General features: G+C 72.9%; 819 protein-coding genes, 6 tRNA genes, 8 pseudogenes and 2 riboswitches (1 of these 835 running past the window's edge). Of the genes and pseudogenes, 489 read left to right on the top strand and 344 right to left on the bottom strand.

Going from position 1 to position 913200, the window contains the following annotated elements:
- The first annotated feature begins 109 nt into the window (after positions 1 to 109).
- The 5 genes from V6D49_RS09240 to sucD all read left to right on the top strand — a co-directional run bounded on the left by V6D49_RS09240 (position 110) and on the right by sucD (position 7150).
- Positions 110 to 1243, top strand: a complete 1134-nt coding sequence (locus tag V6D49_RS09240; RefSeq protein WP_340558710.1) for an ATP-binding protein — start codon at positions 110 to 112, stop codon at positions 1241 to 1243.
- Positions 1240 to 3648, top strand: a complete 2409-nt coding sequence (locus V6D49_RS09235) for a DUF5682 family protein (RefSeq protein WP_340558708.1) — start codon at positions 1240 to 1242, stop codon at positions 3646 to 3648. Before V6D49_RS09240 ends, V6D49_RS09235 begins: the two co-directional genes overlap by 4 nt.
- Positions 3645 to 4832, top strand: a complete 1188-nt coding sequence (locus tag V6D49_RS09230; protein ID WP_340558706.1) for a VWA domain-containing protein — start codon at positions 3645 to 3647, stop codon at positions 4830 to 4832. Before V6D49_RS09235 ends, V6D49_RS09230 begins: the two co-directional genes overlap by 4 nt.
- Before the next feature lie 219 nt (positions 4833 to 5051).
- Positions 5052 to 6224, top strand: coding sequence for an ADP-forming succinate--CoA ligase subunit beta (gene sucC, locus V6D49_RS09225; RefSeq protein ID WP_340558705.1), 1173 nt, complete (start codon positions 5052 to 5054; stop codon positions 6222 to 6224).
- Between the two features lie 41 nt (positions 6225 to 6265).
- Positions 6266 to 7150 carry a succinate--CoA ligase subunit alpha gene (gene sucD / locus V6D49_RS09220; RefSeq protein WP_340558703.1) on the top strand — a complete coding sequence of 295 codons (885 nt, stop codon included), beginning with the start codon at positions 6266 to 6268 and terminating at the stop codon, positions 7148 to 7150.
- A gap of 90 nt (positions 7151 to 7240) precedes the next feature.
- Here the strand turns inward: sucD and V6D49_RS09215 are convergent, their stop codons facing one another.
- Positions 7241 to 8425 carry a hypothetical protein gene (locus tag V6D49_RS09215; RefSeq protein WP_340558702.1) on the bottom strand — a complete coding sequence of 395 codons (1185 nt, stop codon included), beginning with the start codon at positions 8423 to 8425 and terminating at the stop codon, positions 7241 to 7243.
- Positions 8426 to 8532: 107 nt separating this feature from the next.
- Between V6D49_RS09215 and V6D49_RS09210 the strand changes: the two genes are divergently transcribed.
- Positions 8533 to 10035 carry a cell division protein PerM gene (locus V6D49_RS09210; protein WP_340558701.1) on the top strand — a complete coding sequence of 501 codons (1503 nt, stop codon included), beginning with the start codon at positions 8533 to 8535 and terminating at the stop codon, positions 10033 to 10035.
- Positions 10036 to 10071: 36 nt separating this feature from the next.
- On the opposite strand, the gene V6D49_RS09205 is transcribed toward V6D49_RS09210, so the two are convergent.
- Positions 10072 to 10905: a hypothetical protein gene (locus V6D49_RS09205; RefSeq protein WP_340558699.1), complete on the bottom strand. Its 834-nt coding sequence runs from the start codon at positions 10903 to 10905 to the stop codon at positions 10072 to 10074.
- Positions 10906 to 11153: 248 nt separating this feature from the next.
- On the opposite strand from V6D49_RS09205, the gene purN reads away from it, so the two are divergent.
- Together purN and purH are read left to right on the top strand one after the other, a co-directional pair.
- A complete protein-coding gene (purN, locus tag V6D49_RS09200; RefSeq protein ID WP_340558697.1) occupies positions 11154 to 11795 on the top strand; it encodes a phosphoribosylglycinamide formyltransferase in 642 nt (213 codons plus the stop codon).
- Positions 11792 to 13378, top strand: coding sequence for a bifunctional phosphoribosylaminoimidazolecarboxamide formyltransferase/IMP cyclohydrolase (purH, locus tag V6D49_RS09195; RefSeq protein WP_340558696.1), 1587 nt, complete (start codon positions 11792 to 11794; stop codon positions 13376 to 13378). Before purN ends, purH begins: the two co-directional genes overlap by 4 nt.
- 59 nt (positions 13379 to 13437) lie before the next feature.
- On the opposite strand, the gene V6D49_RS09190 is transcribed toward purH, so the two are convergent.
- The 4 genes from V6D49_RS09190 to trpS all read right to left on the bottom strand — a co-directional run bounded on the left by V6D49_RS09190 (position 13438) and on the right by trpS (position 17596).
- Entirely contained in the window at positions 13438 to 14664 is a 1227-nt protein-coding gene (locus V6D49_RS09190) for a phospholipase D-like domain-containing protein (RefSeq protein WP_340558695.1), read from the bottom strand.
- A gap of 100 nt (positions 14665 to 14764) precedes the next feature.
- Positions 14765 to 15733: a YihY/virulence factor BrkB family protein gene (locus V6D49_RS09185; protein WP_340558693.1), complete on the bottom strand. Its 969-nt coding sequence runs from the start codon at positions 15731 to 15733 to the stop codon at positions 14765 to 14767.
- A gap of 128 nt (positions 15734 to 15861) precedes the next feature.
- Positions 15862 to 16452 carry a 2'-5' RNA ligase family protein gene (locus tag V6D49_RS09180; RefSeq protein ID WP_340558692.1) on the bottom strand — a complete coding sequence of 197 codons (591 nt, stop codon included), beginning with the start codon at positions 16450 to 16452 and terminating at the stop codon, positions 15862 to 15864.
- A gap of 130 nt (positions 16453 to 16582) precedes the next feature.
- Complete coding sequence (gene trpS, locus V6D49_RS09175) at positions 16583 to 17596, bottom strand: tryptophan--tRNA ligase (RefSeq protein WP_340558690.1); 1014 nt, start codon at positions 17594 to 17596, stop codon at positions 16583 to 16585.
- A 275-nt stretch (positions 17597 to 17871) separates the two neighbouring features.
- On the opposite strand from trpS, the gene rocD reads away from it, so the two are divergent.
- On the top strand, positions 17872 to 19077 hold the full coding sequence (gene rocD / locus V6D49_RS09170) for an ornithine--oxo-acid transaminase (RefSeq protein ID WP_340558688.1): 1206 nt from the start codon (positions 17872 to 17874) through the stop codon (positions 19075 to 19077).
- 76 nt (positions 19078 to 19153) lie between these two features.
- Here rocD and V6D49_RS09165 read toward each other — a convergent pair whose 3' ends face one another.
- From V6D49_RS09165 to V6D49_RS09140, 6 genes are all read right to left on the bottom strand, one after another.
- Positions 19154 to 19894 carry a DUF4333 domain-containing protein gene (locus tag V6D49_RS09165; RefSeq protein ID WP_340558686.1) on the bottom strand — a complete coding sequence of 247 codons (741 nt, stop codon included), beginning with the start codon at positions 19892 to 19894 and terminating at the stop codon, positions 19154 to 19156.
- Positions 19895 to 20073: 179 nt separating this feature from the next.
- A complete protein-coding gene (locus V6D49_RS09160) occupies positions 20074 to 21045 on the bottom strand; it encodes a glycine betaine ABC transporter substrate-binding protein (RefSeq protein WP_340558685.1) in 972 nt (323 codons plus the stop codon).
- Positions 21046 to 21168: 123 nt separating this feature from the next.
- On the bottom strand, positions 21169 to 23292 hold the full coding sequence (locus tag V6D49_RS09155) for an ABC transporter permease (RefSeq protein ID WP_340558683.1): 2124 nt from the start codon (positions 23290 to 23292) through the stop codon (positions 21169 to 21171).
- Positions 23289 to 24389 (bottom strand): quaternary amine ABC transporter ATP-binding protein, encoded by a 1101-nt coding sequence (locus V6D49_RS09150; RefSeq protein ID WP_340558681.1) that lies wholly within the window; start codon positions 24387 to 24389, stop codon positions 23289 to 23291. The genes V6D49_RS09155 and V6D49_RS09150 overlap by 4 nt, the downstream gene beginning before the upstream one ends.
- Positions 24389 to 26068, bottom strand: a complete 1680-nt coding sequence (locus V6D49_RS09145) for a GMC family oxidoreductase (protein WP_340558680.1) — start codon at positions 26066 to 26068, stop codon at positions 24389 to 24391. The genes V6D49_RS09150 and V6D49_RS09145 overlap by 1 nt, the downstream gene beginning before the upstream one ends.
- A 118-nt stretch (positions 26069 to 26186) precedes the next feature.
- The gene (locus V6D49_RS09140; RefSeq protein ID WP_340558678.1) at positions 26187 to 27704 is read right to left on the bottom strand and encodes an aldehyde dehydrogenase family protein; all 1518 of its coding nucleotides are present in this window, start codon (positions 27702 to 27704) and stop codon (positions 26187 to 26189) included.
- A 188-nt stretch (positions 27705 to 27892) separates the two neighbouring features.
- On the opposite strand from V6D49_RS09140, the gene V6D49_RS09135 reads away from it, so the two are divergent.
- Positions 27893 to 28636 (top strand): hypothetical protein, encoded by a 744-nt coding sequence (locus V6D49_RS09135; protein WP_340558676.1) that lies wholly within the window; start codon positions 27893 to 27895, stop codon positions 28634 to 28636.
- Between the two features lie 87 nt (positions 28637 to 28723).
- Here the strand turns inward: V6D49_RS09135 and V6D49_RS09130 are convergent, their stop codons facing one another.
- From V6D49_RS09130 to V6D49_RS09115, 4 genes are all read right to left on the bottom strand, one after another.
- Positions 28724 to 29713, bottom strand: a complete 990-nt coding sequence (locus tag V6D49_RS09130; protein WP_340558675.1) for a malate dehydrogenase — start codon at positions 29711 to 29713, stop codon at positions 28724 to 28726.
- 338 nt (positions 29714 to 30051) lie between these two features.
- Positions 30052 to 31158: a helix-turn-helix domain-containing protein gene (locus V6D49_RS09125; RefSeq protein ID WP_340558673.1), complete on the bottom strand. Its 1107-nt coding sequence runs from the start codon at positions 31156 to 31158 to the stop codon at positions 30052 to 30054.
- Positions 31159 to 31370: 212 nt separating this feature from the next.
- Positions 31371 to 31781: a DUF3017 domain-containing protein gene (locus V6D49_RS09120; protein WP_340558672.1), complete on the bottom strand. Its 411-nt coding sequence runs from the start codon at positions 31779 to 31781 to the stop codon at positions 31371 to 31373.
- 3 nt (positions 31782 to 31784) lie between these two features.
- Positions 31785 to 32639: a bifunctional methylenetetrahydrofolate dehydrogenase/methenyltetrahydrofolate cyclohydrolase gene (locus V6D49_RS09115; RefSeq protein WP_340558671.1), complete on the bottom strand. Its 855-nt coding sequence runs from the start codon at positions 32637 to 32639 to the stop codon at positions 31785 to 31787.
- A 270-nt stretch (positions 32640 to 32909) separates the two neighbouring features.
- Here V6D49_RS09115 and V6D49_RS09110 point away from each other — a divergent pair, with 270 nt between their 5' ends.
- Positions 32910 to 33542: a hypothetical protein gene (locus V6D49_RS09110; RefSeq protein ID WP_340558669.1), complete on the top strand. Its 633-nt coding sequence runs from the start codon at positions 32910 to 32912 to the stop codon at positions 33540 to 33542.
- Between the two features lie 58 nt (positions 33543 to 33600).
- Here the strand turns inward: V6D49_RS09110 and V6D49_RS09105 are convergent, their stop codons facing one another.
- The 7 genes from V6D49_RS09105 to V6D49_RS09075 all read right to left on the bottom strand — a co-directional run bounded on the left by V6D49_RS09105 (position 33601) and on the right by V6D49_RS09075 (position 41097).
- A complete protein-coding gene (locus V6D49_RS09105; protein WP_445330495.1) occupies positions 33601 to 34866 on the bottom strand; it encodes a D-alanyl-D-alanine carboxypeptidase family protein in 1266 nt (421 codons plus the stop codon).
- 169 nt (positions 34867 to 35035) lie between these two features.
- Positions 35036 to 36358 carry a metallophosphoesterase gene (locus V6D49_RS09100; RefSeq protein WP_340558667.1) on the bottom strand — a complete coding sequence of 441 codons (1323 nt, stop codon included), beginning with the start codon at positions 36356 to 36358 and terminating at the stop codon, positions 35036 to 35038.
- A gap of 25 nt (positions 36359 to 36383) precedes the next feature.
- The gene (locus V6D49_RS09095; RefSeq protein ID WP_340558666.1) at positions 36384 to 36713 is read right to left on the bottom strand and encodes an SCO4848 family membrane protein; all 330 of its coding nucleotides are present in this window, start codon (positions 36711 to 36713) and stop codon (positions 36384 to 36386) included.
- A gap of 4 nt (positions 36714 to 36717) precedes the next feature.
- Positions 36718 to 37488, bottom strand: coding sequence for a TetR/AcrR family transcriptional regulator (locus tag V6D49_RS09090; protein WP_445330494.1), 771 nt, complete (start codon positions 37486 to 37488; stop codon positions 36718 to 36720).
- A gap of 74 nt (positions 37489 to 37562) precedes the next feature.
- Entirely contained in the window at positions 37563 to 38189 is a 627-nt protein-coding gene (locus V6D49_RS09085; RefSeq protein ID WP_340558664.1) for a maleylpyruvate isomerase family mycothiol-dependent enzyme, read from the bottom strand.
- Positions 38190 to 38345: 156 nt separating this feature from the next.
- A complete protein-coding gene (locus V6D49_RS09080) occupies positions 38346 to 39926 on the bottom strand; it encodes an alpha/beta hydrolase (protein WP_340558662.1) in 1581 nt (526 codons plus the stop codon).
- Between the two features lie 118 nt (positions 39927 to 40044).
- Positions 40045 to 41097 (bottom strand): trypsin-like serine peptidase, encoded by a 1053-nt coding sequence (locus V6D49_RS09075; protein WP_340558660.1) that lies wholly within the window; start codon positions 41095 to 41097, stop codon positions 40045 to 40047.
- 268 nt (positions 41098 to 41365) lie between these two features.
- Between V6D49_RS09075 and V6D49_RS09070 the strand changes: the two genes are divergently transcribed.
- Both V6D49_RS09070 and V6D49_RS09065 read left to right on the top strand, forming a co-directional pair.
- Positions 41366 to 42043: a helix-turn-helix domain-containing protein gene (locus V6D49_RS09070; RefSeq protein WP_340558659.1), complete on the top strand. Its 678-nt coding sequence runs from the start codon at positions 41366 to 41368 to the stop codon at positions 42041 to 42043.
- On the top strand, positions 42040 to 42165 hold the full coding sequence (locus tag V6D49_RS09065) for a DUF6126 family protein (RefSeq protein WP_340558657.1): 126 nt from the start codon (positions 42040 to 42042) through the stop codon (positions 42163 to 42165). Before V6D49_RS09070 ends, V6D49_RS09065 begins: the two co-directional genes overlap by 4 nt.
- Here V6D49_RS09065 and V6D49_RS09060 read toward each other — a convergent pair.
- From V6D49_RS09060 to V6D49_RS09035, 6 genes are all read right to left on the bottom strand, one after another.
- Complete coding sequence (locus V6D49_RS09060; protein ID WP_340558655.1) at positions 42135 to 42740, bottom strand: hypothetical protein; 606 nt, start codon at positions 42738 to 42740, stop codon at positions 42135 to 42137. The genes V6D49_RS09065 and V6D49_RS09060 overlap by 31 nt on opposite strands.
- A 154-nt stretch (positions 42741 to 42894) precedes the next feature.
- Positions 42895 to 43653: a succinate dehydrogenase iron-sulfur subunit gene (locus V6D49_RS09055; protein ID WP_191209618.1), complete on the bottom strand. Its 759-nt coding sequence runs from the start codon at positions 43651 to 43653 to the stop codon at positions 42895 to 42897.
- The gene (sdhA, locus tag V6D49_RS09050) at positions 43653 to 45407 is read right to left on the bottom strand and encodes a succinate dehydrogenase flavoprotein subunit (protein ID WP_340558653.1); all 1755 of its coding nucleotides are present in this window, start codon (positions 45405 to 45407) and stop codon (positions 43653 to 43655) included. Before sdhA ends, V6D49_RS09055 begins: the two co-directional genes overlap by 1 nt.
- Positions 45408 to 45426: 19 nt before the next feature.
- Positions 45427 to 45885, bottom strand: coding sequence for a succinate dehydrogenase hydrophobic membrane anchor subunit (locus V6D49_RS09045; protein WP_191209616.1), 459 nt, complete (start codon positions 45883 to 45885; stop codon positions 45427 to 45429).
- A 5-nt stretch (positions 45886 to 45890) separates the two neighbouring features.
- The gene (sdhC, locus tag V6D49_RS09040) at positions 45891 to 46271 is read right to left on the bottom strand and encodes a succinate dehydrogenase, cytochrome b556 subunit (protein WP_191209615.1); all 381 of its coding nucleotides are present in this window, start codon (positions 46269 to 46271) and stop codon (positions 45891 to 45893) included.
- A gap of 153 nt (positions 46272 to 46424) precedes the next feature.
- Positions 46425 to 46964: a 2-oxo-4-hydroxy-4-carboxy-5-ureidoimidazoline decarboxylase gene (locus V6D49_RS09035; RefSeq protein ID WP_340558652.1), complete on the bottom strand. Its 540-nt coding sequence runs from the start codon at positions 46962 to 46964 to the stop codon at positions 46425 to 46427.
- Between the two features lie 307 nt (positions 46965 to 47271).
- Here V6D49_RS09035 and V6D49_RS09030 point away from each other — a divergent pair, with 307 nt between their 5' ends.
- The gene (locus V6D49_RS09030; protein WP_340558651.1) at positions 47272 to 48897 is read left to right on the top strand and encodes a beta-N-acetylhexosaminidase; all 1626 of its coding nucleotides are present in this window, start codon (positions 47272 to 47274) and stop codon (positions 48895 to 48897) included.
- 10 nt (positions 48898 to 48907) lie between these two features.
- On the opposite strand, the gene V6D49_RS09025 is transcribed toward V6D49_RS09030, so the two are convergent.
- The gene (locus tag V6D49_RS09025) at positions 48908 to 49309 is read right to left on the bottom strand and encodes a YchJ family protein (RefSeq protein WP_340558650.1); all 402 of its coding nucleotides are present in this window, start codon (positions 49307 to 49309) and stop codon (positions 48908 to 48910) included.
- 137 nt (positions 49310 to 49446) lie between these two features.
- Between V6D49_RS09025 and V6D49_RS09020 the strand changes: the two genes are divergently transcribed.
- The 18 genes from V6D49_RS09020 (at position 49447) to V6D49_RS08935 (ending at position 69042) form a co-directional block, all read left to right on the top strand.
- Entirely contained in the window at positions 49447 to 50238 is a 792-nt protein-coding gene (locus V6D49_RS09020; protein WP_340558649.1) for a hypothetical protein, read from the top strand.
- Positions 50235 to 50756 (top strand): DinB family protein, encoded by a 522-nt coding sequence (locus V6D49_RS09015; RefSeq protein WP_340558647.1) that lies wholly within the window; start codon positions 50235 to 50237, stop codon positions 50754 to 50756. The genes V6D49_RS09020 and V6D49_RS09015 overlap by 4 nt, the downstream gene beginning before the upstream one ends.
- A gap of 400 nt (positions 50757 to 51156) precedes the next feature.
- Complete coding sequence (locus V6D49_RS09010; RefSeq protein WP_340558646.1) at positions 51157 to 51804, top strand: RNA polymerase sigma factor; 648 nt, start codon at positions 51157 to 51159, stop codon at positions 51802 to 51804.
- Entirely contained in the window at positions 51804 to 53111 is a 1308-nt protein-coding gene (locus tag V6D49_RS09005; RefSeq protein WP_340558644.1) for a hypothetical protein, read from the top strand. The genes V6D49_RS09010 and V6D49_RS09005 overlap by 1 nt, the downstream gene beginning before the upstream one ends.
- Before the next feature lie 226 nt (positions 53112 to 53337).
- Positions 53338 to 53937 carry a SecDF P1 head subdomain-containing protein gene (locus V6D49_RS09000; protein ID WP_340558642.1) on the top strand — a complete coding sequence of 200 codons (600 nt, stop codon included), beginning with the start codon at positions 53338 to 53340 and terminating at the stop codon, positions 53935 to 53937.
- Positions 53938 to 54051: 114 nt separating this feature from the next.
- Complete coding sequence (locus tag V6D49_RS08995) at positions 54052 to 54615, top strand: Uma2 family endonuclease (RefSeq protein ID WP_340558640.1); 564 nt, start codon at positions 54052 to 54054, stop codon at positions 54613 to 54615.
- Positions 54616 to 54961: 346 nt separating this feature from the next.
- Complete coding sequence (locus V6D49_RS08990; RefSeq protein WP_340558638.1) at positions 54962 to 56308, top strand: DUF6716 putative glycosyltransferase; 1347 nt, start codon at positions 54962 to 54964, stop codon at positions 56306 to 56308.
- Positions 56309 to 56421: 113 nt separating this feature from the next.
- On the top strand, positions 56422 to 57609 hold the full coding sequence (locus V6D49_RS08985) for an acylneuraminate cytidylyltransferase (protein WP_340563823.1): 1188 nt from the start codon (positions 56422 to 56424) through the stop codon (positions 57607 to 57609).
- 121 nt (positions 57610 to 57730) lie between these two features.
- Positions 57731 to 58693, top strand: coding sequence for an N-acetylneuraminate synthase family protein (locus V6D49_RS08980; protein WP_340558636.1), 963 nt, complete (start codon positions 57731 to 57733; stop codon positions 58691 to 58693).
- A gap of 1 nt (position 58694) precedes the next feature.
- Positions 58695 to 59792: a hypothetical protein gene (locus V6D49_RS08975; RefSeq protein ID WP_340558634.1), complete on the top strand. Its 1098-nt coding sequence runs from the start codon at positions 58695 to 58697 to the stop codon at positions 59790 to 59792.
- 137 nt (positions 59793 to 59929) lie between these two features.
- Positions 59930 to 60148, top strand: a complete 219-nt coding sequence (locus V6D49_RS08970; RefSeq protein ID WP_381481513.1) for a hypothetical protein — start codon at positions 59930 to 59932, stop codon at positions 60146 to 60148.
- 227 nt (positions 60149 to 60375) lie between these two features.
- Positions 60376 to 61623 (top strand): amidohydrolase, encoded by a 1248-nt coding sequence (locus V6D49_RS08965; protein WP_445330493.1) that lies wholly within the window; start codon positions 60376 to 60378, stop codon positions 61621 to 61623.
- A 231-nt stretch (positions 61624 to 61854) separates the two neighbouring features.
- Complete coding sequence (locus V6D49_RS08960; RefSeq protein WP_340558632.1) at positions 61855 to 62901, top strand: BMP family lipoprotein; 1047 nt, start codon at positions 61855 to 61857, stop codon at positions 62899 to 62901.
- A 378-nt stretch (positions 62902 to 63279) separates the two neighbouring features.
- Positions 63280 to 64908: an ABC transporter ATP-binding protein gene (locus V6D49_RS08955; protein WP_340563818.1), complete on the top strand. Its 1629-nt coding sequence runs from the start codon at positions 63280 to 63282 to the stop codon at positions 64906 to 64908.
- On the top strand, positions 64901 to 66079 hold the full coding sequence (locus tag V6D49_RS08950; RefSeq protein WP_340558630.1) for an ABC transporter permease: 1179 nt from the start codon (positions 64901 to 64903) through the stop codon (positions 66077 to 66079). The genes V6D49_RS08955 and V6D49_RS08950 overlap by 8 nt, the downstream gene beginning before the upstream one ends.
- Positions 66076 to 67338 (top strand): ABC transporter permease, encoded by a 1263-nt coding sequence (locus V6D49_RS08945; RefSeq protein WP_340558629.1) that lies wholly within the window; start codon positions 66076 to 66078, stop codon positions 67336 to 67338. Before V6D49_RS08950 ends, V6D49_RS08945 begins: the two co-directional genes overlap by 4 nt.
- On the top strand, positions 67335 to 67742 hold the full coding sequence (locus V6D49_RS08940) for a cytidine deaminase (RefSeq protein WP_340558627.1): 408 nt from the start codon (positions 67335 to 67337) through the stop codon (positions 67740 to 67742). Before V6D49_RS08945 ends, V6D49_RS08940 begins: the two co-directional genes overlap by 4 nt.
- Before the next feature lie 31 nt (positions 67743 to 67773).
- Positions 67774 to 69042, top strand: a complete 1269-nt coding sequence (locus V6D49_RS08935) for a thymidine phosphorylase (RefSeq protein ID WP_340558626.1) — start codon at positions 67774 to 67776, stop codon at positions 69040 to 69042.
- 30 nt (positions 69043 to 69072) lie between these two features.
- On the opposite strand, the gene V6D49_RS08930 is transcribed toward V6D49_RS08935, so the two are convergent.
- Positions 69073 to 69870: a VOC family protein gene (locus V6D49_RS08930; protein WP_340558625.1), complete on the bottom strand. Its 798-nt coding sequence runs from the start codon at positions 69868 to 69870 to the stop codon at positions 69073 to 69075.
- A 146-nt stretch (positions 69871 to 70016) separates the two neighbouring features.
- A complete protein-coding gene (locus tag V6D49_RS08925) occupies positions 70017 to 71324 on the bottom strand; it encodes an MFS transporter (protein ID WP_340558624.1) in 1308 nt (435 codons plus the stop codon).
- Between the two features lie 119 nt (positions 71325 to 71443).
- On the opposite strand from V6D49_RS08925, the gene V6D49_RS08920 reads away from it, so the two are divergent.
- Positions 71444 to 72373 (top strand): LysR family transcriptional regulator, encoded by a 930-nt coding sequence (locus V6D49_RS08920; RefSeq protein ID WP_340558622.1) that lies wholly within the window; start codon positions 71444 to 71446, stop codon positions 72371 to 72373.
- Positions 72374 to 72392: 19 nt separating this feature from the next.
- Here V6D49_RS08920 and V6D49_RS08915 read toward each other — a convergent pair whose 3' ends face one another.
- Both V6D49_RS08915 and V6D49_RS08910 read right to left on the bottom strand, forming a co-directional pair.
- Positions 72393 to 73142 (bottom strand): alpha/beta hydrolase, encoded by a 750-nt coding sequence (locus V6D49_RS08915; protein ID WP_340558620.1) that lies wholly within the window; start codon positions 73140 to 73142, stop codon positions 72393 to 72395.
- 90 nt (positions 73143 to 73232) lie between these two features.
- Positions 73233 to 74426 carry a lactate 2-monooxygenase gene (locus V6D49_RS08910; protein ID WP_340558618.1) on the bottom strand — a complete coding sequence of 398 codons (1194 nt, stop codon included), beginning with the start codon at positions 74424 to 74426 and terminating at the stop codon, positions 73233 to 73235.
- 350 nt (positions 74427 to 74776) lie between these two features.
- Here V6D49_RS08910 and V6D49_RS08905 point away from each other — a divergent pair, with 350 nt between their 5' ends.
- From V6D49_RS08905 to V6D49_RS08895, 3 genes are all read left to right on the top strand, one after another.
- Complete coding sequence (locus tag V6D49_RS08905; RefSeq protein WP_340558616.1) at positions 74777 to 75649, top strand: SGNH/GDSL hydrolase family protein; 873 nt, start codon at positions 74777 to 74779, stop codon at positions 75647 to 75649.
- Between the two features lie 112 nt (positions 75650 to 75761).
- Entirely contained in the window at positions 75762 to 76931 is a 1170-nt protein-coding gene (locus V6D49_RS08900) for an adenosine deaminase (RefSeq protein WP_340558614.1), read from the top strand.
- A gap of 114 nt (positions 76932 to 77045) precedes the next feature.
- Positions 77046 to 77477 (top strand): ATP-binding protein, encoded by a 432-nt coding sequence (locus V6D49_RS08895; protein ID WP_340558612.1) that lies wholly within the window; start codon positions 77046 to 77048, stop codon positions 77475 to 77477.
- A gap of 132 nt (positions 77478 to 77609) precedes the next feature.
- Here V6D49_RS08895 and V6D49_RS08890 read toward each other — a convergent pair whose 3' ends face one another.
- The 5 genes from V6D49_RS08890 to V6D49_RS08870 all read right to left on the bottom strand — a co-directional run bounded on the left by V6D49_RS08890 (position 77610) and on the right by V6D49_RS08870 (position 81484).
- Positions 77610 to 77807: a PspC domain-containing protein gene (locus tag V6D49_RS08890; protein ID WP_340563816.1), complete on the bottom strand. Its 198-nt coding sequence runs from the start codon at positions 77805 to 77807 to the stop codon at positions 77610 to 77612.
- Positions 77808 to 77897: 90 nt separating this feature from the next.
- Positions 77898 to 78527 (bottom strand): VanZ family protein, encoded by a 630-nt coding sequence (locus tag V6D49_RS08885; protein ID WP_340558611.1) that lies wholly within the window; start codon positions 78525 to 78527, stop codon positions 77898 to 77900.
- 49 nt (positions 78528 to 78576) lie between these two features.
- The gene (locus V6D49_RS08880) at positions 78577 to 79227 is read right to left on the bottom strand and encodes a hypothetical protein (protein ID WP_340558610.1); all 651 of its coding nucleotides are present in this window, start codon (positions 79225 to 79227) and stop codon (positions 78577 to 78579) included.
- Entirely contained in the window at positions 79224 to 80909 is a 1686-nt protein-coding gene (locus V6D49_RS08875; RefSeq protein ID WP_445330630.1) for an ATP-binding protein, read from the bottom strand. Before V6D49_RS08875 ends, V6D49_RS08880 begins: the two co-directional genes overlap by 4 nt.
- Positions 80807 to 81484 carry a response regulator gene (locus V6D49_RS08870; protein WP_191209591.1) on the bottom strand — a complete coding sequence of 226 codons (678 nt, stop codon included), beginning with the start codon at positions 81482 to 81484 and terminating at the stop codon, positions 80807 to 80809. Before V6D49_RS08870 ends, V6D49_RS08875 begins: the two co-directional genes overlap by 103 nt.
- Positions 81485 to 81665: 181 nt before the next feature.
- On the opposite strand from V6D49_RS08870, the gene V6D49_RS08865 reads away from it, so the two are divergent.
- Positions 81666 to 82523 (top strand): SigE family RNA polymerase sigma factor, encoded by an 858-nt coding sequence (locus tag V6D49_RS08865; RefSeq protein WP_340558609.1) that lies wholly within the window; start codon positions 81666 to 81668, stop codon positions 82521 to 82523.
- A gap of 159 nt (positions 82524 to 82682) precedes the next feature.
- Here V6D49_RS08865 and V6D49_RS08860 read toward each other — a convergent pair whose 3' ends face one another.
- From V6D49_RS08860 to V6D49_RS08850, 3 genes are all read right to left on the bottom strand, one after another.
- Positions 82683 to 83090, bottom strand: a complete 408-nt coding sequence (locus V6D49_RS08860; protein ID WP_340558608.1) for a PGPGW domain-containing protein — start codon at positions 83088 to 83090, stop codon at positions 82683 to 82685.
- A 116-nt stretch (positions 83091 to 83206) separates the two neighbouring features.
- Positions 83207 to 83719, bottom strand: coding sequence for a PGPGW domain-containing protein (locus V6D49_RS08855; RefSeq protein ID WP_340558606.1), 513 nt, complete (start codon positions 83717 to 83719; stop codon positions 83207 to 83209).
- A gap of 265 nt (positions 83720 to 83984) precedes the next feature.
- On the bottom strand, positions 83985 to 84590 hold the full coding sequence (locus V6D49_RS08850; RefSeq protein ID WP_340558605.1) for a uridine kinase family protein: 606 nt from the start codon (positions 84588 to 84590) through the stop codon (positions 83985 to 83987).
- 122 nt (positions 84591 to 84712) lie between these two features.
- Here V6D49_RS08850 and V6D49_RS08845 point away from each other — a divergent pair, with 122 nt between their 5' ends.
- Positions 84713 to 85063: a hypothetical protein gene (locus V6D49_RS08845; RefSeq protein ID WP_340558603.1), complete on the top strand. Its 351-nt coding sequence runs from the start codon at positions 84713 to 84715 to the stop codon at positions 85061 to 85063.
- 169 nt (positions 85064 to 85232) lie between these two features.
- On the opposite strand, the gene V6D49_RS08840 is transcribed toward V6D49_RS08845, so the two are convergent.
- The 3 genes from V6D49_RS08840 to V6D49_RS08830 form a co-directional block, all read right to left on the bottom strand.
- Positions 85233 to 85937 (bottom strand): YczE/YyaS/YitT family protein, encoded by a 705-nt coding sequence (locus V6D49_RS08840; RefSeq protein ID WP_340558602.1) that lies wholly within the window; start codon positions 85935 to 85937, stop codon positions 85233 to 85235.
- A 247-nt stretch (positions 85938 to 86184) separates the two neighbouring features.
- The gene (locus V6D49_RS08835; protein ID WP_340558600.1) at positions 86185 to 86400 is read right to left on the bottom strand and encodes a DUF397 domain-containing protein; all 216 of its coding nucleotides are present in this window, start codon (positions 86398 to 86400) and stop codon (positions 86185 to 86187) included.
- The gene (locus V6D49_RS08830) at positions 86397 to 87236 is read right to left on the bottom strand and encodes a helix-turn-helix domain-containing protein (protein WP_340558598.1); all 840 of its coding nucleotides are present in this window, start codon (positions 87234 to 87236) and stop codon (positions 86397 to 86399) included. The genes V6D49_RS08835 and V6D49_RS08830 overlap by 4 nt, the downstream gene beginning before the upstream one ends.
- A gap of 146 nt (positions 87237 to 87382) precedes the next feature.
- Between V6D49_RS08830 and V6D49_RS08825 the strand changes: the two genes are divergently transcribed.
- From V6D49_RS08825 to V6D49_RS08810, 4 genes are read left to right on the top strand one after another with little or no spacing between them, the layout of a single operon-like run.
- Positions 87383 to 87580: a hypothetical protein gene (locus V6D49_RS08825; RefSeq protein ID WP_340558596.1), complete on the top strand. Its 198-nt coding sequence runs from the start codon at positions 87383 to 87385 to the stop codon at positions 87578 to 87580.
- Positions 87577 to 87846 carry a DUF7848 domain-containing protein gene (locus V6D49_RS08820; protein WP_340558594.1) on the top strand — a complete coding sequence of 90 codons (270 nt, stop codon included), beginning with the start codon at positions 87577 to 87579 and terminating at the stop codon, positions 87844 to 87846. Before V6D49_RS08825 ends, V6D49_RS08820 begins: the two co-directional genes overlap by 4 nt.
- Positions 87843 to 88274 (top strand): hypothetical protein, encoded by a 432-nt coding sequence (locus tag V6D49_RS08815; protein WP_340558593.1) that lies wholly within the window; start codon positions 87843 to 87845, stop codon positions 88272 to 88274. Before V6D49_RS08820 ends, V6D49_RS08815 begins: the two co-directional genes overlap by 4 nt.
- Positions 88271 to 88489, top strand: a complete 219-nt coding sequence (locus V6D49_RS08810; RefSeq protein WP_340558591.1) for a hypothetical protein — start codon at positions 88271 to 88273, stop codon at positions 88487 to 88489. Before V6D49_RS08815 ends, V6D49_RS08810 begins: the two co-directional genes overlap by 4 nt.
- Before the next feature lie 106 nt (positions 88490 to 88595).
- Here V6D49_RS08810 and V6D49_RS08805 read toward each other — a convergent pair whose 3' ends face one another.
- From V6D49_RS08805 to deoC, 4 genes are all read right to left on the bottom strand, one after another.
- The gene (locus V6D49_RS08805; protein ID WP_340563810.1) at positions 88596 to 88988 is read right to left on the bottom strand and encodes a hypothetical protein; all 393 of its coding nucleotides are present in this window, start codon (positions 88986 to 88988) and stop codon (positions 88596 to 88598) included.
- 101 nt (positions 88989 to 89089) lie between these two features.
- Complete coding sequence (locus tag V6D49_RS08800; protein ID WP_340558589.1) at positions 89090 to 89983, bottom strand: aldehyde dehydrogenase family protein; 894 nt, start codon at positions 89981 to 89983, stop codon at positions 89090 to 89092.
- Positions 89976 to 91406: an aldehyde dehydrogenase family protein gene (locus V6D49_RS08795; protein ID WP_445330492.1), complete on the bottom strand. Its 1431-nt coding sequence runs from the start codon at positions 91404 to 91406 to the stop codon at positions 89976 to 89978. The genes V6D49_RS08800 and V6D49_RS08795 overlap by 8 nt, the downstream gene beginning before the upstream one ends.
- Positions 91407 to 91408: 2 nt before the next feature.
- A complete protein-coding gene (gene deoC / locus V6D49_RS08790; protein ID WP_445330491.1) occupies positions 91409 to 92365 on the bottom strand; it encodes a deoxyribose-phosphate aldolase in 957 nt (318 codons plus the stop codon).
- Between the two features lie 154 nt (positions 92366 to 92519).
- Between deoC and V6D49_RS08785 the strand changes: the two genes are divergently transcribed.
- Positions 92520 to 93161, top strand: a complete 642-nt coding sequence (locus V6D49_RS08785; protein WP_340558586.1) for a PH domain-containing protein — start codon at positions 92520 to 92522, stop codon at positions 93159 to 93161.
- Positions 93162 to 93316: 155 nt separating this feature from the next.
- Here V6D49_RS08785 and V6D49_RS08780 read toward each other — a convergent pair whose 3' ends face one another.
- From V6D49_RS08780 to V6D49_RS08760, 5 genes are all read right to left on the bottom strand, one after another.
- Entirely contained in the window at positions 93317 to 93922 is a 606-nt protein-coding gene (locus V6D49_RS08780; RefSeq protein ID WP_340558585.1) for a dihydrofolate reductase family protein, read from the bottom strand.
- Between the two features lie 117 nt (positions 93923 to 94039).
- Positions 94040 to 94621 (bottom strand): GNAT family N-acetyltransferase, encoded by a 582-nt coding sequence (locus V6D49_RS08775; protein WP_340558583.1) that lies wholly within the window; start codon positions 94619 to 94621, stop codon positions 94040 to 94042.
- Between the two features lie 64 nt (positions 94622 to 94685).
- On the bottom strand, positions 94686 to 96398 hold the full coding sequence (locus tag V6D49_RS08770) for a phospho-sugar mutase (RefSeq protein ID WP_340558582.1): 1713 nt from the start codon (positions 96396 to 96398) through the stop codon (positions 94686 to 94688).
- Positions 96399 to 96470: 72 nt separating this feature from the next.
- Entirely contained in the window at positions 96471 to 97292 is an 822-nt protein-coding gene (locus tag V6D49_RS08765; protein WP_340558581.1) for a purine-nucleoside phosphorylase, read from the bottom strand.
- Positions 97293 to 97481: 189 nt separating this feature from the next.
- A complete protein-coding gene (locus V6D49_RS08760) occupies positions 97482 to 97919 on the bottom strand; it encodes a gamma-glutamylcyclotransferase (RefSeq protein WP_340558580.1) in 438 nt (145 codons plus the stop codon).
- Between the two features lie 83 nt (positions 97920 to 98002).
- On the opposite strand from V6D49_RS08760, the gene V6D49_RS08755 reads away from it, so the two are divergent.
- From V6D49_RS08755 to V6D49_RS08710, 11 genes and pseudogenes are all read left to right on the top strand, one after another.
- Complete coding sequence (locus V6D49_RS08755; protein WP_340563806.1) at positions 98003 to 99433, top strand: NAD(P)H-quinone dehydrogenase; 1431 nt, start codon at positions 98003 to 98005, stop codon at positions 99431 to 99433.
- A gap of 172 nt (positions 99434 to 99605) precedes the next feature.
- Positions 99606 to 100529 carry a DeoR/GlpR family DNA-binding transcription regulator gene (locus tag V6D49_RS08750; protein ID WP_445330629.1) on the top strand — a complete coding sequence of 308 codons (924 nt, stop codon included), beginning with the start codon at positions 99606 to 99608 and terminating at the stop codon, positions 100527 to 100529.
- 116 nt (positions 100530 to 100645) lie between these two features.
- Positions 100646 to 101593 (top strand): poly(ethylene terephthalate) hydrolase family protein, encoded by a 948-nt coding sequence (locus V6D49_RS08745; protein WP_445330628.1) that lies wholly within the window; start codon positions 100646 to 100648, stop codon positions 101591 to 101593.
- Positions 101594 to 101696: 103 nt separating this feature from the next.
- Positions 101697 to 102143: pseudogene (locus V6D49_RS26205) on the top strand (ATP-binding protein); the annotation flags it as partial.
- A gap of 630 nt (positions 102144 to 102773) precedes the next feature.
- Positions 102774 to 102995 (top strand): annotated as a pseudogene (locus V6D49_RS26200) (helix-turn-helix domain-containing protein); the annotation flags it as partial.
- 163 nt (positions 102996 to 103158) lie between these two features.
- A complete protein-coding gene (locus tag V6D49_RS08735) occupies positions 103159 to 104430 on the top strand; it encodes a PucR family transcriptional regulator (protein WP_340558574.1) in 1272 nt (423 codons plus the stop codon).
- A 326-nt stretch (positions 104431 to 104756) separates the two neighbouring features.
- Entirely contained in the window at positions 104757 to 105578 is an 822-nt protein-coding gene (locus V6D49_RS08730) for an ABC transporter ATP-binding protein (RefSeq protein ID WP_340558572.1), read from the top strand.
- The gene (locus V6D49_RS08725; RefSeq protein ID WP_340558570.1) at positions 105575 to 106456 is read left to right on the top strand and encodes an ABC transporter ATP-binding protein; all 882 of its coding nucleotides are present in this window, start codon (positions 105575 to 105577) and stop codon (positions 106454 to 106456) included. The genes V6D49_RS08730 and V6D49_RS08725 overlap by 4 nt, the downstream gene beginning before the upstream one ends.
- Positions 106453 to 107343, top strand: coding sequence for a branched-chain amino acid ABC transporter permease (locus V6D49_RS08720; RefSeq protein WP_340558569.1), 891 nt, complete (start codon positions 106453 to 106455; stop codon positions 107341 to 107343). Before V6D49_RS08725 ends, V6D49_RS08720 begins: the two co-directional genes overlap by 4 nt.
- Positions 107336 to 108565 (top strand): branched-chain amino acid ABC transporter permease, encoded by a 1230-nt coding sequence (locus tag V6D49_RS08715; protein ID WP_445330490.1) that lies wholly within the window; start codon positions 107336 to 107338, stop codon positions 108563 to 108565. Before V6D49_RS08720 ends, V6D49_RS08715 begins: the two co-directional genes overlap by 8 nt.
- A complete protein-coding gene (locus V6D49_RS08710) occupies positions 108562 to 109824 on the top strand; it encodes an ABC transporter substrate-binding protein (RefSeq protein ID WP_340558567.1) in 1263 nt (420 codons plus the stop codon). The genes V6D49_RS08715 and V6D49_RS08710 overlap by 4 nt, the downstream gene beginning before the upstream one ends.
- 111 nt (positions 109825 to 109935) lie before the next feature.
- Here the strand turns inward: V6D49_RS08710 and V6D49_RS08705 are convergent, their stop codons facing one another.
- The 6 genes from V6D49_RS08705 to V6D49_RS08680 all read right to left on the bottom strand — a co-directional run bounded on the left by V6D49_RS08705 (position 109936) and on the right by V6D49_RS08680 (position 117782).
- Positions 109936 to 111708: a S8 family serine peptidase gene (locus tag V6D49_RS08705; protein ID WP_340558565.1), complete on the bottom strand. Its 1773-nt coding sequence runs from the start codon at positions 111706 to 111708 to the stop codon at positions 109936 to 109938.
- A 151-nt stretch (positions 111709 to 111859) separates the two neighbouring features.
- Positions 111860 to 114727 (bottom strand): ATP-binding protein, encoded by a 2868-nt coding sequence (locus V6D49_RS08700; protein WP_340558563.1) that lies wholly within the window; start codon positions 114725 to 114727, stop codon positions 111860 to 111862.
- A gap of 122 nt (positions 114728 to 114849) precedes the next feature.
- Positions 114850 to 116103, bottom strand: coding sequence for an NAD(P)/FAD-dependent oxidoreductase (locus tag V6D49_RS08695; RefSeq protein WP_340558561.1), 1254 nt, complete (start codon positions 116101 to 116103; stop codon positions 114850 to 114852).
- On the bottom strand, positions 116100 to 116291 hold the full coding sequence (locus tag V6D49_RS08690; protein ID WP_340558559.1) for a ferredoxin: 192 nt from the start codon (positions 116289 to 116291) through the stop codon (positions 116100 to 116102). The genes V6D49_RS08695 and V6D49_RS08690 overlap by 4 nt, the downstream gene beginning before the upstream one ends.
- Before the next feature lie 48 nt (positions 116292 to 116339).
- Positions 116340 to 117278 (bottom strand): pyridoxamine 5'-phosphate oxidase family protein, encoded by a 939-nt coding sequence (locus V6D49_RS08685; protein WP_340558557.1) that lies wholly within the window; start codon positions 117276 to 117278, stop codon positions 116340 to 116342.
- A gap of 48 nt (positions 117279 to 117326) precedes the next feature.
- Positions 117327 to 117782, bottom strand: a complete 456-nt coding sequence (locus V6D49_RS08680) for a VOC family protein (protein ID WP_340558556.1) — start codon at positions 117780 to 117782, stop codon at positions 117327 to 117329.
- A 153-nt stretch (positions 117783 to 117935) separates the two neighbouring features.
- On the opposite strand from V6D49_RS08680, the gene V6D49_RS08675 reads away from it, so the two are divergent.
- Positions 117936 to 118499: a CGNR zinc finger domain-containing protein gene (locus tag V6D49_RS08675; RefSeq protein WP_340558554.1), complete on the top strand. Its 564-nt coding sequence runs from the start codon at positions 117936 to 117938 to the stop codon at positions 118497 to 118499.
- An 81-nt stretch (positions 118500 to 118580) separates the two neighbouring features.
- Positions 118581 to 119774, top strand: coding sequence for a cytochrome P450 family protein (locus V6D49_RS08670; protein ID WP_340558552.1), 1194 nt, complete (start codon positions 118581 to 118583; stop codon positions 119772 to 119774).
- Here V6D49_RS08670 and V6D49_RS08665 read toward each other — a convergent pair.
- The gene (locus V6D49_RS08665; protein ID WP_340558551.1) at positions 119764 to 121293 is read right to left on the bottom strand and encodes an FAD-dependent oxidoreductase; all 1530 of its coding nucleotides are present in this window, start codon (positions 121291 to 121293) and stop codon (positions 119764 to 119766) included. The two genes, V6D49_RS08670 and V6D49_RS08665, sit on opposite strands and share 11 nt — an antisense overlap.
- A 62-nt stretch (positions 121294 to 121355) precedes the next feature.
- On the bottom strand, positions 121356 to 122084 hold the full coding sequence (locus V6D49_RS08660; RefSeq protein WP_340558550.1) for an alpha/beta hydrolase: 729 nt from the start codon (positions 122082 to 122084) through the stop codon (positions 121356 to 121358).
- Between the two features lie 185 nt (positions 122085 to 122269).
- On the opposite strand from V6D49_RS08660, the gene V6D49_RS08655 reads away from it, so the two are divergent.
- Genes V6D49_RS08655 through V6D49_RS08645 form a run of 3 tightly spaced genes read left to right on the top strand, consistent with a single transcriptional unit; the run spans position 122270 to position 125543 of the window.
- Positions 122270 to 124285 carry an NADPH-dependent 2,4-dienoyl-CoA reductase gene (locus V6D49_RS08655; RefSeq protein ID WP_340558548.1) on the top strand — a complete coding sequence of 672 codons (2016 nt, stop codon included), beginning with the start codon at positions 122270 to 122272 and terminating at the stop codon, positions 124283 to 124285.
- Between the two features lie 32 nt (positions 124286 to 124317).
- The gene (locus tag V6D49_RS08650; RefSeq protein ID WP_340558547.1) at positions 124318 to 124860 is read left to right on the top strand and encodes a PadR family transcriptional regulator; all 543 of its coding nucleotides are present in this window, start codon (positions 124318 to 124320) and stop codon (positions 124858 to 124860) included.
- Positions 124857 to 125543 carry a (2Fe-2S)-binding protein gene (locus V6D49_RS08645; protein ID WP_340558546.1) on the top strand — a complete coding sequence of 229 codons (687 nt, stop codon included), beginning with the start codon at positions 124857 to 124859 and terminating at the stop codon, positions 125541 to 125543. The genes V6D49_RS08650 and V6D49_RS08645 overlap by 4 nt, the downstream gene beginning before the upstream one ends.
- Here V6D49_RS08645 and V6D49_RS08640 read toward each other — a convergent pair.
- The 6 genes from V6D49_RS08640 to V6D49_RS08615 form a co-directional block, all read right to left on the bottom strand.
- Positions 125537 to 125791 carry a Txe/YoeB family addiction module toxin gene (locus V6D49_RS08640; protein WP_340558545.1) on the bottom strand — a complete coding sequence of 85 codons (255 nt, stop codon included), beginning with the start codon at positions 125789 to 125791 and terminating at the stop codon, positions 125537 to 125539. The genes V6D49_RS08645 and V6D49_RS08640 overlap by 7 nt on opposite strands.
- Positions 125788 to 126048 carry a type II toxin-antitoxin system Phd/YefM family antitoxin gene (locus V6D49_RS08635; protein ID WP_191210772.1) on the bottom strand — a complete coding sequence of 87 codons (261 nt, stop codon included), beginning with the start codon at positions 126046 to 126048 and terminating at the stop codon, positions 125788 to 125790. Before V6D49_RS08635 ends, V6D49_RS08640 begins: the two co-directional genes overlap by 4 nt.
- A gap of 126 nt (positions 126049 to 126174) precedes the next feature.
- A complete protein-coding gene (locus V6D49_RS08630; protein ID WP_340558544.1) occupies positions 126175 to 127380 on the bottom strand; it encodes a S8 family peptidase in 1206 nt (401 codons plus the stop codon).
- A 139-nt stretch (positions 127381 to 127519) separates the two neighbouring features.
- Positions 127520 to 128563: an ArsR family transcriptional regulator gene (locus tag V6D49_RS08625; protein ID WP_340558543.1), complete on the bottom strand. Its 1044-nt coding sequence runs from the start codon at positions 128561 to 128563 to the stop codon at positions 127520 to 127522.
- A gap of 121 nt (positions 128564 to 128684) precedes the next feature.
- Positions 128685 to 130160, bottom strand: a complete 1476-nt coding sequence (locus tag V6D49_RS08620; RefSeq protein ID WP_340558542.1) for an alpha/beta hydrolase — start codon at positions 130158 to 130160, stop codon at positions 128685 to 128687.
- A gap of 60 nt (positions 130161 to 130220) precedes the next feature.
- The gene (locus V6D49_RS08615; RefSeq protein ID WP_340558541.1) at positions 130221 to 130868 is read right to left on the bottom strand and encodes a hypothetical protein; all 648 of its coding nucleotides are present in this window, start codon (positions 130866 to 130868) and stop codon (positions 130221 to 130223) included.
- Between the two features lie 124 nt (positions 130869 to 130992).
- Here V6D49_RS08615 and V6D49_RS08610 point away from each other — a divergent pair, with 124 nt between their 5' ends.
- On the top strand, positions 130993 to 131610 hold the full coding sequence (locus V6D49_RS08610) for a TetR/AcrR family transcriptional regulator (RefSeq protein WP_340558540.1): 618 nt from the start codon (positions 130993 to 130995) through the stop codon (positions 131608 to 131610).
- A gap of 170 nt (positions 131611 to 131780) precedes the next feature.
- On the opposite strand, the gene V6D49_RS08605 is transcribed toward V6D49_RS08610, so the two are convergent.
- Positions 131781 to 133307, bottom strand: coding sequence for a hypothetical protein (locus V6D49_RS08605; RefSeq protein ID WP_340558539.1), 1527 nt, complete (start codon positions 133305 to 133307; stop codon positions 131781 to 131783).
- 412 nt (positions 133308 to 133719) lie between these two features.
- Between V6D49_RS08605 and V6D49_RS08600 the strand changes: the two genes are divergently transcribed.
- From V6D49_RS08600 to V6D49_RS08585, 4 genes are all read left to right on the top strand, one after another.
- A complete protein-coding gene (locus tag V6D49_RS08600) occupies positions 133720 to 142911 on the top strand; it encodes a DNRLRE domain-containing protein (RefSeq protein ID WP_340558538.1) in 9192 nt (3063 codons plus the stop codon).
- A gap of 23 nt (positions 142912 to 142934) precedes the next feature.
- On the top strand, positions 142935 to 143441 hold the full coding sequence (locus V6D49_RS08595; RefSeq protein WP_340558537.1) for an SMI1/KNR4 family protein: 507 nt from the start codon (positions 142935 to 142937) through the stop codon (positions 143439 to 143441).
- Between the two features lie 77 nt (positions 143442 to 143518).
- Complete coding sequence (locus V6D49_RS08590) at positions 143519 to 144175, top strand: hypothetical protein (protein WP_340558536.1); 657 nt, start codon at positions 143519 to 143521, stop codon at positions 144173 to 144175.
- The gene (locus tag V6D49_RS08585; protein ID WP_340558535.1) at positions 144172 to 144687 is read left to right on the top strand and encodes an SMI1/KNR4 family protein; all 516 of its coding nucleotides are present in this window, start codon (positions 144172 to 144174) and stop codon (positions 144685 to 144687) included. Before V6D49_RS08590 ends, V6D49_RS08585 begins: the two co-directional genes overlap by 4 nt.
- A gap of 278 nt (positions 144688 to 144965) precedes the next feature.
- Here V6D49_RS08585 and V6D49_RS08580 read toward each other — a convergent pair whose 3' ends face one another.
- Positions 144966 to 146744: an acetyl/propionyl/methylcrotonyl-CoA carboxylase subunit alpha gene (locus V6D49_RS08580; protein ID WP_340558534.1), complete on the bottom strand. Its 1779-nt coding sequence runs from the start codon at positions 146742 to 146744 to the stop codon at positions 144966 to 144968.
- 387 nt (positions 146745 to 147131) lie between these two features.
- On the opposite strand from V6D49_RS08580, the gene V6D49_RS08575 reads away from it, so the two are divergent.
- The gene (locus tag V6D49_RS08575) at positions 147132 to 147626 is read left to right on the top strand and encodes a hypothetical protein (RefSeq protein WP_340558533.1); all 495 of its coding nucleotides are present in this window, start codon (positions 147132 to 147134) and stop codon (positions 147624 to 147626) included.
- Here the strand turns inward: V6D49_RS08575 and V6D49_RS08570 are convergent.
- The 4 genes from V6D49_RS08570 to V6D49_RS08555 all read right to left on the bottom strand — a co-directional run bounded on the left by V6D49_RS08570 (position 147549) and on the right by V6D49_RS08555 (position 150276).
- The gene (locus V6D49_RS08570) at positions 147549 to 148175 is read right to left on the bottom strand and encodes a Maf family protein (RefSeq protein WP_340558532.1); all 627 of its coding nucleotides are present in this window, start codon (positions 148173 to 148175) and stop codon (positions 147549 to 147551) included. The two genes, V6D49_RS08575 and V6D49_RS08570, sit on opposite strands and share 78 nt — an antisense overlap.
- A 21-nt stretch (positions 148176 to 148196) precedes the next feature.
- A complete protein-coding gene (gene mmpB / locus V6D49_RS08565) occupies positions 148197 to 148325 on the bottom strand; it encodes a morphogenic membrane protein MmpB (RefSeq protein WP_263576249.1) in 129 nt (42 codons plus the stop codon).
- A 135-nt stretch (positions 148326 to 148460) separates the two neighbouring features.
- Positions 148461 to 148664 carry an acyl-CoA carboxylase subunit epsilon gene (locus V6D49_RS08560; protein WP_340558531.1) on the bottom strand — a complete coding sequence of 68 codons (204 nt, stop codon included), beginning with the start codon at positions 148662 to 148664 and terminating at the stop codon, positions 148461 to 148463.
- Positions 148665 to 148680: 16 nt separating this feature from the next.
- Positions 148681 to 150276, bottom strand: coding sequence for an acyl-CoA carboxylase subunit beta (locus tag V6D49_RS08555; protein ID WP_340558530.1), 1596 nt, complete (start codon positions 150274 to 150276; stop codon positions 148681 to 148683).
- 244 nt (positions 150277 to 150520) lie between these two features.
- Here V6D49_RS08555 and V6D49_RS08550 point away from each other — a divergent pair, with 244 nt between their 5' ends.
- The 5 genes from V6D49_RS08550 to hutH all read left to right on the top strand — a co-directional run bounded on the left by V6D49_RS08550 (position 150521) and on the right by hutH (position 156499).
- Positions 150521 to 151429 (top strand): biotin--[acetyl-CoA-carboxylase] ligase, encoded by a 909-nt coding sequence (locus V6D49_RS08550; RefSeq protein WP_340558529.1) that lies wholly within the window; start codon positions 150521 to 150523, stop codon positions 151427 to 151429.
- A gap of 151 nt (positions 151430 to 151580) precedes the next feature.
- Positions 151581 to 152753 carry an adenylate/guanylate cyclase domain-containing protein gene (locus V6D49_RS08545; protein WP_340558528.1) on the top strand — a complete coding sequence of 391 codons (1173 nt, stop codon included), beginning with the start codon at positions 151581 to 151583 and terminating at the stop codon, positions 152751 to 152753.
- Between the two features lie 80 nt (positions 152754 to 152833).
- Positions 152834 to 153628 carry an enoyl-CoA hydratase/isomerase family protein gene (locus tag V6D49_RS08540; protein WP_340558527.1) on the top strand — a complete coding sequence of 265 codons (795 nt, stop codon included), beginning with the start codon at positions 152834 to 152836 and terminating at the stop codon, positions 153626 to 153628.
- A gap of 56 nt (positions 153629 to 153684) precedes the next feature.
- Positions 153685 to 154857: a GGDEF domain-containing protein gene (locus tag V6D49_RS08535; RefSeq protein ID WP_340558526.1), complete on the top strand. Its 1173-nt coding sequence runs from the start codon at positions 153685 to 153687 to the stop codon at positions 154855 to 154857.
- Positions 154858 to 154948: 91 nt separating this feature from the next.
- Positions 154949 to 156499 carry a histidine ammonia-lyase gene (gene hutH, locus V6D49_RS08530; RefSeq protein WP_445330627.1) on the top strand — a complete coding sequence of 517 codons (1551 nt, stop codon included), beginning with the start codon at positions 154949 to 154951 and terminating at the stop codon, positions 156497 to 156499.
- A 90-nt stretch (positions 156500 to 156589) separates the two neighbouring features.
- Here hutH and V6D49_RS08525 read toward each other — a convergent pair whose 3' ends face one another.
- The gene (locus tag V6D49_RS08525; protein ID WP_340558522.1) at positions 156590 to 156913 is read right to left on the bottom strand and encodes a hypothetical protein; all 324 of its coding nucleotides are present in this window, start codon (positions 156911 to 156913) and stop codon (positions 156590 to 156592) included.
- Between the two features lie 135 nt (positions 156914 to 157048).
- Between V6D49_RS08525 and V6D49_RS08520 the strand changes: the two genes are divergently transcribed.
- Positions 157049 to 157387 (top strand): hypothetical protein, encoded by a 339-nt coding sequence (locus V6D49_RS08520; protein ID WP_340558520.1) that lies wholly within the window; start codon positions 157049 to 157051, stop codon positions 157385 to 157387.
- Between the two features lie 314 nt (positions 157388 to 157701).
- The gene (locus V6D49_RS08515; RefSeq protein ID WP_340558518.1) at positions 157702 to 158970 is read left to right on the top strand and encodes a L,D-transpeptidase; all 1269 of its coding nucleotides are present in this window, start codon (positions 157702 to 157704) and stop codon (positions 158968 to 158970) included.
- A 99-nt stretch (positions 158971 to 159069) separates the two neighbouring features.
- Here V6D49_RS08515 and V6D49_RS08510 read toward each other — a convergent pair whose 3' ends face one another.
- From V6D49_RS08510 to hypA, 7 genes are all read right to left on the bottom strand, one after another.
- Complete coding sequence (locus V6D49_RS08510; protein ID WP_340563802.1) at positions 159070 to 159612, bottom strand: type 1 glutamine amidotransferase domain-containing protein; 543 nt, start codon at positions 159610 to 159612, stop codon at positions 159070 to 159072.
- A gap of 121 nt (positions 159613 to 159733) precedes the next feature.
- Positions 159734 to 160807 (bottom strand): hydrogenase expression/formation protein HypE, encoded by a 1074-nt coding sequence (gene hypE / locus V6D49_RS08505; RefSeq protein WP_340563800.1) that lies wholly within the window; start codon positions 160805 to 160807, stop codon positions 159734 to 159736.
- 34 nt (positions 160808 to 160841) lie between these two features.
- Positions 160842 to 162020, bottom strand: coding sequence for a hydrogenase formation protein HypD (gene hypD / locus V6D49_RS08500; protein ID WP_340558516.1), 1179 nt, complete (start codon positions 162018 to 162020; stop codon positions 160842 to 160844).
- Positions 162017 to 162367: a HypC/HybG/HupF family hydrogenase formation chaperone gene (locus V6D49_RS08495; RefSeq protein WP_340558514.1), complete on the bottom strand. Its 351-nt coding sequence runs from the start codon at positions 162365 to 162367 to the stop codon at positions 162017 to 162019. The genes hypD and V6D49_RS08495 overlap by 4 nt, the downstream gene beginning before the upstream one ends.
- A complete protein-coding gene (gene hypF, locus V6D49_RS08490; RefSeq protein ID WP_340558512.1) occupies positions 162327 to 164873 on the bottom strand; it encodes a carbamoyltransferase HypF in 2547 nt (848 codons plus the stop codon). The genes V6D49_RS08495 and hypF overlap by 41 nt, the downstream gene beginning before the upstream one ends.
- 17 nt (positions 164874 to 164890) lie before the next feature.
- Complete coding sequence (hypB, locus tag V6D49_RS08485) at positions 164891 to 165757, bottom strand: hydrogenase nickel incorporation protein HypB (protein ID WP_340563797.1); 867 nt, start codon at positions 165755 to 165757, stop codon at positions 164891 to 164893.
- 15 nt (positions 165758 to 165772) lie between these two features.
- Positions 165773 to 166159, bottom strand: coding sequence for a hydrogenase maturation nickel metallochaperone HypA (gene hypA, locus V6D49_RS08480; RefSeq protein WP_340558511.1), 387 nt, complete (start codon positions 166157 to 166159; stop codon positions 165773 to 165775).
- A gap of 208 nt (positions 166160 to 166367) precedes the next feature.
- Between hypA and V6D49_RS08475 the strand changes: the two genes are divergently transcribed.
- The 14 genes from V6D49_RS08475 (at position 166368) to V6D49_RS08410 (ending at position 179234) form a co-directional block, all read left to right on the top strand.
- Entirely contained in the window at positions 166368 to 168110 is a 1743-nt protein-coding gene (locus V6D49_RS08475; protein WP_340558509.1) for a hydrogenase maturation protein, read from the top strand.
- A 61-nt stretch (positions 168111 to 168171) separates the two neighbouring features.
- Positions 168172 to 169233, top strand: a complete 1062-nt coding sequence (locus V6D49_RS08470; protein WP_340558507.1) for a hydrogenase expression protein HypE — start codon at positions 168172 to 168174, stop codon at positions 169231 to 169233.
- Positions 169234 to 169268: 35 nt separating this feature from the next.
- Positions 169269 to 171059, top strand: coding sequence for a nickel-dependent hydrogenase large subunit (locus tag V6D49_RS08465; RefSeq protein WP_340558506.1), 1791 nt, complete (start codon positions 169269 to 169271; stop codon positions 171057 to 171059).
- 12 nt (positions 171060 to 171071) lie between these two features.
- Entirely contained in the window at positions 171072 to 171629 is a 558-nt protein-coding gene (locus V6D49_RS08460) for a NifU family protein (protein ID WP_340558504.1), read from the top strand.
- On the top strand, positions 171626 to 172318 hold the full coding sequence (locus V6D49_RS08455) for a DUF5947 family protein (protein ID WP_340558502.1): 693 nt from the start codon (positions 171626 to 171628) through the stop codon (positions 172316 to 172318). The genes V6D49_RS08460 and V6D49_RS08455 overlap by 4 nt, the downstream gene beginning before the upstream one ends.
- Positions 172303 to 172509: a hypothetical protein gene (locus V6D49_RS08450; protein ID WP_340558501.1), complete on the top strand. Its 207-nt coding sequence runs from the start codon at positions 172303 to 172305 to the stop codon at positions 172507 to 172509. The genes V6D49_RS08455 and V6D49_RS08450 overlap by 16 nt, the downstream gene beginning before the upstream one ends.
- The gene (locus V6D49_RS08445; protein WP_340558499.1) at positions 172506 to 173228 is read left to right on the top strand and encodes a DUF6084 family protein; all 723 of its coding nucleotides are present in this window, start codon (positions 172506 to 172508) and stop codon (positions 173226 to 173228) included. The genes V6D49_RS08450 and V6D49_RS08445 overlap by 4 nt, the downstream gene beginning before the upstream one ends.
- 53 nt (positions 173229 to 173281) lie before the next feature.
- Positions 173282 to 174361 carry a hypothetical protein gene (locus tag V6D49_RS08440; protein ID WP_340558498.1) on the top strand — a complete coding sequence of 360 codons (1080 nt, stop codon included), beginning with the start codon at positions 173282 to 173284 and terminating at the stop codon, positions 174359 to 174361.
- Positions 174358 to 175266 carry a hydrogenase maturation protease gene (locus V6D49_RS08435; protein WP_340558497.1) on the top strand — a complete coding sequence of 303 codons (909 nt, stop codon included), beginning with the start codon at positions 174358 to 174360 and terminating at the stop codon, positions 175264 to 175266. The genes V6D49_RS08440 and V6D49_RS08435 overlap by 4 nt, the downstream gene beginning before the upstream one ends.
- A complete protein-coding gene (locus V6D49_RS08430) occupies positions 175263 to 175394 on the top strand; it encodes a hypothetical protein (RefSeq protein ID WP_340558496.1) in 132 nt (43 codons plus the stop codon). The genes V6D49_RS08435 and V6D49_RS08430 overlap by 4 nt, the downstream gene beginning before the upstream one ends.
- Positions 175395 to 175573: 179 nt before the next feature.
- Positions 175574 to 175936, top strand: a complete 363-nt coding sequence (locus V6D49_RS08425; RefSeq protein ID WP_340563795.1) for a DUF1330 domain-containing protein — start codon at positions 175574 to 175576, stop codon at positions 175934 to 175936.
- 51 nt (positions 175937 to 175987) lie between these two features.
- The gene (locus tag V6D49_RS08420; protein WP_340558494.1) at positions 175988 to 176920 is read left to right on the top strand and encodes an SGNH/GDSL hydrolase family protein; all 933 of its coding nucleotides are present in this window, start codon (positions 175988 to 175990) and stop codon (positions 176918 to 176920) included.
- A 49-nt stretch (positions 176921 to 176969) separates the two neighbouring features.
- Complete coding sequence (locus tag V6D49_RS08415; protein WP_340558492.1) at positions 176970 to 178403, top strand: MFS transporter; 1434 nt, start codon at positions 176970 to 176972, stop codon at positions 178401 to 178403.
- 75 nt (positions 178404 to 178478) lie between these two features.
- Positions 178479 to 179234, top strand: a complete 756-nt coding sequence (locus tag V6D49_RS08410) for an MIP/aquaporin family protein (RefSeq protein WP_340558490.1) — start codon at positions 178479 to 178481, stop codon at positions 179232 to 179234.
- Positions 179235 to 179251: 17 nt separating this feature from the next.
- Here the strand turns inward: V6D49_RS08410 and V6D49_RS08405 are convergent, their stop codons facing one another.
- The 4 genes from V6D49_RS08405 to V6D49_RS26195 all read right to left on the bottom strand — a co-directional run bounded on the left by V6D49_RS08405 (position 179252) and on the right by V6D49_RS26195 (position 181668).
- Positions 179252 to 180106, bottom strand: coding sequence for a hypothetical protein (locus V6D49_RS08405; protein ID WP_340558488.1), 855 nt, complete (start codon positions 180104 to 180106; stop codon positions 179252 to 179254).
- 235 nt (positions 180107 to 180341) lie between these two features.
- On the bottom strand, positions 180342 to 180863 hold the full coding sequence (locus tag V6D49_RS08400; RefSeq protein WP_340558486.1) for an ATP-binding protein: 522 nt from the start codon (positions 180861 to 180863) through the stop codon (positions 180342 to 180344).
- A gap of 1 nt (position 180864) precedes the next feature.
- Positions 180865 to 181248, bottom strand: coding sequence for a hypothetical protein (locus V6D49_RS08395; protein WP_340558484.1), 384 nt, complete (start codon positions 181246 to 181248; stop codon positions 180865 to 180867).
- Positions 181249 to 181431: 183 nt separating this feature from the next.
- Positions 181432 to 181668, bottom strand: coding sequence for a DUF7848 domain-containing protein (locus V6D49_RS26195; protein WP_445330489.1), 237 nt, complete (start codon positions 181666 to 181668; stop codon positions 181432 to 181434).
- Positions 181669 to 182048: 380 nt separating this feature from the next.
- On the opposite strand from V6D49_RS26195, the gene V6D49_RS08390 reads away from it, so the two are divergent.
- Positions 182049 to 182765: a helix-turn-helix domain-containing protein gene (locus V6D49_RS08390; RefSeq protein WP_340563792.1), complete on the top strand. Its 717-nt coding sequence runs from the start codon at positions 182049 to 182051 to the stop codon at positions 182763 to 182765.
- A gap of 3 nt (positions 182766 to 182768) precedes the next feature.
- Positions 182769 to 183239, top strand: a complete 471-nt coding sequence (locus tag V6D49_RS08385; RefSeq protein ID WP_340558482.1) for an NUDIX domain-containing protein — start codon at positions 182769 to 182771, stop codon at positions 183237 to 183239.
- A gap of 336 nt (positions 183240 to 183575) precedes the next feature.
- Here V6D49_RS08385 and V6D49_RS08380 read toward each other — a convergent pair whose 3' ends face one another.
- From V6D49_RS08380 to V6D49_RS08365, 4 genes are all read right to left on the bottom strand, one after another.
- A complete protein-coding gene (locus tag V6D49_RS08380) occupies positions 183576 to 183848 on the bottom strand; it encodes a hypothetical protein (protein ID WP_340558480.1) in 273 nt (90 codons plus the stop codon).
- Positions 183845 to 184198 (bottom strand): DUF6247 family protein, encoded by a 354-nt coding sequence (locus V6D49_RS08375; protein WP_340558478.1) that lies wholly within the window; start codon positions 184196 to 184198, stop codon positions 183845 to 183847. Before V6D49_RS08375 ends, V6D49_RS08380 begins: the two co-directional genes overlap by 4 nt.
- A gap of 182 nt (positions 184199 to 184380) precedes the next feature.
- Entirely contained in the window at positions 184381 to 185043 is a 663-nt protein-coding gene (msrA, locus tag V6D49_RS08370) for a peptide-methionine (S)-S-oxide reductase MsrA (protein WP_340558476.1), read from the bottom strand.
- Between the two features lie 61 nt (positions 185044 to 185104).
- Complete coding sequence (locus V6D49_RS08365) at positions 185105 to 186307, bottom strand: hypothetical protein (RefSeq protein ID WP_340558475.1); 1203 nt, start codon at positions 186305 to 186307, stop codon at positions 185105 to 185107.
- 98 nt (positions 186308 to 186405) lie between these two features.
- Between V6D49_RS08365 and V6D49_RS08360 the strand changes: the two genes are divergently transcribed.
- Positions 186406 to 187548: a cystathionine gamma-synthase gene (locus V6D49_RS08360; protein ID WP_340558474.1), complete on the top strand. Its 1143-nt coding sequence runs from the start codon at positions 186406 to 186408 to the stop codon at positions 187546 to 187548.
- A gap of 39 nt (positions 187549 to 187587) precedes the next feature.
- On the opposite strand, the gene V6D49_RS08355 is transcribed toward V6D49_RS08360, so the two are convergent.
- From V6D49_RS08355 to V6D49_RS08345, 3 genes are read right to left on the bottom strand one after another with little or no spacing between them, the layout of a single operon-like run.
- The gene (locus V6D49_RS08355; protein WP_340558473.1) at positions 187588 to 187863 is read right to left on the bottom strand and encodes a hypothetical protein; all 276 of its coding nucleotides are present in this window, start codon (positions 187861 to 187863) and stop codon (positions 187588 to 187590) included.
- Positions 187860 to 188330: a sigma factor-like helix-turn-helix DNA-binding protein gene (locus V6D49_RS08350; RefSeq protein ID WP_340558471.1), complete on the bottom strand. Its 471-nt coding sequence runs from the start codon at positions 188328 to 188330 to the stop codon at positions 187860 to 187862. Before V6D49_RS08350 ends, V6D49_RS08355 begins: the two co-directional genes overlap by 4 nt.
- Before the next feature lie 58 nt (positions 188331 to 188388).
- Positions 188389 to 188925 carry a MarR family winged helix-turn-helix transcriptional regulator gene (locus V6D49_RS08345; protein WP_340558469.1) on the bottom strand — a complete coding sequence of 179 codons (537 nt, stop codon included), beginning with the start codon at positions 188923 to 188925 and terminating at the stop codon, positions 188389 to 188391.
- Between the two features lie 167 nt (positions 188926 to 189092).
- On the opposite strand from V6D49_RS08345, the gene ilvA reads away from it, so the two are divergent.
- The 3 genes from ilvA to V6D49_RS08330 all read left to right on the top strand — a co-directional run bounded on the left by ilvA (position 189093) and on the right by V6D49_RS08330 (position 192443).
- Complete coding sequence (gene ilvA / locus V6D49_RS08340; protein ID WP_340558467.1) at positions 189093 to 190310, top strand: threonine ammonia-lyase; 1218 nt, start codon at positions 189093 to 189095, stop codon at positions 190308 to 190310.
- Between the two features lie 229 nt (positions 190311 to 190539).
- Positions 190540 to 191577, top strand: coding sequence for an ATP-binding cassette domain-containing protein (locus V6D49_RS08335; RefSeq protein WP_340558465.1), 1038 nt, complete (start codon positions 190540 to 190542; stop codon positions 191575 to 191577).
- The gene (locus V6D49_RS08330) at positions 191574 to 192443 is read left to right on the top strand and encodes an ABC transporter permease (protein ID WP_445330488.1); all 870 of its coding nucleotides are present in this window, start codon (positions 191574 to 191576) and stop codon (positions 192441 to 192443) included. The genes V6D49_RS08335 and V6D49_RS08330 overlap by 4 nt, the downstream gene beginning before the upstream one ends.
- A gap of 130 nt (positions 192444 to 192573) precedes the next feature.
- Here the strand turns inward: V6D49_RS08330 and greA are convergent, their stop codons facing one another.
- Positions 192574 to 193071, bottom strand: coding sequence for a transcription elongation factor GreA (gene greA, locus V6D49_RS08325; RefSeq protein WP_191210818.1), 498 nt, complete (start codon positions 193069 to 193071; stop codon positions 192574 to 192576).
- A 202-nt stretch (positions 193072 to 193273) separates the two neighbouring features.
- Positions 193274 to 193678 (bottom strand): DUF4307 domain-containing protein, encoded by a 405-nt coding sequence (locus tag V6D49_RS08320; RefSeq protein ID WP_340558463.1) that lies wholly within the window; start codon positions 193676 to 193678, stop codon positions 193274 to 193276.
- Positions 193679 to 193771: 93 nt separating this feature from the next.
- On the opposite strand from V6D49_RS08320, the gene mca reads away from it, so the two are divergent.
- Entirely contained in the window at positions 193772 to 194644 is an 873-nt protein-coding gene (mca, locus tag V6D49_RS08315; RefSeq protein ID WP_340558461.1) for a mycothiol conjugate amidase Mca, read from the top strand.
- A 4-nt stretch (positions 194645 to 194648) separates the two neighbouring features.
- Complete coding sequence (locus V6D49_RS08310; RefSeq protein WP_340558460.1) at positions 194649 to 194858, top strand: hypothetical protein; 210 nt, start codon at positions 194649 to 194651, stop codon at positions 194856 to 194858.
- 55 nt (positions 194859 to 194913) lie between these two features.
- Here V6D49_RS08310 and V6D49_RS08305 read toward each other — a convergent pair whose 3' ends face one another.
- Together V6D49_RS08305 and V6D49_RS08300 are read right to left on the bottom strand one after the other, a co-directional pair.
- Complete coding sequence (locus V6D49_RS08305; protein WP_340558458.1) at positions 194914 to 198222, bottom strand: tetratricopeptide repeat protein; 3309 nt, start codon at positions 198220 to 198222, stop codon at positions 194914 to 194916.
- A 187-nt stretch (positions 198223 to 198409) separates the two neighbouring features.
- Positions 198410 to 199588 (bottom strand): PucR family transcriptional regulator, encoded by a 1179-nt coding sequence (locus tag V6D49_RS08300; protein ID WP_340558457.1) that lies wholly within the window; start codon positions 199586 to 199588, stop codon positions 198410 to 198412.
- A gap of 87 nt (positions 199589 to 199675) precedes the next feature.
- On the opposite strand from V6D49_RS08300, the gene V6D49_RS08295 reads away from it, so the two are divergent.
- The 4 genes from V6D49_RS08295 to V6D49_RS08280 all read left to right on the top strand — a co-directional run bounded on the left by V6D49_RS08295 (position 199676) and on the right by V6D49_RS08280 (position 203357).
- The gene (locus V6D49_RS08295; RefSeq protein WP_340558455.1) at positions 199676 to 200731 is read left to right on the top strand and encodes a ferredoxin reductase; all 1056 of its coding nucleotides are present in this window, start codon (positions 199676 to 199678) and stop codon (positions 200729 to 200731) included.
- Between the two features lie 7 nt (positions 200732 to 200738).
- Positions 200739 to 201857 (top strand): fatty acid desaturase family protein, encoded by a 1119-nt coding sequence (locus tag V6D49_RS08290; protein ID WP_340558453.1) that lies wholly within the window; start codon positions 200739 to 200741, stop codon positions 201855 to 201857.
- Positions 201858 to 201973: 116 nt separating this feature from the next.
- Positions 201974 to 202782, top strand: a protein-coding gene (locus V6D49_RS08285) for an IS5 family transposase (RefSeq protein ID WP_445330487.1) whose coding sequence is annotated in 2 segments (ribosomal slippage) — positions 201974 to 202322 and positions 202322 to 202782 — 810 coding nt in all. Because the reading frame shifts where the segments join, the coding sequence is not laid out codon by codon here.
- Positions 202783 to 203153: 371 nt separating this feature from the next.
- Positions 203154 to 203357 carry a cold-shock protein gene (locus V6D49_RS08280; protein ID WP_340558449.1) on the top strand — a complete coding sequence of 68 codons (204 nt, stop codon included), beginning with the start codon at positions 203154 to 203156 and terminating at the stop codon, positions 203355 to 203357.
- A gap of 320 nt (positions 203358 to 203677) precedes the next feature.
- Here V6D49_RS08280 and V6D49_RS08275 read toward each other — a convergent pair whose 3' ends face one another.
- Positions 203678 to 204007, bottom strand: coding sequence for a MerR family transcriptional regulator (locus tag V6D49_RS08275; RefSeq protein WP_340558447.1), 330 nt, complete (start codon positions 204005 to 204007; stop codon positions 203678 to 203680).
- Positions 204008 to 204638: 631 nt separating this feature from the next.
- Between V6D49_RS08275 and V6D49_RS26190 the strand changes: the two are divergent.
- Positions 204639 to 204764, top strand: a pseudogene (locus V6D49_RS26190) (DUF255 domain-containing protein); the annotation flags it as partial.
- 130 nt (positions 204765 to 204894) lie between these two features.
- Here the strand turns inward: V6D49_RS26190 and V6D49_RS08265 are convergent.
- Entirely contained in the window at positions 204895 to 205461 is a 567-nt protein-coding gene (locus V6D49_RS08265; protein WP_340558445.1) for a Uma2 family endonuclease, read from the bottom strand.
- A gap of 181 nt (positions 205462 to 205642) precedes the next feature.
- Between V6D49_RS08265 and V6D49_RS08260 the strand changes: the two genes are divergently transcribed.
- From V6D49_RS08260 to V6D49_RS08250, 3 genes are all read left to right on the top strand, one after another.
- Positions 205643 to 207691 (top strand): thioredoxin domain-containing protein, encoded by a 2049-nt coding sequence (locus tag V6D49_RS08260; protein ID WP_340558444.1) that lies wholly within the window; start codon positions 205643 to 205645, stop codon positions 207689 to 207691.
- A gap of 89 nt (positions 207692 to 207780) precedes the next feature.
- Positions 207781 to 208992, top strand: a complete 1212-nt coding sequence (locus tag V6D49_RS08255) for a pyridoxal phosphate-dependent aminotransferase (RefSeq protein ID WP_340558443.1) — start codon at positions 207781 to 207783, stop codon at positions 208990 to 208992.
- 109 nt (positions 208993 to 209101) lie between these two features.
- Entirely contained in the window at positions 209102 to 209521 is a 420-nt protein-coding gene (locus V6D49_RS08250; protein WP_340558442.1) for an SCO4983 family protein, read from the top strand.
- 115 nt (positions 209522 to 209636) lie between these two features.
- On the opposite strand, the gene V6D49_RS08245 is transcribed toward V6D49_RS08250, so the two are convergent.
- Complete coding sequence (locus V6D49_RS08245; protein ID WP_340558440.1) at positions 209637 to 211463, bottom strand: phosphoenolpyruvate carboxykinase (GTP); 1827 nt, start codon at positions 211461 to 211463, stop codon at positions 209637 to 209639.
- A gap of 280 nt (positions 211464 to 211743) precedes the next feature.
- Between V6D49_RS08245 and trhA the strand changes: the two genes are divergently transcribed.
- Complete coding sequence (gene trhA / locus V6D49_RS08240) at positions 211744 to 212565, top strand: PAQR family membrane homeostasis protein TrhA (protein WP_340558438.1); 822 nt, start codon at positions 211744 to 211746, stop codon at positions 212563 to 212565.
- A gap of 4 nt (positions 212566 to 212569) precedes the next feature.
- Here trhA and V6D49_RS08235 read toward each other — a convergent pair whose 3' ends face one another.
- The gene (locus tag V6D49_RS08235; RefSeq protein ID WP_340558437.1) at positions 212570 to 213850 is read right to left on the bottom strand and encodes an alanine racemase; all 1281 of its coding nucleotides are present in this window, start codon (positions 213848 to 213850) and stop codon (positions 212570 to 212572) included.
- A gap of 143 nt (positions 213851 to 213993) precedes the next feature.
- On the opposite strand from V6D49_RS08235, the gene V6D49_RS08230 reads away from it, so the two are divergent.
- From V6D49_RS08230 to V6D49_RS08150, 17 genes are all read left to right on the top strand, one after another.
- Positions 213994 to 214938 (top strand): trypsin-like serine peptidase, encoded by a 945-nt coding sequence (locus tag V6D49_RS08230; RefSeq protein WP_340558436.1) that lies wholly within the window; start codon positions 213994 to 213996, stop codon positions 214936 to 214938.
- Positions 214939 to 215086: 148 nt separating this feature from the next.
- Positions 215087 to 216802, top strand: a complete 1716-nt coding sequence (locus V6D49_RS08225) for a hypothetical protein (protein ID WP_340558434.1) — start codon at positions 215087 to 215089, stop codon at positions 216800 to 216802.
- A complete protein-coding gene (locus V6D49_RS08220; RefSeq protein ID WP_340558433.1) occupies positions 216799 to 217209 on the top strand; it encodes a hypothetical protein in 411 nt (136 codons plus the stop codon). The genes V6D49_RS08225 and V6D49_RS08220 overlap by 4 nt, the downstream gene beginning before the upstream one ends.
- 14 nt (positions 217210 to 217223) lie before the next feature.
- On the top strand, positions 217224 to 218240 hold the full coding sequence (locus V6D49_RS08215; RefSeq protein WP_340558432.1) for a hypothetical protein: 1017 nt from the start codon (positions 217224 to 217226) through the stop codon (positions 218238 to 218240).
- Between the two features lie 124 nt (positions 218241 to 218364).
- Complete coding sequence (locus tag V6D49_RS08210; RefSeq protein WP_340558430.1) at positions 218365 to 219708, top strand: Nramp family divalent metal transporter; 1344 nt, start codon at positions 218365 to 218367, stop codon at positions 219706 to 219708.
- Between the two features lie 27 nt (positions 219709 to 219735).
- Entirely contained in the window at positions 219736 to 220827 is a 1092-nt protein-coding gene (locus V6D49_RS08205; protein WP_445330486.1) for a hypothetical protein, read from the top strand.
- A gap of 101 nt (positions 220828 to 220928) precedes the next feature.
- Positions 220929 to 221642: a Flp pilus assembly protein CpaB gene (cpaB, locus tag V6D49_RS08200; RefSeq protein ID WP_340558428.1), complete on the top strand. Its 714-nt coding sequence runs from the start codon at positions 220929 to 220931 to the stop codon at positions 221640 to 221642.
- Between the two features lie 17 nt (positions 221643 to 221659).
- Positions 221660 to 222997, top strand: coding sequence for an AAA family ATPase (locus V6D49_RS08195; protein ID WP_340558426.1), 1338 nt, complete (start codon positions 221660 to 221662; stop codon positions 222995 to 222997).
- 3 nt (positions 222998 to 223000) lie between these two features.
- Positions 223001 to 223378: a TadE/TadG family type IV pilus assembly protein gene (locus V6D49_RS08190; RefSeq protein WP_340558424.1), complete on the top strand. Its 378-nt coding sequence runs from the start codon at positions 223001 to 223003 to the stop codon at positions 223376 to 223378.
- The gene (locus tag V6D49_RS08185) at positions 223375 to 223803 is read left to right on the top strand and encodes a TadE/TadG family type IV pilus assembly protein (protein ID WP_340558422.1); all 429 of its coding nucleotides are present in this window, start codon (positions 223375 to 223377) and stop codon (positions 223801 to 223803) included. The genes V6D49_RS08190 and V6D49_RS08185 overlap by 4 nt, the downstream gene beginning before the upstream one ends.
- 24 nt (positions 223804 to 223827) lie before the next feature.
- Complete coding sequence (locus V6D49_RS08180) at positions 223828 to 225174, top strand: CpaF family protein (RefSeq protein ID WP_340558420.1); 1347 nt, start codon at positions 223828 to 223830, stop codon at positions 225172 to 225174.
- Positions 225175 to 225184: 10 nt separating this feature from the next.
- Positions 225185 to 226123, top strand: coding sequence for a type II secretion system F family protein (locus V6D49_RS08175; protein WP_340558418.1), 939 nt, complete (start codon positions 225185 to 225187; stop codon positions 226121 to 226123).
- An 8-nt stretch (positions 226124 to 226131) separates the two neighbouring features.
- Positions 226132 to 227019: a DUF5936 domain-containing protein gene (locus V6D49_RS08170; protein ID WP_340558417.1), complete on the top strand. Its 888-nt coding sequence runs from the start codon at positions 226132 to 226134 to the stop codon at positions 227017 to 227019.
- 248 nt (positions 227020 to 227267) lie between these two features.
- Positions 227268 to 227438: a Flp family type IVb pilin gene (locus V6D49_RS08165; RefSeq protein ID WP_340558415.1), complete on the top strand. Its 171-nt coding sequence runs from the start codon at positions 227268 to 227270 to the stop codon at positions 227436 to 227438.
- A gap of 50 nt (positions 227439 to 227488) precedes the next feature.
- Entirely contained in the window at positions 227489 to 228037 is a 549-nt protein-coding gene (locus V6D49_RS08160) for a hypothetical protein (protein WP_340558413.1), read from the top strand.
- A 26-nt stretch (positions 228038 to 228063) separates the two neighbouring features.
- A complete protein-coding gene (locus V6D49_RS08155; protein WP_340558411.1) occupies positions 228064 to 228642 on the top strand; it encodes a hypothetical protein in 579 nt (192 codons plus the stop codon).
- A 5-nt stretch (positions 228643 to 228647) separates the two neighbouring features.
- On the top strand, positions 228648 to 229256 hold the full coding sequence (locus V6D49_RS08150) for an OmpA family protein (RefSeq protein ID WP_340558409.1): 609 nt from the start codon (positions 228648 to 228650) through the stop codon (positions 229254 to 229256).
- A gap of 138 nt (positions 229257 to 229394) precedes the next feature.
- On the opposite strand, the gene V6D49_RS08145 is transcribed toward V6D49_RS08150, so the two are convergent.
- Together V6D49_RS08145 and V6D49_RS08140 are read right to left on the bottom strand one after the other, a co-directional pair.
- Positions 229395 to 229877: a hypothetical protein gene (locus V6D49_RS08145; RefSeq protein WP_340558407.1), complete on the bottom strand. Its 483-nt coding sequence runs from the start codon at positions 229875 to 229877 to the stop codon at positions 229395 to 229397.
- Between the two features lie 87 nt (positions 229878 to 229964).
- Positions 229965 to 230351: a hypothetical protein gene (locus V6D49_RS08140; protein ID WP_340558405.1), complete on the bottom strand. Its 387-nt coding sequence runs from the start codon at positions 230349 to 230351 to the stop codon at positions 229965 to 229967.
- A gap of 295 nt (positions 230352 to 230646) precedes the next feature.
- Between V6D49_RS08140 and V6D49_RS08135 the strand changes: the two genes are divergently transcribed.
- The 3 genes from V6D49_RS08135 to V6D49_RS08125 all read left to right on the top strand — a co-directional run bounded on the left by V6D49_RS08135 (position 230647) and on the right by V6D49_RS08125 (position 232823).
- Positions 230647 to 230949 (top strand): plasmid stabilization protein, encoded by a 303-nt coding sequence (locus V6D49_RS08135; protein WP_340558403.1) that lies wholly within the window; start codon positions 230647 to 230649, stop codon positions 230947 to 230949.
- Positions 230950 to 231091: 142 nt separating this feature from the next.
- Positions 231092 to 231898 carry an SDR family oxidoreductase gene (locus V6D49_RS08130; RefSeq protein WP_340558401.1) on the top strand — a complete coding sequence of 269 codons (807 nt, stop codon included), beginning with the start codon at positions 231092 to 231094 and terminating at the stop codon, positions 231896 to 231898.
- A 496-nt stretch (positions 231899 to 232394) separates the two neighbouring features.
- The gene (locus tag V6D49_RS08125; protein ID WP_340558399.1) at positions 232395 to 232823 is read left to right on the top strand and encodes an OsmC family protein; all 429 of its coding nucleotides are present in this window, start codon (positions 232395 to 232397) and stop codon (positions 232821 to 232823) included.
- 57 nt (positions 232824 to 232880) lie between these two features.
- Here the strand turns inward: V6D49_RS08125 and V6D49_RS08120 are convergent, their stop codons facing one another.
- Together V6D49_RS08120 and V6D49_RS08115 are read right to left on the bottom strand one after the other, a co-directional pair.
- Positions 232881 to 233378 (bottom strand): GNAT family N-acetyltransferase, encoded by a 498-nt coding sequence (locus V6D49_RS08120; RefSeq protein ID WP_340558397.1) that lies wholly within the window; start codon positions 233376 to 233378, stop codon positions 232881 to 232883.
- A 10-nt stretch (positions 233379 to 233388) separates the two neighbouring features.
- Positions 233389 to 233742, bottom strand: a complete 354-nt coding sequence (locus V6D49_RS08115) for a DUF192 domain-containing protein (protein ID WP_340558396.1) — start codon at positions 233740 to 233742, stop codon at positions 233389 to 233391.
- A 56-nt stretch (positions 233743 to 233798) separates the two neighbouring features.
- On the opposite strand from V6D49_RS08115, the gene V6D49_RS08110 reads away from it, so the two are divergent.
- Positions 233799 to 234527, top strand: coding sequence for an A24 family peptidase (locus V6D49_RS08110; protein ID WP_340558394.1), 729 nt, complete (start codon positions 233799 to 233801; stop codon positions 234525 to 234527).
- 106 nt (positions 234528 to 234633) lie between these two features.
- Here the strand turns inward: V6D49_RS08110 and mgrA are convergent, their stop codons facing one another.
- On the bottom strand, positions 234634 to 235686 hold the full coding sequence (gene mgrA, locus V6D49_RS08105; RefSeq protein WP_340558391.1) for an L-glyceraldehyde 3-phosphate reductase: 1053 nt from the start codon (positions 235684 to 235686) through the stop codon (positions 234634 to 234636).
- A gap of 148 nt (positions 235687 to 235834) precedes the next feature.
- Between mgrA and V6D49_RS08100 the strand changes: the two genes are divergently transcribed.
- The 4 genes from V6D49_RS08100 to V6D49_RS08085 all read left to right on the top strand — a co-directional run bounded on the left by V6D49_RS08100 (position 235835) and on the right by V6D49_RS08085 (position 241154).
- Positions 235835 to 236602: an isoprenyl transferase gene (locus tag V6D49_RS08100; RefSeq protein ID WP_340558389.1), complete on the top strand. Its 768-nt coding sequence runs from the start codon at positions 235835 to 235837 to the stop codon at positions 236600 to 236602.
- 372 nt (positions 236603 to 236974) lie between these two features.
- Entirely contained in the window at positions 236975 to 238306 is a 1332-nt protein-coding gene (locus V6D49_RS08095) for a PhoH family protein (RefSeq protein ID WP_340558388.1), read from the top strand.
- Between the two features lie 476 nt (positions 238307 to 238782).
- Positions 238783 to 239514 carry a transglycosylase SLT domain-containing protein gene (locus V6D49_RS08090; protein ID WP_340558386.1) on the top strand — a complete coding sequence of 244 codons (732 nt, stop codon included), beginning with the start codon at positions 238783 to 238785 and terminating at the stop codon, positions 239512 to 239514.
- A 203-nt stretch (positions 239515 to 239717) separates the two neighbouring features.
- Entirely contained in the window at positions 239718 to 241154 is a 1437-nt protein-coding gene (locus tag V6D49_RS08085) for an AI-2E family transporter (protein WP_340558385.1), read from the top strand.
- A 28-nt stretch (positions 241155 to 241182) separates the two neighbouring features.
- Here V6D49_RS08085 and V6D49_RS08080 read toward each other — a convergent pair whose 3' ends face one another.
- Positions 241183 to 242970 carry an alpha/beta hydrolase gene (locus V6D49_RS08080; RefSeq protein ID WP_340558384.1) on the bottom strand — a complete coding sequence of 596 codons (1788 nt, stop codon included), beginning with the start codon at positions 242968 to 242970 and terminating at the stop codon, positions 241183 to 241185.
- A 335-nt stretch (positions 242971 to 243305) separates the two neighbouring features.
- Between V6D49_RS08080 and V6D49_RS08075 the strand changes: the two genes are divergently transcribed.
- From V6D49_RS08075 to V6D49_RS08050, 6 genes are all read left to right on the top strand, one after another.
- Complete coding sequence (locus tag V6D49_RS08075; RefSeq protein WP_340558382.1) at positions 243306 to 243830, top strand: PadR family transcriptional regulator; 525 nt, start codon at positions 243306 to 243308, stop codon at positions 243828 to 243830.
- A complete protein-coding gene (locus V6D49_RS08070; RefSeq protein ID WP_340558380.1) occupies positions 243827 to 244531 on the top strand; it encodes an ABC transporter ATP-binding protein in 705 nt (234 codons plus the stop codon). Before V6D49_RS08075 ends, V6D49_RS08070 begins: the two co-directional genes overlap by 4 nt.
- The gene (locus tag V6D49_RS08065) at positions 244528 to 246852 is read left to right on the top strand and encodes an FtsX-like permease family protein (RefSeq protein WP_340558378.1); all 2325 of its coding nucleotides are present in this window, start codon (positions 244528 to 244530) and stop codon (positions 246850 to 246852) included. Before V6D49_RS08070 ends, V6D49_RS08065 begins: the two co-directional genes overlap by 4 nt.
- 69 nt (positions 246853 to 246921) lie before the next feature.
- A complete protein-coding gene (locus tag V6D49_RS08060) occupies positions 246922 to 247866 on the top strand; it encodes an SPFH domain-containing protein (RefSeq protein ID WP_340558376.1) in 945 nt (314 codons plus the stop codon).
- Positions 247863 to 248117: a hypothetical protein gene (locus V6D49_RS08055; RefSeq protein WP_340558374.1), complete on the top strand. Its 255-nt coding sequence runs from the start codon at positions 247863 to 247865 to the stop codon at positions 248115 to 248117. The genes V6D49_RS08060 and V6D49_RS08055 overlap by 4 nt, the downstream gene beginning before the upstream one ends.
- Positions 248118 to 248165: 48 nt before the next feature.
- Entirely contained in the window at positions 248166 to 248468 is a 303-nt protein-coding gene (locus V6D49_RS08050; protein ID WP_340558372.1) for a YkvA family protein, read from the top strand.
- Between the two features lie 697 nt (positions 248469 to 249165).
- Here V6D49_RS08050 and V6D49_RS08045 read toward each other — a convergent pair.
- From V6D49_RS08045 to V6D49_RS08005, 9 genes are all read right to left on the bottom strand, one after another.
- On the bottom strand, positions 249166 to 249828 hold the full coding sequence (locus tag V6D49_RS08045; RefSeq protein WP_340558370.1) for an HD domain-containing protein: 663 nt from the start codon (positions 249826 to 249828) through the stop codon (positions 249166 to 249168).
- A 127-nt stretch (positions 249829 to 249955) separates the two neighbouring features.
- Complete coding sequence (locus V6D49_RS08040; protein WP_340558369.1) at positions 249956 to 250897, bottom strand: nucleoside hydrolase; 942 nt, start codon at positions 250895 to 250897, stop codon at positions 249956 to 249958.
- Between the two features lie 153 nt (positions 250898 to 251050).
- Positions 251051 to 252223: a cytochrome P450 gene (locus tag V6D49_RS08035; RefSeq protein ID WP_340558367.1), complete on the bottom strand. Its 1173-nt coding sequence runs from the start codon at positions 252221 to 252223 to the stop codon at positions 251051 to 251053.
- Entirely contained in the window at positions 252216 to 252935 is a 720-nt protein-coding gene (locus V6D49_RS08030) for an MOSC domain-containing protein (protein ID WP_340558365.1), read from the bottom strand. Before V6D49_RS08030 ends, V6D49_RS08035 begins: the two co-directional genes overlap by 8 nt.
- A 299-nt stretch (positions 252936 to 253234) precedes the next feature.
- A complete protein-coding gene (locus V6D49_RS08025; RefSeq protein WP_340558363.1) occupies positions 253235 to 253951 on the bottom strand; it encodes a class I SAM-dependent methyltransferase in 717 nt (238 codons plus the stop codon).
- Positions 253952 to 254350: 399 nt separating this feature from the next.
- Positions 254351 to 255220, bottom strand: a complete 870-nt coding sequence (locus V6D49_RS08020) for a sulfite exporter TauE/SafE family protein (RefSeq protein WP_445330485.1) — start codon at positions 255218 to 255220, stop codon at positions 254351 to 254353.
- Positions 255217 to 255798, bottom strand: a complete 582-nt coding sequence (locus V6D49_RS08015; RefSeq protein ID WP_340558362.1) for a rhodanese-like domain-containing protein — start codon at positions 255796 to 255798, stop codon at positions 255217 to 255219. The genes V6D49_RS08020 and V6D49_RS08015 overlap by 4 nt, the downstream gene beginning before the upstream one ends.
- Positions 255795 to 257195, bottom strand: a complete 1401-nt coding sequence (locus V6D49_RS08010) for an MBL fold metallo-hydrolase (RefSeq protein ID WP_340558360.1) — start codon at positions 257193 to 257195, stop codon at positions 255795 to 255797. The genes V6D49_RS08015 and V6D49_RS08010 overlap by 4 nt, the downstream gene beginning before the upstream one ends.
- Entirely contained in the window at positions 257192 to 257563 is a 372-nt protein-coding gene (locus V6D49_RS08005; RefSeq protein ID WP_340558358.1) for a rhodanese-like domain-containing protein, read from the bottom strand. The genes V6D49_RS08010 and V6D49_RS08005 overlap by 4 nt, the downstream gene beginning before the upstream one ends.
- Positions 257564 to 257894: 331 nt before the next feature.
- On the opposite strand from V6D49_RS08005, the gene V6D49_RS08000 reads away from it, so the two are divergent.
- From V6D49_RS08000 to V6D49_RS07985, 4 genes are read left to right on the top strand one after another with little or no spacing between them, the layout of a single operon-like run.
- Positions 257895 to 258317, top strand: a complete 423-nt coding sequence (locus V6D49_RS08000; RefSeq protein WP_340558356.1) for a hypothetical protein — start codon at positions 257895 to 257897, stop codon at positions 258315 to 258317.
- 53 nt (positions 258318 to 258370) lie between these two features.
- On the top strand, positions 258371 to 258895 hold the full coding sequence (locus V6D49_RS07995) for a hypothetical protein (protein ID WP_340558355.1): 525 nt from the start codon (positions 258371 to 258373) through the stop codon (positions 258893 to 258895).
- A gap of 54 nt (positions 258896 to 258949) precedes the next feature.
- Complete coding sequence (locus tag V6D49_RS07990) at positions 258950 to 259735, top strand: DsbA family protein (RefSeq protein ID WP_340558353.1); 786 nt, start codon at positions 258950 to 258952, stop codon at positions 259733 to 259735.
- Positions 259728 to 260588, top strand: a complete 861-nt coding sequence (locus V6D49_RS07985; RefSeq protein ID WP_340558351.1) for a cytochrome c biogenesis CcdA family protein — start codon at positions 259728 to 259730, stop codon at positions 260586 to 260588. Before V6D49_RS07990 ends, V6D49_RS07985 begins: the two co-directional genes overlap by 8 nt.
- 64 nt (positions 260589 to 260652) lie before the next feature.
- On the opposite strand, the gene V6D49_RS07980 is transcribed toward V6D49_RS07985, so the two are convergent.
- Positions 260653 to 261609 (bottom strand): hydrogen peroxide-inducible genes activator, encoded by a 957-nt coding sequence (locus tag V6D49_RS07980; RefSeq protein WP_340558349.1) that lies wholly within the window; start codon positions 261607 to 261609, stop codon positions 260653 to 260655.
- Between the two features lie 195 nt (positions 261610 to 261804).
- On the opposite strand from V6D49_RS07980, the gene V6D49_RS07975 reads away from it, so the two are divergent.
- The gene (locus V6D49_RS07975; RefSeq protein ID WP_191210877.1) at positions 261805 to 262359 is read left to right on the top strand and encodes a peroxiredoxin; all 555 of its coding nucleotides are present in this window, start codon (positions 261805 to 261807) and stop codon (positions 262357 to 262359) included.
- Positions 262360 to 262376: 17 nt separating this feature from the next.
- Positions 262377 to 262913, top strand: coding sequence for an alkyl hydroperoxide reductase (locus V6D49_RS07970; RefSeq protein WP_340558347.1), 537 nt, complete (start codon positions 262377 to 262379; stop codon positions 262911 to 262913).
- Between the two features lie 101 nt (positions 262914 to 263014).
- Here the strand turns inward: V6D49_RS07970 and V6D49_RS07965 are convergent, their stop codons facing one another.
- From V6D49_RS07965 to V6D49_RS07950, 4 genes are all read right to left on the bottom strand, one after another.
- On the bottom strand, positions 263015 to 265063 hold the full coding sequence (locus V6D49_RS07965) for a SpoIIE family protein phosphatase (protein ID WP_340558345.1): 2049 nt from the start codon (positions 265061 to 265063) through the stop codon (positions 263015 to 263017).
- 436 nt (positions 265064 to 265499) lie between these two features.
- Entirely contained in the window at positions 265500 to 266195 is a 696-nt protein-coding gene (gene fomD / locus V6D49_RS07960) for a cytidylyl-2-hydroxypropylphosphonate hydrolase (protein WP_340558343.1), read from the bottom strand.
- Positions 266196 to 266291: 96 nt separating this feature from the next.
- Positions 266292 to 267680, bottom strand: coding sequence for a class II fumarate hydratase (locus V6D49_RS07955; RefSeq protein ID WP_340558341.1), 1389 nt, complete (start codon positions 267678 to 267680; stop codon positions 266292 to 266294).
- A 93-nt stretch (positions 267681 to 267773) separates the two neighbouring features.
- Positions 267774 to 269468, bottom strand: coding sequence for a fumarate hydratase (locus tag V6D49_RS07950; protein WP_340558339.1), 1695 nt, complete (start codon positions 269466 to 269468; stop codon positions 267774 to 267776).
- Positions 269469 to 269751: 283 nt separating this feature from the next.
- Here V6D49_RS07950 and V6D49_RS07945 point away from each other — a divergent pair, with 283 nt between their 5' ends.
- On the top strand, positions 269752 to 270420 hold the full coding sequence (locus tag V6D49_RS07945) for a DUF1707 SHOCT-like domain-containing protein (RefSeq protein ID WP_340558337.1): 669 nt from the start codon (positions 269752 to 269754) through the stop codon (positions 270418 to 270420).
- 125 nt (positions 270421 to 270545) lie between these two features.
- Entirely contained in the window at positions 270546 to 270941 is a 396-nt protein-coding gene (locus V6D49_RS07940) for a WhiB family transcriptional regulator (RefSeq protein ID WP_340558335.1), read from the top strand.
- Positions 270942 to 271022: 81 nt separating this feature from the next.
- Here V6D49_RS07940 and glpX read toward each other — a convergent pair whose 3' ends face one another.
- Entirely contained in the window at positions 271023 to 272054 is a 1032-nt protein-coding gene (gene glpX, locus V6D49_RS07935) for a class II fructose-bisphosphatase (protein ID WP_340558333.1), read from the bottom strand.
- A 184-nt stretch (positions 272055 to 272238) separates the two neighbouring features.
- Here glpX and V6D49_RS07930 point away from each other — a divergent pair, with 184 nt between their 5' ends.
- The gene (locus V6D49_RS07930; protein ID WP_445330484.1) at positions 272239 to 272853 is read left to right on the top strand and encodes a DUF4245 domain-containing protein; all 615 of its coding nucleotides are present in this window, start codon (positions 272239 to 272241) and stop codon (positions 272851 to 272853) included.
- Between the two features lie 21 nt (positions 272854 to 272874).
- Here the strand turns inward: V6D49_RS07930 and V6D49_RS07925 are convergent, their stop codons facing one another.
- The 3 genes from V6D49_RS07925 to xseA all read right to left on the bottom strand — a co-directional run bounded on the left by V6D49_RS07925 (position 272875) and on the right by xseA (position 275127).
- Positions 272875 to 273474 (bottom strand): malonic semialdehyde reductase, encoded by a 600-nt coding sequence (locus V6D49_RS07925; RefSeq protein WP_340558329.1) that lies wholly within the window; start codon positions 273472 to 273474, stop codon positions 272875 to 272877.
- Between the two features lie 92 nt (positions 273475 to 273566).
- Entirely contained in the window at positions 273567 to 273902 is a 336-nt protein-coding gene (locus V6D49_RS07920) for an exodeoxyribonuclease VII small subunit (protein WP_340558327.1), read from the bottom strand.
- Between the two features lie 10 nt (positions 273903 to 273912).
- On the bottom strand, positions 273913 to 275127 hold the full coding sequence (gene xseA / locus V6D49_RS07915) for an exodeoxyribonuclease VII large subunit (protein ID WP_340558325.1): 1215 nt from the start codon (positions 275125 to 275127) through the stop codon (positions 273913 to 273915).
- A gap of 103 nt (positions 275128 to 275230) precedes the next feature.
- Between xseA and V6D49_RS07910 the strand changes: the two genes are divergently transcribed.
- Positions 275231 to 276211: a 4-hydroxy-3-methylbut-2-enyl diphosphate reductase gene (locus V6D49_RS07910; RefSeq protein ID WP_191210889.1), complete on the top strand. Its 981-nt coding sequence runs from the start codon at positions 275231 to 275233 to the stop codon at positions 276209 to 276211.
- Positions 276212 to 276239: 28 nt separating this feature from the next.
- Here the strand turns inward: V6D49_RS07910 and V6D49_RS07905 are convergent, their stop codons facing one another.
- A complete protein-coding gene (locus V6D49_RS07905) occupies positions 276240 to 276743 on the bottom strand; it encodes a DUF6542 domain-containing protein (protein WP_340558323.1) in 504 nt (167 codons plus the stop codon).
- A gap of 371 nt (positions 276744 to 277114) precedes the next feature.
- On the opposite strand from V6D49_RS07905, the gene ychF reads away from it, so the two are divergent.
- On the top strand, positions 277115 to 278203 hold the full coding sequence (ychF, locus tag V6D49_RS07900) for a redox-regulated ATPase YchF (protein WP_340558321.1): 1089 nt from the start codon (positions 277115 to 277117) through the stop codon (positions 278201 to 278203).
- A gap of 81 nt (positions 278204 to 278284) precedes the next feature.
- On the opposite strand, the gene V6D49_RS07895 is transcribed toward ychF, so the two are convergent.
- Complete coding sequence (locus tag V6D49_RS07895) at positions 278285 to 278677, bottom strand: PIN domain-containing protein (RefSeq protein ID WP_340558320.1); 393 nt, start codon at positions 278675 to 278677, stop codon at positions 278285 to 278287.
- Complete coding sequence (locus tag V6D49_RS07890) at positions 278674 to 278940, bottom strand: hypothetical protein (RefSeq protein WP_340558319.1); 267 nt, start codon at positions 278938 to 278940, stop codon at positions 278674 to 278676. Before V6D49_RS07890 ends, V6D49_RS07895 begins: the two co-directional genes overlap by 4 nt.
- Before the next feature lie 462 nt (positions 278941 to 279402).
- Here V6D49_RS07890 and uppS point away from each other — a divergent pair, with 462 nt between their 5' ends.
- Together uppS and V6D49_RS07880 are read left to right on the top strand one after the other, a co-directional pair.
- On the top strand, positions 279403 to 280122 hold the full coding sequence (gene uppS, locus V6D49_RS07885) for a polyprenyl diphosphate synthase (RefSeq protein ID WP_445330626.1): 720 nt from the start codon (positions 279403 to 279405) through the stop codon (positions 280120 to 280122).
- Positions 280119 to 281597, top strand: coding sequence for an oxygenase MpaB family protein (locus tag V6D49_RS07880; protein WP_340558318.1), 1479 nt, complete (start codon positions 280119 to 280121; stop codon positions 281595 to 281597). The genes uppS and V6D49_RS07880 overlap by 4 nt, the downstream gene beginning before the upstream one ends.
- A 75-nt stretch (positions 281598 to 281672) precedes the next feature.
- On the opposite strand, the gene V6D49_RS07875 is transcribed toward V6D49_RS07880, so the two are convergent.
- On the bottom strand, positions 281673 to 283469 hold the full coding sequence (locus V6D49_RS07875) for a M14 family zinc carboxypeptidase (RefSeq protein ID WP_340558316.1): 1797 nt from the start codon (positions 283467 to 283469) through the stop codon (positions 281673 to 281675).
- Positions 283470 to 283749: 280 nt separating this feature from the next.
- Between V6D49_RS07875 and V6D49_RS07870 the strand changes: the two genes are divergently transcribed.
- Positions 283750 to 284715, top strand: a complete 966-nt coding sequence (locus tag V6D49_RS07870; protein WP_340558314.1) for a helix-turn-helix transcriptional regulator — start codon at positions 283750 to 283752, stop codon at positions 284713 to 284715.
- Positions 284716 to 284767: 52 nt separating this feature from the next.
- Here V6D49_RS07870 and V6D49_RS07865 read toward each other — a convergent pair whose 3' ends face one another.
- The 3 genes from V6D49_RS07865 to V6D49_RS07855 are packed head-to-tail and all read right to left on the bottom strand — an operon-like array spanning position 284768 to position 286321.
- Positions 284768 to 285088, bottom strand: a complete 321-nt coding sequence (locus V6D49_RS07865) for an Asp23/Gls24 family envelope stress response protein (RefSeq protein ID WP_340558313.1) — start codon at positions 285086 to 285088, stop codon at positions 284768 to 284770.
- Positions 285081 to 285806, bottom strand: coding sequence for a hypothetical protein (locus tag V6D49_RS07860; RefSeq protein ID WP_340558311.1), 726 nt, complete (start codon positions 285804 to 285806; stop codon positions 285081 to 285083). The genes V6D49_RS07865 and V6D49_RS07860 overlap by 8 nt, the downstream gene beginning before the upstream one ends.
- A complete protein-coding gene (locus V6D49_RS07855) occupies positions 285797 to 286321 on the bottom strand; it encodes an RNA polymerase sigma factor (protein WP_340563779.1) in 525 nt (174 codons plus the stop codon). Before V6D49_RS07855 ends, V6D49_RS07860 begins: the two co-directional genes overlap by 10 nt.
- 296 nt (positions 286322 to 286617) lie before the next feature.
- On the opposite strand from V6D49_RS07855, the gene V6D49_RS07850 reads away from it, so the two are divergent.
- The 8 genes and pseudogenes from V6D49_RS07850 (at position 286618) to V6D49_RS07815 (ending at position 299032) form a co-directional block, all read left to right on the top strand.
- Positions 286618 to 287151, top strand: a complete 534-nt coding sequence (locus tag V6D49_RS07850) for an Asp23/Gls24 family envelope stress response protein (RefSeq protein WP_340558309.1) — start codon at positions 286618 to 286620, stop codon at positions 287149 to 287151.
- A gap of 451 nt (positions 287152 to 287602) precedes the next feature.
- Entirely contained in the window at positions 287603 to 289180 is a 1578-nt protein-coding gene (locus V6D49_RS07845) for a S8 family peptidase (protein ID WP_340558307.1), read from the top strand.
- A 180-nt stretch (positions 289181 to 289360) separates the two neighbouring features.
- Positions 289361 to 290113, top strand: coding sequence for a GntR family transcriptional regulator (locus tag V6D49_RS07840; RefSeq protein ID WP_340558306.1), 753 nt, complete (start codon positions 289361 to 289363; stop codon positions 290111 to 290113).
- A gap of 159 nt (positions 290114 to 290272) precedes the next feature.
- Positions 290273 to 290539, top strand: a complete 267-nt coding sequence (locus tag V6D49_RS07835) for a hypothetical protein (protein ID WP_340558304.1) — start codon at positions 290273 to 290275, stop codon at positions 290537 to 290539.
- 98 nt (positions 290540 to 290637) lie between these two features.
- On the top strand, positions 290638 to 293169 hold the full coding sequence (locus V6D49_RS07830) for a SpoIIE family protein phosphatase (RefSeq protein WP_340558302.1): 2532 nt from the start codon (positions 290638 to 290640) through the stop codon (positions 293167 to 293169).
- A 137-nt stretch (positions 293170 to 293306) separates the two neighbouring features.
- Positions 293307 to 295193, top strand: a pseudogene (locus tag V6D49_RS07825) (ATP-binding SpoIIE family protein phosphatase); the annotation flags it as partial.
- A 200-nt stretch (positions 295194 to 295393) separates the two neighbouring features.
- Complete coding sequence (locus tag V6D49_RS07820; protein WP_340558301.1) at positions 295394 to 297772, top strand: ABC transporter family substrate-binding protein; 2379 nt, start codon at positions 295394 to 295396, stop codon at positions 297770 to 297772.
- Positions 297773 to 297817: 45 nt separating this feature from the next.
- Positions 297818 to 299032 carry an amino acid deaminase/aldolase gene (locus V6D49_RS07815; RefSeq protein WP_445330483.1) on the top strand — a complete coding sequence of 405 codons (1215 nt, stop codon included), beginning with the start codon at positions 297818 to 297820 and terminating at the stop codon, positions 299030 to 299032.
- Positions 299033 to 299104: 72 nt separating this feature from the next.
- Here V6D49_RS07815 and V6D49_RS07810 read toward each other — a convergent pair whose 3' ends face one another.
- A complete protein-coding gene (locus V6D49_RS07810) occupies positions 299105 to 301165 on the bottom strand; it encodes a galactose-binding domain-containing protein (RefSeq protein ID WP_445330482.1) in 2061 nt (686 codons plus the stop codon).
- Between the two features lie 135 nt (positions 301166 to 301300).
- The gene (locus V6D49_RS07805) at positions 301301 to 301900 is read right to left on the bottom strand and encodes a TetR/AcrR family transcriptional regulator (RefSeq protein WP_340558299.1); all 600 of its coding nucleotides are present in this window, start codon (positions 301898 to 301900) and stop codon (positions 301301 to 301303) included.
- Positions 301901 to 302130: 230 nt separating this feature from the next.
- On the opposite strand from V6D49_RS07805, the gene typA reads away from it, so the two are divergent.
- The 11 genes from typA (at position 302131) to V6D49_RS07750 (ending at position 316622) form a co-directional block, all read left to right on the top strand.
- Positions 302131 to 303996 (top strand): translational GTPase TypA, encoded by a 1866-nt coding sequence (gene typA, locus V6D49_RS07800; protein ID WP_340558297.1) that lies wholly within the window; start codon positions 302131 to 302133, stop codon positions 303994 to 303996.
- A 228-nt stretch (positions 303997 to 304224) separates the two neighbouring features.
- Positions 304225 to 305856 (top strand): peptide ABC transporter substrate-binding protein, encoded by a 1632-nt coding sequence (locus V6D49_RS07795; protein WP_340558295.1) that lies wholly within the window; start codon positions 304225 to 304227, stop codon positions 305854 to 305856.
- A gap of 67 nt (positions 305857 to 305923) precedes the next feature.
- Positions 305924 to 306847, top strand: a complete 924-nt coding sequence (locus V6D49_RS07790; RefSeq protein ID WP_191210909.1) for an ABC transporter permease — start codon at positions 305924 to 305926, stop codon at positions 306845 to 306847.
- Positions 306840 to 307862 carry an ABC transporter permease gene (locus V6D49_RS07785; protein WP_340558293.1) on the top strand — a complete coding sequence of 341 codons (1023 nt, stop codon included), beginning with the start codon at positions 306840 to 306842 and terminating at the stop codon, positions 307860 to 307862. The genes V6D49_RS07790 and V6D49_RS07785 overlap by 8 nt, the downstream gene beginning before the upstream one ends.
- A 14-nt stretch (positions 307863 to 307876) precedes the next feature.
- Positions 307877 to 308878, top strand: coding sequence for an ABC transporter ATP-binding protein (locus V6D49_RS07780; protein WP_340558291.1), 1002 nt, complete (start codon positions 307877 to 307879; stop codon positions 308876 to 308878).
- Positions 308871 to 309962 (top strand): ABC transporter ATP-binding protein, encoded by a 1092-nt coding sequence (locus V6D49_RS07775; RefSeq protein ID WP_340558289.1) that lies wholly within the window; start codon positions 308871 to 308873, stop codon positions 309960 to 309962. Before V6D49_RS07780 ends, V6D49_RS07775 begins: the two co-directional genes overlap by 8 nt.
- Positions 309963 to 310386: 424 nt before the next feature.
- A complete protein-coding gene (locus tag V6D49_RS07770; RefSeq protein WP_340558288.1) occupies positions 310387 to 311427 on the top strand; it encodes an ABC transporter permease in 1041 nt (346 codons plus the stop codon).
- Positions 311428 to 311524: 97 nt separating this feature from the next.
- Complete coding sequence (locus V6D49_RS07765; RefSeq protein WP_340558286.1) at positions 311525 to 313327, top strand: ABC transporter substrate-binding protein; 1803 nt, start codon at positions 311525 to 311527, stop codon at positions 313325 to 313327.
- A gap of 125 nt (positions 313328 to 313452) precedes the next feature.
- Positions 313453 to 314430, top strand: a complete 978-nt coding sequence (locus tag V6D49_RS07760; RefSeq protein ID WP_340558284.1) for an ABC transporter permease — start codon at positions 313453 to 313455, stop codon at positions 314428 to 314430.
- Positions 314431 to 314441: 11 nt separating this feature from the next.
- Positions 314442 to 315503 (top strand): ABC transporter ATP-binding protein, encoded by a 1062-nt coding sequence (locus V6D49_RS07755; protein WP_340558282.1) that lies wholly within the window; start codon positions 314442 to 314444, stop codon positions 315501 to 315503.
- Between the two features lie 12 nt (positions 315504 to 315515).
- Positions 315516 to 316622, top strand: a complete 1107-nt coding sequence (locus tag V6D49_RS07750) for an ABC transporter ATP-binding protein (protein ID WP_340558281.1) — start codon at positions 315516 to 315518, stop codon at positions 316620 to 316622.
- Positions 316623 to 316706: 84 nt separating this feature from the next.
- Here V6D49_RS07750 and V6D49_RS07745 read toward each other — a convergent pair whose 3' ends face one another.
- On the bottom strand, positions 316707 to 318869 hold the full coding sequence (locus tag V6D49_RS07745) for a S9 family peptidase (RefSeq protein WP_340558279.1): 2163 nt from the start codon (positions 318867 to 318869) through the stop codon (positions 316707 to 316709).
- A gap of 681 nt (positions 318870 to 319550) precedes the next feature.
- On the opposite strand from V6D49_RS07745, the gene V6D49_RS07740 reads away from it, so the two are divergent.
- The 4 genes from V6D49_RS07740 (at position 319551) to V6D49_RS07725 (ending at position 322926) form a co-directional block, all read left to right on the top strand.
- Entirely contained in the window at positions 319551 to 319745 is a 195-nt protein-coding gene (locus V6D49_RS07740) for a hypothetical protein (protein ID WP_191210919.1), read from the top strand.
- Positions 319746 to 319768: 23 nt separating this feature from the next.
- Positions 319769 to 320650, top strand: a complete 882-nt coding sequence (gene mshB, locus V6D49_RS07735) for an N-acetyl-1-D-myo-inositol-2-amino-2-deoxy-alpha-D-glucopyranoside deacetylase (protein WP_340558277.1) — start codon at positions 319769 to 319771, stop codon at positions 320648 to 320650.
- Positions 320647 to 321030: a DUF6113 family protein gene (locus tag V6D49_RS07730; RefSeq protein ID WP_340558275.1), complete on the top strand. Its 384-nt coding sequence runs from the start codon at positions 320647 to 320649 to the stop codon at positions 321028 to 321030. The genes mshB and V6D49_RS07730 overlap by 4 nt, the downstream gene beginning before the upstream one ends.
- Before the next feature lie 78 nt (positions 321031 to 321108).
- The gene (locus V6D49_RS07725) at positions 321109 to 322926 is read left to right on the top strand and encodes a hypothetical protein (RefSeq protein WP_340558273.1); all 1818 of its coding nucleotides are present in this window, start codon (positions 321109 to 321111) and stop codon (positions 322924 to 322926) included.
- A 36-nt stretch (positions 322927 to 322962) separates the two neighbouring features.
- Here the strand turns inward: V6D49_RS07725 and V6D49_RS07720 are convergent, their stop codons facing one another.
- Complete coding sequence (locus V6D49_RS07720; protein ID WP_340558271.1) at positions 322963 to 323859, bottom strand: transglutaminase-like domain-containing protein; 897 nt, start codon at positions 323857 to 323859, stop codon at positions 322963 to 322965.
- Between the two features lie 14 nt (positions 323860 to 323873).
- Complete coding sequence (locus V6D49_RS07715) at positions 323874 to 324926, bottom strand: GNAT family N-acetyltransferase (protein WP_340558269.1); 1053 nt, start codon at positions 324924 to 324926, stop codon at positions 323874 to 323876.
- Between the two features lie 113 nt (positions 324927 to 325039).
- Here V6D49_RS07715 and fdxA point away from each other — a divergent pair, with 113 nt between their 5' ends.
- Both fdxA and dapC read left to right on the top strand, forming a co-directional pair.
- Positions 325040 to 325366: a ferredoxin gene (fdxA, locus tag V6D49_RS07710; RefSeq protein ID WP_340558267.1), complete on the top strand. Its 327-nt coding sequence runs from the start codon at positions 325040 to 325042 to the stop codon at positions 325364 to 325366.
- A 242-nt stretch (positions 325367 to 325608) separates the two neighbouring features.
- Positions 325609 to 326715 carry a succinyldiaminopimelate transaminase gene (gene dapC / locus V6D49_RS07705; protein WP_340558265.1) on the top strand — a complete coding sequence of 369 codons (1107 nt, stop codon included), beginning with the start codon at positions 325609 to 325611 and terminating at the stop codon, positions 326713 to 326715.
- 75 nt (positions 326716 to 326790) lie between these two features.
- Here the strand turns inward: dapC and V6D49_RS07700 are convergent, their stop codons facing one another.
- Together V6D49_RS07700 and V6D49_RS07695 are read right to left on the bottom strand one after the other, a co-directional pair.
- On the bottom strand, positions 326791 to 327249 hold the full coding sequence (locus tag V6D49_RS07700; protein ID WP_340558263.1) for an ATP-binding protein: 459 nt from the start codon (positions 327247 to 327249) through the stop codon (positions 326791 to 326793).
- 305 nt (positions 327250 to 327554) lie between these two features.
- Positions 327555 to 328457 carry a hypothetical protein gene (locus tag V6D49_RS07695; protein ID WP_340558262.1) on the bottom strand — a complete coding sequence of 301 codons (903 nt, stop codon included), beginning with the start codon at positions 328455 to 328457 and terminating at the stop codon, positions 327555 to 327557.
- Between the two features lie 57 nt (positions 328458 to 328514).
- Between V6D49_RS07695 and dapE the strand changes: the two genes are divergently transcribed.
- The gene (dapE, locus tag V6D49_RS07690) at positions 328515 to 329591 is read left to right on the top strand and encodes a succinyl-diaminopimelate desuccinylase (protein ID WP_340558260.1); all 1077 of its coding nucleotides are present in this window, start codon (positions 328515 to 328517) and stop codon (positions 329589 to 329591) included.
- An 87-nt stretch (positions 329592 to 329678) separates the two neighbouring features.
- A complete protein-coding gene (locus V6D49_RS07685; protein WP_340558258.1) occupies positions 329679 to 330461 on the top strand; it encodes an LOG family protein in 783 nt (260 codons plus the stop codon).
- A 61-nt stretch (positions 330462 to 330522) separates the two neighbouring features.
- On the opposite strand, the gene folP is transcribed toward V6D49_RS07685, so the two are convergent.
- Positions 330523 to 331383: a dihydropteroate synthase gene (gene folP, locus V6D49_RS07680; protein ID WP_340558255.1), complete on the bottom strand. Its 861-nt coding sequence runs from the start codon at positions 331381 to 331383 to the stop codon at positions 330523 to 330525.
- Positions 331384 to 331593: 210 nt separating this feature from the next.
- Here folP and V6D49_RS07675 point away from each other — a divergent pair, with 210 nt between their 5' ends.
- Positions 331594 to 331986 carry a DivIVA domain-containing protein gene (locus V6D49_RS07675; protein WP_340558253.1) on the top strand — a complete coding sequence of 131 codons (393 nt, stop codon included), beginning with the start codon at positions 331594 to 331596 and terminating at the stop codon, positions 331984 to 331986.
- Positions 331983 to 332549, top strand: coding sequence for a DNA-3-methyladenine glycosylase I (locus V6D49_RS07670; RefSeq protein ID WP_340558251.1), 567 nt, complete (start codon positions 331983 to 331985; stop codon positions 332547 to 332549). The genes V6D49_RS07675 and V6D49_RS07670 overlap by 4 nt, the downstream gene beginning before the upstream one ends.
- 18 nt (positions 332550 to 332567) lie before the next feature.
- Here V6D49_RS07670 and V6D49_RS07665 read toward each other — a convergent pair whose 3' ends face one another.
- Entirely contained in the window at positions 332568 to 333356 is a 789-nt protein-coding gene (locus V6D49_RS07665) for an enoyl-CoA hydratase-related protein (RefSeq protein ID WP_340558249.1), read from the bottom strand.
- Between the two features lie 278 nt (positions 333357 to 333634).
- On the opposite strand from V6D49_RS07665, the gene V6D49_RS07660 reads away from it, so the two are divergent.
- A complete protein-coding gene (locus tag V6D49_RS07660) occupies positions 333635 to 333802 on the top strand; it encodes a DUF3117 domain-containing protein (protein ID WP_191210935.1) in 168 nt (55 codons plus the stop codon).
- 112 nt (positions 333803 to 333914) lie between these two features.
- On the opposite strand, the gene V6D49_RS07655 is transcribed toward V6D49_RS07660, so the two are convergent.
- The gene (locus V6D49_RS07655) at positions 333915 to 334595 is read right to left on the bottom strand and encodes an O-methyltransferase (protein WP_340558247.1); all 681 of its coding nucleotides are present in this window, start codon (positions 334593 to 334595) and stop codon (positions 333915 to 333917) included.
- Between the two features lie 124 nt (positions 334596 to 334719).
- Here V6D49_RS07655 and sigE point away from each other — a divergent pair, with 124 nt between their 5' ends.
- The 5 genes from sigE (at position 334720) to V6D49_RS07630 (ending at position 339412) form a co-directional block, all read left to right on the top strand.
- Complete coding sequence (gene sigE / locus V6D49_RS07650; protein ID WP_340558245.1) at positions 334720 to 335502, top strand: RNA polymerase sigma factor SigE; 783 nt, start codon at positions 334720 to 334722, stop codon at positions 335500 to 335502.
- Entirely contained in the window at positions 335499 to 336344 is an 846-nt protein-coding gene (locus V6D49_RS07645; RefSeq protein ID WP_340558243.1) for a zf-HC2 domain-containing protein, read from the top strand. The genes sigE and V6D49_RS07645 overlap by 4 nt, the downstream gene beginning before the upstream one ends.
- Positions 336345 to 336453: 109 nt before the next feature.
- On the top strand, positions 336454 to 337983 hold the full coding sequence (locus V6D49_RS07640) for a S1C family serine protease (RefSeq protein WP_340558241.1): 1530 nt from the start codon (positions 336454 to 336456) through the stop codon (positions 337981 to 337983).
- Between the two features lie 113 nt (positions 337984 to 338096).
- A complete protein-coding gene (locus V6D49_RS07635) occupies positions 338097 to 338618 on the top strand; it encodes a sec-independent translocase (protein WP_340558239.1) in 522 nt (173 codons plus the stop codon).
- Positions 338619 to 338746: 128 nt separating this feature from the next.
- Positions 338747 to 339412, top strand: a complete 666-nt coding sequence (locus V6D49_RS07630) for a hypothetical protein (RefSeq protein ID WP_340558237.1) — start codon at positions 338747 to 338749, stop codon at positions 339410 to 339412.
- 79 nt (positions 339413 to 339491) lie between these two features.
- Here the strand turns inward: V6D49_RS07630 and V6D49_RS07625 are convergent, their stop codons facing one another.
- Positions 339492 to 340649, bottom strand: a complete 1158-nt coding sequence (locus V6D49_RS07625) for an Mrp/NBP35 family ATP-binding protein (RefSeq protein ID WP_340558235.1) — start codon at positions 340647 to 340649, stop codon at positions 339492 to 339494.
- 105 nt (positions 340650 to 340754) lie between these two features.
- Between V6D49_RS07625 and V6D49_RS07620 the strand changes: the two genes are divergently transcribed.
- A complete protein-coding gene (locus V6D49_RS07620) occupies positions 340755 to 341531 on the top strand; it encodes a hypothetical protein (protein WP_340558233.1) in 777 nt (258 codons plus the stop codon).
- Positions 341532 to 341594: 63 nt separating this feature from the next.
- Here V6D49_RS07620 and V6D49_RS07615 read toward each other — a convergent pair whose 3' ends face one another.
- On the bottom strand, positions 341595 to 342146 hold the full coding sequence (locus tag V6D49_RS07615; RefSeq protein WP_340558232.1) for a hypothetical protein: 552 nt from the start codon (positions 342144 to 342146) through the stop codon (positions 341595 to 341597).
- Between the two features lie 116 nt (positions 342147 to 342262).
- On the opposite strand from V6D49_RS07615, the gene V6D49_RS07610 reads away from it, so the two are divergent.
- Positions 342263 to 343279 carry a DMT family transporter gene (locus V6D49_RS07610; protein ID WP_340563774.1) on the top strand — a complete coding sequence of 339 codons (1017 nt, stop codon included), beginning with the start codon at positions 342263 to 342265 and terminating at the stop codon, positions 343277 to 343279.
- On the opposite strand, the gene V6D49_RS07605 is transcribed toward V6D49_RS07610, so the two are convergent.
- Entirely contained in the window at positions 343257 to 344399 is a 1143-nt protein-coding gene (locus tag V6D49_RS07605; RefSeq protein ID WP_340558231.1) for a magnesium and cobalt transport protein CorA, read from the bottom strand. The two genes, V6D49_RS07610 and V6D49_RS07605, sit on opposite strands and share 23 nt — an antisense overlap.
- Positions 344400 to 344795: 396 nt before the next feature.
- On the opposite strand from V6D49_RS07605, the gene V6D49_RS07600 reads away from it, so the two are divergent.
- The 4 genes from V6D49_RS07600 to V6D49_RS07585 all read left to right on the top strand — a co-directional run bounded on the left by V6D49_RS07600 (position 344796) and on the right by V6D49_RS07585 (position 347736).
- The gene (locus tag V6D49_RS07600) at positions 344796 to 345428 is read left to right on the top strand and encodes a suppressor of fused domain protein (RefSeq protein WP_340558229.1); all 633 of its coding nucleotides are present in this window, start codon (positions 344796 to 344798) and stop codon (positions 345426 to 345428) included.
- A 43-nt stretch (positions 345429 to 345471) separates the two neighbouring features.
- Positions 345472 to 346110 carry a DUF6758 family protein gene (locus V6D49_RS07595; RefSeq protein ID WP_340558227.1) on the top strand — a complete coding sequence of 213 codons (639 nt, stop codon included), beginning with the start codon at positions 345472 to 345474 and terminating at the stop codon, positions 346108 to 346110.
- A 130-nt stretch (positions 346111 to 346240) separates the two neighbouring features.
- Positions 346241 to 347086, top strand: a complete 846-nt coding sequence (locus V6D49_RS07590) for a PHP domain-containing protein (protein WP_340563771.1) — start codon at positions 346241 to 346243, stop codon at positions 347084 to 347086.
- A gap of 47 nt (positions 347087 to 347133) precedes the next feature.
- Positions 347134 to 347736, top strand: coding sequence for a MarC family protein (locus tag V6D49_RS07585; RefSeq protein ID WP_340558225.1), 603 nt, complete (start codon positions 347134 to 347136; stop codon positions 347734 to 347736).
- On the opposite strand, the gene V6D49_RS07580 is transcribed toward V6D49_RS07585, so the two are convergent.
- Both V6D49_RS07580 and V6D49_RS07575 read right to left on the bottom strand, forming a co-directional pair.
- A complete protein-coding gene (locus tag V6D49_RS07580; RefSeq protein ID WP_340558223.1) occupies positions 347705 to 348580 on the bottom strand; it encodes an alpha/beta fold hydrolase in 876 nt (291 codons plus the stop codon). The genes V6D49_RS07585 and V6D49_RS07580 overlap by 32 nt on opposite strands.
- Before the next feature lie 115 nt (positions 348581 to 348695).
- Positions 348696 to 350333, bottom strand: a complete 1638-nt coding sequence (locus V6D49_RS07575) for a DEAD/DEAH box helicase (protein ID WP_340558221.1) — start codon at positions 350331 to 350333, stop codon at positions 348696 to 348698.
- Positions 350334 to 350717: 384 nt separating this feature from the next.
- On the opposite strand from V6D49_RS07575, the gene V6D49_RS07570 reads away from it, so the two are divergent.
- Positions 350718 to 351455, top strand: coding sequence for a ferritin-like fold-containing protein (locus tag V6D49_RS07570; RefSeq protein WP_340558220.1), 738 nt, complete (start codon positions 350718 to 350720; stop codon positions 351453 to 351455).
- 28 nt (positions 351456 to 351483) lie between these two features.
- Here the strand turns inward: V6D49_RS07570 and V6D49_RS07565 are convergent, their stop codons facing one another.
- The 4 genes from V6D49_RS07565 to V6D49_RS07550 all read right to left on the bottom strand — a co-directional run bounded on the left by V6D49_RS07565 (position 351484) and on the right by V6D49_RS07550 (position 353403).
- Positions 351484 to 351765, bottom strand: coding sequence for a hypothetical protein (locus tag V6D49_RS07565; RefSeq protein ID WP_340558218.1), 282 nt, complete (start codon positions 351763 to 351765; stop codon positions 351484 to 351486).
- Positions 351766 to 351957: 192 nt separating this feature from the next.
- A complete protein-coding gene (locus tag V6D49_RS07560; protein WP_191211066.1) occupies positions 351958 to 352185 on the bottom strand; it encodes a DUF3107 domain-containing protein in 228 nt (75 codons plus the stop codon).
- Positions 352186 to 352340: 155 nt separating this feature from the next.
- Positions 352341 to 352967: a TetR/AcrR family transcriptional regulator gene (locus tag V6D49_RS07555; RefSeq protein WP_340558217.1), complete on the bottom strand. Its 627-nt coding sequence runs from the start codon at positions 352965 to 352967 to the stop codon at positions 352341 to 352343.
- A 184-nt stretch (positions 352968 to 353151) separates the two neighbouring features.
- Complete coding sequence (locus tag V6D49_RS07550) at positions 353152 to 353403, bottom strand: hypothetical protein (RefSeq protein WP_340558216.1); 252 nt, start codon at positions 353401 to 353403, stop codon at positions 353152 to 353154.
- Between the two features lie 204 nt (positions 353404 to 353607).
- Between V6D49_RS07550 and V6D49_RS07545 the strand changes: the two genes are divergently transcribed.
- The 7 genes from V6D49_RS07545 (at position 353608) to moeZ (ending at position 362311) form a co-directional block, all read left to right on the top strand.
- A complete protein-coding gene (locus tag V6D49_RS07545) occupies positions 353608 to 354600 on the top strand; it encodes an alpha/beta fold hydrolase (RefSeq protein WP_340558214.1) in 993 nt (330 codons plus the stop codon).
- Between the two features lie 223 nt (positions 354601 to 354823).
- On the top strand, positions 354824 to 355798 hold the full coding sequence (locus V6D49_RS07540) for a DUF3152 domain-containing protein (protein WP_340558212.1): 975 nt from the start codon (positions 354824 to 354826) through the stop codon (positions 355796 to 355798).
- A gap of 217 nt (positions 355799 to 356015) precedes the next feature.
- On the top strand, positions 356016 to 357842 hold the full coding sequence (locus tag V6D49_RS07535; RefSeq protein WP_340558210.1) for a DUF3492 domain-containing protein: 1827 nt from the start codon (positions 356016 to 356018) through the stop codon (positions 357840 to 357842).
- Positions 357839 to 359344 carry a hypothetical protein gene (locus tag V6D49_RS07530; protein ID WP_340558208.1) on the top strand — a complete coding sequence of 502 codons (1506 nt, stop codon included), beginning with the start codon at positions 357839 to 357841 and terminating at the stop codon, positions 359342 to 359344. The genes V6D49_RS07535 and V6D49_RS07530 overlap by 4 nt, the downstream gene beginning before the upstream one ends.
- Positions 359341 to 360258, top strand: a complete 918-nt coding sequence (locus V6D49_RS07525; RefSeq protein WP_340558207.1) for an NAD-dependent epimerase/dehydratase family protein — start codon at positions 359341 to 359343, stop codon at positions 360256 to 360258. The genes V6D49_RS07530 and V6D49_RS07525 overlap by 4 nt, the downstream gene beginning before the upstream one ends.
- A complete protein-coding gene (locus tag V6D49_RS07520) occupies positions 360246 to 361067 on the top strand; it encodes a spherulation-specific family 4 protein (protein ID WP_340558206.1) in 822 nt (273 codons plus the stop codon). Before V6D49_RS07525 ends, V6D49_RS07520 begins: the two co-directional genes overlap by 13 nt.
- Positions 361068 to 361132: 65 nt before the next feature.
- Complete coding sequence (gene moeZ / locus V6D49_RS07515) at positions 361133 to 362311, top strand: adenylyltransferase/sulfurtransferase MoeZ (protein ID WP_340558204.1); 1179 nt, start codon at positions 361133 to 361135, stop codon at positions 362309 to 362311.
- 101 nt (positions 362312 to 362412) lie between these two features.
- Here the strand turns inward: moeZ and V6D49_RS07510 are convergent, their stop codons facing one another.
- Together V6D49_RS07510 and V6D49_RS07505 are read right to left on the bottom strand one after the other, a co-directional pair.
- Positions 362413 to 364041, bottom strand: coding sequence for an alpha/beta hydrolase (locus V6D49_RS07510; protein ID WP_340558202.1), 1629 nt, complete (start codon positions 364039 to 364041; stop codon positions 362413 to 362415).
- Between the two features lie 118 nt (positions 364042 to 364159).
- Positions 364160 to 367006 (bottom strand): lysylphosphatidylglycerol synthase domain-containing protein, encoded by a 2847-nt coding sequence (locus tag V6D49_RS07505; protein WP_445330481.1) that lies wholly within the window; start codon positions 367004 to 367006, stop codon positions 364160 to 364162.
- 134 nt (positions 367007 to 367140) lie between these two features.
- Between V6D49_RS07505 and V6D49_RS07500 the strand changes: the two genes are divergently transcribed.
- The 10 genes from V6D49_RS07500 to V6D49_RS07455 all read left to right on the top strand — a co-directional run bounded on the left by V6D49_RS07500 (position 367141) and on the right by V6D49_RS07455 (position 380503).
- Positions 367141 to 367527, top strand: a complete 387-nt coding sequence (locus V6D49_RS07500) for an MGMT family protein (protein WP_340558200.1) — start codon at positions 367141 to 367143, stop codon at positions 367525 to 367527.
- Positions 367528 to 367763: 236 nt separating this feature from the next.
- Positions 367764 to 371093, top strand: a complete 3330-nt coding sequence (locus tag V6D49_RS07495; protein WP_340558199.1) for an ATP-dependent helicase — start codon at positions 367764 to 367766, stop codon at positions 371091 to 371093.
- A gap of 138 nt (positions 371094 to 371231) precedes the next feature.
- Entirely contained in the window at positions 371232 to 372050 is an 819-nt protein-coding gene (locus tag V6D49_RS07490) for a hypothetical protein (RefSeq protein WP_340558197.1), read from the top strand.
- Positions 372051 to 372110: 60 nt separating this feature from the next.
- Positions 372111 to 375503 carry an ATP-dependent DNA helicase gene (locus V6D49_RS07485; protein WP_340558195.1) on the top strand — a complete coding sequence of 1131 codons (3393 nt, stop codon included), beginning with the start codon at positions 372111 to 372113 and terminating at the stop codon, positions 375501 to 375503.
- Between the two features lie 55 nt (positions 375504 to 375558).
- A complete protein-coding gene (gene nudC / locus V6D49_RS07480; RefSeq protein ID WP_340558194.1) occupies positions 375559 to 376503 on the top strand; it encodes an NAD(+) diphosphatase in 945 nt (314 codons plus the stop codon).
- A 110-nt stretch (positions 376504 to 376613) separates the two neighbouring features.
- Complete coding sequence (locus V6D49_RS07475) at positions 376614 to 376856, top strand: mycoredoxin (protein ID WP_340558193.1); 243 nt, start codon at positions 376614 to 376616, stop codon at positions 376854 to 376856.
- Positions 376857 to 376981: 125 nt separating this feature from the next.
- Positions 376982 to 379213, top strand: coding sequence for an ATP-dependent DNA helicase UvrD2 (locus V6D49_RS07470; RefSeq protein WP_340558192.1), 2232 nt, complete (start codon positions 376982 to 376984; stop codon positions 379211 to 379213).
- Positions 379214 to 379429: 216 nt separating this feature from the next.
- Positions 379430 to 379723, top strand: a complete 294-nt coding sequence (locus tag V6D49_RS07465) for a hypothetical protein (protein WP_340558190.1) — start codon at positions 379430 to 379432, stop codon at positions 379721 to 379723.
- Between the two features lie 121 nt (positions 379724 to 379844).
- Positions 379845 to 380198 carry a WhiB family transcriptional regulator gene (locus tag V6D49_RS07460; protein WP_340558189.1) on the top strand — a complete coding sequence of 118 codons (354 nt, stop codon included), beginning with the start codon at positions 379845 to 379847 and terminating at the stop codon, positions 380196 to 380198.
- A gap of 56 nt (positions 380199 to 380254) precedes the next feature.
- Positions 380255 to 380503, top strand: coding sequence for a hypothetical protein (locus tag V6D49_RS07455; RefSeq protein WP_340558187.1), 249 nt, complete (start codon positions 380255 to 380257; stop codon positions 380501 to 380503).
- Positions 380504 to 380651: 148 nt separating this feature from the next.
- On the opposite strand, the gene V6D49_RS07450 is transcribed toward V6D49_RS07455, so the two are convergent.
- Both V6D49_RS07450 and V6D49_RS07445 read right to left on the bottom strand, forming a co-directional pair.
- Complete coding sequence (locus V6D49_RS07450) at positions 380652 to 382073, bottom strand: ABC1 kinase family protein (protein WP_340558185.1); 1422 nt, start codon at positions 382071 to 382073, stop codon at positions 380652 to 380654.
- Positions 382074 to 382107: 34 nt separating this feature from the next.
- Entirely contained in the window at positions 382108 to 383250 is a 1143-nt protein-coding gene (locus tag V6D49_RS07445) for a ThiF family adenylyltransferase (RefSeq protein ID WP_340558183.1), read from the bottom strand.
- A gap of 224 nt (positions 383251 to 383474) precedes the next feature.
- Here V6D49_RS07445 and V6D49_RS07440 point away from each other — a divergent pair, with 224 nt between their 5' ends.
- The 4 genes from V6D49_RS07440 to V6D49_RS07425 all read left to right on the top strand — a co-directional run bounded on the left by V6D49_RS07440 (position 383475) and on the right by V6D49_RS07425 (position 387148).
- Positions 383475 to 384053 (top strand): M48 metallopeptidase family protein, encoded by a 579-nt coding sequence (locus tag V6D49_RS07440; RefSeq protein WP_445330480.1) that lies wholly within the window; start codon positions 383475 to 383477, stop codon positions 384051 to 384053.
- 67 nt (positions 384054 to 384120) lie between these two features.
- Complete coding sequence (locus V6D49_RS07435; RefSeq protein WP_340558181.1) at positions 384121 to 385707, top strand: TerD family protein; 1587 nt, start codon at positions 384121 to 384123, stop codon at positions 385705 to 385707.
- 11 nt (positions 385708 to 385718) lie between these two features.
- Positions 385719 to 386402 carry an AIM24 family protein gene (locus tag V6D49_RS07430; RefSeq protein ID WP_340558179.1) on the top strand — a complete coding sequence of 228 codons (684 nt, stop codon included), beginning with the start codon at positions 385719 to 385721 and terminating at the stop codon, positions 386400 to 386402.
- Positions 386403 to 386416: 14 nt separating this feature from the next.
- Positions 386417 to 387148 (top strand): AIM24 family protein, encoded by a 732-nt coding sequence (locus V6D49_RS07425; RefSeq protein ID WP_340558177.1) that lies wholly within the window; start codon positions 386417 to 386419, stop codon positions 387146 to 387148.
- A 67-nt stretch (positions 387149 to 387215) separates the two neighbouring features.
- Here the strand turns inward: V6D49_RS07425 and V6D49_RS07420 are convergent, their stop codons facing one another.
- On the bottom strand, positions 387216 to 387743 hold the full coding sequence (locus V6D49_RS07420; RefSeq protein WP_340558176.1) for an NUDIX hydrolase: 528 nt from the start codon (positions 387741 to 387743) through the stop codon (positions 387216 to 387218).
- Positions 387740 to 389206, bottom strand: coding sequence for a zinc-dependent metalloprotease (locus V6D49_RS07415; protein WP_340558175.1), 1467 nt, complete (start codon positions 389204 to 389206; stop codon positions 387740 to 387742). Before V6D49_RS07415 ends, V6D49_RS07420 begins: the two co-directional genes overlap by 4 nt.
- Positions 389207 to 389451: 245 nt before the next feature.
- Here V6D49_RS07415 and V6D49_RS07410 point away from each other — a divergent pair, with 245 nt between their 5' ends.
- The 4 genes from V6D49_RS07410 (at position 389452) to V6D49_RS07395 (ending at position 392645) form a co-directional block, all read left to right on the top strand.
- Positions 389452 to 390570, top strand: coding sequence for an SDR family oxidoreductase (locus V6D49_RS07410; RefSeq protein ID WP_340558173.1), 1119 nt, complete (start codon positions 389452 to 389454; stop codon positions 390568 to 390570).
- A gap of 89 nt (positions 390571 to 390659) precedes the next feature.
- On the top strand, positions 390660 to 391130 hold the full coding sequence (locus V6D49_RS07405) for a molybdenum cofactor biosynthesis protein MoaE (RefSeq protein WP_340558171.1): 471 nt from the start codon (positions 390660 to 390662) through the stop codon (positions 391128 to 391130).
- A gap of 122 nt (positions 391131 to 391252) precedes the next feature.
- Positions 391253 to 391528: a hypothetical protein gene (locus tag V6D49_RS07400; RefSeq protein WP_340558170.1), complete on the top strand. Its 276-nt coding sequence runs from the start codon at positions 391253 to 391255 to the stop codon at positions 391526 to 391528.
- A 25-nt stretch (positions 391529 to 391553) separates the two neighbouring features.
- Positions 391554 to 392645 (top strand): YlbL family protein, encoded by a 1092-nt coding sequence (locus tag V6D49_RS07395; RefSeq protein ID WP_340558168.1) that lies wholly within the window; start codon positions 391554 to 391556, stop codon positions 392643 to 392645.
- 94 nt (positions 392646 to 392739) lie between these two features.
- Here the strand turns inward: V6D49_RS07395 and V6D49_RS07390 are convergent, their stop codons facing one another.
- Positions 392740 to 393330, bottom strand: coding sequence for a PPA1309 family protein (locus tag V6D49_RS07390; RefSeq protein ID WP_340558166.1), 591 nt, complete (start codon positions 393328 to 393330; stop codon positions 392740 to 392742).
- Between the two features lie 134 nt (positions 393331 to 393464).
- Between V6D49_RS07390 and V6D49_RS07385 the strand changes: the two genes are divergently transcribed.
- The 4 genes from V6D49_RS07385 (at position 393465) to V6D49_RS07370 (ending at position 398698) form a co-directional block, all read left to right on the top strand.
- Positions 393465 to 396464 carry a UPF0182 family membrane protein gene (locus V6D49_RS07385; RefSeq protein WP_340563766.1) on the top strand — a complete coding sequence of 1000 codons (3000 nt, stop codon included), beginning with the start codon at positions 393465 to 393467 and terminating at the stop codon, positions 396462 to 396464.
- Between the two features lie 64 nt (positions 396465 to 396528).
- Positions 396529 to 396602, top strand: a tRNA-Met gene (locus V6D49_RS07380).
- Positions 396603 to 396931: 329 nt separating this feature from the next.
- Complete coding sequence (locus V6D49_RS07375; RefSeq protein WP_340558164.1) at positions 396932 to 398554, top strand: tetratricopeptide repeat protein; 1623 nt, start codon at positions 396932 to 396934, stop codon at positions 398552 to 398554.
- A gap of 70 nt (positions 398555 to 398624) precedes the next feature.
- A tRNA-Met gene (locus V6D49_RS07370) sits at positions 398625 to 398698 on the top strand.
- A 137-nt stretch (positions 398699 to 398835) separates the two neighbouring features.
- Here the strand turns inward: V6D49_RS07370 and V6D49_RS07365 are convergent.
- Positions 398836 to 399255, bottom strand: a complete 420-nt coding sequence (locus tag V6D49_RS07365; RefSeq protein WP_340558162.1) for a Fur family transcriptional regulator — start codon at positions 399253 to 399255, stop codon at positions 398836 to 398838.
- Between the two features lie 157 nt (positions 399256 to 399412).
- Between V6D49_RS07365 and V6D49_RS07360 the strand changes: the two genes are divergently transcribed.
- Positions 399413 to 400879, top strand: a complete 1467-nt coding sequence (locus tag V6D49_RS07360; RefSeq protein ID WP_340558160.1) for a catalase — start codon at positions 399413 to 399415, stop codon at positions 400877 to 400879.
- Between the two features lie 144 nt (positions 400880 to 401023).
- On the opposite strand, the gene V6D49_RS07355 is transcribed toward V6D49_RS07360, so the two are convergent.
- The gene (locus V6D49_RS07355) at positions 401024 to 401443 is read right to left on the bottom strand and encodes a CBS domain-containing protein (RefSeq protein ID WP_340563765.1); all 420 of its coding nucleotides are present in this window, start codon (positions 401441 to 401443) and stop codon (positions 401024 to 401026) included.
- Positions 401444 to 401651: 208 nt separating this feature from the next.
- Positions 401652 to 402470: a histidinol-phosphatase gene (hisN, locus tag V6D49_RS07350; RefSeq protein ID WP_340558158.1), complete on the bottom strand. Its 819-nt coding sequence runs from the start codon at positions 402468 to 402470 to the stop codon at positions 401652 to 401654.
- Between the two features lie 176 nt (positions 402471 to 402646).
- Between hisN and V6D49_RS07345 the strand changes: the two genes are divergently transcribed.
- Positions 402647 to 403246, top strand: coding sequence for a TetR/AcrR family transcriptional regulator (locus V6D49_RS07345; protein WP_340558157.1), 600 nt, complete (start codon positions 402647 to 402649; stop codon positions 403244 to 403246).
- 30 nt (positions 403247 to 403276) lie between these two features.
- Here V6D49_RS07345 and rsgA read toward each other — a convergent pair whose 3' ends face one another.
- The 3 genes from rsgA to V6D49_RS07330 form a co-directional block, all read right to left on the bottom strand.
- Positions 403277 to 404269: a ribosome small subunit-dependent GTPase A gene (gene rsgA, locus V6D49_RS07340; protein WP_340558156.1), complete on the bottom strand. Its 993-nt coding sequence runs from the start codon at positions 404267 to 404269 to the stop codon at positions 403277 to 403279.
- A gap of 14 nt (positions 404270 to 404283) precedes the next feature.
- Complete coding sequence (gene aroA, locus V6D49_RS07335) at positions 404284 to 405597, bottom strand: 3-phosphoshikimate 1-carboxyvinyltransferase (RefSeq protein ID WP_340558154.1); 1314 nt, start codon at positions 405595 to 405597, stop codon at positions 404284 to 404286.
- A gap of 129 nt (positions 405598 to 405726) precedes the next feature.
- Entirely contained in the window at positions 405727 to 406491 is a 765-nt protein-coding gene (locus V6D49_RS07330; RefSeq protein WP_340558152.1) for a M50 family metallopeptidase, read from the bottom strand.
- A 177-nt stretch (positions 406492 to 406668) separates the two neighbouring features.
- Between V6D49_RS07330 and V6D49_RS07325 the strand changes: the two genes are divergently transcribed.
- The 3 genes from V6D49_RS07325 to V6D49_RS07315 all read left to right on the top strand — a co-directional run bounded on the left by V6D49_RS07325 (position 406669) and on the right by V6D49_RS07315 (position 410152).
- Positions 406669 to 408768, top strand: coding sequence for a glycosyltransferase family 4 protein (locus V6D49_RS07325; protein WP_340558150.1), 2100 nt, complete (start codon positions 406669 to 406671; stop codon positions 408766 to 408768).
- Positions 408769 to 409005: 237 nt separating this feature from the next.
- Positions 409006 to 409284, top strand: coding sequence for a hypothetical protein (locus V6D49_RS07320; protein WP_340558148.1), 279 nt, complete (start codon positions 409006 to 409008; stop codon positions 409282 to 409284).
- A gap of 10 nt (positions 409285 to 409294) precedes the next feature.
- Positions 409295 to 410152, top strand: a complete 858-nt coding sequence (locus V6D49_RS07315) for a hypothetical protein (RefSeq protein WP_340558146.1) — start codon at positions 409295 to 409297, stop codon at positions 410150 to 410152.
- Here V6D49_RS07315 and V6D49_RS07310 read toward each other — a convergent pair.
- From V6D49_RS07310 to V6D49_RS07295, 4 genes are all read right to left on the bottom strand, one after another.
- Complete coding sequence (locus V6D49_RS07310; RefSeq protein WP_340558144.1) at positions 410140 to 410997, bottom strand: aldo/keto reductase; 858 nt, start codon at positions 410995 to 410997, stop codon at positions 410140 to 410142. The genes V6D49_RS07315 and V6D49_RS07310 overlap by 13 nt on opposite strands.
- Positions 410931 to 412127: a JmjC domain-containing protein gene (locus tag V6D49_RS07305; protein WP_340558142.1), complete on the bottom strand. Its 1197-nt coding sequence runs from the start codon at positions 412125 to 412127 to the stop codon at positions 410931 to 410933. Before V6D49_RS07305 ends, V6D49_RS07310 begins: the two co-directional genes overlap by 67 nt.
- An 88-nt stretch (positions 412128 to 412215) precedes the next feature.
- Positions 412216 to 412383 carry a hypothetical protein gene (locus V6D49_RS07300; RefSeq protein WP_340558140.1) on the bottom strand — a complete coding sequence of 56 codons (168 nt, stop codon included), beginning with the start codon at positions 412381 to 412383 and terminating at the stop codon, positions 412216 to 412218.
- A 399-nt stretch (positions 412384 to 412782) separates the two neighbouring features.
- On the bottom strand, positions 412783 to 413112 hold the full coding sequence (locus V6D49_RS07295) for an ATP-binding protein (protein WP_340563762.1): 330 nt from the start codon (positions 413110 to 413112) through the stop codon (positions 412783 to 412785).
- A 358-nt stretch (positions 413113 to 413470) separates the two neighbouring features.
- Between V6D49_RS07295 and V6D49_RS07290 the strand changes: the two genes are divergently transcribed.
- The 8 genes from V6D49_RS07290 (at position 413471) to V6D49_RS07255 (ending at position 420944) form a co-directional block, all read left to right on the top strand.
- The gene (locus tag V6D49_RS07290; RefSeq protein ID WP_445330479.1) at positions 413471 to 414817 is read left to right on the top strand and encodes a transcriptional regulator; all 1347 of its coding nucleotides are present in this window, start codon (positions 413471 to 413473) and stop codon (positions 414815 to 414817) included.
- Positions 414818 to 415096: 279 nt separating this feature from the next.
- Positions 415097 to 415912 (top strand): SOS response-associated peptidase, encoded by an 816-nt coding sequence (locus V6D49_RS07285; protein ID WP_340558138.1) that lies wholly within the window; start codon positions 415097 to 415099, stop codon positions 415910 to 415912.
- Between the two features lie 36 nt (positions 415913 to 415948).
- Entirely contained in the window at positions 415949 to 416623 is a 675-nt protein-coding gene (locus tag V6D49_RS07280; protein ID WP_340558136.1) for an alpha/beta hydrolase family protein, read from the top strand.
- Between the two features lie 262 nt (positions 416624 to 416885).
- The gene (locus tag V6D49_RS07275) at positions 416886 to 417569 is read left to right on the top strand and encodes a sigma-70 family RNA polymerase sigma factor (protein WP_445330625.1); all 684 of its coding nucleotides are present in this window, start codon (positions 416886 to 416888) and stop codon (positions 417567 to 417569) included.
- Positions 417566 to 417943: a mycothiol system anti-sigma-R factor gene (rsrA, locus tag V6D49_RS07270; RefSeq protein WP_340558133.1), complete on the top strand. Its 378-nt coding sequence runs from the start codon at positions 417566 to 417568 to the stop codon at positions 417941 to 417943. Before V6D49_RS07275 ends, rsrA begins: the two co-directional genes overlap by 4 nt.
- A gap of 326 nt (positions 417944 to 418269) precedes the next feature.
- Entirely contained in the window at positions 418270 to 419283 is a 1014-nt protein-coding gene (locus V6D49_RS07265) for a tetratricopeptide repeat protein (RefSeq protein WP_340558132.1), read from the top strand.
- A 108-nt stretch (positions 419284 to 419391) separates the two neighbouring features.
- The gene (def, locus tag V6D49_RS07260; protein ID WP_340558130.1) at positions 419392 to 420045 is read left to right on the top strand and encodes a peptide deformylase; all 654 of its coding nucleotides are present in this window, start codon (positions 419392 to 419394) and stop codon (positions 420043 to 420045) included.
- Between the two features lie 161 nt (positions 420046 to 420206).
- Positions 420207 to 420944, top strand: a complete 738-nt coding sequence (locus V6D49_RS07255) for a D-Ala-D-Ala carboxypeptidase family metallohydrolase (RefSeq protein WP_340558128.1) — start codon at positions 420207 to 420209, stop codon at positions 420942 to 420944.
- 132 nt (positions 420945 to 421076) lie between these two features.
- Here the strand turns inward: V6D49_RS07255 and V6D49_RS07250 are convergent, their stop codons facing one another.
- From V6D49_RS07250 to V6D49_RS07225, 6 genes are all read right to left on the bottom strand, one after another.
- The gene (locus V6D49_RS07250; protein WP_340563757.1) at positions 421077 to 422033 is read right to left on the bottom strand and encodes a ribonucleotide-diphosphate reductase subunit beta; all 957 of its coding nucleotides are present in this window, start codon (positions 422031 to 422033) and stop codon (positions 421077 to 421079) included.
- Positions 422034 to 422080: 47 nt separating this feature from the next.
- Complete coding sequence (locus V6D49_RS07245) at positions 422081 to 424453, bottom strand: ribonucleoside-diphosphate reductase subunit alpha (RefSeq protein ID WP_340558126.1); 2373 nt, start codon at positions 424451 to 424453, stop codon at positions 422081 to 422083.
- 122 nt (positions 424454 to 424575) lie between these two features.
- Positions 424576 to 424734, bottom strand: a riboswitch (cobalamin riboswitch).
- Between the two features lie 54 nt (positions 424735 to 424788).
- Positions 424789 to 425310, bottom strand: a complete 522-nt coding sequence (locus tag V6D49_RS07240; protein WP_340558124.1) for a GNAT family N-acetyltransferase — start codon at positions 425308 to 425310, stop codon at positions 424789 to 424791.
- 143 nt (positions 425311 to 425453) lie between these two features.
- Positions 425454 to 425654 carry a YbdD/YjiX family protein gene (locus V6D49_RS07235; protein ID WP_445330624.1) on the bottom strand — a complete coding sequence of 67 codons (201 nt, stop codon included), beginning with the start codon at positions 425652 to 425654 and terminating at the stop codon, positions 425454 to 425456.
- A 2-nt stretch (positions 425655 to 425656) separates the two neighbouring features.
- Positions 425657 to 427876 carry a carbon starvation CstA family protein gene (locus V6D49_RS07230; RefSeq protein ID WP_340558120.1) on the bottom strand — a complete coding sequence of 740 codons (2220 nt, stop codon included), beginning with the start codon at positions 427874 to 427876 and terminating at the stop codon, positions 425657 to 425659.
- A 177-nt stretch (positions 427877 to 428053) separates the two neighbouring features.
- The gene (locus V6D49_RS07225) at positions 428054 to 428821 is read right to left on the bottom strand and encodes a GntR family transcriptional regulator (RefSeq protein WP_340563755.1); all 768 of its coding nucleotides are present in this window, start codon (positions 428819 to 428821) and stop codon (positions 428054 to 428056) included.
- 318 nt (positions 428822 to 429139) lie between these two features.
- Here V6D49_RS07225 and V6D49_RS07220 point away from each other — a divergent pair, with 318 nt between their 5' ends.
- From V6D49_RS07220 to V6D49_RS07195, 6 genes are all read left to right on the top strand, one after another.
- Positions 429140 to 430423 (top strand): extracellular solute-binding protein, encoded by a 1284-nt coding sequence (locus V6D49_RS07220; RefSeq protein WP_340558118.1) that lies wholly within the window; start codon positions 429140 to 429142, stop codon positions 430421 to 430423.
- A gap of 93 nt (positions 430424 to 430516) precedes the next feature.
- Entirely contained in the window at positions 430517 to 431506 is a 990-nt protein-coding gene (locus V6D49_RS07215) for a carbohydrate ABC transporter permease (RefSeq protein ID WP_340558116.1), read from the top strand.
- Between the two features lie 107 nt (positions 431507 to 431613).
- The gene (locus V6D49_RS07210; protein ID WP_340563752.1) at positions 431614 to 432426 is read left to right on the top strand and encodes a carbohydrate ABC transporter permease; all 813 of its coding nucleotides are present in this window, start codon (positions 431614 to 431616) and stop codon (positions 432424 to 432426) included.
- Between the two features lie 4 nt (positions 432427 to 432430).
- Positions 432431 to 433978, top strand: a complete 1548-nt coding sequence (locus V6D49_RS07205) for a glycoside hydrolase family 3 protein (protein WP_340558114.1) — start codon at positions 432431 to 432433, stop codon at positions 433976 to 433978.
- A gap of 40 nt (positions 433979 to 434018) precedes the next feature.
- Positions 434019 to 435068, top strand: a complete 1050-nt coding sequence (locus tag V6D49_RS07200; protein WP_340558112.1) for an SIS domain-containing protein — start codon at positions 434019 to 434021, stop codon at positions 435066 to 435068.
- A 277-nt stretch (positions 435069 to 435345) separates the two neighbouring features.
- On the top strand, positions 435346 to 436833 hold the full coding sequence (locus tag V6D49_RS07195) for a PAS domain-containing sensor histidine kinase (protein WP_340563749.1): 1488 nt from the start codon (positions 435346 to 435348) through the stop codon (positions 436831 to 436833).
- Between the two features lie 176 nt (positions 436834 to 437009).
- On the opposite strand, the gene V6D49_RS07190 is transcribed toward V6D49_RS07195, so the two are convergent.
- Entirely contained in the window at positions 437010 to 437267 is a 258-nt protein-coding gene (locus tag V6D49_RS07190) for a WhiB family transcriptional regulator (RefSeq protein WP_191211014.1), read from the bottom strand.
- A 315-nt stretch (positions 437268 to 437582) separates the two neighbouring features.
- On the bottom strand, positions 437583 to 438554 hold the full coding sequence (locus tag V6D49_RS07185; RefSeq protein WP_340558110.1) for a diacylglycerol/lipid kinase family protein: 972 nt from the start codon (positions 438552 to 438554) through the stop codon (positions 437583 to 437585).
- A 149-nt stretch (positions 438555 to 438703) separates the two neighbouring features.
- Here V6D49_RS07185 and V6D49_RS07180 point away from each other — a divergent pair, with 149 nt between their 5' ends.
- Positions 438704 to 439210, top strand: a complete 507-nt coding sequence (locus V6D49_RS07180) for a hypothetical protein (RefSeq protein WP_340558108.1) — start codon at positions 438704 to 438706, stop codon at positions 439208 to 439210.
- Between the two features lie 33 nt (positions 439211 to 439243).
- Here V6D49_RS07180 and V6D49_RS07175 read toward each other — a convergent pair whose 3' ends face one another.
- The 5 genes from V6D49_RS07175 to V6D49_RS07155 all read right to left on the bottom strand — a co-directional run bounded on the left by V6D49_RS07175 (position 439244) and on the right by V6D49_RS07155 (position 443070).
- Positions 439244 to 440239, bottom strand: coding sequence for an RNA polymerase sigma factor SigF (locus V6D49_RS07175; RefSeq protein ID WP_340558107.1), 996 nt, complete (start codon positions 440237 to 440239; stop codon positions 439244 to 439246).
- Between the two features lie 38 nt (positions 440240 to 440277).
- Positions 440278 to 440685, bottom strand: coding sequence for an anti-sigma regulatory factor (locus V6D49_RS07170; RefSeq protein WP_269735903.1), 408 nt, complete (start codon positions 440683 to 440685; stop codon positions 440278 to 440280).
- 235 nt (positions 440686 to 440920) lie between these two features.
- Positions 440921 to 441505, bottom strand: a complete 585-nt coding sequence (locus V6D49_RS07165; RefSeq protein ID WP_340558106.1) for a GNAT family N-acetyltransferase — start codon at positions 441503 to 441505, stop codon at positions 440921 to 440923.
- A 10-nt stretch (positions 441506 to 441515) separates the two neighbouring features.
- A complete protein-coding gene (locus tag V6D49_RS07160) occupies positions 441516 to 442409 on the bottom strand; it encodes a 1-aminocyclopropane-1-carboxylate deaminase/D-cysteine desulfhydrase (RefSeq protein ID WP_340563746.1) in 894 nt (297 codons plus the stop codon).
- A gap of 70 nt (positions 442410 to 442479) precedes the next feature.
- Positions 442480 to 443070, bottom strand: coding sequence for a peptidoglycan recognition protein family protein (locus V6D49_RS07155; protein ID WP_340558105.1), 591 nt, complete (start codon positions 443068 to 443070; stop codon positions 442480 to 442482).
- Between the two features lie 109 nt (positions 443071 to 443179).
- On the opposite strand from V6D49_RS07155, the gene V6D49_RS07150 reads away from it, so the two are divergent.
- Entirely contained in the window at positions 443180 to 444328 is a 1149-nt protein-coding gene (locus V6D49_RS07150; protein ID WP_340558103.1) for a class I SAM-dependent methyltransferase, read from the top strand.
- Here the strand turns inward: V6D49_RS07150 and V6D49_RS07145 are convergent.
- Together V6D49_RS07145 and snpA are read right to left on the bottom strand one after the other, a co-directional pair.
- A complete protein-coding gene (locus V6D49_RS07145; protein WP_340563744.1) occupies positions 444294 to 444755 on the bottom strand; it encodes an NUDIX domain-containing protein in 462 nt (153 codons plus the stop codon). The genes V6D49_RS07150 and V6D49_RS07145 overlap by 35 nt on opposite strands.
- A 193-nt stretch (positions 444756 to 444948) precedes the next feature.
- Positions 444949 to 445644: a snapalysin gene (gene snpA / locus V6D49_RS07140; RefSeq protein ID WP_340558101.1), complete on the bottom strand. Its 696-nt coding sequence runs from the start codon at positions 445642 to 445644 to the stop codon at positions 444949 to 444951.
- A gap of 226 nt (positions 445645 to 445870) precedes the next feature.
- On the opposite strand from snpA, the gene V6D49_RS07135 reads away from it, so the two are divergent.
- Both V6D49_RS07135 and V6D49_RS07130 read left to right on the top strand, forming a co-directional pair.
- Positions 445871 to 446863, top strand: coding sequence for a LysR family transcriptional regulator (locus V6D49_RS07135; RefSeq protein WP_340558099.1), 993 nt, complete (start codon positions 445871 to 445873; stop codon positions 446861 to 446863).
- A 134-nt stretch (positions 446864 to 446997) separates the two neighbouring features.
- Complete coding sequence (locus V6D49_RS07130) at positions 446998 to 448197, top strand: S8 family peptidase (RefSeq protein WP_340558097.1); 1200 nt, start codon at positions 446998 to 447000, stop codon at positions 448195 to 448197.
- A 174-nt stretch (positions 448198 to 448371) separates the two neighbouring features.
- Here V6D49_RS07130 and V6D49_RS07125 read toward each other — a convergent pair whose 3' ends face one another.
- Both V6D49_RS07125 and V6D49_RS07120 read right to left on the bottom strand, forming a co-directional pair.
- Positions 448372 to 449061, bottom strand: coding sequence for a potassium channel family protein (locus V6D49_RS07125; RefSeq protein WP_340558095.1), 690 nt, complete (start codon positions 449059 to 449061; stop codon positions 448372 to 448374).
- A complete protein-coding gene (locus V6D49_RS07120; RefSeq protein WP_340558094.1) occupies positions 449054 to 450376 on the bottom strand; it encodes a TrkH family potassium uptake protein in 1323 nt (440 codons plus the stop codon). Before V6D49_RS07120 ends, V6D49_RS07125 begins: the two co-directional genes overlap by 8 nt.
- Positions 450377 to 450670: 294 nt before the next feature.
- Between V6D49_RS07120 and V6D49_RS07115 the strand changes: the two genes are divergently transcribed.
- On the top strand, positions 450671 to 451630 hold the full coding sequence (locus V6D49_RS07115) for a bile acid:sodium symporter (RefSeq protein ID WP_340563742.1): 960 nt from the start codon (positions 450671 to 450673) through the stop codon (positions 451628 to 451630).
- Between the two features lie 107 nt (positions 451631 to 451737).
- Here the strand turns inward: V6D49_RS07115 and sodN are convergent, their stop codons facing one another.
- The gene (sodN, locus tag V6D49_RS07110; RefSeq protein WP_340558092.1) at positions 451738 to 452133 is read right to left on the bottom strand and encodes a superoxide dismutase, Ni; all 396 of its coding nucleotides are present in this window, start codon (positions 452131 to 452133) and stop codon (positions 451738 to 451740) included.
- A 124-nt stretch (positions 452134 to 452257) separates the two neighbouring features.
- On the opposite strand from sodN, the gene sodX reads away from it, so the two are divergent.
- Positions 452258 to 452662 (top strand): nickel-type superoxide dismutase maturation protease, encoded by a 405-nt coding sequence (gene sodX / locus V6D49_RS07105; protein WP_340558090.1) that lies wholly within the window; start codon positions 452258 to 452260, stop codon positions 452660 to 452662.
- On the opposite strand, the gene V6D49_RS07100 is transcribed toward sodX, so the two are convergent.
- Complete coding sequence (locus V6D49_RS07100) at positions 452584 to 453195, bottom strand: CGNR zinc finger domain-containing protein (RefSeq protein WP_340558089.1); 612 nt, start codon at positions 453193 to 453195, stop codon at positions 452584 to 452586. The genes sodX and V6D49_RS07100 overlap by 79 nt on opposite strands.
- Positions 453196 to 453288: 93 nt before the next feature.
- On the opposite strand from V6D49_RS07100, the gene V6D49_RS07095 reads away from it, so the two are divergent.
- Positions 453289 to 454062 (top strand): class I SAM-dependent methyltransferase, encoded by a 774-nt coding sequence (locus tag V6D49_RS07095; protein ID WP_340558087.1) that lies wholly within the window; start codon positions 453289 to 453291, stop codon positions 454060 to 454062.
- 77 nt (positions 454063 to 454139) lie between these two features.
- Here the strand turns inward: V6D49_RS07095 and V6D49_RS07090 are convergent, their stop codons facing one another.
- On the bottom strand, positions 454140 to 455336 hold the full coding sequence (locus tag V6D49_RS07090; protein ID WP_340558085.1) for an NAD(P)-dependent malic enzyme: 1197 nt from the start codon (positions 455334 to 455336) through the stop codon (positions 454140 to 454142).
- A gap of 556 nt (positions 455337 to 455892) precedes the next feature.
- On the opposite strand from V6D49_RS07090, the gene V6D49_RS07085 reads away from it, so the two are divergent.
- The 5 genes from V6D49_RS07085 (at position 455893) to V6D49_RS07065 (ending at position 460348) form a co-directional block, all read left to right on the top strand.
- Entirely contained in the window at positions 455893 to 456843 is a 951-nt protein-coding gene (locus V6D49_RS07085; RefSeq protein WP_340558083.1) for an ABC transporter substrate-binding protein, read from the top strand.
- A gap of 148 nt (positions 456844 to 456991) precedes the next feature.
- Positions 456992 to 457939 carry an amino acid ABC transporter permease gene (locus V6D49_RS07080; protein ID WP_445330623.1) on the top strand — a complete coding sequence of 316 codons (948 nt, stop codon included), beginning with the start codon at positions 456992 to 456994 and terminating at the stop codon, positions 457937 to 457939.
- A gap of 83 nt (positions 457940 to 458022) precedes the next feature.
- Positions 458023 to 458775 carry an amino acid ABC transporter ATP-binding protein gene (locus tag V6D49_RS07075; RefSeq protein ID WP_340563736.1) on the top strand — a complete coding sequence of 251 codons (753 nt, stop codon included), beginning with the start codon at positions 458023 to 458025 and terminating at the stop codon, positions 458773 to 458775.
- 122 nt (positions 458776 to 458897) lie between these two features.
- Positions 458898 to 459860: a zinc-binding dehydrogenase gene (locus V6D49_RS07070; protein WP_340558082.1), complete on the top strand. Its 963-nt coding sequence runs from the start codon at positions 458898 to 458900 to the stop codon at positions 459858 to 459860.
- Positions 459857 to 460348 (top strand): GNAT family N-acetyltransferase, encoded by a 492-nt coding sequence (locus V6D49_RS07065; protein ID WP_340558080.1) that lies wholly within the window; start codon positions 459857 to 459859, stop codon positions 460346 to 460348. Before V6D49_RS07070 ends, V6D49_RS07065 begins: the two co-directional genes overlap by 4 nt.
- Positions 460349 to 460380: 32 nt before the next feature.
- On the opposite strand, the gene V6D49_RS07060 is transcribed toward V6D49_RS07065, so the two are convergent.
- The 3 genes from V6D49_RS07060 to V6D49_RS07050 form a co-directional block, all read right to left on the bottom strand.
- Positions 460381 to 461361 carry a PadR family transcriptional regulator gene (locus tag V6D49_RS07060; RefSeq protein ID WP_340558078.1) on the bottom strand — a complete coding sequence of 327 codons (981 nt, stop codon included), beginning with the start codon at positions 461359 to 461361 and terminating at the stop codon, positions 460381 to 460383.
- 1 nt (position 461362) lies between these two features.
- A complete protein-coding gene (locus V6D49_RS07055; protein WP_340558077.1) occupies positions 461363 to 462271 on the bottom strand; it encodes a DUF4097 family beta strand repeat-containing protein in 909 nt (302 codons plus the stop codon).
- A 166-nt stretch (positions 462272 to 462437) separates the two neighbouring features.
- Positions 462438 to 462617: a DUF6104 family protein gene (locus V6D49_RS07050; RefSeq protein WP_191210994.1), complete on the bottom strand. Its 180-nt coding sequence runs from the start codon at positions 462615 to 462617 to the stop codon at positions 462438 to 462440.
- 193 nt (positions 462618 to 462810) lie between these two features.
- On the opposite strand from V6D49_RS07050, the gene V6D49_RS07045 reads away from it, so the two are divergent.
- The 7 genes from V6D49_RS07045 to fxsT all read left to right on the top strand — a co-directional run bounded on the left by V6D49_RS07045 (position 462811) and on the right by fxsT (position 474485).
- A complete protein-coding gene (locus V6D49_RS07045; RefSeq protein ID WP_340558076.1) occupies positions 462811 to 463221 on the top strand; it encodes a CU044_2847 family protein in 411 nt (136 codons plus the stop codon).
- The gene (locus V6D49_RS07040; protein ID WP_340558074.1) at positions 463218 to 465254 is read left to right on the top strand and encodes a VMAP-C domain-containing protein; all 2037 of its coding nucleotides are present in this window, start codon (positions 463218 to 463220) and stop codon (positions 465252 to 465254) included. Before V6D49_RS07045 ends, V6D49_RS07040 begins: the two co-directional genes overlap by 4 nt.
- Before the next feature lie 108 nt (positions 465255 to 465362).
- A complete protein-coding gene (locus tag V6D49_RS07035; protein ID WP_340558072.1) occupies positions 465363 to 466415 on the top strand; it encodes an AAA family ATPase in 1053 nt (350 codons plus the stop codon).
- A gap of 3 nt (positions 466416 to 466418) precedes the next feature.
- Positions 466419 to 469640, top strand: a complete 3222-nt coding sequence (locus tag V6D49_RS07030) for an SAV_2336 N-terminal domain-related protein (protein WP_340558071.1) — start codon at positions 466419 to 466421, stop codon at positions 469638 to 469640.
- Between the two features lie 102 nt (positions 469641 to 469742).
- Positions 469743 to 469940, top strand: coding sequence for a hypothetical protein (locus V6D49_RS07025; protein WP_340558070.1), 198 nt, complete (start codon positions 469743 to 469745; stop codon positions 469938 to 469940).
- Positions 469941 to 470001: 61 nt separating this feature from the next.
- On the top strand, positions 470002 to 471369 hold the full coding sequence (locus V6D49_RS07020) for an aKG-HExxH-type peptide beta-hydroxylase (RefSeq protein ID WP_340558067.1): 1368 nt from the start codon (positions 470002 to 470004) through the stop codon (positions 471367 to 471369).
- Positions 471370 to 471461: 92 nt separating this feature from the next.
- Positions 471462 to 474485, top strand: a complete 3024-nt coding sequence (gene fxsT / locus V6D49_RS07015; protein WP_340558066.1) for an FxSxx-COOH system tetratricopeptide repeat protein — start codon at positions 471462 to 471464, stop codon at positions 474483 to 474485.
- A 91-nt stretch (positions 474486 to 474576) separates the two neighbouring features.
- On the opposite strand, the gene V6D49_RS07010 is transcribed toward fxsT, so the two are convergent.
- From V6D49_RS07010 to V6D49_RS07000, 3 genes are all read right to left on the bottom strand, one after another.
- Positions 474577 to 478449 (bottom strand): multifunctional oxoglutarate decarboxylase/oxoglutarate dehydrogenase thiamine pyrophosphate-binding subunit/dihydrolipoyllysine-residue succinyltransferase subunit, encoded by a 3873-nt coding sequence (locus V6D49_RS07010; RefSeq protein WP_340558064.1) that lies wholly within the window; start codon positions 478447 to 478449, stop codon positions 474577 to 474579.
- Positions 478450 to 478757: 308 nt separating this feature from the next.
- Positions 478758 to 479873, bottom strand: a complete 1116-nt coding sequence (locus tag V6D49_RS07005; RefSeq protein WP_445330478.1) for a sensor histidine kinase — start codon at positions 479871 to 479873, stop codon at positions 478758 to 478760.
- A 7-nt stretch (positions 479874 to 479880) separates the two neighbouring features.
- The gene (locus V6D49_RS07000) at positions 479881 to 480645 is read right to left on the bottom strand and encodes a response regulator transcription factor (protein ID WP_340558062.1); all 765 of its coding nucleotides are present in this window, start codon (positions 480643 to 480645) and stop codon (positions 479881 to 479883) included.
- A 239-nt stretch (positions 480646 to 480884) separates the two neighbouring features.
- On the opposite strand from V6D49_RS07000, the gene V6D49_RS06995 reads away from it, so the two are divergent.
- Entirely contained in the window at positions 480885 to 481739 is an 855-nt protein-coding gene (locus V6D49_RS06995; protein WP_340558060.1) for a rhomboid-like protein, read from the top strand.
- A 219-nt stretch (positions 481740 to 481958) separates the two neighbouring features.
- Positions 481959 to 482411, top strand: a complete 453-nt coding sequence (locus V6D49_RS06990) for a MarR family winged helix-turn-helix transcriptional regulator (protein WP_340558058.1) — start codon at positions 481959 to 481961, stop codon at positions 482409 to 482411.
- 36 nt (positions 482412 to 482447) lie between these two features.
- Here the strand turns inward: V6D49_RS06990 and V6D49_RS06985 are convergent, their stop codons facing one another.
- Entirely contained in the window at positions 482448 to 483245 is a 798-nt protein-coding gene (locus V6D49_RS06985; RefSeq protein ID WP_340558056.1) for a hypothetical protein, read from the bottom strand.
- A 409-nt stretch (positions 483246 to 483654) separates the two neighbouring features.
- On the opposite strand from V6D49_RS06985, the gene V6D49_RS06980 reads away from it, so the two are divergent.
- The 5 genes from V6D49_RS06980 (at position 483655) to V6D49_RS06960 (ending at position 489637) form a co-directional block, all read left to right on the top strand.
- Positions 483655 to 486708 carry a nitrate- and nitrite sensing domain-containing protein gene (locus tag V6D49_RS06980; protein WP_340558055.1) on the top strand — a complete coding sequence of 1018 codons (3054 nt, stop codon included), beginning with the start codon at positions 483655 to 483657 and terminating at the stop codon, positions 486706 to 486708.
- Positions 486705 to 487193 (top strand): roadblock/LC7 domain-containing protein, encoded by a 489-nt coding sequence (locus V6D49_RS06975; protein ID WP_340558053.1) that lies wholly within the window; start codon positions 486705 to 486707, stop codon positions 487191 to 487193. Before V6D49_RS06980 ends, V6D49_RS06975 begins: the two co-directional genes overlap by 4 nt.
- Complete coding sequence (locus V6D49_RS06970) at positions 487190 to 487603, top strand: DUF742 domain-containing protein (protein ID WP_340558051.1); 414 nt, start codon at positions 487190 to 487192, stop codon at positions 487601 to 487603. The genes V6D49_RS06975 and V6D49_RS06970 overlap by 4 nt, the downstream gene beginning before the upstream one ends.
- An 88-nt stretch (positions 487604 to 487691) precedes the next feature.
- A complete protein-coding gene (locus V6D49_RS06965; protein WP_340563732.1) occupies positions 487692 to 488312 on the top strand; it encodes a GTP-binding protein in 621 nt (206 codons plus the stop codon).
- A 92-nt stretch (positions 488313 to 488404) separates the two neighbouring features.
- Entirely contained in the window at positions 488405 to 489637 is a 1233-nt protein-coding gene (locus V6D49_RS06960; RefSeq protein ID WP_340558049.1) for a styrene monooxygenase/indole monooxygenase family protein, read from the top strand.
- A 9-nt stretch (positions 489638 to 489646) separates the two neighbouring features.
- Here the strand turns inward: V6D49_RS06960 and V6D49_RS06955 are convergent, their stop codons facing one another.
- The 4 genes from V6D49_RS06955 to V6D49_RS06940 all read right to left on the bottom strand — a co-directional run bounded on the left by V6D49_RS06955 (position 489647) and on the right by V6D49_RS06940 (position 493338).
- Positions 489647 to 491209, bottom strand: a complete 1563-nt coding sequence (locus tag V6D49_RS06955) for a C40 family peptidase (RefSeq protein WP_340558048.1) — start codon at positions 491207 to 491209, stop codon at positions 489647 to 489649.
- A gap of 126 nt (positions 491210 to 491335) precedes the next feature.
- Entirely contained in the window at positions 491336 to 491593 is a 258-nt protein-coding gene (locus V6D49_RS06950) for a hypothetical protein (protein ID WP_340558047.1), read from the bottom strand.
- A 10-nt stretch (positions 491594 to 491603) separates the two neighbouring features.
- Positions 491604 to 492317, bottom strand: a complete 714-nt coding sequence (locus V6D49_RS06945; protein WP_340558045.1) for a TetR/AcrR family transcriptional regulator — start codon at positions 492315 to 492317, stop codon at positions 491604 to 491606.
- A 76-nt stretch (positions 492318 to 492393) separates the two neighbouring features.
- Entirely contained in the window at positions 492394 to 493338 is a 945-nt protein-coding gene (locus tag V6D49_RS06940) for an AurF N-oxygenase family protein (RefSeq protein ID WP_340558043.1), read from the bottom strand.
- A 272-nt stretch (positions 493339 to 493610) separates the two neighbouring features.
- On the opposite strand from V6D49_RS06940, the pseudogene V6D49_RS06935 reads away from it, so the two are divergent.
- Positions 493611 to 494906: pseudogene (locus V6D49_RS06935) on the top strand (M28 family metallopeptidase); the annotation flags it as partial.
- Positions 494907 to 495318: 412 nt separating this feature from the next.
- Here the strand turns inward: V6D49_RS06935 and V6D49_RS06930 are convergent.
- Positions 495319 to 495909, bottom strand: a complete 591-nt coding sequence (locus V6D49_RS06930) for a hypothetical protein (protein WP_340558039.1) — start codon at positions 495907 to 495909, stop codon at positions 495319 to 495321.
- On the opposite strand from V6D49_RS06930, the gene V6D49_RS06925 reads away from it, so the two are divergent.
- The 3 genes from V6D49_RS06925 (at position 495904) to V6D49_RS06915 (ending at position 500696) form a co-directional block, all read left to right on the top strand.
- Positions 495904 to 498000 (top strand): helix-turn-helix transcriptional regulator, encoded by a 2097-nt coding sequence (locus tag V6D49_RS06925; RefSeq protein WP_340558038.1) that lies wholly within the window; start codon positions 495904 to 495906, stop codon positions 497998 to 498000. The two genes, V6D49_RS06930 and V6D49_RS06925, sit on opposite strands and share 6 nt — an antisense overlap.
- A 75-nt stretch (positions 498001 to 498075) precedes the next feature.
- Positions 498076 to 498147: transfer RNA gene (locus V6D49_RS06920), tRNA-Arg, on the top strand.
- Between the two features lie 605 nt (positions 498148 to 498752).
- Positions 498753 to 500696 carry a M4 family metallopeptidase gene (locus V6D49_RS06915; RefSeq protein WP_340558036.1) on the top strand — a complete coding sequence of 648 codons (1944 nt, stop codon included), beginning with the start codon at positions 498753 to 498755 and terminating at the stop codon, positions 500694 to 500696.
- 164 nt (positions 500697 to 500860) lie between these two features.
- Here V6D49_RS06915 and V6D49_RS06910 read toward each other — a convergent pair whose 3' ends face one another.
- The 6 genes from V6D49_RS06910 to V6D49_RS06885 all read right to left on the bottom strand — a co-directional run bounded on the left by V6D49_RS06910 (position 500861) and on the right by V6D49_RS06885 (position 514320).
- Positions 500861 to 501436: a hypothetical protein gene (locus tag V6D49_RS06910; protein WP_340558034.1), complete on the bottom strand. Its 576-nt coding sequence runs from the start codon at positions 501434 to 501436 to the stop codon at positions 500861 to 500863.
- 185 nt (positions 501437 to 501621) lie between these two features.
- On the bottom strand, positions 501622 to 503901 hold the full coding sequence (locus V6D49_RS06905) for a UvrD-helicase domain-containing protein (protein ID WP_340558032.1): 2280 nt from the start codon (positions 503899 to 503901) through the stop codon (positions 501622 to 501624).
- A complete protein-coding gene (locus V6D49_RS06900) occupies positions 503898 to 510743 on the bottom strand; it encodes a DEAD/DEAH box helicase (protein WP_340558030.1) in 6846 nt (2281 codons plus the stop codon). Before V6D49_RS06900 ends, V6D49_RS06905 begins: the two co-directional genes overlap by 4 nt.
- Positions 510744 to 510841: 98 nt before the next feature.
- The gene (locus V6D49_RS06895; RefSeq protein WP_340558029.1) at positions 510842 to 511783 is read right to left on the bottom strand and encodes a hypothetical protein; all 942 of its coding nucleotides are present in this window, start codon (positions 511781 to 511783) and stop codon (positions 510842 to 510844) included.
- Between the two features lie 57 nt (positions 511784 to 511840).
- Entirely contained in the window at positions 511841 to 513028 is a 1188-nt protein-coding gene (locus V6D49_RS06890) for an AAA family ATPase (protein WP_340558027.1), read from the bottom strand.
- Entirely contained in the window at positions 513025 to 514320 is a 1296-nt protein-coding gene (locus V6D49_RS06885; RefSeq protein WP_340558025.1) for a DUF262 domain-containing protein, read from the bottom strand. Before V6D49_RS06885 ends, V6D49_RS06890 begins: the two co-directional genes overlap by 4 nt.
- 270 nt (positions 514321 to 514590) lie before the next feature.
- Here V6D49_RS06885 and V6D49_RS06880 point away from each other — a divergent pair, with 270 nt between their 5' ends.
- Both V6D49_RS06880 and V6D49_RS06875 read left to right on the top strand, forming a co-directional pair.
- A complete protein-coding gene (locus V6D49_RS06880; RefSeq protein WP_340558023.1) occupies positions 514591 to 515481 on the top strand; it encodes a helix-turn-helix domain-containing protein in 891 nt (296 codons plus the stop codon).
- A complete protein-coding gene (locus tag V6D49_RS06875) occupies positions 515478 to 515663 on the top strand; it encodes a DUF397 domain-containing protein (RefSeq protein WP_340558021.1) in 186 nt (61 codons plus the stop codon). Before V6D49_RS06880 ends, V6D49_RS06875 begins: the two co-directional genes overlap by 4 nt.
- Before the next feature lie 60 nt (positions 515664 to 515723).
- On the opposite strand, the gene V6D49_RS06870 is transcribed toward V6D49_RS06875, so the two are convergent.
- From V6D49_RS06870 to V6D49_RS06835, 8 genes are all read right to left on the bottom strand, one after another.
- Entirely contained in the window at positions 515724 to 521315 is a 5592-nt protein-coding gene (locus V6D49_RS06870) for a class I SAM-dependent DNA methyltransferase (RefSeq protein WP_340558020.1), read from the bottom strand.
- Position 521316: 1 nt separating this feature from the next.
- Positions 521317 to 524331, bottom strand: a complete 3015-nt coding sequence (locus V6D49_RS06865; RefSeq protein ID WP_340558018.1) for an SNF2-related protein — start codon at positions 524329 to 524331, stop codon at positions 521317 to 521319.
- Between the two features lie 92 nt (positions 524332 to 524423).
- Positions 524424 to 525626 carry a serine/threonine-protein kinase gene (locus tag V6D49_RS06860; protein ID WP_340558016.1) on the bottom strand — a complete coding sequence of 401 codons (1203 nt, stop codon included), beginning with the start codon at positions 525624 to 525626 and terminating at the stop codon, positions 524424 to 524426.
- A 190-nt stretch (positions 525627 to 525816) separates the two neighbouring features.
- The gene (locus tag V6D49_RS06855) at positions 525817 to 527661 is read right to left on the bottom strand and encodes a GmrSD restriction endonuclease domain-containing protein (protein WP_340558015.1); all 1845 of its coding nucleotides are present in this window, start codon (positions 527659 to 527661) and stop codon (positions 525817 to 525819) included.
- 256 nt (positions 527662 to 527917) lie between these two features.
- A complete protein-coding gene (locus tag V6D49_RS06850; RefSeq protein ID WP_340558014.1) occupies positions 527918 to 528748 on the bottom strand; it encodes an energy-coupling factor transporter transmembrane component T family protein in 831 nt (276 codons plus the stop codon).
- Entirely contained in the window at positions 528745 to 530529 is a 1785-nt protein-coding gene (locus V6D49_RS06845) for an ABC transporter ATP-binding protein (RefSeq protein WP_340558012.1), read from the bottom strand. Before V6D49_RS06845 ends, V6D49_RS06850 begins: the two co-directional genes overlap by 4 nt.
- Positions 530526 to 531452, bottom strand: coding sequence for a hypothetical protein (locus V6D49_RS06840; protein ID WP_340558011.1), 927 nt, complete (start codon positions 531450 to 531452; stop codon positions 530526 to 530528). The genes V6D49_RS06845 and V6D49_RS06840 overlap by 4 nt, the downstream gene beginning before the upstream one ends.
- A gap of 81 nt (positions 531453 to 531533) precedes the next feature.
- Entirely contained in the window at positions 531534 to 533159 is a 1626-nt protein-coding gene (locus V6D49_RS06835; RefSeq protein ID WP_340558009.1) for an HAD family hydrolase, read from the bottom strand.
- A 197-nt stretch (positions 533160 to 533356) separates the two neighbouring features.
- Here V6D49_RS06835 and V6D49_RS06830 point away from each other — a divergent pair, with 197 nt between their 5' ends.
- The 13 genes from V6D49_RS06830 (at position 533357) to V6D49_RS06770 (ending at position 551691) form a co-directional block, all read left to right on the top strand.
- Complete coding sequence (locus V6D49_RS06830) at positions 533357 to 534361, top strand: LacI family DNA-binding transcriptional regulator (protein ID WP_340558007.1); 1005 nt, start codon at positions 533357 to 533359, stop codon at positions 534359 to 534361.
- Positions 534362 to 534553: 192 nt separating this feature from the next.
- On the top strand, positions 534554 to 537049 hold the full coding sequence (gene leuS / locus V6D49_RS06825) for a leucine--tRNA ligase (RefSeq protein WP_340558005.1): 2496 nt from the start codon (positions 534554 to 534556) through the stop codon (positions 537047 to 537049).
- A 124-nt stretch (positions 537050 to 537173) separates the two neighbouring features.
- Positions 537174 to 537704 carry an NUDIX domain-containing protein gene (locus V6D49_RS06820; RefSeq protein WP_340558004.1) on the top strand — a complete coding sequence of 177 codons (531 nt, stop codon included), beginning with the start codon at positions 537174 to 537176 and terminating at the stop codon, positions 537702 to 537704.
- A gap of 94 nt (positions 537705 to 537798) precedes the next feature.
- Positions 537799 to 538287 (top strand): GNAT family N-acetyltransferase, encoded by a 489-nt coding sequence (locus V6D49_RS06815; protein WP_340558003.1) that lies wholly within the window; start codon positions 537799 to 537801, stop codon positions 538285 to 538287.
- Positions 538288 to 538449: 162 nt separating this feature from the next.
- Positions 538450 to 542079, top strand: coding sequence for a TIM-barrel domain-containing protein (locus V6D49_RS06810; protein ID WP_340558002.1), 3630 nt, complete (start codon positions 538450 to 538452; stop codon positions 542077 to 542079).
- Positions 542080 to 542321: 242 nt separating this feature from the next.
- Complete coding sequence (locus tag V6D49_RS06805) at positions 542322 to 543245, top strand: AurF N-oxygenase family protein (RefSeq protein ID WP_340558001.1); 924 nt, start codon at positions 542322 to 542324, stop codon at positions 543243 to 543245.
- Positions 543246 to 543275: 30 nt separating this feature from the next.
- Positions 543276 to 544955, top strand: a complete 1680-nt coding sequence (locus tag V6D49_RS06800) for an FAD-dependent oxidoreductase (protein WP_340558000.1) — start codon at positions 543276 to 543278, stop codon at positions 544953 to 544955.
- Between the two features lie 130 nt (positions 544956 to 545085).
- The gene (locus tag V6D49_RS06795; RefSeq protein WP_340557998.1) at positions 545086 to 546345 is read left to right on the top strand and encodes an acyl-CoA dehydrogenase family protein; all 1260 of its coding nucleotides are present in this window, start codon (positions 545086 to 545088) and stop codon (positions 546343 to 546345) included.
- Positions 546342 to 547229, top strand: coding sequence for an SDR family NAD(P)-dependent oxidoreductase (locus tag V6D49_RS06790; RefSeq protein ID WP_340557996.1), 888 nt, complete (start codon positions 546342 to 546344; stop codon positions 547227 to 547229). The genes V6D49_RS06795 and V6D49_RS06790 overlap by 4 nt, the downstream gene beginning before the upstream one ends.
- Positions 547226 to 547978 carry an SDR family oxidoreductase gene (locus V6D49_RS06785; protein WP_340557995.1) on the top strand — a complete coding sequence of 251 codons (753 nt, stop codon included), beginning with the start codon at positions 547226 to 547228 and terminating at the stop codon, positions 547976 to 547978. Before V6D49_RS06790 ends, V6D49_RS06785 begins: the two co-directional genes overlap by 4 nt.
- A complete protein-coding gene (locus V6D49_RS06780; protein ID WP_340557993.1) occupies positions 547975 to 549063 on the top strand; it encodes a phosphotransferase family protein in 1089 nt (362 codons plus the stop codon). The genes V6D49_RS06785 and V6D49_RS06780 overlap by 4 nt, the downstream gene beginning before the upstream one ends.
- Positions 549060 to 549731, top strand: a complete 672-nt coding sequence (locus V6D49_RS06775; protein ID WP_340557991.1) for a histidine phosphatase family protein — start codon at positions 549060 to 549062, stop codon at positions 549729 to 549731. Before V6D49_RS06780 ends, V6D49_RS06775 begins: the two co-directional genes overlap by 4 nt.
- A gap of 166 nt (positions 549732 to 549897) precedes the next feature.
- Entirely contained in the window at positions 549898 to 551691 is a 1794-nt protein-coding gene (locus tag V6D49_RS06770; protein WP_340557989.1) for a S8 family serine peptidase, read from the top strand.
- A gap of 87 nt (positions 551692 to 551778) precedes the next feature.
- On the opposite strand, the gene V6D49_RS06765 is transcribed toward V6D49_RS06770, so the two are convergent.
- Entirely contained in the window at positions 551779 to 552435 is a 657-nt protein-coding gene (locus V6D49_RS06765) for a DedA family protein (RefSeq protein ID WP_340557988.1), read from the bottom strand.
- 163 nt (positions 552436 to 552598) lie between these two features.
- Here V6D49_RS06765 and V6D49_RS06760 point away from each other — a divergent pair, with 163 nt between their 5' ends.
- The 24 genes from V6D49_RS06760 (at position 552599) to V6D49_RS06645 (ending at position 576523) form a co-directional block, all read left to right on the top strand.
- Complete coding sequence (locus V6D49_RS06760; protein WP_340557986.1) at positions 552599 to 553519, top strand: patatin-like phospholipase family protein; 921 nt, start codon at positions 552599 to 552601, stop codon at positions 553517 to 553519.
- 117 nt (positions 553520 to 553636) lie between these two features.
- Complete coding sequence (locus tag V6D49_RS06755; RefSeq protein ID WP_340557984.1) at positions 553637 to 554107, top strand: response regulator; 471 nt, start codon at positions 553637 to 553639, stop codon at positions 554105 to 554107.
- Between the two features lie 49 nt (positions 554108 to 554156).
- Entirely contained in the window at positions 554157 to 554933 is a 777-nt protein-coding gene (locus tag V6D49_RS06750; protein WP_340557982.1) for a DALR anticodon-binding domain-containing protein, read from the top strand.
- Positions 554934 to 554952: 19 nt separating this feature from the next.
- Complete coding sequence (lysA, locus tag V6D49_RS06745; protein WP_340557981.1) at positions 554953 to 556344, top strand: diaminopimelate decarboxylase; 1392 nt, start codon at positions 554953 to 554955, stop codon at positions 556342 to 556344.
- Between the two features lie 148 nt (positions 556345 to 556492).
- On the top strand, positions 556493 to 557794 hold the full coding sequence (locus V6D49_RS06740) for a homoserine dehydrogenase (protein ID WP_340557980.1): 1302 nt from the start codon (positions 556493 to 556495) through the stop codon (positions 557792 to 557794).
- 5 nt (positions 557795 to 557799) lie between these two features.
- Entirely contained in the window at positions 557800 to 558888 is a 1089-nt protein-coding gene (gene thrC / locus V6D49_RS06735; protein ID WP_340557979.1) for a threonine synthase, read from the top strand.
- Positions 558889 to 559166: 278 nt separating this feature from the next.
- Positions 559167 to 560168 carry a homoserine kinase gene (gene thrB / locus V6D49_RS06730; protein WP_340557977.1) on the top strand — a complete coding sequence of 334 codons (1002 nt, stop codon included), beginning with the start codon at positions 559167 to 559169 and terminating at the stop codon, positions 560166 to 560168.
- A gap of 415 nt (positions 560169 to 560583) precedes the next feature.
- Positions 560584 to 562644 (top strand): transcription termination factor Rho, encoded by a 2061-nt coding sequence (gene rho / locus V6D49_RS06725; RefSeq protein ID WP_340557975.1) that lies wholly within the window; start codon positions 560584 to 560586, stop codon positions 562642 to 562644.
- 252 nt (positions 562645 to 562896) lie between these two features.
- Entirely contained in the window at positions 562897 to 563115 is a 219-nt protein-coding gene (gene rpmE / locus V6D49_RS06720) for a 50S ribosomal protein L31 (protein WP_191211500.1), read from the top strand.
- Between the two features lie 120 nt (positions 563116 to 563235).
- On the top strand, positions 563236 to 564306 hold the full coding sequence (gene prfA / locus V6D49_RS06715; RefSeq protein ID WP_340557973.1) for a peptide chain release factor 1: 1071 nt from the start codon (positions 563236 to 563238) through the stop codon (positions 564304 to 564306).
- A 28-nt stretch (positions 564307 to 564334) separates the two neighbouring features.
- Positions 564335 to 565225 (top strand): peptide chain release factor N(5)-glutamine methyltransferase, encoded by an 891-nt coding sequence (gene prmC, locus V6D49_RS06710; protein WP_340557970.1) that lies wholly within the window; start codon positions 564335 to 564337, stop codon positions 565223 to 565225.
- Positions 565225 to 565872, top strand: a complete 648-nt coding sequence (locus V6D49_RS06705; protein ID WP_340557967.1) for an L-threonylcarbamoyladenylate synthase — start codon at positions 565225 to 565227, stop codon at positions 565870 to 565872. Before prmC ends, V6D49_RS06705 begins: the two co-directional genes overlap by 1 nt.
- On the top strand, positions 565869 to 566522 hold the full coding sequence (locus V6D49_RS06700; RefSeq protein ID WP_340557965.1) for an arsenate reductase/protein-tyrosine-phosphatase family protein: 654 nt from the start codon (positions 565869 to 565871) through the stop codon (positions 566520 to 566522). The genes V6D49_RS06705 and V6D49_RS06700 overlap by 4 nt, the downstream gene beginning before the upstream one ends.
- A gap of 102 nt (positions 566523 to 566624) precedes the next feature.
- On the top strand, positions 566625 to 567944 hold the full coding sequence (locus V6D49_RS06695) for an MraY family glycosyltransferase (RefSeq protein ID WP_340557963.1): 1320 nt from the start codon (positions 566625 to 566627) through the stop codon (positions 567942 to 567944).
- Positions 567945 to 568167: 223 nt separating this feature from the next.
- The gene (locus tag V6D49_RS06690) at positions 568168 to 568599 is read left to right on the top strand and encodes a hypothetical protein (RefSeq protein ID WP_340557961.1); all 432 of its coding nucleotides are present in this window, start codon (positions 568168 to 568170) and stop codon (positions 568597 to 568599) included.
- A 270-nt stretch (positions 568600 to 568869) separates the two neighbouring features.
- Positions 568870 to 569679, top strand: a complete 810-nt coding sequence (atpB, locus tag V6D49_RS06685; RefSeq protein WP_340557959.1) for a F0F1 ATP synthase subunit A — start codon at positions 568870 to 568872, stop codon at positions 569677 to 569679.
- A 95-nt stretch (positions 569680 to 569774) separates the two neighbouring features.
- Positions 569775 to 570008 carry an ATP synthase F0 subunit C gene (gene atpE, locus V6D49_RS06680; protein ID WP_340557957.1) on the top strand — a complete coding sequence of 78 codons (234 nt, stop codon included), beginning with the start codon at positions 569775 to 569777 and terminating at the stop codon, positions 570006 to 570008.
- A 37-nt stretch (positions 570009 to 570045) separates the two neighbouring features.
- A complete protein-coding gene (locus V6D49_RS06675) occupies positions 570046 to 570588 on the top strand; it encodes a F0F1 ATP synthase subunit B (protein WP_340557955.1) in 543 nt (180 codons plus the stop codon).
- Complete coding sequence (locus tag V6D49_RS06670; RefSeq protein WP_340557953.1) at positions 570585 to 571409, top strand: F0F1 ATP synthase subunit delta; 825 nt, start codon at positions 570585 to 570587, stop codon at positions 571407 to 571409. The genes V6D49_RS06675 and V6D49_RS06670 overlap by 4 nt, the downstream gene beginning before the upstream one ends.
- A gap of 98 nt (positions 571410 to 571507) precedes the next feature.
- A complete protein-coding gene (gene atpA / locus V6D49_RS06665; protein ID WP_340557951.1) occupies positions 571508 to 573079 on the top strand; it encodes a F0F1 ATP synthase subunit alpha in 1572 nt (523 codons plus the stop codon).
- Between the two features lie 2 nt (positions 573080 to 573081).
- Positions 573082 to 574011, top strand: coding sequence for a F0F1 ATP synthase subunit gamma (locus V6D49_RS06660; RefSeq protein ID WP_340557949.1), 930 nt, complete (start codon positions 573082 to 573084; stop codon positions 574009 to 574011).
- Positions 574012 to 574013: 2 nt separating this feature from the next.
- Positions 574014 to 575456, top strand: a complete 1443-nt coding sequence (gene atpD / locus V6D49_RS06655) for a F0F1 ATP synthase subunit beta (protein WP_340557948.1) — start codon at positions 574014 to 574016, stop codon at positions 575454 to 575456.
- A gap of 94 nt (positions 575457 to 575550) precedes the next feature.
- Positions 575551 to 575934, top strand: a complete 384-nt coding sequence (locus tag V6D49_RS06650) for a F0F1 ATP synthase subunit epsilon (protein ID WP_191211486.1) — start codon at positions 575551 to 575553, stop codon at positions 575932 to 575934.
- A 136-nt stretch (positions 575935 to 576070) separates the two neighbouring features.
- Entirely contained in the window at positions 576071 to 576523 is a 453-nt protein-coding gene (locus tag V6D49_RS06645) for a DUF2550 domain-containing protein (RefSeq protein ID WP_340557946.1), read from the top strand.
- Positions 576524 to 576863: 340 nt separating this feature from the next.
- On the opposite strand, the gene V6D49_RS06640 is transcribed toward V6D49_RS06645, so the two are convergent.
- The 3 genes from V6D49_RS06640 to V6D49_RS06630 all read right to left on the bottom strand — a co-directional run bounded on the left by V6D49_RS06640 (position 576864) and on the right by V6D49_RS06630 (position 580626).
- Entirely contained in the window at positions 576864 to 578444 is a 1581-nt protein-coding gene (locus V6D49_RS06640; protein ID WP_340557944.1) for a glycosyl hydrolase family 18 protein, read from the bottom strand.
- Positions 578445 to 578791: 347 nt separating this feature from the next.
- On the bottom strand, positions 578792 to 579442 hold the full coding sequence (locus V6D49_RS06635; protein ID WP_340557942.1) for a response regulator transcription factor: 651 nt from the start codon (positions 579440 to 579442) through the stop codon (positions 578792 to 578794).
- Positions 579439 to 580626, bottom strand: coding sequence for a sensor histidine kinase (locus V6D49_RS06630; protein ID WP_340557940.1), 1188 nt, complete (start codon positions 580624 to 580626; stop codon positions 579439 to 579441). The genes V6D49_RS06635 and V6D49_RS06630 overlap by 4 nt, the downstream gene beginning before the upstream one ends.
- Positions 580627 to 580774: 148 nt before the next feature.
- Here V6D49_RS06630 and V6D49_RS06625 point away from each other — a divergent pair, with 148 nt between their 5' ends.
- The 4 genes from V6D49_RS06625 to V6D49_RS06610 all read left to right on the top strand — a co-directional run bounded on the left by V6D49_RS06625 (position 580775) and on the right by V6D49_RS06610 (position 584823).
- Complete coding sequence (locus V6D49_RS06625) at positions 580775 to 581371, top strand: hypothetical protein (RefSeq protein ID WP_340557938.1); 597 nt, start codon at positions 580775 to 580777, stop codon at positions 581369 to 581371.
- A 115-nt stretch (positions 581372 to 581486) separates the two neighbouring features.
- Positions 581487 to 582953 (top strand): aldehyde dehydrogenase family protein, encoded by a 1467-nt coding sequence (locus V6D49_RS06620; protein WP_340557936.1) that lies wholly within the window; start codon positions 581487 to 581489, stop codon positions 582951 to 582953.
- 13 nt (positions 582954 to 582966) lie between these two features.
- Positions 582967 to 584520: a GMC family oxidoreductase gene (locus tag V6D49_RS06615; protein WP_340557935.1), complete on the top strand. Its 1554-nt coding sequence runs from the start codon at positions 582967 to 582969 to the stop codon at positions 584518 to 584520.
- Between the two features lie 96 nt (positions 584521 to 584616).
- Positions 584617 to 584823, top strand: a complete 207-nt coding sequence (locus V6D49_RS06610) for an antitoxin (protein ID WP_340557934.1) — start codon at positions 584617 to 584619, stop codon at positions 584821 to 584823.
- A gap of 77 nt (positions 584824 to 584900) precedes the next feature.
- Here V6D49_RS06610 and V6D49_RS06605 read toward each other — a convergent pair whose 3' ends face one another.
- The 5 genes from V6D49_RS06605 to V6D49_RS06585 form a co-directional block, all read right to left on the bottom strand.
- Positions 584901 to 585518 (bottom strand): class I SAM-dependent methyltransferase, encoded by a 618-nt coding sequence (locus tag V6D49_RS06605; protein ID WP_340557933.1) that lies wholly within the window; start codon positions 585516 to 585518, stop codon positions 584901 to 584903.
- A 77-nt stretch (positions 585519 to 585595) separates the two neighbouring features.
- The gene (locus V6D49_RS06600; RefSeq protein ID WP_340557931.1) at positions 585596 to 588388 is read right to left on the bottom strand and encodes a hypothetical protein; all 2793 of its coding nucleotides are present in this window, start codon (positions 588386 to 588388) and stop codon (positions 585596 to 585598) included.
- A gap of 122 nt (positions 588389 to 588510) precedes the next feature.
- Positions 588511 to 589329 carry an SDR family NAD(P)-dependent oxidoreductase gene (locus V6D49_RS06595; RefSeq protein WP_340557930.1) on the bottom strand — a complete coding sequence of 273 codons (819 nt, stop codon included), beginning with the start codon at positions 589327 to 589329 and terminating at the stop codon, positions 588511 to 588513.
- A 34-nt stretch (positions 589330 to 589363) separates the two neighbouring features.
- Positions 589364 to 590011 carry a hypothetical protein gene (locus V6D49_RS06590; RefSeq protein ID WP_340557929.1) on the bottom strand — a complete coding sequence of 216 codons (648 nt, stop codon included), beginning with the start codon at positions 590009 to 590011 and terminating at the stop codon, positions 589364 to 589366.
- Positions 590012 to 590129: 118 nt separating this feature from the next.
- The gene (locus V6D49_RS06585; RefSeq protein ID WP_340557928.1) at positions 590130 to 590987 is read right to left on the bottom strand and encodes a pentapeptide repeat-containing protein; all 858 of its coding nucleotides are present in this window, start codon (positions 590985 to 590987) and stop codon (positions 590130 to 590132) included.
- A gap of 132 nt (positions 590988 to 591119) precedes the next feature.
- Between V6D49_RS06585 and hemC the strand changes: the two genes are divergently transcribed.
- On the top strand, positions 591120 to 592052 hold the full coding sequence (hemC, locus tag V6D49_RS06580) for a hydroxymethylbilane synthase (protein ID WP_340557927.1): 933 nt from the start codon (positions 591120 to 591122) through the stop codon (positions 592050 to 592052).
- 193 nt (positions 592053 to 592245) lie between these two features.
- Here hemC and V6D49_RS06575 read toward each other — a convergent pair whose 3' ends face one another.
- Positions 592246 to 592818, bottom strand: a complete 573-nt coding sequence (locus tag V6D49_RS06575; protein ID WP_340557925.1) for a cob(I)yrinic acid a,c-diamide adenosyltransferase — start codon at positions 592816 to 592818, stop codon at positions 592246 to 592248.
- Positions 592819 to 593149: 331 nt separating this feature from the next.
- On the opposite strand from V6D49_RS06575, the gene V6D49_RS06570 reads away from it, so the two are divergent.
- From V6D49_RS06570 to V6D49_RS06560, 3 genes are all read left to right on the top strand, one after another.
- The gene (locus V6D49_RS06570) at positions 593150 to 594001 is read left to right on the top strand and encodes a 3-hydroxyacyl-CoA dehydrogenase family protein (RefSeq protein WP_340557924.1); all 852 of its coding nucleotides are present in this window, start codon (positions 593150 to 593152) and stop codon (positions 593999 to 594001) included.
- Positions 594002 to 594167: 166 nt separating this feature from the next.
- Positions 594168 to 594479 (top strand): STAS domain-containing protein, encoded by a 312-nt coding sequence (locus V6D49_RS06565; RefSeq protein WP_340557923.1) that lies wholly within the window; start codon positions 594168 to 594170, stop codon positions 594477 to 594479.
- 119 nt (positions 594480 to 594598) lie between these two features.
- On the top strand, positions 594599 to 597058 hold the full coding sequence (locus V6D49_RS06560) for an ATP-binding protein (protein WP_340557922.1): 2460 nt from the start codon (positions 594599 to 594601) through the stop codon (positions 597056 to 597058).
- Positions 597059 to 597099: 41 nt separating this feature from the next.
- On the opposite strand, the gene nucS is transcribed toward V6D49_RS06560, so the two are convergent.
- Entirely contained in the window at positions 597100 to 597762 is a 663-nt protein-coding gene (gene nucS, locus V6D49_RS06555; protein ID WP_340557920.1) for an endonuclease NucS, read from the bottom strand.
- 219 nt (positions 597763 to 597981) lie between these two features.
- On the opposite strand from nucS, the gene V6D49_RS06550 reads away from it, so the two are divergent.
- Positions 597982 to 598374 carry an SCO5389 family protein gene (locus V6D49_RS06550; RefSeq protein WP_340557919.1) on the top strand — a complete coding sequence of 131 codons (393 nt, stop codon included), beginning with the start codon at positions 597982 to 597984 and terminating at the stop codon, positions 598372 to 598374.
- Here the strand turns inward: V6D49_RS06550 and V6D49_RS06545 are convergent.
- Positions 598343 to 599440: an LLM class flavin-dependent oxidoreductase gene (locus V6D49_RS06545; protein WP_340557918.1), complete on the bottom strand. Its 1098-nt coding sequence runs from the start codon at positions 599438 to 599440 to the stop codon at positions 598343 to 598345. The two genes, V6D49_RS06550 and V6D49_RS06545, sit on opposite strands and share 32 nt — an antisense overlap.
- 251 nt (positions 599441 to 599691) lie before the next feature.
- On the opposite strand from V6D49_RS06545, the gene V6D49_RS06540 reads away from it, so the two are divergent.
- The 6 genes from V6D49_RS06540 to V6D49_RS06515 all read left to right on the top strand — a co-directional run bounded on the left by V6D49_RS06540 (position 599692) and on the right by V6D49_RS06515 (position 605398).
- Positions 599692 to 601278 (top strand): ABC transporter substrate-binding protein, encoded by a 1587-nt coding sequence (locus tag V6D49_RS06540; protein WP_340557916.1) that lies wholly within the window; start codon positions 599692 to 599694, stop codon positions 601276 to 601278.
- Between the two features lie 143 nt (positions 601279 to 601421).
- Positions 601422 to 602390, top strand: coding sequence for an ABC transporter permease (locus tag V6D49_RS06535; protein ID WP_340563729.1), 969 nt, complete (start codon positions 601422 to 601424; stop codon positions 602388 to 602390).
- Positions 602387 to 603322: an ABC transporter permease gene (locus V6D49_RS06530; RefSeq protein WP_445330477.1), complete on the top strand. Its 936-nt coding sequence runs from the start codon at positions 602387 to 602389 to the stop codon at positions 603320 to 603322. The genes V6D49_RS06535 and V6D49_RS06530 overlap by 4 nt, the downstream gene beginning before the upstream one ends.
- A 44-nt stretch (positions 603323 to 603366) precedes the next feature.
- A complete protein-coding gene (locus tag V6D49_RS06525; RefSeq protein WP_340563723.1) occupies positions 603367 to 604266 on the top strand; it encodes an ABC transporter ATP-binding protein in 900 nt (299 codons plus the stop codon).
- On the top strand, positions 604259 to 604924 hold the full coding sequence (locus V6D49_RS06520; protein ID WP_340557915.1) for an ABC transporter ATP-binding protein: 666 nt from the start codon (positions 604259 to 604261) through the stop codon (positions 604922 to 604924). Before V6D49_RS06525 ends, V6D49_RS06520 begins: the two co-directional genes overlap by 8 nt.
- 147 nt (positions 604925 to 605071) lie before the next feature.
- Positions 605072 to 605398, top strand: a complete 327-nt coding sequence (locus V6D49_RS06515; protein WP_340557914.1) for an ATP/GTP-binding protein — start codon at positions 605072 to 605074, stop codon at positions 605396 to 605398.
- Positions 605399 to 605443: 45 nt separating this feature from the next.
- Here the strand turns inward: V6D49_RS06515 and V6D49_RS06510 are convergent, their stop codons facing one another.
- The 7 genes from V6D49_RS06510 to mce form a co-directional block, all read right to left on the bottom strand.
- A complete protein-coding gene (locus tag V6D49_RS06510) occupies positions 605444 to 606367 on the bottom strand; it encodes an ABC transporter permease (protein WP_340557913.1) in 924 nt (307 codons plus the stop codon).
- Positions 606364 to 607542, bottom strand: a complete 1179-nt coding sequence (locus V6D49_RS06505) for an ABC transporter ATP-binding protein (RefSeq protein ID WP_340557912.1) — start codon at positions 607540 to 607542, stop codon at positions 606364 to 606366. The genes V6D49_RS06510 and V6D49_RS06505 overlap by 4 nt, the downstream gene beginning before the upstream one ends.
- A gap of 171 nt (positions 607543 to 607713) precedes the next feature.
- A complete protein-coding gene (locus tag V6D49_RS06500) occupies positions 607714 to 608481 on the bottom strand; it encodes an ABC transporter permease (protein WP_340557910.1) in 768 nt (255 codons plus the stop codon).
- Positions 608482 to 608483: 2 nt separating this feature from the next.
- Positions 608484 to 609404: an ATP-binding cassette domain-containing protein gene (locus V6D49_RS06495; protein ID WP_340557908.1), complete on the bottom strand. Its 921-nt coding sequence runs from the start codon at positions 609402 to 609404 to the stop codon at positions 608484 to 608486.
- 121 nt (positions 609405 to 609525) lie between these two features.
- Positions 609526 to 610467 carry a cellulose-binding protein gene (locus V6D49_RS06490; RefSeq protein WP_340557907.1) on the bottom strand — a complete coding sequence of 314 codons (942 nt, stop codon included), beginning with the start codon at positions 610465 to 610467 and terminating at the stop codon, positions 609526 to 609528.
- A 164-nt stretch (positions 610468 to 610631) separates the two neighbouring features.
- Complete coding sequence (gene scy, locus V6D49_RS06485; RefSeq protein ID WP_340557905.1) at positions 610632 to 614246, bottom strand: polarized growth protein Scy; 3615 nt, start codon at positions 614244 to 614246, stop codon at positions 610632 to 610634.
- Positions 614247 to 614469: 223 nt separating this feature from the next.
- A complete protein-coding gene (mce, locus tag V6D49_RS06480; RefSeq protein WP_340557903.1) occupies positions 614470 to 614913 on the bottom strand; it encodes a methylmalonyl-CoA epimerase in 444 nt (147 codons plus the stop codon).
- A gap of 137 nt (positions 614914 to 615050) precedes the next feature.
- Here mce and V6D49_RS06475 point away from each other — a divergent pair, with 137 nt between their 5' ends.
- From V6D49_RS06475 to V6D49_RS06465, 3 genes are all read left to right on the top strand, one after another.
- Positions 615051 to 616253 (top strand): acetyl-CoA C-acetyltransferase, encoded by a 1203-nt coding sequence (locus V6D49_RS06475; RefSeq protein WP_340557901.1) that lies wholly within the window; start codon positions 615051 to 615053, stop codon positions 616251 to 616253.
- A gap of 97 nt (positions 616254 to 616350) precedes the next feature.
- Positions 616351 to 617310, top strand: a complete 960-nt coding sequence (meaB, locus tag V6D49_RS06470) for a methylmalonyl Co-A mutase-associated GTPase MeaB (RefSeq protein ID WP_340557900.1) — start codon at positions 616351 to 616353, stop codon at positions 617308 to 617310.
- A gap of 81 nt (positions 617311 to 617391) precedes the next feature.
- A complete protein-coding gene (locus tag V6D49_RS06465; protein WP_340557898.1) occupies positions 617392 to 617769 on the top strand; it encodes a nuclear transport factor 2 family protein in 378 nt (125 codons plus the stop codon).
- 154 nt (positions 617770 to 617923) lie between these two features.
- Here the strand turns inward: V6D49_RS06465 and V6D49_RS06460 are convergent, their stop codons facing one another.
- From V6D49_RS06460 to V6D49_RS06445, 4 genes are read right to left on the bottom strand one after another with little or no spacing between them, the layout of a single operon-like run.
- On the bottom strand, positions 617924 to 618400 hold the full coding sequence (locus tag V6D49_RS06460) for a MarR family winged helix-turn-helix transcriptional regulator (RefSeq protein ID WP_340557896.1): 477 nt from the start codon (positions 618398 to 618400) through the stop codon (positions 617924 to 617926).
- Positions 618401 to 618409: 9 nt separating this feature from the next.
- Entirely contained in the window at positions 618410 to 619165 is a 756-nt protein-coding gene (locus tag V6D49_RS06455; protein WP_340557894.1) for an AIM24 family protein, read from the bottom strand.
- Complete coding sequence (locus V6D49_RS06450; protein WP_340557892.1) at positions 619162 to 619812, bottom strand: AIM24 family protein; 651 nt, start codon at positions 619810 to 619812, stop codon at positions 619162 to 619164. The genes V6D49_RS06455 and V6D49_RS06450 overlap by 4 nt, the downstream gene beginning before the upstream one ends.
- On the bottom strand, positions 619812 to 620450 hold the full coding sequence (locus V6D49_RS06445; protein WP_340557890.1) for an AIM24 family protein: 639 nt from the start codon (positions 620448 to 620450) through the stop codon (positions 619812 to 619814). Before V6D49_RS06445 ends, V6D49_RS06450 begins: the two co-directional genes overlap by 1 nt.
- A 105-nt stretch (positions 620451 to 620555) precedes the next feature.
- On the opposite strand from V6D49_RS06445, the gene V6D49_RS06440 reads away from it, so the two are divergent.
- The 4 genes from V6D49_RS06440 (at position 620556) to V6D49_RS06425 (ending at position 625030) form a co-directional block, all read left to right on the top strand.
- The gene (locus V6D49_RS06440) at positions 620556 to 620918 is read left to right on the top strand and encodes a DUF3817 domain-containing protein (RefSeq protein ID WP_340557888.1); all 363 of its coding nucleotides are present in this window, start codon (positions 620556 to 620558) and stop codon (positions 620916 to 620918) included.
- Positions 620915 to 621205 carry an MTH1187 family thiamine-binding protein gene (locus tag V6D49_RS06435; RefSeq protein ID WP_340557886.1) on the top strand — a complete coding sequence of 97 codons (291 nt, stop codon included), beginning with the start codon at positions 620915 to 620917 and terminating at the stop codon, positions 621203 to 621205. Before V6D49_RS06440 ends, V6D49_RS06435 begins: the two co-directional genes overlap by 4 nt.
- Positions 621206 to 621358: 153 nt before the next feature.
- Complete coding sequence (locus V6D49_RS06430) at positions 621359 to 623095, top strand: glycosyltransferase family 2 protein (protein WP_340557884.1); 1737 nt, start codon at positions 621359 to 621361, stop codon at positions 623093 to 623095.
- 3 nt (positions 623096 to 623098) lie between these two features.
- The gene (locus tag V6D49_RS06425) at positions 623099 to 625030 is read left to right on the top strand and encodes a kelch motif-containing protein (protein WP_340557883.1); all 1932 of its coding nucleotides are present in this window, start codon (positions 623099 to 623101) and stop codon (positions 625028 to 625030) included.
- A 60-nt stretch (positions 625031 to 625090) separates the two neighbouring features.
- Here the strand turns inward: V6D49_RS06425 and V6D49_RS06420 are convergent, their stop codons facing one another.
- Positions 625091 to 626104: a glycoside hydrolase family 6 protein gene (locus tag V6D49_RS06420; RefSeq protein ID WP_340557881.1), complete on the bottom strand. Its 1014-nt coding sequence runs from the start codon at positions 626102 to 626104 to the stop codon at positions 625091 to 625093.
- 174 nt (positions 626105 to 626278) lie between these two features.
- On the opposite strand from V6D49_RS06420, the gene V6D49_RS06415 reads away from it, so the two are divergent.
- The 3 genes from V6D49_RS06415 (at position 626279) to V6D49_RS06405 (ending at position 629060) form a co-directional block, all read left to right on the top strand.
- Positions 626279 to 626788: a MarR family winged helix-turn-helix transcriptional regulator gene (locus V6D49_RS06415; RefSeq protein ID WP_340557879.1), complete on the top strand. Its 510-nt coding sequence runs from the start codon at positions 626279 to 626281 to the stop codon at positions 626786 to 626788.
- Positions 626789 to 626918: 130 nt separating this feature from the next.
- Positions 626919 to 627266, top strand: coding sequence for a DUF3817 domain-containing protein (locus tag V6D49_RS06410; RefSeq protein WP_340557878.1), 348 nt, complete (start codon positions 626919 to 626921; stop codon positions 627264 to 627266).
- 93 nt (positions 627267 to 627359) lie between these two features.
- Positions 627360 to 629060 carry an acyl-CoA mutase large subunit family protein gene (locus tag V6D49_RS06405; protein ID WP_340557877.1) on the top strand — a complete coding sequence of 567 codons (1701 nt, stop codon included), beginning with the start codon at positions 627360 to 627362 and terminating at the stop codon, positions 629058 to 629060.
- 148 nt (positions 629061 to 629208) lie between these two features.
- Here the strand turns inward: V6D49_RS06405 and V6D49_RS06400 are convergent, their stop codons facing one another.
- Positions 629209 to 629802 (bottom strand): TetR/AcrR family transcriptional regulator, encoded by a 594-nt coding sequence (locus V6D49_RS06400; RefSeq protein WP_340557875.1) that lies wholly within the window; start codon positions 629800 to 629802, stop codon positions 629209 to 629211.
- Positions 629803 to 629936: 134 nt separating this feature from the next.
- On the opposite strand from V6D49_RS06400, the gene V6D49_RS06395 reads away from it, so the two are divergent.
- The 4 genes from V6D49_RS06395 (at position 629937) to V6D49_RS06380 (ending at position 634080) form a co-directional block, all read left to right on the top strand.
- A complete protein-coding gene (locus tag V6D49_RS06395) occupies positions 629937 to 630911 on the top strand; it encodes a tetratricopeptide repeat protein (RefSeq protein WP_340557874.1) in 975 nt (324 codons plus the stop codon).
- Between the two features lie 586 nt (positions 630912 to 631497).
- Positions 631498 to 632136, top strand: coding sequence for a DUF6230 family protein (locus tag V6D49_RS06390; protein WP_340557872.1), 639 nt, complete (start codon positions 631498 to 631500; stop codon positions 632134 to 632136).
- 101 nt (positions 632137 to 632237) lie between these two features.
- Positions 632238 to 632816: a DUF6114 domain-containing protein gene (locus tag V6D49_RS06385; RefSeq protein WP_340557870.1), complete on the top strand. Its 579-nt coding sequence runs from the start codon at positions 632238 to 632240 to the stop codon at positions 632814 to 632816.
- Entirely contained in the window at positions 632806 to 634080 is a 1275-nt protein-coding gene (locus V6D49_RS06380) for a hypothetical protein (RefSeq protein ID WP_340557869.1), read from the top strand. The genes V6D49_RS06385 and V6D49_RS06380 overlap by 11 nt, the downstream gene beginning before the upstream one ends.
- A gap of 69 nt (positions 634081 to 634149) precedes the next feature.
- Here the strand turns inward: V6D49_RS06380 and pyk are convergent, their stop codons facing one another.
- From pyk to pta, 3 genes are read right to left on the bottom strand one after another with little or no spacing between them, the layout of a single operon-like run.
- A complete protein-coding gene (gene pyk, locus V6D49_RS06375; protein ID WP_340557867.1) occupies positions 634150 to 635574 on the bottom strand; it encodes a pyruvate kinase in 1425 nt (474 codons plus the stop codon).
- Between the two features lie 54 nt (positions 635575 to 635628).
- Positions 635629 to 636837, bottom strand: coding sequence for an acetate kinase (locus tag V6D49_RS06370; protein ID WP_340557864.1), 1209 nt, complete (start codon positions 636835 to 636837; stop codon positions 635629 to 635631).
- Positions 636834 to 639017, bottom strand: a complete 2184-nt coding sequence (gene pta / locus V6D49_RS06365; protein ID WP_340557863.1) for a phosphate acetyltransferase — start codon at positions 639015 to 639017, stop codon at positions 636834 to 636836. Before pta ends, V6D49_RS06370 begins: the two co-directional genes overlap by 4 nt.
- A gap of 319 nt (positions 639018 to 639336) precedes the next feature.
- Here pta and V6D49_RS06360 point away from each other — a divergent pair, with 319 nt between their 5' ends.
- Positions 639337 to 640362, top strand: coding sequence for an ATP-dependent 6-phosphofructokinase (locus tag V6D49_RS06360; RefSeq protein WP_340557862.1), 1026 nt, complete (start codon positions 639337 to 639339; stop codon positions 640360 to 640362).
- Between the two features lie 166 nt (positions 640363 to 640528).
- Here V6D49_RS06360 and V6D49_RS06355 read toward each other — a convergent pair whose 3' ends face one another.
- The 5 genes from V6D49_RS06355 to V6D49_RS06335 form a co-directional block, all read right to left on the bottom strand.
- Positions 640529 to 641200, bottom strand: coding sequence for a response regulator (locus V6D49_RS06355; RefSeq protein ID WP_340557860.1), 672 nt, complete (start codon positions 641198 to 641200; stop codon positions 640529 to 640531).
- Positions 641197 to 642819: a sensor histidine kinase gene (locus V6D49_RS06350; protein ID WP_340557858.1), complete on the bottom strand. Its 1623-nt coding sequence runs from the start codon at positions 642817 to 642819 to the stop codon at positions 641197 to 641199. Before V6D49_RS06350 ends, V6D49_RS06355 begins: the two co-directional genes overlap by 4 nt.
- 55 nt (positions 642820 to 642874) lie before the next feature.
- Positions 642875 to 644218, bottom strand: coding sequence for a hypothetical protein (locus V6D49_RS06345; RefSeq protein ID WP_340557856.1), 1344 nt, complete (start codon positions 644216 to 644218; stop codon positions 642875 to 642877).
- 103 nt (positions 644219 to 644321) lie between these two features.
- The gene (locus V6D49_RS06340) at positions 644322 to 645023 is read right to left on the bottom strand and encodes a helix-turn-helix domain-containing protein (protein ID WP_340557855.1); all 702 of its coding nucleotides are present in this window, start codon (positions 645021 to 645023) and stop codon (positions 644322 to 644324) included.
- Positions 645024 to 645104: 81 nt separating this feature from the next.
- A complete protein-coding gene (locus V6D49_RS06335) occupies positions 645105 to 645431 on the bottom strand; it encodes a helix-turn-helix transcriptional regulator (protein ID WP_340557853.1) in 327 nt (108 codons plus the stop codon).
- A gap of 126 nt (positions 645432 to 645557) precedes the next feature.
- Between V6D49_RS06335 and V6D49_RS06330 the strand changes: the two genes are divergently transcribed.
- Together V6D49_RS06330 and V6D49_RS06325 are read left to right on the top strand one after the other, a co-directional pair.
- Positions 645558 to 646139: a universal stress protein gene (locus V6D49_RS06330; protein WP_340557851.1), complete on the top strand. Its 582-nt coding sequence runs from the start codon at positions 645558 to 645560 to the stop codon at positions 646137 to 646139.
- Positions 646136 to 647170, top strand: coding sequence for a TerC family protein (locus V6D49_RS06325; protein ID WP_340557849.1), 1035 nt, complete (start codon positions 646136 to 646138; stop codon positions 647168 to 647170). Before V6D49_RS06330 ends, V6D49_RS06325 begins: the two co-directional genes overlap by 4 nt.
- On the opposite strand, the gene V6D49_RS06320 is transcribed toward V6D49_RS06325, so the two are convergent.
- Positions 647165 to 647641 carry a hypothetical protein gene (locus V6D49_RS06320; protein ID WP_340557847.1) on the bottom strand — a complete coding sequence of 159 codons (477 nt, stop codon included), beginning with the start codon at positions 647639 to 647641 and terminating at the stop codon, positions 647165 to 647167. The two genes, V6D49_RS06325 and V6D49_RS06320, sit on opposite strands and share 6 nt — an antisense overlap.
- Positions 647641 to 648939 (bottom strand): molybdopterin-dependent oxidoreductase, encoded by a 1299-nt coding sequence (locus tag V6D49_RS06315; protein WP_340557845.1) that lies wholly within the window; start codon positions 648937 to 648939, stop codon positions 647641 to 647643. Before V6D49_RS06315 ends, V6D49_RS06320 begins: the two co-directional genes overlap by 1 nt.
- Before the next feature lie 226 nt (positions 648940 to 649165).
- Here V6D49_RS06315 and V6D49_RS06310 point away from each other — a divergent pair, with 226 nt between their 5' ends.
- The gene (locus tag V6D49_RS06310; protein ID WP_340557843.1) at positions 649166 to 649969 is read left to right on the top strand and encodes a putative protein N(5)-glutamine methyltransferase; all 804 of its coding nucleotides are present in this window, start codon (positions 649166 to 649168) and stop codon (positions 649967 to 649969) included.
- A 95-nt stretch (positions 649970 to 650064) separates the two neighbouring features.
- A complete protein-coding gene (locus V6D49_RS06305; protein WP_340557842.1) occupies positions 650065 to 650655 on the top strand; it encodes a Uma2 family endonuclease in 591 nt (196 codons plus the stop codon).
- Between the two features lie 28 nt (positions 650656 to 650683).
- On the opposite strand, the gene bla is transcribed toward V6D49_RS06305, so the two are convergent.
- The 4 genes from bla to V6D49_RS06285 form a co-directional block, all read right to left on the bottom strand.
- Complete coding sequence (gene bla / locus V6D49_RS06300) at positions 650684 to 651577, bottom strand: class A beta-lactamase (RefSeq protein WP_340563721.1); 894 nt, start codon at positions 651575 to 651577, stop codon at positions 650684 to 650686.
- Positions 651578 to 651724: 147 nt separating this feature from the next.
- Positions 651725 to 652177 (bottom strand): protein-tyrosine phosphatase family protein, encoded by a 453-nt coding sequence (locus tag V6D49_RS06295; protein WP_340557840.1) that lies wholly within the window; start codon positions 652175 to 652177, stop codon positions 651725 to 651727.
- Positions 652174 to 652293, bottom strand: coding sequence for a DUF397 domain-containing protein (locus V6D49_RS06290; protein WP_340563716.1), 120 nt, complete (start codon positions 652291 to 652293; stop codon positions 652174 to 652176). Before V6D49_RS06290 ends, V6D49_RS06295 begins: the two co-directional genes overlap by 4 nt.
- 59 nt (positions 652294 to 652352) lie before the next feature.
- On the bottom strand, positions 652353 to 653195 hold the full coding sequence (locus tag V6D49_RS06285; protein WP_340557838.1) for a helix-turn-helix domain-containing protein: 843 nt from the start codon (positions 653193 to 653195) through the stop codon (positions 652353 to 652355).
- 121 nt (positions 653196 to 653316) lie between these two features.
- On the opposite strand from V6D49_RS06285, the gene V6D49_RS06280 reads away from it, so the two are divergent.
- Positions 653317 to 653787, top strand: a complete 471-nt coding sequence (locus tag V6D49_RS06280; protein ID WP_340557836.1) for a hypothetical protein — start codon at positions 653317 to 653319, stop codon at positions 653785 to 653787.
- A 69-nt stretch (positions 653788 to 653856) separates the two neighbouring features.
- A complete protein-coding gene (locus tag V6D49_RS06275; RefSeq protein ID WP_340557834.1) occupies positions 653857 to 655566 on the top strand; it encodes a SpoIIE family protein phosphatase in 1710 nt (569 codons plus the stop codon).
- A gap of 85 nt (positions 655567 to 655651) precedes the next feature.
- On the opposite strand, the gene V6D49_RS06270 is transcribed toward V6D49_RS06275, so the two are convergent.
- From V6D49_RS06270 to V6D49_RS06250, 5 genes are all read right to left on the bottom strand, one after another.
- Positions 655652 to 655867: a dodecin gene (locus V6D49_RS06270; RefSeq protein ID WP_340557832.1), complete on the bottom strand. Its 216-nt coding sequence runs from the start codon at positions 655865 to 655867 to the stop codon at positions 655652 to 655654.
- A 97-nt stretch (positions 655868 to 655964) separates the two neighbouring features.
- The gene (gene glgB / locus V6D49_RS06265) at positions 655965 to 658301 is read right to left on the bottom strand and encodes a 1,4-alpha-glucan branching enzyme (RefSeq protein ID WP_340557829.1); all 2337 of its coding nucleotides are present in this window, start codon (positions 658299 to 658301) and stop codon (positions 655965 to 655967) included.
- Positions 658298 to 659743 (bottom strand): maltokinase N-terminal cap-like domain-containing protein, encoded by a 1446-nt coding sequence (locus V6D49_RS06260; RefSeq protein WP_340557827.1) that lies wholly within the window; start codon positions 659741 to 659743, stop codon positions 658298 to 658300. Before V6D49_RS06260 ends, glgB begins: the two co-directional genes overlap by 4 nt.
- Positions 659744 to 659944: 201 nt before the next feature.
- Entirely contained in the window at positions 659945 to 661768 is a 1824-nt protein-coding gene (gene treS, locus V6D49_RS06255) for a maltose alpha-D-glucosyltransferase (protein WP_340557826.1), read from the bottom strand.
- Entirely contained in the window at positions 661755 to 663800 is a 2046-nt protein-coding gene (locus V6D49_RS06250; protein WP_340557824.1) for an alpha-1,4-glucan--maltose-1-phosphate maltosyltransferase, read from the bottom strand. Before V6D49_RS06250 ends, treS begins: the two co-directional genes overlap by 14 nt.
- A 498-nt stretch (positions 663801 to 664298) precedes the next feature.
- Here V6D49_RS06250 and glgP point away from each other — a divergent pair, with 498 nt between their 5' ends.
- Positions 664299 to 666848 (top strand): alpha-glucan family phosphorylase, encoded by a 2550-nt coding sequence (gene glgP, locus V6D49_RS06245; protein WP_340557822.1) that lies wholly within the window; start codon positions 664299 to 664301, stop codon positions 666846 to 666848.
- Between the two features lie 70 nt (positions 666849 to 666918).
- Entirely contained in the window at positions 666919 to 667722 is an 804-nt protein-coding gene (locus V6D49_RS06240) for an alpha/beta fold hydrolase (protein WP_340557821.1), read from the top strand.
- Between the two features lie 22 nt (positions 667723 to 667744).
- On the opposite strand, the gene V6D49_RS06235 is transcribed toward V6D49_RS06240, so the two are convergent.
- Both V6D49_RS06235 and V6D49_RS06230 read right to left on the bottom strand, forming a co-directional pair.
- Positions 667745 to 669604, bottom strand: coding sequence for an ABC transporter ATP-binding protein (locus V6D49_RS06235; RefSeq protein ID WP_340557819.1), 1860 nt, complete (start codon positions 669602 to 669604; stop codon positions 667745 to 667747).
- Positions 669601 to 671418, bottom strand: a complete 1818-nt coding sequence (locus V6D49_RS06230) for an ABC transporter ATP-binding protein (protein WP_340557818.1) — start codon at positions 671416 to 671418, stop codon at positions 669601 to 669603. Before V6D49_RS06230 ends, V6D49_RS06235 begins: the two co-directional genes overlap by 4 nt.
- 208 nt (positions 671419 to 671626) lie before the next feature.
- On the opposite strand from V6D49_RS06230, the gene V6D49_RS06225 reads away from it, so the two are divergent.
- Positions 671627 to 672514: a metal-dependent hydrolase gene (locus tag V6D49_RS06225; protein ID WP_340557816.1), complete on the top strand. Its 888-nt coding sequence runs from the start codon at positions 671627 to 671629 to the stop codon at positions 672512 to 672514.
- Positions 672515 to 672564: 50 nt separating this feature from the next.
- Here the strand turns inward: V6D49_RS06225 and V6D49_RS06220 are convergent, their stop codons facing one another.
- From V6D49_RS06220 to glgX, 4 genes are all read right to left on the bottom strand, one after another.
- A complete protein-coding gene (locus tag V6D49_RS06220; protein ID WP_340557815.1) occupies positions 672565 to 674676 on the bottom strand; it encodes a hypothetical protein in 2112 nt (703 codons plus the stop codon).
- A gap of 104 nt (positions 674677 to 674780) precedes the next feature.
- Positions 674781 to 675437 carry an ABC transporter ATP-binding protein gene (locus V6D49_RS06215; protein WP_340557813.1) on the bottom strand — a complete coding sequence of 219 codons (657 nt, stop codon included), beginning with the start codon at positions 675435 to 675437 and terminating at the stop codon, positions 674781 to 674783.
- 78 nt (positions 675438 to 675515) lie between these two features.
- Positions 675516 to 675866: a hypothetical protein gene (locus tag V6D49_RS06210; protein WP_340557811.1), complete on the bottom strand. Its 351-nt coding sequence runs from the start codon at positions 675864 to 675866 to the stop codon at positions 675516 to 675518.
- A gap of 122 nt (positions 675867 to 675988) precedes the next feature.
- Positions 675989 to 678310, bottom strand: coding sequence for a glycogen debranching protein GlgX (glgX, locus tag V6D49_RS06205; protein WP_340557809.1), 2322 nt, complete (start codon positions 678308 to 678310; stop codon positions 675989 to 675991).
- Between the two features lie 326 nt (positions 678311 to 678636).
- Between glgX and V6D49_RS06200 the strand changes: the two genes are divergently transcribed.
- The 7 genes from V6D49_RS06200 to V6D49_RS06170 all read left to right on the top strand — a co-directional run bounded on the left by V6D49_RS06200 (position 678637) and on the right by V6D49_RS06170 (position 683943).
- Positions 678637 to 679800, top strand: a complete 1164-nt coding sequence (locus tag V6D49_RS06200; RefSeq protein WP_340557808.1) for a L,D-transpeptidase — start codon at positions 678637 to 678639, stop codon at positions 679798 to 679800.
- Between the two features lie 109 nt (positions 679801 to 679909).
- Positions 679910 to 680677, top strand: a complete 768-nt coding sequence (locus V6D49_RS06195) for an enoyl-CoA hydratase/isomerase family protein (protein ID WP_340557806.1) — start codon at positions 679910 to 679912, stop codon at positions 680675 to 680677.
- 84 nt (positions 680678 to 680761) lie between these two features.
- Entirely contained in the window at positions 680762 to 681388 is a 627-nt protein-coding gene (locus V6D49_RS06190) for an NADPH-dependent F420 reductase (RefSeq protein WP_445330476.1), read from the top strand.
- A 77-nt stretch (positions 681389 to 681465) separates the two neighbouring features.
- On the top strand, positions 681466 to 681747 hold the full coding sequence (locus tag V6D49_RS06185) for a DUF3140 domain-containing protein (RefSeq protein ID WP_445330622.1): 282 nt from the start codon (positions 681466 to 681468) through the stop codon (positions 681745 to 681747).
- Entirely contained in the window at positions 681744 to 682406 is a 663-nt protein-coding gene (locus V6D49_RS06180; RefSeq protein WP_340557804.1) for an endonuclease, read from the top strand. Before V6D49_RS06185 ends, V6D49_RS06180 begins: the two co-directional genes overlap by 4 nt.
- Positions 682407 to 682473: 67 nt before the next feature.
- Positions 682474 to 682959, top strand: coding sequence for an ATP-binding protein (locus tag V6D49_RS06175; RefSeq protein ID WP_445330475.1), 486 nt, complete (start codon positions 682474 to 682476; stop codon positions 682957 to 682959).
- Between the two features lie 72 nt (positions 682960 to 683031).
- Positions 683032 to 683943, top strand: a complete 912-nt coding sequence (locus V6D49_RS06170; protein WP_340557800.1) for a glutaminase — start codon at positions 683032 to 683034, stop codon at positions 683941 to 683943.
- A gap of 40 nt (positions 683944 to 683983) precedes the next feature.
- Here the strand turns inward: V6D49_RS06170 and V6D49_RS06165 are convergent, their stop codons facing one another.
- The 3 genes from V6D49_RS06165 to V6D49_RS06155 are packed head-to-tail and all read right to left on the bottom strand — an operon-like array spanning position 683984 to position 686834.
- Positions 683984 to 684298 carry a hypothetical protein gene (locus tag V6D49_RS06165; protein WP_340557799.1) on the bottom strand — a complete coding sequence of 105 codons (315 nt, stop codon included), beginning with the start codon at positions 684296 to 684298 and terminating at the stop codon, positions 683984 to 683986.
- Between the two features lie 11 nt (positions 684299 to 684309).
- Positions 684310 to 685260, bottom strand: a complete 951-nt coding sequence (locus V6D49_RS06160) for a diacylglycerol kinase (protein ID WP_340557798.1) — start codon at positions 685258 to 685260, stop codon at positions 684310 to 684312.
- Positions 685257 to 686834: an FAD-binding oxidoreductase gene (locus V6D49_RS06155; RefSeq protein ID WP_340563714.1), complete on the bottom strand. Its 1578-nt coding sequence runs from the start codon at positions 686832 to 686834 to the stop codon at positions 685257 to 685259. Before V6D49_RS06155 ends, V6D49_RS06160 begins: the two co-directional genes overlap by 4 nt.
- Positions 686835 to 686881: 47 nt before the next feature.
- Here V6D49_RS06155 and V6D49_RS06150 point away from each other — a divergent pair, with 47 nt between their 5' ends.
- The 4 genes from V6D49_RS06150 to V6D49_RS06135 all read left to right on the top strand — a co-directional run bounded on the left by V6D49_RS06150 (position 686882) and on the right by V6D49_RS06135 (position 690920).
- Positions 686882 to 687532 (top strand): TetR/AcrR family transcriptional regulator, encoded by a 651-nt coding sequence (locus tag V6D49_RS06150; RefSeq protein ID WP_340557797.1) that lies wholly within the window; start codon positions 686882 to 686884, stop codon positions 687530 to 687532.
- Positions 687529 to 689076: a glycerol-3-phosphate dehydrogenase/oxidase gene (locus tag V6D49_RS06145; protein WP_340557795.1), complete on the top strand. Its 1548-nt coding sequence runs from the start codon at positions 687529 to 687531 to the stop codon at positions 689074 to 689076. Before V6D49_RS06150 ends, V6D49_RS06145 begins: the two co-directional genes overlap by 4 nt.
- A gap of 173 nt (positions 689077 to 689249) precedes the next feature.
- Entirely contained in the window at positions 689250 to 689675 is a 426-nt protein-coding gene (locus V6D49_RS06140; RefSeq protein ID WP_340557793.1) for a hypothetical protein, read from the top strand.
- Positions 689676 to 689816: 141 nt separating this feature from the next.
- Positions 689817 to 690920 (top strand): CE1758 family FMN-dependent luciferase-like monooxygenase, encoded by a 1104-nt coding sequence (locus tag V6D49_RS06135; protein ID WP_340557791.1) that lies wholly within the window; start codon positions 689817 to 689819, stop codon positions 690918 to 690920.
- 18 nt (positions 690921 to 690938) lie between these two features.
- Here the strand turns inward: V6D49_RS06135 and V6D49_RS06130 are convergent, their stop codons facing one another.
- From V6D49_RS06130 to V6D49_RS06090, 9 genes are all read right to left on the bottom strand, one after another.
- Complete coding sequence (locus V6D49_RS06130) at positions 690939 to 692144, bottom strand: VanZ family protein (RefSeq protein WP_340557790.1); 1206 nt, start codon at positions 692142 to 692144, stop codon at positions 690939 to 690941.
- 275 nt (positions 692145 to 692419) lie between these two features.
- Positions 692420 to 692791 carry an ArsR/SmtB family transcription factor gene (locus V6D49_RS06125; RefSeq protein WP_340557789.1) on the bottom strand — a complete coding sequence of 124 codons (372 nt, stop codon included), beginning with the start codon at positions 692789 to 692791 and terminating at the stop codon, positions 692420 to 692422.
- Between the two features lie 118 nt (positions 692792 to 692909).
- Complete coding sequence (locus V6D49_RS06120; RefSeq protein ID WP_340557788.1) at positions 692910 to 693713, bottom strand: response regulator transcription factor; 804 nt, start codon at positions 693711 to 693713, stop codon at positions 692910 to 692912.
- Between the two features lie 56 nt (positions 693714 to 693769).
- Positions 693770 to 694624 carry a phosphate ABC transporter ATP-binding protein PstB gene (gene pstB / locus V6D49_RS06115; protein WP_340557787.1) on the bottom strand — a complete coding sequence of 285 codons (855 nt, stop codon included), beginning with the start codon at positions 694622 to 694624 and terminating at the stop codon, positions 693770 to 693772.
- 62 nt (positions 694625 to 694686) lie between these two features.
- Entirely contained in the window at positions 694687 to 695601 is a 915-nt protein-coding gene (pstA, locus tag V6D49_RS06110) for a phosphate ABC transporter permease PstA (RefSeq protein ID WP_340557786.1), read from the bottom strand.
- On the bottom strand, positions 695598 to 696548 hold the full coding sequence (pstC, locus tag V6D49_RS06105) for a phosphate ABC transporter permease subunit PstC (RefSeq protein ID WP_340557785.1): 951 nt from the start codon (positions 696546 to 696548) through the stop codon (positions 695598 to 695600). The genes pstA and pstC (V6D49_RS06105) overlap by 4 nt, the downstream gene beginning before the upstream one ends.
- Positions 696548 to 697522: a PstS family phosphate ABC transporter substrate-binding protein gene (locus V6D49_RS06100; protein WP_340557784.1), complete on the bottom strand. Its 975-nt coding sequence runs from the start codon at positions 697520 to 697522 to the stop codon at positions 696548 to 696550. The genes pstC (V6D49_RS06105) and V6D49_RS06100 overlap by 1 nt, the downstream gene beginning before the upstream one ends.
- Positions 697523 to 698037: 515 nt before the next feature.
- The gene (trxB, locus tag V6D49_RS06095) at positions 698038 to 699033 is read right to left on the bottom strand and encodes a thioredoxin-disulfide reductase (protein ID WP_340557783.1); all 996 of its coding nucleotides are present in this window, start codon (positions 699031 to 699033) and stop codon (positions 698038 to 698040) included.
- Positions 699030 to 699443, bottom strand: coding sequence for an arsenate reductase ArsC (locus tag V6D49_RS06090; RefSeq protein ID WP_340557782.1), 414 nt, complete (start codon positions 699441 to 699443; stop codon positions 699030 to 699032). The genes trxB and V6D49_RS06090 overlap by 4 nt, the downstream gene beginning before the upstream one ends.
- 80 nt (positions 699444 to 699523) lie before the next feature.
- On the opposite strand from V6D49_RS06090, the gene V6D49_RS06085 reads away from it, so the two are divergent.
- Positions 699524 to 699838: an ArsR/SmtB family transcription factor gene (locus V6D49_RS06085; protein ID WP_191211741.1), complete on the top strand. Its 315-nt coding sequence runs from the start codon at positions 699524 to 699526 to the stop codon at positions 699836 to 699838.
- On the top strand, positions 699835 to 700947 hold the full coding sequence (gene arsB, locus V6D49_RS06080) for an ACR3 family arsenite efflux transporter (RefSeq protein ID WP_340557781.1): 1113 nt from the start codon (positions 699835 to 699837) through the stop codon (positions 700945 to 700947). Before V6D49_RS06085 ends, arsB begins: the two co-directional genes overlap by 4 nt.
- A gap of 213 nt (positions 700948 to 701160) precedes the next feature.
- On the opposite strand, the gene V6D49_RS06075 is transcribed toward arsB, so the two are convergent.
- The 6 genes from V6D49_RS06075 to V6D49_RS06050 all read right to left on the bottom strand — a co-directional run bounded on the left by V6D49_RS06075 (position 701161) and on the right by V6D49_RS06050 (position 707451).
- Entirely contained in the window at positions 701161 to 701850 is a 690-nt protein-coding gene (locus V6D49_RS06075) for an ATP-binding cassette domain-containing protein (protein ID WP_340557780.1), read from the bottom strand.
- On the bottom strand, positions 701838 to 703649 hold the full coding sequence (gene pstC / locus V6D49_RS06070; protein ID WP_340557779.1) for a phosphate ABC transporter permease subunit PstC: 1812 nt from the start codon (positions 703647 to 703649) through the stop codon (positions 701838 to 701840). The genes V6D49_RS06075 and pstC (V6D49_RS06070) overlap by 13 nt, the downstream gene beginning before the upstream one ends.
- Before the next feature lie 3 nt (positions 703650 to 703652).
- The gene (locus tag V6D49_RS06065; RefSeq protein WP_445330474.1) at positions 703653 to 704555 is read right to left on the bottom strand and encodes a phosphate ABC transporter substrate-binding protein; all 903 of its coding nucleotides are present in this window, start codon (positions 704553 to 704555) and stop codon (positions 703653 to 703655) included.
- Positions 704556 to 705347: 792 nt separating this feature from the next.
- Complete coding sequence (locus V6D49_RS06060) at positions 705348 to 706064, bottom strand: glutamine amidotransferase-related protein (RefSeq protein ID WP_340557778.1); 717 nt, start codon at positions 706062 to 706064, stop codon at positions 705348 to 705350.
- 135 nt (positions 706065 to 706199) lie between these two features.
- Positions 706200 to 707084 (bottom strand): permease, encoded by an 885-nt coding sequence (locus V6D49_RS06055; protein WP_340557777.1) that lies wholly within the window; start codon positions 707082 to 707084, stop codon positions 706200 to 706202.
- Positions 707077 to 707451 carry an ArsR/SmtB family transcription factor gene (locus V6D49_RS06050; protein WP_340557776.1) on the bottom strand — a complete coding sequence of 125 codons (375 nt, stop codon included), beginning with the start codon at positions 707449 to 707451 and terminating at the stop codon, positions 707077 to 707079. Before V6D49_RS06050 ends, V6D49_RS06055 begins: the two co-directional genes overlap by 8 nt.
- Before the next feature lie 676 nt (positions 707452 to 708127).
- Here V6D49_RS06050 and V6D49_RS06045 point away from each other — a divergent pair.
- From V6D49_RS06045 to V6D49_RS06030, 4 genes are all read left to right on the top strand, one after another.
- Complete coding sequence (locus V6D49_RS06045; RefSeq protein ID WP_340563710.1) at positions 708128 to 709234, top strand: ABC transporter ATP-binding protein; 1107 nt, start codon at positions 708128 to 708130, stop codon at positions 709232 to 709234.
- Positions 709231 to 710154 carry a 2-aminoethylphosphonate ABC transporter permease subunit gene (locus V6D49_RS06040; RefSeq protein ID WP_445330473.1) on the top strand — a complete coding sequence of 308 codons (924 nt, stop codon included), beginning with the start codon at positions 709231 to 709233 and terminating at the stop codon, positions 710152 to 710154. The genes V6D49_RS06045 and V6D49_RS06040 overlap by 4 nt, the downstream gene beginning before the upstream one ends.
- Positions 710141 to 710935: an ABC transporter permease gene (locus V6D49_RS06035; protein WP_340557775.1), complete on the top strand. Its 795-nt coding sequence runs from the start codon at positions 710141 to 710143 to the stop codon at positions 710933 to 710935. The genes V6D49_RS06040 and V6D49_RS06035 overlap by 14 nt, the downstream gene beginning before the upstream one ends.
- Before the next feature lie 62 nt (positions 710936 to 710997).
- Positions 710998 to 712041: a 2-aminoethylphosphonate ABC transporter substrate-binding protein gene (locus V6D49_RS06030; RefSeq protein WP_340557774.1), complete on the top strand. Its 1044-nt coding sequence runs from the start codon at positions 710998 to 711000 to the stop codon at positions 712039 to 712041.
- Between the two features lie 15 nt (positions 712042 to 712056).
- Here the strand turns inward: V6D49_RS06030 and V6D49_RS06025 are convergent, their stop codons facing one another.
- From V6D49_RS06025 to V6D49_RS06000, 6 genes are all read right to left on the bottom strand, one after another.
- On the bottom strand, positions 712057 to 713205 hold the full coding sequence (locus tag V6D49_RS06025; protein WP_340557773.1) for an LLM class flavin-dependent oxidoreductase: 1149 nt from the start codon (positions 713203 to 713205) through the stop codon (positions 712057 to 712059).
- 61 nt (positions 713206 to 713266) lie between these two features.
- Positions 713267 to 713839 carry an NADPH-dependent FMN reductase gene (gene ssuE / locus V6D49_RS06020; protein WP_340557772.1) on the bottom strand — a complete coding sequence of 191 codons (573 nt, stop codon included), beginning with the start codon at positions 713837 to 713839 and terminating at the stop codon, positions 713267 to 713269.
- A 36-nt stretch (positions 713840 to 713875) separates the two neighbouring features.
- A complete protein-coding gene (gene aepY, locus V6D49_RS06015; protein WP_340557771.1) occupies positions 713876 to 714994 on the bottom strand; it encodes a phosphonopyruvate decarboxylase in 1119 nt (372 codons plus the stop codon).
- A 61-nt stretch (positions 714995 to 715055) separates the two neighbouring features.
- Complete coding sequence (locus tag V6D49_RS06010) at positions 715056 to 716093, bottom strand: ketoacyl-ACP synthase III family protein (RefSeq protein WP_340557770.1); 1038 nt, start codon at positions 716091 to 716093, stop codon at positions 715056 to 715058.
- Between the two features lie 27 nt (positions 716094 to 716120).
- On the bottom strand, positions 716121 to 719654 hold the full coding sequence (locus tag V6D49_RS06005) for a type I polyketide synthase (RefSeq protein ID WP_340557769.1): 3534 nt from the start codon (positions 719652 to 719654) through the stop codon (positions 716121 to 716123).
- Between the two features lie 414 nt (positions 719655 to 720068).
- Entirely contained in the window at positions 720069 to 720455 is a 387-nt protein-coding gene (locus V6D49_RS06000) for an ArsR/SmtB family transcription factor (RefSeq protein ID WP_340557768.1), read from the bottom strand.
- 795 nt (positions 720456 to 721250) lie between these two features.
- Here V6D49_RS06000 and aroA (V6D49_RS05995) point away from each other — a divergent pair.
- The 5 genes from aroA (V6D49_RS05995) to V6D49_RS05975 all read left to right on the top strand — a co-directional run bounded on the left by aroA (V6D49_RS05995) (position 721251) and on the right by V6D49_RS05975 (position 727129).
- Positions 721251 to 722573, top strand: coding sequence for a 3-phosphoshikimate 1-carboxyvinyltransferase (aroA, locus tag V6D49_RS05995; protein ID WP_340557766.1), 1323 nt, complete (start codon positions 721251 to 721253; stop codon positions 722571 to 722573).
- Positions 722570 to 724111 carry a 2,3-bisphosphoglycerate-independent phosphoglycerate mutase gene (gene gpmI, locus V6D49_RS05990; RefSeq protein WP_340557764.1) on the top strand — a complete coding sequence of 514 codons (1542 nt, stop codon included), beginning with the start codon at positions 722570 to 722572 and terminating at the stop codon, positions 724109 to 724111. Before aroA (V6D49_RS05995) ends, gpmI begins: the two co-directional genes overlap by 4 nt.
- A 65-nt stretch (positions 724112 to 724176) precedes the next feature.
- Positions 724177 to 724584, top strand: a complete 408-nt coding sequence (locus V6D49_RS05985) for a hypothetical protein (RefSeq protein ID WP_340557762.1) — start codon at positions 724177 to 724179, stop codon at positions 724582 to 724584.
- 204 nt (positions 724585 to 724788) lie between these two features.
- The gene (locus V6D49_RS05980; RefSeq protein WP_445330472.1) at positions 724789 to 726663 is read left to right on the top strand and encodes an AMP-binding protein; all 1875 of its coding nucleotides are present in this window, start codon (positions 724789 to 724791) and stop codon (positions 726661 to 726663) included.
- A gap of 88 nt (positions 726664 to 726751) precedes the next feature.
- Positions 726752 to 727129: an ArsR/SmtB family transcription factor gene (locus V6D49_RS05975; protein ID WP_340557760.1), complete on the top strand. Its 378-nt coding sequence runs from the start codon at positions 726752 to 726754 to the stop codon at positions 727127 to 727129.
- A 12-nt stretch (positions 727130 to 727141) separates the two neighbouring features.
- Here the strand turns inward: V6D49_RS05975 and V6D49_RS05970 are convergent.
- Positions 727142 to 727339 (bottom strand): annotated as a pseudogene (locus V6D49_RS05970) (FAD-dependent oxidoreductase); the annotation flags it as partial.
- A gap of 256 nt (positions 727340 to 727595) precedes the next feature.
- On the opposite strand from V6D49_RS05970, the gene V6D49_RS05965 reads away from it, so the two are divergent.
- Positions 727596 to 728360: an SDR family oxidoreductase gene (locus V6D49_RS05965; protein WP_340557758.1), complete on the top strand. Its 765-nt coding sequence runs from the start codon at positions 727596 to 727598 to the stop codon at positions 728358 to 728360.
- Positions 728361 to 728456: 96 nt separating this feature from the next.
- Here V6D49_RS05965 and V6D49_RS05960 read toward each other — a convergent pair whose 3' ends face one another.
- From V6D49_RS05960 to V6D49_RS05945, 4 genes are all read right to left on the bottom strand, one after another.
- Complete coding sequence (locus V6D49_RS05960) at positions 728457 to 728663, bottom strand: hypothetical protein (RefSeq protein ID WP_340557756.1); 207 nt, start codon at positions 728661 to 728663, stop codon at positions 728457 to 728459.
- Positions 728664 to 728727: 64 nt separating this feature from the next.
- Complete coding sequence (locus V6D49_RS05955; protein ID WP_445330621.1) at positions 728728 to 729069, bottom strand: ArsR/SmtB family transcription factor; 342 nt, start codon at positions 729067 to 729069, stop codon at positions 728728 to 728730.
- Between the two features lie 278 nt (positions 729070 to 729347).
- Positions 729348 to 730559, bottom strand: coding sequence for an MFS transporter (locus tag V6D49_RS05950; RefSeq protein WP_340557753.1), 1212 nt, complete (start codon positions 730557 to 730559; stop codon positions 729348 to 729350).
- On the bottom strand, positions 730556 to 731959 hold the full coding sequence (locus tag V6D49_RS05945; RefSeq protein ID WP_340557752.1) for an FAD-dependent oxidoreductase: 1404 nt from the start codon (positions 731957 to 731959) through the stop codon (positions 730556 to 730558). The genes V6D49_RS05950 and V6D49_RS05945 overlap by 4 nt, the downstream gene beginning before the upstream one ends.
- 513 nt (positions 731960 to 732472) lie before the next feature.
- On the opposite strand from V6D49_RS05945, the gene V6D49_RS05940 reads away from it, so the two are divergent.
- Positions 732473 to 733534 (top strand): ArsO family NAD(P)H-dependent flavin-containing monooxygenase, encoded by a 1062-nt coding sequence (locus tag V6D49_RS05940; RefSeq protein ID WP_340557750.1) that lies wholly within the window; start codon positions 732473 to 732475, stop codon positions 733532 to 733534.
- Between the two features lie 38 nt (positions 733535 to 733572).
- Here V6D49_RS05940 and V6D49_RS05935 read toward each other — a convergent pair whose 3' ends face one another.
- On the bottom strand, positions 733573 to 734646 hold the full coding sequence (locus V6D49_RS05935) for a flavin-containing monooxygenase (RefSeq protein WP_340557748.1): 1074 nt from the start codon (positions 734644 to 734646) through the stop codon (positions 733573 to 733575).
- Between the two features lie 102 nt (positions 734647 to 734748).
- Between V6D49_RS05935 and V6D49_RS05930 the strand changes: the two genes are divergently transcribed.
- On the top strand, positions 734749 to 736107 hold the full coding sequence (locus V6D49_RS05930; protein ID WP_340557746.1) for an NAD(P)-binding domain-containing protein: 1359 nt from the start codon (positions 734749 to 734751) through the stop codon (positions 736105 to 736107).
- A 95-nt stretch (positions 736108 to 736202) separates the two neighbouring features.
- Here the strand turns inward: V6D49_RS05930 and V6D49_RS05925 are convergent, their stop codons facing one another.
- From V6D49_RS05925 to gcvT, 6 genes are all read right to left on the bottom strand, one after another.
- Positions 736203 to 736595, bottom strand: a complete 393-nt coding sequence (locus V6D49_RS05925) for a type II toxin-antitoxin system VapC family toxin (protein WP_340557744.1) — start codon at positions 736593 to 736595, stop codon at positions 736203 to 736205.
- Positions 736592 to 736864 carry a hypothetical protein gene (locus V6D49_RS05920; protein ID WP_340557742.1) on the bottom strand — a complete coding sequence of 91 codons (273 nt, stop codon included), beginning with the start codon at positions 736862 to 736864 and terminating at the stop codon, positions 736592 to 736594. Before V6D49_RS05920 ends, V6D49_RS05925 begins: the two co-directional genes overlap by 4 nt.
- 177 nt (positions 736865 to 737041) lie before the next feature.
- Positions 737042 to 738424 (bottom strand): L-serine ammonia-lyase, encoded by a 1383-nt coding sequence (locus V6D49_RS05915; protein ID WP_340557740.1) that lies wholly within the window; start codon positions 738422 to 738424, stop codon positions 737042 to 737044.
- Between the two features lie 108 nt (positions 738425 to 738532).
- Complete coding sequence (glyA, locus tag V6D49_RS05910) at positions 738533 to 739807, bottom strand: serine hydroxymethyltransferase (protein WP_340557739.1); 1275 nt, start codon at positions 739805 to 739807, stop codon at positions 738533 to 738535.
- Positions 739808 to 739838: 31 nt separating this feature from the next.
- Positions 739839 to 740216 carry a glycine cleavage system protein GcvH gene (gene gcvH, locus V6D49_RS05905; protein ID WP_191211708.1) on the bottom strand — a complete coding sequence of 126 codons (378 nt, stop codon included), beginning with the start codon at positions 740214 to 740216 and terminating at the stop codon, positions 739839 to 739841.
- Between the two features lie 102 nt (positions 740217 to 740318).
- Positions 740319 to 741473 (bottom strand): glycine cleavage system aminomethyltransferase GcvT, encoded by a 1155-nt coding sequence (gene gcvT, locus V6D49_RS05900; RefSeq protein WP_340557738.1) that lies wholly within the window; start codon positions 741471 to 741473, stop codon positions 740319 to 740321.
- Between the two features lie 144 nt (positions 741474 to 741617).
- Positions 741618 to 741737, bottom strand: a riboswitch (glycine riboswitch).
- A 231-nt stretch (positions 741738 to 741968) separates the two neighbouring features.
- On the opposite strand from gcvT, the gene V6D49_RS05895 reads away from it, so the two are divergent.
- Entirely contained in the window at positions 741969 to 742652 is a 684-nt protein-coding gene (locus V6D49_RS05895; protein ID WP_340557737.1) for an AAA family ATPase, read from the top strand.
- A gap of 65 nt (positions 742653 to 742717) precedes the next feature.
- Here V6D49_RS05895 and V6D49_RS05890 read toward each other — a convergent pair whose 3' ends face one another.
- The gene (locus tag V6D49_RS05890; RefSeq protein ID WP_340557735.1) at positions 742718 to 743491 is read right to left on the bottom strand and encodes a hypothetical protein; all 774 of its coding nucleotides are present in this window, start codon (positions 743489 to 743491) and stop codon (positions 742718 to 742720) included.
- Between the two features lie 179 nt (positions 743492 to 743670).
- Between V6D49_RS05890 and V6D49_RS05885 the strand changes: the two genes are divergently transcribed.
- The 7 genes from V6D49_RS05885 to V6D49_RS05855 all read left to right on the top strand — a co-directional run bounded on the left by V6D49_RS05885 (position 743671) and on the right by V6D49_RS05855 (position 751468).
- The gene (locus V6D49_RS05885; protein WP_340557734.1) at positions 743671 to 744471 is read left to right on the top strand and encodes an enhanced serine sensitivity protein SseB; all 801 of its coding nucleotides are present in this window, start codon (positions 743671 to 743673) and stop codon (positions 744469 to 744471) included.
- A gap of 157 nt (positions 744472 to 744628) precedes the next feature.
- The gene (locus V6D49_RS05880) at positions 744629 to 745435 is read left to right on the top strand and encodes an enhanced serine sensitivity protein SseB C-terminal domain-containing protein (protein WP_445330471.1); all 807 of its coding nucleotides are present in this window, start codon (positions 744629 to 744631) and stop codon (positions 745433 to 745435) included.
- A gap of 207 nt (positions 745436 to 745642) precedes the next feature.
- A complete protein-coding gene (locus V6D49_RS05875) occupies positions 745643 to 747313 on the top strand; it encodes an ABC transporter substrate-binding protein (RefSeq protein WP_340557731.1) in 1671 nt (556 codons plus the stop codon).
- A gap of 103 nt (positions 747314 to 747416) precedes the next feature.
- On the top strand, positions 747417 to 748421 hold the full coding sequence (locus V6D49_RS05870; RefSeq protein WP_340557730.1) for an ABC transporter permease: 1005 nt from the start codon (positions 747417 to 747419) through the stop codon (positions 748419 to 748421).
- A complete protein-coding gene (locus tag V6D49_RS05865) occupies positions 748421 to 749377 on the top strand; it encodes an ABC transporter permease (RefSeq protein ID WP_340557729.1) in 957 nt (318 codons plus the stop codon). Before V6D49_RS05870 ends, V6D49_RS05865 begins: the two co-directional genes overlap by 1 nt.
- A gap of 4 nt (positions 749378 to 749381) precedes the next feature.
- Positions 749382 to 750422 carry an ABC transporter ATP-binding protein gene (locus tag V6D49_RS05860; RefSeq protein ID WP_340557727.1) on the top strand — a complete coding sequence of 347 codons (1041 nt, stop codon included), beginning with the start codon at positions 749382 to 749384 and terminating at the stop codon, positions 750420 to 750422.
- The gene (locus V6D49_RS05855; protein WP_340557724.1) at positions 750419 to 751468 is read left to right on the top strand and encodes an ABC transporter ATP-binding protein; all 1050 of its coding nucleotides are present in this window, start codon (positions 750419 to 750421) and stop codon (positions 751466 to 751468) included. Before V6D49_RS05860 ends, V6D49_RS05855 begins: the two co-directional genes overlap by 4 nt.
- A 57-nt stretch (positions 751469 to 751525) precedes the next feature.
- Here the strand turns inward: V6D49_RS05855 and V6D49_RS05850 are convergent, their stop codons facing one another.
- Positions 751526 to 752149 (bottom strand): trimeric intracellular cation channel family protein, encoded by a 624-nt coding sequence (locus tag V6D49_RS05850; protein ID WP_340557722.1) that lies wholly within the window; start codon positions 752147 to 752149, stop codon positions 751526 to 751528.
- A gap of 61 nt (positions 752150 to 752210) precedes the next feature.
- On the opposite strand from V6D49_RS05850, the gene V6D49_RS05845 reads away from it, so the two are divergent.
- Positions 752211 to 753095, top strand: a complete 885-nt coding sequence (locus V6D49_RS05845; RefSeq protein WP_340557720.1) for a thioesterase family protein — start codon at positions 752211 to 752213, stop codon at positions 753093 to 753095.
- 15 nt (positions 753096 to 753110) lie between these two features.
- On the opposite strand, the gene mnmA is transcribed toward V6D49_RS05845, so the two are convergent.
- Complete coding sequence (mnmA, locus tag V6D49_RS05840) at positions 753111 to 754262, bottom strand: tRNA 2-thiouridine(34) synthase MnmA (RefSeq protein ID WP_340557718.1); 1152 nt, start codon at positions 754260 to 754262, stop codon at positions 753111 to 753113.
- 205 nt (positions 754263 to 754467) lie between these two features.
- On the opposite strand from mnmA, the gene V6D49_RS05835 reads away from it, so the two are divergent.
- Complete coding sequence (locus tag V6D49_RS05835; protein WP_340557716.1) at positions 754468 to 755172, top strand: N-acetylmuramoyl-L-alanine amidase; 705 nt, start codon at positions 754468 to 754470, stop codon at positions 755170 to 755172.
- On the opposite strand, the gene V6D49_RS05830 is transcribed toward V6D49_RS05835, so the two are convergent.
- The 3 genes from V6D49_RS05830 to ligD all read right to left on the bottom strand — a co-directional run bounded on the left by V6D49_RS05830 (position 755169) and on the right by ligD (position 758028).
- Positions 755169 to 755777, bottom strand: a complete 609-nt coding sequence (locus tag V6D49_RS05830; RefSeq protein ID WP_340557715.1) for a DUF4190 domain-containing protein — start codon at positions 755775 to 755777, stop codon at positions 755169 to 755171. The genes V6D49_RS05835 and V6D49_RS05830 overlap by 4 nt on opposite strands.
- A gap of 102 nt (positions 755778 to 755879) precedes the next feature.
- The gene (locus V6D49_RS05825; RefSeq protein ID WP_340557713.1) at positions 755880 to 757049 is read right to left on the bottom strand and encodes a cysteine desulfurase family protein; all 1170 of its coding nucleotides are present in this window, start codon (positions 757047 to 757049) and stop codon (positions 755880 to 755882) included.
- A 91-nt stretch (positions 757050 to 757140) separates the two neighbouring features.
- Positions 757141 to 758028 (bottom strand): non-homologous end-joining DNA ligase, encoded by an 888-nt coding sequence (gene ligD, locus V6D49_RS05820; RefSeq protein WP_340557712.1) that lies wholly within the window; start codon positions 758026 to 758028, stop codon positions 757141 to 757143.
- Between the two features lie 87 nt (positions 758029 to 758115).
- Here ligD and ku point away from each other — a divergent pair, with 87 nt between their 5' ends.
- Positions 758116 to 759114, top strand: a complete 999-nt coding sequence (ku, locus tag V6D49_RS05815) for a non-homologous end joining protein Ku (RefSeq protein WP_340557711.1) — start codon at positions 758116 to 758118, stop codon at positions 759112 to 759114.
- A 51-nt stretch (positions 759115 to 759165) separates the two neighbouring features.
- Here the strand turns inward: ku and V6D49_RS05810 are convergent, their stop codons facing one another.
- Together V6D49_RS05810 and V6D49_RS05805 are read right to left on the bottom strand one after the other, a co-directional pair.
- On the bottom strand, positions 759166 to 759789 hold the full coding sequence (locus V6D49_RS05810) for a hypothetical protein (RefSeq protein WP_340557709.1): 624 nt from the start codon (positions 759787 to 759789) through the stop codon (positions 759166 to 759168).
- Between the two features lie 94 nt (positions 759790 to 759883).
- Positions 759884 to 761233: a mucin-1 gene (locus V6D49_RS05805; RefSeq protein WP_340557706.1), complete on the bottom strand. Its 1350-nt coding sequence runs from the start codon at positions 761231 to 761233 to the stop codon at positions 759884 to 759886.
- Positions 761234 to 761441: 208 nt separating this feature from the next.
- On the opposite strand from V6D49_RS05805, the gene V6D49_RS05800 reads away from it, so the two are divergent.
- The 4 genes from V6D49_RS05800 to V6D49_RS05785 all read left to right on the top strand — a co-directional run bounded on the left by V6D49_RS05800 (position 761442) and on the right by V6D49_RS05785 (position 765887).
- Positions 761442 to 762461 carry a LacI family DNA-binding transcriptional regulator gene (locus V6D49_RS05800; protein WP_340557705.1) on the top strand — a complete coding sequence of 340 codons (1020 nt, stop codon included), beginning with the start codon at positions 761442 to 761444 and terminating at the stop codon, positions 762459 to 762461.
- Positions 762462 to 762567: 106 nt separating this feature from the next.
- The gene (locus V6D49_RS05795) at positions 762568 to 763908 is read left to right on the top strand and encodes an ABC transporter substrate-binding protein (RefSeq protein WP_340557704.1); all 1341 of its coding nucleotides are present in this window, start codon (positions 762568 to 762570) and stop codon (positions 763906 to 763908) included.
- A 100-nt stretch (positions 763909 to 764008) separates the two neighbouring features.
- Positions 764009 to 765037 (top strand): carbohydrate ABC transporter permease, encoded by a 1029-nt coding sequence (locus V6D49_RS05790; RefSeq protein WP_340557702.1) that lies wholly within the window; start codon positions 764009 to 764011, stop codon positions 765035 to 765037.
- A 7-nt stretch (positions 765038 to 765044) separates the two neighbouring features.
- Complete coding sequence (locus V6D49_RS05785; protein ID WP_340557701.1) at positions 765045 to 765887, top strand: carbohydrate ABC transporter permease; 843 nt, start codon at positions 765045 to 765047, stop codon at positions 765885 to 765887.
- A 27-nt stretch (positions 765888 to 765914) separates the two neighbouring features.
- Here the strand turns inward: V6D49_RS05785 and V6D49_RS05780 are convergent, their stop codons facing one another.
- From V6D49_RS05780 to V6D49_RS05770, 3 genes are all read right to left on the bottom strand, one after another.
- Complete coding sequence (locus V6D49_RS05780) at positions 765915 to 766463, bottom strand: flavoprotein (protein ID WP_340557699.1); 549 nt, start codon at positions 766461 to 766463, stop codon at positions 765915 to 765917.
- Between the two features lie 138 nt (positions 766464 to 766601).
- Positions 766602 to 767075 carry a Dps family protein gene (locus V6D49_RS05775; protein ID WP_340557697.1) on the bottom strand — a complete coding sequence of 158 codons (474 nt, stop codon included), beginning with the start codon at positions 767073 to 767075 and terminating at the stop codon, positions 766602 to 766604.
- Between the two features lie 74 nt (positions 767076 to 767149).
- Entirely contained in the window at positions 767150 to 768169 is a 1020-nt protein-coding gene (locus V6D49_RS05770; RefSeq protein WP_340557695.1) for a rod shape-determining protein, read from the bottom strand.
- Between the two features lie 143 nt (positions 768170 to 768312).
- Between V6D49_RS05770 and V6D49_RS05765 the strand changes: the two genes are divergently transcribed.
- From V6D49_RS05765 to V6D49_RS05720, 10 genes are all read left to right on the top strand, one after another.
- Positions 768313 to 769014, top strand: coding sequence for an SDR family oxidoreductase (locus tag V6D49_RS05765; RefSeq protein ID WP_340557693.1), 702 nt, complete (start codon positions 768313 to 768315; stop codon positions 769012 to 769014).
- Between the two features lie 166 nt (positions 769015 to 769180).
- Entirely contained in the window at positions 769181 to 770155 is a 975-nt protein-coding gene (locus V6D49_RS05760; protein ID WP_340557692.1) for a methionine synthase, read from the top strand.
- 27 nt (positions 770156 to 770182) lie between these two features.
- The gene (ligA, locus tag V6D49_RS05755; protein ID WP_340557690.1) at positions 770183 to 772384 is read left to right on the top strand and encodes an NAD-dependent DNA ligase LigA; all 2202 of its coding nucleotides are present in this window, start codon (positions 770183 to 770185) and stop codon (positions 772382 to 772384) included.
- Positions 772385 to 772579: 195 nt separating this feature from the next.
- Complete coding sequence (locus V6D49_RS05750) at positions 772580 to 774745, top strand: putative bifunctional diguanylate cyclase/phosphodiesterase (protein ID WP_445330470.1); 2166 nt, start codon at positions 772580 to 772582, stop codon at positions 774743 to 774745.
- A 141-nt stretch (positions 774746 to 774886) separates the two neighbouring features.
- Positions 774887 to 775183 (top strand): Asp-tRNA(Asn)/Glu-tRNA(Gln) amidotransferase subunit GatC, encoded by a 297-nt coding sequence (gene gatC, locus V6D49_RS05745; protein ID WP_191211684.1) that lies wholly within the window; start codon positions 774887 to 774889, stop codon positions 775181 to 775183.
- Between the two features lie 5 nt (positions 775184 to 775188).
- Entirely contained in the window at positions 775189 to 776682 is a 1494-nt protein-coding gene (gene gatA, locus V6D49_RS05740; protein ID WP_340557689.1) for an Asp-tRNA(Asn)/Glu-tRNA(Gln) amidotransferase subunit GatA, read from the top strand.
- Positions 776679 to 776921: a hypothetical protein gene (locus V6D49_RS05735; protein ID WP_340557688.1), complete on the top strand. Its 243-nt coding sequence runs from the start codon at positions 776679 to 776681 to the stop codon at positions 776919 to 776921. The genes gatA and V6D49_RS05735 overlap by 4 nt, the downstream gene beginning before the upstream one ends.
- A gap of 18 nt (positions 776922 to 776939) precedes the next feature.
- On the top strand, positions 776940 to 778448 hold the full coding sequence (gatB, locus tag V6D49_RS05730; RefSeq protein WP_340557686.1) for an Asp-tRNA(Asn)/Glu-tRNA(Gln) amidotransferase subunit GatB: 1509 nt from the start codon (positions 776940 to 776942) through the stop codon (positions 778446 to 778448).
- A gap of 193 nt (positions 778449 to 778641) precedes the next feature.
- Positions 778642 to 778797, top strand: coding sequence for a hypothetical protein (locus V6D49_RS05725; protein ID WP_340557685.1), 156 nt, complete (start codon positions 778642 to 778644; stop codon positions 778795 to 778797).
- Positions 778798 to 778841: 44 nt separating this feature from the next.
- Entirely contained in the window at positions 778842 to 781895 is a 3054-nt protein-coding gene (locus V6D49_RS05720; RefSeq protein ID WP_445330620.1) for a helix-turn-helix transcriptional regulator, read from the top strand.
- Here the strand turns inward: V6D49_RS05720 and V6D49_RS05715 are convergent.
- From V6D49_RS05715 to V6D49_RS05695, 5 genes are all read right to left on the bottom strand, one after another.
- On the bottom strand, positions 781892 to 783109 hold the full coding sequence (locus V6D49_RS05715; protein WP_340557681.1) for a globin domain-containing protein: 1218 nt from the start codon (positions 783107 to 783109) through the stop codon (positions 781892 to 781894). The two genes, V6D49_RS05720 and V6D49_RS05715, sit on opposite strands and share 4 nt — an antisense overlap.
- Before the next feature lie 114 nt (positions 783110 to 783223).
- Entirely contained in the window at positions 783224 to 783664 is a 441-nt protein-coding gene (locus V6D49_RS05710) for an RrF2 family transcriptional regulator (protein ID WP_340557679.1), read from the bottom strand.
- A 90-nt stretch (positions 783665 to 783754) separates the two neighbouring features.
- Positions 783755 to 783994, bottom strand: a complete 240-nt coding sequence (locus tag V6D49_RS05705; RefSeq protein WP_340557677.1) for a DUF6191 domain-containing protein — start codon at positions 783992 to 783994, stop codon at positions 783755 to 783757.
- A gap of 61 nt (positions 783995 to 784055) precedes the next feature.
- Positions 784056 to 785240: a PQQ-dependent sugar dehydrogenase gene (locus V6D49_RS05700; protein ID WP_340557674.1), complete on the bottom strand. Its 1185-nt coding sequence runs from the start codon at positions 785238 to 785240 to the stop codon at positions 784056 to 784058.
- 134 nt (positions 785241 to 785374) lie between these two features.
- Positions 785375 to 786373: an aldo/keto reductase gene (locus V6D49_RS05695; RefSeq protein ID WP_340557672.1), complete on the bottom strand. Its 999-nt coding sequence runs from the start codon at positions 786371 to 786373 to the stop codon at positions 785375 to 785377.
- 124 nt (positions 786374 to 786497) lie between these two features.
- Between V6D49_RS05695 and V6D49_RS05690 the strand changes: the two genes are divergently transcribed.
- The 7 genes from V6D49_RS05690 (at position 786498) to V6D49_RS05660 (ending at position 797334) form a co-directional block, all read left to right on the top strand.
- Entirely contained in the window at positions 786498 to 787439 is a 942-nt protein-coding gene (locus V6D49_RS05690) for a 2-hydroxyacid dehydrogenase (protein WP_340557670.1), read from the top strand.
- A gap of 400 nt (positions 787440 to 787839) precedes the next feature.
- Positions 787840 to 790935 (top strand): putative bifunctional diguanylate cyclase/phosphodiesterase, encoded by a 3096-nt coding sequence (locus tag V6D49_RS05685; RefSeq protein WP_340557668.1) that lies wholly within the window; start codon positions 787840 to 787842, stop codon positions 790933 to 790935.
- A 295-nt stretch (positions 790936 to 791230) separates the two neighbouring features.
- The gene (locus V6D49_RS05680; RefSeq protein ID WP_340557667.1) at positions 791231 to 793126 is read left to right on the top strand and encodes an acetolactate synthase large subunit; all 1896 of its coding nucleotides are present in this window, start codon (positions 791231 to 791233) and stop codon (positions 793124 to 793126) included.
- Positions 793127 to 793162: 36 nt separating this feature from the next.
- On the top strand, positions 793163 to 793687 hold the full coding sequence (ilvN, locus tag V6D49_RS05675) for an acetolactate synthase small subunit (protein ID WP_340557666.1): 525 nt from the start codon (positions 793163 to 793165) through the stop codon (positions 793685 to 793687).
- 168 nt (positions 793688 to 793855) lie between these two features.
- Positions 793856 to 794854: a ketol-acid reductoisomerase gene (gene ilvC, locus V6D49_RS05670; RefSeq protein WP_191211745.1), complete on the top strand. Its 999-nt coding sequence runs from the start codon at positions 793856 to 793858 to the stop codon at positions 794852 to 794854.
- Positions 794855 to 795146: 292 nt separating this feature from the next.
- Positions 795147 to 796739: a phosphoglycerate dehydrogenase gene (serA, locus tag V6D49_RS05665; RefSeq protein ID WP_340557665.1), complete on the top strand. Its 1593-nt coding sequence runs from the start codon at positions 795147 to 795149 to the stop codon at positions 796737 to 796739.
- A 154-nt stretch (positions 796740 to 796893) separates the two neighbouring features.
- Positions 796894 to 797334 (top strand): hypothetical protein, encoded by a 441-nt coding sequence (locus tag V6D49_RS05660; RefSeq protein ID WP_340557663.1) that lies wholly within the window; start codon positions 796894 to 796896, stop codon positions 797332 to 797334.
- Between the two features lie 9 nt (positions 797335 to 797343).
- Here V6D49_RS05660 and V6D49_RS05655 read toward each other — a convergent pair whose 3' ends face one another.
- On the bottom strand, positions 797344 to 798600 hold the full coding sequence (locus V6D49_RS05655; RefSeq protein WP_340557661.1) for a PucR family transcriptional regulator: 1257 nt from the start codon (positions 798598 to 798600) through the stop codon (positions 797344 to 797346).
- A 187-nt stretch (positions 798601 to 798787) separates the two neighbouring features.
- Between V6D49_RS05655 and V6D49_RS05650 the strand changes: the two genes are divergently transcribed.
- From V6D49_RS05650 to V6D49_RS05640, 3 genes are all read left to right on the top strand, one after another.
- Positions 798788 to 799714, top strand: coding sequence for a proline dehydrogenase family protein (locus tag V6D49_RS05650; RefSeq protein ID WP_340557659.1), 927 nt, complete (start codon positions 798788 to 798790; stop codon positions 799712 to 799714).
- A gap of 88 nt (positions 799715 to 799802) precedes the next feature.
- Complete coding sequence (pruA, locus tag V6D49_RS05645) at positions 799803 to 801434, top strand: L-glutamate gamma-semialdehyde dehydrogenase (protein ID WP_340557657.1); 1632 nt, start codon at positions 799803 to 799805, stop codon at positions 801432 to 801434.
- Positions 801435 to 801585: 151 nt separating this feature from the next.
- Positions 801586 to 801915: a hypothetical protein gene (locus tag V6D49_RS05640; protein ID WP_340557655.1), complete on the top strand. Its 330-nt coding sequence runs from the start codon at positions 801586 to 801588 to the stop codon at positions 801913 to 801915.
- Between the two features lie 33 nt (positions 801916 to 801948).
- On the opposite strand, the gene V6D49_RS05635 is transcribed toward V6D49_RS05640, so the two are convergent.
- The 3 genes from V6D49_RS05635 to betT all read right to left on the bottom strand — a co-directional run bounded on the left by V6D49_RS05635 (position 801949) and on the right by betT (position 805078).
- On the bottom strand, positions 801949 to 802095 hold the full coding sequence (locus V6D49_RS05635; RefSeq protein ID WP_340557653.1) for a hypothetical protein: 147 nt from the start codon (positions 802093 to 802095) through the stop codon (positions 801949 to 801951).
- Positions 802096 to 802352: 257 nt separating this feature from the next.
- A complete protein-coding gene (locus V6D49_RS05630) occupies positions 802353 to 802838 on the bottom strand; it encodes a GNAT family N-acetyltransferase (RefSeq protein WP_445330469.1) in 486 nt (161 codons plus the stop codon).
- A gap of 113 nt (positions 802839 to 802951) precedes the next feature.
- Entirely contained in the window at positions 802952 to 805078 is a 2127-nt protein-coding gene (gene betT / locus V6D49_RS05625) for a choline BCCT transporter BetT (protein WP_340557651.1), read from the bottom strand.
- 194 nt (positions 805079 to 805272) lie between these two features.
- On the opposite strand from betT, the gene V6D49_RS05620 reads away from it, so the two are divergent.
- From V6D49_RS05620 to V6D49_RS05605, 4 genes are all read left to right on the top strand, one after another.
- Positions 805273 to 805989, top strand: a complete 717-nt coding sequence (locus V6D49_RS05620) for an HAD family hydrolase (protein WP_340557649.1) — start codon at positions 805273 to 805275, stop codon at positions 805987 to 805989.
- 242 nt (positions 805990 to 806231) lie between these two features.
- A complete protein-coding gene (locus tag V6D49_RS05615; protein ID WP_263576266.1) occupies positions 806232 to 806360 on the top strand; it encodes a hypothetical protein in 129 nt (42 codons plus the stop codon).
- A gap of 108 nt (positions 806361 to 806468) precedes the next feature.
- Positions 806469 to 807512, top strand: a complete 1044-nt coding sequence (locus V6D49_RS05610) for a 3-isopropylmalate dehydrogenase (RefSeq protein ID WP_340557648.1) — start codon at positions 806469 to 806471, stop codon at positions 807510 to 807512.
- A 214-nt stretch (positions 807513 to 807726) separates the two neighbouring features.
- The gene (locus V6D49_RS05605) at positions 807727 to 808830 is read left to right on the top strand and encodes a branched-chain amino acid aminotransferase (RefSeq protein ID WP_340557646.1); all 1104 of its coding nucleotides are present in this window, start codon (positions 807727 to 807729) and stop codon (positions 808828 to 808830) included.
- Between the two features lie 97 nt (positions 808831 to 808927).
- Here the strand turns inward: V6D49_RS05605 and V6D49_RS05600 are convergent, their stop codons facing one another.
- The 4 genes from V6D49_RS05600 to V6D49_RS05585 all read right to left on the bottom strand — a co-directional run bounded on the left by V6D49_RS05600 (position 808928) and on the right by V6D49_RS05585 (position 812442).
- Entirely contained in the window at positions 808928 to 809482 is a 555-nt protein-coding gene (locus V6D49_RS05600; RefSeq protein ID WP_340557644.1) for a hypothetical protein, read from the bottom strand.
- Positions 809483 to 809605: 123 nt separating this feature from the next.
- A complete protein-coding gene (locus V6D49_RS05595) occupies positions 809606 to 810079 on the bottom strand; it encodes a hypothetical protein (RefSeq protein WP_340557642.1) in 474 nt (157 codons plus the stop codon).
- 61 nt (positions 810080 to 810140) lie between these two features.
- Positions 810141 to 811955, bottom strand: a complete 1815-nt coding sequence (locus V6D49_RS05590) for an alpha/beta hydrolase (RefSeq protein ID WP_340557640.1) — start codon at positions 811953 to 811955, stop codon at positions 810141 to 810143.
- A gap of 10 nt (positions 811956 to 811965) precedes the next feature.
- Positions 811966 to 812442, bottom strand: coding sequence for a hypothetical protein (locus V6D49_RS05585; protein ID WP_340557638.1), 477 nt, complete (start codon positions 812440 to 812442; stop codon positions 811966 to 811968).
- Between the two features lie 468 nt (positions 812443 to 812910).
- On the opposite strand from V6D49_RS05585, the gene cimA reads away from it, so the two are divergent.
- A complete protein-coding gene (gene cimA, locus V6D49_RS05580; protein WP_340557637.1) occupies positions 812911 to 814539 on the top strand; it encodes a citramalate synthase in 1629 nt (542 codons plus the stop codon).
- 44 nt (positions 814540 to 814583) lie between these two features.
- On the opposite strand, the gene V6D49_RS05575 is transcribed toward cimA, so the two are convergent.
- The 4 genes from V6D49_RS05575 to ureA all read right to left on the bottom strand — a co-directional run bounded on the left by V6D49_RS05575 (position 814584) and on the right by ureA (position 818844).
- Positions 814584 to 815240, bottom strand: coding sequence for a TetR/AcrR family transcriptional regulator (locus V6D49_RS05575; protein ID WP_340557635.1), 657 nt, complete (start codon positions 815238 to 815240; stop codon positions 814584 to 814586).
- Between the two features lie 43 nt (positions 815241 to 815283).
- Positions 815284 to 816327 (bottom strand): agmatine deiminase family protein, encoded by a 1044-nt coding sequence (locus V6D49_RS05570; RefSeq protein WP_340557634.1) that lies wholly within the window; start codon positions 816325 to 816327, stop codon positions 815284 to 815286.
- Between the two features lie 67 nt (positions 816328 to 816394).
- Positions 816395 to 818083 (bottom strand): urease subunit alpha, encoded by a 1689-nt coding sequence (locus V6D49_RS05565; RefSeq protein ID WP_340557633.1) that lies wholly within the window; start codon positions 818081 to 818083, stop codon positions 816395 to 816397.
- Entirely contained in the window at positions 818080 to 818844 is a 765-nt protein-coding gene (ureA, locus tag V6D49_RS05560; RefSeq protein WP_340557632.1) for an urease subunit gamma, read from the bottom strand. Before ureA ends, V6D49_RS05565 begins: the two co-directional genes overlap by 4 nt.
- Positions 818845 to 819485: 641 nt before the next feature.
- Between ureA and V6D49_RS05555 the strand changes: the two genes are divergently transcribed.
- Complete coding sequence (locus V6D49_RS05555) at positions 819486 to 821081, top strand: acyl-CoA carboxylase subunit beta (protein WP_340557630.1); 1596 nt, start codon at positions 819486 to 819488, stop codon at positions 821079 to 821081.
- Between the two features lie 50 nt (positions 821082 to 821131).
- Positions 821132 to 821347 carry an acyl-CoA carboxylase subunit epsilon gene (locus tag V6D49_RS05550; RefSeq protein ID WP_340557628.1) on the top strand — a complete coding sequence of 72 codons (216 nt, stop codon included), beginning with the start codon at positions 821132 to 821134 and terminating at the stop codon, positions 821345 to 821347.
- A gap of 107 nt (positions 821348 to 821454) precedes the next feature.
- Here the strand turns inward: V6D49_RS05550 and V6D49_RS05545 are convergent, their stop codons facing one another.
- Positions 821455 to 821625 (bottom strand): hypothetical protein, encoded by a 171-nt coding sequence (locus V6D49_RS05545; protein ID WP_340557626.1) that lies wholly within the window; start codon positions 821623 to 821625, stop codon positions 821455 to 821457.
- Between the two features lie 543 nt (positions 821626 to 822168).
- On the opposite strand from V6D49_RS05545, the gene V6D49_RS05540 reads away from it, so the two are divergent.
- The 13 genes from V6D49_RS05540 to V6D49_RS05480 all read left to right on the top strand — a co-directional run bounded on the left by V6D49_RS05540 (position 822169) and on the right by V6D49_RS05480 (position 835220).
- The gene (locus V6D49_RS05540) at positions 822169 to 825624 is read left to right on the top strand and encodes a sensor histidine kinase (RefSeq protein ID WP_340557624.1); all 3456 of its coding nucleotides are present in this window, start codon (positions 822169 to 822171) and stop codon (positions 825622 to 825624) included.
- A 9-nt stretch (positions 825625 to 825633) separates the two neighbouring features.
- Positions 825634 to 826047 (top strand): roadblock/LC7 domain-containing protein, encoded by a 414-nt coding sequence (locus V6D49_RS05535; RefSeq protein ID WP_340557622.1) that lies wholly within the window; start codon positions 825634 to 825636, stop codon positions 826045 to 826047.
- Between the two features lie 67 nt (positions 826048 to 826114).
- Complete coding sequence (locus V6D49_RS05530) at positions 826115 to 826522, top strand: DUF742 domain-containing protein (RefSeq protein ID WP_340557620.1); 408 nt, start codon at positions 826115 to 826117, stop codon at positions 826520 to 826522.
- On the top strand, positions 826503 to 827081 hold the full coding sequence (locus V6D49_RS05525) for a GTP-binding protein (RefSeq protein ID WP_340557618.1): 579 nt from the start codon (positions 826503 to 826505) through the stop codon (positions 827079 to 827081). Before V6D49_RS05530 ends, V6D49_RS05525 begins: the two co-directional genes overlap by 20 nt.
- Positions 827082 to 827420: 339 nt before the next feature.
- Positions 827421 to 830690 (top strand): sensor histidine kinase, encoded by a 3270-nt coding sequence (locus V6D49_RS05520; RefSeq protein WP_340557616.1) that lies wholly within the window; start codon positions 827421 to 827423, stop codon positions 830688 to 830690.
- A 10-nt stretch (positions 830691 to 830700) separates the two neighbouring features.
- The gene (locus V6D49_RS05515; RefSeq protein ID WP_340563701.1) at positions 830701 to 831114 is read left to right on the top strand and encodes a roadblock/LC7 domain-containing protein; all 414 of its coding nucleotides are present in this window, start codon (positions 830701 to 830703) and stop codon (positions 831112 to 831114) included.
- Positions 831115 to 831239: 125 nt separating this feature from the next.
- Positions 831240 to 831791, top strand: coding sequence for a DUF742 domain-containing protein (locus V6D49_RS05510; RefSeq protein WP_340557614.1), 552 nt, complete (start codon positions 831240 to 831242; stop codon positions 831789 to 831791).
- The gene (locus V6D49_RS05505) at positions 831772 to 832350 is read left to right on the top strand and encodes a GTP-binding protein (RefSeq protein WP_340557612.1); all 579 of its coding nucleotides are present in this window, start codon (positions 831772 to 831774) and stop codon (positions 832348 to 832350) included. Before V6D49_RS05510 ends, V6D49_RS05505 begins: the two co-directional genes overlap by 20 nt.
- 131 nt (positions 832351 to 832481) lie before the next feature.
- Complete coding sequence (locus V6D49_RS05500; protein ID WP_340557610.1) at positions 832482 to 833264, top strand: fumarylacetoacetate hydrolase family protein; 783 nt, start codon at positions 832482 to 832484, stop codon at positions 833262 to 833264.
- Positions 833257 to 834744, top strand: coding sequence for a glutamate--tRNA ligase (gltX, locus tag V6D49_RS05495; RefSeq protein WP_340557608.1), 1488 nt, complete (start codon positions 833257 to 833259; stop codon positions 834742 to 834744). Before V6D49_RS05500 ends, gltX begins: the two co-directional genes overlap by 8 nt.
- Positions 834745 to 834950: 206 nt before the next feature.
- A tRNA-Gln gene (locus tag V6D49_RS05490) sits at positions 834951 to 835022 on the top strand.
- Positions 835023 to 835047: 25 nt separating this feature from the next.
- Positions 835048 to 835120 (top strand) — tRNA-Glu (locus V6D49_RS05485).
- A 27-nt stretch (positions 835121 to 835147) separates the two neighbouring features.
- A tRNA-Glu gene (locus V6D49_RS05480) sits at positions 835148 to 835220 on the top strand.
- 47 nt (positions 835221 to 835267) lie between these two features.
- On the opposite strand, the gene V6D49_RS05475 is transcribed toward V6D49_RS05480, so the two are convergent.
- The gene (locus V6D49_RS05475) at positions 835268 to 835915 is read right to left on the bottom strand and encodes a MerR family transcriptional regulator (protein ID WP_340557606.1); all 648 of its coding nucleotides are present in this window, start codon (positions 835913 to 835915) and stop codon (positions 835268 to 835270) included.
- A 235-nt stretch (positions 835916 to 836150) separates the two neighbouring features.
- Here V6D49_RS05475 and V6D49_RS05470 point away from each other — a divergent pair, with 235 nt between their 5' ends.
- A complete protein-coding gene (locus V6D49_RS05470) occupies positions 836151 to 836624 on the top strand; it encodes a DUF4188 domain-containing protein (protein WP_340563699.1) in 474 nt (157 codons plus the stop codon).
- A 47-nt stretch (positions 836625 to 836671) separates the two neighbouring features.
- Here V6D49_RS05470 and ndgR read toward each other — a convergent pair whose 3' ends face one another.
- Positions 836672 to 837397 carry an IclR family transcriptional regulator NdgR gene (ndgR, locus tag V6D49_RS05465; protein ID WP_191211955.1) on the bottom strand — a complete coding sequence of 242 codons (726 nt, stop codon included), beginning with the start codon at positions 837395 to 837397 and terminating at the stop codon, positions 836672 to 836674.
- Between the two features lie 152 nt (positions 837398 to 837549).
- On the opposite strand from ndgR, the gene leuC reads away from it, so the two are divergent.
- The 5 genes from leuC to V6D49_RS05440 all read left to right on the top strand — a co-directional run bounded on the left by leuC (position 837550) and on the right by V6D49_RS05440 (position 841125).
- On the top strand, positions 837550 to 838974 hold the full coding sequence (gene leuC, locus V6D49_RS05460) for a 3-isopropylmalate dehydratase large subunit (protein ID WP_340557604.1): 1425 nt from the start codon (positions 837550 to 837552) through the stop codon (positions 838972 to 838974).
- Positions 838975 to 838979: 5 nt separating this feature from the next.
- Positions 838980 to 839573, top strand: a complete 594-nt coding sequence (gene leuD / locus V6D49_RS05455) for a 3-isopropylmalate dehydratase small subunit (protein ID WP_340557603.1) — start codon at positions 838980 to 838982, stop codon at positions 839571 to 839573.
- A gap of 229 nt (positions 839574 to 839802) precedes the next feature.
- Complete coding sequence (locus V6D49_RS05450; RefSeq protein WP_340557602.1) at positions 839803 to 840027, top strand: hypothetical protein; 225 nt, start codon at positions 839803 to 839805, stop codon at positions 840025 to 840027.
- A gap of 126 nt (positions 840028 to 840153) precedes the next feature.
- Positions 840154 to 840798, top strand: coding sequence for an HU family DNA-binding protein (locus tag V6D49_RS05445; protein ID WP_340557600.1), 645 nt, complete (start codon positions 840154 to 840156; stop codon positions 840796 to 840798).
- A 123-nt stretch (positions 840799 to 840921) separates the two neighbouring features.
- Positions 840922 to 841125 carry a hypothetical protein gene (locus V6D49_RS05440; RefSeq protein WP_340557598.1) on the top strand — a complete coding sequence of 68 codons (204 nt, stop codon included), beginning with the start codon at positions 840922 to 840924 and terminating at the stop codon, positions 841123 to 841125.
- Here V6D49_RS05440 and cofC read toward each other — a convergent pair.
- Entirely contained in the window at positions 841097 to 841750 is a 654-nt protein-coding gene (cofC, locus tag V6D49_RS05435; RefSeq protein WP_340557596.1) for a 2-phospho-L-lactate guanylyltransferase, read from the bottom strand. The two genes, V6D49_RS05440 and cofC, sit on opposite strands and share 29 nt — an antisense overlap.
- Before the next feature lie 158 nt (positions 841751 to 841908).
- Between cofC and V6D49_RS05430 the strand changes: the two genes are divergently transcribed.
- The 3 genes from V6D49_RS05430 to V6D49_RS05420 all read left to right on the top strand — a co-directional run bounded on the left by V6D49_RS05430 (position 841909) and on the right by V6D49_RS05420 (position 844964).
- On the top strand, positions 841909 to 842742 hold the full coding sequence (locus V6D49_RS05430; protein WP_340557594.1) for a lysophospholipid acyltransferase family protein: 834 nt from the start codon (positions 841909 to 841911) through the stop codon (positions 842740 to 842742).
- A 47-nt stretch (positions 842743 to 842789) separates the two neighbouring features.
- Entirely contained in the window at positions 842790 to 843740 is a 951-nt protein-coding gene (locus tag V6D49_RS05425; protein WP_445330619.1) for an NAD(P)H-dependent glycerol-3-phosphate dehydrogenase, read from the top strand.
- Positions 843741 to 843806: 66 nt separating this feature from the next.
- On the top strand, positions 843807 to 844964 hold the full coding sequence (locus tag V6D49_RS05420) for a D-alanine--D-alanine ligase family protein (RefSeq protein ID WP_340557590.1): 1158 nt from the start codon (positions 843807 to 843809) through the stop codon (positions 844962 to 844964).
- A 27-nt stretch (positions 844965 to 844991) separates the two neighbouring features.
- Here V6D49_RS05420 and V6D49_RS05415 read toward each other — a convergent pair whose 3' ends face one another.
- Complete coding sequence (locus V6D49_RS05415) at positions 844992 to 845504, bottom strand: DUF3515 domain-containing protein (RefSeq protein ID WP_445330468.1); 513 nt, start codon at positions 845502 to 845504, stop codon at positions 844992 to 844994.
- A 20-nt stretch (positions 845505 to 845524) separates the two neighbouring features.
- Positions 845525 to 845758: an Lrp/AsnC family transcriptional regulator gene (locus V6D49_RS05410; RefSeq protein WP_191211944.1), complete on the bottom strand. Its 234-nt coding sequence runs from the start codon at positions 845756 to 845758 to the stop codon at positions 845525 to 845527.
- Positions 845759 to 845856: 98 nt separating this feature from the next.
- On the opposite strand from V6D49_RS05410, the gene V6D49_RS05405 reads away from it, so the two are divergent.
- Together V6D49_RS05405 and thiD are read left to right on the top strand one after the other, a co-directional pair.
- Complete coding sequence (locus V6D49_RS05405) at positions 845857 to 846849, top strand: thiamine-phosphate kinase (RefSeq protein WP_340557588.1); 993 nt, start codon at positions 845857 to 845859, stop codon at positions 846847 to 846849.
- A complete protein-coding gene (gene thiD / locus V6D49_RS05400) occupies positions 846846 to 847667 on the top strand; it encodes a bifunctional hydroxymethylpyrimidine kinase/phosphomethylpyrimidine kinase (protein WP_340557586.1) in 822 nt (273 codons plus the stop codon). Before V6D49_RS05405 ends, thiD begins: the two co-directional genes overlap by 4 nt.
- Positions 847668 to 847751: 84 nt before the next feature.
- Here the strand turns inward: thiD and rpmB are convergent, their stop codons facing one another.
- On the bottom strand, positions 847752 to 847937 hold the full coding sequence (gene rpmB, locus V6D49_RS05395; RefSeq protein ID WP_028426177.1) for a 50S ribosomal protein L28: 186 nt from the start codon (positions 847935 to 847937) through the stop codon (positions 847752 to 847754).
- A 349-nt stretch (positions 847938 to 848286) separates the two neighbouring features.
- Between rpmB and V6D49_RS05390 the strand changes: the two genes are divergently transcribed.
- From V6D49_RS05390 to mutM, 10 genes are all read left to right on the top strand, one after another.
- Positions 848287 to 849894 (top strand): DAK2 domain-containing protein, encoded by a 1608-nt coding sequence (locus V6D49_RS05390; RefSeq protein ID WP_340557584.1) that lies wholly within the window; start codon positions 848287 to 848289, stop codon positions 849892 to 849894.
- A gap of 93 nt (positions 849895 to 849987) precedes the next feature.
- Positions 849988 to 852225, top strand: coding sequence for an ATP-dependent DNA helicase RecG (recG, locus tag V6D49_RS05385; protein ID WP_340557582.1), 2238 nt, complete (start codon positions 849988 to 849990; stop codon positions 852223 to 852225).
- Between the two features lie 154 nt (positions 852226 to 852379).
- A complete protein-coding gene (locus V6D49_RS05380) occupies positions 852380 to 852895 on the top strand; it encodes a hypothetical protein (RefSeq protein ID WP_340557580.1) in 516 nt (171 codons plus the stop codon).
- A 191-nt stretch (positions 852896 to 853086) separates the two neighbouring features.
- Entirely contained in the window at positions 853087 to 853674 is a 588-nt protein-coding gene (gene rsmD, locus V6D49_RS05375; protein ID WP_340557578.1) for a 16S rRNA (guanine(966)-N(2))-methyltransferase RsmD, read from the top strand.
- A 26-nt stretch (positions 853675 to 853700) separates the two neighbouring features.
- Positions 853701 to 854180: a pantetheine-phosphate adenylyltransferase gene (gene coaD, locus V6D49_RS05370; protein ID WP_191211937.1), complete on the top strand. Its 480-nt coding sequence runs from the start codon at positions 853701 to 853703 to the stop codon at positions 854178 to 854180.
- A 74-nt stretch (positions 854181 to 854254) separates the two neighbouring features.
- The gene (locus V6D49_RS05365; RefSeq protein WP_340557576.1) at positions 854255 to 855541 is read left to right on the top strand and encodes an ATP synthase F0 subunit B; all 1287 of its coding nucleotides are present in this window, start codon (positions 854255 to 854257) and stop codon (positions 855539 to 855541) included.
- A gap of 172 nt (positions 855542 to 855713) precedes the next feature.
- Positions 855714 to 856358: a YceD family protein gene (locus V6D49_RS05360; protein WP_340563694.1), complete on the top strand. Its 645-nt coding sequence runs from the start codon at positions 855714 to 855716 to the stop codon at positions 856356 to 856358.
- A gap of 2 nt (positions 856359 to 856360) precedes the next feature.
- Positions 856361 to 856534, top strand: coding sequence for a 50S ribosomal protein L32 (gene rpmF / locus V6D49_RS05355; protein ID WP_191211935.1), 174 nt, complete (start codon positions 856361 to 856363; stop codon positions 856532 to 856534).
- A 19-nt stretch (positions 856535 to 856553) separates the two neighbouring features.
- A complete protein-coding gene (gene rnc, locus V6D49_RS05350; RefSeq protein WP_340557574.1) occupies positions 856554 to 857354 on the top strand; it encodes a ribonuclease III in 801 nt (266 codons plus the stop codon).
- 7 nt (positions 857355 to 857361) lie between these two features.
- Entirely contained in the window at positions 857362 to 858282 is a 921-nt protein-coding gene (gene mutM, locus V6D49_RS05345) for a bifunctional DNA-formamidopyrimidine glycosylase/DNA-(apurinic or apyrimidinic site) lyase (protein WP_340557572.1), read from the top strand.
- Here the strand turns inward: mutM and V6D49_RS05340 are convergent.
- The gene (locus V6D49_RS05340; protein ID WP_340557570.1) at positions 858276 to 859055 is read right to left on the bottom strand and encodes a CAP domain-containing protein; all 780 of its coding nucleotides are present in this window, start codon (positions 859053 to 859055) and stop codon (positions 858276 to 858278) included. The genes mutM and V6D49_RS05340 overlap by 7 nt on opposite strands.
- A 258-nt stretch (positions 859056 to 859313) precedes the next feature.
- Here V6D49_RS05340 and V6D49_RS05335 point away from each other — a divergent pair, with 258 nt between their 5' ends.
- From V6D49_RS05335 to ftsY, 5 genes are all read left to right on the top strand, one after another.
- Positions 859314 to 859610, top strand: coding sequence for an acylphosphatase (locus V6D49_RS05335; RefSeq protein ID WP_340563692.1), 297 nt, complete (start codon positions 859314 to 859316; stop codon positions 859608 to 859610).
- Positions 859611 to 859942: 332 nt separating this feature from the next.
- The gene (locus tag V6D49_RS05330) at positions 859943 to 860152 is read left to right on the top strand and encodes a hypothetical protein (protein WP_340557568.1); all 210 of its coding nucleotides are present in this window, start codon (positions 859943 to 859945) and stop codon (positions 860150 to 860152) included.
- Positions 860153 to 860348: 196 nt separating this feature from the next.
- Positions 860349 to 863912 carry a chromosome segregation protein SMC gene (smc, locus tag V6D49_RS05325; protein ID WP_340557566.1) on the top strand — a complete coding sequence of 1188 codons (3564 nt, stop codon included), beginning with the start codon at positions 860349 to 860351 and terminating at the stop codon, positions 863910 to 863912.
- A gap of 252 nt (positions 863913 to 864164) precedes the next feature.
- The gene (locus V6D49_RS05320; RefSeq protein ID WP_340557565.1) at positions 864165 to 865586 is read left to right on the top strand and encodes a sugar porter family MFS transporter; all 1422 of its coding nucleotides are present in this window, start codon (positions 864165 to 864167) and stop codon (positions 865584 to 865586) included.
- A 151-nt stretch (positions 865587 to 865737) separates the two neighbouring features.
- The gene (ftsY, locus tag V6D49_RS05315) at positions 865738 to 866943 is read left to right on the top strand and encodes a signal recognition particle-docking protein FtsY (RefSeq protein ID WP_340557563.1); all 1206 of its coding nucleotides are present in this window, start codon (positions 865738 to 865740) and stop codon (positions 866941 to 866943) included.
- A gap of 82 nt (positions 866944 to 867025) precedes the next feature.
- Here ftsY and V6D49_RS05310 read toward each other — a convergent pair whose 3' ends face one another.
- Positions 867026 to 867724 carry a bifunctional DNA primase/polymerase gene (locus V6D49_RS05310; protein ID WP_340557561.1) on the bottom strand — a complete coding sequence of 233 codons (699 nt, stop codon included), beginning with the start codon at positions 867722 to 867724 and terminating at the stop codon, positions 867026 to 867028.
- Positions 867725 to 868015: 291 nt separating this feature from the next.
- On the opposite strand from V6D49_RS05310, the gene nsdA reads away from it, so the two are divergent.
- The 5 genes from nsdA (at position 868016) to ffh (ending at position 875808) form a co-directional block, all read left to right on the top strand.
- Positions 868016 to 869527, top strand: coding sequence for a transcriptional repressor NsdA (nsdA, locus tag V6D49_RS05305; RefSeq protein ID WP_340557559.1), 1512 nt, complete (start codon positions 868016 to 868018; stop codon positions 869525 to 869527).
- Positions 869528 to 869894: 367 nt separating this feature from the next.
- Entirely contained in the window at positions 869895 to 871193 is a 1299-nt protein-coding gene (locus V6D49_RS05300; protein ID WP_340557557.1) for an ammonium transporter, read from the top strand.
- A complete protein-coding gene (locus V6D49_RS05295) occupies positions 871190 to 871528 on the top strand; it encodes a P-II family nitrogen regulator (protein WP_191211924.1) in 339 nt (112 codons plus the stop codon). The genes V6D49_RS05300 and V6D49_RS05295 overlap by 4 nt, the downstream gene beginning before the upstream one ends.
- 89 nt (positions 871529 to 871617) lie before the next feature.
- On the top strand, positions 871618 to 874062 hold the full coding sequence (locus V6D49_RS05290) for a [protein-PII] uridylyltransferase (protein ID WP_340557555.1): 2445 nt from the start codon (positions 871618 to 871620) through the stop codon (positions 874060 to 874062).
- Between the two features lie 180 nt (positions 874063 to 874242).
- Complete coding sequence (gene ffh / locus V6D49_RS05285; RefSeq protein ID WP_340557553.1) at positions 874243 to 875808, top strand: signal recognition particle protein; 1566 nt, start codon at positions 874243 to 874245, stop codon at positions 875806 to 875808.
- Positions 875809 to 875895: 87 nt separating this feature from the next.
- On the opposite strand, the gene V6D49_RS05280 is transcribed toward ffh, so the two are convergent.
- Positions 875896 to 876690: an SAM-dependent methyltransferase gene (locus V6D49_RS05280; RefSeq protein WP_340557551.1), complete on the bottom strand. Its 795-nt coding sequence runs from the start codon at positions 876688 to 876690 to the stop codon at positions 875896 to 875898.
- Positions 876691 to 876958: 268 nt separating this feature from the next.
- Between V6D49_RS05280 and proS the strand changes: the two genes are divergently transcribed.
- The 17 genes and pseudogenes from proS (at position 876959) to V6D49_RS05195 (ending at position 891282) form a co-directional block, all read left to right on the top strand.
- Positions 876959 to 878374 (top strand): proline--tRNA ligase, encoded by a 1416-nt coding sequence (gene proS, locus V6D49_RS05275; RefSeq protein WP_340557549.1) that lies wholly within the window; start codon positions 876959 to 876961, stop codon positions 878372 to 878374.
- A 205-nt stretch (positions 878375 to 878579) separates the two neighbouring features.
- Complete coding sequence (locus V6D49_RS05270; RefSeq protein WP_340557547.1) at positions 878580 to 879170, top strand: hypothetical protein; 591 nt, start codon at positions 878580 to 878582, stop codon at positions 879168 to 879170.
- Between the two features lie 376 nt (positions 879171 to 879546).
- A complete protein-coding gene (gene rpsP, locus V6D49_RS05265) occupies positions 879547 to 879993 on the top strand; it encodes a 30S ribosomal protein S16 (protein ID WP_191211918.1) in 447 nt (148 codons plus the stop codon).
- 2 nt (positions 879994 to 879995) lie between these two features.
- Positions 879996 to 880235 carry an RNA-binding protein gene (locus V6D49_RS05260; RefSeq protein ID WP_191211917.1) on the top strand — a complete coding sequence of 80 codons (240 nt, stop codon included), beginning with the start codon at positions 879996 to 879998 and terminating at the stop codon, positions 880233 to 880235.
- 130 nt (positions 880236 to 880365) lie between these two features.
- The gene (rimM, locus tag V6D49_RS05255; protein ID WP_340557545.1) at positions 880366 to 880926 is read left to right on the top strand and encodes a ribosome maturation factor RimM; all 561 of its coding nucleotides are present in this window, start codon (positions 880366 to 880368) and stop codon (positions 880924 to 880926) included.
- Positions 880923 to 881732 carry a tRNA (guanosine(37)-N1)-methyltransferase TrmD gene (trmD, locus tag V6D49_RS05250; protein WP_340557543.1) on the top strand — a complete coding sequence of 270 codons (810 nt, stop codon included), beginning with the start codon at positions 880923 to 880925 and terminating at the stop codon, positions 881730 to 881732. The genes rimM and trmD overlap by 4 nt, the downstream gene beginning before the upstream one ends.
- 129 nt (positions 881733 to 881861) lie before the next feature.
- Complete coding sequence (gene rplS / locus V6D49_RS05245) at positions 881862 to 882212, top strand: 50S ribosomal protein L19 (protein WP_340557541.1); 351 nt, start codon at positions 881862 to 881864, stop codon at positions 882210 to 882212.
- Between the two features lie 150 nt (positions 882213 to 882362).
- On the top strand, positions 882363 to 883073 hold the full coding sequence (gene lepB / locus V6D49_RS05240) for a signal peptidase I (protein ID WP_340557539.1): 711 nt from the start codon (positions 882363 to 882365) through the stop codon (positions 883071 to 883073).
- A pseudogene (gene lepB, locus V6D49_RS26185) lies at positions 883066 to 883761 on the top strand (signal peptidase I); the annotation flags it as partial. The gene lepB (V6D49_RS05240) and the pseudogene lepB (V6D49_RS26185), both read left to right, overlap by 8 nt.
- 268 nt (positions 883762 to 884029) lie before the next feature.
- A complete protein-coding gene (gene lepB, locus V6D49_RS05230) occupies positions 884030 to 884929 on the top strand; it encodes a signal peptidase I (RefSeq protein ID WP_445330467.1) in 900 nt (299 codons plus the stop codon).
- 130 nt (positions 884930 to 885059) lie between these two features.
- Positions 885060 to 885791, top strand: coding sequence for a signal peptidase I (gene lepB / locus V6D49_RS05225; RefSeq protein WP_340557535.1), 732 nt, complete (start codon positions 885060 to 885062; stop codon positions 885789 to 885791).
- A gap of 34 nt (positions 885792 to 885825) precedes the next feature.
- A complete protein-coding gene (locus tag V6D49_RS05220; protein WP_191211910.1) occupies positions 885826 to 886149 on the top strand; it encodes a DUF2469 domain-containing protein in 324 nt (107 codons plus the stop codon).
- Between the two features lie 201 nt (positions 886150 to 886350).
- Positions 886351 to 886725: a YraN family protein gene (locus tag V6D49_RS05215; protein ID WP_340557533.1), complete on the top strand. Its 375-nt coding sequence runs from the start codon at positions 886351 to 886353 to the stop codon at positions 886723 to 886725.
- Positions 886726 to 888330 (top strand): YifB family Mg chelatase-like AAA ATPase, encoded by a 1605-nt coding sequence (locus V6D49_RS05210; RefSeq protein ID WP_340557532.1) that lies wholly within the window; start codon positions 886726 to 886728, stop codon positions 888328 to 888330.
- The gene (gene dprA, locus V6D49_RS05205; protein WP_340557530.1) at positions 888327 to 889472 is read left to right on the top strand and encodes a DNA-processing protein DprA; all 1146 of its coding nucleotides are present in this window, start codon (positions 888327 to 888329) and stop codon (positions 889470 to 889472) included. Before V6D49_RS05210 ends, dprA begins: the two co-directional genes overlap by 4 nt.
- Positions 889473 to 889793: 321 nt before the next feature.
- Positions 889794 to 890633, top strand: a complete 840-nt coding sequence (gene whiG / locus V6D49_RS05200; RefSeq protein WP_340557528.1) for an RNA polymerase sigma factor WhiG — start codon at positions 889794 to 889796, stop codon at positions 890631 to 890633.
- Positions 890634 to 890721: 88 nt separating this feature from the next.
- Positions 890722 to 891282: a TetR/AcrR family transcriptional regulator gene (locus V6D49_RS05195; protein WP_340563687.1), complete on the top strand. Its 561-nt coding sequence runs from the start codon at positions 890722 to 890724 to the stop codon at positions 891280 to 891282.
- Positions 891283 to 891652: 370 nt separating this feature from the next.
- On the opposite strand, the pseudogene V6D49_RS05190 reads toward V6D49_RS05195, so the two are convergent.
- Positions 891653 to 892096 (bottom strand): annotated as a pseudogene (locus V6D49_RS05190) (peptidoglycan DD-metalloendopeptidase family protein); the annotation flags it as partial.
- Between the two features lie 335 nt (positions 892097 to 892431).
- Here V6D49_RS05190 and rpsB point away from each other — a divergent pair.
- From rpsB to V6D49_RS05140, 10 genes are all read left to right on the top strand, one after another.
- Positions 892432 to 893346, top strand: a complete 915-nt coding sequence (gene rpsB / locus V6D49_RS05185; RefSeq protein ID WP_340557527.1) for a 30S ribosomal protein S2 — start codon at positions 892432 to 892434, stop codon at positions 893344 to 893346.
- A gap of 165 nt (positions 893347 to 893511) precedes the next feature.
- Positions 893512 to 894348 (top strand): translation elongation factor Ts, encoded by an 837-nt coding sequence (gene tsf / locus V6D49_RS05180; RefSeq protein WP_340557526.1) that lies wholly within the window; start codon positions 893512 to 893514, stop codon positions 894346 to 894348.
- Positions 894349 to 894481: 133 nt separating this feature from the next.
- Positions 894482 to 895231 carry a UMP kinase gene (pyrH, locus tag V6D49_RS05175; protein WP_191211904.1) on the top strand — a complete coding sequence of 250 codons (750 nt, stop codon included), beginning with the start codon at positions 894482 to 894484 and terminating at the stop codon, positions 895229 to 895231.
- 154 nt (positions 895232 to 895385) lie between these two features.
- On the top strand, positions 895386 to 895943 hold the full coding sequence (frr, locus tag V6D49_RS05170; protein ID WP_191211903.1) for a ribosome recycling factor: 558 nt from the start codon (positions 895386 to 895388) through the stop codon (positions 895941 to 895943).
- Between the two features lie 29 nt (positions 895944 to 895972).
- Complete coding sequence (locus V6D49_RS05165) at positions 895973 to 897076, top strand: phosphatidate cytidylyltransferase (protein WP_340557525.1); 1104 nt, start codon at positions 895973 to 895975, stop codon at positions 897074 to 897076.
- 70 nt (positions 897077 to 897146) lie between these two features.
- Positions 897147 to 897695 carry a GNAT family N-acetyltransferase gene (locus V6D49_RS05160; protein WP_340557524.1) on the top strand — a complete coding sequence of 183 codons (549 nt, stop codon included), beginning with the start codon at positions 897147 to 897149 and terminating at the stop codon, positions 897693 to 897695.
- Positions 897696 to 897737: 42 nt separating this feature from the next.
- Positions 897738 to 898844 carry a 23S rRNA (adenine(2503)-C(2))-methyltransferase RlmN gene (gene rlmN, locus V6D49_RS05155; protein ID WP_340557523.1) on the top strand — a complete coding sequence of 369 codons (1107 nt, stop codon included), beginning with the start codon at positions 897738 to 897740 and terminating at the stop codon, positions 898842 to 898844.
- A 242-nt stretch (positions 898845 to 899086) separates the two neighbouring features.
- The gene (locus tag V6D49_RS05150; protein ID WP_340557522.1) at positions 899087 to 900172 is read left to right on the top strand and encodes a thiamine ABC transporter substrate-binding protein; all 1086 of its coding nucleotides are present in this window, start codon (positions 899087 to 899089) and stop codon (positions 900170 to 900172) included.
- A 77-nt stretch (positions 900173 to 900249) separates the two neighbouring features.
- Positions 900250 to 901863 carry an ABC transporter permease gene (locus V6D49_RS05145; RefSeq protein ID WP_340563685.1) on the top strand — a complete coding sequence of 538 codons (1614 nt, stop codon included), beginning with the start codon at positions 900250 to 900252 and terminating at the stop codon, positions 901861 to 901863.
- Position 901864: 1 nt separating this feature from the next.
- Entirely contained in the window at positions 901865 to 902902 is a 1038-nt protein-coding gene (locus V6D49_RS05140) for an ABC transporter ATP-binding protein (RefSeq protein ID WP_340557520.1), read from the top strand.
- Between the two features lie 15 nt (positions 902903 to 902917).
- Here V6D49_RS05140 and V6D49_RS05135 read toward each other — a convergent pair whose 3' ends face one another.
- The 4 genes from V6D49_RS05135 to V6D49_RS05120 all read right to left on the bottom strand — a co-directional run bounded on the left by V6D49_RS05135 (position 902918) and on the right by V6D49_RS05120 (position 906998).
- Positions 902918 to 904081 (bottom strand): hypothetical protein, encoded by a 1164-nt coding sequence (locus tag V6D49_RS05135; RefSeq protein WP_340557519.1) that lies wholly within the window; start codon positions 904079 to 904081, stop codon positions 902918 to 902920.
- Positions 904063 to 904926 carry an ABC transporter ATP-binding protein gene (locus V6D49_RS05130; protein WP_340557517.1) on the bottom strand — a complete coding sequence of 288 codons (864 nt, stop codon included), beginning with the start codon at positions 904924 to 904926 and terminating at the stop codon, positions 904063 to 904065. Before V6D49_RS05130 ends, V6D49_RS05135 begins: the two co-directional genes overlap by 19 nt.
- Positions 904927 to 905139: 213 nt before the next feature.
- Positions 905140 to 906519 carry an aspartate aminotransferase family protein gene (locus V6D49_RS05125; protein ID WP_340563681.1) on the bottom strand — a complete coding sequence of 460 codons (1380 nt, stop codon included), beginning with the start codon at positions 906517 to 906519 and terminating at the stop codon, positions 905140 to 905142.
- Positions 906504 to 906998, bottom strand: a complete 495-nt coding sequence (locus V6D49_RS05120; RefSeq protein WP_445330466.1) for an Lrp/AsnC family transcriptional regulator — start codon at positions 906996 to 906998, stop codon at positions 906504 to 906506. The genes V6D49_RS05125 and V6D49_RS05120 overlap by 16 nt, the downstream gene beginning before the upstream one ends.
- A gap of 165 nt (positions 906999 to 907163) precedes the next feature.
- On the opposite strand from V6D49_RS05120, the gene V6D49_RS05115 reads away from it, so the two are divergent.
- Entirely contained in the window at positions 907164 to 908597 is a 1434-nt protein-coding gene (locus V6D49_RS05115) for a gamma-aminobutyraldehyde dehydrogenase (RefSeq protein ID WP_340557513.1), read from the top strand.
- An 85-nt stretch (positions 908598 to 908682) separates the two neighbouring features.
- Here the strand turns inward: V6D49_RS05115 and V6D49_RS05110 are convergent, their stop codons facing one another.
- Entirely contained in the window at positions 908683 to 910281 is a 1599-nt protein-coding gene (locus V6D49_RS05110; protein WP_340557511.1) for an MFS transporter, read from the bottom strand.
- Positions 910282 to 911067: 786 nt separating this feature from the next.
- On the opposite strand from V6D49_RS05110, the gene V6D49_RS05105 reads away from it, so the two are divergent.
- The 4 genes from V6D49_RS05105 to V6D49_RS05090 all read left to right on the top strand — a co-directional run.
- On the top strand, positions 911068 to 911649 hold the full coding sequence (locus V6D49_RS05105; RefSeq protein ID WP_340557509.1) for a hypothetical protein: 582 nt from the start codon (positions 911068 to 911070) through the stop codon (positions 911647 to 911649).
- Between the two features lie 30 nt (positions 911650 to 911679).
- Positions 911680 to 911853: a hypothetical protein gene (locus V6D49_RS05100; RefSeq protein WP_340557507.1), complete on the top strand. Its 174-nt coding sequence runs from the start codon at positions 911680 to 911682 to the stop codon at positions 911851 to 911853.
- A 302-nt stretch (positions 911854 to 912155) separates the two neighbouring features.
- A complete protein-coding gene (locus V6D49_RS05095; protein ID WP_191211880.1) occupies positions 912156 to 912407 on the top strand; it encodes an acyl carrier protein in 252 nt (83 codons plus the stop codon).
- Positions 912408 to 912428: 21 nt separating this feature from the next.
- Positions 912429 to 913200, top strand: the 5' portion of a protein-coding gene (locus tag V6D49_RS05090) for a beta-ketoacyl-[acyl-carrier-protein] synthase family protein (protein WP_340557506.1). Its footprint extends 458 nt past the window's final position; the window shows 772 of its 1230 coding nt (coding positions 1–772); its start codon is at positions 912429 to 912431; the stop codon falls past the right edge of the window.

The following is a 913200-nucleotide window of genomic DNA, read 5'->3' as shown; positions in this document are numbered from 1 at the left end:
AAAGCCACCACAGCCGCTGAGATGGACGTCGCCGCAGGTCGGGGGCGTTGTCAGTGGGCGGGTGCACAGTGGGGGACGTTACGGAGAGCGACCGCACCGAGGGGGAGCCGTGACCGCCACCGACACCACCAGCGCAGAGACCGCCGCCACCGCAGAGCCGGCGGGGTCCGTCCTCCGGCCGCACGCCGAGCACGCGTTCGCGCACGAGCTGGCCGCACTCGCCGCCGCCGACGACCGGCCGCGTCCCGAGCGCTGGCGGCTCTCCCCCTGGGCCGTCGCCACCTACCTGCTCGGCGGCACGCTGCCCGACGGGACGGTCGTCTCGCCGAAGTACGTGGGGCCCCGGCGGATCGTCGAGGTGGCCGTCGCGACGCTGGCCACGGACCGGGCGTTGCTGCTCCTCGGTGTTCCCGGCACCGCCAAGACCTGGCTGTCCGAGCACCTCGCGGCAGCCGTCAGCGGGGACTCGACGCTGCTCGTCCAGGGCACGGCGGGCACCCCCGAGGAGGCGATCCGCTACGGGTGGAACTACGCGCAGCTCCTCGCGCACGGGCCGAGCCGGGCCGCCCTCGTCCCCGGCCCGGTGATGCGCGCGATGGCCGAGGGCATGACCGCGCGGGTGGAGGAGCTGACCCGCATCCCGGCCGACGTCCAGGACACGCTGATCACCGTCCTCTCCGAGAAGACGCTGCCGGTCCCCGAGCTGGGCGAGGAGGTGCAGGCCGTGCACGGGTTCAACCTCATCGCCACCGCCAACGACCGCGACCGCGGCGTCAACGAGCTCTCCAGCGCCCTGCGTCGCCGCTTCAACACCGTCGTCCTGCCGCTGCCCGCCGACGCGGACGCCGAGGTGGACATCGTGGCCCGCCGGGTGGACCAGCTCGGCCGCTCGCTGCGGCTGCCCGCGGCACCCGAGGGGTACGAGGAGATCCGCCGGGTCGTGACGGTCTTCCGGGAGCTGCGCGAGGGCGTGACCGCCGACGGCCGCACGAAGCTCAAGTCCCCTTCGGGGACCCTCTCGACGGCCGAGGCCATCTCGGTCGTCACCGGCGGGCTCGCCCTGGCGGCGCACTTCGGGGACGGTGTGCTGCGCCCGGGCGACGTGGCGGCCGGGATACTCGGCGCGGTCGTCCGCGATCCGGCGTCCGACCGCGTGGTGTGGCAGGAGTACCTGGAGACCGTCGTCCGCGAGCGTGCGGGGTGGAAGGACTTCTACCGGGCCTGCCGTGAGGTGAGCGCATGACCGCGACCCCGAGCGGGTCCGGCGCGGCGCCGCTGCTGCTCGGGGTGCGGCACCACGGACCGGGCTCCGCCCGTGCCGTGCGGGCCGCGCTCGACGCGCACCGGCCGCGGGCGGTCCTCATCGAGGGCCCGCCCGAGGCCGACGCCGTCGCGGGGCTCGCCGCCGACCCGGCCCTGCACCCACCCGTCGCGCTGCTGGCCCACGCCCTGGACGACCCGGGCCGCTCCGCGTTCTGGCCCCTGGCCGCCTTCTCGCCGGAGTGGGTGGCCCTGCGCTGGGCGCTGGAGCACGACGCCGTCGTGCGCCTCATCGACCTGCCCGCCGCCCACACCCTGGCCTGGGCGGAGCCGGACGCCGAGCGCCCTTCCGGGGGCGACGCGCCGCCACCCGGGGCGGGCCCGCCGCCGCTGCGCCTCGACCCGCTGGCCGCGCTCGCCGAGGCCGCCGGGCACGACGATCCGGAGCGCTGGTGGGAGGACGTCGTCGAGCACCGGGGCGTCGGCCCCACCGGATCGGGGGCGGACCCGTACGCCCCGTTCACCGCCGTCGCCGAGGCCATGACGGCGCTGCGGGAGGCGGCGCCCGCGTCCGGCGGCGAGGCGCCCGAGCGGGACGCCCTCCGCGAGGCGCACATGCGGCTGCGCCTGCGGGAGGCGCGCCGCACGTACGGGGACGGCGCGGTGGCCGTCGTGTGCGGTGCCTGGCACGTGCCCGCGCTCGCCGAGCCCCACCCCGTCACCGCGGACCGGAGCCTCCTGCGCGGCCTGCCCCGGGTGCGGACGGAGGTCACCTGGGTGCCCTGGACGAACCGGCGGCTGTCCCGGGCCAGCGGGTACGGCGCCGGGGTCACCTCGCCCGGCTGGTACGGCCACCTCTTCACCGTCCCCGACCGGCCCGTCGAGCGCTGGCTGACGAAGGTGGCCGGGATGCTGCGCGAGGAGGACGTCGCCGTCTCCCCCGCCCACGTCATCGAGGCGGTGCGGCTCGCGGAGACGCTGGCCACCGTGCGGGGCCGTCCGCTCGCCGGGCTGACGGAGACGGTCGACGCCGTGCGCGCCGTGCTCTGCGAGGGCTCGGAGGTGCCGCTCGCGCTCGTCCGGGACCGGCTGATCGTCGGCGACGACCTGGGTGAGGTGCCGTCGACCGCCCCGGCCGTGCCGCTCCAGCGCGACCTGACCCGCCTCCAGCGAACCCTGCGGCTGCGCCCCGAGGCCCGTGAGCGTGCCGTCGAGCTCGACCTGCGGGAGCCGGGCGGCGCCGCCCGCAGCCGGCTGCTGCACCGGCTGCGACTGCTGGGTGTGGGGTGGGGGGAACCGGTCACCGCCGGTGCGGGCGGCACCGGCACCTTCAAGGAGCGGTGGCGGCTGTGCTGGGAGCCCGAGCTGTCGGTGCGGGTCGCCGAGGCGGGCGTCTGGGGCACCACCGTGGAGTCGGCCGCCACGGCCCTCGTGGCGAGCCGGGCCGCCGAGGCACGGGGGCTCCCCGAGGTCTCGGCCCTCGCCGAGCAGTGCCTGCTGGCCGGGCTCGACGCCGCACTGCCCACGGTGATGCGGGCCCTGGCCGACCGGGCGGCGCTCGACACGGACGTCGCCCGGCTGGCATCGGCCCTGCCCGCCCTCGTGCGCGCCGCCCGGTACGGGGACGTGCGCGGGACCGACACGCGGGCCCTCGCGGAGGTCGCCGAAGGGCTCGCCGAGCGCGTCCACGTCGGGCTGCCCCCGGCCTGCGCCGGGCTGGACGCCGACGGCGCGGCCGCGCTGCGCACCCACCTCGACGCCGCACACCGCGCCGTGGCCCTGCTCGGCGTGCCCGGCCTGCGGGAGCGGTGGCGGGCCATGCTCCGCAACGTGACCGCGCGGGAGGGGGCCGCCGCGCTGCTGCGCGGCCGGTGCGCCCGGCTCCTGCTCGACGAGGGCGGGCTCGCGCCCAAGGAGGCGGAGCGGCTCGTGGCGCGGGCCCTGTCGCCCGGCACGGCGCCGCCCGAGGCGGCGGGGTGGCTGGAGGGCTTCCTCTCCGGCGGCGGCATGCTCCTGGCCCACGACGAACGGCTGCTCTCCCTGGTCGACGGCTGGCTCACCGGTGTCTCCGCCCAGGGCTTCACGGACGTGCTGCCGCTGCTGCGCCGTACGTTCGCCGCCTACGAGTCCGGGGTGCGCCGCACGCTGGGCGAGCTGGTCCGCCGTGGTGCGCGGGCGGGCGGGGCGCGGGGCCCGGGGGGTCCGCACGCGCGCCGCCCCGGCTTCGGTCCCGGCCTCGACGCCCGTCGGGCCGACGCCGTGCGGCCCACGCTGGAGCTGCTGCTGCGCGGTGGGCCCGCGCCCAGCCGTCGGCGGGAACCCGCACAGCACGAGCACGAGCACGACGACCACGACGACCACGACGCGAGGGGGGAGGTGGCCCGATGAACGCCGCGCAGGCCGGGGAACGCGGACCGGAGCCGCAGGGGGGCATGGACGACGAGCGGCTGCGGCGGTGGCGGCTCGTCCTGGGCCCGTCCGGGGACGACGGCGCGGGCGGGCCCCTCACCGGGCGGGACGCCGCCGTGGACGAGGCGCTCGCCGCCGTCTACGGGCCCGGTGGCGAGGGCGGCGGGCGGGGCGCGGGGCTCGGGGGCTCCGCCCCGCGCGTCGCCCGCTGGCTGGGGGACATCCGCGGCTACTTCCCCGGGCCCGTCGTGCAGGTGGTGCAGCGTGACGCGATCGAGCGGCTCGGTCTGGCGACGATGCTCGCGGAGCCGGAGATGCTGGCGGCGGTGGAGCCCGACGTCCACCTGGTCGGCACGCTGCTCTCGCTGCGGCACGCCCTGCCGGAGACGAGCCGGGAGACCGCGCGGGCCGTCGTACGGAAGGTCGTCGCCGAGCTGGAACGACGGCTGGCCACCCGCACCCGCGCCACCGTCACCGGCGCGCTGGACCGCTCGGCCCGCACCGCGCGCCCGCGCCACCGGGACATCGACTGGGACCGCACCGTGCGGGCCAACCTCGGGACCTACCTGCCGGAGTACCGCACGGTCGTGCCCGAGCGGCTCGTCGGGTACGGGCGTGCGGCGCGCGCCGTGCGGAAGGACGTCATCCTCGCCCTCGACCAGTCCGGTTCCATGGCCTCCTCGGTCGTGTACGCGTCCGTCTTCGGCGCGGTGCTGGCGTCGATGCGCGCGCTGCACACCCGGCTCGTCGTCTTCGACACCTCCGTCGTGGACCTGACGGACCAGCTCGACGACCCGGTCGACGTCCTGTTCGGTACGCAGCTCGGCGGCGGTACCGACATCAACCGGGCGCTGGCGTACTGCCAGACGCGGATCACGCGCCCGGGCGAGACCGTGCTCGTCCTGGTCAGCGACCTGTTCGAGGGCGGCATACGCCGGGAGATGGTGCGCCGGGTGGCGGCGCTGCGGGCCGCCGGGGTGCAGTGCGTGGTCCTCCTCGCACTGTCCGACGAGGGCGCCCCCGCCTACGACCGGGAGCACGCCGCCGCCCTCGCGGAGCTGGGGGTCCCGGCGTTCGCCTGCACGCCGGACCACTTCCCGGAGGTGATGGCCGCCGCCCTGCGGAAGGCGCCGCTCCCCGTTCCCGGTGCAAAGGAGTCCTGAGAGGGCCGGGCCACCGGCGCCCGGCGGACGCCCTGGCAGAGGCGGCCCCCCGCGGTTGTGACCCGTCTCACCGCGCCGGTGTGACGTGCGATTTAGGCATGCACAAGTGGACACGGCTACCCTGCGAGACGGACATGCCGCGTACCCCCGCCACACGCGGCCACGCGGCACGCCCACGCTGACAACGAACCGCGATAACGGATTAAGGGACGGACGCGCGTGGACCTGTTCGAGTACCAGGCGAGGGACCTCTTCGCCAAGCATGACGTACCGGTGCTGGCCGGTGAAGTCATCGACACGCCTGAGGCGGCGCGCGAGGTGACCGAGCGCCTCGGCGGTCGCGCGGTCGTGAAGGCGCAGGTGAAGACCGGTGGCCGTGGCAAGGCGGGCGGTGTGAAGCTCGCCGCCGACCCGGCCGACGCCGTCGAGAAGGCCGGCCAGATCCTGGGCATGGACATCAAGGGCCACACGGTCCACAAGGTGATGCTGGCCCAGACCGCGGACATCGCGGAGGAGTACTACGTCTCCTTCCTCCTGGACCGCACCAACCGCACCTTCCTGGCCATGGCCTCCGTCGAGGGTGGTGTGGACATCGAGGAGGTCGCCGCCACCAAGCCGGAGGCGCTGGCCAAGATCCCCGTGGACGCCATCGACGGCGTCACCGAGGAGAAGGCCCGGGAGATCGTCGAGGCCGCCAGGTTCCCGGCCGAGCTGGCCGACCAGATCGTGGTCGTGCTCCAGCGCCTGTGGGACGTCTTCATCAAGGAGGACGCCCTCCTCGTCGAGGTCAACCCGCTGGTGAAGACGGCCGAAGGCCGCGTCATCGCGCTGGACGGCAAGGTGTCGCTGGACGCGAACGCCGAGTTCCGCCAGCCGGACCACGCGGCCCTGGAGGACAAGGCCGCGGCTGACCCGCTCGAAGCCGCCGCCAAGGCCAAGGGCCTCAACTACGTGAAGCTGGACGGCCAGGTCGGCATCATCGGCAACGGCGCCGGGCTCGTCATGAGCACCCTCGACGTCGTCGCCTACGCCGGCGAGAAGCACTCCGGCGTCAAGCCCGCCAACTTCCTCGACATCGGTGGCGGCGCCTCCGCCGAGGTCATGGCGAACGGCCTGGAGATCATCCTCGGCGACCCGGACGTCAGGTCCGTGTTCGTCAACGTCTTCGGCGGCATCACCGCCTGCGACGCCGTCGCCAACGGCATCGTGCAGGCCCTGGAGCTGCTCAAGTCCAGGGGCGAGGACGTCAGCAAGCCGCTGGTCGTGCGTCTGGACGGCAACAACGCCGAGGTCGGCCGCAAGATCCTGACCGACGCCAACCACCCCCTGGTGGAGCAGGTCGACACCATGGACGGTGCCGCCGACCGCGCCGCCGAGCTGGCCGCGAAGTAATCCGGGCCCCAGGACTCAAAGGACACGAGGACAACCGAACCATGGCTATCTTCCTCACCAAGGAAAGCAAGGTCATCGTCCAGGGGATGACCGGCTCCGAGGGCCAGAAGCACACCAGGCGCATGCTGGCCTCGGGCACGAACATCGTCGGTGGCGTCAACCCGCGCAAGGCGGGCACCACCGTCGACTTCGACGGCACCGAGATCCCGGTCTTCGGCGGCGTGAAGGAGGCCATCGAGGCCACCGGCGCCGACGTGACCGTCATCTTCGTCCCGGAGAAGTTCACCAAGAGCGCCGTCGTCGAGGCGATCGACGCCGAGATCCCGCTCGCCGTGGTGATCACCGAGGGCATCGCGGTGCACGACACCGCCGCCTTCTGGGCCTACGCGGGCAAGAAGGGCAACAAGACCCGCATCGTCGGCCCGAACTGCCCCGGTCTGATCACGCCGGGCCAGTCCAACGCGGGCATCATCCCGGCCGACATCACCAAGCCGGGCCGCATCGGCCTGGTGTCGAAGTCCGGCACGCTGACGTACCAGATGATGTACGAGCTGCGGGACATCGGCTTCTCCACCTGCGTCGGCATCGGCGGTGACCCGGTCATCGGCACCACCCACATCGACGCCCTCAAGGCGTTCGAGGCCGACCCGGACACCGACCTGATCGTCATGATCGGCGAGATCGGCGGCGACGCCGAGGAGCGTGCGGCCGACTTCGTCAAGGCCAACGTCTCCAAGCCGGTCGTGGGCTACGTCGCGGGCTTCACCGCCCCCGAGGGCAAGACCATGGGCCACGCCGGCGCCATCGTCTCCGGCTCGTCCGGCACCGCCCAGGCGAAGAAGGAGGCCCTGGAGGCCGCCGGCGTCAAGGTCGGCAAGACCCCGTCGGAGACCGCGCGGCTGGCCCGCGAGCTCCTCGGCGGCTGACACCGCGCACCGCGCGCCGTCGCCGCGCGCACGGGTCCGGGCCCGCTCCCTCGCTGGGAGCGGGCCCGGACCCGTTTCCGGCCGCCGGTCCTACTCGGCCAGGTGCCGGACGGCCGCGGGGATGCCCGTGGGCAGCAGATCCCCCCGCTCGGTGGTCGCCACGGTGAACGACGTGGCGGCCACGACCAGGGCCGTCACCCCGCAGGCCGCCGCCGTGCGGCCGAACGTCAGCCGGTCGCTGCCCCGGCGGACGTCGCGGGCCGGCGGGACGCGGAGCGGCTGGGCGGCCGCGAGCCGGTGCAGGAGGCGCGCGATGAGCGGGCCACGGGCGGACGCCTCCGTCCCCGCGATCTCCGGCACGTGGGTGGCCAGCGTCTCCCGTGCGCCCAGCAGCCGGTTCGCCGTCGCCGGGGTGCTGGCCTCCGTCTCCGCCGCCGTCTCGGCGAGGCCGAGGCCGACGCCGTCGTGGAGCAGCAGCACCCGGCGGTGGACGGGGGGCAGCGACAGCAGCGCCTCCAGCAGCGCCCCGTCCTCCGGCACCCCCGGGTACGCCTCCGGGGACGACAGCCTCGGCCGTAGCCGGTGCCACGGGGAGAGCGCCAGGTCGTGGGCGGCCGCGCGCACCCAGCCCACCGGGTCGCGGTCGACGGCGACCTCCGGCCACCGCTCCCAGGCCGTGTGGAAGGCACGCCGCACCGCCCACTCGGCGAGCCTGCGCCGTCCGGTGAGCAGGTACGTCTGCCGGGTCAACGAGCGGACGCCGCGCTCGTAGAGGGTGTCGAACGCGAGGCGGGCGTCCTGCGTGGTGGCCGTGCCGCGCCGGTCGCCCGCGCCGTGCCGCGCGGCGAACGCGTCGGCCTCCGCCCCGCCCAGCGCCCAGCCCGGCGCCGGTCGTGGCGGGCGGGCCCCGGGCGCCGCGCCGTCCGGCGCCGTGCCCGCGTCGTCCTCGGCGGGCCCCTCCGCGCGCTCGTCCGCGTGCTCGTCCGCGACGGGATCGTCCCGGTCCGGCGCCTCCTCCGCACCCCCCGCGACGTCCGGCGGACCGCCGGGCTCCGGCGGCGCGGGCACCGGGTCCGTCGCCGTGGCCCCGGACGGCCGCACGGGTGCGGCCGCGTCGGCCGCCGCGCGCTCGGGGCGCGGCGCCGTCGGATTCCGGCCGGACGCGGGGGGCCTGGTCGTCGCCTGCCCGGCCGCCGCCCGCCTGCGGGCGCGCGCCACCGCGCGGCGGCGCTGCCGGGCCAGTTGCTGAGCGCGTTTGCGGTGCGGAGCGGTCATGCCCGCTGCCCACCCTGCGTGACGACGTCCATACCGTCATAGTGGGCGACACCACGAGCTTTCGCCCGCTACCCGGGCGAAACGGGTGTTGTTGGCAGCATGGCCGGGTGAGCCGAGAGACACAGCACGACGTCCGCCGACCGGTGTCCGGGCCGAGCGTGGGCCGACTCGTGGAGGGCGCGTTCGCCGCCTGCCTGGGGCTGGCGCTGCTCGCCATGCCCGCCCTCCTCCTGTGGATCCTCTCCCCGTACCCCGACAGCGGCGCCCAGGGCGCGCTGCGGGTGGCGGCGGCGCTGTGGCTGCTGGCCCACGGGGCCGACCTCGTACGCCCCGACACCCTGGGCGGCGGCGCCGCGCCGCTCGGCGTCACCCCGATGCTGCTGACCGCGCTGCCGGTGTTCCTGCTGTACCGGGTCGTGCGGCTCACGGGGGCCACGGACCGGCGGTCCGTGGCGCTGGTGGCCGCCGGGTACCTGACGGTCGGCACGGCGGCGGCGTGGTTCACGCTGGACGGGCCGCTGCCCGTCGAGCCGCTCAGCGCGGCGCTGTACGTGCCGGGGCTGACGCTCGCCACCCTGACGTTCGCCGGCTGGGCGGTTCGGGGACGACCGGCGCCGCGGCTGCCGTCCCGCCTCGGGGGCGAGCGTCCGAACGGCCCGCGCGCCGGGGCGGCCGTGCGAACGGCGGCGGTGGGGACGGTCGTGCTGTGCGGCGGCGGTGCCGTGCTCGCCGCCGCGGCGCTGCTGGCCCGGGGCGGAGCGGCGCAGGACGCCTTCCCCCGCCTGGCGTCGAGCTGGTCGGGGGAGATCGCCGTGCTGCTGCTCTGCGTCGCCCTGGCCCCGAACGTGGCGGTGTGGGCCGCCGCCTACGGCCTGGGCCCCGGCTTCTCGCTCGGGGCGGGCAGCGTCGTCGGACCGCTGCTGACGACGCCGCACCCCGTCCTGCCGTCGCTGCCGCTGCTCGCCGCCGTGCCGGGGGAGGGGCCGGGCGGGCCGCTGGCCTGGACGGCCGCCGGTGCCGTGCCGCTCGCGGCGGGCTGGGCGGCGGGCTGGTGCACGGGACGGGCGGGCGTGCCCGTGCCGGGCACCCGGCACGGTGCGGCGACGGGGCCAGCGACGGTGGCCACGGCGGCCCTCGGCGCGCTTGGCTGCGGTCTCGCGGTGGCGGCCCTCGCCGCGTTCTCCGGCGGTCCGCTCGGCACCGGCGCCCTCGCCGCCGTCGGCCCGGTGTGGTGGTGGACGGGGGGCGCCGCGCTGGGCTGGACGGCGCTGGCCTCCGTCCCGACGGCCCTGCTGGTGCGCTGGTGGCGCCTGCGCGACCCGCACCCCCTGCTGGCGGCCGTGCTGGTGTGGCGCCGGTTCACCGCCTGGTGTGCGACGCTGCGCCCGGCGCCCGAGGAGCCGGCGGGCGCCTGGCACGAGACCGGTTCCCGGCACAGCCGGTGGGCCGCGTTGAAGGAGGTCTCCGGCGGGCTGATGCCGGACTTCGACCCGGTGTGGCGCTCGGGTCCTCCGGCCGGACCGCCCGCCGAGCCGCCGGTGCCGGATCCGCCGCGCGCCAAGGTGTCGCTGCGCCCGGCCCCGGGGCCGGGCCGGCACCGCCGTCCCTGAGTGCGGGGCTGTTTCAGCGCTCGGCTCCGCGTCGGCTCAGCGGTCGGTGTCGAACAGCGCGTTGTCGCGGAACGGCTCGGGCAGGAGCTCCTTGCACTCCTCGCGGGACACCGTGGTGAGGGCGTCCTCCACGCACGAGTAGTAGTCGTGGTTCACGAGCTGGAAGGTGTAGGCCCCGGCGACGACGAGGATCGCCAGGGCGCCGGTGACCAGGCCGGGCACAGCCGTGCGCGCCACGGCACCACGGTCGCCGGAGGCGCCGCCGGAGGCCCGGGCGCCGGTGACGTCGGCCACGGCGGAGCGGGGGGCGTCCTCCGACCGCTTCGCCCCGGGGGCCCCGCGCAACGCGCTGATGCCCCAGTGCACGGCCAGCGCACCGAACAGCAGCCCGAGCGGCAGGAGCTGGAACACGGCGAGCAGCAGGCCCCACGTGCCGGACACCGCCGCGTAGCGGGCGTGGCGCTGCACCGGGTCGCGCGGGTCCCAGCGCGGGCCCCCGGACCTCGGCCCCGCGTCCCGCGGGCCGTCGCCGCCGGAGCCCGGTTCGCCCGGGCCGCCGGAGCTGCCGAAGCCGCCGCCCTGACGGCGCGGCTGGCGGCTGCTCCACTGGCTGCCCCACTTGCGCCGGGCGGAGTCGTCCCCGCCCTGGTCGCGTGAGCCGTTGTCGTCCCGGCCGCTGTCGTCCCGGTCGTCGCCCTGCCGGTCCTCGTCGCCCGAGCCGCCGGAGGCCGGCGTCCTGGGGCGCCAGGGCTGGTCGGGGCTGCCCTCGGGTGGAGGGGCGAAGGGGTTGTCGTCCTGCCCGGACCGGCCCGGCTGCCCGGACTGCCCGGTCCGCCCGGACTGGCGGAAGGCGCGGCGTCGCTCCGTCATGTGGTGTGTGTCTTCCCCTTCGTCCTTCCGCGTCCCCACGCGCCGGTCGGCGGCGGGCACGGAACCGTACGGCAGACGCTACCCGCTGGCCGTCGCACCGTCCCGTGGGGGGCGGGGAGCCGTGCCGGTATCGTTGCTGACGATCGGCCGCTTCGTAGGGTTCCCCGGAATCTCCCGCCTCCGTTGTTCGTCCGATCGCACCACGCATCGTCGTAGCCCGAGTCCGCAGACCGAGAGAGAGCCCCGCCGTGGCCACTCCTGTGTCCCCTGCCCGGCTTGTCGTGCTCGTATCCGGCTCGGGTACGAACCTGCAGGCGCTCATCGACGAGGTCGAGCGCCTCGGCCCGGAGGCGTACGGGGCACGGATCGTCGCCGTCGGCGCCGACCGGGAGGGCATCGCGGGGCTGGAGCGCGCCGAGCGGGCGGGGCTGCCCACGTTCGTGTGCCGGGTGCGGGACCACGGGACGCGGGCGGAGTGGGACGCGGCGCTCGCCGAGGCCACCGCCGCCCACGCGCCCGACCTCGTCGTCTCGGCGGGGTTCATGCGCATCGTCGGCAAGGAGTTCCTGGCCCGCTTCGGCGGCCGGTTCGTCAACACCCACCCGGCGCTGCTCCCCAGCTTTCCCGGGGCGCACGGCGTGCGCGACGCGCTCGCGTACGGCGTGAAGGTCACCGGGTGCACGGTCCACTTCGTCGACGACGGCGTCGACACCGGCCCGATCATCGCGCAGGGCGTGGTGGAGGTCCGGGACGAGGACCACGCGGACGACGGTGCCGCTCTGCACGAGCGGATCAAGGAAATCGAGCGACGCCTGCTCGTTGACGTCGTGGGACGCCTCGCCCGCGACGGCTACAGCATTGAGGGACGAAAGGTACGGATTCCGGCATGACCGCCGAAGGTACGAAGCGGCCGATCCGCCGCGCGCTGGTCAGCGTCTACGACAAGACGGGTCTGGAGGAGCTGGCGCAGGGACTCCACGCGGCCGGTGTGGAGCTGGTGTCCACCGGCTCCACGGCCGCGCGGATCGCCGCGTCCGGTGTCCCGGTCACGAAGGTCGAGGAGCTGACCGGCTTCCCCGAGTGCCTCGACGGCCGGGTCAAGACCCTCCACCCGCGCGTGCACGCCGGCATCCTCGCCGACCAGCGACTCGCGGACCACCGCAACCAGCTCGCCGAGCTGGGCGTGGAGCCGTTCGAGCTGGTCGTGGTGAACCTGTACCCGTTCCGGGAGACGGTCGCCTCGGGCGCCTCGGACGACGCCTGCGTGGAGCAGATCGACATCGGCGGCCCGTCCATGGTGCGCGCCGCCGCGAAGAACCACCCGTCCGTGGCCGTGGTGGTGAACCCCGGCCGGTACGCGGACGTCCTGCGGGCCGTCGTCGAGGGCGGCTTCGAGCTGGCCGCCCGCAAGCGGCTGGCCGCCGAGGCGTTCGCCCACACCGCCGCCTACGACGTCGCCGTGGCGGGCTGGTTCGCCGGTGACTACACGGCTCGGGACGCCGACGGGCAGGAGGACGCGGGCGCCGGGGAGTTCCCGGCCTTCCTCGGCACGGCCTACGAGCGGGCGCACGTCCTGCGTTACGGCGAGAACCCGCACCAGGGCGCGGCCCTCTACACCGACGGCTCCGGTGGGCTGGCCGCCGCCGAGCAGCTGCACGGCAAGGAGATGTCGTACAACAACTACGTCGACACCGAGGCCGCCCGCCGTGCCGCGCACGACCACGACGAGCCGTGCGTCGCGATCATCAAGCACGCCAACCCGTGCGGCATCGCGGTGGGTGCCGATGTCGCCGAGGCACACCGCAAGGCGCACGCCTGCGACCCGCTCTCGGCCTTCGGCGGCGTCATCGCCGTCAACCGACCGGTCTCGGTGGCGATGGCCGAGCAGGTCGCGGAGATCTTCACCGAGGTCGTCGTCGCCCCCGACTACGAGGCGGGCGCGGTGGAGGTGCTGACCCGGAAGAAGAACATCCGCGTCCTGCGCTGCCCCGACGCCCCGGCGGCCCGGACGGAGCTGCGTCCCGTCGAGGGCGGCGCCCTGCTCCAGGTCAAGGACCGGCTCCAGGCCGAGGGCGACGACCCGGCGCACTGGACGCTCGCCACCGGCGAGGCCCTGGGCGCGGCGGAGCTGGCGGAGCTGGCCTTCGCCTGGCGCGCCTGCCGGGCGGTGAAGTCGAACGCCATCCTGCTGGCCAAGGACCGGGCGACCGTCGGCGTCGGCATGGGCCAGGTCAACCGGGTGGACTCCGCCAAGCTCGCCGTCCAGCGGGCGGGGGAGGAGCGGGCGGCCGGCTCCTACGCGGCGTCCGACGCGTTCTTCCCGTTCCCCGACGGGCTCGAGGTGCTGACGGCGGCGGGCGTGAAGGCCGTGGTCCAGCCGGGCGGATCGGTGCGGGACGAGGCCGTCGTCGAGGCCGCGAAGGCGGCCGGGGTGACGATGTACCTCACCGGCACGCGGCACTTCTTCCACTGACGTTCCGCTGACACCCTCCGGGGGCCGCCGTCCGTCGGCGGCCCCCGGCCGGTGCGGAGTCAGAGGAAGCGGCGCACGGGGGCCGTGGCGATCTCGCCCGCCCGCTGCAGGACGGGCCGGGTCCGCCACCGCTTGGGGCAGACGGGCTCGCTGCGGGTCAGGTCCTCGTCGAAGTGGGCGTCCAGCTCGGCCGTCAGCCGCTCGTCGATCACGGCGAGCATGACCTCCTCGTCGTGGTGCAGCGAGCGGTGGTTGAAGTTCGTCGAGCCGATGAGCGAGGCGATGCCGTCCACCGTGACGACCTTCGCGTGCATCATCGTCGGCAGGTACTGGTGGATGCGCACGCCGCAGGCGAGCAGCTCGTTGTAGTGGTTCTGGCCCGCGAGCTGGCAGACGCGCTGGTCGGTGTGCGGGCCCGGCAGCAGGATCTCCACGGTGACGCCGCGCCGCGCGGTCGCGCACAGCAGCTCCACGAAGTAGTCGTCGGGGGCGAAGTAGGCGGTGGCCAGCCGCAGCCGCGTCCGGGCGGACTCCAGGACGATGCGCATCAGCGTCTGCATGTCCTGCCAGCCGATGCTCGCCGACCCGCGCACCACCTGCACGACGGCGTCGCCCGCCGGGGGGTGGTCGCAGAACCGGTCGCGCTCGTCGAACAGGTCGGGCCGGCACTCGGCCCAGGTCTGCGCGAAGGCGGCGGCGATGCCGTCCACGGCGGGGCCGCGCACCTCGAAGTGGGTGTCCCGCCACTCGCTCGTGTCGCGGGCGTCGCCGCACCACTCCTCGGCGATGCCGACACCGCCGGTGAACGCCACCTCCTCGTCGACGACCAGGACCTTGCGGTGGCAGCGGTGGTTCTGCTTGAACGGCGAGAGCCACAGCGGTTCGCGGAACCAGACGACGTGCACGCCGGCCGCCTCCATGGCCTCCAGCAGGTCCCCCTCGATGGGACGGGAGCCGAACCCGTCGAGGAGCAGCCGCACCCGGACGCCCGCGCGGGCCCGGTCGGCCAGGGCGGCGGCGAACTCCCGGGCTATCTCCCCGCGCCAGTAGACGAAGGTCATCATGTCCACGGTGTGCCGGGCCCGGCGGACGCGGTCGAGCATCGCGGGGAAGATGGCGTCGCCGTTGCGCAGGGGGACGACGCTGTTGCCCTCGGTCGCGGGCGTCCCGATCAGCCGCTCCAGCCGGCGCCGCAGCAACCGGGCCGGGTCGGCGGACGCGCCGGCTCCGGTGGGGTCGTCGTCCTCGGGGAGGGCCGACCGGGCGTCGGACACGGTGTCGGACATGTCGGTTCCTTCGTACTGCGGCCGGGGATGGGCGGGACTGTCGACGGTGGAGGGTACACCGAACAGCTGTGTGGGTGTCGGGTGGACCGGGCGCGCCCGGTCAGGCGGCGCCCCCGGCGGGTGTCGGGTGGCTCGCCGTGCGCTCATCCCCGCCGTCCGCCCGGTGTCGGTCGGCGGCCCCGGCCCCGGCGTCCGCGCCGTCGGCGCCGTCAGCGCTGTTCGCGTAGTCCTCCGTCGCCGTCCACGCGGCGCAGAACAGCAGCAGCTTCGCCATCAGGTTGATCCACACGAGCAGCGCCACGGGGACGCCGAAGGCGCCGTACATGCTCTTGCCCGCGACACCCGTGAGGTAGCCGCCGATCAGCAGCTTCAGCAGCTCGAAACCCACCGCGCCGATGAGCCCGGCGGTCAGGAGGGCGCCCCGCCCGGGGCGCACGCCCGGCACGCGCGTCAGCAGGTACCCCAGGAGCAGGAGGTCGACGCCGACGGCCGCGAGGACGGGGACGATCCGCAGCAGCCAGCCCGCCGGACCGCCGCGCTCGACGCCCAGGGCCCCGGCCGCCCAGTCCACGGCCCCCACCGTGAACGCCGATCCGGCCAGTGACACGACGACGACCCCGCCCAGCCCGGCCAGCATGGCCAGGTCCTTCGCCTTGGCCAGGACGGGGTTGACCTCATCGTCCGGCAGCAGCCAGACCTCCCGCAGGCACTGCCGCAGCGACTCCACCCAGCCCAGGCCGGTGAAGAGCAGCGCCGCACCCGCGATGACGCCGACGGTGGCGGCGTTGTCGACGAAGGACTGGATGCCGATCTGGTCGGAGATGCCGGGCACCTGGTCCGACAGCCAGTCCTGCGCGGTGTCGATCTGCTCCTGGCTCAGGAAGGCGGCCGCGATGGCGGCTCCGAGCGCGATCATGGGGAAGAGCGCGAGGAAGCTGGTGAAGGTGACGGCCGCGGCCAGCCGCGTCCAGTGCGTCGTGTCCAGCCGTTCGTACGCGTGCCAGGCGTGCGTCCTGGTCAGACGCACGACGAGCGGGCCGATGACGGGCAACCGGGTCAGCCATTCCATGGGCCCCTTCTACCCCTGCGAAGAGGTGTCAAGGGGGCCGACAGGCCCGAGGCGCTGCCGACAGGCCCGAGGCGCTGCCGACAGACCCGGCGCGGCCTGCGGCGCGACAGGGCGGCGGCCCCGGCGCGCTAGGGCGCCGGGGCCGCCGGGCGTGACATCCCCGCCTGCCGGGGGACGGCCGGCAGCGGCGGTCTGCCGGGGAACCGGAACTCCCGCACCAGTCGCCACACCCCGTCGTCCGTGCCCTGCTCGTAGAGGGCGAAGCCGGTGATCAGCCAGGCCGCCTCGAAGTCGGCCAGCTCCTCCTGCGCGCGGTCCATCGCGGCCTCGTCGATGCCGTGCGCGACGGTGACGTGCGGGTGGTAGGGGAAGTTCAGCTCCCGCGCGAGCGGCCCCTCCGGAGCCCGCACCCGCTCCTGGAGCCCGGCGCAGGACGCCGCCCCCTCGGCGAGGCGCACGAACACGACGGGGGACAGGGGCCGGAAGGTGTCCGTGCCCGACAGCCGGAGCGGGAAGGGCTGCCCGGCGGCGGCGACGGCCGCCAGGTGCTGCTCGATGACCGGCCGGTCCGCCGCCTCCACCTCGGTGGGTGGGAGCAGCGTGATGTGGGTGGGGATGCTGTGGGCAGCGGAGTCCCCGAAGCCCGCGCGGCACTGCTGGAGCATGCTGCCGTACGGCTCCGGGACCGCGATCGATACGCCGACCGTGACGGTCCCCACGTCGTCTCCCTCCTGCTGTCCGGACGGAACGGATGAAACGGTTGGTGCCAGTGGTGCGAATGAAACCGGTGAAACGTGTGGTGCGGGTGAACCGGGCGAGCGGGGCCCGCCGCCCGGTTCGGGGCGGTTGTCAGTGTTTCGCGGGCAGAAAGCCCACCTTGTCATAGGCGGCGGCGAGCGTCTCGGCGGCGACGGTGCGGGCCTTCTCCGCGCCCTTGGCCAGAAGTGAGTCCAGCGTCTCGGGGTCGCCCAGATATTCCTGCGTCCGCTCGCGGAACGGTGTCACCCAGTCGGTCACGACCTCGGCCAGCTCCGTCTTGAGGGCGCCGTAGCCCTTGCCCTCGTACCGCTGCTCCAGCTCGGCGACGGGCGTACTGGTGAGCGTGGAGTAGATGGTCAGCAGGTTGCTGACACCCGGCTTGTTCTCCGGGTCGTAGACGATCTCCGTGCCGGTGTCCGTCACCGCGCTCCTGATCTTCTTCGCCGTGGTCCTCGGCTCGTCGAGGAGCGAGATGATCCCCTTGGCGGAGGCGGCGGACTTGCTCATCTTGGCCGCCGGGTCCTGGAGGTCGTAGATCTTCGCCGTCTCCTTGAGGATGTAGGCCGCCGGCAGGTTGAACGTCCGGCCGAAGCGGCCGTTGAACCGCTCGGCGAGGTCGCGGGTCAGCTCGATGTGCTGGCGCTGGTCCTCGCCGACGGGCACCTGGTCGGCCTGGTAGAGCAGGATGTCGGCGACCTGGAGCACGGGGTAGGTGAACAGGCCCACCGTCGTCCCCTCGGCGCCCTGCTTGGCGGACTTGTCCTTGAACTGCGTCATGCGGGACGCCTCACCGAAGCCGGTCAGGCAGTTCATGACCCAGCCGAGCTGCGCGTGCTCGGGGACGTGGCTCTGCACGAAGAGGGTGCAGCGGTCCGGGTCGAGCCCGGCGGCCAGGAGCTGCGCGACGGCGAGCCGGGTGGAGGCCCGCAGCTCCTTCGGGTCCTGCGGGACCGTGATCGCGTGCAGGTCGACGACCATGTAGAAGGCGTCGTGGGTCTCCTGGAGGGCCACCCACTGCCGGACGGCACCGAGGTAGTTGCCGAGGTGGAAGGAGCCGGCCGTGGGCTGGATACCGGAGAGCACGCGAGGACGATCGATAGCCATGCGGGCCATTCTCGCAGAGCGGCGGGCCTGATCGTGGTCGGTCGAAGCGGGGCGTCCGCCTCGTCGTGGCACACCGGCGGGCGCACGTGCGCCGCCCCGCGCCCGCTCGCCGCCCGTGCGCGCCCCCGGCACGGACGGGTGCTTCGCCGCGCACCGTCCGGTGTCCGGACGGCACCGTCCCGTTTCGCAAAGGGTGAGCGGGAATCCTCCGGACGGCGATAGAAATGACCGTGTGCGGCCCAACCCGCCGGACGATCCCACGAACGGAGCGTGCGATGCCCACTTCACCCGAGTTGATCGCCACCGCCGACGCCCACAGCGCCCACAACTACCACCCCCTGCCCGTCGTCATCAGCTCGGCCGAGGGTGCCTGGATGACCGACGTCGAGGGCCGCCGCTACCTCGACCTGCTGGCCGGGTACTCGGCGCTCAACTTCGGGCACGGCAACCCGCGGCTGATCGCCGCGGCCCGGGCCCAGCTGGACCGGCTCACGCTCACCTCGCGGGCCTTCCACCACGACCGGTTCGCGGACTTCTGCGTGCAGCTGGCCGAGCTGTGCGGCATGGAGGCCGTGCTGCCCATGAACACCGGCGCCGAGGCCGTCGAGACGGCGGTGAAGACGGCCCGCAAGTGGGGCTACCGGGTGAAGGGCGTGCCCGACGGGCGGGCGAAGATCGTCGTGGCCGCCGACAACTTCCACGGCCGGACGACGACGATCGTCAGCTTCTCCACCGACCCCGAGGCCCGGGCGGACTACGGGCCCTACACGCCCGGTTTCGAGATCGTGCCCTTCGGTGACCTGGCCGCGCTGGAGGCCGCGGTGGACGACGACACCGTCGCCGTCCTGCTGGAGCCGATCCAGGGCGAGGCGGGCGTCCTGGTGCCGCCGCCCGGCTACCTGGCCGGGGTCCGTGAGCTGACGCGGGCGCGCAACGTCCTGTTCCTCCTGGACGAGATCCAGTCCGGGCTCGGGCGGACCGGTCGGACGTTCGCCGCCGAGCACGAGGGCGTCGTGCCGGACCTCTACATCCTGGGCAAGGCGCTGGGCGGCGGGGTGGTCCCCGTCTCCGCCGTCGTCTCCTCGCGGGAGATCCTCGGCGTCTTCCGGCCGGGCGAGCACGGGTCGACGTTCGGCGGCAACCCGCTCGCCTGCGCGGTGGCCCTGGAGGTGCTGGCGATGCTGCGCACCGGGGAGTTCCAGGAGCGGGCGGCGGAGCTGGGCGAGCACCTGCACCAGGAGCTGGCCGCGCTGACGGCGGACGGCCGGGTCACCGCCGTCCGGGGCCGGGGGCTGTGGGCCGGGGTGGACATCGACCCGGCCGTGGGCACCGGCCGGGAGATCTCCGAGAAGCTGATGGCCAAGGGCGTCCTGGTGAAGGACACGCACGGCTCGACCATCCGGATCGCCCCGCCGCTGACCATCAGCAAGGAGGACCTGGACCGGGGCCTGGCGGCCCTGCGCGAGGTCCTCGCGGCCTGAGTCGGCACGGGGCCGGGGAGAGCGGGCGACGCTCCCCGGCCCCGTGCCGGGCGGGCGTGTCGGGTGACGGCGTGGGTCAGTCGCCGACGGGCGAGAACTGCGGGCCGAACGAGTCGGTCGTCACGTCGAAGGTGCTGAACTCGCCGGTGTCGCCGTACTTCGTCCACACCTGGCACCGGTGGCCGGTGTCGGCGCCCCGGTCGACCGCCTGGACGGGCGGGATCTCGTCGCAGGTCAGCTTCTGCTCCACCTCACCGGTGGCGTTCTCGCCGTGCCGCTTCCACCACGCGTCGTAGACGCCCTTGGCGAGGAGGAGGTCCTTCTTCGCCTCCGCGTCGTACTGGATGAAGAAGGCGCCCTCTTCGTAGTCGTCCTTGATCGTGACCTCGAAGGGGACCTCCACGCCCTCGTAGGTGGCCGTGCACGCGCTCGTGGCCGACGCCTTCAGGGTGACGCCGTCCGGGCACTCGGCGCTCGTCTCGCCGTTCACCTTCGCCTGGCGCAGCAGCGTCTCGCGCAGTCGGTGCTCGACCTTCTCGGTGAAGTCCGCGTCGCTGCCGGGCTCCGGCTGAGGGGTCTTCAGGTCCTCGTTGGACTCCACGACCTCCGACTGCCCCTCGGTGATCTCCACGGCGAGGAACTCGGCGTCCCCCTCGGTGCCCCCCTCGGCTCCGCCGTCGTCGTCCTGCTGTGCCCCGTTCGCGGCGGAGTCCGTCTTCTTCTTGGTACCGCCGTCGCTGCCCCCGTCGTCCGAGCCGCACCCTGCGGTGAGCAGTGCGGCGGCGACTACAGCTACGGCGATCTTCGTTATCCGCATGCGGTACACCCTAGGAGGCGGCCCCGAGGCCGGAGCGCGGCGGCCCGGGGGCGGTGGTCGACCGCGTGCGAGGAGGGCCCGGCCGCACCCGGCCGGGCCCTCCTCGACGCACGTCAGAACGTCAGGACGTCAGGACCGCTGCGGGGTTACGGGGTCCGGCGTCCTGAGCCGTCGCGGCGTCAGCTCTTGGGCAGCCACGCCTTCCAGACGTCCTCGTGCTCGGCGGCCCACTCGGCCGCGGCGTCCTCCTCGGCCATGCCCTCACCGGCGATCATGCTGGCGACCTCGTTCTGGTCCTCGGTCGACCACTGGAAGTTCTTCAGGAACTCCGCCGCCTCACCGCCGTTCTCGACGAAGTCGGCGTTGAAGTACTTCTGGAGCATGAGGGTGTCGTAGCCGCACTCGGTCTTCTCGGCCGGCTCGTTGCAGCCCTCGGTGTACTCCGGCAGCTCCACCTCGACCATCTCGATCTGGGCGTTCATCCACTGCGGGTCCCACCAGTAGGTGAGGAAGGGCTCCTCGGCCTCGTAGAGCCGCTGGATCTCCTTGAGCTGCGCGGCCTCGCTGCCCGTCGGCAGGATCTTGTAGTCCAGGTCGTGGTTCTTGATCAGGTGCTTGTCGTAGGTGGTGTACGACGGGGCGGCACCGATGAACTGGCCCTTGTCCCCGGACTCGGAGGTCTTGAAGTCGTCGACGAAGTCGTTGAGGTTCTCGTAGTTCAGGACCTCGGGGTTCTCGTCGGCGAAGTACTTCGGCACGAACCAGCCGATGTGGCCGGTCACGCCGAGGTCGCCGCCGGCGACGACGGTCTTCTTCTCCTCGACGTAGAGCTCCTCCTTCTTCGGGACGCCGCCCCAGTCCTCCAGGAGGGCGTCGGCCTTGCCGCCGTGCAGGGCGTCGAAGGCGACGGGCTCGTCCATCTGCTTGATGTCGACCTTGACGTCCATCTCCTCTTCGAGGACGTGCGCGGCGACGGCGGCGTTGGCCTGTGCGCCGACCCACGACGGGACGGCGATGGTGACCTCCTTGGCACCGCCGCCGTCGCCACCGGCGGCGGAGTCGCCGTCGGTCTCGGCGGCGCAGGCGCTCAGCGCCAGGCCGAGGACACCGGCGCCGGCGATCAGGGAGGTGCGGATCGGGGTTCTGCTCATGGTGGGGCTACTTCCGTATCTCTCGGAGTTTCGGGGCCCGCCGGGTCCGGCGGCCCCGTCGTGCGTGCGGGGGGTGGTGGCGGCGGCCGGCGAGGCCGCCGCCGGGGTCGTGGCGGAAGGGCGTCAGCGCCCTTCGGCGCGGGCGGGCTGGGTGAGCCGGTCGAGCAGCACGCCCAGGCAGACGATCGCCGCGCCGGCGGGCAGGCCGAGGGCGAGGTCGCCCTTGGACAGGCCGGTGATGACGTCGATGCCCAGCGCGCCGCCGCCGACCATGCCAGCGATGACGACCATGGACAGCACCAGCACCACGCCCTGGTTGACGGCGACGAGCAACGACCGCCGGGCGAGCGGCAGCTGCACCTGGAGCAGTTGCTGCCGCGTCGTCGCGCCCATCGAGCGGGCGGCCTCCAGGGCCGCCGGGTCGCTCTGCCGGACGCCCTGCGCGGTGATCCGGATGACGGCGGGCAGGACGAACACCACGGCCGCCGCGATCCCGGCCATACGGCCGACGCTGAACAGCGCGATCACCGGGATGAGGTACACGAACTGCGGCATCGTCTGCATGGTGTCTAGCAGCGGGCGCAGCCACTGCTCCACCCGGGGCACCCGGGCGGCCAGGACGCCGACGGCGAAGCCCAGCAGCAGGGTGATCACCAGGGCGACGAGCACCTGGGAGAGCGTGTCCAGGGACTTCGTCCACAGTCCGAGGACGCCGATGACGCCCAGGGCGGCGCTCGCCGTCAGCGCGGCCCGCCAGCGGCCCACGGCCCAGCCGAGCGCGGCGACCAGGACGAGCAGCGCCCACCACGGTGTGGCGTTCAGTCCGTCGCGCAGGGGGTTGAGGACCCCGTTGGTGACGCCCTCCGCCCAGGTGAGGGTGCCGCCGACGACGGGCACCCCGGAGCCGAGGCTCTGCTCGATCCACTCGGTGGCGTCGTTGACGTACGGGGTGATGCGGAACGTCCACTCGCGCGGCCACTCCTCCTCGCCCAGCTTCGGGCCGAGGGCGGACAGCACGGCGGCCAGGGCGCCCAGGCCCAGCCAGGACGGCCAGCCGCGCAGCCGGGCGAACCGGCCGGGGCGGACGGTGAACGGGGAGCGCAGGAGCGGCCGGGGGCCGGCCTTGCGCGGTTCCTCGGAGGCGGCCGCTGAGGGCGCGCGGGTCTCGGACTCCTCCAGCCGCGCGCCGGCGGCGGCGGTCGTGCGGTCCAGCAGGACGGCGACGAGCACGATGGCGATGCCGGCCGTCAGCGCCTGACCGACGTTCACCTTGCCCAGCGCCCGGTAGATGACGTCGCCCAGACCGCCGGAGCCGACCACCGAGGCGAGCACCACCATGGACAGGCACATCATGATCGTCTGGTTGAGGCCGAGGAGCATCTCCTTGCGGGCCAGCGGCAGCCGGGCCGTCCGCAGCCGCTGCCAGGAACTCGCGCCCAGCGAGGCGGACGCCTCCAGGGCGGCCGGGTCGGCGCCGCGCAGTCCCAGCGAGGTGAGCCGGGCCATGGGCGGGGCCGCGTAGATGACGGTCGCGACGAGCGCCGAGGGGACGCCGATGTCGAACAGCAGGACGAACGGCAGCAGGTAGGCGAACGCCGGCATGACCTGCATGAGGTCGAAGACGGGCCGCAGCGCGCGGTCGCAGGCGTCGGAGAGTCCGGCGGCGATGCCGAGCAGCAGGCCGAGCAGCGCGGCGGCGGCCACGGCGACCGTCATCAGCGCCAGCGTCTCCATCGTCGGGTCCCACATGCCCAGCACGCCGACGGCGAGGAACACGCCGAGGGCGGTGGCGGCGGTGCGCAGGGCGCGCGGACGCAGCCCGGCGCCGCCCGCGTACCAGGCGAGGACCGTGCCCAGCAGGGTCACGCCGACCCAGCCGAGCCCCTCGAAGAGCCCGATGAGGGAATCCACCGCGAGTTCGGCGTTGTTGCTGATGTGCAGCAGGAAGTACAGGAAGAGCCAGTGCGAGTCGCGGTTCTCGACCAGCCAGGCGTTGAGGTCCTCCAGCGGCGTGGTGACGTCGACGGTCATCCCGGCGGGCCATGCGCCGGAGCCGGTCACGAAGGCGCTGACGACGACGAGGAGGGCCGCGAGGGCGACCAGCACGGCGGAGGGGCGGGCCGCCAGACGGGCGGCCAGGCGGGTGGCCGGGCCCGGCGGCGGGGCGGCGGGCTCCGTGGCGGGGACGGTCTCGGTGGGCGGCTCGCCGGGCCGCTCGTCTCTCTTCTCCAGGGCGGGGGCGCTCATATGACGGCCGCCTTCGCGCCCTGGGGCTCCCCGCCGTACCCCGAGTCGAGCCCCGCGACGACGGCGAGCAGCCGGGAGTGGCAGACGACGCCGAGGACGTGGCCGTCCTCACCGACGCGGACGTGCTCGCCGGTGCGGGCCACCGCCTCGATCGCGTCGACGACGCGCGTAGAGGGCGGGAGCACGACGCCGGTGGTGGCCTCGTCGCCCACCGCCGGACGCATGGCCCGGCGCAGCGTGATGACCTGCTCGCGCGGCACGTCGCGGACGAAGTCCCGCACGTAGTCGTCGGCGGGCGCGGCCACGATCTCCTCGGGCGTGCCGAGCTGCACCACCCCGCCGTCGCGCATGAGGGCGATGCGGTCGCCCAGGCGCAGCGCCTCGGAGAGGTCGTGGGTGATGAAGACCATCGTGCGGCCCTCCTCGCGGTGCAGCCGGACGACCTCGTCCTGCATGTCGCGGCGGATCAGCGGGTCGAGGGCGCTGAACGGCTCGTCGAAGAGGAGCACCTCGGGGTCGGTGGCCAGGGCGCGGGCGAGGCCGACGCGCTGCTGCTGGCCGCCGGAGAGCTGGCCGGGACGGCGGTCCCCGAGCCGGTCCAGGCCCACCTTCGCGAGCATCTCCTCGGCGCGGGCGCGGCGTTCGGCCCTGCCCAGGCCCTGGATCTCCAGGCCGTAGGCGATGTTGTCCAGGACGGTGCGGTGCGGCAGCAGGCCGAAGTGCTGGAAGACCATGGCGGCCCGGTGCCGGCGCAGCTCGCGCAGCCGTGACTTGTCCATGGCGCGGACGTCCTCGCCGTCGATGTGCAGGGTGCCGCTGGTCGGCTCGATGAGCCGGGTCAGGCAGCGCACCAGCGTCGACTTGCCGGAGCCGGACAGGCCCATGACGACGAAGACCTCGCCCGGGTGCACGTCGAAGGAGACGTCGCGGACGGCGGCGGTGCAGCCGGTGCGCGCGGTGAGCTCCGCCGCGCTCAGCTCGGCGAGCCGCTCGTCGCCGGGTATGCGCTCGGCCTTCGGGCCGAAGACCTTCCACAGGTTGCGGACCGCGAACACCGGTTCGGTGGCCGCACCCTGAGCATGCTCGGTGGTGGACATCAGGCAACACCTCCCGGTGTGGTGGGTCCCTCGTGGGGACGGTCGGGACCGTGGGGCTCGTGGGGATCGTGCGGGCTCTGCGTCGACGGTCCGGCCCGCAGCAGGTCGGCGGCCTTCTCGCCGACCATGAGGACGCCGATCATCGGGTTGACGGCGAACATCGTGGGGAAGACGGAGGCGTCGGCGATCCGCAGGCCGCTCAGGCCGCGCACCCGCAGCTGCGGGTCCACGACGGCCAGCGCGTCGTCCTCCGCGCCCATCCGGCAGGTGCCCGCCGGGTGGTAGACGGTGTGGGCGACCTGGCGCGCGTAGGCGCTCAGCTCCTCGTCCGACGTCACCTGCGGTCCGGGGCACACCTCGCGGCGCAGCCAGCGCGCGAACGGCTCGGTGCGGGCGATCTCGCGGGCCAGCCTGATGCCGTCCACGAGGGTGCGGCCGTCGTAGTCGTCCTCGTCGGTGAAGTAGCGGAAGTCCAGGGCGGGCTTGACCTCCGGGTCGGCGCTGGTGAGGTACAGCCGGCCACGGCTGCGGGGCTTGGGGATGTTCGGCGTCATCGACACGCCGTGCGGGGGCCGTTCGTAGCCGATGCGCTCCGGGTTGTCCGTGAACGGGATCTGGTAGAAGTGGAACATCAGGTCGGGCCCGGCCGCCTCGGGGTCCCGGCGCACGAACAGCCCGGCGTCGGAGTCCATCGCGGAGTTGTCCGGGATCGGCCCGTCCGTCTCCCACACGATCACCGACTCGGGGTGGTCCAGCAGGTTCTCGCCCACCCCCGGCAGGTCGCGCACGACGGGGATGCCGAGCTCCGTCAGGTCCGCGGCCGGTCCGATGCCCGAGTGCAGCAGCAGCCTCGGGGTGTCGACCGCGCCCGCGCACACGACGACCTCGCGGCGGGCCCGCAGCAGCGACTCGGTGCCGTCCGCGGCGCGCACGTGCACCCCGGTGGCCCGCTCGCCGTCCAGCTCCAGGCGGAACGCCCAGGTCTCCAGCAGCAGGTCCAGGCCCGGCCGGTCCCCGGCGGCCAGGTGCGGGTGCAGGTAGGCGACGGACGCGGAGGAGCGCTTGTTGTCCTCCGGGTGGTAGGCGAGGTCGAAGAAGCCCGCACCCTCGTGGAAGGGCGCCGTGTTGAAGCCCTCCACGCGGGGTACGCCGGTGGCGGTGACGGCCGCCTCCACCCAGTCGCGGGCGATGGCGTTCCGGTCCTTCTCGTGCACCGGCACGATGTTGTTGCGCAGCTTGCCGAAGTAGGGCTCCATCGACCCGGCGTTCCAGCCGGACGCCCCGGCCCGCTCCCACTCGTCCCAGTCGGAGGGCAGCGGCTTGAAGGAGATGAGCGTGTTGTGCGAGGAGCAGCCGCCGAGGACCTTCGCCCGGCTGTGCCGGATGTGGCTGTTGCCGCGCGGCTGGATCGTGGTGGGGTAGTCGTAGTCCAGCTCGCCGCCGAGCAGCCCGAGCCAGCGGCGCAGCGTCAGCACCTCCGGCCGGTCGACGTCGGACGGGCCGCCCTCGATCAGGGCGACGGTGACGTCGGGGTCCTCGGTGAGGCGGGAGGCGATGACGGAACCGGCCGTTCCGCCGCCGACGATCACGTAGTCGTAGACGGTGCTCCCGGTGGGGGCGCCGTCCGTGCCGTCTGCGCGCCGTCCGCCGCGTCCGGGGTCCGGGTCGTTGCTGCTCATGGCGGTGTGGTGCTCCTCGGGGTGGTGCTGTGCGGGCCGGTTCGCGGTCCGCCGGGGCGGTGCGGGGGACTCGTGGTGGTGGGTGGGGGGTGGCACGGTCGTCGCGGCCGGGGCGGGGTCAGCCGCCGAACCAGCGGACGGGGGCGGGGCGCAGGTTCTCGTACACGTGCTTGGTCTCGCGGTACTCGGCCAGCCCGGCCGGGCCCAGCTCGCGTCCCACGCCGGACCTGCCGAAGCCTCCCCACTCGGCCTGCGGGAGGTAGGGGTGGTAGTCGTTGATCCACACGGTGCCGTGCCGCAGCCGCGCGGCGACGCGCCGGGCGCGGGCGGTGTCGGCGGAGAACACGGCCCCGGCGAGGCCGTACTCGGTGTCGTTGGCCAGGGCGACGGCCTCGTCCTCGGCGTGGAAGGTCTCCACGGTCAGGATCGGCCCGAACGTCTCCTCGCGGATGACGCTCATCTCGCCGTGGCAGTGGTCCAGCACGGTCGGCAGGTAGAAGTAGCCGCTCTCGGGGCGGACCTCGCTCGGCTCGGGCCGCGCGCCGCCGCAGCGCAGCGTGGCGCCGTCGGCCAGTGCGGCGGCCACGTAGGCCTCGGTCTTCTCCAACTGCTGCCGGGAGACGAGCGGACCGCACTCGACACCCTTCTCGGTGCCCCGGCCCAGGCGTATGAGCGACGCCCTGCGGGCCAGCTCGGCGACGAAGCGGTCGCGCACCGGCTCCTCGACGATGAGCCGCGCACCGGCGGAGCACACCTGGCCGCTGTGGATGAAGGCGGCGTTGAGGGCCTGGTCGACGGCCGTGTCGAAGCCGTGCTCGGTGGCGCAGGCGTCGGCGAAGACGACGTTGGGGTTCTTCCCGCCGAGCTCCAGGGCGACCTTCTTCACGCTCGGCGCGGCGGCCTGGGCGACCTTCACGCCGCTGGCCAGGCCGCCGGTGAAGGACACCAGGTCGACGTCGGGGTGTTCGGCGAGCCGGGCGCCCACGGGGTCACCGGCGCCGGTCACGAGGTTGCCCACCCCCGCGGGCAGCCCGGCCTCGTCGAGCAGCCGCAGCAGGCGCACGGTGGACAGCGGCGTCAGCTCGCTGGGCTTGACGACGAAGGTGTTGCCCGCCGCCAGGGCCGGTGCGATCTTCCAGCTGGCCTGGAGCAACGGGTAGTTCCAGGGCGTGATCATCGCGCAGACGCCGACGGGTTCGTGCACGACCACGCTGTGCACGTCCGGGTCGCCCGCGTCGACCACGCGCCCGCCGGACTCGTTCGTCACCAGGTCGGCGAAGTAGCGGAAGGCCGCCGTGACGTCGTCGACGTCGACCCGGCCCTCCTCCAGGGTCTTGCCCGTGTCGCGGGACTCGGTGCGGGCGATCTCCTCGCGGTCCCGCTGGAGCAGGTCCGCGGTGCGGCGCAGCAGGGCGGCCCGTTCGGCGACGGGGGTGCGCGGCCAGGGGCCGGTGTCGAAGGCGCGACGGGCGGCCCGGACGGCGTCGTCGGCGTCCTCGGCCGAACCTTCGGCGACCACCGCGAGCACGGTGGCGTCGGCGGGGTCGATGACCTCGCGGGTGGTGCCCGCCGTCGCGGCGCGCCAGACGCCGTCCACGTGGACGGTCGTCGGCTCCGGCACGTCTTCTGAATGCATTTCCTTGCTTTCTGACCGTTTTGCACTGCGCCAGACACACTGGCAACGGGCACCCCTGCCCCAAACCTGCGATCTCATGCCCGTGAGTATTCGATAAGTGGCCTTCATCACGCTGGAGGTCGGGTGTCGGCCCCGACCTCTACGTTGGGCGGGTGGCACAACTGACAACACGGGGAAGGTACGTGCGCGTGCGAAAGCAGTACAGGACGCCGGCGATGGCAACGGCGGCGGCTCTCATGGCGGTGGCGGGTCTGAGCGCCTGCGGCAGTGAGAGCAACGGCCTGGCCGAGAAGTCGGGCAAGGAGGTCTCCGAGGAGGCCGGCAAGGCGCTGAAGGACGTCACCTCGTTCCAGATGCAGATGGAGTCCGAGCAGGACGGTTCCACGTTCTCCATCGACCTGACGATGGACCGCGACGGCAACTGCGTCGGGAAGATCGACCAGGGCGAGCAGGGCACGGCCGAGATCGTCAAGCAGGGCGACAAGGTCTGGATGAAGCCGGACCAGAAGTTCTGGGAGGTGCAGGGCGGCGCGAACGGCGCGGCCGTCTACGAGCTCTTCAAGGGCAAGTACCTCGCCGGCACGACCCAGGACCCGATGCTGCAGGGCATGGCCGGCAGCTGTGACCTGAAGGCCCTCCAGGAGGACATCAACAGCGACGACGACGGCACCACCTGGTCCGACCCGAAGGAGGGCGAGGTGGACGGCAAGAACGTCGTGACCATCAAGGGCACCTCCGAGGAGGACGAGGAGGAGACCACGATGCACGTCGCCGCCGAGGGCACGGCGTACCCGGTGCAGATCGTGAACGCCGAGGGCGGCGCCGAGACGACCGTCTCGTTCGGCAAGTTCGACGAGGGCGTGCCGGACGACGTCCCCTCCGAGGACGAGTCCTTCGACGTCTCCAAGCTGGAGCAGGCCGCCGGCAGCTGAGCCGACGCGGCACGGCGACGCCGGAACGCCGAACGGCCCCCGCATCGCGGGGGCCGTTCGGCGTTCGTCGGGTGCGTGCGGACCCGCTCAGAGCAGGCCGAGACCGCGCACGGCGTCGCGCTCCTCGGCGAGCTCCTTGACGGAGGCGTCGATGCGGGCGCGGGAGAAGTCGTTGATGTCCAGGCCCTGGACGATCTCGTACTTCCCGTCGGCGCAGGTGACGGGGAAGGACGAGATGAGGCCCTCCGGGACGCCGTAGGAGCCGTCCGAGGGGATGCCCATGGACGTCCAGTCGCCCGCCGCCGTTCCGTTGACCCACGTGTGCACGTGGTCGATCGCGGCGTTGGCGGCGGAGGCGGCCGAGGAGGCGCCCCGCGCCTCGATGATGGCGGCACCGCGCTTGGCGACGGTCGGGATGAACTCGTCCGCCAGCCACTTCTCGTCGTTCACCGTCTCGGCGGCGTTCTTCCCGGCGACCTCCGCGTGGAAGATGTCCGGGTACTGGGTGGCCGAGTGGTTGCCCCAGATCGTCAGCTTCCTGATGTCCGAGACGGCGGTGCCGGTCTTCTTCGCGAGCTGGGTCAGCGCGCGGTTGTGGTCGAGGCGGGTCATCGCGGTGAAGCGCTCCGCCGGTACGTCCGGCGCGGCGGCCTGCGCGATGAGGGCGTTGGTGTTGGCCGGGTTGCCCACGACGAGGACCTTGATGTCGTCGGCGGCGTGGTCGTTGATGGCCTTGCCCTGCGGCTTGAAGATGCCGCCGTTGGCCTCCAGGAGGTCGCCGCGCTCCATGCCCTTGGTGCGCGGGCGCGCGCCGACGAGCAGGGCGACGTTCGCGCCGTCGAAGGCGACGTTCGGGTCGTCGCTGATCTCGATGCCCTCAAGGAGCGGGAACGCGCAGTCGTCGAGCTCCATGGCGGTGCCCTCGGCGGCGCCGAGGGCGGGGGTGATCTCCAGCAGACGCAGCTTGACGGGGACGTCCGGTCCCAGCAGGTGGCCGGAGGCGATGCGGAAGAGCAGCGCGTAGCCGATCTGGCCGGCGGCTCCGGTGACGGTGACATTGACGGCGTTGCGGGTCATGGCGGTCTCCGTTGAACCTGACGATGGCGGCTGGACCTCCGGACCGAGGACGAAGTCTCTCTACGTCAAGAGATCCGGCGTCAGGCTATCGCGCCCGGCCGGGGTGGCGACGGCAGGGCGGCGGCTCGCGCCGGGTGCGGGACAGGACGGAGTGCGGGGCGGCCGCCCGCAGAGGGAGGGGGTTGCGGGCGGCCGCCCCGGACGCGGTGCCGCGCCCGTGGGGGGATGACGGTGTTGTGCCCCGTATCCCGGGACCTATGCACACCGGGTGCCCGAGCCGATCCGGCCCGTCCACTCCCGGCCGGGTCCTCGGCCGCGCCCGCACGTCCGGGTCCGCGTCAGCGGACCGTGCACCCCTGCGACGTCCCGGCGCGCTCGACGCAGATCCGCACGACGTCCGGGCTCTTCGCGGCGACCATCATCGTGTAGCCCTCGGTGTTCTCGCCCAGGTCCTGGCTGGCCCTGGCGTCGGTGTCGGCGGTGATCACGACGGTGTCACCCGGCTCGGCGGCGCCGATCCTGGCCCAGGCGGCCTCGCACACCTCGCTGTAGCGCACCTCGACGTAGGCCGCGCCGATCATCGCGTCCGACGTCGTCTCGGCGTACTGACCGCCGCAGCCCATGAGTTCGGGGTCCTCGCCGGTGCAGTCGGCGCCGCTGCACAGCACGCCGTCGGGCAGCTTCGGCTCGGTCACCTTGCGCGGCGGGGGTGTGGGCTCGGCGGCGGCCTCGTCGCCGTCGCCGGGGAGGTCGACGAAGAAGAACGTGGCGGCCAGGACGGCCAGCGCGCTCACGCCGCCGGCGAGCAGCATCGTGACGCGTCGCCCCCCGGACGGCGGTTCGGCCGCGCGGGCGGCGGTGCGGCGCGGTGCGGGACGACCCGGCGCGGGTCGGGGCCCCTGGGGTGTGGGACGGGCGGCGGCGTGGGACGGGACCGGGGCACCCGGGGCGGCCTCCGGCGAGGTGCGCAGGGCCGTCGTCGCGGCACTGCCGGTGCCGCCCGGTCCGCCGGGGCCCGGGACGGCGTCCGGGGCCGGGCGCCCGGGAGCGTTCCGCTGCCGTCTGCGGCCCTTCGCGGCGCCGGCCTCGGCCGCCTCGGCTGCCTCGGCGGCCTCCAGCGCCTCGCGGGCCTGCGATATGCGGATGGCCTCCATCGTCATGTCGTGCCGCATCTCGGCCCGGCTCCAGGCCCGTTCGGCCAGCTCCCACAGGGTCGCCAGGTGCCGCACGTCGGTGCCGGTGACGTCGGCGAGCGCGGAGACGGCTCCCTGCGGCGGGAGCAGCCGTCCGCCGAGGTAGCGCTCCCACGACGTCTTGCTGTAGCCCGTCTTGTCCGACAGGGCGGAGAGGCTCAGCCCGCTGCGGTCCACGAGCCGGCGCATCTGACTCGCGAAGTCGCGGATCTCCGGGTCCAGTTCCTCCGGTAGCGGCTTCCAGCGAGGCATGCCGATGACCTCCCTCTCCCCGGGCGTGCTGTTGTTGCGTCCTCGCGCACCGCCGACGGTCGCCACGGGCCGGGCACGAACATCCGACCAGTGTGCCACTCGTCGGTGGGGGGAACGGCACGTCCGTCCGGTTCCACGCCCGAACGGTGCGCGGCGGTTCCACGCCGACGGGCGGTCGTCCCCCGGGGACGCGATCCGCCACCTCGTCGCGCCTAACGGACGAGGTAGCGGATGACGTCCTCCAGGAACGGGAGCTCCAGCCACGGTCGGGGCTGCGCCATGAGCCCCAGGACGATGATGAGCGAGCCGAGCAGGCCGTAGGTCAGCATGTCCGTGAACCGGGAGCGGACGGCCAGCATGCCCACGTTCGGCACCACCCGGCGCAGCACCGCCCCGGCCAGCAGGGAGCCGCCCACGACGAGCACGCCGAGCCGCGTCTCGCCGAGGACGATCAGCAGCCCGGCCCCCGTGCCGGCCAGCACGGTCAGCAGCGGCCACTGGCGGTACGGCGCGGGGGCGTCCCCGGCCGCCGCCCGGCCGCCGCCCTCGGGCCGGGCGGTGTCACGGGTGAGGACGGGGAAGCGCCGGGTGCGGCGGCGCGGCGCGCTGGAATCCGCTCCCATGGCTCAGCCCGCGTTCCGCTCGGCCGCGTCCACGACGTTGGCCAGGAGCATCGCCCGCGTCATCGGGCCGACGCCGCCCGGGTTGGGCGAGAGCCACCCGGCCGTCTCCGCGACGCCCGGGTGCACGTCACCGGCGATCTTCCCGCTCTCGTCCCGGCTCACGCCGACGTCGAGCACGGCCGCACCGGGGCGGACGTCCTCGGGCTTGATCAGGTGCGGCACGCCGGCGGCCGCCACGACGATGTCGGCCTCGCGCAGGTGGGCGGCCAGGTCGCGGGTGCCGGTGTGGCACTGGGTCACCGTGGCGTTCTCCGAGCGGCGGGTCAGCAGCAGCGGCAGCGACCGTCCGACCGTGATGCCCCGGCCGACGACGACCACCTCGGCCCCCTTGATCGGCACCTCGTGGCGCCGCAGCAGCTCGATGATCCCGTTCGGTGTGCAGGGCAGGGGAGCGGGGACGCCGAGGACGAGCCGGCCGAGGTTCGCCGGGTGCAGCCCGTCGGCGTCCTTGTCCGGGTCCATCAGCTCCAGCACGCGGTTGGTGTCGATGCCCCGGGGGAGCGGCAGCTGCACGATGTAGCCGGTGCACTCCGGGTCCTCGTTGAGCTCGCGGACGACGGCCTCGATCTCCTCCTGCGTCGCGGTGGCGGGCAGTTGGCGCTGGATGGAGGCGATGCCCACCTGGGCGCAGTCGCGGTGCTTGCCCGCCACGTACTTGTGGCTGGCCGGGTCGTCGCCCACCAGCACGGTGCCCAGTCCGGGGCGGACGCCCCGGGCCGCCAGGGCCTCCACCCGGGTGGCGATTTCGGACTTGATGGTGGCCGCGGTGGCCTTGCCGTCGAGAATCTGCGCGCTCATGCCCCCATCCTCCTTGATGCCCGGCCCCCGTCTCCACTCCGCCCGCCGGTACGGGCCCGGTAAGAGCTTCGTCACGGTCGGCGAGCGCGGCTGGACACGTGCTGCGGGCGGGCCGGATGATGACCGCAGTGCCGCGGGCCGAAGGGGACGGCCGCGGGGGAGGGCACGGGGAAGGCGCTTGCGCCCGGCCCTCGGGCCGGAGCCCGGGGTGCCCCGGTGACCTGGCCCGGGTGCGTCCGATCGTCCCTACCGCGCTTTCGAGGTTCCGCCGTGAGTCACCCGAGCCAGCCCGACCCGTACGGCCAGCCGCAGCCGTACGGCTACCCGTCGGCGCCGCCGCAGCAGCCCCCGCCCCAGCACCAGCCGGCGTCCGGCTACCCGGCGCAGCACCACCCGGCGCCGGGCTACCCGGGCGGCTATCCGCAGTACCCCGGCGGCATGCCGCCGATGCGGACGGGGATGCCCGGCATCGTCGTCACCGCCCGGGTGCTGCTCTTCGTCGCCGGTGGCCTGTGGCTGCTGTGCGCCATGCTGGGCATCTACCTGATGGCCGAGTCGTCGAAGCCGTACTACGAACGTCCCACCTTCGGTGACGTCTCCGACGACCTCTACGCGGTCGGTGTCGTCCTGCTGTGCGTCAGCCTGGCCATGGGAGCCCTCCACATCACGGTCGCCTCGATGTTCGGCAGGGGCCGCGCGGGCGTCCGGGTCATGGCGATCATCACGGCGGCCCTCAACACCCTTGCGGCCGGCTTCGCGTTCCTCAGCTCCCTGGCGTCCGACGGGTCCGTGGAGGCTTTCGGGGTGTTCATCCAGGTGCTGTGGCTGGTGACGGCGATCCTGACGCTCGTCTTCCTCTGCGTCCGCCCGGCCGGGCAGTGGTTCAACCGCCCGCAGTTCTGACCGGGGGCCGTCGCACCACCGCCCGGGGGCGGTCCGCACCCGGGCGCCGGGGGCGCGGTCAGTCCCGGGCGGCGGGCCAGCGCCGGTGCACGAACCAGGCCGCGGCGGCGAGGACGGTGCCCGTCGCCGCGATGAGGCCCACGGCGGTGCTCACGCCCGAGGCCCCGGAGGCGGGCGGTTCGGACGCCGTCAGTCCTGCGGCGGTGCCCTCGCCGTTCTTCTCGTCGCCCACCGGGGTCGGGTCTGCGGACGGGGCCTGCGCGCCGCGCGGCGGGACGAGTTCGCCGACCGGCGTCACCTCGTCCGCCGCCGCGAAGCCCCAGTCCAGCAGGGCGGCCGTCTCCTCGTACACGCGGTTGGCCCCCTCGTCCTCGTCGGGGTGCATGACGGTGACCAGGAGGGTGCGCTCCCCGCGCTGGGCGACACCGGTGAAGGTGTAGCCCGCCTCGGAGGTGTAGCCGTTCTTCACCCCGGCCAGCCCCTCGTACGGTTCGAGCCCGTCGGAGCCGATCAGGAGCCGGTTCGTCGTGCCGATGGCGAAGTGCTCGCGCTCGCGCGGCCCGTCGTCCTCCTTCGCCTTCTTCTCCTCCTTCGCCCACTCGCCGGGGAAATCGGCCTCGGCGGTGGCCGCGTAGGCCCGGAAGGCCGGCTTCTGCATACCGGAGCGGGCGATGAGGGTGAGGTCGTAGGCGGAGGACGTCTGCCCCTCGGCGTCGTAGCCGTCCGGGCTGACGACGTGGGTGTCCTGCGCGCCCAGGGCGTCGGCGTGCTCGTTCATCTCCCGCGCGGTCTTCTCCAGACCGCCGTTCATCGCGGCCAGGACGTGCACCGCGTCGTTGCCGGAGCGGACGAACACCCCGTTCCACAAGTCGTGCACGGTGTACGGGTGGTCCTCCTTGATGCCGACGGCGCTGGAGTTCGTGCCGAGCTCCAGGAGGTCCTCCCGCCGCACCTCGTAGACCGTCTCGGCCTCGAACTTCGGCAGCAGCGCGTCGGCGAAGAGCATCTTGATCGTGGACGCCGGTGCCAGCCGCCAGTGGGCGTTGTGCGCGGCCAGCACGTCACCGCTCTCGGCGTCGGCCACGATCCAGGAGCGCGCGGTGAGCTTCTTCGGCACCTTCGGCGCCTCCGGGCCGAGCGCGACCTGGGTGCCGGGCAGGCCGAGACGTTCGCCGCCGACCGTGGACATGCTCTTCGGCGGCTTCGCCTCGTCGGCCGCGGCGGGAGCGGTGGTCAGGCCGCTGAGCAGCGCGGGCAGCAGCACCGCCGCCGCCACCGTCGTACGGGCGGCGGCGCGCCGGGAAGTATGACGAATCGTGTCCACGGGGGGAACGTACCGCGTGTCCCGACACTCCGTTAGCCCAGGGGCGGCACCCGGGTGACCACCCGTTCGGCCGCACGACACGCGCCGATCCGGTACGACGTGGCCGCCCGTCCGGGTGAACGCACGGCGGGGCGACGGGACATCGCCCGGGACCGGACGACGGCGCGGTTCAGGCACTCCGCGCGGCCAGTTCGACGACGGTGATGTCCGGCTCCGCGCCGACCCGTACCGGCGGCCCCCACGCGCCGGCACCGCGCGTCACGTAGAGCTGGGTGTCGCCGTACCGCTCCAGCCCGGCCAGGGTGGGGTTGGCCAGGTCCGCCAGGTACGTCCCCGGCCACATCTGGCCCCCGTGGGTGTGCCCGGAGAGCTGGAGGTCGACGCCGTGCTCGACGGCGTCGTGGATCATCACCGGCTGGTGCGCCAGCAGCACGGAGGCGCGCTCCGGCGCCCGGTCGCCGAGGGCGGCCTCGTAGTCCGGGCCGTCGTCGTAGTTCTCACCGGCGATGTCGTTGACGCCCGCCAGGTCGAACCCGGCCAGCTCGACCCGCTCGTTCTCCAGCGGACGCACGCCCAGCTCCCGCATGTGGTCGACCCACTGCTCGGCGCCGGAGAAGTACTCGTGGTTGCCCGTGACGAAGTAGGCGCCGTCCCGCGAACGCAGCGTGGCCAGCGGCTCGGCGGCCTCCCCGAGGTCGGCCACGGAACCGTCCACGAGGTCCCCGACGATGGCGACGGCGTCCGCGTTCACCCGGTTGATGACGTCCACGATCCGCTGGGTGTGGCCCCGGCCCAGGACGGGCCCGATGTGGATGTCGCTCACCACCGCGATCCGGTAGCCGTGCGCCCCGCGCGGCAGCTTGGCCAGCGGAACGGTCACCCGCTTCAGCCGGGGCCCGATGCCCAGCATGCTGTAGGTCCCGTACCCGACGGTCCCCGCCGCCGCCACACCCGCCGTGACGGCCGCCGCCCGGGCGACGAACAGCCGGCGCGAGGGGTCGGAGGGGCCGGACTCGGCGGGGGCGGTGCGCGTCGGCTCCGGCGCGGGCGGCCCGCCGGGCCCCTCCGGGGCGTCCGCCGGGCCGGTGGCCTCCGCCGGGCCGGCTCCGGGCCCCTGCGGTGCGGTCACCAGCTCCTGCCGGGGCTCCGGCGCCGGAGCGGGCTGCTCCGCCCGCGCCGCCCGCCGGGCGAGCAGTCGCCGGGCCAGCGGGCGCACCGGCTCCAGCGCGACGAGCGCCAGCAGCAGGTAGACGAGCAGCGCGAACCACATGAGGCCGGGCCACGCCAGCAGCTGCTGCACGACGAACGGCGCCTCCATCCGGCCCGCCGTCTGCCCCGCGACGGCCAGCAGCGGCAGCACGACGGCCAGGGCCGTCCCCACCCGGCGGTAGACGCCGCGCGGCGCCGAGACGTCACGGACCAGGCGGCGCCACAGGTAGTAGTGCGCACCGCCCAGCACACCCACCACGAGCCCCAAGAACACGAACACCATGTGACGCTCTTCCCCGCCCTATCCGCTATGCGACGCTGTCTCTGTCTTCCGGAACGCCGTCGGCCGCACCGGCGTTCCCCGCGTTCCGCCTCCGGCCCTCGAAGCCCCCGGCGGCGGGCGGGCGGCGCAGGGCCCGCAGCCCCCGCAGCCCGATCACGCCGATGGCCGTCCCGAGCGCGAAGGACACGACGGCCAGGCACAGGTGCACCCAGAAATAGCCCGTCGGGTCGCCCGCGTCGTCGAAGGCCAGTCCGCTGGAGTCCTTCCACAGGTTGCGCACGAAGGTCGTCCACACGAACCACGACCACACCCCGAACGCCAGCAGGAACCACGAGACGGGGCGGGAGAGCTTCATGACCTCAAGTATGCGGGGGGCCGTTCCGGCTCCGGCCCGCGGCCCCCGCCGCCGTGGGCAGCACGAAGTCCTCCAGCACGCGCCGCACGTCCCGCACCAGCGGACGCAGCACCCGCCACCGGGAGAGCGCGACGGCCCGGGCCGTCAGCGGAGCCGTCCGGTCCGCCAGCGCACGGGACCGGGAGCAGCCGGGGGAGCGGTCGAACACCCAGTACAGGACGAGCCCCATCTGGTGCAGCCACAGCAGCTCCGGCAGCAGCTCGGCCAGCTCCGGGTCACCGTTCACCCGGGCGCCGGACAGCGCCTCCCGGAGCAGCGCGACGGCGGCGTCCCGGGCCGGCCGGGACTCCGGGGAGAACGGGCTCAGCGGGCTGTCCGGATCGGCCGCGTTCTTGAAGAACTGGGCCGCGAACTGGTGGTACGGCTCCGCGACGTCGAACCAGGTCAGGTACACGCCGCGCAGCCGTTCCGTCAGGTTCCTCTCCTGGGCGAGCACCTTCCGCGCCGCCGCCCGGTGCTCGGCGCCGATGCGCTCGTAGAAGCCCTGGACGAGGTGCTCCTTGGAGGCGAAGTAGTAGTAGGCGTTCCCGACGGACACGCCGGCCTCCGAGGCGATGGCCCGCATCGTCGTCCGGTCGTAGCCGCGCTCCTGGAACAGCCGCAGCGCGGTCTCCAGGATGAGCGTCCTGGTCTGCTCGCTCTTGGGCTTCCGCCGGGCCGCACCCCCGCCACGCGCCCCGCCCGCACCATCCACGTCCTTCGCCTCACCTGCCACACCCCGAAGCCTAGACGCGGGAAGGTGCCCCCGACGGGTGCGGCGGTCGCCCGGTCCCGTGGGACCGGGAAGGGTCAGACGGACTCCGCGACCCGCGCGACACCGGGCCCGGCCAGCTCGTCGAGCGCCACCCGGCGCCCGGAGACGGCCAGCAGCAGCGCGAGCGCGGTGCCCCTGACGTCCGGCCCGGAGCCGATCGACAGCTCGGCGTCCACCGCCGTCAGCCGGACCCGGGCCGTCAGCTCCTTCGCCCCGCCGAAGGACGCCGGCGTACGGGTCTGGAGGCGCAGCGACCGAAGGACGGCCTCCGGCGGATAGGAGCGGGCCAGCCCGAGCGGCCGACGGATGTCCTCCCCGTGGACGACCTCCTCGACGATCCGGCTGTCCAGGGGCGCCGGCGGGGACGACCGCCGGGACGCCACCTCACGCAGCCGATCCAGCGTCTCCCGGGGTGTGGCCCCGCGCTCGCGCTCCACGCCGCGTGCGTTCTGGCGGTCGAAGTCGAACCGCTCCCGCACCAGCCCGACGACGAAGCCCAGGCGTGTCGTGCGAGCGCTGCCCACGAGATGGGCGACCACGTCGTGCACGCTCCACCCCGGGCACAGGGACGGCTGCTCCCACTGCGCGCCGTCCAGACCGGCGAGGTCGGCGATCAGCGCGGCACGTTCCGCGTGCACGATCGACCAGACGTCGTTTCCCATGGCTTCCCCTTCGCTCACTCACGGACTTTCACCGGAGTGAGACTCCGCGGCGCGGGGAAACTCATCGCCCGACCGACGGGGCCCGGCCCACGCGCCACGACGGGCCGGGCCCCGTACTCGGGGCCCGGCCCGTCGTGGCGTGGTCCGTGGGGGTGGTCAGGCGTCGCAGGTGGTGTCGTTGTCGGGGACCTCGCCGCGCAGCAGGTAGGCGTCGACCGCGTCCTGCACGCAGGAGCCGCCCGCCAGGTAGGCGCCGTGACCCTCGCCGTCGACGGTGACGAGCACGCCGACGTCCTCGCCGAGCTCCTTCGCCATGCGCTCGGCGCCCTCGACCGGCGTCGCCGGGTCGCCGGTGGTGCCGATGACGACGACCGGGGCCGCGCCCTCCGCGCTCACCTCCGGGTTGTCGCGGGCGCCGGACACCGGCCAGTCGGCGCACCAGCCTGCGGTGTCCCAGGCCAGGAACGGCCCGAAGACCGGGGAGACCTCCACGAAGTCGGGCAGGACGGCCCGGGCCTCCTCCGGTGTGGCGCGGTGGCTGTCGTCGGCGCACGAGACGGCCCGCTGGGCGTGCGAGGCGGCCTCGAACCGGCCCTCGTCGTCCCGCCCGTGGTAGCTGTCCGAGAGGGCCAGCAGCCCGGTGCCGTCGCCGTCCTCGGCCTGCTCCAGCGCCTGCGTGAGCAGCGGCCAGCCCGCCTCGCTGTAGAGCGGGGTGACGATGCCGTACAGGGCCTGCGCCTCGCTGAGTCGGCGGTCGCCGTCGGTGGGCAGCGGCTCCCGGTCGATCCGCTCCAGCAGGTCGGCGATGCGCCGCGTCCCCTGCTCGGGGTCCTCGCCGGTGCTGTCGAGGTAGTTCTCCAGCGCCCGCTGGAAGCCGACGGTCTGGTGCCTGGCGTGTTCCACCGTGCCCGCCGTCGGGTCCACGGCGGCGTCCAGCACCATCCGTCCGACGCGGTCGGGGAACAGGTGCGCGTAGGTGCCGCCCAGCGTCGTGCCGTAGGAGAACCCGAAGTAGTGCAGCTTCTCGTCGCCGAGGACGTGGCGCATCAGGTCCATGTCGCGCGCCGCGTCGGCCGTGCCGACGTGCGGCAGCAGTTCGCCCGCCTCCTCGTCGCAGTCCGCGCTGAGGGCCCGGGCCTGCGCCAGGTACTCCCGCTCCTCGGCGGCCGTGTCGGGGGTGACGTCGGTGCCGAGGGACTCCTCGATCTCCGCGTCGCTCTGGCAGCGCACCTTCGCGCTGCGCCCCACGCCGCGCGGATCGAAGCTGACCAGGTCGTAGGAGGCGCCCAGGGTGGCGAAGGCGTTCTCGAAGCCGGGCAGCGCCGCCACGCCGGAGCCGCCGGGACCGCCGAAGTTGAACAGCAGGGAGCCGACGCGCCCGTCCTCCCCGGTCGCCCGGGTGCGGATCAGGGCGAGGTCCAGCGTCTCGCCCTCCGGCTCGTCGTAGTCCAGCGGCGCCCGCAGCGTGGCGCACTCCCAGCGGTCGGCCGGCGGGGACGTGCCGGGGGCCGGGGCCTCGCAGTTCTCCCACGTGAGCCGCTGGCCGGTGAGCCCCTCGGGCAGCGCCGGGGCGTCCTTCCCGTCCGGCTGGGCGGACGGCGAGCGCTGCGCGCCGTCGCCCCGGTCGCCCTCGGACTCCTCGCCGCTGCAGCCGCCCAGTGCCGTCACCGCGAGCACGGCCGCGACGGCGGTGGCCGCCGTCCTGCGGTGTCCGCCGCTCCTGGTCCTGCGGAACACGTGGCCCCCCACTCCTCGTACGGTCAGTGGCGGGCCATCCTATGCGGACGACCTGGCCGGACACCGAGCCGTGACGGGGTGCGGGGGGCCTGCGGTCAGCTGGGGCGGGGGCGGCCCGTCAGCGGGACTGCGCCTCGTCGTAGAGGGCGCGGGCGTCGTCCCCGAAGTAGGGGCCGAACATGTTCCCCGGCCAGAAGACGTAGCCGAAGCTGTTGACGGACGTCTGGAGCCCGGTGCCGTCCGACTCGTCGAAGTCCGTCAGCCAGGGGCCGCCGCTGGAGCCGCCGGTCATGTCGCAGCCGAGGCCGTGGTCGCTGGAGAGGAGGAAGTCGCGGAAGCTCCGCCCGCTGCAGTAGATGAAGCTCTCCCCGTCGTAGGGGTCGGCGGCCGGGAAGCCGAACGCGTACATGTCCTGGTCGTAGCCGCCGTTGAAGGCCAGGCCCTGACCGCCGACGACGTCCGTCAGCCGCTGCCCGTCCAGCTCGCCGACGACGGCGGCGCCGATGTCGTAGTTGATGTCCTCGCTCGCCGTCCACTGCGGGGTGGCGAGGGTGGCCTCGGCCGCCCAGCGCCCGTAGGGGGCCTGGCCGTCGCGGTAGGCGGGGACGAAGACCCAGTCGGTGTGCCAGGCGCCGTCCATCTTCACGCAGTGCCCGGCGGTGACGACCGTGCTGCCGTTGGCGCTGTTGACCGCGTTGCCGGAGCAGGAGGCGCTGCGGCCCTGGTAGGTGAAGAACACCCGGCCCGCGGTGGTGGTGATCTCCCCGCCGCCGGTCCACGGAGCGCCGCCCTCGGGGAACGCCTGCGCGCCCACGTCCGAGGAGGACGCGGGGGCCAGCGGCTGGACGGTGCTGGTCGGACCGTCCGGCAGTCGGGGTGCCGCCGCGCCGGTGCGCGGACCGTCGCCGGGCGCCGTCGCGCGGGGGCCGGGTGCGGTCAGCTCCTCCAGTGGCACCGCCGCCCGCATCCGCTCGGCGGTCCAGTGGGCGCGCACCCGCTCCTGTGCCGTGGGCGACTCCGCCGCCGGCCGCACGGCGGGTGGTGCGTCGACGTCGGGCGCGTCCACGTCGGGGGCGTCCACGGCGCCGGCCGGTGTGGCCAGCACGCCGCCGGTGACCAGGGCGCCGACGGCGATGAGCGTGCCCAGCAGGGATCGGGGGGTGCGTCTCACGCTGACTCCTTCTGCGGCGGCCGCGCGGTGTGCGCGCGGGCGGAGGTGACCGGGGCGGCCGAAGCGGCCTCCCGGGCAGACGAGTTGTGCGGTTACCGGACGTAAGGCAGCCTGCCATCGGAGTGGGTGTTTGTCAGGGCTGTGTCAACGACTGGCTGAAACGCTTCCCTACGGCATGTGCACCCCGCGCGTCCCCGGAGTGGACCGCGACCGTGCCTCAGAGGCACGAAACTTGCCCGACGGGCACGGGGTTGGCTCAATGGAGGGCATGAGCCCTCCGCCACCCGACGCCGGCTCCTCCCCGCCCGGACCCGCCGGAGAGCCCGGCCCGGACCCCGCGGAGCCCGTCGTCGCCCCGCACCTGCGGGCCGTACGGCGCCGCGCCGCACTCACCCTGGAGGCGGCCGCCCGGATCGCGGGCATGTCGCCCGCCTACCTCTCCCGGCTGGAGACCGGCCGTCGCCAGCCGTCCCTGCCGACCCTGCTCGCCCTGGCCCGCTGCTACGGCACGACGGTCTCCGAGCTCCTCGGCGAGGCACCCGCCGACCGCGACGCCGTCATCCGCGCGGACGGACCCGGCGACCCGCCGGACAGGGTACCGGCGCGGGCCGGCGGCTGGACCTACCGCCGGGCCGGCGCCACGGGCCGTGCCCTGCAGGCCCTGCGCGTCCACGTGCCGTACGGATCGCAGGGCGACGTCGTACGGGTCCACCCGGGGGAGGAGTGGCTGCACGTGCTGAGCGGCCGCCTCCGGCTGCGTCTCGGCGACAGCGCCCACCTCCTCGCTCCCGGGGACAGCGCCCACTTCGACTCGCTCACCCCGCACCGCCTCGCCGCCGACGACCCGGGCGGGACGGACCTCCTCTTCGTCCACACGCTGCTGCGCAGCCCCACCGACACCCTGTGCCTCGGCCCCGGGCGTCCGACCGCCGGAGACCAGCCGTGAACGACGAACGCGCCCAGGGGAAGTTCCCCCGCGGCCTGTGGGTCCGTCTCTTCGTCTACCTCGTCGCCGGGCACCTGCTCTCGGCCTTCATCTACCTGCTCTTCGTCCTGGGCGCCGAGTGACCGCCCGGCCCGCGGGCGGCCTGCCAGTGGGCGACGACGCGGGCGTGCGCCGCGTGCAGGGCGGACATCGAGGCCGGGCGCCAGGTCTGCCCGAGCGGGACGGCCAGCGGCACCCCGCGCCCGTCGACCCGCGTCACGACGACGCGGTGGACGGCGCCGTCCCAGCGGTGCGTCAGCTCCACGGTGACGCCCGCGACCTCCGGCCACGCCGCGCGCCGGCGGCGCAGGGCCAGGCCGCCCCGGGTGCGGACCCCGTGGGCGTCCACGACGGTCACCGCGCCGGCCCGGTGGAGCAGCAGGGGTAGCACGGCGCTCACGCCCCAGGCGGTCGCCCGCAGCGGCCGGTCGGCGGCGTGCCCGGGCCCGGCGGACAGGAAGCCGCACCAGCCGACGCCCGCCACGACGAGGGCGACGCCCGCCCACCCGTACAGCCGCCCCCGGCGCGGATGCCGGAAGGTCACCGGCTCGGGCGGCCGCGCGTGCCGCCGTACGGGGCGGGCCAGCAGCACCGCCACCACGACGAGCGCGGCCCCCGCCGCCCAGCCCGCCGTCCTCCGTCCCGTCGGTCGTGTCACACCGACCCCCCTCAAGCGCTCCCCGTCCTCCGGGGAAGCACGACTCCCCCGCACGTCGCCGGACATGTTCAGGGCCCCGGGCCGCCCGCGGGTGCGGGACGGGCCGGGGCCCTGGGGAAGACGCCTCCGAGCGGCCGGAACGTTGAATTCCGGTTCAGTACCGCCGGGTGATCAGCGCGCGCTTGACCTCCTGGATCGCCTTCGTGACCTCGATACCGCGCGGGCAGGCGTCCGTGCAGTTGAACGTCGTGCGGCAGCGCCACACGCCGTCCCGGTCGTTGAGGATCTCCAGCCGCTGCTCGCCGGCGTCGTCACGCGAGTCGAAGATGAACCGGTGCGCGTTGACGATGGCCGCCGGGCCGAAGTACTGGCCGTCGTTCCAGAAGACCGGGCAGGAGGACGTGCAGGCGGCGCACAGGATGCACTTGGTCGTGTCGTCGAACCGCTCGCGGTCCTCCGCGCTCTGCAGCCGCTCACGCGTCGGCTCGTTGCCGTTCGCCACCAGGAAGGGCATCACGTCCCGGTACGCCTGGAAGAACGGCTCCATGTCGACCACCAGGTCCTTGAGCAGGGTGAGGCCCTTGATGGCCTCGACGGTGATCGGCTTCTCCGGGTTGATGTCCTTGATCAGCGTCTTGCACGCCAGCCGGTTGCGCCCGTTGATCCGCATGGCGTCCGAACCGCAGATGCCGTGCGCGCAGGAGCGGCGGAACGTGAGCGTCCCGTCGAGCTCCCACTTGATCTTGTGGAGGGCGTCCAGGACGCGCTCCTTGGGGTCGATCTCGATCGTGAAGTCCTCCCAGGTGGCCTCGGCGGCCACCTCGGGGTTGAACCGGCGGATGCGGAACGTGGCCGTGATGTACGGCGTCGCGTCCTCGACCTGGTCGGACTTGTCCAGGGTGGGGGTGCTCATCAGTACTTACGCTCCATCGGCTGGTAGCGGGTCGTCACGACCGGCTTGTAGTCCAGCCGGATCGACTCGGTGCCGTCGTCGCCGACCTCGCGGTACGCCATGGTGTGGCGCATGAAGTTGACGTCGTCACGGTTCGGGTAGTCCTCGCGGTAGTGACCGCCGCGGGACTCCTTGCGCGCCAGCGCGGAGACCGCCGTCACCTCGGCCAGCTCCAGCAGGTTGCCCAGCTCGATGGCCTCCAGCAGGTCGGTGTTGAACCGCCGGCCCTTGTCCTGGACGCTGACGTTCCGGTACCGCTCGCGCAGGGCGCCGACCTCGGCCACGGCCTCCTTCAGCGTCTGCTCGGTGCGGAAGACCATGACGTTCTTGTCCATGGTCTCCTGGAGCGCCTTGCGGATGTCGGTGACGCGCTCGCTGCCCGTCGCGCCGCGCAGCCGCTCGACCTCCTCGACGACGAACGTCTCCGGGCCCTCCGGCAGCTCGACGAAGTCCGCCGTCGCGGCGTACTCGGCGGCGGCGATGCCGGCGCGGCGGCCGAACACGTTGATGTCGAGCAGCGAGTTCGTGCCCAGCCGGTTCGCGCCGTGCACGGAGACGCAGGCCACCTCGCCGGCCGCGTACAGGCCCGGCACGACGGTGGTGTTGTCGGCCAGCACCTCGCCCTTGACGTTGGTCGGGATGCCGCCCATCGCGTAGTGCGCGGTCGGCTGGATCGGGATCGGGTCCGTGTAGGGCTCGATGCCCAGGTAGGTCCGGGCGAACTCGGTGATGTCCGGCAGCTTGGCGTCGAGCTGCTCCGGCGGCAGGTGGGTGAGGTCCAGGAAGACGTGGTCGCCCTCCGGCCCGCAGCCCCGGCCCTCGCGGATCTCGGTGTAGATGGAGCGCGAGACGACGTCGCGCGAGGCGAGGTCCTTCATGACGGGCGCGTACTTCTCCATGAAGCGCTCGCCGTCCTTGTTCCGCAGGATGCCGCCCTCACCGCGCGCACCCTCGGTGAGCAGGATGCCCATGCGCCAGATGCCGGTCGGGTGGAACTGGAAGAACTCCATGTCCTCCAGCGGCAGCCCGCGCCGGAACGCGGCGGCCTGCCCGTCACCGGTGAGGGTGTGGGCGTTGGAGGAGACCTTGAAGAACTTGCCGTTGCCGCCGGAGGCGAAGACGACCGACTTGGCCTGGAAGACGTGCACCTCGCCGGTGGCCAGCTCGTAGGCCACGACGCCGGCGGTGCGCTTGACGCCGTCCACCTCGGTGAGCAGCAGGTCCAGGACGTAGAACTCGTTGAAGAACTCCACGCCCTCCTTGACGCAGTTCTGGTACAGCGTCTGGAGGATCATGTGACCGGTGCGGTCCGCCGCGTAGCAGGAGCGGCGCACCGGCGCCTCGCCGTGGTTGCGGCTGTGGCCGCCGAAGCGGCGCTGGTCGATGGTGCCGTCCGGGGTCCGGTTGAACGGCAGGCCCATCTTCTCCAGGTCGAGGACGGCGTCGATGGCCTCCTTCGCCAGGATCTCGGCGGCGTCCTGGTCGACCAGGTAGTCACCGCCCTTGACCGTGTCGAAGGTGTGCCACTCCCAGTTGTCCTCCTCGACGTTCGCGAGGGCGGCGGCCATGCCGCCCTGCGCGGCGCCGGTGTGCGAGCGCGTCGGGTAGAGCTTGGTGAGGACGGCGGTGCGGCAGCGCTTCGTCGACTCGATCGCCGCCCGCATGCCTGCGCCACCGGCGCCGACGATGACGGTGTCGTACTTGTGGATCTTCATCAGCGGGTTACCTCAGCCCTCAGCGGATGTTCGGGTCGAAGGTGAAGATCACCAGCGTGCCCAGGAGGACGGTGAATACGGTCGCGGCGTACAGCAGCCACTTGAGCCAGAACCGGGTGCCCGGCCGCTCGGCGTAGTCGTTGATGACCGTGCGCAGGCCGTTGGCGCCGTGCAGGGTGGCCAGCCACAGCATCGTCAGGTCCCAGGCCTGCCAGAACGGGGACGCCCAGCGGCCGGCGACGAAGGCGAAGCCGATCCGGCTCACGCCGCCGTCCAGCACGAGCTGGATGAGCAGGTGGCCGATGACCAGGACGGTCAGGAGCACGCCCGAGACGCGCATGAAGAGCCAGCCGTACAGCTCGAAGTTCCCGCGCGTGGACTTCGGCGACCGTGCGGTACGGGCACGGGGCGCCTCGATGACGGGCGCCGGGTTGTCGGGCGACGGTGTGTTGCCGTCTGCGTCGATGATCACGGACATCGTGCTCAGCTCCCGAAGACTTCGTGGAAGGCGTGCGAGAGGACGGGCCAGAAGGCCCCCGCCATCAGCACGGTCCAGATGCCGACGACGGTCCACAGCATCTGCTTCTGGTAGCGGGCGCCCTTGGACCAGAAGTCCACGGCGATGACCCGCAGGCCGTTGAGCGCGTGGAACAGCACGGCGGCCACCAGGCCGTACTCCATCAGGGCGACCACGGGGTTCTTGTAGACCGCGATGGTGTCGTCGTAGGCCTCGGGCGAGACCCGGACGAGTGACGTGTCCAGGACATGCACGAACAGGAAGAAGAAAATGAGGACGCCGGTGACTCGGTGAGCCACCCAGGACCACATGCCTTCCCGGCCGCGGTACAGCGTTCCAGCCGGCACGGAAATACCCTCCGGGAGCGGGGAAAGGGCCTGCCGGCTTCAGTGTCGGTCGGGCCCGGCCGGGTACGGTCCACCGGCCGCGGCCATCGTAGCGACGCCTTGTCGGTTCGCTTGCGTGGGGGGCGAAGGTGTGATCAATCAGGCACGGACGGACTACGGACCGTGAGGCGTCTGCGGGCTGAGACCGCCGGGGGCGAGGTGGTTCCGCAGCAGGCGTCGCAGCCGCGTACGGGCGAGTCGGCGCAGCTCGTCCCCCGCCACGGCCCGCTCCTGCTCGGCGTCGTGCGCCAGTCGGGCCCGCAGGGCGGAGAGCGTCTCGTTCAGGTGTTCCCCCGGTGGCAGCTCGTCCAGACAGATCACGAACGCGTGCCCGAACGTGCTTTCGTACTCCGCCTGCGCCGCCCGCAGCGCCGTGCGCGCGGCCCGGGCGCCGGGCCCGTCGCCCAGCGGCCCGTGCGTCGCCGACTCCGCCGCCAGCGCCTCGGCGACGTCGACCTCCCGCAGGTCGTAGCTCGCCTCGTCGGCGGCCGCCAGCAGCGCGTGCACATCCGGATACGGACGGTTTCCGGCGAGCAGTTCGGCCCATCGCCGACTGCCGCAGCAGGAGAGCAGGACGGCCACGGCGACCTCGGCGGGCGCGGCGTTCAGCCGGCCGAGCGGGGTGCGCGGGCCGCGCTGGGCGGGCAGGCGCATGGGCTCCTCGGGCGGACGGGCGAATGGGGGAGGGGACGCGACGCGGGTCGTCGGTCGGACGTGCGGGCCACCCGGGCGACCCGGATGACCCCCACGACCCGGGTGTCGACACGGACCCCTTACGGGCCACCGTAACGGGCGAGCCCGGACAGGCATCGACGGATGTGCGAATTTCACCCGTACGTGACCGGTCCGGACACCGCGTAGCCGTCGGGGAGGGGCCCGCGAGCCCGGGGGGGGCGTGGCGTGCCCGGAACGGCTCCGTTCGGCGAGAGCCGTGCGCCGTCCGGCCCTACAGTGGCGAGGTATGGCGGCGAACCGAGGCACCCGGCCCAGTGGACGGCACGCGAGCGACCGGCGGCACGCCCGGCAGCGCTACGCCATCGTGGGCGCCGTCGCGCTCACCGTCGCCGCCGGCAGCGTCTTCACCGCCACGCAGGTCCAGGACGAGCCGCCGTCGCCGCCGGGTCCCGGCACGACGGCCTCGCCCTCGCCCCGGCCGTCCCCGGCACCCGAACCGCGCTCCATACCCTCGGTGCGCGAGTGGAGCGAGGGCCGCGGGCCCGGCTGGGCGCCGGACGACGAGACGCGCGTCGTCGCCGACCCGGACGGACCGCTCGCCGACGAGGCGCGTCTCCTGGCCGGTGAGCTCGACGTCGAGACCTCCGAGGGCCCCGCGCGGGCCGGCGACGTCGAGCTGGCCCTTGAGGAGAACGCACTCGGCGGGCGGGAGGGCTACGTCCTGAACACCTCCGACGGCCGGGTCGAGATCACCGGGCGCACCGACGCCGGCGTCTTCTACGGCACCCGCACGCTCGTCCAGTCGCTCCGCGACCGGGACCGGATGTCCGAGGGCGAGATACGCGACTCACCCGACCGGCCGCAGCGCGGCCTGCTCATCGACACCGCCCGCAAGCACTTCAGCGCCGACTGGCTGGCGGACCGGCTCCGCGAGATGGCGGATCTCAAGCTCAACCAGCTCCACCTGCACTTCGCCGACGACCAGGGGTTCCGCATCGAGAGCGAGAGCCACCCGGAGGTCGTCTCCGAGCAGCACCTGACCAAGGACGAGGTCCGCGACCTCCTCGCACTCGCCGAGTCCCTCCACATCACGGTCATCCCGGAGGTCGACTCCCCGGGCCACCTCGGCGCCGTCCTCGCCGCCCACCCCGACCTCCAGCTCCGCGACGCCTCCGGCGAGCCCGTGCGCGGTGCCATCGACATCACCGACCCCGAGGCCGCCGAGATCCTCGACGACCTGCTGAACGAGTACGCCGAGCTCTTCCCGAGCCCCTGGTTCCACCTCGGCGGCGACGAGTACGTCCCCCTGATGCGCTCCGACCCCGCCGCGTCCTTCCCCGACCTCCAGGCGGCGGCCGAGGAGGAGTACGGCGCCGGGGCGGGCATCCAGGACCTCGCCACCGCCTGGCTCAACGACCGGGCGGCCACCGTCGTCGACCAGGGCAAGCTGCCGCAGGTCTGGAACGACGGGATGCACGCCGACGGCGAGGTGCGGCCCAGCCGTCCGCGCGAGGTCACCTACTGGACCGGCCGCGAGTTCGGGGCCCGCGAACCGGTCTCCTACCTCCAGGAGGGGTGGGACCTCGTCAACCTCAACAGCAAGTACCTCTACTACGTGCTGGGCGAGCCCAACGAGTTCACCTACCCCACCGGCGAGGCGATCTACGAGGAGTGGACGCCCGACGTGCTGCGCGGCAGCGAGCCCGTCCCCGAGGAGTACGCGAACGCCGACCGCATACCCGGTGGGCGCTTCGCCGTCTGGTGCGACCTGGCGGGTTCCCAGACGCCGGCCCAGGTCGCCGACGGCATCCGCCTCCCCCTCAACGCCACCGCCCAGAAGCTGTGGGACCCGGCCGAACCGACGTTGTCCTGGGAGCAGTTCACCGAGCTGGCCGACCGCGTCGACGACTGAGCGGACGGCGTCAGGGGGCGTCGCCGTCGACGTAGACCCAGCGGCCCCGGTGTCGCACGAAGCGGCTGCGTTCGTGGAGCGAGCCGACGCCGCCCGGGACGGCGTAGTGGGCGCGGAACTCCACGGTGCCCTCGGCGTTGAAGGGTCCGCCGTCGGTGCTGGACAGCACGTCCAGGCGCAGCCACGCCTGCTCGCCGTCCAGCCGCAGCTCGGCGGGGCGGGTGTCGGGGTGCCAGGTGCGCAACAGGTAGTCGGTGTCGCCCACGACGAAGGCGGCGTACCGCGAACGCATCAGCTCCTCGGGGGTGCCCGCCGTCACCGTCCCGCCGTGCAGGCGGCCGCAGCACGCGGCGTAGCGGGTGGCGCGGCCGCACGGACAGCGGTCCTGGTCCCGTCCCTCGTCTCGTGACATGACCCCATTCTGGACGGCCGCCCGCCGCGCCCGGGAGGCGGCCGTCCCCGGACGGGGTGGGCGGGACGAGGGGGCCACGGCGACCTGGGACGACCTGCCCGGCACGTGTTACCGTCCGCTCGCCGAGGAGGGGTGTCATGCGGAAACGGGACCGGGGCCTGGGCCGGGAGCGCGGCGAGCGGCCGCACGACCCGTTCGCCGTCGGCCGCCGGGCACGGCTGCGGATCTACGTCCCGCTCGTGGCGGTGATCCTCGTCCTGCCGCAGCTGAACGACGGGGGAGCATACCGGTCCCCGCACCGACCGTCGGAGGCGGCACGCGTCGCGCCGCAGGCCGAGGGGCTGCACGGCTGCGGCGCGGGAGGCCCGCCCGCCGTCGCCCCGCCGGACACGGAGGCCCCGTACCTGCGGTCCCAGGGTCACGGGTACGTGGCCGAGATCGAGGACGACGCGGAACGCTTCTCCGTGCACCTCAGCCTCGTCGTGCCCGAGACGCACCCTCTCGCGCTGACGCCGCCGGTCGCACCGGACGGGGTGACCGTCGAGCTCCACGGGGCGGACGGCGAGGGCCTGATGGCGTACGCGGACGGCCTCACGCCCCGCCTGGAGGACGAGCGGGACCGGGAGGCGGACTCCGTGCGCGTCACCGGTGACCGGCCGCTGGCCCTCACCGTCGACGTGCCGACGTCCGCCGTGTGCCCGGGGCACCGGCTCCGGGACCTGATGTGGGACCCGTTCGCGTCCGGTGCCGACGGGCCCGTCGGCCCGGTCGTGACGCTCACCCTGGCGGACTCCCGCGTCGGCCCCGACCTCGTCGTGCAGGAGCCACGGGTCCCGCGCAGCCTGGTCCCGGTGCGGGCCGAGGCGGCGCGTACCGTCGAAAAAGGACTACGGAAGGCGCCCCGGCGCGCGTACCGTCGCTCGCCATGACCACACCACCCCGGACCCGCCCCGCGTACGACGCGGACGAGCGGACACAGCTCCTCGGCTGGCTCGACATGCAGCGCGCGATCGTCCACTGGAAGTGCGCGGGCCTGTCCGAGGAGGACGCCCACCGCCCGGTCCTGCCGTCCTCTCCGGCCATGACGGTCGCCGGCCTCGTCGCCCACCTGCGGTGGGTCGAGCGCGACTGGTTCGAGATGATCTTCCTGGGCCTGCCCGGCAAGGGGCCGAAGTTCGAGAGCGCCCCGGATGTCGAGGACCCCGACATGCGGGTGGACGACGTTCCGCTCGCCGACCTCCTCCGGGACTACGAGCGGCAGTGCGCGCGCTCGAACGAGGTCATCGCGGCCCACGAACTCGACGAGAAGGGCCGGCACCCGGACTTCCGCGCCGCGTCGGCGTCGCTGCGCTGGGTGCTGTTCCACATGATCGAGGAGACGGCCCGGCACGTCGGCCATCTGGACGCGATGCGCGAGATCCTCGACGGCGAGACCGGCTACTACTGACCGGCTCGCACCCACCCGCCGGTTCCGGACACGAGGACGGCCGAGGTCGCCACCCCCCACAGGAGAGACCCCGGCCGTCGTCGTTCACGGACTGCGCAGGCGGCCCGTACCTCTCTCTGCGCCAACGGTTGGCGATGTGTTACAGGCGCGGCACCCTCCCTGGCATCCGTTATCGACCGGTTATCAAGGGGGCCTACGGCGAATGCAAGTACACCTGCAAGTACAGATGCAAGTTCACCTACTCACCGGTCCGGCATGGACGAGGGTGCTCGGGAGGGCTAGCCTGCTGGTCGCATCGACAGTGGTCGAAGCTTGAACATTTCTTGCAGCGAGGCGCGCCCGGCCAGGGGTGTGACCGGGACCGGCCGTCGCGAAACGACGCAAAGTAGGGCAGGGCAGCGTGCAGGGGGACGACGCGGAGCTGACCGCCGCGCTAGGTGCGGCGCAGGAAGGTGACGAAGACGCCTTCCGAACCGTGTACCGCGCTGTGCAGCCTCGGCTGCTCGGCTACGTCAGGACACTCGTGCCGGAGGCCGACGCCGAGGACGTCGCCTCGGAGGCGTGGTTCCAGATAGCCCGCGACCTGGATCGGTTCAGCGGTGACGCCGACCGGTTCCGCGGCTGGACGGCGCGCATCGCCCGCAACCGGGCGCTCGACCACATCCGGGCCCGCGGCCGTCGTCCGGTGCAGGGCGCGGACGAGAGTGAACTGACCGGCATGCCGGACGGGGTGGACACCGCCGACGAGGCCCTCGCGTCGCTCGGTACCGGACGGACGATGGCCCTCATATCCCAGCTCCCCCGCGACCAGGCGGAGGCCGTCGTGCTGCGGGTCGTCGTGGGCCTCGACGCCAAAGGAGCCGCCGCTGTCCTGGGCAAACGCGCAGGTGCCGTGCGGACGGCGGCGCACCGGGGGCTGCGTAAGCTGGCGGAGCTGCTCGACGGACCTGACGGGGCCGACGGAGTGGAAGCAACCATTCCTGATCAACGGCTGAACCAATCCCGCAGTGTGACGGAAAGGGCGGCTCCGACGCTGAGGAAGACGTGATGGCCGACGACCGGTACGCATGGTTGGACGAGGAGGCTGCGGAGCGGCTGCTGCGCGGAGACCCGGGGGGAACGTCCGAAACGTCCAGACCCGGTGGCGCGTCGGCGGTGAACGGCGTTCCCGTGACGGGAGGCGCCGAGCGGCTCGCCGACGTGCTGGGCGAGCTGGCCCCGGGATGCCCGGAATCTGGTGAACTGCCCGGAGAGGCCGCCGCACTCGCCGCCTTCCGGGACGCCCGGAAGACCTGGGCCCAGGACCAGGTGCTGCGCAGTGACGGGCTGGACGACTCCCCCCTCGCCGTCGGACGGCGCGCGTTGCTCCGCACGGGGCGGCCGTTGCGCGCCGCGCTCGCGGTCGCGCTCGCCGGGTGCGCGGTCGGCGGCGTCGCGGTGGCCGCCACCACCGGGGCCCTCACGAAGCCCTTCGCCGAACCCACCCGCGTGCCCGGGGCGTCGGCCACCTCACCCCTCAGCCCCTCCGACACGGCCACCGCGCCGGACGAGCGGGACGACGGCGGGCAGAACGCCGGCCCCGGCGGCGAGGCCGCCCCGTCCCCCGGCGCGGACGGCTCCGGCCCGGACGGTCCCGACACCGGGGGACGCCCGTCCGAGGGCGGCGACGTGGCCGAGGGCTCTCGCGGCGAACCGGGCGGCCGGGACGGTGGCGAGGCCGGACGTCTGGAGGACCGCCTGGAGGAACTCCTGGAGGACGGTGAACTGACCGGCCCGCCCCGCACGGAGAAGGACCGCAGACTGGCGGTCGCCCTGTGCACGGCCCACGAGTCCCAGCAGCTCGGTTCCGGTGAGCGCCGCATGCTGACCGAAGCGGCCGGCGGCCCGCACCACGTCGCCGACTTCTGCGGTGAGTACGGCGGGCACGACGGGGACGGCGATTCCGGCCACCCCCGGCCCGACGGCCCCGACTCCGGACCGGAGAACCCCGGTGACGGCCTGGAGGGCGGCGACGGTCTCGAAGGCGGTGACGGTCTGGAGGGCGGTGACGACCTCGAAGGTGGTGACGGCCTGGAGGGCGGTGACGGCCTGGAGGGCGGCGACGACTTGGAGGGTGGCGACGACCTCGAAGGTGGTGACGGCCTGGAAGGCGGTGACGACTTGGAGGGCGGCGACGAGGTGACCGATCCGCCCAGCCCTGACCCCACACCCACCCCCACCCCCACGCCCACGCCCACGCCTTCGCCCACGAACCCGGCCCCCACCAGCGGTTCCAGCCCCGGGGCGAGCCCCTCGGGCTCGGCCTCCGGGCGGCCCTCCACGACGCCTTCCGGTTCCGCGCAGACCCCCGAGTAACGTTTTTCGACACCTCGGCGCAGTACAGAGTGAGCCGACTGGTCATCGGCGAGCGCGCCACCCGAGGTTCCCCCCGTACCGACGGGTCCGCGCATTGGCGCGGGCGGGATATGTTCCCCCGATCCCGCCCGCGCCCCAATCTCCCTCTCCCGCGGTTCGCCGCAAGCCTCCCGTGGTTCCCGCGAGCGCGTCCCGCGCCGGGCCCAGGGCCTGGCACACTCCCGTCATGCAGGAGATCCCGTTTCGCGCCGTTGCCCTGAGGGCCGCCGCGGCGGTCGCCGTCCTCGCGCTCGCCGCCTGTTCCTCGAACACCGCCACCGACGACCGTGAGGCCGGGCCGACCGGGCAGCCCTCCTCGGCGGCCTCGCCGGAGTCGAGCGCCGGTGACGCGCCGCCGCTCGCGTTCGCCCCCGTCCGGACGTCGACGCCCGGCGCCTGCCCCTCCTCGGCGCAGGAGGGCACCTGGCTGGCGGACACGAACGATCCGGAATCCCCGGTCTGCTACGGCGTCCAGGAGGACACGGCGTTGCGCGTCACCGGCCCGGTCGAGGCGGAGGCGGAGTTCGCCGAGGAGCAGGGGACCTGGCTCGTCAACGTCTCGCTCGCCGGTGCGGACGCCGAGCGGTTCGGGGAGCTGACCGAGCGCCTCTCGACGCAGTCCCCGCCGCAGAACCGGCTCGCCATCGTCCTCGGCGAGTGGGAGGCCGAACCGCGTGTGCTGTCCGCCCCCAGCGTCGCCGCACCGCTGCGCGACGGACGGCTGCAGATCTCCGGCACCTTCACTCAGGACTCCGCCCGAGCCCTCGCAACCGAACTCAACCGCTGACCGCCGCATGCCCCGCCGGATCCGACCCCACCCGGCGGGGACGCCCGTATGCTGGTCCTGTACCGCCCGCCGGGACACCTGCGGGGGTCGGGTGGACGAGGAGGTGAAGAGGACATGACCGTAGCCCTTGACCACACGGGGCCCTGGACCGTCGCCGACGTCCTCGCCCTGCCCGAAGACCGCACCACGCGCTACGAACTGCTGGGGGAGTCCCTCGTCATGTCCCCCGCGCCCGGCATCCGCCACCAGCGGGCCTCGCTCCGCCTCGCCATGATCCTCCACGCGGCGGCCACGGCGGCCGAAGCACCGGTCGAGGTCCTGGAGGCCATCAACGTCATCCTGCCTTCCGGTCTCGTGGTCCCCGACCTCGTGGTGGCCGATGCCGGAGCGACCGCCGAGGACGGTGTCAGCGTCGAGGCCGAAGGTGTTCAGCTGGTGGTCGAGCTCGTCTCCCCCGGCAACCGCACCGTGGACCGGAAGTTCAAACCGATGCTGTACGCGGAGGCGGCCATCCCGCACTTCTGGCGTCTGGAGTTCGATCCGGCTCCGATGCTCGTCGTGTACGCGTTGCAGGGCGGCCGGTACGTGGAGCGGGCGACCGCGCTCGCGGGCGCGACCACTCACCTGGACGTCCCCTTCCCGGTGGCGATCGACCCCGCCGGACTCTCCCGGCAGTAGATCCGCCCGGCGGAACGTCGAGCTGCGCGCACCCAGCGTTCACCGCGTGGCCGGGTCCCTCCTTCCGCCGGATGGCGCGCGGGCGGCTCCCTGTGGTGCTCCCCGCGCCGTCCCTCGTCTCGTTGAAACGCCGTGCGGGTCGAACGGGTGGTGAACGTCCGGGGCCGCCGGGGGCGTGCGGCGCGCGCGGTGGGTGGCCGGGTGGCCGCCGGTAGCTGAACTCGCGGTGTACGAGCCGTGAACTGTGCCCGGAAAAAGGCTGGTTGGCCAATCGGCGAAGTCCTGTTAACCCGCCGTTGCCCCGGTGTTGGGCAGTCCTGCGGAAACGGTTCCTAGCGTCGGCGACGTGCCAGAACCAACCGTTCCCGGGTCCGCCGAACGCCTCCTGCGCGTCGCCGTGCTCGCCGACTCCGACACCCGGTGGAAGTGGGGTGCGCTCACCGCGCAGCGCCTCGCCGGGCCCTCGGGGAGCGCCGTCGTCGACGGGATGCTGCTGCGGGGCCGGGCCACGCCCACCGCCCGCCAGCTCCAGGACACCGGAGTGCGGGACGCCCACGTCCGTGAGGTGACGACCGCCGAGTTCCTGGCGGAGGCGGGCGCGGAGGGCGCGTACGACGCCGTCGTCCTCGCCTGTGTGGGCGGCGCCGTGCAGGCGATGCTGCACGGTCTGGCCAACCAGTGGCAGGGCCGGACGCGCCGGCCCGTGGTCGTCACCGGGTACGTCGGCGTCGTCTACGAGAAGCTGGCCGACGGGCTCCTCCTGCGCAACGGCGCCGACATGGTGCTGGCCAACTCGGCCTACGACGCCGACCGGTTCCGGGACGTCTACGCGGGTGTCGGCACCCGTACCGGCAGCGTCGTGGAGTGCGCGCTGCCCTTTCTCGGCGGGACGCCCTACGCCCCGTCCGACGAGCGGCCGTACACGGTGACGTTCGCCGTCCAGCCCTCCGTGCCGGAGGTGCGCAGGGACCGGCTGTACCTGCTCCAGCGGGCCGTCGGCCACGCCCGGCTGCATCCGGAGCGCGAGGTGCTGGTCAAGCTGCGCAGCAAGCCGGGCGAGCAGACCACGCACATCGAGGAGTTGCCCTACCAGCGGCTGGCCGAGCGGCTGCCGGGCGGTCTGCCCGACAACTGCCGCCTCGTCTACGGGCACATGGGCGAGGTGCTGGACCGCACCGACGTCCTCGTCACCGTCAGCTCGACGGCCGCCCTGGAGTCGCTGCACCGGGGCGTCCCGACCGCCGTCCTCACCGACCTGGGCGTCCGGGAGGCGCTGGGCAACCACCACTTCGTCGGCTCGGGCTGCCTGACGTCCTGGGACCGGCTGGACGCCGGGGAGGTGCCGCGCGCCGACCCGGACTGGACGGCGCGGCACGGTGTCGTGGGGGCCGCCTACGGCCCCTACGAGTCGGCCTTCGAGGGCGCCCGCAAGCGGCTCGCCCAGCTGCTCGCCGACGAACTGCCGCCCCTCAACCCGTACTACACCTCCGTGACCGCCGGGGGGTACCTGCCGGGCATCCTCGCCCGCTACGGCCTGACGCCCGACGGCACTCCGAACACCTCCGGCACGTCCGGGTCGTCCGCCGGACTCGGCGGGGCCGCCCGCCGCGTCGTGCGCCGCGCCGCTCGCGGTGCCTACCGCCAGGGCGTGCAGCGCGTCGCGCCCGTCATCCGCCGCATGGGGCAGCTGTGACGCCCGCCGAGGGCCCGACGAGCCCCGCCGAAGGACGCCGCCCCGCCGACGGCGTCGCCGACCGGACCGCCGCTGCCGAGCGCACCGCCGGCAACGTGAGCCAAGGAGCCACCGTGCCACCCACCGTCCTCGCCGTGATCCCCGCCCGGGGCGGCTCCAAGGGCGTGCCCGCCAAGAACCTCGCGCCGGTCGGCGGTGTGCCGCTCGTGGCCCGCGCGGTCCGCGAGTGCCTGGCCGCCGGGCACGTCACGGACGTCGTCGTCTCCACCGACGACCCGGCCATCGCCACCGTCGCCCGCGAGGCGGGCGCCGTCGCCGTCGAGCGGCCCGCCGACATCGCGGGCGACACCGCGACCAGCGAGGCGGCCGTCCTGCACGCGATGGACGTCTTCGAGGCCCAGCAGGGCCGCAGCGTCGACGTCGTGCTCCTCGTGCAGTGCACCAGCCCGTTCCTCGACCGGGCCGACGTCGCCGGGGTGGCCGCCGCCGTCCTGGCCGACGGCGCCGACTCGGCCCTGACGGTCGCGCCGTTCCACGGCTTCGTGTGGCGCGAGCCGGACGGGCGGGCCGGGGGAGAGGGCGTCAACCACGACAAGGCCCACCGCCCGCGCCGCCAGGACCGCCCACAGGACTTCCTGGAGACGGGCGCCGCCTACGCCATGCGGGCCGACGGGTTCCGCGCCGCCGGGCACCGCTTCTTCGGCCGCACCGACCTGGTGCGCACCGACCCGGCCCGCGTCCTGGAGGTCGACGACCCGCACGAGCTGGCCCGTGCCCGCGCGCTGGCCCCGCTGCTCGACACCCGCCGGGCGGGCAGCCTGCCGGGCCGCGAGGACGTCGACGCGGTCGTCCTGGACTTCGACGGCACCCAGACCGACGACCGGGTGTACGTCGACTCCGACGGCCGGGAGACGGTCGCCGTGCACCGGGGCGACGGTCTCGGCATCGCCGCACTGCGCCGTGCGGGCCTGCCGGTGCTGATCCTCTCCACCGAGGTCAACACGGTCGTCGCCGCCCGTGCCCGGAAGCTCAAGCTGCCGGTGCTGCACGGCATCGACCGCAAGGACCGCGCCCTCAAGCAGTGGTGCGAGGAGGAGGGCGTCGCGCCGGAGCGCGTGCTCTACGTCGGCAACGACGTGAACGACCTGCCCTGCTTCGGCCTCGTCGGCTGGCCCGTGGCGGTGGCGAACGCGCACGACGTCGTGCGCGGCGCCGCCCGCGCCGTCACGACCACCCCCGGGGGCTCCGGGGCCGTCCGCGAGATCGCCGGCTGGCTCCTCGGCCCCTCCCTGACCCCCTGAACCCCCTGAAGCCCGCGAACGCTCCGACCCCGCCGGACGCACACCGGTCCGGACCCACGACACCGACCCCCGCGCGCGGCGACCGCCGCGAGACCGCGACGCCCGGAAGAAGGAACCTCCCATGAGCAACACCCGCCTCCGCACCCTCGGCGACAAGACCGCCGGCCCGGGGCAGCCCGTCTACGTCACCGGCGAGATCGGCATCAACCACAACGGTGACCTGGAGAACGCCTTCGCCCTGATCGACGCCGCCGCCGAGGCCGGCTGCGACGCCGTCAAGTTCCAGAAGCGCACCCCGGAGATCTGCACCCCGCGCGACCAGTGGGACATCGAGCGCGACACCCCCTGGGGCCGGATGACCTACATCGACTACCGGCACCGCGTGGAGTTCGGCGAGGACGAGTACCGCAGGATCGACGAGCACTGCAAGGAGAAGGGGATCGCCTGGTTCGCCTCCCCGTGGGACACCGAGGCCGTCGCCTTCCTGGAGAAGTTCGACCTCCCGGCCCACAAGGTGGCCTCCGCCTCCCTGACCGACGACGAGCTGCTGCGCACCCTGCGCGCCACCGGCCGCACCGTCATCCTCTCCACCGGCATGTCGACGCCGAAGCAGATCCGCCACGCGGTCGAGGTGCTGGGCAGCGAGAACATCCTGCTCTGCCACGCCACCTCCACCTACCCGGCCAAGGCCGAGGAGCTCAACCTGCGGATGATCCACACCCTGCAGGCCGAGTTCCCCAACGTGCCGATCGGCTACTCGGGCCACGAGACCGGCCTCCAGACGACGCTGGCCGCCGTCGCCCTCGGCGCCGTGTTCGTCGAGCGCCACATCACCCTGGACCGCGCCATGTGGGGCTCGGACCAGGCGGCCTCCGTCGAGCCGGGCGGCCTCCAGCGCCTCGTGCGCGACATCCGCACCATCGAGTCCTCGCTCGGGGACGGCGTCAAGAAGGTCTACGACAGCGAGCTGGCGCCCATGAAGAAGCTCCGCCGCGTCAAGGGCGTCATCGCGGAGACCGAGGAGGCCGGTGGCACGGACGCCGCCGCCACCGCCGGTGCGAGCGGCGAGCCCGCGCGGGTCTGAGATGACCGCTCCCGACGCCCCCCTCCCCGAGCCCGAGCGCACCGGCCCGCGCCGGGCCGGGGACGGGGGCACCCTGGCCTTCGTGGAGAGTCCGGTCCAGCTCCTCAACGTGCTGGAGTGGGCGCACGTGAGGGCCCCCGACGACGCCCTGACCCTCGTCGTCCTGCCGCCGCACGACCCGATGACGCGCGGTCAGCTGCGCCGCATGGCCCAGCTCGCCCGCGACGAGGGGCACGCCGTGGACTGGTCGGAGGCCAGGGGCACCACGAGTGCGCCGCTGAAGACCGTGCTGCGGCTCGCCCGACCGCTGCGCACGGCGCGGCGCATCGTCATCGGCGACCCGTTCTCGCGGTACGTGCAGCTCCTGCTGGCCCTCTCCGGTGACGCGGCGGACCTGACCGTGGTGGACGACGGCACGGCGACCATGGAGTTCACCGCCCAGCTCGCCGGGGGAGCGAAACGCTTCACCCGCTGGCACCGGTCCGGCGCGGGCGGCCCGCGCGCGCTGCTGTTCGCCCCGGTGTCCGGGCGCGCCCGGCGGCGGCTCACCCCGCGCCCGGGGCGCGCCGTCGAGCTGTTCAGCGCGATGCCGGTCGAGGTGCCCGAGGGGGTCGACGTCGTCGAGAACGCCTTCGCCTGGACGCGGGAGCGCTTCGGCCCGCCCGCTCTCATAGCGGGCACCGACCTGGTCGGCACCTCGCTGGCGGAGACCGGTGTCGTGGACGCCGACCGGTACGTGGAGGCCGTCCGCTCGCTGGCCCGCGCGCACGGTGCCGTGCGGTACTTCGCCCACCGCCGGGAGGGCATGGAGAAGCTGCACCGCATCGCCGTCGAGTGCGGGGTGGAGATCGTCCGGCCCGACCTGCCGCTGGAGCTGGTCGCCCGGCGCGGGCCCGTCGCCCGGACGGTCCTCAGCTTCCCCTCCACCGTCGTGCACACCCTGCCGCTGGCCCTCGCGGGCACCGGCGTGCGGGTGGCCGTCTGCGACGTGGACCGGGCCTGGTTGACGGACGCCGCCTCCCCGCGCGCCCACGGCTTCCTGTCCGGCGTCACCGCCACCGCGCGCGGCGCCCACCGCCTGCGCACCTCCACCCCCTGACCGGCGGCGGGGCGGGGATCGGGCGTGGCGGTGATCACGGCGCGGACCCTGCCCGTGCGGCGGTGGCCCGCACCTGAGTACGCTCGCGGACGTCCCGCCCGCACCGGGCGGGCAGGAACGTCGCGACGGAGACAGAGATGACGATGACGCGCCCCGCCGAACGGGCCACGGGCCAGGCACCGATCTACGACAGCCTCATAGAGGAGCACGGCGACGTGCCCGCCGAGGTGCGTGCGGTGGCCGAGAAGGCGCAACGCGAGGTCGCCAGAGCGCTGGACTGGAGTGATCTCGGGACGCACCCGCTGTCCTCCGGTGCCTCCTCGCACGGGCACCCGCCGGAACGCGGTGGCCGGTGACGCGTCGGCCCCTCCAGGCCGGCTGATCGAACACCTCCGCCCCGTCCGCCTCACCCGTAACCGGCGAAACATGCCAGACGGGGTGAGAGCGGAAGCAGAGAACCAACCGGTATACCCATCTCACTCTGGACGTATGCGCGGATCGGGCGAGGATTTTTTCCCCTGTGTGGCTTAACTTTCCGTGATCACCGACCGGGAAGGGCCTTCGGGGGCATACGCTCGGTTGGGTGAACCAACTGTTGTCAGCCAAGTCCACCCAGCGGACCGCCGGTGAGACACCACTGGACGGAGCCCTCCCGAGCGCGTTGCGCGACGAACTCGTCATGTTCCGGCGCGACCTGCACATGCATCCGGAGCTGGGGCACCAGGAGTTCCGCACCACCGCGGCGATCAGGGCGCGCCTCCAACAGGCCGGGCTGCGCCCCCGCGTACTCGCCGGCGGCACCGGGCTGATCTGCGACGTTCACCCCGGCGGGGCCGAGTCCTGGGACGGCCGCCGCCCCATGCTCGCGCTGCGTGCCGACATCGACGGGCTGCCCATCCCGGACACCAAGACGGTCTCCTACCGCTCCACCGTGCCCGACCGCGCCCACGCCTGCGGACACGACGTCCACACCACGGTCGTCCTCGGCGCGGGCCTGGTCCTCGCCGACCTCGCCGCCGCCGGGCGGCTGCCGCACTCGGTCCGGCTGATCTTCCAGCCCGCCGAGGAGGTCCTGCCGGGTGGCGCGACGGACGCCATCGACGACGGCGCGCTGGACGGCGTCGGGCGGGTCATCGCCGTCCACTGCGACCCCCGTGTCGACGCCGGGCGGATCGGGCTGCGGCCCGGCCCCATCACCTCCGCCTGCGACCGGCTGGAGGTCACCCTGGCCGGGCCCGGCGGCCACACCGCCCGCCCCCACCTGACGACCGACCTCGTCACGGCGGCGGCCCGCGTCGTGACCGACGTGCCCGCCCTGCTCGCCCGCCGCGTGGACACCCGCGCCGGGCTCGCCGTCACCTGGGGGCGCATCGTCTCCGGCCACGCGCCCAACGTCATCCCGCAGCGCGCGGAGCTCTCCGGCACCGTCCGCTGCCTGGACCTGCCGGCCTGGCGCGCCGCACCCGACGTGGTGCACGCCGCCGTGGACGAGGTCGCCGCGCTGCACCACGCGAAGTCGGAGATCAACTACATCCGCGGCGTCCCGCCGGTCGTGAACGAGACCACGACGACGGAGCTGCTGCGCAACGCCATGGCCGCCCGGCGGGGTGCGCACACCGTGGAGACGACCGAGCAGTCCCTCGGCGGCGAGGACTTCTCCTGGTACCTGGAGCAGGTGCCCGGCGCGATGGCCCGGCTCGGCGTGCGGACGCCCGGCGACCCCACCTCGCGCGACATCCACCAGGGGGACTTCGACGCGGACGAGCGGGCGATCGACGTCGGCGTCGAGCTGTTCACGGCCGCCGCCCTCCTGGACGCCTCCCACGGCTGACGCCCCCCGCCCACCCCGCCCGCGCCCCCCGCTGCGGGAAGGCCGCGGGGCGGGGCGGGCCGGGCCGAGGACGGTGTCTCGGTGCACCCGGGGCATGGCGCAAAGTCGCCGTTAACACCGAAACGATAACGGACGTAAGCCGGGGCTTTACCTGACATCTACGCGCGTTACTCTGAGCCGGAGAGCCAGCGCCGGAAGAGGCGCTTCCTGAGAGTCGAAGGAGACCTCCTCTTGCGTCGGGTCACCAAGCTTGCCGCCGCGGTCACCGCCACCGCGGCTCTCGCACTCACCACCGCCGCCTGCGGCGGCACCTCCACCGAGTCCTCCGGCGAGTCCGAGGACAAGGGTGCGGCCATCGCGTACGACGTCGGCGGCCGGGGCGACCAGTCGTTCAACGACGCCGCCTACGCCGGTCTCAGCAAGGCCGAGGAGGAGTTCGGCTGGGACGGCGAGGACATCGAGCCGTCCGACGGCGAGTCGGACGCCGACAAGGCCAGCCGGCTGAACGAGTTGGCGCGGCTGGGCTACAACCCGGTCATAGGCGTCGGCTTCGCCTACGCGGGTCCGATCGAAGAGGCCGCCAAGAAGAACCCGGACGTCACCTTCGGTCTGATCGACGACGAGACGGTCACGGGCGACAACATCGTCAACATGGTCTTCAGCGAGGAGCAGGGCTCCTACCTGGCCGGCGTCGCCGCCGCGCACGCGACCGAGACGGACGTCGTCGGCTTTGTCGGCGGTGTCGAGGTGCCGCTGATCAAGAAGTTCGAGGCCGGATTCGTCCAGGGTGTCCAGGACACCGACCCGGACATCGAGGTCAAGCGCCAGTACCTCACCCAGCCGCCGAACATGGACGGCTTCTCCAAGCCGGACCTCGGCAAGGAGGCCGCGCGCGGCCAGCTGGACGCCGACGCCGACGTGATCTACCACGCCGCCGGCCTGGCCGGGCAGGGCGTCATCGAGGCCGCCGCCGACCGTGACCGGTGGGTCATCGGTGTGGACTCCGACCAGTACGAGCAGAAGACGCTCGCGCCGTACAAGGACAACATCCTCACGTCGATGACGAAGGACGTCCCGGACGCGGTCTACAACCTCATCAAGTCCGTGGAGGACGGCGACCCGCAGTCGGGCGTCATCCGCTACAACCTGGAGGCCGACGGCGTCGCCCTGAGCGACTCCAACCCCGCCTACCAGGAGATGACCGAGCTGACCGAGGCCGTCGAGCAGGCCAAGGCGGACATCGTCGCCGGCAAGATCGAGGTCTCCCCGACCCCGTGACGCCACCGGCCGGGAGCCACCGGCCCCGGCACGGACTTTCGGCCCGGAACCGGGCGGCGGGCATCCTCCGTCGCCCGGCCCGGGCCGCCCGTGGACCGGCCCGCTCCCGGCGGGACCCTCCCGCCGCGCCACCCGTCCCGCGCCACCCGTCCGGCCGCCGTCCCCGGCCGGGAGTCCGGTGCATCCGGCGGGAACTCTACGCGCGTAGTCGAGGGTGCGGCACGATAGCGTCACCACGCCCGCACCGTCCCGCACGTCTCACCGGCACCCGCCGTCCCGTACCACCGAACCTGCCGTCCCCGCCGTCCCGTCCCCGCCGTCCGTCCGGCGCCGTCCCGTCCTGACGAGCCCGCTCCTTAGCCCCGAGGAGAGTGCACCATCAACGCGTCCAGCAGTCCGCCCGCCGTCGAGCTGGCCGGCATCACGAAACGCTTCCCCGGCGTCGTCGCCAACCACGACATCCACCTGTCCGTCCACAAGGGCACGGTGCACGCGATCGTCGGTGAAAACGGCGCGGGCAAGTCCACGCTGATGAAGATCCTCTACGGCATGCAGAAGCCGGACGAGGGCACCATCACCGTCGACGGCGAGCAGGCCACTCTGCACAGTCCCGCCGACGCCATCGCGCGCGGCATCGGCATGGTGCACCAGCACTTCATGCTCGCCGACAACCTCACCGTGCTCGAGAACACCGTGCTCGGCGGCGAGAGCCTGTACGGCATCGGGGGCAGGGCCCGCGACAAGATCCGGGAGATCTCCGACGCCTACGGCCTCGGGATCCGCCCCGACGTCCTCGTGGAGGACCTCGGCGTCGCCGACCGGCAGCGCGTGGAGATCCTCAAGGTGCTCTACCGGGGCGCCCGCACACTGATCCTCGACGAGCCGACGGCCGTCCTCGTCCCGCAGGAGGTCGACGCCCTCTTCGCGAACCTGCGCGAGCTGAAGGCCGAGGGCCTCACCGTCATCTTCATCTCGCACAAGCTGGGCGAGGTGCTGTCCGTGGCGGACGAGATCACCGTCATCCGGCGCGGCACGACGGTCGCCTCCGTCCGCCCGGACGAGGTCAGCACCAAGCAGCTCGCCGAGCTGATGGTGGGCAGCGAGCTCCCCACCCCCGAGACGCGCGAGTCCACCGTCACCGACCGGCCCGTGCTGAGCGTCGCGGGGCTCACGGTCCACACGCACGACGCGGAGCACGGCGACCGCACGGTGCTGGACGACGTCGACTTCACCATCCACGCGGGCGAGGTCCTCGGCCTCGCCGGTGTCGAGGGCAACGGCCAGACGGAGCTGATCGAGGCCCTCATCGGCCTCAAGCACGCCGACGCGGGCACCATCCGGCTCGGCGACGAGGAGATCACCGGCTGGGCCACCCGGCGCCGCCGCGAGGGCGGCATCGGCTACATCCCCGAGGACCGGCACCGGCACGGTCTGCTGCTGGAGTCCCCGCTGTGGGAGAACCGCATCCTCGGCCACGTCACCGAGCAGCCCAACAGCAGCGGCTACTGGCTGAAGCCGAAGGCCGCCCGCGCCGACACCGAGCGGATCGTCGAGGAGTACGACGTCCGCACGCCCGGCATCGAGGTCACCGCCGGCTCCCTGTCCGGCGGCAACCAGCAGAAGCTGATCGTCGGCCGGGAGATGAGCCACCACCCGCGCTTCCTGATCGCCGCCCACCCCACGCGCGGGGTGGACGTCGGCGCGCAGGCGCAGATCTGGGACCAGATCCGCGAGGCCCGCCACGAGGGTCTGGCCGTGCTGCTGATCTCGGCCGACCTGGACGAGCTGATCGGCCTGTCCGACACCCTGCGGGTCATGTACCGCGGCCGTCTGGTCGCGGACGCCGACCCCGCCACGATCACCCCGGAGGAGCTGGGCACCGCCATGACCGGCGCCGCGTCCGGACACCTGGAGCACGAAGAGGGTCACCCCGCCCAGGGTTCGGACGCCGACGGCCGTCCCGACGCCGCGTCCGGTGCGCAGAACGAGGAGAACGAGCATGAGTGACGGTGGAAAGCCGGGCGTGGCCGCAGCCTCCGGCCGCCCGACGACGCGGGCCCGGCTCGACCGCCTGGTCCTGGCGCTCGGCGGACCGGTGCTCGCGCTGGGCGTCGCGATCCTGCTGACGTCGGCCGTGCTGCTGCTGTCGGGCCGCAGCCCGGTCGAGCCGTACGTCCTGATGATCGAGTACGCGGGCAACGCCGACATCCAGGTACTCATCGTCAACCAGGCCACGACGTACTACATCGCGGCGCTCGCGGTGGCCGTCGGCTTCCGGATGAACCTGTTCAACATCGGCGTCGACGGGCAGTACCGGCTCGCGGCGATGGTGGCGGCCGTCACGGGCGCGGCCTTCTCGCTGCCCGCCCCGCTGCACGTCCTGGTGATCATGCTGGTCGCGATGTTGACCGGTGCGTTCTGGGCCGGGATCGCGGGCATCCTCAAGACCAGCCGGGGCGTCAGCGAGGTCGTCTCCACGATCATGCTCAACGCGATCGCGACGAGCATCATCGCCTACCTGATCCTGCCGGCGCAGTTCGGCGAGCAGCGCGGCAACAACCTGACGACGGGCCAGATCGCCGAGTCCGGCTGGTTCCCCGGCTTCGACACCGGGCCCGGCGGCGTCGTCTACGGCTTCATCGTGGTCGCCGCCCTGCTCGGCGTCGTCTACTGGCTGGTGCTGAACCGCACCCGCTTCGGCTTCGACCTGCGGGCCACCGGCGCCAGCCAGAGCGCCGCCGCCGCCAGCGGCGTCGACGCCAAGCGGATGGTCTTCACCTCCATGGTGATCTCCGGGGGCGTCGCGGGCCTCGCGGGCATGCCGGTGCTCCTCGGCGACTCGCACACCTACAGCCTCGTCTTCCCCGTCGGCATCGGCTTCACGGGCATCACCATCGCCCTGCTGGGCCGCAACCACCCCGTCGGCATCGCCTTCGGCGCCCTCCTCATCGCCTTCCTCGACAAGGCCTCGGCCACGCTCGACTACAGCGGGTACGAGAAGGAGATCGCCACGATCATGCAGGGCCTGATCGTGATCGCCGTCGTCATCAGCTACGAGGCCGTCCGCCGCTACGGGCTGCGCCGCCAGCAACAGAAGGTCGGTGAGGAGCTCGCCGCACAGGCCGCGAGCGCCCCCGGCGACACCAGCCAGAACCTGAGCAAGGGGGCCTCGGCATGAGCACCGCCACCATCAAGGCGGCCGCCGCGCCGCGCAAGCCCGCCGGCCGCAGCCGGCTGTCCCTCGCCCAGTGGATGCTGGTCATCGCCGCGGGACTCGCCCTGTTCTCGCTGGTCCGGCTGATCACCGACGCCAACGGCATCACCTCCACCGGCCAGGTCTCCGCCGCCCTGCGGCTGGCCGTCCCGATCGGTCTCGCCGGTCTCGGCGGCCTGTGGGCCGAGCGTGCGGGCGTCATCAACATCGGCCTCGAAGGCATGATGATCCTCGGCACCTGGTTCGGTGCCTGGGCGGGCGTGCAGTGGGGCCCGTGGACGGGCGTCATCATGGGCATCGTCGGCGGCGCGCTGGGCGGGCTGATCCACGCGATCGCCACCGTCACCTTCGGCGTCAACCACATCGTCTCCGGTGTGGCCATCAACATCCTCGCGGTCGGCGTCACCCGCTACCTGTCGAAGTTCACCTTCGACACGATGGAGGGCGGCACGGAGAAGCAGTCCCCGCCGATCGAGTCGATCACCAGCATCACGGTGCCGGGGCTCTCGGACTGGATGCGCGATCTCAACGACAAACACTGGTTCTTCGTCTCCGACCTCGCCGGCGTCGTGGGCGGCGTCGTCACGAACCTCTCGCTGCTGACCGTCGTCGCCCTCGCGCTGGTCCCGTTCAGCTGGTGGGTCCTGTGGCGGACGGGCTTCGGTCTGCGGCTGCGCTCCTGCGGCGAGAACCCGACGGCCGCCGAGTCCCTCGGCGTCAACGTCTACAAGTACAAGTACCTCGCGGTGATGATCTCCGGCGGCTTCGCCGGGCTCGGCGGTGTCTTCCTCGCGGAGGTCGCGGCCAACATCTACCAGGAGGGCCAGACCGGCGGGCGCGGCTACATCGGTCTCGCCGCGATGATCTTCGGCAACTGGATGCCGGGCGGCATGGCCATGGGCGCGGGCCTGTTCGGCTACGCCGACAGCCTCAACCTGCGCGGCGGCGGCACCAACGTGCACGCGCTGCTGCTGTTCCTGGCGATCCTGCTGGCCATCGCCGTCGTCTGGGAGCTGTACCGCAGGAAGTACGTCACGGCGCTCGTCGCCGGTGTGACCGGCCTCGGCCTGTTCGCCTACTACCTGGCCGTGGACGAGGTGCCGAGCCAGTTCGTCTCCGCCGCGCCGTACGTGGCGACGCTGCTGGTGCTGTCCCTGTCCGCGCAACGGCTGCGCATGCCGAAGGCCAACGGGCGGCCCTACCGCAGGGGCGAGGGCAAGTGACGCACGCCGAGCCCCCCGCCCCCGGCTGGGAAGCGCTGCGGAAGCTGGCCCGGGACGCCATGTCCCGGGCCTACGCCCCCTACTCCGGCTTCCCCGTCGGCGCCGCCGCCCTCGTCGACGACGGCCGGACGGTCAGCGGGTGCAACGTGGAGAACGCCGCCTACGGCGTCGCCCTGTGCGCGGAGTGCGGACTGGTGTCCGAGCTGGTCGCCACCGGCGGCGGTCGGCTCACCCACTTCACCTGCTGCGACCGGCACGGCGACCTGCTCATGCCCTGCGGGCGCTGCCGCCAGCTGCTGTGGGAGCACGGCGGCCCGGAGCTCGCCGTCGACACGGCCTCCGGTGTCCGCCCCCTGTCCGAACTGCTGCCCGACGCCTTCGGCCCGTCCGATCTCGACCGCTGACCGCGCTCCGAAGCCCGTGGAGGAACCCCGCATGGACGCCATCTCCGTCATCCGCACCAAGCGCGACGGTGGCGCGCTCAGCCCCGAGCAGATCGACTGGGTCATCGACGCCTACACCCGGGGCGCCGTCGCCGACGAGCAGATGTCGGCCCTGGCCATGGCCATCCTGCTCAACGGCATGGACCGCGCCGAGATCGCCCGCTGGACCGCCGCCATGATCGCCAGCGGCGAGCGGATGGACTTCTCCTCCCTGCCCCGCCCCACCGCCGACAAGCACTCGACCGGCGGCGTCGGCGACAAGATCACCCTCCCACTCGCCCCGCTCGTCGCCGCCTGCGGCGCGGCCGTCCCGCAGCTCTCCGGGCGCGGCCTCGGCCACACCGGCGGCACCCTCGACAAGCTGGAGTCGATCCCCGGCTGGCGGGCGCTGCTGTCGAACGCCGAGATGCTCCACGTGCTCGGCGAGGCCGGGGCCGTCATCTGCGCGGCGGGGGACGGGCTGGCGCCCGCCGACAAGAAGCTCTACGCCCTGCGCGACGTCACCGGCACCGTCGAGGCGATCCCGCTGATCGCCAGCTCCATCATGTCCAAGAAGATCGCCGAGGGCACCGGCTCACTCGTGCTGGACGTGAAGGTCGGCTCCGGGGCGTTCATGAAGAACCTGGACGACGCCGCCGAGCTGGCCCGCACCATGGTGGGCCTCGGCACCGACCACGGCGTGCGGACGGTGGCCCTGCTCACCGACATGTCCACGCCGCTGGGCCGCACGGCCGGGAACGCGCTGGAGGTCCGCGAGTCCGTGGAGGTCCTCGCGGGCGGCGGTCCGGCCGACGTCGTCGAGCTGACCCTCGCCCTGGCCCGCGAGATGCTGGACGCCGCCGGGCTGCCGGACGCCGACCCGGGCAAGGCGCTGGCCGACGGCTCCGCCATGGACCACTGGCGTCGCATGATCACCGCGCAGGGCGGCGACCCCGACGCGGAGCTGCCCACCGCGCGCGAGCGTCACGTCGTGCCCGCGCCCGCCACCGGGGTGCTCAGCCGCCTGGACGCCTACGCCGTCGGCGTCGCCGCCTGGCGGCTCGGCGCCGGCCGCGCCCGCAAGGAGGACCCGGTGCAGGCCGGGGCGGGCGTCGAGCTGCACGCCAAGCCGGGCGAGACCGTCCGCGAGGGGGAGCCGCTGCTCACCCTGCACACCGACACGCCCGAGGCGTTCGGCTACGCGCTGACCGCGCTGGAGGGCGCCGTCGAGGTGGGCGGGGCCTTCACCCCGGCCCCGATCGTCCTGGACCGCGTGGGCTGAGACGCCGGGGCCCGGCGCCTGCCACCCTCCCTAGGAACCCTCTTCGGGGATCGGGTTGATGACGGCGAAGGCCGCGCCCTGCGGGTCCTGCACGACGGCCATCCGCCCGGCCATCATGTCGAACGGCGGCTTCAGCACGGAGCCGCCGTTCGCCGCGAGGGTGTCGGCGCTCCGGTCGACGTCGGCGACTGCGAAGTACGTCAGCCAGTGCGCGGCCAGGCCCGGCTCCAGTCGGTCCAGGCTCTGCATGCCCCCGACCGGCCGTCCGCCGACGTCCAGCGAGAAGTACCCGTCGCCGCCCTTCATGGTGCTCGCCCCGATGCCGAGCACGGAGTCGTAGAAGTCCGCGGCGGTGTCGGTGTCGCCGGTGTTCAGCTCGTGCCAGGCGACCGCCCCGGTCTCCCGGACGACCTGGCAGCCGGGGAACTCGCGGGCCTGCCACAGGCCGAAGACGGCGCCCGTCGGGTCCTGGGCGACGGCCATCCGGCCGAGGTCCATCACGTCCATGGGCGGCACCAGCACGCTGCCGTCGGCCTTGGTGACGGCGTCGGCGGAGGCGTCCACGTCGGGCGTGGCGAGGTACGTCGTCCACGCCGGCGGCGGAGGCTCCGCCATCGGGCTGCCGTCGGGGTTCGTGGCCGCCATGATCCCGGCGACCGACCGGCCGCGCAGGGTGCAGACCGCGTAGCCGCCGGTCTCGGGCGGACCGACCTCGCCCTGCCAGCCGAGGAGGTTCCGGTAGAAGTCGAGGGCGGCCCGCTGGTCGGGGACCATCAGGTCGACCCAGCAGGGTGTGCCCTTGGCGTACGGGGCGGTGACATCGGGCATGTCGGAGCCTCCAGGCGGTGATCGCGGACCAACCCGCCGAGACTATCCCTTATGTCTGTTTTGTCGGCGCCAGGCGGCGCCGGACACCACCCCAGCGGAGCCACCCGCCCGGCCCCGGCGGTGGCCCCGCTGGGGTGGTGTCCGGATCAGGCCGCCGCGAGCCGCACGGCGCGGCGGGTGGCGTACAGCGTGATGCCCGCCGCGCCCACCAGGGCGGTCAGCGCGAGGGCGACCGTCGCCGTCCAGCCGCCGCCGTGGAAGGCCAGCGCGCCGAGCGTGCCGCCGAGCGAACTGCCCACGTAGTACGCCATCTGGTACAGCGCCGACGCCTGCGCCCGGCCCGTCGTGACCGTCCGGCTGACCGACGAGGACGCCGTCGTGTGCCCGGCGAAGAAGCCCGCCGTCACCAGCACCAGGCCGGCCAGCACGGCCACCAGGTTCCCCGACAGCGTCAGCAGCAGCCCGGCCGCCGTCGTGCCGATGGCCAGGTACAGCGCCCCGCGCCGCCCGAGCCGCGCGACCAGCCCGCCGGACGCCGCCGAGGAGCCCGTGCCCACCAGGTAGATGACGAACACCGAACCCACCAGCCCCTGCGACAGGCCGAACGGCTCGGCCACCAGCCGGTACCCGATCACCGTGTAGACGGCGCCGAAGACGGCCATGAACAGCAGCCCGATCGCGTACAGCCGCACCAGCAGCGGGTTCGCCAGCAGGTCGCGCACGGTGCGGGCCAGGGCGCGCGGCTCCAGCGGGGAGGGGGTGAAGTTCCGCGCCTTCGGCAGCAGCGCCCGGAAGGCGACCGCGCAGACCAGTGCCATGACACCGACCACCAGCAGTGCGCCGCGCCAGCCGAAGCCCTCCGCCACCCAGCCGGTGACGATGCGACCCGACATGCCGCCCACGCTGTTCCCCGCGACGAACAGCCCGATCGCGCCGACCAGCGCCCTGGGCCGCAGCTCCTCGGAGAGGTAGGCCATCGCCGACGCCGGGATGCCCGCGATCGCCGCGCCCTGGACGGTGCGCAGCGCGACCAGCCAGCCCAGGTCCGGCGCGAGGGGCAGCACCAGGGCGATGCCCACCGCGACCGCCACCGACACCGTCATCAGCCGCTGCCGCCCGAACCGCTCGGAAAGCATGCTCAGCGGCAGCACGCACACCGCCAGGGCGATCGTGGCGGCGGAGATCGTCCAGCTCGCCGCGTCCGGCGTCACCGCGAAGTCGGCGGAGAGCGCGGGCAGCAGGGCCTGGGTGGAGAAGAGCAGGGCGAAGGTCGCCAGCCCCAGCGCGAACAGGGCGAGGTTCACCCGGCGCGTCGAGGGAGCGTCCGCCGGACGGTCGGCGGCGGCGGCTCCGGGGGTGAGCCCGGTGGTGGGTCCGGAGGGCGGTCCGGTGGTGGGGAACGACGGCTGAGAGGCACCCGCGGTGACGGGTGCCCCGGTATCGACGGAAGGCATGTCTCGAACGTACGCAGCTCCCTTTCATGCGTCCAATGCACAAGAATGCGGGAAACGATGCACCACCGCATAAGCAGAGCTGAGGACCGCCCGTGTCACCACCAGGCAACGAAAACGACATGCAGGTAACACGTGCCGACATCGACGCCGAGTCCTGGGCCGCGCTGCTCACCCCGCGCCTGGCCCAGTTCACCGCCGTCGCGCGGCACGAGCACGTCACTCGCGCCGCGCGGGAGCTGGGCGTGCCCCAGTCCACTCTCAGCCGGGCCATGGCCCGGCTGGAGGAGGACCTCGGCGTGGCCCTTCTGGCCCGGCGGGGCCGCTCGGTCTCGCTCACCCCGGCCGGGCGCACCTTCTGGGTGTCCGTGGAGAAGGCGCTCGCCGCCGTCGAGCAGTCCGCCGAGGCGGTACGGGCCGACGCCGACCCCGCCACCGGCAAGGTCGCCTTCGGCTTCCTGCACACCCTCGGCTCGGAGACGGTGCCCGGCCTCATCCGGGCCTTCCGCGCCGACCACCCGAAGGTGCGGTTCTCCCTCGTGCAGAACTACGGCGAGGCCATGCTCGACCGGCTCCGAGCGGGCACCCTCGACCTGTGCCTCACCTCGCCGGTCCCCGACGCGCCCGACCTCGTCGCCCGGCGGCTGGACGAACAGCGGCTGCGCCTGGTCGTCCCCGACGACCACCGCCTCGCCCGCCGCAAGCGCGTCCGGCTCGCCGAGGCCGCCGACGAGGCGTTCATCACCCTGGAACCCGGCTACGGCATGCGGCGCATCTTCGAAACCCTCTGCGCCGAGGCCGGGTTCACGCCCCGCATCGCCTTCGAGGGGGAGGAGGCGGAGACGCTGCGCGGGCTCGTCGCGGCCGGTCTCGGCGTCGCCCTGCTGCCGCCGCCGACCGTCCCCCGGCCCGGCCTGGTCGACCTGACCGTCACCGCGCCCCGCGCCGTCCGGGAGATCGGCGTCGCCTGGCCGGCCGGTCGGCCCGACACCCCGCCCGTGGCCGCGTTCCGGACGTTCCTGCTGACCCGACGCGGTCGGCTGCTCGCCTGACCGGCCCCGGAGGAGTACCTCAGGAGCGGCCGAAGCCGGAGGCCAGCGGCATCCGCAGGCCGAGCGGGGGCGGCGCGGCGAGGGCGTCGCGCACGGGGCGGGCGAAGTCCTGCTCGCACAGCGCGCCCAGCACGAAGTCCGTGGCGAGCGCGAAGACCTCGGTGCGGTACTCGCGCAGGGCGTGGCCGTCGGTGTGGGCCTCGAAGCGGCAGACGTCCGCCCCCGCCTTCCGCGCCCGCTCCGCCAGCCGGTAGGACGACTCCGGGTCGGAGCGCCGGTCGTTGGTGCCGTGCACGACGAGGACCTGCCGCTCGGCGAGCTGGCCGACCGGCTCCCGCTCGGCCTCCGCCGGCTCCGGCAGCCAGGGCCCGAGCGCCACGACGGACGTCACCGCCGGGTGCCCCGCGGCGCGCAGCGCCGCCCGGCCGCCGAGCCCGGTGCCCGCCAGGCACACGGGCACATCGCCGTAGCGGTGCACGAGTTCGTCCAGCGCCCACACCGTGTCGGCGACCGGGTGCGCCGCGTCGCCGTTCCAGCCCTGGTACCGGTAGTGCACGACGTGCGCCGTCAGCGCCTCGCCGCAGCGCTCGGCCGCCCTGGCCACCTGCCGGGCCAGCACCAGCGCCCCCGCCGCCGCCAGCGGTGAGGACCGCCGAGCTGACTCCGGGACGCCGCCGGGCAGCAACAGGAGGACGCCCTCCACCCTTCCCGTCGTGCCGAGGGGACGGCCCAGCCGAGCGTCCCGCGCAGGAAGCGTGTGCCCATCCATGGCCGCAACGATGGCAGAAACCGCGCGGCCGGACGCAGCCGCCGACAGTCACCGTTGCATATCGAAGTGCGGGACGGCCTCACCGAGCCCTCACGGCGTCACGCTCCACAGTGCGTCGGGGCCCGGCTCGTGCGCCGTGCGGTACCCGGAGTTGCCCAGCGTCAGGTCGAGTTCGGCCAGCAGGCAGCGCACCACGTGCTCCACGCCGGCCTGTCCGGCCAGCGCCAGCCCGTACAGGTACGGACGGCCGAGGAGCACCGCGTCCGCGCCGAGGGCCAGCGCCTTGAAGACGTCCGCGCCGGTGCGCACCCCGGAGTCGAACAGCACCGCCGTGCGGTCCCCGACGGCCTCCGCGACCGGTGCCAGCGCGTCCAGCGAGGCGAGGGCCCCGTCCACCTGTCGGCCGCCGTGGTTGGACACCACGACGCCGTCCATGCCGTGCTCGACGGCGAGTTCGGCGTCGGCGGCGCACTGGATGCCCTTGAGCACGATCGGACCGTCCCAGTGCTCGCGCAGGAACGGCAACTGCTCCCATGTCAGGCCCGGGTTGGGGAAGACCTCGGCGAAGGCGAGCCCGGCCGCGCCGGGGTCGTCGGCCGGGTCCTTGGCCAACCTGCGGCGGAAGACGGGGTCGCTGGTGTAGTTGGCGATGCCCTCGCCCTGGAGGAACGGGAGGTAGCCGCGGTCGAGGTCGGCCGGGCGCCAGCCGAGCATCGTGGTGTCCAGCGTGAGGACGAGGTGGCTGTACCCCGCCTCCCGTGCCCGCCGCAGCAGGCTCACGCACAGCTCCGGATCGCGCGGCCAGTACAGCTGGAACCAGCGCGGACCGTCGCCCCCGGCCTCCGCGACCTCCTCGATGGAGTGGCTGGCCTGCGTGGAGTGGACGAAGGGCAGCCCCAGCGCGGCGGCGGCCCGTGCCGAGGCCAGCTCACCCTCCGGGTGCGCCAGCTTCTGCACACCGACCGGGCCGAGCAGCACGGGCGCGGGCAGCTCGGCGCCCAGCAGCGTCGTCGACAGGTCACGCCGGGCGTGGTCGCGCAGCATGCGCGGGACGATGCGCCGCCGCTCGAACGCCGCCAGGTTCGCCCGCGCGGTCGAACCGCCGCCCGCGCTGGGCACGATGTACCCCAGCGCCGCCGCGTCCAGCACCTCGGCGGCCTTCGTCTCCAGCGACGCGAGGTCGGTGGTGAGGGCGGGCTTCTCGCCCAGGAACGCGCCGTTCGCGTAGATCAGCGACTGGTGGTCGGAGTAGTGGGCGGGCGGGGGCGTGCTCTCGTCGGCCATGCGGGTCCTCGCGGTTCGGGATGCGGCACGCCCGAGTCTCGTCCCCCCGCCCCCCGCCCACAACCCCACCCCCACGGCCGGGTCCGGGGCGTGGCGCGGCGGCGGTGGCGCGGTCATCACGCGGGTAGGGGCGCGGGGTTGGTTGGGAGCGGGCACAGGGGTGGGGGCGGAGTCTGTGCGCGTGCCCATGTCGCCGGCGCGGCGGCGGCCCCACGATGGAGCGCAACTGACCGGTCAGTAAGTACCGGCCCGTGCACGGCTGCACGCTCCCCACCGTACGGCGGACCCCGGGTGCCGTCCGTCCTGCCGCGCCGTGCCGGGCCCCCACAGGTCTGACGAAAGGTCTCCCCATGCCCCCCGCACGCCGCCTGCGCCGCGCCGCCGCCGTCATCGCCGTGGCCCTCGGGCTCGCCGCCACGGCCGGTACCGGCACCTCGACGGCCACAGCCCCCGCACTCGACTACGTGAACCTCGGCGACAGCTTCAGCTCCGGTTCCGGCATCCTGCCGCTGGCGGAGGGAAGCAACCCGCTGTGCACCCAGGCGGCGGACAACTTCGCGCACGCCATCGCGGCGGACCAGGGGTACGCCCTCACCGACGTGAGCTGCGGCGGGGCGCAGACGAGCAACTTCACCGAATCCCAGTTCCCCGGTGTGGCACCGCAGTTGGACGCCCTGTCCGACACCACCGACCTCGTCACCATGACGATCGGCGGCAACGACAACAACACCTTCATCAGCGCCGTGCTCGCCTGCGGCTCGGTGGGCCTCCTCACCCTCGGCCACGGCAGCCCGTGCGCGGACCTCTACGGCGACACGTTCGCCGACGCCGTGCGGACCGGCACCTACGACAACGTCACGGAGGCGCTGAAGCAGGTCAAGGAGAAGGCGCCGAACGCGCGGGTGGCGATCTCCGGCTACCCGTGGATCCTCCCCGCGTCGGGCGGCTGCTTCCCGGCCATGCCCGTGGCCCGGGGCGACGTCCCCTACCTGCGGGAACTCCAGGCCACGCTGAACGACGTGATCGAGCGGGCGGCGGACGCCACCGGCGTGACCTACGTCGACCAGTCGGCCGCCTCCGAGGGGCACGACGCCTGCGCGCCGCCCGGCACCCGCTGGATCGAGCCGGCGTTCGGGGGGACGAACTACGTGCCGGTCCACCCCAACGCCCTCGGCGAGCGGGGCATGGCCGACCGGATCACGGCGACGCTCGGGCTGGGCTGACGCGCCCCGGTGCGGCCCCGGGGCGACCGAGAGCGCCGTCCGGGGCCACGCCGGAGTCTCACCGGGAGACTCACTCTCGCGTGATCTACGCGCGTAGGACTACAGTACGAAGATGACAAGCGAGACCTTCACCACCCAGCCGACCGAGGAGCAGATCCGCCGCGCCCCCAAGGTGCTCCTGCACGACCACCTGGACGGCGGCCTGCGGCCGGCCACCGTCGTCGACCTCGCCCGGGACGCCGGCTACGACCGGCTGCCCGAGACCGAGCCCGAGGCCCTGGGGCGCTGGTTCCGCGAGGCCGCCGACTCGGGCTCGCTGGAGCGCTACCTGGAGACGTTCGCCCACACCGTCGCCGTCATGCAGAGCCGTGCGGCCCTGGTGCGGGTGGCCGCCGAGTGCGCGGAGGACCTGGCCGCCGACGGCGTCGTCTACGCCGAGGTGCGCTACGCCCCCGAGCAGCACCTGGAGGGCGGGCTGACGCTGGAGGAGGTCGTCGAGGCGGTCAACGAGGGCTTCCGCGAGGGTGAGCGGCGCGCGGCCGGGGCCGGGCACCGCATCCGGGTCGCCGCGCTGCTCACCGCGATGCGGCACGCGGCGCGGGCGCTGGAGATCGCCGAGCTGGCCAACCGCTACCGGGACAACGGCGTCGCCGGGTTCGACATCGCGGGCGCCGAGGCGGGCCACCCGCCCACCCGCCACCTCGACGCGTTCGAGTACCTGAAGCGGGAGAACAACCACTTCACGATCCACGCCGGGGAGTCCTTCGGGCTGCCGTCCATCTGGCAGGCGCTCCAGTGGTGCGGCGCGGACCGACTCGGACACGGCGTGCGCATCGTCGACGACGTCAAGGTCGCCGACGACGGGACGGTGGAGCTGGGCCGCCTGGCCGCCTACGTCCGGGACAAGCGCATCCCGCTGGAGATGTGCCCCACCTCCAACCTCCAGACCGGCGCCGCGACCTCCTACGCCGAGCACCCGATCGGGCTGCTGCGCACGCTGCACTACCGGGTCACGGTCAACACCGACAACCGGCTGATGAGCGGCACGAGCATGACGCGGGAGTTCGCGCACCTCGTCGAGGCGTTCGGCTACACGCTGGACGACATGCAGTGGTTCACCGTCAACGCGATGAAATCCGCGTTCATCCCTTTCGATGAACGTCTCGCGATGATCAACGACGTGATCAAGCCCGGCTACGCCGAGCTGAAGTCCGCCTGGCTGTTCCGCCAGACGGTCGCCGACCACTCCCTGACCAGCGACCCCGCCGCCTACCAGGGCTGACGTCCGGCCCGCCGGGCGTGGCCGGGAATCGTCCCCGAGGCCCGTCCGGTGGCGCCCCGCCCGCCCGAGGGGTGTTTGCCGCCCCCGGTGAGCGCTCACTAGGTTCTGGTGACCATGAGCAAGGGAATCCCCAGGAAGACGCTTGGCGTCGCCGCACTCGGCGCCGCCATGGCCGCAACGGCCGCGGGCACCGCCTCCGCGGCGGGCCCCACCGACAACCTCATGGACGCGGCGGCGGACGTGCAGAACCTCAGCGTGGAGGACCGGGTCATGGACCTTCCCGGTGACGTCACGCAGGCGGCCGGTGCCGTCCAGGAGAGCAGCGACCGGGCCGTCCCGGCCGCCGGTCAGGACCCGGTCGGCGGTCTCCTCGGCGGTCTGCCGCTGCTCGGCCAGCTCCAGGGCGCCGGGCTGCCGACGGACCAGCTCGCCCAGGGCGCGCTGCCCACCGACCAGCTCTCCGGCGGGCTCTCCGCCGACAACCTGGCCGGTGGCGGCCTGCCCTCCGGGGACCTCGGCGGTCTGACGGGCGGCCTGCCCCTCTGATCCACCGCTGAGCCGCAGCGGAGGGCGGCCCGTCACGGCGGGCCGCCCTCCGTCGGCTCCCCGGCCCGGTCGCCGACGCCCCCGCGCCGCGCACCGGGCCGCTGCCGTGTCACCACGCCTGGCGGCCTCCTCTCACCACGCCTGGCGGTGTTCGTCCTGCGGCATCAGCACCCACAGGGCGAGGTACAGCACGAACTGGGGTCCCGGCAGCAGGCACGAGGCCAGGAACAGCACCCGCATCGTCGTGGCGCTCGTCCCGAACCTGCGGGCCAGCCCCGCGCACACCCCGGCGATCATCCGCCCCTCGCGGGGGCGCGACATCCCTGACAACGCGGCCATCGTCGGCCTCCTTCGCACGGTTTCGACGCTTTTGCGTCCTCGGTTCCACCGTACGAGCGGGCCGCCCCCGCCGACTTCCCTCTACGGGGCGATCCGCACCCTCGGGGTCCTCGGGGTGCGCCCCTGAGACGTCTCCTCCCAGGCCCGCCGCCGGTACGCGTCCGCCCCGCCCGGCCCGGCCTGCGCACCCTGCGGGGATGTCCCCGCCGTGTCCCTCAGGTCCCGCACAGCCGGGTCCCCCACGGCCGCCCGGCGCAGCCGCCGACGCACCAGCGGGTAGAGCGCCAGGTGCACGAGCGCGGCGCCCGCGCCGTTCAGGAGCACGGCGTCCACGTCGCCGGTCTGCCCCGGCACCGACGTCCGGGCCACCTCGAAGGCCAGCGAGATCGCCGCCGTCGCCAGCACCGTGCGGACGAAGGACGCCGCGCGCGGCCCGAGCGCCCCCGAGGCCAGCGGCAGCAGCACGCCGAGCGGCGCCAGCAGGAGCAGCTGACCGCCCAGCGTCGAGAGCGCCTCGGCGGGCCCGCCCGCCCACGCGGAGCGGACGGTCGCGAACAGGGTGACGTTCGACGGCTCCACCCACGGCACCGCGCGCGGACGCAGCGTCAGCCAGCCGACGGCGAGCAGGTACCCGGCGAGCAGCAGACGTCCCGCCGTCCGGAGGCGGACGGCGGCTCGGCCGGTGGGGCGGTGGCGCTGCACGGGGGGCACGAGCAGAACGACGCCCGGCCCTCTCCCACCGGTTCCCGCCCGTCGGCCGTCAGAGTGGCACCCCGGCCGAGTCCGCCGACTCGGTCGTCGTCCGCAGGGCCGCGTTGCACTCGTACCGGCGCAGCTCGCTGTCCTCCTCCGTGGCCTCGCCCGGACCGCCGGGCGGGCCGCCGAGCAGGACGCCCCGGCCGCTGTCCGCGAGCTGCGTGTCGGCGAACGTGCACACCAGCTGGGCCAGCGCGAACGACGGCAGGGCGGCGGGCGGCCGACTCAGCCGCAGCGCGGTCGGCTCGTCGCCCTCCGCAGGCCCCGCGACACGCAGGTCGCCCGGCACGGCGGTGGCGAACCCGGCCGCCAGCTCCTCCTCGGCCGGGTCACGGCGCAGCTCCGCCAGCAGGAGGCGCGCCAGCGCGACGCGGTCGCGCGGGCCGTCGCCGGACGGGAGCTCCAGCCGTCGCCGGACGTCCACCACCCGGCCGCTGCACACGAGGGCGATGCGCACCTCGCTCGCGCCCTCGGTGGGGTCCCCCGTCGCACCGCGCACCCCGCAGGCGACCCGGCTCGGAGCCGACCCGGCGTCCACCGGGACGGGGGTGGCGCGGATGCCGCACCCCGCCAGCGTCGCGCCCGCCACCGTCACCGCCACGATCCGCCCGGCCCACCGGGCACGGGACGCCGCGCGGCGCTTGACCGCCCTCACCTGCTCTCCTCCCCGCTTCCTTCGTCCTGCCGCCGGTGGCCGTCGGCACCCGGACCCTCCGCACCCTTGTCGGTGTCCGCGTCCTCCGGGGCGAGCCGGTCGGCGTGCCGGGGGAGGCGCAGGGTGAAGACCGCACCGCGCTCGGGGCCGTTCCGCGCCGTGATCTCCCCGCCGTGGATGTGCGCGTTCTCCAGCGCGATGGAGAGCCCGAGCCCGCTGCCCTCCGAACGCGGCCGGGAGGCGCTGGCCTTGTAGAACCGGTCGAAGACGTGCGGCAGGACGGACTCCGGGATGCCCGGCCCCCGGTCGGCCACCTCGATCACCACGAGCTCGCCGCCGTCCGGCGCCGGCTCGGTGCGCACGGCCACCCGTACGGGGGACCCGCCGTGCTTGAGGGCGTTCCCGATCAGGTTGGCGAGTATGACGTCCAGCCGGCGCGGGTCCAGCCGCGCGCGGACGCCCAGCGGCGCGTCCAGCTCCACGGCGTCCAGCCAGGCGCGGGCGTCCATGCACGCCATGACCTGCTCGGCCACGTCGACGTCGTCCAGCACCAGCCGGGCCGTGCCCGCGTCGAAGCGGGTGACCTCCATCAGGTTCTCCACCAGTTCGCTCAGCCGGTGCGTCTCGCTGACGACGAGGCCGACGGCCGGGGCGATCATCGGGTCCAGGTTGTCCTGCTCGTCCTCCAGCACCTCCGTCACGGCCGAGATGGCCGTCAGCGGGGTGCGCAGCTCGTGCGACATGTCGGCGACGAACCGGCGGCTGGACTGCTCCCGCGCGCTCAGGTCGTCCACCCGTCGCTCCAGGGAGGCGGCGGCGGAGTTGAACGTGCGCGACAGCTCGGCCAGTTCGTCGGTGCCCGAGACGGTGAGACGGGTGTCCAGCTTGCCCTCGCCCAGCCGTCGCGCCGCCTCTCCGAGGCGCTGCACCGGGCGCAGCACCGTGGACGCCGCCGCCTGGGCCAGCAGGGCCGAGCCGAGGACGGCGAAGGCGCTGGCGATGGCCAGCGACCAGGCCAGCGAGTTGAGGTCGTCCTGTTCCGCTTCCAGTGACTTGAGCAGATAGCCGGTGGGCCCGTCCCCGATGACGGTCGCCCCGGCCACCAGGTACGGCGTGCCGTCCTGGGTCACGCGCTGCCAGTACAGGTGGTAGGGCGCGTCGTTGCCCTGGTCCAGTGGGCGGACCTCGTTCACCGCCTCCTGGAGCGAGCGGGGCACGTCGTCGAGGGTGAAGCCGTCGTCGGAGGTGACCGCGCACGGCGAGCCGTCCGGCTGCTCGTCGATGAGCAGGACCTCGTAGGTCTGCGTGGTGTCGGCCATCGCGTTCGCCGCGTCGCGCAGCTGGTCGCAGCGCGGCTCCGGCGGCAGCGTGCCGGCGTGGTCGCCGAGCATCTTGCGGAAGTCGTCCAGCGCGGCGTTCTGGGTACGGGTGAGGACGGCGTCCCGGTTGAGCCAGTAGGCGATGCCGCTGACGGCCACGGCCGCCGACAGCGCCGTCACCGCGAACACGACGACCAGTCGCAGCCGCAGGCTCGGCAGTATCCCGGCCAGCCGGTGCCGCATCCGGCCGGGGGCAGGGCTCACTGGGGAGCGTCCAGGCGGTACCCGACGCCGCGCACGGTACGGATCAGCGTCGGCGAGGACGGCACGTCCTCGACCTTCGCCCGCAGCCGCTGGACGCAGGCGTCCACCAGCCGGGAGTCGCCCAGGTAGTCGTGCTCCCACACCAGCCGCAGCAACTGCTGCCGGGACAGGGCCTGCCCGGGGCGGCGGCTCAGCTCCAGCAGCAGCCGCAGCTCGGTCGGCGTCAGCTGGAGGTCCTCGCCGTTCTTCGTCACGGTCATGGCGGCCCGGTCGATGGTGATCGCACCGAACGTCGCCGCGTCGTTGGCCTCCCGTTCGCCGCGCCGCATGACGGCCCGGATGCGCGCGTCCAGCACCCGGCCCTGCACGGGCTTGACCACGTAGTCGTCGGCGCCCGACTCCAGCCCCACGACGACGTCGATGTCGTCGCTGCGGGCCGTCAGCAGGATGATCGGCAACTGGTCGGTGCGGCGGATGCGGCGGCAGACCTCGAAGCCGTCGATGCCGGGCAGCATCACGTCCAGCACGATCAGGTCCGGCCGTTGCTCGCGCAGCAGTTTGAGCCCGTCCTCGCCGGAGGCAGCGGTCACCACGCGGTGACCCTGGCGGGTCAGACCCATCTCCAGGGCGGTACGGACTGCGTCGTCATCCTCGATCAGCAACAGGAAAGGCACGCGCGTCATTCTGGCCCATCAACGGGCGGGAGTTCGACCGTCCGGCCGTCCGGACCTCGGCGGGACGGCCACGCCGCTTGTGACACCGCTGTGACAGTCGGGGGACCCGGTGATGAAACTGGCCCGGCAGTGTGTTCTTCACACGGCAAGCGAACGGCTGCTCGGTCGAAGGAGGCGCGAGATGACAGCACTGCGCGAACTGCGCGGACACACCGCAACGACGGCGTCGTCCGCCGGGAACGGCAGCACAGTCCTTCACACGCGCCGTCACACCTCTTCGGTTCCCGCCCAGCGCAACAACGGTCAGACCACGGCGCCGCACGGCGCCGTCACGCACCTGACCGCCGAGAACCCCGGTGCCGTGAGCGGGCGGGGGTGCGCTCGCGGCACCGGTCGACGTCCGGCCCACCTGACGCCCGTCCCGCAGCAGGTGGCGGAGGCCGTCCGGGGGGAGGCCGTCCAGGCAGCGGCGACCCCGGCGAAGGCGGCGCCCGCGACGGCGTCCGCGCTCTCCGAGGCCGAGTTCACCGAGTACGTGCGGCAGCGCCGCGCCTCCCTCTACGCGACCGCCTTCCACCTCACCGGGGACCGGTTCGAGGCCGAGGACCTCCTCCAGAGCGCGCTGTTCTCCACCTACCGCGCCTGGGACCGCATCAGCGACAAGGCGGCCGTCGGCGGCTACCTGCGCCGCACCATGACGAACCTGCACATCAGCGCCTGGCGTCGGCGGAAGCTCAACGAGTACCCGACCGAGGAGCTGCCGGAGACGCCGTCCACCGGCGACGTCGACGCCATGCGCGGCACCGAGCTGCGCGCCGTGCTCTGGCAGGCGCTCGCCCGGCTGCCCGAACCGCAGCGCACGATGCTCGTGCTGCGCTACTACGAGGGCCGCACCGACCCGGAGATCGCCGACATCCTCGGCATCAGCGTCGGCACGGTGAAGAGCAGCATCTGGCGTTCCCTGCGCCGGCTGCGGGACGACGAGGTGCTCGCCCGGGGCCGGGACGAGCAGGAGTGCTTCGGCGAGCTGGTCGCCTGACGACCGGACCCGCCGAGGGGGGAACGGGGGAACACGGGGGAGACGGGGGGACAACGGGGGAGCAAGGGGAAACGGGGGAGACGCGGGTGCGGCCGGCCGGGGGGTCTGGCCGCACCCGTTTCGCCGTGCGTGCGTCGCCCTTCTCCCGTGCTCGGGGACTCAGACGCGGGTCGTCCGCTCGCCCGCCCGAATCCTGCGATGGCTCCATCCCAGCAGCACGAAGAGGATGACGCCGGAGACGATCAGGCTCGACCCCGCGCTCCAGCCGCCGAACGGCAGCCCCGGCACGAGGGCCCAGAGCACGCCCGCCGCGATCAGGCCCAGACCGGCGAGCACGGAGGCGGCGACGCGCCACGGCGAGGCCACGCTGTCCTCGGCCGCCTTCATCGCCCGCACCCGCACCGGCTCCACGAACCGCGACAGCGCGGGGACGGCCCGCGACAGCAGCACCACGCCCGCGAAGGTGACCAGCAGACCGGGGCCGGGCAGGACGAGCAGGGCGAGCCCGATCAGGACCAGCGTGCCGCCGACCGTCAGCAGCACCACTCGTTTGACGTGTCTCACCATCGCCGTCGACCCCTCCTCACCTCGGCCCGTCCGGGCCCCACGGTAGGCGGCGCAAGGGCGCACGGCCACGGGCGCGCCGGGCGGAGGGCCACGGCGTCAGACGGACGACCGGGGCGTCAGACGGGCCTCTTCACCGCCTGGGCCGGCTCGGCGGCCATCGCCCCGGCGGTGGCCGCAGGCTCGGTGGCGGGTGCGGCGACGGGTGCGGCCGCAGGGGCGACGACGGCGGGCGCCACGACGCCGGGCCGGTGCGCGCGGTGGCTCCACACGAGCAGCACGAAGAGGATGGCGCTGGAGACGATCAGGCTCGCGCCCGTCGTCCAGCCCGAGACCGGCAGTTCGGGGATGAGGCCGAGGCCCACGACGAGCCCTGAGGCCAGCAGGCCCAGACCGGCGAGCACGGACCCGGCGATGCGCCACGGCGAGGCCACGCTGTCGGCCGCCGCCTTCATGGCGCGGGCCCGCACCGGCGCCACGTGCCGTTGCAGCGAGGGCACCGCCTTGGCCAGCAGCACCAGGCCGGACAGCACCAGCAGCAGCCCGGGACCGGGCAGCACCAGCAGCGCGATGCCCGTCAGCAGCAGGATGCCGCCCACCGTGCCGACCACCACTCGCTTGACGTGTCCCACGTTTCGTCCGTCCCCGTCGTCGTGTGTCCCCTGGTGCCGCCCTCGATGAAGACCGGGCACCGGTAAACGATGGCACACGGGCCCCGGCGGGCGGCAATCCGAACCCCTGTGGCCTTCCGCACCATGGCTTGTTCGGCGCTCCGTCCGGCGGACGGTACGACAGGCCGGTGGGTGAGGCAACCACCCCCGCACGACCGGCGGAGTTGGGTCCGTGCCCTGCAGGACGCACCGCGCCGCTCTCCGGTTCACCCCGGCCGACGGTGTTTCACACCCGGGCAGGGGCCCCCTCGGCCGCGGCGATCCGCAGCAGCGCCTCCGGCTTCCGGCACGGGTGCGCGCCCAGCGCCGCGTGCCCCGCGACGATGCCGGGCTCGGCCCGCATCAGCCGCCAGCCCCGGGCGAGCAGCACCGGCAGCGGCTTGCGGCTCTCCCGCACGTCCCGCACCAGCCGCCGCCGGAACGTCGTCGAGGGGCGCAGCCGCAGGCACAGGGCGTCCGCCAGCAGCCCCAGCTCCGTGCAGGGCCGCACGAGGTGCGCGGCGAAGATCCCTTCCGCGACGAACAGTGCGGCGCCGTTCAGGGAGACGTCCGCCGTCCCCGTGCGGGCGCTGGCCCCGATGTCGTAGACGGGTGCCGCCGTACGTCCTCGGGCGCACAGGTCGCGGACGGCGTCCAGCGCCGCGTCGGCGTCCCAGGAGCCGGGGGCGTCCCAGTCGGTACCGCCGCCGGGCAGCTCCGGGAGGGAGGGGTCACCGGCCTCCTTGTAGAAGTCGTCGAGCCGCAGCACGGGGAGCCCGGTGCGGGCGGCGAGGCGGGACTTCCCCGAGCCGGAGGGGCCGGTCAGCAGGATCACACGAGCAGAGTCCGTCACGGGACACCATGGTCCCGCATTACCCCGTCCGGGTGACCCCTCGGGGGCGAGAAGATGAACCCCCGAGGCCCCTCCACTACCCTCCGAATCCGACCCCTCACCCGATCGACGGACAGGTGACCATGCCCGCCCACGCCCGCCCCCGCAGCCGCCGGGGCCTCAGCGCCACGCTCACCCTCACCGCCGCGGCCGCCGCCGCCTTCGGCGCGGCCGGGACCGCCCAGGCCGACGTCGTCGGCAAGGACCCGGTCGGCGCCGCCACCGGCGCCGTCGGCAACCTCGTCGGGCCCGTCACCGACCTGCGCCCCTACGCGCTCGCGGGCACCGGCGTCGACCCGCTCGACAACGCCGTCGGCGCGCAGATCGCCGACTTCGAGAGCGTGAGCACGGCTCCGCTCGCCGCCCCGATCACCGAGGGCGGCGCGAGCCTCGACAGCCTCACCGCCCCGCTCACCGGCACCCTCGGCGGCTGACCCCGCCGCCCCGACCCCGCGTCGGCCTCGGTACGCTCCCGCCGGCGGGAGCGTACCGAGGCCGACGTCATAAGCCGCCCGGCCCGCGACCACGGCCGTCCCGCCGAAGGGACGTGGCGCACGCGATGGCCCGGGCCTGGCGACGGCGGCGCTCTCGGGAACCTCTCGCTCAGGCGGAGGCGGTACCGGGCCGGGCGGAGACCGGCACCGGCCGATCGAGCCCGTGGTTGCGCAGCGAGAACAGGCGGGCGTTCAGCCACATGCACGGCTGGATCAGGGTGTCGACGAACACCAGGAAGCACACGGTGCCCACCCCCACCGGACCACCCAGCAGGTACCCGGCCCCCAGCAGGATCAGCTCCAGGCTTCCCTTCGCCGTCCAGAACGGCCAACGCCACCGGTGCGTCATGCTGATCGCCACCAGGTCCATCGCCCGGATTCCGATGCCGCTCATGATGATCAGCGCCGATCCGTACGTGCACAGCAGCACGCCGACGAGCATGAGCGCACCGGGGGGAAGGGGCACCTGCTCGGCCGCGTGCACCGCGCGGAGCACGTCGATGAGACTGCCGCAGAGGAAGAAGGTCACGAACGGTGAGAACGGTGGACGGCGCCGGTTCCAGCCGGCCCACACGCCCAGGCACACGGCCGCGACCAGCGCCTGGGCGATGCCGATGGTCAACGGCACGTGGTCCAGGAGCCCGAGGGCGAAGACGTCCAGCGGGTCGGTGCCCAGATCGGCATGGATGAAGAAGGCCGCACCGCACGAGAAGAGCAGGCATCCCGTCAGATAGACGGCGTAGCGTCCGCGGAGGGCCGTCACGTGGTGACGCAGACGGCTGTACGGGTCCCGGCCCCGGGAAACGTCACTCACAGGACTCTCCAGTCAGCTGGTGCGGCTCAGGCAGGCTGGTCACAGCCGATGAGCCTCGCCCAAACGGTGGACTCCCGCCCCCGAACCGGCCCCAGCATCGCCCCCAGTTCTGCCGTGCCGACACGGACCGCCCTCCGGTCTGCGGCCGTGCGGGCAGTGCCGGAACATGGGAAAGCCCCACCGTGCGGGGCGCGCGGTGGGGCGTGGGGCTCAGTCGTCTCAGCGGGGCGTGCGGGCGGCTCCGGGGTCAGGCGGCGCTCAGCTGCCCGGACTTGACCCCGGCCACGAAGGGCGCGAACGCGGCGGCGGACACGTTCAGCACCGGGCCCGCCGGGCTCTTGGAGTCACGCACGGGCACGGTGCCGGTGGTGGCCGCGACGCGCGGGGCCCACTCGACGCAGGTACCGCCGTTGTTGCTGTAGGAGGACTTGATCCAGTGCGGGGTCGCGGTCTCGGTCGTCACGGGGTGCCCTTTCGTAGCTGGTGGATCAGGTCCACAGAGGCTGTCTGCGACAGGGATTCGGCCTGTAGCAGATGGTAGGCCCTCACCAGCGGCACGACGGAAGCCAGTTCCCGGTCCAACTGCCCCTGCGTCTGGGACTCGACGTAGGAGAACACGGACCGGTCCTGCAGGGTGAGCAGGTTCACCGACCGGTCGAAGGGGCGGCGCTCGCCGATGCTGAACGGGGCGAGCTGAAGGATGGTGTTGGGCCGGGCGGCGAAGTCGACCAGGTGCTCCAACTGGGCGTCCATGACGGACGGTCCGCCGATGGGCCGCCGCACGCAGCTCTCGTCCAGCACCGCGATCACCACCGGCGGCACGGGACGCACCAGCGCGGCCTGGCGCTCCATGAGGAACGCGACGCGTTCCTCCGCCTGCTCGGGGGTGATGTCGCCCCGCTCGACGGCGCTGTCGGCCAGGGCCAGCGCGTAGGCGCGGGTCTGCAACGGCCCGGGGATGACGCCCGTTTCGAAGAGCCGGATCTCCGCCGCCCGGCCCTCGAAACCGACGTATTCGGGGAAGCCCTGCAACAGCACGCCGTGTTTGATTTCCCGCCATTCGCGTTCGAAGGAGTCGGCCGTTCCTTCGAGCCCGAGTACCGCGTCAACGGCCGCCGAGAAGCGACGCGTCGGCGGTTTACGTCCGGTTTCCACCCCGGAGACGTGCCGCCCGGAATAGCCGATGCGCGCGCCGAGATCGTCCTGCTTCCAGCCCCGCGCCTCCCGCGCACCGCGCAGGCGTGCGCCGTACGCCGCCTCCGGGCTCGTCGCGGGGTTCAGCTCCTTGATGTTGACCAAAGTGCCCTCCGCCTACGGAACGTTGATGCGTATTCGACTCTAGGTCACGCTGGGCCGCCTTGGTGGTGGAACGGCTACGGAGAGGCGCGGTCGTGTGCGATGTGAACAGGGCCCCGGACGGAATCGCCCGGCTGCCGGAACGCGGAATGCTGATGGTGGACACTCGTCGTGGGGAAGTCGGCGAATTCCGCGGAACCGCCGGCCCCTACTGGGCTTTGCGGCCGGTCTGCGGTGGGGTCGAGTGGGACGCGGACCCGGCGCACGTGCGTCCCGCCGAGCCGATGGAGCGACTGCGCGCCGAAGTGGCCCGGGCGAACGCCCGAAGCCGGGGCGAGATCCTGTGACGCCCGCGCCCCGCCGCGTCTTCCGGTTCGTCAACTGGACGCTGCGGCCCGACCGGGACGAGGACGCCCCGCCGCTCACCCACGCGTTCCGCTGCCTGACGCTCCGGGACGACGACACCGCCTGCGGCGCACGCTCGGAGACGAGCACCGACCCGGCCGGCCCGCAGGCGTGGGCGTTCGACCACCTGCGCCGGCACCCCGACCACACCAGCTACGCCGAGATCATCGAACGGCCCTGGGTGATGTGGCGCGGGGACGCCCGATGAGCGGGCCGCCGTCCCCCGCGACCTACCGGTGCGCCGTGCTCGCCGAGGGGCTGGTGTACGGCACCGGCACGAGCGCCCCGTACATCCTGGGCGCCTTCCACACCCTCTCCCCGGTGCTGGCCCTGCGGTGGCTCCGCGCGCAGGCACTGCGCATCGCGGACCGGCTCGACCCCGACCCGCACCGGACGGCGTGGGTACGGCCGTTCATGCGCATGCCGACCGTGCCCGCCCCCGACGCCCCGACACTGCTCCGCGCCTGGGCCGCCGCGTCGGCCGGTCGCGGCCCGGCCCGCGAGCACCTCAAGGCCGGGCGCCCGCTGTCCGCCACCTTCCCCGACGCGGACTGCACCTACACCCTCTCCATCCACCCGGCCCGGTCGCTGTGCGGTGTCCCGAGCCGCACACCACCGCTGCATGAGGACGCATGAGCGGAGAGGAACTGTTCCCCGTGATCCTGCCCGGCCGTGTGGCGTGGTGCGTCGTGTGCGGCACGCGCACGTGCGCCCCGGTCCCGGTCCGCTGGATCGAGACCACCAGCGGCCCCGGCACGACCCTGTACGCCTGCCCCTGCCACGCGGCGAGCGTGCCACCCGGCCCGGTGCCGGGCGAGCTGGAACCCGGCGAGCTGGGGCCCGGCGCGTAACCCCACCACGCCCCCGAACACCCCGCGCCCCGACGCGTTGCACCGAGCGCCGCCCGCACACACCCCCTCCCCGCCCACGCTGGCGGGCACCGTCTGTGGGTCAGGGCTACGGGGTGTCCACCTTGTGGAGCACGGTGGTGAGCGGGCCGTCCACGTCGTAGTGGAAGTACACCGTCTCCTGGTCCTTGGTGTAGAGCTGGATGCCCGCGATACGGCCGAGTCCGCCGTCCTCGACCGACAGGTAGACGAAGTCGGTGGCGGTCTCCCGGTCGTGGAACTCCCAGCTGCCGCTGAAGTCGGCGGGACCGGAGAAGTCGTCGGTCGACACGGCGGTGGCGGAGAACGTCCCGTCGGGTTCGAGCAGGACCTCACCGCCGGTCTCGTCGCGGTAGCGGCCTGGCAGGGCGTCGGGGTCGATCGAGGCCGCGCAGCCCGAGGCGAGTGCCGCGAGGAGAACCGCTGTTGCCACAAGCCTGCGTACCGCTGCCTTCCTGCGCATCACGCGGCCCAGCGTAGCGTCGTGCTCATGACCACATGCGGCAGCCCCGCTCCCCGGACGGCGGGGGAGCGGGGCTGCGGCTCCAGGGGGTGGAGCGGGGCTCAGTAGGAGGAGCCGGAGGCGCCGAGGGAGCCGGTGGGGTGCCAGACCGTCTTCGTCTCCAGGAACGCGAGCATCCGGTCCGTGCCGGGGTCGGCGGTCCACCGCTCGGCGCGGGGCCGCACCACGCGCTTGAGGTTGTCGGCCGCCGCGACCTCCAGTTCGGTGGCGAGCTCCGCGTCCGCCCCCGCCAGGTCGATGGCGTTGACGTCCTGGTGGGCGGCGAGCGGTGCGCCCAGTTCGGCGGTGCGCCCGGACAGCACGTTGACGACGCCGCCGGGCACGTCCGAGGTGGCCAGCACCTCGGCGAGCGACAGGGCGGGCAGGGGGGCCTTCTCGCTCGCGGCCACCACCACCGTGTTGCCGGTGACGATCGCGGGGGCGACGACGGACACCAGGCCGAGCAGCGCGCTGTCCTGGGGGGCCAGCACGGCCACGACGCCCGTCGGTTCCGGCGTGGAGAGGTTGAAGAACGGTCCGGCGACGGGGTTCGCCCCGCCCGCGACCTGGGCGATCTTGTCGGACCAGCCCGCGTACCAGACCCAGCGGTCGATGGCCGCGTCCACCTCGGCCGCCGCCTTGGCCCGGGAGATCCCGGAGCCCGCCGCCACCTCGGCGGTGAACTGCTCGCGGCGGCCCTCCAGCATCTCCGCCACCCGGTACAGCACCTGGCCGCGGTTGTAGGCCGTGGCGCCGGACCAGCCGCCGAACGCCTTGCGCGCCGCGCCGACGGCGTCCCGCGCGTCCTTGCGGGAGGCCAGCGGGGCGTTGGCCAGCAGGCGGCCCTTGGAGTCCGTCACCTCGTACACCCGTCCGCTCTCGGAGCGGGGGAACTTGCCCCCGACGAAGAGCTTGTACGTCTTGAGCACTGCGAGCCGTTCAGGTCGCTCAGACATCGAGGTACGCCTCCAGACCGTGACGACCGCCCTCGCGGCCGAAGCCCGACTCCTTGTAGCCGCCGAACGGCGAGGTCGGGTCGAACTTGTTGAACGTGTTGGCCCACACCACACCGGCCCGGAGCTTGGCCGCCATCGCCAGGATGCGCGAGCCCTTCTCCGTCCAGATGCCCGCCGAGAGCCCGTAGGGCGTGTTGTTCGCCTTGGCCACGGCCTCGTCGGGGGTGCGGAACGTCAGCACCGACAGGACGGGGCCGAAGATCTCGTCGCGGGCGACCGTGTGCGCCTGGGAGACGCCGGTGAACAGCGTCGGCGCGAACCAGTACCCGGACGACGGCAGCTCGCACGCGGGCGACCAGCGCTCGGCGCCCTCCGCCTCGCCGGTCTCGGCCAGCGCGGTGATGCGGGCGAGCTGCTCGGCGGAGTTGATGGCGCCGATGTCGGTGTTCTTGTCCAGCGGGTCGCCGAGGCGCAGGGTGCCCAGCCGCCGCTTGAGCGTGTCCAGCACCTCGTCCTGCACGGACTCCTGGACCAGCAGCCGGGAGCCCGCGCAGCACACCTGGCCCTGGTTGAAGAAGATGCCGTTCACGATGCCCTCGACGGCCTGGTCGATCGGGGCGTCGTCGAAGACGATGTTGGCGCCCTTGCCGCCGAGTTCGAGCGTGAGCTTCTTCGACGTCCCGGCCACCGTGCGGGCGATCTGCTTGCCGACGCCGGTGGAGCCGGTGAAGGCCACCTTGTTCACGTCGGGGTGGGCGACGAGCGCGGCGCCCGTGCGGCCGTCGCCGGTCACGATGTTGACGACGCCCTTCGGCAGTCCGGCCTGGCGGCAGACGTCGGCGAAGAACAGCGCCGACAGCGGCGTCGTCTCGGCGGGCTTCAGCACCACCGTGTTGCCGGTGGCGAGCGCCGGGGCGATCTTCCAGGCCAGCATCAGCAGCGGGAAGTTCCACGGGATGACCTGGCCCGCCACGCCGAGCGGCCGGGGGCTCGGCCCGTACCCGGCGTGGGCGAGCTTGTCGGCCCACCCGGCGTAGTAGAAGAAGTGCGCCGCGACCTGCGGCAGGTCGACGTCGCGCGTCTCCTTGATCGGCTTGCCGTTGTCGAGCGTCTCCAGGACGGCCAGTTCGCGCGAGCGCTCCTGGAGGACGCGCGCGACGCGGAACAGGTACTTGCCCCGCTCGGCGCCCGGCAGCGCGGCCCACGCGGGGAACGCGCGGCGCGCGGCGGCGACCGCCGCGTCCACGTCCTCCTCGCCCGCCTGCGCGACCTCCGAGAGGACCTCCTCGGTGGCGGGCGCGACGGTCTTGAAGACCTTGCCGTCCGCCGCCTCGCGGAACTCGCCGTCGATGAACAGGCCGTAGGACGGCGCGATGTCGACGATCGCCCGCGACTCCGGCGCGGGTGCGTAGTCAAAACCCATGATCAGTCCACCGTGACGTAGTCGGGGCCGGAGTAGCGGCCGGTCCGCAGCTTCTGCCGCTGCATCAGCAGGTCGTTGAGGAGGCTGGAGGCGCCGAAGCGGAACCACTCGTTCGACAGCCAGTCGTCGCCCAGCGTCTCGTTCACCATGACCAGGTACTTGATCGCGTCCTTGGTGGTGCGGATGCCGCCGGCCGGCTTCACACCGACCTGCACGCCCGTCGCCGCGCGGAAGTCGCGCACGGCCTCCATCAGCAGCAGCGTGTTCGCCGGGGTGGCGTTGACGGCGACCTTGCCCGTCGAGGTCTTGACGAAGTCCGCGCCCGCCAGCATCGCCAGCCAGGAGACGCGGCGGATGTTGTCGTAGGTCGACAGCTCGCCCGTCTCGAAGATGACCTTCAGCCGCGCCGTGCCGCAGACCTCCTTGACCGCGCGGATCTCCTCGAAGACCTCCAGGTACCGGCCGGAGAGGAAGGCCCCCCGGTCGATCACCATGTCGATCTCGTCCGCCCCGGCCGCCACGGCGTCGCGGGTGTCGGCGAGCTTGACCGGCAGCGCCGCGCGTCCGGCGGGGAAGGCCGTGGCCACGGACGCCACCCGGACGCCCGAGGTGCCGAGCGCCTCCTTGGCGACGGCCGCCATGTCCGGATAGACGCAGATCGCCGCGACGCTCGGCGTCCCCCGGTCGGTGGGGTCGGGCGTCATGCCCTTCGCCGACAGCGACCAGACCTTGCCCGGGGTGTCCGCGCCTTCCAGCGTCGTGAGGTCGATCATCGAGATGGCCAGGTCGATCGCGTACGCCTTGGCCGTCGTCTTGACGGATCGGGTGCCGAGCGAGGCGGCACGGGCTTCCAGGCCGACCCCGTCGACGCCGGGCAGGCCGTGCAGGAAGCGGCGCAGTGCGGCGTCGGACGCGGTGACGTCGGCCAGTGCGGTCAGGGGTGGGCTCTGTGAGGTCACGCAAAGCAGCATATCTACGCGCGTTGCTCCGTGCCAGATCCGGCGACGTGACGTCTGCCGGACGCCCGCGCACGGAGGGCCTCCGGGCCCCGGCGGCGACAAAGATGCCGGACCGAGACGTCCGTCATCCGGACGGTCGGGCACAATCGCCCCTATGACCAGCCAGCAGCCGCCCTACTCGGACCGCAGCTACCGTTCCCCCGCCGCCCTGGCGGGCGGTGTGCTGCTCCTCGCCGTCGTCCTGTGGATCGGCGGTGAGGCGATCGTGCGCGGTGAGGGACGCGCCCCGCTGACGGCCGGCGCGTTCATGCTCTGCCTGGTCCCCCTGATCAGCGCCTTCACCCTGCGTCCCGCGGTCTTCGCCGGTGCCGACCGCGCCCGCATCAGGAACCCCTTCCGCACCATCACCGTCCCCTGGGGCGCCGTCGTCTCGATCCGCTCCGTCTACTCCAACGAGCTCGTCGTCGAGGACGGCCGCAAGTTCCAGCTCTGGGCCATCCCCGTCTCCCTGCGCGCCCGCCGCAGCGCCCAGCGCTACAACGAACGCAAGGCGTCCGGCCGCACACCCCGGCGCGGCTTCGTCGCCGGTGGCCTGTTCGGCATGGGCGGCGGCATCGTGGACGACGACGACGGCCCCCGCCGCCCGCCCGGCGACGAGGCGATCGGCACCCTGCGTGAGCTCGCCGAGCGCAACGAGGGGAAGGGGGGCGAGCCCACCGTCCGCTGGGCCTACGAGATCATCGCCCCCGCCGCCCTCGGCGCCCTCGCCACCGCCACCCTCCTCCTCACCGGCTGAGCGGACGTGACCGGAACACCGGTCCTCGCCGCGACCGCCTCGGCGCTGGGTCCGGCCGCCTGCTGCGTCCTGGCGGGGCTGCGCCGAACGGGACGTTCCCACCGGGACCTGCCGGTCTGCATGCGGAGGTCGGTCGGGGAGGGAGCCGGCGCTGGTCAGTCCTGGGGTTGGGTGGCGGGGCGGTAGACGCAGACGGTGACGCCGGTGGGGCTGGTGGTCGTGGAGACGAGCTCCAGGGGGCGCTTCCCGCCGTCCGTGGGGAAGACGGACTTCCCGCCGCCGAGGAGCACCGGCATGATCATGAGGCGCAGCTCGTCGAAGAGGCCCTCCCGCACGAGGGCGGTGGCGAGCTGGGAGCTGCCCATGACGAGGAGGGTGCCCTCCTCGGACGCCCGCAGGGTGCGGAGGTGGTCGAGCGCCTCGTCGCCGCCGGGGAGGCGGGTGGTGGGGGACCAGGTCAGGTCCGCTTCGCCGAGGGTCGCGGAGACGACGTACTTCGGGATGGCGTTCATGCGGTCGGCGAAGGGGTCGTCGGTGCGCTCGGGCCAGGCGGCGGCCATCGTCTGCCAGGTGCGGCGGCCGAACAGCAGGGCGTCGGCCTCGGCGAGGGCCTCGTCGAAGGTGCCGCCGACGACCTCGGGCTCGAAGTAGGGCCCGGTCCAGCCGCCGTGGGCGAAGCCGCCGTCGGTGTCCTCCTCGGGCCCGCCCGGGGCCTGCACGACGCCGTCGAGGCTCATGAACTCGGTGATGACGATGCGCATGGGGTTCACTCCCGTGGTCCGGTCAGTCGTGACGACGTGCTCGATGTGTACGAGGGGATGGACGGCCGAGCCGCCGGGAAATCATCGCACCGGACGGCCGGGCTTCGGTGACGTGGGTCACACGGCTCCGGCGTGCGGGGTGTCGGGGGTGCGGGCGGCGCGCCACTCGGGGGCGAGGACGGACCAGACCTCCATGTCCTGCCGCTCGCCCCGGTAGAGGTGGCTCTGGCGCAGGACCCCCTCCTTCGTCATCCCGAGCCGTCTGGCCACGGCGATGCTGGGGGCGTTCGCCGAGGAGACGTGCCACTCGACGCGGTGGATGCCGCGCTCCTCGACGGCCCAGTCGATGATCACGCGCGCGGCCCGCGTCACCAGGCCCCGGCCGACGGCGGAGGGTTCCAGCCAGCAGCCCGCCTCGGCGACGCCCTGCCGGACGTCGAAGCTGACGAACAGGACGCCGCCGACGAGCGTGCCGTCGGCCCAGATCCCGTAGATCCGCCCGGCGTCGGCGGCGGCCTTCTCCACGTATCGCCGCAGGTGGGCGCGGCCGGTGTCGACGTCCGTGACGAGGTCGGGCAGGCCGACGTGGCGGCCGATGAACTCCCGGCCCCGGTCGATGTGGTGGAAGAACTCCTCGGCGTGCCAGGGTTCCAGGGGGCGCAGCTCCGCGCCGTCGTCACCGAGAGGTATCGCGTACATCGTCGCCCTTCACTCCCGGAGCGGGCGCTCCGTCGTGGGGGATCGTCTCACGGTGCGGTGCCGGTCAGAGGCCGGCCGCCCGGGCGACGTCGGTGCGCAGGGCGTCGAGGAGGGCGGCGGCCTCCGCGCGGGCGGCGGGCAGGGCTGCGGCGTCGGCCACCGGGACGACGACCTCCAGGTAGCACTTGATCTTCGGCTCGGTGCCGCTGGGCCGCACGATGACGCGGGCCCGGGCCGCGCCGGTCAGGTGGTACCGCAGCCCGTCGGTGGGCGGCAGGTCGGCCGTCCCTGCGGACAGGTCGTCCGCCCGGGCGACGGTGAGGCCCGCGAGGGCGGTCGGTGGCGTCGAGCGCAGCCGGGCCATCGCCTCGGTGATGAGGGAGAGGTCCTGGACGCGCACGGAGAGCTGGTCGGTGGCGTGCAGGCCGTGGGTGACGGCGAGTTCGTCGAGGAGGTCGGTCAGGGAGCGGCCGTCGGCCTTGAGTCCGGCGGCCAGCTCGGCGACGGCGAGGGCGGCCGTGACGCCGTCCTTGTCGCTGACGCCCTCCGGGTCCACGCAGTAGCCGAGGGCCTCCTCGTAGCCGTAGGCGAGGCCCGGTGCGCGGGCGATCCACTTGAAGCCGGTGAGCGTCTCGGCGTGCGGCAGCCCGGCGGCGTGGGCGATGCGGCCGAGCAGGGTGGAGGAGACGATCGACTCGGCGAGCGTCCCGGTGACGCCCTTGCGGACGAGGTGGACGGCCAGGAGCGCGCCGACCTCGTCGCCGTGCAGCATGCGCCAGCCGGACGCGGCGGAGGGGTCCGGGACGGCGACGGCGCACCGGTCGGCGTCGGGGTCGTTGGCGATGACGAGGTCCGGGGCGCCACCGGACGCGCCGGGGCCACCGGACCCGCCGGAGGCGGCGGCGCGGGCGGTGGCGAAGGCCAGGTCCATCGCGCCGGGCTCTTCGGGGTTGGGGAAGGCGACGGTGGGGAAGTCGGGGTCGGGTTCGGCCTGCTCCGCGACGTGAAGGGGCGCGGGGAACCCGGCCCGCTCGAACGCGGCGGCCACCGTGGCGGCGCCCACGCCGTGCAGGGAGGTGTGCACGATCCGCACGTCACGCGGCCCGTCGGCGTCCAGGACGGCCATCGCGCGGTCGAGGTAGGCGTCGACGACGTCCTCGCCGAGCACCGTCCAGCCGCTCTCCGCGCGGGGGACGTCGGCGAGCGCGCCGACGGCGGCGATGCGCGCGGCGATGTCCGCGTCGGCGGGCGGGACGATCTGGCGGCCGTCGCCGAGGTAGACCTTGTACCCGTTGTCCTGCGGCGGGTTGTGGCTCGCCGTGACGGTGACGCCCGCGACCGCGCCGAGGTGCCGCACGGCGAACGCCAGCACGGGCGTCGGCAGCGGGCGGGGGAGGAGGGCGGCGCGCAGCCCCGCCCCGACCATGACGGCGGCCGTGTCGCGGGCGAACGCCTCGCTCTTGTGCCGGGCGTCGTAGCCGATGACGACGAGCCCGTCCGCGTCGCCGTTGCCCTTCAGGTACGCGGCGAGCCCGGCGGCGGCCCGGATCACCACCGCCCGGTTCATCCGCATCGGACCCGCGCCCAGCTCACCGCGGAGCCCGGCGGTGCCGAACTGGAGGGTGCCGGCGAAGCGGTCGGCCAGCTCGGCGCGGCGGTCGGCGTCCCCGGCGTCCCGACCGTCCAGGAGGGCGGCCAGCTCGGCGCGGGTGTCCGGGTCCGGGTCCTCGGCCAGCCAGGTGCGGGCCTGCGCGATGAGATCCTGCTGTGCGGTCACGGGGTCACCTTCGGGGGTCGGTTCGGTACCGGGGCTGCCGTGGGCGCCCACGGGCGGGCCGCCCTGGGCTGCTCAGATGCGGCCGAGCACCTGCGCGAGCAGGGCGCCCATCCGCGTCGCCGACTCGCGGCCGGCCTGGAGGACCTCCTCGTGGTTGAGGGGCTCACCGGTCATGCCGGCGGCGAGGTTGGTGACGAGCGAGATGCCCAGCACCTCCGCGCCCGCCTCGCGTGCGGCGATGGCCTCCAGCGTCGTCGACATGCCCACGAGGTCCCCGCCGACGGCGCGGACCATGCCGATCTCGGCGGGCGTCTCGTAGTGCGGCCCGGGGAGCTGCACGTAGACGCCCTCCTCCAGCGAGGGGTCGACCTCCTTGCACAGGGCGCGCAGGCGCGGCGAGTACAGGTCGGTCAGGTCGACGAAGTTGGCGCCGACGATCGGGGAGGCGGCCGTCATGTTGATGTGGTCGCTGATCAGGACGGGCTGGCCGGGGCGCATGCCCGGGCGCAGGCCGCCGCAGCCGTTGGTCAGGACGACGGTCTTGCAGCCGGCGGCGACGGCGGTCCGCACGCCGTGCGCGACGGCGGCGACGCCCTTGCCCTCGTAGTAGTGGGTGCGTCCCAGGAAGACGAGGGCGCGCTTGTCACCGAGCTCGTAGGAGCGGACCGTGCCGGCGTGGCCGGCGACGGCGGGCGCGGGGAACCCGGGCAGCTCCGTGACGGGGAACTCCGAGTACCCCGCCTCCGGCGTGCCCAGCGCCTCGGCGGCGGGCACCCAGCCGGAGCCCATGACCAGGGCGACGTCGTGGGTCTCGGCGCCGGTCAGCTCGCGCAGCCGGGCCGCGGCCGCGTCGGCGGCGAGGTAAGGGTCGGCAGGGGTATCTGAAACGTTCACGCGAAGAGGGTAGCCGCTTTTTGGCTACGCGCGTAGAAGCCCTGGCGGACTCCGGTGGAAACCACGAACCGCGGGGGTGCCCGTTCGTGCGTCCCTCCCGCCGCGCCGGGACGGCGGACTCGGGCGGGCCGCTCAGGCCGGGCGGCAGCCGGAAGGGCGCAGGTCGGCGGCGTCAGCGGGGCCGCGGCGTCAGCAGGGGTGCTTGCGCAGCGTCATCACGTAGTCGTGCGGGGCGCCCGCCGACTCGGCGGCGTCGGCGATCTCCCCGAGGTACCGGGGGGAGGGCAGGCCGCCCTCGAAGCCGTTCAGCACGTAGATCCACGCCGCCTCGTCGCCGTCGAGGGTGTGCACGCGCACGCGCATGCGGCGGTAGATGTCGAGGCCGACGCCCTCCCAGCGGTCCATGCCGTCCTCGTCCATCGGGGCGATGTCGTAGAGCGCGACGAAGACCTCCGAGCGCGGCGACTCGACGAGGGTGGCCAATGCGCCCTCCCAGCCCATGTGCTCCCCGCCGAAGGTCAGCCGCCAGTCCGTGATCCAGCCGGTGCCGCGCAGCGGGGAGTGCGGGGCGCGGCGGGCCATCAGCCGGGCGTCCAGGTTTCCTGCGTACGCGGCGTAGAGCGACATGCGTCAAAGGGTACGGGAGCGCCCGACGGCACCTGGGTGGCCGAAGGGTGCCCCTCGCGCACGGCGGGGGGTCGTGAGGGACACTGGAGCACGTGACTCGGATCGTGATTATCGGTGGCGGACCCGGCGGATACGAGGCGGGGCTGGTGGCCGCGCAGCTCGGGGCGGAGGTGACGGTCGTCGACCTCGACGGCCTCGGCGGCGCGTCGGTGCTGACCGACTGCGTCCCGTCCAAGACCCTGATCGCCACGGCGGAGGTCAAGACGAACTTCGACTCCTCCTACCAGGAGCTGGGCATCACGCTCGGCGGGGACGGGGCGGAGGACGGCATCGGCGTGGACCTGGGCAAGGTGAACCGCCGGGTGAAACGGCTGGCCCTGGCCCAGTCGCACGACATCACCGCCTCGGTGACCCGCGCGGGGGCCCGCGTCATGCGCGGGCGCGGACGGCTGGAGCCGCAACAGGGCCCGGACGGCTCGCGCACGGTCGTGGTGACGGCGGCCGACGGCACCGAGGAGACGCTGACGGCGGACGCCGTGCTCATCTCCACCGGCGGTCACCCGAGGGAGATCCCGGACGCGCAGCCGGACGGCGAGCGCATCCTGAACTGGAAGCAGGTCTACGACCTGGACGAGCTGCCGGAGGAGCTGATCGTCGTCGGCTCCGGTGTGACGGGTGCCGAGTTCGCCGGGGCCTACCAGTCGCTGGGTTCGCACGTCACGCTCGTCTCCTCGCGCGACCGGGTGCTGCCCGGCGAGGACCCGGACGCCGCCGCCGTCCTGGAGGACGTCTTCCGGCGCCGGGGGATGAACGTCATGGCCCGCTCCCGCGCCGCGTCGGCCAAGCGGGTCGGGGACCGGGTGGAGGTGACGCTCTCCGACGGGCGCGTGATCACCGGCTCGCACTGCCTGATGGCGGTCGGCGCGGTGCCCAACACCTCGGGGCTGGGCCTGGAGGAGGCCGGGGTGCGGCTGAAGGAATCCGGCCACATCTGGACGGACAAGGTCTCCCGGACGACGGCGCCCGGCGTCTACGCGGCCGGTGACTGCACGGGCGTCCTCGCGCTGGCCTCCGTCGCGGCGAAGCAGGGCCGGGTGGCGATGTACCACATCCTCGGTGAGACGGTGGCGCCGCTGGACCTCAAGACGGTGTCGGCGAACATCTTCACCGACCCGGAGATCGCCACCGTCGGCTACTCGCAGGCCGACGCGGACGAGGGCCGCATCGACGCGTGGACGGTCAAGCTGCCGCTGCTGCGTAACCCGCGCGCGAAGATGCAGGGTGTGCGGGACGGTTTCGTGAAGCTGTTCTGCCGTCCGGGCACCGGCATCGTGGTGGGCGGTGTCGTCGTGTCGCCGCGCGCGAGCGAGTTGATCCACCCGATCTCGATCGCCGTGGACAACAACCTGACCGTGGAGCAGATCGCCAACGCCTTCACCGTGTACCCGTCGCTGTCGGGCTCGATCGCCGAGGTGGCGCGGCAGTTGCACACCCGCAAGGCGGCGCAGGACTGAGGCCGGCCGCTACGGGACGCACCTCCCGCTGCGCGGCGGTCCGCCTCTACCACATCGCGGTGTGCGACATGGCCATCTTCGGTTAATTGCGGCATATAGCTGAAAGTTGGCGGTCTTTCACGTTACTGTCAGTTCTGTGTTCGCTGCAGAACGTCGACAATTGATCCTCGAGATGGTCCGGGCCAACGGAGCGGTGTCGCTCCGGGAGTTGGCCCGCGTCGTCCAGACCTCCGAAGTCACCGTGCGGCGCGACGTCCGCGCCCTGGAGTCCGAAGGGCTGCTGGACCGCCGGCACGGCGGTGCGGTGCTGCCCGGCGGGTACACCCGGGAGTCCGGGTTCCCGCACAAGTCGCACCTGGCCACCGCGGAGAAGACGGCCATCGCCGACCTGGCCGCCGGGCTGGTCCAGGAGGGCGAGGCCATCGTCGTCGGTGCCGGGACCACCACGCAGGAGCTGGCCCGGCGCTTGGCCCGGGTGCCGGGCCTGACCGTCGTCACCAACTCCCTGCTGGTCGCGCAGGCCCTCGCGCACGCCAACCGGGTGGAGGTCGTGATGACGGGCGGCACGCTGCGCGGCTCCAACTACGCCCTGGTCGGCAGCGGTGCCGAGCAGTCGCTGCACGGGCTGCGGGTCTCGCGTGCGTTCCTCTCCGGCAGTGGTCTGACGGCCGAACGAGGGCTGTCCACCTCCAACATGCTGTCCGCCAGCGTGGACCGGGCGCTCGTGCAGTCCGCCGCCGAGGTGGTCGTCGTCGCCGACCACACGAAGCTGGGCACGGACACCATGTTCCAGACGGTGCCGACCGACCTCATCACCCACCTGGTGACGGACGAGCCCCCGGCCGAGAACGAGCGGGCGGGCGGGGAGTTGCAGGCCCTGGCGGACCAGGGGGTGCAGATCGCGGTGGCCGGGCCCGGCCCGGTGCAGGAGCGCGCCGACGCCCCCCAGCAGCCGCACCAGCCGCAGTATCCCGGGCCATCGGCGCGCCAGGAGGTGCCGTTGCCGGGGCAGCGGCGCAACCACCCCGCGTCCCCGCCGCCGCTGCGCGGCGGGCCGGGTTCGGTGGCGGACCTGGCGCCGCGCCGCCGGGGCTGAGGCGGCCAGAGGCCGCCCGACGCCGGGCCGGGCGGTCCGAGGCGGGCGGTCCGGCGTCGGGCGGTCCGAGGCGGACACTGGCGATTACACCGGGGCGGCCACGCGACCGGAGCGCCATCGTGGCGGGGTCAACGGCACTGACCGGAAGGACCCCCACCGTGCGCACCCATCGCTCACGTCTCGCCTCGGCCGGCATCGCCGGGCTCCTCCTCCTCAGCGGCGCCCAGGCCGCCCACGGCGCCCAGGCCACCGAGGGCGCCCCCGTCACCGTGGCGGCCGACAACCCCTACGAGCGCGGCCCGGCCCCCACGGAGTCGAGCGTCGAAGCCCCCCTCGGCCACTACTCCGTCGACGACTTCGACGTCCCGTCCTGGTACGTCAGGGGCTTCGGCGGCGGCACCGTCTACTACCCGACCGACACCAGCGACGGCACGTTCGGCGCGGTGGCCGTCTCGCCCGGCTACACGGCGGGCAAGGAGACGATGGAATGGCTCGGCCCGCGCCTGGCCTCCCGGGGCTTCGTCATCATCGTCATCGACACGAACTCGCGCTTCGACTTCCCCGCCAGCCGGGGCGACCAGCTCCTCGCCGCGCTCGACTACCTGACCGAGGACAGCAGCGTCCGCGACCGCATCGACCCGGACCGGCTGGGCGTGATGGGCCACTCCATGGGCGGCGGCGGGTCACTGGAGGCCGCCAAGGAGCGGCCCAGCCTGAAGGCCGCCGTGCCGCTCACCCCGTGGAACACGGACAAGCGCTGGCCCGAACTGCGCACGCCCACCCTCATCGTGGGCGCCGAGCGCGACAGCGTCGCCCCCGTGGCCACACACTCGGAGCCGTTCTACGAGTCCCTGCCCGGTGACCTCGACCGCGCGTACCTGGAGCTGAACAACGCCGACCACTTCGCGCCCAACTTCTCCAACACCACCATCGCGAAGTACGGCATCTCCTGGCTGAAGCGCTTCATCGACGACGACACGCGCTACGAGCAGTTCCTCTGCCCGATCCCGCGCCCGAGCCTCACCATCGAGGAGTACCGGGGCAACTGCCCCCACTCCTCCTGACGTTCACCCGAGGGCGGGGCTGTGCCGAGGCACAGCCCCGCCCTCGGCATGCTGGGGGACCGCCCCTTGCCGCACCCCGGTGGCCGGTCCCGATGATGGCGGGATGACGCGCGCAGGCTCCCTCTCGTCCCGCCCCGCCGGGCCGCATGGCCGGGACGCCGAGCTCACCGACCTCCACGCGCTGCTGGACGGTGTGCGGCACGGCCACGGCGGCGCCCTGCTCCTCACCGCGCCCCCCGGCTGCGGGCGCACGACCCTGCTCCGGTACGCGGCGCGGGCGTTCCGGCCGGGGCCCGTGGTGGACGTCGCCGGGGTCCTCGCCGAGCGCGGCTGGCCGCACGCCGGGCTGCACGCCGTGCTCAGCCGGGCCGCCGCGCTCGGCCTCGCGGCGCCCCCGGCGCGGTGGCCCGGCGACCGGCCGGCCGCGCTGGAACTGCTGCGCGCGCTGCGCGCCCTGACCGCGTCCGCCGGGCCGGTGCTGCTGTGCGTGGACGACGCCCACCACATCGACGCGGCCTCCCGCTCGGCCCTCGGTTTCGCCGCCCGCCGACTGGGCCAGGGGCTCGCCGTGGGGCTGGTGCTGACCGTGGAACGGGACGCGGCCGACGCGCCGGAGTTCGCCGGACTGCCGGTGCGCCACGTCGGGCGGCTGGGCCGGGCGTCGTGCGCGGCGCTCCTGGACGACCTGCTGCCCGCCGGTCCGGACACCGGGGCGCGGGAGCGGCTGCTGGCCGAGGCGGGCGGCGTCCCCGGGGTGCTGGCCGAACTCGCGGCCCTGCCGGGGGCCGCCGGGCCGGGCGCGCCCGCCTGGGAGGGGCCCCACCCGCCCGGCTCGCTGCTCGGCCGGTACGCGGCCCGGGTGCGGGAGCTGCCCGCCGACACCCGCACCGCCCTGCTGCTGGCCGCCACCGACACGTTGCGCCGGGCGGCCGGGCCGGGCGCGGAGCGGTCGGCGGGCCGGGACGGCGCGGCGGACGGCGTCCGGCGCTGGCTCGGGGCGGTGCGGGCCGCCGGGCTCGACCCGGTCTGCCTGGAGCCCGCCGAGCACGCCGGGCTGGTGCGGACGGGCGGCGGGGCGCTGCGCTTCGACCCGCCCGTCGTGGCCCGGCTGGTGTACGCCGGTGCCACGCTCGCCGCCCGCCGTGCGGCGCACCGGCTGCTGGCCGACGTCGGGGCGTGCGGCGGCTGGCCGCTCGGCGCGCTCACCCCGCAACAGCTGCGGATCACCCGGTACGTGGCCGAGGGGGCGACCAACCGTGAGGTCTCCGAACTGCTCGGGGTCAGCCCGCGCACGGTCGACTACCACCTGCGCAACGTCTTCACGGCGCTCGGTGTGCGCTCCCGCGTGGAACTGACCAGGTTGGTGGGGCGGGTGGAGCGGCCGGAGTGGGCCGCCTTCTGAGCCGCGCGGGCCCGGGGTGCCGGGGGCGTCCGGAGGTCACGGAGTGATGCCGACTTCGGTCGCTCGTCTGGGTTACCGACCGGGTGGTATGTCATGCTGAGTGCTCCGACGGCCGGGCGGTCCGCCCGCCTGACGCCAGGGCCCACCGAGGTGGAGGACTCTGATGCAGCCAGACGTACTGTCCCGGGTCCGTACGCGTGCCGGGGCGCCGGCCATGCCGCCGCCCGTACGGACGCGGGCCGATCCCGAGGCCCTCGCGGTCCTGCACCGCGCCGCGCGCGTCCTCATCGAGGAACTGCCGCAGCTCACCGACCGCCTGGTCACCTACCTCGGTGACCGGGAGACGTCCTACCGTGCCGCCATCGCGGCCGACGGCGACGACGTGTGGCAGGAGGTGCACCGCTCGCTGCGCTACAACGTCAGCTCGCTGGTGCGCCCCCGCCAGTTCCGGGACGCCGCGCGCCGCTGCACCTGGGAGATCGGGGTGCACCGGGCCGAACAGGGCGTTCCGCTGGACGCCGTGCTGCACGCCTTCCGGCGCGGCGGCGCGATCGTCTGGCAGGCGCTGATCGAGGAGACCGAGCGCACCGACCCCGACGACGTGCGGCTCCTGGTGCACCTCGCGGCCGACGTGTGGAACTTCGTCGACGAGCACTGCGCCCTGGTCGCGGACGCCTTCCGGGAGACCGACCGGCAACTCGCCTGGCGCCGGGAGAACCGGCTGCGGCTCCTCGTGCAGGGCCTGCTCGACGGCACCACCCGCATCGCCGACCTGCCCGAGGCGGCGGCCGCGCTCGACCTCCCCGAGGACGGCCGGTACGCCGTCGTCACCGTCACCGGCGCGAACGCCGGCGGCCTGCCGGGCGGACGCCTGCCGGTCGCCCGGCGCGGCACCCGGCTGCTGTGGCACGGCGGTCCGGACGACGAGGGCCGCGAGGCGGTGCGCGCCATCGCCCTCCTCGGCGACGCCACGCCGCAGGAGGTGGCCCACGCCCTGCGCCTCCCGCCCGGCGCCCGCATGGGCGTCAGCTCCGTGGTGGAGGGCCTGGCCGCGCTCGGCGACGCCCGCAAGCTCGCCGACACCGCGCTGCGCTGCGCCACCCCCGACGGCCCGGCCGTCGTCCTGGACGACCACCTGCCCGCCGCCCTCACCGTCTCCTCGCCCGCCCTCGCCGCCGCGCTGACCCGCAGCGTGCTGGGGCCGCTCCTGCGGCTGGAACCGGCCGACCGGGACGTGCTGCTGGACACCCTCACCGTCTGGCTGGAGTGCGACGGTTCGGCGCCGCGCGCCGGGGCCCGGCTGTACTGCCACCGCAACACCGTGCTCAACCGGCTGCGCCGCTGCGAACAGCTCACCGGCCGCTCGCTCTCCCGTCCCGAGGACCTGGTGCAGCTCTCGCTGGCCCTCACCGCACGCCGTCTCCTGCCCGGCTGACGCCCCCGGCCGGGGCGGCGTGCCCCGGCCCGTGCGCCGGCACCCGACCGCACCCCCGGCCCGCCCCGGCGCCGGTGGGTGCGTTCGGCGTGCCCACCCGCCGGTGGGCCCCGGCACAACCCGCTCCGAAGGCCGTGCGCTGGACGTTCGCCCGCCCGCTGTGCCGGTGCACAACGGGTACGGCCGGAGTCTGGGAGCCGCCCCCGACATGCCGCGCGGCCCTGTACGCCCGTCGCGGCGGGTGCTGTGGTGTGGGCGTTCCCCGCCCCCGTGCCGCCGTCGCGCCTCGCCCGGCCCCGCCGGCGGCGGCCTTTGAGGAGGAGTGCATGTTCGGCTTCCGAGCGCGCCCCGGCGCGCCACCTCCCTCCCGCTCCGGCGCGCCGCCCGGCGACGGACCGGCGGACCTGCGGGTCGACGGCCTCCAGGTGCGGTACGGCCGCGCCGTCACGGCCCTGGACGACGTCAGCCTCACCGTGCCCGCCGGGGGCGTCGTCGCCCTGCTGGGCTCCAACGGCGCGGGCAAGACCACGCTGCTGCGCGCGGTGTCCGGCACGCTGCGCCTGTACCGGGGCGGCGTCACCGCCGGGACCGTGACGTACGGGGACCGCTCGCTGGACGGCACCGACCCGGTGGCGGCCGTCCGGGCGGGCGTCGTGCAGGTCCCCGAGGGCCGCCGCGTCTTCGGAGGCATGACGGTCGACGAGAACCTGAGGGCCGGCGGCCTCGGCCGGGTGCGGCGGGACGCCGACGGCGGGAACACCGCCGCCCGCGAGCGGGTCTACGGGCTCTTCCCCCGCCTCGCCGAGCGCACCGGCCAGCGTGCCGGGCTGCTGTCCGGCGGCGAGCAGCAGATGCTCGCCATCGGGCGCGCCCTGATGGCCTGGCCCCGGCTCCTGCTGCTGGACGAGCCGTCGCTGGGTCTGGCCCCGCTGATGGTCGAGCGCATCGCGGAGGTCGTCCGCGAGATCCACGCCCAGGGCACGTCCGTGCTGCTCGTGGAGCAGAACGCGGCCATGGCGCTCGCCCTCGCCGACCACGCCTACGTGCTGGAGGTCGGACGGGTCGGGCTCTCCGGACCCGCCGAGGAGCTGTCCCGCTCCGACGAGGTCGGCCGGCTCTACCTCGGCGAGGGGGTGAGCACCGGATGAGCGCGACCGCCCCGACACCGCCGCCGCCCCTGACCGTCACGGACCTCACCGTGCGCTTCGCCGGACTCGTCGCGCTGGACGCCGTCGGGTTCACCGTCCGCCCCGGGACCGTGCACGCCCTCATCGGGCCGAACGGGGCCGGGAAGTCGACCTGCTTCAACGTCCTCTCCGGCGTGTGCCGCCCGGCGTCGGGCAGCGTCCGGCTCGGCGAGCACGAGCTGACCCGGCTCGCGCCGCACCGCATCGCGGGGCTCGGGGTGGCCCGCACCTTCCAGAACATCGTCACCACCGCCGGGACCGTCGCCGACAACCTGATGCTCGGGCGGCACGGGCTGACGAAGGCGGGCTTCGCGTCCGCCGCGCTGCGGCTGCCGCACGCGGTGCGCGAGCAGCGCACGCACCTGCGGCGGGCCCGCGAGTTCGCCGAACTCACCGGGCTCGGCGCGCTGTTCGACACGCCTGTCGGCCTGCTCTCCTACGGCGACCGCAAGCGCGTCGAGCTGGCGCGCGCCCTGTGCCTGGAGCCGCGCGTGCTGCTGCTGGACGAGCCGGTGGCCGGGATGAACGGCGCCGAACGGGACCGGATGGCCGACGTCGTCCGCACCGTGCGCGCCGAACTCGGCCTCTCCGTCGTCCTGGTGGAGCACGACATGGGGCTCGTCATGCGGCTCGCCGACGAGGTCACCGTGCTGGACTTCGGCCGCCGCATCGCGGGCGGCACCCCCGAGGAGGTCCGCAACGACCCGGCGGTGCTCCGCGCCTACCTCGGCACCCCGGCCACCGCCGGGCCCGGCACCGACCCGACACCGTCCACGGCTCCCGACGCCACACCTCCGCACGCCGCGCCGTCCGGCGCCGACCAGGAGTCCCCCGCATGAACCAAGCGCTCGACATCCTGATCAACGGCCTGGCCCTCGGCTCGGTCTACGCCCTGGTCGCCCTCGGCTTCGTCATCATCTTCAAGGCGTCCGGGGTGATGAACTTCGCCCAGGGCTCGATGCTGCTCTTCGGCGGGTACCTCACCGCCGTCCTGCACGAGCACATCGGCTTCCTCGCGGCGCTCGCCGTCGGCGTCCTCGCGACGGCCGTCCTGGCGGGGGCCGTCGACCGGCTGCTGCTGCGCGGCCTGGACCCGTCGCAGCACCACATCCTCACGATCCTCACCATCGGCGTCGACATCCTGATCGTCACCGAACTGGCCCGGCGCATCGGCGGGGACCTGCTCTCCCTCGGTGACCCGTGGGGCAACGAGGTCGTCGCCCTGGGCGGCGTCACCGTGCCCGTCAGCCGCATCGCCTGCATCACCGTGTCCGTCCTCGTCATCGGGGCGGTGTTCGCCGCGTTCCGCTACACCTCCTGGGGCCTGTCGCTGCGCGCCGCCGCCGAGGACCGCGAGGCCGCCGCCCTCATGGGCATCCCGCTCAGCCGCATTCGCACCCTTGCCTGGTGCCTGGCCGGGGCGCTCGCCGCGCTCGCCGCCCTCTTCCTCACCGCCTTCCCCGCCCCCGGACTGGAGCGCACGACGGGGCAGATCGCCCTGAAGGCGTTCCCCGCCGCCATCCTCGGCGGCATGACGTCCCCACCGGGCGCGCTGGTCGGCAGCCTGCTCATCGGCGTGACCGAGGCGCTGGCCGCCGGGTACCAGAGCGAACTGAGCGGTTTCGGGCGGGGCCTGGGCGACGTGGCGCCCTACCTGGTGATGATCACCGTCCTGCTGATTCGCCCGCACGGCCTGCTGGGCACGAAGGAGGCCGTCCGTGTCTGACCGCACCGCCCGCACGTCCCGCGCCCCGCTGACGTCCCGTACGCCCCTGACGTCCCGGGCCCGGCGTCCGCTCCTCGCCGTCGCCGGCGTCCTGCTGCTGTGCGCGCTGCCGCTCTACGCGGAGGCGTACTGGCTCCAGATCGGACTGTTCGCCATGGCGGCGGCCATCGGCGCCATCGGACTGAACCTGCTCAGCGGGGGAGCGGGCCAACTCTCCCTGGGGCACGCCTTCTTCCTCGCCGTCGGCGCCTACGGCTACGCCTGGCTGGCCGGTGAGCCCGGACCCGGACTGCCCGCGCCGCTCGCGCTGGTGCTGGCCGTCTGCCTGGCCGGGGTGGCGGGCGGACTCTTCAGCCCCGTCTCCGGCCGGGTGCGCGGCATCTACCTCGGCGTGGCGACGCTGGCGCTCGTCTTCATCGGCCACCACGTCATGCTCAACGCCGAGTCCGTCACCGGCGGGTACAACGGCCGCGCGGTGGCGCCCTTCGAGCTGTTCGGCTTCTCCTTCACCAGTCAGGACCCGGAACTGTCGGTCCTCGGCGTGCCGTTCGGCGCCGAGGAGCGGCTGTGGTACCTCGGCCTGACGCTGCTCGCCGTGGCCTGGTTCACCGCCCGCAACATCCTGCGCGGCCGACCCGGCCGGGCCATGGCGGCGGTGCGGGACAGCGAGGTGGCCGCCTCCGTCATGGGCGTGCCCGTCGCCCGCTACCGCTCGGCCGCGTTCGTCGTCTCCTCCATGTACGCGGGCCTGTCCGGCGCGCTCATCGCCCTCGCCTTCCGCCGGATCGTGCCGGACTACTTCGGGCTGGTCCTCTCCATCGACTACCTCGCCATGATCGTCATCGGCGGGCTCGGCTCGGTGGGCGGAGCCGTGGCGGGAGCGGCGTTCGTCACGGCGCTGCCCCTGGTCATGGCCCGGTACGCCGACGCCCTCCCGATCGTCGACGAGCCGGGCGGCCCCGGCCACGTCGTCGGGCCGACGGAGGCCGCGCGCTACCTCTACGGCGCCGCCATCATCGTCGTCCTGCGCTACGCGCCCGGCGGGCTGGCCGGCCTGCTGCGCCGCCGCCCCGCCCGCGCCCGGCCGGACCGCAGCCCCACCGGGCCCGACCCGGCCGCCGGCACCGGCGCGCCGCCCGGCTCCGGCCCGCCGCCGGGCTCCGGCCCCCACGCCACCCCCCTGCCCGTCCCCTCCGCGCAACGCAAGGAGTCCCGCCCGTGAACCGCATCAGACGACCGGCCGCCGCCCTCGCGGCCCTGGCCGCCCTCTCCCTCCTCGGCACCGCGTGCAGCACCAAGGCGTCCGACTCCGGCGGGGGCACCGGCGCCGACGGCGTGAAGACGGGCCCCGGCGTCACCGAGGAGACCATCACCCTCGGCGCCCTCACCGACCTCAGCGGCCCCTACGCCACGCTCGGCAAGAGCATCGTGCAGGCCCAGCAGATGTGGGCCGAGCAGATCAACGACGACGGCGGCATCTGCGGGCGCACCATCGAGATCGAGGTCGAGGACCACGGCTACGACGTGCAGAAGGCCGTGGCCGCCTACTCCAAGATCTCCCCGGACGTGATCGCGATGCCGCAGGTCATCGGCTCACCGGTGGTCGACGCCCTCATCGACGACCTCGAGCGCGACGCCGTGCTCTCCTTCCCCCAGGCGTGGTCCGCCTCGCTGCTGGGCCACGACGCCGTCCAGGTGCTCGGCACCACCTACGACCTGGACATGATGCGGGCGGTGGACTTCCTCGTCCGCGAACAGGGCCTGAAGGAGGGGGACACGATCGGCCACGTCTACTTCGAGGGCGAGTACGGGGCCAACGCGGTGCAGGGCTCGACGTACGCGGCCGAGCAGGCCGGGATCGACATCGTCGAGCAGAAGATCAAGGCGACCGACACCGACCTGACGGCCCAGGTCACCGCCGTGCGCGGGGAGGACGTCGACGCCATGCTCATCAGCGCCGGGCCCGCGCAGACCGCCTCGCTCGTGGGCGTGGCGGCGGCCTCGGGCTTCGAGGTGCCCGTCGTCACCAGCGCCCCCGGCTTCGCGCCGCAACTGCTGGACACCCCGGCCGCCCCGGCGCTGGAGGCCATGCTCCACATCGTGACGGCCATCCCGTCCGTCAGCTCCGAACTCCCGGAGGTGAGGCAGATGGTGGCCGACTACCAGGAGGCGTACCCCGGCGACCTCGTCGACTCCGGGGTGCTCTCCGGCTTCAACGCCGCCGTCCTCATGGGCGAGAGCCTGAAGGCGGCCTGTGACGCCAAGGACCTCACCCGCGAAGGGCTGGTCGAGGCGCACCGCTCCCGCGACCAGGTCGACGTCGGCCTCGGCTCCCCGCAGGACTTCTCCGACCCGGGCAGCCCGTCCAGCAAGCAGTCCTACATCATCCGGCCCGCCCAGGACTCCGTCGGCGGCACCGCGCCCGTCGAGGACGCCACGCAGCCGCCCGGCGTGGAGGAGTACCTGACCTCGGCGGAATGACGCCCCGGGCGACCCCCGGTCGACGACGACGAGGGGCGTGCCGGTCCGGACGGTCCCGGACCGGCACGCCCCCTTCGTCACGTCAGGGCTGCGACGGTTCTCCCCCCGGACTTACTGGGGGAAGCAGAAGGCGCTGGTGCCGAAGTTCCAGCACTGGAGGGTGCGGGTGGCGGTGTCGGTCTGACCGGCGGTGTCGGTGACGGTGAGGCGGACGGTGTAGTTCTGCTGGGCGGCGGGGTAGCGGTGGGAGACGGTGGCCCCGGTGCCGCTGGTGCCGTCGCCGAAGTCCCAGGCGTAGGAGGCGATGTCACCGTCGGGGTCGGTGGAGCCGGAGGCGTCGAAGTCGCAGACGTCCTGCATGCAGAAGGCGGTGAAGGAGGCGGTGGGCTCCTCACCGGCCGGGGGCCGCCCGGCGCGCACGGTGCGGGTGGCGGTGTCGCGGTTGCCGTCGGTGTCGGTGACGGTCAGCGTCACCTCGTAGCTCCCGGCCGCCGCGTAGGTGTGCGAGGGGTTCACCCCGCTGCCCGACTCCCCGTCGCCGAAGTCCCACGCGTAGGAGGCGATGTCACCGTCCGGGTCGGAGGACCCGGAGGCGTCGAACGCACAGCTCGGCTCGGACTCCGAGCACTGGGCGGTGAACTCCGCGCTGGGCTCACCCGGCTCCGGAGCACCGCCCAGGCCCGACACGTCCAGCAGCAGGTTCGGCGAACCACCACCCGGGTTGCCCACCACACCCTGCTCGGCCGCACCCACGATCGCGTCCCGCACCTCACGCGGAGACGCGCCCGGGTTCCCCTCCAGGTACAGGGCGGCGGCACCGGCCGTGTGCGGGGTCGCCATCGACGTCCCGCTCATCGACTGGGTGCCGCCCCCGTTGCGAGTGGAGACGATGTCCCGGCCGGGTGCGAAAAGGTCCAGGCAGCGGCCGTAGTTGGAGAAGCTGGACCGGCCGTCGCCCCGGTCGGTCGAGCCGAGCGTGATGCCCGCCGCGACCCGGGCCGGGCTGGTGCCGCACGCGTCCGCGTTGCTGTTGCCCGCCGCGATGGCGGTCGTGACCCCGGCGTCGATGAGGCCCTGGACGGCCTGGTCCACCGAGGAGTTGGCGCCGCCGCCGAGCGAGAGGTTCGCCACGGACGGGCCGTCGGCGTTGTCCGCGACCCAGTCGATGCCCGCGATGATCTGCGACCACTGGCCCGAGCCCTGGCAGTTCAGCACCCGCACGGCGACGAGGTCGGCGTCCTTGGCGACGCCGTGGTCCCGGCTGCCCACGGTGCCCGCGACGTGCGTGCCGTGGCCGTTGCAGTCGGCGGCGTTGCGGTCGTTGTCGATGAAGTCGTACCCGCTGGTGGCCCGCCCCTGGAAGCCCGGGTGGCTCGTGTCCACGCCGCTGTCGATGACGTAGGCGGTGACACCCGCGCCCGTGGCGGGGTACGCGTAGGAGTCGTCCATGGAGCCGTCGATGCGGTCCAGACCCCACGACGGCGGGTTCGGCTGCTCGCCGACGGCGCGCGCGACGCCGTCCGCCTCCACGTAGCGCACCCCCGGAGCGGCGGCCAGCGCCCTGGCCCCGGCCTCCGTCGCGGAGATCGAGAAACCGCGGAAGGCGGAGGAGTACACCTGCTTGACCGTGGCGCCGTGTTCCTCGGCCAGCGCCGTCGCCTCCGACCTCACCGAGGCCCGGGCACCCGCCCGCACGGAGGCGTCACCCTCCAGCGCCACGATGTACTGGCCCTTGACGACGCCCGCCGCCTCGGCGTTTCGTATCGGACCCTCGGCGGGGGCCTGGCCCGCCGGGGCCGCCGCCACGGGTCCGGCGAGCGCCATCACCGTCGCCGTGGCCGCTCCGACGCACAGCGCGCCGAGCTGACTTCTCCTTGTGCGCATACCACTGCTCCTGTCCATGGGGGTGGGGCCGGGCCCGGCGGAGACACCGGGACCGGGCGGGCCTCACCCTCCGCCGCGCGCGGTGCGCAAACAATCCGGACATGGGTAGGTAGCGCCTACGTATTCGTCGAGGCGCCCGACCGCTGCGCGCTCAGTCCTCGGCCGGGACCTCCGCGCGGGAGGCGACGCCGAGCTTGCGCAGCACCTTCGCGACGTGCTGCTCGATGGTGCGCGGCGAGAGGAACAGCACCTCGGCGATCTCCCGGTTGGTGTGGCCGAGGGCCACCAGCCGGGCCACCTCCCGCTCGCGCGGCGAGAGCGCGTCCCCGTACCCGCGTCGGCCGCGCCGCGACGGCGTGACCACGCCCGTGCCCCGCAGCACGCGCCGGCAGCGGGCGGCGTCCCGCGTCGCGCCGAGGGCGGTGAACTCCTCCGCGACGGCGCCCAGCCGCCGCGCCGCCTCCGCCGGGTCCCGGCCGTCCGGGACGCCGGGGGCCAGCGCTGCCCGGGCCGCCGCCTCGGCCGCGCGGGCGGCCGGGTAGGGCCGGGGCAGCGCGGCGTAGGCGGCCCGCGCCTCCTCGAACGCCAGGGCGGCGGACCCGTGCCGCCGTGCCGCCGTCGCCAGCACACCCCGGCACACGTGGACCGCCGCGTGCCCCGCCGGAGCCTCCCGCTCCGCGACGCCCGCCGCGAACTCGCACGTCACGGACTCCGCCTCGTCCAGGCGTCCGGCGCGCGCGTACGCCGTCACGGCCATCGGCACCAACTCCGCGCCCCACGCCCAGATGTCCTTGCGCCGCAGCCGGGCCAGCGCCCGGTCCGCCGTGGCGCAGGCGGCGTTGAGCCCGCCCCGGGCCGCCAGCAGCCGCACGGCGGCGCCGGAGGCCGACGCGAGGACGGGCGCGGGCGCGTTGTCCGGGTCGGCGACCCCGGCGGCGTCCAGCCGTGCCGTCGCCTCCTCCCACTCACCACGGGCCAGCGCGAGCTGCCCGAGCACCAGCTGGGCGTCGGCGGCGACCGCCGCCACCCCCAGGTGTCCCTCCAGGACCCGCCGCGCCCGTTCCGTCAGCCCCTCCCAGCGCCCGCCGTACCAGTCCAGCCGCAGCCCGGTGCCCACCGCGATGCCCTCCACGAACGTGGCCCCGTACTCCGTGGCCAGCCGCTCGGCCTCCCGGCGGAAGCGTTGGGCCGGACCGTCCAGGCCGAGCCAGGCGGCGTAGTCGGCGAGGTTCCCGCAGGTGCGGGCCACGTGCACGCGCTGCTGCGCGTCACCCTGCCCCGCGCTGCGCAGCAGCTCCTCCGCCTCCGGCCACACCGCCGGATCGCCCCGGCTGACGCGCAGCGCCAGGTGGTTGCCGCGCACGGCGGCGCGCAGCCAGCCCTCCGCGTCGGCCCCGAGCAGCTCCTCGGCCCGCTCGATCCACCGCTCGTACACCCGGTACGGCTGCCCGCTCCAACTGGGCAGCGCCAGGGCCGCCATGCCCCGCGCCGCGAGCGACGGCCGCTCCCGCAGCTCCTCCACCGCGACCTCGGTGTCCGCCCGGCCCTGCTCGTACTCGCCCCCCTGGTTGTGCAGCAGCAGCCCCAGGTTGAGCCGGATCTCGCCGCGCAGCCCGTCCGGCAGCCGGTCGTCGTGCACGATCCGGCGCAGCAGCGCGGCGGCCCGCCGGTGCGAGACGGTGTTCACCGCCACCCGGCTGAGCCGGGTGGCCAGCCGCGCCCGCTCCAGCGCGGCGAGGTGCTCGTCGGAGAGGAGCCCTTCCAGCAGCTCCACCGCGAGCGCGAGGTCGCCCATCCGCTGGGCGGTCTCCGCCGCCGCCTCCCCGTACCGCCGCCACAGGTCGGGCTGTCCGGACTCCCGTGCGTGGTAGGCCAGTTGGACGAGGGGGCGCGGCTCGGCCGACTCCAGGGCGCGCACCGCCCGCCGGTGCAGGGCGCGCCGGGCCGGTCCGGGCACGCTGTGGTAGACGGCCTGCTGCGCCAGCGTGTGCCGGAACCCGTAGCGGTCCGGGCCCAGTTCGTGCAGGACGCCCGCCCCCAGCGCGTCCCGCAGCGCCGTCCCCGCCTCGGCCGGACCGGCCCCGGCAACCGCCGCGATCAGCTCCTCACCGGCGGGCACCCGCAGCGTCGCGGACGCCCGGACGCAGGCGGCCGCCACCGGGGAGAGCAGCGCCATCCGGTCCGCCATCGCCTCGTGCAGCCGCGTCGGGACCCCCAGCTCCGCCAGCCGCCCCGTCGTCCCCGCGCCTTCGGGCAGCGCCCGCACGACCTCCTCCAGGACGAACGGGATGCCCGCCGTGTGCGCGTGCAGCGCCTCGGCCAGAGCGGCCGGGACGTCGGCGGTCCCGGTCAGCGCCGCCGTCATGCTGCGTACCCCGGTGACGTCGAGCGGGCCGAGTGGCACGAGCACCGCCGTCGTCCCCGGCGGCTGCCGGTAGGCACGGCCCAGCGGCAGCCCCGTCCCCGGCAGTTCCTCGCGCCGGTAGCTCAGGACCGTGCTCAGCCCCTCGGGCGGGTCGTCCACCAGGAAGCGGACCAGGTCCCGCGTCCCCTCGTCGGCCCAGTGCAGATCCTCGACGACGATGACGCCCCCGCCGACGTCCTCCAGCAGCGCCCGCACGGCCCGGAACAGCCGGTGCTGGTCGACGCGCTGGTCGGCGAGCGGCTCCGGCGCGGGCGGCAGCCCTTCGGCCAGCTCGGGCAGGTAGGGCCGCAACGCCCCGCAGACCGGGTTCAGCTCCGCCGGCAGCCTGCCCTCCAGCCGCCGCAGCAGCTCGAACACCGGCCCGTACGGGAACGGTTCGCGCAGCGGGTGGCACCCACCGGTCAGCACCGTGCGGCCGCGCACCGAGACGTGCCCCAGCGCCTCCCGGACGAGTCGCGTCTTGCCGATCCCCGCCTCGCCCTCGACGAGCACGACGGCCGGGGGGTGCGTGAGGGCGTCCAGCAGCGCGTGCAGCTCCCCCGTCCGTCCCACCAGAACGGGCGTCTCGGCACGACGAAGGACCGCGTCAGGCATGCATGGCTCCGTACCGGTGGGGGGATACCCGGCGAAGCTAGCCCCCGCCCCGACCCCACGGCAATACACGTGCGCCGTCCCCCCGCCGCCTCCGCGCCGTCCCCGTCCGGCGGGCGCGGGGGCTACCGGGCCGGGCCGGCCCCGGCGGTGTGGAGGCGCCGGGCCAGGGTGGCGCGGTGGGCGGCGAGGCGTCCCGGCCGTCCTGTGGTCAGGGCCCCGACCAGCCGCCCGTCCCGGTGGTAGGTGACCTCCAACCGGCCCGCTTCGAGGTCGAGTTCGTGCACCCGTGCCTCGCCCCGGGCGGGGAGGCCAACGGAGCGCAGCGAGGTGCCGTACAGGTCCGACCAGAAGGAGGGCACCCCGGCGAACGGTCGGGGCGCCTCGGGGTGGATCAGCGTGTACGCGGCGGTCAGCGCCTGCTCGACGGCGTTGGTCCAGTGGCCGAGCTGGATCTCCTCACCGTCGGCCAGCGGATGCGGGACGCGGGCGACGTCCCCGGCGGCGACGACGCCGGGCAGCGGCCGGCCGTCCCCGTCCAGCACCCGCAGGTACGCGTCGCACCGCACACCGTGCGCCAGCGCGGCGCCCGAGCCGCTGAGCCATTCGGTGGCCGGTCGGGCACCGAGGGCGAGCACCGCCGTGTCGGCCGGGACCACCGCACCGTCGGACAGTTCCACGGCACTGAGGGCGCCCTCGCGGCCGGTGCGGAAACCGGTGACCACCGTGCCCGTCCGCAGCTCGACCCCGGCCCTGCGGTGCAGGGCGGCGACGTAGCCGCCCGCCTCGGCCCCGATCGCCCGGTGCAGCGGCTGCGGCTCGGCCTCGACCAGCGTGACGTGCGCTCCGCGCGCCCGGGCCGACGCGGCGATCTCGCCGCCCAGGAACCCCGCGCCGACGACGACGAGTCGGCGTCCGGGGGCCAGCCGGGCCCGCACCGCCAGCGCGTCCTCCCACGTCCGCAGGGTGAGCACGGTGGGCGGCAGCGGCTCCGGGCCCGGGGGCCACGTCCGGGCGGTGGCTCCGGTGGCGACGAGCAGCCCGTCGTACCGGACCGCCTCGTCGTCGGCCAGGTGCAGCAGGCGGGCCGCCGGGTCGAGGCGCGTCGCCCGGCGGCCGAGGAGCAGGCGGACGTCCGGTCCCTCGGGCAGGGGCAGGGGCAGGGGCAGGGGCAGCGGCGGCGGGGGGCCGTCGGGCGCCACGGCCGCCGTCAGCGCCCCTTTGGACAGCGGCGGCCGGTCGTAGGGCGGTCGTCGCTCGGCGCCGACGACCGTGATCGTCCCGCCGAAGCCCCGGCTCCGCAGCGCCCGCACGGCCCGTGACCCGGCGAGGGAGGCCCCGACGACGACCAGATGGCGGCCGTTCCCGTGGGGCCTCACTCCGCGTCCGTCACGGTGACGGCGCGCAGCGGGCACAGGGCGGCGGCCGTCTCGGCGCGTTCGCGCAGCGACTCGGGGGGCGCGGCGTCGTGGACGATGCGGTCGTCGTCGAAGGCGAAGATCTCGGGGGCGGCGAACACGCACTGGCCGTGGCTCTCGCACCGGTCCAGGTCGACGGTGATCCGCATGGGGGCTCCTCGGTGGGGTGGGTGGTTGCGTGGGGTCGGCGACGTGCGTCAGCGCGCCGGGGGGTTGAAGCGCGAGTACTCGGGGTCCGACCAGCGCAGCGGTGAGGCGGCGGTGATCTCCCGCACCTGCGTGACGGAGAACTCGACCATGCGCTGGGCCCCGGGGACGTCGGCGGACCCGGCGGCGTCCCACACCGTGCGCGCGGTGCCGGAGAGGTGCAGTGCGGAGCCGTCCTCCCAGCCGGGGAAGAGCAGCCCGGCCGCCGGGTTGACCTCCAGGTTCCCCAGCGTCAGGAGCATGGCGTTGCCCACGTAGTCCGGCCAGCGCAGCAGGGTCGGGCCGAGGACGCGGACGAAGCCGGGCCGGCCGCCCCGGTGCGAGGCGTCGGCGTCCCCCCGGTCGGAGGCGGTGGCGACGAAGAACGTGTCGGCCAGCTTGACCGTCCGCTGCTGCGCGTCCGTCAGCGCCGTTCCGTGCGTGACGCGGCGCCCGGTGTCCGCCGCCTTTCGCTCGGCCGGGTCGAGCAGCCGGTGGGTGCGCTTCTGCAGGTACTTGGGGCAGTTGGCGATGACCTGGTCGAGCGCCACGCGCAGCCCGCCGGGACGGGCTTCGGCCCGCCCGTTGACCCGCATGCGGCGCCGCGTGGCCGGTTCGAGGGCGATCATGCCGACGGGTACGGCGTCCGGCCCCCTGCGCGCCGGGTCCGTGAGCACCTCGGCCAGCGGGTCCTCCGCGAGCGGCAGGGCGTCGACGCTGAGCGAACCGGGGGCGGGCACCGTGAGGAAACCCGGGGCCCCGGTCAGCGGGCTCGCCCAGAGGCGGCCGTCGCCGTCCGCCGCGCCCACCACGATCATCGGCTGCTGCTCCAGGAAACGTTCGGCGACCGGGGGCACCTCGGTGCCGATCGCCGCGAGGGAGAGGGCGGCCTGCCCGGTGAGGCCGGCGCGCTGCTGCGCCGCGGCCTCACCCCGGTGGTACGTGGCCACGGGAGGTCCTTTCGGGAGGGGGCCGAACGGCCCGGCGCTCGGGACGGTCTAGAAGAAGCCGCAGGTCGGGGCACCGGCCGTGGGGGCGTCCGCCGGGTCGGCACCGGTCGGGGCGTAGACCTCCAGCCGGGTGCCGTCGGGGTCGGTGAAGAAGATGCCGCCGGAGGTGGCGTTCTCGCCGTGCGGCACGACCCCGTCGTAGCGGAACGCCGCGCCCAGCTCCCGCAGCGTCCGCTCGGTGGCCCTGACCTCCTCGACCGTGTCCACCTGGAAGGACAGGTGGTGCAGACCCGGGCGGTCCGTGGCGAAGACGCCCTCGCTCTGCTGCCACAGCGTCACCATCAGGTGCTCGCCGCGCCCGAGGAACGCCCAGCGGCGGCCGTCCTCCTTGCCCTCGGCGAGCACGTCGAAGCCGAAGACCTGCCGGTAGAAGCCGAGTGAGCGGTTCATGTCGGTGACGTTGAGTCCGACGTGGCCGGTCTGGAGGTTGCTGGCCCTGCTCATGGTTGATCACACGCCCTTCACCCGGAGTCACGGGCGATCCCGCAACCGTTGAAAATGACTTTAACGGTTAGTCAGAGTGCGGGTCAACCGGTGATCTCGGAATGACCGGTTACCGTGGCGGTGGACCCGCCCGACCGGAGGAAGAGACTCCCCATGCCCGACACCCCCGACCCCCGGCCGCTGACCGGCGAACCCCTCGCCGTCGACCTGCTCAACACGCGCTGGATCGACGGCGGGACGCCGCACGACCTCCTCACCGGGGTCGACGGGCTCGCCGTATGGCTCGCCGACCCCTCCGTCTCCCGCGCGCTCGGCGGCCAGCCGGTCCCGGCCACACCGGACACGCTCGATGGGCTCCGCGCCGCCCGCGCCGCCCTCGCGGCCGTCATCGACACCCCGTCCCCGGACGACGCGGCCCGCGACGCCCTCAACGCCGTGCTGGCCCACGGCCGCGTCCGGCGGACGCTGGAGCCGAACGGGCCGCGCAGCCGCGTCGAGGTGGACGACGCGTCCTGGTACCCGGCGTGGCTCGCGGCGGACAACTACCTGCACCTGGTCACCGAGCATCCCGAACGGCTCCGCGCCTGCGCGAACGACGCCTGCGTGCTGCACTTCTACGACGTCTCCCGCAACGGCACCCGGCGCTGGTGCTCGATGGCCGGCTGCGGCAACCGCGCAAAGGCCCACCGCCACCACACCCGCCACCGGGCCGGCTGACCGCCGCGCGCCGGTGCCGGGTGCCCGGCGCCCGGGTGTCGCGTGTCGTCAACGGGCGCCGCGTACGGAGACACTTGGGGGATGCTGGAGAGTGTGCGGTCCGTGGATCCCCGGACCCTGATCGACGACCCCTACGCCGTCTACGCCGAACTCCGCACGGCCGGGCCCGTGCACCGGATCACCGGCACGGACGGGAAGCCCGCCTGGCTCGTCACCCGGTACGAGGACGTCCGCCGGGCGCTGGGCGACCCGCGCCTCGCCCTGGACCGGCGCCACGCCCTGCCGGGCAACTACACCGGCTTCAACCTGCCGCCCGCCCTGGACGCCAACCTCCTGAACATGGACCCGCCCGACCACACCCGCGTCCGGCGGCTCGTGGCGCGGGCCTTCACCCCCGGCCGCGTCGAGAAGCTGCGCGCACCCGTCCGCACCCTGGCCCACACGCTGCTGGACGCCGTCGAGCCGGACGGCCGCGCCGACCTCGTCGCCGCCTACGCCGCGCCGCTGCCCATCACCGTCATCTGCGACCTGCTCGGCGTACCGGCCGCCGACCGCCCCGACTTCCGCTCCTGGACCGACACCCTCATCACCCCCGACCCGGCCCGCCCCGAGGCCGCGAAGCAGGCCGTCGGCGCGATGCTCCGCTTCTACACCGGTCTCATCGCCGACAAGCGCGCCACGCCCGGCGACGACCTGATCTCCGACCTGATCGCCGCCCGCGACGAGGACGGCGACCGGCTCACCGAGGACGAACTCACCTCCCTCGCCTTCCTCATCCTCTTCGCCGGGTACGAGAACACCGTCCACCTCATCGGCAACTCCGTCCTCGCCCTCCTCGACCACCCCGACGTCCTGGCCCGCCTCCGCGCCGAACCGGCCCTCCTGGCCCCGGCCGTGGACGAACTGGCCCGTTTCGACGGCCCGGCGCCCCTGGCCATCCGGCGGTTCCCCGTCGAGGACCTGGACATCGACGGCGTCACCGTCCCCGCCGGGGAGACGGTGCTGCTCTCCCTCGCCTCCGCCAACCGCGACCCGGCGCGCTTCGACGCCCCCGACACCCCGCACCCAGCCTCAGGCGGCTCCGGCCACCTCGCCCTCGGCCACGGCGTCCACTACTGCCTCGGCGCCCCGTTGGCCCGCATGGAGACGGAGACCGCCCTCGCCGTCCTGCTGGAACGGCTGCCCGGCCTGCGCCTCGACGTCCCCCGCGCCGACCTGCGCCACCGCCCCACCATCCGCGCCCGCGGCCTCCTCACCCTCCCCGTCACCTGGTGACCGCGCCACGGCCCGGGGTGGAGGTGGGGTGGGGGGACGTGCCGGGGAGTGGGGTGGGGCCGCAGTGGTGGCGGAGGGCGTCGGTGACGGCGTCCGGGCCGGGGCGGGCGGACGTCCAGGCGAGGTGGGCGTCGGGCCGGACCAGCGCCGCGCCGAGGCCGGGGAGTTCGGCGCACGGGCCGCCGGTGTGGACGACGCAGACCCGGCCGCCCCACGGCTCGGCGGCGGCGGCCGCCGCCCCGTCGGCGGTCAGGTCGAGCAGCAGGAACCGGCCGTCGCGCATGAGTTCGTCGGCGCGGACCGGCGCCGCACCAGGCAGCGGCAGGGTGCAGTGGGGGAGCCGGGTACCCGGGCCGGGTCGGGAGGTGTGGTCGGTGTGCAGGCCGGCGAGCAGCCGCGCGGCCGTGTGACGGCGTCGGGACGACCGCAGGCCCGCCAACGCGGCGCTGCGCGCGGTGCGTTCGGCGAGGGAGGTGCCGGTGGCCAGCCGCGTCGCCCGGTCGGTGGCCCGCAGCACGGCCTCGGCGTGGGGACGCCGCTCGGCCTCGTAGGAGTCGAGCAGGCCGGGCGGGGCCCAGCCCCGCACCCGGGCGGCGAGCTTCCAGCCGAGGTTGACGGCGTCCTGGATGCCGAGGTTCAGCCCCTGGCCGCCGAGGGGTGAGTGCAGGTGGGCGGCGTCCCCGGCGAGCAGGACGCGGCCGGTGCGGTACCGGTCGACGATCCGCTGGTGCACCTTGAACCGGGCCAGCCACCGGGCGTCGTACGGCTCGGGGTCGTGGTCGAGCGTCGCGGCGAGGGCGGCGCGGAGCTCGACGAGCGTGGCCGCCTGTGGCCGCCAGCCGTGGTCGGGGCGGGCGACGGCGAGCCGGTAGGAGCCGTCGGCGTAGGGGACGGAGACGACGACGCCGCCCCGGCCCGGCAGGACGAGCACCTCGCGCGGCAGCGGCCTGCGCAGGTGGACGTCGGCGAGCAGGGGCGCCATGGCGTAGGTGTGACCGCGCAGGGTGAGGCCGGACACCTCGCGGACGGCGCTGTGCGCGCCGTCGCAGCCGACGACGTACTCCGCCCGTTCCTCCCACTCCCGCCCCGGTGCGCGTACGCGCAGGGTGACGCCGTCCCCGTCCTGGCGCAGCTCGGTGACCTCCGCCTCGCGCTGGACGGTGACGCCGAGGTCGGCCGCGCGGCGTGCGAGCACTTCCTCGGTGGTGCTCTGCGGGACGACGTTGACGTACGGGTAGGGCGAGTCGAGGACGCCGAAGTCGAGGGCCGGCGCGGTGCCGACGGCCATGCGGCGGACGGGCCGTCCGGCGGCGGCCAGCTCCTCGGCGTGCCCGCGCAGGTGCAGCACCTCCATGGTGCGGCTGTAGAGCGCGACGGACCGCCGGCCGTCGGCCGGGGCGGCGCGTCGTTCGAGGACGGTGCAGGGGACCCCCGCGGCGGCCAGTTCGCAGGCGAGGGTCAGCCCGGTCGGTCCGGCTCCGACGACGACGACGGGCTGTTCGGGGGTGAGCGGGGACACGGGGGCCTCCTCGGTTCCTGGGTGGTGCGGCGGTGCGGCGCGGCGGGCGGGGCGGGCGGACGTCAGCCGGAGGGCCGGACGGTCCACTCCGTGAGCGCCGCCACCGGGTCGCGCACCGGGCCGGGGACGAGGGGTTGGAGGGTGTGCCCGAGTCCTTCGAGGAGTTGCACGCGTACGGTCAGCGGGTGGCGTCCGACGACGCGCCGTGCCGACCACTCCCCGTACATCTCGGGCCCGAGGACGGCCGGGGGCAGGCTGCCGGGGCGCTCGGCCTGCCCGTCGGTGAGGTAGCCGACGAGGTCGAGGCTGCCGTAGACGAGGTCGACCGAGTCGACGCGGGTGTCGATGAAGGCCTCCTCGTCGAGCATCGTGCCGACGAGGAGGACGCGGTCCAGGCGCGGGACGCGGCCGGACTCCAGCAGCCGCAGCACGGCCAGGCCGCTGACGGAGAAGCCGACCAGGCTGACGGGCCCGGTCGCCACGTGACGGTGGGCCCGGAGCAGCCCCTCCAGCCGCTCGACGCGCGCCCGCTCGTCGTCCTCGTCGACGAGGCGGCCGGGGGCGCGGGCGGGCATGTCGCAGGCGAGGACCTGGGCCCCGGCGGCGACCAGCCCGTCCGTCAGCCGGGCGAGGAGGCGGGCGTCGGTGCCGTCACCGTCGAGGGTGGTGACGGCGCTGGGCCCGGCGAGGAGGACGGTGGCGTTCGGCGGCCGGGAGGGGAACGACCGCCGGACGCGGTAGCCGCTGCCGTCGGGCGCCTTCCGCCACATCGTCCGCCGGTGCACCTCCACGCGGCCACCGCCTCCCCGTCGCGTCCTTCACCGCGGGGCCACGCTAGGAGCGGCGGCTCGCGAACGGATGGAGCACGCGTGGTGTGGCACAGCTCATGCGGCCCGCGTCGGGGCGGACCTTCCGCCTTGTGCACCTTGTTGCATAATCTCGTACCGGCAGCCCGTGGAGGCGAAGGAGTGTGGACGTGAGCCGGTACCCGAATCTGTTGCAGCCGCTCGACCTGGGGTTCACGACCCTGCCCAACCGGGTCGTCATGGGCTCGATGCACGTGGGCCTGGAGGAGGCCGAGAACGGCTTCGAGCGGATGGCCGCCTTCTACGCCGAGCGCGCCCGGGGCGGCGTCGGGCTCATCGTCACCGGCGGCATCGCCCCCAACGACGCCGGCCGCCCCTGGGACGGCGGCGCCGCGCTCACCACCGAGGCCGAGGCCGCGCAGCACCGCGTCGTCACCGACGCCGTCCACCGCGAGGGCGGACGCATCGCCTGCCAGCTCCTCCACTTCGGCCGGTACGCCCACCACCCCGACCTCGTCGCCCCCAGCGCGCTCCAGGCCCCGATCAGCGCCCACGTCCCGCACGCCCTGACCGACGCCGAGATCGAGCAGACGATCGACGACTTCGCGCGCGCCGCCGAGCTCGCCCGGGGCGCGGGCTACGACGGCGTCGAGATCATGGGCTCCGAGGGCTACCTCATCAACGAGTTCATCGTCTCGGCGACCAACCGGCGCACCGACCGCTGGGGCGGCTCCTACGAGAACCGCATGCGCTTCCCCGTGGAGATCGTCCGGCGCGTCCGCGAACGCGTCGGCCCGGACTTCATCCTCGTCTACCGGCTCTCCATGCTCGACCTCGTGCCCGGCGGCTCCACGCTGGAGGAGGTCGTGACGCTGGCCCGCGCCGTCGAGGAGGCCGGGGCCACCATCATCAACACCGGCATCGGCTGGCACGAGGCCCGCATCCCCACCATCGTCACCTCCGTCCCGCGCGGCGCCTACAGCTGGGTCACCAAGAGGCTGATGGGCACGGTCTCCGTGCCGCTGGTGACGACGAACCGCATCAACACCCCGGAGAAGGCCGAGCAGTTGCTCGCCGACGGTTACGCGGACATGGTCTCCATGGCCCGTCCCTTCCTCGCCGACCCGGAGTTCGTCGCCAAGGCCGCCGAGGACCGGGCCGAGACCATCAACACCTGCATCGGCTGCAACCAGGCCTGCCTGGACCACGTGTTCAACCTCAAGATCACCTCCTGCCTGGTGAACCCCCGCGCCTGCCACGAGACCGAACTCGTCCTCACCCCCACCCGGCGCCGCAAGAACGTCGCCGTCGTCGGCGCCGGCCCTGCCGGACTGGCCTGCGCCGTCTCCGCCGCCGAACGCGGCCACGCCGTCACCCTCTTCGAGGCCGCCGACCACATCGGCGGACAGCTCGACATCGCCCGGCGCATCCCGGGCAAGGAGGAGTTCGACGAGACGCTGCGCTACTACCGCACCCAGCTCGACCTGCGCGGCGTCGACGTCCGGCTCGGCACCACCTTCACCACGGCCGACGCCGACGCCTTCGACGAGGTCGTCGTAGCCACCGGCGTCACCCCGCGTACCCCCGACATCCCCGGCGTCGACCACCCCAGCGTCGTCAGCTACCTCGACGTGCTCCGCGACGGCGCGCCCGTCGGCGAACGCGTCGCGATCGTCGGCGCCGGCGGTATCGGCTTCGACGTCGCCGAGTACCTGACCGACGGCGGCGACGCCGCCAGCCTCGACCCGGAGACCTACTTCCGCCAGTGGGGCGTCGACACCGAGTACCGCGACCGTGGCGGACTGCGCGAGCCCGAGCGTCCCAAGCCGCCGCGCACGGTCCACCTGCTCCAGCGCAAGACCACCAAGGTCGGCGCCGGACTCGGCAAGACGACCGGCTGGATCCACCGCACCGAGCTGAAGCACCGCGGCGTCACCATGGTCGCCGGAGCCACCTACGACCGCATCGACGACGACGGCCTCCACCTCACCGTCGACGGCGACGCCCGCGTCCTGCCCGTCGACACCGTCGTCCTGTGCACGGGCCAGGACCCCCGGCGCGACCTGCACGAGGAGCTGCGCGCCGCCGGGCACACCGTCCACCTCATCGGCGGCGCGGACGTCGCCGCCGAGCTGGACGCCAAGCGCGCCATCCGGCAGGGGACCGAGCTGGCGGCGGCCCTCTGACCGCCGCCGCCCGGCGTGCCTAGGATGCGGACATGTCCCTGCCGCACGCCATCCTCACCGCCCTGCTGGAGAAGCCCTCCTCGGGCCTGGAGCTGACGCGGCGCTTCGACCGGTCCATCGGCTACTTCTGGACGGCCACGCACCAGCAGATCTACCGCGAGCTGGGCAAGCTGGAGCAGGGCGGGCTCATCCGCGTCCTTCCCACGGACGCTCCCACGCGCGGGCAGCGCAAGGAGTACGAGGTGCTGCCCGCCGGGCGGGAGGAGCTGACGGCCTGGGTGGCGCGCGTCGAGGAACCGAAGGCGGGACGCGACCCGCTGCCGCTGCGCGTGCGCGCGGCGGCGGTCGTCGGCAGCGCCGGGCTGGCGCCGGAACTCCGTCGCCACCTGGAGCTGCACCGGCAACGGCTCGCCGAGTACCTGGACATCGAACGGCGTGACTTCCCGCCCGGCCGCGACTCCGAACCGGACCGGCTCCGGCACGTCGTCCTCAGGGGAGGCATCCGCCTGGAGCACTTCTGGATCGAGTGGCTGTCGGAGGTCCTCGACGAACTGCCCGGGGACGCGCCCGCATGACCACGACGGCGGACTACCTCGCCCACGTCGCCCGCGTCGGCCCCTTCTTCACCGTCCACACCGGCCCCGCGCAGCCGTCCCCCGGCTTCCTCCGCCTCGCCGACCTGCACGCGCCGGGCCGCGCGCTCGACACCTACACCGCCTTCGTCGGCGCGCGCCTCGGCACCCGTGACGCGCGGGTGGCCGCGTCCACCGTCCACCTCGGCGTCGCCGCCCGGCTGTGGTCCCTGGCGCTCGCCTCCGCCGCCCTGCACGGCCGCGTCCCCGACCTCGGCCGCCTGTGGCTGCGCCCCGACCCGGCCGGCACGCGGTGGTGGCTCCCCGACCCCCGCGACGCGGACGGCCCCGACCCCGCCTCCGCCGCCTACACGACCGTCATGACGGACCACCTCACGCCCCTCGGCGACGCCGTCCGCCGCAGCACCGGCGTCTCCCCGCACACCCTGCGCGGCAACGCCGCCTCCGCCCTCGCCGGAGCCCTGCGCGTCCTCCTCGACGCCGCGCCCACCGCCCGCCGCGCCCTTCCCCTCACCCGGGCGCTGCTCGCCCGCGAGCCGCTGCGGGACGCCGGACGCCTCCACGTCGACGCCACCGGCGACCCCGTCTACGCCCGCCGCAACTGCTGCCTCTACTACCGCGTCCCCGGCGCCGCCACCTGCGGCGACTGCGTCCTCCGTCAGTAGTGGTACCGCGCCTGGACGACGAGGAGTTCGTCCCCTTTGACGCGATACACGAGGCGGTGTTCCGCGTCGATCCGCCGAGACCAGTAGCCGCTCAGATCTCCCTTCAGCGGCTCGGGCTTGCCGATTCCGGTGAAGGGGTCGCGCTTGCACTCCTCGATGAGCCGATTGATACGTCTGACCATGCGCCGATCGGATTCGGCCCAGTGGGTGTAGTCGTCCCACCCCTGATCCGTGAAGACAGTCTTCACTCGGCCTCTTCGACGTCGATCAACTCACGCGGCGAGACGCGGCCCGCCTCCGCCTCGGCGATGGACTCGGCCAGGCGTCGGGCATTCGCCGGTGAGCGCATGAGGTAGATCGTTTCCTGCCAGGAGGAGAAGTCCTCCTCTGAGATCAGGACCGCGTTGCCGCTGCGCGAGGTGATGTGGACGGGCGTACGGTCGTCGTTGACCTGCTGAATCAGGGGGAACAGGTTCTTCCGGGCCTCGCTGGCCGTGATGGACATGGGTCGCCCCTTTCGTGGTACCAGTTATCGTACCAGTGTTGACCGTCTTCGGCATGCCCGCCGCGCGCACGACGGGCCGGGCCCGGGGCGTCGTGCGCCGGGCCCGGCCCGTCGGGGCTCAGGGGGTCACTTGACCAGGTTCAGCAGCAGGTTCGGGGAGCCGGGGCCGGGGTTGCCGACGACGTCGCGCGCCGCCGCGTCCGTCAGCGCGCGGGAGACGTCCGCCGGGGAGGCCGAGGCGTTGCCCGCCAGGTACAGCGCGGCGACACCGGCCGCGTGCGGGCTGGCCATCGAGGTGCCGGAGATCGTCCGCGTCGCGCCGTCGTTCCAGGCGGCCGTGATGTCCACGCCGGGGGCGTAGAGGTCCAGCGCCGAGCCGTAGTTGGAGAAGCTCGCCTGCCCGTCCCCGTCGTCCGTCGCGCCGACGGTGATGGCCTCCGGGACGCGCGCCGGGGAGACGTTGTTCGCGTCCTGGCTCTCGTTGCCCGCCGCGACGACGAACGTCACGCCCGCGCCTATCGCGCGGCTCACCGCCTCGTCCAGCGCCGGGTCCTGCGGGCCGCCCAGCGACATGTTGGCGACCGAGGGCCCGGAGGCGTTCTCGGCCACCCACTCGATGCCCGCGACGACCTGCGCGGTCGTCCCCGAGCCGTTGTCGTCCAGCACCCGGACGCCGACGACCTCGGCGTTCTTCGCGACGCCGTGCTCGGTGCCCGCGATGGTGCCCGCGACGTGCGTGCCGTGCCCGTTGCCGTCCTGCGCGACGTCGTCGTTCTCGACCGCGTCGAAGCCGTTGCTCGCCCGGCCACCGAAGTCCTCGTGCTCCACCATCACCCCGGTGTCGATGACGTACGCGGTGACGCCCTCGCCCCCGTCGTCGGGGTGGGTGTACGTCCGGTCGAGCGGGAGGGCCTGCTGGTCGATGCGGTCCAGGCCCCAGTTCGGCGGGTCGGTCTGCTCGGCGGAGACCGTGTGCCGCTGGTTGACGTACACCTTCTCGACGGCCGGGTCGGCGGCGAGGCGGCGCGCCTCGCGCTCGGTGAGGGAACCGGCGGCGTAGCCGTTGAGGGCGGCGTCGAAGGTGTCCTCGACCGTGCCGCCGTGCTCGGTGATCACGTCCTCGCCGGCCTCGCTCTCGCCGGAGGAGACCGAGACGGCCGACTCCTTCATCGTGACGATGTAGCTGCCCTCGACCGCCGAGGCCGAACCGGCCCCGACGACCGTCGCCTCGGCCGGGGCCGCGCCCGCCGGGAAGGCCAGTCCGGTACCGATGGCCGCTGCGGCCACGGCCGCCGAGAGGCCGACGGTGAGCTTCTTCCGCGTCACTGCCATGTGAACGTCCTTTACTGCTGTGTGGGGGGAGCGCCGTGGGGGGCGCGAGCGCCGTGGGGGCGCTGACAGCAGACAAGCTCATGTACACGACAGCCAACAAGGGGCTTCGGATAACGGATATTTGAGGTGCATGGCGGCATTACGGCCCGACTCGGTCGGGGCCCGATTGGACACCCGGACGTCCGATGTCCAGTCGCGCGGCCATCATGCCGAGCTGGAAGCGCGTCGAGGCGCCCAGCCGTTCCATGACGCCGCTCAGCCGGCGCTGGAACGTGCGGTGACTGATGCCCAGCTGACGGGCCATGACCTGATCCGTCAGACCCGTCGCCAGCAGCGCCAGCAGGCGCGCGTCGTCCGGGGGCAGCCCGTCGGCGGCCGGGTGCCGGGCGTCCGACAGGAAGTCCGAGAGCGGCAACGCCCGCTCCCACAGCACCTCGAAGAACGCGCACAGCGCCTCCAGCAGCCCCGACGCGTGCACGACGATGCAGCTCGCCACCTCGTACGGGGACGTGCGCAGCGGCAGCACGCCCGTCTGCTCGTCCGCGAGCAGCAACTTCGTCGGGGCGTGCGGCAGGACGCGGGCCTCCTCGCCGAGGTCCGCGCACGCCAGGATGTCGCTGTGGGTGCTGTGGAACGTCGCCAGCCCCTCCGCGTCGTACAGCACCCGGTAGGCGACGCCGCGCCGCATCGTCTCGCCCTGGAGCGGCATCATGCCGGTGCGCGGGTCGTGTCGGTCGGGGTCGCTGTTGACGTACGGCGGCCGGTCGATGCCCCGGATCAGCCGCCGCGCGGTGCGTTGGAGCTGGTCCACCTGCTGGATGACGGCCGCCCGGCCGACGACGACCTCCACCACGTCCAGCGGGTCGCGCACGTCCGCGGTCGTCCGGAACCGGGCCGCCAGGTGGTGCACGTGGCGGCGCGCCCGCTGCAACTCCTCCTCGCGCGCGGTCAGCAGCGCGGAGAACGCCACGTCCGGTTCGACCGGCAGGAACCGGTCCGGCTCCCGCCGCCCGCCGACGACGCGCTCGATCAGCCCCAGCCCCTCCAGCGCCCGCAGTGTGGCCCGCAGCCGGGGGACGGACAGCCCGAGGCCGCCTTGGAGTTCCGGCACGGTGACCGCGCCGTCCACCAGCGCCTCGTACACCCGCTGCTGCACCGCGTCCAGATCGAGTGCCTCAAGCATGCTCGGATCGTGACCTCGGCGGCGCGATCACGTCAATGGCGCGATGACGCCACACATAAGCCCCCCACAGCCCCTTCACACATCGGTACGCGCTGGTCCGCACCAAGGCGACCGTCCCCCGTCACGTCGTCGGCTCCGCCGGGCAGGTGCGGTCCTCGGCCGGGCGCCGGCCCGTGGCCAGGAAGGTGGTGGCGGCGTCCTTCACGCAGGTGTTGCCGCTGAACGGGTAGACCCCGTGGCCGCCCTGATCGGCGATCACGATCCTGGCCCGCTCCCCGAGCGTGTGCCGCAGCCGCAGAGCGCCGGCCAGCGGGGTGCCCGGGTCCCGTTCGTTCTGGACCATCAGCACGTTCGACGGTCCCTCGTCGCCGATCCGCACCGGCTTCTCGATGCCCTCACGCGGCCAGAACGCACACGGCGTGACGCTGCCCGTGGACCCGCCCAGCATCGGGTACCGCAGCCGGTCCACCAGGGCGCCGAGCCGGTAGGCGCCCAGTTCCCGGGGCCAGGCGGAGTCCGCGCAGAGCACGTGGTGGCGGACGGCCAGCAGGTTCTCCAGGTCGCCCGGCGGTAGGTCGATGTCGACCGGCTCGCCCCGGTCGAGGGACTGCCACATCTCCGCCAGCGCGGGCAGGGACGCGTCGCTGTAGAGGCGGTCGAAGGTCAGCCCGCGGAAGGCCGTACCGTCCACGCCGCCGACCGGCCGATCCGTCAGACGGGCGGCGAGCCGGTGGTAGGTGGCCGTCACCTGGGCCGGGGTGCGGCCGAGCCCGTACTCCGGGTGCTCGGCCACGTAGGCGGCGAAGTCCGGGAAGCGGTCGTGCATGCCGCGCGCGAGCAGCCGGAACGCCCTGCGGTCGTAGCCGCCCGGACCGAGGTTGCTGTCGAGCACGATCCGGTCCCCGCGCCGGGGGAACAGCGTGGCGTAGACCGCGCCGAGGTGGGTGCCGTAGGAGGCACCGAGGTAGGAGATCCGCCGCTCGCCCAGGGCCGCCCGGATCCGGTCCATGTCGCGGGCGGTGTTGGCGGTCGTGGTGTGGGGGAGCATCCAGGCGCTGCTGGACGTGGCGCACCGCCTGGCGATGGCACGGGCCTGGTCCGCCCCCTCGGAGAAGTCCGCGGGGGAGTGGACGTACGGCGGGAAGTTGCCGCGCTGCTGCTGGGACGGCGTCAGGTCGCACGTCACCGGAGTGCTGCGGCCCACGCCTCGGGGGTCGAAACCGACGACGTCGTACGCGTCCAGCACACTCTTCGGCAGACCGGAGGCCGCGAGCACGACCGGGTACCCGAGCCCCGTTCCGCCCGGTCCGCCCGGGTTGGTCAGCAGCACCCCGCGCCGTTTCGCCGGGTTCTCACTCGGCAACCGCGAGACGGCGATGTCGATCTGGCGGCCGTGGGGGCGGCGGTAGTCGAGCGGGACCTTGAGCGTCGCGCACTCCAGCCGGCTCGTCGTGCGGGGTTGCTCCGCACAGGGCCCCCACCGCAGGGCGCCGGGCGGGTCCGCCGCACCCGTCGTCGCGGCCGACGCCCCGCCCGGTGTGAGGACCGCCGCGACGGCGGTGACGGCGAGGGTGAGGGACAGGGCTGTGCGGTGCATACGGGGTCCTCGTTCCGGCTGTGGTCGGTCAGTCAGTTGGTCGGTCGGTCGGTCGGCCGGTCAGCTTCCCGCCGCGTCGAGGAGCCAGTGGTGACGCAGACGCAGGGCGCGCTCCATGCCGGCGAGCACGGCCGTGATCCCGAGGGCGACGTTCAGCCACGTGGGGAGGCTGATCAGCGGTTCGACCGGCCCGAAGCGCTCGGCGACGGGGGGCAGGGCGGCGAGCGGCACGAGGATCTCCTGGGCCAGCAGGACGGTGCCGATCAGCAGCGCCGCGACCGACAGGGCCTTGACGGCCCGGCTCGCGACGGGGTGGTGACGTGCGAAACGGGCCCGGCGGCCTTCGGCGGAGCGGGGGTCGGGCCTGAGCTGACGCTCGGTGGAGTCCGCGGCGACGAAGTGGCAGCGCTTGACGCCGAAGCGGCTCATCGCCACCTCGATCGTCCCGCCCTCCACGGGGAAGGCGACCGGCATCCTGCCGACCGCGTGCCGGCGGCCGTCGCGGTAGAGCTGCGCCGTCACCTCACCCGAGGACTGGTTGTGCCAGTGCCGCACGTCCACGGTGTAGCGGGGGGCGTGCGGGTCGGCGGGGTCGAGGTGGAACAGGGCGCGGCCGGGCAGCTGCCACCACCGGAAGCGTGTGAGTTCCCGTCCGTCACCGGGCCGGACGCGCCCCTCGGCGCGACGGCGTCGCCACTGCTGCAACACGTGGGTGCCTCCTCGTCGTGGCCGATGCGTTGGCCGATGCGTGCCGGACCGCTGGGGCGGTGCGCACGCCGACACGCTAGCACAGTGTACTAGTACGCCGTACTAGTGAGATCATGGCGCCACCATGAACGACGAGAAACCGCCCAGCACGCGCGAACGGATCCTGGCGGCGGCCGCGGACATGCTCGCCGAGGACGGCCTGACGGCACGTCTGAGCGTGCGCGCGGTCGCCGCGCGGGCCGGGGTGAGCATCGGCTCACTGCGCCACCACTTCCCCACCCAGCAGGACCTGCGCGACGAGCTGACGCGCCGCATCTTCGACTGGATCGCGCCCACGGACCCCATCGACGACCGGTCCCTGCCCGCTCGGGACCGCCTCGCCGGGTGCCTGGGCCAGGTCCTGGCGGCGGTGGGCGCCGGCCCGCAGGCGCGCGAGGCCCTGGCCGTCGCCGTCCGGACGTTCGTCACCGCCGAGCAGACCGAGCAGGTGCGCGCGTCCTACCGGGCGGTCGAGCGGGACACCCAGCACCGTCTCGAAGGCTGGCTGAGGACCCTGGCCGAGGAGGGCGCGCTGTCCGTCGACGACGTTCCGCGCAGTGCCCGCCTCCTGTCCACCGTCGTCAACGGGCTCGCGTACCAGCGGGCGATGCCGGCGGATGACACCCTCACGGAACGCGAGCGGGAGACGCTGTACACGGCCGTGGACGCGGTCCTGCGCCCGCACCCCCCGCACCGGACGTGAGGCCGACGTGGCGGTCGTCGGCACCCGGCTCCGCTGTTCCAACGGAGTCGGCCTCACCGGCACGGCGGACGCCGACCCGGACGTCCGACTGACCGGCCTGGCGACCCGCTACGTCCGGACCCGACGTCCGGACCGGCGCGGCCGCAGGCGCGGGACGTCGCCGGAGGGGATCAGCGGGGGAGGGTGATGCCGAACGCGTCGCCGTCGGACCCGGCGGACCAGCCGAGATCCCCTTCGGCCAGGGCGGTGGCGGACTCCAGGTCGCCTGGCCGCACCTTCACGACGGTGACGGTCCCGGCGGCGTTTCCAGGGGAGCCGATGAGGGGTTCGTCGCGTCCGTCGCCGTCGGTGTCGAGAGCGCCGACGGTCCAGCCGAAGTGGTCGGCCTCCCAGACGGTGCCGGGGACACCGGGCGTGTCCTGGTCGATCCAGACGGCTCCGCTCGCCGAGATGCCCCCGGTCGCGTTGCCGAAGAGCACCATCGACGCGCCGGAACCCGTCGCCGAACCGATGGCCTCGCTGCGCATGCCGACGATCAGGTCGTCCACACCGTCGCCGTCGAAGTCGCCCGCCGCCAGCGAGGAGGCGAAGTAGTCCTCGGGTTCGGGCCCACCGGCGATGCCGGGGGAGTCCTGGTCGAAGACCTCGACGTCGTCGTGGGAGAGGCCGTCCTCGTCGGCGTAGAGGACCGCGAGGCGTCCGGCGGCGCCGTCCTCCCCGACCTTCTGGTCGGAGACGCCGATCGCGACGTCGAGATAGGGGTCGTCGTTGAAGTGACCGAGGGCGAGGGCGCTGCCGGAGAACTCGCCGATGCCGTCGATGTGGGCGGAGTCGATGTAGCCGCCCGCACTCGGGGCGTCGTCGAACGGGCCGTACAGGACGTGGACGGAGCCTCGGTCGGAGCTGCCCGAGATCTGCTCGCCCAGGGTGGTGACGACGAGGTCGGCGTGGCCGTCGTCGTCGATGTCCCCGACGGCGAGTTGCTCACCGAAGCGGTCCTCGGCCTCGGGGGTGCCGGGGACGTGGGGGGTGGACTGGTCGATCCACACGGCGGAGGAGGGGTCCAGGCCACTGCCGGAGCCGAAGACGACCCTCAGGGAGCCCGCGTTGGCGTGGCCGTCGACGTGGTCGAGGGGAGCTCCGATGACGAGGTCGTCGTAGCCGTCGCCGTTCAGATCGCCGGAGGCGAGGGAGTAGCCGAAGAACTCGTCCCAGCCCACGGCGCCGGGCATGCCGGCGGTGTCCTCGGAGAAGGCCGTACTCCGCGACGCGTGGACACCGCCGGAACTGCCGTAGTGCACGGAGACGTATCCGGCGCCCTGGGTGGTCCCGATGGCCTCAATCGGGGCGCTGACGGCGAGGTCTGCGTAGCCGTCAGCGTCGAAGTCCGCGCTGGTGAACGCCTGTCCGAAGCTGTCGTCCGGCTCGGCGGCCCCGGGGACGCCGGGGGACTCCTGGTCGAGCCGGACGGAACTGCTGGACGGACCGCCCGACGTGCCGTTCGCGACGACGACCGAACCGGCCGCCCTCTTGCCCGCGACGACGTTGCCGGGCACTCCGATCGTCAGGTCCGCGATGCCGTCACCGTTGAAGTCGTACGGCTGCACCGTGGGTTCGGTGGCCCCGATCAGCAGGCTGCTGACGGTCACGGTCCCGGCGGCCACCAGCACTCCGGCCATGACCAGCCTGCCGCGCAAGCGCGGGGACCTCGTTCTCGTCGCAGCCATGACTCCCCTTCGCGCGGCGGCTTCCTCGATCGAAGACGCAGGGTAACCAGGGCAAGATCTCAACTTGATCACTGCCTGCGGCCCACGGACCGCAGGTGTGGCGACCGTCAGTCGCAGACAACCCGGCGGTCACACGCGGCGGTTGGGGGCACGACCCGGCCCGCCTCCGGCGCGGCGACACCTCGATGACCTGCGCAGACGTTATGCATCCGTTGTCATGACCAACGCAGCTGGGGCCATCGATCATCTAACGTTTACGCCGCTCAGGGTCCTCGCACTCACGTCCGTGGCTCCGCGCGTCCACCTGCCCCACTTGTTCTGTGGCCGACCGCCCCTCGCGGGTGCGGTCGGCGTTGTTGTATCAGCGTCAGAAGGAGACCCCGTGCCCCGCTCTTCGCCGCGGCAGCCGTCCCGTACCCGGCGGCGGCAGCGGTCGGGGCAGGGGCCCGCGTCCTTCCGGCTGACGGCGGGTTCCCTGGTGCTGGCCGTCGCGGCGGGCGTGCTGCCGTCACCGGTCCTTGCCGGGATCGCCGCCGCCGCCCCGACGTTGCCCGGCGCCACAGCGGACGCTCCGCGGCAGCGCACCGGGACGGCGGCCGGACGGGACCACGCGGTCGGTTCCGAGCAGACCGACGCGACCGGGCACAACCGGACGGACGCCACCGACCTGCCCGCCGACGGGGACGCGCTGCCGCTGGCCGACGACGCGGCCGGATTCACGGCCGTCGAGCCCGAGGCCGAACCCGTGGAGATCGAAGCCGAAACGTCCACGACCGAAGAGGGATCCCCCGGGTTCGTCCCCGGCCGCAGCACCGAGGACGTCGGCGAACGCACCGCCACCACCAAGGAGTTCCGCAACCCGGACGGCACCCGGACGACACGAGTCCACCCCGAACCGGTCCACTTCCGCGCCGAGGACGGCACGTGGGAGGAGATCGACACCTCCCTCGTCCCCGAGGCGCAGGCCGAGGACTCCCTCGCCCGCAGCGCGCCGGCCACCGCCGAGGACGGCCGGCTCCACGTCGCGGCGGACGACTCCGGCCTGACCGTCGCGGAGCGCGGTGACGACCCGGCCCTCGCCGCCATGGCGGTCGGTGCGGACGGGCACGGTGTGGCGTTCGCGCTGAGCGGGGCCGAAGGCGTCACCGGCACGGTCACCGACGACACGGTCACCTACGCGGGCATCCGTGCGGACGCCGACCTGTCGATCCAGGCGAAGCACGGGATGATCAAGGAGACGATCGTCCTCAACTCTCCGGACGCGCCGCGCACCTGGACGTTCCCCCTCACCCTCGACGGCCTGGTGCCCGAACTGACCGAGGACGGAGCCGTCCTGCTCCGCGACGAGGAGGACGTCGTCCGCGCCGTCGTCCCGACGGGCTGGATGGAGGACTCCGCCGAGGACCCCGCGTCCGGCGGACCAGCGATCTCCGGCGACGTCACCTACGGGCTGACGGAGCACGGCGACGGCTGGGCACTCCGTGTGACCATGGACGACGCCTGGCTGGACGCTCCTGAGCGGGAGTACCCGGTGCTCGTCGACCCGAGCGTCGACGACGTCGAGACCTACGGTGACGCCTTCGTCCAGGACGACTGGCCGAACAGCAACTTCAGCGGCGATGACGAGCTGAAGGTGGGCAGCTACGACGGCGGCGGCAGCCGTGCGATGAGCTACCTCAGCTTTCACGACCTCGCCGCCACGCTCGACAACCGCTACATCCTCAACGCGGACCTCGGCCTGTTCAACCACTGGTCCTCCTCCTGCTCCGCCCACGAGGTGCGCGTCCACCAGGTCACGGAGCCCTGGGGCGTGGGCACGGTCACGTGGAACAACGCCCCGTCCGTGAAGTCCGGGCCGGTGGCAAGGAAGTCCTTCGCCCACGGCGCGAACTGCGGTGGTTCCCGGTGGGAGGTCATCGACCTCGGGCTGAGCGGCACCGAGCTGGTGCAGGGCTGGGCGGACGGCGCGGTCAAGAACCACGGTCTGAGCCTGCGCGCCACCTACAGCGACAGCGGTGCGTGGAAGCGGTTCGGCAGCCGGAACTCCGCCAACGAGCCCTACCTCGCCGTCACGCACAGCGCCTGGGGTGCCGAGTACAGCGTCGGTTCGCAGTCGGCGCCGCTCACCGGTCACCAGGGCGGTGAGATCAGCGTCAACGTCACCAACCTGGGCGACTTCACCTGGGAGGCGCTGGGCTGGAACGAACTGCGGCTCGGCGCGCGCGTCCGTGACCACGACAGCGGGAAGCTGCTGGACGCCGTCGCCTTCACCCGTCTCAACGAACGCCTCACCCCGGGCGACGACGCCACGCTGAACGCGCGGATACCCGAGCTGCCGCCCGGTAAGTACAAGGTCAGCTTCGACATGCAGCGCCTTCGGGACCAGAAGTGGATGTCCAGCGAGAACGTGCCCGTCGCCACGGTGACGGTGACCTCGCAGGACGTGGGTCCGCGGATCACGGACGTCTATCCGCGGCCCGGTGGTCAGGTGGGCAGTCTGACGCCGGCGTTGTTCGTGGACGCGGAGACGATCGACCACTATCCGGCCGACGCGTCCATCGATCACTGGTTCGAGGTGTGTGAGGGCAGCACGGAGGCGCCGGTGAACTGCGTGGACTCCGGCTGGGTGGACCCGCGGACCTGGAACGTGCCCGCCGACACCCTGGAGTGGGGCGAGCAGTACGTGTGGCGGGTCAAGGCCCGCGAGGGGAGCGAGGAGGGACCGCTCAGCCCGTACTACCCCTTCACCACCGCCGTCGAGCAGCCCGCGATCACCTCCCACCTGGGCGGCGCGGCCGCCGACGGGCGTGAGGTCGATCCGCGCACCGGCAACTACACCACCACCGACACCGACGCGCAGGTCGCCACGGTCGGTCCCGCGTTGAGCGTCACCCGCACCTACAACAGCCGTGACCCGCGTGACGACAACGCCTTCGGTGCCGGCTGGAGCACCCGCTACGACATGCGGGTCGAGCCGGACGAGGACGGCACCGGCAACGTCGTGGTCACCTACCCCTCGGGCCGTCAGGTCCGCTTCGGCCACCACCCCGACGGCACCTACGCACCGCCCCACGGCAGCTTCGCCACCCTCACCCGCACCCAGGACGACGGCTGGCGTCTGACCGACAAGGAACAGACCGACCACCTCTTCGACGCCCAGGGCCGCATCACCGAGGTCACCGACTTCCGTGGCCGTGCCCAGCGCATGACCTACGACGGCGACCGGCTCACCACCGTCACCGGCGTCGGCGACCGCACCCTGAACTTCACCTGGGCGGGCGGCCACGTCACCTCCGTGACGACGCAGAGCCCCGACGGTGAGGCCGACCCGCTGACGTGGGACTACACCTACGTCGGCCACCGGCTGACCGAGGTCTGCGGCCCCGAGGACGGCACCGGTGCCTGCACCCGTTACACCTACGGCGACGGCTCCCACCACCGCACCGTGCTGCGGGACGCGGGCCCGTTCTCCTACTGGCGCCTGGGCGAGGAGTCCGGAGCCGACCGGGCCGAGAGCGACCTGCTGCTCAACCGCGACCAGCACGCCGGAACCTACCGCGACGTGACGCTCGGCCTGCCCGGCGCGCTGGCGGGCAGCCCCGACAGCTCCGCGTCGTTCAACGGCTCCAGCTCGTACGTGCAGTTGCCCGACCAGCTCGTCTCCGACACCCCGTACCTCACCGTGGAGCTGTGGTTCCGCACCAGTGGCAGCGGCGTGCTGTTCAGCTACCAGGACAACACGCTGGAGGAGAACACCGCCGGAACGTCCACGCCCGCGCTCTACGTCGGCACGGACGGCAAGCTGCGCGGCGAGTTCTGGAACGGCGACGCGGATCCGATCACGTCGGCGGCACCGGTCAACGACGGCGCCTGGCACCACGCCGCGCTGACGGCCGCGGGCAACACCCAGACGCTGTACCTCGACGGCCAGGCCGTCGGGACGCTGGCGGGCAGCATCTCCCAGTACGACCAGCGCTTCGTCTACCTCGGCGCCGGTTACTGGAAGGACTGGCCCGCCACCACCGGCACCGTCGGCCACTTCGCAGGCGGTATCGACGAGGTCGCCGTCTACGGCCGTCCGCTCGGCGAGCACACCGTCGCCGAGCACCACGCCGCCGGCGCCACCGCCCAGCAGCTCACCCGGGTCGTCCGGCCGAGCGGGCGGGTACACGCCGAGGTCACCTACGACACGGCGCTGGACCGCGTCGCGTCCTACACCGACGCGGACGGCGGCACCTACCAGCTCTCCGCACACGAACTGACCGGCCCCGAGGGGCGGCCCGCGTCCGACGGCGAAGCCGGGGTCGAGGCCGACCCCACCGTCACGGTGACCGTCACCGACCCCGACGAGCGGAAGTCCGCTTACGCTTACGACCCGTTGCAGGGCCACCGGCTGGTCACCCAGACCGATGTCGGCGGCCACACGGCGAGCTTCGCCTACGACACCGGCGGCTTCCTCGCCGCAACGACGGCACCCGACGGCACCGTCACCCGACTCGGCCACGACGACCGAGGCAACAAGGTCTCGCAGACCACCTGCCGGGACGCCGGGGACGACGCCACCTGCCACACGTCCTACACGGCGTACTTCCTTAACGAGGACGACCCGCTCGACCCGCGCAACGACCAGGTGACCGCCCACCGCGACGCCCGCTCGGCCGACGCCGAGGACGACACCTACCGCACCTCCTACGGTTACAACGCCCAGGGCGACCGCATCTCCACCACCGCCCCGGCCACGCCGGGTTTCCCCGACGGCCGCACGGTGACGCACACCTTCACGGACGGCACGGAGACGGCGGTCGGCGGCGGCACCGCCCCGGCCGGGCTGCTGGAGACGACGACGGACGCGCGCGGCGGCGTCACCACCCGCGCCTACACCGCCGCAGGCGACCTGGCCCGCGTCACCGACCCCGCCGGTGTGGAGACCGCGTACACCTACGACGCGCTCGGCCGTGAGGTCTCCAGCACCGTCACGAGCGACGCCCACCCCGAGGGCGTCACCAGCACCACGGCCTACGACGGCGAGTCGCGCGTCGTGCGGGGGACGGCGCCGGCCTCCGCCAACGCCGTCACCGACGAGCAGCACCAGGCGGTGACGACGTACACCTACGACGCCGACGGCCTGACCCTGACGGAGTCCGTGGCCGACGCCCTCGGCGACGACGCCACCCGCACCACGACCCGCACCTACGACGGCTATGGCCGCCTGGCCACCACCACCGACCCGGAGGAGGGCCGGGAGAGCTACGGCTACGACGTCCACGGCCGCCAGACCGCGCGCACGCTGCCCGGCGGCGAGGAGTTCACCTACGACTACACCCCCCTCGGAAAGCTCGCCGAGGTCACCCTCAAGGACTACGACGACGGCAGCGGGAACGTGGCCGACGTCGTCCTGGACTCCTACGCCTACGACCCGGTGGGCCGCCTCGCCGAGCACACCGACGCGATGGGTCGCACCACCCGGCACACCTACTACGACGACGGACTGCTCGCCCGGCGCACCCTCGTCGGCTTCCACGACCCGGACGGCACGACCCGCGACGTCGTCCTGACCGAGCGGGCGTACGACGCCGCCGGCAACCTCATCTCCGAGACGACCGGCAACGGCTCCGTCACCACGGCCTACGAGGTGGACGCGGCCGGGCAGACCACCGCCGAGGTCCTCGACCCCGACGGTCTGGCCCGACGCACCGCCTACACCCACGACGCGGGGGGCGAGGTCGCCACCGAGACCCGCACCGGCGCGGGCGGTGACCGCACCGAGCGCGTCACCTACGAGCGCAACGGCGTCGGCGAGGTCGTCCGCGTGACCGTGGAGAACGGCGCCGAGGACCTCGTCACCACCCGCACCGTCGACGACCGCGGCCTGACGCTCACCGAGACCGCCCCGCGCGGCAACGTCAGCGGCGCCGACCCGGCCGACCACACCACCGACTTCACCTACGACGCCCTCGGCCGCCTCGTGGAGACGGCCGCCGCCCCGGTGACCGTCGAGCAGCACGGTGCGCCCGCCACCACCGAGCGGCCGACCACCCGCACCGGCTACAACACCTTCGGCGAGGTGACGGCCAACCAGGGCCCGAACGGCCATGTCACGCGGACCGCCTACGACGACGCCGGGCGTGCCGTCGCCACCACCCTGCCCGACTACACCCCGCCCGGCGGCGGCAGCCCGCAGACGGCGACCGTCCGGCGCACGTACGACGCGGCCGGACGCGTGGCCACCGAGACCGACCCGCTGGGCCACGTCACCTCCTCCACCTACGACCAGCTCGGCCGGCTCACCGCCGTCACCGAGCCCGCCCCCACCGAGGGCGGGCAGCAGCCCGTCACCCGGCACACCTACGACCTGGTGGGCGAACGCCTGTCGACCACCGATCCGACCGGCGCGCGCACCGAGACCACGTACGACGAACTGGGCCGCCCGATCACGTCCACCGTCGTCGAACGCCGGCCGGCGGCGGGCAACTTCACCACCCGCACGTCGTACGACGACGCCGGGAACCCGCTCTCCACCACGAGCCCCACCGGCATCACGACCAGCAGTACGTACAACGCGGCGGGCCAGCCCCTCACCACCACCGACGCCGCCGGGAAGACGACGACGTACGCCTACGGCCCCACCGGTCTGCCCACCTCCGTCACCGACCCGCTCGGCCGCACGGTGCGCACCGCGCACGACGCGGCCGGGCGCACCACCTCGGTCACCGACCTGGCCCCCGACGGCACCGAACTGCGCACCCGCAGCTCCGTCTACGACGCGGCGGGCAACCCCGTCGAGGCCACCGGCCCGCTGGGCCACACCGTCCACCAGACGTTCGACGCCCTCGGCCGCATCACCGAGCTGACGGAACCCGTGGACGGGACGACGTCCCTCACCACCACGTTCGGCTACGACGCCGCAGGAAACCGCACCCGGCTCACCGACGGACGCGGCAACGACACCTGGTACACCTTCACCAGCCGCGGCGGCCCCGAGTCCGTCGTCGAACCGGCGACCACCGCCCACCCCGACGCCGCGGACCGCACCTTCACCACGGTGTACGACGCCGCCGGACGACCGGTGCGCGAGATCCAGCCCGGCGGCGTGGAGCAGGTCCGCACGTTCGACGCCCTCGGCCGCATCACCGAGGTCACCGGCTCCGGCGCCGAGGCGGACACCGGCACCGACACCTACGGCTACGACCTCGCGGGCCACCTCACGTCGCTGTCCGCCCCCGGCGGCACCAACACCCTGGAGTACGACGACCGAGGCAACCTGCTCAGCACCTCGGGGCCCTCGGGCGACGCCACGTTCGCCTACGACGGCGAAGGGCGGCTCACCGGACGCACCGACGCCGCCGGAGCGGCGAGTTTCGACTACGACGCCGCAGGCCGCCTCGCCTCCGCCGTCGACCCGCTCACCGGCACCACCCGGGCGTACGCCTACGACGCCCTGTCCCGCCCGGCGAGCGTCAGCTACGGCTCCGGCGCGGCCGACCGGACCTTCGGGTACGACGACCTGGGCCGCCTGGCCGAGGACACGCTGACGGCACCCGACGGCACCACCACGGCGTCCGTCGCCTACACCTACGACGACCGGGACCAGCTCACCGGGAAGACGACCACCGGCACGGCGGGCGCGGGCGAACACGCCTACACCTACGACGCCGCAGGGCGCCTCACCGGCTGGACCGCTCCGGACGGTACCGTCACCGACTACACCTGGGACGCGGCGGGCAACCGCACTCGCGTCGGCGACGCCACCGCCACCTACGACGAGCGCAACCGCCTCCTGGCGGCCAATGGCACCAGCTACACCTGGTCGGCCCGGGGCACGCTGCTCGGCACCACCGGAGGCGCCGACGGCGACACCACTTCCGGCTACGACGCACTCGGCCGCCTGCTCACGGACGGCAGCACCGCCTACGCCTACGACGGCCTCGGCCGTCTCGTGCAGCGCGGGGAAGCCACCCTGACGTACGCGGACACCTCCAACAACCCGGTGGCCACCGCCGGGGAGCTGATCGCCCGCGACCCGGCCGGCGACCCGATGTCCACGGCGGCGGCGGACGGCAGCGGGGCCACGGCCGTCCTCACCGACGCCCACGGCGACGTCACCGGCACCTTCGCGCCCTCCAGCGCGGCCCTCACCGGCTCGACGGCCTACGCCCCCTACGGCGAGGTCACCCAGCAGACCGGGGCCACGGGCGCCCTGGGCTACCAGGGCGAGTACACCGACCCGGACACCGGCAAGGTGAACATGCACGCCCGCTGGTACGACCCCAGCACCGGCGCGTTCGTTTCCCGCGACAGTTGGACCCTCAACCCGGTGCCCTCCGTCATGGCGAACCGGTACACCTACGGCAACGCCAGCCCGCTGAACCACACCGACCCCACCGGCCACCTCGCCCCCTGCGCCACCCCCGTGACCGCACCCGCGTGCGGTGGGGCGGCGCTCGGCTCGCCCGGCGGCCCGATCGGCAGCACCATCGGCGGGACCGTCGGTCTCTTCGTCGGCGTCGGCATCTACTACTGGAGCAGTTCGGGCTCCTCGTCGTCCTCGTCTTCGTCCGGGTACTCCTTCTCCTGGGGCTCCCCGCACAGCTCGCTCGCGGCCTCCCTCCGCGCGCAGGCCGAGGCGGCGCAGAACCGCGCGTGGGACAACCAGCTCCAGGCGGCCCAAGACGCGGCCCGTGAGCAGGCCGCCCGGGACGCCGCCCGAAACGCCGTCAACGCACAGAACGGCTCCTGGGGCGGCACCAGCACCGCCACCTGGGGCGGCCCCGGTGGCGGCGGCCCGACCGGCCGGCCCGTGCGGGTCGGCCCGCCCCCGCCGCCCCCGCCGCCCCCGTGGTCGGAGATCCTCCGCCGCCTGCTCCAGCAGGAGCACGCCCGGGAGACCTCCGAGGCACTGGTCGACCCGGCCTTCGAGCAGTACGTCGAGGACTCCGCCACCCGATCGCAGCGCGAGGTGCAGGTCACCGAGGAGGAGCTGCGCGGGTACTTCAAGCTCTACCCGCGTGCCACGGGCCAGGACATGGCCCAGGAGCTCCTGGGCTTCGCCCCGCAGCCGGACACCGGCGGCGGTGGCGGGACGTCCACCGGGCGGAACCGGTGCGACACGACGCCGCGCTCCGCCCGGTACCACTACCAGCCGCTGCGCGCCGGCCGCCCGGACGGCGCCACCGCGCTCATCTGCCCGAGCGACCTCAAGCCCACCGGCGCCAAGCGCGACGACGAGGCGAGGGTGAACGTGCACGGATTCCCCGAGGGCAACAACATCGGGGACGACGGGAAGCCGATCTACAACCGCACGCACATCATCGGTGACAAGTTCCACGGTGAGTGGCGGAGCGAGAACCTCTTCACCGGCACGGACCGCATGAACAAGAGCGGCATGAAGCGCTGCGAGAACCGGATCGCGAAGCAACTGCGCTCCAACAAGCCGGTGTTCTACTCCGGCCAGCTCGTCTACGGAGACGGCGCCGATTCGATACCCGAGGCCATCCGCATGACGGCCTACACTCGGGACGGTCTGCTGTTCGACAAAACGGTGCAGAACATCTCCGATTGGCAAACCACATGCTGACCGTCGCACATCTGGAAGAAGCCGTGAGCGGACTTCGGGCGCATCGCCCGGAGCAGCCTCGCGACGTCGACCTCGCCTTGGTGGAACGCCTCCTCGGCACCGCGCTGCCGTCCGACTTCCGGGAGTTGGCGCAGGCCTATCCGACGCTGGAGTTCGACGGCTTCCTGCGCGTGCCGATCCCTCGCCCGGGCGCGGAGGAGAAGTACGTCGAGGGGGTGCGCTACGAGGTGGAGGTCCTTCAGGACCTGGTGGACGAGGACATGGCGGAGGGCCACGTCGGGTATCCGGAGCCCGGCGGGCTGCTGCCCTGGAGCGAGTCGCTCTCGGGGGACGTCTTCTACTGGCGCACCGTCGGTGCCGATCCGGACGGTTGGCCGGTGGTGGTGAACAGCAGGAACGACGAGTGGTGGGAGTACGCGGGCGGCGCGCTCGCCTTCCTGGTGGGCCTCGTCGACGGCAGCATCGAGCGCCGAGGCCTGCCCGCCGACGTCCCCGGCCCCGACCCGCAGGTCCGCGTCTACGGCCCCTGACCGCCCGGCCCAGGCCCTCCGCACCGTACGGCCCGTCGACCTCGGTGCCGGAGCCCCGTACGAAAGGTTGGTGGCTCATGCGGGACAGCTTCATGACGCGCCCCTGGGCGGACGCGCTGCGCGCCGAGGTGGGGCCGGAGGCACCGCGCGGGTTCACCGTGCCGTGGGAGCGGCCGGAGTCCGAGTTGGGGCTGGTACTGCCCACGGACTACAAGGAGTTCGTGTACGTCTTCGGCCCCGGCGAGCTCGACGGCTTCGTGACCGTCGCCGTCCCGGGTGTCGCGAACCCGAACGTCGACCTGGTCACCTGGGCCCGGGACACGATGGAGAACCACCGGTACCTCGTTGAGGAGGAGCGGATCGTCGAGGAGGGGCTGGCGGATTGGCCGTACCCGCCGGCCCCCCAGCCGGGCTTCCTCCTGCCGTGGGGGATGACCGCGAACGGTGACCGGCTGCACTGGGCGACCGGCGGTGATCCGGACGGATGGACCGTCGTGGCCGAGGACAACGGGAGTTTCGAGCTTTTCCCGTTCCCCGGCGGCATGGCCGAGTTCCTGACCCGATTCCTCCGGGACGAGCTGGAGATCCCCTTCCTGCCGGAGTCCGAGCCCGGGCAGCCCGTGACGTTCGTGCCGTGGGACGGTTCCTGGGAGGACGAGGACGCCGCCGAGCCCTACGGCACCTTCCGGCCACCCGGCTCCCGACCGGACGGGGAGGAATCATCTCCTGGGTGACGCGGACCGCTGAGGCGGTCCACCAAGTACCCCTGGGTCTGGCGCTCTCGTGGGAGCCGGTCGAGCAGGAGCTGGGCACCGCCCTTCCTGCCGACTACAAGGAGTTCTGCGCGTGCTTCGGGGCCGGTGAGTTCAGCAACTACCTGACGGTCTACTCGGTGGGCGGAACCGGTGAGTCACAGCTGCTGAGCAGGACGTCAGCGATCTGGCGCACGCTGGAGCAGCTACCGGTCACCGCGAACGTGTATCAGCCGTACGGCTTCTACCGGCCGGGAGCATCCGGGCTGCTGTCGTGGGGCACGTCGGTGACCGCTGCCGAGTTCTTCTGGCTGGTATCGCCCGGCGTGACCCCGGAGAGGTGGCCCGTCGTCGCTCGGGAGGAGGACGGCGAGTGGTCGACGTTCGACGTGTCCTGCGCCGAGTTCGTGTACCGCCTCCTCACGGACGTCTCCTTCGAGGACTTCACGATCGCGCATCTCGTCGACCTTCCGTCCTACCGTCCCGACGACTGACACCGGGCAGATGCACATGCCGACCGTCGCACATCTGGAAGAGGCCGTGAGCGGTTCGACGGCTTCCTGCGCGTGCCGATCCGGACGGTTGGCCGGTGGTGGTGAACAGCAGGAACGACGAGTGGTGGGAGTACGCGGGCGGCGCGCTCGCCTTCCTGGTGGGCCGGCCGCCGGCCCCCGCAGGGCCGGGGGAGCGGCACGGTTGACGGCGCGGGTCACGCGCGTGGGCCCCGGCGCCGCGTACGGTGCCGGGGCCCACGAGGTGCGGGAGGGGAGTGTCAGTCCTTGATCTCGCAGATGACGGTGCCCGAGGAGATCGACGCGCCGACCGACGCGTTGAGGTCCTTGACGGTGCCCGCGCGGTGCGCGTTGAGGGGCTGCTCCATCTTCATCGCCTCCAGGACGACGACGAGCTCGCCCTCGGCGACCTCCTGACCCTCCTCGACGGCCACCTTCACGATGGTGCCCTGCATCGGCGAGGCGAGGGCGTCGCCCGAGGCGGCGGAGGAGGACTTCTTCGCGGCGCGGCGGCGGGCGGGCTTGGCGCCGCCCGCGACGGCGGCGCGGGCCAGCGGCATGCCGAGCGACGCGGGCAGCGAGACCTCCAGGCGCTTGCCGCCGACCTCGACGACGACCGTCTCGCGGCTGCTCTCGTCCTCGTCCTCCTCGGCGGAGGCACCGGCGAAGGGCTTGATCTCGTTGACGAACTCCGTCTCGATCCACCGGGTGTGGACGGAGAACGGCTCGCCCTCGCGGCCGTGCACCTCCGGCGCGAAGGCCGGGTCGGCGACGACGACGCGGTGGAAGGGGATGGCGGTGGCCATGCCCTCGACGTCGAACTCGGCCAGCGCCCGGGCGGCCCGCTGGAGCGCCTGCTGCCGGGTGGCGCCGGAGACGATCAGCTTGGCGAGCAGCGAGTCCCACGCCGGGCCGATGACCGAGCCGCTCTCCACGCCCGCGTCGAGCCGCACGCCGGGGCCGGCGGGCGGGTCGAACTTCGTGACCGTGCCGGGGGCGGGCAGGAAGTTGCGGCCGGGGTCCTCGCCGTTGATGCGGAACTCGAAGGAGTGACCGCGCAGCGGCGGGTCGTCGTAACCCAGCTCCTCGCCGTCGGCGATGCGGAACATCTCGCGGACGAGGTCGATGCCGGTGACCTCCTCGGTCACCGGGTGCTCGACCTGGAGGCGGGTGTTGACCTCCAGGAAGGAGATCGTGCCGTCCTGGCCGACGAGGAACTCGCAGGTTCCGGCGCCGACGTAGCCGGCCTCCTTGAGGATGGCCTTGGACGCCCGGTACAGCTCGGCGTTCTGCTCCTCCGTCAGGAACGGCGCGGGCGCCTCCTCGACGAGCTTCTGGTGGCGGCGCTGGAGCGAGCAGTCGCGGGTGGACACCACGACGACGTTGCCGTGCCGGTCCGCGAGGCACTGGGTCTCGACGTGCCGGGGGCGGTCGAGGTACCGCTCGACGAAGCACTCGCCCCGGCCGAAGGCGGCGACGGCCTCGCGTACCGCCGAGTCGTACAGCTCGGGCACCTCTTCGAGGGTGCGGGCGACCTTCAGGCCGCGCCCGCCGCCGCCGAAGGCGGCCTTGATCGCGATGGGGAGCCCGTGCTCCTCGGCGAAGGTGACGACCTCGTCGGCGCCGCTGACGGGGTCCTTGGTGCCGGCGACGAGCGGCGCGCCCGCGCGCTGGGCGATGTGGCGGGCGGCGACCTTGTCGCCGAGGTCCCGGATGGCCTGCGGCGGCGGGCCGATCCAGATGAGCCCGGCGTCGAGCACGGCCTGGGCGAAGTCGGCGTTCTCCGAGAGGAAGCCGTAGCCGGGGTGGACGGCGTCCGCGCCGGAGTCGGCGGCGGCCTTCAGCACCTTGGCGACATCCAGGTAGCTCGTGGCCGGAGTGTCACCGCCCAGGGCGAATGCCTCGTCAGCGGCCCGGACATGCAACGCGTCCCGGTCCGGCTCGGCGTAGACGGCTACGCTCGCGATCCCGGCGTCCCGGCAGGCCCGGGCAACGCGGACAGCGATTTCGCCGCGGTTGGCGATGAGCACCTTGCGCACGATGGCTCCCTCCTTGAAACAAGCTGAGTTTAGGTACTGGCGACACCACACGCGCAGTCTTCCAGTGGGGTGAGCTTGCCCACACGATCCGTAGCCGGGGTCGCGCCCCCGGCCTCCGATCCCTTGTCGTCCCACGGTACGCCGCGCATACGCCCCGAATACGAGCCTGACTGGAGCATCGGGTTGTGGCCGACGTCTCCCCCGGTGATCGTGCCCGATCACGGTGGCGTTTTGTGGAATCCCTACTAATGAACGGGGTTTTCTTTGCGACGCGCCGGTGACGGGCCGACGGTGTCGGAGCGACCCCTTGCCGCCGTCGCTACCCCTCAGTAGCGTGCGCGGACGACGGACGTGCCGCCAGGGGTGCGCGGACGGGAGGGGAGTGCGGTGGCACCGAGACGACCGGTGGCCGCGGCGACGGGCGTGGTGCTGATCCTCGAAGGGCTCGGTCTGGTGGCCGTGCACTGGGTCCTGAGCCTGTTCGTGCACGGGCAGTCGATGTCGCTGGACGGGCTCGACCCCGGCCACATGATGTGGGGCACGCGGGCGGCCGGGCTCGCACTCGGCGGCTTCGTGGCCCTGTGCGGTGTGCTCGCCCTGCGCACGGCGCTGCGCGACCGTTCCCCCGGCCGTGCGGCGCGGGCCGCGCTGGTCGGCTGCGCGGTCACCCACGGCGTCCTCGGCGCCGTCGCCGTCGGGCTGGTCGGTTGGGACGCCTTCGCCCTCCTGATGACCGTCCTGGCGCTCCTCGTGCTGACCCTGCTCTCCTACGCCGCGCCCCACCCGTCCGTGACCGCGGAGCCGTCAGGCGACGGGCGCGGCCCACAGCGAGGTGATGGGCACCTCCAGGCGGGCCAGCAGCCGGCGCAGCAGGGGCAGTGAGAGGCCGATGACGTTGCCCGGGTCGCCCTCGATCCCCTCCACGAACGGCGCCGACCGGCCGTCGAGCGTGAACGCGCCCGCGACGTGCAGCGGTTCGCCGGAGGCGACGTAGGCCGCGATCTCGTCGTCGGACGGTTCGGCGAAGCGCACGGTCGTCCCGGCCGTGGCCGAGGCCCGCTGGCCGCTCGCCGTGTCGATGACGCAGTGCCCGGTGAGCAGTACCCCGGCCCGGCCCCGCATGGCCTTCCACCGGGCGATGGCGTCCTCCGCGTCGGACGGCTTGCCCAGCGCCTCGCCGTCCAGCTCCAGGACGGAGTCGCAGCCGACGACCAGGGCCCCGGCGGCCTCCGGGCGCAGGGCGACGGCGTCGGCCTTCGCCTCGGCCAGGACGAGGGCCAGCTGCCCCGGCGTCGGGGCGCTCAGCGCGTCCTCGTCGACCCCGCTGACGATCACCTCGGGTGCCAGCCCGGCCTGCCGCAACAGCCCGAGACGGGCGGGCGACTGGGAGGCGAGCACGAGACGGCGGGCGGGCGCGGCGGCAGCGGTCATGCGGCCATAGTAAAAGGTTGGTCAACGCAGGCCGAGCACGATGGTCACCACCAGCACCACGGCGGCCAGCACCCACCCCGCCCGGCGCAGCTGCGCCTGCGCGGCGCGCAGTGACTCCGGGGGCCGGTCTGGGGGGTCGGACCAGAGCATGGGACCAGGGTGCACCCCGCCCGCCGCCGCCACCTGAGTACGCGTACTCATTCCCGGCCCACCGCACCGCACGGCCACCCGCACCGCGCGCCGGGACGCGGGGCGCGGTGCGGCGCGGTGCGCCGGACGGACGGGTCAGGCGGGCCAGTACGTCGTCCGCCAGGCCACCGGGCCGGGGTGCGGGACGCGCCGGGGGACGAGCCGCGCCGGGTCGGACCACTGGGAGACGTCCCGCGCGCCGGGCTCGGCGGACGCGGCCGCGGCGGCGCGGGCCTGGACCACGGCCAGCGCGGCCGCCAGCTCCTCGGGCGTCGGGTTGCCGCGTAGGACCTTGATCATCTTCGGCCTCCGAGGGTCAGAGCGGGATGTTGCCGTGCTTCTTGGGCGGCAGCTGCTCGCGCTTGCTGCGCAGCGAGCGCAGCCCGCGCACGATGTGGCGGCGCGTCTCCGAGGGCTGCACGACCGCGTCGACGTAACCGCGCTCGGCGGCGACGTACGGGTTGAGCAGCGTGTCCTCGTACTCGGCGGTGAGCCGGGCGCGCAGCGCCTCGCGCTCGCCCTCGTCCTCGACGGCGGCCAGCGTGCGGCGGTGCAGGATGTTCACCGCGCCCTGCGCCCCCATGACGGCGATCTGGGCCGTGGGCCAGGCGAAGTTGAGGTCGGCGCCCAGGTGCTTGGAGCCCATGACGTCGTACGCGCCGCCGAACGCCTTGCGCGTGATGACGGTGATCAGCGGGACCGTGGCCTCCGCGTACGCGTAGATGAGCTTGGCGCCCCGGCGGATGATGCCGTTGAACTCCTGCTCCGTGCCGGGCAGGAAGCCGGGCACGTCGACGAAGGTCAGCACGGGGACGTTGAAGGCGTCGCAGGTCCGCACGAAGCGCGCGGCCTTCTCGCTGGCGTCGATGTCCAGGCACCCGGCCAGCTGGAGCGGCTGGTTGGCCACGACGCCCACCGCGTGGCCCTCGACCCGCCCGAAGCCGGTGATCATGTTCGGCGCGAAGAGGGCCTGCGTCTCCAGGAACTCGCCGTCGTCCAGCACGTGCTCGATGACGCCGTGCATGTCGTACGGCTGGTTCGCGCCGTCCGGGATCAGGACGTCCAGCTCCCGGTCGCGGTCGCTGGTCTCCAGGTCGACGTCCTCCGGGTAGACGGGGGCGTCGGAGAGGTTGTTGGACGGCAGGTAGGACAGGAGCGCCTTGACGTACTCGACGGCGTCCTTCTCGTCCCCGGCCATGTGGTGGGCGACGCCGGAGGTCGCGTTGTGGGTGCGGGCGCCGCCCAGCTCCTCGAAACCGACGTCCTCGCCGGTGACCGTCTTGATGACGTCGGGGCCGGTGATGAACATGTGCGAGGTCTTGTCGACCATCACGGTGAAGTCGGTGATGGCGGGGGAGTACACCGCGCCGCCCGCACACGGGCCCATGATCAGCGAGATCTGCGGGATGACGCCGGAGGCGTGCACGTTGCGCCGGAAGATCTCCGCGAACAGGCCGAGCGCCGCGACGCCCTCCTGGATGCGCGCGCCGCCGCCGTCGTTGATGCCGATGACGGGGCAGCCCGTCTTCAGCGCGAAGTCCATGACCTTGACGATCTTCTCGCCGTAGACCTCGCCCAGCGACCCGCCGAAGATCGTGAAGTCCTGCGAGTAGACGGCGACGGGCCGGCCGTCGACCGTGCCGTAGCCGGTGACGACGCCGTCGCCGTAGGGGCGGTTCTTCTCCAGCCCGAAGTTCGTCGAGCGGTGCCGGGCGAACTCGTCCAGTTCGGTGAACGAACCCTCGTCCAGCAGCAGTTCCACGCGCTCGCGCGCGGTCAGCTTGCCCTTCGCATGCTGCTTCTCGACCGCGCGAGCGGAACCGGCGTGCGTCGCCTCAGCGGTACGTCGCTGAAAGTCGGCGATCTTGCCCGCCGTGGTGTGGATGTCGGGAGTGCTTTCCTGCTCGGACACGGGGAGCGGCTCCTAGTCGTCCTCGGGGCTACCGACTCGTAGCGTAGCCGCGACGGCCCGTGTCGGCGGTGCGTCGTTGACCACACCGCAGGCCGGTCCGGAAGGGTGAAATCCGCTGATGCCGGACGTCCGGGGCCGCGCGGAGCCCTCCTCCTGCGTCCCCCCTGCCGACCCCGCCCGCCGACCGGGCGCCGCACCGGCCGGAAAGGGGCGGCGGCCCCCGACCGGCACCTACGCTGTGATCATGACACCGCAGATGTCCTCAAATGCGCCGGGTTCCGCCGAGGGCGGACCGTCCGCCGGGAGTCCCTGGAGCGATCTCGGACGGCCGCCGCTGAACGGCGCGGCCCTGCGCCGCGCGCTCCTCACGCCCGACGGCCTGTGGAGCGACCTGAAGGTCGTCGCGCGCACCGGATCGACCAACACCGACCTGGTCAACCGCGTCCGCAACGGCCCCGTGGAGGAGGGCACGGTGCTCGTCGCCGAGGAGCAGACGTCCGGCCGGGGCCGGCTGGACCGGCACTGGGTCGCCCCGCCGCGCAGCGGCCTGTTCCTCTCCTTCGTCCTGCGCCCCGGCCCCGAGGTCCCCCAGCGCGCCTGGAGCTGGCTCCCGCTGCTCGTCGGCGTCGCCACCGCCACCGCGCTGGCCCGCACGGCCGGGGTGGACACCATGCTGAAGTGGCCCAACGACCTGCTGGCCGAGGTGGCCGGGGAGGAGCGCAAGATCGGCGGCATCCTCGCCGAGCGCACGGGTGACGCGGCGCACCACGCCGTCGTCGTGGGCATCGGGATCAACGTCTCGTTGGGTGCTGAGGAACTCCCCGTCCCGGAGGCGGGATCGCTGCTGCTGGCGGGCGCGCAGGGCACCGACCGGGACCCGCTGCTGCGCGCGGTGCTGCGCTCGGTCGAGCGGTGGTACCGCGACTGGCGCGCGGCGGACGGGGACGCGGCCGCCTGCGGGCTCCAGGAGACCTACGCCGCCGGGTGCGCCACCCTCGGCCGGACCGTGCGGGCCCTGCTGCCCGGCGGACGGGAGGTCGTCGGCGAGGCCGTCGCGGTGGACGGCGACGGACAGCTCGTCCTCGCCACCGGGAGCGGCGTCACGCAGCCCGTCGGCGCGGGCGACATCGTCCACCTGCGGCCCGGCGGCTGAGCGGGCCCCGGTCCGGCCACCACGCCGGACGTGAGCTACGGCACACCTGCCGTATCGTTGTGGCGGTAGCGCGGCGCGGTGGGCGCGGTGTAGGGAACGGAAGGGCAGTGCGCAGGTACGTCATGCGCGGGAACCGGGCAAGGGGCGGGCAGTGACCGCGAACGAATCGGCCGTTCCGCCCGCCGACGAGGGTGGCGGACGCCCCGACGCGGCGACCGGCGGGTCCGGTGGGCGCGAGTCGCGGGACAGCACGGGCACCCCGACGGACCACGCGTTCTCGGAGGACCGCGACGGCACCGAGGAGCGCGGCAAGGACAACCCCCTCGCACTCAAGGTCGAGGAGCTGATCCTCGGCGCGGCGCGCACCTACACGCCCTTCCAGGCGGCCCGCGCCGCCGACGTCCCGATGGACCTGGCGGCCCGCTTCTGGCGGGCCATGGGCTTCGCCGACATCGGCCAGGCCCGCGCCCTGACCGAGGCCGACGTCCTGGCGCTGCGCCGCCTGGCCGGTCTCGTCGAGGCGGGGCTGCTGAACGAGGCGATGGCCATCCAGGTCGCCCGCTCCACCGGGCAGACCACGGCCCGCCTCGCCGAGTGGCAGGTGGACTCCTTCATCGCCGGGCTCACCGTCTCCCCGGAGCCCGGGATGAGCCGTATGGAGGTCACCTACCCGCTGGTGGAGCTGCTGCTGCCGGAGCTGGAGGAGTTCCTCATCTACGTCTGGCGCCGGCAGCTCGCGGCGGCCACCGGACGCGTCGTGCAGGCGCAGGACGACGAGGAGATGGTCGACCGCCGACTGGCCGTCGGCTTCGCCGACCTCGTCGGCTTCACCCGGCTGACCCGGCGCCTGGAGGAGGAGGAGCTGGGCGAGCTGGTCGAGGCGTTCGAGACGACGGCCGCCGACCTGGTGGCCGCGCACGGCGGCCGGCTGATCAAGACCCTCGGTGACGAGGTCCTCTTCGCCGCCGACGACGCGGGGACGGCCGCCGAGATCGGGCTGCGCCTGATCGAGACGCTCTCCGGCGACGAGACGATGCCCGAGCTGCGCGTCGGCATGGCCTTCGGCACGGTCACGACCCGCATGGGCGACGTCTTCGGCAACACCGTGAACCTCGCCAGCCGGCTCACCTCGATAGCGCCGAAGGACACGGTGCTCATCGACGGCGCGCTGCGGGAGGAGCTGACGGCCGTCGGCGACGCCCCGCACTCGGAGAAGGACTCCGGCCCCGGCGCGGGCTACCGCTTCGCCCTCCAGCCGCTCTACCAGCGCCCGGTCCGGGGCCTCGGCGTCGTCGAACCCTGGCTCCTGGGCCGCCGCGGCTGACACCCGCCGCACCCCCGGCGTCCGGCCCGCGCGGCTAGAGTGTGAGCGGTCGTTAACACATCCGCGTGGGAGGGATCGCCATGACGCGATACGGCGAGTACGTCGAGGTCCGCAAGGACGCCGGGACGCACGTCGCGGAGCTCGTGCTGGACCGGCCGAAGGCCATGAACGCGGTGTCGACGCAGATGGCGGTCTCCATCGGGGAGGCCTGCGCGGCCCTGTCGGCCGACCGCGAGGTGCGGGCGGTCGTGCTGACGTCCAGCAACGAGCGCGCGTTCTGCGTCGGCGCCGACCTCAAGGAGCGCAACCGCTTCACCGACGCCGAGCTGGGTCGTCAGCGGCCCTACGCCCGTGCCGCCTACACCGGCGTCCTCCAGCTCCCGATGCCGACGATCGCCGCCGTGCACGGTTTCGCCCTCGGCGGCGGCTTCGAGCTGGCGCTCTCGTGCGACCTGATCGTGGCCGACGCCACGGCCGTCGTCGGGCTGCCGGAGGTGTCCGTCGGCGTCATTCCGGGCGGCGGCGGCACGCAGCTGCTGCCGCGCCGGGTGGGCGCGGCCCGGGCGGCCGAGCTGATCTTCACCGCGCGCCGGGTGGCCGCCGAGGAGGCGCGGGCGCTCGGGCTCGTGGACGAGCTCGTGGCCGAGGGGGCCGACCGCACCGAGGCGCTGGCCCTGGCCGCCCGCATCGCCGCCCACTCGCCCGTCGGGCTGCGTGCTGCCAAGCGGGCCCTGCGCACCGGCTGGGGCATGGCGCTCGCGGCCGGTCTGGAGGTGGAGGACGCGGCCTGGCGCACGGTGGCGTTCTCCGGTGACCGGGCCGAGGGTGTCGCCGCGTTCAACGAGAAGCGGACCCCGGAGTGGCCAGGGGAGTGACGGGCGGCGTACGGCCCGCAGCGCAGAGTGCGGCGAAACCTCCTAATCTGGGTCGTATGGGTGACGATGCCAGGCTCCGTGCCGTGCTGCGGCTGGCGCAGGCCATGGCCGCCGCCCCGGACTCCGCCGAGGCGGCCCGGGCGGCGGCGGCCGGTGCGCGGACGGCGATGGACGGCTCGTTCGCGGCCGTCTCGGTGTGGGAGCGGGCGCGCGGACGGCTGCGCGTGCTGGTGAACGACGGGGTGCTGGCGCCGGGCGAGGAAACGTTTCCTCAGGACGAGTCGTACCCCGTCCACCACTTTCCGGAGATCGCCGAGTTCCTGCACGAGCGCTGGACGGGCGGCGAGGGGCCCCAGGCGTGGGTGGAGACGGCGGACGAGGCGCCGACGTCGGGGGCCGGGTTCTCGGCCGGGGTCCCGGCCGGAGCCGGGGGGCACGGGCCGCGCCGGGCCGCCGCGCTGCGCCGACGGGGGAGGGGGAGCTGCGTCGTCGCGCCGATCGTCCTGCACGGCCGGGCGTGGGGCGAGCTGTACGTCGCGCGCCCGCCGCACGGCGTGGTCTTCGGGGCCGAGGAGGTGGCGTTCGCGACGGTGCTGGCCGCCGTCGTCGCGGCCGGGCTCTCGCAGCACGAGCGGCTGGAGGAGGTGCGGCGGCTCGCCTTCACCGACCCGCTCACCGGCCTCGGCAACCGGCGCGCGGTGGACGCCCGGCTCGACGAGGCGCTGGAGCGGCACCGCGCCGACGGCACGGTGGTGAGCCTCGTCGTGTGCGACCTCAACGGGCTCAAGGAGGTCAACGACACCGCCGGGCACGCGGCTGGCGACCGCCTGCTCGAACGTTTCGGCTGTCTCCTCTCGCGCTGCGGGGCGATGCTGTCGGGGCTGTCGGGACTGTCGGGCACGCTGGCCGCCCGGCTCGGTGGCGACGAGTTCTGCCTGCTCGCCGTCGGCTCCCCGGCGGACGAGGTCGTGGGTGTCGCGGAGGAGCTGTGCGTGCGGGCGGGCGAGCTGGGGGCGGGCCACGGCGTCGCCTGCGGGGTGGCGTCCACCGGCGACCCCATCGGGCCCGTGCACTCGGCCCGCCGCCTGCTGCGGCTCGCCGACGCCGCCCAGTACCGGGCGAAGGCGGCACGGGCGGGCAAGCCGGTGGTGGCCGGGCGCGAGATCGTCCACCTCGCGGACGGGACCGAGCCGCCCGCCGGGGAGCGCCGCCGCTTCCGGGGCCGCTGACGCCAAGCGCGGGGCGGGGCGTCCCGTCCGGCCGGTCGCCTCCGGGGCGTGACAGGAAGGCATTCAGTGCTTAGGGTGCGTGAATATGGATATGCAGCAGGCAGTCGTGACGGTCGGGCCCCGGGACGTCGGTCCGGCCGACGTCCTCGCCGTCGCCCGGGGCGACGCGCGCGTCGAGCTGAGCGCGGAGGCCCTGACGGGTGTCGCCCGGGCGCGCGGGTTCATCGAGGACCTGGCCGCCAAGCCGGACCCGGTCTACGGCGTCTCCACCGGCTTCGGCGCCCTGGCCGTCCGGCACATCAGCCCCGAGCTGCGCGCGCAGCTCCAGCGCAACATCGTGCGGTCCCACGCCGCCGGCACCGGCCCGCGCGTCGAGCGTGAGGTCGTCCGCGCACTGATGTTCCTGCGGCTCAAGACCATCGCCTCCGGCCACACCGGGGTCCGCCCGGAGGTCCTGCGGACCATGGCGGACGTGCTGAACGCCGGGATCACCCCCGTCGTCCACGAGTACGGCTCCCTCGGCTGCTCCGGCGACCTGGCGCCGCTCTCGCACTGCGCCCTCACCCTGCTCGGTGAGGGCGACGCGGAGGGCCCCGACGGCGTCGTGCGCCCCGCCGCCGAGCTGCTGGCCGCGCACGGGATCGCCCCCGTCGAGCTGCGGGAGAAGGAGGGCCTGGCCCTCCTCAACGGCACCGACGGCATGCTCGGCATGCTGGTCATGGCCGCCGCCGACCTGTCCCGCCTCTTCACCGGCGCCGACATCACCGCCGCCCTCACCCTCGAGGCGCTGCTGGGCACCGACCGCGTGCTCGCCCCCGAGCTGCACGCCGTCCGCCCGCACCCCGGGCAGGCCGCCAGCGCGGCCAACATGGCGAAGGTGCTGGAGGGCTCCGGGCTCACCGGCCACCACCAGGACGACGCGCCGCGCGTCCAGGACGCCTACTCGGTGCGCTGCGCCCCGCAGGTCGCCGGAGCGGGCCGCGACACGCTCGCCCACGCCCTCCTGGTGGCCGAACGCGAGCTGGCCGCCGCCGTCGACAACCCGGTCGTCCTCGCTGACGGGCGGGTGGAGTCCAACGGCAACTTCCACGGCGCCCCCGTGGCCTACGTGCTGGACTTCCTGGCCATCGCCTGCGCCGACCTGGCCTCCATCGCCGAGCGCCGCACCGACCGGCTGCTGGACAAGAACCGCTCGCACGGCCTGCCCGCCTTCCTGGCCGACGACCCCGGCGTCGACTCCGGTCTGATGATCGCCCAGTACACGCAGGCCGCGCTGGTCAGCGAGCTGAAGCGGCTCGCCGTACCGGCCTCGGCGGACTCGATCCCCTCCTCCGCCATGCAGGAGGACCACGTCTCCATGGGCTGGTCTGCGGCGCGCAAGCTGCGCACGGCCGTGGACAACCTGACGCGCGTCATCGCGATCGAGCTGTACGCCGCCGCACGGGCCCTGGAGCTGCGCGCGGCGGCCGGCGGAACCCCCGCCCCGGCGAGTCTCGCCGTGCTGGAGGCCGCGCGGGCCGCCGGTGTCGCGGGCGCCGGGCCCGACCGGTTCCTGTCGCCCGACCTCGCGGCGGCGGAGGCGTTCGTGCGCGACGGGGGCCTGGTCCGGGCCGCCGAGAGGGTCACCGGCCGGCTGGCCTGACGCGACCGCCCCCGCCGGGCGCGCCGCGTCCCGGTGGGGACGCTGCGTGCGGCGGGGGCGTGCGGCAGGGGGCGTGCGGTGGACGAGCGCTCAGAGCGCGGTGCGCGCACGGCGCGCGGCATGCGCGAGGAGCCCCGAGCCCGCCGCCAGGAAGGCGACCCCTCCGGCGACGTAGGGCGTGCTGTCGAACGTCCCGGTCTCGGCCAGTCGCGGGCCGGTGGCGGCGGGACCGGAGGCGTCGGAAACGTCGGAGGCGTCGGTACCGGCGGTGCTTCCGGACGCGGACGACGTGACCCGCTCCGTGCGCGGCGGCTCCTCCTCCAGTGAGGCGTTCGCGGACGGGACGAACCACAACCCGCAGAGCAGGCCGCCCGCCAGGGCCGAGGTCACCAGCGTGCGGCGGGGTCCGGCCACGAGGGCCTCCTTCAGTGGTGCAGGTGCGGTGTGCGTGGGGGGAGTACGGGGGAAACACCCGTGCGGGAGCCGATGTTAGCCAGCGCGGCGGGTCGTGGGGAAGCCCCGCAGGCAGGGCCGCCTACGCTCCGTGGAATGAGCGCAGAAGACACCCCCCGCTACGTCCGCCTCCAGGTCGAGGTCGTGCTGGAGGTCGCCGATCCGGAATCCCTCGCCCGGGCCGCGGCCGCGCACATCGAAGCGGACGAGTTCATGCCGGACGAGGAGCGGCGGGACGCCGTGACGGCCGTGGGCGAGGACACGGCCGAGGCCATCGCCTACCTCGTCGACCCGATCGACCTGGTCAGCGAGGTGCCGGGCGTCGAGCTCGCGCAGGCGTCGTGGAGCAGCGAGTTGATCGACTACGATCCCGAGTCCGAGCTGTGGCAGCTGGACGGCTTCGAGGACGCCGAGCCGGCGGCGGCCGACCGGTAACCGGAACCCGAGCCCGGCGGCGTCGGTCGGCAGCTCCCCGACACCGCCGCCGACGTCCCGCCGACGGCCGGCGCCCGAGCCCGCCCGACGCCCGCGTGCCCCCTGCGCCCCACCCGTCACGGAGCACCGCTCGGTCGGGCCGGGGAGGGAGCCACTGGACCTGGGCCGGTGTTCTGGGCCACAGTTTGCTTCGGGGTGGAACGCGCCACAGACTCCCTTGCGTTCTTGTACGTACAAATGTGATGTCACATGCCCGATTTGATGGGCGCGCTCGCCACCCTGTGCGGCGCGGGGAGTCCAGGGCCTTCGAAGCGATGGAGAAGCGTGTGAAAACGGCCAGCAAGCACCGCAGGGGCATAGCGGTCACGGCTGCTCTGCTCAGTGGTGTCCTCGCGCTCGGTGCGTGCAGCGGCGAGGAAGCCGACGGCCAGGACGGCCCGGGGAAGAGCGACCCGTCGGCCGGGAGCTCCGAGGGAGCGGACGAGCAGAAGCCGGAGTCGGCCGCGCAGATATCCATCACCCCGGAGAACGGCACGGAGAACGCGGGCATCAACAACGACGCCGAGGTCACCGTCAAAGGCGGCACGCTCACCGAGGTGACCATGACGGCCACCGCCGGCGGCGGCGCCGTCGAGGGCGAGCTGTCCGCCGACAAGACCTCCTGGAAGCCCTCCGGCCAGCTCGACCGCGCGACGGAGTACCGCGTCGAGGCGAAGGCCGAGGACGCCGACGGCCGGCCGACCACCGAGAACGCGACGTTCACCACCGTCTCGCCCGACAACAGCTTCATCGGCTACTTCACCCCCGAGGACGGCGACACCGTCGGCGTGGGCATGCCGGTCTCCATCAACTTCGACAAGCCGATCGCGAACCGGGCCGAGGTCCAGTCCGCGATCGAGGTCAACTCCACCGGCGGCCAGGAGGTCGTCGGGCACTGGTTCGGCGACCAGCGCCTCGACTTCCGTCCCAGGGACTACTGGAAGCCCGGAACCGAGATCGACGTCAAGCTCTCCCTGGACGGAGTGGAGGGCTCGAACGGCGTCACCGGCGTCCAGGACAAGAGCTTCAGCTTCACCATCGGCCGCTCGCAGGTGAGCACGGTCGACGTCGAGAAGCACACGATGACCGTCGTCCGGGACGGCGAGGAGGTCAAGACGGTCCCGATCTCCGCCGGCAGCAAGGAGACCCCGACCTACAACGGTCAGATGGTGATCTCCGAGATGTTCGAGGAGACCCGGATGAACGGCGCGACGGTCGGCTTCACCGACGACGACGGCGAGGGCGAGTACGACATCCCCGACGTGCCGCACGCCATGCGCCTGTCCACCTCCGGGACGTTCATCCACGGCAACTACTGGGGCGCCCCCTTCGGTGAGGGCAACACCAGCCACGGCTGCGTGGGCCTCCAGGACGTCAAGGGCGCCGACGACCCGACGACCGACGGCTCCTGGTTCTACGAGAACTCGATGATCGGCGACGTGGTCGTGGTGAAGAACTCCCCGGACAAGGAGATCCAGCCGGACAACGGTCTCAACGGCTGGAACATGTCCTGGTCGGAGTGGGTCGCCGGCTCCGCCGTCTGATCCACCGCACAACGGCCGTGGGGCCCGCACCCGAACCGGGTGCGGGCCCCACGCCGTCCCGGCCGCAGCGCGGCCGTCCCGGCTACGCGGCCGTTCCGACTACGTCGAGATCTTCTGGAACTCGCGGACGAAGGCCGTGCAGAACGCCTTGAGGTCGCCCGGCTTACGGCTGCTGACCAGGACGTTCGGCCCGTCCTCGCAGCGGACGACCTCCTCGTCCACCCACGTCGCGCCCGCGTTGCGCAGATCCGTTCGCAGGCTCGGCCACGACGTGACGCGGCGGCCCCGGACGACGTCCGCCTCGATCAGCGTCCACGGGCCGTGGCAGATGACGGCCACGGGCTTGCCCCGCTCGAAGAACCCCTTCACGAAGTCGACGGCCTGCTCGTCCGTGCGCAGGAGGTCCGGGTTGGCCACGCCGCCGGGCAGCACCAGGCCGTCGTAGTCCTCCATCCCCGCCTGGCCGACCTCGCGGTCCACCGGGAAGGTGTCGCCCTTGTCGAGGTGGTGGAACGCCTGGAGCGTGCCGCCCTGCGTGGAGAGCAGCTCCGGCGTTCCGCCGGCGTCCTTCACGGCCTGCCACGGCTCCGTCAGCTCGACCTGTTCCACGCCCTCGGGGGCGGCGAGAAACGCCACGCGCATGCTGTTCACGTCCTTGTTCATCGCTTGTCGGATCGTTCGTCCCGGGTCGGTCCCCGGCCGGGTGCCCGCCCGGCCGGGGACCCATGCCCGACCGCCTGTTCGGCGGGCCGGCAGCTGCGGCCTAGCAGATGCGGGGGAGCTGTTCGCCGAGCGGCAGGTCCACGACGCGGGTGCCGCCGAAGGCCGTGCGGGCCACCACCATGCCCGGGTGCTCGGCGACGCACTCGCCGATCACCGCCGCCCCACGGCCCTGCGGGTGGTCGCGCAGGGCCGCCAGGACGGCGTCCGCCTCCGCCCGGGGCACCACGGCGACGAGTCGGCCCTCGTTGGCGACGTAGAGCGGGTCGAGGCCGAGGAAGCCGCAGGCGTTCGCGACGGCCTCCGGCACGGGCAGGCTGCGCTCGGTGAGGACGACGCCGGTGTCGGACGCCGAGGCGATCTCGTTGAGCGTCGCCGCGACGCCGCCGCGCGTCGGGTCGCGCAGGACGTGCACGTCACGGGTGACGCGGAGCATCGCCGCGACCAGTCCGTTCAGCGGCGCGGTGTCACTCGCCAGCTCCCCGGCGCCGAACTCCAGGCCCTCCCGCAGGCTGAGCACGGCGATCCCGTGCAGCCCGATGGGGCCGCTGACGATCACCACGTCGCCCGGCACGGCGCGCTGCGGGCGGATGTCGACGCCGTCGGGGATCAGACCGATGCCGGAGGTGTTGACGTAGATCCCGTCGCCGTGCCCGGCCTCCACCACCTTCGTGTCCCCGGTGGCGACCGTGACGCCGGCCGCCTCCGCGGCCGCTCCGATCGCCTCCGCCACCCTCCCCACCACGGAGAGCTCGACACCCTCCTCCAGGATGAATCCGCAGGACAGGTAGGCCGCCTGCGCCCCGCTCATCGCCAGGTCGTTGACGGTGCCGTTGACGGCGAGGTCCCCGATGCACCCGCCGGGGAAGAACAGCGGGCGCACGACGTAGGAGTCGGTGGAGAACGCGAGGCGGGCCCCGCCCAGGGTGACGGCGGCGGAGTCGCCGAGCCCGGCCAGCGTCGGATTGCCGTAGGCGGGGACGAAGAGGTGTTCCATCAGCTCCGCCGACAGGGCGCCGCCCCCGCCGTGCCCGAGCACCACCGAGGGGTGGTCCCGCAGCGGCGCCGGGCACGTCCACGCGGCCGGGTCCACGACCTCCGGCTCCGGAACGTCCAGCTCGGGGGCCTCGGGGGCCGTGGCGGTCGTCGTCTCAGCCAAGGGGGCTCGCCTCCTTCACGGCGTCGGTCGCGCCGGCCGGGACGGGTTCCCGCCCCGCCGCCTCCCGCGCGGCCGGCGCGCCCGGGGTGAGCCGGCGGTAGAGGTAGTACGCGGCGCAGGCGCCCTCGCTGGAGACCATCGTGGCGCCCAGCGGGGTGCGCGGCGTGCACCGCGTGCCGAACGCCTCGCACTCGTGCGGCTTGATCAGGCCCTGGAGGACCTCGCCGCTGCGGCAGGCGGCGGGCTCGGCCGTCCGCACGTCCCCCACCTCGAAGCGGTGCTCGGCGTCGTAGGCGCGGAAGGCGTCCGACAGCCGCCAGCCGCTGTCCGGAATCGTGCCGATGCCGCGCCACGACCGGTCGGTGACCTCGAAGACCTCCTCGATCCGGGCCAGCGCCGGGGCGTTCCCCGCCTCCCGCACGGCCCTCGGGTAGGCGTTCTCGACCCGGTGCTCACCGCGCTCCAGCTGGCGCACGGCCCGCCGCACGCCCTCCAGGATGTCGAGCGGCTCGAAGCCGGTGACGACGATGGGCACCCGGTACCGCTCGGCCAGCGCCGGGTACTCCTCGGTGCCCATGACGCTGCACACGTGCCCGGCGGCGAGGAAGCCCTGCACCCGGCAGTGCGGCGCCCGCATGATCGCCTCGACGGCCGGGGGCACCCGCACGTGCGAGACCAGCAGGCTGAAGTTGGCGATGCCCAGCCGACGCGCCTCGTGGACGGTCATCGCGTTCGCGGGCGCGGTGGTCTCGAACCCGATGCCGAAGAAGACGACCTCGCGGTCGGGGTTGCGGCGGGCGACGTCGAGGGCGTCCAGCGGCGAGTACACCACCCGGACGTCCCCGCCCGCGCTCTTGACCTGGAACAGGTCCCGGCCGGTGCCCGGCACCCGCAGCATGTCGCCGAAGGAGCAGAAGATGACGCCGGGGCGCGAGGCGATCTCCAGCGCCTTGTCGATCATCTCCAGGGGCGTCACGCACACCGGGCAGCCGGGGCCGTGGATCAGCTCCAGGGAGTCCGGCAGCAGCTGGTCGATGCCGTGCCGGATGATCGAGTGCGTCTGGCCGCCGCAGACCTCCATCAGCGCCCAGGGCCGGGTCACCGTGGTGTGGATGTCGTCCAGCAGCCGGCGGGCCAGCGCCGGGTCGTGGAACTCGTCGATGTACTTCACCGGGTTACCTCCTCGTCCGACCGGGCGGCGGCATCGGTGGTGGCCGTGGCCGCCACGGCGTCGGGGACGTCCGCGCCGGCCTCGGCCGCCGCGCGCCCCCAGGCGTCGCCGAACTCCTCGTCCAGCAGCCCCAGCTCCTCGAAGAGCCGCAGCGACGCCCGCGCCGACTCCTCGTCCAGACGCTGGAGCGCGAAGCCGACGTGCACGATGACGTACTCGCCCACCTGCGCCTCCGGCACGTAGGCCAGGCACACGTCCTTGGTCACGCCGCCGAAGTCGACCTGCGCCATGGGGGTGCCGTCCCGCTCACCGGTTCCGACCACTCGTCCTGGTACCGCCAGGCACATGGCCCGCCTCCGTTCGTCTCGTGGGTGGGGAAGTGCGCAGCGGCTCCCGGGCCGCCACCATGAGCTGTCCGAGGGCCAGGCCGCCGTCGCCGGGCGGCACCGCGCGGTGCCGCAGCACGGTGAAGCCGCCCGCGTCGAGGCCGTCGGCGCACGCCTCGTCCAGCAGCGCGTTGGCGAACACGCCGCCGGTGAGGGCGACCGTGCGCACCCCCGTCTCGTGGCGGGCGCGGCGGCAGACGGTGACCACCGCCGCCGCCACGGCCCGGTGGAACCGGGCGGCCATGACCTCGGCCGGGGTGCCGCGCCGGACGTCGGCCGCGAGGTCCGCCAGGACGGGCGCCGGGTCGAACACCGTGACGCCCGGCGTCCCGGCCGTGCCCCGCGACCGCAGGGCGAACGCGTAGGCGGGGGCCGGGCCCGGCTCCCCGACCCGCCAGACCCGCGCGGCGGCGGCCTCCAGCTCGACGGCGGCCTGCGCCTCGTACCCGGCCCGGTGGCACACACCGGTCAGCGAGGCCACCGCGTCGAACAGCCGCCCCATGCTGGACGTCGGCACGAGCGCGACGCGCCGCTCCAGCTGACGGGCCAACAGCCGCAGCTCCTCGTCGGTGCAGGCCGCCGCGCACGGCAGGTCCGGCGCCCAGGGCACGCCCGCCGCACGCAGCCGGGCCAGCGCCGTGCGGCACGGGTTGGCCACCGCCGCGTCCCCGCCGGGCAGCGGCGCGTACGCCAGGTGGGCCACTCTGCGGTAGCCGTCGTAGTCGGCCAGCATGACCTCGCCGCCCCACACGGCGCCGTCCGCGCCGTACCCCGTCCCGTCGAAGGCGACGCCGATGACCGGGCCCGTGCCGTCCAGTCCGTGCTCGGCCATGGTGGAGGCGATGTGCGCGTGGTGGTGCTGGACGAGGACCGGCTGGTCGGCGCGGGCCCCGGCGCGGCCCCGGGCCCAGCGCGTCGCGTGGTAGCGCGGGTGCGGATCGGCGGCGAGCACCTCCGGGCGGACGCCGGTGAGCTCCCGCAGCCGCTGCTCGCCCCGGCCGAACGCCTCCAGGGCGGTGAGGTCGCCCAGGTCGCCCAGGTGTGGGGAGAACCAGGCGTCGGTGCCCGCGCCGAGGCACAGCGCGTTCTTCAGGTCCCCGCCGACGGCCAGCGCGGGCCGGACGGGCACGGGCAGGGTCAGCGGCGTCGGCGCGTAGCCGCGGGAGCGGCGCAGGACGAGTTCCCGGCCGTCCGCCCGCACCCGCACCACGGAGTCGTCGCAGGGCACGTCGATGCGGCGGTCGTGGGTGAGCCAGGCGTCGGCGATGCCGCCGAGCCGGTCCAGCGCCTCGTCGTCGTCGGTCACGATCGGCTCCCCGGACCGGTTGCCGCTGGTCATGACGAGGACGCGCGGCCCCGGCGCGTCCCCCGGCAGCCCGAACAGCAGCTCGTGCACGGGGGTGTAGGGGAGCATGACGCCGACGTCGGGGCTGCCGGAGCACACGTTCCCGGCGAGCCCGGGGAGTGGACCCTCGGCGCGGCGCAGCAGGACGATGGGCCGGTGTCGGCCCGTCAGGGCCGCGCGCTCGCCCGCCCCCACGTCGGCGAGTCGCGTGGCCGTGGCGAGATCGGCGCACATCACGGCGAACGGCTTCCCGCCGCGCGCCTTGCGCTCCCGCAGCCGGGCGACGGCTGCCTCGTCGGCGGCGTCGCAGGCCAGGTGGTAGCCGCCGACGCCCTTGACCGCCACGATCGCCCCGGCCGCCAGCAGCTTCCGCGCGACGCCGAGGGCCCGCTCGCCCTCGGCCGCGCGCACGCCCGACCCGGCGCCGGGCACGAGCCGCAGGCGCGGGCCGCAGGCGTGGCAGGCGACCGGCTGGGTGTGGAAGCGGCGGTCCGCCGGGTCGTGGTACTCGCCCCGGCAGGCCGGGCACATGCGGAAGGGCGCCATCGTCGTGGTGGCCCGGTCGTACGGCAGCGCTGTGGCGATGGTGAAGCGCGGTCCGCAGTGCGTGCAGGTGATGAACGGGTGCCGGTAGCGGCGGTCGGCCGGATCGGCGAGCTCGCGCAGGCAGTCCGCGCAGGTCGCGGTGTCCGGCGGGATCCGGGTGTGTCCTGCGCCCTGTTCCGCGCTTCCTCCCGCGCTGCTCTCCGAGGCCCGGATGGTGAACGCCGCCTCGCCGACGGCCGCCAGCGTCTCGTGGCGGACGTCGGCGACGTGCGCGAGCGGCGGGGCGTCCGCCCGCAGCCGTCGGCAGAACTCCTCGACGGCGTGGGCGGGGCCCTCCACCTCGGCGGTGACGCCGCCGGTGGTGTTGGCGACGTGCCCGGCCAGCGCCAGCTCGCCCGCCAGCCGGTGCACGAACGGCCGGAACCCCACGCCCTGGACGACGCCCCGCACCAGCACGCGCCGCCGCAGAACGGCTTCGGGGTCGGCTTCGGGGCCGGCGTCGGTCTCGGGGTCGGTCTCGACAGGGCCGGTGTCGGGGCGGGGGACGTGCGGTGTCTCGGTGATGCCTTCGGTCATGCGGCGGCCCTCACGGCTCAGGAACCGTCGGCGACGGTCTGGAGGACGGCGTCCGACGGCTGCCCGGCCGGGGCGGCGATGACGTCGGACGCCGCCTCGTCCGGGCCCTCCGGCGCGTTCTCCCGGCCGCCCTCCGCCTCCGGCGCGGACTCGTGGCCGTGCGGGTGGCCGTGCGTGTGGCCGTGGCGCTCCAGGTGCTGCCGGGCCAGCACCGGCCGGTGCGGCGTCACCCCGCTGCACGCGGCAAGGGCCCGGTCCAGCAACTCGTCCACGCCCTCGCCCGTGTGGGCGGAGGAACGCAGCACCTCCACACCGGGGTTGACCCGCTCGACGTGGGCCGTGAAGGCCTCCTCGTCGAAGCCCGCCGGCTGCGCGAGATCGGTCTTGGTGAGGACGACGAGGTGCGCGAGGCCGAACGCCGTCGGGTACTTGACGGGCTTGTCCTCCCCCTCGGTGACGGACATCAGCACCACCCGCAGCGACTCGCCCAGGTCGTAGGTGGCCGGGCACACGAGGTTGCCGACGTTCTCCACGAACAGCGCCCTGGTGGCGCGCGGCGGCCAGTCCGCCAGGTGCTCGCGCACCTGGTCGGCCTCCAGGTGGCACAGGCCGCCGGTGAGCACCTGCTTCACCGGCGCACCCGAACGGGCCAGCCGCCGGGCGTCGTTCTCGGTGGCGAGGTCGGCGGTGAGCGCGGCGACCGCGACGCCGCGCTCACCGGCCCGCGTCAGCACCCGTTCCAGCAGCGCCGTCTTGCCGCTACCGGGGCTGGACATGAGGTTCACGGCGGTCATGCCGCGTGCGGTGAGGTCGGCGCGCAGCTCGGCCGCGAGCCCGTCGTTCTTCGCCAGCACCGCGTGGCGCAGGTCGACTGTCCGGCACATCATCGAACGTCCTCCTCAGGACAGGGACGGCGGGGGGACGCCTGCCGGGGCGTCCGGTTCCGGCAGGGTGACGGCGGCGATCTCCAGCTCCCGGCCGGTCAGCAGCTCCGCCGCGGACCGGCCGCAGCCGGGGCACTCCAGGGACGGCGGCGACCCGACGGCGAAGTCACCGGAGCAGCCGCCGCAGCGGGCCCGCGCCGGGACCTCCTCGATCTCCAGCCGGGCGCCCGCCAGGGCCGTGCCCTCGGCGGCGAGGCCGAAGGAGAAGCGGAGTGCGTCGGCGACCACGCCGGCCAGCTCGCCCACGCGCAGGCGGACGGACTCGACCGACGCGGCGCCGTGCCGCCGGGCGGCCGCGTCGGCGCTCTCGACGACGGCGGTCGCGATCGACAGTTCGTGCATGGACCGTCACGGTAGGCACCCGGGCGACCCGAGCCCGGCGGGCACGAGGGCAGGGGGGCGGGGTTTCCCCCGCCCGGCCCATGCGGTGCCGCCGGGCGGGCCCCCGCCGGGCGCGTCCCGCCACCGGGCCCGTGCGGCGCGGTCCACGATCGGGCTGTCGTCGGGCGGCCTGCCGGGCCGCGCCCCGCAACCGCCAGGGAGGCGGCCCATGCGCATCCTGCTGCTCGCCAGCGCGTTCAACAGCCTGACCCAACGCGTCTTCACCGAGCTGGTGGACCGCGGCCACGCCGTGGCGGTGGAGCTGGCGGCCACCACCGGTCCCGGGACGGAGGCGGAGGCGGTGCGGCGGCACACGCCGGACCTCGTCCTCGCGCCGATGCTGACGAGCGTCCTGCCGCCCGAGGTGTGGTCGGCGGTGCCCTGCCTGATCGTGCATCCGGGCCCGCCCGGGGACCGGGGGCCGTCCGCGCTGGACCGGGCCCTGGCGGACGGCGTCGACACGTGGGGGGTCACCGTCCTCCAGGCGGAGGCCGAGCTGGACGCCGGGCCGGTGTGGGCGTCGGCGTCCTTCCCGGTGCACGCCGGGCCCGGCAAGAGCGACGTCTACCGGGGCGAGCTGGCCGACGCCGCCGTGACGGCCGTGCTGAGCGCCGTCGAGCGGTTCTCCTCCGGCGCCGGGCCGCTGCCCGGCGACCCCGGCGCGTCCGGCCTGGGCTGGCGGCCGTACCTGCGTCAGGAGGACCGCCGCATCGACTGGTTCACCGAGCCGACGGCATCGGTGCTGCGCACCCTGCGGGCGGCCGACTCCCGGCCGGGCGTGCTCGACACCCTCCTCGGCGCCGAGTGGTACCTGCACGGCGGCCATCGGGAGGACACCCTGCGCGGCCTGCCGGGGGAGGTCGTCGCGACGCGCGAGGGGGCCGTCTGCCGGGCGACGGTCGACGGCGCGGTCTGGATCCCGGAGCTGCGCGCCCGCCGCCGTCCGCAGGGCCCGCCCACCTGGCGGCTGCCCGCCACCACGGCCCTCGGCGAGCGGCTGCCGGCGGACGTGCCCGAGGTCCCGGCCCCGCTGTGGCCGCGCGCCGGTGACGCCGACCGCACGTGGGCGGAGATCCGGTACGACGAGGACGGTTCGGCGGGCTTCCTGCGGTTCTCCTTCCCCGGCGGTGCGATGAGCACCGACCAGTGCCGACGGCTGCTGGCGGCCTACCGGTTCGCCTGCGCGCGGCCCACGGACGTCCTCGTGCTCGGCCCGGCCCGGGACTTCTTCTCCAACGGCATCCACCTGGGCGTCATCGAGGCCGCCGAGGACCCGGCGGCGGAGTCCTGGGCGAACATCCGGGCCATCGACGACCTGGTGGAGGCCGTCGTGACGACCACCGACCGGCTCGTCGTCTCCGCGCTGCCGGGGAACGCCGCCGCCGGTGGTGTGATGCTGGCGCTCGCGGCGGACGAGGTGTGGTGCCGGGAGGGCGCCGTGCTGAACCCGCACTACCGGCTGATGGGGCTGACCGGCTCGGAGCTGTGGACGTACCTCCTGCCGCGCCGCGTGGGCGCCGAGGGCACGCGGCGGCTCATGCGTGCGGCGCTGCCGCTGAGCGCGGCGACCGGGCACCGGGCGGGGCTGGTGGACCGCGTGGTGGAGGCGACGCCCGCCGGCTTCGCCTCCGAGGTCGCCCGGCTGGCCGTGCGGCTGACCCGCTCGGCGCACCTGCCCGCCCGGGTGGCGGAGAAGAAGGCGCTGCGGGAGCGCGACGAGGCCGTCAGGCGACTGGCGGACCACCGGGCCGAGGAGCTTGCGGCCATGCGGCGGACGTTCCTCGACCCCGGGGCGCCCTACCACGCGCTGCGCTCGGCCTTCGTACGCAAGGCGCGCCCGGCCGGCACGCCCGAACACCTCGCCCGGTACACCACGGCCGGGTACGCACCGTCACGCGTGTCCGATTTGTGAGCATTCGCACACCGTGTCAGCCTTCACGGGTGAGCCAGTAGCGGCCGAAAGGAAGCGCGCCATGACGACCACCGAAACGGCCCCCAGCGGCACGGGCGTGGAAGAGGTGCACATCCTGTGGACCTCCGAGGGCATGAGCTGTGACGGCGACACCGTCTCCGTCACCGCCGCCTCGCTGCCCAGCCTGGAGGACGTCGTCCTCGGCGCCATCCCCGGCCTGCCCAAGGTCCACCTCCACAACAAGGTGCTCGCCTACGAGACGGGCGACGACTTCATGGAGGTCTTCCACCGGGCCTCGCGCGGCGAGTTGGAGCATCCCTTCGTCCTCGTCGTCGAGGGCTCCATCCCCAACGAGAACATCAACGGCGATGGCTACTGGACGTCGATGGGCAACGACCCCGACACCGGCGAACCCCGCCCGCTCAACGACTGGCTCGACCTCCTGGCGCCGCAGGCCTACGCCGTCGTCGCCATCGGCACCTGCGCCACCTACGGCGGCATCCACGCCATGGCCGGGAACCCCACCGGCTGCATGGGCCTGGCCGACTACCTCGGCTGGGACTTCCGCTCGGCGGGCGGCCTGCCGATCGTCAACGTCCCCGGCTGCCCCGTCCAGCCGGACAACTTCATGGAGACCCTCACCTGGCTGCTCCACCAGGCCGCCGGGCTGGCCCCCACCATCCCGCTCGACGAACAGCTGCGCCCCACCTGGCTGTTCGGCAAGACGGTCCACGAGGGCTGCGACCGCGCCGCCTACTACGAGCAGGGCGACTTCGCCAAGGACTACAACTCGCCGAAGTGCCAGGTGAAGATCGGCTGCTGGGGCCCCGTCGTCAACTGCAACGTCACCAAGCGCGGCTGGATGGACGGCGTCGGCGGCTGCCCGAACGTCGGCGGCATCTGCATCGGCTGCACGATGCCCGGCTTCCCCGACAAGTTCATGCCCTTCATGGACGAGCCGCCCGGCGGCAGCGTCTCCTCCGGCCTGCTCAGCAGCACCTACGGGCCCCTCGTCCGCTCCCTGCGCTCCATCACCAACCGCACCGCGAACCACGAGCCCAAATGGCGCCACAACCGGGCGGAGCTGACCTCCGGCTACGCCCCGCGGTGGACGGGCCGCTGACCTCCCGCTGACACCGCGCGAAAGGACCTCCCCCCGTGACGACGACGCAGGCCAGGCCGACCGAGCAGCGCACCCTCACCGAGGTGGCGTTCGATCCGATCACCCGGATCGTCGGCAACCTGGGCATCTACACCAAGATCGACTTCCCCAACCGGGAGGTCGTCGAGTGCCGCAGCACCTCGTCCGTCTTCCGCGGCTACAGCGTCTTCATGAAGGGCAAGGACCCCCGGGACTCGCACTTCATCACCAGCCGCATCTGCGGCATCTGCGGGGACAACCACGCCACGTGCTCCGTCTACGCCCAGAACATGGCCTACGGCGTGAAGCCCCCGCCGCTCGCGGACTGGATCATCAACCTCGGCGAGGCCGCCGAGTACATGTTCGACCACACGATCTTCCAGGACAACCTGGTCTTCGTCGACTACAGCGAACGCATGGTCAAGGAGACCAACCCGAGCGTCCTGGAGCGGGCCGAGCGCACCCCCGCCCCGCGCGGCGACGTCCACGGCTTCCGGACCGTGGCCGACATCATGCGCTCCTTCAACCCCTTCGAGGGGAGCACCTACAAGGACGCGCTCGTCATGAGCCGCCTCACCCGCGAGATGTGCTGCCTGATGGAGGGACGGCACGTCCACCCCTCGACGCTCTACCCCGGCGGCGTCGGCACCGTCGCCACCCCGCAGCTGTTCACCGACTACCTCGTGCGGCTGACCCGCTGCCTGGACTTCGTCAAGCGCGCCGTCGCCATGAACGACGACGTCTTCGACTTCTTCTACGAGGCCCTGCCCGGCTACGAGGAGGTCGGCCGCCGCCGCACCCTGCTCGGCTGCTGGGGCGCCTTCCAGGACCCCAACGTCGTCGACTACCGCTACCGGACGATGAACGAGTGGGGGAACGCCATGTTCGTCACCCCCGGCATCGTCGTGGACAACGAGCTGGTCACCACCGACCTCGTCGACATCAACCTCGGCATGCGCATCCTCCTCGGCAGCTCCTACTACGAGGACTGGGTGGGCGAGGAGACGTACGTCGACAAGGACCCGCTCGGCAACCCCGTCGACAAGCGGCACCCCTGGAACCAGACGACGCTGCCCGCCCCGCAGAAGCGCGAGCTGGAGGAGGGCGGCAAGTACAGCTGGGTCATGAGCCCGCGCTGGCTCGACCAGCGCACCGGCGACCACCTCGCCCTGGACACCGGCGGCGGCCCCATCGCCCGGCTCTGGGCGACGGCCCTGGCGGGCAAGGTCGACACCCCCTACGTGCGGGCGCGCGGCGGCAGCGTCGAGATCGACCTGCCGAAGACACCGGGCATGGCCGAGGTCAACCTCAAGTGGACGCCGCCGCCCTTCCCCAACACCATCGAGCGCAACCGGGCCCGGATCTACTTCGTGGCCTACGCCGCCGGCATGGCCCTGCACTTCGTCAACGAGGCGCTGGCCGAGGTCCGGGCCGGACGCACCAAGGTCTTCGAGGACTTCACCGTGCCCGACGAGGGCATCGGCGTCGGCTTCCACGAGGCCGTGCGGGGCGTCCTCTCGCACCACCTCGTCATCCGCGACAAGAAGATCGCCAACTACCACCCGTACCCGCCCACCCCGTGGAACGCCAGCCCGCGCGACATGTACGGCACACCCGGCCCCTACGAGGACGCCGTGCAGGGCTGCCCGATCTTCGAGGAGAACGGCCCGGACGACTTCAAGGGCATCGACATCATGCGCACCGTGCGCAGCTTCGACCCCTGCCTGCCCTGCGGCGTCCACATGTACCTCGGCGGCGGACGCACCCTGCGGCAGACGCACTCGCCCACCTTCGGCCAGCACCTGTAAAGGCGGCACACGATGGCATCGGACGACGCCCGGGCCCGCGCGACCGTGGCCCGGGCCGAGGAACTGCTCTCCGGACTCGACGCCCTGCCCGACAGCGCGGCGGCGGCCCGCGCCCGGGAGACCGTCGAGACCCTCGTCGGCCTCTACGGCGAGGCGCTCGACCGCGTCGTCACGCACACCGGGGGTGACGAGGCGGTCCTGCGGCGGCTGGCCGACGACGAACTCGTCGGCCACCTCCTCCTCGTCCACGACCTGCACCCCGACCCGCCGTCCGTGCGGGCCCGCCGCGCGCTGGACGCCGTCGCCGAGCACCTCGGGCGGCACGGCGTCACCGTGGCGGCGGAGGAGCTGACCGACGAGGCCGTCAGGGTGCGGATCACCGGCACCGCACGGGGCTGCAACGCGCCCCCCGACCCGCCCGAGCGGACCGTCCGGGACGCGCTCGCCGGGGCCGCCCCCGACCTCGCACACGTCGAGGTGGAGACGGCCCCCGACCCCGCGCCCGAGACCCTCATCTCCGTCGACTCCCTCTTCCAGCGCCCCGCCCCCACCCCCGCGGGACAGCCGTGACCGGCCCGCCCGCCGCCCCCCGGCTCCGGGCCGTGGCCCGCCGCGCCACGGCCCGCACGCCCGGCGGCGCGGCGTCCGGCGGCCCGGCGGCCGAGGAGCGCTGCGACCTGTGCGCGGAGCGCCTCGCCCCCGACCACCGGCACCTGCTCGACCTGCTGACCGACGCGGTGTCCTGCGCCTGCCGCCCCTGCTCGCTGCTCTTCGACCGCCACGAGGCGGGCGGCGCCCACTACCGCCTCCTCCCGCAGCGGCGGCTGCGGCTGACGGGAACGCCGATCGACGACCACCTGTGGGCCGGCCTCGGCGTCCCCGTCGACCTGGCCTTCTTCACCCGCAGCGCCGAGTCCGGGCAGGTCATCGCCCGCTACCCGAGCCCCCTGGGCACCCTGCGGGCCCACCCCGACCCGGCCGTCTGGCAGGAGGTCCTGGCCACCGACCCGGCCCTGGGCGGCCTCGCCGACGACGTCGAGGCCCTCCTCGTCCACCGGGCGGCCGACCGGCGTGAGCAGTGGCTGCTGCCGCTGGACGACTGCTACCGCCTGGCCGCCCTCGTGCGCGCCCACTGGAAGGGACTGGGCGGCGGCACCGAAGTGTGGCAGCACGTGGAGACGTTCTTCCGGAACCTCGACGCGGCGCCCGCCACCGACGACCACAGCACTCCGCAGGAGGCGTCATGGGTATCACCGTAGGCAAGCCCGACACCAAGGCCGACGTGACCGCGCACGTCAAGGGCGTGCGGCGGGGCAACCACCAGGGGGCGGCCAAGCACCAGCCCGGCCACCTGGACGACGACCGCAGCACGGCCCGCCGCTCCACCGGCATCAACCCCGAGCTGCGCGACCCGATCCAGCCCGACATGCCGAACCTCTCCCCGGCATGACCGCCCCGGAGCGGACGCCGGCCGCCGCACCCGACCTGCCCGACCTGGACTTCGTCGTCACCGGCGCCGACCAGGAACGGTTCGCCGCCGTGCCCGCCCTGCGCTTCGGCGTGGAGATCACCCGCACGGGCGGCGGCCCCGTCCGCTCCGTCAGCCTCACCACGGCCCTGCGCATCGACGTCGCCCGGCGCCGGTACGACCCGGCCACGCAGCGGGCCCTCGCCGAGCTCTTCGGCGCCGCCGAACGCTGGGGCACCACGCTGCACCCCCTGACCTGGACGCAGACCACGCTCCAGGTGCCCGCCTTCGACGAGCGCACCCGGGTGGACGTCGTCGTGCCCTGCGGCTACGACACCGAGATCGCCGTCACCAAGTACCTCTCCGCCGTCCGGGACGGGGAGGTGCCGCTGGACTTCCTGTTCAGCGGCACCGTCTTCTACGCGGGGACGGGCGGCGGCCTGCGCACCGCGCGCGTCTCGTGGTCCAAGGACGCCACCTACCGGATGCCCGCCACCCTGTGGCACGAGCTGATCGGCCGCTACTACCCGGACAGCCCCTGGCTGCGGCTCCCGCGCGAGACGTGGGAGCGGCTCGACGCCTACCGGGTGCGCCACGTGCTCACCGACTGGGACGCGACCGTCCGCAGCCTGCTCGACCACGCCGAGACCGGCGACCAGACCCCCACCGGGGACCGGGACGCGCACGCCACCGCCTCCTGACCCCCGGCCCTCTCCCACCGCCCCCCCCCACGAACGTCACCGACCGGAGTGTCATGGACGCCGCTGAGGCCGTCGAGAAGATCGTGCGCACCTGCCTCTACGAGGGCTACCTGCTGTGGCCCTACCGCAGGACCGCGCTGAAGAACACCAAACGCTGGACGTTCGGCGGGGTCTTCCCGCAGCGCTGCGCCGCCGACCTCGGCGAACCCGACAGCCAGCGCACCCAGGTCCTCCTGGACGCCGGCGACCGGCCGCCGCACGAGGTGCGGCTGAGCGTGCGGGTGCGCTTCCTCCACGTCGTGGACCGCGCCGTGCTGCGCGAGGGCCCCGGCGGGCCCGAACCCGTCGACGCGGTGACCGTCGCAGGGGAGCGGTACGTCGCCTGGGAGGAGGCCACCGAGCGCGAGGTGACCCTGCGGCCGAGCCTCGCGGAGCTGTACGCGGCGCCCCGCACCGCCCCCGTCGACGTGCCGCCCGGCCGCGACCGCGAGCCGCTGCACGACGCCGACGGCGGCCACGTCGCGACCCTCGTCCGCAGCTGGCAACGGCTGACGGGCACCGTCACCGTGAGTGCCGAGGCCGTCGGCGGCGGGGTGCACCGCGTCACCGTGCGGACCGCCAACACCACCGACTGCCCGCCGCCCGTGGCCGGGGACCGGCGGGCGCGCGAGAGGGTCGCCGCCCACGCCCTCGTCTCCACCCACACCGTCCTGCACTGCGACGCCGGCCGGTTCGTCTCGCTCCTGGACCCGCCGGACCCGCTGGCGGACGCCGTCGCCGACTGCCGCAACGAGGGCGTGTGGCCCGTCCTCGTCGACGGCGGCCCCGGCGGGCTGGGAGCCGCCCGCACCGACAGCACCGCCGGCGCCCACACCGTGCTCGCCTCGCCCGTCACGCTCTACGACTTCCCGGCCGTCGCCCCCGAGAGCCCCGGCGACCTCTTCGACGGCACCGAGATCGACCAGCTCCTCATCCTCACCGTCCTCAGCCTCACCGAGGAGGAACAGGCCGAGGCCCGCGCCGCCGACCCCCGGGCGCGGGAGATCCTCGACCGCTGCGCCCGGCTCAGCACCGCCGAACTGGCCGCGCTGCACGGCACCATCCGCGAGTTCCGACCGCTGGAGCAGGCATGAACGCCCCCTGGGAGGACACCACCTCACCCGCCGACGCCGCCCGTACCGTCCTCGTCGACGGCGTCGTGGTCGGCCGTGGCAGCCGGGTGCGGCTGCGGCCGCTGCGGCACGGCGACATCATGGACCTCGCCCTGGCCGGGCGGACGGCCGAAGTCGTCGCCGTCGAGGAGGACTTCGAGGGCGCCGTGCACGTCGCGGTCGTGCTCCAGGACGACCCGGGGCGGGACTTCGGCTCCGCCGCGCAGATCGGGCACCGCTTCTTCTTCGCCCCCGAGGAGCTGGAGCCCGCCTCCGACCCCGACGAGGGGGAGCGTCCGCCGCGCGTCCTGGTGGCGGGGATCGGCAACATGTTCCTCGCCGACGACGGCTTCGGCCCCGAGGTCGCCGCAGCGCTGCGCCGGGTGACGCTGCCCGCCGAGGTGCACGTCGCGGACTTCGGCATCCGGGGCATGGACCTCGCCTACCGCCTCACCGAGGGCTACACGGCCGCCGTCCTCGTCGACGCGGCGCCGCACGGCGAGCCGCCCGGCACGATCAGCGTCATCGAACCGCCCCTGGACGACTTCGGGGACGCCATGCCCGAGGCGCACGGCATGGACCCGGTGAAGGTGCTGGCCCTGGCCCGCAGGCTCAGCGGCGGGGCCCCGCTGCCCCGCGTCCTGGTCGTCGGCTGCGAGCCGCTGGTGCGGATGACGGGCGAGGAGCCGGACGTGAGCGTCGGCCTCAGCGAACCGGTGCGGCGGGCGGTCACCGAAGCCGTCCCGGTCATCACCTCGCTGGTGGCCGACCTGCTCGCGCGGAGCGCGTCGGGTGCGGCGCGGGGCGCGTCGGGTGAGGCGGGTGTCGGGGGCGAGGGAGCCGGAGGGGAAGCGGCGGGAGTGGGAGAGGAGGTGAGTCCGCGATGAGGAAGGGCATCTTCATCCCGGCGGCCGTCGTCCGGCTGGCCGTGGGTCTGGTCACCCTGGCGACGGTTGCCGTCATCGCCTCGGAAGGTCCCGAGGCCGTGCGCTACATGAAGATGAAGCGCATGTGAGAGGCGCGGTGTGCGGGACGGTCGCCCGGCGCGCGTGGCGTGCGCGGGCGGCCGGTCCGGGCGTCATGACCTCCGAGGTCATCGACTCGGTGACCCGCCCGGTGGGACGGTGGCCGCGTCGCCACCACCGCCCGCACGAGGGGGACACCATGACCGAGCCCGGAAACGGCACCGGCGCCGTGAACGCGTACGCCATCGCCCACCTACGGGAGTTCCGTCCGCACCCGGACATCCCCCGCTACATCGAGCTGATTCAGGCCACCCTGGAGCCGTATTCCGGCCGATTCCTCGTCCACGGCGCCCAGGTCGAGGTGCTGGAGGGCAGCTGGCCCGGGGACGTCGTCGTCATCGGCTTCCCCGACCTGGAGAGCGCGCGGGCCTGGTACGCGTCACCCGCCTACCAGGAGGTGCTGCCGCTGCGCACCCGGCACATCACCGGCGACTGCGTCATCGTGCCCGGCGTTCCGGCCGGCTACGACCCCGCCCAGACGGCCGCGAAGGTCCGCGAGGCGCTGCCGCAGCCGATGGCTACCGACCGGTAGAAGCCGGGCCCGCGATGTGCTTGGGTGGCCGTCGACCGTGGGGAGGGCGGGATGCGGAAGCACATCGCGGTGTGGCTGGCGCTCGGGCTCGTCGGCGCCGTGCTGGCCGTCGGGTACGTGTGGGCCGGGTCGTCGACGTCGGCGCGCGAGCGGCCCGAGGCCGGGGACGACCGGCCCGTCTACCTGCCGGGCGAAGCGCGGGGCGCCGCCGAGGAGGAGCCGGAGGAGGCCGAACCCGCCGAACGGGAGCCCGCCCGCGTCCTGTTCATCGGCGACTCGCTCGCCATGGAGATGCAGGACGAACTCGGCCGCCGCGTCGGCGAGCTGGACCGGACGACCTACCTCGGCGCGCCCTACTCCGGCACCACCCTGTGCGACTACCTGGAGGGCCGGGACGTCGAGTCGCTCGTCCCCGCCGAGGACAAGGCCGCCGCCCTGGTGCGCTCCTTCCGGCCGACCGTCGTCGTCCTCCAGTTCTGGGGCAACTCCTGGGGCTACACGCCCTGCATGGACCGCGTCGGCTCCGGCACACCGGAGTACTACGCCCGCTACACCGCCGACGCCGAACGGCTGACCGAGCAGATCCGCACCGCCGCCGAGGAGAACGGCACCCCCGCGCCGCAACTCGTCTGGGTCCTCCAGGGCCCCGACGCGATGGCGCCCGACCGCGTCCGCCGCGTCAACGCCGTCTACGAGGAACTCGCCCCGCGCACGGACGCCCTGCTCTCCGACGCCGGTGCCGCCGTCAGCCGCCCCGGCGCCCGCTACACCTGGACGCGGACGCTGCCCTGCACGCAGGAGGAGCGGGACACCCCGGACCACTGCGAGGACGGCCGCACGCCGCTGCACCGCGAGGACGACCTGCTGCACTTCTGCCTGGCCCCCACGACGTCGGACCCCAAGCCCTGCCCGCGTCCGTCCCCCGGCATCGACCGCTACACCGCCGCCATCACCGCCACGGTGCGCGACCACCTGGGCCGCTGACCCCAACCGGGCGTCCCGGGCCCGGTACGCGCCGCCATAACATGGCTGAATGGTCCAAGTCCCCGCCGCATCACGGATATCCACCGCGCGACGCCGCACCCCGCCGCTGTGGGCCGTGCTGTTCGCAGCCTGCGCCGGACAGTTCCTCGTCGTCCTCGACATCGCCGTCGTCAACGTCGCCCTGCCCTCGATGCGCGACGACCTGGGCATGAGCCCGGCCGGACTGCAGTGGGTCGTCAACGCCTACACCATCACCTTCGCCGGGTTCCTCCTCTTCGGCGGACGCGCCGGGGACCTCTTCGGCCGCAAACGCCTCTTCCTCATCGGCCTCACCCTGTTCACCCTCGCCAGCCTCGCGGGCGGACTGGCCCAGGAGTCCTGGCAGTTGCTGGCGGCCCGCGCGGTGCAGGGCATCGGCGCCGCGGCGCTGGCCCCCTCCACCCTGACGCTGCTCACCGTCTCCGTCCCCGAAGGGCCCGCCCGCAACCGGGCCATCGGCACCTGGACGGCCGTCGGCGCGGGCGGCGGCGCGGCCGGCGGCCTCGTCGGCGGCGTCCTCACCGAGGGGCTGTCGTGGCGCTGGGTGCTGCTGGTGAACGTGCCGATCGGGGTCGTCGTACTTCTCGCCGCCGCCTGGTGGCTGGTGGAGACCCGCACCGGCGGCCGGCGGCGGCTCGACGTGCCCGGCGCCGTCCTCGTCACCGCCGGGCTGGCCACCCTCGCCTACGGGATCGTGGAGACGGAGTCCACGGGCTGGGGATCGCCCTCCGCCCTGGTGCCGTTGCTCGGCGGCCTGGCCCTCCTGGGCGCGTTCCTCGCCGTCGAGGCCCGCGCCCCGGTGCCGCTCATGCCGCTGCGGCTGTTCCGGCTGCCGTCCGTGGCGGCGGCGAACACGGCGATGTTCGTCATGGGCGCGACCATGGTGTGCTCCTGGTACTTCATCACGCTCTACCTCCAGAACGTCCTGCTCTACTCGCCCATCGCGGCGGGCCTGAGCTGCGTCCCGCACTCCCTCGTGATCGTCGCCGCGTCGAAGGCGGCGCCGCGCCTGATGGTGTGGGCCGGGCCGCGCAACGTCGCGGTGGCCGGCTGCGTCATGGCGGCCGCCGGATACCTGTGGCAGAGCACGCTGCACGCCGACGGCACGTACCTGGGCACGGTCCTCGGCCCCGGCCTGCTGATGATGGCGGGCGCGGGCCTGACGGCGACCCCGCTCGCGTCGGCCGCCACCACGGGCGCCCCGACGGAGGACGCGGGCATCGCCTCCGGACTCGTCAACATGGCGCGCACGATGGGCGGATCGCTCGGGCTCGCGGTCCTGTCGACCGTCGCGGCGGCCCGCATGTCCGGCACCGCCCCGGAGGGGCTCGCCCCCGGCTACGCCCTCGCCTTCCAACTGGGCGCCGTCGTCCTGGCCGTCAACGCCCTCTTCATCCTCGTGGCGCTGCCCCGCGCGCCCCGACCCGCCGGGGAGGGCCGCTGACCCACCTGGCACCATCACCACCATGAGTCTTCAACAAAATGTTGCAGATGGGTCAAGGGCGCCGGGGGTGACCGCGTGACGCGACCCGCCTCCCTGCGACGCCGCGTCGCCGCCGAAGCGCTGGGCACCGGCCTGCTCGCCGCCGTCATCATCGGCTCCGGCATCCACGCGAGCCGGCTCAGCGCGGACGTCGGCGTCGCGCTGCTGGTCAACGTCCTGGCGAGCGCCACCGCACTCGGGCTGCTCCTCGGCGTCCTCGGCCCCGTCTCCGGAGCCCACCTGAACCCGCTCATCACCCTCGCCGCCTGGTGGACCGGCGACGTTCCCCGCCGCGACGTCGCCGCCTACCTGCCCGCCCAGCTCACCGGCGGCCTCAGCGGCGCGGCCCTCGCCCACGCCATGTACGGACTCCCGCCCCTGACGCCCGGCACCCACGAGCGCTGGGGCCCCGGCGTCTGGCTCGCCGAAGCCGTCGCCACGGCCGGACTGCTCCTGGTGGCCTTCGGACTCGTCCGCTCCGGCCGGGCGCGGCTCGTCCCCGTCGCCGTCCCCGCCTGGATCGGCGCCGCCATCCTCTGCATGCCGTCCAACAGCTTCGCCAACCCCGCCCTCACCGCCGCCCGTTCACTCTCCGACACCTTCGCCGGGATCGCCCCCGCCTCCGCCCTCCTCTACCTCGCCGCCCAATTCCTCGGCGCCACCGCGGGCTTGGCCGCCGTCGCCCTCGTCTTCGGCCACACGTCCACCCGCCGCACGGTCGTCGTCACCCGGTCCGCCACGCCGGCCGGTCACCCCGACCCCGAGCACCCGGCCACCGCGCGCCCGGCCTGAGACTCCTCGCGCGTGCCCTACCCCGGGGGCCGACGCCGTTCGGCGCGGCGGGCGGCCCGCTCCGCGTCGCCCACCGCCGCCCGCGCCGCCCACTCCGCCTCCTCGGCCGCCGCCACCGCCTCCCGCGCCGCCGCCAGCTCGTCCGCCAGCGCGCCGGCCCGCTCCCGCGCCCCGGCCAGCCGCTCCCGCGCCGTCTCCAGCTCCGCGCGCCGCGCCGCCACGGCCCGTTCGGCGTCCTTCGCCGCCCGCCGTTCCTCCCCCTTCCGCCGCTCCCGCTCCGCCCGCCGCTCCTCGGCCGCCCGCCGCTCGGCCTCCCGTCGTCCGGCCCGCGCCTCCCGCGCCCGCCGCCGATCCCGCGCGGCGTCCAGATCCCGCACCGCCCCCGGCTCCGCCGCCACCGCCGGAAACCCGGCCTCCGCCCGCAACGGCCGCACCAGCCGCCCCTCCGCCCACCGCCGGGCCGCCTCCGGATCGGCCAGCACCGCGTGCAGCGTCCGGCGGACCTCCTCCAGGACGTCGTCCCCCACCGGACGCCCGGCGGCCGACGCCAACCGGCCCGCCTCCTGCGCCATCGCCGCCACCACCGCGTGCTGCCGCGCGCCCAGTTCGCGCAACTGCGCGCCGTCCAACTCCGCCTGCGCCCGCCGCAGCGCCTCGCCCAGCTCCACCAGCGGCCCGACCTCCTCCGGCCGCTCCCGCACCAGCACGTTGCTGACCCACGCGGCCCGCGTCGGCCGCCGCAACTCCTTCAGCTCCGCCGCGAGCCGCCGCTCACCGGCCTTCCGCGCCGCCCGCACGGCCGCGTCCCGCGCCGCCGTGAACTCCTCCGGCGGCCCCCGGTACAGCTCGTCCGCGACCTCGTCGAACCCCACCCACCCATCCTCCCGCCCCCACGCCCCCACCGCGCGTCCCACCGCGCCGAACGGCGGACGGGGCCGGGTGGCGACCCGGCCACGGCCTGCCGCAGCGCGGCCACGGTGGCGGGCGGCTGAGGGATCAGTCGCCGCCCGGGGATGCCCGTGGTCATACGACCGAGTGTGCCCCCTTCTGCTCCTCCGCGCGGGGCACGCGGGGGGTCTCGCGGTCGACGCGTACGGGACATCGGGATCACCGATCGCCGTGGAGACCGAAGCGGCAGAAGACGCTCTTGCCGCCGCCCTCCCGGGGAACCCACCAGACCGCGTCCGCCAGGGCGCACACGAGGAACAGCCCGCGTCCGCCGTCTTGGAGGAGGTCGTGGTGAGGCAGGTCGAACAGGCCGGAGGCGCTCAGGTCCCCGCGCGGCACCCCGGGCAGCGCGGAATCACCATCCGCGACCTCCACGGACAGCCACCGGGGGTGGGCGCGGAAGGCGAGGGCAACCTGACGGCTGCCCGGCTCCGTCCCACGTCCCTGCGGCCCGGCATGGTGCACTGCGTTGCCGACGAGTTCCGACACACAGAGCTCCACGTCGTCCGCCAGCCGCTCCACGCCCCAGTCCCGGGAGACCTCTCGGGCCAGGCGACGGGCAACCCTGCCCGTGTCGGGCGAACGCACCGGAAGCCGGGCCGAGCGGAAGCGCTCCGCCGTGGCCGGAGCCTCAGCTCCCACGGGCTCGGGCCGTGCAGCCCACAGGAGTCCCTCACGCACGTCACCGGACTCCATCGCACGACCTCTCGCCCCGCGTGTCGGCCCTGCTCCTCAGCATGTCCGCTGGTCCGCTCACCGAGGCATTCCCCGCACGGCGAATCCACCGTGGTCCCACGTCGATGCCGTAAGGGGCCAGCCACAACGTCCGCCGCCGGGCGCGGCCCAGCAGCAGTTCCCGCCGTTCCTCCGGGGTCATCACATAGGGACGGACGAGTTCGGCGTTCGTGATCACCGGCAGGTCCTGCACCACACGGCGGATGAGGGGCGGCTCCGTTGTCGGGGTGTCGACCTCCTTGGCCGCCAGGCGGCCGGCCCTATGCGTGCCGGGCTTCGAGAGCAGTAACGCCAGCAGGCGTGTGATCAAGTGACTGGTGCTTTTGTGCACGTTGACGCTCCTCATCAGCGTTGGCCGTGTCCGGGCCCGTGGGCACGGTCGGGGATTCATCCCCGCCAGGTCATCGGTGCTCCCGGGCGGTGAGTGGCCCGCTTGGTCACACATGGCCCTGGCCGGCCTGATCGAGTAGTTGCGCGAGTTGCCGCGCGACGACAGGAGCCGTCCGGCCCCGGTTCACCCCCTGACAGGGGCCATGCGCCAGAGGCGGACGACGACCTCCCGATAAGTGCGGTGAGACGGGTGGCCTCCCGTGTGGGAGAAGGCCCAGGCGCGCGCCGCTTCGAAGTCCGCTTCTGTACCCGAGGAAGCCAGACACGAGGAACACTCCAGCTCGTGCAGCATCTCGGGTTCCCCCGGTGAGAGGTGCGGCGCCATCGTCCAGCTCACGTAGCGGAAGACCGAGCGCGTCACGATGCGCCACTGTCGTACGGCTTCCTGCTGGGGGCGTTGACCTCGACCAGCCGCGCCTTCGGTCGCTCCCCGTGGGTGATAGACCGCACCTCGCTTTGAGGTGCATCCCACAGCAGGGCGCTGTTGAGCAACTTCAGCAGTAGGCGCGTGCCAAGGTGTTCCCTCACCCGGCGCACGCCATACATGAGTTGATTTAGCGTCAATGCGCCCGCGCGGAGCGCTCCCTTGTGGCTCACGCAGTCAGGAAATCCCCGGTACCACGGACGTTGGTACCTCCACCAAAGCCCATTTGGGGACGTCCCAGAGTTGGTAGAACGTCCCTAGCAACGTCCCCATGAGTAGGGAGAGACTCTGTGCAGAACGAGCGACTACGAGCCGCCATGGCAGCCGGTGGGTGGACCTACGCCACCCTCGCGGCCAAGGCGGAGGTGGACCCCAAGTCTGTCGAGCGCTGGGTCAACCTCGGCCGCACTCCGCGCCGCACGACAGCGATGCAGGCTGCCGAAGCCTTAGGAGAAGACGTGCACGCACTCTGGCCAACCCTGCGTCAGGTTCGCAGTGCGCGAGCCATAAGCCCCGAACTGATGGCCCTGTACGACGAACGCGCGGACGTACCCGTATCGGCCTTCACGGACATGCTGGGCCAAGCCCGCGAGCACATCGACGTGCTGGTCTATGCGGCCGTCTTCCTGCACGAGGCGTATCCCCGCCTCAACGATCTGCTGCGGGAGCGGGCGACTGAGGGGTGCAGTGTGCGCGTCGCCATCGGCGACGCCGACAGCGACAACGTCCAGCAGCGCGGCCAAGAGGAGAGGTTCGGCCACGGCATCGAGTCCCGTTGCCGACTCGCGCTCATGCACTACCGGCCGCTGCTAGGCGTGCCGGGCATCGAAATCCGCACACACGGGACCACGCTCTACAACTCCATCTATCGAGCGGATGACCAGATGCTGGTCAACGCCCACGTGTGGGGTGTCAACGCTTACGGGGCGCCCGTATGGCACATGCGCCGCCACGACAACGGCAGGATCTTCAACACCTACGCGCAGAGCTTCGACGCCGTCTGGGCAACGGCAACGCCGGTACAGGGAGAATGAGGCATGACGCGGACCGAGTACTACGACGACCCCGATGCGCCCGAACCCAACAGTCTGGTCGTCGCTGCGTCCGCCGTCGTGACCGACGAGAAGGGCCGCATACTGCTCCAGCGGCGCCGCGACAACGGCCTCTGGGCTCTGTGCGGCGGCGGCATGGAGCTGACCGACTCCCTACCGGGCGCGGCCGTGCGCGAGGTGAAAGAGGAGACTGGACTCGACGTAGAGATCATCGGTCTGGTCGGCACCTACACCGACCCCCGACACATCATCGCCTACAGCGACGGCGAGGTACGCAGACAGTTCAATGTCTGCTTCACCGCCCGCGTCGTCGGAGGCGCACTGGCCATCTCGGACGAGTCCACCGAACTGCGGTTCGTGCCGCCCGAAGAGCTCGACGCGCTGCCGATGCACCACACCCAGCGCCTCCGGCTCAAGCACTTCCTCGAACACCGAGACCAGCCGTACCTCGGTTGACCCAGAACGCCCCTGCGGCCCTCCAATTCGCTTGTGATCCAGCTGCTACCCGGCAGGCCCTCTACTGGCAGGACAGCGAGTGGTTTACCGCAGGCGAGAGGCGAGGTCATGGGGAGCAATGAGTCGGGCGAGGTATTCGCATGCAGTGCTCATCTGCATGCACTTTTGACGTCGGGCAGCTGGCGTCAAGTTCCGGGCACGCGTCCAAGAGCTGCGTAGCCTGAACACCGGCCCACCTCGTGACTGAGCGTATCCATGCACCACCGCGTGCGGCGTCCGGCGGGCCTCCTCCAGGACGTCGTACCCCACCGGCCGCCCCCACGCCCCCACCGCGTCTCAAAGAGCATCGAACGGTGGCACGATGCGGACCACGACGATCAGTGGATCGCGGGGGGCTACCAGGAAGTAGAACCAGCCACCAGCGGCGTCCATACGACGTAGACCGCCTGAGCGAGGTCCAGTGCCGAGGTCGCTGACGTCGACGCCCGTACTGGCCAGATCGACGATCTGGTCAGCCAACCGCTCCACTTCGGCTACGACGTGAGTGGGAACACCGCCTGCCACATGGTCGTGGTCAGGGTCGTATTCCCAGTGCCAATCCGTGCTCACCGGGTCGCGAGACCGACGGCTGCGTGGGCCGCGTCCAGGATGCGCCCGATGTGAGCGGCCGCCCGGCGTGCCTGGGCGGCATCACCCGTCTCGGCGGCATCCTCCCAGCGTCGGAGATCCGCTGCGATCTCCGGGTGGCGCTGAATGTGGACGTGGACCGCCCACTGGGCCACGAACCGTTGGAGCGGTGCCAGGTCGGAACCCTGTCGGGACTGATCGGCCGCATGGTCCAGCTCTCGAGTGAAGGCCGGTAGGGCGGCAGGAGTGATCTGGCTGACGGCCTGCCGCAGTGCGGCCACGGTGGCGGGCGGCTGAGGGATCAGCGGTTGCCCGGCGACGGAGGTAGTCATGGCGGCTCCCATGAGCGCGATTTTGATCCCGCGCTTCAGCGTAATGGGCGGTACTGCGCTATCGCCCCTCGAACGAGTGAAGGAGCGAACTTGAAGAGGGCTCGATCACACACGTATGTGATGAGAAGGCGGGCTTGCCCTTCAAGCCGAGGCTTCGATGCTGCGAGCCGTCGCGGGCCGATTCAGCCGTCCGTGCGGGCGATGCCGACGGGGCAGGAGACGCCGGTGCCGCCGATGCCGCAGTAGCCCGCCGGGTTCTTGTGCAGGTACTGCTGGTGGTACAGCTCGGCGGGGTAGAAGGGGCGGCCCTCGGCGGGCAGGATCTCGGTCGTGATGTCGCCGTAGCCCGAGGCGGTCAGGAGTCGCTGGTAGGCGTCGCGGGAGGCCTCGGCCTCCTGCTGGTCGGCGGGGGAGTGGGTGTAGACGGCGGAGCGGTACTGGGTGCCGACGTCGTTGCCCTGCCGGAAGCCCTGCGTCGGGTCGTGGGCCTCCCAGAAGAGCTTCAGGAGACGCCCGAAGTCGACCTTCGCCGGGTCGTACACGACGCGGACGGCCTCGGTGTGGCCCGTCATGCCCGAGCAGACCTCCTCGTAGGTGGGGTGCACGGTGTGCCCGCCCTGGTAGCCGACGAGGGTCGTCCACACGCCGTCCTGCTCCCAGAAGACGCGCTCGGCGCCCCAGAAGCAGCCGAGGCCGAAGTCGGCGACGGCGAGGTGCTCGGGGTGGGGGCCGAGCAGCGGCGTGTCGAGGACGGCGTGCGTCCCGGTCACGGTGAACGCGGGTTCGGTGCGGCCGGGCAGGGCCTGCTCGGGGGTGGGGAGGTGGGACGTGCGGCGGGCGAACATGGCGGGGCTCCCTCGGTGGCTCGGGCGGACGGTGGGGTGGTCGTCGGTGCAGGGGCGGCCGTCAGTGCAGGGGTGGCGGCGGGGCGGACGCGGTGCTGCCGCCGTGGCTCTCGTAGCCCGCGACGGCCAGGGCGCGGTAGGCGGCGTACGCGCGGGCGGGGTCCGGGGCCTCGATCCACGGGAGGGCGCCGACGTAGCCGTCCACGGCGCGCAGCGCCTCCATGGCCTCCTCGAAGCGCTCGGACCGCACCAGCAGGCACAGCAGCAGGTGCAGGACGTGGGCCCGGACGGGGTGGTCGTCGGCCGCTTCGTTGACGGCGAACTCGGCCGCCTCGATCGCGTCCTCGACGACCTTGCTCTGGTACATCCCGCGCACCATGTTGGCCTCGGGCAGGTGCTCCCAGACGGCGAACAGCGGCAGGGCGGGGAGCAGGCTGCCCTCGGGGGCGCGGGCGGCGGCGTCCTGGGCGAAGGCGTAGGCGTCCTCGCGGGAGCCGTGCCACTTCTCCGACCAGTACGGCAGGGCGGCCAGGTGCGCGCCCATGTGGTGCGGGGCGCGCCGCACGACCTCGTTCCACAGGGCCTCGAAGTCGGCGCGGCGGTAGCCGAGGCGGCGGGCGACGAACAGTTCGGTGAGGTGGGGTGTCGGGTCCTCGTCGGCCATCGCGGCCGCCTCGCGGGCGACGTTGCGGGCCTCCTCCAGGACGATGTGGTGATCGGCGGAGGAGGGGTCGGCGAGGGCCTGCCAGACGAGGAACTGGGCGTAGACCTGGGCGGCGCTGCGGTCCTGCGGCCGCTCGGTGCGCCAGTTCCGCAGCCAGCGGGCGTCCTGCTGGCGGGCCTCGGTGGGGGCGTCCTTGGTGAAGGAGAGGCCGCCCGGTGCGGGCGACGGGCCCGGCTCCGGGGGCGGCTGCTCGGCGCCGGTGGCCCGCGCGGCGCGGAGTTCCACCGCGGCGGCTCCGGCCAGGGACTGCACGCGCTGCCAGCGCAGCTCCCAGTCGTCGGAGGTCAGGGCGAGCAGCCGGGCGACGGGCTCGTAGTCCTGGGTGCGCTGGGTCTCGGTCAGTGCCTCGACCAGCTCGTGGTCGGGCCCGGGCAGCCGGACGTCGAGCTCGGCGGCGGGCACGAAGCCGTAGGCGTCGGGATCGTTCGACCGGGTGAAGCCGCCCATGGCCGCCTTGACGGCCCGGCGCCGCTGCAGCAGGCGGGGCACCAGGAAACCGGCGAGGGCGGCGACGACCAAGAGGAAGAGCAGGAACTCCATGGGTCCACGGTACGGCGCGCGCCGTACCGGTCGGCGGGGGCGGCCGGAATTCCGGCGCCGACGTTCTCCCGGCCCCGGCAGCCCTTAGGCTCGCGGGCATGAGCCACGAGCACTTCGAGACGCTTGCCATCCATGCCGGCCAGGAGCCGGACGCCGCGACGGGCGCCGTCGTCCCGCCGATCTACCAGGTCTCCACCTACAAGCAGGACGGGGTGGGCGGCCTGCGGGGCGGTTACGAGTACAGCAGGTCCGCCAACCCCACGCGGACCGCGCTGGAGGAGAACCTGGCCGCCCTGGAGGGCGGGAGCCGGGGCCTGGCCTTCGCCTCCGGTCTGGCGGCGGAGGACTGCCTGCTGCGGACGGTGCTGACCCCGGGCGACCACGTCGTGATCCCCAACGACGCCTACGGCGGGACGTTCCGCCTCTTCGCCAAGGTCGCCGAGCGCTGGGGCGTGCGCTGGTCGGTCGCCGACACGGCCGACGCGGACGCCGTGCGCGCCGCCCTCACCGACCGCACCAAGGTCATCTGGGTCGAGACGCCCACCAACCCGCTGCTGGGTATCACCGACATCGCGCGGCTCGCCGACGTCGCCCGCACGGCGGGGGCCCGGCTGGTCGTGGACAACACCTTCGCCAGCCCCTACCTCCAGCAGCCCCTGGCCCTGGGCGCCGACGTCGTCGTGCACTCCACGACGAAGTACATGGGCGGCCACTCCGACGTCGTCGGGGGCGCGCTCGTCACCTCCGACGCGGCGCTCGGCGAGGAGCTGGCCTTCCACCAGAACGCCATGGGCGCCGTCGCGGGGCCGTTCGACGCGTGGCTGGTGATGCGCGGCGTGAAGACGCTCGCCGTCCGCATGGACCGGCACTGCGCGAACGCCACCCGCGTCGCGGAGATGCTGGCGGCGCACCCGAAGGTCATCGAGGTCCTCTACCCGGGGCTGCCCGGGCACGCGGGGCACGAGGTGGCGGCCAAGCAGATGCGCGCGTTCGGCGGGATGGTCTCGTTCCGCGTCGCCGGGGGCGAGGAGGAGGCGGTCGCGGTGTGCGACCGCACCAAGCTGTTCACCCTCGGGGAGTCGCTCGGCGGCGTCGAGTCGCTCATCGAGCACCCGGGCCGGATGACGCACGCCTCGGTGGCCGGTTCGCTCCTGGAGGTGCCCGGCGACCTGGTGCGGCTCTCCGTCGGCATCGAGTCCGTGGACGACCTCCTGGCGGACCTCACGGACGCGTTGCGCTGAAGACGGGGGCGGCGGTCACCGGCCCGGCCACCGGGCTCGTCAGCCCGGCCACGGCGGCGTCAGCCGGTCCGGCGGGAGGTGCCACGGTTCGGTGGCCGCCGCCCACCTCAGGAAGAACACCGTCGCGCCCCCCAGGACCGTCCACGCGAGGGTGCGGGCCGCGTTCCTGACGCGTAGCAGCCGCGCGCCGCGTGCGGCGGCGCGGCGCGTCAGGTCGGGCGGAACGGGTGGGTGGGGCGTCTCCAGGAGGCGGCGGACGGGGCCCTCCTTCGGGTCCGGCGGGCCGTCGGACCCGGCGGGCGGGCCGCCGTTCACCGCGCCGCTCCGGGGGCCTGCGGAGCCGGTGCGGGGCGGGAGCGCATCGTCGACAGGGCGTGGGCGTAGAGGGCGCGGACGCGTTCGGGCGGCAGGTCCAGCGTCGCGGCCGTCTGGTCCTCGCCGAGCCCCTCGTGCAGCCGCAGCACGAGAACGAGCCGCTCGCGGGGGCCGAGCCGGGTCAGGACGCCGCCACAGGGGCGCCGGTGGCGCCAGGACGACGCGCCGAAGCGGGTGGCGAGGGCGGTGCGGGCGCAGGCGTAGGGGTCTTCGCCGCGCAGGGCGTCCCAGGTGGCGTAGGTGTCCGCGAGGGCGGCCGTCAGGAGCCGCTCGGCGGCCGGGCAGTGGGTGCGGCTCTCGCCGGTCAGCAGGGCGGCGACGTGCAGGAGCCGGCCGGCCGCGCCCGCCGTGAACGTCTCGAACTCCCGGTCGCGACGGCGAACCGCCGCTGCTCGCCGTGTTCCCACCCCGTCAGTGGACGTCCGGTGGGCCCGCCGGGTCAAGACCTGGGCGGGCGGGTGTGGTTCAGGACGGTCCGAGCGGTGCGTGCAGGTCGGACAGCGCCTCGTTGAACCGGGTGAGCAGGGTGCAGAAGGCCTCGCGCTCCGCGTCCGACCAGCCGTCGGTGAGCAGCGCCATGAGGGCGCGGCGGGAGGCCCGCACCTGTGCCAGGCGCGCGGCGCCGCGTGCCGACAGCTCCAGCACGACGGCGCGGCCGTCCTCGGGGTGGGAGGTGCGGCTGACCAGGCCCGCGTCGACCAGCGGTGCCACCTGACGGGTGACCGTGGAGGAGTCGATGCCCATGCCGGCGGCGAGTGCCTTGACGCCGGTCGGGCCTTCCTGGTCGAGGCGGTTGAGGAGCAGGTAGGCGGCGCGGTCCATGGAGTTCCGGGCCTGGCCGACGCCGCCGAGCCGGGTCTGCTCGGCGCGGCGGGCGAACAGGGCCACCTGGTGCTGCAGGGTCTCGAACGTCGGCTCGCCGTCCTCCCCCTGGGCGGGGACGGTCGGGCCGGGCGCTCCGCGGGGGTGGGAGCCAGTCGTCAGGTCCGGGTGCGTGGGCATGGCCGGGGTGCTCGCTTCTGTGGACGTACGGACTTACGGCGTCGTGCTGTCGTGAGGGTGGGCCACAGGGTACGCGCGTTGGACGGATCGCGTACCGGTGCTGCGGTAACGACCTTGCACGGAGACCGCCGGGCGCGTGGGGCAGGGGCCGCTGCCAGACTGGCGGCATGGTTGACAGCTCCCGCCCCCTCACCGTCGACGACGTACGGGCCGCCCACAAGGCGCTCTCCGGGGTCGCCCGGGTCACGGCGATGGAGGGCAGCCGGCACCTCACCGATCTCGTCGGCTCCCCCGTCCATCTGAAGTGCGAGAACCTCCAGCGCACGGGTTCGTTCAAGATCCGCGGCGCCTACGCGCGGATCGCCGGCCTGCCGGCGGAGGAGCGGGCCCGGGGCGTGGTCGCCGCGAGCGCGGGCAACCACGCGCAGGGCGTGGCGCTCGCGGCCTCGCTGCTCGGCGTGCGGTCCACCGTCTTCATGCCGCGCGGGGCACCGCTGCCGAAGCTGGCCGCGACCCGCGAGTACGGCGCGGAGGTGCGGCTGCACGGTCACGTGGTGGACGAGTCCCTGGCCGCCGCCAAGGAGTACGCGGCCGAGACCGGTGCCGTCGTCATCCACCCCTTCGACCACCGCGACATCGTGGCGGGCCAGGGCACGGTGGGCCTGGAGATCCTGGAGCAGTGCCCGGAGGTGCGCACGATCGTCGTCGGGGTCGGCGGTGGCGGCCTGGTGGCGGGGATCGCGCTGGCGGTCAAGGCGCTGCGGCCGGACGTGCGGATCGTCGGCGTGCAGGCGGAGGGGGCCGCCGCCTACCCGCCGTCGCTGGCGGCGGGACGTCCGGTGGCGCTGGACTCGGTCGCCACGATGGCCGACGGCATCAAGGTCGGACGGCCGGGGGACGTGCCGTTCGAAATCGTTGGCGCGCTGGTGGACGAGGTCCGTACGGTGTCGGAGGACGCGCTCTCCCGGGCGCTTCTGCTGTGCTTGGAGCGGGCGAAGCTCGTGGTGGAGCCGGCGGGGGCCAGTCCGGTGGCGGCGCTGCTCAGCGAGCCCGACGCGTTCCCCGGGCCGGTGGTCGCGGTGCTGTCCGGGGGCAACGTCGACCCGCTGGTCCTCCAGCGCACGCTGCGGCACGGCATGGCGGCGGCGGGGCGCTACCTCTCCCTGCGACTGCGGCTGACGGACCGTCCCGGTGCGCTGGCCGCGCTCCTGGGGGAGTTGTCAGTGGCCGACGCTAACGTCCTCGACGTCAGCCATGTCCGGACCGACCCCCGGCTCGGGCTCAGCGAGGTGGAGGTGGAGCTGCATCTGGAGACCAAGGGCGCCGCGCACTGCGCGGAGGTGACCCGGGCCCTGCGGGACGCGGGGTACACCGTCCGCGCGTGACGGGAGCCGGACGGGAGCCGGGACGCCACGTACCGCGCCGAACGCGACAGTGACGCGATACATCGCGACAGGTTAAGGTGTTCGCGAACCGACGCGTGCGGCGTACCGAGCACCCCGGTCCGTGCGGTCCGTCCAACGGCCAGCACCCGTACAGTCGGCACAGTCGGCACGGCACACGCCACAGCAACGCAGCCACACACTCACCCCCCTACTCCGGGAGAACCACAACATGCCAGGCGCCATCTACGCCGAAGGTCTGGTGAAGACGTTCGGCGACGTCAAGGCACTGGACGGCGTCGACCTCGACGTCCCCGAAGGCACGGTCCTCGGTCTGCTCGGCCCCAACGGCGCGGGCAAGACGACGACCGTGCGGGTGCTGACCACCCTCCTGCGGCCGGACAGCGGACGCGCCGTCGTCGCGGGCGTCGACGTCCTCAAGCATCCGAACGAGGTGCGCCGTTCCATCGGCCTCTCCGGCCAGTTCGCGGCCGTCGACGAGTACCTGACCGGCCGGGAGAACCTCACGATGGTCGGGCAGCTCTACCAGATGTCCGCACGGGACGCGAAGCGGCGCTCGGTCGAGCTGCTGGAGCGGTTCAACCTGGCCGACGCCGCCGACCGCCCCGCCAAGACCTACTCCGGCGGTATGCGCCGCCGGCTCGACCTCGCCGCCGCGCTCGTCGTCAGCCCGCCGGTGATGTTCATGGACGAGCCCACCACCGGCCTCGACCCGCGCAACCGGCAGGGCCTGTGGGACGTCATCCAGGAGCTCGTCGCGGGCGGTACGACGCTGCTGCTGACGACGCAGTACCTGGAGGAGGCCGACCGCCTCGCCGACGACATCGCCGTCGTCGACCACGGCAAGGTCATCGCGCGCGGCACGTCCGACCAGCTCAAGCAGCGCACCGGCGGTGAGCGCATCGAGGTCGTCGTGCACGAGCGCGACCGCATCTCCGACGCCCGGGGCATCCTCGCCGGACACGGCGCGGTCAAGGGCGCGGCGGCGGACGTCGCCGTCGAGCAGCACACCCGCAAGCTGACCGTCCCCGTCAGCGGCGGGGCCAAGCTGCTCGCCGAGGTCATCCGCGACCTGGACGGGGCGGGCATCGAGATCGACGACATCGGCCTGCGCCGCCCCACCCTGGACGACGTCTTCATCTCCCTCACCGGCCACGCGGCCGAGCGGGGCGACACCGACGCCGACGCCGACACGAAGGCGGACACGAAGGCCGCCACCGACACGACCCGCCCGGAGGAACAGAGTTGAGCACCGTCGACGCGCCCGGGGCCCCGCGGCGGCCCGTGGCACCCAAGGCCCGCGGCGGAATCGCCCAGTCCTTCTCGGACTCGCTGATCGTCGCCCGCCGGAATCTCATCCGCATGCTGCGGATCCCCGAAGTGATCATCTTCGGACTCTTCCAGCCCGTCATGTTCGTCGTGCTGTTCAGCTACGTCTTCGGCGGCTCCATCAGCATCCCCGGAGCCGGGACCGACCCGGAGGACTACCGCTCGTTCCTCATGGCCGGCATCTTCGCGCAGACGGTCACGTTCGCCACGGCGGGCGCGGGCGCGGGCATCGCCGAGGACATGCACAAGGGCCTCATCGACCGTTTCCGCTCCCTGCCGATGGCGCGCGGCGCCGTCCTCACCGGCCGGAGCATCGCCGACGCCGTCCAGACGGCGCTCACCCTCCTCGTGCTGGCCGTCGTCGCCCTGCTCGTCGGCTGGCGGGTCAACGAGGGCGTCCTCAAGGCCCTCGGCGCGTTCGGCCTGCTGCTCCTGCTCGGCTACGCGTTCACCTGGATCGGCGCGCTCATCGGCCTGTCCGTGCGCACCCCCGAGGCGGCGACCTCCGGCGGCCTGGTGTGGCTGTTCCCGCTGACGTTCGTCTCGATCGCCTTCGTGCCGTCGCAGAACATGCCCGGCTGGCTCCAGCCCGTCGCCGAGTGGAACCCGTTCAGCGCCACGGTGCAGGCCGCCCGCGAGCTGTTCGGCAACCTGCCGCCCGGGTTCCAGGCGCCGGACGCCTGGCCCATGCAGAACCCGGTCCTGGCCTCCGTGCTGTGGTCGGTCCTCATCATCGTCGTCTTCCGCACGCTGGCGGTCCGCAAGTACCGCTCCGCCACCGGCTGACGTCCCGGCCGATCGACCGGCCGACCGGCCGGCCACCGCGCCCGCAGCGCGGCGGCCGGGCACGGCGAAGCCCCCGCCCCCTCCGGTACGCCCGGGGGAGGCGGGGGCTTCGCCGTGCGGCGGTCCGGGCTCAGCCCTGGTAGGGCTTGGCCTCCAGGATCTTCACCATCGCCAGATTGCCGTTGGGCAGCTCGTAGTCCGCCTCGTCACCGACCTTCTTGCCGTTCACGCCCTGGCCGAGCGGCGACTGCGGGGAGTACGTCTCGATGTCCGAGCTCGCGTACTCGCGGGAGGCCAGCAGGAAGGTGAGCGTGTCGTCCGCGTCACCGTCGAAGGCGATCGTCACCACCATGCCGGGCTCGACGACGCCGTCGTCCGGAGGGGTCTCGCCGACCTTGGCGTTCTCCAGCAGCTGGGTGAGCTGGCGGATGCGCAGCTCCTGCTTGCCCTGCTCCTCCTTGGCGGCGTGGTAGCCGCCGTTCTCACGCAGGTCACCCTCCTCGCGGGCCGCCTCGATCTTCCGGGAGATCTCCAGGCGAGCCGGACCCGACAGGTGCTCCAGCTCGGCCTTGAGCTGGTCGTACGCCGCCTGAGTCAGCCAGGTGACGTTGTCGCTGGTCTGGGTCACAGGTGCTCCTTGCAGGTACTCGGGGGATCTCGGAAAACAAGCAACGCCCTGCCCGGAAGACATGCCTGACCGGGCGGGCGAAACATCGACCATAACAATTTCCGGGGAAAACGGAAGGTGTGACGGCCGTGGGTGCCGACGGTCTCACTCACAGCGAACGCTTCCGTCGGCCGGGCTCAGACGACCCGGCGGCGACCGGCGGTCAGCCCGTCGCCTCCTTGCAACCCACCAGCTCGGCCGCGTAGGCGCGCCCGGTCGTCTCCAGGGTGACTACCCGGTCGATGCGGCTCTCACCCGCCTCGAAGGTGAAGTCGGCCCGGCCGACCTCGCCCCGGTCGACCGAGAGCGCGCGCAGCGAGCAGACCCCGGTGACGCCGTCGTCCTTGCGGACCTCCAGGTGCACCTGCACCTCGGTGTCCGACACCGGGCGGGACTTGATCAGCTCGCCGCTGACCGTGCCCGCCGTGGTGATGTAGGAGACGCCGATCCAGCCGAGCAGCGCGGTGAACGCGACGCCCAGCACCAGCCCCGCCCTCCGCAGCCGGCGGTCCCGCTGGGCGTCGTCGCCGGTGGGGCGGCCGTACCGGCCGGCGGGGGGCTGCGTCATGTCACGTCCGGGAGAATGAGGAATAGAACGGGGTGCTGTGTCAGTCACTATAGAAGCCGTGTTCCTTCACCAGTGAACGAGGATCGAAGAGCCTTGACCGAGCAGCTGCGACTGATGGCCGTGCACGCCCACCCCGACGACGAGTCGAGCAAGGGTGCGGCCACCATGGCGATGTACGTGTCCGAGGGGGTGGACGTGCTGGTCGCGACCTGCACGGGCGGTGAGCGCGGTTCCATCCTCAACCCCAAGCTCCAGGGTGACGCCTACATCGAGGCGAACATCCACGAGGTCCGCCGCAAGGAGATGGACGAGGCCCGCGAGATCCTGGGCGTCAAGCAGGCGTGGCTGGGCTTCGTCGACTCCGGGTTGCCGGAGGGCGACCCGCTGCCGCCGCTCCCCGAGGGCTGCTTCGCCCTCCAGGACGTCGACGAGGCGGCGGGCGCGCTGGTGAAGCTCATCCGCTCCTTCCGCCCGCACGTGATCACCACGTACGACGAGAACGGCGGCTACCCCCACCCCGACCACATCATGACCCACAAGATCTCGATGGTCGCCTTCGACGCCGCCGCCGACCCGGACCGCTACCCGGAGACCGGCCCCGCCTGGCGGCCGCTGAAGCTCTACTACAACCAGGGCTTCAACCGCCGCCGCACCCAGACGCTGCACGACGCGATGCTGGAGCGCGGTCTGGACTCGCCCTACGGGGAGTGGCTCAAGCGGTGGGACGAGTTCCAGAAGGCGGAGCGCGACATCACGACGTTCGTCCCCTGCGGCGACTTCTTCGAGGTCCGCGACAAGGCCCTGATCGCCCACGCCACCCAGATCGACCCCGACGGCGGCTGGTTCCGCGTCCCGATGGAGGTCCAGCGGGAGGTCTGGCCGACGGAGGAGTACGAGCTGGCGAAGTCTCTCGTCGATACGACCCTCCCCGAGAGCGACCTCTTCGCGGGCATCCGCGACAATTGAGCCCATGAGTGCTACGCAGGCCCTGCTGACCTCGCCCGCCGCCGCCGATCTGGTGACCCTCGCGCAGGAGCTGGACGAGAACAAGGTGACGCCCGGCGTCCTCGGCTTCATCGTGTTCGCCGTGATGGGGCTGGGGGTGTGGTTCCTGATGAAGTCCCTGAACCGCCACATGGGCCGGGTCGACTTCCCCGAAGAGACCGAACCGAAGAAGTGACGCGCCCGCCCGCCGATCCGCGTCCGCGGACCGGCGGCCGGGACGGTCCGGCGCGTCAGGGCGCCGCGACGCCCATCGTGTCGCGGGCGGCGCGGGAGGGCACCATGCCCAGCTGCCACACCCGCCAGCCCTCCTCCAGCTCGATGCCGCGCTCCAGCATCAGGGCGTAGGCCTCCGCGCAGTCCGCGAGGACGGGATCACGGTCCCGGTGGCCGTCGGCCACCAGGTCGGCCAGCTCCTGCTGGGCCACCGCCGTGCCGACGACCGAGCCGCCCGGCGAGGCGAACGGCAGCAGCGTGCAGCGCAGGAACCGGGCCCAGTCACCGCCGCGCCGGTCGGGGGAAGCGCCGCCCTCCGGCTCGCCGTATCCGGCCGTGAACAGGGCCAGCGCCTCGTCCGTCAGCTCCAGGGCCTGCGTCAGCCGGCCGTTGCCCGCGTCGATGACCGCGAGCTCCAGGCAGGACCACGCCTGACCGTGCGGGACGCCGACCCGCTGGAAGTCGCTGCGGGCGTCCTGGAGGAGCTGCCGCGCGAAGCCGGAGTTGCGCAGTGACCCCGACGTCGTGGCCGCCCGCTGGTCACGGGTCACCCGGCCCAGGTGGTGCCGGGCGCAGGCCAGCCCGTAGGCGTCCCGCATCCGGCTGAAGCTTGCGCGGGCCCGCTCCAGTTCCTGCACCGCGCCGTCCCGGTTGCCGCTCTCCTCCAGGGCGAGCCCCAGGTAGTAGCGGGTCCAGGCGGCGCCCCGGGGGTCCTCGCCCTCGCGGTGCCGCACCAGCGCGCCGTGCAGCTCCTCGACCGCCTCACCCGCCTCCCCGGCGTAGAGCCGGGCGCGCGCCAGCTCGGTCAGGGCCCACGCCTCGCCACGACCGTCCTGGGTGCGCCGGTACTCCTCCAACGCGCGCTGGAGCTCGGCCTCGGCGCCCCCCACGTCCCCGGTGCGCAGCAGGGTCTGGCCGAGCTGGAAGTGCGCCCACGCCTGCCCGTGGACGCTCTCGCTGTGCCGGTGGCCCTCCAGCGCCTCCCGCAGCAGCCCGAGCGCCTCCCGCAGGCGCCCCCGGTCGCGTGCGACGGCGGCGAGGGCGTGCAGCGTCCAGGCCCGGTCGCCGCGCAGGGCCTCGCCCGTCTGGAGCTCCAGCGCCTCCCCGAGCTTCGCCGCGGCCTCCGCGAGCTTCCCCTGGTGGTGCAGCGTGATGCCCAGCTCGCGCAGGGTCCGGGCGGCCCCGGCGGCGTGGTCGGCCTCCAGGTACAGGCTGACGACCGACGTCAGCGTGGTGTGCGAGCGGTCCAGCTCGCCGAGCTGCCGGGCGGCGATGCCGGTGCGCCACTGCACGGACCGCGTCAGCAGGCCCTGGTCGACGGCCTCGGTGAGGTCGCTCAGCTCGCCCAGCCGGTAGAGGTCGCCGCGCAGCAGGCAGTAGTCGCACAGGGCGCCGAGCAGGTGCAGCACGGCCGACTGGTCGACCGCCGGGTCGGCGTGCCGCAGCGCGGCCGTGATGAAGCTGGACTCGTCGTCCAGCCAGCGCAGGGCGGCGTCCAGCGAGGCGAAGCCGTGCCCGCCGAAGTGCCCGGTGGCGCGGGTGGACGTCTTGCCGTCCACCATGCGGATGACGGTGTCGGCCAGCTCCGCGTACGACCGCAGCAGCCGCTCCTGCGCGGCGGCCCGCTCCCCGGTCTCCTCCTCGTCGCGCAGCCGGGCCAGCGCGAAGCGGCGGACCAGACCGTGCAGTCGGTACCGCTCACCGCGCACGTGCTGGATCAGCCCGGCCTCCGCCAGTGCCGCCAGCTCGCGCCCGGCGGCGTGTTCGTCGGTGCCCAGCAGCGCGGCGGCCGCCGCCGCGCCGAGGCTGGCCCGCCCGGCGAGGGCGAGGCGGCGCAGCAGCGTGCGGGCGGCGTCGGACTGGTCGGCGTACCGCAGCGCCAGGACGCGCCCCGCAGGGTCCGCCGCGTCGTCCGGACCCTGCGCGGCGAGCCGCCGGGCGAGCGCCCCCGCGTCCCCGCCCGCCGCGTTCCCGCCCTCGGCGAGTGCGGAGCCCGCCAGCCGCAGCGCGAAGGGCAGCCCGCCGCACCGGGCGGTCAGCTCGTCGTACCCGGCGGCGTCGTACGGCGGCGCCGAGGCCCCGCCGTCGCTACCCGCCGCGACGGCGCTCAGCAGCTCCTCCGCCCCGGACGCGTCGAGCCCGCCCAGCTCCAGGTGGTGCACCCGGGCCGTCAGCTCCGGGGGCAGCTCCAGCGGCCCTGCGGTGGTGACCACGACCAGGCTGTCGGACCCCTGCGGCACGAGCGCGGCCACCTGCGCGGCGTCCGTCGCGTCGTCCAGCACCACCGTGACCGGCAGATCCTCCAGGTGCTTGTGGTACAGCTCCGTGAGGCGCCGCACCTGCTGCTCCTGCGCGGGCCGCTCCCGTCCGGAGGTGCCGCGGAACAGCAGCTGCTCCCGGGGCGCGCCCAGCCGGTTGAGCAGGTGGAGCAGCGCGTCGCGGGTGCTGAGCGGCGTGCTGCCGTCGCCGCGCAGATCCACCAGGCACGCGCCGCGGAACTCGTCGCGCAGCGCGTGCGCCGCGTGCACCGCCAGCGCCGTGCGCCCCGAGCCGGGCGGCCCATGCAGGACGACGACGGTCGGCCGCGTCTCCGTGGCCGTCCGCGCCTGACGCACCCACTGCCCGACGCGCTCCAGCTCCGCCCGGCGCCCGGTGAACGGCAGGGCCGGAGCGGGCAGCTGACTGAAGGACTGGACCAGCACGTTCCGCCGCCGGGCCGCCGCACTGCGGTCCGTGCCCCGCAGCCGGGGCTGGCCGCCCCCGCGCCGCTCGGTGCGGGGGGAGCGCGCCCTCGGCACGGTGGCCCGCTGCTGCTCCAGGTACGGCCGCACGCCGCGCAGCTCCAGCGCCGTCAGCCAGGCGAGCCGCAACTGCTCGACGCCGCCGGGCTGGTGCCGTGCGCCCGCACCGGACTGGGCGGCCCACAGGTGGGCGCCCACGATCCACGCCAGCGCCCCCACCACGCCCGCCACGGCCACCAGCAGGGCCGCGCCCAGCGCCTCGCCCGAGCCGTACTCCCGGTCCCACAGCATGATCGCCACCGAGGCGACCACGACCGCCCCGGCGACCGGCCCGAGCGCCGCCCCGGAGAACCGCTCGCCCAGCCGCCCGGGCCCCGCCGCGTCCAACGCCCGGGCGAACGCGGCGTACTCCTCGCCGGCCCGCCCGGCGATCTCGTCGAGCGCGGCACGGCCCCGGGCCAGCAGCACCTCGCCGTCGACCTTGCCGCCGCTGCGCCGCACCTCCTCGTCCACCGCACGGGCCAGTACGCGCTCGGCCTCCGCGCGGTGAGCCTCACTCAGTCGCGTGACCACAACCCCCGCCATACGCACCTCTCCCTCGAACGTGACCCCCGAGTCTTCCGCTTCCCGCCCCGGCGCGACACCCCACGCCCCGGCGCGAGCGGGGGCGCCCTGATGCGCCGGGGCGCGGAGAAGCCGTCACCGCGATCGCCGAGCCGGTTCAGCGATAGCCATGGGTCGGGTGTCACGAATCCACGATCCGAGCGGAGCCTCAGCGCTCTTCGCGGACGCGGTCGTGGGCGGGATCGCGCTCACTGGCCCGAAGACCGACCGCAAGGGTCAGTTCAAGGACCCGGTGCGGTGACGTGAGATCCGGAAACAGTTCTCGCAGCTGCGCCATGCGGTACCGGACGGTCTGGGGATGGACGAACAACGCCGCTGCCATGTCCTTCCGCCTGCCCTGGTGCAGCAGCCACTCCCGCAACGTTTCCTCCAGCCGCCGCGCGGTCGCGGCAGGCAAGGTCTGCAACGGTGCGAGGGCCCGGGCACGCAGGTCCACAAAGGCGTCCACGTCGGCGCTCAGGATCAGCTCGGGCAGGTGGTCCTCGGTGTCGCGAATCCTCGAGGAGAGAGAGCGCGCGCGTACGGCTCGTGCGTACGAGGCGGACGCACGAGTCCATGGCCGGGCCGGGCCGACCACGGCGGTGCGGTTCTTCATCTGTCTCAGGAGATGTGATCGGTCGGCATCGGGGACGAGGAGCACGCCCAGGGCGTCCGGCAGATCGTCGAGGACGAGGGTGTTCGGGTCGAGCGTGCGGTAGGCGGGACGGGCCCGGGCGGCGGGCAGCAGGACCGCGGTCAGCGACACCGGAGGCTGCCATCCCGCCCGCAGCGCAGAGGCACGCAGCACGTCCGAACCCGCGTCGGCGAGGAGGTCGCGGGCCAGGTGTTCAAGGTGGCGCTCGTGAGCCCGGCCCTGGGCGGCCAGTTCGTCGGCGTGGCCCGCAGCGCTCGCGGCGGAGAGCTCGTCGATGTAGGCGAAGGTCAGCTCGGCGAACTTGGCGACCTCGGCGGCGGGCAGACCTGCGGGCACGGCACCCGCTGCCAGGCATCGCCAGGCCACGCGGGCGCCGACGCGGTAGGCGCTGAGCAGCGCGTCCATCGAACGGCCGTCGCGCACCTCGCCGCGGCCCAGCTCGTAGGCGGCGTCGCCTGCGTCGCCGCCCGTGGCGTTGCCGCTCGCGAGGTCCAGGTAATGCCCCAGAGCGGTGCGGACGGCTCGGCGGATGGTGCCGCCCATACGGCCCGAGAGGGCGTTGGCGTAGGGAGGGACCTCGTCGATGATCGCCTGGACGACCTCGTCGGCGGTGGTCTTCAGCGCGGCCCGCAGTGCGGTGACCGTAGTCTCATCCAGGGCCAGCTCGCTGGCCCGCCGGGTTGCATGGCTCATGTTTTTGTCTTTTACGAACAGTTCAGCGGGCCAGATTCACGTCCTGCGGACAGGACTTTACCCCCTGAAGCGCAGCAAGCTGGAGCCATGACGAGTGCAGCCCTGCGCAGCAGGGCGTGGAAACTGTTGGAGATGGTCACGACGCCGGTGTTGCCGTCGGACTACCTCGACCTGGTCAGTCCGCTGCGCGCGGGCGCCGACCTGCGTGGGCGCATCGAGGCCGTGCATCCCGAGACGGACGACGCCGTGACCGTCGTGATCAGGCCGGGACGTGGGTGGCGCGGCCACACAGCCGGTCAGTACGTGCGGATCGGGGTCGACGTCGACGGGGTGCGCCTGTGGCGTGCCTACTCGCTCACCTCGCCGACGAACCGCCAGGACGGCCGCGTCACGATCACGGTGAAGGCGATTCCGGACGGCAAGGTCAGCAATTACCTGGTTCGCAGGGCCAAACGCGGCACGCTGGTCCAGCTCGACCAGGCAGCCGGTGACTTCGTGCTGCCGGAGGCCAAGCCCGCCAAGGTGCTCTACCTGACGGCCGGCAGCGGCATCACGCCGGTGATGGGCATGCTGCGCGACACCGGGCTCGACGACGTCGTCATGATCCACTGCGCGCCACAGCCGCAAGACGTGATCTTCCGCGACGAACTGCACGACCTGGTCGCTGAGAAGAAGCTGTGTCTGACCGAGGTGCACACCGACACCGACGGCATGCTCGACATCGCCCGTCTCGACGAACTCGTGCCCGACTGGGCCGAGCGCGAGACCTGGGCCTGCGGGCCCGCGGGTCTGCTCGATGCCGCCGAAGAGCACTGGAGCGAGCACGGCGTGCAAGAACGCCTGCACACCGAACGTTTCCGCCCCAGCATCGTCGTCCCCGGCGACGGCGGCGTGGTCACGTTCAGCACCACCGGCAAGACCGTCAGCGCGGACGGCGCCACGCCGTTGCTGGACATCGGTGAGGAGGCCGGCGTGCTCATGCCCTCCGGGTGCCGCATGGGCATCTGCTTCGGCTGCGTCACGCCGCTCAAGGCCGGCGCCGTCCGCGACCTGCGCACCGGCGGGATCACCGAGGCCGAGCCGGGCGTCCTCATTCAGACCTGCGTGTCCGCCGCCGCGGGCGCCTGCGACATCGAACGGTAGGAGTAATTTGACTGCCATCGACCCCACCGCCCACCTGACCGCGGAGCAGATCGAGGAGCTTGGCCGCGAGCTGGACGCGATCCGCGACGCAGTGATCGCCGACCGCGGCGAGAAGGACGCCGCCTACATTCGCAAGGTCATCTCGGCGCAGCGCAAGCTTGAGCTGGTCAGCAGGGGCGTGCTGCTGTTCTCGATCTTTCCGCCCGCGTGGCTCATCGGCACCGCCGGTCTGTCCGTGGCGAAGATCATGGACAACATGGAGATCGGCCACAACGTCCTGCACGGCCAGTGGGACTGGATGCGGGACCCGAAGATCCACTCCACCACGTGGGACTGGGACCATGTCTCGCCGCCCGAGCAGTGGAAGCACTCGCACAACGAGCTGCACCACAGGTACACCAACGTGCTCGGCAAGGACAACGACCTCGGCTACGGCATCATGCGCGTCGACGAGGACCAGAAGTGGCACCCCTTCCACCTCGGCCAGCCGCTGTGGAACTTCCTCAACGCCTGCTTCTTCGAGTACGGCATCGCCGCGTACGACCTGGAGCTCGGCAAGAACCTCCACAAGCGCCGCCGCAAGAACCCGGAGTTCCGCGCGCGGGCCAAGGCCGTGGGTCGCAAGATCCGCAAGCAGGTGCTCAAGGACTACGTGGTCCACCCGCTGCTGTCGGGACCGTCATTCCTCACCACACTCGCCGCCACGTTCACCGCGAACGTGGTCCGCAACATCTGGTCCCACTCGGTGATCATGTGCGGGCACTTCCCCGAGGGCGTGCAGGTCTTCGAGCGTCGGTCGATCAGGGGCGAGACGCGCGGCCAGTGGTACCTGCGCCAGATGATGGGCTCGGCGAACATCAGCGGCAGCAAGGCCATGCACTTCATGACCGGCAATCTGTCGCACCAGATCGAGCATCACCTGTTCCCTGACCTGCCGAGCAACCGGTACGCCGAGGTCGCGGTGGAGGTGCGCGCGTTGTTCGAGAAGTACGAGCTGGAGTACGTCACCGGGCCGCTGCCCAAGCAGGTGTTCTCCGCGTGGCGCAAGGTCATCCGGCTCTCGCTGCCGAACAAGAAGCCCAGGGTCAAGACGCCGGACCGCGAGCCGGAGCTCGTCGCCGTCTGATTCCCGGTACCGGTTCAGCTCTTTCGGCCGTACCGGCGCCACAGCCGGTTTCGGTGCCGTCCGATCCGGACCAGTAAGAGGCCATCTCATTTGGGCGACTCGCTACTCTGTGAGTCATGGTGGGGATCGTTGAGCGGCTGGTGCCGGACGAGTTGTGGGAGTTGTTCCAGCGGGTGGTGCCGGAGGCGCCGTCGCGGCCGCAGGGCGGTGGTCGGCGTCGGCACGGCGACCGGGAGGTGCTGGCCGCGATCGTCTTCGTGGCCACGTCGGGTTGTACCTGGCAGCAGTTGCCTTCGGCGTCGTTCGGCCCGTCCGGAGCGACCGCCCACCGGCGGTTTTCGGAGTGGTCGAAGGCCAGAGTGTGGGCCAAGCTCCACCGCCTGGTCCTCGACGAACTCGGTGCCCGCGGCGAGCTGGACTGGTCACGGTGCGCGATCGACTCGGTGAACATGCGCGCCCTGAAAAGGGGGACCTGACAGGTCCGAATCCTGTCGACCGGGGCAAGTACGGCTCGAAGATCCATCTGATCACGGAACGGTCCGGTCTGCCCATATCCATCGGCATCTCCGGGGCCAACCTGCACGACAGCCAGGCCCTGATCCCGCTCGTCAAGGGCATCCCGCCGATCCGCTCACGCCGCGGACCCCGGCGGCGCAAGCCCGCCAAACTCCACGCCGACAAGGGCTACGACTACGTCCACCTGCGGCGATGGTTACGCCAGCGCGGCATCACCCACCGCATCGCCCGCAAGGGAATCGAGTCCTCGCAACGGCTGGGCCGCCACCGCTGGACCGTCGAACGCACCATGGCCTGGCTCGCCGGCTGCCGCCGCCTACACCGACGCTACGAACGCAAAGCCGACCACTTCCTCGCCTTCACCAGCATCGCCTGCACTCTCATCTGCTACCGCCGACTCACCAAATGAGATGGCTTCTAAGTGGGCAACCGCGGCATCCGCCCGTTCGACACGGTGAAGTGCACGATCTTCCTGGAACGCTGGGCTCGGGCCGACTCAATATCTGTTACAGCGGATTCAGTATTTGACCGGGTATGCGTGCAGACTTGTTTTCCCGGCGGTCGGAGTAGCGCTACTCGGCGAACACGAACCGCTTCGCCGTGCTACTGTTCCATCTCAGTTGCAGTTGTGGTTTTCCAAAACTTCAGGGCACTTCCGTCGGACTCTGCGCCGCCGAAAGGGCCCTGGCGAGTCCCGTCTTTTCTGGTCGGGGTAATCATTGCGGCGACACGACACCCGCACGGTGCGGATGTCGGTGCACTGCCCCGAAGGAGAATGACATGAATACTGGTACCGTGAAGTGGTTCAACTCGGAAAAGGGCTTCGGTTTCATCGAGCAGGAGGGTGGCGGCGCTGACGTGTTCGCCCACTACTCGAACATCGCCACCCAGGGCTTCCGCGAACTACTCGAAGGCCAGCAGGTGAACTTCGACATCGCGCAGGGTCAGAAGGGCCCGATGGCCGAGAACATCGTTCCCGCCTGACGCGACTGACACATACGTGCGGCTGGGGCCCGCACCCTTCGGGGTGCGGGCCCCAGCCGCACGGTACGCGATCAGCTTTTCTTCCGTGTTCTGTTCGGCCAGTTCTTGCCCCCGTGCCGTTCATCGCTACCGGCGTTCCTTCATGCGAGCCGTGTCAAGGAAGTTCCGCATGAACTGCACGCGCACCAGCGACTACTTTCCGTGAACCTGCGACGGCGGCACCATTGCAGGAAAGGCAACAGGAATTCCGACTCGCTGGCCACTGCGTCGGAGACCCACAGTGGGGCGCTGTCGGGAGCGGCCAGGAACTCCCTGCCCGATCAGGCCGGGAGTTTCGACTGGCTGCGGAGCTCTTCGTTGATGCGCTGAGCTTCCTCAACCTGATCCTCAAGGATGATGATGCGGCAGGCGGCCTCGATGGGCGTGCCCGCATCGACGAGTTCACGGGCCCGTCCTGCAATGCGCAGCTGGTAGCGGGAGTAGCGGCGGTGGCCGCCTTCGGAGCGCAGCGGAGTGATCAGGCGGTGCTCGCCCAGGGCGCGCAGGAATGCGGGCGTGGCGCCGAGCATCTCGGCGGCCCGGCCCATGGTGTAGGCGGGATAGTCTTCGCCGTCGAACTTGTCGGCGGGACGGGCACTGCGAGGGGGCATAGACCTCTTCTTCCGGGGACGCGTCGAGGGGCCCGGGCGCCAGTCGGCGCCCGGGCCCCGAGCTTTCAACACCATCTACCGGCTGACTGCACCGGTCTTCTTGTTCCGCAGGTCCAGCCGTGCGGACGGGACTGCGGGGATCGCGGTTGCGTGACCGAGGACCACCTTCCAATCCGGGGTCTGCGGTACCCGGGAGGACACCGTCCGCGCCCGGGCGATCCTGATGGTGCCTGCTCCTTGCTCCTTCGATCAATCCATCTGTACTGGCAGGTGACACGGTACTGCTGTGCGGCCCCTGGGGTCGCCCGGTCCGGCAGCCAGCGGAGGAACCCACCAGATCGGCTCCGCCGCTCCGCTACCGGACCGTCCCTGCGTTCGCTTGCTTGCACGGCAGTTCGTCTCTGCCGCGCCCTTCGACATCTGGGCTACGAGAGGAAACCTAACTCCTGCCGAAGTCGATGTCTACTCTGACTGCTGTAGATTTTCGCCAGTGTCAGCCTCCTGTCTTCTGTCGCTTCAACGTGCGGAAGCGTCGCCTGCCCGGTTGGTGACTTGCCGTGCGAGTGCAAGAGCGGACCCGTGGTACAGCGGGTGCGACAGGACAGCGAACGCGTCCGCGCGGAGACGCGCCTACCTGCTCCAGCACGCCGACAACCCGGTCGACTGGTGGTCGTGGGAAGACGGGGCGTTCGAGGAGGCGCGGCGGCGCGACGTGCCGGTGCTGCTGTCCGTCGGCTACTCCGTCTGCCACTGGTGCCAGTGAATGACACGACCAGGTAGTCCTGCCCTGGGGTATTGCCAGAAGGCGGGCCTTGACCCCGGGGCGCGGACATGTCCTGGCGCACAGGACGTCGGAGGCGCCGAGGGCGCGGGCGATTCCTCGTCGCTCACAGGGTCCCAAGGTCGGCCGTGACAGGGAATGGCGCGGTGGCCTTCACGGTGCCGGTGAACACCTCGCCGTCCCGGTAGGCCCTGTTGGCTGGGTCGAGGACGTAGGTGTAGACGATCGGAACGCCGGTGGCGGACTGCTCGATGCGCCAGTAGAAGGGGATGCCGGCTTTGGCGTACTGGTCCACCTTCACGATCCGGTCGGTGGTCTCTGACCCCGGGGACACGACCTCGACGACCAGGAGCACGTGCTCGGGGCGGGTGGGTGTGAAGTCGATGGTCTCCGCCCGGTACACGGTGACGTCCGGACGGCGGTTGGTGAGCGGGACATCCTCCAGGCGGACGTCGAAGTCCGTGTCGGCATTCCAGTCCGGGCCTGCGGCGGCGTCCAGGGCGTTGGCCAGGATGCGGGCCAGCCGGTTGTGCCGCTTGGAGGCGCTCGGGGTCGCGACGATCATTCCGTCCACGATCTCGATACCGGCGCACTGCTCTACGGGCCAGGAGTCGTACTGCTCCGCGCTGATCTGCGAATGCATCCACGCGGGCGCCACCATCTCGGCGCTCATGGTGTGCCTCCTTCGAGGGGCTTCCACGGTTCCGGCGCTGCCGGGCCCAGACTACTGTCCGGGGGGCCCGGGGTGCCCGGCTTCCGGCGGAGCACGGGCCGCGTGCCGTGCCGTGCGGACCGTGGAGGGGTGCGCGTTCGGCCTCCGGGGCGGGGGCGGACGCTGTGAGAGGCTGGGGCGCATGAACCGGTTGGCTGGTGTGACCTCGCCTTATCTGCTTCAGCATGCCGACAACCCGGTCGACTGGTGGCCGTGGGGACCCGAGGCGTTCGAGGAAGCGAAACGGCGCGATGTGCCCGTTCTGCTGTCGGTCGGGTACTCCGCCTGCCACTGGTGCCACGTCATGGCGCACGAGTCGTTCGAGGACGACGAGACGGCCGCGTACCTGAACGAGCACTTCGTCAGTGTCAAGGTGGACCGCGAGGAACGCCCGGACGTGGACGCCGTCTACATGGAGGCCGTGCAGGCGGCCACCGGGCAGGGCGGCTGGCCCATGACGGTCTTCCTCACGCCCGGCGCCGAGCCCTTCTACTTCGGCACCTACTTCCCGCCCGCGCCGCGCGCCGGGATGCCGTCCTTCCGGCAGGTGCTGGAGGGCGTGCAGGACGCCTGGTCCGGGCGGCGCGGTGAGGTGGACGAGGTCGCCGGGCGGATCAGGACGGAGCTTGCGGGCCGCACGATCGGGTACGGCGCGGACGCCCCCGGCGCGCCGGGGGAGCCCGAGCTGGCCGACGCCCTGCTGGGGCTGACGCGGGACTTCGACGCGCGGCACGGCGGTTTCGGCGGGGCGCCGAAGTTCCCGCCGTCGATGGTGCTGGAGTTCCTGCTGCGGCACCACGCCCGGACGGGTGCCGACGGGGCGCTGGAGATGGTGCGGGCCACCTGCGAGGCGATGGCCAGGGGCGGGATCTACGACCAGCTGGGCGGGGGGTTCGCCCGCTACGCGGTCGATGCGGAATGGGTGGTTCCGCATTTCGAGAAGATGCTGTACGACAACGCGCTGCTGTGTCGCGTCTACGCCCATCTGTGGCGGGCGACCGGCTCGGAGCTGGCGCGGCGCGTGGCGCTGGAGACGGCCGACTTCCTTGCCCGCGAACTGCGCACGCCGCAGGGCGGGTTCGCTTCCGCGCTGGACGCCGACAGTGCCGATCCGGCCGATCCCGACGGCCCCCACCGGGAGGGCGCCTTCTACGTCTGGACGCCCGACGAGCTGCGCGCCGTCCTGGGGGAGGACGACGCCGAGCTGGCCGAGAGGTACTTCGGGGTGACGCCCGAGGGCACCTTCGAGGAGGGCGCCTCCGTCCTCCAACTGCCCGACGCCGCGGGCCCGGTCGACGGCGACCGCGTGGCGGGCGTCCGGGAACGCCTGCTGGCCGCGCGGGAGCGGCGTCCCCGGCCGGGCCGGGACGACAAGGTGGTCGCCGCGTGGAACGGGCTGGCCGTCGCCGCCCTCGCCGAGACCGGCGCCTACTTCGAGCGCCCCGACCTGGTGAACGCCGCGGCCGCCGCCGGGGACCTCCTCGTCGCCGTCCACACGACGCAGCGCGCGGGCGAGCTGCGGCTGGCCCGCACCTCGCGGGACGGGGTCGCGGGCCCGAGCGAGGGCGTGCTCGAGGACTACGCCTGCACCGCCGAGGGATTCCACGCGCTGTACGCCGTGACGGGCGAGACCGCCTGGCTGGAGCTGTCCGGGCTGCTGCTGGACACCGTGCTGGCCCGGTTCACCGCCCCCGACGGCGCGCTCTACGACACCGCCGACGACGCCGAGGCCCTCATCCGCCGCCCGCAGGACCCGACGGACGGCGCCACGCCCTCCGGCTGGACGGCGGCGGCCGGCGCGCTGCTGACGTATGCCGCCTACACCGGCAGTGCCCGGCACCGGGAGGCCGCCGAGCGGGCGCTCGGCGTGGTGCGGGCGCTGGGCGGCCGGGCGCCGCGCTTCATCGGGTGGGGCCTGGCGGTGGCGGAGGCGGCACTGGACGGCCCGCGCGAGGTGGCCGTCGTCGGCCCCGAGGGCGACCCGGCCACGGCCGCGCTGCACCGCGAGGCCCTGCTCGCCCCGGCGCCGGGCGCGGCCGTCGCGGTGGGGGAGCCGGGGGGCGCGGTGCCCGCGCTGCTGGCGGACCGCGGCCTGCTGGAGGGACGTCCGGCGGCCTACGTCTGCCGTCACTTCACCTGCGCGGCGCCGACGGCCGACCCGGCGGTGCTGGCCGACCAGCTGCGCTCCTGAGGGCATCCGCGCAGGTCAGCGGGGCCGTGTCGGCCATCGTGGTGAAAAACATAACGCGCCGTCGCGCCGTCGCCCGTATCGTGACGGACATGCAGGTGATCCAGTCCACGAAGCTCGCCAACGTCTGCTACGAGATCCGGGGTCCGGTGCTCGAGGAGGCGATGCGGCTGGAGGCAGCGGGGCACCGCATCCTCAAGCTCAACACGGGCAACCCGGCGGTCTTCGGTTTCGAGTGCCCGCCGGAGATCCTGGAGGACATGCTCCGCAACGTGGGCAGTGCCCACGGCTACGGGGACGCGAAGGGGCTCCTCGCCGCCCGCCGCGCGGTGATGCAGCATTACCAGACCCAGGGCATCCAGCTCTCCGTGGAGGACGTCTACCTCGGCAACGGCGTCTCCGAGCTGATCCAGATGGCGATGCAGGCGCTGCTGGACGACGGCGACGAGGTGCTGGTCCCGGCGCCCGACTACCCGCTGTGGACGGCGTCCGTGTCGCTGTCCGGCGGCACGGCCGTGCACTACCGCTGTGACGAGCAGTCCGACTGGATGCCGGACCTCGCGGACATCGAGCGCAAGATCACCGACCGCACGAAGGCGCTGGTGATCATCAACCCGAACAACCCGACGGGCGCCGTGTACAGCGAGGAGATGCTGCGCGGCCTCACGGAGATCGCCCGCCGGCACCGGCTGGTCGTCTGCTCGGACGAGATCTACGACAAGATCCTCTACGACGGCGCCGTGCACACCTCGACGGCGGCCGTCGCGCCCGACCTGCTGACGCTGACGTTCAACGGCCTGTCGAAGTCCTACCGGGTGGCGGGCTACCGCAGCGGCTGGCTCGCGGTGTGCGGGCCGAAGGCGCACGCCCAGAACTACATCGAGGGCCTGACGATCCTGGCCAACATGCGGCTGTGCGCCAACATGCCCGCCCAGTACGCGGTGGCGACGGCGCTGGGCGGTCACCAGTCGATCAACGACCTGGTGCTGCCGGGCGGCCGGCTGCGCGAACAGCGGGACGTCGCCTACGACCTGCTGACGCAGATCCCGGGCGTGACGTGCGTGAAGCCGAAGGGCGCGCTGTACGCGTTCCCCCGGCTGGATCCGAAGGTCTACAAGATCAAGGACGACCGGCAGATGGTGCTGGACCTGCTGCGCTCGGAGAAGATCATGATCGTGCACGGCACCGGGTTCAACTGGCCCGAGCCGGACCACTTCCGGATCGTCACGCTCCCCGCCGCGCGGCAGCTCGCGGACGCCGTCAAGCGCATCGGCTCGTTCCTGGACGGCTACAGCCAGCCCTGACGTCCGAGCGGCCCCGTACACCCCGCGCACCCCGTGCATCATGCATCGACTACAACTTTAGACAGAGTCCAAGTTACGATGGCCTTCTGAAGCACGCAGGAGGCCACCCATGTACGAACCCAGCCGCACGCATCGCGGACCCTCCGCCCACTCCGTCGCCGAGCAGCGCGCGGCGGCGGACGGCTATCCGCACCGCTCGCGCGAGGAGGAGCTGGACATCCGGCTCGCCGGGCACCTGACCGCCCTGCTCACCGTCACCGACGAGCTGCGCGTCCTGGAACCGGATCCGGAGCTGGACACCGCCGCGCACCGGCTGGCCACCCAGGTCGCCCGGCTCCGGGGCGCGGCCCCGCTGCGCGCCGAGCCGACCTCCCCCGACGCGGGGGCCGGGCACGTCGAGGCCCTGCACCGCCGGGCGCACACCCTCGCCGGCAACGCGCTGGTCGTCGCCACCGCGCGGGAGGACGTCCCCGGTGAGGCGATCGCCGCCGCGCGTATGGAGGCGCACGCCGCCGCGCTGGGGCTGTGAGCCGGACGCCTGCGGAGCACCTCGGCCGGAGGCGGAGGGGCCCGGACCACGTCACGCGTGGTCCGGGCCCCTCCGTCGTGGTGCCGCCGTGCCGGGACGCCGCCCGGCCGCGACGTCAGCCCAGCCGCTCGACCAGCGAGCGGTACTCGTCCCACAGCTCCTTCGGCGTGTGGTCGCCGAAGGTGTTCAGGTGCTCGGGCACCAGCGCCGCCTCCTCGCGCCAGACGTCCTTGTCCACGGTGAGCAGGAAGTCCAGGTCCGCCGAGGACAGGTCCAGCCCCTCGGTGTCGATCGAGCCCTGCGCCGGAACCGTGCCGATCGGCGTCTCGACGCCCTCGGCCTCGCCGTTCAGCCGGCCCACGATCCACTTCAGGACCCGGCTGTTCTCACCGAAGCCCGGCCACACGAAGGCGCCCTCGTCCTTCTTGCGGAACCAGTTGACGTAGTAGATCCTCGGCAGCTTGGCCGGGTCGGGCGCGTTCTGGCCGACCTTGATCCAGTGGGCCATGTAGTCGCCCATGTTGTAGCCGCAGAAGGGCAGCATCGCGAACGGGTCGCGGCGCAGCTCGCCGACCTTGCCCTCGGCCGCCGCCGTCTTCTCGGACGCCACGTTCGCGCCGAGGAAGACACCGTGCTGCCAGTCGCGGGACTCCGTCACCAGCGGCACCGCCGAAGCGCGGCGGCCGCCGAAGAGGATCGCCGAGATCGGCACGCCCTTCGGGTCCTCCCACTCCGGGGCGATCGTCGGGCACTGGGCGGCCGGGACGGCGAACCGCGCGTTCGGGTGCGCGGCGGGCGTCTGCGAGGCGGGCGTCCAGGCGTTGCCCTTCCAGTCCGTCAGGTGGGCCGGGGGCTCCTCCGTCATGCCCTCCCACCAGACGTCGCCGTCGTCGGTGAGGGCGACGTTGGTGAAGACGGTGTTGCCCCACAGCGTCTTCATCGCGTTGGCGTTGGTGTGCTCGCCGGTGCCGGGGGCGACGCCGAAGAAGCCGGCCTCCGGGTTGATGGCGTACAGCCGGCCGTCCTCGCCGAAGCGCATCCAGGCGATGTCGTCACCGATGGTCTCGACCGTCCAGCCCGGGAGCGTCGGCTCCAGCATGGCGAGGTTGGTCTTGCCGCAGGCCGAGGGGAAGGCGGCGGCGATGTACTTCGACTCGCCGCGCGGCGGGGTGAGCTTGAGCACGAGCATGTGCTCGGCCAGCCAGCCCTCGTCCCGCGCCATCACCGACGCGATGCGCAGCGCGTAGCACTTCTTGCCCAGCAGGGCGTTGCCGCCGTAGCCGGAGCCGAAGGACCAGATCTCGCGGTCCTCGGGGAAGTGGGAGATCCACTTGTCGTCGTTGCACGGCCACGGCACGTCCTGCTCGCCCTCGGCCAGCGGGGCGCCGAGGGTGTGCACGGCCTTGACGAAGAAGCCGTCCGTGCCGAGCTGGTCGAGCACCTCCTGCCCCATGCGCGTCATGGTGCGCATGGAGACGGCCACGTAGGCGGAGTCGGTGATCTCGACGCCGATGGCGGAGAGCGGGGAGCCGAGCGGGCCCATGCAGAACGGGACGACGTACATCGTGCGGCCGCGCATCGAGCCGCGGAAGATGCCCTGTTCCCCCGCGAAGATCTCGCGCATCTCGGCCGGGGCCATCCAGTTGTTCGTGGGGCCCGCGTCCTCCTCCTTCGTGGAGCAGATGAAGGTGCGGGACTCCACGCGGGCGACGTCGCGCGGGTCGGAGGCGGCGTAGTAGGAGTTGGGGCGCTTGACCGGGTCCAGTTGGGTGAAGGTGCCCTTCTCGACGAGCTCCTCGCACAGGCGCTCGTACTCGGCCTCCGAACCGTCGCACCACACGACGCGGTCCGGCTGGGTCAGGGCGGCGATCTCGTCGACCCAGCGCGCCAGTTCGCGGTGCTGGGTGGGGGCTTGGGTGGGAGCCGCAGTACTGCGCGCCACAATCGCTCCTGAGGGTGAGAGGGTTTTGTGTCCGCCCGGGGGCGGTATGTGCGGTTATGTGCGTTGCTGTGCTTCGGCCCCGTGGGGGCTGCGACCCGGACGCTGCGGCGATGCTCATCCGGTGTCGACCACGCTCATCTGATCATGGCTCTCTCGCTCGTATGTGTCCAGAGGGCCCACAGGTGAGCATCGCCACTCATCGGGTTGTGCGGGGTACACCTGAAATCCAGGGGGTAAACCCCACTCCTTCACCTGGGCCGCCGTGGGTACGCTGACGGTCATGACTGCCGCCGCGCCCGAACCCGCGTCGTACTCCGCGCCCGACCCCGCGCCGGACGCACCGCCCGCCACCCCCGGACCGGGGGCGGCGTCGAGCGTGCCGACCGGCCCCCCGGCGGCGCCCGTCGATCCCCCGGCGGACCTCGACCCCGGTGGCGCGCCGCCCCCCGCGGCGCAGGCCGCCCCGCCCCTCAAGCCCCGGCTGCGCGGCTGGCTGCACGCCGCGATGTTCCCGGCCGTCATGGTCTCCGGCATCTTCCTCACCGCGCTCGCCGACTCCACCCGGGGCCGTGTCGCCTGCGGCGTCTACACCCTGACCGCCTGCCTCCTCTTCGGCGTCAGCGCCCTCTACCACCGGGGCGACTGGAGCCCGCGCGTCGGAGCCCTCCTGCGCCGCCTCGACCACGCCAACATCTTCCTGATCATCGCCGGCACCTACACGCCGCTGACGATCCTGCTGCTCGACGGGGCCCGGGGCGACCTGCTGCTGTGGGGCGTGTGGGCGGCGGCGGCCCTCGGCATAGCGTTCCGGGTGCTGTGGGTCGGCGCCCCGCGCTGGCTCTACACCCCCTGCTACATCGCCATGGGCTGGGCGGCCGTCTTCTTCCTGCCCGACTTCCTCCGAGCCGGCGGCATCACGGTGCTGGTGCTCGTCGTCGTCGGCGGCCTCCTCTACAGCGCGGGCGGCATCATCTACGGCATCAAGCGGCCGAACCCCTCACCGCGCTGGTTCGGCTTCCACGAGGTCTTCCACACCCTGACACTCGCCGCCTTCATCGCCCACTACGTGGGGATCTCGCTCGTCGCCTACCAGCACGCGTGAGCGGTCAGAAGAACGTGCGGACGTAGTCCGTGACGGTGCCGTCGTCGGTCACCAGCGGGATGAGCTGCCACTTGTCGAAGACCGTGCAGGGGTGCGAGAGGCCGAGCCCCACCCAGTCGCCGACCTCCGGTCCGGAGTCCTGCTCCACGCGCAGCCACGCGTGCTGGTCCGACAGCGCGGTCACCGTCAGCCCCTCGGCCGGACGCTCGGCGCCGGTCAGCGCGTCGCGGACCCGGAGCGGGCGCGGCAGCCCGAGATCGACGGGCGCGTCGCGCTTGCCCGCGTTGAGGAACGCCTGACCCGGCTCGGGGCGCGAGACGACCTGGGCCCACAGCGTGAACGCCGCCCGCAGCCCGCCCTCCTGCGGCACCCGGTTGAACGGCGTGAGGGCCCGGTAGTGCCGGTCGTCGTGCGAGACGTACGCGCCCGACCGCAGCAGCTTCAGCACCGGCGCCGACAGCGGTGAGCCGAACTCCTCGTAGACGTCGGTCACCGCGTCGAACCACGCGCTGCCGCCCGCGCTGACGACGATCTCGTCCAGCCCCTCGAACAGCCCCATGCCGTCCAGGTACAGCGCGAGCGACGTCAGCCGCCGCATCCACGCCGTCACCCGCTCGACGGACGGCTCGGGCACCTCGCCCTCGTACCCCGCGACGCCGACGAGCCGCAGGCACGGCGTCGCCGCCACGGCCCGGGCCACGGCGACGCCCTCGGCCTCCCGGCGCACGCCGGTGCGCGCCCCGTCCCCGGCCCCGAGCTCCACGACGACGTCCACCGGCGAGGCGGCGTCCACCGCGCGCAGGGCGGCGTCCATGAGCTCCACGCCCCGCACCGAGTCGACGTAGCAGACGAAGCGGAACCCCGCGTCGGCCGCCAGCTCCCCGGCCACCCAGCGCAGCCCGGCCGCGTCCACCAGCTCGTTCGCCAGGAACACCCGCCGCACGCCGAACGCGCGGCAGACCCGCGCCTGCGGCACCGTCGCGACGGTGATGCCCCACGCGCCGCGTTCGATCTGCCGGGCGAAGAGCTGCGGCGCCATCGACGTCTTGCCGTGCGGCGCGAAGGCCAGCCCGTGGCGCCCGGTGTAGTGCGCGAGGGCCGCCAGGTTGTGCTCCAGCGCCTCGGCGGACAGCGCGAGGACGGGAGTGGTGAAGCCGCCGCCGAACAGGTTCCGCCGCTGCGCCGCCAGTTCCGCCACCGTCAGCCCCTCGGCGTCCGGGGGCAGCCCCTTGAACCGGTGGTCGACGACCTCGTTCCGCAGCGCGCTGAGCCGGTCATCCGTCATCCCGGCAGCCTACTCGCGGGTCCGGCCCCGGCGTCGCCGCCGCCGACGTCACCGGTTCGGCCCAGCGGTCGGGCGCGGACCGTAACCCGGGGGCGCCTGCCCCGTTCCCGTTACCAGGAGCCGAGGTGCACGGGAGTGGGGCGATGAGGCGGTCCGCACAGACGCGGCGGGGACGGGCGGAGCGCCCCCCTGCGGCCCGCCCGCCCGTCCGGCGCCGCCCCGGCCGCTGCGCCACGGCCGCCGCCGCGCTGCTGTTCGGCGTGGGCGCCGCCCTCGGGCCGGCTCCCGCCTCGGCGGCGGTGGCCGCCGGGCCCCCGGGGGCCGGCGGACCGGCGGACGGGTCCGCTCCGGCCGGGCCCGGTGGCCTGGCCGACACCGTCGCCCTCAGCAACTGCTCCGGCGCGCTGGTCCGCCTGCCGCGCTCCCGGCCCGCCGATCCGGCGCTCGTCCTGACGAACGGTCACTGCCTCGAGGACGCGGTGCCGGAGCCGGGGGAGGTGCGCACCGACGAGCCGTCCGGGCGCGGCTTCACCCTGCTGGACGTCGAGGGCGACCCGCTGGGCACCCTGCGCGCCGCCCGCCTGACGTACGCCACGGTCACCGGGACCGATGTCGCGGTGTACCGGCTGAGGTCCAGCTACGCCGAGATCGGCGACCGCTTCGGCAGCGTCCCGCGCACCCTGGACGCCCGCCGGCCCGCCGTCGGCACCGCCATCGAGATCCCGTCGGGCTACTGGAAGCACGTCTACCGGTGCGCGATCGACGGCTTCGTCCCGGTGCTGCGCGAGGGCCGCTGGGCCATGACGGACTCCCTCCGCTACACCCGCGCGTGCGCCACCGTCGGCGGCACGTCCGGCGCCCCCGTCGTGGACAGCGCCACCGGCCGCGTCGTCGGCGTCAACAGCACGGGCAACGACGAGGGCGGGCTGTGCCTGGTGCACAACCCCTGCGAGGTCGCCCCCGGCGGCCGCGTCACCGCCCGGCGCGGCGTCAACTACGGCCAGCAGACGTACGGGCTCGTCCGCTGCTTCTCGGACGGCAACGTCCTCGCCCTCACGCGCCCCGGCTGCCGGCTTCCGGACCGGTAGCACCGTCCGCGACGGCGACCCGGCGCGTTCCGGCGCACGGGCGGCGGGTTCGTGCGCCTCCGCGCGCCCCGCCTCGCACCCCTGTGCGCCGCTGCCACAGACGGCCGGACGGGTTAAATTCACCGCCCGCCCAGTCCCTGGGAGCACCATGAACATTCCGCAGCAGGCCACGTCGCCCCAGCCCGCTTCGAACGATCGGCCCGACGCGTCCGTCCCGCCCGATCACCGGCCGCCCCACGGCCCGCACGACACGCGCCGGTTCGTGCGGACGGAGGCCACCCGACTGCTCTGCGGCGGCGTCCACCTCGACCACGCCTTCCGCACCGCCGTCATCACCGAACTCGTCGACCACGAACACCGGCCCGTGGCGCCCTCCCTCGGGGTCGACGTCGTCTCCGTCCTCTCCCACGCCCTGCGCGCCCGCGCCGTGGAGCTGCGGGCGGCCCTGGCGGTCATCGCCCTGTGGCTGTGCTTCCTCGTCCTCAACCTCGCCCTCGGCGGCACCACGTCCGACCCGGCGCTGTCGCTGTTCGGCGGCGGCTGGACGCTGCTCTTCGGCCTCGCCGGGCTGCTGCTCTTCCTGGCCCGGCAGACGTCCGGGCTCCCGGCGAGCCGCCTTCGGATCTGCGGCGTCCTGTTGGTCGCCCTCAGCCTCGTCCTGCTCCTCGTCGTGCCCCTCGCGGGCGGCGCCCCGGCGTTGTTCCTCGTCGTCCTGCTGCCGCTGGCCGTGGCCGTGCCGCGCTGGGCGCTGCGGTGGTGGCAGGCGGGCATCGTGCGCACCGAACTCGACCGGGACGCGTTCCGCACCGCGCCCGAACCCCACCTGCCCGCGTACGGGCGGTACCCCGCGATCGAGGCGGCGGTCACGGCGGAGCAGCACTCGCCGCTCACCGTCTACGACCCCTCGGGACCCTTCGTCGGCGCGGGCGTGCCGTACAACCCGTGGACGGTCGCGCTGGAGCTCAAACGGGCGGACGCCACGGAGCCGGGGGAGGAGGGGCCGTCCGCCACCGGGTCGGGGGAGGACGAGCCGGCCGACGCCGTGCCCGCCCGCCTCACCGCCCGCGAGGTCATCGACGTCATCGGGCCGCGCCTGCTCGACCTGCGCCGCACCGCCTCCGACGACAGCAGGGACCGGCTGCGCGGGCTGGAGCTCGACGAGTTCGTCTACCTCCCCGGCGGCATCGCCCGGCAGGCCGTGCGCCGGGACGCCGCCGCCCTGGACGAGCACCGGCGCGTCGCCGTCAACGAGGGCGGCGAGTGGCGGCGGCACTTCCTGCGGGTCCGCGTGGGGGCCTGGCAGGAGCAGCTCGTCGTCTCCCTCTTCGTCCGCGTCCACACCCAGGGCGGGATGCTCGTGCTGGAGGTGGCGCCGCACGTCCTGCCGCCGGTGCGGCGGTCCTACGCGAAGATCGGCGAACTGGCGGAGACCGAGGGCACCGACCCCGTCCGCTCCTACGTGCGCGCCCTCCTCAACGCCCCCGTGGCGCTCTTCGAGAGCCTGCGCACCGTCGGTACGGTCGTGCTGGCCGCCTGCCGCCGGTGGATGAGCCGGCCGCAGCAGGGCCCGGCCGAGGGGCCCCGCCTCTCCGTGCGCGAACGGGGCGCCACCGCCACCGTCTCGCTGTTCCAGGAGATGGACGTCAACCGCTACATCCAGACAGTGCAGGACCGGATCGCCAGCGGGGTGCGGGACGCCCTCCGGTCGGCCGGATACCAGACCGACGAGTTCCAGCAGCAGATCGTGCAGGTCTCCGGCAACGGCATGTTCATCGGGAAGATGAGCGGCGGAACGGCACAGACGGGCGACCGCGCGCAGGTGATCATCGAGGCGGCCAAGGCCGTACGAGGGAGCGGCACATGACCACGGAGCAGCCGCAGAACGGCATCAGCGTCAGTGGCGGCATGTACATCGGGTCGATGAGCGGCGGCACCGCCCAGAGCGGCGACCACGCGCAGGTCGTCACCAACCCGCAGGGCTCGACCGTCTCCACCGGCGGACAGACCGGGCACCAGGTCCTGGCGGCCGGGCCACAGCTCCTCGCCGACGTGGCGCGGCTGCGCGAACAGCTGCCGCTGCTGGCCGCCGATGCGGACGGCGTCGCCGAGGCCGACGCCGGGCTGGCGGAGCTGGAGCGCACCGGCGAGGCCGAACGCGGGCGGCTCGCCCGGCTCCTGGAGCTGCTGACGGTCGGCGGCAGCGCCGTCGCCGCCCTCGGCGCCGCCGCGCCCGTCGTCCAGGGCCTCCAGGGCCTGCTCGGCCTCGGCTGAGGCGGGGTGACACCGTGACGTACTGGGACGAGGAGCGCGCCGAGTGGGTGGCCGAACCGACCGCCGCGCCGCCCGTTGTACCGCCCGCCGTACCGCCTCCGCCGCACGCGCCGCCCCCGCACGCGCCGCCGCCGGGAGTGCCCCCGGCACCGCCCGGCGCGCCGCCGACGCCCGACCGGCCGGGCGTTCCGCCCGCTCCGCCCGGCGGGACGACGGCCTGGCCCACGGCCCCCGCCGACCCGCCGGGCGGGCTCCCGACCCCGCCCGAGGACGCCGTCACACCGGAGGACGCACCCGTCGGCCCGCCGCGCCGCCCGCACCGCACCGCCCTCCTCGTCGGCGCCGCCGTCACGGCCGTCCTCCTCACGGGCGGGGGCGCGTTGCTGCTCGTCCTCAGCGGGGACGACGGCGACGGCGGGCCCGACGCACCGTCCGCCGCGTCGCCGACCGGCTCCACCGCCGTCGACCCCGCGGCCGGACCGGACGGCGGTCCCACCCCGGCGCCGCCGTCCGGCACCGCCGGGCCGTACCCGTCTCCGTCCTACTCGCCGTCCGCCTCGCCGTCCGGCCCGTCCGCCGAACCGGGCGTCCTACCGGACGGTTTCGCCCTCGTCGAGAGCGACCCCTACACGGTGGCGGCGCCGGCCGACTGGACGGCGTGGGAGAGCGGTGTGAGCACGTTCGTCGGCGTGCCCGACGAGAGCACGCTCCTCCAGATCTTCCCGCTCGAGGAGAGCACGTCGGCCGAGTCCATGGAGCTGGCCCGGGCCGAGGCGGTGAGGCTGCCGGACTACGCACCGGACGGCTCCGGTCTCTTCACCCCGTCCCGGGCCGACAGCGTGCTGCACGCCTACACCTACGAGAACGCGGACTTCGGCTCCCGGCTCGTCGTCGACGAGCGGTTCACCGCCGACGACGGGCGCCTGTACTGCCTGTTGACCTACGGCCCCGAGGCGGACGCGACGGCGGTGGCCGACGTCCACCGCACCGCCCTGGCGACGTTCACCGTCACCGGCGCCGGATCCGGCTGACGCACGCGTCCGGCTGACGCACGCGTCCCGCCGCCCCGGTGGGGCCTCTTGCCGCTGCGTCACCACGGCGTGACAATCGGCGCACCGGCCCCACCGGTGACCGGGACCACACGCGGAGGTGCCCGTGCAGGACGCGACCCACCAGCCCGCCCCGACGCCGTCCCCCGAGGGCGAGACGACCGCGCGGCGGGTGCGGTGGCGCTCCGTCGGGCCCGGGCTCGTCGTCGCCGCCACCGGCATCGGCGCCGGTGACCTGGTGGCCACGCTCGTGGTCGGCGGCCGCTTCGGGTACACGCTGCTGTGGGCGGTCGTCGTGGGCTGCGTCATCCGCATCGCGTTCGCCGAGGGCGCGGCCCGCTGGCACCTGGCCACCGGGCGCACCCTCTTCGACGGCTGGCGCTCCCTCGGCTCCTGGACGCTCCCCTACTTCGGCTTCTACGCCCTGCTGTGGGGCTTCGTCTACGGGGCGACGGCGATGTCCGCCAGCGCACTGCCGCTGGCCGCCCTCTTCCCCGGCGTCGCCGACCTCAAGGTCTGGGGCGTCGGCACGGCGCTCCTCGGGCTGGCCTTCGTCTGGTGCAACCGCTACCGGGCCGTCGAGCGCATGCTGACCGTCCTCATCGGCACCATGTTCGTCGTCGTGCTCGTGCTCGCCGTGCGCGTGGTGCCCGACGCGGGCGCCGCGTTCGCCGGGCTGTGGCCCACCGTTCCCGACGGCTCCGTCGTGTACACCCTCGGCGTCGTCGGCGGCGTCGGCGGCACGATCACCATGGCCGCGTACGGGTACTGGGTCAACGCCAAGGGCTGGAACGGCCCCGGGTGGATGCGCATGATGCGGCTGGACAACGCCACCGCCTACGTCACCACCGCGGTCTTCACCGTCGCCATGATCATCGTCGGGGCCGAACTGCTGCACGCCACCCAGGCCACCCTGGACAACAGCCGGGGCCTGCTGGACGTCGGCGACGAACTGGAGCGCCGCTTCGACCCGTTCACCGCCAAGCTGTTCCTCGTCGGCTTCTTCGCGACGTCCTTCTCCTCGCTGGTCGGCGTGTGGCACGGCGTCAGCCTGCTGTTCTCCGACTACGTCGCCCACCTGCCGCACCGGGCCGCGCGCCTCGGCGGCGTCGGCACGGCGGGCCCGGGTGAGGGCACGGCGGACGGCGCCCGGGAGGTCGCCTCCGGAGCCCGGGAAGGTTCGCCCGCCTTCCGCTTCTACCTGCTGTGGCTGACGTTCCCGCCGATCACGCTGCTCTTCCTCGACCGGCCGTTCGCGCTGATCATCGGCTACGGCGTGCTGGGCGCCCTGTTCCTCCCGTTCCTCGCCGGGACGCTCCTCGTCCTCCTCAACCGGCGTGACATGCCCGCGAAGTGGCGCAGCGGGCCGCTCAGCAACACCATGCTCGTCCTCGCCGCCCTCCTGTTCGTCGTCCTGTGCGTCGAACAGATCCGCACGCTTCCCTGGTAGGGCTACTGGGGCACACGGAAAGCACATATGGTGAGGAACGGCCATCCCGCCCGCACCGCGGCGGCCGGGGGAGCCGTGCGCGACGCGACCGACGACGGGCAGGCAGATGTGACGACCGCGATAGCCGTGACCAGCCCCGAGCTGGTGCTCGCACCACCGGACCGGCAGACGCCCGGCGCCGTCGTCCTGGCCCCGCCCGGCGAACGCACCCTGGACGCCGCCGTCATCGACACCCGGCAGTTGCTGGAGCGGCACGGATTCCTCATCGCCCTCTACCCCGCCTCCGTGCCCGTCGCCGTCAAGCGGCGCCTGCACACTGTCCGTTCGGTCCTGGAGAGCGATCGGATCGCGCTCGTCGAGTCCGAACTGCCCCCGCTCGCGCTCGCCGTGCTCGTCCGGCAGCTGCGTCAGCTCTCCACCACCGACCTCGGGCCCGGCGTCCTCGGCGCCGCCGTCCGGCTGCTCGCGCACTACGTCCACGCCGGTGCCGTGCTCGGCTCCGTCGCGCGGCTCGACCGCGTCCCGGTCCCGCTCACCACCCACGCCAGGTCCTGGGTGCCGGGCAGCCAGTTCGCCGTCGTCACCGCGCCCGAACCGCAGCTCGTCCGGCTCGGCTCCGGCGCGAGGGCCCTGAAGGGCCCCGACTACGTAACCCGGTTGACGACCGCCGCCGGCCAGCTGGGCTCCACCTGGCCGGGCACCACGCTCGCCGCGCAGTGGCAGGTCACCGGCGTCGAACAGGCCGCGCTCCCCGGTGACTCGCCGCAGTGGTGGGGGACGGGCAAGCTCGTCGAGTTCGCCGCCGCCATCCCCGACATCTCGGTCCTCTACCAGCTCATCACCTCCGTGCAGCGCGCCCGGTGCCACTGGTGCGGGCTGGAACTCATCGGGGACCGCTGCGTCTTCTGCTCCGCGCCGCTGCCGCCCCCCGACCCCGGGCACCGGCCCGGCCCCCAGCCCGCCCGCCGGGCGCCGACGGCGTACCGGCCCGCGCTGGACCCGTACGAGGACGCCGGCCCCGGCCCGGTGATACAGCACGACCAGGGCCCGGCGCCCGGCCCCGCACCGGACGTCGTCCCCTACGGACCACCGCACGGACCGCCGTACGGACCGACATGACCGCGAACCCGGCGGCCCCTGCGGGCGCACCCCGCACGCAGACCGGCCGCAACCCCGTCCCGCCCCCCGACGCCCGCACGCAGCAGAGGTAGCGCCCCGATATGAACTCCCGCCAGCGCCGCGGCATCCTCCTGATGCTCCTGTCCGTACTCGGCGCCCTCGTCGCGTTCGGTGGCGTCCTCGCGGTCGTCAACGACGTGGAGTCCAAGGTCGGCCCGGAGGTGAGCGCGTACGAGGTGAAGGAGGACGTCGAACCCTACGAGGAGCTGCGGGCCGAGCAGTTCAAGGAGGTCAGCATGCCGGAGCGCTGGCTCCCCGACACCGCCGTGACCGACCTCGACGCCATCCGGGGCAAGATCGCCCTGAACCCCCTCAAGCCCGGCTCCCTCCTGCAACGCGACATGATCGCCGACCGGCCCGCCCTGGAGGCCGGACAGCAGGAGATCGCCATCATGATCGACTCCGCGACCGGTGTCGCCGGGAAGATCACCCCCGGCGCCCGCGTCAACGTCTACGCCACCTTCCGGGGCGAGGGCGACGCGGCCGACGTCTCCCAGCTCATCGTCGAGTCCGCCCGCGTCATCGACGTCGGCGAGCTCACCAGCATCGAGGACACCGGGGACGCCGACAGCGGCCGGTCACGCGGCACGTCCGACGCCGTCCCCATCACCTTCGCCCTCGACACCCGAGGCGCCCAGCGCATCGCCTACGCCGAGTCCTTCGCCACCCACGTCCGGCTCGCCCTCGTCGCCCCCGGCGACGCCGGCGGCGTCCCGCAGGACGAGCGCACCTACACGCTCGGCGAGGACAAGTGAGGCCCCCCATGCACCCGATGGCCACCCGCATCCTCCCGGCCGTGGGCGACGCCGACCTCGCCCACGCCCTCACCGGGCTGCTCGGCCGGCTCCCCGGCGCCGAACCCCAGCCGCCCATCGGCAACTCCACCTCGCTCCTCGACCTGCTGGCCGCCCTCGGCTCGGAGTCCGTCGCCGGACTGCCGGAGGTCGTCCTCGTCCACGAACGCATCGGACCGCGACCCGCCCTGGAGGTCGTGCGTGAGATCGCCCTGCGCTTCCCGGCGGTCGGCACCGTCCTCATCACCGGCGACGCCAGCCCGGCGGTCTACTCCGCCGCGATGGACAGCGGCGCACGCGGCGTCCTCCCGCTGCCCATCGGCTACGACGACCTCGCCGCGCGCGTCGAGGCCGTCGCCGCCTGGTCCACCGGCGTCCGCCGCCACCTCGGCCCCGGCGAGAGCCCGTTCGGCGCCGGGCGGGGCGGCACCCTGGTCACCGTCACCGGCGCCAAGGGCGGTGTCGGCACCACGCTCACCGCCGTGCAACTCGCCCTGGCCGCGCAGGCGTCCGGCCGGGAGACCGCACTGGTCGACCTGGACCTCCAGACCGGCGACGTCGCCTCCTTCCTCGACGTCCAGTTCCGCCGCTCCGTCGCCGACCTCGCGGGCATCAGCGACCTCACGCCCCGCGTCCTGCAGGACGCCGTCTTCGCCCACGAGAGCGGCCTCGCCCTGCTCCTCGCCCCAGCGGAGGGCGAACGCGCCGAAGAGGTCACCGAGACCGCCGCCCGGCAACTCCTCACCGCACTGCGCGCCCGCTACGACGCCGTCGTCGTCGACTGCGGGGCCCACCTCGACGCCGCCGGCGCCGCCGCCGTCGAGAACGCCGACACCGCCCTGCTCGTGACCACCCCCGACGTCGTCGCCGTGCGCGGCGTCAAACGCCAGGTGCGGCTGTGGGACCGCCTCCAGATCCGCAAGGCCGAGGACACCCTCACCGTCGTCAACCGGCACACCCGGAGCACGGAGATCCAGCCCCCGCTCATCGCCCGGATCACCGGCACCCGCGTCGCCCGCACCACCGTCCCCGCCGCGTTCAAGGAGCTCCAGGGCTGCCTGGACTCCTCCCGCATGCACGAACTCGACAGCAAGGGCGCCGTCCGGCAGGCGCTGTGGGCCCTCGCGGGCGAGGCCGGCCTCGTCGGCGGCGAGCGGCGCGCCGACGGCGACCGGCCCGGCGGCACCCGCGCCGCGCTCGTCCCCGCGCAGGCCCCCGGCAGCGCACCGCCCACCGGCAAGGGCCTGGTGCCCTACGGCGCGCGCGGCACCCTCACCACACGCCGGCGCCGTCGCGGCCCGGCGGGGGAGGGCTGAGCCGTGCCCGGCCCGGCGGCGGGCGGCGAGCCGCGCGACGGCGGCCAGGTGACCGTGGAGTTCCTCGGCATGGTGCCGTTGATCCTCCTCACCCTCGTGCTGCTGTGGCAGTTCGTCCTCGTCGGCTACACCTTCACCCTCGCCGGGAACGCCGCCGACGAAGCCGCCCGCGCCGGAGCCGTCGACGACGACTGCGCCGCCGCGGCCACCGCGGACCTCCCCGGCGCCTGGAGCTCGGCCGCCTCCGTCGACTGCGGCACCGCAGGCGGCCTCGTCCACGCCACCGTCACGCTCCGGGTGCCTGTCCTCTTCCCCGGCAGTGTCGCCTTCCCCTTCGACGTCACCGGCGAGGCCGCCCACGTCTCGGAGGCCCCGCGATGAGGCGCCCCCCGCAGCCCCGTCGGCGACGCGGCCCCGTACCCGCGCCCGGGCCCGTCCGCGTCCGCGTCCGCGTCCGCGAGCGGGACGCCGGGCAGGCCGCCATCGAGTACCTCGGCTTCCTGCCGCTGCTGCTCCTGATCGCCCTCGCCAGCGTGCAGCTCGGCATCGCCGCGTACACCGCCCAACAGGCCGGCACCGCCGCCCGCACCGCCGCCCGCTACGTCTCGCAGGACGACGACCGGGCCGCCGCCGGAGCCGGACAGAGCGCGCTGAGCGGCTGGCTGGCCGACGGCGCGTCCTTCGCGGAGACCCGCGCCCCCGGCGAGGTCACGGTCACCGCCACCGTCAACATCCCCTCCGTCATCCCGTTCGTCGACTTCGGCAGCGCACGGAAGTCGGCCACCATGCCCCGCGTCCGCGACTGACCGCAGCCGGAAGGAGAGCCCACCGTGAGCCTCAAGGCCCGCATCGCCGCGTCCCCCGACCACGCGGCGACCACCGACCGGCCCGAGGAGAGCCACCTCGTCGGCACCTTCCGCGCGAAGCTGCTCGAGGAGATCGACCTCGCCGAGATGTCGTCGCTCGGCGCCGCCGAACGCCGCACGCGCCTGGAACGCGTCCTCGGCCACATCATCAGCCGCGAGGGCCCGGTCCTCTCCACCGCCGAACGCGCCCTGCTCATCCGCCGCGTCGTCGACGAGGCCCTGGGCCTCGGCATCCTCGAACCCCTCCTCGAGGACCCGTCGATCACCGAGATCATGGTCAACGGCCCCGACCACGTCTACGTCGAACGGGCCGGGCGCGTCGAACGCCTCCCGATGCGCTTCGCCTCCGGCGACCAGCTCATGCAGACCATCGAGCGCATCGTCTCCACCGTCAACCGGCGCGTCGACGAGTCCAACCCCATGGTCGACGCCCGCCTCCCCTCGGGGGAACGCGTCAACGTCATCATCCCGCCCCTCGCCCTCACCGGCCCGACGCTGACCATCCGGCGCTTCCCCCGCTCCTACACCCTCCACGAACTCATCGGCCTCGGCACGCTCGACGAGCCCATGACCGTCTTCCTCGCCTCCCTCGTCCGGGCGAAGTTCAACGTCATCGTCTCCGGCGCCACCGGCTCCGGGAAGACGACCCTCCTCAACGCCCTCTCCGGGCTCATCCCCGACGGCGAACGCGTCATCACCGTCGAGGACGCCGCCGAACTCCAACTCCAGCAGCAGCACGTCATCTCCCTCGAAGCCCGCCCGGCCAACGTCGAGGGCAAGGGCCAGATCACCATCCGCGACCTCGTGCGCAACTCCCTGCGCATGCGCCCGGACCGCATCATCGTCGGCGAGGTGCGCGGCGGCGAGACCCTCGACATGCTCCAGGCCATGTCCACCGGCCACGACGGCTCCCTCGCCACCGTCCACGCCAACAGCGCCGAGGACGCGCTGATGCGCCTCCAGACGCTCGCCTCCATGTCGGAGGTCAAGATCCCCTTCGAGGCGCTCCGCGACCAGATCAACAGCGCCGTCGACGTCCTCGTCCAGCTCACCCGGCACGCCGACGGCTCCCGCCGCGTCACCGAGATCGCCATCCTCGACTCCGCCGGCCGCGAGGACTACCGCCTCGTCACCGTCGCCCGCTTCCACCCGCGACCCGTGGCACCCGACGGCGTCGTGCGCGGCCACTTCCAGCACCACCCCGTCCCGCGCCGCGTCGCCGAACGCCTCTACCTCAGCGGCGAAGCCCTCCCGCCCACCTTCGGCGTCGGCGACACCGAACTCGAACTCGCCACCCGCGCCGCCCGCTGAGGACCCCGCCGTGACACTCGACCAGCTGATCCTCCTCACCCTCGGCGCGACCCTGCTCACCTGCGTCCTCGCCGCCCTCGGGCTGCGGACGTACGCGGCGGGCCGCGCCCAGCGTCAGGCCCTCATCGACCGCCTCAGCCACACCCCCGCCCCACCCGGCGCCGACCGCCGCTTCGCCGCCCTCGACCACCGACTGCGCCGCACCGCCTTCGGCCGCCGCCTCGACCACCGGCTCACCGCCACCGGACTCGACCTGACCCCCGGCGAGTTCACCGCCTACGTCACCGGCGCCGTCCTCGCCCTGTGGCTGCTCGCGCAGTCCCTGCTGTCCCCGTTCTTCGGCCCGCTCGCGGCCCTCCTCGGCCTCGTCGCCGCGCACACCTTCCTCACCTGGCAACGCCAGAAACGCATCGAGAAGTTCATCAACCAGCTCCCCGAACTCGCCCGGCTCCTCGCCAACGGCACCCAGGCCGGACTGGCCCTGCGCACCGCCATCACCATGGCCGCCGAGGAGATGGACGCCCCCGCGGGCGAGGAACTCACCAAGGTCTCCCACGCCCTCGGCGTCGGCCACTCCATCGACGACGCGCTCGGGGAACTCGCCACCCGCCTCCCGTCCCGCGAACTCGTCGTGCTCGTCACCACCCTCGTCCTCTCCAACCGCGCCGGCGGCCAGGTCGTCGGCTCCCTGCGCAACCTCACGGACACCCTCGAACAGCGCAAGGAGACCCGGCGCGAGGTCAAGACACAGCTCTCCCAGGTGATGATGACCGCCTACGCCGTCCCCCTCATCGGCCTCACCGTCCTGCTGATGATGGACCGCGCCGGTTCGGGCGTCCTCGACCGCATGACCGGCACGTTCGTCGGCCAGGCGGCCGTCGTCGTCGCCTTCTCCCTCTACGCGGCCGGGTTCCTCGTGATCCGCCGCATGTCCCGGATCGACGTCTGAGGCCCGCCGTGACCCTCCTCCTCGCCGCACTCGCCGCCCTCTCCCTCGTCGGCCTCGCCTACGGCGTCCGCCTCTACCGCGCCGACGCCCGACTCCCCGCCGACCTCGCCCTCGCCCTCGAGGTCGGCTCCACCCGCACCACGCCCGTCGGCTCCGCCCTCGACCGCCTCGGCATGCGCTGGGCCCCGCTCGTCCTGCGCCTGATGGGTCCCCGCCGCGTCGACGCCGTCCGCCGCCGCATCGACCTCGCCGGCAACCCCGGCGGCCTCACCCTCGACCGCTACGCCGCCCGCCGCGCCGTCTACGGCGCCCTCGGCGCCCTCGGCGCCTTCGCCATGCTCACCCGGGGCCAATGGCTCCTGGCCGCGCTCATGGCCGCCTTCGCCCTGTTCTGGGTCGAGGTCGGCATCGCCGCCTCCATCCGCATCCGCCGGGCCGAGATCGAGCGCACGCTCCCGGACTTCCTCGACGTCCTCGCCGTCGTGGTCTCCGCCGGTCTCGGCTTCCGCCAGGCGCTCGACCGCGTCGCCGACCGCTACGAGGGCCCCTGGGCCGACGAACTGCGCATCACCCTGCGTCAGATGGACATGGGCGTCAGCCGCCGCCAGGCCTTCGAGGACCTCCGGCGACGCAACGACTCCGAACAGGTCGCCATGTTCGTCACCGCCCTCCAGCAGGGCGAGGACCTCGGCGCGCCCATCGTCGACACCCTCATCGCCATCGCCGCCGACATGCGCCGCACGGACGCCCAGAACGCGCGCCGCCGCGCCGCACGTGCCGTGCCGAAGGCGACCCTCGTCATCACCACCGTCATGGTCCCCGCGACCCTGATCCTCCTCGTCGCCGGCCTCTTCCTCGGCACCGAGACCGAGTTCAGCCGGATCACCGGTGAGTGACGTGGCCCCGACTCCTCATGAATTCCTACACAATTCACCCCAACCCCTTCGCGTGCGCAACCCGTTGTGGCAGAGTCACTCTCTGGAGCGAGTGCCAGCCACGACCGACGCAACCGCGAGGAGGCCGCGTCCCATGCCGGACCCTTCACGTGCCGCCCCCCGCGACGGTCTGGGCCCTGCCCCGCCTCCGTCCCACTCCACCGTCCGACCCCCCGCCCCCGTGCCCGACCCCGGAGAGGGAGAACCCCATGCCCCCCTTCAAGCCCCGCCTCGACGACCGCGGCCAAACGGCCATCGAATACCTCGGCATCCTCGCCGTAGTAGCCGCCATCATCGTCGTCCTCCTCACGACGGACTTCGGCACCGCGATCGTCAATGCGATCAATGCCCAGATCGACAAGGTTACCGGAGCGGGCTGAGGCAGAGTAAGAGTGAAGAGGGGCAAAGCTTCCCCATATACATAACAGCAGTGGCTGGCCTGCTCTTTCTTGCGCTTGCCTATTTCGCGGTTGGGCAATCGGCGGCAAGTCGTAGTGAGACTCAAGGATCAGCCGATGCAGCCGCCTTAGCTGTGGCGTACGACGTACGCCAGCAGTTCGCGGCTCGGCTGCTCGAGTCTACAGATTACTCAGAACTCGAAGAAGTTCTACTCGGGCGCAGTGTTTTGGTTGACGATCCGTGTCGTCAAGCCGAATATTTTGCCGGAGAGAACAATGCGGAAGCTTTGAGTTGTAGTTTTCTGTCGTCGGATTCAATTCGCGTAGAAGTCAGAGTGCGAGCGCTGGAGTCCGTCGGTGAGACGGCGGTGCCCGGTACCTCTGGGGTGTATGCAACTGCCGCAGCGAAAGCTGTTGTCGAGCCCCTCTGTGTGCCATCTTCAGACTTCGATGGCTCGAATGGTGAAGATGAGGAAAGATTAGAGTTGATTTGCGAAGAGGGTGAGTTCTCCGTTGAACCGGGGGAAGATGTCTCTCTCCCCGACTTGGACTTGCTTTTCTCGATTCGGCTTATCGAATGAACCGCTGTGAGTTAAGGATGTCGTCAGTGTCTTCTCTGCGGGGTAGCAGGATGAGTGTGAGGTCTGCCCTTCTTGCTGTATTGGTTGCTAGTTCATTGGCGTTGACTGCTTGCGGCGGAGGTGACGGTAAGCCTGAGGAGAATGAAGGGCAGAAGTCAAGTTCTGAGCAGGAAACTCAAGTTCAGAATAGTTCTGCCGAAGTGGACACCGGGAAGGTTCTGGCGGAGCTGAAAGGGGCGAACGGGGTGACTCTGACTGTTCATTCCGTTGTTCGTGACGCCGACGGCTTCGTCACCGTACATGGTACGGCCAAGAATGAGGGCAGCGTATCCTTTTCTGCGGCTGAATGGAGGTCGCAGGAGAACGCCATAAGGTCGAAATCTTCCATCTCGGGTGCGAGTCTGGTCGACAAAGAGGGAAAGAAGCGTTACATGGTTCTTCGGGACACTGACGGGCAGTGTCTGTGCAGTACCGGGATCCGTGTCGCTTCTGGAGGAAGCAGCCCGATTTTTGCCCAGTTTCCTGCGCCACCGGCCAGTGTGACGACCGTTGAGTTGAACGTTCCCTCTATGTCGCCGGCGATCGTCGACCTCGCCGAAGGGTGATTGAGATGGTGCATTGGCGTCAAGGTGTGCTGTTGCCGACTTTGACTTTCACGGTCCTGACGGTCAGCGCGGCGCCGATTCCGGCAGTCGCCGACTCGCCGGACGGACCGGCCAGCCATCAAGCTCCTGTCAAGATCGACTCCAAGTCTCCGCAACTCCTCATGCGCGACGGGGCGACGTTGGCGGAGTCGCGGGTCATCGACATCGTGCAGGTGGTCGAGGACGAGAGCGGCGAAGAGCGTCGCGCGGACTCCAACGAGAAGACGACGTTCACGCTGCAGGCCGAGGTCCTCTTCGGCAAGGACAGCGCTGAGTTGAACGGCCAGGCGAGTTCCCGTATCAAGGACATCGCGGACGAGATCGACGAGCAGGGCTCGACCGAGGTGAACGTCTACGGGTTCACGGACAACCTCGGTTCCTACTCCCACGGGGTGAAGCTCTCGCAGGAGCGGGCCGAAGCCGTGCACCGGGAGCTGGTCACGCATCTCGACAACGCGGGGATCACTTTCAACATCCGTGGCTACAGCGAGGATTACCCGGTCGCGTCGAACGCGACGGAAGAGGGTCGTACGAAGAACCGGCGGGTGGAGGTCTCGTTCCCGCGTGACGAGTGAGCTGAGCGTAGTACGCTCGTCACTCTGAGCCGGTTCGTCCACTTCTCCCCCGTGACGGACCGGCTCAGGTCGTAGCGGTGGCCCGTGAACCGTGGCCCGGTAGCCGATTCCGCCGACCGGTAGCGGGGGTGCGGCGCGTCAGCAGGCGTGGCCCTGGCTGCGGAGCCACGCGCACTGCGTCTCGCCGCTGCTTCGGCCGCCGTCGTACGCGCGCGGGTCTTTGTGCCCGGGGCCGAAGGGCTCGTGCTCCTCGAAGATGCCGTCTCCGTCGAGATCCCCGCCGTCAGGGGTGATGCGGGCGCCGGGCGGCATCGTGCAGTGTGGACGGTCGGCCGGCATCGTCGTGCACACCCCGGTGTTGGGGGCGGGTGACGCCGGGGCCCGGTCCGTCCGGTCCGGCGCTGTGGGGGCGGACGCGCGCAGCGTCTGCGCCTGGGCGGCCACGGACCGGGCGGTCTGGACGTTCGCGGACTGCCACGCCACCACTCGCTTGGCCGAGTCGCCCGAGGCGTCACCGGAGGTGGCAGCCGCCACGGACGGTCCTGGCGCGGCGCAGCCGCCGAGGGCGAGAGCGCAGACGGCTGACGCGAGCACGACGTGACGGGTGCGGATCGCGTGCATCGTCACCCCTGAGAGGTGGTCCGGCGTGGTCTGTCAGGTTATGCCCGAGGTTGGTCGCCGTGCACCCCGGTGGTGTCACGGTCGCGTTCACGCGGTGGGGCGGTGCCCGTCGGTGGGTCGGGGGTCCGGGCCGGTGGAGCCGCTGAGGTCGGGCGGCCAGACGACCAGGGTGGCCGTGCCGCGTTCCGGCCCCTCGCCCTCGTCGAGCGTGACCAGCTGACCGGGGAAGGCCCGTTTGAGCGCGAAGGAGTCGGCCTGGGTGAAGGCGCCGCGCAGGACGAGGGCCTGCCCGATGGCGTAGACGGAGCGGGTGCCCGCGGGCATCGGCCAGTCCCCGGCCAGGAGTTGCGGCGGTGACTGTTCGGCGCCGTCGGGCGGGCCTTCGCGGAGGTAGGCCGCGAAGCGGCTGGCCGCCTCCTGGGCGCGAGCTAACCCCGCTGCGTCACCCGAACCCTGCTTCTCGTATGCGTTCATGTCCCCACCCCGGTTGAACGTTCATTTTCCTGCACTGATGACTTACGAAGTTAGGGCGTTTGCGCACGCGACGGCAAGGGAAAAAGAACCGCGTATTCTAGCCACTCTGGCAGGTATGAAGCGGTCTTCTGGGTGATTTTGCTCTGCGAATATGCCGAGTGCGCCGGGTGGTTTGCCGCTGGGTCGCCCTCGTCGCCGTGCGGGCCAAGGAATGCAGGGATATTTTGTGCTCGTATGCCCGGTTCTGTTCATCGGTCGGGACCGGTTCGGCGACACGACCCGAAGGAAGACCACGGTGGCGAAGTCATCCAAGCGCGAACGGCAGTACGAGCACGTCAAGCAGAGCGAGAAGCAGCGCGGCGGGCGCAGCGCCCAGCGGGCGGAGGAGATCGCCGCCCGCACGGTGAACAAGCAGAAGGCCAAGTCCGGTGAGACGCGCGGTGCCTCGGCGCCGTCCGGCCGCAGCGGCGGGCAGCGCTCGCGCCCGGGTGGCGCGGAGAAGACGAAGGAGCAGCTCTACGACGAGGCCAAGCGGCGTGACGTCAAGGGGCGTTCGTCGATGAGCAAGGCCGAGCTGAAGGACGCACTGGGCCGGTGACGGGCGGGAGGGGCCCCGGTGCCGCCGACGATCCTCGGTGGCGGCGTCGGGGCCTTCGCGCTGCCGTACTCCGATCCGCGCGCATCGGATGGCCCGTTCGGGGCACCCACGGGGAGGTAGAGGAACCCGAGGAGGAGCACGTATGGACCACCACCCGGATCAGCATCGCGTCGCCGTCGTCACCGGGGCCGACTCCGGTATCGGCCGGGCGACCGCCGTCCGGCTGGCGGAGGCGGGCATGGACGTCGGCATCACGTGGCACAGCGACGCGGAGGGTGCCGAGCGGACGGCCGCAGAGGTCCGGGCCCTCGGCCGCCGGGCGGAGGTCGAGCACATGGACCTCTCCACGCTGCCCGACGCCGCCTCGGCCATCGACGTGCTCGCCGATCGCCTCGGCCGTGTCGACGCCCTGGTCAACAACGCGGGTACGGGTTCGTCCGTGCCCTTCCTCGAGCTGGGCCACGACCTGATCCGCACGGTGATCGACGTCGACCTCGTCGGTCCGTTCCTCTGCTCGCAGCGCGCCGCGCGCCGGATGATCGACCAGGGTGACGGCGGCCGGATCGTCAACGTCACCAGTGTGCACGAGCACCAGCCCCGCGTGGGTGCCGCGCCCTACTGCGCGGCGAAGGGCGGCCTCGGTCTGCTCACCCAGGTCATGGCGTTGGAGTTGGCCGAGAGCGGCATCAACGTCAACGCCGTCGCACCGGGGGAGATCGCCACGCCCATGACCGGCAAGGAGGACGAGGACGTCGAGCGGCATCCGCGCCCCGGAGTGCCGTTGGGGCGTCCGGGTGACGCCCGGGAGGTCGCGGCGGTCATCGCCTTCCTCGTCGGTCCCGACGCCGGATACGTCACCGGTGCCTCCTGGGCCGTCGACGGCGGCATGCTCCGCATGGGGCCCCAGGCGGGCTCCCACCTGCCGGACGACTCCTGGCGCCGGGGCTGAGGCCGGCCCGGCGCAGTGAGCGGGGCGGGACGTCGGCGCCCGAGGAGTGACGGGACGGTGGCCGGGCACCCGAGGGGGAGGCCCACCCCGAGGCCCGGCGGACACGCCGGGCGACTGGAGGTATGCGTGACACCCGTGACCAGCCCGCACCGCCCCACCCACCCCGGCGGCGCTACTCCCACCCACCCTGACCCTGCGCCTCCCGCTCCCACCCCCGACCCCGGCCCCGGCGGTCCCGACCCCGGCCCGGTGCCCGGGCCGCTGCCGGGGCCGGTGCCGGTGCCGCCGGAACCGCCGGCGCCCACGCCGCCGCAGCCCACGCCCGCGCCGGGGCCGACCCCGGAGCCGCCGGCGCCCGGGCCGGAACCGCAGCCGTCGCCTGCCTGAGCGGCGAGGTCCGCTGACGTACCGTCAGGCGTGGGCTCGGCGGCCGCCGGGTTCACGCGTGGCGGGCGGCGCCCCCACGCGACGAATCGCCTGAAGGGAACACCGCACCATGGCCACCACGCGCACCGCGAAGACGCACTGGGAAGGCAGCCTGCTGGAGGGCAGGGGTCAGGTCGAGCTGGCCTCCTCGGGGCTGGGCACGTTCGACGTGTCCTGGCCGGCCCGCGCCGAGGAGCCCAGCGGCATGACCAGCCCCGAGGAGCTGATCGCCGCCGCCCACTCGGCCTGCTACCCGATGGCCCTCTCCGGCGCGCTCACCCGCCAGGGCCACACCGTGGAGTCGCTGGACACGCAGGCGGACGTCACGTTCCAGCCGGGCGAGGGCATCACCGGCATCGTGCTGAGTGTCCGGGCCCGGGTGCCCGGCCTCTCGGAGGAGGACTTCCGGGCCGCTGCGGAGGACGCGAAGCAGAACTGCCCGGTCAGCCAGGCCCTCGCGGCCGTCAAGAACATCACGCTCCGGGCCGAGCTGGTCTGACCGCCACCGCCCGCGTCGGGGAGCACCGCGGGTTGACGGCGGCCGTACGGGCCGCCGTCACTCGGCCGTGGGACGGTCCAGGCGGTTCACGACGACCGGCATCCCCAGCAGCGTGTCCTCGCGGAACCGGCGGAAGCCGAGGCGCTCGGCGACGCGGAACGACGGCGCGTTGTCGGGGTGGATGTTGCAGGTGAGGTAGGGCTTGGCGCACGTGGCGAAGCCGAAGTCGACGCAGGCCCGGGCGGCCTCCGTCGCGTACCCGTGGCCCCAGGCGTCCCGCCGGAGCGTCCAGCCGACCTCGACCTCGTCGAACTGCGGCCAGTCGATGAGCCCCACCCGCCCGACGAACTCCCCGCTCCCCCTCAGCTCCACGGCGAACAGCCCGTAGCCGCGCTCGGCCCACTGCGCGGCGAAGTGCTCCGCACGTGCGCGCAGCCGCTCGGGGTCGAGGGCGGGGAGGTAGCGGCCGACCTCCGGGTCGGACTGCATCTCCACGATCCGGTCGACGTCCTCGACGGTCAGCGGACGCAGGTGGAGGCGTTCCGTATCGATCACCCGATCGAGGTTAGTCGCGGACCGGCGGTGGTTCCACCGTGACCGTGACGCCGGTCACGAGGCCCCATGCGGCCATCGCGCCGGCCGTCGCCTCCAGCACGTGCCGGGCGCGCGGCCGGGGCAGCCCGAGCCGCCCGGGCGGCATCGTGCGCACGGACAGCACCCGCAGGTCCCGGGTCAGATAGGCGACGTCGATGGCGAAGCGCATGCGGAAGGTGTGGACGCCTCCGGCCGGAGTCAGCAGCAGGGCGCCGTCCACGCCGTCGCGGCCGAGCAGCCCCCGGGTCCGGGCCCGGACGGACGCCGCGACCTCCAGCGGCACGGCGACCTCCCCGACGCGGAGCAGCGCCGGGCCGTCCGTCATGCGCGATCTCCTCACGAGTGGTCAGGCTAGCGCCGGGACGTCCGTAGGCTCGGCGGGTGGCCGAACTTCTCCTCGTGCTCGCCGCCGCCGCGTTCGGTGCCGTGGCCGGCTGCCTGCTCGTGCGTCCCGTCCACCGGCTCGCCGTGCCGGCGGGGGAGCCGTGGCGGGACCGGTGCCCGCGCGGGCACCCCGTGACCGGACGGCCGGGGCCGGGGCGGTGCCGTCCCTGCGGGGGAGCGCGGTACGGGCCGGCGGCCGGTCCGCTCGCCGTCCTGACGGCGGCGGTGTGCGCGGGGCTGGCCGGTGCCGTCGGTGCCCGGCCCGAGCTCCTCGTCTGGCTGCTGCTGGCGCCTGTGCTCGTCCTGCTCGCCGTGGTGGACGTGGCCGTGCACCGGCTGCCGGACGTCCTGACGCTGCCGCTCGCCGGAGCCGCCGGGGCCCTCCTCGGCCTGGCCGCCCTCGTCCCCGCCGCCGCCGGGAGCTGGACCGGGGCGCTGCTCGGCGGAGCGGCGTCGGGCGTGGGCTACTTTGTGCTTTTCCTCATACATTCGAGGGGCATGGGCTTCGGTGACGTCAAGCTCGCGATCACCTGTGGGATCGCTCTTGGGTGGTACGGCCCGCAGGTGCTCCTGCTCGGGACGTTCGCGGCGTTCGCCCTGGGTGCGGCCTATGGGACGGCCTTGGTCCTGGCCCGCCGGGCGGGGCGCCGGACGCCGTTGCCGTTCGGCCCCTTCATGGTCGTCGGCACGCTGGCGGGGGTGGCCCTCGGCGGGCTCGCGGCATGAAAAACGGCAAGGGTGCACGGATCACCCCCGGGAAGGGGCTATGGTGGAATCCCCCCCTCGGGCCGGTCCGTATCCCCCCCACGGACCGGCCCGCTTTCTTTTCCGGTCAGCCGTCGCTGCTCTGGGCCCAGATGTTCGTGCCGGGCTCCGAGACGGCGTAGGTGTCGATCTCCGCCAGCTCCTCCGCGCTGAGCGGCGCGCCGGTGAGTGCGCCGACGTTCGCCTCCAGCTGGGCCACACTGCTCGCGCCGATCAGCGCCGAGGTCGTCCGGGCGTCGCGCAGCACCCAGGTGAGGGCGAGCTGGGCCAGGCTCTGGCCACGGCGCCGGGCGATGCCGTCCAGCGCGTGCAGCCGCTTCACGACCTCGTCCGTCAGGAGCGCCGGGTCGAGCGACGCGCCGCGGCTCGCCCGGGAACCCTCGGGGATGCCGCGGAGGTACTTGTCGGTGAGGAGGCCCTGGGCGAGCGGGGCGAAGGCGATGCAGCCCATTCCCGCCTCCTCCAGGGTGTCGAGCAGCCCGTCCTCCTCCGTCCAGCGGTTGATCATCGAGTAGGACGGCTGGTGGATGAGCGGGCGCACGCCCATCCCGCGCAGCAGGGCCACGGCTTCCCGGGTGCGTGCGGAGTTGTAGGAGGACAGCCCGACGTAGAGGGCCTTGCCCTGCTGGACGGCGGACGCGAGGGCGCCCATCGTCTCCTCCAGGGGCGTGTCGGGGTCGTAGCGGTGCGAGTAGAAGATGTCGACGTAGTCGAGGCCGGTCCGGCGCAGCGAGGCGTCCAGCGAGGACAGCAGGTACTTGCGCGAGCCCCATTCGCCGTACGGGCCGGGGTGCATCAGGTAGCCCGCCTTGGTGGAGACGACCAGCTCGTCGCGGTAGGGGCGGAAGTCCTGGGCGAAGAGCTTGCCGAAGTTGAGTTCGGCGGAGCCGGGCGGCGGGCCGTAGTTGTTGGCCAGGTCGAAGTGGGTGACGCCCAGGTCGAAGGCGCGGCGCAGGATGGCCCGCTGGGTGGTGAGCGCGCGGTCGTCGCCGAAGTTGTGCCACAGGCCGAGGGAGACGGCGGGCAGCTTCAGTCCGCTGCGGCCGCTGCGGCGATACTCCATCGTGTCGTAGCGGGCGTCCGCGGCGCGGTAGTGCTCTGCATCGCTCGTGCTGGTCATCCTTACTCACTATCACGCCCGACGATCGGGCCACAGGGCGTCCGGGAGCGCACAGAGGCTGTGACACTCCTGTGGCAAGCGGAAGGTCTGATGGGCAGTAGGCTTCCCTCGGCGTGCGACGAGGGCAGTGGAAGGGGCGACGGATCGTATGAAGGAGAAGCTGCGCGATCTGGTGGTCCGCCTCTACTCCCGCCGGGTGGAGGGGCATCTCGATCTCGCGCAGGTCCCCAAGCACATCGGTGTCATCCTCGACGGCAACCGGCGCTGGGCCAAGGCCTCCGGCGGGACGACGGTCGAGGGGCACCGGGCGGGTGCCGAGAAGATCCGCGAGCTGCTGAGCTGGTGCGACGAGACGGACGTCGAGGTCGTCACCCTGTGGATGCTGTCCACCGACAACCTGGACCGCCCGCCGAACGAGTTGACGCCGCTGCTGGGCATCATCGAGGACACGGTGCGGGGGCTCGCCTCCGACGGCCGCTGGCGCGTCCACCACGTCGGCACCCCCGACCTGTTGCCCGACCACACCCAGCGCGTGCTCAAGGAGGCGGCCGCCGCCACCTCGGGGAACACGGGGATCATCGTCAACGTCGCCGTCGGCTACGGCGGCCGGCAGGAGATCGCCGACGCCGTCCGGTCGCTGCTGGCGGACCGGGCCGCGCGCGGTGAGACGCTGGCCGAGCTGGCCGACACGGTCACCATCGACGACATCGCCGAACACCTCTACACGCGCGGCCAGCCCGACCCGGACCTGGTGATCCGCACCAGCGGGGAGCAGCGGCTGTCGGGCTTCATGCTCTGGCAGAGCGCCCACTCCGAGTACCACTTCTGCGACGTCTTCTGGCCGGCCTTCCGCAAGGTCGACTTCCTGCGGGCCCTGCGCGACTACGCCGCCCGCCACCGGCGCTACGGCGGCTGACGCCACTCTCCCGGCGGTACCCCGGACGGTCGACGCTCCGCCGCGTGCGGACGTCGACGGGCGCCGCCGGGCCCCGACCGCAACGGGGATGGGGCCCGTTCATCCGCGGGTGCCGGGGAGTTCGCCCGAGCGACCGCATATGCCAAGGCATGCGCGGGGTGCGGAAAGGGAATACCCCAGGCAGGTCGACGCCCGCTGGAGGGCGCCGGCCCCCGGGAGGCCCTTTGCTAGCCACGGACGACGCACGCAGCGTGCGGAGGACGCGGAGGGCCGGTGTCCGGCCCGTCGGCGGCGGGCGGCCCGGCCTGTTCCGCAGCGACCCGCCATCGGCGGTGCCGCGCACCATCCTCGTCCGAGGGGGTTCGTCCATCCGTGGTGACCAGCAAGAAGCGCCGCGAGAACGACCGGCGCACCTATGTCATCGACACCAGCGTCCTGCTCGCCGACCCGGCGGCCATGGCCCGATTCGACGAGCACGAGGTCGTGCTGCCCGTCGTCGTGGTCACGGAGCTGGAGGCCAAGCGCCACCACCCCGAACTGGGCTACTTCGCCCGGCAGGCCCTGCGCAGGCTGGACGGGTACCGGGTCCGGTACGGGCGCCTGGACGCGCCGATCCCGATCGGTGAGCTGGGCGGAACCCTCCGGGTGGAGCTGAACCACTCGGACCCGGGCATACTGCCCGCCGGATTCCGCCTGGGGGACAACGACTCCCGCATCCTCGCCGTGGCCCGCAACCTCCAGGCCGAGGGGTTCGACGTCACCGTCGTCTCCAAGGACCTGCCGCTGCGCATCAAGGCGTCCTCGGTCGGGCTGCTGGCCGAGGAGTACCGCGCGGAGCTGGCCATCACCGACTCCGGCTGGACGGGCATGAGCGAGGTGACGCTCCCGGGGGAGGCGGTCGACGAGCTGTTCGCGCCGGACGGCGCCGACACCGTCTCCGTGCCGCAGGCCGCCGGGCTGCCCGTGCACACCGGCCTCGTCCTGCACTCGGAGAAGGGCAGCGCCCTCGGGCGGGTCACGGCCGACGGCCGGGTCCGGCTCGTGCGCGGCGACCGGGAGGCGTTCGGCGTCCACGGCCGGTCCGCGGAGCAGCGCGTCGCGCTCGACCTGCTGCTCGACCCGGAGGTGGGCATCGTCTCGATGGGCGGCCGGGCCGGTACCGGCAAGTCGGCCCTGGCACTGTGCGCGGGGTTGGAGGCGGTCCTGGAGCGCCGGCAGCACCGCAAGGTCATGGTCTTCCGGCCGCTGTACGCGGTCGGCGGCCAGGACCTCGGCTATCTGCCGGGCACGGCCGACGAGAAGATGAACCCGTGGGCGCAGGCCGTCTTCGACACGCTGTCGGCGGTCACCACGCGCGAGGTGATCGAGGAGATCGTGGCCCGGGGGATGCTGGAGGTCCTGCCGCTCACCCACATCCGGGGCCGCTCGCTGCACGACGCGTTCGTCATCGTGGACGAGGCCCAGTCGTTGGAGCGCAACGTCCTGCTGACGGTGCTCTCCCGCATCGGGCAGGGCTCGCGCGTCGTCCTGACCCACGACGTCGCCCAGCGGGACAACCTCAGAGTGGGCCGCTACGACGGCGTCGTCGCGGTCGTCGAGAAGCTCAAGGGCCATCCGCTCTTCGCGCACGTCACGTTGACGCGTTCCGAACGGTCGCCGATCGCGGCATTGGTGACCGAAATGCTGGAGGACGATCGGATCTGACCGCTTTGCGACCCACGGGTGCAGCGGTCTGAAAACGGGTCACAACCGTTCCAACTCCGCGGAAGGGGAGCAAAAGGAGAGAATCCACACCAAGGGGATGACACGCCGTCACAGGGCGGAGCAGCGTAGCCGGGCCGGGCTCGGCTACGCTCGCTTTTCCGCAAAACCCCTGAGGCAAACGGGATGTGAGCTTTGCCACGTCATCCGGAATTGCCTTCGCCCCCGCCCTTCCGGCAGGGTGTGGTTCCTGTCAGGCCCCGCATACGGCCTCCCGCACCCCCGGGTGCAGCACCACACAACTCAACAGCCATCAACGCCGTATGCCGCCCGAAGCACCACGCGGGCTCCCCAGGGAGACTCCGTCCGGGCCCGTACCTCCTGTGGCCATGTACGAACATGTACGGACGGAGGTCAGTGCCAGGGGCACGATTGCGCCCGCGGGGTCACCGCCGCGGGTAACTGTGGAAGGAAACTGTGTGACTGCTCGGATCTCGGTCCGGGGATTCGCCGTGGCATCCGCCACCGCGGTCACCACCGTCGGCGCCGTCGTCGGTGTGGCCTCCGGGAATCAGCAGGGTGCGGCCGAGCCGGTCGAGCTCGCCGCGTCCGACGCGACGCTGCTCGCCGACCTGCCCGTCAACGGCAACACCCAGGTGCAGACCGCCTCCCTGACGCAGCAGGCAGACCTGCAGTCCGACGCCGCCAACGCCGCCGCGAAGAAGTCGGCGGAGGAGAGCGCGCGCAAGGCCGCTGCCAAGAACGCCCAGGCCAAGAAGAAGGCCGAGGAGGAGCAGCGGGCCAAGGAGGAGGCCGCGGCCGCCGCCGAGAAGCGCGAGAAGGAGGAAGCGGCCAAGCAGGTCGCCAGCCGCAGCGCCGAGCGTCCGGACGCGGGCTCCTTCCCCCAGCAGTCCTCCTACACCGTCGCCGAGGTGCAGGCCATGGCGAAGCAGATCGTCGGCGGCGGCCAGTACCAGTGCTTCTCCAACATCGTGCAGCGGGAGAGCACCTGGAACTACCAGGCCGAGAACCCCTCCTCGGGTGCCTACGGCCTCGTCCAGGCGCTGCCCGCCACCAAGATGTCCTCGGCGGGTGCCGACTGGCGCACCAACCCGGCCACGCAGATCAAGTGGGGCCTCAACTACATGAACGAGCGCTACGGCAGCCCCTGTGGCGCCTGGGAGTTCTGGCAGGCCAACCACTGGTACTGAGCCTCCCGCGCCCCTGAAGCTCCGCGATGCCCCTCCCCCGCCGGGAGGGGCATCGCGCGTGTCCGGTCCGGAGCGGCTGCCACGGCGGTCGCCGGCCCCGGCGCCCTCCGCGTCACCGGGGAGGCAACCCTCCGGTCGGGTAACGTCGTCCCCCGGGTGGGACACGACAGGACGGGCCGCGTACGGGGGCGAAGGAAAGACCAATGTCAGGATTCGAGCGGCTGAGGTCGGGCGCGTCGCGCGTCGCCTCCCGAATGGCCGAGTACCGGCAGCGCGCCGAGCAGGAACGCGAGGAGCGGGACCGCGAGCGTGGCCGGCGCGCCCAGCAGGAGACGGCCGTCGAGCTGCCCCCGCCGCCGTCCGTCCCGCCGCAGCAGCCCGAGCCGGCGTCCGTCATCCCGTGGGGTATCCGGGTCGCCTCGGAGGCCGGGTGGCGGCTGCTGGTGCTCGCCGCCGTCGCCTGGGTGCTGATGCAGGTGATCGGCGCGCTGAGCCTGGTGATCATCGCCTTCTCGGCCGGGCTGCTCATCACCGCGCTGCTCCAGCCGACCGTCGCGCGGCTGCGGCACTGGGGTCTGGGGCGCGGTCCGTCGACGGCGGCCACCTTCGTCAGCGGCCTCGCGGTGATGGGGCTCATCGGCTGGTTCGTCGTCTGGCAGGTCATAGAGAACCAGGAGGACCTGACGCGGCAGATCCAGGACGGTCTCGACGAGCTGCGGCAGGCCATCCTCAACAGTCCCTTCCAGGTGAGCGAGGACCAGCTCAACGACTTCGTCGACAACCTCAACCAGTGGATCGGCGAGCACAGCCAGGACCTGACGACCGCCGGGCTGGAGGGCGCGTCGTTCCTGGTGGAGTTCTTCAGCGGTGCGGCCCTCGCGGCGTTCGTCTGCCTGTTCCTCCTCTACGACGGCCGCCGCGTGTGGCACTGGTGCCTGCGCTTCGTGCCGCTCTCGGCCCGTGAGGGTGTGGCCGGGGCCGGCCCCCGGGCGTGGATCACCCTCACCGGATACGTGCGCGGCACGGTGATAGTGGCCATGATCGACGCCATCGGCATCGGTGTGGGCATCTGGGTGCTCGGCGTGCCGATGGCCGTCCCGCTGGCCGTCATCGTCTTCCTGTTCGCGTTCGTGCCCCTGGTCGGTGCCGTCGTGTCGGGCGCGCTGGCCGTCGTCGTCGCCTTCGTCACCAACGGGCTCGTCACCGCGCTGCTGGCGCTCGGCGTGGTGCTGCTGGTGCAGCAGATCGAGGGGCACATCCTGCAGCCGTTCATCCTGGGCCGCATGGTGCAGGTGCATCCGCTGGCCGTGGTGCTCACGGTCACCAGCGGCTCGCTGCTCGCGGGCATCCCGGGGGCGGTGCTCTCGGTGCCGCTGGTGGCGGTGATCAACACCGTCGTCGGCTATCTGCGGGCGTACGCGGAGGAACGCAACCCGCACGCACGCCGGGTGCACGGCGCGACGGCGACGGACGTCTCACCGGCGGTGCCACCGACCATGCCCGGCGGCGAGCCGGTGCCCCTCGGCTCCGCGGACCCGACGCAGACGAGCGTCCGGGAGCTGGTCGAGAAGGAGTCCGGCGAGGGGGACGACGGCCCGCCGGGCGGAGATCGCCCGCCCGGGGGCCGGCCCCCGGCCTGACGCCCCTAACCCGCCGGGGCCCCCGGCGTCAGTACGGGGATTCGTGGGCCTCGGCGAACGCCTTCAAACGGAGGGTGTCGGACTGTGTCCAGCCGTCGGGCGGCAGCACCGCGGCCCAGCCCTCGACGGCGTTCGTCCCGTAGCGGTGGCCGTGCGGCGCCCCGACGCCGTACGACATGCTCATGTCCACGGTGGTCTGCCAGAAGGTGACGAAGGGGAACCAGCTCAGCTCGTCCGTCACATCCGGCCCCACCGGTTCCTCCAGCCACTCGGGAGGCCGGAGGGCGAGGTCGGGTGACCACCACACGATCGGGTCGGACGCGTTCTGCAGGTACACCACGCGGGGGAACTCCCACGTCCCCTCCGGGCGGTACAGGTCGCGCTGGGGGTACTGGGCGAACCGCACGTGCCGACCCTCCTCGTACTCGGGACGCCACACCGGGCTGCCCGGGTCGCGGTTGCGCGTCACGTCCGACCACACCGGGCTGTAGTTCGGCGGGCCGACGAGCAGCGCGCCGTCCGTCGAGGCGAGGAGGTCGTCGATGCCGTCGAAGGCGTCCTCCACCGCCGTGGCGCCCATGCTCTCGCCGAAGATGACGAACTTGGGCCGCTCGCTCTCGGGGATCTCGGCCAGCCGCTCCCGCACGGCGTCGACGAGGGTCTGCGTCGCCCGGCCCGCCTCCTCGCGGTCCACCACGAACGACACCCAGCTGGGCAGGTAGGAGTACTGGATGGCGACGATGGCGGTGTCGCCGTTGTAGAGGTACTCCAGCGGCTCCGCCGTCCGGGCGTCGATCCAGCCGCTGCCCGTCGTGCCCGCGACGGCGAGCACCTCGCGGTCGAAGGCCCGGGTGCGCTCGAGCTCCGCCATGGCCAGGGCCGTCTGTTCCGCGTAGCCGTCGGCGGCGGCCCGTCCGGCGTAGACGCGGATCGGGTCCAGCGAGGGACGTTGCGTGAACGCGCTGATCTGCTGCCGGCTGAGCACGCTGCCGGTGAAGTTGCGGCCCTGGTACCCCAGTTCCGACCAGGAGATCAGGGACTGCGGGCTGCCCGAGACGAACGGCGAACCGGACTGCACGATGCCGTCCTTCGTGCTCTGGTCCGTGTTGGACGCGATGTGGGAGGCGACGTCGACGATGCCGCGCTCGAAGACGACGTCCTTGGCGCCGAACGTCACGACCATCCCGCTGGTCAGCAGCCCGGCCGTCACGGCGACGGGCCGGGGGACGAAGCGCAGCAGGAGCTGGATCAGCCAGCGCGTGCCCAGCCGGATCAGGCGGGCGATCAGCAGCAGCACCCAGCACAGCGCGGCCGCGAGCAGCGCGATCATCATGGAGTGCCAGGTGAGGGTGGGCGGCAGCTCCTGGAGCTTGCGCAGTTCCCGCTGCATCCGGGCGCTCTCGCCGAGGAGGAAGACGGTGAGGCCGAGGCTCAGGACCCAGTACACCTGCCACGCGTGCGCCCGGACCCGCCGGCGCGTCTCCTCGTCCGGCCGCCACCGCACGAGGAAGGGCACGACCCAGCTCAGCAGCGCGCCGATGCCGTAGCCGATGGCGGCCGTGATGCCGCCGATGACGCCCTGCAGCGCCCAGGGGCGGGGGACGAGCGAGGGGGTGAGGGAGAGCCAGAAGAAGACGGTCGCGACGGCGGTGGCCGTCAGGTCGGGCCAGCGCCTGATCAGCCACGACTCGTCGGACCGCTCCCAGTAGGGCCTGCGGGCGACGTCGAGCGTGCGCCTGCCGGCGCGCTTCCACGGTGGCTCGGGGGGCCGGTCCTGGCCAGGGAAAGGAACCCGCTCCCCCGCGGTGTCGAGCATCGAGGTCTCTCCCGGCTGTCAATCCCTCATGTCAGCGACACGTTATGTGATGGTCCGCGGTGAACGAGGGACGCGTCGCTCTTTCGGGGGTGGAACGGGGGATCACCCTTGAGGGCCGCCCCCGGTGCCGCTCGTCGGCCCACCTCCCAGTCTGCCGCGCCCGGGCGCCTGCGGCACCCGGTTTCCCGCAGAGACCGGGGGTAGGGCCGTCGCGCGGCCTCGCACCGGGCCCGCGCTGGGGGCGCACCGGGGCCGCACTGGGGCCTCGCTCGGGACTGGGGTGTACACACCATGGGTATACATCGCATGTATACCCATGGTGTAGAGTCGCCGCCATGTCCATCAGTCACGCCCTTCTGGGGCTGCTCGAATCGGGGCCGAGCCACGGCTACGACCTCAAGAGAGCCTTCGACGCCCGGTTCGGGCACGACAAGCCGCTGCACTACGGCCAGGTGTACGCGACGATGTCGCGGCTCCTGAAGAACGGCCTCGTCGAGGTCGACGCCGTGGAGGCGGGGGAGGGGCCCGAGCGCAAGCGCTACGCCATCACGGACGCCGGGGTCAGCGACGTCGCGCACTGGCTGGAGCAGCCGGAGAAACCGGAGCCCTACCTCCAGTCCACCCTCTACACCAAGGTCGTGCTCGCGCTGCTGACCGGCCGGGACGCCGCGTCCCTGCTGGACACCCAGCGCGCCGAGCACCTGCGGCTCATGCGCGTGCTGACCCGCCGCAAGAGCGGTGGCGACCTCGCCGACCAGCTCATCTGCGACCACGCCCTGTTCCACCTGGAGGCCGACCTGCGCTGGCTGGAGCTGACCGCCGCCCGCCTGGACCGGCTCGCGAAGGAAGTGACGTCATGACCGAGGAACGGAGCAGCGGCCCGCTGCTCACGGCCAGGGGCCTGCACAAGGTGTACGGCTCCACCCCCGCGCTCGCGGGGGCCGACTTCACCCTGCACGCGGGCGAGGTCGTCGCCGTCATGGGGCCCTCGGGGTCGGGCAAGTCGACGCTGCTGCACTGCCTGGCGGGCATCGTCACGCCGGAGGAGGGGACGGTGCACTACCGGGGCCGGGAGCTGTCGGCCCTGTCCGACGCCGAGCGCAGTGCGCTGCGCCGGGGGGAGTTCGGCTTCGTCTTCCAGTTCGGCCAGCTCGTCCCGGAGCTGACCTGCACGGAGAACGTGGCGCTGCCGCTGCGGCTGGCGGGCGCGGACCGCAAGCCCGCCGAGCGGCAGGCGCGGGAGTGGCTGGAGCGGCTGGAGGTGGACGACGTCCGCCACCACCGCCCGGGCCAGATCTCCGGCGGCCAGGGGCAGCGGGTGGCCATCGCCCGCGCCCTCGTCGCCACCCCGCGCGTCGTGTTCGCGGACGAACCGACGGGCGCACTCGACTCGCTCAACGGCGAGCGCGTCATGGAGCTGCTCACCGCCGCGGCGCGCGACACGCGAGCGGCCGTCGTGCTCGTCACCCACGAGTCCCGGGTCGCCGCCTACTCCGACCGCGAGGTCGTGGTGCGGGACGGCAGGGCCACGGACCTCAGCGGGCTGGCGGGCGTCGCATGATCCGCACGTGGCTCCGCGAGCTGGGCCTGGGAGTGCGCTTCGCCGCCGGTGGGGGCCGGTCGGGCTGGGTGCGCACGCTGCTGACGGCCGCCGGGGTGGGCATCGGGGTGGCGGTGCTGCTGTTGGCCGCGTCGGTGCCGACCGTCCTCGACGCCTCGGAGGCCAGGAAGGACGGGCGGCAGCCGGTGGGCGGCATGGGCGAGGACGTCGCGCCGCCGGGGCCGACGACGGCGCTCATGGCCTGGAGCGGCACGACGTTCCGCGACACGGAGGTCGTCGGCCGACTCCTCCAGGCCGACGGCGACCGGGAGGAGGCGGTGCGCCCGCCGGGCGTCGCCCACTTCCCGGCGCCCGGCGAGATGGTCGTCTCGCCCGCGCTGCGGGAGATGCTGGACACCGAGGGGGAGCTGCTGGCCGAGCGGTTCCGGGGAGCGGAGATCGTCGGCACGATCGGCCCCGAGGGGCTGAAGGGGCCGGGGGAGCCGGCGTACTACCTCGGTTCGGACGCGCTCGACACCGACAACGCCTGGCGGGTCACCGAGTTCGGCATGGAGGGGGGCCAGTCGCCGCTCGACCCCGCCCTCGTCGTGCTCATCGTCGTGATGCTGTCCGTGCTCCTCATGCCGATCGTCGTGTTCGTCGCGACGGCCGTGCGATTCGGCGGGGAGCGCCGGGACCGGCGCCTGGCCGCGTTGCGGCTCGTCGGCGCGGACATCGCGATGACCCGGCGGATAGCCGCCGGCGAGGTGCTCTTCGCCTCCATGCTGGGGCTGGTGGTGGGCGCCCTCCTCTTCCTGGTGGGGCGCGAGCTGGTGGAGGGCCTCTCGATCTCCACGATCAGCGTCTACACCGCCGACATCGTCCCGGTGTGGTGGCTGGGCGCGCTCGTCGTGACCCTCGTCCCGGTCATCGCGGTCGGGGTCACCCTGGCGGCCTTGCGCGGCGTGGCGATCGGCCCGCTGGGGGTCTTCCGGGAGGGGACGACGCGTCGGCGCCGCGTGTGGTGGCGGCTGCTGCTGGTCGCGGTGGGTGTGGCCATGCTCGTGTACTTCGGCCCGGACGACCCGGGGAGCGCGGTCAACGAGTGGGGCATCTCCGCCGGCGTGCTGCTGATGCTCTGCGGCATCACGGCGTTGCTGCCCTGGGCCGTGGAGCGCGTGGTCACCTGGATGCGTGGCGGCCCGCTGTCCTGGCAGCTCGCCACCCGACGGCTCCAGATGAACAGCGGCATGGCCGCGCGGGCAGTGAGCGGGGTCACGGTGGCCGTGGCGGGCGCCGTGGCGCTGCACATGCTGTTCGCCGCAGTGGAGACCGCCCAGCGGAAGCCCACCGGTCACGACGAGAGCCGCGCCCGGGCGGTGGCGAGCTCACTCATCGACGACACCGCGGAGCTCGGGCCGTTCGTCGACCGGTACGCCGCGACGGAGGGCGTCACCTCCGTACGCGGATACGTGCGCGGCTACGCCGATCTCGATGTCACGCCCGACGCCGAGGGGCACCGCCCCGGCACGCCGTTCCACATCGGTGAGTGCCGGGTGCTGCGGGAGCTGATCGAGACCGGCTCCTGTGCCGACGGCGACGTCTTCGTCGTCCCCGCCTCGTTCGACGAGGGCGTCGTCGAGCCGGGGGACCGGCTGGACCTCTCCGGCTACTCGGAGCCGTCGGACCGGGCGGAGCCCGTCTGGTGGACGCTTCCCGGGACGGCCCGCACGATCGGCGACGTCGAGGCCCCCAACGGCGATCTGTACTACGGCGTCTTCGCCACCCCCGCGGCCATGGACGTCTCCGACGCCTCGGACCTGTCCGCCGTCGCCCTCGTCACGACCGTGCCCGGGGACGAGGACGTGGTCGAGCACCTGCGCAACACCGCCGGGCTGAGCGAGTGGCGCGAGGACGTCCAGGTGCTGTCGGACACGAGGCTCACCTCCCAGTTCGTGACCATCCGCAACGCCCTGTTCGTCGGGGCGATCGTGGTCATGCTGATGATCGCGGCGAGCATGGTCGTCTCGACGCTGGAGCAACTGCGTGAGCGTAAGCGGCAGTTGTCGGTCCTGGTGGCGTTCGGGACGCGACGGGGGACGCTCGGCGCCTCCGTGCTGTGGCAGACGGCGGTCCCGGTCGGGATCGGGCTCGCCCTGGCCTCGGCCGGCGGGACGGCGCTGGGCGTCCTGCTGCTGGACATGGTCGGGGCGGAGGTCACCGACTGGCTGGCCTTCCTTCCGCTCACCGCCGCCGGGCTCGGCATGATCCTGCTGGTCACGGTCGCGAGCCTGCCGATGCTGTGGCGCGTGATGCGCCCGGACGGGCTGCGGACGGAGTGACACCTCCTCCCCGGTGCGATAAAGTGCTATCACTTTTTAGCAGTTCCAGCACCGCGTACGGGGGAGCCCATGTCACAGTCCACCGAAGCCGTCGACGCGCCGGAGATGCCCGCGCCACCTGTGAAGGAGCACGTGGCGCACAGCCTCTCCGGCGCGCTCGGCCTCCTGCTGGCCGCGCTCGGCCCGCTGCTCGGCATCGGGCTCGTGCTCGGCGGCGTCGCCGTCGGCTTCGACCCCGGCGACCGGCCGGGGGTCGGCGTCACTCTGATCGTCGTCGGCGCCCTGACGACCGTGGCCGCGCTCTTCGCCTGGAACGGCGTGAAGATGGTCGCCCCCGGCGAGGCCCGCGTCATCCAGCTCTTCGGCCGCTACGTCGGCACCCTGCGCACCGACGGTCTGCGCTGGGTGAACCCGCTGACCAGCAGCACCAAGATCTCCACCCGGGTCCGCAACCACGAGACGGCCGTCCTCAAGGTCAACGACGCCGGCGGCAGCCCCATCGAGATCGCCGCCGTGATCGTCTGGCAGGTCGAGGACACCGCCCAGGCCACGTTCGGCGTCGACGACTACGAGGAGTTCGTCACCACCCAGGCGGAGACGGCCCTGCGCCACATCGCCACCAACTACCCCTACGAAGCACACGCCGAGGACACCCTGTCCCTGAGGGACAACGCGGAGAGCATCACCGACCAGCTCTCCGCCGAGGTCAACGCGCGGGTCGCGGCGGCCGGGGTGCACGTCATCGAGTCGCGGTTCACCCACCTCGCCTACGCCCCCGAGATCGCCTCGGCCATGCTTCAGCGGCAGCAGGCGGGTGCGATCATCGCGGCACGGCAGCAGATCGTGGAAGGGGCGTGCGGGATGGTCGAGACGGCCGTCGCCCGCATCACCGAACAGGACTTCGTGGAGCTCGACGAGGAGCGCAAGGCCGCGATGGTCTCCAACCTGCTGGTCGTCCTCTGCGGCGACCGCGGCACCCAGCCCGTCGTCAACACGGGGTCGCTCTACCAGTGACGGAGCGCGGGGAGGGCCGCCGTGCCCGCAAGCAGGTGCTGCTGCGGCTCGACCCGGCCGTCCATGACGCGCTGGCGCGCTGGGCGGCGGACGAGCTGCGCAGCACCAACGCACAGATCGACTACATCGTGCGGCGCGCCCTCGCCGAGGCCGGCCGCCTGCCGGACGACGCGCGCCCGCACCCCCGCCGGGGGCGCCCGCCGCGCCCCCGGCGCCGGGACTCGCCGGGGGAGGAGGCCGGCGAGTCCTGAGCAGGGTGTACCAAGGGGGGACACCCGTCGGCCGGAGGAGGCCCCTGAGTGAGTGCCGAGAGCTGGATCATCGTCGCCGTCACCACGTTGGTGCTGGTGACGCTCTTCTTCACCGTCCGGCTGCTGGTGCAGCTCGTCCGGGCCCGGCGGCGGCTCCGCGAGGCGGGAATGCCGACGGAGAACAAGGTCGTCTTCTGGGCGGCCGTCCTCTACGTCCTCTCCCCGGTGGACCTCATGCCCGACCCGGTGCTGATCGACGACATCGGGGTGCTGCTCCTGGCCCTGAAGTCCCTGCACTCTGCCGCCGAGACCGCCGGGCTGCGGCCGGCCCGTAAGCGCGGAGCCGACTGAGACCGGGCGTCGTGGGACACCTGCGGGGTGTGTGCGACGCGGAAGCGCGGGCACACGAGGGACAGAACGCCACGACGAACGGACGGAGGGAGACGCCATGCCGGCACTTCATCGACTGGCCAGCAGGCTCGGCCGTCAGCTGCGTCACGGAGCGGCCCCGAGAAGGCGCCGCCACACGCCGCCGCACAGCCGCATCGGCCGCGGCCCCCACGCCGTGGGGATCGGCTCGGTCGTCAGCGGCCTCGTCCGGACGGTGCGGGGAGCCTCGACGCAGGACCGCCGCCCACACGGACGCCGCCCCCACGGGCGGGCGCACCACCGCCGCTGGTGAGGCGGCCCCGGCGCACCCTGTTCCGCGCGCCCCCCGGCTCCGGCCGGGGGGCGCGCGGTCGTGTGCGGGTCGGCCCCGCCGCCTGACTGAGGCGCGGTGCGCGCGGACCGAGCCGTGACTCCCGGGACCGCACGCGAGAAGGGCTCGGCCCCGACCAGGCCGTCAGCCATGGTCGGGGCCGTGGGTCGCCGCACTCAGGACTGCGGGCGCCGCCCGTGGTTCGCGGCGTTCTTGCGGCGGGCCTTCTTCTTGCGGCGTCGCTTCGAGGACATCGAGCCTCCTCCGGGGACGGCGTACACGTTCGCGAACACGATAGTGGTGTCGTCGCCCGTGTTCCACCACACGAGCGGGCCGGTGGGTCGCGGGTCACGGAGCTGCTTCGAACCAGCCCTCCCGCACTCCGTGGGCGAACAGCTTCTGCGTCAGATCCCACAGCTCGCCGGAGCCGTCCGCGATGACGGAGGTGCGTTCGCGCACGCGCGCCTCGGTGACGCCCGGGGCGCGCCACGTTCCCCCTTCGTTGCCGACGTTCAGCAGGAGGGGCTGGAGCCGGTCCATGGCCTTGGCGAACCTGGCCTCGGGGGTGCGCCGCTCCTCGAACTCGGTCCACATCGCGTGGAACTCCGCGTCCTGGCCGTCCGGGAGCAGCGCGAACAGTCGCCTGGCCGCGTCGGCCTCGCGTGCCGCCTGGCTCTTCTTGGCCTCGTCGTCGAAGAGACACGTGTCACCGGCGTAGATCTCCACCAGGTCGTGCACCAGGACGAGCTTCACAGTGCGTTGCACGTCGATCGGCTCGTTGGCGTACTCGGCGAGGACCAGGACCATGAGTGCCAGGTGCCAGGAGTGCTCGGCGTCGTTCTCCCGGCGGTCGGCGGCGAGGAGGGGACTCAGTCGCAGCACGGACTTCAGCCGGTCGATCTCGGCGAGGAAGGCGATCTGCTCGACCAGCCGTGGCGGTGTACCGGGCGCGATCTTCGCAGGATCCAGCAGGGGCTCCGGCCGATCGGTGCGGTGCGGGGGCGTGTTCATGTTCTCTCCTGGGAAGGGCGGTCACGGCCGCTCGTACGAGACGCGTCGTCAGCACGTGCCGGGTGTCGGCGGCGAGGACGGGGGTGGCTGCGGTCGGGGGCGTGGCGGGTCGGAGGCCGGGTCCTGCTCAGACGCGGAGCAGTTCGAGCAGCCGGGCGTGGTCGAGTCCCTCCACGATCGTGGTCGCGGGCCGGTCGGAGCGGGAGTCGCGCCAGTCGACAGCGGTCAGACCGTGGCCGAGGCTTCCCGGTCCGTAGCCGACGTAGACGCGATGACGCGCCACGTCGGTGACGACCGACGGATCGAGGGCGACGGCCATGGCCAGCGGGTCGGCCCGGAAGTACGCCGAGCGCTGGGCGTACCCGGGGTCGGTGAGGTACCGGTTGTCCACAAGGCGCTCGAGGGCGGTGGCCGCCTGACTCCCGCCCTGGAAGAAGCTCTCGAACTCCTCCCGGGTGAAGGAGTGCTTGAGCGTCGCCTCCCAGGTGATCAGCGTGATGTCCGTGAAGTTGGCGAAGACCAGATCCGCGGCGACGGGATCGGCACCGATGTTGAACTCGGCGTTCAGGGTGAGGTTTCCGTGGCCGCGGACGGCGCCGCCCATCACGACGATCCGGTGCAGCAAGCGGGGCAGCCGTGGCTCCAGGCGCAGTGCGAGGGCGATGTTGGTCAGCGGTCCGAGCGAGACCAGCGTGATCTCGCCCGGGCGGCGGCGTACGGCCAGGACCAGGGCCATGGCCGCCGGCAGGGCTTCCTCGGCGACGTCGGCCACGGGCCAGCGAGTGACGTCGCCGAGTCCGTCGGCGCCGTGGATGTCGGCGGCGTCCGCGACCGCTCCGGACAGGGGGCCGGAGGCCCCCCGGTACACCGGGGTGCGGGCCGCCTCCTCGCCGAAGGCACCCAGCAGCCAACGGGCGTTGTCGGTCACGGTGTCGATGCCGACGTTGCCCGCGACGGTGCAGATCCCGCTCACGGGGACGATGGGTCGTCTGGGTGAAGGAGTCAGAGCCATGGCGAGGGCATGAGCGTCGTCCAGTCCGGGATCGGTGTCGATGATCAGGGCACTCATCGCGAACTCCGTGGGTGAGGGAACGGGAACGGCGGCCGGCCGGGGGCGCCGCCGGAGCCCCGGCCGCGCGTCCGGCGGAACCACCCCGAGGGCGTTCTGCCGCACCGAACCCTCGGGGCGGGGTGGGCGCAGCGGGCGTCGGGCCGGGCGGGGCTAGCGGTCGGGCCAGGCCGCGGGCACGAGGCGCCCGGTGAGCTCCCGATAGCGGAGCATCGGCAACTCGGGTTCCCGCAGGACGCGCTCCGGGCGGAAGTGGACCCCGGCCTTCCGCATCGACTCCAGCAGGACCTCGACCACCGCTCGCGCCAGTGGCGCGCCGGGGCAGTAGTGCTTACCCGCGCCGAAGCTGAGGTTGCGGGAGGCGTTGCCCCGGTCCCGGATCCGCAGGGGTTCCGGGAACTGCTCGGGGTCGAGGTTCGCGGTCGCGAGGCACAGGTTGATCCTTTCCCCCTCGTCGAGCCGATAGGGGCCGACGGAGACGGGGCGACGCGCGTAGCGGCTGGCGAACCGGAAGGGCGTGGCGATCCGGAGGACTTCCTCCCGCACCGAGGGGATGGGGACGCGGGCGAGGACGTCGCTGTCGACGCGTTCCCCCGCGACGCACAGGGCCGTGGTCGTCGGATCGTAGGCGCCGGTGACGATCTGGGTGAGCAGGGCGGTGGCGGACTCGGGGCCGTAGCCCGGGTCGTCCCATAACTCGCTCAGTCCCGCCGTCAGCGGCGTCGGCGGCTCCGCCCGTGCCGTCTCCAGCCAGGCCCTCAGCGCGTCGACGGCGGCCAGCGCACGGTCGATGCGCGCCATGTCGATGCGCGCGGTGGCGAGTTCGTCCATCACCGCCTCGCCCAGCCGGACGAGCCGTGCCGCATCCTCACGGCCGACGAGCACGACGATCGCTTCGAGCGCCATGGGGCGTGCCACGTCCCGGAGCCAGTCGACGGGTTCGCCGTCCGTTACGGCGAGCCGCCGGTCGGCCCACCGAGCGCAGGCGGAGAGCGTTTCCGGTGTCACCGTCCCCCGCAGGAGGCGCACGGTCACGCGCCGGACCCGGTCGTGGTAGGCGGCGTCGGAGAACACCGGCCAGTGGGCGAGGAAGCGCTTGAGGGCCCGTCGCCGTGCCGCGTCCTCCTCGTCCATGGACGCGAGCCGCTGGTCGGTGGACCGTTCGGACCAGACGTCGCGGCTGACCAGGAGCCGTCGCACGTCGTGGGCCCCGAGCGCGTAGAGTCCGCCGTTCTCGGCCGCCTCCTGGTACGGGCAGGACCGGACTGCTCGGGTCAGAGCGGTGAGCGGGTCACGCGCGCTGTAGTCGCCGAACACGTCAAGCATGAGGGCCCTCCACGCGTCCGGTGGCCGATAAGTGCCCGGTCGTGTTCTGCTCCTTCGGCGCCTTTCCCTTGGCGCCGGACCGGGTCCGGTTGGAGACGTGGAACATCATCGCGGCGCGGTCCCACGTGGGTTCCTCGTCCGCCATCTCGATGATGCGGCGCAGGACGTCCTGCTCGTCCAGGATCGCTCCGACGGCCTCGGCCACCGTGATGTGCTTGGCCGGCCGCCAGACGCGTTCGACGCGGTCCCCCGGAGCGATCCGTCCCTCCTCGAGGACCCGGAGATACACGCCGGGCCGGCGGGCGTTGTTGAAGCGCTTGGCCCAGCCGGTCTGCTTCATCCAGCCGCCGAACGTGCCGCACGCCATGCGCGGCGCCGTGACCTGCAGGAGGACTTCTCCCACCTGCCACTTCTCGGCGAGAACGGCACCGCTGGCGTCGAATCCGGCGAGATCGATGTTCTCGCCGAAGACGCCGTTGCGGAGCGGGGCCTGGAGCTGCTCGGACCACCAGTCGAGGTCTTCCCGGGCGTAGGCGTAGACGGCCTGCAGTTCACCACCGTGAAAGTCCGCCGCCTGCTCGTCGCCTTCGAGGCCTAATGTCGTGACCCGGATACTGCCCTCGATCGGCAGCTTTTTGATGGCGGTTTCTCCGCGTCGCGCAAAATCAGAGGAAACACATGGACCAGTATTGATCGAAACAATGCGTCCCATGTGAAAAAATTAGCATCGCGTCGACCACCAGTCAACGGTTCAACTGTCGGAAAAGCAAACTCGTCGAACGGGCATCGCGGAATGACGGATTGGCGATCGGGGCGCGAAGGCATTCGGTGACGGGTGTTTGAAGGTCAGGTATTCACAGACCATCGTTCCCGGCCGTTTCCGGCGATTCCCGCCACCGCGGCGGAGGGATTTCCCGTGAACCGCCGTCGACGGGCCCGGGCGAAGGGCGAGGTTTTATCGCGCGTTTCGACCGGGCCACGGCGTTCGGCTCCGCTGGGACGGAGCAGGGGTCAGCGGGCGGCCCCGGCCCGCGCCACGACGAAGAAGGCGGGAACGTTCACGTGCCGGCCGCCGGCCGTCACCGTGCCCTGGTAGTCGATGGGGGCGCTGGAGAGGATCTCGAAACCGACCTCCTCCAACTCTCGTTGCAGGGCCCCCTCCTTTCTGGCCACCGGGAGGGGGACACGGTCGAAGACGAAGCCGAACTTCTCTGCGGGCACTCCCTCGCCCGCGAGCTGCCTGACGATGAAGTCACGGCTGGCCGGGGCGAGTTCGTAGAAGAACGCCCCACCCGTGTCGCCGGCCAGATGCGCCAGGGAAGCGGCGGCGAGTTTGAGCTCCTCGGGAGTGAAGGCGTGCAGGACGGTGCGGACGTACAGGCCGGCGTCACCGATCCGGTCGTGCAGGGCGGCGGCCTGCTCGGGCTTGAGCAGGTCTAACTGCTCGTACTCGATGCCGGGGGCGCCGTGGTGCTTGCGCGCCCGCTCCACGGCGCTGGGGGCCACGTCCACGCCGATGACCCGGTCGAAGTGCTGACCGATGGCGACCGTCTGCGCGCCGTCCCCGCAGCCGACGTCGATGACGGGACGGGACGGGTCGAGCACGCTGCCGAACAGGTGGAGATGCGCGTGCGCGACATAGGTGGGGTCCACATCCCACGGCGATGCTCCGCGGGCCTGAGGAAGGTCGGTCCAGAAACGATCCCACATGGTCTCGAAACGACTCACTGTGACTCCCTCTGATCGGTTACGACCGGTTGTTCCTGCCGATCATGGACCCATGATGTTGGAAATGTAAAGAGAGCGACTGATGTTGGGCCAGTCTTCACGCTCATCGGTATCAGGGAATGCAAATATCCACACGAGTATCTTCATTCACTTCTCAGGACCAGAGCACCTCTGGAATCACTGGTACCAGCTTGTGGAATGCTCTCGCCTTATGGCTTATAAGATTCTTGCGCTCGCCGTCCAGTTGTGCGCAGGTAACGTTTGCCGGCGCTCAGGGCAGGAGGAACGCTCCCAGTACCTCCACGGCATGCGAACCGACCCGGTCTGCCCTCGATAGCAACGCACGGCGGGCCGCTGCCCCGGGACGTCGGGGCAGCGGCCTGGCCGGGTCAGTGAGTGTCAGGTCCGGTGTACGACGCGGCGCAGCGGGCAGCGGGCGACGAAGCCGTAGCAGACGCCCGCTCCGGCGCCCAGCGACGCGACGGCGGCGAGGGCCGGGACCGTGATGTGGGCGGGGGCCTGCTGGATCAGGACGAAGGTGCCCATGGCCAGCACGAACCAGCCGAAGAGCCGGGAGAGGACGTGGGCGGGGACGCGTCCGGCCAGCCGGGCCCCGGCGAGGCTGCCGACGACGGCGAACCCGGTGACGGCCAGGGTCAGGGCCCAGTCGACCTGCACGGTCGCGAGGTAGCCGGCGAATCCGGCCGTGGACTTCATCGCGATGACCAGCAGGGAGGTGCCGATGGCCATCGGCATGGGCAGACCGCCCAGCAGGGCCAGAGCGGGGACGACGAGGAAGCCGCCGCCCGCGCCGACCAGACCGGTGGCCAGGCCGACGGCCGCGCCGTCCAGCAGGACCCGCCCCAGCGGGAGCTGCTGGTGGGCCCGGTCGGGGTCGGCGGTGCGGCGGCCGCGGAGCATGGCGGCGGCGGTGACGATCATCATGACGGCGAAGGCGATCAGCAGGACGGCGTCGGGGATGTGACCGCCGACGAGTCCGCCGGTGTAGGCGCCGACCATGCCGGCCGCTCCGAACAGGACGCCGGTGCGCCAGCGGACGCGTCCGCCGCGGGCGTGGCTGATCATGCCCACGGCGGAGGTGACGCCGACGACGAACAAGGAGGTGGCGATGGCCTCCTTGGCGTCCATGCCCGCGACGTAGACCAGCAGCGGCACGGTCAGGATCGACCCGCCTCCCCCGAGCAGCCCGAGGGAGACGCCGACCAGCAGCGCGAGGACCAGGACGAGCATCAGGATCACGGTGGTCACCTGCCGTCGGCGAGCTGGGCGACGGCCTTGCGCGGGTCGAAGGACGGGGTGCGGTTCCACGGCATCTTCGACAGCAGCACGCCCATGGCGCAGGTGTTGCTGAGGGCGGCGAAGGCCAGTCCGCCGCCGACGAACGCGGACAGCGCCTGCAGGCCGGGGAGGGCGAAGCTGCCGAGGGCGCCGACCAGCACCAGAGACCCGGCGACCAGGCGGACCTGGCGCTCCATGTCCCAGCGCTCCTGGCCGTAGTTGGTCGGGGCGCCGGACTTCTCCCAGGCGGCCATGCCGCCCGAGAGGACCGCCAGGCCGGGAAGGCCGGCTTCGGCCAGGGCGCGTTCGGCCTGGCCGGAGCGCTGGCCGGAGCGGCACACCAGCACCACGTCGGTGTCCAGGTGCCGGGTCAGTTCCTCGCGGTGCTCGCGCAGGGTGTCCAGGGGGACGTTGTAGGAACCGGGGATGTGCGCTCCCTCGAACTCGGCCGGGGAACGGACGTCGAGCAGCCGGGGCGGGCGGGCCGAGTCGAGCTTGGCGCGCAGTTCGTCGGTGGTCAGGCCGCGGGGGGTGGTGGAAGTGGTCACGCGTTGATCTCCTGTCGGTTGTCGGAGGGGGTGGAGGTTTCAGAGGAGAGGGCGCACAGGCCCAGGTCGCGGGCGTTGTCGAAGCCGTCGTCGACGGCGACGACGTCACGGCCGCGGGCGTGAAGCAGCGCCGCGACGACCCCGGCGCGGTAGCCGCCGGCGCAGTGCACCCAGACGCGGCCCGCCGGAATCTCCTCGATGCGGCCCGGCACCTCGTGGATGGGGATGTGCACCGTGCCGGGGATGTGCGCCTCGTCGCGCTCCTGGTCGCGGCGTACGTCGAGAACGACGAGGTCGTCGTCGGCCAGTGCGGCCTTGAGGTCGCCGAAGGTGGCACGCTCGTAGGTGGCCAGGGGCTTGCCGCCGGCCCAGTCGTCGGGACCGCCGGTGGCCATGGCGGCCGGGCGGTCGATGCCGATGCGGACCAGTTCGCGCTGGGCCTCGGCCACGTCCGCGGCGCTCTCGCCGAGCAGGGTGACCGGGGTGTCCCACGGGATCAGCCAGCCGAGGTAGGTGACGAACTGGCCGTCCAGGCCGAAGTTCAGACTGCCGGCCAGGTGACCGGCGGCGAAGGCGGTGCGGTCCCGCAGGTCCACCACCCACTCGCCGGCCTCGATCCGGCGCCGCAGCTCGGCCGGCTCCGCCACGGACGGCGGGGACAGGTCCGGCTTGCCGGGCCCGCCGGAGTTGGCCGCGCCCATGTGGGCGTAGTAGGCCGGGTAGGCGTCCAGGCCCGTCAGGAGCTGCTCGACGTAGGCCTCCTCGTCGGCGGTCAGCGCGGTGTTGGTCCGCTTCTCCTCGCCGATGGTGCTGGCCGAGCCGGTGGCCTGGGCCGCGGAGCAGAACGAGCCGAACCCGTGGGTGGGGTAGACGGCGGTCTCGTCCGGCAGTTCCGCCGCCAGCCGTCGCGCCGAGCGCCACTGGGCCCGCACCAGGGTGTCGGTGTGGTCCGGTCCCAGCAGGTCCGGTCGCCCGGTGGTGCCGTACAGCAGGGAGCCGCCGGTGAACACCGCGACCTGCTCCCCGTCGGCCTCCAGGGCGTAGGACAGGTGGGTGTGGGTGTGGCCCGGGGTGTGGATCGCCCGCACTCGCAGGGTGTCGCCGACCTCGATCACCTGGCCGTCGCCCACCGGGGTCCGCTCGTAGGAGACCTCGTCGTCGGCGTTCACCACGTACCGCGCGCCCACCTCGCGGGCCAGGGCCAGTCCGCCGGTGACGTAGTCGTTGTGGATGTGCGTCTCGAACACGTGGGTGATCCGCACTCCGGCGGCGTCGGCCAGTGCGGTGACGCGGTCGTAGTCGCGCTGGGGGTCCACCACCAGTGCCACGGAACCGTCGTGGGCGAGGTAGGTGCGGTCGCCCAGGCCGGGGGTTTCGAGGGGCAGAACGGTGATCATCGCGTCTCCTCGTCGGTGGCGGGGGTGGCGGGGGTGGCGGGGGTGGCGGCGCCGGGCTCGTCGCCGGTGACTGCGGGTCGGCCGGCGTCGATCCAGGCGGCGGTGCCGCCGCTGACGCTGTGGGCGTCATAGCCCAGGTCGCGCAGCAGAGAGGTCGCCTGTGCGCTGCGGCCGCCGCTCTGGCAGATCACGTGGACGGGCCGGTCCTTGGGCAGTTCGGCGAGGGCCAACGGGAGGTTGGGCAGCGGTGCCGACCGGGCGCCGGGGACGTGGCCCGCGCGGTACTCGCCGCTGTTGCGGACGTCGACGACGAGGGCGCCCGCCGCGTGCACTTCGGCGAACCGCTGCTGGTCGATTTCGGGAACCATGCGGAAGACTCCTGCTCACTTGCCTTCATGGATACCTGGGGGGGTATATCTGAGCTCAACCGTAACAGGGCCCCGTTCATGCCCCGGGGGGTATCTAGGGTGACGCGTGTCACATGCCCGGGTGCGCCCCGGCGTCTGCCGGGCGCCACCTCGGGCCACGCCGCTCCCGTTGAGTGGCGCCCGTAACGGCCTGGCCACGGCGCGCGTATCGTCAGCGCGACCCAAGGGCGAATACCCCTGCTGGTATGCCCTATCGTGGCTCCCCCATGTGGTACCGCCTCACGGAGCCCTCACCATGACAGCGCCCTCTTCGCACCCCAGAGCGTGTTCCGTGCTGCGTTGCGTTCTGGCGCTGGTCGCCGTGCTGGTCTCGTCCCTGTGCGCGGCCGGGCCGTCCGCGGCGGAGTCCGTTCGCGCCGAACCGGCCTCCGCCGCAGCCGACGCGCTGCCCGCGGCGGGACTCCTCGGGGGCAAGGCCGGCGCGGCGCGTGCCGGCACCGATGTCCGCGAAGCCGCCGCCCTCCACGAGGCGGTCGACCCCGCGTCGTCGGGCACCGGGCACTGCGACGGGCAGGCCACCTCCGACACCGCCGCCGCCCGCGACGGCTCCCGTCCGTCCGCGCCGCTGCCGACGCCACAACGCGAAGAGCAGCGGACGCCGGCCGCGACGACGGGCCCGGGCCCCGCACCCGCTGGGCCGGGATCCGCACCACCCGCCCCCGATCCGGTACAGCTCTCCGTCCTGAGGATCTAGACCGGCCCGCGCGCCGTGTCCCTTCACCTCCTCAGCGAAACGGAGCCTCTCTCATGCCCTCCTCCCGGTCCTTGCGCCGGGCGGGAGCGACGCTGGCCGCGTGGCAGTCCCCCCAGTGGGTCGCCGCCACGGCCGGTGCCGCACTGACCACGGTGCTGGTGGGCGTGCCCACCGCGGTGGTCCCCTCGCCCCTGTTCTCCCGTTCCGTCCCCGTCCAGTGGTGGAACTACCCCGTGCTCGCCGCCACCGCGGTACTCGCCGGCCTTGTTCTGTCCACCTTCCTCAGGCCACCCCACGGCACCGGCCCCGGCGGAGCGGGCGCGCCCGAGGAACACGACGGTCCGTCCGCGAAGACCGTCGGACGGCTCGGGTCGGTCGGCGGTCTGCTGTCGCTGCTTGCGGTGGGCTGCCCCGTCTGCAACAAGCTCGTCCTGGTCCTGCTGGGCACCTCCGGAGCGCTCACCTACTGGGCCCCGCTGCAACCGCTGGTGGCCGTCGTCTCCCTCGTCCTGCTGGCCTGGGCGGCACTGCGCAGGCTCGCCACAGCCGACGCGTGCCCCTTGCCGGCCCGCCGCTGAGTCCCTCGCCACTCCGCGCACTCCTCGCCCTTTCGCACTCCTCGGAGCACCACCATGCCCGGAACATCCGCAACCTCCGCCTCCTCGCGAGCCGGGCGGCCACGCCCCGACCGCGCCCGGCGCGTCCTCGCCGTGATCGTGCTGACCGCCGCCGTCGTGACCGCCGTGCTCGTCCTCGTCCTCGGCCGCGACACGACCGGAGGCGGCACGGCCGCTTCCACCGACGTGTCCACCCCCGAGGCACAGGAGCCGGCACACCCGGAACTGCTCGCTCTGGCCCGCCGGGACGCCGCCGACCCGCTCGCCCTCGGCAGCCCGGACGCACCGGTCGTGCTGATCGAGTACTCCGACTTCCAGTGCCCCTTCTGCGGCCGGTTCGCCCGCGACACCGAGCCGGACCTGATCCGCGACTACGTCGACGAGGGCGTCCTGCGCATCGAGTGGCGCAACTTCCCCGTTCTCGGCACCGAATCGGACCAGGCCGCGCGAGCCGGCTGGGCAGCCGGTAGGCAAAGCCGCTTCTGGCAGTTCCACGACGCGGCCTACGCCGAGCCGCGCCGACGCAACGCGGGCGACTTCAGTGAGGCCAACCTCATCGCCATGGCTCGGAAGGCCGGTGTCGAGGACCTCGCACGGTTCGAGAAGGACATGGCCTCCGACGCCGCCCACCAGGCGGTCACCCGGGACAGCGAGGAGGGCTACGGCATCGGGGTCACCAGCACCCCCGCGTTTCTCATCAACGGCCGGCCGGTGCTCGGCGCCCAGCCCACGGACGTCTTCACCGACATCATCGACGAGGAGGCCGAGCAGGCACGCCAGCAGAAGGACGGCGATGAGTGACCCCGGCGTGCTGGTCGCCTTCCTCGGCGGCCTGCTGGCCCTCCTCAGCCCCTGCTCGGCCCTGCTGCTGCCGGCCTTCTTCGCGTACTCCTTCACCAGCCGCACCCGGCTCCTGGGCCGTACGGCGCTGTTCTACACCGGACTCTGCCTCACCCTGGTGCCGCTGGGAGTAGCCGGTTCCTTCGCCGGGCGGCTCTTCCACGGACACCGGGACACCCTGGTCACGGCAGGTGGCTGGCTGGTCGTCGCGCTCGGCGTGGCCCAGGTGCTGGGCCGGGGATTCGGCTCGCGCCGCCTCCAGCGGGCGGCCGGGAGACGCCGCTCGGGATCAGCGGCCTCCGTGCTGGCGCTGGGCTCCGTCTACGGCCTCGCGGGCTTCTGCGCGGGGCCGATCCTCGGCGCCGTCCTGACCGTCGCGGCCATGGGCGGCGACGCCTGGCGGGGCGGCGCGCTGCTGGCCGTCTACGCCTTGGGCATGGCGGCGCCGATGTTCGCCCTGGCCGCCCTGTGGGACCGCTACGACCTCGGGCGCCGGCCGTGGCTGCGCGGCCGGGTGATCCACCTCGGGAAAGTACCGCTGCACACCACCTCCCTGACCGGCGGAACGATGTTCATCCTGCTCGGCGTGCTCTTCCTGGCCTTCGACGGCACCTCCGCCCTGCCGTCCCTGATGGGAGTGGACGCGGAGGCCGCCTGGGAGGAACGGCTGTCCCGATGGGCGGGCGCGGTCTCCGACCGCACCCTGCTGCTCGGCCTGTCCGCCGTCGCGGCCGTCGCAGCGCTCGCCGTCCTGCTGCGCACCCGGCCCGGACGGAGGGAGAGATCCACGGAAGAACCGCGGCGGCAGGAGTGAACTCGTCCACGACACAGTGGGCCGAGCGCAGGCGTCCAGTGACCAACGTCCCGGGACGACAGAGCTAGGCCGCTGCCTGGAGGGGGCGGACGGGCAGGGTGTGCATCGCCTCGCGCAACGCGTCCGCGAACGCGGTGAACTCCTGCTCGCGGGCCGTCCCCGTGCGCATGGCCAGGGCGATCCTGCGGGCAGGCGCCGGATCGGCGAAACGGCCGGTGGACAGCCGGTCGTTGCGGGCCGTCTCCACCCGCAGCGCCGTGCGGGGCAGCAGGGTGACGCCGAGCCCGCCGGCGACGAGCTGGACCAGGGTGGACAGGCCGGCGGCCGTCGTGGTCACCTCGCCCGCCGCCCGGCCGGGCTGGGGGCGTCCGGCCTCCCGACAGATCTCCAGCGCCTGGTCGCGCAGGCAGTGGCCCTCGTCGAGCAGGAGGAGCGGGAGGTCGCGCAGCTGCTGCCGGGGGATGTCCGTGCGACCCGCCAACGCGTGGTCGTGCTCCATGACGAGGACGAAGTCCTCCTCGAACAGCGGCACTTCGGTCACTCCGGGCACCCCGAGGGGGACGGCGAGCAGCAGCAGGTCCAGTCGGCCCGAGGCCAGGCCGTCCAGGAGCGAGGCCGTCTGCTCCTCGTGCACCTGGAGGTCGAGGCGCGGATACCGGTCGTGCGTGAGGCCCAGCACGGTCGGCAGGAGGTACGGCGCGCAGGTGGGGATGACGCCGAGCCGCAGCGTGCCGGTGAACGGGGCGCGGGACGCCTCGGCCTCCTCCAGCAGCGCGCCGACGGCGTCCAGCACGGTCCGGGCGCGCGCGGCCAGACGCTCCCCGGCGGGGGAGAGGAGCACCCTGCGGGTGGTGCGCTCCAGCAGCCGCACACCGAGGGTCTCCTCGAGCGCGGCGACGGCTCCCGACAGCGCGGGCTGGCTCATGCCGATCTCGGCGGCGGCTTCGCGGAAGTGCAGGTGTTCGGCGACGGCGGTGAAGGCCCTCAGCTGGGAGAGGCTGGGCTGACGTGCTTTGCTCATGTGACGCGTTCGTGAGAGTGCCGGGGGAAGGTGACGGAGGGTTCGGCGCGGCCACTGATAGCCGGGCCCGATCAACACGGGAGAGTCTAGCTATTTCTGCGATCAATCCGCCCTGTGGCAGGGTGTGAGATCCGTCCAACCCTCAAGGGGAGCGCCCCGCGACCCGGGCGCGTTCCCCCACACCAAGGAGAGTCTGTGCTCACTGTCGGTGACCAGTTCCCCACGTTCGACCTGACGGCCTGCGTCTCGCTGGAGAAGGGCCGGGAGTTCCAGCAGATCGACCACAAGACGTACGAAGGCTCCTGGAAGTGCGTCTTCTTCTGGCCGAAGGACTTCACCTTCGTCTGTCCGACGGAGATCGCCGCGTTCGGCAAGCTGAACGAGGAGTTCGCCGACCGTGACTGCCAGATCCTCGGCGTCTCCGGCGACTCGGAGTTCGTGCACCACGCCTGGCGCAAGGACCACGAGGACCTGCGCGACCTGCCCTTCCCCATGCTCGCCGACTCCAAGCACGAGCTGATGCGGGACTGCGGCGTCGAGGGCGAGGACGGCTTCGCCCAGCGCGCCGTCTTCATCGTGGACCCGAACAACGAGATCCAGTTCACGATGGTGACCGCCGGGTCCGTCGGCCGGAACCCCAAGGAGGTCCTGCGGGTGCTGGACGCCCTGCAGACCGATGAGCTGTGCCCGTGCAACTGGAGCAAGGGCGAGGAGACGCTCGACCCGGTCAAGCTCCTGTCCGGTGAGTGAGTGAGGGCTACGCACACATGGCACTGAACGACCTGAAGTCGGCCCTGCCCGACTACGCCAAGGACCTGAAGCTGAACCTCGGTTCGGTGATCGGCAACTCCGACCTCCCCCAGCAGCAGCTGTGGGGAACGGTGCTGGCCTGCGCCATCGCCTCCCGCTCGCCGAAGGTGCTGGCCGAGCTGGAGCCGGAGGCGCGGGAGAACCTCTCGCCCGAGGCGTACACGGCGGCCAAGGCCGCGGCGTCCGTCATGGCGATGAACAACGTCTTCTACCGCACCCGCCACCTGCTGTCGGACCCCGAGTACGGCAACCTGCGCGCGGGGCTGCGGATGAACGTCATCGGCAACCCGGGCGTGGACAAGACCGACTTCGAGCTGTGGTCGCTGGCCGTCTCCGCCATCAACGGCTGCGGCATGTGCCTGGACTCGCACGAGCAGGTCCTGCGCAAGGCCGACGTCGACCGGGAGACCGTCCAGGAGGCCGTCAAGATCGCGTCGGTCCTCCAGGCCGTCGGCGCGACGCTCGACGCCGAGGCGGTCATCGCCCAGGTGTGACGCCGGCGGGCGCGCCGGGCGATCCCCGGAAGCCGTCCCGCACGATCCCCACGGTGCCCCGGACCGGGACGGTCCGGGGCACCGGTGTGTGTCGGCACCCCCTACGGCAGCGGCACCTCGAACCAGACCAGCTTCCCGGTGGACAGCCGGGTGGCGCCCCAGCGCCGGGCGATGCGGTTGACCAGGTAGAGGCCGCGCCCGCCCTCGTCCGTGGCCCGCGCCTGCCGCAGCCGGGGCAGCTGCGGGACGTCGTCCCCGACCTCGCAGCGCAGGGCGTCCGTGCGCAGCAGCCGCAGCGTCACCGGGCGTTCGGCGTACCGCACGGCGTTGGTGACGACCTCGCTGACCAGCAGCTCGACCGAGTCCGACAGCTCCTCGATGCCCCAGGCGGCCAGGGCCCGGCGGGCCAGCCGACGCGCCTGCCCGGCCGTCTCCGGGCGCGGCTCCAGCTCCCACAGCGCGACGTCGCTGGGCGCGATGCCGTCGAACCGGGCCGCGAGCAGGGCGATGTCGTCGTCCCGGTCACCCGGCCCCACGATGTCCAGCACCTCGTCGCACAGCGGCTCCAGCGGGGCGGAGGCGTCGGGCCGGGTCAGCCGTCCGGTCTCGACCAGCTTCTCGCGCAGTGTCTCGATGCCCGACCACACGTCGCGGTGGCGCGACTCCACCAGCCCGTCGGTGTACAGCAGCAGCGTCGCACCGGCCGGCGCGTCCAGCTCGACGGCGCGGAAGTCCACACCCCCGACGCCGATGGGCGCGCCCGGCGGGATGCGCAGCGTCTCCGCCGTGCCGTCCCGGTGCAGCATCACGGGCGGCGGGTGACCCGCGTTCGCGATGATCATGCGGTGGGCCACGGGGTCGTACACGACGTAGATGCACGTCGCCATGCGGTCCTCGCCCAGCCGCTGCGCCTGCTCGTCGAGGTGGTGCAGGACCTCCTGCGGCGGCAGGTCGAGCTGGGCGAGCGTCTGGGCCGTCGTGCGGAGCTGCCCCATGATCGCGGCGGACGTCGTCGAGTGCCCCATGACGTCCCCGACGACCAGGGCCACCCGGCTGCCGGGCAGCGGGATCGCGTCGTACCAGTCACCGCCGACGCGCGCCGACTCGGCCGCCGGGAGGTAGCGGCTCGCCAACTGCACGCCGGTCGGCTGGGGCAGCCGGTCGGGCAGCATCGTGCGCTGCAACTCGTCGGCGATGTAGGCCTCGCGGCCGTAGAGCACGGCCTTGTCCACCCCGAGCGCGGTGTGCGTGGCCAACTGGGCGGCGACCAGCAGGTCGTCGCCCTCGAACGCGGCCCGCTCGGGGCGGCGCAGGAAGACGGCCGCCCCGATGACGCGGCGCCGGCCGCGCAGCGGGGCCAGGACGGCACGGTCGCCGGGCGGCATGTCGCGCTCCTGGCCCAGCAGCTCGCGCAGGGCGGCCCCGGCGGCCGGCGACGTCCCGAACAGCGGCCGGACGCCGCGCAGCACCTCGGCCAGCGCCCCGCCGGTGCGGACGTCCGCCACCTCGGCGGCCCCGGCGGCGGGCTGCTCGGCGAGCGTGGCCAGCAACGGCTGTCGCTCCCCGCCCGGCGGCTGCGCGTCCGGGTCCTGCGCCGGGCCGGCCGCCTGCCCGTCGCCCGTCGCGTCGCTCGGCGGGGTGCCGGGCTCCGGGGCCGGGCCCGGACGCGTCCGGTCGACGTAGTCGGGCAGTCGGTCCGTGCGCCGCAGCCGCAGCCGTACGGGGCCGGTGGGCCGCTCGTCACCGACCGGCAGCGGGTCGCGCAGGTACACCAGGATCGCGTCGGCGAACGCGGGGACGGAGGCGCGGCACAGGCCGAGCACCGTCTCGTCCAGGTCCATGCCCCGGGCGATGCGACGGGTGGCGGCACCGACGAAGCGCAGCCGGTCGCCGCCGCGCCGCGCGTGCTCGCTGTCCTCCGGGGCGCGGTCGGCGTCGCCACCGCCGGGGGCGGTGGGTGCGGGCACGGCGGCGCCCGGGGCCGCGCCCTCGGGCGTGTCCCCGGGCACCGGACGGGCGGACTCACGCACGGGGCTGTCCTCGCCGCCCGCTTCGGCCTCGGGCCGGGCGTGCGGGATCGCCCGGTCCGCCGGCCGGGGCGTGGACGCTCCGGCCGGTGACCGGCGGGGGGTGGTCGGGTGCTCCGTCACGCGTCGGGTTTCCATCCGTCCTGGGGGACACCGCCCGGCCGGGGGCCGGGGGAGGCTGACTGGGGCTGTGCTCCTCGGTTCTCTCGGCGGGCCGGGTCGGCGGTCCCTGCTGCCGCCCGTGGGGGGCGTCGTCGTGGTCGTCGATACCCCGATACCCGGATCATGCCGTCGGGGAACGGAAGCGGAAGTCCGGCCTCCGGGGCCGGGAACGGCCCCGGCCGGGTGCACCGGGCGCCGGTCCGATGCTGCTCACGTGCGTGGCTCCTCTCGGGGGTGCCCATCAATTCCTGCCGAGCACGGGGGAGTTGCTGCGGTGCGTGATGCTGTGCGGGTGCGTCCGGAGGAAGATCCTACGGTTGCGGCCCCGGAGCGTATCAAGGTGGTCCCGGACTCGGCTCCATCACGATGCGCCCGACTCGAACAGGCGGCGCAGCGGTCACCCGTCCCCGTGTGCCGGCCGGTCCCAGTCGCCCGGCAGCCGGGGGATCGGCCAGGACGGGTCCGGCCGCCAGTCCTCCCAGCCGTCGGTGAACGGCGGCCCCCACGCCAGCACGAGGTCCAGCGCGGCGCGGCCCGCCGCCCGCACCCGGCGCGCCTGGGCGGCGTCCATCAGCCCGGCCGCCTGGGCCTGGGCGAACTCGTCCTCGTCGCGCCACTGCCAGCTGCGGTCCGCGTGCACCTCCAGGTCCAGGAAGTGGTCCTCCGAGTCCACCCCGTGGGACCAGCGCAGGCGCGGCTCCTCCAGGTTGACGTACCAGTTCTTGAACCGCCAGCCCGGCTCCCAGAACAGCCACACCGACCACGGGTCGGCGGGCCGGGCCAGCTTCAGCACGCCGGCCCCGAACCAGCGGCAGCGCGTGATCGTCCGCGGCTTGGTGTACCGCGTCTCCAGCGGCTCGCGGTGCACCGGCGTGCCGTCCGCGAGCTGGGGCTTCACGCACTGCGTGCCCGGGGCCATCCAGACGGCCAGCAGCTCCGGCGTGTCCCGCACCACGGTCACCGGACGGCAGATGTGCGGGTGGTCCTGGCCGTTCGCCCGGTAGCGCCACAGGATGTGCGTCCCCGGACTCCAGTAGGCGCCGGAGTGCCGGGCGGTCCGTCTCTGCGCTGTCCGCTCCGTGTCCGCTGTCATTCACGGATGGTACCCGCGCGGCAACGCTCCGGCCCGGGGTCGGCCACCGGAGTGGCCGCCGCCGCGCCGGAGCCGCGAGCGCCGCTCGACCGGACGTCAGGGGCGCGTCATCCGCAGGACGTCCAGGGCCTCGTCCAGCTGCTCCTCGGTCAGCAGGCCGCGTTCGACGTACCCGCCCTCCAGCACCGCCTCGCGGATGGTGAGGCGCTCGGCCAGCGCCCGCTTGGCGACCCGCGCGGCCTCCTCGTACCCCAGGTACCGGTTCAGCGGCGTGACGACGGAGGGCGAGGACTCGGCGTACTCCCGCGCCCGCTCGACGTTGGCGGTGACGCCGTCCACCGCCTTGTCGGCCAGCAGCCGGCAGGCGTTGGACAGCAGCCGCACGGACTCCAGGACGTTGCGCGCCAGCACCGGCAGCATCACGTTCAGCTCGAAGTTGCCCGAGGCCCCCGCCGTGGCGACGGTGACGTCGTTGCCCGTCACCTGGGCCGCGACCATGAGCACGGCCTCGGGGATCACCGGGTTCACCTTGCCCGGCATGATCGACGAACCCGGCTGGAGGTCCGGGAGGTTGATCTCCGCGAGCCCGGTGCGCGGGCCCGACGCCATCCAGCGCAGGTCGTTGCAGATCTTGGTCAGGCTCACCGCGATCGTGCGGAGCTGCCCGGACGCCTCCACCAGGCCGTCCCGCGCGCCCTGCGCCTCGAAGTGGTCCCGCGCCTCGGTCAGCGGCAGGCCCGTCATCCGCGCGACCTCGGCGATCACCTGCGCGGCGAAGCCGGGCGGCGTGTTGATCCCGGTGCCCACGGCCGTCCCCCCGAGCGGCAGCTCGGCCAGCCGGGGCAGTACGGCGTGCATCCGCTCCACGCCGTAGCGGATCTGCGCCGCGTACCCGGCGAACTCCTGGCCGAGGGTGACCGGGGTCGCGTCCATCAGGTGTGTGCGCCCCGACTTCACGACCGAGGCGAACTCGGCCGCCTTGCGCTCCAGGGCGTCGGCCAGGTGCTCCAGCGCCGGGACGAGGTCCTCGGTGACGGCCGCCGTCGCGGCGATGTGCACGGAGGAGGGGAAGACGTCGTTGGACGACTGACTGGCGTTCACGTGGTCGTTGGGGTGGACCGGCGCACCCAGACGCTCACCGGCCAGCGTGGCCAGGACCTCGTTCATGTTCATGTTCGAGGACGTGCCGGAGCCGGTCTGGAACACGTCGACGGGGAAGTGCTCGTCCCAGTGCCCGTCGGCGACCTCGGCGGCGGCCGAGACGACGGCCGCCGCCATGTCCTTCTCCACGACGCCCAGCTCGGCGTTGACCGTCGCCGCCGCCGCCTTGACCCGGGCGAGCGCCTGGATGTGGGCCCGCTCCAGACGCTGCCCGGACACGGGGAAGTTCTCCACGGCGCGCTGGGTCTGCGCGCGCCACTTGGCGTGGGCGGGCACCTTGACCTCGCCCATGGAGTCGTGCTCGATGCGGTATGCGTCACTCATGGGCCCGAGCGTATGCCGACGGCCCGCCGTACCGGCCCGCTCCGCGCGACCGGCCGGCGTCCCGTCCGCGCGGCCGGCTCAGCGGCGGTCGGCTCAGCCGCGGACGGGGATGGACGTCACGAACGGCTGGGACGGGCCGGGGTCGGTGAAGAAGTCGTTGCCCTTGTCGTCCACGACGACGAACGCGGGGAAGTCCTCCACCTCGATCTTCCAGACGGCCTCCATGCCCAGCTCCTCGTACTCCAGGACCTCGACCTTCTTGATGCAGTCCTGCGCCAGCCGGGCGGCGGGTCCGCCGATCGAGCCGAGGTAGAAGCCGCCGTGCGCGGCGCACGCGTCGGTGACCTGCTTGCTGCGGTTGCCCTTCGCGAGCATCACGAACGAGCCGCCCGCCGCCTGGAACTGCTCGACGTAGGCGTCCATGCGGCCCGCCGTCGTCGGCCCGAAGGAGCCGGACGCGTACCCTTCCGGGGTCTTCGCCGGACCCGCGTAGTACACGGCGTGGTCGCGCAGGTACTGCGGCATCTCCTCGCCCGCGTCGAGCCGTTCCTTGATCTTGGCGTGCGCGATGTCCCGGGCCACGACGAGCGGCCCGGTCAGCGAGAGGCGGGTCTTGACGGGGTGCTTGGTCAGCTCGGCGCGGATCTCGTCCATCGGCCGGTTGAGGTCGATGCGGACGACGTCGTCCTCGGCGGAGGCGGCGCCCGCCAGCTCCTCGCCCGTGGTCTCCGGCAGGAACCGCGCCGGGTCGCGCTCCAGCTGCTCCAGGAAGACGCCCTCGGCGGTGATCTTCGCCTTGGCCTGTCGGTCGGCCGAGCAGGACACGGCGATGGCGACGGGGCAGGAGGCGCCGTGCCGGGGCAGCCGCACCACGCGAACGTCGTGGCAGAAGTACTTGCCGCCGAACTGAGCGCCGATGCCGATCCGCTGCGTCAGCTCGAAGACCTTCTTCTCCAGCTCCAGGTCGCGGAAGCCGTGGCCGGCGGCCGACCCCTCGGCGGGCAGCTCGTCGAGGTAGTGGGCGGAGGCGTACTTGGCCGTCTTCAGGGCGTACTCGGCGCTCGTTCCCCCCACGACGATCGCGAGGTGGTAGGGCGGGCAGGCGGCCGTGCCCAGCGAGCGGATCTTCTCCTCCAGGAACCGCATCATCGCGGCCTCGTTGAGGACGGCCTTCGTCTCCTGGTAGAGGAAGGACTTGTTAGCCGAGCCGCCGCCCTTGGCCATGAAGAGGAACTTGTAGGCGTCGCCGTCGGTCGCGTAGAGCTCGATCTGCGCGGGCAGGTTCGTCCCGGTGTTCTTCTCGTCCCACATGGTCAGCGGGGCCATCTGCGAGTAGCGCAGGTTGAGCTGGTCGTAGGCGTCGAAGACGCCGCCGGAGAGCGCGTGCTCGTCGTCGCCCTCGGTGAGCACGTTCTGGCCGCGCTTGCCCATGACGATGGCGGTGCCGGTGTCCTGGCACATGGGCAGCACGCCGGCCGCCGCGATGTTCGCGTTCTTCAGCAGGTCGAGCGCGACGAAGCGGTCGTTGGGGCTCGCCTCGGGGTCGTCGAGGATCTTGCGCAGCTGCGCCAGGTGGTCGGCGCGCAGGAAGTGGGCGATGTCCTTCATGGCCTCGGCCGCCAGCGTCCGCAGCGCCTGCGGCGAGACCTGGAGGAAGGTGCGCCCGCCCGCCTCGAAGGTGCTGACCCCCTCGGTGGTCACCAGGCGGTACTCCGTGGTGTCCTCACCCACGGGCAGCAGATCCGTGTACGCGAACTCGTGGGTCTCCGTGCGGGGACGGGCAGCCATGAAGACGGGTTCCTCTCTCGACGACGCGGCGACTCGACGGCTTCGGCGAGCGCGCATCACAGGGTAGAACGCCCGCGCCGCCCGAACCCTGTGAGGTTGGGCTCACCCGGACGCTCGCGATCTATCGCGATGGTCGGTACGCTGTCCGTGCCGGGCCGACGGGGGGAGGGCCGGGCGCTCGGGGCAGCGGGGACGTCCGGGGCGGCGGGGACGAAGCAGCGAGGGGGCGGCACGCGTTCCTCCCGACACGGGAGCAGCGGTCCGTCACCCGGATCGGAGTGACGTGAACGGTGACGCGGACGGCGTGACGCTCAGCAAGCGGCCCACGGCGGTACGGGCCTCCGACGCCGACCGCGACCGGATCGCGGCCCTCCTCACCCAGGCCCTCGAAGAGGGCCGGATCACCCCGTCCGAACACAGCGACCGCGTCGGGACGGCGTACTCCGCGCGCACGCTGGACGAACTGACGCCCCTCGTCGCCGACCTGCCCGCAGGGCGCACGCCCCGGAGCGCGCCCGGGCCCGCCCCGGCGCGCCACGACCAGAGCGCGCCCGCCCGGTACGGCGTGCCGCAGCCCGGCCTGAGCCGCACCCTGGCCGCCGTCTTCAGCTCGGCGGTGCGCCGGGGGCGCTGGCGCGCGGGCGGCCCGTTGCACGCCGTCGCGGCCTTCGGCAGCGTGGAGATCGATCTGACCGAAGCCTTCTTCGACCAGCAGGAACTCGTCATCAACGCCTACGCCGTCTGCGGCGGCGTCGAGATCACCGTGCCGGAGAACGTCACGCTCCGGAACGAGGGCTCGGGCGTCATGGGCGCGTTCGAGATCGAGGGGCTGACGGCCGACGACCCCCGCGCTCCGGTGGTCGTCGTCCGGGGCGTGGCCCTGTGCGGAGCCGTCGAGGCGAAGGCCGTACGGGGTCGACGCGTCCGCGACTTGCGCTCGAGTGACGACTGAGCGCATAAGCGTGCGTACAGCGGGTAGAGCTTCCGGCATCGCCTCACGCACGGCTCCCCCTGGTGAACTCCCGTGCGGATGAAGGCAGTCAGGGTGACTCCCATCGCCATCGTCAGGAGTGGACCGTGCCGCGACCGCCGCATCAGTCTCTGCAGGCAGCCGTTCTCCCCCCGGCCGGGGCGCCGTCCGGCGCCCTCCGGGGACGCACGCCCGACCGTGAACAAGCCGGCCCCTGGCATTCCGAGGCGGTCTGCCGCCGGGACGAGGCCGGGCTGTTCTTCGCCCCCTCCAAGGAGCCGACGGCGGAGCGGCTGGCCCGCGAGCAGGCGGCGAAGTCCGTGTGCGCGCGCTGCCCCGTCCTGGTGGAGTGCCGCGAGCACGCCCTCCTCCAACCCGAGCCGTACGGGGTGTGGGGCGGGCTGACGGCGGCGGAGCGGCGCGTGGTGCTCGCCCGCCGACGCCGACGGGACGCCGTCGGCCAGGCCGACGGCGTCCCCGCGCAGGTGCGCCGCATCGCCTGAGCCGCCGCGCGCCCGTGCTGGTTAGCCGGCCCGGGCGCCGGCTACCGGCGCGGCGGGTCGGCTCCGCCGTGGCGGGCCGGGTCAGATCGCCCGGTCGAAGTCCACGGCGCTGTACGCGCGCAGCTTGGCCAGCCGGTGCGTGGAGTCGATCTGCCGGATCGTGCCCGACTTGGACCGCATGACCAGGGACTGGGTGAAGGCCGTCTCCGCGCGGTAGCGCACCCCTCGCAGCAGGTCGCCGTCGGTGATGCCGGTCGCCACGAAGAAGACGTTCTCGCCGCTGACCAGGTCGTCCGTGTGCAGCACGCGGTCGAGGTCGTGGCCCGCGTCGACGGCCCGCTGCCGCTCCGCGTCGTCGCGCGGCCACAGCTTGCCCTGCAGGGTCCCGCCGAGGCACTTGATGGCGCACGCGGCGATGATGCCCTCGGGCGTGCCGCCGATGCCCAGCAGCAGGTCGACGCCGGCGCCCTCCCGCACGGCCATGATCGCGCCGGCCACGTCACCGTCGGAGATGAACTTGATGCGGGCACCGGCCTCCCGCACCTCCTTGACGATGGTCTCGTGCCGGGGCCGGTCCAGGATGACCACGGTCACGTCCTCGGGCGCGCAGCCCTTCGCCTTCGCCACACGGCGCACGTTGACCGACGGCGGGGCGTCGATGTCGACGTACTCGGCCGCCTCGGGACCGGTGGCCAGCTTGTTCATGTAGAAGACCGCCGACGGGTCGAACATCGCGCCGCGCTCGGCGACCGCCAGCACGGACACCGCGTTGGCCATGCCCTTGGCCGTCAGGGTGGTGCCGTCCACCGGGTCGACGGCCACGTCGCACTCCGGGCCCGTGCCGTCGCCGACGCGCTCGCCGTTGAACAGCATCGGCGCCTCGTCCTTCTCGCCCTCGCCGATGACGACGACGCCGTTCATGGAGACGGTCGAGACGAGGGTGCGCATCGCCTTCACGGCGGCTCCGTCCGCGCCGTTCTTGTCCCCGCGGCCGACCCAGCGCCCCGAGGCCATGGCACCCGCCTCGGTGACGCGCACGAGCTCGAGGGCCAGGTTGCGGTCCGGCGCCTCGGGGCTCACTTCGAGCGGGGACGGCAGATGGTTGTCCGACATCGGAACGCACCTTTCCACTCGGTCGGCCGGGAGGAGCCGCCGGGCAGTCAAGACGGGTGAGGGTACGTACGACCTTATCCGTCCGGTGCCAGGATGAGCAGGGGCCCCTCACGTCTGAGCGCCCGGAGCGCGCCGGCCGACACCCGCAGGGCCCGCTGCCGGAAACGGACGGGCATAAGGGACCATGGAGGGCGTGGCAGCAACGCGTGGCATGAAGACCGTCAAGGACATGGTGCTCTCGATGGCCGTGATCGGCATCGGCGCCTGGGGTCTCTACCTGTTCATCCCCGACGAGGACAGCGGGGACGAGCGTCCGCGGGAGATCTCCTACCGTGCGGAGCTGGTGACGGCCGAGCGGGCGGCGCCCTACGCCCTCATGGCCCCCCGGGGCCTGGACGAGGAGTGGCGGGCCACCTCCGTCTACTACCGGGGGCAGAGCGACCACGGCGCGGTGTGGCACCTCGGCTTCGTGGACCCCGACGTGGAGTACGCGGCCGTCGAGCAGAGCGACGGCGACCCGAGGAAGTTCGTCGCGAAGGTCACCCACCAGGCCGCCGACACCGGCGAGACCGTGACCGTCGACGGCGAGGAGTGGGCGCGCTACGAGGGGCCCAAGTACGACGCGCTCGTGCTCACCGAGCCCGGCGTCACCACGGTGGTGACCGGAACGGCCCCGTTCGCCCGGCTCACGGAACTGGCCGACGCGCTGGAGCCGCAGCGCTCCGACGACCCGGACCCGTCGCCGGGCGGGGACGAGCAGGCCGCGAACGAGCCCGCCGCCGGGACCGAGGAGTCCTGACGGCGGCGGGCCGCTGTCGCGTCAGACCGTGGTGACGGCGTCCCGCGCGGACAGCCGCGGGCCGCGCGGGCGGTAGGCGTCCGGGCCCGGACGGCCGATGTTGACGACCATGATCGCCTTCTGCTTGCCGTCGCCGAAGAACTCCTTGTTGACGCCCTTCGCGTCGTACCCGGTCATCGGCCCGGCGGCGAGCCCGGCGGCGCGGACGCCCAGGATGAAGTAGCCGGCCTGGAGCGCGGCGTTCAGCGTGCCGGCCTCCTCACGCGTCTCCAGCTCCGCGAAGACGGCGTCCTTGAGGCCCGGCATGACCGGGAACAGCTCCGGCAGCCGCTCGTGGAAGTCGAGGTCCACGGAGAGGATCGCGGTCAGCGGCGCGGTCCGCGTCTTGGCCCGGTTGCCCTCGGCCAGGTGCCCCACCAGCCGCTCGCGGGCCTCCGGGGAGCGCACGAGTGTGATGCGCAGCGGGGACTGGTTGAACGCGGTCGGCGCCAGCTTGACGAGGTCGTAGACCGCCTCGATCTGCTCGTCGCTCACCGGTTCGTCCGTGAAGGTGTTCGCGGTGTGCGCCTCGCGGAAGAGCAGGTTCTGCGCGGAGACCTCGAGGGCGAGTGCCGTGTCCATCCGGATCCATCCGTTTCACATGTCGGGGGTCGTCGTGCTGACACCGGGTGAATGGTGAAGCTTCAACGATTATTCCCCCAGTTTCGCCCCCGTCATCCGGCGCCGTCCGCCGGGCCCTCGGTCCCGGCGTCTTCCTCGGCGTTCTTGGCGTCCTCGGTGCCTTCGGTGCCTTCGGTGTCGGCGGCCAGCGCCGCGTCCAGCCGGGCCCGGGCCCCCGCCAGCCAGCCCCGGCAGATGCTCGCCAGCTCCTCGCCGCGCTCCCACAGCGCCAGCGACTCCTCCAACGTCGCCCCGCCCGCCTCCAGCCGCCGGACGACGTCGACCAATTCGTCGCGCGCCTGCTCGTAGCCCAGCACCGCGTCCGCGCCGGGGCCCGCACCGCCGTCCGTCACGCCGTCCCGGGCCGCGTCCGTCTCCGTGTTCGCCATGCCCACCACCCTAGGCCGACGGACTGACGGTGACCGTGAAGCCGCCCTCGGCCACCCGGGCCCGCAGCGCGTCGCCCTCGGCCACCTCCGCCGCGTCCCGCACCACCGTCCCGTCCTCGCGCTGGAGCACGGCGTAGCCCCTCCGCAGTGTCGCGGCGGGGGAGAGGGCGACGACCCGGGCCCGGGTGTGCTCCAGCTCCCCGCCGGCCCGGTCCAGCAGGTGGCCCAGCGTACGGCGGGCGCGCAGCAGCAGGTCGTCCACCTGGTCCGCCCGCTCCTCCACCATCCGGTGCGGGTACGCGAGCGCCGGGCGGCTCACGCAGTCGTTCAGGCCGCGCTCCTGGGCGTCCAGCAGCGCCGCGAGCCGCCGCCGCCCCCGGTCCCGCAGCTCCCCTATCCGCGCGGACTCCTCGCCCACGTCCGGCACGACGTCCTTCGCGGCGTGCGTCGGCGTCCGCGACCGCAGGTCGGCCACCAGGTCCAGCAACGGGGTGTCCGGCTCGTGGCCGATCGCCGAGACGACCGGTGTGCCGCACTCCGCGACGGCCCGCACCAGCCGCTCGTCGGAGAACGGCAGCAGGTCCTCCACGCTGCCGCCGCCCCGCGCCACGACGATCACCTCCACGGCCGGGTCCGCGTCCAGCTCCCGGACCGCCGCGATCACCTGCGGCACCGCGTGGACCCCCTGCACCGCGACGTTCCGCACCGCGAACCGCACGGCGGGCCAGCGCTGCCGGGCCGTCTCCAGCACGTCCCGCTCGGCCGCGGACGCCCGGCCCGTCACCAGCCCGACCAGCCGGGGCAGGAACGGCAGCGGCCGCTTCCGCGCCGCCGCGAACAGGCCCTCCGCCGCCAGCGTCTTCTTCAGCTGCTCCAGCCGCACCAGCAGCTCACCGACCCCCACCGGCCGGATGTCCGCCGCCCGCAGCGACAGCTGGCCGCGCGGCGCGTACCACTCCGGCTTCGCGTGCACGACGACCCGCGCGCCCTCCCCGACGACGTCCGCCACCTGGTCGAACACCTGGCGGAAGCACGTCACGCTGAGGGACATCTCGTGCGACGGGTCACGCAGCGTCAGGAACACCACCCCGGCTCCGGGGCGGCGGTTGAGCTGGGTGATCTGCCCCTCGACCCAGACCGCGCCCAGCCGGTCGATCCACCCGCCGATCAGCCGCGACACCTGCGCGACGGGGATGGGGGCCTCGGGCGACGTCTGGAGAGCCATGCGCGCGACACTACCGCCCGCCTCCGACACCACCGCCCCTCCGCCCGCCGCGCACCCCCATGCGCCGGTGAGCACGATCATCGGGCGCCCGTACGATGGGCACATGAGTGCTGAGACCGCCCGCCGCGTCCTCCTCGCCGCCCCCCGTGGGTACTGCGCGGGCGTGGACCGAGCCGTCATCGCCGTCGAGCAGGCCCTGAAGCAGTACGGCGCCCCCGTCTACGTCCGGCACGAGATCGTGCACAACAAGTACGTCGTCCGCACGCTGGAGAAGAAGGGCGCGATCTTCGTCGAGGAGACCTCCGAGGTGCCCCCGGGCGAGATCGTCATCTTCTCCGCCCACGGCGTGGCCCCCGAGGTGCACCGTGAGGCCGAGCGCGGCAAGCTCGCCACCATCGACGCCACCTGCCCCCTGGTCACCAAGGTGCACAAGGAAGCCGTCCGGTTCGCCAAGGACGACTACGACATCCTCCTCATCGGCCACGAGGGTCACGAGGAGGTCATCGGCACCTCCGGCGAGGCCCCCGAGCACATCACGCTCGTCGACGGCCCGGAGGACGTCCCGAACGTCGAGGTCAAGAACCCGGAGAAGGTGGTCTGGCTCTCCCAGACCACGCTGTCCGTCGACGAGACGATGGAGACCGTCGACGCGCTGAAGGACAAGTTCCCCGCGCTCATCAGCCCGCCGAGCGACGACATCTGCTACGCCACCCAGAACCGCCAGACGGCCATCAAGCAGGTGGCCGCCGAGTCCGACCTCGTCCTGGTCGTCGGCTCGAAGAACTCCTCCAACTCCGTCCGCCTCGTGGAGACCGCCCTCGCCCACGGTGCCTCCGCCGGCCACCTCGTCGACCACGCCGGCGAGATCGACGAGGCCTGGCTCGACGGCGTCACCACCGTCGGCCTCTCCTCCGGCGCCTCCGTGCCCGACGTCCTGGTCGAGGGCGTGCTGGAGTGGCTGGCCGAGCGCGGCTACGCGGACGTCGAGGTCGTGCAGCCCGTGCGGGAGCACATCGAGTTCTCGCTGCCGAAGGAACTGCGCCGGGACCTGCGTTCCGAGGCCGCCCAGAAGCTGACCGGCTGACCCGACCGCCCGAGCCCGCCCGCGTTGCTCAGCGGGCGGGTCGCCGGGTGCGCGGCGGCGCCTGCTCGGCGTCGCGCGGACCCGGCGGCTTCGGCGGCTTCTGCGCCTTCGGGCCGGCCGCGCGCCGCGCCGCCGCCTCCCTGGCCCGACGCCTGGCGGCGGCCAGCGTCGCCCGGCGCGCCAGCGCCGCCAGGGCCGTCGCCAGCGTCCCCCCGTACACCCACGCCGCCTCCACGGCGAGCGCCGTGACCACCGTCATGACCCGCTCCCCGAACCCGCCGTCCCCCGATCCCCCGGTCAGCAGGACGAGCCCGGTCGCGTAGGCGATGGGCGCCACGACCGGCGCGCTGAAGACGTCTGCGGGCCGTACCCACACGACCGACGCGAGGCCGACCAGGACGAAGCAGCACCCGTACACGGCCGTCGAGGCGTCCAGCAGGAGGCGCACCAGCCCGGCGATCACCACCATGGCCGTGATCGTCAGCAGCCCGCCGCCCAGCGCCGTCAGCCGCAGCGCCGCCAGCCGTGTCACCGCGCGGGGCGTCCGTACCGCAGCCGCTCCCCGCCGCGCCGCCGGACGCACGGGCCGCCCCTCTCGCCCCCTCCTCGCCGACCGCGGGACCGGCACCCGCTCCCGCTCACCCTGCCTCATGCGCTCCACGCCACCAACGTAGGCGCCCACCACCCCGCTCACGCCCCCCTGACACGCCGCTGTCACCCTCGCCGTTCCATCGAAGGCGTGACACCGTTGCGCCGCATTGACGCCGGGCCCGCCCGGCGGCGCGGCGTCCGGCCGCGTCCGGCGCCCGTCGTCGCCCGTCCGGCGGCGCCCGTAGACTGGTGGGCGGCCCGCACGCCCCGGGCCGCCCACCCCCAGATCCGCTCGCTACGGGAAGTCGCCACGTGTCGCTCACGATCGGAATCGTCGGTCTGCCGAATGTCGGCAAGTCGACCCTGTTCAACGCCCTGACCAAGAACGACGTGCTCGCGGCCAACTACCCGTTCGCCACGATCGAGCCGAACGTCGGCGTCGTCGGCGTGCCCGACCCGCGACTGGCCAAGCTCGCCGAGATCTTCAGCTCCGAGCGCGTCCTGCCCGCCACGGTCGACTTCGTCGACATCGCGGGCATCGTGCGCGGCGCCAGCGAGGGCGAGGGGCTGGGCAACAAGTTCCTGCACAACATCCGCGAGTCCGACGCGATCTGCCAGGTCATCCGCGCCTTCCGGGACGAGAACGTCGTCCACGTCGACGGCAAGGTGTCCCCCAAGGACGACATCGAGACGATCAACACCGAGCTGATCCTCGCCGACCTCCAGACCGTCGAGAAGGTCCTGCCGCGCCTGGAGAAGGAAGCGCGGATCAAGAAGGACAAGCAGCCGCAGGTCAAGGCCGTCCAGGAGGCCAAGGCCATCCTGGAGGAGGGCCGCACCCTCTTCTCCGCGGGCATCGGCCAGGGCACCGAGGCCGCCGCCGCCCTCCACGAGCTGCACCTGCTCACCACCAAGCCGTTCCTCTACGTCTTCAACGTGGACGAGGACGAGCTGACCGACGACGCGTTCAAGGACGAGCAGCGCGCCCTGGTCGCCCCCGCCGAGGCGATCTTCCTCAACGCCAAGCTGGAGGCCGACCTCGCCGAGCTGGAGGAGGACGAGGCGCTGGAGCTGCTCCAGTCCGTCGGCCAGGAGGAGCCCGGCCTCGCGACCCTCGCCCACGTCGGCTTCCGCACCCTCGGCCTGCAGACCTACCTGACGGCCGGCCCCAAGGAGTCCCGGGCCTGGACGATCAAGCAGAACGCCACCGCCCCCGAGGCGGCGGGCGTCATCCACACGGACTTCCAGAAGGGCTTCATCAAGGCGGAGGTCATCTCCTTCGACGACCTCGTCGACGCCGGCTCCGTCGCCGAGGCCCGCTCCCGCGGCAAGGCCCGCATGGAGGGCAAGGACTACGTCATGCAGGACGGCGACGTCGTGGAGTTCCGCTTCAACGTGTGATCGCGTCTGTAGGGGTGGCCTGTACTGCGGTGATGTAGGTCAGGCCGTCGTGCTCCGCAGGGGTCCGCAGGCCTTCGGAGGTCAGAGGGTGCGGATGACGGGAGCGGGCTTGAGGTCCTGGGCGTCGATGAGGGCGCGGATGTCGTCCGGGTCGGACGTCCAGATGATCGCCCCGAGACTGGCAGCCATGACAACGGCGGTAGCGTCGACGATGTCTGCAGTGCCGGCCTTCCCGCAGAGAATGCCTGCGGCCTTGGCGGTTTCCAAGCCCACGGGAACGACATGGCACCCGGCGAGGAACTTGCCGAGCCTGACCTGGCGGCGGGAGTCCCGCCAGGCCTGGCTGACGACCACGGAGGGTACGTGGATGTCCCTGCCGTCTTCGAGAGCCAGGCTGTGCCGAGCCCACATGCGCCGGTCGTCGTTGTCGATGGCGATCAGCGCACCGGCGTCGTACAGATAAGGGATGTTCACGCGGCCGATGCACCCGTGCCGCTGAGGTGCTCGGCATCGGCGTCGGCCATGTCGGCGCGGGCGGCTGCGAGCTCTTGCGGTGTGAAGGTGCCGTGCTCCGCCTGCCACTGCTGGATCACGGCCCGACCGGCCCGCAGCCGCAGCTCTCGTTCAGCCGCACCGGCGACAAGCCTGGAGAGCGGGATACCTTCCTCCTCAGCGGCACTGGCCAGGGCCTCGGCCAGGGACTCATCGAGAGTAATCGTTACCTTCTTAGTGGCCATACCAACACCATAGCGCAGTATGGCGGCGCGGTGGCGCGTCGGCGACGGCCTTTTGGGACCGGCCGAAAAGGCTGTGCTTCGAGATGGTGCGGAATCTGCTGGCATGGGTGGTGGGAAGAGGCGAGAAGTGTGAGAGGGGGAACGGGTGGGGCCGCCGTGTGGGAGTCGTCCGACCTGAATGCTGTGGGTTGGGTGACCTTTGCGGCGCGTGATGGTGGTCCGTCGGTCGAGCCGCGCGATGCTGACGGCGCCGTGTCGTGAGGGTGTGGCAGCGCGGCGATGCGGGTTCGGACACGTGAGCCAGGGGTGACCGCGTCCCGTTCCGTGGGTCGGGGGCCGCCCGGGCTGCCACCGTGGTGGCAGGGAACGCGCCGGTGGGGGCGCGGGCGAGGCGGGGTGGGCGTGGACGAGCGCGACACGGTCGGTGGTGCCGCCCCGGGCGGGCGACGGGGTGGGATGGCGGTGCGTGCGGTGCCCCGGCACGTGGCGTGCGTGATGGACGGCAACGGCCGCTGGGCGCAGCGGCGTTCGCTGCCCCGGACGGCGGGGCACCGGGCCGCCGAGACCACCGTCATCGACGTCATCGAGGCGGCTCGGGCCGCCGGCGTCGAGTGGCTCAGCCTGTACGCGTTCTCCACCGAGAACTGGGACCGGCCCGGCGACGAGGTCGACTACCTGATGCGCCTGGTCCGCCGGATCGTGCGGAAGCACGCCCCGCTGCTGCTCGCCCGTGGCATCCGCTGCCGCTTCCTCGGCGTGACGGACCCGCGCATCCCCCGCGCGCTGGCGCGGGACTTCGCGGACCTGGCGACGCTGACCGGCGACAACCGGGGCATGACGCTGACCGTCGCCTTCGACCACGGCGGGCGCCGGGACATCGTCGAGGCCGCCCGGTCGCTGATCCGCGACGGGATCCCGGCCGACGAGGTGACCGAGTCGCGGTTCGCCGCGCACCTGCCGTTCCCCGACACACCGGACGTGGACCTCGTCATCCGGACCTCCGGTGAGCAGCGCATCTCCAACTTCATGCTCTGGAAGGTCGCCTACGCCGAGTGGGTCTTCCCCGAGGTGCTGTGGCCGGACTTCCGGGCCGCCGACTTCCTCCACTGCCTGCACACCTACCGCCGTCGCGACCGTCGCTTCGGCGGGCTGCCGCCCCGGACGAACGGAGACCCACGATGACGCCAGGCGCTCCCCGTACGGACACCATGCCACCGGACGACGGGCCTGCCCTGTTCGGCCCGGGCTCGGAGTTCCACGTGCTCTTCGACGACCCGCGCTGGGCCCTCGCCCTGGTGCGCGCGACCGTGCTGGAGGCGGCGCACCCGCAGGTCGGTGCCGCTCTCCTCGACAACTCCACCTTCGTCACCCACCCCTGGCGCCGGCTCCGCAACACGTTCTTCAGTCTGCGGCGCATGTTCAGCCCCGACCCGGCGGTCCGGGAGCGGGAGGCCGCGCGGCTCAACCGGCTGCACGCCCGCATGAGCGGCGCCGACGGGCGCGGCCGGGCGTACGACGCGATGGACCGGGCGACGCGCGCCTGGGTCGTCGCGACCCTCTTCGAGAGCGCCGCCACCATGTGCCGGCTGAGCGGCCAACCGCTCGACCAGGAGACGATGGAGCGGATGTACGCCGAGTACCGCGCCTTCCTCGCCCTCCTCGACGGTGACGCCGACGGGATCCCGGCGGATGTGCACGCCTTCTGGCCGTACTTCGACCGGGTCGTCGCGCACGAGTTGGAGAACACCGAGGCCGCCCGCGTCATCCTCTACCGGCTCTTCGACCACCTGCCCGCCCCGGCGCTGTTCGACGGCGCGCCGACGCTGTGGGCGGCGGGCCGCGCCGTCGCCGGGCCGCTCCTGGGCGCCGTCACCGTCGCCTCGCTGCCCGAGCCCTACCGGCGCCGGGCCGGTCTCCCGGAGACGCCGGGCGCGGAGGCCCTCATGCGGAGCGCCTATCTCGCCGCCGGGCTGGCCCGCTTCCTGCCTCCGGGCCTGCTCAACGCCGAGAGCGTCATCCGGCTCCTCTCGCTCGACGCGGGCGGCGAGGACCCGAGGGTCCGGGCCGTGGCGGCCCTGGGCGGTCACCTGAAGCGGGCCTCGGCGCTGCTCCGCCTCCTCAACCCGCTGGACGACGCCCCGGTGCCGGGCTCGGCACCCGCCACCGACGCGGTGGAGGCGCGGCGGTCGGCCGGGGACTTCTTCCGCCAGGTCCTGGACCAGACCGGCGACGGCCACCTCGACTGGCCCGACCTCGCCGCCATGGCCCGGGAGCTCGCCACCCGTCTCGACCTGGACGAGCCGCAGGAGACGCGGCTCTACGACGCCTTCGCCGCCTGGTGGCGCGAGTTGCAGGCCGCCCTCGACACGGACGGCGACGGCCGGGTCAGCGCCGACGAGTACGCCGCCGCCGTCCCCTCCCTCGCCGGCCCTGCCCTCATCCGCGTCGCCGAGGTGCTCTTCGACGCCACCGACCGGGACGGCAGCGGGTCGATCGACGCCGACGAGTACCGGGCGCTGTTCCGCACAGCCTTCCACCGCGACCTCGACGTCACCGAGGGCGCGTACGGCCGGAGCGCCTTCGTGGGCGAGTTCCTCTCCTTCATGTCCGCCCGCCGCACGGGCACCCCGTACGACCCCCTCCTCGCGGACGCCTGAGGACGGGCGGGCCGGACGGAAACGGGTTCGGGCCCGGCGCGCGTGCGCCGGGCCCGAACCGCCGGGTGGGGCCGGTTACAGGGTGAGGGTCCAGGTGTCGAGGGTGCCGGTGTCGTACCGGGCGGTGTCCTGGAGCCGGAGCTTCCAGGTGCCGTTGCGCGCCTCGGAGGAGAGGTTCACAGTGTAGGTCTCGTGGATGTCGTCGGCGCTGTCGTTGCCGCTGGCGTTCTTCAGGCGGTAGGAGCTGCCGTCGGGGGCGAGCAGGTCGACGGTGACGTCGCCGCGCCAGGTGTGTTCGACGTGGACCTCGACCTTGCTGCTGGTCGAGGCGTTGCCGGAGCAGCCGGAGAGCGTGATGCTGCTGGTGACGGCGGAGCCGTTGTCGGGGATGGCGACGTTGTCACCGTTGGTGCCGGTGCACTGGGTGGGGTCCGGGTCGCCGCCGCCCCCGCCGTAGGGGTTCTCCGCCTTGTCGGCCGCGTAGGTCAGCATGGGCTTGACCTGGTTCCAGAAGGTGTTCTGGCAGGAGTACGAGGGGTGGAACCCGCCGCAGCTGCCGCCGCTGGGGCCGATCTCCCAGGTGAAGCTGGGGACGCCGAGGACGTCGTAGGCGTAGTCGTCGTGGCTGCCGCTGGCGTCGTAGAGGATCTCGCCGGGCTGGCCGTACTGCCAGCCGCCGGCGAGCTGGGCCATGTCCCGGCCCATCTCGCGCAGGGCGGCGTCGTTGCCGCTCTCGACGTCGCTGTCGAAGCCCCAGGGGAACAGCACCATGTTGGAGTAGCTGTGCATGGTGACGAACATGCCCTGGGTGTCCGGGTCGGCGGCCGAGGTGTCGCCGCCGGACCGGGTGTCCGGGAAGAGGTCGCGGTACAGGTCGTGCAGGGCCTGGTTCTCGACCTCGGAGTCGGCGGACGGGCCCTTGTAGACCTGGGAGCAGGGGTTGGAGCTGGTGCCCGCGCCGCCCCAGTGGCTGCCGTTGTTGCGGTTGAGGTCGATGCCCTCGCCGCTGCCGGAGTTCTCGGAGCAGTTGTACGGGCTGTGCGTGTGGTTGGCGTTCTTGCGGTGCCACTGGAGGCCGGAGCCGCCGCCCATGAAGCCCTGCTGGACCATGTCGACGCCGTCGGGGTTGCCGATCGGCACGACCCAGACCTCGCGGGTGTCCAGGATCTCGGTGGCCGTCGGGTCGCTGCCGTAGCCGTCGGTCAGGTAGTCGATCCAGCGGTAGGCCATCTCGCCGGTCGACAGCTCCCGGGCGTGGACCTGGGCCTGGACGAGGAAGCGCGGCTTGCTGGAGTTCGGCGAGAGCTGGCAGTCGCCGGACTGCTTCTTCGTGATGCAGATGGCCTTGATGTCGTAGCCGCCGGGGCGGCCGGTGGCCTTGCGCCACGAGTCGCCGATGTCGAAGACGGTGGCCAGCGTGGAGTGGTCGGAGGCGACCTGGTCGAGGTGGGCGTACTGGGCGTTGACGGTCCGGTAGCCGCCGTAGTAGGTCTCCTCGGCCACCTGCGCGCTGAGGCTCGGCGCCTGGCCGCTGCGCTTGGGCGCCTCCTGGACGGCGGGGGCCAGCTTCTCGTGGACGCTCGCGGTCAGCCCGGCGTCCTTGAGGCTCTTGGCCGTCCCGGCGTCGCCGAGGACGAACAGGTCGTCGCCGTCGCGGTCCTCGATGAGGTCGAAGCCGGCGAGGGCGGCGGCGTCCGCGTGGGCGCCGTCGTGGATGCGGTAGACGTACGCGCGGTCGTCGGCGGACGCGGCGGACGGCGCCGGGGGTGCGGCGACGCTGCTGCCCGTCCCGGCCGCGACGGCCGCCGCGGTGGCGAGGGCCACGGCGGCGCCGAGTATCTTCCTCGTGGGCGTGCTGGTTCTCTTACGCATCAATGCTCCTGAGGGACTGCCATCCCTGTGGCGGTCGCCACTGCCCGTGGGGGGTGATGGCCAGGGGACGCCCACCGGGTGACGGCGGGCCCCGGCCCAGAATCGGGGCGACCGGGCCCGCTGTAAATCGGCGTGCGGTTCCGGTCTCGGACAATGTCCGGTTCCGTCGGCGCGAATGCGGAGCTATCGGGCGTGCCGCGTGGATCTTGACGGCCGGTCGGCGGACGCCTTACAGTCCCGACGCGTCCGGCGACCTCACTGTCGGCGCCGGGAGGTACACGTGTTCCTGCTGGAGCCGGTCGGTCTCGGCCGGACGGAGAACGACACCTACCTCACTCTGCTGGACCTGAAGAGGGCGACGGCGGAGGAACTCGGCGACGCCGTCGGCGCGTCCCCCGCCGTGCTCCGCCCGGCGCTCCAGCGGCTGCTCGGCGCCGGGCTGGTGCAGCAGATCGGCTTCACCCCCGCCGTCTTCGTGGCCGTCGCTCCGGAGGAGGCCCTCGCGGCGCTGATCAACCGTCGGCGCACCGACCTGGCCCACATGCAGCTGCACGTCGAGAAGTTGGCGGACCGGCTGCGGGCCGGCGACGGGCGTACCGCGCAGGGGATGCCCGTGGTGGAGCTGCTGGAGGGGGAGGACGCCGTCCTCGCCGCCGTGGTGCGGATGCAGCTGCAGGCCCGCGAGGAGGTCATCGCCGTCGACGCGCCGCCGTACGCGGGTGGTCAGAGCAGCCCCAACGACCTGGAGCTCTCCCGGCTCGCCGCCGGGGTGTCCTACCGCTGCGTCTACTCGCGGGAGGCGCTGGCCTCGGCGGAGCAGTTCGCCGCCATGCGACGGTGTGTCCGGGCGGGGGAGCAGGCCAGGGTGCTGCCCGGCGTCACGCTGAAGATGGCGGTCGCCGACCGGAGGACGGCGCTGCTGCCCGTCTCCTACACGCGTCCGGACGCCGGGGCGCGGCTGCTGGTACGTGAGTCGTCGCTCGTCGACGTCCTCGTGTGCTGTTTCGAGCAACTGTGGGAGCGGGCGGCGCCCGTGGACGGGCCGGCGGCGGAGTGCGGACCCTCCGCCCGGGACCGGGAACTGCTGGCCCTGCTGGCGTCCGGGTTGAAGGACCGCACCATCGCCCGCGCCCTCGGGGTGACGGAGCGGACGGTCGGCCGGCGGCTCACGGAGCTGATGGCCCGGCTGGGGGCCGAGACGCGGTTCCAGGCCGGGGTGTTCGCGGCCCGGCAGGGCTGGCTCTGAGCCGTCCCCGCGCCGGGGCGCCGTCCGGCCGCCGCCCGGGCCTCGCCCGGGTTCAGACGAGGGCGGTGACCGTCACCGTCACGCTCACCGACGCTCCGGGCAGCCGCTCGACGACGGCCCGCTCGACGGCCGTGCGGGCGGCGCGGGTGACGTCGACGGCGCGGTGCCCGCGGTGGACGGCCAGCCGCAGGTCGACGTGGACCTGTTCGCCGTCGGCCGTCGCGGTCCGCCGCAGCCGGGTGCCCCGGGCGGCGGCTCCGCGCAGGAAACCGGTCAGGTCGGGGCGGAGGAACGCGACGCCGGGCGTGGCCTCGGCGGCGCGCGCCGCGGCGTCGCCGAGCCGCGTCGTGGTGTCCTGCGGGACGTCAGTCATCGCTGCCCTCCGGTGGTTGCTGTGTGGCGTCCGCCGGGCGCGCCGGAGGGGGCTCCGGGTGCGCCGCGTCGGCGAGGTCGACGACGGTGACGTCCACGGCGTGCACGTCCATGCCCAGCTCCCCGCTCGCCGCCGTGGTGACCCGCTGCCGTACGGCGTCGGCCAGTTCGGGAACGGGGTGCTCCAGGCCCAGCGGCGCCGTCACGTCCAGCAGGACGCGGACGGGGCCGCGCGGGAGCCGGGCGCCGGGGAACCGGAAACGCCGCTGCGTGGCACCGAGCGGAACGATGCGGCAGCTGCCGGCCCGGACTCCCGGAACGGCCTCCGCCGCCGTGCGGAACGTGCGGGCGGCGGCCGTCTCCACGATCCAGGCGTCCTCGTCCGGCTCGCCCAGGGGCACGGAGGCGCCGGGCCGCAGCTCGGTGCGCACGATGTCCATCACGCGGGCGGTGACGCCGGACGCGAGGGCTTCCCCCTCCTGGGAGGAAGCGTGCTCGGCACGGGTCAGCTCGTCACGGACGAGGTCGTCGAGCGTGCGCAGGTCGGTGAGGGCGGCGGCACAGTGGGGGCACTGCCGGGCGTGCGGCTCGGCGGCGGCCGCCGCCGGGTCGGACTCCCAGGCGTCCCAGAGGTCCTCCAGCGCCCGCCCGCAGGGCAGCGCCTCGCCCTCCGGCCCGGCGGGCGGGTCGGGCCGGGGGCCGTGGGGGCTCATCTCCATGCGCTCATCGCCTCCGTGAGGTAGCGCCGTGCCCGGAAGATCCTTCCGCGCACGGCCTGCTGGCTGATACCGAGCATCTCCGCGATCTCCCCGTACCCGAAGCCGTGCAGCTCGCGCAGGACCCAGCAGGCCCGCTGTTCGGGGGAGAGCCCCGCGAGGGCGGCCGACAGGTCCCGCACCGCCGCCGTGGACTCCGCCGCCCGGACGGGCGACGCCTGGTGCTCGGGGGCACGGGGCTCGGTGGCCGCGTCCAGCTCCTCCGTCGGGCGCCGGGAGCGCAGCAGGTTGAGACAGCGGTTGGTGACGATGCGGTACATCCAGGTCAGGAACGCCGCGTCACCCCGGAATTCGGGCAGCCGCCGCCAGGCGCTGACGAAGGCGTCCTGCACGGCGTCCTCCGCGTCCGCCGGGCTGCCGAGCATGCGCGTGGCGAGGCTCAGCAGCACCGGGCCGTGCCGGCGCACCAGCACCTCGAAGGCCTCCTCGTCGCCTTCGCGCGCCCGGACGGTGAGCAGCGCGTCGTCGGGCCTGGGGCGCTGCTCCCGCCATCGGCCGGGAGCGGTGTCGCCGCCCGGCCTCTCGTCGTCCTCCGGCACCCGCCGGTCTCCTCTCCGGTCCGTGGCACCCCACCGGCCCGCCGCGTCGGCGCCCTGCGCCGCCCACCGCCCCCCGAGCAGGGGGCGCGGGAGGGGGTACCGCTGGGAAGTCTCCCGAAGGTCTCACGATTTCGGCGTGACGACCGCCCGTGAGTCGGGTCCAAAGGGGTAGAAGCACCTTCCCTGGCCACGATCGACGCGGAGGAGACACCCGTATGGCTGCCAAGACCACCACCGTCAGCGCACCCCAGTCCTCGACCGAGCAGCTGGGCGGGAGCGGCGCCGGGGCTGCCGTCCACACCGGCGTGGCCGGGGTCCCGGCCACCTCGGCCACCCCCGCCGCGCCGGGTGACGCGGCGGGTGGGCGCGGCAGGACGTCGATCGCCGACGGCGTGGTGGAGAAGATCGCCGGTATGGCCGCCCGCGAGGTCCCGGGCGTGTTCGCGCTCGGTGGCGGGTTCGCCCGGACGCTGGGCGCGGTGCGCGACCGGGTGCCCGGCGGTCGTCCGAACGTGGCGCGGGGCGTGAAGGTCGAGGTCGGCGAGCGGCAGACGGCGCTGGATCTGGACATCGTCGTCGAGTACGGCGTCCCGATCCCGGACGTGGCCCACGACGTCCGGGAGAACGTCATCGCGGCGGTCGAGCGGATGACGGGGCTGGAGGTCGTCGAGGTCAACATCGCGGTCGGCGACGTCCACCTGCCCGACGAGGAGTCGGAGGAGCGCGTGGAGACGTCGCGCGTGTCCTGATCCCGGTGCCCGCGCGCACGGCGCGGGGCGAGGGGAACGTCCGCGGCCCGGCCTGTGTGCCGGGCCGCGGTGCTGTCCGCGGCCGCCGGGCCACGGGCGGGTGAGCGAGGGGCCGTTCGGTTGACCGGGCGCGTGCGTTCCGCATCCGTCGGCCGGTGGCGGCCGGTGGGGCGGTCCGAGTTGTTCGACAGCACGTCAGGAGCGGTGGTGCCCGGCGGGCTGCCTGCCGTCGTATACCGAACGGGGCATTCCGGGCGTCCCCTGATGCGGCGTCATGTCGGGTTACGCGCGTTGTGTCCCGTATGGGATGACCTCCGTGTGACAGATGCATGAAGTGCCTGCAGACCTCTTGTGGGATTCCTATGGGTCCGCAAACCTTTCGGCTGACGGCGCGGATGTCATGTCCGCGTCCGTTCCCCACCAGCGCACCACCAACGAGAAGGATCTCTCAATGGCAGTGATGCGTTCCCCCAAGCGCAGATGGTCCGCCGTGGCAGTCGCGGGTGCAGCGGCGGTCGCCATGAGCGTCGGCGTCGCGATACCCGCGGCGGCCGCCGCCGAGGAGCCCGAGGGCGTGATCGCCAACGCCGGGGCGCCGGGCGCGATCAAGGACCAGTACATCGTCACCCTGAAGGCGGGCGCACCGGACGCCGAGACCAGGGCCGGCAAGAGTCTGGTCACGAAGTACGGCGCCCAGATCGAGATCACCTACGAAGAGGCGCTCAACGGCTTCGCCGTCGAACTCAGCGAGAAGCAGGCGAAGAAGCTCGCCGCCGACCCGCAGGTCGAGTCCGTCACCCAGGACACGAAGGTGGAGCTGGCCGCGACCCAGCCGAACCCGACGTGGGGTCTGGACCGCATCGACCAGGTCGACCTGCCGCTGAGCAACAGCTACACCTACCCGGACTCCGCCGGTGAGGGCGTCACCGCCTACATCATCGACACGGGTATCAACCACACCCACAACGACTTCGGCGGCCGGGCCTCCTTCGGCTTCGACGCCTTCGGTGGCAACGGCAACGACGGCAACGGCCACGGCACGCACGTCGCCGGCACCGTCGGCGGCACCGAGTGGGGCGTGGCCAAGAAGGTCGACCTCGTCTCCGTCCGCGTCCTCAACGACCAGGGCTCGGGCACCACCTCCGGTGTCATCGCCGGTGTCGACTGGGTGACGGACAACGCGCAGAAGCCGGCCGTGGCGAACATGAGCCTGGGCGGCGGCGCCAACTCCAGCCTGGACCAGGCCGTCCGCAACTCCATCGCCTCCGGCGTCACCTACGCCGTGGCCGCGGGCAACAGCAACGCCAACGCGTCGAACTACTCACCGGCGCGCACCGAGGAGGCGCTGACCGTCGGCTCCACGACGAGCAGCGACTCGCGCTCGTCGTTCTCCAACTACGGCTCGGTGCTGGACGTCTTCGCGCCCGGCTCGAGCATCACCTCGGCGTGGATCGGCAGCAACAGCGCCACCAACACCATCTCCGGCACCTCGATGGCCTCGCCGCACGTCGCCGGCGCCGCCGCGCTGATCCTCGGCGAGGACGGTACGGCCACGCCGTCCGAGGTGGACGCGACGATGACGGCCGCCGCGGCCGAGGGGAAGGTCGGCAGCCCCGGCTCCGGCTCGCCCAACCTGCTGCTCCAGGTCGGCGAGGGCGACCCCGGTGACCCGGGCGACCCGGGCGAGGGCCGCTTCGAGAACACCACCGACTACACCATCAACGACAACAGCACCGTCGAGTCCCCGATCTCGGTGAGCGGTCTGTCCGGCAACGCGCCCTCCGACCTCCGGGTCGAGGTGGACATCCAGCACACCTACATCGGTGACCTCAAGGTCGAGCTCGTCGCTCCGAACGGCTCCTCCACCGTGCTGAAGAACTTCGGCACCGGCGGCAGCAGCGACAACATCAACGAGACCTACACCGTCGACGCCTCGTCGTCGGCCGCCAACGGCACCTGGAAGCTCCGGGTGACCGACAACTACTACTGGGACACCGGCAAGATCGACGCCTGGGCCCTGCAGTTCTGACCCTCGGTGACGCCTGACCTCAGCCCCCGCGGTCCCGGCCGCGGGGGCTGAGGTCCGTCCGGGCCCGCGTCTCCCCGCTGAGCAGGACGTCATCACATCGAGTGATTGCCCCACGGGATATTGCGCCTGACCACCGAGCGTTGCCAAGCTGTGGCGCACGGTCAAGCTGTGGGAGGACGCGTGGCTTTCGGTGAGCAGCCCGCATACCTGCGGGTGGCCGGGGACCTCCGGCAGAAGATCTTCGACGGCGTCCTGCCCCCGCACTCGCGGCTGCCCTCCCAGGCCAAGATCCGTGCGCACTACGGTGTGTCGGACACCGTCGCGCTGGAGGCCCGGAAGATCCTGATGGCGGAGGGGCTGGTCGAGGGCCGCTCCGGCTCGGGCACGTACGTGCGCGAGCTGCCCGAGCCCTCCCGCGTCCTGCGGGCCGGTCGGCGCATCCTCGGCGGCGCCGGGCCGTTCCGCCAGGAACAGGCCGACGAGCAGGTGAAGGGCGCCTGGGAGTCGTGCAGCGAGCAGCAGGAGGCGAGCCCCGCCGTGGCGACCCGGCTGCGGATCGAGGCGGGGGCGCGGGTGATGCGCACGCGGTACGTCTTCCGCACCGACGGCGACCCGGTGATGCTCTCGACGTCCTGGGAGCCGCTGGCCCTCACCGGGCGTACGCCGGTGATGCTGCCGGAGGAGGGGCCGCTGGCCGGCCAGGGCGTCGTCGAGCGGATGGCCGCGATCGACGTCGTGGTGGACAACGTGCTGGAGGAGGTCGGCGCCCGGCCGGGGCGCGCCGACGAGATGGCGGCCCTCGGCGGGGTCGCCGGGCACGGCGTCCTCGTCATCGCCCGGACCTTCTACGCGGGCGGCCTCCCCGTCGAGACGGCGGACGTCGTCGTCCCCGCCGACCGCTTCCGGGCGACGTACCACCTGCCGATCCGCTGACCCGCCGGGGCTTGACGCCCGGCGGCCTGCGCCCGGCGGCCGGCGTCCGGCGTGGCCGGAAATTTGTCCGCTCGTGGTGGGACGAATGCGCTCCGTGAAGGTCAGGCGTACGCTCAGGCATATGCGGACAGCAGCACCGTGCAGGGGTGGGGAGAGGCGATGAGCGAGGCCAGCACGTTGCCCTGGCTGGTGATACGCCAGGACGAGGACGGCGGCCGGTACCGCGTGGGCCGGTGCGCGACGCGCGTCGAGGCCCAGCGTCTCGCCGACCGGCTGCGCGCACCGCGCTCCGGCGCGCGCCCCGAGGACGCCGGGCCCGGCGGTCCGGCCGAGGCCGGGCCGGCCTCGGCGGCCGGGGCGCCCGACGCCGGGCCCACCCGCTACCTGGTCGAGCGTTTGGAGCAGCCGAGCGGTGGCCCCGCCTGACGCCGGGCACAATCGGGGATGCGGGCAGGACGCCCGCCTTCGCCGGGGCCCTGCCCCAGACGCCCTGGTGAGGCCTGCCGAGCGGGGACGTGGGCGGAGTGAGCGAGGCACCCGGCGCAGGCGCACGCCCGGCCGACGCACGCCCGCCCGGCGCGGGCGCCCCCGGCACGGAGCCTCCCGGCGCACGCGGCTCGCTGGACTCCCTCCTGGACGCCCTGCGCCTCGGCGTCGTCATCCTCGACACGCGGGGCCGCGTCCTGCTGTGGAGCCCGCCGACCGAGGAGCTGCTCGGCTGGCGGGCCGACGAGGCGACGGGCCGCTCGTTCGCGGACTTCCTCGCCGGGGACCAGCCGGTCGCCCGGGCCCCGTCCCGCGTCCTCGCCGAGCTGCGGCGCGGACGGCTGTGGCGCGGCGTGGTCCGTGCCCGGCACCGGGCCGGCCACACGGTGGAGGTCGAGGGCTACGCCTCGCTCCTGGAGGACGCCGACGGCGAGCCCTTCATTCTGGCCAATGTCGTGGAGACCGGCCGACTGCGGGCCGTCGAGCACGACCTCGCGGCCCTGGACGCCCTGTTCGACTCCTCCCCGCTCGGCATCGCCCTCTTCGACGACCGGCAGCGCTTCGTGCGGGCCAACAAGGCGATGGAGCGGCTGAACGGCACGCCGACGGACCGCATGCTGGGCCGCACCGTCGAGGAGGTGTTCCCGGCGCCCTACGCGCGCGAGATCGCGCGGGTGCAGGACACCGTGCTCGCCACGGGCCGCACGCTCGTGGACATGGTGATGGAGGCGCCGGACGGCAGCGGCCACCGCTCGGTGTCCTACGCCCGGCTGACGGACCGTGCCGGGCAGGTGCTCGGCACGAGCTGCACGATCCTGGACATCACCGAGCGCCGCGAGGCCCTGGAGCACGTCGAACGGGCCCGGCAGCGGCTCAAGCTGCTGGACGACGTGGGGCTGGCCCTCGGCGACCTGCTGGACGTCCGCCGGATCTCCGACGCCCTCGCCAGGGCGCTCGTGCCGCGCCTGTGCGACTACGCCGGGGTCATGCTGCACGGCGCCATCGCCACCGGTGACGAACTGCCGGGGCGGCTGCCGATCGCCGGCGTGCCCCTCCTCCAGCTCGGCGTGGCGGGCAAGCGCGTCGGCCCGGAGGTGGAGCGCATGCTGCGCGTCGGGCAGGACATCGCCTTCGCGCCGCGCTCCTTCTTCGCGACGACGCTGGCCACCGGACGTCCGCACCTGGCGCGGTCGCAGGAGGACCTGGTCGCGGCGACGTACCCCGGCGATCCCAAGGTGCGGGCGGCGGTCGAGCTCGGCATCCACTCGCTGATGGCCCTCCCGCTGAGCGCGCGCGGCATCGTGCTCGGCCTGCTGGTCATCAGCCGCGCCGACGAGCGCGAGGGTTTCGACGAGGACGACGTCGCCCTCGGCATGGAGATCGGGGCGCGGGCCGGGGTGTCGCTGGACAACGCCCGCCTCTACGCGCGCGAGCGCGAGGGCGCCCTGATGCTCCAGCGCAGTCTGCTGCCCCAGCGCGTGCCGTCCCCGCCCGGACTGGAGATCGGCTACCGCTACGTCCCCGGCAGCAGCGCGGCGGAGGTGGGCGGCGACTGGTTCGACGTCATCCCGCTGGCGGGCGGCCGGGTCGCCCTCGTCGTCGGCGACGTGATGGGGCACGGGCTGCGGGCCGCCGCGACGATGGGACGGCTGCGCACGGCGGTGCGGACGCTCGCCGCCCTCGACCTCGCCCCCGACGACCTCCTGCGCCGCGTCAACGACCTCGCCGACGACCTCGCGCAGGGCCCCGAGGAACCCCTCATGGCCACCTGCGTCTACGCCGTCTACGACCCCTCCACGCGGCACTGCGCCATCGCGAAGGCCGGGCACGTCCCGCCGCTGCTGCTCACCGTCGACCCGGCGACCGGGCGGCGGCACACCAAGCCGTTGGAGCTGCCCTCGGGCGCGCCGCTGGGCGTGGGGGACGTGGCCTTCGAGCGGCGGGAGTTCACCGTGGCGGAGGGGGCGGCGCTCGTCCTCTACACCGACGGGCTCATCGAGTCGCGGCACGAGGACATCTCGGAAGGGCTGTCCCGGCTGCGGAGGCGGCTCACCTCCGGCACGGGCGAGGTGAGCATCGAGGACCTCTGCGACGACGTCCTCGCGCTGCTCCCGCAGGGCGGCCCCGGCGGGCCGGCCGGCCCCGGGGGCCCGGACGACGTGGCGCTGCTCGTCGCACGGCTCGGCGGGTTGCCCGAGGACAGCGCGGCGAGCTGGGCGTTCCCCGCCGAGGAGACGGCCGTCCGGCGCGCGCGGGCCGCCGTGCGCGACACCCTGCACGCCTGGGACCTCGACCCGCTGTGCGACGAGGCCGTGCTCCTCGTCAGCGAACTCGTCACCAACTCCCTGCGCTACGCCCACGGACCCATCGGTGTGCGCATGGTGCGCGGCGCCTCCCTGCTCGTGGAGGTGTCCGACCCGCTGCCCGACCCGCCCCGCGCCCGCACCCCGGCCCACGACGACGAGGGCGGCCGGGGCATCCAGCTCGTCGCCCAGTCCGCGCGCCGTTGGGGCACCCGGTACGGGCCGATCGGCAAGACGGTGTGGTTCGAGCTGCCCCTGCCTGGTTAGGAGTCAAGCAGCAGGCGGGGAGCGCCGCCCTCCACCGGCGGGGCCCGCGCGGCACGGCCGGCGCAGGGGCGGCACCCGACAACCCGTCCCGCGACGGCCGACGGAGTGCCACACTTCTGTCGGTGCCGCTCGCCCGCGGCGGCACAGCACGACGACGGGACGTTCGGGGACGTTCCGCACAACGGGAAGGGGCGGCGTTGAGCGACATGCCAGTCGAGACGGGGAAGCCTGACGACGTACGCCGAGCCCTTGCCCTGCTCAACGCCGCCGGTGCCCGTATCGGCAACTCGCTCGATCTGGAGCGGACCGCGCGGGAGTTGCTCGACGTCGCCGTGCCGCAGTTCTGCGACCTGGCCTCCGTCGACCTGTACGAGGCGGTGCTCGCGGGGGAGGAGTCCCGGCCCGGCCGTGGCGGCGAGGGCAGCGCACCGCTGCGGCGGGTCGCGCTCGCCAGCGCCGTCGGTGCCGTGGGCGAGGGCGCCCACCCCGACAACGTGCCGCTCGGCGCGACGCACCGGTTCGCCTTCGAGTCGCCCTGCGCGGCGGCCCTGCGCACGGCACGGGTGCGCCCGGTGCCCCCGGCCGGCCCGGCGGAGCCCGAAGAGGCGCGCGGCACACGGCCGTTCGGGCTGGTCGTCCACTCGACGCTGGCGGTGCCCATGGTGGCCCGCGACCAGGTCCTGGGGGTGGCCCAGTTCTCCCGCGCCAAGGGCAGCGAACGCTTCGGCGAGCGGGACGCCGCCCTGGCGGCCGAGCTCGCCGCGCGGGCCGCCGTCTGCATCGACAACGCCCGCCTGTACCGGCGCGAGCACGAACGCGCCCTGATACTGCAACGCAGCCTGCTGCCCCCGGGCGACCCCGAGGCCGCCGGGCTCGACATCGCCTGCCGCTACCGTCCCGGCACCGCCGCCACCGAGGTCGGCGGCGACTGGTTCGACGTCATCGAGCTCCCCGGGCACCGCACCGCCCTCGTCGTCGGGGACGTCATGGGGCGCGGGCTGCGGGCCGCCGTGACGATGGGCGAGCTGCGCACCGCCGTCCGCACCCTCGCCCTGCTGGACCTGGAGCCGGCGGAGGTGCTGGAGCGGCTCGACGAGATCGCCCGGGGCCTGGGCGGCAACCCCTACCGGCGGCGCGGCGGCCCGCTGGACAACCCCGACCACCTGGGCGAGGTCTATCTCGCCACCTGCGTGTACGCCGTCTACGACCCCGTCTCGCGCCGCTGCACCTTCGCCAACGCCGGGCACGTCCCGCCCGTGCTCGTCGAGCCGTCCGAGGGCCGGGAGGGCGGGGGTGGTCCGCCGCTGCTGTTGGAGGGGCCGGGTGGACTGCCGCTCGGGGTGGGGGGCGAGCCCTTCGAGCAGATCGACGTCGAACTCCCCGACGGCGCGCTGCTCGCCCTCTACACGGACGGGCTGGTCGAGTCCCGCGACCAGTCGCTGGACGTCGGGCTGCTGCGGCTGCGGCAGGCCCTCACCGACGCCGACCGACCGCTGGAGGACATCTGCGACCGGGTGCTGGCGGGCAACGGGGCGCCGCAGGGGGACGACGACGTGGCCCTGCTGCTCGCCCGCGTGCAGGGGCTGCCGCCGTCCGCCGTGGGCGACTGGCGGCTGCCCTCGGCGGCCCGTTCGGTCGCCCGCGCCCGCGACCTGGCCTGCGCCCAGCTCGCCGACTGGCACCTGGACGGGCTCACCGACACCACCGAGCTGCTGGTGAGCGAGCTGGTCACCAACGCGCTGCGGCACGGTTCGGGCGAGATCCGGCTCCGGTTGCTCATGGAGCGCACGCTCGTGTGCGAGGTCTGGGACACCAGCCCCGTGCAGCCGCGCCGACGACGGGCCCGCGACACGGACGAGGGGGGCCGGGGCCTCCAGCTCGTGGAGCTGCTCTCCGCCGGATGGGGCAGTCGGCGGACTCCGGGCGGCAAGGCCGTCTGGTTCGAACTCTCCCTGCCGCACGACGGCGGCCCCAAACCGCCGGACGCCCTGGACGCGATGCTGGACGCCTACCCCATGCTGTGACGGGTGCCGCCCCGGGCTGAGGGAGCGCGTGCGGCACCGCCGGACGCGTCCACTCGGGTGGGCTTGCCCCGCGCGGCGCCGTGTCTGCGCCGCGTGTGAGCTGACGCGCCGTTCGATGGCCTCTGAAAGATGTGATGAGCCGTCCATCGCACTAGTCGGCTTGTCGGGTCAGCTCCCGGAGGTAGATCGCCATGCCACCCGTGCCAGCCATCGCATCCGCTCCCGGGCGCAGGACGGCGACCGTGCTCGCCGCAGGCCTGTTGCTGGCCCCGCTGCTGGCCGGGTGCAGCGGCGAGGAGGATCCGAGCGAGGGCAAGAGCGGCTCGGCCCGCGACCTCTCCCTGGCGGAGCGGGGACAGGTCCGCTTCGGGGGCACCCTGCGCTGGGCCGTCGACGCCGCGCCCGTCACGCTCAACGCCTACCAGGACGACGCCAACGCGGCGACGGACCGGATCGCCGGAGCCACCCTCCCGGCGCTGTTCACGCTGGACAGCCGGGGTCGTCCCCAGCTCAACACGGACTACCTGGAGTCCGCCGAGGTCGCCGAACGGGAACCGCAGCAGGTCGTCGTCTACCGGCTGAACCCGAAGGCCCGCTGGAGCGACGGCACCCGGCTCTCGGCCGCCGACTTCGCCGCCCAGTGGAACGCCCTCGGCGGCGGTGACGGCGGGTACTGGGCGGCGCGCGGCGCGGGCTACGACCGCATCCACAAGGTCGAGCCCGGGGAGGAGGACGGTGAGGTCAAGGTCACCTTCGCCCGCCCCTACGCCGACTGGCGCTCCCTCTTCACACCGCTCTACCCCGAGTCCGTCACGGGCGAGCCCAAGGCGTTCAACACGACCTCCCGTACGAAGCTCCCCGTCTCCGCCGGTCCCTTCACCGTCAAGGGCGGCACGCTCGACCCCGGGGCCGACACCGTCACGCTGGAGCGGAACAACGCCTGGTGGGGCGACCGCGCCAAGCTGGACTCCCTCGTCCTCAAGGCCGTGCCCACGGCCGAGCGCGGCGCCGCGCTGGCCGCCGGTGAGCTGGACATCGCGGAGATCAGGCAGCCGGTGGCCGACCGCATCGCGAAGGCCGCCGGCGCGGCGACGGCGGAGGCCCAGGCGCGCGGCACGGCCTCCGACGACGCGAAGGCGGGCGAGGAGGCCGAGGAGGCCGAGAAGGACGAGGAGGCCGAGAAGGACGAGGAGAAGGCGGCCGAGAAGGAAGCGAAGGAAGAGAAGGCCGAGGACGAGAAGACCGAGAAGGCGGACAAGGACGAGAAGGACGCCGGGGAGAAGGACGGCGCGGACGGGGTCGACAAGAAGGAGAAGGAGGCCGAGGAGGCCGCCGACGCGGCCGAGGAGCGGGAGCGGCTCCGGCGGTACACCGTGCGGCGGGCCTACGCGCCGTCCTACGTGCAGCTGGCCCTGAACGGGACCTCCGGACCGCTGCAGGACGAACGGGTCCGCCGGGCCGTCGCCCAGGCGCTGGACCGGGAGGCCCTGGCCCGGGCCGTGCACCGCCCGGCGGGGCTGCCGGTGCGGGCGCTGGGGAGCCACCTCCGGATGTACGACCAGGCCGGTTATCACGACAACAGCGCTGCCGTCGGGGAGGCGACCAGGGCCTCCGCGTCCGGCCTGCTGGCCGAGGCGGGGTGGAAGGGCGGCCCGGCCGTCCCGTCCACCGAGGACGGCACCGGCTCCGACGCCGCCGCCCAAGCCGATGCCGACACCGCCAAGAACGGCACCGAGGACGACGACGCGCGGCGGGCCGGGGCCGCTCCACCGGTGCGGGCTCCGGCGTTCACCGGGGTGGCCAGCAGCTCCGAGCGCGGTCGCGCCGCCGTTCTGCGGCAGGCCGCCCACGCGGACGCCCGGGCCGCGAAGGCGGCGAAGAAGAAGGGCGGGAAGGAGGCGAAGGAGCTCGCCGAGGCGGCCGAGGAGTCGCTGGCGGCGGCGGCCGAGGCGACCGACGCGCTGGACACACTGCTGCACGCCGAGGCCAACCTGCTGCGTCTGAAGGAGGGTCGGGAGCTGGAGCTGCGCATGGTGCTCCCGGCCGGGGACGGTTCCGAGCAGATCCGCCGCACCGGTGAGCGGATCATCGCGATGCTCCAGCGGGTGGGCGTCGGGGTGGAGGTGACCCGGGTGCCGGACGGTGCCTTCCTCCAGGACCACCTGGCCTCGGGCGACTTCGACCTGGCGCTGTACGGATGGCCGGCGACGGCCTACCCGGCGACGGACACCCGGCCGATCTTCGCCAAGCCGGTGGCGTCCCCCGACGGATCGCTCCTGATCGAGCAGAACTTCACCCGGGTCGGCACGGACCAGGTCGACCAGCTCTTCGAGCAGGCGGTCACCGAGCTCGACGACGAGGAGCGCGAGGAGCTGATCCGGCGGATCGACGCCCGCGTGTGGGCGGCCGCCGGATCGATTCCGCTCTTCCAGCCGCCGCAGCTGGTGGCCGTCGCGCGGTCGCTCGGCAACGCCGGGGCGTTCGGCCTGGAGACGCCGCGCTACCAGGACATCGGCCACGCGCGTCCCGCCCGCTCGGAGGAGGGGCGCAGCGCCGTCCCGGGACCATCCGGACAGTAGTCTTGGTCACTTGACCTAGTCCGGGCCCTGGGACATGCTCACCCTGTGCCCGACGTGACGCCGACCATCCGATCCACCCCCGCCTCCGGGCCCGCGCGGCTGCGCGCGGCGACCGACGCGCTGGAGACCCCGTACGCCGTGGTCGACCTCGCCGCCCTGCGCGCCAACGCGGCCGACCTGCTCCGCCGCTCCGGCGGCACGCCGATCCGGGTGGCCAGCAAGTCCGTGCGCTGCCGGGAGGTGATGCGCCGCGTCCTCGCGCTGCCCGGTGTGCACGGCGTCCTGGCGTTCACGCTGCCCGAGGCGCTGTGGCTGGCCGGTGAGGTCGACGACGTCGTCGTCGGCTACCCGACGGTCGACCGCACGGCCCTGCGGCGCCTGGCCGCCGACGAGCGGCTCGCGTCCCGGGTCACGCTCATGGTCGACAGCCGGGAGCACCTGGAGTTCACCGCCTCCGCCGTCGGGCGGGGCGGTCCGCCGCTGCGGGTGTGCCTGGAGCTCGACGCCTCCCTCCGGCTCGCCGGGGGGCGCGTCCACGTCGGCGCCCGCCGCTCGCCCGTCCACACCCCGGGCGACGCCGCCCGGCTCGCCCGGGCCGTCGTCGCGCATCCGCGGTTCACGCTGGTCGGAGTGATGGCCTACGAGGGGCAGATAGCCGGCATCGGGGACGACCGGCCCGGCCCGGCCCGGTTCGGCGTGCGCGCCGTGCAGCAGGTGTCGGCCCGGGAGCTGGCGGGCCGCAGGGCGGCCGCCGTGGCGGCCGTCCGGGCCGTCGCGCCGCTGGAGTTCGTCAACGGAGGCGGCACGGGGAGCGTGGAGCTGACGGCCGCCGAGGACGCCGTGACGGAGGTGGCCGCCGGGTCCGGACTGTTCGCCCCGGCCCTCTTCGACCACTACACGCGCTTCACCCCGCGCCCGGCCGCCTACTTCGTGCTCTCCGTCGTACGCCGCCCCTCGCCCCGCCACGCCACGGTGCTCGGCGGCGGCTGGGTGGCCTCCGGGCCGCCGGGCCGCGACCGGCTGCCCACCCCGGTCTGGCCGCGCGGGCTGGGCCTGTTGGCGGCCGAGGGGGCCGGGGAGGTGCAGACGCCGCTCACCGGCCCGGGGGCGGCCGGGCTCCGGATCGGGGACCGCGTCTGGTTCCGGCACCCCAAGGCCGGTGAACTGTGCGAGCACGTCGAGACGTTGCACCTCGTGGACGAGGACGGCGGGGTGACGGCCGTCCCCACCTACCGGGGCGAGGGGCACGCCTTCCTCTGACGGCCACGGTGCCCGGTCCGGCGGACGGGTGCGGGCCCGGTCCGGCGGACGGGCGCGGGCCCTGCCCGACCGTCAGCGGGCGTGGACGGAGACCTCGTGCAGCGAGAGCCCGTACCGCGTCGCCCGTTCGGTGCCGTACACCCGGACGTGCCGGGCGCGGACGGGGTCGAAGCGCGCGGTCTCGACGCCACCGGAGCCCGCCCGCGTCGACCACACGGCGCGCCAGTCCGTGCCGTCGTCCGACACCTCGATCCGGTATCCGCTCGCGTGGGCCCGCTCCCAGTCCAGCACGACCCGGCCCACCGTGCGGGGCGCGCCGAGGTCCAGGCTCAGCCACTGGCCCTCCTCCCAGCGGCTGGCCCAGCGGGTGCCCGTGTCGCCGTCGACCGCGCGGTCCGGTGCGAAGCGTCCGAAGAGGCTCCACTCCGTCGAACTGGCCGTCGCCGTGGCCCCCTCGGCCAGGTCGGCGGCCCGGTCGTGCCCCTGCGTCGCGTTCCAGGTGTCGAGGTAGGACTGGGCTCCGTCGAAGAGGTCCCCGACGACGTCCTCCCCACCGATCCGGCGCATGTCCTCGATCCAGTCCGGCAGCAGCCCGTAGTGCGCGCCGCCGTCCACGTTGACGTCCCAGGTCCGTTCGCCCGTGACCTGCCGGTCCAGGAGCGAACCGCCGTCGACGCTGCGGTAGGGGTAGGTCACCGGGTCCGGGGCGTCGGCGCCGCGCGGCGCCGGCCAGCCCCCGACGCCGTTCATGTCGGCGCCGATGCCCAGGCCCTTGCCGTACTCCTCGCGGAGATCCGCTCCCGTCCGGGCCTCGTTCACGAAGTGCTCGCTGCCGTGGGCGTACTGGGCGATGAAGCCGCCGAGCCGGTAGACCCGCTCGGACCAGTCGCGGTCCATCCAGCTGTGCGTGGAGAGCACGCCCGGGTAGTCCACCGACTCCAGGATGTCCAGCGTCCGCCCGGCCGCCTTCACGCTCATGTGGTCGATCTCGACCATCATGCCGCGCTCCATCAGCCCGTCGAGGGCGTACTCGCCGAGCCGCGTCAGCCCGCGTGTGTTGCACCGTGCGCCCTCGTCGTAGGCGGGGACGCCCACCCCCGGCGGCAGCATCGCCTCGAACTGCGGGACGTCGGCCGTCCCGATGGGGTTGTCCTGCTGCGGCCCCCGGCACTCCTCGGTGGTCCACCAGGTGCCGGTCGACAGGAACTGGCCGATGTTGATGATCGTCCCCTGCGTGCCGGAGTCGAACCGCACACCGCACAGGGCGTTGTCGAACTTGTGGCACAGGAACATGCTGCGCACGCCCAGGTCGTACAGCTCGTCCAGGCCGCGGTCGATGTCCTCCCGGTCGCACCGCGCGAGGTCGAGGACCTGCTTGCAGCCGAACGGTTCGGACGTCTCGACGCCCAGGACGACGGCCAGCTTGCCGTCCTCGATGACCTCGCGCGCCTGCCCGGCGTCGGTGACGATGCGGAACCAGCCCTTGCCGGGGCCGCCGTACATGTCGTCGACGTAGGTCTGCAGGGCGTAGGTCCTCTCGATCTGGAGCCGGATGGACTCCATCTCGTCGCAGCCCCGGTCCTTGAAGAAGTAGATGGAGCAGATGACGCCGTTGGAGACCATGTCGGTCACCATCACGCGCTGTCCCGCGCGCCACGAACGCTCCACCCACGCGTAGTAGTTCTGCTGGTGGGTGAGCGACTTGTGCGTCGGCCACTCCTTGAACGTCGGCCAGCCCACGGGATCGTGGTGCCAGTCCGGGTCGGCCGTGAGGTTCTCGAAGATGGCGCCCTTGCCGTCCGGGTAGTGCTCGGGGCAGTCCTTGAGCGCGTCCGCGACGCCCTCCTCGGAGAACGGCTTGCCGCAGATGAGACGGCCGCCGAAACCCTCGTTGGACATCAGGTGGTTGTGCGCGTCGACGTAGCCGCGCACGTCGCCGTCGGCGTCCGTGCCGGTGAAGGGTTCACCGGTGACGTTGACCCGGGAGTCGGGCGTCGGCCGGTCGACGGGCTCGTACCACGGGACGCCGTCGGCCGCCCGGGCGCCCGGTGGCGCGGCGGCGCCCGCGACGAGGGCGAGGAGGAGGGCGGTCAGCGCGACCGCGGTCAGGGCGAGGTGGCGGCGTGGTCTCACGGTCGCTCCCGGTGTCGTGTGACGTGGGTCGCAACATAGAGTTGGTCAGATGACCGGGTCAATAGTCCCGGACGCACGACCACGCAGCGTGCGGAACTCACCGGGGCCTCCCTCGCGCGGACCCCGCGCGGCCCCTCAGGGGACGGGTCGCGCCAGCCCCACCACATGGGAGGCCGCCAGGTCCAGCGCCGCGCCCGCCGCCCGGTCGTCCCCCTCGTTGAGGTAGAGCAGTGTCAGCCCGTCGACCACCGACGCCGTGTACCGGGCGAGCACCGGCACCGGCACCGTCCACGTGACGCCGCAGCCCTCCGCCAGCGCCTCCAGCACCCGGGTGTTGGCCTCCAGGTAGCTCTCGTACTGCCGCTTCGCCAACGCGGCCAGCCCCGGACGGCGCAGCGCGTACTGCGTCAGCTCGTAGGTGACGCGGTGCTCGTCGGGGTGGTCGAGCACGTGCTGCCAGTAGGCGTCGAGCCCCGCGCGCAGTTTGTCCTCGAAGCCGCCGGCGCCCTTCAGCACCTCCAGCATCCGGTCCAGGGTGTGTCCGGTGATGGTCGCTATCACGTTCTCCAGTAGCTCCTGCTTGGAGCGGAAGCAGTAGTGGAAGGCGCCCAGCGGCATGCCGGCCTCGGCGACGATCGACCGCGTGGTGGCCGCCGCGACGCCGTCCCGGACCATCACCCGGATCGCCGCCTCGACCAGCAGATCACGCCGTACGTCCGCCGACACCCGTGCCACGGCCGCCACCTCCTCGCAGTTCGCCTTCGGGCACCCTAAGCCGTGACCGGCGGGTCATCGCCGCACGTCCGGGCGGCGGAGGCCGCTCAGCCCCGGACAGGAGCGGGCCGGCCCGGGCGCGACCCGTACCATGGAAGGACCCAGGCCGCGGCGTCGACGATACGAGCCCGGCGGGCAGCCGGGCACACGCCCGCGCTGCCATCCACAACTCCGGGAGAAGCGCCGCACGCATGCCCACGCGCAACGACATCCGCAACGTCGCCATCGTCGCCCACGTCGACCACGGCAAGACCACCCTCGTCGACGCCATGCTCAAGCAGGCCGGCGCCTTCGCCGCACACCAGCAGGTCGACGAGCGGGTGATGGACTCCGGCGACCTGGAGCGCGAGAAGGGCATCACCATTCTCGCCAAGAACACCGCCGTGAAGTACCACCCCAAGAGCGGCGACGGCCCCGTCACGATCAACATCATCGACACCCCGGGCCACGCCGACTTCGGCGGTGAGGTCGAGCGCGGTCTGTCCATGGTCGACGCGGTCGTCCTCCTCGTCGACGCCTCCGAGGGCCCCCTCCCGCAGACGCGGTTCGTGCTGCGCAAGGCCCTCCAGGCCAAGCTGCCGGTCATCCTGTGCATCAACAAGACCGACCGCTCCGACGCCCGCATCGGCGCCGTGGTCGACGAGACCTACGACCTCTTCCTCGACCTGGACGCCACCGAGGAGCAGATCGAGTTCCCCATCGTCTACGCCTGCGCCCGGGACGGCGTCGCGTCGCTGACGAAGCCCGAGGACGGCACCGTCCCGGCGGACAGCGACAGCCTGGAGCCGTTCTTCACCACGCTCCTGGAGACCGTCCCCGCGCCGACGTACGAGGAGAACGCGCCGCTCCAGGCGCACGTCACCAACCTCGACGCCGACAACTTCCTCGGCCGCATCGCGCTGTGCCGCGTCCAGCACGGCACCCTGAAGAAGGGGCAGACCGTCGCCTGGATGAAGCGCGACGGCTCCGTGCAGAACGTCCGCGTGACCGAACTGCTGATGACGGACGCGCTCACCCGGGGCCCCGCCGAGCAGGCCGGGCCGGGCGACATCTGCGCCGTCGCGGGCATCGCCGACATCATGATCGGCGAGACGCTGGCCGACCCGGAGAACCCGGTCGCCCTGCCGCTCATCCAGGTCGACGAGCCGGCCATCTCCATGACCATCGGCACGAACAACTCCCCGCTCGTCGGTAAGGGCGGCAAGGGCCACAAGGTCACCGCCCGCCTGGTCAAGGACCGCCTGGACCGCGAGCTGATCGGCAACGTCTCGCTGCGCGTGCTGCCCACCGAGCGGCCCGACGCCTGGGAGGTGCAGGGCCGCGGCGAACTGGCCCTGGCCATCCTCGTCGAGACGATGCGCCGCGAGGGCTTCGAACTGACCGTCGGCAAGCCTCAGGTCGTCACCAAGGAGATCGACGGCAAGGTCCACGAGCCCGTCGAGCGCATGACGATCGACGCCCCCGAGGAGTTCCTCGGCGCCATCACCCAGCTCATGGCGAGCCGCAAGGGCCGCATGGAGACCATGACGAACCACGGCTCCGGCTGGGTGCGCATGGAGTTCATCGTCCCCTCGCGCGGCCTCATCGGCTTCCGCACGGAGTTCCTGACGGAGACGCGCGGCACGGGCATCGCCCACTCCATCTCCGAGGGCCACGAGCCGTGGTTCGGGGACCTGCGCACCCGCAACAGCGGCTCCCTCGTCGCGGACCGGGCTGGCGCGGCCACGGCCTACGCCATGCTGAACCTCCAGGAGCGCGGCACGATCTTCGTCGAGCCGGGCACCGAGGTGTACGAGGGCATGATCATCGGCGAGAACTCGCGCGCCGACGACATGGACGTGAACATCACCAAGGAGAAGAAGCTCACGAACATGCGGGCCGCCTCCTCCGACACCACGGAGAACCTGGTGCCGCCGCGCAAGCTCTCCCTGGAGCAGTCGCTGGAGTTCTGCCGCGAGGACGAGTGCATCGAGGTGACGCCCGAGACGGTGCGCATCCGCAAGGTGAACCTCGACGCGCGGGAGCGCGCCCGCGCCGTGAGCCGCGCCAAGCGCTGACGCCCGGCCCGCAGGGGCCGACGACCCACGACGGGCCTGCCGTGGAGCGGAGTACCTCCGCCCGGGCGGGCCCGTCCGTCGTTTCTCCGACCCCCGTGCAGCCCCGCCAAGGGGCCACACGGGGGTTTCTGGGTTTCTCTTCGGCGCCCGGCCGAGTGGCACACGTGCGGGGCGCGCCCGAAAGGAGTGGTATGGGCGGAAAGTGACCACAGGACGAGGAGGCACCTCATGCGCGGAGCCAGGCGTGTCGGCTGGGCCGTCGCGACGGTGACGACGGTCGCCCTGGCCGCCGGAGCCTGCGGCGGCGGGGACGGTGGCGGCGGCGGTGACGGCGTCGTCCGGGCGTCGTGGGGCGACCCGCAGAACCCGTTGGAGCCCGCGAACACCAACGAGGTGCAGGGCGGCAAGGTCCTGGACATGATCTTCACGGGTCTCAAGGAGTACGACCCGGAGACCGGCGAGGCCAAGGACGCCATGGCCGAGTCCATCGAGACGGACGACCAGCAGACCTTCACGGTGACGATCAAGGACGGCTGGACGTTCTCGGACGGCACCGAGGTGACGGCCAGCTCCTTCGTCGACGCCTGGAACTACGGCGCCAACCTGGACAACAACCAGGTCAACGCCTACTTCTTCCAGTTCATCGAGGGCTACGACGAGGTCCACCCCGAGGACGAGGGCGCCGAGCCGACGGCCGAGGAGATGTCGGGCCTGGAGGTCGTCGACGAGCGGACCTTCCGCGTCACCCTCACCCAGAAGTTCTCGCTGTGGCCGGAGACGCTCGGCTACACCGCCTACGCCCCGCTGCCGCAGGTCTTCTTCGACGACCACGACGCCTGGCTGGAACGGCCGGTCGGCAACGGGCCGTACCAGGTGGAGTCCTACAACCGGGGTCAGTCCATGAGGCTGTCGACGTACGAGGAGTACAGCGGGGAGGACGAGCCGCAGAACGAGGGCGTCGAGCTGATCGTCTACACGTCCAACAACACCGCCTACACCGACCTCCAGGCGGGCAACCTGGACGTCACCGACGACATCCCCGCCTCCCAGGTGCGCAACGCCGAGCAGGACCTCGACGGGCGCTACATCAACCAGCCCGCCGGCATCATCCAGACCATCACCTTCCCCCTCTACCAGGAGGAGTGGGAGGGCGACGAGGCCGCCGACGTGCGGCGCGGCCTCTCGATGGCCATCAACCGGGACGAGATCACCAGCCAGATCTACGGCGACACCCGCACCCCGGCCACCGACTGGACCTCCCCGGTGCTCGGCGAGGACGGCGGCTACGAGGAGGGGCTGTGCGGGGACGCCTGCACCTACGACCCGGAGCGGGCCCGGCAGCTCATCGAGGACGGCGGCGGCCTGCCCGGCGGCTCCGTCACCCTGACCTCCAACGTGGACACCGGCTCGCACCGGCAGTGGATGGACGCCGTCTGCAACAGCATCAACAACGTGATGGACGACAACAACGCCTGCCGCGTCAACCCCGTCGCGACGTTCGCCGAGTTCCGTGAGCAGATCAGCGCCGACCGCATGACGGGCATGTTCCGGGCCGGCTGGCAGATGGACTACCCGCTCATCCAGAACTTCCTCCAGCCGCTCTACTACACGGACGCCTCGTCCAACGACGCGGGCTACAGCAGCGCCGAGTTCGACCGGCTGGTGGACGAGGCCAACGCCTCAGCCGACCAGAACGAGGCCGTCGAGACCTTCCAGGACGCCGAGCGGGTGCTCGCCGAGGACCTCCCGGCCGTCCCGCTGTGGTACCAGAACGGCACGGCCGGCTACTCGGACCGCGTGGACAACGTCCGCCTCAACCCCTTCTCCGTCCCCGTCTACAGCGAGATCACGGTCAACTGATCGCCCACCGGGGCCGGTCCGCCGCTCGTGCGGTGACCGGCCCCGTCGTAGTTGAGGAGGGAGGCCCGTGGGGCACTACGTCATCCGGCGCCTGCTCCAGATGGTCCCGGTCTTCATCGGGACGACGTTCCTGATCTTCATCATGGTGCACGCCCTCGGCGACCCGGTCGCCGCCCTGTTCGGCGACCGCACCCCCGACCCGGCGACCGCGGCCCGGCTGCGCGCCGAGTTCAACCTCGACAAGCCCGTGTGGCAGCAGTACCTGCTCTACATGCGGAACATCTTCACCGGGGACTTCGGCACCGCCTTCAACGGGCGGCCCGTCATGGACCTGCTGGTCACCGCCTTCCCCATCTCGTTCCGGCTGATGCTGGTGGCCATCGCCTTCGAGCTGGTCCTCGGCATCGTGCTCGGCGTCGTCTCCGGGCTGCGCCGGGGCGGCGGCGTGGACTCCTCGGTGCTGCTGCTGAGCCTCGTCGTCATCGCCATCCCCACCTTCGTCACCGGGGTGCTGGCCCAGTTCCTCTTCGGCGTCAAGCTGGGCTGGACGGCCCCGGCCGTCAGCCCCGAGGCGCCGCTCAACGAGCTGATCCTCCCCGGGCTGATCCTCGCGCTCGTCTCCCTCGCCTACGTCACCCGGCTCACCCGGACGTCGGTGGCGGAGAACGCCCGCGCCGACTACGTCCGCACCGCCGTGGCCAAGGGGCTGCGCCGCCGCCGGATCACGACGCGCCACCTGTTGCGCAACTCGCTGATCCCGGTGGTGACCTACCTCGGGACGGACGTCGGCAGCCTCATGGCCGGGGCCCTGGTGACCGAGCGGATCTTCAACATCCAGGGGGTGGGCTACCAGCTCTTCCAGGGTGTCCTGCGGCAGAACTCGCCCACCGTCGTCGGCTTCGTGACGATCCTCGTGCTGATCTTCCTGCTCGCCAACCTGCTCGTGGACCTCCTGTACGCCGTGCTCGACCCGAGGATTCGCTATGCCTGAGCCGAACGAGCCCCAGGATCCGCACACCTACCCCACCCCGGGCGCCCCCGAGCCCCGGCGGGCGATCGGCGGGGCGGGCGTCTCCGCCGACCTCGCCTACGCCGAGGGGGAGACGCTGGAGGGCGACGGCCGGCGCGGACCGGACGGGGGGCCCGAGCAGGAGGCGGCCCGCAGCCTGTGGTCCGACGCCTGGCACGACCTGCGGCGGCGGCCGGTGTTCATCGTCTCCGGGCTGGTCATCCTCTTCCTGATGGTCATCTCCATCTGGCCGCAGCTGATCGCCACCGGTGATCCGCTGGACTGCCGGATCAGCCGGTCACTCGGCGGCGCGGAGCCCGGCCACTGGTTCGGCTTCGACACACAGGGCTGCGACGTTTACACCCGCACCGTGTACGGAGCCCGCGCCTCGGTGACCGTCGGCGTCTGCGCGACGCTCGGTGTCGCCCTGCTCGGCGCCCTCTTCGGCGGGCTCGCGGGCTACTTCGGAGGCGCCGCCGACACCCTGCTCTCGCGGCTCACCGACATCTTCTTCGGCATCCCGATCATCCTCGGCGCCCTGGTGTTCCTCGCCATGATCACCGTGGACGGCATCTGGCCGGTCGTGGGCGTCATCACGGCCCTGGCCTGGCCGCAGATCGCCCGGATCGCGCGCGGTGCCGTCATCACGGCCAAACAGAACGACTACGTGCACGCCGCGCAGGCGCTGGGCGCGGGACACACCCGCATCCTGCTGCGGCACATCACCCCGAACGCCGTCGCCCCCGTCATCGTCGTCGCCACGATCGCGCTGGGCACCTACATCGCCCTGGAGGCCACGCTCAGCTTCCTCGGCGTCGGGCTCCGGCCGCCGACCGTCTCCTGGGGGGTGGACATCTCCAACGCCTCCGACGGCATGCAGTTCCGCAACGCGCCGCACATCCTGCTCTACCCGGCCGCCGCGCTGAGCCTGACGGTGCTGGCCTTCATCATGCTCGGCGACGCGGTGCGCGACGCCCTTGACCCCAAGCTGCGCTGAGGAGTTGACCGCAGGTGCCCCCACTGCTTGACGTGCGCGACCTGTACGTGGAGTTCCGCACCCGCGACGGTGTGGTCCGGGCCGTCAACGGCGTCGACTACTCCGTGGACGCCGGGCAGACGCTCGCCGTCCTCGGGGAGTCGGGGTCGGGCAAGTCGGTCACCGCGCAGGCGGTGATGGGCATCCTCGACTCGCCGCCCGGCTACGTCACGGGCGGCGAGATCCTCTTCCAGGGCCAGGATCTGCTGACGCTGACCCCCGACGCCCGGCGGCGGGTGCGCGGGGCCCGGATGGCGATGATCTTCCAGGACGCCCTCTCCTCGCTGAACCCCGTGCTGAGCGTGGGCTTCCAGCTCGCGGAGATGTTCCAGGTGCACCGGGGGGACTCCCGGAAGGTGGCGAAGGCGAAGGCCGTCGAGCTGATGGAGCGGGTGCGCATCCCGGCCGCCGCCCAGCGGGCCGGGGACTTCCCGCACCAGTTCTCCGGCGGCATGCGCCAGCGCATCATGATTGCGATGGCAATGGCGCTGGAGCCGGAGCTGATCATCGCGGACGAACCGACGACGGCGCTGGACGTCACGGTGCAGGCCCAGGTCATGGAGCTGCTCGCGGAGCTGCAGCGCGAGTACCGCATGGGCCTCATCCTCATCACCCACGACCTCGGCGTCGTGGCCGACGTCGCGGACAAGATCGCCGTCATGTACGCGGGCCGGATCGTGGAGACGGCCCCCGTGCACGACCTCTACAAGCGCCCGGCCCACCCCTACACCCGGGGCCTGCTCGACTCCATCCCCCGGCTCGACCAGAAGGGCCAGGAGCTGTACGCGATCAAGGGGCTGCCGCCCAACCTGCTGCGCATCCCGCCCGGCTGCCCGTTCCACCCCCGCTGCCCGCAGGCGCGGGACGTGTGCGCCGTCGACGATCCGCCGCTGTACGAGGTCACCGAGCGGGACGGCGCCCCCGTCCCCGGGCGGGCGAGCGGCTGCCACTTCTGGAAGGAGACGATGTATGGCTGAGCCCGCGTCCGTCCCCACCGCCCAGCGCGCCGAACGGAGCCCGCAGAAGCGCGGCGAGGTCATCCTGGAGGTCCGGGACCTCGTCAAGCACTTCCCGCTGACCCAAGGTGTGATCTTCCGCAAGCACGTCGGCGCGGTCCGGGCCGTGGACGGCGTCTCCTTCGACCTGCACCGGGGGGAGACGCTCGGCATCGTCGGCGAGTCCGGCTGCGGCAAGTCCACCGTCGCCAAGCTGCTCGTCAGCCTGGAGCGGCCCACCGCCGGACAGATCCTGTACAAGGGCGAGGACGTCGCCACGCTGTCGCGCCGGGGCCTCAAGGCCGTGCGCCGCAACATCCAGATGGTCTTCCAGGACCCGTACACCTCGCTCAACCCACGCATGACGGTCGGCGACATCATCGGTGAGCCCTTCGACATCCATCCCGAGGTGGCACCGAAGGGGAGCCGGCGCACGCGCGTCCAGGAGCTGCTGGACGTCGTCGGGCTGAACCCGGAGTACATCAACCGGTACCCGCACCAGTTCTCGGGCGGGCAGCGGCAGCGCATCGGCATCGCCCGGGGGCTGGCCCTGAACCCGGAGATCATCGTCGCCGACGAGCCGGTCTCGGCGCTGGACGTCTCGGTGCAGGCGCAGGTCGTCAACCTGATGGAGCGGCTGCAGAAGGAGTTCGGGCTCGCCTACATCGTCATCGCGCACGACCTGTCCGTCGTCCGTCACATCTCGGACCGCGTCGGGGTGATGTACCTCGGCAGGATCGTCGAGCTGGGCACGGACCACGAGATCTACGAGCACCCGACGCACCCCTACACGCAGGCGCTGCTGTCGGCCGTCCCGGTGCCCGACCCGGAGCTGGCGGCGGAGCGGGAGCGCATCATCCTCACCGGCGACGTCCCCTCCCCGGCGAACCCGCCCTCCGGCTGCCGGTTCCGCACGCGCTGCTGGAAGGCGGCGGAGCGGTGCGCCCTGGAGGTGCCGCCGCTGGCGGTGCCGGCCGAGTACCGGTACGCGGAGGGCCCCGCCCACCACGACTCCGCGTGCTTCTTCGCCGAGGACCGGCCCGACCTCACACACCCGGAGAGCTGACCTCGGCGGCACCGGCCGGGTGCCGCTGTGTGTACACCGTGTTCCTCATGGGTAACAACCGATCCCGGCGCCTGAGGGCCTCGGGATCTACGGGCGTTGCGTCTGCATTGTCCCTCGGGCGGGCCTTAGGTGTTCGTACAACCACGGTTCGTATATCGGTGCCGCCTCGTTCTGGTTGCGGACAGATCACCGACGAAGACATACCCTTTGTGATCAAATGCCCGATGTTAACGATCGTTGTCAAGCACGTATGGACCTCGATCTGCATAACCTTTGCTCAAGAATCGGGCGGTGCCTCCCCAGCGCGCCGGAAACTCTTGACGCCGCTGTCCACGGGTTGCAAGAGTCCGCTCATCCCAATGGCACACCTAGTGCCACCGAATGACCGGGTTCCGCCAAAAACAGAGCGCGGGGGCACAACGCGATGACGAGTCCTCCCCAGGCTGCGACAGCCGGGAACGACACCACCACTGCCGGGGAATCGGCTTCCCTGACCGAGGAGAAGACCGACACGTCCCAGGGCACGACGGCAGGCCGGTCCCCCGGCCAGCTCATGTGGATGCGCTTCAAGCGCGACCGCACCGGCGTGATCGCCGGCTGTGTGGTCATCTTCTTCTTCGCCATCGCGGCGCTGGCGCCGGTGGTCAGCTGGATCTACGGCAAGGACCCGTACACGTTCTACGGCCACGAGGACCTGTCGCTACTCGACCCGTTCGGCTACCCCACGGGCGGTCCGGGCGGCGTCTCGGGCGAGCACTGGTTCGGCATCGAGCCCGACCTCGGCCGCGACGTCATGATGCAGCTGCTGTACGGCATGCGGACCTCGCTCTACACCGCCGTGCCGGTGACCATCATTTCCGTGATCATCGGTGTGCTCCTCGGTCTCGTCGGTGGGTTCTTCGGCGGCAAGACCGACTACTGGATCGGCCGCGTCACCGACTTCTTCATGGCGCTGCCCAGCCAGCTCTTCCTCATCTCCACCATGCCGGTGGTGGTGGCGCTGTTCGTGGACCCGTCGAAGGAGACGCCGGTCTACGTCCGGTTCCTCGCGATGCTGGTCGTGCTGTCCTTCCTCGGCTGGATGGGCATGGCCCGGCTGGTGCGCAGTGCGACGCTCTCGCTGCGCGAGCGGGAGTTCGTCGAGGCCGCCAAGGTCTCCGGCGCCTCCCGGTGGCGCATCCTGCGCAAGGAGCTGCTGCCGAACCTCTACACGCCGATCCTGGTGCAGGGCACGCTCATGCTGCCCATGGCGATCCTGACCGTCGCCTTCCTCTCCTTCGTCGGTATCGGCTACACGGAGCCGACGCCCGACTGGGGCCGCATGTTCCAGCGAGCGGGCGAGATCTACCAGGACAACCCCGTGTACATGCTCTTCCCCGGCATCGCGATGGTGATCTTCATCGTGAGCTTCAACCTCCTCGGTGACTCCGTACGGGACGCCATCGACCCCAAGGCTGGACGCTGAGCCGTCCGTTGGCAGGGGGGCTGCCACCCCTGCGCCGGGCGACCGGGCCCGTCAGGCAGCACAACTGATCACGACAACAGGCAGGTGGAGAAACTCCATGAGGCTCCTTTCCACGCGCAGAGCGCGCACCGCGGTGGTCGCCATCGCGGTGGGTTCTCTCGCCCTGACCGCCTGCGGCGGCGGCGACAGCGACTCCCAGACGAAGGACGACTCCAAGACGCAGGACGACGCCAAGGAGCAGTCCGAGGCCGTCGCCTACGGTGACGCCGAGGCATCCAAGGGCCCGGCCGCACCGGTCGAGGGCTCCCGCGAGGGCGGCACCATCCGCGTCTACCAGCAGACGGACTTCTCGCACCTGGACCCGGGGCAGATCTACGTCAGCGACGCCGGTCTGCTGTCGGTGCTCATCCACCGCGGTCTCACCACCTTCGTGGAGGACGACGAGGGCGGCCTGACCGTCGTCGGTGACATAGCCACCGACTCCGGCACCCCCTCCGAGGGCGGCAAGGTCTGGACGTTCACGCTCAAGGACGGCATCAAGGACGAGGACGGCGACCCGATCGACTCGGGCGACGTCCGCCACACCGTCGAGCGCCTGTACTCCAAGCACATCACCGACGGCCCGACCTACCTGCAGCAGTGGCTGTCGGGTGACGGCACCAAGTACCGCGAGGCCCTGCCCGAGGGCCCGTACAACGGTGACAGCCTCCCGGACGACGTCCTGGAGACGCCGGACGACAAGACGGTCGTCTTCAAGTTCGACACGCCGCGCCCGGACCTGCCGCAGGCCCTGGCGATGGCCGGCTACTCCATCGTGCCCGAGGAGAAGGACACGAAGGAGAAGTACGACCAGAAGCCGACCGCCCTGGGTCCGTACAAGATCGAAGAGATCAACGCGGGCAAGAACATGAAGCTCGTCCGCAACGAGGAGTGGAGCGCCGAGACCGACCCGAAGCGTCACGCCTTCGTGGACGGCTGGGACATCACCTTCAACCACGACCGCGTGGACCAGTCCAAGCGTCTGGCCGCCGACCGTGGTGACGCCAAGAACGGCATCCAGTTCAGCGGCGCCGTGGACACCTCGCAGATCAAGAGCATCGTCTCCGACGAGGAGACGAACGCCCGGACGATCAAGGGCTACGCGCCCTACGTCTGGCAGCTCAACATGAACATGGACCGCATCAAGGACAAGAAGATCCGCGACGCGATCACCTACGCCCTGCCGAACGGCAACATCCTCCGTCCCGACGGTGGCTCCTACGGCGGTGAGGTCGCCGGCGGTCTGCTCGCCCCGACCGTCCCGGGCTACGAGAAGGGCTACGACCCCTACGGCAAGATCGAGAACCCGCAGGGTGACATCGAGAAGGCCAAGGAGCTCCTGAAGGAGGCCGGCGCCGAGGGCCAGAGCCTGGTCTACGGCTACGCCAACGTGCCGCACCGCCAGGAGCAGGCCATCATCATCGAGGAGGCGCTGGAGAAGGCCGGCTTCGAGGTCGAGAAGAAGGAGATCGACCAGGCCACCTACTACGAGCGGGTCGGCAAGGTCGACAACGGTCTCGACATCTACATGACCGGCTGGGGCCAGGACTGGCCGTCCATCTCCACCGTCATCCCGCCGCTGTACGACGGTGACCAGCTCGCCGACGGTTCGGCCGTGTACTCGCACATCAACGACGACAAGGTCAACTCCGAGATCGACCGGATCCTGGAGATCACGGACCCGGAGGAGGCCACGACCGAGTGGCAGAAGCTCCACCGGCACATCGTCGAGGAGATCAACCCGGCGGCTCCGCTGTACTTCACCAAGCAGCTGCAGATCCACGGCTCCAACGTGGGCGGCGCCCGGTACAGCTCCGAGAAGAGCTACATCGACGTCTCCCGGCTGTTCCTGAAGTCGTAACACCCCGTTGAACCGGGTCCCCGGGAACGCGCGCGCGGCGGAGCGCGCGTTCCCGGGGGCCGTTCGCAGGTCCAACGTCTCCTCTCCCAGACCCCCTGCCGCCACCCCGAGAGCAGCGGACTCCCATGCTTCGATTTCTCATCCGACGGCTGAGCAGCGCGTTCGTGATCCTGATCCTGATCAGCGCGTTCACCTTCCTCATCTTCTTCGCCGCCCCGCGTGACCCCGCAGTGCTGGCGTGCGGAAAGAACTGCACCGAGGCCGCCAAGGACATCATCAGAGACAACCTCGGCCTCAACGACCCGATCGCCCAGCAGTACTGGGAGTTCATGCGCGGCATCGTCATGGGCCGGGACTTCTCCGTCGGCCACTGCGACGCGCCCTGCCTCGGTGTCTCCTTCAACACCGACCTGATGGTCTGGGACACGATCGTCGACCGGCTGCCCCTGACGCTGTCCCTGTCGCTCGGCGGGCTGGTCATCTTCCTCACCCTGGGCCTGGGCGCCGGCCTCATCGCGGCCGCCAAGAAGGGCACCGTCACCGACAAGACGTTGAGCTCCATGTCCCTGGTCTTCAGCTCGATGCAGATCTACTTCCTCGGGCCGATCGTCCTGGGCGCGCTGGTCTTCAGCACCGGCATCATGGAATCGCCTCGCTACGTGCCCCTCACCGAGGATCCGCTCGGCTGGTTCACCGGCCTGCTCATCCCCTGGTTCGTCATGGCGCTCATCTTCACCGCGCAGTACACGCGTATGTCGCGCTCCAGCATGATCGAGCAGCTGCAGGAGGAGCACGTCCGGACGGCCCGCGCCAAGGGCATGTCGCGCCCCTACGTCTTCTTCCGCTACGCCTGGCGCGGTTCGCTCATCCCCATCGTCACCATCCTGGGCATGGACCTGGGCGCCCTGCTCGGCGGCGCGATCGTCACCGAGATGACCTTCAGCCTGGCCGGCATCGGCCGGCTGGCCGTCGACGCGGTGACGAACATCGACCTGCCTCTCACCATGGGCGTGATGCTGGTCGGCGCGACGTTCATCCTGCTGTGCAACGTCGTCGTCGACGCCGCGTACGCCTACATCGACCCCCGCGTGCGGCTGGGCTAGGAGTACTTCCCGTGACCACACTCACCAAGACCGAGGACGCCCCGGCCCCGACCGGGCGGGACGCCTTCCTGTCGGTCCGCGACCTGCGGGTGCAGTTCTCCACCGAGGACGGCATCGTCAAGGCCGTCGACGGTCTCTCGTTCGACCTGGAGCGGGGTAGGACCCTCGGCATCGTCGGCGAGTCGGGCTCCGGCAAGTCGGTGACGAACCTGACGGTGCTCGGCCTGCACAACCCGAAGACGACCACGGTCACCGGGGAGATCGTGCTGGACGGCCAGGAGCTGACCGGCGCCAGGGAGAAGACCCTGGAGAAGCTCCGCGGCAACAAGATGGCCATGATCTTCCAGGACCCGCTGACCGCGCTGTCGCCGTTCTACACGATCGGCCGGCAGATCATGGAGCCGTTCCGCAAGCACACCGGGGCCAGCAAGAAGGAGGCCCGGGAGCGGGCCATCGAGATGCTGACCAAGGTCGGCATCCCGCACCCGAAGACCCGCGTGGACGACTACCCCCACCAGTTCTCCGGGGGTATGCGCCAGCGCGCGATGATCGCCATGGCCCTGGTCTGCGACCCGGACCTGGTCATCGCGGACGAGCCGACGACCGCCCTGGACGTCACCGTGCAGGCGCAGATCCTCGACCTGCTCAAGGACCTCCAGCAGGAGTTCGGCTCCTCGATCGTCTTCATCACCCACGACCTCGGCGTCATCGCCGAGATGGCCGACGACATCATGGTGATGTACGGCGGCCGGGCGGTGGAGCGCGGATCGGCGGCCGAGGTGCTGCGGGCGCCCCGGCACCCCTACACCTGGGGCCTGCTGTCGTCCATGCCCAGCCTGAGCGGCAACGTCCACGAGAAGCTGATGCCGATCCCCGGCAACCCGCCCTCGCTGCTCAACCCGCCCTCCGGCTGCGCCTTCCACCCGCGCTGCACGTTCCGGGGCGAGGTGGGCGGGAACCTGTGCACCACCGACCGCCCCGAGCTCGGCGCGGGCCGCGCTTCCGCCTGCCACCTCACGGCCGAGCAGAAGCAGACCCTCTTCGTCGAGCAGATCAAGCCCCGGCTGGGCTAGGGAGACCGAACCATGAGTGACGAACTCACCCTGACCGAGCCGAAGGACACGCTCCCGGCCCCGGGAGAGCCGCTGCTGACCGCCGAGAACCTGACCATGCACTTCCCCGTCTACGGGGGCTTTCCGTTCAAGCGGAAGGTGGGTGCGGTCAAGGCGGTGGACGGTGTCGACCTCCAGGTGTTCCCGGGCGAGAGCTTCGGCCTGGTCGGCGAGTCCGGCTGTGGCAAGTCCACGACCGGGCGGATGCTGACGCGGCTGCTGGAGCCGACCGGCGGCCGCATCACCTACCAGGGCCAGGACATCACCCGCGCGGGGCGCAAGCAGCTCGCCCCGATCCGGTCCGAGATCCAGATGATCTTCCAGGACCCGTACTCGTCGCTGAACCCCCGGCAGACGGTCGGCAAGATCATCAGCGCGCCGATGGAGATCAACGGCATCGAGCCCTCCGGCGGCCGCGAGGCCCGGGTGCGCGAGCTGCTGGAGATCGTCGGCCTCAACCCCGAGCACTTCAACCGCTTCCCGCACGAGTTCTCCGGCGGTCAGCGGCAGCGCATCGGGGTGGCCCGCGCCCTGGCGCTGGAGCCGAAGCTCATCGTCGCCGACGAGCCCGTCTCCGCGCTGGACGTCTCCATCCAGGCGCAGGTCGTGAACCTGCTCCAGGACGTGCAGAAGGAACTGGGCATCGCCTTCGTCTTCATCGCGCACGACCTGGCGATCGTCCGGCACTTCTCGCAGCGCCTCGCCGTCATGTACCTCGGCAAGATCGTGGAGGTCGGTGACCGCGACTCGCTGTACAACGCGCCGCGCCACCCCTACACCCACGCCCTGCTCTCGGCGGTGCCCGAGGCCTCGCTGCACGACGACGACGCGCCCCAGCGTGAGCGCATCCGCCTCGCCGGTGACGTGCCCTCGCCGATCAACCCGCCCTCCGGCTGCCGCTTCCGCACCCGGTGCTGGAAGGCCCAGGACGTCTGCGCGACGGAGGAGCCGCCGCTCGTGCAGCTCTCCGGCAACCGGGACGGTCACCTGACCGCCTGCCACTTCCCGGAGGACGGCGACGCGCTCTCCAGCGGCAGGGCCGTCGTCATGGACGAGGCCCTGACGCGCCTGGAGAAGTGACCCGGCGGGCCGCACACCGGCCCTGAGACGACGGTGCCGCCCGGCTCCTTGCGAAGGGGCCGGGCGGCACCGTCGTCTCCGGTGTCAGGTCCCGGCCGCGTCCGGGGTGAGGCCGAGGGCGCGGCGGAGGAAGGCGACCTGGAGCAGCAGCAGGTTCTCGGCCACCTCCTCCTGCGGCGTCATGTGGGTGACGCCGGACAGCGGCAGCACCTCGTGCGGGTGTCCGGCGGCCAGCAGGGCGGAGGAGAGCCGCAGGGTGTGCGCCACGACGACGTTGTCGTCCGCGAGCCCGTGGACGAGCATCATCGGCCGCTGCGGGGCGCGCGCCCCGACCAGCCCGGCGTCGTCCACGACGGAGTTGGCCCGGTAGACCTCGGGCCGCTCCTGCGGCGTCCCGAGGTAGCGCTCCTGGTAGTGCGTGTCGTACAGCCGCACGTCGGTCACCGGCGCGCCGACGACGGCGGCGTGGAAGACGTCCGGCCGGCGCAGCGCCGCGAGCGCGGCGAGGTAGCCGCCGAAGGACCAGCCGCGGATCGCCACGCGGGTGAGGTCCAACGGGTGGTCGGCGGCGAGCGCGTGGAGGGCGTCGACCTGGTCCTCCAGGACGACGTCCGCGATGTTCCCCGCGATGGCCTTCTCCCAGGCGGGGGAGTGGCCGGGGGTGCCCCGGCCGTCCGCGACGACGACGGCGAACCCCTGGTCCGCGAACCACTGCGAGGTCAGGTAGGCGTTGTGGGCGGCGACCACGCGCTGTCCGTGCGGGCCGCCGTAGGGGTCGAGGAGGACGGGCAGCGGCCCGTCCTGCGCCCGGTGACCGGTGGGCAGCAGCACGGCGGCCGGGATGCGGCGCGCGCCCGCGCGCAGGAGGGTCGGCGCGGGCCGGAGCACGGGCGTCTCGGCGAACGACGGGACGAGGTGGCCGTTCACCTCGGCGCGGGCGCCGGGCTCGCCCAGGTGCGCGGTGACGAGCACAAGGGTGTCGCCGCCGCGCACGGCCGAGGCGTGGTGGGGCGCGCCGCTCCCGTCGCCGGAGATCCGGGTGCATCCGCTGCCGTCGAGCGCGGCGCGGTGGACGGCGACCTCGCCCGTCGTGTCGGAGGAGGCGCTGAAGAGGACGTCGTGCTCGCCGATGTCCAGGACGGCCCGGACGTGCAGGGCCGGGTCGCTGAGGACGGCGTCCCCGACGTGCAGGGCGCGCGCCCCCGTCTCGTCGCTGACGCGCACCAGCCGCTCGCCCGGGGCCCAGGCGGGCGTGCCGGGGATGATCTCCAGCCAGTCCGGGTCCGTCTCGGTGTGCAGCGGCGCCGTCCGCCCGCTGTCCACGTCCACGGTCAGGTACTGCTGGGTGCGCTGGTTCCTGGCCTGCACGAGCAGGAGCGGAGGGCCGCCGCCCGACCAGTGGACCGCGACGAGGTAGGGGTAGGCCTCCCGGTCCCAGCCGACGTAGAGGCCCTTCCCGTCGTCCGCGTCCGTTCCGTCGGCGTCCAGCAGCCGGAGCGTCACGTCGGCGTTCGGGGTGCCGGCGGCCGGGTAGGCCACCTCGGCGGGACGGCTCTGCGGGTTCGCCGGGTCCGCGATCCACCACCGTCGCACCGGGGCGTCGTCGACCCGGGCGACCAGCAGCCGACGGCTGTCCGGGGACCACCAGAAGCCCCGGCTGCGCTTCATCTCCTCGGCCGCGACGAACTCGGCCAGGCCGTAGGTGACGGTGGCCGACTCCGGTTCCGCGAGCGGCCGGTCGCCGCTGCCGTCGGCGTGCACGACCCGCAGGGCACCCCGGGCCACGTACGCGACGCGCCGTCCGTCGGGGGAGGGGCGGGGGTCCACCACGGGCGTCGCGGAGGGGAGTTCGCGCGCGGTGCCCGCCCGCAGCTCCGCCACGAAGAGGCGGCCGGAGAGGGCGAAGGCGGCCAGCTCCACGGCGGCGTCCGTCGCGTATCCGACGATGCCCGCCGAGCCCTCTCGGCTCCGTTCACGCCGGGCGCGTTCCTCGGGCGAGAGCTCCTCGGCGGCGCCGCCGAGGAGCGCCTGCGGGTCGGCGGCCGGGTACGCGCGCGGCGCGTCGTCCCCGTTCACCTCGTGCACCCACAGGGCCTGGGCGCGGGCGTCGCCGCCGGGGGAGCGGAGGAAGGTGACGCGTGAGCCGTCCGGGGCGACGGAGAAGGACCGGGGCGCGCCGAGGGTGAAGCGCTGGGTCCGGGCGTGCTGACGCGGGAAGCTTTCCGAGGTATGGGTGTTGGGTGGCATGGGCCGAGCGTACGTGTGACCTACACCGCTGTGCGGGGGTCGGCGTTTGCGGGCCCGCACCGGAGGGGTAATGCGCCGGTGACGACGAGCGACGCCCGTCAGGGCAGAACGGGGGCCGGCGAGTGCAGGGCTGTTTAGGGTGTGTTTCGAAAGTCTCGTCTGGCTGGGGGCGCCCGGCACGCACGCTCGCGGCGTTGTCGGTCGTCAGCGCAGCCCGCTGCGCTTTCCTCCCTCCGCCTGGCGATCGCACGCACCGGACGCCCCCAGCCCCGCCCTCCGGGCGGACGACGCTACTTTCGAAACACCCCCTGGCACCTGGTGCACCGCGCCCGGTGGTCGGTCTCCGACCACCGCGGACGTGGCGTCGCCGGGGCGTCCCCCCACCACCGGCCGCCCGCCGCGCGGCTCGCGCCGCGCCGCGTCCTTGCGAGCCCGCGCGCACCCAACAGCCGCTGCCGTCAAGCGCGTTGATCAAATCGCCGGACGGAGGCGTGCGCCCCCGTCTGCTCCCGTGCACCGACTCGTGCGGGCTCACCGGTCGTTATGATCAGTTGCGCGGCGTGGATGCGTGGGTATGCATGTCGTGCTATCCCCGTGTCATAAACCGCTATGACATGTTCGATCGTATGACCGTCCGATCTTCTGACCCGTACAACGACGCAGTCTTGGAGGTGAACCGCCGTGGCACTCTCGATTTCGGCGGTGGTGCTGCTGGCGATCATCGTCTTCTTGTTGATCAAGAAGTCGGGACTGAAGGCGGGGCACGCCGTGGTCTGCATGTTGCTGGGGTTCTACCTCGCCAGCTCGTCCATCGCGCCCACCATCAGTGACTTCACGACGAGCGTCGCGGACATGCTGGGCAGCGTCAGCTTCTGACCGGTGGCGCGTAGGCTCGGCGCATGACCGAGTCCGCTCCCTCCTCCGACCGCCGGCTGCTGCTGGTGCACGCGCACCCGGACGACGAGTCCATCAACAACGGCGCCACGATGGCCAAGTACGCGGCCGAGGGTGCGCACGTCACCCTGGTGACGTGCACCCTCGGCGAGGAGGGCGAGGTGATCCCGCCGGCCCTCGCGCACCTGGCTCCCGACCGGGAGGACGCCCTCGGCCCGCACCGCGTCGGGGAGCTGCGGGCGGCCCTGCGCGAACTCGGCGTCACCGACCACCGGTTCCTCGGCGGCCCCGGACGCTACCGGGACTCCGGCATGATGGGCGCGCCGCAGAACGACCGCCCCGCGTGCTTCTGGCAGGCCGACCTGGAGGAGGCGGCGGGAATGCTGGCCGCGATCATCCGGGAGACGCGGCCCCAGGTGCTCGTCACCTACGGGCCGGACGGCGGGTACGGGCACCCCGACCACATCCAGGCCCACCGGGTGGCCGTGCGGGGCGTCGAGCTGGCGGCCGACCCGGCCTTCCGGTCCGCCGCCGGCGAACCCCACGGCGTCGCCCGGGTGTACTGGAACGGCGTGCCGCGCTCCGCCGTCGCCCCCGAGGCCTTCGCCGGGAACCCCTTCCCGCGCGCGGCGGACCCGGGCGACGTCCCCGGCGTCGTGGACGACGAGGACGTCGCTGTCCGCATCGACGGCGGGCCCCGCTGCGCGGCGGCGAAGGCGGCCGCGATGCGCGCCCACGCGACGCAGATCGTCGTCGACGGCGACTGGTTCGCCCTCTCCAACCACCTCGGCCAGCCCCTGCACACGGTCGAGTGCTACGTCCTCCCGCCCGGCGGCCACGTCCCCGGCGCTCCCCACGACGACCTGTTCGCGGGGGTGTTCGGATGAGCCCCGTCCGGCTGATCTCCTACGCGGGGCTCGGGGTGCTCGGCGCCGTCACCGCCCTGACCGGCACGCTCGTGCACGCCGCCTGGTTCCCCGGCGGGCTGCTGCTGGCCCTGGCGGGCACGGCGGCCGTCTGCGTGGGCGGTTCCCTGCTGACGCGCACCCGTGCGGGCGCGGCCGTTCCCGCCGTCGCCTGGTCCCTCACCGTGCTGGTGCTGTTGGTATGGACCAGGCCCGAAGGGGACTTCCTCTTCGGGACGGCGCTCGGCTCCTACGTCTTCCTCTACGGCGGCATGGTGCTCGCTGTGATCTGCGCCACCGTCGCACCGCCCGGAGGGTTGCGTTTCGGCGGTCCAGGAGACCTTGCCGGACGCCCCCAGTAAGGTAGTGCCGCCGGCGAGCCGTACTCGCAACACCATCCCCATCGATGAGTGCGGCGCACCCAACCGGGAGATCCTGTTTTGAGCCGTGAAACTGACAGTTCGAATCCGGCAGGCAACGAACCGGGCGAACCGAAGACCGAGACCACGCTGACCACGCGCATCCGCATCAACATTCCCGGGTCGCGGCCCATTCCGCCGGTCGTCATGCGCAAGCCGGTGAGCGAGGAGGAGGTCCGGGCGGAGGAGGGCGCGCCCGCGCCGGACGCCGCCGGGCCGCCGACGCCGCCGTCCGGAACGGCCGCACCGGAGGCCGGAGCGGGCGGCCGGGAGACCAGCTCCTGGTTCGCGCCCCGCAAGCCGCCCTCCGGTCCGCCGCCGCTGGACGAGCAACAGGCCCCGGCCGCAGGACCGGTGTCCCCGCAGCAGACGCCGCCCGGTGGTACGGACACCGCGCAGCTCCCCGGCTTCCCGGCGGGGGAACGGTCGGCGCAGGGACAGCCGTCGCCCGCGCAGGCACCGCCGCCGCAGTCGCCGCAGCCGCCGCCGCACGGACGGCCCGCCGGGCCGACGACCGGGGCGACGGGTGACATGCCGCTGCTGCCGCCGGAGTTCACGGTCGACGGTGCCGGACAGCAGCCCCCCGGGCCGCCGTCCGTCCTGGCGCCGCCGCCCGGAGCCCGGTTCGACACCTACGGCGGGTCCGCGCCGCACGGCACACCTCAGTTGAACGACGCCCACGACGCCCACGACGCCCACGACCCGCACCGCCCGGGCGGCGAGGGCCCCCGGAGTGACGCTCCCCGGCCGGGTGTCGGTGACACCGCCCCCGGCGGGATCCCGGCCGTGTCCGGCGCCGGTGAGGCCGCGCCGGACCCGTTCGCCGAGTCCGCACCGCCCACGCCGCCCGCTTCGAACCAGGCTCCGGCCGCGTCCCGGCCGCCCGCCAGGAAGGGCCGCTCGAAGCTGACGCTGGTCGGTGTCGTGGCGGTCGGCGTCCTCGGCATCGCCTACGGCGCGGGGCTGCTCATGAACCACGCCGACGTCCCGAACGGCACGACCGTGCTCGGCGTCGACATCGGCGGTACCACCAAGGCGGAGGCCGTCGCCTCGCTGGAGCGGCGCATCGGCGACCGGGCGACGGAGCCGCTCACGCTCGACGTCGGCGGCACCCCGCACGAGTTGAAGCCCAGCGTCGCCGGGCTCTCCTTCGACGCGGAGACGACCGTGGCCGGCGCGGCGGGGCGCGAGTACAACCCGATCGCCGTCATCGGCTCACTCGTCGGCGGTGAGCACCCGGCCGAGCCCGTGTTCACCGTGGACGAGGAGAAGCTGCGGGCCGCGCTGGCCGAGCTCGGCGGTGGCGAGGGCGGCGCCCAGGACGGGATGATCCGGTTCGAGAACGGCGAGCCGGTCGTCGTCGAGGGCCGGGCGCGGCAGGCCGTCGACCCGGAGCAGGCGGCCGAGACCGTCGAGGCCGCCTACCGCGAGCGGGCGGCCACCGGCGAGAACGCGGTGATCGAGCTTTCCGTCGGCGAGCAGACTCCCCAGGTCACCGACGCGGAGTTCGAGCGCGCGATCCAGGAGTTCGGTGAGCCCGCCATGTCCGGGCTGGTCACCGTGCGGGCCGGGACGGCCGAGATCAGCTTCAGCCCCGAGCGCTCCCTGCCCAAGTTCCTCTCGATGCGGCCGACCCCGGACGGCACGCTCGTCGACCACTACGACCTGGAAGCGCTGGAGGAGCTGTACGGCAGCACCTTCGACGGTGTCCTGGTCACGCGCGGGGACGGCAGCAGCACGCCGGTCACCCCGGAGGACGTGGCGGGGGTGCTCCGCACCGCGCTGCTGGAGACGGACCCGGCGCAGCGGGTCGGCGTCATCGAGCTCGACGGACAGTAGGCGGCGCGGGTCCCGGCTCCGCGCAGCGGGCCCGGCTCAGTTGAGCCGGGCCCGCGCGGCGTGCGCCTCGCCGCGCGCGGTCCGCGCGGCGTCCGGATCGGCCGCCGCGACGAGGTCGGCGTACTCCTCCAGTGCCCGCGCGCCGCCGAGGAAGTCCCCGCGTTCCACCAGCAACAGGGCCCGCTCGTGCCGGAGCCGCACCGGGTGGTGCGGAAGCAGCAGGGACAGCTCCACCGCCCAGAGCCGGACGTCCACGCGCTCCGGGCGGGCCGCCGCCCAGACCCGGATGTTGCCGAGGATCCGCTGCACGACGTCCAGCGGTGCGGCCGGGACGAGCAGGGACGGCGACAGCCGCCCGCCCGACCCGAAACCCGCCCCGGCGACCAGCGCCCCGGCGTCCTCCAGGGACAGCGGCCGGCCACCCGCGAACGGGTCCGCCAGCACGTGGTCGGGCCCCTGTGGATCGCCGAAGCCGACGACGAAGTGGCCGGGCAGCCCCACACCGTGCACGGGGGCGCCCGCCCGCCGGGCGACCTCCAGCCACACCACCGACAGCAGGATCGGCAGCCCGCGCCTGCGCCGCAGAACCGCACCGAGCAGGGAGGAGTCCAGCCGCTCGTAGTCCGCCTCGGTGCCGTGGAAGCCCTCACGCTCGCCCAGCAGCCCGGCCAGGGCCCGCGCCCACTCCGCGGGGGTGCGTCCCGTGGCGTAGGGCAGCAGCCCGGTCAGCCGGTCCAGCTCGATCTGCCCCTCGTCCACGATCGCGTCCACCCGGCTCTCCGGTGAGGCGACGAGCGGGGCCTCGCCGGGTTGCGGGGCGACCCCGCCCGGTCCCAGGCCGGCCGCCGCGCAGATCAGCAGGCACAGCACCGCGAGGTCGGGGTGTTCGGCGCGGGCGGCCTCGGCGAACCGCTCCCGTACGGTCGGGTCCATGGTGCGCCCGCCCTTCAGCCCTGCTGGGCGGGGTCGTGGTGGTCGGGGCGGTAGTGGTGGTAGCGGTGGTGCGGAGCGAAGCCGAGCCGCTCGTAGAGGGCGAGCGCCGGTTCGTTGTCCGACTCCACCTGGAGGTACGCCGCCGAGGCGCCCTCCGCCAGCGCCTGCCGGGCCAGCGCGGCCATGACCGCCGAGGCGAGACCCTCCCGGCGCCGGGCGGGGTCGACCTCGACCGCCGCGAAACCGGCCCAGCGGCCGTCGACCACGCACCGTCCGACGGCGGCCGGCGCCCCCTCGCCGGGTACCGAGGCGAACCACACGGAGGGCCCGCCGCCGAGCACCGAGGTGACCTCGGGCGACGCCGCGCGGGAGCGCCGGTAGCGCGCCAGCCACGCGGCGTCGACCGTCCGGCTCAGCGCCACCGCCGCAGCCGCGCCCTGCCCGGCGGTGTGCCCGGCGTGAGCCTCCTGGGCCGCGTCGGCGGCCGGGGCCAGCCCGGCGATCCGCACCTCCGCCGAGACCTCGCGCCGCCAGCCGCGCTCGTCCAGGGCCGCCGCCAGCGGTTCGTCGGTGCCCTCGGCCCCGGTGGCGACCTGGAGGTGGGCGGGCAGGCCGCGCCGGGCGTACCAGGCGGTGACGTGGTCGAGCGCGGCGTCGAGGGGCAGGCCCGGATCACCCAGCGGCAGGACGGAGTTCGCGCGCCGGGTGAACCCACCGGACGCGCGCAGCGTCCAGTCCCCCAGCCGCTCGCTCTCCACCGGGGGCCAGCCCCGCGCGGCGACGAGCGCCAGCTCGCGGTACCCGGCGGCCGGGAGCCCGCGACGGCGCGCGGGGGTGGGCGGCACGACCTTCGCGGCGACGAGGCGCGTGGCCGGAATGCGCACCGTTTCCCCGTCCCGCCGCGTGATGTGCACCACATCGTGCGTCCACGAGGTGAGCACGCCGACCGTGTCGGTGAACCGCCCCGCCCGCTCCCCGGGGTCCGTCAGGCTCCGAACGGATACACGTTTTCCCACGTCATCGGTGGTGATGCGAACTTCGTGACGTCCGCTCATGGTGAATTCCACTGCTCTGTCAGACCCTCTTGTTCGTCTTGTGCCCGGGAACGGCGATACTAGATGCGGGCATCGACGACGCCGCGCTCCCGCGCGATATGGCCCTACCGAGGAGGAACGACAGCGTGACCTACGTCATCGCGCAGCCTTGTGTCGACCTGAAGGACAAGGCATGCATCGAGGAGTGCCCCGTCGACTGCATCTACGAGGGCAAGCGGTCCTTGTACATCCACCCGGACGAATGCGTCGACTGCGGGGCCTGTGAGCCGGTCTGCCCGGTGGAGGCGATCTTCTACGAGGACGACACCCCGGAGGAGTGGCAGGACTTCTACAAGGCGAACGTCGAGTTCTTCGACGAGCTCGGTTCGCCCGGCGGCGCCAGCAAGCTCGGCCTGATCGACCGGGACCACCCGGTCGTGGCCGCGCTGCCGCCGCAGGAGCACAACGAGTGACGCGACCGCGTCCCCGCGCGTGAGCGATGCGCGACGGAACGCGTGACACGACGGCGTGCGCCGGGCGCGCGCCGTCCGCGGCACGCCCCGGACGCCTGAGCCCACGCGGATCACCACGGTCCCGTACGGTGCACATGCCGTACGGGACCGTGGTGATCCGTCGGTGTGTGCGGCCGGACCCATCGCCCCGCGCGCCGCAGGCGGCTTCGCGCGGCACCGAGAAGAGAAAGCGAGCCCCGCACGTGCCCTCCCCGCCCTCCCTGTCGTCCCGGCTCCCCGTCTTCCCCTGGGACCGGCTGGAGCCGTACAAGGCCACCGCGGCCGGCCATCCGGGCGGCATCGTCGACCTGTCGGTCGGCACGCCGGTCGACCCGGTGCCGGAGGTGATCCAGCGGGCCCTCGCCGACGCGAGTGACCGGCCCGGCTATCCGACGGTGTGGGGCACCGCCGAACTGCGTGACGCGATCACCCGGTGGTGCGAACGCCGCCTCGGGGCCCGGGGCCTTCGCCCCACCAACGTTCTGCCCGTCGTCGGCTCGAAGGAGCTGGTCGCGTGGCTCCCGGTCCAGCTCGGGCTGCGACCGGGCGACCGGGTGGCCTTCCCGCGCCTCGCCTACCCGACCTACGAGGTCGGCGCGCGGCTCGCCGGGGCGGAGCCCGTAGCGTACGACGATCCGCGCGACGTCGATCCGGCGGGGCTGCGCCTGCTGTGGCTGAACTCGCCGTCCAACCCGACCGGGCGCGTCCTCGACGCCGACGTGCTGCGCGCCACCGTCGACTGGGCCCGTGAGCACGGGGTGCTGCTGTTCAGCGACGAGTGCTACCTGGAGCTGGGCTGGGAGGCCGATCCCGTCTCCGTCCTGCACCCGGACGTCTGCGGTGGGAGCCACGAGGGCGTCGTCGCCGTCCACTCGCTCTCCAAGCGCTCCAACCTGGCCGGCTACCGGGCGGCGTTCCTGGCCGGGGACGCCGGGGTGCTGGGGGAGCTGCTGACGATCCGCAAGCACGGCGGGATGATGGTGCCCGCGCCGGTGCAGGCGGCCACGGTCGCCGCCCTGCGCGACGACGCGCACGTGGCCGAGCAGCGCCTGCGGTACGCGGCCCGCCGGGACGGCCTGCGCACGGCGCTGGAGAAGTCCGGGTTCCGCATCGAGCACAGCGAGGCGTCCCTCTACCTCTGGGCGACCCGCGACGAGCCCTGCTGGGAGACGGTCGCGGACCTCGCCGGACGCGGCGTCCTCGTCGCCCCCGGCGATTTCTACGGCCCGGCCGGCGACCGGTTCGTGCGGGTGGCCCTCACCGCCACCGACGAGCGCGTCGCGGAGGCCGTCCGCCGCCTCGGGGCCTGAGACCCCGCCGGACGCACCGAAGCCCGGGGGCCACGGGATCACCGTGGCCCCCGGGCTTCGGCCGGGCGGGGCGGATCAGAGGGGGAGACCCGCCAGGGAGCCCTCGCCCAGCGGCACGTTGCCGGTCAGCTTGTCGGTCGGCAGGGCGTCGGTGGGCAGCCCGTCCTCGGTCACGTTCGTGACGGCCTTGCCGAGCATGTCCCCGCCCGGCGAGGAGGCCTCGTCCGCCAGGCCGTCCGCGATGGGCAGCGCGGACTTGCCGAGCGCCCCCACGGTGCGCCCGGCCGCCGGGACGCCTTCCGCCACGGCCTCGCTCCCGGCCGCACCGGCCAGCTCGGAGACGTTGCCGACCGCGCCGTCGACTCCGCCGCCGAGGTCCTGGCCGTCCAGGCTGTCCAGCGTGCTCAGCCCGCCGAGGGTGGGCGTGGCGGGCAGCGGGGCGGCCTGGGCCGAGCCGGCGGCGGCACCGACGACGGAGGCCGCGCCCGCGGCCGTCAGCAGTGCGCTCTTGGCGATCCGGCGCGTGAAGGACATGATGCTCCTTTGACGGAGGGGTGTTGAGGCTGGTCTTGCGCCCGCCGGGTGCTGCCCGGTGGACGCTGTGCCTATCGGCCCCACCGCCCATTTGGTTGCGGCCGCTCCGGGTAAAGGATTCGCAATGTGTCGCATCATATGGGTGGGGCAAAGCGGGCAATCCTCCTGCACGGAAGCGCTGTTGTGCGCCCGCGACCCGTCCGTCCCAAGGGGGAGGCCCCGTTCGCCCACGCGGGCGGAGGAACCGGCGCGGTCGTCATCCCCGGTACGCACGGCTGACCCGTCCGGGTGACCCGTCCGGCGCGTCAGCCCGCCGTCGCCGTGTCGTCCGGGGCGAGGGTGATCCGCACCTCGGCCGGGCCGGCGCCCTCGGCCGTGCGCCAGCCGTCGCCGGACGCCGCCACGTCCCACTCCCGGTCGCCGTACGCGACCTCGGCGATCCCCAGCTCGGAGGCGTTCGCCACGGCCCAGTGCGCCAGCTCCCAGCCACGCCGGGCGTCCTGCCCGACCGGCAGGACGACGCGTTCGGTCGGCACGCTGCGGCCCCCGCTGACGTCCGTGGGCGCGGGCGCGTCCGCGCCGAACTCCCGGGCCAGCTTCCGCCGTACCTCGCCCGCGTCGCCCGCCCGCGTCATCGCGATGCCGGTGCAGCTGAGCGACGCGGCGGCCTTGCCGGTGAGCGCCTCGGTGAGCAGGGCGGCCGTCGGCTCGTGCTTGGCGTACGCGTCCGGGAACCCACTGCGCTGCACCTCCTGCGCCGCGACCGTCAGCGGCAGTTCGGTGTAGTCGGGCACCTCGACCAGGCCCTCGTAGAACTTCCCCGCCGAGTAGACCGGGTCCATGATCTCCTCCGGCGCACCCCAGCCCATCGAGGGCCGTTGCTGGAAGAGGCCGAGCGAGTCGCGGTCGCCGTAGTCGATGTTCCGCAGGCTCGACTCCTGCATCGCCGTGGCCAGGCCTATCGTCACCGCCCGGTCGGGCAGGCTCCGGGACCGCGCCACGGCGGCGATCGTCGCCGCGTTGCGGGCCATCTCCGGCTCCAGCTCGTACGGCTCGCGGCCCTCACCGCCGCGCACCACGCAACGCGGCGCGCCGCCGCCCGTCGACACGTACTGCACCACCAGGTAGCCGGCCAGCGCGAGCAGCACCACGCCCGCCGCGGTGAACCGCAGCCACCGCCTGCTCTCACCCGCTCGCGGCTCGCCCATGAGCTCAGCCTAACGGGCGTACGGGATCGCCCACCCGGCACCGGTAGGGTCGGGCGCATGGCCGTATCGAAGCTGGACCTGCACCAGGACGCGGCGCGCCTCACCGCGCAGCTCGTCGACATCCCCTCCGTGAGCGGCGACGAGAAGGTCCTCGCCGACGCGATCGAGCAGGCGCTCGCCGAGTGCGGCCACCTCACCGTCGACCGGTACGGCAACAACGTCGTGGCCCGAACGCACCTCGGCCGCCCCGAGCGGGTCGTGCTCGCCGGGCACATCGACACCGTGCCCGTCGCCGACAACCTCCCCTCGCGCCGGGACGCGGACGGCTTCCTGTGGGGCTGCGGCACCTCCGACATGAAGTCCGGCGTGGCCGTCCAGCTGCGCGTCGCCGCGACCGTCCCCGAGCCCAACCGCGACGTCACGTTCGTCTTCTACGACAACGAGGAGGTGGCCGCCCACCTCAACGGCCTCGGCCACCTCGCGACGGCCCGTCCCGACTGGCTCGCGGGGGACTTCGCCGTCCTCCTCGAACCCTCCGGCGGCGAGGTCGAGGGCGGCTGCCAGGGCACCCTGCGCGTCAAGCTGCACCTGGCCGGCACCCGCGCGCACTCCGCCCGCAGCTGGCTCGGCGACAACGCCGTCCACCGCGCCGCGCCCGTGCTCGCCCGGCTGGCCGACTACGCGCCGCGCCGCGTGGAGATCGACGGGCTGGAGTACCGCGAGGGCCTCAACGCCGTCGGGATCGAGGGCGGCGTCGCGGGCAACGTCATCCCCGACGCCTGCGTCGTCACCGTCAACTACCGCTACGCGCCCGACCTCGACGAGGAGCGGGCGCTGGCCCACGTCCGCGAGGTGTTCGACGGCTGCGGCGTGCGCGAGCTCGTCGTCGACGACCACTCCGGCGGTGCGCTGCCCGGCCTCTCCCACCCGGCGGCGGCCGCCTTCATCGCGGCCGTCGGCGGCAGCCCCCGGGCCAAGTTCGGCTGGACGGACGTCTCGCGGTTCAGCGCGCTGGGCGTGCCCGCCGTCAACTACGGCCCCGGCGAACCGAACCTGGCCCACAAGGTCGACGAGCGCGTGGAGGAGGCGCTGATCCTCCACTGCGAGGAGCGGCTGCGCGCCTGGCTCTCGTGAGTGGTGCCGCGTACGCCCGGCATTCCGGCGCGCGTCATCCGCGCCTGCGTACCCTGACGTCCCTGACACAGCGGGAGGGAGCACGACATGACTGAGGCGGCGCAGGAGCGGGGCCCGCAGCCCGGCGAACAACGGCCGGAGTCGGCCGACGCGCGGGAGCCCCGTGAGCAGCACCTCGGCCCGGTGGTACGGCGCCGGGGGCAGACGCTCGCGGGGACGACGGACCAGCGGCTGCTGGAGTCCGCCGGTCCCTCGGACTTCATCCACCAGGACCCGTGGCGGGTGCTGCGGATCCAGTCCGAGTTCGTCGAGGGCTTCGGCGCGCTGGCCGAGGTCGGGCCCGGCATCAGCGTGTTCGGCTCCGCCCGGACGCACGAGGGCTCCCCCGAGTACGCGGCGGCCGTCGCCATCGGGCGGGGCCTGGCGGAGGCCGGCTACGCGGTGATCACCGGAGGTGGCCCCGGCGTGATGGAGGCCGCCAACCGCGGCGCCTCCGAGGCCGGCGGCACCTCCGTGGGCCTCGGGATCGAGTTGCCCTTCGAGCAGGGGCTCAACCAGTACGTCGACCTCGGCGTCAACTTCCGCTACTTCTTCGTCCGCAAGACGTGCTTCGTGAAGTACTCCCAGGGCTTCGTCGTGCTGCCGGGCGGCATGGGGACGCTCGACGAGGTCTTCGAGGCCGTCACCCTCGTGCAGACGCGGAAGGTGACGCGCTTCCCCATCGTGCTGTTCGGCTCCGCCTACTGGGAGGGGCTGCTGGGCTGGCTGCGGAGCACCGTCGTGGGCGAGGGCAAGGTGTCCCCGGGCGACCTCGATCTGCTCCACCTCACCGACGACGTCGACGAGGTCATCAGGCTCGTCGCCAAGTGACGCCCGGCCGGGGCCCCGCCCCCGCTCCTCCCCGGGGCGCGGGGGCGGCCGGAGGTCCGGCTCAGGCCAGGCCGCGACGGGCGACGGCGGGCGGCCGGTGTCCGGCGATCGACGCCACCATGTCCAGCACCTGCCGCGTCTCGGCCACCTCGTGCACCCGGAAGACCTGCGCCCCCAGCCACGCCGAGACGGCGGTCGTCGCGAGCGTCCCGGTGAGGCGCTCCTTCACCGGCCGGTCCAGCGTCTCCCCGACGAAGTCCTTGTTCGACAGGGACACCAGCACCGGCCACCCCGTCGCCGTCATCTCACCGAGCCGCCGGGTGGCTTCGAGGGAGTGCCGGGTGTTCTTCCCGAAGTCGTGGCCCGGATCGATGAGCACGCCCGCACGCGGCACGCCGAGGGCGACGGCCCGCTCGGCCAGCCCCACGGTCGTGGCGACGATGTCGGCCATGACGTCCTCGTAGGCGACCCGGTGCGGCCGGGTGCGGGGACGCGCGCCGCCCGCGTGGGTGCACACGAGCCCGGTGCCGTACCGCGCGGCGACCTCCGCGAGGCGCGGATCGACGCCGCCCCACGCGTCGTTCAGCACGTCGGCCCCCGCCTCGCACACCGCCTCACCGACCTCGTGCCGCCAGGTGTCGACGCTGATCACCACCTCCGGGTGGCGCCTGCGGACCTCGGCCACGAAGGGGGCCGTGCGGCGGATCTCCTCCGCGACCCCGACCTCCTCGCCCGGCCCGGCCTTCACCCCGCCGATGTCGACGACGGCCGCGCCCTCGGCCACGGCCTGTTCGACGCGGGCCAGCGCCGGTTCGTCGCGGAAGGTCGCGCCCCGGTCGTAGAAGGAGTCGGGCGTCCGGTTGACGATCGCCATGACCACCGGCTCGTGCGCGCCGAACTCCCGCCGTCCCAGCCGCAGCATCGGGCCTCCCCTTCCGTCCTTACCTGACCAGCGCGGTACTCCGCGCACCGACCTTAGCGGCGCCGAACCGGCCGCGCCCCGTCGCCACCGGCGAGCGTCCGCCACCGGCCCGCGCCGATACAGCCGATACAGCCGATACAGGGGGTCGGCCGTCACACCGGCATGGCACGATCGGAGCCTGCAGGCTTTCCGAAGGGTCCGGGAGATCACGTGTTCTGGTTTCTGCTGCTCGCGATGCTCGTGGTCGTCGGGTCGGTCACGCTCGCCGTCATCGGCAGCGCGGACGGGACGGGGCACACCGTCCGGGGCGGCCTGACGGACCCCGAGCCGGACCGGCTGCCCGTGTTCCTGCCGCAGGACCGCCCGCTCGGCCGGGCCGACGTCGCGGGGCTGCGCCTGCCGCTCGCGCTGCGCGGCTACCGGATGGACGAGGTGGACGACGTGCTGGACCGCCTCGGTGCCGAGCTGGCCGAGCGGGACGCCCGCATCGTGGAGCTGGAGGCCGCGCTGGCCGGCTCCCACGCGACGGCACGGGGGGACGCGAAGCTCCTCGGCGGGCCCGCCGAGGCGGACACGGACGAGCACGGGGGCACGGCACGATGACGGACACCGCCCAGGGCCCCGACGGCCGGGCCCGCTGCCCCTGGGGCGCCGGCCCGGCGGACTACACGGCGTACCACGACGCGGAGTGGGGCCGCCCGGTGCGCGGGGACGACGCGCTGTTCGAGCGGCTGTCCCTGGAGGCCTTCCAGTCCGGCCTGTCCTGGCTGACGATCCTCCGCCGCCGGGAGGGTTTCCGCGCGGCCTTCGCGGGCTTCCGGATCGCGGAGGTGGCCGGCTTCACCGGGGCTGACCGGGAGCGGCTCCTCGCCGACCCGGGCATCGTCCGCAACCGCGCCAAGGTCGACGCCGTGCTCGCGAACGCCCGGGTGCTGGCGGGCTGGGCCCCCGGCGAGCTGGACGCCCTGCTGTGGTCCTACGCCCCGGCGGCCCGCCCGGCCCCGGCCGGACTGGCGGACGTCCCGGCCCGCACGCCGCAGTCCACGGCCCTCGCCAAGGAGCTGAAGCGGCGGGGCCTGCGGTTCGTCGGTCCGACCACGGCCTACGCGACGATGCAGGCGTGCGGCCTGGTCAACGACCACCTGCGGGACTGCGCCTTCCGCTGAGCCCGCTCCCGACGGGCGTCAGCGGCCCGTGTAGCGGGGCTGCGCCTTCTGGACGAACGCCTCGACGGCGATGCGGTGGTCGGCGGAGCCGCCCGCCCGCAGCTGCAGCTCGGCCTCCTTGTCCAGCGTCTCCGCCAGCGAGTGCGAGGCGCCGAAGGCCAGCGCCTCCTTCATCGCGGCGAACGCCACCGTGGGTCCCTCGGCGAGCCGACGGGCGACGGCCTCCGCCTCGGCGGCGAGGTCCTCCGCCGGGACGACCCGGTGCGCCAGCCCCAGCTCCAGTGCCTCGGCGGCCTTCACCGCGCGCGGGAAGAGCAGGAGCTCCGCCGCCCGGCCGGGGCCCACGAGTCGGGGCAGCGTCCAGGCCATGCCCGAGTCGGTGGAGAGGGCCACTCCGGCGAAGGCCGTGGTGAAGGCGGCCGTGTCCGCGACGATCCGGTGGTCGGCGGCGAAGGCGAACCCCGCTCCGGCGCCGGCGGCGACCCCGTTGACGGCGGCCACCACCGGCTTCGGCATGGTGGCGATGGTCAGGGTGATCGGGTTGTAGTGCTCCTCGACGGTCGTCAGCGCGCCCCCGCCGTGCTCCTCCAGCGCGCCGACGTGCTCCTTGAGGTCCTGGCCGACGCAGAAGGCGCGGCCGGCCCCGGTCAGCAGGACGGCCCGGACCTCCGGGTCGTCCGCCGCCTTCCGCAGGGCGTCCCGGAGAGCGTTCTTGAGCTCGTTGTCGAGGGCGTTCATCGCCTCGGGACGATTGAGCGTGATCGTCGCGAGGCCCTCGGTCATGTCGTAGCGCACGGTGTCGGCCATGCGCCCAGCATGGCGGAGATCATCCGGCACCGATATACGGACGCCGGTGTGACCTGCGTCAAACCGGCCACCCGGGGTGAGGCCGTGGTATTGCGCGGTGATCCCCCGATTAGGGGGTTTTGCGCGAAGCGCTTGCCGAGGAGTTGACGGCCGATGTTGGTCATCGGGTCCTGCGATGCGGGATAATGGCAGGGAACCCATGTGTTCGATGCCGGTGACACGTGCCTGAGCAGGGGCCGTCGGCTGATGTTGAGCTGGTTTCAGGAAGGGGAACGAGCATGGCGGCCATGAAGCCGCGGACGGGCGATGGCCCGCTCGAGGTGACCAAGGAGGGGCGGGGCATCATCATGCGCGTTCCGCTCGAGGGCGGTGGGCGGCTCGTCGTCGAGCTGACCCCCGACGAGGCGGTCGCTCTCGGCGAGGAACTGAAGAAGGTCTGCGACTGACCTCGGCTCCGGCACCGCTTGATCTTCCGCCGCCCCCGCAGCGCTCACGCGTGGTGGGGGCGGCGGTGTCGTTCGGCCCCGCCACCCGCGCGGTGCCCTCGCTCCCCGTGGCTCAGCGGCGGACGGCACAGAGCAGTCCGTCGCCCACCGGCAACAGCGAGGGCAGGAGTCGCGCGTCGTCCCGCACCGCCCGCAGCAGCTCCCGCACCCCCAGCACCTCCATCGACTGCGCGCCCGAGTCCACGGTGCGGCCGTCGGCGAAGACGCCCTCGAAGCAGATCAGCCCGCCCTGCCGCAGCAGACGCAGCGATTCGTCCAGGTAGTGCGGATATTCGGTGCGGTCGCCGTCGCAGAAGACGAGGTCGTACCCGCCGTCGGCCAGCCGGGGCAGGACGTCGAGCGCCCTGCCCGGGATGAAGCGGGCCCGGTTGGCGGCGAACCCGGCGGCCCGGAACGCCTCCCGGGCGAACTGCTGGCACTCCGGCTCGATGTCCACCGTGGTGAGGACGCCGTCGGGGCGCATGCCGTGCAGCAGGTGCAGGCCCGACACCCCGGTGCCCGTACCGATCTCGACGACCGCCTTGGCGTCCGTGGCGGCGGCGAGCAGCCGCAGGGTGGCCCCCGTGCCGTCGGAGACCGGACGCATCCCGGCCTCCCGGGCCCGGTCCCGGCACCAGGACAGCGTGACATGCACCGTGCTGTCGGCGGGCTCCCCGCCATACGCATCGGCGAACGCCCAGCTCATCAGCCGGTTGCCGGTAATGTCCGTCTCCTGTCCCCGCGAATCACCCAACGGGACTGTATCCGTTGCTCCGGGAACCCGCTGATGGGACCACGCGTTGAAGGGGACAGGCAGGGAACGGCCCGGGAGGAAAGCCGGGCAAAGTGTTTATCCGGAGCTAACGGGTGAGGTGGCTATGGTAGGGGCTCCACTGGACACCACCAGAGCCACCAGGGGAGGTGCGGCTCATCGCGGTGATCGGGGTGTACTCCGGTACTTCCGACGGTCCTCCGCCGAGCCACCATCCGTGACAGACACCGCTGACCACCGCCAGGCCTCCGACTCCGCCCGCGACGCGGCCCCCGCCGCCCGCGCCACCTTCACCAGCGAAGCGGACGGCCAGGCCTGGGCACCTCCTTCCTGGGAGGAGATCGTCAGCACGCACAGCGCACGGGTGTACCGCCTCGCCTACCGCCTCACGGGGAACCAGCACGACGCCGAGGACCTCACGCAGGAGGTCTTCGTCCGTGTCTTCCGCTCCCTGTCGACGTACACGCCCGGCACCTTCGAGGGCTGGCTGCACCGCATCACCACGAACCTCTTCCTGGACATGGTGCGGCGCAAGCAGCGCATCCGCTTCGACGCCCTGGCCGACGACGCCGCCGAGCGGCTGCCCAGCCGCGAGCCCTCCCCCCAGCAGCACTTCAACGACACCCACTTCGACGCGGACGTCCAGCACGCGCTGGACACCCTGGCACCCGAGTTCCGCGCGGCCGTCGTCCTGTGCGACATCGAGGGGCTGTCCTACGAGGAGATCGCCGCGACGCTCGGCGTCAAGCTCGGCACCGTCCGCAGCCGCATCCACCGGGGCCGCTCCCACCTGCGCAAGTCGCTCAACCACCGCCAGCCCACCCGTCGCGGAGCCCGCCGCCCCACCGCAGTGGCCGTGGGGGTGCCCGCGGAAGGTGGTGCCGTATGAACGGGACGCCCGGGCCCACCCGGGCCGAGCAGCACCTCGGTGACCGGCTCGCCGCCCTCGTCGACGGCGAGCTGAGCCATGACGCACGCGAACGGGTCCTCGCCCATCTGGCCACCTGCCAGGGCTGCAAGGCCGAGGCCGACGCCCAGCGCCGGGTGAAGAGCGTCTTCGCCGACACCGCGCCGCCACCACCGTCCGAGGGGCTGCTGGTCCGTCTCCAGGGCCTGCCCGTCAGCGCGCAGGACCCGCACGACCCCCAGGACGCCGCCCCCGGCGGCCGCGCCGGGCGACCGCGCGTCAGCCCGCTGGCCTTCTCCTACTTCCCCGGCGGTGACGGCCCCGTCAGCCTGCTCCATCCCGAGCGCGGCTTCCCCGTGCACCGGCCGCCGGAGCCCGAGCGGGGCTCGGCCCCGCGTGGCCGCCGCCGGTTCGCGTTCGTCGCGGCGGGTGCGTTCTCCGTGGCCGCCTTCGCACTCGGCGGCGCCCTCGGCCCCGGGGCGACGGGCGGCGGCTCCCCGACCTCCTCGACCGGCCCCGGCACCGCGCCGCTGCGGCCGACGGCCGGTGTCGAGCGTCCGGCGGAGCGGCGCAACGAGACGGCGGGCCAGGCCGTCGTGCCGGTGCGTCAGGGGCCCAAGGGCCCGGTGGCCGCCGGCGGGCCCACGGCCTCGGCCGTCAGCACCACCGCTCGGCCGCCGCACCGCACCACCCCGCAGCTTCCGCCCGCGGCCGCTCCCGGAATCCCCCATGCCCCGCTGCCCCCGCCCTCCCTGCGGGCGCCGCACCTGCACCACCCCTCCCCGGCACCGGGCACGGCCCCCCTGGCGATCTCGCGGCGCTGAGCCGTACCACCGGGGTCGTGCGCCCGGTGTCATCGGTGGTGCGGCCCGCCGAGGGCAACTGGTTCAATGCCTTGCGTCAGTCAGGACGAGTCGACCGAGTGGGGAACAGATGGACGAGGCGAGGGCCACCCGTACGACGCCGCAGTGGTGGAGCCGCCCCCGTCCGACCCCGCCGCCCCGGGCCGCCGCGCCGGAGCCGCGGCGGGAGCCCGCCGCCGACGGTGCCGGTACCCGGCCCGTGCCCCGGCACGGCGAGGACCCGTACGCCACGCCGCCCTACGGTGACCCCGGCCCCTGGTCCCCGGCGCCCCTGGTCCAGCACCCCGGGTCCACCCCGGCGGGCGGTACCCCCGTGCCGTCCGGAGCGGCTCCCGACGCCCCCGCGCCCGTTCCGGCCCCCACCGCTCCCGAGGCGGCCCGGCTGACCCGGCCGACGCCCGCCGGGTCCGCGCCCGCGCCCGTCCTCTCGGCATGGCGGGGCTACGACCCCTGGGCCCGCCCGCCCGCGCAGGCGACGCCACCGGTGGCCGGCGCCGGGCCGGGCCGGCCGCGCCGCGCCCGGCTGCTCGCCGTCCTCCTCGCGTGTGTGCTGGTCGCCGGACTGGCGGGCGGATATCTGGGCGCGCTGCTGGAGCGCAACGGCGAGTTCGGCACGGTGACGCTGCCGCAGGCCGCGCCCCTCGGCCCGGACCGGCCGGCGGACAGCGTGGCCGGGATCGCGGCCGCGACCCTCCCCGGTGTCGTCACGCTGCACGTCAGCGGCGGCGGGGCCCAGGGCACCGGGACCGGGTTCGTCCTGGACGATCGCGGTCACATCCTCACCAACCACCACGTCGTCAGCCCGGCCGGTGCCGACGGCCGGATACAGGTGACGTTCAGCAGCGGTCAGACGGCCCAGGGCCGGCTCGTCGGCGGGGACGGCGGCTACGACCTGGCGGTGGTGAAGGTCGACGGCGTGCGCAACCTCAAGCCGCTGCCACTGGGCGACTCGGACGCCGTCCAGGTGGGTGACCCGGTCGTGGCGATCGGCGCGCCCTTCGACCTGGCCGGGACGGTCACCTCGGGCATCATCAGCGCCAAGGAGCGCCCCATCACGGCCGGCGGCGACGACGCGAGCGACGTCAGCTACGTCGACGCCCTGCAGACCGACGCCCCCATCAACCCCGGCAACTCCGGCGGGCCGCTCGTGGACGTCGAGGGGCGGGTGATCGGGGTCAACAGCGCGATCCGGTCGGCGGAGGGGCAGTTGGGGGAGACCCGGGGCGGGTCCATCGGGCTCGGGTTCGCCATACCCGTCAACCAGGCCAAGCGCGTCGCCGAGGAGCTCATCAACACCGGCCGGGCCACCCACCCGGTGATCGGAGTGCGGGTGGACATGTCCTTCACCGGGGACGGCGCGCGCGTCGGCGTGGCCGACGGCGGTCGCCCGGCGGTGGTCGAGGGCGGTCCGGCCGACCGCGCGGGCATCGAGGAGGGCGACGTCATCACGGCCGTGGACGGCGACGTGGTCCGCACCGGCGAGGAGCTGATCGTCAAGATCCGCAGCCACCGCCCGGGGGACCGGCTGGAGCTGACCGTCCTGCGCGACGGTCGGGAGGAGAGCGTCACCGTGACCTTGGACACGGCGGGTGGCGAATGAACCCCTGACCCCGACGCGTCGGGTCGACCGGCTCCCGCTGGGCGCCCCCGTCCGGGTACCGTGACGGGCGGGGCACGACACCCCGCCCGGCAGAGCCTTGGAGGAGCGGCACAGTGTTCATGGACATAGGAGCCCTCGAATTCGTGGTGCTGTTCATCCTCGCCGTGCTCCTCTTCGGCCCGGACAAGCTCCCGAAGCTGATCCAGGACGTCGCGGGGTTCATCCGCAAGGTGCGGCAGTTCTCCGACAACGCCAGGGACGACATCAGGAAGGAGCTCGGTCCGGACTACCAGGACTTCGAGTTCCAGGACCTGCACCCCAAGCGTTTCGCGCAGAAGCACCTGATGGGCGATGACGACGCCCTCGGCCTCAAGGATCTGCGCAACAGTCTGGACATGCGGGAGGACCTGCGCGCCCTCGACGTGCGCAAGGAGCTGACGGAGATGACCGACGTGGTGAGCGGCCGGGGCGCGCCCGGCCCCGTCGCGGCGGCCGGCACGTCAGCGGCGGCCGCCGGGGCCGCCGCCGGTGCCGGGCAGAGCTCCGGGGCGTCCTCCACCGTCCCCGACCTGCTGCGGAAGAAGGACGTGGAGCCCGCGCGGACCCCGCCGCCGTTCGACGCGGACGCCACCTGAGGCATGACACGTCGGATTCATCACCTGATCAACTGATCCCCTGATCGGACACGGCGCGTCCTGGTAGTTATCCTCCCTGTGTCCAGGGCAGTAAGCCCGGGTGTCACCGGCGAGGAGGCTTCGCGCACATGGAGAGCACCAGACGGGCGGCACAGACACCGGCGTTCGCCCCGGCTCCGACCGCACACCGCAGCGTGGACGGGTACCTCATGGCCGCCTTCCCGTGGTACGGGCTGGACGAGGCGTTCACCGGACCGCGCTGGCTGATGCAGGTCGGTGCCGCGGCTGACGGCACCGTCGAACACGGCTCCACCGGCCACGGTGACGAGCCGTCGCTGCGGGTGGAGACGAGCCCCGACGAGCAGCGCTTCGCCGTCGTCGTCACCGTGGCGAGCCGTCCGCTGCGCCGCAGTGCGGACGGCACGGGGATGCTGGAGGCCACCTCGGTCTCCTCGGCGGCCTGGCTGGCCGGTTCCGGCCTGCTGTCGTGCACCTGGCCCACCCACATGGAGCGGGCGCTGCGGCAGGACTGGCTCGACCAGCAGACGGCCATCGCCTGGGACCTCGCCGACCACGTCGGGGGCGAGGGCTGGTCGACGCTGAACCTGCCGGTGGACGGCACGCCCACGCCGTTCCACCACCGCGACTCCGAGTACGGCTGGGTGCTGGCGGGCTCGGCGGGGAACGACGTCCACATCGGGGCCTACGGGCGCGGTATGAGCGCCTACGGCCTCGGCTTCAGCGTGATCCAGGACATCACGGCCTACGCGGCGTCGGCCGTCGAGACGGAGTGAGACGTCACGCGCACGCGGTGGAGGGCGGGACCGTGCGCGGTCCCGCCCTCCACCGCGTGCCGGACGGCGCCGTGGCCGCTCAGAACTTGTTGCGCGGCGTGATGCCCAGGGACAGGCCCGACAGGCCGCGCTGACGGCCGCCCAGCTTGCCCGCGACGGAGCGGATCGCGGCACCGGCCGGCGAATCCGGGTCCGTCAGGACCACCGGCTTGCCCTCGTCGCCGCCCTCGCGCAGCCGGACGTCGATGGGGATGGCGCCGAGCACCGGCACGTTCGTGCCCGTCGTGCGGGAGAGGCCCTCGGCGACGCGCTGACCGCCGCCGGTGCCGAAGACGTCCACCATCTCGTCACAGTGCGGGCAGGGCAGCCCCGACATGTTCTCCACGACGCCCACGATCTTCTGGTGCGTCTGCACGGCGATCGAACCGGCCCGTTCGGCCACCTCGGCGGCGGCCTGCTGCGGAGTGGTGACGACCAGGATCTCGGCGTTGGGGATCAGCTGGGCCACGGAGATGGCGATGTCGCCGGTGCCGGGCGGCAGGTCGAGCAGGAGCACGTCCAGGTCGCCCCAGTAGACGTCGGCGAGGAACTGCTGGAGCGCGCGGTGCAGCATCGGCCCGCGCCACACGACCGGGGCGTTGCCCGGGGTGAACATGCCGATGGAGATCACCTTCACGCCGTGCGCGGACGGCGGCATGATCATGTCCTCGACCTGGGTGGGCCGGCCCTCGGCGCCCAGCATGCGCGGCACCGAGTGGCCGTAGATGTCCGCGTCCACGACGCCGACCTTCAGCCCGTCGGCCGCCATCGCGGCGGCCAGGTTCACCGTCACGGACGACTTGCCGACGCCGCCCTTGCCGGAGGCCACGCAGTACACGCGGGTGAGGGAGTTCGGCTGGGCGAACGGCACCTCGCGCTCGGCCTGGCCACCCCGTAGGGACGTGGCCAGCTCACGGCGCTGCTCGTCGCTCATGACGTCCAGCTCCACCTCGACGCCGGTCACCCCCGCGACCCCGCGCACCGCCTCGGTGACCCGTGAGACGATCGTCTCACGCATCGGACAGCCCGAGACGGTGAGGTAGACGGCGACCGCCACCGAGCCGTCGGCGGCGATGTCGACGGACTTGACCATGCCGAGGTCGGTGATCGGACGGTGGATCTCCGGATCGTTCACCGTGGCGAGCGCGGCGCGCACCGCCTCGTCGGTGGGAGCCGGTCCGTACGTGTCGGTAGCCATACGACGATGGTACGGCGACCGCTGCCGGACCTTCACGGTCAGGTGCCCCGGGCGGAAGGGTAGGGTGCGGTTCCCCACGCCCACCGTCATCGGAGGAAGACCGCCGTGACCGCAGTACGTCCCGCAATGGCCCGGATCGGCAGAAGGGTTGTGCTGGGGGCCGTGGGGACGGGGCTTGTGGCGATGCTCACGGCCTGCGGCGGCGAGGACCCGGACGCGGGCACCAACGGCGTCGGGAAGTTGACCGCCGAGCAGGTCGAGGACAAGGCCCGGGCGGCGGCGGAGCGGGCCGACGCCGTGCGGCTCACCGGCACGCTGCTCAGCGAGGGCCGCACCTACCGGCTCGACATGCGGCTCACGGACGCCGGCGGCATAGGCGAGGTGTCCGCCAGGGGCGGCAGCCGCTTCGAGCTGCTGCGGGTCGAGAAGGACCTCTTCCTCAAAGCCGACGCCGACTTCTGGGCCCAGCAGGGGCAGGAGGGCGAGGAGCCCACCGAGAGCGACCGGGAGGCCGCGGGCAAGCTCGACGGCAAGTACGTGAAGGTGCCCCCGGGCGATCCGGCCTACGCGCAGCTCAGCGGCTTCACGGAGCTGGACGTCCTGCTGGAGGGCGTGCTCGCCATGGACGGGAAGCGGGAGACCGGCGAGCGCGGGGAGGTCGACGGCGTCCGCACGATCCGTGTCACGGCCGACGGCGGGGACGGCGGCATGATGGACGTCTCCCTCATCGGCACGCCGTACCCGCTGCGGCTGGAGCGGGCCGGGGACGCGGGCGTCATCACCATGTCCGACTGGGGCAAGGAGTTCTCCCTGCGCGCCCCGCAGGACGACCAGGTCGTCGACTACGGCAAGAAGATCACCGCGGAGGCGCCTCCGGAGTGACGCTCCGGTGCCGGACGCGAGCCGGGCCGGGGCGGGAGGCGTCCGGGAGGTGTGGGACGGGCGTCAGGCGCGGCGCTTCCCGCGCAGGAGCCGGGGGAGTGCCGCAGGAGCGGGTCGGCGCGTGGTCGCCGGAGTGGGCACGGGCGGGGCCGCCACGGCGGCGGACGGCATCGTGCCGGGCGCCTCCACCGGCTCCCCGGCGGGCGTCAGGCGCAGGACCCGGCACTCGCGGCCCCAGCGGTCGAGCAGGGCCTCGAAGTCCGGGGCGTTCAGCCGCTTGCCCTTCAGCTCCTCCGCCGTGGCCGTCCACGCCTCGCCGCCCGTTTCCAGCACCGTGACGCGGGCGGGCCAGACGACGAGCCGGCCGCCCTTGTCCTTGCTGCGGGCGCTGACCGTCGCGGCCGCGCCGTCCGTCAGGCCGAGGCCCTCCAGCGGCTGCTCGGCCGGGCCGTCCCCGACGAGGCAGACCGCGCCGTCGTGCCACACGTGCCACAGCGCGCGGGCCGGGCCGCCCTGCGGGCCGCGCACCCACACGAGGGCGGACTTCTTCGCGGCTTCCTCGATCAGAGCCCGCCCGAACAGGGCCCCGGACGCTCCGGGCGTGGTCTCGGTCATGGCCCGACCCTACCGTGCGGGCTTCGCCCGGCCGGGCCGCGCCGTAGGCTGGTCCGGTTGTCGTACAGCCGGTCGGGAGGAGCACGCACGTGGGCGCTCAGCGCGGGAAGGGCGAGGTGCCCACGGCCCGGTCCACCGGTGCCGGGCAGGGGCACGGCACGGACCTGTTCCTGCTCGCCGTGGCCGTCTCCGGCATCTCCCTGTCCGCGCCGCTCATCGCCGCCACGGCGGCGCCCGCACTCGCCATCGCGTTCTGGCGCAACGCCATGGCCGTCGGCGTGCTCACCCCGATCGCCCTCGCCCGGCACCGCGCCGAGCTGGCCGGGCTCAGCGGCCGGACCGTCCTGCTCGCGGGGGCGGCCGGTGCTCTGCTCGCCCTCCACTTCGCGCTGTGGCTGCCCAGCCTCAGCATGACGTCCGTCGCCTCCTCGACGGCCCTGGTGACGACCACTCCGATCTGGACGACGCTGCTGCTGCGGCTGCGCGGCCACCGGCAGCCGAGACCGGTGTGGGCGGGGACGGCGGTCGCGTTCGCGGGCGTGCTCCTGCTGACCGGCGTCGACCTGTCGCTCTCCCCGCGCGCGCTGGCCGGGGACGCCCTGGCCCTCGCCGGTGGCATGGCGGCGGCGGGGTACGTGCTGCTGGGCTCCGAGGTGCGCCGGACGGTCTCCACGACGGCGTACACGTTCGTCTGCTACACCACGACGGCCGTCCTGCTGCTGGTGGCGTGCCTGGTCGCGGGCGCGGACCTGGGCGCCGGGTACAGCGGCGAGACGTGGCTGAAACTCGTCGTCCTGACGGTGACCGCGCAGCTGCTCGGCCACTCCGTCCTCAACCGCGTCGTGCGCGGCCTGGGCCCGTCGGTGACGTCCACGGCGATCCTCCTGGAGACTCCGGGTGCGGCGCTGATCGCCGCGCTGTGGCTGGGCCAGACGCCGCCGGCCGTCGCCTACCCCGCGCTCGGCGTCATCCTGGCCGGGCTGCTGCTCGTGCTGCGCGCGCCGGGGCCCGCCGCGGCGGGCGGTCCGGAGGAGGCCGCCGTCACCGAAGCGGCCGACCCCGACCGTCCCGGCCCCGGGGGCGCGGACGACGCTCCCTCCGGAACGCCCCCTAGAGCCAGCCGTTCCGCTTGAAACCACGGTGCATGGCGACGCAGAAGGCCACGATGAGGAGCATGACGACCGGGTAGCCGTACTCCCAGTCCGTCTCGGGCATGTGGTCGAAGTTCATGCCGTACACCCCGGCGATCATCGTCGGCACCGCGAAGATGGCCGCCCAGGACGTGATCTTCCGCATGTCCTCGTTCTGCGCCACCGTGGCCTGCGCCAGGTTGGCCTGGAGGATGGAGTTGAGCAGGTCGTCGAAGGCGAGCACCTGCTCGTTGACGCGGGCCAGGTGGTCGGCGACGTCGCGGAAGTACGTCTGGATGTCCGGGTCGATGACGCGCATCGGCCGCTCGCTGAGCTGCTGCATGGGACGCAGCAGGGGTGACACGGCGCGCTTGAAGCCCAGCACCTCGCGCTTGAGCTGGTAGATGCGGCCGGCCTCCCCACCGGCCCGCTGCCCGTCCCGTCCGGCGCCGGACTGCGGGGAGAAGACGTCGATCTCCACGTCGTCGATCTCGTCCTGCACGGCGGCGGCGACGGCCAGGTAGCCGTCGACGGCCTGGTCGGCGATGGCGTGCAGGACGGAGGAGGGGCCCTTGGCCAGCAGCTCCGGTTCGTCCTCCAGCCGGTGCCGCAGCGCGCGCAGGGAGCCCTGAGCGCCGTGCCGCACGGTGATGATGTAGTCGGCGCCCGTGAAGCACATGACCTCGCCCGTCTCGACGACCTGGCTCCCGGCGGTGCGTTCGGCGTGCGCGCGGTAGTGGATGGTCTTGATGACCGTGAACAGCGAGTCGTCGTACCGCTCCAGCTTGGGCCGCTGGTGGGCGTGGACGGCGTCCTCCACGGCCAGCGGGTGCAGGCCGAACGCCCGCGCGATCCCGGCGAACTCCTCCTCGGTGGGCTCGTGCAGACCGATCCACACGAACCCGCGCGAGCCGTCGGGACGCACGCCTTCGCGGACGGCGGCCAGCGCCTCGTCCGGCGCGGGCCGCTCGGGGCTGCGGCGCCCGTCGCGGTAGACGGCGCAGTCGACCACCGCGCTCGACGGCGTGCCCGGGGAGCCCGGGTACGGGCCGCCGGCCGCGCCGCGACGGAAGGGCCGACGCGCGGGCCGGACGGCGGCACGCAGGTCACGGATCATCGACATGCTGGGCTCCTTCGCGGGGATGACGCGGAACGAGCCGCCAGCGGCGCTGTGGCGGGTGGGTCGCCGCACAGCACGCAGAGCCCCGGTGAAGGGCGGTCACGGACGCGCGGAGGGCGGGCGCACGGGAGCCGGGGAGCCTGGAGCCGAAAGGTGCGGACGGCGACGTCAGCAGGGCCGCTGCCGGACGGGGGTCGGGCTGCTACTGCACGGTCGGCTGGGATCCATGTCCGCCCCACCTCCTCCGGTCGGCTCCCCGGAGGGAGCGTCGGTATCCACCGCTGGCCACACACCTTGACAGGCGGGTCAACGGTAGCACCCGGCAGGCGCGTTCCTCCGGCCGCGCGGCCGAAAACCGGCGGCTCTTTGCCCTCCGCACAGCCCCCCTAAACTCCACGTATGACAGATCTTCTCGAACTGGTCGAGGCCCGCCTGCGTTCCGCGCTCGGCGCACCGGACGCCCGGGCCGCGGTCACCTTCCTCGGCACCGACCGGATCGAGGTCCTCCGCTTTGTCGACCCGGAGGGCGCGCCCGGCCCCGACGGCCCGGCCGACGGCGGAGCCGCCGGAGTGGTCCGCTACGTCACCCTCGGCATGTCCGCGGCCCCCATGAGCGACCCGACGGCCGCGCTCGCCGACCCCGAGCGCGGGCCGCGCTCCGAGCTGCTGCTCTCCGTGCGCCCCGGCGGTGCGGACACCGACAAGGTGCTCCGCCCGCTCGCCGTGCTCGCCGCCTCCCCCCAGGTGGAGGGCGTCGTCGTGGCCCCGGGGGCCTCGCTCGACGTCGGCGAGCCGCTGTGGCCGGGGGCGCCGTTCACCTCCGTCCTGGTGGCCGAGTCGGGCGGCATGGTCGAGGACCTGGAGCTCGACGCGCCCCGGGAGCCGGTCCGCTTCCTGCCGCTGCTGCCCATGACGCCGACCGAGGCGGCGTGGAAGCGGGTGCACGGGGCCCAGGCCCTCCAGGAGCGCTGGCTCTCCCACGGCACGGATCTGCGCGACCCCTTCCGGGCGGCGGTACCCCTGACCGGGTGATCGTCCTTGACGGAAGGCGACTCGGGGAGCACCGTGGATGCCCATGAGGGGCGAACCCAGTTGCCCGAAATGCGGTGGCCGGGTCAGGGCACCCGGTCTCTTCGCCGACACCTGGCAGTGCGACGTGCACGGCACCGTGCACCCGCTCCAGCCGGTGATCCCGCCCAGCGTGGACGCGCTCGGCGTGGTGGTGAACAGGACGCGGGTGCCGGTGTGGATGCCCTGGCCCCTCCCCGTCGGCTGGCTGTTCACCGGGGTCGCCAGCGCGGGTGACGACCGCAGCGGTGGCCGCGCGACGGCCGTCGCCTGCTCCGGCCCCTGCCCGCTGGGCGGTCCGGGTGAGCTCCTCCTGATCGCCGAGGAACTGGGCGTCGGCCTCGGTGCCCGGTACGCCGGCATTCCCGGGCCCGACCCCGGTCCGCACCTGACCGTCTCCGGGCCGCCGCAGGCCAAGGTCATGGCCGCCGGGCGGCCCACCCCGCTGTGGCACGTGGCGGGCACCCCGGCGGACCGCGCGGTGTTCGCCGGTGAGGCCTGCGGGCTGTGGCTGTGGGCCGTGGCCTGGCCCGACCAGTCCGGGCTGCTGCTCTACGACGAACTCGTCCTGACCGACCTGCGTCAGGCCGGGGCCGAGGTGGACCTCGTCCCCTGCGGCGCGCTGTCGCCGCGCATCCTCGGCTGAGCCGTCGCGCCCGCGGGCACCCGGGGCGTGGGCGCGGGGCCCCACGGCGCGGTCGGAGCGGCCGGAGGCCGCCGTTAGACTGGGGCCGCCCCGTGTCCCCCTGTCCCCGTCGAGCGTTCGGAGCGTGCCTGTGCGGATCGACCTGCACACCCACTCCACCGCCTCCGACGGCACCGACACCCCCGCGCAGCTCGTGCGGAACGCCGCCCGGGCCGGGCTGGACGTCGTCGCCCTCACCGACCACGACACCGTCGCCGGGTACGACGAGGCCGTCGCGGCCCTCCCCACCGGTCTGACGCTCGTCACGGGCGCGGAGCTGTCCTGCCGCCTGGGCGGGGTCAGCCTGCACATGCTGGCGTACCTCTTCGACCCGGACGAGCCGGAGCTGGCCCGCGAGCGCGAACTGGTCCGCGACGACCGGGTGCCGCGCGCCAAGGCCATGGTGGCGAAGCTCCAGGAGCTGGGTGCGCCCGTGACCTGGGAGCAGGTCGCCCGGATCGCGGGGGACGGCGCGGTGGGCCGCCCGCACATCGCCACGGCGATGGTCGAGTCGGGCGTCGTGCCGGACGTGTCCTCCGCCTTCACCGCGCAGTGGCTGGCCAACGACGGCCGCGCCCACGTCGACAAGCACGAGCTGGACCCCTTCGACGCCGTCCGGCTCATCAAGGGCGCCGGCGGCGTCGCCGTCTTCGCCCACCCGCTCGCCGTCAAACGCGGCGCGTGCGTGCCCGAGAGCGCCGTCGCGGAGCTCGCGGCCGCCGGGCTGGACGGCGTCGAGGCCGACCACATGGACCACGACCCCGCCACGCGGGCCCGCCTGCACGGCCTCGCCGCCGATCTCGGGTTGCTGGCCACCGGCTCCAGCGACTACCACGGCAGCCGCAAGACCTGTCGGCTCGGCGAGTACACGACGTCGCCCGACGTCTACGCCGAGATCGCCGCGCGGGGCTCCGGGGCCCGGCCGTACACGGCCTGAGCCCACCACCCCGACCCCGTCCTCCCCACCTCTCGCAAGGCACCACCGTGTTCGACGCCGCCGTCTTCGGCTCCCTGTTCCTCACCCTCTTCGTCATCATGGACCCGCCCGGCATCACACCGATCTTCCTCGCGCTCACCTCCGGGCGCCCGGTGAAGGTGCAGCGCCGGATGGCCTGGCAGGCGGCGGCCGTCGCCCTCGCGGTCATCACCGTCTTCGGCATCTTCGGCCGGCAGATCCTCGACTACCTGCACGTGTCGACCCCGGCGCTGATGATCGCCGGTGGCCTGCTGCTGCTCCTCGTCGCGCTGGACCTGCTGACCGGCAAGACCGACGAGCCGAAGCAGACCAAGGAGGTGAACGTCGCCCTCGTACCGCTGGGCATGCCGCTGCTGGCCGGCCCCGGTGCGATCGTCGCGGTGATCATCGCCGTGCAGCGGGCGGACGGCCTCGACGGCCAGGTGGCGGTCTGGAGCGCCATCGTCGCCATGCACGTCGTGCTGTGGCTGACGATGCGCTACTCGCTGGCCATCGTCCGGCTGATCAAGGAGGGCGGTGTCGTCCTGGTGACGCGGCTGTCGGGCATGCTGCTGTCGGCGATCGCCGTGCAGCAGATCATCAACGGCGTCCGGCAGGTCGTCGCGGGCTGACGTCCGCCCAGAAGGCCGCGAGGGCGGCGGCCGTCTCCTGCGGGCGCTCGGCGTTCGGGGAGTGCTCGGCGCCGTCGATCACCGTGTGCGGGGCACCCAGGCGGCGCGCCATGTCGGCCAGCAGCGGCACCGGCCAGGCGTAGTCCCGGGCACCGGAGACGACGTGCCGGGGCAGCGGCAGGGCCGCCAGCTCCGGGACGCGGTCGGGCTCGCCGAGCAGGATGTCGCCGGTGGCGATGAGCTGGGCGGGGGTGGTGGCCATCCAGCGCTTGCGCAGGAACGCGGTGACCTCGCGGGGTGTGCCGGCCCCGGCCGCCTCCGGCGGGTCGAGGGCCCGCATCCGCTCCCAGACCTCGGCCATGCTCAGCGTACGCAGCGCGTCCTGCAGCAGGCGGACCCGCTCCTGCTGGAGCGGGGAGGCGGCGGCGGGACCGCTGCTGAGCAGGGTGAGGGAGGCGAAGGGGGACGCGTCGCGCAGCACCGCCGCCCGGGCGACGAGCCCGCCGAGCGAGTGCCCGAGCAGGTGCACCCCTCCGGCGTCCAGCGCCTCGGCCTGGGCGAGGGCGTCCCGGGCCAGCTCCGGCAGGGCGTAGGCCGCCTCGTCCGCCGGGCCCTCGGTCTCGTACTGGCCCCGGCCGTCCACCGCGACGACGCGGAAGCCCGCGTCGGCCAGGGGGCCGAGGAGGGCGACGAAGTCCTCCTTGCTGCCGGTGAAGCCGGGCAGCAGCAGTGCGGTGCCGAGCCGGGGCCGGCCGCACTCGTGGACGGCGAACGCACCGCGGGCGGTGACGAGCCGGCGGGCGCGGGCTCCGGACGGCAGCGTGAGGAAGGGCGGCTTGCTCATGCCCCGACGCTAACGGCCCGCCGTACCGGCCCGTCCGCCGCCCCGGTACGGGAGAGCGCCGGACGGCCGGGGCCGTCCGGCGCTCACAGGCCGGTGCGGTGGTGCGGGCGGGGCGTCAGTCCGTCGACTGCTCGGCCGAGGCCGAGGCCGAGGCCGAACGGGTGCGGCGGCGACGGCGACGCGGCTTGCGCGCCCCGCCGTCCTCCCCCGAGGCGGCCGGGGCCGCAGCGGCCGGGGCGCCCGAGGACGCCGCCTCACCGGCGGGCGTCGCGGCGGCCGCGCCGTCCAGGGTGAGGCCGCCACGGGTCCGTCGGCGCTGGCGCGGAGTGCGGCTGCGCTGCGGACGCTCCTCGGCGGGAGCCGTACGGGCCTGCCCCCGGCCGCGACGGCCGCCGCCGGGCTCGCCCAGGTCCTCGACCTCCTCGGCCGCGAGACCGGCCCGCGTGCGCTCGGCGCGCGGCAGCACGCCCTTGGTGCCCTCGGGGATGCCCAGCAGCTCGTACAGGTGCGGCGAGGTGGAGTACGTCTCCTCGGGGTCGGGGAACGCCAGACCCAGCGCCTTGTTGATGAGCTGCCAGCGGGGGATGTCGTCCCAGTCGACGAGGGTCACGGCCGTGCCGGACGCGCCCGCCCGGCCGGTGCGGCCGATCCGGTGCAGGTACGTCTTCTCGTCCTCGGGCGTCTGGTAGTTGATGACGTGCGTCACGCCCTCGACGTCGATGCCGCGCGCGGCGACGTCGGTGCAGACGAGGACGTCGACCTTGCCGTTGCGGAAGGCGCGCAGCGCCTGCTCACGGGCGCCCTGGCCGAGGTCGCCGTGGACGGCGCCGGAGGCGAAGCCGCGTCGGCTCAGCTGCTCGGCGATGTCGGCGGCGGTGCGCTTGGTGCGGCAGAAGACCATCGCCAGCCCGCGGCCCTCGGCCTGCAGGATGCGGGAGACCATCTCCGGCTTGTCCATGGAGTGCGCGCGGAAGACGTGCTGCGTGGTGTTGGCCACCGTCGCGCCCTCGTCGTCCGGCGAGGTGGCGCTGATGTGCGTGGGCTGCGACATGTAGCGGCGGGCCAGCGAGATGACCTGGCCGGGCATCGTCGCGGAGAAGAGCATCGTCTGCCGCTTCGCCGGAAGCTGCTGGATGATCTTCTCGACGTCGGGCAGGAAGCCCAGGTCGAGCATCTCGTCGGCCTCGTCCAGGACGAGGGCCCGGATGTGCTTCAGGTCCAGCTTGCGCTGGCCGGCCAGGTCGAGCAGCCGGCCCGGCGTGCCGACGACGACGTCGACGCCCTTGCGCAGCGCCTCGACCTGCGGCTCGTAGGCCCGGCCGCCGTAGATGGCCAGGACCCGCACGTCGCGGGCCTTGCCGGCGGTGAGCAGGTCGTTGGTCACCTGCTGGCACAGCTCACGGGTCGGGACGACCACGAGCGCCTGCGGGGCGTCGGTGAGCTGCTCGGGCGTGGCGCGGCCGGCCTCGACGTCGGCGGGGACGGTCACGGTCTCCAGGACCGGGAGCCCGAAGCCGAGCGTCTTGCCGGTGCCGGTCTTGGCCTGGCCGATGACGTCGCCGCCGCCGAGGGCGACGGGGAGCGTCATCTCCTGGATGGGGAAGGCGGTGACGATGCCGACGGCCTCAAGGGCCTCGGCGGTCTCGGGGAGGATTCCGAGTTCGCGGAAAGTCGTGGTGGACAGGAGCTTGCCTCTTCCATGAGACGCGACACAAGGCGGCGAGGCGGGTCGTACCACGTCCGCGTCGTTCATCGCGCGCGGCGCAGGACCACTAGCTCTCGCTCAAGCGCTCATCTCGCGCGAGCGGCCCCTCACAGTGCGGAGGGCGGTCTGGTCGGAGCCGATCGTGCTACCGACCGGGCATCCGCTTCCGGGAGGCTTCCCGGTGTGGGTGCTGCATACCGTGCCGCACGCCGCCTGGAACGCGGCACGCGACCTTTTGTACATGTGTCGTGCAGTCTCGCATGCACAGGCGCTCATGCACAGGCCCGCCGGTTGTCCGTCGGGCTCTATATCACTGTACCGCGAAACCGCGCAGGTGTACCGGGCGCAATCCCCGGCCCGGGGGGACGCCTCCCCCCGGGGGATGCGCCCTGACCGCTTCCGCACCAGGTGAGGACGGCTATTGTGCCCCGCATGGGAACGTCTGAGACCTCCGCCACCTCGCCGCAGCCCGAGTCCGGAACCGCAGCCCGGGACTGGGCGCGGGCGTCCGCCGACCCGCAGTACCGGGCGGCGGTCGTCGACCTGCTCGGAGCCCTCGCCTACGGAGAGCTGGCCGCCTTCGAGCGGCTCGCGGAGGACGCCAAGCTGGCCCCCACCCTGACCGACAAGGGCGAGCTCGCCGCGATGGCCGCGGCGGAGTTCCACCACTTCGACACGCTGCGGGAGCGGCTCCTCCACATCGACGTCGACCCGACGGAGGCGATGCGGCCGTTCGTGGCCTCGCTGGACGAGTTCCACCGCCAGACCGCGCCCTCGGACTGGCTGGAGGGCCTGATCAAGGCGTACGTCGGCGACTCCATCGCCTCGGACTTCTACCGCGAGGTCGCGGTACGGCTGGACACCGACACCCGGGACCTGGTGCTCGGCGTGCTGGACGACACCGGGCACTCCAGCTTCGCCGTGGACCGCGTGCGGGCGGCGATCGAGGCCGACCCCCGGGTGGGCGGACGGCTCGCCCTGTGGGCCCGGAGGCTGATGGGCGAGGCGCTCTCCCAGGCCCAGCGGGTCGTGGCCGAGCGGGACGCGCTGTCGACGATGCTGGTGGGCGGTGCCGCTGCGGGCTTCGACCTGGCGGAGGTCGGGCGGATGTTCTCCCGCATCACCGAGGCGCACACCAAGCGCATGGCCGCTCTCGGCCTCGCCGCGTAGACCGCGTGACCGGCGCCCGACCGACGGCCTACCGCTGGTGGCCGCCCAGGGACGGGCGCGAGTAGACGCGCCGCTGGCCGTCCAGCAGCAGGGACACCAGAGCGGCGGCCACCCCCGCGCCGAGCAGGAGCGAGACCGTCAGGTGCCCCGGGCCGACGACCGCACGGGTGACCAGGCCGCCCACGGCGGCCGCCACGATGCCGGTGGCTAATACCAGGGGTGCGTTCGCGAAGCGGCGGGGGAAGCCGCGCAACGCGGCGCAGGCCACGACGAGACCGAGGAGTGCGGAGCCGAGCGCTTCCCCGAGCATGGGCACCTCCGAGCCGGCGGGATGGGACGGGACCGTTCCGCTCTTACTCTTCCTTCCCGGGAGACACGGCAAACGGCGGTCGGGAGGAGTTCCTCCCGACCGCCGTCCGCTGCGCTCGTGCGCCGTGGATGCGCCCTGGTCGTGCGGGGACCGCGCCGTTCGAGCACCGCTCGTGCGGCGCTCTCGAACGGCTCAGACGGTGCCGAAGCCCACGCGGCGGGCCGTCGGGTCGCCGATGTCCACGTAGGCGAGCCGGTCCGAGGGGACGAGCACCTTGCGGCCGTGCTCGTCCTCCAGGCTCAGGAGCCCCGACTTGCCGGCCAGGGCGTCGGCCACGGTGCTCTCGATGTCCTCCGCGCTCTGCCGGCTCTCCAGGGTGATCTCGCGAGGCGTGTGCAGCACGCCGATCCTGACCTCCACGCTATGTCCCTTCGACCCTTCCGACACGCTCACTTGCTGCGCGGACGACCGCGCACTGTGTGCTCACCCTAGCCCGGCCCGGCGCCCGGCATCCTCCGGCCCGCAACGCCCGCAGCGAACACGCGGAACTGAGAGCGAGGGCCGGGCCGTCGCTGTCAGTCCTGCATCGGGAAGCCGGCGATGCCGCGCCAGGCGAGGGAGGAGATCAGGGAAGCGGCGGCGTCCTTGGGGATGGGCTGCCCCGCCCCGAGCCAGTACCGCGCGGTGATCTGGGCCATGCCGCACAGCCCGACCGCCAGCAGCATCGCCTGGTCCCGCGGCTGCTTGGTGTCCTCGGCGATGACGGCGCTGACCGCCTCCGCGCACTCCAGGCTCACCCGGTCGACCCGCTCGCGCACCGCCGGCTCGTTCGTCAGGTCCGACTCGAAGACGAGACGGAACGCCCCGCCCTCGTTCTCCACGAACGTGAAGTAGGCGTCCATCGTGGCCGCCACCCGGTGCTTGTTGTCGGTCGTGGACCCCAGCGCGTCGCGCACGGCCTGGAGCAGCGCCTCGCAGTGCTGGTCGAGCAGCGCCATGTAGAGGTCCAGCTTGCCGGGGAAGTGCTGGTAGAGCACCGGCTTGCTGACCCCGGCCCGGTCGGCGATGTCGTCCATCGCGGCGGCGTGGTAGCCCTGCGCCACGAACACTTCCTGCGCGGCACCCAGCAGCTGGTTGCGCCGCGCCCGCCGCGGCAGGCGCGTGCCCCGCGGGCGTGCCTCGGTCTGCTCCATGGCTGTCACGCCGCCTCCCTGGATCGTTCCGGACGCGAAGATGCGCCGCATCCGTCATCGTACTTTCGGGTAACCGGGACGCGCGCGTCGCGGGCGCACATTTTCACTTTCTGGACACGGCGCGCCCGACTAGCGCAGGGTATGTCCTGATTCGGGAGGTCGAGGGCGGGAAGGCCCGGCCTGCCCGCGTCCGTCACCGGTAGTCGTCCTCGTCGAGCTCGACGACGCGGGCCTGCTCGGCGGCGTCGGCGGGGTTCACGTCGTCGGGGATCGGCGCGGCGGAGGGGCCGTCCTGGGGCTCGCGGACCTCGGTGCGCTGCTCGGCCGCGTCGGCCTCGGGCGTCTCGGTACCGGGCTCGTCCGTCGTGGGGCGGATGTCGTCGTCGTTCACGGTGTCCTCGAAGGTCTCCGGTTCGATGGGATCTGCTGGGGGATCTACTGGCACAACGCCACCCCTTTATCCCGGCGCGTTTACCCCGGCGCGGGCTTCCCACACGAGCCTAGGCCGAGGAGGATGACGGCGCGAGGCGGCCCCGTCAGTGGTGCCGTCGGGGCCGAGGGGCCGCACGGGGCGCCCGTGGCCCGCCATGGGGAACCTGTGACTCCGAACACGTGATCGCGCGCGTGATCGAGTCGTAACATGCCTTGCATGGTTTCTCCCGACCAGCCGCACGTACGGACCGCCGCACAGCACCGCGAGCCGTCGGCTCCCGCGGCCGGCGGCTCACCGGGGCGGCCACCGCGGACCGTCTCCCTGCCCGGACTCACGCTCGCGGTGCGTTCGACGCCCGGGCCGGCCCGCGCGGACGCGCCCCCCGCCCTCTTCGTCCACGGCCTCGGCGGTTCCTCGCTGAACTGGACGGCGCTCATGGCGGAGCTGGCCGGGGACGTCCGGGGTGACGCCGTCGACCTGCCGGGCTTCGGCTGGTCGCCGCCGCCCGAGGACAAGCGCTACTCCGTGGCCGCCCACGCCCGCGCCGTCGTCCGCTATCTCGACGCCGCCGGGCACGGCCCGGTGCACCTCTTCGGCAACTCCCTCGGTGGCGCCGTCACCACGCGCGTCGCCGCCGCCCGTCCCGACCTGGTCCGCACCCTGACCCTCGTCTCCCCGGCCCTGCCGGAGCTGCGGCCGCAGCGCAGCGCGCTGCCGACGGCGCTGCTGGCGCTGCCGGGCGTCGTCCAGGGATACCGCCGGCTCTCGCGCGGCATGACCGCCGAGCAGCGCACGCGGGCGCTGCTGAACCTCTGTTACGGCGATCCCGCCCGGGCCACGGAGGAGCACCTCGCCGAGGCCGCCGCCGAGTTCGAGCGGCGGCTGCGGTTGCCGCACTTCTGGGACAGCCTGGCCCGTTCGGCGCGCGGCGTCGTCGACGCCTACACTCTCGGCGGTCAGCACTCGCTCTGGCGCCAGGCCGAACGCGTCCTCGCCCCCACCCTGCTGGTCTACGGCGGGCGGGACCGGCTGGTCTCCTTCCGCATGGCCCGCAAGGCGAACCGCGCCTTCCGGGACTCCCGGCTGGTGACCATGCCCAGCGCCGGGCACGTGGCGATGATGGAGTACCCCCAGGAGGTGGCCGCGGCCGTCCGCCGGTTCCTGGCCGAGACGCGTGACGGCAGCACGACCGAGCCGGACAGGAGCTGAACGCCGCGTGGGACGACACAGCCGCCCCCGTCGCGCCCGAGGGACGACGGCCGACTCCCCACCCACGCCGTCCGCCCCCGCATCCCTGCCCGGTCCCCGCCCACCGGCCGAGGGGTCCGGGTCGGCGGAGCGGCCCGCCGGTCCGCCCGACCCGGAGCGGTCCGCTGGTCCGCCCGACCCCGCGCCGGCCCGGCCGACGGTCCCCGGGCCCCGGTCGGAGTACGTGGCGGCCTTCGACACCCCGGGCGGCGCCGCGGCCGAGGAGCGGGACGAGCCGGCGGCCCCCCGCCCGGCCACCGCTTCCCCCGAGGGCGCTTCGCCCGCAACCGGCTCCCCCGCTGATCCGCCGGCCCCCGGCGGCGAGCGCTCCGGCACCGGTGCGGCCGGTGCCCCCGGCGGCACCGGACGGCTGCGGATGTTCACCGGCCTGTGCGCGGCGGCCGTCACCGCCGCCACGACCCTCCTCGTCCTGGGCCAGGACGGCACGGTGGGGGAGAGCGTCACCCAGGCGGCGGACGGTGGGGAGCGCGCCGGAGAACCGGGCGCGGAGCAGGACGGGCCCGGCACGGACGCCCCCACCGACGCGCCGCCGGAGCCGACGTACGAGGAGCGGCTCGCCACGGCGACGCCCGTCGACCCGGACCTGACCGGCCCGGGCAGCTTCACCGTCGTGCCCGGTACGGACCCGGGCGCGGGCCGCGGCACGGAGCTGACCTACCGGGTGGAGGTGGAGGACGACCTCGGCCTGGACCCGGAGCTGTTCGCCCGCGCCGTCCACAGCACCCTGACCGACGAGCGCAGTTGGAGCCACGAGGGCCGCTACAGCTTCGAGCGGGTCGCCGAGGGCGAGGCCGACTTCGTCATGACGCTGGCCAGCCCCGGGACGACGGCCGAGTGGTGTGCCAAGTCGGGGCTGGACACGACGGTCGACAACGTCTCGTGTGACTCGGCGTCCACGGAACGCATCATGATCAACGCCTACCGCTGGGGCGAGGGATCGCCCACCTACGGCCCCGATCTCCTCCGCGAGTACCGGGAGATGCTCATCAACCACGAGGTCGGGCACCGGCTCGGGCTCGGCCACGTGGGCTGCGAGAAGGACGGCGACCTCGCTCCGGTGATGATGCAGCAGACGAAGACGCTCAGTTCGGGCTCGGCGACCTGCCGTCCCAACGCCTGGCCCCACCCGGAGGGTTGAGGCCGTCGTCGGCCGGGCTCCGCCCCGGGGCCGGGGCCGCGTCACCGGCGCGCGTTGACCAGACCGCCTTATCAGGGACCGAACGTCCGCACCGGCGGAAGGTCACGGTAGTTCACCCCTTCCAGTGGTAGAGCGGACAACCGTCCATCATCCCCCCGTATCCCCCGCATAGCGTCGTCCCGTTGCGCCGGAACAGGAGAAGAACGGGGGTGACGCCATGCGGATCGCGCTCCTCACCGAGGGCGGTTACCCGTATGCGCGCGGCGAGTCGGCCGCCTGGTGCGGACGGCTGGTCCACGGCCTCGGCGACCACGAGTTCACGGTGTACGCGCTCAGCCGCAGCCGTCGTCAGGACGAGGGGGCCAGGTGCCCCCTGCCACCGTCCGTGCGGGAGGTGCGGACGGCCCGGCTGTGGGGTCCGCCCGCCGTCGGACGCCCCGGCGAGCGCCGTGGCTACGGACGGCGCGCCCGCGCGCTGTTCGCGGCGCACTTCGCCGAACTGGCCGCCGCCGTGTGCGCCGAGGAACCACAGGCGGACCGTTTCGCCACCGGCCTCTACGGGCTCGCCGACCTCGCCCGCGAACACGGCAGGCTGCCCGCCGCCCTGCGCTCGGAGCAGGCGGTCCGGCTTCTGGAGTCCGCCTGCCGGGCCCCCGGCGCGCTGCGCTCCGCGCGCTCCGCGTCCGTCCCGGACCTGCTCGCCGTCGTCGAGCGGCTCGAACGCGCCCTGCGTCCCCTCTCGCTCGACTGGTACGGCCCCGGTCCCGGCGAAAGCGGCGGCGACCCGGCACTGACCGGGGCGGACCTCTGCCACGCCGTCGGCGCCGGACCGGCCGCCCTGCCCGCGCTGCTCGTACGGCAGCGGATCGGCACACCACTCCTCCTGACCGAGTACGGGGTCCGGCTGCGCGAGCACTACCTCGGGGCGGTCGGAGCCGTCGGGGCCGCGCGGCGGTCCGCCCGGGGCGTGCCGCCCGCCGCGGCCGCCGCCCCGGTCCGCTCCCTGCTCGCCTCCTTCCAGGCCCGGCTCGCGGCCGAGGCGTACCGGTGCGCCGAGGTGATCACGCCCGGCAACGCGCACGCCCGCCGTTGGCAGGAGCGCTGCGGCGCGGAGCGCGACAAGCTGCGCACCGTCTACCCCGGCATGGACAGCAGACCGTTCACCGCCGTCGCCGAGGACGACGGCGTGGCCGACCCGGCTCCCACGCTGGTGTGGACGGGACGCGTCGAGCCGGCCAAGGACGTGGTGGCGCTGCTGCACGCGTTCGCCGAGGTGCGCCGCGTCGAGCCCCGGGCCCGGCTGCTGCTCGTCGGCTCCGGCGCGGCCGACGACGCCGCGTACGCCGCCCACTGCCGCACCCTCGCCGCCCAGCTCTTCCCGGACGAGGCGCGCGACGCCCGCAGCGTGGGGACGAACCCGGTCACCTTCACCGAGGTGGGATCACCGCAGGTCCCCCGGCTCGCCGACGCCTACGCCGGCGCCGCCGTCGTCGTGCTCTCCAGCGTCGTGGAGGGGTTCCCCGTCTCCCTGGTGGAGGCGATGTTCAGCGGTCGCGCGACCGTCTCCACGGACGCCGGGGCCGTCTGCGAGGTGATCGGCGGCACCGGGCTCGTCCTGCCCCCGCGCAACCCCCGGGCCCTGGCGGACGCCTGCCTCCAACTGCTGCGCGACCCCGCCCGGCGGGCCCGGCTCGGCGCCGCCGCCCGGGCCCGCGCGCTGGAGCTGTTCACCGTCGAACAGAACCTGCAGGCCTTCCACGGGATGTACCTGGAGCTGATCGCGCGCCGCCGCGCGGAGGAAGGAGCCTCCGGCGGCGGCGCCCGCCCCTTCGCGCGGTCCGCCGAGGCCCACGTGCCCGTCCGCTGGGCGTCCGGGCGCCTCGGGCCCGAGCCGGCGACGGCCGACGCGGGGGCGCCCGCCGTACCGCCTGTCCGGACGTGCCCGGCCCCGGCCGGACGGCCGAGCTGGGCCCGCTCGGCCCAGCGCCCCGGAGAACCGGCCGGCCCCGGGCCGCGCGTCGGAGCGGGCGGGGGTGCCCGATGAGCGCCGTGGAGTACGAGCCGCGCGCCCCGCAGAGCCCCGGTGCCTGGAACGACCGGTCCTCCGCCGCCCTCGGCACCCCGCCCCGACGTCCCGAGCGGCCCGCCGTCGGCGGTGCGCCCCGCACCGAGGCACCGGGAGCCGTCCGGCGGGGGCCCGCCGACCCGGTGCGGCCGCTGCTGCACCAGCACCGGGAGCTGTGCGCGCGGGCCGTGGACCCGCTGGAGATCGCCGCCGTTCTGGAGGCGCACGGGGTCAACGACCGCGCCGCCGCCCGCTACCGGCACCGGGACGTCTTCGGGCTGGCCGAGGAGCTGTTCGCCCGCTCGGCCCGGGCGGAGCCGCCCGCTCCGGCCGGGACGGGAACGTCCCGACGGGCCGGACGCCGGGTCCGCCGCCCCCGGTGGCCGCAGGCGCCCGGCCGATGCGGGGCGCGCACCGGGGGGCGCTCGGTGGTGCGCTCCGTGGTGCGCTCCGTGGTGCGCGGGGCGCTGACCCTCCTGCCCGGAGTGCTGTGCGCCCTCGCCCTCTCCGCGCGGCTCCCGGCGCCCCTCCCCGCACCCCTGCGGTGGCCCGCCGCGCTCCTCGCCGTCCTGCTCGTCGCGGCCGTTCTGCGCGCGGCCCTGCGGACGGCCCTGCGGGGCGTGCCGCTCGGGTGGCCGTCGGTCCTGGCGGGGGGCTGGCTGCTCGCCTACGCGCTGCTCGGCGACGGGCTCCTGGGCGCACTCCTCGACGGCGGAGCGCCGCTGCGTCCGGCGCCCCGCTGGGTCGCGCTGTCGCTGGCCTTCTCGGTCGCGCCCGTGGCCTGGTGCGTGCACCGGTTCGCCGCCGGGGCCCGGCACCGGCTGGCGGTCAGCCGGAGTCTGGGGGCCTTCACCGCGCGTGTCAGGCCCCTGCTGGCCGGGACCCTCGCCCTGTGCGGCCTGGCCCTCCTGACCGTCCAGGCCGCCGCCCGGTACGCGCTGACCGGCGCGCCGCCCGTCGCCGACGGCGGCCCGGACGCGCACCTCCTGGCCGGTACCGCCGCCGTCACCACCACGGGCCTGCTCCTCTTCACCGCGCTGCTGCTGGCCGCGCACGGCTTCCCCCGCCCGGCGGCCCTGGGGCTCGGCGCGGCCTGCGCCGTGCAGGCCCTCGCCCTCGGCTGCGCCGTCGCCGCCGACCTGCCCGGCCTCGACGCGGTGGACGCGCCCCTGCGCCGGGTGGTCGCCGCCGCCGGCCCCGCCACGGTGCAGGCCGCCGCCTGCGGCCTGGCCTGGCTGTGCCTGCTCGCCCCGGCCGTCACGCACCTCACCGGCGCGTCCGCCCACCATCCGCTGCGGGGCGCCCTCCGCCCGGAGGGCGCGACCCCGGCCGCCGTCCCCGCACCGGCCCGTCGCGCGGCGTCCCCGCCGCCCGGCCGGACGCCCGAGACCCCCGACCATCCCCGTCCACAAGGAGCCCAATCGATGACCGTGTCGCACGCCGCCGGCCTCTCGCGCCGACCGGGGGAGGAAGCACGATGAGGGTGCTGCTGCTCGGGGCCAACGGCTTCCTCGGCCGCTACGTGGCCGACCGCCTGCTCGCCGACCCGGCCGTCCAGCTCACCGCGCTCGGCCGCCGCGACGACTCCGACGTCCGGTTCGACCTGTCCAGCGGCAGCCCGGGTGCGCTCACCCGCTTCCTGGACGCCGTCCACCCCGGCGTCGTCATCAACTGCGCCGGGGCCATCCGGGGCAGCGCCCGCGACCTGCTGCGGCACAACACCGTCGGCACGGCCACCGTGTGCGAGGCCCTGCGCCGCAGCGGGTGCACCGCGCGGCTGGTGCACGTCGGGTGCGCGGCCGAGTACGGCCCCTCGCAGCCCGGCTCCTCGACGGCCGAGGACGCGATGCCCCGACCCGGCGGCCACTACGGCGTCAGCAAGCTCGCCGCGACCGAACTCGTCCTCGGCTCGGGGCTCGACGCCATCGTGCTGCGCGTGTTCTCCCCGGCCGGGCCGGGCACGCCCGCCGGTTCGCCGCTCGGACGCCTCGCCGAGGCCATGCGGCGCGCCATGCAGCATGGCGACCACGAGCTGAAGCTCTCCGGGCTCGCCGTGCAGCGGGACTTCGTCGACGTGCGGGACGTGGCCCGCGCCGTGCACGCCGCGTCCCTCTCCGCCGCCCAGGGCGTCGTCAACATCGGCACGGGGCGGGCCGTCCGGCTGCGGGACGCCGCCGGAATGCTGGTACGGGTGGCCGGATACGCGGGTTCCGTGCTGGAGCTGGACGAGCCCCACCTCGGCGCCGGGCACGTCCAGCCCCCCTACCCGGACGGTTGCGGCGCCTGGCAGCAGGCCGACGTCAGGACCGCCCGGGACCGCCTCGGCTGGCGGCCCCGGATCGGGCTGGAGGAGTCGCTCGCGGACATCTGGATGGAGGCCGCGTGTCGGATCTGAGGCCCGTTCCGCTGCCGACGGCCCGGGCGGCCGGGTGGCTGGGCCTCGGCGTACCGGGGTACGCCCATCCGCTGGTGGCCCCGGTGGAGTGGGCCGAGCTGGCCCGCCCGGGCGCCCCGGTGCACTGGGCGGTGCTGCGGGTACCGGTCACGGGCGGTGCGGGGGCCCGCCCGGACCCGTACTGCCTCGCGGCGGCGGCCCGGCTGCGGGCCTCCGGCGTGCCCCTGCTCGGCCATCTGGACCTGCGCCGCGGTGTCCGCTCCGGCCCCGAGCTGCTGACGGACGCCGCGCGCTTCCTCGACTGGTACGGCGTCAGCGGCTTCTACCTGGACCGCGCGCCCGCCGGTGCGGTCACGCTCCCGGCCGCGAGCGCCGTCGTCACCGCGCTGCGCGGGCTCGGGGCGGAGCTCGGCCACCCCGCCCTCCACCTGGTGCTGGGCCACGACACGCACCCGGACCCCGGCTACGCGGCGATCGCCGAGCAGCTCGTCACGTTCCGGGGGAGGTGGGCCGACTACCGCTGGTCGCAGGCCCCGGAGTGGACGGCTGACCATCCGGCCTCGCGGTTCTGCCACCTCGTCCACGGCGTCCCGCGCGGTCATCTGGAGGAGGCCCTGCGCCTCGCCCGGTGGCAGGGCGCCGGGACCGTCTACGTGACGGACGCCACCGGCCGGCCGCGCGGCGGATGCGGCCCTGGTGGGACGGGCCCGTCGGCGTCCCCCCGGGGCTGCGGCACCGATCCGTTCGAGGCGCTGCCCGGCTACTGGGACGAGATCGTCTCGCGGACCGGACCGGCCATCTCGGAATGAGATAGCCCGTGGCAGTGTTGCGGAGAGAACAACCGTACGTTCCGACCACCCAAGCTGAGGTCTCCGTGTCGCTGCCACCGCTGGTCGAGCCGGCTGCCGAGCTCACCGTCGACGAGGTCCGCCGGTACTCCCGCCACCTGATCATCCCGGATGTCGGGATGGAGGGCCAGAAGCGGCTGAAGAACGCCAAGGTGCTGTGCGTGGGCGCCGGCGGTCTCGGCTCGCCCGCCCTGATGTACCTCGCCGCGGCGGGGGTGGGCACCCTGGGCGTCGTGGAGTTCGACGAGGTCGACGAGTCGAACCTCCAGCGCCAGATCATCCACAGCCAGGCCGACATCGGCCGGTCCAAGGCGGACTCCGCCCGGGACACCGTCCTCGGGATCAACCCGTACGTGCAGGTGAACCTGCACAAGGAGCGGCTCGACTCGACGAACGTCATGGAGCTGTTCGCCCAGTACGACCTGATCGTCGACGGCACGGACAACTTCGCGACCCGCTACCTCGTCAACGACGCCTGCGTGCTGCTGAACAAGCCGTACGTGTGGGGCTCCATCTACCGTTTCGACGGTCAGGCCTCGGTCTTCTGGAGCGAGCACGGCCCCTGCTACCGCTGCCTGTACCCCGAGCCCCCGCCGCCGGGCATGGTGCCCTCCTGCGCCGAGGGCGGCGTGCTGGGCGTGCTCTGCGCCTCCATCGGTTCCATCCAGGTCAACGAGGCCATCAAGCTGCTCGCGGGCATCGGCGACCCGCTGGTCGGCCGCCTGATGATCTACGACGCCCTGGAGATGACCTACCGCCAGGTCAAGGTCCGCAAGGACCCGGACTGCGCGGTGTGCGGGGAGAACCCGACGGTCACCGAGCTCATCGACTACGAGGCGTTCTGCGGCGTCGTCTCCGACGAGGCCCAGGAGGCCGCAGCCGGTTCGACGATCACGCCGAAGCAGCTCAAGGAGTGGATCGACGAGGGCGAGAACATCGACATCATCGATGTGCGCGAGCCGAACGAGTACGAGATCGTCTCCATCCCCGGCGCCCGGCTGATCCCGAAGAACGACTTCCTCATGGGTGGCGCCCTCCAGGACCTCCCGCAGGACAAGAGGATCGTCCTGCACTGCAAGACGGGTGTCCGCTCCGCGGAAGTCCTCGCGGTGCTCAAGAACGCCGGTTTCGCCGACGCCGTCCACGTCGGCAGTGGTGTCATCGGCTGGGTCAACCAGATCGAGCCGCAGAAGCCGGTCTACTAGTCCGGCACGGCCTGCTGGACCAGCAGGCCCGCATGTCGGAGGGCGTCCCGGTGCCGTCGCCGGACCGGGGCGCCCTCCGACGCGTGCGCGGGCGGAGGTTGTCAGGCCCCGCCGCACTCCGCGTCCGGCTCGGGGACGTCGCCCTCCAGCAGGTACGCGTCGACCTCCTTGCGCACGCACGGGTCGCCGCCGTTGTACGCGCCGTGCCCCTCACCCCGGTACGTCAGCACGACGGCCTCCTCACCGAGCTGCTCCGCCATGCGCTCGGCCCCCTCGTACGGCGTCGCCGGGTCCCCCGTCGTACCGATCAGGAGGATCGGCGCCGCACCCGGCGCGCTGACCTCGGGGTGCTCCCAGACGCCCTCGACCGGCCAGTCGTGGCAGGACACCAGGCCCCAGGCGGCCGTCTCGCCGAAGACGGGGGAGGCCTCCCGGAAGCGCGGCAGCCACTCCCGCACGTCGTCCAGCGTGTAGCGCGGCTCGGCGTCGGCGCAGCTGATCGCCGTCAGCGCGGCCTGGCTGTTGTCGTACGTGCCGTCGTCCCGGCGGCCGTTGAGCAGGTCGCTCAGCCGTAGCAGCAGGGTGCCGTCGTCGTCGTCCATCGCGTCCTGGAGTCCTTCGGTGAGGATCTGCCAGAAGTCCTGCGAGTACAGGGAGAGCGCGATACCGGCGGAGGCGAGGGAGGCGTTCAGTTCGCGCCCGTCGGGGTCGCTGGTGCGGAGGGGCCGCTCCTCCAGCCGCTCCAGCAGGTCGACGATCGCCTGCTCGCCCTGGGCGGGGGTGTCGCCGATCGGGCACTCCCCGTCCTCGTCGCAGGCCTTCAGGAAGTTGGTGAGGGCGAGCTGGAAGCCCTTGGTCTGGTTGAGGCCGGACTCCGCCGGGTCCAGCGTCGGGTCCACCACGGCGTCGAAGACGGCCCGGCCGACGTTCTCCGGGTAGAGGTGCGCGTAGACGCCGCCCAGCTCCGTGCCGTAGGAGATGCCGAAGTAGTGCAGCGTGTCGTCCCCGAGGACCTCGCGCATGAGGTCCATGTCGCGGGCGGTGTCCATCGTGCGCACGTGGGGCAGGACGCCACCGGAGTTGCGCTCGCACGCCCGCGCGTACGCGGTCTGCTCGTCGAGGTACTCCTCGCCCTCGGCCCGGTTCGTCGGAACGGTCGCCTCCTGGTGGTAGGCGTCCAGCTCCCGGTCCGACAGGCAGCGGACGGGGGCCGTGCGCGCGACGCCGCGCGGGTCGAAGCTCACCAGGTCGTACCGCTCGTGCAGGGTCGCGAAGTCGGCGCCGGAGACGGGCAGCGTCGTCACACCCGAACCGCCCGGGCCGCCGAAGTTGAAGATCAGCGAGCCGATCCGCTCGTCGCCCTCCGCCTGGCTGCGGGCGCGGACCAGGGCGACGTCGATCGTGGTGCCGTCCGGCTCGTCGTAGTCGAGCGGTGCCTTCATCGACGCGCACCGCCACTGCGTGCCGTCCGGCATCGGCTCCGGCGGCTGCGGGGGGCCGCCCGCGCCGTACTCCGGGGCGGCCGGACAGGTGCGCCAGGTCAGCTCCTGGTCCGTCAGTGAGGACGGGAGCTCCGGAGCCGGGGGCGGGCTCGGCGGCTGCCCCACGGCCTGCGGCTCGGTCCGCTCGCCCCGGGCCCCCGTGTTCCCCGCGCACCCGGCCGTGGCCGAGAGGCCGACGAGCAGAGCGGCGGCGGCGAGGGCGCCACCCCGGTGGACGGCTGCTGGCATGGCTGCTCCCAGGGTCGGGGACTGCCATCGTCAGCGCGTCGCCGCGGGCGCCGCCCGTTGTGCGGACCCGACCGGGTGACCGGCCGACGCGCCCACGCGGGCGACCCGGCGCGGCGGGTCAGAGCGCCTTGCGGGCGGTGAGCCGGGTGAAGGCGAGCCAGCCGGGCAGCACGGGCAGCCAGAACGTCAGCAGCCGGTAGAGCAGCACGGCCGAGATCGCCGTCCCTTCCGGGAGCCCGCCGAGAGCGGTGAGCCCGACGATCAGCGCGCCCTCCACCGCACCCACGCCACCTGGAGTGGGCGCCGCCGAGCCCAGGGCGTTCCCGGCGAGGAAGACGACGGCCACCATCGCGAAGCTGACCTCGCCACCGAAGGCGCGCACCGAGGCGTCCAGACACAGCACGAAGGCCAGGGTCAGCAGCAACATGCCGCCGATCCCGCTGGCCAGCTTCGTCGGACGCTGGGCGACGTCCAGCATGCGCGGCACGACGCCCGCGAACAGGGCCCGCACCCGGGTGCCGACGAACTGCCGCAGCGGCGGGATCGCCGACACGATGAGCACCAGGACGGCGACCGTCAGCAGCCCCGCGATCACCGTGCGGGAGGGCGGGATGGAGGGGGCCTGCTCCTTCCCCGTGATGTACCCGAAGCTCAGCAGCAGCAGCACGTGGATCCCGAGGGCGAAGAGCTGGGACGCGCCCACGCTGGCGACCGCGTACCCCGGGCGCACCCCGGCCCGCTGCAGGAAGCGCGTGTTGAGCGCGACACCGCCGATCGCCGCCGGGGCGACGAGCTTGACGAAGGAGCCGGCGACCTGGGCCCACACCGTCCGCAGGAACGGCACCTTCTCGGGCACGAAGCCGAGCAGGCTCAGCGCCGCGCCGACGTAGCTCGTGGCGGCGGCGGCCACGGCGAACAGCACCCAGCCCCAGTGTGCCTCGGTGATCATGTCGCCGACGCTGTCGTGGGCGAGCTGCGGCAGCAGGAAGTAGGCGCCGAGCGCACCGGCGATGAAGCTCACCAGGGTGCGGGGCCGGATCCGTTGCAGCTGCACGGGTGCCACGGGGGCCTGTGGCCGTATCCGCAGCACCTCCTCGCGGATCTGCGCGAGGAGGTCCTCCTCCCGCTCCTCCTCCACCGCCCGCTCGACGGCTTCCCGCTCGGTCTTCTCAAGCCGGACGTGCTCCGCCTGCTCGGCGCCGCCGGCCTGCGCGGTGAGCGGCTGGTCGACGCTCTCCGCCGACCGGGCCTCCCGCGCCTCTCGGTGCGCCTTCGCGGCCTCCAGCACCCGCTCGCGCTCCCGCTCGGCGCGCTCCTTCGCGAGCCGGCGCAGGGTGTGCCGCGTGCCCCGGCTGAGTGCGAGGGGCTGCAGCAGCGGGAGGCTGTCGGCCACGGCGTCCGGACCGAGGACGTCCACGGCGGCCCGCACCGAGCGTTCGGCCCCCACGCGCAGGCCGAAGGTGGTCAGGAGCTGGGCGACGTCCATGCGCAGGCTGATGTCACCGGCGGCGATCTCCCCGACCCGCAGGTCGGTGAGGAACACGGCGCCGGAGTGATCCACCAGGAGCGCGTCCCCGCTGAGCCTGCGGTGGGCGATGCGGCGCGACTGGAGCGCGCGCACCTGCAGCCACGCCGCCTCCATCAGCGCGTCGGTGACCTCCGCGTCCGGCACCGCGTCGAGCGGACGTCCCCCGATGTGCTCGTAGACGAGTATCACCGCGTCGGGCCCCAGCTCGGAGGTGGCGATGAGCTTCGGCGCGTTGGCCCCCGCCGCGATGGCCGCGTAGGCCAGCAGCGCCTCCTGCTCCAGGGCCTGCCGCAGGGACTGGAGGCTGCGCCGCTGGGTGAAGCCGCGCAGGAAGAGACGCCGCCACGCCCGGTAGAAGTAGCCGTGGGCCTGTTGCTCCCGGTCGACGATCGTGACGTCCAGGGGCGGCCCGTCCTCCAGGGCGACGATGTAGCGGCGGCCCCGGTCGTGGTCCGCCTGCCCGTCCTCGGCGCGCACCGCGCTCACCGGCGCGAACCCGACGCGCCGCAGACCGGCCAGCAGGTTCTGCCCCGTAGGCCGGACGTTGGGCGAGCCGACGGCGTACACGGTGCCGTAGGCCACGCTCCAGCCGATGAGCACCGTCAGGACGATGGCCAGGGAGGTGGTGTAGCCGCTGATCAGGACGGAGAGGGCGTCGGCGAGCAGCACCACCCACAGCAGCACCCGCCAGCGCGGCCTGCGGGCCATGCCGACCGCCGTCATGTAGGCGATCACCGGCCCGAGGTAGTTGTGCACCGGGTCGGTCAGGCCGCCGCCGGGGGCCGACTTGGTGAACGCCTCCTGGATCGGTGCGGGCGCCGCCTCCGCGATCCACAGCGCCACGGCGAGCGAGACACCGTGGGCGAGCACGGCCGCCAGCACGCCGTCGGCGATGCGCAGCCCGTCCCGTTTGATCAGCCGCTCGATGGCGAAGGCGACGGGCACGATCAGGACGGCGATGCTGGAGACCACGCCCGTGATGCTGATGACCAGCGGCGGCGCCTGGCCCGCGCCCTTGTCGATGTCCTGCTCGATACCGGCCGTCGTGGCGTGGGCGAAGTAGGCGATGGCGAGCACGACGGCGATACCGACGGCGCCGAGCAGCAGCCGCAGCAGGTCCGAAGGGCGGTGGACGCGGGCCGACAGCAGCGGCTCGTCGCCGTCGAGCTGCTCGGACACGTCGGAGTCCGGGTGGGCGGGGCCGCCCGCGATCCGGCGCAGCAGGTCCCGCACCCCGCCGGGGCCGCCGCGCGTCCGGCGGGGCGGCCGCGCGGTCCCGTCCCGGTGGTCCGTGCCGTGGTGGGGGGGCCGGACGCCGTCATCGGGCCCGGGCGCCGCGGCGGCTTCGGGACGCACCGCATCGGCCCGGCGGCCCTCCTCCTGGGGAGGGTTCCCGCCCGGCTGACGTCCGGACTGCTCTTCTCGATCCCGTATCACGCGTCACCGCCCGGACGATGGTGGCACGGGCCGCAGACAGGCGCGTGCAGCAGGGGGCGATGACGGGCGGAGCTGTGATCTTTCCGACCTTCCGCCCGCCCGGCGTGTCCGAGGCGTACGGCACGATGGCCCGCATGGGAGAGCTGCCTGACTACGCGGAACGGGTGCTGGAGGTCGCCGAGCTGATCCCGCCCGGGCGCGTTCTGACGTACGGGGACGTGGCGCGGTGGCTGCGCGAGGACGCCGGGGAGCGCGCGGCCGACGGCGGGCGGCCCGGCGCGATACCCGGTTCCGGCGGGCCGCGTCAGGTGGGCCGGGTGATGGCCCTGTACGGCGGCGCCGTCCCGTGGTGGCGCGTCGTGCGGGCCGACGGCGCCCTGCTGCGCGGCAGCGAGGAGCGGGCGCTGCGCCACTACCGCGCCGAGGGCACCCCGCTGCGCCCGGCGGGCGCGGGCGGCCGGCCCCGGCTCGACCTGCGCCGGGCCCGGTGGGCCGGGCCGAGTGGCCCGGACGGCTCCTGACGGCGGCACGCGCCCCGGCACCGGGACGTTCCGGGCGCCGTACCGGGTCTCCCGGTGGCTGCGGTGCTCCTGGCCGTTCACACTGTCCAGCTTCCGTCATCGTGCGGCGTCCCCCGGGGCGGGCGTGCCGTTCGGGGTAGTGCGGAGACGCTCTGCGGCCCGGCAGTCCGTTCGCGTACCGTCTGCACCATCCAGCACAGACCCCGAGGCCGGCGATCCACGTGAGTTCCCCCCAGATGTCCGATACCTACCGGCTGGTACGCACGCCGCCGGATCGGGCGAGTCTCCCTGCCTTGGACGCAGGGCAGCGGGCTGTGGTTGACCACGACCGGGGCCCCCTGCTCGTCCTGGCGGGCCCCGGCACCGGCAAGACGACGACCCTGGTCGAAGCCGTCGCCGAACGGGTGCGCCGGGGCGTGCGCCCCGAGCGCGTCCTGGTGCTGACCTTCAGCCGCAAGGCGGCCGTCGAGCTGCGGGACCGCATGGCCGCCCGGATGGGCGGCACGGCCCCGCAGGCCACGACGTTCCACTCCTACTGCTACGCCCTGGTGCGCGCCCACCAGGATGCCGAACACTTCGCCGAGCCGGTCCGGCTGCTCTCCGGACCGGAACAGGATCTCCACATCCGCGACCTGTTGGCGGGACACGTGGAAGGCGGGGTTCCGCGGATCGACTGGCCGCAGGAGCTGCGCGCCTGCCTCACCACCCGGGGTTTCGCCGACGAGGTGCGCGCGGTCCTCGCCCGCAGCCGCGAACTGGGCCTCGGCCCCGGCGAGCTGGCCGCCTTCGCCGCCCGCACCGGCCGACCCGACTGGTCGGCCGCCGCCGCCTTCCTCGCCGAGTACCTCGACGTCATGGACCTCCAGGGCGTGCTGGACTACGCCGAGCTCGTCCACCGCGCCGTGCTCCTGGCCGAACGGACCGGGCCGGACGGCGCCGCCGAGTTCCTGTCCGGCGCCTACGACGCGGTGTACGTCGACGAGTACCAGGACACCGACGCGGCCCAGGTGCGGCTCCTGCGGGCACTGGCCGGACCGCCCGGCGCGTCCCGCCCCCTGGTGGCGTTCGGCGACCCCGACCAGTCCATCTACGCCTTCCGGGGCGCCGACGTGAACGGCATCCTCGACTTCGCCGACGTCTTCCCCGGCGCCCGGACGACCGTGCTGCGCACCAACCGGCGCTCGGGAGGCGATCTGCTGGCCGCCACCCGGCAGCTCACCCGCCGGATGCCGCTGCCCCGCCTCCCCGCCGACGCCGTCCGCGCGCACCGCGAACCCCGGCCGCAGCGCTCCGGCGGCCGGGTCGAGGCGTACACCTACCCCACCCCGGGGGCCGAGACCGACAACATCGCCGACCTGCTGCGCCGCGCCCACCTGGAGGACGGCGTCCCCTGGGGGGAGATGGCGGTGCTCGTCCGCGCCGGGGCCGCCCTGCCCGTCCTGCGCCGCGCGCTCACCTCCGCCGGGGTACCCGTCGACGTCTCCGGCGACGACCTGCCGCTGCGCCGCGAACCGGCGGTGACGCCCCTGCTGACCGCCCTGCGCGCGGTCGCCGGCGCGGCGGACAGCGCGCCCGGCACCCCTCCCGATGTTCCCCATGCCCCCGACGCGCCGGAGCGAGCCGGGGAGCGCGCCGGGGCCTGGCTGGACACCGAGACCGCGCTCACCCTGCTCGCCTCCCCCCTCGGCGGCATGGACGCCGCCGACCTCCGCCGCCTCGGCCGCGCGCTGCGCGAGGAGGAACGCGCCGCCGGGCGCGCCGTGCCCCGGCCGTCCGACGAGCTCCTCGCCCAGGCACTCGCCGAGCCGCAGCGCCTGGTCGCCCACGACCCCGCCTACGCGCGCGGCGCCCAGAGCCTCGGCCTCCTCCTGCGCAAGGCCCGCGAGCTGCTGGCCGGCGGCGGCACCGCCGAGGAGGCGCTGTGGGAGCTGTGGAACGGCACCACCTGGCCCGACCGGCTCGAACGCGCGGCCCGGCGCGGCGGTGCCGCCGGACGCAACGCCGACCGCGACCTGGACGCCGTCTGCGCCCTCTTCGCCGCCGCCGCCCGCGCCGAGGAACGCACCGGGGGCCGGGGCGCCCTGAACTTCCTGGCCGAGCTGGACGCCCAGGACATAGCCGCCGACACCCTCGCCGGCCGGGCCGCGCGCCCCGACGCCGTCCGCCTCATGACGGCCCACCGCAGCAAGGGTCTGGAATGGCGGCTCGTCGTCGTCGCCACCGTGCAGGAAGGGCTCTGGCCCGATCTGCGCCGCCGCGGCTCCCTCCTGGAGGCCGACCGCATCGGCCGGGACGGCCTCGCCGAGCCGCTGCCGCCCGGCGCCCTGCTGGCCGAGGAGCGGCGGCTGTTCTACGTGGCCGCCACCCGGGCCCGGGACCGTCTGGTGGTCACCGCCGTGAAGAGCGCCACCGAGGAGGGCGACCAGCCGTCCCGGTTCCTCGCCGAGCTCGGTGTCACCCCCCGGGACGTCGCCGGGCGGCCACCGCGCCCGCTCTCCGTCGCCGGGCTCGTCGCGGAACTGCGCGCCACCACCGTCGACCCCGCCGTCAGCCCGGCCCTGCGGCAGGCCGCCGCCCGTCGGCTCGCCCGCCTCGCCTCCCTGCGCGACGACGACGGCCACTCCCTGGTGCCCGCCGCCCACCCCCAGCGCTGGTGGGGACTGGCCGAACCCACCCGGTCCGCCGTCCCCCTGCGCGACCCGCGCCTGCCCGTGGCGTTGTCCGGCAGCTCCGTCGGCCAGCTGGCCACGGCGTGCTCCCTCCAGTGGTTCCTGGGCCGGGAGGTGAAGGCCGACGCCCCGCCCAGCACGGCGCAGGGCTTCGGCAACGTCCTGCACGTCCTGGCCGACGAGGTCGCCTCCGGAACGACCCCGGCCGACCTGCGGGTGCTCCTCGAACGGCTCGACTCGGTCTGGGACGCCCTCGCCTTCGAAGCGCCCTGGAAGTCGCGGCAGGAGAAGGACAACGCGCGCGCCGCGTTGGAGCGCTTCCTGCGCTGGCACGTCCTGGACCGCTCCGGCCGTCGCACGCTCGCCACCGAGCACACCTTCGACGTCACGCTGCCCGTCGGTGCCGAGGACTCCGACGGGCCCCCCGGGCCCCACGACGCCGAGCACTCCGACGGCTCCGACGGCGGGGTGCGGATCAGGGTGCGCGGCAGCATCGACCGGGTGGAGGAGGACGCCGAGGGCCGGGTCTACGTGGTCGACTTCAAGACCGGCCGGAACAAGCCCTCCGCCGCCGACGTCGAACGCCACCCCCAACTCGCCGTCTACCAGCTCGCGCTCCGCGAGGGCGACCCGGCCCTGGAGGCGGGGGGCGCCGAACTCGTCCACCTGCGCGTCGGTGCGCCGAAGAAGGAGGGCGGCGACGCGCTCCCCGCCGTCCAGCGACAGGAGCCCCTGTCCGCCGACCCGGCGGGGGAGTGGATCGGGGACCTCCTGGCCACCGCCGCCGGACGCGTCCTGGACGAACGGTTCTCGCCCGACCCCGGACGGCACTGCTCGCACTGCGCGTTCCGCTCCTCGTGCCCGGCCCTCCCCGAAGGCCGCCACGTCGTCGAGTGACCCGGACGGACGGCCGGTCTCCGCAGGGCCGGGCACGGGAAGCGGCCGCGCCCCGCCGAAGCCCCCGCGCCGTCGGCGTGATGGGATGGCGCACCGTGCCGGTCGCGGCGCGGTGACCAGGGGAGGGGACGAACGAAGGTGAAGACGGGGAAGCGGAGCGCGGCGGTGGCCGCCGCCGTCGTGCTGGGCCTCAGCGGTTGCGGCCGGGACGACGGGGGGCCGGACGTCGACGGCGCGGCGGGCGACGACCGGTCCTTCTACGAGCGGGCGACCAGCACGAGGCTGGAGCACATGACCGTGGACGAGCTGGAGGAGGCGACCCGCGACACGACGCTGGCGCTCAGCTCCTTCCGGATACGCGGCGTCCTCCCCGTCGACGGGGTGACGACCGAGATGGACCTCACACTGAGCCGGGGCGCGGGCTGCTACGGAAGCATGCGGCAGGACTCCGGCGGCTTCGACTTCGTCGGCCTGAGCGACGGGAACGGCTTCATGAAGGCCGACGCGAGCTTCCTGCGCACGGGCCCCGACGAGGAACTGCCCGACCAGGCGATCGAGCTCATGGCCGACCGCTGGATCGACATGGGATCGAGCGACAACGCCTTCGAGGAGTTCTGCGACCTCGAATCCCTGCTCGACGACCTGACCGACGGCGACGCGGGGCGGAGCGGCACCACCGGGTCGGACTACTCCGTGGGTGAGCCCCGTTCCTTCGAAGGCCGCGAGGTCCTGCCGATCACCGGCGAGGACGAGGACGGCGAGACCCTGACGATCCTCGTCGCCAACGACGACGAGAACCCCCGCATCCTCCGGGTGGAGAGCGACGGACCCGAGGGCGAGTCGTCCCTCACCTTCTCCGAGTTCGACCGGCGGGTGTCCGTCGAGGCGCCCGAGGACGCCGTCACCCTGGAGGACCTCCGGGAGGAGGCGGTCGGCGGCCCCCCGACCGCCGTGTAGGAGGGCCGCTCCCGTGACCGGGCTCCTCCGCTGTCGGAGGGGCCCGCTAGCGTCGGGGGGATGACGGCACGGCTCAGCGACCCCGGACAGCTCAGGGAGCTGCTCGGCATCCCCTTCACCGGGGAGCAGCTGGCCTGCATCACGGCCCCACCGGCGCCCCAGGTCGTCGTCGCGGGCGCCGGGTCCGGGAAGACGACGGTGATGGCCGCCCGCGTCGTATGGCTCGTGGGCACCGGCCAGGTCGCGCCCGACCGCGTGCTGGGGCTGACGTTCACCAACAAGGCGGCCGGCGAGCTGGCCGACCGGGTGCGCCGGGCACTCGTCTCGGCCGGCGTCCTCGACACCGACCCGGCCACCCCGGACGACGAACCGGGCGAGCCGGACATCTCGACCTACCACGCCTTCGCCGGGCGCCTGCTGACCGAACACGGGCTGCGCCTGGGCATCGAACCCACCGTCCGCCTGCTGGCCGACGCCACCCGCTTCCAGCTCGCGGCCTCCGTCCTGCGCTCCGCGCCCGGCCCGTTCGACGCGCTCACCAAGAGCCTCAGCGCCCTCGTCGAGGACCTCCTCGCCCTCGACTCCGAACTCTCCGAGCACCTCGTCGAACCGGAGCGCCTGCGCACCTACGACACCGAGCTCACCGCGCACCTGGAGAGCGATGCGGTACGGCTCACCAACGCCGCCCTGCGCAAGGTGCCGGAAACCGCCCACGGACGGCGCCAACTGCTCGGCCTCGTCGAGGAGTACCGGGCGCGCAAACGGGAGCGGGACCTCGTCGACTTCGGCGACCAGATCGCGCTCGCCGCCCGGCTGGCCCGCGACGTCCCGGAGGTCGGGCGGCTCCTGCGTGAGCAGTACGCCGTCGTCCTGCTCGACGAGTACCAGGACACCTCCGTCGCCCAGCGCGTCCTGCTCGCCGGCCTCTTCGGAAACGGCACCGGCCACCCCGTGACCGCCGTCGGCGACCCGTGCCAGGCCATCTACGGCTGGCGCGGCGCGTCCGTGGCCAACCTCGACGACTTCCCCCGCCACTTCGCCGGGCCGGACGACGCCCCCGCCGCCCGCTACGCCCTCAGCGAGAACCGGCGCAGCGGCGGCCGTCTGCTCGCCCTCGCCAACGACCTCGCCGCCCCGCTGCGCGCCCGGCACGCCGGGGTCGAGGCGCTGCGCCCGGCCCCCGGGGACGAACAGGCCGGGCGGGTGCGCTGCGCCCTGCTGGACACGCACGCCCGGGAGCTGGACTGGCTGGCCGACTCCCTCGCCCACGAGGTGCGCAGCGGCACCCCGCCGGGCGAGATCGCGGTGCTGTGCCGAGGAGCTGCGGACTTCGCCGAGATCCACGCGGCCCTCGTCGCCCGCGACCTCCCCGTCGAGGTCGTCGGGCTGTCCGGGCTGCTGCACCTGCCCGAGATCGCCGACCTCGTCGCCACCTGCGAGGTCCTCCAGGACCCGACGGCCAACGCCGCCCTCGTCCGGCTGCTCACCGGCCCGCGCTGGCGCGTCGGTCCGCGCGACCTCGCCCTGCTGGGCCGTCGCGCCCGGCTCCTGGCGGGGCCCCCGCCCCGCGACCAGGCCGACGCCGACGCCCGGCTCGCCGCCGCCGTCGAGGGCACCGACCCGGCCGAGATCGTCTCCCTGGCCGACGCCCTCGACACCTTCCTGGACCCGGGCGGGCACGAGGACGACCTGCCCTTCTCCGCCGCCGCCCGGGTCCGCTTCGCCCGGCTCGCCACCGAGATCCGGGAGCTGCGCCGCGCGCTGGCCGACCCGCTGATGGACGTCCTGCACCGGGTCCTCGCCGTCACCGGGCTCGAGGTGGAGCTGGCCGCCTCCCCGGAGGCGCTCGCCGCCCGCCGCCGCGAGACGCTGGGCACCTTCCTCGACCTCGCGGCGGGCTTCGCCTCGCTCGACGGGGAGGCGAGCCTCCTCGCCTTCCTCGGCTTCCTGCGCACCGCCGTCCGGTACGAGAAGGGCCTGGACAGCTCGCTCCCCGGAGGAGAGAACACGGTCAAGGTGCTCACCGCGCACAAGTCGAAGGGCCTGGAGTGGGACGTCGTCGCCGTCCCCGGACTCGTCGCCGGGCAGTTCCCCAGCGAGCGCGGCCAGGACTCCTGGCTCACCCAGCCCCGGGTGCTGCCGCACCCCCTGCGCGGCGACGCGGCCACCCTCCCCGAGCTGGCCGGATGGACGGCCAAGGACCGCAGCGCCTACGACACGGCCGTCAAGGAGCACCAGGCCACCGAGGAGCTCCGGCTCGGCTACGTTACCTTCACCCGGCCGCGCACCCTCCTCCTCGCCTCCGGGCACTGGTGGGGCCCCAGCCAGAAGAAGCCCCGCGGCCCCTCGCCGTTCCTCACCGCCGTACGGGCCCACGTCGAGGCCGACCCCGCCCACGGCGAGGTGGAGGTCTGGGCCGACGAACCGGCGGAGGGCACGGAGAACCCGGCCCTGGCCGGGCCCCGGCAGGAACGCGCCTGGCCGCTGCCGCTGGAGCCGGCCGCCCTCAAGCGGCGCCGGGAGGCCGCCGACGCCGTGCAGGCCCACCTCGCCGCCCTGGGTGCGCCGGAGCCGGTGATCCCCGCCCAGGCGTCCGCCCCGGAGGAGGCGACCGGTCCGGGCGAGGCGAGCGCACCGGAGGCCGACCCCGGCCTCACCCCCGAGGAGGCCCGGCTGGCCGCCTCCTGGGACCGCGACCTGACCGCCCTGGCCGGCGAGCTGCGCCGCACCCGCCGCACCCGCCGCGAGGTACCGCTGCCCGCCGTCCTGACCGCCTCCGACCTGCTGCGGCTCGCCGCCGACCCGGAGCAGTACGCACGCGACCTGGTGCGCCCGATGCCGCGCCCGCCCCGCCCCGCCGCCGCCCGCCGGGGCACCCGCTTCCACGCCTGGGTCGAGTCCCGGTACGAGGAACTGGCCCTGCCGATGCTCGGCCCCGACGAACTGCCGGGCGCCGAGGACGACGAGGTGTACCCGGCGGCGGCCGAGCTCGCCGACGAGCGGGACCTGGACGCGCTCAAGGACGCCTTCGCCCGCACCCCCTATGCCGAGCGCACCCCGTACCGCGTCGAGGCCCCCTTCCAGCTGGAACTGGCGGGCCGGATCGTGCGCGGCCGCATCGACGCCGTCTACCGGGACGCGGCCGGGTTCGAGATCGTCGACTGGAAGACCGGCCGCGGCCGGCACGCGGACCCGCTCCAGCTCGCCCTCTACCGGCTCGCCTGGGCCGAGGAGCACGGGCTGGAGCCCGAAGCCGTGCGAGCCGCGTTCCTGCACGTCCGCAGCGGACGGATCGTCCGGCCCGACGCACTCCCCGGCCGGGCGGAGCTGGAGCGGCTGCTCCTGCACGGCGAACAGCCCGCCGACCACACGTCAGCGCGTGTTCACCCAGCGCACCCGTCCACCGGTCCGGGCGGTGGAACCGCGACACACCCACCCGAACGGCACCGATAGGCTCGGCGGGCAGCCCCGCCCGCCCGAGCACGTCGACGAGGAGCAGCGAACCGCCGTGACGACCAGCACCGAGCAGCACCCCGCGCGCCCGATCTCGTTCGCCTCCAGCGGCGGCATCGACCGCAGCGCCGGGTACCGGCTGGACGAGGCGTGGCTGGCCGCCGCATGGAGCCATCCGACCACCCGCTGTTTCGTCGTCTCCGGCGGACAGGCCCTCGTCGTCGACACCGACGACGGCGGCACCGAGCTGGTCACGATGGCGTCCTTCGACGCGCCGATCACCGAGTCCCACCGCTACTTCCTGGGCACGGACACCGACGGCGTGCGCTACTTCGCCCTCCAGAAGGACGCGCTCCCCGGCCGCATGGACGACCTCGCCCGCCCCGCCGGGCTGCGGGAGGCGGGCGCCCTCCTCGCGGAGCGGGACACCGCGCTGCTCGTCCACGCCGTCGCACTGGAGAACTGGCAGCGCCTCCACCGCTTCTGCTCCCGCTGCGGCGAGCGCACCGTCATCGCGGCCGCCGGCCACATCCGCCGCTGCCCGGCCTGCGGCGCCGAGCACTACCCGCGTACGGACCCGGCGGTGATCATGCTCGTCACCGACGACCGCGACCGTGCCCTGCTCGGCCGCCAGGTGCACTGGCCCGAAGGGCGCTTCTCGACCCTCGCCGGGTTCGTCGAGCCGGGCGAGTCCCTGGAGAACGCGGTGATCAGGGAGACGGCCGAGGAGGCGGGCGTCACCGTCGGCAGCGTCGAGTACGTCGGCAGTCAGCCGTGGCCGTTCCCCACCACCCTCATGCTCGGCTTCATGGCCCGTGCCGTGTCCCCCGACATCACCGTTGACGGGGACGAGATCGAGGAGGCCCGCTGGTTCTCCCGCGAGGAGCTGGGCGCGGCGATCCGGGCGGGCGAGGTGTTGCCGATCACCGGCATCTCCATCGCCGCCCGGCTGGTCGAGCGCTGGTACGGTGGCCCGCTGCCCGTTCCGCCGCGCGGCTGACCGCACCGCCGCCCGCACGCGGACCCGGGGCCGGGCGGCCGGGAATCCTCGCGGCCCGTGCCGCGTTCCCCCCTGTGCCAGCCCACACGACGCGAAGGAGCACCAGCCCCATGCAGGGATCCGTGACGATGTACAGCACCACCTGGTGCGGCTACTGCCGCCGACTGAAGGGCCAGATGGACCGCGAGGGCATCCCCTACACCGAGGTCAACATCGAGCTCGACCCGGAGTCCGCCGCGTTCGTCGAGAAGGCCAACGGCGGCAACCAGACGGTGCCGACCCTGCTCTTCGCCGACGGCTCCACGCTGACCAACCCCTCCCTGGCGCAGATCAAGGAGAAGGTCGGCGTCTGAGGCGGCGCCCCGCCGTTCGACGTGGCCCGGGCTTCGGCCGTCCACAGCCGGGGGCGGTATGACGAACCGGCCCCGGCTGTGGACGGCCGGAGCGGGCCGCCGGGCGGACCTGGCAGCATGGCGGGGTGACAGCAGCGACGCGCGCCTCCGCCTTCCCCCGGGTACCGGAGACGGCCGACGCGGTGCTCGACGGGCTCGACCCGGAGCAGCGCGCGGTCGCCACGGCCCTGCACGGGCCCGTGTGCGTCCTGGCCGGCGCCGGGACGGGGAAGACGCGGGCCATCACGCACCGCATCGCCTACGGCGTCCGCACCGGTGTGCTGCCCCCCGCCGGCGTCCTCGCGGTGACGTTCACCAACCGGGCGGCCGGAGAGATGCGGGGCCGGCTCCGCCAGCTCGGGGCCGAAGGGGTCCAGGCCCGCACCTTCCACTCCGCCGCCCTGCGCCAGCTCCAGTACTTCTGGCCCCGCGCCGTCGGGGGCGAGCTGCCCCAGCTGCTGGACCGCAAGGCGGCGCTCGTCGGTGAGGCGGCCACCCGCAGCCGCCTGCGCCTGGACCGCACGGAGCTGCGGGACGTGACGGGCGAGATCGAGTGGGCGAAGGTCACCCGGACCGTCCCGGAGGACTACCCGGGCGCCGCCGCCCGCGCCGGGCGGCTCGTCCCCCGGGACGCCGGGGAGACGGCCCGGGTCTTCACCGCGTACGAGGAGCTCAAGCGCGAGCGGGGCCTCATCGATTTCGAGGACGTCCTGCTGCTGACCGTCGGCATCCTCCAGGACCGGCAGGACATCGCGGAGCAGGTCCGCAGCCAGTACCAGCACTTCGTGGTGGACGAGTACCAGGACGTCAGCCCCCTCCAGCAGCGGCTCCTGGAGCTGTGGCTCGGGGAGCGGGACTCCCTGTGCGTCGTCGGGGACGCCTCGCAGACGATCTACTCCTTCACCGGGGCGACCCCGGACCACCTGCTGGACTTCCGGGCCCGGCACCCGGCGGCCACCGTCGTGCGCCTCGTGCGTGACTACCGCTCCACCCCGCAGGTCGTGCACCTGGCGAACGGCCTGTTGTCCCAGGCCTCCGGCCGCGCCGCCCGGCACCGCCTCGCACTGCGCTCCCAGCGCGACCCCGGGCCGGAGCCCGGCTACACCGAGTTCGCGGACGAGCCGGCCGAGGCGGAGGACACCGCCCGGCGGGTGAGGCAGCTCATCGACACGGGCGTACCCCCGAGCGGGATCGCCGTCCTGTACCGGATCAACGCCCAGTCCGAGGTGTACGAGCAGGCCCTCGCCGACGCCGGCGTCCCGTGTCAGCTGCGGGGGGCCGAGCGCTTCTTCGAGCGGCCCGAGATCCGGGAGGCCGGTATCGCCCTGCGCGGTGCGGCACGTGCGGGCGACAACGATCCGCTGCTCGCGGGGGTGCGCGGGTTGGCCGCACGGGTGCGCGCGGTGCTCCGGGGGAGGGGCTGGCCGCCGCAGCCCCCGGCCGGTTCAGGAGCGGTGCGCGACCGCTGGGAGTCGCTGGCGGCCCTCGTCCGCCTGGCCGAGGACGTCGAACGGGCCCGGCCCGAGGCCACCGTGGCCGACTTCGTGGCCGAACTGGCCCAGCGGGCCGGAGCCCAGCACGCCCCGACGGTCGAGGGGGTCACGCTCGCCTCGCTCCACGCGGCGAAGGGCCTGGAGTGGGACGCCGTCTTCCTGGTGGGGCTGTGCGACGGCGTCCTGCCGATCAGCTACGCCCGCACCCCCGAACAGATCGAGGAGGAGCGGCGCCTGCTGTACGTCGGCGTGACGCGCGCCCGGCAGCACCTGCGGCTGTCGTGGTCGCTGTCCCGTACGCCGGGCGGCCGTCCCGGTCGGCGTCCCAGCCGGTTCCTCGACGGCCTGCGGCCCGGCTCCGGCTCGGGGTCCGGTTCCGGGGCGCCGGGGTCGCCCGCCTCGGGCGGCACCGGGTCGGTGGCGGGCGACCCCGGCGCCGGCGCCGAGCGGGGCGGCGAGCGGGCGCGGCCCGCCCGGCGGCGCTCCCTGGTGCGGTGCCGGGTGTGCGGCCGCACGCTGACCGACGCCGGGGAGGTCAAGCTCATGCGGTGCGAGGGCTGCCCCTCCGACCTCGACGAGGAGCTGTACGAGCGGCTGCGCGAGTGGCGCTCCGCCCAGGCCGGGCGGATCGGCCAGCCCGACTTCTGCGTCTTCACCGACAAGACCCTCATGGCCATCGCGGAGCGGGTCCCGGACGACGAGGGGGAGCTGCGCTCCATTGCCGGGGTGACCGCCCGCAAGGCACGGTCCTTCGGGGCGGAGGTGCTGGCGCTGTGCGCGGGCGAGGAGTGGGACCCCGCACGCCCTGCCGGACAAGCGGAATAACCGCTTCCCTCCGTGGCTCCGACGTCCCCGCTCCGACCGGCGGAAACCCGCCGGAAAAATAGTTTGCGCGCGCCGCCACGCGCCCCATAGCCTTCGGAACGTGGAGAGGCGGGAAGCTTTCCGGCTCCGGCCGCTCCATGCTGTACTTATCCCTGAACATGTTCGGGACCGGCTCCGGCCGGTTTCCGGCCGAGACGCCGAGAGGAGGCGAGACCAGTGAACGGAATCATCGACATCACCCCCGGCAGCACCCGTGCCCTCACGACCGCTCACTCGGTCGTTGCCACCCGCTCCCTCGGCGCCGGAGTCCCGGCCACCGGTCTGTCCGGTGTCCGGACGCGCGCCGAGCGACCGGCCGGGGCGTCCGCAGTGGTGGCGGTGGCACAGGCCAAGGCCTGCGCCTTTACCGCAGCGGCCGTGGATGCCGGCGCATGCCAGAAGCAGCAGTACAGCAAGCACCACACGATGTGGGCCTTCCGTGGGCCTGAACCCTGGAGAGATCCAGCCTGATCGGCGATCAGGTCGGCACCTTCCAGGGCCGCGGAACCCACATCGGGTACCGCGGCCCTTCTGTTTGCCCAAGCAGCCCGGTCACCAGCCGGACCGACAACGACAGACGAGGAAGTCACCAGTGCAGACGCACACCCCGTCACCGCAGACCGACCTGAACCCGCCTGATCCCACGGAGGACCCCTTGACCGCCTTCCCCACGCTCACCGAGCTGGACGACGCCATCGACCGGCTCGGCGTGGCCGTTCCCTGCCGGAGCTACGACCCCGAGGTCTTCTTCGCCGAGGCCCCCGCCGACGTCGAGTACGCCAAGTCCCTCTGCCAGACGTGCCCGCTGCGCGAGGCCTGCCTCGCCGGGGCGAAGGACCGGCGCGAGCCCTGGGGCGTCTGGGGCGGCGAGCTCTTCGTCCAGGGCGTCGTGGTGCCCCGCAAGCGGCCGCGTGGCCGCCCTCGCAAGAACCCGGTCGCGGCATGAACGCCCCCGGCACGATCGACAGTCCGTCCGCCCACGGACCCGCGGAGCAGGACCCGATGAACGACACGATCTTCCCCGCCTACGAGCGCGGCCGGGCCGAGCGGCCCGGCGCCCCACAGAACAGGACCCGTCAGATGCAACTCCTGCCCGAAACCTTGAGCAGGGCCCGAATACAGCAGTACCGCAGCGAGGCCAAGGCCGAGCAACTGGCGTATCAGCTGGTGCTCGCCCGGCGCATGCAGCGGAAGGCCGAACGTGCCTCGATGCGTGCCCGCAGGGCCATCGCGAGGACCGTCATGTACTGAGCACCAGGGAGGCGACCGTGATCCGGCACCGGCACAACGGTGACCACCACACGACCTGACCCAGGACAGCAGCACGGCAGAACCGGTGCGGACCGCACCGGAACCGGGGCCGGGGCGCGTCGGCGCTCCGGCCCCCGCGCGTCACGCCTCAGGCGACCGTGCCCGCCACGGCGGTCGGCCCCTCCGGCCCGCTCCCCTTCACCTCGGACGGCTCGACCTCGGCTTCCTCGACCTCCTCGACCTCGGCTTCCTCGACCTCGTCCGCGGCGAAGCCCGGGAGCCAGTCCTCCAACTCGTCCCGCAGCCGCACGTGCGCTCCGAGCTGGCACAGCACCCCGATCGTGCTCAGCCAGACGCGATGGATCAGCAGGTACGAGGGCGGCAGGTTGAGCTGCTTGCCCAACTGGTAGGCGGGGGAGCGACGGTCGGCGAGGGTGGTCGTCTGCTTGCGCAGCCACTCCCGGGAGAACGGGAAGCTGTCGACGACGGCGGGTTCGATCAGCGGCTGAAGGTAGTCGTACACCGCCTCCGGGTCGAGCTCGACGTCGGGCTTGACGAAGCCTTCTTCGCGCAGCACCGCGTACACCGCGTCGACGTGGCCTTCCAGCGTCATCCGCAGCGCGACCCCGATCGGCTCGGGCAGCCCCTCGGGGAGGCGGTTGACGGTGCCGAAATCCATGACCCCGAGCCGGCCGTCGTCGAGCAGCCGGAAGTTTCCGGGGTGCGGATCCGCGTGCAGGAGACCCGTGCGCGCGGTGCCGCAGAACAGGAACCGTGCCAGGAGCTGCCCCACGTGGTCGCGGTCGTCCTGCGTGCCCTCACGGATGACCGCGGCCAGCGGTGTCCCGTCCATCCACTCGGTGACCAGCACCTGCTCGCACTGGCGCACCACGTCGGGCACGCACACGTCGGGATCCCCGGCGAACTCCGCCGCGTACGCCCGCTGGGCCTCCGCCTCCAACGCGTAGTCCAGTTCTTCGGCCACCCGCTCCCGCATCTCGGCTATGAGCGGCTTGACCTCCATGCCCGGAACGAGGGGCCCCAGCACCCGGGCGAACCGGCCCAGCTGGGCGAGGTCCGAGAGGAGCGCCTCCCCGGCGCCCGGATACTGGACCTTGACCGCCACCTCGCGGCCGTCGTGCCATACGGCCCGGTGCACCTGGCCGATCGAGGCGGCCGCGGCCGGCTTGTCGCTGAACTCGATGAACAGGTCCCGCCACTCCTCACCCAGCCGCTGGGCGAGGACTTTGTGCACCGTGGCGGCGGGCATCGGCGGTGCCGCTTCCTGGAGCTTGGTGAGCGCGGCGCGGTAGGGGCCGGCCACGTCCTCGGGCAGCACCGACTCGAACACCGACATCGCCTGCCCGAACTTCATGGCTCCGCCCTTGAGGGAGCCCAGCGTGGAGAACAGCTGCTCGGCGGTGCGCTGCTGCAGTTCGGCGGCGATGGCCTCGGCGGGTCGGCCCCCGAGGCGCTTGCCGAGGCCGAGCGCCGTCCGGCTCGCGAACCCGAGCGGCAGCGCCGCCAGCTTGGCGGTCCGGGTCACTGCCTTGCGGGGAAGATCTGACATGCACCCCTCCAACTCGCGGATCGGCTCCGGCGGCTCAGGCGCCACCCGGCCCGGACGCCATGGTCACCTCTGCTGCGTCCCACGTCGAGGCTGTGGCGCAGGACTCGTCCCTCTCCTGTGCCGCAGCCCCGCAGGGGCACTCCTCATACGGTCGCACAGCCTCCTCCTCGTGCCGCAGCCCGGGCAGGGTGAAGGAGAGGCGTGTGCCGGGGCGGGCGGCGCCGTCCCCGTCGAGGAGGCTCAGCGCGAAGGACGCGGCGGCCCCGGCCGTCACCGTCGCCAGCGCCATGTCGCAGGCCACGGGACCGGTACGCCGGGCCTGCCGCCACTGGCCCAGCATGAGGGGCCAGGCGGGCTCCCGCGCGGCCCGCCCCCGCAGTATGCAGTCCGCGCACGCCGACTGGCCGGGGAGAACGAGCGGGCCCACGAACCCGGTGGCCTCCACCACGCCGGTGTACAGGTGCGGCCGACCCGCGGCGATCAGCTCCCGGGCCGCGTCGGCCTCCGGGGCGTACGCCGCCAGCCCGTCGCGTGGGGCGATGATCACCAGGTCCAGACCGCCGTCCGGACGGCCGGGGGCGGCGTCACGCGGACGACGCGACCAGGGGGCGGACCGGACCACCGCCTTGCGCAGCGCCGCTGTGCGACGCTCGCCCGTCTGCCGGGGACCCAACCCACCGGGCGCGGTGTCCCACTCGCTCACACAGCCGCCGTCCACGACGTCGATCCGGCCCACCCCGGCTGCCGCGAGAAGGGACGCCAGCGTGCCGCCGACGCGGCCCCCGCCCCGAACCTGGACGTGAGCCGAGCGGCGCGCCGCCAGGAGGCGTACCGCGGTTCCCGCCCGCGGGTGCACGACGGAGAGGGAGGCCAGGTCCGGGCGCAGCGCCTCGGGCACGGCCACCGCCGCGCCCCGCCCGGCGGAGGCGTCGTCCAGCAGCCCGGCACCGGCCAGCCGCTCCACGACCCCGTCCGCCGCGCCGTTCCCCAGGCCGAGGCTTCTGGCCAGCTGTCTCAGCTGTTCCATGCTCCGCGTGCCGTCCAGCAGGTCGAGGAAGCTTCCGGTGGCCGTGTCCACCGGGCCGAGCACGACCGCGTGGGCGGGCGTGACCCCGTACTGGACCGTCTGCCGGTCCCGCCAGCTCCTGCGCAGTGCGGACTTGATCTTCGGATGCATCTCCCGCCCCCTCCGTTATGGCGATACGCCCGACCCCGGCGGACGTGCGCCCGTGAACAGTCAAACCGCGCGAATGCGGCCAGTTCTGACAACTGGCCTCAGCATGGACCAGATCGCCGAGAGCTGCGTGGAGTTGTCCACAGGGCGTGGGTGATGGTCGTACTAGTCATGCGCGAGAGTCACATGGCCTCGGCAGCCGCCGTCCGGGCCGGTACCGTCGGACCGTGACCGCCGAACCTCTCGACAGCGTCCCGCCGCCGAGCTCCGCAGAAGCCCCGGACCCAGGGCGGGTCGAAGTGCGCCGCAGCGACCGACGCCGCCGTACCGTCTCGGCGTACCGGGAGGACGGCCGCACCGTCGTGCTCATCCCCGCCCGCATGTCCCTCGCCGACGAACGGCGCTGGGTCGCGGTCATGCTCGACAAGCTGGCCGCGCAGGAAAGCCGGCGCACCCCTCCGGACGGGGAGCTGGCCGGCCGGGCCCTCGGCCTGTCCGACCAGTACCTCGGCGGTCGCGCCCGTCCCGTCTCCGTCCGCTGGGTCACGAACCAGAACACCCGCTGGGGCTCGTGCACGCCCGCCGAGGGGACGATCCGGCTCTCCCACCGTCTGCAGGGCATGCCCGAGTACGTGCTCGACTACGTCCTGCTGCACGAGCTGGCCCACCTGCTCGTACCCGGCCACGGGCCGGAGTTCTGGCGGCTGCTCGACGCCTACCCGCGCACCGAGCGGGCCCGCGGCTACCTGGAGGGCGTGGCCTCGGCCGGGCGGCTGCCGCATGCCCGCGGCGCACGCGACGGCTGACCTCGCGGCCGGACCGGTTAGCCTGACGCACCAGGGTTCCAGCACGGATGGGGGACGGTCGTTACGCATGGCCAGGGAATTCCAGCGCGGCCACAAGGCCAGACTCAGTGATCTGACGGCGGGGACGGATCTGTACATCGGTGTGCGGATCACCGGGCCCGGCCTGGCGTTCGACATCAGCTGCTTCGGACTCGACGCCGACGAACGCCTGTCGGACGACCGTTACTTCGTCTTCTACAACCAGCCGAAGTCCCCCGAGGGCGCCATCCAGCAACTCGGTGCGCAGGCCGGCGACACCGAGTCCTTCCGGGTGACGTTCGACAAGGTCCCGGACGCCGTGCGCCGCCTCTCCTTCACCGCCACCATCGACGGCGACGGCCAGATGTCCCAGGTCGCGCCGGGCTACCTGCGCATCGTCGCGGGTGGCGAGGAAGTGGCCCGCTACGCGTTCGACGGCTCGGAGTTCAGCACCGAGCGCGCGGTCATGCTCGGTGACTTCTACGTCAAGGACGTCTGGCGCTTCGCCGCCGTCGGCCAGGGCTTCGACGGTGGGCTGGCCGCGCTGCTCCAGCACTTCGGGGGCGAGCTCGCCGAGGAGGCGCAGGCCCCGGAGACGTCGGCGGCCGAGGCCCCCGGCTTCGCCCCGCCCGCCGGTGCCGCGCCGGCCTTCGCCCCGCCGCCGGGCGGCCAGCCGTCCCCGGCCCCCGTGCCCGCTCCCGCGCGGCCCCCGGCTCCGGCGCCCGCCCAGCAGCCGCCCGCCGCGCCCGTTCCGCAGCACGCGGCTCCGACGATCGCCGCCCCGATGCCGGCTCCGGCGGCGCAGCCCCCCGGTCCGCCCCAGCCGCCCGGTCCGCCCCAGCCGCCCGGTCCGCCCCAGCCGCCGGGCTCCTTCTCGCCGCCCGGCGTGCCCGCGCAGGCGTCGCCCCCCGGCTTCGGCCAGCAGCCGCCCGGCCCGGCGGTCCCCGGCGGCTACGGCGTTCCCCAGCAGGGCGGCGCCGGGCTGCGCGTCAGCCTGGAGAAGTACCGCGAGGTGCCCGTCGGCCGGCGCTGGACGCCGCAGAACGGCCAGCTGGTGCGCGCCGACCTCGGCGTCGACCCGCAGCCGGTGCTCGCCCGCCAGGGGAGCATGGTGCTGTACCAGGGCGATGTCGACTTCAGCCACAAGAGCGCCGGTTTCGTCGGGCGGGTGGTCGGGCAGGCCACCGGCCAGGAGATGCAGCTCATGCGCTGCGTCGGTCGCGGTCAGGTCTTCTTCGCCGACGACAGCAGCCACCTCCACCCGATCGAGCTCCAGGGCGACGGCATCTGCGTCTCGGCGGAGAACGTGCTGGCCTTCGACGAGACGCTGCACTACGAGGTGCGGCGCATCGAGGGGCAGGGCATTCCGGGCGGTGTGCTGTTCACGATGCAGTTCCAGGGCACCGGCACCGTCGTGGTCAAGACCCACGGCACCCCCGTCGTCCTGCCCGTCACCCCGATGACGTACGCCGACGCGCAGGCGGTCGTCGCCTGGTCGTCCGCCGCGCAGGTGATCGTCTCCACCCAGGTCCGGCTGCGCCGCACGGCCTATCCGGGGCACAGCGGCGAAAGCGTGAACCTCCAGTTCCGGGGCGCCCCCGGGAACTTCATCGTCGTCCAGCCCTACGAGGTCTGAGGGAGCCCGTCATGACCCAGCAACCGCTCGCGGGCTTCGCCCCGACGCCGCCGGCCGCCCGCATGGAGAACCACGGCAGCCACATGCTCAAGGTCGCCATGGCCTCCGGGCAGGATCTGTACGCCCGCACCGGCTCGATGATCTCCTACGAGGGCTTCGTGCAGTACGAGCCCAACCCGCCGGCCGTGCGGCAGCAGGCCGCTCAGTGGCTCACCGGCGAGGGCGCGCCGCTGATGCGCTGCCACGGGGACGGGCTGCTCTATCTCGCCGACTACGGAGCCGACGTGGTCGTCGTGCACCTCGCCGACGACTCCGTCTCGGTCAACGGCACCAACCTCCTCGCCTTCGACGCGCACCTCCAGTTCGGCGTCGAGCGGGTGAAGGGCCTGGCCAAGCTGGCCGGACAGGGCCTGTTCAACGTCACCGTCGCCGGTACCGGCTGGGTGGCCCTGACCTCCCGCGGCACCCCGGTCGTCGTGGACTGCGGCCGGGGCGAGGACGAGACGTACGTCGACCCGGACGCGCTGGTCGCCTGGTCGACGAAGCTCAAGGTGAAGGGCAAGCGCAGTTTCAAGGCATCGGCCCTGATCGGGCGGGGCAGCGGGGAGGCGTTCCAGCTCGGGTTCTCCGGGCAGGGCTTCGTCGTCGTCCAGCCCAGCGAGGACAGCGCCGACCGCCTGCGTGTGCGCGGCTGAGGGGGAGGAACACCATGCAGAGTCCGCTTTTCGCCCACACCGAGGTGCAGGACGCGCCGCCGTTCGCCCTCCAGAACGACAAGATGCTGCGCGTGGCCGTCAGCGGCCAGCGGGACGTGCTCGCCCGCAAGGGCAGCATGGTCGCCTACCAGGGGCAGGTCCAGTTCGACGGCGAGTACCAGCCCCGGGGCCGGCGCCGGGGCGTCGACCACCTGGACCTGATGCGCTGCTCGGGCGAGGGCACGGTCTTCTTCGCCAACCTGGCACAGGACGTGCACGTGCTGGAGGTGCCCCGCGACGGCCTGACCGTGGACAGCGGGTACGTCCTCGCCCTCGACTCGGGTCTCCACTGGGAGGTCGTCAGCGTCGACAGCCAGTACGGCATCTCGGGCACGGGCAAGTACAACCTGCTCATCACCGGTCAGGGACAGCTGGCCCTCATGACGTCCGGGAAGCCGTTGCTGATGCCGGTGACCCCGGAGCGCTACGTCAGCGTCGACTCCGACGCCGTCGTCGCCTGGTCGACCGGCCTGACGGTGCAGATGCAGGCCCAGACCAGCTCCTCCGGCGTGTGGCGCCGCCGGGGCAACACCGGCGAGGGCTGGGAGCTGAACTTCATGGGCCACGGGTTCGTCCTCGTCCAGCCCAGTGAACTCCTGCCGCCGCAGAACGCGCAGCTCGGCGGTGGCGTGCGGGGCCAGTTCGGCATGGACCGTCCGACCGGGGGCAACGTCTTCACCAACTGACCGGGCCGTAGCGGCGCCCGCCCCCGCAGGGCGGCGGGCGCCACCACGATCCCGGTCCGGATTCCGCTCAGAGCAGCCGCCGGGCCCGTTCCACGAGCCGGACGACGGAGGCGTCGGCCACCTCGGCCACCTCGTCGAACGCGAACCACCGCAGCTCCAGCGACTCGGCGCTGGCCGCCTCCACCGCCCCGGCCGGAGCGACCGCCACGTACTGCACGTCCAGGTGCCAGGCACACGGCGTGTGGTGCCGGTCCAGCCGGGCCGGGCCACCGGGCAGCAGCGCGAGCCCCGCCACACCGGACTCCTCGGTGGCCTCCCGCAGGGCGGCACCGGCCAGCGTGGCGTCCTCCGGCTCGCAGTGCCCGCCGGTCTGCAGCCACATGCGCAGCTTCCCGTGCAGGGTCAGCAGCGCACGGCGGGCGGCGGCGTCGACGACGAGCGCGCTCGCCGTCAGATGGCCCGGTGCGCAGGAGCGCCGCATGGCGTCCGGCCGGGACGCCAGGTGGTCCAGGTACGCCTGCCGCAGCCGCTCCTGCGACTCCTCCGGTGCGGACCACTCCTTCAGCGTCCGCACGGCGTCCTCGTGCAGGCTCACCGGGCGTCGTCGTCCTTGCTTCCGTCGCCGTCCTCGCCGTGACCGTCGTCCTCGCCGCGCCCGTCGGCGCGCTTCTCCGGCTTCTCCGGTGCCGTGCCCTCCGCCGCCGCGCCCAGCATCCGGTCCAGCTCGGAGAAGTCCGGGTGCTCGTGGTGGACGAAGCCGTCGGGGTCGTCCAGGTCGGCCGCGGTGGGCAGCATGTCGGGGTGCTCCCACAGGGCGTCCCGGCCCTCGGCCCCACGGGCGTCGGCCAGGGAGGCCCACAGCCGGGAGGCGTCCCGCAGCCTGCGGGGGCGCAGCTCCAGACCGATCAGCGTCGCGAACGTCTGCTCGGCCGGGCCACCGGTGGCCCGCCGCCGGCGCAGCGTCTCCCGCAGGGCGTCCGCCGCGGGCAGGTGCGGTTGCGCGGCGGCGTGCACGACGGCGTCCACCCAGCCCTCCACCAGGGCCAGCGCCGTCTCCAGCCGGGCGAGCGCCGCCTTCTGCTCCGGGGTGTCCTCGGGCTGGAACATGCCCTGCTGCAGCTTCTCCTGCAGTTCCTCGGGACGGCTCGGGTCGAGCTGTCCGACGACGTCCTCCAGCTTGGCCGTGTCGACGGCGATGCCCCGCGCGTAGCCCTCCACGGCTCCGAACAGGTGCGAGCGCAGCCACGGCACGTGGGCGAACAGCCGCTGGTGGGCGGCCTCGCGCAGGGCCAGGTACAGCCGGACCTCCTCCTGCGGGACGCCGAGGCCCTCGCCGAAGGCCGCGATGTTGCGCGGCAGGAGGGCGGCCTTGCCGGCCGGGCCGAGCGGCAGCCCCACGTCCGTCGAGCCGACGACCTCACCGGCGAGGACGCCGAGGGCCTGACCGATCTGGGTGCCGAACATCGCGCCGCCCATCGACCGCATCATGCCGAGCAGCGGACCGGCCATGGCCTGCATCTCCTCGGGCAGGACGTCCCCCATCGCGGCGCCCACACGCTCCGCCACCGGGTCGACCAGCTCCTTCCAGACCGGCAGGGTGGCCTCCACCCACTCGGCGCGGCTCCAGGCCACCGTGGTCCCGGCGCCGGACGGCAGGGAGGTGACGCCGTCGAGCCACAGGTCGGCCAGGCGCAGGGCCTCCTCGGCCTGCGCCCGCTCCTGGGGGCCGACACTCGCGTCCTTGGAGCCGTCGGCCGCGCCCTGGGCGACGGTCTGCCGGGCGATGTCCTTGGCCATGTCCCAGTTGACCGGACCGCCCTCGTAGCTGAGCATCTGGCCGAGCCGCTGGAAGGCCGCGCCGAGGTCGTTCGGGTTCATCCCGCCGGGGCCGCCCAGCGAGCCGAACATGGCGGCGAGAGGGTTGTTCGGGTCGCCCGGACCGCCCGGCATGCCGCCGAAGCCGAAGGGGTTCCCGCCCTCGCCGCCCTTCTTCCGGCCGTCGTCGCCGTCCTCCGGCTCCTCCGGCGGGAGGCCGAATCCGAATGGGGTGTCACTCACGGAAAGTCCTCGGCTCTGTCGGTGGGTCGTCGGGTCGGCCGGGCCCGGCAGATGTGTGCAGGTCCGTGGCCGGCCCGGTGGGCCGCGTGCGGAAGGCGCGGGGAGCGCCGGAACCGCAGCGTCGGGTGGGTGGGTCCTTCCGAGAACGGCCCACCCGTTTCGCGGGCACTCCCTCCAGCCTAGACACCTGTCAGGCAGGATGGGGCCTGCGCACCCGTACCAGAGACAACCACTGGAGCAGCCCGGTGAGTTCCCCCGAACACCACGTTCGCGCAGCGCGAAACGGCGCTGCCGGTCCCGTCGTCGCCGTCACCGGCGCGGCGCACGGGGTCGGCGCGCTGCTCACCGCGCGGCTGGCGGCGTCCCCGGCGGTCAGGCAGGTCGTCGGCCTGGACGAGGAGCGCGGCGAGACGGAGGGCGTGCAGTGGCACACGCTCGACGTCCGTGACCCCGCCCTCGCGGAGCGGCTGCGTTCGGGCGACGACGGCGGCGAGCCGGTCGACGTCGTCGTCCACCTGGCTCTGGACCTCGACCTGGAGTCCGACGGCGAGGCGCGGACCGCCTACAACGTGCGCGGCACGCAGACGGTGCTGACGGCGGCCGCCGCGGCCGGGGTGCGGCGCGTCGTGCTGTGCACGTCCGCCATGGTCTACGGCGCGCTGCCGGACAACGACGTGCCGCTGGCGGAGGACGCCGAGCTGCGCGCCACCGCCGAGGCGACCGGCGTCGGCGACCTGCTGGAGATCGAGCGGCTCGCCGAACGCGCGCCCCGGGCGCACCCGGGCCTGAACGTCACCGTGCTGCGCCCGTCCGTGCTGGTGGGCGGCGTGGACACGGCACTGACCCGATACTTCGAGTCACCGCGCCTGCTCGTGGTCGCCGGGTCCCGGCCGTGCTGGCAGTTCTGCCACGTCGAGGACCTGGTCAGCGCGCTGGAGTACGCCGCGCTGGAGGAGGTGGACGGTGAGCTGGCCGTCGGGTGCGACGGGTGGCTGGAGCAGGAGGAGGTGGAGGAGCTGTCGGGCATCCGGCGGATGGAGCTGCCGTCGGCGGTCGCGCTCGGCGCCGCCTCCCGGCTGCACCGTCTCGGCCTGACGCCCTCACCCGCCGGCGACCTGGCCTACACCATGTACCCCTGGGTCGTGAGCGGCTCCCGGCTGCACGACGCGGGATGGCGTCCGAAGTGGACCAACGAGGAGGTGCTGGCCGCGCTCCTGGACGAGGTCGAGGGTCGGCACACGCTCGCCGGGCGCAGGCTCGGCCGTAAGGACGCCGCGACGACACTGGGGGCCGCCGGTGCGACCGTCGCGCTGGTCGGCACGGCGGCGCTGGTCCGTCGGGCCCGCAGGCGCCGCGGCCGCTGACGCCGGCGTCCACCGACGCACGCGGGTCCGTCCGCCCGGCACGTGGAAGGACGTTTCCGAAACCACGCCGGGTACGGCAGCATGAGTCCATGGCAGACACGCACGACACAGCCCAGCACCCCGGCGAACAGGGCGCCGCCGACCCGATCCGGCTGCTCGCCGTCCGGGAGACACCGCTTTCGCTGGACGAGGTCTTCGCAGCCGTGGGGGACAGCGCGGCGGGCGGCACGGCCCTCTTCGTGGGCACCGTGCGCGACCACGACGGGGGCAGCGACGTCGACCGCCTCGGCTACTCCGCCCACCCGACCGTGGAGGCCGAGATGCGGCGGATCGCCGAACGCGTCACCGCCGAGTTCCCCGTTCGGGCGCTGGCCGCCGTCCACCGGGTGGGTGACCTCCGGGTGGGTGACCTGGCCGTGGTCGTCGCCGTCTCCTGCCCGCACCGGGGTGAGGCGTTCAGCGCCTGCCGCAAGCTCATCGACGACCTCAAGCACGAGGTGCCGATCTGGAAGCACCAGGTCTTCGCCGACGGCACCGACGAATGGGTCGGCGCGGGCTGACGCCGAGTGGGACACACGTCCGGTTGCACGCCGGGAAAGTGCCCCCAAGAGTGGGAATCTCCGCATTGTCCGTCCGCGTGCCGCCGTCCCGTCGGGGCCGGCGGCGGGACCGGGAGGTTCGCATGGCGTCGCTGGTCTGGCTCCTCATACCCTTGGCGGGGGCGATATACGCGGCCTTCTGGGCCTCCTGGGCCGCTCGGCAGTCCGCTGAGAAGGGGTCCGGTGACGCCGCCGGGGTCGCCGGTTACGACGCGTTCCGCAGCGTGATGGAGCGGTCCGCCGCTGATCGTCACCGCCGCTTCCACCCGGCCGGGGGCCGCGCTCCCGAGCCCGCCCCCACCGGCCCGCACGGCCCTGCGGAGCCCGCCCCGGACGGCCCGTCCCGAGCGGCCGAGTGACCGGCCGGTCCCGTAGTGTCGGGGCATGTCTCGCCGTCACGCCACGATCCTCGCCTCCACGCTGCTCCTCATAGCGATGCTCTGCGCGGTGGCCCTGGTGCGGGTGCCCTACTCCGAACTCTCCCCCGGGCCGACCGTCAACACGCTCGGCGAGTACGGCGGCGAGCCGGTGCTCAGCATCGACGGCCGGGAGTCCTACGACACCGCCGGGAACCTCAACATGACGACGGTCCGCGTGACCGGCGCGGACTACGAGATGACCCTCGGCGAGGCCCTCTACAGCTGGATCTCGGACGACGCCGCCGTCGTTCCGCACGAGTCCCTCTACCCCGACGGCACGACGGCCGAGCAGGCCGAGCAGGAGAACGCCGAGGAGTTCTCCCGGTCGCAGGAGTCCGCCAAGGTCGCAGCCCTGCGTGAGCTCGGTATCCCGGTCACCGAGCGGACCGTGGTCAGGGCCGTGGTCAAGGACGGCCCGGCGGAGGGCACGCTGCGCGCCGGTGACGTCATCAAGGCCGTGGACGGTTCCCCGGTGACGGAGCCGACGGAGGTCGCCGAGCTGGTCACCGAGCACGAGCCCGGCGAGGACGTCGTCTTCACCGTCGTCCCCGTGAAGGCCGCCACGGCCGCCGAGGAGGCCGGCGAGGACCCGGCGGAGGCGAAGACGCGCGAGGTCACCATCACCACGACGGCGGCCCAGGACGACCGCGCCATCGTGGGCATCCAGGCGGGGACGGCGCACACGTTCCCGTTCGAGATCGACATCCGGCTCGCGGACGTCGGCGGCCCCAGCGCCGGGCTGATGTTCGCCCTCGGGATCACGGACAAGCTGACCGAGGAGGACCTGACCGGCGGCACCTTCGTCGCCGGTACGGGAACCATCACGCCCGACGGGGAGGTGGGGCCGATCGGCGGCGTGACGATGAAGACCCTCGCCGCGCGCGCCGCCGGAGCCCGTTACTTCCTCACCCCCGAGGCCAACTGCCCCACGGCCGCCAAGGCCCGCCCGGACGGCCTGACGCTGGTCAAGGTCGCCACCATGGACGACGCCCTGGAGGCGCTGGAGGACATCCGCGCGGACGACACCGAGACGCTCCCGGTGTGCGCCACGGGTTGACCCCGCGCCGCCGCCCGGGGTCGGGGGCGGGCGTCGGCGCCCACCGGCCCGGGACCGGGCGCGGCGGGCGGCCGGAACCGGCGGCGCGGCGGGGTCAGCCCGTGAACGTCGCCGTCAGCGCCTCGGCGAGTCCGGGAACGAGGTTCGAGCCCGTCAGCACCTCGGTCGCGGCGTCCTTCTCCCGTAGCCGCAGGGCGGCCTCCCGCTCACCGTCCCGCAGGACGGCCACCGTCATCCGCACCTCCTGGCGTTCCGGGTGCCGGGCGACCCACGCCGCCAGCTGCTCGTCGTCCAGGTCGGTGGGGACGGAGCCCTCGGCCGTCGGCGGAAGCATCAGCCGTTCGACGGTCAGGGCGCAGCCCGTGACCGCGTCCGGCCAGGCGATGGTGCCGAGGAACTCGTCCAGCGGCAGCCCGTCCGGCAGTTCGTCCTGCTCGATGGGGGTGAGTCCGGTGGTCGGTCGGCCCGCGTCGGGGCCGGGGTCGGTGTCGGCGTCCGGGCCGGCGAGCCCGAGGCGTTCCGCCAGCTCCGGCTCATCGGCCTGGAGCTGCGCGGTGTCGACGAGGGCGAAGAGGCGGGCGGGCTGGTCCCAGCCGAGACCGGAGGCGTACTCGTCGATTTCCAGCACGGCGCGGGTCAGCGGTGACGCGGCCAGGGGGGTTCCGTCCAGGGGAAGGTTGCTCATGCCCATATCGTGCCTTCTGATGCCCCGGGAACGGGAACCGAGTAAAGCTTCGTTAAGTTGACCAGAGTGAGCCCTGCCGTTACGGGGCCGCATCATCCATCGCGATCTTCGAGGTGCGCACCTTGGCTTTCCAGATGCCGGACCGGGGCTCAGGGGGCCCCACCGGGCCACGGATCAGAGTCGGCCAGCCATCCCGGCGCGCCAAGACGCTGCTGGTGACAGCAGGCGTACTGGCCGTGCTGGCCATGCTTTTCGTCATGTTCGCCGGGTTCTGGACCGACTGGCTGTGGTATCGGTCCCTGGACTACACGACGGTCTTCACCACCACGTTGTGGACGAAGATCGGCCTGTTCGCCGTCTTCGGCGTCGTCATGGGCCTCGCGGTCGGGCTGAACATCTGGCTCGCGCACCGGCTGCGTCCGCCGCTGAGTGCGATGTCGCTGGAGCAGCAGAGCCTGGACCGCTACCGGATGGCCGTCGCGCCGTTCAAGAAGTGGATACTGATCGGCGTCACCGCTCTGGTGGCCCTCATCGCCGGGGCCTCGGCCTCAGGCCAGTGGCGCACCTGGCTCATGTGGGTGAACGGCACCTCGTTCGGTGAGCAGGACGCGCAGTTCGGCAAGGACATCTCGTTCTTCGCCTTCGACCTGCCGTTCTACCGGTTCCTGCTGAGCTTCGGCTTCGCCGTGGTCGTCCTGTCGCTGATCGCCGCGGCACTCGTGCACTACCTCTACGGCGGCCTCCGCCTGACGACGCCCGGCGCACGGGCCACGACGCAGGCGACGGGCCACCTGTCGGTGCTGCTCGGCCTCTTCGTCGCGCTGAAGGCCGTGGCCTACTGGCTGGACCGCTACGGGCTCGCGGTGAAGTCCAGCGACATCCGGGGCACCGACGACTGGACGGGGCTGCGCTACACCGACGCGAACGCCTACCTTCCGGCCAAGACGATCCTCTTCTTCATCGCCGGGATCTGCGCGCTGCTGTTCTTCGCCGCCCTGTGGCGCCGCACGTGGCAGCTGCCGATGATCGGCCTGGGGCTGCTGGTCCTGTCCGCCATCCTGATCGGCGGGCTCTACCCGGCGATCGTCGAGCGCTTCCAGGTCCAGCCGAACCAGCAGGCCAAGGAGACGCCGTACATCCAGAAGAACATGGAGGCCACGCGCCAGGCGTACGGCATCGACGGCGTCGAGTACCGGGACTACGAGGGTCAGTCCCAGGAGGAGGCCGAGGCCGACGAGGGCGAGACGCAGGAGAACAACCAGCGGGAGCGGGACGCGGTGAGTGACACCGCCAGCATCCGCCTGCTGGACCCGAACGTCGTCTCCCCGGCCTTCCGCCAGTCGCAGCAGGTGCGCGGCTACTACACCTTCCCCGAGAACCTCGACGTGGACCGCTACGAAGGGCCGAACGGCGAGGAGCAGGACACGGTCGTCGGCCTCCGCGAGATCAACATCGCCGGAGTCCCCGAGGGCAACTGGATCAACAACCACTTCAAGTACACCCACGGCTACGGGGTCGTCGCGGCCAAGGGCACCGAGGTGGACTACGAGGAGGGCGGTGGCACCCCGGTCTTCACCGAGAGCGACCTGCCTCCCCAGGGCCAGCTCCCCGACTACCAGCCGCGTGTCTACTACGGCGAGAAGACGACGATGTACTCCATCGTCGGCGGGCCGCAGCAGGAGCTGGACTACGTCGCCGACGACCAGGAGAAGCTGTACACCTACGAGGGCAAGAGCGGCGTCGACATCTCCGGGACGTTCAACCGGGCGGCGTACGCCATGGCCTTCGGTGAGCCGAAGATCCTGTACTCCGGTGCCATCGGCGACGGTTCGCGCATCCTCTACAACCGCACGCCCAAGGAGCGGGTCGAGGCGGTCGCCCCGTGGCTGACGATCGACGGTGACCCGTACCCGGCCGTGGTCGACGGGAAGATCCAGTGGATCGTCGACGCCTACACGACGTCGAACGGCTACCCGTACTCCTCCCGCACGACCCTGGGGGACACCACGCAGGACGCGCTGACCGACGGCCAGCGCACGGTGCTCGCCCAGCAGGACCAGGTCAACTACATCCGCAACTCGGTCAAGGCCACCGTGGACGCCTACAGCGGTGAGGTGAAGCTGTACGAGTGGGACACCAAGGACCCGGTGCTGAAGACGTGGATGAAGGCGTTCCCCGGCACGGTCGAGCCGCGATCGGAGATCAGTGACGACCTGCTGGACCACCTGCGCTACCCGCAGGACCTGTTCAAGGTCCAGCGCGAGCTGCTGACGCGGTACCACGTGGAGAGCGCCAGCCAGTTCTACAGCGGCAGCGAGCGCTGGCAGATCCCGACGGACACGACGCGGGACAACGAGCCCGTACCGCCGTACTACCTCAGCATGAAGATGCCCGGCCAGGACGAGAAGAGCTTCTCGCTGACCACCACCTTCAATCCCAACAACAGGGAGACGCTGGGCGCCTTCATGGCGGTGGAGTCCGACGCCGAGACGGACGACTACGGCACGATCCGCGTCCTCAAGGTGCCCACCTCCGTGGAGGTGTCGGGGCCGCAGCAGGTGCAGAGCCGGTTCAACTCCGATCCGGAGATCGCCGAGTCCATCAACATCCTCGAAAGAGGTGACTCGGAGGTCGAGTACGGCAACCTGCTGACGATCCCCATGGACGAGGGCATGCTCTACGTCGAGCCGCTGTACGTCCGCGGTGCGGACACCAACTACCCGCGCATGCGCAAGGTGCTGGCCGCCTACGGAGGCGAGATCGCCTACGAGAACACCTTGTCCGACGCGCTCAACGAGGTCTTCGCGGTCAGCGGCGAGGGCGAGCCGCCGGAGGAACAGCGGCCGGAGCAGCCGGAGGAGGAGCAGCCGGAGGAGGAGCAGCCGGAGGAGGAGCCCTCCGAGCCGTCGGAGCCCACTGACCCGACGGCACTGGCCGAGGCACTGCAGGACGCCCAGGACGCGTACGAAGCCGGAGAGCAGGCCCTCCAGGAGGGTGACTGGGAGGCGTACGGTCGCGCCCAGGAGGATCTCCAGGACGCCCTGCAGCGGGCTGAGGACGCCCGGGGCAGCGGGGAGGAAGCCGGTGGCGGCGGGGAGGAAGCCGGCGGCGGAGACGACGCCGGAGAGGCGTGACGGAGGGCACGCGGCCGCGCTGAAGGGGCCGCCCCGCGCCGTGGTAGTGTGGTCTACACAACGGCGCGGGGTGGAGCAGCTCGGTAGCTCGCTGGGCTCATAACCCAGAGGTCGCAGGTTCAAATCCTGTCCCCGCTACTGCACGGAAGGGCCCGGAGTCATCGACTCCGGGCCCTTCCGCTGTTTCGAGTCAACGAGGAACGTCAACTCTTCCTCGCACGAGGGAGTTTGAGCTCTCGTCATATCGGGAAGTCGACAAAACGCCGAAGCGACCTCTCGGGTTGCGGCATACCAGATGTACCCGGGCGGCAGGTGGTGCGACGATGGACGTTATGGGGGAGATGACAAGGCTTGATCGCGCAGCGTGCCGGGATGCCCGTTACGTCGCGGAGGTCGATGACGCCCGGGACGTCCTCACCGTCGCATCCGTCGCAGCCGCTGAATCGACGTCTTCGCCGGTCCACGGCGTGCCGGCGCTGAGCGCGCTCGGCGCGGATCTGCTGCGGCGGGGGGAGCTCGACGAGGCCGAGCCGCACCTGCGTGCCGCCGCCGCCGCAGGGGACCGGGCGGCCGTGAACAACCTGGGCGTCCTGCTGCACCAGCGCGGTCGCACCGAGGACGCCGCCGCGTGCTGGCGTACCGCGGCCGTGGCCGGATCCGCCGCCGCCGCCCACGCACTGGGCAGGTATCACCGCGAGTGCGGTGACGAGTCCGCCGCGTGCTACTGGCTGAGGCAGTCGGCCGAGGCCGGGCACACGCTGGGCGCCTATGCCCTGGCCGAACTGCTCGACCACCGTGGTGAGGACGGCGCCGAGGCCTGGTTCAGGGCCGCCGCCGAGGGCGGTCACCGCGAGGCCGCCCACCGGGTGGGACTGCACCTGCTGACCGCCTCCGAGGGGGGTGCGCAGACGGCCGAGCCGTGGTTCCGGCAGGCCGCCTCGCGGGGGCACAGCGGCGCCGCGCTGCGCCTCGGTGTACTCCTGGAGGAGCGGGGGGACACCCGGGAGGCGGGGCGCTGGTACCTGATCGCCGCCGGTGAGGGGGAGCCCGGCGCGGCGTGCGCGCTCGGCTTCCTGCTGCGCGACGCGGGCAACGAGGAGGCCGCTGAGGAGTGGTGGCGCCGCGCGGCCCGGGAGGGTGACGGCAACGCGGCCAACGCTCTCGGCGCTCTCCACGCCGAACGGGGCCAGCGGCCGGAGGCGGAGCGGTGGTACGTGGCGGCCCTGGACGCCGGTGACATCAACGGCGCCTTCAACCTCGGCCTGCTCTGCGCGGGCCAGGGCCGGGAGGCGCAGGCCGAGCAGTGGTACCGCAAGGCCGCCTACGCCGGGCACACCGAGGCGGCCAACGCCCTGGCCGTCCTCCTCCTCCAGCGAGGCGACACCGACGGTGCGGAGCCGTGGTTCTCCAAGGCCGCCGAGGGCGGCAGCGTGGACGCCGCCTTCAACCTGGGCATCCTGCACTCCGGTCGCGGCGCGCTGGACGAGGCCATGCGCTGGTACCGGCAGGCGGCCGAGGTGGGGCACGCGGAGGCCGCGCTGCAGGTCGGCGGCTCGCTCCTGCGGGAGGGCGACGAGAACGCGGCCGAGCACGTGCTGCGCCGTGCGGCGGAGGGCGGCAGCGTGGAGGGGGCGTTCCGGCTGGCCTCGCTCCTGGAGCACCGCAGCGCCGGCAGGCCGCCGCAGGACGGCGTGCCGGAGTACGAGCGCTGGTACGCGGAGGCCGCCGGGGCCGGTCACCGCCGTGCGCAGGTGCGGGTCGGCATGTGCGCGGCCGCACGGGGCGACGTGGTGGCCGCAGCGCACTGGTACCGCGCGGCGGCCGAGGAGGGCAGCTCCAGCGGCGCCTTCAACCTGGGGCTGCTGCTGGCGCGCGAGGGCGCTGAGCCCGAGGCGGCGTTGTGGTGGGCCCGTGCCGCGGAGGCCGGTCACGGCCGCGCGGCGCTGCGGCTGGCGCTGCTCGCGGCCCGGCGCAACGAGCTGGCCGAAAGCCGGCGCTGGTGCGCCCGCGCCGTCGAGCTGGGCCCGGCCGCCGTGGCGGAACGCGCTGCCCGGCTCAGCGACGCTCTGCACTCCGAGCTGTCCGCATGACGCCGACCCCCTGCCGTTGTATCGATTTGCGCTGGTCGTCGCCCCAAGGCTAGAGTGAGGATCACAACGACGCGGGGTGGAGCAGCTCGGTAGCTCGCTGGGCTCATAACCCAGAGGTCGCAGGTTCAAATCCTGTCCCCGCTACTGAAAAGCCGGTGGCCCGGAACCGAGAGGTTCCGGGCCACCGGCTTTTGTGTGTCACCGGGGGGGACGCGGGGCGGTGTCACTCGGTGGCACACAAGACCGGTGCTCCGACACCGGGACAAAGGCGAAGAGGTGCGTTACGCGGCGGCCGCGCAGGTGGGGCACACGCCCCGGTAGATCACGGACGCCTCGGAGATGCTGAACCCGTAGCGCTCGCTCTCGGGGAGGGAGCCCAACGGATCGGACGCCGGGTGGACGTCCCGAATGGTGCCGCAGCGGGAGCACACCAGGTGCTGGTGGGTGTGGTGGGCGTTCGGGTCGTAACGCTTGGCCCGCCCGTCCGTGCTGACCTCGATCACCTCGCCGAGCGTCACGAGCTCGCTCAAGGTGTTGTAGACGGTCGCGCGAGCGATCTCGGGGAGCTTCTCGGCGGCGCGCGCGTGCACCTCGTCGGCGGTGTAGTGCACGTGGTCACCGTCGAGGACCTCGGCGACGACGCGCCGTTGCGCGGTGAGCCGCCAGCCGCGGTCGCGCAGTCGGTCCAGAAGGTCACTCATTGATCCCACCCATCGTTCAGGTGGAGCCAGCTTAACAGTGGCTCCCGCCTGGCCGGACACTGTACGGGTTTCATATGCATCTTGACTTGGACTGAGTCCAATGTAGGCTCGGCGTCGGCGACAGCCAAGGGACAGGACAGACGCAGGAGGCGTGAGAGTGACTGCTCAGAGCGAGACGACCGGTCCGCTGACCACGGAGGCCGGTGCTCCCGTCGCGGACAACCAGAACAGCCAGACGGCGGGCGTCGGCGGTCCCGTCCTGGTGCAGGACCAGCTCCTCCTGGAGAAGCTCGCCCACTTCAACCGCGAGCGGATCCCGGAGCGGATCGTGCACGCGCGGGGCGCCGGTGCCTACGGCACCTTCACGGTGACCGCCGACGTGACCCCCTACACCCGGGCGAAGTTCCTCTCCGAGATCGGCAAGGAGACCGAGGTCTTCCTGCGCTTCTCGACGGTGGCCGGGAACCTCGGTGCGCCCGACGCCGTCCGCGACCCGCGCGGTTTCGCGCTGAAGTTCTACACCGAGGAGGGCAACTACGACCTCGTCGGCAACAACACCCCGGTGTTCTTCATCAAGGACGCCATCAAGTTCCCCGACTTCATCCACACCCAGAAGCGCGACCCGTACACGGGTTCGCAGGAGGCGGACAACGTCTGGGACTTCTGGGGCCTGTCGCCCGAGTCCACGCACCAGGTGACCTGGCTCTTCGGTGACCGGGGCATCCCGGCCACCTACCGTCACATGGACGGCTTCGGCTCCCACACCTTCCAGTGGACCAACGACGCCGGCGAGGTCTTCTGGGTCAAGTACCACTTCAAGACCGACCAGGGCATCGAGTGCCTGACGCAGGAGGAGGCCGACGTCCTCGCGGGCAAGGACCCGGACAGCCACCAGCGTGACCTGCGGGAGTCGATCGAGCGCGGCGACTACCCGAGCTGGACGGTCTCCGTCCAGATCATGCCGGCGGCCGAGGCGGCCTCCTACCGCTTCAACCCGTTCGACCTGACGAAGGTGTGGCCGCACGCCGACTACCCGTGCGTCGAGATCGGCAGGCTGGAGCTCAACCGCAACCCGGAGAACATCTTCGCCGAGGTCGAGCAGTCGATCTTCTCCCCGCATCACTTCGTGCCCGGCATCGGCCCCTCGCCGGACAAGATGCTCCAGGGCCGCCTCTTCGCCTACGGCGACGCGCACCGCTACCGCGTCGGCATCAACGCCGACCACCTGCCGGTCAACCGCCCGAGGGCCGGCGAGGCCCGCACCCACGGGCGCGACGGCGTCATGTACGACGGCCGGCACGGCCGGGCGAAGAACTACGAGCCGAACAGTTTCGGCGGCCCCTTCGAGACCGGCCGCCCGCTGTGGGAGCCGCTGCCCGTCTCCGGGGCCACCGGCGAGCACGAGGCGCCGCGGCACGCCGAGGACGACGACTTCGTCCAGGCGGGCAACCTCTACCGGCTGATGTCGGAGGACGAGAAGGAGCGCCTGATCAACAACCTGGCGGGCTTCATCGCCAAGGTCTCGCGCGACGACATCGCGCAGCGCGCCATCGAGAACTTCCGCCGGGCCGACGCGGACTACGGCAAGCGCCTGGAGGCGGCCGTCGGGGCGCTGCGTGGCTGACGTGCCACGTCACTGACCGCGGCGAGCGGTCGCTCGCCGCGGTCCAGGCCCTGCGCGGCGGGTCACCGCTCGCCGCCCGGGCCGGAGGGGCCGGACCCGCCAGTCAGCGCGGTGTTCCGGCCCCTCCGGTGCGTCCGGCCGTCCTCACACCGGGACGGCGCCGGGCCGGGACGGGTCCGGAACGGCGTCTCTCGCCGTGGTCCAGCAGCGGACGATGTCGCGGACGGAGACGATGCCGACCGGTTCTCGGTCGTCGAGCACGATCAGATGGCGGAAGCCGCCGCGGGTCATCGCTCCTGCGGCCTCCTCCAGCGTCCAGTCCGGTGAGGCGAACACCACGGCGGTCGTGGTGTGGGCGTGCGCGGTCTCCCGGTCGGGGTCCTGGCCGCAGCCCACGGAGTTGAGGACGTCGCGCTCGGTCAGGATGCCGAGCCCGCTGGTGTCGGTGTCGAACACCACCGCTGCGCCCACCCGGCGCCCCGCCATCAGGCAGGCCGCCTGGCGCAGGGTGTGGGTGGGCCCGATGGTGAGGACCAGGGTCGTCATGGCGTCGCGGACGAGGATGGGCATGGTCGTCGTGCCACCTCCTTGGCGGAGCCGGGAGCCGTCCTGGCGTCACGAGAACGGATTCACAAGCTCACAAGCGGGTGAGTGTTCATAGTCACACGCTCCCCGGCGCCCAACAAGACCGCGTGCGGGCCCGTCTGACGCCCGTTCCGCCGCCCCGGCGTCCGTTCCCCACCCCCGGGCCGACCGACGGTTCGGCCGCGGATCAACCGACGGTTCGGCCGCCGTTGCGGCCACCGAGGTAGTCCAGCATCTCCTGGTGAAGGAGGCCGTTGGAGGCCGCCGCGTCACCGCTGTGCGGGCCGGGACGGCCGTCGAGCCCGGTGAACGTGCCCCCCGCCTCCTGCACGATGATCGCGTTCGCGGCCATGTCCCACAGGGACAGCTCGGGCTCGGCACACAGGTCCACCGACCCCTCGGCGACCATCATGTACGGCCAGAAGTCGCCGTAGGCCCGGGTGCGCCACACGGTGCGGGTCAGGTCGAGGAACCCGCCGAGCCGCCCGCGCTCCTCCCAGCCGGAGAGCGAGGAGTAGGCGAACGAGGCGTCCCGCAGCCGGGCCACCCGGGAGACCTGCATCCGCGAGGCCGACGAGAGGCTGCGGCCGGTGTACGCCCCGCTGCCGAGCGCCGCCCACCAGCGGCGGTGCAGCGCCGGGGCGGACACGACGCCCACGACCGGCCGGTCGCCTCCCTCGCCGCGTTCCATCAGCGCGATGAGCGTGGCCCACACCGGCACACCCCGCACGTAGTTCTTCGTGCCGTCGATCGGGTCGATGACCCACCGCCGGGGGCCGGAGCCCTCGGTGCCGAACTCCTCGCCGAGCACGGCGTCCCGGGGCCTGGCCCGCTGCAGTGAGGAGCGCACCAGCTCCTCGGCCGCCTTGTCGGCCTCGCTGACCGGGGTCATGTCCGGTTTGGTCTCGACCTTGAGGTCCAGCGCCTTGAACCGCTCCATGGTGGCGGCGTCGGCGGCGTCGGCCAGGACGTGGGCGAGACGCAGATCATCGTGATAGTCCGGCATGATCGAACAGTATCCAGTGGGCGGTGGCCCGGCCACATGGGCCGTCCGTCCGGGCGCGTGCCCGTGTCGCGAGGGGGAGGACGGCGAACGGACCTCTTCCTTCCGATGTCTTGACTTGCCCCGGCCCCGCGTTGATCCTGTGCCGCACATCCGACGCGCCGCCAGGGGAGGGGAGCATGCCGAGCGCACGTGAGTCCTTGCTGATCGCCGCCCAGTCGGCCCTCGCGGCGCAGCCCTGGGCGACCGTGCGCATGGTCGAGGTCGCGGCGGCGGCCGGCGTCTCCCGGCAGACCCTCTACAACGAGTTCCGCACCAAGGAGGGCCTCGGCGCCGCCCTCGTGGCCCGCCAGGTCGACGGCTTCGTGGCGGGCGCCGCCGACGCCGTCACCGCCGCCCGGCGCAGCGGTGGTGACCCGGCCGTGTGCTGCGCCGCCGCCGCCGTGTGGATCCTGTGCCGGGCGCGGGAGGAACCGCTGGTACGCGCCGCGCTCACCGGCTTCTGGAACTCGCGGCTGCCCCTCCCGGAGGTGCCTCCCTCGCAGGTCGTCGAGCGGCTGTGCGCCGGAACCCTCGACGCCTTGTCCGGCAGCGGTGAGGCCGAGCTGCGCCGGGCCTGCGAGACCGGGCTGCGGCTCGCCCTGTCCTATGTCGTCGCGCCTCCGTCGGAGCCGGAGGCGCCGGCCCGGGTGGCCGCCGTCGTGTCGGCGCTGCTGGCGGGCGCCCCGGCCGGTGCGGACCGGCGGGTGCCCCCGCAGGCCGCGCCGAGCCCGCCGTGACCGGAGCAGGGACGGGCGCCGGAACGGGCGTCAGTCACCCTCGTGGTGTTCCCGGGCGGCCAACAGCCGACGCAGCGAGTACAACCGGGCCGGCTCCGCGTGGCCTGCGGTCACCCAGGCGTCCAGCGCGCAGTCGGGCTCGTCGTGGCTGCAGGCGCGCGGGCATTCCGCGGTGCCCGGTTCCAGGTCGGGGAAGGCGTGGATGACGCGGGACGGGTCCACGTGGTGCAGCCCGAAGGACCGCACGCCCGGGGTGTCGATGACCCAGCCCTCGTCGTCCGGCAGCGGCAGCGCCAGCGCGGACGTCGTCGTGTGGCGACCGCGTCCGGTGACCGCGTTGACGTGGCCGGTGGCCCTGCTGCGGTCCGGTACGAGCGCGTTGACCAGGGTCGTTTTGCCGACGCCCGAGTGGCCCACGAACACCGTCACCCGGCCGCCCAGCAGGTGCCGCACCGCCGCGACGGGCTCGTCGTGCCGGGCCGCCACCGCGCGCACCCCCAGGGGGGCGTAGGCGGCCAGCAGCTCCTCGGCGGGCGCGAGGTCGGCCTTGGTGAGGACGAGCAGCGGGTCGAGCCCGGCGTCGAAGGCCGCCACCAGGCAGCGGTCGATCAGCCGGGGGCGCGGCTCGGGGTCGGCGAGCGCCGTGACGATGGCCAGCTGGTCGGCGTTGGCGACGATGACGCGCTCGTAGGGGTCGTCGTCGTCGGCCGTGCGGCGCAGCACGGACGACCTCGGCTCCACCCGCACGATGCGCGCGAGCGTGTCCTTCTCCCCGGAGAGGTCCCCGACCACGGCGACCCGGTCGCCGACGACGACGCCCTTGCGGCCCAGCTCGCGGGCCTTCATCGCGGTGACCGTGCGACCGTCGACGAGCGTGGTGACGCGGCCCCGGTCCACGGTGAGGACGAAGCCCTCGGCCGCGTCCTCGTGCTTGGGCCGCAGGCGGGTCCGGGGCCGGCTGCCCCGGCGTCCGGGGCGGACCCGGATGTCGTCCTCGTCGGTGTGCTTGCCGTAGCGGCGCATGCCGGACGCCGTCCTCAGCCGGGCAGGCCGAGCATGGACCGCCACATGCCGGGGAAGTCCGGCAGGGTCTTGGCCGTCGTGGCCACGTTCTCCACCTCCACGCCCGGGACGACCAGCCCGAGCAGCGCGCCCGCCGTGGCCAGCCGGTGGTCGTCGTAGGTGTGGAAGACGCCGCCCCGCAGCGGGCGCGGGCGGATGCGCAGGCCGTCGGCGGTCTCGGTGACGTCGCCGCCGAGGCCGTTGATCTCCTTGGTCAGCGCGGCCAGCCGGTCCGTCTCGTGCAGCCGCAGGTGGGCGACGCCGCGCAGCACGGACTCCGAGTCCGCGAGGGCCGCCACGGCGGCGATGCCGGGCGTCAGCTCGCCCACGTCGGACAGGTCGACGTCGATGCCGTGGATCGCGCCGGAGCCGGTGAGCGTCAGCCCGCGCTCGTCGAGCTCGCAGCGTCCGCCCATCGTGGTGAAGATGTCGCGCAGGGCGTCACCCGGCTGGGTGGTCTGCGTGGGCCAGTCCGGGACGGTGACCCGGCCGCCGGTCACCAGGGCGGCGGCCAGGAAGGGCTGGGCGTTGGACAGGTCGGGCTCGACGACCAGGTCACGGCCGAGCAGCGCGCCGGGCGTCACCCGCCACACGCCCGCCTCTCCGCCGGCCTCCGGGGTGTCGACCTGCGCTCCGGCCGCCCGCAGCATGTCCACCGTCATGCGGATGTGCGGCATCGACGGCAGCGTCTCGCCCGTGTGCCGCACCTCGACACCCTGGTTGAACCGGGGGCCGGAAAGCAGGAGGGCGCTCACGAACTGGCTGGAGGACGAGGCGTCGATCGCCACCGGACCGCCGGTCAGTGAGCCGCCGCCGTGGACGGTGAGCGGCAGGGCGCCCCGACCGTCGTCGTCGATCCGGGCGCCGAGGGTGCGCAGCGCGTCGATGACGCCGTGCAGCGGCCGTTCGTGCGAGCGCGGGTCGCCGTCGAAGTGGACGGGGCCGTCGGCCAGCGCGGCCACCGGCGGCAGGAAGCGCATGACGGTGCCCGCGTTCCCGACGTCGACGGTGGCCGGGCCGTGCAGGCCCGCCGGGATGATGCGCCACGCCTCGCCGGTGCCGTCGGGGCCGACGCCCTCCTCGATGCCGACGCCCATCGTGCGCAGGGCCTCGGCCATCAGCACGGTGTCCCGGGAGCGCAGCGGCCGCCTGATCCATCCCGGGTCGGCGGCGAGCGAGGCCAGTACCAGTGCGCGGTTGGTCACCGACTTGGAGCCGGGCACGGTGACGTTCGCGTCGACGGGACCGGACGCGGACGGCGCAGGCCAGAGTGCAGCGGTGGCGGTCATGGGCCTCACTCTAGTCCGTGCGCCACGGCGTCGGCCGTGGGCGCGTGCCCGCACCCGCACGACGTCGCACGGAGGCCGGCCTCGGGCTTGTACGACGTGCGGCTCCGGGACGCCCCCGGGACGCACGTCCTACAGCCCGAGCAGCCAGCTGCCGCCGCCGACCAGGGAGCACAGCGCGACGGCGTGGAAGAAGAGCAGCCAGCCCAGCGGCGGCACGTTGGTCAGCCGGGCCAGCTGGTCGGCGTCGCTGTCGGGAGCACCGGCCGCGCCGGCGGCACCGGAAGCACCGGGTACCACCGGCACGCGTCCCCGGTCCCGCCGCCGTCTCGCCTGGAGCTCGAACACCGGACGTGCGCCGCCCAGGAGGAGGAACCACACCACGGCGTAGGCGAACAGGGCCTGCACCTCGCCCGGGGTCAGCCAGGAGACGAGGATGAACACCGACCCCGTCGCGACGACGCTGAGGACGCCGTAGGTGTTCCGGACCATCACCAGCAGGGCCAGGAGCAGCGCGGTCGTCCCCCACAGCAGTGCCGTGATGCGCCCCGACTGCAGGAGCCACGCCCCGCCGAGCCCGAGCAGGGGCGGCGCCGTGTAGCCGGCCGCGGCCGTGAGGACCATGCCGAGGCCCGTGGGCTTCCCCCGCGACACGGTGAGCCCCGAGGTGTCCGAGTGCAGACGTATGCCCTGGAGTTGACGTCCCGTCAACAGTGCCATCAACGCGTGGCCGCCCTCATGGGCGATCGTGACGGCGTTGCGGGCGAACCGCCACGACCCGCGTATCCCCACGACGGCCAGCGCGACCAGACCTGTGGCGATGACCAGCCACACCGCCGGAGCCTGCTGGATACCGGTGACCCGGTCCCACATCTCGGTGACGTCGTCGATGCCCATGGGTTTCCTCTCCCGCTCCCGCCGTCGCCCCACCTTGCCACGTCACCCGTGGGCGGTCGGCCTCGAAGAAAGATCCGGGCGGTGTCCTCAGCAACCTTCGGCGCCCCCGGGCGTAGCACTCCTTGCGGTAGCAGTCCGGACCGGCCACGGGCAGGCCGGAGAACAGGAGAGTGCCAGGTGAAGATCGCCTTCCTCCTTTACAACGCCTACGGGATCGGCGGAACGATCCGCTCCACGGTGAACCTCGGCGGTGCGCTGGCCGTCGCCGGCCACGACGTCGAGATCGTCTCCGTCCACCGCACCCGCGACGCGTTGCGGCTCGGCCTCGCCCCCGGCGTGCGGGTCCGTTCGCTCATCGAGTGCCGCCGGGGCGCCCCCGGCCACGACGGCGACCACCCCCACGCCGCCGAGCCCACCGCGCTGTGGGAGGACAGCGGCGTCAGCAACGGTCCGCTCGCCCCCACCCGGCTGACGGACGAACGCGTCGCCGCCTACCTGCGGGCGACCGACGCCGACGCCGTCATCGGCACCAGACCCGTCCTCAACGGCTACCTCGACCGCTACGGGACGTCGCGCTACCTGCGCGTCGGGCAGGAGCACCTCACCCACGACTTCCACAACCCGCAGCTGCGGGAGGACCAGAAGACCGCCGTCGCCGGGCTCGACGCGTTCGTCACCGTCTCCGAGACCGACGCCGCCCGCTACCGCGCGGTGCTGCCGGGCGTGCGCACCCGCATCCTGTCCATCCCCAACGCGGTGCCCGCCGTCCCGGTGGCCCCTTCCGACGGCGGCTCTCGCACCGTTGTCGCGGCGGGCCGGCTCATCCCGGTCAAGCGCTACGACCGGCTCGTGCGGGCCTTCGCCAAGGTGGCGGCCGACCGTCCCGACTGGAGCCTGCGGCTGTACGGGCGGGGCGCCGGGGCCGAGGGCCTGCGGGCACTCGTGACCGACCTGGGCCTCTACAACCAGGTGCGGCTCATGGGCGCGGTCACGCCGATCGAGACGGAGTGGGCCAAGGGCGCCATCGCCGCCGTCTCCTCCGACGCGGAGTCCTTCGGCATGACGATCGTCGAGGCCATGCGCTGCGGCGTGCCCGTCGTCTCCACCGACTGCCCCTTCGGGCCCCGGGAGATCATCACGCACGGACGGGACGGCCTCCTGGTCCCACCGGCCGGCGGGGAGGACGCGTTCGCCGGGGCCCTCCTGCGGCTCATCGACGACGCCGACGAGCGGCGCGCCCTGGGCGCCGCCGCCCGCGTCACCGCCCGCGCCTACGACCCCGACCGCATCGCCGAGCGCTACGTGCGGCTCTTGACGGAGCTCCGGCCGGTCCACCGGCGCGCGGCCGACGGCCTGCTGCGGGCCGCCGCCACCGTGCGCCGCCGACTGTGCCGCACCCCGCCCGAGCCGCCACCGACGGGCGCTGCGCCCGCCCCGCGGGCCCGCGCCGCCGCCACCCGCGACGGGGGCGTCGTCGTCCGGCTCGACCCGGCGGGACTGCCGCCCGAGCCGCTGGACCTCGTCCTGCGCCGACGCGCGGACTCGGCGGACTCAGCGGGTCAGCAGCTCGTCCTGCCGCTGCCGCCTCACGCGGCCACGGTCGACGGCCGGGTCGAGGTCGTCGTCGAGCGGGCCGCCCACACGCTCGCCGAAGGCCGCTGGGACCTCTACGTGGCGCAGCGCGGCAATCGCCGGGTCCGCCGGGTGCGGGCGGAGCTGGTCGAGACGGCCGCCCTGGTCACCCTCGCGCCCCGGGCGACGGAGGCCGGCGTCGCCGCGTGGGTGCCCTACACCACCGCGCACGGCAACCTGAGCGTGCGGGCGTGGCTGCGTCCGACCCACGCCGAGGTGGAACAGGTCGTCGTGGGGGAGGCGTCGACGGCCGTCACCGCCCGCCTGATCGGCGCCGAGCCGGGGCCGGACGCCGTCCTGCTCGCCGCCTCCCGGCTCGGCGCCGCGCACGACTTCACCGTGCCCGCGCAGCCGCTGGGCGGGGCCCGGTTCGCCGCCACGCTGCCCCACGGGGAGGCGCTGGCCCGGCGCGGCGCGGCGCACGACCTGTGGGACCTGCGCCTGCTGCCCGCGCCCGGCGCCGCCCCCGCACCGCTCGGCCGCATCGGCGGCGACTCCGCCGACCGCCGCAGGACCGACGTCTACCCCGCCGTCGAGCTGCCGCACCCGCAGCGCGGCACGACCCGGGTGCGCCCGTACATCACCTTCCGCAACGAACTGGCCCTCAGCGCCCGCACCGTCACCCCACCCCCCGAGACCACCTGACCCACCCGCCCGCACAGCCCCTCCGCCGACCCCGTCCGTCGGAGTGCCGTGGCAGGCTTGCACGCATGTGCGGTAGTTCCTGAACTGTCGCGCTGTTAATAATTCTTGCTCGACAGCAAACACTCAGGTCAAGTGCCAGAGCCCCGGGCCGCTCCGAGGCTCTGGCCGTACCCGTGGTGACTCATCGCTGACTCCCGGGCATCAGGCCCCACCTGGTCGAGCCCGTCCGTACTGTCGGTGGAGCCCGCTGACCTTCCCAACCGCTTCGGCACCTTCACCAGCGCCCAGTCGCCCTGCGTCGACATGATCATCGACTACCTAGCGCGCAACGGCACCATTGACGTTGGGGCTCTGCACGAGTCCCCCTTCGGATCGCTCGCCCCTCGCAATACGGAGGAGTTGTTCGAGAAGGCGGAGATCGATCAGATCGCCGCAGTCATCCGGGGGTCCGCGCTACTGCGGTCCCGAGCAGGGTGCCGCATGAACGGCCTCTCGGTGAGCAACCCGCGCAGCTAGGGTTGTCGCTATGACGCTCTCGGTACCTTCGGCGCGTGCCGTCGACTTGCGGGTTGAACCGGTTGACGACGTTCTCGATCGAGTGGAGCGGTCCCTTCAGGTCCTCTTGGACCTGGACACCGTTGTCCGTAAGCGGCGATCCGTCGGTGCTCGGACGGACCGTGATACGTGGGTGCGTATCGAGAGGCGGGGGCTCGACAAGATCGGCGTTCAGGGCTGGAACGGTGCCGAGTGCGCCGCGCATCTGGAGGGGATCGCCCAGCCGGTATGGCAGGGCTGTGTTGTCTGGCGGGACGCGGTCGAGCCGGTGATGTGGCGGGCTGACGAGACCGAGCTCTTGCCGGGGGCGCCCATCGGCACTGCGGTGTTGAGCGAGACCCCGAAGCTGACAGATGAGTGGTGGGAGGCGGCCAATGCTTCGCTGGACGCGCTCGCGGCGCAGGTCACGAGGCGAGTCGCTACGCCGGACACCGTCACCATCACTCAGGCCGTCGTCACCGAGTCAATCCGCAGCGCGTTCTCTGACGACTTCGACACCACCGCTGAATGCTGGGTGCCGGCCCATGCCGATCTGAACTGGGCCAACATGACGGCGCCTACGTTCAGTCTCTTCGATTGGGAGGACTGGGGGAACGCACCGCGAGGGCTGGACTCCGCCTCACTGTGGGGAAGCTCCCTTGCTGTCCCGGCTCTTGCGGACCGCGTCCGGCAGGAGCGGCGTCGCGATTTCGGGAGCCGGGACGGCAAGCTGATGACACTGTTCGTGTGCTCGAAGATTCTCGGGCCGGATGCTCACCCGGAGGACCCTCGGTTGGACCCCGCGCGCCGTATGGCGGAGCGCGTCGTCGCGGAGCTTCAGGCCGGCTGAGCGCGTACCCGGTCCCGTAGAAGGTGTCGGTACTCGTCGATCGCCTGCTCATCGACTTCCTCGGTCAAGGCGTCGATCAGTTGGCTCAGGTGGGCGGGTTCATCGGTGCCCACGGCAACCGTGCCCACCTGCGGGAGGTGGTAGGCGGCGCGGAAGGCCGCCTGCACGCGTGTGAGGTCACTGCCGTCTCGCAGGAAGACGCGAGGGTCGATCCTGTCCCACACGGAGGAGTTCGTGGACCCTCCGAAGGGGCTCATGCCCCACTTCGTTCTGACGTCCACGCCCCACGCCGCCGACAGCGCGTCTGCGGCTTCAAGCGTTCTGATGCCGACCAACAGGCCGACGCGGACCATGAGCACGGACGGTTTCGGCATGGTCGCGTCGACGACTTCCGGTAGCGGTGACGGGTCCCAGGATGCGACGCCCCAGGCACCGCACAGCCCGTTCAGTGTGGCGTCGTCGAGGGCAGTGCACGCCTGAGCCAGGGCGTCCCGGTTGTGAGAGGGGCTCTCTTGAAGGGAGTGCTCCGGGTTGTGTAGGAACACCACATCCGGCTCTCGTCCGAGGTCCCGGACCGTCTGTTCCACGGCCCGGTGCAGCCGAAGGGGGTCGAGAGAGTGTTCCGCTCCGTTCGGCGTCGGGAAGTAGCCGACCTTCGTCGAGACCGTGAACTTCGGCAGGAGGTCACCGGCCATCCGCGCCAAGGTGCGATGTGAGTGGAAGCCGAGGTAGTTGGTGCTGGTGTCGATCGCCGTGACGCCGAGGTCGAGCGCTCCGGTCAGCAGACGGCGTTCGTGACGAGACCGGTGTAGCCCGAGGACAACTCGGGGGTCAGGGCCGCGCATATCTCCTCCTTCACCAGGATGTCGGCGACCTCCACCACGTCGGCGCCGACGACGGTCGCCGCCTGCGCCAGTGGGACCGGCTTGCCGCTCAGGAGCAGGCGTAGCGACGGCAGGGCCTTGGCTGCGAACGTGAGCTTCTTCCCCGAGGCCAACACCTCGACCGTGTCCTGGTTCTCTCGGAGCTGTGGAGGGAAGTGGGTCGTGCACACTGTGGCGTCGAGCTGGCCGAAGATCTCCAGGAAAGGGACGTGCCTGGGAAGCGGCATCGCCTGTTCGTAGGCGGCCAGGAAGTCAGCGGGGGGCCTCTCGTCGATCAACCGGGTGGCCGCGGTGCGGAGGGCCTGAGTGCCGGCCCCGTCCCAGCGGTCCAAGTCGTGCCGGAAAATCTCGTGCTCGCGGCACCAGTCGCCCAGCCACGCGAGCCAGTTCGCGCCCGTGCGCTTGGTGATCCCGAACGTGACGTGAAGGCTGCTCCCCGATCCGCGGCCGTTGCGTGTCGCCTGGTGCCAGTGCCCTCGGGGGATGTGCATCACGTCGCCGGGCTTCATGGCCCCGGCCCAGATGATCTCCTCGCTCGGGGTGTTGTTGGGGTCGGCGTCGCGGTACATGGGCACGGCCCGAGAGGTTCCGCGTACCTCCCACTCCTTCTCGCCGGCGAGCTGGACGACGACGACATCGTGGTCGTCCCAGTGCAGCGGGAAGCCGGACGCTTCGTTCGTCGTCAGGTAGGCGTTGACCTGTACGCGTTCGTGCGTCCACCACTGCAACGCCCGGCAGGCGACTTCCATGGTCGGGTCGAAGACGTTGGCCTGGTCGAGAATGACCGTGGCTCCTTCGCGCAGGAGCCGGGCCAGGCTGTGCATGTTGACCATGGGGATGCTCTGGCCACGTGGGCTGATGCTGTCGGTGAAGTAGATGGCCGGGTGTACCTCTTCGCTCTCGCGGAAGACCCGGAACTGCGGTCGGTTCAGGCTCCTGCGCATGGCGATGTCGAGCATGCGGTTCGGGGTCAGGACGCGGGAGATCAGTTCCGGGTGCTCCATGCTTCCCCGCGCGAAGTCCTTGCCGAGAGCCTCCGCACCGCTCCATCCAAGCGCCGTCTCGATGGCGCCGACCAACCGGTGTTCCATCACTGCCTCCTCATGAGAGTTCGACCAGGTGAATCAGGCGGAGCGGGGGCCCAGCGCAGCGGATCGCCCGGACCCCCGCCGTCTGCCGCTACTCGCCGTCGTGCAGGTTGCCGTCACCGCCCGGCCACGGCGAGTCGCCGGAGCTCCCGGCGTTGTCGGACCGGAGGCTGTCGTACCGGTCGTGGACGGCGGTCAGCTCTTCCACGGCCACCAGAAGGCCGCTGCGGGCCGTTGACGGCGTCTCGCTTTCTGCCACCTTGTGCTCCTTCCTCTTCGGTTCTCCCACTGGGGATCCAGCGGGAAGTCCTGCGTGCGCTCGGTTCGCCTCAGCGCGCCTGGCGCGACGCCGGTGCGCACAGGCCGGCGCGGTCTCTGCGTGTGTTGACTTCAAGGACTCGTTGGTCCAGCTCGTACAGGCACCCGCGACAGGAGTAGAGGGCCGCGTGAATGCCGCTGGAGCGGACCGGGCCGATCCACGTGACCTCGACGTCCGCACGGCCACACCAGAGCCAGCACCCGCCCGGTTCCCAGTTGTGGCGATCCCACAGGGCGTGTGCGGTGACCTCGCCCGTGGCTGGGTCGATGTCCCGACGCGTCGGCCGGAACACGACATCGGGGTCGGGAAGCGGCGACGGACGTAAAGGATGCCCCGCCATCAAGAGACCGCCAGGGTGAGCGACTCGGGGACGGCTCTGACACGAGGGCTCTGCCGGGCAGAGAAGAGCCGGCGCAGGACGGCGGCTCGCATGGTCGGCGTCGGCTTCGGGAGCGCGATCGACGCCCACACCCGCTTGCCGCCTTCGCAGGGTTCCCAGCCGGATCGGGTCGCGAAGAACTCGACAAGTGCGAGCCCGCGCCCGGTCTCCTCTCTCTCGTCTGAGCAACTTGCCTGGGGGCCGGTGGGGTTGCTGTCGGTGACGTCGATGACCAAGTTGCCCCGGTGGTGGCAGAGGGCAACGATGACAGGGCCCTCCCCGTGCACGATGGCGTTGGTGATGAGTTCGGAGGCGACCAGCCGGATAGCTTCGGCCGTTTCGTCGTCGAGAGAGTTGCCCTACGCTCGGACCTTTTCGACGACCTTGCGGCGGGCATGGGCAACCTCCTTCTTCGTAGCCGTGAGAACAAAGCGAGTGACGAGCGTGGGCATGACGGATGCCTCCGAAGAGCTGGAAAGCGGCGCCTTCCCCCAGGAGACGCAGGGAAGGCGCCGCCGATCTGGGTGACCATCCCGGCGACCGGCTTGGCTCACAACTAGCCAACTCCATTGGGGAGTTGCGCGGTACCGTGCTCAGGGGTGTCGAAGGGTGTCGATTCCGTCGCCCAAGGTCACGGGAGGGCTGTGTATGACGAACGACCAGCTTGAGAGGTGGCTCGACCGCTCAGGGCTTAGCCGTGGCGAGTTGGCACGACGCGTGAAAGCCAAGGCTCTGCTGTGGAACGAGCCTCATGTCGCCACCAACACGACGCGTGTGCGCTTCTGGCTGGAGGGCCAGATTCCGCGTCAGCCGTTACCCGACATCATCGCGGCGGTCTTCTCCGATCACTTCGGATATCGACTCACGACGTACGATCTCGGACTGGGTGAAGGCGGCGGCACGGAACGGGCACTCGTGTACAACTCTTCGTACGCGGCTACCGTGGAGGTAGTCGCAGATCTCGGGAGAGCTGACGTGGATCGACGTAACTTCCTTGCATGTGCACCGTTCGCGGCCCTCGCCGGTGTGGGTCCATCACGCGACTGGCTGATGAACGTCCTGGACCAGAAGCCGAAGACCGGTCCCCGGGTCCGTCTCGAAGACGTAACCGCGGTGAAGAACATGTTCGGCGAGTTCCAGAAGATGGACGTGCTCCAGGGCGGCGGCCACGGTCGCCTCATCCTCGCCGAGTACATGAGCCATCACGTCTACCCGCTCCTTCGCCGCGCTCACAGCGACGACGTGCGACGAGCGCTGTGCGAGGCCGCTGCTGAACAGACCTACCTGCTCGGATGGATGGCCTACGACAACGGCGAACAGGGCCTGGCTCAGAGGTACCTGATCCAATCCCTGCGTCTCGCCGAGGAATCCGGTGATGCAGCCCTCGGCGCACACGTGCTGGCCGGCATGGCGGACCAGGCCACGCTCCTCGGCGACCCGGCAGAAGGACGACGCCTGGCCCAGGCCGGGCGCCTCGGACTGGCCCAGGTCGACTCGCCAGCCTGCTTGGCGGACCTCTGGTGCCTGGAGGCGCGAGCCCTCGCACTGCTCAACGACAAGACCGCCGCAGCCCACGCAGTGGTCGAGTCCGAGAAGGCGTACGAGAAGGCCCGACCGACGAACGAGCCGGAGTGGGCCGCATTCATCGACTCGGCCTACCTGCACGGGGAGCACGCCAACACCTTCCGGGACCTCGGCGACGCGCACTCCGCGGATGAGCATGCGCGGAAGTCCATCGTCCACGCCCGGCGCCAGAAGCGGGCTCGGCGCGGAGCCATGTCCCAAGCCGCGCTCGCTGTATCACATTTGCAGCGAAACGACTTGGAGGCAGCTCACGCGGCCGGTGTTCGCACTCTTAACCTCACCAAGCAGGTCAAGTCATCGCGTGCTGTCGAAGCCGTGCGTGACCTTCAGGTGCGCATGACCCCCTTCGGCAGCCATCGGCTGGTCGCAGACTTCAACGAGCGGGTTCGGGAGCTCACCGCCGCCGCATAGCAAGGAACGCAGGTACTCGAACCACGGGAGCAAGGCGTGCTCCGGCCCCACCGGCACTCTGACGACCACCTCTGATGGCTTTGTGCGCTTCCGCATTATGGTGAAGACTTTGTGGCACGACTGGTCGCCTCACCACCTACGTCACTGGTCGGTCTCAATCGCGCTCCACAGGGGTCTGCCAGGCCTGGGTGGCTGCAGGAGGCTCGCGCACAAGAGATCAGGGAATGCCGACCGGGTGGCGTGGTTTAGGGTTTTTGCAGGCCGGAGGGGTGGTGCGACATGTGCGGTAGGTATGCGGCGAGCCGGAGCCCGGAGGACCTGGTCGGGCTGTTCGATGTGCGCAAGTGGGAGCCGGAGGAGACGCTGGCGCCGGACTGGAACGTGGCACCGACCAAGGACGTCCACGCCGTCCTGGACCGCCCGCTCAAGGGCGCGGAGAGCCGCGAGCCCGTGCGTCAACTGCGCGTCCTGCGCTGGGGGCTGGTGCCGTCCTGGGCGAAGTCCCCGGAGCTGGGCGTCAAGATGATCAACGCCAGGGCCGAGACGGTGCACGAGAAGGCGGCGTTCCGGCGCGCGTTCGTCTCCCGCCGGTGCCTGCTGCCCGCCGACGGGTACTTCGAGTGGGTGACGGGCAAGGGCGAGCTGGATCTGGAGCAGAAGGGCCGCAGGAAGCGGCCGAGGAAGCAGCCCTACTTCGTCACCCCCGTCGACGGCTCGGTCATGGCGCTGGCCGGGCTCTACGAGTTCTGGAAGGACACCACGCGCCCGGAGGACGACCCCCGGGCCTGGTGGGTGACGTGCACGGTGATCACCACGGAGGCCGAGACGGCGGAGCTGCCCGGCGCCGCGCCGGACGGGCCGCGCTCGCTCGCGGACATCCACCCGCGCATGCCCGTCGCCCTCCCGGCGGACCGCTGGGACGCCTGGCTCGACCCGGCGCGCCACGACGAGGGCGAGCTGCGGGAACTGCTCGGCGGCCTGCCGACGGGGCGGCACCGCGCCTACCCGGTGAGCACGGAGGTCAGCAACGTCCGCAACAACTCCCCCGAACTGGTGAGGGAGCTGGAGGCTCCCGAGGAGGAGACGCTGTTCTGAGGGGGCGGGCCGCGTGTGCCGTGGTCTGATGGCGGCATGAGCGGCCAGGAACCCACCGAAAGCCCCGAGCACCCCGTCAGCGAGATCACGACGCCCGCCGGGCCCGCCCGCGTCACCTGGCACCGGGCGCCCGGTGCGCGCCGGGTCCTGGCCCTCGGGCACGGCGCCGGAGGCGGCATCGAGGCCCGGGACCTTGCGGCCCTGGCGGCGGCCCTGCCCGCCCACGGGGTGACGGTGGCCCTCGTGGAGCAGCCCTGGCGGGTGGCCGGCCGGAAGGTGGCGCCCGCCCCGAAGACGCTGGACGCGGCCTGGACGGCCCTGTGGCCAGAGCTCGCCGCCGAGGGACCGCCCGTGGTGGCGGGCGGCCGCAGCGCGGGGGCCCGGGTGGCGTGTCGCACGGCCCGGGGGCTGGGGGCCGTCGGCGTCGTCGCGCTGTCCTTCCCGCTGCACCCGCCGGGCCGGCCGGAGAAGTCGCGGGCGGAGGAGCTGCTCGGCGCCGGGGTGCCGGTCCTGGTCGTCCAGGGCGGGCGTGACCCGTTCGGGCGGCCGGAGGAGTTCCCGGCCGGGACGGAGATCGTCGAGGTGCCCGCCGCCGACCACGGGTTCGCCGTGCCCCGGCGGGCGAAGGCCGGGCAGCCGGGGTCGTCCGGGCAGGACGCAGCGACCGCGCTGATCGTGGACGCCGTGACCCGCTGGCTGGGCCGGGAATGATCCCGGCGGTGTCGCTGTTGTGACCGATTGCCGGGCCGGAAGGCCGGGCGCCCGACCGCACGGCGTCACCGAGGCACCAGGAGAGGAAGCCGCCCCCATGGGTTCAGTCGCTTGCCCGCAGCGTCCCCAGGCCGTCGACATGGACTGGGCCACGCTCGCGCTGGCCGGTGCCGTGAGGGTTCAGGCGGCGAATGACGTGGAACGTCGTCTATTCTCCGGTTCGAGCGGGTCCGACGAAGGGCTCGCGGCCGCTACGGAGGAGGTGGGTCCGGTCACGGGCACCGAGGACGGTACGGAGCGCCTACCGCGGGAGACCGATGCCGAGCGCAACGCACGCTTCGAGCGGGACGCCCTCGGCTTTCTCGACCAGATGTACTCCGCCGCGCTGCGCATGACGCGCAACCCGGCGGACGCCGAGGACCTCGTGCAGGAGACGTACGCGAAGGCGTACGGCTCGTTCCACCAGTTCCGTGAGGGCACCAACCTCAAGGCGTGGCTGTACCGCATCCTGACCAACACCTTCATCAACTCCTACCGCAAGAAGCAGCGGGAGCCGCAGCGCAGCGCGGCGGAGGAGATCGAGGACTGGCAGTTGGCCCGTGCCGAGTCGCACATGTCCACGGGTCTGCGTTCGGCGGAGTCCGAGGCGCTGGACCACCTGCCCGACTCGGATGTGAAGGAGGCCCTCCAGGCCGTGCCGGAGGAGTTCCGCATCGCGGTCTACCTCGCGGACGTCGAGGGCTTTGCCTACAAGGAGATCGCCGACATCATGGGTACGCCGATCGGCACCGTGATGTCCCGGCTGCACCGCGGCCGCCGCCAGTTGCGGGGGATGCTGGAGGACTACGCGCGCGAGCGTGGCCTCGTCCCCGCGGGAGCGGCAGCGGCGACGGCCGGTTCCGGGGGGTTCGACGAAGCGCACGACCGGAAGGGCTCGGACTCATGAGCTGCGGAGATCCGCACGAGACGGACTGCTCAGAGGTCCTGGACCACCTGTACGAGTACCTGGACCAGGAAATGCCGGACGCCGATCGCGAGAAGCTGGCGGAGCACTTCGACGAGTGCTCTCCGTGTCTGGAGAAGTACGGCCTGGAGCAGGCGGTGAAGAAGCTCGTCAAGCGCTGCTGCGGCCACGACGACGTCCCCACGGATCTGCGTTCGAAGGTGATGGGGCGGATCGACCTGATCCGGGCGGGGGAGACCGTGCCGGACCAGGCGGTGCTGGACACCTCCGGATTCGTCCACGGCGCACCGGCCACCGAGCCGGGCGACGAGGGCGGAGCCGGGCCGGCGTCCCCCGTGCGTCCCCACCTGCGCTGACGTACCCGTTCGGCCGCATGCGCCGCGCCCGGGGCCTAGGACGCCCCTCCCGTCGGGTGCCGTGCCGCCCCGCGCGTCCCGCCGCGCCGAGGCCCTCCCCGTCCGACGCATGTCCTGTCGCGTCCCGCGTGCGGCTGGAGCAAGCTGACCGTGTAATGACCGGAAACCCGTGAGGAACGGTCCGGCCGCCGGGTAATGAGCACGTGCGGGAGCGGGCATGGTTGGATGCGGGGGCAGAGCTCCGCAGGGCTCCCCACGGCCCCTGCACGCGGCGCCCTCGACCGGTAGACGCCACCATCGACAGGCGGGAATCAGGCGGGATCATCGTGAAGATCTTCGGCAGGGCACGGCACCGGCCGTCCACCGACTGGCGGCTGGCCACCGACCGCGCGTTCACCCTGATCGGTGACGGCCGGTACGAGGACGCGGGCGAACTGCTGACGCGCGCCGCCGACATGGAGCCGTGGCTCTCCGAGTCCTGGTTCAACCTCGCCCTGCTGCACAAGTTCCGGCACGACTGGGAGCAGGCGCGCACCGCCGGGCTGCGGGCCGTCGCCCTGCTGGAGCGGGCGGCCGGCGCCCCGGACTGGTGGAACGTCGGTATCGCCGCCACCGCGCTGCAGGACTGGCCGCTGGCCCGACGTGCCTGGCAGGCGTACGGGCTGAAGGTGCCCACGGACGCGGCCGACGCCGGGGCCACCGGCGAGCCGACCGGTATGGAGCTGGGCAGCGCGGCGCTGCGGCTCTCCCCGGAGGGCGAGTCGGAGGTCGTGTGGGGCCGTCGCCTGGACCCGGCGCGGATAGCCGTCCAGTCGATCCCGCTGCCCTCGTCCGGACGCCGCTGGGGCGAGGTGGTGCTGCACGACGGCGTCCCGCACGGGGAGCGCACGCTGGGCGGCGCCGGGCGGCCCACGGCCTTCCCGGTCTTCGACGAGATAGAGCTGTGGGCGCCCTCGCCCGTCCCGACGTGGGTCGTCCTGCTGGAGGCGGCCACCGAGGCGGACCGGGAGGCCCTGGAGCAGCTCGCCGCCGACGCGGGTTTCGCCGCCGAGGACTGGTCGTCGTCCGTGCGCCTGCTGTGCCGCTCCTGCTCGGAGTCACGGATGCCGAGCGACGAGGGCGACGGCACCGCCCCCCGGCACGATCCGCACGATCACAGCGAGCCCGGCCAGCCCGGCCCGCTCGGGCATATGACGGCCGGGGGCCCGGGGCAGGTGTGGACGCCGGAGCGGGAGTGCGGCCTGGCCGCGCCCGCGTCGCTCGTCCGGGGCCTGCTGGACAGCTGGGTGGCCGACAGCCCGGACACCCGCGAGTGGCGGGATCTGGAGGAGGTCTGCTGACGCCGTCCGCACGGCCTGGCCGGAAGCCCACGGTGCGGGCGGCGGCACGCCCGGCTCCCCGTACCCTGTAGGGCGGAAGAGCAGGCTGTGAGGAAGGCGAACGGCGGCATGAGCCAGCAGCAGGACACCCGGCCGGAGCCGGCGGGCGCCGAGGACGCGGCGGGCGCGGAGTTCGTGGTCGACACCGAGGACTGCGAGGCCCGGGAGCAGGCGCACCGCGAGCGCGGCACGGCCCGGCCGATCACCGTCGTCGGCAACCCGGTACTGCACCGTGAGTGCCGGGACGTGACGGAGTTCGGCGAGGAGCTCGCCGCTCTGGTGGACGACATGTTCGCGTCCCAGCGGGCCGCCGAAGGCGTGGGCCTGGCCGCCAACCAGATCGGTGTGGACCTGAAGGTCTTCGTCTACGACTGCCCGGACGACGACGGCGTGCGTCACGTCGGCGTCGTGTGCAACCCGGTGCCGGTCGAACTGCCCGCCGAGCGGCGTCGGCTCGACGACAGCGGGGAGGGCTGCCTGTCGGTGCCGGGCGCCTACAGCGAGCTGGCCCGCCCCGACTACGCGGAGGTGACCGGTCAGGACGTGCACGGCGCGCCGATCCGCGTGCGGGGCACCGGCTACTTCGCGCGGTGCCTCCAGCACGAGACGGACCACCTCTACGGGCGGTTGTACATCGACCGGCTCTCCAAGCGGGAGCGCAAGGACGTGCTGAAGCAGATGGCCGAGTCGACCCCGCGCTACGAGACGGTGCCGAACCCGTAGGCAGGCCCTTCGCGGACCGGCCCGGCAGGGCCGGCCGGTCCGCGCCGCCCGCGTCGACGGTCTGACCCGCAGGTTGCGTTGACGTACCGTCAGAGGGCGGTCCATTGGCATTCCCCCGTCGTTGTTGACGGGTACAACCGGCTCGGCCACGCTCTTCAGTCATGCGCAGACGACTGGTCAGAACCGTTCTTGCATTTGTCATGTTCGCGGCGGCGTGTATCACCGGAACCGTCGCCACGGCGGGCACGGCCCACGCCGACGCCTGCTACACGTGGAACCGCACGCTCCGGCAGGGTGACTCCGGCGCCGACGTCCGCGAACTCCAGATCCGCGTGGCCGGCTACCCCGGCTACGGCAACGTGCTCGCCATCGACGGTGCCTACGGGCCCGCGACGGCCGCTGCCGTCAAGCGCTTCCAGTCCGCCTACGGCCTGTCCGCCGACGGCGTCGCCGGCTCGCAGACCTTCAGCAAGATCTACGCCCTCCAGGAAGCCGACTGCTCACCCGCGCACTTCGACTTCGCGGAGCTGAACCGCTGCAACTCCACCTGGAGCGGCGGTGCCGTCAGCGCGGCCACCGCGCGGGAGAACGCCAAGCGCAGCATGTGGAAGCTGGAGGCCATGCGGCACGCGCTCGGCGACCAGCCCATCCGCGTCACCAGCGGCTTCCGCTCCTACGCCTGCAACAGCGCCGTCGGAGGCTCGTCGAACAGCCGCCACCTCTACGGTGACGGGGTCGACCTCGGCTCGGGGTCGCACTCCCTGTGCACGCTGGCCCGCCAGGCCCGCTACCACGGCTTCCGGGGCATCCTCGGCCCCGGCTACCCCGGCCACAACGACCACACCCACCTCGACCACCGCTCCAGCCGCTTCTGGTCGGCCTCCAGCTGCGGGATCTGACCGCGGCGGACCGTCGGCACCGACCCGTGCCGGGTGGGGAGGCAGCCCCCCGCCCGGCACGTTCACGTGACCGATCGATCGACCGACCGACCGACCGATCGACCGGCCGACCGCGACGGCGGCAGCGCTCGCTCAGAAGTCGTCGTCGAACGAGACCGCTCCCTCCACCGCCACCTGGTACGCGGAGGGGCGCCGCTCGAAGAAGTTCGTCAGCTCCTGCACGTCCTGCAGCTCCATGAACGAGAACGGGTTGCGGGAGCCGTACACCGGCGGCAGCCCCAGCCGGACGAGCCGCTGGTCCGCGACGCACTCCAGGTACGCACGCATCGCCGCGGTGTTCATACCGGGCAGGCCCTCGCCGCACAGGTCGCGGGCGAACTGCAGCTCGGCCTCCACGGCCTCCTGGAGCATCGCGGTGACCCGGCGCCCCATCTCCTCGTCGAAGAGGTCGGGCTCCTCCTCCCGCACGGTGTCCACCACCTGGAAGGCGAAGTCCATGTGGCAGCTCTCGTCGCGGAAGACCCAGTTGGTCCCCGTCGCGAGGCCGTGCAGCAGGCCGCGCGAGCGGAACCAGTACACGTAGGCGAAGGCACCGTAGAAGAACAGCCCCTCGATGCAGGCCGCGAAGCAGATCAGGTTGAGCAGGAAACGGCGCCGGTCCGCCCGCGTCCGCAGCTCGCCGAGGTCCTCCACCGACTCCATCCACCGGAAGCAGAACCGCGCCTTCTCCCGGATCGACGGGATGCGCTCGACCGCCGCGAACGCCTCGGCGCGCTCCTCGGGATCGGGCAGGTAGGTGTCCAGCAGCGTCAGGTAGAACTGGACGTGCACGGCCTCCTCGAACAGCTGCCGCGACAGGTAGAGCCGGGCCTCGGGGGAGTTGATGTGCCGGTAGAGCGTCAGCACCAGGTTGTTGGCGACGATGGAGTCGCCCGTCGCGAAGAACGCCACCAGGCGTCCGATGAGGTGCTGCTCCTCGGCGGAGAGTTTCGCGAGGTCGGCCACGTCGGAGTGGAGATCGACCTCCTCCACGGTCCAGGTGTTCTTGATCGCGTCCCGGTAGCGGTCGTAGAACTCCGGGTACCGCATGGGGCGCAGCGTCAGCTCGAAGCCGGGGTCGAGCAGGTTCTTGGCGGTCACTGGCAGGCCTCGCAGGACTCGGGGTTCTCCAGCGAGCAGGCGTCGGCGTCGGGGCCGGACGCCCGCGCGGGAGCGGGGACGGGGGTGGGGGCCGGGGCGGCCGTCGCCTCGGCGCCCCGGGCCGACGGGGCGATGCGCGTCGCCGGGCGGGAGCGCAGGTAGTACGTCGTCTTGATGCCGCGCTTCCACGCGTAGGCGTACATCGAGCTGAGCTTCCCGATGGTGGGGGCGGCCAGGAACAGGTTCAGGGACTGGCTCTGGTCCAGGTACGGGGTGCGGTCGGCCGCCATGTCGATCAGCGTGCGCTGGGGGATCTCCCACGCCGTGCGGTACAGCTCGCGCAACTCCTCCGGCAGACCGGGCAGCTCCCGCACCGAGCCGTTCGCCTCGCGCAGCGCTCGGCGGGTCTCCTCGTGCCACAGGCCCAGCCGCTTCAGGTCCGCCACCAGGTAGGCGTTGACCTGGAGGAACTCCCCGCTGAGCGTCTCGCGCTTGAACAGGTTGGACACCTGCGGTTCCGCGCACTCGTAGACGCCCGCGATGGAGGCGATGGTGGCGGTCGGCGCGATCGCCAGCAGCAGGGCGTTGCGCAGGCCCGTGCGGGCGACGCGCTCGCGCAGCGCCCGCCACCGCTCGGGCCAGGCGGGCTCGGCGTCCGGGTAGTGGTCGGGGTGCAGCACGCCGCGCGCGGCGCGGGTGTCCTCCCAGGCCGGCAGGGGGCCGTGCCGCTCGGCCAGTTCGGCGGAGCGCTCGTACGCGGCCAGCATGACGCGTTCGGAGATCCGGGTGGACAGCTCCCGCGCCTCGGGCGAGCCGAAGGGCAGCCGCATCCGGAAGAACACGTCCTGCAGGCCCATCAGGCCGAGTCCGACCGGACGCCAGCGGGCGTTGGACCGGGCCGCCTCGTCGGTGGGGTAGAAGTTGACGTCGACGACGCGGTCCAGGAACGTCACGGCCGTGCGGACGGTGGCGTCCAGCCGCTCCCAGTCCATCCGCCCGTCGGCCGTCAGGTGGGCGGCGAGGTTGACGGAGCCGAGGTTGCACACCGCCGTCTCGCCGTCGTCGGTGACCTCCAGGATCTCCGTGCAGAGGTTGGAGGAGTGGATGACGGAGCCGGGCCGCGCGGTCTGGTTCGCCGTCCGGTTGGCGGCGTCCTTGAACGTCATCCAGCCGTTGCCGGTCTGCGCCAGCGTGCGCATCATCCGGGCGTACAGCTGCCGGGCGGGGACGGTGCGCACCGCCAGCCCGGCGGCCTCGGCCTCGCGGTACGCGGCGTCGAACTCCTCGCCCCACAGGTCGGGCAGGTGCGGCACGTCCACCGGGGAGAACAGGGACCAGTCCTCGTCGGCCTCCACGCGGCGCATGAACGCGTCCGGGATCCAGTGCGCGAGGTTGAGGTTGTGGGTGCGGCGGGCCTCCTCGCCGGTGTTGTCGCGCAGTTCGAGGAACTCCTCGACGTCCGCGTGCCAGGTCTCCAGGTAGACGCAGGCCGCGCCCTTGCGCCGACCGCCCTGGTTGACGGCCGCGACCGAGGAGTCCAGCGTGCGCAGGAAGGGCACGATGCCGCCCGAGTGCCCGTTGGTGCCCCGGATCAGCGACCCCCGTGCGCGCACCCGCGTGTACGACAGCCCGATCCCGCCGGCGTGCTTCGAGAGGCGTGCGACCTGGTGGTAGCGCTCGTAGATCGAGTCCAGCTCGTCCCGGGGCGAGTCCAGCAGGTAGCAGGACGACATCTGCGGGTGCCGCGTGCCGGAGTTGAAGAGGGTGGGGGAGGAGGGCAGGTAGGCCAGGGAGCTCATCAGCCGGTACAGCTCCGCGACCTCGGAGAGCGCTTCCCCGCCGTCGGCCGGGGCCAGCCCGCACGCGATCCGCAGCAGGAAGTGCTGCGGCGTCTCGACGACGCGGCGGCTGACCGGGTGGCGCAGCAGGTAGCGGGAGTGGACCGTCCGCAGCCCGAAGTACTCGAACCGGTCGTCGGCGCCCTCGGCCACGGCCCGATCCACCAGGGCGTCGAGCGCGTCGGCGTGTGCGCGGACGAAGCCGGCCGTGGCGTCCGCGAGGAGCCCGGCGGAGTGCCCGGCGGCCACGGACGTCGAGAAGGACACCGCGCCCTCCTCGGCCGCCTCCCGGCGGATGGCCAGGGTCAGCAGCCGGGCGGCGAGCCGGGAGTGCTGCGGCTCCTCACCGATGAGGCCGGCGGCCGCCTCGACGGCCAGCGCGTGCAGTTCGCCCGTCCCTGCGGCGCGACGGGCGCCCCGCAGCGCCGCCTCGGCGACCGCGGCAGGCGAGAGCGCGGGCAGGTCGGCCGTCAGCTCCGTCAGCGTGCGCGACAACTCCGCCGACGCGGGTTCCGCGGATGCGATGGTCACGGGGTGTGCTCTCCCTCGCTGTGCGGGGCCGCGCGGGAGGCGGGCAGGCGCACACGGACCGGCCGCCACTACGGGCGGAACACACCGCGGAACGTCCCCCGGCCCATTCCACGAGGCCCGGACGAATCGTTGCGCCGTCGGCAGGTACTCGGGCTCGCGCGGCACCCTGCGGCACCGTGCACACCGTTGCGGGACAGCTCCGGACTCCCACCGGATTCCCCTGCTAAGACAGCGGGTCGAGCATACATGTAGGGGCGACAACTCCCGGCACCCCTACATGTTGTGTCCCACGGTGTCGCGCACCGAAGGGGGCGGGGGAGGGGAGCGTCAGCGCCTCACGCCGCCAGCTCCCGCGCGAACGTCCACAGGGGACCGAAGCCGGGCAGCGGCTCCCAGTCCCGCTCGGGGGTGCGGACGAAGCCGAGGCGCCGGTAGAGCCGGTGCGCGGGCTCCATGCCCGCCTGGCTGGAGAGCACCAGCCGTGCGAGCCCCCGCTCCCGTGCCCGCTCCACGCAGGCGCGGACGAGCGCCTCCCCGGCGCCGCGCCCCCGGCCCTCGCGACGCACCGCGAGCATCCGGAACTCGCCCTCGCCGGTCCCGGCCAGATCGGCGTACGGGCCGCCCTCGCCGACGAAGGCGACGGCGCCCAGCACCTCGCCGTTCCGCTCGTCGGCGGCGACCAGCACCTCGGCGTGGAGGGAGCGACGCCGGACGTCCCGCAGCTCCGCCAGGTACGGGTCCTCCTCGCCGAAGTCCAGCAGGCCGTCGCCGAGGTAGGCCTCGGCGGTCAGCTCCCCGATCGCGTCCAGTTCCTCCGGGCGCGCGGGGCGCACGGTGAGATCCGTGGTGACGTCCATGGGGCCAGTCTCCTGCACGGCTCGGACATCGTGCGGGTCTTTTCGAACACGGTCATCGGCACGGGGTCGGGCGGTGCGGGACGGTGCGGGCGCCGGTGGGCCGCCGCCATGGGGGGAACGGCGGCCCACCGGCGGGCCGGGGGTCAGCAGCAGCGGAAGCCCTCGCGGGGGTCGGCCTCGCGGGCGTCCGTGCGGCGGCGTTCGAAGGCGCGGCGGCTGAGCACCGGGGCGTCCGGGTCGTGGGCGCGCGCGTGGGCGACGTAGCGGTCGTAGGCGGCCTCCCCCGTCGCCTCACGCCAGTACCACCGGGTGCGGGCGGCCAGCGCCCGCACCCGTGCCGACAGGCTCACGAGCGCGTTCCCACCGGCCGCTCCGTCCCCGGGCCGCCGCCGTCCCCGGCGGCCGCTGCCGCCGCCATCTCCGCCTTCTCCTCCTTGGTGGCGAAGAGCCCGGCCGGGGCCACCACGGTGGAGCGCTGGTAGGGGGCTTCGTGCAGCTTCACCGTCTCCGGCGCGTGGACCGCCTTCCAGCAGACGCGGCCCGCGTCGACGATGACGACGATGATCAGGAGGGCGAAGAGTGCGCACAGGACGCCGTCGACCGTCGAGTTGGTGACGATGGTGTGCATCTCGTCCATGTCCTTGGCCGGGGCGATCACCTCACCGTTGTCGATGCCCTCCTGGTAGATGCTCCGCTGGGTGAAGAAGCCGACCCGGGGGTCGCCGGAGAAGATCTTCTGCCAGCTCGCGGTGAGCGTCACGGCGACGTCCCAGGCGAGCGGGACGCCGGTCACCCACGCCCACTTCAGCCGTCCCGACTTCACCAGCAGCGTGGTGCACACCGCCAGGGCGACGGCGGCGAGGAGCTGGTTGGCGATGCCGAAGAGCGGGAAGAGCTGGTTGATACCGCCGAGGGGGTCGTGGACACCCACCCACAGGAAGTAGCCCCAACCGCCGACCACGATCGCGCTCGTCAGCCACACGCCCGGCTTCCAGCTCACGTCCCGCAGTGGCTTGTAGAGGTTGCCCAGGGTGTCCTGGAGCATGAAGCGGCCGACCCGGGTACCGGCGTCCACCGTCGTGAGGATGAACAGGGCCTCGAACATGATGGCGAAGTGGTACCAGAACGCCTTCATCGCGGCGCCGCCGACGACGGCCGAGAAGATCTCCGACATGCCGAGCGCGAACGTCGGCGCGCCGCCGGTGCGGGAGAGCAGCGACTCCTCCTCGACGGACTCGGCCGCCGCCGTCAGCGCCTCGGGGGAGATGCTGAACCCGAAGCCCGCGACGGCCTCCGACGCCGACTGCACGGAGTCCCCGATGGCGCCCACGGGTGCGTTGACGGCGAAGAAGAGCCCCGGGTCGATGATGCAGGCGGTGATCATCGCCATGATCGCGACGAACGACTCGGTGAGCATGGCGCCGTAGCCGACCATGCGGACCTGCGTCTCCTTCTGGATCATCTTCGGTGTGGTGCCCGAGGAGACGAGCGCGTGGAAGCCGGAGAGGGCGCCGCACGCGACGGTGATGAAGACGAACGGGAACATCGACCCGGCGAAGATCGGCCCGTCACCCCGCGAGGCGAAGTCGGTGACGGCCGGCATCTTCAGTGTCGGCAGGGCGATGAAGACGCCGAGGGCCAGCAGCGCGATCGTGCCGACCTTCATGAACGTGGAGAGGTAGTCGCGCGGGGCCAGCAGCATCCACACCGGGAGCACCGAGGCGAGGAAGCCGTAGGCGATCATCCACAGGACGAGGGTGCCCTTGGAGAGGGTGAAGGTCTCGGCGAGGGACGACTCGGCGACCCAGCCGCCCGCGACGATCGCCAGCAGCAGTAGCGCGACACCGACGACGGACACCTCGGTGACGCGTCCGGGGCGCAGCACCCGCAGGTAGAAGCCCATGAAGAGGGCGATGGGAATCGTCATCGCGATGGAGAAGACGCCCCACGGCGACTCCGCGAGCGCGTTGACGATGACCAGGGCCAGCACCGCCAGCAGGATGATCATGATGGCGAAGACGGCCACGAGCGCCGCCGCACCGCCGAACGGGCCGATCTCGTCCCGGGCCATCTGGCCCAGCGAGCGGCCGTCGCGACGGGTGGAGAAGAAGAGGGTCACCATGTCCTGCACGGCGCCCGCGAGGATCACCCCGACGACGATCCAGATCGTGCCGGGCAGGTAGCCCATCTGCGCGGCGAGCACCGGGCCCACCAGCGGGCCCGCTCCGGCCACCGCGGCGAAGTGGTGGCCGAAGAGCACCCGGCGGTCGGTGGGGTGGAAGTCGACGCCGTTGTCGAGCCGCTCGGCGGGTGTCGCGCGGGTCTTGTCCACCCGCAGCACCCGGTAGGCGATGAAGCGGGAGTAGAAGCGGTAGCCGATCGCGTACGTGCCCAGCGCCGCGGCGACCATCCAGGCGGCCGAGATCTCCTCCCCACGGGAGAGCGCGAGCATGGCCCAGCCGACGGCACCGGCGAGCGCCACCGCCGTCCAGATCGCGATCTGGGCCGGTGACGGACTGCCACGCCCCACCGTCCCCCGATCGGATGGTGCTGCGGGTTCGGTCATCTTCCGGCCCTCCGCCCTGTGATCATTTAGGTGCGGGGGAACCCTAGGTGAGCGCCTATGGAGCCGTCACTAGGGTCACACGAGGGTGGGACGACGAACGGTCGAGTTGCGCGCCGAGCGGTCGAAGTCCGGCCGGCGCGCGCCCCGTGCGGCCGCGCGGTGGAGGGGGAACCGGGCCTACTGCGGGCGCTTCAGGCGGGCCACGAACTTGTAGCGGTCGCCCCGGTAGACCGAGCGCACCCACTCCACCGGCTCTCCGTCGCGTGCGTAGGAGTGCCTTGAGAGCATCAGCATCGGCAGCCCGACGTCCGTGCCCAGCAGCCCGGCCTCCCGGGGCGAGGCCAGCGAGGTCTCGATCGTCTCCTCGGCCTCGGCGAGCTGGACGTCGTAGACCTCGGAGAGGGCGGTGTAGAGCGAGGTGTACTTCATGAGGCTGCGCCGCAGGGCGGGGAAGCGCTTCTGGGAGAGGTGCGTCGTCTCGATGGCCATCGGCTCGCCGCTCGCCAGCCGCAGCCGCTCGATCCGCAGGACGCGCCCGCCGGGCGGGATGTCGAGCAGGGACGCCAGGCGGTCGTCCGCGGTGACGTAGCCGAGGTCGAGGAGCTGGGAGGTGGGCTCCAGTCCCTGCGCGCGCATGTCCTCGGTGTAGGAGGTGAGCTGGAGGGCCTGGGAGACCTTGGGCTTGGCGACGAACGTGCCCTTGCCCTGGATGCGTTCCAGGCGTCCCTCGACGACGAGCTCCTGGAGGGCCTGCCGGACCGTGGTGCGCGAGGTGTCGAACTCGGTCGCCAGCGTACGCTCGGGGGGAACGGGCGTCCCCGGGGGCAGGGTTTCGGTCATCTCCAGCAGGTGCCGTTTGAGGCGGTAGTACTTGGGGACGCGCGCGACCCGGGCGGCGCCCTGCGCGGGTGTCCCCGGATCGGCGCCCTGCTCCTCGGCGCTCACCGTCCCGGCGGTGGCCCCGGCCCCGAGGGGCGGATGCCCTGCCTGCTGTCGTCCTGCTGCCGTCACCGGCTTCCTCCGACTCCGTGCGTAACGGCCTCACATCCTGGCACGACGGTTTCCCAGGGGAATCCTCCGGCACAGATGTCGTTCCGGTAACGGACCGGACGGCCCTTCCTGTCCACTCTTGACACCCCTATAGGTCTAGGCCAAGCTGCGGGAACTGGTCTAAACCATTAAAGACCAATCCCAGTCCCACAGGCACTACCTCGTCGTATGTCTTCTCGGTGGGCGGGAGGTTTCCATCCCTGGGAGGGTGACGTGAAGCGCAAGCTCATAGCAGCCATCGGCGTCGCGGCGATGCTCGGCGTGTCCGCCTGCGGCTCGGACGACGGTGACGGCGGCGACAACGGCTCCGGCGGCGGCGACAAGACGCTGACCGTCTGGGTCATGGACGGCTCCGCGCCCGAGGAGTGGGTGACCGAGCTGAACAAGGAGTTCGAGGCGGCCAACGAGGGGGTGACCGTCGAGATCCAGGAACAGCAGTGGAACGGCATCCAGGAGAAGATCACCACCTCCCTCTCCGAGGACGCCCCGCCGGACGTGATCGAGCTCGGCAACACCCAGACCGCCGGTTACGCGGTCACCGGTGGTCTCGCCGACCTCACCGACATGAAGGCCGACCTGGGCTACGACGGCTGGAACGAGGGGATGATCCCCTCCGCCGAGCTCGACGGCAAGCTCTACGCCGCCCCCTGGTACGCCGCCAACCGCGCCGTCATCTACGACAAGAGCATCTTCGAGGAGGCCGGCGTCGAGCCGCCCACCACCCGCGAGGAGTGGCTCGACGGCCTGAAGAAGATCGAGGAGGAGACGGACGCCCAGCCGATCTACCTGCCCGGTCAGAGCTGGTACGTCTACTCCGGCTTCCTGTGGGACGAGGGCGGCGACCTCGCCGTCCAGGACGGCGACCAGTGGAAGGGCTCGCTGGCCACCCCCGAGGGCGAGGCGGCCATGAACTTCTACAAGGAGCTCGCCGCCTACTCGAACGCGCCGACCGACATCGACGAGGCCACCCCCCAGCAGTCCACGGACATCGTCCCCAAGGGCGACGTCGCGTCCTGGATCGGTCTGGGCTGGGAGGCCGGCGGCGCGCAGGCGGCCATCGAGGAGGCCGGCGGCGAGGCCGACTTCGGCTACTTCCCGATCCCCGGCAAGACGGCCGACCAGCCGGGTCACGTCTTCTTCGGCGGTTCCAACCTCGCCGTCTCCGAGCGCTCGCAGAACAAGGAGCTGGCCCAGGAGTGGCTGAAGCTCGCGACCTCCGAGAAGTGGATGAAGAAGTACGCCGAGGCCACCGGCGGTGCCCTGCTGCCGAACTCCGAGGCCGCTCAGGTCACCCCCGAGCCGGGCTCCTTCGCCGAGGCCATGGTCAAGTCCGCGGACGTCGGCCGCATCACCCCCGTCACCCCGGGCTGGGCCAACGTCGAGACCGACCCGAACCCGATCAAGCAGTACATGACCAATGTGCTCAACGGTTCGGACCCGCAGAAGGCCGGTGAGGACGCCGACACCACCATCACCGAGCGCATCAACCAGGGCTGACGCCCGACGCGGCGTGTCCCGGCCGGCCACCCGCCGGCCGGGACACGCCGGACCCCGTTCCCCCTCCGCAGCCCGTAGCCGAGGAAGAAGACCATGACCGTGCAGACCGAGGGCGTCACCCCCGTAGCCGAGGAGCCGCCTCCGCGTGACCCGGCGCCGGGGCCGGCCGAACCATCACCACGCCCGAGGCGCTCCCTGCCCAGCGGGTGGCTGCCCTATGTGCTGATCGGGCCGGCCGTCGTCGCCCTCGCCGTCTTCCTGGGCTACCCGCTCATCCGCAACGTGGTGGTCTCGCTCCAGCAGCTCGGCCGGATCGAGATGATCTCCCGCACCACGGTGTGGACGGGGCTCGGCAACTACACGGAGCTCCTCCAGGACGACATGTTCTGGACCGTCGTCTGGCGCACGTTCGTCTTCATGGCGGTCAACGTGGTGCTGATCATGGTCCTCGGCACCCTCGTCGGCCTGCTGCTGAACCGCCTCGGCAAGAAGATGCGGATGGTCCTTTCGATATCCCTGGTGCTCGCCTGGGCCATGCCGATCGTCGCCTCCGCCACCGTCTTCCGCTGGCTCTTCGACACCCAGTTCGGCGTCATGAACTGGGTGATGCGCAGCCTCGGCTTCGAGGGCTACGACCAGCACAACTGGTTCGACACCGGATTCTCGACGCTCGCGATCGTCACCGTGCTCATCGTGTGGGCGTCCGTCCCCTTCGTGGCGCTCAACATGTACGCGGGCCTGACCACGATCAGCGGCGAGCTGTACGAGGCCGCCCGGATGGACGGTGCCTCCAACGCGCGGATCTTCCGCTCGGTGGTCTTCCCGATGCTGAAGCCGTTCTTCCTGATCACCACGTTTCTGGAGATCATCTGGGTCTTCAAGGCGTTCGCGCAGATCTACGCGCTCAACGCGGGCGGTCCGAACCGCGAGTCCGAGACGCTGCCCGTCTTCGCCTACGTCGAGGGCATGAGCCAGATGAAGTTCGGTGTGGCCGCCGCGGCCTCCGTGCTGACGATCCTGCTCCTCATGGTCGCGATGTCGTTCTACTTCCGCCTGATCCTCAAGCAGGAGGACGAGCAGTGAGCCACCCCACCACCCTCGCCGGACCGGCGGGGGCCCCCGACGCCGTCACTCCGAAGAACGGCGGAACGCCGGACCGGGACGCGGCCCGCGCCAAGCGGCGCAAGACCCTGCGCGGCATCTGGCCCAACGCCCTCGCGCTCGTCCTGGCGGCCCTCTTCATCTTCCCCGTCTACTGGATGTTCTCGACGTCCTTCAAGCCGGCGACCGAGGTCCTCACCAAGACCCCGACCTTCTTCTTCTCGCCCACGTTCGAGCACTACGGCACCGCCACCGAGGTCGACCTGTTCTGGACGTTCGTCCGCAACAGCGTCCTGGTCACCGTGGGCGCCGTGGCCCTCGCGCTCGTGGTCGCCCTCGCGGCGAGCTTCGCCATCGTCCGGATGAGGTTCAAGGGCCGTAAGGGGCTCGTCCTCGCGGTGATGATGGCGCAGATGGCGCCCTGGGAAGTCATGGTCATCGTGATGTACCTGATCGCCCGGGACGCCGACGTCCTCAACAGCATCGGCTTCCTGACGCTCATCTACTTCGTGATGGTCCTGCCCTTCACCATCTGGACGCTGCGCGGCTTCATCGCCGCCGTGCCGAAGGAACTGGAGGAGGCCGCGATGATCGACGGGTGCAGCCGCACCCAGGCCTTCATGAAGGTGATCTTCCCCCTGCTGGCCCCCGGCCTGATGTCCACCTCGCTCTTCGGCTTCATCACCGCCTGGAACGAGTTCGCCATGGTGCTGGTGTTGAACAAGGACCCCGAGGCGTACACCCTGCCCCTGTGGCTCACCCAGTTCCAGTCGGCGTTCGGCAACGACTGGGGCGCGACCATGGCCGCGTCCTCGCTCTTCGCCCTACCCGTGCTCCTCCTGTTCCTCTTCCTCCAGCGACGTGCCGTCGGCGGGCTCAGCGCCGGCGCGGTGAAGGGATAGCGACGTGACCACTCTCGCCCCCGCCCCCACCACTCTCCTCCGGGACGCCCTGGCCGTCCTGCAACCCGGCTTCGTCGGCACCACCGCCCCCGACTGGCTGCTGCGGCGGCTGGACGACGGCCTGACCTCCGTCGGTCTCTTCGGCCGCAACATCGAGTCGCCCGAGCAGCTCACCGCACTCACGGCCCAGCTGCGGTCCGTGCGCCCCGACGTCCTGGTGGCCATCGACGAGGAGGGCGGTGACGTCACCCGGCTGGAGGTCCGCAACGGCTCCTCCTTCCCCGGCAACCTCGCCCTCGGCGCCGTCGACGACCCGGACCTCACCCGGACGGTCGCGCAGGAGCTCGGCCGCCGGCTCGCCGCCTGCGGGGTGAACCTCAACTGGGCCCCCTCCGCCGACGTCAACTCCAATCCGCACAACCCCGTCATCGGTGTGCGGTCCTTCGGCGCGGACCCGCAGCTCGTCGCCCGACACACCGCCGCCTACGTCGAGGGGATGCAGGCCGCCGGGGTCGCGGCCTGCACGAAGCACTTCCCCGGGCACGGTGACACCAACGTCGACTCCCACCACGCGCTGCCGCGGATCGACGTCGGGCTCGCGACGCTCGGCGTCCGGGAGCTGGTCCCCTTCCGGGCCGCCGTCGCGGCGGGCAGCAAGGTCGTCATGAGCGCCCACATCCTGCTCCCCGCGCTCGACGCCGACCGGCCCGCGACCCTCAGCCACGCCGCCCTCACCGGGCTGCTGCGCGCGTCCGTCGAACGCGGCGGGCTCGGCTTCGACGGGCTCATCGTCACCGACGCGGTCGAGATGAGCGCCATCGCCGACACGCACGGCATCGAGCACGGCACCGTCCTCGCGCTCGCCGCCGGGGCCGACGCCATCTGCGTCGGCGGCAACCTGGCCGACGAGGAGATCGTGCTGCGCCTGCGCGACGCCGTCGTGCGCGCCGTGCAGGAGGGCGAGCTGCCCGCGGAACGCCTCGCCGACGCCGCCGCCCGCGTGCGCGACCTGGCCGAATGGACGCGCCGCGCCGCCGCCCGTCCGCTGCCGGAGCCCACCCCTGAGGACACCGAGGTGGGCCTCACCGCCGCCCGCCGCGCGGTACGGGTGACGCAGGGGCCGACGCCGTTCGTGCCCTGCGAGGAGCCCGTCTACGTCGCCGCGTGCACCCCCGTCGCGAACATCGCGGTGGGTGACGAGACGCCGTGGGGGCTGGCCGCCGAGCTGACCCGGCTGCTGCCGGGCACCGGCACCGGCTCCTGGAGCCAGGCGGAGGCCGAGGCGCTGGGCGTTCCCGCGCTGGCCGGAGAGGTGCTGGCCGAGGCGGGGGACCGTAGGATCGTCGCCGTGGTCCGCGACGCCCACCGGCACTCCTGGATGGCCGCCGCGCTCGACGCCCTGCTCGCCGCCCGTCCGGACACCGTCGTGGTCGAGATGGGACTCCCGCAGGCCCCGCCCGTGGGCGCCCCGCACATCGCGACGCACGGCGCGGCCCGCGTCTGTGCCCGCGCCGCCGCCGAGGTCGTCGCCGGCCGCCGGACCGACGGCTGAATCCGGAACAACCGCACCACGCCAACTGGAGGCACCCCGCATGACCGCCACGACCGGTCGGATCATGGCCGGTGAAATGGCCGAACAGCCCGCCGTTCTGCGCCGCATCCTGACCGAAGGCGCGCCGAGGATCCGTGCGGTCGCCGAGCAGATCGCCGCGCGCGAGCCGCGCTTCGTGCTCCTCACCGCACGCGGCACGTCGGACAACGCGGCGCTCTACGCCAAGTACCTCCTGGAGGTCCTGCTGGGCAAGCCCTGCGGGCTCACCTCCATGTCCACGACGACGGCGTACGGCGCCCGGCCGGACCTCACGGACTGCCTGGTCATCACCGTCAGCCAGTCCGGCGGTTCCCCCGACCTCGTCGCCTCCACCCGGGCGGCCCGGGACGCCGGCGCGATCACCCTGGCCGTCACGAACAACGCCGCGTCGCCGCTGGCGGAGATCAGCGAGTTCCACATCGACGTGCTGGCCGGTGAGGAGAAGGCCCTCCCCGCGACCAAGACCTACACCGCCGAGTTGCTGGCGCTGTACCTCTTCGTCGAGGGCCTGCGCGGCGGTGACGGCGCCGGGGCCGCCGCCGCGCTGCCGGAGCTGGCCGAGCAGATCCTCGATCGCCGTGCGGAGGTCAAGGACCTGGCGGGCCGGTACCGCTTCGCCGAGCGCATGGTCCTGACCTCGCGCGGGTTCGGGTACCCGACGGCGAAGGAGGCGGCGCTGAAGCTGATGGAGACCAGCTACATCCCCGCCCTGTCCTACTCCGGCGCGGACCTGCTGCACGGGCCGCTGGCCATGGTCGACAACGTCTCGCCCGTCATCGCCATCGTGACCGACGGCAAGGGCGGGGAGGCGTTGCAGCCCGTCCTGGACCGGCTGCGCGACCGTGGCGCGGACCTCGTCGTCGTCGGCCCCAAGCCGCAGGTGGACGCCGCCTCGGCGGGCTTCGTCCTGCCGGTGGACGGGGTGCGCGAGGAGCTGCAGCCGATTCTGGAGATCCTGCCCCTCCAGATGCTGGCCTACGAGGTGACCATCGCGCGTGGCCAGGACCCGGACGCACCCAGGGCCCTGGCGAAGGTCACCGAGACCCACTGAGACCACACCTGCGCGAGAATCGGCGACGCCGGAGCCGCGCGGGTCGCCCCGGACCATGGACAGGCTCAGTGGTCTAGTCCACAATGGTGGTAACGGCGAAAGCCTCTGCCCTCCCCGCACAGGAGGGTGGAACGAGATCCGCGGTGCTCTCTGCCCTGACCGCGCCCGGGTCTCAGGTCGCTCCGGGCTGCGGTGCCGGGTGAGTTGAGGGTCTCACCCAGGCGCCGCGGCCCGAAGTGCTTCCCGGCCCGCCCGCTAGGCTCGCAGCGTGCCCTCCATGAATGACCTCGTACGCCAGCACACCGCGCTCGGTGAGTCCGACCTCGAATGGCTGCACCTGCTCGTCTCCGAGTGGCAGCTGCTGTCCGACCTCTCCTTCGCGGACCTCGTCCTGTGGGTGCCCACCCGGGACGGCACCCGGTACGTGTCCGTCGCGCAGATGCGCCCGAACACCGGGCCCACCTCCTACCAGGACGACATGGTCGGCCACCTCGTGCCGCGCGGCCGCCGGCCGCTGCTGGACTCGGCGCTGGACGAGGGCCGCATCGTCCGGGAGGGCGACCCGGAGTGGCGCGAGGAGGTGCCGGTCCGCGTCGAGTCCATCCCCGTACGCCGCGAGGGCCGCGTCCTCGGCGTCATCGCCCGCAACACCAACCTGCTGACCGTCCGGACCCCGAGCCGGCTGGAGCTGACCTACCTGCAGAGCGCCTCGGACCTGGCACAGATGATCGCGGCGGGGGAGTTCCCCTTCCCCGGCCAGCAGGTCGAGATGGACGCCTCCCCACGCGTGGGGGACGGCCTGATCCGGCTGGACGCCGACGGGTTCGTCCAGTACGCGAGCCCCAACGCCCTCTCCGCCTACCATCGGCTCGGCCTCGCCGCCGACCTCGTCGGCCTCCAGCTCGGCGAGACGACGGCCGAGCTGGCCCCGGCCAAGGGCCCGGTGGACGAGTCCCTGGTGAAGCTGGCCAGCGGCTGGGCGCCGCGGGAGGCCGAGATCGAGGGCGACGAGTGCGTGGTGCAGCTGCGCGCGATCCCGCTCAAGCCGAAGGGCACCCGGATCGGCTCCCTCGTCCTCCTGCGCGACGTCACGGAGCTGCGCCGCCGGGAGCGCGAGCTGATCACCAAGGACGCCACGATCCGTGAGATCCACCACCGGGTGAAGAACAACCTGCAGACGGTGGCCGCGCTCCTGCGCCTCCAGGCGCGGCGGATCGGGGCCACCGGGGACAGCAGCGCGCGGGAGGCCCTGGAGGAGGCCGTGCGCCGGGTGGGCTCCATCGCCATCGTCCACGAGACGCTGTCGCAGAACCTGGACGAGCGCGTCGACTTCGACGAGATCGCCGACCGCGTCCTCGCGATGGTGGCGGAGATCGCCCCCGGCAAGGTCACGGGACGCCGCACGGGCCGCTTCGGCATCCTCCCCGCCGAGGTCGCCACTCCGCTGTCCATGGTGCTGACCGAGGTGCTGCAGAACGCCCTGGAGCACGGCTACGGGTCGGGCGAGCAGGGGACGCTGGAGGTGGGCGCGGTGCGCGGCCCCGGGCCGTCCGGGGGCGAGGACGCGCGGCTGCTGGTGACGGTGCTGGACGACGGCCGGGGGCTCCCGGACGGGTTCGACGTCCGCACCTCGGGGAACCTCGGCCTGCAGATCGTCCGGACCCTCGTGGAGGGCGAGTTGGGCGGCACGTTCGAGATGGTCCCGGCCGCCGGGCGCGGCACGCGCGTCGTCTTCGACCTCCCGGTCACGACCGACCAGCGCTGACCCGGCACCCGGGCGCAGGCGGCCCGGAGGGGCGGGGCGGGCCCGGACACAGCATCGAGCCCCGGGTCCGACCGTGGGGTCGGAGCCGGGGCTCGGGCTGACGTGCGGATGCTAGCGGTGTGTCGCCGGCACTGCGTGCTGCGGCTCGGGGCAGCGGGTGGCCAGGCCGGGCGTCGTCAGGCGGTCGCCTTACGCGCGCGGTTGCGGGCGGCGCGGCGCTTCATCGCGCGACGCTCGTCCTCGCTGAGGCCACCCCAGACGCCGGAGTCCTGACCGGACTCCAGGGCCCACTGCAGGCACTGCTCCTGAACGGGGCAGCGGCGGCAGACGGCCTTGGCTTCCTCGATCTGCAGCAGCGCAGGACCGGTGTTGCCGATGGGGAAGAAGAGCTCGGGGTCTTCCTCGCGGCAAACGGCGTTGTGACGCCAGTCCATGGCTGCTCCATCTCCTACGCGTTGGTACGTGGCTTGTGAATGTGAACGCTTTCACGAATCCCCCGACAAAGGAAGGGTCGACCAGTAGATGTGACGCTGGTCGCATCGGCTTTGAAGAGGGGGTTCGGGCTGACTCGGGGGCTGCCGGAGGCGCTGTCCCGATCGCCATGAAGAGATTCGCAAACCTCGGCGGTGGATACAACCCCTTCCGGCAAGTTTTTTTTGATTCCTTGGTGTCGCTTGCCTCACAGCCGTACTTCTAGTGGGTGGAGGCTGGCCTAAACGTTCGAGTGGAAGGACTTTCGGCCCTTCCACTTATGCAATCACACGCAGTGCACGCCGAACACCTGTGAAGCTGATGCTCGTTCGCAGTCCCAGGTGGTCACCGTCCATCTGAAACGGCAGCGGCACCTGCGAATGCAAGGTGAAGGCCGACACGTCGTGCAGTGACACAGCGTGCTTGCCGCGCGGGCCCCGCTCCGGCGAGGACGTCAGCAGCTGGGTGCCGTAACGGGTCACCGCCACCGGCGACAGCCGGGTGAGTCCGAGCACGTCAAGTGCCGTGTCGAACGACGCCTCGGGGGCCGCGTACACCGGCCGGTTCCCCAGGAACGTCCAAGGAGCCGTGTTGCACACTATGGACGCCACCAAACCTGCCACCGGTTCCCCGTCCGGCCGGTCGAGGGTGATCGTGCCCCTGCGGCGATGCGGATCGCCGACGAACTGCCGCAGCACCTGCCGCATGTAGAGGGCGTGCGTCGAGCGCTTCCCCCGCTCCCGCTGCTGCTCGACGCGGCCGACGACCCCGGCGTCGAAGCCGAAGCCCGCGCAGAACGTGAACCAGCGCGGCGGCACCCCGGCGTCGTCCGTGTCCGGTGTCCCGGCCGCGAGACCCAGCCCCACCGTCCTGCCGCTGCCGCTCTCCAGGGCACCCAGCAGGGCCCCCGTCGCCTCCACGGCGTCGTTCGGCAGCCCCAGGGCCCGGGCGAAGACGTTCGTCGACCCACCGGGGACGACGGCCAGCCGGGGCAACCCCTCCGGGTCCGGGCCGTGGTGGCAGAGGAGCCCGTTCACGACCTCGTTCACCGTGCCGTCGCCGCCGAGGGCGATCACCAGCTCGGTCTCCCCGCCCTCGACCGCCTGCCGGGCCAGCTCGCGGGCGTGCCCCCGGTGCTCGGTGGTCGCCACCTCCAGCTTGAGGTCGCTGGCCAGCGCGTGCACCAGTACGTCCCGCGTCCGCGCACTGGTGGTGGTTGCCTTGGGGTTGACCACGAGAAGTGCGCGCATGGGGTGCAGGTTACCGAGTAGGAGTGAATGCTCCCTGCTCCCGCCCACCCGCCCTGCTGTTCCCGCCCATACGCCCTGCCGTTCCCGCCCACCCGCAGCGGCCCGCGCTTCCCCGCGTCCCGGAACGGCGGGCCGTTACGCTGGCGGGTGTGAGCACAGCAGACAAGCGTCAGACGCCCGCCGGGGGGCGCCGTGCCCCGCGTGCCGCCACCGGGGAGCCGGTGCCCGGAAGTGGCGCGCCGGACGGGCAGAAGGCCGCCGAGCGGCCCACGCGGCTCGCCGTCGCCGCCGGACTGGTCGCGCTGGAGGGGCTCGCCGTCCTCGGTGTGGGCATCGCCATGCTCGTCCTCCCCCTGACCGGGGACCGCACGGACGGCCTCCTGCAGGCGGTCACCGGTGCCGTCACCGTGCTCGCCCTCGCCGTGCTGCCGCTGGCCACGGCGCGGGGCCTTTGGCTGCTGCGCCGCTGGAGCCGGGGGCCGGCCGTCTTCACCCAGCTGATCGCCCTGCCGGTCGGCTGGCAGATGGCCTCGGCCTCGGGGTTGTGGGTGCCGGCCGGGCTCGCCGTCGCGGCCACGGCCGCGGCCGGGCTGGTCTGCCTGTTCCACCCGAGGGCGGCCGCCGCCCTCGGCGTCGGGGCCGTGCGGGGCGGCTGACCCGTCACATGGTGGGCGGGGGTGGGCCGGGCCTCACTCCTCCACGAGGAGCTTGTCCCGCAGCTGGGCCAGCGTCCGCGCCAGCAGGCGGGACACGTGCATCTGCGAGATGCCGACCTCCTGGGCGATCTGCGACTGCGTCATGTTGCCGAAGAACCGCAGCAGAAGGATCTTCTTCTCCCGGGGCGGGAGCTGTTCCAGCAGGGGTTTCAGCGACTCCCGGTACTCCACGCCCTCCAGCGCGTCGTCCTCGGCGCCCAGGGTGTCCGCGACGGCCGGGGACTCGTCGTCGGTGTCCGGCACGTCGAGGGAGAGGGTGCTGTAGGCGTTGGCCGACTCCAGCCCCTCCAGCACGTCCTCCTCGGAGATCGACAGGCGCTGCGCGAGTTCGTGCACGGTCGGCGCGCGGCCGTGCTGCTGGGAGAGCTCGGCCGTCGCCGAGGACAGGGAGAGCCGGAGCTCCTGCAGCCGCCTCGGGACGCGCACGGCCCAGCCCTTGTCCCGGAAGTGCCGCTTGATCTCGCCGACGACGGTGGGGGTGGCGTAGGTGGAGAACTCCACACCCCGCTCCGGGTCGAACCGGTCCACGGACTTGATCAGGCCGATCGTCGCGACCTGGGTCAGGTCGTCCAGCGGCTCGCCCCGGTTGCGGAAGCGGCGCGCCAGGTGCTCGACCAGCGGCAGGTGCATGCGGACGAGGCGGTTGCGCAGCTCCGCCCGCTCGGGGGAGTCCTCCGGCAGACCGCGCAGCCGGACGAAGAGCTCCCGGGCCCCGTGGCGGTCCTGCGCGGCCTGCTGGCGGGCCGCGCCGCCCTGCCCGGCGGTGCCGTGGTCGGCGGCACCGTGGCCGCCCGGCCGGACGTCCGCGGCGTGCTCCTCCGGCTGCTCGTCCATGGCCTCCGTCCGCTGCGCCCGCTCCGGAAGCCGGCCGAGGTCGGCCGGATGTGGCCGGGCCTGTTGCTCCGGGATCGCCGTATCCGCCGCCATGTCGTGGCGGCCGACCGGCGCATTGTGCTCCAGGTCGTTCATACCGGCCCCCTCGTCCCGGGCCGGCCCTTCGGCATCGGTCACGATGCCCCGGGGCCGGCGCCGCGCTTCTTGTGCAGGCTGATGCTGACCGTGCGGTCCTCGGCCACGGCCGAGTCCACTTCGCCAGCCAGTGCCGAGAGCACCGTCCAGGCGAAGGTGTCGCGCTCGGGCGCGCGACCGTCCGTCGTGGGCGCCGAGACCGTCACTCTCAGTGAGTCTCCCACCAGAGTGAAGACGCAGCTGAGGACGGACCCCGCGACCGCTTGCTGGAGGAGGATCGCGCACGCCTCGTCCACGGCGATGCGCAGGTCCTCGATCTCGTCGAGGGTGAAGTCCAAGCGGGCCGCGAGACCGGCGGTGGCCGTGCGCAGCACCGACAGATAGGCACCCGCCGCGGGCAGCCGGACCTCGACGAAGTCCTTGTCCGCACCTACGATCTGGGACACCCTCACCTCCAAGGTGGCACAAACTGGTTGGCCTGCCCCGAACTTCCGCCGGCCTCCCGGGCGACCAGGGGGCCGGGCCGGCGCGAAGCAGATGGTCCGCCTGCGACGCTATCGCGATCCGTGGCATGCTGTCCCACGGACGGCCGCGCGCCGCCCCGCACCAGGGACGTCACCCATCGTAAACACATGGGCACTGTCCGTGGCTAGAGGTGTGGCGGTATCAATTCCAAGAAGATTACGCTGCGTTGCTCCGTGCCTCCGCACGGGCCCCCGTTACCGGCCCGCCCCCCGCGCGGGGGGCGGGCTCCTCCGCCCGGGCCGCCAGGGCCCGCAGGGGCTCGCCGCTCATGCGGAACACCGTCCACTCGTCCATCGGCTCGGCACCGAGCGACCGGTAGAAGTCGATCGAGGGCCGGTTCCAGTCGAGCACCCACCACTCGAAGCGCCGGTAGCCCCGCTCCACGCAGATCCGTGCCAGCTCGGCCAGCAGCGCCCTTCCGTGCCCGGCCCCCCGGGCCGCCGGGCGCACGTACAGGTCCTCCAGGTAGACCCCGTGGGTGCCCGTCCAGGTCGAGAAGTTGCGGAACCACAGGGCGAAGCCGACCGGAGCGCCCTCGGCCGTCCTGGTGCTCCCGTCGGCCCCGGTCGTCTCGGCCGTCTCAGCGATGAGGGCGTACACCGCGGGATGCGCTCCGAACAGGGCCTCGTGGAGCTGCTCCTCGGTCGCGTGGGCGTGCTCGGTCGCGCGCTCGTACGCGGCGAGCTCACGGATCATCTCCAGGATGACGGGAACGTCGGCGGGCGTCGCGGCACGGATCATGAGGCAGACACTAGCCGGTGACGACGACAGCGACCCGTGTGCCCGGGGCGAAGGCCCCCTCCTCGGCCAGGGTGGTGATCCCGAGCAGGAGCTTGGCGACGTACACCCGCTCCAGGGGCATCCCGTGGCGGTCCTCGAAGTCGGCGGCGAACCGCTCCAGCTCCGGGGTGCCGCGCGCGTATCCGCCGCAGTGGAAGCGCTCCTCCAGCCGCCACGTGCCCCGGGGACCGCCGAACGCCTCGCGCTGCAGCCGCGTGACCTCGGCCTCCAGGAACCCGCCCCGCAGCACCGGCACGCCGATCGCCGGTGGGCCGGCCGCCGCCAGGCCCGCGAGCGTGCCCCCCGTCCCGCAGGCGACGGCGGCGACGTCCGCGTGCCCGGCCAGCTCCCTGCCCAGTGCGGCGCAGCCCCGCACGGCGTGCGCGTTGCTCCCGCCCTCCGGCACGACGTGTACGCCGCCCGGCAGGCCGAGCAGCGCGCACAGCTCGGCCGCGTACGCCGGATCGGCCCGGCGACGGTAGTCGGCCCGGGTGACGAAGTGGAGCCGCATGCCGTCCGCGACGCAGCGCGCCAGGGAGGCGTTGCGTGGACGGTCGGCCAGCTCCTCGCCCCGCACGACGCCGACGGTGGCCAGGCCCAGGAGCCGTCCGGCCGCCGCCGTGGCGCGCAGGTGCCCGGAATAGGCACCGCCGTACGTCAGCAGCGTGCTGTGCCCGTCACGCCGGGCGGCCATCAGGTTGGGGACGAGTTTGCGCCACTTGTTGCCCGGAAGCGCCGGGTGCAGCAGGTCGTCCCGCTTGAGCAGCAGGCGCAGCCCGCGCCGGATGAAGCGGTCGTCCGGGGCCTCCGTCAGCGGCGACGGCAGCGCGGCGCGCAGCGGCTCGGGGACCTCCGGCCGACCCACGGCGGGCGGGTGCGCGGCGGCCGGGGCCGGCGGGGGCGTGCGGTCGTCGGGGGCGGTCACCTCACGATTGTCATCGCAGCCGCTCGCGGATGCGATCGCGCATCCAGTCCATGGAGAAGCCCCGCGGATCGATCTTCTGGTTCGTCCACTCCAGGTGCCCGATGACCGACCACTCGTTCCACCCGTGGTGCCGGCACACGGCGGCCGAGGCACGGGCGATGGCGTCGAGTTGTGCGGCGGGCCAGGGATCGCGCCCGTTGCCCCAGTTCTCGCACTCGAAGCCGTAGAAGCGGGTGTTGCCGTCGGTGTTGCGCTCGTTCGGCGCGGGGGTGCGGCGCTCGGCGATGACCGCGCGCAGCACGTCGTCGTCGCCGAGCCCCGCGTGGTTCGACCGGCCGTGACCGACGAGGTGGACCCGGCCGTCCTTGGTGATCACGCCGTGGCACAGCGGGCCGGGGAGGCCCGAGTAGCCGTAGCGGCAGAGGTTGACGGTGCGCTTGGTGCCGTTGGTGACGGTGTGGTGGATCATCACGCCGTTCACCGGCCCCCACGCACCGACGTGGTTGCGGTTGTGAGTACGCCAGTTGCCCACCTCGACGACGTCGCACCCTTCCCGGCGCAGCGCGGCGAGCATGGCGTTCGCTGTGATGGGAGTCGCCATGAGGGGGTTTTACCCTTGGTAGTTGATCCCTTACCTTTTGTCATACCGCGCACGCGTGGAGAAGCCGTGCAGATGCACACGCCGCACGCCCCCCGGCTAGAGTCGGTCCATGGACGTCCTCCCCCTCGATTCCGCGCGCCCCGCGCTGCGCTGGCGCTCCGAGTCGGCGGCACCGGCGCCCCGGCGCGTGCTGGAGGGTGACGACGCGCTGCGCGCCGCCGACGTCTACCGGCTCGCCTGCGAGGGCACGGCCGTGCTGTGGCGGGGCGACTACCAGGGCGCCCGGCAGCTCCTGACCGCCCTCGCCCGGCGCGTCGACCGTGGCCCGCGCCGCAACCGCAGGGCACCGGCGGCGGCGCGGGACCCGTACGACGCCTTCCACCGCCACCGGCAGGAGCAGGGCCGACGGGCCCGCGTCCTCGGGATGCTGCTCGTCCCGGTGGACCCGGGCTACGTGGTGCCGCTGCGCCGCGCCCCCGACGTCCGGGCGGCCTGCACCGAGGCGTACGGCCCGGCGGGGGCCGACGGCGACGACGCCCCCTTCGCCGTCTCCCTGCGGGAACTGCTCGGAGTGATCGGCGCCCACGAGTGGCGGCGCAGGGGTGTACCGGTGGCCGCGCTCGGCGGCGACCGCGTCCACCCCCACTACGGCGTCTTCTCCCCGGTGCGCGGCGAGTACGTCGACCTCGTGGCCCGTGCCCCGCTGCCCGCCGACCGCGGCATCGCTCACGACATCGGCACCGGCACCGGCGTGCTCGCGGCGGTACTGGCCCGGCGCGGCGTGGCCCGGGTCGTCGGCACCGACCAGGACCCGCGCGCTCTCGCCTGCGCCCGGGACAACGCCGAACGGCTCGGCCTGGCCGACCGGATCGACGTCGTCGAGGCGGATCTCTTCCCGCCCGGCCGGGCTCCGCTCGTCGTGTGCAACCCGCCGTGGCTGCCGGCGAAGCCCACCTCGGCCGTCGAGCGCGCCGTCTACGACCCCGGCAGCCGGATGCTGCGCGGGTTCCTCGCCGGGTTGCCGGGCGCACTGGCCCCCGGCGGCGAGGGCTGGCTGATCCTCTCCGACCTCGCCGAACGCCTCGGACTGCGCGGCCGCGACGAGCTCCTCGGCCTCGTCGACGCCGCCGGACTCACCGTCGTCGACCGGCTGGACGCGCGCCCCACGCACCCCCGGGCGACCGATCCCGACGACCCCCTGCACGCGGCGCGCTCGGCGGAGATCACCTCGCTGTGGCGGCTGGCTCCCAGCCGGTGAGCAGCACCCGGTGCTGCCCGGCCCGGTAGCGCGCGACCGCCTCCGGGGTGGGAGCCACCGCGTCCGCGGGGATCTCGTCCACGGGGACCCAGCCGACCCAGGAGTGCTTCTCCGGCTCGGCGTTGACCAGCTCCCCGGACCACGTCCGCGCTCCGAAGACGACCGTCAGGTAGCCGCCGGGCGCCTCCGCCCCGCGCGCGCCGTGCACGACGTGGACGAGTTCCAGCTCCTCGGGGGCCACCACCAGGCCCGTCTCCTCACGCAGCTCGCGGGCCGCCGAGACGGTGACGGGCTCGCCCGGCTCGGCCTTCCCCACCGGCAGGTCCAGCCGGCCGCGCGCGAACTTGGCACGGGGCCCGCGCCGCAGGAGCAGCACCCGGTCGTGCCGCGCGTCGTGCACGATCACGGCGGCGGCCAGCAGGCACATGGAGTCGGTGGCGGGCGGCAGCACGGTGTCCCCCTCGTTCCCTCGTTCTTCGATCCCGGACCCCCAGCATGTCAGCCGACGCCGACAGCGCGGTGCCCGCCCGACCCCCTCGGTCGGACGGGCACCACGGACCGGGGCCGTTCGGGTCGGCCCCTCGGTGGCCGGGGGTGAGCACGCGCCCCGACCACCGGGCTCACTTGGCCGAGAGCTCCTTGTCGAAGGCGGAGAGGCCGTAGCTCCACAGGGAGTTGACCCGGTTGATCTCGTTGCGGTTCGGGTACGCGTTGGTGCACGACGGACCGGGCCCGCCGCCGGACATCAACTCGCTGCACGGGCCGGAGTAGTTGTCCGGGAGGCCGAGCACGTGACCGGTCTCGTGCGAGGTCACGCGGGTGGAGTCGTAGACCTGGTTCTGCTGGTAGTCGAGGAAGATGTACCCGTTCCCCCGCCCGTCGGTGTAGGCGTACGAGCCGCGTGAGCTGTTGCCCTCGTAGTAGCGGAAGTCCGCGCCCGACCCCTCACGCAGCTGCACGCTGCTCACGGAGGAGTTCCATATCTGGGTGGAACGGGAGATCTCGGTGCGGAAGCTCGGCGCCTGGCTGGCGTCGTAGGTCACCGTCACGGCCTGGGCGCCGGGGTTCTCCGCGTACTTCTCCATCGCCGAGGCCCGCACGGCCTCGAAGAACGCCCGCGTCGCCTCCTGGTCGGAGACGGCCGCACTCGGGGTCCTGGGGCCGGTGAAGGCGGCGGTGGTGAAGGCGCGTTCGGCCTGCGTCGCGCCTTCCGGGGTGGCGGGGGCCGCCGCGGTGGTCGTGGCCGGCACGGCGGCGAGGCCCGCCGCCATGGCCAGGCCCACGGCAGCGGAGAAGACGTGCTTCGGGTACTTCATGGGGGGTCCCTTCCTCGTCCCGGCACCGACCGGCCGCCGTGGAGTGGGGGGTTGCGGCCGGTCGGTGCCCGGATGAATCGCGGTCCAGGCGAGTGTCCGGGCCACGGCGAGGCGGGGGAAGGATGCCAGCAGGCGATAGGACGGGGCTATCACCCCCGCCGTGCCCGTCCGACCAGCGCGGTCACACCCCTGGTGACGCCGCGCGGCCCGCCGCTATTCTCCGGGCGTGGAGTTGGAAGTCAGGCACCTGCGAGCCCTGTGTGCCATCGCCGACGCGGGCAGCGTCCGTGCGGCGGCACGCCGACTCAGCATGACCCAACCCTCGTTGACGACACAGCTGCGGCGCATCGAGAACGCGCTGGGCGGTCGGCTGTTCGTCCGGGAGCGCACCGGCAGCCGCCCCACTCCCTTAGGACGCACCGTCCTCAGCCGCGCCCGGCCCATCGTCGCCGAGATGGCCGCGCTCATCACCGAGGCCCGCGAGGCCGTGCTGCGGACCGACGAGGCACGCCTGCGGGTCGGCAGCACCGGCGGCACGGGCAGCAGCACCGTCGTCGGCTGGCTGCGTCGACTGCACGCCCGCTACCCCGGTGTCGACACCACCGTCCACTTCGAGGTCTCGGCCAACCTCCTCCTGCGCATGGTCGCCGCCGGACAGCTCGACGCGGCCTTCGTCCACGAGGTCGCCGGCTGCCCCCTGCACCTGCCGGCCGGCCTGGAGCAGCGCGTCCTCGTCGAACGGGAACCGCAGTTCGTGGCCGTCCCCGCCTCCCACCCGGCCGCACACCGGGCTCAGATCGAGCTCGCGGACGTCGCGCAGGACAGCTGGATGGTCGACCCGACCGCCGACGGCGAATGGGACGGCCTGCGCCGCGTCTTCGCCGCCGCCGGGCTGAACCCCAAGGTCGTCCTCGGCGACTACAACACCGCGGGCGTCCTCGCCGCCGCGGGCGAGGTCGTCATGCCCTGCCAGCCCACCTCGGCCGGCCGGCCGGGCCTGGTGGTCCGCCCGCTCGCCGGTGACCCGCTCACCGTGCGCCTGCTGCTCGTCTCCCGCCCGTCCCCGGTCCCCGGAACCGACCTGGACGAGGTCTTCGCCGCCCTGCGCGACGCGTACGCGGAGATCGCGCGGGGCTGCGACGCCTACCACCGGTGGCTGCTGCGCCACGGGAGCCCGCTCCTGGCGGGGGAGCCGGAGGCCGAGGCCCCGGCCGGGTGACCACCGGACGGGTGAGAGGGCTCAAGCCCACGGCGTGGCGCTGACGATGGTCCTGGCGACGGCCGTCGCACACGTCATGCGGACCGCGGGCGTGCCGGGGGCCGCGCGCCGACCCCGTCTGAGAGGCACCGCTGATGTTCCGTTCCCTGACGCGTCGTCTGGCCCTGGCGACCGCCGCGGCCCTGCTGCCCGCGCCCCTCGTCGCCGCCGCTCCCGACGGTGGCGCGCCCGAGCCCGAGCGCACGGTGCTCGCGCCGCTCTTCCACAGCGCCGACCCGATCCCCGGCCAGTACCTCGTCACCCTCGACGCCGGCTTCGACCCCGCCCGGATCGCGCGGGGTGTCGGGGCCGAGCCGAGCTTCGTCTACCAGGCCGCCGTCCTGGGGTTCGCCGCCCCGCTCACCGACGCGCAGGTGACGGCCGTCCGCCGGGCGCCGGGCGTCGCCGCCGTGGAGCAGGACGCCCGCGTGCAGCTGAACGACCCGCTTCCGCTGCCCCGGCCGGCGGCCCCCGCGGCCCCCTGGGGGCTGGATCGGATCGACCAGCGCGAGCTCCCCCTCGACGGCGGCTACAGCGTGGGCAGCGACGGCTCGGGCGTCACCGCCTACGTGATGGACACCGGCATCGACTACGACCACAGCGAGTTCGGCGGCCGCGCCGAGGCCGGGTTCGACGCCGTCGGGGACGGCCGCGACGGCGCCGACTGCAACGGCCACGGCACCCACGTCGCCGGGACGGTGGGCGGCGGCACCTACGGCGTCGCCCGCAACGTCTCGCTGGTCAGTGTGCGGGTGCTGAACTGCGAGGGCCTGGGCAGCACCGGCGGCATCATCGCCGGGCTGGACTGGACGGCGCGCAACGCCGAGAAGCCGGCCGTCCTCAACGCCTCCCTGGGCGGCGGCTACTCCTACGCCACCAACGCCGCCGTCGACAACCTGGCCCGGGCCGGGGTGCTGCCGGTGGTGGCGGCCGGGAACTCCGACCGGAACGCCTGCTCCGTCTCCCCGGCCGGCGCCGACTCGGCCGTCACCGTGGGCGCGACCCGACGCGACGACGACGAGGCGCAGTTCAGCAACCACGGCTCCTGCGTGGACCTCTACGCCCCCGGCGTGGACATCGTCTCCGCCCAGCTCGGCGGTGGCAGCGTCGCGCTGAACGGCACGTCGATGGCCGCCCCGCACGTCGCCGGGGTGGCCGCCCTTCACCAGCAGGAGAGCGGGGGCACGTCCGCCGCCGCTCTCGCCCGTCTCCTGACGCGGACCGCGACCCCGGACCAGGTCGGGAACATCGGCCCCGGCTCCCCGAACCGGCTGCTGTTCACCGGCTCCCTGTGACGCGGTGCGCCCGGCCCGAGGGGTTCCCCCGCGTCACCCCCTGGCCGGGCGCCGTGCCGTGGCGTCCTCCGGCACACCACCGCAGCGTAGAAGCGGCCCGGCGGGGCCGACCGGCTTTTCGGGCAGCCGTGAAACGTCCCCGGTCACCGGCGTCGACGACGGGCGCGCACTCGCTCAGCGCAGGTCGCTGAAGCGCTCGCTCTGCCGGGTGCGACCGGCGACGATGATCGTGTCGTCCGCGTCGAGGACGGTGTCCGCCGTCGCGTAGGTGAACCCCTCCCCGGGACGCTTGACCGCGACGACGGTGACCCCGAAGCGGGAGCGGACCCCGCTGTCGGCCAGGCGGAGGCCGACGATGTCGGCGGGTGGCCGCGTCTTGACCATGGCGAAGTCGTCCTCGAACTCGATGTAGTCGAGCATCCGGCCACGGACGAGGTGGGCGACCCGCCGCCCCATGTCGTGCTCGGGGTAGACGACGTGGTGGACCCCGAGCTGGGTGAGGATGCGGCCGTGCGCCTCGCTGATGGCCTTCGCCCAGACGTCCTGGACACCGAAGGAGATCAGCAGTGACGCGGTGAGGATGCTCGCCTCGATGTCGGTGCCGATCGCCACCACGGCGCGGTCGAACTCGTGCACCCCGAGCTGGCGCAGCACATCCTCCTTGGTGGAGTCGGCGCGCACCGTGTGGGTCAGCACCCCGGAGAGGGACTGCACCACCTCCAGGTCCTCGTCGATCCCGAGCACCTCGGTCTGCTCGTCGACCAGTTCCAGGGCCAGCGAGCGGCCGAAGCGCCCCAGACCGATGACGACGACGGAATCGCCCTCCGCCTTCCGGCGGCTTGTGGCGCTGCGTTTCCTAGCCAATGACGGGTCGCTCCTCGGGGAAGTCGTAGAGGCGGGCGCGCTGGCGCAGGGCCAGGGCGGACGCCACGGTGATGGGGCCGAGTCGGCCGATGAACATCAGGACGACGAGCAGGAGCTGTTCGGGCGCGGGCAGGTCCGCCGTGATGCCCGTGGACAGACCGACCGTCGCGAAGGCGGACGTCACCTCGAAGAGGGACTGGTCGAGGCTGAAGTCGGTGAAGACCAGGAACACCACCGTCGAGCCCACGACGGCCGCCACGGACAGCAGGACCACCGTCAGCGCCTGCCGCTGGACGTCGCCGTGCAGACGTCGGTGGAAGATGTTCACCGACGCCTCGCCGCGCACCTCGGCGTAGATGACGAAGAACAGCACGGCGAACGTCGTCACCTTGATGCCGCCCGCCGTCCCGGCGCTCGCGCCGCCCACGAACATGAGCACGTCCATGCCCAGCCACGTGGCCGGATTCATCTCCGCCGTGTCGACGCTGTTGAAGCCCGCCGTGCGGGGCATGACGCCCTGGAAGAACCCCGCCAGGAGCTTGCCGGGAACGCTCAGGGGGCCCAGCGTTCCCGGATTGCCCCACTCCAGCGCGGTGATGAACAGCGCGCCGCCGAAGAGGAACGCCGAGCTGGCCGCCAGCACGATCTTCGTGTGCAGGGACCAGCTACGGGGCCGGCGCCAGCGTCGCCGCAGCTCGAAGAGGACGGGGAAACCCAGACCGCCCGCGATGACGGCCGAGGCGATGGGCAGACAGATCCACGGGTCCGTCACGAACCCCATCAGGCTGTCCGAGTAGAGGGCGAACCCCGCGTTGTTGAAGGCCGAGACGGAGTGGAAGACCCCCAGCCACAGCGCCTCGGGCCAGGGCGTGTCATAGCCCAGCCCGAACCGGAGGGTCAGGACGAGCGCGATCACCGCCTCGATGAGCAGGGAGGCCTTCACCACACCGACGACCACCGAGCGGATCTCACCCAGCCCGAGCGCCTTGGTCTCCGACGCGGCCCTGAGGCGGGCCCGCAGCCCGAGCCGGTGGGAGACCAGCATCACCAGGACGGAGGCGAAGGTCATGATGCCGAAGCCGCCGACCTGGATCAGCCCCAGAATGACCGCCTGCCCGAACCCCGACCAGTACGAGGGGGTGTCGACGACGACGAGTCCGGTGACGCAGACCGCGGAGGTCGCCGTGAACAGCGCCTCCATGGCGTCGGCCCCACCCGGGCCCACCTTGGCGGCCGGCAGCATCAGCAGGCCGGTCCCGGCCGCGATGGCCGTCGCGAATCCGGCCACGACCACCTGGGCCGGATGCCGCAGCATCGGCCGGTTCCTCTTCACCAGGGCCACGGCACACCGTCGCCCGCGGGCTTCCCACACGTGCTCACCGGACGACGATAACCAGCCACTTCACCCGGAGACCGCCCGTAGCGCCTCTCGGCGAGCTAGAAATCCGTCAATAACTCCACGTCAGCGCTTCGGTACGCACGGTGCGTGACGTGCGTACCGCGCCGGAGGGTCTGTGAGGATGGGCGGGGCCGCCGCCGGGCGGTTCCGGAACGCACGGAGGGAGCGGCGCGGGTGTCGCAGCAGGGGCCGCGGGGACTCGTCGGCCGCATGGAGCACCACCAGGTCGCGGTCTACGTGGCCGCGCTCGCGGCCGGAGCCCTGCTCGGCCGGACGGTGCCCGCTGCCGGGCCGGGCCTGGAGCACGCGATCGGCCCGGTGCTCGGTGCGCTGCTCTTCGTCACCTTCCTCCAGGTCCCGGCGGCCGACCTGGCCCGCTCGCTGCGCGACGGCCGGTTCCTGTCCGCCGCGCTCCTGGTGAACTTCGCGGTGGTGCCGCTCGCGGTCGCCGCGATGTTCCCGTTCCTCCCCGCCGACCAGGCCGTCCGGCTCGGCGTCCTGCTGGTGCTGCTGTGCCCGTGCGTGGATTACGTCATCGTCTTCTGCGGGCTGGCCGGTGGCTCGCACCGCAGGCTGCTGGCCGCCACCCCGCTGCTCCTCGTCGCACAGATGGCACTGCTGCCGGTGTTCCTGTACCTGTTCCTGGGCGCCGGGCTGGCCGACGTCGTCGAGGCCGCGCCGTTCCTGGAGACGTTCCTGACGCTGATCGTCATACCGCTGCTCCTCGCGTGGGCCCTCCAGGCGTGGGCCGCGCGCCGTCCGGCCGGACGGGCGGTCGCCGACGCGGCGACCACCACGATGGTGCCGCTGATGGCGGCCACCCTGCTCGTCGTGGTCGCCTCCCAGGTGCCGGGGCTCGACGACGGCTTCGGCGACGTCGCGGCCGTCGTCCCGTTCTACGTCGTCTTCCTGGTCGTCATGGCGTTCGCCGGAAAGGCCGTGGCCCGCCTCTTCCGCCTGGACGCCCCGGCCGGGCGCGCGGTCGTCTTCTCCGGCGCCACCCGCAACTCCCTGGTCGTCCTGCCCCTCGCTCTCGCCCTGCCCGACGAGCTCGCCGTCGCGGCCGTCGTCGTGGTCACACAGACGTTGGTCGAGGTGGTCGGCATGGTCGCCTACGTCCGCGTCGTGCCCCGGCTGCTCCCGGCGAAGCCCGCCGCCCCCGTCGCCTGAGAACGCCGCACCCGGCCCGCGAGCCGCCGCGACGGCGGGTGCGAGCCGGGTGCGAGGGACTAACCGGCGGCCCGAGCAGGCCGTGGCCTGCCCGGCATGAGACGGGCTCAGGCCTTCTTGGTCTCCCAGAAGATCTTGTCGATCTGGGCGATGTAGTCCAGGGCCTTCTGGCCGGTGGCCGGGTCGGTGGACCCCTTGGCGGCCGAGAGAGCCTTGAGGGTGTCGTTCACCAGCTGGTGCAGCTCCGGGTACTTCTCGAAGTGCGGCGGCTTGAAGTAGTCGCTCCACAGCACCGAGACGTGGTGCTTGGCGAGCTCCGCGCGCTGTTCCTTGATGTCGGTGGCGCGGGCGCGGAAGTGCGGGTCCTCGTTGGCCTGGTACTTCTCCTGGACGGCCTTCACCGACTCGGCCTCGATGCGGGCCTGGGCCGGGTCGTAGACACCGCAAGGAAGGTCGCAGTGGGCGCTGACCTCCACCTTCGGCGCGAACAGGCGGGAAAGCATAAGAGCTGGGCCTCCTCGTGATCGTCTTCTCAGGTGCGAGATTACTCCCTGAGGGAAGGCTTTTCGCGCGGGGGCCCGCTGGATTAGGGCGAAAGTCCGAGGGGCGGCGTGCGGCTTTCGGAGGATGGACCGGACGGAGGACGGGCTGGTGCTGGGACGGATCGGGCTGGCGGAGGTGTTCAACCCGTCGATGGTGCCGACCCTGCGGCCGGGGGACCGGCTGGTGCTGCGGTACGGCGTCCCGGTGCGACCGGGACACGTCGTCGTCCTGCGGCATCCGTTCCAGCACGACCTGCTCATCGTCAAGCGGATCGTGGGCCGCCGCGAGGGCGGCTGGTGGGTGCGGGGCGACAACCCCTACGTGCGCAACGACAGCCGGGAGTTCGGGGCGGTGCCCGACGAACTCGTCGTGGCGCGCGCCTCCGTGCGGCTGCGGCCGCCGCGCGAGGTTCAGCGCTCCGTGGCCTCGGTGACGGGCTGGGCCCTGTCGGCCGTGCGTCCGCTCTCCAGACGCTTGCGGGCCCGGTAGGCGGCGACGTTGGCCCGGGTCGCGCAGCGGTCGGAGCAGTAGCGCCGGGAGCGGTTGGTGGAGGTGTCGAGGTAGGCGTTGCGGCAGGGATCGGCCTGGCAGACGCCGAGGCGGTCGACGCCGAGGTCGGTGAGGCTGAAGGCGAGACCGATGGCGGCCATGGCGGTGTAACCGGCGCCCGCGCTGGCGGCGTTCTCCGCGAGGTGCATGTGCCACTTGGGGTTGCCCTCCTCGTCGCGGTACTCGTGCCCGGCGACCTGGGGGCTGCAGGGGTACTCCATGAGCAGCGCGTTCAGCAGGTTCACCGCGCGGACCTCGTCGTTCTCCGCGGCGGCGGTGAAGACGGCGCGCAGCCGTGTCCGCACGGTGCGCAGTCTGGCGACATCGGCCTCGGCGGTGCGCCGGGCCGTCTGCCGGCCTGCTCCGAACAGCTCCCGCACCGCGTCGACCGAGGTGAGCGAGTCCTCGCCACGCAGCGGCTGCTCGGTGTTGACGAGCCGCACGGCGAAGTCCGCGTAATAGGTCAGTTCCACTTGTGATCCTTACGGCTCAGGTCTAGGGTGGCGCACAGGATGGGATGTAAGGGCTGGCCCCCGAGCCAGCCTATTACTCACGGAGGGGAAGCGATGACGGACACCGCCGCACACACCGACTGGCAGGCCTGGCAGCACTCCTGGGACCGACAGCAGCAGTGGTACCTCCCTGACCGCGAGGAGCGCTTCCGGACGATGCTCGACACCGTGGAGGCGCTCGTCGGGCCCGAGCCGCTGGTGCTCGACCTGGCCTGCGGTACGGGCAGTATCTCCGATCGGCTCCTCGCGCGGTTCCCGAACGCGCGAAGCGTGGGCGTCGACCTCGACCCGGCCCTGCTGACCATCGCGCGCGGCCACTTCGCCGACGAGAGCCGGGTCCGCTTCGTCAGCGCCGATCTGCGCGACCCCGACTGGGTCGGGAAGCTGCCGCACCAGCGGTTCGACGCCGTCCTGACGGCGACCGCGCTGCACTGGCTGCGGACGGAGGAGCTGGCGGCGCTCTACGGCCGGCTCGCCGGGCTCGTGCGCGACGGGGGCGTCCTCCTCAACGCCGACCACATGCCCGACGAGCGCACGCCGAGGATCAACGAGGCGACCCAACGCCACGACAAGGCCCGTCGGGCCACGGAGAAGGCGGCCGGCGCCCAGGACTGGACCGACTGGTGGCGGGCCGCCGCCGAGGACCCGGCGCTCGCCGGGGCCGTCGCCGAGCGCGACCGCATCTTCGGAGCGCCCGCCGACGACCACGCGGACGGACAGCTGCAGTCCCCGGCCTGGCACGCACGCGCCCTCCTCGACGGCGGCTTCGCCGAGGCCAGGACGGTGTGGGCCTCGCCGAGCGACGCGATGGTCCTCGGGCTGAAGTAGGCGCGGCACGGGTGGCGTGCGGACAGGACGGCGGGGGCGGCACGGGGTCCACCCGTACCGCCCCCGCCGTCCTGTCACTAGCGCCGGGCGACGCCCTCCGCACGGGCGGCCGCCGCGACGGCGGCGGTGACCGCCGGGCCCACCCGCTCGTCGAACGGCGAGGGGATGACCTTCTCGGCGCTCAGCTCGTCGGCCACGACAGCCGCCAGGGCCTCGGCCGCGGCCAGTTTCATGCCCTCGGTGATGCTCGTCGCCCGCACCTGGAGCGCACCGGCGAAGACACCGGGGAAGGCGAGCACGTTGTTGATCTGGTTCGGGTAGTCGCTGCGCCCGGTGGCCACGACGGCCGCGTACTTGCGCGCGACGTCCGGGTGGATCTCCGGGTTCGGGTTGGCCATGGCGAAGACGAACGCGCCCTCGGCCATCGTCGCGACCGCCGGCTCGGGGACCGTGCCGCCGCTGACGCCGATGAAGACGTCCGCGCCCGCCATGGCGTCCTCCAGCGACCCCGAGCGCCCGGCCTTGTTGGTGAAGCCGGCCAGCTCCCGCTTGACGGCGTTGAGGTCGTCGCGGGCCGCCGAGACGATGCCCTTGCGGTCACAGACGGTGACGTCGCCGATGCCCGCCTCAATGAGGATCTTGGCGATGGCCACGCCGGCCGCGCCCGCGCCGGAGATCACGGCCCGCAGGTCTCCCAGTGCGCGCCCGGTGAGCCGGGCCGCGTTGCGCAGGGCGGCCAGCGTCACGATGGCGGTCCCGTGCTGGTCGTCGTGGAAGACGGGGATGTTCAGCCGCTCCTTGAGCCGCTCCTCGATCTCGAAGCAGCGCGGGGCCGAGATGTCCTCCAGGTTGACGCCACCGAAGGAGGGGGCCAGCCGGACGACCGTCTCCACGATCTCGTCCGCGTCCTTGGTGTCCAGCGCGATCGGCACCGCGTCCACGCCGCCGAACTGCTTGAACAGGATGGCCTTGCCCTCCATGACGGGCAGGGACGCCTCAGGCCCGATGTCGCCGAGCCCGAGGACGGCGCTGCCGTCCGTCACGACCGCGACCACCTGCGACTTCCAGGTGTAGTCGTCCACGAGCTCCGGCTGCTCCGCGATGGCCGTGCAGACCTTGGCGACGCCGGGCGTGTAGGCCAGCGACAGGTCGGCCGTGTCCCGCACGGGCACGGTCGCCCGCACCGCCATCTTGCCGCCGCGGTGCAGTGCGAAGGCCGGGTCGATCGCGTCTTCGGCCAGCTCTTCCTGCGGATTGACGATCTCCGCTGCCACTTTGACCCCTTATTCCAATTCATTGCCGAGGGTACCGCTGCCTGGTTGAGGCGCGGGCGGAACCACGTCCACGTTCCCGTCGGGCGGTCGCCACCGTTCAGGGGGGAGGTTATGGACGCCGGGCGCGCCGCACACGCGCCCTGGTCCCCGGGTGAGGGGTGTAGCAGCCCTTTGTACCGGATGACGATGAGCGCCACGAGTCGCCTTTCCCAATCCCGGGGGGTCACGACCACGGAAGGTGATCGATCATCGAGGACTTATCCGGCGAACACGACCCAATCGGGCGGTGCGTGAGGGGGGAAGGGGGCTTTCCTCGCAATCTGGTCGCGGTTGCGTGAGGAAGCTCTCAATCCGGTCGGTAGGGGCCCTCCGGGGTGCCGAAACCGACCAAACGGTGTTCGGTCACCGATCTCCGTTATCCGATTTTGATATCGCTCCCCTCTTCCGAGGCGTGTCCGGATGGCAAGATTCCTCCCATTACGCAGGGTCGCGTCCCACGAAGGCGTGAGCCGCTGCCCGCTGAACGCCCCCTCACCCCTCGCAGGAGGACCTCACCATGACCGCACGCATCACCCGCCGTCCGTCCGCGCGCCGTCGTCTCGCCGCGGCCGGAGCCATCGCGGTCACGGGGGCCCTGATACTGACCGGCTGCGGCGACCAGACCGACAATGCGGACAGCGGCGACGAGGGCAAGAAGGAGACCACCTCCTCCGAGGCCCCGCTCTTCGACCAGCTGCCCAAGGACATCCAGGACGCCGGTGTCATCAACGTCGGCTCGGACATCGCCTACCCGCCCATCGAGTTCATCGAGGGCGAGGAGATCAAGGGCATCGACCCCGATCTCGCCGAGGCCATGAGCAAGCAGCTCGGCGTCGAGCTGAAGTTCCAGGACGCCGCCTTCGACCAGCTGATCATCGGCCTGAACGACTCCAAGCGCTACGACATCGTCATGTCGGCGATGACCGACACCAAGGAGCGCCAGGACGGCGCGGCCGAGGACGCCGAGGGCGGGGTCGACTTCGTCGACTACTTCCAGGCCGGTTCGGCGCTGCTCGTCGAGAAGGGCAACCCGGAGAAGATCGAGACCCTCGACGACCTCTGCGGCCTCGGGGTCGCCGCCCAGCGCGGCACGGCCAACGAAGCGCTGCTGGAGGCGCAGATCGAGAAGTGCGGTGACGACAAGATCGAGCCGTTCATCGCCGACAAGGACACCGACTCCGTCACCCAGCTCCAGAACGGCCGCGTCCAGGCCGTCATCACCGACTACCCGGTGGCCATCTACACCGAGAAGACCGCCGGCGGCGGCGACCGCTTCGAGGTCGTCGGCGAGCAGATCGACGCGGCCCCCTACGGCATCGCCGTCAACAAGCAGAACACCGAGCTGCGCGACGCCGTCCAGCAGGCCCTCCAGGCGATCATGGACAACGGTGAGTACGCGGAGGTGCTGAAGGAGTGGGGCGCCGAGGAAGGCGCGCTGGAGAAGGCCACCGTCAACGCGGGCAAGTGAGGGCGGACCGCACCGCCCCGGGCCATTCCCTGCACCTGATTGAGGCAACACTCCCGTGAACGAAGCACCTGACACGCCGGGCGAGCCGCAGGAGGCCGACCGGGCCTCCGCGGCCGCCGGGCGCGACGCACAGGTCGGCGAGACCCGGCTGACCAAGACCGACACGCTCCCGACGGAGGAGACGGCCACCGCCGACCTCCCCCCGGCCGCCATCAAGGCCATCCCCGTGCGCCACTGGGGCCGGTGGGTCGGGGCCGCCCTCGTCCTCGCCGCCCTCGCCGCGATCGCCCTCGCCTTCGTCAACGGCGACATCGCCTGGGGCGTCGTCGGCGAACGTCTGACGGACGGCACGTTCTTCTGGCCCGCGTGGGAGACGCTGAAGATCAGCGTCTACGCGATGCTCATCGGCGTGGTGCTGGGAACGCTGCTGGCCGTCATGCGGCTGTCCTCGAACCCGGTGCTGTCCGCGGTCTCCTACGCGTACATCTGGTTCTTCCGCGGCACCCCGGTGATCGTCCAGCTGCTGCTCTGGTTCAACCTGTCGGCGGTCTTCACGTACGTCGACCTGGGACCGCTCTACAAGAACGAGATGAACGACGTCATGACGCCGTTCGTCGCCGCCCTGCTCGCCCTCGGACTCAACGAGGCCGCGTACATGGCGGAGATCAGCCGTGCCGGAATCCAGTCCGTCGACCACGGTCAGACGGAGGCCGCGCACGCCCTCGGCATGAGCGGCTCCAAGACGATGCGCCGGATCGTGCTGCCCCAGGCGATGCGCGTCATCATCCCGCCGACGGGCAACGAGTACATCAACATGCTCAAGACCTCGTCGCTGGCGTTCGCCATCGGCTACGGGGAGCTGTTCTACGTCGCCAAGAACGTGGGGACCACGGACTACAGCGTGATGGAGATGTACCTCGTCGTCTCCGTCTGGTACCTGGGCCTGACGACCATCTTCAACGTCGGCCAGTACTACCTGGAGCGGCACTACTCCAAGGGCGCCGACCGCGCCCTGCCGCCCACCCCGCTGCAGCGCATCCGGGGCCAGCTGACCGCCTTCCGCACGCCGAGCAAGGTGGGAGGCACCACCGTATGAGCGAGAAAGAAGCAACCGGCACCGCCGGGACCGGTACCGGGGCGACCGGCACCGAGGAGGACGCCGTGCAGCCCGTCCTGCCCATGGTGAAGGCCGAGCAGGTGCACAAGTCCTTCGGCCACACCGAGGTGCTCAAGGGCATCGATCTGGAGGTGGCGGCACAGGAGGTGTTCTGCCTCGTCGGCCCGTCCGGCTCGGGCAAGTCGACCTTCCTGCGGTGCATCAACCACCTGGAGAAGATCAACGCCGGCCGGCTGTACGTCGACGGGCGGCTCGTCGGCTACCGGCAGAAGGGCGACCGACTCTACGAGCTACGGGAACGTGAGGTGGCCGAGCAGCGCAAGGACATCGGCATGGTGTTCCAGCGCTTCAACCTCTTCCCGCACATGACGGCGCTGCAGAACGTCATGGAGGCACCCGTCCAGGTCAAGGGCGAGTCCAGGGCCGTGGCCCGGGAACGGGCGGAGCGGCTGCTGGAACGGGTGGGCCTCGCCGACCGGATGAGGAACTACCCGGCCCAGCTCTCCGGCGGCCAGCAGCAGCGCGTCGCCATCGCGCGGGCGCTCGCCATGGAGCCCAAGCTGATGCTCTTCGACGAGCCCACCTCGGCGCTCGACCCGGAGCTGGTCGGCGAGGTGCTGGACGTCATGCGCGGCCTCGCCGAGGACGGCATGACGATGATCGTCGTGACCCACGAGATGGGCTTCGCCCGCGAGGTCGGCGACTCCATCGTGTTCATGGACGACGGCGTCGTCGTCGAGTCCGGGAACCCGCGGGATGTCCTCACCAACCCGCAGCACGAGCGCACGCAGGCCTTCCTCTCGAAGGTCCTGTAACCACACGGCGCACCGAGGGCGGTGCGGACCCGGCCGGGTCCGCACCGCCCTCACGTGTGCGCGGCGCGTGTCACAGCGGCACCCCATTCCGCCCGGGCGCCGGGCCGCGTAGCTTGAGGATCATGTTTGCCGCGTATGCCGCCCGCATGGACCCCGAGCAGCCTCTGACCGGCCTGGAGCTGGGGGAACGCCCCGAGCCCGACGTGCCGCCCGGCTGGACGACCGTCGACGTCAAGGCCGCCTCGCTGAACCACCACGACCTGTGGTCGCTGCGCGGCGTCGGCCTGGGCGAGGAGGCGCTCCCGATGATTCTCGGCTGCGACGCCGCCGGGATCGACGCGGACGGCAACGAGGTGGTCGTCTACCCGGTGATCGGCCTGACGGGCCACGGTGTCGGCCCACGCGAGCCGCGCACCATCCTCACCGAGAAGTACCAGGGCACCTTCGCCGAGCGGGTGGCCGTGCCGCAGTGGAACGTCCTGCCCAAGCCCGCACAGCTCTCCTTCGAGGAAGCAGCCTGCCTGCCGACGGCGTGGCTGACGGCCTACCGCATGCTGTTCACCAAGGCCGGTGTCCGGCCGGGGGACAGCGTCCTCGTCCAGGGGGCCGGGGGCGGTGTGGCGACGGCCGCCATCGCGCTGGGTGCGGCGGCGGGGCTGCGCGTCTTCGCCACCAGCCGGGACGAGGCCAAGCGCGCGAAGGCGCTGGAACTGGGCGCCGAGGCCGTGTTCGAGCCGGGGGCGCGGCTGCCGCACCGGGTGGACGCCGTCATGGAGACCGTCGGCGCCGCGACGTGGTCGCACTCCGTGAAGTCCCTCAAGGCCGGTGGTGCGCTGGTCATCTCCGGGGCGACCAGCGGCTACCACCCGAAGGCCGCCGAGCTGAACCGCATCTTCTTCCTGGAACTGAAGGTCATGGGCTCGACCATGGGCACCAAGGAGGAGCTGGCCGGGCTGCTGGACTTCTGCGCGGCCAAGGGCCTGCGTCCGGTCATCGACTCCACGCTGCCGCTGGACCGCGCGCGTGAGGGCTTCGAGAAGATGGCCGCCGGGGACCTCTTCGGCAAGATCGTGCTGACGGTGTGAACGGCACCAGGCGCTGGACGGTCGCCCCGGCGCCGGTGGACGGCGCCGAGGCCCGCGCGGCACTGCTCGCCTACTACACCGACATCGTGGGCCGGTACCACGGCCGGCCCGCGACGGCGGAGGAGATCCGCACGGCGATGGCCGAGGAGCCCAGCGACGGGCTGGCGCCGCCGCACGGACGCTTTCTGCTCGGGCGGTACGCCGGGGACGTCGTCGGCTGCGCGGGCGTGCGGCTGCTGGAGCCCGGCACCGGAGAACTGACCCGCGTCTTCGTACGGCCGGAGCGGCGGGGCACCGGAGGCGGTGCCCTGCTGCTCGCGGCCGCGGAAGAGGCCGCGCGGGAACTGGGAGCGGTGCTCCTGCGCCTGGACACCCGAGCCGACCTCGTCGAGGCCCGGGCGCTGTACACGGCGCGCGGTTTCCGGGAGATCCCGGCCTACCACGACGGGCCCTACGCGGACCACTTCTTCGAGAAGGCCCTGGTCTGATCCACCGTCCGATCCGAACCGAGCCCTTCGGCTCAGCGGGGGCCCCGGAGTATGACGCCGATGTGGGCGGCGGCGGTGGACAGGTGGCGGCGTGCCTCCCGGAGCTGTTCCTCGGTGACGCCGTGGTCCCGCGCGGCGTCGCGTACCTCGTCCCGGAAGCGGTCCAGCAGGCGTTCCAGACTGCGTGCCGGGTCCGCCTCCGGCTCGTTCCCCTCAGCCGCCCACTCCGGCGCGGGGGGTGCTGCCGGGCCGCCGCCCGCCGGAGGTCCGCCCGCCTCGCCCTCCTGCGGTCCGCTCGACGGGGAGTGCCACGGCGGGGTGTTGCCCGTGAAGCGCCCGAGCCGGCTCATCTCCCGCGCCAGCTGCGCCATGCCCTCCCGGACCGCCCCCTGCCAGTCCCCGGTCTGGGTGTGGGAGGAGACGCGGTCCTGCACTTCGCGGGCGATCCGGCGGACTTCCTCCTGCGCCGCCCGCTGGGCGTCCTGATGTGCCTGCCGGGCCTCCTCCTGGGCGGCGCGACTCTCCTTGCGGGCCTTGCGGCTCTCCGCCTTGGCCCGGCGGGCCTCCTCCTTCCACTCCCGGGTGGCCGTCTGCCACCAGGCGTCCGGCTCGTCCTCGCCCGGGGCACGCGTGCGCTCGGCGGCCTCCCTCATCTCGCGGCGCAGGTCGTCCGCCGAGCCGCGGACGTCCTCCCGGATCTCCCCGGCCAGGGCCGCCAGGGAGTCGTGGAGCTCCCGCTCCAGGTCGGTCAGCTCGCCGCGACGGCCCGCCAGCTCGGCGCGGCCGTCCTGGGTGAGCCGGTAGACCTTCCGCCCGCCCTCGGTGGTGTGGCTGACCAGCCCCTCGGCCTCCAACTTCGCCAGGCGGGGGTAGACGGTGCCGGCGGACGGGGCGTACAGGCCGCGGAAGCGCTCCTCCAGCAGCCTGATCACCTCGTAGCCGTGCCGGGGGGCCTCCTCCAGGAGCTTCAGCAGGTACAGGCGGAGCCGGCCGTGGGCGAAGACGGGGGGCATGTCAGGCGTCCTTCGCGAAGGAGGGGGCGTCGGTGGGGGAGGGGCTCCTGCGCAGGAGCGCGATACGACCGGAGACGGTCGTGGCCTTCACGCTGCCGCGTCCGGAACCGAGGGTGCCGGTGAGGCGTTTGGCGCCCCATTGGCCGCTGACCCGGAGGTCGTCAAACCCGCAGGAGAGGGAGCCGCCGCCCGTGTGGGCCTCGACCACGGCGTCGGGACGCTGGGGGAGGCGTATCGCGATCTCCCCGGAGACGCTGGTGAGACACAGCGCGCCGGGCACGGAGCCCCGCTCGTGGTCCCTGGGCTCCCCGGGGGCTTCGGGGAACGCCGCGCCGTGTGTGTCGCTCACGTCCACGATGAGGTCACCGGTGACGGTGTCCGCCCTGAGGGCGCCCGCTCCGCCGTCGATCACCGTGAGGGTGCCGGAGACCGAGTGGAACGTGAGGTCGCCCGCCAGGCCCTGGGCCTCGACGCCACCGGAGACCGTGTGCGCGTGGGCGGGGCCGCGTAGCCCGACGAGTGTCGTGCCGCCGGAGATGCCGCGGATCTCGGTCCGGCCGGTGATGCGTGACACCACGGCGTCGGCACCGACGACGGCCACCCGCACGTCGGCGGACGCGGGGACGGCCAGGGTGACGTCGGCGCTGCGCCGCCGCCCCTCGCCGTCCAGCAGCTTGAGGAACCCCTGCCACGGCACGTCCTCGTAGGCGACGGTCAGGCTGCCGCCCTCCTGGACGACGCGCAGCGGCGGGCCGTCCAGGGCCGAGATCTCCAGCCGGGGGGTGGCGCTGGGCTCCAGGCCGACGACGTTCACGGTGCCGCCGACGACGCGGATCTGCGCCCGGTGGACGGGCTCGGTGAGGGTGAGCTGTTGTGGGCTCTCGACCCACCGCTCGCTTCGGCTGGACACAGGAAGGTCCTCCCCGTTCGGGCTGGACGGCACGCAACATATCGCGTTTGCGCTACTCACGATACATCGCGTTCGCCGCACGTCAAGGGCTGCCTGCCCGGGGCTCACGCGAGGGATGTCCGCCGCAGGCGGGACGCGATCTATCGCGTCCGAGGTCGGCCCGGCGTCACTCGTCGTCCTCGTCGTCGAGACGGGCCAGCCACGTGGCGAGGCGTTCCACGGGGACCTCGAAGTCGGGGTTGAGGTCGACGAACGTCCGAAGCTGTTCGGCCAGCCACGCGAGGGTCACCTCCTCCTCGCCGCGCCGGTTCTCCAGCTCCTCGATGCCTCGGTCGGTGAAGTACAACGTGCTCTCCGTCGCCGTTCGGGTGTCTGCCCGCAGGATATGCCGGGCCCGCACGCGCCCCGCCCGCCCGTCCGGCCCGCTGGTCCCGGCCCCGCCGCGTCCGCCCTTCGCCCCTCGCGTCCGCCCGGTCGCGCCGATAGCCTGCTGCTCGGACCGGGGGTTCAACGACTGTGTGCGAACGGGGTGTTGGCGCGTGGGTGAGGGCATCAGCCAGCTGCGACTGGACGACGGGACCGTCGTGTGGGCCCGGATCAGCGAGGCGCAGGAGCTGCGTCCGCCGGGCGGCTACCGGGACTCCGCGCTCTCCGGCCGCGTCGCGGAGCTCGCCTCGGGCCTCTCCGACACCGTGCGCGGTGTCGTGCGCTCCGTGCGCATGGGCATGGCCACCGCCGCACCGGACGAGGTGACCGTCGAGTTCGGCCTGGAACTGGCGGCCCAGGAGGGGCGGTTGGTGAGCCTTCTGGCCAACGCCCAGGGCACCGCATCGATCAACGTGACGCTGACGTGGTCCGAGCGCGGCCCGCGCCGGGGCGAGGGCGACGGCTCCGGCGGGACGCCGCCCGGACCGGGGGACGCCGCCGCCTCCGCGCCGTCCGCTCCGTGAGCCCCCTGGACGCGCTGGTACGCAGTGCGGCCGTGCGCATCGCCGCCCCCGGAGAGGGGTATGACGGGGCCAGCGACGCGTTCTGGGGAACGGGCTTCTTCATCGCCCCCACCTGGGTTCTGACCTGCGCACATGTCCTGGCCGAAGGAGGTGGCGAGGTGTGGGGTACCACGGACGCCGTCGGTGTCACCTGGGCGGGCGGCCGGACCACCGGCACCGTGCGCCTCGCCCACCCCGTGCCGCGCCACGGCGAGGTCTTCCGGGGGTGGCCCGCCCCCGACCTCGCGCTCGTCCACGTCCCGGAGGCGCTCGACGTCGCGTGCGTGTGGCTCAGCGACCGCTCGTCGTTCGAGGGCAGCCGGATCTCCCTGCACGGCTGGTCCCTGACGACCGGCACCCGCGCCTACCGGCCCGCGGTGGGGCAGGTCAGCGGGCTGGACGGGCCGCTGCTCCTCCTGCGCGGTGAACGGCCCGTCGCGGGCACGTCCGGCGGCCCGCTGGTGGACCGGGTCCGGGGCGAGGTCATCGGCGTGTGCAAGGCACGGGACGAGGGCGACCCCACCGCGGGGGTCGCCGTCCCCGTCACCGCGCTGCACGCGCTGCGCGAGCTGCCCGGTGGCGACGCGCTGCTGACGCAGGTCCTCGCGGCCCACGACGCCCACCACCTGGCCCGGCAGCGCACCCTCGGTTCCGACTCCTCCTGGACGGACGCCCAGCTGGAGCTCCTGGGCGACCGGCTCCGTCGTTTCGACCCGGCACTGCGCGCCCATCTGCTCGGCAGGCTGGCCGCGTTGACGCCGCCCGCGACGTCCGGGGAGGTGGCCTCGCTGGTGGACGGCGTGCGCCGGCGCACCCTCCAGGGCCGCTACCGGCCAAGCGTGGACGAGCCGGCGCCGCGCACCTGGCGGGAGGGCGTCGGGCTGCTCTACGGGCGGGACGAGGCACGGGAGCTGATGGGCGTCGTGCTGTACGCGGCGGAGGTCGCGAGCCTCGTCCGGGCGCGCGGCCACGAGGACGACGTGGGCCCGCTGCGGGAGCTGGGCGCCTGGGTGCGCACGGCCGCCGAACCGCTCATCGACATCCGCCAGGAGGTGCAGGAGATCCTGGACGGCGACGGCCCGGGCACCGTCAAGCGGCCCCGGCCGCGCGCCGCCGTCCGGGTGGTGATCCACCCGTGCGGCTACGGGGACCGCTACCCGTGGGAGGTCAAGCTCGTCTTCGACCCGCAGGGCGGGGACGACGCCGGGGGCGTGCGGGGCTTCGACGGCGACGACACCGGGCACCGCAGGCGGGAGCTGCGCACCGCCCTGCGCGCCCCGCTGGCGGCGGCGCTGAACCAGTGCGACGTCGGCGGGCAGCTCGCCGCCGTGGAGTTCGTGGTGCCGCGCGACCTGTTCGACACGCCCTTCGACACCTGGGAGCTGGCGCCGCGCCGCACCCCGGAGGGGACCAACCCGCACGGCCTGCCGCTCGGGCAGCGGCGGGTCGTCGCCGTCCGGGACCTGCTGCGCACGACCGTCGAGCCCACCCCGGAGTGGCAGCGGCGCTGGACGGCCGCGCAGGACGGGCCGTTGGCGGCGGTACCGCTCCGGGCGGGCGTGCCGGGGGACGGCCACGACGCCGGGCCGCGCGGCGAGAGCTGGCTGGCCGCCTACGACCGGCTCTCCAACGCGGACCCGGCGAGCGTCCCGATCTTCTGCGGCGGGGTCGGGCAGGGCGACGGCGCGCAGGCGCTGGACGCCGCACTCGCCGCCGGGCACCCCGTCGTCATCTGGCGCTCACAGGCCACCGGGCACACCGATTGCGCCGATTTCCACCGGCAGGCCGAGGAGTTCGTGGCCGAGGTCCGTACGGCCGAGCGGCTGCACGGCCCGCTGCGCAGCCTGCGCATCCGCACCGGCGACCCCGACCGGCTCGAACCGGAGACGGCGTGGGGCCGGTCGATCGCCCTGCTCTTCGACCCGCCCGACCCGCGGACGGGCGGCACCGGCCCGGTCCACGAGCCGTACCCGACCCCGGAGGTGCCCTGGTGAACCACCGGTCGAGCACGCGTCAAGTGCCGTGCTCCGGACGGCCGGAGGGCTCCGCAGCCCCGGCCGCGAGGAGTACCGTCGACCACCGAGCCCGTGAGGAGGCCGTCCGTGAATGACTGGCGCATCTACCGGGGTGCGGGGCTGCCGCACGACGGGGTCCGACGGCTGCCCCCGCCGCCGCCCTGGCGGGACTTCGCCGCCGGACGGCCGCCGGAACACGCCGGAGAACACGCCGGGGAACACGCCGGCGAGGACGCCGGGCAGGAGACGGACCCGAGCGCGGCCCGCCGCCTCGGTGTGCGCCGTCGCCTGGTGGAGAACCACCACCCCCGGCCGGAGGAGGTGGAGGCTGTCAACGCGGCGCTCTACCTGCGCCGCCCCCTCATCGTGACCGGCAACCCGGGGACGGGGAAGTCGACGCTGGCGCACGCCGTCGCCCACGAGCTGGGGCTGGGCCGGGTGCTGCGCTGGCCGATCGTCAGCCGCACGACCCTGCAGGACGGTCTGTACCGCTACGACGCCATCGGGCGGCTGCAGGACGTCCAGCTGGAGCGCGCGGCGGGCGGTGCGGCCGGTCACGGGCCACCGTCCATCGGCTCCTACATCCGTCTCGGCCCGCTCGGCACGGCCCTGCTGCCCGCGGAACGCCCCCGCGTGCTGCTCGTCGACGAACTCGACAAGAGCGATCTCGACCTCCCCAACGACCTGCTCAACGCCCTGGAGGAGGGCGAGTTCACCATCCCCGAGCTGGAACGCGTCGCCGACCGGGAGCCCACGGCGGAGGTCCTGACCGACGACGGGGTACGGGTGCCGGTGACGGGCGGCCGGGTGCGCTGCACGACGTTCCCGTTCATCGTCCTGACGTCCAACGGGGAACGGGACTTCCCGCCCGCCCTGCTGCGCCGCTGCATCCAGCTGGAGCTGGCGCCGCCCGGTGAGGAGCAGCTCGTCGCCATGGTCACCGCCCACCTCGGCGGCGACGCGGTCACGGCGGGGGAGGATCTCATCGAGCGGTTCCTCAGCCGCGACCCCGGCTCGGTCATCGCCGCGGACCAACTGCTGAACGCCCTCTACCTCACCCAGCACACCCCGCAGGCCGAGCGGGTGACCCGGGACCGCCTCGCCGAGATCCTCATGCAGCCGCTCGACCGGCCGAGGTGAACGGTGAAGGCGTCGGAGGGGCCGCTGCGCGACCTGCTGGCCCGGCTGCGGGCGGCCGGTCTCGACCCGACGGCCGAGGACCTCGCCGACGCCCTGTGGCTGGCCGGCCGGGCGGCTTCCGGAGGGGACGCCGGAGAGCCCGGTGACGCCCGGCGTCCGGCACCGGCCCGGCCCGCGCCGTCCGACGCCGACGCACCCGCGTCCCCCTCCGGCCACCCGGGCCCGCCGGACGACTCCGGCGGGCGGGACGACTCCGGCGGGCGGGACGACTCCGGCGGGCGGAACGGCCCCGACGGGCAGGGCGGCTCCCGGGCGGTGCCGCCCGTGCCCCTGTTCACCCCCGGCCCCGACGTCCACGGCGGCTCCGGGACGGACGCCCCCGCCCCGGGCCCGGGTGACGGCGGGCCCGCGCCGACGGCCTTCCCCGTCCGTGCCCCCGCGGCCGCCGCCCTCCCCGGCCTCCTCGACCTGCAGCGCGCCCTGCACCCCCTGCGCGGCTACCGGCCGCCGACCGGTTCCGGCCGCTATCGTCTCGACGAGGACGCCACGGCCGACCTCAGCGCCCGGGCCGGCGTCCTGCGGCCCGTCTTCCGCCCGGTCGAACGCTGGGGAACCGACATGCAGCTCCTCCTCGACACGTCCCCCTCCATGGTCGTGTGGGAGCGCATGTTCGAGGAGCTGCGGCAGGTCTGCGAACAGATCGGCGTCTTCCGGGACGTACAGGTCCACTACCTGCACACCGGCCCGGACGGCGGCGCGGCCATCGGCACGTCGGCCGCCGGGGGCGCGCCCCGGCTGCGCGCCCCCGGCCAGTTCCGCGACCCGACGGGCCGCCGGCTGACCCTCGTCGTGAGCGACGGCGTGGGCCCGCTGTGGCGCAGCGGCGCGGCCCAGCGCATGCTGCACGGCTGGGCGGGGACGGCGCCGGTCGCCGTCGTGCAACCGCTGCCCCCGCGGCTGTGGCCGCGCACGGCCCTGCCCGCCGTCCCCGGCCGGCTGCTGCGCGAGCCCGCCGGTGGCCCGCCCGGCTTCCGGCCCGACGGCTACGGGCCCGGCGCGCACCCCGCCCCCGGCGCGCGGCCGGTGCCGGTGCTCTCGCCCACGGCGGTGGCGCTGGGCGCCTGGGCGCGGCTGCTGTCCGGTGCGGGGGACGTCGCGGTGCGCGGCGCCGCCGCCTGGTTACGGCCCGACCACCCGCCCGCTCCGGCCCCCGGACCCCACCGGCAGGCGGCGCGGAGCCCGGAGGAGGTGCTGCGTGCGTTCACGGCGAGCGCCTCACCGGGCGCCCGCAGGCTCGCCGCGCACCTCGCCGCCGCCCCCACGACCCTGCCCGTCATGCAGCTGGTGCAGCGCGCGCTGCTTCCGGGCACCGGACCGATGGAGCTGGCCGAGGTACTGCTCGGCGGGCTGCTGTGGCAGGTGCCCGGGCCCGTCGAGGGCCCGGCGCACGGCATCGGCGCCGGGCCGCACTACCGCTTCGCGCGGGGCGTGCGCGAGATGCTGCTGGAGTCGCTCGGGCAGGACGCGGCGGCCAACGTGCTGCACCACTGCTCGCAGCTCGTCGCCCGGCACTTCGGCAGGGGCGCCCGGAACTTCCCCGCGTGGGCGGTCGCCCGGCTCACCTCGGGCGCGGCGGGCGGTGCGGTGGGCGGCCCGACCGGCCCGACCAGCCCGACCGGTCACGAGGGGGCGTCCGCCGGAGAGGAGGACGACGACGGCGGCGTCACCTCGCAGACGTCACTCTTCGCCGAGGTGCCCGCACGGGTGGTGCGCTGGTTCCAGCCCGCACCCGCCACGGAGGACGGCGCGGGCTCCCTCGGCAAGGCGGAGTCGCTGCTGCGCGAGTGGCGGCGGCAGCGCGACCCGGCGCTGCTGGCCCAGGCCCGGCACCACGCCACCCAGGCCCTGGACGGCGCCGAGGCCGACGCCGTGGCGGACGCCGACGGGGTCCGTGCCCGGCTCGCCCTCGGCCGGGCCCTGCTCGCGCTGGCGGGCACGCCCGCCGTCCGGCGGGACACTGCCGCGCGCCGGGCGCTGCTGGAGGAGGCCGCGTCGTGGCTGCGCGAGGCCGTGCGCCGGTCCGGGCCGGGCCACGCCCGGCGGACGCAGGCCGTCCTGGAGCTGGCCGCCGTCCACCACGACACCTGGCAGACCACCGGAAGCCTTCCGCAACTCGACTCGGCGGTGGAGGTGTTGAGTGGCCTCGATCCGGAAACGCTGCCTCCTGAAGAGCGCCGCACGCGGCATCTGCGGCTGGGACGGGCGCTGCTGGCCCGCGCCGAGGCCGAACCGGTACCCCGGGCCAGGGCGCGGCTGGTCGCCGACTCGGTGGCCGAACTGCGCGCGGCCTGCGAGCAGTCACAGGCCGCGGAGGTGCCCGCCGAGCTGCGGGCCGGAGCTCTGCTGGACTTCGCCGCGGCCCTGCGGCTGCACGGCCGCACCGAGGAGGCACTGGAGACCGTGAGCCGCGCTGACGAGCTGACCGGCCGGCACGAGGAGAACCCGGCCCTCAGAGAACGACTGCTGCTCATCCGGGCCCGCTCCCTGGCGGACGCCGGGCGCGCCGAGGAGACCGACGCCGCCTACGACCTGATCGCGGACCGCGCACCGCGCGACAGCATGCGCCGGTGCGAGGTGCTCGCCGAGTGGGGCGCCGACCTGCTCGCCCGCGCCGACGCCCCCACGGCGGCCCCGGAGACGGTGGCGCGCGCCGAAGGCGTCCTGCGCGAGGCGTTCGCCACCGTGCCGGGCCGCTCCCCGCTCTTCTCCCGCCTCCAGCTGCTCCTCGCCCGGGCCCTGCTCGTGCGCTACCGCAGGGACGGCTTCCCACCGGACCGCTACGAGGCCCTGCACCTGCTCACCGAGGCCGCGCGCCGTGGCGTCGACGCCGAACTGCGGTCCGCCGCCTGGCTGGAGCTCGGCCGCGTGCAGGCGGCGGACGAGGGTGCGGCGTCGGCGCGGGGCCGGGCGGACGCGGCGGCCTCCCTCGACGCCTCGCTCGCCGAGGCCCGCGCGGCGGCGGAGGACCGTCCGTCGGTGGCCGTCGCCCGCGCCCTGCACGCGCGGGGGGAGCTGCGGGAGGCCGAGGGCCGCTCCGGTGCCGCGCTGGACGCCTACCGCGAGGCGTCGCTCGAGTGGCGGCGGCTCGTCGCCCACCTCGACCCGGTGCCATGGGAGGAGGTGGAGGCGACCCGGCAGCGCCTGGCCGGACTCGACGGCCGGTGACCGAAGCGCACCCGAACGGGTTTCCGTATCCGGCGCGGTGGGAAGAACCGTGCAGCCGTTCGGGGCGCGTTCGGTGGGTGGCAGCGGGGAGGAGAGCGCAGGGTGACCAAGGACGTGCAGGCGGCGCCGTCAGGCCGGGCGCCCGGGGCCCGCCCCCTTCCGGACCTCGGTGGAGTCGCCCTCGCGGCCTTGGCGGACCTGACGGAACCCCATCTCTCGGCCCGGGTCGACGCCATACTCAGCGACCCGGAGGTGCTCGCCGAGATCTGGTGCGGGGGAGGGCCGGACCAGGAAGGGTGATTTCCGGCCAGTTTCCTCCGCGCCGGCCCGGCCGCCGGAGGCGCATCCCGAGGAGGCGCCCGTGGCGGCGACCAGCGCGACGAGTCCGACCCGCCTGCCGGGCCCGGCGCTCGCCCGCCTGGCGGCCACCCGGCCCGTGCCCGGCGACCTGGCCCTGCTGCGCCGAGCCGTGGACGACCGTCGGCTGGTGCTCCTCAAGGCCCTCCACACCCGGCTGCGGCGGCCCCCCGACGCGGTCGGCCCCGAGGCACGCCGTGCGTTCGAGGCCCACTGGGACCTGCTCGCCCGCGCGGAGGCCCGCCGTCCCCGGGCGGCCCGCGCCGCACTCGGCTACCCGACGGTGGGCGCCCGGCTGGTGGCCGCGCTCCGGGCGGCGGACGGCGCCGGTCTGGAGCGGGCGCTGACCGCCTTCGGGGCCACCGCGTCGGCGGTCGCCCTGCGCACCGGCACCCCGTTCACGGCCGACCTGGCAACGGAGGCCGGGGTGCTGGCGCTCCCCGGCGTGGGGGTGCTGCACACGCCCGCCTCGCGGGTGCGGGTGGACGCGTGGCGCGGCGGTGCGTGGCTGGCGCCGGTGGGCCGGCCCGCCGGCGTCGGACTGCTGCGCGTGCCCGGCCCAGGCGGAGGGCCGGTCCTCCGCGGGGCCGGGCCGGGCTGGCGGCAGCCCGCCCGGTTCCCCGCGTCGGGGGTGCGGCTGGAGGACGTCGACCCCTTCCGTGTCCCGCCCGGCGGGGTCGGACTCCCCACGGGCACGCCCCGGCCCGCGGCGGAGCGGCCGGAGTCGGCGGCACACCCGTGGGCGGCCCGGTGGCGTGCGGCTCTCGCCCTCCTGCTGACCGCCGATCCCGTCCGGGCGGCCGAGGCGACGGCCCTGCTGCGCGCCGTGGTGCCGCTCAGCGCGACGCCCTGCGGCGGCGGCCCCGCCGTCCACGGGGAGGCGCTGAGTGCGACGGCCCGGGCGATGCCGGGCGCCCTGCTCACCACGTGGCCGGGCTCCCCGGCCGAGCTGGCCGCCGTGGTGGTGCACGAGACGCACCACACGAAACTGGACCTCGTCCACGACCTGGTCCCCCTGCTCGACGACGGGGGCGGGCCCCCGGGGGCCACCACGTCCCCTGACCCGGGCCGGAGGCTGCACACGGTCGGCTGGCGCACCGACCCCCGCCCGCTGCGCGGCGTGCTGCACGGGACGTACGCGCACCTGGCGCTCGCCGACCTGTGGGCCCGCCTAGCCCGTGGCGCCGGTGCCCCCGAGCGCTTCCGCCGTACCGCTCGCGAGCGCCACGAACGCTGCTGGGAGCAGGTCGGGGAGGCGCTGCCCATCCTCCTAAATTCCGCTGAACTCACATACGCTGGACGTGAGTTCACCAAAGGCATGAGTGAGTACCACCGGAGTCTGGGGAATCGGCCCGGCTTGACCCGTGGTTGACCTGAGAGCCACGTTCTCGTGACGTAGAGTGATGTTCTCTCGCGTCAGTCGACGGGGATGGCGCGGTCCTACGCAACGAGGGAGACGTGCGCATGGCCGCACAGCGGCAGTCGGCAAGGAGCGGTGTGGACGAGTACCGCAGCGAGCACTTCGTCATCGCCTTCCCCGGCTACAACCGGCCCTGGGCCACGTGGATCGCGCGGCGGCTGGAAACCTACCGCCACACGACCACCCTGCACCGCTGGAACCCGCCGCGCGAGGAACCGCTGGAGACGGCCTTCGCGGACCTGCTGCTCTCCGGCAGCCGGGTGATCCTGGTGCTGAGTGACTGGTTCTTCCAACTGGGCCCGCGCCGGGAGGGTGAGTGGAACGATGTCCTCCGGGGCTATCTGCGGGAGCACTCCGACCGGTTCGCCGCCGTCAACCTGACCAACCGCACGCTGCTGCCGGCCACGACCGTCCTGCAGCCCGTGGACCTGTGGGCCGTCGGCGCGGAGGAGGCCGAGTGGCGCCTGCTGACCCGGCTCGGGCTGTCCACGAACGCGCCGGAGCGCACGCTCGGCGGAGTCGAGTCGCGCTACCCCAACGATCCGCCCGTCGTCTGGGGCGAGGTGCCGTTGCGCAACCCGCGCTTCACGGGCCGGGACGACCTGCTGATGGAGCTGCAGCAGCGGCTCACGGACGTTGACCAGGGCGTGTCGGCCTGTGCGCTGGTCGGCATGCCCGGCATCGGCAAGACGCAGCTGGCCGCCGAGTACGCGCACCGCTTCACCCCCGACTACGACATTGTCTGGTGGGTGCCCTCCGACCAACGCGGCACCCTGCGCGAGCGGTACGGCGAGCTCGCCCCCGAGCTCGGCCTGCGCACCGGCTCCGAGACCGGTGAGCGCATCCGCGTGGTGCGGGAGGCGCTGCGTCGCGGTGAACCGTACGGGCGCTGGCTCCTCGTCTTTGACGGATGGGACGACCTCGACGGAGCCGAACTGCTGCTGCCGCCCGGCCAGACGGGCCACGTCCTGGTCACCTCGCGTAACCGCGACTGGGGCCGCGTGGTCGACGTGGTCGAGGTACCCGGCTTCCGGCGGTACGAGTCGATCTCCTACCTGATGCGGCGGGCCCCGCACATCACCGCGGCCGACGCCGAACGCGTCTCCTTGGAGCACCGCGACGTGCCGCTGCCGCTGGCCCAGGCGGCGGCCCTGCTCGGCGAGTCGCACATGTCCGTCACCGAGTACCTCAGGTTGGTGCGGGACAGCGTCAACCCGATGCCCGGCCGCGCGGAGTTCGAGGGGTATTCCGACGCGTCGCTCACCTCCTGGTCCATCATGATCAACCGACTGCGGGCCGCACAGCCGCAGGCTGTCGAACTGCTGACCCTCGCCACGTGCTTCGCCCCCGGCCGCGTCCCGATCGGTCTCGTGCACGGCATCCCGGCGGGGGAGCTGCCCGAGAACCTGGCGTGGATCGGCCAGGACCCGGCCGGCTGGACCAGGGCGCTGGACGCGCTGGTCAACTACTCCGTCATCACCCGCGACACCCGCTCCGCAGCTGCCGCGTCCAGCGCCGGAGAGCCGAGTCCGCGCCACGAGACGATCCACATGCACCGGCTCGTCCACGATGTCGCCAGCCGGCTCACCACCGCCGAGGACCGCGAGACCTACCGCCGGGTCGTGCGCCGACTGCTGGCCGAGGCCGACCCCGGGCAGCCGCTTGAGGCGGCGCACTGGCCGCGCTACGCCGAACTGCTGCCGCACCTGGAGCCGTCCGGAGCCCTGACCAGTACCAACCCGCGTGTCCAGAGCACCGTGCTGAACTGCCTGCGCTACTGCCTGCGTGCCGGGGAGTACGTCCTCGGACGCCAACTCGCCGAACGCATCAGGCAGGAGTGGTCCGATTTCCTCACCCCTGACGCGCGGGCCATGCTGGAACTCACCACCCAGCAGGGCAACATCCTGCGCAACAGCGGCCACTTCCGCACCGCCTACGAACTGGACCGCAGCATGCTCGAACGGCTCCGCGCCGTCGAGGAGCCCGATCAGCACGCCCTGCTGACCGCCAGCAACTCCTACGCCCAGGACCTGCACTACCTCGGCCAGTACCAGGAATCCCTCCAGCTCCAGCGTGAGGTGCTGGAGAAGGCCCTGCTGCTGCGCGGGCCCGACGACTACACCACGCTGACCAACCGGCACAACGTAGCGCTCGCCCTGCGCATGCTCGGCCGGTACGCCGAGGCGTACGAGATGGACGTCGAGACGCTACGGATGCGCGAGTCCCTGCTGCGCACCCGGCACGCGGCGACCCTCTACTCCGGGACCGCCTGCGCCCGCGACCTGCGGCTGATGGGCCGCTACCGCGAAGCCCTCGCTCGCCAGGAACTGGGCATGCGGCTGCACGTCCAGGTCCTCGGCGGGCAGCACCCGCAGACGTTGTGGGCCCGCTACAACCTCGTGCTGTGCGAACGCCGGGCCGGCAGCCCCCACCAGGAAGTCGGGCGGGTCATGGCGAGCCTGCTCGAACAGTTCGAGCAGGTCAACGGCAGCGCCCACCATCAGACGGCCGTCTTCCGGACGGACTACGCGAACTACCTGCGCGAGCACGGGGACCTCGGCAAGGCCCGCGACCACCTGGACCAGGCCTCCGCCGTCTTCCGCAGCGTGCTGGGACCGGCGCACCCCATCACGACCGGCATGCTGTCCAACGCGGGGCTCGTCCTCCAGGCCGCCGGTGAACGCGCCGAAGCGATGGCCGTCTTCGAGTCCGCCTACGCCGGGCTCGCCGCCACCCTCGGCTACGACCACCCCTGGGTGCTCGGCTGCGCCCTCAACGCCGCCCGGGGCCGGAACTTCAACGACCGGCTGGAGGACGCGGCCGAGCTGAGCCGCGACACCCTGCGCCGGACCCGGCACGCGCTGGGCGAGGACCACCCGCTGACGCTGTCCGCGCAGACGGCACTCGCGGCCGACCTGCGGTCCCTGCGCGAACGGACCGAGGCGGACAAGCAGGAGGAGGATGCGCTCCAGCGCCTCACCCGCACGCTGGGGGCCCAGCACCCGCACACGCTCTCCGCGCAGCGCCGCGTCCGCCCCTACTGGGACTTCGAGGCCGCGATGGGCTGACCCGGAGCCCGCGACGCCCTGGGGCCGGGCCTCTCGACGAGAGGCCCGGCCCCAGGGATGACGCGGTCGTCCGGTCGGGACGGCGCGGGCGTCAGAGGTCGAAGACCTCCGCGACCAGCTCCGCCTGCTCCTGCGCGTGCCGCTTCGGCGAACCGACCGCCGGCGAGGACGAGGACGGACGCGAGACCCGGCGCAGCCGGTCCGCGTTGTCCGGCGCCGCGCCGATGATCAGGTCCAGGTGGTCCACCAGGTTCAGCGCGATGAACGGCCACGCCCCCTGGTTGGCCGGCTCCTCCTGGGCCCACACGTACTTCTGGGCCTTGGTGAAGGGCGCCAGGGCGTCCTGGATCTCCTTGGCCGGCAGCGGGTACAGCCGCTCGATCCGGATGAGCGCCGTGTCCGTCGCACCGCGCTTCCTGCGCTCGGCGTCCAGGTCGTAGTAGACCTTGCCGGAGCAGAAGACGACCTTGCGGATGGCCTCGGCACTCACCTCGCCGGAGTCCACCAGCGTGTCGCCGATGACCGGGCGGAAGCCGCCGGTGACGAACTCCTCCGTGCGGGAGGCCGCCGCCTTCAGCCGGAGCATCGACTTCGGCGTGAAGACGACCAGCGGCTTGTGGTGCGGGTTGTGCACCTGCCAGCGCAGCAGGTGGAAGTAGTTCGACGGCAGTGTCGGCATCGCGACGGTCATGCTGTTCTGCGCGCACAGCTGGAGGAACCGCTCGATGCGGGCCGAGGAGTGGTCCGGGCCCTGGCCCTCGTAGCCGTGCGGCAGCAGGAGCGTCACACCGGAGGTCTGACCCCACTTCTGCTCGGCCGAGGAGATGAACTCGTCCACGATCGTCTGCGCGCCGTTGACGAAGTCACCGAACTGGGCCTCCCACATCACCAGCGCCTCGGGGCGGGCCAGCGAGTAGCCGTACTCGAAGCCCATCGCCGCGAACTCGCTGAGGAGCGAGTCGTAGACGTTGTAGCGGGCCTGGTCCTGCGCCAGGTACAGCAGCGGGGTGTAGTCGTCGCCGGTGTTCTGGTCGATCAGCACCGCGTGGCGCTGGCCGAACGTGCCGCGTCGCGAGTCCTGGCCGGCGAGCCGGACCGGGGTGCCCTCCATCAGCAGCGAGCCGATGGCGAGCGTCTCGCCCATGCCCCAGTCGATGGTGCCGTCCTCGACCATGGCCGCGCGGCGCTGGAGCTGCGGCAGCAGCCTCGGGTGCACGGAGATCCGGTCGGGGATGTTGACCTGGGACTCGGCGATCCGCTTGACGACCTCCTGGCTGACCGCCGTGTCCAGCGCGACCGGGAACTCCGGCTTCGGCGGGGCCGACTCCGCCTGGCCCGGCGTCACGGCGGCCTCGCGGACCTCCGTGAACACCTTCTCCAGCTGCCCCTGGAAGTCCTGGAGCGCCTGCTCCGCCTCCTCCATGGTGATGTCGCCCCGGCCGATCAGCGACTCGGTGTAGAGCTTGCGCACCGAGCGCTTCTTGTCGATCAGGTTGTACATGCGCGGCTGGGTGAAGGACGGGTTGTCCGTCTCGTTGTGGCCCCGGCGGCGGTAGCAGACGAGGTCGATGACGACGTCCTTGTTGAACGCCTGCCGGAACTCGAACGCCAGCCGCCCCACGCGGACGACGGCCTCCGGGTCGTCGCCGTTGACGTGGAAGATCGGGGCCTCGATCATGCGCGCCACGTCGGTGCAGTACATCGACGAGCGGGCCGCCTCGGGCGCCGCCGTGAAGCCGACCTGGTTGTTGATCACGATGTGCACGGTGCCGCCGGTGCGGTAGCCGCGCAGCTGCGACATGTTCAGCGTCTCGGCCACGACGCCCTGGCCCGCGAAGGCCGCGTCGCCGTGCAGCTGGACGGGCAGGACGGTGAAGTCCGTGCCGCCCTTGCCGATGATGTCCTGCTTGGCGCGGACGACACCCTCGACGACCGGGTCCACCGCCTCCAGGTGGGAGGGGTTGGCCGTCAGCGAGACCTTGATCTCCTCGCCGTCCAGGCCGGTGAAGGTGCCCTCGGCGCCCAGGTGGTACTTGACGTCGCCGGAGCCGTGCATGGACTTCGGGTCGAGGTTGCCCTCGAACTCGCGGAAGATCTGCGCGTACGACTTGCCGACGATGTTGGCCAGCACGTTCAGCCGACCCCGGTGCGGCATGCCGACGACGACCTCGTCCAGCCGGGACTCGGCCGCCGAGTCGATGACGGCGTCGAGCAGCGGGATGACGGACTCGCCACCCTCCAGCGAGAACCGCTTCTGGCCGACGTACTTCGTCTGGAGGAACGTCTCGAACGCCTCGGCGGCGTTCAGACGGCGCAGGATGCGCAGCTGCTCCTCGCGCTCCGGGGTGGAGAACGGGCGCTCGACGCGGTCCTGGATCCACCTGCGCTGCTTCGGGTCCTGGATGTGCATGTACTCGATGCCGGTGGTGCGGCAGTACGAGTCGCGCAGCACGCCGAGGATCTCGCGCAGCTTCAGCATCGACTTGCCGGCGAAACCGCCGACGGCGAACTCGCGCTCCAGGTCCCACAGGGTGAGGCCGTGCGAGGCGATGTCCAGGTCGGGGTGCTTGCGCTGCTTGTACTCCAGCGGGTCGGTGTCGGCCATGACGTGGCCGCGCACCCGGTAGGAGTGGATCAGGTCGAAGACGCGGGCGGCCTTGGTGACCTCGTCGTCGTGGGAGACGTCGATGTCCTGGTTCCAGCGCACCGGCTCGTACGGGATGCGCAGGGACTCGAAGATCTCGTCGTAGAAGTCGTTCTGCCCCAGCAGCAGCTGGTGCATCTGGCGCAGGAACTCGCCGGACGCCGCGCCCTGGATGACGCGGTGGTCGTAGGTCGAGGTCAGCGTCATGACCTTGGAGATGCCCAGCTTGTTCAGGGTGTCCTGGGAGGTGCCCTGGAACTCCGCCGGGTACTCCATCGCGCCGACGCCGACGATGAGGCCCTGCCCGGGCATCAGACGCGGCACGGAGTGGACGGTGCCGATGCCGCCGGGGTTGGTCAGCGACGCGGTGACGCCGGAGAAGTCGTCCATCGTCAGCTTGCCGTTGCGGGCGCGCCGGACGATGTCCTCGTAGGCCTGCCAGAACTCGAAGAAGGTGAGGGTCTCGGCCTTCTTGATCGCGGCGACGACGAGCTGGCGGTCACCGTTCGGCTTCACCAGGTCGATGGCCAGGCCGAGGTTCACGTGGTCGGGCTTGACCAGCGTGGGCTTGCCGTCCTTCTCGGTGAACGAGTGGTTCATCGAGGGCATCGCCTTCAGCGCCTGCACCATGGCGTAGCCGATGAGGTGCGTGAAGGAGACCTTGCCGCCACGGGCGCGCTTGAGGTGGTTGTTGATGACGATGCGGTTGTCGAAGAGCAGCTTCACCGGGACCGCGCGGACGGAGGTGGCCGTCGGCAGCTCCAGCGAGGCGTTCATGTTCTTCGCGACGGCGGCACCGGGGCCGCGCAGCGTCACGTACTCGGGGCCGGCGCTCGGCTCCTCGGCGGCCGGGGCGCTCTTCGGCTGCTCCTTGGGCGTGGCGGCCTGTGCCTTCGGCTGCTCGTCCTTCGGCGCGGGCCGGGGCGTGGCGGCCTTCGGCTGCTCGGCCGGTGCCTTCGGGGCGGCCGGCTCCGGCGCGCGCTGCGGGGCCTGCTGGGCCGGCCGGGCCGCGGCCTGCGGCTGCGGAGCCGCCGCGGTCTGCGGCTGCCCGGCGGGCTTCTCCCCGGCGGCCGGGGCGGCCCCGGCCTGCGCGGGGGCGGCGGCTGCGGGAGCCTGCGGCTCCGCGCTCGTCGTCTGGCCCGGCTTGTAGTCGGCGAAGAAATCCCACCAGGCCCGGTCTACCGAGTTCGGGTCCTGGAGGTACTGCTGGTAGATCTCGTCGACGAGCCACTCGTTGTGACCGAAACCGGTGACGGGGCTCTTTCCTTGCCCGTCCTGGTCGGTCGAGATGCTCGAGGTCTTCGGGGACTGTGACGACACGGCGGCAACCGCCCTCTTCCGCTTCACATGGTGGTGGACAGCGGGAATTAAGGCTACGCCCCCGATGCCGTTCGGTGCAGTCCGGACCGGCCAGTCGTCGCGCACGTCACATCTGGAGCGGTGTTTCAGGGCGCGCGGAGGTGGGAAAGACACTGGGTTTTGCCTGCTCCGGGTACGTCGGCCCACGACTGCGGCCACCGAGTGCCACAGCCTTTCGAAGGCGTTACCGGTTCACGCGGGTTTCACACCCGGGTGGCCGAAGAGACGTCTCCCCGACACCGACGGACGGCGCCGTCGCCGAGCCTACGTCACTCCGGCAGCCGACCGAGACCCGGAAGAGTGACGACCATGCGGCAGCCCCGGGGGGACTCCGCGACCCTGATCCGGCCCCCGTGCAGGTTCACCGCCCAGCGGGCGATGGCCAGGCCGAGCCCGGTGCCGCCGTCCCCCGAGTCGGCGCTCGCCGACCGCCCGAACCGCTCGAAGACCCGCTCCCGGTCCGGCTCGGGGATGCCCGGTCCCTCGTCCTGCACCTCCAGCTCCAGCCCCTGCGGCTGCCGCCCGGGCCGGGCCGAGACGGTGACGCGGCCGTGCGCCGGGCTGTGCTTGACGGCGTTGTCGATGAGGTTGGTGACCACCTGGTGCAGCCGCTCGGAGTCCGCGTGCGCGGTCAGCTCCGGCGGGGAGACGTCCAGGTGCAGGTGCACGTCCGTGCGCGCGTGGCCCTGGCGCTTGCTCATGTTGGCCTCCTTCAGCACGTTCGCCAGGTAAGGCCACACCTCGAAGCGTCGCGCCTGCAGCGGCAGGACGCCGTGGTCGAGCCGGGAGAGGTCGAGCAGCTGCTCGACCAGGCCACCGAGCCGCTCGGTCTGCCGCAGGGCCGTCATCATCGTCTCCGGGTCGGGCCGCGACACGCCGTCCACGACGTTCTCCAGCACCGCGCGCAGGGCCGCGATGGGGGTGCGCAGCTCGTGCGACACGTTCGCCACGAGCTCCTTGCGGTGCCGGTCCGCCGCCTCCAGATCGGCCGCCATCACGTTGAAGGTGGCACCCAGCTCCCCCAGCTCGTCCCGCCGGTCGAACTGGACGCGGCGGGCGTAGTCGCCCCGGGCCATCGCGCGCGCCGCGTCCGTCAGCTCGTCGAGCGGGGCCGCGAGGCGCTGCGCGACGAACTGCGTGATCAGCAGCGAGGCGATCACCGCGAGGATGACGATGACGCGCAGCTCGATCGCCACGTTGAGCGCGACCACGATGAGGAACGTCGTGATGCCGACCGAGACGCTGACCAGCCAGCCGAGCGCGCCCTTCACGGACCGGAACGGGTCCACGTGGCGCAGTGCGGCCCAGGTCCTGGCCTTGAGGGACGGCCGCTCGGCCCGGGCCCGGCATCCGGAGGGGCCGGCCGTCGGCCGGTAGCCGCTCACCCGGCGGTCAGGCGCCGTCGCCGGCCGGCGCGGGGGACTCCAGCGCGTAGCCGACGCCGTGCACGGTCCGGATGCGCTCGGCACCGATCTTGCGGCGCAGCGCCTTGATGTGGCTGTCGACGGTGCGGGTGCCCGAGGCGTCGGACCAGTCCCACACCTCCGCCAGGAGCTGCTCGCGGGAGAGGACCGCGCGCGGCGAGTTGGCCAGGCACACCAGGAGGTCGAACTCGGTGGGGGTCAGGTGCACGTCCTGGCCGGTGACCCGCACACGCCGCTGTGCGTGGTCGATCTCCAGCTCGCCCAGGCGCAGCGAGCCCGCCGGGGGGACGGCCGCCGCCTGCGTCGCCCGCTCCACGCGGCGCAGCAGGACGTGCACGCGGGCGGCCAGCTCCCGCATGGAGAACGGTTTCGTCATGTAGTCGTCCGCGCCGACGCCGAGGCCCACGAGCATGTCCGTCTCGTCGTCGCGGGCGGTCAGCATGAGTACCGGCACCGGGCGCCGCGCCTGCACGCGGCGGCACACCTCCAGCCCGTCGTAGCCGGGGAGCATGACGTCCAGGACCAGCAGCTCCGGGTTCCAGCTCTCGGCGGTCGACACCGCGGCCGGTCCGTCGGCGGCGGTCTGCACGGCGAAACCCTCCGCGCGCAGCCGCGCGGCGATCGCCTCGACGATCGTCGGATCGTCCTCGACGACCAGGATGCGCCGCTGCGCGCCGGGGGTGGCCGCCGCGCCCGCGCCGCCCTGGGACTGCGCCGTGTTCGTGTGCTCCATCTGCCCCGCCTGCCTGTGCCGTCCCCGAGGTGTGTGGCAGCAGCGTAGAGGGGGTGCGGGCCGCCGGGCCATGCCGGGCCTGTTCCGGGCGGGGTCCACCCCGGGTCCGGCGTACGATGACATGCCCTTACGGCCGGTTGACAGGTGTGGCGTCGACCACTGACATTGACCGAGGACCGGGACGCGAGCGGCGGCCCCGACGCCAGCGAACGTGCCCGCGCACGGAAGGGAGCCCGTCGATGCGGACCACAGCACGAACGGCACGCACCCGGCCCACCGAGCGCGACACCGGCACGGCCGGCGGGACGTCCCGGGCGCGGTCCGGCGAGGACCGGCCGCGCGGCGAGGGGAGCACGCAAGCGCGCGGCGCGGCGGACGCCCGGCGGGGCGCCCGCTCCGGTCGTGCGGAGTCGGGGCGGGGCACACCGCCCCAGCCGCCCCACCTGCCGCCGCACCGCCACCTGGCCCGGCTGCTGCCCGACCCCAAGGGCACTCCGTTCACGTTCTGCTACCTGCTGCTCCTGGTCGCGACCACCCTGCTGACGGAGTTCGGTGATCCGGAGGTCGTCGGGCGCTGGCTGGCCGGCTCCAGCACGGACGTGCAGAACCTGTCCAAGGAGCCGCTCTTCGTCCTCGTGGCGAGCGCGATGTTCTACAACGGGCCGCTGCTGGCCCCCGTCGCCTTCGGCTTCGTCTTCGCGCTGACCGGCCTGGAGCGCCGGGTCGGGGGCTGGCGCACGGCGGCGGTGTTCGTCGCCGGGCACGTCCTCGCGACGCTCGCGACCCAGCTCACCGTCGCGGCGGCCGTCGCCCTCGACCACCTGCCGGAGTCCTCGCTGAGCCGGCTGGACTACGGCATCAGCTGCGGTGTGCTGGCCTGCGCCGGCGCGCTCGCGGGTGTGCTGCGCGTGGTGTGGGCGCGCTGGCTCCTGCTGGGCGCCCTCGCCACGCTGGTCGTGTCCGACCTCGTCACCCTCAAGGACCCGGTGACGGACTGGAGCCACCTGCTGGCCCTGCTGACCGGCATCGCGCTCTGGCTGCCCCTGCGCCGCTACCAGCGCCAGGGCTCCGCCGCCCACCCCCACCCCGCCTGAGCCCGGCCCCACCGACCCCGGCCCCACCGACCCCGGCCGCGTCGGCCCCGGCCGGGGCGAGCCGCCCACCCCTGGCGGCGTGCGGGCGCGCCCGGCTGCGAAATACTGGCCTCCGGCGCCGCCGGGAAGGCTCCGGACGCGACGGCGGCGGGACGGCCTCCGGCACCGCGCGGGACGGGACGCCCGCCGGTCGGCAGCGGTGGGTGAAGGGAAGCTGACGTGGACGACGAGGGGTCCGCCCCCGAGGTGCTCGACCTCGAACGCGAACTGTCGGTGCTCCTGCGCCGGGCGCGCGCCTCCTCGGGGGAGATGGCCCGCGAGCTCCACCCCGACCTGGAACCGGCGGCCTACGGGATCATGCTGCGACTCGACGAGACGGGAGCGCAGCGCGCCACCGCGCTCGCCGCCTACTTCGGCGTCGGCAAGGGGACCATGAGCCGTCAGCTCACCGCCCTGGAGCGGCTGGGGCTGCTCGCCCGCAGCCCCGACCCGGCCGACGGCCGGGCCTTCCTGGTCGAGCTGACGCCCGAGGGGCGGCGCAGTTTCGCCCGGGTGCGCGGGGTGCGGCGCGAGCGGTACCTGCGCCGGCTCGCCGGGTGGGAGCGTGCGGACATCGCCGAGCTGGCCCGTCTCCTGCACCGGCTGAACGCTCCGCAGGAGCCGCACGCCTGATCCCCCGGTGCGGCGTCGGGGGCCGGGGAGGCGCGGTCAGAAGACCACCAGGGCGGCCGTCGCGTCGTCGCGTGCCTTGCCCCGGGGATGGTCGACGCCCTCCGGGTCGGCCGCCTCGGCCGCCCGCACCCGGCGCAGCACCGCCGTGGGCCCCTGCTCACACAGCGCGGTGTGCAGGGCCGCCCAGTCGCCGAGGTCGAACGTCTCCGTCCAGCGCGTGGCGCCGTCCGTCAGCGCGGCCAGCGAGCTGACCCGGTCGCGGGGCGTCGTCCCCGTGACGGCCCGCTCGGCGACGGAGGGGTCCGCGGCGGCGGTGAAGAAGCCACCCGCGACGTTGCGCCGCGCCTCGATGCGGGCGGCCCGCTCGGCGCGGGGCAGCCCGCTCGCCGCCGCGCGCACCGGATCCAGCCGCTGGTCCAGGACCGGCGTCACCGTGCCCGTCGGGGAGGCGAGGAGCAGGACGGAGTCGGAGAGCACGAGGTGTTCGACGGTCTCGTCGTCCCAGCGCACCACGACGACGGTTGCCTGCGGCGTCCTGGGGTGAGAAAGGTCACAGGTTGAGCGATGTCCGTCGGAGGTATGGACCACTGCTCGCGCGAGGCACTGGGTCAGCGTCATGTCCCGTCGCGAACCGGACAGTTCGAGCAATCCGGCCGCCAGTCGAGCGGTGTACCACGGCACTCCGTGGCGGCATCCGTCGTCCCCTGCGGGGGGAGTCACCCCGTCCAGGACGACCAGGGCGCCGCCCGTGCCCGAGGCGGGGAGCGCCGCCGAAACGTGGTCCTGGTTGGGGACTTCGGCCGAGCCGGGGAGCGTGGACATCTCTACGCGCATGCGTTCAGTGTGCCGAAGCGCCGGCCCTGCGGCCCGCTGCGGTGGCCCCGACCCGCGACCGGGTGGGTCCGGACCGGACCCGGTCCCCGAACTTCGCGCAATTCGGCCGGAATCGCGCGGTCCGCGCCGCTGCGGGCGCGCATCCTTCCACGCTCCGCCGAAGGTTCCAAGCCTGGTGTGCCGGTGGCCCATGACGGCGACAATGGTCGGAGTTGTTCCGCAACTCGCGGGTGAGGTTCACTTTTTCGAGTGGCCGGGAAGAGGAAGTCCCACCCGCGCCCGAACGACCCGTGCAGGGTCGTATGCCGTTGTGCGGTGTGGCGTCGATCCGTTCGCCCTGCCGCGCCGTAGGAGTCGCCTACCGGGCCGCCCCGGGACGGCGGTAAGGAGAATGCGAGCACGGGTGGGGATGCAGCGACTTCGAGGCGGCCGCCGTCAGCGGCAGGACGCCCCCCAGGAGGCACCCGGCCGCCGCGCCCGGGTCCGTAACCGGCTGCTCGCCTCGGTGGCCCTGTGCACGATCGCCGTCGCGGCGGCCGGCGTCCCCAGCATCGTCACCGGAACGTCCGAGGTGGCGGAGGCGCAGGAGCTCGTCGACCGGGCCGAGACGGCCCGCCGGGCGGTCTCCCTCGCCCACGCCGTGGCCGACGAGCGGGACGACACCGTCCGGGCGCTGGCCGAACGCGGCGCCGACAGCGCACCGGACGTCCCCGAGGCCGACGTCCCCGGCGCGGTGGCACCGGACCCGGGCGTACCCGACCCGGGTGTACCCGGCGCCGCGACGGGCGGCACCGGCGTCCCCGACGCCGCTCAGTCCGGCGGTACGGGCGTCCCCGACCCGGGCACCGTCGGTGGCACGGGCACCCCCGGCGACACCGGTACCTCCGGCGCGACGGGAACCGGGACGTCCGGGGCCGCGTCCACCGTCAACCACAGCGTCCGCCACTCCGGTGCCGTCTCGGCCGGGGACGAGGAGACCGACGAGGCGTCCCGCTCCCGGGTGGACCGGAAGGTCGCCGAGCTGCGCGCACAACTCCCCAGCGACGTGCGGGCCCTGCTGGACCGTCTGCCCGAGCTGCGGCAGGAGGCCGAGGCCGCCGACGGCGGGGCGAAGGACGCGCAGGCGGCCCACTCGGGCTACACCGACATCGTGCTCGCCCTCGGGGGCGTGGCCGAGGCCGCCGCCCGGGAGCTGCCCGCCCGTGCCGGTGACGACACCGCCGCCGCCCTGCCCCACCTCGGACGGGCCGTCGCCCAGGCGTCGGCCACCCGGGGCCTGCTGCTGGGCGTCCTCACCGAGCAGGACGGCGACAGCCGCCTCGCCTCGGCCGCCCAGGCGGCCCGCGTCCGCGAGCAGAGCGCCCTCGCCGACTTCGAGCGGCTGGCCCCGGACCGCACCCGGGAGACGTTCGGCAGCACCGTCAACGGCACCGACGTCACCACGGCCGAGGCCTACCTCGACGAACTCGCCGACCGCCCCGAGCTGACCGACGAGGAGCTGGACGTCAGCCCGGAGCGCGTCGCCTCCGCCCTCACCACCCGCATCGACCGGATGCGGGGCGTCCACTCCGCCCTGGCCGGCGCCGAGGTGGCCCGGCTCGAACAGCTCCGGGACGACGACGTCACCGCGCTCCAGCTCCGCATCGCCCTGCTCGGCGCGGCGGTGCTGCTGGCGGCGGGCGTGAGCATCAGCACCGCCCGGTCCATGGCCCGACCGCTCGCCGCCGTGCGCCGGGGCAGCATGCGGGTGGCCGCCGATCCGGTCGCCGAGGAACCGGTGCGGTACACCGGCCGCAACGACGAGTTCGCCGACGTCGTGCGCGCCGTCAACACCCTGCGTGACGCGGCGGCCGGGCTGACCGAACGGGCCCGCACCGCCGAGGAGACGACGGCCGGGGGCGATGCCGAGCGGGACCGCCTGGGCGCCGAGTGCACACGGCTGCGGTCCGAGAAGGAGGCCCTGCGGGCCGAGCAGGAGGCCCTGCGGGACGAACGGGACGCCCTGCGGGCCGCAGAGGAGACCCTGCGGGCCGAGCTGACCGGCCGGGACGGCGCCGTGCACGGCACCTTCGTCCAGCTCGCGCTGCGCAGCCTCGGCCTGGTCGAGCGCCAGCTCGCACTCATCGAGTCCATGGAGGAGAAGGAGCACGAGCCGGAGCGCCTGAAGACCCTCTTCACGCTGGACCACATGGCCACGCGGATGCGGCGGCACGGCGAGAACCTCCTGCTGCTCGCCGGCTCCGAGCACGCGGCCGGACACCAGCCGCAGCCCGTCCCCCTGCTGGACGTCCTGCGGGCCTCGGTCAGCGAGATCGAGCGCTACGAGCGCGTCGAGCTGACCTCCCTGCCGCCGCACGCCCAGGTATCCGGGTTCGCCGCGGACGACGTCAGCCACCTCGTCGCCGAACTCCTCGACAACGCCACCGCGTTCTCGCCGCCGGACGCCCGGGTCGAGCTCTCCGGCTGGTTGCTGGAGAACGGCGAGGTCATGCTCTCCGTCCAGGACGAGGGCATCGGCATGGCCGCCGACCGTCTGGTGGAGCTGAACGAGCGGCTGGGGGAGCCGGGGGACCGTCGTCCGCCCGAGCCGGACGGGCACGGGGCCGGGGGCCTCGGCCTCGGGCTCTACGTCGTCGCCCGACTCGCGGCCCGACACGGGATCCGGGTGCAGTTGCGGCCCCAGCGCCAGGGCGGCATCACCGCCGTGGCCGTGCTGCCGCGCGCCCTCCTGCCCGACCGCCCCGCGCCCGGCGTTCCGGGCGCCGCGCCGGCGGTGGAGACGACGACCGGGATGCCGGGCTCGGTGGCGGAGGCCAACTCCAACACGCTGCCCCCGCGCCCCGGACGCCGGCTCGCCGCCCGACGGCTGCCCGATCCCGCTCCGGAGCACCCCGACGCCGACTCCGCTCCGGACGCCGAACCGCCCGCCCCCGCCGCCGAGCAGCACGAGGCGGCCCCCGGGCAGGACGAGCCCGTCGCGGACGCCGCCGGCCCTGCGGACGCCGCCGGCCCCGCCGACCCTGAGCACGCCGCCGACCCCATCGCGTCCGCGCCGCCGTCCGCCGCGGTGCGGCTGCCCGCGCAGCCCGCCGAGCCGGACGAGCACGCCCGCGCCGTCGACGAGTCGCAGCCGTCCCGCGAGGAGAGCGGTGAGCAGCCCGCCGGGCGTCGGCTCACCGACAAGGGGTTGCCCAAGCGCACCCCGCACCTCACCAGTCCCGCCCCCCGGTCCGGTGCCACTGGCGGCCCGGACCGCAGCGGGGTGACCGCCGACGAGCTGCGCAAGCGGCTCGGCGGCTTCCAGAGCGGGGCCCGCCAGGGCCTGCGCGAGGCGGCGGCGCGGATCGCCGCCGACGAACCGTCCGCCGACCGGACCGGAGGGGAACCGGCCGCCGGGCCGAACCCGTCCGACGACCGGCCGGCGGCGGACGACATGGGTGGCACCGAGGAGGCACGTCAGTGAACGCGTCCACCACCGCGGACACACGCCGCAGCGAAGCCGACAACCTGCGCTGGTTGCTGGCCAATCTGGTCGAGGAGGTCCCCGGCATCCGTTCGGTCGCCGTGGTCTCCTCCGACGGACTGCTCCTGCTGTCCTCCGATCCCACGCAGTCCGGCGCCGGGCCGGACGGCGCGCAGGTCGTCGCGGGGCCCAGAGGATCGAGCGCGGACCTGGCCACGATCGTGTCCGGTCTGGGCTCGCTCACCACGGGGGCGGCCGGTCTGATGGACGGCGGCGGGGTCACGCAGACCATGGTCGCCATGGAGGGCGGTGCGCTGTTCGTCATGTCCATCAGCGACGGCTCCCTGCTCGGCGTGTACGCGACCCCCGACTGCGACATGAACGTCATCGGCTACCACATGGCGCTGTTCGTGGGCCGGGCCGGGCACGTCCTCACCCCCGAACTCCGCACCGAGTTGCGCAAGACGATGGAGCTGGACCAGTGACCGCGCACCCCGCCCTGCCCGTGCGGGGCGCCGACCGCAAACCCGCCCGGGTCCGCCCCTACTCGCTCACCGGCGGCCGCACGCGCTTCGGCCACGTCCTGCTGGTCGAGACGTACGTCGCCGCCATCGAGGCGCCCGAGCCGCTGCGCGAACTCCCCGGCCTGAGCCGCGAGGGCCTGCGCGACCGGGTGATGCCGGAGATGCGCGCGATCATCGAGCTGTGCCGCCGCATGCGCACGGTCGCGGAGATCGCCGCCCTGCTGAGCATGCCCCTGGGGGTGGTGCGGGTCCTGCTGAGCGACCTGGCGGACCAGGGCCGCATCCGTGTTTACGGAACCGGCCGCGAGAGCGCCGGACGTCCCGACCGCGCACTACTGGAAAGGGTGTTGGGTGGACTACGCCGACTCTGACACCGCACCGAACGCACCATCCGCACCGAACGCGCCCGCCGCGACGACCACGGCGCCGGAGCGGCCCTCGACCGCCGGGCCGGACGTCCTGGCCGGTCCCGCGCCCCTGGCCCCCGTGCAGCCGGCGGAGACGCTCCACGACTGGCAGAGCGACACCTCGCGGGCGCCGATCGCGACGAAGATCGTCGTCGCCGGTGGTTTCGGCGTGGGCAAGACGACCTTCGTCGGCGCGGTCTCCGAGATCGAGCCGCTCACCACCGAGGCGGTGATGACGCAGGCCAGCGAGGCGACCGACGACCTCGCCGCCACCCCCGAGAAGACGACGACCACCGTCGCCATGGACTTCGGGCGCATCACCCTCGACGCCGACCTGGTGCTGTACCTGTTCGGCACCCCCGGCCAGCAGCGGTTCTGGTTCATGTGGGACGACCTCGTCCGGGGCGCCATCGGCGCGGTGGTCATGGCCGACACCCGTCGGCTGGACGACTGCTTCCCGGCCCTCGACTACTTCGAGAGCTGCGGCATCCCCTATGTCGTGGCCGTCAACCACTTCGAGGGGACGCAGCGCTACGACGTCGAGGACGTGCGCGAGGCGCTGTCCGTCCCCGACCAGGTGCCCGTCGTCGTCATCGACGCGCGGCGCACCGACAGCGTCGTCGACGCCCTGATGGCCCTCGTCGGCCACGCGGTCGCGCTCACCCCCGTCTGAGGGCCCGCTCCGCAGCCCCCCACACGTCCACCGGCACCACCGGCCCCGTCCGGGGCGCGAGGCCGCGTCACCGTTACAAGGAGAGGTTCGACATGCGCAGAATACTCATCGTGGGTGCCGGGCAGGCCGGTCTCCAGCTCGCGCTGGGCCTGCAGGCGCAAGGGTACGACGTCACCGTCATGTCGAACCGGACGGCGGACGAGATCCGGGGCGGCCGGGTCATGTCCACCCAGTGCATGTTCGACCAGGCCCTCCAGCACGAGCGCGACACGCAGATCAACTTCTGGGAGAGCCAGGCGCCCCGCGTCCAGGGGCTCGGCGTCTCCGTCGCCGCCCCCGACGGCTCCCAGGCCATCGACTGGCTCGGCCACCTGGACCACTACGCCCAGTCGGTCGACCAGCGGCTGAAGATGGCCGGCTGGCTGGAGACGTTCGCCCAGCGCGGCGGCCAACTCGTCATCCACGGCGCGGCCGTCTCCGACCTGGACTTCTTCGCCCGGACCTACGACCTGGTACTCGTCGCGGCGGGCAAGGGCGAACTGGTCTCCATGTTCGCCCGGGACGCCGAACGCTCCCCCTACGACGCCCCGCAGCGCGCCCTGGCCGTCGCCTACGTGCACGGGCTCGGCCCCCGTCCCGAGCACCCCGACACCGAGGGCGTGCGCTGCAACCTCGTCCCCGGTGTCGGCGAGTTGTTCGTCATACCCTGCCTGACGACGTCCGGGCGCTGCGACACCCTCTTCTGGGAAGGTGTCCCCGGCGGCCCGCTCGACGTCTTCCAGGACATCAAGGACCCGGCGGAACACCTGGCGACGACGCTGGAACTGATGGAGAAGTTCCTGCCCTGGGAGTACGCGCGCGCGACGAAGGTCGAGCTGACGGACGCGGGCGGCACGCTCGCCGGACGCTACGCCCCGACCGTGCGCAAGCCCGTCGGCCGGCTGCCCGGCGGCGGTGCGGTGCTGGGCGTGGCCGACGTCGTCGTCGCCAACGACCCGATCACGGGCCAGGGCTCCAACTCGGCGTCCAAGTGCGCCGCCGCCTACCTGGCCGCCATCCTCGAGAACGGCGACCGGCCCTTCGACGAGGCGTGGATGCAGGCCACGTTCGACCGCTACTGGGAGACCGCGCGGCACGTCACCAAGTGGACGAACGCCATGCTCGCCCCGCCCCCCGAGCACGTGGTGAACATGCTGGGTGCGGCGGGCGAACTCCAGCCCGTCGCCGACCGGTTCGCCAACGGCTTCAACAACCCGGCCGATTTCGAGGAGTGGTTCTACGACCCCGCGAAGACCGAGGCGTACCTGGCCTCCGTCACCGGCTGACGCCCGGCGTCACGGCGTCGGACGGGGCGTCGGCGCCGGGGTGCCGGGCGGGACGCCCGGGTCCGGCGCGGGGGCCTGCGTCGAGCCGTACCCCGTGTCGGCGCCCTCGCGCGCGCCCGGCGGGAGCGGCGGCGGGGTGTAGTCGGCCAGCGGCCGCCCGTCCGCGTCCGGGCGGACGGCGCCGAGCAGCGGGTTGGCGGCCAGCGGGGAGACCTTCACCGTCGCCCCCGGCCTCGGCGCCTGCACCACCTGCCCGTCACCGAGGTAGAGGGCGACGTGCGTGGCCTCGGGGAAGTAGACCACCAGGTCGCCCGGCCGCAGGTCGGCCAGGTCGACGCGGGGCAGCCGTCGCCACTGCTCCTGGCTGGTGCGCGGGACGACGCGGTCCGCGCGGGCCCAGGCCCACGACGTCAGGCCCGAGCAGTCGAACGACTCCGGGCCCTCGGCCCCCCACCGGTAGGGCTTGCCCACCTGCGCCAGGGCGGAGCGCACGGCCTCGGCCCCGGCCGCCGTGGGGGTGGTGGGCGTGGCGGGGGTGCCGCCGACCTTCCCGTCGTCCAGCAGGGCCCGCTGCGCCGTCGCCGTCTGCGAGCGCTCCAGCTCCCGGACGGCGGCGAGCTGGGCGTCGCTCACCGAGGCGAGCAGTCCGGCGATCTCGTCGAGCCGGTCGCGGACGGCGTCGCGGTGCTCGGCCTCCTCCTCGGCGAGCTCCCGGCGCCGTGCCAGAGCCTCGCGGGCCCGCTCGGCGGCGCGCTCCAGCCGCTGCTCGGCCGCCACCACCCGACGCACCACGCCGGCCTGGCTCTTGGCGGCCTCGCCCACCAGGTGACCCCGGTGGAAGACCTCCTGCGGATCGTCGTCGACCAGCAGCAGCCGCAGGTACGGGGCGAGACCGGGGGAGCCGCCCTGGTACTGCTCGCGGGCCATGCGACCGGCCGCCCGGCGTTCGGCGGCCAGCTCCGCGCGGACGTCCCCGAGCCGCCGGTTCAGCCGGTCCACGGTCGCGCGGTGTTCGCGCAGGGCCTCCTCGGCGGCGTTGTAGTCGTCGGTCGCCGACGAGGCGTCCCGGTAGAGGGTGCGCAGCTCGCTGAGCAGCTCCCCGACGGAGCGCGGCGGGGCGGCGGGGGCGCGCTGCGGTTCCGGGGCGGCGGGGGCGCGTCCGGGGGCCGCGTCGGCGGGCGGCCTGCCGTCCTGAGCCGTGGGGGCGGGAGTGCCGAGGGTGCCGGGGCCGTCGGGGGCGCGGGGGGTGCGGCGCGGCGGTTCGTCCGGGTGCCGGGGCGGTCCGGTCAGCGGCCCCTGCCACACCGGGTCCGGCGGTGCGGTATCGCGCCCGCCCTCCGGCCCGCGTTCCGGCCCGTCCTCCCGTGCGCCGCCCGGGTCGTCGCGCGGCCGGTCGGGCCGGTCCCCGGGTGCGTCCAGCGGGGCGGGTCCGGCGGTCGCGGGGGACGTCAGCGGGCCGAGCGGTGCGGTGAGGGCCAGGACCGCGGCCGTCGTGGCGCACAGCCCGGCGACCCGGTCCCGTGGACGCCGCCGGGAGCGCCACTGGGAACGCCGTCGGGGTTCGGCTGACACGACATCACCTCCGCGTCCAGCCAAGGCGATACGGAGGTCAGATCGTCATATTGTCGCCGTCGAGTAGGGCAACCGGCCCACCCGGAATCACCCCCACGGGGCCCGCGCTCCGTGCGGACGCCGTCCTCAGGCCCGTCGGCGGAAGGGCCAGGCGCGCGGGGGCCGTCCCTCCGGCTCGTACACGTACCGCCAGCCGCGCGGCAGGCCCAGCCGACCCGAGCCTGCCGCCTCCAGCCGGTAGGCGTGGACGGTCGGGGCACCGCCCGCCGCGTCCGGCACCGGGACCTCGTACCACTTCGGCGGCCGTCCGGTCGGGCCCAGCAGGACGTCCAGCACCCGGCCGTCCAGCGGCCCGCCCACGAACGTCGTCCTCTCGCTTCTCACGCGGCCAGTCTCACAGGAGTGCCGCGCCGACGCCCATCACGGGTACCAGCCGGCGGAACAGCTCACCCACCGGGCCCTCCGGCCGCTCCCGCGCCACGGCCATCTCGACCACGCCCGCCACCTGCTCGTCCCGGCTCGCGGCGACCATCAGCTGCCCGACGAACTGGTCCACCAGCAGGTCCCGCAGCTCCTCGCGCGGCGGTTCCTTCCCCTCGTCCAGCCAGATCAGGGACGCCGCCTCCACGGCCGAGATCCACGTGCGCACCGCCATCCGCAGCGGCGTGCGCGGCTCCGCGATCTCCAGATGGCCGAGGATGACGTCGGCGGCCGTCCGGCGGACCTCGTCCACGATCGCGCTCGTGCGCGTCGTCTCCGCGACGCTGCCGCCCGCCAGGAGCGCGGTGAACCCGGCGTCGTGCTGCTCGACGAAGGCCAGGTACCGGTCCAGCACCCGCAGCAGGCGTTCGGTGAGCGGGCCGGTGTGCGGCTCGTCGAAGCAGCTCTCCAGCGCGTCCGCCGCGTTGCGCAGCGCCGCCTCGTACAGCTGCTGCTTCCCGCCGGGGAAGTAGCGGTAGACCAGGGGCCGGGACACCCCCGCCGCCGCGGCCACGTCGTCCAGGGTGATCTCCTCGGGCGGGCGCTGCGCGAAGAGGCCGAGCGCCGTGGAGATGAGCTGGGCCCGCCGCTGGTCCACGCTCAGTCGGCGGTATGCGGGGGCAGTCATGCTCAGCAGGGTATCCGGGGGGCGCCCCGGCGACCCCGGCGAGGGCGGGAGGGGTCCGCCGGGAGCCCGGGGGGCGTCACGCGGCCAGCAGGCCCGAGCTCACCCACAGCCGACGGCCCGCGCCGCGCAGCACCCCGATCTCGTCCAGGAAGTCCGTCAGCCGCTTGGCACCCGCCTGCATGACCTCCCGGCGGTGCGCGCTCGCCCGCACCTGCGCCACCGCCTCCCGCCGGTCCAGCCCGGCGTCCGTGTAGACCTGCGGGTTGACGAACGCGACCGAGAAGACGCGGGCCGCCTCGCCGGAGCTGAGCCGGGTGAGCGTCTGCTGCCAGCGCGGCGCCGTCACCATCTGGCGGCGCAGCTCCTCCCGCGCGTACCGCACGTGCCGCGCCTCCTCGACGACGTGGATGCGCGTCACCCCGCGCACCAGCGGCTGCACCCGCTCGTCCGGGAAGGTCAGCCGCTGCATCCAGTCCAGGATCTCCTCGCCCAGCAGCGTGCAGGCGAACGAACCGGGCGTCGTGGAGACCGTCTTGAGCACCCGCGCCATGTTGTGGTTCGTACGGCTCACCGGGTACGGCTCCGACCCGCCCCGGGTGATGAGGCGGCCGAACATCATCGAGTGCCGGCACTCGTCGGCGATCTCCGTCAGCGCGTACCGCACGTGGCTGCTGGTGAGCGGCTTGTCGTAGATGTGCCGCACGAGGAGCTGCATGAGGATGATCTCGAACCAGATGCCCAGCGACGCCAGCGACGCGGCCTCCAGCCGGGCCAGGTCCATGCGCTGCTCCTCCGGCATCCGCCGCCACAGCGGGGTGTCGTAGAGGGAGACCAGCTCCGGCGGCCAGAACCACTTGCCCTCCTCGAAGGGCGCGTCCCAGTCCAGCTCCCGGTCCGGGTCGAACGAGTGCTTGCGGGACGCCTCCAGGAGCCGTTCCGCGACCTCCTCGCGGTCCTTGAGGCGGCCGAGTGCGTCGCGCAGCAGTGTGCGGTCGGTACCGAGGTCGGAGGCTGTGGACATGGATGCACCTCGCTGCGGGATCTGGGCACGGTGATGCGTTACCGGCGGTCACATCGGCGATCCTTTTATGAGACTGCCCGTCAGCAAGCGCGTCAAGACCCGGGACGCCGACTTTTCGCAGTCCGCCCCGACTCCGTCCCAACTCCGACGCACACGACAAGGGTTCTCCCTGATTCCGGCGTAGCCCGCCGTTCCTACCCTCACCCCAGGGCCACCCCGGCCCGCGTCCGAGCCCGGTTGCGGGTCCGGACGGGACACGAAGGGAGGAAGAGATGCTGAGACGCTTGACGGCCCCGGTCGCGGCCCTGGCCCTCGCCATATCCGGCCTCGCGTTCACCGGAAGCGCCGGCGCACAGCCGCAGCAGTCCCCCACGACTGCCGTCACGGCGACCGCGCCCGACATCTCGCTCGCAGGCGTCAAGGAACACCTGAACGAGTTCCAGCGGATAGCCGACGCCAACGGCGGCAACCGCGCCCACGGCCGCCCCGGCTACAAGGCGTCCGTCGACTACGTACAGGCCCAGCTCGACGCCGTCGGCTTCCAGACGCGGGTGCAGTCCTTCAGCTACTACGGCGCCACCGGCTACAACCTCATCGCCGACTGGCCCGGCGGCGACCCCGACGACGTCCTCATGGTCGGCGGGCACCTCGACGGGGTCAGCTCCGGCGCCGGCATCAACGACAACGGCTCGGGCTCGGCCGCCATCCTCGAAGTCGCCCTGGAGGTCGCCCGCAACGACCACCAGCCGCAGAAGCACCTGCGCTTCGCCTGGTGGGGCGCCGAGGAGCTCGGCCTGATCGGCTCCAGCCGCTACGTCGACAGCCTCACCTCCGCCGAGCGGGCGAGGATCAGCGGCTACTACAACTTCGACATGATCGGCTCGCCCAACCCCGGCTACTTCATCTACGACGGCGACAACTCCGACGGCGTCGGCGCCGGACCGGGCCCGGACGGCTCCGCCTACCTGGAGACCGTCCTGGAGGACTACTTCGACTCCATCAACTGGCCCACGCGCGGCACCGACTTCAACGGACGCAGCGACTACGGCCCGTTCATCGAGGTCGGCATCGCCGCCGGCGGCACCTTCACCGGCGCCGAGGGCCGCAAGACGTCCGCCGAGGCGCAGATGTGGGGCGGCACCGCGGGCCAGGCTTACGACCCGTGCTACCACGCCTCCTGCGACGGCATCGGCAACATCGACGACGGCGCCCTGAACCGCAACGCCGACGCCATCGCCCACGCCGTGTGGACCGTCGGGGGCGAGCAGTCCGCCAACGACTTCTCCCTCGCGCTCTCCCCGTCCTCGGGCTCCGTGGACGCGGGCGCGGCCGTCACGGCGACCGTGGCGACCGAGACCACGCGGGGCTCCGCCCAGTCGGTGTCCCTCTCCGCCTCCGGCCTGCCGCAGGGCGTGACCTCCTCCTTCAGCCCGTCGTCCGTGACGTCGGGGGAGTCGGCCCAGCTGACGCTGACGGCGTCCGCCGGGGCGGCGTCCGGCACCTACACCGTGACGGTCAGGGGCACCGGGACGGACACCGCGAAGACCGCCACCTACAGCCTGACGGTCAACGGGACCTCCGCCTGCGAGGGCTACGCGTCCACGCGGACGGGGAGTCTGACGGGTCGGGGTGACGCGGACTACCAGCCGGACGGGAGCTACTACTACAGCTCGGGTTCGGGGACGCACCGGGCCTGCCTGGACGGCCCGGACGGTGCGGACTTCGACCTGTACCTGCAGAAGTGGTCGGGCTCGTCCTGGTCGACGGTGGACCGCAGCACCAGTTCCGGTCCCGATGAGTCGCTGTCCTACTCCGGAACGTCGGGCTACTACCGCTACCAGGTGTACGCCTACTCCGGCTCCGGCTCCTACACCCTCGGCTACGACACCCCCTGACGGGCCGGGTGCGTAGCCCCTCCCGCTGCCCGGCCGCCTTCCCCCGCGCGGCCGGGCAGCCGCCGTCCGCCGTCGTCAAGAATTGTCATGCGCAAGCCATTGAGAGCGTTGAACGCCCCTCGCTAGGGTCGGCGCGACCGTCCGACCGCGCCCGGGGGACACCATCGACGACCACGCCGCACCGCCGGCCGATGACCTCGCCCCGCCCGCTCCCACGCCGCCGGGGCGCTCCACGCTGCTCCGCACCGCCGAAACGCACCTCGCCGCCGGCACCGGCGTCCTGCTCACCGGACCCGCCGGCATCGGCAAGACCGCCCTGCTCACCACCCTCGCCGCCACCGCCCGCGCACGCGGCGAGCACGTCGTCCACCACCGCGCCGCCGCCGCGCCCGAGCACCGGCCCACCGTCCGACACCGGCGCCCCACCCTCGTCCTCGTCGACGACGCCCACCGCCTCGACGCCGCCGCCCTCGACCGCCTCCGCCACACCCTCGACCGCGACGACTCGGCCCGCGCCCTCCTCGCCGTCCGCGGCCCCTCCCACGACCTCGGAGCGGGCCCCTGGCCACCGCTCCCGGACACCGCCGAGACACCCGTCCCGCCCCTGTGCCCCGAGGACACCGCCCACCTGCTCGACCCCTTCCGCCTCCCCCTGCGCCTGGTCAACCAGTTGCACGCCGACTCCGGCGGCAACCCCCGCCTCCTCCTCGCCCTGGCCCGCGCCTACGCCGAGCGCGTCCCCCGGGGCGGTGACCCCCTCCCCCTGCCGCCCGAGGTGCACACCCTGATCGGCACGGGCCTCGCGTCGCTCCCCGCCGGGGCCCAGGACACCCTCCTCGCCGCCGCCCTCACCGACCGGCCCACCGTCGAACTCCTCCAGCGCAGCGGACGCCCCGCGGCCCACGACCACATCGCCCGCGCCACCACGGCCGGGCTCGTCGTCACCGACGACACCGGCGCCCCGGTCATCCGCTTCACCCCGCCCGCCGCCGCCGACGTCATCGCCGCCCGCGCCGGCGCCGCCCACCGCGTCGCCCTCCACATCAGCCTGGCCGCCGTCGTCACCGACACCGCCGCCCGCGCCCGGCACCACGCGCTCGCCACCACCGACCCCGACGCCGACCTCGCCCGCTCCCTCACCGACGCCGCCGAAGGCGCCCGGGGCCAGGGCTCCGGCCGCCTCGCCGCCGAACTCCACCTCCTGGCCGCCGAGCGCACCCCCGCCGCCCACCCCGCCGACCGTCTCGCCCGCCTCCTCGCCGCCGCCCGCACCGGCGCGGCGGCCCACCACCCCCACGTCGTCCACCGCGCCGCCGACGCCGTTCTCCACGCCGCCGCCCCATCCGCCGCCCGCGTCCACGTCCGCCTCGCGCTCGTCGACCTCGCCGGACAGGACCTCACCGGCCGGGACGAGACCTTCGCCGCCGCCCTCGTCGACGCCGCCGACGACCCCGCCCTCCTCGCCCGGATCCGGCTCCGGCTCGCCTGGGCCGCCCTCCTCGACGGCCGCCCCCTGCGGGCCGAGTCCGAGGCCGACCGCGCCGTCCGGCACGCCCGCGCCGCCGCCGACCCCGCAGCCGAGGCCCTGGCCCTGACCGTCAAGGCGGACGTCGCCCACCGCACCGGCCGCAGCGACGCCCGCGCCCACCTCGACCACGCCCGACGCCTCCCGCACCCCGTCGCCGACGGACGGCTGCACCTGACGCCCCGCTTCCTCGCCGCCCGCTTCGCCGCCGCCGACGACCGGCTGCCCGAGGCCCGCGAAGCGCTCCTCACCATGCTCGCGCCCGTCAGCCACGGCACCGGTGAGGAGACCGTCGCCGTCCTGGCCGCCCTCGCCGAGGTCTCCGCGCGCCTCGGGCGCTGCCGCGAAGCCCTCGACTTCGCGGACCGAGCCGTCCGCCTCACCCGCCACACCGGCTCCAGCCCCGGCCCCGCCTGGTACAGCGCCGCCGTCGCCGAACTCGCCGGCGGCAGCATCGCCCGCGCCGCCGCCTACGCCGCCCGTGGCGTCCTCGCCTCCGAACAGGAGCACGACGCCGTCCACCTCGCACGCCACCTGCACGTCCTCGGCCAGGCCCGGCTGCGCACCGGCGACACCCGGGGCGGCGTCACCGCCCTCCGCCGCCTGAAGGACCTCGAACGCGCCCAGGGCACGGACGCCCCCACCACCCTCCGCTGGCACGCCGACCTGGCCTCCGGCCTCACCGCCCTGGGCGAGCTCGCCGACGCCGAAGACCTCCTCCGCACCACCCGTGCCACGCTGGCCGCCGGTCCCCGCAGCCCCGGCGTCACCGCCCAACTCGACCGCGCCGAAGCCGCCCTCCACGCCGCCCACGGCGACGCCGACACCGCCCTGGCCCTCCTGGACGCCGCCGCCACCCGCTTCGCGGCCCTCGCCCAGCCCCTCGAACAGGGCCACTGCCTCCTCCAGCGCGGCCGCGTCGAACGCCGACGCCGCCGCTACGCCCCCGCCCGCTCCGCCGTCGCCGCAGCCCTCACCCTCTTCACCCGCCACGACGCCCGCCCCTGGATCGACCAGGCCGGCCGCCACCTCGCCCAGTCCGACGAGCGCACCCTCACCGTCAGCGAGGAACGCATCGCCGCCTTCGTCGGCCAGGGCGCCACGAACCAGGAGGTCGCCGCCCGCATGTTCCTCAGCGTCAAGACGATCGAGGCCTCCCTGACCCGCATCTACCGCAAACTCGGCATCCGCTCCCGCACCCAGCTCAGCACCCTTCTCCACACCACCCACCCCACCACCTGACCTCGCCCGAAACCCGTTCATGACCACCCGTTCCAAGCTGGTAAGGTTCTACCCGTCGCCGCGATCAGCGGCAGCGCCCCCGTAGCTCAGGGGATAGAGCAACGGCCTCCGGAGCCGTGTGCGCAGGTTCGAATCCTGCCGGGGGCACCGCCAGGTCAGTAGCCAACATCAGCGCTTTGACCAGGGCAGGTGCCGAGAACAACGGGCGGTACTCAGTCTCACTGAGTACCGCCCGTTCTCATGGGTTCTCAGCGGTCGCGACACACCTCCGACACACCCCTGACCGCCGTCCCCCTCCGCTTCCAGTGCGGCAGTGATCTTGCGGCTCGCGGCTTCCTCTGTCCGTCCACGGCATCCGTGACACCGACCGAGGATCACCTCGGCGATGGGCACGCCCGCGTTCCATCACACCCCGCACGTGATCACGGCCCAGCACGCGCTCTGCGCCGGTACGGGCGAGACGCCCGGTCCCGGCGGACTCCAGAACCCGGCGAGTACACCCTGCGCCTGGAATCGCACCCGCATGGGCTGGGTGCTGGTCCTGTGCTGGTACAGGACCAGCACAGCCCTCGAAACAACAAGCCTGCGGTGTATGAGACATGACGCCTCGTCGAGCAAGGGGTTTCCCTCTTACCGTGCCTTCGGCCCTCCCCCATTCTCTGGGCGAGGCTACGGCCGCCCCACTCCATCCGTGCCTCACCTCTGCACGGCTGCACCATCTCAGCCCCCCACATGAGTTGAGGAGCCATCACGTGAGTAGTACCTCCCCGCGTCGCGGCAGCAGACGCGTCCGCACCACCGTCGCCCTGGCGGCCACGGCAGCCGTGGTGGCCGTGGGCCTCCAGGCAGGCACCGTCAGCGCCGCCGCCGACGACGGTCGACTCGATCCCGGAGCGCTGATAGCCGACGTCAGCCCCTCCGAGCGCGCCGAGCTGATAGCCCAGGCCGAGAGACGCGAAGCCGAAACGGCTCAGGCCCTCGACCTCGGCGACCGCATCGAACTCAAGGTGAAGGACGTCGTCAAGAACCGGGACGGCTCCACCCACACCCGCTACGAGCGCACCTACGCCGGACTGCCCGTCCTCGGCGGCCAGATCATCGTGCACCGTGGCCCCGACGGTGCCATCGAGGTCGTCGACAAGGCGACCGACGCACCCATCACGGTGCCCACCACCAAGGCGCCCGCGAGCCGGAAGCCCGCCAAGGCCGAGGCGAAGGGCAGCACCGCCCCGCGCAAGGTGATCTGGGCCGCCGAAGGGGACCCCACACTCGCCTGGGAGCGCGTGGTCGGCGGCACGCAGAAGGACGGCACCCCGAACGAACTGCACGTCATCACCGACGCTAAGACCGGCGAGAAGCTGTACGAGTACCAGGGCGTGCACACCGGCAGCGGGAACAGCATGTACGCCGGGCAGGTGACCATCGGAACCAGCGGATCCAGCGGCAACTACCGCATGGAGGACACCCAGCGCGGCGGCCACACCACCCGTGACTCCGACAACGGCAACCAGGTCTTCACCGACGCCGACGACGTCTGGGGCAACGGCTCACCGACCAACAACCAGACCGCAGCCGTCGACGCCCACTACGGCGCCGCTCTCACCTGGGACTACTACCTGGACGTGCATGGCCGCGAGGGGATCCGCGGCGACGGTGTCGCCGCCTCCAGCCGCGTCCACTACGGCAACGCCTACTCCAACGCCTTCTGGCAGGACTCCTGCTTCTGCATGACCTACGGCGATGGTGCCAACGACCAGAAGCCACTGACCTCGATCGACGTCGCCGCCCATGAGATGACACACGGCGTCACCTCCAACACGGCGGGCCTGATCTACAGCAACGAGTCCGGCGGGCTGAACGAGGCCACTTCCGACATCTTCGCCGCCGCCGTCGAGTTCCACGCCGACAACCCCGAGGACGTCGCCGACTACCTCGTGGGAGAGAAGATCGATATTCGCGGAAACGGCACACCGCTGCGCTACATGGATGAGCCCAGCAAGGACGGCAGCTCGCTCGACTACTGGTACTCGGGCGCCGGCAACGTGGACGTGCACCACAGCTCGGGCATCGCCAACCACTTCTTCTACCTGCTCTCCGAGGGCAGCGGCGAGAAGGTCATCAACGGCGTCACCTACGACAGCCCGACCTACGACGACGACCCGGTGACCGGCATCGGCATCGGCAAGGCCGAGAAGATCTGGTTCAAGGCGCTGGCCGAGAAGATGATGCCGAACGAGACGTTCGCGCAGGCCCGCACCCACACCCTGCAGGCCGCCGGTGAGCTGTACGGCGTCGACAGCCCCGAGCAGCTCGCGGTCGCACACGCCTGGGCGGCGGTCAACGTCGGCACACGCCCCGGCGACACGGACCCCGACCCCGATCCGGGCACGTGCACCGAGTTCGAGAACACCAAGAGCGGTTCTCTGAGCAGCGGGGGCAGCGACATTCAGCCCGACGGCAGCTGGTTCCAGACCGGGTCCGGGCGGCACACCGCGTGTCTGGACGGGCCCGACGGCACCGACTTCGACCTCTACCTGCAGAAGTGGAGTGGCTACAGCTGGAGCGAGGTGGCGCGTTCCACGACCAGTGGGCCGGACGAGGAGATCGCCTACGACGGGACGTCCGGTTACTACCGCTACCGGGTCCACGCCTACTCCGGCACCGGCGACTACACGCTCGGCTACACCACACCCTGACCGCTGAGGTGAGGACCGCCTGAGACAGGGCGTCGGTTCGCGGGCACCCGCGCGGGCCGGCGCCCTGCTCTGTCCGACCACGGGGCGCCACCGGGCTCCAGCGGAGTTCCCCGCATGTCCGCGCCCCACGGCGGGGCGCGGGCGGCGTGTGTCGGGGCGGCCTGTCAGTGGTCGGGAACCCAGGCGGTGTGTCGCAGTGTCGGCATCAGCCGCGTCAGCACATAGGTCATGACGGGTGTCTCCCGGTCGTCCTCCTCGAAGACGACGGCGTGCTGGAAGCGCTCGGTGTCCTGAGGGTCCGCCACGTCGAAGGGCGGGGTGAGTGACACGCCGGGGCGGGCCAGCAGTGCGCACAGGCGGGCCGCTCCGCAGCCCTGTGCCAGCTGGGCCGTGGTCAGAGAGCGCTTCTGCGTCGGCCTCCCGCCCGGCTGCGGCAGGGAGAGGAAGGCGGTGATCCGCCAGCGCCCGGGAGTCAGCTCGACGATCCCGGCCCGGTGCCGGCCGTGCAGGTTGGCCAGGTTGGCGGGCATCTCCGGTAACAGCGGGAGCTGCTGGAGAACCACGTCCCGCTCACCGTGGTCCCACTGGGTGTCGTGGATGGTCAGGCGTGGGCGACCGGTGGCTTCCAGGTGCCATTCGGTGGCGAATCCCGAGTCCTGTACGCCTGAGGGGGTGGAGCCCCGCTTGGGCACGTAGCTGCGCACGTGCGTCAGAGCGAGGGTGGATCCGAGTGCTATCACGTACTACTCCTGTGCATGGCCGAGGGTCTCCCGGCTCCTTCGAGCCGGGTGGCCCGGACGACGTCCGTTCGGCTCAGAACGGATATAGCACGTGATGACCGGAGTTGGCGGTGCACGTGCCGATCCTGTTCGCCAAGCGTGACACGGTCAGGCTGGCTTCCTCCCGGCCGCCGCCGTGGTCCTTCTCAGGGGCGTGCGGGTGGGAGGAGGGGGGTCAGGAAGCGGCTCGGTTCGCCGTGCCAGGTGAGGGTGAGGGCGTCGCGGGCGCGGGTGGCCGCGACGAACAGCAGGGAGCGCGCGCGGTGGAGTTCGCGCCGGTGGCGGGTAACGTCGGTGCGCTCCCAGGCGTCCACGGATGAGCGGGGAACGAGCCCCTCGGAGACCCCGGCGATGATCAGGCAGCGGTATTCCAGTCCCTTGAAGCGGTACATGGTCCCGATGTGGACGCCCTCGTCGTTCCGGGGCCCGTCCTGGGTGATTTCCGTGGGGGTGATCCCGTTCCTGGCGAGCCGTTCGGCGAGCTGGGTGACCATGTCGTTCGTCGGCACGCAGATCGCCGTGGATTCGCGGGGGACGTCGTGCCACGCCCGGAGCTGTTCCACGACGAGGTCCATCTCCTCGTCCCACGTCCGGGCTCCGCGCAGACGGGGGCTGAGCCCGTGCAGGACGGAGCGGTAGCCGGCGAGGGTGTCGGAGCCGCCGTCGAGGTCGTCGTACGTCTCGCCACCCAGGATGCGGATGGCCTCGCTCAGGATCTCGCGGGTCGTGCGGTAGCTGAGTGTCAGGCGGGAGGAGCGGCCCCGGATGTGGACGCCGAGGCTGCCGAGGGTGACCTGGTTGTCGTAGATGCGCTGGTGGGTGTCCCCGACGAGGAACAGGTCGTCGGCCTCGGCCGGAACCATGGCTCGTAGCATCTTCCAGTGGGCGGGGCTGAGGTCCTGGGCCTCGTCCACGACGATGTGCCGGTACCGGTAGCGCAGCCAGGCGCCGGAGCCGGCCTCGACGTGCAGGTTGTGCAGGCCGCCTCGTGCGTCCCGCTCGTCGGCGCGCTTGTCGATCTTGGCCTTGCGGGCGATCTCCAGGCGCGCGGCCCGTTCCGCGACCTGCCGGTGCGTCTCCAGTCCCTGGGTCTCCAGACGCTGGGTGAAGCGTTCGGCGAGCTGCCAGATCCCGGCCCGCTCGGCCCGGGTGACGCTGCGGCCGCGACCGGCACGGCGGGCCGTGAAGTAGTCGGTGCGGGAGGCCACGGCCTGGCCGAGGATGACCTGGTTCCACTCGTCGCTGAGGAACTCGGCGCTCCAGCGGGTCTCTCCGGCCTCCACGAGCAGTTGGCGCCATTCGCGCAGTGCCGCCGTGTCGTCGATCCGCCGCTTTCCGCTGCCGGGTTCCGCCTCGCTGACGATCCGGGTGGCGAGCTGGTCGACGTGGGCGATCTCGACCCGGGCCAGCACATCGGGGCCGCCGAGCGAGAGGAGCCGGGCCCGCAGGTCGGCGGCGAGGTTCTTGTTGAAGGTGGTGAGCAGCACGGGCCGGTTGTGCCCGGGTGGGAGCCCGCGCACGAGGTGGCACACCCGGTGCAGTGCCACGATGGTTTTGCCCGTGCCCGGCCCGCCGCTGACGCGCGCCGGTCCGGAGTAGCGGCGGCGGACGAGCTGCTCCTGGGTGGGGTGCAGAAAGATCTTCCAGCGGCCGAAGTCGCCCTCGTCCAGGATGCTCTGCAACGACTCGTCGTCGGTGATCACCACGGTCTGGGAGCGGTCGACGGCCGCCTGCCAGTCGTGGGTGTCGACGTGCCGGCCCGGCTCGTCGACGGCGACGGGCGCGGTGACCTGTTCCATGACGGCGTCGTAGGGGACGCCGTCGCGTAGCCGCAGCAGGACCTCCCCGGTGTGGCGCGGGGCGTACTCGGCGAGGCCGAGCAGCTCGTCGTCCGTGGTGAGCTTCCGGACGACGGGGATGAGCGCCTCGGCGACGCCCAGGTCCGCCAGCTGCTGGTCGCTGTAGGCGGCGAAGAGGGGTGCGTCGGTGGGGGGTTCGGTCGGGCGCGGGGGCGCGTGCGGCACGGAGGCGGGGCGCGCCGCGAGGTCGCGGCGCAGCAGGCTCTCCTCGACGACCTGGAGGTCGACGTACTCGATGGCGCCGGTGACGTGGTTGATGCCGTAGGCGAAGCGGTCGAGGTTCTCGTAGACGTGGTTGCGGTGCTTGACGGAGACGAGCAGCCAGTCGTTGCCGCCCAGCCGGAGCATCAGCGCCCGCCACTCGCGGTTGATCCGCGCCGACCACAGCCGCTCGTGGCCCTGGAGCGGCTTCAGATGGAAGCCGCCTGCCTCGGGGTTGCGGCGGAAGTCGTGCTGGAACTTGTAGAAGGCGCCGACGACCGCGCGGTCCAGCTTGACGATCTCCTTGTCGGCCTTCTCCAGGAGCCGCAGGGTCGCTCCCGCCTTCGGTGCGCCGGTGACCGTCATCGCCCGTTCTCCCTGTCCATGTCGTGCCCGTCGTCTCCGTCGCCGTCGTTCCCGGCGTGCCGCGCGGTGGCCCGGTCACCGCTGAGCAGCTCGGCCAGTTCGGCGGCGTCCCACTCGACCGCCGTGCCTACCTGCCAGCCCGCCGCCCGGTAGGCCCGGTCCCGTTGTTCGGCGTCCTTGTCTGGGGTGCCGTCCGTGGCCGGCCGGTGGGCGAGGACGACGCCGACGCGGTGCTGTGGCCAGGCGAGTTCGGCGGGCCAGGCGTCCGCACCCAGCTCGTATCCGGCCTCGGGCGCGGGGACGCCGAGGTCGGCGAGGTCCTCGGCCAGCCGGGGCAGCCCGGGGTCGTCCACGAGGAGTTCGACGACCTCGTCCCAGGCGGGGTCGCGCACGGCGGACGGGGGCTTTGGCTCGGACGCGTCGTGGGGGGTGTGCGGGGCAGGAGCGTCCGGGGTGTCCGGCGCGTGCGCCCGGCGCTGCGAGGCGAGGCGGCCCGCGCCGCCGGTCACCGCCAGCTCCGCCGGGTCGAAGCCGGGCAGCATGCCGCCGGTCAGCTGGACGCCTTCCCCCTCGCCCGTGTCGAGGAACGGGAGCAGGTTGCTCCAGTAGAGCCACGCCTGCCAGCGCCGCCGGTGGGACGTCTCGTCGGCGCTGACGGTGCCGGGGTCGTCGTCGAGCACGGCCAGCGCGGTCCATGCGGCGGCGGCCTGGCCCCCGCGCAGGTCGAGGGCGATGGTGAGCGGGCAGCCGGACGCGTCCCGGGTCGCCATGACCTGGACGGGGCCCTGCCCCCCGGCCAACCGCTGCCCCCGCAGGGCCGCGCCGATCCGGCGCCCGATCTCGTCGCCGTCGGCCAGGGCCCGGCTGGTCGCGCGCACGGCGGCGAAGCCCGCCAGGGCGCTCTGGGTGCGCCGACGCCACGCGTCGGGGTCCGGGTCGGTGAGGTAGCCGATCAGGGTCTCGACGGGGTTGGTCCAGACGAAACGGGACAGGTCGCGGGTGTCCGCCGCGTGCAGGCGGCGGTGGATGTCCATGGCGGTCTTCTGCGCGGTGTTCTGGTACGGCTTCCACACCGGGTCGGGCTGCGGGGCGGCTCCTCCCGTCCAGGCGCGCACGTCGTCCCAGGTGAGTTGGAATACCTGCCAGCCCTCGGCGCGCAACCGGGTCCGCTTGGCCGCGTCCTCCGCCACGGTCAGGTGCTCCGGGCTCGCGTGGTAGCGGTAGCCGTCGAGGTAGACGGCCACCCGCGTGTCGTCGTCGGTGCTGCGGAAGACCACGTCGGGCCGGGTGAATCCGAGCGGGGGCTGCGTCTCCATCTGCCAGCCGCGGACGCTGCCGTCGGGTGCGGTGAAGCGCAGGGTCGTGTCCCTGGACCCGTCGGCGGTCAGGGCGCTGCGGACGCTGACCTCGTCGGTCCGCTCGGCCCAGGTGAGCAGCCCCCGGCGGAAGAGGGCTTCGAGTTCGCTCTCCACCTGGTGCACGAGGGTGATGTCCCTTGTGGTGGCGACGGGTTGGACGGCCCACTCGTCGGCGGTGCGGCCGAAGAGGGAGCCGAGCATCTCCAGGGCGTGTTCGCGGGAGACGAGTTCGTACTCCCCGTCGTCGACGTGGCGCAGCAGGCACCGGTGGCACGAGGGCCGTCCCTGCCCCACGCACACGCAGGACTCGATGACGTGCCGGGCCCCCTCCAGCACCTCGCGCAGACCGTCTTGGCCCGCGAGCCGGTGCAGGTATCCGGTGCCGCCGGGGAGGGTGTCGTAGAGCACGATGAAGTGCCGGCGCAGGTCGCCGCCGCCCTCCTCGGGCATGGAGTCGGTGACGACCGCGAGGTGGTCGGGGTCGCCGCCGTAGCTGCGGGCGATGCCCGCGAGCAGCAGCGCCTTGAAGGAGACCAGACGCTCCTGGGTGTGCGCGGTGACGGCGGGGATGAGGACGCGAAGCGCGTCGGTGCGCAGTTCGTGGGCGAGTAGCACCTTCTCGCCCTGCCGCGCGGCGCGTTCGGACGCGGTGTCGTGGCGTCGGGGGCACCAGGGCCGGTGGTACTTGTCCAGCTTCCCGGCGTCGCCGTCGTGGAGGGCGGCCGGGCCGCCGTCGGGGTCGGCGAAGCCGCAGGCGTCGCAGACCCAGAACGGGTTGAGGCGGACGAGCCGTCCGGCCAGCGGCGTGTCGGCGGTGCCGTCGACGCGGGTGGCGCCCACGTTGAGGTGGCGGACGTGGGCCTGCCGGGTGAACTCCCAGCCGAACGTCGCCCGCCGGTGCTTCCACGCCTCCTCGACGTCGTCCGGGTCGATGTCGACGGCGGGGACGATGGTGTAGTGCCGCCGCTCGCGTTCGTCCGTGTCGTCGCGGACGCGGGCGTCGTCGCGGTCGTCGCGGGAGGTGACCCGGCGTGGCACGAGGACCTTGTGCAGGCAGCCGATGTCGCCGATGGCGGCGGAGCGGCAGCGCGGGCAGGCCGAGGCGTCCTGTTCGGCGCGGTGGGTGCGGGCGTGACCGCAGTCGGGGCAGATCCGCCACCAGGTCCAGGCCGGGCGTCCGGGACTGCCGATGTCCAGGCCGGTGATCCGGTGCTTGTAGCCCTGGGCGTAGTAGTGGTTGCCGGGGGCGAAGTCGGTCAGGGCGAGGCGGGCGGGGCGGCTGTGGCGCAGGGGTTTGCTCTGCACCCGCCGGGTGCCGTCGGGGGCCTCCTCGGTCCAGGTGAGGGTGGCCTCCAGTTCGGTGGCGGTGTCGATGAGGCTGTAGTTGGGCAGGAGGCCGAGGTCGACGAGGGCTCCGTGGGCGGTGGTGCGGCTGATCTCCCGGGCCACGCGGGCCACGCCCCGGCGTTCGGCGCGCAGTTCGCGCCCCTGCCGCTCGTGGTCGGGGTCGCCGGAGACGAGCAGGCCGTGGGCCCGGTCGATGGCCTCGATCCGGCGCTGCATCTCGGCTCGGCGGTCCTCCCAGCGGGTTCGGGCGGCCTCAAGCGCCCCGGCCAGCCCCTCGTCCCCGGGGGCGGTGGCGTAGGTGAGGAGCGCCTCGCGGGCCTGCGGGCTGACGCCGGTGCCGCGCGCCTCGTCGTAGGGCGGGAAGAGGCCGAGGAAGGCGCCGCCGAGCCGGGCGCCGTCGGCGAGGGCGGCCTCGGTGAACTCGGCCTGCCAGGCGGAGGGGCCGAACAGTTCGGTGGCGAGCCGGGGGAGGGGGCGTACCGCCGTCCCGTCGGCGGCGGTCAGCCGTCCGGCGGCGGCGAGGTCGAGCAGGTGGGCGAGGTACTGGCGGCGCAGGATCTCGACGGCGGAGAGGTAACAGCCGGGCGGCAGGACGTCTCCGGCGATCATGAGCCGGGGGTCTTCCAGGTAGTAGCGGTCGCGGGGGTTCCGGTCGACCATGGTGAGGAGGTAGGAGTTGCCGGTGGCGCGGCCGGCCCGGCCCACGCGCTGGACGTAGCTGGCCGGGGTCTTGGGCAGGGAGGCGAGGACGACGGCGGAGAGGTCGCCGATGTCGATGCCGAGTTCGAGGGTGGGGGTGCAGGAGAGCACCTGCGGGTTGGCGTAGTGCACGTCGGTGCCGTCCCGGAACGCCTTCTCCACCGCTTCCCGCCGGGCCCGGCTGAGCGTGCTGGTGTGTTCGGCCGTGTTGATGGTGTAGACGCCCGCCTCGCGGTACATGCGCCGGTAGAAGTCCTCGCTGAAGTCCCGCTGCCGCAGGCCGCTGTCGAGGTCCCGGCCGGTGCGCAGGTGTCCGCCGCAGCGGTAGCGGGGGCAGGGCTGCCCGTGCCAGTGGTCGGCGAGGTCCGGGTGGACGGTCTGCTCCCAGAAGCAGCGGGGGCAGTGCGCGGTGGCGTCGGGCAGTGTCTCGTCGGCCAGGGCGCGGACCTGGATGTGGCCGGGCTGGAGGCCGTAGATCCGGGTGCTTCCGTCGGCGGCCGTGCGGGCGGAGAGCACGCCCGCCTCGGCGAGCGCGGGCAGCAGCCGGACGAGGAAGTCGGTCGCGGACTCGCGGCGCAGGCCGAGCGCGCGGATGGCCCAGTCCTGGTACCAGCCGAGCCGGCCGGTCAGGACGTCGAAGTCCTCGCTGCCCGCTTTGGGGGCGCCGAGGAGGAAGGCGGGGGCGGAAGTGCCCCGGGGGAAGGCGGGCATGCCGGTGGCCCGGCCGCCCCAGATGGCCCAGCGGCGCACGCCGGCCTGGTCGAGCCAGGGGTCGAGCCAGGCGTGCCGGACGGCGCCGCGGATGCGGAGCCGCTCCAGGAGGCCGCGGACGAAGCCGACGTGCCGGTCGGGCCCGGGGACGGATCCGTCGGGCAGCGCGATCTCCCCGGGCGTGGTGAGCAGCAGCTCGCGGACGAGGTCGGCGACGGCGTCGGCGTCGGGCAGGGGCACGTCGGCGGCGACGGTGCGGGTCAGCTCCAGCGTGCGGCCCTGGCGTGACCGCAGTCCGAACTCCATGACGGTGGCGAACGCCAGCCGCTGGGCGATCAGTTCCCAGGTGGCGCGGGAGCCCCGGCTGCGGCCGGAGAGCAGCGTGTCCACGCCCCGGACGAGGTGGAGGTCCGGGGGGATGACGGCCGCCTGCACGGCCCGGCTGTCCACGACGTCGGCGATGAGGTCGGCGGCGAGATCGCTGAGCGCGGTCGGTTCGTCCTCGCTGATGCGGCTGGCGAGCAGGGCGCGGAAGGAGAAGGTGTAGGAGCGGCTGGCGACGTATCCGGCGCGGTGGGCGGCGTCCTGGACGGAGTCGTTGAACAGGAGGGTCTTGTTCTCCTTGCGGCTCTTGTCCAGTTCGCCGCCGGTGAAGAGCTGGGTGATGGCGGCGGAGGCGAGCGCGGCGAGGCCGGTGCCGAGGTAGCGGATGGAGTTGAAGGTGCGGCAGGCCGGGCACTGGTCGCGGGCGGCGGCCCGGTCGCCGTCGAGGTCGGCGTGGACGAAGGCGGCGTTGTGCAGCGGCCGGGGGCGGCGGTGGTCCTCGCCGTCGTCGGGCTCGGTGAAGTCGGACTCCGGCGACAGCGGGCGCAGCCGTCCGCCGGTGCCCTCCAGGACCATGACGGCGGGGCCGCCGCGCTGCCGCTGCGGCCCGGCGCCGAAGGCTGCCTCGTGCACCTCCTGCGGCGTCGCGGCGATCATGTTGCGCACGCGGCGCTTGTCGCGGCCGACGGAGGCGCGGCGGATCTTCGCGGCGTTGAGGTCGAGTTCGGCGGGGTCGACCTCGGGGGAGTAGGCGGCCCAGCCGGAGCGTCCGCACTCGCGGCAGAAGACGGCGGGCAGGAAGACCTCGGCGGGCGGCGGGGCGCTGTCGTCGGCCGGGACGGCGGCCGGTTCCGCCGCGTCGGCCGGGACGACGGGCTTCTCCCCGTCGTAGGGGGAGGGGCGGGCGGAGCCGCCCGCGCCGCCGCGTGCCAGGGCGCCGGCGGAGGTGACGCGTTCGTCGTCCCAGCGGAACTCCGCGCGCGCCGCGCTGACGCCGCGCAGCACCCGGGAGACGGACCGCACCCAGTGGTGGATCTCGACGGACAGCAGCGGCCGTCCGGGGCGCTCGGGGTCGCGGGCGTGGGAGAGCAGGGCGACGTAGCGGGCGAGCGCCTCGGCCGCGAGCCGGGGCCGCTGCTGGACGGCCACGCCCCAGTGGTAGGCGTAGCGGGGCAGCACCTCGGTGATCTCGGCGAGGGTCCGGGGCGCGCCGTCGAGGATCTCCAGGACGGCGGCGGTGAGCCGGTGCCCGCGCAGCACGCCGCCGAGTTCCTCGGGCGTCGGTCCGCTGAGACCGGTGAACGCGCTGATCAGAGCGTCCAGGGCGGCCGGGTCGCGGGTGGGGTCGCCGAGCTCGGCGACCTCCTGCGGTGCGGGGAACGGCAGCGTGAAGTCCGTCTCCCGGGTGAAGTCCCTGGTCGAGTTCCGGTCCTCGCCGATGACCGCCTCGGGCGGGAACGGCACGCCGAAGACCTGCTCGGCGACGTCCAGTATCCCCGTGCCGCCGGGCCGGCCGTCCTCCCCGTCGTCGCTCCCGGCGCCGGGCCCGCCGCCGTGCCCGCCGAGGGTGGCCGAGGTGGCGACGGGGCAGACCGGCCCGAGCGGACGTCCCGGCGCCGCGAGCCCGGTGACGGAGCCGAGGCGGCGCAGCAGCATGGCGACGTCCGTGCCTTGGGCGCCGTCGTAGGTGTGGAACTCGTCGAGGACGACGTAGGCGAGTGCCCGGCCCTCCCACAGCCGCTGGTCCTCGGGCCGCTGGAGCAGCAGGTCGAGCATCTTGTAGTTGGTGATGAGGACGTCCGGCCGCACGCGCCGGATCTCGTCGCGGTCGACGGCGATCCGGGGGTTGGCCCGCTTGAACTCCTCGGAGGGCCGGTCGCCGACGTAGAGCGCGGCCTGGACGCCCGCGTCCCGCAGCCGGGCGTCGGCGGGGTCGTCCAGCAGCTCGCCCACACGGTGGGCCTGGTCGGTGGCGAGGGCGTTCATCGGGTAGAGCAGGACGGCCTTCACGCCGTCGCGGCCGGCCTCCCGCTCCCGGCGGCAGTGGTCGAGCAGCGGGACGAGGAAGGACTCGGTCTTGCCGGAGCCGGTGCCCGTGGTGATCAGGGTGGCCCGGGCCGGGCCGTGCAGGGTGGACAGCCGCTCCCAGGCCAGCTCCTGGTGGCGGTGCGGGGTGGTGAGGTGGCGGGGCCACCAGGTCAGGTGCCGCTGCCAGTCCGTTCCCTCGGCGGCCCGGAAGGGGGTGCGCACCCGCAGGTAGGGGCCGCGGAAGATGCCGTCGTCGGCGTCCCCGAGGAACTCCTCCAGGGCGCGGCGCGTGCTCTCGTCGGCCAGCGCGTACGTCGTCGCGAGGTACTGGCTCAGGCTGGCCCGTACCTGGTCGGCGGCGAGTGTGGGACGCACGCGCGCTCCTCCTTCGTGCTGGTCTGCGGGCCGGGCGCGCGGGGGCGCCCGGTCTCGCGGCTACGGTATCGGGGCGGGCCGCGGGCGCCCGGTCCGGCTCAGACGCCGCGCTTGCGGCCGACGTAGGCGATCCGCAGGGTGCGCTCCTCGTGCACCAGCCGGAAGTGCATCCGGCCGGGCTTCGGCAGGAACTCGCAGTGCCAGTCGAAGAGCCGGTGCTCGCCGTCGAGGTCGGGGAACCAGCACAGCCGCCTGCGGGACTCGAACTCGGTGCGCACGTCGGACCGCCACTGCGGGGCGATGGGCTGCCGGACGGGGTCCCACGCGCTGACCGCGTCCTGCAGTTCGCCGAGGCGCTCGCCCACCGGGCGGACCCACACCTCGGGCAGCTCGGCGAAGTTCTGCCGGGCGAGGGGGAGGAACTGGAGGAGCGGGAAGAGCTCCGCCCGCCGCTCCCACAGCTCCGCCCCCGAGCGCAGCGCCCCCAGCGCCTCCTGCCGCGCCGTGTCGGTGCCGCTGCGGAGCCAGTGCCGGTGGGATTCGACGTGCTCCGGGGTGGCGGCGTGCCGGATCTCGACGTCGCGGACCTCGGACCCGCCGTCCTCGTCGTCCAGGAGCTCCTCCCGGACGAGGGCCAGCCGGTCGGCGTGCCAGTGGGGCTCCACGGCCAGGGACACGCCGAGCCCGCCCGTGAGGTGGGCCGCGCCGAGCCCTTCCACGGGCACGCCGTCGTGCCGGTACTCGACGTCGGAGTACGTCTCGCCCTCGGGGAAGACCGCCCGGTGGGGCCACTTGGCCTGGAGCAGCAGCAACCGCCGCCACAGGTCCCTGCTGGTCGGCAGGCCGATCCACTTGCCGATGGGGTGGCCCACGGCGAGCTGTAACGCGGTCACCGGCTCGCGTGCGACCAGGACGGTCCCCGCGCCGTCCTCCCGGGCGACGGCCACCACCGCTTTCACCAGCTCGGTCATGGCCCGGTTGACGCGGTCCGGGCCCGCCGTCGACTCACAGGATCTCTCGTTCAGGAACAGCTGCGGCACGTCTTCCCCTCCACGACTCCACGACGGTGTGTGCCTGGTCCGCCTCCCCGGCGGGGTTCAGCCGATGAGCTGGTCGAGCGTGTTCTCCAGCTCGTCGAAGAAGCCCGGGGGCCAGCGGTCGAGCATGCCGTCGGCGTCGATGCGCGGGCTGACGACCTCCACGCCGGTGCCGTCGCCCCGGAAGTAGTGGAACACCACCTGCGACGGCGCCAGCCGCCGCTGCTTGACGGCGAGCCGCACGCCGTTGATGACGTGGTCGCTGTGGGTCTCGACGAGCACCTGCGCGCCGTGCGCGGCGGCGGCTGCCGCCAGCGTGGCCATCCGCGTCTGGCCCTGGGGGTGCAGGTGCGCCTCCGGGTTCTCCAGGAGCACGAGCGACCCCCGCTGGGCGGTGAGGCAGGCCACGACGACGGGGAGGACGTAGGTGAGGCCGAAGCCGACGTTCGCGGGCCGCCGCCGGTGCGTCGGGCCCAGCGGCCCCTCGAACCCGTACGAGAGCAGCACCGCGTCGGTACCCTCGATGGCCTCGGTCCTGATGTCCACCCCGGGGCACAGGACGTCCATCCACGCGGCGACCTGGTCGACCAGCAGGTCGGACTCCGCCTTCGGGTGGTGCAGCGGCCCCGCGGGCACCGGGCTGCGGGCGTGGTGGCGCAGGAAGTTGACGGCGTGTTCGCCGCGCACGCCGAGGAAGCCGCGCCCGACGGCCGCGTGGTGGTCGCGCGGGTAGAACTCGGCGGGCGAGATCCGGTCGGCGTGCAGGTACTGGAAGGGGGCGGTGAGGAACGCGGGCGTCGTGGCCTCGGGCCCGCCAGGCCGGTGGCGGCCCTCCGAGATGGCCGGGAGGTCCGCGTCCAGCAGCGGCAGCAGGTTCTGCTCGGCCTCGGCGGCGACCGTCCAGCGGTACCGGTAGGGGCCCTCGGTGACGCCGAGACCGATCCGGGCCTCGTCCCCGGCGAAGTCCTCGTGCAGCACGTCCTTGCCCGTGCCGAGGCCGACGAGCTCCCCGTTGAGCAGGAAGCCCTGGTTCCCGACGGCCCCGCTCAGCCCGGACCTGCGCGCCTCGGGCAGGAAGACGGCGGCGTCCAGGTCTCCGGCCTCGTAGGACTGCCGCAGCAGGGCCAGGGCCTGTAACGCGGTGCTCTTGCCGGAGGAGTTGAGGCCGGAGAGGATCGTCAGCGCCCCCAGCTCCAGCTCCGTGCTCCGGAACCCCTTGAAGTTCTCCAGCGTCAGCCGGTCGATCACTGTTCAGCCACCCCTCGGAACAGCCGTGCCATGTTCTGGAACCTGGTGCGGACCTTCTGCGGGGCACCCGTACCGGCGGAGATCGACCGGTCGAAGTCCCAGTCCCCGAGCAGCTCGACGTACCGGTCGAGCAGCCTCTCCCGGGACGCTACCAGCCGGGCGCGCTCGTGATCGTCCAGCAGGGCGAGATTCACCGTCACCGTCTCGAACAGCGCCATGTTGATCGGCGAACGGCCCGGCACCTCGTGCCACTTGCGGAACGCCTGCTTCCCGAACAGCTCCGTGGCGCACCCCAGCGCCGTCCGGAACTCCCGGGCATACAGCTCCCGCCGCTCCTCGGTGAGGGCGTTGACGTGGTGCATCGCGGCGATGAGGAAGTGGTCGAAGTCCTTGTGGGCGTGGGCGGCGGGGTTGGACAGCCGGAAGGCGAGGAAGCGCAGCACCATCTCGCGGTCGTTCATCCGCTCGTCGGACACGCTCCAGCCGGTCGCCTCGCCGAACGACGGGTGCTCGGCCAGGTCGGCGAGGTAGGCCCGGACGGGCCCCGGCACCAGGGCGTGCCGCATCTCCTGCGGTTTCAGCGGGAGACCGCCGGTGTTGATGCGGGAGAAGACGTTGTACTTCACCGCTTCGGGGGTGCCCTGCTGAATGATGTGCACGACGAGTTGGGTCTCCCGGAGCCGGACCTTCAGCCGTCCGCTCAGGTCCGCGTACCCCTTGCCGTGGAAGTCGGTCAGGTAGTCCAGCCCGCGCAGCGTCAGCGGCGCCATCCCGACCACGTCCGGAGTCACGAACCGGGCGATGGCGGTGAGCCGCTGGATGCCGTCCACCACGGCCCAGGTGTCCTCCTCGTCCTGGGCCAGGTGAAAGCCGGAGATCGGGATGCGGAGCAGCAGCGACTCGATCAGCCGGCTCTGCCGGGTGTCGCTCCAGACGCCGGCCCGGCGCTGGAAGTCCGGTGCCAGGTCGAGCATGCCCTCCCGCAGCCGGGACAGCAGCAGGTCGACGGTGGTCGTCTCGGTGTGGATCTTGATGTCCTCGGGCCGGAACGGGGCGGAGATGCCGTCCGCGTCGCTGAAGGGCGCGCCGTCCTCCTCGCCCTCGTCGGAGGGCAGCTCCAGCTCCACGCCCGTCGGCCGCCCGTCGTGCCCGATCTCCAACGGCGGCCCCAACGACAGGGCGAGCGCGTCCTGCGCCCCGGCGACGTCCTCGGGGACGGCGTAGCGCCCGACCCCCGGCGCCCCGTCCGGCCCGGTCGCCCGCTCCCCGCCGCTGTCCTCCGGACCCGCCATACCGCCCCTTTCCACCCAGCCGCTGCCACGTCCGGCCAGCCTATAGACGGGCGCCACGACCTGTCAGAGAAGTCCACGCCGCCGTCCGTCCGCGCGGGCGGCGCGCGGAGCCGGGACGGGCCGCGCGGACGGCGGGTGCCGCGCTGGCCGCGTACGTGGGGTCAGCGTACGTGCACGCTGGGTGGACGGTGTGGCGAGGCGCGGGTGACGATTGGTCACGTAAGAAGCGGGTGTGCGGTGGATGGGCGTGTGCGGGAGGAATCCGGCGTGATGCACGACAACGCGGAGGATGAGAGCGATGAGCCGAGGGTTGGATGCGGCGGGAACGGAAGCGGGGTCGGGGGTGAGCCCACGCCGTCGGACAGTCTGCGCACCTTCGGTGCGGTGGTGCAGGCGCTGCGGGAGCACGCGGGTCTGAGCCGCGAGGAGTTCGCGGATCTGGTGCGCTTCTCCAAACACACGGTCGCGTCGATCGAGCAGGGCCGCCGCATGGCGGACCGGCAGTTCGTCGAGCGGGCCGAACCCGTCCTCGGCGACACCGGAGCCCTGCGCAGGGCGATGCCGCACGTCTCCCGCCAGGCTGGGCTGGCCAGCTGGTTCCGGCAGTGGGCCCGCCTGGAGCGGACGGCCATCAGTCTCTACACGTACGAATGCCGGTTGCTGCCCGGCTTGTTGCAGACCGAGGCGTACGCGCGGGCGGTGTCCCTGGACGTGCCTCCGGTGCCGCACCCGGACGAACTGGAGGAGCGGATCACGGCACGACTGGCCCGACAGGACCTCATGGCGGTCACCAGGAAGCCACCGACCGCGTTCAGCTTCATCGTGGAGCAGGCCATCCTGGAACGGGAGACGGGTGGAGAGGCGGTGACGCGGGAACTCTTCGACCGGTTGCTGGAGTTGATCGACCGGAACTGGAACGTGGAGTTCCAGATCATGCCGAGGCGGCAGGCCTCCCACGCGGGCCTGGACGGACCGATCATGCTCGCCGAGACCCCGGACCATCGCTGGTTCGCGTACTCGGAAGGGCAGCAGAACGGACGGTTGATCGCTGACGCGAAAGAGATCAGCCTGCTCCAGCAGCGGTATGCGAAACTGCGCTCGCAGGCCATGCCCCCCGAGGAATCCCTGGGCCTGCTGAAGCGATTGCGAGGAACGCTATGAGCACGTCCGAACTGGCCTGGTTCAAGAGCAGCTACAGCGGTTCGCAAGGGGATGCGTGCGTCGAGGTGGCGAAGGGAGCGGGCGCGATCCACGTCCGGGACTCCAAGGACCAGCTGAGCCCCGAACTCGCCGTCACCCCCGCTGCCTGGGACCACTTCATCACCTTCACCCGCCAGGGCTGACACCCCAGCACACGAACACGTGCCCCGCGCCGGGCCTCATCCGACGCGGGGCACGGCCGTTCATTCGGAAGGCGGCGTCCACCGGCCCTGGTCGATGGCCTCCTGGAGCCGCCGCAAGAAGTACGCGTGAGCCTCCCGCATCTCCTCCTCCCGGTTGGCCTTGTAGAAGGGCGCCGAGTAACCCTCAGGCGGCTGGGAGCGCTGTCCCTCGGTATAGGCGATGAACTGGGTGAAGTCCTCTTTGGTCTGCCCGTGGCCGTGCGCGTACGGGTCCTGCGCCAGCTGGCGCCCCTTGGCGTCGAACCACATCTTTGCCTCGCGGTCCCTGAGAATCGCGTAGCGGGCCTTGAGGACAGCGATCAGCTCATCCGCGCTCATTCCCAGCCACACGGCAACCAGAGCGTCGATCTCTACCAGGGCCGCACGCCGCTCGTACTCGGTACGCAGGGGCGAGGTGTGCTCCCATGTCGCGTTGATGCCGTCCGCCAGCGGAGAAAGCCCCTGCCACGCAATGGCCCAGCCTTCGTAGCCAGGCCAGGTCGGATCGTAGAGCTCAGCCCACAGGGGCGCGTAAGCCTCGGTGAGGCAGTTGAGCCTGAGGGTACGGAGCAGAAGCGCACTGGCAAGAGGGTGGGACGGGTCGGCGTAAGGCATCTTCTTGGCCTCGGCGTTCCTGAGATCTGCCCGTCCTAGGATGCGCAACAAGTAATCAATCGGCAACGCCGCCCAAAACCCTACGTTCAAGGCTGTTGCTCTGTTGTTCGTCAAGGCCATTGAGTGAACTGCGTCCACGTGGGCTGGGCCAGGAGGAATCAGAGCGGCGAAGAGACTCCGCTCTGTGTTGAAAGGAATCATTCTGCGCCAGGCCAGGCGGTAGAATCGCGTGTAGGGCTGGAACAGCCATAGCCGCTGGTGCAGCAAATCGCGCTGTTCGTCCTCGGTCAGCGCTCGTTCTTCGTCGCTCAGTACACGGTCGCGATTCTGCCATTCCTCCGCGCTCGGCTGCCAGTCAGCCGTGAGCCGTGACCGGTCGAGCCAGTGGTCCTGTGCGTCCTCGTACCGGCTCAGCGAACACGTCTCGGGGCGGACGTAGTTCGTTCGAGGTACGGCGTCAGCTGCAAGCGCCGTCAGATCGAACGCCGTCCAGTCGTGGTTGCCGCGACACGGGACCTTGGGCTGCTTGCTGATTGGCGTGGCGATCCCAAAGTGAGGGCCTTGCAGTACGATCCCTGACAGCGCGTCGGGCTGAGAGGTGTTCCAGGCGATGAAGCCGCCCTTATTGCTGTTCGTTTCGTTATAACCCTGACTGATTCTAGGGTCATGTTGCTCGATTCGTAGTTCTACGCTCGATAGCGCTTCGATCGCGCCTTGCTCCGCAGTGGTTGTCGGTTGGAGTAGTGCAGCTTGAGTCGGAGGGATGCCCACGTTTCCTGTGAGATTCTGCCAATCCTCTAGTACCGATTCGTCGATATCGATCACTCGTGCTCGGTGCGGCCTCAGATCCCAGGTTCCGCCGTGTCTCATGCCGGGAACTTCGCCCTGGCCATCATGATGAAGAGAGCCTGCGAGAGGCTCTACGCCGTACAAGCGACTGAGGTTCTCGAAGTGGATATGCTGTTGGCGGGGGCCGTAGATGTGCACGCCAAACTCGGTGTTTCGGCTCGCTTCGAAGGCCCAATTCCCCACGTTCACAAACCCCGCATGAAGCCGCAGATGCCGGTAGGCAGCATCGCGTAGACGCCCGTCCTTCACCCCTCCGAAGTGGGTGTCCGGATGGATTAGTCCTGCCGTTCCTTCTTGCCCGAGGTTGCTCCAGACGCGGCTCATGAAGGCCCGATAAAGGTCCGGGCGGGTTCCCGCCAGCACGGGATAGACCGCAGGTGATCCTAGAGTTTCCGAAACACCGCTGATCGCTGCCAGTTCACGTAGGTAGTACCGGAGTGATTCGGCGTCGCTTAGCAGTAGCTCCTTCTTCTCTTGTTGCTCTGTTGCCGAGGGCTTTTCAGCCAACGCGAACCAGGGATCAACTTCCGCCAATACCTGGCTCTCCACCCACTCCGGCCGGACCCAAGGGGGGTTGCCGACCTGGAGGTCGAAGCCGCCGGCGGGGCTGCGGAAGACGTGGGCGAAGTGCAGCTCCCAGTGGAAGAAGCCGTGGCCGTCCTCGGCCTTGATGTCCTTCTCCGTCGTCCCGGCGATGTCCTCGACGGTGTTCAGCCAGGGGAAGCGGAAGGGGAGGCGTCCGGGGGTGTCCATGCCGAGGAGGCCCTCCAGGCGGTCCTCGACGTCGCTGAGCACCTCCAGCGCCTCGTCCGGGCCGAGGTCCTCGACGCCCGCGAGGTAGGAGCCCTCCGGCAGGTCGTTGGTGCCGAGGACGGCTTCGAGGAAGTCCAGCCAGTCGCCGAAGGTGGCGAGGGGGATGCAGGCGCGGCGCTGGTCCTTGACCCGGGCCCGGCGGCCGGACGTCCGACGGTTCGGGCCGCTGCGCAGGCCCGCCTCCGACCGGTCCGGGGCGGCCTCCCAGCCGAGTTCGACCTGTTCGCCGCCCGGGGCGTCGAACAGGCCCCCGGCCTGCCACATCTGGTCGCCCGGCGCCGGGCCGGACGGCTCCGGTGCCGTCTCCGCAGCCGGAGCGGGTGCGGACTCCTCGGGCGCTGTCTCGGCGACGGCCTCCGGGGCCAGCAGGTCGGTCAGCACGCCCTCGTCGAGGAGGGTGCCGCCCGCCGCGTACGCCGAGTCCGTGCCGTCGAGTTCGCCCACCCGGTCCAGCGGCCAGAACCACAGCGCGCACCAGGCGTCCATGACCGTCTTGAGCCGCCAGTACGGCGTGCCGTGCCGGGTCAGGTCGTCGAGGACCTTCTGCTTGTCCTCCGCCTCCGACGACTGGTCGAGCCAGTCGGCGCCCCAGACGTCGATGCGGCGGGCGATCTTGCGTTCGGAGAGTTCGAGCCGGGTCGCGACCAGCTTCCACAGGAACTCCACGCGCCGGGCGACGCCCTGCACGCGGCCGAGTTCGGTCTTCTCCGCCGCCTTACGCCACCGCTCGTAGCGCTTGTTCCGGGCTGCCTGGTCCTCCTCCCCGCGCTCCTGGAAGGGCTTCGGCCCCTTCGGCGGTTTCTGCACGCCCCGGCGCCATTTCCCGAGCGCCCTGGCCGCGTCCTCCGCGAGCCGCTTGGCCTCCGCCTCCCCGGCGACGGCTCCCCAGCCGACGGCGGGCAGCAGGAACTGGTGCACCGCGCCGTCGGGCAGCGGGCCGTCGCGGAAGGGCAGATCGCGCGGCGGCAGGGGGGACTTCTTCGCCAGCCACGGGCCGTCCGTCAGGACGTCGGCCCCGTAGACCTTGCGGCCCGCGCCGATCAGCGAGTTGCCGCGCCGCAGGTGGAGGCCGAACCAGGGCGCCCGCATGCCGGGGTGCATGGAGTTGAGCCACAGCGAGACCTCGGCCAGCTCCACCGCCGTGGCGTTGAGGTCGACGCCGTAGGCGTTGTGCAGGGCGATGTACGCCTTGACCCGCTGGAGCTCGACCTGCCGCTGCTCCGGGTCCACCCGGCGGCCCAGTTCGCGTTCGCGGCGGCGCAGGTACTCGGCGGCCACCTGGTCGACGGCCTCGTTGAGGAAGGCCCCCGACCCGAGGGCCGGTTCGCAGATCTTCCACTCCAGCAACTCGCGGGCCGGGGTGGTCCCGCCACCCTGATCCAGCCGGTGTTTGAGCGCCAGCTCGACGGTGACCTCGGTCAGGGACTTGGGCGTGTAGTACGACGCGGAGGTCTGCCGGTCGCGGCCCGCGAGCCGGTAGACGAACCGGCCCTCGGGGTGGACGACGCGGCCCAGCCGGCGGCCGGTCTCGTCGTCCTCCCGGACGACGAAGACCTCGTCCGGGTAGTCCTGGACACGGGAGGCGGGGATCATCCAGCTGCCGCCCGAGGGGTCGCCGCCCTTGGCGACCTCGTACAGGTCCTCCTCGGCGATGAAGCCGGTGTAGGACATGAGCCCCTCGTACACGGCGCCGAGCTGGTTGATGCCGAGCTGGGCGTAGGAGATGAAGCCGCCGCGCTCCCGCCCCCGGCCCCGGGTGAGCATCAGACGGCGCAGCACCTTGTGCAGCGTCGCGTTGCGCAGCCGGGTGTCCAGGAACGGGCGGCGCCGCTCGCCCTCGCCGCCCTCGTACGCCGGGTTCTCCAGCTGGTCGTCGGAGATGAGGCGGACGGCCTCCTTCGCGAAGAGCTCGGAGCGCAGGGCCTCGAAGCGCAGTCCGGCGCCGGTGCTGCGGGCGGCGGCGCGGCGGGCGCGGTCGGCCTCGCGCAGGCGCTCGGCGTGCTCGGCGCGGGTGATCGCGCCGGAGGCGAGGAGCTCGGCCGCCTCGGTCTCGGCCCGGACGGCCTCGCGGGCGGCGGCCTCCGCCGCCAGGTCCTCGGCCTCGCTGCCGTAGCGGCGGTGGCCGTTCTCGACCTTGGCGAAGAGCAGGTCCAGCGACTCGTACAGGTGGAAGCCGCGCCGGGAGCGCTCCCCGACGAGGTCGCGCACGACGAGGTCGCCCAGCCGCTGGAGGCCGTAGCCGCGCTCGTAGTCGGGGTCGTCGGCGGGCAGGATGCCCAGCGCCGGGCTGGCCTCGGCGTACAGGAGGAACAGGATGCGGTAGAGGTAGCGCAGCGCCTCGCGGCTGAGCTCCTTGGCCAGGCGCGCCGGGTCGTCCAGCTCGGCCGGGGTGACGCCGTTCTCCGGTTCGCGCAGCCGGTCCAGCACCTCGTTGGCGATCCACTCGACGCTCAGGCGCAGGCCCTCGCGCAGCTCGGTGGAGACGCCGACGGCGTGCTTGCCGGACTTGTCGAGGAACCCGGCCAGGGGCGCGGTACCGCCCTCGGTGGGCACCCGCAGTGAGTCGGCGCCGAAGAGGGCGGCCAGCGTGTCCAGTTCGCCGCCGTTGCGGTCGTCGCGACGGTGGAGGGCGGCGTCGAGGTCGGCGGCCAGGTAGCGGCCCTCGGGCCAGGCGAGGCGGTCGGCGAGGACGAGCACACCGCCGACGAGGAGCAGCACGTAGCGCGGGGGGCTGTCGCAGGCGAAGAGGAAGTCGGTGAGGGCCTTGGCGTCGTCCAGGGTCACCGACGCCTCCAGCTCCACGGGGTGGAGGAGGCGTCCGGCGCCGTCCGGGTCGAGCGCGGCGTCCGGCTGGGCCGTCCAGCCGCAGGAGACGGCCAGCAGGCCGGGTTCGGCGTGGCTGACCTGGACGGTGTACGCGTGGTCGGCGCGGTGGACGGTGACGCTCTGCTCGTGGGCGTCGGCGTAGCCGAGGGCCCGCAGGGTGTCCAGGTGCAGCTCGGTGACGCGCTTCTGCCACCCGGCGGGCTCGGGCGCGTCGGGTTCGGCGAGCACCTGCGCGTCCCGGGCGAGGGCCGCACGTCCTGCGAAGTACGGGCCGTGGAGCGCCCGCAGGCCCTCGCGGGGGGTGCGGGCGCGCGGGGGCACGGTGTCGGGGCCCAGCCCCTCCTGCTCCGCCTCGGCCACGGCGTCCGCGTAGCGTCGGCGCTCGGCCTCCTCTGCGGCGGCCCAGCGGGCGAGGAGGCCGTCCTTGGCCTTGAGGTCCTTGGGCAGAACCTCGGCGAGGTAGTGGGCCGAGAGGTAGTCGCCGTGGTTGACCAGCGAGTCGTACGTCACGTCAGTGCTCCGCCGGGGGCGAGGGGTGGGTGGCGTCGGCGGTGGCCGGATCGCCGGGGCGGTCGAGAACGGCCAGGACGCGCAGCAGCGGACGGCCGGTGGTCTGCAACTGGTCGAGCAGGCGCGCCAGTTCGTCGGCGGTCTCCTCGACGACGCGCTCCCGGCGGCCCGTGACGCCCGGCAGCAGGGCGTCCGCGCGCCACCGGGCGACGTGCTCTCGGTAGGCGGCCAGCGGCTCGCTGATCTGCTCGGCCCAGGCGGCCCGGCCCGCCTCCAGGTGGTCGCGGGCGGCGGCGACGGCAGCCGGGACCAGCTCCTGGAGCCGGTCCAGGGCGCCCGGATCGCCGGTGCGGGCCAGCCGCGGGCCCACCTTCGCGTCGCGCAGCGCCTCCGCCATGGGACGCACCCGGGGCTCTCCGGTGCCGTCGGCCGTCAGCCCGGAGACGGCCATCCAGCGCACGACGGTCGGGCGGCCCAGCGCGTTGGAGTGGATGCCCTGCACGAGGAAGACCGGCCCGTCCACGTGCGGGGTGGTGATGACCGGGGCCTCCTGGCGGCCGAACTCGACCAGCACCTTGTCCGTCAGCCACTCCACGACCGGGTGGATGTCGGTGAGGAAGGAGACCTCCGGCCAGATGGTGCTGCTGCTCTCCCGGGCCTCGGTCAGCTTGCGCTGCGCGAGGGCGCGGTCGAAGGTGAGCCGCATCCGCTCGGCGACGCCCTGCTCCTTGAGGTAGGAGGGCGGCAGGGCCTTGAGCCGGTGGAGCAGGTCGGGCGCGAGGGCGGGGGAGAGCGAGAAGTACGCGCCCCCCTTGGTGTCGGCTCCGGAGGACCAGTCGATCAGCTCCTCGGCGCGCTCCTGGAAGACCTCGGCGAGCGCGGTGTCGACGAAGTCCGCGGTGTTCCCCTCGAAGAGGGAGATCAGCTCCGCCCGCTCGGGCAGCTTCTCCTCGGTGATGGTGTCCACCTGGCCGAAGAGATCGGCGAGGGCGGAGTCGGCGGCCGGGGCGTCGTCCAGGAACTCCTCGACCGTGCCGCCCCGGACCAGCTCCCTGATCAGCCGGCGCTCCTCCTCCTCGGCGCGGTAGAGACCGGAGACGGCCTCCGCCGTGCCGTCCAGCTTGTGCGCCTCCTCCTCCCGCACGAGCAGCTTCTCGGCGACCGTCCGGTCGTCCTTGGCGCCGGGGACCTCGGAGGTGAGGATCAGGGCCCGGAACTGCGGTTCGTGCTTCTGGCCGTACCGGTCGATGCGGCCGTTGCGCTGCTCGATGCGGATCAGCGACCAGGGGATGTCGTAGTGGATCAGGTGGTGGCACTGGCGGTGCAGGTTGACGCCCTCGGAGGCGACGTCGCCGGTGAACAGCAGCCGGACCGGCTTGTCGGCGAGGCCGAACGCCTCCAGCACCGAGCCCTGCTCGTCGTCGCTGAGGCCGCCGTGCAGGACGGCCGCCGCCTTCGCGGTCCCGTCGGCCGCGACGGGGAACCCGAGACGGGCCGGTACGACCTTCGCCAGCCAGGTGAGCGTGGGGACGCGTTCGGAGAAGACCACGGCCCGGGTCGTGGAGCGCGGACCGACCCCGATCTGGCGCAACTGCTCGACCAACGCGTCGAGTTTGGCCGAGTCCCCTGGGGCCGTGCCGTCACCCATGCCCGCCGTGATCTCCCGCAGCCGGGCCAGCGCCGCCTGCTCGGGGGCGATGGCCGGATCCGGCCGCAACCCCTTCTCCGTCGCCCTCCGCACCCGCGCGTCGAGCGTGGCGATGCGGTTGCCGACCGTCTCGGCGAGGGCCTTGTGGGAGGAGAGGAAGCTCTTGAGCAGGTTGTAGGCGAACAGCTGCTCGGTCGCGACCGACCTGCCGTCCTGGTCGGCCGTGCCGAACTCCACCTCGGCACCGGCGGGCGGCGCGGGCAGCCAGTGCTCGGCGAGCTCGGCGAAGATCCGCTCCTCCGCCTGGTTGGCCGCGCAGTGCAGGGAGACGGTGGGGCCGCGATCGGGCCACTCGGTGCCCATCTCGTCCCGGACCTCCGGGCTGATCTTGGTCCGCCTGATGTACAGGTGGCCCAGGTCCGCCGCCGGGTCGTAGTGGTCGGGATCGGCGATGGCCGCCGGGTCGAGGAGCGCGATCAGGTCCGCGAACGACCGCTTGTCACCGTTGTGCGGGGTCGCGCTGGCGAGGAGCAGGGCGTCGGTGCGCGGCGCGAGGACCTCGGCGAGGGCGCGGCGCTGGCTGCCCGGGTTGATCAGGTTGTGCGACTCGTCGATCACGACGGCGTCCCAGCGGATGCGCTCCAGGTGGTGCCGGTACTGGCCGATGTTCTTGAGCGTGTCCACCGAGACGATCACCCGCTTGTAGTGGGTGAACGGGTTCCGCCCGGCCGGGATCTCCCGCTGGATGCGCTGGATGCCCAGGGAGTCCAGCCGCACGAGCGGGATCGAGAAGCGCGTCCACAACTCGTGCTGGAACTGCTCCAGGATGCTCTGCGGGGTGACCACGAGGATGCGCTCGCCCCGGCCCCGGCGGATGAGCTCCGCGAGGGTCAGGCCGATCTCCAGGGTCTTGCCCAGCCCCACGACGTCGGCGATCAGCACCCGGGGGCGGAGGTTGCGCAGGGAGAGGGCGAGCTCGGCGGGGCGCTGCTGGTAGACGAGCGGGTCGAGCAGGAAGCGGTCGGCGAGCGCCAGGCCCCGCTCCGACTGCGGCAGCGGCGTCTTGCGCAGGACGGCCTCCAGGAAGAGGCGGCTGCGCCGGAAGTAGGAGGAGCGGTCGGGGACCAGGACCGTCTTCTCCGGATCGAGCAGCTCCACCGCGTCGAGCCCGCTGAAGAAGACCGCCTCCTCGTCCCGCACGAACTCGGAGACACCGACGGCCTCGATCCGCTCGCCGTCGTGCTCCGTCGGCGCGGTCGTGCGGACCAGCCACTCCTCGTCCCGGACGAGGATCTGCGCCCCCGGCGGGAACCGGGTCTCCCTGTGCGTCGCCCCCTGGCCCGTCACCCGCGCCATCCCTTCGTTCATCACTGCACGTGCCGCCCTACTGCCCGGCGGGGGCAAGTCTGTCACGGTGGGGGACGGGCCGTACGCGGTTCCGCGAGACGTATCCGCGCAGCTCAGAACCGTGCGTCGCGGGCGTAGCCGACCCGCAGGCGCTCGGCGATCCGCAGCGGCGCGGTGAGGCGGGTGCCGGTGCTCCCGGGGCCCGGGGCGTCCGGGCGGCCGTGCGTCCCGGCCGGGACGGGAGCGGGGGCCTCGTGCGCGTCCGCTGCGGCGCCGTCGTCCTCGCCGCCGTTCTCGCCCGGTCGCTCGGTGCCGGGCGCGGGGTGCGTCCGCTGCTCCTCGTCGTCCCCCGAGGCGGCCACGTCGACGACGGTGGGGGAGTACGCGACGCCACCGTCCCCGGAAAGGTGCTGGAACGCGGAGGCGGGAAGCTGGGGGACGGTGATCTCGGGCGTGCGCTCGGTGAGCCGGCGCTTGGCCTGGAGCGCCGTCAGGCCCTGCTCGTTGATGATCCGCACCAGCCGCTCGACGACCTGCGGCAACGTCGGCCGGGCGGCGGGGTCCAGCGCGAGCATGTCCGTGAGGAGCGGCTCCAGCTCCGGCGGCAGCCCGTCCAGGTCCGGCGGCGTCAGCGGGTCCTCGATCCGCAGGGCCACCGCCTGCCAGGTGGGCCCGCTGTACGGGTAGTGGCCGGTCGCCGCGAACAGCAGCACCGCGCCGAGCGCGTAGACGTCCGCAGGCGGCTCCAGACGGTGCTCGCCCCGGGCCTGCTCCGGCGGCATGCACAGCACGGAGCCGACCACGAAGCCCGTCGCCGTCAGCACCGTGCGGCGCTCCGCCAGGACCGCCAGCCCGAAGTCGATCAGCTTGGGACCGTACGCGGACAGCAGGATGTTCTGCGGCTTGAGATCGCGGTGCAGCAGCCCCGCCGCGTGCACGGTGCCCAGGCCCTCCGCCAGCAGGGCGCCCAGACTGGCGGTCTCGACGAGCGGAAGCGGCCCGTGGGCGTCCACGAAGCTGCGCAGGTCCGGCCCGGGGACGTACTCCACGGCGAGCCACGGCTGGTCGGCGGCGGCGTCGGCGTCCACGAAGGCCGCGACGAACGGCCCGTACACCGTCTTCAGGCTGTCCACTTCCGACAGGAAGCGCACGCGGGTGTCCTCGTCGAGGACGGAGGGCTTGATCACCTTCACGGCCGCCTGGTGGCCCGCCGCGGACTCCCCGAGGAACACCTGGCCCATACCGCCGGACCCGATCCGGCACACGAGGGCGTAGCCCCCGATGGCCCTCGGGTCGCCGTCCCTCAGTGGCTCCACGGTGCTCGCCTCCCCCTGCTGCTCCCGGAACGCGGCCCGGGCGGACGGGAGTCAGTCTAGGAGTCGCGGGCGGTGACGGTGGCGTCCTGGTCCACGGCCGTACGCCACCCGGAGGGGTGGGCTCCTGCTCCGTTCTGAGGGTGGGCCCGCCCCTCCGGACCGACCGGTCGTCACGGGATCGCCGTGGGTGTTACGGGCCCGGGGGAGGGGTGACGGCGGGCTCCGCCGCGTGGGGGGTGGTTTCGGGGCGTTGGTTGGGGATGTGGTCGTCGACGACCGCCTTGCCCATCGCCGCCGCGATGTGGTCCTGGAGGACCTTGCGGCGCTCCTCGAAGAAGGCGTCGAAGTCGTCGGCCCGCATCAGCCCGGGGTTCGCGAGGTGCGTCTCGACGCGCTGGTCGACGCCCTCCGGGCTGGTCTCGGCCGCCTTGGCGAGCCGGTGCAGGTACTCGGACGGTGCGTGGCCGCCGATGATCCGGTTGGTGCGGGCCGTCAGCGGCGTCTTGTTGACGATGGAGTTGTAGACGGAGCGGTCGTAGCCGTTCTTCTGGCACCAGGACTGCGGGAAGATGTGGTGGATGTCCATCGCCCCGTCGAAGTAGACGCTGACCTCCGCCTTCTCGCCCGTCCGCCAGTCCGCCGCGCCCGCCTTGAGCAGGAGCGCGTAGATGCCCTTGTAGGCGGCGCTCTGCCGGGTCCGCAGGGTCAGCAGGCGGCTGGCCGTGAACTGTGCCTGGGTGACCGTCCGGGGTTCCTGGGCCGATCCGCGGATCCAGTCGACGACGTCGGGAAGGTCGAGGTTGAAGCGGGTCTCGGTGGTCCCGCCGTACAGCTCGCCGAAGACGCCGGACCAGTACCAGCGGGCCAGCTTCTCCTGGGCGCCGGCGGTCTCCGCGTCCTTGCCCGCGAGGGCGAAGATCGCGGCCAGGGGGATGAGCTGGGTGCCGTAGGGGAGGAAGCGGGTGTCGAAGACGAACTGCTGGCGCAGGAACTTGGCGGCGGACTTGAACCCGGCGACGACGTCGGGTGCGTAGCGCCGGTAGTCCTCCAGGCCCAGCAGGAGCATCTCCTTGCGCTTGCAGCCGATACGCGGCAGGCGTTCCTCGTCCGTACCGGCCTCCTGCTCCCGACGCCGCCGCTGGGCGGTGGCGAGGAGCGTGACGGCCTGGAGGAAGTCGGTGTTGGAGACCTCCCGCAGGATGCCGTACTCGGGCGCGTCCCAGGCGGAGCAGCACTCCTCCCAGTGGCGGCGCAGATCGAACTCGTCGGCGGCGTACGTCGCCGTCAGCAGTTCGAAGACGGTGAGGGTGACGCCGCCGGTGTTGACCTTCTCGAAGACCTGGCAGACCGCCTGGCGGGGCGTGCTCTTGCCGAGTTGGATGACGGGGAAGTGGTAGAGGTTGAAGGAGTGGACGAAGCCGTCCCGGAAGCCGTACCAGAGCTCCATCTCCTCCGGCGCGAAGCTCCAGTGGCGGGCGAAGCCGTCGCCCCAGGAGTTGTCGAAGAGGCAGCGCAGCGGGAAGAAGCGGTGCTGGTACTCCAACTCCCGTGTGGAGTAGTCCTCCAGGACCTCGCCCCGGAAGTTGACCACCTTGCGGGAGGGTGGCACGAAGCGGATCGCGTCCTCACGGTCCTCGTTCTCGTCGAGCGCCTTGACCATGTCGACGTAGAACCAGCCGCTCACCCGGCGCTTGCGCTCGTCCTGGGTCTCCACCGGGCTGTCCATCGCCAGGGACTGGAACAGCGAGGTGAGCCGCTGCTGCCCGTCGAGGACCAGCGACTCCGGCTCCACCTGCTCGTCGGGGGCGGCCCCCTCGATCGGCCGGTACTTGAACCGGACGTCCCCGCCGCCCTGGAGCAGCATCACCGTCCCGATCGGGTAGTTGAGGGACACCGAGGCCAGCAGACTCGCGATGTTCGGCCACGGCCAGACCCAGCCGCGTTGGAACTCGGGCAACTGGATCTTCCCCGCCTCGACCTGCCCCAGCAGTTCCCGCAGGGGCCGCTTGTCGATGCTGAAGGTCTCGGTCGCCACATGTCCTCCTGGTGCCGCACAACGCGTCCGTCGGTTCTCGGTCGCCGGGGCCGGGGGGACGGGGAGGCTCCAGGTTCTCTCACGCCCGTCCCCGCCGGCCCGTCGGTCCACGACGTGCGGGTCCCACCCTGCCTGAGGAACCCCGCTCCGGCCTCCACCTTCGGTCAATTCGCCGAGCCGGGGAGGTGTGCGTCAACAGGACGGGGAGCGGGGCTGCGCGCGTGGTGTGCCGTAGCGGACGGCCGCGCGGGACGGGTCAGGGTTGGGCGGAGGTGGGGTACTGGGCGCCGAGGGTGTAGGCCGCGGCGACGAGGGCGGCGGTGGCCGCGAGGACGGCGAGGTCGAGGGGGCGGACCTTCAGGTGGGCCAGCCGGATGCGGCGGCCGTCGCTGTGGACCATGGCGTAGGTGAAGCCCCGCGTCTCCAGGGCCTCCACCGTCGTGCGGGTGCGCTTGGCCGTGTTGAGCATCATCGGGTAGAAGGCGTACACGGTGATCTTCGCGCCGCGCAGCAGCACCCGCCACCCGAACAGGCCGCGTGACGCGGGCGGGGCGGAGCGCAGCCGGTAGCCGTCGATCACGGTCTGGAACTCGTCGACGAGGATCGGCAGCATCCGGTACCCGTAGGAGACGCCGAAGCTGACCAGCGCCGGTGCCCGCAGGCTCAGCAGGGCGTCGGAGAGCTTCTCCGGGTCCAGCGACACGAACGCCGCCATGCTCGCCATGCTCACGGTGCCGAGTTTCAGGGTGAGTTCGCCCAGCGACAGCACGGTGGTGAGGTCGCCGTCGAAGAACCAGGCGGCGGTGACGAGGTACCCCGTCTCGGTGATCAGGCCGAAGACGAACAGGCCGACGACGAGGGGGCCGACCCGGCAGGTCACCACGGCCGCGGCGGCCAGGGCGAAGAGCAGGGCCAGGACGGTCAGGTTGTGGGTGAACCAGGGGCTCGCCGCCACCAGCACGTACCAGAACAGCACGATGCGCGGGTCCAGCCGGGCGAGCAGGCCGCCGCGTGTGGCGTAGGCGGTGCGCAGCAGTTCGAGCTTGACCCACTCGACGCTCAGGGTGTCGCGTTCGGTCCTCTTCACGCTCCGGCCTCCTGCACGGCGACGGACAGGCGTCCGGCGCACTCGTCCACGGTCAGGGGTGGCGGCACCATGCCCAGCGCGGTGCCCAGCGCGGTGATCTGCGGCGGGACGACGCGGACCCGGTCCAGCAGGTCCCGGTCGGCGAAGAACTCCGCCGGGGGCGCGTCCCTGAGCACCCGGCCCTCGCCGAGCGCGACGACCCGCGTCGCCCACTCGGCGACGAGGTGCATGTCGTGGGTGGCGACGACGACGCAGCGGATGCGGTCCGCGAGGGCGTCGAGCATGGCGATCACGTCGTCGCGGGTGGCCACGTCGAGGCTGGAGGTCGGCTCGTCCAGGAGCAGCAGCGCGGGTGTCATGGCCAGGCCGATGCCCAGGGTGGCGCGGCGCTGCTGGCCCCCGGAGAGGGTGCGCCCGTCCCGGTCGGCGAGTGCGGTGAGCCGGATGCGTTCCAGCACGTCGGCCACCAGGACGTCGGTGTCGTGGCGGCCGCGCCCGCGCGGGTACATCTCGATGTCCGCGCGGACGCTGTCGGCGAGGAACATCTGCTCCGGGCGCTGGTAGAGGTAGGCGACCCGGTCGGCCAGCTCGGCCGGCCGGACGGAGCGCGTGTCGGTCCCGGTGACCTCGACGGTGCCGGAACGCGGCACCTTGAGCCCGGTGAGCAGGCGCAGCAGGGTGGACTTGCCGGCCCCGTTGCCGCCGACGAGGGCGATGCGCTCCCCCTCGCGCAGCTCCAGGTCCACGTCCCGCAGCACGGGGGTGAGGCCGCCGTGCACGTCCCGGTAGCCGTGCCGGACGCCGCGCAGCGCGGCGACGACGGGCGGGGCGGGGACGGACGGGGCGGTGACGGATGGTGGCTGCCGGGGCTCCGCCGGTGCGGGGACCGTCGGCTGGGGGACTGGCTCGGCGACGGGTTCGGGGACGGGGCGCGCGGCACGGGCGTCCAGCCAGCGGACGGCCTGCTCGACGGTCAGCGGCACCTCGCCCTCGGGCTCGACCGTGCGGGCCAGCCGCACCACCTGGGGTGCGGGGATGCCGTGGGCGGCGAGCTCCCCGGTGCGGGCCAGGGCCTCGGCGACGGGGAGGTGCCACACCGGCGCGCCGTCGGCCATGAGCAGCACGCTCCGGCAGTACCGGGCGACGAACTCTGCGTGGTGCTCGATCACGACCACCGTCGTCCCCAGGTTCCGGTTGACGTCGGCCAGCCGGCGGTAGATCTCCTCGGCCCGCTCCGGGTCCAGCTCGGCCACCGGCTCGTCCACCACCACCAGGCCGGGGCGCATCGCCAGGACGCCGGCGAGGGCCACGAGGTGCTGCTGGCCGCCGGAGAGCTGCCAGGTGTAGCGGTCGCGCAGCGGGGCGATGCCCAGCATGTCGAGCGCCTCCTCGGTCCGCGCGCGCCAGTCGGGCAGGCCGAAGTTCACCGGGCCGAAGGACACCTCGTCGTGGACGGTCGGCCGCACGAGCTGGTTGCCGAAGTCCTGGTAGACGTAGCCGACCCGGTGGCTGAGGGCCGCGACCCCGGTCTCGGCGGTGTCCTGGCCGAAGACGCGGACGCTGCCGCTGTACGCGCCGGACCAGAAGTGCGGCACGAGTCCGTTGAACGTCTTGCACAGGGTCGTCTTGCCGGAGCCGTTGCCGCCGACGACGGCGGTGAAGTCGCCCTGCTCGATGGTGAGGTCGACGCCCCGGAGGCTGTCGTTCCGCGCTCCGGGGTAGCGGAAGGTCAGGTCCCGGATCTCGACGGCCGGGCCGGCGTGCGGGGCGGGGGCCGTCATCGCGGGGCTCCGGCGCGCGCCGCGCGGGACCGGTTCAGGGCACGGGCCGCGAGGACGAGCGCGACCAGCACGATCAGCGCGGCCGAGACGCCGATCCAGAGGAACTTCTCCCCGTACTGGTCGATGAAGCCCGGCTCCCAGACGCCGAAGTTGGCGTCCAGCTCCTCCATGAACGCGGCGATCATGGCGACGAACGTCAGGAAGATGCCGAGCAGCAGGAAGCGGGCGCTCACCCGGGCGCGCAGCCGCAGCGGCTGGGCGGGGTCGCGCGGCGCGAGGCCCAGGAGCGGCTCGATCCGTCCGTGCAGGCGCGGCGCCAGGTAGGCGGCGGGCAGGGCTCCGAACAGCAGGCCGCTGATGAGGAGGTCGGTGGAGAACGCGATGCCCTCCAGCAGCAGGACGCTCTCCGCGAGGCCCTCGACGTACTCGGCGTCGGCCACGCCGACGTACACCTTGCCGATGTCGACGATGCCGCCGAGCATCTTGTCCACCCCGACCGCGACGACGGCCGCCAGCGCGACCCGGCCCCGCCGGAGCGGGTCGCGCACCAGCGAACCCGCGATGTAGAGGCCGAGGGCGAGCTGGATGTAGCCCTCCAGTTCGGCGAAGCCGGAGAAGTCGCCCATCAGCAGGTCGACGAAGACGATCTCGCCGAGCGGCGCGCCGAGCGCGGCGTACAGCGGGTGGAAGAGGCAGACCATCACCACCGGCACGAACGCCAGGTAGGAGACGGAGAGTTCGACCGGCCCGAGCTTCACCTCGGGCAGCACCTCGGTGAGGATGTTGGCGAGCCCGAAGAGCGTCATCGACAGCACGAAGACCATGAGCTTCTGCGCCGAGCCGAGGTCGGTCGGGTCGAGGGAGCGGCGGGTGGCGGCCGGCGGGGGTGAGCCGGTGGTGCGGGGAGCGGTGGACGAGGACATCGGGTGCCTTGGCCTTTCGTCGGGCGAGGGGGAGGCGGGCGGTGCCGCGGGCGGGTGGGGGCCGGGCGCGGCACCGCGCGGTCAGGAACGGGGGGAGAGCAGGGGGAGCAGCTCGGCCAGGGAGGTGACGACGCGGTCGGGCCGGGTGGGGCCGGGCGTCGCGAGGTGGCGGGCCAGCGCGGCGTCGTCCAGCGAGCCGCCGCGCACGAGGACGGTGGTGCCGATACCGGCGCTCCGTGCGGCGGCCATGTCCCGGCCGGGCTTGTCCCCGGCGAACCAGCACGCCCCGGCGTCCACGGCCAGGGCGCGCAGTGCCTCGCGCACGGTGAGCGGGTCCGGCTTGCGGCGGCCGAGCTCGTCGGAGTACACGTGCACGCCGACCAGCTCCGCGATGCCGAAGGAGGCCATGCGTTCGCGCACGCTGCGCCCGCAGACGGTGTTGGAGACGACCGCGACGGGGATGGCGAGTTCGCGGCAGCGGCCGAGGAGGTCGGCCGCGCCCTCGCGCAGGGTGGGGCGGCTCTTGATGTGGGCCCACTCGTGGCTGAGCGCGACGGCCTCGGCGGCCAGCCAGGCCCGCACGTCCGGGCCGAAGGCGGTGCCGAAGAAGTCCTGCCAGTACTGCACCGGGGTGACCTCGGGGACGAGGGGCCCGGCGTCGGCCTCGCCCTTCCACCGCTGGTGCGCGCGTCGCGCGGTGGTGAGGGCCTCGACGGCGGCGGCGTCCGGCACGTCGTGTCCCGCCCGGCGCAGCCGTGCGGCCAGGCGCAGCCCGAACTCCCGCTGCGCCTGAGGATCCTTGACGGCGTTGGCGATGACGCCGCCGTGGTCGAGCAGCAGCGCCGCCGGGCGACCGTCGGCCCGCTGCGAGCCGGTGTGGGGCGGGGAGGCCGGAGGAGCCGGGGGCGGGGTGTCCCGGGCGGCGGCGAGGACGGGGACGAGTCCCTCGGGGGTGTCGAAGACGGCGTCCGGCCGGACGGCGACGGGGTAGGGCGGGCGGTCGGTGTGCTTGTCGCGGGTGACGACGACGGCCGCCACCCCGGCCCGGCGCCCGGCGGCGACGTCGCGGTCCAGGGTGTCGCCGACGAACCAGCAGCGCTCGGGCCGCGTCGCCAGGGCCCGGGCGGCCCGTTCGACGATGGCCGGGTGCGGCTTGCGGACGCCGACCTCGTCGGAGTAGAGCTGCACGTCCACCAGCTCCTCCAGGCCGTGCTCACGCAGCAGCGCCCGGTGCGAGCGCCCGGCGTGGGCGTTGCTGACGATGCCCACGCGGACGCCGCGCCGCCGCGCGGTGTGCAGCAGGTCGCGGACGCCGGGGCGGACGGTGTGCTCCGAGAGCAGCGGCGTGAGGGCGCCGAGGAGCCAGCCCGCGCTGCCCGCGAGGACGGCCCGGACCGGCTCGGGCAGGTCGGAGGCGAGGAAGTCCTCCCAGATCTCGCGGTGGGTCAGCTCGACGGGCGCGCGACGGCGGCCTGCGGCGTTCTTCCAGTCCTTGAGCGCCGCCAGCCCGGCGTCGAGCGAGGCCCGCAGCTCCTCCTCGGGCACCAGGTGCCCGGCGGTGGCCAGCTCGCGGTGGAGCAGGGCGGCCGCGTCCCGACGGCCCTCGGGCCGCTTCTCGGTGTGGAAGACGACGCCGCCGAAGTCGAGCAGCAGGGCCTCCGGCCGGTGGGCGAGGGCGGGCGGTACGGGTGCGGGCGGCTGGTTCATCGGCTCCCCTGATCGGTGTCGTGACGGCGAACGTATGGGCGGTGGGTGAACTCCCGGCGCCCGAAAGGCCAACGGGTGAGGGTCGGTTCTGGAACGTTCCAAACACTCGGTGGGGTCGTCCGGTGGAACGTTCCAGGTCAAAGGGGAGTAGGGGTGGTCCGGGCCGGTGCGGACCCGCGTCGCTGCATACTGGGCGCATGCCCCACGCCCCCTCGCGCCGCCCCACGATCCTCGACGTCGCCCGGGTCGCGGGGGTGTCCAAATCGCTGGTGTCCCTGGCGCTGCGCGGCGGCCCCGGGGTCAGCGAGAGCGCCAGGGCGCGCATCGCCGCCGCCGCCGACCAGCTGGGCTACCGCTCCAACGCCCTGGCGCGCGGCCTCGTCCAGGGACGCACCATGCTGCTGGGGGTCCTGCTCACCGACCTGGCGAACCCGTACCACACCGACGTGGTCGCCGGCGTCGAGGAGGCCGCCGCCGAGGCGGGGTTCGGCGTCCTGCTGGCCCACGGCCGACGCGACGCCGAGCGGCTCGCCACCCAGCTCGGCACCCTGGTGGAGCTGAACGTCGACGGCGTCGTCGCGATCAGCAGCTGGGTGGACGGGGCCGCCCTCCGGGCCGCCGCGCGCCGCACCCCGGTCGTCGTCGTCGGCCGCCCCGAGCACCCGCCCGAGGGCGTCGACACCGTCGCCAACGACGACGCGGCCGGCGCGGACCAGGCGGTGGCGCACCTGCTCGACCTCGGCCACCGGGAGATCGTCTTCGTCACCACCTCCCGCCGCCCGGCCGCCGAGGGGCGGCGGCGCGGCTACGAGACGGCGGTCCGTCGCGCCGGACTGACCCCCCGGGTCGTGGTGGCGGAGCACGCCGACGACCTGCGCGCCCACGCCGCCCCGCTCGTCACCTCGGGCGCCACCGCCCTGCTCGCCAACAACGACCTCACCGCCGTCGCGCTGCTGGACGCCGCGCACGACCTCGGCGTACCGGTACCCGAACGGCTGTCCGTCGTCGGCTACGACAACAGCACCGTCGCCGCGCTGGTCAGGCCCCGGCTCACCAGCGTCGACCAGCCCCGCCCGGAGCTCGGCCGGACCGCCGTGCGGCTCCTGCTGGAGCGTGCGGTCGAGGGGCGCACGGCCGACCGCCACGCGGTCCTGCGGCCCAGCCTCGTCCGACGCGGCTCGTCCGGCCCGGCGCGCCCCTGAGCGGCCCGTCCCGAGGGCCGGGACGGGCGCCCGTCCCGGCCCTCGGCACACCGGCGGGCGCGGGGAGTGGCCGCGCTACCCTGTCGGGGGCGGGAGCCGGTCGGCCTGCGGCGTTCCGGAGCGCCCACCCGCCACCACCGCCACACCGGGTCCGTACGGGCCCGACACTGCCCGCGACGAGGACTGGAACAGATGGCTGACGAGCACGGGGCCACCGCCCGGGAGACCTACGACCCGCACGCCAACATCGACAGGTGGCTCCGGGTGTGGAAGGACGAGCGGCTCTTCGAGGCGGGGGACCTCACTCCGGCCGGCCCCAAGGACGACAAGCGCACCCTTGTCGTCAGCATGTTCCCCTACCCCTCGGGCGACCTCCACATGGGCCACGCCGAGGTGTACAGCATCAGCGACACCATGGCCCGCTTCGCGCGCATGCGCGGTCACCAGGTCCTCAACCCCATCGCGTGGGACTCCTTCGGCCTGCCCGCCGAGAACGCCGCCCGCAAGCGCGACCTCGACCCGCGCGACTGGACGTACGGGAACATCGACATCCAGGCCGCGTCCTTCGAGCGGCTGGGCATCTCCTTCGACTGGCGCACCCGGTTCCACACCTCCGACCCGGAGTACTACCGCTGGAACCAGTGGCTGTTCCTGAAGCTGTACGAGCACGGTCTCGCCTACCGCAAGGAGGCGCCGGTCAACTGGTGCCCCACCGACGAGACCGTCCTCGCGAACGAGCAGGTCGTCCAGGGCAAGTGCGAGCGGTGCGGCACGGACGTCGTCAAGCGGAACCTGACCCAGTGGTTCTTCCGCACCACGCAGTACGCGCAGCGGCTGCTGGACGACATGGACCAGCTCCAGGGCAGGTGGCCGGACGAGATCCTCAGCATGCAGCGGAACTGGATCGGCCGCTCCACCGGTGCGCACATCGACTTCGCCGTCGAGGGCCGGGACGAGCCCGTCCGCGTCTTCAGCACCCGGCCGGACACCCTGTACGGAGCGACGTTCTTCGTCGTGGCCGCCGACTCCGCGCTGGCCGACGAGCTGTGCGACGCCGAGCACCGGACCCGGTTCGAGGAGTACCGCGCGGGCCTGGCCTCCAAGGCCGAGATGGACCGGCTGGCGATCGACCGCCCGATGACCGGCGTCTTCCTCGGCCGCCACGCGCTCAACCCGGTCAGCGGTGAGAAGCTGCCCGTCTACGCCTCCGACTACGTGCTGGCCGACTACGGCACGGGCGCCGTCATGGCCGTCCCCGCGCACGACCAGCGCGACCTGAACTTCGCCCGCGCCTTCGACCTGCCGGTGCGCGTCGTCGTCGACACCGGCGAGGCCGACCCGGCCCAGACCGGCGTCGCGACGGCCGGGGACGGCGTCCTCGTCAACTCCGGCTCGCTGGACGGGCTGCGCAAGGACGAGGCCATCGCGCGCGTCATCGCCGACCTGGAGCAGCGGGAGGTCGGCCAGGGGGCCGTCACCTACCGGCTGCGCGACTGGCTGCTCTCCCGCCAGCGCTACTGGGGCACCCCCATCCCGATCGTGTACTGCGACGCGTGCGGCGCGGTCCCCGTTCCGGACGACCAGCTGCCGGTCAAGCTGCCCGAGAGCGGCTACACGCTCCGCCCGGAGGGCGGCAAGGCCCCGCTGGAGACGGCCACGGAGTGGGTGCGCACGGACTGCCCCTCCTGCGGGGGCGAGGCCCGCCGGGACACGGACACGATGGACACCTTCGTGGACTCCTCGTGGTACTTCCTGCGCTACCCGAACCCGGGCTACGAGGACGGCCCCTTCGACCCGGCCGGCATCGCCGCCTGGCTGCCCGTCGACGAGTACGTCGGGGGCAAGGAGCACGCCACCGGCCACCTGATGTACGCCCGGTTCCTCACCAAGGTCCTGCACGACCTCGGGATGGTCCCCTTCACCGAGCCGTTCACCCGCCTGACCAACCAGGGCCAGGTGATCATGAACGGCAAGGCGATGAGCAAGAGCCTGGGCAACCTGGTCAACCTCCAGGAGCAGATCGCCCAGCACGGCCCCGACGCCGTGCGCGTCACGATGCTGTTCGCCAGCCCGCCCGAGGACGACATCGACTGGGCGGACGTCTCCCCGGCCGGCTCGGTGAAGTGGCTCGCGCGCGTGTGGCGGCTGGCCGGGGACGTCGGCGCGGCGGCCCCCGCGTCCGGCGACGCGGACCAGGAGCTGCGGGTGTCCGTGCACCGGCTCGTCGACGAGGCGACGCAGGCGATGGAGACCAAGCGCTTCAACGTCGGCATCGCCCGCCTGATGCAGCTCACGAACGTCCTGCGGCAGGCCGTGGACCGCACGCCCGGACCGGGGGACGCGGCCGTCCGCGAGGGCGCCTCCGCGCTGGTCCGCATGCTGGCCTGCTTCGCGCCGTTCACCGCCGAGGACTGCTGGGTCCGGCTCGGCGAGGAGCCCTCGGTGCTCCGGGCGGGCTGGCCCGAGGCGGACCCGGCGCTGCTCGTCGAGGACCAGGTGACGTGCGTCGTGCAGGTGGCGGGCAAGTTCCGCGACCGGCTGGAGGTCGCGCCCGACATCGGCGAGGAGGAGCTCCAGCGGCTGGCGCTCCAGTCCGGGAAGGTGCAGGCCGCCCTCGGGGGCGCGAGCGTCGCCCGGGTGATCGTGCGCGCCCCGAAGCTCGTCAACTTCGTGCCCGCGCGCGGCTGACACCGTGTGCGCCCGCCCGTCGGCCGACGCCGGCGGGCGGGGGCGGCCCGCGGCGGAGCTTCGCGGTACGGGCCGCCGCCGTCGGGTGCCCGCGGGGCGCCGTCGCAGAGAGGAACCGTTCGCCATGGCGTACACCCCGGGCCGCAGATTCACCCACTGCCCCTACTGCGGGACCGGCTACGCGGCCGACGCCGGATGGCCGAGGGACTGCCCGGGGTGCGGCGAGACACGCTGGGCCAACCCGCTTCCGGTCGCCGTCGCCCTGCAGCCCGTCACGCTGGCCTCGGGCGGGCGCGGGCTGGTCGTCGTGCGGCGTGACATCGAACCGTGCCGCGGTCAACTGGCGCTGCCGGGCGGCTACATGGAACTCGGCGAGACCTGGGAGCAGGCCGCCGTCCGGGAGCTGTGGGAGGAGACGGAGCTGACGGCCGACGCCGTCCACGTCCGCCTGTTCGGCGCGCAGAGTGCCGTCGCCACGCTCAACGTCTTCGCCCTCCTGCCCGAGCGGGCCGAGGAGACACTGCCCGCGTCGCGGCCGACGGCCGAGGCCACGGAGTGGCTGGTGCTCACCGAGCCGGTCGACCTCGCCTTCCCCACGCACACGGCGGCGATGCGCGCCTACCTCTGCGACGACGTCGCCCCCCTCACGGCGTAGCTCCGCCCGGTGGGGCCGCCGCCCGGTGGGGCAGGGAATCCGGTTGCGCGGGGGTGGGTGGGGGCGGAGGCTGGGCGGCCGGGAGGCGATGAGGATGAGCGGGACGACGGACCGGCTCACGGTGCGCGATCTTCGTCCGGCGGACCTCCGGGAGTGCGGCTGGGCGGGTTCGGAGCTGCATCTGGCCAACGTGGCAGGGCAGTTGGAGCGGGCCCGGCGCGGTGAGGTCGACTACCTGGCGGTCTGCGCCGCCGACGGACGGCCGGTGGCCCTCGGCGGCGTCGACTACCGGGTGCGCGAGGGTGCCGGGACGCTGTGGCAGCTGGCCGTGCACCCCCGGCTGCGGTCGCGCGGGATCGGTACGCGGCTGATCGGGGCGGCGGAGTTGCGGATCGGGGCGCGGGGCCTGCGGCGGGCGGAGCTGGCGGTGGAGGAGGGCAACCCACGGGCGCGGGCGCTGTACGAGCGGCTGGGGTACGTGGCGTTCGACCGGCGGCCGGACGGCTGGGACGTCCGGGGCCCCGACGGCTCGCTGCGGCGTCACGAGACGGTGTGCGTGCTGTTGGGCAAGGAGCTGCGCTGAGGTCGGCGGGACGGCGCGGGGCCGCGCGCCCACCGCGCACATTACGCGCGTTCATGAGTCCTGTGGCCCGGAAATGAGCAAGAACTTGCATCCGCAGTGTTGACGGATGCGTGTTCCGGGCCGTTTCATCGGGGGCACCTTCCCTGTATCGGAGCCTGCCTCATGAACCATGCGGTCAGAGCACCCCTGCTCATCTCCGTCCTGGCCACCACACTGATCGCCACCGGCGCGGCGGCACCCCTCCACGCGGCCGTGCCGAAGGCCCCCGCCGCCCCGCCCGGCCACTCCCTGGGGGACGTCACCGGCTTCTCCGCCGACGGCGACACCTACACGGTGTCCTCGGGCGAGGCGAAGCTGCGGGTGACGTTCCACGACGACGACCTGGTGCGCGTCCACCTCGCCCCCGACGGCACCTTCTCCGACCCCGCGAACGACGACCCCGACGACCCGGACGCCCCCGACGCCGACATCGTCGTGGGGCGGGACCACGACGGCGCGGGGTCCACGCACACCGAGACCGACGACGCCCACGTCATCCGGTCCGACGAGGCCACGCTCACGATCACCAAGTCGCCCGCCACGCTCGCCCTCGCCGACGAGGACGGCCGTGAGCTGTGGCGTGAGACGGCGCCGCTGTCGTGGTCGGACGACGGCACCGTGCAGACGCTCGCCCAGGGCGAGCGCGAGCAGTTCTTCGGCGGCGGCATGCAGAACGGCCGCTTCAGCCACCGCGACCAGACGATCGACATCACCCGCGACTACGACTGGAACGACGGCGGCAACCCCAACGCCGTGCCGTTCTACGTCTCCAGCCAGGGCTACGGCGTCCTGCGCAACACCTTCGCGCCGGGCGCCTACGACTTCCGCTCCCCGGTGCGCACCACCCACGCCGAACAGCGCTTCGACGCCTACTACTTCGTCGGCGACGCCAAGGAGGTCATCGACGGGTACACCGAGCTGACCGGCCGTCCGGCCATGATGCCGATGTACGCCCTGGAGATCGGCGACGCCGACTGCTATCTGCACAACGCCAACCGCGGCGAGCGCGAGACGCTGCGGGACTCCACGGAGATCGCGGACGGCTACACCGAGCACGGGCTGCCGCTGGGCTGGATGCTGGTCAACGACGGCTACGGCTGCGGCTACGAGCAGCTGCCCGAGACGGCGGACATGCTCCACGAGCGCGGCGCCGAGCTCGGCCTGTGGACGGAGTCGGACCTCACCGAGCAGGAGTCCGAGGTCTCCGCCGGCGTCCGCGTCCGCAAGACCGACGTCGCCTGGGTCGGCCCCGGCTACCGCTTCGCGCTCGACGCCTGCGAGGAGTCGCAGCGCGGCATCGAGGAGCACAGCGAGGACCGGGCCACCGTCCTGACGGTGGAGGGCTGGGCCGGCACGCAGCGCTGCGGCGCGATGTGGAGCGGCGACCAGTCCGGCACCTGGGACTACATCCGCTGGCAGATCCCCACCTACGCCGGTTCCACCATGTCCGGCCAGCACATGACCACCGGTGACGTGGACGGCATCTTCGGCGGCAGCGCCGAGACGTACGTCCGCGACATGCAGTGGAAGATGTTCCTGCCGATGACGTACCTGATGAGCGGCTGGGCGGCGTCCGACAAGCAGCCCTGGCGCTACGGGCAGCCGTACACCGACATCAACAGGAAGTACATGCTGCTCCACGAGCGGCTGCTGCCCTACTTCTACACGCACAGCGCGAACGCCTCGAAGGACGGCGTCGGCCCGACCCGCCCGCTGTACCTGAACTACCCGGACGACCCGAACACCTGGGGCGACAAGGCGAAGTACGAGTTCCTGGCCGGGGACGACTTCCTGGTGGCGCCCGTCTACGAGGACAGCGACGTCCGCGACGGCATCTACCTCCCCGAGGGCCGCTGGGTCGACTACTGGACCGGCCGCGTCCACGAGGGCGGGCAGACGCTCGACGGCTACCGCGCGCCGCTGGACACGCTGCCGCTGTTCGTCCGGGCGGGCGCCGTCGTGCCGATGTTCCCCGAGGGCACCCTCGACTGGCAGGAGGGCAAGAACGCCGGGCAGCTCGACCTGGACGTCTACCCGCAGGGCACCTCCTCCTTCACCCTCTACGAGGACGACGGCCGCACCCGGGCCCACGCGGCCGGTGAGTCGGCCACGCAGCGGTTCGAGGTCACCGCGCCGGACGCCCGCGAGCGCGGCCCGGTGACGGTCGCCATCGGCGCGCTGGAGGGCACCTACGAGGGCAGGCCCACCGAGCGGCGCTACGGCCTGACCGTGCACACGAACACCGACCCGGCGCGCGTCCGGGCCGGGAAGCGCAACCTCACGGAGTACCGCAGCGAGGAGGCGCTGAACGCCGCCGACTCCGGCTGGTACTACGACGCCCCGAGCGGCGTCGTCCACATCAGGACGGCCACGGTGCCGACCGACGGCACGACGACCGTGCGCATCGACGGCGCCGGGTCGGTCGGCGGCACGCACCCGCAGGACCGTGACGTCGCCTTCGACGCGACGACGCCGGTGATCGGCTCGCCCGAGGCCGCGCAGGAGGTCACGGCGTCGTTCACCAACGACACCGGCAAGCCCGTCGACGTCACCCGCACCACCGTCACCGCGCCCGAGGGCTGGGACGTCACGGCGGAGGGCGCGACGACGCGGAAGGCCCTGCGCGACGGGCAGACGTTCACCGTCCGCTACACGGTGACGCCCCCGGCGTCCGCCGAACCGGGACGCCACGAGCTGACCGCCGCCGTGCGCTACCGGACCCGCGGCACGGCCTACGACGTCCGCGCGGGGACGAGCACGACCCTCGCCCACGCCTCGCTCGCCTCGGCGGCGAACAACGTCGGCGTGACGGCGTCGGACGACCCGGAGCCGGGCGACCTGGACGGCGGCGGTTCCAGCTTCATCGCCGAGAGGCTGGCGGAGCGGGGAGCGACGCCGGGCGCCACGGTCGAGGCGAACGGCTTCGCGTTCACCTGGCCGGACGCCGAGCCGGGCACGCGGGACAACGTCGCCGCCACCGGGCAGACGGTCAAGGTCCCCGGGGACGCGCGGGGCAACGCCCTGGCCTTCCTCGGGACCGGCACCAGCGGCTCCGCCGGAGGCACGGCCACCGTCCACTACACCGACGGCTCCACCGCCGAGGAGACGCTGGGCTTCCCCAACTGGTGCTGCCTGCCGACGGACAGGTACGGCGCGAAGACCGCCCTCAGCACGAAGGGCAAGAACACCCGCTCCGGCCCCGCCTACCCGGACATCGACTACCGCCTCTACACCACGACCCTGCGCGTCGACCCGGAGAAGCGGGTCGCGGCCGTCACGCTGCCGAAGAACAGCGCCGTGCACGTCTTCGCGCTGACGACGGGCACCGAGGAGGTCGTCCCGCCGCCCGTCGAGGACGGCCAGTACGCGCTGGTCAGCGGCTCGGGCGACGGCCGGCTCGCGGCCCCCGGCGACGAGAACGCCGGGCAGCTGCGGCTCGCCGGGGAGTCCGCCTCACCCGCGCAGAAGTGGAACGTCACCCGCGACGACAACGGCACCTACCGGCTCAAGAACGCGGGCAGCGGCCTCTGTGCCGACGTCGCGGGCAGCTCGGCGGACGACGGCGCCGAGGTCGTCCAGTACACCTGCACCGGAACCGCCAACCAGCAGTGGGAGATCACCGACGACGACGGAACGCTCACCCTGAAGGCCAAGCACAGCGGCCTGTCCCTGGCCGCCCGCGAGGACGGCCTCGTCGTCCAGGCCACCGACGACGGCGCCCCGGCCGCGCGCTGGACGGCCCTCGCCAACTGACCCCCTGTCCCCCTCAACCACCGGAGCCGTGCGGCGCACCCCCGTCCGCACGGCTCCGGTCCTGTCCGGGACTCATCCCTCGCGCACGGGGAGGGGGTCACATGCGCGTGGGGCACAAACTTCTTACCGAAGGGTAGGAAAGCCTCCGAGGCTTGCTATACGGTCTGTCTAACAAGGGGTGGTCGCCCGCCCCACCGCCGTCGTCGACCAAGGACCCCGCACTCGACACGAGGAGCTCCGCCATGGCAAGCAGCACCGTTCGGCCCGACCTGTCGGAGAGCGCGGACCGGCCCGACGAGCAGGACGTCGCCCGCCGCTTGCTCGACTCGGCCGCCCAGCTCGCGTACGACCCGCCCACCGAGGTCGACTGGGAGACGCCGCTGGACAAGGAGTTCCACGGCGCGAGCCCGGAGTGGAGCACGCTCTATGGCACCGCGTACTGGAACGAGCTGACCGAGCCGCAGCGCAGGGAGCTGACGCGGCAGGAGGCGGCGTCCGTCGCCAGCACGGGGATCTGGTTCGAGATGATCCTCCAGCAGATGGTGCTGCGGGACATCTACGCCAAGGACCCGACCGGCGCGGAGTTCCAGTGGGCGCTGACCGAGATCGCCGAGGAGTGCCGGCACTCGATCATGTTCGCCCGGGGCGCGCAGAAGCTCGGTGCCCCGGCCTACCGGCCGCACCGGCTCGTCCTCGAACTGGGCCGCGCCTTCAAGACGCTGGCGTTCGGCGAGGCGGCGTACGCGGCGATCCTCGTCGCCGAGGAGGTCCTGGACGTCATGCAGCGCGACTGGATGCGGGACGAGCGGGTGGTGCCGTTCGTCCGTACGATCAACAACATCCACGTCGTCGAGGAGTCCCGGCACATGAAGTTCGCCCGGGACGAGACGCGCAAGCGGCTGCGCGGGGCGGGGTGGGCGCGTCGCCAGATCAACGCCTTCGTCGTGGCCGTCGCGTCCTACTTCATCGTCACCAGCATGGTGAACAAGAAGGTGTACGAGAACGCCGGGCTGGACGCCGAGCGGGCCGTCGCCGAGGCGAAGGCGAACCAGCACCACAAGGCGATGATGCGCTCCAGCTGCTCCGGCCTGATGGAGTTCCTGGCCTCCGCCCGCCTCCTCACCAGGCCCGCGCTGGCGTTCTACAAGCGCGCGAACCTGATCTGACCCCTTGATCCGAGCGAGCTGACCGTCACCATGGCCTACGCCATCACCCAGACCTGCTGCAACGACGCCACCTGCGTGGCCGTCTGCCCGGTCAACTGCATCCACCCGACGCCCGAGGAGCGGGCCTTCGGCAGCACGGAGATGCTCCACATCGACCCGAGGGCGTGCATCGACTGCGGCGCGTGCGCGGACGCCTGCCCCGTGGACGCCGTCGTCCCCGTGGACCGGCTGCGTGAGGGGCAGAAGGAGTACGCCGCCCTCAACGCGGCGTACTTCGAGGGCAGGGACCCCGGCACCTCCGTGACCGGGCCGAACTTCCACGCCTGGGGCCGCCCCCGGTTCGAGCGCGTGCTGCCGCCGGACTTCCCGAGGCTCCGGGTCGCCGTCGTCGGCACCGGGCCGGCCGGGATGTACGCGGCCGAGGACCTGCTGCTCCACACCGACGCCGAGGTGACGCTCGTGGACCGGCTGCCGGTGGCCGGCGGCCTCGTGCGCTACGGCGTCGCGCCCGACCACCCCGCCACGAAGGGCGTCGGGGAGACGTTCGCCCGCTTCCACCACCACCCCCGGGTGCGGATGGAGCTCGGCCTGGAGGTCGGCCGGGACGTCACCCCGGAGGAGCTGGCCGCGCACCACGACGCCGTCGTCTACGCCGTCGGCGCCTCCGCGGACCGCCGGACCGGCGTCCCCGGCGAGGACCTGCCGGGCAGCATCGCGGCGACCACGTTCGTGGCCTGGTACAACGCCCACCCCGAGGTCGCCCCGGACGCGGTGGACCTCTCCGCCGAGCGGGTCGTCGTGGTGGGCAACGGGAACGTGGCGCTCGACGTGGCCCGCATCCTCGTCGCCGACCCCGAGGCGCTCGCCGGGACCGACATCGCCGACCACGCGCTGGCCGCCCTGCGCCGCAGCAGGGTGCGCGAGGTGGTGCTGCTGGGTCGCCGGGGCCCGGAGGACGCCGCCTGCACCCGGTCCGAACTGCTCGCCCTGACGCACCTGGACGGCGTCCGGCTGGTCGTGGACGCACACGACCCGCGCGTCACGGACGCACTCGACGCCGCCCGGCCGCAGGACAAGGCCGCCGTGCTGCGCGGCGCCGAGCGGGAGCGGGTGGACTGGTCGCGTCCGCCCGGGGCGGAGCGCCGCATCGTCCTCCGGTTCCGCTCGGCGCCGGTGGCGGCCCTCGGCGGAACGGCCGAGGGCCGCGCGGAGGAGACCGGGGGAGGCGTCCGCGCCCTGCGGGTCACCGGTGCGGACGGCGAGGCGGAGATCCCGGCCGGGATGCTGCTGCGGGCCGTCGGCTACCGGGGGGTGGCGGTGCCGGGGCTGCCGTTCGACGAGGCGAGCGGGACGGTGCCGCACGAGGCCGGCCGGGTCGCGGGAGCGCCGGGGACGTACGTGGTCGGGTGGATCAAGCGCGGTCCGTCCGGCGGCATCGGGGCCAACCGCACGTGCGCGGCGGAGACCGTCGGCTCGCTGATCGCGGACGCCGCCGCCGGGGCGCTGCCCGCGCCGTCCGGCGGGGCGAAGGCCTTCCACCGCCTGGCCCGGCGCCGCAGCCGGCACCTCGTCGACGCCCGGGGGCTGGCGGCCATCCAGCGGGCCGAGGAGGCCCGTGGACACCGCGACGGACGTCCGCGCGTCAAGCTCGCGACGGTGGAGGAACTCGTCGCCACCGCGCGCGGCCCGCGCCGTCTGCTGCCGCGCTGACCCGCCGCCCGCACCCCCGGCCAACCTTCGGCCACCCCTCCGGCCGCACTGTGCACGTGCACAGTGCGGCCGGTGTGATTCTGATCCCGACGCTATTGAGCAACGCTCAACAACGTCCTAGGGTCGGCCCATGGACTTCGCCCCCTCAGCTCGTGCGGCCGACCTGACCGAGCGCGTGCGAGCCTTCATCCGCGCCGAGATCGAACCGGCCGAGGCCGCCTATCACCGGGAGATCGCCGCCCGCCGCGAGGGCGCCGGCGACCCCTGGGAGCCGCTGCCCCTCATCGCCGAGCTGCGGGCCAAGGCCCGTGCCCAGGGGCTGTGGAACCTCTTCCTGCCCGCCGGACACGAGGGCCCCTACGCGGAGCGCTACGGCACCGACGGCGGAGCCGGGCTCAGCAACACCGACTACGCGCCGATCGCCGAGGAGACCGGGCGCTCCTTCCTCGCCCCGCACGTCTTCAACTGCAACGCCCCCGACACCGGCAACATGGAGGTGCTGCTCAAGTACGGCAACGAGGAACAGCGCGAGCGGTGGCTCGAACCGCTGCTCGACGCCCGCATCCGCAGCGCCTTCTGCATGACGGAGCCCGACGTGGCCTCCTCCGACGCCACGAACATGGCCCTGTGGGCCGTCGTCGAGGGCGACGAGGTCATCGTCAACGGCCGCAAGTGGTGGTCCACCGGCGTCGGGCATCCCGACTGCCAGGTGCTCATCGTCATGGCTCTCAGCGACCCGGAGGCCGACAAGCACCACCGGCACTCCATGGTGATCGTCCCGCGCGACACCCCGGGCGTGCGGGTCGAGCGCATGCTGCCGACGATGGGCGTCCACGACGAACCGCACGGCCACGGCGAGGTCTCCTTCACCGACGTCCGCGTGCCGCTGTCCCACGTCATCGCCGGACCGGGCCGCGCCTTCGAGATCGCCCAGGGACGCCTCGGCCCCGGCCGCGTCCACCACTGCATGCGCCTCATCGGCCTGGCCGAGAAGGCCCTGGAGCTCGCCTGCGAGCGCGGCCTGTCCCGGGTCGGCTTCGGCAAGCCGCTGGTCGACCTCGGGGGCAACCGCGAGCGCGTGGCGGACGCCCGCATCGCCATCGACGCCACCCGGCTCCTCGTCCTGCACGCCGCCTGGAAGCTCGACCAGGGCGGACCGCTGCACGCGCTGAGCGAGGTCAGCCAGATCAAGGTCGCGGCCCCGAACATGGCGCAGCAGGTCATCGACTTCGCGATGCAGCTGCACGGCGGCGCCGGGCTCTCCGACGACTTCCCGCTCGCCGCCTCCTGGGTCACCGCCCGCGCCCTGCGGCTGGCGGACGGGCCCGACGAGGTCCACCGGGGCATGGTCGCCCGGCTGGAGCTGGCCAAGTACGGGGCGCGGCGATGAGCCGGCGGGTCCTGATCACCGGCGGCGCCTCCGGGCTGGGCGCGGCGCTGGCGACCGCCTTCGCCCGCCAGGGCGACCGCGTCCTCGTCACCGACCGCACCGACCCGGCGGACCGGCCCGGCGCGCTGCCCCCAGGCGCGGCGTCCCCAGGCGAGGCCTTCCTACGGCTCGACGTCACCTCCGACGCGGACTGGGCCGCCGCCCACGCCTGGGTCGAGGAGCACTGGGGCGGCCTGGACGTCCTCGTCAACAACGCCGGGGTCGCGGCGGGCGGGCGCATCGACGTCCTCCCGATGGACGACTGGCGCTGGATCACCGACATCAACCTCTTCGGCGTCGTGCGGGGCTGCCGCACGTTCACGCCCCTGATGAAGCGGCAGGGCTCCGGGCACATCGTCAACACCGCCTCCATGGCAGGGCTCACCCACCCGCCGGCCAGCGGCTCCTACAACGCCGTCAAGGCGGCCGTCGTCGCGCTGAGCGAGACGCTGCGCTACGAGCTCGCGCCCTACGGCGTGACGACGTCCGTCGTCTGCCCGTCCTTCTTCCGCACCAACCTCGCGGCGTCCCTGCCCGGCAGCGACCCCCTGATGGAGCAGGTGGCGACCCGGCTGATCGGCAGGTCCCCCCTGGACGCCGACCAGATCGCCGCCACGGTCATGGCCGGGATCCGCAAGGGCAGACCGGTCATCCTCACCGACGGGCCGGGACGGCGCGCGTACTGGGCCAAGCGGCTCCTGCGGCCGCTGTACGACCGGCAGATGTACGGCTTCGGGCAGCGCATCCGACAGGGGGAGGCACGGCTGGAGCAGGACGGACCGGACCGGCGGCACACATCGGACCGGTCGACGGACGAGCAGCGGGAGCAGGAGCGGACGGCATGAGCGGCAAGGGCACGATCCTCATCACCGGGGCCAGCGCCGGCCTCGGTGAGGAGATGGCGCGGCAGTTCGCCGCGCTCGGGTACGACCTGGCGCTGTGCGCCCGGCGCACCGACCGGTTGAAGGCGCTGGTGGAGGAGATCGCCGCCGCGCACCCCGCCCGCCGGGTGGAGGTGCGGGCCCTCGACGTCACCGACGGGGACGCCGTCCACACCGTCTTCCGGGCCTTCGCCGAGGACTTCGGCACGATCGACCGCGTCATCGTCAACGCGGGCCTCGGCAAGGGCGCGGCCCTGGGCACCGGGCGGCACGACGCCAACCGGCAGACGGCGATGACCAACTTCGTCGGCGCCCTCGCCCAGAGCGAGGCGGCCCTGGAGGTCTTCCGCGCCCAGGGCCGGGGCCACCTGGTGATGATCTCCTCGATGTCCGCGCTGCGCGGCATGCGCAAGGCCATGACGACGTACGCCGCCACGAAGGCCGGCGTCGCGGCGCTCGCCGAGGGGCTGCGCTCGGAGCGCGTGCCCGGGCTGGACGTGTCGGTCATCTACCCCGGCTACATCCGCTCGGAGATGAACGCCCACGTGGCGCAGAAGACGCGCTTCATGGTCGACACCCCGACCGGGGTCCGGGCGATGGTCGCCGCCATCGAGAAGCGCCGCGTCAAGGCGTACGTGCCGGCCTGGCCGTGGGTGCCGATCGGGCTGGCCATGCGCGTCCTGCCCCTCTCCGTCGTCCGGAGGCTGGTGTGAGCGGGGCCGAGCGCGTTTCCGGAGCCCGTGAGGTCCGCGAGGAGGACGCCTTCGACGTCGACGCCGTCGCCCGCTGGCTGCGGGAGCACGCCGACGACCCGGCCGGCCTGGAGGGCGCGCCGCAGGTGCGGCAGTTCTCCGGCGGCGCGTCCAACCTCACGTACCTGCTGCGCTACCCCGGCCGCGACCTGATCCTGCGCCGTCCGCCGCGTGGTCAGAAGGCCCGGGGCGCCCACGACATGGGGCGCGAGTACCGCATCCAGGAGCGGCTCGCGCCCGTCTTCCCGTTCGTCCCGGCGATGGTGGCGTTCTGCGCGGACGAGTCCGTCATCGGCTCGCGGTTCTACGTCATGGAGCGGCTGGCCGGGCCCATTCCCCGCAAGGAGCTGCCGCCCGACGTCGAGCTCACGGCCGAGCGGACGCGGGAGCTGTGCGTCAACGTCCTCGACCTGCTGATCGCGCTGCACTCCGTCGACCCGGACGAGGCCGGCCTCACCGACCTGGGCAAGGGCGAGGGCTACGTCGCCCGGCAGGTCGCCGGGTGGTCGCAGCGCTACCGCAAGGCCCGGACGTGGAACGTGGGTTCGTTCGAGAAGGTGATGGCCTGGCTGGACGCGGAGCAGCCCGGCGACCGACGCACCTGCCTCATCCACAACGACTTCCGCTTCGACAACGTCGTCCTCGACCCCGACGACCCGACGCGTCCGGTCGGTCTGCTCGACTGGGAGATGGCCACCCTCGGCGACCCCCTGATGGACCTCGGCGGCGCCCTGGCCTACTGGGTCGAGGCGGGCGACGGGCCGGTGTTCCGGCGCTTCCGCCGCCAGCCGACACACCTGCCCGGCATGCTCACCCGCGCGGAGGTCGTGGCCTACTACACCTCCCGCACCGGCCTGACCCTCACCGAGCGGGAATGGGCGTTCTACGAGGTCTTCGGCCTCTTCCGGCTCGCCGTCATCTGCCAGCAGATCTACTACCGCTACCACCACCGGCAGACCACGAACCCGGCCTTCCGGCACTTCTGGTTCATGACGCGGCTGCTCGAACGCCGCTGCCTGCGCGTGATGCGGCGGGCCGGCCGGTGAGCGTGCTGCTGCTCGTCCGCCACGGCCAGGCGTCCTTCGGAGCCGCCGACTACGACGCGCTCTCCGAGGCGGGCCACGAGCAGGCCCGCCTCCTCGGCGCGTCCCTGGCCGCCCGGGGCGTCGTCCCCGGGCGGCTGGTGCGCGGCGCGCTCACGCGCCACGCCCAGACGACGGCGGCGCTGCTGGCGGGCGCGGGCTGGGCGGACCCGCCCGAGGTGGAGACGGACGCGGGCTGGGACGAGTTCGACCACCTGCGCGTCATGGACGCGCACACCCCGCTCGTGGACGCCGCCGGGCGGCTGGCCTCCCCGCGCGCCTTCCAGGAGCTGTTCGAGCAGGCCACGGCCCGCTGGACGGGCGGGCAGCACGACGCGGACTACGCCGAGCCGTTCGGCGCCTTCACCACCCGCGTCGACGCCGCCCTGGCGCGGGCCGCCGAGCGCGCCCCCCGGAGCGGGACGACGCTGGTGGTGACGTCCGGCGGACCCGTCTCGCTCGTCGTCTCCCGCCTGCTGGCCGGTGACGCCTCCCTGTGGCGCGCCCTCAACCCCGTCACCGTCAACACCGGTGTCACGAAGGTGATCTCCGGGCGACGCGGGCTGACCTGCGTCACCTTCAACGCCCACGACCACCTCGACGCGACGCCCGCCCTCCTCACCTACCGCTGACGCCCGCCCCGGGGCGCCTCGGCACGGCACCCACGCGACACCTCCGCGGTCACCTAAGCGGCACCTACCTACCGTTGTCCGGATTGTTCCGGCCGGCCCGCGGCCCCATCGTGGGGGCGCCACGGCCGGGGACGCCGTGGTGTCGCCATCGATGCGGAGGCAGGCAATGAAGCTCGTCCGAACACGGCGCCGTCGGCTGACGGCCTGGTGCACGGGTCTGGCCATGACGGCCGCGCTGGCCGGTGTGGGCCTGGCGGCGGGCCCGGCGCACGCGGCCGAGGGCCCGGTCGTCGGCGCCGGTGCGCCGGGGGCGCTGGAGGGCCAGTACATCGTGGTCCTCGACGGCGCGACGTCGCTCGCCGCGAGCGCCGAGGCGCGGGTGGCCGCTCAGGCCGAGGAGCTGACCGACCGCTACGGCGGCGCGGCGGACCACGTCTACACCAGCGTCCTGCGCGGCTTCGCGGCGGACATGACGGCGCGGCAGGCCCGACGCCTGGCCGCCGACCCGCAGGTGAAGTACGTCCAGCAGTCGCAGCTCGTGCGGGCCGCCGGCGACACCCAGCCCGCGCCGCCGTCCTGGGGGCTGGACCGGGTGGACGGCGCGCTGGACGACGCGTACGCCTACCCGGGCACGGGCAGCGGCGTCACCGCCTACGTCCTGGACTCCGGCATCCGCACGAGCCACCGGACGTTCGAGGGCCGTGCTTCCCACGGCTACGACTTCGTCGACGAGGACGGCACCGCGCAGGACTGCAACGGCCACGGCACCCATGTGGCCGGGACGATCGGCGGCGCGGAGTACGGCGTCGCCAAGGACGTCGACCTCGTCGCCGTCCGCGTCCTCGGCTGCGACGGCAGCGCACCGGACCGCGACGCCATCGAGGGCCTGGACTGGGTCGCGCAGAACGCCGACGGTCCCTCCGTCGGCAACATGAGCCTCACCTCCGGCGGCCCGAACGCCGAACCGCAGGCCCTGCGCGAGGCCACCCAGGGGGCGATCGACGCGGGCATCCAGTTCGCCATCGCGGCGGGCAACTCCAGCACCGACGCCTGCGGGACCTCGCCCGGCGACGTGCCCGAGGCACTGACGCTCGGCTCGACCGACCGGGGCGACGGCCGGTCCAGCTTCTCCAACTACGGCCGCTGCCTGGACCTCTTCGCCCCCGGCGGCAACATCACCTCCGCCAGCCACAGCTCCGACACCGGCTCCAGCACCATGAGCGGCACCTCCATGGCCGCCCCGCACGCCGCCGGTGCCGCGGCCCTGTACCTGGAGGGGAACCCGGGCGCGTCTCCGCGTGAGGTGCGGGACGCGATCGTGGGTGCGGCCGAGCAGGGTGTGGTGGGCAACCCGGGTGGTGGTTCGCCGAACCTGCTGCTGGACGTGTCGGGCCTGGGCGGTGCTCCGGAGCCGGGTGAGCCCAGCGCGGAGTTCACGGCCCAGTGCTCGGAGTCCGAGCCGAGCTGTGCGTTCGACGCCTCCGGCTCCTCCGACCCCGACGGTGACATCGCCTCCTACGCCTGGGACTTCGGCGACGGGGAGTCGGGCGGCGGGGTGAACCCCTCGCACACCTACGCGGCGGCCGGGAGCTACGAGGTGACGCTGACCGTCACCGACGGAGACGGCAACCGCGACACCGCCACCCGCACCGTGCGCGCCGGGCGGCCCCCGGCCGGTGAGGAGCCCACCGCCTCCTTCACCGCCTTCTGCATGCAGGACGTCTGCGACTTCGACGCCTCCGGCTCCAGCGACCCCGACGGTGACATCGCCTCCTACCGCTGGGACTTCGGCGACGGCACCGGCGGCACCGGGGCCACCGTCTCCCACCGCTACCCCGCCGCCCAGCAGAACTACACCGTCCGCCTCACCGTCACCGACACCGCCGGTCAGACCGACACCGCCACCCGCACCCTCCAGTGCTGGAACTTCGGCACCAGCACCTTCTGCTTCCCCCAGTAGACCGCCCCCGACACCAAGGCCCCGACATGACGAGGGCGTGCCCGGTGCCCCGGGCACGCCCTCGCGTGCTGCGTCACGCGGTCCGGCTCAGGACCGCCGGTGCCGGCCGGAGGCGGGCTTCATGCGGCGGGCGAGGAAGACGAGGAGGGCGACCGCCGTCAGGACGACGACCACCTTGGAGAGCACGCCGACGTACTGCTCGACGATGTGCCACTGGTCGCCCAGCCAGTAACCGGCCAGGACCAGGATGGTGTTCCAGATCGCACTGCCCAGCGTCGTCAGGACCAGGAACGTGGGCATCGACATGCGTTCCACGCCGGCCGGGACCGAGATCAGGCTGCGGAAGACCGGCACCATCCGGCCGAGGAACACCGCCTTCTTGCCGTGCTTGGCGAACCACTCCTCCGTGCGCACCAGGTCGGCCGTCTTGACCAGCGGCAGCCGGTCCCACACGGCGAACATGCGGTCCCGGCCGAGCAGGGCGCCGATCCAGTACAGGGCCACGGCCCCCACGACGGAGCCGAGCGTCGTCCAGAACAGCGCGGAGGCCAGCGTCAGGACACCCTGCCCGGCGGCGAAGCCGGTCAGCGGCAGGATGATCTCACTGGGGAGCGGGGGAAAGAGGTTCTCCAGCGCGATCGCCAGGCCGGCGCCCGGCCCGCCCATGGTCTCCACCAGAGAGGTGGCCCAGCCCGCGATACCACCGGTGGGCTCGCCTTCCAGGGCCAGATTCAAGGAGCGCATGCACAGCCTTCACGGATTGAGTTCGAGGCCTTCCTGTGGAAGAACCTATGGTGCGGCGCGACGGGCCCCGGGACGGGGGTCGCCGCCGAAGCGGGCGGGGTCGCCCCCGCCCCCAACGTCATGCGCACCGCGGGAGTTCCCGGGTGGGCGGTGGAGGGGTGAAATGGGCCGAACGGCACTGGTGTTGGGCGGTGGCGGGATGACCGGAATCGGCTGGGAGACGGGACTCCTGGCCGGACTCGCCGAGGCGGGCTGCGACGTGAGCGACGCCGACGTGGTGATCGGCACGTCGGCCGGGTCTCTCGTCGGGGCCCAGATCACCTCGGGCCTGTGCACGCTGGACGAGCTGTACGCGCGGCAGCTGGGCCCCGCCGCGCGGCCCCGCCCGCAGCCCCGGGGTCCGGGCCGCCCCGCCGCCACGTCCCCGCCGCAGCCCCCGGCCGGGGCCGAGGGGCAGCGGCACGCGGCCCGGGTCGGGCCGGTGACGCTCGGCCGCTTCGCCCTGGCCTTCCGCCGGTCCCGGAGCGCGGCCGACCTCGGCGTGCGGCTGGGCCGCATCGCCCTGGCCGCCCGCACCCACGACGTCGCCGACCAGCGCACCGTCATCGGGAAGCGACTGCCGTCCCACACCTGGCCGCAGCGGCGGCTCCTCGTCACGGCGGTGGACGCGGAGAGCGGCGCGTTCCGGGCGTTCGACGCCGACGCGGGCGCGGAGCTCGTCGACGCCGTGACGGCCAGCTGTGCGGTGCCCGGCGTGTGGCCGCCCGTCGCCATCGGCGGGCGCCGCTGGATGGACGGGGGCGCCCGGTCCCTCGTCAACGCCGACCTCGCCGAGGGCTGCGAACGGGTGATCGTGCTCGCGCCGATGCACCGGGCCGTCGGCCCGATGCCCACCCTGCGGGACCAGGTGGCGGGCCTGCGGGCGGCGGGCACTCAGGTGGCCGTCGTGATCCCGGACGCGGCGGCCCGCGCGGCGTTCGGACGCAATCCGCTCGATCCGGGCCGCCGGGCCCCGGCGGCCCGCGCCGGACGTGCCCAGGCCGCCGCGTCCGTCGACGCCGTGGCCGCCGTCTGGCGGACGTGAGCCGCCCGCCAGCGTTCCGCCCGGTCGCCCCGCCCGGCGGCCCCGCCCGGTCGCCCCGCCCGGGCGGAAAAGCGGAAAAGTCGGACGGGTCCACTAAGGGCCACCTACCCTGACGGGGTGGCAGGTGCATCCGGCCGGGTGCTGGTGGTCGACGACAGCACGGTGATCCGGCAGCTGATCAGGGTCAACCTCGAACTGGACGGCTTCGAGGTGCTGACCGCGACCGACGGTGCCGAGTGCCTTGACGTCGTCCACGACGTCCGCCCCGACGTCATCACCCTCGACGTGACCATGCCCCGGCTGGACGGGCTGCGCACGGCCGAACAGCTCCACGCCGACCCGCGCACCCGGCACATCCCCGTCGCCATCGTCAGCGCCTGCTCCCGGTCCGGCTCCGGACGCGGCGTCGACGCCTACCTGGCCAAGCCCTTCGAGCCGGCCGAGCTCGTCCGCCTCGTGCGCCGCCTGCGCCACGGCGGGGGCACGCCCCGGGAACACCAGGCGCTCCGGACGACCGGCGTCCCCCCGCAGCTGCCCTCGTCGCCCTCCGTGTTCGACGATGCGGCCTACGTGGTCAGGCGTCCCTGAGGCTGAAACGGATTCGCCTGGTTCGCCCCGCGCTCCTTACCCTTGCCCCGTGACCCCCGCGCAGCTCTCCCGCACCGTGCGGCACGCGTGGAGCCGTGCCGTCGCCGAGGGAGCGCTGCCCGGACCCGCCGAGCCACCGGACCGCGTCACCCTGCGACGCCCCCCGCACGGCGACGCCGACTACGCCTCCAACCTCGCGCTGCGCCTCGCCGCCGGCACGGGCCGGCCCGCCGCCGAGGTCGCCGCCGTCCTGCGGGACCGGCTCGCCGCCGAGCCCGGCATCGCCCGGGTCGAGGTCTGCGGGCCCGGTTTTCTGAACATCACCCTGGTCGACCGGGGCGTCGGCCTCGTCGCCGCACTGCTGGCCCGCCCCCGGCCCGCGACGCTGCCCGAGGACCCGGCCCGCGACGCCGCCCGCTGGGCCGCCCTCACCGGCGAGCCGCCGACGTTCGCGCGCCGCCCGTCCAGCCCCCTCTTCCGCGTCCAGTACGCCCGCGCGCGCACCGTCGCGCTGCGCGAGGGGGCTCGCGCCCTCGGCCTCACGGCCCGACCGGGCGCCCTGTCCGGGGCGGCCGAGGAGGTGCTGACCGCGCTCCTCGCCGACGCCGCCCGCCTCGCCGACGCCGCCCTCGCCCGGCACCTCGTCAAGACCGCCGACGCCTTCTTCGACGTGCTGTACGCGCCCCCGCAGCGCTCGGTCCTGCCCGTCGGGGACGAGAAACCCGGGGCCGCCCACCGCGCCCGCCTGGCCCTCGCCGAGGCCACCGGGGCGGTGCTGGCCGGCGGCCTGACCCAGCTCGGCATCAGCGCACCCGACCACCTCTGAGGGGACTCACGAGCAAGCCATGAGCCGTTCCGCCCACCCCGCCGGGCCCCGCCACGCCGACGTGCTGCCCGAGGGGCACTACACCCCGCCGCCCGCCGACCTCAACGCCCTCGCCGCCCCCGTGTGGCCGCACACCGCCACCCGCGACGAGCACGGCGTGCTCACCGTCGGCGGAATGAGTGTCGTGGACCTCGCCGCCGAGTTCGGCACCCCCGCCTACTTCCTGGACGAGGCCGACTTCCGGGCCCGCTGCCGGGCCTGGCGGGAGGCCTTCGGGGACGACGCCGACGTCTTCTACGCCGGGAAGGCCTTCCTGTGCCGCGCCGTCGTGGGCTGGCTGCGCGAGGAGGGGCTGAACCTCGACGTCTGCACCGGCGGCGAGCTGGCCACCGCCCTGGCCGCCGGCATGCCGCCCGAGCGCATCGCGCTGCACGGCAACAACAAGTCCACCGCCGAGCTGCGCCGCGCCGTGGAGGCGGGGGTCGGACGGATCGTCGTCGACTCCTTCCAGGAGATCGCCCGCGTCGCGCACCTCGCCGCCGAGCTGGGCGTGCGCCAGAAGGTGCAGATCCGCGTCACCGTCGGCGTCGAGGCGCACACCCACGAGTTCATCGCCACCGCCCACGAGGACCAGAAGTTCGGCATCCCGCTGGCCGGGGGGCAGGCCGCCGAGGCGGTACGCCGCGCCCTGAAGCTCGACGCGCTGGAGCTGCTCGGCGTCCACTCGCACATCGGCTCGCAGATCTTCGACACCTCCGGCTTCGAGGTGGCCGCCCACCGCGTCGTGGGGCTGCTCAAGGACGTGCGCGACGAGCACGGCGTCGAGCTGCCCGAGATCGACCTGGGCGGTGGCCTCGGCATCGCCTACACCGCCGAGGACGACCCCCGGGAGCCGCACGAGATCGCCACGTCGCTGGGCGAGATCGTGCGCCGCGAGTGCGAGCTGGCCGGTCTGACCGTGCCCCGCCTGTCCGTCGAACCGGGACGCGCCATCTCCGGGCCGACGACGTTCACCCTCTACGAGGTCGGCACCGTCAAGCCGCTGCCGCAGCTGCGCACCTACGTGAGCGTGGACGGCGGCATGTCGGACAACATCCGCACCGCGCTCTACGACGCCGAGTACACCGTCGCCCTCGCCTCGCGCGCCTCCACCGCCGAGCCGATGCTCAGCCGGGTGGTGGGCAAGCACTGCGAGAGCGGCGATATCGTCGTGCGCGACGCCTTCCTGCCCGCCGACCTGGCACCCGGCGACCTGCTGGCGGTCCCCGCCACCGGCGCCTACTGCCGGTCGATGGCGAGCAACTACAACCACGTGCCGCGCCCGCCCGTCGTCGCCGTGTCCGACGGCGCGGCCCGCGTCATCGTCCGCCGTGAGACCGAGGAGGACCTGCTGCGGCTCGACGTGGGGTGAACGGCCCCCGCGCGTCGTCGGGCCGCACCCGCGCGACGCGCGTCCGCACACACCGTGAGAAGGACATTTCACATGCTGGACCCCGCAGGGAAAGCCCGGTCCGGTGGGTGAGACTTGTAGCACCGACATTGACGAGAATCGAGGTCAGATGATGCGTACGCGTCCGCTGAGGGTAGCGCTGCTGGGCTGTGGAGTGGTCGGCTCCGAGGTGGCGCGCCTGATGACGACGCACGCGGACGACCTCGCCGCCCGCATCGGCGCACCCGTGGAGCTGGCCGGCATCGCCGTCCGCCGGCCCGGCCGGGTGCGCGCGGGCGTGCCGGAGCACCTGGTCACCACGGACGCCGAGGGGCTCGTCGCACGGGAGGACGTCGACGTCGTCGTGGAGGTCATCGGCGGCCTGGAGCCGGCCCGGACGCTGATCACCTCGGCCTTCGAGCACGGCGCCAGCGTCGTGTCGGCCAACAAGGCGCTCCTCGCCGAGGACGGGCCGACCCTGCACAAGGCCGCCGAGAAGCACGGCGCGGACCTCTACTACGAGGCGGCCGTCGCCGGGGCGATCCCGCTGGTGCGGCCCCTGCGCGAGTCGCTGGCGGGGGACACGGTCAACCGCGTGCTCGGCATCGTCAACGGCACGACCAACTTCATCCTCGACCGGATGGACACCCAGGGCTCCGGGTACGCCGAGGCCCTGGACGAGGCCACCGCGCTCGGCTACGCCGAGGCGGACCCGACGGCGGACGTCGAGGGCTTCGACGCCGCCGCCAAGGCCGCCATCCTCGCCGGAATCGCCTTCCACACCCGGGTCGGCCTGGACGACGTCCACCGCGAGGGCATCACCGAGGTCACCGCGGCCGACATCGCCTCCGCGCGCCGCATGGGCTGCACCGTCAAACTGCTCGCCATCTGCGAGCGCGCGGCCGACGGCCGCAGCGTCACCGCCCGCGTCCACCCGGCCATGATCCCGCTCAGCCACCCGCTGGCCTCCGTCCACGAGGCGTACAACGCCGTGTTCGTCGAGGCGGAGGCGGCCGGGCAGCTCATGCTGTACGGCCCCGGCGCCGGTGGTGCGCCCACGGCCTCGGCCGTGCTGGGCGACCTCGTCGCCGCGTGCCGCAACAAGCTGAGCGGGGCCCGCGGGCCCGGGGAGTCGGCCTACAGCCAGCTGCCGGTCAGCCCGATGGGCGAGGTCGTCACGCGCTACCACGTCAGCCTCGACGTCGCCGACAAGTCCGGCGTGCTGGCCCAGTGCGCGCTCGTCTTCGCCGAGCACGGGGTGTCGATCGACACCGTCCGCCAGCAGGGCAAGGAGGGCGTCGCCGGTGACGCCTCCCTGGTCGTCGTCACCCACCGAGCATCCGACGCCGCCCTCAGCGCGACCGTCGAGGCGCTGCGCCGTCTGGACACCGTCCGCGGCGTGGCGAGCATCATGCGGGTCGAAGGGGAATGAGAGAGATGTCCGCAACCGTAGGCGCCCCCGCCGCCGCCACCCACCAGTGGCGGGGCATCATCGAGGAGTACCGCGACCGGCTGCCGGTCGACGACACCACGCCGGTGGTCTCCCTGGGCGAGGGCGGTACGCCGCTCGTCCCCGCCCAGGTGCTCTCCGAACGCACCGGGTGTGACGTATATCTCAAGGTGGAGGGCGCCAATCCCACCGGCTCCTTCAAGGACCGCGGGATGACGATGGCGATCACCCGGGCCAGGGAGGAGGGCGCCAAGGCCGTCATCTGCGCCTCCACCGGCAACACCTCCGCCTCCGCAGCCGCCTACGCGGTCCGGGCGCGGATGGTCTGCGCGGTGCTCGTCCCGCAGGGCAAGATCGCACTCGGGAAGATGGGGCAGGCCCTCGTCCACGGCGCGAAGATCCTCCAGGTCGACGGCAACTTCGACGACTGCCTCACCCTCGCGCGCGGCCTGTCCGACAACTACCCGGTGGCGCTGGTCAATTCGGTGAACCCGGTGCGCATCGAGGGGCAGAAGACCGCCGCCTTCGAGATCGTCGACCGCCTCGGCGACGCCCCCGACCTGCACGTCCTCCCCGTCGGCAACGCCGGGAACATCACCGCGTACTGGAAGGGCTACCAGGAGTACGCGGCCGACGGCATCGCCACGCGGACTCCGCGCATGTGGGGCTTCCAGGCCTCCGGCGCGGCCCCCATCGTGCGCGGTGAGCCGGTCAAGGACCCGCAGACGATCGCCACCGCGATTCGCATCGGCAACCCCGCCTCCTGGGAGCTCGCCGAGGCCGCGCGGGATGCCTCGGGCGGCCTCATCGACGAGGTGACCGACCGTCAGATCCTCGCCGCCTACCGGCTCCTGTCCGCTCAGGAGGGCGTCTTCGTCGAGCCCGCCTCGGCCGCGTCCGTCGCCGGGCTGCTGAAGGCCGCCGAGGCCGGACGCGTCGACCCCGGGCAGCGCATCGTCTGCACGGTCACCGGCAACGGGCTCAAGGACCCGGACTGGGCCGTCGCCGGGGCTCCGCAGCCCGTCACCGTCCCGGTGGACGCGGCGGCGGCCGCCGCGCGCCTCGGCCTGGCCTGACCGCCCCCGTCGCCCCCGTCCCACCCCGCCTTCTCCCCGGCCGGTCCAGCGGGTTCCCCAGTGGAAGCACGGGTTGGTGCACGACACGCATCGTGCGCCTCCCGTGCGCCCTGTGGAGCCACTGAACCTTCCTTCGATAGGCTGTTGTCATCCCCGCCCGCCGCGCACGCATGTGCCAAGGGCCACTGCCGCGCGCTGTCGCGGCACCCAGGAAGCCGCACCCCACGGCGGCCGCCCGGGGCGTTGCACATCCACCGACCAAGGAGAGTCATCGAGCGATGGCCGGTCCAGCCTTCCGCGCCGCCGCCGTCCGGGTACGGGTGCCCGCCACCAGCGCCAACCTCGGGCCCGGCTTCGACGCCTTCGGCCTGTCCCTGGGCCTGTACGACGACGTCGTCGTCCGCGTCGCCGACGCGGGGCTGCACATCGACATCGCCGGTGAGGGCGCCGACACCCTGCCCCGCGACGAGAGCCACCTCCTCGTCCGCTCCCTGCGCACGGCCTTCGAGGTGCTCGGCGGACAGCCGCGCGGCCTGGAGATCGTCTGCGCCAACCGCATCCCGCACGGACGGGGCCTCGGCTCGTCCTCGGCGGCCATCTGCGCCGGGATCGTCGCCGCCCGCGCGGTGACGACCGGCGGGCCCGAGAAGCTGGACGACACGGCCCTGCTGGAGCTGGCCACGGAGATCGAGGGCCACCCCGACAACGTCGCCGCCTGCCTGCTCGGCGGCTTCACGCTCGCCTGGACGGACGCCGGGGCCGCCCGCGCCCTGCGCATGGACCCGGCGCCCGGCCTCGTCCCCGTCGTCTTCGTCCCCGGCAAGCCGGTGCTCACCGAGGCCGCCCGCGGCCTCCTGCCGCGCATGGTCCCGCACGTCGACGCCGCCGCGAACGCCGGCCGGGCGGCCCTCCTGGTCGAGGCGCTCACCCGCCGTCCCGACCTGCTGCTGCCCGCGACCGAGGACCGGCTCCACCAGGAGTACCGGGCGCCCGCGATGGCCGACAGCGTGGAACTCGTCGGGCGTCTGCGCGCCGAGGGTGTCCCCGCCGTCATCTCCGGTGCCGGCCCCACCGTCCTGGCCCTGACCGGGGACGGAACGGCCCAGAAGGCGGAGCGGATCGCCGGGGCCGCCGGCGCCGGCTGGACCGCGAACCGGCTGGATCTCGACCTGTCCGGCGCCGAAGTCCTGCCGCTGAACAGCGGCGGGGGCGCCGAGCCCGCCCCGCGCACCGGCGCGGAGGCGGGACCTGTCCGCACGGGGCAGGGACAGGGTCAGTGACACGATTGCCGGTGCTGGAGAGGGGGAATGTTTGAAAGAGCCGGTAGTGTTAACCTCAAGTCTGCATCCGCAGCCACAGTGGTGCGGTGCACAGCGTCCCCTTCCGGGGCCACCCCTTCTTCCGGGAGCCACCCACACTGTCCGAGCAGCATGCGGAGCTGTGGCGAGCCTGCCCCGGAACCGGCGCGAACCACGCAGGCAGAGCCTGCCGCGCCTCGCGCCACGCACGTGCGCACCCACTCGATGTGGTCGACGGGTTCGACGTGTTCGATGTGTTTGACCAATTGATCTCTCCGCCGTACGCACAGGCGGGACCACCGCCCCGGCACGGTCCTCCCAACCAGGGCCGCAGCCGGACAGCACAACCGGTCGCCGAGCCAGACAGGCCGACGTCCGCTCCAGGGAAGGACCCTTCGTGAGCGACACCACCGATCTGATGGGCGTGAACGCCGACGCGCCTGCCACGGACGCCTCTGCCGCGCCTGCCACCGGTGCACCTTCCGGCACCGCCGGACGGCGGCGCCGTTCCGGCACCGGCCTTGAGGGCATGGTCCTGGCGGAGCTGCAGCAGGTCGCTTCCGGCCTCGGCATCAGGGGCACCGCGCGGATGCGCAAGAGCCAGCTGATCGAGGTCATCAAGGAGAAGCAGGCCGAGGCCGCGGGTGGCCGGAGCACCCCCGCCGGTGACGGTGAGGCCGCCGCCGCGCCGAGCGCCGCCGACACCAAGCCGAAGCGTCGCGCCACCTCGCGGGCCCGCACCGGGGACACGGGGAGCACCGACCAACAGGCCAAGGACACCCAGAACGAGACCGCCGACTCCTCGGCCGAGCAGCAGATCGACATTCCCGGCCAGCCCGTCAGCGATGACCAGGGCGGCCGCCGGAAGAGCGAGCAGCCCGCCGAGGGCGCGGCGCGGACCGAGCGTGCCGAGAAGGCCGATCGGAGCGGTCAGGGCGGCCAGGGCGGTCAGGCCAAGGCCGAGACCGCCGCCGACACCGCCGAGGGCAAGGGCGACGGTGGCGGCAAGGGCGACACCGGCCGGGCCGACGGGGGCAAGGGCGGCGACGGCAAGCAGAACCAGGGCGGTCAGCAGCAGGACCGCCAGAGCAAGCGCGACCGCCAGCGCGACCGCCGCAAGGGCGACGGTGGCGGCAAGGGCGACGGCGGCCAGAGCGGCGGCCAGCAGGGCGGCGGCCAGGGCGCCGGCCGTCAGCGCGGCGACCACCGCGACGACGACGACTTCGACGGCGGCCGCCGCGGTCGCCGGGGCCGCTACCGCGACCGCCGGGGCCGCCGCAACCGCGACGAGCAGTTCGAGCCGCAGGTCGCCGAGGACGACGTCCTGATCCCCGTCGCGGGCATCCTCGACATCCTCGACAACTACGCGTTCGTGCGGACCTCCGGTTACCTGCCGGGCCCGAACGACGTGTACGTCTCCCTCGCCCAGGTCCGCAAGAACGGCCTGCGCAAGGGCGACCACGTCACCGGCGCCGTGCGGCAGCCCCGCGAGGGCGAGCGGCGCGAGAAGTTCAACGCGCTCGTCCGGCTCGACTCGGTCAACGGCATGTCGCCCGAAACCGGCCGCGGACGCCCGGACTTCACCAAGCTCACCCCCCTGTACCCGCAGGAGCGGCTGCGCCTGGAGCACGACCCGGGCTCGCTGACGACGCGGATCATCGACCTCGTCTCGCCCATCGGCAAGGGGCAGCGCGGCCTGATCGTGGCCCCGCCGAAGACCGGCAAGACGATGATCATGCAGGCGGTGGCCAACGCCATCACCCTCAACAACCCCGAGTGCCACCTGATGGTCGTCCTCGTCGACGAGCGTCCGGAAGAGGTCACCGACATGCAGCGGTCGGTGAAGGGCGAGGTCATCTCCTCGACCTTCGACCGCCCCGCCGAGGACCACACGACGGTCGCCGAGCTCGCCATCGAGCGGGCCAAGCGCCTCGTCGAACTCGGCCACGACGTGGTCGTCCTGCTGGACTCCATCACGCGGCTGGGCCGTGCCTACAACCTGGCGGCCCCCGCCTCCGGGCGCATCCTCTCCGGTGGTGTGGACTCCACGGCGCTCTACCCGCCGAAGAAGTTCTTCGGCGCCGCCCGCAACATCGAGGACGGCGGCTCCCTGACGATCCTCGCCACCGCGCTCGTCGAGACCGGCTCGCGGATGGACGAGGTGATCTTCGAGGAGTTCAAGGGCACCGGCAACATGGAGCTCAAGCTCGACCGGAAGCTCGCCGACAAGCGCATCTTCCCGGCGGTGGACGTGGACGCGTCCGGCACCCGCAAGGAGGAGATCCTGATGGGCAGCGACGAGCTCGCCATCGTCTGGAAGCTACGCCGGGTGCTGCACGCCCTGGACCAGCAGCAGGCCATCGAGCTGCTGCTGGACAAGATGAAGCAGACCAAGTCGAACGCCGAGTTCCTCATGCAGATCCAGAAGAACACCCCGTCCCCGGGCAACAACGACTGACGACCGCGTCAGCGCCGGACGTCGTCCGACGGACCCGGCGGGTCACGACCCGCCCGCACGAGGGGCCGCCCCACCCGGGCGGCCCCTCGTCCGCGCGGCTCCCGCCGCGCCGCCCGCGCGGCGGGAATATCCGGCGGCGGCACCTCGTTTTTGCCGGTGCGGCCAGTGATGGCAGACTGGTACGTCGGCCCCGGTTCACGCCCCGCATCCCGCGACGGCGACCCGGCGCCCTCCCGATACCTAGGAGAGACCGTGAAGCGCGACATCCACCCCGAGTACGTCGAGACCCAGGTCAGCTGCACCTGTGGCGCGTCGTTCACCACCCGTAGCACCGTCCAGGACGGCACGATCCGTGCCGACGTGTGCTCCGAGTGCCACCCCTTCTACACCGGCAAGCAGAAGATCCTCGACACCGGTGGCCGCGTGGCCCGCTTCGAGGCCCGCTTCGGCAAGAAGGCCGGGGCCAAGTAGCGACCCTGAGCGCCGGTTCCCGCAGCCGCCCCACGGCGGTGCGGGACCGGCGCTTTGTCGTCGCCGTACGCCCCCGCCCTTCGCTCTGTTCGCCCCGTTTCTTCCAGTGAGGAAAGCCCGATGTTCGAGGCGGTCGAGGAACTGATCGGCGAGCACGCCGACCTGGAGCGGCAGCTCGCCGACCCGTCGATCCACGCCGACCAGGCGCGTGCGCGCAGGCTCAACAAGCGCTACGCGGAGCTGACGCCCATCGTGGGCGTGTACCGGAGCTGGCGGAGCACCGGCGAGGACATCGAGACGGCCCGTGAACTGTCCGCCGACGACCCGGAGTTCGTCGGTGAGGTGAAGGAGTTGGAGGTGCGCCGCGAGGAGCTCACGGACCGCCTGCGCCTCCTCCTCGTCCCGCGCGACCCGAGCGACGACAAGGACGTGATCCTGGAGGTCAAGGCCGGCGAGGGCGGCGACGAGTCCGCACTCTTCGCCGGTGACCTCCTGCGCATGTACCTGCGCTACGCGGAGCGTCGGGGCTGGAAGACCGAGATCATCGAGGCGACGGGGTCCGACCTCGGCGGCTACAAGGACGTCCAGGTGGCCGTGAAGGCCAAGGCGAACGCCGAGCCCGGCCAGGGCGTCTGGGCCCGGCTGAAGTACGAGGGCGGCGTCCACCGGGTGCAGCGCGTGCCCGCCACCGAGTCCCAGGGCCGCATCCACACCTCCGCCGCCGGGGTGCTCGTCCTCCCCGAGGCCGAGGACGTGGACGTGGAGATCAGCGCGAACGACCTGCGCATCGACGTCTACCGGTCCTCCGGCCCGGGCGGTCAGTCCGTCAACACCACGGACTCCGCCGTCCGTATCACGCACCTGCCGACCGGCATCGTCGTCTCCTGCCAGAACGAGAAGAGCCAGCTCCAGAACAAGGAGCAGGCCCTGCGCATCCTGCGGGCGCGACTGCTGGCCGCCGCCCAGGAGGAGGCGGAGCGCGAGGCGTCGGACGCCCGCCGCAGCCAGGTCCGCACGGTGGACCGCTCCGAGCGGGTGCGCACCTACAACTTCCCGGAGAACCGGATCTCCGACCACCGGGTCGGATTCAAGGCGTACAACCTGGACCAGGTGCTCGACGGCGAACTCGACGCCGTCATCCAGGCGTGTGTGGACGCCGATGCCGCGGCCAAGCTGGCCGCGGCGGGCTGAGCGCACACAGGGGACGGGTGAGGAACAGATGGAGCAGTCTCCCGGCGGGCGATCCCCGCATCCGCAGACCGCGCGCAGCGTGCTGCTGGCGGAGGTCGCTCAGGCCACGCAGCGTCTCGCCGACGCCGGAGTGCCCTCGCCGCGCTTCGACGCCGAGGAGCTGGCCGGGTTCGTGCACGGCGTCAAGCGCGGCGAGCTGCACCGCGTCGCGGACGCGGACTTCGACGCCCGCTACTGGGAGGTGGTCGCGCGCCGGGAGGCCCGCGAACCGCTCCAGCACATCACCGGGCGCGCCTTCTTCCGCTACCTCGAACTCCAGGTGGGCCACGGCGTGTTCGTGCCGCGCCCGGAGACGGAGTCCGTGGTCGGCTGGGCGATAGACGCCGTCCGGGCCATGGACGTCGCCGAACCGCTCATCGTCGACCTGTGCACCGGTTCCGGTGCCATCGCGCTCGCCCTCGCCCAGGAGGTGCCCCGCTCACGGGTGCACGCCGTGGAGCTCGACGAGGGCGCCCTGCACTGGGCCCGCAGGAACACCGAGGGCTCCCGCGTCCGGCTCCACCACGGCGACGCGCGCACCGCGCTGCCCGAGCTGGACGGCCAGGTCGACCTCGTGATCTCCAACCCGCCCTACATCCCGCTCACCGAGTGGGAGTACGTCGCCCCGGAGGCCCGCGACCACGACCCGCAGCTCGCCCTCTTCTCCGGCGAGGACGGGCTCGACCTCATCCGGGGTCTGGAGCGCACCGCGCACCGGCTGCTGCGGCCCGGCGGCCTCGTCGTCGTCGAGCACGCCGACACCCAGGGCGGCCAGGTGCCGTGGATCTTCGCCGAGGACCGCGGCTGGGCCGACGCCGCCGACCACCCCGATCTCAACAACCGTCCGCGATTCGCCACAGCCCGCAGGGAGGTGCCGTAATGGCACGGCGCTACGACTGCACCGAAGCAACCGACCGGAAGACCGGGCTGCGGGAGGCCGCCTCCGCCGTCCGCCGGGGTGAGCTGGTCGTGCTGCCCACCGACACGGTGTACGGCGTGGGCGCCGACGCCTTCACCCCCGAGGCCGTCGCCGACCTGCTGGAGGCCAAGGGCCGCGGCAGGGGCATGCCGTCGCCGGTGCTCGTCGGCTCCCCGAACACCCTGCACGGTCTGGTCACCGACTTCTCGGAGGCGGCCTGGGAGCTCGTGGACGCCTTCTGGCCCGGCGCGCTGACCCTCGTCGCCCGGCACCAGCCGTCCCTGACATGGGACCTCGGCGAGACCGGCGGCACCGTCGCCGTCCGGATGCCGTTGCACCCGGTGGCCATCGAACTGCTGACGGACGTCGGCCCCATGGCCGTCTCCTCCGCCAACCTCACGGGCCACCCGGCGCCGCAGGACTGCGACGCCGCCGAGCGGATGCTGGGGGACTCCGTGGCCGTCTACCTCGACGGCGGGCCGACGCCCGACATCGTGCCCTCCTCGATCGTCGACGTCACCGGGAAGGTCCCGGTGCTGCTGCGCGCCGGTGCCCTCAGCGCGGCGGAGCTGCGCGCGGTGGTGCCGGACCTCGAGGAGGCCAGTTGACCGCGCCTGAAGGGCGTGGGATACCGACGACGGTCCCGGCCGGCCGGCCTTTCCGCATCCTCCACGTCTCCACCGGCAACGTGTGCCGCTCGCCGATCACCGAGCGGCTGACCCGGCATGCCCTCGCGGCACGGCTGGACGGGGAGCTGGTCGGCGGGCTGCTGGTGGAGAGCGCCGGCACCTGGGGGCACGAGGGCGCGCCGATGGAGGAGCACGCCGCGACGGTGCTCGCCGACTACGGCGCCGACCCGGTCGGCTTCACCGGGCGGGAGCTGCTGGACGAGCACGTCATCCGCGCCGATCTGGTGCTGACGGCGACCCGTGACCACCGGGCGCAGGTGATCTCCATGGGCCACTCGGCGGGGCTGCGCACCTTCACGCTCAAGGAGTTCACCCGGCTGGTGCGGGCCATCGACGCCGCCAGCCTCCCGGACGCCGCCTCGCCCGGCGGCGTCGCCGAGCGCGCCCGTGCCCTGGTGCAGGCGGCGGCGGCCCTGCGGGGGTGGCTCCAGGCGCCCAGCGCCGAGGCGGACGAGGTCTACGATCCGTACGGAGCGCCGATCACGTACTTCCGCAGCGTGGGGGAGGAGATCAGCCTCGCGCTCGACCCGGTCGTCACCGCGCTGACCGGGGTACCCGCGCCCGCGTAGGGTCGTGGGCACGACGGGCCGGGGAACCGGCCGCCGTCCTCACCGTGTCGTAGTCTGTGGGCCTTCGGGGCCCACGTCGCCCATGCATCTTCTGGGGAGCCCGTGCGGGAATATCTGCTGACGTTGTGCGTCACGGCCGCGGTCACCTACCTGCTGACCGGTCCGGTCCGGAAGTTCGCCATCGCGGCCGGCGCGATGCCGCAGATCCGGGCCCGCGACGTGCACCGTGAGCCCACCCCGCGCCTCGGCGGCATCGCCATGTTCGGCGGCCTGTGCGCCGGTCTCCTGGTGGCCTCGCAACTCACCAACATCGGTGAGGTCTTCACGCTTTCCGATGAACCGAGGGCGCTCCTGGCGGGCGCGGGCATCATCTGGCTGCTGGGCGTGCTGGACGACAAGTGGGGCGTGGACGCCCTGGTCAAGCTGGGCGGCCAGATGATCGCTGCCGGTGTCATGGTCTGGCAGGGCCTGACGATCCTGTGGCTCCCCATCCCCACCGTCGGCATGGTCGGCATCACCCCGCTCCAGGGCACGCTGCTGACCGTGGCCCTCGTCGTCATCACCATCAACGCCGTGAACTTCGTGGACGGCCTGGACGGCCTGGCCTCCGGCATGGTGTGCATCGCCGCGATGGCGTTCTTCATGTACGCCTACCGGATCTGGTACAGCTACGGCATCGAGGCGGCGGCCCCCGCGACGCTCTTCTCCGCCGTGCTCATGGGCATGTGCCTCGGCTTCCTGCCGCACAACATGCACCCGGCCCGCATCTTCATGGGCGACTCCGGCTCGATGCTGATCGGACTCGTGCTCGCGGCCGGCGCGGTCTCCATCACCGGCCAGGTCGACCCCGACGCGCTGCGGCTGTTCGAGGGCTCGGAGAAGTCGGCCGTCAAGGCCACCGTGCCGGTGTACATGCCGCTGCTGCTGCCGCTGACGATCCTCGCGGTCCCGGTAGCCGACCTGCTGCTCGCCGTCGTCCGGCGGACCTGGCAGGGCCAGTCGCCCTTCGCCGCCGACCGGGGCCACCTCCACCACCGGCTGCTGGAGATCGGCCACTCGCACAGCCGCGCCGTGATCACCATGTACTTCTGGTCCGCGCTGATCGCCTTCGGCGCCGTCGCCTTCTCGGTCAAGTCGCGCAGCCTCGTGATCGTCCTCGCGGTCGTCGTCCTGTGCGCGGCCGGACTCGTCGTCCTGCTCCTCCCGCGCTTCACCCCGCGCGTCCCCGGCTGGGCCGACCGTCTCGTCCCCCCGCGCTACCGCCGGCCCGGCCCGGCCGAGCGGGCCAGGCCGTTGGCCGACACGGATCCCGAGCCCGTCGGCGCGGCGCGCTCGGGCGGCACGGCCCCCGGCCCCCACGGCTCCACCGCCCTCACCGACCGTCGGCCGTCACGTCACCGCGATGTCAACTCCCGTACGTGATCGACCGGTCAGTGCACGGATGAGGGGATGCACTCTCAAGTGTGACGCCTGGCACACCAACTTGGTAAAGACCTCATCAAATAGTTTGTGATACCGTTCACGAGAGCCGGTGAGGTGATCGGCGAGCCCCCACCAGGGCCGCGATCCGCGCACTCTGCGCCGCCGGTTACGCTCGGCCGCACGGTCACGTCACACCCCCCGTTCCCCGCTGGAGCAGCAACCTATGCAGTCGAACGACGCCCGGATTCTCCGCGGCGCCGCGATTCCCACGGCATGCGCCGGGCTGGTCGGCGTCCTCGTCGGCGCGGCCGTCGCGGGTGCCGAGGGTGCGCTGGGAGCGGCGCTCGGCACCGTCGTGGTCACCGCCTTCTTCGGCCTCGGCCTCTACGCGATCAGCCGCATCGGTGAGGTCTGGCCGCAGCTTCTCCTGGGCGCCGGATTCCTCGTCTACACGACGCAGGTCGGCGTCATGCTCGTCCTCCTGCTCCTGTTCCGGGACGCGACCTGGATGGACGGGCGCGTTTTCGGTCTCACCGTGCTCGCCTGCCTGCTGGTGTGGCTCGCGGCGCAGGCCTGGACCCACACGCGCGTGAAGCAGCTGTACGTCGAGCCGTCCGAGTCCGGCCGGTCCGCGGACGCGGAGCCACGTGCATGAGCGCCGTCCGCGAGTGCACCGAAAGTAGGGGCGATATAAAGACCCCCTCGGCGGACTGCTATGGTCCGACGCCGAGAGGGTGGCGAGCGAGGGAGCGTGCGCTGTGCGGGACAGCGTCGCGTGCTCCCCATCTTCCTGCTGCGAGCCGCCCTGCCGTCGCGCCGGCCGGTTCCTCCTCCCGCGATACCCAGTCCAGTGCCGCTCCGTGGCCTGCGCCACGCCGACACATCGAGGTAGCTGTACCTATGCGTCCGACCGAAGGAGCTCGCGGTGAGTAGTGACCAGTTGCTCGCCTTCGAGACCGACTGCCACCTGTTCAAAGGCTGTGGCTTCGAGGCCCCGAGCGTGTGGTCGTTCATCTTCGACCCGATGTTCACGGTCGGCGGGATCGATTTCAACAAGCCGATGCTGCTGGCGGTCCTCGGCACGGCCATCATCCTGACCTTCTTCTGGATGGCCTTCTCCAACCCGAAGGTCGTGCCCGGCAAGCTCCAGATGATCGCCGAGGCGGGCTACGAGTTCGTCCGCAAGGGCATCGCACGAGAGGTGATCGGCAAGAAGGGCGAGCCGTTCGTCCCGCTGCTGGTCTCGCTGTTCTTCTTCGTCTGGATGATGAACCTCTGGGCCCTCATCCCGGTCGCCCAGTTCCCCGTGACCTCCGTCATCGCCTACCCGGCCGGTCTCGCGATCGTCGTCTGGGCCACCTACATGACGGTGACGTTCAAGACCAACGGTTTCGTCGGCGGCATCCGGAACCTGTGCGTGCCCAGCGGCCTCCCGAAGCCGATCTACGTCATCCTGACGCCGATCGAGTTCGTGTCGAACATCTTCGTCCGGCCCTTCACCCTGGCCGTACGACTCTTCGCGAACATGTTCGCCGGTCACGTGCTGATCCTCATCTTCACGATCGCCACCTGGTACATGCTCGGCACCGTCCTCGGCACCGTCTACGCCACGGCCTCGTTCGCGATGACGATCGTGCTGACCGTCTTCGAGCTCTTCATCCAGGCACTGCAGGCCTACGTGTTCACGGTGCTGACCGCCACCTACCTCTCCCAGGCGCTCGAAGAGGCCCACTGAGGTAGCGGCCCCGCGCCACCGAGCCACCCGCCCAACCCCCAAGTCGTCCGGTGGACCAACCACCCACCGGCCCACCAAGAGAAGGAACCAACGGAATGTCTGCTGCTCTCGAGACCCTCGCGGCCGTTGAAGGCAACGTCGGCACCATCGGTTACGGCCTCGCCGCCATCGGCCCCGGTGTCGGCGTCGGCATCATCTTCGGTAACGGTGTGCAGGCCATCGCCCGCCAGCCCGAGGCCGCCGGCCTCATCCGCCAGAACATGCTGCTCGGCTTCGCGGTCGTCGAGGCCCTGGCCCTGATCGGCTTCGTCGTTCCGTTCATCCTCTGACGACGGACCGCAGCCTTATTTCGACGAAAGGTCCATCATGATGTACCTGGCAGCCGAGGAACCGCAGAATCCGCTGGTTCCGGTCTGGCCTGAGGTCGTCATCGGCCTGCTCGCCTTCGGCATCGTCTTCTTCGTCTTCTCCAAGAAGCTCCTCCCGGCCATCAACAAGGCCCTGGACGAGCGGCGTGAGGCGATCGAGGGGGGCATCGAGAAGGCCGAGGCTGCCCAGGCCGAGGCGCAGCAGACGCTGGAGGAGTACCGGGCTCAGCTGAGCGAGGCCCGGCACGAGGCCGCGCGTCTGCGTCAGGAGGCGCAGGAGCAGGGTGCCGCGCTCATCGCAGAGATGCGTGCGGAAGGCCAGCGGCAGCGTGAGGAGATCATCGCCGCCGGTCACACCCAGATCGAGGCCGACCGCAAGCAGGCCGCGCAGGCGCTGCGCCAGGACGTGGGCAAGCTCGCCACCGACCTGGCCGGGAAGCTCGTCGGCGAGTCCCTTGAGGACACCGCCCGGCAGAGCCGCACCATCGACCGCTTCCTGGACGACCTGGAGGCCAAGGCCGAGACCGGGGCCGCCCGATGAACGGAGCGAGTCGCGAGGCACTGGCCAACGCGCGGGAGCGGCTGAACGCGCTGACGGACAACACGTCCGTCGACGCGACGCGGCTCTCCGACGAGCTGGCCTCCGTCACCACGCTGCTCGACCGTGAGGTGCGACTGCGCCGGACGCTCACCGACCCGGCGCGGTCCGGCGAGGCGAAGGCCGAGCTCGTGGGCCGTCTGCTGAGCGGCCAGGTCAGCGGTGAGACCGTTGACCTGGTCTCCGGCATGGTCCGCGCCCGCTGGTCGCGCTCGCGTGACCTGGTGGACGCCGTCGAGCAGCTCGCGGACAGCGCCGACCTGATCGCCGCCGACCGTGCGGGCACGCTCGGTGACGTGGAGGACGAGCTGTTCCGGTTCGGCCGGATCGTCGCCTCCTCCGCGGAGCTGCGGTCGGCGCTCAGCGGCAAGGTCGGCGACGCGTCGCTCAGGGGCGCGCAGACCGAGCTGCTGCACCGGCTGCTGGGGGGCCGGGCCCAGCCCGCCACCGAGCGACTGGTGATCCGCCTGGTCGGTCAGCCGCGAGGCCGTAGCCTGGAAGGTGGCCTGGAGGCCCTTTCCCAGCTGGCCGCCGAGCGTCGGGACCGCTCCGTCGCGGTCGTCACCTCCGCGGTTCCGCTGAGTGACGGGCAGAAGCAGCGCCTCGGCGCGGCCCTGACCCGCCTCTACGGCCGGGAGGTGCACCTGAACCTCGACGTGGACCCGGCGGTCCTCGGCGGGATCACGGTGCGCATCGGTGACGACGTCATCAACGGCAGCGTGGCCGCCCGCCTCGAAGAGGTCGAGCGGCGGATGGCCGGCTGAGCCGGCCGGTCACCACCAACTCAACAAGCAGTACGTAGCGGCCCGAGTTGGGCCGTAGCAGATACATACGGGCCCAACAAGGAGAGCAGGGAACCCAGATGGCGGAGCTCACGATCCGGCCGGATGAGATCCGGGACGCGCTGGAGAACTTTGTCCAGTCGTACACGCCGGACGCGGCCTCGCGCGAAGAGGTCGGGACGGTCAGCGTTGCCGGTGACGGCATCGCGAAGGTCGAGGGTCTTCCCTCGGCCATGGCGAACGAGCTGCTGAAGTTCGAGGACGGCACGCTCGGCCTCGCTCTGAACCTCGAAGAGCGCGAGGTCGGTGCGGTTGTCCTCGGTGAGTTCAGCGGCATCGAGGAGGGCCAGACGGTGCGCCGCACCGGCGAGGTCCTCTCGGTGGCGGTGGGCGAGGGCTACCTCGGCCGGGTCGTCGACCCGCTGGGCAACCCGATCGACGGTCTCGGTGAGATCGAGACCGACGACCGCCGCGCCCTGGAGCTGCAGGCCCCCACGGTCATGCAGCGCAAGTCGGTGCACGAGCCGATGGAGACCGGCTACAAGGCCGTCGACGCCATGACCCCGGTGGGCCGGGGCCAGCGCCAGCTGATCATCGGCGACCGGCAGACCGGCAAGACGGCGCTCGCGGTCGACACGATCATCAACCAGAAGGCCAACTGGGCGAGCGGCGACCCGAGCAAGCAGGTCCGCTGCATCTACGTCGCCATCGGCCAGAAGGGCTCCACCATCGCCGGCGTGCGCGGCGCGCTGGAGGAGGCCGGGGCCCTGGAGTACACCACCATCGTCGCCGCCCCGGCGTCCGACCCGGCGGGCTTCAAGTACCTGGCGCCCTACACCGGCTCGGCCATCGGCCAGCACTGGATGTACCAGGGCAAGCACGTCCTGATCATCTTCGACGACCTGTCCAAGCAGGCCGACGCCTACCGCGCCGTCTCCCTGCTGCTGCGCCGCCCGCCGGGCCGTGAGGCCTACCCGGGCGACGTCTTCTACCTGCACTCCCGGCTGCTGGAGCGCTGCGCCAAGCTCTCCGACGAGATGGGCTCCGGTTCGATGACCGGCCTCCCGATCGTCGAGACCAAGGCCAACGACGTGTCGGCGTTCATTCCGACGAACGTCATCTCCATCACCGACGGCCAGTGCTTCCTGGAGTCGGACCTGTTCAACGCGGGCCAGCGCCCGGCGCTGAACGTCGGTATCTCCGTCTCCCGTGTCGGTGGCTCCGCGCAGCACAAGGCCATGCGGCAGGTCTCCGGCCGGCTCCGCGTGGACCTGGCCCAGTTCCGTGAGCTGGAGGCGTTCGCCGCCTTCGGTTCGGACCTGGACGCCGCCTCGAAGTCCGCCCTGGAGCGGGGTCAGCGCATGGTGGAGCTGCTCAAGCAGGGCCAGTACGCGCCGTACCCGACCGAGGACCAGGTCGTCTCCATCTGGGCCGGCACCAACGGTCTGATGGACGTCGTCCCGGTCGCGGACGTCCGCCGCTTCGAGAAGGAGCTGCTGGACTTCATGCACCGCGAGCACAAGGACCTGATGACCGGCATCCGCGAGGGCGCCAAGATGTCGGACGACACCCTGGCGAAGCTGCGTGAGGTCGTCGAGTCCTTCAAGAAGCAGTTCGAGACCTCGGACGGCAAGCTTCTGGGCGAGGGCTGAGCATGGGTGCCCAGCTCCGGGTCTACAAGCGGCGGATCAAGTCCGTCAAGGCCACCAAGAAGATCACCAAGGCGATGGAGATGATCGCCGCCTCGCGCATCGTCAAGGCGCAGCGCAAGGTGGCGGCCTCCACGCCCTACGCCGAGGAGCTCACCGCCGCGGTCACCGCGGTGGCGGGCGGCGCGGAGGTCAAGCACCCGCTGACCACCGAGGTGGAGGCACCGCAGCGGGCCGCCGTGCTGCTCGTGACGAGCGACCGCGGTCTGGCCGGCGGGTACTCCTCCAACGCCATCAAGGCGGCGGAGCGGCTCACCCAGCGGCTCTCCTCGGAGGGCAAGGACGTCGTGACGTACGTCGTCGGCCGCAAGGGCGTCGCGTACTACAACTTCCGTGAGAAGGCCGTCGCCGACTCCTGGACCGGCTTCACCGACAGCCCCGTGTACGCGGACGCCAAGAAGGTCGCGGCGCCGCTCATCGAGGCCATCGGACGGGACACCGCCGACGGCGGCGTCGACGAGCTGCACATCGTCTTCACCGAGTTCGTCTCGATGATGACGCAGGAGCCGGTCGACCGCCGGATGCTGCCGCTCACGCTGGAGTCGTCGGACGCGGAGCCGGAGGCCGCCAAGAAGGCCGCCGAGCGCGTCCAGCCGCTGTACGACTTCGAGCCGTCGGCCGAGGAGGTGCTCGACGCGCTGCTGCCGCGGTACGTCGAGAGCCGCGTCTACAACGCCCTGCTGCAGGCCGCCGCCTCCGAGCACGCGGCCCGCCGCCGGGCGATGAAGTCGGCGACCGACAACGCGGAAGAGCTCATCAAGTCGCTCACGCGGCTTGCCAACGCGGCCCGCCAGGCCGACATCACCCAGGAAATCAGCGAGATCGTCGGTGGTGCCAGCGCGCTGGCCGACGCTTCTGCGGGGAGTGACCGATAACTATGACCACCACTGCTCAGACGGCCGTCGCGACGGGCCGCGTCGCGCGGGTCATCGGCCCGGTCGTCGACGTGGAGTTCCCCGTCGACGCGATGCCGGAGATCTACAACGCCCTCACCGTCCAGGTCGCCGACCCGGCCGAGGAAGGCGCCTCCAAGACGCTGACCCTGGAGGTCGCGCAGCACCTGGGCGAGGGCCTGGTGCGTGCCATCTCCATGCAGCCCACCGACGGCCTGGTCCGCCAGGCTCCGGTGACCAACACCGGCGACGGCATCACCGTCCCCGTCGGTGACGTCACCAAGGGCCGCGTGTTCAACACCCTGGGCGAGATCCTCAACGAGCCGGAGGCCGAGTCCGAGGTCACCGAGCGCTGGGCGATCCACCGCAAGGCCCCGGCCTTCGACCAGCTCGAGTCCAAGACCGAGATGTTCGAGACCGGCCTGAAGGTCGTCGACCTGCTGACCCCGTACGTCAAGGGCGGCAAGATCGGCCTGTTCGGTGGCGCCGGTGTCGGCAAGACCGTTCTCATCCAGGAAATGATCATGCGTGTGGCGAAGCTGCACGAGGGTGTTTCCGTGTTCGCCGGTGTCGGTGAGCGCACCCGTGAGGGCAACGACCTCATCGAGGAGATGGCCGAGTCGGGCGTGCTCCCGCAGACGGCCCTCGTCTTCGGTCAGATGGACGAGCCGCCGGGCACGCGTCTGCGCGTCGCCCTGGCCGGTCTGACCATGGCGGAGTACTTCCGCGATGTGCAGAAGCAGGACGTGCTGTTCTTCATCGACAACATCTTCCGCTTCACCCAGGCCGGTTCCGAGGTCTCCACGCTGCTCGGCCGCATGCCCTCCGCGGTGGGTTACCAGCCGAACCTCGCGGACGAGATGGGTGTGCTCCAGGAGCGCATCACCTCGACCCGTGGTCACTCGATCACCTCGATGCAGGCGATCTACGTCCCTGCGGACGACCTGACCGACCCGGCCCCGGCGACCACGTTCGCCCACCTGGACGCCACCACGGTGCTCTCCCGTCCGATCTCGGAGAAGGGCATCTACCCGGCGGTGGACCCGCTGGACTCGACGTCCCGCATCCTGGACCCGCGCTACATCACGCAGGAGCACTACGAGTGCGCCTCCCGCGTCAAGGGGATCCTGCAGAAGTACAAGGACCTCCAGGACATCATCGCCATTCTCGGTATCGACGAGCTCGGCGAGGAGGACAAGCTCACCGTCCACCGCGCCCGTCGTATCGAGCGCTTCCTGTCGCAGAACACCCACGCGGCGAAGCAGTTCACCGGTCTCGACGGATCGGACGTTCCGCTGGACGAGTCGATCGCCGCGTTCAACGCGATCGCCGACGGTGAGTACGACCACTTCCCCGAGCAGGCGTTCTTCATGTGCGGTGGCCTGGACGACCTGAAGGCCAAGGCCAAGGAGCTCGGCGTCTCCTGACGCCCGGGCCCAGCGGAAGGCGGGGGCCGGACCCGGTCCGGCCCCCGCCCGCCGCACCCCCTATTCTTGAGATATCCCAGTTTGAGGAGCCACTGTGGCTGAGCTGCACGTCGAGTTGGTCGCCGCCGACCGCAGGGTCTGGTCGGGCGAGGCCAGGCTGGTCGTCGCGCGCACCTCTTCGGGTGAGATCGGCGTCATGCCCGGCCACCAGCCGCTGCTCGGCGTGCTGGAGTCCGGGCCGGTCACCATCCGCACCACGGGTGAGAGCGGCGACGGCACCGTGATCGCGGCGGTGCACGGCGGTTTCATCTCGTTCGCCGACAACAAGCTGTCGCTGCTGGCCGAGATCGCCGAACTGAGTTACGAGATCGACGTCGAGCGCGCGGAGCGGGCGCTCGAGAAGGCCAAGTCGGACCTGGACGCGGCGGCGGAACGACGCGCCGACGTCCGCCTGCGGGCCGTGGCGGTCGCACGCTGAACCCGCAGGTACGTGTCAATCAGCCGCGGACGGCTCCGGAGCCCTGCTCCGGGACGGTCCGCGGCTGAGTCATCATGGAGGGCGTATCCGCGCACCGCGCGCGGCATGCGGGGAGATGCGAGGAGGTCGGTGACACGTGACCCTCGCCCTGGTGCTGTGCGGGCTGTTCGTGGCGCTGGTGCTGCTGGCGCTGTTCGTCTTCGGGCTGCGCCGTCGGCTGATCCAGCGGTCGGGCGGCACGTTCGACTGCAGCATGCGCTGGGACGTGCCCAAGGAGGAGAGCGAGGAGCCGACCGGCAAGGGCTGGAGCTACGGCATCGCCCGCTACCGGGGTGACCGCGTCGAGTGGTACCGCGTCTTCTCCTACGCTCCCCGGCCGCGCCGGCTGCTCGTCCGTGAGGCCGTCGAGGTCCTCCGGCGGCGTACCCCGCAGGGCGAGGAGGAGCTGGCGCTGCTCTCCGACGCCGTCGTCCTCAGCTGCCTGCACGACGGCACGCCGGTGGAGCTGGCGATGAGCGAGGACGCGCTGACGGGATTCCTCGCCTGGCTGGAGGCCGCGCCCCCCGGCCAACGCGTCAACGTCGCGTAGCCTTCGCGTCTCTTCCCCTTCCCCTTCTCCTTCCCGGAACCCGTTCCCCGGCCCGGCCCCCTGCGGGGTGCCGGGCCGTGTCATGTCCGTGGTCCTGCCCGGGGCGGCCGGGACGTTCCTCCCGCAGGTCTCGCGCCCCCGGCACCGGTGGGGACACGGCGTCCGACAGGGGCCCGAGTCCCTGGGGTGGTCCGGCCTCTCCGAGGGGCGCTTCCGCCCGCCCTCCTGCTCCCGGGACGCTCCTTCCGCTGGGGGAGTGCGGGCGGGCGCACGAAAGAGCCGGGGAGACGGCGGGCGGGCCGTCTCCCCGGCGTTCGGGGGGTGGGTCAGAGCGAGCGGGTCATCCGTTCAGACCCTGGTGGATGGCGGTGATCAGCTCACCGTCCGCGGTGTCGCCGCTGGTCTCCCAGAAGAACGCACCGCCCAGGCCCTGCTGCTTGGCCCAGTCCATCTTGCCCTGGATGGTGCTGGGGGTGTCGTAGCTCCACCACTCGTTGCCGCAGTGGGCGTAGGCGGTGCCGGCGACCGTGCCGGTGACCGGGCACTTGTCCTTGATCACCTTGTAGTCGTCGATGCCGGCCTCGTAGGTGCCCGGGGCCGCGCCGGTGGCGGTGCCGCCCGGCTCGGACTGCGTGACGCCGGTCCAGCCGCGGCCGTAGAAGCCGATGCCGAGGAGCAGCTTGTCGGCGGGTACGCCCTTGGCCTTGAGCTTGGCGATGGCGTCGGCGGAGTTGAAGCCCTCCTGGGGGATGCCGTCGTACGAGGTCAGCGGCGAGTGCGGGGCCGTCGGCCCGTTCTTGTTGAAGCCGCCGAAGAAGTCGTACGTCATGACGTTGTACCAGTCGGTGTACTGCGCAGCACCGGCGTAGTCCGCCTTGTCGATCTTGCCGCCGCTGGAGGCGTCGGCGGTGATCGCGGCCGTCACGAGCTGGTCCTGGCCGAACTCGGCGCGGAACGCCTGCATCATCTCGCGCATCACGTCCGGGCCGCTGTTGTCACAGCTCAGACCGCAGGCGTTGGGGTACTCCCAGTCCAGGTCGATGCCGTCGAAGACACCCTCCCAGCGCGGGTCGTGCACCAGGTCGTAGCAGGACGACGCGAAGGCGGCCGGGTTCTGCATGGCGTCACCGAAGCCGCCGGACCAGGTCCATCCGCCGAAGGACCACAGGATCTTGATGTGCGGGTAGGCCTCCTTCAGCTTGAGGAGCTGGTTGAAGTTGCCGCGCAGCGGCTGGTCCCAGGTGTCGGCCACGCCGTCCACGGACTCGGCGGCGGTGTACGCCTTGTCGATGGCGGCGTAGCTGTCGCCCATCGTGCACTTGCCGCCCTGCACGTTGCCGAACGAGTAGTTGATGTGCGTCAGCTTCTCGGCGGAACCGGAGGTGACCAGGTCCTTGACGTGGTAGTCGCGGCCGTAGACGCCCCACTCGGTGAAGTAGCCGAGGTTGATGTGCTCACCGGGCGGCACCGGGGGGTCGGTCGGGTCCGGGTCCGGCGGGTCCGTCGGGTCCGGGTCCGGCGGGTCGGTGGGGTCGGGGTCCGGCTCGCCGGAGCCGTCACACGCCTTGCCGTTGATCAGGCAGCCGCTCGGGTCGCCCGATCCGCTGCCGCCGAAGCCGAAGCTGACGCTGGCACCGGGGGCGATCGTGCCGTTCCAGCCCAGGTTGACGGCGGTGTAGTGGTCACCGCTCTTGGTGACCTTCGCCTCCCAGTGGCTGTTCACCGTGGTGCCGGAGGGGAAGTCCCACTCCAGCTCCCAGCTGTTCAGCGTGGTGTCACCGGTGTTCTTGATGGTCCACTTGCCTTCGAAGCCCGTTCCCCAGTCGGCGGTCCGGGTGAAGGTGGCCGTGGCCTCCTCGGCCGCCTGGGCCGGGGTGGCCATGACGACCAGGCCGCCGGCGGGGATGAGCAGTGCCGCCATGACTGCGAGAGCCCGACGGCCGGTTCGACGTCTCGTGCTGCGTGGTGTATTCAACAGCGCTCCATGAGCTGGGGCCGGTGGGGGCCGGTCCGATGGGGGTTTCTGCGCCGCCCGTGGAGCGCGTGACGTGCCTCACGCCCTCCCGCAGTTGTCAGGGACACTAAGGAGGTCTGGACCACTGGTCAATAGGTCTGGACCAAATCGGCTGCGAGCTAAGGTTTCCTTAAGGTGCCGCTGAGTTGGGCCCAAGGTGTCGTTCGGTGGACACCTCCTGTACGCCTGCAACGACGGCGTGACGGGCCGTGCCGCCGCCCGCGTGGCGGGCGGTGAGTCGGCGTCAGGAGACGTCAGGCGGGCGAGACGCCCCACTCCCTGGCCAGCACGGCGGCCTGCGTGCGGCTGCGCAGCCCCAGCTTGCGCAGGACGCGGCTGACGTGCGTCTTCACGGTGGCCTCGGCCATCGAGAGCCGGGCCGCGACGTCCGCGTTGGAGTGGCCCTCGCCCAGGAGCGCCAGCACCTCCCGCTCCCGTGCCGTCAGAGTCTCCAGCTCGGGGGGTGCCTGTGCGGGTGCGACGGCCGGGGCGGCGAACTCGGCGATGAGCCGCCGGGTCACCGCGGGCGCGATCGTCCCCTCGCCGCGTGCCACCGTCCGGACGGCGTCGACGAGTCCCGCCGCGTCGGTGTTCTTGAGCAGAAAGCCCGCCGCGCCGGCCCGCAGCGCCCCGAACACGTAGGCGTCCAGGTCGAACGTCGTCAGCACGAGGACATCGGCCAGCCGCTCCGCGACGATCTCCCGGGTGGCCGAGACGCCGTCCAGGCGCGGCATCTGCACGTCCATCAGGACGATGTCGGGCCGCAGCTCCCGGGCCAGCCGCACGGCCTCCTCCCCGTCCTCGGCCTCCCCGACGACGTCGACCCCCGCCGCGCCGCGCAGGATGAGCACCAGCCCGGACCGTACGGACGCCTGGTCCTCGGCGACGAGTACCCGGATCGTCACGTGCGCTCAGCTCCTTCACTCAGGGGCAGCCGGGCCCGCACCCGCCACACGTCCCCGTCCGGCCCGGCGGCGAACGCGCCGCCCAGCAGTTCGACCCGTTCCCGCATGCCGACGAGTCCGGCCCCCGAGCCGGGGACCCGGGGGCCCGCGCGGCCGAGCGGCGAGCACACGGTGACCGTCAGGTCCGCCGCCCGCTCCAGGCGCACGCTCACCTCACCGGGCGCGGCGTGCTTCAGCGCGTTGGTCAGGGCCTCCTGCACGACCCGGTAGGCGGCCAGCTCCACCGGCGCGGGCAGGCCCCCGGACTCCGCCGGGCCGTCGTGGAGGGCGAAGCGCAGCCCGCCCGCCGCGCCGCCCGAGCGGGCGCGGGCGACGAGGGCGGGCAGGCCGTCCAGCGTGGGCCGGGTGGCGAGCTCCTCCCCGTCGTCGGACTCCTCCCGCAGGATGCCGATCAGCCGCCGCATCTCCGCCAGCCCCTGCACGCTGCTCTCCCGGATGACGCCGAGCGCCCGCGCGGTGGCGGACGTGTCGTCGCTGCTCTGGGCCGCCGTCGCGTGCAGGGCGATGGCGGAGAGGTGGTTGGCGACCAGGTCGTGCAGTTCCCGGGCCATGCGGGCCCGTTCGGACGCGACGGCCTGGGTGCGGTCCATCTCCGCCAGCAGGGCCGTCTGCTCGGCCCGCAGCCGTTCGGCGGCGGCCGTGTCGCGGTGGTTGCGCACGAGCAGGCCGGTGTAGGCGGGCGCGGAGGTGACCAGGGCGAACAGCATGCCGAGCACCAGCGCCTCCGGCTCCCGCAGCAGAGCCAGCATGCCGAGGGTGAACGCCACGCCCACCACGAGTGTCCACAGCGGCAGCAGCCGGGCCCGGCGGGCGCTGCCGTAGAGGACGGCGGCGTACATGACGTCGGTGAAGAGCAGCACCGTCGCCAGCAGCCCGCCGGTCAGCTGGTCGCCGACGAGTGCGAGGTAGGCGACGCCCAGCACCCAGGGCCTCGGGTCGCGGCGCCACAGCACGGCCCCGCACATGAGCACCAGCGGCAGCACCGCCCAGGCGCCGTACCTGCGTCCGAAGCCCTGGTGGGTGGTGAACACCTCCAGCCGCCACAGCAGCAGCCCCCCGAGCAGCCCGGCGACGGCGATCAGGGCGTCCGAGCGGTGCGGACGCGACGGGAGGGCGAGCGGCATGGTCCCATCCCAGCACGTCGGACGCGGTGGCCACGTCCGCCCCCGGGGAGGTGGCGGGTACATCGAAAGATGCAGCGGCGGATCGTCACCGGCGACGACGTCCGGAGCGGCCCCGGCCGCGAGGCTGGAGGCAAGGAAAGGAGCCGCCGTGCTGCTCGCGCTCATCATCGCCGCCGAGATCGGGTTCTGGGTCCTGCTCGCGCTCGGTCTCGCCCTCCGCTACCTCGCCCGCATGCCCCGCACCGGGCTGGCCGTCCTGCTGTGCGTGCCCCTGCTGGAGGTGGTGCTGCTCGTGGCCACCGCCGCCGACCTGAGGGACGGCGGTGAGCCGGGTTGGCGGCACGGCCTGGCCGCCGTCTACCTCGGTGTCACCGTCACCCACGGCCCCCACCTCGTCCGCTGGGCCGACGCACGGTTCGCCCACCGCTTCGCGGACGGCCCGCCGCCGGTGAGGCCGCCCCGCTACGGGAGCGCGCGTGCCGCGCACGAGTGGCGGCTGAGCGCCCGCGCGATCGGCGCCGCCGCCATCGCCGCCGGGCTGCTCCAGGCGGCGATCTGGTACGTCGGTGACGCGGGTGACGTGGCGCCGCTGCGCGCGTGGCAGGTCCGGATGCGGTACGTCGTGGGCATCGCCGTGGTGATCGCGCTCAGCTACACCCTCTGGCCCAAGCGGCCGCCGAACGGCACGGCCGATACCCGTCCACCCGCCGCCTCGGACGCGGACCGGGAGACCGCCCGGCACTGACCCGACAGGGTGCATCCACGGCCCGGTGGGCCGAAGCCTGCGGTGCGCCGGGTGGCCAGGTGGCGCGCGCCGTTCGATGGTGGTGCTTCCTGCCACCGTCCGAGGGAGTGTCCGCGTGCCCGAGCTGTACATCGACGGTGAATGGGTGGCGGCGGCGGCCGGTGGCCGGCACGACGTCGTCAACCCGTTCGACGCCTCCGTCGTCACCACCGTGGACGACGCCGACGAGACGGACGTCGACCGGGCCGTGCGGGCCGCGCGGCGGGCGTTCGACTCCGGTGTGTGGTCCGACGCCCCCACCCGCCACCGCGCCGACGTGCTGCACCGCGTGCATCAGCTGCTGCTGCGGGACAAGGAGGAGATCGCCCGCAGCGAGACGCTGGACACGGGCAAGACGCTCGCCGAGGCGCGCGTCGACGTCGACGACGTGGCGAACTGCTTCCGCTACTTCGCCGAGATCGCCGACAAGGACGGCGGCCGGGTCCTGGACATCGGCCCCGACGTCCTCAGCCGCGTCGTGCACCACCCGGTCGGCGTGTGCGCGCTCATCGCCCCGTGGAACTACCCGCTGCTCCAGGCGTCCTGGAAGGTCGCCCCCGCGCTCGCCGCCGGGAACACCTTCGTCCTCAAGCCGAGCGAGACGACGCCGCTCACCACCCTCCACATGATCCGGCTGATCGCGGAGGCGGGGGCGCCGCCCGGCGTGGCCAACCTCGTGCTCGGTCCGGGCGCCACGGTGGGCGCCGCGATGACGTCCCACCCCGAGGTCGACCTCGTCTCGTTCACCGGCGGGCTGGACACCGGGCGGCGGATCATGGCGGCGGCGGCCGACGGCGTCAAGACGATCGCCCTCGAACTGGGCGGGAAGAACCCGAACATCGTCTTCGCGGACGCGGACTTCGACGCCGCGCTCGACTACGCGCTCGACGCGGCGTTCCTGCACTCGGGGCAGGTCTGCTCGGCCGGCTCCCGGCTCCTGGTCGAGGACGCGATCCACGACCGCTTCGTGGCGGCGCTCGCCGACCGGGCCTCCCGCATCCGGCTGGGCGACGGCCTGGCCGAGGGCACGGAGTCCGGGCCGCTCAGCTCGGCCGAGCACCGGGCGAAGGTGGAGGAGTACCTGGAGATCGGCCGCGCCGAGGGCGCGCGGGTGGCCTGCGGCGGACGGCGGCCCGACGACCCGGAGCTCCAGCGCGGTTTCTTCCTCCTGCCCACCGTCTTCGCCGACTGCGACCGCTCGATGCGGGTCGTCCAGGAGGAGATCTTCGGTCCCGTGGTCACCGTGGAGCGTTTCCACACCGAGGACGAGGCCGTGGCACTGGCCAACGACACGCGGTACGGCCTGGCGGGCGGGCTGTGGACGAGCGAGGCGAGCCGCGCGCAGCGGGTGGCGAACCGGCTGCGGCACGGCACGGTGTGGATCAACGACTTCCACCCCTACGTGCCGCAGGCCGAGTGGGGCGGTTTCGGCCGCTCCGGCATCGGGCGCGAACTGGGCCCCTCGGGGCTGCACGAGTACCAGGAGAGCAAGCACATCTACCAGAACCTCGCGCCGGCACCGTCCGGCTGGTTCAAGGGCTGAGGGGGCCGCACCCATGGCGACGACGGCAGCCGGCGAGACGGCGTACGACTATGTGATCATCGGCGGGGGTACGGCGGGCTCCGTGCTCGCCGCCCGGCTCTCGGAGAACCCCGACCACCGCGTCGCCGTCATCGAGGGCGGTCCCAGCGACGTGGGCGACGAACGCATCCTGAAGCTGCGCAACTGGATCAACCTGCTCGACTCGGACTTCGACTACCGCTACACCACCGTCGACCAGCCGCGCGGCAACTCCCACATCCTGCACTCCCGCGCCCGCGTCCTCGGCGGCTGCTCCTCCCACAACACCCTCATCAGCTTCCTCCCCCTGCCGGAGGACCTGACGGAGTGGACCGAACGCGGCTGCGCGGGCTGGGACCCGCAGACGGTCCTGCCCTACCGCGACCGGCTCCGGACCAACATCGTCCCCGTCGCCGAGGCCGACCGGAACCCGATCGCCGTCGACTTCGTCACCGCCGCGGCCGCCGCGCTCGACGTCCCCGTGATCGACGACTTCAACGCCGAGCCCTTCCCCGACGGCACGGGCTTCTTCTCCCTCGCCTACGAGCCCGACACCGGCTACCGCTCCTCCGCCTCGGTGGCCTACCTCCACCCCGTCATGGACCGGCCGAACCTCACCCTGCTGCTGGAGACCTGGGCCTACCGGCTGCTGCCCGACGAGGACGGCCGCCACACCCGCGTCCGCGTCCGTCGCGCCGACGGCTCCACGACCGTCGTCCGCGCCGAGCGGGAGATCCTGCTCTGCGCGGGCGCCATCGACACGCCGCGCCTGCTCATGCTCTCCGGCATCGGCCCCGCCCAGGAACTGCGCCGCCACGGCATCGACATCGTCGCCGACCTGCCGGGGGTGGGGGAGAACCTGCTGGACCACCCCGAGTCCGTCATCCTCTGGGAGACGCGCGGCCCGCTGCCGCCGAACTCGGCGATGGACTCCGACGCCGGACTCTTCGTGCGGCGCGACCGGAGCCAGCCCCGGCCGGACCTGATGTTCCACTTCTACCAGGTCCCCTTCACCGTCAACACGGCCCGCCTCGGCTACCCCGAACCGGAGTACGGCGTCTGTATGACGCCCAACGTGCCCCGCGCCCGCTCGGTCGGGCGGATGTGGCTGCGCAGCGCCGACCCGACCGACAAACCGGCGCTGGACTTCCGCTACTTCACCGACCCCGAGGGCTACGACGAGAAGACGATCGTCGACGGCCTGAAGCTCGCCCGGCGGGTCGCCAGGGAGGAGCCGCTGAAGTCCTGGCTGCTGCGGGAGGTCGCCCCCGGGCCGCACGTCGAGTCCGACGCGGAGCTGTCCGCCTACGGGCGCCGCGCGGCGCACACCGTCTACCACCCGGCCGGCACCTGCCGCATGGGCGCGGCCGACGACCCCCTGGCCGTCCTGGACCCGACGTTGCGGCTGCGCGGCGTGGACGGGGTCCGTGTCGTCGACGCCTCCGTCTTCCCCACGATGCCGACGATCAACCCCATGGTGACCGTCCTCCTCGTGGCCGAGCGGGCCGCCGACCTCATCGCCGGAGCCGCCGGCGAAGCGCGGGCCTGACCGGGGCCCGCCGCTGCTCACAGCGCTCCGGATGCGGATGCGCGGCAGGTGTGGTGATGCTGTACGAGGACACCGCAAACGGCGGAAGGAACAGCCATGTCCATGATGGATAAGCTCAAGGGGATGCTCAAGGGTCACCCGGAGCAGACCCGCAAGGGTGGAGAGAAGGCGGGCGACGCCGTCGACGAGCGCACCGGTGGCAAGTACAGCAAGCACGTCGACACCGGCCAGGAGAAGCTCAACGAGCGGTTCGGCGACGAGCAGCCGCGCGGACGTGGCGAGGACCGCCCCCCGCAGTCCTGAGGCGGTGCACGGGTCGGCGACGCCCCCGCGCGAGGTCGTGGCGCGGGGGTGGTCGCCCGCCAGGGGACGGCCGTGCGTCAGGGGCGGACGGCCGTGCCGAGGATGTGGCTGCTCGACGGGGTCGCGCGTGCGGTGGCGGGGAAGCGCAGGCGACGCAGTCCGGTCACCTCGAAACCGGCCGCCCCGATCGCGGCGCCGGTGTCGCGCCCGGTGTGGCAGCCGCCCGCCAGCCGGGGCCACAGCGTGGCGTCCAGCAACCCCTGCACCCGGCGCATCCCCGGGCTCTCCGACCGGACGTGCTCGAAGAACCGCAGCTCCCCGCCCGGCCGCAGCACCCGCCGCAGTTCCCCGAGCGCCCGCTCCTGGTCGGCCACCGAGCACAGCACCAGGCAGGCCACCGCCGCGTCGAACGACCCGTCGGGGAACGGCAGCCGCTCGGCCGCGCCGTCCACGACCTCGACCGGTACCGGCGCCGTCCGTGCCGCCCGCCCGGCCATCTCGCGCAGGTGCCGCTCCGGCTCGACGGCCACCACCCGACGTACCGCCGCCGGGTAGTGCGGGAAGTTCAGCCCGTTGCCCGCGCCGATCTCCACCACCTCGCCGGTGAGCCCGGCGAGCAGGCTCCGCCGGTGCTCGTCCACGCCCGCCCGCTCCAGCGCGGGCCCCGCCAGCCGCGCGTACAGCCGCGCGAACACCGGCCTGCTCCTCCCCGTCACCGCCGTCGCCGCCTCTCCGCTCTCCGCATGCCTCCACGCTCGCACGCCGGCGGGGATCAGCGCGGGCACCCCGTGGCGGTGTCCCTCGGCTGGCCGGGGTGGAAGAGGTCGCCGAGCATGAAGACGCAGCCGGGTGCGGACTCCAGGTCGTAGATGTCGGCGACCTCCAGGACCGCGAGGTTGCGGGCGTTCCCCACCCGGTCCTCGCGGAAGTCGACCTCACCCGTCGCCCCCTGGAACGTGCTGTCGCGGAACTGCTGGGCCACGGCGGCTCGGTGCGGGGCGGCGCCCGTCCCGGACGGATCGAGCCGTTCGTGGAGGGTGGCCGTCGCGTCCACGAAGAGCCCGGCCACGTCGTAGGTCGTACCGGTGCGCTCGGCGGGCCACGGCATCTGCGGGGCCTCGTCCTCCGGGAGCGTGCGGGCCAGCTCGCGGTGCAGGTTCGCGTAGCCGGCGCAGAACGCGTCCAGCGGTGTGCCCGGGCCCAGGAGGGACGCGGGCCGCCCCTCCTCGACGCAGGAGGCCCCGGCCAGGGTGACGAGACCGCCCATGCCCACGTAGGCCATCGGCTGGCCCGCCAGGGAGCTGTGGCTGCGGCTCTCCTTCTGGGCGACGAAGCGCGACACGGCGTCGGCGGCGATGATGCGCGGCAGCCCGCGACGGCTGGTGCAGCCCTTGGTCACCGACCTGATGAAGTCGAAGAAGGTGTTCTCGCGCCCTATGTAGTAGACGATCTCGTCCCTGCGGTCGGTGTCGTCCGCGCACAGCGACGCCACCTGCCCGACGGACCGCCAGCCCCGCGACTCCGTGGCCAGACCGGCCGCCCCCAACTCGGTCCGCGTGGCGGCCAGGAGGCTGTCGACGTAGCTGTCCCCGTCCTCCGGGTGGTGGAGCGTGACCTTCCCCGCCCCCAGGTGCGCCGCGTACCGGGCGATCAGCCGGGCCTGCCGGGTGTTGTCGGGGACCATCTGGAAGTACAGCGGCGACAGGTCGGCCAGCCCGGAGCCGGTGAGGGTGGTGCCGACGGCCGGGATGCCGGCGAGTCCGAGCTCCGTGATCGCCCGCTCGGTCTCCTCGACGGTCCGGTCGAGCCCGACCACGCCCAGCACCGAGGGGTCGGCGTCGAACAGTGGACGAAGCATGTCCCGCACGACCTCGGGGGCCCTGCGCATCCCGTCCCCGCCGTTGGCGACGATGACGCGCAGCAGCGGCTGCGTCTCCGACTTCACGTTCTGCGCCCGCTGCCGCAGGAGCAGCCCCTCCAGCTCCTCGGCGGCCGCGTGGTCGGTGTCGGGCGAGGCCGCCCGGTGGGTGAGGCCGACGAAGTGGACGATGCCGAGGTGGGGACGGCCGGGCTGCTGTTCGTGCAGCCGGGCGGCCACCTCGTTCTGCTCGAAGATGGCGGCCTGCGCGGCGCGGAGCCGGGGGTTGCCGCCGAAGACCTGTACCGCGCTGTCGCTGTAGCCGATGCACTGGCGGTCGCTCCGGCCCAGCTCGGCGACCCGCACGGAGACACCGTCGACGAAACCCGGCCGGACGTAGGCGCAGTCGGCGCTCCAGGACCTCACCACGTTCGCGGTCACGGGAAGCAGCGTCAGGACCAGGGCGGCGGACAGCAGCACCTCACCGACGCCCCGACGGGCCGGCAGGGGAGCGGCGCGGGGCCGGAAGGACGCGACGGCCCGCCACGCGTCCCGCGCACCGGGCTCCTCATCGGCCTGCGGGGGCAGGCCGATCCACAGGTACCTGGCGTTCTCCACCAGCCGCTGCCGCCTGCCGGGCAGGGTGTTCAGCCAGTGCTCCAGCGCCCGGTGCGCCTCCTGGGGCGGGTGGGGCTCGGCCGACTCCTCCGCCTCGGGGGAGCTCGGCCGCCGCCGGGCCGCCGCCACGACCAGCAGCGGATCGAGCTCGCCGGTCTCGTTGCGGACTTCGTTGATGAGCCGCAGCAGCTCCCAGCCGCCGTTCCCCTCGGTCACGTTGTCCAGGAGCACGGTGGTGTAGGCGGTCCGCCGCCATCCGGAGCGCTTGGGCAGGAGGTGCCGGTGCCGCCGCCGGTAGACCCGGCGCAGGTCCTCCAGGAAGGCGTGCACCAGCAGCTTCTTGACCTGCTCCGGGTTCTCCGAGGCGCGCCGGCCCTCGGTGAGCCGCTCGGCGAACCCGGCGAAGCTCGTGGAGTGCCGGGGGATCATGTACGGCTGGCGGCGCATGAACCAGCGTGCCTCGCGGCCCAGCCCGGGCACGCGCCGTCCGAGCCGCCGCAGCCCCAGCCGTCGGCCCGCCGTCAGCAGCAGGAGCAGCATCGAGCCCACCATGCCGACGGAGTTCGGTGCGGAGGCGAACGCGGTGGTGAGCGCCGCCGAATCGGACTCCCGCACCCGGCCGCTCCGGCGCCGCAGCAGGTCGACGATCTCCTGTTCGTGGCCGCCCTGATCCGGGGAGAGCCGCTGGGCCGTCAGCCAGTCCGCGAGCCCGTAGAGCCCGAACCTCAGCGGACGCCCGCCGAACCGGTCCGCGCCGAGCGCGGCGCTGAGCTCGTCCAGCAGCGGGAGGAGGGGAGGCGTCTGCCGGTCCGTGCTCGCCCAGCGGTCCAGGACGTGATCGTCCACCGTGGCCGCGTCGACGTAGGCGTGCGGGACCTGGGGCGCGTCATGGCCACCTAGGCCCCGGTGCAGGGCCGGGAGGAAGTCGTTCGTGCCCTCCTCGCGGAGCAGGCACACCAGGGGTAACGGATGGTCGCCCCGCACCTCCGTGTCCGGGGTGCCGGCCAGGAACCGCCGCCGCTCGATGAGGCCCCTGATCATGGACAGCAGCTCGTGCACCCCGGTGAACGACGGCCCCGATGCAGACATGTGCGGCAGGCTACCCGCGTGGATGGGCGGTGAGCAGTCCCTTTCGCGGGACCGTGACCGCCGCTCCGGCGCCGCCGAGCGTCGGGTGCGGCGGCGTGCGGCGGCGGGGTGGCCGGGGAACGTCAGGTGCGGAGGTGGGAGGCGCCGTTGAGGTCCAGGACGGTACCGGAGCTCCACTGGGCCTGGGGCGAGGCCAGCCACAGCACGGCGGCCGCGACCTCCTCCGGGGTGGCGACCCGGCCGAAGGGGCTCTGCGCCCGGATGCGTTCCCCCTCCGCGCCACGGAGCCGGTGGGCGACGCGGTCGGTGTCGATGAAGCCGGGCGCCACCGAGGCGACGGCGATCCCGTGCGGGGCGAGCGCCACCGCCAGCGACTGGCCCAGCGCGTGCAGCCCGGCCTTCGTCGCGCCGTAGGCGGGATGGTCGGGCTCACCGCGGAACGCCCCGCGTGAACCGACGTTGACGATCCGGCCGCCCGTCCCCTGGGCGATCATGTGCCGCGCGGCGGCGTGGGAGGCGTGCGCGGGCGCCAGCAGGTTGACGGCGACGTGGCGTTCCCAGGCGTCCGCCCACTCCGCCGCGCCCGTCCCGACCGGTGGGTGCGGCGTGTTGACGGCGGCGTTGTTGACCAGCACGTCGACGCCGCCCAGTGCGGCGGCGGCCGCGTCCACGAGGTCCGCCGCCCGCCCGTGCGCCCCCAGGTCGGCCCCGAGCACCACGTGACCGGTGCCGTCCAGGCCCGCCGCCGTGGCCTCCGCCTCGGCGCGCCGGGTGCCGTAGTGGACGGCCACCCGGTCCCCGGCGGCGGCGAACGCCCGCGCCACGGCCCGTCCGAGGCCGCGCGCCGCGCCCGTCACCAGCACCCGTCGGCCCGTGGCGGGGAAGCCGGCGGAGTCGGGGGCGTCGGGTCGTCGCGGAGCGGGTGCGGCGTCGTCCGGCACGGGGCGGTCCTCTCGGATCGGGCGGGGCCTCACCCTACGACGCGGGCAGCCGGGCGGAGTGGCGCAGGTCGGCGGTGAAGCGCGCGGCCTCCTCCCGGCTGATCCGCCCGCTCGCCCGCGAGACGACGACCATGCCCGCCGTGCTGTGGTCCGCCCACATGCAGAACTGCGTCTCCTGCGGCTCCTCGGAGCGCAGACCGGTACCCACGGCCAGCCGGCACTTCACGACGGCGTCCTCGGCCCCCTGCGGGGTGACGCGCTCGGGCTCGCCGCGGAGCTCCGTCGTCGGGTCGGGTGCCTGCGCCACGGCGGCGTCGAGCTGGGCGAAGGCGGCGTCCACGGCGTGTGCCGGGTCCTCGACGCGGCCGTAGGCCCCGGCGAAGATGGCGAACTGCTCCTCGCCACGGGCGTAGTTGGCGTTGACGGTCGTCGCGTCCTCGACGCCGAAGGCCTCGACGGTCCGCTCGGCGCCCTCGGGCAGGACGGCGTCACCGGTGCGGTAGGACGTACCGGCCGCCTCCGGTGGCAGCAGCCGGTGCGGCCCGTCGTCGGGGACACCGTCGTGGTCACCGGCGAGGAGGACGACCCCGGCCGTGACGACGCCCACGGTCAGCCCGCCGAGGACGAGGCCGAGGGCACCGACCCTGCGGCGCGAAGGGGCGGGGAGGGTGCTGGTGCTCAAGGGGGGCCTACCTCCGGTACGGGCCGGTCAGCGCTGCCCTGAGCGGCGCCACCACGTGCGGGACCGGGCCATTACAGACCACGGCACGGCCGTCCGCCTAGAGCCGCGCCCCCGATCGTTACCAGTGAGTAGGGCGGTCGAGTCCGGGCGGCAGCGTGGTCGAGGCGTCGCCGCGCGCCGCGTTCACCTGGGGACGGGTGAGGAAGAGGGCGCCGGTCAGGTCGGCTCCCGAGAGGTCCGCGCCGCGCAGGTCGGCCCCGAGCACGTCGGCCTCGCGCAGGTCCGCTCCGCGCAGGTCCGCTCCGATGAGGTACGCCCCCCGCAGGCCGGCGCCGCGCAGCCGCGCGCCCCGCAGGCGGGCACCGACGAGATCCGCGCCCCGGTGGTCGCGGCGGCGGCCGGGCACGCCCGACCGCACCAGCTCGCTCACCCGCGCGAGCAGCGCGCCGACGACCCGCCGCTCGCCGGGGACGTCCACCGCCGTCACCTCCGCCGCCCCACCCCGCGTCAGCCGCTCCACGCGGTCCCGCACGGCCCGCAACTCGCCGTGGAGGGGCGCGGCGCCGGGCAGCGTCAGCGCCTCGGACACGTACCACAGCAGCTCGTGCAACTGCCGCATCACGGGCAGGACGTCGAACATCGGCCGCGCCGTCTCCGGGGCCGACCGCCAGTCCTTCCCGCCGAAGGTCACCTGGGAGACCTTCTGACCGGCGCCGAAGCAGTCGAAGACCGTGCAGCCGGGGAAACCGCGCTGCCGCAGGTCGGCGTGGATGCCGCAGCGGAAGTCCGCCCGCAGGTGGCCGCAGGGCTCACCGGCCGCCTTGTCCACCGCGAAGTCCGCCGAGGCGGTGAAGGGCAGTGCCACGCAACACAGCGCGAAGCAGCTCCCGCAGTCCGCGCGCAGTGCGGACGGCGGGTGCGCTCCCGTCGGCGCTGTGCTGTCGGTGGATCCGGCCTCTCCGGCGTCGTTCGTCATGGTTCCCGATCCCCCGTCCCGTGGCGTCCGGGCCCATCGTGCCTGATCGGGGCAGCCGGGGGCCGGGAGGGGGCCCGGCAGGGGGTCGGGCGGGAGTCGGGAGGACGGTATCTGACGGACTATCGTGTGCCCATGGCCGTGCCTGAGTTGATCCGTATCGTGTCGCGTTCCTCCCCGATGGCCCTGGCCCAGGTCGAGCGGGTGCGCGCCGAGTTGGCCGTACTGCACCCGGGCGTGCGCACGGAGGTCGTCCCCGTCACCACCGCGGGCGACCGGTGGATGGGCGACCTGGCGCGGCTCGGCGGGAAGGGCGCGTTCACCAAGGAGGTGGACGCCGCGCTGCTGGCCGGTGCGGCCGACCTCGCGGTGCACTGCGTCAAGGACGTCCCGGCCGACCGTCCGCTGCCCGCCGGTACGACGTTCGCCGCCTTCCTCAAGCGCGACGACGTGCGCGACGCCCTGATCCACCCCGGCGGCCTCACCCTCGACGAGCTGCCGGCCGGTACCCGCGTCGGGACGTCGTCGGTGCGCCGCAGAGCGCAGCTCGCCGCCTCGCACCCGCACCTGGAGTGCGTGCCGATGCGCGGCAACGCCGGGCGCCGGATGGAGAAGCTGGCGGCCGGGGACGCCGACGCGCTGCTGCTGGCCGTCTCCGGGCTGGAGCGCATCGGGCGGATGGACGTCGCCACGGACATCCTGTCGGTGGAGACGATGTGCCCGCCGATCGGCGCGGGCATTCTCGCCCTCCAGTGCCGGGAGGACGACGCCGAGCTCATCGACGCCGTCAGCGGCCTCGGCGACCCGGCGACCCACCGCGAGGCCACCGCCGAGCGGATGTTCCTGCACGTGCTCCAGGGGCACTGCAACAGCCCGATCGCCGGGTACGCGCGGGCCGGGCACGGCGATCTGTCGCTGCGGGCCTGTGTGTTCACGCCCGACGGCAAGACGGTGCTCAACGCCCACGAGTGGGCCGGCCGACTCGACCCGGCCACCCTCGGCACGTCCGTCGCCGTCGCGCTCCTGCGGCAGGGCGCCCGCGAGCTGATCGACGGCATCGCGCACTGACCGCGCACCTGAACGGGGAGTACGACGCCCCGTTGACCCCCGGACCGGGGCGACGTCACCGTCCACGTCGCCGGCCCGGAGGCCGGCGTCCGGGCGGAGGGCAGGGCCGGGTTCCTCGTCGCGCCCCGGCTCCTCCTCGCCGTGGGGACGCTTCCGCCGGCCGCGCTCACCCGGTACCTCCTGCGGCGCCGCCTCAGCGGTTCTCGCCGGGTACCCACAGCACGTCGCCCCGGGCCTTGTTCGCCGTGCGGGCGAGGATGAACAGGAGGTCGGAGAGGCGGTTGAGGTAGGTCGCGGTGAGCGGGTTCATCGTGTCGCCGTGCTCGGCCAGCGCCGCCCAGGTGGAGCGTTCGGCGCGGCGGACGACCGTGCACGCCTGGTGCAGCAGGGCGGCACCGGGCGTCCCGCCCGGCAGGATGAAGCTGCGCAGCTTCTCCAGCTCCGCGAGGAAGGTGTCGCAGTCGGTTTCCAGCCGGTCCACGTACGTCTGCACGACCCGCAGCGGCGGGTACTTCGGGTCCTCCACGACGGGCGTCGAGAGGTCGGCACCGACGTCGAAGAGGTCGTTCTGCACCCGGGTGAGGACCGTGACGACGTCCTCCTCCAGGCCGCCGAGGGCGATGGCCACACCGATCGCCGCGTTTGCCTCGTTCGCGTCGGCGTACGCCGAGATGCGGGTGTCCGTCTTCGCCGTGCGGCTCATGTCGCCCAGCGCCGTCGTGCCGTCGTCGCCGGTGCGGGTGTAGATGCGCGTCAGGTTGACCATGGGGCCGAGGTTAGCCCGGCCCGGCACCCGGCCGGGAGCGGGCCGGGGGAGCAGGACGGGGGAGCGGGACGGGGGAGCCGTCCGCCCGCCCCGACACGCCGTGCCGCGCGCGGACGCCCGCGTTCCGGTGGGCTCCGGGCCCCCGGCCGGCGGCCCGGGGGGACCGGCTCCGGCCGTCAACTGGCCGGGAGCGCGCGGCCGATAACGATCCGATGTGATGTCCGTCTGGTGAGACGTGACGCGCATCTCTTCGCCACCCACGTCCCGCTCACGGACGCTATGGTCCGCCTGAGAGCACTCACAGGTGACTGTTTTATGAGGGGACACGACGTTGGTAGCCAGGAAGCTCGCCGTCATCGGAGCCGGACTCATGGGTTCCGGCATCGCGCAGGTCTCCGCCCAGGCGGGCTGGAACGTCGTGCTGCGTGATGTCACCGACGAGGCGCTGGCCCGGGGCCGTGGCGGCATCGAGGCCTCCTACGCGAAGTTCGTCGCCAAGGGGAAGCTGACCGCCGAGGACGCCGAGGCCGCGCTCGCCCGGATCACCACCACGACGGAGCTCGACGCCGCCGCCGACGCCGACGTCGTCGTGGAGGCCGTCTTCGAGAAGCTGGAGGTCAAGCAGGAGATCTTCCGCACGCTCGACGGGCTGGTGAAGGACGAGGCCGTCCTGGCGTCCAACACCTCCGCCATCCCGATCACCAAGATCGCCGCCGCCACCCGCCGCCCCGAGCGGGTCGTCGGCACCCACTTCTTCTCGCCGGTGCCGATGATGCAGCTGTGCGAGCTGGTGCGCGGCCTCAAGACCAGCGACGAAACCCTCGCGGCCGCGCGCGAGTTCGCCGAGGGCGTGGGGAAGACCTGCATCGTGGTCAACCGGGACGTCGCCGGGTTCGTCACCACCCGGCTCATCACCGCCCTGGTGGTCGAGGCGGCCAAGCTGCGCGAGTCGGGCGTCGCCAGCGCCGAGGACATCGACGTCGCCTGCAAGCTCGGCTTCGGGCACGCGATGGGCCCCCTGGCCACCGCTGACCTCACGGGCATCGACATCCTGCTCAACGCGGCGAACAACATCTACACCGAGTCGCAGGACGAGAAGTTCGCGGCGCCCGAGCAGATGCGCCGCATGGTCGACGCGGGCGACCTGGGCCGCAAGAGCGGTGAGGGCTACTACCGCTACTGAGCGGCCCGCGCGGCCGGACGGCGGCACACGTCACCCGACGGGGTGAATTCCGTATCGATTCACATACGGACAGCAACTTCACCACCGGACCCACGGTCAGGTGTGGTGAGACATTCGGATATGAAGGTTCACGCAGCGTAAGAGCCACGGGCACCGGGAGCGGGTTATGCAGATCAAGGGCGACCACGCCGAGCTGTACGTCGGGGGACGCCTCGACGTGCGCAGCGCAGCGGACGCCCGATCCGCCCTGCACACCGCGCTCGACGGCGGCAACGGGGACCTCGTCCTCAGCCTCGCCCAGCTCGACTCGTGGGACGCCACCGGCCTGGGCGTCATCATGGGCGCCCACCGCCGCGCCGGCCGTTGCGGCCGGCGCCTGGTGCTGCGGGACGTCCCGCCGCAGATGCAGCGCCTCCTGGTGGCGACCCGGCTGCACCGCATCCTCGCGATCGAGGGCGAAACGCTCACAAAGCCATGACGATTCCGCCGCGCGCGGGGGTCGGGCTGTATCGGGGCCCGGTCGGCGTCTAGGGTTCGCTTCACTGCCGGGAAGGGCCCAGGGAGTACCGCACGCACCGCATCTGGGGGACTTTCACCATGCACCCGCCCCACGGTGGACCTGAGGACACGGACGGCCGCGAGAGCCACGACAGCGGAGCTCTGGCCCGGACGGTCCAACTGGTCGCCGGTGACTACCTGCTGACCGTCAACCCCGTGGACGGCAGCGAGATCGAGCCATGTCCGCCGGACCGCAGGCCCACCGCGCCGCGCCGCCGTACGCCCGAGCAGCGCGCCGAGCGCCGGCGCACCGCCACGCCGCCCGCCCCCGTCGGCGAGGCCGCCCTGGAGCTGCCCCTGCTGGAGCGGGACGAGGAGCGTCAGCGCCTCGTCAGACTTCTCGCGCGCGGCCGGTCCGTACGGCTGAGCGGGCCCTCCGGCGCCGGCCGCACCGCCCTGCTGGACGCCGTCGCGGCCGACTGCGCCGACCTGGCCCCGGACGGCGTCGTGCGGCTGAGCGGCCACGGGCGCGGCGTCGGCGACCTGCTGTACGAGCTGTACGCCACCGTCTACAAGACCTCCCGGCACCGGCCGCAGGACGACCGGCTCCTCGACCTCCTCGCGGACGTCGGGGCCGTCGTCGTCCTGGACGACCTCCAGTTCGGCGGCGAGGCGCTGGAGGAGCTGCTCGACGCCACCCCCGAGTGCGCCTTCCTCCTCTCCGCCACCCCCGACGTCCCGGCCCCCGCCCCCGGCTCGGACCTCGAAGAGGTCTTCCTGCGCGGCATCAGCCGCACCGCCTGCGTCGACCTGCTGGAGACCGCCACCGGCCGTCCGCTGCGGGAGCAGGAGGCCGACTGGGCGGGTGACCTGTGGTTCGAGTCCGAGGGCCTGCCGCTGCGCTTCGTCCAGGCGGCCGCCCTGCTGCGCCGGCGCGGGGTGCCGGACGAGGAGGAGGGCGACGCGGTCGTCTCCCTCGACAAGGCCGTCTCCCTCGACCCGGCGGCGGAGGACGACACCGCGTCGCTGTCCGTCGCCTCCGTCACCGCAGCGGAGCTGGCCGGAACCCTGAGCGACCAGGGCCGCGAGGTACTGCACTTCGCCGTGGCGCTCGGCGGCGCCGTCCCCCAGGCGGCCCACCTCCCGGCCCTCCTCGACGACCAGCACGCCGACGCGGCGCTCGCCGAGCTGACCTCCGCCGGCCTCGCCACCGCCGCCGGTGCGCACTACCGCCTCACGGCGGGCGTCACCGAGCAGCTCGCCGCCGCCGGGTACGACGAGGACGCGGGCACGCGGGCCCGCACCGCCGCCCAGCACTACGCCTGGTGGGCCGGCCACCCCTCCGTCACTCCCGAGCGGGTGGCCACCGAGGCCGACACCCTCCTCGCCGCCGTCGCCGGTGCCCGCGCCGCCGGGCACGACAGCACGGCCGTGCTCCTGGCCCACACCGCCGCCCCCGTCTTCGCGGCGGCCGGGCGCTGGTCGGCGTGGCAGCGCGTCCTCACGGCGGGCGTCGAGGCCGCCGCCCAGACGGGGGAGCTGGCCGAGGAGACCTACTTCCACCACGAGCTGGGCGTGCACGCCCTGTGCGTCGGCGACCCGCACCGCGCCCGCACCGAGCTCGAGACGGCGATGGAGCTGCGGGGCCGCCTCGCCGACCGCGACGGCTCCTTCGCCAGCCGCCGCGCGCTCGCCCTCGTCGCCGACGCCCTCGGCATGCCGCTCGCGCTCGGGGCCGCCGACCCGCCGCCCCCCGGAGCCGAGGCCGACACCGCCGTCGTGCCGTCCGTCGCCCCGGCGTCGGGCGCCCCGGCGTCGGGCACGCGGGACTTCGGGACCAGCACCCTGCCCACGGTGGGCGGGGGCGAGGCGCCGGACGGCGACACCCGGGCGGCCCGCAGGCTCATGCTGACGGGCACGCGGCGCAACGTCGTCGCGGCCGCCGCCGGCGCGGTCCTCGCGATCGTGTTGGGGACGGTGGTCACGCTCAGCAACCTTTCGGACGATTCCAGCGGTCCCGGTGACCGTGTGCAGCCGGATCGTTCCAGCACGTACGACATCGACGACCGGAACCCGGCCGACGACAGCGCGTCGCCCACCGAGGCGGAGGACTCCTCGGAGGGCCCCGCCTCGCCCGGCGGCGAGCCGACGGACGACGGCGGCCCCTCGGGTTCGCCCACCGACGCCGAGTCCGAGGGCACTCCCACGGAGAGCGGCTCGTCGCCGACCGAGGACGACGCGTCCCCCGACGCCCCCGGCGACTCCGGCGGCACCGGCGGTGAGCCGACCGACGACCCGACCTCGGAGGAGCCGAGCGAGGAGCCCTCGGAGGAGCCGAGCGAGGACCCGACCACCGACCCGACCACGGAGGAGCCGAGCGAGGAGCCCTCGGACGAACCGTCGGACGACTCGGGCGGTGCGGACGGCGGGGGTGCGGCGGACGGCGGTGGCACCGGAGAGACCTCGTCCGGGACGTCGGCCGCGGGGCCGCAGCCGGAGCCGACGACGAGCGGCGACGACGCGTCCCCCACGCAGGACGCCGAGGGCCGGGTCATCTGACCCCCGGCGCCGCGCGCCCCGTGCGGCGCCCCGGCCCGCCGTCAGAACAGCCGCAGCTTCTCGTCGTCGATCCCGCGCAGGGCGTCGTAGTCGAGGGTCACGCAGTCGATGCCCCGGTCGGTCGCGAGGACGCGCGCCTGCGGCTTGATCTCCTGGGCCGCGAACACGCCCTTCACCGGCGCCAGACGGGGGTCGCGGTTGAGCAGGTCCAGATACCGCGTCAGCTGCTCGACGCCGTCGATCTCGCCCCGGCGCTTGATCTCGATGGCGACCGTCGCCCCGTCCCCGTCCCGGCACAGGATGTCGACGGGGCCGATGGCCGTCGGGTACTCACGGCGGATGAGGGACCAGCCCGGGCCGAGGGTCTCCATGCGGTCGGCGAGCAGTTCCTGGAGGTGCGCCTCGACGCCGTCCTTGATGAGCCCCGGGTCCGTCCCTAGTTCGTGGCTCGAGTCGTGGAGGATTTCTGCCATCGTGATGATCAGTTTTTCGCCCGCCTTGTTCACCACGGTCCACACCCCGTCCTCGGCCTCCTTGAGCGTGCACGGGGGAGACATCCAGTTGAGGGGTTTGTAGGCCCGGTCGTCGGCGTGGACGGATACCGAACCGTCGGCTTTGACCAGAATCAGCCGGGGTGCCAGGGGGAGGTGGGCCGTGAGCCGGCCGGCGTAGTCCACCGAGCAGCGGGCGATGACGAGACGCATGGGCGCACGCTACTCGACCCCCGCACGCCGGAGCGATTCGCCCCTGCTTCTCCCCGTTCATGCGTGGCCTGTTGTGTGCGCAACCCTATGGTCGGGCGCCCCTCGCGGCCTTACGGTAGGTGATGGGGGCGTCGCCGAACGACATACGCAGGACGGGCGGGGCCCCTTGTTCCGTCCGTACGGCTCTGGGTCCGTCCGGGGCCGCGAGAGGAGAACCCCATGTCGCTCGACGTCTCACCGGCCCTCCTGGCACAGGCCGAGCGAGGCGAGGTCGACGAAGCCGCCTTCGTCGACTGCGTCAAGAACTCCCTCCCCTACGCATGGGAGATGGTCAGCTCCCTCGTCGCCCGACTCCAGGTCGACGGCGGGGACTTCGCCGACAACCAGACGCCGCCGCCGGACGAGCAGGCGCGCGGTCAGCTCCTGCGGGCGCTGGCCAGCGACGCGATACGGGGGGCGCTGGAGCGGCACTTCGGGGTGCGGCTCGCCTTCCAGAACTGCCACCGCGTGGCGGTGTTCCCGCTCGACGCCTCGGTCGACGAGCGCCTGGAGCGCTTCACCTCCGTGCGGGGGCAGTTGCTCAACCAGTCGCCGGTGCTCCGGGACTGCTGACGGTTCGCACCGGCTGCTGCCGCTCCCCGGCACCGAGGAGCGGCAGCACGTCGGTGCCGAGGCGGTGGACGTTCGCCTCGGTGGCCGTGAGGTCGCCGGAGCCTTCGGCGAGCAGGGCGAAGCGGCGGACGCCCGTGCGCTCGGACGTCCGCGCGAGCCGCTCCGCGCACAGCTCGGGCGGACCGACGGGATGGAGGTCGCACAGCAGCTCCGTGTAGGCGACCGGGTCACGCATGGCACGCTGGCGGCCGTCCACGGTGACGTGGGCCGCGAGCCCCTGCCGCAGCCAGCCCGGCATGGCCTTGAGCAGCGTCTCGGCGGCCTCGGCCCGGCTGTCGGCCACCTGCGCGACCCCGGCCGAGACGTGCTCGGCCGCGAGGGCGTCGACGTCCTCGGGCGCGCGTCCGGAGGCGAGCGCCTCGTGCCGCCACAGTGCGGTCATGCGGGCCTTCTCCTCGTCGCCGCAGTGCATGCCGAGCAGCATCGGCAGCCCGCGCCGGGCGGCGGACCGCACCGAGGCGTCGGAGACGCAGGCGACGACGACGGGCGGGCCCGACGGCGGCCCGGTGAGCGCCTCCGCCGCACACGGCACGACGGGCACCTCGCGGAACCGGTACCGAGGGCCGTCCGCGCCCACGCGGCTCTCCCGCAGCCAGCGCAGCAGCAGGTCCAGGGCCTCGGTGTAGCCCTCCTCGTACGCCTCCAGCCCGCCGCCGAAGACCTCCAGGTCGACCCACGGCCCGCCCCGCCCGACGCCGAGGGTGAACCGGCCGCCGCTGGTGTGGTGCAGCAACGCGGCCTGCTCGCCGAGGGCGACCGGGTGCGCGGTGGGGAGGACGCTGACGGCGGTGCCGACGCCGATGCGCCGGGTGCGGCCGAGCAGGAAGGCCGCGAACGTCGCCGCCGAGGGGCAGGTCCCGTAGGGGACGAAGTGGTGCTCGGCGAGCCAGACGGCGTCCAGCCCGGCCTCCTCGGTGGCCGTGGCGGTCCGCACCGCCCGGTGCAAAGCCTCCCCCTGGCCCTGCCCGGGGAACTGTGCGGCCAGTACGAACGTACCCACCCGCATGGTCATCGCCTCCTCGCGCCGACCGGGGATCACCCGACGATCACCCCAACGCACTAACGCATGACACGTGCCAAAGGCACGCTCACGCCAGCGAGTTGGTCCGATCATCAGCAGAACGAGTGACGGTGGCGGTGGGCAAGCGGGACAAAGGGTCCGGTACGGCACGCACCCCCTCTCCCGCCGTGCGGCTTCCTGCTGTTTAATTGCACACCGTTCGCAATAACGTCACCGTCTCAGCAAGGGTGTGGGTCATGACCGGCCGACGGATACGCACGACGGCCGCCGCGGTGGCGGCGGTACTCCTGGGGGCCGCCGGCTGTTCCTCGCCCTCCGAGGGCGGCGGGGGCTCGCCCGACGCCTCCTACGTCGTCGGCATCGCCACCGAACCGGAGACCCTGAGCCCACTCCTCGGCTACGGCAAGGACGGCAACTCCAAGATCTTCGACGGCCTGCTGAGCCGCGACGCCGACCTGAAGCTGACGCCCGCGCTCGCCGCCGAACTGCCGGAGCGGAGCGAGGACGGCCTCACCTACACCTACACCCTGCGCGAGGACGTCACCTTCTCCGACGGCACGCCCTTCACCGCCGCCGACGTCGTCTTCACCTACGAGACGATCCTCGACGAGGGCACCAACAACCCCGCGCGCGGGGAGCTCGACGTGGTCGAGAGCGTCACCGCCGAGGGCGACCACCGCGTCGTCTTCCGCCTGAAGTACCCCTACGCCGCCTTCCCCGAGCGCACCGTGCTGCCGATCGCCTCCGAGGCCGTGGCGGGGAAGCAGGACGTCAACACCGGCGCGTACAACACCGAGCCCGTCGGCACCGGCCCCTACGTCCTCACCTCCTGGAGCCGGGGCGAGAAGCTCAGCTTCCGCGCCAACCCCGACTACTGGGGCGGCGAGCCGGAGGTCGAGAAGCTGACCATGGCCGTCATCGGCGACGACGACATCCGCGCCACCCGGCTGCGCTCGGGCGACCTGGACGCCGCCGTGCTGCCGCCCGACCTGGCGCGGACGTTCGCCGACAGCGCGGGCAAGGAGATCGTCGAGGCCACCTCCGCCGACTTCCGGGGCGTCACCCTGCCCACGGAGAACGAGGTCACCGGGGACCGTGCGGTGCGCCGCGCGCTGGACATCGCCGCCGACCGCACCTCGATGGTGGACAACATCCTCGACGGCGCGGGCCGGGCCGCGCACGGCGCGGTGCCGACCGGCAGCCCGTGGTTCGCGGAGGGCACCGAGCGCCCGCACGACCCCGCCGAGGCGAAGAGGATCCTCAGCGAGGCGGGCTGGGAGCCCGGCGAGGACGGCGTCCGGGTGAAGGACGGCCGCCGGGCCGCGTTCACGCTCTGGTACCCGGCCGGGGACCAGGTCCGCCAGGAGCACGCGCTCGCCTTCGCGGGGGACGCCAAGGAGATCGGCATCGACATCACCGTCGAGTCGGGCACCTGGGAGGTCATCGAGCCCGCGATGAAGGAGGACGCGGTGCTCGCCGGGGGCGGCAACCCCACCGACCCGGACTTCGACCTCTACACCCTCTTCCACTCCGACCTCGCGGGCGACGGCTTCCACAACATGGCCCGCTACGCCAACCCCGCCGTCGACGAGAAGCTGGAGGAGGGCCGCCGCTCCGCCGACCGGGAGGTGCGCGAGGCCGCCTACGACGCCGTGCAGCGCGAGCTGCGCGACGACCCCGGCCACATCTTCCTCACCCACATCGACCACGTGTACGTCATGAGCGGTGACTGGGAGAACGTCACCACCCAGGTCGAACCGCACGACCACGGCCTCGGCACCGGCCCGTGGTGGAACATCGAGGACTGGCGGCGCGGGAAGTGACCGGGCCGACCCCCGGCGTCTCCCTCACCAAGGCCACGCCGGACGCCGCACCGGCCGCGGCCGGGCACGGGCGGACGCCGGGCGGCACCGCCCGTACCGCCCGCTCCGCCCGCTCCGCCCGCGCCGGCCTGCCGTGGCGGCCGATGGCGGTCCTGGTCGGACGGCGGCTCCTGGCCGCCGTGCCGGTGCTCGCGGCCGTCACCCTCGGCCTGTTCGCGCTCGCCGCCGCGTCGCCGTTCGACCCCGTCAAGCAGTACGCCGGGGACGCCGCCCTGCGGGCCGACGCCGCGACGCTCGCCCAGCTCCGCGAGAACCTCGGCGTGGACGCCCCCTTCACCGAGCAGTGGTGGCGCTGGCTCACCTCCGCGCTCGGCGGCGACCTCGGGGACTCCAGCACCCTGCGCCAGCCCGTCGCGCAGGTCGTCACCGAACGCATCGGCTGGTCGGTGCTGCTGTGCGCGGTCGCCTTCGTCCTGGCCGTCGTCATCGGCGCCCTCCTCGGGGTGGCCGCCGCCCGCCGCCAGGGCGGCCTGCTGGACCGGTGCGTCACCGCCACCGCCTACGTCCTCCAGGCCGCCCCGCCGTTCTGGCTCGGTCTGCTCGCCGTCTGGCTCTTCGCGCTGCAGCTCGGCGTCCTGCCCGCCGGCGGACTCACCGACACCGGCAGCGACACCGTCACGGCGGGGTCGCTGCTGCGGCACCTGACGCTGCCCGCCGCCGTCCTGGCGCTCTCCCAGACGCCCTGGTTCGTGCTGTACGTGCGGCAGGGCGTACTGGACGCCCTGCGGGAGGACCCGGTGCGCGGAGCGCGGGCCCGGGGTCTGAAGGAGCGCACGGTGCTGTACGGGCACGCCCTGCGCTCCGGGCTGCTGCCCGTCCTGACCCTCATCGGCTCCCGGGTGCCCGAACTCATCACCGGAGCCCTGCTCGTGGAGACGGTGTTCTCCTGGCCCGGCATCGCCTCGGCCACCGTGCGCGCGGCCACCGCCAGCGACTTCCCGCTGCTCGCCGCCCTCACCGTGCTCGCCACCCTCGCGGTGCTGCTCGGCAACCTCATGGCCGACCTGCTCTACGGGCTGGCCGACCCCCGCGTCGCGCTGGAGGAGATGTGACGGCCCCCGCCGCCGACCCGTCCGCCGCCAAGACCCCCGGCGGCCCGTCCGCCCCGGCGCCCGGCGGGGAGTGGAGCGCCCCCGCGTCCGCCCGCCGCGGCCGCCGCGACCACCGCACGCTGCGGGTCCGCACCTCCGTCGTCCTCGGGGTGGCGCTCGCGCTCGCCGTGCTCCTCGTGCCCGTGCTCGTCCCGCTGGACCAGCAGGCCGTCGACCTGGCGAACAAGCTCCGGCCGCCGTCCTGGGAACACCCCTTCGGCACCGACGACGTCGGACGGGACGTGCTGCTGCGCTGCGTGTACGGGCTGCGCGTCTCGCTGCTCGTCGGCCTGGTGGCGGCCCTGGCCGCCTCCGTGCTCGGCGTGTGCGTCGGCGCGCTCGCGGCCTCGCTCGGCGGCTGGGTCGACCGCCTGGTGATGCGCGTGGTCGACGGCATCTCCTCGGTGCCGCACCTCCTGCTCGGGGTGTTCATCGTGGCGATGTTCCGCCCCGGCGTCTGGCCCGTCATCCTCTCCGTCGGGCTGACGCACTGGGTCTCCACCGCCCGCATCGTGCGCGCCGAGATCCACTCCCTGCGCGCGCGGCCCTACATCGACGCGGCCGTCTCCGGCGGCGCGTCCCGGTGGCGCGTCACGGTCCGCCACCTCGTCCCCGGCGTCTGGCCGCAGGCCGCGCTCGCGGCGGTGCTGATGGTGCCGCACGCCATCTGGCACGAGTCGGCGCTGTCGTTCCTCGGCCTCGGCATCCCCCCGCACCAGGCCAGCCTGGGCACGATGACGGAGGCCGCGCGCGGTTCGCTGCTCGCCGGGGACTGGTGGCCCACGCTGTTCCCCGGGCTGTTCATCATCGTCCCCACCCTCGTCATCGCCGGACTGGCCGGCGCGTGGCGCGAGCGGATCAACCCACGCCGCCGATCGGAGCTGATGCTGTGAGCGCGCCCCTGCTGACGGTGGCGGACCTCTCCGTCCGCTTCCGCATGAGCGGCGACCGGACCGTCGCCGCCGTCCGTGACGTCTCCTTCACCCTCGCCGCCGGGGAGTGCCTGGCGCTGGTGGGGGAGAGCGGCTGCGGCAAGTCCGTGCTGGCCTCCGCGCTGCTCGGCCTGCTGCCCGGCAACGCCCGGGTGCGGGGCGCCGTGCACACCGACGGGCGGGAGCTGCTCGCGGCGGACGAGGACGTCCTCGCCCGTGAGGTGCGCGGCCGGCGCATCGGCCTCATCCCGCAGAGCCCCGCCGGACACCTCACCCCCGTCCGCACCGTGCGGTCCCAGCTCGCCGAGACCGTCCGCGAACTGACCGGCGTCCGGGGGAGCGAGCTGCCGGACGCGGTGGCGGCGGCGGCCGGACGCGCCGCCTTCCCCCTCGACCACCTCGACCGGTACCCGCACGAGCTCTCCGGCGGCCTGGCGCAGCGCGCCGCGACCGCCCTCGCCCTCGTCGGGGACGCGCCGCTGCTCATCGCCGACGAGCCCACGACCGGGCTCGACCGGGAGCTGGTCGACCGCACGGTGGACGAGCTGCGCCGCCACACCGACGACGGGCGCGGCCTGCTGGTGATCACCCACGACCTGTCCGCAGCTGCCCGCATCGCCGACCGGGTGGCCGTCATGTACGCCGGTCAGGTGGTCGAACTCGCCGACGCCAAGGGCTTCTTCGGGACCCCCGGCCCCCGTCACCCCTACGCCGCCGGGCTCCTCGCGGCCCTCCCGGAGCGGGAGTTCACCCCGATCCCCGGCATGCCGCCCGAGCTGGACGTCCTCCCGGAGGGCTGCGCCTTCGCCCCCCGCTGCGGGCGGGCCACCGAGGCCTGCGCCCAGCGGCCGGACCTGACCGACGGCCTCGCCTGCCACCACGCCCTGGACCCCGCCCATGCTTGAACTGCGCGCCGTCACCGCCGGATACGACCGCCGCGCCCCGGTGCTGCGGGACGTCGACCTGACCGTGGCCGACGGGGAGGCGGTGGGCCTGCTCGGGCCGAGCGGCTGCGGCAAGTCCACCCTCGCCCGCGTCGCCGCCCTGCTGCACCGCCCGGACGCGGGGGAGGTGCGGCTGGCGGGGACGCCCGTCCCCGGGTTCCGGCACCGCGCCCCGAGGGCGTTGCGCACGGCGGTCGGCGTCGTCTTCCAGCAGCCCCGGCAGGCCGCCGACCCCCGGCTGAAGCTGCGCGACCTGATCGCCGAGCCGCTGCGGGCCACCGGGCGGGCCGCGGAGGTGGCCGACCGCCTGGCCGAGCTGGCGCCCGCCGTCGGGCTCGGCGGGGACCTGCTCTCCCGGGGCCCGCACGAGGTCAGCGACGGCCAGCTCCAGCGGGCCTGCGTCGCCCGTGCCCTCGTCCTGCGGCCCCGGCTGCTGATCTGCGACGAGATGACGGCGATGCTCGACGCGTCCACGACGGCGGCGCTCGTCGGGGTGGTGGAGGAGTACCGGGCCGCCACCGGGGCCGCGCTGCTGGCCGTGGGCCACGACCGGATCCTCCTCGACCGCTGGTGCGACCGCGTGACGCAGCTCCCGGCGGGGGCGCCCGCGCGGGCGTGAGCGGCGGGCGTGCGGCAGGGCGGACGCGCCGTGCCCCGCGCCCCTGCACGCCCGGGAGGCGGCCGTCGCCCGTCCCCGGACCGCTACCCTGGGAGATCGTCCGCGTCCCCGGGACCGGCAGCCGGTCCGTCAACCGTGAGGTGTCTCGTGTCTCCGCGTCGTAACCGCCCGCGCGGCGGTGTCAGCAACGGCAACGGTCGCGTGGCGGAGGGACGGCGGAGCATCGGGCTGGAGAGCACCGAGAGCTGGCGGGGCGAGGAGTGGGCGGTCCGCCGCGTCAGCGGCGGCGCTGCCGGGAAGCCCTACCGCTGCCCCGGCTGCGACCAGCTGCTCCCGCCCGGGACGCCGCACGTCGTCGCCTGGCAGCGGGACGGCGACGTCGACGACCGGCGGCACTGGCACGGTCCGTGCTGGTCGGCGAGGGACCGCAGGGCGCCCCGGGCCCAGCGCTCCCGGAACGCGCCCCGGTACTGAGCGGCGGCGCGGAAGCGTTCCGCCGCCCGGCACCGGGACCCGGCCTCACACGTCGCGGGTGCTGATCCGCGCGTAGGCGGCGATCAGGGCGGCCGCCGTGACGGCGGCGAGCAGCCCCACCAGCGGCCAGCCGTTGATCTGCGACGGGTCCTCGGTGAACTCGAAGGGCATGTGGTAGAGCGTCGAGAGCCCGTTGAGCACGGAGTACTCGCGCAGCGCCTCGCCCAGGTCCCGGGTGCTCTCCGTCATCAGGAACAGCGAGACCAGGAACGGCAGCAGCACCAGCCCGAGCATCGTCGTCACCCCGCCGGGGGTGCTGCGCAGCAGCGTGCCGACGGCCAGCGAGAGCAGGCCGAGGAGCGCGACGAACAGGGAGACGCCGACGGTGGCCTGGAGCCACTGCTCGGAGGTCGCCGTCGCCGTCTCCACGGCCTGGGAGCCGTCTGTGCCGACGGTCAGGTCGTCGTAGGGCGAGAGTGGCTTCCCCTCCAGCATCGCGGAGTGGATCAGCGCCGTCAGACCGGTCGCGGCGAGCGTCATGACGAACGTCAGCGCGAAGAAGACGACGGACTTGGCCGTCAGGACGCGGGTGCGCTTCGGGCACACCGTCATCGTGGTGCGGATCATGCCGGTGCTGTACTCGGAGGTCACCGTCAGCACGCCGAGGGTGATGATCGCGAGCTGGCCGAGCATCATGCCGAACAGCCCGCCGCCCAGCACCGGCAGTTCGGCGTACGGGCCGGACTCCAGCGCGAAGGCCATGAGCAGTCCGATGCCCACGACGAGCACGAACATCACCGCCAGCGTCCAGATGGTGGAGCGCACCGAGCGGATCTTCGTCCACTCCGAGGCGATGGCGTGGCCCAGGTGGGTGCTCTTCTCGACCTGCTGAGCCGGCCGGTGGTCGGCGTCCTGGTACGGGCCGGGGGCTGCGGGGGCCGCCTGCGGGGCGGCGTAGGGCGTGGTCATCGGGCGTCCTCGGGGTCGGACGTGGGCTGCTGGACGGGTGCGGGCGCGGCGGCGGGCGGGCCCTGCGGAGGCGGACCGAAGGCGGCCTGCGGCGGCTGCGGACCGAACCCGCCGCCCGGACCCGCCGGGGCTCCGAACGGCGCGCCCTGCGGCGGGAGACCGGGCGGCATGCCCTGCGGCGTCGCGTACGGGCCCGTCCCCTGCGGCGGCATCCCGTGCGGCGGCTGCCCCGGGCCCCCGGGCTGCCCGCCCGGGACGTCCGTGGAGACGTAGTCGACGGCGCCCTGCGTCATCCGCATGTACGCCTCCTCCAGGGAGGCCTGGTGCGGTGACAGCTCCCACAGCCGGATGTCCGCCGCGTGCGCGACGTCGCTGATCCGGGGCAGCGGCAGCCCGCTGACCCGCAGCGCGCCGTCCGCCTCCGGGGCCACCCGGCCACCCGCCTCGGTGAGCGCGGCCGTCAGCTTCTCCCGCAGCTGCGGCTCGGTGTCCGGCGTCCGGACGCGCGCGAAGTCGGCGGAGTTGGCGGTGATGAACTCCTTGACGGACTGGTCGGCGAGCAACTGCCCGCGTCCGATGACGATGAGGTGCTCGGCCGTCAGCGCCATCTCGCTCATGAGGTGGCTGGAGACGAACACCGTCCGGCCCTCGGCCGCCAGCCGCTTCATCAGCTGCCGCACCCAGCGGATGCCCTCCGGGTCGAGCCCGTTGACCGGCTCGTCGAAGAGCAGCACCCGGGGGTCGCCCAGCAGCGCCGCCGCGATGCCCAGCCGCTGGCCCATGCCGAGCGAGAACCCCTTGGAGCGCTTCCCGGCCACCGACCGCAGCCCGACGATGTCCAGCACCTCGTCGACGCGCCGCTTCGGGATGCCCGACAGCTGGGCCAGGCACAGCAGGTGGTTGCGGGCGCTGCGGCCCCCGTGCAGCGCCTTGGCGTCCAGCAGGGCACCCACCTGCCGGGCGGCGTTGGGGTGCCGGCGGAAGGACGTCCCGCCGATCGTCACCGTGCCGCTGCTCGGTTCGTCCAGCCCCAGGATCATCCGCATCGTCGTGGACTTCCCGGAGCCGTTGGGCCCGAGGAAGCCGGTCACGATGCCTGGACGCACCTGGAAGGACAGGTTGTGGACGGCCGTCTTGGCACCGTAGTGCTTCGACAGCCCGAAAGCCTCGATCATGCTCTTCGCCCCTGGCCGTACGTGCGTCGGGGCAAGGGTTGCTGCCCCCGTGTACGAGGAGGCTACCGCCGCCTTGAACGGTTCCCGTCAGACGGCAAAAACCGGAACGGGCCGTCGGGGGAGACCCTCGACGACCCGTTCCCGGTACCGCGCGCAGAAGCGCGGGCGTGCCTACGCGTCGCGCTTCTTGAGCGTGACGTAGCCGGCGACGAGGGCCGCCACCGTCCAGAGCACCATGATGAGGAGGCCGCCCCACGGACCGTACGGGCGGTCGCCGGTGTCGACCACGCTCATGATCGCCGTGCCCGCCTGGTCGGGGAACCAGTAGCCGATGTCGCGCGTGGCCTCGATGCTCGCCAGGATCGGCGTCACCAGGAAGAACAGCGGCACCAGGATCGAGAAGGCCAGCAGCGCGCTGCGCAGGACCCACGTGATGCCCATCGCGAAGACCGCGATCAGCGTCATGTACAGCCCGCCGCCGATGACGGCGCGCAGGACGTTCGTCTCGCCGATGGAGACCGAGAGGTCGCCCAGGACGGCCTGGCCCAGGAAGAAGGTGACGAAGCTGGTGACCATGCCGACGACGAGGACCAGCAGCGTGCCCACGAGGAGCTTGGCCGTCATGAAGAGGCCACGCTGCGGCACCGCCGCCAGCGAGGCCCGGATCATGCCGGTGCTGTACTCGCTGGCCACGAGCAGGATGCCGAACGCGATCATGGCCAGCTGCCCGAGCGACATCCCGGCGAAGCTGGTGAGGACCGGGTCGAAGGTCAGCCGTTCGCGCTCGGGCAGGTCCTCGAAGGTGTTGTTCAGCAGCAGGCTGATCAGAACGCCGAAGACGACCGTGACCAGGAACGCGATGGCCAGCGTCCAGAGCGTGGCCCGGACGGTGGTGGCCTTGGTCCACTCGGAGCGGATGACCTGTGTCGTGTGCGCCATGGTCAGGCTCCCTTCCCCGTGCCCTGGGCGTGGTACTGGACCGCCTCGGCCGTCAGCTGCATGAACGCCTCTTCCAGCGAGGCCTGCTGCGGGCTCAGCTCGTGCAGGACGAGGCCGTGTTCGGCCGCCAGCTCGCCGAGCCGGTCGGACTCCACCGAGTCCACCTCCAGGGCGCCGTCCTGGGCGGCCACCGGGGTGAGACCGGCCGTCGCCAGCACGTCCCGCATCCGCTCGGGCTCGGGGGTGCGCAGCCGGACGTAGGAGCGGGAGTTCTCCTTGATGAACTGCTGCATGGAGGTGTCGGCCAGCAGCCGGCCCTTGCCGATGACGATGAGGTGCTCCGCCGTGAGCGCCATCTCGCTCATCAGGTGGCTGGAGACGAAGACCGTCTTGCCCTCCGAGGCGAGGTACTTCATCAGGTTGCGGATCCAGTGGATGCCCTCGGGGTCCAGTCCGTTGACCGGCTCGTCGAACATCAGGATCTTCGGGTCGCCCAGCAGGGCCGAGGCGATCCCGAGCCGCTGGCCCATGCCCAGGGAGAAGCCCTTCGGCCGCTTCTTGGCGACCGAGCCCAGCCCGACCAGGTCCAGCACCTCGGGCACCCGCTTCTGCGGGATGCCGTTGGACTGCGCGAGGACCGTCAGGTGGTTGTACGCCGTCCGCCCCGGGTGGACGGCCTTGGCCTCCAGCAGCGCGCCGATGTGGTTCAGCGGGTCGCGCAGCTGGTCGTAGTGTTTGCCGTCGATGCGGACGTCACCCGCCGTCGGCCGGTCGAGACCGAGCATCATCCGCATCGTGGTCGACTTGCCTGCCCCGTTGGGGCCCAGGAAACCCGTGACCACGCCGGGCTGGACCGTGCACGTCAGCTGGTCCACCGCCACCGTGGTGCCGTAGCGCTTCGTGAGCCTGTCAAGCTCGATCATGGCTCGACGCTAGACGGTCCAAGCACCCCGCGCCAACTCGCGCGGGGCACTTGGACCGGTTCGTCCAGGAACGCGACGTCCCGGGACGTACTGCCCCGGGACGTCACCTCGGCGGGAACGCTCAGCGGCTCTGCTGGGCGGGCACGTTCTTCGTCGCGCCCTCCTCGTCGTCCATCGGGGCGCCGGAGGCCGCCACGGCGGCACCGGTGAGCGTCGCCAGCATCTCGCGCACGTTGGTCAGCTGCGCGTTGATGCTGTCGCGGCGGTTGGTGAGGGCGGCCAGCTCGCGCTCCGACTCGCTGCGCACGCGGTCGGCCTTGGCGTTCGCGTCGGCGACGATGTCCTCGGCCTGGCGCTGGGCCGTCTCCACCGTCTGACGCGCCCGGCGCTCGGCGTCGGTGCGCAGCTTCTCGGCCTCCAGGCGCAGCTGCTCGGCGCGGTGCTCGATCTCCGCCAGCCGCTTCTCGGCCTTCGCCTGGCGGGACGCCAGGTCGCGCTCGGACTGCTCGCGGCGCTTGGCCAGGTTCGTCTCGAAGTCGGCCGCGGCCTGGGCCGCCTTGGCGCGCGTGTCCTCGAAGAGCGCGTCGGCCTCCTCGCGCTTGGACTGCGCGTCCCGCTCGGCGTCCGAACGCAGCTGGGCCGCCTCGCCCTTGGCCGCCTCGACGACGCGGACGCCGTCCTCCTCGGCCTTCGTCTTGCGGTCGGCGGCGAACGCCTCCGCGTCGTCGCGGACCTGCTGCGCGGCGCTCTCCGCCAGCTCCCGGTGCTGCTCGGCCGCCCGGCGGGCCTCTTCCCGCAGGTCCTTGGCCTCTTCCTCGGCGAGCCGGAGGATCTTCTCGACCCGCGCGCCCAGCCCGGCGTAGGAGGGCTCGGAGTCGTTGACCTGGGCCTGGGCGTTCTGCGTCTCGAGATGCAGTTCCTCGATGCGCTTTTCCAGCGAGGTGATGCGCGAGAGCGCGCTGTCACGGTCGGCGACGAGCTTCGTGATGCGGTCGTCCACCTGTCCGCGGTCGTAACCACGCCGCACGAGCTCGAAGCCGAAGGGGGAGGAAGTGTCGCTCATGGGGTTCCTGTCGAAAGAGACCGGTGAGGTGTTAGACGGAATCCTAGGGGCCGAAGCGGCGTGTCATCGAGCGGATGGCCGATTGAGTGGGGTTTGCTGGGGACAATGTGCGCTCTTTCGGGTGGCTTTCCGACGTGCGCGCCCGGGGCCGCCCGGCCGTGACCTCAGGACGGCTTGCCCCCCGATCGTGGACCGCCCGCCCCCGCCCCGGCCTTGACCCCGTCGTCCTTCTCGCCCTTGCCGGTCCTGTCCGCCTTGGCGCCCTTGCTTCCCCGGTCGGCCTTGTCGGCCTTGCCGTCGGGGTGCGTCTCCCGGCCGCCGTCCTTCCCGCTCCGGCCGCCCGCGCCGGGCACCTCGAACGACTCCAGGGCCTCCAGCACGTCCTGCACCCGGGAGATCTCGGCGTTGATGTCCTCCTGACGCCGCACCAGCGTGTCCAGCTCCGCGCGGCCCTCCGCCACGATCCGCCGGGCCTCCTCGCGGGCCTCCTCGCGCGTCCGCTCGACCTCCTTCAGGACGGCCGCCTTCTTCTGCTCGGCCTCCTTCAGCAGCGACTCGGCCTTCTTCACCGCCGAGATCCGCACGCTGCTCGCCTCGGACTTCGCGTCCGACAGCAGCGACTCGGCCTTCTCCCGCGCCTCCGCGAGCTGCTCCTCGGCCGCCTTCACCAGCTTGTCGGTCCGCTCCCCGGCCGACTTCATCGCCTCGGCCGCCTCGCGGCGGGCCCGGTCGTGCAGCTCCTCGACCTCCGACTCCACCCGGGCGCGCAGCTCCTCGCTGCGCTCGCGGATCGCCCCCGCGTCCCTGCGGGCCTCCTCCAGCATGGTGTTGGAGTCCCCACGCGCCCGCTCCACCATGGCGTGGCTGTCCGTGCGGGCCTCCCCGACGAGCCGCTCGGCCTCGGTGCGGGCCACCGCGATCATCGTGTCGGCCTGCTCCTCGGCGGCCGTCGCCGTGCGCAGCGCCTCCTGCCGGGCCTCCGCCACCAACTCGTCCGCCTGCTCGGCGGCTTCGGTGAGCCGGCGGGACGCGTCCGCACGCGCGTCGTCGCGCACCCGGTCGGCGTCCGCCCGGACCTCGTCGGCCTGCTCGGCGGCCTCCGTCAGCTTCCGCGCGGCCTCCGCACGCGCGTCGTCGCGCACCCGGTCGGCGTCCGCCCGCGCCTGGTCGGCCTGCTCGGCGGCCTCCGTCAGCTTCCGCGCGGCCTCCGCACGCGCGTCGTCGCGCACCCGGTCGGCGTCCGCCCGCGCCTGGTCGGCCTCCCGCTGCGCACTCGTGCGCAGCCGCTCGGTCTCCTCCAGGGCGTCCGTGACCGTGCGCTCGGCCAGCGCCTTCGCGGCGTCCGTCTCCTCGGCCGCCTCTCGGCGCAGCGTGGCCGCCGCGTGCTCGGCCGCCGCCCGCAGCCCGGCGATCTCCTCCTCGGCCTCCGCACGCAGGCCCGAGACCGCGTCCCGCACCTGCTGCGCGTGCTCCTCGGCCGCCGCGACGAGCTCGGCCGCCCGCTCCTCGGCCTCGCCGACCAGCCGGGTCGCCTCGCCCTGGGCCTCCTCCACGCGGCGCCGCGCCGAGGCGAGCAGCTCCTCGCTCTGCTCCCGCGCCTGGGTGCGCTCGCGGTGCGCCTCGTCCCGGGCGTCCGCCAGCAGCTCCTCGGCCTCCCGGCGGCGCCGTGAGGCCTCCTCCTGCGCCTCCGACAGCGCCTCGGCGGCCTCCGCGCCCAGCCGCTCGGCCGCCGCGTCCGCCTCCGCCCGCACCCGGTCGGCCGTCTCCTGCGCGTCCGTGCGCAGCCGCTCCGCCTCCGTGGCGGCCTCGGTGCGCAGCCGGACGGCGACGGCCTCGCCCTCGACGCGCGCCTGCGCCGCGTCCGAGGTGGCCTCGGTCCGCAGCCGCTCGGCCTCCTCCTCGGCCTGCTGCTGCAGTGCGCGCAGCCGTTCGGCCGCCTCGGCGCGCAGCCGTTCCGTCTCGGTGCGGGCCTCCTCGCGCAGCCGCTCCGCCTCCGAGCGGGCCCCGGTCAGCTCCTCCTCGGCGGCGGTCAGCTTCTCGTCCGCCTCGCCGCGCCGCCGGGCGGCCTCCGCGTCGGCCTCGGCGAGCGTCTGCGTCGCCTGCTGGTCGGCCTCCTCGCGCAGCCGGCGCCCGGCCTCCTCGGCGTCCGCGCGGGCCCGGTCCGCCTGCTCCTCGGCGTCCCGCCGCAGCTCCTCCGCCTCGGCGCGGGCCCGCTCGACGAGCTCCTCGGCCTGCCGGCGCAGCGTCGTCGCCCGCTCGATGGCCTCCGTGCGGACGCGTTCGCCCTCCGTCGTCGCGGCGTCGCGCGTCTGCTCGGCGTCCTCCTTGGCCTGGCTCAGCAACTCCTCGGCCTTGGAGGCCGCCTGCTCGATCTGCTGGACGGCGTCCTTGCGGGCCTCGGCGCGGATGCGTTCGCCCTCTTCGACGGCGTCGGCCCGCAGCTGCTCGGCCTCGCCGCGCAACCGCCTTGCCTCCTCCTGGAGTTCGACGGTCTTCGCCCGGTACTCCTTGGTGTCGGCCTGCGCCGACCCCTTCAACTCCTCGGCGATGTCGTGGGCTTCGGAGCGCAGCCGGTCGGCCTCCTCCTCGGCCTGTCGGCGCAGCCGCTCGGCCTCCTCGGCCGCGGCCTTCTTCGTGGCCCGCGCCTCCTGCGACGCCTTGCCGAGGATCTCCTCGGCGCTGCGGGCCGCCTCGGAGAGCTGGGCGGCCGTCTCCTCCGCCGCCGACGCCTTCGCGCGGTCCTTGGCCTCGGCCCGCAGCCGTTCGGCCTCCGCCTTCGCGTCGGCCCGCAGCTGCTCGGCCTCCGCCTTGGCCGCCTCCGTCTCGCCGGTGGCCTCGCTCACGAGCCGGGCGATCTGGGCCTTCGCCGTACGGGTGCGCTGCTCGTTCTGCGCCTCCGCGTCCGCCAGCCGCTTCTCGGCCTGCTCGCGGGCGCCCTCCAGCAACTTGTCGGCCTCGGCGCGGGCGCTGCGCAGCGCCTCGTCGGCCTCCCGCATCCGCTCCTCGGCGCGCCGCGCGGCGTCGGCTGCCTCCCGGCGCGCGGCGTCGGCGTCGGCCGCCGAGGTCGCCCGCAGGCGGTCCGCGTGCTCCGTGGCCTCCTGGGCCTGCGCGGAGGCGGTCGCCATCAGCCGCTCCGCCTCGGCGCGGGCCCGGCGCAGCAGCGCCTCGGCCTCCGCGCGGGCGCTCTGCGCCTCCTCGGCCAGCCGGTGCCGGGACTGCTCCGCGAGCCGCTGGGCCTCGGCCCGGGCGGCGTTCAGCGTCTGCTCCGCCTCGGCCCGCGCCTCCTCCGTCAGCCGCCGGGCCTGCGACTCGCTGCGGGCCCGTACCTGCTCCGCCCAGGCCACGTTCTCGTTGACGTGCGACTCGACGGTCGCACGGCGCTCGGCCAGCTCCTGGTCGAGCTGCTGCCGGCGGCGCACCGCCTCGGTGTGCAGCTCGGACTCCATGCGGGCCTGCGCCTCGGCCTGCTCCTGGTGCACGCGCTGGGCCTGCGCCCGCGCCGTGCGCAGCTCCCGGTCCGCGTCCGCCCGCAGCTGCTCGGCCTGCATCTGGGCGTTGCGCAGGAGCTGTTCGGCCTGTCCGGCCAGGTTGTCGTACCCGGCCGGGCGCGCGGCGAGGCTCCGGCGCGCCTCGTGGAGCTTGGCGCGCAGCACCTCGACCTGGTAGCCGAGGTCGTCGGCGTGGTCGACCGCCTTGTCCCGTTCCTTCTTCAGCCGTTCCATCTCGGCTTCGAAACGCGACAGGTGGTCGTCAGCCTCGTAGCGGTCGTAGCCCCGCACTGCGCGGTCCCATCCGTCCCCTGGTCGGTAAGGTGAGCAGGCTGTTCCGGTGGCGTCCGGGATCGCTCCACGGAGCGCCTTCCGTAGAGCCTCCGGAGGAAATGGTGTCAGATCCTCGGTGGCACGCGGAACGGGCCCACGGCGGTTAGCCGTGCGCGTACTCTACCGAGTTCCGCGTTCGCGGCGCGCCCGCACGGCGGGGCGGGGTGGACGGGCCCGGCGATCAGTCGTCGTGCGACTCGGTGTGCGGCGCGGACGTCACGAGCTCCGTGAGGACGCCGTGGCAGTCCTTGGGGTGCAGGAAGGTGATGCGGGAACCCATCGATCCGATGCGCGGCTCGTCGTACAGCACGCGCACGCCCTTGTCGCGGATCGCGGCGGCGTCGCCGTCCACGTCGGCCGTGCCGAAGGCGATGTGGTGGACGCCCTCGCCGTTCTTGGCCAGCCACTTGCCGACCGCCGAGTCCTCCCGGGTGGGCTCCAGGAGCTGGAGGTACGAGGCGCCCCCGTCGTCCGTCCCGTTGATCCTGAGCATGGCCTCGCGGACGCCCTGCTCCTCGTTGACCTCGGAGTGGAACACCTCGAAGCCGTACGTGGCCCGGTAGAACTCCACCGTCCTGTCCAGATCGAAGCAGGCGATCCCGATGTGGTCGATACGCGTCAACATGGAACTAGGACATCGCTTCGGAGGTGGTTACGCAACGTGCGCACGGTCACACCTTCCGACCGGTGACCTGGCCGTGTACCGCTCAGTACATTGGCGATTAACCCTCGTTCACCTTCCTTCTCCGAAGGGGCCGCAGCATGACTGGCACGACCGGCACCACCTCAGTGATCGTCGCGGGCGCCCGTACGCCCATGGGACGGCTGCTCGGCTCACTGAAGTCCTTCTCCGGGGCCGACCTGGGCGGCTTCGCGATCAAGGCCGCCCTCGACCGTGCGGGCATCGGCGGCGACCAGGTCCAGTACGTGATCATGGGGCAGGTGCTCCAGGCCGGGGCCGGGCAGATCCCGGCCCGGCAGGCCGCCGTCAAGGCGGGCATCCCCATGAACGTCCCCGCGCTCACGATCAACAAGGTCTGCCTCTCCGGGCTCGACGCGATCGCCCTCGCCGACCAGCTCATCCGTGCGGGTGAGTTCGACGTCGTCGTCGCCGGCGGCCAGGAGTCGATGACCAACGCGCCGCACCTGCTGCCCAAGTCCCGCGAGGGCTACAAGTACGGCGCCGTCCAGATGCTCGACGCCATGGCGCACGACGGCCTGACGGACGCCTTCGAGAACGTCGCCATGGGCGAGTCCACCGAGAAGCACAACACGCGCCTGGGCATCGAGCGCGGCGTGCAGGACGAGATCGCCGCCGCCTCCCACCAGCGGGCCGCCGCCGCGCAGAAGAACGGCCTCTTCGAGGCCGAGATCACCCCGGTGGAGATCCCGCAGCGCAAGGGCGAGCCCGTCGTCTTCAGCAAGGACGAGGGCATCCGCGGGGAGACCACCGCCGAGTCGCTCGGCAAGCTGCGCCCGGCGTTCGCCAAGGACGGCACGATCACCGCCGGCTCCGCCTCGCAGATCTCCGACGGTGCCGCCGCCGTCGTCGTCATGAGCAAGGCCAGGGCCGAGGAGCTGGGCCTGGAGTGGATCGCGGAGATCGGCGCCCACGGCAACGTCGCGGGGCCCGACAACTCCCTCCAGTCGCAGCCCGCCAACGCGATCAAGCACGCGCTCGGCAAGGAGGGGCTGGAGGTCTCGGCCCTCGACCTCATCGAGATCAACGAAGCCTTCGCCGCCGTCTCGCACCAGTCCATGAAGGACCTCGGGGTGGGCCCGGAGAAGGTCAACGTCAACGGCGGAGCCATCGCGCTCGGTCACCCCATCGGCATGTCGGGCGCCCGCATCGTCCTGCACCTCGCGCTGGAGCTGAAGCGGCGCGGCGGCGGCACCGGCGCGGCGGCCCTGTGCGGCGGCGGCGGCCAGGGCGACGCCCTGATCGTGAAGGTCCCCGGCAAGTAGGCCGTCCCGACTCCGCGACACCGGCAACACGAGCAGCACCAGTAACAACGGCAACAACGGCAATGACGCCGACGACGCAGCGAGGAGCGCAGCACGCATGGCGGTGGACGTCCCCCAGCTGGTGGAGCAGGCCCGTGCGGGCAGGCCACGGGCGGTGGCCCGGCTGATCTCACTGGTGGAGGGGGCGTCCCCGCACCTGCGGGAGGTGATGGCGGCCCTGGCCCCCCTGACGGGGAACGCCTACGTCGTCGGGCTGACCGGTTCGCCGGGTGTCGGCAAGTCGACGTCGACGTCGGCGCTGGTCAGCGCCTACCGCAGGGCCGGAAAGCGGGTCGGCGTCCTCGCCGTCGACCCGTCCTCGCCGTTCTCCGGCGGGGCGCTGCTGGGCGACCGGGTCCGGATGTCGGACCACGCCTCCGACCCCGGGGTCTACATCCGCTCCATGGCCACCCGCGGTCACCTCGGCGGGCTGGCCTGGGCCGCGCCCCAGGCCATCCGCGTCCTGGACGCCGCCGGGTGCGACGTCGTGCTGGTGGAGACGGTCGGCGTGGGCCAGTCCGAGGTCGACATCGCCGGGCAGGCCGACACCTCCGTGGTGCTGCTGGCACCCGGTATGGGCGACGGCATCCAGGCCGCCAAGGCGGGCATCCTGGAGATCGGCGACGTGTACGTCGTCAACAAGGCCGACCGCGACGGCGCGGACGCCACCGCGCGGGAGCTCAACCACATGCTCGGTCTCGGGGAGTCCCGGGGCCCCGGCGACTGGCGCCCGCCCATCGTCAAGACCGTCGCCGCGCGGGGCGAGGGCGTGGACGAGGTCGTCGAGGCCCTGGAGAAGCACCGGGCCTGGATGGACGAGCGCGGCGTTCTGGCCGAACGGCGTGCGCGCAGGGCGGCCCGGGAGGTCGAGACCATCGCCGTGACCGCCCTGCGGGAGCGCATCGCCGACCTGCACGGCGACCGCCGTCTCGGCGCGCTCGCCGAACGCATCGTCCACGGCACCCTGGACCCCTACGCGGCGGCCGACGAACTCGTCGCGGGCGTGACGTCCGGCTAGCGCGGGCGGGACGGTTCACCGTGGTGGGAAGAGTGCTCGCGGGACGAGCGCGGTCCGTGGAGCGACTGGTATGACTGGGGCATGCAGGAAGAGACCGCGCGATCCGCGATCGACACGTTCATCTCCGCGTTCAACGCCTCGGACGACAGCTATGTGACTGCGTTGCTCTCCCAGGCCCTGACCTCGGACGTGGTCTTCTGGGGACCGTTGGGCCGCAGTGAGGGGATCGAGGCGGTCGAGCGGTTCGTGCTGGACATCCGGCGCCACCCCGCGGGGACCGGCACGATGGTGCGCTGTTCGGCGGTGGACATGCCGGACGAGTGGGCCCGGTACCAGTGGGTCTTCACGACGCCGGACGGAGGCCCCCGCCTGGCGGGAACGGACGTCGTCCATCTGCGGCGGAGCCTCATCGACCAGGTCATCGTCTTCGCGGGGGACATCGAGCCGTCCGCCTCCTGACCCGGCCCCGTGGGGCCGGGTCTGCCCGGCCGGGATCGTCTTCATGGCGCTTCGGCCGTCCGCGCTTGGCCACGAGCGGACCGGGGCTGGGGTGTTGCGCTCCTCACCCTGCGCCGCCCCGCACCGGACGACCCGCACCGGACGGGTCCGCCCGTCAGCTGCGGCCCCGGTGTCCGCGCAGGTGCTCGGCGACCGGGGTGAGGGCCTCCAGGAGCGTTTCCAGGTGGCCGGGCCCGAGCAGGTCGATGAAGTGGCGGCGCACCGAGTCGACGTGCAGCGGTGCCACGTCCCGCATCGTCTGCCAGCCGTGCTCGGTGAGGCAGGCGAACAGCCCCCGCTTGTCGGTGTCGCAGTGCTCGCGCCGCACCAGCCCGGCGTTCTCCATGCGGGTGATCTGGTGCGAGAGACGGCTCTTGGACTGCAGCGTGGCCTGGGCCAGGTCGCTCATGCGCAACCTGCGGTCCTCGGACTCCGAGAGGTTCACCAGGATCTCGTAGTCGTGCATGGTGAGGCCCAGCGGCTGGAGATCGCGTTCGAGCTGGTACATCAGCAGCCGGCTGACGTCGAGATGAGTGCGCCAGGCCCGCTGCTCGTCGTCGCTGAGCCACCGCGGACCGTTGTCGGTGTCCATGCCGTGACTCTACCCAGAGCGCTCGGCCCACCTGGCAAGACCTCCCAGGCCACCGAGACCACCGCTGCCGCCGGGCCCGCCGGGCGTCCCGCCCTCGGCCGGGGTCCCGCCGACGGGCTGCTCGGGCATGACCGTCTCGGAGGACTGGAGCAGCACGGTGCCCGTTCCCGTGAACTCGAACTGGTGCTCCTCGCCGGACGCGCCGCCGACGCCCGTCATCGCGCGCAGCCCGCCGAGGAAGCCGCGCAGGTACCCGTGGTCGTAGTGGTGGCACGGCGAGGGGCAGTCGGCCCAGCCGACGAGGGCCTGCGGGTCCACCCGGATCGGCGGCTCCACGAAGTGGACCTCGCCGTTGGAGGCGGCCACGAACTTCCCCGTGCCGATGAGCGTCACGAAGCCCGGGATGATCGACTGCTTGAGCGAGAGGCTCTCCTCGAAGGCCAGCAGGTTGCCCGAGCGGATCGTGAGGTTGCCCTCGTCGAGGTCGAAGGAGTTGACGTCGAAGGCGCGGTCGGCCAGGAGCAGCTTGCCGCGCCCCTGCGCCACGACCCAGTCGGCCGCGTGCAGGGGGGAGTGGAAGCTGCGCGCCACGAGGTGGTCCAGCGGACCGTGGCCGATGCCGTCGAAGCGGATGTCGCCGAAGTAGGCGATCATCTTGCCCTTCTGGAGGAACCACTGCCCGTCCAGGTCGACGCTGAAGGCGTACGCGTGGACGTTGTCGTTGGCGGGCAGCGTGTGCGCGTCGAAGACGACCGGACCGTTCAAAGCTTCTCCTCGCTGGCCTGGACGTACACGGTTCCCTGGCCGGAGAGCTCCAGCTGGAACGCCTCACCCGAGCCGCGTCCCACCATGTCCCGCCAGCCGAGCGCGGTCGAGAGCCGGTTGCGCAGGTCGCCCCGGTGCGCGACGTACGCCTGCGGGTCGACGTGCACGGCGCGCTGCGGCGTCACCGGCAGCTCCAGCACCCCGCCGTGGGCGAGGACGGCCACCGAGCCGTGGCCCTCCAGGGTCGTGGTGAACAGCCCCTGGCCGGTGGCCTGGTCGCGCACCATGCCCATCACGCCGCCCTGGCTGCCGAGGAAGACGGTGCCCTGCCGCAGGGAGCCCTCGAAGGCCAGCAGCCGGTCCGCCTCGACGTGCAGGAGCGACCCGGCGAGGTCGACGACGTGCACGTGGTGGCCGCCGTGGCCGAAGTAGACGCTCCCCCGGCCCTCGACGGTCATGAGCGGTGCCGCCTCGCCCCGCACCCGGCGCCCGAGGGCGGACATCACGCCGCCCTGGCCGCTCGTCAGGTTCGGGGTGAAGGAGACCTCGCCGCGGTAGGCGAGCATCGCGCCGCGCTGGCTGTAGAGCGGCTGCCCGGGGACGACCTGCGCCTCGATCATCTTCCCGCTGATCCGGGTGAAGCCCATCAGACCTGCCCTCCCAGGGTCTCGCGCTCGCTGGGCTGGACGTAGACCAGGCCCTCGCCCTCGAAGCGGATCTGGAACGCCTCGCCGGAGCCGTCACCGAGGAAGGTGCGGAACGTGACGCCGCTCTGGAACTCCTGGCGCAATCGGCCGGAGTGCGCGAGGTACGCGCCCGGGTCCACCCGTAGCGGCGTCTGCGGCGTGACGCGCAGCACGATCGCGGGGCCCTGGGAGGTCAGCGCGGCCTGCCCGGTGCCCTCGACGGTCGTCGTGAACAGGCCGTTGCCCTGGGAGGCGCCGCGCAGCCCGGTGAACGTCGTCCCCGTGCGCAGGCCGCCGGCCGTGCACAGCAGGTTGGAGGCCTCGACGTGCAGGGTGTCCTGCTGGAGCGTGACCAGCGAGACGTCGCTCGCCGCGTCGGCGAAGTAGCAGGTGCCGTGCCCCTTCACCTCCATGACCTCCATCTGCTCGCCGGTCAGCCTGCGGGTGACCATGCCGCGCAGGCCGTCACCGCCGCCGGTGAGCTTCTTGAAGGCCATGTCGCCCTCGTAGGCGATCATCGAGCCGTTCTTGGCGCGCACGGCGTCGCCCGTGAGGTCGACGGCGAGCACCTTGCCGTCCTGGAGTCGGAACTGAGCCACCCGGCCGAACCTACCCCCTTGGGGTGACGGCCGGGGAGGGTGCCACAATGGCGGAGGCTTGTGCATCCCTTCACAAGCTCGTCTACCCCCTCCCGAGGAAACGCCGTGGACATGAAGACCGCCTCCGCCCTCCGTCGCCTCCGCCTGATCTCCGCGCCCGAGGCCGTGTCGTTCCTGGTGCTGCTCGTCTGCTCGGTGCTCAAGCGGACCACCGACTTCAACGCCGTGCCGGTCATGGGGGCGGTGCACGGCCTCCTCTTCGTGCTCTACGTCCTCTTCTGGGCGGACGCGTGGAACCGCGCGAAGTGGCCGCTCGGCCGTGCCGCCCTGTACGCCGCCCTCTCCGTGGTGCCCTTCGGCGGCTTCTACGCCGACAAGCTGCTGCGCCGCGAGAGCGAGGCGGGCGTCATCGCCGCGCGGGCGCAGCGTCAGGACGGCGCGGAGCGCGACGATGTGGTGACCGGATGATCGTCGCCTTCTCCGTCACGCCGCTCGGGGTCGGCGAGGACGTGGGGGAGTACGTCGCCGAGGCCGTCCGCGTCGTGCGCGAGTCCGGGCTGCCGAACCGCACGGACGCGATGTTCACCTCCGTCGAGGGGGACTGGGACGCCTGCATGGACGTCGTCCGCCGGGCGGTGGCCGCCGTCGAGGCACGGGCGCCGCGCGTCTCCCTCGTCCTCAAGGCCGACATCCGGCCGGGCGTCACGGATGGACTAGCCCGGAAGGTGGAAACGGTCGAGCGCCACCTGCGCTGACCGCCGCCGCGATTCCGCAGGGCACCGGCCGTCGACGTGCCCCCCGAACCGGCCCGCGCGGGCCGGACACCCTCCGCACTCCGTTCGACACACCACGTCGTGTCCCTTCTGCTGGGACTCGTCGGCTTCGTTCGAACGACGTGTGGAGGGACCGTGCGGCCGGAGAGCTACGACTACGAGACGTACAGCCGTCTCGCGGGACCGCTCACCGAGCCCGGGCAGCTCCCCTACCGGGTCCGCTACCGGAGCCTGCTCTCCCGGGAGCCGCACCGGCTGCGCGCCGTCCTCCTGATGACGGCGGCGCCGGCCCTGTCGGCCGTGCTGCTGCTGTGGCTGGTGTGGCCGAGCCACTGGACCGACCGGGCCGGAGCCCCCGGCTGGCTCGTCGCGGCGGACTGGGTGATGCTCGGCTGCATCGGCCTGATCGAGCTGTTCCGCTGCGTGAACGTGCTCTCGATCGCCCACGCGACGATGGTCGCCCGCGACCCCGTCCCCGTGACGCCCGAGCCCGGCCTGAAGGTCGCCTTCCTGACGACGTACGTGCCGGGCAAGGAACCCGTCGAGATGGTCCGCGCCACGCTGGAGGGCGCGGTCGCCCTGCGCCACGACGGCACTCTGGACGTGTGGCTCCTCGACGAGGGCGACGACGCGGTGGCCCGCGCGCTCTGCGCCGAGCTGGGCGTCCACCACTTCACCCGCAAGGGCGTCGAGGAGTGGAACCGGGCGGACGGCGTGCACCGCGCCCGCACCAAGCACGGCAACTACAACGCCTGGCTCGCCATGCACGGCGCCGACTACGACGTCTTCGCCTCCGTCGACACCGACCACGTGCCGCTGCCGAACTACCTGGAGCGGATGCTCGGCTACTTCCGCGACCCGGACGTGGCCTTCGTCGTCGGCCCGCAGGTGTACGGGAACTACCGCAAGGCGGTCACCAAGTTCGCCGAGAGCCAGCAGTTCCTCTTCCACGCGCTCATCCAGCGGGCCGGGAACCGCTACGGCGGGCCCATGTTCGTCGGCACGAACAACGCGGTGCGCACCTCCGCCGTCCTCCAGATCGGCGGGCTGCGGGACTCCATCACCGAGGACATGGCGACCGGGTTCGAGCTGCACCGCACCCGCAACCCCGCCACCGGCCGCACCTGGCGGTCCGTCTACACCCCGGACGTCCTGGCCGTGGGTGAGGGGCCGGAGTGCTGGACGGACTTCTTCACCCAGCAGACGCGCTGGTCGCGCGGCACCTACGAGACGATCCTGCGGCAGTTCTGGCGCCGCCCCCACCGCTTCCCGCCCGGCAAGCTCCTCAACTACTCGCTCATGCTGGCCTACTACCCGATGAGCGCCGTGACCTGGCTGCTCGGCGCCCTGAGCTGCTCCCTCTTCCTGTGGCTCGGGGCGTCCGGCACCCAGGTGAGCGCCGCCGTGTGGATGATGCTGTACAGCGACGTGGCCGCCCTCCAGATCGGCCTGTACGTCTGGAACCGCCGGCACAACGTCTCGCCGCACGAGCCCGAGGGGTCCAGCGGGCTGGCCGGTATGGCCATGTCCGCGATCTGCGCCCCGATCTACGCCCGCTCCGCCGTGGCCGCCGTCCTCCGGCGGCCGTGCCGGTTCGTCGTGACGCCGAAGGGCGACACCGCGAGCCCCGACCGGCTCAGCACCTTCCGCGTGCACACGCTGTGGATCGTCGTGCTGGGCACCGGGCTCGCCGCGTCCTTCGTCCTCGGCCACACCCACGCCGCCATGCGCACCTGGACGGTGCTGGCCCTCGTCGTCGCACTCGCTCCGGTCGCCATGTGGAGCCTGACCGAATACCGCACGCAACGCGTTCGCCGAGAACCGCGCGACGAGCGCGAACCCGCCCTCGTCGCCACGTCCAGCGGGAGCTGACCCATGCCCTACCGCCCGAGCAAGCAGTTCAAGAAGACCCTCATAGGCACCGGCATCGCGGTGGTCCTCGCGGCGCTCAACGCCCCGGCCACCCTCGGGTTCGCCCAGGAACGCCTGCACGAGTACCGCATATCCCGGCCCGAGTACATGGCCCGGTACGGCTCCTGGGAGGTCATGGACGTCCCCTCCCAGTACCAGACCAACGCCATCCACGCGGCGCTGCTGCACACCGGCAAGGTGCTGCTGATCGCCGGCTCGGGCAACAACCAGGAGGAGTTCGACGCGGGAACCTTCGCGACCATCCTGTGGGACCCCTCGGACGACACCTTCGAGCGCATACCCACCCCCGAGGACCTGTTCTGCGCCGGGCACGCCCAGCTGGCCGACGGCCGGATGCTGGTGGCGGGCGGCACCGCCCGCTACGAGGTCCTCGACGGGGACGTGAAGCGCGCGGGCGGGGCCATGCGCGTCAAGAACGAGAACCCGGACGAGCCCCGCACCTTCCCCGAGGGCACCCGGTTCCGCTCACCGGCGGGCAAGGAGTACGTGAGCACCGCCCCCGTCCTCGTGCCGCGCGCGCAGAAGACGACGGACGACGCGGGCGAGGTGACCGTCACCGCCAGCGAGGCCACCGTGTTCGTGGAGGCCGTCGAGGAGGGCGAGGAGTACGTCACCGAGGAGGCGGCCCAGTACGAGATCGTCGGACTGGAGGGGAAGGCCGCCGACAACCTGTACGGCCTCGCGGAGAAGATCGACCTCAGCAAGCAGGACTTCCAGGGGATCAGGGACTCCTTCGAGTTCGACCCCGTCGCCGAGAAGTACGTGCGCGTCGACCCCATGGCCGAGGCCCGGTGGTACCCGACGCTCGTCACCCTGCCGGACGGCACGGTGCTCTCCGTCTCCGGACTGGACGAGGTCGGCGAGATCCTCCAGGGGGACAACGAGATCTACGACCCGAGGACGCGGTCCTGGTCCACCGGGCCCAAGCGGTACTTCCCGACGTACCCGGCGCTCTTCCTCGTCGACGACGGCAAGCTCTTCTACTCCGGCGCCAACGCCGGCTACGGGCCCGCCGACAAGGGCCGGGTGCCGGGGATCTGGGACCTGGGGGCCAACACCTTCGACGAGGTCGGCGGCATCAAGGACCCCGACCAGCTGGAGACCGCCAGCTCACTGCTGCTGCCCCCGGCCCAGAACCAGCAGGTCATGGTGCTCGGTGGCGGGGGCGTGGGGGAGTCGGAGAAGTCCACCGCCCGCACGGCGATCGTCGACCTCACCCGGAAGGACCCCGCCTACCGCGACGGACCGCCGCTGCCGGAGCCCACCCGGTACCTCAACAGCGTCATCCTCCCCGACGACACCGTCTTCACCACCGGTGGCTCCCGCGACTACCGGGGGCGCGGCGACAGCGACATCCTCGCCGCCCAGATCTACGACCCGAGGACGGAGCGGTTCACCGAGGCCGCGGCCCCCGAGGTCGGCCGGAACTACCACTCGGAGGCGCTGCTGCTGCCCGACGGCCGGGTGGCGACGTTCGGCTCCGACCCGCTCTACGCCGACAAGGACAACACCCGGCTCGGCACGTTCGAGAAGCGGATCGAGGTCTACACGCCGCCCTACCTGCACGGGGAGCGCGGGGAGAACCGCCCGGTCATCGGCGACGGCCCGGTGCGGCTCGCGCCCGGCGGCGAGGCCACCTACGCGACGAAGGACGCCGGGCGGATCGCCAAGGCCCGTCTGCTGCGGCCCAGCGCCGTCACCCACGTCACCGACGTCGAGCAGCGCTCCGTCGCCCTCGGCCTCGAACGCGGCTCGGACGAGGTGACGCTCTCCGTCCCGGACGACCGCTCGCTCCTGCCGCCCGGCTGGTACATGCTCGTCCTCACCGACGACGCGGGCACCCCGTCCGTCGCCAAGTGGGTGCACCTGCCGTGACCCGCCGCCCGGCACGCCCGCAGCCACCGGGCGTGCCGGGCGGGGCGCCCGGCGGGGGCGTCAGCGGGCGGCACCCCGGGCCAGGCCGAGGGCGTACTCGGCCCACCAGCGGCCGGCGGGCGGCCCGCCCCGGCACTCCCCGTCGGACTCGCCGGGCCGCTTGATCCACAGGTACGCGTCGAGCAGCGGCTCGTCGGTCTCCGTCGTCGGAGGGGTGCCGAGGGCCCGTCCCGGCGGGTTGCACCACGCGTCCTGACGCCCGTCCAGCGGCCCGTTCCCGTTGCGGCTGGAGTCGATGACGAAGCGCTTGCCGCCGAGCGCGGCGGACAGCCTGCGCCCGTAGGCCGTCACGTCCGCGTCGGTCTGGAAGTTCGAGACGTTGAGGGCGAAGCCGTCCGCCGCCGCGATGCCGGAGCGCTCCAGCGGTTCGACCAGCCGCCGGGGGTCGGTGATCCAGCTCGGGTTGCCCGCGTCCAGGTAGACCCTGGTCCGGGGCAGTGCGGCGAAGCGTTCGACGGCCTCGGCGAGGAGCGTGTACCGCTCGTCGTGGTGGACGGCGGGCGTGCAGCCGTCCACCAGGTGCGGCACGGCGTCCGGCTCCAGGACGACGACGGCCTCGTGGTCGCCCACGGCCCGGGCGAACTCCGCCAGGTAGGTGCGGTAGGCGGTGGCGTCGGCCGCACCGCCCCGCGAGTACTGTCCGCAGTCGCGGTGCGGGATGTTGTAGGCGACCAGGACCGCGGTGGTGTCCGTCGCCTCGGCGCCCTCGACCGCGCGGCGCACGCGGTCGGCCGGGTCCTCGCCGGTCGGCCACACCGCCGCCGGCCGCTCGGAGATGAGCCGCAGCAGGTCGGCGTCCTCCTCCCGGCCGGCCGCCTCCCACGCCTCGACCTGGCGGGCCGCCGCACTGGCGGGATCGACCCAGAAGGGCGAGGCCCCGGGGCCGATGCCCGCGCCGTCCGAACCGGCGCGGGCGCTGGGCGAGCCGTCGGAGCCGGACGAGCAGCTCAGCGCGGCGGCGAGCACCGGGAGTGCGGCGAGCACGGCGAGCGCGCGGATTCGACGGCCGGACATCCACTCTCCTCCGGAGGAACCGAGGGGACCGATGAGGACAATGCCGACAACCCTGGCATACCGGGCGGCGAATCCCGGGGCAGGACACGGGGCGGTCAGCTGCGTGCGGGCGGGTGGGGACCACGGGCTGAGACCGGGACGACCACCATATGACCGCCGGGTAGGGTCGTAGGCGTGCCGAAGCCGCTCAGTCTCTCCTTCGACCCGATCGCCCGCGCCGACGAGCTGTGGAAGCAGCGCTGGGGCTCCGTCCCGGCCATGGCGGCGATCACCTCGATCATGCGCGCGCACCAGATCCTCCTCGCCGAGGTGGACGCGGTCGTCAAGCCCTACGGGCTGACGTTCGCCCGCTACGAGGCGTTGGTGCTGCTCACGTTCTCGCGGCGCGGCGAGCTGCCGATGTCGAAGATCGGCGAGCGGCTCATGGTCCACCCCACCTCCGTGACGAACACGGTCGACCGCCTCCAGCGGTCCGGACTCGTCGCCAAGCGGCCCAACCCGCACGACGGCCGCGGCACGCTGGCGTCGATCACCGACAAGGGGCGTGAGGTGTGCGACGCCGCCACCCGCGACCTCATGGCGATGGATTTCGGGCTCGCCGCCTACGACGACGAGGAGTGCTCGGAGATCTTCGCGCTCCTGCGCCCGCTGCGCATGGCGGCCCAGGACTTCGACGAGGCGTAGCCCGCCCGGCCCGCCGGGCCGCCCGAAGATCGCTCCGGCCGCCCGGTTAGGCTCGACCGGACGCCGCAGTCCGCCCGGGGCCACCCCCGCACCCCGGCCGTGCGGGCTGCCTGATGCGAGGAATGGCTCTGTGAAGCAGAAGGTGCTGACCCGCTACCGGGTGATGGCCTACGTCACCGCCGTCTGGCTGCTCGTGTTCACGGGTTTCATCGTGGCGAAGTACGGCTTCGACACCGGTGACACCATGCTCGTCTCCCAGATCCACGGCGTGCTCTTCATCGTCTACGTGATCTTCGCCTTCGATCTGGGCTCGAAGGCGCGGTGGCCGTTCGGCAAGCTGCTGTGGGTGCTGGTGGCCGGGTGCATCCCGTTCGTCGCGTTCTTCGTCGAGAAGCAGGTCTCGCGCGAGGTCGCGCCGCTGATCGAGCCCGAGGACGCCGACGACGCGCGGGACGCCGACACGCCCGTGGGCGCCTGAACCCCCTGCGGGAGGGCACGTCGACCGGTCCTCGACGTGCCGCCCACCTGCGGCACTGGCCAAATACTTGGACGTCCTAGTAAATTTGTGTCCATGGATGCTGACGCCATCGCAGAGGGCCGCCTTCGGTGGCAGGCCCGGTTCGACGCCGCACGCAAGCGGGACGCCGACTTCACCACCCTCAGCGGTGACGAGGTCGAGCCGGTCTACGGCCCCCGCCCGGGCGACACCTACGAGGGGTTCGAGCGCATCGGCTGGCCGGGGGAGTACCCGTTCACCCGCGGCCTCCACCCGACCGGCTACCGGGGCCGCACGTGGACGATCCGCCAGTTCGCCGGCTTCGGCAACGCGGAGCAGACCAACGAGCGCTACAAGATGATCCTGGAGGCGGGCGGCGGCGGCCTGTCGGTCGCCTTCGACATGCCGACGCTGATGGGGCGCGACTCCGACGACCCGCGCTCGCTCGGCGAGGTCGGGCACTGCGGCGTGGCGATCGACTCCGCCGCCGACATGGAGGTCCTCTTCAAGGACATCCCCCTCGGCGACGTCACCACCTCCATGACGATCAGCGGCCCGGCCGTCCCGGTGTTCTGCATGTACCTGGTGGCCGCCGAGCGCCAGGGCGTGGACCCGGCGGTGCTGAACGGCACCCTCCAGACCGACATCTTCAAGGAGTACATCGCCCAGAAGGAGTGGCTCTTCCAGCCCGAGCCGCACCTGCGCCTCATCGGTGACCTGATGGAGCACTGCGCGCGGGACATCCCGGCCTACAAGCCGCTCTCCGTCTCCGGCTACCACATCCGCGAGGCCGGTTCCACGGCCGCGCAGGAGCTCGCGTACACCCTGGCCGACGGCTTCGGGTACGTCGAGCTCGGGCTCAGCCGGGGGCTGGACGTCAACCGGTTCGCACCGGGCCTGTCGTTCTTCTTCGACGCCCACCTGGACTTCTTCGAGGAGATCGCCAAGTTCCGCGCCGCGCGCCGCATCTGGGCCCGCTGGATGCGCGACGTCTACGGGGCGAGCAGCGAGAAGGCGCAGTGGCTGCGGTTCCACACCCAGACGGCCGGCGTCTCGCTGACCGCGCAGCAGCCCTACAACAACGTCGTCCGCACGGCGCTCGAAGCCCTCTCCGCCGTGCTCGGCGGCACCAACTCCCTGCACACCAACGCGCTGGACGAGACGCTGGCGCTGCCCTCGGAGCAGGCCGCCGAGATCGCCCTGCGCACCCAGCAGGTGATCATGGAGGAGACCGGCGTCACCAACGTGGCCGACCCGCTGGGCGGCTCCTGGTACGTCGAGCAGCTCACCGACCGCATCGAGGCCGACGCGGAGAAGATCTTCGACCAGATCAAGGAGCGCGGGCTGCGCGCCCACCCGGACGGGCAGCACCCGATCGGGCCGATCACCTCCGGCATCCTGCGCGGTATCGAGGACGGCTGGTTCACGGGCGAGATCGCCGAGGCCGCCTTCCAGTACCAGCAGGCGCTGGAGAAGGACGAGAAGAAGGTCGTCGGCGTCAACTGCCACACCGGCTCGGTGACGGGGGACCTGGAGATCCTCCGCGTCAGCCACGAGGTGGAGCGCGAGCAGGTGCGCGTGCTGGCCGAGCGCAAGGGGCGGCGCGACGACGCGGCCGTGCGCGCGGCGCTGGACGCCATGCTGGCGGCGGCCCGGGACGGCTCCAACATGATCGGTCCCATGCTCGACGCGGTGCGGGCCGAGGCCACGCTGGGCGAGATCTGCGGCGTCCTGCGGGACGAGTGGGGCGTCTACACCGAGCCGGCCGGCTTCTGAGCACCCCGCACGGGGTGTCCGCGCCACCGACGGGCCGCCACCTTCGCAGAGGCGCGGGGTGTGGCGGCCCGTCGTGCGTGGGGCTCTGTGTGGGGTCTGGCGTGACGCCGGTGCCGGTGCCGGTGCCGGTGCCGGTGCCGGTGCTGTATTACGCCTCCAGCGCGGCGAGGCCGCCGAGAAGCAGCGCGGTGAAGCGGTGGGCCCAGGCGGCGTCGACCGACTCGGCGCTCACGAGGCTGCGGTGCACGACCGCGCCCGCGATGACGTCGAAGATGAGGTCCACGGACCGCGCGGTCCGGACCGGGTCGACGTCCGGCGGCAGCTCGCCCCGGGCCTGGGCGCGGACGCGGCCCTCGATCACCAGCCGCTTCTGGCGGTCCACCACGGCGGCCTTGATCCGTCCGCGCAGCGCCGCGTCGGTCGTCGACTCGGCGACCACGGCCATCAGCGACGTCTTCGTCTCGGGGTGGCCCAGCAGCCGCGCGAAGGAGAGGACGACGCCCTCGATGTCGGCGGCGAGGCTGCCCCGGTCGGGGAGTTCGAGCTCGTCGAACAGGACGGCGACGGCGTCCACGACCAGCTCGCTCTTGCCGGGCCAGCGCCGGTACAGCGTGGTCTTCGCCACACCCGCACGGGCCGCGACGGCCGCCATCGTCAGTCGTGACCAGCCGCTTTCCACCAGTACCGCCCGGGTGGCGTCCAGGATCGCCTGGTCGGCCTGGGTGCTGCGGGGTCGCGCCATGGGGGTGACCCTATCTCCGCCATGTATTACGCTACGACTCGTAGCGTAATGGCGCTCCGCGCCCACGACGCGACAACCACGCGCCGGGTGGGGACCCGGCACACAACACCGCGTGAAGGGGGGAGACTGGTCTCATGCAGCCACGCAACATGTCCATGAGCGGTGTGGTCGACCTCGCCGCGGTGAAGGCGGCCGGTGAGGCCAGGCAGAAGGCGGAGGAGGCCCGCGCCCAGCGCGCCGCGTCCGCCGACCAGGGCGTCGAGGCGCCGGGCGGCGCGGACCGCCTCGTCATCGACGTCGACGAGGCGGGCTTCGAGAGCGAGATCCTCCAGCGCTCCGCCGAGGTCCCGGTCGTCATCGACTTCTGGGCGGAATGGTGCGAGCCGTGCAAGCAGCTCGGCCCCGTCCTGGAGAAGCTCGCCCACGAGTACGCGGGCCGGTTCGTCCTCGCCAAGGTCGACGTCGACCAGAACCAGATGCTCTTCCAGCAGTTCGGGGTGCAGGGCATCCCCGCCGTCTTCGCCGTGATCGCCGGCCAGGCGCTGCCCCTCTTCCAGGGCGCGGCCCCCGAGCAGCAGATCCGTCAGGTGCTGGACCAGCTCGTCGAGGCCGCCCGGCAGCAGTTCGGCATCGAGGGCGCCCCCGTGGCGCCGGGTGCCGAGCAGGAGGTGCCGCAGGCGGCCCCCGAGCCCCCGGCGGACCCGGCGCTGGCGGCCGCGCACTCCGCGCTGGACGCCGGTGACCTCGGCGGTGCCGTGCAGGCGTACAAGAACGTCCTCTCCGGAGACCCGGGCAACGTCGAGGCCAGGCTCGGCCTCGCCCAGGCGGAGCTGCTGGGCCGGGTGCAGGGGCTGGACGCGGGGCAGGTCCGCACGGACGCCGCCGACCGCCCCGACGACGTGGACGCGCAGCTGCGCGCGGCCGACCTGGACCTGGTGGGCGGCCACGTCGAGGACGCCTTCGGGCGGCTGGTGGACACCGTGCGGCGCACGGTGGGGGACGACCGCGAGAAGGTCCGCCTGCGGCTCCTGGAGCTGTTCGAGGTCATCGGCGGCGAGGACCCGCGGGTCGTCGCGGCCCGTGGCGCGCTGGCGCGGGTGCTCTTCTGACGCCTCGGCGGGGCCGGAGCGTCACCACCTATTGACATAGCGACAAACAGCGGCCGCGTTTTGCCAAATCTTGGCCATCGCGGCCGCTGTTACTTCGGGTAAGTCGGCGGCTTCCCTTGGTCCGCAAGGGGGCCGCCATTTCCTGCCATAACGCCACAGAACGGCGGCTACGCACGGTGCCGGACGTGGCGCTGCCGGCGCGCGGCCGTCACCCTGCCGTTACTCGCAAGTAATGCACCTCTTGTGCCGCCCCCCGTTGATGAACGACGATCGCCACGCTCGGTTCGTCGTCGTGGCCCGGCAGCCGGCCGGCGCCCAGGGACGACGAAAGTCCCCACCGAGCGACCGGGGAAGGCCCCATGCCCCGGTGGAGTGTGGACAGGGGGGTCTTCGCCGACGGCGGAGCCTGTCCCGCGGCCCGTGCGCCAGCACGGTCAGTGGTTGTCGCTCGGGGGGTGACCGCCGTCGGCCCGACGCGGGTGACGCGTCGTCGTCGGCGGTGCTTCTTCCCGAGGACGTAGCACTTCTCCCATCCCCGCCCGGCGGGCGCCCGGCGAGGGATGTACGTCCGAGAAGGAGGAAAGTCATGAAGTCCCAAGTTCGTGGCGGGACCAGATGGAAGCGGTTCGCCGTCGTCATGGTGCCCAGCCTGGCCGCGACGGCCGCCGTCGGCATCGGCCTGGCGCAGGGTGCGCTCGCCGCGTCGTTCAGCGTCTCCGGGCAGTCGTTCAAGGTCTCGGCCGACAAGCTGGTCGGCAAAGACTTCGTCCAGTACGGCAGCTACACCAACGGGTACGACCTCAAGGGCAAGGAGGCGCACCACCCGGTCGCCGTCTCCGGGTTCAAGAGCGCGACCATCACCAACATGTGCCAGTCCGTGGTGACGCCGGACGTGCCGTTCATCGGCTCGGTCAGCCTCAACCTGACGGCGGGCACCGGTGACACCCCGGTGACGGCCAAGAACCTCTACCTGGACGTCGCCGACCTCGACGCCGACGCGACCTTCACCAACATCGACATCGGTGTGGCGGCGAAGGACGCGGACAAGGGCCCGGGCATCCAGCCGGGCACCGAGAAGAACGTCAACCCGTACGGCTTCGCGCAGCAGGCCGAGGAGGCCGTGCTGACCAACGTGGAGCAGCGCGCGTGGGCGACCACCGCCGGCACGTTCAACCTCAGCAACCTGAGCCTGCGCCTGCACAAGGGCGTCAAGGAGTGTTACTGAGCACCGCCTGACGCGGGCGGGGACGGCACGCCTCCCCCGCCCGTGTCACCCCTCTCACCACCGTTCTCCACGGCATTGCCGGTTCCAGGGAGCTGTTTTCCATGAGCGCCGAGTCTCCAGGTCCCCGCGGCCGATTCACCGACTGGCGGCTGCGGTTCCGCGCCTGGCGGCGCAGCCGGCCGTTCTGGGCCGGGCTGCTGACCCTGCTGGGCGGTCTGCCCATCGCCTACTTCCCCTACGCCAACCTCAAGCTCGGCCATCTGACGCTGACGATGGCCACCACCGCCGGGGCCGGTTCGCTGATCATCGGCGTGCTCCTGGTCACCCTGGGCCTGACGATGTGGTTCCAGTCGGTGGTCCGGGTCTTCGCGGGCATCGCCGCGATCCTGCTCGCGCTGATCTCCATACCCGTGTCGAACCTCGGCGGTTTCTTCATGGGCTTCCTCCTCTCGCTCGTCGGCGGTGCGTTGTCGATCTCCTGGGCCCCTTACGACCCGGACGGGCTGGACCGTTCGGACGGGCCGGGCCGGCCGGACGACCGGGACGCCGTGGCCGAGGACGACGCCCCCCGGACACCCGGTACCGACCCCGTGACCGTGCCCGGCGCACGCGAGGGGGACACGCCCGGGGCACCGGCCACCGCGCCCGAACCGACCGGGGGGAAGCCCAGTGCAGCGTGACGACATCCCCGCGCGTGAGGGCAGATCGGGCCCCCGGCACGCCGCCCCCCGCAGGTCGCTCCTGACGAAGGTGCAGGCCCCCGCCGGCCGGGCGATCGCGCTGGCCGCCATGCCGAGCGCACTGCTGTTCGGCATGGGCCTGACGCCCAAGATCGCGCTGGCCGACGAGCCGGGGAACCCCTTCGCACCGGGGCCCTGCGTCACCCAGCCCGAGGACTCCGCGGAGGAGGAGAAGGGCGGGCCGTCGCCGGAGGAGGAGCCGGCCGCCCCCGGGCCCGAGGAGCCGAAGCAGCCGGAGGAGGTGCCCGCCGCCCCCGGGCCCGAGGAGCCGAAGCAGCCGGAGGAGGAGCCGGCCGCACCCGAGCCCGAGAAGCCGGGCGGGCCCGAGCCCGAGAAGCCGACCGAGCCGGAGCCCGAGCCGGAGCCCGACAACCCGTGGGACCCCCTCGGGGTGGGGGACGCGCTGAAGGACCTCTTCGGCCTGGGCGAGGAACCGGAGCGGGCCGCCGAGAGCCCCGACGCCGAGCCCGGGGCGCCGTCCCCGGAGGCCGAGGCGGCGGCGGAGCCGGAGGCCGCCGAGAAGGCACCGGAGTCGGCGGAGGATTCCGGCTCGACCGCCGAGAAGCAGGCGGCGGAGCGGACCGAGCGGGAGATCCGCGACGCGGCCGAGAAGGTGGGAGCCGACGTCGAGGAGCTGCCCGAGGAGTCGCCGGAGCCGGACGCGGCCGACGACGCGGCCGACGACACCGGGCAGGAGCCGCCGGCCCCCGGCGAGAAGGAGCCGTTCCCCTGCCCCACGCACGACCCCGAGGCGCTGGCCAACGCCGAACTGGAGCCCGGCATCCCGCTACTGCCGGACGAGCCGTGGCTGCTGGAGTCCTCGAAGCTGGTGCTCAGGGAGCTCGACTACCACGGCATCGTGGAGGTCAGGACGGCGGGCGGCGCGGTCAAGAAGGTCCTGAAGTTCACGAGCGAGTCCGTGGACATCGGCGACCTGCACCAGCGGGTGACCGGCGCGCGCGGGGGGACGACCCACGTCGAGGCGGAGCGCGGGTCGACGTCCACCATCCGGAACGGCACGGTGACCATGTACACCGAGAAGCTGAAGGGCAACCTCTTCGGGCTCATCCCCGTGACGTTCAGCCCGGACACGCCGCCCCCGCTGAACGTGCCCTACGCCGTCTTCACCGACGTCAACGTCACGCAGGCCGGGCAGTTCGGCGGCACGCTGACGATCCCCGGCATGCACCAGTACCACGACTGAGGACACGCCGAAGGGCCCGCGAACCGGGCCCTTCGGTGCTCCTCGTGCGGTCCGCCCGCAGGGGGTGGCTCAGCTGTCGTGGCCGAGGTGCAGGACGCGGACCATGTTGGTCGTGCCGACGACGCCCGGCGGGGTGCCCGCCGTCATGATCATCACGTCGCCCTCGTTGTAGCGCTTGAGCTTGAGCAGCTCCCGGTCGACGAGGTCCACCATCGCGTCGGTGTTCTCCGCGTGCGGGACGACGAATGTCTCCACGCCCCAGCTGAGGGTGAGCTGGTTGCGCGTGCCCGGCTCCTCGGTGAAGGCGAGGATCGGCTGCTCGGCGCGGTACCGGGAGAGCCGGCGGACGGTGTCCCCGGACTTGGTGAACGCCACCAGGGCCTTCGCGCCCAGGAAGTCGGCCATCTCGGCGGCGGCGCGGGCCACCGACCCGCCCTGGGTGCGCGGCTTCTTTCCCGGCACGAGCGGCTGGAGGCCCTTGGAGAGCAGCTCCTGCTCGGCCGCGATGACGATCTTCGACATCGTCTTGACGGTCTCGATCGGATACTGGCCGACGGAGGACTCGGCCGACAGCATCACCGCGTCGGCGCCGTCGAGGATCGCGTTCGCGACGTCGGACGCCTCGGCGCGCGTCGGCCGCGAGTTGGTGATCATCGACTCCATCATCTGCGTCGCCACGATCACCGGCTTCGCGTTGCGCCGGCACAGCTCCACCAGGCGCTTCTGCACCATCGGGACCTTCTCCAGCGGGTACTCCACCGCCAGGTCGCCCCGGGCCACCATGACGCCGTCGAAGGAGAGGACGACCTCCTCCATGTTCTCGACGGCCTGCGGCTTCTCCACCTTCGCGATGACCGGCACGCGGCGGCCGACCTCGTCCATGACGCGGTGCACGTCGCGGACGTCCTTCGCGTCCCGGACGAAGGACAGGGCGACCATGTCGCAGCCCATCCGCAGCGCGAACCTCAGGTCGTCGACGTCCTTCTCGCTCAGCGCGGGGACGTTGACGGCCGCACCGGGCAGGTTGATGCCCTTGTGGTCCGAGACGACGCCGCCCTCGATGACGATGGTGTGGACGCGCGGCCCGTCGACCTCGGTCACCTGCAGTGCGACGTTGCCGTCGTTGATGAGGATCGGGTCGCCCTTGGAGACGTCGGCGTTCAGGCCCTTGTAGGTGGTCCCGCAGATGGTCCGGTCACCGGGGACGTCCTCCACGGTGATGGTGAACTCCTCCCCCCGGACGAGCTCGACGGGCCCCTCGGCGAAGGTGCCCAGCCGGATCTTCGGGCCCTGGAGGTCGGCGAGCACGCCCACCGCGCGGCCGGTCTCCTCGCAGGCCTTGCGGAGCCGGGCGTACCGCTCCTCGTGCTCCCGCTGGGTGCCATGGCTCATGTTGAAGCGGGCCACGTTCATACCGGCCTCGATCAGCGTCTTCAGCTGATCGAAGGAGTCGACGGCGGGGCCCAGGGTGCAGACGATTTTGGAACGGCGCATGCGTGCGATCCTATCGTTTTGTTTAGAAGCCAAACGTACTGGGGGTGATCTGGCTCACCCGTTCGCGGCTGTGACCAGGGCATACGTCTGCGTGGCGATCTCCAGTTCCTCGTCGGTGGGGACCACCGCGACCGCGACCCGAGCGTACTGCGGCGAGATGAGCCGCGCCGTGGACGTCCGCTCGGCGTTCAGTTCCTCGTCCACCGCCAGGCCCAGCACCTCCAGACCCGCCACGGCCGCCCGCCGCACCGGAGCCGAGTTCTCCCCGACCCCCGCCGTGAAGGCCACGGCGTCGACGTGCCCCAGCACGGCCGTGTAGGCGCCCAGGTACTTCCGCAGCCGGTGCACGTAGATCGCGAACGCCAGCCGTGCCGCGTCGTCCCCGTCGTCCATCCGGCGGACGATCTCCCGCATGTCGTTGTCCCCGCACAGGCCGACGAGCCCGCTGCGCCGGTTGAGCAGGGTGTCCGTCTCGTCGACGCTCAGACCCGCCACCCGGGCGAGGTGGAAGATGACCGCCGGGTCGATGTCCCCCGAACGGGTGCCCATGACCAGCCCCTCCAGCGGCGTGAGCCCCATGGAGGTCTCCACACACCGCCCGCCCGCGACGGCGGAGGCCGAGGCGCCGTTGCCCAGGTGCAGCACGATCACGTTCACCTCGGAGGGGTCCTTGTCCAGCAGCTCGGCGGTGCGCCGCGAGACGTAGGCGTGCGAGGTGCCGTGGAAGCCGTAGCGGCGGATGCGGTGCGCGTCGGCCGTCGCCACGTCGATGGCGTACCGGGCGGCGTGCTCGGGCATCGTCGTGTGGAAGGCGGTGTCGAAGACGGCCACCTGCGGCAGACCCGGGTTCATCGCCCGGGCGACGCGGATGCCGCTGAGGTTGGCCGGGTTGTGCAGCGGCGCCACCGGCACCAGCCGTTCGATCTCCGCGAGCACGGCGTCGTCCACCACCGTGGGGCGGGTGAAGCTCCGGCCGCCGTGCACCACCCGGTGCCCGACGGCCGCGAGGTGCGGGGAGTCGAAGCCGAGACCGTCCGCCGCCAGCTCGTCGGCCAGGGCCTTCAGCGCGCTCCCGTGGTCCGGCGCGGCCAGGGCGCGTTCGCGCCGCGTGCCGTCGGCCGGGGTGTGCGTCAGCCGGGGCGCGGCCTCCCCGATCCGCTCCACCAGGCCCACGGCGAGCCGGGCGTGGTCGGCCATGTCCAGCAACTGGTACTTCACCGAGGAGGAACCGCAGTTGAGGACGAGGACGTGACGGGCGGTCATGCGGAGGTGCTCCCTTGCGACGGTGCGTCGGCGGTGGCCGACGCCGGGTCCGGCGGTGCGGCCCCGCGCTGCTGGGCCTGGATCGCGGTGATCGCGACCGTGTTCACGATGTCCTGCACCAGCGCGCCGCGCGAGAGGTCGTTGACCGGCTTGCGCAGGCCCTGGAGCACCGGCCCCACGGCCACCGCCCCGGCCGACCGCTGCACCGCCTTGTAGGTGTTGTTGCCGGTGTTGAGGTCCGGGAAGATCAGCACGGTGGCCCGCCCGGCCACCGGGGAGTCGGGCAGCTTCGTCGCCGCGACGGAGGGCTCGACGGCCGCGTCGTACTGGATCGGCCCCTCCACCAGCAGGTCCGGGCGCCTACCCCGCACCAGCTCGGTGGCCTGCCGGACCTTGTCCACCTCCGCGCCCGAGCCGGAGCTGCCCGTCGAGTACGACAGCATCGCGACGCGCGGCTCCACCCCGAACCGGGCCGCCGTCGCCGCCGACTGGATCGCGATGTCCGCGAGCTGCTCGGCGTCCGGGTCGGGGTTCACGGCGCAGTCGCCGTAGACCAGGACGCGGTCGGCCAGGCACATGAAGAACACCGACGAGACGATCGACGCGTCCGGCTTCGTCCGGATGATCTCGAACGCGGGCCGGATCGTCGCCGCCGTCGAGTGCGCCGCGCCCGACACCATGCCGTCGACCAGGCCCTCCTGCACCATGAGCGTCCCGAAGTAGGAGACGTCGGCGACGATGTCGTAGGCCAGCTCGCACGTCACCCCCCGGTGCGCGCGCAGCTGGGCGTAGATGTCCGCGAAGCGCTCCCGCAGCGGCGACGTCGCCGGGTCCACGACGCGGACGGTGGCGGCAGCCCCCTCGCCGCCCCACTCCGCCTCGTCCGTGCCCGGGAGGCGCAGCTCGACGCCCAGCTCGGCGGCGCGCCGGCGGATCGCCGTCTCGTCCCCGAGCAGCGTCAGGTCGCAGATGTTGCGGCGCACCAGGACCTCCGCCGCGCGCAGCACCCGCTCCTCGGTCCCCTCGGGCAGGACGACGTGGCGGCGGGCCGTGCGGGAGCGCTCGACCAGCTCGTGCTCGAACATCATCGGCGTCACCCGGTCGCTGCGGACGACCGCGAGCCGGTCGGTGAGCTGCCGGGTGTCGACGTGCGACTCGAAGAGGCCGAGCGCCACCTCCACCTTGCGCGGGCTGGCCGCGTTCAGCCTGCCCTCCAGCGAGAACAGCTCCACGGCGGTCGGGAAGGAGCCGCCGGGCACCGAGAGCACGGGCGTGCCGGGGGCGAGTCGCTCGGCCAGCGCCAGCGTCTCCTTGCCCGGGTGCTCGTCGAGGGTGAGCAGGACGCCCGCGATGGGCGGGGCGCCCGCCGAGTGCGCGGCGAGCGCCCCGACGACGAGGTCCGCCCGGTCGCCGGGGGTGATGACCATGCAGCCCTCGGTGAGGGCGGGCAGGAACGCGGGCAGCATCGCGCCGCCGAAGACGAAGTCCCGGCAGTCCCGGGCCAGCCCCGTCACGTCGCCGAGCAGCACCCGCGCGTCCAGGGCGTCCACGACCTGCCGGACGGTCGGGGCGGAGAGCGCCGGCTCCTCGGGGATGACGAAGACCGGCTCGGGCAGGTGCCGGCCCAGCCAGCGGGCCGCCTCGGCGGCGTGCCCGTTGCGGACGCGGTTGGCGATCATGGCCAGTACCTCGCAGCCCAGCGAGGCGTAGGCGTGGTGGGCGTTGCGCACCTCGGCGACGACCGAGTCCGCGCCACGGTCCAGCCCGGCGACGACGGGCAGCACGGGCGCGCCCAGCTCGTTCGCCAGCCGGGCGTTCAGCGACAGCTCGGCGGGCAGGTTCGTGTCGGCGAAGTCGGTGCCGAGGACGAGGACGGCGTCGTAGTCGGCGGCGATCTCGTGGTGGCGGTCGACCAGGCGGGATATCAGCTCGTCGGTGCCCCGGTCGGCCTGGAGGGCGGCGGCCTCGTCGTACCCGAGGCCGGTCATCGCACCCTGCGGCTGGCTCAGCCGGTAGCGGCTGCGCAGCAGGTCCAGCATCGGATCGGGGCCGTCGTGGGTGAGCGGCCGGTACACGCCGATCCTGCCGACCTGCCGGGTCAGCAGCTCCATCACCCCCAGCTCGACGACCTGGCGGCCGTCGCCCCGGCCGATACCGGTTACGTACACACTGCGGTTCACCCGTCAGCTCCCCTGGGTCTACGGTGCGGTGCGAGGACGTCCGTGCGGGAAGGGGGAAGTGGCCGCCGCGGCAGGCCCTCCCGCACCTTCCCGCAGGACGCGTACCCGCTTCCGGCCCGTTGTGACCTGCGTCTGCCTCGACGATACGCGCGCACCACGCGCGCCCGCACGTGCGGGCGCCGAGTCCGGCGCGACCGCTCCCGGGGTGTCCGGGTGCGGCGGGCGGCAGCATGCGGACGGTCACGCGGCCGTGCGTTCAGAACATGAAACAATCCCCCCGCCCAACGTCGGACCGTCCCCGATCAGGAGTAGCGATCACATGCGTATCGGAGTCCTCACCGCCGGCGGCGACTGCCCCGGCCTGAACGCCGTCATCCGTTCGGTCGTGCACCGCGCGGTGGTCGACCGCGGCGACACGGTCATCGGATTCGAGGACGGCTACAAGGGGCTGCTGGACGGCCGCTACCGCGAGCTGGACCTCAACTCCGTCGCGGGCATCCTCGCCCGGGGCGGCACCATCCTCGGCTCCGCCCGGCTGGAGCGCGGCCGGCTCGCGGAGGCGTGCGCGGAGGGCGAGGAGCTGCTCGGGCGGCTCGGCATCGACGCCCTCATCCCCATCGGCGGCGAGGGCACCCTCACCGCCGCCAGCATGCTCTCCCAGGCCGGGCTGCCCGTCGTCGGCGTCCCGAAGACCATCGACAACGACATCTCCGCCACCGACCGCACCTTCGGCTTCGACACGGCCGTCGGCGTCGCCACCGAGGCGATGGACCGGCTGAAGACGACGGCCGAGTCCCACCAGCGCGTGATGGTCGTGGAGGTCATGGGCCGTCACGCCGGGTGGATCGCCCTGGAGGCGGGCATGGCGGGCGGCGCGCACGGCATCTGCCTGCCGGAGCGGCCGTTCCAGATCGACGCGCTGTGCAAGATGGTCGAGGAGCGGTTCTCGCGCGGCAAGAAGTTCGCCGTGATCTGCGTGGCCGAGGGCGCCCGTCCGGTCGAGGGCACGATGGCCTACGAGAAGGGCGCCATCGACCAGTACGGCCACGAGCGCTTCACCGGCATCGGCAACCGGCTCGCCCGCGAGCTGGAGGACCGGCTCGGCAAGGAGGCCCGTCCCGTCATCCTCGGCCACGTCCAGCGCGGCGGCACGCCGACCGCCTACGACCGCGTCCTCGCCACCCGCTTCGGCTGGCACGCCGTGGAGGCCGCCCACCGGGGGGACTTCGGCATGATGACGGCCCTGCGCGGCACCGACATCGTCATGGAGCCGCTCGCCGACGCCACCCGCGAGCTGAAGACCGTCCCGCAGGCCCGCATGGACGAGACCGAAGCCGTCTTCTGACGCCCGCCCGCTCACCTCCGCACCGCACCACCAGCACCACCAGCTCCACCGGCACCACAGCGCGTCACCGCACGACCGCCGCCGCATCCGGCGTCCTGCCCCCCAACGGCGTGGGGCAGCCCCTTCCCCGCCACCCGGCCGCCGCGCCCGCGCCCGGCCCCGCGCCTCACCGGCGCCAGTGGTACACGTGCTCCGGCCGCCCCGCCCCGTAGCGCTGGGCCCGGTCCGCCAGCCCCTGCTCCGCCAGGTGCTCCAGATACCGCCGCGCCGTCACCCGGGACGTCCCCGTCAGGCCCCCCACCGCGCTCGCCGACAGCCCCTCCGCAGCGTTCCGCAGGTGGTCGACGACCGCCTCCAGCGTCCGGTTGCTCATGCCCTTCGGCAGCGGCCCGCCGACACTGCCGCGCAGCGCCGCGAAGGCCCGGTCCACGTCCTGCTGCGCCGGAGCCCCGCTGTGGGCCACCAGCCGCTCGCGGAACTCGGCGTACCGCTCCAGCTTGTCCCGCAGCGCCGCGAAGGTGAACGGTTTCAGCAGGTACTGGACGACGCCGTGCGCCACGACGGACCGCACGATCTCGACGTCCCGCGCCGAGGTGACGGCGATGACGTCGGTGAGGTCGCCCCGGGCCCGCAGCGCCCGGCACACCGCGAGGCCCGTCATGTCCGGCAGGTAGAAGTCCAGCAGCACGAGGTCCACCGGCTCGCGCGCGGTGCGGTCCAGGGCCTCGACGCCCCGGTGCACCGCTCCGACGGCGGTGAAACCCGGCACGCGCTCCACGAACTGCACGTGCGCGTCCGCGATGCGGGGGTCGTCCTCCACGACGAGGGTTCTGATCACGGTGCCTCGGTTCCCCGGCCCGCCGGGCCGGTACGCAGCCGCACGGTGAAGACCGCGCCGTCGCCGCTGTGCACGCCGACCTCACCGTCATACCGGTTGATGACCTGTTTGACCAGTGCGAGCCCGAGGCCCCGGCCCTGCCCAGCGCGCCCGCCGCCGCTGCCGTCGGGCGTCGCCTTGGTCGAGAAGCCCCGCCGGAAGATCGCGTCCAGGTGGGCGCCGTCCACACCCCGCCCGGAGTCGGCGACGCGCACCAGCAGGGCGCCGTCGCCCTCCGTGCGGGCGGTGACCCGCACGCGGCGCGGGGGCACGCCCGCGAGCGCGGCCTCGATGGCGTTGTCCACCAGGTTCCCCACGAGGGTGACCAGGTCGCGCGGGGCGATCCCGGTGGGCTCCACGGCGGTGTCGTCCGTCACGTCCAGCTCCACACCGCGTTCGGCGGCCTGGGCGGCCTTCCCCAGCAGCAGCGCCGCCAGCGCCGGTTCCTCCACCGCCCCCGTCAGCCGGTCGGTGAGCTGCTGCGCGGAGGCCAGCTCCACCGTCGCGAACTCCACGGCCTCCTCCGGGCGGCCCAGCTCCACGAGCGTCACGACGGTGTGCAGCCGGTTGGACGACTCGTGCGCCTGGGCCCGCAGCGCCTCGGCGAAGCCCCGCACGGACGCCAGCTCTCCGGCCAGCGCCTCCAGGTCGGTGTGGTCGCGCAGGGTGGTGACGGCGCCCAGCGGCCGGCCGTCCTTCTGGAACCGCTCCTGGTTCACGACCACCACCCGGTCACCGACGACGCACAGCTCGTCGTGCACGGGCGTGCCCGACGTCAGGATCCCGCCCAGGGGCGCGCTCAGCCCCAGCCCGGCCACGGGACGCCCCTCCGCGCCCTCGGGCAGGCCCAGCAGCCGACGCGCCTCGTCGTTGGCCAGCGTCAGCCGCCCGCCCGGATCGACGATGAGCAGCCCCTCGCGGACGGTGCGCAGCACGGCGTCGTGGTGCTCGTACAGCCGGGCGATCTCCGGTGCGCCGAGGCCGAACGTCTGCCGCCGCAGCCGTCGGCTGATGCTCCACGAACCGGCCCCCGCCATCACCAGTGCCCCACCGGACACGGCGCCGATCGGCGCCAGCCGCCGCCGTACGTCGTCCCCGATCTGCCCCTGGAGGATGCCGACGGACACCAGCCCCCGCACCTCGCCGCCCGCGTCCCGCACCGGCACCACCGCCCGTACCGAGGGCCCGAGCGTTCCCCGGTAGGTCTCGGTGACGACGCCGCCCTCCAGCGCCGGGGCGATCGTCCCGATGAACGGCCGGCCGAGGAGGCCCGGGTCCGGGTGCGAGTAGCGCGTGCGGTCGGGGGCCATGAAGACGACGAAGTCGGTGTCCGTGGCCGCCCGTACCGACTCCGCGAGCGGCTGGAGCGTCCGCTGCGGTGCCGGCCGGGCGTAGGCCTCCCGCACGCTCGGCAGCTCGGCCACACCCCGGCTCAGCGTGGTCACCTTGCGCTCGGCGTCCTCCTCGCTGTCGTCCCGCGCGTCGAGCACGACCAGGAGCGCGCCCGCCCCGACCAGCACGACGATCACCGCGAGCTGGAGGACGAACAGCTGCTGGGCGAGGCTCGGCCGGTTCCGCATCCCCGCATTCTGGCGCGGACGCCGCCCGAGCCGGACGCCGCCCGGCCAGCGCCGGTCAGAACCCTCCGCCGAAGTCGCCGCCGCCGAACCCGCCGACGTCCCCGCCGAACCCGCCGCCCCCGAAGTCACCGGGGGAGAAGTCGGAGCCCGAGACGTCGCCGCCCGCCGCGTCCGCCCCTCCGCCGTAGGCGTAGGCGCCGGGGCCCGCCATCATGCCGCCGAGCATGGTGCCCATGAGCAGCCCCGGCAGCAGGGCGCCGCCGAAGTAGCCGCCCGCCCAGGGCCCGTACATCGGCCCGGCGTTCCAGTAGGGCTGGGGGCCGCGGTCGGTCTGCACCATCCGGGAGTCGGGCTCCTCGCCCTCGGCGAGGCGTTCCGCGTCCGCCGCGCAGGCCGGGACCGAGCGTGTCGTCCCGCCCGGCGGCGCCCACCGCACGTCCGTGACGGACGGCCCGTGCCGGGGGTCGAAGAAGCACGGCTTGCGCTCCTCCTCCGGCAGCGGCGCCCCCGTGCGCCGGGCGTCGAGCGTGGCGAGCGCGAACCGGCCCTCGGCCAGCCGCTGCGTGACCGGCTGGACGTCGCGCGGCTCGCGCGCGACGGTCATGCCGTCCTTCGCCGCCTCGTAGGCGTCCAGGGCGCGGGTGTAGTCGGTGCGCATGGCGTCGTCCGCGCCCTGCTCGCCGGGCCGGAAGTCGAGCCGGTTGAGCTCCTCGCCGAACGCGGTGATGTCCTCGTCGACGACGACCCGCAGCTTCTCCAGCTCCGCGCGCCGCCGCTCCTCCTCGCGCCTGCGGGAGCGGCGGCGCAGGGCGTAGAAGCCGACGCCGCCCGCGAGAAGGAGTCCGCCGAGGGTCGCCAGCCCGGCCGCGCCCGAGCCCTCGGTGCCGCCCTCGTCCCACGAGGCCGGTGCGGTGCCGTCGGCCTGGGGCAGCGCCTCGTCCACGAAGGAGGTCAGCTGGGTGGTGGCGTCGTCGTGCTCCCGCTCGACGGCGCCCTCCAGGTTGGCCACGGCGTCGCGCGACATCACCTGGGAGTCGGCCCCGGCACTGAAGCCGTCGCCGAGCTGGACGGCGTACACGCCGGTGACGCCGGTGAGCGCCCGCAGGTCCGCCAGCACGGTGTCCGGGGGGAACTCCTCCGTCGCGGGCAGGACGGCGACGAAGACCGGCTTGTCCGCGTCCTCGATGCGGGCCTCCAGCCGGGCCTCCGCACCGGAGGACAGCTCCGACCGGGCCTCGGGGTGGACGTAGACCGGGTCCTGCCGCAGCTCCTCCGCCACGGCGCTCACCCCGTCCTGGGCGGGGGCCGCGCCGAGGGCGGGGACCGGCGCCGCGAGCAGCCCTGCGGCGAGCAGGCTCCCGCACAGCGCGCGGAGGGCGGTGGTGACGGAGGGCGTCATAGCGGTCTCCTCGGTACGGCTGGCCCCGCGCGCCCGCACCGGCCGCCTCCGGGGCCCTGCGTTCTCTCAAGGTAACGCGCCCGGCCCGGCGGTCGTTCCCGCGTCAGCCGCTGCCCCGCAGCGCGGCCAGGTGGGCCCAGAAGTGCTCGGTCACCTCGTCCAGGAACTGCCGCCCGGCGTCCACGGAGTTGCTGCCGGTCTCCGTCTCGGTGGAGATCCAGCTCAGGGAGGAGAAGCTGCGCTTGTGGAACTCGTCGTTCAGCCGCTCCAGGACGCGTTCGACCGTGGACCGCTCCAGGGTCGGCAGCAGCTTGTGCACCGGTTTCACGTACGCCTGCCAGCGCGACCCGGCGGCGCTGCGCAGGTACGCGCGCAGGGCGCCGTCCTTGCCGATCAGCTCGATGTGCGTCCTCGGGGAGAGATCCAGGGTGACGGCGAGCGTCGCGGCCTGCTGGTCGCTGCCGGTCCACCTCCCCGTCCGTTCGACCTCCGCGTACCGGGCCGCCGGCATCCCGATCCGGAGGGCGACGTCGGACAGGGCGACGCCCTTGAGCAGGCGGTACTCGTGCAGAGTGCGCGGAGTGCCCAGCAGATCGCCGGGGGCGCACCACAGGGCGCCCGCGAGAGCGGCCAGCTCCGTCTCGTCCGGGCTGGCCTCCTGGAGCTCCCAGGCGGCGATCGTCTCGGGGGCGGTCCGGAGCCCGAAGGCGGCCCACATGCCGTAGGAGACGTGCGCCGGCGTCATGCCGAGGGACTCCCGCAGACGGCGGGCCGCCGCGGCATCGAAGGGCGGTCGTGCGTGCATTCCGGTCACGTTAGGCCCGGTGACAGGGCGTGACCTACAGTGCGTTCACCCGAATCAACAAACTGTAGAAAGATCCAGTGGTCAGCGGCGGGTCTCTTCCTGTGGCGCGTCCTCGCGGTGGAGGAAGGTGTTCAGCAGGTCGCCGACGGGGTGGTCGGCCTCGTTGGGGTGGCGCAGGGCGAGGCCGGTGTCGATGGTGTAGCGGTTGCGGCGGCCCACGCGGGTCCGGGTCAGGTACCCGGCCTTCTCCAGGTCGGCCACGATGAGCTGCACGGAGCGTTCGGTGATGCCGATGCCGGTCGCGACGTCCCGCAGCCGCGCCTCGGGGTCGCGGGCCAGGCACACCAGGACGCGTGCGTGATTGGTCAGGAAGGTCCAGCTCTCGCCGCGGGTCGGGGGAACACTCATGGCCACAGGCTACGCGCTGTGGACGAAGTTTTATTAGCGAAAAATATTTCGCGTGAATCTTGACGCGCAAAACTGTTCGGGTGACGCTGGAGGTGTCGCACCGCCTCCCCGAAAGGGGCCCCACCCGTGAGCCTCTCCCTCGCACCTCACCCCGCGCCGCCCGCGCCGCCGCCCGGCCGCACCTCCCTCCCCCGGCCGGTCGCCGCCGTCCTCACCGACCACCCCGACGACGTGCGGGTGGCAGAACTCGCCGCGCGCGCGGCGACCGCCCGGGGCGTGCCGCTCCTGCTCATCTCCGTCCTGCCGCCCGAGCCCCCGAGGCCGGTCTCCGACCTCGACGCCCTCGCCGTGCTGAGCCGGGTCCTGCCGACGGTCGGCCGGGCGCGGATCGGCTACATCCCGGCCGTCTACCGGCCGCCCGAGGCCGACGTACGACCGGACCGCGGGCTGCGCGCGGCGACCGGGCTGCTGGACCTCGCCACCCGGCACCGTGCGCCCCTCGTGCACGCGTCCTGCGGCAACCCGGGGGGCGTCGACGCGCACACGCTCATCGAGGTCACCGCCGCCCGTGGCGTGCCGACCGTCCGCGCCGTGCCCCGGACGGTCGGCCCCTCGTCCCAGCGTCCGACGTGCCCCTGCGGCCCGGCCGGGGCCGCCCGGTACCGCGCCGACTCACCCGTGCTCCCCCCGAGGACCCCCTCACGATGAACGACCTCTCGTTCCCGGTCCCCCTGTGGGTGTGGGCCGCCGTCACGCTCGGCATCGGCGTGATGCTCGCCGTCGACCTGCTCGCCCACCGCGACAACCACGTCATCGGTTTCCGGGAGGCCGCGATCTGGAGCGCCGTCTGGATCGCGGCGGGCCTCGGCTTCGGCCTCGTCCTGTGGGCGTGGCAGAACGGTGAGGTGGCCTCCACCTACTACGCCGGGTACCTGATCGAGAAGGCCCTGTCCATCGACAACGTCTTCGTCTTCGCGCTGATCTTCTCGTTCTTCGCCGTCCCCGAGGCCTACCAGCACAAGGTCCTCTTCTGGGGGGTGATCGGAGCCCTCGCCGCCCGGCTGGTGTTCATCTTCGTCGGCGCCGAACTCCTCCAGGTGTTCTTCTGGACCGCCTACCTGTTCGGCGCGTTCCTGATCTGGACCGGCTGGAAGATGGCCTTCTCGAAGGACGAGGAGGTCCACCCCGACCGCAACCCGGTCGTCCGCCTGGTGCGGAAGGTCGTCCCGACCGACTCCCGCTTCCACGGGGACCGCTTCTTCATCCGCGTCGACGGACGCCGCGTCGCCACCCTGCTGTTCGTGGTGCTCGTCGCGATCGAGGCCACCGACCTGATCTTCGCGGTCGACTCCGTCGCCGCCGTCCTGGCCATCACCACCAACACCTTCCTGGTGTGGACGGCCAACGCGTTCGCCGTCCTCGGCCTGCGCAGCCTCTACTTCTGCCTGGCCGGACTCCTGCGCCGCTTCCGTTACCTGCACTACGGCCTGGCGGTTCTCCTCGTCTTCGCCGGCGTCAAGCTGATCCTGTCCGAGACCCCGGTGGGCAAGCTCCCGATCCCCCTCACCCTCGGCGTCATCATCGCCACCATCGCGGTCTCCATCGGCTGGTCCCTCGTCACCACCCGCGACGGGGACGGCCCGCCCACCACCGAGGACACCCCCGGTGCCCCGCACCACCCCGCCGACCCCGCCGACCCCAGCGCCGAACACCACCCGGAAGGACGCCCCACCTCATGACCACCCGCGCCCCGTCCTGCCCGGCGCGGTTCTGAACAGGGCGTGCCACCAGGCGCGGACCAGGAGCGTGAGCGCCGAGGCGGCGAGGAGCGCGGCCGTCACCAGCAGCCAGCGGCCGAGGAAGACGTCGTCCGGCAGGGCGGTGTAGGGCGTGAAATGGGGGACCCGGCCGAGGATCAGCGGGTACCAGATGAGCAGCAGGAGCCCGGAGAGGAACACCGGCACCCGCACGTGGTTGACCCACCGCCTGGGCGGACTGCGCAGCGCCGCGCCGCCCAAACGGTCCACGCCCGCGTACACCGGCAGGAACACCAGGTCATGGAGGAGGGCCGCGCCGACGAACCACACCAGGACGCCGACCGTGTCGCCGTCCAGCAGCCGCACACCCGCGTACAGCGTCACCGTCAGCGAGGCCAGCAGGAGCAGCAGGTGCAGCGGGGAGGCGCCGTACCAGCGCCGCAGCCGCCGCATCAGACCGCCCCGAACGTCAGCCGCGTGACCCACTTGGTGTTGTGCACGCCCGGCGCCGCGGGGACGATGACCCGCGCCGGGTAGCCGTGGTCGGGGGAGAGGTCGGCGCCGTTGACCCGCAGCGCGAGCAGGGACCGCTGATCGCCGACCTGGTTGCCGCGCAGGGCCGCCGAGCGGAACGCCCCACGGCTCTGCACCGATTCGACGAACACGCCCTCGTCCCTCCCGGCCCCGCCGACCAGCGCGCCCAGCCGGGCGAGCCGCACCCCGCTCCAGAGCTGGTCACCGGTGGACCAGCCCTCCACACAGGCGATGGGCAGCGCCGCCTCGTCCTGCGGCAGCGCGAGGAGCTGCGCCCGCGTGAAGACCCGCTCCCGCCCACCGGCCCGCACCACCAGCCGCCAGCCGTCCCCGAGCTCCTCGGGCCGGATGCCGACGGCGGCGGGCGTCTTGTTGACCTGGAAGCCGTTCGGCCCCGGCCCCGGGTCCTGGCCGCGCGGCGCGAACAGGGCCGTCCCCCGCAGGGAGCCGCCGATGCTCTGCCCCGCCGTCGTCACGAACAGCAGCAGCGAACCGGCCCCGACGAGACCCAGCGCGCCCCGTCGGGAGATCGTCGGAGCTGCCGGTGCCGGTGCCGCCAGCCCCTCCTCGTCCCCGACGTGCCGCCGCCCCCGCAGCGCCCGCACCATGACCGGTACACGGGTGGCGATGTGCACGACGAACGCGGCGATGAACACCCACGAGCCGTAGAAGTGCAGCGGATAGAACGAGCCCGGGAAGATGTACTCCAACTGCACGTTGAGGATCCCGGTCGCGAACACGAACAGCGCACCGCCCACCAGGAACAGCAGTGACAGCCGCTCCAGCGCGTGCGCCGCCGACCGCAGCGGCGGCCACACGAACAGGCGCGGCACGACCGACCACAGCTTGGCCAGCAGCACCGGCACCAGCACGATGCCGAGGGTGACGTGCACGCCCTGCGTGAGCCGGTACAGCCAGTGCGGGTCGGTGGGCCAGGCGAACAGGTAGAAGCCGAGCCACCCCCGGTCCGGCGTGGTGTCGTTGCCCCGCAGGTCGGGGTTGTACGCCGCGTACGACAGCAGCCCCGTCACGAACAGCACCGGAACGCCGACCAGCAGCACCGCCCCCAGCGCCGACGTGAACCGCACCCCGCGCACCGGGCTGCGCCAGAACTCCGGACGCGCCGGGCCCGGCGGAGGCTCCCGCAGCCGCTCCCGCAGCCGCGTGCCCGGTCCGCCCTTCGGATCGAACCGCGTCGCGCCCCGCCCTGACGGCATGTCATTCCGCTGCATCGCGTCCTCCGGCCTCGTCCCGCAAGGACGCTAGCCACCGCTCGGGGCCCCTCGGCGGCACGACACGTGGCGGTACGCTGACCGGATCACCCAGCAGAACGAGGGGACGAGGAGGTGAGACCCGTCAACGCCGTCGCAGGACGGGTGCTCCCGCCCCACCCCGCGTAGGAACGTGACCGCGTGAGCGCCCTTCGATACCGAAAGGCACGCCGTGCGCCTCTCCGAACCAGCCGTCCCACCCCTTCCCGGTCCACTCGTCGCCCGACTCCGCGCGGCCGGGTGCGTCTTCGCCGAGGACGAGGCCCGCCTGCTCCTCGCCACCGCCGAGGGGCCGTCCGCCCTCGCCCGCATGGTGGAGCGCCGCGTCGCCGGTGAGCCGCTCGAACACGTCCTCGGTCATGCCGAGTTCTGCGGACTGCGTATCGCCCTGGAACCCGGCGTCTTCGTGCCGCGCCGCCGCACCGAACACCTCGTCCGGCGGGCGCTGGCCGAGACCCGCCGGGCGGACGTCGTCGTCGACCTTTGCTGCGGCTCGGGCGCCGTCGCCGCCGCGCTCGCCGACGCCCTCGCCCCGGCCGAGCTGCACGCCGCCGACCTCGACCCCGCCGCCGTCCGCTGCGCCCGCCGCAACCTCGCCCCCTACGACGGCGCCGTCCACGAGGGCGACCTCTTCGCACCCCTCCCGCCCGCGCTTCACGGCCGCGTCGAGGTCCTGGCGGCCAACGTGCCCTACGTCCCCACCGGCGAGGTGGCGCTGCTGCCGCCCGAGGCCCGGCTCCACGAGCCCCGCGCGGCGCTCGACGGCGGCGGCGACGGGCTGGCCGTCCTGCGCCGGGTCGCCGCCGAAGCGGGAGAGTGGCTGGCCCCCGGCGGCCGGCTCCTGGTCGAGACCGGTGAACGCCAGAGCGCGGCGGCGGTCGCCGTCCTCGCCGGAGGCGGGCTGCTGCCGCGTGTGCACCACTCGGCGGACCCGCCCGCCACCGTGGTCAGCGCCCGGCGTCCGCCGGGCGGGTGACCCGTCGCCCGTCGACCACCCCCGTGTCCTGTCGCCCGTGCGTATCGTTGACCGTGCGGCTGCGCTGTGTGGCGCGGCGGGGAGGGAGCGGCACCGTGACCGTCGAACTGGCTGACAGGATCGAGATGGCCGACGACGACGCAGAAGAGCTGACGCTGGATGCGCTGTTCGAGCAACTGCTGCCCGTCCCCGAGGGCTACAAGGTCGAAATTGTCGAGGGGACAGTCCACATGTCCCCGCAGCGCCGCATCCACTGGAAGATCATCAGCAGGGTGCACCTTCAACTGGTCGAACACTTCGGTGACGATGAGAGCATCGATTCCGATGTCCGTTTCGACTTCCCCGGGCACCTGAACGGCTTCGCCCCCGACCTGACGAAGGCCAGGGAGGGGGCCGAGGCCGACGCCAAGGGGCGGCTGGCGCCGGAGGACCTGGAGTTCGTGCTGGAGGTCATCTCCAAGGGCACCGGGGTCAACGACTACGGGGTGAAGCTGCGGGCGTACGCGGCCGCCGAGGTGCCGGTCTACCTCATCGCCGACCCCTACGTCGGCCGCTGCCACCTCTACACCCACCCCAAGGACGGCGCGTACCGCACCGAGCTCATCGCCGACTTCGGTGAGCCCATCGACCTCACCCAGACCGACCTCGGCCTCGTCCTCGAAACGGACCGCTTCCCGCGCGAGTGACGGTCGCCGCTGTCCTCGGCCGATGTCCTCAGCCGAGGACGTCGGCCAGCAGCGCGGCCGTCTTCGCGACCAGGGCGTTGTCGTTCGGCCCCTCCGGCAGCGTCGGCTTCGTCGTCAGCACGGCCATGACGATCGGCGGTTTCCCCGGCGGCCGGACGACGCCGACGTCGTTGGCCACCCCGTAGTCACTGCCCCCACCCGTCTTGTCCGCCAGCACCCAGTCGTCCGGCAGCCCCGCCCCGAAGCGCGCGCCGTTGGTGGTGTTGGCCACCAGCCAGCCCGTCAGCCGTTCCCGGTCGCCCCGCGTGAGCGCGTCGCCCACGACGAGGCGCCCGTACGTCCGCCCGATGGCGCGCGGGCTGGTGGTGTCGGTGACGCGCCACGGCTCCGCCGAGTTCAGCTCGGGCTCCCAGCGGTCCAGCCGCGTCGTGCGGTCACCCAGCGAGCGGCTGAAGCGGGTCACGGCCGTGGGGCCACCCAGCTCACGCAGAAGCAGGTTCGCCGCGCCGTTGTCGCTCTCACTGACGGCGGCGGCGCACAGCGCCTCGACGGTCATCCCGCCGGACACGTTCTCCGCCCTGCTGGTGACGGGGGCGTACCCCGCCGCCTCGACGTACTCCAGGCGGTAGCGGATGCGCCGCGCCAGGAACTCCCCGTCGCGGTCCAGGTCTCGCAGGATCGCGGCGGCGGCGAGCGTCTTGAAGACCGAGCACATCGGGAAGCGTTCGTGCGCGCGGTGCACCACGGTCCTGCCGGTGGCCAGGTCGCGGGCGAACACCCCCAGCCGCGCGCTGTGCTCCCGCTCCAGCCGCCGCAGCTCCCGCACGACGGCCTCGCCGCCGCTCGGCGCCGCCGCCCGCGCCGTGCCGGCCGAGGCCGACGCCAGACCGGCGGCCAGGACCGTCCCCGCGCCCATCGCCATGACGGCCCGGCGGGCCGGTCGTACGTGTGCACTGGTCAAGGTCAAGATCGGCCTCCCTCTCGTGTGGATCTCCACCATCCAACACGCATACGACGCCGCCGTAGTTGCTCGGTGCCACCTCGGCGCGGCGCGCGACGGCGCGGCCCGTCAGTCCCCGTCGTCCCGCCCGAAGCGGCGGACGAAGCGGCGCTGCCAGGGCGTCTCGACGGCCCGGCGGTGGTAGTGGCGGCGCACGTAGGCCACGGCCTCGTCCGCCGGGACCCCGTCGAGCACGGCCATGCAGGCCAGCGCCGTACCCGTCCGGCCGACGCCGCCCCCGCACGCGACCTCCACCCGTTCCGACGCCGCGCGAGCCAGCGTCTCGGCGAACCGCACCCGCGCGCCGCGCGGGTCCTTCGGCAGCCGGAAGTCCGGCCACGGCACCCAGTCGGCCTCCCACGACGGGGACGGCGGCTCCTCGCCGAGCAGGTACAGCCCGAAGTCAGGAGACAGTCCCCCGGGCGGCCCGTGCCGCAGCCCCCGCCCTCGCAGCAGGACGCCGGACGGCAACCGCAGCACCCCCGCCGCGTCCGGCGCCCACGGGCCCGTGGACCCGCTCACCCCCGTGTGACGTCCATCAGAAACGCCGACCAGGCGTCGGACGGGAAGCTCAACGCCCCCCGCCCGGTGTCCTTCGAGTCCCGCACGTGCACGGTCGCGCAGGAGCAGGCCGCCACCTCCACGCATGCACCGCCGCTGGAGTCGCTGTAGCTGGATTTGAACCAGTGCAAGTCGATCACTGCTTCCACTCCTCCGCGGATTTTCGAATCAGCTCCAGCGATTGGTCAGGGCTGAGAGCTTGTGCGCGGATCATCGCATAGCGCTGCACCAACTCCGTTACGCGGTCCGGGGTCGTGATGAGCCGACTGTGGTGCTGCACTTCGAGGTGCACGACGTGCCGATGCTGCGGCGTGACGACGATGTGCATAGGTCCGGGCAGGCCAGCGTGAGAGCGGCGTGACCCTCTGTTCAGCGGAGTGATCTGGACGGTGACGTTGGGCGCCTCAGAAGCCTCAGCCAGGTGCTGCATCTGCTGGTACATGCACCTGCGGTCACCGACCTGGCGTTGAATCACGGACTCGTCCATGACCACCTCGATCAACGGGACTGGATTCCTGCGGCTGAGCGTCGACTTCCGGTCCATCCGTGCCTGCGTCAGCTGGTCGATTTCGTCGATCTCCAGGGGCGGGTAGCCGCACTCAAGCACAGCGCGCGCGTACTCCTCAGTCTGTAGAAGACCGTCAACCACCATGTTCTCGTAGGCAGCCACGCTGAGGGCCGTTTGTTCGAGCAGGGCGTAGTCCTTGAAGTGGGGTGGGTAGCGGTCGGCTTCCAGGTGCTGACCCAGCTTCGACAAGACCTGGCGTCCGTCGAAGAGTTCTCGGTCGAGGAGCGCGAGCATCTTCATGGTGACGCCGTCCTTGCAGGTCTCCAACTTGCTGATGGCCGCCGCCGTGTAGCCGATCCGCTGGCCGAGCTCCTCCTGGGACCACCCCTTCTCCTCGCGGGCCGAGCGCACCAGATCAGCAATGGCCCGGCGTGTACCGGAGGCTGACTCCCGCTGTTCTTCCGTCGCCATGGTTCTCCCCTTTCAACATGGCTCAACACGCCACAACCCGCGTTCGAGCAGGCTCGACAGTTGATCACCCGTCGAGTTCAGGTCATTACATAACGTAGGCGACCGCACTGACAGTGGTCCCGTGAACAGGGAAATGCGTGATCCGAACGTCCCGTGGGTGCCGCTGCTCGGAGTGCAGCTGCGCCTGGCGGGGGTGTACTTCGACGCCGTCCGGGTGCGGGGCCCGCTCGGGCGGCACATCGCTCTGCGGTTCGGCGAGCTGACCGGGGGCGATCCCGGCCCGGTGATCCTGGAGCGGGACGGGGAGCGGGCGGTGTACTTCCTCATCGCTTCCGGCAGCGGGGCGCGGCGGCGCTGGCCCGCCGGGGCGGAGCTGCTGACGAGTGGCGGCACCGCCCGTGACCCGCGCAGCAGCTACGTCGGGGTGCCCGCGCTGGCGGGCGGGACGTGGCCGCTGAGCTGGTACGCGCCGCCCTCGCCGGACGGCCGTCTGGTGCACACGGCGCTGCTGCACGCCGTGCTGTGGGCGGTGCATCGCGCCCGGTCAGGCGCACAGAGTGCGCCGGTCTCCCGCACCGACCCGTACGCCTGACCGGGCGCGCGCGGGCGTGGGGAAGCCGGGAGACTGTGGGGAGGGCGGACGTGCGGAGGAGGGCCTGCCGTGGTGTGGCGCACCGCTGAGGACGTCTACATCCACCATGTGCTCACCGGGCTGGTGGCGGGGGTCATCGTGCAGGACGCCCGGGGGCGGGTCGTCGCGGTGAACCGGCGGGCGCGGCAGCTGCTGGGTCGTTCGGTGCGCGAGATGATCGGGCGCGACGCGCACGACCTGCTGCACCGGGGCCCGGCCGGGGAGCCGTTGCCCCGCTCCCAGTGCCCGCTGATGCAGGCGTTCCTGGCCGGGCACCCCGAGCAGTTCGACCACCAGTGGTTCCAGCGTGGCGACGGGGAGCTGCTGCCCGTCGCGGGCATGACGATGCCGTACGTCTTCGAGGGGTCGCGGGAGGGGGCCGCCGTCGCGTTCTACGAGCGGGCGTGGGCCGCGCGGGGGCCTGATCCGGCGCCGCCCGACCACGTCGCCGCGCTCGCGGACCTGGCGGACCGGTTGGCGCTGGTCTCCGAGACGACGGCGGTGCTGACCTCCACGCTGGACCTCCAGGAGGCGCTGCGGCGCCTGGTGCGACTGGCCGTCCCCCGTTTGGCGGACTGGGCGGTGGTGGATCTGATGAGTGAGACGGGCGCCCTGCAACGGGTGGCCGTCGTGCACATGGAGAACGGTCGGCACGTGGAGGTGGCGGAGCTGGCGGGTCCGATGCCGCCGCTGCAGGAGTCCTCCCGCAGGCCGCTCTCGCGGGTGCTGCGCGGCGCCACGGCCTCGCTCCTCGTGGACCGGAGCGACTACGTCGGCCCACCGGACTCAGACCTCGCGGCGGTGCAGCACGACCTCTTCGGCCGGATCGGGATGCGCTCGGCGATCATCGCGCCGCTGCCGGGGCCGCGCCGGGTGCACGGTGCACTGACGCTCGCCCGCACCGACAACCCGAAGCCCTACGACGCCGCCGAGCTGGCCCTCGTCGACGACATCTCCCGCCGGGCGGGACTGGCCGTGGACAACGCGCAACTCTACGCCGGTCAGCAGCGGGTGTCCGAGACGATGCAGCGGCACCTGCTGCCGCGCCCGCCGGACGTGCCGGGGCTGGAGATGGAGTGCCGGTACCGGGCGGCGCCGCAGGCGTCACGCGTCGGCGGCGACTGGTACGACGCCTTCCGGCTGCCGGACGGCGCCACGGCGCTGGTGATCGGCGACATCCTCGGCCACGATCTCCAGGCCGCCGCCTGCATGGCGCAGGTGCGGAACATGCTGCGGGCCTTCGCCTGGCAGGAGGCCGACGGGCCGAGCGTCACCGTCGACCGGCTGGACCGCTCGCTGGTGCACATCAGCGAGGCCGAGACGGCGACCCTCGTCTTCGCCCGGCTGACCCCCGACGGTCCGGACGGCGCCTGGCGGCTGCGCTGGACGAACGCCGGGCACCCGCCGCCGCTCCTGCTGGACGGAGCCGGCGGCGCACGACTGCTGGAGGAGGGCAGCGGGCTCCTGCTGGGCACCGAACTGGACGTCGAGCGTACGGACGCCGTCGTCGACCTGCCGCCGCGCAGCACCGTCGTCCTGTACACCGACGGGCTGGTCGAGGCCCGGGATCTGCCGGTCGACGAGGGGCTGGAGCTGCTGACGCGGCACGCCACCGAACTGGCGCACCTGCCGCTGGACGCGTTCTGCGACGAGCTGCTGCGCCGGTCACGACCGGCGGCGGAGGAGGACGACGTCGCCCTGCTGGCGCTGCGGGTGCCGCCCGACGGCACCCGGCCCTGACCCCGGCCGATGTCAGGGCCGGTGCCAGGGCCGGAGTCGGGGCCGGGCGGGGACATCCGGGCCGGGCCGCCCGCCTGCACGGCGGTCAGCCGTGCTCGTCGAGCCGGAAGCCGACCTTGAGGCCGACCTGGTAGTGCTCCACCCGGCCGTCCTCGATGTTGCCGCGGATCTGGGTGACCTCGAACCAGTCCAGGCCGTGCAGGGTCTGTGCCGCGCGGCCGAGACCGTTGCGGATCGCCGCGTCCAGCCCCTCGTGCGAGGTGCCGACGATCTCCGTCACCCGGTACGTGTGCTCGCTCATGGACCGTCCTCCCGTCGGGGTGTACCTCCCTCCCCACGGTGCCCCAGCGGGGGACGGTCCGCGAGCCGGGCCCAGGCCCCGGGCTCAGGCCCCGGGCTCAGGCTGGCCGCAGCCAGAGTGTGGCCAGCGGCGGCAGGGTCAGCGCGATGCTGGACGGCCGCCCCTGCGCCGTGACCGGTTCGCTCCTCACCGTCTCGGGCACCTCCACCCCGGAGCCGCCGTAGCGGGCGGCGTCGGTGTTGAGCGCCTCCCGCCAGGCCGGGACGCCGTCCGGCACGCCGAGGCGGTAGGCGTGCCGCACGACGGGGGAGAAGTTGCTGACGGCCAGCAGGGGCGTGCCGTCGGCGGCGAATCGCAGGAAGGCGAAGACGTTGTCGTCGGCGGCGTCGGCCTCGACCCAGGCGAACCCGGCCGGTTCGGTGTCCCGTTCCCACAGGGCGGGGGTGGCGGTGTAGGCGGTGTTGAGGTCCCGCACCAGGTCGCGGACGCCCGCGTGGTCGCCCCGGGCCGAGTAGCCCGGGTCCAGCAGCCACCAGTCGGGCCCCTGCTCCTCGGACCACTCCGCCCCCTGCGCGAACTCCTGCCCCATGTACAGCAGTTGCTTGCCGGGGTGGGCCCACATGTAGCCGAGGTAGGCGCGGTGGTTGGCCCGCTGCTGCCACCAGTCGCCGGGCATCTTGGCCACCAGGGCGCCCTTGCCGTGGACGACCTCGTCGTGCGAGATGGGCAGGACGTAGTTCTCGCTGTAGGCGTACACCATCGAGAAGGTCATCTCGTTGTGGTGGTACTTGCGGTGCACCGGCTCCTTGGAGACGTAGACCAGCGAGTCGTGCATCCACCCCATGTTCCACTTCAGCCCGAAGCCCAGCCCGCCGACGCCGTGGGGCCCGGTCTCGTGGGTGGGGCGGGTGACGCCGTCCCAGGCGGTGGACTCCTCGGCGACGGTGACCACGCCGGGGCAGCGCCGGTAGACCGTCGCGTTCATCTCCTGAAGGAACCGGACCGCGTCCAGGTTCTCCCGGCCGCCGTACTCGTTGGGCGACCACTGGCCGTACTCGCGCGAGTAGTCCAGGTAGAGCATGGAGGCGACGGCGTCGACGCGCAGTCCGTCGATGTGGAACTCCTCGCACCAGTACACGGCGTTGGCGACGAGGAAGTTGCGCACCTCCGTGCGGCCGTAGTTGAACTCCAGCGTCCCCCAGTCCGGGTGCTCGGCGCGCTGCGGGTCGGGGTGCTCGTACAGTGCGGTGCCGTCGAAGTGGGCCAGCGCCCAGTCGTCCTTGGGGAAGTGGGCCGGGACCCAGTCCATCAGGACGCCGATGCCCGCCCGGTGCAGCGCGTCCACGAGGTACCGGAAGTCGTCGGGCGAGCCCAGCCGCGCCGTGGGCGCGTAGTAGCCGGTGACCTGGTAGCCCCACGATCCGCCGAACGGGTGCTCGCACACCGGCATCAGCTCGACGTGGGTGAAACCGAGGTCCTTGACGTAGGCGGGCAGCTCCTCGGCCAGCTCGCGGTAGCCGAGGCCCGGCCGCCAGGAGGGCAGGTGCACCTCGTAGACGGAGAACGGCGCCTCGTGCACCGGACGCTCCGTCCGCCGTGCCAGCCACTCCGCGTCGCCCCACGCGTAGTCGGACGACGTCACGACGGACGCGGTGTTCGGCGGGCACTCGGTGCGGCGCGCCATCGGGTCGGCGCGCAGCCCGTGGGTGCCGTCGGCGCGCAGGATGTCGAACTTGTAGCGCGTGCCCTCGCCGAGGCCCGGCACGAAGAGCTCCCACACGCCGCTGGCGCCCAGCGACCGCATCGGCTGGCTCGTGCCGTCCCAGTAGGTGAGGTCCGTGGCCAGCCGCACGCCGCGCGCGCTCGGCGCCCACACGGTGAAGCGGGTGCCGGTGACCCCGTCCACGGTGAGGGGGTGGGCCCCGAGCGCCTGCCACAACTGCTCGTGCCGTCCCTCCTGGATGAGGTGCAGGTCCAGCTCGCCCAGGGTGGGCAGGAAGCGGTAGGGGTCCTCGGTCTCCACGACGGCGCCGCCGTCGTAGGCCACGCGCAGCCGGTAGGCGGGCAGGCCGTCCTCGGGCAGCGCCTCGCGCGGGAGGAGGCCGCAGAAGAGGCCGTCCGCCTCGTGCGGCAGCTCGGCGGCGCCGGAGGCCGTCAGCACGGTCACGCTCCGGGCGAAGGGCCGCAGGGCGCGCACGACGACGCCGCCGGTCACCGGGTGGGCGCCGAGCACCGCGTGCGGGTCGTGGTGGGCACCGTCGACGAGCCGCCGCCGTTCCTCCTCCGCGAGAGCGGGGGCCGGCCGGACGGTGAGGGCCTGGGCGGGTGCCTCCCCGGCGACCGGGTGGCGGGGCCGGGGCGTGGACTGCTGACCCGACGGCGCGGCCGGGGGAGCGGCGCGGAAGGTGTCGGGAACCTCGGGGCGGGGGGTCACGAGAGCGTCCTCCTGGGGGCGTGCGGGGTCTGCGCGAGACGACGGATCGCGGCGAGCGGGATGGGCAGCCAGTCGGGGCGGTGGTGGGCTTCGTACAGCACCTCGTAGACGGCCTTGTCCGTCTCGTAGGCGCGGAGCAGGACGGTGTGCTCACGGGGGTCGGAGCCGCTGCCCTCGGCGTAACCGGCGCAGAACGCGTCCCGGTTGACCTCGGCCCAGCGGCGGGCGGCCGGGGTGGCGCCGCGCTGGCAGGCGGCGTAGTCGAACGAGCGCAGCATCCCGGCGACGTCCTGGAGCACCGGCTGGGGGCGGCGCCGCTCGGCGAGCTCCTTGGCGGGCTCGCCCTCGAAGTCGATCAGCGACCACCGTCCGCCCGCACCGCCGTCGGGGGTGCGGAGCACCTGGCCGAGGTGCAGGTCGCCGTGGATGCGCTGGACGGGGCAGGCCGCGCCGGTGCGGGACAGGTCGTCCACGGCGTCGAACGCGTCCCGCAGCCCGGCCCGGTAGGGGCGCAGCTGCGGCACGGCGTCGCAGGCCTCCTTCAGCCGGGTCGCCATGTCCCCGGCCAGCGAGGCGAGCGGCGAGCCGCGCAGCTCGGTCGTGGGCAGGGCGGTGGCGAGGGCGATGTGCACCTCGGCCGTGGCCCGGCCCAGGGAGCGGGCCGCGCCGGTGAAGTCCGCCCCGCGGTGGAGGGCGTGCAGCGCCAGCCGCCAGCCGTCGCTGGAACCGGACAGGTACGGCTGGAGGACGCCGAGGGTGACGGGGTCCTCGGCCTCCGCCTCGAACCAGGCGACGGGGGCGGGGACGCGGGTGCAGCCGGTGCGGGCCAGCGCCAGGGGCAGTTCCAGGTCGGGGTTGAGCCCGGGGCTGACGCGGCGGAACAGCTTGAGGATGAACGTGTCGCCGTACACCAGCGAGGAGTTCGACTGCTCCGTCCGCAACGGCCGGGCCGGCAGCCCGGCGGGGATGGCGGCGCCCTTCTCCCGCACGAAGCGCAGCGCCCCGAGCGTTCCCTCGGTGCGCAGCCGCTCCAGCAGGACGCCGGTGAGCCGGTCGTCGGGGAAGGCGTCGTAGACCGCGAGCCCCGCCAGCGGGCCGCACGCGGGCCGCCCGATGAGGGCGGGCGTCAGCGAGGGCGGCAGGCCGGGACGGACCCCGAGCAGCAACTGGTAGCAGTCGGCGCTGCCGCCCTGGTGCGCGGAGACGAGCAGGTGCAGCAGCCCGGGCGCGCCGGCCGTACGGCCACCCCCGGCGCAGGGCAGCAGCTCGGTCGCCGCCGCGAGGGACAGTCCGTCCAGGGGTCGTCCCTTCCCGGCGAACCAGCGCTGCCGGGGCAGCCACCGGGTCAGTATGGGACTGAGGGAGCGCAGGAGATCAGAGCCCGCCCCGCCGCCCCCGAACAGAGCGGTGCGGGGCGAGGAGCCGTCCGGCGTGGCGGTCATGACGTCCTTCCCCCGGGCACACGAAACGTACGCGAAGTGTCCCGGTTTGCGGCAGGGTGTGTCCGGCTGTGCGGGACGTGTTGAGGGGAGATCGACCGTGCGGCGGAGCGGAGTGCCGGGCCGCACAGGTCCTTCTCCATGTGCCCGGGGCGGCCCGGGGGAAACCCGCCGGGCCGCCCTGGGGGTGCACCTGTCGCGCCGTCAGCGCAGGGGGGAGGTGGGACGGACCGGGGGGCCGGGGTACTCCGGCCCGACCGGCGCGGCCGGGGGCACCGACTCGGCGGAGCGGGTCAGCTCCGGAGCCGTCTCGGGGGTGGGCCGACGGCGCAGCCGGAACCAGTAGAACCCGTGCCCCGCCAGCGTCAGCAGGTACGGCAGGTCACCGATCGCCGGGAAGCGGACCCCGCCGATCAGCTCCACCGGGTGCATGCCCCGCCACGTCCGCAGGTCCAGCTCGGTGGGCTGCGGGAAGCGGGAGAAGTTGTTGACGCACATCACCAGGTCCTCCTCGCCGCTGGGCAGCCGCACCTCCCTGAGGAACGCGAGGACGGCCGGGTTGGTGGAGGGCAGTTCGGTGTAGTCGCCGAGCCCGAACGCCGGGTTCTGCTTGCGGATCTCCACCATGCGGCGGGTCCAGTGCAGCAGCGAGGACGGCGAACTCATCGACGCCTCGACGTTGGTGACCTGGTACCCGTAGACCGGGTCCATGATCGCCGGGAGGAACAGCCGACCCGGATCGCAGGAGGAGAAGCCGGAGTTGCGGTCCGGCGTCCACTGCATCGGCGTGCGCACGGCGTCCCGGTCGCCGAGCCAGATGTTGTCGCCCATGCCGATCTCGTCGCCGTAGTAGAGGATCGGCGAGCCCGGCAGGGACAGCAGCAGGGCGGTGAACAGCTCGATCTGGTTGCGGTCGTTGTCGAGCAGGGGGGCCAGGCGTCGCCGGATGCCGATGTTGGCCCGCATACGCGGGTCCTTGGCGTACTCGGCGTACATGTAGTCCCGCTCCTCGTCCGTCACCATTTCGAGGGTCAGCTCGTCGTGGTTGCGGAGGAAGATGCCCCACTGGCACCCGGAGGGGATGGCCGGGGTCTTGGCCAGGACCTCCGAGACGGGGTAGCGGGACTCCCGCCGCACCGCCATGAAGATGCGCGGCATGACGGGGAAGTGGAACGCCATGTGGCACTCGTCGCCGCCCTTGGCGTAGTCGCCGAAGTAGTCGACGACGTCCTCCGGCCACTGGTTGGCCTCGGCGAGCAGCACGGTGTCCGGGTAGTGGGCGTCGATCTCGGCCCGCACGCGCTTGAGGAAGTCGTGCGAGGCGGGCAGGTTCTCGCAGTTGGTGCCCTCCTCGGCGTACAGGTACGGCACGGCGTCCAGCCGGAAGCCGTCGATGCCGAGGTCGAGCCAGAACCGCAGGGCGGAGATCATCTCCTCCTGCACCGTCGGGTTCTCGTAGTTGAGGTCCGGCTGGTGGGAGAAGAACCGGTGGAAGTAGTACTGCTTCCGTACCGGGTCGAAAGTCCAGTTGGACTGCTCGGTGTCGACGAAGATGATGCGCGCGTCGGCGTACCGCTTGTCGTCGTCCGCCCAGACGTAGTAGTCGCCGTAGGGCCCGTCCGGGTCCGTGCGGGACTGCTGGAACCACTCGTGCTGGTCGCTGGTGTGGTTCATCACCATGTCGATGATGACGCGGATGCCGCGCTGGTGGGCGGCGTCGACGAACTCCACGAAGTCGGCGAGGTCGCCGAACTCCGGGAGGACGGAGGTGTAGTCCGAGACGTCGTAGCCGCCGTCGCGCAGGGGCGACTTGAAGAACGGCGGCAGCCACAGGCAGTCGACCCCCAGCCATTGCAGGTAGTCGAGCTTGGCGGTGAGACCCTTCAGGTCCCCGATGCCGTCACCGTTGCTGTCCTGGAACGAGCGGACCAGGACTTCGTAGAAGACGGCTCGTTTGAACCACTCGGGATCGCGGTCCTTCGCGGGTGTGTCCTCGAAGGTGTCGGGGACGGGCTCATTGACGCTCATCGTTGGGTGACCCTCCGGTCGGTGAGGACGGTCGCAGGGTCAGGACGTGCGCGGGTGCCGGTGAACCGGGTCGTCCAGGCTCCAGCCGCACGTAGTTGTCCCTGCCCCAGTGGTAGGTCTCGCCGGTGAGCTCGTCGCGCACCGGGAAGAGCTCGGCGCCGCGTTCCTGAGCGGCGGTCAGCCCGAGCTTCCCCATATCCAACGACACGGTCGCTTCGTGGGTGTGGTACGGATCGAGGTTCACCACGACCAGCACTGAGTCGGCGTAGGGCTCGATGCTGCGCTTGGAGTAGGCGATGATCTGGTCGTTGTTCGTCCGGTGGAAGTGCAGCGAGCGGAGCTGCTGCAGCGCCGGGTGCCGGCGGCGCAGCCGGTTCAGTGTCGTGATCAGCGGCGTGATCGAGCGTCCTTCCCGTTCGGCGGCCGCCCAGTCGCGGGGGCGCAGCTCGTACTTCTCCGAGTTCAGGTACTCCTCGCTGCCCTCCTTCACCGCCGTGCTCTCGCACAGCTCGTAGCCCGCGTAGACCCCCCAGGTGGGGGAGAGGGTGGCCGCGAGCACCGCCCGCACCTCGAAGGCCGCGCGCCCGCCGTGCTGGAGGTACGCGTGCAGGATGTCGGGCGTGTTGACGAAGAGGTTGGGCCGCATGTAGGCGGCCGTCTCCTGCGACAGCTCCGTCAGGTACTCCGTCAGCTCGCGTTTGTCGTTGCGCCAGGTGAAGTAGGTGTACGACTGCTGGAAGCCGATCTGGGCGAGCGCCCGCATCATGGCGGGACGGGTGAACGCCTCGGCGAGGAAGATGACGTCCGGGTCGGTGCGGTTGATCTCGGTGATCACCTTCTCCCAGAAGCGCACGGGCTTGGTGTGCGGGTTGTCGACGCGGAAGATGCGCACGCCCTGTTCCATCCAGAAGCGCAGCACCCGCTGCGTCTCGTTCACCAGGCCCCGGTAGGCCTTGAGGCCGTTGTCGAAGTGGATCGGGTAGATGTCCTGGTACTTCTTCGGCGGGTTCTCGGCGTGGGCGATGGTGCCGTCGGCCCGTTTGCGGAACCACTCGGGATGTTCGGTGACCCACGGGTGGTCCGGGGAGGCCTGGAGCGCGAAGTCCAGGGCGACCTCCATGCGCAGGTCCCGCGCCGTCTCCACGAAGTGGGCGAAGTCGGCGAAGGTGCCGAGGTCGGGGTGGATGGCGTCGTGCCCGCCCTCGGCGGAGCCGATGGCCCACGGCGAGCCCACGTCGCGCGGGCCGGGCTCCAGGGTGTTGTTGCGTCCCTTGCGGTAGGAGGACCCGATGGGATGGATGGGCGGCAGGTACACGACGTCGAAGCCCATCGCGGCCACGGCCGGGAGCCGTTCCGCGGCGGTGCGCAGCGTCCCGGAGCGCTGCGGCTCGCCGTCGGGACCGACGACGGCGCCCTCGGAGCGGGGGAAGAGCTCGTACCAGGAGCCGACGAGCGCCCGGCGCCGCTCCACCTGCACCGGCATCGACCGCGAGGCGGTGACCAGCTCCCGCAGCGGGTGCCGTCGCAGCACCTCGGCCAGCTCCTCGTGCTGGGCGGCGGCGAGCCGTCGCGCGTCGCTGAGCGCGGTGTTGCGCAGGGCGTCCACGACGTCCAGCACGACGGCCCGGCCCTCGCTCTTGGGCACCTCGGCCGCCGCCTTCTCCAGCAGCTGGGCCCCTTCGGCGAAGGTCAGCTCGACGTCGACCCGCGCGGGCACCTTGACGCCGGCGTGGTGCAGCCACGTACCGACGGGGTCGCTCCACGCCTCCACCACGAACGTCCAGCGGCCCTCGGCGTCCGGCGTCACCTCCGCACCCCAGCGGTCGGTGCCGGGGGCCAGCTCGCGCATCGGCGTGTACGGGCCGCCCCGCCCGGTCGGGTCGCGCAGGACGACGTTGGCGGCCACCGCGTCGTGCCCCTCCCGGAAGACGGTGGCGGACACCTGGAAAGTCTCGCCGACCACCGCCTTCGCGGGCCGGCGCCCGCACTCGACAAGCGGTTGGACGTCCAGGACGGGAATGCGACCGATCATGGGGCTCTCACCTGTGGTCGATATCGGGAGCAAAGAGGGCGTTCGTACTTTGTATCCGCTTTGCGGGTCCAGGAGGCCGTGCGGGCATGACCGCTCCTGTCCGCGTTCACTCGGCCGGGGGTCTCGTCGCGCAGGTGGATTACCTGCCCACCCGTTCCCCTCGCTTACCCCGAAAAGGTGAACTACTCGTAGGTATGCGCCAACTGAGCGTGATCAGCGGCGTCCTCCGGTCGGGGGAACGCCCCCGCCCGCCGCCCGGACGGCCCCCGCGTCCTTTCGGGTGGCCGGTGTGGCCGGGCGTTTCGCGGCCGGGCGGCGGGCTCGGCACCCCCCGCGGCCACCACAGCCACCCCGGCCGCCACGGACGGCGCACCGGGGCGTCTTCGGGTGTGCGACCGGCGCACACGGGGCGCAGACAGGGCGTGAGACGGGTGGACTCGGCGCGCAAACGCCCGCGCGCCCGCGCGATCCCCCGTGCCGCCCGGCTACGGTCGAACCGTGAAGGCCATTCGTCGTTTCTCCGTACGTCCCGTCCTTCCCGAGTCCCTACGACCCCTCGGCGACCTGGCGCGCAACCTGCGCTGGTCCTGGCACCCCGAGACCCGCGAGCTGTTCCGGTACGCCGATCCGGAGGGCTGGCGGGCGGCCGGCGGCGACCCGCTGCGGCTCCTCGGGTCCGTGTCGGCCGGCCGGCTCGCGGAACTCGCCCAGGACCGCCGCTTCCTGCGGCGGCTCAAACTGGGCGCAGGCGATCTGAACGACTACCTGACCGAGCCGCGCTGGTACCAGAGCGCCGACGACGAGCTGCCCGCCGCCATTGCCTACTTCTCGCCCGAGTTCGGCATCACCGCCGCGCTGCCCCAGTACTCCGGCGGCCTCGGCATCCTCGCCGGGGACCACCTGAAGGCGGCCAGCGACCTCGGCGCCCCCCTCGTCGGCGTCGGACTGCTCTACCGGCACGGCTACTTCCGGCAGTCCCTCTCCCGCGACGGCTGGCAGCAGGAGAGCTACCCGGTGCTCGACCCCGACGAGCTGCCCCTGGAGCTGCTGCGCGAACCGGACGGCGCGCCCGTCGACGTCGTCCTCACCCTCCCCGGCGGCCGGGCGCTGCACGCCCACGTCTGGCTGGCCCGCGTCGGCCGCGTCCCGCTGCTGCTGCTCGACTCCGACGTCGAGGACAACGCGCCCGGCGAACGCGACGTCACCGACCGCCTCTACGGGGGCGGCCGGGAGCAGCGGCTGCTCCAGGAGATGCTCCTCGGCATCGGCGGCGTCCGCGCGGTGCGGGCCTACTGCCGCCTGACCGGGCACCCGGAGCCGGAGGTCTTCCACACCAACGAGGGCCACGCCGGGTTCCTCGGCCTCGAACGCATCCGCGAGCTGAGCGACGCGGGCCTGCCGTTCGACGCCGCGCTGGAGGCCGTCCGCGCCGGGACCGTCTTCACCACCCACACCCCCGTCCCGGCGGGCATCGACCGCTTCGACCGCGACCTCGTCGCGCGCTACTTCGGCGACGACGGCGAACTCCCCGGCGTCGAACCGGCCGACGTCCTGGCCCTCGGCACCGAGACCGCCCCCGGCGGCGACCCCGAGCTGTTCAACATGGCCCTGATGGGGCTGCGGCTCGCCCAGCGGGCCAACGGCGTCTCCACCCTGCACGGGGACGTCAGCCGGCAGATGTTCGCCGGGCTGTGGCCCGGGTTCGACGCCGCCGAGGTGCCCATCACCTCCATCACCAACGGCGTCCACGCCCCCACCTGGGTCGCCCCCGAGGTCACCGACCGGGCGCCGAGGCTCTCCGACGGCGAGCTGTGGGACCTGCGCCGCACGCTGCGCGAACAGCTCGTCGAGGAGGTGCGCCGGCGGCTCCACGACGCGTGGCGCGAACGCGGCGCCGCCCGAGCCGAGCTGGGCTGGATCGACCACGTCCTCGATCCCGACGTCCTCACCCTGGGCTTCGCCCGGCGCGTCCCCTCCTACAAGCGCCTCACCCTCATGCTGCGCGACCGCGACCGGCTGCGGAACCTGCTCCTCGACCCTGACCGGCCCGTCCAGCTCGTCGTCGCCGGCAAGGCGCACCCGGCCGACGACGGCGGCAAGCGGCTCATCCAGGAACTCGTGCGCTTCGCCGACGACGTCCGGGTGCGCCACCGGATCGTCTTCCTGCCCGACTACGGCATGGCCATGGCGCAGAAGCTCTACCCGGGCTGCGACGTCTGGCTCAACAACCCGCTGCGTCCGCTGGAGGCGTGCGGCACCAGCGGCATGAAGTCCGCGCTCAACGGCGGCCTCAACCTCTCCGTGCTCGACGGCTGGTGGGACGAGTGGTACGAGCCGGACTTCGGCTGGACCATCCCCACCGCCGACGGCCCCGGAGCCGACCCCGACCGCCGGGACGCCATCGAGGCCGCCGCGCTCTACTCCGTTCTGGAGGAGCAGGTCACCCCCTGCTTCTACGACCACCCCGACCGCTGGCTGGAGATGATCCGCCGGACGCTCACCCGGCTCGGCCCGAAGGTGCTGGCCGAGCGGATGGTCCGCGACTACACGCAGCGGCTCTACGCGCCCGCCGCCCACGCGCACCGCGCGCTGGACCCGGCGGCCGAGCCCAGCGCCTCGGCGGGGCTCGCGGCGTGGAAGGACCGCGTGCGCACCGAGTGGCCGCAGGTGCGCGTCGACCACGTCGAGGCCGCCGGGCCCGCGTCCGACTCCCTCGAACTGGGCGGCTGCCTCACCCTCCGCGTCCGCGTCACCCTCGGCGGGCTGGAGCCGGGGGAGGTGGAGGTGCAGGCCGTGACCGGCCGGGTGGACCACAACGACACCATCACCGACCCCGAGACCGTCGTCCTCAAGCCGGCCGGACGCCCCGACCTCGGCGGCAGCCGGCTCTACGAGGGGGAGCTGGCCCTCGACCGGACGGGACCGTTCGGCTACACCGTCCGCGTCCTGCCCACGCACCCGCTCCTCGCCGGGCCCACGGAGCTCGGCCTGGCGGCGCTCCCGCCCGCCTCCGCCGCCTCCGCCGAGTCCGGCGTCCTGATGCGCTGACGCCAAGCCGTCCACCGGCCGAGGACGGCCGGTGGACGGCTCCGGCGGGCCGCGCCGCACACTGGTGCGCATGGCCGAACTCCGCACGACGTCCGCCGACGGAACGCCGCTCACCGCGCTCGACGACGGCCGGGGGCCGACGCTGCTCCTCGTGCACGGCGGTGGCGAGAGCCCCGCCTCCTGGGACGCCGTCCTCCCCGCGCTGACCGGCCACTTCCGGGTGGTCCGGATCGCCCGCCGCCTCTACGCCCCCGGCGCGAACGCTCCGGCGACGCACTCCATGGCGGTGGAGGCGGCGGACGTCCTCGCGATCGCCCGGCTGCTGACCGGGCCCCTCGTCCTCGTCGGGCACTCCTCGGGCGCGGTCGCCGCGCTGGAGACCGCGTTGCGGTCACCGGGCGTCGCGGCGGGTCTGGTCCTCTACGAACCGCCGCTGCCCACCCGGGCGCTCGTGGGAGGGGAGGCGGCCCGCCGCGCCCGTGCGGCCCTGGCCGCCGGGGAACCCGAACAGGCCCTGCGCATCCACCTGCGGGACATCGCCCAGGAGCCGGCGGAGCGGGTCGAGCGGCTGCTCGCGGCGGTGCGCAGGCCGATGTCGCCGAGGCCGGGACTCGCGGCCGGGCTCGCCGACATCGCGGCGCTCGACGCCCTGGGGACGGGCGTCGAGCGCTTCCGGCGACTCGACGTGCCGACCACGCTGGTGGAGGGTGACCGCAGCCCGGCCCGGCTGCGCGACCGCCTGGCCGACCTGGCGGCCGCCCTGCCGGACGCCCGCGTCGTCACCCTGGCCGGGCACGGGCACACCGCCCACCGGACGGCGCCCCGGGCCCTGGCCGCCGCGATCCGGGAGGCGGCCGGGCGGGCCCTCTGCTGACGGCCCGGAGGTGGGGCGTCCCTCAGGTCAGACTGTCCCGCCACGCCTCGTGCAGCTGCGCGAACCGGCCGCCGCCCGAGAGGAGCTGAGTCGGCGTGCCGTCCTCGACGATCCGGCCGTCCGCCATCACCAGCACCCGGTCCGCGACCTCCACCGTGGAGAGCCGGTGCGCGATGACGACGGCCGTCCGGTCGCCGAGCACCGTGTGCATCGCCCGCTGCACCGCCTGTTCCCCGGGCACGTCCAGCGACGACGTCGCCTCGTCGAGGATCAGCACCGCCGGGTCCGCCAGCAGGGCGCGTGCGAACGACACCAGCTGCCGCTGGCCCGCCGAGATCCGACCGCCGCGCTTGCGCACGTCCGTGTCGTACCCCTCCGGCAGCTCCGCGATGAACTCGTGCGCGCCGATGGCCCTGGCCGCCTGCTCGATCTCCGCGCGCGTCGCGTCCGGCCGTCCCAGCGCGATGTTCTCCGCGACCGTGCCGGAGAACAGGAACGCCTCCTGCGTCACCATCACCACGCCCCGGCGCAGTTCGCGCACCGACAGGTCCCGCAGGTCCGTGCCGTCCAGCAGCACCCGCCCGGCCGTCGGGTCGTAGAAGCGGGCCAGCAGCTTGGCCAGCGTCGACTTGCCCGCTCCCGTCGCGCCCACCACGGCCACCGTCTGACCGGCCGGGATCGTCAGGTCGAAGACGGGCAGGATCTCGCCGCCCGTCCGGTAGCCGAAGCTGACCCCCTCGAACACCACCGCCCGGCCCGGGCCCGCGCCCCGCGCCTCGGGCAGCCCGCGCGGACGCACGGGCTCGGGCACGCCCGGCGTCTGGGCCAGCAGACCGGCGATCTTCTCCAGCGAGGCCGCCGCCGCCTGGTAGGAGTTCAGGAACATGCCCAGCCGGTCGATCGGGTCGTACAGCCGGCGGACGTACAGGGCCGCCGCCGCGAGCGCACCGAGGGCCAGCGTCCCGTCCGCGACCCGGTACGCGCCCCACACCACGATCGCTGCGATGGCGACGTTCGCCGTCAGCCGGGAGCAGACGACGTAGCGCGCCATCTCCAGGATCGCGTCGCCGTTGGTCCGCAGGTGGTCCTCGTTGAGCCGCCGGAACACCGCGTCGTTCGCCCGCTCCCGCCGGAAGGACTTCACCGGGCGGATGCCGTTCAGCGTCTCCGCGAACTTCACGATGACGCCCGCGATCGCCGTCGACCGCTTGCGGTACACCCGCACCGAACGCAGCTGGAAGTTGCGCACCAGCAGATACAGCGGCACGAACGACGCGAAGGCCGCCGCCCCCAGACCGAGGTCCAGGTAGAGCAGCAGCACGCCGATGTAGGCCACCGAGACGAAGACGCCCAGCAGCTCCCGCAGCCCCTCGTTCAGCAGCTCCCGCAACGCCTCGACGTCCGTCGTGGCCCGCGAGATGAGCCGCCCGGAGGTGTAGCGGTCGTGGAAGTCCACGCTCAGCACCTGCGCGTGCCGGTAGATGCGTTCGCGCAGCTCCAGCAGCACCGACTGGTTGATCCGCGCCGACGCCCCGATGAACGCGTACTGGAGGCCGCCCGCCGCCAGCGCGCACACCGCGTACCCGACGGCCACCGCGACCAGCGGGCCGTTGCTGCCCTCGCGCAGCGCGGGCACGGCGTCGTCGATCGCGAACGCCACGAGCAGCGGCCCGCCCTGGACGGCCGCCTGCTGGGTCAGCAGCAGGAGCGCGGCGACGACCACCCGCGCCCGGTGCGGCCCGAGCAGCGAACGCAGCAGCGTGCGCGCGGCGTTCTCGGGGGCCGGAAGCACGTCCCGGTCGAACGGGTCGGGCTCGGGCGCCTTCGCCTCCGGGGGCCCCTCGGGTCCGCTCGGGGGCGTGCTCGTCGAAACCGTCGTCACAGCGCTCCTTCCCGGGCCACGTCGTCCCGGGCCTCGTCACCGGCCATCAGACGGCGGTACTCCGCACTGGCCGCCAGCAGTTCCTCGTGCGTCCCCACCGCCGCGATCCGTCCCCGCGAGAGCAGGGCCACCCGGTCGGCGAGCAGCACCGTCGACGGCCGGTGGGCCACCACCAGCGCCGTCGTCGTCGCCAGCACCTTCCGCAGCGCCGCCTCCACCTTCGCCTCGGTGTGCACGTCCAGCGCCGACAGCGGATCGTCCAGCACCAGGAAGCGCGGCCGTCCCACCACGGCCCGGGCCAGCGCGAGACGCTGCCGCTGGCCGCCCGACAGGCTCAGCCCCTGCTCGCCCACCTCGGTGTCCGCCCCGGCGGGCAGCGCGGCCACGAACCCGTCGGCCTGCGCCACCCGCAGCGCCCGCCACAGCTCCTCGTCGGCCGCCCCGGGTGCACCCATCAGGACGTTCTCCCGCACCGAGGCGGAGAACAGCGTCGGCTCCTCGAAGGCGACCGCCACCCGCTCGCGCACCTCGGCGCGCGGCAGGGCGGCGACGTCGACGCCGTCGAGGGTGATCCGGCCGTCCGTCACCTCGTGCAGCCGGGGGACCAGGGCCGTCAGCGTCGTCTTCCCGCAGCCCGTCGCCCCCACCAGGGCCACGGTCTCCCCGGTGCGCACGTGCAGCTCCACCCCGTCCAGCACCGGCGGCGCGGCGGGATCGGCGTCCGGGTAGCGGAACCGCACGCCCTCGAAGCGCAGCCCGTCCCCGGAGCGCCCACCGGCGGGGGCGGGATGGGCGCCACTCGCCTCCGGCGGCACCGGCTCGTCCATGACCTCGAAGTACCGGTCGGCGGCGCCCGCCGCCTCGTTGCTCATCGCCAGCAGGAACCCGATCGACTCCACCGGCCAGCGCAGCGCGAGCGCCGTCGAGAGGAAGGCCACGAGCGTGCCCGCCGACAGCGCGCCGTCCGCCACCTGCACCGTGCCCAGCACCAGCGCCGTCCCCAGCGCCAGCTCGGGGACGGCGAGGATCAGCCCCCACACCACGCCGAGCAGCCGCGCCTTGTGCAACTCCGTGCCCATCAGCCGCTCCGACAGGGCGCGGAAGGCGCGGGCCTGGCTGCGGTGCCGGCCGAAACCCTTGATGATCCGGATGCCGAGCACCGACTCCTCGACCCCGGTCGTCAGATCCCCCACCTGGTCCTGCGCCGTGCGGGCGGCGCCCGCGTAGCGGCGGCTGAAGACCGTGCACAGCACGATCAGCGGCGGCACCGGAGCCAGCACGATCAGCCCCAGCACCCAGTCCTGCGCCAGCAGGATCACGCAGCCGACCAGGATCGTGACGCCGTTGACGAGGAGGAACGTCAGCGGGAACACGAGGAACAGCCGCAGCAGGTTCAGGTCCGCCGTGGCCCGCGACAGCAACTGGCCGCTGGACCAGCGGTCGTGGAAGGCGACCGGCAGGCGCTGCAGACGCTGGTACAGGTCGGCGCGCATCGCCGCCTCGACCCCGGCGAGCGGCCGGGCCACGAGCCAGCGCCGCAGGCCGAACAGGGCCGCCTCGGCCACGCCGACGGCCAGCAGCAACGCGCCGCCCCACCACACCCCGGCGGTGTCCCGCGCGGCCACCGGCCCATCGATGATCCACTTGAGCACGAGCGGGACGATCAGACCGGTGCAGGACGCGACGACCGCCACGGCCGCCGCCGTCCCGAAGCGCGCCCGCACCGGCCGTACATAGGGCCACAGCCGCAGCAGCGACCGCACCGCCGACCGCTTACCCGGGCCGGACACCGAAAGGTTCTCCACGGCACTCATCAGCACCGATCGTACGGATGGGTGCTGACACGCGCATGCGTATTCCGCCCGGTCCCCACTCGGTCCCGAGCCCTAGGCCCCCCGCTCCGCCCGCCCCCGAACCCCGTCGCACCGGCCCCGGCGAGGCGGCATGATGTGGTGCGGTGGGGCCCCGTCCCGACGGCGGCTCGCCCCGTGCACCCGTCCCCCAAGGAGACGCTGAACACCGATGACTTCGACCACCATCCGGCTGCCTGCCACCGAGGTGCTCTTTCCGGACGGCACCCTGCGGGCGACGGCCCGCGTCCAGCTCGTCGACCGCGACCAGGACGGCAGGCTGCTGCTGGTCACGGACCGCACCCCGTTCCACCCCCTGGACCACACCTGGCCCGACCAGCCCGCCGACCGGGGGACCGTGTCCTTCGGCGGCACGTCCCACCCGGTGGTCGACGCCCTGACCGGCGCCGTCGGCCCCGGGGACGACGGACTGCTCCTGGCGGATGCCGTTCCCGTCCGCCGCGGGGACCCGGAGTGGTCGTTCGTGGCCGTCCACGTGCTCGGCCCGGTCAGCGACGCCGCCGCCCCCGTCGTCGGGCAGGACGTCGAGCTGGCCGTCGACGGGGAGTACCGCGCGGGCCTGAGCGCCGGTCACTCCGCCTGCCACCTCGTCGCGCTCGCCCTCAACGAGGAACTGGCGGACCTGTGGTCCAAGCAGCCCCGCCGGGTGGACTGCCTCGGCCACCCCGACTTCGACCAGAGCGCCATCACCACCTCCCGCATCGAGCCCCACGGCAGCGTGGACACGTACCGGCTCGGCAAGTCGCTGCGCAAGTCCGGCTTCTCCGCGACCGCCCTGGCCGAACGCCTGGACGCGGTCCAGCACGCCGTGAACACACGGGTGGCCGAGTGGATCGCGGCCGGTGGAGCGGCCCGCGTCGAACGCGAGGAGCGTCACCTGGACGCCCGCCGCTGGTGGACCTGTGCACTCCCGGGCGGCGCGGCGCGCATCCCGTGCGGGGGCACCCACGTCGCCTCGACGGCCGACCTCGGCTCCGTCACCGTCACGCTCGACCTGTCCCCCGCCGAGCTGACCGTCCACACCCACGTGACCCCCTGACCCCTCCACCGGTACCGTCAGGCGATGTCCGGCGCGGACGGGAGGCACCGTCAGTCGATGCCCGGACGCCAGCGCGTCGCGGTGACCGAGGCGTTCCGGGAACCGAACGCGGCGGTCAGCGCGGCGAGGAGTACGCAGCTCAGTGCGCCGACGGATGCGAGGTACGGGGACATCGAGGTCCCCGTACCCCGGGTGACCGGCTCGGACATGTACCACGCGGCGGCCACGGAGAAGGGCGCCGCCAGGAGCAGCGGGGGCGCCAGGTACCACCACGACGTCTCCCGGAGGAATCCACGCCCTCCGCTGAGGACGCCGACGGGGGCGAGCCGTGCGCTGAAGGCCCGGAACTCGTTGAGCGAGCTGATGACCGACGCGCCCAGGAGCACGACCAGGCCGGTGCCTCCGAGCAGGGCGATCCACCGGCCGTAGCTCTCGTACTGGAGCATTCCGGCGAGCGCGTCGCCCCCGAGCCCGGTGATGACGGGCCCCATACCGAGGTATGCGTAGGCCGCGCGGTTCACCTGCGCGGACGCCGCGTCGTTGTCGGGGTCCGCCACGGTGAGCAGGCTCCACTGGACCTCGCTGTCCTCCGCACGTGAGGCGACGGCGTAGTCCGTGAGCGGAGCCCGCCGCACGAGGAGGCCCGCGCGCCCACCCGTCCAGCGTTGTAGCTCGACCGCCTGCGTGCCTTCGACGACGGCGAGATCGGACAGGCCGCTGCGGCAGGGTTGCCCTAGGGCGTCCAGCGCCGAACAGTCACCGCGCAGCTCCGTCGGCTGACGCGGGTCGGGTCGCTGGAGGAGCATGAGGACGTGCTGGTCGGGCAGTGCCTCGCGGAAGTCACGCAGATCCTGCTCGGTGAGCGGTCCGGTGCGGACGAGGTTGATGCTCGTACCGATGCGCTGCAGCGTCGCTGCGGCAGCCTCGGCCTCTCCAGACGTGCGCGAGGTCCAGAGATGGACCTGCGTGACGAGGACGAGGGAGACGACGGCCGCAGCGACGGTACGCGCGGTCACGCCCGGGTGGGCACGTGTCCACTGGCCGGCCACCAGCACCCCCGCGCGTCCCGCTCGTTCGGCGGCCTGGGCGAGCAGACGGCCTAGCAGGGCCATGGCAGCGGCGATCAGCGAGGGCAGCGCGACGAGGACGAGCGAGAGCCCGAGGACGTACTGGCCCAGGCTCACCCGGAGATCAGCAGCGAACGGCGTCAGATCGGACGGCATGGCGATCAGGACGCCGAGCGGAAGGCAGACCATCCACCTACGGCTCGGCCGCTCCGGTGTTCGGAGAGGGCCCACCTTCCGGCTGCGGTGGAGGAGCACCACGGAGGCGAGGACCACGAGGACGGACACCCCGGGGACGAGAAGGTACATCCACCACGCCGCTCGCAGGCCTGCGGCCGTCAGCGGGTACCCCACAACCGGGACGGTGACATCCCACAGCAGCCCCACGCAAGCCGGTGCCACCCCCGCCACAGCACCGATCGACACCGCCCCACCGGCCTCCCCGAGGTTGACGAGTGCCCGGTGACGCCATGCGCCACCCAGAGTCTCCAGCACTCTGTTCCGACGGTCGCGTGCGTCGGCGTCCACGCGGCAGGCGATGACGATCAGTACGGCGATGGGCAGGAGGACGAACCCGGCGAGGGCCGAGACCAGGGTGCCGGAGTCGTAGGCGACGGCGGCGTCTCCGAACGAGCGGTACGGAACGTCGCCCGCTACGCCGAATCCGCTGACGCGGTCGGCCGGTTCGAAGGACGCCGCTCCCTCGGCGGGACGCACATAGGCGAGCCGTTCCAGGGGATTCGTCAGGCCGGGCCGTGCGATGACTCCCGCGAAGTCTCCGTAACGGTGCCGTATGCCGACCGACTCCCCCGCGCTGAGCAGGGCGGGGGAGAGGAAGGCTTCCCCCGGCTGCGGCCAGCGGGGCAACCCGGGTGGCGGAGCGGCCTCGGCGTCGAGAGGCGCCAGGAGGACGACGGTGTGCTGTGCGTACCCGGTGATGTCGTTGCCCGACTCGTACCAGTGGCCGACCGGCCTCTCGTCCGGATAGGCGTGCAGCATGCGGGGCGCCCGGGCTCGGTCGATCTCCTCCTGCGCGCTGTAGGCCGCCACCGTGGTGACGAGGGAGGTCAGGCCGGTGGCGAGAGCCACAGTGGCCACGAACAGGGCCGTACTTCGCAGTCGTGACGCCCGGGCCCCGGCCCCAGCCTCTCGGCCGACGCGCCACAGCCGGAGCCAAAGAGGCCCGTCTTTCGCGTGCCTGCTCACACCGTCCTCACCGGAGCGAGATCCATCACGCGGTCCGCGCGACGCGCCACCGTCTGGTCGTGGGTCACCACGACCAGAGCACAGCTCCATCGTTCCGGCAGGGAGAAGAGGAGGTCGGCGACCGTTTCCCGGTTCGCCGAGTCCAGTGACCCCGTCGGTTCGTCGGCGAGGAGAAGACCGGGCTTGTTGATCAGGGCACGGGCGACAGCGACCCGTTGCCGTTCGCCTCCCGACAACGTGCCTGTCGCGGTGGCGTGAGGTACACCGAGGTGGTCGAGCAGGGCCAGACCCCGCGTGCGTGCTTCCGCGCGACCGTGCCCCGCCAGCAGGGCCGGCAGCGTCACGTTCTGCAGTGGTGTCAACTCCGGCAACAGCTCACCGAACTGGAAGACCACCCCGATGTGCCGCGCTCGGTGCCGTGCGAGCCGGGAACGCCTCAACCCGGTGATCTCCGTCCCGGCCACCAGAATCGAGCCGCGATCGGGAGTGATCAGTCCGAGTACGCAGGACAACAGTGTCGTCTTGCCGGTGCCCGAGGGGCCGGTGACGGCTACCGAACGCCCTCTCTCCACGTCCAGGTCGACGTCCTCCAGCACGACTCTGCCGGGGAACCGATGGCTGAGGCCGCGAACGACCAGGGCGGGGGATTTCACGTCTGTGCTCCGAACACCTGCGACGCGGTGGGCGCGCCGCGCGCGCCCACCGCTGTGAGTGGACCGTGCCTCGGGGAATTACCGATAGGCCCAGGCTCCGTAGACGTCCGGGGCGAAGGACCTCTGCTCGACGACACGCATCTTGTTGATGCTGCGGCCTGTCGGCGTCGGGTAACAGCTACCGTCTCCCAACTGGTTCCACCAGTTCTTGATGGTATCGCTGCCGTCACGCCGGTACTGCGCCTTGACCCGGTTCCCGTCCGCTTCCCAGTCGCAGACTTCGGCTCGGCGGTCACCGTTGGTCGTGTATGCCTTGTCGTCACCCTGCCAAGCCGTGAAGCCGAACGCGGGCGTAGCGGCAAGGACTATGCCGACGGCGATCGATGCCCCGGTCAGGACGCCGACTCGTCTCCCAGGAATGTGCACCACAGTCTTCCCCCTCCTGACATTTCCATGAATGGTGTAAGGCGACCACGGAAAGCTCGGTGGAATCCAGGGGGGGGTTCGGACAGCTCGGGTGGCCGGTTCGAGGGGCGGCGTCGGTGTCGGGGTCAGGGGAGGGTGCGGTAGAGGTGGAGGGAGCGGGGCGGGAGGGCGGCGCGGGTGCCCGCCGGGTGGACGGTGCCGGGGGCGTCGGCCTGGGCCTCGCGCGTGGTGTCGACGACGAGTTCGTAGGCCGTCGCCCAGGGCGGGCCGGGGAGGGGGAAGGCGGCCGGTTCGGGGCCGGCGTGCAGGACGGCGAGGAAGCTGTCGTCCGTGACGGGTTCCCCGCGTTCGTCCCGGCTGGGGATGTCGTGCCCGGAGAGGTACATGCCGAGCGTCGCGCCGGGCGCGTACCAGTCGGTCTCGGTCATCTCGGTGCCCTGCGGGGTGAACCAGGCCAGGTCGCGGAGGCCGTCGGGGCCGTGGGGACGGCCGGAGAAGAAGGCCCGGCGGCGCAGGACGGGGTGGTCGCGGCGCAGTCGGACCAGCCGGGCCGTCAGGTCGAACAGGGCGCGCCACCCGGGCTCGTCCAGCAGGCTCCAGTCGACCCAGCCGGTCTCGTTGTCCTGGCAGTAGGCGTTGTTGTTGCCGCCCTGGGTGCGGCCCATCTCGTCCCCGGCGACGAGCATGGGGACGCCGGTGGAGAGCAGGAGCGTCGTCGTCAGGTTGCGGAGCTGGCGGCGGCGGAGCGCCGTGACGTCCGGGTCGGAGCTCTCGCCCTCGGCGCCGCAGTTCCAGGAGCGGTTGTCCGAGGTGCCGTCGCGGTTGTCCTCGCCGTTGGCCAGGTTGCGCTTGTGGTGGTAGGTGACCAGGTCCCGGAGGGTGAATCCGTCGTGAGCGGTGACGAAGTTGACGGAGGCGTAGGGACGCCGCCCGCCCCACGCGTAGAGGTCGCTGGAGCCGGAGAGGCGGTAGCCGAGGTCGCGGACGTCGGGGAGGGCGCCGCGCCAGAAGTCCCGCACGGCGTCGCGGTAGCGGTCGTTCCACTCCGTCCACAGCGGCGGGAACGCGCCGACCTGGTAGCCGCCGTTGCCGACGTCCCAGGGTTCGGCGATGAGCTTGACGCGGCGCAGCACCGGGTCCTGGGCGATGACGGCGAGGAAGGGGGAGAGCATGTCGACGTCGTGCATGGACCGGGCGAGGGCGGCGGCGAGGTCGAAGCGGAAGCCGTCGACGCCCATCTCCTGCACCCAGTAGCGCAGGGAGTCGGTGATGAGACGCAGCACCTGGGGCTGTACGACGTGCAGGGTGTTGCCGCAGCCGGTGTAGTCGGCGTAGCGGCGGGGGTCGCCCGCGAGGCGGTAGTAGCCGCGGTTGTCGATGCCGCGCAGGCTCAGCATGGGTCCGAGCTCGCCTGCTTCGGCGGTGTGGTTGTAGACCACGTCGAGGATGACCTCGATGCCGGCGGCGTGCAGGGCCCGCACCATGCGCTTGAACTCGCCCACCTGCTGACCGCGCGTGCCGGACGCGGCGTAGGCGGCGTGCGGGGCGAAGTAGCCGATGGAGTTGTAGCCCCAGTAGTTGCGCAGGCCGCGCCGCAGCAGGTGGTCCTCGTGCGCGAACTGGTGGACGGGCAGCAGCTCCACCGCCGTGACGCCCAGCCGGGAGAGGTGGTCGACGGCGGCCGGGTGCGCCAGGCCCGCGTAGGTGCCGCGCAGGTGCTCGGGCACGTCGGGGTGGCGCATGGTGAACCCGCGCACGTGCAGCTCGTACAGGACGGTGTCCGCCCACGGGGTCTTCGGGCGGCGGTCGTCGCGCCAGTCGTCGTCGGGCGGGCTGCCGGGCGGCCCGGCCGGGGCGCCGTCGTGCACGACGACGCCCATGGGGACGAACGGCGCGGAGTCGCGCTCGTCGCGCACGGTGTCGGCGAGGTGCTGGTGCGGCCAGTCGCGGACGTGCCCGTAGACCTCCGGCGGCAGGGCGAAGTCGCCGTCCACCGCGCGGGCGTAGGGGTCCAGCAGCAGCTTGGCCGGGTTCCAGCGGGCGCCGGACCAGGGGTCCCAGCGCCCGTGCACCCGGTAGCCGTAGCGCTGTCCGGGGTGGACGCCGGGGAGGAAGCCGTGCCAGATCTCGTGCGTCAACTCGGTGAGCGGGTGCCGCGTCTCCCGGCCGTCGTCGTCGAAGAGGCACAGGTCGACGCGTTCGGCGCCGCCGGCCCACAGGGCGAAGTTGGTGCCGGGGACGCCTCCGGGCCCGCTGCGGTACCGCGCGCCGAGCGGCTGGGGGCTGCCCGGCCAGACGTCCCGCCGCGTGCCGCCGTGCTGCGCCGCGCGCACCGGGTGCCGGCCCACCGAGGGGGCCCGGCGGCCGTCCGGCCCTGGCTCGGCGGTGCTGCGGCGCGGTTCGCGGTCACGCTCCCCGAGCGCCGTGCTCCCCGGCTCCTGCGTCATCGGCTGGCCTCCCCCGGCGGGTGGGTCTCCTCGCATTCTTCCCTCGCTCGCGCCGCCGCTCACCCCGGAGGACCGTCGATTGCGCCAACCGGACCGACGGACGTCCGGGCGGTCTCGGAGTTTGGGACGGAACGGTGACATACCGCAGGACCCGGCTGTGATCTTTCTCCGGTTGACTCGGTGCCGTGCGCGCGGTGCGGGCGCACGGGCCGCCGTGGGGGGCGGTCGGGGAGCCACAGGCGAAGGCGGATGAACAGGTGCGGGGTATACGGGTGCGGGACGGCCGCGGAGTACGGAGAGGCCCGGGTGGGCGGGGCCTGGTCGCGGTGCTGCTGGGGCTGACGCTGCTGGCGACCGGCTGCGGCGAGGACGAGGCGGACGGCGGGGGCGAGAAGCCCGGCAAGGCGGCGGAGGCCGCCGACGGACCGTCGCGGGCGACGGTCGACATCGCGCCGCAGCACGGCGCGGAGGACGTGGCCACCACGGGCGCGTTGAAGGTGACGGCGCAGGGCGGCGAACTGACGGACGTGACGGTGGAGTCCTCGGAGGGTGAGGCCGTCGAGGGCAGCATCGGCAAGGACGGCGCGTCCTGGAAGCCGAAGCGGGCGCTGGCGACGGGGACGGAGTACCACGTCAACGCCGTGGCGGAGGACGCCGAGGGGCGTACGGCGGCCAAGACCGCCACGTTCACCACCGTCGTCGCGAAGGACACCTTCATCGGCTACTTCACACCGGAGGACGGCTCGACCGTCGGCGTCGGGATGCCGGTGTCGCTGCGGTTCAGCCGCCCGGTGGAGGACCGCGACGCGGTGGCGGGCGGCGTCGAGGTCACCGCCGACCCGGCCGTGGAGGTCCGGGGCCACTGGTTCGGGAACCAGCGGCTGGACTTCCGTCCGGAGGACTACTGGGAGCCGGGCACGAAGGTGACGCTGAGCCTGCGGCTGGGCGGCGTCGAGGCGGCCGACGGCGTCTACGGCACGCAGAACAAGGACGTCACCTTCACGGTGGGACGCTCGATGGTCTCCACGGTGGACGCGAAGAAGAAGACGATGACGGTGGAGCGGGACGGCAAGGTCTGGAAGACCCTTCCGATCACGGCCGGCTCCCCGCAGACCCCGACCTGGAACGGTCAGATGGTCATCAGCGAGAAGCACGAAGTGACCCGTATGAACGGCGACACGGTCGGTTTCGGCGGCGAGTACGACATCAAGGACGTCCCGCACGCCATGCGGCTGTCGACCTCGGGCACCTTCGTCCACGGCAACTACTGGGCGGGCCGCTCGACGTTCGGCGCGCAGAACGTCAGCCACGGGTGCGTGGGCCTGTTCGACCAGCGCGGCGGCGGGGACCCGTCGGCGGACGCCGCCTGGTTCTACGACAACTCCATGGTCGGCGACGTCGTCGTGGTGAAGAACAGCCAGGACAAGACGATCGCCCCGGACAACGGCCTCAACGGCTGGAACCTGGACTGGAGCCAGTGGGGCCGGTAGGCCGCGCCCGTCCGTGACGACGCCCCTCCCGGCACTGCGGGCAGGGGCGTCGTCCACGTCACCACCGGCGGCGGGGGACACCGGGGTTAACGGGCGTTACCCTGCCGCCATGACTGTGAACCTCGAAGTGGCCGACGGCGTCGGCACCCTCCGGCTGGACCGTCCGCCGATGAACGCGCTCGACATCGCCACCCAGGACCGGCTGCGCGAGCTGGCAGGGGAGGTCACCCGGCGCGACGACGTGCGGGCCGTGGTCCTCTACGGCGGGGAGAAGGTGTTCGCGGCCGGGGCGGACATCAAGGAGATGCGGGAGATGGACCACGCGGCCATGGTGGCGCGCGCCCGCGACCTCCAGGACGCGTTCACCGCCGTCGCCCGCATCCCCAAGCCGGTCGTCGCGGCGGTGACGGGGTACGCGCTGGGCGGCGGCTGCGAGCTGGCCCTGAGCGCGGACATCCGGATCGCCGCCGACAACGCCAAGCTGGGCCAGCCCGAGATCCTGCTGGGCCTCATCCCCGGCGCGGGCGGCACCCAGCGGCTCTCCCGGCTGGTCGGGCCCTCGCGGGCCAAGGACCTCATCTTCACCGGCCGCCAGGTGCGGGCCGACGAGGCGCTGACCATGGGGCTGGTGGACCGGGTCGTCCCCGCCGCCGAGGTCTACGAGGCGGCCCACGCCTGGGCGGCGCGGCTCGCCAAGGGCCCCGCCATCGCCCTGCGCGCGGCCAAGGAGTCCGTCGACTTCGGTCTGGAGGCCGACATCGACACGGGCCTGGCCATCGAACGGAACTGGTTCGCCGGACTGTTCGCCACCGAGGACCGCGAGATCGGCATGCGCAGCTTCGTCGAGGACGGCCCCGGCAAGGCGACGTTCCGCTGAGCCACCCGCTCCGGCGCGGGCCCGGCCCCCCGCACGGGGAGCCGGGCCCGTTTCGTCCCCACGCCCACGGGCACCCGGGGCGGCATGCGTATCGGAATCATCGGAGCCGGACGGATCGGCTCCACGCTGGCCGGACACTTCGACCGCATCGGGCACGAGGTCCTCATCAGCAACGCGCGCGGCCCGCGGACGCTGAGCGGGCTCGTCGCCGAGCTGGGCGGTTCCGTCCGGGCCGGCACGGTCGAGGAGGCGGCGGACTTCGGTGAGGTCGTCGTCGTGAGCATCCCCTACGGGCGGTACCGGGAGCTGCCCGCCGACCGGTTGCGGGACAAGGTCGTCATCGACACCTGCAACTACTACCCCGAGCGGGACGGCCACGACGCCGAGCTGGACGCCGACGTGACGACGTCCAGCGAGAAGATCAAGGCGCACACCGGCAGCAACCTGGTCAAGGCCTTCAACACCCTGCCCTGGCAGCAGCTGCGCGACCACGCGCACCGGGACGACGGCGCCCCGCGCGTGGCGGTGCCGCTCTCCGGCAGCGACGACGGGGCCAAGGCGGTCGTCGCCGGGCTCACGCGGGACATCGGCTTCGCCCCCGTCATCGCCGGAAACCTCGGCCAGGGCGGACGCAGGCACCAGCCGGGCACCAGCGTCTACGCGACGGAACTGCCCGCCGCCGAGATGAACGCGCTGCTGCACGCGGCGTGAGGAGGAGCGAGACGGTGTCGGACATCTCCCCGATCGAGCGGGACGTGCTGTGGGACGAGTTCCACCGCGTCGTGAACATGACCTCCCAGGAGCTGAGCGACTGGCTGCGCACCGAGGCCGCCTCGGAGCGCACCGAGGACGTGCCCGACCAGGCCGGTGGCGAGACGGGTCGGCACGTGCTGGCCATCCTGCGCAAGCGCCGGGTCGACCTGACGGACGCCGACCTCGCCGTCATGCGCGACGTCATCGACACCGTCAACTCCCGGCGCCGCGAGGACCTGGAGCCGACGGCGGGCCAGGAGCACTGGCGCTTCGAGCTCATGAGCCTCGGGCACGATCCGCTCAAGCCCGCGCCGTGAGCCGCGCGGCCCACCGCGACACGGCGCGTGAGCTGTTGCGCCGCCACGGCCGGACGTACGCGGCCGAAGCGGGCGTCCGGCTGCGGGACACTCCGCAGCCGCTCTACCAACTCCTGGTGCTCGCCACCCTGCTGAGCGCGCGCATCCGGGCGTCGATCGCGGTGGACGCGGCCCGTGCCCTGTTCCGGGCCGGGCTGCGCAGCCCGGCCCGGATGGCGGGCGCGACCTGGCAGCGGCGCGTGGACCTGCTGGGCGAGGGCGGCTACCGGCGCTACGACGAGCGCACCGCGACGATGCTCGGGCAGGGCGCGGAGCTGCTGCGCGACACCTACGGCGGCGACGTGCGCCGGATGCGCGACGAGACGGACGGCGACGTCGCCGCGCTGCGCCGCGCCCTCCGGCGGGTGCCGGGGCTCGGCCCGGCCGGCGCGGACATCTTCCTCCGCGAGGCCCAGGCCGTCTGGCCCGAGCTGGCGCCCCACCTCGACGCGAAGGCGCTGAAGGGCGCCGAGCGGCTCGGCCTGCCGCAGCGCCCGCGCGAGCTGGCGGCCCTGGTACCCGCCGAGGACGTCGCCGCGTTCGCGGCGGCACTCGTCCGCGTCGCCCTGGACGCCTCCCTCACCGACGACGTGACGCGGCCGGGGGCCGGGGCCCGCTGACCGTGGGCCGGTCGCCGCCCGGTCGCGGATTCGGCGGAGTCGCCCACGCGGGGGCGCGATTCCCGCCATGATGGGGGCCATGGCGGGACTGGAGGAGACGGCGTCGCGGGCGGCCTGGGACGTCGTGGACGCGGGCGAGCACAGTGCGTTGGAACTGCTGGGCGACCCGACCGTGGCGCCGGTGGACTTCCGCAACCGCCCCGAGTCGGCGGCGCTCGCCCGGCGGCTGGCCGCGTGCGTCCTGCACGTCCGGTGGCGGCTGCCGGGCACCGTCACCGACGACGGCGTGCTGCTCGTCTCGGAGCTGGTGGGCAACGCCGTCCGGCACACCGGCGCCGAGCACTTCTCCCTCCGCATGTTCCGGCGCGGCAACTGGATCCGGGTCGAGGTGCGCGACCCGTCCCGGGGGCTGCCGTGCCTGCTGCCGGTGCGGGACCTGGACATCAGCGGGCGCGGGCTGCTCCTCGTCCAGAAGCTCTCCGACCGCTGGGGCGTGGACCTGCTGCCGCGCGGGAAGACCACGTGGTTCGAGATGCGCGTCCTCGACCGCTGAGGGCACCCGAACGCCCCGAACGCCGGGCCGCCCCGGCCGCCGCGCCGCGCGCACGGCGGACACAATGGGCCGGTGAACTACGACGAGCTGCTGGAACGGTCCAGGGACGTGGCGGGGCAGGTGCTGGGACGCGGCGTCCCGGCCGACTACATCCCCGCGCTGGCCTGCGCCGATCCGTACGACTTCGGGATGGCGCTGGCCACCGTGGACGGCGAGGTGCACGGGGTGGGGGAGTGGCGCAAGCCGTTCTCCGTGCAGAGCGTCTCCAAACTCTTCGTCCTCGCCCTCGCCCTCGCGCACGGCGGGACGAGCCTGTGGCGCCGGGTGGGCCGCGAACCGTCGGGCAACCCGTTCAACTCCCTCATCCAGCTGGAGTCCGAGCAGGGCGTCCCGCGCAACCCGTTCATCAACGCGGGCGCCCTCGTCGTCACCGACGCGCTGCTGAGCCTGACGGGCGACGCGGGCGGCGCGGTGGTGGACTTCCTGCGCGCCGAGTCCGGCAACCCCGGCATCGCCGTCGACCCCGCCGTGGCCGCCTCCGAGGCCGGGCACGGCCACCGCAACGCGGCGCTGGCCCACTTCATGGCCTCCTTCGGCAACCTGCACAACCCGGTCGACGAGGTGCTGGCGCACTACTTCGCGCACTGCTCCATCACGGCCGACTGCCGCGACCTGGCGCTGGCCGGGGGCTTCCTCGCCCGGCACGGCCTGCGCGCCGACGGCAGCAGGCTGCTGAGCCGCAGCGACGCCAAGCGGATCAACGCGGTGCTGCTGACCTGCGGGACGTACGACGCCGCCGGGGACTTCGCCTACCGCGTCGGGCTGCCCGGCAAGAGCGGCGTGGGCGGCGGCATCCTGGCCATCGTGCCGGGCCGGGGCGCGGTGTGCGCGTGGAGCCCGGGGCTGGACGCCGTCGGGAACTCGGTGGGCGCCATGGCCGCCCTGGAGGACTTCACCGAGCGCTCCGACTGGTCGGTGTTCTGACGCCGCCCGGCCCCCGACGCCCTCCGACGCGCGCCCGCCGTCAGCGGTGGTAGCGGCGGCGGTCGGTCATGGCCCGGCGGCGGCGGTCGTTGCACAGCAGGCACTTGCCCCAGCCGGGCGGCAGCGGGTCGTCCTTGTCGCCGTACAGCGGGTCGACGGCGCCCATGGGGTGCTCCCGGCAGCCCGTCGTCCCGCTCTGGGCGGACTGGATCGCCCGGACGGCGCCGAGCGCGCGCCGCAACGCGTCCGCCACCTCCGCGAGCTGGTCGGCCGGCGGCTGCCCGTCCAGGTTGAAGGCGATGTCGTTCGCGGTGCTCAGCGCGTTCTGCAGCTCCCGGACCTCTGCGTAACTCATGTCGACGCAGGCTAGTCCCCCGCACCGACAACCGGCGCCGGCACGATGACGTCGACGGCCCCGGGCACCGCCTCGACGGTCACCGGGAGCCGCCCCAGCGGCTCCCCGTCGGCGGTGGCCAGCATGTCCGGCGTGTCCAGCGTCACGCTGCGGGCGTGGAAGGTCCGCACGTTCGCCCGCTCCACGTGCGCGCCGCGCTGCATCATCGGGAAGGAGCGCACCAGCCGGGCCCGCGTCAGCGCGGGGACGACGGTGACGGACAGCAGACCGTCGTCCGGCACGGCGTGCGGGCAGATCGGCATGCCGCCGCCGTACGTCGTCGTGTTGCCGAGGGCGATCAGGGTGGCCTCCAGCTCCTCGCACCGGCCGTCCACCTCCAGCGTGAACGCCCGGGGCCGCAGGACGCCCAGCTCGGCGAGGACGGCCAGCCGGTAGCGGGCCTGGCCGCGCGGCCAGGTCATGCGGTTGGCCCGCTCCAGGACGAGCGAGTCGAAGCCGCTGGTGACCACGGTGCCGAACCAGCGGGACACGGGCGCCGCGCCGGACCGCTCGGTGCAGCGGCCGAGGTCGAGCCTGCGGCGGTGGCCCGCGAGGAGCACGTCCGCCGCCGCCGTCGGGTCCGTGCGCGGTATGCCGAGGACGCGCGCGAAGTCGTTGCCGGTGCCGCAGGGCAGCACGGCCAGTGCGGTACCCGTGCCCGCGATCTCCTGGAGCGCCAGGTGCACCATGCCGTCCCCGCCCGCCACCGCGAGCACGTCGGCCCCGGCGGCGACGCTCTCCGCCGCCCGGGCGCGGGCCTCGGCCGCGTCCCGCCCGGCGACGACGTCCACCTCGACGCCGTGGGCGAGGAGCCGCCGGGCCGCCGAGGCGGCGACCTGCTCCCCGGCCCGGCCGCCGGAGGCCGGGTTGACCAGCAGGGTCATCCGCCGTGGCCGTGCCACGCCGGGGCCGCCGGTGCTCACGGCCGCTCCGGCACGAGCTTGCCCGGGTTGAGGACCCCGGCCGGGTCCAGCACGTCCTTCACCGCGCGCAGCACCTCCAGTCCGAGCGCGCCGACCTCCGCCTCCATCCACGGCAGGTGGTCGGTGCCGACGGCGTGGTGGTGGCTGATCGTAGCGCCGCAGGCCGCGATCGCGTCCCCGGCCGCCCGCTTCGCGCTCCGCCACCGGGCCGCCGGGTCCGCGCCGGAGGCGGCCACGACGGTGAAGTAGAGCGAGGCGCCCTCGGGGTAGACGTGCGAGATGTGGCAGGTGACGACGGGCGGTTTGCCGGCCGTCGTCAGGCTGCCGGTGAGCGCGTCGGTGACGGCCTGGCGCAGCCGGGGCAGGGCCGACCAGGTCGTGGCCGTCTCCAGGGTCTCGGCGAGGATGCCGGCGTCCAGCAGGGCGTCGCGCAGGTACGGGCCGGAGTAGCGGCTGTGCCGCCAGTGCGCGACGGGCTCCCCGCCCAGCTCGGTGCCCCCGGCGGCCCGCAGCGTGGCGGCGGTCAGCTCCCGGACGCCGGCGGCCTGCTCCGCCGTGCCCTCGTGCGCGACGACGGCCAGGCAGCCGGGCACGGCCTCCCGGCCCGACAGCGCGGAGTTGACGAAGGTCTCCGTCTCGTCGGACAGCCGCACGAGGGTGGGGCGGGTGCCGCCCTGCGCCAGGGCGCGCAGCGCGGCGGTGCCGGCGGCGAAGTCGGGGAAGGCCCACGCCTCGTCCAGCCGCGCCTCGGGCAGCGGCCGGACCCGCAGCGTCACCTCGGTGATGACGCCGAGGGTGCCCTCGGAGCCGAGCAGGAGCTGCCGCAGGTCGGGACCGGCGGCGGTGCCGGGGGAGCGGCCGAGGTCGAGCGTCCCGCTCGGGGTGGCGGCCTTGAGGCCGAGCACCATGGCGTCGAACCGCCCGTACCCGGCCGAGGACTGGCCGGAGGAGCGGGTGGCCGCGTAGCCGCCGATGGTGGCGTACTCGTAGCTCTGCGGCTGGTGCCCGAGGGTGAGGCCGTGCGCGGCCAGCAGTTCCTCGGCCTCCGGCGTGCGCAGCCCGGCCTGGAGGGTGGCCGTCCGGGCGACGTCGTCGACGGCCACGAGCCGGTCCAGCCGCCGCAGGTCGAGCGCGACGAGGGCGCCGAACCGGCCGCGCAGCGGCTCCACCCCGCCCACGACGCTCGTGCCGCCGCCGAACGGGACGACCGCGACGCCGTGCTCGACGCAGACCCGCAGGACCGCCCCGACCTCCGCGTGGTCGCCGGGGAGGACGACGGCGTCCGGAGCGGCGGCCACGTCACCGGCCCGGCGGCGCAGCAGGTCGGGCGTGCTCTTGCCGCCGGCGTGCAGGACGCGCTCGGCGTCGTCGGTGACGACGTTGGCCGCGCCGACCACCGCCTCCAGCGCCGCGCGGACGGCGGCGGGCAGCGCGCCCGGCGGCAGCTCCAGCTCCTCCCGGGCGACGCTCGGGCGCGCGACCGGCGGTGCCCCGAGCACCTCCGCGACCAGGGCGCGCACCGACTCGGGCAGGGGCGTGGCGTGGGCGGGGTCGCCCCAGGCGTTCCAGGACATCGGCGCGACGCGGCGGCTCGGTTTCGTCATGCGTTACAGTCTTGCACATGATGTCAATCAGTAACGATGGTGACGGGGTCGACGCCGAAGCCCGCGACCGGGAAGCGGGCACCGACCCCCTCGCGGAGACCCTCCTGGACGCCGCCCACGAGGCCATCGCCACGTTCGGGCTGCGCCGCCTCACCCTCACCGACGTCGCCCGCCGCGCCGGGGTGAGCAGACCCACGATCTACCGGCGCTGGCGCGACATCGACACCCTCGTCGGCGACCTCCTCACCCGCGAGATGCGCGCCGTCACCCTGGCCGCCGTCCCGCGCGCCGCCGCCGAGGGCCACGACGGCCGCACCCGCCTCGTCGCCGGCGCCGCGCACATCGTCGGCGCGCTGCGCGAACACGCCCTGCTCGCCCGCATCCTCGACACCGAGCCCGAGGTCCTGGTCACCTACACCTTCCAGCGGCTCGGCTCCAGCCAGCGCAACGCCCTGGGGTTCACCGAGGAGCAGGTGCGCGGCGGGCAGGCCGACGGGTCCATCCGCGACGGCGAGCCCGCCGAACTCGCCCGCATGGTCCTCCTCGTCGTCCAGACCACCGTCCAGTCCTGGCGGCTCGTCGACGACGTCCTGCCGCTGCCCCGGCTCACCGCCGAGCTGCGCCGCATGCTCGACGCCTACCTCCGTCCCGAGGAGGACACCCCGTGACCACCCCCGACCCCCGCGCCTCCCTCAACGCCGCCCGCCGCCGCCGCGACCTCGAAGAGCTCGGCGACCGCCCGCACGTCGACCTCCTCGTCGTCGGCGGCGGCGTCACCGGCACCGGCATCGCCCTCGACGCCGCCGCCCGCGGCCTCACCGTCGTCCTCGCCGAGCAGCACGACCTGGCCTTCGGCACCAGCCGGTGGAGCTCCAAGCTCGTCCACGGCGGCCTGCGCTACCTGGCCACCGGGCAGCTCGGCATCGCCCACGAGAGCGCCCGCGAACGGCACCTCCTCCTCACCCGCACCGCCCCCCACCTCGTGCGCGCCCTGCCGATGCTGCTGCCGCTGCACCCCGGCGTTCCACGGCCCGCCTCCGCCGTCCTGCGCGCCGGATTCCTTCTCGGCGACGCCCTGCGGCTCAGCGCCGGCACCTCCGGCCGCACCCTCCCCGCCGCCCGCCGCGTCTCCCGCCGCCGTGCCCTGGAACTCGCCCCCGGCCTGCGCCCCGACGGGCTGCGCGGCGGCCACCTCGCCCACGACGGGCAACTCGTCGACGACGCCCGGCTCGTCGTCGGCCTCGCCCGCACCGCCGCCGCCCACGGCGCCCGCGTCCTCACCCGCTGCGCCGCCGAGGAACTGCACGGCGACCGCGCGGTCCTGCGCGACACGGCGACCGGCGAGCGCGTCGAGGTCCGCGCCCGCGCCGTCGTCAACGCCACCGGCGTCTGGGCCGACCGGCTCGTCCCCGACGTCCGGCTGCGCCCGAGCCGGGGCACCCACCTCGTGCTCCCTGGCGCCGCCCTCGGCGGTCTGCGCAGCGCGCTGACGATCCCCGTGCCCGGTGCGCGCGGCCGGTTCGCCCTCGTCCTGCCGCAGCCCGACGGGCGCGTGTACGTCGGCCTCACCGACGAACCCCTCGACGGCCCGCTCCCGGACGTCCCCACCGCCCCCGAGAGCGACGTCGCCTTCCTCCTGGACGTCGTCAACTCCGTCCTCGCGACGCCGCTGCGCCGCACCGACGTGATCGGCACCTTCGCCGGGCTGCGGCCCCTCCTCCAGGCCCGCGCGGGCAGCACCGCCGACCTCTCCCGCCGACACGCCGTCCTCACCTCGCGCGACGGCGTCATCACCGTCGTCGGCGGCAAGCTCACCACCTACCGGCGCATGGCCGAGGACGCCGTCGACACCGCCGCCGCCAACGCCGGACTCCCCGTGGGCCCGTGCCGGACGCGGAACCTGCCGCTGGTCGGCGCCGCCACCCCCGCCGAGCTCGCCCGCGTCGACGCCCCCGCCCGGCTCGTCGCCCGCTACGGCACCGAGGCCCCCGCCGTCCTCGCCGAGGCCGCCGGGCGGCCCGACCTGCTGCGCCCGCTGGCCGCCGGGATCACCGGCGCCGAACTGCGCTTCGGCCTGCGCCACGAGGGCGCGCTCGACGAGGCCGACCTCCTCGAACGCCGCACCCGCCTCGCCCTGGTGCCCGCCGACCGGGAGGCCGCCCGGGACGCCGTCCGCGCCTGCCTCCTCCCACCCCCGGACGCCCGCCCCTGAGCCCGCTCCCGACGCCCGCCCCCGACGCCCGCCCCTGACGCCAGGCCCGGCCGCCCGCCGCTGACGCCCGCCGCTGAGCCCGCCCGCCCGTCCGGACGCGCTCCGGCTGCCCGCGCGTGGGCCCCGGCCTACGCTCGACCGGGACACCGTCCGTCCACACCGCGGGGAGTCCCATGCGTCCGCCCCTCCAGCTCCGCCACGTGGCGCCGCGCCTCGCCACGGGCGCCTTCATCCTCAACTCCGGCCTGAGCAAACGCCGTATGGACCCGGAGAGCGCCGCCGGGCTCCACGGGATGGCCACACACGCCTACCCCTTCCTGGACAAGCTCCCCCCGACGACGTTCGCCCGACTGCTCTCCGCCGGGGAGACGGCCCTCGGCGCCGCGCTGCTGCTGCCCGTCGTGCCGACCGCCCTGGCCGGGGCCGCCCTCACGGCGTTCTCGGCCGGACTGGTCGGCCTGTACCTGCGCACGCCCGGCATGCGTGAGGAGGGCAGCCTGCGCCCCACCCAGGAGGGCACCGCCCTGGCCAAGGACGTCTGGCTGCTCGGCGTCGGGCTTGGCTTCGTCCTCGACCGGGCCACGAGCCGCGACCGATAGGTGGTGGAGGTCGTGTCCGGGTGACGCACCGCCTCCGGAGCCGGCCCGGAGACCGGCGGACTCCCCCGCGCGGCGGCCCGCCCGGACCGGCGACGGTCCGCGTCGGCCCGGCTGGATCGCAGCTCACGGGAGGGCCCGCGCATGACCGGCACGCAGTTCGGGATCTACACCGTCGGTGACGTCACCCCGGACCCCACCACGGGCCGCGCGCCCACGGAGGCGGAACGCATCCGGGCCACCGTCACCATCGCCCGCAAGGCGGAGGAGGTCGGCCTGGACGTCTTCGCGACCGGCGAGCACCACAACCCGCCCTTCGTCCCCTCCTCACCCACGACCCTGCTCGGCCACCTCGCCGCCCTGACCGAACGCATCATCCTCTCGACGTCCACCACGCTCATCACCACCAACGACCCCGTCAAGATCGCCGAGGACTACAGCGTCCTCCAGCACCTCGCCGACGGACGGGTCGACCTGATGCTCGGCCGGGGCAACACCGAGGCGGTCTACCCCTGGTTCGGCCAGGACATCCGCGACGCGCTCCCCCTGACCGTCGAGCACTACGGCCTGCTCCACCGGCTGTGGCGGGAGGAGACCGTCACCTGGCAGGGGAGGCTACGCACCCCCTTACGGGACTTCCGGCTCGCGCCGCGCCCCCTCGGCGGCGTCCCCCCGTTCGTCTGGCACGGCTCCATCCGCACGCCCGAGATCGCCGAACTGGCCGCCTCCTACGGCGACGGGTTCTTCGCCAACCACATCTTCTGGCCCCCCTCGCACACCCGGCGCATGGTCGAGCTCTACCGCCACCGCTACGAACACCACGGCCACGGCGCGGCGCACCGGGCCGTCGTCGGGCTCGGCGGGCACGTCTTCATGCGTCCCCGCAGCCAGGACGCCGTACGGGAGTTCCGGCCCTACTTCGACCGGGCCCCGGTCTATGGCGGCGGCCCCCCGCTGGAGGAGTTCGCCGCCCGCACCCCGCTGACCGTCGGCTCGCCCGCCGAGGTCGTCGAACGGACCCTGGGCTTCCGCGCGTACGCCGGGCACTACCAGCGCCAACTGTTCCTGGTCGACCACGCGGGGCTGCCGCTGAAGACGGTCCTGGAGCAGCTCGACCTGCTCGGCGAGCAGGTCGTCCCCGTGCTGCGCAGGGAGTTCGCCGCCGACCGCCCCGCCGACGTCCCCGACGCCCCCGTCCACCCCTCGGCGCCCACGGCCCCGACGGCCCCCTCGGCGTTCCCGGGCTGACGGCCGGAGACGGCGCCGTCAGAGGGCGCTGTCGAGGGGGCCGGGGCCGGCCGAGGCGTGCGCCTTCTCGGGCTCCGGCTCGGGCGGCGCCGGGGCCTCGCCGCGTTCCAGGACGGCCGTGTTGACCGTGCCGGTCCACCGCTCGTACCAGGCCCCCCGCTCCCTGCGCAGCAGGAAGGCCAGCCCCGGCGCGCCCCACACCAGCAGGGCGAGCAGCACGGCGAGGTGCGGAAGCAGCCGTCCGACGAGGTCCGGAAGGGGGAGGGTGGCGGTGTGGTGGGCCAGGGCGGTCCAGGCCACGGCGAGCGGGCTGTAGAGCAGGCAGGCGCGCGCGGTCAGCCGGAGCGGGCCCGGCCGGGCGCCGTCGTGCCGGGCCAGGCGCAGCAACACGGCCCGCTTGCCCGGCGTCGTGGCGGACACGGCGGGCAGCAGCCAGAACCACAGCAGCCCGAGGGCCGCACCGAGCGGGAGCGCGTACTGGCGGCCGGTGTACCAGGACGTGGTGACGCCGAGCAGCCCGATGGCCAGCGTCCAGACGACGAGCCAGCCGGCCAGGTCGGTGAGCAGCGCGAGCAGCCGCCGCGTCAGCGTGATGCGCGCGGCGTAGCGACGGCGTTCCCGGTCGGGGTCGTTGACGGGCAGCAGGCGCAGGAAGGGGCCCACGGCGAGCCAGCCGACGACGGCGCCGGCCGTGTTGAGGATCAGGTCGTCGACGTTGAACTGCCGGTAGGGGCAGGCGTAGACGAACCACAGGCCGGTGTACTGGGTGGTCTCGAAGAACAGTGAGGTGGCGAAGGCGAGCACCGTCGCCCGCAGGAGCCGCTGCCGCAGGTAGTAGCGCAGGTAGACGCCCAGCGGTAGCAGCAGCACGACGTTGAGCAGGGTCGTCCAGGTCGGGGCGAGCCCCACCAGCTGCCCCGCCGACCAGTCGCCCCCGCTCGCCGAGGCGATCGACGCCTGGAAGGCGAAGGGCTCCAACTGCGGCTCTGCGGCATAGTGCACGGGGGTGCAGTAGGCACGAGTGTCGGCGGGCAGCGGCATCACCGTCTGCAACAGCGCGGCCAGCAGGTAGAAGACGAAGCTGTAGAAGACCAGGACCGGCCAGCCCCCGGCCCGCCCGCGCCTGCGGTACCCGCGGACGGCCGCCGGCACCAGGATCACGGCGGCGACGAGCGGGAACAGGGTGACCGCCGCCTCGACGGGCAACAGGTAGGTGCGGAACACGGCGCGCTTTCTGCAACTGTCGGGCTGAGCACGGGGCACAGCGAAGCAGCCCCCGATTTGGGGAGGCCGCCTCACATCCTGCGCCGCGCACCAGCGTAAAGCCCGCAACGCCCCCTCGCCGCGCAGGCCGTGGCTCGGGCCTCCACTTCCCGGGCCGGGATCAACGGACCCGAATCCGCGGTGGCGTGTCCGGCCGTGGGGTGGCCTGCGAGACACTTCGGCACGTGATCACCCGGGGTTGCCGCGCGTCGCCGGTGGAGCCTCCTGGGCGCCCATCAGTCGAGGAGGCCGTGGAAGTCCTCCCACAAGCGGCGGACGCCCTGGCGGTTCACGGTGAACCAGGCCCAGGTTCCGCGGCGCTCGCGCGCCAACAGGCCGGCCTCGGTGAGGATCTTGAGGTGGTGGCTGACCGTGGGCTGGCGCAGGCCGAGGCACTCGGTCAGGTCACACACGCACGCCTCGCCCTTGGGCGAGCGCTCGATGAGCCGGAGGATCTGCAGCCGGGTGGGGTCTGCGATGGCCTTGAGCTGGCTGGCGAGGTTCTCGGCCTCTGTCCGGTCGATCAGCGGACAGGCGAGGTGAGGGGTGCAGCTGTCAGCGGCCGGCGGGTCCGCCGCCTCCGACGCGCTGAATGCAGTGAGAGCCATCTATGCACCGTACGGCGAGGCGGGACAGGGGTGCCGTGCCCCGGACCTCACTGCGGCGACTGTTCATTCAGCATTCACTTTTCGCCCGGCCGGCGTGCGTTCCGAACCTCGCCACGGGTCATGACGTGGGCGCCGGTCGTGTCGGTCCGGCCCGCGTGGCGCCTCCGTTCTGGGGTCGGCTACGGGGGCGTGGGTCGCACTGCAGGCGGTATCCGATGCCCCGGATGGCGTCGATGGTGCAGCATGTGCCGGATGCGGTGTCCAGCCGATTGCGCAGTCGGCGGACATGGACGGTGAGGCTGTTGCTGTCCAGCGCGTCCACGCCCCAGACGGCCCGCGTGAGTTCACCTCGACTGACGACTCTGTTCACATTCTCCATGAGGTAGCGCAACAGCATGAACTCGCGCACCGGCAGATCGACGGACCGTCCGCGGACGTAGACGTGAAAGCCGGCCGGGTCGAGCTCAAGGTCTCCGGCGACGATGCTGATCTCCGTCTCCTGCCGCTCGGGCCGCACCAGGGGCAGGATCTCCTCGATGCGGTAGGGGCGGGCGACGAAGGCCACGGCTCCGGCGGACAAGGCGGCGGTCGCTTCGTCCACGCCGTCCCTCCCCGCTCCGACGATGACGGGGACCGGATGCAGCCGTCCGATCAGCTCCACCACGGTCTGCGCGCTGACGGTCGGGAGCGGGGCGGCGAGCAGCACGGCGCGCGGCTTGCGGACACCGACCTGCAGGAGCGCTTCCGCTCCGTCCCCGCACACCACGGTGCGCAGTCCGGCCTCGCCGAAGCGTGCCGTAACCGCACGCGCGAGGTCGGCGTCGGGCTCGGCCACCAGCAGGTCCGGGGCGTCGCCGTCGTGGGGGCCGTCGTCGGCGTCGTCGGACGCGGGTGCGGGATTCCGGTTGGCGTGGGGGGTCACTCGTATCTCCTTCAGGAATCCGCGTAAAGGGGTGGGCGACGTCGTTGGCGGGCAGGTCAGCCGAAGCGGCCGGAGATGTAGTCCTCCGTGCGGCGGTCGGCGGGGTTGCCGAAGATGCGGGACGTCTCGTCGTATTCGACCAGGCGGCCATGGCGTACGCCCTGGTCGTCGACGTCGGCGGTGAAGAAGGCGGTGCGGTGCGAGACACGCGCGGCCTGCTGCATGTTGTGCGTGACGACGATGATCGTGAACTCCTGGGAGAGATGGTCCATGAGGTCCTCGATCTTGGCGGTGGCGATCGGGTCGAGCGCTGAGCACGGCTCGTCCATGAGGATGACCTCGGGCTTGACCGCGATGGTGCGGGCGATGCAGAGGCGCTGCTGCTGACCGCCGGAGAGGGCGAGCGCCGAGGACTTGAGCTTGTCCTTGACCTCGTCCCACAGGGCGGCGTGGGTGAGAGTCTCCTCCACGAGGTCGTCGAGGTCGCCCTTGAAGCCGGAGACCCGGGGGCCGTAGGCAATGTTGTCGTAGATGGACTTGGGGAACGGATTGGGCTTCTGGAAGACCATGCCGATGCGGCGCCGGACCTCGATCGGATCGACGTCGGCCGCGTACAGGTCCTCGTCGTGGTAGCGGACCTTGCCGACGACGCGGGCGGTGGGCACGAGGTCGTTCATGCGGTTGAAGCAGCGCAGGACGGTGGACTTGCCGCAACCGGACGGACCGATCATCGCGGTGATCTGACGGTGCCCGATAGCCAGGTTGACGTCCCGGACGGCTTCGAGGGCGCCGTAGAAGACCGACAGACCGGCGACGTCGAAGACGGGGTCGGAAAGGGCGGCGGCGTCGCGGAACGCCACGTCGGGAGTCCTGGTGCCGCCGGTCGGCCTGGCGTCGGTGGGAGGGGTCATGGCGTTCTCCTGCGGGGAGTCGGCGGCGTATACGAGGTCGTGAGTCGTCGGGTTCACGGCGGTCACCAGCTACGGGAGAAGCGGTTGCGGAGCCAGATGGCCACGGAGTTCATCAGCAGCAGGATGGCCAGCAGAATGACGATCGCCGCCGAGGCGAGGGCGGTGAACTCGGCACGGGACTGACTGATCCAGTTGAAGATCTGGATCGGCAGAACCGTGAAGGCGCTCTGGGCGCCGGTCGGGTTGAAGGTGATGAACGTCAGTCCGCCCAGCAGCAGGAGCGGTGCGGCTTCGCCGATGGCACGGGAGAGGGCCAGGATGGAGCCGGTCGCCATACCGGGCACGGAGGCGGGGAGGACTTGGCGCCAGATCGTCTGCCACTGGGTGGCGCCGAGGGCGAGGGACGCCTGACGGATGGAGTTCGGCACGGCGCGGATGGCCTCGCGGGAGGAGATGATCACCACGGGGAGTACCAGGAGCGAGAGGGTGAGGGAGGCGGTCAGCACCGTCTGCCCGAATCCCAGGCCGCGGGAGATGATGCCGAGCCCGAGGATGCCGTAGACGATGGACGGGACGGCTGCCAGGTTCTGGATGTTGATCTCGATGGCCCGGTTCCACCACCGGTCGTGGTCGGCGTACTCCTCCAGGTAGATGGCGGTGAGGACGCCGGTGGGAATGCAGTACAGCGCGGTGAAACCGATGACCCAGACCGTGCCCATGATCGCCGACTGGGCTCCCGCGTTGCCCGGATCGATGATGTCCGGGAAGTTCTCCCACAGCCGGGGGTCCAGTCGCGGCCAGCCCTGGACGACGACGTAGACCAGCAGCGTGGCGAGGAAGACGACACCGACGGCGAGGGACGCCCACAGGCTGAGGTGGAAGAACCGCTCCCGCCACGGCGTGCCGTTGCCCCTCAGCCGCCGCGCCGGCACGGCGTCGGCCTGAACCGTCTCGCGTTCGATGACCTTGGAACTCACTCGTACACCTCCCGGTACTTGCGCACCAGGCGAATGCTGACCAGGTTCATCACCAGGGTCATGACGAAGAGCAGGGAACCCACTGCGAAGATCGTCTGGTAGCCGATGGAGCCGGTGGGCAGGTCGCCGATGCCGGCCGCCGCGATGAAGGCGGTCATGGTCTGCATACCCTCCAGCGGGTCGAAGGACAGATTGGGGCGGCCACCGGCGGCGATCGCGACGATCATGGTTTCGCCGATGGCCCGGGAGATACCGAGCACGACGGCGGCGACGATGCCGGAGAGCGCGGCGGGGAACACGACCCGCGTGGACACCTGCATGCGCGAGGAGCCGAGCGCGAAGGCGCCGTCGCGCAGCGCGCGGGGGACCGAGTTCATGGAATCCTCGGCCAGGGAGGCGATCGTCGGGATGATCATGACGCCCATGACGAAGCCGGCGGTGAGCGCGTTGAAGATCTGTGGGCCGTCCCCCACCGGCCAGATGTCCTGGAGCAACGGCGTGATGAACTTCAGCGCGAAGAAGCCGTAGACGACCGTCGGGATACCGGCCAAAACCTCCAGGACGGGCTTGAAGGTCTTCCGCACCTTGGAACCGGCGTACTCGCTCAGGTAGATCGCCGCCCCCAGGCCCAGCGGGACCGCCACGACGAGCGCGATGAGCGTGACCATCAGCGTGCCGGTCACCAGCGGGACGACGCCGAACGAGGCCGGGCTGAACAGCGGCGCCCACTCGGTGCCGGTGAGGAACCCACCGATATTGACCTCGCCGAAGAATTTCGCCGCCGGTGGGATGAGGGCGATGACGATGCCGACGGTGGTCGCCACCGACACCAGCGCCGCGGCCACCAGGAGGACCTGGACGGCCTTTTCGCCGTAACGCGGCGTGGACCGCCTCAGGGAACCGGGACTCCCCGAAACGGCCTGCCGCCCATTGCTGGGTGAACTCATCAGCTCTGCTGTCCTCGCAGCTTCTCCAGGTCGCCCTCCAGCTCGGCCTGCTGCTCCTCGTTCAGCGGCACGAACAGGGACTTCTCGGCGATCTCGGCGCTGTTGGAGACGTAGTACTCCACGAACGCCTCGCCCTCGGGCTTCTTCAGCGCGTCGGCGTTGGGGTAGATGAACAGCGGCCGGCCCAGCGGCTGGTAACTGCCGTCCTGGACGGTCTTCGTGCTGGGGGCGACGCAACCCTCGCCGCCGTCGATCTCCAGTGCCTTGAGCTTGTCCTTGTTCTCCTCGTAGTAGGACAGGCCGAAGTAGCCCATGCCCCCCTTCGAGCCGGAAACGCCCTGGACGGTGACGTTGTCGTCCTCGCTGGGCGAGTAGTCGGTCCGGGAGGCGCCCTCCTCACCGTTGATCGCGTCGGTGAAGTAGTCGAAGGTGCCCGAGTCGGTTCCCGCGCCGAACAGCTCCAGCGGCACGTCCGGGAACTCGGGGTCCACCTCCTTCCAGCTGCTCACCTTCGAGCCCGGCTCCCAGATCTTGTTGAGCTGCTCGATCGTCAGGCACTCGGCGAAGTCGTTGTCCTTGCTCACCACGACGGACAGGCCGTCGTTGGCGACCGCGAACTCCTCGTAGGCGACGCCGTTCTTCTCGCAGGCCGCCGCCTCATCGTCGGCGATGGGGCGGGAGGCGTTGGAGATGTCGGTCTCACCGTTGCAGAACTTCTCGAAACCGCCGCCGGTGCCGGAGGTGCCCACCGTGACCTTGACGCCACTGTTCGCGGACTGGAACAGCTGGGCGGCAGCGGTGCTGAGCGGTGCCACCGTGCTGGACCCGTCGACCTTGATGGTGCCGGACAACTGGTCGCTGTCGCCGTCGGAGCCGCCGGCGTCGCCGCCGCCACATGCGGTCGCCGCCAGCATCACGGCCGCCGTCAGAGCCAGCGGAGCCTTGGCTCTGCGCAGGGGAGTGGAAATGTTCACGGTAGATCTCGACCCTCGTGTCGGGCCGGGCGGGGATGCCCGGCCGGGGTGCCCGGTGCGCTCGTTGCGCTCCGTTTCGGACACCTGAATCGAAGCTCGTCTATGTGAACAACGCGTGTACGGGTACGCGCCCGAGTATGAACTATCGCTATTCATCTATATAGATGGAACGCGTTGAAAGGTGATGCGCGCTGTGCGGGGGCTGTCTCGCATCGCGTACCCCGCTCCCTCACGGTGCGCGCCGGCTCGCAGGGTTCGCCGTCACGACGTCGAGGGGACCGCACAGGAGGCGGCGAAGGGTGCCGCGAAGGGGTGGTCAGAGCCTGCCCGGCGGGCGAGGAGGTCCTGCGGAACGAAGTCGACGATCACGATGGCTACGACCACCGCCCCCTCGCCGCTGAGACGAGGGGGCGGGGGAGCTCAACGGCGGGGGTTCGCCGACCCATGCTGGGCAAACGGGTCGGGGGCGGGCCCCTGTCGGGACCCGCCCCCGGGTGAGGGTCTTTCGGGTGATCTCAGGCGGTGGCTGCGGCGTGTTCGGCTTCGATGGCCTTCTCCGGTTCGGCGGGTTGGGTGTCGGAGAGGGCGGCGAGGTGGCGTTCGGCGTCGAGGGCGGCGGAGCAGCCGGTGCCGGCGGCGGTGATGGCTTGGCGGTAGGTGTGGTCGACGACGTCGCCGGCGGCGAAGACGCCGGGGATGTTGGTGCGGGTGGAGGGGGCGTCGACCAGGAGGTAGCCCTCGTCGTCGAGGTCGAGGACGTCGGTGAAGAGTTCGGTGCGGGGGTCGTGGCCGATGGCGACGAAGAGGCCGGTGACGGGGAGTTCGGCGGTGTCGCCGTTCTTGGTGGAGCGCAGGGTGAGGCTGGAGAGTTTGCCGTCGGTGGCGTGGATCGTCTGGACCTCGCTGTCCCAGGCGAAGCGGATCTTGGGGTCGGCGAAGGCGCGGTCCTGCATGGCCTTGGAGGCGCGCAGGGTGTCGCGGCGGTGGACGACGGTGACGGTTTTGGCGAAGCGGGAGAGGAAGGTGGCTTCTTCCATGGCGGTGTCGCCGCCGCCGACGACGGCGATGTTCTGGTCGCGGAAGAAGAAGCCGTCGCAGGTGGCGCAGTAGGAGACGCCGCGTCCGGAGAGTTCGTCCTCCTGGGGGAGGCCGAGGCGGCGGTGCTGGGAGCCGGTGGCGATGATGACGGTGCGGGCGCGGTGGACGGTGCCGGCGGAGTCGGTGACGGTCTTGATGTCGGCCTTGAGGTCGACGGCGGTGACGTCGTCGGGGATGAGTTCGGCGCCGAAGCGTTCGGCCTGGGCGCGCATCTGGTCCATGAGTTCGGGGCCCATGATGCCGGTGGCGAAGCCGGGGAAGTTCTCGACCTCGGTGGTGTTCATCAGGGCGCCGCCGGCGGTGACCGAGCCTTCGAAGATCAGGGGCTTCAGGGACGCGCGCGCGGTGTAGAGGGCCGCGGTGTAACCGGCGGGCCCGGAGCCGATGATGATCACATTGCGAACGTCACTCACTTGGTGCCCTCCGGGGCGATCTCGGCGATGAGGCCCTCGATGCGGGCCTTGATCTCGTCGCGGATGGGGCGGACGGCGTCGACGCCCTGTCCGGCCGGGTCGTCGAGCTTCCAGTCCAGGTAGCGCTTGCCGGGGAAGACGGGGCAGGTGTCGCCGCAGCCCATCGTGATGACGACGTCGGACGCCTTGACCGCGTCGACGGTCAGCACCTTCGGCGTCTCGGCGGACATGTCGATGCCGACCTCGCGCATGGCCTCGACGGCGGCGGGGTTGACCTGGTCGGCGGGGGCGGAGCCGGCGGAGCGGACCTCGACGCGGTCGCCGGCCAGGTGGGTGAGCCAGGCGGCGGCCATCTGCGAGCGTCCGGCGTTGTGGACGCACACGAACAGGACGGAGGGCAGTGCGGGCATCGGTGGGTCTCTCTTGTCTCGCGGAACCGGTGGTGGGACCGGGGTGGTATCAGTACCGGGTGATGTGACAGTATCAGTCCATGATGACGTCAGTCGAGACTGACCTGATCCGGGTGATCGCGGACCCGCTCAGGCTCCAGATCGTGACCCTCCTGGCCCGCGAGACGCTGTGCACCTCGCACCTGGTCGAGGAGACCGGCGCACGGCAGACCAACCTCTCCAACCATCTGCGGGTGCTGCGGGAGGCCGGTGTCGTGGAGACCGAACCGTGCGGCCGGTTCACCTACTACAAGCTCCGGCCCGACGTCATCGAGGCCCTGGCCGCCTCGTTCACCGAGCTGGCCGCCACCGCCCGCGCCACCCTGGACACCGCACGAAAGAGGTCCTGCCCGTGACCACCACGGACCCGAAAACGACCGCGCCCCCCGATCCGGAGGGCGCGGCCGTCGTCGGCAAGCTCTCCACCCTGGACCGCTTCCTGGCGGTGTGGATCCTGCTCGCCATGGCCATCGGCCTCGGGCTCGGCCGGGTCGTTCCCGGCATGGGGGACGCGCTGGCCAAGCTGGAGATCGGCGGCATCTCCCTGCCGATCGCGCTCGGTCTGCTGATCATGATGTACCCGGTGCTGGCCAAGGTCCGCTACGACAAGCTGGACGCCGTCACCGGCGACAAGAAGCTCATGGTGTCCTCGCTGGTCATCAACTGGCTGGTCGGCCCCGCCGTGATGTTCGCCCTGGCGTGGATCTTCCTGCCGGACCTGCCCGAGTACCGCACCGGCCTGATCATCGTCGGCCTGGCCCGGTGCATCGCCATGGTCATCATCTGGAACGACCTCGCCTGCGGCGACCGGGAGGCCGCCGCCGTCCTGGTCGCGGTCAACTCCGTCTTCCAGGTCCTGGCCTTCGGCCTGCTCGGCTGGTTCTACCTCGACCTGCTCCCCGGCTGGCTCGGCCTGGGTGACGGTGAGCAGCTGGACATCTCGATGTGGACGATCGCGGTCAACGTGGTCATCTTCCTCGGCGTGCCGCTGCTGGCGGGCTTCCTCACCCGCCGGCTGGGCGAGAAGAGGATGGGGCGCGAGGGCTACGAGAACCGCTTCCTGCCGAAGATCGGCCCCTGGGCGCTGTACGGGCTGCTGTTCACCATCGTCATCCTCTTCGCCCTCCAGGGGGAGACGATCACCAACCAGCCGGGGGACGTCGCCCGCATCGCCCTGCCGCTGCTGGTGTACTTCGCGCTCATGTGGTTCGGCACCTTCGCCCTCGGCAAGGCGATCGGCATCGCCTACGACCGCACGGCGACGCTGGCCTTCACCGCCGCGGGGAACAACTTCGAGCTGGCCATCGCCGTCGCCATCGGCGCCTTCGGCGTCACCTCCGGCGAGGCGCTGTCCGGGGTCGTCGGCCCCCTCATCGAGGTCCCGGTGCTCGTCGCCCTGGTCTACGTCTCCCTCGCCTGGCGCCGCAGGTTCAGCGAACGCAGCCTGGTGACGCCGGTGAAGTGACCTCGTCCGTGGATGTGGGGGTGGGCGGCCGGTCCGGCTCGCCGCCCACCCCCGACCTGCGCCGGGGCCGTCCCCGCACGTCTTGTCGTCCGCCGAGCGTTCCCTTCCATCCGTCGGTCACCCGGTCCCGGGTGACCGGGCGAGCGGAGTCGCTCTGCCGACGGTGTCCAGTTCGTCGGGGACCGGCGTGGGCCGAGTGCCACGGGAGGCCGGTCAGGAAAGCGCGGGGGTCGGCCGCGCCTCCGCCGTCTGACCGAGGTGGACGGTCCTGTCGCACAGCCGCTCGACCTGAGAGGTGTCGTGGGACACGAGCATGACCGTGCGGTGTCCCCGTAGCGCGGCGACCGACTCCTCGACCGTGTCGCGGCTGCGCTCGTCGAGAGCACTCGTCGGCTCGTCGAGGAGCAGCGCGGCCGGGTCGAGGGCCAGTGCCCGTGCCAGGCAGAGCCGCTGGCGTTGGCCCGCGGAGAGCACCTGGGCCGACGCGTCGAGGCGGTCCCGTACCTCCCGCCACAGGCCCGCCTCCCGCAGCGCGAGCTCGGCTCGTTCCCGCAACAGCTGACGTGGCGCCTTCACCACGTGTCGGATGCCGAACAGCGCGTTGTCCAGAATGCTCCCGCCGAAGACGACGGGCGTCTGCGGCACGAGTACGACCTTGGACCTCAACGCGGCTTCGGCCTTGCCGTTCCGCACGGGCACGCCCAGCACGCTCAGCTCACCGGTCCGGACGAGGCCGGTGGGGAGCAGATCGACCAAGGCCCTCAGGACGGTGGACTTCCCCGCGCCGGACGGGCCGCACAGACCTGTGGTCGATCCGTGCGGCAGTTCGAAATCGACCGGGCCGACGAGTGTCTTGCCCCCGATGCCGACCCGCAGATCGTGCGCGGTTATCACGCTGTCCATCGTTCTCCTTCCCGACGGTTGCGCAGTGCGACCGCCGCACTGAGGAGTACCGCCGTGATCATCACCAGGGCGAGTGCGCTCGACCATGCTTGGGTCATGCTCTGGGGGTCTCCGGAATCCTGCGACAAAGTGAAGATGTGGGTCGGGAGGGCCTGGATGGGCGAGTCCACCACTCCGCCCGGGAGGGCCGGAGCTCCGAAGAAGACGGTCGCGGTGAACAGCAGGGGCGCCGTTTCCCCCGCTGCCCGGGCCAGGCCGAGTAGCAGGCCGGTGATGGTGGCGGGCCAGGAATAGGGGATGACGACGGAGCGGATGTACTGGGACCGGGAAAGCCCCAGGGACATCGCACTCTCCGTCAGTTCGTTCGGCATGCCCCTCACCCGGGCCGAGGTGGACAACGCCACCACGGGAACGACGACGGGAACCAGCACCAGCGCGCCCGCCAGCCAGGAGCGCCCCCATCCCAGGGCACTCGAGAGCAGAACGAAACCGGTCAGGCCCAGCAGGATGGTCGGCGTCCCGCCCACGACGACGGTCACCGTCTGGAGCAGGCGGGTGGTGCGGGCCGACGCCCGGACGCCGATCAGGACGCCGGCCCCGAACCCGAGTGGCAGTGCGATCAGCCCGGTGGTCGCCACCAGCAGCACGGTTCCGAGGATCTGGTCGCGGACTCCGCCGTCCGTGGTACCGGACGCCGGGGTGAACCAGAAGGACGGGTCGAAAGCCGCGCTCCCCCTGGCCACCAGGATGATGAGCATTCCGAACAGGAGGAGGGCGGGGAGCACGAGGGCGGTCAGACGCAGTGCGGCGGTGATCCGGTCGCGCTGGACGCGCAGGGACGCAGCGGACCGGGCGGCGGGCAGCCGCCCGCCGTCCCGCCGCCGGCCCCCCACGCGGGTGCTCCACACGGTGGCAGCCGCCACGAGCGACAGGACCAGAACACCGAGGCCGCACAGAGCTGCGAAGTGGGGTCCCGATGTGCCCGCCAACACCGGTTCCGGGCCGGCGAGTTTGGTGGTCAGCGTCTGCCCCGGCCGGACCAGGGTGTCGAGCACACCGCCGATGCCGTCCGGGAGGCGACCGTCCGCACGGCCGACCACCAGGTAGACCGCGATAGCCTCGCCCAGCGCCCGGGCGAGACCGAGAAGGACTGCGGCACGCATGCCGGTGCGGGCCAGCGGGAGGACTGCGGAGCGGATCACTTCACGGCGGGTCAAGCCGAGGGAGTACCCGGCCTCACGGTAGCGATCGGGAACAGCGGTGAGCGCGTCCACGCTCACCGCGACCACGGTGGGCACGATCATGATGGCGAGCACGATCCCTGCGGCCAGCAGGCTGTCGCCACCGGGCACCTGGGCGACCGAGGAGATCAGGGGGCGGATGATCATGATGCCCAGTAGGCCGTACACGATGGAGGGGACGGCTGCGAGCAACTCGACGCACGTGCGCAGCGGCCGGGCCAGGCGTGGTGGCAGGTACTCGGTCAACGCGATGGCGGCGGCCCAGCCCACGGGAACGGCGAGGGCCAGGGCGAGAACACCGACGACCGCGGTTCCGAAGATCATGGACAGCGCGCCGAAGGAGCCGTGGGCGGGGCTCCATCGGGCCGACGTCAGCAGGGCGAGCCAGTCGACGGTGCCGCCTGAGATGCCGCCGAGCAGATAGCCGCCGATGAGTAGCAGCATGGTGACGACCGACGCCGCTCCGGCCAGGGCGAGCGCCCAGACCCAGTGAGGAGGCCGGGGGCGGGGTGGTGTGGTCGGCACGGTCGGGGGCCGCGCCTGGACGGTGGTGGGCATCGGTTACTTCCCGAGCTGGTCGAGCGTCAGGTATCCGTGCCTGGTGAGCAGTTCCTGCCCCGGCCCGGAGAGGACGTAGTCGATGAACTCCTTCGCCTTCCCCTCAGGCCGGCCGTCGGTGACGAGGTACAGGGGGCGAGTCATCGGGTAGTCCCCGGAGGCGATGTTCTCCGGATCAGGGGAGACTCCGTCCAGCGTCACCGCGACCAGGTCGTCATGGCCCTCGACGAACCCGGTGGAGAGCGGAGCGATGCTCCCCGATGTCGACTTCAGCTTGCTCCGCGTTTCCAGATTTCCACCGACGATGGCGAAGTTGTCGGTCTCGGGTGGCGGCGGGGGCGTGGCCTCTCCGTAGAGATAGGAGTCCAGGGCCTCACGTGTACCCCGGCCCGGTTCCTTGTCGTAGACGAAGACGGCGAGGTCAGGCCCACCCAGCTCCGACCAGTTGGTGATCTTTCCCTCGAACAGGTCGCGCACCTGCGTCTTGGTGAGGTTGTCCACGCCGGCGTCGGCCACCTTCCTGGTGATGATCACTCCGACCGCGTCGGTGCCGACCTGCGTCGTGTGGAACGAGGCGCCCGGATGAGCGGAGCGGTCCTCCTCCTGTAACGGCTTCGAGCTCATCGCGATGTCGATCTGGCCGGAACCGAGTTGGGATATGCCGCCTGCGGAACCGCCTTGGGTGGCGACGGTGGCCTCAAGCCCCCGTTCGCGAAGGGCTTCCGCGGCGTCTGCCGCCACGGGCGCCACCGTGGTCGAGCCGCTGATGTTCAGGGCGCTGGTCTGCGTGTCGCTTCCGGCACATGAGGCCAGGAGCGAGCCGAACAGGCACAGAGCGGCCGGGAGGACGCGTCTGCGGAGCCGTCCGACACGGGAGGTTGCGGGACGGCCGTGCGCCGGCTTCACCGGCGCACGGCGGGTGGGGGGTACCAGGTCTGACGCATTGCGAGACATGCACGGTCCTCCTGGGGCAACGGGGGCCAATGCCAGGAGATATTAAACAAACGATGATTGATATGAAAACCCTCGGTGAAGAGATGATCTCGTTCCGTCTCACCTGTGGTGGGGCACTTTCAGGCCACGTGGGACCCGCTGGTCGGGGGCCGGTGCTTCTGCTGAACGTGCGCCTCGGTGTCGTTGGGGCTGTGCGCGGATAGCGCTTCGGGGCAGCGGGCCGTACCGTGCGGTACGGCCCGCTCCGTCAGGCCCGAACGAGCGGCGGGTGCGAGGTCGCACGTCCCACAGGTGGTCTTGCTGTCGTGGTGCGGACAGCCGACGCGTACGGTGCGACCCGGCCGGACATGAGGCAGTACAGAATTCGCCGGGTGTCGGGCCGAGTCGTGCGCTGTGGCGGGGCGGCCGGTTTCCGCCACGTCGCGGCCGACCCGGAGTGGGCGGGGGGGGAGCGGCTCGGATCACCCCCGCTCCCGTGGGGGTGATCCGGGTTCAGCTCTCGACCGCACCGGCGTGACGCCCGAGCTCTGTGCGGGGAGCCCGGTGGCCGAAATCAACTCCGGTCAGAGACCGGATCCACGTTGCCCGGTTGTTCACCCGGCATCCGCCGGTCGTCTCCACGCGGCACGGTGAACCACGGTGGTCCCGTGGGCTCCTCGGTCGGCGGTCACGTGCGGGGCCGACAAGCCGCCGCAGGCCGTCATGCCGAAGACGGGTGCGGGCTCGGGTCGTCCGCTCGACTTCTCATCTCGACGCCGGATCCGCCCCGGCGGCCCGCTTCTCCGCCGCCGTCAGGAACTGCGCGATGAGGGGGTGGACGGAGGTGGGTGTGGAAGTGAGCTCCGGCTGGAAGAGGCAGGCGAGGAAGAAGGGATGCTCCTCCAGCTCCAGCGCCCGCGGGGCGCCGTCGGCATCCCACGCCACGAACTCCATCTCCCCCTCCACCGCGGCTTCCATGAAAGCGCGGTCGAGGGACCACGAGCAGTGGAAGACCTCCTGCACGTCGTCGGCGTGGCCGTAGACCGACGCCAGCCGAGAGTGCTTCTTGACGGTGAGCGGAGCCTTCTCCCCGGTGAACGAGCAGGTGAACGGAATCGCCAGGGCCATATACCGTTCCTGGTCCTCCACCACGCCGACGACTTCCTCGACGCCGTTGACGAGCGCGTTGCCGATCAGAGCGCTGAAGAAGCCGCCGCACGTGCCGAGGAAGGGCACTTCGGCTTCCCGTGCCACTCGAACGGCGTGCTGGACGCCGGCCTCGTTCAGGTACGGCGCGCCGGGTACCACCCATATGCCGTGGAAGCCGTCGAGGTCGGCCTCGCCGGTGATCTTCTCCGTCGGCAGCCACTCGGCAGTGGCTCCCAACTCGCTCAGCAGTGACTCGATCTTGGGGTGAGCGGGCTCCGAGTGGTTGCCCTTGTCGCCTACCAGGGCGAGGCGGAGCTCGGTCATGGCGTCCATGCTTCCTCCTGTAGAACGTTTGTTCGAAAGATGGGTGGCACGGTGGCGCTGCGGCGGTGAGAAGTTGTGGTACTGCGAACTCCGGGCGGGCGGCGGCTTTCGCGGTTGCAGGCCCGGAGTCGCGAGAGTGTCGGATCAGGCGAAGAGCGGGATGATGAAGCCCCCGGCCACGGCCATGACCAGAATGGAGGCGACGAACGCCGCCACGAGCCGAGGCTTGAAGATGGCCGTCAGCATGCTGACCTCGGGGATGCTCGCTCCGGCGCCACCGATGATCAGGGCGAAGACCGCGCCGATCCCCATGCCGGCCTCCGACAGCGCCAGTCCGATCGGCAGGGCGGCTTCCGTGCGGATGTAGAGAGGGATGCCGATCACGGCGGCGACCGGGATGGCCGCGGGGTTGTCCGGCCCGGCGAATCCGGTCAGGAAGGATTCGGGTACGGCCCCGTAGATCAGGGCACCTACGCTCACCCCCACCAGGAGGGGGATGACCAACGGACGGAAGTCCGACCGTGCCGAGCGCCAAGCGCCGGGCATTTCCGCGCGAAGGCCCTGCCAGGGCTCCTCCGCCTTCTCCCCCTCCACACGCACGCGTTTGACGAAGCGCCCGAGCCCCAAGGCGTTCCAGCCCGCCGCGATGAGAAGGCTGCCGACCAGGGCGACGGCCGCGTAGCCCAGCATGACCGGCACGCTGAAGAGCACGGCCACCGCGGTCAGAATGATCGGATTGAGGAGGGGGGAGGCGACGAGGAAGCTCGCGGCCGTGACGAACGGGACTCCGGCTTTGAACATGCCGGCGAGCATGGGAAGCGTGGAGCAGGAACAGAACGGGGTGAGCGCGCCGAGGGCGACCCCCTTGAGGGGGCCGACCACCGACCCCCCTCCCAGCCAGCTTTGAATCCGCTTGGGGCCCACCCGCCGGTTGAACAGGGCCACCAGGAAGGAGATGGCCAGGAAGAGCGCGACCAGCTCGGCCGCGATGATTCCGAAGGTCTGGAAGGTCTCGCCCCAGTTATTCACCCGGCCACTCCCCCTCGCAGCAGGCCGCGGCACCCTCGGGCGTCAGTGCCGCGAGGGAGGCGAGCCACCGCACGGGGGTCCCCAGCTGCTCACAGCAGAGCGTGTACACGTTGGCCCGACCACGTGGGGCGGAGGTGACCAGCTGCTGGTCGCGCAGGGTCGCCAGGTGGTGGCTGACCAAGGTCTGACTCAGGCCCGTCGCCTCCTGCAGTTCCTTGACCGTGCGGGAGTGCTCGGCAAGGAGGAGTGTGATCGTGAGTCGGTTCTCGTCTGCCAGAACCTTCAGCAGGGGAGCGAGCAGGCGTGCCCGGTCCCGATTCGACAACTCCGCCGGTGGCATGAGGCGGACGCCCAGTACTTCATCCATAGCACGATTGATATCAACAGTATTCATTGGTGTCAAGTGCGGCGAGCATGACTGGTGATCACTGGCCCGCCAGAGAAACCGCAACCGTGCCTTTTCGGCCACCCGTCGCGCCGTGACTCATTGCCGGGCGAGAGCATGTCCTGTTGAGGGGTCGGCCCTCCGGGGGTCGGTGATGGGCGCGCTGCCTGCCTGTTCCCCGGAGAGGTGGCCGACTCGATGGTGGCCGGAGGTGGGCCGCGAGGTGTTCGGGGTCGGGTGGGTCGTCCTTGGACCGTGGCTGACGGCAGTCTGTACAGCACCCATTGATCCATGAATGATGGCTGATGCATTGCTGGTGAAGAGGGGTAAGAGATTGAAGGGAGCGGTCGGACGCGGCTGGCTGGGGACGCGTTGGCACCCGTAGCCCTGAGCACGGGGACCTACGCCCGTGGGCCGACCGGTCGGTCACCCCTCGACGGCTGGTTCTCGGGAGCGCCGGACCTCCACCGGGCCTCTGTACGGCGTCTCCTTCAGCACGGACCCGCAGCTGTCACTCGGCCGAATCACGCCCTCGCGCACCACACGAGGTACTGCCCGTCGTCCTGATCCAAGGGGAATCGTGTCCACTTTCGTCAGACACAGGCCGCCAACGCCCGCACCACGAGGGGGTAGCGGCAGCGGAGCGCTCCGCTCAGGCATACGCTTCCACTCCGTCTCCGTCGCCTACGGCGCCACCACGGTCCTGGACTCACTGGATCTGACCGTCCTGCCCGGAGAGGTCATGGCCTTACTCGGGCCTTCCGGGTCGGGCAAGACGACGGCGCTGCGCGCCGTCGCCGGTTTCGCCACCCCGGCCCGGGGGCGGGTGTACATCGGCGGTGAGGACGTCACCGGGCTTCCACCTCATCGTCGGGGCATCGGGATGGTGGTCCAGCAGTACGCGCTTTTCCCGCACATGCGGGTGTCGGACAACGTCGCCTTCGGGCTCAAGGCCCACAAGGTGCCGCGTGCGGAGATCCCCGACCGGGTCCGGGAAGCGCTGCGCATGACCGGCATGGAGGACTACGCGCGTCGCTACCCCAGAGAACTGTCAGGCGGTCAGCAACAGCGTGTTGCCATCGCGCGGGCCCTGGCCATCCGGCCCCGGGTCCTCCTGCTGGACGAACCGCTCTCCGCGCTGGACGCCCAGCTGCGCTCCGGAATGCTCGCGGAACTGGCCCGGCTGCACCGTGAACTCCCCGACGTCTCGATCCTGTACGTGACGCACGACCAGGTCGAGGCACTCACCCTGGCCGATCGCATCGCGGTCATGAGAGACGCGCGCCTGGTCAGTTGCGGAACGCCGCAGGAGCTCTACCGCGAACCGGGCAACGACTTCACCGCCACCTTCCTCGGCGGGGCCAACCTCCTCCCGGTCACGGTGCAGGCGCACGCCCCGGACGGACGGGCCGAGGTCGACCACCGCGGCACCACGCTGCTCGTCACCGCTCCGGACAGCGTCTCTCCCGGAGTCGAACTCCTCGCGTGCGTCCGGCCCCACCACCTGAGCCTCACCGAGCACCCGACGCGGAACTGCTTGCGGGGCAAGGTCGCCGAACTGCAGTGGCGAGGCGCCACTCACCGGCTCTACCTGGACATCGGCCCGGAGCCGCTCGTCGCCGACGTCGCCGAACTGCGTGAACCGCCCCGGGTCGGCGACACCGTCACGGTGAGCTTCGCTCCTCAGGACGCCGTCCTGCTCCCCGCCAAGCCGGGCGACGGCCTGCCGACGAAACCGGCACACCGCGTGGGGCGAGCACGGTGACGACCGCCGAAGCCCCACTCCCGGCTCCCCTCCCCGAAGCCATCCGGCCACCATCGCCCCCGCACACCGCCGGCCGACGCCGCGCCCCACGCTCCGGGCTGTGGCTGTTACCGCCCCTTCTGTGCATCACCTTCGCGCTGCTCTACCCGCTGGCGTTGGTGGTGTGGGAGTCCTTCTCCCCTGAGACGGGCGGGCAGTCCTTGGAGGTCTACCGGTCCACCTTTGACTCCGAGGCCTTCCGCAGCGCCGTGTTCACCACCGTGTACATCGGCCTCGGGGCCACGGCGGGTTGCCTGGTCCTGGGGTTCGGTCTGTCGCTGGTGATCGCTTTCGTTCCCTTCACCGGCTCCCGCCTGATCGGCCGGTTCATCGACATCTTCCTGTCCTTCCCCTCCTTTCTCATCACCCTTGCCCTGGTGTTCGTGTACGGGTCGGCCGGCATGGTCAACGGCATCTGGGCCGATGCCACCGGGGCGCCCGACGGGCCGGTGGACTTCCTGGCCACTCCGTGGGGCGTGCTCCTGGCCCAGATCACCTTCTTCACCCCCTTCGTGATGCGCCCCTTGCTGGCGGCCTTCTCGCAACTCGACACCTCGCAACTTGAGATCGCCGCGTCACTCGGGGCCCGGCCGGGCCGGGTCATTCGGCAGGTGATCCTCCCCGAGGCGCGTCCCGCCCTCGTCGCGGGCGGCTCCCTGGTGCTCGTCATGAGCCTGAACGACTTCGGGATCGTGTTGTTCACCGGCGCCAAGGACGTGGTGACCCTGCCCCTGCTCGTCTACACCAAGGCGATATTCGACTACGACTACCCGGCCGCGTGCGTCGTCGCCGTCGTCAGCGTGGTCCTGTCCGTATCCCTCTACCTTCTCTACCGCGCAGGGGCGATCGGCGCATCAGGAGGTCACCGTGCTGGTGCATAGCCCCCGAGCCCGCAGACTGGTGCACGCCGGGTTCGCCCTCGTCGTTCTTCCCCTCTTCGCGCTACCTTTCGCCGTCATCCTTGCTGCCTCCTTCTCCACCAACTGGAGCGGGGCCCTTCCTTCAGGGCCGACCTTCGAGCAGTACGCCACCGTGACGTCCGGCGACGCGCTCGAAGCCCTGGTCACCTCGCTTCTCACGGCCACGGCCGCTTCGCTGATCGCGCTGGTCACCGGGACCTGGGCGGCCCTCGCCGTCCACAGCATGACCCGGCTACGTCGCCTGGCCGACAGCCTGTTCATGCTGCCCGTGGCCGTCCCCTCCGTCGTCGTCGGCCTGGCCCTGTTGGTGGCCTTCAGCCGGCCCCCCGTCCTTCTCAACGGCACTCCGAGCATCGTCGTCATGGCGCACGCGGTCCTGGTCACCGGGTTCGCCTACCAGTCCGTGGCTGCCGCACTCCTGCGCCTGAACCCCGTGTACGAACAGAGCGCGGCGAGTTTGGGAGCCTCCCCCGGCTACGTGCTGTGGCGTGTGAAGCTGCCGCTTCTGCTTCCTTCGCTGGGTGCGGCCACGGCGCTGTGCTTCGCCCTGTCCATGGGTGAGTTGAGCGCCACGATGATGCTCTATCCGCCCGACTGGCTTCCCCTGCCCGTCGCCATCTACGCGGCGACCAACCGGGGCCTGGTCTTCATCGGGTCGGCTCAAGCGGTCCTGCTGATGACCACCACCCTCGTGGTTCTGCTGTTGCTCAACCGTCTGCGAAACAGAGCCTCCTACCGCTGAGCCGGTTGGTGGGGCGAACTCCGTCCAGGGCCTGCGGGCTCTCGAACCGACAAGGATCATTCATGCGCCACACGATGCGTGCCGGTGCCGCCGGCGCCCTGCTCCTGGCTCTCCTCGCCACCGCCTGTGCGGGGGAGGACTCCGGGGACGAGGTCACCGTCTACAGTGCGGACGGACTCAAGTACCAGAGTGGGGACGGTTTCTACGACCGGGCGTTCAAGCAGTTCGAGGAGGAGACCGGCGTCAAGGTCAACTACGTCGAAGGCGGCTCCGGGGAGGTCGTTCAACGCCTGACCCGCGAACGCAACAACACCAAGGCCGACGTCCTGATCACCCTGCCCCCGTTCATCCAGCAGGCGCAGAGCCGGGGACTCCTCGACGCGTACCGCCCCGCCGGCTGGGAGAACATCGCGGACCCGGACAAGGACGCCGACGGCATGTGGACCGCCGTGGTGAAGAACTACTTCTGCTTCATCTACAACACCGAGGAACTCGACTCCCCGCCGGAGACCTGGCAGGACCTGCTGGACAGCTCCTACAAGGGTCGCTTCCAGTACTCCACCCCGGGCGTCGCGGGAGACGGGACCGCCGTCGTCATCAAGAGCATGCACGACTTCGGCGGTCTGGAACCCGCTATGGAGTACCTGGAGAAGCTGCAGGTCAACAACGTCGGTCCCTCCGCCTCCACCGGCGCGCTCGTGCCCAAGGTGGACAAGGGCGAGTTGCTCGTGTCCAACAGCGACGTCCAGATGAGCTTCGCCAACCGCGAGGCCATGCCGAACCAGGACATCTTCTTCCCGGCGATGGAGGGCAAGGCCCCGACCACGTTCTCCCTTCCCTACGCCGGAGGGCTGGTGAAGGGGGGGCCGCAGCAGGAGAACGCCCAGAAGCTGCTGGACTACCTCGTCAGCCCCGAGGCGCAGGAACTGATCAGCGACGCGGGCGGCGGCTTCCCGTCCCGCACCGACGTCACTCCCCAGGGGGAGTACGCCGAGCGGGCACGGAAGGCCTTGGACGGGGTGGAGATCTTCACCCCTGACTGGAGGACCATCGACAAGGAGCTCGACTCCTACCTGGAAGCCTGGCGCGAGGCCACCGGGAGCTGAGCCTCCGATCCACGGTCACCCGCTGAGCACCTGCTCAGCCCGGCCGGCACCGTGGTCCGGCCGGGCTGAGGGGTGCGACCACAGTCCCGCATCCCTCAGCCGGGGCATCACGCCCTCACCGAACCAGTACGCCTCCTCCAGGTGGGGATGGGAGGAGAGCACGAACTCGTCGACCCCCGCCCGGTGGTACTCGGCGATGCGGTCGGCGACCTCCTCGTGACTGCCCACGAGCGCCGTTCCGGCGCCTCCTCGGAAGAGACCGATTCCGGCCCAGACGTTGGGGTAGATCTCCAAACGCTCGGCGCTTCCCCGGTGCAGGTCGAGCATCCGGCGCTGCCCCTCGGACTCGCTGCGCCGCAGCCCTTCCTGGATCTTCCGGATGGTCGACTCGTCGAAGTCCGCGAGCAGCTTCCGGGCCACCGACCACGCCTCCGCCGATGTCTCACGAGTGATCACGTGCATCCGCACGCCGAACCGGGGTGTGCGGCCGTTGCGTGCCGCCAGGCCACGGATCCACTCGATCTTCTCGGCCACCTGAGCGGGCGGTTCGCCCCACGTCAGATAGCTGTCCACGTGCCGGGCCGCCACCGCGCCGGCCGCCTGCGAGGAGCCACCGAAGTAGATCTCGGGCACCGGGTCGGGGAGCCGGGAGAGCCGGGCCTTCTCGACCCGGACGTGCTTCCCCTCGAGGTCCACGGTCTCGCCGGCCCACAGGCCGCGCACGACCTGGAGGAACTCGTCGGCCTGGTGGTAGCGCCCGTCCTTGTCGAGGAAGTCACCGTAGGCCCGCTGCTCCCAGCTCTCCCCGCCGACGACGACGTTGATCAGCAGGCGACCCGCCGAATGGCGCTGGAACGTCGCGGCCATCTGAGCCGCCAGCGTGGGACTGACGAAGCCGGGACGGAAGGCCACGAGAAACTTCAGCCGCTCGGTCGTCTGCGCCAGCATGGCCGTCGTGAGCCAAGCGTCCTCGGTCCAGGACCCCGTCGGGGTCAGGGCCCCGGCGAAACCGAGCTGTTCCGCCGCCCGGGCCACCTGGGTCAGGTATCCGATCGACGCTTCGCGCTCCTCGCCGACCTTGGCCAACGCCAAACCATGTCCTCCGCCCACGAAATGGCGACTGTCTCCGTAGGTGGGGAGGAACCAGTGGAAGGTGATGCTCATGTTCTCTCCGTTCTGAAGGAGTGCCGGGTCCGGCACCGCGGATACCGGCCGTACCTGACGGTCACGCCAGGGGGCTGAAAGCCGGGTTCGTCGTACGTGTGGCCTCACGCGAAACGAGTGAGGCGAACTGGCCGACGCGGGTGGTGAGCTGGGCGGCCACCTCGGAATCGATGAGCACCTCTCCGCCGTCCTGTCGCGTGAGCAGGCGGTCGAGTACGAAGTAGCCGCGGAGCACGTGATCCGCACCCAACGCCGTCAGCACGGGACGCAGGGCGTAGTCGATGGAGAGCACGTGGGCGGTGCTACCGCCGGTGGCGAGGGGAAGCACCGGCTTGCCCGCGAGGGCGGACTGCGGGAGAAGATCCAGCAGGACCTTCAACAGGCCGCTGTAGGCGGCCTTGTACACGGGCGTCGCCACGATGATGCCGTCCGCCTCCTCGACCGATCCGACCACGTCCCGGATCGCGAGATCGGCGCTGTCGGCGTTCAGCAGCGCCGCTGAGGGCAGATCGCGCACGGCCACGCTCCGTACGGACAACCCGGCGTCGCTGAGCCATCTCTCCACGTGCCTGAGCATGGCCGCGGTGCGTGAGTGGGCTGACGGGCTTCCGTGGAGCATCAAGATTGTTGCCATGGTCCACGCCTCCCAGGGCGTCGTGTGCGAAACGGATCAGGCGTCCTGCTCGGTGAGAGTCCGGATGAAGCGCTCCTTGATCTCCTCCGCCGACAGCGCGCTGGTGGCGCGTGGGGGCACAGCGCCCGAACGCGGCCGGGTGGGGACCGCGCACAGGTGCGGGCCGTCGCATTCCAGCGCGGTGCGGAGGAAGGCGTCGAGCTCTCCGGGTGTCGCGCACCGCTGCACGTTCCGGTAGCCCATGGCCTTGGCCACGTCGGGGAAGGAGGTGGTTCCGGACGTCGTTCGCTGCCCGCCGGTCGACTCGTGGAGGCCGTTGTCCAGGACGACGTGGACGAGGTTGGCGGGTACCTGATCCCCGATGACCGACAGGGTGCCCAGGTGCATCAGTGCCGCACCGTCCCCGTCCAGCACCACCACGGTACGTTCAGGCCTGGCCAGAGCGACGCCCAACGCCAGAGCGGAGGCGTGCCCCATCGAACCCTGCATGTAGAAGTTGCCCGGCCCGTCCGCCTCGGCGAAGACCTCCCGGGACGTGTAGCCCGTGGTGGAGACGAGCACGGCCTCCTTGGCCCGCTCCCTGACGACCCCGATCGCCTCCACGGACGTCATGCGCCCGGTGTCCGCGACCTTTGTCCCGGAGCCCGCCGCCTTGCCCACGGCCCCCCGCTCAACGAGGACGAACGGGGGCCTTCCGGCCTTGAACTCGTCCAGCGCCGCGTCCAGCACCGAGTGGTACCGCTCCACTCCGTCGTCCGCCCGCAGCGTCCAATGGGGGAGACCCAACTCGTCGAGCAGGGGGTGGCACAGCGGCCCCATCACCTCGTGCTGCGGCTCGTCGTCGGCCGGATCGGGCCAGCCGCGCATGCTGACGAAGGTCAGCACGGGAAGTCGGTAGGTCATGACCAGAGAGGTCAGCGGGTTGATGAGGTTTCCCAGGCCCGAGTTCTGCAACATGATGTAGGAAGCGCGTCCCGCCAGGGAGAATCCGGCTGCGACCGCCAGGGCCGCGCCCTCGTTCGCGGCCGGCACGTACTGTTTCCCGTGCTCGCCGAGCAGCGCGATCGGCCCCCCGAAATGCGAGCAGGGCACCCCGCTGGACGCGGTGAATCCCCGCCCTTCGAGCGCGTCGACGAACTCCTGAGCTGTGATCAAGGTGAAGCCTCCTTGGACGACGGACGCGTTCGGGCATCCGCCACGGGTGAACTGGTTCGGGTCACCGGGCCCACGGCGGTCGGGACTCGATGCGGACCACGGCGCAGCTGAGGGAGACACCGCCGCCGTGCGCGATCAGCAGGACGTGGTCCCCCGGCCCCACCTGGCCGGTGGTGACCAGGTGGTTCAGGCCGACGACCTGGTCGTTGACGGTGAGGTGACCCAGATTCCGGCCGAACTCCAGCAGGCCGCGCTCGACGTCGATCCCGATGGGGTCGAGGATCACCTTCAGGTAGCTTTCCTGGCCGGTGAAGACGTGGGTCACCCGGGTGACCTCGGTGACGTCTATGTCCGCTTCCGCCAGTGCCTGCAGGGCGATGTGGGTGCGCAACTCGCCCTGCCGCTGCACCACCTCCGCGACGGTCTCCTCCACCCCCCTACGGCTGGCGAATCGCTCCTTCATGTTCATGCGCCGCCCGACCGTCAGGGACGGGGGGAAGATCGGTTCCGCGCCGCGGTACTGCTCCTCGACCTCGGAGGTCGAGGCCGCGGTGACGGACAACAGCCTGGCGAACCCCTCACGTTTGGAGAGCACCACGCTGCTGGCGGCGTCCCCGAGTACGCCGTTCTGGATGCCGAAGTCCCAGCGGTTGTAGTTCGGCGTTCCGACGTTGTCGGCGCCTGTCAGCAGCGCGGCGGTCCTTTGCGGCGAAGCCAGCAGGTACGAGGCCGCCAGGTCGAAGGAGCCCACGAGACCGTTGCACGCCTGCCAGACGGAGAAGGCCGGCACGTCCCGGTCCGTGACGTGCCTCAGGATGTAGTGCTGGGCGGACCATCCCTCCGGGCCCTGTTCGAAGAAGCCCGCGTGCAGGTGCAGGTCGATGTCCGAGACGGGGTGCCCGGAGCGGGAGAGTGCCTCGCGCGCGGCCGAGACGGCCATGTCGGGAGCGGGCGTGTCACCGGCCACCGCGGCGCCCGTCCAGCCGTACCACTCATGGTCGGCCGCGTCGTACTCGCCGCGGGCGACGGCTTCGCCCGCGTCCACGCTTGGGGGGAGATGGACGCCGATGCCGGACAGAAAGATCCCTGGGGTTTTCATGGGGTGAGTTCTCCTCGCGGGCGGCGGTCAAGAGGTCGCGGCGTGCGGTGCGTGTGCGGCACGCAGGTCCGTGACGACCTCGCTGATGGTGTGGTCGCCCAGGGGCCCCGGCAGTGAGAGCCGGATGCCCTGCCGGGTCTCGATCCGTCGGCGCAGTTCAACCGACATCAGGGAGTCCAGCCCCATGCGTTTCAAGGGCTGGTCGACGCTCAAGCGCCTTCCGCTGAGGCCCAGCACCTCACCGGCCTGCTCGACGACCGCTTCTTCCAGCGCGTCCTCCGTCGCCGTACGGCCCGAGGTGGTGGAATCGTGCGGCGAGGTGACGGCCTGCGGATGTGGGGGCCGTGCGGTCAGCGGTACGCCCTCCTCGTGCACCGGGGACGTGTCGTCGGCGGCATCGGGTACGCCGACGAGCTCCTCGATATCGACCGGCCCGCTTTCCAGGTCGGCCAGCCAGATGCGTGGCGGTGCCGGGAAGGGCACGTGGTGCAGGGTGCTGAGGAGGTGGGAGACACTGCGCAGGCCCAGCCCCTGGGCGCGCTCGCGCTCCTTGACCGTGGCGTCCTGCGGCAGGCCGGCGTCCAGTCCCCACAGGTGGACGATGCCCGAGCACGGTCCCCGCTGCGCGACGTCGCGGAGCACGGTGCGCATGTGGTCGGGACGGTCGGGGTGCATCCGGTACCGGTCCGGGCCGGTCTGCTTGAGAGTCGTCGCGACGGTGGCCACGACCACCCGCTGGCCCCGTTCGCGCAGCTCCTTGACCAGGGTGCGCCCGTGCGGGCCGCTGTCGGCGAGAACGAGCCACGTACCCGCCGCCGTGTCCCCGCCCGGACCGGCGATGTGCCGGTGGTCCGGCCGCTGTGCCGGACGTCCGGCCTCCGGCGCGGGTAGCCAATGGGAGACACGCCGCCACGGTGTGGGCGGAAGGGGGACGAAGCGATGGTCGTCGAACAGGTGTGGCCAGTGCACGGAAACGCCGTGCGTGTTCACCTCGGCCAGTGAGGTGAGCAGGGCCCGAAGCTCGTCCTCCTCCCGGCGCAGTGAGGGGACCGCTGCGACCTCCCTTCCCAGCGACTGCGCGGTCTCCCTGATGCTGTGGACCAGCACGGGGTGGGGGCTGATCTCGATGAAGACGGTGTCGGTGTCCGTGATCTGGCCGGTCACGGCGCCGAGGAAGTCGACGGGCTCGCGGATGTTGCGGGCCCAGTAGCCGGCGTCCATACCGGAACCGTCGACGACTTCGCCCAGGGCGGTGGAATGGAGCGGTACCGAAGCCGTCCGTGGTCGGACCTCCCGCAGGGCTTCGGTCAGTTCGTCGCGAACCGTGTCCATCTGCGGACAGTGGGAGGCGAAGTCGACGTTCACCCACCGGTTGGGTGTCCCGTCCCGGTCGAGACTCCGCAGAATCTCGGCCAGAGCTTCTCGTTCCCCGGAAAGCAGCGTGGAGGCGGGACTGTTGCGGGCAGCGATCCACACCCGTTCTTCGTGGCCCACCAGCGCCTTGGCCGCGTCCTCGGCGCCCAGGCGCACCCACGCCATGCTGCCCTGCCCGCTCAGCCGCCCGGCGAGTTCGCTGCGGCGGCAGATGACGGCCGCGGAGTCGGCCAGGCTCAGGGCGCCCGCCGCATGGGCCGCGGCGGCTTCGCCCATGCTGTGCCCGATCACCACATCCGGCTCCACGCCCCAGTGGCGCCACAGTGCCGTCAGGCCCACTTCCATCGCCCACAACGCGGGCTGGACGACGGCCGGCTCGGCGAGGCGGTCCTCGGAACCGGTCCGCAGCAGGTCCGTCAGGGACCAGCCCGCCTCTTCACGGATGGCTGCGTCGCAGGCGGCGATCGCTTCGGCGAACACCGGCTCGGTGGACAGTAACTGTCGGCCCATGCCCCTCCACTGGCTGCCCTGCCCCGGGTAGACGAAGGCGATGCGCGGAGCGTGTGGCGACGCGCCCTCGGTGAAGGAACCACCGACCGGATGCTCACCACCGACGAAGCTTCGCAGCTGCACCAGCGCGTCCTCGTGCGAGGCGGCGGGCAGGGCCAGCCGACAGGGTCCGAGCTCTCTGCGGACCGCGGCACTGCGGGCCACGGCCCCCCACACGTGCCCGCGTCCCTTCCCGCCGGGAGCCAGATAGCGGGTCCAGGAGACGGCCAGGTCGTGCAGCCGCTCACGGTTGGCAGCGGAGAGCAGGAGCATCCTGGGGCCGGTGTCCGACTCCGGAGTGGGAGGGGGTGCCTCCTCCTCGTCGACGGCCCGCAGCACGACATGGGCGTTGGTACCGGAGAAGCCGAAGCTGCTGACCGCGGCGTGCGCGGGGCGGCCTTGGGGGTGCAGAGGAGTTCTCTCCCGCGGGACGCGGACCGGCGAGCGGTCCCCCGCGACGGCCGGGCTCGGTTCGTCGACGTGCAGACTGGCGGGTACCTCTCCGTGCTCCAGGCACAGCACCGCCTTGATGAATCCCGCGATCCCCGCTGCTGCCTCCGTGTGTCCGATATTGCTCTTGACGGAGCCCACCAGACATGGGGTGTCGACCGGCCGGTCGACACCCAGTACCGAGGCCAGCGCTTCCAGCTCCACCGGGTCACCCACGCCGGTGCCGGTACCGTGCGCCTCCACGTAGTCGATGTCCCGGGGTGCGACGCCGGCGTGCCGGTAGGCCCGCCGCAGCACCTGCTCCTGCCCGTCGACCCCGGGGGTGACGAGGTACCCGCTCGACTGTCCGTCGTTGCCCGCGGCGCTGCCCAGCACCACGGCACGAACCCGGTCCCCGTCGGTCAGCGCCTGCTGCAGCGGTTTGAGGATGACGGCGCCCACCCCGTCGCTCCGCACGAACCCGTCAGCGGAGGAGTCACCGAACTTGCAGCGCCCATCGGCGGCCAGCATTCCGGCCTCGGAGAATATGACCGTGTCATCGGGAATGAGTACGAGATTGACACCTCCCGCGACGGCGGTCGTGCACTCGCCGGACCACAGGCTCTGCAGCGCGAGGTGCACGGCCACCAGCGAGGACGACGCGGCCGTGTCGACGGTGAGGCTGGGACCGCGCAGGTCCCAGACATGGGCCAGTCGACCCGAAGTGACGGCGCGTGAGGCCGATCCGGTCATCTGGTGGATGTCGGCGGGCGCGGCACCGCGGCGCAGCAGACTCCAGTAGTCGTTCCCCAGCTGCCCGATGAACGTGCCGGTGCACGACCCGGCGAGGCGGTCGGCGGAGAACCCCGCGTCGTCCATCGCCTCCTGCACGGTCTCCAGGAGCAGTCGTTGTTGCGGGTCCATCCGTTCGGCCTCACGGGGTGATATGCCGAAGTGCTCCGCGTCGAAGGCGTCGACCCGCTCAAGGAACCCACCCCACCTGCCGGAGGTTCGGGAGGACAGGTCCGCGAGGTGGTGTCGTTCGGCGGGGACCTCACGGATCGCGTCCTCGCCCCGGCACAACGACTCCCACAGCGCGTCGACATCGGCCGCACCGGGGAACCGGCCGGCCATCCCGACGACGGCGATGGGTTGCGGGGCACCGCCCCTGCGATCGGCGGTCTCGTGGGGTGCTGCGCTGGCTCGCACTGATGATTCCTCTCCGTCGAGGGCCACAGCGGTCCCTCCGGCCCTTGCGGGGGCGCGGTGGGTGCCTGCCTGCTGACGAGACGGAGCCGTTGGTGCGAGAGGACTCGCTGCTACACGAGAGGCCGTTGGCTGTGGCTCCGTCTGTCGTGACACGGACGGAAGCGCGGTCCAGTCGCTTGACCGGATGCGGGACGCGTCCGGTCGACTGGGAGGTGCACACTTCCGTAGGCGCGGGAGGGGAAGGGCGCAGCCGGTACGGAAGTCGTACGGAAAGGGGCGTCCCGGTGAAGAGGGACGGCGTGCCTACATAGATACGTGTCTAGAGTGACATCCGTCGAAGTGGGTGACAACAAGGTGCCCTGTGAGCAACGTCACCTGGAGTCGTGGTGTCCCCGGTGGTTGAGAAGTGGCTCATCATCCGCTATCGCGCGTTTCCTCTGGTGCTCCCGCCGAGGTGCGGGTGACGTTGCCGGCGGTCAGGTCGAGCAGGAGGCGCACCGACTCGGCGAGCGTGTCGCAGCAGAGCGAGTACTCGTGGCTCCGGCCGCACTGGGTCACGGTGACCAGGCTTTGTTTGCGCAGGCTCGTCAGGTGGTGACTGACCAGCGGCTGGCTCAGGCCTGTCGCCTCCTGGAGCTCCTTCACCGTTCGGGCCCTCTGCCCCAGAAGCATGATCAGCAGAAGTCGGTTCTCGTCCGCTATGGCCCGGAGGATGGGGGCCAGGCCCAGCGCCTGGTCACGTTCCCGCGGGTGACGGGCCGACGCGTCGGCGCTCGCGCGGCTCCTCGGTCGTGGCGGCATGGAGGTCTCCTCAGGAGCGGCGTCGCAGCCTTATCAACAGTTTGCGCTGTTGATACTAGTCAATAGTGGATGTTCGCGGTGGTGGAACGGCAGGGTTGGGTGCCAATTCAGCCACGAGGTAGCGGCTGCTGGAAGGGAGGCGCGTTCCCCGCGCGCTCCGGCGTCACGTTCCGTGACGACCCGTTGCGGGGTGGTGCGAGGGGTGGCGGGCGGGGCCCCGGCCGGGGCTGGGTCCGTCGGCGCCCGCGAGAGGGTACGGCGGGCTGTCGAGAGCATATCGGCCAGGCGGCAGCGTATGGGGTGCGGCTGGCCGGGTCGGGTTCTCCCGCTGCGCTCAGGGGGCTCGACCGTTGGCCGGCACGCGATCCTGGGTGCGGGTGACGCCCTGGTCGACCCGGCGTCACCGGCGCGCCCGTCACCTTGGGTTGTCACTGATCGCGTCACCCACGGGCTTCCGTCAAATGGCCAACTCTCGACTACTCGGCCGTCCGCAAACCCATTAATGATTGCTGATGGGTCGGGAAGGGCTCAGTCGGTAAGCGGTCGACCACTCGTGCTCCCCAGGTGGGTTCCGGTGATGACAACGTCCAGACCGCGCAACGTGGCAGAGCAAGAAGAGCGCCAACTGTGGGCGCACGGAACAGGATTCACGGTGTCCGTTCCCTGCGGGCCGGTCGTGGCCCGCAAGGCCGGTCTCCTCGGCTCTCGACAGGTGATCCTGTCGGACGGTTCCTGCACCGAGCGGTGACTGACGTACGGGCGGCCCCGGCAGGTCGAAGAGAGTTGGGAGAAACGATGAGCGCAACATCGGACCCGCGTCTTGAGCAGGACGCGGTGACGGTCGTGCCCTCCGGAAGCATCAGCGCCGAGGCCACGCCACCGGGCTCGAAGAGCTACACGAACCGCTACCTGGCCATCGCCGCCCTCAGCGGTCGGGAGACCCTGATCGAGGGAGCCCTGCTCTCGGACGACACCCGGTACTTCGCGCACGCCGTCGCCGCGTTCGGACACGTGCGCACCACCATCGACGAGGAGCGCTCCAGCATCCTGGTGGAACCGACCGGTGAAGCGATGCGCGCGCCGGCGGAGGACGTGTACATGGGAGGCGCCGGCACGCCTCTCCGTTTCCTGATCGCCATGGCGGGCCACGCCGAAGGTACGACCACCATCACGGGTAACGCCCGCATGCAGGAGCGGCCCATGGGCGACCTGCTGTCCGCCCTGCCGATGCTGGGCGTGGAGGCTGTCGCGGTGCGTGCGAACGGGTCGCCGCCCGTACGCGTCACCGGCGGCACGTTCCACGGCGGCCGGACGCGGATCAGCGGCTCCGTATCCAGCCAGTTCACTTCGAGCCTGCTGATCAACTCGGTCCGCGCCGCGAGCGACACCGAGATCGAGATCGTGGACGACCTGATCTCCCAGCCCTACGTCGAGATGACCATCGCGGCGCTGGCCGAGATGGGCGTGCGGGTCGAACGTGACGGCTACCGGAGCTTCTCCGTCCCGAGCGGACAGCAGCCACGCGGCGGCCGTGTGGACGTGGAACCGGACGCTTCCGGAATGTCCTATCTGCTCGCCGCCGCCGCCGTCACCGAGGGAGAGGTGTCGGTTCCCGGGATCGGGGCCGACTCCCGGCAGGGAGACGTCGGCCTGGTCGAGGTACTGGCGCGGATGGGATGCCGTACCCAGGTGAACGGCGGTTCCGTCACCCTGAAAGGGGGGCCGCTGCGCGGCATCGACATCGACATGGAGGCCATGCCGGACGTCGTCCCCACCCTGGCGGTCGTCGCGGCCTTCGCCGAAGGAGATACGCGCATCACCAACATCGGCTCCCTGCGTGTCAAGGAGTGCGACCGCATCGCCGCGGTCACGAACGAACTGCGCCGCATGGGCATCACGGTTCACGAGTCCGCTGACGCCATGCACATCGTCGGCGGCGTTCCGCACGGTGCGGCCATCGACACCTACGACGACCATCGCATCGCCATGAGCTTCGCGGTCGCGGGGCTGCGCACCGAGGGGGTCACCATCAAGGACCCGGGCTGCGTCGCCAAGTCGTTCCCCGGCTTCTGGCGGGTCCTCGACCGGCTCCACCCTGAGAAGGCGAGTACGGCATGACGGGCCTCGGCGCCTCGGGTTCCCCGGGTGTGCTTCTCGTCCTGGACGGATGGGGGCACGCCGCGCCCGGGCCGGGGAACGCCCTCGCTCTCGCGCGCACTCCCTTTCTGGACGGGATACGGGCGACCTGCCCCGCCGGGCTGCTCCAGGCGTCCGGGGAAGCGGTCGGCCTGCTCCCCGGCACCGTCGGAAACTCCGAGACGGGTCACTTGGTCATCGGCGCCGGCCGAGCACTGCCCTATGACAGCCTGCTGGTCCGGCAACAGATCGATTCCGGGGCCATGCGCGCGCATCCGCGCTTGAACGCGATGTGTGCCGCGGCGGCGTCGGAGGGGCGGGCACTCCACCTCATCGGCCTCTGCTCCGACGGGCAGATCCACTCCGATCTCGACCACCTGGGGGTCCTTCTCGCCGTCGCGGCCGAACACGACGTGCCGCAGGTCTGGGTTCATGCCATCACCGACGGACGGGACGTGGCGGACGGAACCGCGACGCGCTACCTCGCGCGAGCCGAGCGGCTGATGGCGGATGCGGGAACCGGGCGTCTGGCGACCGTGATCGGCCGTGGCTACGCCATGGACAAGTCCGGCAGGAACGACCTCACCGAGGCCGCGGTCCTGGCCATGGCCGACGGGCACGGGCGCCTGAGGGACCACCTCCAGGAGGCCGCGGTGCACTCCGACGGAGGTGACGAGTGGGTACCGCCCAGCGTTCTGGCGGGGACCGGAGGCCGACCGGCCGTGACGATGGCGGATCAGGACGCGGTCCTCTTCTTCAACTTCCGTAGCGATCGCGTGCAGCAGTTGGCGGACGGCTTGGCCGACCATCTGGAGCGGAGCGGCAGGAAGGTCTCGCTGGCGAGCCTCGCCCAGTACGACACCCGCACCGAGATCGAGTCCCTGACCCGCAGGGCCGACGCCTCCGGGGGCCTCGCCGATGAACTGGAGCGCGCGCGCCTGCTCTCGGTACGCATCGCGGAGAGGGAGAAGTTCGAGCACGTCACGTACTACCTGAACGGCCGTGACGCCCGCTCGCGAGTCACGGAGGAGCACGTCCGGGTCGACACGGGCCAAGCTCCCGACTACCGGAGTCGGCCTCAGATGGGCGTCTCCGACGTCGTTGACGCGGTGTGCGCCGCTGCGGCCCGGAGCGACGTCGCCCTGGTGGTGGCCAACCTCGCCAACATCGATGTCGTCGGTCACACCGGTGATCTGGAGGCGACGGTGCGCGCCGCCGAGCACACCGACGCGGCGGTCGCCCGTATCGCCGCCGCGGTAGCGGAGCAGGGGCGCTGGATGCTGGCGGTGGGTGATCACGGCAACGCGGAGCAGATGTTCCAACGCGGCCCGGACGGCGAACTCCTGCCGTACGGGGGACACACCACCAACCCGGTACCCGTTGTTCTCAAGGGGGGAGCGGAACAGCTCGCGGGCGTGGGCCTGGCCGAGGGCGGTTCCCTGGCGGATGTGGCGCCCACCGTACTGAAGTTGCTGGGCCGTGAGCCCGGCGCAGCCATGAAAGGAAGCCCTCTGCTGTGAACGCGACAACGACCTCGGCATCGCGCTCGTTCCACGTAGCCCCGGTCACCCGGCAGTCCCAACACGTGCCTCAACGGCTCCTCGACGTGCTGTGCTCGTTCGCCTCCGGCGCCCCCGCCACGGATACGGGCAACGTGCTCTGCCACCCGGCCGTCGCACCGGTCTTCGCCGCTGACGCCGAGTTCCGCGCGATCGCTCTGGGCGACGGCCTGTGGGCGGCGGTGAGGTCCGGCACGGACGGTGGCTGCCGAGTTCTGGCGGTGCACAACGTGGCCGCCTGCAAGAGCCGCTTCACGCTGCCGGCCGGGTTGCGTCGGCCGGGGCTCGGGCTGCGGTTCCTGTGCGGGGAGACGCGGACGCTGCACAACTCGCGGGGTGAACCCGTCTGCGAGTTGGAGCCGCATGGCTTCGTCTGGTTGGCATCCTGCGACAACGACACGTCCCGGATCGAGGCCACATCACCTCTGTGCTGAAGACGGAGGTGCCGTAGGGGGACCGGAGGGCCGGCCCCCGAGCTGCGGCTCCCCGCCCCGGTGCCCGAAGCCGACACGGAACAACGGGTCCTGGTCGACTCCCGCAGTCCGTCGAGTGCCTGCGCGGCTCGTGGCAGACGGCGGCGGGCCGACCAGGGGCAGCCGTTGGTCGGCCGACGTCCGTGCGCGAGAACAGGAGACCCCGTGGACGACTACTCCGCCATGTACCGCCGAAGTCTCGACGCCCGAGAGGGCTTCTGGGCGGAGGCCGCGCGTGCCGTCGCGTGGCACCGGCCTCCCCGCCAGGTGTTGGACGGCACAGGTGCTCCGTACCACCGCTGGTTCCCCGACGGCCTGCTCAACACCTGCTACAACGCCGTCGACCGCCATGTCGAAGCGGGCTGCGGCGACCGTGTCGCGCTGCTGTACGACTCTCCTGTCACCGGCGCCGAGCAGAGTTACACGTATGCAGAACTGAGAGATCAGGTTGCTCGTTTCGCAGGGGCACTGCGCGGGTTGGGGGTGCACAGGGGCGACCGAGTGGTCCTCTACATGCCCATGGTTCCGCAGGCAGTGATCACGATGTTGGCCTGCGCCCGCATCGGTGCGGTGCACTCCGTCGTGTTCGGGGGCTTCGCAGCACGCGAACTGGCCAGCCGGATCGAGGATGCTCGCCCCAAGGTCGTGGTCTACGGCTCCTGTGGTGTCGAGCCCCAGCGGATCGTGCGGTACCAGCCCGTTCTCGACGAGGCTCTACGCTCCGTCAGCCTTCGACCGCGCGTCGTTGTGCTGCAAAGAGAGGAGTGTCGTGCCGAGGTGCGCCCGGGAGACCTCGACTGGGAGGCAGCCGTGGCCGCCGCCCGGCCCGCGGACTGCGTACCGGTGGCCGCGACGGACCCGCTGTACGTCCTCTACACCTCCGGCACCACGGGAGGGCCGAAAGGCGTCGTACGGGACAACGGAGGCCACGCGGTCGCGCTGACGTGGTCGATGCGGCACATCTACGACGTCGGCGCCGGGGAGGTGTGGTGGGCGGCGTCCGACATCGGTTGGGTCGTCGGGCACTCCTACGCCGTCTACGCGCCACTGCTGGTCGGTGCCACCACCGTGATCTACGAAGGGAAGCCGGTCGGCACACCGGACGCCGGCGCCTTCTGGCGAGTCGTCGCCGAGCACCGCGTAGCGGGGATGTTCGCCGCTCCGACGGCGCTGCGCGCCATCCGGCAAGCCGATCCGCTCGGTCGGCTCGCCCGGTCGCGGGACCTGTCGTCGCTGAGGAACCTGTTCGTGGCGGGTGAGCGATTGGATCCGGCGACCCACCGCTGGGCGAGTGACCTGCTGGAGGTGCCGGTCGTCGACCACTGGTGGCAGACGGAGACCGGTTGGCCGATCTGTGCGAGTCTGCGAGGCGCCGGGGGCCGCCCCCTCAGACAGGGTTCGCCCGGCCTTCCTGTCCCGGGCTTCGACGTGCGGGTCCTGGACGAGCAGGGGCGCCCGGCGAACCCGGGCACGGAGGGAGCGATCTGCCTGCGGCCGCCGCTGCCGCCCGGGACCCTGACGGGTGTGTGGGGAGACGAACGCGGCTACATCCGGTCCTCCCCGCACCCGTACGCGGGCCACTACCTCACCGGCGACAGCGGCTACGTCGACGACGAGGGGTACGTGTACGTCATGGGCCGGACGGACGACGTGATCAACGTCGCGGGACATCGGCTGTCCACCGGGGCGATGGAAGCCGTGGTCGGAGCCCATCCGGATGTCGCCGAATGCGCGGTGATCGGCGTGCGGGACGAGCTGAAGGGCCAGGTGCCGCGCGCGTTGGTCGTGCTGAAAGCGGGGTCCGCGTCGGACCTCGGTGACCTGTGTGCCGACCTCGTCACCCGTGTACGCGAAGAGGTGGGGCCGGTCGCGTCCCTGAAAACCGTGGATGTCGTCGACAGGCTGCCGAAGACCCGGTCCGGGAAGATCCTGCGCAGAACCATGAGAGGAATCGCCGACGGGCGCGAGGAGCCGATTCCCCCCACCATCGAGGACGCAGACGTGCTGGAGAACCTGCGGGGGATTCTGCGGCCGAGGTAACCGGGAGTGTGTGCCTCGGACTTGCCACGTGGCGTCGGGCCCCTGGGTGCTACTTGGCAGGACCACTCATCGGTGCAAACATGTATTCATGCTGAATGCCGGGCTCGAAGAGCCGAGCGAAAAGCCGTCGAAGGCTTGGTCGGATGCGGTGGTGTCCTGCTGCGCCCCACTCGCGTCGCAACCCATCTCGGAAGCGGGCGCGGAAAGAGCAGCGGCGATGTTCAAAGCGTTGTCCGACCCGATTCGCCTTCGGCTTTTCTCTCGTGTGGCTTCTCATCCTCACGGTGAGGTGTGCGTGTGCGACATATCAGATGTCGGAGTTTCCCAGCCTACGGTCAGTCACCATTTGAAGAAGCTGAGAGAAGCAGGGCTGCTCACCTCGGAGAGAAGGGGCACCTGGGTCTACTACCGCAGCGCGCCCGGCGCCCTCGCGGTGCTCGCCCTCCTGCTTCGCGGCCAGGACTAGCAGGACGCACTCATCCATCAAGGACGGGCCCGTGATACCCCGAGGAAATCCGGGAAAATTCTCCACCTCCGTCGTGGTCATCAATGCCCCGCCAGCCGATACCGAGCCCTCGAAGACCAGCGGGTGTAAAGAGGCGCGCGCGGCGTACAGCGCCGCCGTGTAGCCGGCCGGGCCGGACCCGATAATGATGACGTTGCGTGTGTCACTCAACGTGAAATCTCCTCTGTATGGTTGGTGAGCCCTCGATGTTCGGTCACCGAGCGGTTTCATTTCGGGCGGAAGTAGACGAACACTCGCTGCTGCTCGCTTTTCCTGGGCGACTGAGGCAGACTCTTGATCTGCTCGTTGTAGCAGTATTTTGTGCAAGCGTCCGTGATATGTCGATGGGCCGGTGGTCCGATGTTCGGAAACGAGCTCGATCGAGATCCAAGGGCGAATATCTCCGTACGCCTGAGAGGGGAAACGAGTGCAGCGCACTGCGGTTGTCACCGGAGCGAGTAGCGGAATAGGCGCGGCCACCGCCCGGGCCCTTGCGTCGGCCGGGTACCGGGTGATCCTCGCCGCCCGGCGCTCGGCACGCGTTCAGGAGGTGGCCGAGGGCATCACCGCGTCGGGAGGCCAGGCGGAGGCCAGGACTCTGGACGTCACCGACCGAGAGGCGACCGCCCGGTTCGCCGCTTCCCTCGAGCGGTGCGACGTCTTGGTGAACGTCGCCGGCGGAGCCTTCGGAACGGAAGAGGTGGCACAGGCGGTGCCCGGGGACTGGCGGCGCATGTTCGAGGTGAACGTCCTGGGCACCTTGCACATGACGCAGGCGCTGCTCCCTCTCCTCAGGGCCAACCGTGACGGGACCGTGGTGGTGCTCACCTCTACCGCGAGCTTCACCAACTACGAGGGCGGGGGCGGCTACAGCGCGGCCAAGCACGCCCAGCACGCACTCACCGAGACGCTACGGCTGGAAGTATGTGGTCAGGACCTCCGCGTCATCGAGATCGCACCGGGAATGGTGTACACGGAGGAGTTCTCGCTCAACCGCTACCGGGGGAACCGGGAACAGGCGGCAGGGGTCTACGAGGGGGTGGAGGAACCGCTCAGAGCGGAGGACGTCGCGGACACCGTGCGGTGGGCGGTGACTCGGCCCCGGCACGTCAACGTCGACCTCTTGGTCGTTCGCCCCGTTGCCCAAGCCGCCCAGCACAAGGTGCACCGCACGTCCACGAAGGAGACGTAGCCGCCTCGACGCCTCTCCCCGCTGCGGAGCGGGGAGAGGCGTTCTCGGCGAGGGGGCTGAGGTGGGGGAGCCACGCAGGACAAGCCCCCTCGCTCATCAGCGTCGAGCGTCCTCCGCGGAGGTGTCGCGCTGGCCTTCGGTGCCGCAGCACGGGCTGTTGGCCCCGCTGTCCGGGGACGCGGCGGCCGTCTCCTGCGGCTCGTCCTTCTCTTCGACGATCTGCACGCTGCAGCAGTCGCTGTCGGACTTGTCCGATCCGAGGAGGCGGCTCAGCACGCCGCCCTTCTTGCCGGAGTTGCTCATGGTGGCTTCCCTTCTTGTGAACCGGTCCGGGCCGTGCGCCCGTTGACCGCGGGTGGTTGGTCCGCTAGGGGTGTGCACCGGTCCGCAGCGACGGCCTTGTGCTCTCGGTGCCGGGGTCGGGGTCGTCGGACTCCATGGCGAATGCCGCGGGGTCCGACGGGGTCGAGGTCAGTGCGGCCAAGAGGCGCGCCGGTTCCCTGAGGCTCGAGCAGCAGAGCGCGTAGACGTTGCTGCGGCCTCGCGGAAGTACCGTCACGAGTCTCTGCTCCCGCAGTGGAGCGAGGTGGTGGCTGATCAGCGTCCTGCTGAGCCCGGTCAACTGATGCAGCTCCTTGACGGTGCGGGAGTCGATTGCGAGCAGCAACAGCAGCGTCAGGCGGGTTTCGTCGGCCATGGCTCGAAGCATGGGGGCGAGTTCCCGCGCCTGATCGCGTTGGGGGAGCGGCCGAATGGTGGAGGCCTTGCCCATTGCGCTTGGTCGCATATGACCAGCAAAACATGCACGAGGTCAGCTGTCAACAGTGAGAGTTGTTGATAAGAGAAAGTGTTGGTGGGGAGGTCGGGACGGGCCTGTGGTCCACGGTGGGGCGGGCCTACGCCGCGGCTCCCCTGCGCGGAAGCGTGCCGACCCGCACGGTCGTCCGTCGTGCGCACCCGCTCCCGCTGCTGGCGGAGAGCCCTTCGTCACCCACTCCCGGACCGGGTACCCAAGGAACTGGCGGCAGCGAGGAAGGAACACCCGGCGAGGAGGGCGAACATCGGGGCGTACCCGCCCAGGGGGGCGACCAGTACCGCTCCGACGAAGGGGGCCAGGGCGGCCGCCGTCGTGGTGGGGGCGGCCAGGAGGCCCGAGAGCCGACCGTAGTCCCGAGTGCCCCAGCGGTCCGTGACCGCCGTGGCTTGCAGCAGGGTCAGGTTGCCGCGGATCATCCCCGCGGTCACGGCCAGGGCGATCAGCACGGGGTACGGCCCCGGGGTCACCGACAACGCGAGGGTCGCGGCGCCGCTGAGGGAGATCAGCACGGTCATCCGGGCCACGGCTCCAAGGCGTCTGGCCAGCGTGGCGTACAACGTCCGGCCGATCGTCTGGCCGGCGCCACCCAGTCCCAGGGCCCAAGCCGCTTGCGCGGTGGTGTAGCCGCGCTCAAGGAAGAGCGGGACCAGGGCGATGACGACGGCGGAGGTGGCCAGGGCTGACAAGGTCAAGGACAGTGCCAGCATGCGGAACGGGCGGCTGAGCGCCGCCCTCGTCGCTCCGACCGCATGGTGCGGCTCCCGGGGGAGCGGCGGCGGCCAGGGTGCGCGCAGGGCTGTGAAATGAGTGGGCACGGTCACGGCTGCGACGATTCCGGCGAGAATGAGGTAGGTCGCCCGCCAGGACACGTGCTCGGCGAGCGCCGCGGTGAGTGGCGCGAAGATCGTGGAGGCGAGCCCGCCCGCGAGCGTCAGCACGGTCAGCGGGCGGATGTGGCCAGGTGCCCACCAGCGGGTGATGGCGGCGAAGGCGGGCTGGTAGAAGGTCGCCGCCATCGCGACCCCGGCCAGCAGCCAGCCGAGGGTGAAGACGACCAGGTTGGGGGCGCGGGACACCACCGCGAGGCTGACAGCTCCGACGGCGGATCCGCCGGTCATGATCGTGCGAGGTCCGTGGTGGTCGATCACGCGCCCGACACGGATGCCGACCAAGGCCGAGACCAGGAGCCCGAGGGAGAACCCGGCGCTCGTCGCGCCGGCGCTCCAACCGGTGTCGGCGACGATCGTGGGGTTGAGGACCGGGAAGGCGTAGTAGACGGCCCCCCAACTGATCACCTGGGTCAGGCAGAGCGCGGGGAGCACGGCGCGGGGCCGTGAGCGGTCCTGACCGCTCACGGCCCCCTCGCTGGTCGAGGCCGTCATGAGCCGCAGCAGCCACCCGACTGTTCCGCGCCCGGCGCGGAGTCCGGAGCCACGCCGGCTTCGCGGGCGGTGGCACCGGAGGCCCCGGACTCCGGTCCGGTGCAGCACTCGCCGGCACCGTGGTCGGTCTCGACGGTGTCGAAGAGGCCGGCGCCTCCGCACACACCGGTCTCCGGGAGGACGAGTTCGACGCGGTCGGCCGAGGCGAGGTCTCCGGCCAGGGCCGCGGCGATCGAGCGGACCTGTTCGTAGCCGGTGAGCGCGAGGAAGGTCGGTGCCCGGCCGTAGGACTTCATCCCGGCCAGGAAGAGGCCCTGTTCCGGGTGCGACAGCTCGCGGTGTCCGTGGGGGTAGACGGTGCCGCAGGAGTGCTGGTTGGGGTCGATCAGCGGTGCCAGTTCCGTCGGGGCCTGCAACCGTTCGTCGAGGCGGAGACGGACCTCCTCCAGGAAGGACACGTCGGGACGGAAGCCGGTGAGCACGACCGCCTCGTCCACCGGCCCCACGCGCCGCCCGTCCTCGCCGACGAGGACGAGGTGTCCGCCGGAACCCCGCTCCACCGCCTCGACGCGGAACCCGGTGACCGGTTCCGCGTGGCCGCTGTCGACGGCCGACTTGGCGGCCAGGCCCAACGCCCCACGGGCGGGCAGTTGGTCGGCCGTGCCGCCGCCGAAGGTGGAGTCCGACATGCCTCGGCGGAGGACCCATACGGCGTGCGTGCCGTGCCCTTCCGGGCTCTGCGCGAGGTCGGCGAGCATGGCCAGAGCGGTGAAGGCCGAGGCGCCGGAGCCGATGACGGCCGTGCGCCTGCCCGCGTACCGGGCGCGGACCTCAGGCCGTGCGAGGTCGGGAACGCGGTAGCTGATCCGTTCGGATGCGACGTCCTCGCCCAGGGCGGGCAGCCCGCTGCCGCCGGCCGGACCGGGAGTGGACCAGGTTCCCGACGCGTCGATGACGGCGCGGGCCAGGAATCGCTCACGGTCGCCGTCGCCACGCTGCACGTGGACGACGAAGGGCTGTTCCTCACGCTCGGCATCGACCACCCGGTCGCGTCCTCGCCGGGAGACACCCGTGACGGTGTGGCCGTAGCGCACCTTCTCACCCAGGACATCCGCCAAGGGCTGAAGGTACTGCTCGGCCCAGTCCGATCCGCTGGGGTAGGTCTGCGGAGCCGGAACGGACCAGCCGGCGGGGGCCAGCAACTTCTCGGCGACCGGGTCGACGACTTCGGCCCAGGTGGAGAAGAGCCGGACATGACCCCACTCGCGGACGGCGGTGCCCGCCGTCGGCCCGGACTCGAGGACCAGGGGTTCGATGCCCCGTTCGATCAGGTGAGCGGCTGCGGCCAGGCCGACGGGCCCAGCTCCCACGATGACGACAGGGAGCTGATGAGGACTCATGGCGTGCCTCTCTTCGTGCGTGCGGTGGCGGACGGGGTGGCCGACGATCTCGGCGGCGGCCGCATGAGGAATCCTGCATCTTGATTTGACGGGCGTCAAGATAGATGATAATCGAATTAGGAAGTGTGGTCTCTCTCGTCGGAAACCTCGTGCGCGCCCGGCCGGCCCCGGACCGTTGCGACTGGACGGCTCCTCGACGAGTCCTCTTGTCGCGTCGAGGTGGGGTTGGCGCCGGCGTGGTCTGATGTGAGATTGTCGGCCTGTGATGACATCAGTCTGTACTGATTTAATTCGGGTGGCCGCGGACCCGATCGGGTTCCGGATCGTGTCCCTCCTGCCTCATGGGAAACTCTGTGCAGGTCAAAGGCACTCGGTGTACCGCAGCCCGGAGTCCCGGACCGTGATCAGTACGGGCACCGGCAGCCTCGTTCCGCGGGCCCGGGTCCGGGCCCGTACGGAGGCGGGGTCCCCCAGCCCCACGGACCCGACGCTCGCCCACGGGGAGGTCGCCGCGTGATCAACGCGACCGACGTGCTGGTGATCGGCGGCGGCCAGGCAGGACTGGCCGCCGGATACCACCTCCGCCGTGCGGAACTCGACTTCGTCATCCTCGATGCGCAGAACGCCCCGGGCGGGGCGTGGCAGTTCGGCTGGGACTCCCTGCGGCTGTTCTCGCCGGCGGCCTTCTCCTCGTTGCCCGGACGCCTGATGCCGGCCCAACCGGGCGAGGAGTACCCGGACGCCGAGCACGTGGTGACGTACCTGACGGACTACGAGCGCCACTACTCTCTCCCGGTCCACCGCCCGGTTCGGGTGCGAGCGGTGGACCGGGACGGCCCCCGGCTGCGCGTGGAGACGGACCAGGGAGACTGGTCGGCCCGCACCGTCATCTCCGCGACCGGGACCTGGTGGCGCCCCTTCATACCCGCGGCCCCTGGCAGCGGCGTCTTCCAGGGGCGCCAGTCGCACACCGTCGGCTACCGCTGTCCGAGCGATTTCGCCGGACAGCGCGTGCTCGTCGTCGGCGGAGGCAACTCCGGAGCACAGATCGCCGCAGATCTCGCCCTGGACCCTGCGGTGGACCTGACCTGGGTGACCCAGCGCCCGCCCCGACTCCTCGCCGACGACATCGACGGCCGTGCCCTCTTCGACGCCGCGACCGCGCGCCGCCGCGCGTTGGACGAGGGGCGCGGCGATACCGGTGGTGTCGCGTCCTTGGGCGACATCGTCGCCGTTCCCCCCGTCCGTGCGGCCCGGGACAGCGGTCGCCTGAAGGCCCAACCGATGTTCCAGCGCATGGAGGCCGAAGGCGTCCGGTGGCCCGACGGTACGACCGCCCGAGTCGATGCGGTGATCTGGTGCACCGGCTTCCGCCCCGCCCTCTCCCACCTCGCTCCCCTCGGTCTGCGCGGCCCCGGGGGGCGACCGGCCACCCATGGCACACGCGCCGTCGGCGAGCTGCGCCTGCACCTGCTCGGCTACGGGGACTGGACGGGGCCCGCCTCCGCCACCCTCATCGGCGTCGGCCGCCCCGCCCGCGACGTGGCCCGCGAGGTCGCGCAACTGCTCGCCTGACGAGGCCGACGGTCCGCGAGGGGCGGCCGGCGCGACTGTCACAGCCCGGCGGCCGCCGGGGCTCCGCGGACGTGGGCGACCAGCGGTGGAATGACGTGGTCCGCGTCCCCGGCGACACCGCGCAGGGTGTTGGACGCGAACGAACGCTGGAACTCCAGCCCGAGATGGACGAGTCCGGGGTGCGTCAGGGACAGCCCGCCGCTGTGCAGGGGTGCCCCGTCGGCGTCCAGGGCGCCGAGCCCTTCGAGGTAGCCGACGTCGGGTCGGTATCCCGTGGCCAGGAGCACGACGTCGACCCGCTCGCGCGTGCCGTCCGCCCATACCACCGCGTCCCCGTCGAGCGCGGTGAACATCGGACGCCGGTCCGGGCGGCCGGACGCGACGGCCTGTCGGTGGATCCCGCTGTCCAGGACGAGGGTGCCGCTGACGTAGTGGATCAGCCACTGCGGTGGCAGCTGGTCGAAGCCCGTGGTGGTCAGCCAGTGGTGGAGGTCCCTGCCGCCGGGCCGCTGGTCCACGAAGCGGAGCGGGGCACGGGTGGCCAGCGAGACGGTCGCCACCTCCGCGAGTTCAGTGCCCACCTGAACCGCGGAGTTGCCGCCGCCGACCACCACCACCCGCTTGCCGCTGAACCTCGTGGGGCTGCGGTAGTCGGCCACGTGCAGCACTTCGCCGGTGAAGCCGTTCCGTCCGGGAGGCGAGGGCGTCGCCGGGTTCCCGAAGGCGCCGGTGGCCGCGACGAGTCCGGCCGCACGGATCACGTCACCGGTGGCGGTGTGCAGAGCGAAGCCGCCCGCGGCGCTGCGGACGTCCACGACCCGCGTGCGGGTGCGGAGGTCCACCGAGAGCTGGTCGGCGTAGCGCACGAGGTAGTCGACCACCTCGTCCCGGTGCGGGTAGCGATCACCGTCGCCGCCGAACGGCAGACCGGGCAAGGCGCTGTACCGGGCGGGGGAGAACAGCGTGAGGCTGTCGTAGTAGCGCGGCCACGAGCCTCCGGGGCGGTCGGATGCTTCCAGCACGACGGGCGTCAGCCCGTGCCGGAGTACGGCCCGCGCTGCGGCGAGCCCGGACTGCCCGCCGCCGATCACCGCGACGTCCACCTGCTTCATGGATACCTCTGATTCGATGCTTGTCAATGTTGACGTTCATCGAATCAGGTGTGATGCTGGTGGCGCAAGACATTGACCAACGTCAAAACAACGGGAGTCGTCGTGAACGTGTCCACCCCCTCCGAACTGCCCGTCGTCGTGATCGGGGCCGGTCCCGTCGGCCTGGCCGGGGCCGCGCGCCTGCTGGAGCGCGGCATCGAGCCGCTGGTGCTGGAGGCCGGCCCGCAGGCCGGCGCGGCGGTGCGGGAGTGGGGTCACGTACGCCTGTTCTCCCCCTGGTCGGAGGTCGTCGACCCGGCTGCCGAGAAGCTGCTGGCGCCCACCGGCTGGGTCCGGCCGGACGGCGCCGCGTACCCCTCGGGGGCCGACTGGGCCGAGCAGTACCTCCAGCCCCTAGCCGACGTCCTCGGTGCCCGCGTGCGCTACGGCGCCACCGTCACGGGCGTCGCCCGGGCCGGGCGGGACCGCGTCGTGGACGCCGACCGGGCCGGGCAGCCGTTCACCGTCCAGCTCACCACCCACGACGGCCGGGAGGAGCGGCTCCTCGCCCGTGCGGTCCTCGACGCCTCCGGCACGTGGACCACGCCGAACCCGTTGGGCGGCAACGGCCTTCCGGCCCTGGGGGAGCGCGCGGCGTCCGCCCGCCTCGCCTACCGGGTGCCCGACCTGAACGACCCGGCCGTGCGCGTCCGGTACGCCGGAAAGCGGGTCGCCGTCGTCGGCACCGGCGCGTCCGCCTTCACGGCCCTCGCCCAGCTCGCCGACCTCGCGGCCGCCGAGCCGGGCACCCATGCCGTGTGGGTGCTGCGCCGTGGCATCGGCACCGACACCTTCGGCGGCGGCGAGGCCGACCAGCTCCCCGCCCGTGGCGCCCTCGGCCTGCGGGCCAAGGCCGCCGTCGAGGCCGGGCACGCCGACGCCGTCACCGGCTTCCGCACCGAGGCGATCGAGCGGGACGGTGAGCGGCTGGTGCTCGTGGCCGAGGACGGCCGCCGCACGGAACCCGTGGACGAGGTCATCGTCCTCACCGGCTTCCGCCCCGACCTCTCCTTCCTCACCGAACTCCGCCTCGGCCTGGACGACCGGCTCCAGGCGCCCGTCGCGCTCGCGCCCCTCATCGACCCGAACGTGCACTCCTGCGGCACCGTCTACCCGCACGGTGTGCGCGAGCTGTCCCACCCCGAACAGGACGTGCACCTCGTCGGGATGAAGTCCTACGGCCGCGCCCCCACGTTCCTCGCGCTCACCGGCTACGAGCAGGTCCGCTCGATCGCCGCCGCTCTCGCGGGCGACCGGGAATCCGCCGAGCGCGTCGAGCTCACCCTCCCCGAGTCGGGCGTGTGCGGCGGCGCCGGCCTCTACGACGCCCCCGAGGTCACCGAGGCGGACGGAGGCGGCTGCTGCGCCGCCCCGCCCACCTCACAGGCCGACGGCCCCGCCTCCCGGGGCACCTCCTGCTGACGCCGTGGCCTGCATGCGGCCGAACCGGTTATGGCCGTCGGAGTGTCGGACCACCACACTGAGCACAAGAGGCGGGTCGAGTCGCGGCCTCGCGGTCAGACCTCGATGACGCGGATGCTGGGGCCGCAGAGCTTCAGGAGGTCTTCGGGATCCGATGTCAGGACGGTCGCTGGGGCTGGCGAGGTGAGTGCGGTGGCTGCCACGATGGCGTCGACGGCGTACTTGTGGCCGTGTAGTCCGGCCGCGGCCAGGAGCTTGCTCGCATGGCGGGCGATGGCTTCGGTGGGCGGGATGATGTTCACGCGGGAGACTGCGTAGTCGAAGCGGGCCTGGTTGACCCTGGGGTCGCGTGCTTCGACGAGGGTGACGGAGCTGGTGACGACGCGGATGTCTTCGGATTCGGCCGCAGCCAGCCACTCGGTGATCGCGGGCGTGCGTCGTACCAGTTTGGACAGGCCTTCGCAGTCCAGGACGAGCGTGCCGCTCACGCGGCGTCCGCCGAGCCTGCGGCGTCGCCGCGGAGAATGGCGCGTTTGGCGTCGACCGCCGCCTGGTCGACCGGACCGTGTTCGGCTTCCGCGTCTTCGATGAGCTCGCGCAGTCGGTCCCGTTCCAGTTGGCGCTGGATGAGGGTCTCGACGTAGGCGGACATGCCTCGTTTGCCCGTACGCGCCTTGAGGGCAGCGATGGTTCCCTCGTGGAGGGAGACCGATACGGGCCGGACGGGTCCTTCGCCGGGCGCCTGGGAGGTAACCATGGGGCCGAGTTTAACAAAACTCTTGTTATTGGACGGGGTGATTCTCTGAGCGGATGTGTCGGATCCGCCAGGGACTCCCACGTCTGTCCCAGGGAGACTCCAGGGACTTCGGCCGTACAGGCGGGGAAGGCCCTGACAGCGCCGAAAGAAGCAAACACGCTGGCAGGGCCCCCTTCCTCAGCACTCGATGATGTTCACCGCGAGCCCGCCGCGGGCGGTCTCCTTGTACTTGACGCTCATGTCGGCGCCGGTCTCCTTCATCGTCTTGATCGCCTTGTCGAGCGAGACGTGGTGGCGGCCGTCGCCGCGCAGGGACATCTTCGCGGCGGTGACGGCCTTGACGGCCGCCATGCCGTTGCGCTCGATGCACGGGATCTGCACGAGTCCGCCGACCGGGTCGCAGGTCAGGCCGAGGTTGTGCTCGATGCCGATCTCGGCGGCGTTCTCCATCTGCTCGGGCGACGCGCCCAGGACCTCCGCGAGGCCCCCCGCCGCCATGGAGCAGGCCGAGCCGACCTCGCCCTGGCAGCCGACCTCGGCGCCGGAGATCGAGGCGTTCTCCTTGAACAGCATGCCGATCGCGCCCGCCGCGAGGAGGAAGCGGACGACGCCGTCGTCGTCGGCGCCGGGGACGAAGTTGACGTAGTAGTGCAGGACGGCCGGGATGATGCCGGCGGCGCCGTTGGTGGGGGCGGTGACGACGCGCCCGCCCGCCGCGTTCTCCTCGTTGACCGCCATCGCGTAGAGCGTCACCCACTCCATCGCGTGGGCCTCGGCGTTGCCCTCGGCGCGCAGCTGCCGCGCCGTCGTCGCCGCGCGGCGGCGCACCTTGAGCCCGCCGGGGAGGATGCCCTCCTGGCTGCTGCCGCGCGCCACGCAGTCCTGCATGACGCGCCAGATCTCCAGCAGCCCGGCCCGGATCTCCTCCTCGGTGCGCCAGGCCTTCTCGTTCTCCAGCATCAGCGCCGAGATCGACAGGCCGGTCTCGCGCGTCAGCCGCAGCAGCTCGTCGCCGCTGCGGAACGGGTGGCGCAGCACGGTGTCGTCGAGCTTGATGCGGTCCTCGCCGACGGCGTCCTCGTCGACGACGAAGCCGCCGCCGACCGAGTAGTACGTCTTCTCCAGCAGCGGCCGGCCGTCGGCGTCGTAGGCGAACAGCGTCATGCCGTTGGCGTGGTACGGCAGCGAGCGGCGGCGGTGCAGGATGAGGTCGGTGTCGGCGTCGAAGGCGACCTCGTGGGCGTCGCCTATCTCGGTGGAGAGCAGCCGCAGCCGGCCCTCGCGGCGGATGCGGTCCACCCAGGCGTCGGCCCGGGTGACGTCGACGGAGCGGGGTGAGTGGCCCTCCAGGCCCAGCAGGACGGCCTTGGGCGTGCCGTGGCCGTGCCCGGTGGCGCCGAGTGAGCCGAAGAGTTCGGCGCGGACGGAGGTGGTCTGCGCGAGCACCCCGTCGTTCTTCAGCCGGGCCGCGAACATGCGCGCGGCGCGCATCGGGCCGACCGTGTGCGAGGAGGACGGGCCGATGCCGATGGAGAAGAGGTCGAAGACGGAAATGGCCACGGTGCGGACTCCCTCGTCAGCTCGTGGGTGGAGCGTGCGGTCTGGGGCGGGGCCGGACGCCGCGCGGGGGTGGTGCGGGGCGTCCGGCCCGGCGGGGGCTACCCGGAACTACTTCGTCAGGCCCGGGTAGAGCGGGTGCTTCTCGGCGAGCGCGGTCACGCGGACGGCGAGCGACTTGGCCTTGGCCTCGTCGAAGTCCGGCAGCAGCGCCTCGGCGATGATGTCGGCGACCTCGCGGAAGTCGTCCTCGCCGAAGCCGCGGGTGGCCAGCGCCGGGGTGCCGATGCGCAGCCCGGAGGTGACCATCGGCGGACGCGGGTCGTTCGGGACGGCGTTGCGGTTGACCGTGATGCCGATCTCGTGGAGCCGGTCCTCGGCCTGCTGGCCGTCCAGCTCGCTGTTGCGCAGGTCGACGAGGACGAGGTGGACGTCGGTGCCGCCGGAGAGGACGGAGACGCCCGCCTCGACCGCGTCCGGCCGGGTCAGCCGCTCGGCGAGCAGCTTCGCGCCGGCCAGGGTGCGCTGCTGGCGCTCCCGGAACTCGTCGGTGGCGGCGATCTTGAACGAGACCGCCTTGGCCGCGATGACGTGCTCCAGCGGCCCGCCCTGCTGGCCGGGGAAGACGGCCGAGTTGATCTTCTTGGCGTGCTCCTTCTTGGAGAGGATCACACCGCCGCGCGGCCCGCCGAGGGTCTTGTGCGTGGTCGTGGTGACGACGTCGGCGAACGGCACCGGGTTGGGGTGCAGCCCGGCGGCGACGAGGCCCGCGAAGTGCGCCATGTCCACCATGAGCAGCGCCCCGGTGGCGTCGGCGACGCGGCGGAACGCGGCGAAGTCGAGCTGGCGCGGGTAGGCGGACCAGCCCGCGATGATCAGCTGCGGCCGGTGCTCCTGCGCCAGCCGCTCGACCTCGTCCATGTCGACGAGGCCCGTCTCGGGGTCGACGTGGTAGGCGACGACGTTGTAGAGCTTGCCGGAGAAGTTGATCCGCATGCCGTGCGTGAGGTGACCGCCGTGGGCCAGGTCCAGGCCCATGATCGTGTCACCCGGCTTGAGCAGGGCGAACATGGCCGCCGCGTTGGCGGAGGCGCCCGAGTGGGGCTGCACGTTGGCGGCCTCGGCGCCGAACAGCGCCTTGATCCGCTCGCGGGCGATGTCCTCGATGACGTCGACGTGCTCGCAGCCGCCGTAGTAGCGGCGGCCCGGGTAGCCCTCGGCGTACTTGTTGGTGAGGACCGAGCCCTGGGCCTCCAGCGCCGCGACGGGCGCGAAGTTCTCCGAGGCGATCATCTCGAGGGTGGACTGCTGACGGTGGAGCTCGGCGTCGACGGCGGCGGCGACGTCCGGGTCCACCTCGTGGAGGGAACGGTTGAGAAGCGACATGAGAGGTGTCCGTCCGGGTTCGAAGGGGGGCTCAGCCGGCGGTGAAGGCGGTGTACTCGTCGGCCGAGAGCAGGTCGTCCGGCTCGTCGGTGACGCGCACCTTGAAGAGCCAGCCGCCCTCGAAGGGAGCCGAGTTCACCAGACCCGGGTCGTCCACGACGTCCTGGTTGGCCTCGACGATCTCGCCGGTGACGGGGGCGTACAGGTCGCTGACCGACTTGGTCGACTCCAGCTCGCCACAGGTCTCGCCCGCGGTGACCGTGTCGCCCACGTCGGGAAGCTGGACGTAGACGACGTCACCGAGCGCGCCCGCGGCGTGCGCGGTGATGCCGACCGTCGCGACGCCGTCCTCGGCGGTCGACAGCCACTCGTGCTCCTTGCTGTAACGCAGCTGCTCAGGGTTGCTCATGAGGTGAATTCTCCCGGATGAGGGGTGGTGGTGTGGGGAAGGGGTGCGTCAGGCGCGGCTGGGCCCGTCATGGGGCGGTGGCGCCCCGGGCGGGGTGCCGGCTCAGCGCTCCCGCTTGTAGAACGGCAGGGCCACGACGGCGTACGGCTCGTGGCTCCCGCGGATGTCGACGGCGACGCCCTCGGTGCCCGGCGCGGCGTGCGCGGCGTCCACGTAGGCCATGGCGATCGGCTTGCCCAGGGTGGGGGAGGGGGCGCCGGAGGTGACCTCACCGATCCGCGTCCCGTCGGCGGCGACCACCGGGAATCCGGCACGCGGCACGCGTCGGCCCTCGGCGACCAGGCCCACCAGGACGCGCGGCGGGGTGGCGGCGGCCCGCTCGGCGGCTGCGGCCAGGGCGTCCCGGCCGACGAAGCGCCCGTCGTTGGTCGTCTTCTCGAACTTCACCACCCGGCCCTGACCGGCGTCGAACGGTGTCGTCGCGCGGGTCAGTTCGTGCCCGTACAGGGGCATGCCGGCCTCCAGGCGGAGGGTGTCGCGGCAGGACAGGCCGCAGGGCACCAGGCCCTCGCCCTCCCCGGCACTCAGCAGCGCCTGCCACAGCTTCTCCGCGTCCTGCGGCGCGGCGAAGAGCTCGAAGCCGTCCTCACCGGTGTAGCCGGTGCGGGCGATCAGGGCGGGCACGCCCGCGACGGTGCCGGGCAGCCCCGCGTAGTACTTCAGGCCCTCCAGGTCCGCGTCGGTGAGGCCCGCGAGGACGCCGTGCGCCTTCGGGCCCTGGACGGCGAGGAGCGCGTAGGCGTCGCGGTCGTCCCGCACGGCGGCGTCGAACCCGGCCTGCCGGGCGATGAGCGCGTCCAGCACGACCTGGGCGTTGGAGGCGTTGGCGACGACCATGTACGTGCTCTCACGGCCGTCGGCGAGCCGGTAGACGATCAGGTCGTCCAGGATGCCGCCGTTCTCGTCGCAGATCATGGTGTAGCGGGCGCGGCCCGCCTTGACGGCGGAGAGGTTGCCGACGAGCGCGTAGTCCAACAGTTCGCCGGCCTGCGGACCCGTGACGGTGATCTCGCCCATGTGCGAGAGGTCGAAGAGGCCGGCGCGGGTGCGGACGGCGTGGTGCTCGTCGCGCTCGCTGCCGTAGCGCAGCGGCATGTCCCAGCCGGCGAAGTCCGTCATCGTCGCGCCGAGGGCGCGGTGGACGGCGTCGAGGGCGGTGCGTCGGGGCGGGGCGTTCTCGGGCAGGGCGTCAGACATTCAAGGGGCTCCCAGGCAGGGCGGACATGTCCTCCCCATCTGTCATCGGAACCTGAGAGGTTCGCCGCAGGCCCGAACGGGCCACGGCTTGCACCTTGGGTGGGACCGGCCCCGGCTCGGGGCCCGCCCGCTTTTCAGATATGCCTCACTCGCGCGGTATCAGGGGCCTGAGAGATTCAAGGGAGGACTTGCTCCTTCGGCGCTCCGTGTCCGGTGACCGGTGAACCGGTGACCAGCATGTGGAGACTCTCCCGCGCGGGTTCGAACGGCCGGTATGAAGTTCGCGGGCTCATCATTGCACGCGACCCGCCGCAGCGGCACCCCGGAGCGGAACCGCGGGGGAGCCCGGACCGGCACGCCGTCACGGAGCGCGTGGCGGGCCACCGGCGGGGCCCGGAGCGGGTCCGCAGGGTAGCGAGGGGGAACCGCAGCGTGGCGAACGGTCATCATAGGAGTGGCCGCGCGCCCGCGAGCCGCCCCGGGAGGAGAAACGGCATGATCCGGAACGAACCCCAGGCCCATCCCTGCCCGGCCGCGCTGCCCGCCGTGCCCCACCAGAGCGCCGTCCCGGACGTCGAGACGCTGCCCCCCGCCGTCCGCGACCTGCGGGGGCGCCGCGTGCTCCCGCCACCCACGTTCCCGGCCGGGGACCGGGTGGTGGTCTCCGGCCTGCCGGGCAGCGGCAAGTCCACCCTCATCCGCGCCCTCACCCACCACCTGGGCGGCACGGCGCTCTCGGTGGACTCCCAGGACGTGCGCGAGCGGTGGGACCGGCGGATGCCGCCGTGGCTGCCCTACGCCCTCTACCGGCCCGCCGTGCGCCTCGACCACTACCGGCGGCTGCGCCGTGCGCTGGCGGGCGGGGCGGGCGTCATCGTCCACGACTGCGGGAACCTGCCGTGGGTGCGGCGCTGGCTGGCCCGGGACGCCCGGCGGCGCGGGGTGCGGCTCCACCTCGTCGTCCTCGACGTCCCGGCGGACGTCGCCCTGGCCGGGCAGGCCGAGCGGGGCCGGACCGTCTCGTCGTTCGCGTTCGCGCGGCACCGGCGGGCGACCGCGCGCCTGCTGGCCGGCCTGGCGACGGGTCGCCTCCCCGCCGCCTGCGACGCGGCGCTCCTGGTGGACCGGGCGTACACCCGCGCCCTGCGCGGCACCGCCCCGGCGGCGTCGGGCCGCTGACGGACGCCGCGCCCCGTCCGCGACCGGCCGCCGGTCGCGGACGGGGCGCGGCGTCCGCGCCGCGGTCAGCTCCGCGCCGCGCCGAGGTCCGGGGGAAGCAGCTCGGTGACCAGCCGCGCCGCCGCCGCGACCACCTTCGCCAGCGGCTCGGTGAGGCGGTCCGGGTCCTGCTCGGGCAGGGCGTCGAAGAGCCGGTCCAGCGCGGCGCGCAGGTCGCCCAACGCGTCCACCCGGGCCTGTGCGGCGGGCCCGGCCGCAGCCTCGTCCGACACCTCCGACACCTCCGACACCTCCGACACCTCCGACACCTCCGACACCTCCGACACCTCCGACACCTCCGACACCTCCGATGCCGCCGGCGCGGACGGCGCGTCGCACGTCGGCAGGGGCAGCGGCACGTCCGGGGCCTCGGGGGGCGGGCTCACGGGCAGGCAGGTCGGCAGGCCGGAGGGCAGGTCCGAGGGCACGGCGGTCGGCTGCCGCCGCGACGCCGGCTCGGACGCCGCCTCGGACGCGGCGAAGGACAGCTCCAGCTCCCGCAGGTCCGCCAGGACCTCCTCCCGGTGCTCCCGCATGTCGTACCCGGCGATCGGGTCGGCCTCGAGGACGTCCTGGACGAGCGCCATGACGGAGGAGACGCCCTCGCCCATCAGGTCGAGTCGGTGGGCCTCCTCGGCGAGCCGCGCGGCACCGCGCTCGGCGGCCGGTGCGGCGGCCGGTGCGGGGGCGGCCGCCGGGTGTGACGGACCGGCTCCGGCGGTGCCGACGAGCGTCAGGGTGAGGGTTCCGGCGAGGGCTGCCGCCACGGTGAGGGAGGCGGTCGTACGGGAGGAGAGCATCAGAAGGTGACTTCCTGTGTGCCAGAGGCACCGGCGGGCACCTCTTCGGTACTGCGGGGGCCCTTCCACCGTGGAAGCGGACGTCACGACGTGCAACCGGACGGTCACGTCAGGCCACCGTCCGGGTCAATCCCCGGCGCCCTGCCTACCGGGCGACGTCCCCCGCTAGGGTTTCGCCCATGACAGCTCCCCAGCAGCCGCATCCGTCACCGCAGCCTCCGCACCCCGGGCCGGGACACGCCGGCGGTCGGCCGGGCAACGAGCTGGAGGAGACGCTGGCCGCCTCCGTCGGGCAGCCGCACGCCGGTGCCCGGCTGATGGAGGTGCTGGGTCGCAGCAGCCTGTGGGTCCCGCTCCCCGAGGGCGGCGGCCCGGACAGCCGGGACGTCGACCTGCCCACCGTGGAGCGGGACGGCGTGCCGTACGTGCCCGTCTACAGCTCCGAGGAGCAGTTCGTGCACTGCGTGCGGGTACCGATGAGCTACGCCGTCGTCCCGGCCAGGGAGTTCGCCCGGGGGCTGCCGCCGCACGTCGGCATCGTGGTCAACCCGGAGGGTGCCGTCGGGGCGCCGGTCCCGCCGCAGGCGGTGGCGCTGCTGTGCCAGGAGGGCGGCGCGGAGGGCGTGCCGGGGGCGCCGACGGGCGCGCGGGTGCGGCTGTTCGAGCCCGACTGGCAGGACGATCCGGTGGACTTCCTGTCCGCCGCCGCCACCGAGTTCGGGCGGCTGCCGCAGATACGGACGGCCCGGCGCGGTCTGGCCAGCGCCGAGGGCGACCCGCCCGCGCTGTTCGTCGGCGTCGAGCTGGACCTCCTGGAGCCGGAGGCCCGGCAGGCCACGCACGACGCGCTGGCCCGCGTGCTGAGCACGCACACGGTGCGCTGGCCCGTGCAGCTCGTCCTCCTCGACGCCGCGCCGCACGATCCGGTCGTCGGCTGGCTGCGCGAGTGCGTCCGGCCCTTCTACTCACGCCCCCTCTGAGTAGACTGCCGGGTTGGCCCGAGTACGACGACGCGGGCCGGGGCGTGGGCGGGTGAGTGAACGGCGCACCGCGACTGAGCGGTCCCGGCCGTGCCGTCCGGGGCTCGTAAGCTGATTTCATGTCGGGGGGCGCACGGCTGGTGCCCGAGCAGGTCGAATGCGGAGAAGGGCGGCGGACGTGAGCGCGGGTGAGAGCGTCGAGGTGCTGCTGCGCCAGGTGTCGCCCGTCCGGGACGACAGGTACGACCGGTACGAGGCGCTGCTGCACGCTCTCGCCGGTACCCGCCTGCTGCCCTTCCTGTGGCACGGCGCCCCGGACGCGCCGGACGCCCGGTACGCGCGCATGGACGTCGCGGGGCACGGCTACGTCCCGTGCGCGACCTCCCCGCGCGCGCTGGAGGCGAGCGGCTGGAACCGTGGTCACGGGACGTCCACCGGGCGGGACGCCGCCGGCCTGCTCTACCCCCGCCACCTCGGGCTGTGGCTGGACCCGCACGGGCCCGGCGGCGGCCTCGGCATCCCGTGGCCCGACCTTCGCCGCCTCGCCGTGGGGCTCGACCGGCTCCCGGCCGGGCCGCTCGGAATCGGGGAACCCACGGTGCAGGCACCGCAGTTCTACGCCCAGTTGACCCACCACGCTCAGCGCACCCCCGCCGTCCGCAGCCTGCGCCGGGCCTGGGTCCGCCCCGCGTACGGCTCGGCGTTCCTCGCCATCGGCGTCGACGTCTACGAGGGCGGGCCGCACGCCGGGCAGGCCGCGCACACCGCGCTCAGCACCGTGCGGCAGGCCGCCGGAGCGCTGCCCCCGGGGCTGCCCGTCTCCGCCGTCACGATGTCCGACGCGCACGATCCGGTCGCCATGTGGCTGCACGCCCACGCCCGTCCCTTCTTCGACCGGGACGCGGCGGCGACCGCCCACCACCCCGCGCCGACCCCCGGCTACGGCCACCCCCACGCCCGCTGACGCCCGAGCGCGCGCCGCCCGGTGCGGGCCCCCGTCACAGCCCGGGGGATATCGTCCGGTACGCCGCCCAGGGACGTTTTTATCGGTGCTTCCGCCGCTGGTCTCAGCTCGGTATCACCGGCATGCGGACGGTTCACACCTCTATGGATGCACAGTAATGTGCGGGCGACCAGAATCTGTTGCACCACCAGACCCCTGAGGTGGACGATGCGTAGAACCAGATCCAGGGTCGTCACGGCGATCGCGGCCACCCTTGCGGTCGGACTGATAACCAGCGGATGCGCCAGTGAGCGGGACGACGACGGTGGCGGAGAAGGCGGAGACACCTTCGTCTTCGGCGCCCCCGGCGACCCCGGCTCCCTGGACCCGGCCCTGGCCAGCGACGGCGAGACGTTCCGCGTCACCCGGCAGGCCTTCGAGGCGCTGATCGAGCACGAGCCGGGCGGCAGCGAGCTCGTCGGCGGCCTGGCGGAGTCGTGGGAGAGCAACGAGGCCGGCACCGAGTGGACGTTCAACCTCCGTGAGGGGGTCACCTTCCACGACGGCGAGAAGCTGACCGCCGAGGCCGTCTGCGCGAACTACGACTACTGGTTCAACTGGACCGGTACGTACCAGAACAAGGCGATCTCCTACTACTGGCAGACCATCTTCGGCGGTTTCGCGAAGAACGAGAGCGAGGACACCGCCGAGCCCAACTACAAGGGCTGCTCCGCGCAGGACGAGCTGACGGCCGTCATCTCGGTGAACGAGGCCTCGGCGAACCTGCCCGGTGGCTTCTCCCTCCAGGCCCTGGCCATCCACTCCCCGAAGGCCATCGAGGAGTACAAGAAGGAGTCGGCCACGGGCGAGGGCGACGCCCTCACGTACCCCAAGTACAGCCAGGAGGCCGGGACGGTCGCCGGTACCGGGCCGTTCAAGATCGCCGAGTGGGACAAGGGCAACCAGGAAGTCACCCTGGAGCGCTTCGACGACTACTGGGGCGAGGAGAAGGCGGGCGTCGAGAAGCTCGTCTTCCGCACCATCTCCGAGGAGAACGCCCGCCGCCAGGCGCTGGAGGCCGGCAACATCGACGGCTACGACCTGGTCGCGCCGTCCGACGTCGAGGGGCTGAAGGACAAGGGCTTCCAGGTCCCCGTCCGAGGCGTCTTCAACATCTTCTACCTGGGCATGTCCCAGGGGGCGAACGAGGCGCTGGAGAAGAAGGAGGTCCGGCAGGCGATCACCCACGCCATCGACCGGGACAACCTCGTCAACACCCAGCTCCCCGAGGGCGGTGTCGTCGCCACGCAGTTCATGCCGGACACCGTCGACGGCTTCTCCAAGGACGTGGCGACCTACGAGTTCAGCACCGACAAGGCCAAGGACCTGCTGGCCGACGCGGGCGAGTCGAAGCTGAGCATCGACTTCTGCTACCCGACCGAGGTCACCCGCCCCTACATGCCGGCCCCGGCCGACATGTTCGAGCTGATGAAGGCCGACCTGGAGAAGGCCGGCATCACGGTCAACCCGAAGCCCATGAAGTGGGCCCCGGACTACCTGGACGCCACCGAGAACGGCTCCTGCGCCCTGCACATGCTGGGCTGGACCGGTGACTTCAACGACGGCTACAACTTCATCGGCACCTGGTTCAGCGGCTTCGACGCCCAGTGGGGCTTCCGTGAGGACGCCGTCTTCGACGCGGTGAAGGCCGCCGAGTCCGAGCCGGACGTCGCCCAGCGCGTGGAGCTGTACAAGAAGGCCAACGAGACGATCATGGAGTACGTCCCCGGCGTGCCGATCTCCTCCTCGCCGCCCTCCATCGCGTTCTCCGACGAGGTGAACCCGCCGGAGGTCTCCCCGCTGACGCAGGAGAACTTCGCCGAGGTCTCCTTCAAGTAGTCCCCACCATCGCGTGAGGTCCGCCCGGCCACGACATCCAGGTGGCCGGGCGGACCCGCGTCCGATGCCCTAGTTCGAACCCCAAGAAAGGGGGTAGCGCGGGGTGTTGCGTCTCGTCGTCAGAAGACTTCTGCAGCTCATACCCACCCTGCTCGGTCTGTCGGTCCTGCTCTTCGTCTGGGTGCGCCTGCTGCCCGGTGGGCCCGCCGCGGCCCTCCTGGGCGAAAGAGCCACCGCGGCCGACAAGGCCCAGATCGAGAAGGCACTCGGCCTCGACCAGCCCCTGTGGGTCCAGTACGGGCGCTTCCTGGAGCGGCTCGGCCAGCTCGACCTCGGCACCTCGACGCAGACCGGCCAGCCGGTGTGGGACGAGTTCACCCGGGCCTTCCCCGCCACCGTCGAACTCGGCGTCACGGCCATCATCATGGCCATCGCCGTCGGTATCCCGCTCGGCTACTTCGCCGCCCGCCGGCGCGGCAGCTGGCTCGACGTGTCGGCCGTGTCGGGCTCGCTGCTCGGCATCTGCATCCCCGTCTTCTTCCTCGCCTACCTGCTCAAGGCGCTCTTCGCCGTGCAGCTGGGCTGGTTCCCGGCCTTCGGCCGCCAGACGACCGGCCTCGACGCCACCGAGGTCACCGGCTTCTACGTCCTCGACGGCATCCTCACCGGTGAGTTCGACGCCTCCTGGGACGCCGTGCAGCACCTGGTGCTGCCCGCGATGGCGCTCGCCTCCATCCCGCTGGCCATCATCGTGCGCATGACGCGCGCCAGTGTCCTGGAGGTCCTCGGCGAGGACTACGTGCGCACCGCCGAGTCCAAGGGCCTCAAGCAGAACGTGGTGCGCGGCCGGCACGTGCTGCGCAACGCCCTGCTGCCCGTCGTCACCGCCATCGGCCTGCTGACCGGCGGGCTGCTCTCCGGCGCCGTCCTGACCGAGTCGGTGTTCGCGTTCGGCGGCATCGGCTCGTTCATCAAGACCGCCATCGACCAGCGCGACTACCCCGTGCTCGTCGGCTTCATCATGTTCATCGCGCTGGCCTACGTCATCATCAACCTGCTGGTCGACCTGGCGTACAGCCTCATCGATCCGAGAGTGCGGGTGCACTGATGAGCACCAAGACCGACAAGATCGACCGGCTCGCCGAACTCACCGCGAGCAGGGAGACGACCACCGGCAACAGCCTGTGGGTCGAGGCCATGCGCCGGCTGCGGCGCAGCAAGATGGCGCTCATCGGCGGCGTCATCATCGGCGGGTTCGTCCTCCTCGCCGTGCTCGGGCCGTGGATCGCCCCCTACGACCCCACCGACACGCACACCTGGCGCGGCGAGGTGCTGACCAACCAGAACATCTTCGTCGGCCCGCGCGCCGAGAACTGGCTGGGTCTGGACCACCTCGCACGCGACGAGTTCTCCCGGATGCTCATCGGCGCCCGGCAGACCCTGCTGGTCGGCATCGTCGCCACCCTGCTGGGCTTCACCGTCGGCGCCCTGATCGGCGGCGCCTCGGGTGCGGCCCTCACGCTCGGCGGCGCCGCCGGCAAGCGGTTCGACACCGTCGTCATGCGCTTCATCGACATGATGCTCGCGCTGCCCTCGCTGCTGCTGGCCGTCTCCATCGCGGCCGTGCTGGGGCAGTCGCTCACCACCGTCATGATCGCGGTGGGTGTCGTGCAGGTGCCCATCTTCGCGCGGCTGCTGCGGGGTGCGATGCTGGCGCAGGGCGGCTCGGACTACGTCCTGGCGGCCCAGTCCCTCGGCGTGCGCAAGCGGCGCATCGCCCTCGGCCACGTGCTGCCCAACTCGCTCAGCCCGGTCATCGTGCAGTCGACGCTCAGCCTCGCCACCGCCATCATCGAGGCGGCCGCCCTGTCCTACCTCGGCCTCGGCAACCCGGACGCCTCCGAACCGGAGTGGGGCGTCATGCTCGCCCAGGCCCAGGGCTACTTCGACAGCGCTCCGATGCTGGCCGTGTACCCGGCGCTGGGCATCATCATCACCGCCCTCGGCTTCACCCTGCTGGGCGAGGCGATGCGCGAGGCCCTCGACCCGAAACTGCGGAGCTGATGACATGCCGTTGCTTTCCGTGGACGAACTGACCATCACCTTCAGCGGGCGCGGCAGCCGCGACGTGCAGGCCGTGGCCGGTGTCTCCTTCGACGTCGACCAGGGCCAGGTCGTGGGCCTCGTCGGGGAGTCCGGCTGCGGCAAGTCCGTGACGTCGCTGGCGCTCATGGGCCTGCTGCCGAGCCGAGGCGTGACGATCGGCGGCCGCGCCGACTACGACGGCACCGACCTGCTGAGCCTGTCCACCGCCCGGATGCGGGACCTGCGCGGCTCGCAGCTGGCGATGATCTTCCAGGACCCGCTGTCCTCCCTGAACCCGGTCGTCCCCATCGGCGTCCAGGTGACGGAGATCCTCAAGCGGCACCGGGGGATGAAGGGGGAGGCCGCCCGCAAGGAGGCCGCCCACCTGCTCGACCGCGTCGGCATCCCCGACCCCACCCGGCGGCTGAAGGAGTACCCGCACCAGCTGTCCGGCGGTATGCGGCAGCGCGCGCTCATCGCGATGGCCGTGGCCTGTGCGCCCCGGCTGCTCATCGCCGACGAGCCGACGACCGCCCTCGACGTCACCATCCAGGCGCAGATCCTGGAGCTGCTCAAGGAGCTGGTGGACGAGGAGGGCACCGCCCTGCTGATGATCACCCACGACCTGGGCGTCGTCGCCGGTCTGTGCGACCAGGTCAACGTGCTGTACGCGGGCAAGGTCGTCGAGTCGGCGGCGCGGCGCCCGCTGTTCGCCGCACCGACCCACCCCTACGCGCACGGGCTGCTCGGCTCGATCCCCCGGCTGGACGCCCCGCGCGGCGAACCGCTGCGGCCCATCCGCGGCTCCATCAACGACCGCATCGACTGGGCGGACGGCTGCGCCTTCGCCCCGCGCTGCGACTCCTACACGATGGAGTGCCTCACCGGCACCCCGCAGTTGACGGAGCCGCACACCCCGGGGCACCAGGCCCGGTGCGTGAACCCGGTGACGCACGACGACCACGGGGATCGCGGGACCCCCGGGAACACAGTCGACCTGGAGAAGACGGAGGCCGGCTCATGAGCCTGCTCGAACTCGACGACGTCAAGGTCCACTTCCCCGTCAAGCGGGGCGTCTTCTTCGACCGGACCGTCGGACACGTCTACGCCGTCGACGGGGTGTCGTTGTCGGTGGAGGCCGGCCAGACCTACGGTCTGGTGGGCGAGTCCGGCTGCGGGAAGACGACGCTGGGCCGCGCGGTCCTGCGGCTGGTGGACATCACCTCGGGCGGCGTCGTCTTCGACGGCACCGACCTGGCCGCGCTGCCGGGCGAGGAGATGCGCCGGGCGCGTCGGCGGCTCCAGATGGTCTTCCAGGACCCGCTGGGCAGCCTCGACCCCCGGCAGAACATCGAGTCGATCCTCACCGAGGGCATGACCGCGCACGGTATCGGCGCGGACGCCGGGGAGCGCAGGAAGCGCATCCTGGACATCCTCGCCAAGGTCGGCCTGCCCGCGAACGCGCTCTCCCGCTACCCGCACGAGTTCTCCGGCGGCCAGCGGCAGCGCATCGGGATCGCCCGTGCGCTGGTGCTGGAACCGGACGTCATCATCTGCGACGAGCCGGTCTCCGCACTGGACGTCTCGATCCAGGCGCAGGTGCTGAACCTGCTGGAGGAGCTCCAGGAGTCGATGGGCCTGACCTACCTGGTCATCGCCCACGACCTGGCCGTCGTCCGGCACATCTCGGACGTCATCGGCGTGATGTACCTGGGCTCGCTGGTGGAGGAGGCGCCCAGCGACCTGCTGTACGCCGAGCCCCGCCATCCCTACACCCGCGCCCTGATGTCGGCCGTCCCGGTGCCGGACCCCGTGGTGGAGGACGGCCGTGAGCGCATCCTGCTGACCGGCGACCTGCCCTCCCCGGCCAATCCCCCCACGGGCTGTCGTTTCCACACGCGCTGCCCGTGGAAGCAGGAGACGCTGTGCGCCACGGAACGGCCGACGCTGCGCGACGTCGGCGACGGCCACCGGGTGGCCTGTCACTACGCCGCCGAGATCGCCGACGGCACGATCACCCGGGCCGGGGAGTCGTCGCCGGAGAAGTCGCCGGAGACGTCGCCGGTGTGACGCGGCCGGGCTCCGGCGGCGGTGGCGTGACGGCCGTCGCCGGACCCGGCCCGCCGGTCAGCCCTGCTCCTGCTCCAGATGGGAGTGGGACCTCGGGAGGCTGAGACCGAAGTACATGGCGGCGATGCGCAGGGCCAGGACGACGGCGGCCGAGACGACCGTCGCGGGGCCCTGGCCCACCGACGCCCAGTCCAGCAGCAGGTAGCACAGCGCCCCGGCGAAAGCGGCCGTGGCGTAGACCTCCTCGCGCAGGAGCAGCGGCGGCAGTTCCCCGCACAGGACGTCCCGGACCACCTCGCCGGTGACGCCGGTCAGGACCGCCAGGATCAGCACGGCCAGCGGCGTCACCTCGGACTCCAGGGCGGCCCGCGCGCCGATGACCGTGACGACGGCGAGCCCGACGGCGTCCACGAGCAGCAGGGTGCGGTGCGGCAGGCTGCGGAAGCGCAGGTAGACCATGGTGACCACGCCGACGGACGCGATGACGGTGAGCAGTACCCAGTCCTGCGTCCAGTACAGCGGATCGCGGCCGAGGATGAGGTCGCGCAGGGTGCCGCCGGAGACACCGGCGGCGAAGGCGAGGACCAGCCCGCCGAAGGGGTCCATGTTCGCGCGGTGGGCCGCGAGGACCCCGCTGGCCGCGAAGGCGGCGACACCCACCAGGTAGAGCACGTGGAGCATGGGGACGATGATCCCACCCCTGAACCTACCTGGTGGTAATAAAAGCTTGTACGGTCCCGGTATGACACAGGCACTGCACGACGGGCGGGCCGCCGCATCGCCGCCCGCCACGCTCGGGAACAGCGAGTTCGACCGCGACACGCAGGTGCGCCGTCGCGCCGGCGACCACCGCGGGCTCTACGACGCCGACCTCTCGGCGGGCTGGGCGATCGGGGAGGCCGTCAACGGCGGCTACCTGCTGGCCCTCACCGCCCGCGCCCTCGGGGACGCCCTCGCGCAGCCGGACCCGTTCACCGTCACCGCGCACTACCTGACCGCCAGCCGCCCCGGCCCCGCCGTCATCCGCACCGACCCGGCGCCGCCGGGCCGTACCCTCGCCGCCGGGTCCGCCACGCTCCTCCAGCGCGCCGACGACGGCACCGAGACCGAGCGCATCCGCGTCCTGGCCACCTACGGGGACCTGGACCGCCTCACCGACGAGGTCCGCACCAGCGCGGAGCCGCCGCCGATGCCGCCCGCCGCCCAGTGCCTCAGCGCGCGGGACGACCCCCACCACGACCCCGCCACGGCGCCCCCCATCGCCGCCCGGCTCGACCTGCGCGTCGACCCCGCGACCGTGGGCTGGGCCGTCGGCGCCCCGAGCGGACGCGGCGAGATGCGCGCCTGGTTCGCCCTGGCCGACGGCCGCGACCTCGACCCGCTGGCGCTCCTCCTCGCCGTCGACGCGCTGCCGCCGACCGCGTTCGAGCTGGGCATCACGGGGTGGGTGCCGACGGTGGAGCTCACCGCGCACATCCGCTGCCGGCCGGCGCCCGGACCCGTCCGCGTGGCGATCACCACCCGCAACCTCGCGGGCGGCTTCCTGGAGGAGGACGCCGAGGTGTGGGACAGCGCGGACCGGCTCGTCGCCCAGTCCCGGCAGCTGGCGCGGGTCCTGAAGCGGTGACCCGGTGAGCCGCGCTCAGCCCCCGGCGCGGGCGGCCCGCGTCGTCGTCGCGATCGTCGCGGAACCGACGACGCGGGTGCCGTCGTAGAGCACGACGGCCTGCCCCGGCGCCACGCCGCGCACCGGTGTCGCGAAGGTGACGCGCAGCTCGCCGTCGGCCGTCTCCGCCGTCACCGGCGTCTCAGCCCCGTGCGCCCGCAACTGCGCGGTGTAGGCGCCCGGACCGGCCGGGGGCGTCCCGCACCAGCGGGGCCGGATCGCGGTCAGCTCCGTGACGTCGAGCGCCTCGGCGGGGCCGACGGTCACCGTGTTGTCCACCGGCGAGATGTCCAGCACGTAGCGGGGCTTGCCGTCCGGCGCCGGGTGGCCGAGCCGCAGCCCCTTGCGCTGCCCGACGGTGTAGCCGTACGCCCCGGTGTGGGAGCCGACCCGCTGCCCGTCCTCGTCGACGATGTCGCCCTCGGCGGTGCCCAGGTGCCGCGCCAGGAAGCCCTGCGTGTCGCCGTCGGCGATGAAGCAGATGTCGTGGCTGTCCGGCTTCTTCGCCACCGCCAGCCCCCGGCGCTCGGCCTCGGCCCGGATCTCCTCCTTGGTCGCCCGGGTGTCGCCGAGGGGGAACATGGCGTGCGCGAGCTGCCGCTCGTCCAGCACCCCGAGGACGTAGGACTGGTCCTTGGCGGCGTCGCTCGCGCGGTGCAGCTCGCGGTGCCCGTCGGCGCCCACCACGACCGTCGCGTAGTGGCCGGTGCAGACGGCGTCGAAGCCGAGGGCGAGCGCCTTGTCCAGCAGCGCGGCGAACTTGATCTTCTCGTTGCAGCGCAGGCACGGGTTCGGCGTGCGCCCGGCCTCGTACTCGGCGACGAAGTCCTCCACCACGTCGGCCTTGAAGCGCTCCGCCAGGTCCCAGACGTAGAACGGGATGCCGATGACGTCGGCCGCGCGGCGGGCGTCGCGGGAGTCCTCCAGCGTGCAGCAGCCCCGGGCGCCGGTGCGGAACGACTGCGGGTTCGCCGACAGGGCCAGGTGGACGCCCGTGACGTCGTGCCCCGCCTCGGCCGCGCGGGCGGCCGCCACGGCGGAGTCGACCCCGCCGGACATGGCGGCGAGCACCCGCAGCCGACGGTCGGGGCGCGGGCCGGTGGGGAGGGCAGCGGTGGAGTCAGTCATAGCGCCTCCCAGGGTACGTGCCGCCGCCGACACCCTCCGGCCGTGCTCCCGTGTGGAACCGCGCGCAGGGCCGCGGCGTTGTCGGTACGGGGAGGCCGACGCCAGGACACGCGCCGGGACATGCGCCAGGACACGCGCCCGGACGCGCGTCGGCCCGCACACCGGAACCGGAACGTCACGCAGGACGAGTGCAGTAGGGGGGCCGATGGCCGCACAGCCCGGAGGGCAGCAGGTCGAGCGTCGGCGGAAGGTCAGCCGCAGGGCGCTGCTGACCGGCGGGACGGCCGTCGCGCTCGGCGGTATCGGCTACGGGTTCCGGGAGGACCTGCGCGGTCTGTGGTACCGGGTGCCGGGCAACGTCGTGCCGCGCACCGAGGGTGAGGTGGACTTCCCGGAGGCCGACTGGCTCGCCGCCTCCGGGTCCAACTGGCGGCTCGCCAGCCGCCCGCACGACTTCACGATCGACCGCGTCGTCGTCCACGTCATCCAGGGCAGCTACGCCACCGCGCTGAAGGTCTTCCAGGACCCGGGCCACCAGGCGGCCACGCACTACGTCGTCCGGACGTCGGACGGCCGGGTGACCCAGATGGTCCGCGAGCTGGACGTCGCCTACCACGCGGGCAACCGCGCCTACAACGAGCGCAGCATCGGCATCGAGCACGAGGGGTTCGTCGACCGGCCCGAGGACTTCACGGACGCCATGTACCGGGCCTCGGCGCGGTTGACGGCCGACATCTGCGACCGGTACTCCCTCCCCAAGGACCGCACGCACATCGTCGGGCACAACGAGGTGCCGGGCGCCGACCACACCGATCCCGGTCCGCACTGGGACTGGGAGCGCTACCTGCGCATGGTGCGGGACGCCCGGCCCGTACCGCGGCCGTCCGACGAAGAAGCGGATGCCGGTTAGCGGTTGAGGTCCTCGTCGAACTCGCGGGCGCACTCCTCGATCTTCGCCTGGTCGTTGCCCGCGTCGTTCAGGCACTCCCGGTAGCTGCCGAACTCCTCGGAGTTATAGATCGAGACGCCCGCGATGAGGACGACCACCGAGCCGACCAGACCCAGGGCACCGAGGATGAGGCCGATGAGCCCCATCGGGCCCGCCGCCTCGCCGCTCTTCTTGCGGCGCATGTGGAGAATGCCGAAGATCACCGCCAGCAGTCCGAGCAGCAGACCGCCGATGACGGTCCAGAAGAGCAGGACGCCGATGATGCCCAGCACGAGCGCGGCGATGCCGAAGCCGTTGCGCGGGCTGCGCGGCGGACCGCCGTACCCCTCCGGGCCGCCGTAGCCACCGGGCCCGCCGTAACCGCCCGGGCCGCCGTACCCCGGTGGGCCGCCGCCGGTGCCGCCCGGGCCGCCGTAGCCGGGCGGGGTGCCAGGTGCGCCGGGCGAGCCCGGCGCACCGGAGCCACCGGGCGGACCGTAGGGGTCGTTCGGCTTGTCGTAGGGGCCCTGTCGGCCCATCGGGCCCTCCGGGCGGGGGTCCTGGGGCTCAGGGGTGTTGGACGTCATGCGCTTCCCTTCGGACTGGACAGCGAGCCTGCCTCGACCCGCCTACCCCAGGAGATCACCCCCGTAACGCACCCGGTGGCAGCCCCGGCCCACCGCGCGGCGTCAGCTCAGCCCGGCGGAGCGGGCGCGGGCCACGGCGGGCCCGATGGCCTCCGCCAGCGCGGCGACGTCCGCCGCGGTGGAGGTGTGCCCGAGGGAGAAGCGCAGCGTGCCCCGGGCCAGCTCCGGGTCGGCCCCGGTGGCGAGCACGACATGGCTGGGCTGGGCGATCCCGGCCGTGCAGGCGGAACCGGTCGAGCACTCGATGCCCTGGGCGTCGAGCAGGAGCAGCAGGGAGTCGCCCTCGCAGCCGGGGAAGGCGAAGTGCGCGTTGGCGGGCAGTCGGCCCGCCGGGTCCGGGTCGCCGCCCAGGACGGCGTCGGGCACGGCGGCCCGCACGGCCTCGATCAGCGTGTCCCGCAGGGCGCCCACCTCGCGGGCGAACTCCGCGTGCCGGGCCGCCGCGTGTTCGGCGGCGACCGCGAAGGCGGCGACGGCGGGCACGTCCAGCGTCCCGGAGCGGACGTCGCGCTCCTGCCCGCCGCCGTGCAGCAGCGGCTCCGGGCTCTGGTCGCGGCCCAGCACGAGGGCGCCGATGCCGTAGGGGCCACCGGTCTTGTGGCCGCTGACGGCCATGGCGGCCAGACCCGTCGCGCCGAAGTCGACGGCGGTCTGGCCGAGCGCCTGCACGGCGTCCGCGTGCAGGGGCACGCCCGCCTCGGCGGCCACGGCCGCCAGCTCCGGGACGGGCTGGAGGGTGCCGATCTCGTTGTTGGCCCACATGACGGTGGCGAGGGCCACGTCGTGCGGGTCGCGGGCGAGGGCCTCGCGCAGGGCCTCGGCGTGGACGCGGCCGACGGCGTCGACGGGCAGCCACTCCACGCGGGCGCCCTCGTGGTCGGCCAGCCAGTGCACGGCGTCGAGCACCGCGTGGTGCTCGACGGGGCTGGCCAGCACGCGGGTCCGGCGCGGGTCGGCGGCGCGGCGGGCCCAGAACAGGCCCTTGACGGCCAGGTTGTCGGCCTCCGTGCCGCCCGAGGTGAAGACGATCTCGCTGGGTCGGGCTCCGAGCGCGGCGGCCACCCGCTCTCTGGACTCCTCGACGGTGCGGCGGGCCCGGCGCCCCGCGGCGTGGAGGGAGGAGGCGTTTCCGGTGACGGTGAGCTGCTCAGTCAGCTCCCGTACCGCCTCCGGCAGCATGGGCGTCGTGGCGGCGTGATCGAGGTAGGCCATGGTGCGGCAAGTCTACGGTGGCCCCGTCACCCGTCCGGGGCATGCCACCCCGCTGCCTGGCGGGGCGGTATGCCCCCGGGCGGGTGAGGCGTCAGCGCGTCGGCAGCGGGTGCGCCCGCGCCGCGTCCAGCAGCGGTGCGAAGAGGTCACCGTGCGTCTCGATACGGCCCGGCAGGTCGCCGATCCGCAGCACGAGCGGTTCGCCCTCGCGTCCGGCGGCGACCTCCTCCCAGGTCAGCGGCGTGGAGACGGTCGGTGTGCGGGCGGCGCGCGCGGTGTAGGGAGCGGCGGTGGTCTTGGCCGCGTTGTTCTGGCTGTGGTCGATGAAGACCTTCCCCGGGCGCAGGCTGCGGTCCATGCGGTGCACCGCGAGACCGGTGAGCTCGCGCTCCGCCTCGGCGGCGAGGCGTTTGGCGTAGGCGCTCACCGCGTCGGACGGCGTGGGGCGCAGCGCCGTCATGAGGTGCAGCCCCTTGCCGCCGGACGTCTTGGGCCAGGCCTCCAGGCCGTCGGCGGCGAGCCGCTCGCGCAGCCACGCGGCCACCGCGCAGCACTCGGCGACGGTGGCCGGGGCGCCCGGGTCCAGGTCGAGCACGAGCCGGTCGGCCTGCGCGGGCGCGCCCGCGCGCCACTGCGGCACGTGCAGTTCGGTGACGAGGTTGGCCGCCCACATGAGGGAGGGCAGGTCGTCGATGACGATCTGCCGGCCCGTCGAGCGGCTGGAGCGCGGCACCTCGGCCACCGTCACCCACTCGGGTGTGCCGGGCGGCACGTTCTTGGCGAAGAAGGTCTCGGCGGTGACGCCGTCGGGGTAGCGCAGGAAGCTGACCGGACGTCCGGCGAGGTGGGGGAGGAGGACGTCGGCGCAGGTGGCGTAGTGGTGGAGCAGCTCGCCCTTGGTGGTGCCGTCGGGGTAGAGGACCTTGTCCAGGTTGCTGAGGGCCAGCCGTCGGCCCGCCACGTTCGTCATCGGCGGCATAACCTGATAATCCCATGGAAATCTCATGAAGCACATAAAAGGTACGTGGGACGTCAGAGCGGACGGCGACCGGCGAGGAGTGGTGACGTGCGGTCCATCTGGAAGGGCTCGATCTCGTTCGGCCTCGTCAGCATCCCCATCCAGCTCTACGGGGCGACGGAGAACCACTCCGTCAGCTTCCACCAGGTGCACACCGCGCACGACTGCGGCGGACGCATCCGCTACCGCAAGTTCTGCGAGCTGGAGGAGATCGAGGTCCCGCCGGAGGAGATCGGCAAGGGCTTCAAGGCCGACAGCGGCGAGACCGTCCTCCTCACCGACGAGGACCTCGCCTCCCTCCCGCTGCCCACGGCCAGGACCATCGAGATCCTCTCCTTCATCCCCGTCGAGGAGATCGACCCCATCCAGCTCGACCGCGCCTACTACATGAGCGCCGAGACCACGTCCGCCGCCAAGCCCTACGTGCTGCTGCGGGAGGCGCTGAGCCGCAGCGGGAAGGTGGCCGTCGCGAAGTTCGCGCTGCGCGGCCGCGAATCCCTCGGGCTGCTGCGTGCCCTGGACGACACCCTCGTCCTGCACTCCATGCTCTGGCCCGACGAGGTCCGCTCCGCCGACGGCCTCGCCCCCTCCTCCGACGTCACCGTGCGCGACGCCGAGCTCGACATGGCCGAGACGCTGATGGAGTCCCTCGGCGACCTGGATCGGGAGGACCTGCACGACGAGTACCGGGAAGCGGTGGAGGAACTCGTCGAGGCCAAGCAGGAGGGCCGCGAACCGGCCGAGGCACCCGCCGAACCGCGCGGCGGCCGCGTCATCGACCTGATGGCCGCCCTGGAGAGCAGCGTCGCGGCGGCCCGCGAGGCCCGGGGCGGCGCGGCGGGCACCGTCACCCCGCTCAAGCGCGGGGAGGCCGGGGACGGCGGTGCGAAGCAGCAACCCGGCAAGCAGCCCGGCAAGAAGGCACCGGCCAAGAAGTCGGCGGCCACGAAGGCCCCGGGCGAGAAGAAGGCGGCCGCCAAGCAGCCCGCGAAGAAGTCGGCCAAGAAGCAGCCCGCCAAGAAGGCGACCCGCAAACGCGCCTCCTGACGCAGGCCACGACCGTCGGTCACCCGGGCCTGCGCCCGGCCGGAGCCCGGCCTACGCCTGCCAGAGGAAGACGGCCTCGCCGCACGGCTCGCAGAGGAACCCGTATCCGCAGCCGCCGCCGCCGAAGTTGGCCGCCGTCCGGTGGTCGTGGCCCTCCTCCAGTTGCGCCACCAGCATCATCACGCCCTCGCACTCCGTGCAGCGCGGCGTCTCATCCCCCTGCAACCACTCGGGCTCCCCGCCCAGCCGGCCCAGCACGTCGCGCGGCGACCGGTCCTCGGCCTTGGCCCAGCCCGTCGCGGCGTCGAAGTACGTCGCGGCGTCGACGTCCACGTACGTCACGGCGGAGACCTCACCCAGACCGGTGCGTCCCGACGCCGGGGGAGCGGCGGCCGTCAGCGCTCGCGGGGGCAGCACCAGCGCCCGGTTGCCGCCCGCGCGCGGCGCCCACGAGGCGCATCGTCCCGGCTCGTTGTCGCACAGGAAGACGGCGAAGAGGCCATGGCCCGCCCCCGCGAGGTCCGCCAGCCGGATCTGGGCGAGGAACTGCATCGCGCCCCCGCAGGTCTCGCAGTGCGGCCAGGCGAACCCGGCGGGTGCCAGGGGGACTCCACCGGTGCGGGTACCGGGCGCGTCCGACGCCGCCGTACCGCCGTACGTCATCAACGTGATCACGTCACCAGCGTAGGACCCGGGGCGGGTGACCCCGGTGGGCGCGCTCGGCGCGCCACGGGGCCGGCTCTGCGGTCTTGGCCCGGCGGCGCACCGGTCAGTGCGGCGCCGGGCCGGGCCAGACGGCCGAGGCGTCGTCGCGGTGCGGGGCCGGCAGCCGGATCGGGCGGACGGGGACGGGGCGGACGAGGCCCTCGGTGGCGGCCGTCCAGGGGGCGGGGTGGCCGGAGTAGCACAGGGTGGTGAGGACGAAGACGCCGTCGGCGTAGACCTCGACGTACTCGCCGACGGTGAGGACGCGCAGTGCGGCGGCGGGTTCCGGCAGGAGGACCTCGCCGAGCGGGTCGCCGTCCGGGCCGGTGACCCGGAGGTTCCTGCCGTCGCAGCCGACCGCGAGGGCGGGTCGGCCTCCGTCGGGGGCCTGCGTGCGCAGGGTGATCTCGGTGCGGCCGGAGAGGGCGACGTCACCGACCGCGTGCAGGGAGGCGTGATGCGTCTCCTCACCGAGCCAGGGCTCCAGACCCGGCCACCATTCCAGGCGGGGCGCCGAGTCATCCGGTACCACGAGGGACTTGGGCTGGGCCAGCATGCCGCGGCAGCGGTCGCCGGTGTCGGTGAGACCGACGCGGCGCGGGGTGGTGTGCAGCACGACGCGGGAGCCGTCGGGGGCGGCGACGACGCGCGGGGCGTACGCGCCCGTCGGGCCCAGCGGCCCGCGGCGGGTCCACGGGCCGCGCAGGCGCGGGGCGGTCCACGCCTCGAAGCCCCGGGTGGCGCCGACGGAGCCGAGCAGCAGCCAGCCGCCGTCGTCGAGGCGTTCCAGGACCGGGCACTCCAGTTCGTCGACATCGCCGGGGGAGATGAGTGGCGGGTGGACGGTCCAGCGCTCCAGGTCCTCCGAGGTGGCCCAGGCGACGCAGCCGCCGACCTCGACCGGCAGGGAGGCGTCGGCGGCGCAGACCACCATGACCCAGCCGTCGGACTCGTCGTCGCGTACGACGAAGGGGTCGCGCCAGCCCATGCGGTCGCCCGTGCGGTACCAGCGCGGGTCGGCGTCGGCGACCGGTCCCGTGCCGTGGCGCCGCCAGCCGGTGCCGTCGGCACGGTCGGAGCGCGCCAGACCGACCGACTGCAGGGGCCAGCCGTCCGGGGTCAGTCCGGAGACGGCGGTGTAGAGCATCGCCATGCCGGTGCCGTGCGGGAAGGCGTGCATCGTCCACACCGCCTGCTGGTCGAAGCGGCCCGGCAGGCCGTTGCCGAAGGCCGTGCCCTGCGGCTCCCAGTGGACCAGGTCGGTGGAGGTGGCCCGGCCGTAGGAGGTCTCCATCCGCAGGTGGTCGAACTCGGCCGTCCACGGGCCCTGTAGGTGCAGCACGGTGTAGGTGCCGTCCGCGTGGCGCAGGAGGTCGAAGTCGTTCACGCAGAGGCCGGGCGGCGCGTATCGCATGGACAGTCCTGTCTGCCGACAGCGTCACTCAAGCGCGTGCGCTGTAACGGGGCTGGTGGGCGTTTCTGTTGCGAGTCAGCCGCAGTAAATATGAACGCAAACGCTTGCGCAACCGTGTGGGCGGGTTTACGGTCTCGTCACTCCCCGCACGCCGAGGGGCTCCGGACACCACCGGGCACGCGGCGTGCACCCGATCAAGGAGCGTCCCGTGACGGTCAGCATCACCGATGTCGCCCGGGCAGCCGGGGTCTCGGCGTCCACCGTGTCCCGCGCCCTGCGCGGCCGTCCCGGTGTGTCGGAGGAGATGCGGGCCAGGATCGGCGAGGTCGCCGCCGAACTGGGCTACACCGCGTCGCGATCGGCGTCCAGCCTGGCCAGCGGGCGCACCCTCACCATCGGCGTCGTGGTCCCGTACGTGGGCCGCTGGTTCTTCGGCACCGTGCTGGACTCCGCGGAGAAGGTCTTCAGCGCCGCCGGCTACGACGTCCTGCTGTACAACCTCGGTTCACCGGAGGCCCGCAAGCGCTTCTTCACCAAGCTACCGATCCGCAAGCGGGTCGACGCCGTGCTGTCCCTGCTGATCCCCGACCAGGAGGAGACCGCCGCCCTGCGGTCCCTCGACGTGCCGCTGGCGACCACGGTCGGCGGCGCCCGGCCCGGCTTCACGGTGGTCGGCATCGACGACCGGAGCGGGGCGGAGAGCGCCGTACGGCATCTGGTGAACCTCGGCCACCGGCGGATCGGCATGATCTCCGGGGCCAGCGAACCGCTGCACTGGACCACGCCCCTGGACCGCCGGCAGGGCTACCTGGACGTGCTGGCCGATGCCGGGATCGAGCCGGACCCCACCCTGGAGGCGGACGGCGGCTACACCGTCGAGGGCGGGGAGCGGGCCATGACGGAACTGCTGGCGCTGCGCCATCCGCCGACCGCCGTGTTCGCCCAGTCCGACGAGATGGCGATGGGCGCGCTGCGCGCCCTGCGCCGGCACCGGCTGCGGGTTCCGGAGGACGTGTCCGTCGTCGGTTTCGATGATCACGAGCTGTCCGAGGTGGTCGGGCTGACCACCGTGGCCCAGCCGGTCGCGGCCCAGGGCCGGGAGGCGGCCCGGCTGCTGCTGGCGCGGCTGGAGGAGCCCGACGCCGGGTCGTCGCGCTCCGTCGAGATGCCCATCCGCTTCGTCCTCCGCGAGACCACCGCCCCGCCGCACACCGGCCGGCGGCGGTAGCCACCCCCTCCCCCCACCGTCCGCCGCCGGGGACGTTGTTCCAGCCCCCCCGGCCCCTTTCCACCGTCCGCGCACCCACTCGCACACCCCGCACGGAGGCACCTCCATGATCACCGGTCACAGAAACCACCGTCGTACGGGCCTGACGGCCCTCGCCCTGCTGCCCCTGGTCGCGCTGGCCGCCTGTGGTGGGGGCGGCGGCAGCGACACCTCCGCCGAAGCGGGCAGCGGCACGGGCACCATCAGCGTCTGGGCCCACCAGGGCCAGGCGAGCGAGACGACCGCGCTGCAGGAGGCGGTGAAGTCCTTCAACTCCGCGCAGAGCGACGTCACGGCCGAGCTGAAGCTGATACCCGAGAAGGACTACACGAAGACCATCACCACCACCGACGTCTCCCAGCTGCCGGACGTGCTGGAGTTCGACGGCCCGACGATGGCGAACTTCGTCTACAACGGCAAGCTCGCCCCGGTCGACGGCCACGTCTCCGCCGAGACCCTCGACAACGCCACCGAGGCGATCAAGGCGCAGGGCGAGATCGACGGCAAGCACTACGGGCTGGGCATGTTCGACGCCGGGCTCGGTGTGTACGCCAACACGAAGCTGCTGGACGAGGCCGGCGTGACGTACCCGACGAGCGTGGACGACGCCTGGACGGCCGAGGAGTTCGGCAAGGCGCTCGAGGCGCTGAAGGGCAAGGACCCCGACGGCAAGGTCCTCGACCTGTCGGAGCAGTACGGCCTGGCCTCCGAGTGGGGCACCTTCGGCTTCTCCCCGGTCGTCTGGTCGGCCGGCGGCGGACTGCTGAAGGACGGCAAGGCGGAGGGCACCCTCGACAGCCCGGAGGTCGTCTCCGCGATGAAGACCCTCCAGTCCTGGAAGACGTACGTCGACCCCAACACCGACGGCAACGCCTTCGCCAAGGGCAAGGTCGCGCTGAGCTGGGTCGGCCACTGGAACTACCCCGCCTACAGCGAGGCACTCGGGGACGACCTCGCCGTGCTGCCGCTGCCGGACTTCGGCAACGGACCCAAGACCGGACAGGGTTCGTGGGCCTGGGGCATCGGCGCCGACAGCGAGAACGGCAAGGCCGCCGGCGCCTTCCTGGACTACCTGCTGAACGACGCCAACGTCGGCGCGATGACGGAGGCCAACGGCGCGGTCCCCGCCACCAAGTCCGCCCTCGCCGAGAGCGAGCTGTACAAGGAGGGCGGCCCGCTCCAGCTCTTCGCCGACCAGCTGGCCGCGCCGTGCGGCGACAGCGACATCAGCGCCTCCTGCGTCGCCGTCACCCGTCCGGTGACCGCCGGATACCCCACGGTCACCGCCGAGTTCAGCGCGGCGCTGAACTCGATCTACGGCGGCGCCGACCCCGAGGAGGCCCTGCGGAAGGCCGGGCGCGCCATCGACCGGGACTTCACCGACAACGCCGGCTACGCGATCCCGTAACCCGCAGCACGCATCGGCCCGGGCGGGCCGCCGGTGACCTGGTCAACGCGACGACCCGGCCGGGCACCGGCCGGGCCCGCCCCGTCGGGAAGAGGACCCCGTGAAACCCGCGCATTCCGAGCACTCCGCGCCCCTCGAGTACGCCGCGCACCCCGAGCACGCCGCAGCCCCCGGCCGGACGTCGGCCGCCCCGCCCGCTCCCTCCGCGAAGCCCCCGCGTCCGTCGCGCGGCAACCGCGACCGGCTGCACGGGCTGCTGATGTCCGCTCCGGCCGTCGGCGGGCTGATCGCCTTCGTCGGCATCCCGTTCTGCTACGCCGTGGTGCTCTCCTTCTACAACGTCCGCCTCGGCTCGCCGCTGGAGCCCACCTTCTTCGGCGTGGAGCACTACCGGCGGCTGTTCACCGACCCTGACATGTCCGGCCCCTTCCTGCGGGCCCTGCTGAACAACCTGACCTTCGCCGTGGTCGTCGTCCCGCTCCAGACGGGTCTGGCGCTGGCTCTGGCGCTCCTGCTCAACCGCAGGCTGAAGGCGATCGGCCTGTTCCGGTCCTTCTTCTTCATGCCGGTGGTCTTCCCGATGGCGCTGGTCGCCGTGATCTGGCGGCTGATCCTCGCCCGCAGCGAGGAGGGCATGCTCAACTCCCTGCTGAACGCGTTGAGTTTCGGCAACTGGGGTGCCTTCGACTGGCTCGGCGACGGCCTCACCGCGATGGGCTCGATCATCGTGCTGTCGGTGTGGCAGGGCGTCGGCTTCCAGATGGTCATCCTGCTGGCCGGCCTCCAACAGATCCCGGGCGAGCTCTACGAGGCCTCGCAGTTGGACCGAGCCTCGCGCTGGCAGCAGTTCCTGCACGTCACCCTGCCCGGCGTCCGCGGCACCCTGGTGTTCGTCGCGATGCTGACCTCGGTGCTGTCCCTGCGGGTCTTCGACCAGGTGTACATCCTCGTCCGCGGCGGCGGCCTCGACGAGGACGCCACCCGCACGGTGATGTACCAGGCCGTCACCACGGCCTTCGACCAGAACAACATCGGCCAGGCCTCGGCCGTCACGGTGGTGTTCTTCCTGATCGTCGTCGCCCTGACGATCGTCCAGCGCCGCGTCGTCCGGCCCGACAACGAGGACTGACTTCCCCATGGCCATGACCCGCACGCCCGTGCGCCGCGTCCTCGACTACACCGTCCTGAGCGTCCTGGCGTTCGTCTTCGCCCTCCCCGCGCTCTACCTCTTCCTCGGCAGCCTCAAGCCGTCCGACGAGGTGCTGAACGGCCTGTCCGGCTTCCTGCCCACCCACCTCTCCTTCGACAACTACACGGCCGTCCTCGACAGCCTCAACTCCGACAGCACCGGGTACTTCTGGCAGTTCATGGGCGTGTCGGTGCTGCTCGCGTTCGTGGTGGTCACGGGCGGACTGATCGTCAACTCGATGGCGGCGTACGGACTGACCCGGCTGCGGTGGCGGGGGCGCAACGCGGTGTTCACCCTGGTCCTGCTGCTGATGCTGATCCCGTTCGAGTCGGTGGCGGTGCCGCTGTTCTACCTGTTCAACGGCCAGCGCAACACCATCTACATCCAGGCGCTGCCGTTCGTCGCCAACGCCTTCGCCGTCTACCAGTTCCACACCTTCTTCCGGAAGATCCCGCCGAGCATCGAGGAGGCGGCCCGGCTGGACGGCGCCGGGCCCTGGCGCACCTTCTTCGCGATCATCGTGCCGATGTCCCGCCCCGTGTTCGCCTCCGTGGCGATCCTCACCTTCCTCATCCAGTGGGGCTCCTTCCTCTGGCCGGTGCTGATGGTGTCCGACCCGTCGGTGCGTCCGCTCCCCCTGGAGATGAGCGTCTTCCAGGGGCAGCAGCCACCGGACTGGGGCCAGATCCTCGCCTTCGGCGTGCTACTGGTGCTGCCCGTGCTGCTCGTCTTCGCGTTCTTCCAGCGCTGGTTCGTCGAGGGGGTGGCCAGCTCCGCCGTCAAGGGCTGAGGCCGTGGTGCGCCGCCCGGCCGGTCGTCACCGAGCGGCCTCCGCCTCCCGCACGGCGGCCGTCACCAGGTGCCACGGGTACCCCTCGGCGTCGCCCTGACCGGGCGGGTGGGGCACGAAGCCGTCAGGCCCGCCCAGCAGCACCCGCACCCCCGCCCCGCGCAACGTCTCCACCGATCGGGCGAACTGCGGGTGCGTCCCGTACGCGCTGTTGACGCACGGCAGGACGACGAGGGGCCACCGCATCCCCACGGCCTCGACGGCGTGCCCGGCCAGCCACGTCGGGGTGAGCCCGAGCGCGACGGTGTTGACGGTGTTGAGCGTGGCGGGGGCGATGACGGAGACGGTCGCGGGTGGCCAGGGCGACCGCGTGCCCAGCCGTCGCTGCCGGTGCCGCACCGGGTGCCCGGTCAGCTCCTCCAGTTCGGGGAGGCGCTCCTCCAGCCACTCCGCCGCCGTCGGCGTGAGCCCGAGGCACACCTCCCACCCCTCGGCCCGGGCGGCGCGGACCGGCCGGTCGATGTACCGCACGGGCGGCGCCGCGCAGCCGAGCAGGTACAGCACACGGGTCGACATGCCCGCCAGTCCACCACACCCCGCCGGGGGACGGCAGCGCCGTGCCCGGCCGCGTCCCACCGCGAGCACGAGACCCCCGGCACGCGCGCCGGGGGTCTCGTCGTCCGTGCGGGGCGGGCACCTCGCCGCCCCCGCGTGTCACTGCTTGTGCTCGGCCTGGAACATCCAGTGGTGCTTCTCCAGCTCGCCCGTGACGCTGATGAAGATGTCCTCGGTCACCGGGTCGACCTTGCCCGCGGCCGACATGCGCTCCCGCATCCGCTCGACGACCTTGCCGAGGGCGGCGGTCATCGTCGCGACGGCGTCGATGTCCTGCTGCCAGCCGTCCACGACGTGGCCGATGCCGCTGTGCGAGGAGACGGTCCCCACCCGGCCGTCCGGCGGTACGCCGAGGGCGGAGGCACGCTCGGCGACGGTGTCGGAGTACTGGCGGGCGGTGTCGACGACGTCGTCGAGCTGGAGGTGGATGGTGCGGAAGCGCGGACCCACGACGGTCCAGTGGATCTGCTTGGCCACCAGTGACAGGTCGACGAGGTCGACGAGGGCGCCCTGCAAGGCGTCACCGACGACCTTGAGCTCCTGATCGGGCAGCGTGCTTTTGACGGCGTACATCCCTTGACCTCGCTCCTTACCGGTTGTGTGGGTTCTGTGTTCCCGTTGCGTGCGGGTACCCGCGAGCGGCGGACCTACGCCACCGCGACGGTGGCCGGAGCGGCGAACGCGGTCTCCAGCCGGGTGAAGTCCTCCAGGCAGCGGCCGGTCCCCACGGCGACGCAGCCCATGGGGTCGTCGGCGACGGTGACGGGCATGCCGGTCTCGCGGGAGAGCCGTTCGTCCAGCCCGTGCAGGAGGGCGCCGCCGCCGGTCAGGACGATGCCGCGCTCCATGATGTCGCCGTACAGCTCGGCGGGGCAGGCGTCGAACGTGCCGCACACGACGTCCACGATGGACTGCGTCGGGGCGTCCAGGGCCTCCAGCACCGCCTCGCAGCCGAGCTGCACGGTCTTCGGCATGCCGGTGACCTTGTCGCGGCCGCGGACCATGATCTGCTCCTCGCGGCCCAGCGTCATCTTGATCTGCTCGGCCGTGCGCTCGCCGACCGCGATGGTGTGCTGCTTCTCGACGTACGCCGCGATGGCCGTGTCGAGGGCGTCGCCCGCGACGCGGGAGTGGCGGGCGACCACCATGCCGCCCAGGGAGATGACCGCGACCTCGGTGGAGCCGGCGCCGATGTCGACGATCATGGACCCGCAGGGCTCGTAGACGGGCAGCCCGGCCCCGATCGCCGCGGCCATCGGCTCCTCGATGAGGTGTACCGAGCGCGCGCCGGCACGGGAGGTCGCCTCCAGGACGGCGCGGCGCTCGACGCCCGTCACCCCGCTCGGCGTGCACACCACGATCCGGGGGGCGCGGCTGCGGCTGCGGCGCGCCTTGGCGATGAACTGCCGCAGCATGCCCTCCGCGGCCTCGTAGTCCGAGACCACGCCGCCCTTGAGCGGACGGGTCGCGACGATGGTGCCCGGCGTCCGGCCGACGGCCTGCCGCGCCTCGTGCCCGACGGCGAGCACCTGGCCGGTCCGGGAGTCGACGGCCACGACGGAGGGTTCGTTGAGTACGACGCCGCGCCCGCGGGCGTACACGAGGGTGTTGGCGGTGCCGAGGTCTATGCCGAGGTCACGGGTGCTGAACGACGTCGTGTTGGCCATGGACGTGTCTCTGCTTTCGTGGTGGTACAGGAGCCTTGTATGTGATTGTCGTGTTTTTTGGGGCGACTGCCACCGGGCACCGGGCGGGCTACGGCAATCGGGGCACCCGCCGCCCCGCACGCCGGCGCCCATAGGCTGGCCCCATGGCTACGCATCTGATCACCGGGGCCGGTTCGGGCATCGGCGCCGCGGTCGCACGGGAACTGCTCGCACGCGGCGACGAGCTGTGGCTCCTGGCGCGGGACGCCGGCCGGGCGCGCCAACTGGCCGAGCGGTTCGGCGACGGCGGCGGCACCGTCCGCACCCTCGTCGGGGACCTGGCCGAACCGGAACGGCTGTCCTGGGCCTTCGGCCACCAGGAGCTGCCCGGGGAGCTGGACTCGCTGGTCCACAGCGCCGGCGTCTGCGACCTGGGCGAGGTCGGCGAGCTGACGCCCAAGGTGTGGCAGGCGACGCTCGCCGCCAACCTCGTCGCGCCCGCCGAGCTGACGCGTCTGCTGCTGCCGCAGCTCCGCCTGGCACACGGCCACGTCGTGTTCGTCAACTCCGGTGCGGGACTGCGGGCCAACCCGCAGTGGAGCGCGTACGCGGCCAGCAAACACGGACTGAAGGCGCTGGCCGACGCGCTGCGCGGCGAGGAGGCCGGCCACGGCGTCCGGGTGAGCAGCGTCTACCCGGGCCGGACGGCGACGCCCATGCAGGAGAAGGTGCACCGGCAGGAGGGGAAGGCGTACCGGGCCGAGGACTGGATGGCTCCGGAGTCCGTCGCCCGCACCGTCCTGACCGCCCTGGACCTGCCGCCCGGCACGGAGGTCACCGACCTCAGCGTCCGTCCCACCGGCTGAGATCACCCGGCCGGATGCCGGTCCCCGGCCGGGACGCTCGTAGGCTGCCGCTGTGAGCGAGAGCGAGAGCGATACGTCAAGGGCGGCGGCACCGTCAGCGTCGGCAGGGACCGCCGGTGCCCGGCCGCTTCGTTGGGGGCCGGGCGCGGCGAGCGGGATCGGGTCGATGCCGGGGGAGGACGCGCGGGAGGCCGCGCGGACCGTCGTCGGCGCCCTGGAGGGGCCCACCCACCTGCCGCACCTGCCGGAGCTGCCCGCCCGGGGGCCCGGGGCGGACATGGCGGGGCGCACGATCGGCCTGCTGGTCGAGTTGTACGCGCACGTCGAGCCGAGCGGCTGGCGGATCAGCGACCGGCCGGGGCGCGACACCCGGCGGGCCCGCGCGTGGCTCGGCGAGGACCTCGACGCCCTGGAGGAGTTCACCCAGGGCTACACCGGCGGGCTCAAGCTCGCGGTGACCGGCCCCTGGACGCTGGCCGCGTCCCTGGAACGCCGTTCCGGCGAGGCGATGCTCGGCGACGCGGGAGCCTGCCGCGACCTGACGGCCTCCCTCGCCGAGGGCGTGCGCGCCCACCTGGCGGACCTCCGCCGCCGGGTGCCCGGGGCGGCTCCCGTCCTCCAGCTCGACGAGCCCGCCCTGACCTCCGTGCTCACCGGCCGGGTCCCCACGGCCAGCGGCTACCGCACCCACCGGGCCGTGGACCGCGCCGTCGTGCGGGACGCGCTGGCCGACCTGGTGCGGGCGGCGGACGGCGTCCCCGTCGTCGTCCACTCGTGCGCCCCGGACGTGCCCTTCGCCCTGCTGCGGCGCGCGGGCGCGACCGGCGTCTCCTTCGACGCCGCGCTGCTCACCGAACGTGACGACGAGGCGATCGGGGAGGCGGCCGAGGCGGGCACGGCGCTCTTCGCGGGTGTCGTGCCGGGCACGGGGACGACGGCCGGGGCATTGTCGGACCCGGCCGGTAGCGTCATGGGTGTCAGGTCGCTGTGGCGCAGGCTGGGGCTGTCGCCCGGGCTCCTCGCGGAGTCCGTGGTGATCACTCCCACCTGCGGTCTCGCCGGTGCCGCGCCGGGCTACGCCCGCGCCGCTCTGGAGCACTGCGTCCGGGCAGCGCGATCACTGGCCAACAACCCAGAGTGACGGCCTGAGTAACGGGAGGACGAGACGGTGGCTGCCGAAGAGCACTCATCAGTGCCCGCCGAGGCGCGGGAGGAGCACCTGCGCCTGGCCCAAGAGGTGGACGCACACCGCTTCCGCTACTACGTGAAGGACGCGCCGGTCATCTCGGACGCCGAGTTCGACCGGATGCTGCGGGCGCTGGAGGCGCTGGAGGAGCGCTACAGCGAGCTGCGGACGCCCGACTCGCCCACGCAGCAGGTCGCGGGCCGGTACGAGACGGAGTTCACCGCCGTCCCGCACCGGCAGCGCATGCTCTCCCTGGACAACGCCTTCGACGACGAGGAGCTGGCCGGCTGGGCCGACCGCGTCGCCCGCGAACTGGAGGGCGTGCCCCACCACTTCCTGTGCGAGCTGAAGATCGACGGGCTGGCCGTCAACCTCACCTATGAGCGCGGCAGGCTCGTCCGCGCCGCCACCCGGGGCGACGGGCGCACGGGCGAGGACATCACGCCGAACGTCCGCACCATCGCCGACGTCCCCGAGCGGCTGGCCGGGGAGGGCGTCCCGGAGCTGGTCGAGATCCGCGGCGAGGTCTTCTTCCCCATGGACCGCTTCGAGGAGCTCAACGCCCGGCTCGTCGAGGAGGGCAAGGCGCCCTTCGCCAACCCGCGCAACGCCGCAGCCGGTTCGCTGCGGCAGAAGGACCCGCGGGTGACGGCGGGCCGCCCGCTGCACATGCTCGTGCACGGCATCGGCGCGCTGGAGGGCCTCGCCCCGGCGCTCACTCCCGCCTCCCTGTCCGAAGGCTACGCGCTGCTGCGCCGGTGGGGCCTGCCCACACCCGAGCACCACCGCGTGGTCGACTCCCTGGACGGCGTCCGCGCGTACATCGCGGACTCCGGCGAGCGTCGCCACGCGCTCGGCCACGAGATCGACGGCGCCGTCATCAAGCTGGACGAGATTCCGCTCCAGGGGCGGCTCGGCTCCACCTCCCGCGCCCCGCGCTGGGCGATCGCCTGGAAGTTCGCCCCCGAGGAGGTCAACACCAGGCTGGTCGACATCCGGGTGGGCGTCGGCCGCACCGGCCGGGTGACGCCGTACGCCGTCGTCGAGCCGGTGACGGTGGCGGGCAGCGAGGTCGAGTTCGCCACCCTGCACAACCAGGACGTCGTCAAGGCCAAGGGCGTCCTCATCGGTGACACCGTCGTGCTGCGCAAGGCGGGCGACGTCATCCCGGAGATCCTCGGCCCCGTGGCGGAGCTGCGGGACGGCGGCGAGCGGGAGTTCGTCATGCCCGCCGCCTGCCCCGAGTGCGGGACGGCGCTCCAGCCGATGAAGGAGGGCGACATCGATCTGCGCTGCCCCAACGCCCGTTCCTGCCCGGCGCAGCTCCGCGAGCGGCTGTTCTACCTCGCCGGCCGCAAGTGCCTGGACATCGAGCACTTCGGATACGTCGTCGCCACCGCGCTCACCCAGCCGCTGGAGCCCTCCGAGCCCGTGCTGAAGGACGAGGGCGGGATGTTCGACCTCACGGTCGAGGCGCTGCTGCCCATCCGGACCTACGTCCTCGATCCGGACAGCGGCCTGCCCAAGCGCGACCCGAAGACGGGGGAGAAGAAGGTCGTCACCCTCTTCGCCAACCAGAAGGGGGAGCCGCGCAAGAACACGCTCGCCATGCTGGAGAACATCGCGGCGGCGCGCGGACGTCCGCTGGCGCGGGTCATCACCGGGCTCTCCATCCGGCACGTCGGGCCCGTCGCGGCCGAGGCGCTGGCCCGGGAGTTCCGCTCCATCGACCGCATCGCGGAGGCGAGCGAGGAGGAGCTGGCCGCCACCGAGGGCGTGGGCCCGACCATCGCCGCCTCCCTGAAGGACTGGTTCGCGGTGGAGTGGCACCGGGGCATCGTCGAACGCTGGCGGGCGGCCGGGGTGCGGATGGCCGAGGAGGGCGGCGCGGACAGCGGTCCCCGCCCGCTGGACGGCGTCACCGTCGTCGTCACCGGCACGCTGGAGTCCTGGACGCGGGACGCCGCGAAGGAGGCGCTGCAGAGCCGGGGCGCCAAGGTGACCGGCTCCGTGTCGAAGAAGACCTCCTTCGTGGTCGTGGGCGACAACCCCGGCTCCAAGTACGACAAGGCGGTCCAGCTGAAGTTGCCGATTCTTGACGATTCGGGGTTCAGCGTCCTGCTCGAACAGGGGCCCGACGCCGCCCGCGAAGCGGCTCTGACCATGGCGGAGGAACAGCCCTGACCTGCCGTCAAGCCTCTCGCGTCACTGCCGTCCCGCAGGCAACGCCCTTGATTTCCGTACGAGATGACGGACAATTAGCCGACCCGCGCGGATGACCACGGCTCGATCGGTGCCCCTGCCACTCGTCCGGCACCTACTGTGGGAATCGTGCGCCTGCCGTGGCGCGGTGCACCGACGGCCGTGAGAGGGACGCGCATGCAGCTGACACCCGAGGAGCGCGACACCGGCTCTGCGGGCGAGCCCGCCCGTCCGCCCGCCGGTGTCCTGCGCCGCGCCGCGCTCGCCTCCGCGCCGTGGCTGCGTCCACTGGTCGTGGGGACCGCTGCCGTCACCCTCCTCGCCGGGATGTACGTCAACATCAGCAACGGCCGGGCCCTCTTCCCCGGCGGCACGGCGGGCTGGGCCTTCGCCGCGCTCACCGGCGTCGTCGTCATCCACCTCGTCGCGCTCGGGCGGGACCGCTGGTGGGGCGGCACCGGTTCGGGCTCCGCCCTCACCCTCGCGATCCTCTTCCTCTACGGCAGCGCCCCGGCCAGCCTCGTCAGCATCGCCGTCGTCGTGTTCGTCGGCGCCGCCCGGCACCGCAGCTGGCGCCAGTCCGTCGTGCACGGCGCGGTCGACCTCCTCGGCATCGGCAGCGCCGCGCTCACCCTGATGGCGTTCGGCACCCGCCCCTCCGTCGAACAGCCGTGGGGGCCGGTCGGCTGGAGCTGGGCCGCCGTGCCCGAGATGCTCGTCGTCGCCTGCGTCTACCTCTTCGTCACCCGCGTCCTGGAGTGGTACTGCCGCACCCGCCGCAGCTCGCTGCCCGCCGCGGGGGTACCCACGGCGGCCCGTACCGCACTGATACGCCAGGGGCTGATGTGCGTCGCCCTGGTCGGCATATCCCCCCTGATCGTGGTCGTCGCCGAGGCCCGGCCGCTGGTGCTGCCGCTCTTCGCGGTCCCGTTAATCGCCCTCGACTCCACCCTGTGGATCGCCAGGGTGCGGGCCGAGGAACAGCTGCGCGATCCGCTCACCGGCCTCCCCAACCGCATGTGGCTCATGGAGCGCACCTGGACGGCGCTGGACGACGCCGACCGGCAGCAGGCCCGCTCCGCCCTCGTCCTCATCGACCTCGACCGCTTCCGCTCCGTCAACGACACCCTCGGCCACCTCGCCGGCGACCGGCTCCTCCTCCAGATCGCCGACCGACTGCGCATCGCCCTCCCGCGCGGGGCGGAGGCCGCCCGCCTCGGCGGCGACGAGTTCGCCGTCCTCCTGCCGCTCGCCGCCTCCGCCACCAGCGCCCAGCGCGTCGCCCGCACCCTCGTCTCCGCCCTCAGCTGCCCCCTGCACCTCGACGGCCTCAGCCTGGTGCTGGAGGCCAGCGCCGGTGTCGCCGTCTTCCCCGACCACGCGCTGGAGGCCGAAGGGCTGCTGCGCCGGGCGGACGTGGCGATGTACGAGGCCAAGCGCGACCGCAGCGGCGTCGAGGTCTACGACGCGGCCCGGGACGGCAACACCCCCGACCGCCTCGGCCTCCTCGGTGACCTGCGCCGCGCCCTGGACGCCGGCGAGGTGCAACTGCACTACCAGCCCAAGGTGCGCTTCGACGGGCAGGTCACCGGCCTGGAGGCGCTGGTCCGCTGGGTCCACCCCGAGCGCGGCCGGGTCCCGCCCGACGTCTTCATCGCCATCGCCGAGACGTCCGGGCTCATGCCCCGGCTCACCGAGTACGTGCTGGAGACGGCGCTCAGCCAGGTCGCCCGGTGGCGCGCGGCCGGGCTCCGCGTCCCCGTCGCCGTCAACGTCTCGCCGCGCGACGTCCACACGCCCGGCTTCGCGGGCGCCGTCGCGGCCCGGCTCGCCCGGCACGGCGTCCCGGCCGGTGCCCTCCAGCTGGAGATCACCGAGCACGTCCTGCTGGAGGACCCGCAGCAGGCGGCCGACACCCTGGCCGGGCTCACCGGCCACGGCGTGAAGATGTCGCTGGACGACTTCGGCACCGGCTACTCCTCCCTCGTCCACCTGCGCAAACTGCCCGTCAGCGAGCTGAAGATCGACCGCTCGTTCGTGGCGCGGCTCGCCGTCGACGACCAGGACGCCGCGATCGTGCGCTGCACCGTGGACCTGGCCCACTCCCTGGGCCTGCTCGTGGTCGCCGAGGGCGTGGAGGACGACGAGACCTGGGAGCGCCTGCGCGACCTGGGCTGCGACGCGGTGCAGGGCTGGCTCGTCTCGGCGGCGATGCCGCCCGCCGAGACGACGGCGTGGCTCCGGGCGCGCGGTGTCGGGCCCGCCCTGCCCGCGCCGATCCCCACCGCCACCCCGGCCGTCCGGCCGGGCATGGCCCACCCGTCGCTGCCGTCGGCGGACTGACCCCGCGCGGCGCGGGGCGGCGCGGACGCGGGACGGGGCCGACGCGTCGTCGGCTGTCGGGCGGCGCGGGCGGAGCGCATAGGATTGGGCCGCACACCGGAAACCGGTAAGCCCTGCCCGAAACCCCTTAAGGACCGCCGCATGCCTGGCATCACGCGCGAGGAGGTCGCTCACCTCGCGAAGCTGGCACGCCTGGAGCTGAAGGACGAAGAGCTCGATCACTTCGCCGGACAGCTCGACGACATCATCGGAGCGGTCGCCGCCGTCTCCGACGTCGCCACCGAGGACGTGCCGCCGACCTCCCACCCGCTGCCCCTGACGAACGTCATGCGCCCGGACGAGGTCCGTCCGAGCCTGACGCCCGAGCAGGCGCTCTCCGGCGCGCCCGCCCAGGAGCAGCAGCGTTTCAAGGTGCCGCAGATCCTGGGTGAGGAGTGACCGGTATGACCGACCTGACGAAGCTCACCGCCGCACGGACGGCGGAGCGGATCGCGAGCGGCGAGACGTCCGCCGTCGAGGTGGCCGAGGCCCACCTGGCCCGCATCGAGGCCGTCGACGAGAAGGTGCACGCCTTCCTGCACGTCGACCGCGACGGAGCCCTGGAGACCGCCCGCCGGGTGGACGCCAAGCGGGCGGCGGGCGAGACGCTCGGCCCGCTCGCGGGCGTACCGCTCGCGCTCAAGGACATCTTCACCACCGAGGGCGTGCCGACGACCGTCGGCTCCAAGATCCTCGAAGGCTGGGTCCCGCCCTACGACGCCACCGTGACGCGTCGACTGAAGGACGCGGACGTCGTCATCCTCGGCAAGACCAACATGGACGAGTTCGCCATGGGGTCCTCCACCGAGAACAGCGCCTACGGTCCCACCGGCAACCCGTGGGACCTCACCCGCATCCCCGGAGGCTCCGGCGGCGGCTCCTCCGCCGCCCTCGCCTCCTTCCAGGCGCCGCTGGCCATCGGCACGGACACCGGCGGCTCCATCCGCCAGCCCGCCGCCGTCACCGGCACCGTCGGCGTCAAGCCGACCTACGGCGGGGTCTCCCGCTACGGCATGGTGGCCTTCTCCTCCTCGCTGGACCAGGGCGGCCCCTGCGCCCGCACCGTGCTGGACGCGGCCCTGCTGCACGAGGCCATCGCGGGCCACGACCCGATGGACTCCACCTCCGTCGACGCCCCCGTGCCCGCCGTCGTCGAGGCCGCCCGGACCGGTGACGTGCGCGGGATGCGCGTCGGCGTCGTCACGGAGTTCTCCGGGGAGGGCTACCAGGACGGCGTCATGCAGCGGTTCACCGAGTCGGTGGAGCTGCTGCGCGAGCTGGGCGCCGAGATCGTCGAGATCTCCTGCCCGTCCTTCACCAAGGCGCTCGCCGCCTACTACCTGATCGCGCCCAGCGAGTGCTCGTCCAACCTCGCCCGCTTCGACGCCATGCGCTACGGCCTGCGCGTGGGCGACGACGGCACCCGCTCGGCCGAGGACGTCACCGCCCTCACCCGCGAGGCGGGCTTCGGGCCCGAGGTCAAGCGCCGCATCATGCTCGGCACCTACGCCCTCAGCTCGGGTTACTACGACGCCTACTACGGCTCGGCGCAGAAGGTCCGCACCCTCATCACCCGGGACTTCCAGCGCGCCTTCGAGTCGGTGGACGTCCTCGTCTCGCCGACGACGCCGACGACGGCCTTCCCCATCGGGGAGCGCGCCGACGACCCCATGGCGATGTACCTCGCCGACCTGTGCACCATCCCGTCCAACCTGGCCGGCAACGCCGCCATGTCGCTGCCCTGCGGCCTGGCGCCGGAGGACGGGCTCCCGGTGGGGCTGCAGATCATCGCCCCCGCCATGGCTGACGACCGGCTCTACCGGGTAGGCGCTGCCGTCGAAGCCGCCTTCCACACCCGGTGGGGGCATCCGCTGCTCGAGGAGGCACCCGTACTGTGAGCAACATCAAGAAGGCCAAGCGCTTCAAGAAGTCCAAGGCCGGCACCTACCTGTCCATCGGCACCTCCCTGTTCGGTGCCGTCAGCGTCGTCAAGCAGGCCCGGCAGGCCCGCGAGGACCACGACCGCCTGCAGCTCGTCGACGCGCTGATCTCGGCCGCCGCCCTCACCACCGGCGTCCTCATCCTGGTGCGGGAGCTGCGCAGCATGAGCAGCGACGACGTCCTCGCCGGTGACTGATCGAGAGGCTGTACTTCCGTGACCGTGATTGACCTGGTGTCGTACGAGGACGCCCTCGCGTCCTACGACCCCGTCATGGGCCTGGAGGTCCATGTCGAGCTCGGCACCAAGACCAAGATGTTCTGCGGCTGCGCCACCGTGCCCGGTGCCCCGGCCAACGCGCAGACCTGCCCGACCTGCCTCGGCCTGCCCGGCTCGCTGCCCGTCGTCAACGCGACGGCCGTCGAGTCCGCCGTGAAGATCGGCCTCGCGCTGAACTGCTCCATCGCCGAGTGGTGCCGCTTCGCCCGGAAGAACTACTTCTATCCGGACATGCCGAAGAACTTCCAGACCTCCCAGTACGACGAGCCGATCGCCTTCGACGGCTACCTGGACGTCCAGCTGGAGGACGGCGAGGTCTTCCGCGTCGGCATCGAGCGGGCGCACATGGAGGAGGACACCGGCAAGTCGACGCACATCGGCGGTGCCACCGGCCGCATCCACGGCGCCTCGCACTCGCTCCTGGACTACAACCGGGCCGGCATCCCGCTCATCGAGATCGTCACCAAGCCGATCACCGGCGCCGGGGACCGCGCCCCGGAGATCGCCCGCGCCTACGTCGCCGAGCTGCGCGAGCTGATCCGCGCCCTCGGTGTCTCCGAGGCGCGGATGGAGATGGGCCAGATGCGCTGCGACGTCAACCTGTCGCTGATGCCGACGGGCTCGCGGACGTTCGGCACCCGCAGCGAGACGAAGAACGTCAACTCGCTGCGCAGCGTGGAGCGTGCCGTGCGCTTCGAGGTCCAGCGGCACGCCGCGGTCCTCGACGGCGGCGGCGTCATCGTCCAGGAGACGCGCCACTTCCACGAGGACGACGGCAGCACCACCTCCGGACGGGTCAAGGAGGAGGCGGAGGACTACCGCTACTTCCCCGAGCCGGACCTCGTCCCCGTCGCCCCGGCGCGCGAGTGGGTCGAGGAGCTGCGGGCCACGCTTCCGGAGCTGCCCCGGCTGCGTCGCAACCGGCTCCGCGAGGAGTGGGGCATCTCGGAGCACGAGATGCAGTCCGTGCTCAACGCCGGGGCGCTCGACCTCATCATCGCCACGATCGACGCCGGCGCCCCGGCGGACCAGGCCCGCAAGTGGTGGATGGGCGAGCTGGCCCGGCGGGCGAACGAGACCGGTACCGAGCTGACCGAGCTGACGATCACCCCCGAGCAGGTCGCCCGGGTCTGCGCCCTGGTCGCCGAGGGCTCGCTCAACGACAAGCTGGCCCGCCAGACCATCGAGGGCGTCCTCGCGGGTGAGGGCGGACCGGACGAGGTCGTCGAGAAGCGCGGCCTGAAGGTCGTCTCGGACGAGGGCGCGCTCGGCACGGCCGTGGACGAGGCCATCGCCGGCAACGCCGCGATCGCCGACAAGATCCGCGGCGGCAAGGTCGCGGCGGCCGGCGCGCTGGTCGGCGCCGTCATGAAGGCCACCCGTGGCCAGGCCGACGCCGCCCGCGTGCGCGAGCTGATCCTGGAGCGGCTCGGCGTCCAGGGCTGAGCCGGGCCGGGACGTGCGCCGCGCCACCGCAAGGCCCTCTGTGGGCCGGCCTAAGGCCGCGGGCCCCGCGCCCTAAGGCGTGCGGTCCGCGCGGATGCGGCAGTCGTCCGATGCGGCGGCGCCTCCTCAGAGCGGAGGCTGAAGGAGCTCCACCAGGCGGTGGGGCTCCTTTCCGCATCGAGGAGAACCCGACATGTACCAGGACTTCCTGGCCCACGAGGCACGCATCGCCGGGCTGCGTGCCGAGGCCGAGCACGAACGGCTGGTGGCCGCCGTCAAGCGGCACCGCTCCACCACCCGGCGCGGTCCGGCGACCCGGCGGATCTCACGCTGGGTGAAGGCCGCCTGAGGCCGGGCGGAAAATCTCCTGCCGTGAAGTCGGTCCCCTGTGCGATGCTCGACGGCGTGCAAGCGTCCAGCATCAGTCCCGTGTTCGTCGGCCGTGGAGCCGAGCTGTCCCAGCTGGCCGACGCGCTCGCCCGCGCCTCGGCGGGCGAGCCGCAGGTCGTGGTGGTGGGCGGCGAAGCGGGGGTGGGCAAGACGCGCCTGCTGGAGGAGTTCCTGGGCGCCGCCCGGCACATGGACGTGGTGACGTCCGTCGGCGGGTGCATAGAGATCGGCGCCGACGGTCTGCCCTTCGCCCCCGTCTCCACAGTGCTGCGTTCCCTGTACCGGCAGCTGGAGGGCGAGATGTCCGCCGCCGTGGCCGGTCAGGAGGGCGAGCTGGCCCGGCTGCTGCCCGAGCTGGGGGAGCCCACCCAGCAGTTCGACGACGAGGTCGGCCGGGCCCGACTGTTCGAGCTCACGGCCCGCCTGCTGGAGTCCCTCTCCCAGGAGCGCACCCTCGTCCTGGCCGTGGAGGACCTGCACTGGGCCGACCGCTCCACCCGCGAGCTGCTGGCCTACCTCATCCGTTCCCTGCACCACGCCCGCGTGGTGCTGATGGCCAGCTACCGCTCCGACGACATCCACCGGCGGCACCCGCTGCGGCCCTTTCTCGCCGAGCTGGACCGGCTGCGCACCGTCCAGCGCGTCGAGCTGCCCCGGCTCGGGCGCGTCGAGGTACGGGACCAGATCGCCGGCATCCAGGGCGTCCGGGAACCGGCCCGCGAACTGGTGGACGAGGTCTTCGAGCGCTCCGAGGGCAATCCCTTCTTCGTCGAGGAGCTGACGACGCACTGCGCGACGTGCGACCTCAGCGACTCCCTGCGCGACGTGCTGCTCGTGAGGGTCGAGGCGCTGCCGGACGCCGCGCAGCGCGTGGTGCAGATCGCCGCCGGAGGCGGGACGACCGTCGAGTTCGGGTTGCTCGCCGCCGTGGTCGGCGGCCCGCAGGACGAGCTCCTCGCCGCCCTCCGCGCCGCCGTGGGCGCACACGTGCTGGCCCCGACGGAGGACGGCGACGGCTACCGCTTCCGGCACGCCCTCGTCCGGGAGGCCGTCAGCGACGACCTGCTGCCCGGTGAGCGCACGGCCCTGAACCGCCGCTACGCCGAGGCCGTCGAGGCCGACCCGTCACTGGTCCGGGCGGAGCACCACGCCGCCCGGCTGGCGAGCTACTGGTACCACGCCCACGACGTCGCCAAGGCCCTGCCCGCCGTCCTCGACGCGGCCGTCCAGGCGCGTCGCCGCTACGCGTACTCCGAGCAGCTGCGCCTGCTGGACCGGGCGCTGGAGCTGTGGGAGAGCGCGTCGGTCGAGACGCGGCGCCGTCTGCGGGCCTTCGACCACGCCGACGCCTATCCCGCCTGCGGCTGCGACGACGACGCCGTGCGCTACCTCGACCTCCTCGCCGAGACCGTCTCCACCGCGCTGCTCGCCGGGGAGCGCAAGCGTGCACTGACCGCCATCAAGAAGGCGCTGCGGCTGCTGGAGGACGGCGAGGGCGAGCACACCGGCGACCCGCTGCGCGCCGCGTGGTTCTGGACGCAGAAGAGCAAGCTGCGCGGCCTGAACCGGCAGGGCGACGGCTGGGACGAACTGGCCAAGGCCCAGGAGCTGGTGCGTGGGCTCCCGCCCTCGCCCGTCCACGCCGAGGCGCTCGCCAACGTGGCCGCCTACGGCGCACTGCACCCGCACGACCCGGACATCCTCACCACCGCACAGCGCGCCGTCGACCTGGCCGGGGTCGTCGGCGCCGAGGCCATCGAGCTGCACGCCCGCACCACCCTCGGCTACCTCCTCGTCGAGTCCGGCGACGCCGACGCGGGCGTGGCCGAGATGCGCGCGGCGGCGCGGCGCAGCGGTGAACACGGCATGGTCGCCATCGTCGGCCGGGCCTACACCAACCTCGGTGACGTCCTGCACGGCCTCGGCCGGTTCGCCGAGGCGCTCGAGGTGCTGGACGAGGGGCTGGAGCTGCTCAAGCGCTTCGGTCAGCCGGGCCGCAAGGGCTGGCTCTACGGGAACCGGGCGGAGAGCCTCTTCGCGCTCGGCCGGTGGGACGAGGCCGAGCGCTCGCTCGAGGACGCCCGGCAGAACGCCGACACCCCGTGGTCGCTGATCACGTCCTCGCTGGTCACCGGGCAGCTCGCCGTCCTGCGCGGCCGCTCGGGCCAGGCCGCCGAGGCCCTCGCCGAGGCCCGCCGCCTGTGCGGCACGCACGACCCGCAGCCCCAGCACATGATCCCCCTCATCACCCTGGAACTGGACATCGAGGCGTCCCGGGGTCGGCTGGCGGAGGCCCGCCAGGTGCTGATGAAGGCCGTCGAGGTGGGCTTCCCGATGGGAACCGAGCGGTACGCCTGGCCGCTGCTGCTCTCCGCCGCCATCGCGGAGTCCGAGTCGCGCGGCCTGCCCTCGGCGGACGCCGGACGCGCCGAGGTCCTGGCCGCCGTCCGCCGCACCGCGCGCCGGCTGCCACGCCTCTACCCGGCGCCCACCGTGTACGGGCTGCTGGCGGACGCGGAGCTGCTGCGGGCCGAGGGCCGCAGCGACCCGGCCCGCTGGGAGGAGGCCATCGCCGGGCTCGACGCGCTCGACATGCCCTACCTGCTGGCCTTCGCCCGCTACCGGCTGGCCGAGTCACTGCTGGAGGCGCGGCCCGGCCAGGCGTCCCGCGACGAGGCGGAGCGCCTGCTGCGCCCCGCGCACGCGGTGGCCGACGGACTGGACGCCGTTCCGCTGCGGGACGGCATCGAGCTGCTGTGTGCCCGGGCGCGCATCGCCCTGCACGCGGAGGCTGCGGCCGAGCCCGCCGGGCGGGCGGAGTCGGCCGCACCGGGGGAGGCCTTCGGCCTCACCCCGCGCGAGCGGGACGTGCTGGCGCTGGTGGCGGCCGGGCGCAGCAACCGGCAGATCGCCGACGAGCTGTACATCTCGCCGAAGACGGCCAGCGTCCACGTCTCCAACATCCTGGCCAAGCTGGGCGTCGGCAACCGTGGTCAGGCCGCCGCCCTGGCCCACCGCCTGGGTCTCGTCCCCGCCCTGCCCGTCACCGCGAGCTAGCTCATCCGGGGGCGGCCCTGCCAGAGGTCGGGGCCGAACACCTCGTAGTGGACGTCCTCGGGCCGGACCCCGCGTCCCAGCAGGTCGCCGCGGACGGTCCGCAGGAACGGCGTCGGCCCGCACAGGTAGGCGGTCAGGCCGTCCGGCAGGTCCAGGCCGCGCACGTCGGCCAGGCCGGTCGACGCCTCCGTCGGCCCGGGGCCGGGCGCCTCGTACCAGAGGTGGAGCCGGGCGCCGGGCAGCGCGCGGACCAGCTCCAACTGCTCCGTGCGGTGGGCGTGGTCGGCGGGGGAGCGGTCGGCGTGGACGGCGACGACCCGCCGCGCGGAGCCGACCCGGGCCAGGTGGGCGAGGATCCCCAGCATCGGCGTGATGCCGATTCCGGCGGAGGCGAGGAGCAGCGGTCCGCCCCGCTCGGTGGCCTCGTCCGGCAGCACGAGGTCGCCGAAGGGGGCGGAGACGGTGAGGACGCCGCCGGGGCGTGCGTGCTCGTGCAGCCAGGTCGAGACCTCGCCCTGCGGTCCCCGGGTGGAGCGGACGCGCTTGACGCTGATGCGCCACTCGCCCTCCTGCGGTGCGGAGGAGAGGCTGTACTGGCGGATCTGCCGGGCGCCGTCGGGAAGCTCGGTCCGGACACTCACGTACTGGCCGGGCCGGAACGTTCCCGCCGGACGTCCGTCGGTGGGGCGGAGGCGGAGGGAGACCACGTCCGGGGTCTCCTGGCGCCGCTCGGTGATCTCCATCGGCCGCCAGACGTCGCCCTCCGCGACGCCGGCGTCGCGGTAGAGTCCGGCTTCGATCGCCATCAGCGCGTTGGCCATGAGCCAGTAGACCTCGTCCCAGGCGGCGGCGACGGCGTCGGTGACCGCGTCGCCGAGCACCTCGGCCACGGCCGCGAGGAGGTGCCGGTGGACGATCTTGTACTGGTCCGAGGTGATCCCGAGCGAGGCGTGCTTGTGCGCGATGCGGGCGAGCATGGCGTCGGGACGCGCGTCCGGCCGCTCCAGCAGCAGGCCGGCGAACGCGACGACGGAGCCGGCCAGGGCCTGCTGCTGTTGCCCGTTCGCCTGGTTCCCACGGTTGAACAGGTCCCGCAGCAGCTCGGGGTGGGCGTCGAACATCCTGCGGTAGAACGTCCGGGCGATCTCCTCGATCGCGGCGCTGACGGCGGGGAGGGTGGCCCTGACGACGGGTACGGCCTGTTCGGACAGCACGGCGCCTCCTGAATAGGTATGTGAGATGCGTATTTATGGATGTGGGGCGACCCGGGGCGTCGGGACGCCGTCGGGTGAGCGGGTCGGGTTGTCGGGCGGGGTGAGCGGGTCGGGTTACCGGGGTGGGGGGCCGGTCAGGGAGAGGAGGACCGGGCCGGTGGGGGAGGTGACGAGATCGGCGACGGTGAGGGGGTCGAGGGCGGCGTAGAAGGCCTCCTGGGCTCCGCCGAGCGCCCGCCGCAGCCGGCAGGCCCCGCGCAGTGGGCAGGGGGGATCGTCGCAGGCGACGACCTCGCCCTCGCCTTCCAGTTCACGCACCAGCCAGCCCAGCGAGGCGTGCCGCCCCAGCTCGGTCAGGGCGAGCCCGCCGCCTCGGCCCCGGCGGGTCTCGACCACGCCCAGATGGCGCAGGCGCGTGATCGCCTTGGCGGCGTGCGTGTGCCGCACCTCCATCGCGGCGGCCACGTCGCCGGTGGTGGGCACCTCGTCCTCGGAGCAGACCGCCAGGCGCATCACGCAACGCAGGGCCAGATCGGTGAACTTCGTCAGTCGCACGAGAAGAACTCTAGCTAATGCGTATCTGGGATGCGCATTAGGGGTCGGGTAGCGGAGGTGCGCGACGGGAGCGGACCGCAGGGCCGGTGGTCAGACGGCCAGACCCTCCGGCTCGTCCTCCCCGTCCTCGCCCTCCTCCAGGCGGGGGCGCGACGGCAGGACCGCCGCGGCGAACGGCAGCGCGATCAGCACGTGCCCCGAGTCCAGGTCGACCGGGCCACAGCCGGGGCCGTGGTCACCCTCCTCGACCCGGGTGTGCTCCAGCCGCTGACGTTCCTCCTCGGCGTGCTGCACGCCGGGCGTGAACAACTCCTCCGCCGGACCGAACATGGCGCACTCCTCACCCCACCCGCACGGGCGGTCCTTATGACGGCCGCTCCGTCACCCACGGTCAGCTGACCGTCAGCTTCAGGACGCGGTCGTCCTCGCCGTCCGGGCTGCCCCGGCCGTCGGTGTTGCTGTTCATCAGCCACAGCTCGCCGCCGCCGTCCGCGACGACGGTGCGCAGCCGTCCGTACTCGCCTTCGAGGAACGCCTCCGGCTCCGCCGCGAGTTCCCGCCCGTCCAGCGGAACGCGCCACAGCCGTTCACCGCGCAGGCCCGCCAGCCACAGCGAGCCCTGCGACCAGGCCAGCCCGGACGGCGACGCCTCCTCGGGCCGCCACTGGGCGACGGGGTCGACGTAGCCCTCCTCGTCGGCGGCCCCCTCGACCACCGGCCAGCCGTAGTTCTTCCCCGCCTCGACGAGATTGAGCTCGTCCCACGTGTTCTGGCCGAACTCCGAGGCCCACAGCCGGCCCGCACCGTCGAACGCCAGCCCCTGCACGTTGCGGTGGCCCAGGGAGAACACCGGCGAGCCCGGCTTCAGGTTTCCCTCCTGGGGCGCGCTGCCGTCGGGTCGGACCCGCAGGATCTTCCCCGCCAGCGAGTCCTCGTCCTGCGCGGCGTCGCCCTGGTTCGCGTCCCCGGTGGCGACGTAGAGCATGCCGTCGGGGCCGAAGGCCATGCGCCCGCCGTTGTGGATCGACGCCTTCGGTACGCCCCGCACGACGGTGTCCGGCGCGCCGAGCCCCGCCTCCGGGTCGTCCGCGTCGTACGCCATCCGCACCACGCGGTTGTCCGACGCGCTGGTGAAGTAGGCGTACAGGTAGCCCTCGGCGTCACCGATGCCGAGGGTGATGCCCAGCAGGCCCCCCTCGCCCCCCGGATCGACGCCGGGCACGGCGCCGACCTCCGTGACGGTGCCGTCCTCCGCCGCCACCCGCTGGATCGTGCCGTTGTCCCGGGAGGAGACGAGCAGATCGCCGCCGGGCAGGGGAGCCAGGCCCCACGGGGACTCCAGCCCCGTCGCCACCGTTCCGTCGACATCGACCGAGCCCCGGGCCGGAGCCGGGGACGCGGCCGGGCCGGAGGGCCCGGGAGCGTCGGGGGAGGCCGCCGGCGAAGCGGTCGGGGCGTCGGTGGGACGCGGTGCGGGCGCCCCCTCCTGCCCCCCGTCGTCCGCCGGGCCGCCCGCACAGGCGGCGGTGAGCAGCAGCGCGGTGGCCAGCACGGCGGTTGAGGCGGGGCGTCGCACGGCGGGTTCCTTCCTTCGGCCTGTTGTCTTCAGGACACCACATGGCGCGGCGGTGTGCGGAGGGATCGGCGGCGCCATCAGCGCCATCAGCGCCGTCAGCGCGCCCGTGGGGCCGACGGTCGTGTACCCGGCCGTCAGTCCCACGAACCCAGCGCGGGCGGCAGCGCGCCGATCTCGGCCACCTCCGCGTCCGTCAGGCGCAGCCGCCCGGCGCGCGCGTTCTCCACGGCCCAGCGGGCCTTCTTGGTGCCGGGGACGGGCACGACGTGCGGCCCCTGGGCCAGCAGCCACGCCAGGGCCACCTGCGCCGGGGTGGCGTCCCCGTGCCGGGCGGCCACCCGCCGCAGCCCGGCGACCACCGGCTGGTTGGCCGCCATCATCTCGGCGGTGAAGCGCGGGTGCCGGGCCCGGACGTCGTCGGGCTCGAAGCCGCTGCCCGGCGTGAGCGTGCCGCTCAGGAAGCCGTGCCCCAGCGGCATCGCCGCCAGCAGCCCGACACCGCGCTCCGCGCACCAGGGCAGCAGCCTGCCCAGCGCCTCCCGGGACCACACCGACAGCTCCGCCTGCACCGCGCTCACCGGGAAGACCTGCTGCACGCGGCGCAGCTGCGTCAGCGTCGCCTCGTACAGGTCCGTGCCGGGGCCGCGCCTGCGGGTCCGGGCGTCGACCGCGCACCACCCCAGCGCCCGCACCTTGCCCGCCGTGACGAGCTCCGCCATCGCCCCCCACGTCTCCTCCACCGGCACCTCGGGGTCGGGGCGGTGCAGCTGGTAGAGGTCGATGACGTCGGTCTGGAGCCGGCGCAGCGAGGCGTCACAGGCGCGCCGGATGTAGGAGGGGCGGCCGTTGGCCACGATGTGCTGGTCGCCCACGAGCAGCCCGGCCTTGGTGGAGACGAACGCCTCCGCGCGGCGCTGCCTGAGCACCCGGCCCAGGAGGAGCTCGTTGGTGAACGGGCCGTACATGTCGGCGGTGTCCAGCAGCGTCGTCCCCTCGTCGAGCGCGGCGTGCAGCGCCCGCACGGCCTCCTCGCCGACCTGCTCGGACGTCGTGTAGGCCCAACTCATCGGCATGCAGCCGAGACCGATCGTCCCGACGCGCAGTGCCGCGGCGCCGAGTGTCCTGCCCTCCACCGGCTCCGTTCCCCCTTCCACCGTCGAAACCCCCAAACTAACCGGTCGGTCCCGCCCGTTCGGCCCGCGGTCGGGCACCGCGCACCCGGCCCGGCTCCGGGGGGAGCCCTTAGCCTGGGTCCTCATGAGCGCAGCTGACGTGTGGCTTCCCCTGCCGGCGGACGACCTGGAGGGTCTGCCGGACGCCTTCACCTACCGCTACTGGAACGCGGAGGAGCCCTACCCGGCCGACCCCGCCCGCTGCGTCGGCTATGTCGTCCCCTACCTCAAGCCGCCCGCCGACGTGTTGCGTCCGCTGGAACGGATGCCGTCCGTACGGCTGGTGCAGACCCTGACGGCCGGGGTCGAGCACATGGCCCCCTGCCTCGACGCGCTCGCCCCGGGCGCGGTCCTGTGCAACGCCGGCGGGGTGCACGACGCGAGCACCGCCGAGCTCGCCCTGACCCTGATCCTCGCCTCCCTGCGCGGGCTCCCCGACTTCGTCCGCGAGCAGGACGCGGGCCGCTGGCGCGGCGGTTTCCGCCCCGCCCTCGCGGACCGGCGGGTGCTCGTCGTCGGCCAGGGCGGCATCGGGCGGGCCGTCGAGGAGCGGCTGATCCCCTTCGAGGTGGCCGGCGTCGACCGCGTCGCGCGGACCGCACGCCCGGGTCCGTACGGTCCGGTGCACGCCCTGGCGGAGCTGCCGCGCCTGCTGCCGGAGGCGGACGTCGTCGTGCTGGCCGTGCCGCTCACCGAGGAGACGCGGCACCTGGTGGACGCCCGGTTCCTCGCCGCGATGCGCGACGGCGCCCTGCTGGTCAACGTCGCACGCGGCGGCGTCGTGGACACCGGTGCGCTGCTGGCGGAGCTGGAGTCCGGGCGGCTGCGGGCGGCCCTGGACGTGACGGACCCCGAACCCCTGCCCGCAGGGCACCCGTTGTGGCAGGCCCCCGGGGTGCTCATCACCCCGCACGTGGGCGGCCCGACGTCCGCGTTCTGGCCGCGTGCCCGGCGACTCGTGGGCGCCCAGCTCCGGCGACTGGCGGAGGGCGGGCCGCTGGAGCACGTCGTGCACCGCGCCGGGTGAGGGCCCGGCGCGGCGCGGCCGACGGCGCGCGAGGCCGACCGGGAGCCCCTGAAGCCCTCCGGAAGCCACCCGGGAGGCTGCGGGGCGGTCGGGGAGGCTTCCGCGTCAGCTCCGCGACGGGAACCCGGCGCCCCCGCAGCCCCCTGCGCCACGCCCCGCAGGCGAACGATTGCGCTCCGTGTTGACAAACCCGCAGGTCGTCACCGTGTGTAGAGACCCTATACCCGTGAGTGACGGAACTGGTGTATCGTCCGGACGGGGAGATACCAGGACACCCAGGGGGGCGACGGGCGAATGCATGGCCAAAGGACGAACTGCCTGATCGTGGACGGCTACCGGAGCGTCGGCACGCTCACCCGGCCCCGTCGGCCGGGATGTGCTTCCGGCGGGAGGTGGTGCCATGACCGCTGACGGAACGACCATGACGGACGTCGGTCCGCGCCGGGCGGGCGCGCCACCCGGGCCGTCCGGTGCGAGGCCGCCGTCCCGCCCGCCCGCGGGGTCGCCCGACGGCCCCGGCCGGCCGGCCGCGGGCGCGCCGTCCGGCACCCCGCGCCCCTCCGTGGTCCCGCAACTGGTCCTGGTGGCCGTCTGCCTGAGCTACGCGGCGGGTGCCGCGCTCGGCTGGGGCTCGCGTGGAGTCGCCCTCTTCATGGGGGACTTCGGGCTGAGTGCCGCGGCGTTCCTGGCCGCCGGTTCCTGCTACTGGTACGCCCGCACCCACCCCGGCACCTTCCGCCCCGCCTGGTACCTGTTCGCGTTCTCGTCCGCCATGGCCGGGCTCGGCAACGCCGTGTGGGGGTGGTACGAGGTCGTCCTCGGCCGTCCGGTGCCCGCCGTCTCCCTGGCCGACTTCGCCTTCCTCCTCTTCGCCCCGCCCGCCGTCGTCGGGCTCCTCGTCCTGGCCAAGCGGCCCGTCACCCGGGCCGGCTGGATCTGCCTCGGGCTGGACGCGTGGCTGATCGGCGGCTCGCTGCTCACCCTGTCCTGGAGCCTGGCCCTCACCCACACCGGCGGCTGGTACCACGGCACGGTCGCCCAGGCCGCGATGCAACTCGCCTACCCCCTGCTGGACATCGTGCTGGTGAGCATGGTGCTCGTGCTGCACCTGCGGCGCGGCTCCGCCCAACGCTCGGCCATCAACACCGCCGTGGGAGCCCTCGCCCTGACCGTCCTGTGCGACGCCCTGTTCACCTCGCCCCTGCTCCAGGCCCACTACCGCTCCGGGCAGCTCCTGGACGCCGGGTGGTTCGCCGGTTCCCTCCTGCTCGCCTACGCGCCCTGGGCCAACGGTGTCCACGCGCAGCGCGACGAGGCGCCGGTACCGGGCGCCGGGCGTCCGGTCACCGGCTCCCTGGCCGCCCTCACGCCGTACCTGGCCGGCGCCGTCTGCATGCTGGGGGTGCTCTACAACGTCCGTGACGGCAGCGCCGTCGACCGCGTCGTGCTCTGCACGGCCTGCGCCGTCGTCCTGGCCCTCGTGGTGCGGCAGGGCATCATGCTGCTGGACAACATCCGTCTCACCCGCGAACTGGTCCACAAGGAGAACCACTTCCGGTCCCTGGTCCAGGGCTCCAGCGACGTCATCATGATCACCTCCCCCGCCGGTGTGCTGCGGTACGTCAGCCCGGCGGCGGCCGGTGTCTTCGGCCGGGAGGCGGACGCCCTCGTCGGCACCGACCTGGACCGCCTGGTGCACCCCGACGACCTCGGCCGGCTCCACCGCGAGCTGCGCCGCTACCTCGCCGGCCCGGCCGAGGGCGAACCGGCCACGCGCGTCGAGTGCCGGTTCCGGCACGCCTGCGGGGACTGGCTCAACGTCGAGTCCACGGTCAACCGCTACCAGGGCGGGCTGATCTTCAACAGCCGGGACGTCACCGAACGGGTCCGCCTGCAGGCGCAGTTGCAGCACAACGCCTCCCATGACCCGCTCACCGACCTGCCGAACCGCGCCCTCTTCACCGACCGGGTGCGCCAGGCCCTCGGCGGGCGGCGGGAGGGCGACGGCCCGGACCGGGACGCGGCCGTCCTCTTCATCGACCTCGACGGGTTCAAGGCGGTCAACGACGGCCTCGGCCATCAGGCCGGGGACGAACTCCTCGTGCACGCCGGGCGTCGCCTGCTGGACTCCGTCCGCGCGGGGGACACCGCTGCCCGGCTCGGCGGTGACGAGTTCGCCGCCCTCATCCTGGGCGACGGCTCGGGCGGTCGTGCCGAACGCGAGGTCCGCGTCCTGGAGATCGCCGACCGGTTGCGCGAGCGTCTCTCGGAGCCCTACCCGCTCGACGGGCCGACGACCGGCGGTGAGGTCCGGGTCGCCGCTTCCATCGGCGTCGCCTTCGCCGAACCGGGCATCGCCCCCGCCGCGCTCATGCGCAACGCCGACCTCGCGATGTACCGGGCCAAACGGCTGGGGAAGGGCCGCGTCGAGCTGTACGTGCCCGAACTGCTCGCCCAGTCCCAGCCGCCCCCGCCCCTGCTGCCCGTCCCCCGGGAGGGCGAGTCGGCGTCCCGGCCGTCCCCGGCGGGCGCCGGTCGGCCGGGGGCCCCCGCGGGGCGCGGGGGCAGGGCCGCGCGGCGCCGGGGCGGGGCCGAGGACGGCTCCGCGACCGGTTCCCGTCCGGGCGGGCCGCTGCTCCTGCTGCACCAACCCGTCGTCGAGCTGGCCACCGGCGAGATCGCCGCCGTCGCGGCCCTCGCGCGCCGCGGCGCCGCCCAGGGCCTGGTGGACGCCGGCGGGCCGCACGGGCCGCTGCTCCTGCGCGAGGCCGTCGAGCAGGCCGCCGAACGGCACCGCGCGGGCCTCACCACGCCCGTGGCGGTGCGCGTCGCCGCGGCGGAGCTGTGCGCGCAGGCCGGGCGGGACGGCGGCGTCGAAGCGCTCCTGGAGCGCCACGGCCTGCCCCCCGGCGGCCTGGTGCTGGAGCCCGCCGCCGTCCCCGGCAGCCCGCTCGATCCCCGCGCGATGGACGCGCTGGCGGAGCGGCTCGCGGCCCTGCGCGGCCTCGGTGTGACGGTGGTGGTGGACGGTTTCAGCGGCGGTTCCGGCAGCCTGACGGCCCTGCACGGGCTCCCCGCCGACCTGCTGCGGCTCGGCGGTCCGCTGGTGGGGGACGTCGTGGCGTCTCCACGGCTGCACACCATCACCGCCGGTCTGCTGCGCATCGCGGGCGACCTCGGCCTGGGCTCGCTCGCGGAGGGCGTCGACACGGTGGAGCAGGTCACCGTCCTGCGTCGGCTCGGCTGCACCCACGGCCAGGGGGCGGCTTTCTGCGGTCCGCTGGACGAGCACCGGCTGCGCCGCGCCCTGCGCCGCCGCCGGTTCCCCGTCCCCGAGCACCCGGCCACGGTGCCGCTCGCCCGGACGGCCGCCGGACGGTCGGCGAGCAGGGCTGGCCGGGCCCTCCCGGTGCGCAGGGGAGGAGTGGCCGGGCCGGATCCCGTCACGCATCCGCCGTTGCGCTCACATAGTGAGACGTCCGTCCCACCTACTTGACACTGTGTGTGCCACCGGAGGAAGGTCAACGTCATGCGCACCCGAATTCTCGTACTTGGACAGCGCGTCGGCTGACCCGGGGCCCTCACCACCCCCGCGATCCCCAGCGACGCGCTCCCCTCGCTTGCCACCTCGGCACGAGGGGTTTTTTGTTGCACCAGCACTCCCGACAACTCCCGCCCAAACGTGACATCCGACACCGGACGTCACCAGCGCCACCATCAGAACCGCCCACCCCTCCAGCACCACGCTCCACGGGCGGCACCACCCTCACCTCGCCGAGAAGAGAAAGCCGATGACCGAGCAGGCCTCCGGAGCCCCCCGACCGCAGCCGCGGGCCCGTACCGGCGGAGCACAGCAGCCCGCCACCGTCGAGCACGTCACGGGCGCGCAGTCCCTCGTCCGTGCGCTGGAGGAGGTGGGCGCCGACACCGTCTTCGGCATTCCCGGCGGTGCGATCCTGCCCGCCTACGACCCGATGATGGACTCCGGCCGGGTGCGCCACATCCTCGTCCGTCACGAGCAGGGCGCCGGGCACGCCGCCACCGGCTACGCGCAGGCCACCGGCAAGGTCGGCGTCTGCATGGCCACCTCGGGGCCCGGCGCCACGAACCTCGTGACGCCGATCGCCGACGCCCACATGGACTCCGTCCCGCTCGTGGCGATCACCGGCCAGGTCGCCTCCAAGGCCATCGGCACCGACGCCTTCCAGGAAGCCGACATCTGCGGCATCACCATGCCGATCACCAAGCACAACTTCCTGGTCACCGACCCGGCCGACATCCCGCGCACCATCGCCGAGGCGTTCCACATCGCGAGCACCGGCCGCCCCGGACCGGTGCTGGTGGACATCGCCAAGGACGCGCTCCAGGCCCAGACGGTCTTCTCCTGGCCCCCCACCCACGACCTGCCCGGCTACCGCCCGGTGACCAAGCCGCACGCCAAGCAGATCCGCGAGGCCGCCAAGCTGGTCGGTGAGTCCCGCCGCCCGGTGCTCTACGTCGGCGGCGGCGTCCTGAAGGCCGGCGCCACCGCCGAGCTCAAGGTGCTGGCGGAGCTGACCGGCGCCCCCGTCGTCACGACCCTGATGGCCCTGGGGGCCTTCCCGGACAGCCACCCGCAGCACCTCGGCATGCCCGGGATGCACGGGTCGGTCGCGGCGGTCACCGCCCTGCAGAAGGCTGACCTGATCGTGGCGCTCGGCGCCCGCTTCGACGACCGCGTCACCGGCAAGCTCGACTCCTTCGCCCCGTACGCCAAGGTCGTCCACGCCGACATCGACCCGGCGGAGATCGGCAAGAACCGCACCGCCGACGTGCCGATCGTCGGGGACGCCCGCGAGGTCATCGCCGACCTGGTCGTCGCCGTCCAGACCGAGCAGGAGAGCGGCACAAAGGCCGACTACAGCGGCTGGTGGCAGATGCTCGACCGCTGGCGGGACACCTACCCGCTGGGCTACGACCTGCCGGACGACGGCTCGCTCTCGCCGCAGCAGGTCATCGAGCGCATCGGCCGCCTCGCGCCCGCCGACACCATCTACGCGGCCGGCGTCGGCCAGCACCAGATGTGGGCCGCCCACTTCATCAACTACGAGCGCCCCGCCACGTGGCTCAACTCCGGCGGTCTCGGCACCATGGGCTACGCCGTCCCGGCGGCCCTGGGGGCCAAGGCGGGGGCGCCCGACCGTCCGGTGTGGGCGATCGACGGCGACGGCTGCTTCCAGATGACCAACCAGGAGCTGGTCACCGCCGCGCTGAACAACATCCCGATCAAGGTCGCCGTCATCAACAACGGCGCCCTGGGCATGGTGCGCCAGTGGCAGACGCTGTTCTACAACCAGCGCTACTCCAACACCGTCCTGCACTCGGGCCCCGGCTCGCAGGGCGGCCGGGCCGCCGAGGGCGCCGACGGCGAGCCGGCCGAGGTCAAGCAGCCGAACCTGGGCACCCGCTGCCCGGACTTCGTGAAACTCGCCGAGGCCATGGGCTGCGTCGGACTGCGCTGCGAGGACCCGGCCGACCTGGACGCCGTGATCGAGAAGGCCAACTCCATCAACGACCGGCCCGTGGTGGTGGACTTCATCGTCCACGAGGACGCCATGGTCTGGCCGATGGTCGCGGCCGGTACCTCCAACGACGAGGTCATGGCGGCGCGCGGCGTCCGGCCGGACTTCGGCGACAGCGACGACTGAGACCACCGGCGCGAGTAGCGAGAGAGACCCGAACCCATGTCCAAGCACACCCTCTCCGTCCTGGTGGAGAACAAGCCGGGCGTCCTGGCCCGGATCACCGCACTGTTCTCCCGGCGCGGCTTCAACATCGACTCCCTGGCGGTCGGCACGACCGAGCACCCGGACATCTCCCGCATCACCATCGTGGTGAACGTCGAGGACCTGCCGCTGGAGCAGGTGACGAAGCAGCTCAACAAGCTCGTCAACGTGCTGAAGATCGTCGAGCTGGAACCGGGCGCCGCCGTTCAGCGTGAACTCGTTCTGGTGAAGGTGCGCGCCGACGGCGAGACCCGCTCCCAGATCGTGGAGATCGTCCAGTTGTTCCGCGCCAAGACCGTCGACGTCTCCCCGGAGGCCGTGACCATCGAGGCCACCGGCAGCAGCGACAAGCTGGAGGCGATGCTGAAGATGCTGGAGCAGTACGGCATCAAGGAGCTCGTGCAGTCCGGCACGATCGCCATCGGCCGGGGCGCCCGCTCCATCACCGACCGCTCGCTGCGCGCGCTGGAGCGCAGCGCGTAACGCCGCCCGTCCGCACCGGCGGCGGCCGGGTACCGCCGGTGGCCTGCCGCCGCCGCGGACCGCATCGCGAGACCCGGCGGTGCACACCGTCCGATCCCCATAACGTTGGACCCGACGCGGGACTCCCGTGCCGGGCCCGCACAGCAACACAACAAGGAGATGTCCGAAGTGGCCGAGCTGTTCTACGACGACGACGCCGACCTGTCCATCATCCAGGGCCGCAAGGTGGCCGTGCTCGGCTACGGCAGCCAGGGGCACGCCCACGCGCTCTCCCTGCGCGACTCGGGCGTCGACGTGCGCGTCGGGCTGCACGAGGGCTCCTCCTCCAAGGCGAAGGCCGAGGAGCAGGGCCTGCGGGTGGTCACCCCCGCCGAGGCGGCGGCCGAGGCCGACGTCATCATGATCCTCGTGCCGGACCCGATCCAGGCGGAGGTGTACGAGCAGTCCGTCAAGGACAACCTCAAGGACGGCGACGCGCTGTTCTTCGGGCACGGCTTCAACATCCGCTTCGGCTTCATCCAGCCGCCGGCCAACGTCGACGTCTGCATGGTCGCCCCCAAGGGCCCCGGCCACCTCGTGCGCCGCCAGTTCGAGGAGGGGCGCGGCGTCCCCTGCATCGCGGCCGTCGAGCAGGACGCGACGGGCAAGGCCTTCGAGCTGGCCCTCTCCTACGCCAAGGGCATCGGCGGGACCCGCGCCGGCGTCATCAAGACGACCTTCACCGAGGAGACCGAGACCGACCTCTTCGGCGAGCAGGCCGTCCTGTGCGGCGGTGCCTCGGCGCTGGTGAAGGCCGGTTTCGAGACCCTGGTGGAGGCGGGCTACCAGCCGGAGATCGCCTACTTCGAGTGCCTGCACGAGCTGAAGCTCATCGTCGACCTGATGTACGAGGGCGGCCTGAGCAAGATGCGCTGGTCGGTCTCCGAGACCGCCGAGTGGGGCGACTACGTCACCGGGCCGCGCGTCATCACCGACCAGACCAAGGCGGAGATGAAGAAGGTCCTCGGCGAGATCCAGGACGGCACGTTCGCCAAGAACTGGATGGCCGAGTACAAGGCCGGGCTGCCGAAGTACAACGAGTACAAGAAGGCCGACGCCGACCACACGCTGGAGACCACCGGCAAGGAGCTGCGCAAGCTCATGAGCTGGGTCGACGACGAGGCGTGAGCCGACGGGCGCCGCGGCGGACCCGTCCGCCGCGGCGCCCGCGCGTCTCCGTGCGCACGGGGCGGCGGGCGGGGCGAGCCAACCCCGATCGGGGGATGATCGGCGAACGCGCCGAACGAGCCCGTCGGCACGATTAGACTGCCCAGCAGAAACGCGTCACAGGCTCACAGCGTCGTGCGTCTCCACGCGGCTGCCCATCTCCACCGCCTTCGGCCGTCGGGACGCGGCCGTCCTCCCCCCGGCCCGGCGGGCCGTGGGTGGTACTCCCAGGACTAGTGAGGACTGAGACGAAGTGAGCAAGCCCGTAGTACTCATCGCCGAGGAACTCTCCCCGGCCACCATCGACGCGCTCGGCCCGGACTTCGAGGTCCGGCACTGCAACGGGGCCGACCGGGGCGAGCTGCTCCCGGCGATCGCGGACGTCGACGCCATCCTGGTCCGCAGCGCCACCAAGGTCGACGCCGAGGCGATCGCCGCGGCCCGCCGACTCAAGGTCGTCGCGCGCGCGGGCGTGGGCCTGGACAACGTGGACGTCTCCGCCGCGACGAAGGCCGGCGTCATGGTCGTCAACGCGCCGACGTCCAACATCGTCACCGCCGCCGAACTGGCCTGCGGCCTGCTCGTCGCCACCGCCCGCAACATCCCCCAGGCGAACACGGCGCTCAAGCAGGGGGAGTGGAAGCGCAGCAAGTACACGGGCGTCGAGCTGTCGGAGAAGACGCTCGGCGTCGTCGGCCTCGGCCGCATCGGCGTGCTCGTCGCCCAGCGGATGTCCGCCTTCGGCATGAAGGTCGTCGCCTACGACCCCTACGTGCAGCCCGCCCGCGCCGCCCAGATGGGCGTCAAGCTGCTCACGCTCGACGAGCTGCTCGAGGTCTCCGACTTCATCACCGTCCACCTGCCGAAGACCCCCGAGACGCTGGGTCTGATCGGCGACGAGGCGCTGCACAAGGTCAAGCCGAGCGTGCGGATCGTCAACGCCGCGCGCGGTGGCATCGTCGACGAGGACGCCCTGTACGCGGCGCTGAAGGAGGGCCGCGTCGCCGGGGCCGGCCTCGACGTGTACGCGTCCGAGCCGTGCACCGACTCCCCGCTGTTCGCCTTCGACCAGGTCGTGTGCACCCCCCACCTGGGCGCCTCCACCGGTGAGGCCCAGGAGAAGGCGGGCGTGGCCGTCGCCCGTTCGGTGCGGCTGGCGCTCGCGGGCGAGCTCGTCCCGGACGCCGTCAACGTGCAGGGCGGCGTCATCGCCGAGGACGTCCGCCCCGGCCTGCCGCTGGCCGAGCGCCTCGGCCGGATCTTCACCGCGCTGGCGGGCGAGGTCGCCGTCCGGCTCGACGTCGAGGTCTACGGCGAGATCACCCAGCACGACGTCAAGGTGCTGGAGCTCTCCGCGCTCAAGGGCGTCTTCGAGGACGTCGTCGAGGACACCGTGTCGTACGTCAACGCCCCGCTGTTCGCCCAGGAGCGCGGTGTCGAGGTCCGCCTCACCACCTCCAGCGACTCCCCGGACCACCGCAACCTGGTGACGGTGCGCGGCACGCTGGGCGACGGCGAGGAGATCGCCGTATCCGGCACGCTGGCCGGTCCCAAGCACGTGCAGAAGATCGTCGGTATCGGGGACCACGAGATCGAGCTGTCGCTCGCCGAGCACATGGCCTTCCTGCGCTACGGCGACCGCCCCGGCGTCGTCGGCACGGTGGGCCGCATCCTGGGCGAGGCCGGCATCAACATCGCCGGAATGCAGGTGTCGCGCGCCGAGGAGGGCGGCGAGGCCCTCGTCGCGCTGACGGTGGACGACACGATCCCGCCGACCGTCCTCGCGGAGATCGCCGAGGAGATCGGCGCCACCTCCGCCCGCGCGGTGAACCTCACCGACGCCTGATCCCTCCCGGATCACCGCCCGACGGCGGGCCACGCGGGGACGTCCCGCGCGGCCCGCCGTCGGCGCGTCCGGCCACGCCAACAAGCTGCCCTCCTCCTGGACTTGGGCGACGGGGGCGGGCGGGGCAGTGGGGCGCGGCGATAGCCTGCCGCACATGTACCCACAGCAGCCCCAGCACCCGCCCATAGCCCCGGTGCCGTACCCGCCCGCGCCACCGCGCAGGCGCACCGGTCTCGTCGTGGCCGCCCTCGCCGCCGGGCTCCTGCTCGGCGCGGGCGCGGTGGGTACCGCCTGGGCGGTCGTCGCGAACGACACACCGTCCGACGCCCGCGCCGACGCCGAGGCCGCCTGCGGCGCCCTCGACCGCTTCGACCCGGACCTCCTCCTCGACGAGGGCCCGGACGGCCTCACGCACAACTACCGCTGGTCGAGCGCCATGACGCTCGCGCAGGGTGCCGCAGAGGCGGACGCACGGTACCGGCCGCTGGCCGAGCGACTGCTGAAGGCGCGCGATGCCTACTACCAGGGGCTCGAGCTGAACGGAGAGCCCACGGACCACCTCGAAGAAGCCCACCGCCTCTGCGCGGACCTCTGAGACCGCGCCTCACAGCCGGGCGGTCTTGAGCGCCATGTGGAGCAGGAGGCGGGACGCGCCGTCGCCGAGGTCGAGGCCGGTCAGCTGCTCCACGCGGGAGAGCCGGTAGTAGAGGGTCTGGCGGTGGATGCCGAGGGCCGCCGCCGTCCGCCCCGCCTGCCCGGCGCAGTCCAGGTAGACCTCGGCGGTGCGGGCCATCTCGCGGTGCGCCGGTTCCAACAGGCGCCTCACCGCCGGGTCGGCCTGCGCGGCCTCCGGCAGTGCGGTGAGCAGGCGGTAGGGGCCGAGCGAGGGCCACACGGCGACGGGCCCCAGACCGGGCTCGGCCCGGGCGGCGCGGGCTGCTGCGAGCGCCTGCCGCCAGGCGGACGCCAGGTCGGTGAGCCCGGGGAGCCCGGCGCTCACGCCCGCCGTGGAGCCGGGCCCGGCGGGTGCGGAGGCGGAGCCGGGACGGGAGCCCGCGCCCGCGCGGGCGGGACGGCCGTCCGGGGGGAGACCGGTACGCGGCGACCGCAGGAGGCGTTCACCGGCGCCCCGGGCCGGGTCGAGTGCGTCCGGCACGCGGAGCCGCACGAGGGCCGCCAGCGCACCGCCGGCCGGGCTGCCCGCGTCGCCGGCCGGCACCGGGCAGCTGACCGGCACCTGGGGGAGCCGGGTGGCGGGCTCGCCGGTGTCGCCCGGGCCCGCTCCGTACGTGTGCCACGGAGTGACGGCCACGACGGCGAGCGGGCCCGTGGCGGCCGGGCCGAGCGCCTCCCGCAGCTCCTCCGTCGCCCCCGCGCGGTCGGGCACCGGGCCGGCGAGCGCGGTGTGCAGCAGCTCCCCGAGGCGCGCCCCGGCGCGGGCCTCCGCCGCCAGGAGCGCTCCGATGCGCCGCGCGGTGGCGAGTGCCTCGGCGAGGCGGGGGTCGGCCAGGTCGAGCGTCCCGTCGTCCAGGAGCCACACGTACCCGTGAACGATGCCGCCGTGCCGGACCGGCAGGCAGATCCGGCCCTTGACGACCCCGGCCGCCGGGTCCGGCGGGATGCGGACGGGCGCCTGGGCCCGGGTGATGCCGAAGCGCTCGAACCAGGCCCGCACGGCGGCCGAGGACCGTCGCTGCATGATCGAGCGGGTCCGGACGGGGTCCATGACGAGGTCGCCGTCGTCGCCGTCGCCACCGTGCGCGCCGAAGGCGATGAGGCCGAAGTCGCGGTCCTCCAGCGTGGCGGGGGCGCCGAGCAGCGCCGACACCTCGTCGATCAGCGTCTGGTAGTCCTCGCGCATTCCCGCCGTCCACCTTCCCCTCGCCGTCCGGCGTCCCTCTGCGGCATCGCCCCTCCATTCTCATACAGCTGTCTGAGATTCGTGCCACGCAAGCGTGACAGCTGTCGATAGCACGTCACCGGGGTGATCCTTAGATTTTGCGGTGGCTCACCCTGCCGTAAGAAAGATGTCTTGTTGGAGGTGCCCGTTGCTGGGTCCTGTGCTTCTCGCCGCCGCCCGCAGTGACGGCATCCGCCGGCTCGTGTCGGCGGCCCCGGTCACCCGTCCCGTGGTGGACCGTTTCGTGGCCGGGGAGCACCTCGACGAGGCGGCCCGTACGGTCCGCGACCTGACCGGTCGCGGCCTGGAGGTGACCCTCGACCACCTGGGCGAGGACGTCACCGACCCGAGCGAGGCGCTGCGCACCCGCGACGCCTATCTCGCGCTCGCCGAGGTCCTCAGCCAGGGGGGCTTCGGCGAGCGTGCCGAGATGTCGGTGAAACTGTCCGCGTTCGGCCAGGCCCTGCCCGGCGGCCACGACATCGCCCTCGCGAACGTCCGGCCCGTCGTGGAGGCGGCCGCCGCCGCCGGGACGACCGTGACGCTGGACATGGAGGACCACACGACCGTGGACTCCACGCTCGCGATCCTCGCCGAGCTGCGCCGGGACTTCCCGCAGACCGGCGCGGTGGTGCAGTCCTACCTCTTCCGCACCGAGGAGGACTGCCGGGCGCTGGCCGGGGAAGGCTCCCGGGTGCGCCTGGTGAAGGGCGCGTACAAGGAGCCCGCCGAGGTCGCCCATCAGGACAAGCGCGAGGTCGACCGGGCGTATGTACGCTGCTTGAAGATCCTCATGGCCGGTCAGGGTTATCCCATGATCGGCTCGCACGACCCGCGGATGGTGGCGATCACCCAGGAGCTCGCCCACCGCTTCGGCCGCAAGCCGGACGAGTACGAGTTCCAGATGCTCTACGGCATCCGCGAGGCCGAGCAGGAGCGCCTGGTCGCCACCGGAAACCGGATGCGCGTGTACGTGCCGTACGGCACCGACTGGTACGGCTACTTCATGCGCCGTCTCGCCGAGCGCCCGGCCAACCTGGCGTTCTTCCTGCGCTCGCTCGCCACCCGGAGCTGAGCGCGGACGGGCCCCCTCCCGGTGGCCCGGCAGCCCACCACCCCGCCGCGACCCTCCTCCCCGACCCCACGAAGGAGACATGCCAGCCATGGACGCTGTGACCCAGGTCCCCGCCCCGTACAACGAGCCGGTGCACGGCTACGCCCCCGGCAGCCCCGAGCGGGCCCGCCTGGAGCGCAAGCTGAAGGAGCTGGCCGAGAACCCGGTCGACCTCCCCATGACGATCAACGGGGAGAAGCGCATGGGCGGCGGCGAGCGCTTCGACGTCGTCCAGCCGCACCACCACGCCAAGCGGCTCGGCACCTACGCCAACGCGACGCGGCAGGACGCCCAGGACGCCGTCGACGCCGCCCTCGCCGCCGCCCCGGCCTGGCGCGCCCTGTCCTTCGACGACCGCGCCGCCATCATCCTCAAGGCCGCCGAGCTCCTCGCCGGCCCCTGGCGCGAGACGATCGCGGCCTCCACCATGCTCGGCCAGTCCAAGACCGCCCAGCAGGCCGAGATCGACGCGCCCTGCGAGCTCGTCGACTTCTGGCGCTTCAACGTGCACTTCGCCCGCGAGCTGCTGACCGAGCAGCCGCCCATCCAGCCCAAGGGCGTCTGGAACCGCCTGGACCACCGCCCGCTGGAGGGCTTCGTCTACGCGATCACGCCGTTCAACTTCACGGCCATCGCGGGCAACCTGCCGACCGCCCCGGCGCTGATGGGCAACGTCGTCGTCTGGAAGCCGTCGCCCACCCAGACCCACTCCGCCGTGCTGCTCATGGAGCTGCTGGAGGAGGCCGGCATGCCGCCGGGCGTCATCAACCTCGTCACCGGCGACGGCAAGGACGTCTCCGAGGTCGCCCTGCCCCACCCGGAGCTGGCCGGAATCCACTTCACCGGTTCCACCGCCACCTTCCAGCACCTGTGGCGCGAGGTCGGCACCAACATCTCCGGCTACCGCTCCTACCCGCGCATCGTCGGTGAGACGGGCGGCAAGGACTTCATCGTCGCCCACCCCACCGCCGACCCGGCGATCCTCAAGACCGCCATCACCCGGGGCGCCTTCGAGTACCAGGGCCAGAAGTGCTCGGCGGCCTCCCGCGCCTACATTCCGCGCTCCCTGTGGGAGGGCGGCCTGCGCGAGGACCTGGTCGCGGAGACCGAGGGCCTGGCGATGGGCGACGTCACCGACCTGACCAACTTCATCGGCGCCGTCATCGACGACCGGGCCTTCGCCAAGAACAAGGGCGCCATCGACGCGGCCAAGGCGGACCCGACCTGCGAGATCGTCGCCGGTGGCACGTACGACGACTCCGTGGGCTACTTCGTCCGCCCGACGGTCATCGTCTGCTCCGACCCGGAGAACGACGTCTTCAAGACCGAGTACTTCGGGCCGATCATCGCCGTCCACGTCTACGAGGACGAGCGGTGGGACGCGATGCTGGACCAGATGGAGTCCGCCTCCGCCTACGCCCTGACCGGCGCCGTGCTCGCCAAGGACCGGGCCGTGCTGGCCAAGGCGTCGGAGAAGCTCCGCTTCGCGGCGGGCAACTTCTACCTCAACGACCGGCCGACCGGCTCCATCGTGGGCCAGCAGCCGTTCGGCGGCGCGCGGGCGTCCGGCACGAACGACAAGGCCGGGTCGAAGTTCAACCTGCTCCGCTGGATGTCGCCCCGCGCCATCAAGGAGACGCAGGTCGCCCCGACCGACTACCGCTACCCGCACATGGGCTGACCCCCGCCCCACCACCGACGAGGCCCGGCCCCGCCCCACCGGCGGCGCCGGGCCTCGCCCCGCCCGCCCCACCCCGCGCGCCCTCCCGCACCCGCCCGACCGGTCCGTACGATCGACGGGGTCGAGCATCGGCATCAGGTGAGGAGCCGTGATGGGGAACGAAGTCGATCCGGCGGCCTGTGAACGGACACCCGCCGCGATCCGGGTGGCGCTGCATCGCCGCCCCGACTGGCTGCAGGGCTTCGAGCAGGACTTCTTGAGCGCGGCGGCGGACTTCGACCAAGAGGCCATGGACGCCGCCGTCGACCGGTGGTTCCCTGCCGCCTGCGCGTGTGCGACGCCGGGCTACCTCGACGATGTGGAGGATGCCTTCCGCCGGCTGCGGAACGGAGACACGGAAGGGATGGTGTTCCGGGACACGGAAGGCAACGCCTACGACGCCGAAGGCCGTCCACTGTCACCGTGTCAGGGAGATCGATGAGCGCGTCGCCATTCGCTACACCGACCGTGCAGCTCAGCGCAGGGAGGCGTTACCGGGTAGCGCCATCGGTTGCACCGTGACGTTGGGCGTCATGCAGGCTTCCCACAGCCGCCGCAGCCGGTCGCGCATCGTGGTGGGGCGGACGGCGAAGCGCTGGTGAAGGGCCGCTTCGTGGATCACGGGCGGCGACGCCGCTGGACAGCGCGGTCGCCGAAGGGGGGCGGGGCCTCGGCCTGCTGGACCTGCTCGCTCCGGGCTGGCACGTGCGCGACTCGGCGATCGGCAAGCAGGTGCGCTGCCGGGTTCCGGTGCGCGCGGCCTGGTGGCGCTGCGGCACGCCCGTGCGCCGGTCCGGAAGCACACCGTTCCTCGGCGGGAGCGGCATCGTCACCGGACGTGCGCCCGGCGCGTCAGCCAAGACCCGCTCGGCCCTTCACTCAGGGGCGGACCGGAAGCGCGGCGACGATCTCCTCGTCCTCCTGCTCACCCGTGGGAGTGAACCCCAGGGACTCGAAGAGGCGGGCGGAGGCCTGGTTGGCGGGGTGGTAGGACAGCCGCAGCTCCCGGCACTCCGGCAGCTCCCCGAGCCACCGCGTCAGCGTGCGGACGGCCGCCCGGCCGATGCCCTGGCCCTGGTGGTCGGCGTCCACGAGAAGACCGCCGATCCAGTGCGCGCCGTCCGCCGGGTCGAAGCCCCACATCACGTGCCCGGCGACGACGCCGTCCGCGCAGACGGCGAGCGAGTGCCACTCGTCCTCGCGCAGGGACAGCAGCAGGTAGCGTGCGCCGAGCGCGGCGATGAACGCCCGCTGCTCGTCCTTCGGGGCGACGTCGGCGACCGCCCGCCAGTTGGCGTCGCCCACCTCGTGCAGGGTGACGGCGCGCCCCCGCCGGTCGGTGAGCCCGTAGTCGATGGATTCCACAACCCGGCATCCGACCACGATTCCGCGCCCGGCGCACCTCGGTATCCGGGACGCGCACCCCGCCGACCGGACGCGTCAGGCGGGCGGCGGTGCGGACGAAGGACCGGACGTGCTCAGCGCTCCTCCTCCGGCAGGTGCACCTCGGCGATGTCGGGACGGTGGTCGGGCAGGGCCGAGCGGGCGCTGGCCTCACGGTGCATGCGCAGGAACTCCAGGTGCCGCTCGTACTGGTCGAGGATGTTGGCGATGAGCTGTTCCTTGCTGTACCCCATCACGTCGTAGCCCTGGCTGCCTTCCGCAAGCTGCACCTCGAAGCGCACGTAGGTGTCGTGGGCCGTCACCGAGCGGGTGGCGAACGCGGGCGTCGCCGTCTCGATGGGCCACACCCGGTAGACGAACTCCTCCCGCTCGCCGATGGACACCTGGAGGCCGACGTGCGGGAGCTGCAGCTCCTCGTCCATCTCCTCGGTGACCACGGCCTCGACGTCCCTGCGGCGCAGCTCCTCGGCGACCTCCTGGAACGCCGGCCGGCACACCTCGTCCAGGAAGTGCGCGGCGCTGTGCTTGCCGGGGTACGACATGGTCCGGGCGAGCCGCTGCCGCCAGGTCCACTCGGGGGCGGTGCGGTGCGTCATCCGGCCGGATAGGGAGGAGGGCAGACTCGTCAGGAGGGCCTCCTCGCGCATGCGTTCCAGCCGTAGCGCCTTGTAGAGCCCGGCGATGATGAGGAACATCACGAACGAGAACGGTAGCCCCATGATGATCGTCGCGTTCGTGAGCGCGTCCACCCCGCCGACGAGGAGCATCGCCAGGGTGAGCAGGCCGGTGGCCGCCGCCCAGAAGATGCGCAGCCACGGCACGGCGTCGGTGAGGGGCGTGCGCAGGTGCGAACTGAGGTTGCCGATCACCAGCGCGCCCGAGTCGGCCGAGGTGACGTAGAGCAGCAGGCCGACGATCGTGGCCAGTCCGGCGCTGAAGAGGGCCCCCGGATACTGGTCGAGCAGCCCGTAGAACCCCTGCTCGGGGAGGTTCATCGCGGTCTGGCCGAAGTCCTGGTCACCGTCCCGGACGACGAACAGCGCGCTGTTGCCGAACACGGACAGGAAGGTCAGCGTGAACAGGAACGGGATGATCAGCGTGGCCGCCACGAACTGCCGGATCGTGCGGCCCTTGGAGATGCGGGCCAGGAACATGCCGACGAACGGGGCCCAGGCCACCCACCACGCCCAGAAGAACAGGGTCCAGCTGTTGAGCCACTCGGTGGGTTGGTCGTAGGCGAAGGTGTTGAGCGTCATCGACGGGAAGCGGCTGACGTAGTCGCCGATGTTGAGGATGAGGCTGTTCAGGAGGCGGATCGGACTGCTGACGAACAGGATGTAGCCCATCAGCAGGATGGCCAGCAGCACGTTGAGCTGGGACAGGCGGCGGATGCCGCGGTCGACGCCCGCCACGGCGGAGACCGTCGCCATGAGGACGGCGACGGCGATCAGGGCGACCTGGGCGGCCGTCCCCTCCGGTACGTCGAACAGGTAGTTCAGCCCGTAGTTCAGCTGGACGACGCCGATGCCGAGCGACACGGAGATGCCGAAGACCGTCCCGATGATCGCCGCGAGGTCGACGGTGTCACCGATCCGTCCGTAGATGCGGCGGCCGATGATCGGGTAGAGGGCGGAGCGAATGGCCAGCGGCAGCCGGTAGCGGAACGCGAAGTAGCCGAGCGCCATGCCCATCAGGGCGTACATGGCCCAGCCGGTGATGCCGTAGTGGAACAACGTCCACACGACCGCCTGCCGGGCGGCCTCGACGGTCTGGGCATCGCCCTCCGGCGGTGCGAGGTAGTGGCTGACCGGGCCGCTGACGGAGAAGAACATCAGGTCGATCCCGATGCCCGCGGCGAACAGCATCGCCGCCCAGGCGAAGAGCCCGTAGTCGGGCCGCGAGTGCTTGGGCCCGAGCTTGATGTTGCCGTACCGGGAGACGGCCACGTAGACCACGAACAGCAGGTAGAGCGTCGCGGCGAGGAAGTAGTACCAGCCGAAACCGTCCGAGATCCACTCCACCATCACGCCGATGGTGTCCTCGGCGCCCTCCGGAGTGATGATCGCCCAGATCGAGACGGCGAGGATCAGCAGCGACGACCCGACGAAGACGACGCGCTTGAGCCGGCCCTCCCCGGACTTCTGCGCGGCCGCGTGGTCCGGTGGCGTGGTGGCGGTACCGCTCGGTTCATCGGTCGACACGACTCACCCCTCAGGTGCACGGTGATCGGCGGTGCGCCCGACGGGCCGGGCCGGGCGGCGGCGTGTCCACCGTCCGCACGGCCGGTCGCCCGGCGTCACCACTGCGCGACCCAACGTAGGCACCCGGCCCCCGCACCGCACGTCGGCGCGCGTGCAGACGGCGTAACCCGCGGCGCGGCGCATAGGGTGGCCGTATGGCGATTCGGGCGGTTCTGTGGGACGTCGACGACACGCTGTTCGACTACACGGGTGCCGACCGCACCGGTGTGCTCCGGCACCTCGCCGAGGAGGGCCTGCTGGACGGCCACGCGTCGCCCGATCCGGTCCTGGAGAGATGGCAGGCCGTCATGGAGGAGCAGTTCGCCCTGTTCCTCACCGGTGAGCTCGGCTTCCACGAGCATCGCCGGGGCCGGGCGCGCGGGTTCCTCGGCGTGGAGATGAGCGACGCCGAGGCCGATGCCTGGTTCAACCGGTACATCGCCCACTACGAGGCCGCCTGGTGCCTGTTCCCCGACGTCCTGCCCGCGCTGGACGCGCTGCGTGACGGCTACCGGCACGGCGTCCTGTCGAACTCCTCCACCCACAACCAGGAACGCAAGCTGCGCACGCTCGGCATCCGGGACCGTTTCGAGGTCCTGCTGTGCGCCGACGAGCTCGGCTGTGCCAAACCGGCCCCCGAGGCGTTCCTCGCCGCCTGTGCGGCGATGGACCTCCCGCCCCACGAAGTGGTCTATGTCGGCGACCAGTTGACGACGGACGCGCAGGGCGCCCTGGCCGCCGGACTCGCCGGCGTCTGGCTGGACCGGCGGGGGCGGGACGTCCCGGAAGGCGTCCTGTCCATCAGGGGACTCCACGAGCTTCAGCAGGCACTGCGCACTCTGCTTTCCCACGAGCCCCGGCAGCCCCACTGACGTGCTGCGGTACCGCCGCGGGGTGGTCTTCGTCTCAGATAGTAGGAAGGCCAACTATTTGGCGAGACATCACAGCCGTCTCCTCGTACCGTGGTAGGAGCCGAACGCCTCGCTCCATCAGCGAACGGCGGTTGAGGCCCCGTGCCCGACGCAGGCCACCCCTGCCGCGCGGAACGCCCCCGCCCCTCACCGGCGCTTCTGTTGTCTCTTCTCGGGGTCCCCCTGCCTGAAGGAGCTTGACCATGGACGTCACCGCCCGCCGCCGTACCCGCCGCGCCGACCACACCGCCGACGCCGCCCGCAAGAACGCCGCCGCCGCCCTCCAGCGCGCCCTGGACCGCCGGGACAACGGCGGCGCCACCGGACACTGACGCCGCCACCGGAACCGAACGCGGCAGACCGAGGCCGGGATTCGTCCATCACGTCCGCATGGTGGACGAATTCCGGCCGAAGCATGGGACAGGAGTAGGGTCCGACGCATGGCGCGAAGCATTGATCTCGCAGTGATTCCCGGCGACGGCATCGGCCCGGAGGTCGTCTCGCAGGGCCTGAAGGTCCTCACCGCCGTGCTCTCGCAGGACGTCAAGCTGGAGAGCAAGGAGTACGACCTCGGTGCGGGCCGCTGGCACGCCACCGGCGAGACGCTCCCCGACGAGGAGCTGGAGCAGTTGCGGCAGCACGACGCGATCCTGCTCGGCGCCGTCGGCGATCCGAGTGTTCCGTCGGGCGTCCTGGAGCGGGGGCTGCTGCTCAAGCTGCGCTTCGCCTTCGACCACTTCGTGAACCTGCGGCCCTCCAAGCTGTTCCCGAACACCGCCACGCCGCTCGCCGGCCGCCCGAACATCGACTTCGTCGTCGTCCGCGAGGGCACCGAGGGCCCCTACACCGGCAACGGCGGCAGCCTGCGCACGGGTACGCCCGCCGAGGTCGCCACCGAGGTCAGCGTCAACACCGCCTACGGCGTCGAGCGCGTCGTCCGGGACGCGTACGAGCGGGCCCAGGCCCGTCCGCGCAAGAAGCTCACCCTGGTGCACAAGAACAACGTCCTCGTGCACGCCGGCTCCCTGTGGACCCGCGTCTTCGAGCGCGTCGGCCAGGAGTACCCGGACGTCACCACGGACTACCTGCACGTCGACGCCGCCACGATCTTCCTGGTCAACGACCCGGCGCGGTTCGACGTCATCGTCACCGACAACCTCTTCGGCGACATCATCACCGACCTGGCCGCCGCCGTCACCGGTGGTATCGGCCTGGCCGCGTCGGGCAACGTCAACCCGACGGGCGCCTTCCCCTCGATGTTCGAGCCGGTGCACGGCTCCGCCCCGGACATCGCGGGCACCGGCAAGGCCGACCCCACGGCGACGATCCTCTCCGTCGCCCTGCTCCTGCGCCACCTCGGGCTTGAGCCGGAGGCCGCCCGCATCGAGGAAGCCGTCACCGAGGACCTCTCCGCCCGTGACGGCGCGGCCCCGCGCTCCACCGACGCCATCGGTGACGCGATCTCCGCACGAGTAGCCGGCTGAGTCCGCCGCCTCCCACAGCGCCGGGCTCCGCGCCCGGCCGCTGTGCCCTGCGGCGGCCGGGGTGCGACCATCTGTTCCCTGGGCCGCCGCACCCGAGTCCTTGACCCGGTGCCCCACGCGCGATAATCGGACGTGGGGCCGCCGTGTGAGGAGAAGCTAGGACGTCCACGTACTGCGCGCGGTCCGCCACACCACCACAGTGAAGGACGCGCTCATGACGACGCCCCGCATCGAATTCGGCCTCAAGCCCTCCGCCCAGCCGCTGCCCGAGAAGGAGCGCGAAGCGGTGCTGGCGGCCCCCGGCTTCGGTCGGCGCTTCACCGACCACATGGTCACGATCCGCTGGACGGAGGGCCGGGGCTGGCACGACGCCCAGCTGGAGCCCTACGCGCCGTTCCAGATCGACCCGGCGAACATGACGCTGCACTACGCGCAGACGATCTTCGAGGGGCTGAAGGCGTACCGGCAGGCCGACGGCACGGTCGCCACGTTCCGGCCCGAGGCCAACGCGCTGCGCTTCCAGCGCTCCGCCCGCCGCCTCGCGATGCCCGAGCTGCCCATCGAGACGTTCATCGAGGCGTGCGACCTCCTCGTCCAGCAGGACGTCGCCTGGGTCCCCGGGGCCGGCGAGGAGTCCCTGTATTTGCGGCCCTTCATGTTCGCCGCCGAGGTCGGGCTCGGCGTCCGGCCCGCCAACGAGTACCTGTTCGTCGTGATCGCCTCCCCGGCCGGGCCGTACTTCCCGCGCGGCGTCAAGCCGGTCTCCGTCTGGCTCTCCGAGGAGTACGTGCGCGCCGCCCCCGGCGGTATGGGCGAAGCCAAGACCGGCGGCAACTACGCCGCCTCCCTCGTCGCCCAGGCCGAGGCCGCCGGCCACGGCTGCGACCAGGTCGTCTGGCTGGACGCCACCGAGCGCCGCTACATCGAGGAGATGGGCGGCATGAACCTCTACTTCGTGATGGGCAGCGGCGCCGACGCCAAGGTCGTCACCCCCGAACTCACCGGCACGCTCCTGCCCGGCATCACGCGCGACTCCCTCCTCTCCATCGCCGCCGACATGGGCTACGGCACGGAGGAGCGGCGCATCTCCACCGACGAGTGGCGCGAAGGCAACGCGGACGGCACGATCACCGAGGTCTTCGCCTGCGGCACGGCCGCCGTCATCACGCCGGTCGGCTCGGTGAAGTCCGCCCGCGGCAACTGGACGGTCGGAGACGGGGAGCCCGGTGAGCTGACGATGAAGCTCCGCGAGAGCCTCCTCGCCGTCCAGACCGGCCAGGCCCCCGACCCCCACGGCTGGATGCACCGCCTGGCCTGATCCGCCGCTGTGGTGTGGGGCTCGCACCCTCCCTGCCGAGCCCCGCACGACACCCGTCCCAGGTCCGAAGTCCCCAACGCCAAGACCATCGACGCTCTCAGTAGTGTTCCACTGTTTCCCCATCTGGTACCTGGTAGCAGGCAGATACTACTGAGATCACAAGACTCGGCACGTCCTCCTCTTTCAGCTTGTCCCAGAACTCGATATTGATGCCGAATTTTTTCTTGGGGTGATCTGCGATCAAGGTCAGTGTCCGAGCCTTGCTGTTGTTGGGGCCGTACTTCTTCAATTCCCAGCCTCTTTGGGGAAGCTCTTCCCTGAGGCGTTCCATAGCATCTGCCAAATCCTTCTCGGAGCTGGCAGAGATGCTCCAAGGATGTCGTATTACATAGAATTTTTCCAAGTCTGACGATGGTCCACCCGAGCAACGTCCAACGCCAGGGCCAGGTCGAGAAACCTCCCCCTCAACGCCAATGATGTCGAGAATTTCGCTCGACATCTCCGTGGTTGATGCGTCCGCGTCGGCGACTGGGCGCCTTTCGATTGCATGTTCTTCTGGCTCGCGTGAATCGGTAGTAGTCGTTATTCCGCACCCTGTGAGAGTGCCGGTAAGAAGAAGCCAGGTGGTCAACGTGGCTTGCTTGCTACTCATCAAGATTCAATCTGCCGTACGGTCCAAAAGATTTTCTACCCGGTGCCTTTGCTTGTGGCGTCACAGCGTCCAGTGGCGGGGAGCCCCAAGTGCGTGGCCTCATGCACCTCAACTCTGCGTTGCTCAGTACGGACTGACGGTTGAGCCGGTTGGAGCCTCATGGCATGCGGACGTCAAGGAAAAAAGGAGTAGCGGGCGGCCATTGCTTGCATTTTCTTCCCAAAGTTGGATGTTCAAGCCGACTTTCTTTTTTGAGTGGTTGGCGACCAAAGTCAGACTTCGTTCCTGACTCTTGTTCGGTCCATAGGATTCAATGACCCAGCCCTGCTTGGGGAGAGTTTTCCGGACGGTGTCGAGGGACGCCGAAAGATCCTCTATGGGCGGACCGGATAGATTCCATGTATGCCTGACTTTAAAAAATCGCGACGGGTCTCTGTCTGAGCAGCGAGTCAGACCTGGCCCTGGCTCTGAAACCTTCCCCTTGAGGGCGGTCATGTCGAGGAGCTCGCTCGACGTTGTGCTGATTTTTTCGAGGATCTCATTAGTTTCGGCAATGCTGCCGAGTTCAGCGCGTTGGTTATCCGATGTGGTACCCATATTGCATCCTGATAGCGTAACCATGCATAGTGTGAGAACAGTTGCAGCGATTGCTTGCCGATTACTCTTCAAGGAAAACCTTTCCGTAGTTCCCCGTCACTACGGCGGCTTGGTTGAGGAGACTCTGCGAATCTTCGTCCCAGTAGGCGCTGTGTCCGTAGGTGTCGGTCGTCATCTGCTTGGCTCCGAAGACGTCGTCGCTGGGAACGACTAGGTCGAGTCCGGCAGTTTCCAGTGCGGGGCCACCATGCGGAATTCTCCCGAAGTCGGGCACTGTGTCTCCTTTGGCCTCCTGGTTCCAGACGTGTCCTGTCGCAACATCCAAGTCGTCGGCGCTACCGACCTTCACTCCAGGGCTCCCTACCAGTACGAGATCGTCCGCGTTGAGTTCCCCGTCTCGTGCCGAGATCCCGAGCACGGTACTGCCATAGGAATGGCCAATTGCTGTGATATGCCCAGGAGATTGACCTTCATTGGAAGCGTTGAGTCCGTCGATGAAATTATTGAAGGGTTTTGCGCCGTCCTCTGCGAAATGCGAGTCCATCGCATTGGGAATTTCAGGCGGCGCATCGTAGCCAAGCCACATGATGGTTGAGACATTCTCGTCGACGACCATGCCGTTCGAGTCGCGCCACAGCCTGTCCATGCGCCCCAGGTCACCATCGATCTTGCTAATGTGCGAACCCGTGCCCGGCACGAAGACGGCTGTGTGGTCGGCTGTGTCAGGGTTACCGTTGGCAATGATCGCGCGGCCGTTGCCCTCTGCGTCGAACCCGAGTACGTACGCCTCCGGCAGGCCGTTTCTGCCGGTGTTTTCGATGCGGCGGTCGATGGCCTCCATGCCGGTGAGTGCTTTGGTGAGACGGGCGTGTTCCGCGCCGTACTTCTCCTCCCACTCGAGAACGCGCGCCTGTCGGTCGCGCCAGGTGACGTCCTCGGAGAGGCCGGGCTGGTTGTACGGGTCGAAGGCGGGTTTGGTGGGGAGAGCCGCGAGTTGGGTCTCGTAGTGACCGCGCGTTTGGGCCAGCACGGCGCGGTTAGCCTCGTCGCGGACGTCGGAGGGGATGCCGTCCAGTGCGCCGATGGAAGAGGGGTAGAGGGCCACGTAGTCGGCGCGTTGCTCATCGGTGAGGTCGTTCCACCACGCGGCGTTCTGTCCCGGGGCCTGGCCCTTGGGAATATCGCCTTGGGCGAGGTAGCGGCCGGCGCCCTGCTGGACGGCCTCCTGGTCGCTGTGGACGTCGGCCCAGTCGGCGGGGCTGACGGTCAGGTCGTTCTGAGCCTTGAGCTCCCTCAGCTTCGGCGCCCATGTTTCGTCGGCCTCCTCGGCCTCCCGCAGCGCTTCGGCGATGCGGTCGGCGCAGTCCTTGGCCCCGGCGTGGTGTGGGTTGGGGTCGAGGTGGGCCGCCTGGTCGGCCAGGCCGTTCGCCGCGGGGTCGCCGTAGGAGACGGCCGTACCGCCCTCGGGGGTTTTGCCGTCGACCTTTTCACCGGCGGACGGGAAGGTGACGGAGCCGTCGGACGCCACGGTGAATCCCGAAGCGGTCGCGTCGTCGAGCGCCGTGTCAAGCTTTTTCTTCGCCGCCCGCAGGTCGGCCGCGAAGCCGTTGAGGACGGCCCGCACCAGGCCGCACTCGACCTGTGTGTAGTGGTAGTTGTCCACCAGCCGTTGCAGGCGCCTGCGGGCGGCGTCCGCCGCTTGCCCGACGAGGCCCGTGACGTCGTCGTCCCGACCGTGGACGGGCATGGACTTGGCGATGATCTCGTTCGCCAGGCGGTCCTTGGCGGCGCCGGCGGCGCTGCTGACCGCGTGGTAGCCGTCCGCCGCCTGCTCGAACTCGTCCGGGTTGACGGCGCGGAGCGTACGGAGGGTCACCACCGTGCCGTCACCAGCCCGGGAAGGCGTGGACGCCGAACGGGGGCAGGCCCATCACCGAGGTGGGCTCCTCGGGTTTCGTCAGCTGCTGTCGGAAGGCGGCGGCGACGGCTTCCTCGTTCGCGTAGTGGTCGTGCCCGGCCTTGGTCAGCTTGTCGGAGAGTTCGGCGGACTCGCGCGCGAGGAGGTCCAGGTAGCGTGCCCAGGTGTCGTGGACGTCTGCCTGGGCGGCACCCGTCAGGAGGCCCGTCACCGTCGTGTCACCGGAGCCGAGGCCTCTTTGAGCGTCGTCGAGCTTCGTGACGGCGGGCTTCAGCGTCTCTCTCAGAGAGTCCACCCCCGAGGACGCGGCGTTCCACAGCCTCGTGTCGGAGTTGAGGTCGGTCTTGCCGCCGGTGCCCCAGTTGTGTTCCACCGACGTCGGCGTCGCGCCGCCTGCGGTCTCGTCGATCAGGGCCCGGATGCCCGAAGCCTGCGCGTCCACCACGCGTCGTCCCCTCCTGTCGCGGCCGCGCGGCGACCGCGGTCATCACCTTCGACGGGTGCGTCACTGTCGGAAGCATTGTGCACACGCTGAGCGTTCGCTGCCTGAGTACGCGTACTCAGGCAGGGGTGGGACGGGGTGGTTGGGACGGGGGTTTCCGGATAGTGAGACATGTGCGGGTCGGGGATCGGAGTGTGGTTGACTTCCTCCGTGCTCTCGTTCGCCATGATTATTGGTGACAGCGCGCCGGTCCGCAGTGACCACTGAACCCGCTCGACCGATGGCGGCAGTGGACACCGTGTCCCAGACCCGCGCGCCGACCTCTCGCACCCGCGAGGGGTTTTTTCGTTATCCGGCCCCTTCCGGTCCACCCGCTCCGGAAGGCCGGGGGCGCGCGGGATGATGGGGACATGTGGAGCTGTGTGAGCAGAACTACCGGTCCCGCACATTTCACGTAGGAGTCGAGACAGCATGACCACGGCAGCCCCCGACGATTCGTTCCACGTCTTCGACACGACGCTGCGCGACGGCGCTCAGCGTGAGGGCATCAACCTCAGCGTCGCCGACAAGCTGACCATCGCGCGCCACCTGGACGACTTCGGCGTGGGTTTCATCGAGGGCGGCTGGCCGGGCGCGAACCCGCGCGACACCGAGTTCTTCGAGCGGGCCCGTACCGAACTGGACCTGCGGCACGCGCAGCTCGTCGCGTTCGGCGCGACGCGCCGGGCGGGGGTGCGGGCGGCCGACGACCCGCAGGTGCGGGCGCTGGCCGACTCGGGCGCGCCGGTGGTGACCGTCGTGGCCAAGTCGCACGACCGCCACGTCGAGCTGGCCCTGCGCACGACGCTGGAGGAGAACCTGGAGATGGTCGCGGACACCGTGGCCTACCTGCGGGAACGCGGCTGCCGGGTGTTCGTGGACTGCGAGCACTTCTTCGACGGCTACCAGGCGAACGCGGAGTACGCGAAGCGCGTCGTGCGGCGGGCGCACGAGGCCGGGGCGGCCGTCGTCGTGCTGTGCGACACCAACGGCGGCATGCTGCCCGCGCAGGTGCAGGCGGTGGTGCGGACGGTCGCCGCCGACACGGGGGCCCGCCTGGGCATCCACGCGCAGGACGACACCGGGTGCGCCGTCGCCAACACCCTCGCGGCGGTGGACGGCGGCGCCACGCACGTGCAGTGCACCGCGAACGGCTACGGGGAGCGGGTCGGCAACGCCAACCTGTTCCCGGTGGTGGCGGCCCTGCAGCTGAAGTACGGGCGCACGGTCGTGCCGCCGGCCGCGCTGCCGGAGATGACCCGCATCTCGCACGCCATCGCCGAGGTGGTGAACCTGACGCCCTCCACCCACGAGCCCTACGTCGGCGTCTCGGCGTTCGCGCACAAGGCCGGGCTGCACGCCTCCGCGATCAAGGTCGACCCGGACCTGTACCAGCACATCGACCCGGACGCCGTCGGCAACTCGATGCGCATGCTGGTCTCCGACATGGCCGGACGCGCCTCGGTCGAGCTCAAGGGCAAGGAGCTGGGGTACGACCTGACGGGCGACCGCGAGCTCGTCGGCCGGGTGGTGGAGCGTGTCAAGGAGCAGGAGCTGCGCGGCTACACCTACGAGGCCGCCGACGCGAGCTTCGAGCTGCTGCTGCGCGACGAGGTCCACCGCGCGGCGAGCGGTGAGGAGGGCGACGGGGGCGCGCCCCGGTTCTTCCGGGTGGAGTCCTGGCGGGCCATCGTAGAGGACCGGCCCGACGGCACGCACGCGAACGAGGCCACCGTCCGGTTGTGGGCGAAGGGCGAGCGGGCGGTGGCGACGGGCGAGGGCAACGGCCCGGTCAACGCCCTGGACCGGGCGCTGCGGGTGGCGCTGGAGCGCATCTATCCGGAGCTGGCACGGTTGGAGCTGGTGGACTACAAGGTGCGCATCCTGGCCGGCACCCACGGCACCGAGTCCACGACCCGGGTCCTGATCTCGACGTCGGACGGCGCGGGGGAGTGGTCCACCGTCGGCGTGGCGGACAACGTCATCGCGGCGTCGTGGCAGGCCCTGGACGACGCGTACACCTACGGGCTGCTGCGGGCCGGCGTGACGCCCAACGAGTAGGACGTCCATCCCCCGCGGCCCCGCGCCGCTCCACCGCCCTGCGGCTACGCGCCGGCGGGCGGTGGAGCGGCCGCGAGCGACTGGTCGAAGTAGTCGCGGACGTGGCCGAGCACCGTCTCCCGGTCCATCCCGGGCAGGCCCACGACGAGGTGCACGGCCAGCCCGTCGAGCAGGGCGCGGGAGCGGGTGGCGAAGCGGTCGGTGTCCACGGGACGGAACTCGCCGCGGCCGATGCCCTCCACGAGCAGCGCCACGAGGTCGCGGTGCCAGGCCAGCTCCAGTTCGAGCTGACGGGAGCGGACCTCGGCGTCGGCGTTCTGCGAGCGGTTCCACACCTCCAGCCACAGCGTCCACGCGGGATCGCGCGGCCCGTCGGGGAGGTAGAGGTCGACCAGGAGGTCGAGGCGTTCGCGCGCGGGGACCTGACGGGCGAGGGCGGCCCGGCGCTCGGCGCCGAGCCGCTCCTCGCTCCACTGCAGCGTCTGGAGCAGCAGCTCGTCCTTGGTCTTGAAGTAGTACAGGAGGTGGCCGCTGCTCATGCCGACCTGGCGGCCGAGCCCGGCCATGGTGAGCCGTTCGAGACCGAGCTCGGCGATGGTCTCCATGGCCGTCGCCAGGAGCCGCTCGCGCGGCTGGGCCGGACGCCGGGTACGGCTCGCACGCGCCGCCGCTGCTTTTCCGGCCGCCGCCCGACCTGCCACGCTGAACTCCCCTGGACCGTGCGCCGCCCGGGGCGGCGGCCGTCTATGCCGGTGACGTGACGCGCGGTTGCTGCTGGGTGATGCAGTGGATGCCGCCGCCCGCCGCGAAAATCGTACGTGCGTCGACGAGCGTCACCGTACGGTCGGGGAAGAGGCGGCGGAAGATCCGCGCGTTGTGCTCGTCCATCGGGTCGTCGAAACCGCAGAGCACGACGCCGTCGTTGCACAGGTAGTGGTTGACGTAGGAGTAGTCGACCGGCTCGCCGTCCACCTCGGTGACGGTGGGCGCGGGCAGCTCGACGACCTCCAGCGGGCGGCCCCTGGCGTCCGTGGCGGCGCGCAGCAGCTTCACCGTCTCCTGGCACAGCGCGTGGTCGGGGTGGGAACGGTCGGGCTGGACGTGGGCGACGACGACGCCGGGCGCGACGAACGCGGCCACCAGGTCGACGTGACCGCGCGTGCCGAACGGCCCGTAGTCGGCGGTCAGGCCGCGCGGCAGCCAGATGGCCTTGGTGGTGCCCAGCCGCCCGTGCACCTCGCGCTCGACGCGCTCGGCGGTCCAGCCGGGGTTGCGGCCCGGGTCGAGCTGGACGGTCTCGGTGAGGAGCACCGTGCCCTCGCCGTCGACGTGCAGCCCGCCTCCCTCGTTGACCAGCGGGGACGCGGAGAGCCGCGCGCCCGCCCGGTCCGCGACGAAGGCGGCGGCCCGGGCGTCGTGCTCCCAGCGGGCCCAGGGCCGGGCGCCCCAGCCGTTGAAGACCCAGTCGACGGCGGCGAGCCGACGGCCGTCGGTGACGAACGTCGGGCCGATGTCGCGCATCCAGGCGTCGTCCAGCCGCTGCTCGACGACGGTGACGTCCGGGCCGAGTCGCCGCCGTGCCATGGCGGCCTGCTCGGGGGAGGCGACGACGGTGACGGGCTCGTACCGGCTGACGGCGCGGGCGACGTCCGCCCAGGCGGTTCGGGCGGCCTCGAGCGACTCCTCGGAGTCGAAGGTCGGGTTCGGGCCGGGCCAGGCCATCCAGGTGCGGTCGTGCGGTGCCCACTCGGGCGGCATGCGGAAGCCGTGCGCGGCGGGAGTCGGCATGGGCGGTGTCCTTCGGTGCTGAGGTGCGGGGCGAGGCCCGGCAGCGGGATCGCGGGAGTCAGGGAAGTCAGAGGAAGTAGAGGCGGTTGAGCGGCACGCTCCGGGCGGGCTCCGAGCGCAGCGGATCGCCGTCCAGGGTGACCAGGCCCGTGCGGTCGTCGACGTCGACGCGTCCGATGCGGGCGTTGTGGACGAGGTCGGCCGGGCCGATGCCCCGGGTGCCGCGCACCGCGACGCGTCGGCGACGGGTGGGCAGGGTGTCGTGGCCCTGCTCCAGGGCGGCCCGGGCCACGAACGCCACGGAGATCTCCGCCGGGGCGGCGCCGTGCGCACCGAACTGCGGTCCCAGGACGAGGGGCTCGCAGGTGTCGGTGGCGGCGTTCGGATCGCCGGTGACGCCGTAGGCGGGGAACCCGGACTTGAGGACGAGCTGCGGCTTCGCGCCGAAGTAGGCCGGGTGCCACAGCACGATGTCGGCCATCTTGCCCACTTCGATGGAGCCGATCTCGTGGGAGAGGCCGTGGGCGATCGCGGGGTTGAGGGTGAGCTTGGCGATGTAGCGCAGGACGCGGGCGTTGTCGTCGCCCTCGCCGTCGCCCTCCATCGGGCCCCGCTCGTGCTTGAGCTTGGCGGCCATCTGGAAGGTGCGGCGGATCGTCTCGCCGGCCCGGCCCATGCCGAGCGCGTCGGAGGAGGTGATGCCGATGGCCCCGAGGTCGTGCAGGACGTCCTCCGCGCCCATGGTGCCCGCGCGGATGCGGTCGCGCGCCATCGCGGCGTCCCCGGGGAGGTCCGTCTTGAGATCGTGGACGGAGACGATCATGCCGTAGTGCTCGGCCACGGCGTCCCGGCCGAAGGGCAGCGTGGGGTTGGTGGACGAGCCGATGACGTTCCGCACGCCCGCCATCTTCAGGACGTTGGGGACGTGTCCGCCGCCGCAGCCCTCGATGTGGAAGGCGTGGATGGTGCGCCCGTCGAGCACGGCGAGGGTGTCCTCGACGGCCAGGCACTCGTTGAGCCCGTCGCTGTGCAGCGCGACCTGCACGTCGTGCTCCTCGGCGACGCGCAGCGCGGTGTCCAGGGCCCGCCGGTGGGCGCCCATGTCCTCGTGCACCTTGAACCCGCAGGCGCCGCCCTGGGCGAGTGCCTCCACGAGGGGCGCCGGGTGGGACGAGGAGCCGCGGCCGAGGAAGCCGATGTTGACCGGCCAGGCGTCGAAGGCGCTGAAGGCGTGGCCGAGCGCCCACGGGGAGTTGACGCCCACCCCCCACACGGGGCCGAACTCCTGGCCGATGATCGTGGTGACGCCGGAGGCCAGGGACGCCTCCATGACGCGCGGCGCGAGCAGGTGCACGTGGGTGTCCACGGCGCCGGCGGTGGCGATCATGCCCTCGCCGGAGACGATGGTCGTGCCGGTGCCGACGACGACGTCCACGCCGTCCAGGGTGTCGGGGTTGCCCGCGCGGCCGATGGCGTGGACGCGGCCCTCGCGGATGCCGACCGATACCTTGCGGATCCCCTGCACGGCGTCGATGACCAGCACGTTGCTGATGACGACGTCGCAGGTCTCGCGGACGGCGGCTGCCTTGAGGTGGAGCCCGTCCCGTGCCGTCTTGCCGAACCCGGCGAGGAACTCCTCGCCGGGCCTCTGCGCGTCGGACTCGACACGGACGACGAGCCCGGAGTCGCCGAGGCGGACCCGGTCACCGGCCCGGGGGCCGTGCACGGAGGCGTACTCGTGCGGGTCGATGGTCATCCTGCGCTCCCCTCGGGGTTCCTGCCGTGGACGTCGCCGGTCTGCGGAGGCCCCCCGGGTGCCGGTGGGGGAGGGGGCGCGGGTGCCGTCGCGGCGCCGAGGTAGCCGCAGGCGGCCGCGCGGCGCAGCGCCTCCGCCTTGGCACCGGGCGCGTCCAGCGGGCCGTCCACCAGACCGGCGAAGCCGATGGCGATCCGGTCACCGCCGATGGGCACCAGCGGCGCGGCGACGCTCTCGCCGGGGCCGAAGCGCAGCGAGGAACCGGCCGGCACGGCGAGCCGCATCCCGTAGGCGGCGGCCCGGTCGAACTCCAGCCGGGGGTTGACCTCGAAGAAGTGGAAGTGCGAGGTGACGCTGACGGGTACGGACGCGGTGTTCCGCACCGTCAGCGTCACCTGCGGCCCGGGCTCCGCGTGTGCGGGTCCCGGCAGTACCGCGCCCGGTCCGTCCACCGTCGCGGCGCCGATCGGCTCGGATACCACGGCGAGCCGCGAGCCGTCCTCGAACACCGCCTCGATGTGGACCTCGGTGAGCACCTCGGCCACACCGGGCAGCACGTCTTCGGGGCCGAGCACGGCACGGGCGGCGTCGATGGCCTCGGCGAGGCGGCGGCCGTCGCGTGCGGCCTCGCACACGGCGTCGGCGACGAGAGCCGTCGCCTCGGGGACGTTGAGCCGCAGCCCCCTGGCCCGCCGGGCCCGGGCCAACTCGGCCGCGCCGAACAGCAGCAGCCGGTCGCGTTCCGTCGGGGTCAGTCGCACCCGGCACCTCCTGACGCATGGGCTTTCGCGGGCCTCCTGTCGACCTGCGCACCGCGAGCGCCCGACGGACGCCAGCAGTTAGAGCGTCACTCTAACGTGACGCGAAGCCGGGGGGAAGCCTTGATCTGTGGCGCGTACTGCAGCACATTGAACGCATCCCTCACTTAGAGCAGCACTCTAATCGCGCACCGAACCCACCGCTCAGCGCCCAGGGAGTCCCGCGCATGGAGATCGAGCAGCACGGCGTCGACACCATTCCGGAGGAGGACCGCACCGGCCGCCCGCGCGACGTGGTCAGCTTCCTGCTCTCAGCGGGCCGTCGCGGCGGTCCTGTTCTGGTCCCTGTCCCGCCCGGCGGCACCCGCCCCCGCGCCGACCACGGCGGAGGAGCCGGCCGTGGCGGTCTGAGTGACGTGGTCCGCACGGCCCGTCCCGGGGCAACGGCCGGGCGAACCGCAGGTCAACGGCGCGTGGCGGGGTGCTGTAGAACCTCTACAGCACCCTGCCACGGGCTTCTGTGACATCGCGGCTGGCGTGCCCCTGCCGGTGGGTGGTTCTGTCCAGCGCAGCCATGAATATCGGGCGGAGACTGTGCGAATCCAACGACAGGATTCCCGCGTCCCGTTTCGTAGGGTCTATACATGACCGATCTCTCCCCGACCCCGGAGGCCGCCCCCGTGGCCGCGACGGACGCACGCGGCCGTACGGCCGAACTGCACGCCATCCGCGAGCAGGCCCGGCGGGGCCCGAGTGAGCGGGCCACCGAGGCACAGCACGCCAAGGGCAAGCTGACCGCCCGGGAGCGGATCGCTCTGCTGCTGGACGAGGGCACGTTCCGCGAGGTCGAGCCGCTGCGCCGGCACCGCGCGACGGGTTTCGGCCTGGAGGCCAAGCGGCCCTACAGCGACGGCGTGGTCACCGGCTGGGGGACCGTCCACGGCCGGACGGTCTTCGTCTACGCCCACGACTTCCGCATCTTCGGCGGCGCCCTCGGTGAGGCCCACGCCACCAAGATCCACAAGATCATGGACATGGCCATCTCGGCGGGGGCGCCGTTGGTGTCCCTCAACGACGGGGCCGGAGCCCGCATTCAGGAAGGCGTCTCGGCACTCGCCGGGTACGGCGGCATCTTCCAGCGCAACACGCGGGCCTCGGGCGTCATCCCGCAGATCTCCGTCATGCTCGGCCCCTGCGCCGGCGGTGCCGCCTACTCCCCGGCGCTGACGGACTTCGTGTTCATGGTCCGCGACACCTCGCAGATGTTCATCACCGGGCCGGACGTCGTGAAGGCCGTCACCGGCGAGGACATCAGCCAGAACGGCCTCGGCGGCGCGGACGTGCACGCGGGGACCTCCGGCGTCTCCCACTTCGCCTACGACGACGAGGAGACGTGCCTGGAGGAGGTCCGCTACCTGCTCTCGCTGCTGCCGCAGAACAACCGGGAGAACCCGCCCACCGTCGTCACGGAGGACCCGGCCGACCGGCGCGGCGACTCGTTGCTCGACCTCGTCCCGGCGGACGGCAACCGGCCGTACGACATGCGCAAGGTGATCGAGGAGCTCGTCGACGACGGCGACTTCCTGGAGGTCCACGAGCGCTGGGCGGAGAACATCATCTGCGCCCTCACCCGCATGGACGGGCAGGTCGTCGGCATCGTGGCCAACCAGCCGCAGTCCCTGGCGGGCGTGCTGGACATCCACTCCTCGGAGAAGGCCGCCCGCTTTGTTCAGATGTGCGATGCTTTCAACATTCCGATCGTGACCCTGCTCGACGTGCCGGGCTTCCTGCCCGGTGTGGACCAGGAGCACGGCGGCATCATCCGGCACGGGGCGAAGCTGCTGTACGCGTACTGCAACGCCACGGTGCCGCGGGTCTCGGTCGTCCTGCGCAAGGCGTACGGCGGCGCGTACATCGTCATGGACAGCCAGTCCATCGGCGCCGACCTGACCTACGCCTGGCCGACCAACGAGATCGCGGTGATGGGTGCGGAGGGAGCGGCCGGGGTGATCTTCCGCCGGCAGATCGCCGAGGCCGACGACCCCGAGGCCATGCGCGCCCACATGGTCAAGGAGTACAAGACCGAGCTGATGCACCCCTACTACGCCGCCGAGCGCGGCCTGGTGGACGACGTCATCGACCCGGCAGAGACCCGCGAGGTGCTGATCCGCTCGCTGGCCATGCTCCGCACCAAGCACGCCGACCTGCCGTCGCGCAAGCACGGCAACCCCCCGCAGTGACCCTGCCGCACCGACCCCGCCGAAGTGAGACGGACGAAAGGAACTCCTCCGTGAGCACGAGCGAAGCCGCCAGCCTGGTCCGCGTCGAGAAGGGCCGCGCCAGTGACGAGGAACTGGCCGCCGTCACCGCCATCCTGATGGCCCGTGCGGCCGGCCAGGGCGCCGCGCACCCGGGTGACGCGCACCGGACGTCCCGGACCCCGGCCCGCTGGCGTCGGCTGGAGCGCTCGCCGGGCTTCCGCGCCCCGCACAGCTGGCAGCTCTGACGCGCCCGGCCCGGGCCCGGCGCCCGGGTCGGCGGCACGTCCCACCGCACACCGCGAGGGGCCCGCACCGATCGTCGGATCGGTGCGGGCCCCTCGCGGTCGTGCCCTCAGTGCTGCGGTGCGTCGATCAACGTGGTGCGGCGCGGGTTGGCCGTCTCGACGGGGAGCTCGGTGCCGTGGTCGTGGCCCTCCGGCAGCAGCTCGTCCGCGTCCGTGAGGTGGGCCAGCGTGGTGCGCTGGGGGTTGGCGACGCTACGCGTGCTCAGTGTCGTCTTCACGGTGACTGTGCCTCTTGTCTGTGACGGACGTGTGTATGGACGGAAGCAAATCACGAGAGTAAAACGATCTGCCCATCACATGGTCGTTACAGTCACTTCAAACCTTGTGAGTTTGCTCACCCGGTACAGGACATAACGGGCAAAGCGCCGCGCGTTTCGCAGAGCGAAAACGGCATGAATGCCACTTACTTGGACGTTCCACGCCGGTGTATTACGAGCGGGACAGTGGGTGCACCTGACCGTCTGGTGGGCAAATGTCCGAACTCTGGGCTTCCGCTTCTCGCCACACGTGATCTTTCGCGCGCGTAGCGTCACGTCGGTCACAGGCTGGATCGTGGCCCTTGTTGGGAGATCGGGCACTGTGCTGGAATCTCACGGACCGCCGCAGGACTTCAGCCGGCGCGCAAGGGGCGCACAGCAGCGCCGCGCGGCGGGTTGACGGCCCGCGCCGGTCACTCACGACCGTCGGTCGGGCCCCGGCCCGCCGACTCAATACCGTCTCCCCGTCTCGGGGGGACGCCTGGTCCAGAGGTTGCGACGCTAGTGCAGGGACGTTTCAAGAGGGATGGCAGCGCTGCCGGGAAGCCGGAGTTGCGCGGAACAGGCGACCGCGGCTCCGCCCCTCAGCGCGCGCAGGACGGCGGGCCCGACGCCGTCGCCCCGGACGCCAAGGACGGCCGCGGGCCGATGACGTCGTCGGTGTCGCCGGTGTCGTCGGCCGAACCGGTCGGCACGGACGGCGAGGGCGCGGCGGCCGGCGGCACCCGTGAGCCGAGCAGCACCGGCTCGCGGCTCGCCCTGCGTAACTGGCGGATCAGCACCCGCCTGGTCTCGCTGCTGGCCCTGCCCGTCGCCGCGGCCACGGTGCTCGGTGGCATCCGTATCGCGGACGCCACCAGTGAGGTCGAGCAGCTGGAGAACATGCGGCTGCTGACCGAGATGACCGAGCAGGCCACCCAGCTCGCCATCGCCCTGCAGGAGGAGCGCGACCGCTCCGCCGGCCCGCTCACCGCTCACGGCAACGCCAAGGACGACACCGTCGTCGGTCCGCGCGAGACCACCGACCGGGCCCGCAAGGCGTTCAACGAGGCCAGCAACGCCCTGACCGTCGAGGGCGACCACCAGCTCACCGGTGTCCAGGCGACGATCATCGACATCGGCCGCCAGCTCAACACGATCAAGAACATCCGGGAACGCGCCTACGACGATCCCAAGGCCGTCGCCGACACCGTCAGCGAGTACAACTCCCTGATCGAGTCGCTGCTCGCCCTCTCGCAGGACATGGCCCAGGCCACCAGCAACCCGGAGATGATCCAGAGCACCCGCGCGCTGGCGGCCTTCTCCACGGCCAAGGAGTACGCCTCCATCCAGCGGGCCGTCATCAGCGCCGGCCTCGCCCACCCCAAGGGCCCGCAGCTCTCCGACAACGACCGCCGCTACGGCCGGACGGCGAACGAGAACGAGACCGCGTACCTCAACCGCTTCAGCGTCATCTACGGCACCGAGAAGTCCGCCGAGCTGACCGAGCCCCTCAGCGGCGGCGACGTCAACATCACCTCGGCCAACGAGTACGCCGACCGCGTCTTCAAGCGGCCCCACGGCATCAAGGCCGAGGCCCGCTCCTACATGGACTGGTACGACCAGGACCGCACCAAGATCGACGCGATGAAGCGCATCGAGCAGACCCTGCTCGACGAGATGGACGACCAGGCCCGCGAGCTGCGTTCCGAGGCGCAGCAGGACGCCCTCATCAACGGTGCCGTCATCCTGCTCGTGCTCGGCATCTCGCTCGCCGGCGCGTTCGTCGTCGCCCGCTCCATGGTGCGCTCGCTGCGCCGCCTCCAGGACACCGCGCAGGAAGTGGCCCGACAGCGGCTGCCCGAGCTCGTCAAGCAGCTCTCCGAGGCCGACCCGCAGGACGTCGACACCACGGTCGAGTCCGTCGGTGTCCACAGCCGGGACGAGATCGGCCAGGTCGCCGCGGCGTTCGACGACGTCCACCGCGAGGCCGTCCGGCTCGCCGGTGACCAGGCCATGCTGCGGGGCAACGTCAACGCGATGTTCACCAACCTCTCGCGCCGCAGCCAGGGCCTGATCCAGCGCCAGCTCTCGCTCATCTCCGAGCTGGAGTCCCGCGAGGCCGACCCGGACCAGCTCTCCTCGCTGTTCAAGCTCGACCACCTCGCCACCCGCATGCGCCGTAACGGCGAGAACCTCCTCGTCCTCGCCGGTGAGGAGCCCGGCCGCCGGTGGACGCGACCGGTGCCGCTGGTCGACGTCCTGCGCGCCGCCGCCTCCGAGGTGGAGCAGTACGAGCGCATCGAGCTCAGCTCCGTGCCGAGCACCCAGGTGGCCGGACGCGTCGTCAACGACCTCGTGCACCTGCTCGCCGAGCTGCTGGAGAACGCGACGTCGTTCTCCTCGCCGCAGACCAAGGTCAAGGTCACCGGCCACGCCCTGCCGGACGGCCGGGTGCTGGTGGAGATCCACGACACCGGCATCGGCCTGTCCCCCGAGGATTTGGCGGCGATCAACGACCGGCTGGCCAACCCGCCGACGGTGGACGTCTCCGTCTCCCGCCGCATGGGCCTGTTCGTGGTCGGTCGTCTGTCGCTGCGGCACGGCATCCGCATCCAGCTCCGCCCCTCCGACTCCGGCGGCACGACCGCGCTCGTCATGCTGCCCGTCGAGGTCAGCCACGGCGCCAAGCCCAAAACGCCCGCACCCGGCGGACAGGGCGGCCCCGGCGGTCCGGGCGCCGGTGGCGGCATGGCCGCCGCCACCCTCCAGCGCGAGCCCTCCGGCGGCTCCGGCCCCTCCGGTCCGTCGGTCCCGGGCAGCAAGCTCGGCGCCCTCCACACCAGGGGCCAGGTCTCCGGCGGCGCACGTCCCGCGCTCCCGGCCAACGCGGGCGCGGCCGGTCCGGGCTCCGGCCAGGGCGGCAGGGGCGGCCCCGGTCACCCCGGGCAGGGCGGCCACTCCGGGCAGAACGGCCCGGGCTCGGGCGGCTTCCCGGCCGGCGGCCCCGGCGGCCGTCCCGGGCCGGGCACCTCCGGCGGCCGGCCCGCTCCCGGCGCCCCGGGCCCGCGTCCGGTCGGCGGACCGCCCTCCGGCCAGCGCCCCGGTGGCCACCCCGGCCCGGCCGGTCGTGGCCCCGCAGGGCGCGGTGCCGACCACCGCCCCGCCGCTCCGCAGGGCGGGCCCGGCACCCCGTCCGGCCCCCCGGCGCCCCGTCCCGTCGCGGAACTGCCGCCGCGCGACAGCCGTCCCGCCCCCTCGGCGCCGACGGACCGGCCGGGCGGCCAGCGTCCGAGCTGGGCCCGTGAGGACGCCGAGCGCATACCCGGCGCGCGTGACGGCCAGGACGTGCCGCGCGGCCACGACGACCCCGAGTCCACCGGCGGCCACCCCCTGCCCGTCACCCCGGCCGACCGGTCCGGCGCCGCGCCGCCCGAGCGGCGTGACGACACCACCGAGCTGGACCTGCCGGTCGCTCCGACGGCGTCCGCCGACATCCGGACGCCGATCTTCGAGGAGATGGAGTCCCACTGGTTCTCCTCCCGGGCCCCGGGCCGCGAGGAGCGGCCGGAGCCGCGGCCGGCCCCCGCCGTCGGCGGCGGACCGCGTCCCGCTCGGACGGCCCCCGGGCCGCAGGGCCACGCCAACGGGCACACCGCTGCCGGGGCGCCCCCCGAGGCCGCCTGGCAGTCCTCGCCCAACGACGAACGGTGGCGGCGCGCGGAGCAGTTGCGCGAGCCCTCCGCCGGCGGAATCACCACCTCGGGTCTGCCGCGTCGGGTGCCCCGGGCCAACCTGGTCGAGGGCACCGCACAGCAGCAGGGCGACACCCGGTCCGGTCCGCAGGTCTCCCGCTCGCCCGACGACGTGCGCGGCCGGCTGACCAACCTCCGTCGTGGCATCCAGCAGGGCCGTCAGGCCGGCGGAGCCTCGGACAGCACCAACCGGGGCTCCGGCCCCACGTACCGGCAGGAGCGTTAGTTGAGTCCGATGAGCCAGGCGGCGCGGAACCTGAACTGGTTGATCACGAATTTCGTGGACAACACCCCGGGGGTCTCCCACACGGTGGTGGTCTCGGCGGATGGTCTTCTTCTGGCGATGTCCGAGGGTTTTCCGCGGGATCGTGCCGATCAGTTGGCGGCGGTGGCGTCGGGTCTGACGTCCTTGACCCAGGGTGCGTCGCGGATCTTCGAGGGTGGGCCGGTCAATCAGACGGTGGTGGAGATGGAGCGTGGTTTCCTCTTCATCATGGCGATCTCGGACGGTTCGTCGCTGGCGGTGCTGGCGCATCCTGACGCGGACATCGGTCTGGTGGGGTACGAGATGGCACTCCTGGTCGACCGGGCCGGTACGGTACTGACCCCGGAGCTCCGCTCCGAACTGCAAGGCAGCATCCTGAACTGAACACACGCTCCCCCCACATGAGCACCACAGTCCGTTTCGACGACCTCATGCCTCGCCCGGAGGAGCCATGACCACCCCGCCCGCGTCAGATCCGTACGGTATGGATCACCACATGTCGTACGACGACGACGGCGACCAGCCGCTGGTCCGCCCGTACGCGATGACCGGTGGCCGCACCCGGCCGCGCTACCAGCTCGCCATCGAAGCCCTGGTGAGCAACACGGCGGACCCGGGGATGATGGACGGGCTGCTGCCCGAGCACCAGCGGATCTGCCACCTGTGCCGCGAGGTGAAGTCGGTCGCCGAGATATCGGCGCTGCTCGGTATCCCGCTCGGGGTGGCCCGCATTCTCGTCGCCGACCTCGCCGAGGCCGGGCTCGTGGCCATCCACCAGCCCGGCGGCGGCGGAGAGCCCGGCGGTGCCCCGGACGTGACACTGCTCGAAAGGGTGCTCAGTGGACTTCGCAAGCTCTAGCGGTGCCTCCCGCTCCACCACCTCCGCGAAGATCGTGGTGGCCGGTGGGTTCGGCGTGGGCAAGACGACCTTCGTGGGCGCCGTGTCGGAGATCAACCCGCTGCGTACCGAGGCGGTGATGACGTCGGCGTCCGCCGGTATCGACGACCTCAGCCATACCGGCGGCAAGACGACGACCACCGTGGCCATGGACTTCGGCCGGATCACGCTCGACGACGACCTGATCCTGTACCTGTTCGGGACGCCGGGGCAGGACCGGTTCTGGTTCATGTGGGACGACCTGGTGCGCGGTGCGATCGGTGCCGTCGTGCTCGTCGACACCCGGCGTCTGGCCGACTGCTTCCCGGCCGTGGACTACTTCGAGAACAGCGGGCTCCCCTTCGTCGTCGCCCTCAACGGCTTCGACGGCCACCAGCCCTATCGGCCGGAGGAGGTGCGCGAGGCGCTGCAGATCGGCCCGGGCACCCCGATCATCACCACCGACGCCCGGCACCGCGCCGACGCGAAGAGCGCGCTGATCACCCTCGTGGAGCACGCCCTCCTCGCCCGGCTGCGCTGAGCCCGGACCCCGCTCGACCCGGCGGTGACAAGGCTGTGTGGTTGGCCACACCGCCTTGTCACCGTGCTCACAACCCTTCATAACGTTTCGACAGAGAATTGCGGAAACCCGACCACGGGCGGCGAGCGCGGCACTGCACTCTGCGTACGTTCCTCCCGCCGTTCGCCGACAAAAGCTCCTTGTGTCCGCTTTTGTCGATTGAAGGTTCCGTGAATGCGTAGTCGATAGTCGCGTTTTCAAGTGTTTGGAAAGCGCCCCCGGACGTGCTGGAATTCGCTGAACTCAGCAGTAGTCGCGGCACGTCGAGGCCGAAGTGCCGACGCCGAGAGGTTTGGTCGAGTGAGGCGAAGCAAGACGGCGCCCCCGCCGCCGGAGTCGCGGGGCAACTTCACCCCGCGCGGTGCGGCCGGTCCCCCCGGGCCCGCCGAACCGGCCGGGGACAGCGCGGGCGGAGGAGACTCCAGCAAGTTCGCCGTGCGGAACTGGCGCGTGGCCACCCGGCTGAACGCGATCCTGCTCATACCCGTGGTCGTCGCGCTCATCTTCGGCGGCTTCCGCGTGCAGAGCTCCGTCGCGACGCTGAGCGAGGCCCAGGACGCCGAGGCCACGGCCGAACTCGTCCGGGCCGCCGCGTCCTACGGCCACGCGCTCCTCGACGAGCGTGACCGCACCGCCGCACCCCTGCTGAAGGGCGACGAGGACGCCCCCGAGGTCCTGGAGGCCCGGGAGGCCACCGACGAGGCCAAGAACGCGTTCGACGAGGCCGCCGAGAACGCCCCGCAGACACCCAGCCTCGAACGCCGCCTCAACGCCGTCCGCGACGTCGAGTCGCGACTCGGACCCCTCCGGGAGGCCGCCTACAGCGAGGAGCTGGGCGGGGTGGAGACCGAGCTCGGCTACGTCGAGGTGCAGCACCCGCTGATGAACCTCTCCAACGAGCTGGGCCTGGGCACCGGCAACATCACCTCCTACGGCCGGACCGTCTACGCCATCTCCCTCGCCAAGGCCGCCGAGTCCCTCACCCGCTCCATCGGTACGCATCTGCTGGTGGAGCGGGGGCCGGGCGAGGAGGACGAGCAGGCCCAGCTCCTGGCCTTCTCCTCCTACGCGTACCTGGAGAAGATCGCCCTCACCGAGTACACCAACGCGGGCACCGAGGAGGACGTGCAGCGGCTCCGCTCCGAGCTGGGTGGACTGGAGAGCCAGGCCCAGCGGAACGCCGCCGAGGCCGAGGCGTCGGCCGAGGCCGCCGGGCGCGACTTCGTCACCCCGCCGCCGTTCGAGGAGATGGTGAACCTCATCGCCTCCGGCACCTCCGTGGAGGAGCTGGCCGAGCGCGGCGTCACCGCCGAGGTCTGGTACCAGGCCACCACGGCCAAGTTCGACGTGTACCGGGGTATCGAACAGGACCTGGCAAACCGGGCCGTGGCCGAGTCGCAGGAGATCGCGGCCGACGCCAAGACGGAGGCCATCGTCAACTCCGTCATCGTGCTCGTCGCCCTGCTGCTGGCGTTCATCATCGCCGGCCTGATGGCACGCTCGATGAGCAAGTCGATGATCCGGCTGCGCACGGCCGCCTTCGACGTCGCCGAGCAGCGGCTCCCGATGCTCGTCGACCAGCTCTCGCGGACCGACCCCGGCCGTGTCGACACCCAGGTCCAGCCGATCGACATCGACACCAAGGACGAGATCGGCGAGGTCGCCCGCGCCTTCGACCAGGTGCACCGCGAGGCGGTCCGGCTGGCGTCCGAGCAGGCACTGCTCCGCGGCAACGTCAACGCGATCTTCACCAACCTCTCCAGCCGCAACCAGGGCCTCATCGAGCGCCAGCTCGGCCTGATCACCGACCTGGAGAACAACGAGGCGGATCCGGACCAGCTGGAGAGCCTCTTCAAGCTCGACCACCTGGCCACCCGCATGCGTCGCAACGGCGAGAACCTGCTCGTCCTCGCGGGGGAGGAGCCCGGCCGCCGCTGGAACCAGCCCGTCCCGCTCGTGGACGTGCTGCGCGCGGCCTCCTCCGAGGTGGAGCAGTACGAGCGCATCGAGATCACCGGCGTTCCCGAGAGCGAGATCCACGGCTCCGTCGTCACCGACCTCGTGCACCTGCTCGCCGAGCTGCTGGAGAACGCGACGTCGTTCTCCTCGCCGCAGACGAAGGTCAAGGTCACCGCGACCCGGCTGCCGGACGGCCGCGTCATGATCGAGATCCACGACAAGGGCATCGGCCTCACGGCCGAGGACTTCGCGGACATCAACCACAAGCTGGCCAACCCGCCCACGGTCGACGCCGCGATCTCCCAGCGCATGGGCCTGTTCGTGGTCGGACGCCTCGCCGACCGGCACGGCATCCGCGTCCAGCTCCGCCCCTCGGGCGAGCAGGCCGGGACGACGTCGTTGGTGATGCTGCCCGAGGCCATCACCCACGGCGGTGGCGGCGAGGCGCTGATCGAGGAGGACTTCACCGTCTCCCGGATCATGCCGGAGGCGGCCCCCGACGGGCCGTCCGCCGTGCCCGCCGCCCCCACCGCCGCCCAGCTCGGCTTCGACGACAGCCGCTACGCCGGCTCCTCCGTCTCCGTGCCGGACGACCTCTCCGCGCTCGCCCCGGCGGACCGGTCGCAGCACGCCGACGAGCGGCGTTCCGCCCTGGAGCAGGAGTCCGACGCGGCGGAGGGCTACGCGGGTCCGCCCGCGGACGGCGGTCAGGCCGGTTACGGGCAGAGCGCCCCCTACGACCAGCGGACCGGCTACGCGCACGGCGAAGCCCCGGGCCGTGAGTTCGGCGCCGGTTACGGCGAGCAGGACCGGTACGACGGACAGGACGCGTACGATCCCTACGACCAGCAGCAGGCCGGCCAGGACCCGTACGTGCAGGAAGGTTACGCCCAGGACGGCTACGGCCGGGACGGCTACGACCGGGGTGACTACGCGTCGGGCTATCCGGCCCAGGACGGCGCCGCCCAGCAGGGCTACGACGCCTCTGACCACGGCGCGCGGGCCGCGTACGATGAGACCGCGCAGCTGCCGCAGGTCGGACCCGGGGCACCCGCCTACGGCGCGGGAGCCTCCGGCGGCCAGGGGGAGCCCTCCGTGTTCGGCGTCCGGCCCGACCCGGCCGGGACTCCCGCACCGCCCGGGGAGCGCGTAGGCTTCGAACGCCCCCTCGGCTCGACGACCGGCTCCGTCACCAACGCCGGTCTGCCTCGCCGCGAGAAGCGGTCGGCGTCGACCGAGGCGGGCCTGCCGGTGCGGCAGCCGTCGCCCCGGCAGGACGTGCCCGCGCCCGCCGAGGAGCCTGAGCCGTCCGAGTGGCGCTCGTCCAACGACGACCGTTGGGACCGCGCGGAACAGTCGCGCGAGCCCAGGGCCGGTGGTATCACCACCTCCGGCCTGCCACGAAGGGTGGCCGGGGCCAACCTCATCGAGGGCGCCACGGACACGACGGACCACGGAGGCCCACAGGTCTCCCGGGCCCCCGAGGACGTCCGGGGCAGGCTGAGTAACCTGCACCGTGGCGTACGCCGAGGACGCGGTTCGACCACCCAGAACCCGCAGACCGATCGACCGGGCTACAACCCCGGCAGCACCTACGAGCAGGAGCGTTAGTGTGAGCCCGATGAGCCAGGCGGCGCAGAACCTCAACTGGTTGATCACTAACTTCGTGGAGAACACCCCCGGGGTCTCCCACACCGTCGTCGTCTCGGCGGATGGTCTTCTTCTGGCGATGTCCGAGGGTTTTCCGCGGGATCGTGCCGATCAGTTGGCAGCGGTGGCGTCGGGTCTGACGTCGTTGACCCAGGGTGCGTCGCGGATCTTCGAGGGTGGGCCGGTCAATCAGACGGTGGTGGAGATGGAGCGTGGTTTCCTCTTCATCATGGCGATCTCGGACGGTTCGTCGCTGGCGGTGTTGGCGCATCCTGACGCGGACATCGGTCTGGTGGGGTACGAGATGGCACTCCTGGTCGACCGGGCCGGTACGGTACTGACCCCGGAGCTCCGCTCCGAACTGCAAGGAAGTCTTCTCAACTAACAGACAACCAGTGCGCATCGAGTGTCCCGCACCTTAAAGTTCGGGGACGCGGGAGCCCCCCGCGGCTCGGGCCACGGCCCCGAACCCAGTGGTAGGCCCCGCGAACGGCAGTTGGAGGAGGAAACGTGACAACGCCCCAAGGCGGTCCGTACGGCGGCGAACAGCAGCCGGAGCACGACTTCGGCTACGCGCGGTACAACTTCCCCTCCACGCCCAGCCAGCACCAGCAGCAGCCGCCGCAGGAGCCCCGGCAGCCACAGCACCGCGCGCCGCAGCGCGGGGCACACGACGCGCCCCCCGCCCACTCCGGCTCCGACGTGGGCGGGGGCGGCCAGCCCCACCCCCTGGTGCGTCCGTACGCGATGACCGGCGGACGCACCCGGCCGCGCTACCAGCTCGCCATCGAGGCACTGGTCAGCACGACCGCCGACCCCGCCCGGCTCCAGGGCCAGCTTCCGGAACACCAGCGGATCTGCCGCCTGTGCTACGAGATCAAGTCGGTGGCGGAGGTCTCCGCACTCCTCGCCATCCCCCTCGGCGTAGCCCGCATCCTCGTCGCCGACCTCGCCGAGGCCGGGCTCGTCGCCATCCATCAGCCCGGCGGTGACGAGTCCGCCGGTGGTCAGCCAGACGTGACACTGCTCGAAAGGGTGCTCAGTGGACTTCGCAAGCTCTAGCGGTGCCTCCCGCTCCACCACCTCCGCGAAGATCGTGGTGGCCGGTGGGTTCGGCGTGGGCAAGACGACCTTCGTGGGCGCCGTGTCGGAGATCAATCCACTGCGCACCGAAGCCGTCATGACCTCCGCCTCCGCCGGCATCGACGACCTCACCCACACCGGTGACAAGACGACGACCACCGTGGCCATGGACTTCGGCCGGATCACGCTCGACCAGGACCTGATCCTGTACCTGTTCGGGACGCCGGGGCAGGACCGGTTCTGGTTCATGTGGGACGACCTGGTGCGCGGTGCGATCGGTGCCGTCGTGCTCGTCGACACCCGGCGTCTGGCCGACTGCTTCCCGGCCGTGGACTACTTCGAGAACAGCGGGCTCCCCTTCGTCATCGCCCTCAACGGCTTCGACGGCCACCAGCCCTACAGCCCCGAGGAGGTGCGCGAGGCGCTGCAGATCGGCCCGGACACGCCGATCATCACCACCGACGCCCGGCACCGCGCCGACGCGAAGAGCGCGCTGATCACCCTCGTGGAGCACGCCCTCATGGCCCGCCTGCGCTGACGCGGGCACCGCCGCCCCCGGCCGCACGGGCCCGGGGGCGGGCCCGTCACGGCCGCGAGGCGACCGGTGAACGGCAGCGGATACGCTGAGTCCTCACCGTCCGTCCGAGGCCACCGAAGGGTCACCGCACCGTGCGCATCGCCAGATTCTCCATCGACGGCAACGTCGGATTCGGCGTCGTGGAGGGCGACGCCGACACCGAGCCCGGACTCGTGCTCGACATCATCAAGGGGCACCCCTTCGGCGAGTTCGAGCGCTCCGGCCAGAAGGTCCCGCTCGGCCAGGTGCGGCTGCTCGCCCCCGTCCTCCCCAGCAAGGTCGTGGCCGTCGGCCGCAACTACGCGGAGCACGCCAAGGAGCTGGGACACACCGTCCCCGAGACCCCGGTGGTCTTCTTCAAGCCCTCCACCTCGGTCGTCGGCCCCGGCGACCCGGTGGCATACCCGGCGTTCTCCGCCGACGTCCAGCACGAGGCCGAACTCGCCGTCGTCATCGGGCGCATGTGTCACCAGGTGCCGCGAGAGCGCGTCGCCGAAGTGATCCTCGGCTACACCTGCGCCAACGACCTCACCGCGCGCGACGTCCAGCGCGGCGAGGAGCAGTGGGCGCGGGCGAAGGGCTTCGACGGCTCCTGCCCGCTCGGCCCCTGGGTCGAGACCGAGCTGGACCCCGCCGACGTCGCCGTGGCCTGCACGGTCAACGGTGAACAGCGGCAGCTGGGCCGCACCGGCGAGATGGTCCGTTCCGTGGCCGACCTCGTCGTGCACATCAGTGAGGCGATGACCCTCCTGCCCGGCGACGTCATCCTCACCGGCACCCCCGCGGGCGTCGGCCCCCTCAACGTCGGCGACGAGGTCGCCGTCACCATCGAAGGCATCGGCACTCTCACCAACAAGGTGATCAAGCGTGGCTAGCGCAACCACCCCGGCACCCGTCCGGGTCCGTTTCTGTCCCTCGCCGACCGGCAACCCGCACGTGGGCCTGGTCCGCACCGCCCTGTTCAACTGGGCGTTCGCCCGCCACCACGGCGGCACGCTGGTGTTCCGCATCGAGGACACCGACGCCGCAAGGGACTCGGAGGAGTCCTACCAGCAGCTCCTGGACTCCATGCGGTGGCTCGGGTTCGACTGGGACGAGGGTCCCGAGATCGGCGGCCCGCACGCGCCGTACCGGCAGTCGCAGCGCATGGATCTCTACGCCGACGTGGCGCGGAAGCTGCTCGACGCCGGGCACGCCTATCGCTGCTACTGCACGACGGAGGAGCTGGACGCCCGCCGCGAGGCCGCCCGCAAGGCCGGCCGCCCCTCCGGGTACGACGGGCTGTGCCGCGACCTGAGCGCGGAGCGGGTCGCCGCGTACGAGGCCGAGGGCCGCACGGCCGTCGTGCGCTTCAAGATGCCCGACGAGGCGATCACCTTCACCGACCTGGTCCGCGGCGAGCTGACCTTCCAGCCGGAGAACGTGCCCGACTTCGGCATCGTCCGGGCCAACGGCGCACCGCTGTACACGCTGGTCAACCCGGTCGACGACGCGCTGATGGAGATCACCCACGTGCTGCGGGGTGAGGACCTGCTGTCCTCCACCCCGCGCCAGATCGCCCTGTACCGGGCGCTCGCGGAGATCGGCGTCGGCAACGGCGGCACCCCGCAGTTCGGCCACCTGCCCTACGTGATGGGCGAGGGCAACAAGAAGCTGTCCAAGCGGGACCCGGAGTCCTCGCTCAACCTCTACCGCGAGCGCGGCTTCCTGCCGGCCGGGCTGCTCAACTACCTCTCCCTGCTCGGCTGGTCGCTGGCGGAGGACCGGGACATCTTCTCGATGGACGAGATGGTCGCCGCCTTCGAGATCACGGCGGTGAACGCCAATCCGGCCCGCTTCGACCTGAAGAAGTGCGAGGCCATCAACGCCACGCATCTGAGGGAGATGCCGGTCGCCGAGTTCGCCGCCGCGTGCGAGCCGTGGCTCAGGGCGCCGTTCGCCCCGTGGAAGCCCGAGGCGTTCGACCGGGCGGCCTTCGACGAGCTGGCGCCGCTGGCCCAGACCCGGCTGACCGTCCTGTCCGACATCACGGCCAACGTGGACTTCCTGTTCCTGGACGAGCCGGTGCGGGACGAGGCCTCCTGGGCCAAGGCGATGAAGCCCGGGGCGGAGGCCCTGCTCGCCACGGCCCGGGAGAGGCTCGCGGCGGCCGAGTGGAACGCCGAGGCCCTGAAGGCCGCCGTCCTCGCGGCCGGCGAGGAGCACGGGCTCAAGCTCGGGAAGGCGCAGGCCCCCGTCCGGGTCGCCGTCACCGGCCGCACCGTCGGCCTCCCGCTGTTCGAGTCGCTGGAGGTCCTGGGCCGCGAGCGCACCCTGGCCCGCGTCGACGCCGCCCTGGCGCAGCTGTCGGCCTGACGGCGGCGTCGTGCCGGGTGGGGCCGGACGGGGACGTCCGGCCCCACCCGGCGCCGGGGGACGCGGGCGGAGCGGCACAACCCGTTTTGGAGCACCGCACGCGATCGGGTAATGTTCTTCCTGTCGCCGAGCGGGGCAGGCCGAAAGGCCGGAACACCGGGAGGCGGCTCACCTGGACGAAACCCCCACCGGGGGTTGCGTTTTGGTGGGGTATGGTGTAATTGGCAGCACGACTGATTCTGGTTCAGTTAGTCTAGGTTCGAGTCCTGGTACCCCAGCGCGATCTTTCTCAGCAAGATCGATGCCCCCGTTGTGTAGCGGCCTAGCACGCCGCCCTCTCAAGGCGGTAGCGCCGGTTCGAATCCGGTCGGGGGTACTGGCTCTCTCCGAGAGCCGTGCTGGGGCCCCCGTTGTGTAGCGGCCTAGCACGCCGCCCTCTCAAGGCGGTAGCGCCGGTTCGAATCCGGTCGGGGGTACTCGATCGACGAAGGCCCGCACCTCACGGTGCGGGCCTTCGCGCTGTTCAGGTCCGGGTGCCGGGGCCGTCGGCGTACCGGAGGGTCGCCTCCTCGGCGTGCGCCATGCGCCGCAGGCCGAGCAGAACCGGCTCGTAGAGCACGGTCAGGGCCACGGCCGCCTCCAGTTGCGTGGTGGGCGCCTCGAAGCGCTCGACGAGGTCCATGTCGTGCGCGGCCAGCTCGCCCGCGAGACGGGCGTAGGGCATGAGGTGCTCCAGTGAGCACGGGTAGCCGAGCTGCATGAGCGTGGCCACGGCCGCCACCAGCATCTCCTGGCCCACCGTGGCGCTCACCCGGTTCCAGCCGAGCTCCTCCCGCAGCTCGGCGACGCGGTGGCCGGCGGCCTTGAGCACCTCGGGCCCGGCCGTCGAGCCGCGGCCCGGTGGGAGTGACTCGACGGCGGTACCGAGCCGTGCGTCCTGCGGTAGCGACTCGTCCTCGATGGCGTCCAGCACTTCCCTCGCCCTGGCCACGGGCACCCGCCCCACCTGGATGAGGGCGCGCACGAGGCCCAGCCGCCGCAGGTGCTCCTCGCCGTACTCGGCCTGCGTCGCCGTGACCCGCTCGCCGGGCGGGAGGAGCCCCTCCCGGAGGTAGTACTTGATCGTCGCGGTCGGCACCCCGCTGCGTTCGCTCAGTTCGGCCAGTCTCATGGCGGTGATGCTCCGTCGTCGGTGTTCACCCGTGAGGGGCCTTGCGCCCGCCGGGGGAGAGTGGCACTATCCAATCATGGGATAGCGGCGCTATCCAAGATGGGTGTCAGTGGCAGAGCCAGCAGCAGTGCCGGTGCGCACAGGAGCGAGGGGGATGGGTGCGATGAGTGTCACGCTGAAGAAGGCGAAGACGGCGAGCGGGACGGCCAGGGCGAACAAGGTCATCGAGGGCCGGATGACCGCCGCTGCGGATGGGGGCGTCACCGTGTTCATGGTGGGGATGCGCATCAACAGGCCGCTCGCGGTCCGCAGCTGGTGGCCGGTGTTCACGGCGATGCCCCGCATGCTCAGGGAGCTGAGCGGGGACAGGGAGAGCGGGATGCTCGGATTCCGGCTCCTGAACGGCGGGCCACGGGTGCTCTACGTCGTCCAGTACTGGTCGTCCCACGAGAAGCTGACCGCGTACGCCTCCGCGCAGGACAGGGAGCACCGGCCGGCCTGGACAGCGTTCAACCGCCGGGCACGCCGGGCCGCCGGTGCGGTGGGGCTGTGGCACGAGACCTACGTCGTGCCCGCAGGAGCCCACGAGAGCGTCTACGTCTCCATGCCGCCCTTCGGGCTGGGTGCCGCCACCGGCGTCATACCGGTCGGGCGCACGGGGGAGCGGGCGGCCGCGCGGCTGCGGCTCGGCCCCTCGCCGCAGGGCTGAGCCGCAGCCAGGGAGGTTGCGGCGGGGTCGCTCGCGCCCCGGCGTGATCAGCCGCGCCGCAGGGCCTCCGACAGCCGGTTCGCGGCGTCGACGATCGCTTGGGCGTGCATGCGGCCCGGGTGCCGCGTGAGCCGCTCGATCGGTCCGGACACCGAGACGGCCGCCACGACGCGGTTGGACGGGCCGCGCACGGGGGCTGAGACGGAGGCCACGCCCGGTTCCCGTTCGCCGACGGACTGTGCCCAGCCTCGGCGTCGCACGCCGGAGAGGGCGGTCGCGGTGAACCGGGCCCCCTGGAGCCCGCGGTGCAGTCGTTCCGGCTCCTCCCAGGCCATGAGGATCTGGGCGGCCGAGCCGGCCTTCATCGGGAGCGTGGAGCCGACGGGAACGGTGTCGCGCAGACCGGAGAGCCGCTCGGCCGCCGCCACGCAGATGCGCATGTCGCCCTGGCGCCGGTAGAGCTGTGCGCTCTCCCCGGTGACGTCGCGGAGGTGCGTCAGGACGGGCCCGGCCGAGGCCAACAGACGGTCCTCGCCGGCCGCCGCGGCCAGTTCGGACAGGCGGGGGCCCAGGATGAACCTGCCCTGCATGTCCCGGGCGACGAAGCGGTGGTGCTCGAGAGCCACCGCGAGTCGGTGCGCCGTCGGTCGCGCCAGCCCGGTCGCGCTCACCAGCCCGGCGAGAGTGGCCGGACCGGACTCCAGAGCGCTCAGTACCAGAGCTGCCTTGTCGAGAACGCCCACACCACTTGAGGCGCCGCTAGAGTTGTCCATGCGTCGATACTCGCGTCTCACATTACGAAACGCAAGTTCAATATCTCCGGAAACCCGCCAGTCTGGAGTGACGGCCACCACCTGGGCATCCCCAGAGGCGGGGCAAAGATCTCTATATGTGGTCGGCGGCGCGGCCGACCGGAGGGATAGCGATGGGACGGACACTCGCGGAGAAGGTCTGGGACGACCATGTCGTTCGGCGTGTGGAGGGTGAGCCTGACCTGCTCTACATCGATCTTCATCTGCTGCACGAGGTGACCAGCCCGCAGGCCTTCGACGGTCTGCGCAAGAGCGGGCGCCAGGTGCGGCGCACCGACCTCACCATCGCCACCGAGGACCACAACACCCCGACCCTCGACATCGACAAGCCGATCGCCGACCCGGTCTCGCGCACCCAACTGGAGACCCTGCGCAAGAACTGCGCGGACTTCGGTGTGCGGCTGCACCCCCTGGGCGACGTCGAGCAGGGCGTCGTGCACGTGGTGGGCCCCCAGCTGGGGCTGACGCAGCCGGGAATGACCGTGGTGTGCGGTGACAGCCACACCTCCACGCACGGTGCCTTCGGAGCGCTGGCCTTCGGTATCGGCACCAGCCAGGTCGAGCACGTCCTGGCCACGCAGACGCTGCCGCTGGCACCGTTCAGGACGATGGCGATCACGGTCAACGGTGAACTGCCCGAGGACGTCACCGCCAAGGACCTCATCCTCGCCGTGATCGCGAAGATCGGCACCGGCGGCGGCCAGGGCTACGTCCTGGAATACCGTGGCGAGGCCATCGAGAAGCTGTCGATGGAAGCGCGGATGACCATCTGCAACATGTCCATCGAGGCCGGTGCCCGGGCGGGCATGATCGCTCCCGACGAGACCACCTTCGCCTATCTCCAGGGCCGCCCGCACGCGGCCGAGGGCGCCGACTGGGACGATGCCGTCGCGTACTGGCGGACGCTGCGGACGGACGACGACGCGGTGTTCGACCACGAGGTCGTCATCGAGGCCGCCGAACTGGCACCGTTCGTCACCTGGGGCACCAACCCCGGCCAGGGCGCACCGCTGTCCGCGAGCGTCCCGGACCCGGCCTCCTTCGCGGACGCCAGCGAGAAGCTCGCGGCGGAGAACGCCCTGACGTACATGGGCCTGTCGGCGGGCCAGCGCCTGCGGGACATCAAGGTCGACACCGTGTTCGTCGGCTCGTGCACCAACGGCCGCATCGAGGACCTGCGCTCGGCCGCCGCCGTCATCGAGGGCCGCAAGGTCGCCGACGGCGTGCGGATGCTGATCGTGCCCGGCTCCGTACGCGTCGCCCTCCAGGCGGTGGAGGAAGGGCTGGACAAGGTGTTCACCGCGGCGGGGGCCGAATGGCGGCACGCCGGTTGCTCGATGTGCCTCGGCATGAACCCCGACCAGCTGGCTCCCGGCGAGCGTTCGGCGTCCACCTCCAACCGCAACTTCGAGGGCCGGCAGGGCAAGGGCGGGCGGACCCACCTGGTCTCCCCGCCGGTGGCCGCCGCCACGGCGGTGCTCGGGCACCTCGCCTCGCCCGCCGACCTGTCCGACAACGCCGTGCCCGCGGGAGTCTGAACACCATGGAAGCCTTCACCACCCACACCGGCCGGGCCGTTCCGCTGCGCCGCAGCAACGTCGACACCGACCAGATCATCCCCGCGCACTGGCTGAAGAAGGTCACCCGCGACGGGTTCGAGGACGGCCTGTTCGAGGCGTGGCGCAAGGACGGGACGTTCGTGCTGAACCAGCCCGAACGCCAGGGCGCCACCGTCCTGGTGGCGGGTCCCGACTTCGGTACCGGTTCCTCGCGGGAACACGCCGTCTGGGCCCTCCAGAACTACGGCTTCAAAGCGGTGATCTCCTCCCGCTTCGCCGACATCTTCCGAGGCAATTCGCTGAAGAACGGCCTGCTCACCGTGGTGCTGCCGCAGGAGACGGTGGACGCGCTGTGGCAGCTCACGGAGGAGGACCCCGCCACGGAGATCACCGTCGACCTGGTGGCGCGCAAGGTCCTCGCGCCCGGCGTCGAGGCTGACTTCGAGCTGGACGAGAACGCCCGCTGGCGCCTCCTGGAAGGGCTGGACGACATCAGCATCACCTTGCAGAACGAGGGCGACATCGCCGCCTACGAGAGCGGGCGGCCGTCCTTCAAGCCGCAGACGCAGGCGGCCTGAGCCCGAGGGTCGCGTCCCCGTTCGCAGCAACGCGGTGCCCCCGTTCTCCGGAACGGGGGCACCGCGTTTTCGTGTGCTTCGGACGGGTACGCGCGGCTGCGAAATCGACCCGCCTATCGTGCAGTTGGCTGGAAAGGTAGCCTGGGTGGCTGGAACCGCACTGGTCCACCCGGGCGGAGCGTTGAGGCCTCGCGAGGCGACAACTCCCCCCAGATGGCACAATCGGTGCATGGACGGCGACGACGAACTGGCTCTGTACGGTCTCGTCGCCGACCGGCTCAAGGAAGCGCACAGCAAGGTGCGCGCACTGCAAGTCCCGGAGGGCGAACGGGAGGCGCTCACCCGGAAGCTGCTCGTCATCACGGCGGCGGCGAAGCACGACCTGGCCTCGGCGGCGCAGAGGCTCGAACGGCTGATGGAGGAGATCGACGGCCGCCGCTTCCCTTCTGCATGACCGGCGGAGTTCGTTGCGGCACAAGGGTGATTAGCCCGTTTCGTGTTTGATTTGCGGTATATATCTGCCTACCGTGCGAAAAAGCGTGAACACCATTCGTGACGGAATGCCTCTGAAGGGGAAGACGTGAACAAGGCGCAGCTCGTTGAAGCAATCCAGGACAAGCTGGGCGGTCGGCAGCAGGCCGCGGACGCGGTCGACCACGTACTGGACGCGATCGTCCGCACGGTGTGCGCGGGCGAGCGTGTGTCGGTCACCGGCTTCGGCTCGTTCGAGAAGGTCGAGCGCCCCGCGCGGTACGCCCGCAACCCGCAGACCGGCGAGCGGGTTCGGGTCAAGAAGACGGCCGTGCCCCGCTTCCGGGCGGGCCAGGGTTTCAAGGACCTGGTGAGCGGCGCCAAGAAGCTCCCGAAGAACGACGTCGCGGTCAAGAAGGCCCCCAAGGGCAGCCTCTCGGGCGGCACCACGACGAAGAAGGCGGCCACGAAGAAGGCCGCGGCCAAGAAGGCGGCGGCCAAGAAGACCACTGCCAAGAAGGCCGCGCCCGCGAAGAGGACGAGCGCGGCCAAGACCGCGACGAAGAAGACGGCGACCGCGAAGAAGTCCAGCCCGGCCAAGGCCACGGCCAAGAAGGCGGCGGCCAAGAAGACCACCGCCAAGAAGACCGCCGCGACGAGCGCGCCGGCGAAGAAGAGCACGGCGAAGAAGGCGCCCGCGCGCAAGGCCTCCGCGCGCAAGACCGCCGCCAAGAAGAGCGCGCGCAGCCGCTGAGCGTCCGCGCGCGCAGCCGGGCCGGGCCCCACCGGGGAGCCCGGCCCGCAGCACGTCCTCCCCGCGCCGCCCGCGCGGCGGCCCGCGAGGGACAGGGGGCGGCGCAGGCCATAGGCTCTGCCCATGCAGGCCACCGCGTACACCTTCGACTCGCAGACCCGCACGGGCAGCGTCCTGTTGGACGACGGCACTCCCGTGCCGTTCGACGCCGCCGCCTTCGACGCCGGGGGGCTGCGGCTGCTCCGCCCCGGGCAGCGGGTGCGCATCGAGACGACGGGCCGCGGCGAGGAGCGCCGCGTCACCTTCGTGACGCTGCAGACGTTCTGAGCGTGTACCGCCCCACTCCGAGCTCCAGAGCGGCTCGCAGGTCCGCTCCGGTGTCGACGTCGCGCCGCACACTGTCCACGCCGACGAGGGCGATCTCGCTGGCTCCGGACCGCCGGTGACGTTCGCGGGACGTACCGCCGAAACGCGGTTCCAGCTCTGTTCCCGGCCGCGCGGAAAGCACCGTCGTGCCCACTCCGGCGGCGTCCGCGAGAAAAGCACGCGGGAATTCCCTCGCGGCGTCCAGGACGCGCGTCAATTCCTCCGGGCGCAGCGCGGGCAGGTCGGCGTTGAGTGCGGCGACCGCCGAGCGGGGGCGGCGGGAGCGGACGGTACGTGCGCCGTGGCGCAGGGCCGGGTTCAGGCCACCGCCCGGAGGATCCCCGAGCACCCGGGCGCCCAGTGCCGTCAGGGCCCGCCGGGCCACCGCGTCGTCCGTGACGACCACCACATCGGTCACCTCGGGGCAGTCGAGCGCGGCCGCAACGGTGTCCTGGGCGAAGGCGAGGGCCAGCCGGGGGCGCAGGGGCTCCCCGAGGGCCGCGGCCAGTCTGCTCTTGGCCACGCCCAGCGGTTTGAGGGGAACGACCAGGGACCAGCCGGCCCCGGCGCTCGTCGCGTGCGGCATCGGGCCCATTCTCTCCCCGCTGTGGGGCCTGGGGTTACGGTGTCCTCGACAGGGCCGTGGCCGAGGGCCACACTTGTGCGGTTGTCCCCGGCGCACAGTGCGAGCCGGCCGGTCCGGCTACCGGTCCGGTGCGAAGAGCAAGAGGAGATGGTGTCCCGGTGTCCCGCCGAAAAATCGGGTTCTGGTATCGCTTGGCCGCGGTCATCGTCAAACCCGTCCTGCTCCTCCTGTTCCATCGGGACTGGCGCGGAATGGAGAACATTCCGGCCGAAGGCGGATTCATCGTCGCCGTCAATCACAACTCCTATCTTGATCCACTGGCGTACGCACATTTCCAGTACAACACGGGACGGGTTCCCCGATTTCTGGCGAAAGTGAGCCTGTTCGGTCGCGGTTTCGTGGGAGCCGTCATGCGGGGCACCGGGCAGATCCCCGTGTACCGGGAGTCCGCCGACGCGGTCGGCGCCTTCCGTGCCGCCGTCGACGCCATCAACAAGGGCGAGTGCGTGGCCTTCTACCCCGAGGGCACCCTCACCCGTGATCCGGAGCTGTGGCCGATGGAGGGCAAGACGGGCGCGGCCCGCGTCGCCCTGCTGACGAAGGCACCGGTCATTCCCGTTGCCCAGTGGGGGGCGCACGAGGTGGTGCCCCCGTACGCCAAGCGCAAACGGGTCCGGCTCTTCCCGCGCAGGACGCTGCGCGTACGGGCGGGGAAGCCCGTGGACCTGTCGCGCTTCCACGACCGGGAGCCCACGGCCGAGGTGCTCAGGGGAGCCACCGACGCGATCATGGACGCCATCACCGCCGAACTGGCGGAACTCCGGGGCGAACCGGCCCCGGCCGAGCGCTACGACCACCGCAGGGCCGTGGCCGAGGAGCGCCGCAACCGCCGCACGCGCGGGACGGGGCGGAGCGGGACGACGGCGCCGGAGCGGGACCACGGCATCTCCGAACCTCCCCGCACGAAGGCCGCCGAGGGGGAGTCCGCGTGACGAAGGCAGCCGTGTTCGGCACCGGATCGTGGGGCACCGCCTTCGGCATGGTGCTTGCCGACGCCGGCTGTGAGGTGACGCTCTGGGGCCGCCGGCCCGAACTGGCGGCCGCCGTCAACGCCCGGCACGTCAACCCGGACTACCTGCCCGACGTGGAGCTGCCCACGTCGTTGCGGGCCACGACCGATCCCGCCGAGGCCGCGCGGGACGCGGAGTTCACCGTGCTGGCGGTCCCCTCCCAGTCCCTGCGGGACAACCTCGCGCGGTGGACGCCGCTCCTGTCGCCCGACACCGTGCTGGTCTCGCTGATGAAGGGCGTGGAGCTGGGCAGCACGAAGCGGATGAGCGAGGTGATCGAAGAGGTCACCGGCGCGTCACCGGACCGCGTCGCCGTGCTGTCCGGGCCCAACCTGGCCAAGGAGATCGCCACCCGGCAGCCCGCCGCCTCCGTCGTCGCCTGCCGCGACGAGCAGGTGGCCCGTCGGCTGCAGAAGGCGTGCCACACCCCGTACTTCCGCCCCTACACCAACACCGACGTCGTGGGTTGCGAACTGGGCGGTGCGGTCAAGAACGTCATCGGGCTGGCCGTGGGCATCGCCGACGGCATGGGGCTCGGCGACAACGCCAAGGCGTCGCTGATCACGCGCGGGCTGGCCGAGACGACCCGGCTCGGCCTGGCGCTCGGCGCCGACCCCGCCACCTTCGCCGGACTGGCCGGGCTGGGCGACCTGGTCGCGACGTGCTCCTCCCCGCTCTCCCGCAACCACACCTTCGGTACCAACCTGGGGCGCGGCATGACGCTGGAGGAGACCATCGCCGTCACCCGGCAGACCGCCGAGGGCGTCAAGTCGTGCCGCTCCGTCCTGGATCTGGCCCGTCGGCACGGTGTCGAGACGCCGATCACCGAAACGGTCGTGGAGATCGTGCACCACGGCAAGGCGCCGCTCGTGGCGCTCAAGGAGCTGATGGCCCGCAGCGCCAAGGCGGAGACCCGCTGACGGGGACGCGTGCCCGGGGACGTGCCGCGCTGCACTCCCCGGCGCCCAGCCGGTAATCTCAAGCCGATGAGCACGTCAGAGACACCCAGCGCCTCCGCCCGTCCGCCGCGCAAGCCGCGCGTCGCCGTCGTCTTCGGCGGCCGCAGTTCCGAGCACGGCATCTCCGTCCTCACGGCCGGTGCCGTGCTGCGCGCCATCGACCGCGAGAAGTACGACGTGCTGCCGATCGGCATCACCGCGGACGGACGCTGGGCCCTCACCGCCGACGCACCGGAACGCATGGCCATCACCGACCGGGAGCTGCCGAGCGTGGCGGAGCTGGCCCGGTCGGACACCGGCGGGGTCGTCCTGCCCGTCGATCCGGCGAGCCGCGAGGTCGTCCACAGCGAGCCGGGCAGCGTGCCCACGGTGCTCGGCGAGGTGGACGTCGTCTTCCCCGTCCTGCACGGCCCTTACGGGGAGGACGGCACCCTCCAGGGGCTGCTGGAGCTGGCCGGCGTCCCGTACGTGGGCTCCGGGGTGCTGGCGTCGGCCGTCGGCATGGACAAGGAGTACATGAAGCGGGTCTTCGCCTCCTACGGCCTCCCCGTGGGTCCCTTCACCGTCATCCGGCCGCGGGAGTGGGACCGGGACCAGGCCGGGGCCCGCAAGAAGGTCGTCGACTTCGCCGGCGAGCACGGCTGGCCGGTCTTCGTGAAGCCGGCACGGGCGGGTTCGTCGATGGGCATCAGCAAGGTCGACGACCTCACCGGACTCGACGACGCCATCGAGGAGGCGCGTCGGCACGATCCGAAGGTCATCGTCGAGTCGCTGCTGCGCGGTCGGGAGATCGAGTGCGGCGTGCTGGAGTTCGGTGACGGCCCGCAGGCCAGTGTCCCCGCCGAGATCCCGCCCGTCACCAGCCACGACTTCTACGACTTCGAGGCCAAGTACATCGACTCGGCCGCCGGTATCGTCCCCGCGCCCCTCACCGAGGAGCAGACCGCAGAGGTGCGCCGGCTCGCCGTGCTCGCCTTCGAGGCGGCCTCCTGCGAGGGCCTGGTGCGGGCGGACTTCTTCCTCCTGGAGGACGGACGCTTCGTCCTCAACGAGATCAACACGATGCCGGGCTTCACGCCGATCAGCATGTACCCGCGCATGTGGCAGGAGACCGGTGTGAGCTACCCCGAGCTGGTGGACCGCCTGCTCCAGGCGGCCCTGCACCGCTCCACGGGCCTGCGCTGAGCCACGCCCCGCCGGCGGGCCGGGCCGTCAGGCGGGCGACTGCGGCACGGTCGTGGCGACGGGTCGAGCGAGGTCGGTGAGCGCGTTGACCTCCGGGGCGTACGCGGCCGGGACGGTCACCTCCACGAAGGCGTCCCGGCCGACCGTCGTGAACCGATGACCGTCGGCCAGCTCCTCCAGGAGCCAGTCGACGTCGTTGACCACGACCGCGTCGGCCGTCGGGTTGTAGTGTTCACTCCCGGGCGTCAACCGCTCGGGGCGCCGCACACCGCACCGCAGCTCGATGCCGGGGTCGCCCCACACCGCCGTGAAGTCGGACACCGGCTCGCGCGTGACGCGCTCCTGCCCGTCCACCCGTTCGGGCAGCGCCTCGGCGAGGGCCCGGCACGCCGAGGCGGCGGCCCCCGAAGGACTCGGTACCGCAGGGCCCGACGGGGATCCGAGGGAGCAGCCGGCCAGCAGGGCGGCGGCGGAAAGAGCGGCCGTGCGCACCGCGAGGCGGCCCGGCGGTGCGGAGGGGCGGCGGAGCGGAGCAGTCACGCCGTGAGCATACGGGGGAGCTAGAGATGCACGACTGGGCAGGTCAGAGTACGGGTGATGCCGTCCACCTGCTGGATCTTGGCGACGACCAGCCGCCCCAGATCGTCCACGGTGTCGGCCTGGGCGCGGACGATGACGTCGTACGGGCCCGTCACGTCCTCGGCCTGGACGACACCGGGCAGGTCGGCGATCACCTCGGCGACGGTCGACGCCTTGCCGACCTCGGTCTGGATCAGGATGTAGGCCTGTACCACGGAACCTCCAGGGCGGCTTCGAGGATCATGGGGGTGGAAGGGACGCTACGGTATCGCGTCGTCACCACCAGCGGCGAGCTTTGTGAAAGGGCAGACGGATGCTGAGTTTCCCCGGGGGCCGCCCCCCGACCCCTGGGACCGTCGGCGAACTCGGGGAGTTCGGGCTCATCCGGGAGCTGACCTCCCGGCTGACCGCCACACCGGCGGTCAAACTGGGGCCCGGGGACGACGCCGCCGTGGTCGCCGCCCCCGATCGGCGCGTCGTGGCCAGCACCGACGTGCTCCTGGAGGGCCGGCACTTCCGGCGTGACTGGTCCACCGCCTACGACGTGGGCCGCAAGGCTGCCGCGCAGAACCTCGCCGACATCGCCGCCATGGGCGCCGCGCCCACGGCGCTGCTCCTCGGCCTCGTCCTGCCCGCCGATCTGCACGCCACCTGGCCGGTGGAGCTGATGGACGGGCTGCGGGACGAGTGCGACGTCGCCGGGGCGGCCGTCGTCGGCGGCGACATCGTGCGCGGTGAGACGATCACCCTCGCCATCACGGCCCTCGGCGACCTGCGCGGCCGGGAGGCCGTCACCCGGGCCGGGGCCCGGCCCGGGGACGTCGTCGCCGTCACGGGGTGGCTGGGCTGGTCAGCGGCCGGGTACGCCATACTCCAGCGCGGCTTCCGCTCCCCGCGGGCCTTCGTGGAGGCCCACCGCCGCCCGGAGCCGCCCTACCACGCGGGCCCGGCCGCCGTCGCGCTCGGCGCCACGGCGATGACGGACGTCAGCGACGGCCTCATCGCCGACCTGCGGCACATCGCCACGGCCAGCAAGGTCTGCATCGACCTGCGCACCGAGGCGTTCGACGTGCCGGCCCAGATGCACGACATCGGCCAGGCCGTCGGCGTCGACCCGTTGGAGTGGGTGCTCACCGGGGGAGAGGACCACGCGATCGTCGCCACCTTCCCCCCGGACCGCAAGCTGCCCGCGCGCTGGCGCGTCGTGGGGGAGGTGCGGCACCCGTCGGCGATGTCGCGCGTGACCGTCAACGGCGCTTCCTGGCACGACGGCGGGGGCTGGGACCACTTCCAAGGAGAGACATGACGGACAGCAGGCGCACGCCCCCCTCCCCGATACGCGTCCTGACGGTCGCCGGCTCCGACTCCGGCGGCGGCGCCGGGATCCAGGCCGACCTGAAGACGATGATGGCGCTCGGCACCCACGGCATGAGCGTGCTGACGGCCGTCACCGCGCAGAACTCCCTCGGCGTGCAGGGCGCCTGGGAACTGCCCGCCGAGGCGGTCCGCGCGCAGTTCCGCAGCGTCGTCGACGACATCGGGGTGCAGGCGGTGAAGACCGGCATGCTGGCCTCCGCGGAGCTGGTGGGCACCGTCGCGGGGCTCCTGCGTCCCCTGGACGTGCCGGTGGTCGTGGACCCGGTCGGCGTCTCCAAGCACGGCGACCCGCTGCTCGCGGCGGAGGCCCTGGAGACCGTCCGCACCGAACTGCTCCCGACCGCCACCGTCGCGACCCCCAACCTGGACGAGGTGGCGCAACTGACGGGCGTCACCGTGACCTCCGAGGACGACATGCGCCGGGCGGCCGGGGCCGTGCTCGCGCACGGGCCGCGCTGGGCCCTCATCAAGGGCGGGCACCTGCCGGGCGAGGCCACGGACCTGCTCACCGACGGTTCGGCGGAGCACTGGCTGCGGGCCCCCCGGTACGCGGGCCGGCACACGCACGGCACGGGCTGCACGCTCGCCAGCGCCGTGGCGGCGGAGCTCGCCAAGGGCCGGGAGGTGCCGGAGGCGGTGGCCCTGGCCAAGGAGTACGTCACCGGGGCCATCGCCGCCGGCTTCGCGCTCGGCGCGGGGATCGGCCCCGTCGACCACGCCTGGCGGCGGTTCGGCGACACACGGTGACGTGAATCGGGCAGCACAAAGCCGGTCCGCGCGAGGCGGACCGGCTTGCGGCAACCGTCAGGGGCTGCGCTGCGACTTATCGCGTCAGCGCGAGACCTTGCCGGCCTTGATGCACGAGGTGCAGACGTTGAGGCGCTTCGGCGTCCGCCCGACCACGGCACGCACGCGCTGGATGTTGGGGTTCCAGCGACGCGGGGTGCGGCGGTGCGAGTGGGAGATGCTGTTGCCGAAGCCCGGCCCCTTGCCGCAGACGTCGCAGTTGGCAGCCACGGGTCACTCCAAAGACTTCAGATACACGTACGGTGGGTCCTGGCGTCGCAGGATGCAGACCGAACGCATCGCAACTCACGTTTCGGGGCTGACCGGCAGTGCCAGGGAGACGGCCGCCTGATGCAAGCGCGTCAGGCAACCGAAGCAGCATACAACGACTGCTCACGGACCCCGAAATCCGCACCCTCGCCCGCCGCCCGGCCCGCCGTGGGAGCCGCCCCGGGCCGGGCGGACGGCGCGCGCCGACGGCTACCCTTCCCGGCTGGGCCCCGTGGGCCGCGCGGGCGGGGCGCCGGCGCCGCCACGGAACGTGCGGGGCCGGGGACGAGTTGAGGAGGTGCGTCGCCCGGTGCCGAACACCCTGGACGCCGCCACGGTCCACGCCTGGTGCGTGCACGCGCTCGACGCGCTGGGCGTGGCCCGCGAGACGATCGACGCGATCAACGTCTACCCCGTGGCCGACGCCGACACCGGCACGAACCTGTACCTGACCGTGGAGTCGGCCGCCCAGGCCGTCGAGGCGGCCCGCGCGGGGGAGCCGACGCTCGCCGAGGCGACCGCCGCCATGGCCCACGGCGCGCTGCTCGGCGCGCGGGGCAACTCCGGCACGATCCTCGCCCAGCTCCTGCGCGGACTGGCCGACGGCACCGCGGCGGGCGGGGACCTGCGCTCGGCGCTGGACGGAGCGGCCCGGCTGGCCAGGGCGGCCGTCGCCCGTCCCGTCGAGGGCACGATCCTCTCCGTCGCCACCGCCGCCGCGCGGGCCGCCGCCCGGACGCCCGGGGACGACGCCGACGTGGTGCGGGCCGCCTGCGCCGGGGCCCGGGCCGCCCTGGCCGCGACGCCGGAGCGGCTTCCGGCCCTCGCGGGGGCGGGGGTCGTGGACGCCGGGGGCTACGGGCTCGTCGTCCTGCTGCAGGCCCTCGCCACCGCCCTCACGGGAGAACCGCCGACGGAGCCACTCGCCGACCGTGCCGCCACCGGGGGCGACACGTGCGCGCCGGTCCCCCCGGACCCGGGCGGTTGCCCCGGGGCGCCGGCGGGCCCCGCGTTCGAGGTGATCTACCTGCTGGACGCGCCCGCCCCCGCCGTCGAGGTCCTGCGGCGCCGGCTCGACGCCCTCGGCGACTCGCTCGTCGTCGTCGGCGGGGACGAGCTCTGGCACGTCCACGTGCACGTCGACGACGCCGGCGCCGCCGTGGAGGCCGGGATCGAGGCCGGCCGACCCCACCGCGTCCGGATCACCCACCTGCCCGGCCCGGCGGGCGGCGCGGTCCGGACCGTCGTCCCGGAGCCGGTGGAACGGGCCGTGGTCGCCGTCGTGCCGGGGGAGGGGCTGGCCCGGCTGTGCACCGAGGCGGGCGCCGTCGCCGTCACGGTGCGTCCCGAGGAGCCCCTCGGCAGTGGGGAGTTGGCCGTCGTCGTCCGGGACGTCCACGCCCGCGAGGTGGTGCTCCTCCTCGGCGGCCCGGACCTGTGGCACACGGCTGCGGCCGCCGCGCAGCAGGTGCGGGCGACCGGCGTGCGGGTGGCGATCATCCCCGCCCGCTCACCCGTCCAGTCCCTGGCGGCCCTGGCGGTGCACGCGGCGGAACGGCGGTTCGACGAGGACGTGGTGGCGATGACGGCCGCCGCGGGGGCGACGCGGTACGCCGAGCTGGCCGTGGCCGAGCGGCGGTCCTGGACGACGCGGGGCGTCTGCGAGGCCGGTGACGTGCTCGGCATGATCGACGGCGACGTCGCGGTCATCGGGGACGATCTGGCGGCCTGCGCCGCCGAGGTGCTCGACCGGATGCTGGCGGCGGGCGGAGAACTGGTCACCCTGATCCTCGGCACCGGCGCACCCGGCGGGCTGAGCCGCCTGCTGCGGGACCGCGTGCGCCGCGCCCATCTGGGCGTGGACGTCGTCAGCTACGCCGGGCACCAGCCGTCGCCCCTGTTGATCGGCGTGGAGTGAACGCGTACGCGGCCCGCCGATCAGTGGTGCGACCGGTGGTGGGGGCCCGGATGCGGGCCGATGTCGGCGCCGTGGGCGAAGATGGGCGGCACGATGGAGAGTCCACTGGCCGAGCCCCTGAAGAAGACGGTCGGCGGCACCACCGCGAAGGTGCTCGCCGACCACCTCGACCTGCACACCGTCGGGGACCTGCTGCACCACTACCCGCGCCGCTACGCCGAGCGCGGTGAGCTGACGCGGCTGGCCGACCTGCCGCTGGACGAGCACGTCACGGTCGTCGCCCAGGTGGCCGACGCGCGGCTGCTGTCGTTCAACCGGGGGCGCGGCCAGCGGCTGGAGGTGACGCTGACCGACGGCAGCGGGCGGCTGCGGCTCGTCTTCTTCGGCCGGGGCGCCTACTCCCACGAGAAGAAGCTCCTGCCCGGCCGGCGCGGCATGTTCGCGGGCAAGGTCTCCGTCTTCAACCACAAGCTGCAGCTCGCACACCCCGACTACAAGCTGCTCGACGACGAGAGCGACGAGCAGGCCGTCGAGCGGTTCGCCCGTGCGCTGCTGCCCCTCTACCCGGCGGTCAAGCAACTGAACTCCTGGAAGATCGAGCAGGCGGTGGACACCGTCCTCGGCTCCATGGCCGCCATCGGCTGGAAGGGCCTCGCGGACCCGCTGCCCGAGTCGCTGCGCGCGGGGCGGGGTCTCCTGCCCCTCGCCGAGGCCCTGCACGCCGTGCACCGCCCCAGCTCCTGGGCGGACGTGCACGCGGCGCGGGCACGGCTGAAGTGGGACGAGGCGTTCGTCCTCCAGGTGGCCCTCGCCCGGCGCCGGTCCGACGAGTCCCACCTCCCCGCCGTCCCGCGCACCGCGCCGCCCGACGGCATCCTCGACGCCTTCGACGCCCGGCTGCCGTTCACCCTGACCGAGGGCCAGCAGCGGGTCAGCGACGAGATCTTCACCGATCTCGCCACCGCCCACCCCATGCACCGGCTGCTCCAGGGGGAGGTCGGCAGCGGCAAGACGATGGTGGCCCTGCGGGCCATGCTCACCGTGGTGGACGCCGGGGGGCAGGCCGCGATGCTGGCCCCCACGGAGGTGCTCGCGCAGCAGCACCACCGGTCGATCGTGGAGATGCTCGGGGACCTCGCCGAGGGCGGCATGCTGGGCGGCTCGGACCGGGGCACGAAGGTCGTGCTCCTGACCGGGTCGATGGGCGTGCCCGCACGCAGGCGTGCCCTGCTGGAGCTGGCGACCGGCGAGGCCGGCCTCGTCATCGGCACGCACGCCCTGATCGAGGACAAGGTGCAGTTCCACGACCTCGGACTCGTCGTCGTGGACGAGCAGCACCGGTTCGGTGTCGAACAGCGGGACGCGCTGCGGGCCAAGGGCAGGCAGCCCCCGCACCTGCTGGTCATGACGGCCACGCCCATCCCGCGCACCGTCGCCATGACCGTCTTCGGCGACCTGGAGACGTCGGTGCTCGACCAGCTCCCGGCCGGCCGCTCCCCGATCGCCACCCACGTCGTGCCCGCCGCCGACAAGCCGCACTTCCTCGCCCGCGCGTGGGAGCGAGTGCGGGAGGAGGTGGAGGGCGGCCACCAGGCGTACGTCGTCTGCCCGCGCATCGGCGACGACGACGCCGCCGACGCCGATGGCAGCGGTGGCACCGAGGACGGGAGCGACGCGGAGCCGGACGGGGCCGCCGGCGCGGACGCCGCCGACCGGCGTCCGCCCCTCGCCGTGCTGGAGGTGGCCGGGCAGCTCGCCGAAGGACCGCTCGCCGGGCTGCGGGTGGCCGCGCTGCACGGCCGGATGGCGCCCGAGGCCAAGGACGAGGTGATGCGCCGCTTCACCGCCGGCGAACTGGACGTGCTGGTCGCCACCACGGTCATCGAGGTCGGCGTCAACGTCCCCAACGCCACGGCCATGGTGATCATGGACGCCGACCGCTTCGGCGTCTCCCAGCTCCACCAGCTCCGCGGCCGTGTCGGCCGCGGCTCCGCGCCGGGGCTGTGCCTGCTGGTCACCGACGCGCCGGAGGCGAGCGCGGCACGGTCCCGGCTGGACGCCGTGGCGGGCACCCTCGACGGCTTCGAGCTCTCCCGGATCGACCTCGAACAGCGCCGGGAGGGGGACGTCCTCGGGCAGGCCCAGTCCGGTGTGCGGTCCAGTCTGCGGATGCTCACCGTCATCGAGGACGAGGACGTCATCGCCGAGGCCCGGGCCGAGGCCACGGCCGTCGTCGCGGCCGATCCGGCGCTGGAGCACCACCCGGCACTGCGCACGGCCCTCGCCGCGCTGCTCGACGAGGACCGCGAGCGCTACCTCGACAAGGGCTGAACACCCCGCCCGCGCCCCCGGCCTCGCCTCCGAACCGGCCGCCGGGTTCGGCCCGTTCTCGGCCGGGCCGACTGTCAGTGGCGGCTGCGAGAATAGGACAAGTCCGAGCCGATCCGTCAGGGGATGGGCGAAGCAGGACGTACTTGGGGGTCTCATGGCATTCCGGCACATCAACGAACTGCCGCTGGGGGACAAGGTCTTCAGGATCGAGCTCGCCAGTGACGACGACGCCACGGTGACGCTGGGCCTCACCGGCTGGCACGAGTCCGCACCCCACACCCCGCTCGCCTCCGGCGCGCTCACCCTGCCGCTGGCCGACGTGCCCGCCCTGCGGATCGCGGTCAACCGCGCGCTGCGCGCCCTCGCCCTCGCGGCCGACGTCTCCGAGCCCATCCCGGACCGGGACGTCCTGCGTGAGCTGTTCCCCGGCCACGGCGCCCCCTGGGTGCCCCAGCACGAGGAGGACCTGACCCGCCGCTTCCACGCGGGCGAGACCCTGGCCCGGATAGCCGCCCGGTTCGGCCGCACGCCGGACTCGGTGCGCACCAAGCTGCGCGAGCTGGGCCACGACCCGCGCCGCCCCGAGCACTGCCCGCCCGACGGCTGCCTCTCCTGGTCGCGCTACGCGTCCCCGGCGCTCGTCGGTTCCCCGCAGGCGTCCGGCGACTGACGACGCGGCGCGGGATGCGCCCGGCGACCCGCGGCACGGGCGCCGGGCGCACACCGCCGCCGCCGGCGACGTCGGCCGGCGGGCCTCTCCGGGCGGCTGTGGCCGCGACGTGCGCCTATCGTGGGGGCGGTGGCACCGCGCGCGTGGTGGCGCCGTTCCCGAACCGTCAGCCACGTAAGGACGCCGTCCCCATGACCCGCGTGATCGCCGGAGCCGCAGGCGGACGACGGCTCGCCGTGCCGCCCGGACGATCGACCCGTCCCACCTCCGACCGGGCCAGGGAAGGGCTGTTCTCCAGCTGGGGAGCCCAGTTGGGCGGCGGCTGGAGCGGCCTGCGGGTGCTCGACCTGTACGGCGGCTCCGGGGCGGTGGGCCTGGAGGCGCTCTCCCGGGGGGCCGCTCACGTCCTGTTGGTGGAGTCCGACGCCCGTGCGGCCCGGACGATCAGGCAGAACGTCGAGGCGCTCGGCCTGCCGGGCGCCGAGGTGCGGGCCGGGCGGGCCGAGCAGGTCGCCGCGAGTTCACCCCGGCTTCCCTACGACGTCGTCTTCCTGGACCCGCCCTACGCCGTCACGGACGATGATCTCCGGGAGATCCTCCTCACACTCGCCGATCAGGGGTGGTTTGCCGAGGAGGCACTGGTCACCGTGGAGCGGAGCACGAGGGGCGGCGCGTTCCGCTGGCCCGAGGGCTTCACGGGGCTGCGCTCCCGCCGCTACGGCGAAGGGACGCTCTGGTACGGTCGCGCCGCCCGACAGGAAGTTACCGACGCGTCATGACCAGCTCGGAGAGCGAGGAAACGCCAGTGCGCCGCGCAGTCTGTCCGGGGTCCTTCGATCCCATCACCAACGGCCACCTCGACATCATCGCCCGGGCCGCCAAGCTCTACGACGTCGTGCACGTGGCCGTGATGATCAACAAGAGCAAGCAGGGCCTGTTCACCGTCGAGGAGCGCATCGCCCTCATCGAGGCGGTCACCGCCGACTTCGGCAACGTGGTCGTGGAGGCCTTCCACGGGCTGCTGGTCGACTTCTGCAAGCAGCGCGACATCCCCGCGATCGTCAAGGGGCTGCGGGCCGTCAGTGACTTCGACTACGAGCTGCAGATGGCCCAGATGAACATCGGCCTCTCCGGCGTCGAGACGCTCTTCGTGCCGACCAACCCGACCTACAGCTTCCTCTCCTCCAGTCTGGTCAAGGAGGTCGCCACCTGGGGTGGTGACGTCTCCCACCTCGTGCCGCCGCAGGTCTCCGCCGCGCTGGCCGAGCGGCTCGCCGGGAAGTGACCCGGCGGGAGGGGGAGCCGCCGCCCGCCCCTCGCGCTGTTCCCCCGGCGGCCGGTGCCCGTACAGTCGCTCCCGTGGACGTACAGTCAAGACTCGACGACATCGTCGCGGCGGTCCGTAACGCCCGTTCCATGCCCATGTCGGCCTCCTGCGTCGTCAACCGGGCCGAACTGCTCGCGTTGCTGGAGGAGGTGCGCGAAGCCCTCCCCGGCTCGCTCGCGCAGGCCCGGGAACTCCTGGGCGGACGGGAGCAGATGGTCGCCGAGGCCCAGGACGAGGCGCGGCGGATCATCGAGGCGGCACACTCCGAACGCGGCTCCATGGTCTCGGGGACCGAGGTCGCCCGCCGGTCCCAGCAGGAGGCCGAACGCATCCTGGCCGAGGCCCGCCGGGAGGCGGAGGCCATCCGCGCCGAGGCGGACGACTACGTCGACAGCAAGCTGGCCAACTTCGAGGTCGTCCTCAGCAAGACGGTCAACTCGGTGGGCCGGGGCAAGGACAAGCTCCTCGGGCGTGCGCCCGGTGCCGACGGCCAAGTCGACGGCGACGGGCCGGACGGCCCCGACGGGCTCGCCGCCCCCGAGCGGCCCGCCGACCCGGCCGAGCTGCGGGACCGGGCGGACGCCTACGTGGAGGCGCAGTTCCAGGCGATCGAAGCGGTGTTGACGAAGACACTCGACGCCGTCGGCAGGGGCCGCAAGAAACTCACCGGCCACCGTCCGATGGACGATCTCGCCGCGCATTTGGCCGCCCAGGACGAGGCGGGCGGGGAGGGCCACCACCAGGTCCACGTCTCGGACGCCGACTACCTCGCCGGTCTCGCCGAGCCGCAGCTCGCCGCCGCGCCGCAGAGCCACGTCCCGCAGCAGCAGGGCGTCATGCCCGGCGCCGTCCCGCCCGAGCACGCGCCCGCGAGCCCACCGGCCGAGGCGCCGCCGCAGCCGGCGGGGGACCCGTACGCGCCGGCCGCCGCCTACGACCAGCAGGGCTACCCCGCGGCGTACGCGCAGCAGGCCGACGCGTACGGGCAGAGTGGCTACGGCTACCCGCAGCCTGGCTATCCGCCGCAGCAGGAGCCGTTCCCGGCGGATCCGTACGCCCGGCAGGACACGTACGCTCCACAGGACCCCTACGCCGCTCAGCGGGACGCGTACGCCCACGGCTACCAGCAGCAGCCGTACCAGGATTCCTACGCTCAGGACGGGACCTACGCCGGTCAGAGCCCCTACCCGCAGCAGCCATACCAGCCCCAGCAGCCGCAGGCCCAGCAACAGCAGGCCCCGGCACTGGACGAGACCAGCTTCTTCGACACCAGCATGATCGACATGGAGCAGCTGCGCCGCTACGAGGAGGGTCGCTGACCGCACGCGTCGGGCCGCGAGCCGCCGGGCCTACGGCGGCTGACCACGCACGATTGGGCCGATCCGGGCGGGTGAAGTATCCTGGCTCATCGGTCGCGCGTACGTCCGCGACTTTCCGCTGCCCGAGGAACCGCCGGGTCGGCCGTCGTCACATCGATGAAAGCAGGAAGCCCTGAACGCCCCCCTCGACCACCGTGCTCCGCTCGTGTTCGACACGCGCGAGCTGGGCCGTCGTCCCGGTGCGATGAAGCGGCTCACCCGCACGGTCGACGCCCCGAAGGACCTCGGCACGGAGGTCATCGGCGTGCCCGAGGGCGCTCCTGTCGAGCTCGACCTCCGGCTGGAGGCGGTGATGGAGGGCGTGCTCGTCACGGGGACCGCCGACGCACCGCTGACCGGGGAGTGCGTAAGGTGTCTGGAGCCGCTGGAGCAGGAATGTGAGGCGGAGTTCCAGGAGCTGTTCTCCTACCCCGAGACCGACGACCGCGGCCGTGTCGCGCACGTCGCCGACGACGCCGAGGGCGCTGGGGACGAGGAGGGCGTGCTCCGCCTCGAGGGCGACCTGTTCGACCTCGAACCCGTACTGCGGGACGCGGTGGTGCTGTCGCTGTCCATGCAGCCCGTCTGCCAGGAGGACTGCCCGGGGCTCTGCCCACGGTGCGGTTTCCGGCTGGCGGACGATCCGGACCACCAGCACAACGAGGCCGCCGACATCCGGTGGGCGGCCCTGGAGGGACTCGCCGAGGACATCCGCCACGGTGAGAAGGACAACGTGAACGGCACCGCACCCGGTGCCGACGAGAAGCAGGAGAAGTAGCCGTGGCCGTTCCCAAGCGGAAGATGTCGCGCAGCAACACGCGCCACCGCCGGTCGCAGTGGAAGGCTGCGGTCCCCACTCTGGTGGCGTGCGAGCGCTGCTCGGAGCCCAAGCAGCAGCACATCGCGTGCCCGAGCTGCGGCACCTACAACAAGCGTCAGGTTCTGGACGTCTGATCGGCGGGTGACAGGCTCCATGTCAGACGCCAGTACGCCCAAGCGGGCAGCGGCGGGTCTGGTGGATGCGGCCTCGTCCCACACGCTTCTGGAAGGGCGGCTCGGGTATCACCTTGAGTCCGCCCTTCTGACGCGTGCGCTGACGCACCGCAGCTTCGCGTACGAGAACGGCGGGCTCCCCACGAACGAGCGCCTGGAGTTCCTCGGCGACTCGGTCCTGGGCCTCGTGGTGACCGACACGCTCTACCGCACCCATCCCGAACTGCCCGAGGGCCAGCTTGCGAAGCTGCGTGCCGCGGTGGTCAACTCCCGGGCCCTCGCCGAGGTGGCCCGCGGCCTCGACCTCGGCGCCTTCGTGCGTCTGGGCCGGGGTGAGGAGGGGACCGGTGGCCGGAACAAGGCATCGATCCTCGCGGACACCCTGGAAGCGGTGATCGGTGCCGTCTACCTCGACCAGGGGCTGACGGCGGCCGAGGAGCTGGTCCACCGGCTCTTCGACCCGCTGATCGAGAAGTCCGCGGGGCTGGGCGCCGGCCTGGACTGGAAGACCAGCCTCCAGGAGCTCACGGCGGCCGAGGGGCTCGGGGTGCCCGAGTACGCGGTCACCGAGACCGGCCCCGACCACGAGAAGACCTTCACGGCTGCCGCCCGCGTCGGTGGTGTCGCGTACGGCACCGGCACCGGCCGCAGCAAGAAGGAAGCGGAACAACAGGCGGCCGAGACCGCCTGGCGGGAGATCCGCGCGGCCTCCGACGCCGCGCGGGCCGAGGGCGGCGCGGCCGCGACGTCCGACGGGACCCCCGCCGGATCGGCGAGCTGAGGGTCACGTGCCCGAACTGCCCGAGGTGGAGGTCGTCCGGCGCGGTCTGGACCGCTGGGTCGCCGGCCGGACGGTCGAGGCCGTCACGGTCCTCCACCCGCGTGCGGTCCGCCGTCACGTCGCCGGGCCGACCGACTTCGCGGCCCGGCTCGTCGGCTGCCGCCTCGACGCCGTCGAGCGCCGGGGCAAGTACCTGTGGCTGCCGCTCGGCCCGCCCGGCACCGCGCCGGGCGAGGCCGGGCCGTCGGCGTTCGCGGTCCTGGCCCATCTCGGGATGAGCGGCCAGCTCCTCGTCCAGCCCGCCGCCGCGCCCGACGAGCGGCACCTGCGGGTGCGCGTCACCTTCGCCGACGAGGCCGAGGGCGAGCTGCGCTTCGTCGACCAGCGCACGTTCGGCGGGCTCTCCCTCCACCCGATGACGCCGGAGGGGCTGCCCGAGGTGATCGCGCACATCGCCCGGGACCCGCTCGACCCCGCGTTCGACGAGGCGGCCTTCCACGCCGCGCTGCGGTCGCGGCGCACGACGATCAAACGCGCCCTGCTCGACCAGTCACTGATCAGCGGTGTCGGCAACATCTACGCCGACGAGGCCCTCTGGCGCTCCCGGCTGCACTACGACCGGCCGACCGCCACGCTGACGCGGGCCCGGTCGGCGGAGCTGCTCGGCCACGTCCGCGACGTGATGAACGCGGCGCTGGCCGTCGGGGGCACGAGCTTCGACAGCCTCTACGTGAACGTCAACGGGGAGTCCGGGTACTTCGACCGGTCCCTGGACGCCTACGGACGCGAGGACGAGCCGTGCCGCAGGTGCGGTGCGCCGATACGCCGTCGCCCGTGGATGAACCGCTCCAGCTACCACTGCCCGCGCTGTCAGCGGCCCTGGCGCCCGCGCGCGGCGGGAGCCGGGACCGCCCGGCCGGGTCAGTAACCGAAGGCCTGGGTCCACCAGGGGCCGCCGCCGGCGAAGTGCGCGCCGACGCCCAGGGTGGTGAAGGCGCAGTTCAGGATGTTGTCGCGGTGCCCGGTGCTGTTCATCCACGCGTCCATCACCGCCTCGGCGTCCGCCTGGCCCCGGGCGATGTTCTCGCCGCCCATGTGGTCCACGCCGGCGTCGTCGGCCCGGTCCCACGGGCTGCGGCCGTCGGGGTCGGTGTGGGAGAAGAAGCCGCGGACCGCCATGTCCTTGCTGTAGTCGCCCGCCAGCTTCGCCAGCTCCGCGTCGGCCCGCACGGGGCTGCATCCGGCCCGGCCGCGCTCCTGGTTGACGAGGGCCAGCACGCGGGCCTCGGCGGCGGAGTGGACGCCGGAGTCCCCGGGCGTCGTCGGCGCCTTGGGCTTGGGCGTCTCGGGCTTCGGGGCGGCGGGGGTCGGCTTGGTGGTCCTGTCCGGTTCCGGTTCGGCGGGACGTTTCGCCTCCGGCGGCGCGGAGGGCTTCTTCGAGGGCTCCTTCGCGGGCTTCTCGGACGGCTTCGTGCTCGTCGAGGGCTCGGCCGACGGGGACGCGGACCGCGCCTCGCCGCGTGAGGCGCCTTCGCCCTCCCGCTCCCCGGCGCCCTCCGAAGCGCCGGGCGTGCCGGAGGCGGAGTCCTCGGCCCGCACGGACGTGGCCGGCCCGTCGTCGGTGAGCCCGAAGCCGTCACCAAGCCCGGGTACCACGCCCGACCCCACCGCCACAGCACCCACCACGGCCACCGTGGACACGCCGAGCGCTCCGGCTCGGAGCGGTGTCACCCTGCGCTTGCGATGTCGGTGGCGGCCCATGTGCGGCGGTCCTCACGTGCTCGACGGCGATGGCTTCACTCGAAGGAGTGAGATGTGTTCCGGGACAGTACGCCATCACCCCCGCCGCGGAGGTGCGCCGGAGGGAATTCGGCGGATAGCGTGCGTCACATGAGCACGATGGGGAACGGAACGGTCACCGGGCCGCAGGAGGAGCCCGGGACGGACGGGGGGCACGCCGTGCCCGATGGCGGCGAACCGGCGGACGTCCGGCTCACGGCCTGGGTGCGCGGGACCGTCCAGGGGGTCGGATTCCGCTGGTACACCAGGGCGAACGCGCTGCGCATCGGCGAGCTGACGGGCTTCGCCGTGAACCTCCCGGACGGCCGGGTCCAAGTCGTAGCCGAGGGGCCCCGGACACGCTGCGCCGCCCTGCTGGACTGGCTCACGGGCCCGCGGACACCCGGCGACGTGATCGGTGTCACGGAGATATGGAGTGCGCCGCGCGGCGGCTACCCGGACTTCGAGATCCGTTGACCGCCGGGCGACCTCGATGTCCGTGAAGTGAACTGGTTGCCAATCGCCGCGTGACGTGCAAGGCTGCGGCACGAGTGATCCACAAAAGGAGCTCCGCACCGCGCGGGGTCCGCTGCTCCGGCGCTCCCTACCGCCGTCGAGCCGGGCCGTCCGCGTACACGGGCGTGATCGTGTTGACCGTCGTAACTTTTGGTGAGACGCTGGAAGCCCCGCGCACCTTGCTCGTTCGACCCTGTGAACGTGCTTGAGCAGGCGCCGCGGGAGCCCATCCCTCACGGCCCAGACGACCCACCCTTCTGCGGTCGGTCACTCAGTGTGGAGGACCATCCATCATGGCAAAGGCGCTTCTCGGTTACGTCGGCGGCTCCGACCCCCGAGTCCTCGCCGAGATGCGACGGCTTCAGCAGCGTGTTCAGGACCTGGAATCCGAGCTGATCCGGATGCAGGCCGAGAACGACGCGCTGTCGGCCGCCGCACGCGATCACGGCGACTCGCTGCTTGACAGCATCGACGTTTCCCAGGGCGAGCCTGCTCTCACCTGACCCGACCCCGGGCAGGTGTGCGTCAGGCGCTCACCACTGTGCAGAACTGCGAGGGACGCTTCGGCGTCCCTTCGTCATGTCTCGCGTGTCCCTGTCCGCCCCCGATTCGCCCACCGGCCGTCGGTCCTTCGTTACCGAGTGATGTGCCCGGCGCCTTCAGCGGCGAAACCGCGTCACAGCGGTAAAGTCACACGCCGTGCACCTCAAGAGCCTGACCCTGCGCGGGTTCAAATCCTTCGCCTCGGCCACCACGCTGCGCTTCGAGCCCGGCATCACCTGTGTGGTCGGGCCGAACGGCTCGGGCAAGTCGAACGTGGTGGACGCCCTCTCGTGGGTGATGGGGGAGCAGGGCGCCAAGTCCCTGCGCGGCGGCAAGATGGAGGACGTCATCTTCGCCGGGACGTCCGGCCCCTCGGGCCGGGCCGCGCTGGGCCGAGCCGAGGTCTCCCTCACCATCGACAACGCCGACGGCGCGCTGCCCATCGACTACGCCGAGGTCACCATCACGCGGATCATGTTCCGCAACGGTGGCAGCGAGTACCAGCTCAACGGCGACACCTGTCGGCTGCTCGACATCCAGGAACTGCTCTCGGACTCCGGTATCGGCCGGGAGATGCACGTCATCGTCGGGCAGGGCCAGCTCGACGGCGTCCTCCACGCCGACCCGACCGGGCGCCGTGCCTTCATCGAGGAGGCCGCGGGCGTCCTCAAGCACCGCAAGCGCAAGGAGAAGGCGCTGCGGAAGCTCGACGCGATGCAGACGAACCTGGCCCGCGTCCAGGACCTCACCGACGAACTCCGCCGCCAGCTCAAGCCGCTCGGCCGGCAGGCCGCCGCGGCCCGGAAGGCAGCCGTCATCCAGGCGGACCTGCGCGACGCGCGGCTGCGCCTGCTGGCCGACGACCTGGTGGCCCTCCAGCAGGCTCTGCGTGCCGAGGTCGCCGACGAGGCGGCGCTCAAGGAGCGCAAGGACGCCGCCGAGGCCGCGCTGCGCACCGCGCAGCAACGTGAGACGGCTCTGGAGGACGAGGTGCGCCGCCTCACGCCGCGCCTCCAGGAGACCCAGCAGACCTGGCACGCGCTGTCGCAGCTCGCCGAACGCGTACGCGGCACCATCAGCCTCGCCGACGCGCGCGTCACCAGCGCCCGCAGCGTGCCGGTGGAGGAGCGGCGCGGCCGGGAGCCGGAGGAACTGGAGCGCGAGGCCCGGCGCGTCCGCGAGCAGGAGGCGGAGCTCGAGGCCGCGCTGGAGGCGGCCTCCCGGGCGCTGGAGGACACCGCCGAGCACCGCGCGGAGCTGGAGCTCCGCCTGGCCGAGGAGGAGCGGCAGCTCAAGGACGTGGCCCGCGAGATCGCCCGGCGCCGTGAGGAGCTGGCCCGGCTGGGCGGGCAGGCGGCCGCGGCCCGCAGCAGGGCCGCCTCCGCCCAGGCCGAGATCGACCGGCTGAGCGCGGCGCGGGACGACGCGCGTCGGCGTGCCGTCGCCGCGCAGGAGGAGTACGAGGTCCTCCAGGCCGAGGTCGACGGTCTCGACGAAGGGGACGCCGAACTGGCCGCCCGGTACGAGGCCGCCCGCGAGGAGCTGGCGCGGGCGGAGACGGAGGCGGGCGCCGTCCGCGACGAACTGGCCGTCGCCGACCGGGAGCGCGCGGCCACCGCGGCACGCCGGGAGGCCCTCGCGCTCGGTCTGCGCCGCAAGGACGGCACCGGCGCGCTGCTGGAGGCCCGCCACGAGCTCACCGGGCTGCTCGGCCCGGCCGCCGAACTGCTGACCGTCACGCCCGGGTACGAGGTCCCGGTCGCCGCCGCGCTCGGCGCCGCCGCCGACGCCGTCGCCGTGGACGGGCCCGGAGCGGCGGCGGAGGCCCTGCGGCGGCTGCGCAAGCTCGACGCCGGCCGGGCGGCCCTGCTCGTCGGCGGTGCCGGGCCGCCCGGAGCGGCCGTCGGACCGGAGGGCCTGACCTACGCGGCGGGGCTCGTGCGCGGCCCGGAGGAGCTGTTGCCGGCCGTACGGCGGTTGCTGGCCGACGTCGTCGTCGTCGACACGCTGGAGGCGGCCGTCGAACTGCTGCGCGCGGTGCCGGGGATCACCACGGTCACGGCCGACGGTGATCTGCTCGGGGCGCACTTCGCACAGGGCGGTTCCGCCGGAGCGCCGAGCCTGCTGGAGACCCAGGCGGCAGTGGACGAGGCCGCCAGCACGCTGGAGCGGCTGGAGGCGCGGTGCGCTGAGCTGACCGATGCCCGGGACCGGGCCGCCGAGCGGCGCCGTGAGTGTGCCGCGGCGGCCGAGGAGCTGGGTCGCCGGCGCAGCACCGCCTACCGCGAGAAGTCCGCCGTCGCCGCCCGGCTCGGTCGGCTCGCCGGGCAGGCCAAGGGGGCGGCGGGGGAGGCGGAGCGCTGCGAGGCGGCGGTGGCCAAGGCCGAGGACGCCCTGGCGCAGGCGACCGAGGCCGCCACCGAGCTGGCCGAGCGGCTGGCCGTCGCCCAGGAGACGGCCGACACCCTGGAGGAGCCGGACCCGGCCGTGCGCGACCGGCTCGCCGCCGACGGCGCCAACGCCCGCCAGACCGAGATGGAGGCCCGCCTCCAGGTCCGCACGCACGAGGAACGCGTCAAGGCGCTGGCGGGCCGGGCGGACGGACTGGACCGGGCCGCGCGGGCCGAGCGGGAGGCACGGGACCGGGCCGAACGGCGCCGGGCCCGCGCGCGTCACGATGCGGCGGTGGCCGCGGCGGTGGCCGACGGAGCCCGGCAGCTGCTGGCCCACGTCGAGGTGTCCGTCACCCGGGCCGAGCAGGAGCGCGGCGCTGCGGAACGCGCCCGTGCCGAGCGGGACCGCGAGCTGACGGCCGAGCGCGCGCGGGGCCGGGAGCTGAAGGCCGAGCTGGACAAGCTCACGGACTCGGTCCACCGGGGAGAGGTCCTGGGCGCGGAGAAGCGGATGCGCATCGAGCAGCTGCAGGCCCGCGCCCTGGAGGAACTGGGCGTCGAGCCGGACGTCCTGGTCGCCGAGTACGGACCCGACCAGCCCGTGCCCCCCTCTCCGGCGGCCGAGGGCGAGGTGCTGCCGGAGGATCCGGACCACCCGCGCAACCGTCCCGTCCCGTTCGACCGGGCCGAGCAGGAGAAGCGGCTGGCCGCCGCGGAGCGCGCCTACCAGAAGCTCGGCAAGATCAACCCGCTGGCGCTGGAGGAGTTCGCGGCCCTGGAGGAACGCCACCAGTTCCTCAGCGAGCAGCTCGACGACCTGAAGAAGACGCGCAGTGATCTGCTCCAGGTCGTCAAGGACGTGGACGAGCGGGTGCGGCAGGTCTTCACCGAGGCCTTCCACGACACGGCCCGCGAGTTCGAGGGCGTGTTCTCGCGGCTGTTCCCGGGCGGCGACGGACGGCTCGTGCTGACCGATCCCGACGACATGCTCACCACCGGCGTCGACGTCGAGGCCCGCCCGCCGGGCAAGAAGGTGAAACGGCTCTCGCTGCTCTCCGGCGGGGAACGCTCGCTGACCGCCGTCGCGCTGCTGGTATCGATCTTCAAGGCACGGCCGAGTCCCTTCTACGTCATGGACGAGGTCGAGGCCGCGCTGGACGACACCAACCTCCAGCGGCTCATCCGGATCATGAAGGAACTGCAGGAGAGTTCACAGCTCATCGTGATCACCCACCAGAAGCGCACGATGGAGGTGGCCGACGCGCTGTACGGCGTGTCGATGCAGGGGGACGGCGTCTCCAAGGTGATCAGTCAGCGACTCGGCTGACCGGGCGGCCCGGCGGAGCGGGTCCACTCGGGTGAAGCGGACTCTTCCCTTCCGGCTACATTTCTTGAACATCCCGACCGTGTATCTCGCGTACTGAGAGATCCCTCTCAGGTATTGACTTCGGAACTTGAACGCATAGTCTCTGCTGAGTCGCTTCTGGCGTACAGCCGGTGGTTACGGGCAGACGTGCACCACCGGACAGCGACCCACCCCCACGCCCGGCACCGTCGCCGGGCCCGCAGGAGTACCACTGTGACCAGCACCGAGCAGGTGGGCGACGGCGCCGTAGGACGGCCCCGGCAGCTCACCTACGTCATCTTCATCGCCGCGTCGGCCGCCATGGGCGGCTTCCTCTTCGGCTACGACAGCGCCGTGATCAACGGCGCCGTGGAAGGCATCCGGGGGAAGTTCGACGTCGGAGACGCCACCCTGGGCGCCGTCATCGCCATCGCCCTGCTCGGCGCGGCGCTCGGCGCCATGATCGCCGGACGCCTCGCCGACCGCCTCGGACGTCTGCGCGTCATGCGACTGGCGGCGGTCTTCTTCGGCATGAGCGCCCTGGGCTCCATGCTGCCGTTCACGCTGTGGGACCTGGCCGTGTGGCGCACCCTGGGCGGCGTGGCCATCGGTATGGCCTCCGTCATCGCCCCGGCCTACATCGCCGAGGTCGCCCCCGCCGCCTACCGCGGGCGGCTCGCCTCCTTCCAGCAGGCCGCCATCGTGCTCGGCATCGCCTGCTCCCAGCTCGTCAACTACGGGCTCCTCACCCTCGCCGACGGCGAGCAGCGCGGTGAGCTGCTCGGGCTGGAGGCCTGGCAGCTCATGCTGGGCATCGAGATCGTGCCCGCGCTCGTCTACGGGCTGCTCGCGCTGCGGATCCCCGAGTCGCCGCGCTACCTGGTGGCCCAGGGCCGCACCGCAGAGGCCGAGGCCGTGCTGGCCCAGGTCGAGCCGCAGCGCGTGGACGTGCGGGCCGAGGTCGCCCGCATCGCCACCCAGATGCGCCGGGAGCACAAGCCGAGCCTGAAGGACCTCACCGGCGGACGCTTCGGCCTGCTGCCGATCGTGTGGGTCGGCATCGGCCTGTCGATGTTCCAGCAGCTCGTCGGCATCAACGTGATCTTCTACTACAGCTCCTCGCTGTGGCAGTCCGTCGGCATCGACCCGGCCGGCTCGTTCTTCTACTCCTTCACCACCTCGATCATCAACATCGTCGGTACGGTGATCGCGATGATCTTCGTGGACCGGCTGGGCCGCAAGCCGCTCGCCCTGATCGGCTCCGTCGGCATGGCGATCTCCCTCGCCCTGGCCGCCTGGGCGTTCTCCTTCACAACGGGCACTGGCGACGACGTCAGCCTGCCCGACGCACAGGGCGCCGTCGCCCTGGTCGCCGCGCACTCCTTCGTGCTCTTCTTCGCCCTTTCGTGGGGTGTCGTCGTCTGGGTGATGCTCGGCGAGATGTTCCCGAACCGCATGCGGGCCGCCGCGCTGGGTGTCGCCGCAGGTGCCCAATGGGTCACCAACTGGCTGATCACCGCGAGCTTCCCCTCGCTCTCCGGCTGGAACCTCTCCGGCTCCTACATGATCTACACCGCCTTCGCCGTGCTCTCCGTCCCGTTCATCCTCAAGTGGGTGCCGGAGACGAAGGGCAAGGCGTTGGAGGAGATGGGCTGACCCGACCCCGCCGCCCTCTCCTCAGCGCTGCCCCGGCTCGCCCGAGCCGGGGCAGCGCCGTGTCCGGGCGATGGCCGATACTGGTCGGGCCGCGCATCCGACAAGCCGCCCAGCCGCCCAGCGGAAGATCGGGCGACAGACTAGGGAACCCATGGAAATCGTCATCCTGCTCGTCGTCATCGCCGTGGTCGCTCTCGGTGTCATCAGCGGGCTCGTCGTCAGCGGGCGCCGCAAGAAGGAGGTGCCGCCGCCGGAGGGCGACGCACCGACGATCACCGCACCGCCGAGGGAACCGCACGTCGGCGAGGAGGCCGAGGGCACTCCCGAGGCCCCCGGCCGCACCATCGACGAGGTCGGCCTCCCCGGCGTCACGGACGCGCCGCCCGTCACCGAGGAGGTGGCACCCCCGCCGCCCGTCGAGGTCCCCGAGCCGTCCGCCGGCCGGCTCGTCCGGCTGCGCGCCCGCCTCTCCCGGTCCCAGACCTCCCTCGGCAAGGGCCTGCTGACCCTCCTCTCCCGGGACCATCTCGACGAGGACACCTGGGAGGAGGTCGAGGACACCCTCCTGACCGCTGACGTCGGCGTCACGCCCACCCAGGAGCTGGTCGACCGACTGCGTGAGCGCGTCAAGGTCCTCGGCACCCGCAGCCCCGACGAGCTGCGCGCCCTGCTGCGCGAGGAGCTGCTGACGCTCGTCGGGACCGACCTCGACCGCACCGTCCACACCGAGGCCTCCGGCGCCGTGGACCGGCCCGGTGTCGTCCTGGTCGTCGGCGTCAACGGCACCGGCAAGACCACGACGACCGGCAAGCTCGCCCGCGTCCTCGTCGCCGACGGGAAGTCCGTGGTGCTCGGCGCGGCCGACACCTTCCGCGCGGCCGCCGCCGACCAGCTCCAGACCTGGGGCGAGCGGGTCGGCGCCCGCACCGTGCGCGGTCCCGAGGCCGGCGACCCGGCCTCCGTCGCCTTCGACGCCGTCAAGGAGGGCACCGCCGAGGGCGCCGACGTCGTTCTGATCGACACGGCCGGGCGTCTGCACACCAAGACGGGCCTCATGGACGAGCTCGGCAAGGTCAAACGGGTCGTGGAGAAGCAGGGCCCCGTCGACGAGGTCCTGCTGGTCCTCGACGCCACCACCGGTCAGAACGGCCTCGTGCAGGCGCGCGTGTTCGCCGAGGTCGTGAACATCACCGGCATCGTGCTCACGAAGCTCGACGGCACCGCGAAGGGCGGCATCGTCATCGCCGTGCAGCGGGAGCTGGGCGTCCCGGTGAAGCTGGTCGGTCTGGGGGAGGGCCCCGACGACCTCGCGCCCTTCGAGCCGGAGGCGTTCGTGGACGCGCTGCTCGGCGACTGACCACCGTGCGGCCGGGCCGGGCCGGCCCGGCCCGGGGCAAGGCAACCGGTCCGGCCGCACGCGTGTGGGACGCTCCCGGCCGCTACGGCCGGGCGGCGGGCACGCGCCGGGTCAGCCGTAGCAGCGTGCCGAGCAGCAGCCGGGCCTCCGGCGGTCGTCCGGCCGCCTCCAGCGTCGGCGGGCGGAGCCACCGGACGGGGCCGAGGCCACCGAGATCCGAGGGCGGCGCGGTGATGTACGCGCCCGGGCCGAGGCACCGCAGGTCGGGGCCGACGGCGTCGCAGCCGGTGCGCGACAGCAGCCCCGGCAGCTCCGCCGCCGCCCCCGGCGCCACCAGGAACCAGGTCCGCCCGTGCGGTGCCACGGCGACGGGACCGACCGGCAGGCCCATGCGCTCCAACCGCACCAGGGCCCGCCGTCCGACGTCCTCGGGCACGTCGACGACGTCGAAGGACCGGCCCGTCGGCAGCAGCAGCGCCGCACCCGGGACGTCGCTCCAGGCGCGGCCGGCCTCGCCCAGCGTCGTGCCCGCGGGCACCTCGGGGGCGGCGGCGAGGGGATGGGCGCCGGGCTCGGGGCAGGTGGGGGCGCCGCAGGAACACACGGTGCGGCCCGCGTCGCGCACGGCTCGCGCTCCGGGGGCGACCGCCCAGCCCCACAGCCCGGTGTACTCCGCCACCGCGGTGCTCACCGGGCTCTGCGGCCGGCCGAGCCTCCGGCCACGGCGTGCCGTCTGCCGCAACTCCCGCAACTCCCGGATGCCGCCGATCGTGAAGCCCATGCTCCCTCCAACGGGTCTCCCGGCCGATGGTTACGCCGTGCACCGCACGTACGCCTTCCCCGCGCGTCACTCGACCGGGTGGTGATGTCGGTAGGGCAAGTGAAGCGCGCGTGCTTCCGGTTAGCGTCTGCCGCAGGGGTGGCGAATGGTGGCGTTTCCCGTCTCCCCCTCGCCGCCCTGGTGATCGTAGGATTACTTTCGGTTGACGCAGTGACCAAGCAGGCACGGTTCCGGGGTATGACGGGGGCACGGACCGGGCATCGTTCTTCTTCACGAAATTGGGGGCCTCCAGTGGGCGGCAACAGCGGCAGCGGCGGCTCGGCTGAGAAGCGCCCGAACGAACAGCTCCGTTCGTGGTTCGTGCGCAGCGGATGGTCCAAGGGCGAGTTGGCCCGCCAGGTCAACCGGCGTGCGCGGGAGATGGGCGCCCACCACATCAGCACGGACACCTCCCGGGTGCGCCGCTGGCTGGACGGGGAACAGCCGCGCGAACCGATCCCGCGCATCCTGTCGGAACTGTTCTCCGAGCGCTTCGGCTGTGTCGTGTCCGTGGAGGACCTGGGGCTGCGCCAGGCCCGGCAGACGGCAGCGGCCTCCGGCGTCGACCTGCCCTGGGCCGGGCCGCAGACGGTGGCGATGATCAACGAGTTCTCCCGCAGCGACCTCATGCTGGGGCGGCGCGGCTACCTCGGCACGTCCCTGGCGATGTCGGCGGGTCCCGCCCTCATCGAGCCGATGCAGCGCTGGCTGGTGCCCGCCCCCGGGCCCGCCGGGGACGCCGGGGGGATGGCCGTCGTCCCCCATCAGCCGGGTCAGCGGCGGGGTCTGCCGCTCTCCGGGCCGGAGCTGGAGTTGCTGGAGGAGACGACGCGGATGTTCCGCGGCTGGGACGCGCAGTGCGGGGGCGGCCTGCGGCGCAAGGCCGTGGTCGGCCAGCTCCACGAGGTGACCGACCTGCTCCAGGAGAGTCGGCCCGAGCCGGTCCGGGCCCGGCTGTTCTCCGTCACCGCCCAGCTCGCCGAGCTGGCCGGCTGGATGAGCTACGACGTCGGCATCCAGCCCACCGCGCAGAAGTACTTCGTGCTGGCCCTGCACGCGGCCAAGGAGGCCGGCGACCGCCCGTTCGGCTCCTACGTCCTGTCGAACATGGCACGCCAGATGATCCACCTGAACCGGCCCGACGACGCCCTGGAACTCATCCACCTCGCCCAGTACGGCGGTCGCGACGGGGCCACGGCCCGGACGCAGGCCATGCTGTACGCCATGGAGGCGCGCGCGCACGCCAACCTCGGCCAGCCCAAACAGTGCCACCGTGCCGTCCGGCTCGCCGAGGAGACGTTCGCCGACGCGGACCCGGCGCAGGAGGCCGAGCCCGACTGGATCTCCTTCTTCTCCGAGGCCGAGCTGAACGCGGAGAACGCGCACTCCTACCGCGACCTCGCCTACGTCGCGGGGCGCAGCCACACCTACGCGTCCCTCGCGCTGAAGCCCATGGAGAAGGCGGTACGGCTGTTCGGCCAGGAGTGCGTCCGGGTGAGCCAGGGGCCGCACCGGTCCTTCGCCCTCAACCTGGTCGGGCTCGCCACCGTGCACCTGCTGCGCCGGGAGCCGGACGCGTGCGCCGCGCGGACCGGGCAGGCGATCGACGTCGCCAAGCGGCTGCGCTCGGAGCGCGTCAACACCCGCATCAGGAAGACGGCCAGCAGCGCCCGCCGCGAGTTCGCCGATGTCGCCGAGATCGCCGCCCTCGCCGAACGGCTGCCGGGCGAGCTGCCCACCGCCGAAGCCGCGATCGCCGTCTGACGTCCCGGACGGTCGCGGTCGTCTACACCGCCCGCCGGCCGCACCCCCGTAGGACCGCCGGCCGCGCGCCCGCCCCTCAGCACCCGACACGGCTCCTCCACGTCAGGTCCCCGGGCGGGGGCGCGGCCGGCCTGCTCGTTTCCGCCCGGCCGCACCCGGACGGGCGTATCCGGGCGTAACGGGCCCGGCGCCGGGCGTGTGAGCACCGGCCGGTTCCCCCGTTCATGCGGACGTAACACAGCCGCCTTCTTCGTCACGGCTGCGAAACAGCGAGGCGCATCACAGGAAACCGCGCGCCAGCACGCTGTGGGACATCCCCAGCCCCAGAGCCCTCCCCCACGGGTCGTGACACGAGGAGACGTCCACATTGAACGGCGCGGATACCGCTTTCGTCCTGATCAGCGCAGCGCTGGTCATGCTGATGACCCCTGGACTGGCCTTCTTCTACGGCGGCATGGTCCGGGTGAAGAGCGCGCTCAACATGCTGATGATGAGCTTCATCGCGCTCGGCATCGTCAGCGTGCTCTACGTCCTGTTCGGCTACTCGCTCTCCTTCGGCGCTGACTCCGGGGGGATCATCGGCAGCCTGGAGTTCGTCGGCCTGCAGGGCATCGACGCCGACACCCTCACCGGCGGCGACGAGGGCATCCCCGTCTTCGCCTTCGTCCTGTTCCAGATGATGTTCGCCGTCATCACGCCGGCGCTGATGAGCGGCGCGCTCGCCGACCGCGTGAAGTTCAGCGCGTGGGCGGTCTTCATCACGCTCTGGGTCAGCGTCGTCTACTTCCCGGTGGCGCACTGGGTGTGGGCCGAGGGCGGCTGGCTCTTCGACATGGGGGTCATCGACTTCGCGGGCGGCACGGCCGTCCACATCAACGCCGGTATCGGCGCCCTCGCGGCCGTCCTCGTCGTCGGCAAGCGCATCGGCTTCAAGAAGGAGCCCATGCGCCCGCACAGCCTGCCGCTGGTCCTGCTGGGCGCCGCGCTGCTGTGGTTCGGCTGGTTCGGTTTCAACGCCGGCTCCGCCCTCGCCGCCGACGGCACCGCCGCCAACATGGCGCTGAACACGCAGGTCGCCACCGCCACGGCCGTCCTCGGCTGGCTGCTGTACGAGCGCGTCAAGCACGGCGCGTTCACCACGCTGGGCGCCGCCTCCGGTGCCATCGCCGGTCTCGTGGCGATCACCCCGGCCGGTGCCGCCGTCAACGCGCTCGGTGCCATCGCCATCGGTCTCGTCGCCGGCCTGGTCTGCTCCTGGGCGGTCAGCTGGAAGTTCAAGCTCAACTACGACGACTCCCTCGACGTCGTCGGCGTCCACCTCGTCGGCGGGCTCATCGGCACCCTGATGGTCGGATTCCTCGCGACCGAGGGCGGCGGCCTGGCGCAGTTCGGCAAGCAGGCGCTCGGCGCCTTCTCCGTCATGGCCTTCACCTTCGTCGTGACGTGGCTGCTGGCCAAGCTCGTCGATGTGACGATGGGTCTGCGCGCCGAGGAGGACGACGAGGTGGCCGGTGTGGACCAGGCCTTCCACGCGGAGACCGCCTACGACTTCAGCCAGGTGGGCACCTCCTCCGCCCGCGCCGCGGTCGCACCCGGCAAGCCGGGCACCGACACCACCACCGACGCCCCTGAGGGCAAGACCGAGGGTAAGAAGGTCGACGCATGAAGCTGATCACCGCAGTCATCAAGCCGCACCGTCTCGACGAGGTGAAGGACGCGCTCCAGGCCTTCGGGGTGCACGGCCTCACCGTGACCGAGGCCAGCGGGTACGGGCGGCAGCGCGGGCACACCGAGGTCTACCGGGGCGCCGAGTACACCGTCGACCTCGTGCCGAAGATCCGGATCGAGGTGCTCGTCGAGGACGACGACACGGACCAGCTCATCGAGGTGATCGTGAAGGCGTCCCGGACCGGGAAGATCGGCGACGGGAAGGTGTGGAGCGTCCCCGTCGACCAGGCGGTGCGGGTCCGCACCGGCGAACGCGGCCCGGACGCGCTCTGACGCCGTCCGCGCCCCGAACACCGGCGCCGCCGCCGATGCCGTCGGCGGGCTGACACTCAGTGACGACGACCACGGGAGTGGGGAACCGCATGACGGCCGAGACCACGGACACGACCGGCAGGACGGAACCCGGCGACGGCTACGCGGCGGCCCGGCTGCGTCTCCTCCAGGGGACGCGGTCCGGGCCGCCGCGCCGTGCGGCGCTCGCCTCCCTCACCGACGCCTGGCTGGCCCGCCTCATGGCCGGGGCGCCCGCCGGCGTCGCCCTGGTCGCGGTCGGCGGGTACGGGCGGCGCGAACTGTCGCCCCGCAGCGACCTGGACCTGCTGCTCCTGCACGACGGCACGCTGGACCCGGGCGCGCTCGCCACCCTCGCCGACCGGATCTGGTACCCCGTGTGGGACCAGGGCCTCGACCTCGACCACGCCGTCCGCACGCCCGCCGAGGCTCGCAGGACGGCGGCCGACGACCTCAAGGTGCAGCTCGGCCTGCTCGACGCCCGGCACGTCGCCGGTGACGCCGCGCTCACCGCCGTCCTGCGCACGGAGCAGTTCGCCCAGTGGCGGGCCCACGCCCCGCGCCGCCTGCCCGAGCTGCGTGAACTGGGCCACGAGCGTGCCGAACGCCACGGTGAGCTGCCGTACCTGCTCGAACCCGACCTCAAGGAGGCCCGGGGTGGGCTGCGCGACGCCACCGCGCTGCGCGCCGTCGCCGCGTCCTGGCTGGCCGACGCCCCGCGCGAGGGCCTGGCCGCCGCGCGCGGCACGCTGCTCGACGTCCGGGACGCACTCCACCTGACCACCGGCCGGGGCACCGACCGGCTCGCCCTCCAGGACCAGGACCAGGTGGCCGACGCCCTCGGCGTGCACGGTGCGGACGCCCTCCTGCGGCAGGTCTACGAGGCCGGGCGCACGCTGACCTACGCGCAGGACGTCACCTGGCGCGAGGTCGGGCGGGTGCTCAAGGCCCGCAGCGCGAAACGGGGCCTGCGCTCCCTGGTGACGCGCCGGGAGGCGCGTCACCAGGCTCCGGAGCGCACACCGCTCGCCGAGGGCGTCGTCGAGCAGGACGGCGAGGTCGTCCTGGCCCGCACCGCCCGTCCCGACCGCGACCCCTGCCTGGTGCTGCGCGCCGCCGCCGCGGCCGCCCAGGCCGGGCTTCCGCTCGCCCTGGCCACCGCACGGCGGCTCGCCCGGGACGCCGCTCCGCTGCCCGTGCCCTGGCCCGCCGAGGCCCGCGAACTCCTCGTCACCCTGCTCGGCGCCGGGCCGGACGCCGTCCCCGTCTGGGAGGCGCTGGAGGCCGAGGGGCTCGTCACGGCGCTCCTGCCCGACTGGGAGCGGGTGCGCTGCCGGCCGCAGCGCAACGCCGTGCACCGCTGGACCGTGGACCGCCACCTGGTGGAGGCCGCGGTGCAGGCGTCCGCGCTGACCCGCCGCGTCCAGCGCCCCGACCTCCTCCTGGTCGGCGCGCTCCTGCACGACATCGGCAAGGGCTGGCCGGGCGACCACTCCGTGGCCGGGGAGACGATCGCCCGGGACATGGCGGCGCGCATCGGTTTCCCGCCGGCCGACGCCGACGTCCTGGCCACGCTCGTCCGGCACCACCTGCTGCTCGTGGAGACGGCGACCCGCCGGGACCTGGACGACCCGGCGACCGTCAGCGCCGTGGCGGAGGCCGTCGGCGCCCCCGGCACCCTGGAACTGCTGCACGCCCTGACCGAGGCCGACGCGCTGGCCACCGGGCCTGCGGCCTGGTCGGCCTGGCGGGACGCCCTCGTCACCGACCTCGCCCGGCGTACCGCCGCCGTCCTGGCCGGTGAGGCCCCGCCGCACTCCGGCGAGGCGGAGCCCGCCGAGCTCGGCGCCGAGGCGGAACGGCTCGCCGTGGAGGCGGCGCGCACCCGTGGCCCGGTGCTCACCCTGCGGACGCGTCCCGAAGGCCCGGACGCCGACGCGGCCGGTGAGCCCGTCGGCGTCGAGTTGCTGGTCGCCCTGCCCGGACATCCCCGGGCGCTGTCCGCCGTGGCCGGCGTCCTCGCGCTGCACCGGCTGACGGTACGGGCCGCGGAGCTGACCCGAGCCGACCCGGTGGGGGAGGGTCCGGTGCTCCTGCTGACCTGGCGGGTCGCCGCCGAGTACGGCTCCCTGCCCGCCGCCGACCGGTTGCGCGCGGACCTCCGCCGGGCCCTGGAGGGCACCCTGGACGTGGCCGCAAGGCTCGTTGAGCGGGAGAAGGCCTACCGGGGCAGGCGTCGCGGGCTCCAGGCCCCGCCGCCGCGCGTCACGGTCGCCCCGGACGGTTCCGCGCGGGCCACCGTCATCGAGGTGCGCGCCCAGGACGCGTCGGGGCTGCTGCACGGCATCGGCCGGGCCCTGGAGGAGGCGGGCGTCACCGTGCGCAGCGCCCACGTCAGCACCCTGGGGGCCAACGCCGTGGACGCCTTCTACGTCACCGACGGCACGGGCGCGCCGCTGCCGCGGACCGCCGCCGAGGAGCTGGCCCGCGCGGTACAGGGCTCGCTGGGCGGCTGAGCGGGGCGGCGCGCCGCCCCGCTCGGTCACGGAGCTGTCCACAGGCGGCTGACCGTTGCCGTACGGTGCGGATACCCTTGGTCGGTGCGTGTCGCGACGCCCCCGCCGGTGCACAGCCGACCGGGACACCGCGGCACGACTGACCGCCGGCACCGATGTACGTGAGGATTCGCGACCGCCGTGTTCGACACCCTTTCCGATCGCCTCGCAGCAACCTTCAAGAACCTCAGGGGCAAGGGCCGCCTGAGCCAGGAGGACATCGACGCCACGGCGCGCGAGATCCGCATCGCCCTGCTGGAGGCCGACGTCGCGCTGCCCGTCGTACGGGCCTTCATCAAGCAGGTCAAGGAGCGGGCCCAGGGGGCGGAGGTCTCCAAGGCCCTCAACCCCGCCCAGCAGGTCATCAAGATCGTCAACGAGGAGCTGGTGGGCATCCTCGGCGGCGAGACCCGCCAGCTGCGCTTCGCCAAGCAGGGCCCGACGGTCATCATGCTCGCCGGCCTCCAGGGCGCCGGTAAGACGACACTGGCCGGAAAGCTCGGCCAGTGGCTCAAGGGCAAGGGCCACACGCCGCTGCTCGTCGCCTGTGACCTCCAGCGGCCCAACGCCGTCGGCCAGCTCACGGTCGTCGCCGAGCGGGCCGGTGTGGGCGTCTACGCCCCCGAGCCGGGCAACGGCGTCGGAAACCCGGTGCAGGTCGCCAAGGACTCCATCGAGTACGCGCGGACCAAGCAGTACGACGTCGTCGTGGTGGACACCGCCGGCCGCCTGGGCATCGACCAGGAGATGATGCGGCAGGCGGCGGACATCCGGGACGCGGTGCGGCCGAACGAGACGCTGTTCGTGGTCGACGCGATGATCGGTCAGGACGCCGTCCACACCGCCGAGGCCTTCCGGGACGGCGTCGGCTTCGACGGCGTGGTGCTGTCCAAGCTCGACGGTGACGCCCGTGGTGGTGCGGCGCTGTCCATCGCGCAGGTCACCGGCCGGCAGATCATGTTCGCGTCCAACGGCGAGAAGCTGGACGACTTCGACGCCTTCCACCCGGACCGGATGGCGTCCCGGATCCTCGGGATGGGGGACGTGCTCAGCCTCATCGAGAAGGCCGAGCAGACCTTCAGCCAGCAAGAGGCCGAGAAGATGGCCGCCAAGCTGGCGAAGGGCCCCAAGGAGTTCACCCTCGACGACTTCCTGTCCCAGATGGAGCAGGTCCGCAAGATGGGCTCGATCTCCAAGCTGCTCGGCATGATGCCGGGGATGGGCCAGATGAAGGACCAGATCAACAACCTCGACGAGCGGGACGTCGACCGCACCGCCGCCATCATCAAGTCGATGACGCCCGGTGAGCGCCACGACCCCACGATCATCAACGGTTCCCGCCGGGCCCGGATCGCCCGGGGTTCGGGCGTGGACGTCAGCGCCGTGAAGAACCTGGTGGAGCGGTTCTTCGAGGCCCGCAAGATGATGTCCCGCATGGCCCAGGGCGGCGGCATGCCCGGGATGCCAGGCATGCCGGGGATGCCGGGCATGGGGGGTGGGGCCAAGAAGAAGGCCAAGCAGCAGAAGAAGGGCAAGGGCAAGCGCCAGTCGGGCAACCCGATGAAGCGTCGGCAGGAGGAGCAGGCCGCGGCCGCCCGGCGCGAGGGCGACGGGAACGGCGGCGCCTTCGGTCTGCCCGGCGCCGGCCAGGCGCCGGAGGACTTCGAGCTGCCCAAGGAGTTCCGCGACCTGCTGCCGCCGAAGTGACGGTGGGCGGCTGGGCCGTCCGGGTGAGACGGGAGCGGGCCGGGCCGCGGTGACCGGCCCGCGGCGTCGCCCGGCGGCGCCGCGCGTTCAGACCCGTGCGATGACGTACCGGAAGAGGTTCGGGAGCCACACCGTCCCGTCGGGGCGCACGTGCGGGTGCAGCGCCTCCGTCAGCTCCTTGCTGACCTGCACCTCGTCGGTGGCCCGCACGGCCGCCGCGTAGAAGCCGGTCGACAGCAGGCCGCGTACGGCGCTGTCCAGGTCCGCGTAGCCGAACGGGCACGACACCCGGCCCGAGCCGTCCGGCCGCAGCCCGGCCTGCCGGGCCAGGTTCTCCAGGTCGTCGCGGCCGCGCGGCTGCCAGCCCGAGGCGTGCGTCCGCGGCTCCGCCAGTCGGGTGGCGATCCGCAGCGCGGGCGTGGCCGCACAGCGCTCCGCCGGACCCCAGTCGGCCAGCACCACGGCGCTGCCCCGGTCGGCGTGCCGGGCCGCCGCGGCCAGCGTCGCCGCGCCGGGCCGGGAGTCGAAGGCCGTGATGAGGTTGTGCGGAGCGCCCTCGGGCGCCGTCCGGCTCGACGGGCTGCCGTGCGCCAGCCGCACGGGGTACGTCCGTGCGCCCCACTGGGGCTCGGCGAGGAGCCGGGCCCGGGCGAGCGACAGCCGGTGCTCGTCCGTATCCATGCCGGTGACCTCGGCGCCCCGGCCCGCCGCGAGCAGCAGGGCGAGTCCGGAACCGCACCCCAGGCCCAGCAGCCGGGTGTGCGGGCCGACCTCCAGGCGGTCGTACACCGCCTCGTAGAGCGGAACGAGCATCCGCTCCTGGATCTCCGCCCAGTCGCGGGCTGCGCGTGGCAGGTGCTGAGGCATGAACGTCGCTGTCATCACAGGCGCCCCTATCCGGTCCGCGTGTCCGTCTGTGCCGTCTTTCGTCCGTCACCCGCGCTGTGCCGCGCGGCGTGCACCGGCCCCCCGGGGTGGTGCGGTGCTCCCTGGGTGTGCGCGGGAGCGCGCGCCCTATGCCAGGGAACTGCCGATCGCTCCCGGCGTCCAGTGGACTTGGCGGACGGAAGACCGAACTTTCGGCCGCTCCAGAGGTGCGCGGGCCCCACCGATTCACGGTTTGCCTGCGCGTCGCCGTAACATGCGCGCCATGGCAAAGGCTCCCGTACTCACCCCCCAGGCGGACGACTTCCCGCGCTGGTACCAGGACGTGATCAACAAGGCCGAACTGGCCGACAACGGCCCGGTGCGCGGCACCATGGTCATCCGACCGTACGGGTACGGGCTCTGGGAGCGCATGCAGAGCGAGGTCGACCTGCGGATCAAGGCCGCCGGCGCCGAGAACGCCTACTTCCCGATGTTCATCCCGCAGTCGTACCTGACGCGCGAGGCCGAGCACGTCGAGGGCTTCGCGCCCGAGCTGGCCGTCGTGACGCACGGAGGCGGCAAGGAACTGGACGAACCGGTCGTCGTCCGGCCCACGTCCGAAACGATCATCAACGAGTACTTCTCGAAGTGGGTCCAGAGCTACCGCGACCTGCCGCTTCTCATCAACCAGTGGGCGAACGTCGTCCGCTGGGAAATGCGTCCGCGGGTCTTCCTCCGAACGAGTGAGTTCCTCTGGCAGGAGGGCCACACGGCGCACGCCACCTACGAGGACGCCCGGGACTACGCCGCGCTGATCCACCGCGAGGTCTACCGCGACTTCATCGTGAACGTCCTCGGCATCGACGTGGCCGTCGGCCGCAAGACCGCCCGGGAACGTTTCGCCGGTGCGATCAACACCCTCACGCTCGAAGGCATGATGCGGGACGGCAAGGCCCTGCAGATGGGCACCAGCCACGAGCTGGGCCAGAACTTCGCGAAGGCGTTCGACACCAAGTACCTGTCCAAGGACGGCGACCAGCAGCTCGTCTGGCAGACGTCGTGGGGCGTCTCGACGCGCATGGTCGGCGGTCTGATCATGAGCCACGGCGACGACAACGGGCTGCGCGTGCCGCCGAGGCTGGCGCACGTCCAGGCCGTCGTCCTCGCGATCAAGGGCGACGACGCGGTGCTCGCCAAGGTCCACGAGGTCGGCGACCGGCTGGCGGCCGCCGGGATCCGGGTGCAGGTCGACGACCGCACCGACACGCCTTTCGGGCGCCGTGCCGTGGACTGGGAGCTCAAGGGCGTCCCGGTCCGCATCGAGATCGGCCCGCGCGACCTGGAGAACGGCACGGCGATGCTGGCCCGGCGCATCCCCGGAGGCAAGGAGCCCGTCCGGCTGGACGCCCTGGCCGAGCTGCTGCCGAAGGTCCTGGAGGACGACCAGGCGCAGCTCCTGCGGGAGTCCCGGGAGCGGCGCGAGGCGAACACGACCGACGTCCGCACCGAGCAGGAGGCGGCCGAGGTGGCTCTCGCCGGCGGCTGGGCGCGGATGCCGTGGTCCGACCTGGGCCCCGAGGGCGAGGCGCGGCTGGCGGAGCAGGCGTTGACGGTCCGCTGCCTGCACCTCGAGGACGGCTCGGTGCCGGACAGCGACGATGCCCCCGGCACTCTGGCGCTCATCGCCCGCTCCTACTAGCCGACGCCCGACGCGCCCGCCCTTCGGGAGGCGGGCGCGTCGGCGGTCGGTATGCCACGGTCGGTACCGGCCGCCTGTGTGCGCGGTCGCGTCCGGATCCGTGCGTCCGGGAACACCGCATGCACAGAACTGACTGGTACGTGCAAATTATTGGGAATGACCCCGTAATCGGAACACTCGGTGGTTCCGGCTCGTTGTTCACGACGTGAGCACGACACCACCAGTTCTCGCCGCCGAGCTGGCGTCCGCGTGGGCCGACATTCAGCGTCGCCACCCGGAGCTGCCAGACCTGGCCGCACCCGAATCCCTGATCGGAGAGTCCTCCTCCGCCTGCGGCGCGGAGCTCTCCTTCGAACGGCTGCTGCACGAGGCCGTCCACGGTGTTGCCGCCGCGCGCGGTGTCCGTGACACCTCGCGCGCCGGCCGTTACCACAACCGCCGTTTCCTGGCGATCGCCGAGGAGATGGGCCTGGAGCACACCGACGAACCGCATCCGAGCAGCGGGTTCTCACTCGTCTCCCTGACGCCTGAGGCCCGCAAGCGGTACCGGACCACGGCCGAGCGGCTCCAGCGCGCGCTGCGGGCCCACACGGCGGCCACCCGGACCGACACCGCCAGTTCGTTCCGCGGCCCCGCCGCGCGGCACGGCTCCTCCGGGGGCGGTGTCCGCGTCAAGGCCGTCTGTGACTGCGGGCGCAACGTCCGCGTCGTCCCGTCGGTGCTGGCCCAGGCACCCATCATGTGCGGAGCCTGCGGCAAGCAGTTCCGCATCCCCGAGGTGATGGCCGTGGGCTGACGAGACCGCACCGACACCGCACCGACGCCCCCGGCGCCGACGTCCCGACGTCGACCCCGCCGACGGCACGAGCGGCCCGCGGACGGCAGACCCCCCTCGACTGCCGGCACCGTCCTGAGCCCCGCTCGCCAGTGGATCGCGTCGGCCCGCGCCCGGCCCGCCGGGCCCGTACCGCAGCGCACTGCACCGACCGGGGTGCCCCCACACCCCCGTCGGCCGGCGGTCCCGTGCTGTGGCAGAATGGACGGCTGTACTCGACAGCCGTCCGGACCCTCTCTCCCTCGGCTGACGCGTCCACCGGGCACCCGGGTGCCGCAACCCCACGCGGTGGTCCCGCAGTGACCCACCCACGTCAAGACCAGGAGACACCACACCCGTGGCAGTCAAGATCAAGCTGAAGCGTCTGGGCAAGATCCGTTCGCCTCACTACCGCATCATCGTCGCCGACTCGCGCACCCGCCGTGACGGCCGCGCCATCGAGGAGATCGGTCTGTACCACCCGGTGCAGAACCCGTCCCGCATCGAGGTCGACAGCGAGCGCGCCCAGTACTGGCTGGGTGTCGGCGCGCAGCCGACCGAGCCCGTCATGGCCATCCTCAAGGTCACCGGTGACTGGCAGAAGTTCAAGGGCCTGCCCGCTCCGGAGCCGATGAAGGTCGCCGAGCCGAAGGCCGACAAGAAGGCCCTCTTCGAGGCCGCCGCCAAGGAGTCCGCCGACGAGCCCAAGGGCGAGGCGATCACCCCGAAGGCGAAGAAGGCCGACAAGGCCGACAAGGGTGCCGACGCCGAGGCCGCGGCCTCCGCCGAGACCACCGAGGCCTGAGCATGCTGGAGGAGGCCCTCGAACATCTGGTCAAGGGCATCGTCGAGCATCCGGACGAGGTACAGGTCGCATCCCGCACCCTGCGCCGCGGCCGGGTTCTGGAGGTCCGGGTGCACCCCGACGACCTCGGCAAGGTGATCGGTCGCAACGGCCGCACCGCCCGCTCCCTGCGCACCGTCGTGGGAGCGATCGGGGGCCGTGGCATCCGCGTCGATCTCGTCGACGTGGACGCCGTGCACTGAGGCGCACGGCACCCACACAGCACCGGCACGGGCCGGGAACGGCTCGGCCGTTCCCGGCCCGTGCCGGTGCTGGACCGGCCCGGGCGCCGACCGGCGCCCGGGCCCGACCGGGCAGGAGAAGGAACAGCACGTGCAGCTGGTAGTCGCGCGGATCGGCCGCGCCCACGGCATCAAGGGCGAGGTCACCGTCGAGGTGCGCACCGACGAGCCCGAGCTCCGGCTCGGCCCCGGGGCGGTGCTCGCCACCGAACCGGCCGCCGTCGGCCCCCTCACCATCGACAGCGGCCGCGTCCACAGCGGTCGGCTGCTGCTGCGCTTCGTGGGGGTCGCCGACCGGACGGCCGCCGAGGCGCTGCGCAACACGCTCCTCATCGCCGAGGTCGATCCGGAGGAGGTTCCGGAGGACCCGGAGGAGTTCTACGACCATCAGCTCATCGATCTGGACGTGGTCACGCGCGAGGGCGAGGAGGTCGGGCGCATCAGCGAGATCGCGCACCTGCCCGCGCAGGACCTCCTCGTGGTCCGGCGTCCGGACGGGGGCGAGGTGCTGATCCCGTTCGTCGCCGAGATCGTCCCGGAGATCGACCTGGAGGAGCAGCGGGCCGTCATCGACCCCCCACCCGGCCTGCTGGGCGAGATGGAGGACGAGGACGGCCGGGGCGGGGAGCCGGGTGGGAGCGGAACCCGGTGAGGCTCGACGTCATCACGATCTTTCCCGAGTACCTCGCGCCGCTGGACGTCTCCCTCGTCGGCAAGGCGCGGGCGCGGGGCCTTCTCGACGTGCGGGTGCACGACCTGCGGGGCTGGACGCACGACCGTCACCACACCGTGGACGACACCCCGTACGGCGGTGGCCCGGGCATGGTGATGAAACCCGAGCCGTGGGGCGAGGCGCTGGACGAGGTCACCGCCTCGGGTGACGGTGAGCCCGTCATCGTCGTCCCGACGCCCAGCGGCCGGCCCTTCACCCAGGAACTGGCCGCCGATCTGGCGGGCCGCGACTGGCTGATCTTCACGCCGGCACGCTACGAGGGCATCGACCGGCGGGTCGTCGAGGAGTACGGCGAGCGGTACGACGTCCGCGAGGTCTCCATCGGGGACTACGTCCTCGCCGGAGGAGAGGCCCCCGTCCTGGTCATGGTGGAGGCCGTGGCACGGCTGCTGCCCGGCGTCCTCGGCAACGCGGAGTCCCACCGCGACGACTCCTTCGCGCCGGGGGCCATGGCGGACCTGCTCGAAGGCCCGGTCTACACCAAGCCGCCCAGTTGGCGCGGGCGGGAGATCCCCGAGGTCCTGGTCAGCGGGCACCACGGCCGCATCGCCCGTTGGCGCCGCGACCAGGCGCTCACGCGCACGGCCGCGCACCGCCCCGACCTCCTCCGGCGCTGCGACCCGCAGGCCCTCGACCGGCAGGACCGCGCACTCCTGGCCGAGCTCGGCTGGGAGGTGTGCCCCGACGGCCGATTTGGGTGCTCCGGGGAGCCCGTGGAAGAATGACTCGCTGGTCTACGGCCACGGCGCGCGACCCTGCCACAGGGGGACAGACGCCCGCCCCGGCCCGCCACCCGAACATCCATCACCGTTTCCGCCGCTGACCTGTGGCACCGGCGAAGAAAGCAGACGCACATGTCCCAGCTCCTTGACAGCGTCGACGCAGCATCCCTGCGCGACGACATCCCGGCCTTCCGCCCGGGTGACACCGTCGACGTCCACGTCCGCGTCATCGAGGGCAGCCGCTCGCGTGTCCAGCAGTTCAAGGGCGTCGTCATCCGCCGCCAGGGCTCCGGCCTGCGGGAGACCTTCACGGTCCGCAAGGTGAGCTACGGCGTCGGCGTCGAGCGCACCTTCCCCGTGCACACCCCGATCGTGGAGAAGATCGACGTCGTCTCCCGCGGCCAGGTGCGTCGCGCCAAGCTGTACTACCTGCGCGAGCTGCGCGGCAAGGCGGCGAAGATCAAGGAGAAGCGCGAGCGCTGAGTCGTCGCGCTCCACGTCTTCGGCGGCCGGACCCCATCCTCGGATGCGGTCCGGCCGCCGCGTCGTAGGGAAGGCCGGGCGGTTAGGCTCTGCGTCCGGTGACAGACCGTCCGCCCGGCGATCGGGCGTGACGCGGACGGAAGCGGGCCCATGACGGACACCCCTGCCCCCGACGAGGCGGACCCGGCGCCGGGCCCGCCCCCTGCGGCCACCCCGGCACGACGCCCCGGGCTTCGGCGGTCGGCCCTGTGGGCGACCGTGGTACTGGTGGTGTTCCTCCTGGTCAACGCCTTCGCGGTACAGCCTTACCGGATCGCCAGCGGTTCCATGGAACCGACGCTCCGCGTGGAGGACCGCGTGCTCGTGAACAAGCTGGCGTACCGTTTCGGCAACCATCCGGAGCGTGGAGACGTTGTGGTGTTCGACGGAACGGGTACGTTCGCAGCCGACGGCACGGGTGAGCATCCGCTCGCCCGCGTTCTGCGCACCACCGTCGCGGCGGTGGGCGTGGGCGAGCCGCCGGGCAACGACTTCGTCAAGCGCGTGGTCGGCGTCGGCGGCGACCGGGTGACGTGCTGCGACGAGCAGGGGAGGATCGAGGTGAACGGGGAGCCGCTGACCGAGGACTACCTGCATCCCGAGGGAGGCCCCGAGCGGGCCTCGGCCGTCCCCTTCGACATCGTCGTGGCCGAGGGGCGGTTGTGGGTCATGGGCGATCATCGGGCCGCCTCCCGGGACTCCCGCGACCACCTCGGCCGTCCCGGGGGCGGCACCGTGCCGGTGGAGGACGTCATCGGCCGGGTCGAGTGGACCGGCTGGCCCCCCTCGCGCTGGTCCGCCCCGCGGAACGGGCATGGGTAGGCGCGGGCGGCCCCGCCCCGCCACCTCCGAGCCGCCGGTGGGCGCGGCCTCCCCCGCGGTGGGGGAAGGCGGTCCGCCGGGCGAGGGCCGTGCGGCCCGCCGCCGAGCGGCCCGGCGCGTCAGACGCCGTCGGCGGCTCTCGGCCACCAAGGAGATCCCCCTGCTGCTCGGGGTGGCGCTGGTCATCGCCCTCGTGCTGAAGACCTTCCTCGTGCAGGCCTTCGTCATCCCCTCCGGTTCGATGGAGCAGACCATCCGGATCGACGACCGGGTGCTGGTGGACAAGCTGACGCCCTGGTTCGGTGCCGAGCCCGAGCGCGGCGACGTGGTCGTCTTCGAGGACCCGGGCGGCTGGCTGGAGGGCCAGGCACAGCCGCAGCCCTCGGACGACCCCATCGGCGTCAAGCAGGTCAAGTCGTTCCTGACGTTCATCGGCCTGCTGCCCTCCGCGGACGAGCAGGACCTGATCAAGCGCGTCATCGCGGTCGGCGGCGACCGGGTCGTGTGCTGCGACGAGAACGACCGCATCACGGTCAACGGAACACCGTTGAACGAGCCCTACCTGCACCCGGACAACAAGCCGTCGGAGATCCCCTTCGACGTGGCCGTCCCCGAGGACCGCCTGTTCGTCATGGGCGACCACCGCTCCAACTCCGCCGACTCCCGGTTCCACCTCGACGACCCGGGCGAGGGCACCATCCCGCAGGACCTCGTCGTCGGGAAGGCGGTCGTCATCGCATGGCCGTTCTCCCATTGGGCACGGCTGGGGGAGCCGGACACGTACGCTTCGGTACCGGAGCCCCGTGCTCCCGCACCGGCCGGGGCGGCGTCCGGGGGACTGCGGGAAGCACACGAAATCACGCCGGTACCGCTCCCTGCGGAACTCACGCTCGTTATGGGAGTGGCGGGCCTGCGCCGCTCGGCGGGCAGGCGGTGGCACAGCGTTAGGAGAGAACGTGGGGAACGTCGCGGTCGGCGCCCGGTCGGGGTCCGGTGGGGACGAGCCGGAGGATCAGCCCGAGGGGCGCAACGACGAACGTTCCGGGCCCGGCGGCGACGCCGGCGCCGGAGCCCCCGGAGCCGCTGCGGCCGGTGACGGCGACGACGGTGGCAAGGGACGGCGCGGCAGCAAGCAGCAGCGCTCGTTCTGGAAGGAGCTGCCGCTCCTGGTCGGCATCGCCCTCGTGCTCGCCCTGCTGATCAAGTCCTTCCTGCTGCAGGCCTTCTCGATCCCGTCCGACTCCATGCAGAACACCCTGCAGCGCGGCGACCGGGTGCTGGTGGACAAGCTGACGCCCTGGTTCGGTGCCGAGCCCGAGCGCGGCGAGGTCGTCGTCTTCGAGGACCCGGGCGGCTGGCTGGACACCCCGCCGCCCGAGCCGAACGCCGTCCAGGAGGTCCTGAGCTTCATCGGGCTCATGCCCTCGGCCGACCAGCAGAACCTGATCAAGCGCGTCGTCGGCGTCGAGGGTGACACCGTGGAGTGCCGCCAGAACGGTCAGGTCAAGGTCAACGGTGAGGCGCTGGACGAGGCCGCGTACCTCTTCCCCGGGAACACCCCGTGCGGGGACAAGCCCTTCGGCCCGCTGACCGTGCCCGAGGACCACGTCTGGGTGCTGGGTGACCACCGGCAGGAGTCGCTGGACTCCCGCTACCACATGGACGGCCCCTCGGGCGGTGCCGTGCCCGAGGACAAGGTCGTCGGGCGAGCCCTCGTGCGCGCCTGGCCGGTCGACCGCTGGGGCGCCCTGTCGGTGCCGGACGCCTATGACCGGTTGGCCGCCGCGGCCCCCACGGCGCTGGCCGTGGCCGCCCTCCTTCCCGTCGCGCTGATCCGTCGGCGTCCCCGCGCCTGACGTCCGCCCGCCCGGCTTCCGTCCCGCGCCCCGTCCCGCGCGTCCGGTGCGAGGCGCGGGACGTGCACCCTTCGGGTAGGGGGGACGAACGCGCACCCGCCTGCCCCGCCGCCGCAGGTAGGGTGCCGTCATGACCACGGCAACCACGAACGGCCGAGCGGCCGCCCGTCGCCGCACCGGCACCACGCTGGCCAACGTCGCGGTGGCCGTCGGGGCCGTGCTCTTCGTCGGTGCGTTCGCCTGGGCGGCCCTCCTGTACCGCCCCTACGCGGTGCCGACGGACTCGATGGCGCCCACGATCCGCGCGGGTGAACGCGTTCTCGCCGAGCGGGTCGACGGTGACGATGTCCGCCGAGGGGACGTGGTGGTCTTCGAGGACCCGCTGTGGGGCGACCTGCCCATGGTGAAGCGGGTCGTCGGCGTCGGTGGCGACACGGTGGCCTGCTGCGACCCCGACGGGCGCCTCACCGTGAACGCCGAGGCGGTGGCCGAGCGCTACCTCGGGTCGTCGGGGAACGCGTCGGGCTCCGACTTCCGGGCCACCGTGCCGGAGGGGCGGATCTTCCTCCTGGGCGACCACCGAAGCCACTCCGTCGACTCCCGCAGTCAGCTGGCGGGCGAGGCGGACGGCACCGTGCCGCGTGATGCCGTCGTCGCCCGCGTCGACGCCACCGTGTGGCCGCTGGGGGCCGCCGGGGTCCTGCCACGTCCGGACGGCTTCGCGGCGCTGCCCGGCGGCGTCTCCGAGCCGGGCCCCCTCCCGGCGCTCCTGTGGGCCGCCGGGGCGGGCGCCGTCCTGGTGCTCGGCGGGGCCGCCGGTGCGCCGATCGCGCGGCGGGCCGGACGGCGCACGCGGCACTGACGCACAATGGGGGGACGCAGCTGAAGGGGAATCCATGAGCGCCGAGGACCTCGAGAAGTACGAGACCGAGATGGAGCTGAAGCTCTACCGGGAGTACAAGGACGTCGTCGGCCTGTTCAAGTACGTGATCGAGACCGAGCGCCGCTTCTACCTCACGAACGACTACGAGATGCAGGTGCACTCCGTCCAGGGTGAGGTCTTCTTCGAGGTGTCCATGGCCGATGCCTGGGTCTGGGACATGTACCGGCCGGCGCGTTTCGTGAAGCAGGTCCGCGTGCTGACGTTCAAGGACGTGAACATCGAGGAGCTCAACAAGAGCGACCTCAACGTGCCGGAGGACTCCGGCTTCAGCGGCTGACGCCCGCCACAGCCGCGCCACAGCCGCGCCATAGCCCCGCCGCCGCGGCGTTCGTCCCGCCGGTGAGCCGTCACCGGGTGCACGCGTGGTCACCCTCACGAGTGGCCGAATTGTCCACAACCCGCGAGTTGTCCACCGAAAAGCGGCAAGATCCCCGCCGCGTCCGCCGTGCCGCCACAGTCGGCGCTGGAGGTGGACGAGATGAACGCACAAGGAGCGCTGGGCCGCTACGGGGAGGACCTGGCGGCACGGAGACTGCGCGAATCGGGCATGGCCGTCCTGGAGCGCAACTGGCGCTGCCGGGACGGCGAGATCGACATCGTCGCCCGGCACGGGGACGCCCTGGTGGTCTGTGAGGTGAAGACCCGCAGCGCGGGCGGCCCCCAGCACCCGATGGCTGCCGTCACACCGCGCAAGGCCGCCCGGCTGCGGAGGCTGGCGTCACGCTGGCTGACCGAGCGCTGGCTGGTCCGCTACGGGAGGCCGCCCACCGGTGGCGTGCGGATCGACCTCGTCGGGGTGCTGCTGCCCCGGCGCGGAGCCCCGGTGGTTCAGCACGTGCGGGGGGTGGCCTGAATGCCGTTCGCCCGGACCTGCTCGGTCGCCCTGGTGGGGGTGGAGGGGGTGCTCGTCGAGGTCCAGGCGGACCTGGAACCCGGTGTCGCCACCTTCACCCTCATCGGGCTGCCCGACAAGTCGCTGGTGGAAAGCAAGGACAGGGTCCGCGCCGCAGTGGTGAACTCCGGCGTCGAGTGGCCGCAGCGCAAGCTCACGGTGGGGCTGAGCCCGGCCTCCGTGCCGAAGGGCGGCAGCGGGTTCGATCTGGCCGTCGCGTGCGCCGTCCTCGGTGCCGCGGAGCGTGTGGACCTGCGGCGGCTGGCCGGCGTCATGATGATCGGGGAGCTGGGGCTGGACGGCCGGGTCCGCCCGGTCCGCGGCATCCTGCCCGCCGTCCTCGCGGCCGCCGACGCCGGGTACCGCCAGGTCGTCGTACCGGAACAAGCGGTGTCCGAGGCCCGTCTCGTGCCGGACGTCGCTGTGCTCGGCGTGCGCAGCCTCCGGCAGCTCATCGCCGTCCTGGCCGACGAGCCGGTGCCGGAGGAGGCCGTTGACGAGGGCGCGCCGGACACGCCGCTCGGCGGGCCCGCCCTGCCCTGGGGGGTCGGGGGCGGCGGGCCCCCGGTCGCCCGTCCGGTGGACATGGCGGAGGTCGCCGGTCAGGCGGCCGCCCGCAGGGCCCTGGAGATCGCCGCTGCGGGCCGCCACCACCTGTTCCTCAAAGGTGCCCCCGGCGCGGGCAAGACCATGCTCGCGGAGCGGTTGCCCGGGCTCCTGCCGCCGCTCACGCGGCAGGAGTCGCTGGAGGCGACGGCGGTGCACTCGGTGGCCGGAGCCCTGCCGCCGGGGGAGCCGCTGATCTCCCGCCCCCCGTACTGCGCGCCGCACCACTCGGCGAGCATGGCCTCCCTCATCGGCGGTGGCACCGGCCTGCCGCGCCCCGGCGCGGTGACGCTCGCCCACCACGGCGTGCTCTTCATCGACGAGGCCGCCGAGTGCAGCGGCCGCCTACTGGACGCGTTGCGGCAGCCGCTGGAGGCCGGACACGTCGTCGTCGCCCGGGCCCAGGGCATGATGCGGATGCCCGCCCGGCTCCTGCTCGTCCTCGCCGCGAACCCGTGTCCCTGCGGTCGGCACGGGTCGGCCGGTGGTGAGCCGTGCGAATGCCGGCCCTCGGCCGTCCGCCGCTACCGGGCCAGGCTGTCGGGGCCGCTTCTGGACCGGGTGGACCTCCGCGTCACCGTCGAGCCCGTCGCCCGCTCCGAGCTCCTCGCGGCCGGGCGGAGCGGTGAGGACACCGCGACGGTCGCCGCCCGGGTGCTGGGCGCCCGCGAGCGGGCGGCCGCGCGGTACGCGGACACGCCGTGGCGGACCAACAGCGAGGTCCCAGGGCACGAGTTGCGTACCCGCTGGCGGGTGGCCCCCGGCGCGCTCCAGTCCGCCGAGGCCGACATGGAACGCGGACTGCTGACGGCCCGCGGGCTCGATCGCGTGCTGCGGGTCGCCTGGACGGTCGCCGACCTCGGCGGTCACGACCGGCCTCGTCGGGAAGACGTCGACAGCGCGCTCCAACTCCGTACGGGCATCAGCCGGGGCGTCCCTCTGGCGGGAGTCCGCCGATGAGCGGCACGGGCGCCACCGGGGGAGGGGGCGCCACCGACGAGGAGCGGCTGGCCCGGGTGGCGCTGACCCGGATCGTCGAGCCGGGCGACGAGCTCGCCGGGAGCTGGCTCACCCGCTACGGGCCGGTGGAGACGGCGCGGGCCCTCGGCGCCGCCACTCCGCTGCCGGGGGCGAGCGATCGGCGCTGGGCGGGCCTGCGCCTGCGGGCCGCGGCCGCACGTCCGGCCGAGGATCTGGAGGCGCTGACCGCGCTCGGCGGCCGGTTCCTGTGCCCCGGGGACGTCGAGTGGCCGGGGCAGCTGGACGACCTGGCGGCGGCCAGGCCGGTCGGGTTGTGGGTCCGGGGCGCGGCCTCGCTCCGCTTCGGGGCGCTGCGGTCGGTGGCCGTGGTCGGCGCGAGAGCCTGCACGGAGTACGGCGCCCATGTCGCGTCCGTGCTCGGGGCCGACCTCGCCGAGCGCGGTTGGACGGTCGTCTCCGGCGCCGCGTACGGCGTGGACGGAGCGGCGCACCGGGGAGCGCTGGCGGTGGGGGGCGCGACGGTCGGCGTGCTGGCCTGCGGGGTCGACGTCGCCTACCCGCCGGGCAACCGCGAGTTGATCTCGCGCCTGGGCCGGGAGGGCTGGCTGCTCGCCGAGCTGGCGCCGGGTGAGCACCCCACGCGCCCCCGGTTCGTCCTGCGCAACCGCGTCATCGCGGCGCTCACCCGGGGCACCGTCGTCGTGGAGGCCCGGCTGCGCAGCGGCTCCCTGGCGACCGCGCGCTGGGCGGCCCGGCTGGGCAGGCACACCATGGGGGTGCCCGGTGCCGTCACCTCAGGGCTCTCCTCGGGCGTGCACGCACTGCTACGGAACGAGGGCCAGCTGGTGACCAGCGCCGAGGAGGTGATCGAGCTGGTCGGGCCGATGGGCGCGCTGGCGCCGGTTCCCGACCGGCCGGTGCTCGCGCGCGACCTGCTCCATCCGGCCACCGCGCGGGTCCTCGAAGCCCTGCCCGCCGGGCGTGCCGTACCCGTGGAGTGGGTGGCCCGGGCCTCCGGAACAGCGGCCGAACAGACCCGCGCCAGGCTCGGCGAACTCCGGGCTCTCGGGTTCGTCGAGGGCGTCCAAGACCGCTGGCAATTGACACACCCGCCCGGGTGACACCCCAACGGGTGACGAAGTGGTGCTTGACCTGGGAGGACCGAGTGAAAGGGTGAGCACATGCGCCTGGAACGGCAGATATGCGTGGGCCTGCGCGGGGCGGCGCGGGCGGCATGGGAGTCCCACCAGGGTGCGGGCCGAAGAACGTATCTGCGCATCCCGCATCGAACGCTCATCGCCCTTTGCGACGTGATGGTCACGCTACGCTCGCAAAGTTCTCCCTCCCCTCCTCGACGCCGGGCCACTCCTCACGGCTCCCCGCAACCGTCCCTCGATCTCTGATCACGGCTCCGACCCCGGCAGAACGGCTCCAGGTAACGAATGCCCCACCACATCTCCGCGTCACCCCGGCCGGCCACGGCGCCGCCGGCCGAGCCCGGTGCGGCGCAGCACGCCGCACCCCGCTCACTGGAGCAGCTGTGGCGGTCGTACAAGAGCACGGGGGACGAGCGTCTGCGCGAACAGCTGATCCTGCACTACTCGCCCCTGGTGAAGTACGTGGCCGGCCGTGTCAGCGTCGGGCTGCCCGCCAATGTGGAACAGGCCGACTTCGTCTCCTCGGGAGTCTTCGGGCTGATCGACGCGATCGAGAAGTTCGACCCCGAGCGCTCGATCAAGTTCGAGACGTACGCCATCACCCGCATCCGGGGGGCCATGATCGACGAGCTGCGGGCCCTGGACTGGATCCCCCGTTCCGTCCGTCAGAAGGCCAGGGCCGTGGAGCGCTCCTACGCCGCCCTGGAAGCGACGCTGCGCCGCACGCCGACGGAGAGCGAGGTCGCCACCGAGATGGGCATCGCCGTCGAGGACCTGCACGCCGTCTTCAGCCAGCTCTCCCTGGCCAACGTCGTCGCCCTGGAGGAGCTCCTGCACGTCGGCGGGGAGAGCGGCGACCGGCTGAGCCTGATGGACACGCTGGAGGACACGGCGGCGGACAACCCCGTCGAGGTCGCCGAGGACCGGGAGCTGCGCAGACTGCTCGCCCGGGCGGTGAACACCCTCCCCGAGCGGGAGAAGACCGTGGTCACCCTCTACTACTACGAGGGCCTGACGCTCGCCGAGATCGGGGAGGTGCTGGGGGTGACGGAGAGCCGGGTCAGTCAGATCCACACCAAGTCGGTTCTCCAACTGCGGGCGAAACTGGCCGAAGTCGACCGCTGAATCGTCTTTCCGCACGTGTGCCTCAACCGTGATCCGGTGATCTGCAGGTCGTAGGCTGGGACACGTGCCCAGGATTCGAGCGGCCACAGTGGCCGAGCACCGGACGATGCAACGCCATGCCCTGCTGGAGGCGGCCCGCACCCTGCTGTCCGAAGGCGGCACCGAGGCCCTGACCTTCCCCGCCCTCGCCGAGCGCACCGGGCTGGCCCGCTCGTCCGTGTACGAGTACTTCCGCTCCCGCGCCGCCGTCGTCGAAGAACTGTGTGCCGTGGACTTCCCCCTCTGGGCGGCCGAGGTCGAGTCGGCGATGGCGGAAGCAGCCACGCCGCAGGGCCGGATCGAGGCGTACGTCCGGCAGCAGCTCGCCCTCGCCGGGGACCGGCGGCACCGGGCCGTGGTCGCCATCTCCGTCGGCGAGCTCGACCGGGGCGCGCGCGAGCAGATCAGAGCCGCGCACGGTGGGTTGATCACCATGACGGTCGAAGCCCTGGAGGCACTCGGCCACGAGGAGCCCCGGCTCGCCGCCGTCCTGCTCCAGGGGCTGGTGGATGCCGCAGTGCGACGCATCGAGCTCGCAGCGGAGGACCCGGCGGTGGTGACGGAGGCCGTGGTCGCCATGGCCCTGCGCGCCGCCACCCGTCCTTCCTGAGCCCGGTGCCGCGCCCGACGCGGCCGCGCTCTGCTTCCCGAGCCGCCGTACCCGCGGGCCCTGCGATCCCCGGGCCGGTCCGCTGCCGACGGAGCCGACGCGAGGCCCACGCGGCCGCCCCGGTCAGGAGGACCGCCGCGCCCAGCCCCGCCCCGCGCGTCCCGCTCCCCGAGCCGGCGCCCGCCGCGTCCGCCGGGCGTCGGTCGGCGGTCCGCCGCAGGTCGGCGGCCACCCGGGCGCGCGGCGTCGGCACCGGGACGCCGGAGACCGGGAGGAGCACCGGGCGCCCGTGTCGCAGCAACGACAGCGGGTTCTCGTAGGACCGCCCCCGCAGGAGCCCCCAGTGCAGGCAGACCCGTGGCGCGCAGTGTGAGGGCCGGCCGAGGAGGGTGCCGAGCACCTGCCCCGCCCGGACGCGGTCGCCCCGCGCGACGGAGGGCCGGACGGGTTCGTACGTCGTCCGCAGCGCGGGACCCGACGCCGTCGGCAGTTCCACGGAGACGACGCCCCGCCCGGCGACCTCTCCGGCGAACACCACCTCGCCGTCCACCGCGGCGCGGACCGGTAGGCCCGCCCGCCCGGCCAGGTCGACGCCACGATGGCCCGGGTGCCAGCGCTCGGGTGGGGGCGCGAAGTCCCGCACCACGCCGGTGCCGGGCTCCAACGGCTCCAGCGGCCACACCGGGGTCCCCCGTGCCACCGGTGGCTCCGTCGACGCGGCCGACGCCGGTCCGGCGGTGGGGATCACGAGGGCCAGGAGGGACAGCAGGAGCAGCGGGGGCGTGAGCGGGACGCCTCTCGAAGGTCTGCGCATGCACGCACGGTGACAGGCCCCCGCGTCGCTCGCTGATCATGGACGAGGTCTGTGGACAACCGGTCGGTTGTGGACAAGACCGTCACCCGCCCGAGCGTGTCGCTCGGTGTGCGGCCGGTCCCGTACACTTCTGCTGGCGACCCGGGTCACCGGGTCGACTTCGCACGCCCCGCCACCCCTCCCGGTCCGTCCGGCGGGTGGCCGCGCATCTCGGTCCTGACGAACCGCCCTCCACCTGCGTGGACGGCACGGACGCCAGGTACGACGCGTCCGGGGCGTCAGGGGCACGGCCACCGGCCGTCGCCGACAACCGAGACACCACGAGGAGAACGGCCATGGCCGTCGTCACGATGCGGGAGCTGCTGGAGAGCGGCGTCCACTTCGGGCACCAGACCCGCCGCTGGAACCCGAAGATGAAGCGCTTCATCTTCACCGAGCGCAACGGCATCTACATCATCGACCTGCTCCAGTCGCTGTCGTACATCGACCGCGCCTACGAGTTCGTCAAGGAGACGGTCGCCCACGGCGGCACCGTCATGTTCGTCGGCACCAAGAAGCAGGCGCAGGAGGCGATCGCCGAGCAGGCGACGCGCGTGGGCATGCCCTACGTCAACCAGCGCTGGCTGGGCGGCATGCTGACCAACTTCTCGACCGTGCACAAGCGGCTGCAGCGCCTCAAGGAGCTGGAGCAGATCGACTTCGAGGACGTGGCCGCCTCCGGCCTCACCAAGAAGGAGCTGCTCGTCCTCTCCCGCGAGAAGGCGAAGCTGGAGAAGACCCTCGGCGGTATCCGCGACATGCAGAAGGTGCCCAGCGCCGTCTGGATCGTGGACACCAAGAAGGAGCACATCGCCGTCGGCGAGGCCCGGAAGCTCAACATCCCGGTCGTCGCGATCCTGGACACCAACTGCGACCCGGACGAGGTCGACTACAAGATCCCGGGCAACGACGACGCGATCCGCTCCGTCACGCTGCTGACCCGCGTGATCGCCGACGCGGTGGCGGAGGGCCTGATCGCCCGTTCCGGCGCTGCCGAGGGCAAGGGCGGCGGCGAGCAGGCCGTGGCCGAGCCGCTGCCGGAGTGGGAGCGCAACCTGCTGGAGGGCGAGAAGGCCGCCGCTGAGGGCACCGAGGCCAAGGCCGAGGACGCCACCGAGGCCAAGGCCGAGGACAAGGCCGAGGACAAGCCCGCCGAGGAGCCGGCCCAGGAGCAGGCCGCCGCTCCCGAGGCTCCCGCCGAGCAGGGCTGACGCCCGGACACACCGTGCATGTCAGGCGCACGGCGGGAGCGACGCGTGCCGCGTCGCTCCCGCCGTGCGCCCGCACCTGAGGACGGCCGGCCCCGTCGACCCGGGACCGGCCCGACCCAGGCCACTCGATTTCCTTCATCGACTTTTCGGGAAGAGATTCACCCCATGGCGAACTACACCGCCGCCGACGTCAAGAAGCTCCGGGAGCTCACCGGCGCCGGCATGATGGACTGCAAGAAGGCGCTCGACGAGGGCGACGGCAACGTCGACAAGGCCGTCGAGATCCTCCGGGTCAAGGGCCAGAAGGGCGTCGCCAAGCGCGAGTCCCGCACCGCCGAGAACGGCGCCGTCGCCGCGCTGATCGCGGACGACAAGGCCTCCGGCGTCCTGGTCGAGCTGAAGTGCGAGACGGACTTCGTCGCCAAGGGCGACAAGTTCCAGGCCGCGGTGGCCACCATCGCCGAGCACATCGCCGCGACCTCCCCGGCCGACGCCGCCGCCCTGCTCGCCTCCGAGATCGAGAGCGGCAAGACGGTCCAGGCCTACGTCGACGAGAAGAACGCCGAGCTGGGCGAGAAGATCGTGCTCGACCGCTTCGCGCAGTTCTCCGGCGGCTTCGTCGCCACCTACCTGCACCGCACCAACCCCGACCTGCCGCCGCAGGTGGGCGTGCTCGTGCAGCTGGACAAGGAGAACGCCGAGGTCGCCAAGGACGTCGCGCAGCACATCGCCGCCTTCGCGCCCACGTACGTCTCCCGCGACGAGGTTCCGGCCGAGACCGTGGAGAACGAGCGCCGCGTCGCCGAGGCCACCGCGAAGGAGGAGGGCAAGCCCGAGGCCGCCCTGCCGAAGATCGTCGAGGGTCGCCTCAACGGCTTCTTCAAGGAGAACTGCCTCCTGGACCAGCCCTTCGCCAAGGACAACAAGAAGTCCGTCCAGAAGGTTCTGGACGAGGCCGGTGTCTCGCTGAGCCGTTTCGCGCGCATCCGCGTGGGCGCCTGAGCCACCACAGCGGTCCGACCGCTATAGGGTCGGGCACACGGCAGCCCGGACAAGCCGCTACGAGGAGGCCATTGCCACAGGAACCCGCCAGTTCCGGCAATGGCCTTCCTCGTATGTGCACGAGGAGATCCCCATGAGCAGGACCGAAACCGACACCGACATCCCCCGCCGATTCCTGCTGAAGCTCTCCGGCGAGGCGTTCTCGGGCGGCGGCGGCCTGGGCGTCGACCCCGACATCGTGCACAAGATCGCGCGGGAGATCGCGGCCGTGGTCCGGGACGGGGCGCAGATCGCCGTCGTGCTCGGCGGCGGCAACTTCTTCCGTGGCGCTGAGCTCCAGGTACGGGGCATGGACCGGGCCCGGTCCGACTACATGGGCATGCTGGGCACGGTCATGAACTGCCTCGCCCTCCAGGACTTCCTGGAGAAGGAGGGCATCGACTCCCGGGTCCAGACCGCCATCACCATGGGGCAGGTCGCCGAGCCGTACATCCCGCTGCGGGCGATCCGGCACCTGGAGAAGGGCCGCGTGGTCATCTTCGGCGCCGGCATGGGCATGCCGTACTTCTCCACCGACACCACCGCCGCCCAGCGTGCCCTGGAGATCCACGCCGAGGCCATGCTCATGGGTAAGAACGGCGTGGACGGTGTCTACGACTCCGACCCGGCCAAGAACAGGGACGCGGTCAAGTTCGACGCCCTGAACTACGACGAGGTCATCACGCGCGACCTCAAGGTGGCCGACATGACCGCCATCACCCTGTGTCGGGACAACAAGCTGCCGATCCTCGTCTTCGAGCTCCTCGCCGAGGGCAATATCGCGCGCGCCGTCCAAGGTGAGAAGATCGGCACGCTGGTCAGCAGCCAGAGCACCAGGAGCTGACCGCCGCACCGGTGGACACGGGCCTGCCGGTCGGACATCGTGCAGGCACCGGGGCGCTGCCCGCGACGACCCGGGACGGGAACCCGAGGACCGGGACGCGGGGGCACCGCCCGAATCCGCTCAATCCGCTCATTCATCGAACCAGGAGCACGTGGTGATCGAAGAGACCCTCCTCGAAGCCGAGGAGAAGATGGAGAAGGCGGTCGTCGTCGCCAAGGAGGACTTCGCCGCGATCCGCACCGGACGTGCGCACCCGGCGATGTTCAACAAGATCGTGGCCGACTACTACGGGGCGCTGACGCCGATCAACCAGCTGGCGTCCTTCTCGGTCCCGGAGCCGCGCATGGCCGTGGTGACCCCGTTCGACAAGAGCGCGCTGCGCAACATCGAGCAGGCCATCCGCGACTCCGACCTCGGCGTCAACCCGTCGAACGACGGCAGCATCATCCGAGTGACGTTCCCCGAGCTCACCGAGGAGCGGCGCAAGCAGTACATCAAGGTCGCCAAGGGTAAGGGCGAGGACGCGAAGGTCTCCATCCGCAGCGTCCGTCGCAAGGCCAAGGAGGCCATCGACAAGGCCGTCAAGGACGGCGACATCGGCGAGGACGAGGGCCGGCGCGCCGAGAAGGAACTCGACGACACCACCTCGAAGTACGTCGGCCAGGTCGACGAGCTGCTCAAGCACAAGGAAGCCGAGCTGCTCGAGGTCTGACGCGTCGTCAAGGTAAGGGCTGCGATTCAGTGAACGACTCACCCTGGGGTGCGTCCCCGCCCACCGGATACGGGTTCTCTCCCGCTCCCGGGAGGGGTCCGTCGGCGGGTCCCGTACCCGACGTCCGCGATACGGCGCAGACTCGGCCTATGCCCATCGTGTCCGACGCCGGCGGGAACCAGGACGAGCACGGTGACCGCTCCGGAGCCCGGCCGGACGGTCCCCCGCACGGCAGCCCGCCGCCGCTTCCGCCGGGTGACGCCGGGCCCGGCTCCTCCCCGGCCACCCCGGTGCCCGCTTCGCCGCCCGGCCGGGCGAAGCGGGCCGGGCGTGACCTGCGGGCGGCCATAGGCGTCGGACTGGGTCTCGGCGCGGTCATCCTGGCGTCACTGTTCCTCGTCAAGGACGTCTTCGTCGCGGTGGTCGTGCTCGCCGTCGTCGTCGGCCTGTGGGAGCTGACGAAGCGGCTGGACGAGCGCCGGGCCATCCGGGCGCCGCTCGTGCCGCTCGCCGTCGGCGGGGCGGCCATGGTCGTCGCCGGGTACACCGGTGGGGCCGAAGCGGCGTGGGTGGCGATGGCCGGGACCTGTCTCGCCGTGCTCGTGTGGCGGATGGCGCAGTCGCCGCAGGGCTACCTCAAGGACGTCACGGCCGGTGTCTTCGCGGCCTTCTACGTGCCCTTCCTGGCCACGTTCGTCGCCCTGCTGCTGGCGGCCGACGACGGCGCGCAGCGGGTGCTGACGTTCCTGCTGCTGACGGTGGTGAGCGACACGGGCGCCTACGCGGTGGGCTGGCGCTTCGGCAAGCGCAAGCTCGCGCCGCGCATCAGCCCGGGGAAGACCCGGGAGGGGCTGCTGGGCGCCATCGGGTTCTCGATGGCGGCCGGGGCCCTGTGCATGCAGTTCCTGGTCACCGGCGGCTCGTGGTGGCAGGGTCTCCTGCTCGGGCTCGCGGTGGCGGCCAGCGCCACGCTCGGGGACCTGGGCGAGTCCATGATCAAGCGGGACCTGGGCATCAAGGACATGGGCAACCTGCTGCCCGGCCACGGCGGCATCATGGACCGGCTCGACTCGCTCCTGCCCACGGCGCCCGTCGTCTGGCTCCTGCTGGTCCTGTTCGTCGGCGCGGGCTGAGCGCGCGCCCCGCACGCAGGCCGGGGAAACGCGGATGCCGTACCCGCGATCCCGCGGCTAACGTGCCCGCATGGTGCGGGTGCGAACGATGCGAGCGGCGGACGTCGGGAACGTGGCGGCGGTCCGGGTGCGCGGGTGGCAGGTCGCGTACGCGGGGATCGTGCCGCAGGCCCACCTCGACGCGATGACGGTGGCCGCCGATGCCGAACGTCGTGCGGCGTCCTTCGCCGCGGCGGGCTCCGAGGCCACGCAGCTCGTGGCCGACGACGGGTCGGGTGCGGTCGGCTGGGCCGCGTTCGGGCCCTACCGCGGTCCGGACGCCGGGTGGCGCACCGGGGAGCTGTACGCCCTCTACGTCCGTCCCGACCTTGTGGGGACGGGCATCGGCCGGGCCCTCCTTGCCGCGGTGCACGCCGCGACCGGCGACTACGACGCCCTCCTGCTGTGGGTGCTGCGCGACAACCGCCGGGCCCGCCGCTTCTACGAGGCCGCCGGATACCGGGCGGACGGAGCCGTGCAGAGCGAGGCCTACGGTTCCGTCCTCGTGCCCGAGGTGCGGTACACCCGGTCCCCGGCTTCCCCCGGACCAAGGGAAGCCGGAGACCACACCCCGGGATGACCGGCTCATGGCCCTGAGACGATCTGCGACACTGGTGAGGTTATGCCTGCGCCTGGAGAACTGACCTTTGTCGCGCCGCGGGGGGCTGCCAAGCCGCCGCGGCACCTCGCCGACCTCGACCCCGCCGAACGCAAGGAGGCGGTGGCCGGCATCGGCGAGAAGCCGTTCCGCGCCCGGCAGCTGTCCCAGCACTACTTCGCCCGGTACGCGCACGATCCGGCGCAGTGGACGGACATCCCCGCCGCCGCGCGGGGGAAGCTGGCCGACGCGCTGCTCCCGGAGCTGATGAGCGTCGTGCGGCATGTCGCGTGTGACGACGGCGCGACGCGGAAGACGCTGTGGCGGCTGCACGACGGCACCCTGGTCGAGTCGGTGCTGATGCGCTACCCGGACCGCGTCACCATGTGCATCTCCTCCCAGGCCGGCTGCGGCATGAACTGCCCCTTCTGCGCCACCGGGCAGGCCGGTCTCGACCGGAACCTGTCGACGGCGGAGATCGTGCACCAGATCGTCGACGGCATGCGGGCCCTGCGCGACGGGGAGGTCCCCGGAGGCCCGGCCCGGCTGTCCAACATCGTCTTCATGGGCATGGGGGAGCCGCTCGCCAACTACAACCGTGTGGTGGGCGCGATCCGGCGGCTGACGGACCCCGCGCCGGACGGGGTGGGCCTGTCGCAGCGCGGCATCACGGTCTCGACGGTCGGTCTGGTCCCCGCCATGCGGCGGTTCGCGGCCGAGGGCTTCACGTGCCGCCTCGCCGTCTCGCTGCACGCGCCGGACGACGAGCTGCGCGACACCCTCGTCCCGGTCAACACCCGCTGGAAGGTCCGCGAGGTGCTGGACGCCGCGTGGGAGTACGCGGAGACCTCAGGGCGTCGGGTGTCCATCGAGTACGCGCTGATCCGGGACATCAACGACCAGGCCTGGCGGGCGGACCTGCTGGGTCGCCTGCTCAAGAACAAGCGGGTGCACGTCAACCTCATCCCGCTCAACCCCACACCGGGCTCGAAGTGGACGGCCTCGCGTCCCGAGGACGAGCGGGAGTTCGTCCAGGCGCTGAAGCGGCACGGGGTGCCGGTGACGGTGCGGGACACCCGGGGCCAGGAGATCGACGGCGCCTGCGGGCAACTGGCTGCGGGCGAGCGCTGAGCCCGTCGGGCCCCGACCGGGTGCGGGGCCGTCGCCCACCTGGCCACCGGGGCCCGTGCGGGCGCTGGTATCGTTCGAACATACGAATCACCATCCGACAGGGGAGCGCGCAGCGCTGAGAGTGCGGTAGGCGCCCGTCAGGGCAGGTACCGCAGACCCTCGAACCTTGCCCAGGTCATGCTGGGTAGGAAGTTCGGAACCTCTCGTGCTGCCCGCATGCGCCCGTATCCGAAGGCAGCACGATGAAGCGCACCACGACCGTGTTCAAGGGAACCCTCGCCGCCACGCTGGGCACCGCGCTCCTGGCGGGGTGCGGTGGGTCCGGTGACTCCGGCGCGTCGGACGAGGGGAAGGACCAGACGGTCACCCTCGTCACGCACCAGTCCTTCGTCGTCTCCGAGGACGTGCTGAAACAGTTCACGCAGGAGACCGGCTACCGCGTCGAGGTCGTCCAGAGCGGGGACGCCGGCGTCATGGTCAACAAGGCGGTCCTCACCGCCGGGAACCCGGAGGGGGACGTCCTCTTCGGCGTCGACAACACCATGCTCTCCAAGGCGCTCGACGGCGGGGTGTTCGCCCCGCACAGGGCGGAGGGCCTGGCCGAGGTCCCCGAGGACCTCCGGCTGGACGCCGGGAAGCACCGGGTGACGCCCGTGGACACCGGCGACGTCTGCGTCAACTACGACCGCGCCCACTTCGAGGCGGAGGACGTCGAGCCGCCCCGGACGCTGGAGGACCTCACCCGTCCCGAGTACCGGGACATGCTCGTCGTGCAGAACCCCGCCACCTCCTCACCGGGCCTGGCCTTCCTCCTCGCCACCGTCGGCGCCTACGGCGAAGAGGGCTGGCAGGACTACTGGAAGGACCTGAAGGCCAACGGCGCGGTCCAGGCGGAGGGCTGGGAGCAGTCCTACAACGACATGTTCAGCGGCTCCGCCGGCGGCCGGGACGGTGACCGCCCGCTGGTCGTCTCCTACGCCGCGAGCCCCGTGGCCGAGGTGCACTACGGCACGGACAAGGACCCGGAGCAGGCGCCGACGGGCGTCGCTCCCGGCACCTGCTTCCGCCAGACCGAGTTCGCCGGGCTGCTGGACGGCGCGGGCAACCCCGAGGGCGGCAAGGCGCTCATCGACTTCATGCTCAGCACCTCCTTCCAGCAGGACATCCCGCTGAACATGTTCGTCCGCCCCGTCCGGGAGGACGCCGTGCTGCCGCAGATCTTCACCGAGTACGGGGCCGAGATCGAGGACCCGCACACCGTCGCCCCCGAGGAGATCGACGCCAACCGGGAGCAGTGGATCAAGCAGTGGTCCGCACTGATGCGCTGACCGGCGGGGGCACCGGAACGGCTCGTGCCGCCCGCGCGGGGGGCGGGCGGCGCGGGCTTGCGGTACGCCTCGGACTGATGGTCGTCCCGGTGGCCTTCTTCGGGCTCTTCTTCGGCTACCCCGTCGTCGCGATCGTCGCGCGCGGACTCCGCGAGGACGGCCGGTGGAACCTCACCCGGGCCGGCGAGGTGCTGACCGACCCGCTGACACTCGACGTCCTCGGCTTCACGCTCGGCCAGGCGGCGGCCTCCACCGCGCTGACCCTGGCCCTCGCGCTGCCCGGCGCCTACGTGTTCGCGCGCCTCGACTTCCCCGGCAAACGGCTGCTGCGGGCCGTCGTGACGGTGCCGTTCGTCCTGCCGACCGTTGTCGTCGGCTCGGCGTTCCTCGCGCTGCTGGGCCGGGGCGGCGTGCTGGAGACCGTCTGGGGCGTGCGGCTCGACACGGGTCTGTGGGCCATCCTGCTCGCCCACGTCTTCTTCAACTACGCCGTGGTGGTCCGCACGGTGGGCGGGTTGTGGGCCCAGCTGGACCCGCGTCAGGAGGAGGCCGCCCGGATGCTCGGAGCCTCCCGGCCGGCGGCCTGGCTCCGGGTCACGCTGCCGGCGCTGGCGCCCGCCGTCCTCGCCGCGGCCCTGATGGTCTTCCTCTTCACGTTCACCTCCTTCGGCGTCGTCCAGATCCTGGGCGGCTCCCGGTACGCCACGCTGGAGGTGGAGATCTACCGGCAGACCGCCCAGTTCCTGGACCTGCCGACGGCGGCGGTGCTCAGCTGCCTGCAGTTCGCCGCCGTCGGGGTGCTGCTGGGCGTGCACGCCTGGACGGTGCGTCGCAGGGAGAGCGCGCTGCGGCTGGTCGACGCCGCCCGGACCGCCCGGCGGCCCCGGGGCGCGGGCCAGTGGGCGCTGCTGTGGTCCCAACTGGCCGTCATCGCGGTGCTGCTCCTGCTCCCGCTGGCCGTCCTCGTCGAGCGCTCCCTGGCCACTCCCGACGGGTACGGGCTGCTGTTCTACCGCGCGCTGACCGCCGAACCGGGCACCGGGAGCACCTTCGTCGTGCCCGCCGTCGAGGCCGTCGGCAACTCGCTGGCCTACGCCGCCGTGGCCACGGTCATCGCCGTCACCGTCGGGGGGCTGGCGGCGGCGGCCCTCACCCGCCGGGCCGGGCGGCTGGTGCGTGGCTTCGACGCGCTGCTGATGCTGCCGCTCGGGACCTCCGCCGTCACCGTCGGCTTCGGGTTCCTCATCGCGCTCGACGAGCCGCCGCTGGACCTCAGGTCCGCGTGGCTGCTGGTGCCGATCGCCCAGGCGCTGGTCGGGGTGCCCTTCGTCATCCGCACGATGCTGCCGGTGCTGCGCGCCGTCGACGAACGGTTGCGGGAGGCCGCCGCCGTCCTCGGCGCCTCGCCGCTGCGCGCGTGGCGGGAGGTGGACCTGCCGCTGGTGCGGCGGGCGCTCGCGGTGGCGGCGGGGTTCGCCTTCGCCGTCTCCCTCGGCGAGTTCGGGGCGACGGTCTTCATCGCCCGTGCGGGCACGCCCACTCTGCCCGTCGCCGTCGCCCGGCTCCTCGGCCGTGCGGGGGAGCTGAACTACGGGCAGGCGATGGCGTTGAGCACCATCCTCATGCTGGTGTGCGCGGTGGGTCTGCTGGCCCTGGAGCGCGCCCGGACCCACAGCTCGGGGGAGTTCTGACATGGCGTCACTGGACGTGGAGGCCCTCACCGTCCGTTTCGGGGAGCGTGCCGTGCTCGACGCGGTCGACCTGTCCGTCGCCGAGCGGGAGACGGTGTGCGTGCTCGGCCCGAGCGGCAGCGGCAAGTCCACCCTCCTGCGGGCCGTCGCCGGGCTCCAGGCCGCCGACGCCGGACGCGTCCGGGTGGCCGGGCGCGACCAGGCGGGCGTACCGGCGCACCGGCGCGATCTCGGCCTGATGTTCCAGGACCACCAGCTCTTCCCGCAGCGGGACGTGGCGGGGAACGTGGCCTTCGGGTTGCGCATGCGCGGTGCGTCCCGGGCGCGGGCCGCCGCGCGGGTGGCCGAGCTGCTGGAGCTGGTCGGTCTGCCCGGAGCCGGACGCCGGGCGGTGGCGTCCCTCTCCGGCGGCGAGCAGCAGCGGGTGGCGCTGGCGCGGGCGCTGGCCCCCGAGCCCCGGCTGCTCATGCTCGACGAACCGCTCGGCCAGCTCGACCGGGGCCTGCGGGAGCGGCTCGTCGTGGAGCTGCGCGAGCTCTTCGACCGGCTCGGCACGACCGTCCTCGCCGTCACCCACGATCAGGGGGAGGCTTTCGCGCTGGCCCACCGGGTCGCCGTGATGACGGAGGGCCGCATCGCGCAGAGCGGTACCCCCTCCGAGGTGTGGCAGCGTCCGGCGTCCGCCTTCGTCGCCCGCTTCCTGGGCTTCGACAACCTCGTGCCGGGCACCGTCCGCGAGGGCACGCCCGGTACCGTGCGCACCGCGTGGGGGGAGCTCCCCGTCCCGGACGGCACCCCGGCCGGACCCTGCACGCTGCTCGTTCGGCCGACGGGGGTGCGCCTGGGCGGCGGGGACGGACTGCGTGCGCGCGTGGTCTCCCGGACCTTCCGGGGGGACCATGTCGCCGTGCTGCTCGACGTCGAGGGCGCCCCCCGGCTGGAGGCCACCTGCTCGTTGCGGAGCGCTCCGGACGTGGGGGACGCCGTGCGGGTGACCTTCGACGCCGAGGAGTTCGTCCGGCTGCCCCCGGGAGCGTAGCCTCCGCTGGCCCGCTCAGGTCAGCGGCAGCGCGGCGAGCTGGGCCACCCCCCAGGTGACGGGGGCGAGGACGGCGAGTACCGCAGCCGCCCGCAGGGCCGCCGCCCCGCGCAGGAGCTCCCGGGTGGCGCCCAGCTGAGCGAGGGCCGCCCGGGCCGGCGCGAGGGCCGCTCGGGAACCGGCCACGGCGGTGCCGACCCCGGCCACCGCGCAGCCCACGACGACGAGGCCGCCGAGGACGGTGAGGGGGCCCAGCGGGCGGTCGGGGCCGTACAGGTGCGACGCGGCGGTCAGCCCGCACCCGGCCGCGCACAGGACGCCCAGTGGCGCCCCGATATGTGGCGCCTCCTCCTGGAGGATGCGGCCGGCCAGGAACCGCATGGCCCCGGGCCGGGCGGCCGCGAGCAGCCGGCCCGCCAGCTGGGTGAGGCCGGGGCCCGCCAGCACGAGGCCGAGCGCCGTGAGCAGCCACCCGGTGACGACGCCCGGTCCGGGGCCCGCTCCGGCGCCGGGCAGGGGCATGGGGGCGCCTCCGCCACGTGCGGCGTAGGTCTCCAGGGCGATTCCGACGCCGATGAGGGCGGCGCCGTAGGACAGCCCGACCGGCAACGGCGGCGGAGGTCCGGCCCGGTCGAGGGCCGGCGGCTGCGGGGGTGCGGCGCGCCGCGCGGCCGTGGCCCGCAGGCTGAGCGCGGTCGTCCCCGCCGCCGCGAGCGGAACGACCAGGAGCAGGGTGAGCGCCGCCACGACGGGCAACGGACGTCCGGCAGCGACGAGTTCGGCGGCCGCGCCGTCGAAGGGCAGCCCGACGACGTCGCCGCGCAGGTGCAGGTACACCAGCAGCGCCAGCGCGCTGCCCAGCAGGCAGACCGCCGCCGTCTGGAGGGCGGCCAGCAGCGGCAGTCCGGTGGAGCCGAGGCCGACGGCGTCAAGGGCGGCCCTGGTCCGTGGGCCGGGCGTGGTGCGGGCGACGAGGGCCGCGAGCTGGACGGTGGCGGCCAGCGGCACCAGGCACCACAGCAGCCGGGGCACGGCCACGCCGGCGTCCCCCGGATGGTTGAGTGCGTAGCTGAGGGCGCACAGCAGCAGGAAGCCCACGCTTCCGGCGGCGGCGACGACGAGCAGACGGGGCAGCTGGGTCAGCGGCGCGCCGCCGCGGATCAGACGGAGAGAGAGCACGCTTCCGGGTCCTGTGCGCTGGGGGCGGTGGCCGGGCGGGGGGCGACGGCCCGTCCGTCGAGCAGGGTCACGGTGCGGTCGGCCAGGGCGTCCCCGGCTGCGACCTTCCCGGCGGGTGCGTGCTCGGCGGGGGACGTGCCGTCCTCCTCGCCGTCGGCTGTACCTCCGGGGCGCGAGTCGTTGGAGCGCAGCCCGAGTACGGCGGCGTCCAGGCTGGCCAGGACGAGGGTGATGCCGTGCGAGCGCGCGGCGGTGGTGAGCGTCCGCAGCACCTGGGCGCGGTCGGCGGTGTGCAGGGGAGCGGTGGGCTCGTCGGCGAAGACCACCTGCGGCGCGTGGACGAGCGCCCGCGCGACCGCCACCCGCTGGCGCTGTGACTGGAGCAGCCCGGCGGGCCGGGACCGGGCGCAGTCGGCGACGTCCAGACGTTCCAGCCACTGTTCGGCGGCGCGGCGGGCGGTTCGGCGGTCGGCGCCGGCGAGCAGGAGCGGGAGCGCGGCGTTCTCCCACACGCTCAGCTCGGGGACGAGTGCCGGTTCGGGGCCGATCCAGCCGAAGCGGTCGCGGCGCAGCCGCTCCCGGTCGGCCGGCGGGAGGGTGTGGACGGCCAGGCCGTCGAACGTCACCTCTCCGTCCGTGGGGAGCAGCCGGCCGCTGAGGCAGTGCAGCAGGGTCGTCTTGCCGGAGCCGCGCGGGCCGGTCACGGTGACGATCTCACCCTCCGCGACGTGCAGGGAGACGTCGAGCAGCGCGGGGGAGCGGTCGTAGGAGTGACGCAACCCGCGTGCGCCGAGCAGGGCCTCGCCGCTACGCGGTCCGGGGGGAGGAAGGTCGGGGGACGCCATGCCTGCACGGTAGGGAGGAACGGCGGTCGGCCGCGGGCACCCGGCGTGGGGCACGGTCCAGGTTGCTCCGGGTGGGTGAGGCCCGGCGCACGTCGGGAGTACGGGGGAGGCCCCGCCGGGCGCGACGCGGCGGAGGCGTCGCGCCCGGTGCCGTCGGGGCGGGGGAGGGAGAGCGCCCCGGACGGCGGCTCGGGGAGCGCGGAGGCCGGGGGATCAGAGCTTGGTCCACGCCTCGGTGAGCACGGTGCGGAGGGTCTGCTCGATCTCGTCGAAGGTGCTCTGGTCCGAGATGAGCGGCGGGGCGAGCTGCACCACCGGGTCGCCGCGGTCGTCGGCACGGCAGTAGAGGCCGTTGTCGAACAGGGCCTTGGAGAGGAACCCGTACAGGACGCGCTCGGTCTCCTCCTCGTTGAACGTCTCCTTGGTGGCCTTGTCCTTCACCAGCTCGATGCCGTAGAAGAAGCCGTTGCCGCGCACGTCACCGACGATCGGCAGGTCGTTCAGCTTGCTCAGGGTGGCGTGGAAGGCGCCCTCGTTGTCCAGCACGTGCTGGGGGAGGCCCTCGCGCTCGAAGATGTCGAGGTTGGCCAGCGCCACGGCCGCCGAGACGGGGTGGCCGCCGAAGGTGTAGCCGTGCAGGAAGGTGTTGTCGCCCTGGTAGAACGGCTCGGCCAGCCGGTCGGAGATGATCGCCGCGCCGATCGGGGAGTAGCCGGAGGTCATGCCCTTGGCACAGGTGATGATGTCCGGCACGTAGCCGAACTTGTCGCACGCGAAGACGGTGCCGAGCCGGCCGAAGGCGCAGATGACCTCGTCGGAGACGAGCAGCACGTCGTACCGGTCGCAGATCTCGCGCACCCGCTGGAAGTACCCGGGCGGCGGCGGGAAGCACCCGCCCGCGTTCTGCACCGGCTCCAGGAAGACGGCGGCGACGGTCTCCGGGCCCTCGAAGAGGATCTGCTGCTCGATCTGGTCGGCGGCCCAGCGGCCGAACGCCTCGGGGTCGTCGCCGTGGATCGGGGCGCGGTAGATGTTGGTGTTCGGCACCTTGTGGGCGCCGGGTACCAGCGGCTCGAAGGGCGCCTTGAGCGCCGGGAGGCCGGTGATGGACAGGGCGCCCTGCGGGGTGCCGTGGTAGGCGACGGCCCGCGATATCACCTTGTACTTCGTGTGGTTCCCGGTGAGCTTGTGGTACTGCTTGGCCAGCTTCCACGCCGTCTCGACGGCCTCGCCGCCCCCGGTGGTGAAGAAGACCTTGTTCAGGTCGCCCGGGGCGTGGTGGGCCAGGCGCTCCGCCAGCTCGACGGCCTTGGGGTGGGCGTAGGACCACACGGGGAAGAAGGCCAGCTCCTGCGCCTGCTTCGCCGCGGCCTCGGCCAGTTCGGTGCGGCCGTGCCCCGCCTGGACGACGAACAGTCCGGCGAGTCCGTCGAGGTAGCGCTTGCCCTTGTCGTCGTAGATGTAGGTGCCCTCGCCCCGCACGATGGTGGGGACGGGGGCGTTCTCGTACGACGACATGCGGGTGAAGTGCATCCACAGGTGGTCGTACGCGGTACGGGAGAGGTCCTTGCTCACGGTTATCGGGTTCCCCAGGTGTAGGTCTGCTTGCGCAGCTTGAGGTAGACGAAGCTCTCGGTGGACCGGACACCGGGCAGCGTGCGGATGCGCTTGTTGATCATTTCGAGCAGGTGCTCGTCGTCCTCGCAGACGATCTCGACGAGGAGGTCGAACGAGCCCGCCGTCATGACGACGTAGTCGACCTCCTTCAGCTCCGCCAGGGCTTCGGCCACGGGCTCGAGATCACCCTCGACGTTGATGCCGACCATGGCCTGCCGCAGCAGTCCCACGGTCAGCGGGTCGGTGACGGCGACGATCTGCATGACGCCCTGGTCCTGCAGTTTCTGGACGCGCTGGCGCACGGCCGCCTCGGAGAGGCCCACGGCCTTGCCGATGGCGGCGTACGGGCGGCGCCCGTCCTCCTGGAGCTGTTCGATGATCGCCAGGGAGACGGCGTCGATCGTCCCGGTGCCGTTCGGTTTCTTCTCATCACGAGCCACGTCCTCACTCTGCACGAGGTCTGCTCCGTCACGCAAGCCAGGAGCGACGTTTTTCGTTGTGCATCACTTAACTCGCAACGGAATCCGCATTCTGTGGGCTGGTCGCCCTGTTGAAAACGCGGGCTGGGCGGTTAGGGTGTATGTCTCACCCATTGGACAATTGAGCAGGAGGGTGTTGACGTGACCACCGAGCTGCATCGGCTGCGCAACTACATCGACGGGGAGTTCCGGGACGCCGCGGACGGGCGCACCACCGAGGTGGTCGACCCGACGACCGGCGAGACGTACGCGCTGGCCGCGCTCTCGTCGGCCGCCGATGTGGACGCCGCCATGGCCGCCGCCGAGAAGGCCTTCCCCGCCTGGCGTGACGCCACGCCGGGCACCCGGCAGCTGGCGCTGCTGAAGATCGCCGACGCCCTGGAGGCCCGGGCCGACGAACTGCTGGCGATCGAGTGCCGGGACACCGGCAAGCCGCTGGAGCTGACCCGGCAGGAGGAACTGCCGATGATGCTCGACCAGATCCGCTTCTTCGCGGGCGCGGCGCGCATGCTGGAGGGCAAGTCGGCGGGCGAGTACATGGAGGGCATGACCTCCTTCGTCCGCCGCGAGCCCATCGGCGTCTGCGCGCAGGTCGCGCCGTGGAACTACCCGATGATGATGGCCGTGTGGAAGTTCGCACCGGCCATCGCCGCGGGCAACACGGTCGTCCTGAAGCCGTCCGACACCACACCCGCCTCGGCCGTCTTCCTCGCCGAGGTGCTGGGGTCGGTCCTGCCCAAGGGCGTCTTCAACGTCGTCTGCGGCGACCGGGACACCGGCCGGCTCATGGTCGAGCACAGGACCCCGGCCATGGCCTCCATCACCGGTTCCGTGCGGGCGGGCATCGAGGTGGCCGCCAGCGCCTCCAAGGACGTCAAGCGGGTCCACCTGGAGCTGGGCGGCAAGGCTCCGGTCGTCGTCTTCGGTGACGCGGACATCCCCGCCGCCGTCGAGGGCATCCGGGACGCCGGCTTCTTCAACGCCGGTCAGGACTGCACGGCGGCCACCCGCGTCCTCGTGCACGACAGCGTGCACGACGAGTTCGTCTCCGCGCTCGCGAAGGCCGCCGCCGAGGTCAGGACGGGCGACGTGAGCGATGAGGACTGCTTCTACGGCCCGCTGAACAACGCGGTCCACCTGGAGAAGGTGCAGGGCTTCATCGACCGCCTCCCGGCCCACGCCAAGGTCGAGACGGGTGGCGAGCGCGTCGGTGAGCAGGGCTACTTCTTCGCCCCGACCGTCGTGTCTGGGCTGCGGCAGGACGACGAGATCGTCCAGAACGAGGTGTTCGGCCCGGTCATCACCGTGCAGCGCTTCCAGGACGACGAGCAGGCCGTCGAGTGGGCCAACGGCGTCGAGTACGCGCTCGCCTCATCGGTGTGGACGTCCGACCACGGCCGTGCCATGCGGCTGTCGAAGTCCCTCGACTTCGGCTGCGTGTGGATCAACACGCACATCCCGCTGGTCGCGGAGATGCCGCACGGCGGCTTCAAGAAGTCCGGCTACGGCAAGGACCTCTCGTCCTACGGCTTCGACGACTACACCCGCGTCAAGCACGTCATGACCGCGCTCTGAACGCCATGAGGTGACGGACGGGGCCCGGCGGCTCACCGAGCCGCCGGGCCCCGCCCTCGTCAGGCGCTGCCGGGCCCACCCCGCCTCACACGGCGGCGTCCACCCCGTCCTCCTCGGCCCGGGCCGGCTCCTTCGGGTCGGCGGCCCGGTGCTTGGCCAGGGTGAACCAGATGATCACCGCTCCGATCGCGGCCATCGCCGCCCCGATCACCGTCGTGACGTGCATGGCTTCCAGGAAGCTCCGGTTCGCCGACTCCACGAGCCCGGGCAGGTTCAGCTGCTCGGCCACGAAGCGGGCGCCCTCGGCGGAGTTCTCGGCCGGTTCCGCCGCGGCCGGGGGCAGCTGGGCGAGGTCCGGCGTGATCTGGTCGCGGTAGACGCTGACCAGCACCGTTCCCAGCACCGCCACCCCGAGCACGCCGCCTATCTGGCGGAGGGAGTTGTTGACCGCCGAGCCGACACCCGTACGGTCGGCGGGCAGCGCCGCGATGATGATCTCGGTGGTCGGAGCGACACAGCCACCGAGCCCGATCCCCTGCACGACGAGCAGCAGCCAGAACCACGGCAGCGGCGTGCTCGCGTCGAAGAAGACGTAGGCGAAGAACGTGGCCGCGGCGGTCAGCATGCAGGCGGTGACGACGCGTTGGGCGCCCCATCGCTTGACCAGGGCCGCAGCCAGGGGGGCGCCGACCAGGACGCCCAGGGCGACGGGGGCCAGCGTCATGCCGGCCTCGAACGGGGTCTGCTCGCGCGGGCCCTGCAGGTAGAAGGTCGCGTAGTACTGCGACCCGGTCAGCCCGAAGAAGGTCAGCATGATGGCCACGCTCGCGCCGGAGAACTGGCGGTTGCGGAAGAGCCTGATGTCGAAACTCGGGTTGGCGGCGCGGAGTTCGACGAAGGCGAAGACGCACAGCAGCGCGACGCCGCCCACGATGAACCCGAGGACGTTCCACTCCAGCCAGGCGTTGCGGTGGCCTCCCTCGATGATCCCGTAGACGACGGCGAAGACGCCGAGGGTCGACAGGAGCACACCGAGCGGGTCGAACGTGCGCCGGTCCCGCGCGCTCGCCGCCGGCAGGTAGACCAGCGCACCGGCCACCACCAGGAGGACCAGCGGCACGTTGACCAGGAAGACGGAACCCCACCAGAAGTGCTCCAGCAGGGCGCCGCTGATCAGCGGGCCCGCGGCGATGGCCAGCCCACTGCACCCGGACCAGATGGCGATCGCCTTCGCCCGGTGCGCGGCGCCGAAGACCTGCGAGATGAGGGAGAGGGTGGCCGGCATGATCATGGCGCTGCCGATGCCCATCGCGCCCCGGGCGACGATCAGTTCGGTGGGGGAGTCGGACCAGGCGGCCCAGGCCGAGCAGACGCCGAAGACGCCCACGCCGATGAGGAGGATCCTGCGCTGGCCGTAGCGGTCGGCCAGGACGCCCCCGGTGAAGAGGAGCACGGCGAAGACGAGGGTGTAGGAGCTGATGCTCCACTGCAGTTCACTCGGTGTCGCCCCAAGACCCTCCTCGGGGTCGGCGAGCGTCTTCAGCGCGACGTTCAGGATGGTGTTGTCCAGCCATACGGCCAGCTGGGCCAGGATGAGCACGGACAGGGCCAGCCATTGCGCCGGGGTGGGGGACGGTTCGGAGGTGCCGGTCGGTGGGCCCGACGCGGGCTCTGCTGCGGTCACGACTCTGACTCCTCGAGGACGGCGGCCCTGGCCGGCCGCGGCGGTCGGCTTGCCACGGGCTGTCGTGGGTGGCCGGAAGCTGACACGTCGGCGGTGTCAGTCGGTGGGACGTTTCTGAACTCGCCGGTAATTTTGCTGATGGGCGCGCTGCCGGAACAAGCGTTCTCGGAGGTCTTGGCAAGTACTTGCCATTGGGGAGACCGAAGGCGGCTCTCAGGTGTCTTCACTTCCTGGGCGGAGTCTGCTGTTCTTCCGCTGGAAAGCGTCGTGTCATTCCGGCGGTGCGGTGCCGTTCGCCGGTTGGGGAGGCCTCAGTTCATTCAATTGGCAACCAACTCGGACCGCTCGGCGCGTGGTAGTCTTTCGCCTGGGAAAAGGTAGCATCGGGCGCCGGATGGGGAGTCATCGGCGCTCATCGGAAATTACTTCCGAGTAGTTTCTGGTTTCGGCAGTCTTGGATCCTTGGCGACACGCGAGTGGAAGGATTGCGGCAAACCGCTGAAACTTTGCGGCCGAGCAACGGGGGCTTGAATTTTGTTGCATGCTCATGTGCGGCCCGTCGGAGATCTTTCGCCGGATGGGCAACTCAGACAGATGTTTCCCGACGAGGGGCCGGCTCCTGGCGGAGCCGGCGAGGCGAGGATGGGCGCGGCCCGGGCGATCGGGACGACGGCGCCCGCCGGCCCCGACTCCTCGATTCGCTGGATGACCCGAATCGTTCTGACAGCGGAACACACGGTGACCTGGTGCCTGGCGGATTCCCCTCCGGGAAGCAGCGGTGGGGGCGTGGAGGAACGTCTGCGGATTGTGGCCAGGACGGTGTCACAACTCGTCGATCACGGAGTGCACGTCACCTTAGTCTGCCCGCCGGCACCCTTCGGAGGTGAAGGGTTGTTCCGGTACCTCAGGGGAGCCCGACCACAGGTCGTCGTCGAGGGCCCGGTGCAGCGAAGCCTGGCCATAGTGGACCAGGAGATGGTCGTCATCCTGAACGGTGACGCGGAAAGCCGTGACGATTCCAAGGGAATCGTCGTCCACGACACCACGGTCGCGGTCACCCTGCAGCAGTTGTTGGAGAGCACGGGCCGACTCGAGGCCACCGATCCCGCGTATTTCAGCGCGACCGCCGACGCGGCCCGGCGACGGAACGTCCTGAGGGTTCTGGACCTGTTGGGCCGGGGTTTCACGGACGACGCCGCGGCCAAGGAGGCCGGCATGTCGGTGCGCACCTATCGCCGTCATGTGGCCGCGCTCATGAACGAGTTGGGTGCCAAGTCGCGTTTCCAGGCCGGAGCCCTGGCCGCTCGGGCCGGGCTGCTCAAGGCAGGAGGCGGACACCGGGGTGAGGTCTCGGCGCGCAGGAGTTGACGCGTCGATGTCCGAGATCCGGAGTGCCCGGTGTACGAACAGCGTCCCTCCCGTGACGAGCCCCGGTCGTCGGCCTGGCCGAACGAGGCGTTCAAGCGGGAGCCGGACCGCATGATCGACGCCCTGCTCCCGGACGGGGCGAACCGCCCCGCGCTCTTCGACGGATCCGGGTGTCAACGCTCCACCGGGACCGAGCCCGAGTAGCGCCTGTCGGACGGTGGGCCGGGCTCACGACCGAGGTACCCCGAGAGGGGCCCGCCAGAACCGGTGGGCCCCTCTCGTCATGTCCGGTGGCCGGCGCCGTGGGAAATGCCGAGGGTCCGGCATCGACCTGCCTCCTACTCGTCGGTAGCGCCCCCGGGGTGGCAGCTTTTTTCGCCGAAAGGTGTCCGGGGAGTTACCAGCACATGGCCTTGGCAGTTAGCGGACAAACCTTTGGATCGAGGCTCGATCGATCCTAGAGTTGAGGCTGTCAGAGGGTCTTCGCATAAACGGAGGAACAGGCTATGAGCACGGTGGTTGCCGAGCGCCAGGAAAAGATTAGTGAAATCGTCTGCGACATCCTTGAGCTGGAGCCCGAAGAGGTGACGGAAACCAGCCTGTTCAAGGAGGACCACAACGCGGACTCGCTCCGCGCGATCGAGATCCTCGCGTCGCTGGAGAAGACGTTCAACGTGGTCATCGACCAGTCCGAACTGGGTCGCATGGTGAACCTGAAGGGCGTTTACGAGGTCGTTTCCGAAGCCGCCGGCTGGTAAGTCACGGAATCGGGGAGAACCATGCTCGACGCATCGGCCCGCAGGGTCGTCATCACAGGGCTCGGAGCGGTTTCCAGCATAGGAATCGGTACCGCTGATTTCCTTTCCGGGCTGCGCTCCGGGCGGAGTGCGGCAAAACCCATCACAGCGTTCGACACCACGGGATTCGACCACGCCGTCGGCTGCGAGATCGAGACGTTCGACCCGAACGCGTGGATCCACCGGCTCGACCCCGAAAGCCTCGGGCGCGCCAGCCAGTTCTCCGTTTCGGCGGCACGCATGGCCGTCGCCGACGCCGGGCTGGACAGTGACGACCTGCGACTGCGGCGCTGTCTGACGTCCGTCGGCACGACGGACGGCGAGTCCAGGGATCTGGACCAGCTCGTCGAGTCGGAGGTCCGTCACGGCCCCGAAGCCATGGACGCGACGGTGGCGCGCCGGGTTCCCGCCGGACGGCTGTCCGCGGCCGTCGCCCAGGAGCTCGGCCTCCGGCATGTGGAGGCCGTCACCCTGCCCACGGCGTGCGCCGCGGGCAACTACGCCATCGGCTACGGGTACGACGCGATCCGCAGCGGTGACGTGGAGTACGCCCTGTGCGGCGGCGCCGACGCGCTGTGCCGCAAGACGTTCACCGGGTTCTACCGGCTCGGGACGATCGCACCCGAACGGTGTCAGCCCTTCGACATCAACCGCCAGGGCATCCTCACGGGTGAGGGCGCCGGCGTGCTGCTGATGGAGAGCCTGGAGTCCGCCCTGGCCCGGGGCGCCCGGATCTACGCGGAGGTCCTCGGCT

The organism is Streptomyces sp. GSL17-111 (assembly GCF_037911585.1).
In the GTDB taxonomy this organism is placed as follows: Bacteria; Actinomycetota; Actinomycetes; order Streptomycetales; family Streptomycetaceae; genus Streptomyces.
The sequence above is the reverse complement of the archived record's forward strand: the minus strand, read 5'-3'. Positions and strand labels throughout refer to the sequence as shown.

What these genes read in the sequence shown, in the direction of transcription:
- V6D49_RS09235 (WP_340558708.1), top strand. Translation starts at nt 1,240, where the DNA reads ATGACCGCGACCCCGAGCGGGTCCGGCGCGGCGCCGCTGCTGCTCGGG.
- V6D49_RS09230 (WP_340558706.1), top strand. Translation starts at nt 3,645, where the DNA reads ATGAACGCCGCGCAGGCCGGGGAACGCGGACCGGAGCCGCAGGGGGGC.
- sucD (WP_340558703.1), top strand. Translation starts at nt 6,266, where the DNA reads ATGGCTATCTTCCTCACCAAGGAAAGCAAGGTCATCGTCCAGGGGATG.
- V6D49_RS09215 (WP_340558702.1), bottom strand. Translation starts at nt 8,425, where the DNA reads ATGACCGCTCCGCACCGCAAACGCGCTCAGCAACTGGCCCGGCAGCGC.
- V6D49_RS09205 (WP_340558699.1), bottom strand. Translation starts at nt 10,905, where the DNA reads ATGACGGAGCGACGCCGCGCCTTCCGCCAGTCCGGGCGGACCGGGCAG.
- purH (WP_340558696.1), top strand. Translation starts at nt 11,792, where the DNA reads ATGACCGCCGAAGGTACGAAGCGGCCGATCCGCCGCGCGCTGGTCAGC.
- V6D49_RS09190 (WP_340558695.1), bottom strand. Translation starts at nt 14,664, where the DNA reads ATGTCCGACACCGTGTCCGACGCCCGGTCGGCCCTCCCCGAGGACGAC.
- V6D49_RS09185 (WP_340558693.1), bottom strand. Translation starts at nt 15,733, where the DNA reads ATGGAATGGCTGACCCGGTTGCCCGTCATCGGCCCGCTCGTCGTGCGT.
- trpS (WP_340558690.1), bottom strand. Translation starts at nt 17,596, where the DNA reads ATGGCTATCGATCGTCCTCGCGTGCTCTCCGGTATCCAGCCCACGGCC.
- rocD (WP_340558688.1), top strand. Translation starts at nt 17,872, where the DNA reads ATGCCCACTTCACCCGAGTTGATCGCCACCGCCGACGCCCACAGCGCC.
- V6D49_RS09165 (WP_340558686.1), bottom strand. Translation starts at nt 19,894, where the DNA reads ATGCGGATAACGAAGATCGCCGTAGCTGTAGTCGCCGCCGCACTGCTC.
- V6D49_RS09160 (WP_340558685.1), bottom strand. Translation starts at nt 21,045, where the DNA reads ATGAGCAGAACCCCGATCCGCACCTCCCTGATCGCCGGCGCCGGTGTC.
- V6D49_RS09155 (WP_340558683.1), bottom strand. Translation starts at nt 23,292, where the DNA reads ATGAGCGCCCCCGCCCTGGAGAAGAGAGACGAGCGGCCCGGCGAGCCG.
- V6D49_RS09150 (WP_340558681.1), bottom strand. Translation starts at nt 24,389, where the DNA reads ATGTCCACCACCGAGCATGCTCAGGGTGCGGCCACCGAACCGGTGTTC.
- V6D49_RS09145 (WP_340558680.1), bottom strand. Translation starts at nt 26,068, where the DNA reads ATGAGCAGCAACGACCCGGACCCCGGACGCGGCGGACGGCGCGCAGAC.
- V6D49_RS09140 (WP_340558678.1), bottom strand. Translation starts at nt 27,704, where the DNA reads ATGCATTCAGAAGACGTGCCGGAGCCGACGACCGTCCACGTGGACGGC.
- V6D49_RS09130 (WP_340558675.1), bottom strand. Translation starts at nt 29,713, where the DNA reads ATGACCCGCAACGCCGTCAATGTCACCGTCACCGGAGCCGCCGGCCAG.
- V6D49_RS09125 (WP_340558673.1), bottom strand. Translation starts at nt 31,158, where the DNA reads ATGCCTCGCTGGAAGCCGCTACCGGAGGAACTGGACCCGGAGATCCGC.
- V6D49_RS09120 (WP_340558672.1), bottom strand. Translation starts at nt 31,781, where the DNA reads ATGGGAGCGGATTCCAGCGCGCCGCGCCGCCGCACCCGGCGCTTCCCC.
- V6D49_RS09115 (WP_340558671.1), bottom strand. Translation starts at nt 32,639, where the DNA reads ATGAGCGCGCAGATTCTCGACGGCAAGGCCACCGCGGCCACCATCAAG.
- V6D49_RS09100 (WP_340558667.1), bottom strand. Translation starts at nt 36,358, where the DNA reads ATGGTGTTCGTGTTCTTGGGGCTCGTGGTGGGTGTGCTGGGCGGTGCG.
- V6D49_RS09095 (WP_340558666.1), bottom strand. Translation starts at nt 36,713, where the DNA reads ATGAAGCTCTCCCGCCCCGTCTCGTGGTTCCTGCTGGCGTTCGGGGTG.
- V6D49_RS09085 (WP_340558664.1), bottom strand. Translation starts at nt 38,189, where the DNA reads ATGGGAAACGACGTCTGGTCGATCGTGCACGCGGAACGTGCCGCGCTG.
- V6D49_RS09070 (WP_340558659.1), top strand. Translation starts at nt 41,366, where the DNA reads ATGAGCCCTCCGCCACCCGACGCCGGCTCCTCCCCGCCCGGACCCGCC.
- V6D49_RS09055 (WP_191209618.1), bottom strand. Translation starts at nt 43,653, where the DNA reads ATGAGCACCCCCACCCTGGACAAGTCCGACCAGGTCGAGGACGCGACG.
- sdhA (WP_340558653.1), bottom strand. Translation starts at nt 45,407, where the DNA reads ATGAAGATCCACAAGTACGACACCGTCATCGTCGGCGCCGGTGGCGCA.
- V6D49_RS09045 (WP_191209616.1), bottom strand. Translation starts at nt 45,885, where the DNA reads ATGTCCGTGATCATCGACGCAGACGGCAACACACCGTCGCCCGACAAC.
- V6D49_RS09035 (WP_340558652.1), bottom strand. Translation starts at nt 46,964, where the DNA reads ATGCGCCTGCCCGCCCAGCGCGGCCCGCGCACCCCGCTCGGCCGGCTG.
- V6D49_RS09030 (WP_340558651.1), top strand. Translation starts at nt 47,272, where the DNA reads ATGGCGGCGAACCGAGGCACCCGGCCCAGTGGACGGCACGCGAGCGAC.
- V6D49_RS09025 (WP_340558650.1), bottom strand. Translation starts at nt 49,309, where the DNA reads ATGTCACGAGACGAGGGACGGGACCAGGACCGCTGTCCGTGCGGCCGC.
- V6D49_RS09020 (WP_340558649.1), top strand. Translation starts at nt 49,447, where the DNA reads ATGCGGAAACGGGACCGGGGCCTGGGCCGGGAGCGCGGCGAGCGGCCG.
- V6D49_RS09015 (WP_340558647.1), top strand. Translation starts at nt 50,235, where the DNA reads ATGACCACACCACCCCGGACCCGCCCCGCGTACGACGCGGACGAGCGG.
- V6D49_RS09005 (WP_340558644.1), top strand. Translation starts at nt 51,804, where the DNA reads ATGGCCGACGACCGGTACGCATGGTTGGACGAGGAGGCTGCGGAGCGG.
- V6D49_RS09000 (WP_340558642.1), top strand. Translation starts at nt 53,338, where the DNA reads ATGCAGGAGATCCCGTTTCGCGCCGTTGCCCTGAGGGCCGCCGCGGCG.
- V6D49_RS08995 (WP_340558640.1), top strand. Translation starts at nt 54,052, where the DNA reads ATGACCGTAGCCCTTGACCACACGGGGCCCTGGACCGTCGCCGACGTC.
- V6D49_RS08980 (WP_340558636.1), top strand. Translation starts at nt 57,731, where the DNA reads ATGAGCAACACCCGCCTCCGCACCCTCGGCGACAAGACCGCCGGCCCG.
- V6D49_RS08975 (WP_340558634.1), top strand. Translation starts at nt 58,695, where the DNA reads ATGACCGCTCCCGACGCCCCCCTCCCCGAGCCCGAGCGCACCGGCCCG.
- V6D49_RS08970 (WP_381481513.1), top strand. Translation starts at nt 59,930, where the DNA reads ATGACGATGACGCGCCCCGCCGAACGGGCCACGGGCCAGGCACCGATC.
- V6D49_RS08950 (WP_340558630.1), top strand. Translation starts at nt 64,901, where the DNA reads ATGAGTGACGGTGGAAAGCCGGGCGTGGCCGCAGCCTCCGGCCGCCCG.
- V6D49_RS08945 (WP_340558629.1), top strand. Translation starts at nt 66,076, where the DNA reads ATGAGCACCGCCACCATCAAGGCGGCCGCCGCGCCGCGCAAGCCCGCC.
- V6D49_RS08935 (WP_340558626.1), top strand. Translation starts at nt 67,774, where the DNA reads ATGGACGCCATCTCCGTCATCCGCACCAAGCGCGACGGTGGCGCGCTC.
- V6D49_RS08930 (WP_340558625.1), bottom strand. Translation starts at nt 69,870, where the DNA reads ATGCCCGATGTCACCGCCCCGTACGCCAAGGGCACACCCTGCTGGGTC.
- V6D49_RS08925 (WP_340558624.1), bottom strand. Translation starts at nt 71,324, where the DNA reads ATGCCTTCCGTCGATACCGGGGCACCCGTCACCGCGGGTGCCTCTCAG.
- V6D49_RS08920 (WP_340558622.1), top strand. Translation starts at nt 71,444, where the DNA reads ATGCAGGTAACACGTGCCGACATCGACGCCGAGTCCTGGGCCGCGCTG.
- V6D49_RS08915 (WP_340558620.1), bottom strand. Translation starts at nt 73,142, where the DNA reads ATGGATGGGCACACGCTTCCTGCGCGGGACGCTCGGCTGGGCCGTCCC.
- V6D49_RS08910 (WP_340558618.1), bottom strand. Translation starts at nt 74,426, where the DNA reads ATGGCCGACGAGAGCACGCCCCCGCCCGCCCACTACTCCGACCACCAG.
- V6D49_RS08905 (WP_340558616.1), top strand. Translation starts at nt 74,777, where the DNA reads ATGCCCCCCGCACGCCGCCTGCGCCGCGCCGCCGCCGTCATCGCCGTG.
- V6D49_RS08900 (WP_340558614.1), top strand. Translation starts at nt 75,762, where the DNA reads ATGACAAGCGAGACCTTCACCACCCAGCCGACCGAGGAGCAGATCCGC.
- V6D49_RS08895 (WP_340558612.1), top strand. Translation starts at nt 77,046, where the DNA reads ATGAGCAAGGGAATCCCCAGGAAGACGCTTGGCGTCGCCGCACTCGGC.
- V6D49_RS08865 (WP_340558609.1), top strand. Translation starts at nt 81,666, where the DNA reads ATGACAGCACTGCGCGAACTGCGCGGACACACCGCAACGACGGCGTCG.
- V6D49_RS08860 (WP_340558608.1), bottom strand. Translation starts at nt 83,090, where the DNA reads ATGGTGAGACACGTCAAACGAGTGGTGCTGCTGACGGTCGGCGGCACG.
- V6D49_RS08845 (WP_340558603.1), top strand. Translation starts at nt 84,713, where the DNA reads ATGCCCGCCCACGCCCGCCCCCGCAGCCGCCGGGGCCTCAGCGCCACG.
- V6D49_RS08825 (WP_340558596.1), top strand. Translation starts at nt 87,383, where the DNA reads ATGCTGATGGTGGACACTCGTCGTGGGGAAGTCGGCGAATTCCGCGGA.
- V6D49_RS08815 (WP_340558593.1), top strand. Translation starts at nt 87,843, where the DNA reads ATGAGCGGGCCGCCGTCCCCCGCGACCTACCGGTGCGCCGTGCTCGCC.
- V6D49_RS08810 (WP_340558591.1), top strand. Translation starts at nt 88,271, where the DNA reads ATGAGCGGAGAGGAACTGTTCCCCGTGATCCTGCCCGGCCGTGTGGCG.
- V6D49_RS08805 (WP_340563810.1), bottom strand. Translation starts at nt 88,988, where the DNA reads ATGCGCAGGAAGGCAGCGGTACGCAGGCTTGTGGCAACAGCGGTTCTC.
- V6D49_RS08800 (WP_340558589.1), bottom strand. Translation starts at nt 89,983, where the DNA reads ATGTCTGAGCGACCTGAACGGCTCGCAGTGCTCAAGACGTACAAGCTC.
- V6D49_RS08795 (WP_445330492.1), bottom strand. Translation starts at nt 91,406, where the DNA reads ATGGGTTTTGACTACGCACCCGCGCCGGAGTCGCGGGCGATCGTCGAC.
- V6D49_RS08785 (WP_340558586.1), top strand. Translation starts at nt 92,520, where the DNA reads ATGACCAGCCAGCAGCCGCCCTACTCGGACCGCAGCTACCGTTCCCCC.
- V6D49_RS08780 (WP_340558585.1), bottom strand. Translation starts at nt 93,922, where the DNA reads ATGCGCATCGTCATCACCGAGTTCATGAGCCTCGACGGCGTCGTGCAG.
- V6D49_RS08775 (WP_340558583.1), bottom strand. Translation starts at nt 94,621, where the DNA reads ATGTACGCGATACCTCTCGGTGACGACGGCGCGGAGCTGCGCCCCCTG.
- V6D49_RS08760 (WP_340558580.1), bottom strand. Translation starts at nt 97,919, where the DNA reads ATGTCGCTCTACGCCGCGTACGCAGGAAACCTGGACGCCCGGCTGATG.
- V6D49_RS08750 (WP_445330629.1), top strand. Translation starts at nt 99,606, where the DNA reads ATGGTCCGGGCCAACGGAGCGGTGTCGCTCCGGGAGTTGGCCCGCGTC.
- V6D49_RS08735 (WP_340558574.1), top strand. Translation starts at nt 103,159, where the DNA reads ATGCAGCCAGACGTACTGTCCCGGGTCCGTACGCGTGCCGGGGCGCCG.
- V6D49_RS08730 (WP_340558572.1), top strand. Translation starts at nt 104,757, where the DNA reads ATGTTCGGCTTCCGAGCGCGCCCCGGCGCGCCACCTCCCTCCCGCTCC.
- V6D49_RS08725 (WP_340558570.1), top strand. Translation starts at nt 105,575, where the DNA reads ATGAGCGCGACCGCCCCGACACCGCCGCCGCCCCTGACCGTCACGGAC.
- V6D49_RS08720 (WP_340558569.1), top strand. Translation starts at nt 106,453, where the DNA reads ATGAACCAAGCGCTCGACATCCTGATCAACGGCCTGGCCCTCGGCTCG.
- V6D49_RS08705 (WP_340558565.1), bottom strand. Translation starts at nt 111,708, where the DNA reads ATGCGCACAAGGAGAAGTCAGCTCGGCGCGCTGTGCGTCGGAGCGGCC.
- V6D49_RS08700 (WP_340558563.1), bottom strand. Translation starts at nt 114,727, where the DNA reads ATGCCTGACGCGGTCCTTCGTCGTGCCGAGACGCCCGTTCTGGTGGGA.
- V6D49_RS08690 (WP_340558559.1), bottom strand. Translation starts at nt 116,291, where the DNA reads ATGCGGATCACCGTCGACCTGGACCGGTGCGAGAGCCACGGCCAGTGC.
- V6D49_RS08680 (WP_340558556.1), bottom strand. Translation starts at nt 117,782, where the DNA reads ATGAGCAGGGCCAGCAACCTCCAGACCGGCCACGTCGGACTCAACGTC.
- V6D49_RS08675 (WP_340558554.1), top strand. Translation starts at nt 117,936, where the DNA reads ATGCCCGACACCCCCGACCCCCGGCCGCTGACCGGCGAACCCCTCGCC.
- V6D49_RS08670 (WP_340558552.1), top strand. Translation starts at nt 118,581, where the DNA reads ATGCTGGAGAGTGTGCGGTCCGTGGATCCCCGGACCCTGATCGACGAC.
- V6D49_RS08650 (WP_340558547.1), top strand. Translation starts at nt 124,318, where the DNA reads ATGTCCCTGCCGCACGCCATCCTCACCGCCCTGCTGGAGAAGCCCTCC.
- V6D49_RS08645 (WP_340558546.1), top strand. Translation starts at nt 124,857, where the DNA reads ATGACCACGACGGCGGACTACCTCGCCCACGTCGCCCGCGTCGGCCCC.
- V6D49_RS08635 (WP_191210772.1), bottom strand. Translation starts at nt 126,048, where the DNA reads ATGTCCATCACGGCCAGCGAGGCCCGGAAGAACCTGTTCCCCCTGATT.
- V6D49_RS08630 (WP_340558544.1), bottom strand. Translation starts at nt 127,380, where the DNA reads ATGGCAGTGACGCGGAAGAAGCTCACCGTCGGCCTCTCGGCGGCCGTG.
- V6D49_RS08625 (WP_340558543.1), bottom strand. Translation starts at nt 128,563, where the DNA reads ATGCTTGAGGCACTCGATCTGGACGCGGTGCAGCAGCGGGTGTACGAG.
- V6D49_RS08620 (WP_340558542.1), bottom strand. Translation starts at nt 130,160, where the DNA reads ATGCACCGCACAGCCCTGTCCCTCACCCTCGCCGTCACCGCCGTCGCG.
- V6D49_RS08610 (WP_340558540.1), top strand. Translation starts at nt 130,993, where the DNA reads ATGAACGACGAGAAACCGCCCAGCACGCGCGAACGGATCCTGGCGGCG.
- V6D49_RS08590 (WP_340558536.1), top strand. Translation starts at nt 143,519, where the DNA reads ATGCGGGACAGCTTCATGACGCGCCCCTGGGCGGACGCGCTGCGCGCC.
- V6D49_RS08570 (WP_340558532.1), bottom strand. Translation starts at nt 148,175, where the DNA reads ATGACCGCTGCCGCCGCGCCCGCCCGCCGTCTCGTGCTCGCCTCCCAG.
- mmpB (WP_263576249.1), bottom strand. Translation starts at nt 148,325, where the DNA reads ATGCTCTGGTCCGACCCCCCAGACCGGCCCCCGGAGTCACTGCGCGCC.
- V6D49_RS08560 (WP_340558531.1), bottom strand. Translation starts at nt 148,664, where the DNA reads ATGATCAAGGTCCTACGCGGCAACCCGACGCCCGAGGAGCTGGCGGCC.
- V6D49_RS08550 (WP_340558529.1), top strand. Translation starts at nt 150,521, where the DNA reads ATGACACCGCAGATGTCCTCAAATGCGCCGGGTTCCGCCGAGGGCGGA.
- V6D49_RS08540 (WP_340558527.1), top strand. Translation starts at nt 152,834, where the DNA reads ATGACGCGATACGGCGAGTACGTCGAGGTCCGCAAGGACGCCGGGACG.
- V6D49_RS08535 (WP_340558526.1), top strand. Translation starts at nt 153,685, where the DNA reads ATGGGTGACGATGCCAGGCTCCGTGCCGTGCTGCGGCTGGCGCAGGCC.
- hutH (WP_445330627.1), top strand. Translation starts at nt 154,949, where the DNA reads ATGCAGCAGGCAGTCGTGACGGTCGGGCCCCGGGACGTCGGTCCGGCC.
- V6D49_RS08520 (WP_340558520.1), top strand. Translation starts at nt 157,049, where the DNA reads ATGAGCGCAGAAGACACCCCCCGCTACGTCCGCCTCCAGGTCGAGGTC.
- V6D49_RS08515 (WP_340558518.1), top strand. Translation starts at nt 157,702, where the DNA reads ATGGAGAAGCGTGTGAAAACGGCCAGCAAGCACCGCAGGGGCATAGCG.
- V6D49_RS08510 (WP_340563802.1), bottom strand. Translation starts at nt 159,612, where the DNA reads ATGCGCGTGGCGTTTCTCGCCGCCCCCGAGGGCGTGGAACAGGTCGAG.
- V6D49_RS08495 (WP_340558514.1), bottom strand. Translation starts at nt 162,367, where the DNA reads ATGTGCCTGGCGGTACCAGGACGAGTGGTCGGAACCGGTGAGCGGGAC.
- hypF (WP_340558512.1), bottom strand. Translation starts at nt 164,873, where the DNA reads ATGACCGAAGGCATCACCGAGACACCGCACGTCCCCCGCCCCGACACC.
- hypB (WP_340563797.1), bottom strand. Translation starts at nt 165,757, where the DNA reads ATGTGCCGGACAGTCGACCTGCGCCACGCGGTGCTGGCGAAGAACGAC.
- hypA (WP_340558511.1), bottom strand. Translation starts at nt 166,159, where the DNA reads ATGCACGAACTGTCGATCGCGACCGCCGTCGTCGAGAGCGCCGACGCG.
- V6D49_RS08475 (WP_340558509.1), top strand. Translation starts at nt 166,368, where the DNA reads ATGCGCATCCTGCTGCTCGCCAGCGCGTTCAACAGCCTGACCCAACGC.
- V6D49_RS08470 (WP_340558507.1), top strand. Translation starts at nt 168,172, where the DNA reads ATGACGACCACCGAAACGGCCCCCAGCGGCACGGGCGTGGAAGAGGTG.
- V6D49_RS08460 (WP_340558504.1), top strand. Translation starts at nt 171,072, where the DNA reads ATGGCATCGGACGACGCCCGGGCCCGCGCGACCGTGGCCCGGGCCGAG.
- V6D49_RS08450 (WP_340558501.1), top strand. Translation starts at nt 172,303, where the DNA reads ATGGGTATCACCGTAGGCAAGCCCGACACCAAGGCCGACGTGACCGCG.
- V6D49_RS08445 (WP_340558499.1), top strand. Translation starts at nt 172,506, where the DNA reads ATGACCGCCCCGGAGCGGACGCCGGCCGCCGCACCCGACCTGCCCGAC.
- V6D49_RS08440 (WP_340558498.1), top strand. Translation starts at nt 173,282, where the DNA reads ATGGACGCCGCTGAGGCCGTCGAGAAGATCGTGCGCACCTGCCTCTAC.
- V6D49_RS08435 (WP_340558497.1), top strand. Translation starts at nt 174,358, where the DNA reads ATGAACGCCCCCTGGGAGGACACCACCTCACCCGCCGACGCCGCCCGT.
- V6D49_RS08430 (WP_340558496.1), top strand. Translation starts at nt 175,263, where the DNA reads ATGAGGAAGGGCATCTTCATCCCGGCGGCCGTCGTCCGGCTGGCCGTG.
- V6D49_RS08420 (WP_340558494.1), top strand. Translation starts at nt 175,988, where the DNA reads ATGCGGAAGCACATCGCGGTGTGGCTGGCGCTCGGGCTCGTCGGCGCC.
- V6D49_RS08415 (WP_340558492.1), top strand. Translation starts at nt 176,970, where the DNA reads ATGGTCCAAGTCCCCGCCGCATCACGGATATCCACCGCGCGACGCCGC.
- V6D49_RS08390 (WP_340563792.1), top strand. Translation starts at nt 182,049, where the DNA reads ATGGCAGCCGGTGGGTGGACCTACGCCACCCTCGCGGCCAAGGCGGAG.
- V6D49_RS08385 (WP_340558482.1), top strand. Translation starts at nt 182,769, where the DNA reads ATGACGCGGACCGAGTACTACGACGACCCCGATGCGCCCGAACCCAAC.
- V6D49_RS08375 (WP_340558478.1), bottom strand. Translation starts at nt 184,198, where the DNA reads ATGACTACCTCCGTCGCCGGGCAACCGCTGATCCCTCAGCCGCCCGCC.
- msrA (WP_340558476.1), bottom strand. Translation starts at nt 185,043, where the DNA reads ATGTTCGCCCGCCGCACGTCCCACCTCCCCACCCCCGAGCAGGCCCTG.
- V6D49_RS08365 (WP_340558475.1), bottom strand. Translation starts at nt 186,307, where the DNA reads ATGGAGTTCCTGCTCTTCCTCTTGGTCGTCGCCGCCCTCGCCGGTTTC.
- V6D49_RS08360 (WP_340558474.1), top strand. Translation starts at nt 186,406, where the DNA reads ATGAGCCACGAGCACTTCGAGACGCTTGCCATCCATGCCGGCCAGGAG.
- V6D49_RS08345 (WP_340558469.1), bottom strand. Translation starts at nt 188,925, where the DNA reads ATGCCCACGCACCCGGACCTGACGACTGGCTCCCACCCCCGCGGAGCG.
- ilvA (WP_340558467.1), top strand. Translation starts at nt 189,093, where the DNA reads ATGGTTGACAGCTCCCGCCCCCTCACCGTCGACGACGTACGGGCCGCC.
- V6D49_RS08335 (WP_340558465.1), top strand. Translation starts at nt 190,540, where the DNA reads ATGCCAGGCGCCATCTACGCCGAAGGTCTGGTGAAGACGTTCGGCGAC.
- V6D49_RS08320 (WP_340558463.1), bottom strand. Translation starts at nt 193,678, where the DNA reads ATGACGCAGCCCCCCGCCGGCCGGTACGGCCGCCCCACCGGCGACGAC.
- V6D49_RS08310 (WP_340558460.1), top strand. Translation starts at nt 194,649, where the DNA reads ATGAGTGCTACGCAGGCCCTGCTGACCTCGCCCGCCGCCGCCGATCTG.
- V6D49_RS08305 (WP_340558458.1), bottom strand. Translation starts at nt 198,222, where the DNA reads ATGGCGGGGGTTGTGGTCACGCGACTGAGTGAGGCTCACCGCGCGGAG.
- V6D49_RS08300 (WP_340558457.1), bottom strand. Translation starts at nt 199,588, where the DNA reads ATGAGCCATGCAACCCGGCGGGCCAGCGAGCTGGCCCTGGATGAGACT.
- V6D49_RS08295 (WP_340558455.1), top strand. Translation starts at nt 199,676, where the DNA reads ATGACGAGTGCAGCCCTGCGCAGCAGGGCGTGGAAACTGTTGGAGATG.
- V6D49_RS08280 (WP_340558449.1), top strand. Translation starts at nt 203,154, where the DNA reads ATGAATACTGGTACCGTGAAGTGGTTCAACTCGGAAAAGGGCTTCGGT.
- V6D49_RS08275 (WP_340558447.1), bottom strand. Translation starts at nt 204,007, where the DNA reads ATGCCCCCTCGCAGTGCCCGTCCCGCCGACAAGTTCGACGGCGAAGAC.
- V6D49_RS08265 (WP_340558445.1), bottom strand. Translation starts at nt 205,461, where the DNA reads ATGAGCGCCGAGATGGTGGCGCCCGCGTGGATGCATTCGCAGATCAGC.
- V6D49_RS08260 (WP_340558444.1), top strand. Translation starts at nt 205,643, where the DNA reads ATGAACCGGTTGGCTGGTGTGACCTCGCCTTATCTGCTTCAGCATGCC.
- V6D49_RS08255 (WP_340558443.1), top strand. Translation starts at nt 207,781, where the DNA reads ATGCAGGTGATCCAGTCCACGAAGCTCGCCAACGTCTGCTACGAGATC.
- V6D49_RS08250 (WP_340558442.1), top strand. Translation starts at nt 209,102, where the DNA reads ATGTACGAACCCAGCCGCACGCATCGCGGACCCTCCGCCCACTCCGTC.
- trhA (WP_340558438.1), top strand. Translation starts at nt 211,744, where the DNA reads ATGACTGCCGCCGCGCCCGAACCCGCGTCGTACTCCGCGCCCGACCCC.
- V6D49_RS08235 (WP_340558437.1), bottom strand. Translation starts at nt 213,850, where the DNA reads ATGACGGATGACCGGCTCAGCGCGCTGCGGAACGAGGTCGTCGACCAC.
- V6D49_RS08230 (WP_340558436.1), top strand. Translation starts at nt 213,994, where the DNA reads ATGAGGCGGTCCGCACAGACGCGGCGGGGACGGGCGGAGCGCCCCCCT.
- V6D49_RS08225 (WP_340558434.1), top strand. Translation starts at nt 215,087, where the DNA reads ATGAACATTCCGCAGCAGGCCACGTCGCCCCAGCCCGCTTCGAACGAT.
- V6D49_RS08220 (WP_340558433.1), top strand. Translation starts at nt 216,799, where the DNA reads ATGACCACGGAGCAGCCGCAGAACGGCATCAGCGTCAGTGGCGGCATG.
- V6D49_RS08205 (WP_445330486.1), top strand. Translation starts at nt 219,736, where the DNA reads ATGGTGAGGAACGGCCATCCCGCCCGCACCGCGGCGGCCGGGGGAGCC.
- cpaB (WP_340558428.1), top strand. Translation starts at nt 220,929, where the DNA reads ATGAACTCCCGCCAGCGCCGCGGCATCCTCCTGATGCTCCTGTCCGTA.
- V6D49_RS08195 (WP_340558426.1), top strand. Translation starts at nt 221,660, where the DNA reads ATGGCCACCCGCATCCTCCCGGCCGTGGGCGACGCCGACCTCGCCCAC.
- V6D49_RS08185 (WP_340558422.1), top strand. Translation starts at nt 223,375, where the DNA reads ATGAGGCGCCCCCCGCAGCCCCGTCGGCGACGCGGCCCCGTACCCGCG.
- V6D49_RS08165 (WP_340558415.1), top strand. Translation starts at nt 227,268, where the DNA reads ATGCCCCCCTTCAAGCCCCGCCTCGACGACCGCGGCCAAACGGCCATC.
- V6D49_RS08150 (WP_340558409.1), top strand. Translation starts at nt 228,648, where the DNA reads ATGGTGCATTGGCGTCAAGGTGTGCTGTTGCCGACTTTGACTTTCACG.
- V6D49_RS08145 (WP_340558407.1), bottom strand. Translation starts at nt 229,877, where the DNA reads ATGCACGCGATCCGCACCCGTCACGTCGTGCTCGCGTCAGCCGTCTGC.
- V6D49_RS08140 (WP_340558405.1), bottom strand. Translation starts at nt 230,351, where the DNA reads ATGAACGCATACGAGAAGCAGGGTTCGGGTGACGCAGCGGGGTTAGCT.
- V6D49_RS08130 (WP_340558401.1), top strand. Translation starts at nt 231,092, where the DNA reads ATGGACCACCACCCGGATCAGCATCGCGTCGCCGTCGTCACCGGGGCC.
- V6D49_RS08125 (WP_340558399.1), top strand. Translation starts at nt 232,395, where the DNA reads ATGGCCACCACGCGCACCGCGAAGACGCACTGGGAAGGCAGCCTGCTG.
- V6D49_RS08115 (WP_340558396.1), bottom strand. Translation starts at nt 233,742, where the DNA reads ATGACGGACGGCCCGGCGCTGCTCCGCGTCGGGGAGGTCGCCGTGCCG.
- mgrA (WP_340558391.1), bottom strand. Translation starts at nt 235,686, where the DNA reads ATGACCAGCACGAGCGATGCAGAGCACTACCGCGCCGCGGACGCCCGC.
- V6D49_RS08100 (WP_340558389.1), top strand. Translation starts at nt 235,835, where the DNA reads ATGAAGGAGAAGCTGCGCGATCTGGTGGTCCGCCTCTACTCCCGCCGG.
- V6D49_RS08085 (WP_340558385.1), top strand. Translation starts at nt 239,718, where the DNA reads ATGTCAGGATTCGAGCGGCTGAGGTCGGGCGCGTCGCGCGTCGCCTCC.
- V6D49_RS08080 (WP_340558384.1), bottom strand. Translation starts at nt 242,970, where the DNA reads ATGCTCGACACCGCGGGGGAGCGGGTTCCTTTCCCTGGCCAGGACCGG.
- V6D49_RS08075 (WP_340558382.1), top strand. Translation starts at nt 243,306, where the DNA reads ATGTCCATCAGTCACGCCCTTCTGGGGCTGCTCGAATCGGGGCCGAGC.
- V6D49_RS08070 (WP_340558380.1), top strand. Translation starts at nt 243,827, where the DNA reads ATGACCGAGGAACGGAGCAGCGGCCCGCTGCTCACGGCCAGGGGCCTG.
- V6D49_RS08065 (WP_340558378.1), top strand. Translation starts at nt 244,528, where the DNA reads ATGATCCGCACGTGGCTCCGCGAGCTGGGCCTGGGAGTGCGCTTCGCC.
- V6D49_RS08060 (WP_340558376.1), top strand. Translation starts at nt 246,922, where the DNA reads ATGTCACAGTCCACCGAAGCCGTCGACGCGCCGGAGATGCCCGCGCCA.
- V6D49_RS08045 (WP_340558370.1), bottom strand. Translation starts at nt 249,828, where the DNA reads ATGAACACGCCCCCGCACCGCACCGATCGGCCGGAGCCCCTGCTGGAT.
- V6D49_RS08040 (WP_340558369.1), bottom strand. Translation starts at nt 250,897, where the DNA reads ATGAGTGCCCTGATCATCGACACCGATCCCGGACTGGACGACGCTCAT.
- V6D49_RS08035 (WP_340558367.1), bottom strand. Translation starts at nt 252,223, where the DNA reads ATGCTTGACGTGTTCGGCGACTACAGCGCGCGTGACCCGCTCACCGCT.
- V6D49_RS08030 (WP_340558365.1), bottom strand. Translation starts at nt 252,935, where the DNA reads ATGGGACGCATTGTTTCGATCAATACTGGTCCATGTGTTTCCTCTGAT.
- V6D49_RS08010 (WP_340558360.1), bottom strand. Translation starts at nt 257,195, where the DNA reads ATGATCACCGTTCTGCCCCTCGAAACCCCCGGCCTGGGCGACCGCACC.
- V6D49_RS08005 (WP_340558358.1), bottom strand. Translation starts at nt 257,563, where the DNA reads ATGGTTCCCGAAATCGACCAGCAGCGGTTCGCCGAAGTGCACGCGGCG.
- V6D49_RS07995 (WP_340558355.1), top strand. Translation starts at nt 258,371, where the DNA reads ATGCCCTCCTCCCGGTCCTTGCGCCGGGCGGGAGCGACGCTGGCCGCG.
- V6D49_RS07990 (WP_340558353.1), top strand. Translation starts at nt 258,950, where the DNA reads ATGCCCGGAACATCCGCAACCTCCGCCTCCTCGCGAGCCGGGCGGCCA.
- V6D49_RS07985 (WP_340558351.1), top strand. Translation starts at nt 259,728, where the DNA reads ATGAGTGACCCCGGCGTGCTGGTCGCCTTCCTCGGCGGCCTGCTGGCC.
- V6D49_RS07980 (WP_340558349.1), bottom strand. Translation starts at nt 261,609, where the DNA reads ATGAGCAAAGCACGTCAGCCCAGCCTCTCCCAGCTGAGGGCCTTCACC.
- V6D49_RS07970 (WP_340558347.1), top strand. Translation starts at nt 262,377, where the DNA reads ATGGCACTGAACGACCTGAAGTCGGCCCTGCCCGACTACGCCAAGGAC.
- fomD (WP_340558343.1), bottom strand. Translation starts at nt 266,195, where the DNA reads ATGACAGCGGACACGGAGCGGACAGCGCAGAGACGGACCGCCCGGCAC.
- V6D49_RS07955 (WP_340558341.1), bottom strand. Translation starts at nt 267,680, where the DNA reads ATGAGTGACGCATACCGCATCGAGCACGACTCCATGGGCGAGGTCAAG.
- V6D49_RS07950 (WP_340558339.1), bottom strand. Translation starts at nt 269,468, where the DNA reads ATGGCTGCCCGTCCCCGCACGGAGACCCACGAGTTCGCGTACACGGAT.
- glpX (WP_340558333.1), bottom strand. Translation starts at nt 272,054, where the DNA reads ATGTCGGACAACCATCTGCCGTCCCCGCTCGAAGTGAGCCCCGAGGCG.
- V6D49_RS07930 (WP_445330484.1), top strand. Translation starts at nt 272,239, where the DNA reads ATGGAGGGCGTGGCAGCAACGCGTGGCATGAAGACCGTCAAGGACATG.
- V6D49_RS07925 (WP_340558329.1), bottom strand. Translation starts at nt 273,474, where the DNA reads ATGGACACGGCACTCGCCCTCGAGGTCTCCGCGCAGAACCTGCTCTTC.
- V6D49_RS07920 (WP_340558327.1), bottom strand. Translation starts at nt 273,902, where the DNA reads ATGGCGAACACGGAGACGGACGCGGCCCGGGACGGCGTGACGGACGGC.
- xseA (WP_340558325.1), bottom strand. Translation starts at nt 275,127, where the DNA reads ATGGCTCTCCAGACGTCGCCCGAGGCCCCCATCCCCGTCGCGCAGGTG.
- V6D49_RS07910 (WP_191210889.1), top strand. Translation starts at nt 275,231, where the DNA reads ATGAGTGCTGAGACCGCCCGCCGCGTCCTCCTCGCCGCCCCCCGTGGG.
- V6D49_RS07890 (WP_340558319.1), bottom strand. Translation starts at nt 278,940, where the DNA reads ATGGCCACTAAGAAGGTAACGATTACTCTCGATGAGTCCCTGGCCGAG.
- V6D49_RS07880 (WP_340558318.1), top strand. Translation starts at nt 280,119, where the DNA reads ATGACGCCAGGCGCTCCCCGTACGGACACCATGCCACCGGACGACGGG.
- V6D49_RS07875 (WP_340558316.1), bottom strand. Translation starts at nt 283,469, where the DNA reads ATGCGTAAGAGAACCAGCACGCCCACGAGGAAGATACTCGGCGCCGCC.
- V6D49_RS07865 (WP_340558313.1), bottom strand. Translation starts at nt 285,088, where the DNA reads ATGACTGACGTCCCGCAGGACACCACGACGCGGCTCGGCGACGCCGCG.
- V6D49_RS07860 (WP_340558311.1), bottom strand. Translation starts at nt 285,806, where the DNA reads ATGGAGATGAGCCCCCACGGCCCCCGGCCCGACCCGCCCGCCGGGCCG.
- V6D49_RS07850 (WP_340558309.1), top strand. Translation starts at nt 286,618, where the DNA reads ATGGCTGCCAAGACCACCACCGTCAGCGCACCCCAGTCCTCGACCGAG.
- V6D49_RS07845 (WP_340558307.1), top strand. Translation starts at nt 287,603, where the DNA reads ATGGCAGTGATGCGTTCCCCCAAGCGCAGATGGTCCGCCGTGGCAGTC.
- V6D49_RS07835 (WP_340558304.1), top strand. Translation starts at nt 290,273, where the DNA reads ATGAGCGAGGCCAGCACGTTGCCCTGGCTGGTGATACGCCAGGACGAG.
- typA (WP_340558297.1), top strand. Translation starts at nt 302,131, where the DNA reads ATGCCCACGCGCAACGACATCCGCAACGTCGCCATCGTCGCCCACGTC.
- V6D49_RS07795 (WP_340558295.1), top strand. Translation starts at nt 304,225, where the DNA reads ATGCGCGGAGCCAGGCGTGTCGGCTGGGCCGTCGCGACGGTGACGACG.
- V6D49_RS07785 (WP_340558293.1), top strand. Translation starts at nt 306,840, where the DNA reads ATGCCTGAGCCGAACGAGCCCCAGGATCCGCACACCTACCCCACCCCG.
- V6D49_RS07775 (WP_340558289.1), top strand. Translation starts at nt 308,871, where the DNA reads ATGGCTGAGCCCGCGTCCGTCCCCACCGCCCAGCGCGCCGAACGGAGC.
- V6D49_RS07770 (WP_340558288.1), top strand. Translation starts at nt 310,387, where the DNA reads ATGACGAGTCCTCCCCAGGCTGCGACAGCCGGGAACGACACCACCACT.
- V6D49_RS07765 (WP_340558286.1), top strand. Translation starts at nt 311,525, where the DNA reads ATGAGGCTCCTTTCCACGCGCAGAGCGCGCACCGCGGTGGTCGCCATC.
- V6D49_RS07760 (WP_340558284.1), top strand. Translation starts at nt 313,453, where the DNA reads ATGCTTCGATTTCTCATCCGACGGCTGAGCAGCGCGTTCGTGATCCTG.
- V6D49_RS07750 (WP_340558281.1), top strand. Translation starts at nt 315,516, where the DNA reads ATGAGTGACGAACTCACCCTGACCGAGCCGAAGGACACGCTCCCGGCC.
- V6D49_RS07745 (WP_340558279.1), bottom strand. Translation starts at nt 318,869, where the DNA reads ATGCCACCCAACACCCATACCTCGGAAAGCTTCCCGCGTCAGCACGCC.
- mshB (WP_340558277.1), top strand. Translation starts at nt 319,769, where the DNA reads ATGACCGAGTCCGCTCCCTCCTCCGACCGCCGGCTGCTGCTGGTGCAC.
- V6D49_RS07730 (WP_340558275.1), top strand. Translation starts at nt 320,647, where the DNA reads ATGAGCCCCGTCCGGCTGATCTCCTACGCGGGGCTCGGGGTGCTCGGC.
- V6D49_RS07720 (WP_340558271.1), bottom strand. Translation starts at nt 323,859, where the DNA reads ATGGACCCGACCGTACGGGAGCGGTTCGCCGAGGCCGCCCGCGCCGAA.
- V6D49_RS07700 (WP_340558263.1), bottom strand. Translation starts at nt 327,249, where the DNA reads ATGTCCTTCACGCGCCGGATCGCCAAGAGCGCACTGCTGACGGCCGCG.
- V6D49_RS07695 (WP_340558262.1), bottom strand. Translation starts at nt 328,457, where the DNA reads ATGGGCGAGCCGCGAGCGGGTGAGAGCAGGCGGTGGCTGCGGTTCACC.
- dapE (WP_340558260.1), top strand. Translation starts at nt 328,515, where the DNA reads ATGGCCGTATCGAAGCTGGACCTGCACCAGGACGCGGCGCGCCTCACC.
- V6D49_RS07685 (WP_340558258.1), top strand. Translation starts at nt 329,679, where the DNA reads ATGACTGAGGCGGCGCAGGAGCGGGGCCCGCAGCCCGGCGAACAACGG.
- folP (WP_340558255.1), bottom strand. Translation starts at nt 331,383, where the DNA reads ATGCTGCGGCTGGGACGGCGGGAGTTCGGCGCGCACGAGCCGGTGGTC.
- V6D49_RS07670 (WP_340558251.1), top strand. Translation starts at nt 331,983, where the DNA reads ATGACGGACACCGCCCAGGGCCCCGACGGCCGGGCCCGCTGCCCCTGG.
- V6D49_RS07665 (WP_340558249.1), bottom strand. Translation starts at nt 333,356, where the DNA reads ATGGCCGACACCGTGCGCTACGACATGACCGAGGGCCTCGCGACGATC.
- V6D49_RS07660 (WP_191210935.1), top strand. Translation starts at nt 333,635, where the DNA reads ATGGCGGCCATGAAGCCGCGGACGGGCGATGGCCCGCTCGAGGTGACC.
- sigE (WP_340558245.1), top strand. Translation starts at nt 334,720, where the DNA reads ATGGTAGGGGCTCCACTGGACACCACCAGAGCCACCAGGGGAGGTGCG.
- V6D49_RS07645 (WP_340558243.1), top strand. Translation starts at nt 335,499, where the DNA reads ATGAACGGGACGCCCGGGCCCACCCGGGCCGAGCAGCACCTCGGTGAC.
- V6D49_RS07640 (WP_340558241.1), top strand. Translation starts at nt 336,454, where the DNA reads ATGGACGAGGCGAGGGCCACCCGTACGACGCCGCAGTGGTGGAGCCGC.
- V6D49_RS07630 (WP_340558237.1), top strand. Translation starts at nt 338,747, where the DNA reads ATGGAGAGCACCAGACGGGCGGCACAGACACCGGCGTTCGCCCCGGCT.
- V6D49_RS07625 (WP_340558235.1), bottom strand. Translation starts at nt 340,649, where the DNA reads ATGGCTACCGACACGTACGGACCGGCTCCCACCGACGAGGCGGTGCGC.
- V6D49_RS07615 (WP_340558232.1), bottom strand. Translation starts at nt 342,146, where the DNA reads ATGACCGAGACCACGCCCGGAGCGTCCGGGGCCCTGTTCGGGCGGGCT.
- V6D49_RS07605 (WP_340558231.1), bottom strand. Translation starts at nt 344,399, where the DNA reads ATGTCGATGATCCGTGACCTGCGTGCCGCCGTCCGGCCCGCGCGTCGG.
- V6D49_RS07600 (WP_340558229.1), top strand. Translation starts at nt 344,796, where the DNA reads ATGACAGATCTTCTCGAACTGGTCGAGGCCCGCCTGCGTTCCGCGCTC.
- V6D49_RS07595 (WP_340558227.1), top strand. Translation starts at nt 345,472, where the DNA reads ATGAGGGGCGAACCCAGTTGCCCGAAATGCGGTGGCCGGGTCAGGGCA.
- V6D49_RS07580 (WP_340558223.1), bottom strand. Translation starts at nt 348,580, where the DNA reads ATGAGCAAGCCGCCCTTCCTCACGCTGCCGTCCGGAGCCCGCGCCCGC.
- V6D49_RS07575 (WP_340558221.1), bottom strand. Translation starts at nt 350,333, where the DNA reads ATGAACGACGCGGACGTGGTACGACCCGCCTCGCCGCCTTGTGTCGCG.
- V6D49_RS07570 (WP_340558220.1), top strand. Translation starts at nt 350,718, where the DNA reads ATGGGAACGTCTGAGACCTCCGCCACCTCGCCGCAGCCCGAGTCCGGA.
- V6D49_RS07565 (WP_340558218.1), bottom strand. Translation starts at nt 351,765, where the DNA reads ATGCTCGGGGAAGCGCTCGGCTCCGCACTCCTCGGTCTCGTCGTGGCC.
- V6D49_RS07545 (WP_340558214.1), top strand. Translation starts at nt 353,608, where the DNA reads ATGGTTTCTCCCGACCAGCCGCACGTACGGACCGCCGCACAGCACCGC.
- V6D49_RS07535 (WP_340558210.1), top strand. Translation starts at nt 356,016, where the DNA reads ATGCGGATCGCGCTCCTCACCGAGGGCGGTTACCCGTATGCGCGCGGC.
- V6D49_RS07530 (WP_340558208.1), top strand. Translation starts at nt 357,839, where the DNA reads ATGAGCGCCGTGGAGTACGAGCCGCGCGCCCCGCAGAGCCCCGGTGCC.
- V6D49_RS07525 (WP_340558207.1), top strand. Translation starts at nt 359,341, where the DNA reads ATGAGGGTGCTGCTGCTCGGGGCCAACGGCTTCCTCGGCCGCTACGTG.
- V6D49_RS07510 (WP_340558202.1), bottom strand. Translation starts at nt 364,041, where the DNA reads ATGCCAGCAGCCGTCCACCGGGGTGGCGCCCTCGCCGCCGCCGCTCTG.
- V6D49_RS07500 (WP_340558200.1), top strand. Translation starts at nt 367,141, where the DNA reads ATGGGAGAGCTGCCTGACTACGCGGAACGGGTGCTGGAGGTCGCCGAG.
- V6D49_RS07495 (WP_340558199.1), top strand. Translation starts at nt 367,764, where the DNA reads ATGTCCGATACCTACCGGCTGGTACGCACGCCGCCGGATCGGGCGAGT.
- V6D49_RS07485 (WP_340558195.1), top strand. Translation starts at nt 372,111, where the DNA reads ATGACGGCACGGCTCAGCGACCCCGGACAGCTCAGGGAGCTGCTCGGC.
- V6D49_RS07475 (WP_340558193.1), top strand. Translation starts at nt 376,614, where the DNA reads ATGCAGGGATCCGTGACGATGTACAGCACCACCTGGTGCGGCTACTGC.
- V6D49_RS07455 (WP_340558187.1), top strand. Translation starts at nt 380,255, where the DNA reads ATGAACGACACGATCTTCCCCGCCTACGAGCGCGGCCGGGCCGAGCGG.
- V6D49_RS07450 (WP_340558185.1), bottom strand. Translation starts at nt 382,073, where the DNA reads ATGTCAGATCTTCCCCGCAAGGCAGTGACCCGGACCGCCAAGCTGGCG.
- V6D49_RS07445 (WP_340558183.1), bottom strand. Translation starts at nt 383,250, where the DNA reads ATGCATCCGAAGATCAAGTCCGCACTGCGCAGGAGCTGGCGGGACCGG.
- V6D49_RS07435 (WP_340558181.1), top strand. Translation starts at nt 384,121, where the DNA reads ATGGCCAGGGAATTCCAGCGCGGCCACAAGGCCAGACTCAGTGATCTG.
- V6D49_RS07430 (WP_340558179.1), top strand. Translation starts at nt 385,719, where the DNA reads ATGACCCAGCAACCGCTCGCGGGCTTCGCCCCGACGCCGCCGGCCGCC.
- V6D49_RS07425 (WP_340558177.1), top strand. Translation starts at nt 386,417, where the DNA reads ATGCAGAGTCCGCTTTTCGCCCACACCGAGGTGCAGGACGCGCCGCCG.
- V6D49_RS07405 (WP_340558171.1), top strand. Translation starts at nt 390,660, where the DNA reads ATGGCAGACACGCACGACACAGCCCAGCACCCCGGCGAACAGGGCGCC.
- V6D49_RS07400 (WP_340558170.1), top strand. Translation starts at nt 391,253, where the DNA reads ATGGCGTCGCTGGTCTGGCTCCTCATACCCTTGGCGGGGGCGATATAC.
- V6D49_RS07395 (WP_340558168.1), top strand. Translation starts at nt 391,554, where the DNA reads ATGTCTCGCCGTCACGCCACGATCCTCGCCTCCACGCTGCTCCTCATA.
- V6D49_RS07390 (WP_340558166.1), bottom strand. Translation starts at nt 393,330, where the DNA reads ATGAGCAACCTTCCCCTGGACGGAACCCCCCTGGCCGCGTCACCGCTG.
- V6D49_RS07385 (WP_340563766.1), top strand. Translation starts at nt 393,465, where the DNA reads ATGCCGGACCGGGGCTCAGGGGGCCCCACCGGGCCACGGATCAGAGTC.
- V6D49_RS07365 (WP_340558162.1), bottom strand. Translation starts at nt 399,255, where the DNA reads ATGAGTGACCTTCTGGACCGACTGCGCGACCGCGGCTGGCGGCTCACC.
- hisN (WP_340558158.1), bottom strand. Translation starts at nt 402,470, where the DNA reads ATGCCGGACTATCACGATGATCTGCGTCTCGCCCACGTCCTGGCCGAC.
- V6D49_RS07345 (WP_340558157.1), top strand. Translation starts at nt 402,647, where the DNA reads ATGCCGAGCGCACGTGAGTCCTTGCTGATCGCCGCCCAGTCGGCCCTC.
- rsgA (WP_340558156.1), bottom strand. Translation starts at nt 404,269, where the DNA reads ATGCGCCGCTACGGCAAGCACACCGACGAGGACGACATCCGGGTCCGC.
- aroA (WP_340558154.1), bottom strand. Translation starts at nt 405,597, where the DNA reads ATGACCGCCACCGCTGCACTCTGGCCTGCGCCGTCCGCGTCCGGTCCC.
- V6D49_RS07330 (WP_340558152.1), bottom strand. Translation starts at nt 406,491, where the DNA reads ATGGGCATCGACGACGTCACCGAGATGTGGGACCGGGTCACCGGTATC.
- V6D49_RS07315 (WP_340558146.1), top strand. Translation starts at nt 409,295, where the DNA reads ATGACGCTCTCGGTACCTTCGGCGCGTGCCGTCGACTTGCGGGTTGAA.
- V6D49_RS07310 (WP_340558144.1), bottom strand. Translation starts at nt 410,997, where the DNA reads ATGCGCGGCCCTGACCCCCGAGTTGTCCTCGGGCTACACCGGTCTCGT.
- V6D49_RS07305 (WP_340558142.1), bottom strand. Translation starts at nt 412,127, where the DNA reads ATGGAACACCGGTTGGTCGGCGCCATCGAGACGGCGCTTGGATGGAGC.
- V6D49_RS07290 (WP_445330479.1), top strand. Translation starts at nt 413,471, where the DNA reads ATGACGAACGACCAGCTTGAGAGGTGGCTCGACCGCTCAGGGCTTAGC.
- V6D49_RS07285 (WP_340558138.1), top strand. Translation starts at nt 415,097, where the DNA reads ATGTGCGGTAGGTATGCGGCGAGCCGGAGCCCGGAGGACCTGGTCGGG.
- V6D49_RS07280 (WP_340558136.1), top strand. Translation starts at nt 415,949, where the DNA reads ATGAGCGGCCAGGAACCCACCGAAAGCCCCGAGCACCCCGTCAGCGAG.
- rsrA (WP_340558133.1), top strand. Translation starts at nt 417,566, where the DNA reads ATGAGCTGCGGAGATCCGCACGAGACGGACTGCTCAGAGGTCCTGGAC.
- def (WP_340558130.1), top strand. Translation starts at nt 419,392, where the DNA reads ATGAGCCAGCAGCAGGACACCCGGCCGGAGCCGGCGGGCGCCGAGGAC.
- V6D49_RS07255 (WP_340558128.1), top strand. Translation starts at nt 420,207, where the DNA reads ATGCGCAGACGACTGGTCAGAACCGTTCTTGCATTTGTCATGTTCGCG.
- V6D49_RS07250 (WP_340563757.1), bottom strand. Translation starts at nt 422,033, where the DNA reads ATGCGGTACCCGGAGTTCTACGACCGCTACCGGGACGCGATCAAGAAC.
- V6D49_RS07240 (WP_340558124.1), bottom strand. Translation starts at nt 425,310, where the DNA reads ATGGACGTCACCACGGATCTCACCGTGCGCCCCGCGCGCCCGGAGGAA.
- V6D49_RS07230 (WP_340558120.1), bottom strand. Translation starts at nt 427,876, where the DNA reads ATGACCGAACCCGCAGCACCATCCGATCGGGGGACGGTGGGGCGTGGC.
- V6D49_RS07215 (WP_340558116.1), top strand. Translation starts at nt 430,517, where the DNA reads ATGACCGTGCAGACCGAGGGCGTCACCCCCGTAGCCGAGGAGCCGCCT.
- V6D49_RS07200 (WP_340558112.1), top strand. Translation starts at nt 434,019, where the DNA reads ATGACCGCCACGACCGGTCGGATCATGGCCGGTGAAATGGCCGAACAG.
- V6D49_RS07195 (WP_340563749.1), top strand. Translation starts at nt 435,346, where the DNA reads ATGAATGACCTCGTACGCCAGCACACCGCGCTCGGTGAGTCCGACCTC.
- V6D49_RS07190 (WP_191211014.1), bottom strand. Translation starts at nt 437,267, where the DNA reads ATGGACTGGCGTCACAACGCCGTTTGCCGCGAGGAAGACCCCGAGCTC.
- V6D49_RS07185 (WP_340558110.1), bottom strand. Translation starts at nt 438,554, where the DNA reads ATGCGCGCACTTCTCGTGGTCAACCCCAAGGCAACCACCACCAGTGCG.
- V6D49_RS07175 (WP_340558107.1), bottom strand. Translation starts at nt 440,239, where the DNA reads ATGAACGACCTGGAGCACAATGCGCCGGTCGGCCGCCACGACATGGCG.
- V6D49_RS07165 (WP_340558106.1), bottom strand. Translation starts at nt 441,505, where the DNA reads ATGATCCGTGCCGCGACGCCCGCCGACGTTCCCGTCATCCTGGAGATG.
- V6D49_RS07155 (WP_340558105.1), bottom strand. Translation starts at nt 443,070, where the DNA reads ATGGCGACTCCCATCACAGCGAACGCCATGCTCGCCGCGCTGCGCCGG.
- V6D49_RS07150 (WP_340558103.1), top strand. Translation starts at nt 443,180, where the DNA reads ATGGACGTCCTCCCCCTCGATTCCGCGCGCCCCGCGCTGCGCTGGCGC.
- V6D49_RS07145 (WP_340563744.1), bottom strand. Translation starts at nt 444,755, where the DNA reads ATGTGCCTGCTGGCCGCCGCCGTGATCGTGCACGACGCGCGGCACGAC.
- snpA (WP_340558101.1), bottom strand. Translation starts at nt 445,644, where the DNA reads ATGAAGTACCCGAAGCACGTCTTCTCCGCTGCCGTGGGCCTGGCCATG.
- V6D49_RS07130 (WP_340558097.1), top strand. Translation starts at nt 446,998, where the DNA reads ATGTTCCGTTCCCTGACGCGTCGTCTGGCCCTGGCGACCGCCGCGGCC.
- V6D49_RS07120 (WP_340558094.1), bottom strand. Translation starts at nt 450,376, where the DNA reads ATGCTGCGGCATCCGGCCCAGGTGGTCGTGGCCGGATTCGCGACGGCC.
- V6D49_RS07115 (WP_340563742.1), top strand. Translation starts at nt 450,671, where the DNA reads ATGGAGCACCACCAGGTCGCGGTCTACGTGGCCGCGCTCGCGGCCGGA.
- sodN (WP_340558092.1), bottom strand. Translation starts at nt 452,133, where the DNA reads ATGCTTTCCCGCCTGTTCGCGCCGAAGGTGGAGGTCAGCGCCCACTGC.
- sodX (WP_340558090.1), top strand. Translation starts at nt 452,258, where the DNA reads ATGGACCGGACGGAGGACGGGCTGGTGCTGGGACGGATCGGGCTGGCG.
- V6D49_RS07095 (WP_340558087.1), top strand. Translation starts at nt 453,289, where the DNA reads ATGACGGACACCGCCGCACACACCGACTGGCAGGCCTGGCAGCACTCC.
- V6D49_RS07085 (WP_340558083.1), top strand. Translation starts at nt 455,893, where the DNA reads ATGACCGCACGCATCACCCGCCGTCCGTCCGCGCGCCGTCGTCTCGCC.
- V6D49_RS07075 (WP_340563736.1), top strand. Translation starts at nt 458,023, where the DNA reads ATGGTGAAGGCCGAGCAGGTGCACAAGTCCTTCGGCCACACCGAGGTG.
- V6D49_RS07070 (WP_340558082.1), top strand. Translation starts at nt 458,898, where the DNA reads ATGTTTGCCGCGTATGCCGCCCGCATGGACCCCGAGCAGCCTCTGACC.
- V6D49_RS07060 (WP_340558078.1), bottom strand. Translation starts at nt 461,361, where the DNA reads ATGCCCCCCGTCTTCGCCCACGGCCGGCTCCGCCTGTACCTGCTGAAG.
- fxsT (WP_340558066.1), top strand. Translation starts at nt 471,462, where the DNA reads ATGGCCGCACAGCGGCAGTCGGCAAGGAGCGGTGTGGACGAGTACCGC.
- V6D49_RS07000 (WP_340558062.1), bottom strand. Translation starts at nt 480,645, where the DNA reads ATGGAGCACACGAACACGGCGCAGTCCCAGGGCGGCGCGGGCGCGGCG.
- V6D49_RS06995 (WP_340558060.1), top strand. Translation starts at nt 480,885, where the DNA reads ATGCGGACCACAGCACGAACGGCACGCACCCGGCCCACCGAGCGCGAC.
- V6D49_RS06985 (WP_340558056.1), bottom strand. Translation starts at nt 483,245, where the DNA reads ATGCGCGTAGAGATGTCCACGCTCCCCGGCTCGGCCGAAGTCCCCAAC.
- V6D49_RS06980 (WP_340558055.1), top strand. Translation starts at nt 483,655, where the DNA reads ATGCAGCGACTTCGAGGCGGCCGCCGTCAGCGGCAGGACGCCCCCCAG.
- V6D49_RS06960 (WP_340558049.1), top strand. Translation starts at nt 488,405, where the DNA reads ATGCGCAGAATACTCATCGTGGGTGCCGGGCAGGCCGGTCTCCAGCTC.
- V6D49_RS06945 (WP_340558045.1), bottom strand. Translation starts at nt 492,317, where the DNA reads ATGACTGCCCCCGCATACCGCCGACTGAGCGTGGACCAGCGGCGGGCC.
- V6D49_RS06940 (WP_340558043.1), bottom strand. Translation starts at nt 493,338, where the DNA reads ATGTCCACAGCCTCCGACCTCGGTACCGACCGCACACTGCTGCGCGAC.
- V6D49_RS06905 (WP_340558032.1), bottom strand. Translation starts at nt 503,901, where the DNA reads ATGACGGTCACCGGCGCACCGAAGGCGGGAGCGACCCTGCGGCTCCTG.
- V6D49_RS06885 (WP_340558025.1), bottom strand. Translation starts at nt 514,320, where the DNA reads ATGGCGGGTCCGGAGGACAGCGGCGGGGAGCGGGCGACCGGGCCGGAC.
- V6D49_RS06880 (WP_340558023.1), top strand. Translation starts at nt 514,591, where the DNA reads ATGCACGACAACGCGGAGGATGAGAGCGATGAGCCGAGGGTTGGATGC.
- V6D49_RS06875 (WP_340558021.1), top strand. Translation starts at nt 515,478, where the DNA reads ATGAGCACGTCCGAACTGGCCTGGTTCAAGAGCAGCTACAGCGGTTCG.
- V6D49_RS06865 (WP_340558018.1), bottom strand. Translation starts at nt 524,331, where the DNA reads ATGAACGAAGGGATGGCGCGGGTGACGGGCCAGGGGGCGACGCACAGG.
- V6D49_RS06845 (WP_340558012.1), bottom strand. Translation starts at nt 530,529, where the DNA reads ATGACGGCCCCCGCCCCGCACGCCGGCCCGGCCGTCGAGATCCGGGAC.
- V6D49_RS06840 (WP_340558011.1), bottom strand. Translation starts at nt 531,452, where the DNA reads ATGTCCTCGTCCACCGCTCCCCGCACCACCGGCTCACCCCCGCCGGCC.
- V6D49_RS06835 (WP_340558009.1), bottom strand. Translation starts at nt 533,159, where the DNA reads ATGAACCAGCCGCCCGCACCCGTACCGCCCGCCCTCGCCCACCGGCCG.
- V6D49_RS06830 (WP_340558007.1), top strand. Translation starts at nt 533,357, where the DNA reads ATGCCCCACGCCCCCTCGCGCCGCCCCACGATCCTCGACGTCGCCCGG.
- leuS (WP_340558005.1), top strand. Translation starts at nt 534,554, where the DNA reads ATGGCTGACGAGCACGGGGCCACCGCCCGGGAGACCTACGACCCGCAC.
- V6D49_RS06820 (WP_340558004.1), top strand. Translation starts at nt 537,174, where the DNA reads ATGGCGTACACCCCGGGCCGCAGATTCACCCACTGCCCCTACTGCGGG.
- V6D49_RS06815 (WP_340558003.1), top strand. Translation starts at nt 537,799, where the DNA reads ATGAGCGGGACGACGGACCGGCTCACGGTGCGCGATCTTCGTCCGGCG.
- V6D49_RS06810 (WP_340558002.1), top strand. Translation starts at nt 538,450, where the DNA reads ATGAACCATGCGGTCAGAGCACCCCTGCTCATCTCCGTCCTGGCCACC.
- V6D49_RS06805 (WP_340558001.1), top strand. Translation starts at nt 542,322, where the DNA reads ATGGCAAGCAGCACCGTTCGGCCCGACCTGTCGGAGAGCGCGGACCGG.
- V6D49_RS06800 (WP_340558000.1), top strand. Translation starts at nt 543,276, where the DNA reads ATGGCCTACGCCATCACCCAGACCTGCTGCAACGACGCCACCTGCGTG.
- V6D49_RS06795 (WP_340557998.1), top strand. Translation starts at nt 545,086, where the DNA reads ATGGACTTCGCCCCCTCAGCTCGTGCGGCCGACCTGACCGAGCGCGTG.
- V6D49_RS06790 (WP_340557996.1), top strand. Translation starts at nt 546,342, where the DNA reads ATGAGCCGGCGGGTCCTGATCACCGGCGGCGCCTCCGGGCTGGGCGCG.
- V6D49_RS06785 (WP_340557995.1), top strand. Translation starts at nt 547,226, where the DNA reads ATGAGCGGCAAGGGCACGATCCTCATCACCGGGGCCAGCGCCGGCCTC.
- V6D49_RS06770 (WP_340557989.1), top strand. Translation starts at nt 549,898, where the DNA reads ATGAAGCTCGTCCGAACACGGCGCCGTCGGCTGACGGCCTGGTGCACG.
- V6D49_RS06765 (WP_340557988.1), bottom strand. Translation starts at nt 552,435, where the DNA reads ATGCGCTCCTTGAATCTGGCCCTGGAAGGCGAGCCCACCGGTGGTATC.
- V6D49_RS06760 (WP_340557986.1), top strand. Translation starts at nt 552,599, where the DNA reads ATGGGCCGAACGGCACTGGTGTTGGGCGGTGGCGGGATGACCGGAATC.
- lysA (WP_340557981.1), top strand. Translation starts at nt 554,953, where the DNA reads ATGAGCCGTTCCGCCCACCCCGCCGGGCCCCGCCACGCCGACGTGCTG.
- V6D49_RS06740 (WP_340557980.1), top strand. Translation starts at nt 556,493, where the DNA reads ATGATGCGTACGCGTCCGCTGAGGGTAGCGCTGCTGGGCTGTGGAGTG.
- thrC (WP_340557979.1), top strand. Translation starts at nt 557,800, where the DNA reads ATGTCCGCAACCGTAGGCGCCCCCGCCGCCGCCACCCACCAGTGGCGG.
- thrB (WP_340557977.1), top strand. Translation starts at nt 559,167, where the DNA reads ATGGCCGGTCCAGCCTTCCGCGCCGCCGCCGTCCGGGTACGGGTGCCC.
- prfA (WP_340557973.1), top strand. Translation starts at nt 563,236, where the DNA reads ATGTTCGAGGCGGTCGAGGAACTGATCGGCGAGCACGCCGACCTGGAG.
- prmC (WP_340557970.1), top strand. Translation starts at nt 564,335, where the DNA reads ATGGAGCAGTCTCCCGGCGGGCGATCCCCGCATCCGCAGACCGCGCGC.
- V6D49_RS06705 (WP_340557967.1), top strand. Translation starts at nt 565,225, where the DNA reads ATGGCACGGCGCTACGACTGCACCGAAGCAACCGACCGGAAGACCGGG.
- V6D49_RS06690 (WP_340557961.1), top strand. Translation starts at nt 568,168, where the DNA reads ATGCAGTCGAACGACGCCCGGATTCTCCGCGGCGCCGCGATTCCCACG.
- atpE (WP_340557957.1), top strand. Translation starts at nt 569,775, where the DNA reads ATGTCTGCTGCTCTCGAGACCCTCGCGGCCGTTGAAGGCAACGTCGGC.
- V6D49_RS06675 (WP_340557955.1), top strand. Translation starts at nt 570,046, where the DNA reads ATGATGTACCTGGCAGCCGAGGAACCGCAGAATCCGCTGGTTCCGGTC.
- V6D49_RS06670 (WP_340557953.1), top strand. Translation starts at nt 570,585, where the DNA reads ATGAACGGAGCGAGTCGCGAGGCACTGGCCAACGCGCGGGAGCGGCTG.
- atpA (WP_340557951.1), top strand. Translation starts at nt 571,508, where the DNA reads ATGGCGGAGCTCACGATCCGGCCGGATGAGATCCGGGACGCGCTGGAG.
- V6D49_RS06660 (WP_340557949.1), top strand. Translation starts at nt 573,082, where the DNA reads ATGGGTGCCCAGCTCCGGGTCTACAAGCGGCGGATCAAGTCCGTCAAG.
- atpD (WP_340557948.1), top strand. Translation starts at nt 574,014, where the DNA reads ATGACCACCACTGCTCAGACGGCCGTCGCGACGGGCCGCGTCGCGCGG.
- V6D49_RS06640 (WP_340557944.1), bottom strand. Translation starts at nt 578,444, where the DNA reads ATGGCGGCACTGCTCATCCCCGCCGGCGGCCTGGTCGTCATGGCCACC.
- V6D49_RS06630 (WP_340557940.1), bottom strand. Translation starts at nt 580,626, where the DNA reads ATGCCGCTCGCCCTCCCGTCGCGTCCGCACCGCTCGGACGCCCTGATC.
- V6D49_RS06615 (WP_340557935.1), top strand. Translation starts at nt 582,967, where the DNA reads ATGGCGACGACGGCAGCCGGCGAGACGGCGTACGACTATGTGATCATC.
- V6D49_RS06610 (WP_340557934.1), top strand. Translation starts at nt 584,617, where the DNA reads ATGTCCATGATGGATAAGCTCAAGGGGATGCTCAAGGGTCACCCGGAG.
- V6D49_RS06600 (WP_340557931.1), bottom strand. Translation starts at nt 588,388, where the DNA reads ATGTCTGCATCGGGGCCGTCGTTCACCGGGGTGCACGAGCTGCTGTCC.
- V6D49_RS06585 (WP_340557928.1), bottom strand. Translation starts at nt 590,987, where the DNA reads ATGACGAACGACGCCGGAGAGGCCGGATCCACCGACAGCACAGCGCCG.
- hemC (WP_340557927.1), top strand. Translation starts at nt 591,120, where the DNA reads ATGGCCGTGCCTGAGTTGATCCGTATCGTGTCGCGTTCCTCCCCGATG.
- V6D49_RS06575 (WP_340557925.1), bottom strand. Translation starts at nt 592,818, where the DNA reads ATGGTCAACCTGACGCGCATCTACACCCGCACCGGCGACGACGGCACG.
- V6D49_RS06565 (WP_340557923.1), top strand. Translation starts at nt 594,168, where the DNA reads ATGCAGATCAAGGGCGACCACGCCGAGCTGTACGTCGGGGGACGCCTC.
- V6D49_RS06560 (WP_340557922.1), top strand. Translation starts at nt 594,599, where the DNA reads ATGCACCCGCCCCACGGTGGACCTGAGGACACGGACGGCCGCGAGAGC.
- nucS (WP_340557920.1), bottom strand. Translation starts at nt 597,762, where the DNA reads ATGCGTCTCGTCATCGCCCGCTGCTCGGTGGACTACGCCGGCCGGCTC.
- V6D49_RS06550 (WP_340557919.1), top strand. Translation starts at nt 597,982, where the DNA reads ATGTCGCTCGACGTCTCACCGGCCCTCCTGGCACAGGCCGAGCGAGGC.
- V6D49_RS06545 (WP_340557918.1), bottom strand. Translation starts at nt 599,440, where the DNA reads ATGCGGGTGGGTACGTTCGTACTGGCCGCACAGTTCCCCGGGCAGGGC.
- V6D49_RS06540 (WP_340557916.1), top strand. Translation starts at nt 599,692, where the DNA reads ATGACCGGCCGACGGATACGCACGACGGCCGCCGCGGTGGCGGCGGTA.
- V6D49_RS06535 (WP_340563729.1), top strand. Translation starts at nt 601,422, where the DNA reads ATGGCGGTCCTGGTCGGACGGCGGCTCCTGGCCGCCGTGCCGGTGCTC.
- V6D49_RS06525 (WP_340563723.1), top strand. Translation starts at nt 603,367, where the DNA reads ATGAGCGGCGACCGGACCGTCGCCGCCGTCCGTGACGTCTCCTTCACC.
- V6D49_RS06520 (WP_340557915.1), top strand. Translation starts at nt 604,259, where the DNA reads ATGCTTGAACTGCGCGCCGTCACCGCCGGATACGACCGCCGCGCCCCG.
- V6D49_RS06510 (WP_340557913.1), bottom strand. Translation starts at nt 606,367, where the DNA reads ATGACCACGCCCTACGCCGCCCCGCAGGCGGCCCCCGCAGCCCCCGGC.
- V6D49_RS06505 (WP_340557912.1), bottom strand. Translation starts at nt 607,542, where the DNA reads ATGATCGAGGCTTTCGGGCTGTCGAAGCACTACGGTGCCAAGACGGCC.
- V6D49_RS06500 (WP_340557910.1), bottom strand. Translation starts at nt 608,481, where the DNA reads ATGGCGCACACGACACAGGTCATCCGCTCCGAGTGGACCAAGGCCACC.
- V6D49_RS06495 (WP_340557908.1), bottom strand. Translation starts at nt 609,404, where the DNA reads ATGATCGAGCTTGACAGGCTCACGAAGCGCTACGGCACCACGGTGGCG.
- V6D49_RS06490 (WP_340557907.1), bottom strand. Translation starts at nt 610,467, where the DNA reads ATGAGCGACACTTCCTCCCCCTTCGGCTTCGAGCTCGTGCGGCGTGGT.
- mce (WP_340557903.1), bottom strand. Translation starts at nt 614,913, where the DNA reads ATGTTGACGCGTATCGACCACATCGGGATCGCCTGCTTCGATCTGGAC.
- V6D49_RS06475 (WP_340557901.1), top strand. Translation starts at nt 615,051, where the DNA reads ATGACTGGCACGACCGGCACCACCTCAGTGATCGTCGCGGGCGCCCGT.
- meaB (WP_340557900.1), top strand. Translation starts at nt 616,351, where the DNA reads ATGGCGGTGGACGTCCCCCAGCTGGTGGAGCAGGCCCGTGCGGGCAGG.
- V6D49_RS06465 (WP_340557898.1), top strand. Translation starts at nt 617,392, where the DNA reads ATGCAGGAAGAGACCGCGCGATCCGCGATCGACACGTTCATCTCCGCG.
- V6D49_RS06460 (WP_340557896.1), bottom strand. Translation starts at nt 618,400, where the DNA reads ATGGACACCGACAACGGTCCGCGGTGGCTCAGCGACGACGAGCAGCGG.
- V6D49_RS06450 (WP_340557892.1), bottom strand. Translation starts at nt 619,812, where the DNA reads ATGGGCTTCACCCGGATCAGCGGGAAGATGATCGAGGCGCAGGTCGTC.
- V6D49_RS06435 (WP_340557886.1), top strand. Translation starts at nt 620,915, where the DNA reads ATGATCGTCGCCTTCTCCGTCACGCCGCTCGGGGTCGGCGAGGACGTG.
- V6D49_RS06425 (WP_340557883.1), top strand. Translation starts at nt 623,099, where the DNA reads ATGCCCTACCGCCCGAGCAAGCAGTTCAAGAAGACCCTCATAGGCACC.
- V6D49_RS06420 (WP_340557881.1), bottom strand. Translation starts at nt 626,104, where the DNA reads ATGTCCGGCCGTCGAATCCGCGCGCTCGCCGTGCTCGCCGCACTCCCG.
- V6D49_RS06405 (WP_340557877.1), top strand. Translation starts at nt 627,360, where the DNA reads ATGGATGCTGACGCCATCGCAGAGGGCCGCCTTCGGTGGCAGGCCCGG.
- V6D49_RS06400 (WP_340557875.1), bottom strand. Translation starts at nt 629,802, where the DNA reads ATGGCGCGACCCCGCAGCACCCAGGCCGACCAGGCGATCCTGGACGCC.
- V6D49_RS06395 (WP_340557874.1), top strand. Translation starts at nt 629,937, where the DNA reads ATGCAGCCACGCAACATGTCCATGAGCGGTGTGGTCGACCTCGCCGCG.
- V6D49_RS06390 (WP_340557872.1), top strand. Translation starts at nt 631,498, where the DNA reads ATGAAGTCCCAAGTTCGTGGCGGGACCAGATGGAAGCGGTTCGCCGTC.
- V6D49_RS06385 (WP_340557870.1), top strand. Translation starts at nt 632,238, where the DNA reads ATGAGCGCCGAGTCTCCAGGTCCCCGCGGCCGATTCACCGACTGGCGG.
- pyk (WP_340557867.1), bottom strand. Translation starts at nt 635,574, where the DNA reads ATGCGCCGTTCCAAAATCGTCTGCACCCTGGGCCCCGCCGTCGACTCC.
- V6D49_RS06370 (WP_340557864.1), bottom strand. Translation starts at nt 636,837, where the DNA reads ATGACCGCCCGTCACGTCCTCGTCCTCAACTGCGGTTCCTCCTCGGTG.
- V6D49_RS06360 (WP_340557862.1), top strand. Translation starts at nt 639,337, where the DNA reads ATGCGTATCGGAGTCCTCACCGCCGGCGGCGACTGCCCCGGCCTGAAC.
- V6D49_RS06350 (WP_340557858.1), bottom strand. Translation starts at nt 642,819, where the DNA reads ATGCGGAACCGGCCGAGCCTCGCCCAGCAGCTGTTCGTCCTCCAGCTC.
- V6D49_RS06345 (WP_340557856.1), bottom strand. Translation starts at nt 644,218, where the DNA reads ATGACGCCCTCCGTCACCACCGCCCTCCGCGCGCTGTGCGGGAGCCTG.
- V6D49_RS06340 (WP_340557855.1), bottom strand. Translation starts at nt 645,023, where the DNA reads ATGCACGCACGACCGCCCTTCGATGCCGCGGCGGCCCGCCGTCTGCGG.
- V6D49_RS06335 (WP_340557853.1), bottom strand. Translation starts at nt 645,431, where the DNA reads ATGAGTGTTCCCCCGACCCGCGGCGAGAGCTGGACCTTCCTGACCAAT.
- V6D49_RS06325 (WP_340557849.1), top strand. Translation starts at nt 646,136, where the DNA reads ATGAACGACCTCTCGTTCCCGGTCCCCCTGTGGGTGTGGGCCGCCGTC.
- V6D49_RS06320 (WP_340557847.1), bottom strand. Translation starts at nt 647,641, where the DNA reads ATGCGGCGGCTGCGGCGCTGGTACGGCGCCTCCCCGCTGCACCTGCTG.
- V6D49_RS06315 (WP_340557845.1), bottom strand. Translation starts at nt 648,939, where the DNA reads ATGCCGTCAGGGCGGGGCGCGACGCGGTTCGATCCGAAGGGCGGACCG.
- bla (WP_340563721.1), bottom strand. Translation starts at nt 651,577, where the DNA reads ATGGCGATGGGCGCGGGGACGGTCCTGGCCGCCGGTCTGGCGTCGGCC.
- V6D49_RS06285 (WP_340557838.1), bottom strand. Translation starts at nt 653,195, where the DNA reads ATGGCGACGGAAGAACAGCGGGAGTCAGCCTCCGGTACACGCCGGGCC.
- V6D49_RS06270 (WP_340557832.1), bottom strand. Translation starts at nt 655,867, where the DNA reads ATGAGCGAGCACACGTACCGGGTGACGGAGATCGTCGGCACCTCGCAC.
- V6D49_RS06260 (WP_340557827.1), bottom strand. Translation starts at nt 659,743, where the DNA reads ATGACCGCCACGCCGGACGGCTCCTCGCCCCGCACCGCTCTGTTCGGG.
- treS (WP_340557826.1), bottom strand. Translation starts at nt 661,768, where the DNA reads ATGAGCGTCAATGAGCCCGTCCCCGACACCTTCGAGGACACACCCGCG.
- V6D49_RS06250 (WP_340557824.1), bottom strand. Translation starts at nt 663,800, where the DNA reads ATGATCGGTCGCATTCCCGTCCTGGACGTCCAACCGCTTGTCGAGTGC.
- V6D49_RS06240 (WP_340557821.1), top strand. Translation starts at nt 666,919, where the DNA reads ATGGCCGAACTCCGCACGACGTCCGCCGACGGAACGCCGCTCACCGCG.
- V6D49_RS06230 (WP_340557818.1), bottom strand. Translation starts at nt 671,418, where the DNA reads ATGAGTGCCGTGGAGAACCTTTCGGTGTCCGGCCCGGGTAAGCGGTCG.
- V6D49_RS06225 (WP_340557816.1), top strand. Translation starts at nt 671,627, where the DNA reads ATGACTTCGACCACCATCCGGCTGCCTGCCACCGAGGTGCTCTTTCCG.
- glgX (WP_340557809.1), bottom strand. Translation starts at nt 678,310, where the DNA reads ATGACGCAGGAGCCGGGGAGCACGGCGCTCGGGGAGCGTGACCGCGAA.
- V6D49_RS06195 (WP_340557806.1), top strand. Translation starts at nt 679,910, where the DNA reads ATGACTGTGAACCTCGAAGTGGCCGACGGCGTCGGCACCCTCCGGCTG.
- V6D49_RS06190 (WP_445330476.1), top strand. Translation starts at nt 680,762, where the DNA reads ATGCGTATCGGAATCATCGGAGCCGGACGGATCGGCTCCACGCTGGCC.
- V6D49_RS06185 (WP_445330622.1), top strand. Translation starts at nt 681,466, where the DNA reads ATGACCTCCCAGGAGCTGAGCGACTGGCTGCGCACCGAGGCCGCCTCG.
- V6D49_RS06175 (WP_445330475.1), top strand. Translation starts at nt 682,474, where the DNA reads ATGATGGGGGCCATGGCGGGACTGGAGGAGACGGCGTCGCGGGCGGCC.
- V6D49_RS06165 (WP_340557799.1), bottom strand. Translation starts at nt 684,298, where the DNA reads ATGAGTTACGCAGAGGTCCGGGAGCTGCAGAACGCGCTGAGCACCGCG.
- V6D49_RS06155 (WP_340563714.1), bottom strand. Translation starts at nt 686,834, where the DNA reads ATGTCCTGGAACGCCTGGGGCGACCCCGCCCACGCCACGCCCCTGCCC.
- V6D49_RS06150 (WP_340557797.1), top strand. Translation starts at nt 686,882, where the DNA reads ATGATGTCAATCAGTAACGATGGTGACGGGGTCGACGCCGAAGCCCGC.
- V6D49_RS06140 (WP_340557793.1), top strand. Translation starts at nt 689,250, where the DNA reads ATGCGTCCGCCCCTCCAGCTCCGCCACGTGGCGCCGCGCCTCGCCACG.
- V6D49_RS06135 (WP_340557791.1), top strand. Translation starts at nt 689,817, where the DNA reads ATGACCGGCACGCAGTTCGGGATCTACACCGTCGGTGACGTCACCCCG.
- V6D49_RS06125 (WP_340557789.1), bottom strand. Translation starts at nt 692,791, where the DNA reads ATGGCTCTCACTGCATTCAGCGCGTCGGAGGCGGCGGACCCGCCGGCC.
- pstB (WP_340557787.1), bottom strand. Translation starts at nt 694,624, where the DNA reads ATGACCCCTCCCACCGACGCCAGGCCGACCGGCGGCACCAGGACTCCC.
- pstC (WP_340557785.1), bottom strand. Translation starts at nt 696,548, where the DNA reads ATGAGTTCACCCAGCAATGGGCGGCAGGCCGTTTCGGGGAGTCCCGGT.
- V6D49_RS06090 (WP_340557782.1), bottom strand. Translation starts at nt 699,443, where the DNA reads ATGCCCGCACTGCCCTCCGTCCTGTTCGTGTGCGTCCACAACGCCGGA.
- V6D49_RS06085 (WP_191211741.1), top strand. Translation starts at nt 699,524, where the DNA reads ATGATGACGTCAGTCGAGACTGACCTGATCCGGGTGATCGCGGACCCG.
- V6D49_RS06075 (WP_340557780.1), bottom strand. Translation starts at nt 701,850, where the DNA reads ATGGACAGCGTGATAACCGCGCACGATCTGCGGGTCGGCATCGGGGGC.
- pstC (WP_340557779.1), bottom strand. Translation starts at nt 703,649, where the DNA reads ATGCCCACCACCGTCCAGGCGCGGCCCCCGACCGTGCCGACCACACCA.
- V6D49_RS06060 (WP_340557778.1), bottom strand. Translation starts at nt 706,064, where the DNA reads ATGGACGCCATGACCGAGCTCCGCCTCGCCCTGGTAGGCGACAAGGGC.
- V6D49_RS06050 (WP_340557776.1), bottom strand. Translation starts at nt 707,451, where the DNA reads ATGGATGAAGTACTGGGCGTCCGCCTCATGCCACCGGCGGAGTTGTCG.
- V6D49_RS06030 (WP_340557774.1), top strand. Translation starts at nt 710,998, where the DNA reads ATGCGCCACACGATGCGTGCCGGTGCCGCCGGCGCCCTGCTCCTGGCT.
- V6D49_RS06025 (WP_340557773.1), bottom strand. Translation starts at nt 713,205, where the DNA reads ATGAGCATCACCTTCCACTGGTTCCTCCCCACCTACGGAGACAGTCGC.
- ssuE (WP_340557772.1), bottom strand. Translation starts at nt 713,839, where the DNA reads ATGGCAACAATCTTGATGCTCCACGGAAGCCCGTCAGCCCACTCACGC.
- V6D49_RS06010 (WP_340557770.1), bottom strand. Translation starts at nt 716,093, where the DNA reads ATGAAAACCCCAGGGATCTTTCTGTCCGGCATCGGCGTCCATCTCCCC.
- V6D49_RS06000 (WP_340557768.1), bottom strand. Translation starts at nt 720,455, where the DNA reads ATGCCGCCACGACCGAGGAGCCGCGCGAGCGCCGACGCGTCGGCCCGT.
- aroA (WP_340557766.1), top strand. Translation starts at nt 721,251, where the DNA reads ATGAGCGCAACATCGGACCCGCGTCTTGAGCAGGACGCGGTGACGGTC.
- gpmI (WP_340557764.1), top strand. Translation starts at nt 722,570, where the DNA reads ATGACGGGCCTCGGCGCCTCGGGTTCCCCGGGTGTGCTTCTCGTCCTG.
- V6D49_RS05975 (WP_340557760.1), top strand. Translation starts at nt 726,752, where the DNA reads ATGCTGAATGCCGGGCTCGAAGAGCCGAGCGAAAAGCCGTCGAAGGCT.
- V6D49_RS05960 (WP_340557756.1), bottom strand. Translation starts at nt 728,663, where the DNA reads ATGAGCAACTCCGGCAAGAAGGGCGGCGTGCTGAGCCGCCTCCTCGGA.
- V6D49_RS05955 (WP_445330621.1), bottom strand. Translation starts at nt 729,069, where the DNA reads ATGCTTCGAGCCATGGCCGACGAAACCCGCCTGACGCTGCTGTTGCTG.
- V6D49_RS05950 (WP_340557753.1), bottom strand. Translation starts at nt 730,559, where the DNA reads ATGACGGCCTCGACCAGCGAGGGGGCCGTGAGCGGTCAGGACCGCTCA.
- V6D49_RS05945 (WP_340557752.1), bottom strand. Translation starts at nt 731,959, where the DNA reads ATGAGTCCTCATCAGCTCCCTGTCGTCATCGTGGGAGCTGGGCCCGTC.
- V6D49_RS05935 (WP_340557748.1), bottom strand. Translation starts at nt 734,646, where the DNA reads ATGAAGCAGGTGGACGTCGCGGTGATCGGCGGCGGGCAGTCCGGGCTC.
- V6D49_RS05920 (WP_340557742.1), bottom strand. Translation starts at nt 736,864, where the DNA reads ATGGTTACCTCCCAGGCGCCCGGCGAAGGACCCGTCCGGCCCGTATCG.
- glyA (WP_340557739.1), bottom strand. Translation starts at nt 739,807, where the DNA reads ATGTCGCTTCTCAACCGTTCCCTCCACGAGGTGGACCCGGACGTCGCC.
- gcvH (WP_191211708.1), bottom strand. Translation starts at nt 740,216, where the DNA reads ATGAGCAACCCTGAGCAGCTGCGTTACAGCAAGGAGCACGAGTGGCTG.
- gcvT (WP_340557738.1), bottom strand. Translation starts at nt 741,473, where the DNA reads ATGTCTGACGCCCTGCCCGAGAACGCCCCGCCCCGACGCACCGCCCTC.
- V6D49_RS05895 (WP_340557737.1), top strand. Translation starts at nt 741,969, where the DNA reads ATGATCCGGAACGAACCCCAGGCCCATCCCTGCCCGGCCGCGCTGCCC.
- V6D49_RS05890 (WP_340557735.1), bottom strand. Translation starts at nt 743,491, where the DNA reads ATGCTCTCCTCCCGTACGACCGCCTCCCTCACCGTGGCGGCAGCCCTC.
- V6D49_RS05885 (WP_340557734.1), top strand. Translation starts at nt 743,671, where the DNA reads ATGACAGCTCCCCAGCAGCCGCATCCGTCACCGCAGCCTCCGCACCCC.
- V6D49_RS05880 (WP_445330471.1), top strand. Translation starts at nt 744,629, where the DNA reads ATGCGGAGAAGGGCGGCGGACGTGAGCGCGGGTGAGAGCGTCGAGGTG.
- V6D49_RS05875 (WP_340557731.1), top strand. Translation starts at nt 745,643, where the DNA reads ATGCGTAGAACCAGATCCAGGGTCGTCACGGCGATCGCGGCCACCCTT.
- V6D49_RS05865 (WP_340557729.1), top strand. Translation starts at nt 748,421, where the DNA reads ATGAGCACCAAGACCGACAAGATCGACCGGCTCGCCGAACTCACCGCG.
- V6D49_RS05860 (WP_340557727.1), top strand. Translation starts at nt 749,382, where the DNA reads ATGCCGTTGCTTTCCGTGGACGAACTGACCATCACCTTCAGCGGGCGC.
- V6D49_RS05855 (WP_340557724.1), top strand. Translation starts at nt 750,419, where the DNA reads ATGAGCCTGCTCGAACTCGACGACGTCAAGGTCCACTTCCCCGTCAAG.
- V6D49_RS05850 (WP_340557722.1), bottom strand. Translation starts at nt 752,149, where the DNA reads ATGCTCCACGTGCTCTACCTGGTGGGTGTCGCCGCCTTCGCGGCCAGC.
- V6D49_RS05845 (WP_340557720.1), top strand. Translation starts at nt 752,211, where the DNA reads ATGACACAGGCACTGCACGACGGGCGGGCCGCCGCATCGCCGCCCGCC.
- mnmA (WP_340557718.1), bottom strand. Translation starts at nt 754,262, where the DNA reads ATGACTGACTCCACCGCTGCCCTCCCCACCGGCCCGCGCCCCGACCGT.
- V6D49_RS05835 (WP_340557716.1), top strand. Translation starts at nt 754,468, where the DNA reads ATGGCCGCACAGCCCGGAGGGCAGCAGGTCGAGCGTCGGCGGAAGGTC.
- V6D49_RS05830 (WP_340557715.1), bottom strand. Translation starts at nt 755,777, where the DNA reads ATGACGTCCAACACCCCTGAGCCCCAGGACCCCCGCCCGGAGGGCCCG.
- V6D49_RS05825 (WP_340557713.1), bottom strand. Translation starts at nt 757,049, where the DNA reads ATGGCCTACCTCGATCACGCCGCCACGACGCCCATGCTGCCGGAGGCG.
- ligD (WP_340557712.1), bottom strand. Translation starts at nt 758,028, where the DNA reads ATGCCGCCGATGACGAACGTGGCGGGCCGACGGCTGGCCCTCAGCAAC.
- V6D49_RS05805 (WP_340557706.1), bottom strand. Translation starts at nt 761,233, where the DNA reads ATGCGATACGCGCCGCCCGGCCTCTGCGTGAACGACTTCGACCTCCTG.
- V6D49_RS05795 (WP_340557704.1), top strand. Translation starts at nt 762,568, where the DNA reads ATGATCACCGGTCACAGAAACCACCGTCGTACGGGCCTGACGGCCCTC.
- V6D49_RS05785 (WP_340557701.1), top strand. Translation starts at nt 765,045, where the DNA reads ATGGCCATGACCCGCACGCCCGTGCGCCGCGTCCTCGACTACACCGTC.
- V6D49_RS05780 (WP_340557699.1), bottom strand. Translation starts at nt 766,463, where the DNA reads ATGTCGACCCGTGTGCTGTACCTGCTCGGCTGCGCGGCGCCGCCCGTG.
- V6D49_RS05775 (WP_340557697.1), bottom strand. Translation starts at nt 767,075, where the DNA reads ATGTACGCCGTCAAAAGCACGCTGCCCGATCAGGAGCTCAAGGTCGTC.
- V6D49_RS05770 (WP_340557695.1), bottom strand. Translation starts at nt 768,169, where the DNA reads ATGGCCAACACGACGTCGTTCAGCACCCGTGACCTCGGCATAGACCTC.
- V6D49_RS05765 (WP_340557693.1), top strand. Translation starts at nt 768,313, where the DNA reads ATGGCTACGCATCTGATCACCGGGGCCGGTTCGGGCATCGGCGCCGCG.
- V6D49_RS05760 (WP_340557692.1), top strand. Translation starts at nt 769,181, where the DNA reads ATGCCGGGGGAGGACGCGCGGGAGGCCGCGCGGACCGTCGTCGGCGCC.
- V6D49_RS05750 (WP_445330470.1), top strand. Translation starts at nt 772,580, where the DNA reads ATGCAGCTGACACCCGAGGAGCGCGACACCGGCTCTGCGGGCGAGCCC.
- gatC (WP_191211684.1), top strand. Translation starts at nt 774,887, where the DNA reads ATGCCTGGCATCACGCGCGAGGAGGTCGCTCACCTCGCGAAGCTGGCA.
- gatA (WP_340557689.1), top strand. Translation starts at nt 775,189, where the DNA reads ATGACCGACCTGACGAAGCTCACCGCCGCACGGACGGCGGAGCGGATC.
- V6D49_RS05725 (WP_340557685.1), top strand. Translation starts at nt 778,642, where the DNA reads ATGTACCAGGACTTCCTGGCCCACGAGGCACGCATCGCCGGGCTGCGT.
- V6D49_RS05720 (WP_445330620.1), top strand. Translation starts at nt 778,842, where the DNA reads ATGCTCGACGGCGTGCAAGCGTCCAGCATCAGTCCCGTGTTCGTCGGC.
- V6D49_RS05705 (WP_340557677.1), bottom strand. Translation starts at nt 783,994, where the DNA reads ATGTTCGGTCCGGCGGAGGAGTTGTTCACGCCCGGCGTGCAGCACGCC.
- V6D49_RS05690 (WP_340557670.1), top strand. Translation starts at nt 786,498, where the DNA reads ATGAGCGCAGCTGACGTGTGGCTTCCCCTGCCGGCGGACGACCTGGAG.
- V6D49_RS05685 (WP_340557668.1), top strand. Translation starts at nt 787,840, where the DNA reads ATGACCGCTGACGGAACGACCATGACGGACGTCGGTCCGCGCCGGGCG.
- V6D49_RS05680 (WP_340557667.1), top strand. Translation starts at nt 791,231, where the DNA reads ATGACCGAGCAGGCCTCCGGAGCCCCCCGACCGCAGCCGCGGGCCCGT.
- ilvN (WP_340557666.1), top strand. Translation starts at nt 793,163, where the DNA reads ATGTCCAAGCACACCCTCTCCGTCCTGGTGGAGAACAAGCCGGGCGTC.
- V6D49_RS05660 (WP_340557663.1), top strand. Translation starts at nt 796,894, where the DNA reads ATGTACCCACAGCAGCCCCAGCACCCGCCCATAGCCCCGGTGCCGTAC.
- V6D49_RS05655 (WP_340557661.1), bottom strand. Translation starts at nt 798,600, where the DNA reads ATGCGCGAGGACTACCAGACGCTGATCGACGAGGTGTCGGCGCTGCTC.
- pruA (WP_340557657.1), top strand. Translation starts at nt 799,803, where the DNA reads ATGGACGCTGTGACCCAGGTCCCCGCCCCGTACAACGAGCCGGTGCAC.
- V6D49_RS05640 (WP_340557655.1), top strand. Translation starts at nt 801,586, where the DNA reads ATGGGGAACGAAGTCGATCCGGCGGCCTGTGAACGGACACCCGCCGCG.
- V6D49_RS05620 (WP_340557649.1), top strand. Translation starts at nt 805,273, where the DNA reads ATGGCGATTCGGGCGGTTCTGTGGGACGTCGACGACACGCTGTTCGAC.
- V6D49_RS05615 (WP_263576266.1), top strand. Translation starts at nt 806,232, where the DNA reads ATGGACGTCACCGCCCGCCGCCGTACCCGCCGCGCCGACCACACCGCC.
- V6D49_RS05610 (WP_340557648.1), top strand. Translation starts at nt 806,469, where the DNA reads ATGGCGCGAAGCATTGATCTCGCAGTGATTCCCGGCGACGGCATCGGC.
- V6D49_RS05605 (WP_340557646.1), top strand. Translation starts at nt 807,727, where the DNA reads ATGACGACGCCCCGCATCGAATTCGGCCTCAAGCCCTCCGCCCAGCCG.
- V6D49_RS05600 (WP_340557644.1), bottom strand. Translation starts at nt 809,482, where the DNA reads ATGAGTAGCAAGCAAGCCACGTTGACCACCTGGCTTCTTCTTACCGGC.
- V6D49_RS05595 (WP_340557642.1), bottom strand. Translation starts at nt 810,079, where the DNA reads ATGGGTACCACATCGGATAACCAACGCGCTGAACTCGGCAGCATTGCC.
- cimA (WP_340557637.1), top strand. Translation starts at nt 812,911, where the DNA reads ATGACCACGGCAGCCCCCGACGATTCGTTCCACGTCTTCGACACGACG.
- V6D49_RS05570 (WP_340557634.1), bottom strand. Translation starts at nt 816,327, where the DNA reads ATGCCGACTCCCGCCGCGCACGGCTTCCGCATGCCGCCCGAGTGGGCA.
- V6D49_RS05565 (WP_340557633.1), bottom strand. Translation starts at nt 818,083, where the DNA reads ATGACCATCGACCCGCACGAGTACGCCTCCGTGCACGGCCCCCGGGCC.
- V6D49_RS05555 (WP_340557630.1), top strand. Translation starts at nt 819,486, where the DNA reads ATGACCGATCTCTCCCCGACCCCGGAGGCCGCCCCCGTGGCCGCGACG.
- V6D49_RS05535 (WP_340557622.1), top strand. Translation starts at nt 825,634, where the DNA reads ATGAGCCAGGCGGCGCGGAACCTGAACTGGTTGATCACGAATTTCGTG.
- V6D49_RS05530 (WP_340557620.1), top strand. Translation starts at nt 826,115, where the DNA reads ATGACCACCCCGCCCGCGTCAGATCCGTACGGTATGGATCACCACATG.
- V6D49_RS05515 (WP_340563701.1), top strand. Translation starts at nt 830,701, where the DNA reads ATGAGCCAGGCGGCGCAGAACCTCAACTGGTTGATCACTAACTTCGTG.
- V6D49_RS05475 (WP_340557606.1), bottom strand. Translation starts at nt 835,915, where the DNA reads ATGAGACTGGCCGAACTGAGCGAACGCAGCGGGGTGCCGACCGCGACG.
- V6D49_RS05470 (WP_340563699.1), top strand. Translation starts at nt 836,151, where the DNA reads ATGACCGCCGCTGCGGATGGGGGCGTCACCGTGTTCATGGTGGGGATG.
- ndgR (WP_191211955.1), bottom strand. Translation starts at nt 837,397, where the DNA reads ATGGACAACTCTAGCGGCGCCTCAAGTGGTGTGGGCGTTCTCGACAAG.
- leuC (WP_340557604.1), top strand. Translation starts at nt 837,550, where the DNA reads ATGGGACGGACACTCGCGGAGAAGGTCTGGGACGACCATGTCGTTCGG.
- leuD (WP_340557603.1), top strand. Translation starts at nt 838,980, where the DNA reads ATGGAAGCCTTCACCACCCACACCGGCCGGGCCGTTCCGCTGCGCCGC.
- V6D49_RS05450 (WP_340557602.1), top strand. Translation starts at nt 839,803, where the DNA reads ATGGACGGCGACGACGAACTGGCTCTGTACGGTCTCGTCGCCGACCGG.
- V6D49_RS05440 (WP_340557598.1), top strand. Translation starts at nt 840,922, where the DNA reads ATGCAGGCCACCGCGTACACCTTCGACTCGCAGACCCGCACGGGCAGC.
- cofC (WP_340557596.1), bottom strand. Translation starts at nt 841,750, where the DNA reads ATGCCGCACGCGACGAGCGCCGGGGCCGGCTGGTCCCTGGTCGTTCCC.
- V6D49_RS05425 (WP_445330619.1), top strand. Translation starts at nt 842,790, where the DNA reads ATGGTGCTTGCCGACGCCGGCTGTGAGGTGACGCTCTGGGGCCGCCGG.
- V6D49_RS05420 (WP_340557590.1), top strand. Translation starts at nt 843,807, where the DNA reads ATGAGCACGTCAGAGACACCCAGCGCCTCCGCCCGTCCGCCGCGCAAG.
- V6D49_RS05405 (WP_340557588.1), top strand. Translation starts at nt 845,857, where the DNA reads ATGCTGAGTTTCCCCGGGGGCCGCCCCCCGACCCCTGGGACCGTCGGC.
- thiD (WP_340557586.1), top strand. Translation starts at nt 846,846, where the DNA reads ATGACGGACAGCAGGCGCACGCCCCCCTCCCCGATACGCGTCCTGACG.
- recG (WP_340557582.1), top strand. Translation starts at nt 849,988, where the DNA reads ATGGAGAGTCCACTGGCCGAGCCCCTGAAGAAGACGGTCGGCGGCACC.
- V6D49_RS05380 (WP_340557580.1), top strand. Translation starts at nt 852,380, where the DNA reads ATGGCATTCCGGCACATCAACGAACTGCCGCTGGGGGACAAGGTCTTC.
- rsmD (WP_340557578.1), top strand. Translation starts at nt 853,087, where the DNA reads ATGACCCGCGTGATCGCCGGAGCCGCAGGCGGACGACGGCTCGCCGTG.
- rnc (WP_340557574.1), top strand. Translation starts at nt 856,554, where the DNA reads ATGTCAGACGCCAGTACGCCCAAGCGGGCAGCGGCGGGTCTGGTGGAT.
- V6D49_RS05330 (WP_340557568.1), top strand. Translation starts at nt 859,943, where the DNA reads ATGGCAAAGGCGCTTCTCGGTTACGTCGGCGGCTCCGACCCCCGAGTC.
- ftsY (WP_340557563.1), top strand. Translation starts at nt 865,738, where the DNA reads ATGGAAATCGTCATCCTGCTCGTCGTCATCGCCGTGGTCGCTCTCGGT.
- V6D49_RS05310 (WP_340557561.1), bottom strand. Translation starts at nt 867,724, where the DNA reads ATGGGCTTCACGATCGGCGGCATCCGGGAGTTGCGGGAGTTGCGGCAG.
- V6D49_RS05295 (WP_191211924.1), top strand. Translation starts at nt 871,190, where the DNA reads ATGAAGCTGATCACCGCAGTCATCAAGCCGCACCGTCTCGACGAGGTG.
- V6D49_RS05290 (WP_340557555.1), top strand. Translation starts at nt 871,618, where the DNA reads ATGACGGCCGAGACCACGGACACGACCGGCAGGACGGAACCCGGCGAC.
- V6D49_RS05280 (WP_340557551.1), bottom strand. Translation starts at nt 876,690, where the DNA reads ATGACAGCGACGTTCATGCCTCAGCACCTGCCACGCGCAGCCCGCGAC.
- proS (WP_340557549.1), top strand. Translation starts at nt 876,959, where the DNA reads ATGGCAAAGGCTCCCGTACTCACCCCCCAGGCGGACGACTTCCCGCGC.
- V6D49_RS05260 (WP_191211917.1), top strand. Translation starts at nt 879,996, where the DNA reads ATGCTGGAGGAGGCCCTCGAACATCTGGTCAAGGGCATCGTCGAGCAT.
- rplS (WP_340557541.1), top strand. Translation starts at nt 881,862, where the DNA reads ATGTCCCAGCTCCTTGACAGCGTCGACGCAGCATCCCTGCGCGACGAC.
- lepB (WP_340557539.1), top strand. Translation starts at nt 882,363, where the DNA reads ATGACGGACACCCCTGCCCCCGACGAGGCGGACCCGGCGCCGGGCCCG.
- lepB (WP_340557535.1), top strand. Translation starts at nt 885,060, where the DNA reads ATGACCACGGCAACCACGAACGGCCGAGCGGCCGCCCGTCGCCGCACC.
- V6D49_RS05220 (WP_191211910.1), top strand. Translation starts at nt 885,826, where the DNA reads ATGAGCGCCGAGGACCTCGAGAAGTACGAGACCGAGATGGAGCTGAAG.
- V6D49_RS05215 (WP_340557533.1), top strand. Translation starts at nt 886,351, where the DNA reads ATGAACGCACAAGGAGCGCTGGGCCGCTACGGGGAGGACCTGGCGGCA.
- V6D49_RS05210 (WP_340557532.1), top strand. Translation starts at nt 886,726, where the DNA reads ATGCCGTTCGCCCGGACCTGCTCGGTCGCCCTGGTGGGGGTGGAGGGG.
- dprA (WP_340557530.1), top strand. Translation starts at nt 888,327, where the DNA reads ATGAGCGGCACGGGCGCCACCGGGGGAGGGGGCGCCACCGACGAGGAG.
- whiG (WP_340557528.1), top strand. Translation starts at nt 889,794, where the DNA reads ATGCCCCACCACATCTCCGCGTCACCCCGGCCGGCCACGGCGCCGCCG.
- rpsB (WP_340557527.1), top strand. Translation starts at nt 892,432, where the DNA reads ATGGCCGTCGTCACGATGCGGGAGCTGCTGGAGAGCGGCGTCCACTTC.
- tsf (WP_340557526.1), top strand. Translation starts at nt 893,512, where the DNA reads ATGGCGAACTACACCGCCGCCGACGTCAAGAAGCTCCGGGAGCTCACC.
- pyrH (WP_191211904.1), top strand. Translation starts at nt 894,482, where the DNA reads ATGAGCAGGACCGAAACCGACACCGACATCCCCCGCCGATTCCTGCTG.
- V6D49_RS05160 (WP_340557524.1), top strand. Translation starts at nt 897,147, where the DNA reads ATGGTGCGGGTGCGAACGATGCGAGCGGCGGACGTCGGGAACGTGGCG.
- rlmN (WP_340557523.1), top strand. Translation starts at nt 897,738, where the DNA reads ATGCCTGCGCCTGGAGAACTGACCTTTGTCGCGCCGCGGGGGGCTGCC.
- V6D49_RS05150 (WP_340557522.1), top strand. Translation starts at nt 899,087, where the DNA reads ATGAAGCGCACCACGACCGTGTTCAAGGGAACCCTCGCCGCCACGCTG.
- V6D49_RS05145 (WP_340563685.1), top strand. Translation starts at nt 900,250, where the DNA reads ATGGTCGTCCCGGTGGCCTTCTTCGGGCTCTTCTTCGGCTACCCCGTC.
- V6D49_RS05140 (WP_340557520.1), top strand. Translation starts at nt 901,865, where the DNA reads ATGGCGTCACTGGACGTGGAGGCCCTCACCGTCCGTTTCGGGGAGCGT.
- V6D49_RS05130 (WP_340557517.1), bottom strand. Translation starts at nt 904,926, where the DNA reads ATGGCGTCCCCCGACCTTCCTCCCCCCGGACCGCGTAGCGGCGAGGCC.
- V6D49_RS05095 (WP_191211880.1), top strand. Translation starts at nt 912,156, where the DNA reads ATGAGCACGGTGGTTGCCGAGCGCCAGGAAAAGATTAGTGAAATCGTC.